Source organism: Acetobacter vaccinii (assembly GCF_008365315.1).
GTDB lineage: Bacteria > Pseudomonadota > Alphaproteobacteria > Acetobacterales > Acetobacteraceae > Acetobacter > Acetobacter vaccinii.
In genome coordinates, this window is record NZ_CP043506.1 from 1,553,235 (window position 1) to 2,342,500 (window position 789,266).

The 789,266-nt window shown below is 58.8% G+C and carries 694 protein-coding genes, 17 tRNA genes, 1 other RNA gene, 4 pseudogenes and 2 riboswitches (1 of these 718 only partly in view); of the genes and pseudogenes, 408 read left to right on the forward strand and 308 right to left on the reverse strand.

Going from position 1 to position 789,266, the window contains the following annotated elements:
* Positions 1 to 327, forward strand: the end of a protein-coding gene (locus FLP30_RS06985) for a biotin/lipoyl-binding protein (protein ID WP_149279171.1). 585 nt of this gene lie to the left of the window's left edge; the window shows 327 of its 912 coding nt (coding positions 586–912); the start codon falls outside the window, past its left edge; its stop codon occupies positions 325 to 327.
* Between the two features lie 22 nt (positions 328 to 349).
* The gene (locus FLP30_RS06990; RefSeq protein WP_149279172.1) at positions 350 to 1,864 is read left to right on the forward strand and encodes an efflux transporter outer membrane subunit; all 1,515 of its coding nucleotides are present in this window, start codon (positions 350 to 352) and stop codon (positions 1,862 to 1,864) included.
* A 61-nt stretch (positions 1,865 to 1,925) separates the two neighbouring features.
* Here the strand turns inward: FLP30_RS06990 and FLP30_RS06995 are convergent, their stop codons facing one another.
* From FLP30_RS06995 to hpnA, 7 genes are all read right to left on the reverse strand, one after another.
* Complete coding sequence (locus FLP30_RS06995; protein ID WP_149279173.1) at positions 1,926 to 2,633, reverse strand: phosphorylase family protein; 708 nt, start codon at positions 2,631 to 2,633, stop codon at positions 1,926 to 1,928.
* A gap of 4 nt (positions 2,634 to 2,637) precedes the next feature.
* On the reverse strand, positions 2,638 to 4,608 hold the full coding sequence (gene shc / locus FLP30_RS07000; RefSeq protein ID WP_149279174.1) for a squalene--hopene cyclase: 1,971 nt from the start codon (positions 4,606 to 4,608) through the stop codon (positions 2,638 to 2,640).
* 60 nt (positions 4,609 to 4,668) lie between these two features.
* Positions 4,669 to 5,973 (reverse strand): hydroxysqualene dehydroxylase HpnE, encoded by a 1,305-nt coding sequence (gene hpnE / locus FLP30_RS07005; protein ID WP_149279175.1) that lies wholly within the window; start codon positions 5,971 to 5,973, stop codon positions 4,669 to 4,671.
* Positions 5,974 to 5,995: 22 nt separating this feature from the next.
* Positions 5,996 to 6,895, reverse strand: a complete 900-nt coding sequence (gene hpnD, locus FLP30_RS07010; protein ID WP_149279176.1) for a presqualene diphosphate synthase HpnD — start codon at positions 6,893 to 6,895, stop codon at positions 5,996 to 5,998.
* A 77-nt stretch (positions 6,896 to 6,972) separates the two neighbouring features.
* Positions 6,973 to 7,833, reverse strand: coding sequence for a squalene synthase HpnC (hpnC, locus tag FLP30_RS07015; RefSeq protein WP_149279177.1), 861 nt, complete (start codon positions 7,831 to 7,833; stop codon positions 6,973 to 6,975).
* 101 nt (positions 7,834 to 7,934) lie between these two features.
* Entirely contained in the window at positions 7,935 to 9,131 is a 1,197-nt protein-coding gene (locus FLP30_RS07020) for a glycosyltransferase (protein WP_149279178.1), read from the reverse strand.
* Positions 9,132 to 9,146: 15 nt separating this feature from the next.
* Positions 9,147 to 10,145: a hopanoid-associated sugar epimerase gene (hpnA, locus tag FLP30_RS07025; RefSeq protein ID WP_149279179.1), complete on the reverse strand. Its 999-nt coding sequence runs from the start codon at positions 10,143 to 10,145 to the stop codon at positions 9,147 to 9,149.
* A gap of 211 nt (positions 10,146 to 10,356) precedes the next feature.
* On the opposite strand from hpnA, the gene FLP30_RS07030 reads away from it, so the two are divergent.
* Both FLP30_RS07030 and FLP30_RS07035 read left to right on the forward strand, forming a co-directional pair.
* A complete protein-coding gene (locus tag FLP30_RS07030) occupies positions 10,357 to 11,433 on the forward strand; it encodes a lysylphosphatidylglycerol synthase domain-containing protein (RefSeq protein WP_149280282.1) in 1,077 nt (358 codons plus the stop codon).
* Positions 11,426 to 12,322 carry a prephenate dehydrogenase/arogenate dehydrogenase family protein gene (locus FLP30_RS07035; protein WP_149279180.1) on the forward strand — a complete coding sequence of 299 codons (897 nt, stop codon included), beginning with the start codon at positions 11,426 to 11,428 and terminating at the stop codon, positions 12,320 to 12,322. The genes FLP30_RS07030 and FLP30_RS07035 overlap by 8 nt, the downstream gene beginning before the upstream one ends.
* Positions 12,323 to 12,471: 149 nt before the next feature.
* Here FLP30_RS07035 and FLP30_RS07040 read toward each other — a convergent pair whose 3' ends face one another.
* The 3 genes from FLP30_RS07040 to FLP30_RS07050 form a co-directional block, all read right to left on the reverse strand.
* Positions 12,472 to 13,056, reverse strand: coding sequence for a tetratricopeptide repeat protein (locus FLP30_RS07040; protein WP_246856633.1), 585 nt, complete (start codon positions 13,054 to 13,056; stop codon positions 12,472 to 12,474).
* Between the two features lie 106 nt (positions 13,057 to 13,162).
* Positions 13,163 to 13,288: a type B 50S ribosomal protein L36 gene (ykgO, locus tag FLP30_RS07045; protein WP_003625637.1), complete on the reverse strand. Its 126-nt coding sequence runs from the start codon at positions 13,286 to 13,288 to the stop codon at positions 13,163 to 13,165.
* A 120-nt stretch (positions 13,289 to 13,408) separates the two neighbouring features.
* Positions 13,409 to 14,362 carry a hydrogen peroxide-inducible genes activator gene (locus tag FLP30_RS07050; RefSeq protein ID WP_149279182.1) on the reverse strand — a complete coding sequence of 318 codons (954 nt, stop codon included), beginning with the start codon at positions 14,360 to 14,362 and terminating at the stop codon, positions 13,409 to 13,411.
* 178 nt (positions 14,363 to 14,540) lie between these two features.
* Between FLP30_RS07050 and FLP30_RS07055 the strand changes: the two genes are divergently transcribed.
* Both FLP30_RS07055 and FLP30_RS07060 read left to right on the forward strand, forming a co-directional pair.
* A complete protein-coding gene (locus FLP30_RS07055) occupies positions 14,541 to 15,083 on the forward strand; it encodes a peroxiredoxin (RefSeq protein ID WP_149279183.1) in 543 nt (180 codons plus the stop codon).
* A gap of 202 nt (positions 15,084 to 15,285) precedes the next feature.
* Positions 15,286 to 15,816, forward strand: coding sequence for a carboxymuconolactone decarboxylase family protein (locus FLP30_RS07060; RefSeq protein WP_149279184.1), 531 nt, complete (start codon positions 15,286 to 15,288; stop codon positions 15,814 to 15,816).
* A 217-nt stretch (positions 15,817 to 16,033) separates the two neighbouring features.
* Here the strand turns inward: FLP30_RS07060 and FLP30_RS07065 are convergent.
* The 4 genes from FLP30_RS07065 to ppa all read right to left on the reverse strand — a co-directional run bounded on the left by FLP30_RS07065 (position 16,034) and on the right by ppa (position 18,461).
* A tRNA-Asp gene (locus tag FLP30_RS07065) sits at positions 16,034 to 16,110 on the reverse strand.
* Between the two features lie 164 nt (positions 16,111 to 16,274).
* Complete coding sequence (locus tag FLP30_RS07070; protein ID WP_210419258.1) at positions 16,275 to 16,883, reverse strand: YceI family protein; 609 nt, start codon at positions 16,881 to 16,883, stop codon at positions 16,275 to 16,277.
* A 33-nt stretch (positions 16,884 to 16,916) separates the two neighbouring features.
* Entirely contained in the window at positions 16,917 to 17,657 is a 741-nt protein-coding gene (locus FLP30_RS07075) for a DODA-type extradiol aromatic ring-opening family dioxygenase (protein ID WP_456304225.1), read from the reverse strand.
* Between the two features lie 276 nt (positions 17,658 to 17,933).
* The gene (gene ppa / locus FLP30_RS07080; RefSeq protein ID WP_149279187.1) at positions 17,934 to 18,461 is read right to left on the reverse strand and encodes an inorganic diphosphatase; all 528 of its coding nucleotides are present in this window, start codon (positions 18,459 to 18,461) and stop codon (positions 17,934 to 17,936) included.
* 161 nt (positions 18,462 to 18,622) lie between these two features.
* Here ppa and FLP30_RS07085 point away from each other — a divergent pair.
* The 3 genes from FLP30_RS07085 to FLP30_RS07095 all read left to right on the forward strand — a co-directional run bounded on the left by FLP30_RS07085 (position 18,623) and on the right by FLP30_RS07095 (position 21,011).
* Positions 18,623 to 18,696, forward strand: a tRNA-Ile gene (locus FLP30_RS07085).
* Positions 18,697 to 18,772: 76 nt separating this feature from the next.
* Complete coding sequence (gene ettA, locus FLP30_RS07090) at positions 18,773 to 20,452, forward strand: energy-dependent translational throttle protein EttA (protein WP_149279188.1); 1,680 nt, start codon at positions 18,773 to 18,775, stop codon at positions 20,450 to 20,452.
* Between the two features lie 61 nt (positions 20,453 to 20,513).
* On the forward strand, positions 20,514 to 21,011 hold the full coding sequence (locus tag FLP30_RS07095) for a GNAT family N-acetyltransferase (RefSeq protein ID WP_149279189.1): 498 nt from the start codon (positions 20,514 to 20,516) through the stop codon (positions 21,009 to 21,011).
* Positions 21,012 to 21,121: 110 nt separating this feature from the next.
* Here the strand turns inward: FLP30_RS07095 and FLP30_RS07100 are convergent, their stop codons facing one another.
* The 7 genes from FLP30_RS07100 to queA all read right to left on the reverse strand — a co-directional run bounded on the left by FLP30_RS07100 (position 21,122) and on the right by queA (position 27,372).
* Positions 21,122 to 21,751 carry an MlaC/ttg2D family ABC transporter substrate-binding protein gene (locus FLP30_RS07100; RefSeq protein ID WP_149279190.1) on the reverse strand — a complete coding sequence of 210 codons (630 nt, stop codon included), beginning with the start codon at positions 21,749 to 21,751 and terminating at the stop codon, positions 21,122 to 21,124.
* Positions 21,752 to 21,774: 23 nt separating this feature from the next.
* Complete coding sequence (locus FLP30_RS07105; protein WP_149279191.1) at positions 21,775 to 22,611, reverse strand: MlaA family lipoprotein; 837 nt, start codon at positions 22,609 to 22,611, stop codon at positions 21,775 to 21,777.
* Positions 22,612 to 22,844: 233 nt separating this feature from the next.
* Positions 22,845 to 23,672, reverse strand: a complete 828-nt coding sequence (locus FLP30_RS07110; protein ID WP_149279192.1) for a TerB family tellurite resistance protein — start codon at positions 23,670 to 23,672, stop codon at positions 22,845 to 22,847.
* Positions 23,673 to 23,819: 147 nt separating this feature from the next.
* The gene (locus tag FLP30_RS07115; protein ID WP_149279193.1) at positions 23,820 to 24,050 is read right to left on the reverse strand and encodes a ribbon-helix-helix domain-containing protein; all 231 of its coding nucleotides are present in this window, start codon (positions 24,048 to 24,050) and stop codon (positions 23,820 to 23,822) included.
* Positions 24,047 to 25,126 (reverse strand): tRNA epoxyqueuosine(34) reductase QueG, encoded by a 1,080-nt coding sequence (queG, locus tag FLP30_RS07120; RefSeq protein ID WP_149279194.1) that lies wholly within the window; start codon positions 25,124 to 25,126, stop codon positions 24,047 to 24,049. Before queG ends, FLP30_RS07115 begins: the two co-directional genes overlap by 4 nt.
* A gap of 9 nt (positions 25,127 to 25,135) precedes the next feature.
* Positions 25,136 to 26,296, reverse strand: a complete 1,161-nt coding sequence (gene tgt, locus FLP30_RS07125) for a tRNA guanosine(34) transglycosylase Tgt (protein WP_149280283.1) — start codon at positions 26,294 to 26,296, stop codon at positions 25,136 to 25,138.
* The gene (queA, locus tag FLP30_RS07130; RefSeq protein WP_149279195.1) at positions 26,296 to 27,372 is read right to left on the reverse strand and encodes a tRNA preQ1(34) S-adenosylmethionine ribosyltransferase-isomerase QueA; all 1,077 of its coding nucleotides are present in this window, start codon (positions 27,370 to 27,372) and stop codon (positions 26,296 to 26,298) included. Before queA ends, tgt begins: the two co-directional genes overlap by 1 nt.
* A 157-nt stretch (positions 27,373 to 27,529) precedes the next feature.
* Here queA and FLP30_RS07135 point away from each other — a divergent pair, with 157 nt between their 5' ends.
* Positions 27,530 to 27,742 (forward strand): hypothetical protein, encoded by a 213-nt coding sequence (locus FLP30_RS07135; RefSeq protein WP_149279196.1) that lies wholly within the window; start codon positions 27,530 to 27,532, stop codon positions 27,740 to 27,742.
* Between the two features lie 10 nt (positions 27,743 to 27,752).
* Complete coding sequence (locus FLP30_RS07140; RefSeq protein ID WP_149279197.1) at positions 27,753 to 28,247, forward strand: kinase inhibitor; 495 nt, start codon at positions 27,753 to 27,755, stop codon at positions 28,245 to 28,247.
* Positions 28,248 to 28,295: 48 nt separating this feature from the next.
* On the opposite strand, the gene FLP30_RS07145 is transcribed toward FLP30_RS07140, so the two are convergent.
* The 5 genes from FLP30_RS07145 to FLP30_RS07165 all read right to left on the reverse strand — a co-directional run bounded on the left by FLP30_RS07145 (position 28,296) and on the right by FLP30_RS07165 (position 33,496).
* Complete coding sequence (locus FLP30_RS07145; RefSeq protein WP_149279198.1) at positions 28,296 to 29,045, reverse strand: methylenetetrahydrofolate reductase; 750 nt, start codon at positions 29,043 to 29,045, stop codon at positions 28,296 to 28,298.
* Entirely contained in the window at positions 29,042 to 29,953 is a 912-nt protein-coding gene (gene folD / locus FLP30_RS07150; RefSeq protein WP_149279199.1) for a bifunctional methylenetetrahydrofolate dehydrogenase/methenyltetrahydrofolate cyclohydrolase FolD, read from the reverse strand. The genes FLP30_RS07145 and folD overlap by 4 nt, the downstream gene beginning before the upstream one ends.
* 260 nt (positions 29,954 to 30,213) lie before the next feature.
* Complete coding sequence (locus tag FLP30_RS07155) at positions 30,214 to 31,374, reverse strand: GNAT family N-acetyltransferase (RefSeq protein WP_149279200.1); 1,161 nt, start codon at positions 31,372 to 31,374, stop codon at positions 30,214 to 30,216.
* A gap of 32 nt (positions 31,375 to 31,406) precedes the next feature.
* Positions 31,407 to 31,871: a RidA family protein gene (locus FLP30_RS07160; protein WP_210419353.1), complete on the reverse strand. Its 465-nt coding sequence runs from the start codon at positions 31,869 to 31,871 to the stop codon at positions 31,407 to 31,409.
* On the reverse strand, positions 31,868 to 33,496 hold the full coding sequence (locus FLP30_RS07165; protein WP_246856456.1) for a TSCPD domain-containing protein: 1,629 nt from the start codon (positions 33,494 to 33,496) through the stop codon (positions 31,868 to 31,870). Before FLP30_RS07165 ends, FLP30_RS07160 begins: the two co-directional genes overlap by 4 nt.
* A gap of 186 nt (positions 33,497 to 33,682) precedes the next feature.
* Between FLP30_RS07165 and FLP30_RS07170 the strand changes: the two genes are divergently transcribed.
* From FLP30_RS07170 to FLP30_RS07225, 12 genes are all read left to right on the forward strand, one after another.
* Complete coding sequence (locus FLP30_RS07170) at positions 33,683 to 34,051, forward strand: NADH-ubiquinone oxidoreductase subunit NDUFA12 family protein (RefSeq protein ID WP_149279202.1); 369 nt, start codon at positions 33,683 to 33,685, stop codon at positions 34,049 to 34,051.
* A 57-nt stretch (positions 34,052 to 34,108) separates the two neighbouring features.
* The gene (gene mlaD / locus FLP30_RS07175) at positions 34,109 to 34,651 is read left to right on the forward strand and encodes an outer membrane lipid asymmetry maintenance protein MlaD (protein WP_149279203.1); all 543 of its coding nucleotides are present in this window, start codon (positions 34,109 to 34,111) and stop codon (positions 34,649 to 34,651) included.
* A gap of 43 nt (positions 34,652 to 34,694) precedes the next feature.
* Positions 34,695 to 34,907 (forward strand): hypothetical protein, encoded by a 213-nt coding sequence (locus FLP30_RS07180; RefSeq protein ID WP_149279204.1) that lies wholly within the window; start codon positions 34,695 to 34,697, stop codon positions 34,905 to 34,907.
* On the forward strand, positions 34,904 to 35,572 hold the full coding sequence (locus FLP30_RS07185) for a DUF2155 domain-containing protein (protein ID WP_149279205.1): 669 nt from the start codon (positions 34,904 to 34,906) through the stop codon (positions 35,570 to 35,572). Before FLP30_RS07180 ends, FLP30_RS07185 begins: the two co-directional genes overlap by 4 nt.
* Positions 35,573 to 35,681: 109 nt before the next feature.
* Complete coding sequence (gene otsB, locus FLP30_RS07190; RefSeq protein ID WP_210419259.1) at positions 35,682 to 36,422, forward strand: trehalose-phosphatase; 741 nt, start codon at positions 35,682 to 35,684, stop codon at positions 36,420 to 36,422.
* A gap of 40 nt (positions 36,423 to 36,462) precedes the next feature.
* Entirely contained in the window at positions 36,463 to 36,978 is a 516-nt protein-coding gene (locus FLP30_RS07195) for a disulfide bond formation protein B (protein ID WP_149279207.1), read from the forward strand.
* 124 nt (positions 36,979 to 37,102) lie between these two features.
* Complete coding sequence (locus FLP30_RS07200; RefSeq protein ID WP_210419260.1) at positions 37,103 to 37,771, forward strand: helix-turn-helix domain-containing protein; 669 nt, start codon at positions 37,103 to 37,105, stop codon at positions 37,769 to 37,771.
* 107 nt (positions 37,772 to 37,878) lie between these two features.
* Positions 37,879 to 38,778, forward strand: a complete 900-nt coding sequence (locus FLP30_RS07205) for a class II glutamine amidotransferase (RefSeq protein ID WP_149279209.1) — start codon at positions 37,879 to 37,881, stop codon at positions 38,776 to 38,778.
* 15 nt (positions 38,779 to 38,793) lie between these two features.
* A complete protein-coding gene (locus FLP30_RS07210; RefSeq protein WP_149279210.1) occupies positions 38,794 to 39,471 on the forward strand; it encodes a GltB/FmdC/FwdC-like GXGXG domain-containing protein in 678 nt (225 codons plus the stop codon).
* A gap of 7 nt (positions 39,472 to 39,478) precedes the next feature.
* Positions 39,479 to 40,816, forward strand: a complete 1,338-nt coding sequence (locus FLP30_RS07215) for an FMN-binding glutamate synthase family protein (RefSeq protein ID WP_149279211.1) — start codon at positions 39,479 to 39,481, stop codon at positions 40,814 to 40,816.
* Between the two features lie 78 nt (positions 40,817 to 40,894).
* On the forward strand, positions 40,895 to 42,214 hold the full coding sequence (glnT, locus tag FLP30_RS07220; RefSeq protein ID WP_149279212.1) for a type III glutamate--ammonia ligase: 1,320 nt from the start codon (positions 40,895 to 40,897) through the stop codon (positions 42,212 to 42,214).
* A 359-nt stretch (positions 42,215 to 42,573) separates the two neighbouring features.
* Complete coding sequence (locus FLP30_RS07225) at positions 42,574 to 43,923, forward strand: ammonium transporter (protein WP_149279213.1); 1,350 nt, start codon at positions 42,574 to 42,576, stop codon at positions 43,921 to 43,923.
* 471 nt (positions 43,924 to 44,394) lie between these two features.
* On the opposite strand, the gene FLP30_RS07230 is transcribed toward FLP30_RS07225, so the two are convergent.
* Positions 44,395 to 46,527 (reverse strand): methyl-accepting chemotaxis protein, encoded by a 2,133-nt coding sequence (locus FLP30_RS07230; protein WP_149279214.1) that lies wholly within the window; start codon positions 46,525 to 46,527, stop codon positions 44,395 to 44,397.
* Positions 46,528 to 46,881: 354 nt separating this feature from the next.
* On the opposite strand from FLP30_RS07230, the gene FLP30_RS07235 reads away from it, so the two are divergent.
* The 4 genes from FLP30_RS07235 to FLP30_RS07250 all read left to right on the forward strand — a co-directional run bounded on the left by FLP30_RS07235 (position 46,882) and on the right by FLP30_RS07250 (position 51,496).
* Complete coding sequence (locus FLP30_RS07235) at positions 46,882 to 47,268, forward strand: hypothetical protein (protein ID WP_149279215.1); 387 nt, start codon at positions 46,882 to 46,884, stop codon at positions 47,266 to 47,268.
* Positions 47,246 to 48,325, forward strand: a complete 1,080-nt coding sequence (locus FLP30_RS07240) for an IS5 family transposase (protein ID WP_149279216.1) — start codon at positions 47,246 to 47,248, stop codon at positions 48,323 to 48,325. Before FLP30_RS07235 ends, FLP30_RS07240 begins: the two co-directional genes overlap by 23 nt.
* 177 nt (positions 48,326 to 48,502) lie before the next feature.
* A complete protein-coding gene (locus tag FLP30_RS07245; RefSeq protein ID WP_246856457.1) occupies positions 48,503 to 49,816 on the forward strand; it encodes an FMN-binding glutamate synthase family protein in 1,314 nt (437 codons plus the stop codon).
* 159 nt (positions 49,817 to 49,975) lie between these two features.
* Positions 49,976 to 51,496: a globin-coupled sensor protein gene (locus FLP30_RS07250; RefSeq protein WP_168200063.1), complete on the forward strand. Its 1,521-nt coding sequence runs from the start codon at positions 49,976 to 49,978 to the stop codon at positions 51,494 to 51,496.
* 18 nt (positions 51,497 to 51,514) lie between these two features.
* On the opposite strand, the gene FLP30_RS07255 is transcribed toward FLP30_RS07250, so the two are convergent.
* Positions 51,515 to 52,483, reverse strand: coding sequence for a LysR family transcriptional regulator (locus FLP30_RS07255; RefSeq protein WP_149279219.1), 969 nt, complete (start codon positions 52,481 to 52,483; stop codon positions 51,515 to 51,517).
* Between the two features lie 82 nt (positions 52,484 to 52,565).
* Between FLP30_RS07255 and FLP30_RS07260 the strand changes: the two genes are divergently transcribed.
* From FLP30_RS07260 to FLP30_RS07290, 7 genes are all read left to right on the forward strand, one after another.
* A complete protein-coding gene (locus FLP30_RS07260) occupies positions 52,566 to 53,825 on the forward strand; it encodes a sarcosine oxidase subunit beta family protein (protein ID WP_149279220.1) in 1,260 nt (419 codons plus the stop codon).
* Positions 53,826 to 53,832: 7 nt separating this feature from the next.
* Positions 53,833 to 54,117 (forward strand): sarcosine oxidase subunit delta, encoded by a 285-nt coding sequence (locus FLP30_RS07265; protein WP_149279221.1) that lies wholly within the window; start codon positions 53,833 to 53,835, stop codon positions 54,115 to 54,117.
* Positions 54,114 to 57,146 (forward strand): sarcosine oxidase subunit alpha family protein, encoded by a 3,033-nt coding sequence (locus FLP30_RS07270; RefSeq protein ID WP_149279222.1) that lies wholly within the window; start codon positions 54,114 to 54,116, stop codon positions 57,144 to 57,146. Before FLP30_RS07265 ends, FLP30_RS07270 begins: the two co-directional genes overlap by 4 nt.
* Complete coding sequence (locus FLP30_RS07275) at positions 57,139 to 57,726, forward strand: sarcosine oxidase subunit gamma (RefSeq protein ID WP_149279223.1); 588 nt, start codon at positions 57,139 to 57,141, stop codon at positions 57,724 to 57,726. Before FLP30_RS07270 ends, FLP30_RS07275 begins: the two co-directional genes overlap by 8 nt.
* A 4-nt stretch (positions 57,727 to 57,730) precedes the next feature.
* Complete coding sequence (gene purU / locus FLP30_RS07280; RefSeq protein WP_149279224.1) at positions 57,731 to 58,609, forward strand: formyltetrahydrofolate deformylase; 879 nt, start codon at positions 57,731 to 57,733, stop codon at positions 58,607 to 58,609.
* 23 nt (positions 58,610 to 58,632) lie between these two features.
* On the forward strand, positions 58,633 to 59,511 hold the full coding sequence (locus tag FLP30_RS07285; RefSeq protein ID WP_149279225.1) for a bifunctional 5,10-methylenetetrahydrofolate dehydrogenase/5,10-methenyltetrahydrofolate cyclohydrolase: 879 nt from the start codon (positions 58,633 to 58,635) through the stop codon (positions 59,509 to 59,511).
* 201 nt (positions 59,512 to 59,712) lie between these two features.
* Positions 59,713 to 60,138 (forward strand): GNAT family N-acetyltransferase, encoded by a 426-nt coding sequence (locus FLP30_RS07290; protein WP_149279226.1) that lies wholly within the window; start codon positions 59,713 to 59,715, stop codon positions 60,136 to 60,138.
* 14 nt (positions 60,139 to 60,152) lie between these two features.
* On the opposite strand, the gene FLP30_RS07295 is transcribed toward FLP30_RS07290, so the two are convergent.
* The gene (locus tag FLP30_RS07295; protein WP_168200064.1) at positions 60,153 to 61,199 is read right to left on the reverse strand and encodes a helix-turn-helix transcriptional regulator; all 1,047 of its coding nucleotides are present in this window, start codon (positions 61,197 to 61,199) and stop codon (positions 60,153 to 60,155) included.
* Between the two features lie 371 nt (positions 61,200 to 61,570).
* Here FLP30_RS07295 and FLP30_RS07300 point away from each other — a divergent pair, with 371 nt between their 5' ends.
* The 7 genes from FLP30_RS07300 (at position 61,571) to FLP30_RS07330 (ending at position 72,278) form a co-directional block, all read left to right on the forward strand.
* A complete protein-coding gene (locus tag FLP30_RS07300) occupies positions 61,571 to 63,820 on the forward strand; it encodes a DUF1989 domain-containing protein (RefSeq protein ID WP_149279228.1) in 2,250 nt (749 codons plus the stop codon).
* 53 nt (positions 63,821 to 63,873) lie between these two features.
* Positions 63,874 to 65,247, forward strand: a complete 1,374-nt coding sequence (locus tag FLP30_RS07305) for an NAD(P)-binding domain-containing protein (protein WP_149279229.1) — start codon at positions 63,874 to 63,876, stop codon at positions 65,245 to 65,247.
* 184 nt (positions 65,248 to 65,431) lie between these two features.
* Entirely contained in the window at positions 65,432 to 66,565 is a 1,134-nt protein-coding gene (locus tag FLP30_RS07310; RefSeq protein WP_149279230.1) for an aminomethyltransferase family protein, read from the forward strand.
* A 56-nt stretch (positions 66,566 to 66,621) separates the two neighbouring features.
* Positions 66,622 to 67,173, forward strand: coding sequence for a dimethylamine monooxygenase subunit DmmA family protein (locus FLP30_RS07315; RefSeq protein ID WP_149279231.1), 552 nt, complete (start codon positions 66,622 to 66,624; stop codon positions 67,171 to 67,173).
* Entirely contained in the window at positions 67,166 to 68,116 is a 951-nt protein-coding gene (locus FLP30_RS07320; protein WP_149279232.1) for a PDR/VanB family oxidoreductase, read from the forward strand. The genes FLP30_RS07315 and FLP30_RS07320 overlap by 8 nt, the downstream gene beginning before the upstream one ends.
* Positions 68,117 to 68,126: 10 nt before the next feature.
* Positions 68,127 to 69,191, forward strand: a complete 1,065-nt coding sequence (locus FLP30_RS07325) for a heme-dependent oxidative N-demethylase family protein (RefSeq protein WP_149279233.1) — start codon at positions 68,127 to 68,129, stop codon at positions 69,189 to 69,191.
* Positions 69,192 to 69,296: 105 nt separating this feature from the next.
* A complete protein-coding gene (locus FLP30_RS07330; protein WP_246856458.1) occupies positions 69,297 to 72,278 on the forward strand; it encodes a glycosyltransferase in 2,982 nt (993 codons plus the stop codon).
* On the opposite strand, the gene FLP30_RS07335 is transcribed toward FLP30_RS07330, so the two are convergent.
* Entirely contained in the window at positions 72,213 to 72,686 is a 474-nt protein-coding gene (locus FLP30_RS07335; protein ID WP_149280284.1) for an NUDIX hydrolase, read from the reverse strand. The genes FLP30_RS07330 and FLP30_RS07335 overlap by 66 nt on opposite strands.
* Positions 72,687 to 73,174: 488 nt before the next feature.
* Between FLP30_RS07335 and FLP30_RS14240 the strand changes: the two genes are divergently transcribed.
* The 4 genes from FLP30_RS14240 (at position 73,175) to FLP30_RS07355 (ending at position 79,133) form a co-directional block, all read left to right on the forward strand.
* The gene (locus FLP30_RS14240; RefSeq protein WP_246856459.1) at positions 73,175 to 73,312 is read left to right on the forward strand and encodes a hypothetical protein; all 138 of its coding nucleotides are present in this window, start codon (positions 73,175 to 73,177) and stop codon (positions 73,310 to 73,312) included.
* 44 nt (positions 73,313 to 73,356) lie between these two features.
* Entirely contained in the window at positions 73,357 to 75,618 is a 2,262-nt protein-coding gene (gene uvrB, locus FLP30_RS07345; RefSeq protein ID WP_149279235.1) for an excinuclease ABC subunit UvrB, read from the forward strand.
* Positions 75,619 to 75,686: 68 nt separating this feature from the next.
* Positions 75,687 to 76,346, forward strand: a complete 660-nt coding sequence (locus FLP30_RS07350; protein WP_149279236.1) for a 2OG-Fe(II) oxygenase family protein — start codon at positions 75,687 to 75,689, stop codon at positions 76,344 to 76,346.
* A gap of 42 nt (positions 76,347 to 76,388) precedes the next feature.
* Entirely contained in the window at positions 76,389 to 79,133 is a 2,745-nt protein-coding gene (locus tag FLP30_RS07355) for a M16 family metallopeptidase (protein ID WP_149279237.1), read from the forward strand.
* A gap of 118 nt (positions 79,134 to 79,251) precedes the next feature.
* On the opposite strand, the gene FLP30_RS07360 is transcribed toward FLP30_RS07355, so the two are convergent.
* Positions 79,252 to 81,099, reverse strand: a complete 1,848-nt coding sequence (locus FLP30_RS07360; RefSeq protein WP_149279238.1) for an HAD-IIIC family phosphatase — start codon at positions 81,097 to 81,099, stop codon at positions 79,252 to 79,254.
* 229 nt (positions 81,100 to 81,328) lie between these two features.
* Here FLP30_RS07360 and FLP30_RS07365 point away from each other — a divergent pair, with 229 nt between their 5' ends.
* Both FLP30_RS07365 and FLP30_RS07370 read left to right on the forward strand, forming a co-directional pair.
* The gene (locus FLP30_RS07365; protein ID WP_149279239.1) at positions 81,329 to 82,879 is read left to right on the forward strand and encodes a CgeB family protein; all 1,551 of its coding nucleotides are present in this window, start codon (positions 81,329 to 81,331) and stop codon (positions 82,877 to 82,879) included.
* Positions 82,876 to 83,673 (forward strand): glycosyltransferase family 2 protein, encoded by a 798-nt coding sequence (locus FLP30_RS07370; RefSeq protein ID WP_149279240.1) that lies wholly within the window; start codon positions 82,876 to 82,878, stop codon positions 83,671 to 83,673. Before FLP30_RS07365 ends, FLP30_RS07370 begins: the two co-directional genes overlap by 4 nt.
* A gap of 41 nt (positions 83,674 to 83,714) precedes the next feature.
* On the opposite strand, the gene FLP30_RS07375 is transcribed toward FLP30_RS07370, so the two are convergent.
* Together FLP30_RS07375 and FLP30_RS07380 are read right to left on the reverse strand one after the other, a co-directional pair.
* Positions 83,715 to 84,386 (reverse strand): 2'-5' RNA ligase family protein, encoded by a 672-nt coding sequence (locus FLP30_RS07375; protein WP_149279241.1) that lies wholly within the window; start codon positions 84,384 to 84,386, stop codon positions 83,715 to 83,717.
* A complete protein-coding gene (locus FLP30_RS07380) occupies positions 84,376 to 85,800 on the reverse strand; it encodes a helix-turn-helix domain-containing protein (protein ID WP_149279242.1) in 1,425 nt (474 codons plus the stop codon). The genes FLP30_RS07375 and FLP30_RS07380 overlap by 11 nt, the downstream gene beginning before the upstream one ends.
* A gap of 130 nt (positions 85,801 to 85,930) precedes the next feature.
* Between FLP30_RS07380 and FLP30_RS07385 the strand changes: the two genes are divergently transcribed.
* The 7 genes from FLP30_RS07385 to FLP30_RS07415 all read left to right on the forward strand — a co-directional run bounded on the left by FLP30_RS07385 (position 85,931) and on the right by FLP30_RS07415 (position 94,328).
* Positions 85,931 to 87,493 (forward strand): MmgE/PrpD family protein, encoded by a 1,563-nt coding sequence (locus tag FLP30_RS07385; RefSeq protein ID WP_149279243.1) that lies wholly within the window; start codon positions 85,931 to 85,933, stop codon positions 87,491 to 87,493.
* A 36-nt stretch (positions 87,494 to 87,529) separates the two neighbouring features.
* The gene (gene prpC / locus FLP30_RS07390) at positions 87,530 to 88,696 is read left to right on the forward strand and encodes a bifunctional 2-methylcitrate synthase/citrate synthase (RefSeq protein ID WP_149279244.1); all 1,167 of its coding nucleotides are present in this window, start codon (positions 87,530 to 87,532) and stop codon (positions 88,694 to 88,696) included.
* Positions 88,693 to 89,625, forward strand: coding sequence for a methylisocitrate lyase (gene prpB / locus FLP30_RS07395; RefSeq protein WP_149279245.1), 933 nt, complete (start codon positions 88,693 to 88,695; stop codon positions 89,623 to 89,625). The genes prpC and prpB overlap by 4 nt, the downstream gene beginning before the upstream one ends.
* Before the next feature lie 46 nt (positions 89,626 to 89,671).
* A complete protein-coding gene (gene acs / locus FLP30_RS07400; RefSeq protein WP_149279246.1) occupies positions 89,672 to 91,654 on the forward strand; it encodes an acetate--CoA ligase in 1,983 nt (660 codons plus the stop codon).
* 181 nt (positions 91,655 to 91,835) lie between these two features.
* Positions 91,836 to 92,399: a DUF1643 domain-containing protein gene (locus FLP30_RS07405; protein WP_149279247.1), complete on the forward strand. Its 564-nt coding sequence runs from the start codon at positions 91,836 to 91,838 to the stop codon at positions 92,397 to 92,399.
* Between the two features lie 106 nt (positions 92,400 to 92,505).
* Entirely contained in the window at positions 92,506 to 93,786 is a 1,281-nt protein-coding gene (locus tag FLP30_RS07410) for an aminopeptidase (RefSeq protein ID WP_149279248.1), read from the forward strand.
* A gap of 14 nt (positions 93,787 to 93,800) precedes the next feature.
* Entirely contained in the window at positions 93,801 to 94,328 is a 528-nt protein-coding gene (locus FLP30_RS07415) for a hypothetical protein (protein WP_246856460.1), read from the forward strand.
* 33 nt (positions 94,329 to 94,361) lie between these two features.
* On the opposite strand, the gene FLP30_RS07420 is transcribed toward FLP30_RS07415, so the two are convergent.
* Positions 94,362 to 95,210 (reverse strand): EipB family protein, encoded by an 849-nt coding sequence (locus FLP30_RS07420; protein WP_149279250.1) that lies wholly within the window; start codon positions 95,208 to 95,210, stop codon positions 94,362 to 94,364.
* 182 nt (positions 95,211 to 95,392) lie between these two features.
* Positions 95,393 to 97,201: an aspartate--tRNA ligase gene (aspS, locus tag FLP30_RS07425; RefSeq protein WP_149279251.1), complete on the reverse strand. Its 1,809-nt coding sequence runs from the start codon at positions 97,199 to 97,201 to the stop codon at positions 95,393 to 95,395.
* A gap of 221 nt (positions 97,202 to 97,422) precedes the next feature.
* Between aspS and FLP30_RS07430 the strand changes: the two genes are divergently transcribed.
* From FLP30_RS07430 to FLP30_RS07490, 13 genes are all read left to right on the forward strand, one after another.
* Positions 97,423 to 98,013 carry a 50S ribosomal protein L25/general stress protein Ctc gene (locus tag FLP30_RS07430; protein ID WP_149279252.1) on the forward strand — a complete coding sequence of 197 codons (591 nt, stop codon included), beginning with the start codon at positions 97,423 to 97,425 and terminating at the stop codon, positions 98,011 to 98,013.
* Between the two features lie 99 nt (positions 98,014 to 98,112).
* The gene (gene pth, locus FLP30_RS07435) at positions 98,113 to 98,694 is read left to right on the forward strand and encodes an aminoacyl-tRNA hydrolase (RefSeq protein ID WP_149279253.1); all 582 of its coding nucleotides are present in this window, start codon (positions 98,113 to 98,115) and stop codon (positions 98,692 to 98,694) included.
* Positions 98,694 to 99,788, forward strand: a complete 1,095-nt coding sequence (ychF, locus tag FLP30_RS07440) for a redox-regulated ATPase YchF (RefSeq protein ID WP_149279254.1) — start codon at positions 98,694 to 98,696, stop codon at positions 99,786 to 99,788. Before pth ends, ychF begins: the two co-directional genes overlap by 1 nt.
* Before the next feature lie 79 nt (positions 99,789 to 99,867).
* Complete coding sequence (locus tag FLP30_RS07445) at positions 99,868 to 101,181, forward strand: glutamate-5-semialdehyde dehydrogenase (RefSeq protein ID WP_210419261.1); 1,314 nt, start codon at positions 99,868 to 99,870, stop codon at positions 101,179 to 101,181.
* A 2-nt stretch (positions 101,182 to 101,183) separates the two neighbouring features.
* On the forward strand, positions 101,184 to 101,864 hold the full coding sequence (locus FLP30_RS07450) for a nicotinate-nucleotide adenylyltransferase (protein ID WP_246856461.1): 681 nt from the start codon (positions 101,184 to 101,186) through the stop codon (positions 101,862 to 101,864).
* A gap of 89 nt (positions 101,865 to 101,953) precedes the next feature.
* Positions 101,954 to 102,406 (forward strand): ribosome silencing factor, encoded by a 453-nt coding sequence (gene rsfS, locus FLP30_RS07455; RefSeq protein WP_149279256.1) that lies wholly within the window; start codon positions 101,954 to 101,956, stop codon positions 102,404 to 102,406.
* Positions 102,407 to 102,439: 33 nt separating this feature from the next.
* Positions 102,440 to 102,895: a 23S rRNA (pseudouridine(1915)-N(3))-methyltransferase RlmH gene (locus tag FLP30_RS07460; RefSeq protein WP_149279257.1), complete on the forward strand. Its 456-nt coding sequence runs from the start codon at positions 102,440 to 102,442 to the stop codon at positions 102,893 to 102,895.
* A gap of 321 nt (positions 102,896 to 103,216) precedes the next feature.
* Positions 103,217 to 104,710 carry an FAD-linked oxidase C-terminal domain-containing protein gene (locus FLP30_RS07465; RefSeq protein WP_149279258.1) on the forward strand — a complete coding sequence of 498 codons (1,494 nt, stop codon included), beginning with the start codon at positions 103,217 to 103,219 and terminating at the stop codon, positions 104,708 to 104,710.
* Between the two features lie 21 nt (positions 104,711 to 104,731).
* The gene (locus FLP30_RS07470) at positions 104,732 to 105,943 is read left to right on the forward strand and encodes an FAD-binding protein (RefSeq protein WP_149279259.1); all 1,212 of its coding nucleotides are present in this window, start codon (positions 104,732 to 104,734) and stop codon (positions 105,941 to 105,943) included.
* 12 nt (positions 105,944 to 105,955) lie between these two features.
* Positions 105,956 to 107,284, forward strand: coding sequence for a glycolate oxidase subunit GlcF (gene glcF / locus FLP30_RS07475; protein ID WP_149279260.1), 1,329 nt, complete (start codon positions 105,956 to 105,958; stop codon positions 107,282 to 107,284).
* Positions 107,285 to 107,327: 43 nt separating this feature from the next.
* The gene (locus FLP30_RS07480) at positions 107,328 to 108,071 is read left to right on the forward strand and encodes a (Fe-S)-binding protein (protein ID WP_149279261.1); all 744 of its coding nucleotides are present in this window, start codon (positions 107,328 to 107,330) and stop codon (positions 108,069 to 108,071) included.
* Positions 108,068 to 109,471 (forward strand): lactate utilization protein B, encoded by a 1,404-nt coding sequence (locus FLP30_RS07485; protein WP_149279262.1) that lies wholly within the window; start codon positions 108,068 to 108,070, stop codon positions 109,469 to 109,471. Before FLP30_RS07480 ends, FLP30_RS07485 begins: the two co-directional genes overlap by 4 nt.
* Positions 109,468 to 110,064 carry a LutC/YkgG family protein gene (locus FLP30_RS07490; protein WP_149279263.1) on the forward strand — a complete coding sequence of 199 codons (597 nt, stop codon included), beginning with the start codon at positions 109,468 to 109,470 and terminating at the stop codon, positions 110,062 to 110,064. The genes FLP30_RS07485 and FLP30_RS07490 overlap by 4 nt, the downstream gene beginning before the upstream one ends.
* Positions 110,065 to 110,137: 73 nt before the next feature.
* Here the strand turns inward: FLP30_RS07490 and murA are convergent, their stop codons facing one another.
* The 9 genes from murA to dxs (FLP30_RS07535) all read right to left on the reverse strand — a co-directional run bounded on the left by murA (position 110,138) and on the right by dxs (FLP30_RS07535) (position 120,833).
* Positions 110,138 to 111,400: a UDP-N-acetylglucosamine 1-carboxyvinyltransferase gene (gene murA / locus FLP30_RS07495; RefSeq protein WP_149279264.1), complete on the reverse strand. Its 1,263-nt coding sequence runs from the start codon at positions 111,398 to 111,400 to the stop codon at positions 110,138 to 110,140.
* Between the two features lie 4 nt (positions 111,401 to 111,404).
* Entirely contained in the window at positions 111,405 to 111,959 is a 555-nt protein-coding gene (dcd, locus tag FLP30_RS07500) for a dCTP deaminase (protein WP_149279265.1), read from the reverse strand.
* A complete protein-coding gene (locus FLP30_RS07505; RefSeq protein WP_149279266.1) occupies positions 111,950 to 112,153 on the reverse strand; it encodes a hypothetical protein in 204 nt (67 codons plus the stop codon). The genes dcd and FLP30_RS07505 overlap by 10 nt, the downstream gene beginning before the upstream one ends.
* Before the next feature lie 144 nt (positions 112,154 to 112,297).
* Entirely contained in the window at positions 112,298 to 114,028 is a 1,731-nt protein-coding gene (locus FLP30_RS07510) for a carbohydrate porin (protein ID WP_149279267.1), read from the reverse strand.
* A gap of 314 nt (positions 114,029 to 114,342) precedes the next feature.
* Positions 114,343 to 115,203, reverse strand: a complete 861-nt coding sequence (hpnK, locus tag FLP30_RS07515) for a hopanoid biosynthesis-associated protein HpnK (protein WP_149279268.1) — start codon at positions 115,201 to 115,203, stop codon at positions 114,343 to 114,345.
* 95 nt (positions 115,204 to 115,298) lie between these two features.
* Positions 115,299 to 116,726 (reverse strand): hopanoid biosynthesis associated radical SAM protein HpnJ, encoded by a 1,428-nt coding sequence (hpnJ, locus tag FLP30_RS07520; protein ID WP_210419262.1) that lies wholly within the window; start codon positions 116,724 to 116,726, stop codon positions 115,299 to 115,301.
* Between the two features lie 161 nt (positions 116,727 to 116,887).
* The gene (gene hpnI / locus FLP30_RS07525) at positions 116,888 to 118,060 is read right to left on the reverse strand and encodes a bacteriohopanetetrol glucosamine biosynthesis glycosyltransferase HpnI (protein ID WP_149280287.1); all 1,173 of its coding nucleotides are present in this window, start codon (positions 118,058 to 118,060) and stop codon (positions 116,888 to 116,890) included.
* Positions 118,061 to 118,138: 78 nt separating this feature from the next.
* Positions 118,139 to 118,786: an ABC transporter substrate-binding protein gene (locus FLP30_RS07530; protein WP_149279269.1), complete on the reverse strand. Its 648-nt coding sequence runs from the start codon at positions 118,784 to 118,786 to the stop codon at positions 118,139 to 118,141.
* A gap of 31 nt (positions 118,787 to 118,817) precedes the next feature.
* Entirely contained in the window at positions 118,818 to 120,833 is a 2,016-nt protein-coding gene (dxs, locus tag FLP30_RS07535) for a 1-deoxy-D-xylulose-5-phosphate synthase (RefSeq protein ID WP_149279270.1), read from the reverse strand.
* A gap of 424 nt (positions 120,834 to 121,257) precedes the next feature.
* Between dxs (FLP30_RS07535) and hpnH the strand changes: the two genes are divergently transcribed.
* A complete protein-coding gene (hpnH, locus tag FLP30_RS07540) occupies positions 121,258 to 122,466 on the forward strand; it encodes an adenosyl-hopene transferase HpnH (protein ID WP_149279271.1) in 1,209 nt (402 codons plus the stop codon).
* A 264-nt stretch (positions 122,467 to 122,730) separates the two neighbouring features.
* Positions 122,731 to 124,029 carry a hemolysin family protein gene (locus FLP30_RS07545; RefSeq protein ID WP_149279272.1) on the forward strand — a complete coding sequence of 433 codons (1,299 nt, stop codon included), beginning with the start codon at positions 122,731 to 122,733 and terminating at the stop codon, positions 124,027 to 124,029.
* A gap of 337 nt (positions 124,030 to 124,366) precedes the next feature.
* Here the strand turns inward: FLP30_RS07545 and FLP30_RS07550 are convergent, their stop codons facing one another.
* Together FLP30_RS07550 and FLP30_RS07555 are read right to left on the reverse strand one after the other, a co-directional pair.
* Positions 124,367 to 126,325 carry a transglycosylase SLT domain-containing protein gene (locus FLP30_RS07550; protein ID WP_149279273.1) on the reverse strand — a complete coding sequence of 653 codons (1,959 nt, stop codon included), beginning with the start codon at positions 126,323 to 126,325 and terminating at the stop codon, positions 124,367 to 124,369.
* 213 nt (positions 126,326 to 126,538) lie between these two features.
* On the reverse strand, positions 126,539 to 127,360 hold the full coding sequence (locus tag FLP30_RS07555) for a uracil-DNA glycosylase (RefSeq protein ID WP_149279274.1): 822 nt from the start codon (positions 127,358 to 127,360) through the stop codon (positions 126,539 to 126,541).
* 108 nt (positions 127,361 to 127,468) lie between these two features.
* Here FLP30_RS07555 and FLP30_RS07560 point away from each other — a divergent pair, with 108 nt between their 5' ends.
* The 3 genes from FLP30_RS07560 to FLP30_RS07570 all read left to right on the forward strand — a co-directional run bounded on the left by FLP30_RS07560 (position 127,469) and on the right by FLP30_RS07570 (position 132,673).
* Positions 127,469 to 129,382 (forward strand): tetratricopeptide repeat protein, encoded by a 1,914-nt coding sequence (locus tag FLP30_RS07560; protein WP_246856462.1) that lies wholly within the window; start codon positions 127,469 to 127,471, stop codon positions 129,380 to 129,382.
* Positions 129,379 to 130,281, forward strand: coding sequence for a 4-(cytidine 5'-diphospho)-2-C-methyl-D-erythritol kinase (locus FLP30_RS07565; RefSeq protein ID WP_149279275.1), 903 nt, complete (start codon positions 129,379 to 129,381; stop codon positions 130,279 to 130,281). Before FLP30_RS07560 ends, FLP30_RS07565 begins: the two co-directional genes overlap by 4 nt.
* Before the next feature lie 373 nt (positions 130,282 to 130,654).
* Positions 130,655 to 132,673, forward strand: a complete 2,019-nt coding sequence (locus tag FLP30_RS07570) for a methyl-accepting chemotaxis protein (RefSeq protein WP_168200065.1) — start codon at positions 130,655 to 130,657, stop codon at positions 132,671 to 132,673.
* Positions 132,674 to 132,729: 56 nt separating this feature from the next.
* On the opposite strand, the gene FLP30_RS07575 is transcribed toward FLP30_RS07570, so the two are convergent.
* The 6 genes from FLP30_RS07575 to FLP30_RS07600 form a co-directional block, all read right to left on the reverse strand.
* Entirely contained in the window at positions 132,730 to 133,737 is a 1,008-nt protein-coding gene (locus tag FLP30_RS07575; RefSeq protein ID WP_149279277.1) for an SDR family oxidoreductase, read from the reverse strand.
* 147 nt (positions 133,738 to 133,884) lie between these two features.
* A complete protein-coding gene (locus FLP30_RS07580; protein ID WP_149279278.1) occupies positions 133,885 to 134,463 on the reverse strand; it encodes a YqaA family protein in 579 nt (192 codons plus the stop codon).
* 12 nt (positions 134,464 to 134,475) lie between these two features.
* A complete protein-coding gene (locus FLP30_RS07585; protein WP_149279279.1) occupies positions 134,476 to 134,685 on the reverse strand; it encodes a hypothetical protein in 210 nt (69 codons plus the stop codon).
* Complete coding sequence (locus tag FLP30_RS07590; RefSeq protein WP_149279280.1) at positions 134,645 to 136,162, reverse strand: MATE family efflux transporter; 1,518 nt, start codon at positions 136,160 to 136,162, stop codon at positions 134,645 to 134,647. Before FLP30_RS07590 ends, FLP30_RS07585 begins: the two co-directional genes overlap by 41 nt.
* Positions 136,163 to 136,294: 132 nt before the next feature.
* Positions 136,295 to 137,053, reverse strand: a complete 759-nt coding sequence (locus FLP30_RS07595) for an ABC transporter ATP-binding protein (protein ID WP_149279281.1) — start codon at positions 137,051 to 137,053, stop codon at positions 136,295 to 136,297.
* A 5-nt stretch (positions 137,054 to 137,058) separates the two neighbouring features.
* Positions 137,059 to 137,931: an ABC transporter permease gene (locus tag FLP30_RS07600; protein ID WP_246856463.1), complete on the reverse strand. Its 873-nt coding sequence runs from the start codon at positions 137,929 to 137,931 to the stop codon at positions 137,059 to 137,061.
* A 209-nt stretch (positions 137,932 to 138,140) separates the two neighbouring features.
* Between FLP30_RS07600 and FLP30_RS07605 the strand changes: the two genes are divergently transcribed.
* The 14 genes from FLP30_RS07605 (at position 138,141) to FLP30_RS07670 (ending at position 149,388) form a co-directional block, all read left to right on the forward strand.
* Positions 138,141 to 139,073 carry a ribose-phosphate pyrophosphokinase gene (locus FLP30_RS07605; RefSeq protein WP_149279282.1) on the forward strand — a complete coding sequence of 311 codons (933 nt, stop codon included), beginning with the start codon at positions 138,141 to 138,143 and terminating at the stop codon, positions 139,071 to 139,073.
* A gap of 6 nt (positions 139,074 to 139,079) precedes the next feature.
* Complete coding sequence (locus FLP30_RS07610) at positions 139,080 to 139,679, forward strand: histidine phosphatase family protein (protein WP_149279283.1); 600 nt, start codon at positions 139,080 to 139,082, stop codon at positions 139,677 to 139,679.
* Positions 139,680 to 139,902: 223 nt separating this feature from the next.
* A complete protein-coding gene (locus FLP30_RS07615; protein WP_149279284.1) occupies positions 139,903 to 140,085 on the forward strand; it encodes a Flp family type IVb pilin in 183 nt (60 codons plus the stop codon).
* Positions 140,086 to 140,131: 46 nt separating this feature from the next.
* Positions 140,132 to 140,587, forward strand: a complete 456-nt coding sequence (locus FLP30_RS07620) for an A24 family peptidase (protein ID WP_168200066.1) — start codon at positions 140,132 to 140,134, stop codon at positions 140,585 to 140,587.
* Positions 140,588 to 140,598: 11 nt separating this feature from the next.
* On the forward strand, positions 140,599 to 141,423 hold the full coding sequence (cpaB, locus tag FLP30_RS07625) for a Flp pilus assembly protein CpaB (protein WP_168200067.1): 825 nt from the start codon (positions 140,599 to 140,601) through the stop codon (positions 141,421 to 141,423).
* Positions 141,410 to 142,825 (forward strand): type II and III secretion system protein family protein, encoded by a 1,416-nt coding sequence (locus tag FLP30_RS07630; RefSeq protein WP_149279287.1) that lies wholly within the window; start codon positions 141,410 to 141,412, stop codon positions 142,823 to 142,825. The genes cpaB and FLP30_RS07630 overlap by 14 nt, the downstream gene beginning before the upstream one ends.
* 4 nt (positions 142,826 to 142,829) lie before the next feature.
* Entirely contained in the window at positions 142,830 to 143,189 is a 360-nt protein-coding gene (locus tag FLP30_RS07635; RefSeq protein ID WP_149279288.1) for a hypothetical protein, read from the forward strand.
* Between the two features lie 5 nt (positions 143,190 to 143,194).
* Positions 143,195 to 144,430 carry an AAA family ATPase gene (locus FLP30_RS07640; RefSeq protein ID WP_149279289.1) on the forward strand — a complete coding sequence of 412 codons (1,236 nt, stop codon included), beginning with the start codon at positions 143,195 to 143,197 and terminating at the stop codon, positions 144,428 to 144,430.
* A gap of 2 nt (positions 144,431 to 144,432) precedes the next feature.
* Positions 144,433 to 145,833, forward strand: coding sequence for a CpaF family protein (locus FLP30_RS07645; RefSeq protein WP_149279290.1), 1,401 nt, complete (start codon positions 144,433 to 144,435; stop codon positions 145,831 to 145,833).
* Positions 145,800 to 146,783: a type II secretion system F family protein gene (locus tag FLP30_RS07650; protein ID WP_149279291.1), complete on the forward strand. Its 984-nt coding sequence runs from the start codon at positions 145,800 to 145,802 to the stop codon at positions 146,781 to 146,783. The genes FLP30_RS07645 and FLP30_RS07650 overlap by 34 nt, the downstream gene beginning before the upstream one ends.
* Positions 146,784 to 146,786: 3 nt before the next feature.
* Entirely contained in the window at positions 146,787 to 147,698 is a 912-nt protein-coding gene (locus FLP30_RS07655) for a type II secretion system F family protein (RefSeq protein WP_149279292.1), read from the forward strand.
* A complete protein-coding gene (locus FLP30_RS07660; protein WP_149279293.1) occupies positions 147,695 to 148,444 on the forward strand; it encodes a tetratricopeptide repeat protein in 750 nt (249 codons plus the stop codon). Before FLP30_RS07655 ends, FLP30_RS07660 begins: the two co-directional genes overlap by 4 nt.
* Positions 148,428 to 148,877 carry a TadE/TadG family type IV pilus assembly protein gene (locus FLP30_RS07665; RefSeq protein WP_149280289.1) on the forward strand — a complete coding sequence of 150 codons (450 nt, stop codon included), beginning with the start codon at positions 148,428 to 148,430 and terminating at the stop codon, positions 148,875 to 148,877. The genes FLP30_RS07660 and FLP30_RS07665 overlap by 17 nt, the downstream gene beginning before the upstream one ends.
* A 10-nt stretch (positions 148,878 to 148,887) precedes the next feature.
* Positions 148,888 to 149,388 (forward strand): hypothetical protein, encoded by a 501-nt coding sequence (locus FLP30_RS07670; protein ID WP_149279294.1) that lies wholly within the window; start codon positions 148,888 to 148,890, stop codon positions 149,386 to 149,388.
* Between the two features lie 164 nt (positions 149,389 to 149,552).
* Here FLP30_RS07670 and FLP30_RS07675 read toward each other — a convergent pair whose 3' ends face one another.
* Complete coding sequence (locus FLP30_RS07675) at positions 149,553 to 150,782, reverse strand: aminotransferase class I/II-fold pyridoxal phosphate-dependent enzyme (protein WP_246856464.1); 1,230 nt, start codon at positions 150,780 to 150,782, stop codon at positions 149,553 to 149,555.
* Positions 150,783 to 151,101: 319 nt separating this feature from the next.
* On the opposite strand from FLP30_RS07675, the gene FLP30_RS07680 reads away from it, so the two are divergent.
* Positions 151,102 to 153,612 carry a TonB-dependent receptor plug domain-containing protein gene (locus tag FLP30_RS07680; RefSeq protein WP_246856465.1) on the forward strand — a complete coding sequence of 837 codons (2,511 nt, stop codon included), beginning with the start codon at positions 151,102 to 151,104 and terminating at the stop codon, positions 153,610 to 153,612.
* Positions 153,613 to 153,646: 34 nt separating this feature from the next.
* Here the strand turns inward: FLP30_RS07680 and FLP30_RS07685 are convergent, their stop codons facing one another.
* Positions 153,647 to 155,068: a TadE/TadG family type IV pilus assembly protein gene (locus FLP30_RS07685; RefSeq protein ID WP_149279295.1), complete on the reverse strand. Its 1,422-nt coding sequence runs from the start codon at positions 155,066 to 155,068 to the stop codon at positions 153,647 to 153,649.
* Positions 155,069 to 155,563: 495 nt separating this feature from the next.
* On the opposite strand from FLP30_RS07685, the gene FLP30_RS07690 reads away from it, so the two are divergent.
* The 8 genes from FLP30_RS07690 (at position 155,564) to FLP30_RS07725 (ending at position 166,023) form a co-directional block, all read left to right on the forward strand.
* Positions 155,564 to 156,523 carry an ABC transporter permease gene (locus FLP30_RS07690; RefSeq protein WP_149279296.1) on the forward strand — a complete coding sequence of 320 codons (960 nt, stop codon included), beginning with the start codon at positions 155,564 to 155,566 and terminating at the stop codon, positions 156,521 to 156,523.
* A gap of 1 nt (position 156,524) precedes the next feature.
* The gene (locus FLP30_RS07695) at positions 156,525 to 157,445 is read left to right on the forward strand and encodes an ABC transporter ATP-binding protein (protein ID WP_149279297.1); all 921 of its coding nucleotides are present in this window, start codon (positions 156,525 to 156,527) and stop codon (positions 157,443 to 157,445) included.
* 19 nt (positions 157,446 to 157,464) lie between these two features.
* On the forward strand, positions 157,465 to 157,944 hold the full coding sequence (locus FLP30_RS07700; RefSeq protein WP_149279298.1) for a CopG family ribbon-helix-helix protein: 480 nt from the start codon (positions 157,465 to 157,467) through the stop codon (positions 157,942 to 157,944).
* A complete protein-coding gene (locus tag FLP30_RS07705; RefSeq protein WP_246856466.1) occupies positions 157,937 to 158,809 on the forward strand; it encodes an urea amidolyase associated protein UAAP1 in 873 nt (290 codons plus the stop codon). The genes FLP30_RS07700 and FLP30_RS07705 overlap by 8 nt, the downstream gene beginning before the upstream one ends.
* A 15-nt stretch (positions 158,810 to 158,824) precedes the next feature.
* Positions 158,825 to 159,454, forward strand: coding sequence for an urea amidolyase associated protein UAAP2 (locus FLP30_RS07710; protein ID WP_149279299.1), 630 nt, complete (start codon positions 158,825 to 158,827; stop codon positions 159,452 to 159,454).
* A gap of 24 nt (positions 159,455 to 159,478) precedes the next feature.
* Complete coding sequence (gene uca / locus FLP30_RS07715) at positions 159,479 to 163,030, forward strand: urea carboxylase (RefSeq protein WP_149279300.1); 3,552 nt, start codon at positions 159,479 to 159,481, stop codon at positions 163,028 to 163,030.
* Positions 163,031 to 163,060: 30 nt separating this feature from the next.
* Complete coding sequence (atzF, locus tag FLP30_RS07720) at positions 163,061 to 164,860, forward strand: allophanate hydrolase (protein ID WP_149279301.1); 1,800 nt, start codon at positions 163,061 to 163,063, stop codon at positions 164,858 to 164,860.
* A gap of 179 nt (positions 164,861 to 165,039) precedes the next feature.
* On the forward strand, positions 165,040 to 166,023 hold the full coding sequence (locus FLP30_RS07725) for an ABC transporter substrate-binding protein (protein ID WP_149279302.1): 984 nt from the start codon (positions 165,040 to 165,042) through the stop codon (positions 166,021 to 166,023).
* A 35-nt stretch (positions 166,024 to 166,058) separates the two neighbouring features.
* Here the strand turns inward: FLP30_RS07725 and FLP30_RS07730 are convergent, their stop codons facing one another.
* Entirely contained in the window at positions 166,059 to 167,282 is a 1,224-nt protein-coding gene (locus tag FLP30_RS07730) for an acetate/propionate family kinase (protein WP_246856467.1), read from the reverse strand.
* 373 nt (positions 167,283 to 167,655) lie between these two features.
* Between FLP30_RS07730 and FLP30_RS07735 the strand changes: the two genes are divergently transcribed.
* Entirely contained in the window at positions 167,656 to 168,897 is a 1,242-nt protein-coding gene (locus tag FLP30_RS07735) for a methyl-accepting chemotaxis protein (protein WP_149279304.1), read from the forward strand.
* Between the two features lie 9 nt (positions 168,898 to 168,906).
* Here the strand turns inward: FLP30_RS07735 and FLP30_RS07740 are convergent, their stop codons facing one another.
* Positions 168,907 to 170,094, reverse strand: coding sequence for a serine hydrolase domain-containing protein (locus tag FLP30_RS07740; protein ID WP_149279305.1), 1,188 nt, complete (start codon positions 170,092 to 170,094; stop codon positions 168,907 to 168,909).
* A gap of 143 nt (positions 170,095 to 170,237) precedes the next feature.
* On the opposite strand from FLP30_RS07740, the gene FLP30_RS07745 reads away from it, so the two are divergent.
* Positions 170,238 to 170,624 (forward strand): toxin-antitoxin system protein HicB, encoded by a 387-nt coding sequence (locus tag FLP30_RS07745; protein WP_149279306.1) that lies wholly within the window; start codon positions 170,238 to 170,240, stop codon positions 170,622 to 170,624.
* A 99-nt stretch (positions 170,625 to 170,723) separates the two neighbouring features.
* Here the strand turns inward: FLP30_RS07745 and FLP30_RS07750 are convergent, their stop codons facing one another.
* The 7 genes from FLP30_RS07750 to FLP30_RS07780 form a co-directional block, all read right to left on the reverse strand.
* Positions 170,724 to 172,178 carry a sodium:solute symporter family protein gene (locus FLP30_RS07750; RefSeq protein WP_149279307.1) on the reverse strand — a complete coding sequence of 485 codons (1,455 nt, stop codon included), beginning with the start codon at positions 172,176 to 172,178 and terminating at the stop codon, positions 170,724 to 170,726.
* Positions 172,175 to 172,354 (reverse strand): DUF3311 domain-containing protein, encoded by a 180-nt coding sequence (locus FLP30_RS07755; protein WP_149279308.1) that lies wholly within the window; start codon positions 172,352 to 172,354, stop codon positions 172,175 to 172,177. The genes FLP30_RS07750 and FLP30_RS07755 overlap by 4 nt, the downstream gene beginning before the upstream one ends.
* Before the next feature lie 193 nt (positions 172,355 to 172,547).
* Positions 172,548 to 173,048 carry a hypothetical protein gene (locus FLP30_RS07760; protein WP_149279309.1) on the reverse strand — a complete coding sequence of 167 codons (501 nt, stop codon included), beginning with the start codon at positions 173,046 to 173,048 and terminating at the stop codon, positions 172,548 to 172,550.
* A 40-nt stretch (positions 173,049 to 173,088) separates the two neighbouring features.
* Entirely contained in the window at positions 173,089 to 173,451 is a 363-nt protein-coding gene (locus FLP30_RS07765; protein ID WP_149279310.1) for a hypothetical protein, read from the reverse strand.
* A 1-nt stretch (position 173,452) separates the two neighbouring features.
* Entirely contained in the window at positions 173,453 to 174,175 is a 723-nt protein-coding gene (locus tag FLP30_RS07770; protein WP_149279311.1) for a pyridoxine 5'-phosphate synthase, read from the reverse strand.
* Positions 174,172 to 175,146, reverse strand: coding sequence for a 4-hydroxythreonine-4-phosphate dehydrogenase PdxA (gene pdxA / locus FLP30_RS07775; protein WP_149279312.1), 975 nt, complete (start codon positions 175,144 to 175,146; stop codon positions 174,172 to 174,174). The genes FLP30_RS07770 and pdxA overlap by 4 nt, the downstream gene beginning before the upstream one ends.
* 52 nt (positions 175,147 to 175,198) lie before the next feature.
* Positions 175,199 to 175,864: a glycosyl transferase gene (locus tag FLP30_RS07780; RefSeq protein WP_149279313.1), complete on the reverse strand. Its 666-nt coding sequence runs from the start codon at positions 175,862 to 175,864 to the stop codon at positions 175,199 to 175,201.
* 164 nt (positions 175,865 to 176,028) lie between these two features.
* Here FLP30_RS07780 and FLP30_RS07785 point away from each other — a divergent pair, with 164 nt between their 5' ends.
* From FLP30_RS07785 to FLP30_RS07805, 5 genes are all read left to right on the forward strand, one after another.
* On the forward strand, positions 176,029 to 176,376 hold the full coding sequence (locus FLP30_RS07785; protein ID WP_149279314.1) for a lipopolysaccharide assembly protein LapA domain-containing protein: 348 nt from the start codon (positions 176,029 to 176,031) through the stop codon (positions 176,374 to 176,376).
* Entirely contained in the window at positions 176,369 to 177,082 is a 714-nt protein-coding gene (pyrF, locus tag FLP30_RS07790) for an orotidine-5'-phosphate decarboxylase (RefSeq protein ID WP_149279315.1), read from the forward strand. Before FLP30_RS07785 ends, pyrF begins: the two co-directional genes overlap by 8 nt.
* Before the next feature lie 3 nt (positions 177,083 to 177,085).
* Positions 177,086 to 177,736 carry a phosphoribosylanthranilate isomerase gene (locus tag FLP30_RS07795; protein ID WP_149279316.1) on the forward strand — a complete coding sequence of 217 codons (651 nt, stop codon included), beginning with the start codon at positions 177,086 to 177,088 and terminating at the stop codon, positions 177,734 to 177,736.
* A gap of 73 nt (positions 177,737 to 177,809) precedes the next feature.
* Positions 177,810 to 177,900: transfer RNA gene (locus FLP30_RS07800), tRNA-Ser, on the forward strand.
* 82 nt (positions 177,901 to 177,982) lie between these two features.
* Complete coding sequence (locus tag FLP30_RS07805; RefSeq protein WP_168200068.1) at positions 177,983 to 179,518, forward strand: DUF6538 domain-containing protein; 1,536 nt, start codon at positions 177,983 to 177,985, stop codon at positions 179,516 to 179,518.
* Between the two features lie 12 nt (positions 179,519 to 179,530).
* Here FLP30_RS07805 and FLP30_RS07810 read toward each other — a convergent pair whose 3' ends face one another.
* The 4 genes and pseudogenes from FLP30_RS07810 to FLP30_RS07830 form a co-directional block, all read right to left on the reverse strand.
* Positions 179,531 to 180,142 (reverse strand): recombinase family protein, encoded by a 612-nt coding sequence (locus FLP30_RS07810; RefSeq protein WP_149279318.1) that lies wholly within the window; start codon positions 180,140 to 180,142, stop codon positions 179,531 to 179,533.
* 405 nt (positions 180,143 to 180,547) lie between these two features.
* A pseudogene (locus tag FLP30_RS07820) lies at positions 180,548 to 181,787 on the reverse strand (IS701 family transposase).
* 290 nt (positions 181,788 to 182,077) lie between these two features.
* The gene (locus FLP30_RS07825) at positions 182,078 to 182,878 is read right to left on the reverse strand and encodes a hypothetical protein (protein ID WP_149279320.1); all 801 of its coding nucleotides are present in this window, start codon (positions 182,876 to 182,878) and stop codon (positions 182,078 to 182,080) included.
* 415 nt (positions 182,879 to 183,293) lie between these two features.
* Positions 183,294 to 183,549: pseudogene (locus FLP30_RS07830) on the reverse strand (IS5/IS1182 family transposase); the annotation flags it as partial.
* Positions 183,550 to 183,731: 182 nt separating this feature from the next.
* On the opposite strand from FLP30_RS07830, the gene FLP30_RS07835 reads away from it, so the two are divergent.
* From FLP30_RS07835 to nfsB, 14 genes are all read left to right on the forward strand, one after another.
* Complete coding sequence (locus tag FLP30_RS07835) at positions 183,732 to 185,135, forward strand: aminotransferase-like domain-containing protein (RefSeq protein WP_149279321.1); 1,404 nt, start codon at positions 183,732 to 183,734, stop codon at positions 185,133 to 185,135.
* 338 nt (positions 185,136 to 185,473) lie between these two features.
* A complete protein-coding gene (locus FLP30_RS07840; RefSeq protein WP_149279322.1) occupies positions 185,474 to 185,956 on the forward strand; it encodes an MSMEG_0572/Sll0783 family nitrogen starvation response protein in 483 nt (160 codons plus the stop codon).
* 24 nt (positions 185,957 to 185,980) lie between these two features.
* Positions 185,981 to 186,949, forward strand: coding sequence for a Nit6803 family nitrilase (locus FLP30_RS07845; RefSeq protein ID WP_149279323.1), 969 nt, complete (start codon positions 185,981 to 185,983; stop codon positions 186,947 to 186,949).
* On the forward strand, positions 186,946 to 188,055 hold the full coding sequence (locus FLP30_RS07850; protein WP_149279324.1) for an MSMEG_0568 family radical SAM protein: 1,110 nt from the start codon (positions 186,946 to 186,948) through the stop codon (positions 188,053 to 188,055). Before FLP30_RS07845 ends, FLP30_RS07850 begins: the two co-directional genes overlap by 4 nt.
* On the forward strand, positions 188,052 to 188,615 hold the full coding sequence (locus FLP30_RS07855) for an MSMEG_0567/Sll0786 family nitrogen starvation N-acetyltransferase (protein WP_149279325.1): 564 nt from the start codon (positions 188,052 to 188,054) through the stop codon (positions 188,613 to 188,615). Before FLP30_RS07850 ends, FLP30_RS07855 begins: the two co-directional genes overlap by 4 nt.
* Complete coding sequence (locus tag FLP30_RS07860; protein WP_149279326.1) at positions 188,615 to 189,586, forward strand: sll0787 family AIR synthase-like protein; 972 nt, start codon at positions 188,615 to 188,617, stop codon at positions 189,584 to 189,586. The genes FLP30_RS07855 and FLP30_RS07860 overlap by 1 nt, the downstream gene beginning before the upstream one ends.
* Positions 189,583 to 190,734 carry an MSMEG_0565 family glycosyltransferase gene (locus FLP30_RS07865; protein WP_149279327.1) on the forward strand — a complete coding sequence of 384 codons (1,152 nt, stop codon included), beginning with the start codon at positions 189,583 to 189,585 and terminating at the stop codon, positions 190,732 to 190,734. Before FLP30_RS07860 ends, FLP30_RS07865 begins: the two co-directional genes overlap by 4 nt.
* A 13-nt stretch (positions 190,735 to 190,747) precedes the next feature.
* On the forward strand, positions 190,748 to 191,035 hold the full coding sequence (locus FLP30_RS07870; protein WP_149279328.1) for an MSMEG_0570 family nitrogen starvation response protein: 288 nt from the start codon (positions 190,748 to 190,750) through the stop codon (positions 191,033 to 191,035).
* Positions 191,036 to 191,049: 14 nt separating this feature from the next.
* Complete coding sequence (locus FLP30_RS07875; RefSeq protein ID WP_149279329.1) at positions 191,050 to 192,297, forward strand: MSMEG_0569 family flavin-dependent oxidoreductase; 1,248 nt, start codon at positions 191,050 to 191,052, stop codon at positions 192,295 to 192,297.
* A 15-nt stretch (positions 192,298 to 192,312) separates the two neighbouring features.
* Positions 192,313 to 194,085 carry an AMP-binding protein gene (locus tag FLP30_RS07880; protein ID WP_149279330.1) on the forward strand — a complete coding sequence of 591 codons (1,773 nt, stop codon included), beginning with the start codon at positions 192,313 to 192,315 and terminating at the stop codon, positions 194,083 to 194,085.
* A 563-nt stretch (positions 194,086 to 194,648) separates the two neighbouring features.
* Entirely contained in the window at positions 194,649 to 195,401 is a 753-nt protein-coding gene (locus tag FLP30_RS07885) for an AraC family transcriptional regulator (RefSeq protein ID WP_149279331.1), read from the forward strand.
* A 453-nt stretch (positions 195,402 to 195,854) separates the two neighbouring features.
* Entirely contained in the window at positions 195,855 to 198,056 is a 2,202-nt protein-coding gene (locus tag FLP30_RS07890; RefSeq protein ID WP_149279332.1) for a TonB-dependent siderophore receptor, read from the forward strand.
* 292 nt (positions 198,057 to 198,348) lie between these two features.
* Positions 198,349 to 198,798 carry a hypothetical protein gene (locus FLP30_RS07895; RefSeq protein ID WP_149279333.1) on the forward strand — a complete coding sequence of 150 codons (450 nt, stop codon included), beginning with the start codon at positions 198,349 to 198,351 and terminating at the stop codon, positions 198,796 to 198,798.
* Between the two features lie 253 nt (positions 198,799 to 199,051).
* Positions 199,052 to 199,705, forward strand: a complete 654-nt coding sequence (gene nfsB / locus FLP30_RS07900) for an oxygen-insensitive NAD(P)H nitroreductase (protein WP_149279334.1) — start codon at positions 199,052 to 199,054, stop codon at positions 199,703 to 199,705.
* A gap of 63 nt (positions 199,706 to 199,768) precedes the next feature.
* On the opposite strand, the gene FLP30_RS07905 is transcribed toward nfsB, so the two are convergent.
* The 10 genes from FLP30_RS07905 to FLP30_RS07950 form a co-directional block, all read right to left on the reverse strand.
* The gene (locus tag FLP30_RS07905) at positions 199,769 to 200,647 is read right to left on the reverse strand and encodes a GGDEF domain-containing protein (protein WP_168200069.1); all 879 of its coding nucleotides are present in this window, start codon (positions 200,645 to 200,647) and stop codon (positions 199,769 to 199,771) included.
* Positions 200,648 to 201,004: 357 nt separating this feature from the next.
* Positions 201,005 to 202,585 (reverse strand): glycosyltransferase family 4 protein, encoded by a 1,581-nt coding sequence (locus FLP30_RS07910; RefSeq protein WP_149279336.1) that lies wholly within the window; start codon positions 202,583 to 202,585, stop codon positions 201,005 to 201,007.
* 316 nt (positions 202,586 to 202,901) lie between these two features.
* Positions 202,902 to 202,977, reverse strand: a tRNA-Phe gene (locus FLP30_RS07915).
* A gap of 74 nt (positions 202,978 to 203,051) precedes the next feature.
* Positions 203,052 to 203,219 carry a DNA gyrase inhibitor YacG gene (locus tag FLP30_RS07920; RefSeq protein WP_149279337.1) on the reverse strand — a complete coding sequence of 56 codons (168 nt, stop codon included), beginning with the start codon at positions 203,217 to 203,219 and terminating at the stop codon, positions 203,052 to 203,054.
* Positions 203,216 to 204,310 (reverse strand): ribonuclease E/G, encoded by a 1,095-nt coding sequence (locus FLP30_RS07925; protein ID WP_246856468.1) that lies wholly within the window; start codon positions 204,308 to 204,310, stop codon positions 203,216 to 203,218. Before FLP30_RS07925 ends, FLP30_RS07920 begins: the two co-directional genes overlap by 4 nt.
* Positions 204,298 to 204,933 carry a Maf family protein gene (locus FLP30_RS07930; protein ID WP_149279338.1) on the reverse strand — a complete coding sequence of 212 codons (636 nt, stop codon included), beginning with the start codon at positions 204,931 to 204,933 and terminating at the stop codon, positions 204,298 to 204,300. Before FLP30_RS07930 ends, FLP30_RS07925 begins: the two co-directional genes overlap by 13 nt.
* A gap of 7 nt (positions 204,934 to 204,940) precedes the next feature.
* A complete protein-coding gene (gene infA, locus FLP30_RS07935; RefSeq protein ID WP_025860133.1) occupies positions 204,941 to 205,159 on the reverse strand; it encodes a translation initiation factor IF-1 in 219 nt (72 codons plus the stop codon).
* A gap of 69 nt (positions 205,160 to 205,228) precedes the next feature.
* A complete protein-coding gene (gene hisD / locus FLP30_RS07940; protein ID WP_149279339.1) occupies positions 205,229 to 206,542 on the reverse strand; it encodes a histidinol dehydrogenase in 1,314 nt (437 codons plus the stop codon).
* A gap of 15 nt (positions 206,543 to 206,557) precedes the next feature.
* Positions 206,558 to 207,289 carry an ATP phosphoribosyltransferase gene (gene hisG / locus FLP30_RS07945; RefSeq protein WP_149279340.1) on the reverse strand — a complete coding sequence of 244 codons (732 nt, stop codon included), beginning with the start codon at positions 207,287 to 207,289 and terminating at the stop codon, positions 206,558 to 206,560.
* 126 nt (positions 207,290 to 207,415) lie between these two features.
* A complete protein-coding gene (locus tag FLP30_RS07950) occupies positions 207,416 to 210,187 on the reverse strand; it encodes an Rne/Rng family ribonuclease (RefSeq protein ID WP_456304219.1) in 2,772 nt (923 codons plus the stop codon).
* Between the two features lie 498 nt (positions 210,188 to 210,685).
* Here FLP30_RS07950 and FLP30_RS07955 point away from each other — a divergent pair, with 498 nt between their 5' ends.
* The gene (locus FLP30_RS07955) at positions 210,686 to 211,555 is read left to right on the forward strand and encodes an N-acetylmuramoyl-L-alanine amidase family protein (protein WP_149279342.1); all 870 of its coding nucleotides are present in this window, start codon (positions 210,686 to 210,688) and stop codon (positions 211,553 to 211,555) included.
* Between the two features lie 75 nt (positions 211,556 to 211,630).
* Here FLP30_RS07955 and FLP30_RS07960 read toward each other — a convergent pair.
* Positions 211,631 to 211,717, reverse strand: a tRNA-Leu gene (locus FLP30_RS07960).
* 87 nt (positions 211,718 to 211,804) lie between these two features.
* Positions 211,805 to 211,891 (reverse strand) — tRNA-Leu (locus tag FLP30_RS07965).
* Between the two features lie 184 nt (positions 211,892 to 212,075).
* Here FLP30_RS07965 and FLP30_RS07970 point away from each other — a divergent pair.
* The 5 genes from FLP30_RS07970 to FLP30_RS07990 all read left to right on the forward strand — a co-directional run bounded on the left by FLP30_RS07970 (position 212,076) and on the right by FLP30_RS07990 (position 222,583).
* A complete protein-coding gene (locus tag FLP30_RS07970) occupies positions 212,076 to 213,032 on the forward strand; it encodes a complex I NDUFA9 subunit family protein (RefSeq protein WP_149279343.1) in 957 nt (318 codons plus the stop codon).
* 192 nt (positions 213,033 to 213,224) lie between these two features.
* Complete coding sequence (locus FLP30_RS07975; RefSeq protein WP_149279344.1) at positions 213,225 to 214,673, forward strand: NAD(P)-dependent oxidoreductase; 1,449 nt, start codon at positions 213,225 to 213,227, stop codon at positions 214,671 to 214,673.
* Positions 214,673 to 219,232: a glutamate synthase large subunit gene (gene gltB / locus FLP30_RS07980; protein ID WP_149279345.1), complete on the forward strand. Its 4,560-nt coding sequence runs from the start codon at positions 214,673 to 214,675 to the stop codon at positions 219,230 to 219,232. Before FLP30_RS07975 ends, gltB begins: the two co-directional genes overlap by 1 nt.
* A gap of 133 nt (positions 219,233 to 219,365) precedes the next feature.
* Complete coding sequence (locus FLP30_RS07985; RefSeq protein ID WP_149279346.1) at positions 219,366 to 221,213, forward strand: M3 family oligoendopeptidase; 1,848 nt, start codon at positions 219,366 to 219,368, stop codon at positions 221,211 to 221,213.
* A gap of 2 nt (positions 221,214 to 221,215) precedes the next feature.
* Positions 221,216 to 222,583 carry an ABC1 kinase family protein gene (locus FLP30_RS07990; RefSeq protein ID WP_149279347.1) on the forward strand — a complete coding sequence of 456 codons (1,368 nt, stop codon included), beginning with the start codon at positions 221,216 to 221,218 and terminating at the stop codon, positions 222,581 to 222,583.
* 36 nt (positions 222,584 to 222,619) lie between these two features.
* On the opposite strand, the gene FLP30_RS07995 is transcribed toward FLP30_RS07990, so the two are convergent.
* Positions 222,620 to 223,204 (reverse strand): hypothetical protein, encoded by a 585-nt coding sequence (locus FLP30_RS07995; RefSeq protein ID WP_246856469.1) that lies wholly within the window; start codon positions 223,202 to 223,204, stop codon positions 222,620 to 222,622.
* Positions 223,205 to 223,440: 236 nt separating this feature from the next.
* Between FLP30_RS07995 and ispH the strand changes: the two genes are divergently transcribed.
* The 3 genes from ispH to rnhA are packed head-to-tail and all read left to right on the forward strand — an operon-like array spanning position 223,441 to position 225,894.
* On the forward strand, positions 223,441 to 224,442 hold the full coding sequence (gene ispH / locus FLP30_RS08000; RefSeq protein WP_149279348.1) for a 4-hydroxy-3-methylbut-2-enyl diphosphate reductase: 1,002 nt from the start codon (positions 223,441 to 223,443) through the stop codon (positions 224,440 to 224,442).
* A gap of 11 nt (positions 224,443 to 224,453) precedes the next feature.
* Positions 224,454 to 225,431, forward strand: a complete 978-nt coding sequence (locus FLP30_RS08005) for a homoserine kinase (protein ID WP_149279349.1) — start codon at positions 224,454 to 224,456, stop codon at positions 225,429 to 225,431.
* Positions 225,409 to 225,894, forward strand: coding sequence for a ribonuclease HI (gene rnhA, locus FLP30_RS08010; RefSeq protein ID WP_149279350.1), 486 nt, complete (start codon positions 225,409 to 225,411; stop codon positions 225,892 to 225,894). Before FLP30_RS08005 ends, rnhA begins: the two co-directional genes overlap by 23 nt.
* A 157-nt stretch (positions 225,895 to 226,051) precedes the next feature.
* On the opposite strand, the gene FLP30_RS08015 is transcribed toward rnhA, so the two are convergent.
* The 3 genes from FLP30_RS08015 to FLP30_RS08025 all read right to left on the reverse strand — a co-directional run bounded on the left by FLP30_RS08015 (position 226,052) and on the right by FLP30_RS08025 (position 229,122).
* Positions 226,052 to 226,912, reverse strand: a complete 861-nt coding sequence (locus FLP30_RS08015) for an OmpA family protein (protein WP_149279351.1) — start codon at positions 226,910 to 226,912, stop codon at positions 226,052 to 226,054.
* Positions 226,913 to 227,038: 126 nt separating this feature from the next.
* Positions 227,039 to 227,845: an NAD kinase gene (locus tag FLP30_RS08020; protein WP_149279352.1), complete on the reverse strand. Its 807-nt coding sequence runs from the start codon at positions 227,843 to 227,845 to the stop codon at positions 227,039 to 227,041.
* Between the two features lie 80 nt (positions 227,846 to 227,925).
* Entirely contained in the window at positions 227,926 to 229,122 is a 1,197-nt protein-coding gene (locus tag FLP30_RS08025; RefSeq protein ID WP_149279353.1) for a glycosyltransferase family 4 protein, read from the reverse strand.
* A 103-nt stretch (positions 229,123 to 229,225) separates the two neighbouring features.
* On the opposite strand from FLP30_RS08025, the gene FLP30_RS08030 reads away from it, so the two are divergent.
* The 4 genes from FLP30_RS08030 to infC all read left to right on the forward strand — a co-directional run bounded on the left by FLP30_RS08030 (position 229,226) and on the right by infC (position 233,657).
* Complete coding sequence (locus FLP30_RS08030; RefSeq protein ID WP_149279354.1) at positions 229,226 to 230,068, forward strand: tetratricopeptide repeat protein; 843 nt, start codon at positions 229,226 to 229,228, stop codon at positions 230,066 to 230,068.
* Complete coding sequence (locus tag FLP30_RS08035; RefSeq protein WP_149279355.1) at positions 230,065 to 231,000, forward strand: glycosyltransferase family 9 protein; 936 nt, start codon at positions 230,065 to 230,067, stop codon at positions 230,998 to 231,000. The genes FLP30_RS08030 and FLP30_RS08035 overlap by 4 nt, the downstream gene beginning before the upstream one ends.
* Before the next feature lie 50 nt (positions 231,001 to 231,050).
* On the forward strand, positions 231,051 to 232,979 hold the full coding sequence (thrS, locus tag FLP30_RS08040) for a threonine--tRNA ligase (protein ID WP_149279356.1): 1,929 nt from the start codon (positions 231,051 to 231,053) through the stop codon (positions 232,977 to 232,979).
* A 141-nt stretch (positions 232,980 to 233,120) separates the two neighbouring features.
* Entirely contained in the window at positions 233,121 to 233,657 is a 537-nt protein-coding gene (gene infC, locus FLP30_RS08045) for a translation initiation factor IF-3 (protein ID WP_149280295.1), read from the forward strand.
* A gap of 242 nt (positions 233,658 to 233,899) precedes the next feature.
* Here the strand turns inward: infC and FLP30_RS08050 are convergent, their stop codons facing one another.
* The 5 genes from FLP30_RS08050 to FLP30_RS08070 all read right to left on the reverse strand — a co-directional run bounded on the left by FLP30_RS08050 (position 233,900) and on the right by FLP30_RS08070 (position 238,242).
* Positions 233,900 to 234,622, reverse strand: a complete 723-nt coding sequence (locus tag FLP30_RS08050) for an SIMPL domain-containing protein (RefSeq protein ID WP_149279357.1) — start codon at positions 234,620 to 234,622, stop codon at positions 233,900 to 233,902.
* Positions 234,622 to 234,945 (reverse strand): hypothetical protein, encoded by a 324-nt coding sequence (locus FLP30_RS08055; protein WP_149279358.1) that lies wholly within the window; start codon positions 234,943 to 234,945, stop codon positions 234,622 to 234,624. Before FLP30_RS08055 ends, FLP30_RS08050 begins: the two co-directional genes overlap by 1 nt.
* Before the next feature lie 114 nt (positions 234,946 to 235,059).
* Positions 235,060 to 236,511 (reverse strand): sensor histidine kinase, encoded by a 1,452-nt coding sequence (locus FLP30_RS08060; RefSeq protein WP_149279359.1) that lies wholly within the window; start codon positions 236,509 to 236,511, stop codon positions 235,060 to 235,062.
* Positions 236,508 to 237,185 (reverse strand): response regulator transcription factor, encoded by a 678-nt coding sequence (locus FLP30_RS08065; RefSeq protein WP_149279360.1) that lies wholly within the window; start codon positions 237,183 to 237,185, stop codon positions 236,508 to 236,510. The genes FLP30_RS08060 and FLP30_RS08065 overlap by 4 nt, the downstream gene beginning before the upstream one ends.
* Positions 237,186 to 237,258: 73 nt before the next feature.
* Positions 237,259 to 238,242 (reverse strand): AI-2E family transporter, encoded by a 984-nt coding sequence (locus tag FLP30_RS08070; protein ID WP_408834564.1) that lies wholly within the window; start codon positions 238,240 to 238,242, stop codon positions 237,259 to 237,261.
* A gap of 258 nt (positions 238,243 to 238,500) precedes the next feature.
* Here FLP30_RS08070 and FLP30_RS08075 point away from each other — a divergent pair, with 258 nt between their 5' ends.
* On the forward strand, positions 238,501 to 239,703 hold the full coding sequence (locus FLP30_RS08075) for an MFS transporter (RefSeq protein WP_246856470.1): 1,203 nt from the start codon (positions 238,501 to 238,503) through the stop codon (positions 239,701 to 239,703).
* A gap of 77 nt (positions 239,704 to 239,780) precedes the next feature.
* Here FLP30_RS08075 and FLP30_RS08080 read toward each other — a convergent pair whose 3' ends face one another.
* Positions 239,781 to 241,673, reverse strand: a complete 1,893-nt coding sequence (locus FLP30_RS08080; RefSeq protein WP_149279362.1) for an ABC-F family ATP-binding cassette domain-containing protein — start codon at positions 241,671 to 241,673, stop codon at positions 239,781 to 239,783.
* A 128-nt stretch (positions 241,674 to 241,801) separates the two neighbouring features.
* On the opposite strand from FLP30_RS08080, the gene ndk reads away from it, so the two are divergent.
* The gene (ndk, locus tag FLP30_RS08085; RefSeq protein ID WP_149279363.1) at positions 241,802 to 242,224 is read left to right on the forward strand and encodes a nucleoside-diphosphate kinase; all 423 of its coding nucleotides are present in this window, start codon (positions 241,802 to 241,804) and stop codon (positions 242,222 to 242,224) included.
* 252 nt (positions 242,225 to 242,476) lie between these two features.
* The gene (hpnR, locus tag FLP30_RS08090) at positions 242,477 to 244,018 is read left to right on the forward strand and encodes a hopanoid C-3 methylase HpnR (RefSeq protein WP_149279364.1); all 1,542 of its coding nucleotides are present in this window, start codon (positions 242,477 to 242,479) and stop codon (positions 244,016 to 244,018) included.
* Positions 244,019 to 244,046: 28 nt separating this feature from the next.
* Here the strand turns inward: hpnR and FLP30_RS08095 are convergent, their stop codons facing one another.
* Positions 244,047 to 244,700, reverse strand: a complete 654-nt coding sequence (locus tag FLP30_RS08095) for a hypothetical protein (protein WP_149279365.1) — start codon at positions 244,698 to 244,700, stop codon at positions 244,047 to 244,049.
* Between the two features lie 107 nt (positions 244,701 to 244,807).
* Here FLP30_RS08095 and FLP30_RS08100 point away from each other — a divergent pair, with 107 nt between their 5' ends.
* Together FLP30_RS08100 and FLP30_RS08105 are read left to right on the forward strand one after the other, a co-directional pair.
* Complete coding sequence (locus tag FLP30_RS08100; RefSeq protein WP_149279366.1) at positions 244,808 to 245,038, forward strand: heavy-metal-associated domain-containing protein; 231 nt, start codon at positions 244,808 to 244,810, stop codon at positions 245,036 to 245,038.
* A gap of 204 nt (positions 245,039 to 245,242) precedes the next feature.
* Entirely contained in the window at positions 245,243 to 245,467 is a 225-nt protein-coding gene (locus FLP30_RS08105; RefSeq protein WP_246856637.1) for a hypothetical protein, read from the forward strand.
* Positions 245,468 to 245,479: 12 nt separating this feature from the next.
* Here FLP30_RS08105 and FLP30_RS08110 read toward each other — a convergent pair whose 3' ends face one another.
* Entirely contained in the window at positions 245,480 to 246,043 is a 564-nt protein-coding gene (locus tag FLP30_RS08110; RefSeq protein ID WP_246856471.1) for an HNH endonuclease, read from the reverse strand.
* Positions 246,044 to 246,262: 219 nt separating this feature from the next.
* On the opposite strand from FLP30_RS08110, the gene gluQRS reads away from it, so the two are divergent.
* The 3 genes from gluQRS to FLP30_RS08125 all read left to right on the forward strand — a co-directional run bounded on the left by gluQRS (position 246,263) and on the right by FLP30_RS08125 (position 249,692).
* Positions 246,263 to 247,159 carry a tRNA glutamyl-Q(34) synthetase GluQRS gene (gene gluQRS / locus FLP30_RS08115; RefSeq protein ID WP_149279368.1) on the forward strand — a complete coding sequence of 299 codons (897 nt, stop codon included), beginning with the start codon at positions 246,263 to 246,265 and terminating at the stop codon, positions 247,157 to 247,159.
* 120 nt (positions 247,160 to 247,279) lie between these two features.
* Entirely contained in the window at positions 247,280 to 248,482 is a 1,203-nt protein-coding gene (locus tag FLP30_RS08120) for a pyridoxal phosphate-dependent aminotransferase (protein WP_149279369.1), read from the forward strand.
* Between the two features lie 4 nt (positions 248,483 to 248,486).
* On the forward strand, positions 248,487 to 249,692 hold the full coding sequence (locus FLP30_RS08125; RefSeq protein ID WP_149279370.1) for a pyridoxal phosphate-dependent aminotransferase: 1,206 nt from the start codon (positions 248,487 to 248,489) through the stop codon (positions 249,690 to 249,692).
* Positions 249,693 to 249,930: 238 nt separating this feature from the next.
* Here FLP30_RS08125 and FLP30_RS08130 read toward each other — a convergent pair whose 3' ends face one another.
* On the reverse strand, positions 249,931 to 250,968 hold the full coding sequence (locus FLP30_RS08130; RefSeq protein ID WP_149279371.1) for an ABC transporter substrate-binding protein: 1,038 nt from the start codon (positions 250,966 to 250,968) through the stop codon (positions 249,931 to 249,933).
* A 116-nt stretch (positions 250,969 to 251,084) separates the two neighbouring features.
* Between FLP30_RS08130 and FLP30_RS08135 the strand changes: the two genes are divergently transcribed.
* A tRNA-Asn gene (locus FLP30_RS08135) sits at positions 251,085 to 251,160 on the forward strand.
* Between the two features lie 327 nt (positions 251,161 to 251,487).
* Here FLP30_RS08135 and FLP30_RS08140 read toward each other — a convergent pair.
* Positions 251,488 to 251,838, reverse strand: a complete 351-nt coding sequence (locus FLP30_RS08140) for a RidA family protein (protein ID WP_149279372.1) — start codon at positions 251,836 to 251,838, stop codon at positions 251,488 to 251,490.
* Positions 251,839 to 251,868: 30 nt separating this feature from the next.
* Positions 251,869 to 252,705 carry a pantoate--beta-alanine ligase gene (gene panC / locus FLP30_RS08145; RefSeq protein ID WP_149279373.1) on the reverse strand — a complete coding sequence of 279 codons (837 nt, stop codon included), beginning with the start codon at positions 252,703 to 252,705 and terminating at the stop codon, positions 251,869 to 251,871.
* Positions 252,706 to 252,843: 138 nt separating this feature from the next.
* Between panC and dnaE the strand changes: the two genes are divergently transcribed.
* The 12 genes from dnaE to FLP30_RS08205 all read left to right on the forward strand — a co-directional run bounded on the left by dnaE (position 252,844) and on the right by FLP30_RS08205 (position 274,650).
* The gene (dnaE, locus tag FLP30_RS08150; protein WP_149279374.1) at positions 252,844 to 256,263 is read left to right on the forward strand and encodes a DNA polymerase III subunit alpha; all 3,420 of its coding nucleotides are present in this window, start codon (positions 252,844 to 252,846) and stop codon (positions 256,261 to 256,263) included.
* Between the two features lie 3 nt (positions 256,264 to 256,266).
* The gene (locus tag FLP30_RS08155) at positions 256,267 to 257,646 is read left to right on the forward strand and encodes an anthranilate synthase component I family protein (protein ID WP_149279375.1); all 1,380 of its coding nucleotides are present in this window, start codon (positions 256,267 to 256,269) and stop codon (positions 257,644 to 257,646) included.
* Complete coding sequence (locus FLP30_RS08160) at positions 257,633 to 258,445, forward strand: aminotransferase class IV (RefSeq protein WP_149279376.1); 813 nt, start codon at positions 257,633 to 257,635, stop codon at positions 258,443 to 258,445. Before FLP30_RS08155 ends, FLP30_RS08160 begins: the two co-directional genes overlap by 14 nt.
* A 196-nt stretch (positions 258,446 to 258,641) precedes the next feature.
* Positions 258,642 to 259,742: a Rieske 2Fe-2S domain-containing protein gene (locus tag FLP30_RS08165; protein WP_149279377.1), complete on the forward strand. Its 1,101-nt coding sequence runs from the start codon at positions 258,642 to 258,644 to the stop codon at positions 259,740 to 259,742.
* 209 nt (positions 259,743 to 259,951) lie between these two features.
* A complete protein-coding gene (gene rpsB / locus FLP30_RS08170) occupies positions 259,952 to 260,734 on the forward strand; it encodes a 30S ribosomal protein S2 (RefSeq protein WP_149279378.1) in 783 nt (260 codons plus the stop codon).
* A 76-nt stretch (positions 260,735 to 260,810) separates the two neighbouring features.
* Complete coding sequence (gene tsf, locus FLP30_RS08175) at positions 260,811 to 261,716, forward strand: translation elongation factor Ts (RefSeq protein ID WP_149279379.1); 906 nt, start codon at positions 260,811 to 260,813, stop codon at positions 261,714 to 261,716.
* A 32-nt stretch (positions 261,717 to 261,748) separates the two neighbouring features.
* Positions 261,749 to 262,528 carry a DNA repair protein RecO gene (gene recO / locus FLP30_RS08180; protein WP_149279380.1) on the forward strand — a complete coding sequence of 260 codons (780 nt, stop codon included), beginning with the start codon at positions 261,749 to 261,751 and terminating at the stop codon, positions 262,526 to 262,528.
* 73 nt (positions 262,529 to 262,601) lie between these two features.
* Positions 262,602 to 264,809: a DNA topoisomerase IV subunit A gene (gene parC / locus FLP30_RS08185; protein ID WP_149279381.1), complete on the forward strand. Its 2,208-nt coding sequence runs from the start codon at positions 262,602 to 262,604 to the stop codon at positions 264,807 to 264,809.
* Positions 264,810 to 265,115: 306 nt separating this feature from the next.
* Entirely contained in the window at positions 265,116 to 265,895 is a 780-nt protein-coding gene (locus tag FLP30_RS08190) for a 2OG-Fe(II) oxygenase (protein ID WP_210419263.1), read from the forward strand.
* Between the two features lie 269 nt (positions 265,896 to 266,164).
* A complete protein-coding gene (locus FLP30_RS08195) occupies positions 266,165 to 267,376 on the forward strand; it encodes a hypothetical protein (protein WP_149279382.1) in 1,212 nt (403 codons plus the stop codon).
* 2 nt (positions 267,377 to 267,378) lie between these two features.
* Entirely contained in the window at positions 267,379 to 270,372 is a 2,994-nt protein-coding gene (locus FLP30_RS08200) for a hypothetical protein (RefSeq protein WP_149279383.1), read from the forward strand.
* 204 nt (positions 270,373 to 270,576) lie between these two features.
* On the forward strand, positions 270,577 to 274,650 hold the full coding sequence (locus tag FLP30_RS08205; RefSeq protein WP_168200071.1) for a glycosyltransferase: 4,074 nt from the start codon (positions 270,577 to 270,579) through the stop codon (positions 274,648 to 274,650).
* 275 nt (positions 274,651 to 274,925) lie between these two features.
* Here the strand turns inward: FLP30_RS08205 and FLP30_RS08210 are convergent, their stop codons facing one another.
* From FLP30_RS08210 to FLP30_RS08220, 3 genes are all read right to left on the reverse strand, one after another.
* Positions 274,926 to 275,699: an arginyltransferase gene (locus FLP30_RS08210; protein ID WP_149279385.1), complete on the reverse strand. Its 774-nt coding sequence runs from the start codon at positions 275,697 to 275,699 to the stop codon at positions 274,926 to 274,928.
* A 57-nt stretch (positions 275,700 to 275,756) separates the two neighbouring features.
* Positions 275,757 to 276,761, reverse strand: coding sequence for a porphobilinogen synthase (hemB, locus tag FLP30_RS08215; protein WP_149279386.1), 1,005 nt, complete (start codon positions 276,759 to 276,761; stop codon positions 275,757 to 275,759).
* A gap of 118 nt (positions 276,762 to 276,879) precedes the next feature.
* Positions 276,880 to 278,328 (reverse strand): amino acid permease, encoded by a 1,449-nt coding sequence (locus tag FLP30_RS08220; RefSeq protein WP_149279387.1) that lies wholly within the window; start codon positions 278,326 to 278,328, stop codon positions 276,880 to 276,882.
* A gap of 190 nt (positions 278,329 to 278,518) precedes the next feature.
* On the opposite strand from FLP30_RS08220, the gene glyA reads away from it, so the two are divergent.
* Entirely contained in the window at positions 278,519 to 279,808 is a 1,290-nt protein-coding gene (glyA, locus tag FLP30_RS08225; RefSeq protein WP_149279388.1) for a serine hydroxymethyltransferase, read from the forward strand.
* A 308-nt stretch (positions 279,809 to 280,116) separates the two neighbouring features.
* On the opposite strand, the gene FLP30_RS08230 is transcribed toward glyA, so the two are convergent.
* Entirely contained in the window at positions 280,117 to 281,166 is a 1,050-nt protein-coding gene (locus FLP30_RS08230; RefSeq protein WP_149279389.1) for a M14 family metallopeptidase, read from the reverse strand.
* 129 nt (positions 281,167 to 281,295) lie between these two features.
* Entirely contained in the window at positions 281,296 to 282,498 is a 1,203-nt protein-coding gene (locus FLP30_RS08235) for a DEAD/DEAH box helicase (RefSeq protein WP_149279390.1), read from the reverse strand.
* A 127-nt stretch (positions 282,499 to 282,625) separates the two neighbouring features.
* Here FLP30_RS08235 and FLP30_RS08240 point away from each other — a divergent pair, with 127 nt between their 5' ends.
* Positions 282,626 to 283,651, forward strand: a complete 1,026-nt coding sequence (locus FLP30_RS08240) for a mitochondrial fission ELM1 family protein (RefSeq protein ID WP_149280299.1) — start codon at positions 282,626 to 282,628, stop codon at positions 283,649 to 283,651.
* A gap of 10 nt (positions 283,652 to 283,661) precedes the next feature.
* On the opposite strand, the gene FLP30_RS08245 is transcribed toward FLP30_RS08240, so the two are convergent.
* Positions 283,662 to 283,856 carry a hypothetical protein gene (locus tag FLP30_RS08245; RefSeq protein ID WP_149279391.1) on the reverse strand — a complete coding sequence of 65 codons (195 nt, stop codon included), beginning with the start codon at positions 283,854 to 283,856 and terminating at the stop codon, positions 283,662 to 283,664.
* Positions 283,857 to 283,895: 39 nt separating this feature from the next.
* Positions 283,896 to 284,789: a phosphoserine phosphatase SerB gene (serB, locus tag FLP30_RS08250; RefSeq protein ID WP_149279392.1), complete on the reverse strand. Its 894-nt coding sequence runs from the start codon at positions 284,787 to 284,789 to the stop codon at positions 283,896 to 283,898.
* A 30-nt stretch (positions 284,790 to 284,819) separates the two neighbouring features.
* On the opposite strand from serB, the gene miaA reads away from it, so the two are divergent.
* From miaA to ilvC, 4 genes are all read left to right on the forward strand, one after another.
* A complete protein-coding gene (gene miaA / locus FLP30_RS08255; RefSeq protein WP_408834440.1) occupies positions 284,820 to 285,857 on the forward strand; it encodes a tRNA (adenosine(37)-N6)-dimethylallyltransferase MiaA in 1,038 nt (345 codons plus the stop codon).
* 38 nt (positions 285,858 to 285,895) lie between these two features.
* On the forward strand, positions 285,896 to 287,710 hold the full coding sequence (gene ilvB, locus FLP30_RS08260; protein ID WP_149279393.1) for a biosynthetic-type acetolactate synthase large subunit: 1,815 nt from the start codon (positions 285,896 to 285,898) through the stop codon (positions 287,708 to 287,710).
* 65 nt (positions 287,711 to 287,775) lie between these two features.
* Positions 287,776 to 288,294 (forward strand): acetolactate synthase small subunit, encoded by a 519-nt coding sequence (ilvN, locus tag FLP30_RS08265; RefSeq protein ID WP_149279394.1) that lies wholly within the window; start codon positions 287,776 to 287,778, stop codon positions 288,292 to 288,294.
* Positions 288,295 to 288,357: 63 nt separating this feature from the next.
* Positions 288,358 to 289,377, forward strand: a complete 1,020-nt coding sequence (gene ilvC, locus FLP30_RS08270) for a ketol-acid reductoisomerase (RefSeq protein WP_149280301.1) — start codon at positions 288,358 to 288,360, stop codon at positions 289,375 to 289,377.
* Positions 289,378 to 289,486: 109 nt separating this feature from the next.
* Here ilvC and FLP30_RS08275 read toward each other — a convergent pair whose 3' ends face one another.
* The 4 genes from FLP30_RS08275 to FLP30_RS08290 form a co-directional block, all read right to left on the reverse strand.
* Complete coding sequence (locus tag FLP30_RS08275; RefSeq protein WP_338028469.1) at positions 289,487 to 289,870, reverse strand: metal-sensitive transcriptional regulator; 384 nt, start codon at positions 289,868 to 289,870, stop codon at positions 289,487 to 289,489.
* Between the two features lie 124 nt (positions 289,871 to 289,994).
* A complete protein-coding gene (locus tag FLP30_RS08280) occupies positions 289,995 to 290,954 on the reverse strand; it encodes a copper resistance protein B (protein ID WP_408834443.1) in 960 nt (319 codons plus the stop codon).
* Positions 290,951 to 292,639, reverse strand: coding sequence for a copper resistance system multicopper oxidase (locus tag FLP30_RS08285; protein ID WP_149279396.1), 1,689 nt, complete (start codon positions 292,637 to 292,639; stop codon positions 290,951 to 290,953). The genes FLP30_RS08280 and FLP30_RS08285 overlap by 4 nt, the downstream gene beginning before the upstream one ends.
* A gap of 76 nt (positions 292,640 to 292,715) precedes the next feature.
* Positions 292,716 to 293,105: a hypothetical protein gene (locus FLP30_RS08290; RefSeq protein ID WP_149279397.1), complete on the reverse strand. Its 390-nt coding sequence runs from the start codon at positions 293,103 to 293,105 to the stop codon at positions 292,716 to 292,718.
* 103 nt (positions 293,106 to 293,208) lie between these two features.
* On the opposite strand from FLP30_RS08290, the gene FLP30_RS08295 reads away from it, so the two are divergent.
* A complete protein-coding gene (locus FLP30_RS08295; protein WP_149279398.1) occupies positions 293,209 to 295,584 on the forward strand; it encodes a heavy metal translocating P-type ATPase in 2,376 nt (791 codons plus the stop codon).
* 2 nt (positions 295,585 to 295,586) lie between these two features.
* On the opposite strand, the gene FLP30_RS08300 is transcribed toward FLP30_RS08295, so the two are convergent.
* The 6 genes from FLP30_RS08300 to FLP30_RS08325 all read right to left on the reverse strand — a co-directional run bounded on the left by FLP30_RS08300 (position 295,587) and on the right by FLP30_RS08325 (position 302,039).
* A complete protein-coding gene (locus FLP30_RS08300) occupies positions 295,587 to 296,882 on the reverse strand; it encodes an HAD family hydrolase (protein WP_149279399.1) in 1,296 nt (431 codons plus the stop codon).
* 42 nt (positions 296,883 to 296,924) lie between these two features.
* Entirely contained in the window at positions 296,925 to 297,521 is a 597-nt protein-coding gene (locus tag FLP30_RS08305) for an isochorismatase family protein (protein WP_149279400.1), read from the reverse strand.
* The gene (gene gltX, locus FLP30_RS08310) at positions 297,518 to 298,849 is read right to left on the reverse strand and encodes a glutamate--tRNA ligase (RefSeq protein WP_149279401.1); all 1,332 of its coding nucleotides are present in this window, start codon (positions 298,847 to 298,849) and stop codon (positions 297,518 to 297,520) included. The genes FLP30_RS08305 and gltX overlap by 4 nt, the downstream gene beginning before the upstream one ends.
* A 34-nt stretch (positions 298,850 to 298,883) precedes the next feature.
* Positions 298,884 to 299,348 carry a hypothetical protein gene (locus tag FLP30_RS08315; protein ID WP_149279402.1) on the reverse strand — a complete coding sequence of 155 codons (465 nt, stop codon included), beginning with the start codon at positions 299,346 to 299,348 and terminating at the stop codon, positions 298,884 to 298,886.
* Complete coding sequence (locus tag FLP30_RS08320; protein ID WP_149279403.1) at positions 299,341 to 300,549, reverse strand: beta/alpha barrel domain-containing protein; 1,209 nt, start codon at positions 300,547 to 300,549, stop codon at positions 299,341 to 299,343. Before FLP30_RS08320 ends, FLP30_RS08315 begins: the two co-directional genes overlap by 8 nt.
* 110 nt (positions 300,550 to 300,659) lie before the next feature.
* On the reverse strand, positions 300,660 to 302,039 hold the full coding sequence (locus FLP30_RS08325; RefSeq protein WP_149279404.1) for a class II 3-deoxy-7-phosphoheptulonate synthase: 1,380 nt from the start codon (positions 302,037 to 302,039) through the stop codon (positions 300,660 to 300,662).
* Between the two features lie 279 nt (positions 302,040 to 302,318).
* Here FLP30_RS08325 and FLP30_RS08330 point away from each other — a divergent pair, with 279 nt between their 5' ends.
* Positions 302,319 to 302,717, forward strand: a complete 399-nt coding sequence (locus FLP30_RS08330; RefSeq protein ID WP_149279405.1) for a hypothetical protein — start codon at positions 302,319 to 302,321, stop codon at positions 302,715 to 302,717.
* A gap of 126 nt (positions 302,718 to 302,843) precedes the next feature.
* On the opposite strand, the gene FLP30_RS08335 is transcribed toward FLP30_RS08330, so the two are convergent.
* Complete coding sequence (locus tag FLP30_RS08335) at positions 302,844 to 303,461, reverse strand: IMPACT family protein (RefSeq protein WP_149279406.1); 618 nt, start codon at positions 303,459 to 303,461, stop codon at positions 302,844 to 302,846.
* A gap of 216 nt (positions 303,462 to 303,677) precedes the next feature.
* Here FLP30_RS08335 and FLP30_RS08340 point away from each other — a divergent pair, with 216 nt between their 5' ends.
* A complete protein-coding gene (locus tag FLP30_RS08340) occupies positions 303,678 to 304,058 on the forward strand; it encodes a hypothetical protein (RefSeq protein WP_246856472.1) in 381 nt (126 codons plus the stop codon).
* Between the two features lie 48 nt (positions 304,059 to 304,106).
* On the opposite strand, the gene FLP30_RS08345 is transcribed toward FLP30_RS08340, so the two are convergent.
* The 23 genes from FLP30_RS08345 to rnpB all read right to left on the reverse strand — a co-directional run bounded on the left by FLP30_RS08345 (position 304,107) and on the right by rnpB (position 334,194).
* The gene (locus FLP30_RS08345) at positions 304,107 to 304,931 is read right to left on the reverse strand and encodes a pyruvate, water dikinase regulatory protein (protein ID WP_149279408.1); all 825 of its coding nucleotides are present in this window, start codon (positions 304,929 to 304,931) and stop codon (positions 304,107 to 304,109) included.
* Positions 304,932 to 304,985: 54 nt separating this feature from the next.
* A complete protein-coding gene (gene ppdK, locus FLP30_RS08350; RefSeq protein WP_149279409.1) occupies positions 304,986 to 307,661 on the reverse strand; it encodes a pyruvate, phosphate dikinase in 2,676 nt (891 codons plus the stop codon).
* A gap of 201 nt (positions 307,662 to 307,862) precedes the next feature.
* Complete coding sequence (gene ligA / locus FLP30_RS08355; RefSeq protein WP_149279410.1) at positions 307,863 to 309,983, reverse strand: NAD-dependent DNA ligase LigA; 2,121 nt, start codon at positions 309,981 to 309,983, stop codon at positions 307,863 to 307,865.
* The gene (recN, locus tag FLP30_RS08360) at positions 309,980 to 311,701 is read right to left on the reverse strand and encodes a DNA repair protein RecN (protein WP_149279411.1); all 1,722 of its coding nucleotides are present in this window, start codon (positions 311,699 to 311,701) and stop codon (positions 309,980 to 309,982) included. Before recN ends, ligA begins: the two co-directional genes overlap by 4 nt.
* A 182-nt stretch (positions 311,702 to 311,883) precedes the next feature.
* Positions 311,884 to 312,903: an outer membrane protein assembly factor BamD gene (locus FLP30_RS08365; RefSeq protein WP_149279412.1), complete on the reverse strand. Its 1,020-nt coding sequence runs from the start codon at positions 312,901 to 312,903 to the stop codon at positions 311,884 to 311,886.
* A 98-nt stretch (positions 312,904 to 313,001) separates the two neighbouring features.
* Positions 313,002 to 313,982, reverse strand: a complete 981-nt coding sequence (lpxC, locus tag FLP30_RS08370) for a UDP-3-O-acyl-N-acetylglucosamine deacetylase (RefSeq protein WP_149279413.1) — start codon at positions 313,980 to 313,982, stop codon at positions 313,002 to 313,004.
* Positions 313,983 to 314,136: 154 nt separating this feature from the next.
* On the reverse strand, positions 314,137 to 315,633 hold the full coding sequence (ftsZ, locus tag FLP30_RS08375) for a cell division protein FtsZ (RefSeq protein WP_149279414.1): 1,497 nt from the start codon (positions 315,631 to 315,633) through the stop codon (positions 314,137 to 314,139).
* Positions 315,634 to 315,720: 87 nt separating this feature from the next.
* The gene (gene ftsA / locus FLP30_RS08380) at positions 315,721 to 317,154 is read right to left on the reverse strand and encodes a cell division protein FtsA (protein WP_246856474.1); all 1,434 of its coding nucleotides are present in this window, start codon (positions 317,152 to 317,154) and stop codon (positions 315,721 to 315,723) included.
* A complete protein-coding gene (locus FLP30_RS08385) occupies positions 317,147 to 318,079 on the reverse strand; it encodes a cell division protein FtsQ/DivIB (RefSeq protein ID WP_149279415.1) in 933 nt (310 codons plus the stop codon). Before FLP30_RS08385 ends, ftsA begins: the two co-directional genes overlap by 8 nt.
* Positions 318,076 to 319,014 (reverse strand): D-alanine--D-alanine ligase, encoded by a 939-nt coding sequence (locus FLP30_RS08390; RefSeq protein ID WP_149279416.1) that lies wholly within the window; start codon positions 319,012 to 319,014, stop codon positions 318,076 to 318,078. The genes FLP30_RS08385 and FLP30_RS08390 overlap by 4 nt, the downstream gene beginning before the upstream one ends.
* Positions 319,011 to 319,955: a UDP-N-acetylmuramate dehydrogenase gene (gene murB, locus FLP30_RS08395; RefSeq protein WP_149279417.1), complete on the reverse strand. Its 945-nt coding sequence runs from the start codon at positions 319,953 to 319,955 to the stop codon at positions 319,011 to 319,013. The genes FLP30_RS08390 and murB overlap by 4 nt, the downstream gene beginning before the upstream one ends.
* The gene (murC, locus tag FLP30_RS08400; protein ID WP_149279418.1) at positions 319,952 to 321,385 is read right to left on the reverse strand and encodes a UDP-N-acetylmuramate--L-alanine ligase; all 1,434 of its coding nucleotides are present in this window, start codon (positions 321,383 to 321,385) and stop codon (positions 319,952 to 319,954) included. Before murC ends, murB begins: the two co-directional genes overlap by 4 nt.
* Positions 321,382 to 322,527, reverse strand: coding sequence for an undecaprenyldiphospho-muramoylpentapeptide beta-N-acetylglucosaminyltransferase (gene murG, locus FLP30_RS08405; RefSeq protein ID WP_149279419.1), 1,146 nt, complete (start codon positions 322,525 to 322,527; stop codon positions 321,382 to 321,384). The genes murC and murG overlap by 4 nt, the downstream gene beginning before the upstream one ends.
* Positions 322,524 to 323,687: an FtsW/RodA/SpoVE family cell cycle protein gene (locus FLP30_RS08410; protein WP_149279420.1), complete on the reverse strand. Its 1,164-nt coding sequence runs from the start codon at positions 323,685 to 323,687 to the stop codon at positions 322,524 to 322,526. The genes murG and FLP30_RS08410 overlap by 4 nt, the downstream gene beginning before the upstream one ends.
* Before the next feature lie 3 nt (positions 323,688 to 323,690).
* Positions 323,691 to 325,097, reverse strand: a complete 1,407-nt coding sequence (gene murD, locus FLP30_RS08415; protein ID WP_149279421.1) for a UDP-N-acetylmuramoyl-L-alanine--D-glutamate ligase — start codon at positions 325,095 to 325,097, stop codon at positions 323,691 to 323,693.
* The gene (mraY, locus tag FLP30_RS08420) at positions 325,094 to 326,188 is read right to left on the reverse strand and encodes a phospho-N-acetylmuramoyl-pentapeptide-transferase (RefSeq protein ID WP_149279422.1); all 1,095 of its coding nucleotides are present in this window, start codon (positions 326,186 to 326,188) and stop codon (positions 325,094 to 325,096) included. Before mraY ends, murD begins: the two co-directional genes overlap by 4 nt.
* Positions 326,188 to 327,576, reverse strand: a complete 1,389-nt coding sequence (locus FLP30_RS08425) for a UDP-N-acetylmuramoyl-tripeptide--D-alanyl-D-alanine ligase (RefSeq protein WP_149279423.1) — start codon at positions 327,574 to 327,576, stop codon at positions 326,188 to 326,190. The genes mraY and FLP30_RS08425 overlap by 1 nt, the downstream gene beginning before the upstream one ends.
* Positions 327,573 to 329,045: a UDP-N-acetylmuramoyl-L-alanyl-D-glutamate--2,6-diaminopimelate ligase gene (locus tag FLP30_RS08430; RefSeq protein WP_149279424.1), complete on the reverse strand. Its 1,473-nt coding sequence runs from the start codon at positions 329,043 to 329,045 to the stop codon at positions 327,573 to 327,575. Before FLP30_RS08430 ends, FLP30_RS08425 begins: the two co-directional genes overlap by 4 nt.
* Positions 329,042 to 331,000, reverse strand: a complete 1,959-nt coding sequence (locus FLP30_RS08435) for a peptidoglycan D,D-transpeptidase FtsI family protein (protein WP_149279425.1) — start codon at positions 330,998 to 331,000, stop codon at positions 329,042 to 329,044. Before FLP30_RS08435 ends, FLP30_RS08430 begins: the two co-directional genes overlap by 4 nt.
* Before the next feature lie 33 nt (positions 331,001 to 331,033).
* Positions 331,034 to 332,032 (reverse strand): cell division protein FtsL, encoded by a 999-nt coding sequence (gene ftsL, locus FLP30_RS08440; RefSeq protein ID WP_149279426.1) that lies wholly within the window; start codon positions 332,030 to 332,032, stop codon positions 331,034 to 331,036.
* Positions 332,029 to 333,045: a 16S rRNA (cytosine(1402)-N(4))-methyltransferase RsmH gene (rsmH, locus tag FLP30_RS08445; protein WP_149279427.1), complete on the reverse strand. Its 1,017-nt coding sequence runs from the start codon at positions 333,043 to 333,045 to the stop codon at positions 332,029 to 332,031. The genes ftsL and rsmH overlap by 4 nt, the downstream gene beginning before the upstream one ends.
* Positions 333,042 to 333,524 carry a division/cell wall cluster transcriptional repressor MraZ gene (gene mraZ, locus FLP30_RS08450; protein ID WP_149279428.1) on the reverse strand — a complete coding sequence of 161 codons (483 nt, stop codon included), beginning with the start codon at positions 333,522 to 333,524 and terminating at the stop codon, positions 333,042 to 333,044. Before mraZ ends, rsmH begins: the two co-directional genes overlap by 4 nt.
* 256 nt (positions 333,525 to 333,780) lie before the next feature.
* Positions 333,781 to 334,194, reverse strand: an RNA gene (gene rnpB, locus FLP30_RS08455) — RNase P RNA component class A.
* A 93-nt stretch (positions 334,195 to 334,287) separates the two neighbouring features.
* Here rnpB and FLP30_RS08460 point away from each other — a divergent pair.
* The gene (locus tag FLP30_RS08460; protein ID WP_149279429.1) at positions 334,288 to 335,328 is read left to right on the forward strand and encodes an alpha/beta hydrolase; all 1,041 of its coding nucleotides are present in this window, start codon (positions 334,288 to 334,290) and stop codon (positions 335,326 to 335,328) included.
* 62 nt (positions 335,329 to 335,390) lie between these two features.
* On the opposite strand, the gene FLP30_RS08465 is transcribed toward FLP30_RS08460, so the two are convergent.
* Together FLP30_RS08465 and zwf are read right to left on the reverse strand one after the other, a co-directional pair.
* Positions 335,391 to 335,831, reverse strand: a complete 441-nt coding sequence (locus tag FLP30_RS08465) for a hypothetical protein (protein ID WP_149279430.1) — start codon at positions 335,829 to 335,831, stop codon at positions 335,391 to 335,393.
* The gene (gene zwf / locus FLP30_RS08470) at positions 335,828 to 337,300 is read right to left on the reverse strand and encodes a glucose-6-phosphate dehydrogenase (protein WP_149279431.1); all 1,473 of its coding nucleotides are present in this window, start codon (positions 337,298 to 337,300) and stop codon (positions 335,828 to 335,830) included. The genes FLP30_RS08465 and zwf overlap by 4 nt, the downstream gene beginning before the upstream one ends.
* 254 nt (positions 337,301 to 337,554) lie before the next feature.
* Here zwf and FLP30_RS08475 point away from each other — a divergent pair, with 254 nt between their 5' ends.
* The gene (locus FLP30_RS08475) at positions 337,555 to 337,827 is read left to right on the forward strand and encodes a DUF2312 domain-containing protein (protein ID WP_149279432.1); all 273 of its coding nucleotides are present in this window, start codon (positions 337,555 to 337,557) and stop codon (positions 337,825 to 337,827) included.
* 30 nt (positions 337,828 to 337,857) lie between these two features.
* Positions 337,858 to 338,481, forward strand: a complete 624-nt coding sequence (locus FLP30_RS08480) for a hypothetical protein (protein WP_149279433.1) — start codon at positions 337,858 to 337,860, stop codon at positions 338,479 to 338,481.
* A 15-nt stretch (positions 338,482 to 338,496) separates the two neighbouring features.
* Here the strand turns inward: FLP30_RS08480 and FLP30_RS08485 are convergent, their stop codons facing one another.
* From FLP30_RS08485 to rplU, 5 genes are all read right to left on the reverse strand, one after another.
* Positions 338,497 to 339,276: a tetratricopeptide repeat protein gene (locus tag FLP30_RS08485; RefSeq protein ID WP_149279434.1), complete on the reverse strand. Its 780-nt coding sequence runs from the start codon at positions 339,274 to 339,276 to the stop codon at positions 338,497 to 338,499.
* A 108-nt stretch (positions 339,277 to 339,384) separates the two neighbouring features.
* A complete protein-coding gene (proB, locus tag FLP30_RS08490) occupies positions 339,385 to 340,515 on the reverse strand; it encodes a glutamate 5-kinase (RefSeq protein WP_149279435.1) in 1,131 nt (376 codons plus the stop codon).
* 40 nt (positions 340,516 to 340,555) lie between these two features.
* Entirely contained in the window at positions 340,556 to 341,572 is a 1,017-nt protein-coding gene (gene obgE, locus FLP30_RS08495) for a GTPase ObgE (protein WP_149279436.1), read from the reverse strand.
* A gap of 104 nt (positions 341,573 to 341,676) precedes the next feature.
* Positions 341,677 to 341,946: a 50S ribosomal protein L27 gene (rpmA, locus tag FLP30_RS08500; RefSeq protein WP_149279437.1), complete on the reverse strand. Its 270-nt coding sequence runs from the start codon at positions 341,944 to 341,946 to the stop codon at positions 341,677 to 341,679.
* Between the two features lie 48 nt (positions 341,947 to 341,994).
* A complete protein-coding gene (rplU, locus tag FLP30_RS08505; RefSeq protein WP_149279438.1) occupies positions 341,995 to 342,309 on the reverse strand; it encodes a 50S ribosomal protein L21 in 315 nt (104 codons plus the stop codon).
* A 227-nt stretch (positions 342,310 to 342,536) separates the two neighbouring features.
* Between rplU and FLP30_RS08510 the strand changes: the two genes are divergently transcribed.
* Positions 342,537 to 342,626, forward strand: a tRNA-Ser gene (locus FLP30_RS08510).
* A gap of 543 nt (positions 342,627 to 343,169) precedes the next feature.
* Here the strand turns inward: FLP30_RS08510 and FLP30_RS08515 are convergent.
* Positions 343,170 to 343,865: a YfdX family protein gene (locus FLP30_RS08515; protein ID WP_149279439.1), complete on the reverse strand. Its 696-nt coding sequence runs from the start codon at positions 343,863 to 343,865 to the stop codon at positions 343,170 to 343,172.
* A 262-nt stretch (positions 343,866 to 344,127) separates the two neighbouring features.
* On the reverse strand, positions 344,128 to 345,042 hold the full coding sequence (locus tag FLP30_RS08520; RefSeq protein WP_149279440.1) for a helix-turn-helix domain-containing protein: 915 nt from the start codon (positions 345,040 to 345,042) through the stop codon (positions 344,128 to 344,130).
* Positions 345,043 to 345,189: 147 nt separating this feature from the next.
* Between FLP30_RS08520 and FLP30_RS08525 the strand changes: the two genes are divergently transcribed.
* A complete protein-coding gene (locus tag FLP30_RS08525) occupies positions 345,190 to 345,936 on the forward strand; it encodes an SDR family oxidoreductase (RefSeq protein WP_149279441.1) in 747 nt (248 codons plus the stop codon).
* 52 nt (positions 345,937 to 345,988) lie between these two features.
* Here FLP30_RS08525 and FLP30_RS08530 read toward each other — a convergent pair whose 3' ends face one another.
* A complete protein-coding gene (locus FLP30_RS08530; RefSeq protein ID WP_149279442.1) occupies positions 345,989 to 346,882 on the reverse strand; it encodes a LysR family transcriptional regulator in 894 nt (297 codons plus the stop codon).
* A gap of 118 nt (positions 346,883 to 347,000) precedes the next feature.
* On the opposite strand from FLP30_RS08530, the gene FLP30_RS08535 reads away from it, so the two are divergent.
* Together FLP30_RS08535 and FLP30_RS08540 are read left to right on the forward strand one after the other, a co-directional pair.
* Positions 347,001 to 347,333 carry a YciI family protein gene (locus tag FLP30_RS08535; RefSeq protein WP_149279443.1) on the forward strand — a complete coding sequence of 111 codons (333 nt, stop codon included), beginning with the start codon at positions 347,001 to 347,003 and terminating at the stop codon, positions 347,331 to 347,333.
* Complete coding sequence (locus tag FLP30_RS08540) at positions 347,330 to 348,217, forward strand: MBL fold metallo-hydrolase (protein ID WP_149279444.1); 888 nt, start codon at positions 347,330 to 347,332, stop codon at positions 348,215 to 348,217. Before FLP30_RS08535 ends, FLP30_RS08540 begins: the two co-directional genes overlap by 4 nt.
* Positions 348,218 to 348,296: 79 nt before the next feature.
* Here the strand turns inward: FLP30_RS08540 and FLP30_RS08545 are convergent, their stop codons facing one another.
* Genes FLP30_RS08545 through FLP30_RS08560 form a run of 4 tightly spaced genes read right to left on the reverse strand, consistent with a single transcriptional unit; the run spans position 348,297 to position 355,160 of the window.
* The gene (locus FLP30_RS08545; RefSeq protein ID WP_149279445.1) at positions 348,297 to 349,544 is read right to left on the reverse strand and encodes an MFS transporter; all 1,248 of its coding nucleotides are present in this window, start codon (positions 349,542 to 349,544) and stop codon (positions 348,297 to 348,299) included.
* A complete protein-coding gene (locus tag FLP30_RS08550) occupies positions 349,541 to 351,658 on the reverse strand; it encodes a TonB-dependent receptor (protein ID WP_149279446.1) in 2,118 nt (705 codons plus the stop codon). Before FLP30_RS08550 ends, FLP30_RS08545 begins: the two co-directional genes overlap by 4 nt.
* 26 nt (positions 351,659 to 351,684) lie before the next feature.
* Entirely contained in the window at positions 351,685 to 353,442 is a 1,758-nt protein-coding gene (locus FLP30_RS08555) for an ABC transporter ATP-binding protein (RefSeq protein ID WP_149279447.1), read from the reverse strand.
* Complete coding sequence (locus tag FLP30_RS08560) at positions 353,439 to 355,160, reverse strand: ABC transporter ATP-binding protein (RefSeq protein WP_168200073.1); 1,722 nt, start codon at positions 355,158 to 355,160, stop codon at positions 353,439 to 353,441. The genes FLP30_RS08555 and FLP30_RS08560 overlap by 4 nt, the downstream gene beginning before the upstream one ends.
* Before the next feature lie 155 nt (positions 355,161 to 355,315).
* On the opposite strand from FLP30_RS08560, the gene FLP30_RS08565 reads away from it, so the two are divergent.
* On the forward strand, positions 355,316 to 356,308 hold the full coding sequence (locus FLP30_RS08565) for an AraC family transcriptional regulator (RefSeq protein WP_168200074.1): 993 nt from the start codon (positions 355,316 to 355,318) through the stop codon (positions 356,306 to 356,308).
* A gap of 12 nt (positions 356,309 to 356,320) precedes the next feature.
* Here the strand turns inward: FLP30_RS08565 and mntR are convergent, their stop codons facing one another.
* On the reverse strand, positions 356,321 to 356,833 hold the full coding sequence (mntR, locus tag FLP30_RS08570) for a manganese-binding transcriptional regulator MntR (protein ID WP_149279450.1): 513 nt from the start codon (positions 356,831 to 356,833) through the stop codon (positions 356,321 to 356,323).
* A gap of 175 nt (positions 356,834 to 357,008) precedes the next feature.
* On the opposite strand from mntR, the gene FLP30_RS08575 reads away from it, so the two are divergent.
* Together FLP30_RS08575 and FLP30_RS08580 are read left to right on the forward strand one after the other, a co-directional pair.
* A complete protein-coding gene (locus tag FLP30_RS08575) occupies positions 357,009 to 358,382 on the forward strand; it encodes an Nramp family divalent metal transporter (RefSeq protein ID WP_149279451.1) in 1,374 nt (457 codons plus the stop codon).
* A gap of 147 nt (positions 358,383 to 358,529) precedes the next feature.
* Entirely contained in the window at positions 358,530 to 360,743 is a 2,214-nt protein-coding gene (locus FLP30_RS08580) for a TonB-dependent receptor (protein ID WP_149279452.1), read from the forward strand.
* Between the two features lie 148 nt (positions 360,744 to 360,891).
* Here the strand turns inward: FLP30_RS08580 and FLP30_RS08585 are convergent, their stop codons facing one another.
* Positions 360,892 to 361,401 (reverse strand): hypothetical protein, encoded by a 510-nt coding sequence (locus FLP30_RS08585; RefSeq protein ID WP_149279453.1) that lies wholly within the window; start codon positions 361,399 to 361,401, stop codon positions 360,892 to 360,894.
* Positions 361,402 to 361,831: 430 nt separating this feature from the next.
* On the opposite strand from FLP30_RS08585, the gene FLP30_RS08590 reads away from it, so the two are divergent.
* From FLP30_RS08590 to FLP30_RS08620, 7 genes are all read left to right on the forward strand, one after another.
* Entirely contained in the window at positions 361,832 to 363,523 is a 1,692-nt protein-coding gene (locus FLP30_RS08590) for a peptidylprolyl isomerase family protein (protein ID WP_149279454.1), read from the forward strand.
* 38 nt (positions 363,524 to 363,561) lie between these two features.
* Entirely contained in the window at positions 363,562 to 364,932 is a 1,371-nt protein-coding gene (locus FLP30_RS08595) for a DUF2169 family type VI secretion system accessory protein (RefSeq protein ID WP_149279455.1), read from the forward strand.
* Positions 364,933 to 365,302: 370 nt separating this feature from the next.
* Positions 365,303 to 367,006: a thiol reductant ABC exporter subunit CydD gene (cydD, locus tag FLP30_RS08600; protein WP_149279456.1), complete on the forward strand. Its 1,704-nt coding sequence runs from the start codon at positions 365,303 to 365,305 to the stop codon at positions 367,004 to 367,006.
* Positions 367,003 to 368,736 (forward strand): thiol reductant ABC exporter subunit CydC, encoded by a 1,734-nt coding sequence (gene cydC / locus FLP30_RS08605; protein ID WP_246856475.1) that lies wholly within the window; start codon positions 367,003 to 367,005, stop codon positions 368,734 to 368,736. The genes cydD and cydC overlap by 4 nt, the downstream gene beginning before the upstream one ends.
* 42 nt (positions 368,737 to 368,778) lie before the next feature.
* A complete protein-coding gene (locus FLP30_RS08610; protein WP_149279457.1) occupies positions 368,779 to 370,371 on the forward strand; it encodes a cytochrome ubiquinol oxidase subunit I in 1,593 nt (530 codons plus the stop codon).
* 15 nt (positions 370,372 to 370,386) lie between these two features.
* A complete protein-coding gene (cydB, locus tag FLP30_RS08615; protein ID WP_149279458.1) occupies positions 370,387 to 371,523 on the forward strand; it encodes a cytochrome d ubiquinol oxidase subunit II in 1,137 nt (378 codons plus the stop codon).
* Between the two features lie 14 nt (positions 371,524 to 371,537).
* On the forward strand, positions 371,538 to 371,732 hold the full coding sequence (locus FLP30_RS08620; RefSeq protein WP_149279459.1) for a hypothetical protein: 195 nt from the start codon (positions 371,538 to 371,540) through the stop codon (positions 371,730 to 371,732).
* Between the two features lie 314 nt (positions 371,733 to 372,046).
* Here FLP30_RS08620 and FLP30_RS08625 read toward each other — a convergent pair whose 3' ends face one another.
* Together FLP30_RS08625 and FLP30_RS08630 are read right to left on the reverse strand one after the other, a co-directional pair.
* Positions 372,047 to 373,075 (reverse strand): alpha-E domain-containing protein, encoded by a 1,029-nt coding sequence (locus FLP30_RS08625; RefSeq protein WP_149279460.1) that lies wholly within the window; start codon positions 373,073 to 373,075, stop codon positions 372,047 to 372,049.
* Positions 373,057 to 374,532, reverse strand: coding sequence for a circularly permuted type 2 ATP-grasp protein (locus FLP30_RS08630; protein ID WP_149279461.1), 1,476 nt, complete (start codon positions 374,530 to 374,532; stop codon positions 373,057 to 373,059). The genes FLP30_RS08625 and FLP30_RS08630 overlap by 19 nt, the downstream gene beginning before the upstream one ends.
* 241 nt (positions 374,533 to 374,773) lie before the next feature.
* Here FLP30_RS08630 and FLP30_RS08635 point away from each other — a divergent pair, with 241 nt between their 5' ends.
* Both FLP30_RS08635 and FLP30_RS08640 read left to right on the forward strand, forming a co-directional pair.
* Entirely contained in the window at positions 374,774 to 375,661 is an 888-nt protein-coding gene (locus FLP30_RS08635) for a transglutaminase family protein (RefSeq protein ID WP_149279462.1), read from the forward strand.
* A gap of 19 nt (positions 375,662 to 375,680) precedes the next feature.
* Positions 375,681 to 376,748: a zinc-binding metallopeptidase family protein gene (locus FLP30_RS08640; protein ID WP_149279463.1), complete on the forward strand. Its 1,068-nt coding sequence runs from the start codon at positions 375,681 to 375,683 to the stop codon at positions 376,746 to 376,748.
* 21 nt (positions 376,749 to 376,769) lie between these two features.
* On the opposite strand, the gene FLP30_RS08645 is transcribed toward FLP30_RS08640, so the two are convergent.
* Genes FLP30_RS08645 through FLP30_RS08655 form a run of 3 tightly spaced genes read right to left on the reverse strand, consistent with a single transcriptional unit; the run spans position 376,770 to position 380,464 of the window.
* Positions 376,770 to 377,750: an ABC transporter permease gene (locus tag FLP30_RS08645; protein WP_149279464.1), complete on the reverse strand. Its 981-nt coding sequence runs from the start codon at positions 377,748 to 377,750 to the stop codon at positions 376,770 to 376,772.
* Between the two features lie 12 nt (positions 377,751 to 377,762).
* Positions 377,763 to 378,776 (reverse strand): ABC transporter permease, encoded by a 1,014-nt coding sequence (locus tag FLP30_RS08650; protein WP_149279465.1) that lies wholly within the window; start codon positions 378,774 to 378,776, stop codon positions 377,763 to 377,765.
* Positions 378,773 to 380,464 carry an ABC transporter substrate-binding protein gene (locus FLP30_RS08655; RefSeq protein ID WP_149280305.1) on the reverse strand — a complete coding sequence of 564 codons (1,692 nt, stop codon included), beginning with the start codon at positions 380,462 to 380,464 and terminating at the stop codon, positions 378,773 to 378,775. Before FLP30_RS08655 ends, FLP30_RS08650 begins: the two co-directional genes overlap by 4 nt.
* A gap of 329 nt (positions 380,465 to 380,793) precedes the next feature.
* Between FLP30_RS08655 and FLP30_RS08660 the strand changes: the two genes are divergently transcribed.
* The 5 genes from FLP30_RS08660 to FLP30_RS08680 all read left to right on the forward strand — a co-directional run bounded on the left by FLP30_RS08660 (position 380,794) and on the right by FLP30_RS08680 (position 387,080).
* Positions 380,794 to 381,009, forward strand: coding sequence for a hypothetical protein (locus FLP30_RS08660; protein ID WP_149279466.1), 216 nt, complete (start codon positions 380,794 to 380,796; stop codon positions 381,007 to 381,009).
* Positions 381,010 to 381,077: 68 nt separating this feature from the next.
* On the forward strand, positions 381,078 to 382,232 hold the full coding sequence (locus FLP30_RS08665; protein ID WP_149279467.1) for an aminotransferase class I/II-fold pyridoxal phosphate-dependent enzyme: 1,155 nt from the start codon (positions 381,078 to 381,080) through the stop codon (positions 382,230 to 382,232).
* Positions 382,233 to 382,369: 137 nt separating this feature from the next.
* Positions 382,370 to 383,848, forward strand: coding sequence for an IMP dehydrogenase (gene guaB / locus FLP30_RS08670; RefSeq protein ID WP_149279468.1), 1,479 nt, complete (start codon positions 382,370 to 382,372; stop codon positions 383,846 to 383,848).
* A gap of 8 nt (positions 383,849 to 383,856) precedes the next feature.
* Complete coding sequence (locus FLP30_RS08675) at positions 383,857 to 385,149, forward strand: RsmB/NOP family class I SAM-dependent RNA methyltransferase (RefSeq protein WP_149279469.1); 1,293 nt, start codon at positions 383,857 to 383,859, stop codon at positions 385,147 to 385,149.
* A gap of 98 nt (positions 385,150 to 385,247) precedes the next feature.
* On the forward strand, positions 385,248 to 387,080 hold the full coding sequence (locus FLP30_RS08680) for a cation:proton antiporter (RefSeq protein ID WP_149279470.1): 1,833 nt from the start codon (positions 385,248 to 385,250) through the stop codon (positions 387,078 to 387,080).
* Positions 387,081 to 387,085: 5 nt separating this feature from the next.
* On the opposite strand, the gene FLP30_RS08685 is transcribed toward FLP30_RS08680, so the two are convergent.
* A complete protein-coding gene (locus tag FLP30_RS08685; RefSeq protein ID WP_149279471.1) occupies positions 387,086 to 387,595 on the reverse strand; it encodes a L,D-transpeptidase family protein in 510 nt (169 codons plus the stop codon).
* Positions 387,596 to 387,741: 146 nt separating this feature from the next.
* Between FLP30_RS08685 and FLP30_RS08690 the strand changes: the two genes are divergently transcribed.
* From FLP30_RS08690 to FLP30_RS08700, 3 genes are all read left to right on the forward strand, one after another.
* Complete coding sequence (locus tag FLP30_RS08690; RefSeq protein WP_149279472.1) at positions 387,742 to 388,455, forward strand: response regulator transcription factor; 714 nt, start codon at positions 387,742 to 387,744, stop codon at positions 388,453 to 388,455.
* A 291-nt stretch (positions 388,456 to 388,746) separates the two neighbouring features.
* Positions 388,747 to 389,445, forward strand: a complete 699-nt coding sequence (locus FLP30_RS08695) for a response regulator transcription factor (RefSeq protein ID WP_246856477.1) — start codon at positions 388,747 to 388,749, stop codon at positions 389,443 to 389,445.
* 1 nt (position 389,446) lies between these two features.
* Complete coding sequence (locus FLP30_RS08700) at positions 389,447 to 390,838, forward strand: sensor histidine kinase (protein ID WP_149279473.1); 1,392 nt, start codon at positions 389,447 to 389,449, stop codon at positions 390,836 to 390,838.
* On the opposite strand, the gene FLP30_RS08705 is transcribed toward FLP30_RS08700, so the two are convergent.
* Positions 390,828 to 393,122 (reverse strand): TonB-dependent receptor, encoded by a 2,295-nt coding sequence (locus tag FLP30_RS08705; RefSeq protein ID WP_168200075.1) that lies wholly within the window; start codon positions 393,120 to 393,122, stop codon positions 390,828 to 390,830. The two genes, FLP30_RS08700 and FLP30_RS08705, sit on opposite strands and share 11 nt — an antisense overlap.
* Positions 393,123 to 393,414: 292 nt before the next feature.
* Between FLP30_RS08705 and FLP30_RS08710 the strand changes: the two genes are divergently transcribed.
* From FLP30_RS08710 to FLP30_RS08720, 3 genes are all read left to right on the forward strand, one after another.
* Entirely contained in the window at positions 393,415 to 394,068 is a 654-nt protein-coding gene (locus FLP30_RS08710; RefSeq protein WP_149279475.1) for a Fur family transcriptional regulator, read from the forward strand.
* 305 nt (positions 394,069 to 394,373) lie between these two features.
* Complete coding sequence (glsA, locus tag FLP30_RS08715; protein WP_246856478.1) at positions 394,374 to 395,411, forward strand: glutaminase A; 1,038 nt, start codon at positions 394,374 to 394,376, stop codon at positions 395,409 to 395,411.
* Positions 395,412 to 395,585: 174 nt separating this feature from the next.
* A complete protein-coding gene (locus FLP30_RS08720) occupies positions 395,586 to 396,041 on the forward strand; it encodes a hypothetical protein (RefSeq protein ID WP_246856479.1) in 456 nt (151 codons plus the stop codon).
* Between the two features lie 74 nt (positions 396,042 to 396,115).
* On the opposite strand, the gene FLP30_RS08725 is transcribed toward FLP30_RS08720, so the two are convergent.
* Genes FLP30_RS08725 through FLP30_RS08735 form a run of 3 tightly spaced genes read right to left on the reverse strand, consistent with a single transcriptional unit; the run spans position 396,116 to position 399,427 of the window.
* Positions 396,116 to 396,865, reverse strand: coding sequence for a class II aldolase/adducin family protein (locus FLP30_RS08725; protein ID WP_149279477.1), 750 nt, complete (start codon positions 396,863 to 396,865; stop codon positions 396,116 to 396,118).
* A gap of 1 nt (position 396,866) precedes the next feature.
* A complete protein-coding gene (locus FLP30_RS08730; protein WP_149279478.1) occupies positions 396,867 to 397,895 on the reverse strand; it encodes a ketopantoate reductase family protein in 1,029 nt (342 codons plus the stop codon).
* Positions 397,892 to 399,427, reverse strand: a complete 1,536-nt coding sequence (locus FLP30_RS08735; RefSeq protein WP_149279479.1) for a carbohydrate porin — start codon at positions 399,425 to 399,427, stop codon at positions 397,892 to 397,894. Before FLP30_RS08735 ends, FLP30_RS08730 begins: the two co-directional genes overlap by 4 nt.
* 757 nt (positions 399,428 to 400,184) lie before the next feature.
* Between FLP30_RS08735 and FLP30_RS08740 the strand changes: the two genes are divergently transcribed.
* A complete protein-coding gene (locus FLP30_RS08740) occupies positions 400,185 to 401,507 on the forward strand; it encodes a spinster family MFS transporter (protein ID WP_149279480.1) in 1,323 nt (440 codons plus the stop codon).
* A gap of 157 nt (positions 401,508 to 401,664) precedes the next feature.
* On the opposite strand, the gene FLP30_RS08745 is transcribed toward FLP30_RS08740, so the two are convergent.
* The 3 genes from FLP30_RS08745 to FLP30_RS08755 form a co-directional block, all read right to left on the reverse strand.
* Positions 401,665 to 402,141, reverse strand: a complete 477-nt coding sequence (locus FLP30_RS08745) for a MarR family winged helix-turn-helix transcriptional regulator (RefSeq protein WP_149279481.1) — start codon at positions 402,139 to 402,141, stop codon at positions 401,665 to 401,667.
* Between the two features lie 164 nt (positions 402,142 to 402,305).
* Entirely contained in the window at positions 402,306 to 404,417 is a 2,112-nt protein-coding gene (locus tag FLP30_RS08750; RefSeq protein WP_149279482.1) for a PQQ-dependent dehydrogenase, methanol/ethanol family, read from the reverse strand.
* Positions 404,418 to 404,437: 20 nt separating this feature from the next.
* Positions 404,438 to 405,931: an aldehyde dehydrogenase family protein gene (locus FLP30_RS08755; protein ID WP_149279483.1), complete on the reverse strand. Its 1,494-nt coding sequence runs from the start codon at positions 405,929 to 405,931 to the stop codon at positions 404,438 to 404,440.
* A 432-nt stretch (positions 405,932 to 406,363) separates the two neighbouring features.
* Between FLP30_RS08755 and FLP30_RS08760 the strand changes: the two genes are divergently transcribed.
* The 9 genes from FLP30_RS08760 to FLP30_RS08800 all read left to right on the forward strand — a co-directional run bounded on the left by FLP30_RS08760 (position 406,364) and on the right by FLP30_RS08800 (position 413,852).
* Positions 406,364 to 407,515, forward strand: a complete 1,152-nt coding sequence (locus FLP30_RS08760) for an acyl-CoA dehydrogenase family protein (protein WP_149280308.1) — start codon at positions 406,364 to 406,366, stop codon at positions 407,513 to 407,515.
* A gap of 49 nt (positions 407,516 to 407,564) precedes the next feature.
* Positions 407,565 to 408,842 carry an aromatic ring-hydroxylating oxygenase subunit alpha gene (locus tag FLP30_RS08765; protein WP_149279484.1) on the forward strand — a complete coding sequence of 426 codons (1,278 nt, stop codon included), beginning with the start codon at positions 407,565 to 407,567 and terminating at the stop codon, positions 408,840 to 408,842.
* Positions 408,842 to 409,315, forward strand: coding sequence for an aromatic-ring-hydroxylating dioxygenase subunit beta (locus FLP30_RS08770; protein ID WP_149279485.1), 474 nt, complete (start codon positions 408,842 to 408,844; stop codon positions 409,313 to 409,315). Before FLP30_RS08765 ends, FLP30_RS08770 begins: the two co-directional genes overlap by 1 nt.
* Complete coding sequence (locus tag FLP30_RS08775) at positions 409,312 to 410,046, forward strand: SDR family NAD(P)-dependent oxidoreductase (protein WP_149279486.1); 735 nt, start codon at positions 409,312 to 409,314, stop codon at positions 410,044 to 410,046. The genes FLP30_RS08770 and FLP30_RS08775 overlap by 4 nt, the downstream gene beginning before the upstream one ends.
* Positions 410,043 to 411,002 (forward strand): PDR/VanB family oxidoreductase, encoded by a 960-nt coding sequence (locus tag FLP30_RS08780; RefSeq protein WP_149279487.1) that lies wholly within the window; start codon positions 410,043 to 410,045, stop codon positions 411,000 to 411,002. Before FLP30_RS08775 ends, FLP30_RS08780 begins: the two co-directional genes overlap by 4 nt.
* 69 nt (positions 411,003 to 411,071) lie before the next feature.
* The gene (locus FLP30_RS08785) at positions 411,072 to 411,554 is read left to right on the forward strand and encodes a flavin reductase family protein (protein ID WP_246856480.1); all 483 of its coding nucleotides are present in this window, start codon (positions 411,072 to 411,074) and stop codon (positions 411,552 to 411,554) included.
* A 30-nt stretch (positions 411,555 to 411,584) separates the two neighbouring features.
* Positions 411,585 to 412,841, forward strand: a complete 1,257-nt coding sequence (locus FLP30_RS08790; RefSeq protein WP_149279488.1) for an amidase — start codon at positions 411,585 to 411,587, stop codon at positions 412,839 to 412,841.
* Between the two features lie 14 nt (positions 412,842 to 412,855).
* A complete protein-coding gene (locus FLP30_RS08795; RefSeq protein ID WP_149279489.1) occupies positions 412,856 to 413,425 on the forward strand; it encodes a nuclear transport factor 2 family protein in 570 nt (189 codons plus the stop codon).
* A gap of 31 nt (positions 413,426 to 413,456) precedes the next feature.
* Positions 413,457 to 413,852, forward strand: coding sequence for a hypothetical protein (locus FLP30_RS08800; protein WP_149279490.1), 396 nt, complete (start codon positions 413,457 to 413,459; stop codon positions 413,850 to 413,852).
* 260 nt (positions 413,853 to 414,112) lie between these two features.
* Here FLP30_RS08800 and FLP30_RS08805 read toward each other — a convergent pair whose 3' ends face one another.
* The 16 genes from FLP30_RS08805 to FLP30_RS08875 form a co-directional block, all read right to left on the reverse strand.
* The gene (locus FLP30_RS08805; protein WP_149279491.1) at positions 414,113 to 415,363 is read right to left on the reverse strand and encodes an SLC13 family permease; all 1,251 of its coding nucleotides are present in this window, start codon (positions 415,361 to 415,363) and stop codon (positions 414,113 to 414,115) included.
* Between the two features lie 66 nt (positions 415,364 to 415,429).
* The gene (locus FLP30_RS08810) at positions 415,430 to 416,266 is read right to left on the reverse strand and encodes a polyphosphate kinase 2 family protein (protein WP_149279492.1); all 837 of its coding nucleotides are present in this window, start codon (positions 416,264 to 416,266) and stop codon (positions 415,430 to 415,432) included.
* 38 nt (positions 416,267 to 416,304) lie between these two features.
* Entirely contained in the window at positions 416,305 to 418,929 is a 2,625-nt protein-coding gene (locus FLP30_RS08815; RefSeq protein WP_149279493.1) for a plasma-membrane proton-efflux P-type ATPase, read from the reverse strand.
* Between the two features lie 703 nt (positions 418,930 to 419,632).
* Positions 419,633 to 420,796: a tyrosine-type recombinase/integrase gene (locus FLP30_RS08820; protein WP_149279494.1), complete on the reverse strand. Its 1,164-nt coding sequence runs from the start codon at positions 420,794 to 420,796 to the stop codon at positions 419,633 to 419,635.
* Between the two features lie 186 nt (positions 420,797 to 420,982).
* Positions 420,983 to 421,441 (reverse strand): hypothetical protein, encoded by a 459-nt coding sequence (locus tag FLP30_RS08825; RefSeq protein WP_149279495.1) that lies wholly within the window; start codon positions 421,439 to 421,441, stop codon positions 420,983 to 420,985.
* Positions 421,438 to 421,608 carry a hypothetical protein gene (locus FLP30_RS14095; protein ID WP_168200076.1) on the reverse strand — a complete coding sequence of 57 codons (171 nt, stop codon included), beginning with the start codon at positions 421,606 to 421,608 and terminating at the stop codon, positions 421,438 to 421,440. Before FLP30_RS14095 ends, FLP30_RS08825 begins: the two co-directional genes overlap by 4 nt.
* A 177-nt stretch (positions 421,609 to 421,785) precedes the next feature.
* A complete protein-coding gene (locus FLP30_RS08830) occupies positions 421,786 to 422,097 on the reverse strand; it encodes a hypothetical protein (RefSeq protein ID WP_149279496.1) in 312 nt (103 codons plus the stop codon).
* A gap of 32 nt (positions 422,098 to 422,129) precedes the next feature.
* Positions 422,130 to 422,501, reverse strand: coding sequence for a hypothetical protein (locus FLP30_RS08835; RefSeq protein WP_149279497.1), 372 nt, complete (start codon positions 422,499 to 422,501; stop codon positions 422,130 to 422,132).
* Positions 422,498 to 422,854, reverse strand: coding sequence for a hypothetical protein (locus FLP30_RS08840; protein WP_149279498.1), 357 nt, complete (start codon positions 422,852 to 422,854; stop codon positions 422,498 to 422,500). The genes FLP30_RS08835 and FLP30_RS08840 overlap by 4 nt, the downstream gene beginning before the upstream one ends.
* Entirely contained in the window at positions 422,851 to 423,438 is a 588-nt protein-coding gene (locus FLP30_RS08845) for a 3'-5' exonuclease (protein ID WP_149279499.1), read from the reverse strand. Before FLP30_RS08845 ends, FLP30_RS08840 begins: the two co-directional genes overlap by 4 nt.
* Entirely contained in the window at positions 423,435 to 424,241 is an 807-nt protein-coding gene (locus FLP30_RS08850; RefSeq protein ID WP_149279500.1) for a recombinase RecT, read from the reverse strand. Before FLP30_RS08850 ends, FLP30_RS08845 begins: the two co-directional genes overlap by 4 nt.
* A 1-nt stretch (position 424,242) precedes the next feature.
* Positions 424,243 to 424,704: a hypothetical protein gene (locus FLP30_RS08855; RefSeq protein WP_149279501.1), complete on the reverse strand. Its 462-nt coding sequence runs from the start codon at positions 424,702 to 424,704 to the stop codon at positions 424,243 to 424,245.
* The gene (locus FLP30_RS08860) at positions 424,701 to 424,901 is read right to left on the reverse strand and encodes a hypothetical protein (protein ID WP_149279502.1); all 201 of its coding nucleotides are present in this window, start codon (positions 424,899 to 424,901) and stop codon (positions 424,701 to 424,703) included. Before FLP30_RS08860 ends, FLP30_RS08855 begins: the two co-directional genes overlap by 4 nt.
* Positions 424,898 to 425,221, reverse strand: coding sequence for a hypothetical protein (locus FLP30_RS08865; RefSeq protein ID WP_149279503.1), 324 nt, complete (start codon positions 425,219 to 425,221; stop codon positions 424,898 to 424,900). The genes FLP30_RS08860 and FLP30_RS08865 overlap by 4 nt, the downstream gene beginning before the upstream one ends.
* A gap of 78 nt (positions 425,222 to 425,299) precedes the next feature.
* Positions 425,300 to 425,557, reverse strand: coding sequence for a hypothetical protein (locus FLP30_RS08870; protein ID WP_149279504.1), 258 nt, complete (start codon positions 425,555 to 425,557; stop codon positions 425,300 to 425,302).
* A gap of 85 nt (positions 425,558 to 425,642) precedes the next feature.
* Complete coding sequence (locus tag FLP30_RS08875; RefSeq protein WP_149279505.1) at positions 425,643 to 426,026, reverse strand: helix-turn-helix domain-containing protein; 384 nt, start codon at positions 426,024 to 426,026, stop codon at positions 425,643 to 425,645.
* 284 nt (positions 426,027 to 426,310) lie between these two features.
* Here FLP30_RS08875 and ssb point away from each other — a divergent pair, with 284 nt between their 5' ends.
* The gene (gene ssb / locus FLP30_RS08880) at positions 426,311 to 426,814 is read left to right on the forward strand and encodes a single-stranded DNA-binding protein (protein WP_149279506.1); all 504 of its coding nucleotides are present in this window, start codon (positions 426,311 to 426,313) and stop codon (positions 426,812 to 426,814) included.
* On the opposite strand, the gene FLP30_RS08885 is transcribed toward ssb, so the two are convergent.
* Positions 426,811 to 427,068 carry a hypothetical protein gene (locus tag FLP30_RS08885; protein ID WP_149279507.1) on the reverse strand — a complete coding sequence of 86 codons (258 nt, stop codon included), beginning with the start codon at positions 427,066 to 427,068 and terminating at the stop codon, positions 426,811 to 426,813. The two genes, ssb and FLP30_RS08885, sit on opposite strands and share 4 nt — an antisense overlap.
* 42 nt (positions 427,069 to 427,110) lie before the next feature.
* Here FLP30_RS08885 and FLP30_RS08890 point away from each other — a divergent pair, with 42 nt between their 5' ends.
* The 8 genes from FLP30_RS08890 to FLP30_RS08925 are packed head-to-tail and all read left to right on the forward strand — an operon-like array spanning position 427,111 to position 430,857.
* Positions 427,111 to 427,416 (forward strand): hypothetical protein, encoded by a 306-nt coding sequence (locus FLP30_RS08890; RefSeq protein WP_149279508.1) that lies wholly within the window; start codon positions 427,111 to 427,113, stop codon positions 427,414 to 427,416.
* Positions 427,392 to 427,673, forward strand: a complete 282-nt coding sequence (locus tag FLP30_RS08895; protein WP_149279509.1) for a hypothetical protein — start codon at positions 427,392 to 427,394, stop codon at positions 427,671 to 427,673. The genes FLP30_RS08890 and FLP30_RS08895 overlap by 25 nt, the downstream gene beginning before the upstream one ends.
* Positions 427,670 to 427,888 (forward strand): helix-turn-helix domain-containing protein, encoded by a 219-nt coding sequence (locus tag FLP30_RS08900; RefSeq protein WP_246856481.1) that lies wholly within the window; start codon positions 427,670 to 427,672, stop codon positions 427,886 to 427,888. The genes FLP30_RS08895 and FLP30_RS08900 overlap by 4 nt, the downstream gene beginning before the upstream one ends.
* Positions 427,885 to 428,451 carry a DNA cytosine methyltransferase gene (locus FLP30_RS08905; RefSeq protein WP_149279510.1) on the forward strand — a complete coding sequence of 189 codons (567 nt, stop codon included), beginning with the start codon at positions 427,885 to 427,887 and terminating at the stop codon, positions 428,449 to 428,451. The genes FLP30_RS08900 and FLP30_RS08905 overlap by 4 nt, the downstream gene beginning before the upstream one ends.
* A complete protein-coding gene (locus FLP30_RS08910; protein WP_149279511.1) occupies positions 428,444 to 428,713 on the forward strand; it encodes a DUF2312 domain-containing protein in 270 nt (89 codons plus the stop codon). The genes FLP30_RS08905 and FLP30_RS08910 overlap by 8 nt, the downstream gene beginning before the upstream one ends.
* A 4-nt stretch (positions 428,714 to 428,717) precedes the next feature.
* Positions 428,718 to 429,077, forward strand: coding sequence for a VRR-NUC domain-containing protein (locus FLP30_RS08915; RefSeq protein ID WP_149279512.1), 360 nt, complete (start codon positions 428,718 to 428,720; stop codon positions 429,075 to 429,077).
* On the forward strand, positions 429,074 to 429,976 hold the full coding sequence (locus FLP30_RS08920; RefSeq protein WP_149279513.1) for a DUF1376 domain-containing protein: 903 nt from the start codon (positions 429,074 to 429,076) through the stop codon (positions 429,974 to 429,976). The genes FLP30_RS08915 and FLP30_RS08920 overlap by 4 nt, the downstream gene beginning before the upstream one ends.
* Positions 429,973 to 430,857 (forward strand): hypothetical protein, encoded by an 885-nt coding sequence (locus tag FLP30_RS08925; RefSeq protein WP_149279514.1) that lies wholly within the window; start codon positions 429,973 to 429,975, stop codon positions 430,855 to 430,857. The genes FLP30_RS08920 and FLP30_RS08925 overlap by 4 nt, the downstream gene beginning before the upstream one ends.
* A 139-nt stretch (positions 430,858 to 430,996) precedes the next feature.
* Here the strand turns inward: FLP30_RS08925 and FLP30_RS08930 are convergent, their stop codons facing one another.
* The gene (locus FLP30_RS08930) at positions 430,997 to 431,392 is read right to left on the reverse strand and encodes a hypothetical protein (RefSeq protein WP_149279515.1); all 396 of its coding nucleotides are present in this window, start codon (positions 431,390 to 431,392) and stop codon (positions 430,997 to 430,999) included.
* Between the two features lie 149 nt (positions 431,393 to 431,541).
* Here FLP30_RS08930 and FLP30_RS08935 point away from each other — a divergent pair, with 149 nt between their 5' ends.
* From FLP30_RS08935 to FLP30_RS09040, 22 genes are all read left to right on the forward strand, one after another.
* The gene (locus FLP30_RS08935) at positions 431,542 to 432,096 is read left to right on the forward strand and encodes a hypothetical protein (protein ID WP_149279516.1); all 555 of its coding nucleotides are present in this window, start codon (positions 431,542 to 431,544) and stop codon (positions 432,094 to 432,096) included.
* 81 nt (positions 432,097 to 432,177) lie between these two features.
* Complete coding sequence (locus FLP30_RS08940; RefSeq protein ID WP_210419264.1) at positions 432,178 to 432,600, forward strand: terminase small subunit-like protein; 423 nt, start codon at positions 432,178 to 432,180, stop codon at positions 432,598 to 432,600.
* A complete protein-coding gene (locus FLP30_RS08945) occupies positions 432,597 to 433,841 on the forward strand; it encodes a PBSX family phage terminase large subunit (protein ID WP_149279518.1) in 1,245 nt (414 codons plus the stop codon). Before FLP30_RS08940 ends, FLP30_RS08945 begins: the two co-directional genes overlap by 4 nt.
* Positions 433,838 to 435,421: a phage portal protein gene (locus tag FLP30_RS08950; RefSeq protein WP_149279519.1), complete on the forward strand. Its 1,584-nt coding sequence runs from the start codon at positions 433,838 to 433,840 to the stop codon at positions 435,419 to 435,421. Before FLP30_RS08945 ends, FLP30_RS08950 begins: the two co-directional genes overlap by 4 nt.
* 98 nt (positions 435,422 to 435,519) lie before the next feature.
* Positions 435,520 to 436,233: a phage head morphogenesis protein gene (locus FLP30_RS08955; protein WP_168200077.1), complete on the forward strand. Its 714-nt coding sequence runs from the start codon at positions 435,520 to 435,522 to the stop codon at positions 436,231 to 436,233.
* The gene (locus FLP30_RS08960; RefSeq protein ID WP_149279521.1) at positions 436,226 to 437,440 is read left to right on the forward strand and encodes a DUF2213 domain-containing protein; all 1,215 of its coding nucleotides are present in this window, start codon (positions 436,226 to 436,228) and stop codon (positions 437,438 to 437,440) included. Before FLP30_RS08955 ends, FLP30_RS08960 begins: the two co-directional genes overlap by 8 nt.
* A 12-nt stretch (positions 437,441 to 437,452) precedes the next feature.
* Positions 437,453 to 438,454 carry a gp53 minor capsid family protein gene (locus tag FLP30_RS08965; protein WP_149279522.1) on the forward strand — a complete coding sequence of 334 codons (1,002 nt, stop codon included), beginning with the start codon at positions 437,453 to 437,455 and terminating at the stop codon, positions 438,452 to 438,454.
* Positions 438,455 to 438,466: 12 nt separating this feature from the next.
* Positions 438,467 to 439,519 carry a DUF2184 domain-containing protein gene (locus FLP30_RS08970; RefSeq protein ID WP_149279523.1) on the forward strand — a complete coding sequence of 351 codons (1,053 nt, stop codon included), beginning with the start codon at positions 438,467 to 438,469 and terminating at the stop codon, positions 439,517 to 439,519.
* A 4-nt stretch (positions 439,520 to 439,523) separates the two neighbouring features.
* Complete coding sequence (locus tag FLP30_RS08975) at positions 439,524 to 439,946, forward strand: hypothetical protein (protein ID WP_149279524.1); 423 nt, start codon at positions 439,524 to 439,526, stop codon at positions 439,944 to 439,946.
* Positions 439,946 to 440,383, forward strand: coding sequence for a DUF4054 domain-containing protein (locus FLP30_RS08980; RefSeq protein WP_149279525.1), 438 nt, complete (start codon positions 439,946 to 439,948; stop codon positions 440,381 to 440,383). The genes FLP30_RS08975 and FLP30_RS08980 overlap by 1 nt, the downstream gene beginning before the upstream one ends.
* Entirely contained in the window at positions 440,374 to 440,910 is a 537-nt protein-coding gene (locus FLP30_RS08985) for an HK97-gp10 family putative phage morphogenesis protein (protein WP_149279526.1), read from the forward strand. Before FLP30_RS08980 ends, FLP30_RS08985 begins: the two co-directional genes overlap by 10 nt.
* Complete coding sequence (locus FLP30_RS08990; protein WP_149279527.1) at positions 440,907 to 441,290, forward strand: hypothetical protein; 384 nt, start codon at positions 440,907 to 440,909, stop codon at positions 441,288 to 441,290. The genes FLP30_RS08985 and FLP30_RS08990 overlap by 4 nt, the downstream gene beginning before the upstream one ends.
* Entirely contained in the window at positions 441,245 to 441,799 is a 555-nt protein-coding gene (locus FLP30_RS08995; protein WP_149279528.1) for a phage neck terminator protein, read from the forward strand. Before FLP30_RS08990 ends, FLP30_RS08995 begins: the two co-directional genes overlap by 46 nt.
* 3 nt (positions 441,800 to 441,802) lie before the next feature.
* The gene (locus tag FLP30_RS09000) at positions 441,803 to 443,458 is read left to right on the forward strand and encodes a DUF3383 family protein (RefSeq protein ID WP_149279529.1); all 1,656 of its coding nucleotides are present in this window, start codon (positions 441,803 to 441,805) and stop codon (positions 443,456 to 443,458) included.
* Between the two features lies 1 nt (position 443,459).
* Complete coding sequence (locus tag FLP30_RS09005) at positions 443,460 to 443,897, forward strand: phage tail fiber protein (protein ID WP_149279530.1); 438 nt, start codon at positions 443,460 to 443,462, stop codon at positions 443,895 to 443,897.
* A gap of 2 nt (positions 443,898 to 443,899) precedes the next feature.
* Positions 443,900 to 444,376 (forward strand): hypothetical protein, encoded by a 477-nt coding sequence (locus tag FLP30_RS09010; RefSeq protein ID WP_149279531.1) that lies wholly within the window; start codon positions 443,900 to 443,902, stop codon positions 444,374 to 444,376.
* A gap of 131 nt (positions 444,377 to 444,507) precedes the next feature.
* The gene (locus FLP30_RS09015; RefSeq protein ID WP_149279532.1) at positions 444,508 to 444,852 is read left to right on the forward strand and encodes a hypothetical protein; all 345 of its coding nucleotides are present in this window, start codon (positions 444,508 to 444,510) and stop codon (positions 444,850 to 444,852) included.
* Between the two features lie 360 nt (positions 444,853 to 445,212).
* Entirely contained in the window at positions 445,213 to 447,045 is a 1,833-nt protein-coding gene (locus tag FLP30_RS09020) for a phage tail tape measure protein (RefSeq protein ID WP_149279533.1), read from the forward strand.
* A gap of 11 nt (positions 447,046 to 447,056) precedes the next feature.
* Positions 447,057 to 447,833, forward strand: a complete 777-nt coding sequence (locus tag FLP30_RS09025) for a hypothetical protein (protein ID WP_149279534.1) — start codon at positions 447,057 to 447,059, stop codon at positions 447,831 to 447,833.
* Between the two features lies 1 nt (position 447,834).
* A complete protein-coding gene (locus FLP30_RS09030) occupies positions 447,835 to 448,140 on the forward strand; it encodes a phage baseplate plug family protein (RefSeq protein WP_149279535.1) in 306 nt (101 codons plus the stop codon).
* Positions 448,137 to 449,084, forward strand: a complete 948-nt coding sequence (locus tag FLP30_RS09035; protein WP_246856482.1) for a baseplate hub protein — start codon at positions 448,137 to 448,139, stop codon at positions 449,082 to 449,084. The genes FLP30_RS09030 and FLP30_RS09035 overlap by 4 nt, the downstream gene beginning before the upstream one ends.
* Positions 449,074 to 449,724 (forward strand): Gp138 family membrane-puncturing spike protein, encoded by a 651-nt coding sequence (locus FLP30_RS09040; protein ID WP_246856483.1) that lies wholly within the window; start codon positions 449,074 to 449,076, stop codon positions 449,722 to 449,724. Before FLP30_RS09035 ends, FLP30_RS09040 begins: the two co-directional genes overlap by 11 nt.
* 125 nt (positions 449,725 to 449,849) lie before the next feature.
* Here the strand turns inward: FLP30_RS09040 and FLP30_RS09045 are convergent, their stop codons facing one another.
* The 3 genes from FLP30_RS09045 to FLP30_RS09055 form a co-directional block, all read right to left on the reverse strand.
* A complete protein-coding gene (locus FLP30_RS09045) occupies positions 449,850 to 450,260 on the reverse strand; it encodes a DUF6232 family protein (protein ID WP_149279536.1) in 411 nt (136 codons plus the stop codon).
* 153 nt (positions 450,261 to 450,413) lie between these two features.
* Positions 450,414 to 452,045, reverse strand: a complete 1,632-nt coding sequence (locus tag FLP30_RS09050) for a restriction endonuclease (protein ID WP_149279537.1) — start codon at positions 452,043 to 452,045, stop codon at positions 450,414 to 450,416.
* A gap of 26 nt (positions 452,046 to 452,071) precedes the next feature.
* On the reverse strand, positions 452,072 to 452,380 hold the full coding sequence (locus tag FLP30_RS09055; protein ID WP_149279538.1) for a hypothetical protein: 309 nt from the start codon (positions 452,378 to 452,380) through the stop codon (positions 452,072 to 452,074).
* A 279-nt stretch (positions 452,381 to 452,659) separates the two neighbouring features.
* Between FLP30_RS09055 and FLP30_RS09060 the strand changes: the two genes are divergently transcribed.
* From FLP30_RS09060 to FLP30_RS09115, 13 genes are all read left to right on the forward strand, one after another.
* On the forward strand, positions 452,660 to 453,472 hold the full coding sequence (locus FLP30_RS09060) for a KilA-N domain-containing protein (protein ID WP_168200078.1): 813 nt from the start codon (positions 452,660 to 452,662) through the stop codon (positions 453,470 to 453,472).
* Between the two features lie 44 nt (positions 453,473 to 453,516).
* A complete protein-coding gene (locus FLP30_RS14100; RefSeq protein WP_168200079.1) occupies positions 453,517 to 453,684 on the forward strand; it encodes a hypothetical protein in 168 nt (55 codons plus the stop codon).
* A gap of 110 nt (positions 453,685 to 453,794) precedes the next feature.
* Complete coding sequence (locus FLP30_RS09065; protein ID WP_149279540.1) at positions 453,795 to 454,148, forward strand: WS/DGAT domain-containing protein; 354 nt, start codon at positions 453,795 to 453,797, stop codon at positions 454,146 to 454,148.
* Positions 454,135 to 455,352, forward strand: coding sequence for a baseplate J/gp47 family protein (locus tag FLP30_RS09070; RefSeq protein WP_149279541.1), 1,218 nt, complete (start codon positions 454,135 to 454,137; stop codon positions 455,350 to 455,352). Before FLP30_RS09065 ends, FLP30_RS09070 begins: the two co-directional genes overlap by 14 nt.
* A 1-nt stretch (position 455,353) precedes the next feature.
* On the forward strand, positions 455,354 to 455,959 hold the full coding sequence (locus FLP30_RS09075; protein ID WP_149279542.1) for a DUF2612 domain-containing protein: 606 nt from the start codon (positions 455,354 to 455,356) through the stop codon (positions 455,957 to 455,959).
* Positions 455,956 to 457,044: a hypothetical protein gene (locus FLP30_RS09080; protein WP_149279543.1), complete on the forward strand. Its 1,089-nt coding sequence runs from the start codon at positions 455,956 to 455,958 to the stop codon at positions 457,042 to 457,044. Before FLP30_RS09075 ends, FLP30_RS09080 begins: the two co-directional genes overlap by 4 nt.
* The gene (locus FLP30_RS09085) at positions 457,044 to 458,294 is read left to right on the forward strand and encodes a hypothetical protein (protein WP_149279544.1); all 1,251 of its coding nucleotides are present in this window, start codon (positions 457,044 to 457,046) and stop codon (positions 458,292 to 458,294) included. The genes FLP30_RS09080 and FLP30_RS09085 overlap by 1 nt, the downstream gene beginning before the upstream one ends.
* A 94-nt stretch (positions 458,295 to 458,388) precedes the next feature.
* Positions 458,389 to 458,697, forward strand: coding sequence for a hypothetical protein (locus tag FLP30_RS09090; RefSeq protein ID WP_149279545.1), 309 nt, complete (start codon positions 458,389 to 458,391; stop codon positions 458,695 to 458,697).
* 26 nt (positions 458,698 to 458,723) lie between these two features.
* A complete protein-coding gene (locus tag FLP30_RS09095; protein WP_149279546.1) occupies positions 458,724 to 458,975 on the forward strand; it encodes a hypothetical protein in 252 nt (83 codons plus the stop codon).
* Positions 458,972 to 459,457, forward strand: coding sequence for a hypothetical protein (locus FLP30_RS09100; RefSeq protein WP_149279547.1), 486 nt, complete (start codon positions 458,972 to 458,974; stop codon positions 459,455 to 459,457). The genes FLP30_RS09095 and FLP30_RS09100 overlap by 4 nt, the downstream gene beginning before the upstream one ends.
* A gap of 9 nt (positions 459,458 to 459,466) precedes the next feature.
* Positions 459,467 to 459,757 (forward strand): hypothetical protein, encoded by a 291-nt coding sequence (locus FLP30_RS09105; protein WP_149279548.1) that lies wholly within the window; start codon positions 459,467 to 459,469, stop codon positions 459,755 to 459,757.
* A complete protein-coding gene (locus tag FLP30_RS09110) occupies positions 459,754 to 460,305 on the forward strand; it encodes a twin-arginine translocation signal domain-containing protein (protein ID WP_149279549.1) in 552 nt (183 codons plus the stop codon). Before FLP30_RS09105 ends, FLP30_RS09110 begins: the two co-directional genes overlap by 4 nt.
* A gap of 129 nt (positions 460,306 to 460,434) precedes the next feature.
* Complete coding sequence (locus FLP30_RS09115) at positions 460,435 to 460,818, forward strand: hypothetical protein (protein ID WP_149279550.1); 384 nt, start codon at positions 460,435 to 460,437, stop codon at positions 460,816 to 460,818.
* A gap of 214 nt (positions 460,819 to 461,032) precedes the next feature.
* On the opposite strand, the gene FLP30_RS09120 is transcribed toward FLP30_RS09115, so the two are convergent.
* The 15 genes from FLP30_RS09120 to FLP30_RS09190 form a co-directional block, all read right to left on the reverse strand.
* A tRNA-Met gene (locus FLP30_RS09120) sits at positions 461,033 to 461,109 on the reverse strand.
* Positions 461,110 to 461,407: 298 nt separating this feature from the next.
* Positions 461,408 to 461,482, reverse strand: a tRNA-Val gene (locus tag FLP30_RS09125).
* Positions 461,483 to 461,642: 160 nt separating this feature from the next.
* A complete protein-coding gene (gene trpS, locus FLP30_RS09130; protein WP_149279551.1) occupies positions 461,643 to 462,638 on the reverse strand; it encodes a tryptophan--tRNA ligase in 996 nt (331 codons plus the stop codon).
* Positions 462,639 to 462,673: 35 nt separating this feature from the next.
* Positions 462,674 to 463,204 (reverse strand): c-type cytochrome, encoded by a 531-nt coding sequence (locus FLP30_RS09135; RefSeq protein WP_149279552.1) that lies wholly within the window; start codon positions 463,202 to 463,204, stop codon positions 462,674 to 462,676.
* Positions 463,191 to 463,688, reverse strand: a complete 498-nt coding sequence (locus FLP30_RS09140; RefSeq protein WP_149279553.1) for an FKBP-type peptidyl-prolyl cis-trans isomerase — start codon at positions 463,686 to 463,688, stop codon at positions 463,191 to 463,193. Before FLP30_RS09140 ends, FLP30_RS09135 begins: the two co-directional genes overlap by 14 nt.
* 44 nt (positions 463,689 to 463,732) lie before the next feature.
* On the reverse strand, positions 463,733 to 464,974 hold the full coding sequence (locus FLP30_RS09145; RefSeq protein WP_149279554.1) for an argininosuccinate synthase: 1,242 nt from the start codon (positions 464,972 to 464,974) through the stop codon (positions 463,733 to 463,735).
* A 109-nt stretch (positions 464,975 to 465,083) separates the two neighbouring features.
* Positions 465,084 to 466,304, reverse strand: coding sequence for a 23S rRNA (adenine(2503)-C(2))-methyltransferase RlmN (rlmN, locus tag FLP30_RS09150; RefSeq protein WP_149279555.1), 1,221 nt, complete (start codon positions 466,302 to 466,304; stop codon positions 465,084 to 465,086).
* 109 nt (positions 466,305 to 466,413) lie between these two features.
* A complete protein-coding gene (locus FLP30_RS09155; protein ID WP_149279556.1) occupies positions 466,414 to 467,004 on the reverse strand; it encodes a hypothetical protein in 591 nt (196 codons plus the stop codon).
* A 268-nt stretch (positions 467,005 to 467,272) separates the two neighbouring features.
* Complete coding sequence (locus FLP30_RS09160) at positions 467,273 to 468,028, reverse strand: TlyA family RNA methyltransferase (protein ID WP_149279557.1); 756 nt, start codon at positions 468,026 to 468,028, stop codon at positions 467,273 to 467,275.
* Between the two features lie 3 nt (positions 468,029 to 468,031).
* On the reverse strand, positions 468,032 to 470,020 hold the full coding sequence (gene dxs / locus FLP30_RS09165; protein WP_149279558.1) for a 1-deoxy-D-xylulose-5-phosphate synthase: 1,989 nt from the start codon (positions 470,018 to 470,020) through the stop codon (positions 468,032 to 468,034).
* A 3-nt stretch (positions 470,021 to 470,023) separates the two neighbouring features.
* On the reverse strand, positions 470,024 to 470,956 hold the full coding sequence (locus FLP30_RS09170) for a polyprenyl synthetase family protein (protein ID WP_149279559.1): 933 nt from the start codon (positions 470,954 to 470,956) through the stop codon (positions 470,024 to 470,026).
* Entirely contained in the window at positions 470,949 to 471,194 is a 246-nt protein-coding gene (locus tag FLP30_RS09175; RefSeq protein WP_149279560.1) for an exodeoxyribonuclease VII small subunit, read from the reverse strand. Before FLP30_RS09175 ends, FLP30_RS09170 begins: the two co-directional genes overlap by 8 nt.
* 93 nt (positions 471,195 to 471,287) lie before the next feature.
* Positions 471,288 to 471,539 carry a sulfurtransferase TusA family protein gene (locus tag FLP30_RS09180; protein ID WP_149279561.1) on the reverse strand — a complete coding sequence of 84 codons (252 nt, stop codon included), beginning with the start codon at positions 471,537 to 471,539 and terminating at the stop codon, positions 471,288 to 471,290.
* Between the two features lie 97 nt (positions 471,540 to 471,636).
* Positions 471,637 to 472,422: an RlmE family RNA methyltransferase gene (locus FLP30_RS09185; RefSeq protein ID WP_149279562.1), complete on the reverse strand. Its 786-nt coding sequence runs from the start codon at positions 472,420 to 472,422 to the stop codon at positions 471,637 to 471,639.
* Entirely contained in the window at positions 472,419 to 473,540 is a 1,122-nt protein-coding gene (locus FLP30_RS09190) for a Ppx/GppA phosphatase family protein (protein ID WP_246856484.1), read from the reverse strand. Before FLP30_RS09190 ends, FLP30_RS09185 begins: the two co-directional genes overlap by 4 nt.
* A 189-nt stretch (positions 473,541 to 473,729) precedes the next feature.
* Between FLP30_RS09190 and FLP30_RS09195 the strand changes: the two genes are divergently transcribed.
* Positions 473,730 to 473,803 (forward strand) — tRNA-Gln (locus tag FLP30_RS09195).
* Positions 473,804 to 473,953: 150 nt separating this feature from the next.
* Here FLP30_RS09195 and FLP30_RS09200 read toward each other — a convergent pair.
* The 3 genes from FLP30_RS09200 to FLP30_RS09210 form a co-directional block, all read right to left on the reverse strand.
* Positions 473,954 to 476,599 (reverse strand): AAA family ATPase, encoded by a 2,646-nt coding sequence (locus tag FLP30_RS09200; RefSeq protein WP_149279564.1) that lies wholly within the window; start codon positions 476,597 to 476,599, stop codon positions 473,954 to 473,956.
* Complete coding sequence (locus FLP30_RS09205) at positions 476,596 to 477,705, reverse strand: metallophosphoesterase family protein (protein ID WP_149279565.1); 1,110 nt, start codon at positions 477,703 to 477,705, stop codon at positions 476,596 to 476,598. Before FLP30_RS09205 ends, FLP30_RS09200 begins: the two co-directional genes overlap by 4 nt.
* 111 nt (positions 477,706 to 477,816) lie before the next feature.
* The gene (locus FLP30_RS09210) at positions 477,817 to 478,788 is read right to left on the reverse strand and encodes a hypothetical protein (protein ID WP_149279566.1); all 972 of its coding nucleotides are present in this window, start codon (positions 478,786 to 478,788) and stop codon (positions 477,817 to 477,819) included.
* A gap of 346 nt (positions 478,789 to 479,134) precedes the next feature.
* On the opposite strand from FLP30_RS09210, the gene FLP30_RS09215 reads away from it, so the two are divergent.
* On the forward strand, positions 479,135 to 480,379 hold the full coding sequence (locus tag FLP30_RS09215; protein ID WP_210419265.1) for a glycosyltransferase family 4 protein: 1,245 nt from the start codon (positions 479,135 to 479,137) through the stop codon (positions 480,377 to 480,379).
* Positions 480,376 to 481,542 (forward strand): glycosyltransferase, encoded by a 1,167-nt coding sequence (locus FLP30_RS09220; RefSeq protein WP_149279567.1) that lies wholly within the window; start codon positions 480,376 to 480,378, stop codon positions 481,540 to 481,542. Before FLP30_RS09215 ends, FLP30_RS09220 begins: the two co-directional genes overlap by 4 nt.
* A gap of 18 nt (positions 481,543 to 481,560) precedes the next feature.
* Here FLP30_RS09220 and FLP30_RS09225 read toward each other — a convergent pair whose 3' ends face one another.
* From FLP30_RS09225 to FLP30_RS09275, 11 genes are all read right to left on the reverse strand, one after another.
* Positions 481,561 to 482,730 carry an LptF/LptG family permease gene (locus FLP30_RS09225; RefSeq protein ID WP_149279568.1) on the reverse strand — a complete coding sequence of 390 codons (1,170 nt, stop codon included), beginning with the start codon at positions 482,728 to 482,730 and terminating at the stop codon, positions 481,561 to 481,563.
* Positions 482,731 to 482,739: 9 nt separating this feature from the next.
* Positions 482,740 to 484,014, reverse strand: a complete 1,275-nt coding sequence (locus FLP30_RS09230) for an LptF/LptG family permease (protein ID WP_149279569.1) — start codon at positions 484,012 to 484,014, stop codon at positions 482,740 to 482,742.
* Positions 484,011 to 484,727, reverse strand: a complete 717-nt coding sequence (gene lptB, locus FLP30_RS09235; RefSeq protein ID WP_149279570.1) for an LPS export ABC transporter ATP-binding protein — start codon at positions 484,725 to 484,727, stop codon at positions 484,011 to 484,013. Before lptB ends, FLP30_RS09230 begins: the two co-directional genes overlap by 4 nt.
* A complete protein-coding gene (locus FLP30_RS09240; protein WP_149279571.1) occupies positions 484,721 to 485,878 on the reverse strand; it encodes a glycosyltransferase family 4 protein in 1,158 nt (385 codons plus the stop codon). The genes lptB and FLP30_RS09240 overlap by 7 nt, the downstream gene beginning before the upstream one ends.
* Complete coding sequence (locus tag FLP30_RS09245; protein WP_149279572.1) at positions 485,875 to 487,140, reverse strand: glycosyltransferase; 1,266 nt, start codon at positions 487,138 to 487,140, stop codon at positions 485,875 to 485,877. Before FLP30_RS09245 ends, FLP30_RS09240 begins: the two co-directional genes overlap by 4 nt.
* Before the next feature lie 204 nt (positions 487,141 to 487,344).
* Positions 487,345 to 488,496, reverse strand: coding sequence for a major royal jelly family protein (locus FLP30_RS09250; RefSeq protein ID WP_246856485.1), 1,152 nt, complete (start codon positions 488,494 to 488,496; stop codon positions 487,345 to 487,347).
* Between the two features lie 8 nt (positions 488,497 to 488,504).
* Positions 488,505 to 489,569 (reverse strand): aldo/keto reductase, encoded by a 1,065-nt coding sequence (locus tag FLP30_RS09255; RefSeq protein WP_149280314.1) that lies wholly within the window; start codon positions 489,567 to 489,569, stop codon positions 488,505 to 488,507.
* 879 nt (positions 489,570 to 490,448) lie between these two features.
* The gene (locus FLP30_RS09260; protein WP_149279574.1) at positions 490,449 to 491,189 is read right to left on the reverse strand and encodes a pirin family protein; all 741 of its coding nucleotides are present in this window, start codon (positions 491,187 to 491,189) and stop codon (positions 490,449 to 490,451) included.
* 15 nt (positions 491,190 to 491,204) lie between these two features.
* Positions 491,205 to 492,764 carry an efflux transporter outer membrane subunit gene (locus FLP30_RS09265; RefSeq protein ID WP_149279575.1) on the reverse strand — a complete coding sequence of 520 codons (1,560 nt, stop codon included), beginning with the start codon at positions 492,762 to 492,764 and terminating at the stop codon, positions 491,205 to 491,207.
* On the reverse strand, positions 492,751 to 493,827 hold the full coding sequence (locus FLP30_RS09270) for an HlyD family secretion protein (RefSeq protein WP_149279576.1): 1,077 nt from the start codon (positions 493,825 to 493,827) through the stop codon (positions 492,751 to 492,753). Before FLP30_RS09270 ends, FLP30_RS09265 begins: the two co-directional genes overlap by 14 nt.
* A gap of 18 nt (positions 493,828 to 493,845) precedes the next feature.
* Complete coding sequence (locus FLP30_RS09275; protein ID WP_149279577.1) at positions 493,846 to 495,507, reverse strand: MFS transporter; 1,662 nt, start codon at positions 495,505 to 495,507, stop codon at positions 493,846 to 493,848.
* A 126-nt stretch (positions 495,508 to 495,633) separates the two neighbouring features.
* On the opposite strand from FLP30_RS09275, the gene FLP30_RS09280 reads away from it, so the two are divergent.
* Positions 495,634 to 496,554 (forward strand): LysR family transcriptional regulator, encoded by a 921-nt coding sequence (locus FLP30_RS09280; protein ID WP_149279578.1) that lies wholly within the window; start codon positions 495,634 to 495,636, stop codon positions 496,552 to 496,554.
* A 16-nt stretch (positions 496,555 to 496,570) separates the two neighbouring features.
* Here the strand turns inward: FLP30_RS09280 and FLP30_RS09285 are convergent, their stop codons facing one another.
* Positions 496,571 to 497,254 (reverse strand): GntR family transcriptional regulator, encoded by a 684-nt coding sequence (locus FLP30_RS09285; RefSeq protein WP_149279579.1) that lies wholly within the window; start codon positions 497,252 to 497,254, stop codon positions 496,571 to 496,573.
* Between FLP30_RS09285 and FLP30_RS14105 the strand changes: the two genes are divergently transcribed.
* Positions 497,253 to 497,423 (forward strand): hypothetical protein, encoded by a 171-nt coding sequence (locus FLP30_RS14105; protein WP_168200080.1) that lies wholly within the window; start codon positions 497,253 to 497,255, stop codon positions 497,421 to 497,423. The two genes, FLP30_RS09285 and FLP30_RS14105, sit on opposite strands and share 2 nt — an antisense overlap.
* 124 nt (positions 497,424 to 497,547) lie before the next feature.
* Positions 497,548 to 501,165, forward strand: a complete 3,618-nt coding sequence (putA, locus tag FLP30_RS09290) for a bifunctional proline dehydrogenase/L-glutamate gamma-semialdehyde dehydrogenase PutA (RefSeq protein ID WP_149279580.1) — start codon at positions 497,548 to 497,550, stop codon at positions 501,163 to 501,165.
* Between the two features lie 108 nt (positions 501,166 to 501,273).
* On the opposite strand, the gene FLP30_RS09295 is transcribed toward putA, so the two are convergent.
* The 3 genes from FLP30_RS09295 to FLP30_RS09305 all read right to left on the reverse strand — a co-directional run bounded on the left by FLP30_RS09295 (position 501,274) and on the right by FLP30_RS09305 (position 507,017).
* On the reverse strand, positions 501,274 to 502,644 hold the full coding sequence (locus FLP30_RS09295; RefSeq protein ID WP_149279581.1) for an amino acid permease: 1,371 nt from the start codon (positions 502,642 to 502,644) through the stop codon (positions 501,274 to 501,276).
* A 65-nt stretch (positions 502,645 to 502,709) separates the two neighbouring features.
* Positions 502,710 to 504,359 carry an alginate export family protein gene (locus tag FLP30_RS09300; RefSeq protein ID WP_246856486.1) on the reverse strand — a complete coding sequence of 550 codons (1,650 nt, stop codon included), beginning with the start codon at positions 504,357 to 504,359 and terminating at the stop codon, positions 502,710 to 502,712.
* A 483-nt stretch (positions 504,360 to 504,842) separates the two neighbouring features.
* Positions 504,843 to 507,017 carry a TonB-dependent receptor gene (locus FLP30_RS09305; protein ID WP_149279582.1) on the reverse strand — a complete coding sequence of 725 codons (2,175 nt, stop codon included), beginning with the start codon at positions 507,015 to 507,017 and terminating at the stop codon, positions 504,843 to 504,845.
* A 391-nt stretch (positions 507,018 to 507,408) separates the two neighbouring features.
* Here FLP30_RS09305 and FLP30_RS09310 point away from each other — a divergent pair, with 391 nt between their 5' ends.
* The gene (locus tag FLP30_RS09310; RefSeq protein ID WP_149279583.1) at positions 507,409 to 508,554 is read left to right on the forward strand and encodes a glycerate kinase; all 1,146 of its coding nucleotides are present in this window, start codon (positions 507,409 to 507,411) and stop codon (positions 508,552 to 508,554) included.
* Positions 508,555 to 508,602: 48 nt separating this feature from the next.
* Here the strand turns inward: FLP30_RS09310 and FLP30_RS09315 are convergent, their stop codons facing one another.
* The 3 genes from FLP30_RS09315 to petA form a co-directional block, all read right to left on the reverse strand.
* Positions 508,603 to 509,847, reverse strand: coding sequence for an outer membrane beta-barrel protein (locus tag FLP30_RS09315; protein ID WP_246856640.1), 1,245 nt, complete (start codon positions 509,845 to 509,847; stop codon positions 508,603 to 508,605).
* Positions 509,848 to 510,497: 650 nt separating this feature from the next.
* Entirely contained in the window at positions 510,498 to 511,049 is a 552-nt protein-coding gene (locus tag FLP30_RS09320) for a flavodoxin family protein (RefSeq protein ID WP_149279584.1), read from the reverse strand.
* Positions 511,050 to 511,181: 132 nt separating this feature from the next.
* The gene (petA, locus tag FLP30_RS09325; protein WP_149279585.1) at positions 511,182 to 511,820 is read right to left on the reverse strand and encodes a ubiquinol-cytochrome c reductase iron-sulfur subunit; all 639 of its coding nucleotides are present in this window, start codon (positions 511,818 to 511,820) and stop codon (positions 511,182 to 511,184) included.
* Between the two features lie 218 nt (positions 511,821 to 512,038).
* Positions 512,039 to 512,187: riboswitch (FMN riboswitch) on the forward strand.
* A 158-nt stretch (positions 512,188 to 512,345) separates the two neighbouring features.
* On the opposite strand from petA, the gene ribD reads away from it, so the two are divergent.
* The 6 genes from ribD (at position 512,346) to FLP30_RS09355 (ending at position 519,562) form a co-directional block, all read left to right on the forward strand.
* Entirely contained in the window at positions 512,346 to 513,365 is a 1,020-nt protein-coding gene (gene ribD / locus FLP30_RS09330) for a bifunctional diaminohydroxyphosphoribosylaminopyrimidine deaminase/5-amino-6-(5-phosphoribosylamino)uracil reductase RibD (RefSeq protein WP_149280316.1), read from the forward strand.
* Positions 513,347 to 513,949, forward strand: a complete 603-nt coding sequence (locus FLP30_RS09335) for a riboflavin synthase (protein WP_149279586.1) — start codon at positions 513,347 to 513,349, stop codon at positions 513,947 to 513,949. The genes ribD and FLP30_RS09335 overlap by 19 nt, the downstream gene beginning before the upstream one ends.
* Positions 513,950 to 513,954: 5 nt before the next feature.
* Complete coding sequence (gene ribB, locus FLP30_RS09340) at positions 513,955 to 515,265, forward strand: 3,4-dihydroxy-2-butanone-4-phosphate synthase (protein ID WP_149279587.1); 1,311 nt, start codon at positions 513,955 to 513,957, stop codon at positions 515,263 to 515,265.
* A 28-nt stretch (positions 515,266 to 515,293) separates the two neighbouring features.
* The gene (gene ribH, locus FLP30_RS09345; RefSeq protein ID WP_149279588.1) at positions 515,294 to 515,779 is read left to right on the forward strand and encodes a 6,7-dimethyl-8-ribityllumazine synthase; all 486 of its coding nucleotides are present in this window, start codon (positions 515,294 to 515,296) and stop codon (positions 515,777 to 515,779) included.
* Between the two features lie 62 nt (positions 515,780 to 515,841).
* On the forward strand, positions 515,842 to 516,855 hold the full coding sequence (locus FLP30_RS09350; RefSeq protein WP_149279589.1) for a flippase-like domain-containing protein: 1,014 nt from the start codon (positions 515,842 to 515,844) through the stop codon (positions 516,853 to 516,855).
* Positions 516,856 to 516,967: 112 nt separating this feature from the next.
* Positions 516,968 to 519,562: an MMPL family transporter gene (locus FLP30_RS09355; RefSeq protein WP_149279590.1), complete on the forward strand. Its 2,595-nt coding sequence runs from the start codon at positions 516,968 to 516,970 to the stop codon at positions 519,560 to 519,562.
* A 268-nt stretch (positions 519,563 to 519,830) separates the two neighbouring features.
* Here the strand turns inward: FLP30_RS09355 and FLP30_RS09360 are convergent, their stop codons facing one another.
* The 7 genes from FLP30_RS09360 to FLP30_RS09390 form a co-directional block, all read right to left on the reverse strand.
* Positions 519,831 to 521,090: an NAD(P)/FAD-dependent oxidoreductase gene (locus FLP30_RS09360; RefSeq protein WP_149279591.1), complete on the reverse strand. Its 1,260-nt coding sequence runs from the start codon at positions 521,088 to 521,090 to the stop codon at positions 519,831 to 519,833.
* Between the two features lie 100 nt (positions 521,091 to 521,190).
* Positions 521,191 to 521,427, reverse strand: a complete 237-nt coding sequence (locus FLP30_RS09365) for a DUF3297 family protein (protein WP_149279592.1) — start codon at positions 521,425 to 521,427, stop codon at positions 521,191 to 521,193.
* An 82-nt stretch (positions 521,428 to 521,509) separates the two neighbouring features.
* Positions 521,510 to 524,824, reverse strand: a complete 3,315-nt coding sequence (locus FLP30_RS09370) for an efflux RND transporter permease subunit (RefSeq protein WP_149279593.1) — start codon at positions 524,822 to 524,824, stop codon at positions 521,510 to 521,512.
* A 189-nt stretch (positions 524,825 to 525,013) separates the two neighbouring features.
* The gene (locus FLP30_RS09375) at positions 525,014 to 525,772 is read right to left on the reverse strand and encodes a hypothetical protein (protein WP_149279594.1); all 759 of its coding nucleotides are present in this window, start codon (positions 525,770 to 525,772) and stop codon (positions 525,014 to 525,016) included.
* A 50-nt stretch (positions 525,773 to 525,822) separates the two neighbouring features.
* On the reverse strand, positions 525,823 to 526,785 hold the full coding sequence (locus FLP30_RS09380; protein ID WP_149279595.1) for an efflux RND transporter periplasmic adaptor subunit: 963 nt from the start codon (positions 526,783 to 526,785) through the stop codon (positions 525,823 to 525,825).
* Positions 526,786 to 526,800: 15 nt separating this feature from the next.
* The gene (locus tag FLP30_RS09385) at positions 526,801 to 526,995 is read right to left on the reverse strand and encodes a DUF1656 domain-containing protein (RefSeq protein ID WP_149279596.1); all 195 of its coding nucleotides are present in this window, start codon (positions 526,993 to 526,995) and stop codon (positions 526,801 to 526,803) included.
* A 7-nt stretch (positions 526,996 to 527,002) separates the two neighbouring features.
* Positions 527,003 to 529,087: an FUSC family protein gene (locus tag FLP30_RS09390; protein ID WP_149279597.1), complete on the reverse strand. Its 2,085-nt coding sequence runs from the start codon at positions 529,085 to 529,087 to the stop codon at positions 527,003 to 527,005.
* Positions 529,088 to 529,325: 238 nt separating this feature from the next.
* Here FLP30_RS09390 and FLP30_RS09395 point away from each other — a divergent pair, with 238 nt between their 5' ends.
* Positions 529,326 to 529,904, forward strand: a complete 579-nt coding sequence (locus tag FLP30_RS09395) for a DJ-1/PfpI family protein (RefSeq protein WP_149279598.1) — start codon at positions 529,326 to 529,328, stop codon at positions 529,902 to 529,904.
* A 46-nt stretch (positions 529,905 to 529,950) separates the two neighbouring features.
* On the opposite strand, the gene folE is transcribed toward FLP30_RS09395, so the two are convergent.
* The 6 genes from folE to FLP30_RS09425 all read right to left on the reverse strand — a co-directional run bounded on the left by folE (position 529,951) and on the right by FLP30_RS09425 (position 535,761).
* Positions 529,951 to 530,553, reverse strand: coding sequence for a GTP cyclohydrolase I FolE (gene folE, locus FLP30_RS09400; RefSeq protein ID WP_149279599.1), 603 nt, complete (start codon positions 530,551 to 530,553; stop codon positions 529,951 to 529,953).
* A gap of 24 nt (positions 530,554 to 530,577) precedes the next feature.
* Positions 530,578 to 531,048, reverse strand: coding sequence for a Co2+/Mg2+ efflux protein ApaG (gene apaG / locus FLP30_RS09405; RefSeq protein WP_149279600.1), 471 nt, complete (start codon positions 531,046 to 531,048; stop codon positions 530,578 to 530,580).
* 156 nt (positions 531,049 to 531,204) lie between these two features.
* The gene (gene metZ / locus FLP30_RS09410) at positions 531,205 to 532,413 is read right to left on the reverse strand and encodes an O-succinylhomoserine sulfhydrylase (RefSeq protein WP_149279601.1); all 1,209 of its coding nucleotides are present in this window, start codon (positions 532,411 to 532,413) and stop codon (positions 531,205 to 531,207) included.
* A 93-nt stretch (positions 532,414 to 532,506) separates the two neighbouring features.
* Positions 532,507 to 532,586: riboswitch (SAM riboswitch) on the reverse strand.
* Between the two features lie 122 nt (positions 532,587 to 532,708).
* Complete coding sequence (gene mutT, locus FLP30_RS14355; protein ID WP_149279602.1) at positions 532,709 to 533,689, reverse strand: 8-oxo-dGTP diphosphatase MutT; 981 nt, start codon at positions 533,687 to 533,689, stop codon at positions 532,709 to 532,711.
* A complete protein-coding gene (locus FLP30_RS09420; protein WP_149279603.1) occupies positions 533,682 to 534,785 on the reverse strand; it encodes an aromatic ring-hydroxylating oxygenase subunit alpha in 1,104 nt (367 codons plus the stop codon). The genes mutT and FLP30_RS09420 overlap by 8 nt, the downstream gene beginning before the upstream one ends.
* 106 nt (positions 534,786 to 534,891) lie before the next feature.
* Positions 534,892 to 535,761 carry an ATP-binding protein gene (locus FLP30_RS09425; protein WP_149279604.1) on the reverse strand — a complete coding sequence of 290 codons (870 nt, stop codon included), beginning with the start codon at positions 535,759 to 535,761 and terminating at the stop codon, positions 534,892 to 534,894.
* A 132-nt stretch (positions 535,762 to 535,893) separates the two neighbouring features.
* Between FLP30_RS09425 and yajC the strand changes: the two genes are divergently transcribed.
* A complete protein-coding gene (gene yajC, locus FLP30_RS09430) occupies positions 535,894 to 536,256 on the forward strand; it encodes a preprotein translocase subunit YajC (RefSeq protein ID WP_149279605.1) in 363 nt (120 codons plus the stop codon).
* A gap of 23 nt (positions 536,257 to 536,279) precedes the next feature.
* On the opposite strand, the gene FLP30_RS09435 is transcribed toward yajC, so the two are convergent.
* Entirely contained in the window at positions 536,280 to 538,532 is a 2,253-nt protein-coding gene (locus FLP30_RS09435; protein WP_149279606.1) for a primosomal protein N', read from the reverse strand.
* 77 nt (positions 538,533 to 538,609) lie between these two features.
* Here FLP30_RS09435 and FLP30_RS09440 point away from each other — a divergent pair, with 77 nt between their 5' ends.
* Genes FLP30_RS09440 through FLP30_RS09450 form a run of 3 tightly spaced genes read left to right on the forward strand, consistent with a single transcriptional unit; the run spans position 538,610 to position 541,538 of the window.
* Entirely contained in the window at positions 538,610 to 539,602 is a 993-nt protein-coding gene (locus FLP30_RS09440) for a tyrosine recombinase XerC (protein ID WP_149279607.1), read from the forward strand.
* The gene (gene pip / locus FLP30_RS09445) at positions 539,599 to 540,561 is read left to right on the forward strand and encodes a prolyl aminopeptidase (protein ID WP_149279608.1); all 963 of its coding nucleotides are present in this window, start codon (positions 539,599 to 539,601) and stop codon (positions 540,559 to 540,561) included. The genes FLP30_RS09440 and pip overlap by 4 nt, the downstream gene beginning before the upstream one ends.
* Positions 540,561 to 541,538 carry a retroviral-like aspartic protease family protein gene (locus tag FLP30_RS09450; RefSeq protein ID WP_149279609.1) on the forward strand — a complete coding sequence of 326 codons (978 nt, stop codon included), beginning with the start codon at positions 540,561 to 540,563 and terminating at the stop codon, positions 541,536 to 541,538. The genes pip and FLP30_RS09450 overlap by 1 nt, the downstream gene beginning before the upstream one ends.
* Positions 541,539 to 541,566: 28 nt before the next feature.
* Here FLP30_RS09450 and FLP30_RS09455 read toward each other — a convergent pair whose 3' ends face one another.
* The gene (locus FLP30_RS09455; RefSeq protein ID WP_149279610.1) at positions 541,567 to 542,079 is read right to left on the reverse strand and encodes a hypothetical protein; all 513 of its coding nucleotides are present in this window, start codon (positions 542,077 to 542,079) and stop codon (positions 541,567 to 541,569) included.
* 561 nt (positions 542,080 to 542,640) lie between these two features.
* Between FLP30_RS09455 and FLP30_RS09460 the strand changes: the two genes are divergently transcribed.
* Positions 542,641 to 543,930 (forward strand): ammonium transporter, encoded by a 1,290-nt coding sequence (locus FLP30_RS09460; protein ID WP_274705043.1) that lies wholly within the window; start codon positions 542,641 to 542,643, stop codon positions 543,928 to 543,930.
* A 461-nt stretch (positions 543,931 to 544,391) separates the two neighbouring features.
* Here the strand turns inward: FLP30_RS09460 and FLP30_RS09465 are convergent, their stop codons facing one another.
* Complete coding sequence (locus FLP30_RS09465; protein WP_149279612.1) at positions 544,392 to 544,730, reverse strand: P-II family nitrogen regulator; 339 nt, start codon at positions 544,728 to 544,730, stop codon at positions 544,392 to 544,394.
* Positions 544,731 to 544,938: 208 nt separating this feature from the next.
* Between FLP30_RS09465 and FLP30_RS09470 the strand changes: the two genes are divergently transcribed.
* On the forward strand, positions 544,939 to 546,192 hold the full coding sequence (locus FLP30_RS09470; RefSeq protein ID WP_149279613.1) for a UbiH/UbiF/VisC/COQ6 family ubiquinone biosynthesis hydroxylase: 1,254 nt from the start codon (positions 544,939 to 544,941) through the stop codon (positions 546,190 to 546,192).
* Positions 546,193 to 546,203: 11 nt separating this feature from the next.
* The gene (gene cysE, locus FLP30_RS09475; RefSeq protein ID WP_149279614.1) at positions 546,204 to 547,061 is read left to right on the forward strand and encodes a serine O-acetyltransferase; all 858 of its coding nucleotides are present in this window, start codon (positions 546,204 to 546,206) and stop codon (positions 547,059 to 547,061) included.
* A 461-nt stretch (positions 547,062 to 547,522) separates the two neighbouring features.
* On the opposite strand, the gene groL is transcribed toward cysE, so the two are convergent.
* Together groL and groES are read right to left on the reverse strand one after the other, a co-directional pair.
* Entirely contained in the window at positions 547,523 to 549,172 is a 1,650-nt protein-coding gene (gene groL, locus FLP30_RS09480) for a chaperonin GroEL (RefSeq protein WP_149279615.1), read from the reverse strand.
* Positions 549,173 to 549,222: 50 nt separating this feature from the next.
* Complete coding sequence (gene groES / locus FLP30_RS09485) at positions 549,223 to 549,516, reverse strand: co-chaperone GroES (protein ID WP_149279616.1); 294 nt, start codon at positions 549,514 to 549,516, stop codon at positions 549,223 to 549,225.
* Between the two features lie 341 nt (positions 549,517 to 549,857).
* On the opposite strand from groES, the gene FLP30_RS09490 reads away from it, so the two are divergent.
* Entirely contained in the window at positions 549,858 to 550,061 is a 204-nt protein-coding gene (locus tag FLP30_RS09490; RefSeq protein WP_149279617.1) for a cold-shock protein, read from the forward strand.
* A 44-nt stretch (positions 550,062 to 550,105) separates the two neighbouring features.
* Here FLP30_RS09490 and FLP30_RS09495 read toward each other — a convergent pair whose 3' ends face one another.
* From FLP30_RS09495 to efp, 3 genes are all read right to left on the reverse strand, one after another.
* Positions 550,106 to 553,075, reverse strand: coding sequence for an ATP-dependent DNA helicase (locus tag FLP30_RS09495; RefSeq protein WP_149279618.1), 2,970 nt, complete (start codon positions 553,073 to 553,075; stop codon positions 550,106 to 550,108).
* A 111-nt stretch (positions 553,076 to 553,186) separates the two neighbouring features.
* Positions 553,187 to 554,011 carry an inositol monophosphatase family protein gene (locus FLP30_RS09500; protein WP_149280317.1) on the reverse strand — a complete coding sequence of 275 codons (825 nt, stop codon included), beginning with the start codon at positions 554,009 to 554,011 and terminating at the stop codon, positions 553,187 to 553,189.
* Between the two features lie 45 nt (positions 554,012 to 554,056).
* A complete protein-coding gene (gene efp / locus FLP30_RS09505) occupies positions 554,057 to 554,623 on the reverse strand; it encodes an elongation factor P (RefSeq protein WP_168200081.1) in 567 nt (188 codons plus the stop codon).
* 249 nt (positions 554,624 to 554,872) lie between these two features.
* Here efp and FLP30_RS09510 point away from each other — a divergent pair.
* A tRNA-Ser gene (locus tag FLP30_RS09510) sits at positions 554,873 to 554,962 on the forward strand.
* Between the two features lie 189 nt (positions 554,963 to 555,151).
* Here FLP30_RS09510 and FLP30_RS09515 read toward each other — a convergent pair.
* Positions 555,152 to 555,433, reverse strand: a pseudogene (locus FLP30_RS09515) (IS5/IS1182 family transposase); the annotation flags it as partial.
* Between the two features lie 157 nt (positions 555,434 to 555,590).
* The gene (locus FLP30_RS09520) at positions 555,591 to 556,043 is read right to left on the reverse strand and encodes a hypothetical protein (RefSeq protein WP_149279620.1); all 453 of its coding nucleotides are present in this window, start codon (positions 556,041 to 556,043) and stop codon (positions 555,591 to 555,593) included.
* A gap of 35 nt (positions 556,044 to 556,078) precedes the next feature.
* On the opposite strand from FLP30_RS09520, the gene FLP30_RS09525 reads away from it, so the two are divergent.
* Complete coding sequence (locus FLP30_RS09525; protein WP_149279621.1) at positions 556,079 to 556,339, forward strand: hypothetical protein; 261 nt, start codon at positions 556,079 to 556,081, stop codon at positions 556,337 to 556,339.
* Positions 556,340 to 556,431: 92 nt separating this feature from the next.
* On the opposite strand, the gene FLP30_RS09530 is transcribed toward FLP30_RS09525, so the two are convergent.
* The gene (locus FLP30_RS09530; RefSeq protein ID WP_149279622.1) at positions 556,432 to 556,866 is read right to left on the reverse strand and encodes a hypothetical protein; all 435 of its coding nucleotides are present in this window, start codon (positions 556,864 to 556,866) and stop codon (positions 556,432 to 556,434) included.
* Between the two features lie 519 nt (positions 556,867 to 557,385).
* Between FLP30_RS09530 and FLP30_RS09535 the strand changes: the two genes are divergently transcribed.
* The 3 genes from FLP30_RS09535 to FLP30_RS09545 all read left to right on the forward strand — a co-directional run bounded on the left by FLP30_RS09535 (position 557,386) and on the right by FLP30_RS09545 (position 561,521).
* Positions 557,386 to 557,901 (forward strand): RNA polymerase sigma factor, encoded by a 516-nt coding sequence (locus FLP30_RS09535; protein ID WP_149279623.1) that lies wholly within the window; start codon positions 557,386 to 557,388, stop codon positions 557,899 to 557,901.
* A complete protein-coding gene (locus FLP30_RS09540; RefSeq protein WP_168200082.1) occupies positions 557,891 to 558,928 on the forward strand; it encodes a FecR family protein in 1,038 nt (345 codons plus the stop codon). The genes FLP30_RS09535 and FLP30_RS09540 overlap by 11 nt, the downstream gene beginning before the upstream one ends.
* Before the next feature lie 130 nt (positions 558,929 to 559,058).
* Positions 559,059 to 561,521: a TonB-dependent receptor gene (locus tag FLP30_RS09545; protein ID WP_149279625.1), complete on the forward strand. Its 2,463-nt coding sequence runs from the start codon at positions 559,059 to 559,061 to the stop codon at positions 561,519 to 561,521.
* A gap of 165 nt (positions 561,522 to 561,686) precedes the next feature.
* Here FLP30_RS09545 and FLP30_RS09550 read toward each other — a convergent pair whose 3' ends face one another.
* On the reverse strand, positions 561,687 to 562,565 hold the full coding sequence (locus FLP30_RS09550) for an ABC transporter substrate-binding protein (RefSeq protein ID WP_149279626.1): 879 nt from the start codon (positions 562,563 to 562,565) through the stop codon (positions 561,687 to 561,689).
* A gap of 144 nt (positions 562,566 to 562,709) precedes the next feature.
* Here FLP30_RS09550 and FLP30_RS09555 point away from each other — a divergent pair, with 144 nt between their 5' ends.
* Complete coding sequence (locus FLP30_RS09555) at positions 562,710 to 563,108, forward strand: ArsR/SmtB family transcription factor (protein ID WP_210419267.1); 399 nt, start codon at positions 562,710 to 562,712, stop codon at positions 563,106 to 563,108.
* A gap of 9 nt (positions 563,109 to 563,117) precedes the next feature.
* Here FLP30_RS09555 and FLP30_RS09560 read toward each other — a convergent pair whose 3' ends face one another.
* A complete protein-coding gene (locus FLP30_RS09560) occupies positions 563,118 to 564,158 on the reverse strand; it encodes an ABC transporter substrate-binding protein (protein WP_149279628.1) in 1,041 nt (346 codons plus the stop codon).
* 655 nt (positions 564,159 to 564,813) lie between these two features.
* Between FLP30_RS09560 and FLP30_RS09565 the strand changes: the two genes are divergently transcribed.
* The 8 genes from FLP30_RS09565 (at position 564,814) to FLP30_RS09600 (ending at position 576,750) form a co-directional block, all read left to right on the forward strand.
* The gene (locus FLP30_RS09565; protein ID WP_149279629.1) at positions 564,814 to 566,190 is read left to right on the forward strand and encodes an LLM class flavin-dependent oxidoreductase; all 1,377 of its coding nucleotides are present in this window, start codon (positions 564,814 to 564,816) and stop codon (positions 566,188 to 566,190) included.
* Between the two features lie 101 nt (positions 566,191 to 566,291).
* On the forward strand, positions 566,292 to 567,032 hold the full coding sequence (locus tag FLP30_RS09570) for a class II aldolase/adducin family protein (RefSeq protein ID WP_149279630.1): 741 nt from the start codon (positions 566,292 to 566,294) through the stop codon (positions 567,030 to 567,032).
* A 165-nt stretch (positions 567,033 to 567,197) separates the two neighbouring features.
* On the forward strand, positions 567,198 to 569,555 hold the full coding sequence (locus FLP30_RS09575; protein WP_168200083.1) for a TonB-dependent receptor domain-containing protein: 2,358 nt from the start codon (positions 567,198 to 567,200) through the stop codon (positions 569,553 to 569,555).
* 139 nt (positions 569,556 to 569,694) lie between these two features.
* Positions 569,695 to 571,317, forward strand: a complete 1,623-nt coding sequence (locus FLP30_RS09580) for a GMC family oxidoreductase (protein ID WP_149279632.1) — start codon at positions 569,695 to 569,697, stop codon at positions 571,315 to 571,317.
* Positions 571,314 to 572,753 (forward strand): aldehyde dehydrogenase family protein, encoded by a 1,440-nt coding sequence (locus tag FLP30_RS09585; protein WP_149279633.1) that lies wholly within the window; start codon positions 571,314 to 571,316, stop codon positions 572,751 to 572,753. Before FLP30_RS09580 ends, FLP30_RS09585 begins: the two co-directional genes overlap by 4 nt.
* Positions 572,750 to 573,955, forward strand: a complete 1,206-nt coding sequence (locus FLP30_RS09590; RefSeq protein ID WP_149279634.1) for an MFS transporter — start codon at positions 572,750 to 572,752, stop codon at positions 573,953 to 573,955. The genes FLP30_RS09585 and FLP30_RS09590 overlap by 4 nt, the downstream gene beginning before the upstream one ends.
* Before the next feature lie 297 nt (positions 573,956 to 574,252).
* Positions 574,253 to 575,764: a succinate CoA transferase gene (locus FLP30_RS09595; protein WP_149279635.1), complete on the forward strand. Its 1,512-nt coding sequence runs from the start codon at positions 574,253 to 574,255 to the stop codon at positions 575,762 to 575,764.
* 20 nt (positions 575,765 to 575,784) lie between these two features.
* The gene (locus FLP30_RS09600) at positions 575,785 to 576,750 is read left to right on the forward strand and encodes a GlxA family transcriptional regulator (RefSeq protein WP_149279636.1); all 966 of its coding nucleotides are present in this window, start codon (positions 575,785 to 575,787) and stop codon (positions 576,748 to 576,750) included.
* A 155-nt stretch (positions 576,751 to 576,905) separates the two neighbouring features.
* Here the strand turns inward: FLP30_RS09600 and FLP30_RS09605 are convergent, their stop codons facing one another.
* The 3 genes from FLP30_RS09605 to FLP30_RS09615 all read right to left on the reverse strand — a co-directional run bounded on the left by FLP30_RS09605 (position 576,906) and on the right by FLP30_RS09615 (position 579,177).
* A complete protein-coding gene (locus tag FLP30_RS09605; RefSeq protein WP_149279637.1) occupies positions 576,906 to 577,346 on the reverse strand; it encodes a hypothetical protein in 441 nt (146 codons plus the stop codon).
* Positions 577,347 to 577,382: 36 nt separating this feature from the next.
* The gene (locus FLP30_RS09610) at positions 577,383 to 577,805 is read right to left on the reverse strand and encodes a hypothetical protein (RefSeq protein ID WP_149279638.1); all 423 of its coding nucleotides are present in this window, start codon (positions 577,803 to 577,805) and stop codon (positions 577,383 to 577,385) included.
* A 256-nt stretch (positions 577,806 to 578,061) separates the two neighbouring features.
* Positions 578,062 to 579,177: a metallophosphoesterase gene (locus FLP30_RS09615; RefSeq protein WP_149279639.1), complete on the reverse strand. Its 1,116-nt coding sequence runs from the start codon at positions 579,175 to 579,177 to the stop codon at positions 578,062 to 578,064.
* A gap of 214 nt (positions 579,178 to 579,391) precedes the next feature.
* Between FLP30_RS09615 and FLP30_RS09620 the strand changes: the two are divergent.
* Positions 579,392 to 579,968: pseudogene (locus FLP30_RS09620) on the forward strand (TetR/AcrR family transcriptional regulator).
* 48 nt (positions 579,969 to 580,016) lie between these two features.
* On the opposite strand, the gene FLP30_RS09625 reads toward FLP30_RS09620, so the two are convergent.
* Positions 580,017 to 581,003: a DMT family transporter gene (locus FLP30_RS09625; RefSeq protein WP_149280318.1), complete on the reverse strand. Its 987-nt coding sequence runs from the start codon at positions 581,001 to 581,003 to the stop codon at positions 580,017 to 580,019.
* 100 nt (positions 581,004 to 581,103) lie between these two features.
* Here FLP30_RS09625 and FLP30_RS09630 point away from each other — a divergent pair, with 100 nt between their 5' ends.
* Positions 581,104 to 581,586, forward strand: coding sequence for an Lrp/AsnC family transcriptional regulator (locus FLP30_RS09630; protein WP_149279640.1), 483 nt, complete (start codon positions 581,104 to 581,106; stop codon positions 581,584 to 581,586).
* A gap of 40 nt (positions 581,587 to 581,626) precedes the next feature.
* On the opposite strand, the gene FLP30_RS09635 is transcribed toward FLP30_RS09630, so the two are convergent.
* From FLP30_RS09635 to FLP30_RS09660, 6 genes are all read right to left on the reverse strand, one after another.
* Positions 581,627 to 582,418 (reverse strand): N-acyl homoserine lactonase family protein, encoded by a 792-nt coding sequence (locus FLP30_RS09635; RefSeq protein WP_149279641.1) that lies wholly within the window; start codon positions 582,416 to 582,418, stop codon positions 581,627 to 581,629.
* Positions 582,415 to 583,902 (reverse strand): amidohydrolase family protein, encoded by a 1,488-nt coding sequence (locus tag FLP30_RS09640; RefSeq protein ID WP_149279642.1) that lies wholly within the window; start codon positions 583,900 to 583,902, stop codon positions 582,415 to 582,417. Before FLP30_RS09640 ends, FLP30_RS09635 begins: the two co-directional genes overlap by 4 nt.
* Entirely contained in the window at positions 583,899 to 585,170 is a 1,272-nt protein-coding gene (locus FLP30_RS09645; protein ID WP_149279643.1) for a lipase family protein, read from the reverse strand. The genes FLP30_RS09640 and FLP30_RS09645 overlap by 4 nt, the downstream gene beginning before the upstream one ends.
* 59 nt (positions 585,171 to 585,229) lie before the next feature.
* Positions 585,230 to 586,054, reverse strand: coding sequence for an IclR family transcriptional regulator domain-containing protein (locus tag FLP30_RS09650; protein ID WP_149279644.1), 825 nt, complete (start codon positions 586,052 to 586,054; stop codon positions 585,230 to 585,232).
* Between the two features lie 68 nt (positions 586,055 to 586,122).
* Positions 586,123 to 587,559, reverse strand: coding sequence for a glutamine synthetase family protein (locus tag FLP30_RS09655; RefSeq protein ID WP_149279645.1), 1,437 nt, complete (start codon positions 587,557 to 587,559; stop codon positions 586,123 to 586,125).
* 12 nt (positions 587,560 to 587,571) lie between these two features.
* The gene (locus tag FLP30_RS09660) at positions 587,572 to 588,891 is read right to left on the reverse strand and encodes an aromatic ring-hydroxylating dioxygenase subunit alpha (RefSeq protein WP_149279646.1); all 1,320 of its coding nucleotides are present in this window, start codon (positions 588,889 to 588,891) and stop codon (positions 587,572 to 587,574) included.
* Positions 588,892 to 588,967: 76 nt separating this feature from the next.
* Here FLP30_RS09660 and FLP30_RS09665 point away from each other — a divergent pair, with 76 nt between their 5' ends.
* The 11 genes from FLP30_RS09665 to FLP30_RS09715 all read left to right on the forward strand — a co-directional run bounded on the left by FLP30_RS09665 (position 588,968) and on the right by FLP30_RS09715 (position 604,576).
* A complete protein-coding gene (locus FLP30_RS09665; protein ID WP_246856643.1) occupies positions 588,968 to 589,399 on the forward strand; it encodes a 2Fe-2S iron-sulfur cluster-binding protein in 432 nt (143 codons plus the stop codon).
* Entirely contained in the window at positions 589,399 to 590,625 is a 1,227-nt protein-coding gene (locus FLP30_RS09670) for an NAD(P)/FAD-dependent oxidoreductase (protein ID WP_149279647.1), read from the forward strand. Before FLP30_RS09665 ends, FLP30_RS09670 begins: the two co-directional genes overlap by 1 nt.
* A gap of 260 nt (positions 590,626 to 590,885) precedes the next feature.
* Positions 590,886 to 593,246: a TonB-dependent receptor gene (locus FLP30_RS09675; protein WP_149279648.1), complete on the forward strand. Its 2,361-nt coding sequence runs from the start codon at positions 590,886 to 590,888 to the stop codon at positions 593,244 to 593,246.
* A gap of 24 nt (positions 593,247 to 593,270) precedes the next feature.
* Complete coding sequence (locus FLP30_RS09680) at positions 593,271 to 594,860, forward strand: carboxylesterase/lipase family protein (RefSeq protein ID WP_149279649.1); 1,590 nt, start codon at positions 593,271 to 593,273, stop codon at positions 594,858 to 594,860.
* A gap of 2 nt (positions 594,861 to 594,862) precedes the next feature.
* Positions 594,863 to 596,056, forward strand: a complete 1,194-nt coding sequence (locus FLP30_RS09685; protein ID WP_149279650.1) for an MFS transporter — start codon at positions 594,863 to 594,865, stop codon at positions 596,054 to 596,056.
* Between the two features lie 59 nt (positions 596,057 to 596,115).
* Positions 596,116 to 597,303 (forward strand): mandelate racemase/muconate lactonizing enzyme family protein, encoded by a 1,188-nt coding sequence (locus FLP30_RS09690; RefSeq protein WP_246856488.1) that lies wholly within the window; start codon positions 596,116 to 596,118, stop codon positions 597,301 to 597,303.
* Positions 597,303 to 599,411, forward strand: a complete 2,109-nt coding sequence (locus tag FLP30_RS09695) for a hydantoinase/oxoprolinase family protein (protein WP_149279651.1) — start codon at positions 597,303 to 597,305, stop codon at positions 599,409 to 599,411. Before FLP30_RS09690 ends, FLP30_RS09695 begins: the two co-directional genes overlap by 1 nt.
* Positions 599,395 to 601,143: a hydantoinase B/oxoprolinase family protein gene (locus FLP30_RS09700; RefSeq protein WP_246856489.1), complete on the forward strand. Its 1,749-nt coding sequence runs from the start codon at positions 599,395 to 599,397 to the stop codon at positions 601,141 to 601,143. Before FLP30_RS09695 ends, FLP30_RS09700 begins: the two co-directional genes overlap by 17 nt.
* Entirely contained in the window at positions 601,127 to 602,329 is a 1,203-nt protein-coding gene (locus FLP30_RS09705) for a cytochrome P450 (RefSeq protein WP_149279652.1), read from the forward strand. Before FLP30_RS09700 ends, FLP30_RS09705 begins: the two co-directional genes overlap by 17 nt.
* Before the next feature lie 11 nt (positions 602,330 to 602,340).
* A complete protein-coding gene (locus FLP30_RS09710) occupies positions 602,341 to 603,081 on the forward strand; it encodes an SDR family NAD(P)-dependent oxidoreductase (RefSeq protein ID WP_149279653.1) in 741 nt (246 codons plus the stop codon).
* 4 nt (positions 603,082 to 603,085) lie between these two features.
* Positions 603,086 to 604,576: a gamma-glutamyltransferase gene (locus FLP30_RS09715; RefSeq protein ID WP_149279654.1), complete on the forward strand. Its 1,491-nt coding sequence runs from the start codon at positions 603,086 to 603,088 to the stop codon at positions 604,574 to 604,576.
* Between the two features lie 90 nt (positions 604,577 to 604,666).
* Here the strand turns inward: FLP30_RS09715 and FLP30_RS09720 are convergent, their stop codons facing one another.
* The 7 genes from FLP30_RS09720 to FLP30_RS09745 form a co-directional block, all read right to left on the reverse strand.
* Positions 604,667 to 605,833 carry an ion channel gene (locus tag FLP30_RS09720; protein WP_149279655.1) on the reverse strand — a complete coding sequence of 389 codons (1,167 nt, stop codon included), beginning with the start codon at positions 605,831 to 605,833 and terminating at the stop codon, positions 604,667 to 604,669.
* Positions 605,834 to 606,383: 550 nt separating this feature from the next.
* Positions 606,384 to 607,640, reverse strand: coding sequence for a YlbE family protein (locus FLP30_RS09725; protein ID WP_149279656.1), 1,257 nt, complete (start codon positions 607,638 to 607,640; stop codon positions 606,384 to 606,386).
* A gap of 1 nt (position 607,641) precedes the next feature.
* Positions 607,642 to 608,904 carry a YlbE family protein gene (locus tag FLP30_RS09730; protein ID WP_149279657.1) on the reverse strand — a complete coding sequence of 421 codons (1,263 nt, stop codon included), beginning with the start codon at positions 608,902 to 608,904 and terminating at the stop codon, positions 607,642 to 607,644.
* 14 nt (positions 608,905 to 608,918) lie between these two features.
* On the reverse strand, positions 608,919 to 609,095 hold the full coding sequence (locus FLP30_RS14110) for a hypothetical protein (protein WP_168200084.1): 177 nt from the start codon (positions 609,093 to 609,095) through the stop codon (positions 608,919 to 608,921).
* Positions 609,088 to 610,629, reverse strand: a complete 1,542-nt coding sequence (gene fdrA, locus FLP30_RS09735) for an acyl-CoA synthetase FdrA (RefSeq protein WP_149279658.1) — start codon at positions 610,627 to 610,629, stop codon at positions 609,088 to 609,090. Before fdrA ends, FLP30_RS14110 begins: the two co-directional genes overlap by 8 nt.
* A gap of 3 nt (positions 610,630 to 610,632) precedes the next feature.
* On the reverse strand, positions 610,633 to 612,165 hold the full coding sequence (locus FLP30_RS09740; RefSeq protein ID WP_210419268.1) for an ABC transporter substrate-binding protein: 1,533 nt from the start codon (positions 612,163 to 612,165) through the stop codon (positions 610,633 to 610,635).
* 228 nt (positions 612,166 to 612,393) lie between these two features.
* Positions 612,394 to 613,182 carry an IclR family transcriptional regulator domain-containing protein gene (locus FLP30_RS09745; protein WP_149279659.1) on the reverse strand — a complete coding sequence of 263 codons (789 nt, stop codon included), beginning with the start codon at positions 613,180 to 613,182 and terminating at the stop codon, positions 612,394 to 612,396.
* Between the two features lie 310 nt (positions 613,183 to 613,492).
* Here FLP30_RS09745 and arcC point away from each other — a divergent pair, with 310 nt between their 5' ends.
* The 7 genes from arcC (at position 613,493) to FLP30_RS09780 (ending at position 618,669) form a co-directional block, all read left to right on the forward strand.
* The gene (arcC, locus tag FLP30_RS09750; RefSeq protein ID WP_149279660.1) at positions 613,493 to 614,416 is read left to right on the forward strand and encodes a carbamate kinase; all 924 of its coding nucleotides are present in this window, start codon (positions 613,493 to 613,495) and stop codon (positions 614,414 to 614,416) included.
* Positions 614,413 to 615,270 carry a DUF2877 domain-containing protein gene (locus FLP30_RS09755; RefSeq protein ID WP_149279661.1) on the forward strand — a complete coding sequence of 286 codons (858 nt, stop codon included), beginning with the start codon at positions 614,413 to 614,415 and terminating at the stop codon, positions 615,268 to 615,270. Before arcC ends, FLP30_RS09755 begins: the two co-directional genes overlap by 4 nt.
* Positions 615,271 to 615,299: 29 nt before the next feature.
* Positions 615,300 to 615,803 carry a GlcG/HbpS family heme-binding protein gene (locus FLP30_RS09760; protein WP_246856490.1) on the forward strand — a complete coding sequence of 168 codons (504 nt, stop codon included), beginning with the start codon at positions 615,300 to 615,302 and terminating at the stop codon, positions 615,801 to 615,803.
* 165 nt (positions 615,804 to 615,968) lie between these two features.
* Entirely contained in the window at positions 615,969 to 616,673 is a 705-nt protein-coding gene (locus FLP30_RS09765; protein ID WP_149279662.1) for an energy transducer TonB, read from the forward strand.
* A gap of 85 nt (positions 616,674 to 616,758) precedes the next feature.
* A complete protein-coding gene (locus FLP30_RS09770) occupies positions 616,759 to 617,727 on the forward strand; it encodes a MotA/TolQ/ExbB proton channel family protein (protein ID WP_149278677.1) in 969 nt (322 codons plus the stop codon).
* A 3-nt stretch (positions 617,728 to 617,730) separates the two neighbouring features.
* A complete protein-coding gene (locus tag FLP30_RS09775) occupies positions 617,731 to 618,159 on the forward strand; it encodes an ExbD/TolR family protein (RefSeq protein ID WP_149278507.1) in 429 nt (142 codons plus the stop codon).
* Positions 618,160 to 618,234: 75 nt separating this feature from the next.
* Positions 618,235 to 618,669: an ExbD/TolR family protein gene (locus tag FLP30_RS09780; protein WP_149280176.1), complete on the forward strand. Its 435-nt coding sequence runs from the start codon at positions 618,235 to 618,237 to the stop codon at positions 618,667 to 618,669.
* A 61-nt stretch (positions 618,670 to 618,730) separates the two neighbouring features.
* Here FLP30_RS09780 and mgrA read toward each other — a convergent pair whose 3' ends face one another.
* Together mgrA and FLP30_RS09790 are read right to left on the reverse strand one after the other, a co-directional pair.
* Positions 618,731 to 619,753: an L-glyceraldehyde 3-phosphate reductase gene (gene mgrA, locus FLP30_RS09785; RefSeq protein ID WP_149279663.1), complete on the reverse strand. Its 1,023-nt coding sequence runs from the start codon at positions 619,751 to 619,753 to the stop codon at positions 618,731 to 618,733.
* Positions 619,754 to 619,831: 78 nt separating this feature from the next.
* A complete protein-coding gene (locus FLP30_RS09790; protein WP_149279664.1) occupies positions 619,832 to 620,920 on the reverse strand; it encodes an LLM class flavin-dependent oxidoreductase in 1,089 nt (362 codons plus the stop codon).
* A 100-nt stretch (positions 620,921 to 621,020) separates the two neighbouring features.
* On the opposite strand from FLP30_RS09790, the gene FLP30_RS09795 reads away from it, so the two are divergent.
* Entirely contained in the window at positions 621,021 to 622,112 is a 1,092-nt protein-coding gene (locus FLP30_RS09795) for a Gfo/Idh/MocA family protein (RefSeq protein ID WP_149279665.1), read from the forward strand.
* A gap of 7 nt (positions 622,113 to 622,119) precedes the next feature.
* Here FLP30_RS09795 and FLP30_RS09800 read toward each other — a convergent pair whose 3' ends face one another.
* Entirely contained in the window at positions 622,120 to 623,382 is a 1,263-nt protein-coding gene (locus FLP30_RS09800) for an MFS transporter (protein ID WP_149279666.1), read from the reverse strand.
* A gap of 3 nt (positions 623,383 to 623,385) precedes the next feature.
* A complete protein-coding gene (locus tag FLP30_RS09805) occupies positions 623,386 to 625,689 on the reverse strand; it encodes a TonB-dependent receptor (RefSeq protein ID WP_246856491.1) in 2,304 nt (767 codons plus the stop codon).
* Positions 625,690 to 626,375: 686 nt separating this feature from the next.
* On the opposite strand from FLP30_RS09805, the gene FLP30_RS09810 reads away from it, so the two are divergent.
* The 3 genes from FLP30_RS09810 to FLP30_RS09820 all read left to right on the forward strand — a co-directional run bounded on the left by FLP30_RS09810 (position 626,376) and on the right by FLP30_RS09820 (position 631,265).
* Positions 626,376 to 628,163: a hypothetical protein gene (locus tag FLP30_RS09810; protein WP_168200124.1), complete on the forward strand. Its 1,788-nt coding sequence runs from the start codon at positions 626,376 to 626,378 to the stop codon at positions 628,161 to 628,163.
* 39 nt (positions 628,164 to 628,202) lie between these two features.
* Complete coding sequence (locus tag FLP30_RS09815; RefSeq protein WP_149279668.1) at positions 628,203 to 629,894, forward strand: alpha-keto acid decarboxylase family protein; 1,692 nt, start codon at positions 628,203 to 628,205, stop codon at positions 629,892 to 629,894.
* Positions 629,895 to 629,966: 72 nt separating this feature from the next.
* Positions 629,967 to 631,265, forward strand: coding sequence for an MFS transporter (locus FLP30_RS09820; protein ID WP_246856492.1), 1,299 nt, complete (start codon positions 629,967 to 629,969; stop codon positions 631,263 to 631,265).
* 76 nt (positions 631,266 to 631,341) lie between these two features.
* On the opposite strand, the gene FLP30_RS09825 is transcribed toward FLP30_RS09820, so the two are convergent.
* Positions 631,342 to 633,201, reverse strand: a complete 1,860-nt coding sequence (locus FLP30_RS09825) for a Hint domain-containing protein (RefSeq protein ID WP_149279669.1) — start codon at positions 633,199 to 633,201, stop codon at positions 631,342 to 631,344.
* A gap of 293 nt (positions 633,202 to 633,494) precedes the next feature.
* Here FLP30_RS09825 and FLP30_RS09830 point away from each other — a divergent pair, with 293 nt between their 5' ends.
* The 13 genes from FLP30_RS09830 to hflX all read left to right on the forward strand — a co-directional run bounded on the left by FLP30_RS09830 (position 633,495) and on the right by hflX (position 646,501).
* Positions 633,495 to 634,835: a UDP-glucose dehydrogenase family protein gene (locus FLP30_RS09830; RefSeq protein WP_274705039.1), complete on the forward strand. Its 1,341-nt coding sequence runs from the start codon at positions 633,495 to 633,497 to the stop codon at positions 634,833 to 634,835.
* Positions 634,836 to 634,918: 83 nt separating this feature from the next.
* Positions 634,919 to 635,404, forward strand: coding sequence for a xanthine phosphoribosyltransferase (gene gpt, locus FLP30_RS09835; RefSeq protein ID WP_149279670.1), 486 nt, complete (start codon positions 634,919 to 634,921; stop codon positions 635,402 to 635,404).
* Positions 635,405 to 635,462: 58 nt separating this feature from the next.
* Positions 635,463 to 635,539 (forward strand) — tRNA-Pro (locus FLP30_RS09840).
* Between the two features lie 26 nt (positions 635,540 to 635,565).
* A complete protein-coding gene (locus FLP30_RS09845; RefSeq protein WP_149279671.1) occupies positions 635,566 to 635,871 on the forward strand; it encodes an ETC complex I subunit in 306 nt (101 codons plus the stop codon).
* 41 nt (positions 635,872 to 635,912) lie between these two features.
* A tRNA-Arg gene (locus FLP30_RS09850) sits at positions 635,913 to 635,989 on the forward strand.
* Between the two features lie 247 nt (positions 635,990 to 636,236).
* Positions 636,237 to 637,391, forward strand: a complete 1,155-nt coding sequence (gene ispF / locus FLP30_RS09855) for a 2-C-methyl-D-erythritol 2,4-cyclodiphosphate synthase (protein WP_149279672.1) — start codon at positions 636,237 to 636,239, stop codon at positions 637,389 to 637,391.
* 98 nt (positions 637,392 to 637,489) lie between these two features.
* The gene (gene dusB, locus FLP30_RS09860; RefSeq protein ID WP_210419270.1) at positions 637,490 to 638,557 is read left to right on the forward strand and encodes a tRNA dihydrouridine synthase DusB; all 1,068 of its coding nucleotides are present in this window, start codon (positions 637,490 to 637,492) and stop codon (positions 638,555 to 638,557) included.
* Positions 638,554 to 639,684 carry a two-component system sensor histidine kinase NtrB gene (locus tag FLP30_RS09865; protein ID WP_246856493.1) on the forward strand — a complete coding sequence of 377 codons (1,131 nt, stop codon included), beginning with the start codon at positions 638,554 to 638,556 and terminating at the stop codon, positions 639,682 to 639,684. Before dusB ends, FLP30_RS09865 begins: the two co-directional genes overlap by 4 nt.
* Positions 639,685 to 639,734: 50 nt before the next feature.
* Positions 639,735 to 641,183 (forward strand): nitrogen regulation protein NR(I), encoded by a 1,449-nt coding sequence (ntrC, locus tag FLP30_RS09870; RefSeq protein WP_149279674.1) that lies wholly within the window; start codon positions 639,735 to 639,737, stop codon positions 641,181 to 641,183.
* Positions 641,184 to 641,209: 26 nt separating this feature from the next.
* Positions 641,210 to 643,456 (forward strand): sensor histidine kinase NtrY-like, encoded by a 2,247-nt coding sequence (locus tag FLP30_RS09875; RefSeq protein WP_408834540.1) that lies wholly within the window; start codon positions 641,210 to 641,212, stop codon positions 643,454 to 643,456.
* Complete coding sequence (ntrX, locus tag FLP30_RS09880; protein ID WP_149279676.1) at positions 643,446 to 644,837, forward strand: nitrogen assimilation response regulator NtrX; 1,392 nt, start codon at positions 643,446 to 643,448, stop codon at positions 644,835 to 644,837. Before FLP30_RS09875 ends, ntrX begins: the two co-directional genes overlap by 11 nt.
* Before the next feature lie 79 nt (positions 644,838 to 644,916).
* On the forward strand, positions 644,917 to 645,201 hold the full coding sequence (gene hfq, locus FLP30_RS09885; protein ID WP_246856494.1) for an RNA chaperone Hfq: 285 nt from the start codon (positions 644,917 to 644,919) through the stop codon (positions 645,199 to 645,201).
* Positions 645,182 to 646,501, forward strand: coding sequence for a GTPase HflX (gene hflX, locus FLP30_RS09890; protein WP_246856495.1), 1,320 nt, complete (start codon positions 645,182 to 645,184; stop codon positions 646,499 to 646,501). Before hfq ends, hflX begins: the two co-directional genes overlap by 20 nt.
* Positions 646,502 to 646,597: 96 nt before the next feature.
* Here the strand turns inward: hflX and clpB are convergent, their stop codons facing one another.
* A complete protein-coding gene (gene clpB / locus FLP30_RS09895; protein ID WP_149279679.1) occupies positions 646,598 to 649,207 on the reverse strand; it encodes an ATP-dependent chaperone ClpB in 2,610 nt (869 codons plus the stop codon).
* Between the two features lie 234 nt (positions 649,208 to 649,441).
* On the reverse strand, positions 649,442 to 650,050 hold the full coding sequence (locus tag FLP30_RS09900) for a superoxide dismutase (RefSeq protein WP_149279680.1): 609 nt from the start codon (positions 650,048 to 650,050) through the stop codon (positions 649,442 to 649,444).
* A 244-nt stretch (positions 650,051 to 650,294) separates the two neighbouring features.
* On the opposite strand from FLP30_RS09900, the gene FLP30_RS09905 reads away from it, so the two are divergent.
* Positions 650,295 to 651,083: an isoprenoid biosynthesis enzyme family protein gene (locus FLP30_RS09905; protein WP_149279681.1), complete on the forward strand. Its 789-nt coding sequence runs from the start codon at positions 650,295 to 650,297 to the stop codon at positions 651,081 to 651,083.
* A gap of 18 nt (positions 651,084 to 651,101) precedes the next feature.
* Here FLP30_RS09905 and FLP30_RS09910 read toward each other — a convergent pair whose 3' ends face one another.
* Entirely contained in the window at positions 651,102 to 651,977 is an 876-nt protein-coding gene (locus tag FLP30_RS09910) for an NAD(P)-dependent oxidoreductase (protein ID WP_149279682.1), read from the reverse strand.
* Between the two features lie 259 nt (positions 651,978 to 652,236).
* Entirely contained in the window at positions 652,237 to 653,697 is a 1,461-nt protein-coding gene (locus FLP30_RS09915) for a SulP family inorganic anion transporter (RefSeq protein ID WP_149279683.1), read from the reverse strand.
* A 128-nt stretch (positions 653,698 to 653,825) separates the two neighbouring features.
* Between FLP30_RS09915 and lpxB the strand changes: the two genes are divergently transcribed.
* Entirely contained in the window at positions 653,826 to 655,004 is a 1,179-nt protein-coding gene (lpxB, locus tag FLP30_RS09920) for a lipid-A-disaccharide synthase (protein ID WP_149280328.1), read from the forward strand.
* A gap of 181 nt (positions 655,005 to 655,185) precedes the next feature.
* On the opposite strand, the gene hisI is transcribed toward lpxB, so the two are convergent.
* From hisI to FLP30_RS09945, 5 genes are all read right to left on the reverse strand, one after another.
* Positions 655,186 to 655,605 carry a phosphoribosyl-AMP cyclohydrolase gene (gene hisI / locus FLP30_RS09925; RefSeq protein WP_149279684.1) on the reverse strand — a complete coding sequence of 140 codons (420 nt, stop codon included), beginning with the start codon at positions 655,603 to 655,605 and terminating at the stop codon, positions 655,186 to 655,188.
* 3 nt (positions 655,606 to 655,608) lie between these two features.
* On the reverse strand, positions 655,609 to 656,475 hold the full coding sequence (gene ygfZ / locus FLP30_RS09930; RefSeq protein WP_149279685.1) for a CAF17-like 4Fe-4S cluster assembly/insertion protein YgfZ: 867 nt from the start codon (positions 656,473 to 656,475) through the stop codon (positions 655,609 to 655,611).
* A 98-nt stretch (positions 656,476 to 656,573) separates the two neighbouring features.
* A complete protein-coding gene (gene asnB, locus FLP30_RS09935) occupies positions 656,574 to 658,346 on the reverse strand; it encodes an asparagine synthase (glutamine-hydrolyzing) (RefSeq protein ID WP_149279686.1) in 1,773 nt (590 codons plus the stop codon).
* Between the two features lie 4 nt (positions 658,347 to 658,350).
* Entirely contained in the window at positions 658,351 to 659,394 is a 1,044-nt protein-coding gene (locus tag FLP30_RS09940; RefSeq protein WP_246856496.1) for a glycosyltransferase, read from the reverse strand.
* A complete protein-coding gene (locus tag FLP30_RS09945) occupies positions 659,391 to 660,302 on the reverse strand; it encodes a glycosyltransferase family 9 protein (RefSeq protein ID WP_149279687.1) in 912 nt (303 codons plus the stop codon). Before FLP30_RS09945 ends, FLP30_RS09940 begins: the two co-directional genes overlap by 4 nt.
* A 158-nt stretch (positions 660,303 to 660,460) precedes the next feature.
* On the opposite strand from FLP30_RS09945, the gene FLP30_RS09950 reads away from it, so the two are divergent.
* From FLP30_RS09950 to FLP30_RS09970, 5 genes are all read left to right on the forward strand, one after another.
* On the forward strand, positions 660,461 to 660,856 hold the full coding sequence (locus FLP30_RS09950; protein ID WP_149279688.1) for a hypothetical protein: 396 nt from the start codon (positions 660,461 to 660,463) through the stop codon (positions 660,854 to 660,856).
* 101 nt (positions 660,857 to 660,957) lie between these two features.
* Positions 660,958 to 661,701, forward strand: coding sequence for a hypothetical protein (locus FLP30_RS09955; protein ID WP_246856497.1), 744 nt, complete (start codon positions 660,958 to 660,960; stop codon positions 661,699 to 661,701).
* Between the two features lie 4 nt (positions 661,702 to 661,705).
* Entirely contained in the window at positions 661,706 to 663,100 is a 1,395-nt protein-coding gene (locus FLP30_RS09960; protein ID WP_149279689.1) for an outer membrane protein assembly factor BamB family protein, read from the forward strand.
* A gap of 13 nt (positions 663,101 to 663,113) precedes the next feature.
* Entirely contained in the window at positions 663,114 to 664,523 is a 1,410-nt protein-coding gene (der, locus tag FLP30_RS09965; RefSeq protein WP_210419356.1) for a ribosome biogenesis GTPase Der, read from the forward strand.
* Between the two features lie 78 nt (positions 664,524 to 664,601).
* Positions 664,602 to 666,002, forward strand: a complete 1,401-nt coding sequence (locus FLP30_RS09970) for an MFS transporter (RefSeq protein ID WP_149279691.1) — start codon at positions 664,602 to 664,604, stop codon at positions 666,000 to 666,002.
* Positions 666,003 to 666,035: 33 nt separating this feature from the next.
* On the opposite strand, the gene FLP30_RS09975 is transcribed toward FLP30_RS09970, so the two are convergent.
* Complete coding sequence (locus FLP30_RS09975; RefSeq protein ID WP_149279692.1) at positions 666,036 to 667,448, reverse strand: glutamate--cysteine ligase; 1,413 nt, start codon at positions 667,446 to 667,448, stop codon at positions 666,036 to 666,038.
* A gap of 61 nt (positions 667,449 to 667,509) precedes the next feature.
* On the reverse strand, positions 667,510 to 668,271 hold the full coding sequence (locus FLP30_RS09980) for a 16S rRNA (uracil(1498)-N(3))-methyltransferase (RefSeq protein ID WP_149280331.1): 762 nt from the start codon (positions 668,269 to 668,271) through the stop codon (positions 667,510 to 667,512).
* Between the two features lie 200 nt (positions 668,272 to 668,471).
* Between FLP30_RS09980 and ubiA the strand changes: the two genes are divergently transcribed.
* From ubiA to leuB, 14 genes are all read left to right on the forward strand, one after another.
* Positions 668,472 to 669,389 (forward strand): 4-hydroxybenzoate octaprenyltransferase, encoded by a 918-nt coding sequence (ubiA, locus tag FLP30_RS09985; RefSeq protein WP_210419271.1) that lies wholly within the window; start codon positions 668,472 to 668,474, stop codon positions 669,387 to 669,389.
* Between the two features lie 96 nt (positions 669,390 to 669,485).
* Entirely contained in the window at positions 669,486 to 670,139 is a 654-nt protein-coding gene (locus FLP30_RS09990; protein WP_149279694.1) for a LolA family protein, read from the forward strand.
* A 108-nt stretch (positions 670,140 to 670,247) separates the two neighbouring features.
* Positions 670,248 to 671,600, forward strand: a complete 1,353-nt coding sequence (locus FLP30_RS09995) for a replication-associated recombination protein A (protein ID WP_149279695.1) — start codon at positions 670,248 to 670,250, stop codon at positions 671,598 to 671,600.
* A gap of 10 nt (positions 671,601 to 671,610) precedes the next feature.
* The gene (locus FLP30_RS10000) at positions 671,611 to 672,591 is read left to right on the forward strand and encodes an RluA family pseudouridine synthase (protein WP_149279696.1); all 981 of its coding nucleotides are present in this window, start codon (positions 671,611 to 671,613) and stop codon (positions 672,589 to 672,591) included.
* Positions 672,592 to 672,606: 15 nt separating this feature from the next.
* Positions 672,607 to 674,757 carry an AsmA family protein gene (locus tag FLP30_RS10005; RefSeq protein ID WP_149279697.1) on the forward strand — a complete coding sequence of 717 codons (2,151 nt, stop codon included), beginning with the start codon at positions 672,607 to 672,609 and terminating at the stop codon, positions 674,755 to 674,757.
* Positions 674,754 to 675,512 carry an ATP12 family protein gene (locus FLP30_RS10010; protein ID WP_246856498.1) on the forward strand — a complete coding sequence of 253 codons (759 nt, stop codon included), beginning with the start codon at positions 674,754 to 674,756 and terminating at the stop codon, positions 675,510 to 675,512. The genes FLP30_RS10005 and FLP30_RS10010 overlap by 4 nt, the downstream gene beginning before the upstream one ends.
* A gap of 123 nt (positions 675,513 to 675,635) precedes the next feature.
* Positions 675,636 to 677,036: a signal recognition particle protein gene (gene ffh / locus FLP30_RS10015; RefSeq protein WP_149280333.1), complete on the forward strand. Its 1,401-nt coding sequence runs from the start codon at positions 675,636 to 675,638 to the stop codon at positions 677,034 to 677,036.
* A 60-nt stretch (positions 677,037 to 677,096) separates the two neighbouring features.
* Complete coding sequence (rpsP, locus tag FLP30_RS10020) at positions 677,097 to 677,447, forward strand: 30S ribosomal protein S16 (protein WP_149279698.1); 351 nt, start codon at positions 677,097 to 677,099, stop codon at positions 677,445 to 677,447.
* 16 nt (positions 677,448 to 677,463) lie between these two features.
* A complete protein-coding gene (gene rimM, locus FLP30_RS10025; RefSeq protein ID WP_149279699.1) occupies positions 677,464 to 678,003 on the forward strand; it encodes a ribosome maturation factor RimM in 540 nt (179 codons plus the stop codon).
* Entirely contained in the window at positions 678,000 to 678,710 is a 711-nt protein-coding gene (trmD, locus tag FLP30_RS10030; protein WP_149279700.1) for a tRNA (guanosine(37)-N1)-methyltransferase TrmD, read from the forward strand. Before rimM ends, trmD begins: the two co-directional genes overlap by 4 nt.
* A 55-nt stretch (positions 678,711 to 678,765) precedes the next feature.
* Positions 678,766 to 679,149: a 50S ribosomal protein L19 gene (gene rplS / locus FLP30_RS10035; RefSeq protein WP_149279701.1), complete on the forward strand. Its 384-nt coding sequence runs from the start codon at positions 678,766 to 678,768 to the stop codon at positions 679,147 to 679,149.
* Positions 679,150 to 679,308: 159 nt separating this feature from the next.
* Positions 679,309 to 680,712 (forward strand): 3-isopropylmalate dehydratase large subunit, encoded by a 1,404-nt coding sequence (leuC, locus tag FLP30_RS10040; RefSeq protein ID WP_149279702.1) that lies wholly within the window; start codon positions 679,309 to 679,311, stop codon positions 680,710 to 680,712.
* Positions 680,712 to 681,335, forward strand: coding sequence for a 3-isopropylmalate dehydratase small subunit (gene leuD, locus FLP30_RS10045; RefSeq protein WP_149279703.1), 624 nt, complete (start codon positions 680,712 to 680,714; stop codon positions 681,333 to 681,335). Before leuC ends, leuD begins: the two co-directional genes overlap by 1 nt.
* Before the next feature lie 24 nt (positions 681,336 to 681,359).
* Positions 681,360 to 682,481: a 3-isopropylmalate dehydrogenase gene (gene leuB, locus FLP30_RS10050; RefSeq protein ID WP_149279704.1), complete on the forward strand. Its 1,122-nt coding sequence runs from the start codon at positions 681,360 to 681,362 to the stop codon at positions 682,479 to 682,481.
* A gap of 222 nt (positions 682,482 to 682,703) precedes the next feature.
* On the opposite strand, the gene rpsU is transcribed toward leuB, so the two are convergent.
* A complete protein-coding gene (rpsU, locus tag FLP30_RS10055) occupies positions 682,704 to 682,907 on the reverse strand; it encodes a 30S ribosomal protein S21 (RefSeq protein WP_003623949.1) in 204 nt (67 codons plus the stop codon).
* A gap of 218 nt (positions 682,908 to 683,125) precedes the next feature.
* Between rpsU and def the strand changes: the two genes are divergently transcribed.
* From def to FLP30_RS10080, 5 genes are read left to right on the forward strand one after another with little or no spacing between them, the layout of a single operon-like run.
* Positions 683,126 to 683,656 carry a peptide deformylase gene (def, locus tag FLP30_RS10060; protein ID WP_149279705.1) on the forward strand — a complete coding sequence of 177 codons (531 nt, stop codon included), beginning with the start codon at positions 683,126 to 683,128 and terminating at the stop codon, positions 683,654 to 683,656.
* Positions 683,653 to 684,324, forward strand: coding sequence for a ubiquinone biosynthesis protein COQ9 (locus tag FLP30_RS10065; RefSeq protein ID WP_149279706.1), 672 nt, complete (start codon positions 683,653 to 683,655; stop codon positions 684,322 to 684,324). Before def ends, FLP30_RS10065 begins: the two co-directional genes overlap by 4 nt.
* A gap of 12 nt (positions 684,325 to 684,336) precedes the next feature.
* Complete coding sequence (locus FLP30_RS10070; RefSeq protein WP_149279707.1) at positions 684,337 to 684,864, forward strand: MarR family winged helix-turn-helix transcriptional regulator; 528 nt, start codon at positions 684,337 to 684,339, stop codon at positions 684,862 to 684,864.
* Positions 684,854 to 685,576 (forward strand): response regulator, encoded by a 723-nt coding sequence (locus FLP30_RS10075; RefSeq protein WP_149279708.1) that lies wholly within the window; start codon positions 684,854 to 684,856, stop codon positions 685,574 to 685,576. The genes FLP30_RS10070 and FLP30_RS10075 overlap by 11 nt, the downstream gene beginning before the upstream one ends.
* Positions 685,577 to 685,635: 59 nt before the next feature.
* Positions 685,636 to 686,964, forward strand: coding sequence for an ATP-binding protein (locus FLP30_RS10080; RefSeq protein ID WP_149279709.1), 1,329 nt, complete (start codon positions 685,636 to 685,638; stop codon positions 686,962 to 686,964).
* 47 nt (positions 686,965 to 687,011) lie between these two features.
* Here the strand turns inward: FLP30_RS10080 and FLP30_RS10085 are convergent, their stop codons facing one another.
* Positions 687,012 to 687,575 (reverse strand): outer membrane protein assembly factor BamE, encoded by a 564-nt coding sequence (locus FLP30_RS10085; protein ID WP_149279710.1) that lies wholly within the window; start codon positions 687,573 to 687,575, stop codon positions 687,012 to 687,014.
* 223 nt (positions 687,576 to 687,798) lie between these two features.
* On the opposite strand from FLP30_RS10085, the gene FLP30_RS10090 reads away from it, so the two are divergent.
* The 7 genes from FLP30_RS10090 (at position 687,799) to FLP30_RS10120 (ending at position 692,081) form a co-directional block, all read left to right on the forward strand.
* Positions 687,799 to 688,353, forward strand: coding sequence for a YceD family protein (locus FLP30_RS10090; protein WP_149279711.1), 555 nt, complete (start codon positions 687,799 to 687,801; stop codon positions 688,351 to 688,353).
* A 179-nt stretch (positions 688,354 to 688,532) separates the two neighbouring features.
* The gene (rpmF, locus tag FLP30_RS10095; RefSeq protein WP_149279712.1) at positions 688,533 to 688,736 is read left to right on the forward strand and encodes a 50S ribosomal protein L32; all 204 of its coding nucleotides are present in this window, start codon (positions 688,533 to 688,535) and stop codon (positions 688,734 to 688,736) included.
* An 81-nt stretch (positions 688,737 to 688,817) separates the two neighbouring features.
* The gene (gene plsX / locus FLP30_RS10100) at positions 688,818 to 689,924 is read left to right on the forward strand and encodes a phosphate acyltransferase PlsX (protein WP_149279713.1); all 1,107 of its coding nucleotides are present in this window, start codon (positions 688,818 to 688,820) and stop codon (positions 689,922 to 689,924) included.
* 82 nt (positions 689,925 to 690,006) lie between these two features.
* Positions 690,007 to 690,972, forward strand: a complete 966-nt coding sequence (locus tag FLP30_RS10105) for a beta-ketoacyl-ACP synthase III (RefSeq protein ID WP_168200085.1) — start codon at positions 690,007 to 690,009, stop codon at positions 690,970 to 690,972.
* Between the two features lie 68 nt (positions 690,973 to 691,040).
* Positions 691,041 to 691,361 carry an integration host factor subunit alpha gene (locus FLP30_RS10110; protein WP_149279715.1) on the forward strand — a complete coding sequence of 107 codons (321 nt, stop codon included), beginning with the start codon at positions 691,041 to 691,043 and terminating at the stop codon, positions 691,359 to 691,361.
* Positions 691,354 to 691,944 carry a MerR family transcriptional regulator gene (locus FLP30_RS10115; RefSeq protein WP_149279716.1) on the forward strand — a complete coding sequence of 197 codons (591 nt, stop codon included), beginning with the start codon at positions 691,354 to 691,356 and terminating at the stop codon, positions 691,942 to 691,944. The genes FLP30_RS10110 and FLP30_RS10115 overlap by 8 nt, the downstream gene beginning before the upstream one ends.
* 63 nt (positions 691,945 to 692,007) lie before the next feature.
* Positions 692,008 to 692,081, forward strand: a tRNA-Pro gene (locus tag FLP30_RS10120).
* Positions 692,082 to 692,120: 39 nt separating this feature from the next.
* Here the strand turns inward: FLP30_RS10120 and FLP30_RS10125 are convergent.
* Positions 692,121 to 693,239 (reverse strand): AI-2E family transporter, encoded by a 1,119-nt coding sequence (locus FLP30_RS10125; RefSeq protein ID WP_149279717.1) that lies wholly within the window; start codon positions 693,237 to 693,239, stop codon positions 692,121 to 692,123.
* A 201-nt stretch (positions 693,240 to 693,440) separates the two neighbouring features.
* On the opposite strand from FLP30_RS10125, the gene murJ reads away from it, so the two are divergent.
* Together murJ and FLP30_RS10135 are read left to right on the forward strand one after the other, a co-directional pair.
* Positions 693,441 to 694,985, forward strand: coding sequence for a murein biosynthesis integral membrane protein MurJ (gene murJ / locus FLP30_RS10130; protein WP_149279718.1), 1,545 nt, complete (start codon positions 693,441 to 693,443; stop codon positions 694,983 to 694,985).
* 18 nt (positions 694,986 to 695,003) lie between these two features.
* Entirely contained in the window at positions 695,004 to 696,341 is a 1,338-nt protein-coding gene (locus FLP30_RS10135; RefSeq protein WP_149279719.1) for a UdgX family uracil-DNA binding protein, read from the forward strand.
* Here the strand turns inward: FLP30_RS10135 and FLP30_RS10140 are convergent.
* The 4 genes from FLP30_RS10140 to trxB all read right to left on the reverse strand — a co-directional run bounded on the left by FLP30_RS10140 (position 696,289) and on the right by trxB (position 699,619).
* Complete coding sequence (locus tag FLP30_RS10140; protein WP_149279720.1) at positions 696,289 to 696,579, reverse strand: integration host factor subunit beta; 291 nt, start codon at positions 696,577 to 696,579, stop codon at positions 696,289 to 696,291. The genes FLP30_RS10135 and FLP30_RS10140 overlap by 53 nt on opposite strands.
* A gap of 155 nt (positions 696,580 to 696,734) precedes the next feature.
* Positions 696,735 to 697,217, reverse strand: coding sequence for a MucR family transcriptional regulator (locus tag FLP30_RS10145; protein ID WP_149279721.1), 483 nt, complete (start codon positions 697,215 to 697,217; stop codon positions 696,735 to 696,737).
* A gap of 450 nt (positions 697,218 to 697,667) precedes the next feature.
* Positions 697,668 to 698,549: a LysR family transcriptional regulator gene (locus tag FLP30_RS10150; RefSeq protein ID WP_149279722.1), complete on the reverse strand. Its 882-nt coding sequence runs from the start codon at positions 698,547 to 698,549 to the stop codon at positions 697,668 to 697,670.
* Between the two features lie 122 nt (positions 698,550 to 698,671).
* Positions 698,672 to 699,619, reverse strand: a complete 948-nt coding sequence (trxB, locus tag FLP30_RS10155; RefSeq protein ID WP_149280334.1) for a thioredoxin-disulfide reductase — start codon at positions 699,617 to 699,619, stop codon at positions 698,672 to 698,674.
* A 210-nt stretch (positions 699,620 to 699,829) separates the two neighbouring features.
* On the opposite strand from trxB, the gene FLP30_RS10160 reads away from it, so the two are divergent.
* From FLP30_RS10160 to FLP30_RS14115, 9 genes are all read left to right on the forward strand, one after another.
* A complete protein-coding gene (locus FLP30_RS10160; RefSeq protein WP_210419272.1) occupies positions 699,830 to 700,315 on the forward strand; it encodes an Lrp/AsnC family transcriptional regulator in 486 nt (161 codons plus the stop codon).
* 23 nt (positions 700,316 to 700,338) lie between these two features.
* Entirely contained in the window at positions 700,339 to 701,433 is a 1,095-nt protein-coding gene (locus FLP30_RS10165) for a glycosyltransferase (protein ID WP_149280335.1), read from the forward strand.
* Positions 701,433 to 702,908 (forward strand): ArnT family glycosyltransferase, encoded by a 1,476-nt coding sequence (locus FLP30_RS10170; RefSeq protein ID WP_149279724.1) that lies wholly within the window; start codon positions 701,433 to 701,435, stop codon positions 702,906 to 702,908. Before FLP30_RS10165 ends, FLP30_RS10170 begins: the two co-directional genes overlap by 1 nt.
* A gap of 152 nt (positions 702,909 to 703,060) precedes the next feature.
* Positions 703,061 to 704,053, forward strand: a complete 993-nt coding sequence (gshB, locus tag FLP30_RS10175; protein WP_149279725.1) for a glutathione synthase — start codon at positions 703,061 to 703,063, stop codon at positions 704,051 to 704,053.
* 51 nt (positions 704,054 to 704,104) lie between these two features.
* Positions 704,105 to 704,302 carry a hypothetical protein gene (locus tag FLP30_RS10180; protein ID WP_149279726.1) on the forward strand — a complete coding sequence of 66 codons (198 nt, stop codon included), beginning with the start codon at positions 704,105 to 704,107 and terminating at the stop codon, positions 704,300 to 704,302.
* A 31-nt stretch (positions 704,303 to 704,333) separates the two neighbouring features.
* Positions 704,334 to 705,032: a class I SAM-dependent methyltransferase gene (locus FLP30_RS10185; RefSeq protein WP_149279727.1), complete on the forward strand. Its 699-nt coding sequence runs from the start codon at positions 704,334 to 704,336 to the stop codon at positions 705,030 to 705,032.
* Between the two features lie 157 nt (positions 705,033 to 705,189).
* Positions 705,190 to 706,482, forward strand: a complete 1,293-nt coding sequence (locus FLP30_RS10190) for a cbb3-type cytochrome c oxidase subunit I (RefSeq protein ID WP_149279728.1) — start codon at positions 705,190 to 705,192, stop codon at positions 706,480 to 706,482.
* Positions 706,482 to 707,441 carry a heme o synthase gene (locus FLP30_RS10195; protein ID WP_149279729.1) on the forward strand — a complete coding sequence of 320 codons (960 nt, stop codon included), beginning with the start codon at positions 706,482 to 706,484 and terminating at the stop codon, positions 707,439 to 707,441. Before FLP30_RS10190 ends, FLP30_RS10195 begins: the two co-directional genes overlap by 1 nt.
* 3 nt (positions 707,442 to 707,444) lie before the next feature.
* A complete protein-coding gene (locus tag FLP30_RS14115) occupies positions 707,445 to 707,582 on the forward strand; it encodes a hypothetical protein (RefSeq protein ID WP_168200086.1) in 138 nt (45 codons plus the stop codon).
* Between the two features lie 110 nt (positions 707,583 to 707,692).
* Here FLP30_RS14115 and FLP30_RS10200 read toward each other — a convergent pair whose 3' ends face one another.
* The 6 genes from FLP30_RS10200 to FLP30_RS10225 form a co-directional block, all read right to left on the reverse strand.
* On the reverse strand, positions 707,693 to 708,643 hold the full coding sequence (locus FLP30_RS10200) for a Tim44 domain-containing protein (protein WP_149279730.1): 951 nt from the start codon (positions 708,641 to 708,643) through the stop codon (positions 707,693 to 707,695).
* A gap of 25 nt (positions 708,644 to 708,668) precedes the next feature.
* Entirely contained in the window at positions 708,669 to 710,009 is a 1,341-nt protein-coding gene (locus FLP30_RS10205) for a TldD/PmbA family protein (protein WP_149279731.1), read from the reverse strand.
* Positions 710,006 to 711,271 (reverse strand): M16 family metallopeptidase, encoded by a 1,266-nt coding sequence (locus tag FLP30_RS10210; protein WP_149279732.1) that lies wholly within the window; start codon positions 711,269 to 711,271, stop codon positions 710,006 to 710,008. The genes FLP30_RS10205 and FLP30_RS10210 overlap by 4 nt, the downstream gene beginning before the upstream one ends.
* Before the next feature lie 60 nt (positions 711,272 to 711,331).
* Positions 711,332 to 712,735, reverse strand: a complete 1,404-nt coding sequence (gene thrC, locus FLP30_RS10215) for a threonine synthase (RefSeq protein WP_149279733.1) — start codon at positions 712,733 to 712,735, stop codon at positions 711,332 to 711,334.
* A gap of 62 nt (positions 712,736 to 712,797) precedes the next feature.
* Positions 712,798 to 713,943, reverse strand: coding sequence for an SMP-30/gluconolactonase/LRE family protein (locus tag FLP30_RS10220; RefSeq protein WP_149279734.1), 1,146 nt, complete (start codon positions 713,941 to 713,943; stop codon positions 712,798 to 712,800).
* Positions 713,944 to 714,085: 142 nt separating this feature from the next.
* On the reverse strand, positions 714,086 to 715,591 hold the full coding sequence (locus FLP30_RS10225; RefSeq protein ID WP_149279735.1) for a carboxypeptidase M32: 1,506 nt from the start codon (positions 715,589 to 715,591) through the stop codon (positions 714,086 to 714,088).
* A gap of 68 nt (positions 715,592 to 715,659) precedes the next feature.
* Between FLP30_RS10225 and FLP30_RS10230 the strand changes: the two genes are divergently transcribed.
* From FLP30_RS10230 to FLP30_RS10240, 3 genes are read left to right on the forward strand one after another with little or no spacing between them, the layout of a single operon-like run.
* A complete protein-coding gene (locus FLP30_RS10230; protein WP_149279736.1) occupies positions 715,660 to 717,567 on the forward strand; it encodes a tetratricopeptide repeat protein in 1,908 nt (635 codons plus the stop codon).
* A gap of 21 nt (positions 717,568 to 717,588) precedes the next feature.
* Entirely contained in the window at positions 717,589 to 720,237 is a 2,649-nt protein-coding gene (gene mutS / locus FLP30_RS10235) for a DNA mismatch repair protein MutS (protein WP_149279737.1), read from the forward strand.
* 36 nt (positions 720,238 to 720,273) lie between these two features.
* Positions 720,274 to 723,231: a [protein-PII] uridylyltransferase gene (locus FLP30_RS10240; protein ID WP_149279738.1), complete on the forward strand. Its 2,958-nt coding sequence runs from the start codon at positions 720,274 to 720,276 to the stop codon at positions 723,229 to 723,231.
* A gap of 20 nt (positions 723,232 to 723,251) precedes the next feature.
* On the opposite strand, the gene FLP30_RS10245 is transcribed toward FLP30_RS10240, so the two are convergent.
* Positions 723,252 to 724,121, reverse strand: a complete 870-nt coding sequence (locus FLP30_RS10245) for an NUDIX hydrolase (RefSeq protein WP_149279739.1) — start codon at positions 724,119 to 724,121, stop codon at positions 723,252 to 723,254.
* Positions 724,122 to 724,300: 179 nt separating this feature from the next.
* Here FLP30_RS10245 and FLP30_RS10250 point away from each other — a divergent pair, with 179 nt between their 5' ends.
* From FLP30_RS10250 to fusA, 4 genes are all read left to right on the forward strand, one after another.
* Positions 724,301 to 726,046 carry an ABCB family ABC transporter ATP-binding protein/permease gene (locus FLP30_RS10250; RefSeq protein ID WP_210419358.1) on the forward strand — a complete coding sequence of 582 codons (1,746 nt, stop codon included), beginning with the start codon at positions 724,301 to 724,303 and terminating at the stop codon, positions 726,044 to 726,046.
* A gap of 48 nt (positions 726,047 to 726,094) precedes the next feature.
* On the forward strand, positions 726,095 to 726,391 hold the full coding sequence (locus FLP30_RS10255; protein ID WP_149279741.1) for a hypothetical protein: 297 nt from the start codon (positions 726,095 to 726,097) through the stop codon (positions 726,389 to 726,391).
* Between the two features lie 117 nt (positions 726,392 to 726,508).
* Positions 726,509 to 726,814, forward strand: a complete 306-nt coding sequence (rpmB, locus tag FLP30_RS10260; RefSeq protein ID WP_149279742.1) for a 50S ribosomal protein L28 — start codon at positions 726,509 to 726,511, stop codon at positions 726,812 to 726,814.
* 223 nt (positions 726,815 to 727,037) lie between these two features.
* Positions 727,038 to 729,125 (forward strand): elongation factor G, encoded by a 2,088-nt coding sequence (gene fusA / locus FLP30_RS10270; protein ID WP_149279743.1) that lies wholly within the window; start codon positions 727,038 to 727,040, stop codon positions 729,123 to 729,125.
* Positions 729,126 to 729,573: 448 nt separating this feature from the next.
* Here fusA and FLP30_RS10275 read toward each other — a convergent pair whose 3' ends face one another.
* Positions 729,574 to 732,369 carry a phosphoenolpyruvate carboxylase gene (locus tag FLP30_RS10275; protein ID WP_149279744.1) on the reverse strand — a complete coding sequence of 932 codons (2,796 nt, stop codon included), beginning with the start codon at positions 732,367 to 732,369 and terminating at the stop codon, positions 729,574 to 729,576.
* 150 nt (positions 732,370 to 732,519) lie between these two features.
* Between FLP30_RS10275 and FLP30_RS10280 the strand changes: the two genes are divergently transcribed.
* The 8 genes from FLP30_RS10280 to FLP30_RS10315 all read left to right on the forward strand — a co-directional run bounded on the left by FLP30_RS10280 (position 732,520) and on the right by FLP30_RS10315 (position 740,165).
* Positions 732,520 to 733,818 (forward strand): DUF445 domain-containing protein, encoded by a 1,299-nt coding sequence (locus tag FLP30_RS10280; RefSeq protein ID WP_149279745.1) that lies wholly within the window; start codon positions 732,520 to 732,522, stop codon positions 733,816 to 733,818.
* Positions 733,819 to 733,942: 124 nt separating this feature from the next.
* The gene (locus FLP30_RS10285; protein ID WP_149279746.1) at positions 733,943 to 734,407 is read left to right on the forward strand and encodes an SUF system Fe-S cluster assembly regulator; all 465 of its coding nucleotides are present in this window, start codon (positions 733,943 to 733,945) and stop codon (positions 734,405 to 734,407) included.
* A gap of 3 nt (positions 734,408 to 734,410) precedes the next feature.
* Positions 734,411 to 735,901, forward strand: coding sequence for a Fe-S cluster assembly protein SufB (gene sufB / locus FLP30_RS10290; protein WP_149279747.1), 1,491 nt, complete (start codon positions 734,411 to 734,413; stop codon positions 735,899 to 735,901).
* A 13-nt stretch (positions 735,902 to 735,914) separates the two neighbouring features.
* Positions 735,915 to 736,685, forward strand: coding sequence for a Fe-S cluster assembly ATPase SufC (gene sufC, locus FLP30_RS10295; RefSeq protein WP_149279748.1), 771 nt, complete (start codon positions 735,915 to 735,917; stop codon positions 736,683 to 736,685).
* Complete coding sequence (sufD, locus tag FLP30_RS10300; RefSeq protein WP_149279749.1) at positions 736,682 to 737,956, forward strand: Fe-S cluster assembly protein SufD; 1,275 nt, start codon at positions 736,682 to 736,684, stop codon at positions 737,954 to 737,956. Before sufC ends, sufD begins: the two co-directional genes overlap by 4 nt.
* Positions 737,957 to 739,210, forward strand: coding sequence for a cysteine desulfurase (locus FLP30_RS10305; protein ID WP_149279750.1), 1,254 nt, complete (start codon positions 737,957 to 737,959; stop codon positions 739,208 to 739,210).
* Positions 739,211 to 739,296: 86 nt separating this feature from the next.
* Positions 739,297 to 739,776 carry an SUF system Fe-S cluster assembly protein gene (locus tag FLP30_RS10310; protein ID WP_408834543.1) on the forward strand — a complete coding sequence of 160 codons (480 nt, stop codon included), beginning with the start codon at positions 739,297 to 739,299 and terminating at the stop codon, positions 739,774 to 739,776.
* Positions 739,777 to 739,796: 20 nt separating this feature from the next.
* Positions 739,797 to 740,165 (forward strand): HesB/IscA family protein, encoded by a 369-nt coding sequence (locus FLP30_RS10315; protein WP_149279751.1) that lies wholly within the window; start codon positions 739,797 to 739,799, stop codon positions 740,163 to 740,165.
* Here the strand turns inward: FLP30_RS10315 and FLP30_RS10320 are convergent.
* The 3 genes from FLP30_RS10320 to FLP30_RS10330 form a co-directional block, all read right to left on the reverse strand.
* The gene (locus FLP30_RS10320; protein ID WP_149279752.1) at positions 740,110 to 741,417 is read right to left on the reverse strand and encodes a class I SAM-dependent RNA methyltransferase; all 1,308 of its coding nucleotides are present in this window, start codon (positions 741,415 to 741,417) and stop codon (positions 740,110 to 740,112) included. The genes FLP30_RS10315 and FLP30_RS10320 overlap by 56 nt on opposite strands.
* A gap of 27 nt (positions 741,418 to 741,444) precedes the next feature.
* Complete coding sequence (locus FLP30_RS10325; RefSeq protein WP_149279753.1) at positions 741,445 to 743,367, reverse strand: DEAD/DEAH box helicase; 1,923 nt, start codon at positions 743,365 to 743,367, stop codon at positions 741,445 to 741,447.
* A gap of 182 nt (positions 743,368 to 743,549) precedes the next feature.
* Positions 743,550 to 744,005 (reverse strand): hypothetical protein, encoded by a 456-nt coding sequence (locus FLP30_RS10330; RefSeq protein WP_149279754.1) that lies wholly within the window; start codon positions 744,003 to 744,005, stop codon positions 743,550 to 743,552.
* A 166-nt stretch (positions 744,006 to 744,171) separates the two neighbouring features.
* Here FLP30_RS10330 and FLP30_RS10335 point away from each other — a divergent pair, with 166 nt between their 5' ends.
* The 27 genes from FLP30_RS10335 (at position 744,172) to FLP30_RS10465 (ending at position 772,537) form a co-directional block, all read left to right on the forward strand.
* Entirely contained in the window at positions 744,172 to 745,611 is a 1,440-nt protein-coding gene (locus FLP30_RS10335) for an NAD(P)H-hydrate dehydratase (RefSeq protein ID WP_149279755.1), read from the forward strand.
* A gap of 77 nt (positions 745,612 to 745,688) precedes the next feature.
* Positions 745,689 to 745,773: transfer RNA gene (locus FLP30_RS10340), tRNA-Leu, on the forward strand.
* Positions 745,774 to 745,866: 93 nt separating this feature from the next.
* The gene (tig, locus tag FLP30_RS10345; protein ID WP_149279756.1) at positions 745,867 to 747,201 is read left to right on the forward strand and encodes a trigger factor; all 1,335 of its coding nucleotides are present in this window, start codon (positions 745,867 to 745,869) and stop codon (positions 747,199 to 747,201) included.
* 176 nt (positions 747,202 to 747,377) lie between these two features.
* A complete protein-coding gene (locus FLP30_RS10350) occupies positions 747,378 to 748,028 on the forward strand; it encodes an ATP-dependent Clp protease proteolytic subunit (RefSeq protein WP_210419273.1) in 651 nt (216 codons plus the stop codon).
* 132 nt (positions 748,029 to 748,160) lie between these two features.
* The gene (gene clpX / locus FLP30_RS10355; protein WP_149279758.1) at positions 748,161 to 749,426 is read left to right on the forward strand and encodes an ATP-dependent Clp protease ATP-binding subunit ClpX; all 1,266 of its coding nucleotides are present in this window, start codon (positions 748,161 to 748,163) and stop codon (positions 749,424 to 749,426) included.
* A gap of 192 nt (positions 749,427 to 749,618) precedes the next feature.
* Entirely contained in the window at positions 749,619 to 752,111 is a 2,493-nt protein-coding gene (gene lon / locus FLP30_RS10360; protein WP_149279759.1) for an endopeptidase La, read from the forward strand.
* Positions 752,112 to 752,253: 142 nt separating this feature from the next.
* Positions 752,254 to 752,541, forward strand: coding sequence for an HU family DNA-binding protein (locus FLP30_RS10365; protein WP_149279760.1), 288 nt, complete (start codon positions 752,254 to 752,256; stop codon positions 752,539 to 752,541).
* An 87-nt stretch (positions 752,542 to 752,628) separates the two neighbouring features.
* Positions 752,629 to 752,703, forward strand: a tRNA-Val gene (locus FLP30_RS10370).
* Positions 752,704 to 752,928: 225 nt separating this feature from the next.
* The gene (locus FLP30_RS10375) at positions 752,929 to 753,294 is read left to right on the forward strand and encodes an NADH-quinone oxidoreductase subunit A (RefSeq protein ID WP_149279761.1); all 366 of its coding nucleotides are present in this window, start codon (positions 752,929 to 752,931) and stop codon (positions 753,292 to 753,294) included.
* Between the two features lie 42 nt (positions 753,295 to 753,336).
* Positions 753,337 to 753,870, forward strand: coding sequence for a NuoB/complex I 20 kDa subunit family protein (locus FLP30_RS10380; RefSeq protein WP_149280337.1), 534 nt, complete (start codon positions 753,337 to 753,339; stop codon positions 753,868 to 753,870).
* Positions 753,863 to 754,522 (forward strand): NADH-quinone oxidoreductase subunit C, encoded by a 660-nt coding sequence (locus tag FLP30_RS10385; protein ID WP_149279762.1) that lies wholly within the window; start codon positions 753,863 to 753,865, stop codon positions 754,520 to 754,522. Before FLP30_RS10380 ends, FLP30_RS10385 begins: the two co-directional genes overlap by 8 nt.
* Positions 754,522 to 755,805, forward strand: a complete 1,284-nt coding sequence (locus tag FLP30_RS10390) for an NADH-quinone oxidoreductase subunit D (RefSeq protein WP_149279763.1) — start codon at positions 754,522 to 754,524, stop codon at positions 755,803 to 755,805. The genes FLP30_RS10385 and FLP30_RS10390 overlap by 1 nt, the downstream gene beginning before the upstream one ends.
* The gene (nuoE, locus tag FLP30_RS10395; RefSeq protein ID WP_149279764.1) at positions 755,802 to 756,440 is read left to right on the forward strand and encodes an NADH-quinone oxidoreductase subunit NuoE; all 639 of its coding nucleotides are present in this window, start codon (positions 755,802 to 755,804) and stop codon (positions 756,438 to 756,440) included. The genes FLP30_RS10390 and nuoE overlap by 4 nt, the downstream gene beginning before the upstream one ends.
* Positions 756,441 to 756,452: 12 nt before the next feature.
* Positions 756,453 to 757,781, forward strand: a complete 1,329-nt coding sequence (gene nuoF, locus FLP30_RS10400) for an NADH-quinone oxidoreductase subunit NuoF (protein WP_149279765.1) — start codon at positions 756,453 to 756,455, stop codon at positions 757,779 to 757,781.
* 5 nt (positions 757,782 to 757,786) lie between these two features.
* Positions 757,787 to 759,856, forward strand: a complete 2,070-nt coding sequence (gene nuoG / locus FLP30_RS10405) for an NADH-quinone oxidoreductase subunit NuoG (protein ID WP_149279766.1) — start codon at positions 757,787 to 757,789, stop codon at positions 759,854 to 759,856.
* Between the two features lie 5 nt (positions 759,857 to 759,861).
* Complete coding sequence (nuoH, locus tag FLP30_RS10410) at positions 759,862 to 760,890, forward strand: NADH-quinone oxidoreductase subunit NuoH (RefSeq protein WP_149279767.1); 1,029 nt, start codon at positions 759,862 to 759,864, stop codon at positions 760,888 to 760,890.
* Positions 760,890 to 761,378, forward strand: a complete 489-nt coding sequence (gene nuoI / locus FLP30_RS10415) for an NADH-quinone oxidoreductase subunit NuoI (protein ID WP_149279768.1) — start codon at positions 760,890 to 760,892, stop codon at positions 761,376 to 761,378. The genes nuoH and nuoI overlap by 1 nt, the downstream gene beginning before the upstream one ends.
* A 36-nt stretch (positions 761,379 to 761,414) precedes the next feature.
* Positions 761,415 to 762,128: an NADH-quinone oxidoreductase subunit J gene (locus FLP30_RS10420; protein WP_149279769.1), complete on the forward strand. Its 714-nt coding sequence runs from the start codon at positions 761,415 to 761,417 to the stop codon at positions 762,126 to 762,128.
* Positions 762,125 to 762,448, forward strand: coding sequence for an NADH-quinone oxidoreductase subunit NuoK (gene nuoK / locus FLP30_RS10425; RefSeq protein ID WP_149279770.1), 324 nt, complete (start codon positions 762,125 to 762,127; stop codon positions 762,446 to 762,448). The genes FLP30_RS10420 and nuoK overlap by 4 nt, the downstream gene beginning before the upstream one ends.
* 7 nt (positions 762,449 to 762,455) lie before the next feature.
* Positions 762,456 to 764,396 (forward strand): NADH-quinone oxidoreductase subunit L, encoded by a 1,941-nt coding sequence (nuoL, locus tag FLP30_RS10430; protein ID WP_149279771.1) that lies wholly within the window; start codon positions 762,456 to 762,458, stop codon positions 764,394 to 764,396.
* Between the two features lie 65 nt (positions 764,397 to 764,461).
* Complete coding sequence (gene nuoN / locus FLP30_RS10435) at positions 764,462 to 765,904, forward strand: NADH-quinone oxidoreductase subunit NuoN (RefSeq protein WP_149280338.1); 1,443 nt, start codon at positions 764,462 to 764,464, stop codon at positions 765,902 to 765,904.
* A complete protein-coding gene (locus FLP30_RS10440) occupies positions 765,901 to 766,641 on the forward strand; it encodes a biotin--[acetyl-CoA-carboxylase] ligase (protein WP_149279772.1) in 741 nt (246 codons plus the stop codon). Before nuoN ends, FLP30_RS10440 begins: the two co-directional genes overlap by 4 nt.
* 2 nt (positions 766,642 to 766,643) lie before the next feature.
* Positions 766,644 to 767,453, forward strand: coding sequence for a type III pantothenate kinase (locus tag FLP30_RS10445; protein ID WP_149279773.1), 810 nt, complete (start codon positions 766,644 to 766,646; stop codon positions 767,451 to 767,453).
* 9 nt (positions 767,454 to 767,462) lie between these two features.
* Positions 767,463 to 769,106 carry a ribonuclease J gene (locus FLP30_RS10450; protein ID WP_149279774.1) on the forward strand — a complete coding sequence of 548 codons (1,644 nt, stop codon included), beginning with the start codon at positions 767,463 to 767,465 and terminating at the stop codon, positions 769,104 to 769,106.
* A gap of 151 nt (positions 769,107 to 769,257) precedes the next feature.
* Positions 769,258 to 770,610 carry a proline--tRNA ligase gene (proS, locus tag FLP30_RS10455; protein WP_149279775.1) on the forward strand — a complete coding sequence of 451 codons (1,353 nt, stop codon included), beginning with the start codon at positions 769,258 to 769,260 and terminating at the stop codon, positions 770,608 to 770,610.
* Entirely contained in the window at positions 770,611 to 771,858 is a 1,248-nt protein-coding gene (locus FLP30_RS10460; protein WP_149279776.1) for a lipoprotein-releasing ABC transporter permease subunit, read from the forward strand.
* Complete coding sequence (locus FLP30_RS10465; RefSeq protein ID WP_149279777.1) at positions 771,851 to 772,537, forward strand: ABC transporter ATP-binding protein; 687 nt, start codon at positions 771,851 to 771,853, stop codon at positions 772,535 to 772,537. Before FLP30_RS10460 ends, FLP30_RS10465 begins: the two co-directional genes overlap by 8 nt.
* A 23-nt stretch (positions 772,538 to 772,560) precedes the next feature.
* Here FLP30_RS10465 and FLP30_RS10470 read toward each other — a convergent pair whose 3' ends face one another.
* Complete coding sequence (locus FLP30_RS10470) at positions 772,561 to 773,085, reverse strand: glutathione peroxidase (protein ID WP_210419359.1); 525 nt, start codon at positions 773,083 to 773,085, stop codon at positions 772,561 to 772,563.
* A gap of 216 nt (positions 773,086 to 773,301) precedes the next feature.
* Here FLP30_RS10470 and FLP30_RS10475 point away from each other — a divergent pair, with 216 nt between their 5' ends.
* From FLP30_RS10475 to FLP30_RS10485, 3 genes are all read left to right on the forward strand, one after another.
* Positions 773,302 to 774,102 carry an IclR family transcriptional regulator gene (locus tag FLP30_RS10475; RefSeq protein ID WP_149279779.1) on the forward strand — a complete coding sequence of 267 codons (801 nt, stop codon included), beginning with the start codon at positions 773,302 to 773,304 and terminating at the stop codon, positions 774,100 to 774,102.
* Positions 774,103 to 774,132: 30 nt separating this feature from the next.
* The gene (locus FLP30_RS10480; protein WP_168200087.1) at positions 774,133 to 774,924 is read left to right on the forward strand and encodes a DUF3108 domain-containing protein; all 792 of its coding nucleotides are present in this window, start codon (positions 774,133 to 774,135) and stop codon (positions 774,922 to 774,924) included.
* Positions 774,925 to 775,017: 93 nt separating this feature from the next.
* Positions 775,018 to 775,485, forward strand: a complete 468-nt coding sequence (locus FLP30_RS10485) for a hypothetical protein (RefSeq protein ID WP_149279781.1) — start codon at positions 775,018 to 775,020, stop codon at positions 775,483 to 775,485.
* 91 nt (positions 775,486 to 775,576) lie between these two features.
* Here the strand turns inward: FLP30_RS10485 and glmS are convergent, their stop codons facing one another.
* Both glmS and glmU read right to left on the reverse strand, forming a co-directional pair.
* A complete protein-coding gene (glmS, locus tag FLP30_RS10490; RefSeq protein ID WP_149279782.1) occupies positions 775,577 to 777,400 on the reverse strand; it encodes a glutamine--fructose-6-phosphate transaminase (isomerizing) in 1,824 nt (607 codons plus the stop codon).
* A complete protein-coding gene (gene glmU, locus FLP30_RS10495; protein WP_149279783.1) occupies positions 777,400 to 778,746 on the reverse strand; it encodes a bifunctional UDP-N-acetylglucosamine diphosphorylase/glucosamine-1-phosphate N-acetyltransferase GlmU in 1,347 nt (448 codons plus the stop codon). The genes glmS and glmU overlap by 1 nt, the downstream gene beginning before the upstream one ends.
* A gap of 112 nt (positions 778,747 to 778,858) precedes the next feature.
* On the opposite strand from glmU, the gene FLP30_RS10500 reads away from it, so the two are divergent.
* Positions 778,859 to 779,557 (forward strand): HAD hydrolase-like protein, encoded by a 699-nt coding sequence (locus tag FLP30_RS10500; protein WP_149280339.1) that lies wholly within the window; start codon positions 778,859 to 778,861, stop codon positions 779,555 to 779,557.
* Positions 779,558 to 779,580: 23 nt separating this feature from the next.
* Here FLP30_RS10500 and FLP30_RS10505 read toward each other — a convergent pair whose 3' ends face one another.
* From FLP30_RS10505 to FLP30_RS10515, 3 genes are all read right to left on the reverse strand, one after another.
* A complete protein-coding gene (locus tag FLP30_RS10505) occupies positions 779,581 to 780,375 on the reverse strand; it encodes a nucleotidyltransferase family protein (protein ID WP_149279784.1) in 795 nt (264 codons plus the stop codon).
* On the reverse strand, positions 780,372 to 781,154 hold the full coding sequence (locus FLP30_RS10510; protein ID WP_149279785.1) for a sterol desaturase family protein: 783 nt from the start codon (positions 781,152 to 781,154) through the stop codon (positions 780,372 to 780,374). The genes FLP30_RS10505 and FLP30_RS10510 overlap by 4 nt, the downstream gene beginning before the upstream one ends.
* A 430-nt stretch (positions 781,155 to 781,584) precedes the next feature.
* A complete protein-coding gene (locus FLP30_RS10515) occupies positions 781,585 to 782,490 on the reverse strand; it encodes a metallophosphoesterase family protein (protein ID WP_246856500.1) in 906 nt (301 codons plus the stop codon).
* 151 nt (positions 782,491 to 782,641) lie between these two features.
* On the opposite strand from FLP30_RS10515, the gene FLP30_RS10520 reads away from it, so the two are divergent.
* Both FLP30_RS10520 and FLP30_RS10525 read left to right on the forward strand, forming a co-directional pair.
* Positions 782,642 to 783,625, forward strand: a complete 984-nt coding sequence (locus FLP30_RS10520) for a diacylglycerol/lipid kinase family protein (RefSeq protein ID WP_149279787.1) — start codon at positions 782,642 to 782,644, stop codon at positions 783,623 to 783,625.
* Positions 783,622 to 784,602: a hypothetical protein gene (locus FLP30_RS10525; RefSeq protein WP_149279788.1), complete on the forward strand. Its 981-nt coding sequence runs from the start codon at positions 783,622 to 783,624 to the stop codon at positions 784,600 to 784,602. The genes FLP30_RS10520 and FLP30_RS10525 overlap by 4 nt, the downstream gene beginning before the upstream one ends.
* Here the strand turns inward: FLP30_RS10525 and spt are convergent.
* The 4 genes from spt to FLP30_RS10545 all read right to left on the reverse strand — a co-directional run bounded on the left by spt (position 784,599) and on the right by FLP30_RS10545 (position 789,091).
* Entirely contained in the window at positions 784,599 to 785,804 is a 1,206-nt protein-coding gene (spt, locus tag FLP30_RS10530; RefSeq protein WP_149279789.1) for a serine palmitoyltransferase, read from the reverse strand. The two genes, FLP30_RS10525 and spt, sit on opposite strands and share 4 nt — an antisense overlap.
* 6 nt (positions 785,805 to 785,810) lie before the next feature.
* Positions 785,811 to 786,062 carry an acyl carrier protein gene (locus FLP30_RS10535; protein ID WP_149279790.1) on the reverse strand — a complete coding sequence of 84 codons (252 nt, stop codon included), beginning with the start codon at positions 786,060 to 786,062 and terminating at the stop codon, positions 785,811 to 785,813.
* A gap of 132 nt (positions 786,063 to 786,194) precedes the next feature.
* Positions 786,195 to 787,961, reverse strand: a complete 1,767-nt coding sequence (locus tag FLP30_RS10540; RefSeq protein WP_408834544.1) for a fatty acyl-AMP ligase — start codon at positions 787,959 to 787,961, stop codon at positions 786,195 to 786,197.
* Positions 787,961 to 789,091 (reverse strand): sensor domain-containing protein, encoded by a 1,131-nt coding sequence (locus FLP30_RS10545; RefSeq protein ID WP_149280341.1) that lies wholly within the window; start codon positions 789,089 to 789,091, stop codon positions 787,961 to 787,963. The genes FLP30_RS10540 and FLP30_RS10545 overlap by 1 nt, the downstream gene beginning before the upstream one ends.
* Between the last annotated feature and the right edge of the window lie 175 nt (positions 789,092 to 789,266).

Here is a 789,266-nt window from a genome sequence, read left to right on the forward strand (position 1 = left end):
GAAGAAACCAAGATGTGGGGCGTGCATGTGGGTGATGAGGCCCGGGTGAAGCTGATGGGCTACAAACCCATTTTGATGGGCCATGTGGCCAGCATTGCCCGCGGTATTAACGACACCAACGGTGCCCCCGACAAGCTGGGCCTGCAGGATGTGAACCCCATCTTCACATGGGTGCGTCTGGCACAGCGTATTCCCGTGCGTATCCACCTCGACCATGTGCCCGACAGTATCACGCTGGCGGCAGGCATGACCGCGACTGTAAGTGTCGGTCCGGAGCCGCGTGGCCGCAGGGGCAAGCTGACAACATGGTTGCAGGACCATCTGTGATCATGGGCCGAGGGTGAAAGTCATGAAGGGTCATTCTCGCCTGGGGGCATGTCTGGCAGCATCGCTGATGCTGTCGGCCTGCACAGTGGGGCCAAATTACCAGCCAGACCGGATGAAGCTGCCAGCCTCCTTCAAGGAAGCGGCAGAGGAACACCCGGCCACGCCGGAAGAGATCGAACGCACCAATAAGGAAATGACAGAGTGGTGGGCTCTTTTTAAAGACCCCATTCTGACCCATCTGGTGCAGGATGCCATTAAAGGCAACTACGACCTCCAGATTGCAGGCCAGCACATTCTGGCCGAACGCGCCATGCGTGACCGCTCGGCATCGCAGTGGTACCCGCAGATGGATGCCAACATGGGGGGCGGGGATGTCCGCTACTCCATCAATATCGACAACTGGCCTATCCGCCCCGGCAACCCGTCCAACAGGCCCGGTGCCTCCATGCTGACCTATGGTGCGACAGCATCGTGGGAGCTGGATATGTTCGGCCGTATCCGGCGTGATGTGGAAGCCCATGAGCGCGAGGTGGAAGCCACGATCGAGGCCCGTCGCGCTGTTCTGATGGGTCTGCTGTCCGAACTGGCATCGGACTACATGCTGCTGCGCGTGACGCAGTTGCAGATCGGCATTGCGACCGACAACATCCGTGTTGCCAAGGACGCGCTGGACCTGAGCAGCCGCCTGTACCGTGAAGGGGTGGGCAATACCCTCCAGATCGCGCAGGCTCAGGCCGAGCTTGACGCCCAGATTGCCGAGCGTGAGCCCCTGCGCACGCGGGTATCGCAGTTGACGCACGCTATTGCCGTGCTGCTGGGCAAAATGCCGGGGGAACTGGAGGAACAGCTTAAGCAGCCGCGTCCTCTGCCTGTGGTGCCGGAGTTCCCGGCGGCCATGCCCTCCATTGTTATTGCCAACCGCCCTGATATTCGTATGGCCGAACGCAAATATGCGATGGCCACGGCGCAGATCGGGGTTTCGGTTGCTAATCTGTACCCGCATTTTGTGGTGCCGCTGACTTTTAACCCCAACGCTTCGGCCATGTATCAGGTCTTTCAGGTCAATGGCATGAGCTGGCAGTTCCTGCTGATGGCCAGCATGCCGCTGATGCACGGCGGCAAGATGACGGCAGAAATCCGGGCTGCACAGGCGACGGCCGAGGCTGCCCGCCTGACCTACCGCCAGACCGTTCTGACCGCCTTTAAAGAGGTGGAAGACGCCATGGCTGCTTGGCATGATGACATTGAATATGCCGAGCAACTGCATAAGGCGGCAGAAGATAGTGCCACCGCCAGTGACCGTGCACGCAAGCTGTATGGGGCTGGTCTGGTTGGCTTTCTGGAAGTGCTGACAACCGAGCGCACAACACTCAAGGCCCAGAATATGGAAGCCCTGGCCCGTCTGGAACGGCTGAAGGACGCTGTGAACCTGTACACAGCCCTTGGCGCGGGTTGGAAAGGCGTTGCCCTGACCAATTCGACCCTGCCAGTCTCGCTGGAGACGCAGAACGTGCTGGCGCGGGCGTTCAAGCAGTAAGCTGCATTGTCTGCCCCATCTGCCCATGGTGCTTTGCCGGGCAGGTGGGAGCAGAGAAAAATTATTGTGCTAACTGGCGGAAGGCAGGTCTGCTGTCCTGATCCTGAAAAAACGCCAGCATGGCGGTGCGGGCTTTTGCCGCATCACGCCCCAGGTTGATCAGGCCACCAATCTGGCCTGGAGCCCGTAACAGCGACAGCAGAAGTGCCCCGATTTTCAATCCGCCATCGGGGGAGAGCACACACCCTGCCACGGGCGGCAGTGTACGGTCTGCCGGGTCGCAGACAACCCGCAGCACGGCAAACGGCAACCCGGCTTCTTCTGCCGCGCGGGCCAGAAAAGCGCTTTCCATGTCCAGCGCCTTGCAGCCAGAGGCCGCAAACAGCTCTGCCTTATGGGCGGCGTCCAGCACGACATCATCACTATGCAGCAGCGGACCACTGATGGTCCCGGCCTGATTGCCACCCAGAATGTGGCGCAGCGTGGGGTCGCACGCCCAGACATTGCCCCACCCCTGTACCTTGTCAGGGATCAGGATTGTCCCTGCGGGCAGGGACGGGTCCAGCCCGGCAGCCAGCCCGAAGGACATCAGGCAGTTGGCACCACAGGCAGCCAGCCTGTCGGCCTCACGCCGCGCGCCATCGCGCGTGGCGCCACTTGCAGCAATGGCAGCGCGGGGGAATATCCGCCGCACCAGACGGGCCTCGGCCTTCAGCCCGACAAGAATGCCGGGGCTGGAAAGGGGATACTGTACTGCCGCAAGTGCCATGGTATCAGAACCCGAAGCCAACACGCCGTGTGTTGCTGCTTTCAAGGTTACGATAGCGCGCCATGGCCATAAGCGGGAAGAACTGCTTGTAGCCGTGGTAGCGCAGGTAGAACACCTTGGGGAAGCCAACCGCGTTGTAGGGGTCTTCGTGCCATGCGCCGGTTTCATCCTGCTGGTCGGCCAGCCAGGACATGGCGCGTGATACGGCAGGGTCGTCGCGGCGGCCAGCAGCCATCAGGCCCAGCGCTGCCCATGCGGTCTGGGAGGGCAGGCTCTCCCCATAGGTGCCGCGCGGCCCGTTTTCGTAGGATTCACAGCCTTCGCCCCAGCCACCATCGGGGCGCTGCATGGCGCGCAGCCATTCCACGGCCCGCACCACTGCGGCATCATCATGCGAAATGCCAGCCGCGTTGAAGGCGCACAGGACAGACCATGTGCCATACACATAGTTGGTGCCCCAGCGGCCAAACCAGGAGCCATCGGCTTCCTGCTCCTTACGCAGGTAGTCGAGCCCTTTCTGGATCACAGCGGCATCTTCCGGGTTGCCAAGCTGGGCCAGGAAGGAAATGCAGCGCGCTGTCACATCGGCTGTGGGGGGGTCAAGCAACGCCCCATGGTCTGCAAAGGGGATGTGGTTGAGCAGGTCTTTGTTGTTGTCGATATCAAATGCACCCCAGCCACCATCGGTGCTCTGCATGCCAATAATCCACTGGCGGGCGCGTTCAATGGCTTCTGCACTGGCCGGGTCGCCCTCACGGTGCAGCAGCATGCCCACAACTGCGGTGTCATCCACATCGGGGTAATAGTCGTTGCCGTACTGGAAAGCCCAGCCACCCGGAGCCAGGTTGGGGTTGTTGATGGCCCAGTCCCCTTTGACATCAAGGATCTGCTTGCTGCGCAGCCAGGCGCAGGCTTTCTTCATATCCTCAAGTGTCTCGGCGGGGGCAACGCCATTGGGGCCAGATGCGGCCTCGATCATGGCATGGCCGGACAGCCCGGTGTCCCATATGGGGGAGACACAGGGCTGGCAGTAGGCTTCGTCGTCTTTTTCAACAACAAGGTTCTGCACCGCTTCCCACGCCGTGGCGGCGCGGGGGTCGGTGTCGGCCACACCCATTGCCCGATACATCATGACCACATTGGCCATGGCCGGGTAGATCGCGCCCAGACCGTCACGCCCGTTCAGGCGGGGTTCAATAAAGTCGATCGCAGCCTTGATGGCCTTCTGGTGGGTTTTGGAGGGGATAAGCGGCACCAGCGGGCGCAGCGCGACATCCAGCCCCTTGAACACATAACCCCAGGACGAGCGATAAGGCCCACGGATCCAGTCCGTTACCTTTTCGGGCGGGGTGACAAACAGTTCGCGCACATGAATCTGGCGGGGATTGATGGCAACCGGGCGCAGGGCGGCCAGTACCAGCAACGGCGCAATCACCGTGCGCGACCAGTAGGACATGTTCCAGACGGAGAAGAAGGCCGAGCGCGGCAGCAGCATAAGCTCGACTGGCATGACCGGCGTTGCCCGCCATGGCACATCACCAAACAGTGCAAGCTGGAAGCGGGTGAACACGTTGGTGCGTTCTGCCCCGCCGTGGTCCAGAATAGCCTCGCGCGCGCGGCGCATGTGGGGGGCGTTAATGTCGTCCCCAACGGCCTTGAGTGCGAAGTAGGCTTTGACCGAGGCGGAGATGTTGAAGTCCCCGTTATGGTACAGCGGCCAGCCACCGTGCACGTCGCTCTGGATGCGGCGCAGGTAAACAGCCATTTTCTGTTCCAGCGCGTCGTCAATCCGGTCCAGAAAGTGTTCAAGCAGGATGTATTCCGCCGGAATGGTGGCGTCGGCTTCCAGTTCGTACACCCAATGCCCGTCACCCTGCTGTGCGCCAGCCAGGGTCGCGTGAGCATTCCTGACTGCGCGGTCCAGGTCGTCCCGGGAAAGGGGGGTGTCGGAAAGAGCGCTGCCGTCAGCGGGCATGTCGGGAATTCCTTTCTGCTTGACGTGTGTGGGTGCGGGGGCACCCGTGGTCTGCTGTATTCAGGGATCGGTGGGGTTTTTCAGGCCCAGGGCTTCCACAGCCCTAATGCCTGAACGCATGGCCCCTTCAAGGGTAGAGGGCAGGCCCGTTGCGGTCCAGTCTCCTGCCAGGGCAAGGTTGACCAGCGGTGTGGCAGAGCCTGGGCGCATACGGTTTTGGGCCGGGGTGGCGGCAAAGGTTGCGCGTTTTTCCCACACTACGCGCTGGGCCGCGGGGCGTGCGGGCAGGGGCTGGGTCAGGGCCGTATCGCAGGCACGGCGGACATCCTGCCAGATAATGTCTGCCAGATGGTCCGGGTCCTGATTGGCCAGCCGGTTGGCGGCACTGACAGTCACAGACAGTACGGAGCCGCGCAGGAACACCCATTCCGCAACACTGCCGATCACACCGATAAAGCCGCACTGGGCGAAGGAGCCCAAAGGCTGAGGGGCTTCATCCAGCCGGAAGTGCAGGTTGAGGATGCTCTCAAACTCGGTGGGAACAGCCAGCGCGGGCAGATGCGGGCTGAGCAGGCCGTGTGCCACTGGGGCTGTAACCGCCAGAATAATCCGGTCATCGGGGCCTAGGGCAATGTCACCATCAGGGGTTTGCAGGCTTGTGACCCGCCCATGCGCCACGTCCAGCCCGGTAATGCGGCTTTGGGTGCGGACTTCTACCTGCATGTAGCGCAGGTAGGTCAGAGCCGGGTCCACCAGAGATTCGGACAGGCCATCACGCGCAAACCACGGGACACAGGCATCCCCCCCGAGCGACAGGGACTCGCGAACGACCGCGCCCAGAAGCGCGGCACTGCCGCTTTCGCAGTCGGTATTCAGGGCCGAAATGGCAAAGGGCGCCAGCAACCTGCGCGACAGCGCACCGGGCAGCAGGCAGTCCACAACCGTTGCGTTGTCGGGGGCATTCATCAGGCTGTACAGGCTGCGCAGTTCCGCCAGGCGCATGTCCGGGACACGGCGGTGGGGTTGGAACACCCACCACGGCATACGCCCGCGTGACAGGTCCAGCGTCCAGCGTGCATCTTCCGCAAGGTCAACAAAGGGGAACAGCGGGGCACCGGGGCCAGCCAGCGTGTCCAATGCCCCTGTCAGGGTCAGGTAACGAAAGACGGTTTTGTTGGAGGACAGCAGCAGATGGTTGCCGTTGTCGATACGGCAGCCCAGGTGTTTGTCCTCATAGGAGCGGGCGCGCCCGCCGCAGCTTCGGCCCGCTTCATGGACGACAACATGCATGCCAGCGCCAGCCGCGTCGACCGCAGCCGCAAGGCCTGCCATGCCACCACCGATAATGTGCAGAATACCTGCCATTGTGCCCGTTCCGCCGTGTGTCTTAGGGAAGGTAGGAGTGAACGAAGCGTGCAGCCTTGGCAGGCAGCTTGGTCCGGACCCTCTGCCGCAGGACTGCGGGTGCCCAGCCACGTTTGAGCATGGCGTAGAGGATGGATTCGTAACTGGCCCCCATAATGCGCGCGGGCATCATGGCCTTGGGGCGGCAGGACTTCATAAGCGTAAAGGCCGTGCGGAAATGGTCCTGCGCGCGCGTTGCCAGAATGCGGCACACACCCTCCAGACCCGGAGCCGTCAGTGCCCGCACGGGGTCATGGGGCACGGCAAAGCGGTCCAGCAGGTCGGATGGCAGGTAGAGCCGCCCGCGTGTTGCGTCCTCTGGGATATCACGCAGGATGTTGGTCAATTGTAATGCCCGGCCCAGATGGTAGGCAACCTTGTCGCCCAGGTCCGAACATTCTCCAAAAATACGCACGGACAGGCGGCCGACGGCCGAGGCCACGCGGTCACAATAGGTGTCGAGCGTCTTTTCATCAGGCGCGACAATGGCTGTCTGGGTGTCCATCAGCATGCCGTCGATGACGGCGGCAAAGTCTTCCTGCCGGAGTGCGAAAAAGTGGATGGCAGCCAGCAGCACGCGTTCCAGCGGTTCCTTCGGGGCAACCTGCGGGCCTTCATACAGAGCGGCAATCCGGGCGTGCCAGTCCTGCAGGGCGCGTGTGCGTTCTTCCAGCGGGTCGTGGCCGTCGGCAATGTCGTCCACCACGCGGCAGAAGGCATAAATGGCATACATGCCGTAGCGGCGCATGGGCGGCAGAATACGCATGCCGGAGGCAAAGGAGGTCCCGGCCTGGCGGACGGTGTTTTCCACCCATGCAAGATCGGCAGGATCGCAGCCGAGGGGTGTCGGCTCGTCATGCGTCTGGATGTGTTGGGCTGTCACGCGCTTTCTACCTGCTCTGTTCGGTCACGACCATTGAAGCTGGCCTCTTTTTACAGAAGTTTCTTCATTCGGAAAGGTCAACACCATGCCCGCAGGGCAGCAATGGCTGCATGCATGGCGTCTGTCCGGCGCAGGGCAACGCGGCCAGCCAGCGGGTCTTCCCGGCGCAGGCGCAGGGTCAGCCTGTGTGCCAGGCTGACAATGGCAGCACATTCCATACGGAAGCGGCGGTCGCGAATATGCGGCACAAGGGCGTTGGCCTGCTGGTTAAGCCCATCCACACGGTCAAGCATGGTGTTGAAGACACGGCGCATGGCGGGGGAGGTGCGGCTTGCCCGCAGGTCGTCCTGACCCGTGCCTGCCTGGCGCATCATGTCCGAGGGAATATAGCAGCGCTTGAGGCGCTCAAGGTCCCCTGCGCAGTCCTGCATGTGGTTGAGAATCTGCAAGGATGTGCAGAGCGCGTCCGACGCGGCAAAGGCGTTGTCGGTTTCGCGGTGCAGACCGATCAGGTAGCGCCCGACCGGGTTGGCGGAATACCGGCAGTACTGCAGCAGGTCGTCCCAGCTTTGGTACTGGTGGCCGCGGGAATCGTCACGGAAGGCAATCAGCAGATCGGTGGCGGTTTCAAACGGCACACCTGTCTGCAACAGCGAGGTACGCAGCCGGGCCGCACTCTGGGCATCCGCACGCTCAATGGGCTGGCGTGTGCCATGCAGCACCTGCTCCATGGCGTCCAGCCGGGCGACCTTTTCATCCGGTGTCAGGGTTTCGCTGTCGGCGATGTCATCAATGACACGGGCGTATGCGTAATAGGCGTGAACATGCGGGCGCAACGCCTTGCTGAGCAGCAGGGAGCCTACGGGAAAGTTCTCGTCGGATGCGCCCTTGCCGGAGGAGACATCGGCTGTCCCCCATACGCCTGTATCGTCAGTCATGCCTCAACCCTGCTGTGAATAGTCCTTTCGGGCAGTGCAGTGGTTTACACGAGGCGACCGGCACTGCCTATCCCCCATTGGTCGGGGGCTGGGCCGGGGGGTTATACCGGGTCGGCGCGGCCGTCGTTGGGGATGGCGTCGGTATAGGCCCGGTTTTTCCATACAACTCCACGTCCGCGGTGGTGGTTGACTGCCGAGCCGATGGTGGCCGCCGTGTAGAACAGGGCAATGAAAGGGAGTGCAACAGCCCACAGGGGTGACAGGCCAAACCGCCGGAGCGTGGGTACAAACGACCCCATGGAGGCCAGCCATGCCATGGCCCCGACCCAGCGGGCCGGACCATGGGCCAGCAGTGCCAGTGCCATGGGGGCAATCCAGACCACGCCCATGCACAGTACGGTCAGCACCAGCAGGATGGGGGAAAAGCGCAGTTGCACATAGGCCGTGCGCGCAATCATGCGCCAGATGTCAGCCGGGCCGGGGTAGGGGCGGATGGAGCGTGCCAGACAGGAATGGCCCAGATACAGCCGCCCCCCAGCCTGTTTGACACAGCTTGCCAGTGTGCAGTCGTCAATCAACGCGCCCTTGAGGGCCGCAATCCCACCAATATGGCGCAGCATGTCGCGGCGCAGCAGGATTGTCCCCCCGGCCGCCCCAGCGGTGCGCCTGCGGGGGTTGTTGACGCGGGCAAAGGGGTAAAGCAGGGCAAAAAAGAACACAAACGCGGGCACAAGGGCGCGCTCGGCCAGGCTTTCGCACTGTAGCTCGACCATTTCCGACACCAGATGGACCTGGTCCACAAGCGCTTTGGCCACCAGGGTCGAAACATGGGCTGGAGCATGGATGATGTCGGCATCCGTCAGCAGGATAAAGCCGTTGTTGTCGGGGGTCAGCCGCTCGGCATGGGCCACACCTTGCGACACGGCCCAGAGCTTGCCGCTCCACCCTGCTTCCGGGGGGACACCGTCCAGCACGGTCAGGCGGTCATGCGGGTCGGGCAAGGCACGTGCCAAAGTTTCCGTGCCGTCCGTGCTGCGGTCATTGACCATAATAATACGCAGTGTGCCCGGATAGTCCTGCGCGAGCAGGGACGATAAGGCGACTTCGATCGACTCGGCCTCATCCCGCGCAGGCACAACCACGGTGACATCCGGGGCGGTCGTGTCGGGTTGAGGCGTAGGGGAACCATGCCATGCCTGCGGGCGCAGGACAGGGCCAGCCTGCCAGAACCGGCCGTGGCAGAAAATCAGCCCGGCCCAGATCAAGGCGCACAGGATGGACAGAAGCAGCAATGCCATAGGTCGGGTTGCCCCTTACGCTTTGAGCATGCCGTTGTCGCGGAACCAGGTAATGGCGTCCTCCACCGCTGTGTGGGCCGGGCGGGGGGCGTAACCGAGTTCGTGGATGGCTTTGTCGGACGAAAAGAACATTTTCTTGCGCGACATGGCCAGCATCTCCCGCGTGACGCGGGGGGTAATGCCAAAGCTGCGTGACAGCCATTCTGACACTACGGCAACAGGCCAGATGACCTCCTGCGGCAGGCTGATGCGCGGCGGTGGAACATGCGCGATCTCGGACACCATGGCGAACAGGTCACGCAGGAGAAAGTTTTCCCCGCCCAGAATGTATTTCTCACCAATCTGGCCGCGTTCGAGTGCCAGCACATGGCCCTCGGCTACGTCATCCACATGCACGATGTTCACGCCGGTATCGACATAGGCGGGCATGCGGCCTGCCGCGCAATCCAGAATCATCTGCCCGGTGGGGGTGGGTTTGATGTCACGCGGGCCAACGGGGGTGGACGGGTTGACAATAACCGCAGGCAGGCCGCGTTCGCGCACCAGACGCAGCACATCCTGCTCCGCCCGGTATTTGGAGCGCTTGTAAATGCCGATAACGGCATGTTCGCGCACGGGGGTGGTCTCATCGGCAATGCTGCCATCCCCGATCAGTCCCAGAGCCGCAACGGAGGAGCAATAGACAATGCGCTCAACCCCGGCGGCCTGTGCCGCCAGCATCAGCAGGCGGGTGCCTTCGACATTGGCTGTCATCATGGGGGCGGGGTCGGGTACCCACAGCCGGTAGTCGGCTGCGACATGGAAGACATAGCGGCACCCCTCCACCGCGCGGGCAAAGGTGTCGGGGCGGGACAGGTCCCCTTCCACCAGGTCGGCGGGGATGTCGGCAATGTTCCGTCTGTCGCTGCCTTCGCGCACCATAAGCCGAAGGGAGTGTCCGCGCGCGTGCAGGGCGCGTGCTACGGCGGAGCCAACAAAACCAGTGGCGCCGGTCACAAGCGTTTGGGCTGTCATGATAGGACGGACTCTCCCCAGGAAAAGCAGTAGGGTATGGCACAGGCCAGGGCCACGGGGCCGTTGGCCATTATGCCACGCAGTTTGGTCTGTTTCTTTATCCTGACACCTGAGGTGGCGCCAGACCCCGTGGTGGTGTAAGGGAGCGGATCACTCACACATGCGCCTGAACGGGCCAACTGCCGAGCCTGCTGGCTGGGCAGGCCCGCAGGTGTCATGGCCAGATAGAGCTTGGGTCTTGAAGAAGCTTACGGTTTTTCTCACTTTTCTCGGGCTTGTAGCCATCACTGCCGCTATGGCGTGGAGCGGTTTCGATTCCGTTCTGCGGGCTGTCCTGAGTATAGGGTTTGGCGGTTTTCTGGTGGTTATCTGCTGCCAGATGGTGGTGAACGGCGTGCTCGGTCTGGCCTGGCACGCGGCTTTTCCCGAAATCGGATATCTGCGGCTGCTGGGCGCGCGTATGGTGCGCGATGCGGCAGCAACATGCCTGCCTTTCTCGCAAGTAGGGGGGATGGTGCTGGGCGTGCGCGCCACGTGCTTCCGTGCTGGCTCCTCCGGGCGGGCGATCGACCTGCCGGAAGCGACCTGCGCCAATCTGGTGGATATTACGACCGAGGTCATGGGGCAGGTCGTGTTCGTGCTGCTGGCTGTGGCATCGCTTGTGGCGTATCAGCGCTCCAACCCGCTGGTGGTGCCGGTTATCTGCGGGGCGGTTTTCCTTGTGCTGGGTGTGGCTGGTTTTATCTGGACCCAGCGCAATGGTGGCAACCTGCTGCGCCGCTTTGGTGGTGCGTTTACCCGCAGCATGGCCGGGCAGTGGCATGACGGCCTGCTGAGCGGCATGGACACCATGCAGGAGCGGCTGGAGGCGGCATGGAGTCGCCCCTGGCATATCGCGGCCTCTGCTGCCTACCACCTTGTCGGGTGGCTGGGTGGGGCTGGCATGCTCTGGCTGACCGCGGGCTATCTGGGTGTGCATCTGACCTTTTCCCACGCTGTGGCGGTTGAGGGCGTGGCCTGCGCCATTATGTCGGTCGGCTTTCTGGTGCCCGGTAGTCTGGGCGTGCAGGAAGGGGCCTACATGGCACTGGGCCATGCGTTTGGTATCGAGGCGTCGGTCTCTCTTGGCCTGTCGCTGCTGCGGCGTGGGCGCGAACTGGTGATTGGTATTCCTGTGCTGTTGATCTGGCAGGTGTTGGAAATGCGCGGTCTGCGGCGCAGGCAGGCGCTGGCGGCTGGAGCCAGCGCTGCGGCCCCTGCCCAGGGGGAGGACACACACCTTGGTTGATGACACTGCTTTTATTTTTGACACGCTGGTGGTGGTCGGGCCGGGGCTGATTGGCTCATCCGTCCTGCGGCGTGCGCGGGCGGGGCACAGGCTGGCCCGCCGACTGATTGCTGTGGATAGCAGCCCGGCTGTATGCCAGCGCGTGATGGAGCTGGGCATTGCTGATGAGGCAACAACGGATGCCGCAGCCGCAGCCGCACAGGCTGATTGCGTCATGCTGTGTGTGCCGGTCGGGGTGATGGGGGATGTGGCGGCCCAGGTGTTGCCTTTCATGCGCCCCGGGGCGGTGCTGACGGATGTTGGCTCTACCAAGGTTTCGGTGATTGAGGCCATAAGCCCCGTCCTGCGGGCCGATGTGCCGTATGTGCCCTCTCATCCAATGGCGGGCACCGAGTTTTCCGGCCCGGATGCCGGTCTGGTGGACCTGTTTGAAAACCGCTGGTGCCTGCTGACCCCGCTGGACAATACGCCTGCCAGCGCGATCGAGGCCGTGCGGGAACTCTGGCAGCGCTGCGGCGCGCGCCTGCGGGAAATGACACCGGCACATCATGACAGGGTCTGTGCCATTGTCAGCCATCTGCCCCATCTGCTGGCCTTTACCATCTGCGGCACGGCTGATGATCTGGCAGGGGAAACGCGCTCCGAAGTGCTGGATTTTGCAGCATCGGGCTTTAGGGATTTTACGCGTATTGCGGCGTCAGACCCCGTGATGTGGCGTGATATTTTTCTGGCCAATCGAGAAGCCCTGCTGGAAATGCTTGGCCGCTTTATGGAAGATGCCCAGGCCATGGCCCGAGCCATCCGCTGGGGTGATGCCGATTATATCGTGGACCGCATAGAGCGTGGGCGCGAAATCAGAAAAAGCCTGATCGAAAAGCAGCAGGCCTGAACGCCGGCCCATCAAAAGCGGTGTGTGGCAGGCAGGGACTGCGAGGTCCCGGCATGCTCTCAAGGCTCGGCCCTGAGGTCTGAACAGGGTGCTTTGGCCCCCATTGGTTCAGGGTAAAACCAGGGACCCGCACATGGTTCTGGCTGAGGTCAGCTCGGCTGGCCAAAGGCTTTCAGGCGCAGGCTATCCTGGCGTTTGTGGCTGCGGTCCAGCATCGGGTTCAGGGCTGTTGCCTTGTTCCAGGCTTTTAGCGCGGCGGCACCATCATTGCGGTGTTCTTCCACCTTGGACAGCAGGGACCAGCTTTCAGCGTCCGTCGGGTCGCGCTGGAGGGCTTGGCCAAGGTCGGCCACGGCACCATCAAGTGCTCCGGCGACAAGCCGCATCTGTGCCCGGCTGCGCCACAGAATGGCCTGATCAGGTTGCAGGGCCAGCGCATCGCCCATGTCTTCCACCGCATCATCAGGCTTTTCGGCGGTCAGGTCTTTTTCCGCCCGGCGCACGAGCAACTGCGTGGTGGGGGAAAGGCCAGAGGCGCGCAGGGCCTCCAACTGGGCTTGCAGGGTATGGGCCTCGTCCACAGTGCGGGCGTGGGCCAACTGCGTTGCCAGGGTGCTGACAAGCGCTGCCGTTGTGGCCGCAGGGGGCTGCTGGCTGTGCTGCGGTGCTGTGTTGGGGGTATTCTGGGCCTGCGGGGCGGCCTGGCCGACATGGGGCGCAAGAGACGCCGCCATCAGGGCGCTAAAAAGCAGAAACCCGTTTCCCCGCCTGGCGGAAAAACGGGTTTCTGGCATGACAGGCCGCAAGGCCCAGCCCCAAAAGGCTGGTCCTGGCATTGCCTTAGCCCTGGCGGGCTTTCATGCGGGGGTTCTTTTTGTTGATGACGTAAACCCGGCCACGACGACGGACCACACGGCAGTCTTTATCGCGCACCTTGGCTGACTTCAGGCTGTTTCTGATTTTCATGGCCCGTATTCTCCGCCTGTAACTGGTGAGTGCATAAACTTGTATAAGGTGGCACGGCACATACCGGGGCCGAGGCCCAGAGTCAAGATTCGCCGCTTTTCCGAAGCATTTTTCCTTGTCTCAGCCTGTTTTTTTTGTCGTTTGCGGGGTTTGCGGTCTGGCCAGCGTGCCCAGCGTGTCGGCAAGAGCGCGAAAGTCGCTGGCGCGGGGGGACCGTGGTCGCCATGCCAGCCCGATGGTGCGGCTGGCGGGGGCACCTGTCAACGGCTTGGAAACAATGCGCCGCCCCTGGAGGATACCGCCATCAATGGCCATGGCGGGCATGATGGCAATGCCCAGTCCCAGTTCCACCATTTCCGCCATGCTGTGTAGCGACATGGCGGTAAAGGTGGCGTCACTTTCCCCTTCCGACCCGTTGCGGCTGGGGCCTTGGCGGCAGATGGCCAGCGTCTGTTCGCGCAGGCAGTGGCCATCCTCCATCAGCACCATGCTCTGGGCCGACAACTGCTCCACTGGCACTGCCTGCAAGGCTGCCAGAGGGTGCCCTGGGGGCATGATGACATGGAACGGGTCCTGCCAGAGGGGGTGGGTCTCGGTGCCATCACACAGGCAGGGCATGGCCAGCACGAGCATGTCCAACTGGCCTAGAGACAGTTTTTCCAGCAGGTGCTCGGTTGTATCTTCCGTAATGGACAGGCTCAGGCGCGGAAAGTGCTCCCGCACGGTTGTGACGGCCTGCGGGATCAGGAAGGGGCCAATGGTGGGGATGATGCCAAGCCGCATGGGGCCAGTCAGCGGGGTGCGGGCGGCAGCGGCGATCTGCGGCACCGCCTCCAGCGCTAGAAGGGCCTGCCGCGCCCGCAAGGCAATTTCGTGCCCCAATGGAGTAAAGACAACCTTCTTGCCAACGGTGCGGTCCAGCAGGGTGGCATCCAGTTGGCGTTCCAGCGCCATAATGCCCGCTGACAGGGTGGACTGGGTGACCGCGCAGGCCGCTGCGGCCCGGCCAAAATGACGCAGTTCGGAAAGGGCGATCAGGTAGCGGAGTTGCTGGGCTGAGGGCAAAGGGAGCATGGCAGGCACCTGATAGAGGCGGAATGGATGAAGGGCGGTAAAATCATCGAACGAATCAATTATTCCTATATAAAATATTCATTGGCTTAAATGATAAAGCCGCGCCATACATGTCAACGCAGTCTCCGGTGCGGGTCGCGTCGGAGACACAATGCCAGTCTAGTTAAGGAGCAAGCATATGCTTACTGTTGGCGATAAGTTCCCCAGCTTCAACCTGACCGCCGTTCCGGGTGGCCCGGAAGGCCTGAAGGGGCAGTTTGTCCAGATTTCCGACGAGACAGATGCCGGCAAGTGGAAGGTCGTGTTCTTCTGGCCGAAGGACTTCACCTTTGTCTGCCCGACTGAAATCGTGGCTTTTGGCAAGCTTTCCAAGGAATTCGCGGATCGTGACGCCGTTGTCTACGGTGTGTCCATCGACAGCGAGTTCGTGCATCTGAACTGGCGTCTCCACCACGACGACCTGAAGGATCTGCCGATTGCCATGCTCGCTGACATCAAGCGCGAGCTGACAGAAGGCACGGGCGTGCTGGCGCGTGACGCGGGCGTTGCCCTGCGCGCTACCTTTGTGGTCGATCCGCAGGGCGTGATCCGTCACGTTTCTGTGAACGATCTGTCGGTTGGTCGTAACCCGCAGGAAATCATCCGTATTCTCGACGGTCTGCAGAGCGACGAACTGTGCCCCTGTAACTGGAAGAAGGGCGACGACTTTATCAAGGTCTGAGCCTGACACTACCGTTCCCGGCGTGATAACGCGCCGGGAACCCCCGGTGTCGGTGCCCAGGGCTGCCGCATACGGGCTGGGGGCTATGGCCCCTGTGTGATGGCGCTGCCACCACCACGCCCTTCGGGGCCATGCACCACCTGCCACGGGCAGGGGTCTTCCATCATGAAATCGAACGCTTGCAAGGAAGGACAATAAAGCTATGTCCATCGACTCCCTGAAGGATCGTATCCCCGATTACGCAAAGGACCTGCGGCTGAACCTCGGGTCTTTGGCGAATGACGTCACGCTCAACCCGCAGCAGCTTGCAGGCACGTTCGTGGCCTCTGCCATTGCGTCGCGCAATGATGAGGTAACGCGGGCTGTTGTTGCCCATTTCGGCAGCGCGCTGTCCGAGCAGGCGCTAGCCGCCGCCAAGTCCGCCGCCGCCATTATGGGCATGAACAACATCTATTACCGCTTTGTGCACATGGCCGGTGGTGATTACGCCAAGATGCCCGCACAGTTGCGGATGAGCGTGATCGGTAATCCGGGCATTGAAAAGACGGATTTCGAACTGTGGTGTCTGGCAGTTTCCGCCATTAACGGCTGTGACCTGTGCGTGACCAGCCATGAGAAAATTGTGCGTGAAGAACTTGGTAGTGCTGCTGTGCAGACAGCCGCCCGCATTGCCGCAACGGTGCATGCCGTGGCTGTAACCTTGCAGGAAGTGGATGCGCTGAAAGGGGCTTAAGGCCCCGCAGGGTAGCCTGACCGTAGAGGGCAGGAGGGTCGCCACGCTGCCGGTCCATGACCGGGGCCGTGGCGGGCATCCGCATGTCTTGCAGAAACGCCATGGCAGTGCTTGGAGCGTATGGACTTAACAGTATGTAGGGGAAGCTGGTGTGTGACACAGTGCTCAAAGGGAGTGTCGCGCCACTTTCCGTTACAGAGTAAATTTTAAAGGAAAGTGGCGCGAGTGACGGGGCTCGAACCCGCGACCTCCGGCGTGACAGGCCGGCGCTCTAACCAACTGAGCTACACCCGCGTTCTCGGCGTTCATTCTCATGTGCGCCGGTATGTGTGGCTTTATAATGAATTTTTTTGGCTTGGCAACAGGGTAAACGCGAAAAAAAGCACGAAAATGATTTTTTATGGCGATAGTCCGAAAAAACCGCGGACTACCGCCATAAGCGATTGATAAGAAATGCCTTATTTGGCTTTTTCAAACGCGCCCGCAATGCTCAGCGTCACATCGTCACCGATCATGGGCAGATAGGTCTTGATGCCGTACTGGCTGCGCTGGATGGTGCCTGTGGCTTCAAAACCGACCGTGTAGGCCTTGTCCAGCGGATTCACGCCAGAGCCGATATAGCGGGCATGCAGCGTGACAGGCTTGGTCACGCCATGCAGCGTAAAGTTGCCCTTGATGTCAGCCGTGCCCTTGCCGGTGGGAACAACCTGGGTGGATACAAACGTGGCGTTGGGGAACTGCGTGGCGTCCAGCCAGTTGGCTTCCTTCAGTTCTCCGGTCAGGACCGAGCTTGTTGTCTGCACGCTGCTGACGGGGATGGTGACATCCAGCTTCGATTTTTCAGGGTGTGCGCTGTTCAGGTCCAGGCTGCCCGACACGTTGGAGAACAGGCCGGAGTAGTTGGTAAAGCCAATGTGCAGCACCGAGAACGTGACCTGCGTATGGCCGGGTTCCACAGCGTAGTGGCCGCTTTCAACACTGGGGAAGGCCGGGGCAGCATGTGCTGCGGAAACGCTCAGCGCCAGTCCGAGTGTGGCAATGGCCAGGCGGGATGTCATGGATGTCATCAAAAAAACTCCTTGGGTTGCAAAACGGGGGCGTTAGCCGAACTGAAAGCCCGAAAGGGGCTTGCCCAGCACGGTGTCGGCATAAATGCGCTGGCCCTGATCTGGGCCAGCGGCACCTGCGGCCACCATCAGCGGCAGCAGGTGTTCCTCTCTGGGGTGGCTCACCCGTGCGCCGGGGGCGGTGTCCCAGTGGGTCAGCAGCCGGTCGCGTTCGGGCGCAGGGGCACAGGTGGCCGTGGCCAGCCATGTGTCAAAATCCTGCGCGGCCTGATTGGTGGTGGGGGAGCCAGACATAAAGTGCCGCAGATTGTGGTAGGACATGCCCGTGCCAACAATCAGGATATTGCGGTCCCGCAGCGGGGCGATGGCGCGGCCTATGGCAATATGGGCCTGGGGGTCCATGTCTGTCCGCAGGGACAGCTCAACCACCGGAATATCGGCATCAGGAAAAGCCAGCATGAAGGGGATGAACACCCCATGGTCCAGCCCGCGTGTGTCATCCTGGGCGGACGGCAGTCCGTTTTCCTGCAACAGCAGGCGGATCGCGCGTGCAACATCAGGCGCGCCTGGGGCTGGGTATTTCAGCTCATAGGTATGGGGTGGAAAGCCATAGTAATCGTATATCAGCGCGGGCTGGGCCGATGCTGTGACCGTAGGCACGGCTTCTTCCCAATGGCCGGAAACAACCACAATGGCGTCTGGCTTGCGGGGCAGGCGTGTGCTCAGGTCACGCAGAAACTGCGCCATGGTGTCCCATGTGCCGGGCCAGTCCATGAAAAAGCACGGACCGCCCCCATGGGGGATAAACAGGACAGGCTGCCTTTGGGCGGTCTGTTCGCTGTTGTGGGGATGGGGGGCAGAGGCTGCAAAAGGCTGCCCGCTGGCGGTCATGGCCGTTATCCTTGCCGTGATGAGGTGCGGCTTGGACTGTGCGGGTAAAGTGGGGGGATGATAATCCGCGTTGTGCGGAAGATATCTCACACCATGGGTGCGAGGGCAGGGGGCCGGTGGCGGGCGACCCTGGGTCATCCCGCCACCGGCTGGCCTGACTTATTTGGCTTTGGCGGCTTCCAGAGCCTTGACGATAAATTCGCCCGCTTCTTCCTTGGTGCCCCAGCCTGTCACCTTCACCCACTTGCCTTTTTCAAGGTCCTTGTAGCGGGTGAAGAAGTGCTCGATCGCCTTGACGGTGATTTCGGGCAGGTCGTCCACGGTGGCAACCTTGCTGTATTCCGGGTGCACCTTGTCGTGCGGCACGCAGATGATTTTTTCGTCCTGACCGGATTCGTCTTCCATCTTCAGCACGCCAATCGGCCGGGCGCGGATCACGCAGCCGGGGATCACGTTGGTGGGGGTCAGCACCAGAGCGTCCGTCGGGTCGCCATCGGCGGCCAGCGTGTTGGGGATAAAGCCATAGGCCGTCGGGTAGGCCATGGGCGTAAACAGGAAGCGGTCAACCACAAGGGCACCGCTTTCCTTGTCGATTTCGTATTTGACGGAAGAGCCCTGCGGGATCTCGATAACGACATTGATGTCGGACGGAACGTCCTTGCCAGCGGAAAGTTTTGAAACGTCCATGAGACAGGCTCCACTATAAATGGACATTGAAAATGCGTCCGACCCTATCCGCCTGCCCGGCACTTGCCAAGAGAGAGGGCACGAAAGTGCCTCTGTGGAGGATTTTCGTGTGCTATACCCTTGCCAAATGGCTCAGGTTGCGTAATCAGGAAACCGCCTGCGCGCCCGTAGCTCAATTGGTTAGAGCGGGCCGCTCATAACGGCTTGGTTGCGGGTTCAAGTCCTGCCGGGCGCAGGCGCTGGCCACTCTGTGGCGGTTGCCTGCGGGTCTGTCTTTACCGTCCATTCATATCTTTCGGGGGCTCGTCATCATGGCATCCTATCAATACGTCTATGTGATGAAGGACCTGACAAAGTCCTATCCGGGTGGGCGTGAGGTCTTCAAAGGCATTACCCTGTCCTTCATGCCGGGTGCCAAGATCGGTATCCTGGGTGTGAACGGTGCGGGTAAGTCCACGCTGCTCAAGATCATGGCCGGTCTGGACAAGGAATATGGTGGCGAGGCCTGGGCGGCCGAAGGTGTGCGCGTGGGCTACCTGGAGCAGGAGCCCCGGCTGGACCCGGCCCTGACCGTGGGTGAAAACGTTGCCCTGGGGTTTGGTGACCTCAAGAAAGCGGTTGACCGCTTTAACGAAATTTCTGCCCGCTTCGCCGAACCCATGGACGACGAGGAAATGACAGCCCTGCTGGCCGAACAGGCCGAACTGCAGGAAAAAATTGACGCCGGTGATGGCTGGGAACTGGACCGCAAGCTGGAAATCGCGCTGGACGCCCTGCGCTGCCCGCCTGCCAACAGCCCGGTGGACAAGCTTTCGGGCGGGGAAGCCCGGCGCGTGGCCCTGTGCCGCCTGCTGCTGGAAAAGCCAGAACTGCTGCTGCTTGACGAACCGACCAACCACCTCGACGCCGAAAGCGTTGCCTGGCTGGAAAAAACTCTGCGTGACTACGATGGCACGGTGATGGTCATTACCCATGACCGTTACTTCCTCGACAACGTCACCAACTGGATTCTGGAAATCGAACGTGGGCGCGGCATCCCGTTTGAGGGCAACTACTCCGCCTGGCTGACCCAGAAGCGCAAGCGTCTGGCCCAGGAAGAAAAGGAAGAGAGCGCCCGCCAGCGTGCCCTTGCAGCGGAACAGGACTGGATTAACGCCAGCCCCAAAGCCCGCCAGACCAAGAGCAAGGCACGTATTGCCAAGTATGAGGAAATGCTGGCTGCCAGTGCTGACAAGGTTGGTGGTGTGGCTGACATTGTCATCCCCCCTGGCCCGCGTCTGGGTGGCACCGTGATCGAGGCGGAAAACCTGAGCAAAGGCTATGGTGACCGCCTGCTCATTGACAACCTCAACTTCAAGCTGCCCCCCGGTGGCATTGTCGGTGTTATCGGCCCCAACGGTGCGGGTAAGTCCACCCTGTTCAAGATGATCATCGGGCAGGAAACACCCGACTCGGGCGCACTGCGGATGGGTGACACGGTCAAGCTGGGCTATGTTGACCAGTCCCGTGATGACCTGGATGCCAACCGCACGGTGTGGGAAGAAATTTCCGGCGGGACAGACGTGATCTACCTTGGCAAGCGTGCCGTGCCGTCACGCGCCTATGTCGGGGCGTTCAACTTCAAGGGCTCCGACCAGCAGAAAAAGGTCGGCGTGCTGTCCGGTGGTGAGCGTAACCGCGTGCATCTGGCCAAGATGCTGCGGCAGGAAAGCAACGTCATCCTGCTTGACGAACCGACCAACGACCTTGACGTTGACACCCTGCGCGCGCTGGAAGACGCCTTGGCGGAATTCCCCGGCTGCGCGGTTGTGATCTCGCATGACCGCTGGTTCCTTGACCGTCTGGCAACGCATATCCTTGCGTTCGAGGGTGACTCCCACGTTGAGTGGTTTGAGGGTAACTTCCAGGCTTATGAGGAAGACAAACGCCGTCGCCTTGGCCCGGATGCGACCGAGCCCAGCCGTATCCGCTACCGCCCACTGGCCCGCTAACCGGCCTGCCGTGGTCCCGTTCCCGCATGGCCTGCAACGCTGTGGGGAAGGGGGCTGAGGCATGGATATTCGCTCTGTCAGAACACCAAGGCTGGTACTCCAGCCTGTCCGCTGGTCCGACATAGAGGACATGGCCCGGCTCAAGGCCGACAGCGGGGCTTTTGGGCGTATGCTCGGCGGGGTCTGTACCCGCCAGCAGGCCGAGCGTGAAATGGCGGATGACATTGCCTTCTGGGCCTGTCACCGCGTTGGCATTTTTACCATACAGGAAAACGGACGTTTTGTGGGCATGACCGGCCTGCATGACCGACCGGATGGCAGGGGCTTTGGGCTACGGTTTGCCCTGTTCCCCTGGGCCAGTGGGCGTGGCCTCGCGCGTGAGGCTGCGAATGCGGCCCTTAACGTTGCGCATGATGCGGGCATGCGCCGGGTTGTGGCTGTGGCAGCGGAAAATAATCTGGCCTCCCGCACGATCCTGGGCAGCATAGGCATGCGCCACACCGACAGCTTCACCCGTAACGGGCAGGTGATGGAAGTGTACGAGAGTATCCGCGGATAGCAAAAGGGCGCTTCCCATGGCGGGGAGCGCCCTTTTATAGTCCAACCTTTGCCCGCACTGCCTGACATCCTGTTTAAAGGGATGCTGTGGCGTCTGGGCGGGCTTAGGCCTTAGTTGTTCGTGGCAGCCTGTGTGTGGTGGTCAAGCTGCTTCTGCAGGGCTTTGAGCAGGGTATCCACACTGCCGCCGTTGCGGGCGACAAAGGCGGAGTAGTCATTGCGCTGTGTCAGGCGCAGGCTTGCACCTTCCCCAATCACATCCACCACCTTGGGGCTGCCGGACTGGTAGCCGACAATCCACTGCATGGTCGCGGGAGGCTGCTGCGGGCGGACAAGAGTCGCGTCCACGGCGTCATCATCCCCGTTCTTGCTCACCCCACCGATGGTAAAGCTGACACCGCGATATTCGCCCAGCTTGTCGGTAATGGCGTTAACAAGCACCTGATGGAACAGGCTGAGGTAACGGCTTTTCTGTTCCGGTGTGGCTACTTTCCAGTAGCGGCCCAGGCAGTAGCGGCCGATCCCGTCAATATCGACGTTCTGCTGCACAAGAGGCAGCACCTTCTGCTTTTTTTCCGCCAGACTCACAGGGCTGTTGACGATTGTGACAAGCTGGTCGCCGAACGTCTGGATAAAAGCTTTTGCGCTCTGCGCGGCACGCGCGGGTACAGCGGCCATAAAGCCAGCACACCCCACGGCCAGTACGCTCAGGAGAGTACGACGGCCGACAAGAAAGGTCATATCTGCGCTACCTTGTGTTGTTGTTACTGGTACCAGGCAGGCACCGTGGCGCGGTGATCATTCTTGATCGCCTCGGCCTGGGCTTTGCGCTGCTGCTGGTAGGCGCTTCGGATGGTGGCGTAGGGGTCGAGCGCATCGCGCTCAAGGGCGTCCAGGTCGTCCAGATGTTCGGAACGGCCCTGAATGACGCCAAACATGTTGTAAGCCCAGTTGAAGCTGATCAGCCCATAACCACGCGGGACATAGTTCCACGGGGACAGGCCCTGATCAATCCCGTAACCGATTCCATCACGGAAGGAGGACGGACCCATGGGCAGGAACAGGTATGGCCCGGAGGAAATGCCCCAGTTGGCCAGGGTCAGGCCTGCGTCGTTGTCATGGTGGGGAAAGCCCGCCATTTTGGCAACGTCGATCAACCCGCCGATCCCGACAGTCATGTTGATACACCACCGCGCGAAGGAGTCGCCCGCCCGGCGTGGCTTGCCTGCCCCCACGTCGTTGAAGAACACGGACGGTTCATTCATGGTCGTGATCATGTTGCCCAGCGAATTGCGGACCGCACGCGGGACTGACCACACATAGGCCCGGGCAACGGGCTTAAGGGCGTATTTATCCACCTTCATGGTCATTCTGAAGGTCATGCGGTTCAGCGGTTCGTAGGGGTCGTTGGCGGCTTTGTATTCGGCCAGGGCATCGGGGTCCGTGGGGACGGGGGCCTTGATGGCGCTGCACCCTGCGGTGGTGCCAGCCAGCATCAGGGTCAGGCAGAGTCTTCCCAGGCGGGAACGGTGCAATGCGGGGGAACCTTCCCGCGCCTGCGTGCGCGGGCGGAGCCGAGAGCCGTTCCGTCCTGAAATCATCGTCGCCGTTACCTTTGTGCTATGCGACCACGCCGTGCAGAAGCTGCGGGCCGACCTGTTACTGCTGTTTTCTCTAGCATGAGAAACGCCACACGCAATGGCAGGGCTTCTCTGCATGAGGGTATGGGGGGCAGAAATATCCCTGCCAAAAGGGGGCTTATAAGGGGCGTGGTGGTGTTTTGGTCCGTCCTGTTGCCAGAAAGCCGCACTCTGATCCCCTCTGATAAGGGCGGTCAGAGGCCGCGGTCACGTTTGATAATGTCCCATGCCGCATTGATGGAAGAAATACGGACCGAGGCAGCCTCGATCTCCTGCGGGCTGGCATTGCGGGCGGCCAGCACGTCGGGGTGGTGCTGGCGCACCAGGGACTTCCAGTGCGCGCGCAGTTCCTCGTTGGACAGCGATGTGCTGACACCCAGAATGGTATAGGCGTCGTTCTCGGCCATGCTGGCGCGGGCACGGCCCTGTTCAGCCCTGTCCCATGCGCCACGGCCAAGGCCAAACAGCGCATGCACCCGACGCAGGAATTTTTCTTCCTCCGGGGCCAGGGGTTCGCCCGGCTCAAGGTCGGCCCGCGCAATGGTGAACAGAATACCCAGCAGGTCTTCCAGCGGGGGGGTATCGGCCCCGTAGGCCTGCCCCAGTTCGCGCGCAAAGGCTTCGTAATCGTCCGTGCGTTGGCGGGCCATGTCAAACAGGCGGCCCAGTTCGCGCATGTTTTCGGGCGGGACCTGAAAACGGGCTTTGAAAGCGTTGATTTCCTTGCGGTTGACCGGCGCATCGCACTTGGCCAGCTTGGCGCTCAGGATCACGCAGGTCAGCCCGTAGAGCTGTTCCTTTTTGCCCATGGCGGCAGCCAGTTTGGCCGCAATAAAGGTGGCGGCCCCACTGGGGTCTGGCCGCTCGCGCGAGGCCCAGCGGTCGCTCCAGCCACCGGTCGGGGCGTTCAGCAGCGTGCCATTGTCCGCAGCGTGGCCAAGGGCTGCACCCAGTGCGGCCCCTACCGGCCCGCCCATGGCAAAACCGGCCACACCACCAAAAAGTTTACCCCATATAGCCATGTCTGTTTTCTTACCACGCTCTGTCCGTTGGCCCAAATGCAGAGTGCCGCGTGGGTGGGGCAACAGGAATGCACGGGCTTGTGTGCTGTGGGGCGGGTGGTTTCAAAATCCCGGCAGCAAGGGTGTGTATGGCGGCGGGTAGGGGTGTCAGTCTGCGGGCGGAGCCTGTCTGGCCCAGCGCAGGGCATGGACCCGCAAGGTGGAGGCCAGGGACTGTTCGGGCCCGCGTGCGGCGTCGATCTGGGTGACAAGCTGGGGCAGGGGGAGCGCCTGTTGCAGCGCCATTTCCGCCAGAGTGGCCCAGAACTCGGGCTCCAGCGCCACGCTGGTGTCGTGGCCTGCCAGCATCAGGGTGCGTTTTTTCAGGTGTGCGCTCATTCCAGCAGCTCTCCAAGGCGATGCAGCGCCCAGTGCGCGGCCTCGGCCACGATAGGGTCCGGGTCTGTCAGCAGCGCGGCGGCATGGGGGCGCAATTCTGGCAGGCCCGAATTACCAATGGCGATCAATACATTGCGCATAAAGCGGTTGCGCCCGATCCGCTTTATGGGGGAGCCGGAAAAGAAAGTGCGAAAGGCCGCATCATCAAGCTGGCTTAACATGGCCAGTTGCGGGGCGATCAGCTCCTCCCGTGGGTGCAGCTTGGTGTGGGTGGAGGCCCGGGCAAAGCGATTCCAGGGGCATACGGCCAGGCAGTCGTCACACCCATAAATGCGGGTGCCGATCAGGGGGCGCAGTGGTTCTGGTATGGGGCCTGCGTGTTCGATGGTCAGGTAGGCAACGCAGCGGCGGGCATCAAGCTTGTAAGGGCTGGGAAAAGCATCGGTCGGGCAGGCTTGCAGGCAGCGGGTGCAACTGCCGCACCCCCCGCCGGATGGGGGAGAGGGCGGGAGGTCCAGCGTGGTATAAATCTCGCCCAGAAACAGCCAGCTTCCCTGCTGGCGGGATACCAGATTGGTGTGTTTGCCCTGCCAGCCAAGCCCAGCCTGTGCCGCCAGAGGTTTTTCTGCCACGGGCGCGGTATCGACAAACACTTTGACATCATGCGTTTGCCCTGCCTGCTGTCGCCCGGCCTGCACAACAAATTGGGCAAGATGCTTGAGCATGCCTTTGACGAGGTCATGATAGTCCCGGTTGCGGGCATAGACCGAAATATTGCCGCAGTCGGGCCGCTGCAATGTTGCCAGCGGGTCACCCTGCGGCGCGTAGGAGACCCCAAGGGCAATGATACTGCGGGCCTGGGGCCACAGGCCGGTGGGCTGGCTGCGCTGCTCCACCCTGTCAGCCAGCCACCCCATTTCCCCATGGTAGCCGTTGTCCAGAAAGTCGCGCAGCCGCTGGCCCACCTCCGGCCCCAGTGCCGCAGGGCAAAAGCCTATGGCGTCAAACCCCAGAGCAAATGCCTTGTCGCGGATTCTCGCAGCCAGTCTGGTGTTGTCGGGGGGCTGCCCTGTCATCGGCTGCTGTTATGGCACGGGGGGGATGGCGGGCTGGGGCATTTCATCCTCCGTCCAGTCTTCCGCCTGCCACCCGGCGCGCAGGGTCTGGGCCAGGGTATTGAGCTGCCCCTGCACAATGGCTTGGCGGATCTGGCGCATCAGGCGCTGGTAATAGGCCAGATTATGCCATGTCAGCAGCATGGGGCCGAGGATTTCGTTCGAGCGGAACAGGTGGTGCAGGTAAGCGCGGCTGTGGCGCGTGCAGGCCAGACAGTCACAATGGGGGGAAATAGGGCGGGAATCGGTCGCGTGGCGGGCGTTACGCAGGTTCAGCGTGCCGCGTTCCGTATAGGCCCGCGCCGTGCGGCCCGCGCGGGTGGGCATGACACAGTCGAACATGTCCACCCCCCGCATAACGCTGCCCAGCAGGTCGTCAGGCGTGCCAACGCCCATCAGATAGCGGGGTTTGTCCTGGGGCATCAGTGGGGTGGTGGTGTCCAGGGTGGCGAACATGAGTTCCTGCCCTTCGCCCACGGCCAGCCCGCCGATGGCATAGCCCTCAAAGCCGATGTTGGTCAGCGCGGCCACACTTTCTGCCCGCAGGTCGGCCTCGGTCCCGCCCTGCACAATGCCGAACTGGCCGTAGCCTTCCCGCTGGACATAAGCCTCGCGCGAGCGGGCGGCCCAGCGCATGGACAGGCGCATGGACGCCGCAATGGCCTCGGGCGGGGCGGGTAGGGCCGGACATTCATCAAAACACATGGTGATGGTGGCATCGAGCGCATGCTGGATGTCGGTCGAGCTTTCGGGGGTCAGCCGGTGCTCCGACCCATCAATATGGGAGCGAAAGGTCACGCCGTCCTGGTCCAGCTTGCGCAGTGCACCAAGGGACATGACCTGAAAGCCCCCCGAATCGGTCAGGATCGGGCCGCTCCAGTCCATAAAGCGGTGCAACCCGCCCAGTGCGCGCACCCGCTCTGCCCCAGGCCGCAGCATGAGGTGGTAGGTATTGCCCAGCACAATTCCCGCCCCGGTTGAGCGCACGGCATCCATCGTCATGGCCTTGACCGTGCCAACCGTGCCGACAGGCATGAAGGTGGGGGTCTGCACAGGGCCGTGGGCGGTGTGCAGGGTGCCTGCGCGGGCCGCGCCGTCAGTGCTTTCGCAGGTCCAGTGGAAACGGGTCATCATCTGGCTCCGGTGCAGGGGGCATCAAGGGGGCTGGCGCAGCGCAGCAGGCAGGCATCGCCGTAGGAATAGAAGCGGTACCCATGGGTGACAGCATGGGTGTAAATCTGGCGTGCGCGCTCAACCCCCGCAAAGGCGGAAACCAGCATGAACAGGGTTGAGCGCGGCAGGTGGAAATTGGTCATCAGCATATCCACCGCGCGGAAACGGTAGCCAGGGCGGATAAAAATGGCGGTCTCGCCCTCAAAGGGGTGGACGATGCCATTGGTATCGGCCGCACTTTCCAAAAGCCGCAGGGTTGTGGTGCCGATTGCAATAATCCGCCCGCCTGTCTTGCGGGTGGCGTTGATGGCATCGGCCGTTTCCTGCGTGATAACCCCTCGTTCGGAGTGCATGCGGTGGCGGGAGATGTCGTCATCCCGCACGGGCAGGAAGGTACCCGCCCCGACATGCAGCGTCAGGGTGCGGCGCTGCGCGCCTGTGGCGTCAACGGCGTCCAGCAGGGCGGGGGTAAAGTGCAGCCCTGCCGTGGGGGCTGCGACAGCCCCGCGGGCGCGCTCAAAAATGGTGGCGTAATCTTGGGCGTCACGCTGGGTGGGGCCATGGGGGCGGTGGATATACGGGGGCAGCGCCAGCGCCCCGGCCGCCAGCAGGAACTGGTCAAACGCATCACCCTGGGCTGAAAAATGCAGGACAGCCCCGCCCCCGTCTTCCAGCGCCTGCACACTGGCGGTTACGTCCGTGCCGGAGAATGTCAGGGTATCACCCACCTTCAGGCGGCGGGCATTGCGTGCCAGCACATGCCAGGCGCCGTCGGGCCGGATCTGGTCCAGGGTAATGCCAATATGGGCCTCCCCCCGGCGGGCCTGCAACTGGGCGCGAATAACGGCGGTATCGTTGGCAACCAGCAGGTCTCCCGCACGCAGCAGGCCGGGCAGGTCGCGCACATGGCGGTCTGCCAGCGCGTCTGGGCTGCTGGCGTCCAGCAGGCGCGCGGCCTCACGCGGGCGGGCGGGTTCCTGCGCGATCAGGCTTTCGGGCAGGTGGAAGTCAAAGTCTTCTGTGCGGTCGCTCATGATGTGGCCGGGTTTACGCAATCACCCTCGGCAAGGCCAGAGGGAATACGGGCGTCTATGCTCCTGGGGCTTGAAGCGCAGGGCGGACAGGGCCAGACTCCGCCCCATACATGCCAGCGCCATGCCGCTGGCAGGATAACCCATAAGGAGAAAACACATGTCCTATGCTCTGCTCGACGCGGCCCGCGTTGCCAAGGCTGCCGGGGTTTCGCTCGGCGTTCTCAAGCAGGCTGATGAGGCATCGGAAGCCCATGTGCGCAAGGTCATCATGATCGAACGGATTGAGGCTCTGGCCAGTGCGGCTGCCGACTCCAGCCAGGGCGTGACCCTGACATCGGAGGAATTCTGGCTGATCAGCCGTAACTGGTAAGGGGGCTGTCATGGCTTTTGTGCTGACAAGCCCGGGGTTTGAAACCGGGCAGATTCTGCCACAGGCACAGGTATACAATGGCATGGGGCAGTCAGGGGCTAATTTGTCCCCCGCACTGCACTGGCAAGGCGCGCCCGAAGGGACAAAGAGCTTTGTCATTACCGCCTATGACCCGGACGCTCCTACAGGATCAGGCTGGTGGCACTGGGTGGTGGTGAATATTCCCCCCACTGTGACCAGTGTTCCCGAAGGGGCCGGGTCGGGCAAGGGTGGCCTGCCGGAGGGTGCTTTGCAGGTCCGTACCGATTTTGGTGCGCCGGGCTATGGCGGGGCAGCGCCACCGCCGGGGCACCTGCACCGGTATGTATTTACCGTCTATGCGCTGGATGTGCCCAGTCTGGATGTCACGGCTGATTCCAGCCCGGCTTTGGTGGGCTTTATGGTCCACCACCATCAACTGGCTGCCGCAAGGCTGACAGCCCTGTATGGTGGCGTAGCCCGTTAGTGGGCGTTGCCTGCCACGTGTGACACCATACGTGGCAGGTGCTTTAAGTTACGTCAGGCTTGCCATCAGCGGGGGCAGATACTGCTCCAGCTTGACGCGCACGGGCATAAGATACGCATGCCCCGCATCATCAGAGAGTTCTTTCAGCACCGCACTGGCAAAGGCGATGTTTGCGTCCAGCGTGGGTGAGAAGTCATGCGGGAACACAACGTGGTTGGTGGTTTCCCAATAGGAGCGCGAGCGCGGGCCTATGACGGGGCAAAGCCCCCAGAACACACACTCGTCCCGCATCCATTCCCGGCACAGGTCAAACAGCCTGCGGTCAAAAACCGGCTGCGTGAAAAAGCCGCTGGCCCCGGCCTCCTTCTTGCGGGCCACGTCCTCCAGCTCCTGCCAAGGGGCGCGGCGGTAGGGGTCAAAGGCTGCGTAAAGGCGCAGGTGCGGGGCTTCACGCCGGTAACGGCGGATCACGCTTTCCGTGCTGTTGGGGTATGTCCTGCGTGACAGGTCGGCGGGTGGGTCGCCGTGGACAATCAGGATTTCCTGCAGGTCTGGCTGGTCCGCACCGGGCAGTGGGGCATCAGGTGCTATGTCGATCGCGCGGATATGCGGGATAACCCGCCCGTAGACAGGCTGCGCCAGCCGTGCGGCCTCCCAGCTGCGCAGGGGGAAGCGGGTCAGGTCAGGCACGTTGAGCGTATCCGCCGCAGGCATGAGCGTGCGGACAGCGTGTACCTCCTCCAGCAGGGCTTCCGCCGAGCGGGGGACCAGTTCGACCGAAAGGCGGGCCAAGCTCATGACGGGGTTTCTCCCACCTGCATGCGGGCCGCGGTCAGGGTGTTTTCCAGCAGGCAGGCAATGGTCATGGGGCCTACACCGCCGGGCACGGGGGTAATGCGGCCTGCGACCTGCACGGCTTCATCAAACGCTACGTCACCGACTAGACGGGTCTTGCCATCGGGTGTCTGGGCGCGGGTAATGCCCACGTCAATGATTGTTGCACCGGGTTTGATCCAGTCCCCCCGCACCAGTTCACGGCAGCCGGTGGCTACGACCAGAATATCGGCCTGCCGCGCCAGTGCTGCTGTGTCGCGCGTGTGGATATGGGCGATCGAGACAGTGCAGCCCTCGGCCAGCAGCAGCATGGCCAGCGGCTTGCCCACAAGGTTGGAGCAGCCGATGACCACGGCATGCTGGCCTTTCATGTCCCCCAACTGGTCGCGCAGCAGCAGCAGGCAGCCCAGTGGCGTGCAGGGCACAATGCCGGGCAGGTTCATGGCCAGACGCCCGGCGTTGACCTCACCCAGCCCGTCCACATCTTTTTCCGGCTGGATGGCATTGGTCACGCGCCGCGCATCAATACCCGCAGGCAGGGGGAGCTGGACCAGAATACCGTGGATGGCGGCGTCGTTGTTCAGCCGCTCGATCAGGTCGAGCAGTTCTGTCTCGGACGTGGTCTCGGGCAGCATGTGCATGAAGGAGCGCATGCCCGCATGGTGGGTCTGGATGGCCTTGTTGCGGACATAGACCTCGCTGGCCGGGTCGTTGCCGACCAGAATGACCGCAAGCCCAGGGGTCACGCCATGCCTGTCATGAAAGGCCAGCACGTCCTCGCGGATGCGATGGCGCAGCGTGGCGGCATGGGCCTTGCCGTTGATCAGGATTGCCTGATGGTCGGAAGTAAGGGGGGAAGATGTGCTGTTCATCAGTCCTGCCGCCGTTTTATCGTGCGTGAAAAGGGTAAGAGATGTCCCGCGGGGCATACGCAAAAAAACGCTGTTCGACAATGCTGGTGGCCGCCAGCCGCTGATTCTGGTGCCTGCCAGGGTTTGGAGGGAGAGCGTGTTTTTGGGGTATCACCTTTTTTCAGGGCAGTGATGGTCTCTGAGGTTTTTTGGGAAAAGCTTCCCCCAAGGCTACTGGAAACTTGCAGGGTATTGCGCGGGTCTGCTTTGGGGTTGCCGCTTTAGTCGGCATCCTGCCCGTTTTCCTGCCGATAGGGGGACAGTGCCCGTAGTGCCTCGGCTTGCGCCAGAATGTCGGCACGCTCGGCATCCAGAAAGGTTGCAACCGCAGTCCGCAGGCCAGGATTTTCCAGCCAGTGGGCGGAATGGGTGGGCACGGGCAGGTAGCCACGCTGGATTTTGTGTTCGCCCTGTGCCCCGGCCTCCACCCGTTTCAGCCCGTTGGCAATGGCAAAGTCGATCGCCCGGTAATAACACAGTTCGAAGTGGAGAAACGGCCAGTCCCCCCGGCACCCCCAGTTACGGCCAAACAGCGTGTCTGTGCCGCGCAGGTTCAGGGCTGCAGCCACCGGGGTTGTGCCGTCGCGCGCAAGCATCAGCACCACCTTGTCGCCCAGCCGTTCGGACAGGAGGGGGAAGAACGCGGGGGTCAGATAAGCACTCCCCCACTTGCGGTCGATGGTGTCGGTATAAAACCCGTAAAAAGCCTGCCAGTCCGCCGGGGTTATGGCTGTGCCGCAGAGGGTGGAAAATGTCAGCCCGGCCGCATTGGCATCCCGCCGTTCCCGCCGGATGGCTTTGCGCTTGCGGGACGAAAGCGTTGCCAGAAAATCGTCAAAACAGGTGTAGTCGTTGTTGGTCCAGTGGAACTGCAACCCCAGTCGTGGCAGCCACCCCCTGTCTGTCAGCGTGTTGCTGTCGTCCTGCTCGCAAAAGGTGACATGGGCGGATGACAGACCGGTCTGGGCGCAGAGCCCCCGCAGGGCATCGGCCATGGTGGCGCGGGTCTGGGCTGGGGCATCGGGGTGGCACAGCAGGCGCGGGCCGGTGGCGGGTGTAAAGGGCACTGCCACCTGGAGCTTGGGGTAGTAGTCGCCCCCTGCGGCCTCAAAGGCTCGGGCCCAGCCCTGGTCGAAAACATATTCCCCCCAGGAATGGCCTTTCATATAAGCCGGGCAGAGGGCGGCCAGCGTGCCATCGGGGGCTTGCAGGCGCACATGCCGGGGCAGCCAGCCGGTTTCCCGGCAGACTGACCCGCTATCTTCCAATGCGGAGAGGAATGCATGGCTGACAAAAGGATTGTCTGACCCCGCGCAGGCATCCCACTGGTCTGCGGGGATGTCGTGGATGCTGGCATGCAGCGTCATGGACCAGTCAGCCATGGCGGGCCTTTCCTGCGCGGGGTGGTATGGTTTCAGGCGATTTCGAACAGGCCTTCCACCTCGACCGGGGCGTCCAGCGGCAGGGACGGCACACCAACGGTCGAACGGGCATGGCGCCCGGCATCACCAAACACGTCAACCGCCAGGTCGGAGGCCCCATTCATAACGGAGGCATGGGCTGTAAATGCAGGCGTGCAGGCAATAAAGCCACCCAGCCGCACAACACGCTTGACGCGAGACAGGTCGCCCACAGCAGCCCGCACCTGGGCAATAACATTGATCATGCTGTAACGCGCGGCTTCCACCGCTGTTTCCACCGCAACGCTATCGCCCAGCTTGCCGGTGGCAAACAGCTTGCCATCCAGCAGCGGCAACTGGCCGGACACAACCAGCAGCGACCCGCTTTGCACGTAAGCCACGTAATTGGCGACCGGGACGGCGGGTGTGGGCAGGGTAATGTTGAGGGCCGCCAGGCGGGATTCGGGGGTGCTCATCAGGGTATTTTCCTTTGGACATGGGTGTCCGGCGGTGTGCCGGGTTCGGTGTCTTCGGGCTGGGCCGACGGGTCTGGTGTCTGGCTGACCAGCCGCAGGATACGATGTTTGCGCACCGATGAGGTACCATTCCCGCCTGTCTGGTCAAGTTCTGGCAGGTCCATGGGCAGCAGCGGGTCGGGGTCGTTTGGCCGGTCCTGATAAGGCCCATCGGGCAGGCGGCGGCCAAGGTAGCTGTCGGACAGGGCGCGGAAAACATAGTCCAGCATGGAGGTGGCGTAGGAGGCTACGGGGTCGCCCTCCACCGTGCCAGCAGGGCCAAAGCAGGAATAGGCAAAGTTTTCCACAAAGGCTTCCAGCGGCGCGCCATATTGCAGGCCGATGCTCACGGCCTCACCAAAGCTTTCCATAAGTCCGCGCACCATCCCGCTCTCACGCGTGGGGGTCAGTGCCAGCTCGCCCAGGGTGCCGTCTTCATATTCGCCTGTCCGCATGAACAGGCGGTGCCCGGCGATTGTGGTTTTCTGCGTAAAGCCGCCATGCCGGGTGGACAGGACCCGGCGCTTGCCCCGCTCCAGCCGCATGCGGTTGGAGGTGGAGAAGGTTTCCGGACGGGCGGGCATACGGTCCACAAAGCCTGTCAGCGCCCGATACATGGCCAGGTGAGCTGTCGGGCTGGGCTGGGGCAGTACGGTTTCCCCTGCCAGAGCGGCGGCCAGGGCTGTCTCGGGCGTAAAGCCGCGCAGTTCCAGCCGTTGGCGGGTGCTGTCTGCCAGACGGCCATCGGGGTTGAGCATGGAGAAAACCGGGGCAAGCCCGCATGCTTCAACACCCAGAATACCATCAACCGGGTTGGGGGTGGAAAAGCCGGTCTCTACCGCAGCCAGAGGGTTTTCAGTGACAACAGCGGCCTCGTTCCAGACTGCGCGCAAGGTTTCCCCAAGGCCGGGCAGGACCGTGCGGACAGGCGGCAGGGGCAGGGCTTCGGGGCCACGTCCGGTATGGGCGGCCAGCGTGGCCAGTGCCGTAATGGCACAGGCGGCGGCACGGCCATCCTCACTGTCATAGTCCAGACCGACTCCAGCCAGACAGGCGTCCAGATTGGTCAGCAGGACTGTGCCAGCCTCAGCCGGGGTGGCAGAGGGTGTGGTGCCGCTGGCCGGAGGGGTAAATAGGTCGGGCAGTGGCAGTTCACCATTGCGCTGGTCCGCGGTGACCTGTGCCGTGTGGCGCAGGACAGAGCAGATCAGCCGCAGGGCCGCCACAAAGGTGCGTGCGGCAAACCCTTCCCCAGGGGAGACGAAGGCCGCCAGATTGAGGACAAACCCCGCCCTGCGGTCAAACGCGCCATGCCAGACAGGCTCGGTCGGTGCGGCCTGGCGGGTCAGCAGCAGCCAGACGAGCGAGCGCGCAGTCCCTTCATCAGGGGCCAGCGTGCCCAGCCAGTCTGCTGTCAGGCTTGGCAGGTCTATGGCGGTATCACCGGGGACAAGGCGCGCAAGAGCGGACGCCGCCCCGGCATCCCACTCGGCGGGCAGGGTGACGGAACGAAGGGGCGCGTCCGGGTCGGCCGCGGCTTCCAGTGTGCTCATCAGCACACCGTTCCAATGGCGTTGGGCTGTTGTCATACCGGTATGTTACTGCCACCATCCTTGTGGGCGTAACCCGGTTTGGAGGGGGTGCGGACCCGGTTATCACCCTGCAAAACGAGGATATGGGGGATAACTTCTCCGCCCATCACACCTGCGCGGGCGCTGGGGCTCCATGCGATAAAATCATGGACGCACAGAAGGCGGGAGTTCTATCATACAGGCATGGCAAACTTCGGAACATGGCTGCATACGCGCCGGAAAGGGCGGCTGGTTGGCAAGGATGCCGATGGCCGCAGCTACTACGAATCCACAGGTCCGGCCCGCGTGGGCGGGGGTGTCCTGCGGCCTGAACGCTGGGTGATCTACCTGAAAGGGGAAGATGCCTCTGCCGTCCCGGCTGAATGGTGGGGCTGGCTGCACCACACGCTTGATGCACCGATCCCGCAGGACGAGCGCAAACCCTGGCAGTTGCCGCACCAGGCCAACATGACCGGAACATCCGCGTCCTACAGGCCGGAGGGCAGCCTGTACGCCACCGGCAAGCACCCGCCCGCCACGGGTGATTACGAGGCCTGGTCCCCCGAGGCGTGATTTGCCGTGCGTTCCCTGCTAAGGGTGTGAACTCGAACAGGGAATACGGGTGGCTTTATGGCTTTGGCATCGGTTGAAAAATCACGGCGCAGCACGGCGGAACTTCTGACCGGGGGGGCCGTGTTGTGTGTTCTGGCAGCCATGCTGGCAGCGACAGTGCTGGACAAGGGGCAGAAAACCGATAGCGTCGGCTACCGGCTGAATGCCGATTTTGGCCATATCGACGGGTTGGATGTCGGGTCCGATGTGCGGCTGGCCGGGGTGACTGTCGGCACGGTTGTGGCCGAAACTGTCGACCCCAAAACCTACAAGGCGCATGTGACCTTTACCGTGCGCCCCGATATCCGGCTTTCTGACGACACAGCAGCCATTATCACCAGCGACAGCCTGCTGGGCGGCAAATATATTGCCCTGTCCCCTGGCGGGGATGATACCAACCTCAAGCCCGGTGCGACGGTCACCCAGACCCAGGGGTCCATCAGCCTTGAGCAGTTGCTGAGCAAGTTCATTTTCTCCGTCACCGACACGCTGACCCGCGCCAGCAAGGATACCCCGCATGGTGGCCCGGCCACCCCAGGGGCAGACCTGCCCACACACTGAAAACTGGCTGGTCATGCCACAAGCAGGGGAGTACAGGGTGCCCATGGATGCGTTGCAGATCTGGCCGCAGGATGACGGCCAACCCGTGTCATGCCACGAAAAACTGCGTGTTCTGGAAGAAAACTGGCAGGATGTTCGGCAGGTGCTGACAGATGCGTTTGAGGATGCCGTTCTTATGGGCGTGAGCGAACAGGTAATGCGCGACAGGTTGCAGCAACTGGTGGCGGGCCTGCAAACCCCCAAGGTGGGCGTATGAGGGGCGTTGTTGCGCGGTTGCGTACGGTCGCCTGTGCGGGTGTGGCTGCGGGGGCGTTGCTGCCTGCCATGGCCTGGGCACAGGCAACGGCGCTGGCTCCGCCCGCCATGTATCCGCCGGGCACATGGCAGGGTAAGGGAACGGCTGTTGTACGGGTGCTCGACAAGCTGGACTCTCATGTCGAGGAGCTGAAAATCCCTGTCGGCACGGCAGGCCACTACAAGGGCCTGACGGTGACAGCCAGCCGGTGTCTGCAACGCCCGCCCACCTTGTCGCCCGATGCCGCAGCCTGGCTGGATATTCAGGACACGCTGCCCAATGGTGCGGTGTTTCGTGGCTGGATGCTGGCAGCCGAGCCATCGCTCGGGGTGTTTGAAAGCCCTGTTTACGATGTGCGGATGGTGCAGTGCGAAGGGGAGGATACGCCGCCCGGCCTGCCACCGTTGCCCCAGCCCGTTGTGCCGACTCTGCCTCAGGCCGCGTCATCGACTGCAGGACAGGCTGATCCTGCCGCCGGACCTGCGCCAGTGCAGGGTGCGCAGCCCTTGCCGGTGCCTCCGTCTGGGGGTGGTGCGGCTCAGCCCCGACCACTGCCTGCGCCGGTGCCGTTTTCTGCCCCATCAGGTGGTGGCACTGGCACGCCAGAAAACGGCGGGGTTTACTAGGCCGCCTCCTGCTCAAGGGCTGGCGCAGCAGGCGTTGGCCTGAAGCAGGCAGGGGGTGGAATGTCAGGCACCTGACGGCGGTGCCATGGGTGTAGACAGGAGGTTAAGGGTGTTTGGTCTTTCAGGCTCGCGGGAAACACGGTTTGCAGTGCCGCCTTTGGCAGAAGCAGCATTTTTGCTGGATTTTGATGGCACCCTTGTCGATGCCGTCCGGGCTGCGGATGACGTGGTGGTGCCCCCCGGCCTGACAGATGTCCTCGCCAAACTGCGCGCAGCCTGTGGGGATGCCCTGGCCATTATCTCCCGCCGTCCGGTTGAGGAGATTGACCGCTTGTTGGGGGATGTTCCCTTTGCTGTGGCGGGTGAGCGTGGCATTGCCATCCGGCACCGGCCCGGTGGCCCGATTGAGCGGGCGGCGTTGCCTCCTTTGCCGCAGCACTGGCTGGCCCGTGCGCGTGACCTTGTCGGCACTCTGCCCGGCACACGGCTGGAGCATAAGGATGGCGGGCTGATCCTACATTATCGTGCAGCACCCGAGTCCGCGACAACGCTGCGGACAGCCGCAGCAGGCTGGGTTAGCGAATCCAAAGGCGAGTTTCTGCTACAGCCGGGCCACATGATGTGGGAAATCCGCCCTGTCGGGGTGGATAAAGGCTACGCGGTGTCGCAGGTCATGCAGGCTCCCCCCTTTGTCGGGCGCAAGCCGGTTTACGTGGGGGACGACCACACGGACGAGGAAGGCGTGCAGACAGCGCGGCAACTGGGGGGTGTGGGCTTTCGTATTTCGGCAGATTTTCCCACTCCGGCTGTCTTCCGCGCCTGGCTGGCATCACTGGTTGCGGCACGCTGAGCGCATATTGCCCCCTCATACCCGCTAGAAGGGAAAGAGCATGACCCAGTATGGACGAAACCGGCTCCTTGCAGGCGTGCTGTGCTTGGGGGGCGTGCTGGCGCTGGCTGTTGTCTGGGTGGTGGAGCACGGGCTTGGCATTATGCCGTGTGAACTGTGCTTGTGGGAGCGTTGGCCCTGGCGTGTGCTCATAGGGCTGGGCCTGCTGGGTCTGCTTTCTCCCTGGCAGTGGGGGCGGTTCTGGCTGTGGCTGTGTGTGGTACCGCTGCTGGCCAGTATCGGGCTGACCCTGTGCCATGCAGGGGTGGAGTGGGGGTGGTGGCCCAGCCCGCTACCGTCCTGCCATGCGCCCCATGTGTTTGGGCACAGCATGGCCGAACGGCTGGCCTCCATGCCCAAGCTCCCCTCCAAACCGTGTGACGCGCCGACCTATCTGGTGCCCGGCCTGCCTGTGTCCATGACAGTCATGGGGGGACTGTATGCCCTTGCCCTGCTGGTGGTTGTGTTGGTGGGTGGGGTTGGTGGCCGACGTTCGTCACGGCGGTTCATGCGCTAGGCCGTGGTGTAAAAACCGCAAAAGGCAGGTTTTCTGCCCGTATCGGGGCCTGCATATTTGCGTTGCAGGGGGCGTCTCTGTTTAAAAGACTGAAATGTCTGCAAGCAGGAAAGACCCCCGTATAATGCCGCCTACCAAGCGCTCACCCGCCACCCGGAAAGCTTTGGACAAGACCGCCGAGGAACTGGCGACGGGTTCGCTGGCCAGCCCTGTTCGGGAACTGACCCTGGAGGAATCCCTGGGGGCGCAGATCCGCCAGCTTCGGCGGCGGGCGGAACTGACCGGCAGTGACCTGGCAACCGCTGCGGGTATTTCCCTTGGTATGCTCTCCAAAATTGAAAACGGGCAGATTTCCCCTTCTCTCGCAACATTGCAGGCGGTCTGCCGGGCATTGACCGTGCCACTCAGCCAGTTGTTTGCCACTGCGGAGGAGCAACGGGACTGCTCCTTCGTGCGGGCCGGGCAGGGGGTCATCATAGACCGGCGCGGCACCAAGGCGGGACATCGCTATAGCCTGCTTGGACATTTGCTCAGCGGGCCTGTGGTGCTGGAGCCTTATCTGATTACCCTGCGCGACGATGCGCAGCCCTATGCCAGCTTCCGGCATGATGGAATCGAAATGATTTACATGCTGAGTGGCCGCGTCACCTACCGACACGGGGACGAGGTGTACGAAATGGGGCCGGGCGACACATTGATGTTTGATAGCCACGCCCCGCATGGTCCTGAAGAATGTATTGAAAAACCAATCAGTTACCTCTCGATAATCGTGTATCCGAGGCAGGTGGACTGACCGGAGTGTATTTTCCTTAGAAGAAAGTTTTATTCTTTTACGTTGACTCGCCGCCGCATGCCTGATTGGATGTGCTTATTACCTGATACTCCTTTGGAGGTTGTGCGATGTGCGGCATCGTTGGACTGTTTCTTAAAAATCGGGCACTGCAGCCTGAACTGGGGCGTCTGACGTCCCAGATGCTCAAGACCATGACGGAACGTGGTCCGGACAGCGCTGGCTTTGCCATTTATGGCGGCCAGGAAAGCGGCGTGCGTAAAATTACGGTGCGCGGCGTTTCTGACGATGTCATCGCCGTGTTTGAAGCTGGCTTTCTGGAACTCATCGGTGGCACCGGCACTTTGCACAAGCGCTATGACCACGTGGTGCTGACCTACCCCGCACAGTACGACGCCGCAGTGCGCGACTATGTAACGGCTTTCGGGGCTGGCATTGCGTTTGCATCCAGCGGTGAAAGCATTGAGCTCTACAAAGGTGTTGGTCTGCCTGAAGATGTAGCCCTGCGCTTTGGTCTTGAGAAAATGCAAGGCACACACGCTATCGGTCACACACGTATGGCAACAGAATCTGCCGTGACCGTGGCTGGTGCGCATCCTTTCTCCACCGGTCCCGACCAGTGCCTAGTGCACAATGGCTCGCTGTCCAACCACAACTCCCTGCGTCGTCAACTGGTGCGCGAAGGCCTGACCTTCGAGACCGAAAATGACTCCGAAGTGGCAGCTGGCTACCTGTCCTGGCGTCTGTCCAAGGGCGAGCGCCTGGATGAAGCTCTTAAGGCTTCTCTGAACGATCTTGACGGCTTCTACACTTTTGTGGTCGGCACACGTGACGGTTTTGCTGTTCTGCGTGACCCGGTGGCCTGCAAGCCCGCCGTTATGGCAGAAACAGACGACTATGTGGCCTTTGCTTCGGAATACCGTTCCTTCGCGGGTCTGCCGGGCATCCAGCACGCTACGGTTTTCGAACCCGAGCCCCAGCGTGTCTACCACTGGGAACATGCGGCGTAAGGCGGGAGCAAAACCATGCAGAGCATAGATCTGGAAAAAACAACGCTGCGTGAACTGAACAGCAGCCTGCAGGCGGAAAAAGCCGGTGCAGAATGGACGGTCCTTAACCCCAACGGCTGTCATGCCCTGGCCGTTGGTCTGGTTGAGCCGGTGTCCGTGACGATTGAAGGCCATGCCGGGTATTACGCCGCAGGCATGAACCAGAAAGCCACTGTTGTCATCAACGGCAATGCCGGTCAGGGCGTTGCGGAAAACATGATGAGCGGCAGCGTCCATGTCAAAGGCAGCGCGTCCATGAGCGCTGGCGCCACGGCCCATGGTGGCCTGCTGGTCATCGACGGGGATGCAGGCGCACGGTGCGGCATTTCCATGAAAGGTGTGGACATTGTCGTGCGCGGCTCTGTCGGCCACATGAGTGCCTTTATGGCGCAGAGCGGCAACCTTGTTGTCTGCGGCAACGCGGGTGAAGCTCTTGGAGACTCCCTGTACGAAACACGTATTTTCGTACGCGGTGAAGTCAAGAGCACCGGTGCTGACTGCGAACAGAAGGAAATGACCGACGAAGATCGCAACATTCTGTCGGCCCTGCTGCAAAAGGCAGGCGTGACCGAATACACGGTTGACGATTTCCGCCGCTATGGTTCAGCCCGCAAGCTGTATCACTTCAATGTTGACAACGCGTCTGCGTACTGAGGGTGTCATGACCGAAAAGCCACACGATTTCACCAAGACAACGCCGCGTTTCTCGGCCACGTTCGACCCCTTCACCATTTCGCAGATCCAGCGTGCAGCGGCTACGGGTATCTATGATATCCGTGGCGCTGGCACCAAGCGCAAGCTGCCGCATTTTGACGACCTGCTGTTCCTCGGTGCGTCCATGTCCCGCTACCCGCTGGAAGGGTACCGTGAGCGGTGTGGAACAGAGGTTGTGCTGGGCGCGCGCTTTGCCAAAAAGCCGATCACGCTCAAAACCCCTGTGACCATTGCAGGCATGTCCTTTGGTGCTCTGTCGGCTCAGGCCAAGGAAGCCCTGGGCCGTGGGGCCAGCGCGGTTGGTACCTCCACCACCACGGGTGACGGTGGCATGACGCCTGAGGAACGCGGTCATTCCTCCACACTGGTCTATCAGTATCTGCCGTCACGTTACGGTATGAACCCTGATGACCTGCGCCGTGCGGATGCGATTGAAATTGTTATCGGTCAGGGTGCAAAGCCCGGCGGTGGCGGCATGCTGCTGGGGCAGAAGATTTCTCCCCGCGTGGCGAAAATGCGCGACCTGCCCGAAGGGATCGACCAGCGTTCCGCCTGTCGCCATCCTGACTGGACCGGCCCGGACGATCTTGAAATCAAGATTGCGGAAATTCGCGAAATTACCAACTGGGAAAAGCCGATTTACGTCAAGGTCGGGGCCTGCCGCCCTTACTACGACATTTCCCTGGCGGTAAAAGCTGGCGCCGATGTGGTTGTGCTCGACGGTATGCAGGGCGGCACCGCCGCAACGCAGGAAGTGTTTATTGAACACGTGGGTCTGCCCATTCTTGCAGCTATCCGCCCCGCTGTGCAGGCTTTGCAGGACTTGGGCATGCACCGCAAAGTGCAGCTTATTGTGTCTGGCGGTATCCGCACCGGGGCCGACGTGGCCAAGGCGCTGGCTCTTGGGGCCGATGCTGTGGCCATTGGCACCGCTGCCCTGATTGCCCTGGGTGATCAGAGCCCCTCTCTGGCCGCCGAATACGCCAAGCTTGGCAGCGAGCCCGGCGCGTATGATGACTGGCAGGACGGCCGCGACCCCGCAGGCATTACCACGCAGGACCCGGAACTGGCCGCACGTCTGGACCCCATCCTGGGTGGCCGCCGCATTGCCAACTACCTGTCGGTGATGACAATGGAAGCCCAGACCATTGCCCGTGCCTGTGGCAAAAACCACCTGCACAACCTTGAGCCTGAAGACCTTGTGGCCCTGACAATGGAAGCCGCAGCCATGACCCAGCTGCCTCTGGCTGGTACCAACTGGTACCCTGGCAAAGCAGGTTTCTGAGCACAGCCTGACACTGAAACGACTCCCCTCGCCTTGCCCAAGGCGGGGGGAGCGACATAAGGAATGGAATACGTAGCGATGGACCATGTACAACAGAATTGTTACGATCTGGAAACCATAGCCAAAGAAAGAGGCATCCGCTACTTTCTGATCTCGTTTGTCGATCTGTCAGGCGCTCAGCGGGCCAAGCTTGTTCCGGCTTCGGCCATTGCAGGCATGCAGAAGAACGGGGCCGGTTTTGCCGGTTTTGCAGCAACATTCGACATGTCCCCCGCCGACCCGGACCTGGTCGCGGTGCCCGATGCCTCCTCCATGATCCAGCTTCCCTGGAAGCCGGAAGTGGCCTGGCTGCCTTCCGACCTGAAAATGCATGGGCAGTATGTAACGCAGGGGCCGCGCAATACGCTCAAGCGGCTGGTCAAGCGCGCGGCCGATCATGGCCTGACCGTCAAGACCGGTGTGGAATGTGAATTCTTCCTGGTCTCCCCCGACGGCAGCCAGGTGAGCGACGAATACGATTCCAGCGCCAAGCCCTGCTACGATGCATCGGCCCTGATGCGCCGTTACGACGTTATTGCCGAACTGTGCGACGCCATGCAGCAGCTTGGCTGGGAACCGTACCAGAACGACCATGAAGATGCGAACGGCCAGTTTGAAATGAACTGGAAGTATGCTGATGCGCTGGTCACGGCCGACCGGCATGTCTTCTTCAAGTTCATGGCTCGCGCCATTGCGGAAAAGCACGGCCTGCGCGCAACCTTTATGCCCAAGCCGTTCATGCACCTGACAGGCAGCGGCTGCCACGCCCATATCTCCCTGTGGGATGGTGCCAAGAACGTCTGCCAGGACGATGCTGACGCGCTGGAAATGTCGGCAGCGGGTTATAACTTTGTGGGCGGGTTGATCAACAGTGCGGATGCTCTGTGCGCAATCCTGAACCCGACGGTCAATTCGTACAAGCGTATCAATGCGCCGCGTACGGTGTCGGGCGCGACCTGGTCCCCCAATACCGTGACCTATGCGGGCGATAACCGCACCCACATGATCCGCGTGCCCGGTGGCGGCCGGTTTGAAATGCGCCTGCCCGACGGTGCGGCCAACCCGTATCTGTTGCAGGCGTCCATTCTGGCCGCAGGGCTGGAAGGGATTGAAAGCAAGCGCGATCCGGGCAAGCCGCTGGACATTAACATGTATACCCACGGGCATACGGTGACCGCAGCCAAGCGCCTGCCGCTGAACCTGCTTGACGCCCTGCGCGCGCTTGATGGCTCCGCTGTCCTGCGTAGCATGCTCGATGACGGCTTTATTGACCCCTACATCAAGATCAAGACCGCCGAATGGAACAGCTACTGTGGCCATCTGACGCAATGGGAGCGTGAAACAACGCTGGATTGTTAAGTCTGGTTGCATTATAAATTGAAAGGGTAAAACCTTTCTAAGGCGTGACCCATTCATCTGTGCGTATACGCGACAGTGTTTGGATCACGCCTTGCTTGCTGCCTTTATTGTTTCGGTATAGTAATGAATATCTGTTTCCTTCACGGCAGTGTGCAGGACGGGAGGTGAGAAATACAGGAGAAGAGGCCCGATGCCAGGGCAGGCGTTGCCAGCGTCGGTGGCAGGTGGGCACAAGGGCGCGGGACCATGTGGTTTCCATCCTGGCTGGGTGTGGCGGGCTGTGGTCCGTATATGCCGGCGCCATTCTCCAGGCTGTATGGTCATGTCGTCTAACAATGAGAGAGAACAGGGAGAGCTGAATGTTGAGATCGAAAAAAGGGCTGCTACGTGCAGCAGGTATATTAACATCACTGGCTGCTCCTGTTTCCGCGTTCGCGCAGGACGCCGCAGCAAAGCCCGCGTATGGGCTGCCTGACACCGCGTATATTGCAACATGTGCGCTGTTTGTCATGCTTATGATGCTACCAGGGCTTGCGCTGTTTTATGGCGGCATGTCCCGGTCCAAGAATGTTCTCTCGGTTTTGACACAGGTTTTTGCAGGGTCGTGTGTGGTTATCCTGCTCTGGACGGTTGTCGGATATTCCCTGACATTCAGCCCCGGCCCCTATCAGGCGGTTATTGGCGGTCTGGACAAAATCTTCCTGCGCGGCGTGACACCCGATGGTGCCGTTGGCGTGCTGCCTGAATATCTCTACTACTTCTTTATGGCGATGTTTGCCGCCATTACTCCCCCCATCATCATTGGTGCCTTTGCGGAAAGAATGCGCTTTGCGGCAGTGCTGGTCTTTCTGGCCGTATGGTTTCTGATCGACTATGTGCCCATGGCCCACATGGCCTGGGGTGGCGGCTGGGTTGCCGACTGGGGCGCACAGGACTTTGCCGGTGGCAACGTTGTGCATATGAACGCAGGGGTCGCAGCACTGATTGCCTCCATCATGATTGGCAAACGCCGTGGCCTGGGCACCATTGCCATGGCACCACATGACATGACCATGACCTACACCGGCGGCTGCATGCTGTTTGTTGGCTGGCTGGCCTTCTGCGGCGGGTGCGACTATGCGGTCAGCGGCCATGCGATTGAGCTGGTGATCAACACCATGCTTGGTGGTGTTGGTGGTGCGCTGGGCTGGATGGTTATGGAGTGGCTGCATCGCGGTCGGCCCAGCACGTTTGGTATTGTCTCGGGTGCGGTTGCCGGGCTCGTGGGCATTACACCGGCCTGCGGCTTTGTCAGCCCTGCTGGCTCCATTGCTGTGGGTGTGCTGACCAGTGCCGCCTGTATCTGGGCAGTGGACAACCTGAAAGCCAAGTTTGGCTATGACGACGCCTTTGACGTATTCGGCATCCACGGTGTGGGCGCGATGGTTGGTGGTGTGCTGACAACCATTTTTGCGCTGCCTTTGCTGGGTGGTGCGGGTTACAGTAACGGTCGTGACATGTTCTCCCAGATGGGCGTGCAGATTTTCATCATGGGCTTCAGCATCCTGGTGTCCATCGTGGCGACGTTTATTGCCATGAAGGCGGCCTCTCTGACTGGCGGGCTGCGTGTTTCCGATGATGAAGAGGAAATGGGTCTGGATCTGTCCTGCCATGGCGAAACAGCTTACCGGATCAACATGATGTCGGGAGGCGAAGAAACCATTATCTGAAAGCTTATGTCGGGGCAGGTGCTGTTGCCTGCTCCAACTGACACAGCTCCGGACTTTGGATATGCTCCCTACAGGTGATGATCCTGTAGGGAGTTTTTGTTTGTAAAGGCAGCGGGGGATGGGGCCTATGGTCCCGGTTTCAGGACAGAGCCCTGAGTAAGACAGCACGCCAGTGCTCCCTCATGGAGTATGAAACTCCTGGACCATCTTGATGGCAGAACACTTTTTGTGGCTGGCAGAGGCAATGAGCCAGCGTTGCAGGATACAGTATAACCCCAGCGCTCTATGGGAGGCTTACTCTGTGAGTAACGCTTGCATGGGGGAGGGGATAGCGCAGAGGGGGCTAACCAATCTCTGCCGCAAAATACTGGAGGGGCGGATAATGTCCGCCCCTCTATTTGTATGGTGTGAGAGTTGATATGTCGTGGCAAAGCCGGAGCAGAGTGCGGCTACGGCTTTGCCAGCCCGGTCCTAGCTGCCTGCGTAGCGCGTGCGCAGGGTATGCAGGAAGTTTTCGAGGTGTTTTGTCAGTTCGCTGGAATGTCCACCCAACTGGTCGGCGGCGGACATCAACTGGTTTGAAACCTCCTGCGCGACTTCCGTAGCTTTGGTGACATTGGCAATCGCGCCAGAAACGCGGGTGGTGCCATCTGCGACCGAGCGTGTGTTGCTGGACATATCATCCGTTGTCACGCTTTGCTGTTTGACAACGCTGGCGATGGAAGAGGCCGTGTCCGCAACGCGCTCGACCCTGTTGCGAATGCTTTCTATGGCCGAAACCGCGCCCTGTGTGACATTGTCCACATTGCTGATCTGGCGTTCGATATCGCTGGTTGCAGAGGCTGTGCGTTCCGCCAGTGTCTTGATCTCACGCGCAAGCGCGCCAAAGGCATGGTTGGCCATACCCGTGCGGGCGGCTTCGACCGATGTGTTGATGGCCAACAGGTTTGTCTGGCGCGAAATCAGACCAATCAGTGTGGAAACATTCCTGATCTGGGAAGAAATTTCCTGCACCTTGACAATAGTCTCATGCGCACGGCGCGCTTCTTCTGCTGTTTGCAGCGAGAGGGAACTGGATTCATCAACACGGCGGGTCAGTTCATGGATGGAGGCAGCAAGCTCCTCCGTCGCAGCGGCAACCCCTTCTATCTTTTCGGCTGACAGGCGTGATGTTTCCGTCACCTGGCTTGCATCGCGCGAGGTATCGCGGGTGGCCTGTGTCAGGGACTGCACTTCCTCGCGCAACTGCTGTGCGGCAGAGGCTACACCCTGCACAAGACCCATGACATTTCTTTCAAAGTCATCGGCCAGTGCGCTCAGCATGTCGCGTCGTTCCTGCTCTGCACGGGCACGGGCCTGGGCTTCGGCTTTCTGGCGTTCGGCTCTTTCCTGTGCGGCTTCGGCATCGCGGCGTTTGCCGTCTTCTGTCAGGGCGGCAACACGCATGGCGTTTTCGCGGAATGTCTGCACAGCCGCAGCCATGGCCCCTATTTCATCCCGGCGGCCAGTGCCTTCAACCGGGCTGGAAACATCTCCATTCGCCAGGGCCAGCATTCTGCGGGTCATGCGGGCAATGGGTTTGCTCAGTCCGCTGGCAAGCAGCCAGACCCCCAGCATGGTCAGAGCAAAGGTAATGACAGCGGCCACCAGCATGCGGTCGCGCACGCGGGCGGCGTTCTGCACCAGTGTTGCGCGGGGTACGGTGCCAACAATGCTCCAGCGTGTGCTCATGCCGGGAAAGGTTACGGGGGCGGCAACCTGATACAGGCTTTCCCCGTTATCCTGCGTGATAAAACGCTCGGCTTTGTCACCCATGCCTACAAAGGCCAGGGTCTGGGCATCAACCGGTTTGCCAACCAGAGTTGGGTCCGGGTTGGCGACCCAGATATTGCCTGTGCCAATAAGCCCGACATGGCCTGTGTCAAGCGGGCGCAGCGTGCCGATAAAAGCCCCAAGCTGTTTGAGGCTGATGTCGGTTGTCAGAATACCAACGGCCGCCCCATTGCGGTGGACAGGCATGCTGATGGTTGTCAGCAGCGTGTTGACCCCATCAATCGGGTAGAAATAGGGGGTGGTAATGACCGCTTTGTCGCCATGCAGGGGGGCATCGTACCAGGCGGCGGTGCCGGTATCGGGGGTCATGGTCAGGATTTCGACCCCGACGCTCCCATCATGCTTGTGGAAGAAGTAGGGGACAAAACGCCCCGCCGCGTTGGAGTAGCGATGGCCAATAAAGCTGCTGTCGCGGTTGTCGGCGCCGTTGGGCTCAAACGCCAGGGTGATGCCAACAATATCCTTCTGGCCCAGAACGGCGCTATGAGCCAATGCGCCCAGAACGTCGCGGTTGATGGGCTGCTGGGACAGCAGGCCAGCAATGGCGAGGTCAAGCGCCTGAGTGGCCTGAATATGCCCGCCTATTTCCTCATTCACCCGGCTGGCATCGTGGGACAGGATTTCCACAAAGCGTTTTTGCGTGTTTTCCAGCTCCGATGCGGTCATCTGCCGGAGGCCGATCAGCATGACGGTCAGGGTGGAAAACAGGCACATACAGCCAATGGCCATGAAAAGACGGGCGCGTAGCCCGAGGGTGATCCCTGGTGTCATGAAGGTGTTTTCCCTGAAGTCTGTAAGAAGCAAGTGGTTGGGATCGTATCTGGTGTGGCGGCGGGTCTGCTGCGGGGCAGGGCGGTCAGGCCCTTTCTGATTCAATAAGTTAACATATCGTAATCAGGTAGTTAAAATCCGATAACTATTTGCTTTTGTTGACCATACCCTCACGCGGTGGAGGGGGATATGGCAGGCTGTTCACATCCGTGAAAGAGCGCGCGTTCCTGGTAGCTATCGGTGCAAGGCGGCCATAGTGTTGCCGCGTGCCTGCCTGCTCAGGCGCGCCAGCAGCCCGTGGCCACAGCGTGCGCCGGCAAGGTGGACAGATGTGGCGCTACGGAAGGATGGCGTGTGAGAAAGAATGCTCTTGTAACGGCCCTGTTCACCGACCAGCCATTAGCCCGCAATGTGCTGCTCTGGGCCAGCCTGTTGGCGTGTGGGGTGGTTCTGGCTCTGGTGGGGCGGCACCCGCATAGTGCGTGGCTGCTGGTGCTGGCTGTGCCGGTTTTGTGCCTGAGCCTGCTGGACCTGACACAGACCACTCATAGCCTGCGGCGTACGTTCCCGGTGTCGGCGCGGTTCCGGTGGATGTTCGAGTGGCTGCGGCCTTTTTTGCACTCTTATATTGTAGAAGGTGGAGGGTTCGAAAAACCCTCTGTTTTTGAAGCTTTCTATGTGATTCCCTTCCTTCGGTTCTGGTTGAGGGAATGGCGCTATGAAACAGCCTGGTTTTTTTGATGTTGAAGAGCGGCTTGCTCGATTGAGCGGGCTTGGTGATCAGCTCGAAGCGTTTTCCCGGACTGTGGATTTTGAAGTGTTCCGCCCTGATCTGGAGCAGGCTCTGGTCTATTCAGACGGCAGCAAAGGCGGGCGTCCCCCGTTTGATCCCGTGTTGATGTTCAAAATTCTGGTGATCCAGACGCTGAACAATTTGTCTGATGAGCGGACAGAGTATCTGATCAACGATCGCCTGTCCTTCATGCGTTTCCTTGGCCTGGGGCTGTCGGACCGTGTGCCTGATGCCAAAACGGTCTGGCTGTTCCGTGAACGCCTGACCCAGGCGGGGGCCATTGAAAGACTGTTTGACCGATTTGACGCGACCCTGCGGAACGCGGGCTATCTGCCGATGTCGGGCCAGATCCTGGATGCAACACTGGTAGCCGCTCCAAAGCAGCGCAATACCAACACTGAGAAAGCCGACCTCCGGGCAGGGCGTATTCCTGAAGACTGGCAGGACAAGCCATCCAAATTGTCCCACAAGGATCGCCATGCGCGCTGGACGCTGAAGTTCACAAAAGCAAAGCGGCAGGATGATGGGACGATCCCGTCAACGGATCTTGCCATTCCGTTCTTTGGCTACAAATCGCATGTTTCCATCGATCGAAAATTCAGGCTGATCCGCAAATGGAAAACGACGGATGCCGCCGCCAGTGATGGCGCGCGATTGAGAGAGGGGCTGCTGGATAAAACCAATACGGCCTCAACTGTGTGGGCCGACACGGCCTATCGCTCGAAAGCAAATGAGGACTTCATGGACAAAGAGGGTTTTGTCTCAAAGGTTCACAGAAAAAAGCCGCATCTCAAGCCCATGCCCCGCCATATCCAGCGGTCCAATGCAGGGAAATCGGTGATCCGATCACGCGTCGAGCATGTCTTTGCGGATCAGAAATCACAGACAGGGTTGTTCGTCCGAACCGTCGGCATCACCCGAGCCACCACGAGGATCGGACTGGCCAATATCGTCTACAACATGCGCCGCTTCATCTTCCTGGAACGGATTAGCACTACAGCATAGCAATCCAGAGCAGGAGGCCTTCTCTCTACTCAAAACGCAGAGCGAAAGCGACCCAAAGAACCGTTAATCAAATCGCCAAAAGCCCAAAATCAGAACCAAGACACATCAACCAACGGTTCTTCGATCCCTCCAGGTGATCTCGACGGTCGCCCCTATAGCCATGATGAGCGGGCACTGGTGTATGCTCGTGCCAAGGGGGAGGTGGATGCCCACCCGTTTGGCACGGAACTGGATGTTTATGCTGGCGAGTATGAATGGCTGGCCCATTCCATAATGCCTAACCCGGATGTTGACCCGCAGATGCGGGTGCAGGTTGGGTCCAGTCAGTGCAGCAGGCCGTATGCGGCATCCCGCCTGAATATCTCGGCCATGAGTTTTGGTGCCTTGGGTGCCAATGCGATTGAGGCGTTGAACCTCGGGGCCAAGCTGGGGGATTTTTACCACGATACGGGGGAGGGTGGCATTTCCCCTTACCATCGCAGGCACGGCGGGGACCTGGTGTGGGAACTGGGGTCAGGCTATTTTGGGTGCCGACAGGCAGATGGCACATTTGACCCCGAGCGCTTTCGTGATCGCGCGCAGGATGATCAGGTCAAGATGACTGAGATCAAGCTGTCGCAGGGGGCCAAGCCCGGCCATGGTGGGGTGCTGCCTGGGGTTAAGGTCACGCGCGAAATAGCGGAAACACGGGGCGTGCCCGAGGGGCAGGACTGCCTTTCTCCCGCTGTGCATTCAGCATTTTCCACCCCGCGGGAACTGGTGGAGTTCGCTGCCCGTATGCGTGAGCTTTCGGGCGGTAAGCCTGTGGGCATCAAGCTGTGTGTCGGTTTGCCGCATGAGCTGTTTGCTGTGGTCAAGGCCATGCTGACCACAGGCATTGTGCTTGATTTTATTGTTATTGATGGAGCGGAAGGGGGGACAGGGGCAGCCCCGACAGAGCTGTCCGACCGGATGGGCATGCCCCTGCGTGAAGGGCTGATTATTGCCCGCAATGCTTTGGTGGGGGCCGGGCTTAAAGGGCAGGTCAGGCTTGCAGCATCGGGTAAGGTGACATCGGGCGCTGGCATAGCCATGCATGCGGCCCTTGGCGCGGACTGGTGCAATGCCGGGCGGGCTTTCATGTTCTCGCTCGGGTGTATTCAGTCCATGCGCTGCCATGCTGATACCTGCCCGACAGGGATTGCCACCCAGTCCCCCGCACGGCAGCGGGGGCTGGTTGTGCCCGAAAAAGCCCAGCGGGTTGCGCGTTTCCATAAAGCGACGGTGGGGGCCTTGCGGGAACTGACCGTGGCAGCAGGCCTGCATTCGGTGGATGATTTTAAACCATGGCACCTGCGCCACCGTATCAATGTTGCGGAAATGCGGCAGATGGATGAGCTGTATCCCTTTGTGCGTGAAGGGGAATTGCTGGATGGGGCGCAAAACCCCACCCTGCGCCGCTGGTGGGACGAGGCCGATCCCGAGAGTTTCCGCCGCCGTCTGGTGGACTAGGGCTGGCAGGATGGGGGCAGGCGGGATGGCTGCCATTCGGGTTGGGCAGGGAGAGGCATTTTGTGAGTTGTCCTGATGTATGGTTGGTTGTACCAACCAGGCACAGATGTATCCAGTTGCCTGTTTTGTGGCAGGTCACTGTACAGGGGCATGCGAGATATGAATTCTCTTTCCATCTCAACTGGGCAAATGGCGCTTGATAGTCAGGAACCTGATATTCAGGGCCGTCTGAACTTTATTTCACTTGGGAAAGCCGAGTGCGATAAAGTGCATGCTCTCAAAAACGTGATCGACCGTGAGTTACCCAAGGCGCTGGACAAGTTCTACGCTAAAGTAAGCGACACGCCCGAAACAGCCCGTTTTTTCTCATCGTCAGAGCATATGCGCCACGCCAAGTCGGCGCAGATCAACCACTGGACCAGCATCACCAATACCACCTTTGATCAGGACTATGTCCGCAAGGTGCAGGCTATTGGCAATGTGCATGCCCGTATTGGCCTGGCCCCCCGCTGGTATATTGGTGGCTACTCCATTCTGCTGGACCATCTGGTGCAGGCAGCGGTGCGGGAGATGTTTCCAAAACGCAGCCTGTTCTCCGCTCAGGGGGCAATGTCAGCCGATGATTTTGCGGCAGCCCTCGGTGGGCTGTGCAAGGCCGTGCTGCTGGATATGGAACTGGCGCTTTCCGTCTACCAGCATGAGTCCGGCAAAGCCCGTGAGGCCGCGCGGATTGAGGCCGAAGTGCGGGAGGAAAATCAGGGCCAGTTGATCGACAACCTGCGCTCTGGGTTGGAAGCTCTGGCACAGGGTGATCTGGGCTTTCGCTTTACTTCCGAGTTTACGCCCGAGTTTGAAGGTCTGCGGCAGAACTTCAATACGGCAGCGGATGCGCTGTCCAAGGCCATGCAGCAGGTAGCCGAGGCTGTGGTGGCGCTGGAAACAGGGGCGGGGGAAATTACCTACGCCGCCGATGATCTGGCAGAACGCACCGAGCGGCAGGCCGCCAGCCTGGGCGAGACGGCCCGCGCCGTGGCGGATACAACCCGTGGGGTTGAGCAGACCGCAAAGATCACGATGGAGGCCAAAAGTGGTGCCGCCGAGGCCCAGGCCAAGGCGCAGGATTCGGGCGTGGTCATGCGTGAGGCCATTGATGTCATGCACCGGATTGAAACATCATCGGGTCAGATGTCAGCCATTGTCAGCATGATTGACGAAATTTCGTTCCAGACAAATCTTCTCGCGCTCAATGCCGGGGTGGAGGCTGCCCGCGCGGGCGATGCCGGGCGGGGTTTTGCTGTTGTCGCAACGGAAATCCGCAGGCTGGCCCAACGCTCAACGACGTCGGCCAATGAAATCCGTGATCTGATTCTGGCCTCGGGCACACATGTGGCTGATGGGGTCAAGCTGGTGGCGCAGACCAGTGAGCAACTGGGCACTATTGTCGGGCAGATTGAAACCATTGCCGGGTCTGTCACGCAGATTGCTACCTCCGCGCAGGAACAGGCCCGTAGTCTGAGTGACATCAATATGGCCATTTCCAGTTTGGATCAGACAACCCAGCAGAATTCGGCTATGGTGGAACAGTCAACAGCCGCCACCCATAACCTCAAGCAGGAAACGGGGAAACTGGCTGATATTGTCAGGCATTTCAAAATCGGCTCCTCCCAGCAGCTCCGGTAACTGGGGCTGCTGGGCCGTTCAGGCCAGAACCCGCATCTGCCCCGCAAAGGCGGGGAAAAGAGCCTCAAGGGTCACCAGTGTGCTGTCCTTGAGGTTTTCGCGCAGGCATAAGGCAAAATCCAGCGGCAGGCGGCCAAATTCGCGGCGGCGCACCACAAGGGTCAGCCTGCGTTGGAAGCCGCCTATGGGTAACGGATGGCACACCATGTCCTGCGTGTGGGTAAAGCCTGCTTCGTACAGGCACAGGGGGGTTGTAATGGCAATGCCGCCCTGTTGGCAGGCTGCAAAAACCCCATCTGGCAGGTCGAATTCCTGCTGGAAGGGAATATCAATTTTCAGGCGGCGCAGATAGCGCTCCACTTCCGTGCCGGTGCGCGAGCGTTGGGAGAACCGCACAAAGGGGTGGCTTTTCAGAAACAGCGCGAAGGAATCAGCACTCTTGGGCGGTGTAATATTGCGCGGGCAGAGCAGCAGATAGGGCTCTTCAAACAGGGGCCAGCGTTCCAGGCCGGAAATATCCTCCATTTCATCAACACCGATCACAAAGTCGATCTGGCGTGTCAGCAGGGAGGCCGCATGGGTTTCTGTCAGGCCCGCATGCACGGTCAGGCGGTTTACGCGGCCCTGCATGAAGGTGGAAATATGCGCTGACACCGCGCGGGAGAGGGAATCCACAACCCCCATACGCAACTGGGGCACACGGCCCAGCCGCATTTCCTGAATACTGGTGGCAATGTGGCGGACTTCCGCCAGCATGCCTACGGCGTGCTGGCGCAGCACAGCGCCTGCGGCTGTCAGGGCCAGGGGGCGCACACTTCTGTCAAACAGGGTTGTGCCCAAATGGCTTTCAAGATCAGCAATTGTCTGGGAAATGGCAGGCTGGGTCACTTTGAGTGTCCGTGCCGCCGCAGCCATGCTGCCATTGTCGCAGACCGCCAGGAAAACGGTCAGTGAGGAGAGATCGAAAGGGAGATCCGATATGGCCATGAACGCATTATAAGAAAAATTTATTATATCACAAGCCACGCACTCTCCTACAGGATTAGGAAGAACAGAGAGTTGACTGATCATGCAAACCGATCGCTATTCCCTTTTTTCCCTTCTGTGGGAAGCATGCCGTGGCAATACAGGCTGGAAACCAGCCTGGCGCAAGGCATCTCCTGCCGCATCCTATGACTTTGTCATTGTCGGCGGTGGCGGGCATGGGCTGGCAACAGCCTATTACCTGGCCCGACGCTATGGTGGCAAACGCATCGCCGTGGTCGAGAAAGGGTGGATAGGTGGCGGCAATGTTGGCCGTAACACAACCATTGTCCGATCCAATTACCTGCTGCACGGCAATGTGCCTTTCTATGAAACAGGGATGAAGCTGTGGGAAGGGCTTGAGCAGGATATCAACTACAACGCCATGGTCAGCCAGCGCGGGGTGTTGAACCTGTTTCATAACGATGCGCAGAAAGCGGCCTATATCCGGCGCGGCAATTCCATGCGGCTGCATGGGGTCGATGCCGACCTGCTGGACGCCGATGCCGTGCGTGCAAAACTGCCGTTCCTGAACTTTGATGATGCCCGCTTCCCCATTCGTGGTGGTTTGTTGCAGGCTCGTGGTGGCACGGTCCGGCATGACGCCGTGGCCTGGGGCTATGCCCGTGCCGCCGACCGGCTTGGCGTGGACATTATCGAAAACTGCGAGGTTACGGGTATCCGTATCGAGCAGGGCCGGGCCACCGGGGTGGAAACCTCACGCGGGTTTATTGGTGCGGGCAAGGTTGGTCTGGCCTGTGCGGGCAATTCCTCCCGCGTGGCGTCCATGGCCGGTCTGCGCCTGCCGATTGAAAGCCACGTGCTCCAGGCGTTTGTGACCGAAGGCTTGAAGCCGTTTATCGACTGCGTTGTCACGTTTGGTGCGGGGCATTTCTATATCAGCCAGTCCGACAAGGGTGGCCTGGTGTTTGGCGGCGATATTGACGGCTACAATTCCTACGCCCAGCGCGGGAACCTGCCTGTTGTAGAAGATGTGTGCGAAGGGGGTATGGCGCTCATGCCCCGGATCGGGCGTGTGCGCCTGCTGCGCCATTGGGGTGGGCTTATGGATATGTCCATGGATGGCAGCCCGATTATTGACCGCACGCCGGTCGATGGCCTCTACCTCAATGCGGGGTGGTGTTACGGCGGGTTCAAGGCCACTCCGGCGTCCGGGTTGTGCTTTGCACATCTTCTGGCGCGGGACGAGCCGCACCCAGACGCGGTGGCGTACCGGATGGACCGCTTCGCCCGCGGTGCCGTGATTGATGAAAAAGGCATGGGCGCACAGCCCAATTTGCATTGAGGGTGCCATGCGTCTGACCTGTCCTTTCTGTGGCTCTCGTGGTCATGAGGAATTTACCTACAAGGGTGACGCCACCGTGCGCCGCCCCACCGGGGATGCCAGCGCCGAGGCGTGGGTGGATTACGTATATATCCGCGACAATCCCGCAGGCCCGCACCAGGAGCTGTGGTACCATGGCTCCGGCTGCCGGTCCTGGCTGGTGGTAACCCGCGACACACGCACCCATCAGGTGCTGGATGTGCGCGCCGCGCGTGATGTAGCACTTTCTGAACGTAAGGGAGACGCGGCATGACGACCGCTTCCGTCCTTTCCCCGCTGCCGCCCGGTTCATCGCAGCCCCTGCGTGTCGCGCGTGGCAATGCGGTGGATACAAGCCGCAGTGTCGAGTTTGTGTTTGACGGGCAGCGCCTGAAAGGCCACCCGGGGGACACGCTGGCCTCTGCCTTGCTGGCCAATGGCGTGCGGCTTGTTGGCCGTTCCTTCAAATATCACCGCCCGCGTGGCATTCTGTCCGCAGGGCCGGAAGAGCCTAATGCTCTGGTGGAACTGCGCGAAGGTGCCCGGCGCGAGCCCAATACCCGCGCAACCGTTGCGGAACTGTTTGATGGCCTTGTGGCCAGCAGCCAGAACCGCTGGCCATCGCTGGCGTTTGATGCGCTGGGCATGAACGGTCTGTTTTCCTCAGTGCTGGGGGCGGGCTTCTACTACAAGACATTCATGTGGCCTGCGGCATTCTGGGAAAAGGTGTACGAGCCTGCCATCCGCCGCGCCGCAGGGCTTGGCCGTGCCGCAGACGAGGCCGATCCCGACCATTACGAAAAAGCCACAGCGTTTTGCGATGTGCTGGTGGTTGGCAGCGGGCCTGCGGGCCTTGCCGCAGCCCTTGCAGCCGGGCGCTCTGGCGCGCGCGTTATCCTGTGTGAGGAAGACAGCGTAACCGGTGGCCGCCTGCGGGCGGAACAGGGGCTGCTGGACGGCAAACCCGGCTGGGAATGGGCCGAGGCCGCCCGGCAGGAACTGGAGGCCATGCCCCAGGTCCGGATCATGACCCGCACCTGTGTGTTTGGCACCTATGACGGCGGCACTTATGGCGCGTTGCAGCGGGTGGCCGACCACCTGCCTGTGCCTGCCCTTGGCATGCCCCGCCAATGCCTGTGGCGGATTATCGCCAAGGAAAGCATTGTGGCGGCCGGTGCGATTGAACGCCCGGTAGTGTTCCCCAACAACGACCGCCCCGGTGTCATGCTTGCGGGCGCTGTGCGGACCTATGTCAATCGCTTTGGCGTGGCTCCGGGCCGTCGTGTGGTGGTTTACACCTGTAACGACGATGGGCTGCAAACCGCGCTGGACCTGCGCCGGGTTGGCGTGTCGGTGGCCGCTATTGTGGACTCCCGCCCAGCCAACGAGGGCCGGGGTGCGGCTGTCGCGCAGGACTGTGGTGCAGAGTTCTTTGCCGGTGGGGCCATTGCCGATACGTATGGCCGCATGGGTGTCAAATCCGTGCTTGTGCGTGATGCACAGGGCAAGGCGCGGACAATCGCGTGTGATCTGGTGGCCATGTCGGGTGGCTGGTCTCCTAATATCGCACTGACCACGCATCAGGGTGCCCGGCCGAATTATGATGCCGATATCTGCGCGTTTGTGCCCTCCACCCTGCCGCCGGGCATGATGGTGGCCGGGGCTGCCAAAGGGGTATTTGGTCTTGCTGCCGCCCTGCGGGATGGGGCCGAGGCCGGGTGCCGTGCCGCGCAGCAGTGTGGCTTTACAGCCGTCCAGCCCGATCTGCCTGCCGCGCAGCCGTCGACCTATGCCATCCGTGCACTGTTCCATGCGCTCAAGGGCGTGCCGACATCGAGCAAGGGCAAAGCCTTTGTTGACTTCCAGAACGATGTTTCCGCCAAGGATGTCGGAATGGCCGCGCGGGAAGGCTTTGTCTCGGTCGAGCACCTCAAGCGCTACACCACGCTGGGCATGGCAACAGATCAGGGCAAGACGTCCAACGTCAACGCCCTTGCCCTGCTGGCAGAGGTGACGGAACGCTCCATCCCGCAGACCGGCACAACGCTGATCCGCCCGCCAGTGCAGCCTGTGGCTATTGGTGCCCTGGCCGGTGCCCATCGTGGCACGCATTTCAAGCCCCAGCGGCTTGCTCCCACCCATCAGTGGGCGGAGGAACAGGAGGCCGTGTTTACAGCCAACGGGCTGTGGCTGCGTGCCCAGTGGTACCCCCGTGCGGGGGAAACTAACTGGTTGCAGACCGTCAACCGCGAGGTCAACACCGTGCGTAATGCGGTGGGCATCTGCGATGTGACAACACTGGGTAAAATTGACATCCAGGGGCCGGATGCTTCCGAATTTCTTGAGCGCCTTTATGTCAACGCCTGGAAGAAGCTGCCGGTTGGCCGCGCCCGTTACGGCCTGATGCTGCGTGAGGACGGGTTTGCCTACGACGACGGCACAACCGCCCGGCTGGGTGAGAACCATTATGTCATGACCACAACAACTGCCAACGCGGGTGGTGTCATGGCGCATATGGAACTGTGCCACCAGTGGCTGTGGCCGGAACTGGACGTGCAGTTTATTTCCGTGACCGATGAATGGGCACAGCTTGCTGTTGCAGGACCGAAATCCCGCGATGTGCTGCGCCAGATTATCGACCCTGAGTTTGATCTCTCGAACGAAGGTCTGGGCTATATGGGCGCGCGGGAGGTCACGCTGTGCGGCGGGCTTGAGGCGCGGCTCTTCCGCCTGTCCTTCTCTGGTGAGTTGGCCTACGAAGTTGCGGTGCCTGCCCGGTATGGTGATGCCCTGGCCCGCAAACTGATGGAAGTTGGCGCACCATACGGCATTGCACCTTATGGGACGGAAGCCCTTGGTGTCATGCGTATTGAAAAAGGGCACCCGGCCGGGCCGGAACTGAACGGCCAGACCACAGCGCACGATCTGGGCATGGGCCGTATGCTGTCCACCAAAAAGGACTTTATCGGCCGCGCCATGGCCCAGCGGGCGGTGCTGACAGACCCGCAGCGGCCCACACTGGTCGGGATCCAGCCTGTGCAGGCTGATGACATGCTGGTAGCGGGTGCCCACCTGCTGCCAGCAGGGGCCAGGCCTTCGGCCGAGACGGATGAGGGCTGGCTGTCCTCCGTTGCGTGGTCTCCCACCATCGGGTCGTGGATCGGGATTGGCTTCCTCAAGAACGGTCCTGCCCGCCATGGTGAGATTGTTGAGGTCCATAACCCTCTCGCGGGTACGGTTATCAAAGCCCGTGTTGTAAACCCTGTTTTTGTTGACCCTGCGGGAGAGCGCCTCCATGGCTGATATGCTGTCTGTTGCCTCGCCGGTTTCGGCCGAGGTACTTACCATCGGCGGTCTGGAACTGCGTGTGGTATCCACGCTGGATGTTGTCAGCCTTGGGGCATTTGCCGGGGCGCAGCGCACAGCACTGCTGGACCGGGTGCAGGAGCGTTTTGGCGTGGCCCTGCCCGAAAAGCCGGGCTTTGTCAGCACTGCTGATGGTGCGGTGGAGTTTCTGTGGTGCGGGCCGTCCCAATGGCTGGCTATCGCGCCGCAGGGGCAGGGGCTGTATAAGCGCCTGCGGGACAATTGTGGCGATGTCTGCGCCCTGACAACCCAGGGTGACAGCCGTACGGTGCTGCGCCTTTCTGGCGTTGGGGCCGATGTGGTGCTGTCGCGCCTGGTGCCTGTTGACCTTCACCCGCATGCCTTTGCCACCGGGTCCGTGGCCCTTACTCTTGCGGGCCATGTTCCCGTTATTCTCAGGCAGGTGGAAGACAGCCCGGCTGCGTACGACCTGTTCGTGTTCCGGAGTTTCGCGGCTAGTCTGTTTCATGACCTTCATGCCGCCATGAGCGGCGTCACCTCTCAGAATCGGGTTTGAACCAATGACAACACTGTCACCGACTGCCAAAGGCTATATTCTTACCCTGAGCTGTCCTAACCGTCCGGGTATTGTGGCCGCACTCAGCCAGACATTGTTTGAGGCTGGCGCAAACATTACAGAAGCGCAACAATATGATGACACAAGCAGCGGCAGCTTCTTCATGCGCATCATGTTTGATATCGTCACGGGCACCACGTCCGAAGCCGACCTGCGCGCTGTGGTGGACACCATGGCCGCCAAGTTTACCATGGACTATCGCCTGAACAGCCAGTCCTACAAACCCAAGGTGATGATCCTTGTCTCCAAGTTCGATCACTGCCTGGTGGACCTGCTGTACCGCTGGCGCATTGGGGAACTGCCGATCGAACCCGTAGGCATTATCGCCAACCACCCGCAGGATACCTACAAGGATATCGATTTTTACGGTATTCCGTTCCACCACCTGCCCATTACAAAAGACACCAAACCGCAGCAGGAAGCCCGGATTATCGAGCTGGTGGACAGCAGCGGGGCCGATCTGGTCGTGCTGGCGCGCTATATGCAGATTCTGTCCAACGATCTGGCAGCCTCCCTGTCGGGCCGTTGCATCAACATCCACCATTCCTTCCTGCCGGGCTTTAAGGGCGCACGTCCCTACCATCAGGCGTATGACCGTGGGGTTAAGCTGATTGGTGCTACGGCCCATTACGTTACGCGGGATCTGGATGAAGGCCCGATTATCGAGCAGGATGTCGAACGTATTTCCCACGCTGACAGCCCCGATGATCTGATCCGCAAGGGGCGTGATATCGAGCGCCGCGTGCTGGCCCGTGCTGTGCGTTACCATGTTGAAATGCGCACGATCATGAACGGCAACAAAACCATCGTTTTTGTTTCCTGATCGCTGTGAATGAGAGACATGTGATGGAGAACGGGAGCGAAAAGCTTATCAACGGGCGGGCTTTTGCCGCCCGTCTTCGGCGCGATATCCGCGAGGAAGCGCATGCCCTGCATGCGCAACACGGTATTCTGCCCACCCTTGCCGTTGTCATGGTGGGGGAAGACCCAGCTTCTGCCGTGTATGTGCGCAGTAAAGTGCGTGCAACCGAGGAGGCAGGCATGCGCTCGGTTGCGCACCACCTGCCTGGTGATGCCACAGAGGAAGAACTGCTGACGCTGATTGCAGCGCTCAATGCTGATCCCTCGGTGCACGGTATTCTGGTGCAGTTGCCCGTGCCCCAGCAGATCCGGCGTGACGCGGTGCTGGATGCCATTGCGCCTGAGAAGGATGTAGACGGCTTTCATATCGTCAACGCCGGGCGTCTGGCTGTCGGGCGGCGTGATGGTTTTGTGCCCTGCACACCGCTTGGCTGCCTGATGCTGCTCAAGTCTGTCCTGCCGTCGCTGGCGGGGCAACAGGCGGTGGTGATCGGGGCGTCCAACATTGTTGGTCGGCCAATGGCGCAGCTGTTGCAGCAGGAAGGGTGCACAGTGACAGTCACGCACCTTAAAACGCGCGATGTTGCGGCCGAAACCCGGCGGGCGGATATTGTCATTGCTGCCGCAGGTCATGCAGGCCTTGTCCGTGGTGACTGGATCAAGCCCGGTGCCATTGTGATTGATGTTGGCATCAACCGGGTGCAGACAGAAGAAGGCTCCCGCATTGTGGGTGACGTGGCGTTTGATGAGGTCCTGCCTCACGCTGCGGCTATTACCCCGGTGCCAGGAGGTGTCGGGCCTATGACCATTGCCTGTCTGCTGCAAAATACCTTGCATGCAGCCCGCAAGACCCTGTCAGCATAAGGGTTTCTGACCATGGCGGGGGCAGGTTTATGCCTGCCCCTCTGTCGGCTTGGCTGCTGTTGTGCCGTTTGGGGCTTGCAAGGGGTGTCCCGCCGCCTGTTCTTATCGAGGCGGGGCGCGATACCACCTGTTGAGGCCTGCAAATGCCCGGATAGGCTGTTACTTTGTGTTTGAGGAGCAGTCTCTCAGGAAGGGTGAAGCATGAGTGCATGCGTGGTCAGGCGACTGGAAACGTCGGAAACTGTTTCCGCTTATCGGGTTATATCTCAACTCCGCACGCTGGATGAGGATGCCTTTGTCCGCGCTGTACACAGGCAGATGTTTGCGGGTTACGAACTGGTCGGGGCTTTTCTGGCCGGGCGGCTCGTGGGGGTCATGGGCACACGGCCAGTGCATACTCTGGCGCGTGGTGCGTTCTTGCATATTGATGATCTTGTCGTGGATGAGACGCACCGTGGGCAGGGTATAGGCCGCGCGCTTATAGCCTTTGCCGAACAGGATGCCCGCAGCCGGGAAATGAGTGCCCTGTTCCTTGATTCGCGCGATATTGCTGTGCCATTTTATGAAAATCTTGGATTTGGCCTCTATAAATCACCGTCTATGCGCAAGCCAGTCAGCCGGGGCTAACCTGAAGCCTCGGTTTAAGGGGGAGCTGTACGCAGGAGAGCTTGCAGGTGGCTGACAAGCCCCCGTTCTGATGTAACGCCTGCCTTACGGTACAAGCGCTGCCTGTGGTTTTTGACCGTCCCTTTGCTGATCCCCAAAAGCTGTGCAATTTCCCCCGTGCTTCGGCCTTGCAGCAGTAGCTCAAGCAAATCCTGTTCCCGCTGTGTAATGTGCAGGCCCGGCAGGGCGGTCAGACTGGGGCTGCTGGCCTGTGGGGCGCAGGTCAGCAGGTATCCTCCTGGAGCCAGGGGGCAGAGCTGCGGCAGGGCGGCTAAAGTCAGGGAAAAGTCCTGTTCTTCTATGCTGCACGCGGCGTCTTCATGGCGGAGCAGTGTGTGTAGGGCACGGTGCAGGGTGGGGCCATGGTGTGCACTAGCCCGTTGCCAGCCGCTGGTGCTGTGCAGGCGGTTGTAATGCCTGTCGAGCACGAGGGCACCCTGAGGTGCATCGGTATCCGCTACAGGCAGGACATTGCTTAAGCCTTGGAAAATCCGTGTAACATGGGCTTTGTGCAGGCCGTAAAGCAATGGCTGCACCTGTTGTGCCCGGCTGATTTCCTCCTGCGTGAACGGATGATTCATGCGCTGGAGAAACAGCATGATACAGGTGTTGTTAAAAACCGGCAGGATCAGCGCCAGCTCATCTGAAAATCCACATTTTTTCTGGAAAACACTCGTATATTCATGCGGCTTTATGGATTTATCAAGCGTTGAAAGAGCTGCAACCGGCAGGCCACTATACTGGCGGCACAGGTGCCAGAACGGGTCATAACAGCGAAAATGGTTGCTATAGTCCAGGAACGCGGCCGAGGTGACATCGGTTGTGTATAACGTGTCGGGGAGTACTCCCGGCGCGTAGGAAATAATCCAGGACGACTGGTTGGGAATGAGGGCTGCAAAAACCCGCAGCAGATGCTCGTAAAAATCTGTCTGGCCAATATGGCAGGCAACCTCACCAGCCATTGCCAGCCAGGATGGAGCCTCTTGCTGTGGTGTGCTGCCTTGCACCATCAGGGAAGCCATGCTGTTGCCTCCGCGCAGTTGTCCTGTTTCTGAAATTATGAAGGCTGGTGACGTGGGAGCAGTATGGTCCTGCATCACCTGTCATATCCTGCCTTGGGCATGGTATATCAGCGCCCTGTGTGATGTTCGCACAAGGTACAATCTCCGCCATCTCATTGCGGAATCGGATCGTCTGCAAGCAGTCTCTGCGCCTTTGCTCTCTGCTGTCAAGGCAAGGGTGCTTCACCTTATGTTGCAGCCGGTTTTGTGGCCCGTTATGGCTGATTACGGGGCATTTTTTAGCCAATGGTACCAAAAGGCACCATTGAGCAGCGCTCTGGCAGGCCGTTAGGCTTCATTTCGAGATAAAAACATAACGGTGTGGAGGGTGCATGACACTCCTGCTTCCAGATCTCTTGCGTGTGACTCCGCTGCGTGTAGCAGGAGGGGGAACACCTGCAAGATTTGCCGTACAGGCGGGGGAACGGTTTGACCTCGTCAATGTCTCTGGCGGGCAAGCCGCAACCCTGCTGTTTGCCAAGGAGACTGTGCGTGCCGTTGCCGGGGCATTGCTGTCCGCCCCCCAAAGCCCGGATAGCCGCCTGACAGCATTGTGGAGCGGGCAGGAGGGGCAGCCCGTTGCCTGTGCAGTCTTTGGGCCGCAAACCCGTATGGGGGAGCGTGTCGGCTTTGAAGTGCTGCATGATGGTGTGGTTTTTATAGATATTCCCGCCGAGGATATGCTGCCGGAAAACTCCAACCCTCCCGGCTTTCTGGATATTGTGTTTGAACCTGCCCCCGATGGCCGGGTCAGACTGCCAGAACCCTTGGGCGTGGTTACGCAGGAGTTCCGGGTGCCAGCAGCTACGGCTGTCAGCTACAGGGTGGCAAAAGGCGAATACATTCAAATACTGGATGTGGAGGGACGGCAGTGCTCTGACTTTCTGGCCTTTGACGCACAGGCTCTGGCACAGGGTGAGGAATACGGTCTGGACGCCACGGCGACCCGCACAGTGCAGGGCAACGCCATGCCAGTGCCGGGCCTGCGGGGGCGCTTTCTGGACAGTCGGATGCGGCCGTTGGTTGAAATCGTGCAGGATACAGTAGGCCGCCACGATGCCTTTCTGCTGGCCTGCACCGCCAAATATTATGATGACACCGGCTACCCCGGCCATGCCAACTGCACGGAAAACTTCAATGCTGCTCTAGCACCAGAAGGTATTGCGGAGCGGAGTGGGTGGCCCGCCATCAATTTCTTTTTCAATACCGAGGTGCTGGAATGTGGAACAATTGCCAGTACCGAACCTTGGTCCCGTCCGGGTGACTATGTGCTGCTGCGCGCACTGACTGATCTGGTCTGTGCGTCCTCATCCTGCGCGGATGATGTGACCTCGGCCAATGGCTGGGCACCGACCGACATCCATGTTCGTGTTTATGACCGGCACAATATTTTTCCGCATGGGGTAAAACATCGCATGACAGCCGCATCACCTGCTGAAATGACACGGCGGACAGGCTTCCACGACAGTCTGGCGGCACAGGGTGCGCGCTTTGTGGAATACAAGGGGTTCTGGCTGCCCTCCTGCTTTGAAGGCTATGGCCCGGTTGCAGAATATTGGGGCTGCCGCACGCAGGCCTGTATTATGGACCTGTCAGCCCTGCGCAAGTTTGAGGTGACAGGCCCGGACGCCGAGGTGCTGCTGCAAATGGCCGCCACGCGCGATATTCGTAAACTTTCAGTCGGGCAGGTTGTTTATACGGCTCTATGCTATCCCCATGGCGGCATGCTGGACGATGCTACGGTCTTCCGTCTTGGGCCACAGGCGTTCCGTCTGGTCTGCGGGGATGAATATTGCGGGGAATGGTTGCAGGCACTGGTGAGCGAGCATGGGCTTGCCGCAAATGTAAGAGCCTCGACCGACCAGTTGCACAATATGTCGCTCCAGGGGCCGCAAAGCCGGGCTATTCTGGCACCCTTGGTCTGGACAGCTCCGACACAGCCCGACATTGAGGCTCTTAAATGGTTCCGCTTTACCATCGGGCGTATCGGTGGCCCCGATGGTATTCCTGTTCTGGTATCCCGCACCGGGTACACCGGGGAACTGGGTTATGAAATCTGGTGCCACCCCAAACATGCAGCCGCTGTATGGGGGGCAGTCTGGACTGCCGGGCAGGCCCATGGTCTGGTGCCGCTGGGGCTGGAAGCACTGGACTGGCTGCGCATTGAAGCCGGGCTGGCTTTTGCAGCCTATGAATTCTGCCCTGAGACAGACCCCTTTGAAGCCGGCATAGGGTTTGCAGTCCCGGCCTCCAAAACCGAGGATTATGTGGGGCGTGAGGCTCTGCTCCGCAGAAAGCAGCACCCTGCCCGGGTTCTGGTGGGTTTGGAAAGCAGTTCGAATGAACCTCTGGCCCATGGTGATGCCCTGTATGACGGGCGTGCCAGGGTCGGGGTTGTAACCAGCGCCTGCCTTTCCCCAGTGTTGAAGAAAAGCATAGCGCTGGCAAGGGTCGATGTGACACTGGCCGAACATGGCCGAACACTCGAAGTTGGCAAGCTTGACGGAATACAGAAGAGGATTCCCGTCAGGATAACGGCATTTCCTGCCTATGATCCGGAGAAGACAAAAGTCAGATCCTGATACTGATCAAAAGACAATTTTCCAAAAATCATCACAAGGGAGCAGGGTCTATCATGACAGTAAAGCGCATCGCAGTGATTGGCGCCGGCCCGAGCGGTCTGGCTGTTCTCCGCGCCTTTGGGGCTGCCCGCAAGGCGGGCAAGGATGTTCCGGAAATTGTCTGTTTTGAAAAACAGTCAGACCCCGGTGGTATGTGGAACTATACATGGCGCACCGGTCTGGATGAATATGGTGAGCCTGTTCATGCCAGCATGTACCGCTTTTTGTGGTCCAACGGACCCAAGGAAGGTCTGGAATTTTCTGATTATACGTTTGAAGAGCATTTCGGGCGTCCTATTCCGTCCTATCCGCCCCGTTCCGTGTTGCTGGACTATATTGTCGGGCGCATCAAGCGCGATAACCTGCAAGGGGACATGCGCTTCAACACCCCCGTGCGGGATGTGGCGTGGGATGCACAGGCCGACAATTTCCTTGTCACGGCAGAGGACTTGCCGAGTGGGCATGTTTATGCAGAGCGGTTTGATAATGTCATTGTAGCGTCAGGGCATTTTTCCACGCCAAATGTGCCTGTTTTTTCGGGTTTTGACCTGTTTCCAGGCCGTATCCTGCACGCGCATGACTTCCGTGATGCCAATGAATTTGCAGGCAAGGATATCCTGCTGGTTGGCAGCTCCTATTCGGCAGAAGATATTGCCTCCCAGTGTTATAAATATGGTGCAAAATCGATAGTCTTTTCGTATCGGTCAAAACCTCTGGGCTTCAAATGGCCGGATAATTTTGAGGAACATCCTCTTTTGCTGAAGGTGGATGGGAATATTGCCCATTTTCAGGATGGTTCAACCCGCAAGGTCGATGCCATTGTGCTGTGTACTGGCTACAAGCACCACTTCCCCTTCCTGCCTGACAGCCTGAGGCTGAAAACCAATAACCGCCTGTATCCGCTGGACCTGTACAAAGGTGTCTGCTGGGTAGATAACCCAAAAATGTTCTATCTGGGCATGCAGGACCAGTATTACACCTTTAACATGTTTGATGCTCAGGCCTGGTTTGTGCGTGATGTCATTATGGGGCGGCTGGAACTGCCTTCCGGCGCTGACATGACAGCCGACACGCATGCCTGGCGCGCCCGTGAGGAAGCGCTGGAAGATGCGTATCAGGAAATTGACTTCCAGACAGAGTATGTCCGTGATCTCATGCAGTACACGGACTACCCGCCTTTTGACCTTGATAAGGTTGCCCAGCTTTTCAAGGAATGGAAGCACGATAAGGTGGAAGGTATTATGACATTCCGTGACCGCAGCTATCGTTCTGTGCTGACGGGCACCATGGCACCCCCCCATCATACTCCCTGGCTTGATGCGCTGGATGATTCGCTAGAAGCGTTTTTGACCCCACTGGAAGAGGTGCGCGCCAAAGCCGTGGGGTGAGGACAATACTGTCGGTCAGAGCTGATGGAGTAAGTCTTTGACTGATCGCTCACGTTTGGTGTGTATGATAAAAAATATAGTTTTCAGAAAGAATATTTTCATTCATCATTCGGAATGAAAATATGCAGCCCTCAGATCGGTAGTTATCGGGCGCGCTGGAAACTAAACGGGAAAGTAGCAAGGTATGACAACAAGCTGGCGTTCAAGCACTCTTGCAGACCGTCATCGTGCCCTGGGTTCCAGCCTGGAAGACTGGAACGGCATGGCCACGGCCTGGACGTACAACTCCGATGTGCAGGACCACCATGTGGCTGTGCGGAGCAAGGCCGGTCTTATGGATGTATCCGGGCTGAAAAAACTGCATCTTGTCGGGCCGCATGCCTCTGCCATTCTGGATTACGCCACCACCCGCAATGTGCAGAAAATAACGCCCGGTCGTTCAGCCTATGCTGCTGCACTGAATGATGAAGGCAAGTTTATAGACGACTGCATCCTTTACCGTACCGGGCCGAATAGCTGGATGGTCGTGCACGGTGCAGGGGGGCTGCATGACATGCTGTCCGCCGCTGTTGTCGGCCGCAATGCAGCGCTTCTGTTTGATGATGACCTGCACGATCTGTCGCTACAGGGGCCTGTAGCGGTGGATTTTCTTGACCGGCATGTGCCGGGTATCCGGCAGTTGAATTACTTCCATCACATGCAGACAACCCTGTTCGGTGCGCCGGTCATGATCTCGCGCACAGGATATACTGGCGAGCGTGGGTACGAGATCTTCTGCAAAGGGGTCGATGCTCCTAAAATCTGGGATAGTATTCTCGAAGATGGCAAGCCCGATGGGATTGTGCCGGTCTGCTTTACCGCGCTGGACCTGTTGCGGGTGGAAAGTTATCTGCTGTTCTATCCTTACGATAATTCGGAAATGTATCCGTTTGAGCAGGATCTTGCGGGGGACACACTGTGGGAGCTTGGGCTGGACTTTACCGTTAGCCCCGGCAAGACCAACTTCCGCGGTGCCCCGGCGCATTTTGCCCTTAAAGGGCGGGAGCGTTTTAAAATCTACGGGCTACTTCTGGACGGTACTGTCGCGGCAGAGGCCGGGGCCGGGGTGTATGATGGGGAGACCAAGGTCGGTGTTGTGACATGCGGCATGGTCTCAACCCTGACAGGTCAATCCATGGCGCTGGCCCGGATGGATGTGCCCTATGCAACATCAGGCAAAGCCATTGTCGTGCGCTCTGGGCAGGAAACGCTGTCAGGCATAACGCATGAACTGCCGTTTGATGACCCGCAGAAGAAGAAGCGCACCGTCAAAGGCTAACCATCATACCGACTGTCCGGGTTCTGTCTGTTTGTTGAAAAGGAAAGGGCGCAACAGTGATTGTATCGAGTGAACTGCCCTGTGCCGCCCTGAAGTTTGATCCTTCAGGCACCCGGCATCTGTTTGTGCGGGAAAACTCAGCCTGTGTCCGCCCAGCGGGTGCAGAGGTGGGGGGCGTGGCGGTCTGGACAGTGGCGCATGATGGCGCTGCCCTGTCTGACCCGCAGGATATGTGCCTGTCGCTGCGTTCTGTCGCGGCTCTTCTGGAAAGGCTGGAGCGCAGGCTCGCTCAGGAAAAAGTAGGATTGCGGCTTTATGTTGCAGGCAGTGCAACATTTTTGGCTCAGGTTGCCAAAGTGGCAGATGTAGCGGGTCTGGGGGTGGAGGAGGTGCTGTTTGCGCCGCCATCCGATGGCACCCGTCGGGTTATGTGCATTCACTGCGATACTATAACCGAGACAGCAGACAGCACCAGCGTGGTGTGCCAGGGCTGTGGCACGGACCTTTGTATTCGCGAGCATTATTCCCGTCAGATCGGAGCCTATATGGGGGTTGGTGAACCCGCGGCTGTGGTCCGGGCAATGGAGGAGGCCGCGCAACATGGCTAAATCTGGGGTTAAGACCGCCATTATTGCCAGCACGACGCTGCTGACACCCACTCTGCGCCGCTTTGTCCTGCGTGCGCAGGGCTGGTGCTTTCCTGTGCTGTCGGCGGGGAGCCATGTGCTGCTGGGGTTTGGCGGTCCTGAGCGCATGTTCAAAAATGCTTATTCCATCGTCTCCCGCAAGGACGATGGGTCAGAAATTGTTATCATAGTCCGCCGTGCCCCGCAGTCTCGTGGCGGGTCTGTTTTTTTGCATGAACAGGGGAGGGAGGGACTATCTGTTACTATTCTTGGTACAGCCAACCTCTTTCCCATTATGCGCCGGGCGCGCAGGCATGTGTTGTTGTCCGCAGGGATCGGGATTACGCCTTTTCTGGCATATCTTGAGACATTGCGTGCTGGTGGCATGGACTATGTGCTGCACCACTTCTGCCGCCCGGAGGAACGGGAGGCGTTTGAAAGCCTGCTGCACGGGCAGGATAGTGCGTGCGTGCATATACACGACCAATTGCCGGGGGCTGCCGGACTGCGTGAACAACTGGCCAATCAGCCGATAACCACCCATGTGTATTATTGCGGGCCAGAAGGCTTCATGGACTGGGTGGCTGGGGCTGTGCGTGCCGTTGGCTTTGTGCCCGGCAAGGTGCATTCAGAGCATTTCTTTGTGCCAGAAGGCGGTCAACCCTTTGCCGTGGTGCTGGCGCGCAGTGGCCGCACCGTCAACGTTGGTGCGGATGAAACCCTGCTGGAAGCTCTGGAGGCGGCTGATCTGAACCCGCCCTGCATGTGCCGTGGCGGTGCCTGCGGTGCCTGCGCCGTGACGGTGCTGGACGGGCAACCGGACCACAGGGACCATGTGCTGACCGAAGCGGAAAGAACCGCCGCAACAACAATCCTGACCTGTGTCTCCCGCGCGAAGACACAGACACTGACACTTGATCTGTAAGGAAGCCAACATGATAGCCCAGGCCAGTGTAAAGGACAGCTATCGTCCACCATACGGGGTGACAAACAGCCCGGAAACCATCCTGCGGTTTCCCTTCCCCTTTCCCGAAGACAGCTACATGTATTCGATGAATGTCGAGCCGCATGTCAGGGGTGGGCCGGTGGTGGCCATGCAGAACACCTTTGATATTGACGAACATTATGTGGCGGAGTGTACAGAAAAAGCGAGAATACTGGCCGAAGATCCCCGCCGCTGTATTGTAATGCCCCACATGCGTGAGGCCGAGTGGGATTTTGTGGAACTGGCAATGGAAACATTGTCAGAGCAGTATCCAGACTACTTCGCGCTGATGCGTGACGGCGCAAACTGGCATTGGACAAACCGCCTGCTGGGGCTGGAGCAGGCCTTTGTGTTTGGTGATGCGGAGACTTTGCCGCATCCACCGTTTGAATACATGGCCCGCCAGATGCAGGGTGATTTTACCCTGCATGACCAGCGCGAGGACGACTTGTGGATGGATGGGGGAATGGTAACCGCCCAGGCCGACTGGTCCTTGAAGTTTGACCTAGGCATGTCTTTCAGGCAGTGGCACGCCCCTGTGCCCAAAGCTGCGGAACTAGGGGTATTTGATCGCGGCCTGCGTTTTTTGCTGATGCTCCAGCATGGCAAGCCTGTCAGACGGCTGAACTGGACCATGACCATCAACCCACGGTTAGATACATCGCCCGAAAATTACCTTGTGTGGGGAGCGGACAGAGCCTCTGTGACGCCAGACAATGCGCTGGACAAGGTGCATCTGCGGGTAGAATTACAGACGTTGTACCGGCTGCCGCGCTCGCATGCCATTCTGTTTTCCATCCGCTGTTATCTGTTGCCCCTGCGCGATATTGTGCGTGTGCCTAAATGGGGCAGGCGGCTGCACCGTGTGCTTGGCGCGCTGGACCCTGCTTTGTCCAGCTACAAGGGGCTGGATCTGTACCGGCCTACGGTTGTGTCGGTGCTATCACGCTACGATGATGGAGCGGAACTGACCCCCGGTATTCTGCCAGACCTCGCCCAGTTGGAGGATGCCTGAGTGACAGTGCTGTTTGCCGGAGTGGTTTGACAGGCGGGGCGTCAATAATCGTTTAAGCTTTTTATGGGACTTTTTCTGCCAAGGCTATTATGGCAGGGCGTGTACATGCTTTCAGGCGGACAACAGGACTGGACGGTTTTTGATGCCGCCTGGTACTTCAAACGGTATCAGGATGTTCTGACTGTGCTGGGGGTTGCAGGGCCGCAAGACTGCGAGGCTTTTTATACAGCCCACGGCACGGTGCTGCGACACTCCCCCAACCCCTATTTTGATGAAGACTGGTACCTGACCCGCTATCCGCATGTTGCCAGTGCGGTTGTGGCAGGCCTGCATGCCAGTGGCTTTGACCATTACTGCACCACTGGCTTACTGACCCATAACCCACACTGGCTGTTTGATGAGCAGTTTTATGCCCGCCCCCTGGCAGGGCAGGCCAGTGGCGGGCATCATGACTATCGCAACGGGTATGACCATTACCTACGGGTGGGGGATGGGCAATGCCTTGCCGGGTCGTGGTTTTTTGACCCCACACTGGCCCTTGCCAGCGGTGTGGAACGGCAAGGGCAGCTTGGGCCTTACAGCGCCTATGTCAGCATGGTGGCACCCCAAAGGCAGGCTGGATCGCCTTTATCTGTCTATTTTGATCCCGCTTGGTATGTGCAGGCATACCCAGATGTCGCACAGCAGATTGCCGGGGGGGTATGGCGGTGCGCCCTGCACCATTATCTGGCGAATGAAACGCCTACACATTATAATCCGAACGCGATTTTCTCTGAAGCATTCTATGCCAGTGTGAACTGCGATGTCGCAGAGGCTTTGGCGGATGGGCGTTTTAGAAATGCGTATGAGCATTTTCTGACATTCGGCCTTAAAGAATTACGCCGCCCCTCGGCCAGCGTTGATCTGGAGGCTTATAGCCACCATACCAGTGTGCGGCAGGATCTGGAGCAGGGGGGCTGTCGCGATATTTTTGCTCATTACGTGCTCCATGGCGGAAAACCAACGCAGGACCATACATTTTTACAGGAGAGCGAAGGCGTCGCCAGGGCGCTCTATCAGGAAATGTGTCGGATCAAGGCGCCGTTAATTCTGGCTGACAGACTGGATTTTTCAACCGGGAGCCCGGACCTGAGCGTGATTATGGTCGCCCACAACCTGTTTGCCATGACACTGGTGGCGCTGTCGTCGTTACGGGCTAATTATGCTGGGGGTATTCAGGTTATTCTTGTCGATTCCGGCTCAACTGACGGCATACGACAGATAGAAAAATATGTGCGTGGGCTTGATATCGTACGATTTGACGGGAATATCGGGTTTCTGCTGGGCTGTAATGCAGCGCTTGAGAAAGTATCCTCCCCTATTACGCTGTATCTGAATAACGATACCGAACTTCTGCCCGGTGCCATTGCCAATATGCTTGCCCGCTTTCAGTCTGAACCCGGCACAGGAGCTGTGGGGGGTAAGCTGATCCGCACCAACGGGCTCTTGCAGGAGGCAGGCAGCATTGTCTGGCGTGACGGTTCCGTGCAGGGGTATTTGCGTGACCAGCACCCTGGTGTGCCAGAGGCCAATTTTGTGCGCTCGGTTGATTATTGCGCCGGGGCATTTCTGGCGGTGCGGACCGATGCGCTGCGGCAACTGGGTGGGTTTGATACGCGCTACGCTCCTGCGTATTTTGAGGATACAGACCTGTGCCTGCGGGTGCATGCCATGGGGCTGGATGTTGTTTATGATCCTGCCATTGTCATCATGCATTATGAATATGGGACATCGGGCCTGATTAGCGGGGCATCCATGATTGCCCGTAATCAGGTTCTGTTCCGCACGACGCATGCGGCGTATCTCCGCAGCAAGAGCCTGAAGAATGACCGCATGACCATTCGGGCCCGTTCATGCGCCGGGGTGCGGGGGCATATTCTGTTTGTGGAGGACAGAATGCCCTGTCGCTTTCTGGGGGCAGGCTTTGCCCGCTCCAACGATATTGTGCATGCCATGGTGGAGCTTGGCTATCAGGTCACGATTTATCCTGTTTTCATATCGGATGACACACGCGATGAAGTCTGCAGGGCATTCCCAGACCGAGTGGAGATCATGCATGGGCGGGATATGGCAGGGCTGGAGGAGTTTCTGAAGGACCGCGCCGGATATTATGACACGCTATGGATTGCCCGCACCCATAATATTGATCGTCTGGCCCCGATACTGCAAAACTGCGCTGATACACTGGCAGGGTGCACCATAGTGCTGGATACGGAGGCCATTGCCACCCCCAGGGAGTACGCGCGGCGTGTCCTGTATGGGCAGGCGGGCGAACAGTCAGAGGCTGAGGCTCTGCGGCATGAACTGCGGCATCTGTTCATGGTGGATCAGCTTGTGGCTGTAGCTGACTATGAAAAAGATGTTTTGAAAGAGAGTGGTTTTCAGAACATCTCTGTTCTTGGTCACCAGCAGCGTGTTCGTGGCGGGCAACCCGGCTGGGCCGCACGGCAGGATATTCTGTTTCTGGGGGCGTTGCATGATGAGCAGTCCCCCAACATGGACTCACTCCGCTGGTTTGTGGCGGAGGTGTTGCCACTGTTGGCTCCCCTGCTGCCAGAGGGTGTGCGGGTGAGCATATGCGGTTATGTCGGGCCGGATGTGGACCTGTCGGCCTTTCGCCAAAACCCCGCCATCACAGTGTTGGGGCGGGTTGATCAGGTTGGGCCGGTTTACGACCGGCACCGGGTTTTTATAGCCCCGACCCGTTATGCTGCGGGTATTCCCTTTAAACTGCACGAGGCCGCCGCCCATGGTTTACCCAGTGTGGTAACAGACCTGCTGGCCCGACAGGTCGGCTGGACACCGGGGCAGGATCTCTTGTGTGCGGCTGCATCCGATCCGCAGGCGTTCGCACAGTGTGTGGCACAGCTTTATAATGACAGCGCCGTGTGGCACCGCGTGCGTGACAATGCCCGCGAGCGTATCCAGCGCGAGCACAGCCCGCAGGACTATCGCACACGGCTGGCGGCTATTTTGGCCCCATCAGGGCGCAGTAGTCTGGGTGGGCAGCAGGTCGGGGGCTTCGTCGTGGATGATCCGGCGGCTTAGACTGTACAGCCGCTTGCTGGCCCGTGCGCCAAGATGGCTGATGTCTTCCAGACTGAACCAGCGTGCTTCCAGCGCATCATCCCCCGCGTGGGCCTGTTGTGTGGGGCCATCAGGCTCCACACAGCGGACAGGCACAATCACATAATGAAAGGCCAGTGAGCCATCGGCGGCGTAATGCAGGCTGTCAAAACAGGGCAGAATGGTGGTGGCGTGGCTGGTCAGAGCTGTTTCTTCCAGCAATTCACGCTGGGCGGCGTCCAGCAGGGTTTCCCCTGCTTCAACCTTGCCACCGGGAAAGCCCCATAACCCGGCATCCGGGGCTTTGGCGCGGCGCACAAGCAGGAAACTGGCATCCCGCCGGACAATGGACAGGACTCCGACACGGGGCAGGGCAGGGCTATGGGTCATGCCGCGGAGGATGGGGGTGGGCTGATGAGAGGTCAATCCTCCCCTGCAATCATGGGGTTTGCCAGCACGACGGGCAGGCATGTTCAATGGGCTGATCCACCCAGGCGGGAAGGAGTGCGCTATTGGCCTGTCAATTCCGGGGTTTGCTGGCCCAGCATCCATGTGGCATTGCTCTTGCTGCATGGGGGCGGGGGTCATGACGGGGCAACCGGGGCAGAGTGCCACCGTAAGCCTGTTTCCACGCCAGCATTTGCTGAACGCGCAGGACGCAGCATTGTATCTGGGCATGCCCCGGCGCAGGTTGCGGCTGTTGGTGGCCTTGGGGGGGCGGCCCCAGACAGGTTCGGCCCAGAGGCGCTGCCCGCCTGTTCCGTCGGGAGGAGCTGGACCAGTATAGCGCAACCCAGTTTGAGCAGGCCGGGCTGACGGCGGAGGCTCTGGCCCATTACCGTCGGCAGAGGGCAACACCCGTCGGCCTGGACCCGTTTATGGACATGGCTACCAAGGACGAGCTGTGGCGTCTGGGCACATGGTTTGGCAGTCGTGCTGTCATTCTGGCCGGACTGGTGGTGATTGTGTTGTCGCACACACCGTTGTCGCGCCTTCTTTTTCATAGCCTCAAGTAAGGGGTGCTCTTGCATGGGCTTCGGGGCTGGCCCATTTTGGGGGTATGGGTGCTTCAAAAACGTCTTCTTCCGCCGCGCGTGGGCGCAAACGTGGGTCTCTGAGCGAGCGGGCGGCCAGCCTGCCCGCTGTAACCTTTGTGCCAGAACAGCAGTCCCCTCGGCCGCGTCTGCGGCGGATGGAGGTTGTGTCGGAATACGATCCCGCAGGCGACCAGCCCCAGGCTATTGCTGAACTGGTGCGCGGTGTGGAGGCTGGAGAGCGTGATCAGGTGCTGCTTGGCGTGACGGGCTCTGGCAAGACCTTCAGCATGGCCAAGGTGATCGAAGCTACGCAGAAACCCACGCTCATTCTTGCACCCAACAAAACACTGGCCGCCCAGCTTTATGGGGAAATGAAACAGTTTTTCCCCAATAACGCTGTGGAATATTTTGTCAGCTACTACGACTATTACCAGCCCGAAGCCTATGTGCCCCGGTCGGACACCTATATCGAAAAAGATAGCCAGATTAACGAGCAGATCGACCGTATGCGCCATGCGGCCACACAGGCGCTGTTGGAGCGTAACGATGTTATTATCGTGGCCTCGGTCTCTTGTATTTACGGTATTGGCTCGGTCGAGACGTATTCCCGCATGGTGGTCAAGCTGGAACTGGGGGGGCAGATTGATCGGGATAAGCTGATAAAAAGCCTGGTTGAACTGCAGTACCGCCGGAATGACGCCGCTTTTGCACGCGGGGCTTTTCGTGTGCGGGGTGAGACTGTCGATATTTTCCCCGTTCAAAACGAGGATAGAGCCTGGCGTGTTTCCCTTTTTGGGGACGAGGTCGATGGCATTGTGGAGTTTGACCCCCTGACGGGTGAAAAAACAGCCGACCTTCAGGAAATAACCATCTACGCCAACAGCCATTACGTTACGCCACGGCCGACGCTTAATCAGGCCATTATTGGCATCAAGCAGGAGCTGCGCGAGCAACTGGCCCAGTTTACCGCAGCGACCAAGCTGCTGGAGGCTGAACGACTGGATCAGCGCACCACCTTTGATCTGGAAATGCTTGAGACAACGGGTGTCTGTAAAGGGATTGAAAATTACTCCCGCTATCTGTCCGGCCGTAAACCGGGCGATCCGCCGCCAACCCTGTTTGAATACCTGCCGCAGGATGCGCTGCTGATTGTTGATGAAAGCCACGTCACAGTCCCGCAGATTGGCGGCATGGAGCGCGGAGACCACGCGCGCAAATCCATCTTGTCAGAATTCGGGTTTCGCCTGCCCTCCTGCCTGGACAACAGGCCGCTGAATTTTGCGGAGTGGGATACGTTCCGCCCCCAGACAATTTTTGTCAGCGCGACCCCCGGCCCGTGGGAAATGGAACGGACGGGAGGTGTTTTTGCCGAACAGGTTATTCGCCCGACGGGGCTGATCGACCCGGTCACGATTGTCCGCCCCGTTGAGCATCAGGTTGACGACCTGCTGGCTGAATGCCGGACCACTATCGGCAAGGGCGGGCGTGTTCTGGTCACGACCCTGACCAAGCGCATGGCCGAAGACCTGACCGATTATATGAACGAGGCAGGCATACGTGTGCGTTACCTGCATTCGGATGTGGATACGCTGGAACGGATCGAAATTATCCGCGACCTGCGGATCGGGGCGTTTGATGTGCTGATCGGGATCAACCTGCTGCGTGAGGGGCTGGATATTCCCGAATGTTCACTGGTTGCCATTCTGGATGCGGACAAGGAGGGTTTTCTACGCTCGCGCACATCCCTGATCCAGACCATTGGCCGCGCTGCCCGGAATGTGGAAGGTCGCGTGCTGCTCTATGCGGATAAAATGACGGACTCTCTGGCCTTTGCCATTGAGGAAACCGCCCGCAGGCGTGAAAAGCAGGTTGCCTGGAACGAGGCCCACGGCATTACGCCCCAGAGCGTGCGCAAGCAGATCAGCGATATTGTGTCCTCCGTGTTCGAGCAGGATTACGTGACTGTCGCGCCTGATCAGGACATGGGCGTGACCGACTTTGTCGGCAAGGATCTGGGGGCGGCCATCGCCGGGCTGGAAAAGCGCATGCGCGAAGCCGCAGCGGAGCTGGAGTTTGAAACCGCAGGCCGCCTGCGGGATGAAATCAAACGGCTCGAAGCCCTGCAACTGGGGCTGGAACCGCCCCCCGTTGCCACCTCGGCCGCAGGCAGGCAGCCCATGCGCCGCCGTGGGCGGGAGGAGCAGGTGCCCCGGCCACTGGGACCGGGCGGGGGCGGGTACGACCCCAAGGGCGGTAAGGGGCGGCGGCGCAAGGCTGCGGGCTAGGTCTTGTTTCCGTCTGACAACCCTTCTACCGTTTGGGGCATTGTCTATTTGCTGTGGGTATTGAAGGCATGAGCGTGTCAGACTCCCCTATCCGGCCGGATTACGAGGCTCTGGCCTCTGCCACTGTGGAGACCGATCCTTTTTTGCACATGGTGGTGCCGCATTTTATCCCACCGGGGGAACTGCCACGCCTGTTTGAAAGCCTGCCGGATATTCCCTCAGGGGGGTCGTTCCCCCCGACATCCCTACGGGTCTCCCCCCTGTTTGGTGGCCTGTTGCAGGAGATGGAGGGCCAGAAACTGCGTGATCTGATTGCCCTCAAACTTGGCATGGACCTGGCAGACGCCCCAACCATGCTGACAGTGCGTGGCCGCACGCGGGATAAGGATGGCCGGATCCATACCGATTCCGTCGCCAAGCGCGTGACGGCGCTGCTGTACCTAAACCCGTCTGGCCCGACATGGCAGCAGCAGGAAGGGTGCCTGCGGGTGCTGCGTGGCCCGCATGATATTGAAGATTACGTGCGCGAGGTGCAGCCCGTGGACGGCACCCTGCTGGTTTTTCAGAACGGTCCGACCGCCTGGCATGGGCACCGGCGTTTTGTGGGGCAGCGTTATACAATCCAGCTTAATTACATGACACAGGACGGCGTTGCCCGCTCGGAACTGCTGCGGCATCGGCTGTCGGCGGTGGCCAAAAAGCTGACCTTGTCCAGCAACCGTGGCTGAGTGCCAGCTGTAGTCCGTGCGTTTTTACGAACAGGAGCCTTCATGACAAACCGTATCGTCTCCAACGCCTGCAGGCGGATGTCCCTGTGCGCCGCAAGCATGGCCATTCTGGGGGCGACTGCTCTCTCGCCATTGCGCGCCCACGCTCAAGGGGTGGAAGCGCCGACCTATTCCGCCTTGGTACCAGCAGCTCTGAGCAGTGCTCAGGTCGTGCGCGCCAAGCTGGCCAACGGTCTGCGGGTTGTAATTGTGCCCGATCGGCTGGCCCCTGTGGTGACGACGGAAATCAATTATCTGGTGGGCTCGGCAGAAGCCCCCAAAGGCTTTCCCGGCACGGCCCATGCGCTGGAACACATGATGTTCCGTGGCAGCAAGGGGTTGGACAAGGACCAGCTTGCTGCCATTGGCACCCGTCTGGGTGGCAGCTACAACGCGGATACGACTGAGGATGTCACGCAGTATTTCTACACAGCCCAGGCCGATGACCTCCCCGTACTGCTGAAGATCGAAGCCCTGCGGATGAACGGGCTGACCCTGTCCGAGGCTGACTGGCAGAAAGAACGTGGCGCGATCGAGCAGGAAGTGGCGCGTGACCTGTCCAGCCCTGCCTATCGCTATCTGGAGCAGTTGCAGGCTATCCTGTTTGCAGGCACGCCGTATGAGCATGATGCCCTGGGCACCCGGCCATCTTTTGACAAGACAACAGCCGCCGACCTGCGGGCGTTTTATAAAAAATGGTACGCCCCCAACAATGCCATCCTGATCATCGCCGGGGATGTTGACCCGGTAAAGGCGCTGCAACTGGTGCAGGATACGTTTGACAGTATTCCCGCCCGCACCCTGCCTGCACGTCAGGCCGTGGCTCCTGTGCCACCACCCGCCCGGACGCTGTCCCTGACCACGGATTACCCTGTCGGGTTTGCCACATTAGCCTTCCCCATGCCGGGCTATTCCGCTAAGGATTTTGCAGTGGCGGATATCCTGTCCGATGTGCTGTCCAGCCAGCGGGGCGCGTTGTATGACCTGGTGCCACAGGGGAAAGCTCTGTTTGCTGGGTTTGAATATGCGCCCAAGAAGGAAGCCGGTTTTGGTCTGGCTCTGGCGGCTTTCCCCAAAGGGGGAGATTCTGCAAAGGCCATGCAGGATATACGCGGTGTGCTGGAAACGCTGCGTAAACAGGGTGTGCCTGCCGATCTGGTAGAAGCTGCCAAAAAGCGTGAAATTGCCCAGTTGCAGTTTGCAGCTAACTCGGTCAGCGGCCTGGCATCCTTGTGGTCGAATGCTCTGGCGTTCCAGAACCTGAGTTCCCCCGGTGATATGGTTGCGGCCTATCAGGCGGTTACTCCAGAACAGGTCAACCAACTGGCTGCCCGCCTGCTGGACCCCGCCCATGCTGTTTCCGCCGTGCTGACACCGGAAACATCGGGCCAGCCTGTATCGGGCAAAGGCTTTGGCGGGGCAGAAAGCTTTGCCACAGCACCTGACAAGCCCGTGGCCCTGCCTGAATGGGCAGACAAGGCTCTGGCCCGGCTGGAGGAACCAAAACCCACCCCCATGCCCGCGACCAGCACATTACCCAATGGGCTGACACTTGTTGTATGGCCATCGCACGTCAGCCATACCATTCAGCTTGCCGGGCAGGTACGGCAGACCCCCTCCCTCCAGCAGCCCAAGGGGCAGGATGGGGTAAGCGATATTACCGAAGCCCTGTTCTCTTACGGCACCACCACGCATGATCGTCTGGCCTTCCAGAAAGCACTGGATGACATTCCGGCGTGGGAAAGTGCAGGGAGTGGTTTTTCCCTGCGTGTTCTGACCCCGGATTTTGAAAAAGGTGTGGCGCTACTGGCGGAGAATGAACTGCACCCGGCTTTCCCTGAAAAGGATTTTGCCGTTGTGCGGGTGCAGTCGGCTCAGGCTCAGGCGGGGGAACTGGCCTCCCCCGGGCATCTGTTCAGCCGTGCGGTCAAGGCGGCTATCCTGCCAGCCAATGACCCGGCCCTGCGTGAAGCAACGCCGCAGAGCATTATGAAAGTATCGCACGAGGATGTCCGCCATTACTACCAGCAAGCCTGGCGGCCTGACCTGACAACCATTGTCGTAACCGGCGATATTACCCCTGAGAAGGCTCGTGCGGTTATTGAAAAGGAATTTGGAGGCTGGAAAGCTGAAGGCCCGACACCCGATATTACCTTGCCAGCCGTGCCGCTCAGCCGGGCGTCCCGTGCGGTCGTGCCGGATAAAAGCAGCGTGCAGGACGAGGTTGTTCTGGCGGAAACCCTTGGCCTGACACCAGCCCAGCCCGACCACTTCTTGCTGCAACTGGGCAATGAAGTGCTGGGCGGAGGGCTGTTCTCCTCCCGCCTGTATCGTGATCTGCGGGTCAAGACCGGGTATGTCTATTCCGTAGGGAGTGCGTTTGAATGGGGTCGCACACGCGGCATGTATAGTGTCAACTTTGGCGCAGACCCCGACAAGGTGGGCAAGGCACGCAATGCGGCCCTGCATGACATTAAAGCCATGCAGCTTGCCCCGCCTTCTGCCGAGGAACTGGCTCTGGCCAAAGCATCGCTGCTGCGGAGCATCCCGCTGCAACGCGCCAGCCTGGACAGGATTGCCTCACAATACCTCTATCTGTCCGATCTGGGGCTGCCGCTGGACAATGCAGACCGGGCTGCCCATGCTTATTATGGCGCAACCGGGGCCGAGGTGCAAAAGGCCTTCCAACACTGGATGCGGCCTGATGATCTGGCCAGCATTGTCAAAGGCCCAACACCCACCTGGTAAGGGTAGGTTGTGATGTGGACAGGTGCTACCGGCTGCCTGTCCATAAAAATGCCCTGACAAAATAATAAAAGATTTTGAATACCGCCTTTTTCACAAGGCGGTATTTTTTGATGCAGGCTCAGGCAGTCTGCGTGACCTGCACATGGGCAGGGGATTCAACGGCGCTGTGTGTGTCCAGAATGTAGTAGTGGACACCGTCGCTAAACCAGTCTTCATAAAAACCACAGCGGGTGTAAACATCGCGGCAGGGCGTGTTGTCCGACAGGTCGTGGACAGAAGCCGTAACGCGTTGTGTGTCGTCAGTTGCGCGTATGTGGGCAATGGCTGTGGCTATAATGCTTTCCTCCACATCCATGCCAAGCACCCGGCAACTCATGACATATTGGACAATGTCATGCTTGTAAAAATAGAGCACGGCAACAAGCCCATATTCCGTAAACCTGTCAGTAACCCGGACAGTGGCAATTCTGCCGCCCTCAGTCAAAAATGTGCTGAGTTCCTGAAAGCTCCAGCGTTTTCCGGATGTATTGAACTGGTTTGTGCGGTTTGTCAGCTCCAGCGCACGGGCGACCTCAGGGTGTGCCGGGTTGTCGATATAGGTGACAGAAGCTGAACAGTTGAGTGAGGCTAAAAAATCCTCCCGGTTCATGGTGGTGCGGGTTTTTTCCCGCGCCATCTGGCCACGCACCATATCCTCTCGCTTGGCAGATTCCTGTGTCAGATGGGCCAGTCGTGTTTCCGCCGACCAGAGCAGAATGCGGCGTGTCATGTAAGGGTTGCCGCCAATGGCGCGGATGTCGGGCAGGGCGGCCACTACGCTTGCGCGCTCTACGGGGTTATCATCTACAAAAACAACATTCTTGGGCCGCAGGCTGAATTCTGCACAGATGGCACTAATGTTTTCCGCCTTGGGCCGCCAGTTGATCTTGATGGATGCAAAATCATCCAGACTGATGAAGGCAGGGTTCACAACATCCTGCCAGTGTTCGCGCACATAGGCTTCATCATTCTTGGAGCATACAGCCACCAGTATGCCGCGTGCGCGCAGGGCGTGAATGGCCTCCCACACGCCCAGAGGCCAGCCATCGGTACGGGGCCAGGGTTGGCTGTCGGGGCGATAATGCTCAGCAATCTGCCCTCGCCACAGGGTATTATCCAGGTCGAAGACAACGGCCTTGACCTGATCAATCTGGCGCACAGTACGAAAAGCCGACACAATCTGGCGGAAAATTGAGGCTATAAACTCATCTCGCTTCAGGGGCAGGATGCCGTCCAGCGGGGGGATGGGTTCATTGCGGGCTACGCGGCCAAAGTCGTCCCAGTCCTGATAGGCCACAGCGTTGTGACTGTGGAAGTAGATCATGTCATCCAGCACGTAACGCTTGCCAATGCTGGAGGCAACACTGTCTGTATCCAGCACATAGGCGTTGCTGTATTCGTTGATCTTGTTGGTCAGGTGCTGGTTCAGGTGGCGGACTATGGCGGCCAGATCACCCGCTTCGCCTTGCCCGGCAAGGCTTGGGGCGGTGCTTTGCTGCGGGGCAATAAAATTGGCGACAAAAGTTAGCAATCCGTTGCTGCGGTTATAACGCAGCGCGCTTTCCAGCATCATATCCAGAGTGCTCAGTGCGTCATGCAGGATGGCCTGCGCCTGTGCCGGGTCATTCAGGTTATGCCCAGCCACAACCCGGTCACTCAGGACTGTGCGCAGGGGGATCTGCACGTATTGAAAGTCATACTCCGCCACAGGGGCAGGGGGGCTTTCGGGTAGAACACTGACAAAATTATAGGCGAGATAATCAAACCGGATATCGGGGTAACGCAGGCCAAACTGTTCCATATACAGCGCCGTCAGACATGATCCCACGAGCAGAACACGGTGGATGGGGGCGGGTGTGCGCTCCAGATCAGGCGGGAACAGGAACTGGTCGGAGGAAAGCGGAGACTGATCAGTGTGGGAGTGCATCGGGCGACTTCCGGAAAACGTGGTGATCCATATCCTGTCCCCCGTGTGGTGCAGCGGGCACCAGTCATCGGGGTGTGCTGCATGGTATTGTTTTAGATAAATTTAAATATTTCAGGCCTATGCTTGACCATGCTTAAGGTGTTGCCGTGGACAGGTGCAGTGCATGGGCTGAGCATAAGCCGGTAGAGATTAATTTTTTCTTTCTTATGTACCGCTAGTGGAAGACGCAATGGTTACGTTGACGGCATGGAACAAGAAAGACATCAAAACAATAGGGGAGTCTGGGGGATTTAACCCAGATTTCTATTTTCAGGAAAATCCGGATATCCAGCATTCTGGCCTGGACCCCATCGTGCATTATGTTTTGTACGGAGCCGCAGAAAGCCGTAACCCGAACGAGAATTTCAACACCGATATTTACTGCCGCCTTTACAGGAACGCGATCGGGCAGGATGAAAACCCTTTTGCCCATTATATTCGCAATAATAATTCCTTGTTTTTTTTTGAAAAAGGACTTTTACAGGAGTATTCCTACGAATCCATCACCAAGGCATTCCGCAGATTTAAAAAATATCCTTTTTTTGATGAAGAGGATTACAAGCGGATGAACAGTGACATTGTGTCCGCGCATATTCCGGTCCTGCGCCATGCGCTGTTGTATGGCATCGGGGAAGGGCGGGAGGTTTTTTCCAAGCGTGCCATTGTCCGGTTTCTGGGCGAACAGTGCCAGAAGGTTTTTCCCGAACAGGAAAACGACAATACCGAAAGCCATGCCAGCCCAAGCAGTGTGGGGGTTTTTTATCACTCCTGCGGCAATTCGTTTATTGCCGAACTTGCCGCCTGCCTGACCCAGTATCTCCGTGACAGTGGGCTGAATGCTCAGGTCATGACAGAGAAAACCCCCGCAGAGGATGCCCCTGATCTGTGCATTTTCTGCGCGCCGCATGAGTTCTTTTTTCTGGATGGTAATGCCACATGGAAGCGTGATGAGATCATCCGTCAATCCATCATGTTCAATACCGAGCAACCGCAAACTGTGTGGTTTACGCGGGGTGTCTTGTATATTCTGATGTCAGCCGGGGTCATGGACCTGTGTTATCAGAACCTTGAGGGATTTTCTCAGGTTGGTTTGCCGGTTTTTCATTTTGATCCACCTGTCTCCATGACTGGTAGCCAGTTGAAGGAGGAGGACAGGAAACATCCGTTGTTCCGCGTCCTGCCCCGTGCTGCGCGGGAGGGGTCAACCCCTTTCCGGCCGTTTGCGGAGCGGTCTATTGATGTTAGTTTCTTTGGCAACGCCTCACGCAAGCGCGAACGTTTTTTTGCCAAGTCTGCCGCGTTCTTTTCGGCCTATCAGTGCTTTTTCTATTATCGTAAGGCGGAAGGGCCGATCCCCGGTCATGGGCGTTACGATATTCTGTCACGCATGCCCCGATATGTAGCCGAGAACTCAAAAATAACCCTGAATATCCATAGGGATGACTCCTGTTTTTTCGAGTGGCACCGCATTGTCCTGCACGGTCTGGTATCAGGCACAATCGTGGTTACGGAGGAGTGTTTCCCCCATCCCCTGTATCGGGAAGGTGAGCATTTTCTGGCAGAGGTACCACGCCATATTCCTAATCTCGTGGAGTGGCTTGTCCATTCACCAGATGGTCAGGAAAAAGCAGAGCAGATACAGGCGAACATCTTTACCCTTTTGCAGGACCAGCAGCATGTTGGTGCCAGCAGGAACAGTCTGCGGCAGTATGTGTCCATGGTCTGGAGTGCCCGGCAATGAGTGTTGTCAAGCAGTGGGACCCCGTGCCGGAAACGGTTTTTTCCTACAGGAAACGTACACGTAAGCCTGCCAACCTGATCAGCATATGCCTGACACATTTTAATTACGTAGATGTGGTTGAAGAATGTCTGGAGAGCATTGCCGCCCAGACACACCATGATCTGGAAATTGTTCTGGTCGATGATTGCTCTGTGCAGGAGCAGGCCTTGTCAGTCATGACCGCCTGGATGGAAAAAAACAGGACACGATTTTACAGCCTGCGTTGCCTGTCCAACAGCCGTAATCAGGGGCCGTCATTTAGCCGCAACATGGCGTTCCATCATGCTTTATCCGAGCATGTTTTTATTATGGATGCTGACAATATTCTGTATCCAACGGCTCTGGAAAAACTCTATGCAGCCCTCAAAGGCGGGAAATTTCCTGCTATATATTCACAGTTGGAAGAGTTTGAGGGGCGTGCAGGCATCGGTCATGCAGATTTGTGGGACCCTGTGCGGATGCGTAAAAACAATTATGTGGATGTCATGGCGCTTGTCCGCAAAAGTGTTTGGGAACAGGTGGGTGGGTTCAGCCATATTGAAAACGGATGGGAAGATTACGATTTCTGGCTGAAATTTATAGACCATGGGTTTGAACCCGGTTTTCTGCCTGAAATTCTCTGCCGTTATCGCGTGCATGCAGCATCGCGCACGGCCACCGATGCGCTGGCCGCCCATTATGATTTGGAACTGGTAATGGAATTCCGCCATCCACCAGCCCTTATCGGGCAGGATGTGCCAACATCTGCTCTCTAAGAACGGCTTTAAGCCGCACCTTCTACGGTAGGGCTGCGGGATTATTGCTCGTTCTGGACGCTATAAAGAGTTGTAAAGTTATCCCGACAAAGGCCGATATCCGGGCGTAGGGGTGTCGTGGCGTCCAGTGTGACCAGTTCCAGATGGCAGTGGGATATGGGCATGGGAAAGTCGGGAACAGGCAGGGTTTTGAGTATGGCCTGCACCTGCGCTAGAGGATGTGCCTGTAAATAGCTGCCAAGGGTAATGTGCGGCATAAAGCTGTCACGTGGCACTTCCCCAGAGATGTGCGCTAGAGTGCTGCGGATTTGGTCAGTTGTCGCACTCTGGTCTTCAAGAGTTATAAAAATACCGTAGGCATTAGCCTCCAGCCCGGTCATGACAAGGCGTGGCTGTGTGTGGGGGAGTGCCTTTGCTGCGTCAATCTGGCGGCCGATGGTGTCGGGCGTTATGTCGTCGTTATAGCGGATGCTGGTGGACAGAAAGCCACTGGCGAACAGAGTGACATGAAAATGATGGATAGGGGCGGTGCCCAGGGCCGTGCTGATGGCCGCAGCCAGATGTGTCAGCTTTTGTCTTATAGCCTCATCATCAAGCCGGTACATCCACACACAGTAGCGGGTGCGGCCTTTGTGCCAGTCTTTAAAGTTCCCCATGTCCGCCAGAATGGTGTGGTGGGGCGTGCTTGTATAAGTATCCTTGTTATTTTGCATGTTTTTCAGGGAGCGCACGGTAGGGTACAACCCCACGTGCATCATTGCCTGTATCCAAAGCACGGCCGGAAACGGGGAGGGAGCGGTGGCTACAGTTATCCCGCTCGCAGGCGCGGCAGCCTGGCCCAATGGGCACGACGAGATGATGATCTTCCAGATTCAGCCCTGCTGCGTAAACAGTCCGGCGACCATCGGCAATGCGGCACCCCAGCACAATGGCAATCTGTCGTGGCCTGTCAGCATAAGTCAGGCCGTCACGGCTGACTGTGCGCGCAATGTTAAGGTAAATGGCATCATCCATGGTCTGGGAAAGCTGGACCTGAATTTGCCCCGGTGTAGCAAAGGCCCGAAAGACATTCCACAAGGGACAAGGGCCGCCAAACCGCGCTTGTGAAAACCTGTTGGCAGAAAAACTTTTAAGAATATTTCCAGCAATATCCAGTTTGAGAAAATAAAATGGGATGCCCTCAGACCCAGGGCGCTGCATGGTGCTGAGCCGGTGGCTGACCTGCTCAAAGCTGACACCAAAATGTCTACGCAGGCAGTCAATGTCGTAGCGTGTCTGTTCTGCTGTTTTTAAAAAACGAGTGTAAGGCAGAAGGAGTGCACCTGCAAAGTAATTGCCTAAATAGACGCGGGCCAGCGCAATGGCGTTATTTTCCTTTGGTCCTTCCCGGCGTAGGATACTGGCCATAAGCTGCCCATGTTCAAGCTGCCCTATAATTTGTGCCAGATAGAACAGGGTGCTCTCAGGCGGCTGGTTGTGTGAGAGCAGAATACGGCGTGTCCGGTAGTCCACGCGCCAGACAAGGCCGCGGGCCTCCATATCCGGGTCAAAGGCAATGGCCAGGCCATGTTGGTCTTGCAGGTGGGTGGCAAGGGCTGGGGCCAGTGCCCCGTCCTGCGGGTTCAGGGTTTCGTAAAACTGCTCGGCGGCACAGTCCAGAGTATGGAAGTAGTTGTCATGCTCCTGCACCCAGTTGCCAACAGTTTCGTAGGGTTCAAGCTGTGGGGCTGGGTTTTTCTCACTCTCCATACGCTCACGGTCAAAGGCATAGGCGCTGTAGAGGGTCAGAAAGGCTTCGCAGAGTTCTGGACTGCTTCTTGCAAAATCAGCCATTTTTGAAAGGGAGAGCGGACTGTCCTTGAAAATGGGGTCTGCCATCGTCTCGCGCATGGCCTGCACGGCTCTGGCCTCACGCGTGTCATTGAACCAGGCGGGGCTGAGGGAAAAGCGCTCGCACAGTGTTTGCAACAGGTGGTGGGGCATGGGCCGGTGGTCACGCTCGATCTGGTTCAGGTAGCTGAGCGAGATCTCAAGCATGTCTGCCAGTGCAGCCTGTGTCAGGCTCTCGCGCTGGCGGAGCTGGCGTAGTCTGGGTCCGGCAAAAAGTTTGGTCTTTGTTCTGGCCATGGGTCACGACTTCGCAAACTTTGCAAACAGGGAAAACCCCTTCGCCTCTTTCTACTCTTATCGCACTCCTGTTTCCTACGACAGTCTGCGACAGTCTGCTCATAATTCATAGCAGAGCAGGGGCATATCCATGCAGTACCATGACGTTCGAGTACATCCGGAAAGTGATCGCCTGCCACGGGCGGACCAACTGGCATGGAAGATCGCCCAGGTCGCGACTGACCCCGTTGCGGTGGAAGACACCGTGACAGACATGATCATCAACCGCCTGATCGACAACGCTGCTGTGGCTGTAGCCTCGGTCAACCGCCATCCGGTCATGAGTGCCCGGGCGGAAGCTCTGGCGCACCAGCGCGCTGATGGTGCAACGCTGTTTGGCATGGGGCCGGATGTGCGCGTGCATGCCGAATGGGCAGCCTGGGCCAATGGCACGGCTGTGCGCGAACTGGATTACCACGATACCTTCCTGGCCGCGGAATATTCGCACCCCGGTGACAATATTCCCGGTATTCTGGCAGTAGCCCAGCAGTGTCGCCGCAGCGGGGCGGAACTGGTGCGCGGTATTGCCACGGGTTATGAAATCCAGATTGATCTGGCCCGTGCCATTTGCCTGCACAAGCACAAGATTGACCATGTGGCGCATCTTGGCCCGTCTGTTGCCGCGGGGATTGGCACCCTGCTGCGCCTGCCGCCTGAAGTCGTTTATCAGGCTATTGGTCAGGCACTGCATGTTACAACCGCGACCCGGCAGAGCCGCAAGGGGGAAATTTCCTCCTGGAAAGCCTATGCCCCGGCGCATGCAGGCAAAATGGCGGTGGAGGCGGTAGATCGCGCCATGATGGGCGAGACATCTCCCACCCCGATTTACGAAGGGGAAGATGGCGTTATTGCCTGGATGCTGGACGGTAAGGATGCAGCCTACAAAGTGCCGCTGCCAGAAGCGGGTGAGGCCAAGCGCGCCATTCTGTCATCCTACACCAAGGAGCACTCAGCCGAATATCAGAGCCAGGCCCTGATCGACCTTGCCTTCCGCATGGGCAAGCAGGTCAGCAACTGGGATGATGTCGCGGATATCCTGATCGAAACCAGCCACCACACCCATTATGTGATTGGCACAGGCTCCAACGACCCGCAGAAGTTTGATCCCCAGGCCTCGCGCGAGACGCTGGACCATTCGATTATGTATATCGTGGCTGTGGCCTTGCAGGATGGCTGCTGGCATCAGGTGCATTCCTACGCGCCAGAACGTGCCCGCCGCCCTGATACCGTGCGCCTGTGGCAGAAAATTCACACGATCGAAAAGCCGGAATGGACGGCGCGGTACCACGAGACCGATCCCAACCGCAAAGCCTTTGGTGGCCGCATTATCATCCGCATGAAGGATGGCCGTGTGCTGGAGGACGAACTGGCAGTCGCCAACGCCCATACGCTGGGGGCTACGCCTTGGGTGCGGGCGGACTATATCCGCAAGTTCCGCATGCTGGCGGAAGGTGTTGTGCCTGAGCGCGAGATCGAGCGTTTTCTCGATGTCGTGCAGCGTCTGCCCGATCTTAAGGCGGGGGAACTTTCCCAGCTGGAAATCCTCATCCCCGCGCAGGACCTGCGGCAGAATACGGCGGAAGGGATTTTCAACTTCGGGCAGGCTCAGGCCATGGTGGGCGCATCCACCAGGGCTGCGGCGCTGACTTCCTGACAAATATGCTCTGAACGCCAATACGGGAGCAGAACGGTGACAACAGAACTCCATAAAAAACCCAAAAAGTCCGTTGCTCTGTCGGGAACAGTCGCAGGCAACACGGCACTAAGCACAGTCGGGCATAGCGGGAATGACCTGCATTACCGGGGCTACGATATCCGTGATCTGGCGCGCGCCTGCACGTTTGAGGAAGTCGCGCATCTGTTAATTCACGGCTACCTGCCCAACAGTGCGGAACTGGCCAGCTATCGCCGCCACCTGCAAGGCATGCGGGGTATTCCCGACATTGTCCGTGCAGCGCTTGAACGCCTGCCTGCTGCGACACACCCGATGGATGTCATGCGCACAGCAGTATCCCTGCTGGGTTGCGCGCTGCCAGAGCGTAGTGACTGCCCCATGGCAGGCGCGCGTGACATTGCGGACAGGCTTGTGGCGTCCCTGGGGTCCATGCTCCTGTATTGGTACCACTACTCCAACCACGGTCGCCGGATTGAAGTCCAGACGGATGATGACAGCACGGGCGGGCATTTTTTGCATCTGCTGCACGGTGGCACTCCGTCGGACGAGTGGGTGCAGGCTATGCACACCTCCCTGATCCTGTATGCCGAGCATGAGTTCAATGCCTCCACGTTTACATCCCGCGTGGTGGCTGGCACCGGGTCGGACATGTATTCCGCCATTACGGCGGCTGTGGGGGCCTTGCGCGGGCCCAAGCATGGTGGTGCGAACGAGGTGGCGCTGGATATCCAGCAGCGTTACCACACGGCGGACGAGGCAGAAGCGGATATCCGCCGCAGGCTGGCGGAAAAGGAAGTCATTATCGGGTTCGGCCACCCGGTTTACACCATTGCCGACCCGCGGAGTGACATCATCAAGGAAACCGCTCGCACCCTGTCCCGCCGTAACGGCAACACCCGCCTTTACACGGTGGCAGAGCGGATCGAGCGGATTATGGACGAACAGAAAAAGATGTTCCCTAATCTCGATTGGTTCAGTGCTGTTTCCTACAATGCCATGGGTATTCCCACGGCCATGTTCACGCCTGTGTTTGTTATTGCGCGTGTCACAGGCTGGTGTGCACATGTGATCGAACAGCGGCAGGATGGCAAAATCATTCGCCCGTCCGCCAATTATGTCGGCCCCGATGTGCGGCCTTTTGTGTCTCTGTGTGAGCGTGATGGACTGGAGTGCGCGGCATGACCTATCTGGTTGGTAAAGACCTGCCCACGCGGCCTGCGGGGCAACGCTTCAGGGAACTGCTGGCTGGCAAAGGTATTCTCCAGCTTCCGGGGGCACATAACGGTCAGGCGGCCCTGCAGGCGCGGGATAACGGGTTTGAGGCGCTGTACCTGTCCGGTGCAGCCATGACCGCCAGTATGGGCCTGCCTGATCTGGGCATTATCACGGTGGAGGAAGTCTGCTTCTTCATCCGTCAGATTGTCCGCTCCTCCGGCCTGCCGCTGTTGGTTGATGGTGACACGGGCTATGGTGAGACCCTCAATGTCATGAACATGGTGCGGGCGTTTGAAGATGCAGGGGCTGCCGCCGTGCATATTGAGGACCAGATCCTGCCCAAGAAATGCGGGCATCTGAACGACAAGAAGCTGGCATCCCCGCAGGATATGGCCCAGAAAGTGGCCGCAGCCGCGCGGGCACGGCGGGATATGGTCATTATCGCCCGGACCGATGCCGCAGGCTCGGAAGGGATAGATGGTGCTGTGGCCCGAGCACGGCTTTATCATCAGGCCGGGGCGGATGCCATTTTCCCGGAAGCCCTGACGTCGGAAGCTATGTTCAGGGAGTTTGCATCCCGCCTTCCGGATGTGCCCCTACTGGCAAACATGACCGAGTTTGGGCGGACGCCGTATTTTACCGCCAGCCAGTTTGAGCAGATGGGATATTCCATGATCATCTGGCCGGTCAGCTCCCTGCGTGCGGCCAACAAGGCGCAGGATACGTTGTATAAAACCATTGCCCGCACGGGTGGCACCTGGGATTTGCTTGACCAGATGCAAACAAGGGATGAACTTTACAAGACATTGCGTTATTATGACTACGAGTCTCTCGATGCGGGCATAGTGGCGACAGTTTTGCCGCATATTGGCAAGTCTGACCGCGACGCAGCCTGAATTTTTCTGTCCCGGACAAAAACAAAAAAACCAGGGAAACGGAATCATGTCTCACACCACAGTCATCCCGGCCAGCACCTATGCCGGGTATCCGGCTATTATGACGCCCCACCAGCTCGACACCATGCGGGCACGCGCCCAGCGTGATCCTGATGGTTTCTGGCTGGAACAGGCAAGGCGCGTTTACTGGCACCGCAAACCTACGCAGGCTTTTACAGGTAGTTTTGAAGGTGATGTCTCAATCCGGTGGTTTGAGGACGGGCAGTTGAATGTGTCTGTCTGTTGCATCGACCGGTATCTGACAGACCGGGGTGATCAGGTTGCGCTGATCAGCCATAGGGAAGGGCGGCAGGCTTCGGAAAAAATCACCTACAGCATGCTGCACGAGCGTGTTTGCCGCCTGGCCAATGCGCTGACCCATCTGGGGGTGGAAAAAGGACAGCGTGTGGCCATCTGCCTGCCCATGGTGTCCGAGGCTGTGGTGGCCATGCTGGCCTGCGCCCGTATTGGTGCGGTGCATGTGGTTCTGTTTGGTGGTTTTTCGGCTGAAGGCATTGCCGAACGTCTGGTGGACAGTGGGACTGTTGCCGTTATTACCGCCAACGTGGCCCGCCGTGGGGCCAAGCTGGTGCCATTTAAGGAAACGATTGACGAAGCCCTGCGCAAGGCGGGCAGTGCCAGCAGTGTGCATTCCGTTCTGGTTGTCAGCACATCGGACGACCCTGTTCTGATGTTGCCTGGCCGTGACTACAATTATCATGACTTTGTGGATGAATTCGAGGCTGATTTCGTGCCTGTTCTGATGAACGCGGAGGACCCTCTGTTCCTGCTCTATACCTCAGGCAGCACCGGCAAACCCAAAGCTATTGTGCATGCGTGTGGCGGGTATATTGTGTGGGCGGCTTATACCATGGGCATGGTCTATACCCATCAGCCGGGTGATGTGCTGTGGTGCACGGCGGATGTGGCGTGGATTACGGGGCACACATCCGTGGTGTATGGGCCGCTTGCAAACGGTGGCACCACCATGATTTCCGACAGCCTGCCCACACATCCGTATCCCGGCCGCTGGTGGGATCTGGTGGACCAGTACAAGGTGACCATGCTCTTCACCGCCCCGACCGCTGTGCGGACGATGATGGCGGAGGGTGACGAGGTGGTGAAGAAACGCGACCTCCGCTCTCTCCGGCTTCTGGGCGTTGCGGGCGAGCCGATCAGCCCGGATGCCTGGCAATGGTATCATGACGTTGTGGGCAACAAGCGCTGCCCGGTGGTGGATACGTGGTGGCAGACGGAAACAGCCGGTATCGTGCTGGGACCAATGCCGGGTGTGCAGGCCCTCAAACCCGGCTCCGCCACCATGCCCCTGCCGGGGGTGGAAATGACACTGATCGACCAGCAGGGTGGTGCTGTGACCGGGCCGGGGGAAGGTGCATTGTGCATCAGCCGTTCCTGGCCGGGACAGGCCCGCACGATCTGGGGGGATCACGAGCGTTTCCGCCAGACCTACTTCACCATGGCGCCGGGGCGTTATTTCACCGGTGATGGTGCCAAGCGTGATAGCGATGGATATTACTGGATTACCGGCCGTATGGACGATGTCATCAACATCGCGGGCCACCGGCTTGGTACGGCGGAGGTGGAAGAAGTGCTGGCGGAAGACCACCGTATTGTGGAATCCGCAGCCGTTGGTGTGCCGCATCCGGTCAAAGGGCAGGGGCTGGTGGTGTTTGTCATCCCCCGCAAGGATGCAGCGGGTGAGGTGACAGAGCAGGCTCTCTCGCGGCTGATTGCCTCCCAGCTTGGGCGGTATGCAGCGCCCGAGGCGGTCTATCTGGTGCCAGACCTGCCGCGCACCCGGTCGGGCAAGATTGTCCGCCGCCTGCTGCGCAAGATTGCAGAAGGGCAGATAGAGAATTTTGGTGACCTGTCAGCTTTGAATGACATGGCGATCGTAAAGATGTTATGTGATCGGGTGTGGGGCCAGATGGCCTTTTCACACGGTGTTCCCGAGCAGGCCCGGGCCTGAAACCACGTTACAGCCGGGTGTGCAGGGCTTGCCTTGCGCGGCAAGATCGGAAGGCCGGGGCCATGTGCCCCGGCCTTTTCGCATTGTGGGGTGGTGGTTCTGGGCCAGGTATTTGCCTGTTGGGCGCATGCCGCCTACATGGGCTGGAGTTTTGGCAGCATATATCCGGCGCGGGGGCACCATGCACGATCTGTTTGAAGGGCACCATGTTGGCGATTCCCGTCCGTTGAAACTGGGGGGAGATGTTGTCAGCTCCGCCACCTACGGGGGGGCTGACCGGTGCTACCGTTACACGCTGCGCCGCGTGTGGGACCCCTCCGGCCCTGTCATGATGTGGCTGATGATGAACCCTTCGGTCGCGACCGAGGACGGGGATGACCGCACGGTGGCCAAATGTCAGCGGTATGCGCGGGCCTGGGGGTATGGGGGCATGCTGGTGGGGAATACCTTCGCCTATCGTTGCACCGACCAGAAGCGATTGCTGGAAACGCCCGACCCGGTCGGACCAGAGAATGATGCCGCCCTGCTGGCCATGGCGGGGGAGGCCGGGCTGATTGTGGCGGCCTATGGTTCCCCCCATGATCGTGAACTGCGTGCCCGTGGGCCGGAGGTGCTGCGTCTTTTGCAGCAGCATGGTTTTGCCGTGCATGCGCTCAGGATCAGCAACACCGGGCGACCCTGCCACCCTTTGTACCTCCCCTCCACCTTGACGCCGGAGCTACTGCCGCAGGAGGGCACGCCTTAGTCCTGCCTTCCTGTCTGTCGTGTGTTGACTGGCGCGGCACTTCGGTATCCCCTTACGGGATAAGGAAGAACCATTGCCCCAAAGGGCATGAAAGGCCGGACCAACCATGACAGGAGAAAGCACGCATCATACCACAGGGTATCTTGCGTCGGACGAATTTGCGGCCATGCTGGATCGGCTGGGGGAGGTTGCGGTTCGCACGGGGCTGAACGTGCTGCCGGGCCAGCAGGTCATTCTGACAGCTCCGTTGCATGCGGTGCCGCTGGTGCGGCGGGTGACAGAGCATGCCTACCGGGCCGGTGCGTCGCTGGTCACAACCTTTTATTCCGATGACCAGACCACTCTGGCCCGTTACCAGTATGGGGCGGAGGACACGTTTGACACCGCCGCAGGCTGGCTGGCCAAAGGGATGGCCGACGGTTTTCGCGAAGGTGCGGCCCGCATGGCCATTACTGGTGGCAACCCGGCTCTTCTGGCCGGGCAGAAGCCTGACCATGTCTCCCGCGCCAGCAAGGCGGCGTCCATCGTCAACCGTCCTGCCATGGAAATTATCACGAATTTTGATATCAACTGGTGCATTGTCGCAGCAGCAACGCCGGAGTGGGCACAGCAGGTGTTTCCGCACCTGCCGCCCCAGCAGGCGCTGGAAGAACTCTGGCGCGCCATTTTTGCGGTTTCCCGCCTGACAGGGCCAGACCCTGTGGCAGAATGGGCAACCCATAACGCCATCCTGCACCGTCGCGCCACGTTCCTGAACGATGCCCGCTACGCGGCCCTGCACTTTACCGGCCCCGGAACCGACCTGACAGTGGGGCTGGCTGACGGGCACGACTGGGCCGCCGGGGCCGAAAAGGCGGGCAATGGTGTTGTCTGCAACCCCAATATCCCGACCGAGGAAGTGTTTACCACGCCCCACCGCCTCAAGGTGGAGGGGCATGTCTCCAGCACCAAGCCGCTATCCCATCAGGGGACATTGATTGACGGTATCCACGTGCGGTTTGAGGCTGGCCGGATTGTGGATATGCAGGCCACAAAAGGGCAGGACGTGCTAGCCCGTGTGCTGGATACGGACGAAGGGTCCTGTCGTTTGGGAGAGGTGGCACTGGTGCCCCATTCCTCCCCCATTTCACGCAGTGGTATCCTGTTCCAGAACACATTGTTTGATGAAAACGCCGCGAGCCATATTGCTCTGGGGCAGGCCTATACCAAGTGTATGCGCGATACCGAGGGGCAGGACGAGGCCAGCCTTGCCGCCCGTGGGGCCAATACCAGCATGATCCATATCGACTGGATGATCGGTTCGGGCCAGGTTGATGTTGACGCCGTTACAGCCGACGGCAGCCATACCCCCCTGATGCGCCAGGGCGAATGGGTGGTTGAAGCATGAGAAGGTGGAACAGCATGTCTTTTCTCCGTAAGGGATTTCTGGTTCTGGCAGGGGCGCTACCCCTTCTGGCCGCAGGGGTCACACAGGCCCAGACCACAGCCACAAACCGCCCACCGGCTTTGACGCCCGAGCAGGTGGCCATTATGCGGCACGACATGGATACCGCCCTGCATTACAAGCTGGCGCCAGATGTGCTGCCCCGGCTGACGGCAACATTGCAGGCTATTCAGACCGCAGGCATTCAGCCCCCCGCCCGTTATGGCATGTCCCTGGACCAGCAGATCCAGTTTGTGGAGCAGGTCAAGGGGCTGAGCGCCATCCTCAAGGACCACGGCTTTACGCCGCGTGACTTTGTCATGAGCCTGACCTGTGTAGGCCTGACAGGCAGCCTGATGAACATTCCCGCAGGGCAGGAAGCCGGAGGTGATCTGACCAAGCCGGAACCACAGAATGTGGCACTCCTGCGCGCTAACCCCCAGGCGTTGCAGGCTCTTGCCAGTGTGATCCGGGCTGAAAAACCCGCAACGGCCAGTGCCCAGTAGCCACAGGCAGCCTGCTCAGCTTCTGACGTAGCCTCAGGGTGTTGCGTGTTTGGGGGCTGGGCAGGTTGGGTTGGGTGGCAGTGTCAGGGCGTGGAGTGTGCCCTGCATGCGAAAGTCACCAAAATTCATGTCCAGCGCGTCTGACACTCCGTTGGTAAAGACGCGCATCCCCAGTTCGTAAACCGGGGTCATGGCATGGCCTGCCTGCTCAAAAAACGCGATATGCACCTGACTGGAAGCAACATCTGGCGCAGGTGGGGGCAGGGTCGGCAACGGGGCCGGGGCATTGCGGTGTAGGATTGTGGCATATGTGTCCTCCGCCCCATCGGCCACGGTGCCGTCAAACAGCGGACTGGCCAGATCCGCCTTTCCGGCCTGCATGGCGTCGATCAGGTTTGCCATATGGGCCATGGGAAAGACCGTGCCCACGGGCAGGGTCCGTGTGGTGGACAGGGGCTTGTCGTAATGAGCTGTGCCGGAGCCATCCGGGTTCAGGCTGGCCTGCCCATGGAGCGCCTGTAAGAGCTGGCCATCGCGGGTTTCATGCGTGCTGAAGGTCAGATGGCGGCTGTCCGGGCTTTCCAGCGTTGTGTATTCCGACCGCATGTGTGTTGGCCCGTCCTTGCGGGTCACGCTCTGAATATCCAGCGTCTGGCGGGTCACCCATCCCGCGCAGGTTTTCTGCACGGAATAGGCCATGCTGCCCGTGGCGGAGAGGGTTTCTCCCCCCGCACTTTCCACAAGGTTCAGGTCGTAGAGAGCATTTTGGGAGGCCAGATCCGCTGCCAGAAGTGGTGTGGCGGCCAGCGGAGAGGAGAGGCAGAAAGCAGGGAGAAGTGACAGCAGGGCAACAGCCCGTGCTGGAAAAAACCAACGTATCATGCAGCCTAACAAAAAGTATTCTGCTGGATCATGCAACGGTGGGATGGCTGGAATGGTGTCTCACAAAAGGGTCACCACGGTGCCAGGCAAGCGTGCAGCACGCTGTTATCCCCCGCAGGGGGCAGGGCTTTTTGTCCCTCTGCCTGCCGCAGTGTCGGGGCAGGCAGAGGGGTGGTTTCAGCTTAGTCTTTTTTGGGTGCCGGGGCTGCGGCAGGCTTTGGCTTGGGCAGGTTCAGCGCCAGGGACAGCTCCTTCATCCGCTCAGGCAGCACGGGGGCGGGAGCACCCATCATCAGGTCTTCACCCTGCTGGTTGAGGGGGAAAAGAATGACCTCACGGATGTTGGGTTCATCAGCCAGCAGCATCACAATACGGTCCACGCCGGGGGCAGAGCCACCATGCGGCGGCGCACCGTAGCGGAAGGCATTGAGCATGCCACCAAAGCGGGCTTCAACCTCGCTTTCGGGGTAGCCTGCAATCTCAAACGCACGCACCATCACGTCGGGCAGGTGGTTACGCACCGCGCCGGAGGACAGTTCGATCCCGTTGCACACGATGTCGTACTGATAGGCCAGGATCTCCAGCGGGTCCTTGCTGTTCAGCGCGTCCAGCCCGCCCTGGGGCATGGAGAAGGGGTTGTGCGAGAAGTCGATCAGCCCGGTATCCTCGTTGCGTTCATACATCGGGAAATCGGTGATCCAGCAGAAGCGGAAGGCATTGTCTTCCACCAGCCCCAGTTCCTCGGCAATGCGGGTGCGGACAAGGCCGGAGAACTTGGCGACATCCAGCCCCTTGCCTGCGGCAAAGAAGACGGCATCACCGGCTTTCAGCCCCAGGCGGGTGCGGATGGTCTCTGCCCGGTCGGCTTCAAGGTTCTTGGCGATCGGCCCTTGGCCACCGGCCTCGGAGAAGGTGATGTAGCCAAGGCCACCGGCCCCGTTTTCACGCGCCCAGTTATTCAGCTTGTCAAAAAAGGAGCGCGGGCGGTCCCCAGCACCAGGGGCGGGAATGGCGCGGATTTCGCCCCCATCGGCGGCAATACGGGCAAACAGGCCAAAGCCGGAGTCTGCAAAGGCGTCGGTAACATCGGTAATCCGCAGCGGGTTACGCAGGTCAGGCTTGTCGGAGCCATATTCCTTCATGGCACGGGCGTAGGGAATCCGCTCGAAGGGGGCTGCGCTGACCGTGCGGCCATTGCCAAATTCGGTGAACAGGCCGGACATGACCTCTTCCAGCACCGCAAAAATTTCGTCCTGCGTGGCAAACGCCATTTCAAAGTCAAGCTGGTAGAATTCCCCCGGTGAGCGGTCAGCGCGGGAGGCTTCGTCACGAAAACACGGGGCAATCTGGAAATACCGGTCGAATCCGGCAACCATGGCCAACTGCTTGAACTGCTGGGGGGCCTGCGGCAGGGCGTAGAACTTGCCCGGATGCATGCGTGAGGGCACCAGGAAGTCACGCGCACCTTCGGGGGAGGATGCGGTCAGGATCGGGGTCTGTAGTTCCACAAAGCCCAGGTCGGTCATGCGGCGGCGCATGCTGGCCACGACCGAGGCGCGCAGCAGGATGTTGCGGTGCACCTTGTCACGGCGTAGGTCGATGTAGCGGTACCGCAGGCGCAGTTCGTCGGAATAATGTTCCTGCCCGGCCACCTGCAACGGCAGCACGGCGGCTGCGGACTGTACCTCAAAGGTTTTGGCACGCAGTTCAATGTCGCCTGTGGCCAGGTCGGGGTTGCGGGTGCCTTCCTCGCGCAGCACAACCTCGCCGGTGACGGTAATTACGCTTTCAGCCCGGACATGCTCTGCCGTTTCCATCACGGTGGAGCCAGCGGGGATAACAATCTGGGTAATGCCGGTTTCGTCCCGCAGGTCGATGAATAGCAGCCCGCCATGGTCCCGCTTGCTGTGGACCCAGCCCGACAGGCGGGCGGTAGAGCCTGCATCGCCCGCGCGAAGGGCCGAACAGCTATGGGTACGGTAAGGGTGCATGGCGGTGTCCTGAAAGCTGAGGTCCGGCCGTGCGGTAGAGCCGTCCCCTGATTGAAGTCCTATAGTGCCGGAGGAAGCAGGGCGGCGGCTATTATGTCAAGGCTAGAGCGGCGGTTTTGAGGGGTCAAAAACTTGCTTTGGTCTGTTTTTTCCTGTATGGCGCTGCCACCGCGCGGGCACCCCTGGAGGCCTGCGTGTTCAGATTTTCAGGAGAGTTTAACGTGTCCAAGATTACATCCATCGAAGCATCGGCGCGCGCGAAGGCTGGTAAGGGGGCAGCGCGGGCGACGAGGCGTGCTGGCCTGGTGCCCGGCGTTGTTTACGGCGGCAAGCAGGAAGCAACACTGATCGCGGTTGACCCGCGCATTATCGTCAAGGGTCTGCAGACCTCTGGCTGGCGCTCACGCGTTTACGAAGTCAACGTTGACGGCAAGGTCGAACGTGCCCTGATCCGTGACGTGCAGCTGCACCCGGTCAAGGACTCCCCCGTGCATGTTGACTTCATGCGCCTGTCCGCTGGCTCACGCGTGCATGTTGAAGTGTCCGTGCATTTCGTGGGTGAAGACAAGTGCCCCGGCATCAAGCGTGGTGGCATGCTCAACGTTGTGCGTCACACGGTTGACGTTGAAGTTCCGGCCGAGCAGATCCCGGAATTCTTCACCGTTGATCTGACCAAGCTGGACATCAACGACAACGTGCGTTGGGAAGATGTGGCCGGCACGGAAGGCGCTACGCCGATCAGCCACGAAGCCAACTTCGTGATCGCCAGCATTGCTGCGCCGAACGTTGACACGACAGAAGCTGCATCCTGATTTCTATCAGGGTAGCGTATAGTCTGGTTATGGGGCGCGGGGCATGTGCAGGGCACATGCCCCCGCTTTCTTTGGAACAGGTTTTGGTGGAGCCGGGTCATGCTGCTCTGGGTTGGACTGGGTAATCCTGAGTCCTCCATGCGTCGGCACAGGCATAATGTCGGCTTCATGGCGGTGCAGGCTATTGCCGCCAAATACGGGTTTACACCCTGGCGCAACCGCTTTCGGGGCGAAGTTGCCGAAGGGCGCGTGGGCGGGCAGAAGGTTCTGGCCCTGTTGCCCATGACCTATATGAATCGCTCGGGCGAGAGTGTGCAGGAGGCTGCGGCCTTCTACAAAATTGCCCCCGAGCATATTACACTCTTCCATGACGAGTTGGACCTGGCCCCAGGCCGCCTGCGTGTAAAGCGTGGGGGTGGTGCTGCCGGGCACAATGGTCTGCGCTCGACTGACAGAATGCTGGGCACGCCCGATTACTGGCGGGTGCGTATTGGCATCGGGCATCCGGGCCACAAGGACCGCGTGCATGGCTGGGTGTTGGGAAATTTTACGGATACGGACCGCCAGGAATGGCTGGACCCGCTGCTGGACCGTATGGCGGGGGCGGCGCCATTTCTGGCTGAGGGCCGGGCGGACCAGTTTATGACACGGGTTGCACTGCCGGAGGGGAGCAAGGGCTGATGGGATTTAACTGCGGTATCGTGGGGCTGCCCAATGTGGGCAAGTCCACGCTGTTCAACGCGCTGACGGCCACGGCCACGGCGCAGGCTGCCAACTATCCGTTCTGCACCATCGAGCCCAATGTGGGCCGCGTGGCAGTGCCGGACCCGCGTCTGGACAAGCTGGTGCAGATTGGCAAATCCCAGCGTGAAGTGCCCACCAGCCTGGAGTTTGTGGACATTGCGGGCCTTGTGCGCGGTGCGTCCAAGGGGGAAGGGCTGGGCAACCAGTTCCTGGCCAATATCCGCGAGGTTGATGCGGTCATCCACGTCCTGCGCTGCTTTGAGGACGACGACATTACGCATGTCGAAGGCGGCGTGGACCCGGTGCGTGACGCCGAGATTATCGAAACCGAGCTGATGCTGGCCGATCTCGACTCGCTCGAAAAGCGCCTGCCCAACCTGCAAAAGCGTGCCAAGAACCGCGATGCCGAAGCCGTGGCCCAGATCGCGGTGATGGAACCGCTGATGGAAGCCCTGCGTGAAGGCCGGCCCGTGCGAGCCGCCATTCCAGTTGGGGAGGAAGAAACCGTCCGCCGCCTGCAACTGCTGACCAGCAAGCCTGTTCTGTACGTGTGCAATGTGGATGAGGACTCGGCAGCGACCGGCAATGCATTCTCGGAGCAGGTCAAACTGCGGGCCGAGGCCGAAGGGGCTGCGGTTGTCATTGTCTCCGCTGCGATCGAGGCTGAAGTCAGCCAGCTTGCGGATGATGAGCGGCGCGAGTTTCTGGAAGGTCTGGGTCTTAAGGACAGTGGTCTGGACCGGGTGATTGCCGCAGGCTACCGCCTGCTGGGCCTGAGCACCTACTTTACGGTTGGCCCCAAGGAAGCCCGTGCCTGGACAATTACCAAAGGCACCAAGGCCCCGCAGGCCGCAGCCGTCATTCACAATGACTTTGAACGTGGCTTCATTGCCTGCGAAACCGTCGCATATGACGATTATGTTCAGTATGCTGGGGAGGCAGGTGCCAAGGAAGCCGGGCGCCTGCGTGTTGAAGGTCGGGATTATGTTGTGCAGGATGGTGATATTCTGCTGTTCCGCTTCAACGTATAAGGTTCAGTGTCATACGGACCGGGTGTGTGGAAAGGCCACGCACCCCATCCGCTGAGAGTATGGAGATAGGAACACCGCCATGACCACGGAGGGAGACAGTTCGCAGCTTCAGGTTCTGGAGGGTGCCGCATCAGAGATGCACGGTGCCCAGGCTGCGTTGCCGATGGTTGCTCTTGCCCGCCGGGCCAGACTTGCGTCCCGGACATTGGCGCAGAGTTCATCTTCCGACCGGGATCGGGCATTGTGGGCAGCCGCGGCGGCCCTGCGGACGTCCAGCGCGGCCATTCTTGAGGCCAACGCACAGGATCTTGCCGTATCCCAGGCGAAAGATTCCTTCCGTGACAGGCTGACCCTGACCCCGGAACGGGTTGAGGCCATGGCCCGTGGTCTGGAGGACATTGCCGATCTGCCCGACCCCGTGGGGCAGGTGCGGGATGAATGGACCCGTCCCAACGGGCTGCGTATCCGCCGCGTGTCCACACCCGTCGGGGTTATTGGCGTGATTTATGAGAGCAGGCCCAATGTCGGCGCGGATGCCGCTGGCCTGTGCATCAAGTCCGGTAACGCCGTACTGCTGCGTGGCGGGTCGGAAAGCCTGCATAGCGCGCGTGCCATCCATGCCGCCATGCAGGAAGGCCTGCGCGCGGCTGGCCTGCCTGAAGATGCGGTGCTGATTGCACCCGATGCCGACAGGCGGCATGTGGCCGACATGTTGGGCGCTGCCGGGCTGGTTGACCTGATTATCCCCCGTGGCGGGCGTGGTCTTGTCGAACGTGTGCAGAGCGAGGCGCGGGTGCCGGTTCTGGCCCATGCCGAAGGCCTGTGTCACACCTATGTCCATGCTGCGGCCGACCCGGCCATGGCACGGCGGATTGTGCTCAATGCCAAAATGCGCCGCGTAGGCATTTGCGGCGCAACCGAGACGCTGCTGCTGGATGCCGCCATAGCCCCCAGCCTGCTGCCGCAGATTGTTGCAGACCTTTCCGAAAAGGGTTGTGCGTTCAAGGCCGACGCGCAGGCACGGGCCATTGTGCCTGAGCTGCCTGCTGGTAATGAGGAAGATTTCGGCACCGAATGGCTGGATGCGATCCTGAACGTGGCAGTGGTCAACGGGGTGGACGATGCACTGGACCATATCGCCCGTTATGGCTCGTCTCATACCGAGGCGATTGTGACATCGGATGAGGCCACGGCGATCCGTTTTATGAACGGTGTCAGCAGTGCTGTGGTCATGTGGAATGCCTCCACCCAGTTCTGCGATGGGGGTGAGTTCGGATTCGGGGCGGAAATCGGCATTGCTACAGGCCGCTTCCATGCCCGTGGTCCTGTCGGGGTCGAGCAGCTGACAACCTTCCGGTACGAGGTCATCGGTAACGGACAGGTGCGTTCCTGACATTGCCGCAGCCGCGTGCCGAGTATGACGGCGTTCCCACCTGGGGGGACGCCCGTCGGTGCAGAATCGGCTTGCTGGGGGGGTCTTTCAACCCCGCGCATGCCGGGCACCTGGCCATAGCCCGACGCGCACTGGTGCAACTGCGGCTCGACCAGGTGTGGCTGATGGTGTCGCCGGGTAATCCGCTCAAACCCCGGCGCGGCATGGCCCCGTTGGCGCAGCGCCTGCAAACGGCGCGGCAACTGGTGGACGGTCGGCGCGTTATCGCAACGGATATAGAAGCCCGAATCGGGACACGATATACCGTGGATACGCTGCGTTGCCTGAAAGCGCGTTTTAAGAATGCTCATTTTGTCTGGCTGACCGGGGCTGACGGTCTGGTGACGCTGCCACGCTGGAAAGGCTGGCGGGGGCTGGTGCATACCGTGGCCATGGCAGTTTTCCCCCGACCAGGGCAGAATTTTGCGGCATTGAACGGGGCCGCGGGCCATTATATGGCGCGTTGGCGTCTTCCTGCGTGTCAGGCCGGGTGCCTTGCCATGCGTCGCCCCCCTGTGTGGGCTTTCCTTCCAGGGGCACAAAACAGTATATCTGCAACAGCCATCCGGCGGCAGGGCGGTTTTTCCGTCAGCGTGGATCACGCACCCCCCACCGCCTCGCGAAATTCAGGAGAATCGTCATAGTCAGGAAGCCACCCGCCGAGACGCCGGCACGCCCCCGTTCGTCCACGGCCACCACCCGGGGCACGCGGGCCACAGCCTCCCGCGCTGCAGTGCCCGGTGCTGCGGCAGCACCCGGCTCGGTCCGCAAAAAAGCCGTTGCAGCAGGGCCAAAAACCCGTGCCAAACGCGAAACCGTTGCGCCCGATATTCTCGAGCAGTCCCTCGCCATCATCACCGCCAGTCTGGAAGACGACAAGGCGGAGGATATCGTGGTGATCAACCTTGCCGGGCGTGCCTCCTTCGCCGACCGCATGGTTGTGGCCACCGGCCTTGCCGACCGCCAGATTGCCGCCATGGCCCAGCATATTGAACGCAAGCTGCGTGACATCGGCATCAAGCGCGTGCTGGTCGAAGGGGCAAACGGTTCCGACTGGGTGCTGCTGGATACGGGCGATATTGTTGTCCACCTGTTCAAGGCCGAAGCCCGTGCGCTGTATGGGCTGGAAAAAATGTGGGGCGCTGAGCTGGATGACAGCAACGAGGGTGATGTCACTCATCTGTAAGCTCTGCTGCCAGACACAGGGCAGGGGCCACGCATGAGGCTGGTTGCCGTTGGCCGCATGAAGGACAGGGCCGAACTGGCCCTTGTCGAGCGTTACTTGAAACGCTTGCGGCCTGCCCTTGATATTGTGGAACTGGCTGATGGCCGGGGCTCCCCTGACGAGATAAAACGTCGGGAGGCCCAGGCCATTCTGGCAGCCTGCCCCCCGCGCTCCCACGTGGTCGCGTTGGATGAAAGTGGGCAGAACTGGAGTAGCGGGGCTTTTGCCCAAGCCATGCAGGACTGGCAGGCACAGGGGCGGGTCCCCTGTTTTGTCATTGGTGGGGCGGAAGGGCTGGAGGCGTCAGTACTGGCGCGGGCCGATGCCCGGCTGTCCCTCGGCCAGTTAACATGGCCGCACATGCTGGTCCGCATTATGCTGGTCGAGCAGATCTACCGGGCGCAGGCCATTGCTGGCGGGCATCCGTATCATCGCTCTGGCCGCCCTTAATACGATTACATTGTAAGTTCTGCTGTGGTGCGGTGCCAGCGGTGTGTCTGGTGCCAACCCCTTGGCGCGTTCACTGCTTTTCAAAAACCTGTGCGCGGGGCAATGGGGGCTGGTGTGGGGGGCTGTGGGGCAATACCCTGCAAGCGTTGCGCTGCATGCGGGACAGGGCTTTCCATAATCTGGCGGATACCCTGTTTTTTTATGATGGCGTTTTTGTTATAACACCGCGTATGGCGTGCGTGGGTATGGACCGTAAGGGGCCATGGGTCTTACACGCCTGTGGGCGCATGAATGCGCCAGCAGCATGGAAGAGAACGCACGATGCAGATGCCACACCCCAGCCAGGACATTATCAGCCAGCGCGAGACGCTGGCCGCAGGGCTGCGGCAGATTGTCGGGTCGGAGTGGGTTATCTCCGACGAGGTCGAGCGCAAGCCTTATCAGTGTGACGGCATTACCGCCTATATGGCCATGCCGCTGCTGGTCGTGCTGCCTGCCAGCACGGAGGAAGTGCGTGCTGTGCTGCGCTTTTGCCATGAGCGCGGCGTCAAGGTTGTGCCCCGTGGGTCTGGCACGTCGCTTTCCGGCGGGGCTTTGCCGCTGGAAGATGGCATCCTGCTGGTCACATCGCGCCTGTGCAGCGTTGTCGAGGTGGATGCCCCCAACCGTGTGGCGCGTGTGCAGCCCGGCGTACCCAATATTGCTATTAGCGAGGCCGTCAGCCACCTGGGCCTGTGCTACATGCCTGACCCTTCCAGCCAGTTGATTTCCACCATTGGTGGCAATGTCGCGGAAAATGCCGGGGGCGTGCACTGTCTGAAATACGGTGTGACGGCGGACCATATTCTGGGTCTGCAACTGGTGCTGATGACAGGGGAGTTGCTGCAACTGGGCGGCGCTTTTCTTGGGGCATCGGAAGGGGAGCTGGACCTGATGGGCGTGCTCACCGGGTCGGAAGGGTTGCTGGGTGTTGTGACGGAAATAGCCGTGCGCCTGGAGCCAGTGCCCGAGGTGGCGCGTGTTATTTCCATGAGCTTCCCCTCGGTGGAAAAAGCCTGCGAATGTGTGGGGGCCATTATTGGTGTGGGCGTTATTCCTGCGGGCCTTGAGTTTATGGACCGCAAGGTGCTCGACGCTGTTTCAGTGCTGATTCGGGAACGGTTTGATGACCGGACGGAAGCCCTGCTGCTGTGTGAACTGGATGGCACGGCGGTAGAGGTTGATGCGCTGGTGCATGTTGTCAGCGATGTTGCACGGGCACAGGGCGCGATTGAACTCAAGGTCAGCACCACGGAGGAAGAACGCCAGCGGATATGGAGCAGCCGCAAGCTGGCCTTTTCCGCCATTGGCAAGCTCTGCCCGGACTATTACTGCACGGACGGTACAATCCCGCGTAACAAGCTGCCTGAAGTGCTGAACACCATGGCAGAGCTGTCAGAAAAATACGGGCTGGACTACGCCAACTGCTTCCATGCGGGGGACGGTAACCTGCACCCCATTATTATGTATGACGCAGCCAAGCCGGGTGATCTGGAAAAAGCCGAGGCGTTTGGCGCGGATGTTCTGATCGCCTGTGTCAATGTCGGCGGCGTGCTGAGTGGCGAGCACGGTATTGGCGTGGAAAAACGCGACCTGATGACCCATCAGTTCACGGATGTGGACCTGCACCAGCAGCAGATGCTCAAATGTGCGTTTGACCCGCAGGAACTCCTCAACCCCGGCAAGGTCTTTCCCACAGCCTGCCGGTGTGCCGAATTTGGGCGTATGCATGTGCGTGGCGGAGCCCTCCGCTTTGCCGATATTCCGCGTTTCTGATCCGCGCAGGACCAAAAAATAATGACACAGATACAGCAGACCCAGGCGCGCGAGCATCCGTCCAGCACGCAGGATGTGGCAGATATTATCATGGATGCCGCCAGTGCCGGACACAGCCTTGCCATTACAGGCAATGGTACGCGGTGCGGCTTTGGCAATCCTGTCACTGCCAGCCGTGCCATGGCTCTTGGCGGGCTGGATAGCGTTGATTTTTATGACCCCGAAGACCTGGTCATCCGGGTGGGTGCAGGGCTGACGCTTGATGCGCTGGAGGCTATGCTCGCGGCCAAAGGGCAGTATCTGCCTTTTGAGCCCCCACGCTATACCGGGCTGTATGGCACGGATGGGGCACGCTCCACCGTGGGTGGGGCTGTGGCGACCGCCCTGTCCGGGCCACGGCGTATTCTCAACGGTGCCGTGCGCGACTTCGTGCTTGGGGTCGAAGGGGTGAATGGTCAGGGCGATATTTTCAAAGCCGGAGGCCGGACCATGAAGAACGTGACCGGCTATGACCTGAGCAAGCTGCTGACAGGCTCATGCGGTACGCTGGCGGTGCTGACAGCCGTGACCCTGAAAGTGCTGCCTGCCCCCAGGGCGGAAGTTACGCTCATTGTGCCAGCCCAGACGTTGGAGGAGGATGCCGCCCTTTTCCGCACTATTCGCGCTTTGCCGCTGGGTGTGGGCGGGCTTGCCCGCCGCGTCAGCCCGTCAGGCCAGTGCGAGGTGCTGATCCGTATTGAAGGCACGGAACCAGGGGTTGCGGGCAACCGCGCCGTGGTGGAAGGGCTTTTGCAGGGGCGCGAGGGTGCCCGTGTTGTGGAACGGACGGAAAGTGCGGCCCTGTGGCAGGATGTGCGCGAACTGACCTGCCTTGCCCCCCGCGCTGATGAACTGGTCTGGCGCGTTAATCTGCCCGGCACAGCCATGCCTGCCTTTGTGGCGGAGGCCCGCAGGGCAGGCTGTATCAGCCGCTTTTTTGTGGACTGGGCCGGTGGCATCGTATTTTCCACCATGCGGGGTGTGCAGCCGGAAGTGGACGTGCTGCGCTATCGCAAAATGGCTGAAAAAATCGGTGCTAAAGCCATGCTGCTGCGCGGGCCGGATGCCATTCGCGCACAGTTTGGTGCATTCCCCCCCATTACGGCAGGTCTTGCCGCCCTTGCCGGGCGTACACGGGCCGCGTTTGACCCCGGCGGGTTGCTTAACCCCGGCCGTATGACCGTTCAGGCGTAGGAGTTCAGGCCCATGCTCAGCAACATTCCCCAGGCCGCGCGCGATACGGACCCCGATCTCAGCCTGGCGACCGACATTATTGGTAACTGCGTGCATTGCGGCGTCTGCCTGTCGCGCTGCCCGACCTATGCTGTCCGGCGTGAGGAAAATGACAGCCCCCGTGGGCGTATTTTCCTGATCAAGGATATGTATGAAAAAGGGGGTGCGCCCGACGACCGAACCGTCAAACATCTGGACCGTTGCCTGACCTGCCTTGCGTGTGAGGCCATCTGCCCGTCTGGGGTCGAATACTCCAAGCTGATCGCTCACGGGCGGGAGTATGTGGAGGAACATTACAAAAGGCCCCTGTTCCAGCGCGTGACCCGCAGCATGTTGGTGCAGTTGCTGCCCAGGACAGGGCTTTTCCGCCTTGCCCTGTCGGCCGGGCGGCTGGCACGGCCTGCACGTGGGCTGTTTTCGGGCACCATGCGGGCCATGCTGGATATGGTGCCAACCCGCCCGCTGCCCGCCCCCAGCAAGGTTGACCGGCCGCAGACATTCCCTGCCCAGGGGACCACGGCAGGCACCCGCCCCAAACGGGTCGCACTGTTGAATGGCTGCGTGCAGACGGTGCTGGATACGGCCATTAACGAGGCCACCATCCGGCTGCTGCAACGCCATGGGGTAGAGGTTGTCGTGCCCCGTGGGGCAGGGTGCTGTGGCGCGCCCGCCGAACACATGGGCGATCAGGACAAGGCCATGCCGCTGGTCAAGGCCAATATTACCGCATGGCTGCGTGAGGCCGATGGGCCGGACGGGCTGGATGCGGTGATCATCAACACTTCGGGCTGTGGCACCTCGGTCAAGGCGTATGGGCACACCCTGCGGCTTGACCCGCAATGGGCGGATAAGGCGGCCCGCGTGTCCGCCATGGCGCGTGATATTACCGAATTTATGGTGGAAATTGGGCTTAAGCCCCCTGTCAGCCCTGCGGGCCTGCGGGTTGTCTACCATTCCGCCTGCTCCATGCAGCATGGCCAGCGAATTGTGAACCAGCCCAAAGACTTGCTCAAACAGGCAGGGTTTACCGTGCTGGACGTGCCCGAAGGGTATCTGTGCTGCGGGTCGGCAGGGACATACAACCTGTTGCAGCCCGAAATTGCCGGACAGTTGAAGGACCGCAAGGTACGCAACATCCGCTCGGTCAATGCACAGGTGGCGGCCAGTGGCAATATTGGCTGCATGACACAGCTTGCAGGTGCTGTTGGGATTCCTTTTGTCCATACGGTGGAACTGTTGGACTGGGCCACGGGTGGTCCCGAACCTGCTGCGCTGAAATCACTGGGTCTGAAGGCGGAGTAGTGCTGTCCGTTGACCGGACGGGCCTGCCGCACTGGGGGTATTGATGAAAATCGGGTTGTTTGTTCCCTGTTATATTGACGCATTTTTTCCAAAAACAGGTGTTGCGACACTGGAGTTGCTGGAAAAATTTGGTCAGGACGTGGACTATCCCATGGACCAGACCTGCTGCGGGCAGCCCATGGCCAATTCCGGCTGCAACCGGGACGCGGCTGCGGCCGAGGCACTGTTTGTCCGCAACTTCGCGCAGTATGATGCCATTGTCATGCCGTCGGGCAGTTGTGCCCACCATGTGCGCGACAATTTTGATGCCATCCCCCAGACGGATGAAGTCCGGCATGTGCGCCGCAACACCTACGAGCTGGTAGAGTTCCTGCACGATGTGCTGAACGTGCGTGACTTCCCCTGGGCGGAGTTCCCGCACAAGGTGGGGCTGCACAATAGCTGCGGTACGCTGCGTGCCCTGCGGACGGCCAGCATGTCCGAACTGGGGGAAACTCCGTTCTCCAAGCCGATGGACCTGCTCTCACGCGTTAAGGGTATTTCCTTTGCAACGCCCAAGCGGCCGGATGAATGCTGCGGCTTTGGCGGTACCTTCTGCGTGACGGAGGAGGCCGTGTCCGCCCGTATGGGGCTGGACAAGGTGCGTGACCACCACACAGCCGGGGCGGAATACATCGTTTCAGCCGACAGTTCGTGCATGATGCACCAGCAGGGCTGCGCGGAACGGGCCGGTGTGCCGATCCGCTTTATCCATATTGCGGAAATTCTGAACGGAACACGCGAATGAAGGTGAAACCCGTCAATCACGCCAGGGCTGCGGAAGAGTTCATCAAAGATGCGCCGCACCTGAATTTCCATGACGAACGGTTGTGGGACCTGCGTCAAAAGCGCGACCAGCAGATGCATATCCTGCCTGAATGGCAGGAACTGCGCAGCCTTGCCTCGCAGATCAAGGAACACACGCTGGCCAACCTGCCCGAATATCTGGAGCAGTTTGAGGCCAATGCCCGCAAGAACGGCATCCATGTCCATTGGGCGGCGGATGCGGCGGAGCATAACCGCATTGTTGGCGAAATTCTGGAAAAACATGGCGCGCGCTCGCTGATCAAGAGCAAGTCCATGGTGACAGAAGAGTGCAGCATGCGCGACTATCTGGAACCGCGCGGTGTTGTGGTGACAGAAACTGACCTGGGCGAACGTATCCAGCAGCTTGATGGGCAGATGCCCAGCCACATTGTGGTGCCCGCCGTGCACAAGCTGACGCCCGATGTGGCCAAGATTTTTGCCAAATACTACAACACCGACCCTAATGATGATGACCCCAACTCCCTTGCGTGGTCACAGCGTCTGGCAGCCCGCCCGGTTATTCTGACTGCCGATGCGGGTATGACCGGCGGCAACTTTATTGTGGCTGAAACCGGCAGCTTTGTTGTCTGCACCAACGAGGGCAATGCAGACCTGAGTGCTACGGTGCCGGGGCTGCATATTGCTACCCTTGGGATCGAGCGGCTGGTGCCGCGTATGGCTGACCTTGGGGTGTTTGTCCGCCTGCTATCGCGCAGTGCGCTGGGGTCGCCCATTACGCAGTACACCACCCATTTTCATGGCCCGCAGAAGGGGAGTGAAATGCATGTGGTGCTGGTGGACAATGGTCGCTCGCACCGTCTGGGGATGGAGGAGTTCTGGACCTCCCTCAAGTGCATCCGTTGTGGCGCGTGCATGAATACCTGCCCGGTGTATCGTCGTTCTGGCGGTCTGTCTTATGGTGCGGTCTATTCCGGCCCGATCGGGGCTATTATCGACCCGACGTTCAACGAGCGTAAATACAGTACACTACCGTTTGCCTCGACCATGAACGGGAGTTGCACCAACGTCTGCCCGGTCAAAATCAACATTCACGAGCAGCTTTACAAATGGCGGCGCGTGCTGGCGGAGCATCATGAACTGCCCTTCGTCAAGCGCGAGATCATGCATATGGCGGGCAAGCTGCTGGGCCAGCCCAAGCTGTACCGCGCGGCTGTGAACGGGACGGAAACCGCGTTGCAGACGCTGCCGCGCTTCCTGCTGTATAACTGGATGAACCCGTGGAGCAAAAACCGGGAACTGCCGCATCCGGTCAAGCAGACCTTCCATAGCTGGTATAAAGAAAACCGCCTGAAGGCACAGAAAAAGGGGAAAACCGCGTGAGTTCACGAGACGCGATCCTGGCCCGCCTGCGCGATAACCGGCCAGACCCCACCCAGCACCCCCTGCCACCTGTTGCCGTACTGGGCGACATGGATGCCAGCCGCACCCGGTTTGAGGCCAGTCTGGCCCTGCTGGGAGGGCAGGTGCTGGAGCGTAAGGAAGGTGACACGCTGGCCACGGCCATTGCCCGTCGCTTTCCCGATGAAAAGGTAATCTGCTCTGCCGTGCCTGAATTTGAAGGCACAATCCGGATCGAAGACCTGACATCCCCCCAGCAGGCGGCTATGGTGGATGTGCTGGTTGTCCGCACACCGTTTGGCATTGCCGAAATGGGGTCTATTTACCTGAGCGAGAATGAACTCAACCATCTCAACTCAGCCGCGCATCTGACTCAGCATATCGTGGTGCTGCTGTCGGAGGCCAATCTGACCGCCAACATGCACACGGCCTATTCCCAGCGGCCCGAATTCAAAAATGCCCATTATGGGGTGTTGATGAGCGGGCCTTCTGCGACAGCCGATATTCAGGGCGTGCTGATCCGCGGTGCTCAGGGTGTGCGTACGCTGAGCGTCTGGTGGGAAGACGAAGCCTGAAAAACACAAAGCCCCCGTGCCCAGAAGGACGCGGGGGTTTTAGTCTGTGACCCAAACGGTGCAGGGGCTGGTGTTAGCCCCTGACGCGTTCGATCTTGGCGCCACAGGCCGCCAGTTTACGCTCAACAGCCTCGTACCCACGGTCAAGATGGTAAACGCGGCTTAGAATTGTCTCACCATGGGCGGCAAGCCCTGCGATGATGAGTGAGAAGGACGCCCGCAGGTCGGTTGCCATGACCGGGGCTCCCGACAGCCCATGCACCCCCCGGATAATGGCAGAGGAGCCATGGACGTTAATGCGAGCCCCCATGCGGTTGAGTTCGGGCACGTGCATGAAACGGTTTTCAAAAATGGTTTCCGTAATCATGGAGGCCCCTTCCGCAACGGACAGCAGCGCCATGAACTGGGCCTGCATATCTGTCGGGAAACCGGGGTAGGGTTCGGTCATGATATCAATGCCGCGCAGTGCCCCAGTACGGCGCACCCGCATGACGTTGCCATCCTGCGTGACCTCAACCCCACATTCCTCCAGCGCCCGGGCGACTGAACCCAGGTGGTCGATGTGGCCATCAATCAGGCGCAGGTCACCCCCGGTGATTGCTGCGGCACAGGCATAGGTGCCACATTCAATCCGGTCGGACATAATGCGGTGTTCGGCCCCATGCAGGGCCTCGACCCCATCAATCACGATGGTGCCACCACCCGCCCCGCTGATTTTGGCCCCCATGGCGTTCAGGCAGTTGGCCAGGTCCAGCATTTCCGGCTCACGCGCGGCGTTGATAATGGTTGTGCGCCCCTGTGCCAGGGTTGCAGCCATCATCAGGTTTTCCGTCGCCCCGACCGAGGCGAAGGGCAGGATAATACGCTCGCCCTTCAGGCCATGGGGGGCGCGGGCGTGGATATAGCCGTTCTCAAGGGTGATCTCGGCCCCGAGTGTTTCCAGCCCTTTCAGGTGCAGGTCCACCGGGCGGGTGCCAATGGCACAGCCACCGGGAAGGGACACGCGGGCCTCCCGGCAGCGGGCCAGAAGCGGGCCCAGCACCAGAATGGACGCCCGCATTTTGGAAACAATGTCGTAAGGGGCTTCCGTATTGGTAATGTCGCCCCCGACGGACAGCACAGAGCCATCCCCCGCCAGGTCCATCACATTCAGCCCGTGCTGTTCCAGCAGGGTGCGCATGGTGGCAATATCGGCAATGCGGGGCACATTGGACAGGGTCAGGCGTTCGGATGTCAGCAGCCCGGCGACAAGCAGCTTCAGCCCTGCATTCTTGGCGCCACCAATAACAATTTCGCCGTGTAGCGGGCGGCCGCCATGGATGATGAAATGGTCCATGCGCTTACATCCGCGGCGTGGTGACGCCACGCTGGCTCATGTATTTACCGGCCCTGTCAGCGTAGCTGGTTTCGCAAGGCGTCTCGCCTTTGAAGAACAGGAACTGGCAAATGCCCTCGTTGGCATAAATCCGTGCGGGCAGGGGGGTGGTGTTGCTGATTTCAATCGTGACCTGGCCTTCCCACTCTGGTTCCAGCGGGGTCACGTTTACAATAATGCCGCACCGCGCATAGGTGGACTTGCCCAGGCACACCACCAGCACATCCCGCGGGATGCGGAAGTATTCAATGGTATGGGCCAGCACAAAGCTGTTGGGCGGGATAATGCATTCATCCGCCTTGCGGGACACAAACCCATCGGGGCTGAAGTTCTTGGGGTCCACGATGGCGTTGTTCACATCGGTGAAAATGCGAAAATCATCCGCTACGCGGGCATCGTAGCCATAGGATGACAGGCCGTAGGAAATAACGCCCTCGCGGCGCTGGTTTTCCACAAAAGGTTCGATCATCCCCTGTTCCCTGGCCATCTGGCGGATCCATGTATCGGGCATCACGGGCATGTCTTGGAAACTCCATTCGGGGGGATGGGATCGGAACCTGGGTCGGCATCCTGCCTGCTACGCGCCTGTTCCTTGCGGCGGCGCAGGTTGGCGCGCAAGGCAGCGGCCTGACGGGCCATGCGGTCGTCACGGGCGGCCTGCGCCTGTGCGGAAAGCCGCTGTTCGGGTTGGGTCTTGGGGGATGAATCAGTCATGCCGGTGTGCAGCAGGCCAGTCGCATGAAGGTTGAGGACGGTTCCTCCGCTGAGTAGCAGAGGCACTCGTGCATGCCTAGGCCTGTGGGATGGCAAAAAAATGGTGCCTGCCACCCCATGGCTGGGGGGCAGGCGGTTACTGTGTCAGAGGTTGGCAATAACCTTCAGCCCCATGGCGGCTGAATTGGGGATGTTATGGGTCTCGCCAGGGTGGATCATGTACTGGAACTCGGGCTGGATCAGCAGACCGGGCAGAGCGTTAATGGCGTAATATGCCTCGATCACGTGGGAGTCATTCTGGATACCATACACGCCGTTCCCCAGGGAGTAGCCGTAGTCCTGCGCCAGAATTTCGCTGCCACGCCGCCGGTTGCTGACCTTGTACCAGGACCACAGCACGCCAAGGCGGTCTGACACGCGGGAGGGAATAAGCCCGGAGAGCGAGAAGCCAGCATAAGCCTGGTCAGACACGTTAACGGCCCGTGGGGTCACATGCACGTAACCGGCCATCAGATACCCACCGGCCATCTGGTTCTTGCCGCCCAGACGGTAGACCATCTGGTCGGTTTCCAGCCAGAACATGTCAGACGGGGCGGAGCGGATGCCCGGTATGGTGTTGGCAACAGCCGCAGGCAGGGCAGAGGCCAGCTTGTCGGCATAGCGCGTGGTGTCATGCGCGTAGCCCACGACATAATGCCCTGGCAGGCGGTTGCGGGTCAGGAAAGGCTGCCACGTGAATTCGATGGGCAGGGACAGGCCAGTGGCGTCCTCCGCCCCCCAGGCCCAGCCACTGGGGTTGTCGGCCAGCTTGCTGACCGAATACGCACCCACCTGCAAGGCTGTATCACGCGTCGGGCGGAAGCGCAGGCGCGCGCCCCATGTGGCTTTTGGGTACACGCTCAGGGCCGGGTTCTGCTTGAGTGCCGCCGGGGCGGAACAGGTGACCTGGAAGGTACACAGCAGCGGCGATGTCGCAAACACATGGGTCAGCGACATACGCCCGAAAATGATATCCATGGTGTTGTCACGGAATTTCTTTTCGGCGTACATGTCCACCAGATGGGCCGCCACATGGCCGGACAGTGTGTACACTTCCTGCAACGCCACGTAGCTTTCGCCCACGCGGTTCTGGTAGGCCTTACCCGCACGTTCCATGACCAGCGTATGCACGGACCAGCCTTCAAGATTGCTGGACATCTTGCCCAGGTCGAAGGTGCTTTGCAGGGTCAGCTCATGCACATAGCTGTTGCCCTTTTCATTGGGCAGACCACCGCTGAAAAGCCCCATCCATTCCCCCTTGTAGGAGAATGAGAAGGAAAAGCCTTTTTCTTTCAGGCGGTTACGGAAGGGCATTAACTGCGGGATCAGATGGCCGCTGCCGCCCGTTGGTACGTAATAGGCATCGGGCATGTCGTGCGTGCGCTGGGCGTCCAGCCATGCGGGCAGCAGGGCGGAGGGGCCTTCGGCCTGGCTGACAGGGTCCAGCTCAACCTGGAGGGCTGCGTTCTTGTCGCCCGACGGCACAATGGGGCGCACACCGATAGGGGCCATCCCTTCGGAGGGAAACAGCGGGATACCATTGGCGGGCAGTGCAGAATTTGCAGGCTGGCGGATGGCATCGGGGTTGGGCAGGCCAATGCCCGACGACCGGCTGCCCTTGACCAGCGTGACATGGGGGCTGTTGCCCATAAGGGCTGAAACCGGGGTAGGTGTGGGGGTAACAATCGTGTGGCTGGACACGACCGTCTGGGCCTGCGCTGCGGGCGCTTTCCAGAATGCGGCCAGAGTAACAGCCGCACAGCCCGTAAGGAGTGTGGAGCGCATGAGTGTACGCGCGCCGCCAACGGTGTGGCGGTGGGTGCCAGAGTGTTTCATTCCGCGTCCTGTAAGTCGAAGAAGGGCCTGAAGGGCGTTTCAGGAATAGCTGTTACTTGGTCTGACGGCAGTAATGGCTGCCGCAGGACACAGACGGGATAAGCGGAATACATCAGATAAGACTTCGTGGTGGTGTGACATCAGACAATACCGCTTTTTGTTATTATAAGTTGTCGGCCTCACATCAGAACCATGAAGACTAAACTCTGGTCAAGAGGAATTTTGTAATATTGTTGCTCAAAACTCCAAAATACAGGAACAAACAGAAAAATTCAGATAACGATCTTGTTATAACGATAATTTTGCAACAGATATCAGCCACGCTGTGCCCGAACGACATCCTGCCAGCCACAAAGCTGGGCACCAGAATGGGCAAGACCGTTCTTGAAGCCGGGGGCGCACAGGGCATCCAGTTCGGCTTCATGCGCGTAAGTGGGCATCAGCCGGTTGATCAGGGGGTTCTTGCCCGTCGCAGGATGGAAATAGATTTCAGAAACACCATCAGGCAGATGAGCCGCCAGTGCCGCCACACGGTCAGCCGTCATGTGGCCGCTCCATGCCAGACCAAAGCACCAGTCATTGGTGGCCATGCCAGCACTGCGGGCCTGATGGCGGAGCAGGCGTGTCCAGTGGCGCAGTGCGGCGTCGCCCAGGCTGTCGGTATAGGTGCCTGCGGCATACAGGGGCTCTGGGGGTTCCAGCGGCACGCGCACGGCGTTCAGCCCATGGCGCTTGCCAATGTCGATCATCATCCTGCCGACGGTGGGGTGCAGGTGCATGTGCTTGTGGGCGTTGGCATGGTCCAGCCGCAGGCCGGTGCGGGCAAAGGCTTCAAACTGGGCGTTTATTTCCAGTGCCAGTTCGCGGCGGCCTTCGGGGCGGAAAAAATAATCCACGCCAAGTCCAAGCTGGGAGGAGGAAAACCAGCCATCAGCCCCTGTAATCAGCGGCAGGCGGTCATGGGGTAGGGTGGCTGGGCCTTCTATCACCACCAGGTGCAGGCCGACATTCAGGGTGGGCAGGCGTCTGGCACGCTCTATGGCGTCCTGCGCGGCAGCCCCGGCAACCATCAGGCTTGCAGTGGATAGCAGGCCACGGCGATGGGCGGTTTCTATCGCCTCGTTAACTTCAAGGGACATGCCGAAATCATCGGCGGAAACAATGGCGCGTTTCATGGGGTGCTCCTTCCCGGCCGTTGTTAGCATCGGCGGGAAGGGGTGTCATGCACCGGTCCGTGGCAACTTTGGGGCTGCCACGTGGGTCTGTGTCCTCAGGCGGCCTTGCGGTCCTTGAGGAACTGGAAGAACTCAACACCTTCACGCAGGCGGCGCTTCATCATCTGCGGGGAGGTGATCATCTCGCCAAGGATGGAGGCAATCTTGGGGGCGCGGAAGTAGAACTTCTTGTAGAATTCTTCCACGCTGCCAAAGATTTCCGTGTGCGACAGGTGCGGGTAGTGCAGCGGTGCAATCTGCACGCCGTTTTCGTCCAGCAGGTCGGCGTTGCTTTCATCCAGCCAGCCGTTTTCTGTGGCCTGCTGGTGCAGGAAGGTGCCCGGATACGGTGCTGCCAGCGAGACCTGGAGCGTATGCGGGTTGATTTCCTGCGCGAAGCGGATGGTTTCCTGAATGGTTTCGCGCGTTTCGCCCGGCAGACCGAGGATGAAGGTACCGTGGATCTTGATGCCGAGCTCGTGGCAGTTCTTGGTGAACTCCCGCGCGGTTTCGACCCGCATGCCCTTTTTGATGTTGTGCAGGATCTGCTGGTTGCCGCTTTCGTAACCGACCAGCAGCAGGCGCAGGCCGTTGTCACGCAGCACCTTGAGCGTGTCGCGCGGCACATTGGCCTTGGCGTTGCACGACCAGGTTACACCCAGCTTGCCCAGTTCACGCGCAATGGCTTCTGCACGCGGCAGGTCGTCGGTGAAGGTGTCGTCGTCGAAGAAGAATTCCTGCACCTGCGGGAAATACTGCATCGCCAGACGGATTTCGGCCGCCACATGCTGCGGGCTGCGCGTGCGGTAGCGGTGGCCACCCACGGTCTGCGGCCACAGGCAGAAGGTGCAGCGGGATTTGCAGCCACGGCCTGTGTAGATGGAAATATACGGGTGCTTGAGGTAGCCGATAAAGTAGTCCTCAATCCGCAGGTCGCGCTTGTACACTTCGGTCACGAAGGGCAGGCTGTCCATGTCTTCGATCATGGCGCGGTCGCGGTTGGCAACAATCTCGCCGTTCTTGTTCCGCCAGGAAATGCCGTCCACGTCCTTGAAGTCCATGCCGTCGGCAATGTCCTTGATCGTGAAGTCAAATTCGTTGCGGGCCACGAAGTCGATGGGCGCACCCTTGAGCAGGCTTTCCTCGGGCTGGACAGCCACCTTTGCGCCAACCATGCCGATCTTCAGGTTGGGGTTCACGTCCTTGAGCATCTGCGCCACCTGCACGTCCTTGCCGAAGGACGGGGTGGAGGTGTGCAGGATCACCAGATCGCGGTTCTTCACGTCTTCCAGAATCGGCTCCATGCCCATGCGGGCGGGGGGCGCGTCTATCAGGCGGCTGCCTTTGACCAGGGCGGCAGGCTGGGCAAGCCAGGTCGGATACCAGAAGGATTTGATTTCGCGGCGCGCCTGATAGCGTGAGCCAGCGCCACCATCGAAGCCATCAAAGGTGGGGGGCTGGAGAAAAAGGGTTCTCATCGTCATCGGTTTCTATCCTGACAAGATCAAAGGCGTGGAGTGCCGGGCTGGTGGCCGGTTTCAGCGCGGGACGAGGGGTTAAAGACGTTAGCGTCTGGTGGGTGTGTTGTTGGGCAATTACTCTGGCGGGCGGGGGGAAACAAGCCCTGCCTGCATGGCGTATGGGGCTACCGGCCAGCAGACAGCCCGCGTTGGGGGGCTGGCGCGGGGTGTGGGGCCACATGCATGGTTTCACCCCGCCAGTGTACTTCCGTGCCGCTGGCGCTGCCCACCATGATGGCGGCGGACAGCCAGTCCCGCACGGGCAACAGCAGTAAAGGCCACAGCCTGCGTGACCCTACCGTGCGGTCCACCCCCAGAGCCAGCAGGGCGCGCACGCCCCATAGACCCCAGAAAAACGGCATGACCCAGGGGATGCCGTGCAGGAATGCCACAGTCAGCGTCGCCCAGAACAAAGGGAGCTGTATGGAGGACGCTGCATAGCCCGCAGGGGCCAGCGCACAGACCGTGCGGCCCCAGCGCAGCTCATGGCGTAGCAGTTCCCCAAAGCTCGATTCGGCAATGGTGGTCCATGTCAGGCAGTCGGCAATGGTAATGTCCATGCCCAACTGGCGGACCAGCCTGCCCAGCAGGGCATCATCCGCCACATGGGGGAGAAGGGCCTCAAGCCCGCCCACGGCGTCCAGCACATCCCGGCGCAGGGCCATGGTGGCACCCAGACAGTCCTGTCGGCCCAGATAGCGCGACAGAATGACACCGGGCAGAAAATTATGGTTGATCTGGCAGGCGGCCAGCATCTGCACCAGGCTGCCAGTGGCGGGCAGACCGGCGTACAGGGTGGTGACAAGCCCCGTGCCCGGCTTGTGCAGGGCGGCGACCACATGGCGCAGGTAATCCGGGCTGACATGGATGTCCGAGTCCGAGATCACCAGCAGCTCGTATCTGGCCTGGGGCAGAATGTTCATGACGTTGCTGATCTTGCGGTTCAGCCCGTGAATGACCGGGTTGACCACAAGTTGCAGGTCACGGTTGGGGTGGCGTTCCTGAAGCCGCTGGACAATGGCCACAGCAGGGTCGTCAGCGTCGCGCACGCCGAACAGAATCTGAAAATGCGGATAATCCTGCGTACAGAAGCTTTCCAGCGCTTCTTCCAGCAGGGGTTCGGACCCGTAAAGGGGCTTGAGTACACTAACTGGGGGCAGGGGGGACGGAGCAGGGGCGGCAGAGCCCCTTTCCCGGCGGCGGAAGCGCGCCAGCAGGCCAGTGCCCAGAGCAGCCTGAACACAGCCTGTCACTGCCAGCGTGGCGCTGGCAGTGCCCAGAAGCGCAAAAGCGTTCATCATGGCTTGGCTTTCGCCTTCTGGCCGGGTGTGTGTTTGCCGTGCCGCGCGCTGCTGGTCATGCTCTGCTACTAGACCTCAGTCCTTGGAATAATTCTGGACCTTGCGTTCCAGAACACTGATCAGCGCAGGCACGCCGCCCGACGCCAGAGTTGCGCTGAAGTCGGAACGCTGGGCAGCCGCCTGACTGATGTGGGAATCACCCAGTAGCACATCCGTGATCTTCCATGCCCCATTCTCGTTGGTCATGATGTAGCTGACCTCGGTGCCCGGCATGCTGTCGGCGGAACCGATATGGGTCTGCACGATCTTGCTGCCACCGATCGGGGAATCGGTGACGGTCGGGGTGACAGTAAAGTGCGCACCGGAATCGGGCTTGAAGCTGGAGACATAGCGGGCCACCGTAAAGTCACGGAACACGCTCAGCAGCTTCTGCTTTTCCTCAGCACTGAGGGCATTGTAGCGCAGGCCGATGGAGGCTTTGAGCACGGCTTCCAGGTCGTAGGCCTGGTCCACGGCGGTAGCCACAATTTTGCTGCGCTGCGCAAAATCAGCATGCGATGCCTGCACCTGCTCCAGAGCCGCATAAATCTGCTGCACCGGGGCGGTAATGGCGCTGGCGGGGGCGGACTGTGCCAGCGCGCTGGATGTGGTGACATGCGCCACCGGAAGGAGGGGGACGCTCAGGCCCAGAGCGAAAACGACACGAAGAGAGAGACTTTTCATGGTTCTAACACTTCATTTCCGGTGAGTGATTTTACAAGTTCCCAGCAAGCATGCCACCGATGCTTGTGGTGTTGACCCCCAGAGCATTGAGAGCGGTTGCGACGATATGGCTGGCGGAGAGCCCTGCCTCGTCATACTGGGCGTTCTGCGTATTGTGGTCGATGAACCTGTCGGGCAGGGTCATGGGGCGGAAGCGCACGCTGTCCAGCAGGCCCGTGCGGGCCAGATGGTGGCAGACGAGGGAGCTGAAGCCGCCTTCGGAGCCTTCCTCGATGGTAATCAGCACCGCATGGTTGCGGGCCAGATTTTCGATCAGGGCCGTGTCCAGCGGCTTGGCAAAGCGGGCGTCAGCCACGGTGGGCGGCAGACCCTGTGCGGTCAGCATGTCCGCAGCCTTCAGGCATTCAGCCAGCCTCGGGCCGAGCGACAGAATGGCAATGCCGCCTTTTTCAGCCCCGCTCTGGGCACGCATCTCGCGGATGATCCGCCCACGCCCGATCTCCAGCACCTGCCCCTGGGCAGGCAGGTCCAGACCAAGCCCGTTGCCACGTGGGTAACGCAGGGCAATCGGCCCGTCATCAAACTCGACGGCGGTGGCTGTCATGTGCAGCAGTTCCACCTCGTCCGACGGTGCCATGATGGTCATGCCCGGCAGGCAGCCCAGATACGCAATGTCGAACGACCCGGCATGCGTGGCCCCATCGGCCCCGACCAGACCGGCGCGGTCAATGCCAAAGCGTACCGGCAGGTTTTGGAGCACCACATCGTGCATCACCTGGTCATAGGCGCGCTGGAGGAAGGTGGAGTAAATGGCGCAGAACGGCCGTAGCCCTTCGGAGGCCATGCCTGCGGCAAAGGTGACGGCGTGCTGCTCGGCAATGCCGACATCGAAAAAGCGGTCGGGGTAGGACTTGGCAAAGGCATCCAGCCCGGTGCCCGAGGGCATGGCGGCTGTAATGGCGGTAATGCGGTCATCCGTTGCGGCCCGGCGCACGAGCTCGCGCGAGAAGACGGAGGTATAGCTGGGCGGACCAGCGGGGCCTTTTGTCTGCTCACCCGTGACGATGTTGAACTTGGCCACCGCGTGATACTTGTCACCCGCCGTTTCCGCCGGGCGGTAGCCATGGCCTTTTTCGGTAATGACATGCAGCAGGATCGGGCCGTTGTCCGTGTCACGCAGGTTGCGCAGGATGGACACAAGCTGGGGCAGGTCGTGGCCATCCACGGGGCCGACGTAGTAAAAGCCCAGCTCTTCAAACAGGGTGCCGCCCGTAATCATGCCACGGGCGTATTCGTCCGCCTTGCGGGCGGTGCGCTCGACCGGGGCAGGCAGCTTTTTAACCAGGCGGCCCGCCAGATCGCGCAGGCCCATGAACTGGCGCGAGGACATTAGCCGCGACAGGTATTTGGACATGGCGCCCACAGGGGGGGCGATGGACATTTCGTTGTCGTTGAGGATGACAATCAGCCGTTCGGCCCCGGGGCCGGCCACGGCGGCGTTGTTCATGGCCTCATAGGCCATCCCGGCGGAGATGGAGCCATCCCCGATCACGGCGATGACATTGCGTTCCTTGTAGGACGGGTCTTCCTCGGCGCGCAGATGGTGGGCCACAGCCATGCCCAGCCCGGCGGAAATGGAGGTGGAGGAATGGGCCGCGCCAAAGGGGTCGTAGGGGCTTTCCGAGCGGCGGGTAAAGCCTGACAGCCCGCCTGGCTGGCGCAGGGTGCGGATACGGTCGCGGCGGCCGGTCAGGATCTTGTGCGGATAGGCCTGATGGCCCACGTCCCAGATCAGCCGGTCATCGGGGGTGTCAAACACCGCGTGCAGCGCTACGGTCAGTTCAATCACGCCCAGAGAGGCCCCAAGGTGCCCGCCCGTGGTCGAAACCGCATCAATCGTCTCGGCCCGCAGTTCATCCGCAACCTGCTTCAACTGCTCAACAGACAGGTTCCGTAGGCCAACAGGCTCGCTCACCCGGTCCAGAACAGGAAAACGCCCATACGTCGGAACCGCGGGTGCTGCACCCTTGTCCTGAGAACTGTTCATGCGATCGTTTCCATCTTCTTGTTCGTGGGGGCACGGCATGCCCGCCCCGGGGTGTAGCAGGGGCCGCAGTGTAGTGTCCCAATGTGATTTACGTCGCGTCAGCTTGTCACCAGACAGCGCGAGCCACCTCAATGTGGTTTAATGTTTCTGGCAAGAACGCAAGTACAGAAACAAAACTGAATGCAGATTGTGTTTTTTTTGCAACAGGGTGCTGAAAGGGCTTGAGCTTGACAAACAGCCCCACCTATATGCAGGCGAAAGTCTTTGCACAACGCGTGGTGCGGGTTGTCCCTGCTCCTGCCCTGCTGTTCACCCGCGGGTTAGGGCGGACAGGCATCCGGGCCGCGTTTACCTTTTGGACATACTGGCTGGTTTGTAGTTCAGTCACGATACGGGCGTCGATGGTGCGCCGAAGCGGGGGTTTATGGCCGTACCGATAATGCAGGCCGTCAGGGTCGGCAGCTATGTTGTCAAACAGCACATTACGGGGCGTAAGCGCTATCCGCTTGTGCTTATGCTTGAGCCGCTATTTCGCTGCAATCTGGCCTGTGCCGGGTGCGGGAAGATCGATTATCCCGCGGCCATTCTCAACCAGCGGATGACCGTGCAGGAATGCCTTGATGCCGATGCCGAGGCCGGTGCGCCCGTTATTGCGGTAGCGGGTGGGGAACCTCTGCTGCACAAGGAAATGCCCGAGATTATCCGTGGGCTGATCGCGCGTAAAAAATACGTCTATCTGTGCACCAATGCGCTGCTGCTTGAAAAGAAAATGGACGAGTACGAACCCTCGCCCTTCTTCTCATGGGACGTGCATCTGGACGGCGACAAGACCATGCACGATGCCTCCGTCTGTCAGGACGGTGTGTACGAGCGTGCCGTTGCCGCCATCAAGAAGGCCAAGGCCCGGGGCTTCCGTATTTCCATCAACTGCACCCTGTTTGATGGCGCGGAACCCAAGCGTGTTGCCTCGTTCTTTGACGAGGTCATGGCCATGGGTGTGGACGGTATTATGACCGCCCCCGGCTATGCCTACGAACGCGCTCCGGATCAGGAACACTTCCTGAACCGGCAGAAGACCAAGCAGCTCTTCCGTGACGTTTTCCGTCTGGGTAAGGGCAAGAAGTGGCGCTTCACACAGTCTCCGCTGTTCCTGAACTTCCTTGCGGGTAACGAGCAGTACCACTGCACGCCGTGGGGCAAGCCGCTGCGTAACGTGTTTGGCTGGCAGCGTCCGTGCTACCTGCTGGGTGAAGGCTATGCCAAAACCTTCCAGGAACTGATGGACGATACCAAGTGGGACGACTACGGCACCGGTAATTATGAAAAATGCGCCGACTGCATGGTGCATTCCGGTTACGAGTCCACCGCTGTCATGGATGCCGTGCGCAGGCCCTGGCACATTGCCAAGGTGGCTCTGTTCGGGCCGGAAACGGAAAAGCCCATGGCGCCGGAAATCTCTCTGGCCAACCAGCGCCCGGCTCAGTACGTCTTCTCCAAGCAGGTTGAAGAGCAGATGGACGCCATTGCGGCACGCAAGCCTGCCCGCGCACCGCGCGTGAAGGTCATCCGTACCGAGGGGGCTAACGACGCCCCACAGGCTCCTGCCGCAGTCGAGTCCACCGCAGCCGACTAAGCTGTGGTGTGCCTGCGGGTTTTGCAGGCGCTCGAATCGGTTAATGCCGGGTAAAAGGCGGTCCGTCTGGACCGCCTTTTTTGTATCTGCGGGCTCTCAGCCTCCAGGGTCAGGCCGCTTTGTGGCCGGGGCAGGCATACACCATGTGCATGGGGTAGGCGGGCTTTTCATGGGTGGCTTCGCTGGGGTTCCTCCCTTATCCTGTTGCCCGCCACGCCGAACCTGGCGGGCATCTGGCCCACTGCAAGGCGTATTGTTGCTTCCATGGCGTTTTCGATTCTTGTCATTGTTTTTCTGGTGCTTCTCAATGCCGTGTTTGCCATGGGCGAACTGGCGCTGATTTCCGTGCGTAAGCCACGGCTGGCCAGATTGCAGGAACAACGTGTGCGCGGTGCGGACAGCGCCATGCGCCTGGCTGAAAATCCGCAGATATTCCTGCCCACAGTCCAGATTGGCATGACCCTTGTGTCCATTCTGGAAGGCACGTTCGGCGGTGTGCGGATAGAGGCGCACCTGACCCCCATTCTGGAACAGTTTGCCATGCTGCGGCCAGTGGCCCCGCAGTTGTCCATGGTGCTTGTGGTGGTGCTGATCACCACCCTGATGCTGGTGCTGGGTGAACTGGTGCCCAAGCAGCTTGCCCTGCGTGAGCCTGAGGTCATGGCGGCCCGGCTGGCCTTGCCGTTGGAGATGCTGGCCAACATGACCCGGCCGGTGGTGTGGCTGCTGCGCCAGTCGTCCAACCTTGTGTTGCGGCTTATGGGCGCGCGGGATGCGGTCAACCAGACTCTGACGGAAGATGAACTGAAAGCCTACATTGCCGAAGGCGCACGTCTTGGCGTGCTGGAGCATGAAGAGCGCACCATGATCGAACGCCTGCTGCGGCTGGCGGACAGGCCCGTGCGCGCGATCATGACCCCCCGGAACGAGCTGTACTGGATCGACCGCTATGCGGGCCGTGGCGCGCTGGCGCGTGCTCTGCGGCAAAGCACCTATGCGCGGATTGTGGTGTGCGAAGGGGGGGTGGATAACCCCGTGGGGGTCGTGCTGGCCAAGGATATGCTCGACAGGGTGCTGGACGGTATGCCTGCCTCGATCGAGGCAGGGCTGCGCCCGATGGTGGTGGTGCCCGATAGCATCTCCGCACTGGATATGCTGGCCCGTATGCGCGGTATCCCGCTGGGCATGGCCTTTGTCTTTGATGAATATGGCGCGTTTGAAGGCATTGTCACAGCGTCTGACCTGTTTGACGCGATCGTGGGCGAAACCTCACACGAAACACAGCACCGCACGCGGGAGGATGCCGCCCCGGCGCAGGATGCCGTGCTGCTGCTTGATGGTGCAGAATCCGCCGATGAAGTGAAAGACCAGCTTGGTCTGCGCGCCCTGCCGGACGAGGGCAGCTACCATACTCTTGGCGGGTTGATTCTGGCCCTGCTGCGGCGCGTGCCAGCCGTGGGTGACAAGGTCGCCTATGAAGGATGGCTGTTTGAAGTGCAGGAAGTGGAGGGTCGCCGTGTCTCCCGCGTGCGGGCCAGCAGGCAGGCTCTGGCTGAGAACTGAGGGTCTGCACCCTCTACCCTCTATTGACCGGGGTGAAGGGGGCTGAGACCCCTTTCGGGTTTCAGGGCGGAGCCCTAAAAAAGGATGGCAGCCCCATATCCATCGTCTTGGCGGCAAGCACCGTGGCATAGGCAACAAGCCAGAGCCTTATTCGGGGTGCGCCACCTCCCACCCTATCCTGTTCCCTAGATTTGGAAGGGCTGTGGTGGGGAGGCCACAGCCTCCGGCGTCTGTTCCCCAGTCTTGGTTGGGGTCTCACAGTCCCCATAAAAAAGCGGACGCAGGGGTGTTCCCTACGTCCGCATAGCGAGCGGTTACCAAGGTCTGGAAAGCTGCTTTAGTGCACAGTCCGGGGCATGGTGCTGGCGAGGGCTTTCTCGTCAGCAAAGTCAGGCCATTCGTTACGTGCCAGCGTTGCGAGAGAGGGGGCCGGGAGCTTCATCTTGGCGGCATAGCGCCATAGATAGGCCAGCGTATGGTGCACATAATCCCGCGTTTCGGCGTTGGGCAGGAGTTCCATGAACAGCAGGGGGTCGTCGGGGGTGTTGCCGCTGTTTTCCCAGTGGGCCAGGGCAGACGGGCCTGCGTTGTAGCTGGCCAGCAGGCGGATAATGTCGCCTCCGCGGGCCTCGGTATGGGTGTTCTGGCTGGTTAACTGGGCCAGATACTGCACATACCGCTGCCCGATATCGAGGTTGACCCCAGGGTCATACAGCGCCGAGACAGACTGCTCGAACCTGTGGGACATGGTGCTGTGGGCCGGGCTGGTCACAAAGTCGGCGGTAATGGCGCGGATCTGCATCAGCCCATGAGCGCCTGCGCCCGAAACAGCCCGTGGGTCAAAGTTCGATTCTACCCGTGCCAGCGCATAGACCAGAGCCGGGTCCATGGTGAAGCCATGCCGGGGTTGCAGGTGGGGCAGAGGGGCATCATCCGTATTGCTGGCCTGTGCGCGCAGGGATTCCTGCATTTCGCTGGAGAGGTCCTGCAGGCCAGCAGCCTTGGCGACAAGTTGGAAAGCCCGTGCCAGCGTCACATCATGCAATGAGGGCCAGGCGCGGCGCATGGCGTTTTCGGCCATGTTTTGCTCGCCAACCTGGAGCAGGGCAAAAACCCGCCGCCCGACCTCGGTGCCGCCTACGGCTTCAATATCAATTTCCGTCAGCACGGGCTCGGGTGTGCTGGCAGGGGCTGTAGCCCGGCTTTCCTGCAAGGAGGGAAAGCCTGCAAGCTGGCTTGCTGGGGCTGGCTGGGCATGGGCCGTATGGTGGCTTGCCGGGTCAGCATTGAGCGTGTGGGCCGCCAGAATACCGTAAAAACTGCGGGTAAACGCGGCGGCATGTTGCAGCCACTGGTGCTGGCTGTGCGTGTCGCCCAGCTTTTCATGCGCGCGGGCGGCCCAGAAGGCGCATGTGGCGCGCATGTCGGCTGTGGCGTGCAGTGCGTGAGCTGCTTTTTCAAAGAAGGCAGCCGCCTGCGCGTAATCCTGCTTCTGCCACAGGGCTAGTCCGGTCAGAAAACCGGCCAGAGCATTCTGCCCATGGGAGAGGGAGGAGGCGTTATGGCTGATTTCCTGCGCCAGATCGGTATTGCCAGCGGCCAGCATGGCCTGCGCGGCTTCAGCCTGTAACTGCGCTGCGTAGGCTGGCTTCATACCGGGGGTAATGCTGATCAGGTGCAGGGCACTTTTGACCCCTTTTGGCCCCCAGCCTGTCCGTTCGTGCAGGGTGCGGTCCAGCATGGGGTTGCGGGTAAAGTCCTGCGCCTGAGGGCCAACGGCCAGCACCGCGTGTTCGGGTGCCAGATGCTCGTTTGACGGTGCAGGCGGCAGGGGGCCGCCCCGTTCGCCCAGCGTTGCAAGCCGTGCCCACAGGGCGGGAGCGTCGGCATAGCTGGCATACTGCTTCAGCCAGGCCCGGAGCTCGGTCGCACTGGGGTGGTAGGCCGGGTTCATGTAACGGCTGGCTTCGAGCTCACCCAGCAGGGTTGAGTCGGTCAGGTGGCTGGTACTGCGGATTGCCTCGGCAAAGGCTCCCTGGCGCTGCATACGGAAAATGGCACGGACCTGGGTGGCAATCTCGGGTGGGAGGGGCTTTGGAAGAGCAAGCTCGTCGCCTTCAGGAAAGGCTGGACGAGGCAGAACCATAGCCAGCTCTTCGCTGTGAGGCTCCGACCCGCGTTCCAGCGGCTTGGCATGGGCTCGCGTCAGGTTGACGCTTGCGCTGGCCAAAAGGGCGGCACCGGCCAGAAAGGCCTTGGCCGCGATCTGATGAGGGATTTGACCTATCGCTCGCATAGCCGGGCGGGTCTATGCGCTTGCCGTGCAAAAAGCAAGTTTTCTCTTTCCAAGCATCTGTGAGGTGCCGGGTAAAGACCGTTTTCCGGCACTGTGCAACAGTCTGACCTGTGGGGTGTAAATGCTTTGGTTTTCCAGACTATTCCGGTAATTTCTTGCTGGTATTTCTTTGGTGCTGTGTCGGGCTTATTACAATGTGGAAAACTTTTGCTTTCACCCGTCCTGCCGCAATGTGTGCACCACAAGAACAAGAGATTGCCATATTTCGCGCCGGGCTGTGGCACTGGCGCGTAACTGCAAGGGATGGGGCAGGCTGAGCACCGGCAGCGGGGGCAATGTGGGCAGGGTTACGCTGGTCCATTGCCGCCGTGGGGCGGGGGTGTCGCGGCCCAGCACCATGGCTGTGGGCATACGCCCGCATAGCAGCAGGCGGCGGGGGGCCAGCAGGGCTATGGCGCGGTGGAGAAAGGGCAGACAGATCTGTTGTTCCAGTGCCGAGGCCGGGCGGCCACCGGGCGGGCGCCAGGGCAGGGCCGTGGCCAGGGCCAGCTGGGCGCGGGGTAAGGGCAGTGGGGCCAGCATTTCATCCAGCAGGGCGCCGCAGCGGCCGGTAAAGGGTTGGCCGCTACGGTCTTCATCCGCGTCTGGGGCTTCGCCTATCAGCATCAGGGGGGCGTTGCGGGGGCCCTGGGGCAGCAGTGTGTGCATGGCTGTTGCCTGGAGGGCGCAGGCACTAAAGCCCGCCATGGCGGTATGGAGTGCCTCCAGACTGTCGGCCTGGGCAGCAAGAGCGCTGGCCTGGGCAACAGCATCGGAGGCGGCTGGCGCAGCATTGCGCCGGGTGGCGGGGGCACCAGCAGGTCTGTTAGCCATGGGGGGCTGTGCGGTCCGGGGCAGCGTCGGGGCCGCAGTATGAGGTACCGGCCCACGCAGGGCCTGCGGATTTGTCAGCCGGTGGTCAACCGGCTGGTCCATGACGGCGGCATCAATGCCCCATTCCGTATAGAGACGCAGAAGGGAAAACTCGGCATTCATCGTTCTGGTCTTATCATGGCTGGTCTGTCTGGCCAGCCTCCGTTGGGATTGGCCTGTCGGAGTGTTTGGCGGTTTTGCGTGGGCGGGGTAGAGAAAAGACAGCCGGTCATGTCGTTCCCTTTCACAGGGGGCGGAACGGCTGCTGAGGCCAGTTCGGTGCCGCCGCTCCAGCTCGATAGGGTTCTTATGCTGTTTTGTCGCCTTCTGCCTACGGTTTTCCTGCTTTCCACAACCGTGCTGGGTGTTTTGCCTGCTGTTGCTTGGGGGGCGGATGCCGCCTCTGGCACAGGGGCCAGCACCCATGCCATCGCCAGCGCAGGCGGGACCGCCACTACTGAGACCGGGTCTGTCGATTCGGGAGCATTCCTGCGCGGGATTATCGCCGCCCGCATGGGGGACGACCCAGAGGCCGCGCAGGCCTTTGCCGCCGCCCTGCGTTCTGACCCGTCCAGCACGGTGCTGCTCAAGCAGGCCTTTGTACACAGCGTTATGGCGGGGGACCCGCAGGCCGAAGCTCTGGCCCTGCGGCTTGGCAAGACATCGGACGGGGAAAACCTTGTGTCCGATTTTGTGCTGGGCAACGCGGCTGTTGGCAGGGACAAGTGGGCCGATGCCCTGCACCATTACCAGCAGGCGGCGGCTGACCCGCTGGCCCGTCTGATCCTGCCCCTGCTTCAGGCCTGGTGTGAGGAAGGGCAGGGTGAGGCTGCCAGAGCGGTTGCCGGGTTGCTGAAAAGCCAGACCTCGGTGCTCTCGCCCTTCTATGTGCTGCATGCCGGGCTTGTGGCGCATGTGGGTGGGCTGAACGACCAGACTGGGGAATTGTTTGCCCGCGCCCAGAAGCTGATGCCGGGGTATGATCTGCTGCTGACCCGTGCCTATGCCGCGTGGTTGTGGAACCATGGGCGGCAGGACAATGCGCGGGAACTGCTGCGTAACCTGATAGAGGCCGACCCCGTGCTGGCTGTGGCGGGGCCGGAGTTGCAGGCCACGATTGCACGGCCCCCGGTGACATCCGCGCGGGAGGGTATGGCCCGCGCGTATGTGCTGACAGCGTATTTGCTGCGCCAGCAGGGGCACGAGCAGGGCGGGCAGACCCACGCGGGCAAGGGCGACAGCGCCATGCAGCCGCAGTTTGACGAGGCCGCCCGCCTGATGCTGGGTTTTGCGCTGGAAATGGACCCCAAACTGGCGGATGCCCGGCTGATGCTGGCTGAAATTCAGGAAGATCAGGGGCATGAGGCCGTCGCGCGGGAAACCCTGCTGCACATCGCGCATGATGACCCGCTGGCCCCGGTTGCAACCCTGCGGCTGGCGATACTGGATAGTGCGACGGACAAGGCGGATGAAGCCGTTGCCCTGTTGCGTGGCCTTGACCGGCAAAGCCCTGACCAGTTGCTGGTGCTGCGGGAGCTGGGCAATGCCCTGTTCCAGCAGAAGGACTGGAAAGGGGCTATTGCTGTTTACAGCCGTGCGATTGACCTTGTTGCCAAGCAGAAGGGGGAAGACTGGCCCCTGCTGCTGATGCGCGCCATGGCGTACCACGAAATCGGGGACTGGCCCCATGCGCGTGACGATGCCAGAGCCGCTCTGGCCTATGCCCCGGACGAGCCGCTGCTGCTGAACTTCCTTGGATATTCCATGGTGGAGCGGCACGAAAATCTGGCTGAGGCAGAAAATCTGCTTCGCAAGGCTCATAACCTTGCCCCGCAGGAAGCCGCCATAACCGACAGCCTTGGCTGGGCCAAGGTTGAGCGGGGTGACATGCAGGGCGGTCTGCCCCTGTTGGAAAAAGCCGTGGAAAGCACGCCTGAAGACCCCGAGGTCAACTATCATCTGGGAGAGGCCTACTGGCGTCTGGGCCGCCATATAGAGGCGGTGGACCAGTGGAATGTGGCGCTGGGCCTGCACCCGTCGGAGGAAGATGCCAAGCTGATCCGTGCGGCCCTGCACCGTGCAGGCGCACCGGTGCCAGACGGTGTGGCCAGTGAAACCGTGCGTAAAGGAGAACACGAGCAGTGACACAGGCCTTCTCAACAACCTCTGATAACACTTTGGTTGAGGCCGCGCCCGCCAAGATCAACCTTTACCTGCATGTCACGGGCCGGAGGGAGGATGGCTACCACCTGCTCGACAGTCTGGTGGTGTTTGCACAGGCGGGGGATGTCCTGCGCTACGTGCCTGGTCCTGAACCCCTGCATCTGAAACTGACCGGCCGCTTTGGGGAGACCTTGGGCGAATCTGCCGCAGGGCCGGATAATCTGGTCATGAAGGCCGCTGCCGCTCTGGCGACTGTCGGGGATGGAACGGGCGTGCAGGGTGGGTGCCTTGTGCTGGAGAAAAACCTGCCTGTGGCGTCGGGCATTGGCGGTGGGTCTGCTGACGCTGCTGCTGCCCTGCGCCTGCTGGACAGGGCATGGGGGATCAATGCCGGGCAGCAGACTCTTCTGACATTGGCTGAACGGCTGGGGGCCGATGTGCCGGTCTGTGTGCTGGGGCATGCCATCCGTATGGAAGGGATTGGTGAAGTGCTGAGCCCCGTGCCCGCCCTGCCAGAGTGCGGCATGGTGCTGGTTAATTGTGGTCAGGCTGTCTCCACGCCGGAAGTGTTCCGTCGGCGGCAGGGGGCATTTGCCAACCGGGCAACCATACCGGCAGGCTGGCCAGATGTGCAGGCTCTGATTGCGTTCTTGCAGGAGCAGACCAACAGCCTGGAAGACCCGGCTTGTGACGTTTGCCCTGTGGTGAGCAAGGTTCTGGCCGATATCGCCGGGCAGGACGACTGCCTGCTGTCCCGGATGAGTGGCTCTGGTGCAACGTGCTTTGGTCTGTTTCCCACAGCGGAAAGTGCCCGGCAGGCTGCGGAGCGGCTGGCGGATGCGCATGATGCCTGGTGGGTCTGGGGCGGCGGCCTGAAATAACTCCGGCAAACTGGGCAGTTTGCAACTGACCGGCTGGGGATTTCTCAAATGGGCTGGCAGGCCATGCCAGCCTGTGTCCTCCGAGGCTTCTGTGCTCGGGAACGGGCAAGCGCCATCTGCTGCAGGCTAGCCGTAGGGGCGAAAGGCAGGCATGACCGCTGCCCTGCGTGCGGTTTCAGAAGTGTGGAAGTCTGTCCATTTGGAAGGTCGCAGGAGGTGTCACGTTGCTGTGACAGTATGAAGTAACCTGCGGCTGGATCGGCCAAAATCATTGAATTTGCCATGAATAAAATACATACTAATTGTAAATAAATTATTGGTTATTCTGGCAGATTTTTGTTTTGCAGGGCCAAATATGGAAAGTATACATCACATGTCAGAAGGTTCCGGTCGCTGGGGGCATGACACTCTTTCCGAGGGTGAGGTGGTGCAGTCCAGCCCGGACTTCGCCGCCATGCGTGTCCTGCGCACGACAGAGGCCATGCAGGGGCTGAGTGCCGCAGACTTCAGCTTTGATGGCAGGCCCGCAAAACTGGTTGTTGCGTATATTTCCCCCCATGTGGATTTCCAGCGGGCGGTCTCCGGGCTGCGGTCGCGGGTTGGTTCTGCCCGGCTTGTCGCAACCATGACAGCGGGGGAGCTTTCCGCCAGCGGAACAGGCAACACCGAGCCCCTTTATTGCTCAACCCATGGCGCATGGGACACGATTGTCCTGCAGGTTTTTGGCCCGGATCTGGTGGAGGCGGTGTCTGTCCACTCCGTGTTTGTCGGGGCAACGCCTGGGGGTGTGGCATCCTCCGCAACGGATATGAGAATAGCCCAGATTTCGGAACGGCTGGCCAGAATCGAAACCGGGTTCGAGGTCTCCTCGCGTGATACGCTGGCTTTCACGCTGGTTGATGGTCTGTCCGGGGCGGAAAGCTGCTTTGCAGAGGCCGTGTATAACTGTGGCCGCTTTCCCTGCGTGTTTACCGGCGGCTCTTCTGGCGGGCTGCTGGATTTTTCCAGCACCAGCATCTTCGATGGGCAGGAAACCCTGCGCGATCATGCTGTTATCATGTTCCTCAAACTGCGACCCGGAACAGCTTTCAGCCTCTTCAAAACCCAGAACTTTACCGATACCGGCAAGTCCTTTGTGGTGATGGAGGTCAAGGAGGGGGCGCGTACGGTAGGGTCGGCCATCAACCCGCAGACCGCTGAAATTGCACCTATTATCGAGACCCTGTGCAAAACCCTGTCGTGCAGGCCGGAGCGGCTGGAGGAGGCCTTGGAGGGGCACACATTTGCCCTGCGGATCAGTGGGGAGCTGTATATCCGCTCTATTGCCAATATCGACATTTATAACGGTCTTGTGTCGTTTTACTGCGATATAAACCCAGGCGATGAGCTGTTTCTGGTCAAGGCCACGGATTTTGGGCGACAGACCAGAAGTGACCTTGCGCGTTTTCTGACAAGCAAACCCCAACCTGTCGGGGCTATTCTGAGTGACTGTATCCTCAGGCGTCTGAACAACCCCGATGCTTTGCGGGATCTGGACGGTATGTGGGACATGCCTGCTGCCGGTTTTTCCTCGTTTGGGGAATTCCTGGGCATCAACATGAACCAGACCCTGACTGCGGTGGTTTTCTTCCGGCTGAAACCGGGCGAGGTCTTTCATGACAGCTTTATGGATGGTTTCCCGATCTATTACGGGCGTTTTGCCAGCTATTTTGTGGAAGTGCGGCTGAACCAGCAGCGGATTATCAACGATGTCCGCAAAAAGCTGATTGATCGGCTGGTCAGTTTTATAGAGCGCACATCCCGCCTGAATGCCGACCTTGACCAGATGCTCAAGCAGACAGAGGGCGTGCGGGCCAGTATTGAAAGTATACGGCATGAAATGGGGCAGAAAGTCGCGTCCATTTCCATTGTTGAGCAGAAAGGTATTCTGGAACAGGAATATCAGAATGTGGTCAGAATGACCCATACCCTGTTTGGCAGTGTCTCGGTGATTGAAAAAATTGCCGTCCAGACCAACCTGCTGTCAATGAATGCGGCCATAGAGGCTGCTCGTGTTGGGGCGGAGGGGCGTGGCTTTGCGGTGATTGCCAACGAGGTCAGAACCCTTGCGGCAGACACGCGTGACAGCCTGGGCAAAAGCCGGAAGTCATTGGTGCAGGTTGATGAATCCATGAAGGTTCTGGGCCAGCACATCAAACATTCAGAAGACAAGCTGACCGAAGCCAGCGATGGGTTTGGTGAAATTTCAACCCGTCTGGAAGGTATGTTCGCCTCGTTCCAGAAGATGGAAGAGGTCATGTCGGCTGTGGAGGAAATGTCCAACCAGCAGACAGCCATCATGCGGCAGGTGGAAGACGATGTTGGGCGGTTGAAGCGTATTGAGGGCTGTTAACAGCCCTCAATAAAACCGGGGCAGGCCTGTGCCATGCCCCGGACGTCCTGTGGCTTTCAGCCTTTGCGGCAGCGGCGGATATGGCCGCACAGCGCAACAAGGACAAGGCTGGCTGCCGCCCCCAACAGCCCGGCCCGTAGATCGGACGATACAAAAACGCTCAGCGGGCTATCCAGCCTGCGGGCTTTGGCATCGTACACACCATTGGCTGCAAAGCCGCCTGCAACGGGCTCATGCAGGTCATCAGGCCGGGGTGCGTCTTCCCAGTCATGGCCCATCTGCGCTTTGTAACCATGGGTGGCCAGATGGTTGTCGCGCCAGCGCGGCAGCACAGTCCGCCACAGCGTGGCCAGAGTATTGCCCGGCCCAATGGAAATGGAACGGCTGGTGCTAAAGGCTGCCCGGCAGATGGCTTCGGCCGCGACTTCAGGCGTGTACACCGGCCCGTAGGGGTGCAGGGGCTTGCCGGTCAGGGTGCGGGTCCAGCCATAGCGGGGCGTATTGATGGCAGGCAGGTTGACCATGACAACATGGATGTTGTCGGCGTCATGCAGCAGTTCGGGCCGCAGGCTTTCACAAAAGCCACGCAGTCCGGCGCGCGCACCGTTTTCAACAGCCTGAAGGGGTAGGCCACGCAGGGCAGGGGCAAGGTCAAGGTTGATGATGGTGCCAACACCACGCCTGCGCATGACCTCCAGCGCCGCCAGTGTGCCATGCACGCTGCCCATGTAGGTGACATCCATGGCTCTTTGAATGTCTGCCGCAGGCAAGGCGGCAACCTGCCCGACAATGGTTGCCCCTGCACAGTTGGCCCATACGGCAATGGGGCCGAGTTTGTCTTCAATCGTCTGCGCCGCAGCCTGCACGGCCTGCGCGTCCGCAACATCGAGCGAGAGGGTGAGCGAGCGGACACAGTGCCGGTCCAGGGCGCGGGCGGTTTCCTGCAGGCGTTCGGTGTCGCGGCCCAGCAGGGCAATATCAAAACCCGCGCGCCCGAGTGCCAGGGCCGCAGCACGCCCGATCCCCGAACCCGCGCCGGTAATAACGGCAATCTGTGATGGCATGTGTGCTGTGTCTCCCGTATCGGTTAGGGCAATGGCCTCGCGTGCCTGTTTCCTGCCCCGAACGGCAGGGCAGAGCAAGCGGGGGCACGGTGGGGCAGGTGCGCGCAGGGTCTGTCAGACAGCGGGGCAGGTCGTGGGTGTGCCATGTCAGAGGTACCGCAGGCCCACGATAGCAGCCACAATGCCGAGGGCGCAGGCCCCGGCAATCAGGGGCAGGCGTTCTTGCAGGACTTTTTCAATCGGCGCTCCATATCGCCGGAGCAGCCCAGCGATCAGGAAAAATCGCAGGCCGCGGGTCACCATGCTGGCCAGTAGAAAAGGGATAATGGCAAAATGCGCCATGCCACTGGCAATGGTGACAAGCTTGTAAGGGATCGGGGTCAGGCCCTTGAGCAGGATAATCGCCACACCCCAGCGCTGGAACAGGGCCTGCAACCCGGCCAGAGCGTTTTCAGCGTGGTAGAAATGGACAATTGGTCTGGCGACAGTATCCAGCAGGGTGGCCCCGATGACCCAGCCCAAAAGCCCGCCAGCCACGCTGCATAACGTGCATAGTGCGGCATAGGCCCATGCCCTGTCCCGGTGGGCCAGCACCATGGGCACCAGCAGGGTTTCGGGCGGCAGGGGGAAGACACTGGCTTCGGCAAATGTCAGCCCGGCCAGCCACCATATGGCATGGGGGCTGGTGGCATGGCGCATGATGCGGGCATAAAGGCGGTTAAACATGGGGGAAAGGTCTTACATCCTTTCCCGGCGCAGCACAGCCTCGGCCTTGCGGTGGATAGTGTCGTATTCGTCCTGCGACAGGGTGCCGCGGTGGAGCATTTCGCTGGCGCGGGCCAGGGCGTCGCGCGCGTGGGCGGCATCGGGGATGGGGTAACGCCGCCCCGGCAGGGCAAAAGCCTCGTCAGGCAGGGCGTTGCGTTCTTCCGTGGTCAGTCTGGGCATGGGTGTCGTCCCTGTTGTCAGGACAGAATGTGGAGGCACTTTCCACATCGTCCAGTTCGGCCATGGCGGCCTCGGCACTGGTGGTGGGAACGTCAGAAACAGGCACACAGTTCTGGCGTACCGGGGCTGCGGAGGTTTTTAGTTTCCGCGTCACGCGGAACGCCGTCAAGACAGCGGCTGAGCCAAACAGCACCGCCCCCAGAGCTTGGCCGAGCTGTACCCCGGCAGGCCCGAAACGTGCGCCCAGCAGCACGAAGGGAATGGTGCCCAAAGTCGCCCGGCCCCAGTTGAAGGCAGTGGAATACAGCGGGAAACCAAGGTTGTTAAAGGCCGAATTGGCGACAAACAGCATGCCCACAAACAGGTAGCTTGCCACTGTCCAGGAGCAGAACAGGTGGATCAGGGCTGCGGCGTCACCATGGGCGTCATAAATCCACACCACAAGGTTCTGCCCCAGAGCCAGGCAGACCCATGTCAGGCACACACTGGCCACCACCAGTTTCAGGCTTGCTTCCAGCGTCTGCTGCACCCGGTCATGCCGCCCGGCCCCCAGATTCTGGCCGATAATGGGGCCGATGGAGCCTGTCAGGGCAAAAACCAGTGAAAACAACAACGGGGCCATGCGTTCTATGGACGCCTGACCAGCTACGGCTGACAGCCCGAAGCCCGCCATGGCGCGGGTGACATAAACACCCCCAGCCGGGGTGGCCAGGTTTGTCAGCGTGGCTGGTAGGGCTATGGCGGTAACATGGCGGGTGTCGGGCCAGATACGGGCCAGTTTTGGCAGGGCCAGCATATCATGCTGCAAGGCACCGCGCAGGCCTGTCAGCGCGACAATCAGGCGGGATACAATGGTGCTGATGGCGGCCCCGGCCAGTCCTTCATGCATGCCAAAAATAAGGACAGGGTCCAGCACGGCCGCAATGACCGCCCCCATCAGGGTAATATGCATGGAGCCTTTGGCATCGCCCACAACCCGCATGAGGGAGGAGGACGCCATGCCTGCGTAAATGAGTGGCAGGGCGGGGCTGACAAGCCGCAGGTACGTGGTGGCGGCCTCCAACGCTGCCCCGCGAGCACCAAACAGGGTCAGAATAGGGTGGGCGCACAGCATGGTCAGCAAGCCCAGCGCCAGTGTCAACACCAGTGTCACGGCTACGGCGGAGGAGGCAATGCTGCGGGCCTCCTCATGCCTGCCAGCCCCAATGGCGCGGGCGGTGGACGCACCAATCCCGATAGTCAGGCCAATACACACTGCAATTTGCAGGCCAATAACCCCACCGGCAAAGCCGATGGCGGCTGTCAGTGCGGTATCGTTCAGGTGGCTGATATAGACCATGTTCAGCACATCCACCGCAAAAACGGCCATAAGCCCCACGGTGCCCGTGCCGGTCATGACAAGAACATGCCGCATGATGCTGCCGGTGGTGAAGCAGGCTCTTCTATTGCCGCCGCAGGGCGGGGTGGGCCGGGTCATTCTGGCTCCGTCGGGTCGGTGCCCCTGGATGGGGCACTCAGGATTCTGCGACCATATGCCATAACCGGGCTTTCAAAGCGAATGGCGCATGGCAGGCCAACCGCAGGTGCAGGGTGGGGCGTGTTGTGGGCTTTAGCCATGCTCGGCACCCGGTGCAGGACGGGGCAGATAGGCATGCAGAACCTGCTGTGTTGGGCCATCCATGCGGATACGCCCCTCCTCCAGCCAGATCAGGCGGGTGCACCATGTGGCCATGATGTCGGCCATATGGCTGGACAGGACAAGGATATCGGCCCCGCGCACAAGGTTTTCCAGCCTGTTGCGCGCCCGGTGGCGGAAGGTGGCATCCCCCGCCATAAACCATTCATCCATCAGCAGCACATGGGGTTGGATTGCTGTTGCCAGCCCAAAGGCAAGGCGGACGACCATGCCGCTGCTGTAGGTTTGAACAGGCAGGTCCATGAAGGTGCCGAGGTCGGCAAAGGCTTCAACATCCTGTTCCATCTCGGTGCGCTGCCGGGCTGGGACACCGGCGATCATGGCCCGCAGGCGGATGTTTTCGCGCCCTGTCAGTTCCATATTCATGCCCAGTGTCTGGTCCAGCAGGGCACCGATCTTGCCTGTCACTCTGACACGGCCATCGGTGGGTTCGTACACACCCGCAAGGGCGCGGAGCAGGGTGGTCTTGCCCGCACCATTGCTGCCAATCAGCCCCAGCCGCTCCCCGGCCTGCACGGTAAAGCTTATGTCGTGCAGGGCGCGCACACCCAGACTGCCATGGAGGCTGGAGGTCAGCCTGCCCTCTGTCGGGGGGCGTTGGCGCAGGCCCAGAGTGTCCGCATGGCGGAGGGGGAAGGCAATGCTCAGGGTTTGGACATCTATCCGGGCCATGATGGTTACACCCAATAGGCTAGCTGTGCGCGGGCGCGGGCAAACAGCCACCATGCAAGCCCGATCAGCAGCCCGGACCAGCCCAGTGCGGCAGGCCAGACGGGGACCTGCAATTCATCATGCAGCAGGGGGGCGCGCAGGATTTCCAGTAGTGCAAAGGCGGGGTCCAGCAGCAGCCAGTTCTGCCCGGTTGCCATCAACTGCGGAGCCCACAGCACTGGCGTGATGAAGAACAGCACCTGCGTCAGGCTTGCGACAAGGGGTGGGATATCGCCAAAGCGGGCGGACAGCACCCCCAGCAGCAGGCAGAGGGCCAGACAGTCAATCAGCCAGAGCAGAACTGCGGGCAACAGTTGCCAGTCCCAGTTAGGTGCAACGGGAAAGAGTATAAAAACGAGGGCGACAACCGGCAGCGTATGGGCCAGCACCAGCACATTGCGGGCCACGCAACGCAGGGCATGGACAAAAAAAGGCATGCGGCTGGAGGTTATCAGCGCTGCAGCTGCCGTAAAGGTCGCACACCCTTCCCGCAGGATGCCTGCGACAAAGGGCCACACTGCCAGAGAGAATGTCAGAAAAGGCAGGTACTGCCGGGTGCTGATATGGAACAGATAGGCATAGAGCAGCCCCATGGCGGCGACCATGATGGCAGTTGTGGCTGTCAGCCAGAAAGGCCCCAGAATGGACCCGCGATAGCGCAGGCGGATATCCATCCACGCCAGTGTCAGCGCCAGCGGGGTGAGAGCAGCCCCCTGGGCAATATCCCGTGCAGCACAGATGTGCCGTGCCAGACCGCGTGTGGGGGCAAGGGACAGGACGGGCTCTGCCGTATCGGGCAGGCGCGTCTGTGGGTTGGGCCGGGCTGGGAGTGTGCTCATACGCAAGGGGTGACGATAGGGGCAAGCCTGCCGCCATGACAAGGCCCTCAGGCCGCAGGGGCGCGGCATTTGTGCCACGCCGGACCAGCCGAAGCCGCAAAGGCGGGTTACTGAGGATGACAAGGCACCGTGCGGTTGCTACACCCCTCTCGCCATAGTGCCGTGTTTAGTTTTCCGCATAACATCAGCCACCGGGAACTCTCCTTGCCATGAAGATTGTCGCCTGTAACAGCAATCTGCCCCTGGCCGAAGCCGTCGCTTCGGAACTGGGCATGACTCTGTGCAACGTGACCGTACGCCGCTTTGCGGATATGGAAGTATTTGTCGAAATCCACGAAAATGTACGTGGTGAGGATGTGTTTGTCGTGCAGAGCACCTGCACGCCCACTAACGACAACCTGATGGAACTGCTGATCATGCTTGACGCCCTGCGTCGCGGGTCAGCCAAGCGCATCACGGCGGTCGTGCCCTATTTCGGCTATGCCCGTCAGGACCGTAAGTCTGGTCCGCGCACGCCTATCAGTGCCAAGCTGGTGGCCAACCTGCTGGTGGAGGCAGGGGCCAGCCGCGTGCTGACGCTGGATCTGCATGCCATGCAGATCCAGGGCTTCTTTGATATTCCGGTGGACAATCTTTACGCAGCCCCGCTGTTTGTGCGCGATATTCTGGCACAGTACGGGGACCGTGACCTCATGATTGTCTCCCCCGATGTGGGGGGTGTTGTGCGGGCCCGCCAGCTTGCACAGCGGCTGAACACCGACCTGGCCATTATTGACAAGCGGCGTGAACGCGCAGGCGTGTCCGAGGTCATGAACGTGATTGGTGATGTCCGGGGCAGGCACTGCCTGCTGGTGGATGACATCGTGGACAGCGGGGGGTCGCTGTGCAACGCGGCACGCGCCATTGCCCAGCAGGGTGCGGCCTCTGTCGGTGCGTATGTCACCCACGGTGTGCTGACAGGCCAGTCGGTTGAACGTATTGCCGATTCCCCGATCGAGATGCTGACCCTGACCGACAGCATCAAGGCGACCGAAGTCGTGGCGGCAGCCCGCAATATCCGCCAGATCAGCATTGCGGGCCTGCTGGCGCGCGCCATGCGGGCCGTGGCGGATGAAAGCTCTGTTTCATCCCTGTTTGACTGAGGTCCCATGCATCAGATTTCCCCTCGCCCTTACTGGTATCTGCGGCATGGCCAGACCGACTGGAATCGGGCTGGCCTGTCGCAGGGACGTACTGATGTGCCGTTGAACGGCACAGGGATCGAACAGGCCGTGGCGGCGGGAAAGCTGATAGCTCAGGCTCTGGCGGACGTGGGCGAGGGGCAGAGCATCACACGGATTGTGGTCTCTCCGCTCGGGCGCGCCTACCAGACTGCCACAATCGTGCGGGATGAACTGGTGGCCCATGGTCTGCCAGCACTCCCGCTGACGGTTGAGGACGACCTGGCCGAAGTCTGTTTTGGTGAGCAGGAAGGCCAGCCTATTGCCGACTGGTATGATGACTGGATCGCGGGCCGTTACACTCCGGCGGGGGCGGAACCGTTTGCCGACCTGTGCCAGCGTGCGGCGCAGGCCGTCAACCGGGCGACTGTGCAGGATGGCACGCCGCTGATTGTGGCGCATGGAGCGCTGTTTCGTGCCCTGCGCTGTGTCATGAAACTGCCTGCCAATGTCCGGCTGCCCAACGCCATACCGCTGAGCGCAACCCCGACCCCGGCGGGGGACTGGCACCTGAAGGAACTGCCCTGACCCAGCCTGAAGGTGCGGGCCGGGCACCTTTGTGACCATGGCGCGCCGGGCTGGAGAGTTGGTGTGGGTGTGGCCTCTGCGGAGGCTATGATCCATGTCAACAGAAATTGAAAATTTCTCAATTCAGTTCGTGTTTTGCTTTTTACAACCTTGGCGAAATGCCATAGGATCAAGAGCGAAAATACTCTGTGCAGCATTGCCCGGAAGGTGGACTATGGAAATCATGACAACGTGCCTTACTCGCTCTTTTCGTCTCTTTGCCGGAGATCGCAAGGGTGTGACTGCTCTTGAATACGGCCTGATTGCAGCGCTGATCGCGTCGGTGATCGTGGCTGGCGTCACCCTGCTGGGGACCAACCTGCAGACCATGTTCAATACACTGGCAGGCAAGATTCCCACAACCTAAGTCCCTTATGGCTATTTTGGCCGGAGGGGGGAGCATTGTCGCGTGTGTGGCAGTGCTCCTTTTCCTTGTGGCAGTTGTCCATGATGTCCGCACGCGGGAAATACCAGACTGGGTTTCAGTCGCGTTTGTGGTCATGGGATTGCTTGTGCTGCCCCACGGGGCCTGGGGGCGGTTGCTGGGGGCAGGTATTCTGTTCTGCCTGTTTTACGCTCTGTGGTTCGTGGGGGGTATCGGTGGGGGAGATGTCAAGCTGATAGCCTCGTCGTCGCTTCTTTTTCCGCCACTGCAGCAGATGTGGTATCTGCTTGATATCGCTTTGGCTGGGGGTGTGCTTGCCTTTGCCTATCTGGCCTTGCGCCGATGGGGCAGCACAGCGCCCGCCGCTCCTTATGGGCGGCTCCTCCGTGTTGAATGCTGGAGAATCCGCAGGGGCGGGCCGTTGCCTTATGCCGTTGCTATTTTTGCCGGTTTTGCAGTGACAGCCTTGCGGGGCGGGCTATGAACCCCAGGGTCATGCTGGTTCTTTTTCTGGGCGTTGGTCTTGTCGGCGGGCTGCTGTTCCTGCGGCTGCTGGTCAAGACACCCACTGTTGTTACTGCGCCTACTGTAGCGCTTGAGCGTGTGTTCGTGACCACGCGGGCTCTGCAGGCAGGTGATTTCATCCATGATAAAGGTGACCTGCGGGAAGAGCAGCGGCCAGCCGCGCAGGTACCGCCGGGTGCGGTACACAGCCTTGCAGCCGCTGGAGGTCAGCCCGGATACATGGGGGCCGTGCTGCGCCAGCCTGTGGCGGCCGGGGCTGTTTTGCTATCGGGCCAGCTTGTGCCTGTTGATGCATCGGATTTTCTTGTCTTTGCCCTGTCGCCCGACAAACGTGCTGTCAGCATCAAGCTGGCATCGGGCGACAATGTGGACGGCTTTGTAGAGCCGGGTGACAAGGTGGATGTTGTTATGCGTCGGCAGGCTAATGGCAACATCGTGGCCAGTGGCGTGGCGCAGAATGTGCGCGTGCTGGCCGTGGACCGTCGCCTTGTGCCCGGCAAGGGGGCAGCGGCAGCCGGGGCAGGTAAGCCCGAGGCATCAGCCACCAGCCAGCAGCGCGACAAACCCATGTTTGTCACGCTGGAAGTTACCCCCCAGCAGGTGGCGGACATTACGCTGGCAACGGATATGGGTGTCCTCTCCCTGGCCCTGCGTTCCATCCGGGGGGATGACCAGACGCCCATCCCGCATGTGCAGGTCGAGCAACCTCAAAGCCCGAAACCAGATTCCAAGCCGAATGGTGCGACAGTGCATGTTTATAATGGGGCGGCAGACACGATTAATGTCCAGTTCTGATCAATACTGGAAAGTGCCGCTTGTGCTTGGCGCGCTGTTTCAACTAGCTCTGGGTGGACCCTGGGGCGGGGTGGCTGTTGCGCGCTCGCTCCAGGCCGAGACGTCAGGCACGCAGGTAACGGTGCAGACCGGGTCGGGGCAGATTGTGCGCCTGAAGCAGGATGTATCCAGCCTGTTTTCCGCCGATCCCAAGGTGGCGGAAGTACGGCCTGCCAGCCCCAGCAGTTTTTTTGTCTTCGGTGTCGGCGCAGGGAACACCACGATTGAGGCTGCGTCAGCCACGGGCGAGGTGATTGGCCGCTACGTCGTGCGGGTTGTGCCATCCAGTTACCGGGCATCTGTGTTGCAGCAGGGGGCCGCCATGGGCAGCCCCGGTGTCAGGGTTGAACCCACACCCGACGGGCTGAGCATAGAGGGCCGTGCATCCGACCCGCAGGCCGCCCAGAAACTGGTGGACCACGCGCGCTCGCTGGCCGGGAAAGAGGGCTATATTGCTGATTACATGACCGTGCCCGGTTCCTTGCAGGTCAACCTGCGGGTACGGGTGGTGGAAATGGAGCGCACCCTTGTGCGCGAGTTGGGGGTGGAGTGGAAAAACGTCAACGCCCTTGGCACATCGGCGGTCGTGGGTGTTGCCACCCAGAGCCCTCTGGCCGCCTTGTCCAACCTGCAAAGCAGTGTGGGGTGGCTGTCACGTTTTAATGTGGGCAGTCAGCGCGTGACGTTGGAAACGGTGGTGGATGCTCTGGCGCAGGACGGGCTGGTGCACAGCCTTGCCGAGCCAAACCTGACAACGCTGAGCGGCCAGCCCGCCAGCTTTCTGGTGGGTGGGGAATACCCGATCCCGGTTTCCAACTACGGTGGCACCACCACGGTGCAGTTCAAGCAGTATGGGATTTCCTTGGGCTTTGTCCCGACCGTGCTGGCGGAAGGGCGGATTAACCTGCATGTCCGCCCCGAAGTCAGCGCCCTGTCCAGTGACGGCGCGGTGACACTGAGCACAAGCAGTAATTCGGTGCAGATTCCGGCCATTCATGTCCGCCGGGCTGATACGACGGTGGAACTGGGCAGCGGGCAGAGCTTTGTCATCGCCGGGCTGCTGTCCGATACCAGCAAGCTGACCACAACCGGCCTGCCATGGCTTGGGGATATTCCCATTCTGGGGGCGCTGTTCAAGTCCAACAGCTTCCAGAAGGACGAGACGGAACTGGTCATTATTGTCACCCCGTATCTGGTCAAGCCAGTTGATAATATCCACGATCTGCACACCCCGGATGAAGACTGGGTGCCGCCGGGCGACATGGAGCGCATCTTCCTGATGCGCCAGAGCAGCACGGATGTCAGGAAACGGCGCGCATGGCAGAAGCTGGACGCGGGTGATGCCGGTTTTATGGTGGAGTAGGGCAATGGCAGTATTTTCCACCTTTACGGGGCGTGCCACCATACTGGCGGGGCTTATGCTGCCATTTGCAGTTGGGTGTTCCACGATGGAGCCTCTGGACCAGTCCTATCACTGGCGGCCACTTGGTGTTTATGACGCCAATATTGCTGCCATGGCTGAGCGCAAGAGCGATCTGGTCTCCGGCCGCCCCCTCGGCCCCAGTGACGGGCATCAGGCGGCCGAGGCCGTTCAGCGCTGGCGTGACGGCAAGGTGCGTAAACTGCCCAATACAGGCCTGGCGGAAGTCAAATCCTCCGGCGGGGATGATCAGGGGGAGAGCGGTTCAGGCTCCGGTCTGGCGGCGGCAACTGGGGCTGGGGGTTAATATCCGTGTCTGAAAGCCGCCAGCGTTCTGGCACACAGCAGTCAGGTGTTATGGGCCGTGTCCTTATTCTGGTGCAGGACGCGGAGGCGGAATCCCTCTTTCTCAGCTTTGTGCAAAGTGTCTGCCCTGGGGATGGCGTGGTGCTGCGCCTTTCTTTGGAGCAGTCGCTCGACTACCTGCAAAAGCGCGAGGTTCCGTCTTACATTATTCTCGATATTGCCGGGGCGGCGGACCCTGTTGCCTGTGTGCGTGATGTGACAGGCATGATCCCCCCCAGCGTGACCCTGATGATTATTGGGGACCGGGAGGACGTTAACTTTTACCGCACCATCACCCATGCGTTTGGTGTTGCGGAATACCTCTACCGCCCGCTTGTTGAAAATCTGGTCGTTCGCTTTTTTGGCGAGATCATTCTGCATGGGCAGAAATCGCGCGATACTGCCAATGGCGGTAGTCTGGTTTTGCTGACAGGCGTGCGGGACGGGGTTGGGGTTTCAACCCTGCTGGCCAATCTGTCCTGGTATGTGGCCGAGGTGGTCAAACGGCATACTTTGCTGGTGGATTTTGATCTTCAGGCCAGCAAGCTTGGCCTTTTGCTTAATGCAGAGAACAATCCGGGCCTACAGGCCGTGCTGGAAGCGCCGGACCGTATGGATGGCCTGCTGATCGAGCGTAGCACGCAGGAACTGTCGGACAGGCTGCATCTTCTGGCCTCGGTGGGCTCCATCATGGCGCGGCCGGTTATTGCGCCGGCAACGGTCAGCGCGCTGATGGAACATGTGCGGGGGCAGTTCCACTTTATCATGGTCGAATCAAGCTGGCGCGATGGAGATATGTACGCGGCCTTGCAGAAGGAAGCCCAGCAGCTTGTGTTCGTGCTGGACCCGACACTGATTTCGGTGCGCGATACGTTACGGGCGATGGCAGCCTTGCCCAAAGGCACTCTGCCCAAACGGCCTTTGTTTGTGCTGAATGGTTTTGGGCGGCCGGGCACGCTGTCTCTGGCCGAAGTCAGCAGCAGTCTGGACATGAAGCCCGATATTGTTGTGCCGTATCTGCCGCGTGAGTGTGGGGAGGCCGAAATTAACGGCCGACCGCTGGTGGAGCAGAACATGCAGTATCAGGCTGCCATTATGCAGCTTGCCCGGATCGGGCTGTCTGTGCATGTCCCGGACAGAGTGGGGACCGGGGGCTGGCGTGGCAGGCTTGGGGCATATTTCTCGCGGTTGAGGCGGACATAAGCATGGCGGACGAGGCTGAGAACGACAGAATAGACCGCCTCAGGCGGCTAAGGTTCCTGCAGGTTCCCGCAGCGGCGTCCGAGCCAATGGCCGCAGCCCCGCAGGAGCGCGCACAGGCTGAGGTGACGGAGCGCCGTGTCTCGCACGAGCAATGGCTGCGGGTGCGTGGCCTGTGCCTGACCCAGCTTGACCCGGCCCTTGTGGTGCCCCTATCCGCCGACCAGCTTGCTGAAACCATTGAACGGGTTGTGGATCAGGTCGCCCGGGGCGAGCGCATACATCTGAACCTGCGTGAGCAGAAGGAACTTGCGTCCGAACTGGTCAATGACATCAAGGGTCTGGGGCCGATCCAGCCGTTGCTGGAAGATGACGCGATCAACGATATCCTCATCAATGGGCCAGACCGGATATTTGTTGAACGTAAAGGTAAGGTTTCACTTTTTCCGGTTCATTTCCGGGATCAGAAACATCTGGTGTCAGTCTGCCAGCGTATTGCCACCGACATGGGCCGCCGGGTGGATGAATCCAGCCCCATGGTGGACGCCCGCCTCAAGGATGGGTCCCGCGTCAATATTGTTTTTCCACCGTTGGCGCTGGATGGGCCTTATGTGTCTATCCGAAAATTTTCCAAAAAGACCATCGATTTTGCCAAGATGGTGGATAATGGAAGCTGCTCGCCCGCTATGGCACGGGTGTTGGAAATAGCAGCCAGCATCCGCCTGAATATTATTGTCTCCGGCGGCACGGGGTCGGGCAAGACCACGCTTTTGAACGCACTGTCCCGCTTTATTGCGTTTGATGAGCGCGTGATTACGGTTGAGGACGCGGCAGAACTGCAATTACAGCAGCCCCATGTGGTGCGGATGGAAACACGCCCTCCCTCGCTTGAAGGCAAGGGCGAAGTGACCCAGCGTGACCTTGTCAGGAACGCCCTGCGTATGCGCCCCGATCGTATTATTGTGGGCGAGGTCCGTGCAGCGGAGGCGTTTGACATGTTGCAGGCCATGAATACGGGCCATGATGGCAGCATGTCCACCATCCACTCCAACAATGCGCGCGACGCCATTATCCGTATCGAAAACATGGTGCAGATGGGCAGCATGTCGCTCCCGCAGTCGGCTATTCGCACCCAGATTGTCAGCGCGGTGGATCTGATCGTGCAGATCGGTCGCCAACGTGATGGTGTGCGTCGTATTGTGCAGGTTAGCGACGTGGCGGGTCTGGAAAATGATGTCGTGGTGATGAACGATATTTTCCGCCTGATGTTTGAAGGCGAGGATGAAAACGGAAAACTCCGCACTCGCTATGTAACATCCCCGGCACGGCCAAGTTTTTATGACAAGCTGAAATACTGCGGCATGGAGCAGGCATGGCAGGCCGCACTGGCCGGGGAGAGTGCATGAATGGCACGGTCCTCATCGCCGGGCTGTTTTTTGCTGGCTGGTTGGGGGGCGGGTTTGGCCTTTACCGCGCGATGGTGCGGCAGGAGGCCCGGCAGGCCCGTATAAGCCGCAGCCTTGGGGCATATGCCCTTAAAATAACGGATGATAACGACAGCATAAACCGCAGCCATGCCCCGGTGGGCCGTCTGGGGCGCGGCTTGCATGTCGTGTTGTACAAAGTGCTGAATTTTCAGGTAGCAGAAGCCGCAATCAGCAATAACAGGACGGTCCTGGGGGTTGCTCTGGGCTTGCTCTGCCTGGGCCTGTATCCGTCTTTCTTTCTGCTCGGGTTTCTGGGTTTACTCGTCTGGGGCGGGTTGTGGGCGGTGCTGGTCCGTATGTTCTATGCCAATGCGGGCAGGCGGCATGTGCGTAAGCTGGGGCAGCAACTGCCCGAAACCATAGGTATTCTTGTGCGTGCCCTAAGGGTTGGCACCCCGTTGAACCGTGCAATGCAGATGGTGGCGGTCGAGGCCAGTCAACCCACGGCGCAGGAGTTCCAGCGGGTGATGCAGGATGTCGCCATGGGGCGTGACCTGCCTGTGGCGTTTTCTGCCATGAGCGGGCGCATTGGTCTGCCGGGGTACCAGTTTCTGGCCGTGGTGGTGGATTTGCAGTCCGAAAGTGGCGGTGGCCTTGCAGAGATTATGCTCGGCTTGGAAAAAACCGTGCGTGAAAGAATGGAAATACAGAAAAAAGGGATCGCAGCCTCGGGCGAGGCTAAAATGACCAGCTATGTTCTGCTGGGCCTGCCCATTGTCGTGATTGTGCTGCTGGGGTTTGAGAACCACCGTTATTTCTCAATCTTTTTTACGCACCCCATGGGGCATTACGTTCTGGCTCTGGCCGTGGGGCTGTGGGTGGCGGGCCTGATGTCGATCCGTCTGCTCATCAACCGCGTGACGAGGTAAGAGATGACGGCTGTGATGGGGCTGGGGATTGTGCTGGCAGTGTGGGCGATGGCCGGTTTTGCCTACCTGTTTGTGCTCAATATGCGCTACAGCCAGCGCCAGCACCGCTTGCAGGCCGTAAGGCGCTTTGCTTTGCCCCATGCAGGGCGGGTACGCAGTGGTTTCAGCCTTGCTGCCAGTTTCCGGCGGTTTGGGATATGGCTTGAGGGCAGCGGGTTTATCCCCGCAGGCACTTTGGCGGAAATGAGGGCAGGTACCCAGGCGCATGCCCGGTCGGGCGAGCAGATTTTTCACGTTTTCCTGGGGATCAAGGTTTTCCTGCTGCTGCTGGGGTGCGTGCTGTTTGTCGGGTGTTTTTTTCTGCTAGGCCATAGGTCGTTCATGCATATCCTGCTGCCTGTCGCTTTTCCGGTGCTTGGGCTTGTCGCGCCTGATATGGTGCTTTCGGCCCGGTACAAACGGTACCTGACCGGTGTTGAGCGAGGGATGCCTGATGCGCTGGACCTTCTTGTCATCTGTGTGGAGGCAGGCATGCCAGCCGAAGTGGCCATTGCCCGCGTGGCGCGTGAAATGGGCCGCCTGAATGCTGATGTCGCTAACGAATTTCGGATGACAGTGCAGGACATGCAGGTCATGCCCGACCGTTATGAAGTGTTCAAGCAGATGGCGCGCCGCACGGGCCTGCCGGTGATGAAGCAGCTGTCGTCCGTGCTGGTGCAGTCGTTTGAACTGGGCACACCGCTGGCCGAGGCTTTTCGGACATTGGCAGCGGATATGAAGCAGGAGGCCGTGTTGCGGTATCAGACACAGGTGGCGCAGCTTCCTGTTTTTATGACACTCCCGATGATTTTGTTCATCCTGCCGGTACTGTTCATTATCGTGTTGGCCCCAGTGGTGCTGAAGGTGCTGTCATGACCGTGCGTGCAGCAGGGCGGGCCATGGTTGCCGGGTGTGCTGTGGCTGTGCTGTTGGCCGGATGCGCCACTGACAAGGCTGGTGAGAAGGACCTGAAAACCGCGCAGGTGGAAATGGACAACGGTGCCCCCATGGCGGCGTTGGAACTGCTGCGTCGGCATGTGCAGTCCCACCCGGAGGATGTGCCAACGCTGCTCGCCCTGGGGCGGGCCAACGCCCAGTTGGGGCGTTACCAACCCGCGATCCTGTTTTTTCAGGATGCGTTGGACAAGGACCACAACTGTGTGGATGCCCTGAAAGGCCTTGCACGGATTGACCTGCAACTTAACCCCGCAAAAGCACTGGAACGACTGGAGGATATGTCCCGCCGTTTCCCGCATGATGCCCAGATCTGGACCGACCTTGGCATTGCGCGTGACTTTGCTGGCCGCCACAAGGCCGCGCGGGATGCGTATTTTCAGGCCATGAAGCTCGACCCGTTGCTGATCTCGGCGCAGAGCAACCTTGGCCTGTCCTATGCCATCAGCGGGCGTTATGATTCTGCCCGCTTTATGTTGCAGCCCCTTGCGGCCTCGGCCGATGCAACGCCTAAAATCCGCGCTAATCTGGCTTATGCCCAGTTGATGGCAGGCGATGAGGACGCCGCGCGTAGAACCCTGATGCACGATATGCCGCGTGCACGGGCGAACAAGGTGCTGCAAAGCTACCGTGTATTTGGTATTCAGCGTGATGCGGCGCGGCATTAACAGGCGTGGCGTTGCAGCCATTGAAACAGCACTGGTGCTGCCGCTATTCCTGTTTCTTATCCTGGCGATTATTGAAACAGGCTGGCAGCTACTGACAGAGATGACCCTGCAGAACGGGGCGGAAGATGCTGCCCGTTTTGTAGAAACCGGCAATACAAGTGACAGCAGCATAGCCGCACAGTGCTGGTCCAACCGGGCGGACGCCATGCAGCAACTGGTGCAGGAGGAAGCCCCGACAATCCTGAGCAAACAGGTGACGATCGCCAGCGCAGGTGGGGGCGACGCTGCCAATACCGTGCAGTATATTTTTACCTATTCCCAGCCGTATCTGACCTCCTGGGCGCGGAGTATGCTGGGCAACGCGATGACACATACGGTCAGGGTGCAGGTCAGGAATGATACCGAAAAAACATCGCAGGAGTGCTCGTCATAATAAAGGCAGTGTGGCTATCGAGGCCGCATTGTGCCTGATGACGGCAATCCTGCTGCTGATTGGCACGACAGACCTGGTGCTGGAACTGCGGCTGTGGTTGCGGGTTAATGCCCTGGCCAGCCATATCGGGCAGGTTGTTGCCCAGTCCGATACGCTGAGCGACAGCTCGGTTCTGGCCGTCATGACATCGGGGCTGGCAGCGGAGGGTACGCTGCTGGCCAATGCTGGTGTGACGGTAACGGTCATAGGCTTGTCCAAGTCAGGCGCAAGTGGGGGCAGCATACGCCAGCAGACGGGTAATGGGTGTGCGTCCGCCTATAGCTCGGCCACGGTGTCAGCCACGCAATTTACCAGTCTGGGGGCAGGGGGGGCGACCGCCATTGTGGCAGTGGATACATGCACCCCGGCCCAGCCATGGCCCGTTAATTTCAGCCTGCTTTTTGGTGGCAAGGAAAGCCCCGCCCTGCATGGCAGCGCGGTGCTGGCCTCCAGCGCAACCCTGTCCGAATGAGTGGTGCAGCACATAGAGATATTGATAGTGTTGTGTCATGTGTAGTGATTGGCGTGACCGGCAGCCAGATGCTGCCAGTGCCCGTCACCTGTCCTGCTTATGCCAAGGCAGCAGAACGGGTGATGGACGTTTTTGTCAGGCAGCGTGTGGATGGATGATACGGCCTAGCTTTTGAAAATACGATCCACCTGTTGATTGAACAGCGCCATCTCCTCTGCCGACCCTATCGTAACGCGAGAGATATTGGGCCATATCGGCCAGTTTCGACCGATAACAACTCCTCTTTTTTCAAAGGCTGCGGCAACATCAGCAGCCGGGCGGCCCCAGTCCACCATGATCATGTTGGCCTGACTGCCAGGCAGGAATGCTATGCCCCGTTTTTGAAGGTGCTGTTCCACAGCCTCCCTGACCGCTGTCATGTTATCACGCCGTTTTTTGATCTGATCGGGCAGGAGGAGGCTTTCTTTGGCACCAGCCAGTGCAGAAACGTTGATCAGCCTTGTTGCGGCCTCACCATCATACCGCATCATCCTCTGGTGTAGTTCAGGGTGGGCAAAGCTTAGGCCAACCCGGAGGCCTGCCATGCCAAAGAGTTTTGAAAAGGTTCTGAGAACAATAAGGTCTTTGCGGTTCTGCAAAAGTGCCAGGGCGCTGGGGTTGGTTGTAAAATGGATATAAGCCTCGTCAACCAGAACGACTGCGTCGGCAGGTTTGTTGTCCAGCAGCCATTTGATCTCCTGCAGGGGTGTTGATGTCCCTGTCGGATTGTTTGGTGAGCACACATAGTAAAGACCAGCCTTTGGGTTTGCTTTGAGCAAGGCTTTGGTACTGGTCGCGTAATTCTCTGCAGCGGTCAGAGGAACGCGCTGGACAGGAATATTGAGATATTTTGCAACTTTCCACGGCACCTCAAAGGTGGGATCAACCGTTACAAGCCCTCTCTCAGGGGACGCAAAAGCTGCAATACTGCGAATAAGAGGGTCCATTGACCCCTGCCAGACCAGAATCTGCTCAACGGGCACATGTTCTACAGTGGAGACTGTGTGCAGGAAGTCGTTATGTAGATGGTCAGGGTCATATCTGTTGCCCGACAGGATTGTTTTCTGGGCAACGCGGGCGGCCTGTGGCAGGGGGCCGGTCCAGTATTCATTTTTATCGATGTAAGCGATGACATTGGTAGACTTTTCATCACTGACTGGCGTACGCGCCTGAGCCGCAGGTAAAATCTGGGAAAAAGAGATCCCCGCTCCGAGCAGGCCTGCCAGTCGTGTAAATTGCCGACGTGAAAAATCACGGGAGACAGTGGCTTTTGCGGGGTCGGAATTTATTGAATCGGTCATATTTCTGTCTCTGATTACAGTCTGACCTAAGCAAACATAAAAATGTTCTTCCATATAATGAGAAATTAAAAACCCTTCCTTTTCGGGGGGAAGGTTACAACACAGATCAGTGATCTGTGTGGTTTTGCGTGTAGGTCAGTGTCGGCCTGATACAGGCCATTATTTCATCAAGCGATGGAAAGCCCATTCATTAAAAAATATTGATATAATCAAAGTGCAGAAGTGTATAGATAATATATTATCATTAAATAACCGATATAAATCCCATAATCACCTTTAATTTTTGCAATGTGGAACACGTTGTATATTTAATTGAAAATATAAAACTTTTGATAACATTTATGGAAAAATCTATAGCATCTGGATATAAAAAATGCACCGCACTGTTCTTCTTATGGGCACGGTCTCTCTTATTATTATAGTAACACCTACCCTGGCTGCCACGACAACGTCTAAAGTATCTCTTCACGGGGCAAGACATTCCCAGCCTGCCAGCGACAGACAGACGGCTCAGACTATTTCAGCAAAATCATCCACCCGTCATATCCATTCACCGCCGAAATCGCGTGATGCGGCAAAGGATAAAGCAGAAGAAATCCATGTCTCGGGCGGGCATTCCTATCTTCGCATTGCGCGCGACAGTTCTATACCAGTCACTGTTATCACTTCTGCTGAACTGCGGCGTTCTGGCCAGATTAATCTGGCTGATGCCATCGCCCGGATTGATCCTGCAATTACCACACAGGCTCAGGGGTGGGATTCTGCGGCTCTGACATCGTCCATCCGTATGCGGGGCCTTAACCCTAACGAAGTGCTTATTCTGGTGGATGGAAAGCGACGGCATACAACAGGCAATATCGTTACGGATTCAGGGCCTTTGCAAGGCTCAACCCCGGTTGACCTGAATATGATCCCCACCAACGCGATTGATCATATCGAGGTGCTGCGCGATGGGGCGGGGACCCGTTACGGGGCAGATGCTGTTGCTGGTGTGATCAATATTATCACCAAGAAGACAGCACATGGCCTGAACGTGGTCACGGATACAGGGGCAGATGCTTATAATGGTGATGGATGGCGGTACAGAATTGGTGCAGATGGTGGCCTGAAATGGGGGGATGATGGCTTTATCCATCTGAACGGTGAAGTCTACCATAAGGATTTTTTCATCTCAAAATCTCGCGCAACGCGGGATCACAGGTGGTCGGAGGGTGATACCTGGGATCCTTATTCGGATCATAGTGTCAGCACCCCAGAAGAAACGCGGGAAAATCTTTCCATCGAATGGGGCAAGGGTATTACCGATAAAATCGAGACCTATGGTCTTATTACCTATGCCCATCGTCATGCCGAGACCAACCAGCACTATCGCCTGCCCAGTGCGGCTCCGTCTGTGTACCCGATGGGGTTTGCCCCGATTGAAACCATTGAAGAAAATGACTTTCAGGCCAATCTGGGCGTGAAAGGGCATGATCTGTTTGGTTTCAACTGGGACCTCAGCACGCTTTATGGTGAGGATGATGAAGACCTCGGCGTAAAGAACACGATCAATTCAAACATGTTGCTTAATCAGGGGGCGAGCCCAACCCGTGTGCGGACTTCCAGTTATCGGCTTTCACAATGGACGAGCAATTTTGATGCCCATCGTGGTTTCAAAATTGCCAACACTGTTCCTGTCACTGTTTCGTTCGGTGCTGAACATCGTCTGGAAATGTACCATATCAAGGCGGGTGACCCTGCATCTTACCTGAATGGCGGCACCGCGGCATGGGCAGGTCTGACCGAACAGAGTGCAGGGTCATGGCAGCGGAATGTCTGGGCTGGCTATCTGGATGCTGACTTCCATCCGCTTGAGCACTGGAGCCTCGATTTTGCAGGTCGTTTTGAGCATTACACGGATGCAGGAAATGCCGAAACAGGTAAGGTCTCGACACGGTATGACTTTACCAAACGTATTGCCGTGCGTGCGACCATTAGCAACGGCTTTCGTGCGCCAAGCCTGCCTGAATACTATTTTAGCTCGCTGAACGTCAGCCCGACAGGCGCTACGGGGTTACTGGGTGCGACTGGCGCTGCGGCGTCCCAGATTGGGGCCACAAAACTCAAGGCTGAACGCTCAACCAATGTTGAGGGTGGCTTTATTCTTGAGCCGATTGATGATTTTCATGTCTCGGTCGATGTCTACCAGATCAATATCCGCAACCGTATCAACGGGTCCAATTATACGAGTGGGCAGACAGCGTATGACGCCATTTCCCAGACTGGTATTACCCTGCCTTCGGGGTTAGACCTCAGCAATGTGCAGGCCAACTACCTGGCCAATATTGGCAGCACCCGCACACAGGGGCTGGATATTCAGGCTGACTATCGCTGGCGCTTGCGCCGTTATGGCAATCTTGATCTTTCGCTCATGCTCAACCTCAACCGTACCCGCATGCAGCATATCAACAGCAATGCGTTTGGGCAGTCCTTGGCCAGCGCCCAGACCATTGCTTATCTGACGACAGCCTCCCCCCGCAGCAAGATCATCCTGAATGCCTACTGGACCAAGGATAAATGGGATGTGAACATCCGTGAAACGCGCTACGGGCAGACATCCTCCATGCTCAGCTATTATGATCTTGCTCCTGCAAACCTTCGGTATTCGACAACCCAGTTTGCCCCATTTGTAAACACGCCAGTCTGGTTAACGGATCTGGAGGTTGGCTATCGTGCCAATCAGCATTGGCATTTTGCTATTGGTGCCAATAACATCTTCAACATGCGGCCGCGGAAAGTAAACCCGATCAATAACTATCTTGGTGCCTCGATTTATGATGCCCATGGCGCCAATATCGGGTTTGAAGGCGCTTATTACTACGGGCGGATCAACGCGACGTTCTAAAATCTTCCGTTCACTACGCCCGGTGCTTGCAAGGCTAGTGCCGGGTGCAGGTGGAGGCAGTGGTGCAGGTAAAGACATAACTCTGGTTTGAAACACCTGGACCACTGATAACGGTGGACGCCGTTTTGATGGTGCTTGTGTCATACAGCGTAATGGCCAGATTGGTGTTGTACGAGGCAAGTGTGCTGATATTAATGGAACTGCCACCACGCAGCGTATAGGTGCCTATGACCTGCGCTCCGGACAAAAAGGCCAGAGACGATTGTGTGTCCAAAGTTGCGGTCGCATTGCTTTCAGTCCCTGTGACCATTGTTGCTTTGTTCCGCAGGGTTATGGTGGCGTTACTGATTTTGCACCATGTGCAGGAATCTGTATTGGTCCAGGTTGAGGCATCAACCGTGATCGCAACAGAGTCCAGCGTGCTGCCAGCATTGTAAACGCTGAAAACAGACCCCCCTGTAATGTTGATCTGCGACCCGGCAGAGGTGGTAAAGGCCCCTTTGACAGTTGCACCGTTTTCTACATTCAGCACGTTACTGCCGATTTTAAAGGGGCTGTTTTCCCCATTGTAGGTAATGGAGCTGAAGGTGACAGAGCCGGTGCTGCCGGTAATCTGCCCGCCAATGCTGTCGAGGATCTGCGACGGGTTGGAAGAGGAAATGACAGAGCCCGTGGCAATGGACACTCCGGACTGCACATGAATGGGAATGTTGATGGTCACATTGCCATCAATAGTGATCAGGTTGTTGGCGCAGAGATAGTACGACGTATAACAGAGCTGTGCTCCCGGTGTGCCGTTCAGAACCAGTGTGCCACTAAAGGCCAGGGATGTGACGGTATTTGAGTTGGAACTGGCCACAGTGTCCGTTTTTTGCCACTCCGAGGTGCCACAGTTGTTCTGCACCGGGCCGCTCATGGTCAGGGCCTGCCCGGCGGCGGCCGCGACTGTCAGAGTGTTAAGGTAGGAATTATACTGGCAGTTGCTGTTCTGGTCTTTAAACAGTCCTGTCCATAGGGAGGACTGCGTTGTTGTGCCTGCGAAGGTGGCATATCCGGTAGCCCCAACCGTTATACTGTCGCGGTGGAGCAGACTGCCAAAAACAAGCGGAACAATAGCCGATGCGCTGACCGGCACGCGTTTGCGTTGCTCGTCCACACCACCAATGGTGATACCGGTGGAGGTGGAGTCCAGCACACCGCTGCCGCTCTGCCCGCTGGATGGCGTAAAATTGGTCCAGAACAGCTTGTCGGCATCGGCGGCACCAGCCGTTGGGTCGTCCAGTGACCCTTCAAGCCCGACGGCTGTTGTTGCGGCGTCCACGGCGGTTTGCAGGCGTTGCTTCACAACATAAACGCGGCTGAGGTCAATGCCGATGGCCATGATCAGGAGCAGAGCGGGCAAGGTAATGGCCAGCAGTATGGCCACAACCCCCTTGCGGTCCTTGCAAAAGCTCATGAGTGCGTGGGCAGTTCGGCCAGGGTGCTGGCACCATAAGGCGCAGGGTGCCGCCGGCAAGCGGGGTAGGGTGCGCGCACTGAATATCCGACCGGCATAAGTCTGGCCTCCGAATCTGTCCTGTCATGCTGTGCCGTATGGGCGGAAAACAGCCGCGCATGCGGGTGCCACGATAGGAACCGGGGCGCATGGCGCAGTAAAGCACGATCTGGCGGCTCTGTGTGCAGGAAAACGCCGTGTGCCGGGCCCGTGGGGCAGGGTGGTCCCTCATTATTTCCCATGTGGAATATTTTTTTGTGGCATGGTGGGGGGAACTGGGTTAAATGAGTAATACCGTTATGGGTTTTAGTATTACTGGAATGAGCCATGGCCCGGTTTGACGCAGCGGCACGGAATACAGGTCTGAACACTGTCTGTGCCCCGGCATGTCGGGTTGGTGGCCTTGTCCATAATGCCGCCCCTGCCGGTGAGTGGTGCTGAGGGAGGAGACAGGTCATGGCGCGCATGTCTGGGTGGATGCTGTATGGCAAGGTTGGCCGCAGGGCGCGTGTTGTCCTTGGGGTGTTCTCCATCCTTCTGCCCCTTCTGGCGTGGAGTGCTGTCAGCTACGTGCCTTTCCTGTGGCACCCGCAGGTGCTGATCACCAATCCGGGTGGGGAGGAGTATCTGGAAGAAGGCATGCGTATGCAGCGTGCCGACTTTGAGCGTGCCGTGCACGAAATGCGCGCGGCAGGCCAGAAAGTGCCAGAAGGTGTGCCCGCCAATCCTGTCTACCTGCCGTCACCCGGCAGCGTACTGTCGTCCTTTGCTCATGCTTTTGTCATGACAGAGGGGAATGGGCCTGAAAAATCCATTCTGCAGGCGTTCTGGCACAGTATTCAGATTATCTTCTGGGGCTTTGTCATTTCCTCGGCCATTGGTGTGCCGCTGGGTATTCTGTGTGGCACGGTGCCTGCGATTGCACGGCTGGTCGAACCCCCGGTGGATTTCCTGCGCTACCTGCCTGCCCCGGCCTTTGGGGCACTGATGGTGGCCATTCTTGGGATTTATGATGCCCCCAAGATTGCGATTATCGTGATCGGGACCTTGTTCCAGCAGATCCTGGTGATTGGCAACACCACCCGCAAGCTGGACTTTGCAGTGGTGGAGGCCGCCCGCACACTCGGGGCCAAAGGCCGGGGGCTTTTGCTGCATGTGGTTATTCCCGGCATTCTGCCCGACCTGTACCGGGACCAGCGCATTCTGCTCGGCTGGGCCTGGACATATCTGATCGTGGCGGAACTGATCGGCACATCCTCCGGTATCACATGGTTTATTACCCAGCAGGCCCGCTACCAGCATTTTGACAATGTGTTTGCCGCCATGGCCCTGATCGGGATTGTCGGCATGGGCACGGACATGCTGCTGGGCTTTGCCGCACGCTTTCTTTTCCGCTGGAAGCAGGAGATCGTCTGAGATGGCCACGCACGACCAGACACCCCCCGCCGACTATCGCGTTTTGCCGCCCGAAGTGGCCGAGCGTATGGCCCGCATCAAGGCGCGTGAGGTTGTTCTCCAGGTGGAAAACCTGGGCAAGACCTTCTCCCGCCATGGGCAGACAACCGTGGCGCTGGAAGATATTTCCATGGGGGTCCACCGGCGCGAGTTCGTCTGTGTCGTTGGCCCGTCGGGCTGCGGCAAGTCTACCTTGGTGCGTATTCTGGCAGGGCTGGAGGACGCCTCGTCCGGGCGGATTCTGGTCGATGGCACACCGGTGAATGGCCCCGGCCCCGATCGGGGGATGGTGTTCCAGAAATACACGCTCTTTCCGTGGCGGAGCGTGTGCCGCAACGTCATGTTCGGGCTGGAAATGTCGGGGCTGAGCAAGGACGAAAGCCGCCGACAGGCCATGCAGTGGTTGCAGGCCATCGGGCTTGAGCGCTTTGCCGATGCCCTGCCGCACCAGCTTTCGGGCGGGATGCAGCAGCGTGTGGCCATTGCCCGTGCTCTGGCCGCCCAGCCCCGTGTCCTGCTGATGGACGAACCCTTCAGCGCGCTGGACGCCCGCACCCGGGTGCGCATGCAGTCACACCTGCTCGACATCTGGCGCAAGACCGACATCACCATCGTGTTCATCACGCATGATCTGGATGAAGCCATTTATCTGGCTGACCGTATCCTTGTCCTCAAGGCGCATCCGGGGCGGGTGGAAGAGGTGATCGAGGTGCCTTTGCCCCGTAAGCGTGGGCCGGACATTATGACCAGCCCAGAGTTTCTGGCCACACGCGCCCGACTGGAAGCCCTGATCCACGCTGAACCCGAGGACGAAGCCGCGGCCGAGGAGTTTGGTGATGACACCATCCCCCTGCTGACCCTTGTGACCGACGTGGTCGAATAAGCAGGAAAGGAGCAGCCCGTTGGCCCGCAAAAAAGCAGAAGAACAGGTCAGCCGGATCAGTGTTTCCCTGCCCCCTCATGTCCTGCGTGAACTGGACAGCATGGTGGTGGAAAAAGGCTATGTCAGCCGTTCCCAGGCGATCCAGCATATCCTGCATGACGCCCTGACAGATTGCCGCCGTGATAATGATGACGAGATCATGGCCGGTGTGATCGTTCTTTTTTACAATAGCGGTACACCCGGCCTGCAACAGCGGCTGGCGGACATGCAGTATGAAAACCTGGCCGAGGTCATAAGCTCTCTGCATGTCAACCTGATCAGGCGGCAGACGCTGGAAGTCATGCTCGTGCAGGGGCGTGTTGGAAAGCTGCGTGATATTGAAAACATGTTTTCAACAATGCCGGGCGTTGTTTCTGGCAAGATGCACCTTATTGCCTCCCTCATCCCCCCTGTGCACGAGGTAGGGCGGGAACCACCCTTGAACATGGAAAGTGCCTGACCATAAGCCGCCCGGTGGCGCACAAGGCAACTCCTTTGTCGGACAGAAGGAAAAACCCATGCAGATCGACCAGCAGAGCCCGGAATGGTACAGGGCGCGTTACAACCAGCTTCGTGATCGTGCCCTTAAGGAAGAGCGCGCCACCCGTGCCGTCCATGCCTCGACCGGGATGGACGCCAGCACCGTGCTGCACCGTGAGGTCGTACCCGGCGGGTGGTACTGGACCACACTGCTCCCGCGTGGTCAGGCTTTGCGGCTGATCAACACCGCAGGCAACAACGGTGTGTCCGTTATGCTGTGGAATGCGGATGATACGAGCGAACGCTATAATGCGGGCGATACGGTCAAGTTGCAGTGGACAACACAGCTGAGCACCGGGCGTGTGCTGTTTTCGGATATGGGGCGTGTTCTGGCCTCGATCATTGACGACACCTGCGGGCATAGCGACACACTGGCCGCGTGCAGCACGCCGGGCAGCAACCAGCGCAACTTTGGTGATGCACACCTGCGTAACAGCCGTGACAACCTGCGTCTGGCAGCCGGAAAACATGGTTTGGCTGTAAGGGATGTTCCGGCCTGCATTTCCTTCTTCTCGCATGTCAGTGTTGGCAGCGATGGCGCTTTAAGCTGGGTGGATGGCAGTGTGCGCCCCGGTGCCCATGTTGACCTGCGCGCGGAGATGAACCTGCTGGTTGCGGTTTCCAACTGCTACCACCCGCTCAGCCCCGATAGCACTTTTGACCCGTCTCCGATCGAGGTTATCCGCTGGCAGGCACCGTCCCCCACAGCGGACGATCTGAGCCGCACCTTCTGTGAGGAAGCACAGCGTGGCTTCGAGAACACAGACCCTCTTTTCACGATCTGATCGGAGACACGACCAATGACGACTGCCACCATCCGAACTGTTCTGGATCAGGTTGTGCCCGCGCGTGTGCCCTGGTCAGCCGTGGTTAAAAAGGGCCAGACCCTGCGGATTATCGACCTGGAAAGCCAGCAGGCTGTGGATGCGCTGTTTTATAACGCCCATGCCTACCAGGAACGCTATAGCGTGCAGGAAACCCTGATCAGCCAGGGCAGTGCCTATATTGGCAAAGGGGCCAAGCTGTATTCCAACGAAGGCAACGTGCTGATGCAGGTTGTGGAAGATACCTGCGGTCGCCACGACACGCTGGCCGGGGCGTGTAGCTGTGAATCCAACACTGTGCGTTTTGGGCACGAAACACGCTACATGCACGCCTGCCGCGAGAACTTCCTGCTTGAAGTGGGAAAATACGGTATGGGAAAGCGGGATATTGTCAGCAACGTCAATTTTTTCATGAATGTTCCCGTGCTGGAAAACGGTGAACTGGTGATTGACGACGGCCTGTCCGATCCCGGCGGTTACGTTGACCTGCTGGCCGAAATGGACACGCTGGTTGTGCTGTCCAACTGCCCGCAGGTGAACAACCCGTGCAACGGTTTTGTTCCCACGCCCATTCGCGTCATCATCAGCGAAGCCGTGCCTGCCTGAGCCAAGACGATCGGAAAAAGCGCCATGTTCACAAAAGTTCTTATCGCCAACCGTGGTGAAACAGTCCGTCGCATCACGCGTACCCTGCACAGGATGGAAATTGCCTCTGTCGCTGTCTGCTCGGAAGCGGACCGTTTTGCCCCCCCGGTGCTGGAAGCTGATGAGGCTATCCTGATCGGCCCGGCTGCGGTGGCGGAAAGTTACCTGAACATGGACGCCATTCTGGAGGCCTGCCGGAAGACTGGCGCGCAGGCTGTGCACCCAGGATATGGTTTTTTAAGTGAGCGTGCGGAGTTTGCCGAACGCCTTGCTGCCGAGGGTATTCGTTTTATTGGCCCCCGGCCCGAGCACATGCGGGCCTTTGGTCTCAAGCACACCGCACGTGACCTTGCGCGGGCCAATGGTGTGCCCCTGCTGCCCGGCACCGACATTCTGGCCACAGCGGACGATGCAGCGCGTGAGGCCGCACGGATTGGCTACCCGGTCATGCTTAAAAGCACGGCAGGTGGCGGCGGTATTGGCATGCAGGTCTGCCAGGATGAAGACGCCCTGCGCACCTGTTTTGAGGCCGTGTCCCGTCTGGGTGGCAATAACTTTGGCGATGCCCGCGTCTTTTTGGAAAAATTCATTGCCAGCGCACGGCATATCGAGGTCCAGGTCTTTGGTGATGGTCGCGGCGGTGTGCTGACACTGGGCGAGCGCGACTGCTCGCTCCAGCGGCGTAACCAGAAAGTGGTGGAAGAAACCCCCGGCCCCAACCTGCCCGAGGCCACCCGACACAAACTGCGCGAGGCCGCACGAGCGCTCTGTGCTGCTGTACAGTATGAATCCGCAGGCACTGTGGAGTTTATTTACGACGCCCAGACAGGGGAGTTCTATTTTCTGGAGGTTAACACCCGCCTGCAGGTCGAACACTGCGTGACGGAAGAAACCTTTGGCGTGGATCTGGTGGAATGGATGGTGCGTCAGGCAGATGGCTCCTTCGTTCTGCCCGCTCAGGACAGTCTTGTGCAGACCGGGGCCGCAGTGGAAGTGCGTATTTACGCCGAAAACCCGGCAGAAAACTTCCGTCCCTCCACAGGCCGCCTGACGCAGGTCCGCTTTCCCGAAGGTGTGCGCGTGGATGGCTGGGTGGAAACCGGCACGGAAGTTACCCCCCATTACGACCCCATGCTGGCCAAGCTGATTGCAACCGGGGCCGACCGGGCCGAGGCACTGGCCAATCTGCATCAAGCACTGGTGCGGACCAGGCTGGATGGGCTGGAAAGCAATCTGGACTACCTGCGCGCCGTTACCGCAGCCGAGGCTGTGCATGAGGGAACAGTTACGACCGCGTTCCTCAACAGCTTTGCCTATACGCCACATACTATGGAGGTTCTGGCACCGGGCTTGCAGTCCACCGTGCAGGACTGGCCGGGTCGTGTAGGGTACTGGGCTGTTGGCGTACCGCCCAACGGGCCGATGGATGACCGCAGCTTCCGTCTGGCCAACCAGATTGTTGGTAATGCGCCGGGTGTGCCTGCGCTGGAGCTGACAGTATCCGGCCCGGTGCTGCGCTTTAACGCCCCCGCAGTTATTGCTCTGACCGGGGCGTTCATGCCTGCCACGCTGGATGGTGAGGCCGTACCATACTGGCAGCCGGTTGCTGTTGCGCGCGGGCAGGTGCTGGCGCTGGGGCAGATCAAAGGGGCAGGGCATAGGACCTATCTGGCCATTCAGGGTGGGCTGGACGTGCCGGACTATCTGGGGTCTGGCGCCACCTTTATGCTGGGGCAGTTTGGTGGCCATGCCACGGGGCAGCTTCGCACGGGGGATGTCCTGCGCTTTCACGCAACATCCGCGCAAGAAGCAGCCCCGACACAGCCCCTGGCTGAAGCAGACCGCCCGGTGCTGACCGATACGTGGGAAATCGGGGTGCTGTATGGCCCGCATGGCGCACCGGACTTCTTCCAGCCAGACGATATGCAGGACCTGTTTTCCAGCACGTATGAAGTGCATTTTAACAGTGCCCGCACAGGGGTCCGCCTGATTGGCCCCAAGCCACGCTGGGCCCGCACCGATGGGGGCGAGGCCGGGCTGCACCCATCCAACATCCATGACAATGCCTACGCCATTGGTGCGATCGACTTTACGGGGGACATGCCCATCCTGCTGGGGCCGGATGGTCCGAGCCTTGGCGGCTTTGTCTGCCCCGCCGTGGTGACGCGTGATGAGTTGTGGAAGCTCGGCCAGTTGCATCCTGGCGATAAGGTGCGTTTCCACCGGGTGACGCCGCAGCCTCTGTCGCTGCCGTTCATGGCGGCTCCGGCTACGGGGGACAGCCCCGTGCTGCACCGTTCGGAGGGTGTGGTGCCGGTGGTTTACCGCCGCGCAGGCGAGCAGTATCTGCTGCTGGAATTTGGTGAACCCGTGCTGGATATTCCTCTGCGGCTGCGCGTTCAGTTAATGCTTGAGCGCCTGAGCAGTCGCAATGTGGACGGTATTGTGGACCTGACACCGGGTATTCGCTCGCTTCAGGTGCATTACAACCCCGATATTCTGCCTCTGGCTGAGTTGATGACCATCCTGCACGACATCGAGCAGGAACTGCCGGATAATGAAGACGATATCACGGTGCCCAGCCGTATCGTCTACATGCCCCTGTCGTGGGATGACGAGCAGGCCCAGCTTGCCATGCGGCGTTATCAGGAGCTGGTGCGCCCCAACGCGCCGTGGTGCCCGTCCAACATTGAGTTCATTCGCCGGATCAATGGTCTGTCGTCCATTGAGTCCGTGCGGGATATTATCTTCAATGCCTCTTATCTGGTCATGGGGCTGGGGGATGTGTATCTGGGCGCGCCTGTTGCCACCCCGGTGGACCCGCGCCACAGGCTGGTCACCACCAAATACAACCCGGCACGGACATGGACGCCCGATAACGTGGTGGGCATTGGTGGCAGCTATATGTGCATTTACGGCATGGAAGGGCCGGGTGGGTACCAGCTTTTTGGCCGTACCATCCAGGTCTGGAACACATGGCGTGGCACGGATGTGTTTGAGCAGGACAAGCCCTGGCTACTCCGCTTTTTTGACCAGATCCGCTTCTACCCGGTCTCGCACGAGGAACTGATGGAAGCCCGGGCGGCTTTCCCCTATGGGCGCTTCCCGGTCAGAATTGAGGAAACCACCTTCAGCCTGAAGGAGTACAAGGCCTTCCTTGCAGAACATGCCGAGGAAATTGGCCAGGCCAAGGCCCGCCAGCAGGACGCGTTTGAGGCCGAGCGGCAGGACTGGATTGCCCGTGGCCTTGATACGTTTGAGGAAGAAGTCGCCCCCCCGCAAGTGGAAGATACAATCCTGCCCGAAGGCCAGATGGCGGTGGACAGCCCCGTACCGGGGAGCGTGTGGCAGATCCCTGTTGCTGTGGGTGACAGCGTGGCCGTGGGTGACACGGTGGCGGTGATCGAGTCCATGAAAACGGAAATGAAGGTTATCTCCCCCGTTGCCGGTAAAGTGGCGGAAATCCTGTGCCGTACAGGCCGTGAAGTCCGTGGGGGAGAGCGCATACTGGTCATCAGCACGGTGGAACAGGGCTGACAGGCCGCACAGACAGGAAGGATACAGACCATGACCCTACCGGACATGTTGACGATAGATACCCTCCTTGCGGCTTATCGTGCGGGCAGCCTGCGCCCCACGACCGTGGTGGAGGCAGTGCTGGAGCGGATTGAGGCATACGCCAGCAAAGACCCGGCAGTATGGATCTGCCTGCCTGCCCGTGCAGAATTGCTGGCTCGTGCGGCGGAACTGGAAAGTCGCGACCAGAAACACCTGCCGCTTTACGGCATTCCCTTTGCGGTTAAGGACAATATTGATGTCGCGGGCCTGCCGACCACGGCTGGCTGCCCGGATTTTGCCTATACACCCCAGACCAGCGCCACAGTGGTTGCCCGGCTGGAGGAGGCAGGGGCCATCATGATTGGCAAGACCAATCTGGACCAGTTTGCCACCGGGCTTGTGGGCATGCGCTCGCCTTATGGGCAGCCGCATTGCGTGTTTGACAGCCGTTATGTCTCGGGTGGTTCCAGCTCTGGTTCGGCGGTTGCGGTTGCGGCGGGGCTGGTGTCTTTCTCGTTGGGTACGGACACAGCAGGTTCTGGCCGGGTTCCGGCGTCGGCCAACAATATTGTCGGGCTTAAGCCATCACGCGGGGTATTGAGCACACAGGGCGTCGTTCCTGCCTGCCTGTCGCTGGACTGCGTGTCCGTGTTTGCCACAACGGTGGACGAGGCTTTGCAGGTTGAGGCCGCCGCCATGGCGCTTGACCCGCAGGTGCCCTATTCCCGCGTCATGCAGCCTTATGCGCTGCCAAAAGGCGCATTCCGTTTTGGTGTGCTGGCAGAGGCAGACCGCTTTTTTGATGGGGATAGCGAGAACGCAGCCCTGTATGCCCAGGCCATCCAGCGGTGTCAGGCCATGGGCGGTACGGCTGTGGAACTGGATTACGCTCCCCTGAGGGAGACGGCGGAACTGCTTTACAATGGTCCGTTTGTTGCCGAACGCCTGGCCGCCATCGAACCATTTTACGATGCCCACCATGATGCCATGGATCCCGCCGTTGCCGGTATTATAGGGGGTGCCCGCCGGTATAGTGCGTCGGATGTATTCCGCGCCGTTTATCGCCAGCATAGTCTGCGACAGGTCGCGGCCCAGATGTGGGAGCAGTTTGATGTCATGCTGCTACCTACCATGCCCCGGCTTGTCAGCAAGGAGGAGGTGCGGGCAGACCCGGTAGGGGCCAATAGCCTGCATGGTGTTTACACCAATTTTGTCAATCTGCTGGATATGTCAGCCTGCGCTGTGCCATCCGGCTTCCGCGCCGATGGTCTGCCGTTTGGTGTGACATTTATTGCCCCGGCCTTTGCTGACCATGACCTTGGGGTGCTGGCAGGCCGTTACCATGCGCTGGCTGGGGTTGGCAGTGGTCTGGCCAAAGTGGCCGTGTCTGCCCCTGCGGAGGGTGTTGGCAAAGGCAAGGTGCTGCTGGCTGTGGTGGGTGCTCACCTCAAAGGTTTGCCGTTGCATTACCAGCTGGAGCAGGAGCGGGCCGTGCTGTGGCGCACAACACGCACAGCAGGAGACTACCGCCTGTTTGCTCTGCCCGGTGCTGTGCCCCCCAAGCCTGGGATGTTCCGCCAGCCCGGTTTTGACGGGCAAGGTCTGGAGGTGGAGGTTTATGAACTGTCTGCCGCCGGGTTTGGCCGGTTTGTGGCGCAGGTGCCCCAGCCTATGGCCATTGGCCGCATTACATTGGAAGACGGGCAGGAAGTCAGCGGCTTTCTGTGTGCAGAGGCACAGGCCCGCAAAGGGCAGGATATTACCGATTTTGGTGGTTGGAAGGCCTGGTTGAAGGCCGATAAGGCCTGACACGACCATATTGTGTGCGGTGAATAGACCCTATGCTGCGGGCATTCTGCGGCATAGGGTTTTTGCGTCTGTTTGTTCGTGTGCAGAAAATTTCTATATTCTTGGGAAAACTCTTGCCAGAAACATTCCTTTTGCGGAATGATGTATCAGGATTCGCCAATGGGAAGAGTAGAAAGCACATGGTGTCGAAACTAAAGAATTTCCTGCTGACCTGCTGCCTTGTTGCCGCCGGTGGTGTTGCACAGGCCCATGCGGCACCGCTCCAGGTCGGTTACAGCGACTGGCCGGGCTGGGTGGCCTGGCAGGTGGCGATCGACAAGCACTGGTTCAAGGACGCAGGGGTTGATGTCTCGTTCCAGTGGTTCGATTATAGCGCCTCGCTGGATGCGTATGCTTCTGGCAAGCTGGATGGTATTCTTGCCACCAATGGTGATGTGCTGGTTACGGGTGCCAATGGCCGCAAGGGTGTCATGGTGCTGGTGGGCGATTATTCCGACGGGAATGATATGATTGTGGCTGCGCCGGGTATTACCAGCGTGGCAGAACTGAAAGGCAAGAAGGTCGGGGTCGAGCGTGGGCTGGTGGAGCACCTGCTGCTGCTAGTAGCCTTGCAGAAGGCAGGCCTGAAGGAAGACGATATTACGCTGGTGGATACCAGAACCAACGAGACACCGCAGGTTCTGGCATCGGGCGAAGTGGCGGCCATTGCAGCCTGGCAGCCCAATTCCGGGCAGGCGCTGCGGCAGGTGCCGGGGGCACGGCCGGTGTTTACCTCTGCCCAGGTGCCGGGCCTGATTTATGATGTGCTGGCCGTTGACCCTGTCAGCCTTAAGGCCCATCCGGATGAGTGGAAGCGGGTTGTGAGTGTGTGGAAAAGGGTCGTCGCATTTGTGAACGACCCCAAGACACAGGACGAGGCGCTGGAGATCATGGCGCGCAAGGTCGGGCTTAAACCTGTGGCCTACAAGAAGCTGCTGGCAGGTACCCACCTGCTGACACTGGATGATAATACCAAGGTGTATGAAAAGAACGACACCCTGCAATCTATTTACGGTTCGACCGAAAACGCGAACCTGTTTAACGTCAAATACGGTGTTTATAAAACCCCGCAGAATGTCGATAGCTATATCGACCCGGCTATCATCAAGGCTCTGGCACACTAAGGTCCTGTGGGTGGGGGCTGCTGGTAGCTCCCACCTTACAACTCCGGTCCAGACCTAGGCCACATCCCTTTGCTGCGTAAAACATCGCGCGTGTGCAGGGCAATCATCGCATCTTCATCCGTGGGGATGATGTGGATTTCAACAGGGCTATCGGCTGTGCTGATACACCCTGTGCCTTTTGTATTGGCTTCTGCATCCAGCCTGAGGCCAAGCCATCCCAGTTTCTGCACCACGCTGGCTCGGATGTCGGGCTGGTTCTCCCCAATGCCACCGCTAAAAATCAGAGCATCCACCCCCCCCAGGGCACAGGCCATGGCGGCAGCCTCGCGCGTGATATGGTAGATGAAAACCTCTACCGCTCTGGCGGCCTCCGGTGTGCTGCTGGCCAGAAGGGTGCGGATATCTCCTGATAAACCGTTGGAAAGAGCCAGTAGGCCAGAGTGCTGATACAGCAGGTTCCGCACAGCTTCCGTATCCATCTGACAGTTGTTTTGCAGATAGAGCACCACGGCCGGGTCGAGCGCTCCACAGCGGGTACTCATGACAAGCCCATCAAGGGGCGAAAAGCCCATGGTGGTGTCAATGCTCTTTCCATTGTCTATCGCACACAGGCTGGCACCACTGCCCAGATGGGCTGCAATGACCCGACCTGTTGCCAGATGCGGGGCTGTCTGGCGTAAACGCTGGACAATGTATTCGTATGACAGACCATGGAAACCATATCGGCGGATACCAGCCTCCATATAGCTGTGTGGTAGAGCAAAACTGCGGGCGCAGAAGGGCATGTTGTGGTGGAATGCCGTGTCAAAACAGGCGACCTGGGGCAGGTCGGGGCGTAGCGTATGTAAAGCCTCTATGGGTTCGAGGTTGTGGGGCATATGCAGGGGGGCAAGCGGTGTCAGCGCAGCCAGGGCCTGAACAAGTGCTGGGGTAATGTATTCGGGCTGGCTGTGTGCGGGGCCACCATGCACAATACGGTGGCCAATGGCTGTGATGTCACGCACGCCCAGAGTGCTGTCCACCTGTTTGAGTATTTCCCCCAGAACAGTGGCGTAGGGCACATCCGCATGGTTCCAGCGCTGTTCGGCCCGTAAAATGCCCTTGTTGTCCCGTAGCGTGAAATGGGGGGCTGGGCCGGTCATATCCGTATGTCCGGCTAGCAGGGTATCTACCGTATCATCTGGCTGAATGTGACAGACGGACAGCTTGATGCTGGATGAGCCTGCGTTTAACGCAATGATGATATCCGACATTGGCATGGCTGCTCCTGCATGCTCCTGGGAGGCGGTTTTCAGAAATGACAGTGGCTGCACAGGATGTTCCGGTTGGGCGGTGAGAGTGTCGAGCCGTGACGCTGGCATATTCAGGGTTTTTCAACCAGTCCGACAGAGGTGAAAAACGGCGGCAAATAGCGGTGGAAACGAGAGTCTCCTGTTTGAAGTGCAAAAAGCTGTATTGAAAAAACTATTGCCTTTCAGAGTGTTACAGGCGCGCGTTTGGTGTTTGCCACGATGTGGAAGGCACGGAGGGCGGGATGTTTAATGTCCGTCAATAAGTCGTGAAACCTCAACAAATCTGTCATTTGGAAAGCAGTGCAAAATATGCCTATTTGTGCCGGGATATTTCCATGGCATGCGTACGGATGATATGAATTCCATCACCAGTAACACTTCCATGGCGTGTATGCATTCTATCGCCAATGATGGAATGACCTTGCGACCGACCGAAACTGGCGGTCGGGTTATGGAACTTTTCCGTGATTACGCGGATATTAACCTGATCTGCGTGGCGGATGACTGGAACAGGCCTTTAGGGTTGATAGAGCGGCAGCATTATCTGTCGCTTATGTCCAGCCCATATGCTTACGCGCTGTACCACAAGCGCCCCCTGACATTGATGATGGACGCCCAACCCCTGATTGTGGAGGCCAATACCCCAATCCCTGTTTTTACCCACAAGGTTCTGAGCCGGGATGAAAACAGCATGCACAAGGGGTTCATTATTGTAGAAAATGGCATTTACCTTGGTACAGCCACACCGTTTGATCTTATTCGTGCGTCCTATATGCACAGCACAAACATGTCCAAGATGCTGCATGAAAAAACGCAGATCCTGAATGATATTTTTTCTGAAATAACAACAACGACCCAGTCCATCAATCAGGGTGCGGAAACTCTGAAGCATGAATCGGATACGCTTTTTGTGCGTAATGACATGCAGAATATGAACCTTGTAAAATCAGACGATAAAATAAAAATTCTTATGGAGAGCACGGAAGAAAAAGCCGAGCAGATTGAAAGTTCACGCGTTTTTATCAAAAATGCAACGCAGGATATTGAAGCATCCTGTGGTCAGATCAATGATACGATAGAAAAATTTTACGAAATGTCGAATATTTCTTCCGACATTGGTAGTGTTCTCGAAATTATGGGGGATATTTCCTTCCAGATCCATATTCTGGGCGTCAATGCCTCTATCGAGGCGGCCCAGGCTGGAGATTACGGCAAAGGTTTTTCCGTTGTTGCGGATGAAGTGCGTAAACTTGCCGCTGTAACATCGAACTCGCTTGAGAAAATAAAGTCTCTTGTCAATTATTCCCGCACGACCATTCAAAACTGTGTGGAACTGATGAGTACTAATTCAAGCTCCCTGACTGAAATTACCAAGAAAGTTGATAATATCAGTAAGCTGTTCAATGAGTTTGGTATTTTTGCACAAACCCAGAAAGCAGAAATTCTGGACCTTTACAAATTGATGAGCGATGTGCGGGATTCCACACGCACTAATACGGAAACTGTGAACAAGACGAACGATATCTGCCAGATTCTCTTTTCCAATGTCTCTGACCTGACACGGCTGACAGCCCAGATATAGCCCGGACTGTCAGGGCATGCTTTGTAACGCCAGAGCTGCGGCCGAGGCGACATCATGCCGTAGTTGCACAACGCGCCCTTTTCCATTCGGGTGGACGCGGTTGGTCAGGATCAGCACAAAGCTGCGGGTATTAGGGGCAAGCCAGAGGGATGTGCCTGTAAACCCTGTATGCCCGAAAGAGTTGGACGGAAAATAATCCCCCCGCGGGGTAGAATAATGGGTGGCAATATCCCACCCCAAGCCGCGCAGGTCGTGCATACTCGCAGGCTGTTGGGGGGTGGACATTAACACCACATCCTGCGTGCTGAGTGGAAAAGGAGAGGGCAGGCCTGCCCGCCTGTTCAGAAGAGCCTGCGCGTAGAGGATGAGGTCATCCGCGCAGGAAAAAAGCCCCGCATGCCCGGCAACACCCCCCATGCGGCGAGCAGTTGGATCATGCACGACACCGCGCAGCATCATACCGGTTTCATCAAACTGCGTCGGGGCTATGGGGCCTGCGCCGTGGGGGCTCGGGGTAAAGCCGGAATGCTGCATGGCCAACGGGGCCAGAATATGGGTGGTTGCGTAGTCCGCCAGGCGTTGGCCAGAGAGTTTTTCAATCACCAATCCAAGGGTGATGAAGTTGATGTCACTATACAGAAAATGCGTGCCGGGTGGCGTGACCGGGCGGCAGGCCATGGTCAGGGCTATTGCGGTGTCGCGCCCTTGCCAAGGGGTATCCAGTGGCAGGTCAGGGGGCAGGCCGGAGTAGTGGGTGAGCAAATGGCGGATGGTAATGTCCTGTTTGCCGTTGGCGGCAAAGGCGGGCAGGTAGTGCCATACCGGCGTGTCCAGTGCGACCAGCCCTTGCGCGCGCAGTTGCATCAGGGCTGGGGCAGTCACAAGGGCTTTGGTGAGGGAGGCCATGTCAAACCGGGTATCCCAGGTCATGGTCTCGGGTGCTGGCACGATTGCGCGCTGGCCGAACACCCCTGTCCACACCACTTTGCCTTGGTGGCCGACCGCAGCGACTGCGCCGGGTGTCAGGCCAGTCTTCACAGCGGTTTGGAACAGTGCCTCAACCGCCTGAAAGCCCTGTGTGCCTGTGTCTGGGGTCGTCGCTTGCGCGATCGTGGGCCTAATGGCTGGAACCCCAGCTACGAATGCCAGCCCGGAAAGAAGAAGCGTGCGGCGCTTTGACAGGGCAGAAGGAGGCATTGGGTGGTTCTTTCAACAACATGCGGGAGAGGTTTGTCTGCACGGCCCTTGCCCCGCCGGGCGTCCCTCTGGTGTGGGGAAGAAGGGCAGTGTATCAGGTCAGGGAAAGATTGTTCCAGCCTGTAGAGGATTTCTGCACACTCATGTTCAGCTCAGCCCAGGATGTCATGCTGATCGGTGGGATTCCTGCTGTTCTGAGTGCCAACACAACAGGTACTCTTCTCCGTGGCGTGTTCCTTGGCCTTGGGGGGGAGGTGGACTTCTACGCCCCAACGCTTGCGGAACTGGAACAGCAGGGGGTTTCTGTCCTGCGTGGGTTTTTCAGGCTCTGCCGCAGGCAGGGGCGCTCCCCCTTGTTGCTGCGCGCCGCAGGTCAGCAGGGTTACGTAGTGGAAGACCTGTATGCCTGCCTGGAAGAGCCAGCCCGTAACAAGGGGATAGATTTGTACCGTGTGCTGAGGGAACAGACTCAGTGCTTCCATCAGGATAGTACAGATACTGCGGGTGAGATTGTCTATCTGGCCTTATAAGGCCCGTGATCGTAGTTTGTCCTGAGGCAGGGCAGACATAAAAAAGGGGAGGCCATATGGCCTCCCCTTTTCTGTTTTGGGTTCCTGTTGGAACAGTAATCAGCTTGCTGTCTGGGCGTTGTGGGCCGGACCAGGGCGGAGCATCGAAATGGCCAGAACAATAACGATGTTGAGGCACATGGAGATAAGCCCGGTGGAAACATTGCCCGAAAACAGCCCCAGGTTGATCGGGTGGATAGGCTTAAGTCCATCCATCCAGCACAGGCCAAGGCCGACCACGCTACCAACAACCCAGCCGGTCAGGATGGCGGCAGTGGACAGACGCAGGCGCAGCAGCCCCATGATGAGGGCCGGGAAGGTCTGCAGGATGATAACACCCCCCAGAAGCTGAAGGTCGATGGCGAACTTGGCGTTCAGGAACAGCACGCACAGCAGCGCCCCCAGCTTGACCAGCAGAGCCGTGATCCGGCTTGCCCGCACCGGGTTTGCCTGAGCAGGCAGCAGGTTCTTGGTCACCAGGTTGGCAGCGCCAATGGCCATGACAGCGGCAGGCACCAGCGCACCCACAGCAATAGCGGCCAGGCAGAAGCCAGCAAACCAGGAGGGAAAGACCTTCTGGAACAGCATGGGCACCACAAGCGAGTTGTTGGTGGTGACAATGCCAGCCGCATGCGCCATGAAGCCCAGCATGGCAATCAGCCCCAGCACGATGGTGTAAACCGGCAGGTAGACTGCGTTCTGGCGGATGGTGTCAGCCGAGCGTGAAGCCAGAATACCTGTCAACGTATGCGGGTACAGGAAGGCTGCAAAGGCGGAGGACAGCGCAAGCGTTGCATAAGGCAGCCCCTGGCCGGGTGCCAGCACCGTGGCGTGGTCGGCTGTGTTGGTAAACAGCGCCGCGTAGCCACCCGTATGCATGGGAATGACCGTAACCGCCACCAGAACGGCGATATAGATCATGATGTCCTTGATAAAGGCAGTCAGTGCCGGGGCATGCAGCCCACCCAGCCACGTATAGGCGGCAAGGGAGACAAAGGCGATGACCAGCGGCAGGTCACCGGGCAGACCAAGTGACTGCACAACAGTGCGAATACCGATAAGCTGAAGGGCAATATAGGGCATGACAGCGACAAGCCCTGTCAGCGCCACGATAATTTCGAGCGAACGACTGCCAAAGCGGGCACGGACAATATCCGCCGCCGTTGAATGGCCACCCGCATGCGCGATCTTCCACAGCTTGGGCATGACAAGGAAGATGAAGGGGTACACAATAATGGTGTATGGCAGCGCAAAGAAGCCATAAGCCCCCACGGCGTACACAAGGGCAGGCACCGCAATGACCGTGTAAGCGGTGTAGAAGTCACCCCCAACAAGGAACCACGTTACCCAGGGGCCGAACTCACGGCCACCCAGCCCCCATTCTTCATGGGAGTTGCCGCTTTTTTCCTTCTTGCTCAGAAGGCTGCGGATCCACTGGATGGAAGAGCCGATGATGATTGTCGCGGCAAAAAAGAAAACGAAGACACCAAGTGCCCACGGATCAATGTGGCTCATGCGTCGTGTCCCTTTTTCCAGACAACCCAGATAATCACGGATGTTACCGGCACCCAGGCGAACTGGTACCAGTAGAAAAAGGGAAAGCCGAGTATGACGGGGTCCGCCCGGTCATAGAACGGCATCCAGAGCAGGCCGATAAACGGTAGCAGCAAAAGCAGGTTTAGATATTTCATTGCCTGAAGCCGGTTGTTTTTGTTTTTTTGTGCGTAGTCGGCCCGACAATGACAATGAAATTGCCCTGTTGTCAATTATATAGCGCGATTCTGGGGCCTTGGGGTAAAAGCTGCTGCTTTTGTGATCGGCATGGCTGTTATGTTTTTGTCGCAGGTCAGCCCGGCCCTGATGGTATGGGGCCGGGCAGCCGGATCAGCGCGTCGTGTTGGTTTTGCGGTGCTGCAAGACCAGATTCAGCTTGTCGCTATACTGGCGGTAGCTGCCCTCTGGCACACAGCCCATTTCTTCCAGGTCTTCCAGGTCGGCACCATGGTTGATCCACTGGTTGACTTCACGAAAGTCCAGTTCGGTCGGGATGTCCTTGGGTTCGTAAACAACCGGGGCATCTCCGCCTTCGGTCGCGCCAAAAAGCACAAAGCTGTCGTCAGCAGGGGCCTTGACTGTGCTTAGGCTGAACTCCCCGCACAGCACCTGTTTTTTCTCGGCTGTGCTGTGCAGCGCCAGTTTACGAAAGCGCGGGTGCCCGCCAGCAAAGCGTGTTTCAAGCGTTTTCAGCGTAGAGCGGGTAAAAGGTGTTGCCGCTTTTTTGTCGCTGCCATCAAGCACGCTCTGGGCAACGGCCTGATGCCCGCAGGGGGCAACGGCAAGCAGGGGAATGGCCAGGCATGCGCCAAGGGCGAAAAGACGTTTCATAACAGTGTGTGTCTCCTGTCTGGGGGCGGTGGGGCGTCGGTCAGCGCGGTGCTGCGGCGGGCGGGATGGTTATGGCCGTATGGAACTGCCCGCTTGTCGCGTCCCACAGGACAACCCTGTCACCAGTCTGCCCGGCAATGTGGAGTGCCAACTGGCCTGCCCCCACACCAGCCAGCCCGGCGACATGCTCACCGGGTTGCAGGTTCAACTGCACGGGCAGGGTAGAGGTCGGGGGTGTCGGGGTGTCGGTCAGCGGGACGGAGGGCAGGGTGTGCGGGGTGGGGGCATTCATCCTGTGCAGGATAACCCCGACAAGGCCCGCTACACCAACCACAATCAGAAAGCCCATACCGATTACGGCGCTCATCAGGGCTTTGGAGGGTTTGTAGTCCTGCTCTGTCATGTCAGGACACCATGCCCTGGGCAATACGGTGCTTCATTTCACGGATAACGGCAGGCAACCCATCGGCTATGGCCTGACCGATCAGGAAATGACCGATATTGAGTTCGCGTATCTGTGGGATACTGGCAACGGGGCCGACATTGTCGAATGTCAGCCCGTGGCCTGCATGCACTTCCAGTCCTAGTGCGGCGGCCTGTGTTGCCGCCTGTTGCAGGCGTTCAATTTCTCCAGCCTGTCCTGTCGCGTAAGCACCGGTATGCAGTTCAACAACCTGCGCACCCGTTTGCGCGGCGGCTGCAATCTGCTCCGAGGCTGGGTCGATGAAGAGCGAGACCCGGATGCCCCGTGCCACAAGGCGCTGCACATAAGGGGTTAACTGCTCCAGTTGGCCAGCAACATTCAGGCCGCCTTCAGTTGTCAGTTCTTCCCGCCGTTCTGGGACAAGGCAGCAGGCGTGGGGGGATAACTCCAGCGCCAGTGCCTGCATTTCTGCCGTGGCCGCCATTTCCATGTTCAGGGGGGCAGCAATTTCGGTCCGCAGGCGTTGCAGGTCGGCATCGCGGATGTGGCGGCGGTCTTCACGCAGGTGGGCGGTAATGCCATCGGCACCGGCCTGCACGGCCAGCAGGGCCATGGCTACGGGGTCGGGGTGCGCCCCCCCGCGCGCGTTGCGAATGGTGGCAACGTGGTCGATGTTGACGCCAAGCCTGATGGGCAGTGTCATGCGGGTGTCCTTCTGTTGGCGCTTAACTGGGCGGCCAGCCTTATGGCGGCTTCCAGACTGTGTGGGTCTGCCCTGTCCTGCCCGGCAATGTCAAAGGCCGTGCCGTGGTCGGGGGATGTGCGGATAATAGGCAGGCCAAGCGTGACATTGACCCCGCCAGCCATGTCCAGCGTTTTCAGCGGGATCAGCCCCTGATCATGGTACATGCACAAGGCCACATCGTAACGGCTGCGGGCCTGGGGGGTAAACATGGTGTCGGAGGGGAGGGGGCCGCTTACATCGAATCCTTCCGAGCGCAGAAGAGTGATGGCGGGGATAATAACCTCGCGCTCCTCCAGCCCCATCAGGCCGTTTTCTCCGGCATGGGGGTTAAGCCCCGCCACGGCAATACGGGGGGCGTGGGGCAGGCCGAAGTCCCGCTGGAGCCCATGCGCCACGGTGCGTGCGGTGCGGACAATCAGGTCGGTGGTCAACTGTGTAATGGCGGTGCGGAGGGCTACATGGACTGTCACAGGCACAACCCGCAGAAGCGGACTGGCCAGCATCATGACTTCCTGCCCTGCGACACCGCAGAGTTCGGCAAGGTAGCTGGTGTGGCCGGGGTGGGTAAAGCCAGCCCCCTGTACCACATCCTTGCTGATGGGGTTGGTGACAATCCCACTGGCTTTGCCCTGCAAGGCCAGTTCTGTTGCAAGGCGGATGCTGTCGATAACACTGGTGGCATTCCGGGTGTCGGGTTTGCCGGGGCAGGCCGGGGCGGCCAATGGCAGCGGCAGTACAGGGATAGCGTGGGGAAAGACCTCGCCCCCTTGGGTAATATCCTGCACGACCTGTGTTGGCACATGGGGGGCCAGAAGGGTGGGGTCTCCCAGCCATACAAAGGCTGGACCATCCTGCTTCAGGCTATGCCAGGCTTTGATGGTAATTTCCGGCCCAATGCCCGAGGGATCACCTTGTGTCAGAACCAGCATGCCGAGCCTTTCCATAATCTGGCGGATACCACCGGAAAGGCGCAAGAAAAACTCAGAAACGCCCCGCCGTAAAGGTGGTCAGGAACTGTTGCAGCACGTTGGGGGCCAGTCCGCACTGTACCATATGGGTCATGTCCGGGCGCATGGCTTGGTACCATATCGGGTCAAAATGGCGGGATAGGCGGATACGGTCGGGCAGGTCGGCAGGCATATGCAGTAGGTGGTGGAAGGGCGGCAGATGGCTGAGAGCCGGGTCTTCCTCCGGCCTGTTGGATAGATAGAGGGTCGGGCTGAAAAAGGGATGGCCGGTGCGGTGTTCGCTATCGCCGGCGCGCAGGTAATGGTCGTAGCCGTTGACGTAGCCACCGGTGGCCAGGTTGGCCTCTGTCAGGTCAGCATGGTGGCTGCGATAGAAACGTTCATTAAACAGCATATGGGGGGAGCAATCATGCAGGCCCTCCGTGCAGTAGTGGTGAAAGCCAGATCGGTAGGTTCCATCCGCCAACCCGGCCATGGCGCTTGTACAGGTCAGCCGGTACCATTCCTCGTTGAAATAGCGGTTGGGGGAATGGCCGGAGGGCGCTCCATGGGCTGCGTACCAGTCTTCCAGTTCCGGGTCGGAGAGGGGGACTATATCCTCGTGCAGGGGGGCATATGTCTGCCTGTACCACGTGGGGTCAAAGGCATACCAAAGGGCCGAGGAGGGGGCAGATGACATGGGTGTGGGCGCAGCCTCGTCATGATGGAGAGGCATGATGTTACGGGTCGGAGGCTAATAAATTCTATACACGGACAGAGGTGTCGGGTCAGCCAGTGGGCTGCCGGAACAACCACCGCACAGCCTGCTTGATTCCGTGTGCATGATGGCGCTACCACTAGGCCATGGTCAGACTGATAATTATTGTTCCCTTCCTGTTGGCGCTTGTTGTTTTCAGCGCCAGTAACCAGGACCCGCTGGATATGTGGCTGCTTACCTATAGCTGGAAGTGCTCTGCTGGAGTACTGGCGCTGCTGGTGGCTGCTACGGCCTTTTTGCTGGGGGCTTTCTGCCTGTGGGTGGTGGAACTGCGCCAGAGCCGCCGCGCCCGCCGGGCGGAACAGCAGGTGCGCGAGCTTGAGGCTCAACTCGCCCAGCTTCAGGCTGCCAATGCCCAGCTTGCAGCACCGCCTGCTGGGGTTGTGACCCAAACACATTCTCTTGCTGAAAACGGAACGATACCCAATGTCTGACCAGACACGCACAACAGGTCTGATTGTTGCCCTCGATACCCAGTCTCCGGCGCAGGCCAGCCAGTGGGCGCAGGACGTTGGGCCTGCTGCAGGAATGCTCAAGCTGGGTATGGAATTTGCCTACGCGGCAGGGTTTCAGGCTGTGGCGGATGTGGCCGGTGGTCGTCCCCTGTTTCTGGATCTGAAGCTGCATGACATCCCCAATACAGTTGGGTCTGCCGTGCGTGCTTTGTCATACCTGCGGCCACGGATGCTGACCCTGCATGCAGGAGGTGGACGCGCCATGATGGAAGCAGCCCGCAAAGCATGTGATGAGGCCTTTCCCCAAGGTGAACGGCCCTTGCTGCTGGCAGTCACGGTGCTGACCAGTCTGGATGATCAGGGGCTTGCAGAAACCGGTGTGGAAGATGGTGCCCGAGCCCAAGTGCTGCGGCTTGGCAAGCTGGCCGTGCAGTCCGGGATTGATGGTCTGGTCTGCTCGGCTCAGGAACTGAGCATGCTGCGTGCTGAACTGGGTGACAACCCCGTGCTTGTGACACCCGGTATCCGCCCTGCGGGTGCCGCCAGTGGCGACCAGAAAAGGACCATGACCCCCGCTCAAGCGCGGGATGCCGGGGCAGACTGGATTGTGGTTGGGCGGCCCATTACCCAGGCGGCAGACCCTGCTGCGGCTGCGGCGGCAATTGCGGCTGAACTGGCGGGCTGAGGGATGGCGCATACGGGAGCGCAAAGCGTTGGTGTTAAAATCTGCGGCCTGACAGAGGCTGTAGGGTTTGATGCCTGTGTTGAGCATGGGGCCGACTGGGTCGGCTTTGTTTTTTTTCAGCGTTCCCCGCGCTTTGTAACGCCTGAGCAGGCACGTCAGCTCTCAGCCCGCACCATAGGGGGGCCAGCACGGGTTGGCCTGTTTGTGCGGCCAGATGCTGCCGTTATTGCTGATGTTCTCAAGCATGTCCGGCTGGATGTGTTGCAACTCTATACGAGTGTTGATGAGGCAGAGTGGTTTTCAAAGCACTTTGACTTGCCAGTGTGGCTGTCGCTGCCGGTTAGCCGCCGGGCGGAACTCCCCGCTACCCGTGTGGCCGACAGGGTTCTGATAGAACCCAAGCCCCCAGCAGATGCGACCCGGCCGGGCGGCAATGGCCAGCAGATGGACTGGAGCATGATGGCGGACTGGCAACCTGCTTTCCCATGGATGCTGGCTGGCGGTCTGACACCGGACAATGTGGCGGCGGCCATAGCAAGGACAGGCGCTCCGGCGGTTGATGTTTCATCAGGCGTTGAGGAGGCTCCAGGTATCAAGAGCCCTGCGGCAATCGCGCGCTTTATCCGCAATGCACAGGCTGCGATAACTGTTTGATATAAAAAAATGTCGGAATGGTCGCTTTCCCTCTTGCCTCAATCCGTAATCTTGCTATTACGTCTCTCGCGCTGGAGAGATGGCCGAGCGGCTTAAGGCGCACGCTTGGAAAGCGTGTGTACGTTAATAGCGTACCGAGGGTTCGAATCCCTCTCTCTCCGCCATGCCACCTAAGTGGTTGATTTTACAGCACAAAATTTTTGGCTTCCCGCTGTGTGATACACGCTTGTGACACACGGAATGGACATGGCCACACCTTACATGACCCAACGTAGAAACTGCTGGTATCTGCGTGTCAGGAACCCTGCTGACCTGCGTCCCCTTATGGGATGTTATGTTGTTAAAAGCCTGAAAACCCATGATAGAATGACAGCCAGAAACAGGGCTGTGGCTCTGGTCGCTACACTGTCAAATATCTGGAACGACATGCGTCAGAAGCTCGCTCAAGCCATTACAGCCTACAGAGATGAACAGATTACGGCTTCTGACCTGAAAGACTTCCTGCAACGTCATCAGGAAGAAATCAGCCAGCTACCGGAAAATGACATCAAAGCTGTTGCTGAGTGGATGAAAGCCCGCATTGGCCTGCTGGAACATGACGTTCGTAAAGACAGGGAACATCTGGAACACCTGACAATCCTGACTGACGCATGGCAGGAAGCACACAGCAAAGGTGTTACCGAAGGGCTGGAAAGAGCCATCAAACTTGGTGGTGTGGCAAGTCCTGCTCCTGTTGCTTCTGTGACTGAGGAAACAGCAGAATCAGACACCTATTCCATGACATCATGGCCGGACCTTGTTGAAGAATTTTTTCGGGACCATCCCGGCTACAGCAGAAAAACCATCTCAGCCTATAAAACCACGATGAAGCAGGTGCTTGCTGTCATTGGTCGCAAACCCATGCGGGATATGACCAAGGATGACGTGAAACGTTATGCTGACCATCTGCGTGACACTCCAGGCCGGGATGGACAGGTTCGCAAGACGAAAACCATTGAACGTCAGATGTCAGAAATCCGCACCTTTATGGCCTGGGCTGTGTCCTGTGGGTATGTTGCGGACAGGGGCTTTGCTGATGTCAAAGGTCGCGGAAGAACCCTGGAGGAAAAACAGCTACGTCAGGAAGATATTCGCAGGGCTTTCACCTCTGATGAATTGAAGCGATTCTTCAACACGCCTCTGTTCCTTGGAAGTAAGTCTTCAACCATGCGAGCTTCACCAGGGAATTACCGACACAGGGACCATGATTTCTGGTTTATGATGATTATGGCCCTGACAGGTGCGCGAGATGCTGAAATTGCTTATGCATCATCAGACCTTTATTATCTAAAAGATATTCCCTGCATCGATTTGCGGAAGTCTGGCACCAAGACCCAGAACAGCCCCCGTCTGATTCCTGTCCTTCCCCAACTGCAACAGGTCGGGTTTCTGGAATGGGCTAAAAGACAGAAAACCAAAGGCCGGAGTCTTGTGGAAAGCCCCACTGGTGTCATTTCAGTGGATGCATGGTCCAAACGTGGGAATCGTTATCTCCGACAGGTAGGATATACCGATAAAGCATTGGTCTTGTATTCCTTCAGACATACCTTCCGGCAGGTTCTCCGCACGTCCGGCTTGCATCCAGAAATTGTAAATCGCATTTTTGGACATGAGACGGGTGAGGTAGGGTCTGGCTACGGTTCCAACCTCTCATATGAAGAAGCCAGACTGTTCATGGACAAGGTGAAATACCCTGTATTCCTTGACCATCTGGCTGACCGGAATGGGACATTCCTCTGGTAGCAGGTTACTTCTTCATGCCTCAAAAATACTGGTCTGGCGTGTAAACTGGTTATCCTGTTGCATAGCCTGAACACGTCTGACCAATGTGGCTAAAGACACACCAGAAATGGAAGACGCATGTCTGTAGCTTTTTCCTGATGCTAAAAGCTCCAGAGCATGTTGTACTTTAACGGAACTGACTTTGGGTCTGCCTATGGGACGACCTGACTTTGTTCCATATTTCTGAGCATGGTCTATGCCACACCGAATGCGCTCATTAATGGTCTCACGTTCATTCTGAGCAATAACAGACATCAACAGATAACTGACTCGGCTTGACCTGTCTGACGTATCCACACCTTCTGTCAGACTTCTGACTGTTATTCCTTTTTCGTTAAACTCTTCCAGTAAACGTGCAAGATGGGCTGTTCTTCTCCCAAGCCTGTCCACCTTCCAGACAGTCACAACATCGCCCTTGTGCAACAGATTTAACAATCTGTTTAACTCTGGTCTGTCTTCTGTTGCACCGGAAATATTTTCTGTAAAAATTCTTTCTTTAGGAATCCCGGATTCCAGTAAATGAGTGACCTGCATATCAGTGGACTGGTCTCTGGTGCTGACACGTGCATAACCATAAATTGCCATTTTGAAATCTCTCCTTAAATTGTTAATCAGGTGATTAATTTTGAATACATAGTATTGAATACAATTTAACCCTTATGTTTACAGTGTAAGGGTTCTGTGTTCCTAAAGGCAAGTTTTTAGAACAGTATTTATTTAATTAATTATTTTAAATAAAATTGATTTATTTCCAGTAATTGTGTTTTTAATTTTTGGCACTCTCTTGCAAGGAAGAAACTCTGTTTCTGACTTGTCACGCACAAAGCAGAGGAACAGGAGATTTGTAAAATCTCCGGCGTGCGTATGGTGCCTAGCACTACAGTTGCATTTTGTGTCGTGAGTGAAAGCGCATAGCGTTGGCCTGATGTGTTCGTCGAAAGACGGACCATCTGAGGATATGGGCGACGGGTAGGCGGCGTTGTGCAAGCTTTACAACGATGCGCCTGATTTCCTGTATGGACCATCGGATAAGGATGATCGTGTTCTGCGTTGTGTTTTTTTCGGTTTCAGTGAGTTTGCCTGATACCGCACACTTGCCATGACGGCATAGGCAAGCATGACCAAAGAGACATGCCGATGCCAACCATGCCAGGAACGGGTTTCGTTATGATCGAGACCGAATTCGTTTTTGGCTGCTTCGAAACATTCTTCGATCCTCCAGCGCGTTCCTTCAACGTTCACGAGTTCCTGTATGGTCATCCCTTTCGGACACCAAGTCGTAAAATAGGCGAGGTCTCCATCGACGATGGTCCGACGGATCAACAGGCCACGTGTCCATGATCCGGCAATAGGGCAGTCAAATTCTTCAGCATCCAGATCGGCAAGCGCAAGATATGCCCAGTCATACAGTCGCTCACCCTTTGTGCCGTGCCCCGCAGACAGGCGGTGCCAGTCATTCTCTGACAGAGCCGCAGCAATATCTCTTGCTTCTCCTGCAATCAGCGGGTCTGTTGCCCATGACCCGAACCAGTGATTGCCTTTGACGCCAAGGACATATCCTATTCCTGCCCGACGAAGTGTGCGTTCCATATCGCCGACGCCATACACGCTGTCTGCTGCGACCCAGCGGAAGGGCACGCCTGCGCTCGATCATCATCGAGGCCAACGCCGGTTTGGTTGCAAACACCACGTCATCGGGAACGTGGGTCTGCTGGAGGCGCTCACGGTTCGATGTCCAGTCTTGCGGGAGATACAGGGCGCGGTCAATAAAGGCATGGCCACGCGCTGAGACATAGGTGGCAAATACCCCAATCTGGCAGTTCGTGATCTTGCCGGCAGATCCCGTATACTGCCGCCCGACACCGCATGACGCCTGACCTTTCTTCAGAAAACCGGTCTCATCAATCACCAGTACACCATCTTCAGTGCCCAGATGCTCGATCACATATTCCCTCACGACATCACGAAGAGCATCGGCATCCCAGCGCCCGCGCCCCAAAAGTGCCTGCTGCCGCCAGGGACCGGGATCTCCTGCGGCTTCTGCCCGCATCCAACCTGTCTTGCGTGGATCATTGCCAATTAAAACATCAAGGAAAGAACACGCTGAATCCGCGACACGCTTTTGCGTAAACAGTGGAGCAATCCGCTCCTTGGCTGATCGAAGCGAACGCACCCATAATTCCAGCGTCTCTTCAACAGACGCACCACCAGTCATCATATCCTGAATCATGGTTATTCATAGAGTCAGAACTCAACACAATATGCAACTGTAGTGCTAATCAACGAACGGGAAATGGAATCACACAGAAACGCTCAAAAGCAGTGGGTTTTTTGATCCCTCCAAGTAGCCTGTATCTTGAACACTTCACGAATGACAGCGTGGAAAGCCTTGAACCTCACTCAGGTTGTATCATAAACCGCAGTTCTGATATGAAACCAAGACATGAAAACCAGAGCTTTTTTGCCATGTCCCGGAAACGTGGGGTTTTGATATAGTATTCATAAAATTTTCGAGTGGTTTTAATAAATCTCGATATCTGTAATGCGTTTTATAAATTTTTCAGAAAGAACTCCTCCCATCCCAACAGAAAATGAAAAAATTGAAATTATAAACATATTTGAAACATCAAACTTAAAGAAAAAGTTTGAGACGTTTTTTAATAAAAATACCAAAACTCCTAAAGCAGCACTTTGGAATGCGAGAGTTTGAGATTTTTTTATATTCCAATGTACGTTTCTCATAGATGTTTTTTGGTCTTTTGAATCTATATATGCAAAAACATTTTTTCTATTCCATGCGAATAAAGAGCCAAGACAAGACATAAATAGTGTAATGCTTAAATCTCTTAATTGTTGCGAATTCAACATAAAAAAACCAATATATCCCTGAAAGCCTTGATATGACGTTGGTGCCATTTGAGAATATAAATGCAAAAAAAATGATAAAAAACAAATAATATATGAAATATAAAAAAACTCGCATAAATATGAATAATAAGAATTATCTATATTTGTTGCATAATACTCTGCATTTAAATTAAGATCTCCCTTTATTATATTCAATATTATTTGCGCTGAAAATGAATCTTTTTTGTGAAAAAATAACCATGATGCGTGATAGAAATTTTTTGCTAATACGATATCATTTTTATTATAAACATATCTCCATATTATGGAAATATCACTCAGAACAAAACGATTAATGGCATTATTTGTTAGTCTCCATCCCAGTTTTGCATTTTGTATTTCACTTGAGATTTCATCCATTATTTTGTGGATTTCGTCATTTGAGCAAACGGATGTATCATCAATATACGGCATTACGGCACACCTTAAAAATTTTATGCCCTTGTCATGTTAGGCAGATATATGTGATACACACTGGCCTAAAACAGTAAAAAAATCAAAATTTTTTGTAAAAATCCATTATAAAATCAATATGTTACGTTCATAGCATTTTTTTATCTCTCCCTCTCCGCCATATTGTTATTCCCCACAGCAAAATCAATCAGTTAAACTAAATGTGTGCCATTATGAAATCGTGCTGATTGCTTCTTGGGCGAGGCGTTTCTATTCTACCACCCGGGTGTAGCGCTCGACTTCTGCAAACGTTTTATGGCTGGTGATTGTTGCATTCTTTGGGAAGTCCCGCCTGTTGGCTCCATCCTGAAAAATTATTGTAGAAGCCGTTGACCGAAATTAGGTGCCAGAGCACTCAATCAAGAGTTTTTCGAACTCTCCAAGTCGCATCAAAGTGGTTGAACAAAATATCAATTGCTTTCGCCTGTGTCAGACGTTCCCGGAACAGCCTGATGGTTTTGGCATCTGGCACGCGGTCAGACTGTTCCAGGCCAAGGATAGGACAGAGATTTTTCCAGATCAGGGCGGAACGCGTTAAAATCCACAGTCCGGGAAAGCGCTTCGAGTGGGTCACAAAGCCTGCTTAACTGCGCAAGCCGCTGCTCAACATCAAAGAAACCGGGCTGTTTCATATCGCCATTTCTCCAGTCAGGGCCGGAAAAATGGACTTACAGCGCAGACCTCAATACCAAGATGTTTTTAGACGCCGCCACCTGCTTTGGTGTTATGGAAATAAATGTATGGTCAGTTATTGCATTGATTGTATGGAGTGTGATCGACTGATTCCCGGTCATATATATGGAAGCCTTGTGTCATGTCCGAGTATCCGTATCTCGCGCGCTGGAAAGAAGAGATCAGCCAGAGCCCCAAAGCCATTTATCTGACACTGGTGGATGCTCTGGCTCTTTCCATCCGCAAAGGTGACTTGCAGGAAGGGCACAAACTGCCGCCCCAGCGGACTATTGCCAGCTATATCGGCACAAATCTGACAACAGTAACCCGTGCCTTTGCAGAAGCGCGGCGGCGCGGCCTGATTGATGCAACAGTCGGTCGGGGCACTTTTGTGCGTGTTGGCGCGGGGGAAAGCCATTGGCGGCATACCGGGCCAGCAGTGGTGGATCTGACCATGAACCTGCCGCCTATTCCGCAGGAACCCTCGCTCCAGCATATTATTCAAAGCGATATCACGGCTCTTTTGAAGCAGCAGGATCTGAACAGTCTGATGTCCTACCGTGTGACGGGGGGGACAATCGAGGACCGTCAGTTAGGCGCGAAGTGGATTGCCCCTGTTGTTGGCCCCCGCAGGACGGATGAAATTCTGGTGTCTCCTGGCGCACAGAGTGCTCTGGCAGCCATTGTCAGCACGCATACCCAGCCGGGTGATGTCATTGTTACAGACCGCATTGCCTACCCCGGTATTCGGACAATAGCGGCGCAGTTTGGCCTTATTCTGGTTGGGGTTGATAGTGACAGGGAAGGGATTATGCCTGATCAGCTTGATCGAGCCTGTGCGGAACATCACCCGCGTTTGCTGTATTGTATCCCAACCATTCACAACCCCACGACGGCAACAATGTCCCTGCAAAGGCGCAAGGATATTCTGTCCGTGGCGCAGTGCCACCACCTGCATATTGCGGAGGATGACCCCTACAGCCTGTTGATGGATGATCCGCTGCCCGCACTGGCGGCCCTTGATCATAGTCGTGTCAGCTACGTAGCGACGTTGGCCAAGGTGCTCAGCCCAGGCTTGCGTACAGCCTATGTTGCCTTGCCCAGTGCCGATATGACCCGGCGGGTGACGGCGGCCATTCGGGCTATTGCGTTGACGAACGCGGGTTTGCTGAGTGCCCTGACAACCCGGTGGATGCAGACAGGCCAAGCCTATACGATCCTGCACGCTATCCAGAAGGAACTGCGGCTGCGTCAGTCAATTGCACGCAGGATACTGGGTGAAAAGCATTGTATGAACCCTGATGGGCCACATGTCTGGCTGAAATTGCCTGACTGGTGGGGCAGTTCCGATTTTGTGGCCTATGCGCGCAGGCGGGGGTTGGCGCTTGTGCCCAGCACAGTGTTTACCATCAGTGGGGAACCGCCACAGCGGGCACGGATTGCCTTGGGCAGTGCTCCAGATGCCGCCAGCCTTGAGGAATCCCTGCATGGGGTCATGTCGGTTTTGGAGCATAAACGCTCCCCTGGGTTTACGGATATTGTCTGACCTGCTGAGGGCATATGGACTCGGTTGGCTATAGGCTGTCAGCATAGTGGGGGCGTTCGGTTCGAGATAAGCTGCCGCTTGGTATCACAAAAACGTGATATTAAAAGCACATAAAAACAATGGGTTATGTGGTTGCATTGGGATTGTCTGTAGCTGTCTGAAGTATTGTATGCTTGTGTGCCCCCGTGGGGGTGATCTGTTTTTCAGATTGCTCTGATTGTCATCATATTAAATGCCATACAAAATTTTACGCCCGATATATTCCATGCCACGTTTTCTTCCAGAGCAGCGGCTGCCCCGGCACCTCGTCGGTTACCGCGCCATACGGGAGAGACATTATGCCGAAAATCGAACATGCCCCCCACCAGGATGGTGATTGCTTTGTTGATTACGAAAACAAGGTTTTTGAAGACGTTAAAGCTAAACCGGGTGAAAAAGCACTGATCACCTTCCACACGGTTGCGTTTGAAGGTTCGATTGGTTTCGTTAATCTGTTGCAGGCAACACGGCTTATCCGCAAGGGGTTTGAAACATCAGTCCTTCTGTATGGGCCGGGTGTCACCCTTGGCGTGCAGCGCGGCTTTCCCCGTCTGGGGGACGAGGCCTTCCCCGGTCATATGAACTGCAACAAGCAGATTACGAAAATTCTTGAGGAAGGCGGTAAAGTTTACGCCTGTCGCTTTGCTCTCCAGGCGCTGTATGGCCATGGTGAAAAGTCGCTTATCCCCGGCATTACGCCAATTAACCCGCAGGATGTACTGGACCTGATCCTGATCGCCCGTCGGGATAATGCATTTATCCTTGATACCTGGACTGTCTAAAAACTGTCGGGAAGGACTGCCAGTATGTCACGTATTGTTCGCGCTGCAGCAATCCAGATCAGCCCTGTGCTGGGTGATGATGGTCTGGGCACTGCACGAAAAGTCTGCCAGGCTATCCGCGATGCCGCCGAAAAAGGCGTGAATCTGGCAGTTTTTCCTGAAACTTTTGTACCTTACTATCCATATTTTTCGTTTATTCAGCCTGCTTTCCGTTTTGGTTCAGAACATCTGGAACTGTACGAACGGGCAGTTGTCATTCCCGGCCCGGTTACGGATATGGTGGCTGAAACCGCCCGTCAGACGGGTGTGGTTGTGGTGCTGGGCGTGAACGAGCGTGATTTTGGCACGCTATATAACACACAGGTCATTTTTGATGCGACCGGTGAAATCCTGCTCAAACGCCGCAAGATAACGCCAACCTACCATGAGCGCATGGTCTGGGGGCAGGGTGATGGTGCAGGCCTGAAGGTGGTGGACAGTGCTGTGGGCCGTATCGGTGCGCTGGCCTGCTGGGAACATTATAACCCACTGGCCCGCTACGCGCTGATGACACAGCATGAAGAAATCCATTGTGCCCAGTTCCCCGGTTCTTTGGTGGGGCAGATTTTTGCAGACCAGATGGAAGTCACAATTCGGCACCATGCGCTGGAATCCGGGTGCTTTGTTGTGAATGCCACAGGCTGGCTGACAGAAGAGCAGGTGCAGAGCATCGCCGGTAATCCGGCGTTGGAAGGGCCGCTACGGGGTGGGTGCTTTACCGCCATTGTGTCCCCCGAAGGCAAGCTGCTTGGTGCCCCCCTGACCGAGGGGGAAGGGATGGTCATTGCCGACCTTGATTTCGGCCTTATTACCAAGCGTAAGCGCATGATGGACAGCGTTGGGCATTATGCCCGGCCAGAACTGCTCAGCCTGCTGCACGACCGCCGCCCAGCCAGTCCGGTCCATTATGTGGGCGAGGACACACCAGACACTCTGGGGGGGACTGGGGCATGACCGTACCCACTCTTGGCACGCTTTCAGGCCGTCAGCTTGTGACGGATCTGCAATCCTTTGGTTTGCAGATTGGGGGGCAGACGGGGGGCATGACCCGCAAGGGCGGGGCTGGCCCTTCGGACCATAAGACAATCACCATTGCGGGTCAGACTGTCATGGTGCCGGTCTATACATCCGGGGCGCGGCGTTCACCTTTTCAGGCCAGTCCACCTGATGGGAAGGGGGCGAGTATCCTTGTGCGTGATGGGCAGCCCTTGGGCACCATCCATTTTCCAGCAGCCCCACGTTTTTATGGTCTGACGACGGCAGAGGGTGTTCCGTATTGGAAGATTGCCCTGCTGCATGGGCGCGATACTCTGGCAACCACTGTGCATCAGACCTGTATCCGCTATGCGGATCGTCGGACATCCTGCCAGTTTTGCGCCATAGGCCAGTCGCTGGAAGCTGATCGAACCATTGCCTATAAAACGCCTGCCCAACTGGCTGAAGTTGCAAAAGCCGCTGTAGAGCTGGATGGTGTGCGCGACATGGTGCTGACAACAGGCACCCCCAATGTCGTGGACCGGGGGGCTGCCGTGCTGGCAGATTCAGCCCGTGCCATCCGTGCCGCAGTGGACCTGCCCTTGCAGGTGCAGTGCGAACCCCCGCGTGATCACACGTGGTTCCAACGCCTGCGGGAGGCCGGGGCAGACAGCCTTGGCATGCACCTTGAGGCTGCAACACAGGCTGTGCGTGAAAAAATCATGCCCGGCAAGGCGACTGTCAGTGTTGAGCGTTATATGGATGCGTTTGCCAGTGCTGTGCCTGTTTTTGGGCGTGGGCAGGTCAATACTTACATTCTGGCAGGCCTGGGTGACAGTGCGGCGGATATTCTGGCTTTGGCCGAGCGGCTGATAGCACTTGGGGTTTATCCTTTTGTTGTGCCGTTTGTGCCTATCTCGGGCACACCACTGGAAAATCATGCGCCACCGAGTGCTGATTTCATGAAATCCGTTCTGGCACCGCTTGGCCGTATGCTGCGGGAGGCTAACATGAAGTCGACCGACATTCGGGCCGGGTGTGGCCGCTGTGGGGCGTGTTCTTCCCTTTCGGCGTATGAGCAATGACGGTGTGGCTGGAAGGGGTGGAAAACCGCCCGTTCGTTCCAACAGAATATGTGGTGCGGCTGGCCCGTACTCCGTGGGAGCTCGCGGGTTATTACGCCCTGCGGCGCACTGTGTTCTGCACGGAGCAGGGTGTGTTCCGCGATGATGACCGCGATATCATCGACCAGGTTGCCATGCCTATTATTGCAGCCTGCTGCATGGCGGGCATGCCTGACCGCGTTGTTGGTGCTGTGCGTATTCATGAGGTGGAACCGGGCCTGTGGCGTGGTTCCCGCCTTGCGGTGCATGCTGAACATCGCAAACTCGGGCGCATCGGGGCGGAACTGATCCGTATGGCGGTCAGCACGGCGCATGGTCTGGGGGCCACCCGATTTTTGGCACAGGTGCAGGAACAGAATGTATTGTTCTTTCGTCGCCTGCATTGGAAAAGCCTTGGGGAAATCACACTGCACGGTCTGCCGCACCATGATATGGAGGCCGACCTGTCGCGCTACCCACCCCATGGGCAGGACCAGACATGGCTACTGCGGCCGCAGTCCCGTAGCAGGCAGGTGGCATAATGGTACAGGTGCTGTCCACCATGCTGCGGCGCTTGCGGAATAGCCGTGCCATTGCGGCCAAGCAGGACATTACCCAGGCGGTTTCCATATTGGGGACCAAAGCCAGAGGTGATATCCGCCTTGGGGATGACTGTGCGGCCATACCGGATGGAGACGGCTACCTTCTGCTTGCCAGCGAGGGATTTCAGGACAGTTTTGTGCGCGCCATGCCCTGGTTTGCCGGGTATTGTGGGGTCATGGTCAATGTCAGCGACATTGCTGCCATGGGTGGGCGACCGCTGGCAGTGGTGGACGCGTTGTGGAGCGATACATCAGACGCAGCTACTGCCATCCTGACAGGCCTGCATGACGGTGCGCAGACATATGGTGTGCCTGTTGTAGGTGGGCATACCAACATGCGTAGCACCCATAATTCGCTTTCTGTCGCCATTCTGGGTCGTGCCAATCGCCTGTTAAGCAGTTTTGACGCCCGCCCCGGTGAGGTGCTGATTGCTGCCATTGACCTGCGCGGTCGCTGGCATGACCCCCATCCTTTCTGGGATTCAAGCTCCGCCCTTTGCCATACGGATGATGCTGCTCGCCTGCGGGGGGATATTCAACTCCTGCCCGCCATTGCCGAGGACGGGTTGAGCCGCGCGGCCAAAGATATCAGCATGGCGGGCCTGCTGGGCACGGCCCTTATGCTGGCAGAATGTTCAGCCGTGGGTATGACCATTGCGCTGGATAATATTCCCCGCCCTGCGGGTGCGCCTATGGAGCGCTGGCTATCGTCTTTTCCCAGCTATGGCTACCTGCTGACTGCCCGGCCGGAGCATGCTGCGGCAGTTCTGGCGCGTTTTCAGGCCCGTGGGATTGCAGCGGCGGTTATTGGCCAGTGTAACACAACACAGCGGCTGGACGTGACATGGGCCGGGAAGGCAGAAACCTTCTGGGACCTGGCTCAGATGCCGCTGATGGGGTGTGCGCCATGAGCCTGTCGATCGGTATCCTCACCCATTCCACCAACCCGCGGGGTGGGGTTGTGCATGGCATGGCGCTGGCCGAGGCCTTGTGTGAGGCCGGGCATGAGGCCACGCTGATTGCCCCGGATGTCACGGGTGCAGGTTTTTTTCGGGCACCGCGTTGCCCTGTGCACTGTATTCCGGCGCAGGCTGTGCAGGACCTGCCCGCTTTGGTGGAATGCCGCATTGGCGAGATCCGTAACGCCATAAACCCAGCGCGTTTTGATGTGCTGCACGCGCAGGACCCCATAAGTGCCAATGCACTGGCGGACCTTGTGCAGGCAGGGGAGGTACGGGGGTTTGCCCGTACAGTCCACCATATGGACAGTTTTACCCACCCCGGACTTGCCGGGCGGCAGTTACGCGGGCTTACGGCTGCGCGTGAGCTGTTTACCGTCAGCGCGGTGTGGGAAGGCATTGTGCACAACACCCATGGCCGCAAGGCGCCCAATGTCGGGAATGGTGTTGACACGCAGCACTTTACACCAGCACCGGCCAAGCAGGATGGCACCTTGCGCGCCCGCTACGGCCTGCCTGCTGACAGGCAACTGGTTCTGGCTGTTGGTGGGGTGGAGCGTCGTAAAAATACCCTGCTGTTGCTGGATGCTTTTCTGGCGTTCTGTCAGGAAAACCCAAGCCTGCATCTGGTTATTGCGGGTGGAGTGTCCCTGCTGGACCATTCCGCCTATCGGAGCCAGTTTGAGGCGCGGCTTAAGGACAGCAGCATGGCCGAGCATGTGAGCGTGATCGGCCCGGTGGCCGATGCAGATATGCCAGCCCTTTACCGGCAGGCGGCCGTGCTGGCGTATCCTTCCATCACGGAGGGGTTTGGCCTGTGCCCGCTGGAGGCACTGGCCTGTGGCACCCCGGTTGTTGTGCCTAACATGGCCCCGTTTAACGAGCATTTTTTAGATATGGATGTGCTGTGGTGCCGCCCTGACTGTGCCCATACGCTGGGCATGGCCCTGAGGGATGCGGTGCAGGACAAGAGCCAAGACCGCTTTTTGGCGAGAGGCCCTGTCACGGCCCGTCGTTTTGACTGGCGCAGTGTCGCCAGCCGTCATCTTCCCGCGTATGGGCGCCTGGCAGAACTGTCGCGCGCTCATGCCCCGCTGTAAGGGATTGAGAACAATGCCTGAAATGATATTTCGTGTGCGCTGGCCAGATGGTACGGAAAGCGACTGCTATTCACCCTCGTTGGTGGTGCAGGAGTATTTTACGCCCGGCCAGGATTATCCAGCCCCGGAATTTCTTGAAAAAGCAGAAACAGCCCTGACAGAAGCCAGCGACCGCGTGCAGGCCCGTTATGGCTTTGCCTGTAGCCGGGCACTTGGCCAGTTGCAGACCATCAAACGGGTTTGCGCGCCGTTTCTCCATCGACCTGACGCGCTGGTACGTGTCCTGTCCTTTAAGTCCTGATGTGGAAAATTATTATGACACAGAATGAAAAAACAATTCCTGTTGTTATTGTTGGTGGTGGACAGGCAGGTTTGTCCATGAGCTGGTACCTGTGCCGTGAAGGTGTCGAGCATGTCGTGTTCGAAGCCAAAACGGCCTGCCATGCGTGGGAGGATGAACGGTGGGATAACTTCTGCCTCGTCACACCCAACTGGCAGTGTGCGCTGCCCGGCCACCCCTATCAGGGTAAAGACCCGCACGGGTTTATGGTGAAGGAGGAAATCCTTGAGTATGTCAAAGGGTTCGTGAATTCATTTTCCGCACCGTTGCATGAAAACACGGCAGTGACCTCCATTACACGGCATGAAAACGGGGGCTACCGCGTTGTTGCTGGTGGGGCGGTCTGGCATGCTCAGCACGTGGTGGTGGCCTCTGGCGCGTATCAGGATGCTGTCATCCCTGGTTACGCCAGCGCGATTGACCCTGCGATTGTGCAGGTACATTCACAGGATTACCGCAACGCAGGCCAGTTGCCTGATGGCGCGGTGCTGGTTGTAGGCAGCGGTCAGTCCGGGGCGCAGATTGTTGAAGATCTGTTTCTTGAAAACCGCAAGGTGCATCTGTGTGTCGGTTCTGCCCCCCGTGTATCGCGCTTTTACCGTGGGCGCGATGTCGTAGACTGGCTTGCGGACATGCATTTTTATGAGCTGACAGTGGATAACCACCCCCTGCGGGATGGCGCACGCGACAAGACCAACCATTACGTTACAGGCCGCAACGGCGGTCATGATCTGGATCTGCGTCTGTTTGCCAACAAAGGTGTTGGTCTGCACGGCACACTGGATACAATCCGTGACGAAATCGCGCATTTTCTGCCTGATCTGGCTGAAAATCTGGATGATGCTGACAAAACAAATGCCGACATCAAACAGTCGATTGATGAGTATATTGCGCGCGAAGGTATCAGCGCCCCAACCGAGGCTCCTTATGTGCCAGTATGGCAGCCCGAGGCCCAGAATGCTCCGTTGGATCTGAAAGCGGCCGGTATTACCTCAATTGTATGGTGCATCGGTTTCCGCCCAGACTACCACTGGATTGATGTGCCGGTGTTTAATGGTGCCAACAAGCCCGTCTGGCATCGGGGTGTGACGGATGCTCCGGGCTTTTACTTCTTGGGGCTGCCGTGGCTGCACACTTGGGGGTCTGGTCGCTTTTCCGGCGTTTCGCAGGATGCTGCGTGGCTGGCAGGCCAGATTACCGGTAAAGATGTTCCTGTCGCCTGAGTGAAAGACCCTGCTATGCTGCCGTGGAAAACATATGACGCCATGCACGCGGCCGTAACGGCCGAGCCAGAGAGTTTCTGGCTGGACGCAGCACGGCGGATTACATGGCAGCAGGCGCCTGTTCAGGCATGTGGGAGGCGGTCAGATGGTTGGTATGACTGGTTTCCCACAGCTACGCTTAATACCTGTTACAATGCGGTGGATAGGCATGTTGAGGGTGGGCGTGGCCATCAGGCAGCCCTGATCTGGCATTCCTGCGCCACCAAGGAGCGGCAGGTTGTAAGCTACCGAGCACTCCAGCGCAGGGTTGCCGGGTTTGCCGGGGGGCTGCGGGCTCTTGGTGTGCAAAAGGGCGACCGTGTGCTGGTTGCCATGCCGACTATGATTGAAACAGCCATTGCCATGCTGGCCTGTGCCCGTCTGGGGGCCGTGCATGTGGTGGTGTTTGCCGGTTATGCGGGGCCAGAACTTGCCCGGCGGATTGATGATGTTGCCCCCAGGGTTGTGATTGTCGCCAGTTGCAGCTTTCAGGGTCAGACAGCGGTGCCATCAGTCCCAGCGTTGAATGAGGCCCTGGCCGAGGCTGAGCACGTGCCTCAGGCTTGTATTATCATGCAGCGGAACGCCTGCCCGGCACAGCTTGTGCCCGGCCGGGACTATGATTTCCATGCGCTGGAGCAGTCTCCCCCGGCAGAGCCGGTGGAAGTGCGCGCGCAAGACCCGCTGTATATCCTCCATACGTCCGGCACTACTGGCAGAGCCAAGGGGATTGTGCGGGATAACGGGGGGCATGCTGTGGCCCTCGCACTGTCTATGGAGCTGATTTACGGTTGCAAGGCGGGTGATACATTCTTGACCACGTCCGACCTTGGGTGGGTGGTTGGCCATTCTTATGGCGTTTACGCACCCTTGATCAGCGGATGCACAAGCCTGATTGTGGAAGGCGGGGCTTCAGCATCTGCCATACGGGTGCTTTGTCAGGAACATGCCGTGACATGCCTGTTCACGACCCCGACCCAGATGCGGCTGATGCGACAGGAAAGCCGTAACCTGCCCGATGTGACATGGCCAGATCTGGCCCGTGTGTGTGTGGCGGGGGAATATGCAGACCCCACGCTGCTGGACTGGGCACGTGCCTATTTTCAGCGACCGGTAGCCAACCACTGGTGGCAGACCGAGACAGGGTGGAGCATTGCCGCCCACTTCTTTGGTCTGGATGAGGCTGATGCGGCTGTGTCCATGAATGATATTGGGCGGCCCGCACCAGGGTTCTGCCCGTCCATTGTGCCGTCGGAGGCCGGTGGGCAGGGGGGCGAGATTGTTCTGTCCCTTCCGCTGCCGCCGGGGTGCCTGTCAGGACTATGGCGGGACAAGGCAGTCCATGCCCCGGATCTGTATCTTGACGAGGATAAAACACATTATCGGACTTTTGATATTGGCATGATTGATGGCGACCACGTCATTCACATGCTTGGGCGCTCTGATGATGTGATCAAGGTAGCCGGGCGGCGTATTTCTGGTGTGCAGATTGAAAAAATCATCGCAGCCCACCCCGCCGTTCATGCCTGTGCCGTCGCAGCCAGCCCCGATGGTTTGAGGGGGCAGCGTCCCGTGGCGTATGTGGTGCCAGAAGCCGGGTTGGACAGCCCGCCCTGCGCGGATGATCTTATTAGCCAGGTTGCCCAAGCGCTTGGGCGGTGGGTTGGGTTGCGGGAAATCCGTTTTGTGGCACAGTTGCCGACGACGGTCTCGGGGAAAATAACCCGTAAAAAACTTCTGGTTTCTTGAAAGATAAAACCATGGTGGGTGCCGGTCTATTCGTTGACTGACGGTACAGGTGGCCGGCGCGACCATAACCAGCATGTTGCCTCGTGCTGATAGCACGAACTTTGCTGGTCCATTTGTGCTGTCTCGCTATGTTGGAAGAAGCCAGTCCGCTCACCCAGAATGATATGTCCTTGCATTGCAAGAAGGCCAAATACTGGGCCAGAGCAGCCTAGAGAAAATGACAGATGCTGGGGATGATCTGGCATAAGTGCTCGTAGTACGGTCTGTTCCGTGCTCAAGGCTGCGGGTCGTCAGCATCGGTATGGTTGTTCAAACCCGATCCTTATTTGCCGTGCTGTACCTTGTCCGCCTGAGCCGTAGAGGTTGGCTGTGCTGCGATTATGCCAGAAACAGAGAGGCCGCAGAAATATTCATAAAGCCAGAGTGGCCTAACATTACCCGATGTTATATTGGCAGAAGAACCAAACCGAACGATAATTCACGGCGCTGCCTGTTATGGGGCAATGAAGATATTTTTTCACGACGTGTTTTTTCCATATAACACTCAATGAAAGTGGGGTGTCATGAAACGCAGTGCCGACATTCCGCGCCCGGCACCGCCCGTTGTAGGCTTTGCGGATAGCTACACTGGCGGGTTTGTTGATGGGTTTCACACTCATGATCGGGGCCAGTTGTCATTGCTTTTGTCGGGGAGTGTCACGGTCAACACGCCTGACCGCAGTTTTGTCATGGGTGTCGGGCAGGGCATGTGGATCCCGGCTGACACATTGCACCAGAGCTTGTGCCGCACAGACCTGATGTTTCAGGTTGTCTATATTGACCCCAGTCTGGGTGGTGCCCATCCCTCATGCAAGGTGTTTGATGTTTCCACCCTCATGCGGGGGCTTGTGGATGAAATCATAGCCATGCGGTACGAGTTTGCGATGGACGCCCGCATGTCAGCCATAGCCGCGCTGCTGCTGGATGAGATTGAACGTGCCCCACGGCTTGCTGAGCGCCTGTTACTGCCTGCCGACCCCCGCCTGCGGCGCGTGTGCGAGGCCATAACCGCCGAGCCAGGCGACCGGCATGATATTGATTACTGGGCGCGTGAGGCTGGTATGGCCAGACGTACGTTCACCCGCCTGTTTCAGGTGGAAATGGGCATGGGTTTTGCCGCATGGCGGCGGCGGGTCAGGGTGGTGGAGGCTGCCTCGCGCATTGCAGCGGGTAAATCCATTGCGGAAGTCGCATTTGATCTGGGGTATGATAACGCGGGCAGCTTTAGCACAATGTTCCGCCGTATATTTGGGGTGGCACCCGGAACCCTCAAATAGCTCCAACACCGCTGACCGTGCGTATGGTGGTTGTGTGCAGCCATAGGCAGCGATAACAATAAATCTGCTGTTGTTGCAAAGCAGTCGCACTTGCAAAGATGGCAGATGCTGTGTGGCCTGCAACAGCAGCGTCATGATAGCTGACCTGTGCATCCAAGATCCTAAAAAACATATCTAACCAATTGTAAAAAAATGGTTTTGTGCGGGATCGGACGCTCCTTCGCAGCCATATACCATGGGTTTTTTGCCATATTTGAGGGCGGGGTAAGCCGTCGTGAACGATGGTTGCATTGGTGTTCAGGCGTAATTTATTCGCGTTTGGGCCAAGAGCGGCCTGGCCTCTTGCATCCATCGGCTGAGTGCGATTATCCCTGCAACTGAGAATTATTATTAATATCTGAACCGGTCGCTAATACCCGGGGTGCCAGAGCCAGCGTAGAAAATAGGTTAGGTATGCAGCGTAGTAGGATTATTTACTCGGTTCTTTTTTCGTTCATTCTGAGCGATGTGGCTTTCGCCGCTGATCAGCCGAAAAAAACCGACAAGCCAGGGCAACATGGGGCGACAGCCCCGGCACGGGCTGCGACTGGCAAGTCCAAGGGTAATAAATCGCTGATCGAACAGGTCGAGGTGCGCGGCCGCAAAGGCTCCACCGTTGCGTCATCCGCAACCAAAAGCGATACCCCGCTTGTTGAAACTGCCCAGTCTGTCACTGTTGTTTCCCGAAATGAAATGGATGTGCGCGGTGTGCTCAGCCTTAACCAGGCGGTGCGTTACGCGGCGGGTATTACCCCCGACCTGCGTGGTGGCATTGGCACACGGTACGACCAGTTTCTTCTGCGTGGTTTCAGCGTTCCTACTTTTCTGGATGGTCTGAAACTACAAGGTAGCCCCACAGGTTATGCCGAAGCACAGACCGACACCTCACGCCTGAGCCGGATTGAAATCCTCAAAGGCCCGGCATCTGCCCTGTATGGTCAGTCCAGCCCGGGCGGGCTTGCGGCGCTGTCCAGCAAGCTGACAACAGCACAGCGTTTTTATGGCAGCGTGAATACCACCGGCGGTATGTTTGATCTTTACCGTGTGGATGCCGATGTCGGTGGGTTTGCAACGGATAACGGCTTTGTCCGCTATCGTGTTTATGGCACGGCCAATGGCCAGCATACGCAGTTGTCCAAAACAGGCAGCAGGCGCTTTTCTATCAGCCCGGTTATTTCAGTGGGGGGAGATGGCCCGACAACGCTGACTCTGCTGGGTAATTACCAGTATGACCCAGAAAGTGGCACCTATGGTGGTGTGCCGCTTGTCGGCTCGCTCAAGCCTGCATCCTTTGGCTATCTGCCAAGGAATTTCTATGATGGTGATGTTGAGGTTGAAAAATTTAACCGCAAACATGGCGCGTTTACCTATATCTTCAACCATCGCTTTAACGACGACTGGAGCTTTAGCTCACGCGGTCGGTATGATGATATCAAGGTTGACCAGCGCAGCACCTATGACGCAGGCTACTATAGCAGTGTAGATACCGTGCCGCGCTATGCTTACGGCACGAAAGAACACGTGCATAACCTGGCGTTTGACAGCCAGTTCAAAGGGCGTGTTCATACTGGCCCGCTCACCCATGGCCTTATGTTCGGTTACGATTACATGTGGCAGCAGGCGAACGAGATTTATACGCAGGGTGATGCCCCCGACCTGAATGTGCTGCACCCGAATTACCATATGTTCTTTGCCCCGCAGGATGTGCTGGGTCGCTATTCGGCTGATTCCCACCAGATTGGTGTGTATGGTCAGGACGAAATCCGCTGGCGTGGACTGGTGCTTAACGGCAGCCTGCGTAATGACTGGTATCAGTCGCACCAGATGGAGCATCTCTCGGGTTCCGATACACGGCAGAACACCAGCCAGATTACCTGGCGGGCATCGGGGCTGTACCATTTCAAGTTCGGTCTTTCGCCCTACATCAGCTATTCCACATCCTTTCAGCCGCAGTCTGGCCTTGTGTCCAGCGATGGTGGCCGCACCATGCATCAGGCTGACCCGTCCGTTGGCAAACAGCTTGAAGGTGGTGTGAAGTATCAGATCCCCGGCACGCAGGTCCTGCTGACGGCTGCGGGGTTCCATATTGAACAGACCAATGTGCTCGTGTCTGTTGGGAGCCTTCCCTACAGTGTTCAAAGTGGCAAGGTGCATTCAGATGGGTTTGAGTTTGAGGCCCACGCCGATGTTTACAAGGGCCTGCTGCTGACCGCTGCTGTCAGTGTTCAGAAGGTGCATGACGATTCCACCGGCAAGCCGCTTATTCAGTCCGGTAAAGGCAATGCGTCACTGTTCGCCTTCTATACCATGCCGTCTGGCCCGCTGAAGGGGCTCGGTTTTGGGGGTGGCATGCGCTACACATCCAAAGCCTATGGTGGCGAGGGTGATGACGGCAGCGTCTGGGTGCCGCAGTATGCGCTGTTTGATGGCTCGCTCCGTTACGACCTGTCGCATCTTTCCCCCTCGCTGCATGGGTGGACAGCTTCGGCCAGCGTTCGCAACCTGTTTGACAAGCATTATGTGTCCAACTGCATGGCTTATGCGTCTTACGGACAGGCGTTCTGCTACTACGGTGAACGTCGCAATGCCCAGGCAAGCATTGGATATGCCTGGTAATAGCAACCCGATAGTAACCGGTTGCCTGCACTGCCTTTACCCTGCTCTTTTTCAGAGCAGGGTGGGGGAGCGCAGGTTTTTGTTTTTATAAAAAGCCCACTTGGTCGGCTGTCCATGGGGCTGATAACAGAAATGTCACAGCATACTGGTGGACGCTGTGGTGTTTTTGCACCTCTCCTGTCTTGCGTGCCCTAATATTGCCCAATGAACCCACAATGCTGTGTGGCGTTAGGGACATGATCCGATCCAATCGGGTTCCGGGTCGATAATAAATAAGACAGGAGTTTCCAACATGCGTTTTACTCCGATTGTTGCCGCCGCCGCACTGTCGTTTGCCACTCTGGCCCCCGCCGCGATGGCGGAAGAGAGTGCAATGGGCAAGCCCAGCGGCAGTGTGGTTATCCGCACCAAATCAGCCGATGTGGGCGTGGGTTACACCTGGGGGCAGGCAACACTGCATTTTCAGGGCCATAACTATCATTACAAGGTCAGTGGCGGGCAGATTGCGGCTGTTGGTTTCTCGGAAGTGGTCAGCCGGGGTGAGGTTTATAACCTGCACCGGGCAGAGGACATGGCAGGCACCTTTGCCCAGGCCAATGGTGAGGCCACGCTGGGTCGGGGCCTTGGTGGCAGCGTGTATGAGAACAAGAACGGCGTACGCCTGAAAATTGAAAGCAGCGCCAAAGGGGCACGTCTGTCTGCTGGTGCAGGTGGCCTGACGTTTGAACTGCTGAAGAAATAAGACACCCACCGTGCTTCTAGGTCGGCGCGGCCCCCAGTGATGGGGCCGGGCTGGCCGGTGGGGGTGGCGGCATATCCGTAGCGTTGGCAGGGGCATAGCCCACAGCATGGCTGCATGCTCTGTCTATTGGCCGCATTCAGGGCGTTGATAATGTCAGAGGTGCGACTCAGTCTGTGGTTTTTGACTTCATGGTCAGAAATTGCGAACCTGAGGGCCGTATTAAAGGCATCCTGCCCGCGCAAGGAGATATGTCGTGACTGTTGTTGACACTCTGACCAAACGCTACACGGCCAAGGCTTATGACAAAAGCCGCACAATCCCATCAGATATTGTAACGCAACTGCTTGCGGCCCTGCGCTACAGCCCGTCCTCGGTCAATTCCCAGCCGTGGCACTTTTTTGTCGCGGATACAGATGCAGGCAAGGCGCGGATTGCAAAAGCTACCAGCGGTGTGTTTGCCTTCAATGCACCGCGTGTCCTCAATGCTTCTCATGTGGTCGTGCTGTGCGCACGTGATAACCTGAACCCGGATTACCTGCGCTCCCTGGCAGATCAGGAGCAGGCTGACGGGCGTTTTGCCAATGCAGAGGCCCGTACAACCGCAGAGAAAGCCCGTGCCGGTTTTGTCGGTCTGCACGAGCAGGCAGGTGATGTCCCCACCTGGACCCAGAAGCAGACGTATATTGCCCAAGGCTTTTTGCTGCTGTCAGCCGGGCTGCTGGGGGTTGATGCCACCCCGATGGAAGGGTTTGATGCCGCCACCCTTGCAGAAGAGCTGAAGCTGAAAGAACAGGGGTTGATCCCTGCGGTTATTGTAGCCCTTGGCTATCATTCGGAAGATGACTTTAACGCCAAGCTGCCTAAATCCCGCTTGCAGGATCAGGTTGTCTTTACCCATCTGTCCTAAGAGGGTTTGCGGGTGTGCCTTTATGGAACACCCGCTGCTTAGGCCGATTATCTGGCAGGCAGGCTAAGCCAGAACCTTGTCATGGTCCGGAGGCGGGGCGGAGGAAAAAAACAGATCATTGCTGTTGCTGCGCTTGCAGGAATACATGGCAAGATCGGCCTGCCGCATGAGTGTTTCCTGGCTCTCCCCATCTTCAGGGAACATGGAAATACCAATACTACAGCTTATTTTTAAAGGGTGCGTATTCAGCATGATCGGGTGGGATGCCAGCCGTTGGAGTGATTTGGCAAAACTCCGAACATCATGAATGTCCGCTTTGGTCAGGATGGCCACAAACTCGTCACCACCCAGCCGGGCTATAAAGGCCTGTGTTTCATTCACAAGCTGTTTCAGCCGATCCCCCATGACACGCAGCACCTCGTCTCCCGCGTGGTGGCCATGTTCGTCATTGATTTCCTTAAACCGGTTCAGGTCAATAATCAGAACAGCGGCTTTGTGTCTGTTTTTGCGGCACTGCGTAATGGCTTCGGCCAGAAAATCCTCAAAGCTTGCGCGGTTGGGTAACCCGGTCAGAGAGTCGGTAGAGGCAAGATGCTTGAAATGTTGCAACGCATCCTTGCGCCCATAGTAATCAATCATATATGCCGAAATACCCATCCATGTGATGATAAAGGACAGGCCAGTGATCAGGGTGTCTGGCAGCGGGGTATTCAGGGCATAGACGGTGGCATTGGGCGGGATGATGAATATTTTGCCCAGGCAATGGATGGTAACAATATCAAGCCCGATGACAAGACCAACCAGGTAGCTGGAAATCCTGCCGCCAATTTTGCGGTCGATGATTCTGAAAGCCAGAAAAAACCCGCAAATAGTAATCAGGAAAGAAATAATTTCAGCAGGCAGGTTAATGGCGACCGCATCTGTTCCCAGAAAGCGGCACATGGCAATAAAATGCCCGGACCATATTGTGACACCAAAGAAGAGTGATGTCAGGCACAGCCAATTGGTGGGTATGGTACGGCGGACGTCTCTACGCCGCAGGTGGTAAGTAATGGCGCATGCGCCCACAGAGCAAACGAGTGCTGTGATTTCAAGAGGTCTGAGATCATGCAGGGGTAAAATAAACGGCGCTGAACCTATCACAATGACCTCGACGCTGGAGATACCTTACCACGATACAGGTGTGCTGCGGTTTCTTACAAGCAGGAGTGGTCGGGGTGCGCCTTGCTGTGGGTGGGTAAGGCGTCTTGCGTTTGCGGTGTCAGCCCCCGGATGGGGGCCTGTGTACAGGGCAGGGCGTTAGTCCGGGTGGCTGACGCGGGCGACAGTAGCAAGGATCTGGCGCGCCAGTTCATGCCATTCGCGGGGTTTGAAGTCACTGGCAATCCTGGCCTCCAGAGTGTGGCGCAAGGTATTGTCAAACGTCACTTTTTCTATGGCCCGGCACAGGTCAGCCGCATCATTGGTTTTGAAATAGACTGCAAAATCACCTCCGGATTCCAGTAGTGCAGAGTTATCCGCAACAACAGGCACCTTGCCAAAGCAGAGGGATTCAGTCACAGGCAGCCCCCATCCTTCGTAAAGGCTTGGATAAACCGTGCACAAACATTTGCGATAGGCGTCAAAAAGCAGGCTATCAGACACGTCGTGGATGATGATGATTTTCTTTGAGACAATTTTATGACGTTTCAGGTAGTCATAAAAAAGGTCGGCTTTCCAGCCTTTGCCGCCAATGCAGACTAGGTAGGGGGTATCGGCCCCATGCTTTTCCTGGAGTAGCTTCCAGGCTTGTGCCGTCAGCAGGTGGCCTTTGCGGGGCTCGATGGTGGAAACCAGCAGAACAAATTTTTCTGGCAGGGTTATGCTGTTTGCCTGCCCAGTCGGAGGCAGAGGAGTGTCCGCCCCAAGCCTGGCATCGAGTGGTACAACCTCAATCCCCTTGTCCTGTGTGGAACGGGATGATGCGGAGATGAAGTTTTGCAGGTCTCTTTTGGTCGATTCTGAATTGGCAAGAAAAGTCGCTGCATGGTCAATGATTTTTTCGATCCAGATATTGTAATCCGAAACCAGCTTATCCACGCAGAATTCCGGGTGGATGGTCGGGATCAGATCATGAATAAAAGGAATATACTTTATACCATAAGCCTGTTTGAGATGTTCAAGGCTCTGGAAGTAATTTTTCACAGACCAGTTGGAACCAAGCGAGACAATGCAGGTGCCACGCCGGAAAGGCATGTCGCCTGAAATTGCAAGGAATGTTCTTAACTGTTCAATTTCCGCCTGCCAGATGGGGTCTTTGGGGTCCGCACTGTGTTTGGAGGTTGTAATCAGGCTTTTAAACAGCTCATTCGGTAACTGTACCCAGGCTTTTGGCCCGGATAGAAACACACAGGTGCCAACAGTCGTCGGAGATTCTTCCAGTGCTGCAAAAACAACTTCACTTTGAATGCGCTGGATTCCCGTGGGGATGCGGCGGCGCCAGAAATGGAGCAGCAGATCGGTAACATCAAAGAAAACGGTTTTTGAAAGATTTTCGTCAGAGGAGCGCCATTTGAGTATCTTTTTGGCGCGGTCCTGCAAATCCTGATCGGCGCTGTCAAAATACTCAGCGGTAAAGGTGTGTGCTTCTTCATGCTGGGTGTTGTTCAAAAACGCGGTCACATAGGCGTTGGCGGCACCGTGCCTGTCGCCCATTTCACGCCGCATGTGGCCGACTTGTACCCAGATATGGGTCAGGCTTTTGTCCTTATCCAGCGCGGAGAGGTAATGCTGCTCAGCTTCCTGCCAGTTTTTCTGGGCGCGGGCGGTGTTCCCCTTTTTGATTCTGCGATGCACGCCAAACGTAACTCTGACCCCGGCAGACTTCTTGATTTTGAACACGCGCCACCTCTGACAATAAAATGGTTTACACTCTTAATATTCAAGGCGAACAGAATGGAGGATAAGCCGCCAAGGGTCCTGCGGTTGCAGTCATCCTGATATGTAACAGAGTTGAAAGGGGCAAAAAACCCCCGGCTTTCTGCGCCACACGGGCTGAGAGCCATGTGTTTTTGGCCAAGAGACAGTGCGGCATACAGGGCAACCCTGCGGGCGCAGTCTTGTTGTGTATGCCACCTGCCATCCAGATAGACGCAAATCTGCTAACTGGAACAAGGTGTGACGCCAAAAACGAGCTAATTTTTAGGGGGATATAAAGTGGTGCCCAAGACCGGGATCGAACCAGTGACACTGCGATTTTCAGTCGCATGCTCTACCAACTGAGCTACTTGGGCACCGCAGCCTTGCGGCGTGAGAGAGGGTTTATCCCAGCCAGTCGGAGAGATCAAGCGGTGTTTGCTGATTTATTTCAGTTTTCTTGCTCGGTGGGCGGTGCAGGCTCTGCTGTGGGCACCCGATAGTCTTCCGAAAACCAGCGTCCAAGGTCAACGTCGGCACAGCGGCGTGAGCAGAAGGGGCGAAAGGTCTGGTTAACGGGCTGCCCGCAGATAGGGCATGACGGAGCGGCGCGGGTCATGGTGTGTGCAATGTCCAGTGCAGGTCGGGCAGGGTGGGGTCAAGGTGCAGGGCAAGGGGGTGGCCAAGCTGGCTGCGACAGTCGGCCAGTGCTTCACTATCCTGTTCCAGCGCCTGAATAATGCGGCTGCCCCCCCGCAGGACGGTGCTGGCTGGTGCAGAGGTTACAATATGCTGCAAGGCTTTGAGGGCACGGCCGTGGGGGCTATTGCGGAGTTCTGCCAGCGAAGGGTGTATCCTGGCACGCACGATTTCAATCAGGCCCAAGGCGGTGACGCCAAGGCAGCGTGGGCGCAATGGGTCTTCTTCCAACGCGGCGCGGGTGGGCTCCAGCAGGGCCTGCCTCTTGCGGGCTGCCAGCCCGGCTGGGTCAACAAGGATCGCACCGGAGATATTGCGTAGGCGGATCTGGCGCATCAAGGCGGGCAGGGCGTCCCTGTTGGCGGCATACTGCGCAGTCTGTTTGGGTGCCCGCCCCGGTGTGGGTGGGGCATCCATATCAATGGCCGTCAGGGCCGGTGTGGGGGTGATGGTCGCCCGCATGCCACCGGGGAGGGAGACATCGTCCTCCTCCAGTGCCTCACAGGCGCTGATAATGTCTTCAGGCGGCGGAGCAAAGCCGGGCAGGCGGCGTGCACGTAAGCTGTGCGGGATGCGGGCCGCCGCTGCGGGTGTGTCCACACAGATGTTTGCCTGAGGCCATTGTGCTGCCAGCCTGTCCAAAGGTGTGGGGCCGGGGGCAAGGCGTGTACCAGGTGCAGCAGCGGGGGTTGTGTCGACCAGCGCGAGTCGCACACCTTTGCCACCCTGTGCTGCCCGGGTGATGCGTGTGGTAATGGACTGGCCTTCTGTCAGGGCCGGGCTGCCCTGGGGCAGGGGCATAAAGCCTTCCGCCTCCAGCCCGATCTGGACAAAAGCACCGCCCATGGACGGCACAAGGGTTGTGATACGCCCGCTATACAGGTCTCCCACACCATCGGGCGCTCCGGGGCGCCAGAGGGCGAAGTCAACAAGAACAGAGTGGTCGCTGACAGCCAGACGCATTTCGCCGGGGGAGGAGGCGATATGCAGCAGCGTGGTCACGCCAGCCATCGTCCGGGTTGCCCGCGGAGCAACTGTGCGGTTTCAAACAACGGTAGGCCAATAACGGCCGAGGCACTGCCCGACAGAAAGCGGATAAAAGCCGCAGCATGGCCTTGCAGGGCGTATCCACCTGCTTTGCCGTCCCAGTCTCCTGCGTCCAGCAGGGCGGTTATCTGCTGTTCGGTCAGGCGGGAAAAAGCAACGGCAGTTTCAACCAGCCGTGCAGCAGGCCGCCCTTTTGTCCAGGCGGGGGAGGGGGCAACCGCTACCGCGGTCAGGACTGTATGCCGTCTGCCGGATAAGGCTGTCAGGCAAGTCCGGGCAGTCTCGCGGTCTTCCGCTTTGGGCAGAATACGGCGGCCAAGGGCCACCACAGTATCCGCCGCCACAATCAGGGCGGGCTCTACCGTGTTGAGGGCAACAGTATTGGCTTTGGTGGCCGCCATGCGCTGCGCGTAAAGGCGTGGTGTTTCGTTGCGCTTTGGCGTTTCGTCTATATCGGCTGGCAGGATGCGGTCGGGCGTGAGCCCGATCTGGCGCAGCAGGTCGATCCGGCGTGCAGAAGCAGAGGCCAGGACCAGAAGGGGCGCCTGCTCCAAAGTGCCGGGCGCTTCCTGGGTGGGGGTGGACACCGGTAGCTTACTTGAAACGGAAGGTAATGCGGCCTTTTGTCAGGTCGTACGGGGTCATTTCCACGTTGACCCGGTCGCCAGCCAGAACACGGATACGGTTCTTGCGCATCTTGCCGCTGGTATGGGCAAGAATGACGTGTTCATTGTCCAGCTTGACGCGGAACATGGCATTGGGCAGCAGTTCGGTAACTGTGCCGCTGAATTCAATCATGTCTTCTTTAGACATTAGCATCCTTTGTGTATGCTGAAATTGCGGGTCTGTGGCCCGCAGGTATGGTGGAGGGGCGCTTGCGGGTCAAGCGTTAGCTGTTTTTGCCGCTAGGGCATCGAGCCGGGCGGAAACACTCAGCGCATGGGCTTCAAGCCCTTCGGCATGGGCCAGAGCCACTGCGGACGGGCCAATCCGGCGCAGGGCATCAGGCCCGCCGGACAGGAAAGTCGTGCGCTTCATAAAGTCATGCACCGACAGGCCCGAGGCAAAGCGGGCTGTGCGGGAGGTGGGCAGAACGTGGTTGGGGCCACCTACGTAATCACCAACGGCTTCAGGGCAGAAACGGCCGAGAAAAGCCGCTCCGGCGTGGCGGACATGGGCAAAAAGGGCCTCCGGATCATCCACCATCAGTTCCAGATGTTCTGGGGCAAGGCGGTTGGCCAGTTCCACGGCTTCACGCATGTCGCGGGTAATCAGCACCGCTCCGTTGCGTGCCCAGCTTGCACCGGCAATGGCTGCGCGTGACAGCACACCCAGTTCTTTTTCCACGGCCTCGATAACAGTGTCGGCAAAGGCAGCGTCGGGCGTAATCAGGGTGGATTGTGCCAGTTCGTCATGCTCAGCCTGAGCCAGCAGGTCCAGGGCGATGACCCGCGGGTCTGACCCCGAATCGGCAATCACAACCACGTCTGACGGGCCTGCAATGCTGTCGATCCCGACATGACCAAACACCTGTCGCTTGGCTTCGGCCACATAGGCGTTGCCAGGGCCGACAATGCGGTCCACCGGGCGGATGGTCTGGGTGCCATAGGCCATGGCCCCAACGGCCTGAGCGCCCCCGACACGATAGATTTCCGTTATGCCAGCCCGGTCGGCGGCGGCCAGCACCAGCGGGTTGATCACGCCAGAGGGTGTGGGCACGCACATGGCAAGGCGCTGCACACCCGCTACCTTGGCGGGGATGGCGTTCATCAACACTGACGACGGATAGGCGGCCTTGCCACCAGGCACGTAAAGCCCGGCAGCGTCGAGCGGAATCCAGCGCATGCCCAGTGTCATCCCGACGTCGTCCGTATAGCGGATGTCGGCAGGGAGCTGCTTACGGTGGAAGTCTTCTATCCTGCGGGCGGCAACGTCCAGCGCATCCAGCAGGTCCTGGCTGACCTGGGCGCGGGCCTGAGCGACCTCATCCGGGGTAAAGGCAAGGGTCTGGGGTGTGACGGCAAGGTTGTCAAAACGCTCTGTCAGGGCGCACAGGGCGGCATCGCCCTCGCGGCGGACGGCGGACAGAATGTCGGCCACGGGCTTGTTGACTTCCTGGCCCTGTTCTTCCCGGCTGTCCAGCAGGGCGGTAAAGGCGGTTTCGAAATCTGCGTCGCGTGTATCAAGCCGTTTCATGGGGTATTGTTTGCCTTACACATTTTCCGTCGCGGGGGAGAGTGCCGTCAACGCCGCGCGAAAGCGCGACAAAATGCTGCCAATGCGTTCCGGCTGGGTTTTCAGCGCGGTTCTGTTCACAATCAGGCGGCTGGTGACATGGGAAATGGTTTCCACTTCCTTCAGGCCATTGGCGCGCAGGGTGGAGCCGGTATCAACCAGATCAACAATCAACCGGGACAGGCCGAGCATGGGGGCCAGTTCCATAGCGCCATGCAGGTGCACGATTGTGGCGTTAATGCCCCGTGCCGCAAAAAAGCGGCGGGTGATGGTGGGGTATTTGGTCGCAACCCGGACCTCGGACCAGCGCGCCCATTCCTGCGGGTCATGGGGTAGATGGGCTGCCTGCGCGACAGAAATGCGGCATGCACCAATCCCCAGGTCCAGCGGGGTATAAATTTCGGGGTAGTCGAATTCAGCCAGAACATCCGCCCCGCAAATGCCGATCTGAGCCCCGCCTGACGCCACAAAGGTTGCAACGTCAAAGGAGCGAACCCGCACGACATCCACAGTCGGGTCCTGGGTGGAAAAGCGTAGCTTGCGGCTGCCACCTTCCAGGCAATCGTCCGACGGAGCCATGCCGGTGTGGCTGATAAGAGGGGTTACCGCCTTGAGAATACGGCCTTTTGGTAAGGCCAGAACCATATGCCCATGGTGCTCCTGGCCGAAAGTGTTTTCGGTCGGGCTGTTTGGCAGGGGCTTGGTCATGGAAACTCCGGTGGGCTGGGCTGTATACTGCTGATGCTCTCCTACCACACGCTGGGCAGGAAGCGAAACCGGCAGAATCACAAGAGGGCGGCATTGCTGCCGCCCTCTTGCAGGGGTTTGAGGCTCCTAGCGCGCCCACCAGCCGGTGCGGCGGCGTGCGACAGGGGGGCTGTCCTCAATCACGATAGGCTGGACAACCGGTTCAGCCGCTTCGCTTTTGACATCCTCTGCCACGTTGGCGGCAATGGTTTTATCTTCAGCGGCTGGCTTGGCAGCCTTGCGGGTTGTGCGGCGGCGTGTCGGCTTGGCCGGTTCCGCGTCTTCCACCGTCTCTGCGGCTGTGTCCTCGGCCTGTGGGGCTGTAGTGGCAGCCTTGCGGCGAGGGGCAGCGCGGCGGCGTGTCGGCTTGGCCGGTTCTGCCTCGTCTGTGGCCTCTGCAGGTGCGTCTTCGGCCTGAGCAGCCTCAGTTTCAGCCTCGTTGGCAGATTTTGCAGCAGGGGCCTTGCGGCGTGTGGTCCTGCGGCGGGGCTTGGGGGCTTCCTCCACCTCCACAACGTCGGCGGCTACCACGTTGTCCTCTTCAGCAGGGGCCTCATGCGTAGCATCTGCTTCGGTGGTGGGCTTGGTTTCCTCACGCTGGGGTGCGGAAGGAGCCTTTTTTTCCTGCGCTTCAGCCGGGGCGTTGTTATGCTGCTGCACGCCGCGTTCCAGAAGCTCGAAAATATCGTGCTCGTGGCTGAACGGATTCGCAGGGGTGGGGCCATTCCACACCGGGCGCTGCGGGGCAGGCCCTTCAGCAATTTCAACCGTCTGCTCAACGCTGTCCGCATCCGAACGGCGCACGCGGGAGTGGCGTGTCCTGCGGCGGCCGGGAACAAGGTTGCCTGTGGCTTCGGGCTGCTCATCCTGCTCTTCCACCGGAGCGGAAGAGTCGTCCTGAGGCTCGGCCGTGGTGTCGGCAGTCTGGGCAGCGGCGTTGTTCCCATTGCCACCCCGACGGCGACGGCGACGGCGACGGCGGCGCGGTTCGTCCTCATCAGCGTTGGTGGTGGGGGCAGTGGCAACGGCCTCATCCTGTTCTGCAACAGGGGCGCTGTCCTGCTCGACAGTCAGGTTGGTGTCGTCCGCGACGATCACGTTCTCTACGGGCGGCAACTGCTGCGGGATAACCCGTGCAGCCTGACGCTGTTCGATACGGACATCGGGCGGCGAAAGGGTGGAGTCCGCAGCAAACAGCACTTCCATATGGTGGCGCTGCTCGATCTGGCCCAGCCAGTCGCGCTTGTTGTTGAGGATGTAGAACGCAATATCCGCTGCCACATGGACCGTAATGGCGGATGCGCGACGGCGTGCGCCTTCCTCTTCCACTTCGCGCAGGACATGCAGGGCGGAGCTTTCCACACTGCGGGCCATGCCGGTGCCGTTGCAGTGCGGGCAGGTGATAAAGGCGGCTTCCGCGACCGAGGGACGCAGCCGCTGGCGGGACATTTCCAGCAGGCCAAAGTGCGAGATAGAGCCAATCTGGATACGGGCGCGGTCGTGGCGCAGCGCATCCTTCAGGCGGCGTTCGATCATCGCATTGTGGCGGCGGGACTCCATGTCGATGAAGTCGATGACAATCAGGCCAGCCAGATCACGCAGACGGAGCTGGCGCGCAACTTCGTCCGCAGCTTCCTGATTGGTGCGGAAGGCCGTTTCCTCAATATTACGCTGGCTTGTGGCCTTGCCTGAGTTAACGTCAATCGCGACCAGAGCTTCGGTCTGGTTGATGACCAGATACCCACCAGAGCGCAACTGCACCGTTGGGGAGAACATGGCGTCCAGATGCCCTTCCACGCGGTAGTGCGTGAACAGCGGCTGGTTGTCTTTCTGCCACAGGCGCACCTTTTCGGCGTGCTGGGGCATGAGCATACGCATGAAGTCCCGAGCGGCTTTCCAGCCACTTTCACCGTCAACGACAATTTCGCTGACTTCGCGGGTGTACACATCGCGGATGGCACGCTTGACCAGGCTAGCTTCTTCATAAATGAGGGCAGGAGCGATGGAGTTGAGCGTATGGTCGCGGATGTCGTCCCACAGATGGAGCAGATATTCGCAATCGCGCGTGATTTCTGGCCCCGGCCGCTGTGCGCCCGCTGTGCGGACAATCATGGCCATGCCGCGCGGCAGGTTGAGGCTGGAGACAATGTCGCGCAGGCGGCGACGGTCGGGAACGGAGGTAATCTTGCGTGATACCCCGCCACCCCGCAGGGCGTTGGGCATAAGCACGCAGTAACGCCCCGCCAGCGAGATATAGGTGGTCAGCGCAGCGCCTTTGTTGCCGCGTTCTTCCTTGACTACCTGCACCAGCAGCACCTGACGGCGGCGGATGACTTCCTGAATCCGGTAGTTACGCAGGAAACGGGCAATGCGCTTCTGGATCAGCGCTTCTTCACCCGTATCGGTCTCACCGCCAACATAATCGGGCGTTGCCTGTGCGGCTGCGGCGTCACCATCCTGTTCCGGAGCACTGGCATCGGGCTGTGCGTCATCGTCAGACGGGGCTGCTGCTGCAGTGTCTTCGCTGCGGTCGTCGTCTTCCTCGTCAGAGGAGCCGTCGATCAGGGCTTCCTCTTCCGCCTGAAGGGCCAGTAGCTTCTCACGGTCGGCAACCGGGATCTGGTAGTAGTCGGGGTGAATTTCGCTGAAAGCAAGGAACCCGTGCCGGTTGCCGCCATATTCAACAAAAGCAGCCTGAAGGCTCGGTTCGACCCGGATGACGCGGGCGAGATAGATGTTCCCTTTCAGCTGCTTTTTGGCAGCCGACTCAACATCGTAATCTTCAAGTCTGTTTCCATCCATCACGACCACGCGCGTTTCTTCCGCGTGTGTCGCGTCGATAAGCATCCGCTTTGACATAAAAAGAAAAACTCCGGTACGCCGGTGGCCAGCCTGCGCGGTGCGGCTGCCGGGGCGGCAGGGCACGGAGCAGGGGCGCTTCCGGCGGCGATAAAGAGGCATACATCGGGACAGGCAGGACGCATGGCCCGCCATACGCCACAGGCTTCACAACGACGCCGCTACGGTGGCCTGTGGCCTGCGGTCTGTCCGTCATGTTCTGGGCGGTCGGGCGGGTAATGGTTGCTGTCCTCTGTCTTGGGGTTTTCCTTTCCGCCATCGTGCCTGAAAGGGCGTAGTCTGGGCGACTTTCAGGTCCTGGTGGGCGGGACAAGGAAAACGTGGAATGCATGGCAGGCATTTGCGCCCACATGGCATGCCTTCCGAGCATGGCGCAAATGACGGCAGTCTGCAAGTCATTCATGTTACACGGGCGGCATGCTGGGCAGTTTTTTATGCTGTGGCGTCGGGCTTTCATGGTAAGATGATATGTCTTCGCAATACAGTAAGGGTACAGGCATGGCATGGCGCGCTGAGGGTGGCATATGGCTGCGCGACGGGGTTGTGCTGCGGCGCAGGCAGCTTGTGGCAGGTTTGGTGGCCAGTCAGTGTGTGGCAACGCCTTTGCTGGCGGCTGGTCGGGTAGCCCATAAAACCTTGCATGCCCCTGCTGTGATTGGTCAGGCCAGGCCGGAACTGCCGTTGGTCATGCTTGACCCCGGTCATGGTGGCAAAGACCCTGGGGCCATTGGCTTTTCCGGTACATATGAGAAGCATGTGGCCGAGGCCGCAGCCATGGAGCTGCGCAGGCAGTTGCTGGCAACGGGCCGTTACCGTGTGGGTATGACTCGCACGGCGGACCGTTTTGTACCGCTGGATGGTCGGGTGGAGCTTGCCCAGCAGCATCAGGCATCTTTATTTATTTCCATGCATGCGGATGCGCTCCAGAATGCCACCGTGCGCGGGGCGAGCGTGTACACGCATTCCCACGGGGCGTCGGATAGTCAGACGGCTGATCTGGCGCGGATTGAAAACAGTGCCGACCGTTTTGGTGGCCCCATGGTGCATGGTGCATCGCCCGAGGTGCAGCGGATTCTGGAAAGTCTGGTGACGGAGGAAAGCCGCAAGGGTTCGGCCCATATGGCGCGGGCGGTTGTGTCGGCTTTTCAGTCGCGGATGATCCTGCTGCCGCATCCGCACAGGCATGCGGCATTTGCAGTCCTCAAGTCAGCTCGCATCCCATCCGTGCTGGTGGAAATGGGTTTTATGTCCAACAGGCTGGATGAGGCCGCGTTGCGGCAGACCGGGCACCGCGCAATGGTCGCGGGGGCAATGTGCACAGCAGTGCAGCGTTATTTTGCATCAGCAGGGGTGGGGTTGGCAGGCTAAGGCAGAAGCCTAGCAAAGGGGTTATGCGGCAATGCCGCTAACGCCTGAACCAAACAAACATCTTGTAAGAAAAGCTGGTGCCCAGAAGAAGACTCGAACTTCCACGACCTTGCGGCCACAGGTACCTGAAACCTGCGCGTCTACCAATTCCGCCATCTGGGCACAGAGGCAACCCGGTTGTAGCCGGGGTGGTGGGTAGTCTGGAGCTTAAACAGAACACATTGCTGTGGTTGTGTAAGCTCAAAAAATTGGTGCCCAGAAGAAGACTCGAACTTCCACGACCTTGCGGCCACAGGTACCTGAAACCTGCGCGTCTACCAATTCCGCCATCTGGGCACAGAGGCAACCTGAACGTATCCAGGCTGGTGTGGGGGATTTACAGTGTGGGCAGGGTGGCGTCAACTGGCCGGACAACTTTTTTTGCAATTTTGTGTTCGGGTGTTCTCTGGCCTGCCGGGCGGGAATGAACCACAATGCTTTCAATCATATAGCCGCGCTATGGGAAGAGGGACGCTAGAGGATGGGTGACAGCAAGGTAGCCGCCGTTTTTGGCGGGAACGGGTTTATTGGTCAGTATGTGGTGCAGCAGTTGGCACTGGCGGGCTATACCGTGCGTGTGGCCAGTCGCAGGCCAGATCAAGGTGCCTTGCTGCGGCCGCTGGGGCGTTTGGGGCAGGTAGCCCCGTTCTATGCCTCGGTGCTGGATGATGCTTCGGTCGCCTGCGTGGTGCGTGGTGCGGATGTGGTGGTCAACCTTGTTGCCGTGCTGTCGCCCTCTGGTCGGCAGACCCTCAAGGCGGTGAATGTTGAGGGGGCAGGGCGTGTCGCCCGTCTGGCCGCGCAGGCCGGTGTGGGGCGCTTTATCCATATGTCGGCATTGGGGGCGTCCACCACGGCGTCCTCGGCCTATGCCCGGAGCCGTGCCGAGGGTGAGGCTCAGGTGCAGCAGTATCGGCCAGATGCCGCAATCATCCGCCCCTCGGTGGTATTCGGGCCGGAGGATAACTTCTTCAACCTTTTCGCAATGCTTGCCCGCTACCTGCCTGCGCTACCTGTCTATGGTGCGCGTACCCGGGTGCAGCCTGTTTATGCCGGGGATGTTGCGCGTGTGGTCGCGGCTCTGGCCCAGCAGGATGGCAGTGTGGCGCGTGTCTGGTCGCTCGGTGGGCCGTCGGTCATGACCATGGCGGATATTGCTACTCTTGTTTTGGAGGAAACCCGCAAGGACAAGTCGCTCTTCCACGTTCCGGGTTGGCTGGCGCGGCTTCAGGCTACGGTGCTGGAGCGTCTGCCTGGTGCCCTGCTGACGCATGACGCCCTGCGCCTGTTGGCCACGGACAATGTGTTGCCGGGTGGTGAAACCGGATTCGAATCCTTTGGCCTGACCCCGCGGACAGTCCAGTCCTGTGTGCCGTTTTATCTGGAGCGGTATAGGGCTGGGGGTGGGCGCTCCGGGATTGTTGTTGGAGAACTGTAAGTTACCGACATAAAGGTCCGAAATAGACCCTTTTTTGTGGGGGATATTATATTTTCGAGTAACGGAGCGATTAAAAAATCCAGAAAGGACAGCAATGCTGTCTTTTTATCTGGAGCAAGAAAAGGCACTTTGCCCTTCGCTAGAGTTTGAAGGGCGAGGTCTGTCTGGCGCGCCCTCTTCCGGGGATTGCGCATGACAAGCAAGATGCTGAAATTTGTCTCCGTTTCGCAGAGGCAGCCTGAAAAACGCACGGCAGACGACCGCCGTGTTGATTTTGACGAAATCTATGAAGACTTTGTGCCAGAGCAGGCTACGGAGCAGGCCAGCCGCTGCTCGCAGTGCGGTGTGCCGTTCTGCTCAGTCCATTGCCCGTTGGGAAACAACATTCCCGACTGGCTGATGCTGACCGCACAGGGCCGCCTTGAGGAAGCGTATGATATTTCCTCGGCGACCAACACCTTCCCCGAAATTTGTGGCCGTATCTGCCCGCAGGACCGCCTGTGCGAAGGCAACTGCGTGATCGAGCCGGGCTTTGAGAGCGTGACCATCGGCGCGGTTGAGCGGTACATTACCGACACGGCGTTTGAAAATGGCTGGGTCAAGCCGACCCTGCCCGTGCAGGAACGCACCCAGTCGGTCGGGATTGTGGGGGCTGGTCCTGCCGGTCTGGCTGCGGCTGAGCGGCTGCGCGCGCAGGGCTTTCAGGTCCATGTGTACGACCGTTATGACCGTGTGGGTGGGCTGCTGGTGTATGGCATCCCCGGCTTCAAGCTGGAAAAGCATATCGTGGCCCGCCGTCATGCCCTGCTGGAAGAAAGCGGGGTGGTGTTCCACCTTGGTCAGGGCATTGGCGCTGGTGCGGGCGAACTGGCGTTTGAAGACCTGCGCGCCAAGCATGATGCCGTGCTGATTGCCACAGGTGTCTATAAATCGCGCGAACTGGGTGGACCGGGCTCCGGTCTGGCCGGGATCGAGCGCGCACTGGATTACCTGACCGCGTCCAACCGTCGCTCGTTGGGTGATGAACTGCCGCCCGAGGCCAGCGCGCTGGATGCACAGGGCAAAGCCGTCGTGGTGCTGGGCGGTGGTGATACCGCCATGGACTGCGTACGCACGGCCATCCGTCAGGGTGCGGAGTCTGTCCGCTGCCTGTACCGTCGTGACAAGGCCAACATGCCCGGCTCCACGCGTGAAGTGAAAAACGCTGAAGAAGAAGGCGTGATGTTCGAGTGGCTGGCCGCGCCCGAGGCCTTCCTGGGGGACAGCCATGTGACCGGCGTGCGCGCCACGCGCATGGCTCTGGGCCTGCCCGATGCCTCTGGTCGCCAGTCGGTGGAGGCGGTGGAGGGGTCTTCCTTCACGCTCAAGGCTGACCTTGTCATCAAGGCGCTGGGGTTTGACCCAGAGCCTCTGCCCCAGCTTTGGGCGCAGCCGGGGCTGGATGTGTCACGCTGGGGCACTCTCAAGGTTGGTCATGACTCGTTCATGACATCGCTGCCTGGTGTGTTTGCTGCAGGTGACATCGTGCGTGGGGCCAGCCTTGTGGTGTGGGCTATCCGCGACGGGCGTGACGCCGCAGCCAGCATCCACCAGTGGATTGAAGACAATGTGACGGCATCCGCCATGGCGGAGCAGGGATAATGGATATGGAACAGTTTCCAAACACCGGCAGCGTTGAGAGCGGCGAAGACTTCCTGAAAGCGTGGGACGCCAACGTCACGGCGCTGGAAGGGTTGTACCACCCGGAAGACGAGCGTGATTCCTGCGGTGTAGGCCTGATCGCAACCCTGGATGGCAAGCGTCGGCGCGAAGTGGTTGAGGCGGGCATTGCCGCGCTGAAGGCCATCTGGCACCGCGGCGCGGTGGATGCCGACGGCAAGACAGGCGATGGTGCGGGGATTCATGTTGAAATCCCGCAGGCATTTTTTGCCGATGCCATTACTAAGTCAGGTGACCGCCCTAGCGATGGGCCGATTGCTGTCGGGCAGGTGTTTCTGCCCAAGACCGATTTTGTGGCGCAGGAACAGTGCCGCCAGATTATCGAAACCGAGATTCTGGCTTTCGGCTACGGCATTTATGGCTGGCGGCAGGTGCCGATCGACACCTCCTGCATTGGTGAAAAAGCCAACGCGACCCGGCCGGAAATCGAGCAGATCCTGATCCGTAACCTGCCCGGCAAGGACGAGGCCACGTTTGAGCGTGACCTGTATGTGATCCGTCGGCGGATTGAAAAGGCGGCCATTGCTGCCCAGGTGGACCTGTATATCTGCTCGCTGTCATGCCGCTCGCTGATCTACAAGGGCATGTTCCTGGCCGAACATCTGACCGTGTTTTATCCAGACCTGCTGGATGAACGCTTTGTCAGCCGCTTTGCCATTTACCATCAGCGTTATTCCACCAACACCTTCCCGACCTGGAAGCTGGCACAGCCGTTCCGCCGTCTGGCCCATAATGGTGAAATCAACACCATTTCGGGCAACATCAACTGGATGAAAAGCCACGAAACGCGGCTGTCTCACCCAGAGCTGGACCCGTGGATGGGTGACATCAAGCCGCTGGTGCAGGCTGGTGGCTCTGATACCGCAACGCTGGACAACGTGTTTGAACTGCTGACCTTCGGCGGGCGTGATGCTCCTGCCGTCAAGGCCCTGATGATTCCGGCCAGCGTGGGGGGTAATTCCTCCATGAAGCCAGAACACAAGGACATGTTCATTTACTGCAACGCTGTTATGGAACCGTGGGACGGCCCCGCAGCTCTGTGCGCCACCGATGGTCGCTGGGTTGTGGCTGGGTTGGACCGTTCCGGCCTGCGGCCGCTGCGCTACACCATCACGACCGATAATCTGCTGATCGTGGGCTCCGAAACCGGCATGGTCCGGGTGCCTGAAAGTGCCGTTCTCAGCCGTGGGCGCCTTGGCCCGGGCGAAATGCTGGGCGTGGATCTGGATGATGCCAAGCTGTACGGCAACACGGAACTGCTGGACATTCTGTCTGCCCGGCAGGATTTTTCCGACTGGATCAAGCGCACCCACAAGATCGGACAGCTTGTCCGTTCCGATGTGACAGAACCTGTCCTGTATACGGGTGAGGAACTGCGCCGCCGCCAGCTCACGGTTGGCACCACGCTGGAAGAACTGGAAGCGATCCTTCACCCGATGGTGGAACACGCCAGCGAAGCCGTGGGGTCGATGGGGGATGATACACCGCTGGCGGTGCTGTCGTCGCGCTATCGTGGGCTGTCGCATTACTTCCGCCAGATGTTCAGCCAGGTGACCAACCCGCCCATCGACTCCTTGCGTGAATCGCGGGTGATGAGCCTGGCCACCCGTCTTGGCAACCTTGGCAACATTCTCGACCAGTCGGCCGACCAGTGCGACATGCTGCAACTGCCCAGCCCGGTGCTGACATCGGGTGAGTATGAGGCCCTGCGGGGTTTCTGCGGGGCATCGGGCTGCGTGATCGACTGCACCTTCCCCGCGCGGGAAGGGGAGGCCGGGCTGCGTGAAGCCATTGCCCGCATCCGGCGTGAAGCCGAAGACGGCGTGCGGGGTGGCTGCACCCATGTGTTCCTGACGGACGAGGGACAGTCCGCCGACCGGGCCGCCATTCCGATGATCCTGGCCACCGGCGCGGTCCATACGCATCTGGTGCGGACATCGCTGCGTACGTTCACATCGCTGAACGTGCGCACGTCCACTGCGCTGGATGTACATGCCATTGCTGTCACCATTGGCGTGGGTGCGACAACAGTTAACCCCTATCTGGCGCAGGAAAGCATTGCAGACCGGCATCGTCGGGGGCTGTTTGGCAACCGCAGCCTGCGTGAATGCATGGAGCGTTACCGCAAGGCGGTGGACAAGGGGCTGCTCAAGGTCATGTCCAAGATGGGTATTTCCATCGTGGCGTCCTATCGTGGTGGCTGCAACTTTGAGGCCATTGGCCTGTCACGCGCACTCACGGCTGAGTTTTTCCCCGGTATGCCGTCGCGTATTTCGGGCATTGGTCTGTCGGGCATTGCCAGCAAGGTGCTGGGCCTGCATGCCAGCGCCTGGGGTGGTGCGGCTGCTACGCTGGCTCTGCCAGTGGGTGGGCTGTACAAGCTGCGCCGCAGTGGGGAGCAGCATGCATTTGATGGTACGCTGATCCACATGCTGCAAACAGCCGTGGCGACAGACAACTTTACCATCTACCGCCGTTATGCCGATGCCGTGCGGGCTCAGCCCCCCGTGGCCCTGCGTGACCTGCTGGACTTCCGTGAAGGGCGCATGCCCATCCCGGTGGAGGAGGTTGAAAGCATTACGCAACTGCGTAAGCGCCTGATCTCCCCGGCGATTTCGCTTGGGGCGCTCAGCCCCGAAGCGCATGAAACGCTGTCCATTGCGATGAACCGGATCGGGGCAAAGTCCGACTCTGGTGAGGGTGGGGAAGACCCGGCCCGTGCCAAGCCGCGCCCCAATGGGGACAATGCCTCCTCGGCCATCAAACAGGTGGCATCGGGCCGCTTTGGTGTGACCGCGCAGTATCTGAACGACTGCCGGGAACTGGAAATCAAGGTTGCGCAGGGTGCCAAGCCGGGTGAGGGCGGGCAGCTTCCGGGCTTCAAGGTGACGGAGCTGATTGCCAAGCTGCGCCATGCCACACCGGGTGTGACGCTGATCTCCCCGCCGCCGCACCATGACATCTATTCCATCGAAGATCTGGCCCAGCTCATTTATGACCTGAAGCAGATCAACCCGGATGCCACGGTGACAGTCAAGCTGGTGGCCCGCTCGGGTATTGGCACCATCGCCGCAGGCGTGGCCAAGGCCAAGGCGGATGCCATTCTGATTTCCGGCCATTGTGGTGGCACCGGGGCCAGCCCAGTCAGTTCCATCAAATACGCGGGTCTGCCGTGGGAAATGGGGCTGGCGGAAACGCATCAGGTGCTCATGCTCAACCGTCTGCGCCACCGTGTCCGCCTGCGGGCCGATGGTGGCATCAAGACCGGGCGTGACGTGGTGATTGCGGCCATGCTGGGGGCGGAAGAGTTTGGTATTGGCACAGCCAGCCTTGTCGCCATGGGCTGCATCATGGTGCGCCAGTGCCACTCCAACACCTGCCCTGTGGGTGTGTGTTCGCAGGACCCGGCCATGCGGGCCAAGTTTGAGGGCACGCCTGAGAAGGTTATCAACCTGTTCTCCTTCATCGCGGAGGACGTGCGGAATATCCTGGCCTCGCTGGGCTTCCGTACGCTGAACGAGGTTATCGGCCGCACGGATCTGCTGCGGCAGGTTTCCCGTGGAACAGACGATCTGGACGATCTGGACCTGAACTCCCTTCTGTCTCAGGCTGATCCGGGGCCGTTTGCCCGCCATTGCACCCTTGAAGGGCGTAATGAAGTACCCGACACGCTGGACGCACAGATGATCGGTGATGCCCGGCCGCTGTTTGAACATGGTGAGAAAATGCAGCTCCACTACAATGTGGAGAACACTCAGCGCGCCATTGGCACGCGCATTTCCTCCATGATCGTGCGGCAGTTTGGCATGCGCACACTGGCTCCTGGCCACCTGACCGTGCGGCTGCGTGGGTCAGCCGGGCAGTCCCTTGGGGCATTTGCCGTGCAGGGGCTGAAGCTGGAAGTGCTGGGTGACGCCAACGACTACGTGGGCAAGGGCCTGTCTGGGGCAACCATTACGGTCCGCCCGGCACCGTCCTCCACACTGGTGTCGCAGCAGAACGCCATTATCGGCAACACCGTGCTGTATGGTGCCACGGCGGGCGAACTGTTTGCCGCAGGGCAGGCGGGTGAGCGTTTTGCCGTGCGTAACTCTGGCGCGGTGGCGGTGATTGAGGGCTGTGGCTCCAACGCGTGCGAATACATGACCGGCGGTACCGTTGTGGTGCTGGGCGAGGTTGGTGACAACTTTGGCGCAGGCTTTACCGGCGGCATGGCATTTGTGCTGGATGAAACCAACAGCTTTGAAGACCGCATCAACCCCGAAGCCCTGATCTGGACCCGGGTGACGGAGCCGGAATGGGCCAGCAGCCTGCGGCGTCTGGTTGAACGGCATGTGGAGGAAACAGGGTCGGCCTATGCCGCAACCCTCCTGCACAAGTGGGACGAATACCTGCCCATGTTCTGGCAGATTGTCCCGCGTGACTATGCCAAGATCATCGGCTTCAGCGTGCCTGAGGCGGAGCTTGAGCGCAGCGCCTGATACAGCGTTTACGGCTTTATCAGCACGCCGGACGGGCGGAGGTGGCAACACCTCCGCCCGTTCTGCTTTTTGGGGGCAAGCCCTGCGCGTACGTGCTCTCGCATCCGTCGGGTTTGCACGTTACAGTGGCCTTATGAAACAGAGCAGCCTTTCCCCCCGTATCCTGCACGCTGGCGTGTGCGCCGCGCAGGAAACCTCGTCCACCGCCCCGGCGGCACATGCGGGCAAGGCCCTGCCGCGCTGGGACCTGTCAGCCCTGTACGCCGGTATGGACGACCCCGCCCTTGGGGCAGACCTGGCGGAAGCCACGCGCCAGGCGCAGGCGTTTGCCAGCCAGTATCAAGGCAAGCTTGCAGCCCTGAGCGGCCCGGAACTGGCACAGGCTCTGGCGCAGTTTGAAGGGATTGAGGAAAAACTGGGCCGGGCAGGCTCTTACGCCTCGCTCCTGTTTGCCGCGGATTCGTCCGATGCCGCAGTCAGTCGTTTCAGCCAGTCGATTAATGAGCAACTGACAACCATTTCAGCCGACCTGCTGTTCTTTTCCCTCGAACTCAACCGGCTGGATGATGACAGCCTTGAAGACAGGCTGAAAAGCCCGGACTTGCAGCGCTGGCAGCCTTATCTGCGGGACGTGCGGATGTACCGCCCCCACCAGCTTGCGGATGAGGTGGAAAAGGTTCTGCTGGAAAAATCCGTGACCGGGGCCCAGGCATGGTGCCGCCTGTTTGATGAGACCATAGCCAGCCTGCGTGTAACGGTGGATGGGCAGGAGATGACGGTGGGTGAGGCGCTTAACCGCCTTTCCGATAGTGACCGTGGGGTGCGTGAGCGCGCAGGTCAGGCCGTGGGTGGGGTGTTTGCCGACAAGCTGCGCCTGTTCTCGCTCATCACCAACACTCTGGCCAAGGACAAGTCCATTGCGGATGGGCTGCGGCATTACCCCCGTCCGACCTCGGCCCGCAACCTGTCCAATATGGTTGAAGACGAGGTGGTGGATGCGCTTGTCTCTGCCGTCAAAGCCGATTACCCCCGGCTGTCCCATCGCTATTATAGCCTCAAGGCCAAATGGATGGGGCTGGAAAAGCTGGAGCACTGGGACCGTAACGCCCCGCTGCCCGGCGGGGATGACCGCGAAATCCCGTGGGAAGAAGCCAAGGCCATTGTGCAAAAGGCGTATGACGGTTTTGACCCGCGTGTGGGCAAGGTGATCGAGACCTTCCTGACCAACCCGTGGATTGATGTGCCGCCCGCTCCCGGCAAGTCACCCGGTGCGTTTGCCCACCCGACGGTGCCATCGGCCCACCCGTATATCCTGCTCAATTACCATGGCCGTATTCGGGATGTGATGACGCTTGCGCATGAGCTGGGGCATGGGGTGCATCAGGTTCTGGCGGCACGGCAGGGCTATTTTATGTCCGACACTCCCCTGACCCTGGCTGAAACCGCCAGCGTGTTTGGGGAGATGCTGACATTCCAGTCCCTTCTGGATGCTGAAAAAGACCCCGCCCGCCGTCGTCTGCTCCTGGCAGGCAAGGTGGAAGACATGCTCAACACCGTTGTGCGGCAGGTGGCGTTTTACGACTTTGAAACCAGAGTCCATGACGAGCGCCGCACCGGTGAACTGCTGCCCGAACGGATTGGTGAAATCTGGCGCGATGTGCAGACCGAAAGCCTGGGCCCGGCCTTTAACTTTACGCCGGATTACGATGTGTTCTGGGCGTATATTCCGCACTTCATCCATTCGCCGTTCTATGTGTACGCCTATGCGTTTGGGGACTGCCTGGTGAATGCGCTCTATCGTGTGTTCAGCGAGGGTGCACCCGGTTTTCAGGACAAATACGTTGCCATGCTGGAGGCCGGGGGCACCCTGCGCCACAAGGAACTGTTGGCTCCCTTCGGGCTTGATGCGTCTGACCCTGCCTTCTGGCGCAAGGGGCTGGATGTCATTTCCGGATTTATTGACGAACTGGAACAGGGCTGAGCATGGCGCGCGATCTCGACAATACCGGCTTTTTTGGAGAATTCCGGCGCATGGTGCAGACCACGGGTACCGTGGGGGGCATTGCCGCGCGTCTGGCCGGGCACAAAATGGGCGTTTTTACAGGCGGGGCAGGTCATGCGGAGGACCTGAAGTCCGTTCTGGGGGGGCTGAAAGGCCCCTTGATGAAGGCCGCACAGCTTCTGGCCACCATTCCTGGTGCGTTGCCTGAAGAATATGCCGAAGAACTGGCCCAGTTGCAGTCCAACGCTCCCCCGATGGGGTGGAACTTTGTGCGCAGGCGCATGACGGCGGAGCTTGGGCCGGGGTGGGAAAAGAATTTCCGCTCTTTCGGGCGCGATGCCGCGGCTGCGGCCAGCCTGGGGCAGGTGCATCAGGCCATTCTTAACGACGGGCGACGGGTGGCGTGCAAGTTGCAGTACCCCGACATGACCGCTGCGGTCGAGGCCGATCTGCGCCAGTTCCGTATGGCCATTGGGGTTTACCACAAGCTGGACAACGCCATCCGACAGGATGACGTGGTGGAGGAACTGGCCGAACGCCTGCGGGAGGAACTGGACTACCGGCGCGAGGCCGCCAATATGCGCCTGTACCGGGCTGCGCTGGCAGCCTGCCCGGAGGTTACTGTGCCCCGCCCTGTAGATGAACTCAGCACCCGGCGGCTGTTGACAATGGAGTGGGTGAACGGGCGCAACCTCAACACCGCCCTGCGCGACGGGCTGGATGATGAGCAGAAAAAAGCCATTGCCCGCGCATTGTTCCGGGGTTGGTACGTGCCGCTCTATCACTACGGTGTTGTGCATGGTGACCCGCACATGGGCAACTTTACCCTGCGGGATGATGGCGGCCTGAACCTGCTGGATTTTGGTGCGATCCGTATTTTCAGTCCGTCGTTCATCAAAGGGAATATCGACCTGTACAAAGCCCTGCGCGCCGGGGATGTGGATAGTGCTGCGGAAGCCTACAAGGCATGGGGTTTCCGGGATCTGACGCGGGAGAAGGTGGTTGTCCTGAATGAATGGGCAGGCCTGCTGTTTGCCCCGCTGATGGACGACCGCGAACGCTATATTCAGGAAGACAACGACCCGGCCCATGGGCGCGAGGTGCTCAGCCGTGTGCATGATGGCCTGCAAAAGGCCGGTGGCGTACGCCTGCCGCGTGAGTTTGTGCTGGTTGACCGCTCGGCCATCGGGCTGGGGTCTGTGTTCATGCGTCTGAAAGTGAAGATGAACTGGTGCAAACTGTTCCACGAAATTGTGGAGGAGTTTGACGAGCACGCATTGGCCGAACGTCAGAAGGCAGTGGTCGAGGCCGCATCCTTTCCGCCTGATGCCCAGCCCGCACAGGGCTGAGGCATTCAGGCGGCGCACACCACCCCCAAGCGCTTGTCAGTAAGCGCGATAGGTGGCGGTGTGCATGTGCTGGCGGTTGTAGTCGAACTGGTCTTTGTTGAGCTGAAAGCCCACTTCAAAGCTGTAGCCCGGGTCCACGCTCTTGGGGGCAATGGGCAGGTCCACAATGGCCACCTTGGTGCCGGTCTGGAAGGTGGAGAAGGTTGCCGGGAATGTGACCGAGTGGTGGAAGACGTGCTTGTTGACGATCTTGTCGCCATGCATCACCACAATAAACCACGGCAGGCTGATTTTTTCTTCCGTTGCCGCGGGGCCACGCTCGACTGCCAGACGCAGCACGATTCGGGTTTTCAGGTTTTTCTCACCACCGGGCAGGCAGTCGCCCTGGAGCCTGACAATGCTGGCATGAACCACCATGTCCCGGAAGGTGGTGCCCTTGCCGTTATACAGGGTGTAATCTGCGGCTTCTGGCGGAATATGCGTAATGGGGCAGGCCGGGGCAAAGCTGTCATAAGCCTGATTGGTGCAGCCGGTCAGGGCTGTCATCAGGCCCAGCGCCCCAGCACCAGACAGGGCAATACGGGGGATCAGGCGGTGCAGGCGCGCGGTATCATGTGACATGGAAAAGTCCGGCATTAGGGGTAGGACAGGGGGTGGCAGCGTGTGTAAAGCCATGGCGTATGCGGCCAGGCAGGTCTTTCAGGGCCCTGATGCTGCAAAACGGGTTGCATCGTGTGCGTCCTTTGCGTAGGCCACAACTGCCGCACCTTAACGGGTTCCGGGCATAGCCTGTTTTCAATATGCTTCTTCATAGCCAGTTTTCTTCTATACAGCCCGCTGCTTCTTTGGGGAACACCATGCCCGATCAAACTCAAACCACTGTCACGACCCAGGACGCAGGCGCGTCTCAGGGCAGGTCTCTCAAGGTTCTTCTGGCGGGCCCGCGCGGCTTCTGCGCTGGTGTGGACCGTGCCATCCGTGTTGTGGAAGAGGCAATCCGCCGCTATGGCGCGCCTGTCTACGTCCGGCATGAGATTGTCCATAACCGCACGGTTGTGGAGGAACTGGAAGCCCAGGGCGCCATTTTTGTCGAGGAACTGGACGAAGTGCCAGAAGATGGCCACGTCGTGTTCTCGGCCCATGGTGTGCCCAAGACCGTGCCGGTGGAAGCCGAACGCCGCAGCCTGCTGTATCTGGATGCAACCTGCCCGCTGGTGTCCAAAGTGCACCGCGAGGCCGAGCGCCACTACGCAGCCGGTGGGCCGGAGAGCCGGCACATCCTCATGATCGGTCATGCAGGCCATCCCGAGGTTGTGGGCACCATGGGCCAGTTGCCGCCCGGTGCCATGACCCTGATCAACGATGCGGAGGAAGCCCGCACCGTACAGCCCGAAGACCCCACGCGGCTTGCCTTTATCACCCAGACCACGCTGTCGGTGGATGATACGGCCGAGATTGTGGACATCCTGCGTTCGCGCTTCCCCCTGATCGAAGGGCCAAAGCGCGAGGATATCTGCTACGCCACCACCAACCGGCAGGAAGCGGTCAAGGCCATTGCGCCTGAGTGTGATCTGGTGATTGTGATTGGTTCGCCCAATTCTTCCAACTCCCAGCGGCTGCGGGAAGTGGCTGAGCGCTCTGGTGCCTCGCGCGCGCTGCTGGTGCCGCGGCTGGATGCGCTGGACTGGTCCGTGCTGGAAGGCGTGAGCACCCTGGGGATTACCGCCGGTGCCTCTGCCCCCGAAGCACTGGTGCAGGAAATGCTGGCGGAAATGGCCAAGCGCTACACGCTGGGTATTGAAGAGCGGATTGTGAAGGAAGAAAACGTCACATTCCGCCTGCCAGCACCTTTGGGCTGACGAGTGAGGCCATGGCCGTTTACACGGAGATCAGTGACGAAGCGCTGAGCGGATTTCTTGAAAGTTTTGATATCGGTACGCTTGTGTCATTCCGTGGCATTGCGGAAGGGGTCGAAAACAGCAATTTCCAGCTTCGTACATCCACGGGTGACTTTATTCTCACCCTGTATGAAAAACGGGTGAATGTTCAGGAACTACCTTGGTTCCTGGGCTTCATGCAGCATCTGGCCAGCCAGGGGGTCACATGCCCCCAGCCCGTAGCGGACAGGCAGGGCCAGACACTGCGCACGCTGGCTGATCGCCCGGCGGCTATTACGACGTTTTTGCCCGGTGTATGGCCGCGTGAGGTCAGGCTGGAGCATTGCCGCCCGCTGGGTCGCGCCCTGGCGCAACTGCATCTGGCTGGCCAAAGCTACACGCAGGAACGCGCCAACAGCCTTGGCCCACAGGCCTGGGGCCCCTTGCTGGCCGCCTGCCAGCAGGAGCGGGTGGAAGCTGTGCAGCCCGGATTGCAGGCGGAACTGGCAGCAGCTCTGGCGCATATTGTGCCTGCCTGGCCGGGGCATGAGGGCAATGCCGCACTGCCACGCGGGCAGATCCATGCCGATTTGTTCCCCGATAACGTGTTCTTCCTCGACCATGAATTGTCGGGGCTGATCGACTTCTATTTCGCCTGCACGGATTTTCTGGCTTACGACATTGCCATCTGCCTCAATGCCTGGTGCTTTGATGCCGATGGCACGTTTAATGCCGAGTTCTCTCGCCATCTTGTGCAGGGGTATGAGGATGTCCGGCCTTTGACGGAGGCCGAGCGCCACGCCATGCCGGTATTGGCCCAGGGTGCCGCCATGCGCTTTTTGCTGACCCGGCTGTATGACTGGATCAACACCCCGGCCGGGGCTTTGGTGACCCCCAAAAACCCGCTCGAATATTTGCCGCGTCTGCGCTTTCATTGCGCTGTGGAGGATGGCCGTGGTTACGGATTCTGATAGCCAGAGTGACGACCAGACACGTGCTGTCGTTGATATCTGGACCGATGGGGGCTGCAAGCCCAACCCTGGCCCCGGTGGCTGGGGGGTGCTGCTACGCTGCAAGGGCAAGGAGCGAGAACTCTCCGGTGGGGAGGAAGCCACCACCAACAATCGTATGGAACTGACAGCAGCGGCAGAAGCGCTGGAAGCTCTGACACGCCCCTGCACAGTCAGCCTTTATACCGACAGTGAGTATGTGCGTAACGGTATTACGCGCTGGCATACAGGCTGGGTGCGCCGGAACTGGCGGAATGCTGCGGGTGACCCGGTGGCCAATATGGACTTGTGGCGCAGGCTGCTGGATGCCGCCAAACGGCATGAGGTGTCATGGCATTGGGTCAAGGGCCATTCCGGCGTGCCGGAAAACGAACGTGTTGACGAGTTGGCAACACAGGCCCGGATCAGGATTGAACAGGCCTGAGTGGGTCGGCCCCGGTTAGTCTGGGGAGCATACACAGACGTGCGAGGCTTATGACAGGCCGGGATGGGAGATACTCTTCCATTCCGGCCTGTTTGCTTATGGCCCGTTGTTCCCTCAGGTTATGCCCAGACGTGAAGGTGATTGTGCCGCCCTGATCTCAGGGTGCCGGGCTGTCGGACTGGTAAATGTCGATATGATCTTGCGGGACATCGGTTGTACCGCCCGCTTTGGGGATGCCCACAACACGCAGGTAAATACGGGTGGAGGGGATGCCCCCGTTCATCAACACACTGCGTGCCGCCAGACCACGCGCCAGCGCCATGCGCCGGGGCAGGGAAGGATCTTCCGCATCGCCAGAGCTATAGGCGTCGATCATGGCGCGGGCATGGGGTTTGGAGGCAAGAGCCTGCCCGAAGCTGAGAATGGCCTGATGTGTTTCCGGGTTCAGCGCATCGGAACCGGGGGCGAATGTCAGGCGCACACCGCCCGCTATGGTGCTGACCGTACCAACTGCATTCAGGGTCACAGCGGGCTGTGGCGGCACGGGGAAAGAATGTGTCTCTACATCGGAGGGAACGGGTGTCAGCTCAGGCACCGGGGGGGGGGCTGACGGCAGAGTAGCCGAAGGCGCTTTGTGGGCCGGTGTTTTGGCTTGTGCCTCAGCCTTGGGCGCGCCATCCACAGGTGCAGGTGCAGGTGCAGGTGCAGGTGCAGGTGCAGGTGCAGGTGCAGGTGCAGGTGCAGGTGCAGGTGCTGCAGGGCGCGGTGTGTTGGGTGTGGCCGTCGGTTTAGGGGTGCTGTGCTGGGTGTGGCGGCGTGGGGCCGGGGCCGGTTTGCTGTCCTCGACACTGCTGTCTGGTGTGTCCGCTGCCGGGGCAGGCGTGCTGGGGGCGGCATCACCCAGGCTGCTCAGAGCCTGACTGTCCGTGACAACCTGCGCCCGTGCCACTGCGATCGAGAACACGGAGACCACACATAGCAGGGAGGCCCGGCGGGAGAGGGAGGAGATTTTGTACATCGCGCTCAGACTAACTCAGAAAGGGCAGGGGGTGGAATGGGCAAAACCTGTCTTATATCGGGTGCTGCCCGCCCGCAGGCCATGGCAGGAGGCTGGGACAGAGAACCACGACGGAGCGACCACCTGTTACGCGCAGAACTGCTCGGTCACGATACGGTCGGACAGGGTCTGTCCGGGGTCAAACAGCACGGTCACGCTCAGATTCCGGTCCTCGCAGACTTCAACACGGGTAATGTCGCGCAGTTCAACAGAATCGGCCACAGCGGCTACGGGGCGTTTTTCATGCTCCAGCACGGTAAATGTGACATGCGCGTTTGATGGCAGCAGTGCTCCCCGCCAGCGGCGGGGCCGGAAGGGGCAGATGGGGGTTAGGGGCAGCAGGTTGCCCGAAAGCGGCACAATCGGGCCGTGGGCTGACAGGTTATAGGCTGTTGACCCGGCAGGCGTGGCCAGCAGGGCACCGTCACAGATCAGTTCCTCAAGGCGTACGTAGCCGTCCACATCAATCCGCAGTTTGGCTGCCTGCCGGGTCTGGCGGAACAGATAGACATCGTTGAGGGCCAGGGCCTCGCAGGTTTCCCCGTGGATGGAGGTCGCCTTCATGCGCAGCGGGTGCAGGGTTGCGGCCTGGGCCTGACTCAGGCGTTCGGGCAGGTTGGCCTCGTCCGTCGGGTTCATCAAAAAGCCGACCGAGCCGCAATTCATGCCATAAACCGGCGTGTGCAGCTCCCGCACAAGGACATCGCGCAGGGTTTCCAGCATGGAGCCGTCCCCACCCAGACAAACGATAACATCAGCCTCTTCCATCGGGTGGTCACCATAACGGGCGACAAGCCGGTCGCGTTCTACACACGCCGCAGGCGTGCTGGCGGCGGTAAAGGCAAGGCGACTGGGGGGCTGGCGGGAAAGAGGTGCTGGCGGGGCGGGGGTCATGCTGGTGGCCTGTATCAGCCCGGAATGGTGTGCCGGAGGGGTGGGGCAGAGTGTGCAGGGTAAGCGTGACCTCGCAATGGTCAAGGGGCAGGGTGGGCTGCAAACTGTTGGGCCATGGGTGTGTGCAGCAGTTCATCATACACTGCCAGGGTGGCGTGCTGCATGGTCCAGGTCGTATAATGGGCCAGCACCATCTGTCGTGCTGCTGTTGCCATGTCCAGTAGCCAGCCGGACGGAGCTGTCAGGATGCGGGCCATGGCCGAGGCCAGGGCTGAGGCATCTCCCGGAGGGATGCTCAGTCCGGTTACGCCGTCCTCAACAGTTTCGGTCGCAGCGCCATGGCGGGCAACAATGACGGGCCTGCACATGGCCTGCGCTTCCACAACGACACGCCCAAAGGGTTCAGGTTTAAGGGACGGTGCCAGCACCATGGCTGACAGTGCCAGGGCTGCGGGCATGTCGTCACAATGGCCTGCAAAATGCAGCCGTTCCTTTATGCCGGATCGGGCGGCCTGTTCCTGCAATTCCCGCGCATAGCGTCCATCACCCGCGGCGGAGCCGACAAAAACGCACCGCCAGTCCAGTTGTGGGTGCGTGGTGGCAAGCTGTTGCAGGGCCTGGAGCACAAGGCTCTGCCCTTTCCAGGCAGTCAGCCTGCCGGGCATGAGGATAACCGGGGATTCGGAGGGCAGGTTCCATTTTTCGGCCAGATGATGCACCCGTTGGCCTGTTATGGCTTCAGGGCTGAACTGGGTGATATCCGCCCCACGGGGGATCAGGCGCAGGCGGTCGGTGCCCACGTCGTAGTCTTCTACCAGCCGTTGGGCGATGGAGCGGCTGATGGCGATCACCCGGTCTCCACTAGCCAGCACGGCATTGTAAAGCGCTTTGCCGGGGAAATTGTTGGCATGCACACCATGCCAGGTCGTGACAAAGGGGGTGCCACTGGCCCGGCATGCCAGCCGTGCAACCCAGGCAGGCGCGCGGGACCGTGCATGCACAAGGCTGACCTGCCGGTCATGCAGAATATGGCGTAGGGCGCGTATATTGCCCGGCAGGTGGGCCGGGTTGCGGCTGCCAATGCGGGGCAGGGTTATATGCTCTGCCCCGACATGGCGCAGATGGGCCTCCAGCCGACCGCCGCTGCTGACCACCAGGGCGCGGCCCCCTGCGCGGGTTATGGCATCGGCTATTTCCAGTGTGCCCCGCTCAATCCCGCCCTGGTTCAGGGCTGGAAGAATCTGAAGGATGGTAGGCGGGGCGGGGGTAGTGTTCATGCCCTGTAGGTATCATGCTTTGCGGCTTGCGGGCCACAGGGGGGGCAGGGTGGAGGTGTTCCGGCTTGACCTGGGCAGGCTGCTGTCTGCTAAGGACTTAAGGATGAAATCCGGTGTCCTCCCTTCCATGTCTCTTTCCCTGCCTGTGCGGGGCGTTCTGGCTGGGACAGCGTTGCTGGTCTGGGCATCGTCTGGTGTTGCTGTGTCGCGGCATGGTGCGGCCCGGCCTGATACCAAAGCGACCAACTGGTCAGCCGATGCCTGTATGACCATGCTGGGGGATGATCCGTTTGGTGCGCGTGACTATGCACAGGCCTGGCAGCACCACGGCGGCGGGCGTGATGCCAAGCATTGTCAGGCTCTGGCGCAGCTTCGCACAGGGCAGGAAGAAACAGCCGCCCAGATGCTTGATGACCTGGCCCGCCTGAGCGCACAGGACAACAAGGGCGGGAGTGTCACCCCTCATGCCCGTGCCGCTATTGCGGCAGAAGCGGCGGGGGCATGGCTTGCCATCGGCCAGCCGGTCAAGGCGGAAGACAGCGCGACCTATGGGCTGGGCTTGGCGCCGGGCGATCAGGCGCTGCTGGTCGTGCAGGCGCGTGCCCTGCTGGCGCAGGACAAGGTCGGGCAGGCAGTGCAGAGTCTGACAGCGCTGGTGCAGGCACAGGCTAACGCCGCCCCGCAGGTTTTTGTGCTTCTGGCCTCGGCCGAGCGGCGGGCAGGGCAGATGGACAGTGCCCTGCAACACGTCCAGCACGCGATTGAGGCCGACCCACAAGACCCCGCTGCCTTGCTGGAGCGTGGCATTATCCGTGAACGACGGGGCGACCCTGCTGGTGCCAGAAAAGACTGGCTCCAGGTGCTGGACCTTGCCCCCGACAGCCACGAGGCAGATCTGGCCCGGCAGGATCTTGATATCATGGCGGCCGACCCGGATTCGCAATGACGGCACAGGGGCAGGACACGATAGTGGCACCGTCGCGCGTGCTGGTCATCCGGCTGGGGGCTTTGGGTGATTTTGTGCAGAGCTTCGGGCCGTTCGGGGCTATCCGCAAGGCCCACCCCAAAGCCCATATTACTCTTTTGACCACAAAGCCTTTTGTGGAACTGGCCCGGCTGTCCCCCTGGTTTGATAGCGTGGAGGAAGACACACGGCCCGCCTGGACCGACCTGCGCGGGCTGGCCCGCCTGCGGGGCCAGTTGCGCGGGTATGACAGGGTGTATGACCTCCAGACATCCAGCCGCACGGCCCGCTATTTCAGGCTGGCGGGGCGGCCTGAGTGGTCGGGCCATGCCCGTGGGGCGGCTCTGGTGCATACCAACCCCTGGCGCAACGATATGCACACCCGTGCCCGCCAGCGTAACCAGTTGCAGGAGGCCGGGCTGACTCTGGATGGCGCGCCGGACCTGTCGTGGTTGCGTGGCTATGGGCCGGTCCTGCCTGATCCCTACGCCTTGCTGGTGCCCGGTGCTGCGGCCCACCGGCCTGCCAAACGCTGGCCTGCCCGCCGCTATGGGGAGGTCGCACAGGGCTTGCTGGCGCGGGGTATCCGGCCGGTGATTGTGGGTTCCGGGGCCGAGCAGCCTTTGGTGGAGGCCATACAGGCTGTCTGCCCGCAAAGCCTTGACCTGACAGGGCGCACGTCCCTGCCCGAACTGGCCGGTCTGGCCGCGCGCGCCTGGGGCGCTGTGGGGAATGATACCGGCCCCATGCATCTGGCGGCAGCCATGGGGTGCCGTTGTCTGGTGCTCTTTTCAGCCGAGAGTGTCCCAGCACTGACAGCCCCTGTCGGGCAGGCACCGGGGCAGGTACGGGTGCTTTGGGCGCGTGATCTGGCCTTCCTTTCGGCACAGAGGGTTGCAGCAACGCTCTGGTAGCGCCATTAAGCATGGGTTGTGAATTTTTTCCGATCTGGAGCTTGAGACGTATGCCCGCTATCACCCTGCCTGACGGTTCTGTTCGTAGTTTTGACGGGCCGGTGACGGGCACGACGGTGGCTGAGGCAATCGGCCCCGGTCTGGCCCGTGCCGCCCTTGCGATGGAAGTTGACGGTGTGCTGTGCGATATCCGCCAGTCCATCCGCTCCGACGCGGCCCTGCGTTTTATTACCCGCAAAGACCCCGAAGCCCTTGAACTGATCCGCCATGACGCGGCCCATGTTCTGGCCGAGGCGGTGCAGTCGCTTTTTCCTGGCACGCAGGTCACGATTGGCCCGTCCATTGAAAACGGCTTCTATTACGATTTTTACCGTGCTGAACCGTTCACGCCCGAAGACTTCGCCGCTATTGAGGCGCGGATGAAGGAAATCGTAGCCAGCGCGGCCCCGTTCGAGCGCGATGTCTGGCAGCGTGATGCCGCCATTGCGTTTTTTGAAGAACGTGGGGAGTCCTTCAAGGCTCAACTGATCCGTGACCTGCCAGAGACTGAGGAAATCTCGGTCTATAGGCAGGGGCAGTGGCTGGACCTGTGCCGCGGGCCGCACCTGCGCACCACACAGGATGTTGGCACGGCCTTCAAGCTGATGAAGGTGGCCGGCGCCTACTGGCGTGGTGACCACCGTAACCCCATGCTGACCCGCGTTTACGGCACCGCCTGGCGCGACCAGAAGGAACTGGACGCCTACCTGCTACAGCTTGAAGAAGCAGAGCGGCGTGACCACCGCCGGATCGGGCGGGAAATGGCGCTGTTCCATTTTCAGGAAGAAGCAGTGGGGCAGGTCTTCTGGCATGCCAAGGGCTGGCGCATCTACAGTGTGTTGCAGGATTATATGCGCCGCATGCAGACCCGCCATGGGTATGAGGAAGTGCGCACCCCCCAGCTTGTTGACCGTGGATTGTGGGAGGCCTCCGGCCACTGGGACAAATACCGGCACCACATGTTCATCGCTACAGTGGAGGATGAGGAAAAGACTCTCGCCCTTAAGCCTATGAACTGCCCGTGCCATGTGCAGATTTTCCGCCACGGCCTGCGGTCCTACCGGGAACTGCCGCTGCGTATGGCGGAATTTGGCGCCTGCCACCGTTATGAACCGTCTGGCGCGTTGCATGGCTTGATGCGCGTGCGTGGGTTTACGCAGGACGACGCCCATATTTTCTGCACCGAAGACCAGATTGCTGACGAAACCGTACGGTTTGTGCAGATGCTGCATGATGTGTACGCCGACCTCGGGTTTGAACATGTCCGCGTGAAATTTGCTGACCGGCCTGAGCAGCGCGCAGGTAGCGAGGAAGTCTGGGACAAGGCGGAAGCCGCCCTTAAGGAAGCCTGTGCCGTGGCCGGTGTGGACTACGAGCATAATCCTGGTGAGGGCGCTTTTTACGGCCCCAAGCTGGAGTTTGTGCTGCGGGATGCTATCGGGCGTGACTGGCAGTGCGGCACGTTGCAGGTGGACCTGGTGCTGCCCGAGCGGCTGGATGCCAGCTATGTGGGTGAAGACTCCGCACGGCACCGTCCGGTCATGCTGCACCGGGCCATTCTTGGGTCTTTCGAGCGGTTTCTGGGTATCCTCATTGAGCAGCACGCCGGGCGTTTCCCGCTGTGGCTGGCCCCTGTGCAGGTTGTGGTGGCGTCGATCGTCAGTGACGCGGCCCCGTATGCGCAGGAGGTTACAGCAGCCCTCCGTGCCGCAGGTCTGGTGGCCGAGGCCGATGTCCGCAACGACAAGATCAACGCCAAGGTGCGCGAGCATAGCCTTGCCCGCGTGCCTGTCATTCTTGTCGTCGGGCGTAAGGAAGCCGAGGAGCGTACGGTGGCCATGCGGCGGCTGGGCAGCCAGGCGCAGGAAAGCCTGACGCTGGAAGCCGTTGTCAGCCGTCTGGCTGAGGAAGCAACGCCCCCAGACCTTAAGAAAGCCTGAAGCCTGTTGTGGCAATGCTGCAATGAACAGGTTTTTGTTGTGCGCTGCTTGATAAAAGCCAGAGAATTGCGCACATAATGCCGCCAGACAGGAGTGCCGCAGGGTGCTTCTGTCTTTTGTAACGAATTACAGGAGCCGACCATAGCCAGATCCCCTTATCCCGCGCCGCCAAGCCGTGAAGGGCCGCGGGTAAACGAAGAAATCCGTGTGCCGCAAGTTCGACTGATTGACGAAAACGGCGAAATGGCTGGCATCATGACCGTGCGGGATGCTCTGGCCCGTGCGTATGGTGTCGGCCTTGACCTGCTGGAAATCAGCCCTAACGCTGAGCCGCCTGTCGCGAAGATTCTCGACTACGGCAAGTTCAAATACGAACAGCAGAAAAAGCGCAACGAAGCCAAGAAAAAGCAGAAGGTCATCGAGATCAAGGAAGTCAAGGTTCGCCCGAATATCGACGAAAATGACTACCAGGTCAAAATGCGCGCCATCAAAAGCTTTATTGGCGACGGCGACAAGGTCAAGGTCACGCTGCGTTTCCGTGGTCGTGAAATGGCGCACCAGGAACTGGGGATCAAGGTTCTGGAGCGTGTACGCCTTGAAGTGGAAGAGCTGGTAAAAGTTGAGCAGATGCCGCGTCTTGAAAACCGGCAGATGATCATGGTGCTGGCACCACGCTGACCCCTGCTGGCCCTTACCCAGGCACGGCTTGGGGCAAGGGCAGGTAAGGTGTTTTTAAAGCCCTGTGGCCTTAGCCGCAGGGCTTTTTTGTGCATTGTGTGCGGCCTGGATGCGGTGGAACAGCCGTGTGTTCTGTTACAAAAAACACGACCGTGTCTGGCATGGGTCTGGGTGGCTGCTTACGCCGTGCCTGCAACTGAGCCGCCCCCTGCCAAACGACTGTTGGCAGGGTGGCCGTGCTGTCAGTGGGTCAGAATGACCGTGGCATTGCCACGGGCCCGCACGGTCTGTGTTTCTTCAGTGCTGCTGGGGGGAGTAGTGTCTGCGCTACTGCGTGCCGCCATCATCATGACAGGCATGGGGCGGATGGGCGTGAATTCTGAAAAATTGAGAGTTTCAAACCGCGCCACATGCAGGCCAAGAGACGCCGCCAGTGTTTCGGCCTGTTTTTGCAGGTCCGTGACAGCGTTCTTCTCGGCCTCCAGCAGCAGCCCCTGTCGCCGGGACTCGGACAGAGACCATTCCAGCCCTTCCAGAATCAAGCCGCTGGCCTGGAGTTCACCCGCCAGGGGGAGAAGAGCCTGACCATCACTGGCAGTTAATGTCAGGGATTGCTGGGCTGTCCAGAATGGCCGCGCCTTGTCGGGCCGGGTTTGAGACACGGAGTAGTTCAACGCCGCACTTTTCAGCCCCTTGACCTTGCTGCTCGTAGCCATGGCGCGGCTGATCTGGGCGTTAACGGACTGTTGTGCTGCGGCAGGGCTTTTGCCTTGGGCTTCAACACGGAAGGTGGCGGTAATCTGGTCTGGCGGGGCCTGCACTGTGCCTTCCGCGCTGATATGCAGTTTTGTTTCAGCCGCCGGGCTGGCCGTCTGGGCAAGCCCTGTTGCGGGCATACCAAGGGCCAGAGCAGTCATAAAACCCAGAGTGCGGGCCTGACCATGAAACCGGAATGAATGAAACATTAGGGAGAGCTTCCTTTCAGGATCCGGACCGCACGCCTGAGGCGGGTCAGCCCGATGCGGATGTTGCCGTTACGGCACAGGGTCAGGCCACTTTGTCGTAGGCCTGCGACAATGGGTGATGGCTGAAGCTGATAGGAGTCCACCTCCTGCGCCAGGGCAAGACAAAAAGGAAGACTGTCGGATGTAACGGCGACAGAGGCCTGCGGTTTCTGGGTCTCGATAGGGAAGGGTATCCCGCCGGGGCCAAAAGCAGGCAGGTTGTTTTTCCAGCCGCACCAGTCGTGCCAGGCCGTGGCACCACAGCTGATACTAAGTGTAAGCACGAGAATCAGGCGGGATTGCATGACAAAACTATGGAAATATGACTGCCTGAATTTCAAGGAAACTTGTCGCGCTGAACGATCTATTAACGAAGTGGCGTCAGGAGCCGTTGAGAATCAGCTACTCTGCCTGTCTTCAGCAGGTGGGGCGGCAACAACGGGCAGGTCCAGGGTGACGACAAGGCCCGGCGTATTATCAGCCAGCGCCATGGTGCCACCATGCAGGTGCACAATGGCCTGCACCAGTGTCAGCCCAAGGCCGGAACCGGCAGTCGTACGGGCTTTTTCTGCCCGGAAAAAGCGTTCCGGGGCCAGTGCCATTTCCGCAGCAGACATGCCAATGCCCCGGTCCCGTATTTCCAGCCGGAAAACCTGATTGGATGCACTGTCTGTGGGGGGCTCAACAGTCTGCAAGCTGACGCTCAGGGTAATACAGGTCTGTGGCGCGGAAAATTTAATGGCATTGTCCAGCAGGTTGGCCACCACCTGCTGGATCATCGTCCGGTCACCAAAGAAGGGAAGTTGGGCGGGTAAGGAGGTTGTCAGGCTCAGCCCTCGGTCTTCTGCCAGGGCGTCGTAGAGTTCGATGGTGTCCTGTATGGCGGGCACAAGGTCAAAGTGGGAAAAGGCCGACCGTCTGACGCCCGATTCAATCTGTGCGACCCGCAGCATGGCGCTGCAAATGCCAGCAACGTTGTCCAGGTTCAGGATAGCCTGGTCAATGGCCAGGCGCAGATCGTCCTCGGTTCGGGCATGGCGGGCGGCGTTTTCAAGCTCGGCCCGCGCACGGGTAATGGGTGTGCGCAGGTCATGTGCAATATTGTTGGAAACCTGTGTGACCCCTGCCATCAGGCGGCAGATGCGGTCCAGCATGTCGTTGATGGTGCGGGCGACGTCATCCAGTTCATCTTCCGCGCCGCGGAGGGGAATGCGTTGTGAGATATCACCACGTGTAATGGCAACAGTCGTGTGGTTGATGGAGTGGATAATCCTGCGGAACATGGCGCGGATTGCCCAGCCACCACTGGCGGCGAGGAGTGCGACCACACCACAGGTCCACAGTAGGATATTGTTGAAAATACGCTGGAATTGCGCCCGCCCGCGTATGTCGCGCCCGACTAGCAGACGGTAGCCATCGGGCAATAACCAGGCTCTTAGACGTGCCTGATTGCTCTCGCCATCCCGTTGGACATTGAGGGTGTACCAGGTGTCTTCCCGCTGCAAGGAGGACGGCCAGTGGGCGAGGTTGCCTGCGATGATCCTGCCATCCGGGCTGCACAGCAGGTAGAGGGCATCATCATCAAGGTCCTGTGCAAGACGCATGTTGATGGTTTCGGCCAGACCACCCAGCCCTGTGGTGGTCCATGTGGCCAGCAGGGCGCTGGCGTCGAGCATGGTGGAGTGTTCGGTCCGCTGTTCCAGCATCCCGATGGTGCTCCACCAGATCACAGACAGGAACAGCAGGGTAGAGGTGATGAACAGGGCCCCGTAAGCAAGGCCGAACACCATGCTGACAGACTTCAGCCATGCAAAGCGGGAGGGACGCTGGGTGTTCTGGCCTGCGGTCATTCCTGTAGAACGTAGCCAGCATTCCTGACGGTGTGCACCAGTGGCTGGTCGAAAGGCTTGTCTATTTTCTGCCGCAGGCGGGAAATATGGACATCAATCACATTGGTCTGGGGGTCGAAGTGATAGTCCCAGACACCTTCAAGCAGCATGGTGCGGGTCACAACCTGCCCGGCATGGCGCATCAGAAATTCCAGCAGTCGGAATTCCCGAGGTTGCAGGTCTATCTTCTGGTTGGCGCGCCGCACCGTGCGCGAGAGCAGGTCCATCTCCAGGTCCGAGACACTTAGCCGCGTCTGGGGCAACTGTTCACTGCGGTTGCGGCGGATCAGGGCTTCCAGTCTGGCCTGAAGCTCGGAAAAGGAGAAAGGCTTGGTAACGTAGTCGTCTCCACCAGCTTTGAGCCCGGCTACTTTTTCATCCACATCTGCCATGGCTGACAGCAGCAGGACGGGGGTGCTGTCGCCAGCACCGCGCAGGGTGGACAGCACATGCACACCGTCCATGCCGCCGGGCAGCATCCGGTCGAGAATAATCACATCGAATCGTTCAGCCCCGGCAAGGGCCAGTGCCTGCCGACCGTCTTCTGTGTAGGCGACCTGGTGTCCGGCTTCTTCCAGTCCTTTGGTAATGAGAGTGCGGACAGTTTGATCATCTTCCACGAGAAGAACGCGCATGAACAGTCCTCAGAAGTCGCAAAATACTTGCATAAACTTTATCGTCATCCCGGTTTCCTGTCACGGTTTCTTGCTACACGCGGTCTGTGTCCGACAGTTCTTCTGTCACGCCGTCAAGAATGGACAAAAGGACCGCCGTCAGCGGCGAGGCAAAAATAAGCCCTGGAAAGCCGAGGATAGAACCAAACAGGGTCTGTGACAGCACCGTCAGGGCCGGGGGCATCTGCACCGCATGGCGTTGGATGACAGGGGCTAGCACGTTGCCTTCAAAAAACTGGATGACACTATAAAGCACGGCAACCATGATAGTTTCGCGCGTGCCAAGTGGCAGGGCCAGCAGCAGGGCAGGCACAGCCCCCATGATCGCGCCGATATAGGGTATGAAATTGCAGAGCCCGGCCAGCACACCCAGCGCCAGTGGCAGCGGCACACCAATAAACCATAGCCCGATGGCAGAGAGCGACCCCACCACCAGCATGTCCAGCGACTGTCCGGCCACCCACGCCCATAGGGTGCGGCCTGCCCGCAGGACCAGACTGCGCATGTGCGGGCGCTTGGCGGGGGGGATCAGGCGGAGCATGCCATTGGCATAGGTCGCGGGGGACATGGCAAAATACAGCCCCGCAATCAGCACGACCAGGATGGTCCCCAGCGCCCCGAAAGCTGACCCCAGCATACCGGTCATGGACCCGGCAATGCGCGACCCAAGCGAGGCCAGGCTGCTTTCGCTCCCGTTTTGCTGCCCGCCCATGGAGGTGGGCAGATATTTCAGGATCATCTGACCTGTGGGATCATTTTTCAGGGCAGTACGCAGGGCCGCTTCCTGCTGGCGCAGGGCTTCTTGCAGCCTGATGGCTTCGTTGGCGATGGAGGGGCCGCTGTTCCAGAGCAGGAAGGCGCCGCTACACAGCACGGCCATGACAACAATGCCCAGCGCCCAGCCGTAGGACAGGCGCAGGTGGCGGACCAGAATGTTGGACAGGCCATGCAGCACGACCGCACATAAGACGGAGGCAAAAACCACCATCAGCACATCGCCCAGCAGCCAGATCAGCATGCCAATGGCCAGTGTGGCGAGTGTTGCGCGCAGGAGTCGGACCAGGGCGTCCTGCCATGGCAGTTCCTGCCCCGAAGGGGGGGTATCTTGCGGTATGGGGTCTGAGGCCATGCAGAAAAGCTCTTTCAGAATGGAGGTCTGCTGTGTAACGGCTGTCTGCAGGCTTCGTGGCGCGCAGTGCATAATGTTTTGCATTCTTAGGCATGACTGTCGCGGGCTGAGAAGAAAATTCTGTGGAATCAGGAGCGGAAACTGACAATGTCTGGCAGGAAAGACGGAGGGCTGGCGGCTGCCTCCAAGGCCATTCTTGCCCTGGCGGTAGGCACCTTTGCCATCGGCACGGGGGAATTTGCGGCCATGGGGCTGCTGCCCCAGATGGCGCAGAGCATGCACACGGATATTCCACAGACCGGGCAGGCTATTTCAGCCTATGCGCTGGGGGTGGTTGTTGGCGCTCCGCTGATTGCGGTTGTGGCTGCGCGCATGTCCCGCCGGTCGTTGCTGGTGGGGCTTATGGCGTGGTTTGCTGTTACAAACGGTCTGGGTACACTGGCTGGCACTTTGGGCATGCTGGATCTGGCCCGCTTTATCAGTGGCCTGCCGCATGGTGCTTTTATGGGGGTTGCCGCGCTTGTGGCCGCAGGGCTGGTCGAGCGCGGTTATCGGGGCCGGGCAGTCGGGCGGGTGTTTTCGGGCCTGACCATTGCCAATGTTGTGGGCGCACCGCTGGCGACGTATGTCGGCGGCAGCATGAACTGGCGTCTGGCCTATGTGCTGATCGGGCTTATTGGGGCCGCATGCTGCCTGATGGTGCTGGCATGGGTGCCCTATGACCAACCTAACCGTGCGCGCTCGGCCATTTCGGAACTGGCAGCTTTTAGCCGCAAGCAGGTCTGGTACGTCATGGGCACGGTGGCTGTGGGGTGTGGGGGCATGTTTTGCGTGTACACCTACTTCTCCGTAACCTTGCAGGAGGTCACCGGGGTACCAACCTGGGGCGTGCCGCTGTTTCAGGCCATCTGGGGTGTTGGCATGTGCGTTGGGGCATGGGCTGGCGGCTATCTGATGGACAAAAGCCTGAAGTGGACGACGGTAGGAGCATTCCTGTGGAATGCTTTTGCGCTGGGGCTGTTTGCGCTGGTGGCGCATAATATCTGGCTGACAGCGCTGGCGGTTTTTATGCTGGGTGGTGGTATCGCTCTGTCCCCGGCCATGCAGGTCAGGCTGATGGATGTTGCGGCCGATGCCCAGACTTTGGCGGCATCCATGAACCATGCAGCCTTTAATCTGGCCAATGCCCTTGGGGCGTGGCTGGGCGGGGTTGTTCTGGCATCCGGCTTTGGCCTGTCGGATACAGGCTGGGCAGGTATGGGCCTGTCCCTTGTCGGGCTGCTGCTTTTTGCGTTGTCCCTGCTGTCGGAAAAGCGTGACAACAGCCGGACTGCGACGGCTCACAGGTAAAGCCGTCCATGTGCCTTGCCCGTGCAGGGCGGCTCTGCCGTGCACGGGAATAAGGGGGCTTACACCGGGGAGGGGGATTATCCTTCCTCGTTCTGGGCTTCTTCCATGTCGCTCTGGGCGTTCAGCCAGAGTTCTTCCTGCTCTTCCTGTTCCTTGCCGATAGCGGCAAGGCGTGTGTTCAGGCGCGTGACTTCGGCCGCTTTGCCGTCCGCGTATAGGGCAGGGTCGGCCAGTGTGGTTTCCAGGCGGGCACGTTCATCCGCCAGCTTGGCCAGTCGGGCTTCGGCATCCTTGATAATCTTGCGCAAAGGGGCCAAAGCCTTGCGGCTTTCGGCGCGTTCACGCCTGTCTTCCTTGCGACTGGTGGGCTGGCTGCTGTCCTGACGTGGGCGGCTGGCAGCGCGGTTGCGTTCCAGCAGCCAGCTTCGGTATTCGGTCATATCCCCTTCGAACGGGGTTACCTTGCCATCCGCCACCAGCCAGAGGCGGTCGGCCACAAGTTCGACCAGGTGGGGGTCATGGCTGATCAGCACCACCGCCCCCTCATAATCCGCCAGAGCGCGGATAAGCGCATCGCGCGCGTCGAGGTCAAGGTGGTTGGTGGGTTCGTCCAGCAGCAGAATCTGGGGGGCGTCCCGCGTGGCCAGAGCCAGCAGCAGGCGGGCTTTTTCCCCCCCGGACAGGTCACGCACCTGGGTTTCTGCCCGCTGGGCATCCAGCCCAAAACGCGCAAGCTGGGCCCGTACGACCGGGGGCGTGGCCTTGGGCAGGGCGCGTGCCATGTGGTCTACTGGCGTTTGTTCCAGACGGAGTTCTTCAGCCTGATGCTGGGCGAAATAGCCGATCTTCAGGCGTGGGTTGCGCTCCACTGTGCCTGAGAGAGGGTCCAGACGCCCGGCAATCAGCTTGACCAGGGTGGATTTGCCGTTGCCATTGGCTCCCAGCAGGGCAATGCGATCTTCCATATCCAGCCGCATGGACAGGTTGGACAGAATACTGCGCCCGTCATACCCCACGCTGGCCCGCTCCATGCGGAGGATGGGGGGCGGCAGACCTTCAGGTTCGGGGAAAGAGAACTGGGTGGCCGCGTCCTCGACTACCGACTCGATTACAGGTAGTTTTTCAAGCGCTTTCAGGCGGGCCTGAGCCTGCTTGGCCTTGGTGGCCTTGGCGCGAAAGCGGTCGACAAAGGACTGCATATGCGCCCGCCGAGCCGCAATTTTTTCAGCCTGACGGGTTTGCTGCAACGCGTGCTCGGTGCGGATGCGCACAAAGTTCTCGTATCCACCGGGGGTCAGGGTCAGGTGGCCACGGTCCAGATGGGCAATGGCATCCACGCAGGAATCGAGCAGGCCACGGTCATGGCTGACAATCAGCGCAGCGCCTGAGAAGCGGCGCAGCCAGTCCTCCAGCCACAGTGTGGCTTCCAGGTCCAGGTGGTTTGTCGGCTCGTCCAGCAGCAGCAGGTCAGGCTCAAGGAACAGCGCTGTGGCAAGCGAGACACGCATGCGCCAGCCGCCTGAAAAGTCGGAAACAGGGCGGGCCTGGGCTGCGGCGTCAAACCCCAACCCGGACAGGACAGAGGCCGCGCGGGCCGGGGCGCTGTCGGCCTGGATCGCGCGCAGGCGTTCATGAATTTCGGCAATCCGCATGGGGTCGGAGGCCTGCTCGGACTCGGCCAGCAGGGCGCTGCGTTCCAGATCGCCCGCCAGCACGGTGTCCAGCAGGGAGGCACCGTCAGACGGGGCTTCCTGCTTGATGCGCGCCATGCGCGCGCGGGAGGACAGGCGGATTTCCCCCCCATCGGGGGGGATGTCTCCGGCTATGGCAGCCAGCAGGGTGGACTTGCCAGCCCCATTGCGCCCGACAAGCCCGACCTTGCGGCCGGGGTCGATGGACAGGCTGGCATGGTCCAGCAGGAGGCGGCCCGCCATGCGGAGGGTCAGGTCGGAGATGACAAGAAGGCTCAACGTGGCACTCGTTTCTAGCGGAATCGGATCATTACATTCTGGCAGGTACCTACCAGCCCGCGCCGATATGCTCTAGATGGTGCGTGAACCGGCACCACAGTGTGGCGGATATTGAACAGGAGAGCCCAATGGCTAAGGAACGCACCCTTTCCATCATTAAGCCCGACGCAACGCGCCGCAACCTGACCGGCAAGATCAATGCCGTGTTCGAAGATGCAGGTCTGAGCATTGTTGCCCAGAAGCGCGTCCAGCTGACCCCGGCCCAGGCTGGCGCGTTTTACGCTGTGCACAAGGAACGCCCCTTCTACAACGATCTGGTGTCCTTCATGATCTCCGGCCCGGTTGTGCTGCAGGTGCTCGAAGGCGAAAACGCCGTCGCCAAGAACCGTGAAGTCATGGGCGCTACCGACCCCAGCAAGGCCGAAGCCAACACCGTGCGCGCGCAGTTTGCAGAAAGCATCGAAGCCAACTCCGTGCATGGCTCCGACAGCGCTGAGAACGCTGCTAACGAAATCCGCTTCTTCTTTGCTGAAACGGAAATCCTGCCGTAATCCTGCCTTCGGGTATGATTGCACGACGGGCGCCCCTGCCATGCAGGTGGCGCCCGTTTCTGTTTTGGGCGTGTGTACAAGCCCCCACAGCCAGATAAACGCCCCACGCATGGGAGGTGCCGCCCACCAGACCACGACGGTCACGGTGTTTGTACTTTAGGGAGTCAGACCATCTGATACACTCATTACGCGGGCCGTGCCGGTAACCCCGACAGGCATGGCGGCTGGTCCGTTCCTGCGGAAAGGAATGTCATGAAAGTTCTGGCGGTTCATCCCAGCGCCCTCATGTATACCAAGGTCTTCCTACGGCTGGAGCCTCTGGGCCTGGAACTGGTGGCAGGGGCTGCGCGCAATGCGGGCCATGATGTCCGGATTATCGACCTTCAGGTTGAAACGCATGATGACTACTGGGCACTGCTGGAGGATTTCCAGCCCGATGTTGTCTGCTATTCCGGCAGCTACCTTGCCAATGTGCCCGAAATTCTCGACCTGTGCCGGGCTACCCGCTACCGTATTCCAACCGTTGTGCAGGTTATTGGCGGGCATTCGGTCTCCTTTATTGCGCGGGATGTGCTGGAACTGGCTGAAGGCACGGTCAACTGCATTCTCAAGGGCGAGGGCGATGCAACCATCGGCCTGCTACTGGATGCCGTCGGCAAGGGGGAGGATATTCTGACCGTCCCAGGGGTCGTGACACTGGACGGGGAAGGGCCACCACCTGTTTTTGTGCAATCCTTGGATGATATCCGCCCTGCGCGAGACCTTTTGCGGCACCGCAAAAAATACTTCATCGGGACATTGGACCCTGCGGCATCAATTGAGTTTGCGCGTGGTTGCCCGTGGGACTGCACCTTCTGTTCCGCCTGGACCTTCTATGGCCGCTCCTACCGTACTGCCAGCCCGCAGGTCATCGCGGATGAGCTGGAGGAGATCGAGGAGCCCGGTATTTTCATCGTCGATGACGTGGCGTTTGTGCATGAAGAGCACGGTATGGCCATCGCGGATGAAATCAGGAAACGGGGGATCAAGAAGGAATATTACCTAGAAACGCGTGCCGATGTGCTGTTGCGGAACAAGGAGGTCTTCAAGGTCTGGAGCGAGATTGGTCTGTCCTACATCTTCATCGGCATGGAAGCCGTGGATGAGGAAGGGCTGAAGCAGTTCCGCAAGCGCGTGTCGCTGGACAAGAATTTCGAGGCGCTGGAATATGCGCGCTCTCTTGGTCTTATCGTGGCTATCAACATTATTGCCGACCCGTCGTGGGACAAGGAGCGGTTTGAGACCATCCGGCAGTGGTGTCTGGAAATTCCGGAAATTGTTAATCTGTCCGTGACAACGCCCTATCCCGGCACGGAAATCTGGCACAAGGAAGCGCGCCGCCTGACCACGCGGGACTACAGGCTGTTTGACATCCAGCATGCGGTGCTACCCACAAAGCTGCCCTTGCCGGAGTTTTATGAAGAACTGGTCAAGACCCAGCAGGTGCTTAACACCAAGCATATGGGATGGCAGGCGCTCAAGGATACGGCAGGCATTGCGGCCCGGCTGTTGCGCAACGGGCAAACCAACTTTGTCAAAATGCTCTGGAAGTTCAATTCCGTCTTCAACCCGGCCCTGCAACTGGCAGACCACCAGCGCCCCGCCCGCTACCTTATGCCTGTCCAGCCCGATGTCGTGCAGAATGTTGATCGTAAAGACCTGTATGTGCATGGCCCCGGAGGGCGCAAGACCCGTGCGCTGGATGACGCAACCGAGAAATTTGTCGATACGACCCGCATGGGTGAGGACGCCTGACCATTCCTTAGTGCAGGAGGGTACCTGCTCAGGCCGGGGGTAGGCCAAGTGTTTGTGGGGTATAGGTTTCCACAACCGCGCTGAATGCGGTGCCGCTGCCTGTATGCAAGGTGGCGGCGTGCCGGAAGATATGCTCGGGCATGGCCAGTGGTGTGCCCTCCGGCCCAGCGGGGATAACCGGAGTATGTGGCCAGCCGTCGGGCAGGGGAGACCAAAGTGTTTCACGAGTAACAAGCCTGCGTGAAAACCCCAGAGGCTGCACAACATGCCCGAAGGGAATGCTGGTTGTCTCAAGCTGGGCCAGCATAAAGCTGGTCAGCAGGTCTGGCCTGTACCAGTTCTCGGCTTTGGAAAAAATGCGCCCATCCGCGACAAGGTGGATTTTCCTGTAACGCAGGGGGACTGATTGCGGGTCGGCGGGTATATTCAGGGCCGCCCGCAAAGGGGGAGGGCAGGGTGGTGGGCAGTCTGTTGCAACGTGCTCCACCCGCAGGGGCAGACTATCAGTAATGTGGGTGTCACGCAGCCAGCCCTCCATGGTCAGGGTGGCACTGCTGCTCGCCAGCAACCTGCTTTCAAACCGGCTGATCAGTACGGCCAGTGTCAGGCGGTGCAGGACAGTGTCCTGCCATGGGGCTGTGTGCGGCGGAGTGGGGCGGTGTTCAGGCATGGGGTGGAGCATACATGCTCTTGCCGTGTGTGACTTCCCTGTTTCTCAATAGGGTGGAGTTGCGCTATGGAAAGCGGAAGCACCAGCGTTTTTTATTTCAGGGTTATGGAGCACGGATAATGGCCGACAAGGCAACGGAAAGCTTGAGCACAGCAGATTTTCTGGTCGAAGGCATGACATGCGATGGTTGCGCCTCTGCCGTTAAACGGGCTCTGGCTGCCATTGATGGCGTGGAAAGCACGCAGGTCAACCTGTCCAAGAACGAAGTGGTTGTTACGTATGATCCGGCGCGCGCTGGCGTGTCCTCGTTGCAGAACGCCATCCGTGGTGCGGGTTACGAAGTAGGCTGACACGGCGGGCCTGCCATGCGTCTGCGCGAAAGGGGGGGTGAGCGTGCCTCCCTAGCTGCGGCTGCGTGAACATGGCAGCATAGATGCACGGCCCGGAGAGTGGCTGCAATCAGGACAGGCAGGGTTTTCGTGACATACAAAGCAAGCAAACTGGCGTTGGGCCTTGTGGTGGGGACAGCCCTGCTGGGTGGGTGTTCGTCCGAAATGGGGCGCAGGCCGCTTGTGGATACGGATATTACCTGCCTGCGCAAGCAGATGGCCGGGCCCATGTTCCTCAGCTTTCCGCTGGCGGCCAATACCTGCCAGCGCATGACAGGCCATGGTTTGCTTCTGGCCGACAAAAACCCCAAGCCAATTGCGCTTGACCTTAAAGGCGCTCCCGACCTGCAAGCCCAGGCGGATGAATACGGCTACCACTACACCCGCTAAGGGGGCGTGGGGTCAGCTTTCCAGTTCGGTGTCCCAGTACAGGTAGTCGCACCAGCTTTTGTGCAGGTAGTTGGGTGGAAAGGCGCGGCCGTTGTCCTGGAGTTCCCACGATGTCGGGCGCGCAGGCGTCCTGCGTGGGATCATGCCGATGTGGTGGGGCATATGCGGGCCTTTACGCAGGTTGCAGACACCACAGGCCGTGACAACATTTTCCCAGCTTGTGCGCCCGCCTTTGCAACGGGGGATAACGTGGTCAAACGTCAGTTCCTGCGTGGGGTAGCGCTCCCCGCAGTACTGGCATGAAAAGTTGTCACGCAGGAAGACATTGAAGCGCGTAAAGGCTGGTTTGCGGGCTGAGGGAACATAGTCTTTCAGTGCGATCACACTGGGGAGGCGGAATGTCTGTCGGGGGGAGTGTACTTCCGCATCGTATTCGCTCAGGACCGAGACCCGGTCCAGGCAGACAGCCTTCATGGTGTCCTGCCAGGACCATAGGGACAAGGGAAAATAGGACAGGGGCCGGAAGTCGGCGTTCAGCACAAGGGCTGGAAAATTCAGGGTACTGCCATCCGCCAAGTCGCGTCTCCTCATCGTTTCCGAGGACGCTGCGCTTCAGGGCTGTTCATACCTGGAAGCGACCGTCAGAGAAATGCGTCGTCAAGATAAGTGCCGCCGTCACTATTGCAGACCGAGCAGAGGCGCGCAAGAAAGTGGAAAGAATTAACATAAATATTACAGTGTACTCGTGGTCGTCTGGCATGTACTGGGTTGGATGAAATGGCTGCTCAAGGGTCTATGAATTTTCCATTACAGTGTAATACATCAAGTACTTATGGCTGGCGGACACGCTTTGCCCCCAGCCCGACGGGCTTTTTGCATCTGGGGCATGTTGCCTCGGCGCTGCATGGGTGGGCGTTTTCCCGTTCGGGCGGTGCATGGCTGGTTCGGATGGAAGATATTGACCCCCAGCGCTGCCGACCTGCGTATGCTCAGGCCATTCTGGAGGACCTGGCATGGCTCGGGCTGGAACCAGAGGGTGAGGTGGTGCACCAGTCGGAACGGATGGCGGCTTATGGGCAAGTGTTGGAGACATTGGACAGGCTGGGCGTGCTTTATCCATGTTTTTGCACGCGCTCGGAGATTGCGCGTGAAAGTACAGCCATGTTTTCCGCCCCGCATACAGCCCCCGATGGCAGTGTGCTGTACCCTGGTCGGTGCCACCATATGACGGGGGCGGAGCGTGCGGCCCGTATGGCGGAGGGGCAACCCTATGTATTGCGGCTGGACATGGCGCGCGCCTGCGCCAGGGTGGCGGCACAGCCTCTGACCTATCAGGACCTGGCGCTGGGCACAGTGGAGTGTCAGCCAGAACTGTTTGGTGATGTTGTTCTGGCCCGCCGGGATGTGCCAGCCTCCTACCATCTGTGTGTCACGCATGATGATGCCGCGCAGGGTGTGACCTTGGTCACGCGGGGGGTGGACCTGCGGCCTGCGACAGACCTGCACAGGTTGTTGCAGGCCCTTATGGAGTGGCCAACACCAGCCTATGCGTTCCATCCGCTGTTATGTGATGCCGAAGGCCGCAGGCTGGCCAAGCGGGATGGTGCCCAGTCGGTGCGGGATATGCGCGCAGCAGGAATGCACGCGCAGGATGTCCGCCATGCAGCGATGGCGGGTGATAAAAAACAGTAATATAGCTGTCTTCTCCGGTTCCGCCCGACGAGGAACAGGACTAGTGTGTGCCGCGATACAGCAAGTTGTTCCCTGCGCCGTGACCTGGACTGCGGGAACAGTGTCGGAAAGTAAGAAACCATGAGTATTGTTGCTGACCGCCTCAACAGGATCAGCCCCAGCCAGACCATTGTCATGACCACACGTGCCCGTGCGCTCAAGGCCGAAGGTCGGGATATCATCAGCCTTTCCGCAGGTGAGCCCGATTTTCCCACGCCGGAAAACATCGCACGTGCGGCCAGCAAGGCTATCGAAGCCGGGCAGACACGTTATACGGACGTGGCCGGTACGCTTGAACTGCGTAAAGCCGTGGCCGCACGTTTCCGCCAGGACAGCGGGCTGGACTACACGCCTGAGGAGGTCATTGTTTCCACAGGTGGCAAACAGGTGATCTACAACGCCATGATGGCGACGTTGAATCCTGGTGATGAAGCCATTATTCCCGCCCCGTGCTGGGTGTCCTACCCCGACATCGTCACCTTGGCGGAAGGTGTGCCCGTTGTGGTGCCGTGCCGCCGCGAAAACGGTTTTCGGCTGACGGCGGAGGAGCTGGAAGCCGCGATTACCCCGCGCACAAAATGGCTTTTCCTCAACTCCCCCTGTAACCCCACCGGGGTTGCCTATTCTGCGGAGGACCTGCGGCCGCTGTGTGACGTGCTGCTGCGCCACCCGCATGTGTGGGTTTTCACTGACGATATTTATGCCAAGCTGACGTATGACGGCTTCCGCCCCGCAACGTTTGTTGAGGTCGAGCCCCTGCTGCGTAGCCGCACGGTCACCATGAATGGTGTGTCCAAGGCTTATGCCATGACAGGCTGGCGCGTGGGCTTTTCCGGCGCACCAGTGGAACTGACTAAGGCGATGAACAAGCTACAGGGCCAGTCCACATCCAACACCTGCTCCATTGCGCAGGCTGCTGCAGTGGAAGCCCTGACAGGCCCGCAGGATTTTATCCGCACCATGGTGGAAACCTATCAGGCCCGCCGTGACATGGTGGTGGCCATGCTGCGTGAGGCCAAAGGCCTGTCCTGCGATATCCCTCAGGGGGCGTTCTATGTTTTCCCGAGCATTGAAGACTGCCTGGGCAAAACATCCCCCGGTGGGCGTGAACTGGTGACGGATGAAGACTTCGTGACCGCCCTGCTGGAGGAAGAAGGTGTGGCTGCCGTGCATGGCTCCGCCTTCATGTTCCCCGGTTACATGCGTATTTCCTACGCGACGGATACGGACAGCCTGCGTAAGGCCTGCACACGTATCCAGCGTTTCTGCGCAGGGATTCTGTAAGAGTATGGCCCGTGTTTTCGCACAGCGTCTGAACGGGCTGCCTGCCCCAGCCACCATAGAAATGGCCCGCCGTGCCCGCGCATTGCGGGCCGAAGGGCGGGATGTCATCTTGCTGGCGTTGGGGGAGCCGGATTTTCCGACACCGCCTGCGGTGGTGCAGGCAGCCCATCAGGCCGCGTTGGACGGGCAGACCCGCTACCCGCCGGTTGATGGCACGCCTGCTCTTAAGGCGGCCATTGCCCGCAAGTTCCTGCGCGACAATGCGTTGGAGTATGCGGCTGACGAGATCATGGTCTCCAACGGCGGCAAGCAGGTTATTTTTAATGCCTTTATGGCAACGCTTGATCCGGGGGATGAGGTTGTTGTGCCGGCCCCTTATTGGGTCAGCTATCCGCTGATTGCGCGGATGTTCGGGGCTACCCCGGTTTTTGTGACCTGCCGCGAGGAGGATGGCTTTCGCCTGCGGGCAGACGCACTGGCCGCAGCCCTGACGCCACGGACACGCTGGGTCGTGCTCAATTTCCCCAATAATCCCACAGGAGCCGTGTGCCAGCAGGACGATCTGGAGGCCATTGCCAAAGTTCTGCGGGATTACCCTGATGTGTGGATACTGTCTGACGAAATTTACGAACATCTCGTTTTTGATGGTGTGCGTGCAGCCTCGATCGCAGCGGTGGCCCCGGACCTCAAGGCCCGTACGATCACGCTGAATGGTGTGTCCAAGGCCTATGCCATGACAGGCTGGCGTGTGGGCTTTGCCGGTGGTCCGGCAGATTTGTTGGCCGCCATGCGCGGCGTGCAGGGGAATGCTACATCGGGTGTCTGTTCCATTGCGCAGGCTGCGGCCGTTGCAGCGCTGGATGGGCCGACGGATCTGGTGCGGGAAATGGCGGCTGTGTACAGCAGGCGGCGCACTCTGGTGGTGGAAGCTCTGCGGGCTGTACCGGGGCTGACCTGTGCCATGCCTGAAGGGGCTTTTTATGCCTATCCGGGCGTTGCTGGCTGCCTTGGCCGCACAACGGCTGCCGGGCGTGTGCTGGAAACGGACTCTGACTTTGCCATAGCCTTGTTGGAGGAAGGGTTGGTTGCAACGGTGCCGGGGAGCGCCTTTGGGTTCTCGCCCTATCTGCGGCTTTCCTGCGCAACATCGGATGATGCTTTGCGTGAGGCCTGTGCACGTATTGCAGCATTTGTTGCTGGTTTACGCTAAGCTACTATTCCACTCTCTGCCCGTACGGGTGGGGAGTGGAAGCATAAGATGATGCAAGAGCTTTCAAAAAAACTGTAGTATTTGATACTCTTGCTAAAGAAGCCCGCTTGATTGAAAAAAGTTTTTGGGTGTCGCCTTTTTTCAAAAAGGCGACAGACTGCGGTGCTATCTGAAATAGTCTTACCACATATGATGAGACTTTACTGAGCCCCCCTTAACCTGCCGCTGATATACCGCCCTACTGGCGCAGGGGGTTGGCAGTGTACAGGCCAGAGAGCCGCGCGGTATCATCGTTTTCCGGTAAGAGGCCGATCAGTTGCAGTTCGTCACAATACTGCGCCACCTGGGTGCGGAGGGCCTTGCCGATAACGGGAATAATCGCAGGTTCGGCATGGAGCATCCGGCGGGCGCTGGCGACCGAGAGTTCGGAAATATTGTCGGCAATCATGGTGGCGACATCATCCCGATGGGTGTCAGCCCACAGGGCGGCATCCCGCAGGGCCAGCACAAGCGCTGTTGCAGCTTCGGGGTCCTGACCCAGAGCTTTAGTGGATGCCCCCAGTACAAGACTTGTGCGTTCCGCGTAATGCCCGGAGTTACTGCCAACAAGCTCGGAAAACAGGTCAGGTTTTTTCTGTAATAGCAGCCAGCCATAAGGGTCGCGGGTTATGATGGCATCAATACCGTCTTCATGCGCGGCGTCATCCATATCGGGAAAGGGGGGGAGTTCCACCCACTTGATGCGGTTGAGTGCATCCAGCCCTTTACGGCGCATCATAATGGCCAGAAACAGTTTCTCAACGGTGCTCTGTTCAGGGATGGCTACCGTCCGGCCCATAAGCTGGTCCAGCCGGGTAATACCGCTGGTACGGCGCACCAGAAGCCTGAAATTGCCCGGTTGCACCCCCATGATCAACTGGGCATTCAGCCCGGCATGGAGTGCCTGTATCCAGGCCAGTGCGGGGGCGACGGCGTAGTTTAGTTCCCCGATTTCCAAGGCGCGTAGAATATCCGGGCCACTGCGCGTGCTGTGTACGGGCTGGATATCCAGATTGTAGTGCGCGAAAAAATCTTTCTGCTGGGCTGCGGCAAATACAGGGGAATTGTCAGCCTCCAGCCAACCAACCCGTAACCTGCGATACGACCCATCAGGCTGGCGGCTGTGGTGGTGGTGCCAGGGGGCACCCAGCAAGGAAATGCCAGCACCGGCGGCAGCAAGGCCAGCGCCAGAAAGCAGGGCACGGCGGCGGAAACGGGAAGGAGCGGGGCCAGTCATAGGCCCTGTTTACTACGACTGACCCGGGGTGTCGTCTTGTTCAGTCATGGAAGTGAAAAAAATTCAAAAAGGGGGTTTACGACCACATTCAGGCCCGCTATACGATGCCTCGCTGGTCCCGAATAGCTCAGTTGGTAGAGCAAGCGACTGTTAATCGCTGGGTCGTAGGTTCGAGTCCTACTTCGGGAGCCAGCCTGTATTTCTCCTGAAAATATAAATCACCTTGTAAGATTAGTCTTTCCTCAGGCTATGCTTTGGCACTGTTGCTGTTTTGTGTGCAGTGGTGCAGGCACCCATAGTCTCTTTGGCGTTCAGAGCGTGGTTCTTGCCGGGTAGGATGGGTGTGTCAGCAGAAAGCTGATGGCGTTAAAAGCTGGCTTGGTAACGTGCCATGCCAGTGTGCCGTCTCTCTGCTGGGTGCCGCTGAGAGTTTGAAAAGCAGCCTGCGGAAAGCATTGATCTTGTGTTCTCAAAAGGCTGCGACCCCATGCAGGCTTTGCCGCATGGGGCTGGGGCAACTCAGGGCAGGGCGGCAATGCCTGTCAGTTCCACGCGCCAGTCAGGGTCAGCTAGACGGGCTTCCACCGTGGCGCGGGCAGGTTTGTTGGCGGTATCCAGCCAGGCGTCCCAAGCCCGGTTCATAGCCGCCATATCGTCCATATTTGCCAGAAAAATCTGGACGGAAATCAGGCGGCTTTTATCCGTGCCAGCTTCGGCCAGCAGGGCATCAACCTGTTGCAAAATATCGGCCATCTGCCCCTGGGCATCCAGGGTGGCATCATCTGCAACCTGCCCGGCCAGGTACACAAGGCCATTGTGAATGACTGCGCCGCTCAGGCGTTCTTCTGGGGCAAGGCGTGTCAGGCTCATGGGTTTTCCTTTGTGTCTATGGTGCGTTTGTCAGACGGGCATATTATCAATCAGGCGAATGTCACCCAGGCTTGCAGCGACAAACAGGCGGGTGCCGGGTGTGGCGGCCTGAGTGAGGTGTAAGTCGCTTTCCGCCCGGAGTTCCAGATAATGTACGGTAAACCCAGCCTGTTCCAGCGTGGCGCGGCACTGGGCCAGGGCGGGTGGTGCAGGCTGGTGGGCACGGAGAGCGCCCAGGCAGGCTGTAAGGGCCGCTGGCAATGTAGCAGCCTGGGTGCGCTGTTCTGTTGTGAGTCTGCGGTTGCGGGATGACAGGGCAAGCCCGTCAGCTTCACGCACGGTAGGTACGGGCAGGATTTCAACCGGCAGGTTCAGGTCTGCTGCAAGGCGGCGGATGATGCAGAGTTGCTGGTAGTCTTTTTCTCCAAACGCTGCGACATCGGCTCCTGTCTGGAGCAGCAGCTTTGTGACAATAGTTGCCACGCCATCAAAATGTCCGGGCCTGTCACCACCACACAGCATGCCATCCAACCCCGAGACCAAAACGCGGGTGGAAAATCCTTGCGGGTACATTTCATTTTCGTTCGGGGCGTAAAGCACATCCACCTTGCCTGTGTCGGCCAGCAGGGCGGCATCCTTGTCCACACCGCGTGGGTAGAGGCGAAAATCCTCGGCATTGTTGAACTGGATCGGGTTGACAAAAATGGTCACGATCCGGCGCGACACCTTGCCATCCAGCGCATTGACCAGGGTCAGGTGGCCATTGTGCAGGGCACCCATGGTGGGGACCACGCCAATGCGTTCGTTTTCTTTATGCCACTGCGTGACCAACTGGGCCAGTTCGGCTCTGGATGTGATGATGTGCATGTAACGCCCTGCCTGCGAGGAAAACAGAAAAGCGACCCTGGTCGCGTATCGGGCCGCAGCTTATCGCCGAAGCGTAGAGTGGGCCAGTGCGGCATGAAGCTGCTGCTGAGGGCATGAAAGCTGTGCTATGGGGGGGGCATGTCCCATGCCGATTTTGTCCACCTTCGTGTCCATTCCGCGTATTCCCTTAGCCAGGGGGCTATTCGCGTGCCAGATATTGCTGCCTTGGCGCGGGATATGCGTATGCCAGCCGTGGGTATTGCTGATTCCGGCAATCTGTTCGGCGCGCTTGAGTTCTCGCAGTACTGCGCCAAAAGCGGCATTCAGCCCATTATTGGCAGTCAGATAGGTCTGCCTGCGCGTAATGTCCGGCCAGGGGCTGCGGCGGAGCCTGTGGTACTGCTGGCGCAGGACGAGGTCGGGCTGGCCAATTTGCAGTTTCTGTCGTCCAGAGGGTTCCAGGATTCTGACCCGGCTGACCCGACCGTAAGTATGGAACTCCTGTGTGAAAAATCACAGGGGCTGATCCTGCTGACAGGTGGGTCACGCGGTCCGCTGTTCAACCTGTTGGCCGAAGGGCAGAAGGACGAGGCCGCCCGCTGGCTTGCCTGCCTGCACGAGGCCTTTGCTGACCGGTTGGTGGTGGAACTGCACCGTCATGGCCGGCCGTTGGAAAAGGCGGTGGAACCGGGTGTGCTGGCGCTGGCAGCCGACTTTGGACTGCCGCTGGTGGCCACCAATGAGTGCTTTTTCCCCAAGCCCGATATGTACGAGGCGCATGATGCGCTGGTCTGTATCGCTCAGGGGCGCACCATGGCGGAGCAGGACCGCTTTCGCGTAACGCCCGAACACTGGTTCAAGCCCCCTGAGGTCATGCGCGCGCTGTTTGCGGACCTGCCAGAAGCTTGCGACAATACGCTCGAAATTGCCCGTCGCTGCGCCATCAAGGTGGAAACGCGCAAGCCCCTGCTGCCTGTCTGCCCCAAGGTGCGTGAGGGCTCGACTGAGGATGAAACCCTGAGGGCCATGGCGCAGGAAGGGCTGGAACGCCGCCTGAACGGCATGAACGCTGATGAGGAAACCCGCAAGGCGTATGGGGAACGCCTGTCGTTTGAGCTCGATATTATCTCGCGCATGGGCTTCCCCGGCTACTTCATGATCGTTGCCGACTTTATCCAGTGGGCCAAGGCGCATGATATCCCGGTGGGGCCGGGGCGTGGGTCGGGGGCTGGGTCGCTGGCGGCATGGTCGCTGACCATTACTGACATTGATCCCATTCCGTTTAACCTGCTGTTCGAACGTTTTCTAAATCCCGAACGCGTGTCCATGCCTGACTTTGATATCGACTTCTGTCAGGACAGGCGTGACGAGGTTATTGCCTATGTCCGGGGGGAATACGGGGCTGACCGCGTAGCCCAGATCATCACCTTCGGAAAGTTGCAGGCGCGTGCAGCGGTCAGGGATGTCGGGCGTGTCTTGGGCCTGCCATATGGTATGGTCAACCGCGTGGCGGAGCTGATCCCCAACAACCCGGCCAAGCCAGTAACGTTGAAGGAAGCCATAGCGGGCGAACCTAAACTTCAGGAAATGCGTGATAGTGACGAGGCTTTGCGTCGGTTGCTTGAAATCGCACAGCAGCTTGAAGGACTGTTCCGGCACGCCAGTACCCATGCCGCCGGGGTGGTGATCGGGGACAGGCCGCTGGTGGAACTGGTCCCCCTCTACCGCGATCCTAAGAGCGATATGCTGGTCACCCAGTATAATATGAAGTTTGTGGAGCAGGCGGGGCTGGTCAAGTTCGACTTCCTGGGCCTGACAACCCTGACTATTCTGAAGCGAGGTGTTGATTTCATTCGCGGCATGGGCGCGGATGTCGATCTTGGTACTATCCCGCTGGATGATGCCGCCACTTACGAAATGCTGAGCCGGGGGGACACCGCAGGCGTGTTCCAGTTCGAAGGTGCAGGCATGCGTGATGTTCTCAAGCAGATGCGCCCGACGCGGCTGGAGGACCTGATTGCAGCTGTGGCTTTGTACCGTCCCGGTCCTATGGCCAATATTCCTGATTATTGCAGGCGTAAACATGGGGAAGTATGGGAACCCCCGCATGAGGAAATCCGCGATATTCTGGAAGAGACCTATGGCATCATGGTCTATCAGGAACAGGTTATGCAGATCGCCCAGAAAATGGCGGGCTACAGCCTGGGTGGCGCTGACCTGCTGCGGCGCGCCATGGGTAAGAAAATCCGTGAGGAAATGGACCATCAGCGCACGATCTTTACCGAAGGCGCGGTCAAGCGGGGCATAGACAGGGCCAAGGCGGTTGAGGTCTTTGACCTTATGGCAAAATTTGCTGACTACGGCTTTAACAAATCCCACGCGGCGGCTTATGCGCTGGTGTCGTACCAGACCGCGTGGATGAAGGCGAACCACCCCGTCGCCTTTCTGGCAGCCTGCATGTCGCTCGCGCGTGAAAAAACGGAAAAACTGGCAGCCCTGCGGCAGGAGGCGGAACGGATGGATATTGCCGTGCTGCCGCCTGACATTAACCGCTCTCAGGCTGATTTTGCGGTCGAAAAGCAGGATGATGGCCGTTACGCTATCCGCTACGCGCTGGCGGCGGTTAAAAAAGTCGGGTTTGGCGCTATGGAAGCCCTGGTGGCGCTGCGGGGCCGTAAACCGTTTGCGGGCTTGCTGGATTTTGCCAGCCGGATAGACCCCCGCCAGATCAACCGTATGCAGATGGAAAATCTGGCCAAAGCTGGGGCTTTTGACAGCCTTGTACCTGAACGCGCGCAGGTTTTCCGCTCGGCTGATGTCATGCTGCGGCGTGCGCACAGCCAGGCGCAGGAGGCTGCATCCGGGCAGATTGGTCTTTTTGGCGGCAATGGTGCGGTGGAGCCCCTGCGTCTGGACACGGGGCCAGATTGGCCGGAGTTTGAACGGCTTGCCATGGAGGCTGAGGCCATTGGCTTCCACATGACAGCCCACCCGCTGGATTCCTATGGGCCAGTGCTGCGCAGGCTGGGGGCCATGCGGTCGTCCCAACTGCTGACAGCGGCGGAGGCCGGGGTCGGGCGTGTGCGCATTGCAGGCTGTGTGGTGGACCGTAAGGAACGGCCAACCCGCACGGGGGGCAAAATGGCCTGGGTGCGCCTGTCTGACGCCTCGGGCGGGTGCGAAGTGACTGTGTTTTCCGAGGTTCTGTCCCGCACGCGGGAACATCTGGTGGCTGGTGTGGCTGTGCTGGTTACGGCGGAACTGAAGCTGGAGGGGGAAGCCATGCGCATTACCGCCAGCGATATCGTGACGTTGGAACAAGCTGCGGCACAGGGGCAAAGTGAACTGCGTGTCTGGCTGGAGCGGGAGGAGGCCTTGCCGCTCCTGTCCTCCATGCTGGGGGAGGTCAAAGGTGGGTCGGGGCGTGTTGTCCTGCTGCCCGGTGTTGCGGATAGCTGCGATGTGGAAATACGCCTGCGGGGCAGTTACCGTGTGACACCCGTATTGGGTCAGAAACTGCGGGCGGTGCCAGGGGTCTGCAAGGTGGAGCAGGTCTGAGCCGTGGCGTGGGTGCAGGAACTCCCCTGGCGTGATGTCGATGCGGTTTTGGCAGCATGGGGGGGCGCACCGTGGTGTGCGCTGCTGGATAGCGGCGGCCCGGTGGAGGAGCGGAGCCGCTGGCAGGTCTTCTGCCACAATCCCCGCCACACTGTTGTGTTGCAGCCGGATGGCGTGACGATTGATGGTATTGCCCAGCCGTGCAGTTCTGACGTGGATATCTTTGATGTCCTGAGAGCTGTTTTCCCAATTTCCGAGGCGCAGGAGACAACACACCTGCCCTTTTGCGGGGGGTGGATTGGCTTTGCCAGCTATGCCCTGGGCCTGATGCTGGAAGGTGTGGTGTCCCGCCATGGGGGTGACCCCACACCCCTGCTGGCCGCTGCTGCGTATGACCATGCTGTTGTGTGGGACAGGCAGGAAAAGCGTTGTTATGTCGCGGGCCTTTCCGATAGGGCCGGATTGCTTGCAGGGTTTCTGCAAGCCTGGGGAGCTCTTTCTCAAAACCCATTATATTTTCCCGTATGTCCCGTTCTGGACCTTGTGCCAGACCAGGCTCATCAGGCGTATTGTCAGGCGGTCAGCCGTGCGCGGGAGTATATTGCTGCGGGGGATATCTTTCAGGTCAATATCACGGGCCGTTTTGTTGCTCATGTGGGGGCGGAGGTCTCCTCCGTGTCGCTTTACAGGCAGTTACGGCAATCCGTGCCTGCACCGTTTGGGGCGTATCTGTCTTGCGGGGTGGGCTATGCCTTGCTGTCATCGTCCCCGGAACGGTTTTTGAGTGTCAGCCCGGCGGGAGAAATAGCATCTCGCCCCATCAAGGGCACAGCACCGCGCGGTGCTACGGAGGAAGAGGACCGCACGCTGGCCGAGGCGCTGGCTGTTGATGAAAAAGAATGTGCTGAAAACCTGATGATTGTGGACCTGATGCGCCACGACATCGGCCGCGTGGCCCGTACGGGCAGTGTGCATGTGCCAGATTTTTTGCGGGTCGAGCGGTTTTCGCACGTGCACCATCTGGTGTCTGAAATCCGGGGGCAGTTGTTGCCGGGGCATGATGTGTTTGACCTGCTGAGGGCGGCCCTGCCACCGGGGTCTGTTACTGGGGCGCCTAAACACAGGGCGCTTGAAATTATTGATGAGCTTGAGGCCTCAGCCCGTGGGGCGTATTGCGGCACGCTTTTTCGCATCGGGCATGATGGCAGTATGGACAGCTCCGTTATTATCCGCAGCTTTGCACGCGAGCAGGATCGTCTGAGTATTGGCGTGGGTGGTGGTATTACCATTCTATCCGAGCCACAAAAGGAATATGCGGAAATGCGGCTCAAACTCGCGCCATTTTCGGCCTTTGTACAGGGGGGCGGACATGCTCTGGATTAATGGGGCGCTGTGTCCGTTGGACGCGGCGCGCATCAGCCCGCTGGATAGAGGGTTCACGCTGGGCGATGGTCTGTTTGAAACCATACGGGTGCGAGCAGGGGAGCCTGTACATCTGCCCTCCCATCTGCACAGGCTGGCAGCCGGTGGGCAGGTTCTGGGTCTGGCTGTGCCGGGTGCGGATACGGTTCGTGCTGGCATTATGGCACTCCTGGCTGCGACATCTGTGCGGGATGGATCTGTCCGTCTGACAGTTGCCAGAGGGGAGGGGCCACGGGGTCTTCTGCCGCCGACAGAGACAGCACCAACATGCACCATGGTGGCAACGACAGGGCATTTTGGACGTTCCGATGTGCGCGCTCTGACCAGCAGGCTGATCCGTAGGGATGAGGCATCCCCCCTCTCACGCATCAAAAGCCTGAACTACCTTCCCGCCATTCTGGCCCGGCAGGAGGCTGCGCGGGCTGGGCTGGACGAGGCTGTGTTGCTGAATATCGCCGGACGTGTGGCGGAAACCACAATCAGCAACCTTGTGGTGGCGCATGACGGTCATGTGTTCACCCCCCCCGTCTCAGAGGGTGCGCTGCCCGGCACAGCCAGAGGGAGCCTGATAACCGCAGGTCTGGTGCAGGAAGCCCCGCTGACGTTGGAGCAACTCCGGTGCGCGCAGGGTGTCTGGCTGGTCAATAGTCTGTCCTTGCGGGTGTTGACGGAATTGGACGGGGCGGCAGTCGCCGTTGACAGGGAGCGGACCCAGAGGCTTGCGGTATTTTTGGACAGTGGTGGGCTGGCACCCTGCTGAGGGTGTGCGGCAAGGGGGCAGGCAGACAGGCAGGCCTACTTTACACTATAGAGTATGACCTACGACGCAGGCGGTCAGGCATGCAGCCAAGGGGCTTGCTCCCATAGGGGGCAAGGTTCAATCGTGCGGGCCGCCGTTTCAGGCCGGGACGCATGGGAAGGAATCGGCCTGCGGGATTCTGGAAAGAGGAGATATCATGCAGGCTGCTACACACGCGCGACAGACCGCGCAGGGCGCAACCGCACCCGGTTATGACCTTCGGCAGATCGATTGCGACCCCAATTTCTGGTATCCTGTCGCATGGTCGGCCAAGGTCCGCCCCGGCAAGGCTTTTGCCGCACGCTACGCAGGCCAGCCTATTGCCCTGATCCGCCCCGAGCATGGGCCTGTCTATGCGCTGGAAGACCGCTGCGCCCACCGGCAGGTGCCGCTGAGCAAAGGTGTGGTGGATGAGGCAGGCTGTATTAAGTGCTGTTATCATGGCTGGGCGTTTGACCGGCGTGGCCAGTGTGTGACGGTGCCGTATCTGAACCGTGAGGACGTGGGCCGCCCGGTGCGGGGTTATCCCTGTCGTGAGCGCGGTGGGCTTGTCTTTATTTTCCCCGGTGACCCAGCGTTGGCCGAGACGGTGCCGTTGCCAGATGTGGCGCAGGTTGGGAATCCGGAATTCAAAACCCGTCAGTTCAGCCCACGGCTGAAATGCCACTATACCTTCATGCATGAGAACCTGATGGACATGAACCATCAGTTCCTGCACCGCCGTCAGATGGGGTCTATTACGGCCCGTTTTCTCGGTCAGGACGCGGGTGAGAACTTTATGGAGGCCCGCTACAGCTTTGCCCGTAAAGGTGGCAACCAGCCTCTGGCCGAGGCGCTGATCTTCGGGCGGCACCATGATCTGGAAGGTCGGGAACAGCCGGTGGAAGAGGTTGTGTCCGTCCGCACCACCTATCCGTACCAGACCCTCAAAATCCATGACAAGGACGGTGATCTGGTGATGGACCTGTGGGCCTGTTACTTGCCACTGGGTGAAACCCAGCAGGTGACTCAGGCGTTTGGTCTGTTGTCGGTCAAAAAACCCAAATGGGCGTTCCTGCTGGACATGGCCTGGCCAGTCCTTGGTATTTTCACGCACAGGATCTTTGAAGAAGATCGTGAAATTGTGGAAATGGAGCAGAAAGCCTGGCGGGAACTGGGCGGGGACCACAATATCGAGGTCTTTCCTGTCGTGCGTAAACTGCGCACCCTGCTGGCCACTCATGGCGTGCCAAACCCGCACGCGACCCCGCAGGGCTGAGGGCAGGGGCAGGACTTGCCCCGGATAGAGCTGACGTTGCGCCGTTTTTGTCCTGTTTATGCTTGCCTGAACAGGCAAAAACGGCCATATACAGCCCCGCCCGGCGTTTGCCGGGACAACACACGCAGGGCCATGCCGCCTCTGGTGTCCGGCTGACAGGCCGGGCAGTGCCCTGCGGAGGATGTAACCAGAAAGGTAGGATTACGCCCATGGCGATGCCCGATTTCACACTGCGCCAGCTGCTTGAAGCCGGTGTCCACTTTGGTCACCACACACGCCGCTGGAACCCCCGTATGGCGCCGTACCTCTTCGGCGTTCGTAACCAGGTCCACATCATCGACCTGCAGCAGACTGTTGGCCTGCTGGACCGCGCCCTGCTTGCGATTCGCAACGGTGTGGCCGGTGGTGGCCGCGTGCTGTTCGTCGGCACCAAGCGCGCTGCACAGGAACCGATTGCTGAAGCAGCACGTCGTTGCGGCCAGTACTACGTCAACCACCGTTGGCTGGGCGGCATGCTGACCAACTGGAAGACCATCCAGGGGTCCATCAAGCGCCTGCGCCAGATTGACGAAACCATCGAAGGCGGCACCGCTGGCCTGACCAAGAAGGAAGTGCTGGAGCTGACGCGTGAGCGCGATAAGCTCGAACGCTCCCTCGGCGGTATCAAGGAAATGGGCGGTCTGCCCGACATCCTGTTCGTCATCGACACCAACAAGGAAAAGCTGGCCATTGAGGAAGCCAACAAGCTGGGTATCCCGGTTGTTGCTATCCTGGACAGCAACTCCGACCCGCGTGGCGTGACCTATCCGGTGCCGGGCAACGATGACGCCATCCGCGCCATTGGCCTGTATTGTGACCTGGTCTCCTCTTCCGTTCTGGACGGCATCTCCGCCGAGCTGGGCGCCGCTGGTGTTGATATCGGCGCTGGTGAAGAACTGCCGGTTGAGCCTGCGCTGGAAGCACCCGAAGCGGAAGCTCCGGTCGAAGGCTGAAGGCCTTCCCTGTAACAGCCTGCATGCGCGCCTCTTTTAAGGGGCGCGCTATTGGTTTTTTTAAGGAGTACGGATTATGGCGGAAATTACCGCTGCTCTGGTCAAGGATCTGCGCGAGAAAACCGGCGCGGGCATGATGGACTGCAAAAAGGCTCTGAACGAAGCCAACGGCGATATCGAAGGCGCCATTGACTGGCTGCGTACGAAGGGTCTTGCCGCTGCTGCCAAGAAGTCCGGCCGCGTTGCTGCCGAAGGCCTTGTGGCTGTGGCTTCCGACGAGCGTTCCGCCGCCATGGTGGAAGTCAACGCTGAAACCGACTTTGTTGCCCGTAACGAAGCATTCCAGGCTTTTGTGGAATCCGTTGCCAAGGTTGCACTCAAAGTTGGTGACGACCTTGAAGTGATCAAGAGCGCCATGCTCGACACCGGCCGTTCCGTTGCAGACGAGCTGACGCACCTGATCGCCACCATTGGCGAGAACATGTCCCTGCGTCGCGCCCGGGTGTTCACGGTGTCTTCTGGCGTTGTGGCAACCTATGTGCACGGCGCGCTGCGTCCGGGCCTGGGCAAGATCGGTGTTCTGGCTGCGATCGAAGCACCGTCCACTTCTGAAGCGATCGAGCAGCTCGGCCGCCAGATTGGCATGCACGTTGCAGCAACCCGCCCGTCTTCCCTCAACGTTGACAGCCTGGACCCCGGCGCTATCGAGCGTGAACGCGCTGTGCTGGTTGAGCAGTCCCGTGCTTCCGGCAAGCCGGAGGCCATCATCGAAAAGATGGTGGAAGGCCGTATCCGCAAGTTCTACGAAGAAGTGGTGCTGCTGGAGCAGGTGTGGGTGCATGACGGTGAAACCCGGGTGAAGGACGTTGTCAAAAAAGCTGGCGTGACGCTGGCTGGCTTTGACCGCTTCCAGCTTGGTGAAGGCATTGAAAAGGCTGTGGACGATTTCGCAGCTGAAGTCGCCAAGGTTTCTGGCGTCTGATTTCTGGCTCCAAGCCTGATACGCAGGGCGGGATGCTTCCTGAAAGGGAGGCTCCCGCCCTTGTTGTTTCTGCCAGCCCGTTGGGTGAGGTCGCGGCCCGCGTACATGTGCTGACAGAGGCACAGGGTCTGGTACGAGGGGTTGCCCCCGCAGGCACCAGCCGTGCTGGCCGCGCCCTGTGGCAACCCGGTAATGTTGTCAAAACAGACATGCGCCAGCGGGGGGAGGGCAGTATGCCCAGCCTGTCGGGGGAGGTGCTCTACGCCTGTGCCGCCCGCTTGCTGGAGGCTCCTTTGGCATTGGCGCTATTGCAGTCGGCCTGCGCCCTGCTGGATACAAGCCTGCCTGAGCGAGAGGCATGCCCCTTCCTGTTTGGGGAAACCCTGCGGCTCCTGACTTTTCTTGGCTATGATGCTGATGTGGCGGAGCGCACAGGGGTGCCCCTGTATATCCGCTGGGAGCAGGTTCTGCTGCAAACTCTGGGGTTTGGGCTGGACTTGTCGCGTTGTGCGGCGACAGGGGCGCAGACTGGCCTGGCCTATGTTTCCCCCCGCACGGGGCGGGCAGTTAGTCAGGACGGTGCAGGCCCATGGCGGGACAGACTGTTGCCGCTGCCCGCCTTTTTATTGTCGGAGCAGGATGACGGCTGCCTATCGGATTGGCACGCAGGGCTTGGACTCAACGGGTATTTTCTAGAGCGTGATGTCTATGGTCAGCGGCATCGCCCCATGCCCGCAGCCCGCCAACGTCTGGCTGCCCGGATTGCCGCCCAAGTGGAGCGTGCAGGCACAGAGGATGCGCCTGCGCGCTGAGGCTGGCGCAAACCCGCAGGCCAGAGTATGAATGGGCGCGGAACAGACCGGAAACACTCTCCCGGAGCAGGACATGAACGAAACAGTCGCAGGCCATATTGAGGAGACAAAACTGGCGGACGCCCTGAGCGAACGCTATCTGGCCTATGCTTTGTCCACTATCATGTCGCGCTCGTTGCCCGATGTGCGTGATGGGCTTAAGCCTGTGCATCGGCGGCTGGTTTACGCCATGCACCAGTTACGGCTGGACCCGGCCTCGGGTTTCAAGAAATGCGCCCGCGTGGTGGGTGATGTTATCGGTAAATTCCACCCGCATGGGGATGCTTCGGTTTATGAGGCACTGGTGCGGCTTGCTCAGGATTTTGCTGCCCGCTATCCGCTGGTGGAAGGGCAGGGCAACTTTGGGTCTATCGACGGGGATAACCCTGCCGCCATGCGGTATACGGAAGCCCGGCTGACAGCCGTTGCCGTTGCCCTGCTGGACGGTATTGAGGACGATGCCGTCGATTTCCGCCCGACCTACGATGGGGAGGAGCAGGAGCCTCTGGTGCTGCCAGCCGCTTTCCCCAACCTGCTGGCCAATGGGGCAGCGGGGATTGCGGTGGGTATGGCCACAAGCATTCCGCCCCATAATGCTGCCGAGGTCTGTGCTGCGGCCTCCTTGTTGGTGCGTGACCCGCAGGCTGATACGCGTGCATTGCTTGAAGTCATGCGTGGGCCGGATTTTCCGACCGGCGGGCTGATTATGGAAGATGCCCAGGCCATTCTTCAGGCTTATGAAACCGGGCGCGGCAGCTTTCGTATGCGGGCGCGTTGGGCGGTCGAGCAGGGACGTTTTGGCACGTGGCAGATTGTCGTGTCGGAAATTCCCTACCAGGTGCAGAAATCACGGCTGATTGAACAGATTGCTGATCTGCTGGAGCAGAAAAAGCTGCCTCTGCTGGGGGATGTGCGCGACGAAAGCACGGATGAAATCCGCCTTGTGCTGGAGCCCAAGTCCCGCGGGGTAGAGCCCGAAGTGCTGATGGAAACGCTTTTCCGTGCCACCACGCTGGAAAGTCGTTTTGCCCTGAACATGAATGTGCTGGGGGCTGATCGTTCTCCTTCCGTCATGGGGCTGCGGCAGGTGTTGCGCGCCTGGCTGGACCACAGGCACGAGGTGCTGGAACGGCGTAGCCGCCACCGCCTGCTGGCGGTTGAGCGCAGGCTGGAAATTCTGGCAGGCTTCCTGAGTGTTTATCTCAATCTGGACGAGGTCATTCGCATTATCCGCGAAGAGGATGATGCCAAGGCAGCACTGCGGAGCACCTTTACCCTGACGGATTTGCAGGCGGAATCCGTGCTGAATATGCGCCTGCGTAGCCTGCGGCGGCTGGAAGAAATGGAAATCCGCCGCGAGCACGATGCCCTGTCGGCGGAAAAGGCCAGCCTGCAAGCCCTGCTGGGGGACGAGAGTGTGCGCTGGGCGCGGATCGGTAGCGAGTTGGAGGAAATGGCGCGGGTTTTTGCCAAAGGCCCCACAGGCCCACGGCGCAGCACCATTCTGTCGGCCCCTCGTGCGGTTGATATTTCGGTTGCGGAAACGGTCGAGCGTGAGCCTTTGACCATGATCCTGTCGCAGAAAGGCTGGGTTCGGGCCGTCAAAGGGCACTCGGTGGATCTGGATAACCAGAAGTTCAAGGAAGGGGATGCTCTCAGGCTGGCTCTGCCGTGCTTCAGTTCTGACAGGCTCTGCTTTTTTGCGACTGATGGGCGGGCCTTTACAGTCAAAGGGGCAGACCTGCCGCGTGGTCGGGGTGACGGCCAGCCTGTGCGCCTGATGATTGATCTGTCGAATGATGAAGAACTGATTTCCATTTTCGTGCTGACGGAAGGCGGGCGTCGCCTTGTGGCCTCCAGCGCGGGGCGTGGCATGGTGGTGGAAGATGATGCCCTGGTGGCGGAAAAGCGGTCTGGCCGACAGGTGCTGAACCTGAAAGAGGGGGAATACAGCAAGCTGTGTATTCCCGCGCAGGGTGATACCGTGGCTGTGCTGGGTGATAACCGGCGCCTGCTGGTGTTTCCGCTGGAACAGCTACCCGTTATGGCGCGGGGGCTGGGCGTTGCCTTGCAGAAATATACCGACGGCGGGTTGCGGCAGGCCGTGGTGTTTGAGGCGGCACAAGGTCTCTATTGGCCCGGCAGTGTGCGACCCCGAGCCATGGATGATTTGCAGGACTGGCAGGGTAAGCGTGCGGCGGTTGGTAAGCCTGCGCCTGCGTGGGCCACCAAGAAGGCATGATCAAGTTGGTCTCAAAAGGCAGTAAATCTTGTTGTTTATGTTTTGTATGATGTAGATGTACGTATATTTCCTTAATTAGTCTGGGTGTAAGATGTTATGTTGGGCTGAATTATTTTATATTTTATTTGAAAATTGGATTGTAACTATATGGTGAATTTATTTTTAATCTAAATATATTTGTAAATTTTAAAAATACATTGATGAATAGAAAAATTTTATCTTGATGCACTTGCGGCGGGCGTGTGAATTGACAGACTTTCAGGAAAATTCTATTTTTTAAGAAAATTTTCCAAAAGGTATGGGCTAGTGGATATTATCAATAAAGACAATTTAATTCATGCTTTGAATTCTTTCCAAGAAGGAAAGCCATTTCACCATTGTGTGGTGGATAACTTCTTTAAAGAAGATGTGGCAAGTCAACTCAGTGATGAGTTTATTGAATACGAATCTGAGAAGTGGTTTTTCTATAGTAATCCACTTGAAGATAAAAAGGCATTGAATGACTGGAATGTATTTCCCCAGAAAACCTATGCTGCATTTAGTTATCTCAACTCTAGGCCTTTCATTGATGTTCTTCAGAAATATGTTGGTGTAGATTTATTTGCTGATAATGGATTGCATGGAGGTGGATGGCATATTCATGGTCGCGGAGGTAATCTTAATCCACATCTTGATTACTCTATACACCCTAAATTATTGCTACAGCGTAAAGTTAATATAATAATTTATTTGTCTCAGGACCTTAAGGAAGCTGATGGCGGACACTTAGGGTTGTGGAACAGTAATAGTGAAGGTACAAAGCCGACAACTTTAGAAAAAGAAATTAGTCCTAAATTTAATCGAGCTGTTATTTTTGATACAACACAGAATTCTTGGCATGGAATGAGTAGAACTCTGTCAGAGACTTGCAATGTGTTTCGGAAAAGTATGGCTATATATTATCTCTGTGAAGTAAAGGAAAGTGCTTCTCCTCGACAGAGGGCATTGTTTGCTCCGCGCGAGAATCAGGTCGGCAATAAAGAAATTGAAGATATCATTAAATTACGTTCAGATGTTAAGAAATCGCATTCTGTTTACAAAGTATAAGAAGCAATTTAAATTTTAAAAGTAGAATTATTGGATTTTACGTGAGCGTTCTATAAATTTTTATAGAACGCTTTTTATTTTCTTAGGGTAGATTTGTGTGGATTTTAAAATATTTTTGATTATGTATTCGCAATTTTTTGACACGTTTTCAAAAATAGCTTGGCATGTATTTTCTATCAGAATAACTACTATTTTTTAGTCTGTGCTTGTCAGAATATTAGACATAAATTATAGTACAATAAACGTATTTATACAAGGTCTGATGAGTAATGAGCAACGCCTGTTCTCCGCACCCCATGGTTGATCTGGAGTGGATACGATTAGCCTCAGGTAACCCCTCTCTGAGTGTTAGGGAGTGTCTAGAGAAGCAAGATACCGTGGGTCCTAATATTCTTTTTGATGTTGAATATTATCGCCAGAAGTACGGGCATGATATCCCTCGGCATATGTCTGCGCTAGAGCATTTTTGCCGCCAAGATGAGACCTCTCTGCGTAATCCGAATGCATTGTTTTCAACGCAGCAGTGGCTGGAGGTTTTTCGGGGTATTTCACCTAATGCAGGGCCGTGGCGCGAAGAGTTAGTGCGTGCATTGGGGCAGGAAGCAATTTTTTGCCGTAATGAATACCTGCGGGATCAGAATGACGAAATTATTTTTAGTGATACATTTGTTGGTAAAGCACCATCACAGACTGACGATATTTGTTTGTTTGTTCATTATGACAGGCATGATGAAATTCAACCTTATGTAGTTGATTATCTGCAGGCATTGAAGGATTGCGGTGTTGTTACAATATTCCTAAGTAACACAGAAAAATTTTCACAAAAAGAAATTAATAAAATTAGGAATATTGTGTGGCGTGTTGTCTGTGCAGATAATAGAGGTCGTGATTGGTCACTCTTCCTACAAGGTATGAAATTGCTGGAAGGTCAGTACGAGCGTAATCCCATTCTGATCGCCAATGATAGTGTGACATATGTTGGTGAAGGTCTTGAGGAAATGATGGTGCAGTGTAGGATGCATCCTGAGCGAATAACTGGGGCTATCGGTGCGAATCAACATGGTTGGCATATGCAGTCATTTTTTCTCTATTGTGGCAGACAAGTTGTTATATCAGAAGCTTGGTTGAATTTTTGGAAAAAATTTCGCTCGCATCATAATAAATGGTTTGTGATTAATGCGAATGAATTTGGATTTTCCAGATGGATGCTTGAACATAAAATTCCTATGCATGCGTTGTGGAATTATGATGATATTATTAGTGGAGAGAATAGGAATAGAGCCAATAAATGGCGTGAGGCAGTTTTTTCTCGAGAAATACTGACAAATCCTACGCATGAGTTGTGGGATATACTTTTGGAACATAAGTATCCATTTATAAAAAATTCCATTTTCAAAGAAGCGATTATTGGCGAAAATCTGGATCATATGTGCAATATTATTAGTAGATTGGGTAATAAAAAAGTGCGGGATACTGTTTGATTATGACGAAAGAGCAGAAACATATCATGAAAAAAGCACATAAAATTTTACGTTTTTTTGGTGCTTTTTCTCCAAAGCAAGTGCTGGATAATGCACTTAATGATCCGGATAGTTCCTTGCATGAAGAAAATTGCTTTGATGCAGTATGGTACGCGGAAACTTATGGTTCTCATTTTCCGAGTAAGGAGCTTGCGCTACAGCACTACAAAACAACAGGATGGAAAGAAGGTTTTAACCCGACCCCTCTGTTCGATGTTGTTTGGTATTTAAAACGTTATACTGATGTGGCTGAATCGGGATCAGAGCCATATAAGCACTTTCTGGAATATGGTCTTGAAGAAGGGCGTAGTCCTACACCATTGTTTGATGCTGAGTGGTATTTGAATACGTATCCAGACGTGCGGGCAGCAGGGCATAATCCATATAATCATTTTATGGAGTATGGTTGGCGGGAAGGTCGTAGTCCTGGACCTGATTTTGATACTCAATGGTATCTTGCAGAATACCCTGATGTTGCCCAAGGGGAGGTAAACCCGTATCGGCATTATTTGGAATATGGTCTTAAGGAAGGGCGCCTACCTAGCAAGCCTCGGCCTGATTTGAAGAAGGATAAGATTTCAGTCGATGCGCTGGAATGGTTCGATGCAGAATGGTATGCCGAACAATACCCAGAGGTGTGGGACAGTGAACTGACCCCTTATGAGCACTTTACAACCATAGGGTGGCATGCAGGTTATAATCCGCATCCCTTGTTTGATACCCGGTGGTATCTTGAGCATGTGGGTAATCCAGAGAATAAAAACCCCATAGACCTGCTGGTTGCCCAGACAGTTACCGAGCATGAAAAAGGTGCTCGCAATGCCAATTTCGACTGGCCATTGGCACAGAAGAAATATGGCGGGGCTTCTGGCCTGCTGCCAGTAGCGTATTCTCCGCCGGACCGGGTGTATTTTGACAGTGATTCAGAAGCCGAGTTTGAAAAAAAGCTTCAGGCTGCTGATATTGTTTCGTTCGATATTTTTGATACAGCGCTTTTCCGTAATGTAGAGCTGCCCATTTCCGTGTTTGAAATTTGGGACAACAGGTTTGCATCCCGCTTTCCAGACCTGCAGCATCGGTTGTGTGACATACGCTTCTGTGCCGAGCGCGAGGCGCGGGAAATACAGTATGCGAAGAACAAAACCTATGAGATCATGATTGATGATATCTTTGATGTCATCAAGGAAGAACTGGGCATTGATGACGTAGCCAAAGATATGCTCATGCGCGGTGAAATGCAGGTGGAGCGTGAAGTGCTGCGCGCAAACCCGCAGGTGCTGTCATGGAGCAGAAAAGCTGAGGCCGCAGGCAAAAAAGTCATTTTTGTTAGCGACATGTACCTGCCTGCCGATTTCCTGCGCAGTGTTCTGGAGGCACAGGGCTATTACAAGCCGGAAGTGTATGTGTCGGGTGAACACCTGTCCAGCAAAGGCGATAAAAAGCTTTTTGGTATTGTTGAAAATAAAATCCAGACACCGGGGACACGTATTCTCCACATTGGGGATAATTTTGTTTCTGACAAAAAGCACCCTGAAGAATGTGGCTGGTCGGCAGTGCATTATAAAAAGGAAAGTCACTACCTGCCATTTGCCCGTCAGTTGGTTAAAAACCCGCTGACCCATGCCGCCAATCTGACAACATCCATTGCATTGGGTTTGTCACATACCCATCGGGCAAAAATTTCAAGCTCGACGATGGAGTGGAAGCAGAAACTGGCCCAAAATATTGGGTATGAACTGCTGGGGCCAATAGTCCTTGGTTTTACAGGTTGGGTTATTGACCAGGCCAAGAAAACATCTTCTGACAAGGTGATGTTTCTGGCGCGTGACGGTTTGCTGCCTTTTGAGGTATTCAAACGTATTGCAAAAGAGAGAGAGCTGGAAACAGATGCATGTTATGTAGCTGCATCGCGCCGTCTTTTGTACAATACGCAGTTTTCCACCAGAGAAGATGTTGAGAAATTTGTAAAAGCTGGCAATTTTATTATTGGCACAACTTTAGCTGTCTATATGGATATGTTTAATCTTCGTGAAGAAGATTATATGCCTGTTGCCAGAGAGTATGGTTTTACATCTTCTCAAGATACCATTTTTGATGGCAGCAACTATGGGCCAAATTATCACGTAGGGCTCGAAAAACTTATTAAGATCATGGATATTTTGACTGATAAAGTTATAGAGGAATCTCAAAAAAACAGAAAAACTCTTGTTGATTACTATAAAAAGGAAGTCGGTGACGTTGATTGTGGAAACATTTCCATTATCGACCTGGGGTGGGGTGGTACGCTGGTTACTCCTCTTTCTGATTTGTTGAAATCTTGTAACAATAAATTAAAATTCTCTGCGTTTTTCTTTGGCCTTACTGCACATGCCAATATTGTTATGCCGGACACGCTTCCCACAAAAGGGTACTTTTTTGATCGTGACCCATGGACTGGTGTGCGCGTACCTCTAGATGTGCCGGGAGCAAAAGAAAAAATAAGAATTATCGAAGCATCACCGTCATTGTTGGAAATTCTGATAAGTGCCAACCATACAACAGTTATTAAAATAGAAGAAAATGAAGGTGGATTTTCGAAAGTTTACGCGCAGGATACATATTCCGTCGAGCAGCGGGAATTTCTGGCCGAAGCTCACAAAGCCTGCATGGAGTTTGTCGAAGATGCATTGGCACTGTTGCCCGATGATATAGGGACATGGAATTTTAATGACGTCATAACGCATGGCTGGAACAGACTTTTGTCCAGTCCCAGTGAAGATGAAGCCCAACTTTTGGGGGCGTTCCCTCACAGGGTTGAAGCAAGCGGCTTGGGTGCAGATACCACTCTGGTTTTGCCGGTGAAGAATTCTGCAGATGTGGATGTTATGTGGGATGAATATATATATGGTGCATGGCCCGCAGGGTGGTTTGCCTGCCTGAATGACAGGGCGCGGGCAAGTTTGCTGACAAAAGTATAAAAAGCGAGGGGGCTATGGCATGATAATGTTGTAGCCCCTTATTTGATTTTAAATTCAAGACTAAGTCAAAAAGTCCAATATTAATTTTTTGAATATGGATTTTTTATTCTTTTTTACTTTGGAAAGTCTTCAACCTATGGATATTTGGCGCCGAGTGAGCTAAAAAACACATTTCTCATGTGCGGGTTAAGGCGGCGTCATTCCATGCAGCAGTCGGTTGGCAAAAGTAACATCCTGCGTTCCCTCTCTCGGAAACGTTCCCGGTGGTTCTCCGCTAAAGGAGATGCCAGTTATGACCAGCGCGACTGGGCACAAGCCGCCGAATATTACCGCAAAGCTGTTGCAATCTCACCCGACAGGCGCGCTGTCTGGATCCGTCTTGGCCATGCGCTGAAAGAGGCTGGCCAACTGGAAAATGCTTTCGAGGCCTATTCCAAAGCAAGCGCCTTGCCCGGCGATAATGGTGATGCCCCCTACCACATGGCTGTGTTGGCCAACATGCTTAACCGTGGCCCCATTGCCATGCTGGGCTTTGCTCAGGCATTGCGTGAAAAGCCAGAGCACGATGCCGCAGCTGGGGAGCTTAGGGGCTTTCTGTCTGAAAATTTTGACAGCAATTTTTATCGTAAAACTTACCCGGAATCTCTTGAAAGCGGCATGCATCCGCTCATCCATTATATTGACCATGGGCGGGCAGAAGGACGGCTGCCTAACGCCGGGGCTGCGGTCAAAGTGCGTGCGGATATCCGCAGCCAGATCGTTAAGGAATTCAGGTTTAATAAACCGGGGCGTGAAGCCGCTATCCTGATCACTCATGTGCCCGCTGGGCGTATGAAACCGCATGTGCTGCCCTATATGACCCTGCTGCGGAATGCAGGTCTGTCCGTGTTGCTGGTTGTTATTGTTGACCGTCCTCTGCAACTGACGGATGAGGAATACGCAGCGGCCGATGGCATTATCGTGCGCGATAATGGTGGTTACGATTTCGGGGCCTGGCAGCAGGCTTTCCAAAGCTGTCCGGAAGTATTCGGGGCCAAGCTTCTGGTCGTGACCAATGATAGTATTGTCCCAACGGCAGACATTACTATTTTCAATGCGATGATCGAGCGCGTGCGGCAGTGCCCGGCGGATATTGTCGGTCTGACGGAAAGCCATGAATACGGCTGGCATATTCAGAGTTATTTCGTAGCCTTCAAACCAAAAGCACTGAGTTCCTGGGCATTCCAGAACTTTATCCGTGACATCCGCCGGATTGATGACAAGGACGAAGTTATCCGCACGTATGAGGTGCCCTTTGGCCGGAATATGCGGACAGCAGGTCTGACGGTGCAGGCGCTTTATGTCAGCTCTTTTGCAGCGAACCCGACTTTCTTTGGCTGGCGGGAACTGATCGAGGCAGGATTCCCCTTCATCAAAGTTCTTATGTTGCGCAAGAAGTTTGAGGAATCGACGGATCAGTTGAAGTTTCTTAAAAAACTTCAGAAAGAATGGCCGACAGTGTTGGAAAAGGCTGGCTTTGACGTCGATCTTGTCCGTCATGCTATTTTTGCGGCTGACCTGTCGTCTCTTCCGGCAGGTCATGACCATTCGCTGCTGGTCAATCCCAAGCAGTATCAGGCTATTACTACGGATCATCCGCTGCGGATCGCTTATTTTGGACCGTGGAACTACGATAATGGTCTGGCGTCAGCCAGTCGTGAACTGCTGTGCGCGCTCCATCATACAGGGGTGCAGATCAATGCCTACCCGGTGCAGAAACCTTTTCACATTCACCGGCTGTTATGTCCGGCAGTGCCGACCCTCGACTTTGCTGGGCAGCCTGATATTGCCATAGTGCATCTCAATCCTGATTCATGGAATGTCCTGACAGACGAACAACTGGCGATTATACGCTCTGCCAAACAGCGTATTGGTTACTGGGTCTGGGAAACTGACCATCTGCCTGCCGCGTGGAAGCACGACCTGCATTCCGTTGACCGGATCTGGTCTCCCAGCGTGTATTGCGCCGAGGTGTTCGAGCGGGAAGTGGGTGTGCCTGTTGATGTTGTGCCGCATCCGGTCCGTATTCCGCCCAGAATTGCGACTGACCGCGACACCATGCTGCGCCGTTTTGGCATCGACCCCAAGCAGCGTGTTATCCTGTATATCTTTGACGGTGCCAGCTATCTGGTGCGCAAAAACCCGGATGGGCTTGTCCGTGCCTTTGCTGCTTCGGGGCTGGCCAAGCAGGGTTGGACATTGGTGCTTAAAACCAAGCATCTGTTTGACCGGCCCGAGGCAGGCAAGGCTCTGACCGAACTGGTGGAGCAGACACCCGGCGCTCGTATTCTCGAAGTTTCTCTTTTTGCAGATGAGGTCACAAGCCTGCTGGCTGCGGCGGATATCTATGCCTCGCCCCATTGCTCGGAAGGTTTTGGCCTGACCGTGGCAGAGGCTATGGCTGTCGGAAAATCCGTTGTGGCAACCGACTATTCTGGAACCAAGGACTTTCTCGACGCATCATGCGGCTACCCCGTCCCCTCTACCTTGTGGACGCTGACAGAAAACCACGGTCATTATCTGAAAGGCCATAAGTGGGGTAAAATTGACGAAAAAGGACTGACAGCATCCTTGGTCAAAGCCGCAACCGCCATCATGCGGGGCGATCAGTCCATGGGTAAGGCTGCCAGGAACACCATCGAACGCCTGCTGTCGTATGAGGCGGTAGCCCGCCAGATTACCGCCAGCTTTGACGCGCTTGTGGCCGATACCGACCCTGTTATCCGTCAGGAACGGGCAACCCGTCAGGCGCTGACTGTGCTGCCAGAAGCCCCCGAAGTTACTGTAGGACAGGCACCAGGCATCAAGTTCAGCAAGATGGAGCAGGATACCCGATACACTGTTATCCCGGTTCCGCTGGCATCCGACCTGTCGTGGGATCTGGAGCAACTGCCGGAAGGTGAACCGACCGACTGGCTGTTTTTTGCACCCCACAACGCCTATGTGCACCCCGATGCCCAGGCCATGCTGGTGGAGGCCGCAAACAACAGGCCCGATATCTCGCTCTTCTATGCGGATGATGTGGCGGCGGATGAGAGCATGCTCAACCGTATCCGCCTTAAGCCTGATTTCAACAAAACCCTGCTTATCGCGCAGGATTATATTGGCGCGCCCGTCTTTATCCGGCGCAAGATGCTGGACGCCGTCGGGGGGCTTAAGACAGCCCGTGGCACAGCCATGCTGTATGATCTGGTGCTACGCGTGGCTGAGGCCGGGGGCGGGATCAGCCGCATCCTGCATATTGTGCTGGCGTATAGGGGTGAACGCCCGGTTGCCAGCCTCAAGGACCGTCTTGCCGTTCTGCAATCCATGCAGGCGGGGTCGGATATCGACTACGTGCCGGGCATGGCACCAGAACTGCTGATGCAGCGTAAGCAGTTCAAACGTGGGGAATATCCGGCGGTTTCCATTGTCGTTCCCACACGGCGCACCCGTAGCACCATGACGGGCAAGCCCTATGTGGAGGAATTGCTGGAAGGCATTGCCAAGGCGTCCTGGCCCATGGACAAGGTGACGGTGATTGTGGGGGATGACGTCAGCGGGGAGCCTGATTGGGCCAAACGCCGCTGGCCCTTTACCCTGCGCCGGATTGAGACCGTTCGCCCAGCGGATGAGGCATTTAACTACGCCGCTAAAATGAACCGCCTGTGGCGCACGGCCAAGGACGAGCATATCGTCTTCATGAATGACGATAGCGCTCCGGTTGGTCCGAACTGGCTGGAAGCCCTGATGACCTTTGCCTCCGACGCCAGCGTGGGTGGGGTGGGTGTCCGTCTGTATTACGAGGACGGCAGCATCCAGCACGCGGGTATGGTGCCGGTGTTCCGTACGGTTGCCCATGCCTGGCTGAACTGGCCAGCAGACGCCACGACCTATCAGGACTGGGCAGTGTCTCAGCGTGAATGGTCGATGGTAACGGGGGCTGTGTTTGCAACCCGCCGCGCCATTCTGGAGCAGTTGAACGGGTTTGATGAACGCTTCAGCCTGGAATTCAACGATGTTGACCTATGCCTGCGTATCCGCAACCTCGGCTACCGGATTGTGTACAACCCCGATGCCCAGTTCACCCACGCAGAAAAAGCATCACGCGGGGAGACCATTCCCCCAGGGGCGGAAGTAGCACTGTTCCTGTCGCGCTGGTCGCGTTGGCTGGATGTTGACCCCGCATCGCACCCAGGCCTTGCCAAGGACAGGCTGGATATTGTTGCCGTGCCTCAGCATGGTGCCTGGTATAACTGACCGTAGCCTGTCCCTATGGCATGGAACGGCAAAGGCGATGGACGCAGGTCCATCGCCTTTTTTAGTGTGGGCTGGACTGCAGTGGGGTAGCAGGCCCTGTCATTCTGGTTGAGATGCATGCTTTACCACGGGTTGCGAGCAAGGCCGTAGCTAAGCAGATGCGTTACCATGCCAAATGTGTTGGGCTTGGCTGACAGTGCCCCCATTTTGGGCGGCGAAGCCTGTTGCTGTGGCTCCTATACGATAAGCCGCAGTTTCTGTTTGTGTCGCTGCGCTTAAAACAGGGGCGCCGCTGGGAACAGAGCGGTACGAAGTGTGGAGGGCGGATGTGCCGGGTCCAGTTCCTGCCAGCGGTCGTCCCGCAGGATTTCAGCCGGGCGGTAACGGCTTTTGTAAGCCATTTTAGGGCTCTCCGGTATCCAGTAGCCCAGATACAGGTAAGGTCGTTGCAGCAGGGTGGTCTGCTGGATCAGGAACAGGATTAGATAGCTGCCGAGCGAGCGGTGGTTCATATCCGGCTGGAAGAAACTGTAGACCGCCGACAGCCCGTCTTCCAGCACGTCGGTCAGACTGACAGCGACGAGCGCGCCTGTTGGGTCGCGAAATTCTATAATGCGGGTATCAACCGGCGTATCCTGGAGCATGACCGTATAGTCACGCTGGGTCATGGCCGCCATTTCACCTGTTGCGTGGCGTTGCGTCAGGTAAAGATGGAACAGGTCGTACTGTTCCTGTGTGGCGGTTGGGGGCAGTAATGTTGCTGTCAGGTCCGTATTGCGCTGCCAGACACGGCGCTGCGTGCGGCTTGGCATAAAGCGCTGAACTGGCAAGCGGATGGGGATACAGGCGGAGCACCCGACACACAGGGGCGCGTATGCCAGGGTGTGGCTACGCCGGAACCCTGCGCGAGACAGGCAGCTATGCAGGGTGTCGGCGTCTGGCACGGCCAGGTCCGCCAACACCTTGCGCTCCATCCGGTCGGGCAGATAGGGGCACTGCTGCGGTGTCGATGTATAAAAAAGTTGTGGTCCGCGCAGTGAGGAGGTCATGCTGCTGTGTCCAGGGAACAGGGGCGGCGTTGCGGGTGCTGCCCGGCGGAATAAGGCTTACCGGCCGAGGGTCTCCCGGATGGTGGTGGCGGCTTCTATGGCAAAATAGGTCAGAACCCCATTGGCCCCGGCCCGGCGGAAGGCCAGCAGGCTTTCCATAATGGCCCGTTCACGCTCCAGCCAGCCGTTGTTGATGGCGGCCATCAGCATCGCGTATTCGCCCGAGACCTGATACGCAAAGGTCGGCATGCTGAAAGTGTCCCGCACCCGCCTGATAATGTCCAGATACGGCATGCCGGGCTTGACCATGACCATGTCTGCCCCTTCTGCAATATCCATTTCGACTTCACGCAGGGCTTCGTCGCTGTTGGCGGGGTCCATCTGGTAGGTTTTTTTGTCGCCCTTGAGCATGGAGCCAGACCCCAGAGCATCCCGGAAGGGGCCGTAAAAGGCACTGGCATATTTGGCGGCATAGGACATGATGCGCGTGTTGGTCAGGTCGTTACTGTCCAGCGCGCGGCGTATGGCGGCAATCCGCCCGTCCATCATGTCAGACGGGGCGATGATGTCCACACCGGCTAGAGCCTGATTGACGGACTGCTGGACAAGGATTTCGACCGAGGCATCATTGACGACGTAACCATCCTTCACCAACCCGTCGTGTCCATGGCTGGTGTAGGGGTCGAGGGCGACATCTCCGATCAGGGCGATATCGGGAAATTCCTGTTTGAGCAGCCGTGCCGCACGACACATCAGGTTGTCGGGGTTGGTTGCCTCTGTCCCGCGTTCGTCCCGGACTTCAGTCGGGGTGACGGGGAAGAGTGCCAGAGCCGGAATACCAAGCCGGGCTGCGGGCTCCACATGGCGGGCCAGCCGGTCCAGTGTGACACGGTGCGCTCCGGGCATGGAGGCAACCTCGGTCACGGTGTCGGTCCCTTCGGTGAAGAAGATCGGCCAGATCAGGTTATCAACAGCAAGGCTGTTTTCCGCCACCAGGCGTCGGGTCGCGGCGTCATGGCGGTTGCGGCGGGGGCGGCTCAAGGGAAAATGACCGACCGGCATGGACGAGAACTCCTGAACGGCTCCAGACCGTCAGGAAGGCTGGAGCAGCAAAGTGAAAAATAAGGACAGTGGCGCAGTATGCGCTCCTGTCCGGCTTATGCAAGACCGGCGCGGCAGGTCAGCTCTGTGCCAGTTTGCTGTGTCTGCGACCGTAAAAGAGGTAAATGCCCATGCCGATGGCCAGCCAGATGACCAGCCGCAGCCATGTCAGACCGTCCAGAAAGATCATCATGGACCCGCAGGACAGAACCCCCAGCACAGGGACAATGTCACCCCCCGGCACGCGGAAGGCACGGGGGTGGGCCGGAGCCTTGCGGCGCAGGACAAACACCCCGATGCAGACCAGCACAAAGGCCAGCAACGTGCCGATGGATGTCATATGCCCCAGTTCGGAAATGGGCAGGAACGCGCTGAACAGGCTTGTCAGCACCATGAAGAAGATGTTGCACACCCACGGGGTCTGGAAGCGGGGGTGGGTGATGCTGAACATGCGCGGCAGCAGCCCGTCGCGCGACATGGCAAAAAAGACGCGGCTCTGACCCAGCAGCAGCCCCATCAGCACGGAGGTAAAGCCGCAGATAATCCCGATCTTGATGGCAAGCTGCAACCACGGGTATGGCGTGTGGTTGATGGCGGTTGCCACGGGGGCGGCATCTCCCAGCATGTCGCGGTAATTGACAAGCCCGGTCATGACAAAGGCAAAGCAGACATAGGCCAGCGTGCAGACCAGCAGGCTGCCCAGAATACCGATAGGCATGTCGCGGGCAGGGTTTTTGGCTTCCTGCGCGGTGGTGGAAACCGCATCAAACCCGACATAAGCAAAAAAGATGGTGCCTGCCGCACGCATGACGCCCGAAAACCCGTAATGGCCAAAAGTGCCATCATTGGGTGGGATAAACGGGTGATAGTTGGCGGGGTTGATGTAGCTGATGCCAAACCCGATAAAAGCGACAATGACCAGCACCTTGATGGTGACAATCACGGCATTGACCATGGCGGACTGCGAAATGCCACGGATCAGAATGGCTGACACAGCACAGATGATCACCACGGCAGGCAGGTTGATCAGACCATGCGCCACGCTGCCATCAGCCAGGTGAACGGTCTCGAAGGGAGAGGCCGTAAGCTGGGGGGGCAAGCCTATCCCCCATGTGCCCAGGAGCGATACGGTATAGCGTGACCAGCTGACCGCCACGGTGGCGGCCCCCACGGCGTATTCCAGCACCAGGTCCCAGCCGATAATCCAGGCCATCAGTTCGCCCAGAGTGACGTAGGCATAGGTATAGGCGCTGCCCGCAACAGGGATCATGCTTGCCAGTTCGCTGTAGCACAGCCCTGCGAATCCACAGGCGATGGCCGCGATGATGAAGGAGATTACAACGGCTGGCCCTGCGTTTTCCGCGGCGGCAATCCCGGTCAGGGAAAACAGACCCGCGCCGATGGTGGCGCCCACACCCAGTGCGACCAGGCTACCCGGCCCCAGAACGCGCTTGAGGCCCTGAGTGTTGCTCAGGCTGCTCAGGGGAAGACAGCGTGTAAAGGCTGACGAGGCTGGATTTTGCTCCATAGTCTTTTTTTTCTCCTGTCAGGGGCGCGACGAACGCGGTAAAGAGAGCGCCAGCGGTCATGTTTATTATAAAACAGGCCACGAGCACATCCGGCAAGATGTGTCTGATACCGTAATGAAGTGGTTGCCAGCCAACCGTAGCCCCCTGCCACGGCTGGCTGGCAACCCCGCCTTTTAAGGATATGTCTGAATGAGCCAGGCCGATCTGGACCGTTTTTTCCAAGCGTCACTTTCTGACACGGACCCTGCGGTATCGTCAGCAATTGCTGGGGAACTGACCCGTCAGCAGGAAGGGATTGAACTGATCGCAAGCGAGAACATGGTGTCTGCTGCGGTGCTTGCCGCGCAGGGCAGTGTTCTGACCAACAAATACGCCGAAGGCTACCCCGGCCGCCGCTACTATGGTGGCTGTGTTGAGGTGGACAAGGTGGAAACCCTTGCCATTGAGCGCGTGAAGGAACTGTTCGGGGCGGGTTATGCCAACGTGCAGCCTCATTCGGGCGCCAATGCCAACCAGGCCGCCTTTATGGCCATGGGCCAGCCGGGCGATGTCGTGCTGGGTATGAGCCTTGCAGCAGGCGGGCACCTGACCCACGGCGCTGCCCCCAACTATTCGGGCAAGTGGTTCAAGGCCGTGCAGTACGGCGTACGCCAGCAGGACGGCCTGCTGGATTACGAGGAAATGGAACAGCTGGCGCGTGAGCATAAGCCGCGTATTATTGTTGCCGGTGGTTCTGCTTATCCGCGCATTATCGACTTTGCCCGCTTCCGCAAGATTGCGGACGAAGTGGGCGCGTATCTCATGGTCGATATGGCGCATTTTGCTGGTCTGGTGGCGGCTGGTCTGTACCCGAACCCGCTTGAGCATGCCCACATTGTCACCTCCACCACGCATAAAACCCTGCGTGGCCCGCGTGGCGGCCTGATCCTGACGAACGATGCGGACCTTGCGAAGAAAATCAACTCCGCAGTGTTCCCCGGTCTGCAGGGTGGCCCGCTGATGCATGTGATCGCAGGCAAGGCCGTAGCGTTTGGTGAAGCCCTGCGCCCCGACTTCCGGGAATATCAGGCCGCAGTGCAGAAAAACGCGATCGTTCTGGCAGAAGTGCTGGTCGAGCGTGGTTTTGACATTGTGACTGGTGGCACGGACTCCCACCTGCTGCTGGTGGACCTGCGCCCCAAAAAGGTGACAGGCAAGGCAGCGGAAGCCGCTCTGGAACGGGCAGGCATTACTGCCAACAAGAACGCCATTCCCTTTGACCCGGAAAAGCCCGCCATTACCTCTGGCGTGCGTCTTGGCAGCCCGGCCGCTACGGCCCGCGGGTTCCGCGAAGCCGAGTTCCGCCAGATTGGCGAGATGATTGACGAAGTGCTGACAGCTCTGGCCGCTTCCGGCGGTGAGGGTGATACAGCAGTTGAAAACGCAGTCCACGCCCGTGTGCGTGAACTGTGCGCACGTTTCCCCATTTACTCCCGCTAACGGGGGTGGCTCGGTCTGCTGCCTGAAGAGGCGGCAGGCCAGGTTGTGGAGAAGTCTGACGGCAGGGTGTGGAGCTTGGGCTCCGCACCCTGTTTTTGTTTGGGGCGCCTAGACTGGCAGGCGCAGAGTGAACGCGCTGCTGAAATCACTTTATTGGAGCAAGGGTGCATACGAGGGTTTCAGACCCTTTTGTGGGCAACACCTGCAAGAGAGGCGACGAGGCTGCAACGCGGCAGCGGTCTTTCTTCCGCGAGTATTAAGATCTGCCGCGTCTTGTTAGCATCGGCATGCGTATCAGGCTGGTCGTGTCAGGCCACAGGGTCATCCGGGCGGGCTAGTCTTACGGCCGTGTGTCGCCGTCTGGGGCGTAGGTTGGGCATAACAAGCATGCAATTATCGTAAGGCGTGCGGATTTCATCAGGTCCGTCACGGGCGATGAGCGTTCCCGCCTGAGCGATGATCGTGCCGCTGGCAAAAGGCTGACGGAAGCGGAATGTCGCGGTTTCCGCCGTTATGCAGTCTGTGACCGTAGCATTCAGCACCACCCCGCCCGTCGTCTGCTGTGTGGTGTCCGGGTAAGGGAGCATTCCTGCATGGGCCAGAAACAGCCGTGTGCATAAAAGGGCCTGCTGGGCCGTACTCTGCCGCCAGTGCTGTCCGGCTTCCAGCAGGCAGGCCCGTGCCAGATTGCGGCTGGAAGAAAAGCGTTTGTAATCAATCAGCCGAGTGCCGTCATCATGGCCTTCGTCGCGGACAACGGCGGGGCAGTTGGGCTGTGCCTGGGCCAGCAGGGTGGCCAGTCGGATGTTTCTTTCGGGTGGGTTGACCAGAAAGAGCGGCTCCCCCGGCCAGAGCATGGAGTGCAGGTCCAGCAGAATATCCGCTGTATCAATGACCGGCAGGACCTCTCGCACCCGGCGCATTTCGTACGAACTGTGGGCCGAGCGGATAAACTCGGGTCGCCACAGGCGGTTCATATCCTCTTCCACATATCGGGCCAGTGCAGGCTTGGCGGGGGTGAAGCTGGCATAGGCCTGGAGGTTGAGGAAAATAAAACTCATGCGGCCCAGGCGTGGCCTTACGCCTTCTTGCAGCAAGGTATCCAGCGCGTAGGCTCCGCAGGGTTCGTTACCGTGCATGATAGCCGTAACAACCGCATGCGGGCCGGGCTGGCCGCTCTCAAAATGCTGTACGCCTGCAATGCCGCAGTTGCCACTCTGCCAGGGAGTCAGATCGGGGAGGGGATATTCCGTCAGGGCTGTGGGCAGCGCAACAGGCTGGGGGGGCAATGTGTCGGACAGGGTGCGGAAGCGGATGTGCTTCTGCCTCCATTTCTGACGTTTTGCCCCACAACTCATGCAGGCCCCGCGGGACGGAGGTTCTGTGTCCGTGGGACAGAGTATCGGTGGGGGAAACAGCCGGGTTGCATGGTGCCCCAGTATGCGGCGGGCTGGGGGAGGCTGCAATCCCCCCTCTGGGGGTGTGTTTTAGCTCTGCCGGTTGGTGCGGGTGCGGGGGGCGCCTGCCTTGGCTGTGGGGGTGGGCAAAGCCTGTTCGGGGGTCAGGATTCGCAGGCGGGTATTGGTGCCACTTTCAATCCCGCGCAGGTTGTTGCGTTCGTTAGGTGCACAGAGTGTCAGTGCTGAGCCCTTTTGCCCGCCACGTCCTGTGCGGCCAATGCGGTGCAGGTAGGTTTCGGGCTGGTTTGGCACGTCGTAGTTGATCACCTGCGCGACGGAGGCAATGTCGAGCCCACGGGCGGCAACATCGGTTGCCACCAGCACATACACGCGGCCGGAGGCAAAGCTGGCCAGCGTGCTGGTGCGCTTGTCCTGTGTCAGGTCGGCATGCAGGGGGGCAGCAGCCAGCCCGGCTTTTTTAAGGGTGCTGGCCAGCACGTCTGCCTCTGATTTGGTGCGGACAAACACAATGCTGCGCAGCCGAGGGGCGCGGGAGAAAAAGTTTTTCACAAAAGGCAGCTTCGCGTCGTCATCCATGAACAGGGCTGCCTGCCGAATCGGCCCCTGCCGGGTTGGCAGGCGGTCGATGGTAATATCCTGCGGCTTGTGCAGCAGGGCTGACAGCAACGGCTGCTGGTCCTGGGGGCGCGTGGCGGAGAAAACAAGCGTTTGCAGGGGCTTGGGCAGATGGTCCAGCACGGTCGATGTTTCGTCCAGGAACTCGGCGGACAGCAGGCGGTCGCCTTCGTCCAGAACCAGATGGGCGCAGTCATCCAAAATACACAGCCCTGCTATTAACAGGTCGAGCAGGCGCCCCGGTGTGGCAATAATCACGCGGCTTGTGTGGTCATGTCCTGCCAGCAGGTCTGCCTGCTCAGTTTTGTCCATACCACCCAGAATGGAAATGACGGGTAATGACGCAGGTTGACCTTTGATGGGGTTGGCCATGCAGGCGTTAAAAACCTTGGCGGTCTGGAGTACCAGGTCACGTGTGGGCTGGAGCACCAGAACACACCGGGGTTTGCGCGCAGCCTGGAGTTTCTGGATCAGGGGCAGGGCATAGGCGGCGGTTTTACCTGTGCCTGTGGGGGCCGTTGCAAGAATGTCCCGCCCGTCCAGAATAGCCGGGATGGCAGCCTGCTGGATGGGGGTGGGTTCAAGCAGGCCCGCCTGTTTTGCCTGTGCGCACAGGGCGGCAGAGAGGCCTGTGTTTTCGAAACCACCGGACATAGTGTTGCCTTTCTCGTGGGGGAAAAGGTGGAAGGCCTTGCACACACGCTCTTGTGTCTGCAAGGACATAAAAAATATGCGGCGCCAAGCTGGCCCGCATGTGGGGTGTAGCAAAGGAAGGCGCGTGATGACGAGCGCAGTCTATGCCGGAACGGTAGCGGGTTCAAACACGGTGGCCGACACTGTGCAATGCGCGGCGTTTGTGGTGGGGGAAGATTTTGCGGGCATGCGCTCGCAGGCGCTGGGCCTGGCCGAGCGTGCGGGCTGGCGCAGCACGTTCTGCCCAGTCAGACCAGACCGGATTGCCCGGCTGGCGCTGGGCGGGCCTGCCTGGCTTGGCCGCCCGTTCCTGCGTGGGCATGACGGCAAGGCGCTGGAGGACAGCCCCGACCTGGCACAATCGGCTGTTGTTATTAGCGTAGGCGGTAAGGGTGGGGCTATGGGGGCTGCCCTGCGGTCTTCCCGGCACCCGGTTGTGCAGGTACAGAACCCACGGCAGAACCTCTCCCGGTTTGATCTGATCGTGGCGTGCCGGCATGACGACCTGAGTGGCCCTAATATTCTTGTCGGACGCACGGCCGTGCACGGGCTGACAGAGCCTTGCCTGCGGGCGGCGCGTCAGGTGTGGCAGCCGCGTTTTGAGCATCTGCCAAGGCCGCTTGTGGCGGCTCTGGTTGGAGGTGGCAACGGGCGTTATCGCTTTACGGATGCCGAAGCCCACAGGCTGGGGCAGGTGCTGGTCAACACTGTAAAGGCGGAGGGGGGGAGTTTGATTGTCACCCCCTCGCGCCGGACACAGCCTTCGGCGCTGAAAATTCTGGCGGGCTATGTGCAGCAGGTGAATGGCGTTCTGTGGGATGGCGAGGGCGAAAACCCCTATGTCGGCCTTATTGCCTGTGCCGATAGTCTGGTGGTGACCATGGATAGTGTGTCCATGGTGTCGGAAGCTGTGGCGGGGGAAGCCCCGGTGACCGTTTTCCCCCTGCCTGGCCGGTCCCACCGGATCAGCCATTTTATTGAGGAGCTGGAACTGGCTGAGCGTGTGCGTGTGCTGGACAGCACGGCTGACCGCTTGCCCAGGTCATGGGGTGTCAGGCCGCTGGATGATACGCCAGAGCTGGTGGGGGAAATGCATCGCAGGCTGGGGTTCTAAGGCTCAGGCCTTAGACCCAGATTGCTCCCAGCAAAACCAGCGTGCCCACAATCAGGGCGGCAACATGCCGCATGACATGCTCTGGCGTGTCCTGCGGCAGTGCGATGTAGAACAGCAGACAGTACGTTACCAAACCCACGCCAATGACGGCGCTGAGGGTGCGGATAATCGGGTAGGTTGAAATGTCGCGCGGGTCGAACTGCATGGCCTGTCCTGTTGCTGCTCCCCCCGGCGCGTCTGCGTGTCAGCCTTCTACGAAGGCTGATGCCGGATAGCCCTGTGCGAAGAGTGCCGCCCGTAGGGAGGAGTGGTTGATCTGGCTTGCGATACTGTGGCGTACAACCGGCTTGGCATGGAAGGCCAGCCCAAGCCCTGCCGCACCCAGCATGGGCAGGTCGTTAGCGCCGTCACCAATGGCAAGAGCGGCTGAAACGGGCAGTTTCAGGCTGTCCGCCAGCGTGTTGAGCAGGCGCAGTTTTGTGTCGGGCCCCAGAACAGGCTGCTCTACGGTGCCTGTCAGGGTTGCGCTGTCGTCGCTCAGGTGCAGTGTGTTGGCGTGGTGTTCATCAAAGCCGCACAGCGCGCCGACACGGGCGGTAAAATATGTAAACCCGCCTGATACCAGCGCTGTTCTGGCACCATGCGCCTTCATGGTGCGGACCAGTGCAACTGCCCCTGTGTTCAGGGTAACATCGGCCCAGGCCTGCTCCAGCAGGGTGGCGGGCAAACCCCGCAACAGGGCGACCCGTTCGTTGAGGGAACTGGCAAAATCCAGCTCTCCATTCATGGAGCGGGCGGTAATGGCCGCAACCTTGTCCCCCAGACCGGCAAGCCGGGCCATGTCGTCCAGCGTTTCGTTGGCGACAATGGTGCTGTCCATGTCGGACACCAGCAGCATTTTGCGCCGACCTTCTACCGAGGTCAGAATGGGGTCCACCTGCTGGGTACCCAGCGCCTCGCGCAGGTCGGGCAGTCTGTCCCATGCTGTGGCGGGGCAGGGAATATCCACAGCCTCGCCAGCAGACAGAACGGTGGCCTCTCCCATGCCGGAAACAATGTCCCGGGCAAGGGCGATGGTCGAGGGGGTGAGAACTGTTGCCTCGCGCTGGGCAACAAGGGTCAGAACAAGGCTCGTCATGGCTGGGTGGTGTGTGGCAGGAAAGCGGGCATGAAGCAAGAAGAACACAGCATGCAGGCAGAGGCCAGGGCCATGGTGGGCCACAGCGGCAGGCAGCCCGTGGCCCTGATTGTGGCCGGGCCAACCTGTTCGGGCAAATCCGCATTGGCGCTGGAGGTGGCGGCACGGCTACCGGCAACCATTATCAATGCGGATTCCATGCAGGTCTATCAGGACCTGCGTGTGCTGACGGCCCGCCCGACCGAGGCGGAGGAGCGCGCAGTGCCGCACCGCCTGTATGGTGTGTTGCCAGCCGGGCAGACCGGTAGCGTGGCGTGGTGGCGGACACAGGCGCTGGCCGCCATGGAGGACGCATGGCAGGCCGGGCGGCTGCCTGTTTTGTGTGGTGGCACCGGGCTGTATATGCGCGCACTCACCCACGGGCTGGCGTTGATTCCTGAGTGCCCGGACGACATTCGTCTGGCCGCGCGCGATCTGGTCGCACAGGACGGCTCCGCCGCCGTGCACGCGCGTTTGCAGGTGCTGGACCCGGAGAGTGCAGCCCGCCTGAAGCCGGAGGACAGCCAGCGCGTTACGCGTGCGTGGGAGGTCTGGCATGCAACAGGCAAAGGGATGAGCTGGTGGCAGGCCCAGCCAGGCCTGCCTGCGGCGGACTGTCGGTTTGTGGCGGTGCGTCTGGCACCGGAGCGGCCTATTCTGCGTGAGCGCATTGCCCGTAGATTCGCAGCCATGCTGGCAGGCGGTGCGGTGGAGGAAGTGCAGGCTCTGCTTGCCCAGGGGCTGGACCCGGCTCTGCCCGCCATGCGCGCCCATGGTGTGCCGGAACTTGCCGCGATGCTGGCTGGTGTTATAACAAGGGCCGAAGCCGAGCAGCGTGCCGTCCTGGCCACGGGCCGTTACACCAAGCGGCAGGCAACATGGTTTGCCCACCATGATCTGACAGAAAATGGGCTTACTAAAATAGTCAGCACATATTTCGACACGGATACGCAATTTTCGGAAAGAAACATGGACGATATTATATCTTTTATTGTTTCTGGGATTGACGCCCCACCGGGCAGGGCATAAACATCCCGCTACTCCCACCTCCGGGAAAAGAGGATACCATGACACTCAAGACTACCCACGCTCCCTCGGACGCACAGACAGACGCAACCCTTGCGGGTGCGGAAGTGCTTATGCGCGCTCTGGTCGAGCAGGGGGTCGAGGTTATTTTCGGCTATCCCGGCGGCGCGGTCCTGCCTATTTATGATGCGCTGTTTAAGCAGGACAGCATCCGCCACGTGCTGGTCCGGCATGAGCAGGCCGCCGTGCATGCGGCCGAGGCCTATGCGCGCTCCACCGGCAAGGTGGGTGTGGTGCTGGTCACCAGTGGGCCGGGTGCCACCAATGCCGTGACAGGCCTGTTGGATGCCATGATGGATTCCGTGCCGCTGGTGTGCCTGTCCGGGCAGGTGCCCACAGCCCTGATCGGGAATGATGCGTTTCAGGAAGCTGATACAACAGGCATTACCCGCCCCGTCACAAAGTACAATTATCTTGTGCGTCGGCCGGAAGATCTGGCCCCTGCGGTGCATGAAGCCTTTGCCATTGCGCGCTCTGGCCGCCCCGGCCCGGTGCTGATCGACCTGCCCAAGAATATTACCGTAGGCCCGGCTCCCTATGTGGCGGCCAAGGATGTTGTGGCCCGCACAGGCAAGATCCGCACCCAGCCCGACCGTGCGGCAGTGGCCCGTGCCGTTGCTGTCATGAAGGCGGCGCGCCGCCCGCTATTTTATATTGGCGGCGGCATCATCAACTCCGGCCCGCAGGCGAGCGAAGCCCTGCGTGCGCTGGTTGATGTCACGGGCTTTCCCATTACCTCAACCCTGATGGGGCTTGGTGCGTTTCCGGGTACGGATGGGCGTTTTCTGGGCATGCTGGGCATGCACGGCACGTATGAGGCCAATCTGGCCACCCATGGGTGCGATGTGCTGATCGCACTGGGCAGTCGTTTTGATGACCGGGTGACCGGCCGCGTCAATGCGTTCTCTCCCGGTTCCTTCAAGATCCATGTCGATATTGACCCCTCCCAGATCAACAAAATCATCCATGTGGATGAAGCGATCGTGGGTGACGTGGGGGAAACCATCGCGCTGATGATCGAGGAATGGCAGGCCCAGCCCGCGCAGGACCGTGCGGAAGACCTGGCCGCCTGGTGGGCGCAGATCGAAGGCTGGCGTGCGCTGGACTGCCTGCGCTTTACCCAGAACCCGCAGCCTGATGCCGTTATCAAGCCGCAGCAGGCCATCAGCCGGATTTACGAACTGTCGCGTGCGACAGGGCGGGAGACCTATGTCTCGACCGAAGTGGGCCAGCACCAGATGTGGGCCGCCCAGTTCTTCCGTTTTGATACTCCCGGCCGGTGGCTGACATCGGGTGGTCTGGGCACGATGGGCTATGGTCTGCCTGCCGCTGTTGGCGCGCAGGTGGCACATCCCGATGCTCTGGTGATGGATATTGCGGGCGAAGCCTCAACCCTGATGAATATTCAGGAACTGGGGACGATTGCCCAGTACCGCCTGCCGGTCAAAATCTTCATCATCAACAACCATTACATGGGCATGGTGCGCCAGTGGCAGGAACTGCTGCACGGGTCGCGCTATTCCGAAAGCTACAGCGACGCCCTGCCGGATTTTGTAAAGCTGGCAGAAAGCTTCCACGCCCGTGGCCTGCGTGTCACCCGGCTGGATGAGTTGGATGACACCATCCGTCAGGCGCTGGAGCATGACGGTCCGGTCATGGTTGATATCTGCGTGGCGGAGGGGGAAAACTGCTTCCCCATGATCCCGTCTGGCGCGGCACATAATGAAATGATCCTGGGCCCGGAGCAGGAAGAAAGCGGGGCGCAGGTCAGCACGGAAGGGCGGATGCTGGTCTGAGACAGGCCCATGACGGGCTTGATCCTCTTTTTTCCGTTTCCGGTCTGATTTCAGGGAATCTGGCAATGCAGCATGAAGTTTCCGGCTCTGCCGTCATCTCGCTTCTGGTGGACAATGAAAGCGGCGCGCTCGCCCGTATTGTCGAACTGTTTTCGGGCAGGGGTTACAATATCCAGAGCCTGACCGTGGCCCCGGTGGATGAGTGGAACCTGACATCCCGCGTTAATATCGTGACATCGGGCACCCCGTCGGCACTCCGGCAGGTCAAGGTGCAGATCGAGCGCCTTGTGCCGGTGTCACGCGTGGTCAACCTGACAGCCGAAGGCCCGTGCGTTGCGCGGGAAATGGCGCTGGTGAAGGTTGTGTCCTCTGGTGAAATGCGCACCGAAGCTCTGCGCATTGCCGAGGCCTTCAGGGCGCGGGCGGTGGATACCACAGCCCAGTCCTTTGTTTTTGAACTGACCGGCTCAAGCGACAAGCTGGACAGTTTCATAGACCTGATGCGTCCGCTTGGTCTGGCGGAGGTTTCACGCACGGGCGTGGCTTCCATCTGCCGGGGACCGCAGACAATTCAGAACTTCTGAAGTATAGAGCAAGCATCAACGCCGGGGACTGTCCCCGGCCACAGAGAGAATTGGAGAATGGCTATGCGCGTGTATTACGATCGTGACGCCGATGTGAATCTGATCAAGAGCAAAAAGGTTGCGGTTATCGGTTATGGCAGCCAGGGCCATGCCCATGCCAACAACCTGAAGGACAGCGGCGTTACGGATATCGTAATCGGCCTGCGCGAAGGCTCCACCGCAGTAGAAAAGGCCCGCAACGCAGGCTTTACCGTTATGACCCCCGACCAGGCTGCTGCCTGGGCCGATGTGGTCATGGTGCTGACCCCCGATGAAGGCCAGGGCGCTCTCTACAAGGAATCGCTGGAAAAGAACCTGAAGCAGGGTGCCGCTCTGGCATTTGCCCATGGCCTGTCCATCCACTTCCGCCTGATCGAAGCCCGCCCCGACCTGGACGTGTTCCTGATTGCTCCCAAGGGCCCCGGCCACACTGTGCGTTCCGAATACCAGCGTGGCGGCGGCGTGCCCTGCCTGGTGGCTATCGCTCAGGACAAGTCCGGCAAGGCTCTGGACATTGCTCTGTCCTATGCGTCCGCCATTGGTGGTGGCCGTGCAGGCACGATCGAAACCTCCTTCAAGGAAGAAGTGGAAACCGATCTGTTTGGTGAGCAGGCCGTGCTGTGCGGTGGTCTGGTCGAGCTGATCCGCGCTGGTTTCGAAACCCTGGTCGAAGGCGGCTACGCCCCGGAAATGGCCTACTTCGAATGCCTGCACGAAATGAAGCTGATCGTGGACCTGATCTACGAAGGCGGTATTGCCAACATGAACTACTCCATCTCCAACACCGCGGAGTATGGTGAGTACGTGTCCGGCCCGCGCGTGATCACGGCGGAAAGCAAGAAGGCCATGAAGGACATCCTGACGGATATCCAGAACGGCACCTTCGTGCGCAACTTCGTTGTCGAAAACCAGTCCGGCAACGTGTTCTTCAAAGCAACCCGCGCCCGCAACGACGCCCACCAGATCGAAGCTGTTGGCGACAAGCTGCGTAGCATGATGCCGTGGATCTCCAAGTCCCGCCTCGTGGACAAGACCCGCAACTAAGCGCGTCGTCTGGTCGGCCCTTCGGGGCCGCCCTTGCCGCAAGGCTGCCAATGGCTCCCCCATGCAGATGGGGGAGCCATTGGTGTTTATGGGGTCTGCAAAGGGGAGGTCAGCGGATCATCCGGCGGATCACGCTCATGAGTTCATCCAGCGACTCCGCACCGCCATTGTCCTGCACGGCCCGGCGCACACAGCCCTGGGCATGGGTGTTCAGGATCTGGATGCTGACAGCATCAATGGCCGAACGCACGGCGGAAAGCTGGGTCAGAATATCCACGCAATAGCGGTCGTCGCGCACCATGCTGGCAATACCGCCAACCTGCCCTTCAATCCGGCGCAGGCGGTTGAGCAGGGCTGCCTTGTCAGGCTGCACGACCTGCCTGTCCTTGGTGGGGTCATCGGGCTGCGTGCCGTCATTGCAGGCGGTGCACCCCGCAGGGCTGTGAGAACTGTCTGTCATACTGCACTGGTTGTAGAACACACCTGCGGGCATGACAAAGAAAGCCCTGCTGCGCTCTAAGCCTGTTTTTCCGTCCTATGGCTGGAACAAACGGCCTCCGCTGTGCCGTAGGGCGGAGGCCTTTAAAAAGCGGCTGTTTTGGTCTTGCTGTTTCAGCCTAGTACCAGGCGCGCAGGCCGAAGGTAAAACGCACATCATCTCTGGTGCTGGTTTGTGGCCGCCATCCATGACCTGCATGACCCATCCCTCCACCATACTGCCCGGAATAGGTCACCGCTATGTAGGGTGCGAGATTGCGGATGAACTCATAGCGCAGCCGCAGCCCCATGTCGGCATCAGACAGGCCCTGTGACACACCACGCGCCGGGTCTGCGCTGGAATAGAAGTTCAATTCGGCCTGAGGCTGCAGGATCAGCCTGTTGGTAATCAGCAGGTCGTAGGACCCCTCCAGCTTACCCGCGACCCCTTGGGCGTTGAAGTAGGCGGTGGCTGAGACATCGAAGAAATAAAGGGCAAGCCCCTGTATGCCTACCGCCCCCCAGGCACGGGCCGGGCCGCTATCCAGGTCCAGCCGGACCCCGGCCTGTGCATCAAAATAGGTGGAAATGGCGTGGTCATAAAAGGCCTCGTGGTCTCCATCGCTAAAGCGTCCCTGACCATTCATGGTGCCTTCGGACTTCAGCCATAGCTTGTCATGGTCGGTGCCATACCAGGCTTGGCCCGAGTATCGGAACTGGCTGTCACCTTGGCTGTAACGGCCTTCAAACTGCTCCAAAATGGCATGCAGATAAGTGCCGTGGTCCATGACCGGGGGCATGTCATGTTTGTAACGGATATGCGGTATGGCTGGCGGGGTTGCAGGCCAGCGACTGCTGGGGCTGAGCGGTGGCAGAGGTGTGGGCGTCGTGGTGGGCGTGCTGGTGGAGGGGGCACTGTGCGGGTGTGCTGCTGCGGGGTGTGTCTCCTCCATGTCATCCATATCCATATCGTCCATGTCCTCCATACCTGCCATGGCATGGGGCTGGGTTTTATGGGTGGGCTGTGCGCTGGCAGCCATGGGCGGCAGGCAGAGGGCTGCCAGCATTATGGTGCGCAGGGTCAGGCTATGGGTCATCATGACACCACCACTGTGCGGAACATGCCAAGGTCCATGTGGTAGAGCAGATGGCAATGGAAGGCCCATAGTCCCGGCGTGTCGGCGCTGACCAGATAGCTCAGTCGGCTACCGGGCTGTGAAATAATGGTGTGCTTGACCGGGTTGTAAAGTCCCTGACCATTTTCCAGTTCGCTCCATAACCCATGCAGATGGATGGGGTGTTCCATCATGGTGTCGTTGATCAGCACAAAGCGTACCCGCTCACCCAGACGGAGTGGAATGGGCTCGGCTTCCGAGAATTTTTTGCCATCAAACCCCCAGATATAACGTTCCATATTGCCGGTCAGGTGCAGGGTAATGGCGCGTGAGGGGGAGCGCGTGTCCGCAATGGGGCGGGTGGCCCGCAGGTCTGCATAGGTCAGCACGCGCCTGCCGTTGTTCCGCAGGCCATCACCTGGGTCTGCCAGCCGGTTGACGGGCATGGCGGCGACATTCTGGTTTTCCACATTCAACGGGGGCGCGTCGTGGGCCGGGCCGGGCATGTCTTTCATGCCATGGGTCATGGCCATGCCCATGTCCAGCATGGTGCGGACGGGGCGCGGGTCCATGGGGGGGATGGGGGCTGTCATGCCTGCATGGGGGGTCAGTGTGCCGCGTGCGTAGCCTGTGCGGTCTTCGGTCTGGGCAAAAACTGTATAGGCCTGGTTGGCGGTGGGCTGCACAAGGCAGTCGTATGTCTCGGCTACACCTATACGGAATTCATCAACAGTCACAGGCTCAACATCCTGCCCGTCAGACTGGATAACGCGCATCTGCAAGCCGGGAATGCGGATGTCATAAAACGTCATGGCCGAGGCATTGATAAAGCGCAGCCTTACAGTTTCCCCGGGCTTGAACAGGCCCGTCCAGTTGGCCGTGGGGGGCTGTCCGTTCATCAGGTATGTATAGGTTGCCCCTGTCACATCGGAAATATCGGTGGCGGCCATGTTCATGCCCGCCCATTGCAGGCGGTCCCGCAGGACAGCCATGGCGCCGTCACGCCGGGCATCCTTGAAAAAGGACGCCACGGTGCGCTGGCGGAAGTTGTAATAGTCGTCCTGAAATTTCAGGTTATGGACAATCCTGTCCGGGTGGGTTGCACTCCAGTCAGACAGCAGGATCACATAATCCCGGTCATACTGGTGTGTCTCCCCTCCGGCGGGGTCGATAATGATTGCCCCATACAGGCCCATGGCCTCCTGCATGTTGGAGTGGCTGTGGTACCAGTAGGTGCCGCTCTGCTTGACGGGAAAGCGGTAGGTAAAGCTCTGACCGGGGGGAATCCCCCCAAAGCTGAGACCCGGCACCCCATCCATATCGGCAGGACAGCGGATGCCATGCCAGTGGATGGAGGTATCCTCGTCCAGAGTGTTGTGCACATTCAGCGTTACCGTGTCTCCTTCCCGCCAACGCAGGATGGGGGCAGGCACCTGCCCGTTGACAGAGGGCGCGTGTTGCGGCTGGGGCAGAATATGCACACCTGTGCGCTCTATGGTCAGGTCAAAGACATCCTGCGGCTTGGGCGGGATCTGGCCGGGCGGCAGGCACGTGGGGGTGGCTCTGGCGGCCGGAGGCAGGCAGGCCAGTGTGGCCAGCGCCCCGGCACCGGCTAGCAGGCGGCGGCGGGATATGGCCGCACGGCCTGTGGGAAGGGAAGAAACAGACATGGCATGTACCATCCATCGGGCATGCAACGGCGTGCATGACTAAGGCTGAAAGGCAGGGGATATGTCCCTGTTGAAATCAGGCCTGATGGAGTCTGGGTGGGGGCAGGAGGGGCGTTAGCCTCTGTCCCGGCCGGATGGCACGGGCCTGTGGGGGCTGGGTCAGTGTGCTGGCCAGCAGAGGGTGTGGTGGCGTTATGGCAGGCCGGGCCAGTGCCAGACCATGCTGCACCGTGCAGCAGGGCAGGCTATGGGTATGGTGTGTCGCGTTGGAGCCTGTATGCAGGCAGCATGTGCTGTCGCTGGCCTGTGGGCTTGCGGGCGGCATGTCCGGGCAGTCAGCCTGTGTCGTGGTGGAGTGGCTATGGGGCATGACGTGTGGGGCTGCCAGCGCCATACGGGCCTGTGGCACGGCCATGACAAACAGGCCGAGCAGTACCATCAGAACCGGGCAGAGGCGATGCAACATGGCTTGAATATACCCCATGGGGGCATATGATGGCAACAGAATCAGAGTGCCTTGCCAAAGGCTGGCGGTTGCCGGGCCAGAGCATGCACGGGAGTGAAGGACCATGACCCAGACAGTCAGCTTCCCGGTGGAGGGTATGTCCTGCGCCAGTTGCGCCACCCGGTTGGAAAAAGTGCTCAACCGGCTGGATGATGTGCAGGCCACTGTCAATTTTGCCACAGGCCGTGCCCAGGTCAGCCTGCCGGAGGGTCGGGCCGGGGTGGACACGGTCTTGGAGGCGGTTGGCAAGGCGGGGTTTGGTGTGGCGCCCGAAACGGTGGATCTGGCGCTGACAGGGCTGACCTGCGCGGCCTGTGCCAGCAGGGTGGAAAAACTGCTGAATGCTCAACCCTCCGTGCAGGCCTCGGTTAATCTGGCGACCGAGCGCGCACATGTCAGCTTTGTGCAAGGTGTCACAGACCCCGCCACCCTGATTGCCGCGGTGGAAAAAGGGGGCTACGGGGCCACGGTCTACCAGCCCGAGGCTGATACCGCCCGCACAGACCGCCGTGCGGCGGAATGGCGGGCTGAATTGCGGGGCTTCCTGTTTGCTCTGGCCCTCAGCCTGCCTTTTCTGGTGCAGATGGTGGCGATGATGCTGGGTCTGCATTGGCTGGAAATGCCCAATATCGTGCAGCTTGTGCTGGGGGCTGTGGTACTGTTTTGGTGTGGGCGCGGCCTGCATGTTGCAGCTTGGCACGCGGTGCGGAGCGGGTCTGCCACCATGGATGTGCTGGTGGTGGCCGGGGCTGGCACTGCATGGCTGTTCAGCACTGTTGTCACGCTTTTGGGGTTGGATCAGCCTGTCTATTTTGAACCCGGTGCACTGGTTGTCACCTTTGTGCTGCTAGGGCGTGTGCTGGAAAGCCGGGCACGGGCGCGGGCCAGTGCGGGGATGGAAAGTCTGCTGCGCCTTCAACCCCGCACAGCCCATGTTGAGCGGAATGGCACGGAGGTGGATGAACCCGTTGACCACATAGCCGTGGGCGATGTGTTTGTCGTGCGGCCTGGGGAGTCAGTGCCGGTTGATGGCGTTGTTCTCAGCGGTGCGTCGGAACTGGACGAGGCCATGTTGACGGGGGAAAGCGTGCCCGTTGCCAAAAAGGAAGGGGCACGCCTGTACGCGGGCACCCTGAACCAGACCGGTATGCTGCGGGTTAAGGCAACCCAGGTGGGTGCACAGACCATGCTGGCGGGCATTGTGCGTATGGTGCAGCAGGCCCAGGGCAGCAAGGCGCAGGTGCAGCGCCTAGCTGACAGGGTGTCGGCTGTGTTTGTGCCTGTTGTGCTGCTGCTGGCGGTACTGACCTTCGGGGTAGGCTGGTTCTGGACGGGGGATATTGGCCGTGCGGTGCTGAGCGCCGTGGCTGTGCTTGTGGTGGCCTGCCCATGCTCTCTTGGTCTGGCTACGCCGACAGCAATCATGGTGGGTACGGCACTGGGGGCCAAGGCGGGCATTTTGTTCAGGAATGCGGATGCGTTGGAGCAGGCCCGACGGTTGACTGTGCTGGTCACAGACAAAACCGGCACGCTGACGCTGGGTAAGCCCGGTGTCGTGGCGGTGCAGGCCGCTGCGGGGCAGACCGAGGCAGAACTGCTGGCGCTGGCGGGTGCGCTGGAGCGCAATTCCGAACATCCATTGGCACGGGCGGTGGTTGCCCATGTGCGCGACAGTGGGGTGGTTGTGCCTGCTCTGGAGGGCTTTAAGGCCACGCCGGGTCTTGGGGTCAGTGGGCAGGTGCAGGGGCAGCAGGTTGCACTGGGGTCTCCCGCTTTTCTGGCCGAGTTGGGCTGTGGGGGGGATGATGCGCTGGTGAGCCACTGGCAGGAGCAGGGCCGCACGGTCATTGGTGTCAGCCGTGGTGCGCAACTGGTGGGCTATCTGGCTCTGGCTGATCAGATTCGGCCCGAAGCCCCGGCGGCTGTTGCCGCTTTCAAACAGCGTGGCCTGCGGGTGGTCATGCTGACAGGAGATAACGAGCGTGCAGCCCGCGCCGTAGCGGCACAGGTTGGCATAGAGGACGTTCTGGCTGGTGTCCTGCCCGGGCAGAAGGCGGAGGCCGTCGGGCGGCTGAAAGGGCAGGGCCAGTGTGTGGGCATGGTGGGTGACGGGCTGAATGACGCCCCGGCTCTTGCTGCCGCAGATGTCAGCTTTGCCATTGGGGCCGGGGCCGATGTGGCGTTGGAAACAGCCGATATTGTGCTGATGCGTAGCAACCTGCTGGCGGTGGAGGATGCAATCTCCCTGTCCCACGCCACTGTCAGAAAAATATGGCAGAACCTGATTTTTGCATTTGGTTACAACATTCTGGGCCTGCCGCTGGCGGCATCGGGCCATTTGGCCCCCGTTGTTGCGGGGGCGGCCATGGCTATGAGTTCCGTCTCGGTTGTCAGCAACTCCCTGCTGCTCAACCGTTGGAAACCTCACCGACAGGGGTAGGATTACACAGGCAGGCTGGGGGTGCTGTCACCGAGCAGGATGCTGCTGCTATGGGGCCGCCATTCCCCGGTGTTTTCATCCCGCCCTTGTAGGTACAGGCGGCGGGTTTTGCCTGCGGGTACGGGGTTGCTGGCCTCGCGCATAAAAGGCTGCATGGCGGCTGTTTGTTTGTGGTTGATCAGGCAGCAAAGCGGAGTGGCGGTATAGGTTGTCAGCAAGTCTGCTGAACTGTCCTCCCCCACAAACAGCATCAGCGGCGGGCGCTTTCGCTTGTCCTGAAAATGCTTGCGGATCAGCGCGACCTTGTTTTCCCCAAACGGCAGGGGCGTATGGGGGGCTTCCACGGGCTGCATGATATGTTTTTTCTCTGCCAGTCGGGCACCAAAAACATCATCATGCCGGACGGTGTAGCCATACTCGGCTGAGGAGGCGAACAGGGCGACAACATCCTCCATTGCGGAGGAGCAGATAACCGGGTCTATCCCGTGTTCCAGCAGGATCTGGAACAGATTGGCCATTTCCGCTGTCAGCCGCAGCATCTGGGTGACACTGGCAGCGACCGGCCCAGCTTTGCCGGGGCGGTCGGTCGGGCAGCGCCAGTTGCGGGTGGCAATGGCGGCCCCCAGCCCCCATTCATTGGTAGCACGGCTGAGGGTGGAGACCTCGGTATCATGCTGTCCGGCCAGCAGGCTGATCATCCAGCGTTGAGCGACTTCTGGCCCACGGGTTGCTGTCAGTGCCTGGTGGCAGAATGCCATTCTGGCCCTAAACCCCTGCAATGCGGGGTCTTTGTCCAAGTCCTCAGCGGGTAGGGGGGGTGGCTTCTGGCCATAGCGACCTAGCAGTGTGGCGTAATCTTCCACAATGTCATCCACCAGTGCATCAAACAGCACGGGCTGGTGGTGCAGGTTTACAAAGGGGGCTGGCAGTGGTCCCGTTGGTGCAAGGCCATGGAATAATTGGCGAAAGTCGAGCACTGGCAGAACAAAGCTGAAATGTTCCAGCATGAATAAAAACAGCATCTGCTGGGCGTCGCCCACAATGGCGGTGTTATTCCAGTCAGACACCACATAGGGGCGGGACTGCGGGTCGTAGGTTTTGGAATACCGGCCATGGGTATTGACCAGCGCCTGAATAGCCGCATGCAGCGGCGGATTCCACTTGAGCGTATCAAGCTGCGGGGGCGGGCGTTCCTGCATTTCGGGCGGGGTTGCGGCCCAAGCGCGGGGCATGGCCAGCAGGCTGGCAGCCCCAAGTCCAAACAGGCGGCGTGACAATGTCAGGCTGACGGGGGGCATGGCGCGGACAATCCTGCTCTGTCTGGTTCATGCCTGCCTTGGTCAGGCAGTGGGGCGGTGCGCCAGAAGTGTAATGGCGTGTTGTGTCAGTTCATTCAGCACCGCAGTCGGGTCTGCCTCCAGGCCCTTACTGGCCTCTGTCAGCAGGATGGTGTCAAAGCCATGGCGGCGGGCATCCAGGGCAGTCGCGCGGACACAGTATTCCAGCGCGACCCCACAGACAAAAACCCGCGTTATGCCCGCAGCCTGGAGCAGATCGGCCAGTGGAGTGCCGTTGGCGGTGGTGCCTTCAAAGGCAGAGTAATGATCCGTCTCTGCGTCCACCCCTTTGAAAACAGCCTGTGTGCTGGCGGGCAGCCGCAGGTCGGCCGCGAGTGCTGCGCCATCGGTGTCAGCAACACAATGGGCGGGCCATGGCCCCGCAGGCGTGTTGGCGGCAAAGGAGGAATGTTCGGGCGGGTGCCAGTCCTGACTGGTGGCGACACAGCCAAAAGGCAAAGCCGCCCAGGCATTGATAACAGGGATAACAGCCTCAGCCCCCGCCACGGCCAGACTGCCGCCGGGCAGAAAATCATTCTGCACGTCCACAATCAGCAGGGCATCCTGCGGCCCTGGCGGGGGGGAGAGGGGTGGTGTCACACCGCCCCCGGTGTCAGGCGTGCCAGAGCGCGTTTACGCCCGATCAGTGGCAGCAGGTCACGCAGTTCCGGCCCCTGCTCCTCACCCGTCAGCGCCAGACGGAGGGGGTGGAACAGGGCTTTGCCTGTCCGGCCTGTCTGTTCACGCAGGGCTGTGGTCCATGTTTTCCAGGTTGTGGTGTCCCATGGTTCGGCAGGCAACAGGGCTGCTGCCTCTTTTAGGAAGCTTTCCTCCCCTTCCTGCACCGGGGGGATAATGTCTTCACAGGTGACCTGATGCCACAATCTGGTTTCAGACAGCAGTTCCAGATTGCCACGCACAGCCAGCCAGAAGGCCTCGGTCGCACCTTCCGGCAGGCGGCTGGACACGGCCTCGTAGGGCAGTTGGGCCAGCAGCTTGTGGTTCAGGGCAAGGAGCTGGCGGGTGTCAAACCGTGCTGCCGAGCGCGAAATATGGGATAGGTCGTACAGAGCAGCCTGCTCGTCAAAGGGCAGCAGCACCGGGTCGTCTGAACTACCCAGCCGTGCCAGATAGGACACAAGGGCCTGTGCCTCTACCCCATCCTGCCGCAGTGTGCGGAGGGAGCACGCGTCAAACCGCTTGGACAGTTTGGAGCCGTTTTCATCCAGCAGCAAAGGCATATGCGCAAAGCGGAAGTGGTCGGGGTGTGCGCCTAGAGCTTCTGCAATATCAATCTGCACGCCGGTATTGGTGACGTGGTCTTCCCCACGGATAATGTGGGTGACCTTGCTTTCCAGATCATCCACGACTGAGGCAAGGGCGTAAAGCACGGTACCATCGGCCCGAACCAGCACAGGGTCGGAGACAGACGGCAGCTTGACCTGGCAATCCCCCATGACCATGTCGCGCCAGCGTACGGTCTTATTGGACAGCATAAAGCGCCAGTAAGGCACCTTGCCATTGGCTTCGGCCTGGGCACGCTGCTGGGCAGTCATTTTCAGCATGGCGCGGTCATACACCGGGGCGCGGCGCTGGCGGATCTGCGTTTCCCGCTTGGTGGCCAGCTCCTGCTCGTTTTCAAAGCAGGGGTAAAGCCGGCCGGAGGCTTTCAGTGCAGCAATGGCGCGCTCGTACCTGTCCAGCCGGTCGGTCTGGCGGAAGGTTTCATCCCAGGTAATGCCCATCCAGCCCAGGTCCTGCTTGATGGCGTCCACCAGTTCCTCGCGCGATCGGCCGGTATCGGTGTCGTCGATACGGAGCTGAAAGCTTGCGCCATGGCGGCGGGCATACAGGGCGTTGGCAATGGCAAGGCGGGCATTGCCCACATGCAGGAGGCCGGTAGGGCTGGGAGCGAAGCGGAGTTTCATGCTCAAGGCTTATGACGTGAAAGGGGAATAAAGGCTAGAAGGAAGAAAACCGCCCTGAGGAGGGAAGGTGCTGGGCAATGTCTTCGTCCAGGGCGTCTTCTGCCGTGTCTTCCGCAGTGGTGTCCTCGGCGCTGTCGTCGTCCTCGTCGTCAACAAGGCGGCGGGGGTCCAGGGTGCGCCAGTCGCGTTCCATGGGGCTTGCGGGTTCTGCTGTAAAATCATCCAGCTCATTGGCGGAATGCCAGCCGTCCTCACCCGCATCGACCACCACAGCATCTTCGCCAAAGCTGCACCATGCAGCCAGCACGTCGCGGGCGGAGGCACCGGGCACGCGGCAGCGTTCCACACTGTCGCGCACATAGGCGCGGGCAAAGGCGTTGGCGTGGGGCAGGTCGTAAAAGACTTTTACTTCCTCAATGACGTTATCATCCCCTTCAGCCGAGAGGTCGATGATACGCACAGTCCATGTCTTGTCCTGTGGGGTGGCGGCTTCAGTCATGGCTGTCTTTCTTCGTCTGTTCCGGGCGGGTGGCGGAAAACAGGAACTCCCGCCCCACTTTTACCCGCCGGACACCATCGTAGGCAATAATATCGGCCGTGGCGTAGGTTTCGTTCCAGAGTTCAGGAATATAGGAACCCGTGCCCACAACATCCAGCGGTGCCTTGGCATCGGCCATACAGGCGCATTTTGTCACACCAAAGCCTGATGAGGCGATGATGCGTACCAGCGGAAAGCCTGCGTCATCAAGCGTGTCACGCATTTTCCAGATTGCAGCAGCCGAGACACCAGTGCCGATCAGGTAGCGTAGTTCCTTGTCGGACCGGTAGCGGCGCAGGGCTTCTGGCGCATGGCGGTTGACCACGGCGTAGGAATCCTGCGGGTTCAGCCCTTCCATAAAGCGCCCGCCGTGGGTGTCCAGGCGCACGGCCAGACGGCCAGCGGCCGCCAGCTCTGGAAAGCGGCGGCAGACCGCCAGGGTGTCGGTAATTTCCTGCCCGAAGTAGTCAACCAGCACGACCAGGTCCGTATTGGGGAACTGGTCGTGGAACATCTCGGCAGCCCGCACGGTGGAACCGGCATAGCCGATCAGCGCATGGGGCATGGTGCCCAGCCCGTGGGTTGTTTCAAAAAACGGAGCCACGGCGTCGTTTGCCGTGCCGACAAAGCCGGTTGCTCCGTCCTTGCGCGCAGCCCTGCTGCCGACAGAGGCGGCATAGGCCATCAGCTCCTGCATTTCGTACCCGGCACAGTGCCGTGCATCCATGGCCAGAAAGCGGGTGCGGGGCAGGGAAAGGGCCATCTGGTAGGCCCGTAGGGCTGCCACACAGGGGCTGCCCAGTTTTTGCAGCAGCAGTGTTTCCAGGTCGGCCAACTGGCTGAAGGGGCCGGTAATGTGTAGCAGAGGTTCCCCGGCTCCCACCCATTCCCCTTCCGGGTGGATCAGGTTGACCGAGTAGGTGCAGCCTCGGGCTTTAAGCACATTGTCCAGCCACGCCAGCATAATGCCGGGCGCGGAAATGACCGGTGTGCGGATAAAGAAGGCATAGGTAACTTCGCAGTCGCCAAAGTGGCTGACAAGCTGCCGGGTGCGGTTGAAATAGGAATCCGTACGGGCTCGGATGTCGGCGTCAGCCAACGCGGCGCTGGAACGGGCCTGTGCCACGCCGGGCAACCCTGCGGGAGTGGGGGGGGTAGTCATGCGTGGATGCTCTTCTTGCTACCATTGGCGGTGGCTGGATGATGGCCACTGCGGGCGGTGGCGTAAAGGCCACCCCCCGCGTGTGTGATCAGCGGAAAGAGCGTGGCGCGTCAGACGCGTGCGGTCAGTTCCTCAGCGATCAGGAAGGCCAGTTCCAGCGACTGTTCCGCATTCATGCGCGGGTCGCAGAAGGTTTCATAGCGGTCGCCCAGGTCTGCTTCTGTCAGGCGCTGCGCGCCGCCGACACATTCCGTCACGTTCTGGCCGGTCATCTCCAGATGCACGCCCCCTGCGGGCACACCTTCGGCCGCGCAGACACTGAAGAAGCCTTTGACCTCGTCCATGATGGAGTCGAAGGAGCGCGTCTTCACTTTCTGCTGGGTGGAGATGGTGTTGCCGTGCATGGGGTCGCTCAGCCATGTCACCTGCTGGCCGCTGTCGCGGACGGCGCGCATGATGGGGGGCAGGAATTCCCCGATCTTGCTGGCTCCCATGCGAGAGATCAGCGTAATACGCCCGGCCTCGTTGTTCGGGTTCAGAATGTCGTTCAGGCGGCGGATGTCATCAACGCTGGTGGTGGGGCCAACCTTGATGCCAATGGGGTTACGCACCCCGCGCAGGAACTCAACATGCGCTCCGTCGGGCTGGCGGGTACGGTCCCCGATCCAGACAAAATGGGCCGAGCAGTCGTACCATTCCCCGGTTGTGGAATCGATGCGCGTCAGAGCCTGCTCGTAAGGCAGCAGCAGCGCCTCGTGCGAGGTGTAGAACTCTGTTTCATCCACCTGCGCGGAGGAGGCAGCATCAATCCCGCAGGCCTGCATGAAGGCCAGGGTCTCGCCAATACGTTCGGCCATGGCGCGGTAGCGGTTTGCCAGCGGTGAGCGCTCGACAAAGCCAAGGTTCCAGCGGTGCACCTGGTGCAGGTTGGCATACCCACCGCGGGAGAAGGCGCGCAGCAGGTTGAGAATGCCAGCAGACTGGAAATAGCCGGTTTCCATCCGCACCGGGTCGGGGATACGTGCTTCGGGGGTGAATTCCGGCCCGTTGATAATATCGCCCCGGTAGGACGGCAGGGTGACATCGCCCTGTGTTTCGGTGTCGGAGGAGCGCGGCTTGGCAAACTGCCCGGCCATGCGGCCCAGCTTAATCACCGGCACTTTGGCGCCAAACGTCAGCACCACAGCCATCTGCAACAGCACGCGGAACGTATCGCGGACAATATCGGATTTGAATTCGCTGAAGCTTTCAGCGCAGGCACCGCCCTGCAACACAAAGGCGCGACCTTGCGCAGCCTGTGCCAGATGGCTTTTTAGCCGCCGGGCTTCTCCGGCGAAAACAAGCGGCGGGTAGGCACCAAGGCGCTGTTCAACAGCGTCCAGAGCTGCGGTATCCGGATACGACGGTATCTGCCGGACAGGAAACGAACGCCAGCTCTCCGGCATCCAGGGCGCAGACGTCGGGTTGGGCTGGGTGAGCGTTGCACTCATAACGCGGTTCCTGTTGCTTGTTGTATATGTCAGTCAAGGACAAGGGGTGAGGGAACGGGCTGGTGGCCATTTATCCACAGCAACCCGCCATACGGCCTGCCTTTATGTCCAAAACATGAAGAATAGGCAAATCCCATCTCCTGTCCGGCACGGGGGTGGGCAGGCTGGTGGTTGGTTTTTTGGCAGGTTGGTGCGATAATGTGCAAAGCATGCCCACTGTGGCCAGAGCCGCAGGGTGGGCAGGATCATCATTTTCTGAGTTCGCGGGAGTAATACGCGATGGTGTCGCAGCGTAAACCTTTTGTGGCCGCCCTGTGTGGCCTGTGCGTGGGGGCTGTCGTGTCCGTTGGGGTGTCGCCCGCCCATGCGGACCCAGGGCTGGTGCCCGGTGATGGTGTCTCGTTCTCCCAGGGCGGGATGGATACCGGCACATCCAAGGGCCAGTCGTCTGAAAAAAAGACCGTGCATGGCCACCGCAACCTGCCCCCAGGGTATCAGGATGCTCCGTCGATGGACTTCCAGCATGGTGATGACCCTGACCATCTGGCCAAAGTGCAGCGCGACCCTGTGACCGGGGCTGATCTGTCCCGTTATGGTTCGGCCTATCAGAGCTCCGGCCCGTTTGGGAGCGGTCAGGTGGGTGATGCTACCGGCAACGGCTGGGTTATTCCCCGCTAATAAGCAAACTGTTTAAACGCAGGGCACGGGCAGGCACATCCAGAGTGTGCTGCCAGCCTCTGTGTGCCGTGGAATCGGCAGCCACTGTTGATCCAGCAGTGAGTCCATGCGGTTGAGACCGTATTGTCAGGCCATGATGGTGTCTGTTGAGGGCTCCACCACGTCCACGCATGTCTGTCCTCTGGTCATATCAGTAATGCGGTGGGTGATGTCATCCTGCCACTGGGCGGGTATGGTCAGCACGAAACGTGCGCCAGTGGCATCAAACACGGGTGGGTCACTGTCCACGCCCCATTCCGGCAGGCGAGCCTGCACAAGCCCGATAAGAGAAAACGGGCAGTGGAAAGTCAGGCGAATACGCTCGATCAGTTCCTCTTTAGGGGCTTCACGTAGGCATTCGGCGGCAGTGCCTGCATAAGCCCGTACCAGCCCACCGGCACCAAGCTTGATCCCGCCAAACCAGCGGGAAACAACAATGGCCACCCGGTCCAGTTTCTGGGCCACCACGACCTGGAGAATGGGCCTGCCAGCCGTGCCTGAAGGCTCTCCCGCATCATGGCAGCGGCAGTGCGGGCCTATCTGCCAGGCCCAGCAGTGGTGGGTCGCGTCTGGTCCGGCAGCGGCAATGCGGGCAATAAAGTCCTCGGCCTCCTGCACGGTACTGACAGGCATGGCGCTGGCCAGAAAACGGCTCTTTTTAATGTCACGCTCGAGCGTGTGCGGGGCGATGAGCGTTTCTGTCATGACACGGATATTACAGGTTTCGTTTTTGTGGCGACAAGGCCAGGTGGCCCCTTCACCCCTGCTTTTATGGGGGTGCTGATACGTTTGGTTTTAAAACTGCACCTGCAAGGCTTGTGGTGTGCCCAGTCGCGCAGGATAAAGGGTGGCAGGCATGGCTTGTCGGGCAGCGCATTTGGTGCAGCCCAGACGCACGTAAAAGAAAAGGATAGAGTGGACATGCTGCCTATATTACGGAAGGGCCGCCTTGTTCTGGCAGGTCTGTGTGTGCTGGCGCTGCCACCGTTGGTCAGCGCCGCCTGGGCGGAAGATGCGCCGGACAAAGAGGCCGACCCCGATACCCCAAACCCTGCCGCCATGCGTAGCCTTGCCAGCAAGCCGCCTTTGCCGCGTGCCCACAAGGACTTTAGCAAATATCGGTTCTGCCCACCGGGCGACAAGATTAAGGAACAGCCCGATAGCAACCGCCTGTTGTTCTGGACCCAGGACGGCAAGCCTGATGGCTATGCCCAGCGCCGCGGGAGCAGCATTATCTATTACAATGCTCAGGGGCAGGCGATCAGGGTACAGCGGCTGACTGCGGAAGAACTGGCCGACTGAAGCACCGTGGCACCCGTTCCTCTGTCAGGCCGGGTGCCACGTTATTGTTCAGGCTCCCTCGATCAGGTCGAGGATGGCAGCAGATGTTTCCTCGATCGAGCGACGGGTCACATCAATCACAGGCCAGTTGTGGCGGCGGCACAGGCGACGCGCCCAGTGCAGCTCTTCCTTCACCTTTTCAAGGTCCACATAGGCATAGTCGGCCACAGCGGTGGCATGGTGTTTGCCCGGCACCATCTGCGACAGCCGGTTACGGCGGATCTCGATCAGGCGTTCGGGGTCGATTGTCAGACCAACCACTGGCTTTTTGGTGCTGAACAGGCTGTCTGGGGGTTCTATGCCCATAACCAGCGGCACGTTGGCGGCTTTTAGCCCCCTGTTGGCCAGGTAGAAGCAGGTCGGGGTTTTGGACACGCGGGAAACGCCAACCAGAATGACATCGGCATTGTCCAGGCCTTTGACTTCCTGCCCGTCATCATGCGCCAGCACGTAGTGCATGGCCTCAATGCGCTGGTAGTAGTTTTCGTCCATGATGTACTGGCCGCCAGGGTGGCGTGTAGCCTTTTCCCCGGTTTCTTCGGTCAGAAAGTGCAGGGCGTTGTCCAGCACGTCCAGCAGGCGGACCTGCAGGCTGGCGCACCCGGCTTCCATATCCGCCTGGAGTGTGGGGTCTGTCAGCGATGACATGACAGGCCCACGCTCGCGCGCGATATTACGCAACACCCGCCGAAGCTGAATTTGCGTGCGAACAAGGTTCCAGTGCCGCAGCCTGACATCCGTGTTGGGGAACTGTGCGATACAGGCCCGCGCAACGGAGTCCAGTGTCTGCCCCGTGGCTTCGGATACAAGATGGAGGGTGAGGGTTTTTTGCATGGTGTTCCATTGAAAAATGGCCGCCCCTGGGAGGGAGCGGCCATTTTATCATGCTCAGGCTTTGACGGCCTTGTTGCTTTTTGCCGCAAGCGCGGCCTGCGCTGCGGCCAGTCGGGCTACTGGAACCCGGAAGGGTGAGCAGGATACGTAATCCAGCCCCACTTCCTCGAAGAAGGAAATGGAGAGCGGGTCGCCCCCGTGCTCACCGCAGATGCCCAGCTTCAGGTCGGCTTTGACGGCACGGCCCTTTTCCACACCCAGACGCACCAGTGCGCCAACGCCTTCACGGTCGATGGAGACGAAGGGGTCCTGCGGCAGCAGGCCTTTTTCCACGTATTCCGGCAGGAAGGAGCCAGCGTCATCGCGGGACAGGCCCAGCGTTGTCTGCGTCAGGTCGTTGGTGCCGAAGGAGAAGAAGTCAGCGCTCTGAGCGATCTGGTCGGCTGTAATGGCAGCGCGGGGCAGTTCGATCATGGTACCGATCTTGTAGTCCAGCGTGGCCTTGCGTTCAGACAGCACGGCGGAAATCACGGCTTCACAGGCTTTGCGGACCAGGTCCAGCTCTGCCTTGGTGCCAACCAGCGGGATCATGATCTCAGGGATCACGGCCTTGCAGGTTTCAGCAGACAGGTCCAGTGCAGCTTCCGCAATGGCGCGGACCTGCATGGCGTAGATTTCCGGGTAGCTGATGCCAAGGCGGCAGCCACGATGGCCCAGCATCGGGTTGGCTTCTGACAGGGCAGAGCGGCGGTTGCGCAGGCTTTCCACGTCCTGGCCCAGAGCCTTGGCCACGTCCTGCAGTTCGGCTTCACCATGCGGCAGGAACTCATGCAGCGGCGGGTCGAGCAGACGGATCGTGACAGGCAGGCCAGCCATGATGCGGAACAGGTCGGAGAAGTCAGCACGCTGGAAGGGCAGCAGGGCATCAATGGCCTTGGCGCGCGCACCTTCGTTGTCAGCCATGATCATCTGGCGGACATGCCCGATGCGGTCAGGGCCAAAGAACATGTGCTCCGTACGGCACAGGCCGATCCCTTCTGCACCGAAACGGCGGGCCGTTTCTGCATCTTCAGGGGTTTCGGCGTTGGCGCGCACACCCAGACGGCGCACGGCATCGGCCCAGCCCATCAGGGTGGAGAAGTCGCCCGACAGGGTCGGCGGAATGGTGGGAACGCGACCGTTAAAGACAGCGCCCGTGCCACCATCAAGGGTGATCCAGTCGCCAGCCTTCAGGGTCTGGCCATCAACCGTCATGGTCTGCTCGGCGTAGTTGACAGCAATGCTGCCAGCGCCAGCAACGCACACGCGGCCCATGCCACGGGCAACCACAGCCGCGTGGGAGGTCATGCCGCCACGGGTTGTCAGCACACCACGAGCAGCGTGCATGCCGTGCACGTCTTCGGGGGAGGTTTCAACACGGACAAGGATCACATCCTCACCCTTGGCAGCGCGGTCTTCCACGTCCTCGGCAGAGAAGGCGATCACACCGGTGGCAGCGCCGGGGGAGGCGGGCAGACCACGGGTCAGCAGCTGGCGCTCGGCCTTGGGGTCAAGGATCGGGTGCAGAAGCTGGTCGAGCGATGCGGGCGGCACGCGGGTGACAGCTTCTTCCTGCGTGATCAGGCCTTCCTTGGCCATATCAATGGCCACGCGCAGGGCGGCAGCGGCGGTGCGCTTGCCCGAGCGGGTCTGGAGCAGGTACAGCGTGTTGGCCTGAACCGTGAATTCAATGTCCTGCATGTCGCGGTAGTGGCGTTCAAGCAGATCACGGACCTTCAGCAGTTCCTGGTAAGCGCCCGGCAGGGCCTTTTCCATGGAGAACTGGCCTTCAGCGGCGCGACACTCAGCCATGGGCTGCGGCGTGCGGATACCGGCCACAACGTCTTCACCCTGAGCGTTGATCAGGTATTCACCGTAGAAGATGTTTTCGCCAGTGGACGGGTCACGCGTAAAGCAGACGCCGGTCGCACAGTCGTCGCCCATGTTGCCGAACACCATGGACTGCACGTTAACGGCAGTGCCCCAGCTTGCGGGAATGTCATGCAGCTTGCGGTAGGTGTTGGCGCGGGGGTTCATCCAGGACCCGAACACGGCACCAACGGCACCCCACAACTGGTCCTTGGGGCTTTCGGGGAAGGCAGCGCCGGTCTCTTTTTCGACGATCTGCTTGTAGCCTTTGACAACTTCCTTCCACTCTTCAGCGGAAAGGGCGGTGTCGTCTTCCTTGCCGACAGCGCGCTTGACCTGTTCAAGCAGGTCTTCAAAGCGATGGTGGGACACGCCCAGCACCACGGAACCATACATCTGAATGAAGCGGCGGTAGCTGTCCCACGCAAAACGTGCATCGCCCGAAGAGCGGACAAGGCCTTCAACCGTGCTGTCGTTCAGCCCCAGGTTAAGGACGGTGTCCATCATGCCAGGCATGGAAACGCGCGCACCGGAGCGGACGGAAACCAGCAGGGGGGCTTCGGAATCACCAAAGCGCAGGCCCATGCTGGCCTCGATCTTGCCCATTGCGGCTTCAATCTGGGCTTCGAGGTCGGCGGGGTATTTCCGTCCGTTTTCGTAAAAGGCGGTGCAGACTTCAGTGGTGATGGTGAAGCCGGGGGGCACGGGCAGGCCAATGTTGGCCATTTCTGCCAGGTTGGCGCCCTTGCCGCCGAGAAGATTGCGCATCCCGGCGTTGCCTTCGCTCTGGCCCGCACCGAAACTGTAGATCCACTTGGTCATGTTTGCCGTTCGCTTCATTACTGTGCGCAGCGGAGCCAAAGTTCCGATTGAAGGGGGGAGGCAAGGTTGCTCAACCGGGACGATAGGCCGGACTGCACACGTGTTTTTTTTGGTTTTGGACGACGAGATCAACCCCTTCGCTGACGCCCTTAGCATGATGTTGGCGCGCTAGTCGAGCGATCTCTGCCGTTTTTGGGCCATTCAGGACTGGCTGTCGGCCAGTATGGGCGTGCCAGAGCAAAAGGCGTTCCATTGGGCTTCGTCCATGGTCTGCACCCCCAGTTCCAGAGCTTTTTTTGCCTTGGACCCTGCTTTTTCACCCAGCACGACAAGGTCGGTCTTTTTGGACACGGAATCAGACACCTTGGCCCCCATGCGCTCCGCCGTTGCTTTGGCTTCGGGGCGGGTCATGGTCAGCAGCGTGCCGGTGAATACGACGGTCTTGCCTGCCATAGGCCCTTCGGCGGCGGGGGTTTCGTCCGTTATGGTCAGGCAGGCCCGCAGCGCGGACAGAACCTCGCGGTTATGGGGTTCCGCCACAAAGGCTACGAGGTCTTCTGCAATGGCGCTGCCGATGCCGGTAATGGAGCCCAGTTCCAGCCGGGCGTCCGACCCTATGATGCTAGCTGCGCGCATCTGCTCCAGCCATGTTTCGTACGAGCCATAGTGCCGGGCCAGAAGCCGGGCATTGCTGGACCCCACCCTGCGGATGCCCAGGGCATAGATAAAGCGTGCAAGGGAGATTGTGCGTTTGCTGTCGATGGCAGCCAGAAGATTGCTGACAGACAGTTCCCCCCAGCCGTCGCGTTTTTCCAGTTCGGCGGCGTGGGTGTGCAGGGCAAAAATATCGGCAGGCGTGCGGATCAGCCCCGCGTCATGGAATTCATGGATACTGCGCTCACCCAGCCCTTCGATGTCAAACGCCAGGCGTGAGACAAAATGCAGCAGGCGTTCCACGGCCTGGGCCGGGCAGGTCAGCCCGCCGGTGCAGCGGCGCACGGCTTCACCTTCTGGCCGAATGGCGACGGCACCACAGGCAGGGCAATGGGTGGGGAACTCAAAGGGGGCTGCCCGGTCGGGGCGTTCCAGCGTGGCTGGTGTGGCCCCCAGCACCTGGGGAATGACATCCCCCGCCCGCTGGATAAAGACACTGTCGCCCGGCCGGATATCCTTGCGGGTTATTTCGTCCTCGTTATGCAGGGTTGCCCGTGTGACAAGGACCCCCCCGACATTGACGGGGTCCAGATGGGCAACAGGGGTGAGCGCGCCTGTGCGCCCGACCTGAATTTCAATGTCACGCAGGGTGGTTGTGGCCTGTTCGGCCGGGAATTTCCATGCCGTGGCCCAGCGGGGCGCACGGCCAGCAAAGCCCAGACGTTCCTGCAGGGCCAGATCATCGATCTTGTAAACAACGCCATCAATATCATACGGCAGGGCGGCCCGCTGGTTGGCCACTGTGGCAAAGAAGTCTTCTGCCTCTTCTGCCCCTGTCATGCGCTGGGACAGTGGATTGACGGGAAAGCCCCATGCCCGGAGGCGTTGCAGGTAGTCCCAATGGCTGTCGCCCATTTTTTCGGAGCAGAAGCCCAGTGCATAGGCAAACAGCGACAGCGGGCGTTGGGCGGTAATGGTGGCGTCAAGCTGGCGCAGGGAGCCTGCGGCTGCATTGCGAGGGTTGGCAAACAGGCGCTTGCCTGCGGCTTCCTGTGCAGTGTTCAGTGCCAGAAAATCCGCTTTGGATAAAAAGACCTCCCCCCGAATTTCGATCAGGGCGGGATAGGGGGCAGTCAACTGGGTGGGAATATCCCGCAGGGTCCGCAGGTTTGCGCTGACATCTTCCCCTTCCGTGCCATCGCCGCGTGTCGTGCCGCGCACAAAGACGCCATTTTCATAGGTCAGGCTGATGGAAAGCCCGTCGATCTTGGGTTCGGCTGTCAGGCAGAGGGGGGCGTCAGTATCCGTGGGCAGGCCAAGGAAGCGGGCGGCCCTGGTCATGAAGGCCTCAAAATCCTCGCGGTTGAACACGTTGTCCAACGACAGCATGGGCACAAGGTGCAGGTGCTTGCCAAAAGTGCTGTCGGGTGCAGCACCAATGGCATCTGCCGCACTGTTGGCAGGTTTTGCCGTAGGGTGCAGGCCCACAATGGCATCATAACGCTGGCGCAGGGCATCGTATTCAGCATCGCTGATTTCTGGCGCATCGTTGTGATAATAGGCGGTGTTGTGGTGGGCCAGCAGGGTGGCAAGGCGTTCCAGTTCGGCACGGGCCTGTGCGGTGTCCAGGTCGGCAGGTGCTGGCAGGTGTGTGGTGGTCGATGTCATGTATGCGGTTCCAGCAGGCTGGCGGCTGCGGCACGGGCCGCGTCTGTTATTGTGTCGCCCGCCAGCATCCGGGCAATTTCTTCCTTGCGCTCGGGGGTGCTTAGCGGTGTGGCGTGCGTGTGTGTCTGGCCGTTACGCGTGATTTTGCCAATACGTAAATGGGCATCCGCACTGGCAGCAACCTGCGGGCTGTGGGTTACGGCCAGGACCTGCACCGTGCTGGCAAGGCGGTGCAGGCGCTCGCCAATGGCTGCGGCGGTGGCACCACCAACGCCTGCGTCAATTTCATCAAAGATCAATGTGCCGATACCGGACTGACCGGCCACCACAAGCTTTATGGCCAGCATCAGGCGTGACAGTTCCCCGCCAGAGGCCACTTTGGCCAGCGGGCCAGGGGGCTGGCCGGGGTTGGCGGCAATCAGGAATGTAATCTGCTCCATGCCCTGCCTGTTCCATTGTTCGGGCAGGAGGGGCTGAATTTCAACAAGGAAGCGGGCTTTCTCAAGCTTGACCGGCTTGAGTTCAGCCGTGACGGATTGCTCCATACGTCGGGCCACGGTCTGGCGTGTGGTGCCCAGTTTTTCGGCAATGCTGACAAAGGCGCTGCGGGCGGTGCTGACACTTTGTTCCAGCGCGGCTAGTTGGGTGGTGCCGTTTTCCAGCGCGCTCAGGCGGGCCTGTAAGCCTTGGAGCAGTGTTGCCAGGTCATCCACGCTGACATGGTGCTTGCGGGCGGCTGTGCGCAGGGCAAACAGCCGTTCTTCCGTATCCTCCAGCATGCGGGGGTTTGTGTCGGTTTCTGCTTGCAGGCGTTCCAGCAGGCCTTCGGCTTCGGCCAGAGCATTTTCTGCGTTTTCTAGCGCCGCGAGGGCTTCTGTCGCACGGGTTTCCTGCGTGTCGGATGGTGGGGTATCGTCCTGACTGCCGGGGGCGGGCAGGAGGCGCTGCAAGGCGCGGCTTGCGGCCCGCAGGGCGGCTGCGGGGCCAGATGAGCGTCGGTCGCGAGGGGTCAGTTCGCTCAGGGCTGCGGCTACGGCCTCCCCACGGCGTTCGGCTTGTTGCAGGGCGTGGCGCTGGCGGGCCAGTTCGCTTTCCTCACCCGGTTGCGGGGCCAGGGTGGAGAGTTCATCGACCGTATGGCGCAGCCATTCTTCTTCCCGCGCGGCTTCTTCCAGCGCGCGGCGGGCTTCTTCCAGTTCTGTTTTAAGCGCCTGCCAGTGGGTAAATGCTTCGGCAACATCATCTTGCAGGGCTTGGGGCACGCCATAGGCATCCAGCAGGCCACGGTGGGTAGTGGCGTCGGCCAGACCCATCTGTTCGTGCTGGCCCTGAATTTCAATCAGGGTGCCAGCAATGCGGCGGAGCAGGGTTAACCCGACTGGTTGATCGTTGACCCAGGCGCGGGACCGTCCCTCGCGCGAGATCACGCGGCGTAGGACGATGTCTTCCCCCCGGGCGACGTCCAGCCCCTGTTCGGCCAGAATGGTAAAAGCCGGGTGTTCGTCAGTGGTGTCAAAACAGGCGCTGACACGGGCTTCCTGCGCGCCTGCGCGCACAAGCCCTGCATTGGCCCGTTCGCCCATGGCAAGGCCCAGACTGTCCAGCAGAATGGATTTGCCTGCCCCGGTTTCCCCCGTCAGGGCGGTAAACCCAGGGTGTAGGGGCAGTTCCAGGGCTTCGATCAGAACTACGTCTCTGATGGAAAGATGTGTCAGCATCACGACATTCCGGCTGTTTGGCTCGTGCATGAGGGGTCGGAGACCAAGCCAGTGCCCAGAACTGTGGCTGAACGGCGTATTGCCTACGCCTGTGGGCGGACACAAGCCTGGCGACCCCGGAGGGTAGCTTGACCTATATGTTCCTGTTGTGTTCTTACTTCAAGAAAAAAACCGGGCCGCTGTTATTTTTTCTGGCTGCTATCCGTGGCGCCTTGAGGGGCTGCAACAGGTTCTGCCTTAACGGGCGAGACTGGTGCTTTTTTGATAGCCATGGGCTGAGGTGCCCGGGCAGGCGCAGCAGCAAGAGCACTGGGTGCCGGGGCTGTACCTTTTTTGGCACCGGCCAGATCAGCCTGCGTTTCCGCCGCTGTGACCAGCTTGCCGGGCAGAGGTAGTTTGCCGTCCAGCAGTTTATGGCTCTTCAGCTTGTTATAGGCATAGTGGTACCACTGGCTACCGGGATAGTTGTAGCCCAGCACTGTGGCGGCTTTGCGGGCCTGATCCACCAGACCAAGGTCCAGATAAACTTCGACCATACGTTCCAGCGCTTCAGGCACATGGTTGGTGGTCTGGAAGTCCTGGATCACGCGCTGGTAGCGGTTGACGGCCGCTTCGTAATTGCCTTCGCGCTGATAGTACCGGCCCACAAGCATTTCCTTGCCCGCCAGATGGTCGCGGCAGAGGTCAATCTTCAACTGGGCATCGCGGGCATATTTGGTCTGCGGGAAGCGGGTGATTACTTCCTCCAGCGCATCCATGGACTCGATGGTGCCCTGCTGGTCACGCTGCACATCGGCAATCTGCTCATAAAAGCACAGGGCGCGCAGGTAATAGGCGTAGGCGGCGTCCGGGCTGGTCGGATGCAGGCTGATAAAGCGGTTGATCTGCTGCACGGCATCGGGGTAGCGGCCCTGCAGGTAGTAGGCATAGCCTTCCATAAGCTGGGCGTTGGCAATGTAGCCAGAATATGGATAGTTCTGCTGCAGGCTCTCAAACTGGCTGGCAGCCAGTGGGAAGCGATGCGTCTGCAAGGCATCGATGCCGTCGTTGTACAGTGTCTCGGGCGGGGCAATCCGTGGTGTGGCGGGCGGCTTGCTGTCACTGAAAAGCCCGCAGCCACCAAGCCCACTCAACAATGCAGTGGCGAGCAGGCGCGGCAGAACGTGGCGGGCTGACAGGGGTTTCACAGGGAGATCAGACATACCGGCCCTTCGGATAGAGACGAGACCTTATAGCATGCCAGACGACCAAGAAAAGTCAGGAAAAACAGTTTGCCATGCCTTGTCATGAATTAAAGCGGTCAGGCGGCAGCAGCACTCGCTGCTACGCTTCCCACCTCTCGCCATGCGCTGTGACGGGCAAAAAGTTTCCGCAAAAGCTGGTTGTTCAGGCCATGGCCCGAGCGATGGCCCCGCAGACGGGCCTGCAATACCCCACCGGCAAGGTAAAGATCGCCCACGGCATCAAGCATTTTGTGGCGGATAAACTCATCCGGGCTGCGTAATCCGCTGGGGTTGAGAACGTGCTCACCATCCACCACCACGGCATTGTCGAGCGACCCGCCGCGCGCCAGACCAGCCTGGTGCAGGGCGTCTATTTCCTCACGCAGGGTAAAGGTGCGGCTGGCAGCCAACTCGGTGCGGAAGGATGTCGGGGTCAGGTCCAGCGTATAGGCCTGCCGCCCAATGGCACGGGCTGAAAACTCAATGCTGAGGGAGAGTGACAGGCCGGGGCTGGTGCTGGGCAGCAGTTCCACAAAAGCGTTGCCATGCTCGACCCGCACAGGCTCAAGCACTTCAAACATCTTGCGGGGCAGAGTCTGCTGCGTGCGTCCTGCACAGTCGAGCAGAAAGACAAAGTCGGTGGAGGACCCGTCAAAAACCGGCACCTCAGGCCCGTCCACCAGCACCAGAACATTGTCGATCCCACAGCCGTTCAGGGCGGCCATAAGGTGCTCGACTGTGGCAATGCGGTTTTCTGGGTGGGCCTGCTGCCCCAGTACGGTGCTCAGGCGGGTATCAATAACGCTGTCGTAGCGGGCAGGCAGGGGGGCGGCCTGTGGCAGATCGGTACGCTGGAAAACAACACCGTGGCCCACCGGGGCGGGCTGGAGGCTGATCCGAATGGACTGGCCTGTATGCAGGCCTATCCCGACTGCGGAAATGGCATGGCGGAGAGTATGCTGCATTGGCAATGACTGCTGTGTCTGGCGTCGCGGGCGGAAAGTGTGGTGTTCTGCCACGCTGGTGTGCGGCGCTGTGTCTATCGGCAGGCTGTCCATGGTGCGGGCATCCGATCAGTCATGTAGGGCATCGTTGATTGCATAACGTTTAGGTGCTGCGCGGGATTGATGCGAGTCACTGATTATTGCGGTCCATTACACAAAAAAAGCCGCACATCCGGGTGGAATGTGCGGCTTGCGGGAATACTAGGCGTTAGCGGCGCAGGAAGGTCGGGATTTCAAGCCCGTTTTCCCCATCGCCCGAGCGCAGGCCATTGCCCTGTTCCGCCTGGCTGATGGTCGGCTGGGCCTGCGGTGTGGGCTCCTGACGGGTGCCATCGGGTGCACGGCGGAATGCACCGGTTACGCGGCCAAACAGGCTGCGTGATGCCGTGTCCTGCGGCGGGTAGGGGGCAGGACGGGGTGGTTCCGTAAACAGGTTGGCATGCTTTGATGCCGCAGGGGCGGCGGGTGCCACCGCTGCGGGGGCTGCGGCAACTTGACCCGGAATGGTGTGGGCCGGGGGGGCTGTCGTGCCAGTTGTAGGAGCTGCCTGTACCGGCTGGCGGGGCAGCGGGGCAGCCGTTGGCTCCACAGGTTTGGGGGCCGGTGCCGCTGTGGTTGCGGACGGAGTATGGGCAGGCTGGCTGACAGCAGGCCCGGTACCGGTTGCCTGAACCGGCACTTCTGTCGGGGCTTCGTTTTCAACCGGTGTCAGGTGCCCGCCATCGCTGCCTGCGGGAATATCAATGCCCGTTGCAACCACAGAGACGCGCAGGCGACCGCTCATTTTTTCATCAATGACGGTGCCGAAGATCATGTTCGCATCTTCCGGCACTTCGCGGCAGACACGGTTGAAGGCTTCTTCCGCTTCGAAGAAGGTCATGTCCTCACCACCGGTCACATTGACCAGCAGGCCCTTGGCGCTGGACATGCAGGTGTCTTCCAGCAGGGGGTTGGAAATGGCGGCTTCGGCGGCTTCGACGGCGCGGTTTTCACCTTCGGCCTGACCGGTGCCCATCATGGCCTTGCCCATTTCCGCCATGACGCTGCGGATGTCGGCAAAGTCGAGGTTGACGTAACCGCGTTCCATCATCAGGTCCGTCACGCCGCGCACACCCATGTTCAGCACTTCGTCAGCCAGTTTATAGGCTTCGCGCAGGGTGGTGCGTTCGTTGGCAATGCGGAAGAGGTTCTGGTTGGGGATGACAATCAGCGTATCAACATACTGCTGCAGGTCTTTGATGCCGTCATCGGCAACACGGGCGCGGCGCTTGCCTTCGTAGGCGAAAGGCTTGCTGACAACCCCGATGGTCAGGATGTTACGTTCCCGCGCCATGCGCGCAATGACAGGGGCCGCACCCGTGCCGGTGCCACCGCCCATACCGGTGGTGATGAACACCATGTGCGCGCCGTCCAGATAGCGGGCAATTTCATCCGCTGCTTCCTCTGCCGCGGCACGGCCAACTTCCGGCTTGGCCCCGGCACCCAGCCCGTGGGTCAGGTGCGGGCCAAGCTGGATGCGGCTTTCGGCCAGGCTGCGGGCCAGACTCTGGGCATCGGTGTTGGCAACAACAAAATCAACACCTTCCAGATTGGAGGCAATCATGTTGTCAACCGCGTTCGTGCCACCACCGCCAACGCCGATTACTGTTATCTTCGGCGAAAAATCCGAATGCATCTGGGGAGGAACGGTAAGGTTGAGCGTCATGGAGCATCTCCCGAAAGATGACGGATTGTTTGTAAGGAGCGCAGTTGGATAATTTGTGCAGAGTTTATCAGCGATTCTGCAGGCAGATCAAACCCTCTGGCGAATAAAAGAAACAAGTTTCTGTAAAAAACCTGCAGGTGGTGCTTCGCGGAATTCCACATCACCAAATGGGCGTTCAGCACTGGCTGCCCAGAACAGTAGCCCTGCGGCTGTGGCAAAACCTGCTGCCGCAGCAGTGTTTTCTGGCAGGCCGATAATGTTTTTTGGCCGCCCCAGCCTGACAGAACGGGTAAAGCCGGGGCCGGAGTGGCGGCCAATGCTGACAGGTGTGCCAAGAATACGCTCGGCCAGGGGGCGGATGCCATCCAGCAGGGAACCGCCGCCAGTCAGCACAATTCGCCCGCTGGCAGCCATGCCAAGCCCGGCGCCATCAAGCCGCTCACGCACCAGTTCCAGTGTTTCTTCCATCCGGGGGCGGATGATGCGGCCAAGCTGCGCGCGGGATATCTGTTCAAAATGCGGGACATCATTGCCCAGCAGTTCAACAGTCAGGACTTCATCCTCCACATCGGAGGCCAGATCAGCGCTGCCATAAACGGTTTTGAGGCGCTCGGCATTGTCCAGGGAGGTGCTAAGCCCGCGTGCAATATCGCGCGTGACATGCAGCCCGCCCACCGCAATCTGGGCTGTATGCAGGATCTGTCCTTCCCCGAACACGGCAAGGGAGGTTGTGCCGCCGCCCATGTCCACCACCGTTGTGCCCAGGTCGCGCTCGTCCGCATCCAGCACCGACAGGCCGGAGGCAAGGGGGGAGGCCACAAGGGCTTCTATTTTCAGTTCGGTACGGGCCAGCACGGTTTCAAGGTTGATCAGGGCCGTGGTGGCGGCGTCGATAATGTGCAGCCGGGCCTTCAGAGTCTCGCACAGATGGCCCCTGGGGTCCGACACGCCTTCCGTATCATCAACGGTAAAGTCGATGGGGAGTGTATGAATGACCTCGCGGTCCTGCACTGTGGCCTGGATACGCCCTTCGGTGACCACGCGGCGCAGGTCGGCATCGGTCACGACGCGCCCGCCAATGGGCCAGCGGACATTGAACAGGCGGCTGGCGGGGTGCCCACAGGACAGGTTGACCACAACCCGGTCTATCGGCCGCTCGGCCATGGTTTCGGCTTGCGCGACCGTGGCACGGATGGCGGCTTCGGCATCGCGCAGGTCGGTGATTGCGCCGTTACGCACCCCTGCGGAGCGCCGCCAGCCATAGCCTGTGACCCGTAGTGTGCCGTTAGGTTCGCCCTTGCCGATCAGGCAGCTGATCTTGGTCGAGCCAATATCAAGGACCGCGCAGTAGCCATGCCGCCAGACGTGGGGGCGCTTGTTCTTCTCGCTGGGGGGGAGGGGCAGGGATGTGTCACCACCACTCATGCGCAGGTGTGATGCGGTGGACCCCGCGCGCTTTTTGCGCCCGCGCCCGCCAAGCCCGCCCGCCATGGAAGGGGATGTCCACACTGTCTCAGTCATGCTGTGCGTTTTCCGTCTGGGGGTGCCGCGTGGTGTCGGGGGCTGCGGGTTGCGGGTGTGCGGCAGGCGTAGTGCCCCCTGTCGGGGGGGCAGTGTCAGCCGGGGTGGGGGCAGGGGTGGGGCGCTCGCGAATGGTCAGCCTGTCGGGCAGACGCATGTCTATCAGCAGGACGGGTCTGTCCAGCAGGCGGGTCGTGGCGTCCAGCTTGGCCAGTCGGTGAATGGCAGGTTCTTCCTCGCCCTCGGGTAAAAGCACGGTTGCGCCGTCGCGCAGGGTCAGGTTCCAGCGGCGATTGCTGACCCGGACCGCCGCAGTAACGCGTGACTTCACCTCTGGTTCCTGCGCCAGCAGGTCAATCAGGGTAGCGGCGGCCTCATTCGCGCCATCACCCACAACAAGGGGCAGGCGGGTAAAGGCTGTGGCGTCCTTGCTGCTGGAGCCTTGGTCCGGCACGCGCTGGCCCTGCCGGTCAATGAGCATGAACTGTCCCTGATGCTGCCACACGGCATAGGGGGGACGTTCGACAATCTGCACCTCGATCTCACCTGACAGATGTCGGGAGACCGCAACATGGTCAATAAACGGCAGGGTGTTCAGCTTGGCGCGGGCACGCAGCACATTAAAGCTCAGCACCGGGTCGCCCACACGCACACCCAGCGCCTGACGGATGGCGGCCTCGTCCGTCAGTTGTGCCCCTTCTATACGGATATTGGTAATCCGCAGGGCGGCTGTGCCGAGCAGCCTGTCACGCAGGGGCAGGATTCGGTCCTGCACTGCGGGCACCTGCACGGCAAACCAGGCTCCGCCCCCAAGGGCAGCCATCATGGCAAGCCCCAGCAAGGGCCGCAACAGCCGCTTCTGGCGGCGTATGAACAACCCGCTGCGGGATGGACGGTCCTTGGGAGAGGAGGGGCGTTGGTTCATGCCCGGCAGGTAGCCTGTGCAACAAGCCAGCCACACAGTTCGGGGTAGCTGATCCCGCAGTAGGCTGCCTGTTCTGGCAGGAGCGATGTTTCCGTCATGCCCGGCTGGGTGTTGACCTCCAGCAGCACAAGGCGCGGCTTGCCGGGCTGGGTGTCATCAAGGCGGAAGTCCGATCGGCTGGCTCCGGCACACCCCAGCACGTGGTGGGCGGCAACGGCGACTTCCATGGCCTGACGGGCTGTTTCCGGGTCGATCTGGGCAGGCAGCACATGGCGGGAGCCACCGGCTGTGTATTTGGCGGCATAGTCATAAAAGCCGGTGCCATCACCACAGGGTGTAATGTCGGTGACGGTCAGCGCCCGTTCCCCCATGACCCCGACTGTAATTTCCCGACCGGGGATAAAGGCTTCCACCAGCGCGTAGGGGCCGAAACGCCAGTCCTGCGCAATTTGCGCGCGCGTGTTGGAGCCGGGGTGAACAATGGAAACCCCGACCGAGGAGCCCTCGCTCACAGGTTTGACCACATAGGGGGCAGGCAGAGGGTCGGCGGCGGCAAGGGTGGCAATATCCACCATCCGCCCTTCGGCCACGGGCAGTCCTGCGGCCAGAAAGGCAGCGCGAGCGGCCTCCTTGTTCATGGCCGTGGCTGAGGCCCGCACGCCAGAATGAGTGTAGGGGATGCCGAGCCAGTCCAGTACACCCTGAATACAGCCATCTTCACCAAAGCGGCCATGCAGGGCGTTAAAAACGACATCGGGTTTTTGCTGGGTCAACTGGCTGACCAGGTCCGCCAGATCAGCTCCGGCATCGAGTGTCTGCACCTGATAGCCAAGGCTTGTCAGGGCTGCGGCCACCCCCGCGCCGGAAGACAGGCTGACAGCCCGCTCGGAAGAAATCCCGCCCATGAGCACGGTGACGCGTTTTGTCGTGGTCATTGGGGCAAGGCCTCCGTTCTGCCGAGTCGTTTGATTTCCCAATGCAGGTGCACACCACAATGCTGGGCTACTCTGGTGCGGACATCCTCACCCAAAGCTTCAAGCTCTGCGGCAGTGGCCGTGCCCAGGTTGATGAGAAAGTTGCAGTGCTTCTCGCTTACCTGTGCCCCGCCCAGTTGCAGGCCACGACAGCCTGCGGCGTCTATCAGTTCCCACGCTTTCAGGGCGCTGACTTCGGGTTCGGGATTGCGGAAAGTGGACCCTCCGGTTCTTGCCCGTACGGGTTGGGACAGTTCCCGCGCGGCACGTACCTGGGCAATGCGCCCGGCAATATCGGCCGGGGCGGCAGGGGTGCCACGCAGGCGTGCGCGGGTAACGACTGCCCCTTCGGGCAGGCCGGAGCGGCGGTAGCCAAAGCGCAGGGCTGCGTTATCCAGTGTCAGCACGCTGCCATCGCGCGTGACAATTTCCGCCCAGTCCAGCACGGTGGCAATATCAGACCCGTAAGCCCCGGCGTTCATCCGCACGGCACCGCCAATGGAGCCAGGAATGCCCGCCAGAAATTCCAGCCCGGCCAACCCGGCCTCGGCAGCCTGTTCAGCCACGGTCGCATCCAGGCATGCGCCCCCGGCTACAAGACCGTCTGCCTCAACCGTAATGCCTGAAAAACCACGGGCCAGCCGGATAACCAGCCCTTCCAGCCCACCATCGCGGATGATGACGTTGGAGCAGGCACCCAGCACAGTGACAGGCAGTTCGGGCGACAGGTTTTGCAGGGCCGTGGCCAGGTCTTCCGTATCGGCTGGTTGGTACAGCCACTCGGCAGCCCCACCAACCCGGAACCAGGTGCGTGCGCCCAGCGGTGCCTGCGGGGTCAGGCGGCCGCGTGTGGTGGACAGGGCCTTTGTGACCATGTCCTGCAAGGTGGGTGTGTTGCTCATGCCGCGCCGGTGCCCCGGCCTTTGTCCTGGAGGGCGGCCAGTTCTGCGGGCAGGGTCTGCGCCCAGTTGGTAATGGTGCCAGCGCCCAGACACACCACGTAATCCCCCGGCCGGGCAATGGCGTTGATCATCTCGGCCAGATGTTCCGGGCTGGAAAGCGGCACGACCGAGCGGTGTCCACGTTCGCGCAGGCCTTCTATCAGCCTGTCGCGGTTGATGTCGGGCAGGGGTTCTTCCCCAGCAGCGTAAACATCGCTGACAATCACGGTATCGGCGTCGTTCATGCAGGTGCAGAAGTCGGAAAACAGGGTTTTCAGGCGGGAGTAGCGATGCGGCTGCATCACCGCGATTACACGGCTGGCCCCTGCCTGTCGGGCGGCTTTCAGCACGGCGGCAATCTCGACCGGGTGGTGGCCGTAATCGTCAATAACGGTAATGCCGCCCGCTTCCCCCGTGCGGGTAAAGCGCCGTTTGACACCGCGGAAACTGGCCAGACCGGAGCGGATGACATCGGCGCTGATGTCCATTTCCGTGGCAACAGCAATGGCGGCCAGAGCATTCTGCACGTTGTGCGCCCCCAGCATGGGCAGGCGGAAGGGGCCAGCCTTGCGGGTGCGGCGTGTCACACGGTCCGTCAGTGTGACCTCAAACGTGGCGCCAAGCTTGTCGGTAATCACCTTTTCGGCCCGTACATCGGCCTGGGGGGAAAACCCGTAGGTGACAATGCGGTGGTCCGACAGGCGCGGGATCATCTGCTGCACACCGGGGTGGTCGATGCACAGCACGGCAAAACCATAGAACGGCACGTTGGACACAAACTGGTCGTATCCGGCTTCCATCGCCTCAGCCGTGCCCCAGTGGTCAAGGTGCTCGGGGTCCATGTTGGTGACAACCGAGATCACCGAGGGCAGGCGCAGGAAGGAGCCGTCGCTTTCATCAGCTTCCACCACCATCCAGTCGCCCTTGCCCATGCGGGTGTTGGTGCCATAGGCCTCGATAATGCCGCCATTGATCACGGTGGGGTCCAGCCGTGCGGCTTCCAGCACGGCGGCCACAAGGCTTGTGGTCGTGGTTTTGCCGTGGGTGCCGCCTACGGCAATGGCCCAGCGCAGGCGCATGAGTTCGGCCAGCATTTCGGCCCGGCGGACAACGGGCACCAGCCGGGCGCGGGCGGCCAGCACCTCGGGGTTGTCGCGGCTGACTGCGGTGGAAATCACCACAACCTGTGCGTTGCCCAGATTTGCCGCGTCATGCCCGATGGCAACGGGAATACCCGCAGCGCGCAGGCGGCGCACATTGGCGTTTTCAGCAATGTCCGACCCCTGGACGGAATACCCCAGCAGGCACAGCACCTCGGCAATGCCGGACATGCCAATGCCGCCAATGCCGACAAAATGGATGGTTCCGATGGACAGGGGCAGGGCTCTCATGGGCGTGTCTCCATGCCGTTCGAGGGCGAAGGGGCGTGCGAGGGGGAAAGCTGGAGGCATTCTTCTACTGTATTGGCCAGGCGCTGTGCGGCGTCCGGGCGGGCAAGTGCTGCCGCTGCCATGGCCGCCTGGGCGAGGTCTTGAGGAGTGGTGAAAAGGTCCGTCAGGCGCGAAGCCAGGGCGACGGGTGTGAAATCCGGCTGGCGCACCATCCAGCCCGCCCCGGCCTGGGTGATGGCACGGGCGTTTTCTGTCTGCTCATCACTGGCCGCCAGAGGCAGCGGCACAAGGATGGACGGACGCCCGGCGGTGGTGATTTCTGCAATGGAGGAGCCACCCGCCCGCCCGATGACCAGATGGGCATTGGCCAGCAGGTCAGGCACATCGTTCAGGAAAGGCTCCACCCGTGCCGTAATGCCCATGCTGGCATAAGCGGCCCGCACGGTCTCCAGGTCTTCCTTACGGGCCTGCTGGGTCACATGGACTTGCGTGCGCAACGCATCGGGCAGGCGGGCAAGGGCATCAGGGACCACCTGCGAGAACACACGTGCCCCCAATGACCCCCCCCAGACCAGCAGGTTGATGCGGTTTTGGGGCGGCGCCCAGGGCTTGCCTGCCAGAGCGGCTATGGCGGGGCGCACGGGCATGCCTGTCAGTTCGGTTCTGGAGCCAATGGGCAGGCGCGCAACGGAGGGAAAGGATGTCGCAATAACATCGGCAAAGCGCGACAGCAGGGCATTGGCCTTGCCCAGCACGGCATTGCCTTCATGGATGATCAGGGCCGGGTGCTTGCGCCCCAGCAGCCGTGCGCCCAGCAACGGTGGCACGGAGGGATAGCCCCCAAAGCCCACAACCGCATCAGGCTGCAACGCGGACAGGATACGCCGGGCCTCCCACGCGCTGCGGAGCAGGGTCAGGCCCGCGCGGGCCGCACGCAGGGGGCCACGCCCGGCTACGCCCGCCCCAGCCAGCACATATTGCCTGCCGGTGGAAAACACGCCGGTGTCCCGCCTGCCCGCACGGGCGTCGGTCATCAGCACCAGCGTGTGGCCCCGGCTGGCCAGAGCGTCGGCCAGAGCTTCGGCAGGGAAAAAATGCCCGCCCGTGCCGCCTGCGGCAATAACAATGGTGCTTGGCTTCATGCGGACCGCCAGTGTCTGAGTGTGGCTACAAACCTGCTGCCAGCAGGGTTTTCCCCCGGCTGCTGCCGTGTCAGGGCCAGAATCATGCCAATGGCCAGCGCGATGGACATGGCCGATGACCCCCCATAGGAAATGAACGGCAAGGTCATGCCCTTGGTCGGGATAAGGTGGAGGGAGGAGGCCATGTTAACAAAGGCCTGCAACCCAAAACCCGTGACCAGCCCTGCGGTGGAGATGATGACAAACGGATCATCCTCACGGATCAGGCGCAGCAGGGTGCGAATAACAATGGTTGCAAAAACGCAGATGATGAGCATGCACACAACCAGCCCGTATTCCTCCCCCGCCACGGCAAAGACAAAGTCGGCATGGGCGTCGGGCAGCAGGTCCTTGACGCGGCCCTCCCCAGGGCCACGGCCCATCAGTCCACCATTGCCAAAGGCGCGCAGGGCGGTGTCAATCTGGTAGTGGTCGCCTACGTTGGGGTGCAAAAACCGCTCCACGCGTGAGCGCACGTGCGGGAAGATGAAAAAAGCCCCCACCCCAGCGCCCGCCATGGCCCCACAGCCAACGCCCACAAGAGCAAGGTTGAGCCCGTCAACAAAAAGCTGGGCCAGAAAGACCGAGGTAATGACGGTCAGCATCCCGATGTCAGGCTGGGACTTCAGCAGCAGCACGATAACGCCGTACAGCGCAAACGCGATCAGCATACCGGGGAAGTGGCGCAGGGTGTGCCGCTGTGTCAGCAGCCAGCCGGTGGCGACCGCAAAACAGGGCTTGAGGAATTCGGACGGCTGGAGCGACATCATCGGCAGGGCAATCCACCGTCTGGCCCCCTTGATTTCCAACCCATGCACCAGTGTTAGTCCGGTAGCCCCGAGCATGAGTGCCCCACCCAGCAAGGACAGCCGGAGCACAGACCTGCGGGACAGCATGGAAATGGAAATGACGATCACCCCGGCCAGCGCCAGAAACACAACCTGTTTAAGAATAAACATGTTGCGTGACGCGCCAATACGCACAGCCACGGCAGGGCTTGCGGCCAGCATGAGGATATAGCCAAACCCGATCAGGATAAACGCGCAGATCAGCGTGGTGCGGTCGATATTGCGCCACCAGCGGCCGAAGGAGGAATCATCGGTGCGGGAATATCCGGCCATTGCTCACTGTCCTGTCCTGGCTGCGTGGTCCGGGTGGATACCCCTCGCCAGTTCCTCAAACCGTATGCCACGCGCCTCAAAGCCGGGAAACTGGTCAAAGCTCGCACAGGCGGGTGACAGCAGCACGACAGGCACAGCGGTGCGACATGCCTCGATATAGGCTGCGGGCACGGCATTTTCCAGTGTGCCTGCAAGAGTGTAGGGCACATTATGTGCGGCAAGAGTATCAGCCAGCATCTGCGCATCGCGCCCGATCAGGAAAGCATGGGCAATACGGGGGAAGTCGGGGGCCAGTGCGGTAATGCCTCCCTCCTTCGCAATGCCGCCTGCAATCCAGATCAGCCGGTCATAACAGCCAAGGGCGCGGGCGGCGGCATCGGCATTGGTGGCCTTGCTGTCATCCACAAAAGCAACGCCGTTGCATGTGGCCACCAGTTTCTGGCGATGTGGCAGGCCGGGAAAGGACAGGATCGCCTGAGCGATCAGTGTGTCGGCAATGCCCAGAAAGCGCGCCATGGCCACTGTTGCCGCTGCATTCTGGCAGTTATGGGCACCGGGCAGGGAGGGACCAGTGCGTGCTATCAAGGTGCCTTTATGCCAGACACCGCTGTCATGCCCGTAATAGGTGCAGGTGGGGTCTGTGGTGGCAATGGTGTCACATTGGGCCGGACCATTGAGCAGGGTTTGAGCCAGAGCGCGGCACAAAGGATCATCAAGCCCGATAACCGCGAGGTCCTGATTGGTCTGGCCCCCAAAAATGCGGGCCTTGGCGCGGGTATAACCGGCCATATCGCCATGGCGGTCCAGATGGTCGGGGGTCAGGTTCAGCAGGCAGGCCACATCAAAGTGCAGGCTGTCTAGTCGTTCCAGCATGTAGGACGACATTTCCAGCACGTACACGCCGTTGTCGGGCAGAAGTGGCAGGGCAAGGGCGGCTGGCCCCAGATTGCCTCCCGCTGCTACGGGCACCCCGGCCTGAGCGAGAATATGAGCCAGCAATGTGGTGGTCGTGGACTTGCCATTGGTGCCGGTAATGCCGACAAAGCGTGCCCGGCTGCCTGCGGCGCGCACGGCGCGGAACAGAAGTTCGGCGTCCGAGACAATAGGCACCCCTGCCTGCCGGGCCATGAGGGCGACCGGGTGCGGCTTTGGCAGAATATGTGGGATGCCGGGGGACAGCACGAGGGCTGTGAACCCGGAGAGTGTTTCAAAAGGGGCAATCACCACCTGCTCTGCCAGATCGGGCGGGAGCTGTGCCGCCAGCGCTGTCCGCGCGGCTTCCCCATCATCCCATGCCTGAACGGACGCACCGCAGGCCGCCAGAGTGCGGACGACTGGCAGCCCGTTACGGCCCAGACCAAGGACCGCAAAGCGCTGCCCGGCAAAAAGAGCGGGGGGAAACGGTGTCATCGCAGTTTCAGCGTTGCCAGACCGCACAGGCCCAGCACGAAGGAGACGATCCAGAAACGGATGACAATCTTGGGTTCGGCCCAGCCTTTCTTTTCAAAATGGTGGTGGATTGGCGCCATCAGAAAGACGCGCCGTCCTGTACGTTTGTACCACAGCACCTGGATGATGACGGACAGGGTCTCCACCACAAAAAGCCCGCCGACAATGCACAGCACCAGCTCGTGCTTGATGGCAACAGCCAGCGACCCCAGCGCCCCGCCAAGGGAGAGCGAGCCTGTGTCACCCATGAAGACCGAAGCCGGAGGGGCATTGAACCACAGGAACCCAAGCCCGGCCCCGACAAGGGCTGCACAGAACACAACCAGTTCGCCCGTGCCCGGCACGGCATGCACTTGCAGGTAGTCGGCAAAGCCATGGTTACCCACGAGGTAGCACAGGATGGCAAAAACAAGTGTTGCAACCAGCACTGGCCCAATGGCCAGCCCGTCCAGCCCGTCGGTAAAGTTCACGGCGTTGCCAAAACCGGTAATGGTGACCATGGCAAAAACGGGGTACAGAATACCAAGGGGCAGTAGTAGGTCCTTGGCGAAGGGAAAGGCCAGATTATAGGCCAGTTCTGGCGGCATAAGTGCCTGAAGCCACCAGCCGCACAGCAGGGAAATACCAAATTCGGACCCAAGGCGCGTGCGCTTGGACAGGCCGTCCGTATTGCGCCGTGCCAGCTTGCGGTAATCATCCGCAAAGCCGATGGCACCAAACCCCAGCGTTGTCAGCCAGACCGCCCAGACAAACCCGTTTTCCAGATCGCCCCATACCAGCATGGATACGCTGAGTGCGATCAGGATCAGCACACCGCCCATGGTTGGGGTGCCTGCTTTTTCCACAAGGTGCCGCTCCGGCCCCAGAGCCCGGATGGGCTGCCCACCGCGCTGGATACGCCGCAGGGCGGCAATAAACGGCTTGCCCAGCATAAGGCTGAGGGCAAGGGCAGTCAGGCAGGCGCAGCCTGCGCGGAACGAGATGTAGCGCAGCAGGTTGAGCATTGTGATGTGCCCATCATGAAACGCATGGGAAACCAGCATATACAGCATCAGGCAGCCCCTACCGCAGGCAGGGCTTCCAGCGCCTGTACAATATCGCGCATGCGGCTGCCCAGACTGCCTTTGACCAGCACGGCATCCCCCGTAGTCAGGCGGGGCGCGAGCATGGGGGCAAGGTCTGCGGCGGTTTCCGCCCAGGCACCCTGGCGGGCAGGGGGCAGGGCTTCAAAAAGGCTTTTCATATGGGGTCCACAACAAAAGACAAGGTCGGCGGATGCAGCGGCCGGGGCGGCCAGGGCATGGTGTTCGGCATCGGCAAATGCCCCCAGTTCACGCATGTCACCTAAAATCGCGATGCGGCGGCTGGCGGGCAGGTGGCTTAGCACGTCCAGCGCAGCCCGGACAGAAGCGCTGGAGGCATTGTAGCTTTCATCCAGCAGGATGATCTGCCCCTGTGCCACGGTGCTGACAGCACCACGGCCTTTACCGGGGCGGAAGGCACGCAGGGCCATGGCGGCAGCATGGGTGTCGGCCCCAAGGGCTGCGCAGGCAGCAAGGGCTGCCAGTGCATTGCGGACCAGGTGCAGGCCCGGCGCGCCAAGTCGTACGGCTATGGATTGCCCAGCCAGTTCCACCACAAAAACAGACCCTTCAGGCCCGCTTTCCACGTTGTCGTAACGGGCGGTGCTGCCTGCCTGCGCCCCGGCCAGCCAGAGCGTGGCATGGGCCTTGCGGGCGGCATCGACGATCATGGGCAGGCCGTGGGCGTCGTCGGGGGCAATGGCTGTGCCACCGGCTGGTAACGCCAGAATGAGCGAGGCCTTTTCCTGCGCGGTGGCATCCAGACTGCCCATGTGGCCCAGGTGGGCAGACCCGATGGTGGTAATAACCGCAACGTCCGGCCGCACCATCTGGGCGAGGGGCAGGATTTCCCCCGGATGGTTCATGCCGATTTCACTAATGCAGAAGGCGGCCTCTCGCGGCATGCGTGCGAGGGTTAGCGGCACGCCCCAATGATTGTTGTAGGAGGCCTCGGCCGCATGGGTTGGGCCACAGGCTGCCAGACACAGGCGCAGCATTTCCTTTGTCGTGGTTTTGCCAACACTGCCGGTAATGGCCACAACCTTGCCACCAAAACGCGCCCGGGCCGCAAGGCCGAGGGCTTGCAGGCCCGCCATTGTATCCGCAACCCGCAGAATGCGTGGGTCGGTGGGGCACTGTGTGGTGTCATGCACCATAACAGCCGCCGCCCCACGCTCCAGCGCCGTGGCAATATGGGCGTGGCCGTCGCTGCTGTCGCCTTTGAGGGCAATGAACAGATCACCCGGACGGAGGGTGCGGGTGTCGATGGAGATACCCGATACATCCCCGTCACCTGCGGCCAGAAACTGCCCATTTGTTGCGGCTTCCAGATCCGCCCGTGTCCAAAGTGCCATTATGCCTGCCCCGCGAGTGTTCTGATGACATCGGCATCATCAAACGGCAGGATATCCGTGCCGATAATCTGCCCCTGTTCATGCCCTTTGCCCGCCACAACCAGCACATCGTCTGGCTCCAGCAGGGCCAGAGCGTCGGCTATGGCAGTCCGGCGGTCTGGTATTTCCAGCGCATTGGGTGCCCCGGTGCGGATGGCTGCGCGGATGGTGGCCGGGTTTTCCGTACGGGGGTTGTCGTCGGTAATAATGGCAATATCGGCTCCCTGCGCGGCTTCCTGCCCCATGAGGGCGCGTTTGCCACTGTCGCGGTCTCCACCAGCGCCAAACACCAGTACCAGCCTGCCGCGCGCATGGGGGCGGAGGGAGGTCAGAAGCCGCGCCAGCGCATCGGGCGTGTGGGCATAGTCAACATAGGCACACGCACCATTTGGCAAGAGGGCGGCCCGTTCCATACGACCGCGTACGCCAGTCAACTGGGGCAGCAGGGCAAGCGTGTCAGACAATGCGCCATGGGCTGGTGTCGCAAGAGCAACGGCCAGCAGGGCGTTATCAACCTGAAAACGGCCGGGAAGGGGCAGCAGAACGTGGTGCACCCGCCCGTCACACTCCAGTGTCAGTTCCTGCCCGGCGGGTGTGGGGGTGCAGGCGCTCAGGCGCAGGCTGTCTCCGTTTTCGCCCACAAGGCGCAGGTTTTGGGCACGGTCGTGTGCGATGGCGCGCAGGGCATGGAGCGTTTCACGGTCCATGTCTGCATTGGCCGCCACGAGCCCACCCCGAGGCACAAGCGTGCTGAACAGCCGCAGCTTGGCATCGCGGTAGGCGGCCATGGTGCCATGATAGTCCAGATGGTCGCGCGTCAGGTTGGTAAAGCCTGCGGCACTGAACTGTAGCCCATCCAGCCGGTCCTGCTCCAACCCGTGGGAGGATGCTTCGAGCGCCACATGGTGCACGCCATGCTGTTCTAATGCTGCAAGGGTGTTGGCAAGGCTGACGGGGTCAGGTGTTGTCAGGGCAGGCAGGGTAATACTGACCGGTGTTGCACCTGTCAGTCCCAGCGTGCCGATGCCCGCAGCCTGATAACCCTGCAGGGTCCATATCTGGCGGATAAAGTCGGTTGTGCTGGTCTTGCCGTTAGTGCCGGTGACGGCCACTAGTGCCGGGGGCTGTGGCCCGGCCAGTGTTGCCGCCATAAGGGCAAGCACGTGGCGGGGGTTATCAGCCATGATCAAGGGGTGAGGGGGGACGTCGGCGGGCCACTCGGTGCCCGTTGGGGCCAGCACGGCCGCAGCACCCTGGCTGACAGCCATGGGGATAAACCTGCGGCCATCCACCTTTGTGCCAGCAAGAGCAACAAACAGCATGCCAGCGCGCACGGCCCGGCTATCTGCCGTCACAGCGTCAATCATGACATCCTGTCCCGCAAGGGGAGGCAGGCCAGCCGTGGCAAGAAGGTGCGACAGAGGCTGGCTCATTCGTCCATGGTTTCCCGGCTGTGTTTGTGGGTATCGTCGGCAGTCTGGCGGTTGGCACCCGTATGAGGGTCACCGGGGTCATTGCCCGGGCCGAGGGGGCGCGCCCCGCGGGGCACTGCCGGGTGCATGGGCAGGGCCATCTGGGCGTCAATACGTGCCGCATGCTCAAGGTCGGGGAAGACCTGCAACAATGGCCCCACGCGGGAGACAATTTTGGAAACAGTGGGCGCGGCGTTCCAGCCTGCGGTGGTCCAGCCGTGCGTCTGTGCCGTGGGCAAGGGGCTGTCGAGCATGACATACACCGCGTAACGCGGGGCATTCATGGGGAAAATACCAGTAAAGGCGGAGATGTTGACGTGCTTGAGGTAGCCGCCATGAGCGCCGATTTTTTCTGCCGTGCCGGTTTTGCCACCAACAAAATACCCGGGGGATTCTGCAGTTCTGCCCGTGCCCTGGGTCACATCAAGCCGCAGCAGGCGGCGCAGCAGGGCGGAGACATTTTCTGACAGGACACGAGGCCCCTGTGGGGTTGTTGGGGCGTCTGCCGTGGTGGCCAAAGGTGCTGCAGTGCCGGGCAATGCAGGGTGTGCACCCGGCAGGTCTTGCGGGTCGATGTCTTTGTCATCCCGGTCCAGCAGGGTGGGGGCGACGAGGATACCACCATTCACAGTAGCGGCGGTGCCACGGACAATGGCCAGGGGAGGTTCGGCCACGCCATGGCCAAAGCCTACGGTCATGGTGGTGGCAAGCCCCCACTGGCGTGGGTAGAGCGGGCGGGCTGCCTCGGGCAGTTCAATGGGCACGGGGGAGAAAAACCCCATGGAACGCAGCCATTCTGCCTGTTTCTTGCCGCCGACATCCAGCGCAATATGGGCGGCCGCCGGGTTGGAGGAATACGCCATGACCTCTGGCAGTGTCAGCCAGGGCGAGAAATGGTCGTTCTTCATATCGCGGATGGTAAAACGACCGATCCGCAGCGGGATTGAGGAAAACCGATCCCAGATATGAATGGTGCCGGTTTCAAGCCCCATGGCCGCAGTCTGGAGCTTGAAGGTGGAGCCAGGTTCGTACAGCCCAGTGACTGTGCGGTTAAAGCGCTCGTCATTCGTAGCGTGGGAAAATTCGTTGGCGTCATAGTCAGGCAGGCTGACCATGGCCATGATTTCCCCCGTGCGGACGTCCATGACAATGCCGCATGCGCCAATGGCCTGAAAGGTCTGCATGGCATTGGCCACTTCCTCACGCACGGCGGACTGTACCCGAATGTCCAGCGACAGGCGTAGAGGGCGGTGTTCGTTCAGCAGTCTTTTGTCGAAGTATTTTTCAACCCCGGCAATGCCGTGGCCATCAATATCGACAGCCCCCAGAATCTGGGCGGCCATGTGGCCCAGCGGGTAGTGACGGCGCTCACCCGGTTCAAAATAAATGCCCGGAATCCCCAAATTGTTGATCGCCAGTTCCTGCTGGGGGGAAATATTGCGGGCGATATAGACAAACTGCTTGGGCTTGGAAAGGCGCTGGATGGTGTCGTTTTCATCCAGGTCATGCAGGACAGTTTTGAGCTTGTGGGCAATATCGACAGGATCAATCAGTTCCTGCGGGTTGGCGTACACCTGTGCCACAGGCAGCGATAGTGCGAGGGTCTGGCCGTTGCGGTCCACAATGCTGGCGCGGTGGGTCTGCGGCAGGGACAGATCTTCCGCAAGGCTGCCCTTGGGGTCGATTTTGGGGATTTCGGGTACTTGCGGGGCAATCTGGCGCTTTTCTGGTGCCATGGGGCGCACCACAGTGGCGTAGATCAGCTTACCTGTAACAAAGGAGAACAGCAGGCAGAAAATGCCCGATAGGCCCAGTAGCCTGACATGCATGCGTTCCCTGTGCGCGCGACGGCGCGGGGTATCCCCCGTGACATCAGGCGGTAGGGCTGTGTCGGGTGCATGCGGGGGCAGGGGCATATCGAGTCAAAAGAACTTTCAGTCAGGCGGTGCTCAGTTGGCCACGGGAACAGGCGGGGGCAGCATGCTGTCGCCCCGGCTGAGGAGAGAGCCGCCCGTATACCCGGAAGTGGCGCGAGCTTCCATATAACCCCGACCTATGGCGTCAGTGTGGCGCGCGCGTGTCGGGTGCCAGGTTGCAGCAGCCATAGGCAGCGGGTGGCGAACCTGCTGGGGTGTGCTGTCATCTGCCATCAGTGTTGTGTGATGGCTGGCAGGTGCTGCCGCATGGGCCAGTGTGCTGCTGGCGTGCGTGTCGGGAGTGCTCGTTGCGGCATCAAGGGCTGCCGTATCCTGCTTGTGGATCACCGGGCGGGGTGTGAGAGCCGCTACCTGAGTATGCCGGTCTGTGCTGGTGCGTTGCAGGCCAAACGTATCATGCCCGACTGCGTTGGTTCGGGTCGCAGAGGGCGTGGCCGCAGTTGTTACTACAGTGGTGTAAGCCGGTTCAGCATGTGGGGCCGCAAGGGCAGGGCGGGTTGCCCGTGGGGTTTCGGTATTCAGGCGCAGTATATGCGGCTGGGCAACCTGGGGTGCCGGGCGTGTATCAGCAACCATAACGGGTGCTGGGGCCGGGTGCGTGTTAGCGACGGCAACAGGCCGGACAGGGGCTGCCACGGGTGCGGCGGCCATAGCAATGCTATCCACGTGGGCCGGTGTGGGTGCGGCTGCAACAGGTGTGCGGGCTGGAGCGTTTTTATCGACCGCAGGCAGGTGCTCTTCAAGATCGCTCAGGCGCACGAACTGCGCAGGGTCCATGGTGCGAAGGTAGGGCGCATGGTGGCTGGCAAGCTGAGCCAGTCGCTCGGGCTGGTTTTCCAGCGCCCATTCCGTACGCAGCATGGCGGTCTGGGTACGCACGTGCTCGGTTTCATGCACCAGAGCCGAAATCTGCTGGTCCAGCAGAGTGGTCTGGTGTTTTTTTGTGTACAGGAAAAACCCCGAAGCAATGGCCAGAACAGCGCAGCAGCATGTAAACGGACGAGTAATCATGAAGTCTGTCCTTTGCTCGGAAAAGGCGTGGCCAGAGGGCGTCTGGCAATGGCGCGTAGCCGGGCACTGCGCGCGCGGGGGTTAGCGGTGCATTCAGCAGGGCCGGGGCGGATGGCCTTGGTTGTTAGGGCTACCAGATCGGCTTCCGTCCCGCGGGACATGGCGGCGCGGGGGTCATGGCGGGAAAAGCTGTTATCCTTGCCTGTGGCATGGGCCATGGCGCGTTTGACCAGCCTGTCCTCCAGCGAGTGGAACGAGACCACAACCAGCCGCCCGCCAGGGGCCAGCAGGTCCAGAGCCTGTTGCAGGCCGCGTTCTATTTCACCCAGCTCATCATTGACCGCGATACGCAGGCCCTGAAAGGTCCGGGTGGCCGAATCCAGACCGGAACGATCCTGCGGCACAACCCGGCGGACAAGCCCTGCCAACTGGAGAGTTGTGGTGAACGGGGTTTGCACCCGGTCGGCAACAATGGCGCGGGCTACGCGGCGTGCGTGCCGTTCCTCCCCATAATAATGGAGGATATCGGCCAGTTCCTGTTCGCTGGAGGTATTGACCAGATCGGCGGCACTGGGGCCGTTTTTTTCCATCCGCATGTCCAGCGGGCCGTCCTGCCTGAAGGAAAAGCCGCGTTCGGCCTCATCCAGCTGGAAGGAGGACACACCAAGGTCCATGACAATACCATCAAACGCGGGGGCCTCTGCGGCCTCTGCCAGTGCCTGCATGGTGCCAAAGCTGCCATGCAGCATGTGCAGCCGCTGGCGGCCTTCGGCGCGGATCAGGCTTTCGGTTAGGCTCTGCCCACGGGCTATGGCGTCCGGGTCGCGGTCGATCCCCCACACCGCGCAGTCGGCGCTGGCCAGAATGGCGCGTGTATAACCGCCCCCGCCAAAGGTGCAGTCCAGAATGGCATTGCCAGCCGCAGGCTGCAGATAGGCCAGCACTTCGGCCAGCATGACAGGCACATGACCGCTCAAAGCAGGTTCTGCGAGGGGGGAGACAAGGGCATTCATTGCGCGGTGTGCCCACCCTCGGCGCGTGCGGCGGGAATGGTGACAGTGCGTGAACGCTGACGGGCCTCGGCCCGGCGCTGGCGTGCGGCTTCTGGTTCCCAGATCTGGAATGTGCGGCCAAGACCCATAAAGGCGACCAGCGGGCTGTCTGTCAGGCGTGCGTGGTCACGCAGGATGTCGGGGATGATGATGCGGCCTTCGCGGTCGGGGTCCAGGGGGTAGGCATCGGCGTAAAGGGCGGCGGCCAGGTCGTCGTGCTCTTCAGAGAACATATCCAGCCGGTCCAGCGGTTCGGTCAGGCGGGCAAAGGCCGCTGCTGGCCAGGCTTCCACGCAGGGCAGGGTGTGGGAGGGGCGAAGGATCATCAGCGTGTTGTCTTCCGTCTGCTGGGCTCTGAGCACGGACCGGAAGCCGGCCGGAATCGAGACGCGTCCTTTAGCGTCGAATCGGTTCTCATGCGTGCCAAGGAACACACCCACGTGAATCAGAAGTCCTTTGCTGCCTGTGGTTTCCAGTCATGGTGCCTAGGGGGAAGGGCATGCTTTCTCCCTGCCGTATGGGATAACATGGGATAGCGTGGGAAGTAAATTTAAAAGGAAGAAAAAACGGCAGAAAATAGCCATCCGTTAAGTATTTGGCATACTCTGTGCAAGAACCGGGCAAGAGAATGTCAAGAAACGGGCGTGAGCCTGTCGATGACTCGCCTGTTCTTTTTTTGTTCTATAAAAGGGAAAAAATGCCAGACGGTCTGTAAGCCGGGTTCTGTCCGGCCCTGTTAAGGGCTTGGACGGTCATTCCTCTGGGACGCGCCTTGCGGCGTGCCTCACGCAACCAACCCGAACAGCGGGGCGAGAGACCCCTGAGGCTACACGTAGCCTCAGCTGTTCCTATTCGGTCTTGCTCCCGGTGGGGTTTACCATGCCTCCCCTGTTGCCAGCGGAGCGGTGCGCTCTTACCGCACCGTTTCACCCTTACCTTCAGCCTGTCCCATGGTTGCCCATGGTTGGACCAGGAAGGCGGTTTGTTTTCTGTGGCACTTTCCCTAAGGTCACCCTCGCCGGCCGTTAGCCGGCACCGTTCTCCCATGGAGCCCGGACTTTCCTCCATCACCCGATTTGCACAGGCAACAGCGACCGTCCGACCGTCTGGCAGGCGCACCCTGCTGTGCGCAGGGGCTAAGGTCAAGTGCTTTGTGAGAGGTAGGAGGCTGGTATTGTGTGAAAAAATTGCTAAATTTTTTGCATGTCGGATCAAGCAGACCTCGCCACACCCGCCACGCCAGCCCGGCCCAACCTGCCGTCGCGCCTGCTTTTGCGCTGGATTGCGTGGCAGGCGGCCAGAAAGGTCAGGCACGTTACCATTCGCCCCCCGCCAGAAGGTCCGGTGCCGGAGGAAAAGGTCGCGGCACATTTTTTGCGTGTTTTGCGCAAGAATATGGATACGCCGTCTTTCCCGCCCTTTCTGTCCTCTCTGCCCCTGCGCAGGGTCCTAACAGTTGAGGTGCCGGGGCCTGCGGGGATGATGAAGGCACGGCTATTTGTGCCCCATGGCCGGGTACGCGGGGCCGTGCTCTACCTGCATGGTGGTGGGTTTGTGCATTGCGGTTTGAACTCACACCACGGCATTTGCTGCCGTCTGGCGCGGACATCTGGCGCTGCGGTGCTGCTGCCTGATTACAGACTGGCCCCGGAACATCCTTTTCCCGCCGCGGTGGAGGATGCTCAGGCTGCTCTGGCGTGGCTGGCCCGTCTTTCCGCCCGTTTCTGGGGTGGTGGCGTTGCAGTCGCGGGGGATAGTGCCGGGGGCAATCTGGCCGCAGTGCTGGCGCAGGAGGGGCGCAGCGGGGTGGGGCCGACGCCTGTCCTTCAGGTCTTGTACTACCCCTCGCTCTATGGGCGCAGGACATTCCCGTCCCATCAGACTTACGCCAAGGGCTACTTCCTCTCCCGTCGGTCTATGGAATGGTATGGGGAGCAATATATCCAGACGGTACAGGACTGGACTGACCCCCGCTTTGTTCCGGGTGAAAACCCGGACCTGACAGGGTTGGCCCCGGCGGTGATCATCACGGCCGAGTGTGACCCCATGCATGATGAAGGGGCAGCCTATGCCAATGCCCTGCGGCGGGCCGGGGTGCCGGTGCTATACCGTTGTTACCCTGGGACTTTGCATGCGTTTTTGAATTTTTATGCCCTGATGCCACATGGCAAGGCTGCATTACGGCTGGCGGGCAGGGCGTTGCGTAAAGCCTTTGCCCACCATGGCGGCAAGGCTGTTCCATAAACCCTTTTTGACCAAGGTATCATGGTCCGGCGGGCGTACGATAGGCCCGCCGGAAGTCCGTGTCAGGGAACGGGGTGGAACACGCCTGGCGAGTTCTGGTCGGATTCGATAACCCTGTTCATACGGTCCACCCGCAGGGTGAACAGGCGGGGCAGGTCATCCTTGGGGCCGGGGCAGGTGCCAGAATGTTTTTCCATGACATCAATGCGCGATGCTGTGGGGGCATCGTTGCCGTTGACCACAAACAGCAGGCAGTCCGGCCGGTCATGCGTCATGCCATTATGGGTGACAAGCAGGCGCAGATGGCGAATAAGCGCTGTGTCATCATACCAGTTGGCGGGGCGGAAGGTATAGCGGTCCACCAGCGTATCCAGCATCCCGCTGCGGGCCAGCCCGATCATCAGCAGGGACAGGGGAAGCACCAGAGCAATCCGCCGCAGAAGATGCTGGCGGAAGGTTCTTTTGGTAAACGGGCCTTTAAGCCTGGGGGGTTGTATTGTCATGGCAGCATATCTTCGTGCCACATGGCACCATCACGGGCAAGCAGGGCGCGGGCCGAGGGCGGACCCCAACTGCCTGCCGGATAGGGCTCCAGCGGGGTCAGGGCCTGCTGCCAGGATGTCAGGATCGGCTCGACCCAACGCCATGAGGCATCAACCTCGTCCCGGCGGATAAACAGTGCGGGGTCTCCCCGGACTGCATCCAGCAGCAGGCGCTCATAGGAGTCCTGATATGCGAGGGAGAAAACATTTTTATAGGCCATGTCCAGCTTGGCATTCTGCACGCGGAAGCTGCCTGCGGCGGGGTCACGCACAGCCATGACAAAGGACAGTTCCTCATGCGGGGCAATGCGGATGACCAACCGGCCGGGGGAGGGCATGTTGGTAAAAATGGGCCACACCTGCGGGCGGAACTGGAGCACGATTTCCGTGGTTTTTGTGGCAAGGCGCTTGCCGGTCCGCAGGTAGAAGGGGGTATTGCCCCAGCGGGCCGTGCGTATTTTGGTGCGGATGGCCACAAATGTTTCTGTGCTGCTGCTGCGACCGGTGTTCAGGTCTTCCGTGTAGCCCGGCACGATCCTGTTTTTCAGCGTGCCGCTGACATATTGCCCGCGGATGACATTTTGCCGCACCATGTCCGGTGTCATCGGGCGCAGGGCGTTGAGAACTTTCATTTTCTCATTACGCAGGTCGTCAGAGCGCAAGGAGGCCGGGGCATCCATGGCGACCATACACAGGATTTGCAGCAGGTGGTTCTGCATCATGTCCCGCAGGGCACCTGCCTCGTCGTAGTAAGACCCTCGGTCTTCCACCCCGACGGTTTCGGCCGCAGTAATCTGCACATGGTCGATCGCACTGGATGACCACAGCATTTCCAGAGCCGGGTTGGCAAAACGCAGGGCCAGAATGTTCTGGACCCCTTCTTTCCCCAGATAATGGTCAATCCGGTAGATCGATTCTTCAGGGAAATACCGGCCCACGCCAGTGTTGATCGCCTGTGCCGTGGCCAGGCTGGTGCCTATGGGTTTTTCCAGCACCACGCGGGATGTCGGCGTGACCAGTCCCTGTTCCGCCAGCGACTGGCACAGCACGGAAAACAGCGACGGGGCCGTGGCAAGGTAGAACACCCGCGCCCGTGGGCTTTCAGGCAGCAGGGCGCGCAGGCCGTCCCAGTTGGCTTCCTGTTTTGTGGCGTCGAGGTAGATGTAGGTCAGCAGGCCCAGAAAGCGGTGCAGTGTGTCCTTGTCCTGCGTGGCTTCGGGGGCAAATTCCCTGAGGGAGCTGATGACACTGTCGCGGAACTCTTCGGTCGTCAGGTTTGAGCGTGCAACGCAGATAATGCGGGCATCATCATCAAACTCCTGCGCCATGAAGCGGCGGAGGAAGGCAGGCAGCAGTTTGCGGCGTGACAGGTCGCCAGTAGCGCCAAAAAGAACGAAATCAAAGGGGTCCGTGCGGTTCACAAGGGCCATGGTGCAAAGGTTCCAGCAAAGCGGCAGGGGGCGCGACCCACCTTAGGCAAGACAAGGTTCCGGGCCATGGTGGACACCGGGTGCGGTTGCACCGCTTATGGAAGGTGGGCATCGTGTTTGCAAGAGCCGCGCCATGCAGGCACATTGACCGCTTGCACGCGGCACGATAAGCCCGCGCCTTCCACCCCACCGGCGGAGCGTGGCCTGTCTGCGTGCCATGCCGGAATACATGATGTGAAAGAAAGGGCCCAGTCATGGATGGTGAACACTTTTCTGGTGATGACGACGCAGCCGTAGGTGGAATTGCCGCAGACCGGCTGAGAAGCATCATTGAAAGAGTTGAGCGGCTGGAAGAAGAGCGCAAAGCTCTTGCCGGCGATATCAAGGATATTTTTACAGAAGCCAAATCCGCAGGGTTTGATGTAAAGGTTATTCGCCAGATTATCCGCCTGCGTAAGCAGGAGCCTGCGGAAGTGGAAGAGCAGGAAACACTGCTGGACATTTATCGTCGCGCACTTGGCATGTAAAAAAATCAGGCTGGATCAGGTCGGTTTGTCATGATGTCTCTGTCTTTTCCGGAATGGATGCCCCTGTGGGGCCAACTGCTGGTACTGGCTTGCGGGCTTATGTTCGGGCTTGCATTCATGATGATGCCTTTTGCGGTTTTTGGCGTGAAAGGCAGGCTGACCGAACTGTCCTTGCAGGTTGAGGAGCTCCAGGCCGCAGTGCGTTCTCTGGGTATGCGCACCGCTGCCACGCCACAGGGGTTGGCAGCGCCAGAAGGCGCTGTGGTGGAGGAGATTCGTGCCACCCCGTGGGAGGCGGCAGAAAAGCCGCCTGTGGTGCGGGAAGTGCCGATTTTTCCGGAGCTGCGGACACCGCGTGTTTCCGACGCGTATGAGGCACGGCAGGCCGAACCTCCTGTGCCGGTTATGGAGCCAGCATCGGTCGCTTCCAAACGCATGCCCTGGCATGAGGAGGAACCCGAGCGGCAGGAAACGGCAGAGGAAATTTTGCGTCGGCAGAGAGCGCCTGATGCTAACCAGCCTGCCTACAGGCCCGATTTTTCGCGCGAGGCCCCAGCCCGCGCGGCGACTTTGGGCCAGTCCACCCCACGTTATGACGACCATACAGGTCGTGCGGAACCAGTTCTGAACTGGCCCGGGCAGCCCGCCCCCTGAAACAAGGCGGGTTACTTAGCCCTGTGCGTTTGTATCCGGTGTGTTCTCCGTTGCTGGGAGCACGGCAGCCAGTCTGGCCTGGGTGGCAACCAGCAGGGTCCGGGCGCGTGGCATGTCCAGAGCGCTCAGGCTACGCTGCATAGCCAGTAGAATGTCGGAGGTTGCATCGGGCAGGGCTTTGTCCCACCAGTCCAGAGCGTCCTCCAACTGGCCACGTTCAGCCAGAACCGTCGCGTGGTTGTGGCATCCGCGGTAATCCCCTGTTTCGGCTGACCGTTGGTACCAGGCGTGGGCAGCCTGCACGTCTTTGCCAACAACCCAGCCTTCTTCATAAAAGCGGCCCAGAATATTCATGGACTTGGCGTGGTTGTTGTTGGCTGCGGTCTGGAAGAGGTCAAAAGCCTTGGGCAGGTTTTGGGGCATGCCAATCCCGCGCATGGTCAGGATGCCAAGGTTGTAGTGCCCCCACTCATCACCCAGTTCGGCGGCTTTGGCGTAGTGGCTGGCGGCTTCGGTCAGGTTTTTGTCACACCCCCAGCCAAAGTGATGGCATCGCCCCAGCATGTTATGGGCTGGCCCGTAGCCTGCATTGGCGGCCATGGTAAACCAGATGATGGCCTGCTGCGGGTCGGGGGGCATGAACGTGCTGTTAAGCAGGGCCTTGCCCCACAGAACCTGCTCAAGATGATACCCAAGCAGTGCCTTTTGATGAATGGCCTGAATGGAGTCAGGAAGCTGCAAGGCCGAGGTATCAGCCTTATCCTGTTTGCCAAAAGGGAGAAAATTCTTGAGCATGGCCAGTCACTGCAAAAAGCGGAAATGATAGCCAAGCGTAATGGCAGAACCCGGCAATGTCACGGGCACAGGGTCAGTAAACCCCGACCGTGACAAAGGGTGCGGGTGTCAGAGCATGACAAGGTCATCCCGATGGATGATTTCTCCACGCCCAGGGCGACCAAGGAGCTGACTGGTTTCGGTTGAGTGGTGGCCAGCCAGACGGCGGGTATCCTCCGCATCATGCGCGGCAAGGCCGTGGGCAAGAACACGGCCACCATTTTCAACAATTTCCACAAGGTCACCTTGGGAAAAATCACCCTTCACGGCCAGTACCCCGGCAGGGAGCAAGGAGCGGCCATGCCGTAGTGCGGCGGCCGCACCATCATCGACAAGAATTTCTCCGGCAGGGTTCAGGCTGCCAACAATCCACTGCTTGCGGGCTGTCGGAGTCTGCGCCTGTGGGAGAAACCACGAGCAGCGTGCCCCATCCATCAGGGCTTTCAGAGGGTGCAGGGTTTTGCCAATGGCAATTGCCATGGCGCAGCCAGACCGTGTGGCAATACCCGCAGCCAGCAGCTTGGTACGCATACCGCCGGAGGAATAGCCCGGCGGGGGCGCGCCCCCCATGGCTTCGATCTCGGGGGTTAGAGTCTCAATAATCGGCAGATGGCGCGCCTCGGGGTTGGTGCGGGGGTCGGCTGTGTAAAGCCCGTCGATATCAGACAGCAGTACAAGCTGGTCGGCATCTGTCATCTGGGCGACCCGGGCCGCCAGACGGTCATTGTCACCAAAGCGGATTTCTGCCGTTGCAATGGTGTCGTTTTCGTTAATGACCGGCACGCAGCCCAGTTCCAGCAGGGTTTTCAGGGTTGCCCGTGCATTCAGGTAACGGCGGCGGTCTTCCGTATCTTCTGGCGTCAGCAGCAACTGCGCGGCTGTCAGGCTCTGGGCAGACAGGGCGTTGCTCCAGGCCTGCGCAAGGCGGATCTGGCCAACGGCTGCGGCTGCCTGTTTTTCCGCCAGTCGCAGGACGCCCTCTGTCATGCCAAGGCTATGTCGGGCCAGAGCAATCGCGCCGGAGGAAACAACAGTGACCGAAGTACCCTGCTGGCGCAGCAGGGCAATATCCTCCGCCACACTGGCCAGCCACTCCTGCCGGGGGGCGGCTTTGTGTGGGTCCACCACCAGTGCACTGCCGATTTTGACAACCAGGCGTTTGGCGTTGCTCAGGGAAGGGCAGGGCGGTGTTGCACTCATGGGATAAACCTGCTGCGGAGGTTGCTGCGTGCCTGTGGGCTCAGGACGCCTGTTTGGCGTCCTGCTTGGCCTGATTGACCTGATCCTGGATCAGCCGCAGCAACTCGGGAATACCCTCCCGCGTAGCGGCCGAAATCAGTCGGACAGGAGCGCCACTGGCTTTTTCAAGCGCTGCCCGGCGGGCGGATGCCTCACGCGGGGTCATGGCGTCTGTCTTGTTCAGGGCAATAATTTCGGGCTTGGCTGCCAGATCGTCATCATAGGCTTCCAGTTCCCGGCGGATTGTGCGCCATGCGGCAACCACATTGCCAGCAGCACCGTCGATCAGATGCAGCAGCAGAGCACAGCGTTCCACGTGGCCCAGAAAACGATCGCCAAGGCCCGTGCCTTCATGAGCCCCTTCAATCAGGCCCGGAATATCCGCCAGCACGAACTCTTCTGTCATAGACAGGCGCACAACACCAAGCTGTGGGTGCAGGGTCGTAAACGGATAATCCGCAATTTTGGGGCGCGCAGCCGAAACAACAGACAGGAAGGTGGACTTGCCCGCATTGGGCAGCCCCACAAGCCCGGCGTCGGCAATTAGCTTCAGGCGCAGCCACACCCAGCGTTCCTCACCCGGCCAGCCTTTGTCCGACCGGCGGGGGGCGCGGTTGGTGCTGGTTTTGTAATGGGCATTGCCATAACCGCCATCGCCACCACGGCACAGGGTCACACGTTTACCGGCCTCATCAAGGTCAGCCAGCATGGTTGTGCGGTCATCATCCATGATCTGGGTGCCAATAGGCACCTTGATGACAACAGCGGAGGAGGCCGCCCCTGTGCGATCCGAGCCTGCACCATTACCGCCCTTACGGGCACGGAAATGCTGCGTATAGCGGAAGTCGATCAGCGTATTGAGGTTGGGGACGGCTTCAAAAATAATATCGCCACCGCGCCCGCCGTTGCCGCCGTCCGGCCCGCCGAATTCAATATATTTTTCCCGGCGGAAGGCAGTCACACCATCTCCGCCATCACCTGAACGGATGTAGATTTTCGCCTGATCCAGAAACTTCATGCCATACCTCCCGGCCCGGAACGTGAAAAGGGCCGAACCTTACGGCCCGACCCTGTCACTAGGTCCAGTCACGCGGGGGCCGCGTGCTGGAAAAGCCCGTGTGCTTATTCAGCCGCGAGGGGCAGCGCGTCAACAGAAACATGCACGCGGCCTTCGGTGCGGCGTTCAAAGCGAACGTTGCCGTCAACCAGCGCGAACAGCGTGTGGTCACGACCGACGCCAACATTCAGGCCAGCCTTCACCTTCGTGCCGCGCTGACGGATGATGATGTTGCCAGCGATAACCTGCTCGCCACCAAATTTCTTGACGCCAAGACGACGTCCGGCGCTGTCGCGCCCGTTGCGGGATGAACCGCCAGCTTTCTTTTGTGCCATGACCTAAATCCTCCTCGGTCCTGACCGCGTGTATTCCCTTGTGGGGAATCAGGCGGCGTTGATTTCCTGAATGCGCACAACGGTAACCGGCTGGCGGTGACCGTTCTTGCGGCGGCTGTTCTGCCGACGGCGCTTCTTGAAGATGATGACCTTCTTGAGGCGGTCCTGAGCGATGACAGTGGCCGTTACCAGTGCGCCAGCAACTGTGGGTGCGCCGATCTTGGAGCCGTTTTCGCCGCCGACAGCCAGAACTTCATCAAAAGTGATGGTGGCGCCAGCTTCGACTTCCAGCTTTTCGATCTTCAGCACCATGTTGGGCTCGACCCGGTACTGTTTGCCGCCTGTGCGGATAACTGCGAACATAAACTCTACTCTCTTTCCGAATCCCTGACCTTCGCGGTGCCTGCTGACACAGGCGAAGAGTCTGATCGCTTTTTCATCTTTGGCCACGCGGTAGGCGGTGGCATGCTTCCATCTTTGTGGATTAAGTGGGGCTTTAGAGCGACAGGGGGAGAGTCGTCAATAGTTTTAAAGCGTACGAATGCCTCTTGCATCGGTGGCGGAGGCTGTTTATAAGCCCCCTACATGCTGGAGAGGTGCCGGAGCGGTCGAACGGGGCGGTCTCGAAAACCGTTGTGCGAGCAATCGTACCGAGGGTTCGAATCCCTCCCTCTCCGCCAAAACCCCAATAATTTACAAAAAATCAAAAACCCTGATCATTCAGGTCCTTACGTTTCCTGATGGCGTTCCGTAAAAGTTCTTCTTTTGTGGGTGATCGCGAGCATACAGGTCAGTGCTGAGTTTGAACCGCCTAAGATCAAGCTTGCCGGTCTGGAAGATAGCAGGGGCTATCCATTCCAATTTTGCAGCAAAGTTGCTTATTCCTGCGTGCTGGTACTGACTTTTTTATCCCGATAGCAATTTGGGACATTTTCAAAAATGTGCAGAACGGCAAGCCTAGAATGCCTTCTAGCTTGGGAAACTATCTTGGGTAAAGAATTTGCAGCAGGGTCTATGCTGAGTGCAGTCCAATTCAAGCGGTCCACGTTCCCATTAGTTATAAATGGCTAACGTGCTTGATTGGATGACTGACTGCTTAACTGACGACGGAGCTTTTTTATCGGCCTCGAAACTCAAGAGGCTGCCAAGCAGCAGATAGAAATATCGTCATAGCGCGTCAGCCTCTCAATCGTTGAGGATAAGAGGCTAACGCGTTTAAGTTGTTAGTGGCTGCTTTTTGTGGGTGTTTTGCCGCTTTGCGGTAAGGCAGATTCAGCAAAATTTTCTGAGACAAACACCAGGCTATCTGGGATTTGGTCAAGGGCTGCAATTGCCTCAGCAGTCTGCTTGCCTTCGGTAAAGACTGTTGCCCGGTTGACCGCACCCTGTGTCTGGGCCAACGGAGCCAGTGCAATAATGAAGTCAGCATCTGCGCCGACAAGCTGTAGTGTTTGCGCGGCTTTGTCTGGCTGGCCTGCGTTAAGTTGCCCATTTGCGGTGGCAACGGCTGCTTTTTTTTCTGGTGAGAAGGTTTCGGTGGCAATAAATTCACCACCAACAGGAACCCACGTTGTCGTCCCTGTCAGCGGCGTGTGAGACGGAGAAACAGGGCGCTGCGGTGCGGGTTGAAGCTGGTTTTCGGCTGCATCAAACTTTGTGGCTGCTTTGCTTGCGGCAACCAGGCGTTTTTGTGCGTCATAGAGGAAAGGGATTGCAGCTTCGGTATTGCCTGCGGCAAGTGCTTTGCGTGCCTGAATAATATCGACCAGAGCATGTTGGCCATCTTCAGAGAGATGATGGAAGGCCCTGCCAGCTTTAAACTGCTCCCATTTGGTATGAACGCTGCTTGCGTAGGTTGTCATTGGTGCTGCTGTCAGAATTGCCAGTGTTGCCAGGGACAATTTAGCTTTAAAACGCATTATAACGCTCCGGTTTCTAAATTTTTAAGTCAATGTTACGAATATCTTTTTTTGACTAATATCGAGTATAAAATGGCCTTCTTTGTCAGGCAATTCTGAAGCTGGGTTTTGAAATTAAATTTAGGAATATTTTCCTTAATATATGCTTATTTATTATATTATCTATAATTTCTCTTTTTAAATTCACTCTGTGCGTGATGAAGAAATTTCAGATAATAAATGCATTATGGTGACCGTGGATGTTCGGTATTTTATGCACCCTTTAACGCTTTCTATAAGCGCGCGGGCTTATGCCCTTTGTTTTGCGAAAAACCTGCGAAAAGTGACTCGAGCTTTCATAGCCTACAGACAAGGCTATTTCGAGAATAGACATATCAGTTTGTCGGAGTTGCGTTGCTGCCAACTCAATCCGGCGTTGTATGAACCAGTGTGAGGGGCTGTGCCCCATAGTATGATGGAAAGAGCGGCTGAAATGAAAGCGGCTCATTCCACACAGACTGGCTAAAATATTTAAATTAAAAGGCTCTGTAAGATGTGTCTCGATATGGTCGAGTGCTTTGCGGAGTTTCCATTCTGGTAAATGCATTGTGGCTTTGTATGGGATGGAGTCCGTCTTTGTATAAGAGCGTAGAAGGTGGATAGTCAGGCTTTCCAGAAGCCCTTTTACAAATACAATATTAGCCGGTTCCGGAGATTGTATTTCAGTTGTCAGACCACCGAGAACTCCTGATATCAATGGGTCTTGTGCACCAGAGATGTCGCGCATGCGACAGCGGTTCGGATTAAGCCCCAAAGAACGGGCTGTCCGATTGATCAGGTCAGGACCAAGGTAGAGATGGAGGACTTCAAACGGATATTCTGTCGTGGGTCTCCAGCGCATCAGATAGGGGGCTTCCGTTTGAGTGAGAAAAAATGATCCAGGGGATGCTTCACTTCGCTCCCATGCTCCTGCCGTTTCCCGTTCTTCGATGATGGCCTCTCCAGATATAACCCATACCAGAAGCGGGTCTGATACGGCTGGAACAAGAATCTCCTCTTCCTGAAGAGCACGAGAAAAAATCTGTGCTTGTGCATCATTCCAGGCATCACCTGTGGCCTGAATGATTTTTTGGCCAGGAAGATACTGTTCCAGTGCCGAACTTGCAGTTTGTAAGGGTGGACGATGCAGGAGAGGCATCTGGTTTGGCCTTGTGGTTGATAAACCCGTTCAGTTTTAGAGCAAACTTACAATGGTTTTAGCAAGAGCTCTAACGCACGTGATTTTTGTATACGCTAAATATTTTTCCTCAAACTTCCAGTTTTTAAAAAAATATTGAGGAAAACTATGACTCTTGCAGGGAAAGTGGCTCTTGTAACAGGGGCTTCCAGCGGTATCGGGGCAGCAACGGCACGCAAGCTTGCATTGGAAGGGATGATCGTTGGATTAGCGGCCCGACGTGTAGACCGTCTGGAAGAACTTGTGGCAGATATTACGACAACGGGAGGGAAAGTCATTGCCCTGCCAACAGATGTTGTTGACCCAGCATCCTGCAAGACAGCGGTTGGGACGCTAATCCATCACTTTGGGCAGGTGGATGTTCTGGTCAACAATGCGGGGCTTATGCCGCTGTCAAACGTTGATAGTTTGAAAGTGGATGAATGGCAGCGGATGGTGGATGTCAACATCTCGGGTGTGTTGAATGCGACAGCAGCGGTGCTTCCGCATATGATGGCGCAACAGTCAGGGCATATTTTCAATATGTCCTCGATAGCGGGAAGAAAAGTTTTTACAGGTCTTGCAGTTTACTGTGCCACCAAGGCGGCTGTTGCAGCATTTTCGGATGGGCTGCGTATGGAAATTGGTCCCAAGCATAATATTCGTGTCACATGCATTCAGCCTGGGGCGGTCAAATCGGAACTCTATGAACAGATCACGGATATTGAGTATCGCAAACAGATGGATGATCTAGCTGCATCGATGACGTTTTTAGAGGGAGAGGATATCGCTGAGAGTATTCTGTTTGCTCTTAAAGCACCTGAGCGGATGGATGTAGCTGAACTGTTCGTGCTGCCCACAGAGCAAGGCTGGTAAATGACCGGGATACTGGGTTTTTCTGCTGAAAAATATATTACGACAGTGGCGCTTATGGCGGAAAGGCGCGTTGGACCTCGGTGACGAACATTCTCAGCTTAGGCGTCATGATCGGGCCTGCATTGTAAAGGAGATGCATGGGGCGGTTAGCTATTGTCCACTCAGGTAAAACACGGACAAGGTTTTGCTTCTCCATGTCGGGCTGCAAGGCTTGCGCATATCCAAGGAGAATACCCTCTCCCGCGAGAGCCGCAGACTGAAGGATACTGGAATCATTACAACGAAGCTTGCCAGAAATGGTGATGGATCGTTTAGAGCTTCCGCGGGAAAGTGCCCATGACGTTGCTGCTCCGGCTGCGTTTTCGTAAACAAGGCATTGGTGGTTGCTCAGGTCTTCAGGCATCATTGGGGTGCCGTATTTTGCAAGATAGGCCGGAGCAGCACATAGAATACGGTGATAGGCCGTAAGTGGGCGGCTGATGACTGTCAGGTCGGTATCCAGCGTGCCAATACGGATGACAGCCTCGTAGCCATCCATGGTTGGGTGCACCAGTTGGTCGGTAAGTGAAAGCTGGATGTGTATCTCAGGATATTTCTTTTGAAAGTTGCTGAGGAAAGGGGCAAACACTGTGCGACCAAACGTGACTGGGGCACTGACTGAGAGTGTCCCGCGCGGGGTGCCGAGCGTATCGGCTGCCAGGCTGTCTGCCCGTTCGGCAGCGTTTAACACAAGATGGCACTGTTCGCAGTAGAGGCGGCCTATGTCTGTCAGGCTTTGCCGACGCGTAGTCCTATGTAGCAGGCGTGTGCCAAGGTGATGTTCCAGGGCTTCTATGTGCTTTGCAACCATCTGAGGAGATAATGCCAGAAACTGCGCAGCGGCAGCGAAAGAACCCAACTCCACCACCTTGATAAAAACTTTCATGCTGGTCAGACGGTCGAGCATTCATCACCCTAAGTTGTGACTGATGTGGTTTTTTGAGGATTTATATCTCAGGCAGGGTGAATATGCTTGAGTTTTCCAAGGAAGAGCAAGCACGCTTTTCTGCCCGGAGGATTGCAACATGCCTGTTTATCTTGTTCGTATGGATCACCCGGATGGGGCAGGGTGGGGGGAGCACGTTAGAGCGCATATTCTGTATCTCCAGCGGTTGATACAGGAAGGGAAGCTTCTGGCCTCTGGCCCGTTGAGAAACACACCGTTGCGATCGGGTTTTCTGATCATGAAGGGAGATACCATGCAGCAGATTGAAGAGATGGTTGCAAATGACCCTTTTGCCGTGCAGGGGTTGATTTGTGCATTACGGATTGAGGAATGGGACCCTCTGTTCGGCTGTCTGTCAGACCACGCAACAGGGGAGCTGCCGCCGGAACTGGCCGCTGGTGTCTCATTATGACAGCGGGGCAATGGCATGCGGTGGGGGCTGCGCGGGTTACCAAAATTCAGGACACAGTGCTGGCTGTCCTGACCCCGGAGCAATTATTGCCAGAGTGGGATAGCAGTCGTGCCGTGCAATGCTATCCACAATACAATGAAGTATTGGATATAACGCAAACAAAAGTGCCCTTGAGCATTCATGCCTGGTTGATAGAAGATCGTGGTCGAAAGATCCTTGTTGATACTGGTGTAGGGAACGACAAGCCACGCCCGGCGGCACCCCATTTTGACCATCTGCACACTGGCTGGCTGAACAACCTGAGGCAGGCTGGTATTCAGCCTGAAGAGATCGACTTTGTGCTTCTGACACATCTACATGTTGATCATGTTGGCTGGAATACGCGTAAGGAAAATGATCGTTGGGTGCCAACTTTTCCCAATGCACGATATCTCTTCTCTAAGGAGGAATATCAGTTTTTTAAAGATCCGGCGAACAATAACGGTCGTAATCAGACCAGTTTTATAACGCGAGAAGATAGCATAGATCCGATTGTTGCCTGTGGCCTTGCCGACCAGATTGATGTGAGTGGAGAGGAGGTTTTGGAAGGAGTGTCTTTTCACTCAACACCAGGCCATACAGCCCATCATGCGTCTATCGTTCTGCGGTCTGGGGCGGAGCATCTGCTTTTTACGGGGGATGTCATGCACCATCCCGTTCAAGTGAGCCAACCAGGTTGGAATGCAGTGTTTGATGCAAACCCGCAATTGGCTATGGCCTCCCGTCAGTGGGCTTTGGAGTATGCCGCCAGACATGATGCGACCGTATTCACGTCCCATTTTCCGCTAACGTCAGTGGGTAGGGTTGAAAAAGACCATGAGACTTACAGATGGTCTTTTCTATAAACAGTTTTTGGGAAAAATAGGATAGTAAGGGGGGGTAATGGAGCATATTTACCATCCTGTTTGGTTGTTTTGATAGTGTTCAAGCCTTGTTTGACGGCAGATATTTTAGAACACAGGTATTGATGAATGGGAGAATGGCTAACGTTATAAAGGACGATATTGCGGCTATGAGAAAAACCTTATCGTACCCTATTTTCCCGGCCAGAAAAGCCCCTGTTCCTCCAAGTAAAGCGGCTGTTATGGCACTTGCACTTTGAAAAAGTGAGAAGTCTATGCCGGGTTGATGTGTGGCGGTAAAGGCCATCAACCGGGAGTAGCTGGCAACAAAGCTGGCTGCCATTAGGGCGGCTTCAATAATGAAGAGGCAAAGAAAAACAGGTAAAAGCAGGGCATGAAGCATCAGTGATAATAAAAGTGCTGACAGGACAATGATGTGACAGGTGGCAAGTACATACATGGCGTTTTTGGCACCTGCCTGACGTACAAGGCGGCCCCCCGCGACCGTGCCGCAAAGCCCTGCAATAACACCGCCACTGCCGTTAAACAGACCGACGATACTCAGGGACACCCCATGATCAACTAAAAAAGGTCCAGTCAGTCCTTGCACCAGACGGCCGCTCATCTCGTAGGTTATTGTTAAGGCAATCCCACACCATATTTCGCCTCTCTTGAAAGAATTCAGGATATTCGGACGTATTGTTTTTGAAAATGGAAAGACTTTTTCATTATCGCCATGGTGACCAAAAAACATTGGAATAGTCAAAAATACTATCAGGAAAGCCATAATAAAGCAGTCCAGATGCCACCCGACCTTTGCAAAGAGACTTGTAAAAAGGCTTCCACCAATAACAAGGCCGAGATAAGCACCGCCGACCTGTGCCATGTTACCTTTTTCACGCTGTGTTGCGGGAATGTGCTCAATCAAAAATGCATCGCAGGCAATATCCACGACAGTTGCAAAAAAGGCTGCGCATAGAAGAAGAGCTAACAGGCCGGAGAGCAACTGAGGAGGCCAAAATGCAATCACACATAAAATGCTGGCAATAAAAAATTCACCTATCAGGATGATCTGGCACGAACGCCTGCGGCCACTGGTCGTAATACGCAGTCTTTCAACAGGTTGTGCCCACAGGAATTTGAAAGCCCACACAAGCATAACCAAAGAGAGCAGAGCAATTTTTTCTAATGGGATATGCTGACTACGCAGAATGACGGGTAATCCCGCAAAGGTCAGTCCCCCCAGTGCCCCCTGTGCAATATAGATGCCCCAGATGGCAGCGAGAACTCCCGTGTTGAGGGGATTGTCTCTAACAGTATGGCTTGTCATTTTGGAGAATCACCAATAGCCACTTTCAGGTTAAATCCAACTGTTCGTCCAAAGCTGATCTGTGCGACATTTCCAGCTGGGCCGGTAAAGGCATAGGTCCGGTAAAGCTTGTCGGTCACATTGTTGGCGTAGAGCATAACCTCGTAACGTGTGCCCAAGGTCCAGGTAGTTCTTAAATCGAGCTGCGCGTATGTCGGTTGTTTAAGCTGGTTTGTGATATCAAAATATTGAGGACCGGTTACGCGCAGGTCCAGCCCAGGTTCAATACGACCAAAGCCTGTCTGGAAACGGGCCGAGAGGTGTCCAGCCGCCATAAACTCAGGCACGTAAGGCATACGCAGGCCAGCGTAATTATTGCCCGCGCCATCGTTGAAACTATCAAATTTGGAGAGTGTTCGATTGCCGTCAGCACCAATGCTCCATCCGGGCTTGAATTCCCACTGTATTTCTCCTTCCACACCACTTGCATGGGCCCGTGCGGCACTGGCAATGGTCTGGTAACCAGCAGGACCAACATAAACCTGCTCATTCTGGAGGTTATTGTAAAAATACCCTGCTCTTGCAAAAAAGTTTTTCTGTCTGTAAATGCTTCCGATTTCGTAGCTCAACTCTCGCTCCGGGTTGTAGGACGTGGCATCGGCAATGCTTGTCGGGGCGTAGTTAAATCCAGCGGGCTTGTAGCCTTGGCTGATGCGACCATGCAGATGCCAGCCCGGTAAAGCCTCATAATCAAGCGAGATATTGCCAAGGCTCATGTTCTGGTTACGGCTTTTGGCGCCTGTATACAGTGTTTGCCCCCCATAGGTGGAGTTGAACGCTATGCTGGCCATATCCCGCGACAGGCGCCCACCCATACCAAGGTCCAGATTTTTGAGGAGGTGCCAGTAAACATTGCCGTAAAGAGCAACAGTTTCTGAGCGATTATGAGACGAGGTCAGAGGGTAGGGAATATAACTGGGCACATAAGCTGCCGTCTGGCTTGTGCGGTCCTGATAGGTTGTCTGGTGGTAAAAGCCAGTTACGACATCATAAAAACGGTGCTTGCCTTCTGTGCCAAAGCGTAGCTCCTGAGTGTTGGCACTCCACTGTTCTGGTTGGGTTGAAATATAGGAATAGTAAGGAAAGGAACGGCTGATACTGCTGTCCTGCCATGAGGCAATGGCGGTCAGTTTCCAGCCATTAAAGTGGTAAAGACCACGCAGGGATTCATCGTGTCCACAACGGCTCAGGCGTGGGTCCGGTGTGCCAGGCACGGCACTGGCAACTTGACGATTTTGAAGGTTGTTGAAGCCCACATAAACATCCTGGCTGCCATAGCTGCATGCTCCATCAACGCTAAAAGACACCTCCCAGGGGTGGTCTGTCGGGGCAAGGCGCAGGGTAGCGCGCCCACCGCGGCTTTCAAAACCGCCAAGGTGTTTTGATCCAGTGGCTGGGTTGCTGATATTCCCTTGCTGGTCTTGAGATGTCAGGGCGATGGAGCCGTAAAGCCAGTCTTTGAGGATGGTACCATCGGCTGTGCCCGTCACATGGTAGCCATAGCGACTTTCTGCTCCTGCCTCGAATGAGGCATGAGGGCGTGCGCCGGGTTGGCGCGTTGTAATGTCGACCACACCGCCTTCGGCACTCTGCCCGTATAAAGCTGTTTGAGGGCCGCGTAAGAACTGCACGCTCTCGATATCCACAAGGGATTGCATGGCATTGATCGGCAGAACAGGAACATCATCTATATAAAACGTCGTTGCCGGATGGTAGAGGTCCTGTGCTGAAGTAATGCCCCGTACCGTAATGGCGGGGAAGAGGAAACTGCCTGAATTTTGAATTTGCAGTCCCGGCAGCACACGGCCCAGGTCATTGGTGTCACGCACCTGTTTCTGGCGCAATTGGCTACTGGTCACAAACTGGCCGCTGGTGCCTGTTTGATCCAAGCGGCGGGGCTGACGGATACCGACCACATCCACGTGTTCTGGTGTTGATTTTGCGACAGTTTCCTTCTGTTTTGTAACTGTCGTTTCTGCATGAACAGAACAGGAGACAAGAACACCCCCTGCCATAAGGCTTTTGCAAAGAGTGTGATGCCACCGTGCTGATGTATGATGTGTATGGTAAGGCATGTCTGGTTGTTCCACGCAAATAGGGTTCAGTTCAGTGGGGCATCGGGGGTTGTCCAGCAGCGTGGCTGCTGTTGAGCGTGCCAGAGCCGGGCATAGGTGTTGGCAGACGCCATAAGAGTGTCATGGGGGCCGCGCTCTATAATGCGGCCGTTGTCCATGACCCAGATTTCGTCAACGTCCTGTGCGATCCACAGACGGTGGGCTATTGTCAGAAGTGTGCGGTCAGGTCCGATATGGTGCAGCGTGCTGCGGATAGCGGCTTCGCTATGTGTATCAAGCTGGGAGGTTGCCTCATCCATCACCACGATTGGGGTGTTCATGAGTAGGGCACGTGCAATAGCCAGGCGCTGTTTTTCACCTCCTGAGAGAGTGCTTGCGGCCACCTGAATGTCTGTCATCAGGCCATTGGGCAGACGTTGGGTAAACGCGTGAGCCTCGGCCTGTTTTAGAGCAGACAGAACCTCAGCATCAGTGGCATCTGGTCGGCCGAGGCGGATATTATCTGCCAGCGTGCCTTCAAAGAGGTGCACATCCTGCGGCACCAGCGTCATAATATTGCTGAGCGTGTCGTGATGCATGTTGCGCAGGTTAATGCCGCCGATTGTGACAGCCCCGGCACCAACATCCTGCAGGCGAAGAGCTAGATGGGCGAGCGTTGTTTTGCCAGAGCCTGAGACACCAACAAGGGCGATTTTTCTGCCTTGTCGTATGGTCGCGTCAATGGCTGCAAGGCCGCCGTGCATGGGGTATTCTGCATCAAATGTTGCAGATACATTTGAAAACCTGATTTCAAAGTCATCAGGTTTTGATGCGTGCTTGGGGTCCTCTAGAGTGGGCCGCGCCATAATCTGGCTTATACGTTGGAGCGTATTTCTGGCAAAGCGCAGGCCTGCAATCTGGCCTGCCAGATCGGTGATGCATCGGCTGAAGCGATAGGCCAGAATAAGAGCAGCAAAAGCAGACCCTACGGAAATGTCCTGTTTCTGGAAGCCCAGAACAATAACGAGAATAGCCAGTGCCATGCCAGTCTGCGCGGCAAGGGCGTAGCCTATAATGGCGGGAGCAGGAGCGACTTCCAGCGCCATTTGTGCGGCTTTTAACTGGTGGGTTGCAGTCTGCGCACGGGCATATATTTGCCCGTGAGGGTCCAGAAAGCGGATTTCATGAGCGCCTTCCAGAAGGGTGAGTGAGGCCTCGGCATAGGTTTCCTGGGCAGAGGCCAGTCCTGCATCGGCTTTGTCCAGCAAGCGGAATGCAAAGAGCATCATACCGACAACAGCGGGCAAGCTGAGCAGGAGGATGATGGCCGCCAAGCCTGAGACATATGCAACCAGAACAAGAAGCAGCAGGGGCAAAGCCATGCCAGGAATGACCATGCCCCACAGGTGGGTAAAAATATCCTGCACGGCAGAAAAGCGGGTTGTCATCAACTCCAGCAATTTGGCGCGCTGGTCTGGTAACTGCCGCTGTGCTGGCAAACGAACCAGGTGATCAAGCAGGTCCAGCCTGATTTGAGCCATGGTCCGGTAGGTGCCGGTAAAGTCTTTGACCAACCCCTGTGCGCGAAACAGCGATTGCAGGCCAAAAATACTGGCCAGAGCAAGCAGGAGAGTGAGGGCAAGTCCCACACTGTCGTGTCCCGTAGCCATCCACTGGACGCTGGCGAGCAACAGACCATAGGCCGCAGCTTCAGTTACCGAAGAGGCAAGTCCGTAGGCAAGTCCGGCCCGCAAGGCAGGGTCAGCCATGAGGTTGCGTCTCAGAAGAGCATAATAGCCCGTCATGGCATGGCTCCATAGGCAAATTGATGCTGGGCATAGGTTTGGTAAAGTATTGAATTTTTCAAAAGGTCTTCGTGCTTGCCTAAAGACGTGACTCGTCCGTGCTCCATGACAGCAATCTGTGCAGCATCCCGCACAGTAACAAGCCGATGAGCCACAATAAGAACTGTCCGGCCCTTAAGAGCGCGGGCTAGAGCCTGCTGGATATGGAACTCACGCTCTGGATCAATAAAAGCTGTTGGTTCATCAAGCAGAATGACAGGGGCTTGACTGATCAGGACGCGGGCAATGGCCAGACGCTGGCGCTCACCACCGGAAAGATAAGCACCATTGCGCCCGATAGAGCCGTCCAGACCGAAGCGGTTTATACAGGTTGTGAGATCACAGGTTGCCAGAACATCAGTTATTTCACTGACTGTAAGGTCTGGTTGTGACAGGCGCAGGTTGTCAGCAAGGGAGCGCCCGAGAAGGAATGGCTGCTGGAACACAGGACAAACCAGACGGCCCATAGCGTGTGGCGCAAGGTTGGCAAGGTCGGTGCCCCCAATGAGCACCCGCCCCGTGGTTGGCTTCAGGCTGCCTGCTGCAAGCTGTAGAACTGTACTTTTGCCCGCACCACTGGGGCCGACAATGCCGGTAACCTGCCCGGCAGGGCATGTCAGTGAGAAGGCACTCAGAATGTCACCACGATCAGAGCGTTCGAGCGTGATGTTTTCAAACACAACATCATATTGCTTGTCTGCTGGTGCCTGAAATGGCTGGGGGGCTGTTTGCTGCGCTCCTTCAGCCTGTAACTCTTGCAGGCGCCTGAGCGTCGCCTGCAAGCGTGGGAGTGTGCTGGAAACAAACATCAGGCGCTGCAGGGGAGCCATCAGCCCCATTCCGAGCAGAATGGTAAAGAGAGCATCAGGCAGGCTGAGACGGTGGGAGGCATGTAAGAGCATGGCGCACGGCAGCACCAGCAGCAGGTTTGTGCCCACGCATGTAAAGAGCATGACATAGGCGCGCCGAGAGCGGCGTGTCATGTCACACGCCAGATTGGCAGCCTCTTGCAAAGAGCGTGTCAGAGGGGGCAGAGAACTGGGCGGACGATTAAAAACCTTGAGCGTGATCAGCCCTGCAAGGCAGGCCATAATGTTCTGGTTTATTCTCAGGTCCGCCAGATACCAGGCTCGTCCATTGCTGGATGCCACACGACCGACCTGTCGCCATGCCCAAACGGCAACGGGAAGCAGCCCGATACTGGCGATGGCCATGATGGGAGAAATAATTGTCAGAAAAACAAGGCTGACTAGAACAGTAACAAGGCAGACAATGGCATCTGGCAACGTATGGGCAATAGCGGTTTCGAACGCGGCACTGTCGTCTGTTGTCAGTTTTTTGAGCGTTGCGGCATGACGGCTGACATAAAAAGAGGGTAGATGCTGTGTAAGCTTTAAAATAGCATTGCGCAGGTCGCCCACGATATCAAATGCCAATGTGTGGCAAAAAACAGATGTCGCACCCTGACATAGAAAGGGCAGAAAAATAGCAGGGAGCAGGAGGAGCGCTGTCCGGGTTGCCTGTGGTGTTGAAAGAGCATGGAAAAGCTGGTTCAGCACAACAAGGGGGGCCAGTGTGCTCAGGGCTGTCAGGGCTGCAAAAAGGACTGCCAGTTGCAGGCGTGGTCTATAACGCGCGGCAAGAGCAGCAAGGCCTAGCAGGTCTGATGAAGAGGGCATGGCAGGGCTTTGATCTGTTCCGGTGTGTGGGCCGAGGTCCTCTGTCATGATCTGGGAAAAAAGATCCCGCCACCGCGATCGAACCAGACTGTTGCGATCCGGTCCTGTAATTGATAATCATTCTTATTATTTTCATTCATGGAGCCATGACGCTCATGTCCGTAGAGATTTCGTCGCGCGTGTCGCGCACTCACATGAGGCAAGCGGGCTCGTTTTCTCCGTCTTATTATAAAGACGTCAACAGCCTGGGCCGTGAGGCGGCTTTGCAAGGCACAATGCGGACATTCCGACTAAGAGAAGGGTTGGAACTGGGAGTGTTCGACCTGTATGCCCGAAGAGATTTTACAGGGACATTTACGGCTCCTCCTCAACTCGTCATTGTGCTGATTACAGAGGGGCAGGCTTACGGCACATTCCGGCATTATGCAGACAAAGCGGCCTCCCCACGTTTGTGCTATCAAACAGGAGAAGTCATAGTCGCATGCAATCAGGCGTCAGGAGAAACAACCTTCTCCCTTACGGCAGGGCAAAAACTGAGCGGTCTGGAACTAAGGGTTAGTTTTGAACTGTTGGAGCAGCTAACGCCCAATTTTCTTGCAAGGGCAGGGGCTTACCACCACCCAGTTCAGATCATCGGGAAAGCCGCAGGTTGGATGACGCGCCTGTCGCGGACTCTTACACTCGGGTCAACCGCACGCACATTACGGACAGCCGCAGCAGATGGCAGGCGTTCGCTCATGCTGGAGGGGTTCTCACTCTGTCTGCTTGATGAGGTTCTGGAAGCGTTTGAAGACAATAAGGACCAGACCTCATGGCGTCAGGTCGGGCGTTATGAAACCTGTGTGCGGGAAGCCGCTGCCTTGCTGACCACACATCTGGCCGAGCCCTGGACCATCAAGCTGTTGGCCCAACGTGTCGGACTGTCTGAAAAACGGCTGAAAGACGGGTTTCGGAAGTATTATCAAACAGGCCCATATGGGTTTTTGCAAAAGTTGCGTATGGATCACGCCAAGTCTTTGCTGGCAGGTCATACGATGAGTGTGACCGATGTGGCTCTACAGGTTGGATACTCAAACAGTTCACATTTTTCAAAACTTTTTAAACGCAGCTTTGGTGTCAGTCCTTCTCAAATACCTAAGGACATCTAGCCGGTCAGGAGGTCATGGCTTTGGCGCGCTGCTGTTTCTGGCAGCCAGCATAAACTGGTCCAGGCCGGCATTCATCGCAACCTGGAACGCATCGAGCGTCTCGGCGCTGACATAGTGCTCCAGCCCTTCGGCATCAATACGTGCATATTCAGGGCTGACACCTAGAGCCAGCAGGAATGCTTCCACAATTCTGTGGCGGGCGCGGACCGTTTCAGCCATCTCCCGGCCTGCCAGGGTCAGAAAAACACCACGGTACGGCTTGCGGGCGACAAGCCCTTCTTCTGCAAGCCGGCTCAGCATTTTGGCAACTGTTGGCTGGGCCACTCCAAGCCGCTCTGCCAAATCAACCTGGCGGGCTTCCTGGTCTTCATCCAGCAGGTCGGCAATCAGTTCCACATAATCTTCAACCAGAGCATTCTGTCTGGCAGCACGGTTGGCTCGGAACCCTTCGGAATGTGTTTCGGCATCTGGCAGCGTATCAGGCGTGTTCTTGCGGGACACATGCTGTTTTGTCGCGGTGCTCATAGGCCTGACACTTCCATATCATGTTGTGGCGGAAGGATTATTCCAGAAGGAATACTATATTCTGTATTGAATATCATGATCGGGAGAATATGGAAACTGCGGGCACGGTAAATTGCATAAGCTTTCTAATATAGCATATTGCATATTTGAGAGGGATACGATTAACTGCTGAACAATGACCCATCCTGCCCCTGCCAATAAGCCTGATTCCACCGTAAAGAATGCGCCCTGGCGCTTTGCCAAGCCCACTGAGGGCGATAGCAATAGCCTGCCGGAGGTTTTTGCCAGCGTGCGGCTTCCGTCTGCCGATGCCTCCTGGTTCCGGCGCTTTCTGGCCTTTGTCGGGCCAGGCTATATGGTCTCGGTCGGGTATATGGACCCCGGTAACTGGGCGACAGACCTGCAAGGGGGCGCGCAGTTTGGGTACACGCTGCTGACTGTCATTATGCTGTCAAACCTGATGGCAATTTTGCTGCAAGCCCTTTCGGCGCGGCTAGGCATAGCCACAGGGCGGGATCTGGCGCAGGCGTGCCGTGACCATTTTCCGCCTGTTGTAAACATCATGCTCTGGCTGGCCTGTGAACTGGCGATTATTGCCTGTGATCTGGCTGAGGTCATAGGCACAGCCGTGGCGCTACAACTGCTCTTTGGCATACCGCTGCTGGCTGGTGCCTGCCTTTCGGTGCTGGATGCCTTTATCGTCCTGTTTTTAATGAACAGGGGGTTCCGTTATCTGGAAGCCTTTATCATCGGCCTGCTTAGCATTATTGCTCTGTGTTTTGCGGTTCAGGTTGTTGCTGCGGCTCCGCCATTGGCTGGGATAATGAAGGGTTTTCTTCCTTCGTCCGAGATCGTGACCAATAGCAAGATGCTCTATATCGCAATTGGTATTATCGGGGCGACGGTCATGCCTCATAATTTGTATCTGCACTCTTCCATCGTGCAGACCCGTGCTTTTGCTCCGACATCCACCGGACGGCGCGAGGCCATCCGCTGGGCCACATGGGACAGCACCATTGCCTTGATGCTGGCCTTGTTCATTAATGCCGCTATTCTTATTGTTTCAGCCGCAGCTTTTCATACAACAGGCCATCAGGATGTTGCGGAAATAGAGGACGCATATCGTTTGCTGTCGCCCATTCTGGGGCTGGGCATTGCGTCCACATTGTTTGCTGTGGCCCTTCTGGCGGCAGGGACTAACTCGACCATTACTGGCACGCTGGCAGGCCAGATTATTATGGAAGGGTTCTTACGCCTGCGTATCCCACATTGGGCGCGCCGCCTGCTGACACGTGGGCTGGCAATTATACCGGTTGTTGCGGTGACAGCTCTTTATGGCAGTAGCGGCGTTGGGCAACTTCTGTTGTTCAGCCAGGTTATTTTGTCGATGCAACTGCCCTTTGCTGTAATCCCGCTGGTTTTGTTTGTTTCTGACCGCCGGAAAATGGGCGAGTTCGTTATCTCCCGCAAACTGGCAGCTCTGTCATGGACTGTGGCGGCTGTCATTCTGGTTCTTAATTTCAAACTGCTTTTCGATACCCTTTTCTGACATCAACCTGCCTGAGGGCCTCTTACAGAGAAGAAGCACGCGCTTATGCACATCTCAAAACATAGCAAATGCTATAAATGCAAGCTTAGACGTTATCGTCGTAACTTCGGCTATCAGTGCGGCCAGTTCTGCGCAGGCTCTCGGGCCATGCTGTGTTCCTGTGTCGCTGTTGGTTTGAGCTGCTTTTACATTCATGCAGCAAAAGCAGATGAGGTTGCACAGCCGGAGCCTGCGATCGAAACTCGTAAGTCTGTGTCGTCCCATAAACAGAGCAAGAAGGACACTCGAGCGGAGAAAACACCAGAAGCTGCTGCCCCTGAGCAGATTAATGTGGTCGGTCATCTCAACAGGGAGCGTGCACATATCTTTCCGGGTCTGGGGGCGGTCGATTACACAATTGATCAACGCCAGATTGCGAGCACTCCTGGAGGGCAGAATGCGGCTTTTAGCCAGATACTCCTGCGCGTGCCCGGTGTTGTGCTGGATAGTTATGGAGAGGTGCATGTGCGGGGCGAGCACGGAGGGCTGACGTACCGTGTTAACGGTGTCCTGTTGCCTGAGGGCTTGAACGGGTTTGGGCAGGAGCTGGATACGCGCATCATCCAGTCTGTGGATTTGCTGACCGGCACGCTGCCTGCACAGTTCGGTTTCCGCACGGCCGGGGTTGTGGATGTTACCACCAAGACGGGGGAGAGTTTAAAGCACAACCAGATTTCGCTTTATGGAGGTAGCTACAATACCTTTACGCCTTCCATGCAGCTTGGCAGCCAGCATGGCAGGTTGGATTATTTTGCCACCGTGTCGTTTAATCGTAATGATATCGGGATTGAAAACCCAAGCAATACGTTCAGGGCTGTGCATGATAAGACGGAACAGGAAAAAGCGTTCTCTTACCTGTCCTATCATATTGACGATGTGAGCCGGGTTACGCTGTTGACCAGCGCGTCGTACGCGTATTTTCAAATTCCTAATTCATTCAAGACATTTGATGTCAATAGCCCCGACTACACGACTATTTATGACGTAGCTGGCGTTAACCCGCATGATCCGTCCATGAACTGGGCACGGATGAATGACAGCCAGACCGAACAGAATTACTACGCGGTGCTTTCCTATCAACGCACCACCAACAAGCTGAATTTTCAGGCATCACCGTATTTTCGTTATGGTCGTATTGACTACACTCCTGATCGCGATAGGGACCTGATTTATCAGGGGGTTTCGGAGCATGAAGTCAATGATTTCACAACCGGGGGTATTCAGTTTGACCTGTCGTATGACATAGCGCCCCACCATACACTCCGTGCGGGTATTCTGGGGCAGTACACGTCCGAGCGGTTGGATACAAATACTCTGGCTTTTCCTGTTGATGCACAAGGTAATCAAAGCACAAACGTGCCTGTGCGCCTGATTGATAATACCGGCAATTGGTCTGTCGAGGCAGGTGCTTATATTCAGGATGAATACAAGATCACGCATACGCTGACATTTAATTATGGTATTCGCTATGACCGCTTTGCATCGTCGTTTGATAATGAAGGGCAACTGAGCCCACGGGCCAATATGGTCTGGAAACCAACGAGCACAACAACACTGCATATTGGGTATTCACGTTATTTTGCCCCGCCATCACCTCAATATGTTTATTCTTCAACATTGGCGAAGTTTGAAGGTACGACCAATGCCGCTGCCAATCTGATCAATAACGCGACAAAGGTCGAGAAGTCTCATTATGTAGACGGTGGTATTCTACAACGCATCACCCCTGCGTGGCAGATTACGTTAGATGCCTACGCCAAGTGGGCGCATGATCTGACAGACCTTGGGCAGTTTGGTCGTGCGGTTATTCTTGCGCCATTCAGTTACAAGCGTGGTCGCGTTTATGGTGCTGAGTTTGGTAGTTCCTGGCGGCATGGACCATGGTCTGTATTTGGCAATTTTTCTTACGTTAAAACCTCTGCTCAGGACATAAATTCTGCACAATATCAGTTTGATACGGCAGAGTTGGCCTATATTAAGAACCATGCCATACAGCTTGACCATCAGGGTGAATATACTGCAACAGCAGGTGCATCGTGGACGACGCAGCACGATATGGCCTATATCGATTTTGTCTATGGTTATGGCTTACGGAGTGGCTTTGCAAACCTGAGTAAAGAACCACAATACCATGTTTTTAACATCGGCTACCAGCACAGTTTTACCAAAGTACCCTGGGGCCATGCTTTTAAAGTGCGTGCGGATGTTATGAACCTTTTTGACAAACGCTACCAGCTTAGGGATGGGAGCGGCGTTGGTATTTACCAGGCTCAATATGGACAGCGGCGTGCGATATTTTTTTCTGTTGTGTCTGATTTTTAATACGTAAATTTTGCATTGGGCAGAGTATCTCAAAAATCTCTGCCCAAATATTTATATGCTAAAGTGATAAAAGTCTGCCCTTATAGAGTGGTCAGGTGTCTAATCCGAAAATATGAAAACCATGTTTGTTGGTGGGTTTACTGTATGCTTAAAGGTGTAGCCGCATATGTTCGCGGAGTTGATTGCATTTTTTTGCGTAAGCTGAGGCCTTGGACGCCGTAAATAAATTAACGCATAGAGCGCCCGCCAAGGAGAGAAAAGAAAGAAAAGTCAGGATCTCGCCTGTGCGTGATAGGGTTTCGTTATAATGGAGTGCTGAATACCATAAAAGACCAAGGCTGAGCAGCGCCCCAAAAAATCCGAAGACCCCGGTTGAACGCATGAGGGAGTCCTCAACGCTTTCAAAGGCGGCAGTTTCCCGCCATAAATCAAAGAGCTGCCGGTCCACGGCTCCAACCGCTTGGGCATGGTCGTCTTTTTCCGCTGCTGTACGTTTGTGGGGGTTCTTTCTATGAATTTCCAGCTCTTCGCGGGCTTTGGCAAATACGCGGCGGCGTTCCTTGATCGCAGGCAGGCTAATGTCAACAAAGCTTAATATGGCAACGTTAAGACCCGCTGATAATTGCGTGATAGCCTGAAAATCTCCCCATGTTGTCATCTGGGATGTACCTTCTTGTGCATACTCATCATTGTCAGGCTCATAACTATAAAGAGAGGTGTCAGGTAGTAGGGAAAACGCACATCTGCCTGTAATAGGGTATGGGGCATGGTATTGGTGTGGGACATTTTTTAGTCAAGAATGATTGTTTGATTAATTGAAATAAAAAAACAAAACCAATAAAAACAATAAATAATTTTAAATAAATACCGCGATATTTCTGAATTTTTTCTAGGTCATTTAAAATAAAATATTCAATTCACTCGATTGTTTTCTCATGTTTTGATTTTTTCTGAAAATCTTTTAGGCTTCCGTAAAGTCAGTCTGACGAATGGAAGAGGGGGCAGTCATCGGTAAGACCTGCTAAGATACATAATAAAAATCTGATGACTGTTGGTGCTAACCTGACACAGAAAAAGGAAAATCTGGCATGAGCGACAACACCAAAAAAGAAGATGAAAAACCGTCTATCGTTTATGCTGTTCCCCACGACGATTCAGGGCAAGACTATAGTTATATTGTGCGGCTTGGGCAGTTTGATCCTAAAGTAGAAGATCATGCCTATTTTAACACTCAAGATGAAAGAGAAAAACTCAAAAAGAGTGCAGGATATCCGTCAGAAAAACAGGCTGATGGTAAGCCACAAAAGTGGATGACGGGTTTACTGTTGTATTCGTCTGATAATGTTTCTATTTTTTCAAACAACTATAAGCAGGAAACGTTTGGTATATCAGCAAGTAAGAGTAATGGTGAAACAATTCAAGTCACAGCCAGTAGTTTGCCTGGAACTCCTGTTTCGGAGGTGAAGTGGACAAATTATGCGAGTAAGTATGGGTACGAATTTGGGCGTTCTTCTAAATTTTCTATCAGTGTTGCCAGTAGTGGTGTGAGTGTTGGATTATCGTTTTCATCAAAAATGACGGCATCACTATCTAATTCGGGTGGCTTTTCCTATAGTCTAAAAGGTGAATCATCCCTGGATGAGGCTTTTTACTATAGTTTAAGTGGAAAAAAAGGGCCGATAGAAAAATGCTGGTTGGGAGATGGCGTCGCAAAGATTTTTTCTAAAAAAACGTTAGGTTTTTCTGATAAATTTGAAGAAACAGTCAATACATCTTTCAATCTTTCTATTGATACAGATCTTAATAAGGCATGGAGTTCTGATAGAGTAAAGTGGGCCAATAGAGCAAAACTCAGTTTCAATGTTGCTGATAAGTTGCTGGTTGCTGGAGGTGTTGTGGCGGCATCCTCTACAAATAAAAATGTCCAAAAAATTGTGTCATCAGAAACAGTTTTTCATGTACTTTTTCGTTTGCAAGATGCACGAGATGCTCTTTTTCTTGCTGTTGCAATGGTCTCTGTCATTACACGAGCTGGCTTTATGAGTAAGGAAAAAAATATCGGGAAATCCCCGGATTGGATTCCTAATTCAATATTAAAAGGAAAGCACCAATATAGTTTGGGCATGACTGTGGAAGAGGCACGGATACAGTGTGGACACTCCAGCATAGTCATAAAAAGTAATGGAGAAATTTCTCTCTATGGGAAAGAATTAAATTTATTTGGTGCGAAAAAAATATCATTAAATACTGGATCTGGTGCCGCGATAGAACTTAATGGTGAAAATGCGTATATTTTAGGAAAAAATATTTCTTTGATGGGTTCTGAAAAAATTGTGAATTATACGGCAAAAACTGCGGGAACTCCAATTGAGTGGAATAAAGAATTGCAAAAATTGAAAGAAGAATTGCAAGTTCTTGAAATGCGTCTTGTTTTGGAAAATGAAAATTATGAAACTAGGAAGCAACAAGCAAGAAGCGTTCCTGAACAAATGTTGGCGAGTGTCCTGGATGCTATAGAAATTGAACATCGTTTGAGTGTGGAAAAATTGAAAAAACGTATTTTGGGAACATCGCTTAAGATAGAAAAAGTAAATGTAAAAATCAAAAAAATGTACAAGGAAATAGAGAGTGGGAAGCATAGTGAGGGGAGCCATGTATTTTTAACACCACAAAAAATAGAAGCTGTCGGAAAAAGCACTGCTTCTGTTTCTGGTGGGAGTACTGAACAGGCGCTTGCTAGTGGGTCACTTAAGGTGGATCAAAAATCGCCTACAGGGTGATTTTCAATATTTTTCACATCAGTCACTCGGGGAATGTCATGGAAATTGAAAACGAAACTCCCTTAGCTCTGGTCGGGGTACAACATAACCAGGAGGAGCAGGCTGGTTATGTTCTGGTCATGAAAGGGCTGTTCCAGCTCAAGCATGACGCTATAGCAGAACCAAATGCAGAGCCGCCTGAATTTACAGGGGATAGCGTTTTTCAGGATAAAATTGGCCGCAGCCTGCAATGGCCGAATGATATGGAGGGCTTTAAACCCAATCTTGATTTTATCATTCAGGGTAATTTTTATGCACCAGACGGGGCGGCTACAACGCAGTCCGTTGCAGGGTTCAGGTTTGGGCCTATGGAAAAAATGGCCCGCATTATTGGGCCGCGTAAAGCTGTGCGCGATCCTGCTGGACGCTGGGTCGTGCAGGGGCCTGCCCCGGTGGCAGAACTGCCTTTACGGTGGGAATATAGTGCTGGTGGGTTGTCTGACCTACGCAATCCGTTTGGTCTGGGGCAGGATGCAGAAGTGCTGGATGGCGTTGAGGGTGAAGTCTATCACCTTCCAATGATAGAAGGGGTCTCAGACAAGCCATGGACGCCCGAGGCAAGGCCCGAGCCGGTTAATTTTGCGGCTGTTCCCGCTATGTTTGCTCAAAGACAGAAAAAACTGGGCACACGGGACAGGCGGTGGTCTCTGTTTCGTGCCCCACTGCCGCCTGATGATTATGATTTGAGCTATGCCAATGCTGCCCCTACTGGGCAACAGGCGGTGGGGGAACCTGCCGGTTTCGAGAAAATGTATTTTTACAATATGCATCCCACGCATGCAGAATTGATATGCACGATGCCCGACTTCAGGCCCTATGCGGCCGCTGTCTTGCATGAGGCAGACCACGCAGTGCCCGTTGACCTGCGTCTGGATACTATTATTGCCCAGCCAGATAAGGAGGAAGTGGTCATACTCTGGCGGGGGCAGGTGCCAGGCGCAAAGGCTGAAGCAAATATCGCGCGGGTTGTCTGTCATTGGTGCAAGTTAAACGATGCCCATACCTCAGAGACGCTTGCTCTGGAAATAACAGAGCAAATGCAAAAAGAAGCTGAAGAGGAGGCTGTTTTTGAAAAAATAGAATTTGATAAAAAATTAAAGAACAAATTGGATATTTTAGAAAAAACAGGAAAAGAAAAAGCTCAGGAGGTACAGGAAGCCCATGCTTCAGCGATGCATGATATCCAATCTTTGGCAGGCTATGAAAAATTACCCCCTGAATTTCGTGAGCAATTAAAGAGTGCAAAATCATTAGATGAAATGGATGAAGTGATTTTTAAGTATGTAAAGATTTTTGAAGAGCAGGCAAAGGAAGAATATAAAAAATTACTTAAATTAACGGGAGAGGCCGATACAACGGGTCTTATTTAATTTTCAATAAAACATATCAAAATTTTTGTAATTTTATCGGTATATCCACAAAGCGGGTAGCAAATATTTTGTTTGCCACCCGCTTTTGTTTTTTCTTCTTTGTCTAAAATTTTTGTGAATTCTGTGTTGGTTCCCCTATTAAATGAATCAAAAACCACATTAATTCTGGATATATAAAATATAGTATTATCATATTATTTATAATTTCAAATTATATTGATGCTCTATTGTATGGGTGGAATGGAGAATTGTATGTTTTTGTTTTCAATTCCTTTTGGCGGCAGGGCTGGTCGGTTTGGGAAATTTCTTGACGCGCAATAATTTCATAGTTAGTGAAATTAATAATTAAAGGTTTCGGTGCGAGTGCCACATGGCGGGTTCAACCATTCATCAGCAGGAAGGCAGAAAGGTCGCAGGCTTGGCGCGGCGTGTCAGGGGGTGGCTGTTGCTGTCCGTTGCGCTGGGCGGGTTGTCGGCTGTCTGTCTGGTGGTTGTGTTTGTGGGTCTGGCTCAGCTTGTTGATAATGCAGCATTCCACGGTCAGGTTCCCTCGTTGTCCACACAATGGGTGTGGGTACTGCTTGGCTGTCTGGCTGCGACTATTACGACACAGTTTTTGTCAGACATGGCGGGCACTCAGGCCGGACTACGGGTTGTTTCGTCCGTCCGGCAGGATGCTCTGGAGCACCTGGCTAAGGCCGGGCCGGTTGCCACATCCCGCCTGCCTGCGGGGGAGGTGCTGACTCTTCTGTCCGACGGGGTGGAGGCGCTGGAGCCTTATTTTGCACGGTATATGCCCGCTGCGGCCAGAATGGTGGTGCAGCCGTTGCTTATTCTTGCTGTTGTAGCCGGGGTGGATGGGTGGAGCCTGCTAATATTGCTGTGTACAGGCCCGCTTGTGCCTGTGTTCATGGTGTTGGTGGGGTATCGGGCGCAGGCGTTGATGGACCAGCAGTGGGTGCGCATGACCCTGCTTGGCGGTGGGTTTTTGGATGCTTTGCGAGGCCTAAAAACTCTGCGGCTTTTTGGTCGCACTGCGGATAGTCTGGAGCGCATTGCCCGCATGGCGGATGCGCACCGCAAGGTTACGCTGTCGGTTATGAAGGTGGCGTTTCTGACTTCTGCCTCTCTCGAATTTTTTGCGTCCTTATCCATTGCCATGGTTGCGGTCGTGTTTGGTACGCGGCTGCTGGCAGGGACAGCGGACTTCCGTTCGGCATTTTTGGTGCTTTTGCTGGCTCCTGAATACTTTATGCCGCTGCGTAATTTTTCGGCCAGTTATCATGCCCGTCAGAATGCCTTGGCGAGCATGACCCGCCTGATGGATATTTTCGCTCTTCCTATATCCCCGCGTCAGGCAGAGGAGGGGGCACAGCCGCTTCAGTCAGAAGCGGCGGACAAGCTGTGCTGTGATAGTGTTTTTGCATCCTACGATGGCCAGACAGCCGTGTTGCAGAATGTTACCTGCTGTTTTGCTCGCAACAGGCTGACAGTGCTGGAAGGGGCAAGTGGTGCGGGTAAAAGCTCTCTCCTTGCTGTCGTGCTGGGCTTTTTGCAGCCGTCCGCCGGGCATGTTGCGGCGTATGGCAGAAACGGGCAGGCGTTGTGTGTTGCAGGGCTCCGTATGGCCTGGGTGCCGCAGCGGCCATTGTTGGTTTTTGGCACTGTGGCGGATAATTTGCGCCTTGGTGCACCGGATGCGGACACTGAGGCATTGCGCCGTGTTGCCGCACAGGCGGACGCTCTGAGTTTTATCATGGCTCTCCCTCAGGGGTTTGACACTCCGTTAGGCGAGCGTGGCAGCAAGCTGTCAGGCGGGCAGGTCAGGCGACTGGCGCTGGCGCGTGCGCTGTTGCGTGACCCGGACGTGCTGGTGCTGGATGAACCTACAGCAGGGCTTGACCCGGCCAGCGCCCTGCGGGTGGCGGATGCCATAAGGGGCTGCACAATCGGGCGTATTGTGATTGCGGCAACGCACCACTCGGCGCTGACGGCGCGGGCTGACACTGTCCTGCATGTCAGTGGCGGGCGGGTTGTCCAGGCCCCCATGCCCGCGGTGGAGACTGTGGCATGAACAAATACGCTGCCATGGGGGCTACGGCTCGGAGCAAAGCGCTCTCTCACTTCTGGCATGTTGCGGCACCTGTGCGGGGGCATCTGGCGTTGAGCCTGCTGCTGGCCTGTATGGCGGGGCTGGCCAATTTCGGGCTGCTGTTTTTGTCCGGTTGGCTGCTGGCAGGGGCCGCTGCTGCGGGGCTTGCAGGGCAGGCAGCTGCGCGGGCCTTTAATATCGTGTTGCCTGCTACGGGTGTGCGCTTTTTTGCCATGGTGCGTATTGGCACGCGCTATCTGGAAAGGGTCGTCACGCATGATGGTGCCCTACGTCTGACAAGCCTACTGCGGAGCTGGACATATTCCCGGTTGGCCCCCCAGGCACCTGCTGGCTTGGTCGATGCGCGCGGTGGGGATCTGCTGGGGCGCTTTGTGGCCGAAACCGACCAGATTACCGGATGGTACACAGATGCAGCCATTCCCACCCTGCGGGCTTTGCTGTGCGGGATAGTGTTTGTCGGGGTGTTTGCCTGTGTCCTGCCTATGGCGGCTTTTGTTCTGGCGTGTGGGCTTGCTGTTGCGGCCCTGCTGGTGTGGGCGCTGACAGCGCCGGTTACGGCCCGGCTGGCCGCGCGCTCTGTCAACGAGCGCGCTGGCTTACAGGCAACGATGGCTGAGACCCTGCAAAATCTTGGCGAGAATATGACGCTGGGGGCCATGCCCGCGCGCTATGCTGCCATGGCAAAGCAGCAACAGGGTTTGAATGCGGTGCACAGGCGGCTGGCCGTTATGGAACGGCTTGCGGCAGGCGGCGTTACTCTGGCCATGTTTGTGACAGCTTTTGTCGTGCTTGTGTGTGCGGCTCAGGCTCTACAGGCCGGGGTGCTGGACGCCCCGGAACTGCCGATGCTGGTGTTGGGTGTTCTGGCCGCTTTTGATGTCATATCCGCCCTGCCAACAGCCCGTCTGGCGGCTGCCAGAGCGCAGGTGGCGGCAGACCGCCTGACCCAACGCTGTGGGGACCCGGAGCAGGATCAGGGAACCACCGCGCCCGCGCAGCCGCAAGCGCCATATGATCTGGTGCTGGATGCCGTGTCTTTTAGCTATCCGGGCGCGGATGTGCCGGTGTTTGACCGGGTGTCTTTGTCAATCAGGCAGGGCGAGCATGTGGCTATTGTTGGCCCGTCCGGTGCTGGCAAAAGCAGCCTGATCAACCTTCTGTTTGGCTTCTGGCAGCCGCAGGCCGGTCATGTTCTGTTCGGCGGGGTGGATGTGCAGACAACAGGTGCGGAAAGCCTGTCCCGTTTCATCAGTGTTGCCGCGCAGGACAGCTACCTGTTTGCAGGCAGCATGCGTGACAACCTGCGGCTTGCCAACCCGGATGCCACACAGGCCGAGATGCTGGCAGCCCTGCAAACCGCATGCCTTGGCACATTTGTGGCCAGCCTGCCCGATGGGCTGGATACTCTGCTTGGTAACGAAGGGCTGCGGCTTTCAGGGGGGCAGGCCCGGCGGCTGTCCATTGCCCAGGCGCTCCTGCGGCCAGCCCCATGGCTGGTTCTGGATGAGCCGACACAGGGGCTGGATGCTGCAACAGCGCAGGCGCTTATGGCAGCACTGCTACAGGCCCGGCCGGAGGCTACCATCGTGTGCATGACCCATAGCCAGGATGTTCAGGCGTGCATGCATCGGGTTTTACGGGTGGAGGGCGGGCGCGTATGGCCCGAAGGGGGGGCAGACATGAAAAGCTAAAAGGCAAGCGACTGTTTTTTCTGCAATACAAGGTCTGGAACAATGGATTTAATTGACCCCACAGTGGTTGACCTTTCGCGCTTTCAGTTCGCGCTTACGGCCCTTTACCACTTCATGTTTGTCCCGCTGACACTGGGGCTGACATTCATGCTTGCGGCGATGGAAACGGTGTACGTCGTGACCGGCAAGCAGATTTACAAGGATATGGCCCAGTTCTGGGGCAAGCTGTTTGGCATTAACTTCGCGCTGGGTGTGGCAACAGGCCTGACGATGGAGTTTGAGTTCGGCACAAACTGGTCCATGTATTCCCGCTTTTTCGGAGATATGTTCGGCACGCCGCTGGCTATCGAAGGGTTGATGGCGTTTTTTATGGAATCAACCTTTGTCGGGATCATGTTCTTTGGCTGGGACAGGTTGAGCAGACCTGCCCATCTTGCTGTCACCTACATTGTGGCTCTTGGCTCCAACCTGTCTGCCTTGTGGATTCTAGTTGCCAACGCCAGCATGAACATGCCTGTCGGTGCGCATTTTGACCCCGAAACCATGCGTATGACCTTTGACAGTTTTGTGGGTGTGGTCTTCAACCCCGATGCACAGGCCAAGTTTGTGCATACGTCGGTTGCTGGCTATGTGACTGCGTCTCTGTTTGTCATGGGTATCAGCGCTTTTTACCTTCTGCGGCGTGAACACAGGCATTTTGCGGCCCGTTCTTTCCGTATGGCCGCTGTGTTTGGCATTATTTCCACAGTTGCGGTCATTACGCTGGGCGATGTTCTGGGGCGTCTGGATTACGAACACCAGCCGACCAAGATCGCAGCGATTGAAGGCCTGTGGCATACCAGCAAGCCGCCGTATGAGCCCTGGATTGTCGCAGCCCTGCCTGATGACGCCACGCAGGAAAGCTATTTTGAAATTGGCGTGCCCTATGTGCTGACACCGCTGATTACTCATACTTTCCACACCCCCATTACGGGCATGCACGAGTTGCAGGACGCCGCTGGCCCCCGTATTGAATCTGGCATTACAGCCATTACGGCCCTGCGGCGGTATGGGGAAACACACCAGCAGGCTGACCTGGACCTTTTTCAGGCCCACCAGAATGACATGGGCTATGGCCTGCTGGCCACGCGCCACGCGCCCAACCAGGATGTTACGGCCATTGCGCCTGACCAGCTTGCGACTGTAGTGGCGCAGACCAAGCCTGACATTCTGCCCAATGTGTTTGTCACATTCTGGGCGTTCCGTCTGATGGTGTTTCTGTCGCTTTACTTCTTTGTCATTTTCGCGATGGCGTCTTACCTGAGCCTGAAGAACCAGCTTGAACGCAACAAATGGTTCCTCAAGCTGTGCCTGTGGTCCATTCCGCTGCCGGTTATCGCAACCGAATTCGGGTGGATTACGGCAGAGGCAGGCCGCCAGCCTTGGACTGTGTTTGAGCGTTTGCCCACCTTTATGTCCGCCTCCACCCATGGCACGGGGTATATGATATTCTCGCTGGCCGGTTTTACGCTGCTTTACAGCATTTTCATCGCGGCTGAACTCTATCTGATGTTCAAGTTCGCACGGCTTGGCCCGCAACCGCATGACGCACATGGTACGGATACACACGCACCAGCGTCTGCTGTCGCGCACTAAGGGAGGACTGCTACAATGGACCTCTATACTATTCTCAAACTGACATGGGCGGGCCTGCTGTGCGTGCTGCTGATCGGGCTTGGCCTGATGGTGGGCATGGACATGGGTGTTGGCACATTGCTGCGCTTTGTCGGCCGTAACGATGCCGAGCGCCGCACCGCGCTGAATATTATCGGCCCGCACTGGGACGGTAATCAGGTGTGGTTTATCCTGGGTGGTGGCGCAATTTTTGCGGCTTTTCCCACTCTTTATGCCACGTCGTTCTCGGTGTTCTATGTCGTTATGATCCTGCTGCTGTTCAGCATGATCCTGCGGCCGGTGGCGTTTGAATACCGCTCCAAAGTGGACTCAACCCACTGGCGGGCCAGTTGGGACTGGGCTTTTCTGGTCTCGGGCTTTCTGCCGATGTTTGTTTACGGTGCGGCGTTCGGCAATGTGTTGCAGGGCGTGGGGTATCATTTCGCCTGGGACGGGCAGTATTTTCAGGACAGTTCGTTCCTGAGCTATCTGATCAACCCGTTTGCCATTCTGTGCGGGCTTATGTCTGTCGCGCTGAGCGTGTTTCAGGGCGGTGTGATGCTGATGATGCGCGCGGATGATCCCATTTATTCCCGCGCACGGCGCTATGCCCAGCGTGGCGGTGTTATTGCCGCTCTGCTGTTTGTGGTTGGTGGGGCCTGGATCGGGCATATTCAGGGCTTTGTGCTGGACAGTGGTAACCCCGGCATGCCGTCCAACCCGATGCATGGCCAGCATGTAAGCATGGGGGTCGGAGCCTGGCTGCATAATTACGACCTGCACCCTGTCCTGTGGCTGCTGCCAGCACTCGGCCTGGCGGGTATGCTGGGGGGTGTGCTGCTGGTGCGTGCCAATAGCCCGCATGTCGCCTGGTGGATGGGTCTGGCCTCCTGGATTGGTACAATCGGCACTGTTGGTGCTGCGATGTTCCCGTTCTTCATGCCTTCGACCACAGCGCCGGACCAGAGCCTGACAATTTGGAACAGTTGCGCCAGTCTTTACGGTCTGATCTGCATGTTGGTGGTGGCGCTCATTTTTGTGCCGATCATCCTGTCCTACACATCCTGGTGCTATTACGTCATGCGCGGCAAGGTGCATACGGCCGATATCATCAAGGATACGCACAGCTACTAAAGGGAGAAACTGCCATGATAACGCTGCTGCGTTGCGCTGGCCTGGGGCTGGTGCTGATTGTCGCACTGCTGTTTGCGGTGTTTGTGGGTGACCAGGGGCCCTGGTATTTTGCCTGGGTTGTCGGAACGGTCATGATCGCCCTGATTTCTGCCGCTGCTGGCGCCATGTTTGATGTCCAGCTTGATGCCAACCCGGAAGGGGAGCTGTGACATGCTAGGTGACCTTGAAGGTATTATCCTGTTTATTCCGTTCCTGTATCTCTCGTTCTACCTTGTGGCATGGCGAGTGTGCAGGAAGCTGTTCCCGTAAACAGGTGCGTTTTTTGCTGCTGGTGTAAAATAAAAATAGCTTAATGATTCATATTATTCTTGATATGGAGCATTAATATTGATACTTTATTTGCATAAAGTCTCCTATCTGACATCAGACTTTATGTAAGCCTCAATAAAAACCCCTCAAGATGCTGCTCTTGAGGGGTTTTTATTATTTATAGCTTGTAATTTTTCCAGGCTGGGAATTGCTCTTACTGCTGCGCCGGTTGCAGTGCTGCCGCAGTCTCCGTGACAGTAGGGGCCTGTGGCCAGAAGGTGCAGGCAATGGCGCTCTGGATCTGGGAGATGTGGACCTGCACCCAGTTCATATAATCATGCAGGCCGCGCAGGATAATATCTCCTGCTGTCTGGTCATTCAGTGATGCCCGCAGTTCATCAAGGCACTCCTGCAGGGGGGCACACTGGTTGCGTAAGCCACCATGGGTGGCCAGGTGGCCCAGCACATCATCAACCTGCCGCAGATTGGCTGCCAGCGAGCGGGGGAAGCCATCGTTTTTAAGCAGGAAGCCAACAATATTGGCCGGGGTGACCGTAACCGGCCGCAAACGGCGGAAGGCATGGTAGGCCGCAGCCGAGCGCAGCACTGCCGTCCATTGGGTAATATCTATGGCAGAACCGGGTTTTTCCTCACGCGGTAAGAGCATGTGGTAGCGGATGTCGACCAGACGAGTAATCTGGTCGCAGCGTTCAAGGTGCTTCCCCAGCCTGTAGAACAGCCATGCCTGATCCCGGTAGAGTGTGCCTTCCGCAATGCCATAATGGGTCTGGCATTCCAGACGGATGCGGGTGCAGAGGGTGGACAGGCTGTTAGGCTTTATATCCTGCGGGGTCAGGTCCAGCAGCCAGCGTGTGAAAACATTAAGCTGTGTCCAAAGCTCAATCGAAACAAGAGGGCGTACAGCGCGCGCGTTTTCCCGTATGGCATGCGCCATGGAAATGACAGAGCCAGGGTTGTCACGCTCGGTCAGGTAAAACAGCACGGCATCGGCCTGCTGACCTGCTGGGCGCAGTGTCCGAAACAGCTCTTCGTCCGAGTTGATGCTGATGATGGAGTCCCAGGCTGTCTGCCCTTCGGAATCCCGCACAAAGGTTTCGGTTACTTCCAGAAGTCGGGCCAGATTTTCCATCCGCTCCATATAGCGGGCCAGCCACATCATACATTCCGCATAGCGGGACAGGAGAGAGTTCAGAGCCATATCCGTCATGATGCCATCACCCATGTATCTTTGGAGCCACCCCCCTGGGAGGAATTGACGACAAGCGAGCCTTTACGCAGTGCCACTCGTGAGAGGCCACCCGGCAGCACCCAGATGGACCGTCCGGCCAGAGCAAAGGGGCGCAGGTCAACGTGCCGTGCTTCCACCCCATCCGGGCACAGGGTCGGGGTCACAGACAGGCCGATCACTGGCTGGCTGATGTAATTGGCAGGGTCCTGGAGCAGTTTCTGGCGGAACTCCTCCAGCTCCGCACGGGTCGCGTGCGGGCCTATGAGAAGCCCATAACCACCGGATTCACCAACAGGTTTTACAACCAGTTTGTCCAGGTTGGCCAGTGTGTAGGCCAGCCCCTCAGGCTCGGCGCAGATATTGGTCTGCACGTTGTCCAAAATGGGGTCTTCCCCCAGATAGTATTGGATAATGCGTGGCATGTAAGCGTAAACGGCTTTGTCGTCCGCTACACCGGTGCCCAGCGCATTGGCTAGTGTGACATTGCCACGCCGATAGGCTTCGATCAGCCCAGGCACGCCCAGCAGGCTGTCGGGGTTAAAGGCCAGCGGGTCCAGAAATTCATCATTCAGGCGGCGGTAAATGGCGTGGACAGGGCGCGGCCCCATGGTAGTCCGCATGAAAACACGGTGGTTTTCAACAAACAGGTCTTTGCCTTCAACCAGTGGTACCCCCATTTCGCGCGATAGAAAAACATGCTCAAAATAAGCGGAGTTATAAATACCGGGGGAGAGCAGCACCACCTGTGGGTCTTCCACCCCATCGGGGGCGACTTCGCACAAGGTCTGGTGCAGCCTGGGGCCATATTCTTCAACAGAACGGATCGGCAGGCCCGAGGCCAGATCAGGCATGAGCCGCAGCATCATGTGGCGGTTTTCCAGTACGTAGGAAACGCCAGAGGGTGTGCGGGCATTGTCTTCCAGAATAAGAAAACGGCCATCCCGATCACGGATCAGGTCTGTGCCGTTGACGTGTACATAAACACCTCCCGGCACTTTAAGGCCCACCATGGCCTCGCAGTAGTTCGGGTTTTTCAGTACCAGTTCTGCGGGGATAATCCCGTCTTTGAGGATTTTCTGGTCGTTGTAGATGTCGTGCAGGAACAGGTTGAGCGCGTTCAGCCGCTGTTGCACACCGCGTTCAATATGGGACCATTCGGCGGCGGTAATAACGCGGGGTATGGCATCAAACGGCAGGATACGGTCTATGGCTTCGCGGTTTGTGTAAACGGTAAAGGTAATACCCATTCTGTAGAGCTGGGCTTCGGCGGCGGCGGTGCGCTGGCGCAGTTCCTCCAGGTCCATTGTGGCCAGCCTGTCCCGCACACATTGCAAGGTGGCGGGGTAGGGGTCATGCCGGTTCATCAGTTCGCAGAAAAAATCGGGAACCCTGTAGTTGTCCAGCAGCCCGCCGGGCTGCGTGGGGGTGGGGGCAAGTGTGGCGTCATTCATCAAGGGCCTCCCGTCTGTAACGGACTGACGCTGGGGCTTCCGGCTAGGCAGGGCTGCGTCAGATTGTTGCGATCCTGAATTAACGGGAGCAGGATTTACGAGGCTTGCCAAGAGAAAAAAGATTGCAGCGAATTTTGTTAACCTGTTGCCGCGCAATGCTTGCATGCATTTTTGTTACTGATATGTTTTTGGGGCAGGCACGCTCTGGCAGGCCGGGTCGAAAGGGCAGGACCGTTATTTCATGACTTCTCATGTCAGGCTGGTGCACCGTACGCACTACCGGTACGACCGGCCCGTTACCCTGGGTGTGCAGACCATACGGCTGCGACCTATGGCGGACTGTCGTACTCCTGTTCTGTCCTACGCGCTTGCGGTCAGCCCTGCCGGGGCCAGCCTGTCATGGGCACGGGACTGGGCGGGCAATACTGCCGCGCATGTGCAGTTTGGGCAGCAGGTGAGTACGTTTGAAATCATGGTGGACCTGGTGGTGGACATGACCCCCTATAACCCACGTGATGGGCTGCCTGATGGGGCCTTCTGGCAGGCGGATGGACCTGAGGAACAGGCCTACACCCTGCCAACTGCCTGTACGCAGGAAACCGCAGCTTTTCTTGACGCCTGCCTGCCCGATCTGCCGGAAGAGCCTGTGGCGCGTTTTGTGGCGCTGAACCACATGATCGCCGCGCGTATACGCTATGAGCGCCGGATGGAGCCCGGTGTTCTGCCGCCAGAGGAAACCCTGCGTAGGGCGTGTGGTTCCTGCCGTGACACGGCGTGGCTTATGGTCGTTCTGGCCCGGCAACTGGGGTATTCTGCCCGCTTTGTATCGGGCTATCTGCTCCAGCCCGTGCAGGAAGGCGGGCATGAAACCCTGAGCGCGGATTTGCACGCCTGGGCACAGGTGCTGCTGCCGGGGCTGGGGTGGCTGGGGTTTGACACCACGTCCGGGCGCTTGGCGGCGGAGGGCCATGTCCCACTTGCGGTTGCCAGTGTCCCCGCCGATGCGGCCCCCGTGACCGGCCTGCTGGATTGTTGCAAGGCCACGCTGGATGTGCAGATGGATGTCTGCCACCTGCTGGACATGGACGAGGCAGCCCACATACGCACACCCGCAGTGGCCCGTGTTTAGGAGGCTGTGACACAGCACCATGAAAACCTTTGCCTGCCAGGTTTGCGGGACTCTGCTGTCGTTTGAAAATACCAAGTGTGAACAGTGCGGTGCTGTTCTTGGGTTCCTGCCTGAAACAACAACATTGTCAGCTCTGCGGCCTTTGGGGGCAGGGCTCTGGCAGCCTTTGGAGGCATCGGAAGGCCCGCGCCGCTTTTGTGCCAACCATGACCATGGGGTGTGTAACTGGCTGGCCCCACCGGGGGCACAAGCCGGAGGGTTCTGTCTGGCCTGTCAGTTCAACAGGCTTATCCCCAACCTCTCCAGCCCCGAAAAGCATGAGCAGTGGCGCAAGTTGGAGGTTGCCAAACACAGGCTGATTTACACCATTCTGCGTTTGAAGCTGCCTTTTAAAACCAGGCTGCAAGACCCGCTCGGTGGCCTTGTGTTCGACTTTCTGGATGACCCGCCCGATGCCTCAGGCAGTATTGTCACCGGGCACGACAACGGTGTTATCACCATTGCCACGCGGGAAGCGGATGATGCCTACCGCGAACGTATGCGCGTGGATATGGGGGAGTATTACCGCACCCTGTTAGGGCATTTCCGGCACGAAATCGGGCATTATTACTGGAATATTCTGGTGCGCGATGGGGGACGCCTGGAAGCCTGCCGCCGTGTTTTTGGAGATGACCGGAGCGACTACGCCTCGGCCCTGCACGCTCATTATCAACATCCACCTGTTGCAAACTGGCAGGAAAAACATGTGACCGCCTATGCCACGGCCCACCCGTGGGAAGATTTTGCGGAAACATGGGCGCATTATTTCCATATTATCGCAACGCTTGATACCGCGCTGTCCTGTGGCATGACCATTGGGCCGCAGATCGCGGGCACATTGCCCCCGCCCGATCTGGGTGATCCGTATGCGGATATGACGTTTGATGACATCATGGCAGCTTGGGTGCCCCTGACATATGCGGTCAATGGTCTCAACCGCTCCATGGGGCTGGCCGATTTTTATCCTTTTGTCCTGACGGCAGGGGTGCGCCTCAAGCTGGCATTTGTGCATGACCTGGTGCGCGAGGCCCAGCGCAAAGGGGCCTGATCTCCTGCGGGTGCGACAACCTTACTTCTGGCTTCCGTCCCGCACACGCGGGTCTAGCAGCAGGTAGAGCATATCCACCACAGCACTGGCGATCACCACAAAAACGGCGGAATACATGACAGTGGCCATAATCAGCGGCAGGTCCATACTGCTGAGCGCCTGATATGTCAGCCGCCCGACACCGGGCAGGCCAAACACCACTTCGGTCAGCAGCGCTCCTCCACCGACAAGCTGTGCAAAATCCATGCCAAACAGCGAGACAAACGTAATCATGGCGGTGCGGAGCCCATGCCGGAGCAGAATACGGGTGGGTGACAGACCTTTGGCGCGGGCTGTGCGCATAAAGTCCTCACCCGACAGGGCAACCAGATCGGCCCGCAGTACACGGCTGTAAATGCCAATAAACATGACCGCCAGCACACACCATGGAATGACAAGAGCCTTGAACCACCCTGTCGGATCTTCCGAAAAAGGAATGTAGCCGGGCCCGGGTACCCAGGAAAACAGCCAGGTGTCATGATAGCGGTTCTGGGTAATCAGGTTGGTGACTTGCCCCAGCCAGAAAACCGGGATGGAAATGCCAACAAGCCCGAGCGCCATCAACCCACGGTCAACCCATGTGCCTTTGAGGGCTGCAGCAATTACCCCCATGGTTATGGAGACCACAGTCCAGACAATGGCCGCCCCGCAGACCAGCGAGAGTGTGACCGGCGCAGCGTGGATAATTTCTGGCACCACGCGCTCGCCCCTGTCAGCGTAGGAGGCAAGATCGCGCGTGATGAACAGCTTTTTCATCATAATCGCGTATTGCACAGGCAGGGGGCGGTCAAAGCCGTATTCCTTGCGGACTTTTTCCAATGTCTGCGGGGCTGCATTACGCCCGGCTATGCGGGCGGTGGGGTCTGCTCCCGGTGTTGCAAAAAAGACGGCAAATACCAGTGCGGAAATACCGAACAGGACAAAGACAGTCTGGCCCAGACGGCGGAGAAGGGGAATGAGCATGGGGTGGGCCGCCTATGGGCTTTCTGCGCGGCTGGTGTCGCGCACGTCCAGCGCGTCACGCAGGCCATCGCCCAGAATGTTCAGGGCCAGCACGACGGCCACAATGGCAAGACCGGGGGCAATGGCCACCATCGGGCGGGTGTAGATCAGGCCTTCCCCATCCTGGATAATGGTCCCCCACGAGGCCGCAGGAGCCTGCACCCCAATGGAGAGGAAGGACAGCGCACTTTCCGCCAACAGTGCCATGGCCATGACAAGGGGGCCGAGGACGACCAGGGTTGTGGCCACGTTGGGCAGAATATCCTGCACCACAATACGCCAGCGCGGTATGCCCAGACAGCGGGCCGCCACCACAAATTCAGCCTGCCGCAAGGCTATGACCCGCCCACGTATCGGTCGGGCGGCATAGGGCACATACACCAGAGCAATAATGGCAATGGGAATAAGTAAATTGTTGGCCTCAATGACAAACGGGCCAATGCGGAGGCCGGAACTGACCGTCATGATGGACAGGGAAATGGCGAATAGATAGACCGGCACAGCCCACATGATGTCCATAAGCCGTGACAGCACGGTATCCACCACCCCGCCAAAAAAACCTGCGGCAATGCCGGTTATGGTGGCCAGGATCAGGCACAGCACAGCCGCGCAGGATGAAATAAGCAGCGAATTGCGCCCCCCATACAGCAGGCGCGCCGCAATATCACGGCCCTGGCTGTCGGCCCCCAGCAGGTAGGTGCTCCGCCATGTCGGGCCGATGGGGCTGAGCCCCAGATGCAGCGGGTTGTCGTTGGGCTGCATAATATCGGTTTCCTGCCCGCCCAGTACAACTGTGCCTGCGACATTGGATACAAAAGGGTCGGTATGGGCCACATTGTGGGCATAAAGAGGGGCCAGCAGGCAGGCCAGCATCATGGCGATCAGAACGGATAGGGAGAGCATGGCCGAGCGGTTACGGCGCAGGCTGTACAGCGCCATACGCCATGGGCCAGGTGTCGGGCGGGGGGCTTGGGGCTTGGCTGTCATTGGACCTGAAGCTGGGAAAGCAGGATTTCATCATTAAGGGTGACGATGACGTTGCGTACCCGTTTTGACAACAGGACAACACGCCGCGTCTGCACCAGAGGGACGGCAGGGGCCTGACGCATGAGCGCACGGTCAACCTGCGCCCACAGGTGGTTGCTGGCGCTCCGGTCACCCAGCGCCTGACGCGCGGCGTCGTCCATCATCCGGTCGATGGCCGGGTCGCAGAAACCTGCCATATTGGGAGAGTTATCGGAATGGGGATGAAAATTCTCGCATGAAAAAAGAGTGCTCAGAAAGCTGGAGGCGGAGGGGTAGTCGGCATTCCAGCCACCAATCGAAATCTGCACCTTGTTGTCTGTGTTCTGCACAAAGGTAAAGTGAATCACCTGGCTGATACTGTGGACCGATGCCTGATAACCCAGAGCTTCCAGCGTGCCGCGCAGTTCTTCCGCCGCGTTGCTGGACCGGCCTTCTGCCGGGACAACAATGGTCACCTTTGCCCCTGCCGTGCCGCTGGCGCGGACAAGAGCGCGGGCCTGCTCCATATCGGGCTTTTGCCAGTTGCGGGCAGGGTGGTCGGGGGAGGCCCCAAGTGTGTAGTCACAAAAAGGCTCGTAACCCGGTGTGCCTTCGGGCAGCAACTGGCATTGTGGGGTCGCTACGGCAGGGCCTCCGCTGTAAATGACCATGGCATGACGGTTGACCGCGTAGTTGAGCGCCTGACGCGCCGCGAGGGAATTAAAGGGCGGCTCGTTCACATTCAGCATGGCGAAGTAATAGAGCAGCAGCCGGTAGATATGGACCTGCTGTGCGTAACGGCTGCCAATTTCTCCCAGGCGGTCAAGCGGCACGTTTTCATACATCCAGTCGGCCTGACCGTTCTCCACCGCCGAGACCTGGGCCTCCCTGTCCAGCCCGAAGGTTACAAGGATATGGTCGGTGTAGCCTGCGGGCTGGGCGTCATGAGACCATTCCTCAAAATACGGGTTGCGTGCCAGTTGCAGCCGGGTGGTGGGGTCATACTCCGCGATCAGATAAGGCCCGGTGCCGGGGATGGGCGTGTTGCCCATGTCATGGGCCGGGGTGCTGGCGGGCAGGATGGAGGAATGGATCCAGGCCAGCCGTTCGGGAAACTCCGGGTCCGGGCTGCTCAGATGGAAGGTGATGCGCCTTGTCTGGGCATCGGTTTCAATACCGCCTGCCAGGGTGCAGTGGGCAGGGTCTTTCAGGCAGGCCTGTGCCCCCTGGATATGGCTGTAATAGGGGCCCGCAGTCGGGCTGCCCACGGCAAACATCCGCCGGAAGGAGGCTGCGACATCCGCCACGGTAACGGGCTGACCGTTGGAAAAACGGATGCCCTTGCGCAGGGTCAGCCGATAGGTCAGCCCCCCATCTTCTGGCGCAGGCACCGCTTCCGCCAGATTGGCAATAACGGCCTGGGCGTCCTGCCCAGCAAATTTGGGGTAGGTCAGCAGCGTGTCATAGACCGGGGTTTCAAACACCTTTGTCACGGCCACGTAAGCGATCTGCGGGTCCAGCGTACCTGCCGAGGCCTCTGTCACAACCCGGAGTGTGCCCCCTACGGCCGGGTTGGCAGGGGCGTTGGGGGCAGGGGGCGCGCCATATGCGGCGCAGGGGGGCAGCAGTGGCAACCCGATCAGGGTGAACAGCAAAAACGCACGGATCATGCCCTGAATTATGGTATGCTGGCGTATGTAATCAAACAGGAAAATAGACGTCAGCCAGATTGAGGTGGTTTTTGCCGCCGTCACAGGGGCGTTGCCTTGAGGGCGGAGGGCGTTGTGTAAGAGCGTGTCTGGCTCCATGCGGGCCGCGGGGCGGTGCTCTGTGGGCCGTCGTTATACGGCGGCTGTCAGCGCCCTGGGCCATGGCTTAGGGTGGTGTGGAAAGGCGAAAAAAGTGTCAGAATTTCGCCATGTTCGTTCACAAAAGTATCACGTGCGTTTGCCGCTTTTGGCGCTAAGGTCAGCCCGCCCGCAACAGGAGGCGGGAGCACATGAACGCATTCCATAAAACCCGGCAGGTCCAGTCGCTTCCGCAGGAAAGCTGGCGCGAGGCAGTCAGGGAGCGGTGGCGGGCAACGTTGCTGCATGTATGGGAACGGCATGGTGATCTGCCGCATCCCTCCCTGCAGAGTGTCAGGAAACAGGCCATGCAGCATGCTCTGCCCCGCAGGCGCAGCGTGCGGCTGGATAATACGACGGCGCTCTGACGGCACTGGCCATGGGCGGGAGGGGGCAGTAAGGATTGGGCCTGTCCACAGCAGCACGGCCATGCCCTATGCCCATTCCTGAGATTGATCCTTTCCACGCCATTTCCATCAGCGCGCTGGCCCACCAGCTTGAGCAGGACGGCCGTTCGGTCATCCATCTGGAATTTGGCCAGCCCTCCACCCCGGCCCCCCGTGCGGCGCTTGCCCGGGCGCACCATGTTCTCGACACTGACCCCATGGGGTATTGGGAGAGCGAGGCCCTTAAGGTCCGTATCGCTGCGCATTACGCAACGGCTTATGGGGTTAGCGTAGCGCCTGAGCGCATTGTGCTGACATGCGGGGCTTCTGCGGCTCTGGTGCTGGCTTTCTGCACGCAGTTTGTGCCTGGCCAGCGTGTGGCGCTGGCGCGGCCGGGTTATGTTGCCTACCGCAACACCTTGCGAACACTGCATATTCAGCCCGTTGAAATTGCCTGTGGGCCTGCGGAGCGCTTCCAACTGACAGCCGGGCAGCTTGCAGTCTTGGACCCGGCCCCTGCGGGGGTGATTGTGGCGAGTCCCGCCAACCCGACGGGCACAATCCTGTCGGGGGCGGAGCTGGAGGACATTGCCAGGGTCTGCCAGGAGCGCGGTATCAGCATTATCTCAGACGAAATCTATCACGGGCTAAGCTACACAACGCCTGCGCGTACCATGCTGGAATATGCGCCAGATGCCTTGATTATTAACAGTTTCTCCAAATATTTTTCCATGGCGCCATGGCGTCTGGGCTGGCTGGTCGTGCCGGAAAAACTGGTCGGTGCCGCACGGGCGCGGATGGGCAACCTGTTTCTGCCGCCCTCCGCCCTGAGCCAGCACGCAGCCCTGGCGGCTTTTGAGTGTGAGGAAGAGCTGCAGGGTCATGTGGCCACGTATCGCACCAACCGCGACCTGTTCCTCAAGGCCTTGCCCGCTATGGGGCTGGCCCATATTGCCCCGCCGGATGGGGCTTTTTACATCTATGCCGATATCCGCCATCTGAGCGATGACAGCCTGACATTCTGCCGTGACCTGCTGTGTGATACGGGCGTTGCCACCGCACCGGGGCTTGATTTTGACCCCGTTGATGGGCGGTTTTACATTCGCTTCAGCTTTGCTGCCTCCACCGACCGGGTGCAGGACGCCATCAGCCGCATGATCCCGTGGTTTCAGGCACGCATGGCAGCCAAAAGTATAAAAACATGATGTCAATGCGGCAGAATGCTTGCGTTCGTTAGGTCAACATCGTAAGGGGAACCGCCAATGGTCTGGTGGCCTGCGGCACGGTGCGTTGCTATCGGGTTGGCCTGCCTTTACCGTGTTATAGCAAAGGTGCCCGTTGCATGACTCCTTCCCCTTATAGCCGTGTCACAGAAGCTCTGGCTTTTGACGACGTACTTGTCGTGCCGGATGCATCGGATGTCGTGCCCAGCCAGACAACGGTGCGTACCCGTCTGACCCGCTCGATTGAGCTGAATATTCCGCTGATTTCCTCGGCTATGGACACCGTCTCGGAAGAGCGGATGGCCATTGCCATGGCCCAGCAGGGTGGCCTTGGCGTCATTCATAAAAACCTCACCCCCGAAGTGCAGGCCGAGCACGTGCGGCGCGTCAAGCGCTTCGAATCCGGCATGGTGGTCAACCCGGTGACAGTCGGGCCGGACCAGACCCTGGCCGAAGTGCGCGAGATCATGAGCCGTCATGGTATCAGCGGCCTGCCTGTGGTGGAGCCGGGGTCGCAGGAACTGGTTGGTATCCTGACCAACCGTGATGTCCGCTTTGCCAACGATCTTAACCAGCGCGTGTCGGAACTTATGACCCGCGACCGCCTCGTGACCGTTCGTAACGGGGTGGATGCCGACACAGCCCGCCAGCTGCTGCACAAGCACCGTATTGAAAAACTGTTGGTGGTTGATGACGCCAACCGCTGCATTGGCATCGTGACCGTCAAGGACATGGACAAGGCCGTTGCTCACCCGCTGGCCATCAAGGACAGCATGGGCCGCCTGCGTTGCGCCGCAGCGACCGGTGTGGGTGAAGAAGGCTTCAGCCGGGCAAAGCTGCTGATCGAAGCCGGTGTGGACGTGCTAGTGGTGGACACGGCCCACGGTCATTCCGCCGGTGTGCTGGATGCCGTTGCGCGGCTTAAGGCGCTTGACCCCAACATCCAGATCATGGCGGGCAACGTGGCAACGCCGGAAGCCGCACAGGCACTGGCCAAGGCCGGGGCTGACTGCATTAAAATCGGCATTGGTCCGGGCTCCATCTGCACCACGCGTATTGTCGCAGGTGTTGGCGTGCCGCAGTTCTCCGCCGTGCTGGAAACAGCGCAGGCCTGTAAGGAACTGGATGTGCGCTGCGTGGCCGATGGCGGTATCCGCACCTCGGGCGATATTGTGAAAGCCATTGGTGCCGGGGCCGATGTGGTCATGATCGGCTCGCTTCTGGCAGGCACGGACGAAGCACCGGGTGAGGTGTTCCTGTATCAGGGTCGTTCTTACAAATCCTACCGTGGCATGGGCAGCCTTGGCGCTATGGCCCGTGGTTCGGCAGACCGCTACTTCCAGCAGGAAGTCAAGGACGCGCTCAAGCTCGTGCCAGAAGGGATTGAAGGCCGGGTGCCGTACAAGGGCAGCATGGCCGCTGTTGTGCATCAGCTTGTTGGCGGGTTAAAGGCCGGTATGGGCTATACAGGCTCGCGCGAGATTACGGACCTGCAGACACGTGCCCGTTTCCGGCGCATTACCGGGGCAGGGCTGCGTGAAAGCCATGTCCACGATGTCTCGATCACGCGCGAAGCGCCGAACTACCGCCAGGACTGACCCGTAGCATGACACCTTCCGCCAGGCTTTCCGCCAGCATCGACCTGCTGGCGGCCATGGAGGCCGCGCCGCGTAAACCGGCCGATGCCATAGCCAATAGTTTTTTTCGTGAACGGCGTTACATCGGTGGTGGCGACAGGCGCGCCATTTCAGCTCTGGTGTGGGATGTCATGCGGGGCTGGCGCAGGCTGGGCTGGTGGCTGGCGCAGCAGGGCCAAAGGCCCACACCGCGCCTGCTGGCAGGCGCGCAATTGCTGTTTGATGGCATGAGCGTGCAGGACGTAGCCTTTCTGTACGTGGGTGGCCGTTTTGCTGCGGGCAAACTCAGCCCGGCGGAACAGGCCGCATTGGCGGCACTGGACGGGCAGGAGCTGGTTTCCCCCGCAATGCCGCGTGCAGTGGTGCTGGAAGTGCCAGAATGGCTGCTCGTTCGTCTGGAAGATACGTTTGGCAAGGATGTGGAACGGGAGCTTGAAGCCCTGTCTACCTCCGCCCCGTTGGACCTGCGGGTGAACATTCTGCGGTCTACCCGGACAGAAGCCAGCCGTTCCCTCGCGCGGGAGGGGCTGCATGCTGAAGATACCACACTGTCCCCCTGGGGCCTGCGGCTGGAAGGGCGCCAGCCTGTGACAGCCAGCGCGGCCTTCCGTGAAGGGCTGGTGGAAATTCAGGACGAAGGCAGCCAGCTTGTTGCCGCCATTACCGGCGTTGAGCCGGGCATGCGGGTGCTGGATTACTGTGCGGGCGCAGGTGGCAAGACCCTTGCCATGGCCATGATGATGGAAAACAAAGGGCATGTCGTCGCGTGTGACGTGTCCGAACCCCGGCTGGAAGGGGCGGTCAAACGCCTGCGCCGGGCGGGTGTACATAATGTGGAGCGGCATCTGCTGGTCGAAGGCGACAGGTGGGCCAAGCGGCGCTCCGGGTCGTTCGACCGGGTGCTGGTGGATGCCCCGTGTAGTGGCACTGGCACATGGCGGCGCAACCCTGATGCCCGTGTGCGTACCACGCAAACCGATCTGGAAGAGCTTCTGGTCAAGCAGGCTGCCATTCTGGACCGTGCGGCAACGCTGGTTCGGCCTGGTGGGCGGCTGGTGTATGCCACGTGCTCTCTCCTCCGGGCTGAAAATGCTGATCAGGTGCAGGCTTTCCTGGGCCGTAACCCGCAGTTCAGTCTTGTGCCTTCGCTTTCGCCTTTCATGCCCGAAGCCCTGCGTGAGCGCGATATGGTGGCGTTGACCCCGGCGCGTGACGGCACGGACGGCTTTTTTGCAGCCGTGATGGAGCGCGCCGAGTCATAAGCAAGGCGTGAGGTGGGGAAAGAGCACTCGACAAATTCCCCGCTCTCCCCATCATGGTCGTCCGTCGGGCATGCACCCGCGGGCGTGAGATGGGTGATATGGCTGATAGCGTAATTCTTTTCGTTTTCCTCGTGCTGGGGGCCAGCATGCTGGCCCAGTGGGTGGCGTGGCGTTTCCGCCTGCCCGCTATTGTGCTGCTGTTTGCTTTGGGGCTGCTGTTTGGCCCTGGGCTGCGTATTATGCACCCGTCTGAAATGCTGGGCAGCGCCTTTCACCCTCTCGTTTCCCTCGCCGTGGCGTTGATCGTGTTTGAAGGCGGGCTGGTGCTGGACTTCAGGCAACTGAAGGAGGCGGGGGAGGGCGTTGTGCGCCTGACCCTGGTGGCGTTGCCCATCAACCTGCTGCTTGGCAGCATTGCCGCCCATTACATTGGGGGTATGGGGTGGGGGCCTGCTTTTCTTTTTGGTTCCATCGTGGTGGTGACTGGCCCGACGGTGGTGCTGCCCCTCTTGCGGCACGGCAAGCTCAAACCCCGTATTGCGGCCTTCCTGCGGTGGGAGGCTATTCTGAACGACCCTGTGGGCGCCATTCTGGCCACTCTGGTGCTGGAGGTGCTGCTGATGCAGCCGGGCGAGGGGTCTGGCACGTTCTTTGCGTCCATGCTGCCGCATATGCTGGTCAGCGCGGTGATGATGGCAGGGCTGGGCCTTGGCGCAGCCTGGGGGGTGCGCTGGCTGTGCGTGCGTGACCTGCTGCCAGAGTTCCTCAAGATGCCATTTCTCATCACGCTGGCGCTGGCCTTGTTTGTGGTGGGGACACTGAGCATGGATGGCGCAGGGCTTATTGCCTCGACCGTGTTTGGCATGGGGCTGGTCAACCTGCGTATTCCGGGCATGGCGGAACTCCAGCGCATGAAAGAATCGCTGGTGGTGCTGATTGTCTCCATCCTGTTCGTGCTGCTGACAGCCGACCTCCAGCGCGCTGAACTGACGGCTCTGTCATGGTCCATCGGCGGGCTGACGCTGGCTGTGCTGTTTCTGGTCAGGCCGGTCGGGATCTGGCTGGCCACGATGGGGTCCAGCCTGAGCTGGGCGGAGCGCGCCTTTGTCGGCTGGATTGCCCCGCGCGGTATCGTCGCCGCTGCAGTGGCCGGTATGGCCGGGATACGGCTTGAGGACGCAGGTTACCCCGGTGCGGCACAGGTTATGCCCGCAGTGTTTGCAGTTATTGCAGCCACCATGATCCTGCATGGTTTCTCGCTTGTGCCGCTGGGGCGCAGGTTGCACCTGACCCTGTCCAATCAGCCATCCTTGGCCATTGTCGGGGCCAGTGAGTGGTCCACCCAGCTTGCCATAGCTGTGCATGGGCTGGATGTGCCTGTGCTGCTGGTGGATAGCTCCCAGCAGGACCTGCGTCGGGCGGAAAGGGCGGGCGTGCCGGTACTCTGTGCCGAAGTGCTGTCGGAGGAAGGGGCGGAGAGCCTTGAGGAAAGACCTGCCGATTATCTGATCTCCGCCACGCCGGATGGCATTTACAACGGTCTGGTCTGTGCCCATCTGGCTCCGCATTTTGGGCGGCAGAGGGTGTATCAGGTCAGCCCCGGTATTGCGCGGCTGGACCAGTACCGTGGTCTGAGCCGTGAGGCCCGGGGCAAGGTGCTGGGGCAGCCGGGCTGGAACTTCACGGTGCTGGACCTTCTGGTCAATCAGGGCTGGTTTTTTGTGGCGCACGAGATCACAGAGGCGAACCGGCTGGACCTTTTGAGCGAGGAAAGCGGGTTCCTGATTTTCCTTGTCATCCAGAAAGGTGTGTCCATTACCGTGCTATCTGCTGAGGATGATGTGCCCCCGCCACTCTGGCCCGGTTATATTGCCGTTGGCCTGATGGCACCCGAAGGCGCAGCCCGAACCGCACCCGATAGTCGTGCCTGACAGGCTTACGGGTGGATGGTAATGGCCTTGGCTCCGGCCTGCAGTACATGCAGCAGGTCAGCTTTCTCCAGCGCGACACAGCCTTCCGTAGGGGAAAGGTTGGGCCGTTGCAGGTGCATGAAAATGGCGGAGCCTGCACCGGGGCGTGCTGGATCATCGTTATAGCCGATAACAACAATCAGGTCGTAGATGCTGTCGGCTTTCCACAGCTCTTCATGCCGGTCGGGGCAGGGCAGGTGGACAAGCTGGTTATACAGGGGGCTGTGCGGGTCATCGCACCAGCCATCATGGGGGGAAAGTGCGGCAAGAGGCAGGCTGGTACGGGGGGCAGGCAGGCGGTCTGCCCGAAAATAAACCTGGCGGAGCGCAAACGTGCCAACAGGGGTGCACAGGTCTCCTTCCTGCTTGCGGGTGGTCAGGCCGTTGCGGCCTATGACGGCCCTCATGACTTTGTGTCCGCAATGCAGTCGTGCATATGGGCCACTGCCTGCCTCATGGAAGAGGTGTATCATCATGTGCCATCCTGCCCCTGTTTATGGTGTTCTTGTGCTGCTGGCGTATCATGCTCATTCATGGCCGGAGCCGAGACGATTCGTAGCGCGGTGAATACAACAGGTTTGGTAGCCAGAGTAGCAAAGGCTGACACAAGGAGATGGACTCCATGACGGGTGCACGCCCTATTTTGATTGTTGATGACGATCAGGTAATCCGCAAGACATTGGCGGAGCAATTACAGCTTGAAGGCGAGTTTCAGGTACTGGAGTCCGCAACGCTTGAAGAAGCCCGGCAGACAATCAAGGCCGCTGATGCGCGCTGCGATGCCGTGCTGCTTGACGTTAGCCTGCCCGACGGCGACGGGCGTGACTTCTGTGCCGAACTGCGGCGCGAAGGCCTGCGTATGCCGGTGATCATGCTGACCGGCTCTGATGATGAAGCGGATATTGTCCGTGGGCTGGATGCCGGGGCCAACGACTATGTCGCCAAGCCCTTCCGCATTGCTGAACTGCTGGCCAGATTGCGCGCCCAGTTGCGGCTGTTTGAAAACAGCGAGGACGCTGTTTTTTCCATCGGGCCATATACTTTCCGCCCGTCCGCCAAGCTGCTGCAGGAACCGCAGAGAAACCGCCGTATCCGTTTGACGGAAAAGGAAACGGCAATCCTCAAGTTCCTGTACCGCGCGGGCACCCGCCCGGTGCCCCGTCAGGTGCTGCTGAACGAGGTGTGGGGCTATAACGCGGCCGTAACCACCCACACGCTGGAAACCCATATTTACCGCCTGCGCCAGAAGATCGAGCCCGATCCGGCCCATGCATCGCTGCTGGTGACAGAAGGGGGCGGCTATCGCCTGAACCCGGAGCCAGAGGCCGCGGTCTGACACGTCAGGCAAGGCTGCGCAGGGGGCAGGCTGTTATGCCGCCCCCGTGCCGCCTGCCGCGGTTGTTACGGGGTTTGGAATTTCATCCACACCCTTACCCACCAAGCCATCCGCAGAATCTGTGGATAAGCGCCGGAATGACGGCAGGTGGATGCAGGCAGTCTGATGGGCCAATGTCCGCATTCTGTTTGAACTGGAACCCCAACAGGGGTATTGCCCAAGAGAACTGCTCTGTGCCCTATCCTGCCCACAGGGAAGGGACCCACAAGGTATGCTGTGTCGGGTCCTGTTATGAAGACTGAAATGATGCCTGAGCCTGCCCACGTCCTGCTGGTTGAGGACGACGCCAGCACCGCAGCCTATATCCAACGTTTTTTTGAGCATTCCCATATTCGCATCACAGCCGTGGCGGACGGTACGCAGGGGCAGGCGTTGGCCATGGCGCAACCCTGGGACTGTATTGTGCTGGACCGACGCCTGCCAGGGCTTGATGGGCTGACAATCCTGACCACGATGCGGGCAGACAACATCCAAACCCCTGTCCTGTTCCTGACCACCATGGATGGCATCCACGACCGCGTGAGCGGGCTGCGTAGCGGAGGGGACGACTACCTTGTTAAACCCTTTGCCCTAACGGAACTGTCCGCACGCATAGAAAGCCTGCTGCGCCGCACCAAGGAGCCGGGGAATGACGTACGCCTTGTCTTTGCGGATGTGGAGGTTGATCTTTTAACGCGGGAAGTCCGCCGGGCAGGGGAAAAGCTGTATATTCAGCCCCAGGAAATGAAGCTGCTCGAGTATTTTATGAAAAACCCTCTGGTCGTGCTGTCGCGCGAGATGCTGTTGCAGGCTGTCTGGGGGCTGGATTTTCCAGTGCGCACCAATCTGGTCGAAACCCACGTCAGCCGTTTGCGTGAACGCTTGGGGCGGGACGCCCCACCCCTGATCCACACCATCAAGGGCCGGGGTTATATGTTGCGGCATCCCTAGAATGGCACGGAATACGGCGGCATCTCCTCATCGTCTTTCTGTGTTGCGGAGTTCTTCTTTCCGTATCATTGCCATGTTTGCCGGGTGCTTTGTGCTCAGCGGCATGACAGTCATGGCGTTGTCGGGTTATCGCAGTTTCAGCCTTCTGTCCCAGCAGATGCGGCATGCAGTGGCGAATGAGCGGGATGAGGCCCTGTCCGATGCGAATATTCCCGATGTCGCGCATTTACAGCCCGTTGTGCATGAACTTGTCCAGCATGAGCCGGGTTTTTATTACCTGTTGCAGGATGCAGGCCAGCATGTGGTCGTTGGCAATATGCTGCATTTGCGGCCTGTTGCAGGCTGGCGTACCCTGTCATGGACCCATCGCTCTCTCCCTCCCGATCGGCGGCCCGTTATCGGGTATGGGGTGGCTTTGCAGGATGGTGGGTACCTGTTTGTCGGGATCGATGCCGAGCCTGTGCAAACCCTGCGGCACGACCTGTGGTTCATGCTGGCTTGGAGTGCGGTTGGGTTTGTTATTATTGGTGTTGGCGGTGGTTGGTTGCTGAGCAGGCTGGTGTTGGGCAAGATCGAAACCATCAGCGAAACAGCACGTGATATCATGCGGGGCGATATGTCACGTAGGCTCCCCCTGAAAGCGGGGAATGATGAATTTGACCATCTGGCCAGCAGCCTGAATGCCATGCTGGAACGCAATGAAAACCTGATTGCCAGTATCAGTCAGGTTACGGATGATATTGCCCACGACATGCGGCGGCCTCTGGCACATTTGGGTCAGCAGTTGGATGACCTGGAGCAGTCTGACTTGTCCCCCAGGCAGGAGGACATTCTTGTTCGGGCAAAAGAAAATTTGCAGGACGCGTTGGAAATTTTTTCATCCCTGTTGAAACTGGCACAGATAGAAGCTGACGATAGGGTGCCAGATGTCCAAACTCTTGATGTTTCTGATCTGCTGATAACACTTGCCGAATTATACAGACCTGTTTTTGAAGATAAGGAGCAGAAATTTACACTGACTTTGCCGCACAAGGCTGCCTATGTTGCAGGGAACAGAGTTCTGCTTGTGCAAATGCTGGCTAATCTGCTTGAAAATGCATCAAACCATTGTCAGGAAGGAAAAAGCATTTCTCTTTCTTATGATATCAAAAATGGAATGGTCAGACTGGTGGTGGCAGACAATGGGTTGGGTATTCCAGCCCATGAGCGTGAGCATGTGTTTGAGAAAATGGTCAGGCTGGATCGTAGCCGTTCTGTGCCGGGGGCCGGACTGGGTCTGAGCATGGTCAGAGCCATTGTCCGGCTGCATGGTGGGTCTATCCGGCTTTTGGACAACGCACCGGGTTTACGGTGCGAAGTCTGGTTGCCGAGTGCCGCTGGGCTTACATCTTGAAAGTAAGCTGGAATGTTACTGCGCGCCCGGCTGCAATGCGGGCGTAGTTGGTATAAACGCGGTCATAGTAGCGTTTATCTGTCAGGTTTTGCAGGTTGGCCTGCAAGTCCAGCATTGGGGTTATCTGGTAGTCGGCAACCATGTCCAGGCGCACATAAGACGGTACCCAGGTGGAATTGCTGACATTGGTATAGCGCTTGCTCATGTACGTCAGACCACCGCCGGCTTTGAAATGGGGCAGGATTTTATATGTGCTCCAGAGCGCTATTGAATTACCGGGCGTGTAGGGGAAGCGCTTGCCAACATTGGCATGGGTCGGTCCGCCGTCCAGCACGGTGCTGTCCAGATAGGTCCAGCCGCCAAACATCTCCCATCGTGGGGTAATATTGCCTGCCACATTAATTTCTGCTCCCCGCACACGCTGGGTACCTGCGTTGATCTGGTTGCCGTAACCATCGGACACCTGTGCGTTGGTCATCTTTCCATCAAACAGGGAGCCGGTAATGGAAAAGCGGCCATTAAAGAACTCGGCTTTGGCCCCGACCTCTATATTCCGGCCATTTTGCGGGGCAAGTTTGTTGTTGGCGGTTGAAAGGGCAATCTGCCCATCTGCCCCGGCATCCACCCCAACCGGGTTGGACGCAGTCGCGTAGGAGAAATAGATGCTGACAGGCTTGATAGGTTTGTAAACCGCACCCGCCTGATAGTTGATAAAGCTCTGATTGTTGCTTAACCCCAGATTACCCTGCACAGCGGATGTCATAAAGCGGTCAAACCGTACCCCGCCGTTAATGAGCAGGCGGTTGTCGAACATGCTCATGGTATCAAACGCGTAGGCCGACCCAGTTGTCACATTGGTGTTGAGTGGCGCTATGCCGGGTTCCCCCAGGGAATAAGAGCCTGTCCACGGGCTATAGGGGCTCCAGCTACCCATATTGGTGGTACTGACACAGTTATACGCAACAGAGCACGATCCACCATTGCGCATGTTGTGGCCCGTGGAATCGACAACATAATATTCGTTTCTTGTCAGGCGCTCTCTGGAAAGTTCAATACCTGTATTGATGGAGTGGTGAATAAAGCCGGTGTTGAACGTGCCCGACACCATAGCCTGTTCCTGAAAGTTGTCGGTGTGGAACCGGCCAGACTTTGCTTCGAGCAGAATATTCTGGTTTGCAGGCGATGTGCTTTGCCACTGTGGGTTGGTCGCAATGTAGTCGTATTGCGTGCTTGTCCACTGCAAGGTGTTGCGAAAGACAAAGTCTCCCCACAGATCACGTTCAAGGATAACCTGCCCGAGGTCTGTTGTGCTGTGCTCAAAATCCCTGTTGGCAAGGCCCAATACTGTATGACGGGGGATAGCAAGGGGCTCGTGCGTGGTCTTGCTATAGGGGGCGGAATAGTCCGGCATACCGGAGGAATAGAGGTGATAATATCCGAGTGTCAGGCGGGTTGGCGTGCCTAAACCAAAGGAAATGGACGGTGCGACACCCCATTTATGGGCTCCGATAGGTTCGCGGCCCGCAGTATCTCCATCAGCCCCCATAGCGTTCAGGCGCACGGCGGTGGAGGAACCGATCTGCCGGTTAACATCTATCGTGCCCCGCTTGTAGGCGGCCGTGCCAAAGCCGATCTGCCCGGATGTCAGATTGCCAAGCTGTGCTTTTTTAGAGGTAATGTTGATCTGCCCGCCCAAGCCACCCCGGCCACCATAGACCGACCCAGGGCCTTTAAGGACTTCCATTTCTTCAACATCAAACACTTCGCGCTGGCTCACACCACTGTCCCGCAGTCCATCAATGAACATGTTGCTGTAGGAACCAAAGCCGCGAATAACAGGGTAGTTGCCACCGGGAATAGCGTAGGCGTCCCCCCCACGAAAGCTGACGCCAGGCACCGTTCGCATTGCTTCTTCGAACGATGTCGCGTTGACCAGCTTCATCTGCTCCTGTGTCACCACGGAGATGGAGCGCGGTGTATCCAGCAAGGATGCGGTATATTTCCGGTTGGGGGAGCGCCCGGTCAAGGCGGCATGCCCTTTGCCCCAGACTGTGACATGGCTTTTATCATCAGTCTGCTGTTGTGCCTTGGTGGGTGCTGCGGCCTGTGTGGTGCTGTTTGCTGCATGCAGTGGTTTGGCAGGTGGGGGGCTTTTGCCTGCAAGGATTTTGGTGTCCGTGCTGGGTGTGGCGGCATAAGCGCAGTGCGTTATGGCTGTGCCTGAAAGGCACCCGACGAGAAATGACGCGGAACAGATGCGCGTAATACTGTGGCGGTGTGGCATTGTACTTCCAATAATGCGAATGTTTCGCATTATCTATGGTGTTTGATTTTGTGAAGCAATTGGCATCTTCCAACATTGGGAATTATTAACACTGATACTAATTCGCAATTAAGGAATGGGGTGCTATATCATCATCCATGATATGGTTGCAGAATAAAAATATGCGCGTCCTTTCATGTTTTTGAATGGAAAAATATAGGTTTTTGTCAATTTTCTCTCTTTCTGAGGTGATTTTGTAGGCATGAGAGACCGCTTTGAACGGTCTTTCGAGGCGTAGGATTTTCGGGCTGTAATGCCTATGGGTTGGGTGTGGGTGATCTTCTGTCATGGCCAGCATGTCAGGATTTTTGGAAACCACATGCCACAACAAAACATGGAGGGCCATGTAAGCCATGATTTCTCTATACTTGAAAAAATCACCGTTTTTATAATGGTGTTTTATGTACAGGAAAGAGCGCGTCCGCAGCTTCGGCAGGGCATGGGCGCGGACCAGACACGGTTTGATGCTTTGCAAAAACGTTGTCTGCAAGTGGGGGTTAAGGTGACTCCTTTGCGTAGTCTTGTGCTGCATGGGTGTTTGCAGGCAGGCAATGGTGTAACAGCATTTACAATATGGAAAACTCTTCTCAGCATGGTGGAAGATCGCGCGCCCAGACTGAGTTCCCTACAACGGAACCTCACGATCCTGACGCAGCAAGGTATTTTATTGCGCGATGTCGGGCCAGATCGTGTATGGCATTACACTGTTGCACCGCTGCCTTATACGGGGCCGACTGTCAGCCTGATAGAGCAGGGAACAGGGCATAAGACAGTGTGTAAAGCACCAGAAATTGACGATTGCCTGCAACGCATTGCGGTGGATCGGGGCCTGTTGATACAGGAGGCTTCAGTCACGTTAGTGTGCCGCCCCCGTAGCCCAGGCGACAAAAGCCGACAGTCTGCCTAAGTCTGGGGTAGTCTTCGTGCCGCTACGGATAGGGTAATCGGAGACCTGCATCCAAAGATGCTAAATGCGACCCAGTGGCAACTTTTTGACAGATGGCGTGTTATGCGCCCAGATACATTGCGATAAGGCCTGTGCAGGCTCGTTGGTTGTTGCTTAAAAAAGCATGGCACGGGCAGAAGACCGTATCAGATATGCCAGTCTGGGAGTTTTTGTTTATTTTATTAGTCAGTTTTTAAGAAGTTTTTCGAGTAGATTTTAAGTCTTGTTAGAGGATTTTAGAAATGTTTGGCCAAAAAATACGTAAGTTGCTTTTCGCTTTTGTTATAACCGGTTCTGTTTTTATTGCCTGTGACAGCCCAGTGTATGCCCGCGAGCGGGTGTTGCTGCCACCATCTCCAACCATTCAGAAGGCTATCGAGCAGGCTTATGAAAAATTCCGTCACGTTACAGACGGTAAAAATGCTAGCTATATCCCTTATCTGGCCAAGGCAGATCCTGCTTTATATGGCATAGCCGTTGTTACGGCAGATGGCCGGGTTTTCAAAGTAGGGCAGGCCGACCATGCCTTCCCGGTTGAATCGGTGGCCAAAATATTCACTCTGGCGGCTGTCCTGCGGGAGCATGGGGCTGAGACCGTTCTGCATAAGGTCGGGGTGAACGCAACGGGCCTGCCTTTCAATTCCGTTCTGGCAGTGGAATTGAATAATGATAAGCTGGGCGGCAGTCCCCCGCCGGGTAACCCACTTGTTAACGCAGGGGCCATTGCCACTGCCAGCCTGGTAGACGGCAAAACGCTGGATACACGATGGAAAAGTATTCTCAACACAGCAGGTGAATTTGCAGGACACCCGCTGCGGCTGAATAATGATGTGTATCGTTCCGAAATGGAGAGCAACCAGCATAATCAGGCTATTGCGGTTTTATTGCAGAGTTACGGCCACCTTTATGCAGACCCGACTGAAACAGTCGATCTTTATACCCGTGAGTGCTCGTATGATGTGGACGCTGTAGACCTTGCGACCATGGGGGCTACTTTGGCCAACGGAGGCACCAACCCACGCACGCATCATGCTGCGGTTGACGCGGCGACAAGTGCCCGCGTGCTGGCGGTTATGGCAACGGCCGGGCTTTACAATACGTCGGGTGAATGGCTGTTCAAGGTCGGTTTGCCCGGCAAAAGTGGTGTTGGGGGCGGCATTGTCGCGGTGGTTCCCGGCAAGCTGGCCATAGGTGTTTATTCCTCTCCGTTGGATGAGGCTGGCAATAGTGTGCGTGGGCAACTGGCTGTGCAGTTTATTGCCGAGACCTTGGGGGTGAATATCTTTGCTGCAGATGTACAGTAATTGCCTGTGTCAAACGCAAAAGAAAAAGTCTTCTAGAAGACGAAGGTTTCTATAAAGGCAGGCAATGGTGTGGCCGTTGTGTGTCTGATGGAATGCTCTCATACCCGCCTGACTGTCAGGTTGCGGTATGCAGGCTTCGGTGTGCAAGGCATCGTGTGTAGGAGAAAAGTCAGAATGGTGTCCAAAACAATCAAGCCGCTGATCGGGCTGGCCATGATGGCCAGCCTTGTCACAGGCTGCGTCAGTGAGAGCCAGCAGATCCAGAGCAAGGAAGACCACCTTGCCGCTGCCGGGTTTGCAGTCAAGGCGGCCTCCACCCCCAAGCAGCAGACCATGCTCAACAGCCTGCCTCAGCACCGCTTTATCAAGCGCGTGAAAGGCGACAAGGTTTTCTACGTTTATGCTGACACGGCTGTGTGTGATTGTCTGTATGTGGGTGATCAGGCCGCCTATGACCATTACCAGCAGTATCGTCAGGCCAAGGCACTGGCAGATGAGCAGCAGATGACAGCCATCGAATACCAGAATGCTGAGTGGGATTGGGGCGGCTGGGGTCCGTGGGGGCCGGGCTGGACAGCCTGGAACCCGGCATGGGGCAACTGGGACCCCGGTATGTATCCGGGCTGGTAATTGCTCATAACCAGCAGTCTGTTCTGGTGACAGGCTGCTGGCACGGTAGCGGTTATGTGTGAGTGGGCGTGGTCTTACTGGGTGTCACCCACCCACAGGGGGCCACGCTCCTTACGCATTTTTCGCACGGCAGCATCAAACATTTTCTGGGCTGCGCTGGAATTGACAATCACGCTTTCTGCATCTTCAGCGCAGCGGCGGCGGATTGTGTCGCTCAGGGTAACATCGGCCCCAGGAATCATGCCTGTGTGGCATTGAATTTCAGCAGCGCGCTGCGCGATCCAGAGTAAGAAGAAGGCACGTGGAATATCCGCCCCACCGACAGCAATGCCATGGTTGCGAAGCACCAGAACATGCTTGTCGCCTAGGCTTTCCAGCATGCGGGGCCGTTCATCATCATACAGGGTAATGCCTTCGAACGTGTGGTAGCCTACGCGCTCAAACAGTTGCGCCCCATAAAAATTATCGTGGCTGAAACCACTTTCTTTCATGGCGACGGCACAGACAGCATTGGTGTGGGTGTGAATAATGCAGTGCACATCGTCCCGCGCAGCGTGGATGGCACCGTGCAGTGCAAACCCGGCCGGGTTGGGGCGGGTCACGCCGTTGCTGATAATGTGGCCATCCGCATCGACCACCAGCAGGTTTTCTGGCGTTACTTCATCGTAGTTCAGGCCAAAGGCATTGACCAGATAACGGCGCGGTTCGCCCGGCAGCCGAACTGAGATGTGGTTGAAGATCATTTCGGTCCAGCCGAAATAGCTGACCAGATGGTAGCATTCGGCAAGCTGGATACGGAGGTTTTCTTCAGTGTTCTGCCACATGTCATAAATTCCTTTGTGTGGTGTAGGCGGGCTGTCCAGACAGGTGCTGCCGAAGTGCGGCCTTACGCCGGGTCAGGATGACCAAGGCTTCAGTCGTTGGCATGGGCACGGCGTAACAGGCAGCCAGTGCCAGAACGGCCTCTCCCATGGCGGATACTTCCAGAGGGCGGTTATGCTGATAGTCCTGCAACATGGATGTCGGGTGGGTGCCACCTTGTTCCATCTTGCTCATCAGCGCCTCCAGAGGTGGGAGGTCAGACAGCCCATAAGCAAGACCCAGAGTCTGCATTTCCTTCAGGCTCTGGTAAATCAGTGTGCGTGTGTCGGCAGCGCTTGTTAGGCTATGCAGCGTTGCCTCACATAAAACAGATAGAAAATTACTGGAAACATTCAGGGAGAGTTTGTTCCAGACATCTTTCCTGATGTCGAAAATTTCCTGAAAGACCGAGTTGTCGTTGCCTAGAATCTCCAGAACGGCTTGCGTGCATGTTCCGCCTTGCGTTGCAGCTCCCAATAGAAAGCGGGGAGAGCCAGAAAAGTGTATATGCCCAGGCTCAACAACCTGAGAAAACGCATAGGCGACGCATCCATAGATAGAGTTTGGGTTTAGCGCGCTCAAACTGCCATCTGGGTCCAGAATGTGTTGCAGGGTTGGCTGAGTGTCCTCTGGGGCCATCCACCATGGAAAACCATTGACGACAGGAATAATTTTTGTTTCCGGGCCAATCGCATGGAGAACCGTTTTAAGCAGTGACGGTAAATGATGGTATTTGCCACAAAGAATAATCACGTCCTGCACCCTGTCTGGGGCGCGGGAGGCTGCGGGGAGCCTGTGATGTGTTGTTGTTTCCCCGTTGGTACAGGTTAGCCCCTGCTGTTGCAGAGCAAGGAGGGTTTCCCCCCGCGCTACCACCGACAGAACCAAAGGGCGGGGAGCGAGAAGGGAAGCCAGTAGCCCGCCAATCCCCCCCATGCCTGCAATGCACACATGGGGGTGAACAAGACCAGTAGCGGGAGTAGAAACTGTCATGGAAAGCCAGCCATTTTATCAAGATAGACAAACAGGGTCGCCCCAACTTCCACCACATCATGCGGGTGTTTGGCGGTCATGGGGGCATAGTAGGTGTTGGGGTTGATGACATATTGCAGGCTTGGTTCAAACGCGACATTGGGCATCAGGAACACATGGGCGTGCATGTCGGCAACAAGATGGTCTGCGCCAGGGGGTTTGCCGTCGCCACCGCTCAGCTTGTTGGCTTCACCCAGAAACTGTTCCTCACGCGGGCCAAGCTTGCTCCAGTGGAACTGGATACCATAGCTGTCCAGCGGGTGGCCAGCAAAAGGAGCCTGCACAAATGCGCCCAGATAGGCTTCCGCCTGGATAGGGGCATAGGTCTCGAAGTCCGTGCCTGCACCACCATACACGGCAAGGGCCATGCCGTGGGGGTCGCGCGTGGTGCCATGGTCTTTACGCCAGACATACTGCTGCCCGCTTAAGAAGATGCCCGACATACCAGTATGGCGCAGGGGGGCGGAATGCTTGTCATACAACTGCGACGTACCATTGGTGGTGCGGATCGGGTCGGTGACGGTGGAGGAGTTATAATAGCCCAGGAACTCAAACATGGACGGATAGGCCGACTTGTCAAAGCCGCGCTTGTAGGCAATTTCGCCTACACCAGCGGCACCGCTTGCGCCGTCTGTGTCCCATTGCCAGCCATTGGTGTAAAAGACGGTCTTGTTTACTTCTGCCGCAGCAGCCTGCACATACCACTCGGGCGTAATGTGGTAGATGGCATGGCCTGACCATGTTGCATACACAAAGGTGCTGATGCCAGCATCCTGCGACCAGATGTCCTTAAAGCAGGTCAGGATCTGGTTACAGTTGGGCACAAGGAAGTAGCGCGAGATATTGGCGCGGCCGAACTCGACTTCCAGCTTGTTTTTAAACAGCTTCTGATCAAGCGTCAGTTCGCTCAGATAATTGCCGCGGAACAGGTGAGGGGGCTGATAACCGACAATGTTGTCCCCAACCTGCTGGGACCAATGCTTGTCGTTATCACGCAGGAAGAAGATATCTTCCCCAAAGTGGACCTGCGCGCCTTTCCAGCCCAGCAGCTTCTCCAGGTCGATATTGGTTTCAATCACGCCCAGCGCATTTTGCAGGCGTGCGCCGGGTTTGACACCACCGGCAACATTGCTGACAAAGTTGTCGATCAGCAGGGCATGAAAAGTAATACCGTAATCCTTGAGCGGCTTGAGCACATTGTAGAAAAACCCTTTCCTGGGTTTGTAATCCACAACGGAAACCGGCACGGACGGCAGAATTTTCGGGCTGATATTGTTTGGAGCTGCCAGAAAATCGACATCAGGGTTGGTATGCTTGTGGCCGATCACGCTTATGGGCTGGCGTGTGGCGACAGGTGTGTTTGTGGCAGGTGCAGGTACAGTTTTGTCAACACTGGTGTTTTGAGAACTGGTCGCACTTGCTGTTGCAGGGAACGAGCTGGAAACGCTGGTGATGATGCAACAGGTGCCGAGTATCTTGAGGATGCGCTGCATGGGCAGAAAACTCCGTCAGGAAAAAGTGGCAGGGGTGGTTTGCGTCATAATGTTTCCATATCGAAATGGTATGATTGCGATGATGCTAAGGTGAAGGCAAGGAAGTGGATGATTTTTAAAGTTTCCGTCCACAGTAGCCGGGTGTGTCCGGTACAATTCTGAAAAAGAGTTTTTACTGTCATAAGCGCGTGGGTTCGCAATCATGTGCTGGATGCAGGGGTGATATCAGGAATCGTTACGGTTTCATTATAGACGAGGATTCTAGTGAAGTTTCAATATAAAAAAGCGCGAAAGCATCCAAAAATTTTTTGTTGAGAATTTTCGCATAAATTGCGTGCCCGCTCTGTTTTTAGAGAGAAAGAGAGCTTAGGGACCGGCTCTCGCCTGATATGGGTCAGGGGAGAGTACGAATTTGCAATAAACTGACAACATCTTGAAATTAAAAATATATTATAAAAAGAACGAGATTATTCTCGGAATTTGAACGTGGAAAACTATTGACAATTCCCCCTCGATTCTGTCTCCTTTTGATATCGCAATGAATTGGGTCGGTGTTGGAGCGATAGGATTCCCCATGCCGCCATCCGATACCATAACGTGAAATATCAACTAGATGATGGGCATTTCATGCACCTGCATGCTGGTCCGGTTGTTGGTGAGCATGGCGGGGGGCTTTTAATAGTCTGCCCGCGCCATCCAAACTGGAAAATGCCTGTCATGCGTCGCCCCTTCACCGTGTCTGCCATGGAGACCTGAGATGAGCCGCCTGCGGCAAACCAATGTCATGATCCTGTTCATGCTGGCCTATCTGCTATCTTATATAGACAGGCAGATCCTTTCCCTGCTGATCGGCCCCATACAGGCGGATCTGCACTTGGGTGACACCCAGTTTGCCTGCCTGAACGGGCTGGCTTTTTCCCTTCTGTATGCCGTGTTGGGTTTCCCTCTGGCCAGCTTGAGCGACCGTAAGCCACGCCCCCCGATTATTGTTGCAGGTGTTATCTTGTGGAGCCTGGCCACCATGGCTTGCGGGCTTTGCAACAGTTTCTGGTCTCTGTTTCTGTGCCGTGTGCTGGTTGGCCTGGGCGAGGCCGCATTGGCCCCCGCAGTCTATTCTTTCCTGGCCGATATTGTCCCCAAGGAAAGGCTGGCAGGTACGCTGTCGGTTTTCTTTTTGGGGTCTTTCCTCGGGTCGGGCTGTGCCTTCCTGTTTGGTGGCAGCCTGCTTGGCGTTGCCCAGCAGTATAACGTGACATCCTTGCATGCGTGGCAGGTCTGTTTTCTGGTGGTTGGCCTGCCGGGGCTGGTTCTAGGGGCGGTTATTGCCGCAACAGTGCGCGAACCAGCACGCCGCCGCGTGGCAGGGCCGCATGTGCCCGCAGCGCAGGCGATTGCGTTCTTTCGGCAGCATAAAGAGTTCTTCAGCCTGCATATGCTGGGTTATACGCTGCTGGCTGTCACCCTCTTCTCGCTTTTTAGCTGGATGCCAGCCCAGATGATGCGCATCCACCACATGACCCATGCCCAGCTTGGCCTGACATTAGGGTCAATTGTTATTGTCTGTGGCAGTGCCGGGGTGTTTGCCAGTGGCTGGCTGATTGATTACCTGACCCGCCGTGGCCTTGTCTGCGCACCGCAGATTGTGGCTGCTACGGCTGCCTTTCTGGCCAGTGTGCCGCTTGTTATCAGTGTTCTCACACACGACAGTCATCTGGCTGTTATTTCCTTTGCTGTGGCGTTCTTTTTTGCGTCCTTCCCCATGCCGCCTTCCGCAACGGTTCTTCAGATTGTGGTGCCGGTGCCTATGCGGGCACGGTTTTCGGCCACCATGCTGTTCTGCAATGCTATTGGGGGGCTTTCTGGTGGTTCTCTGCTGATCGGCGCTTTGAACGACAAAGTGTTTCACTCTCCTGCGGCCATTGGCCTGTCCATGGCGCTGGTCGCGGGCACGGCAAGTGTGCTGGGTGGTATTATGCTGCTGCTGTGCATGCGTTCTTACAAGGTGCTGTATGACAACCGTATGAGCAACCAGCATGATATGCCTGTTGCTACTCCGACTATGGTGGAGCAGCCTGCTTAAAAACAGGCGGGATAGCTCGGGGCTGCCAGTATAGGCGGCCCCGGTAACAGGGTTACGAATGTCAAAGAGCGGTCCGGCCAGGCATTACGATGCAGGCCGGGCCGCTCTTTTTTGTGCAAGAGTTTTGAGGGTTGCCCGTCAGGCTACCCAGCCCGGTTTAGTAGAGGTTGTGGTACAGCTTGCGGCATAAACTCAGGAGAAGCTGGATCTCCTGATCATCGCAATCATGGAAAGCGCGCTCGAAAATAAGCGAGGCAATAGAGCGGACATCGGCAAAGCTCTGGCGACCTTTGTCGCTCAGGCGCACTTCCGTAACGCGGCCATCCTGTTCGGAGACTGCGGTGCTGACCAGCCCCTCGTTTTCCATGCGGTAGATCAGCTTGGTCGTGGTGGAAATGCGAAACACAGCCAGTTCCGCAATGCGGCTCATGGGGGCGCAGTTTTCTTCATGCAGGATAGCAAGGACACGCCAGCGCGACATATCCATGCCCACGCGTTTGAGGTGTGTGTCCATGCGGAGCTGATAAAGCCCGACCAACCGCGCAAGGTGGAAAAAGGGGGAGGAGTCAGCAGAAAACAGCGGGTCTTGCGGATCTGCTGCGCGCCATACCTTGCTGTTTCGTTTTCTTATCACTGCATGTCTCGCTCTACCTGACAACAGCCTCTTCCCTAGCTTCTTTGCCGGGTCGTGTGAAGTTGCACTTTGGCAATTTGTTTGCGGCGAGCGGTTACTGATGCAGGAGCAGGCAGCGATGGTGCTCCTGACCGCCGAGGATCAGGAGCACCTTATACTGTGTGTTAGTGTGCTTTTGCAGCCAGAGAGCGGCGGATAAGAAACTGGCGGATATTCTCGGTTTCCTGCGGGGTCAGCATTTTGGAAAAGCCGACCATGCCATAGTTTTCCAAGGCACCTTTGCTGACAATGGCGCTAAAGGCTGCGTCATTGTCCAGCGCGCCAGACCAGCGCAGGTCCGGCAGGACACCGCCAGCAACCGCGTTGTCACCATGGCAGGCCATGCAGAAGTGCTGGTACAGCATATATCCTTTTTCTGCCTTGGCAGCATCAAAGGTCTGCTGCGTGGGTACCACGGCCTGCCCGGTGCGGATTTCTGTGGGTAGGCTGGCCTGTCCATCCAATGCAAAAACCAACAGGCGGGAATGGTTGATGGTGGTATTGGCATGTCGCGCCATAGCCCCGCCCATTAGCGGGAATGCACCGCCCCAGCCCACCTCGACCGCGATATACTGGCGGCCATTGACGGCATAGGACACAGGGGGGGCCACAATGCCGCTATGGGCGTCAAAATGGTACAGGCGTTTGCCAGTATGGGCGTCATAGGCCTCAAAGCCGCCAGTGGCCAAACCCTGGAAGACGAGGTTACCAGCCGTCGCCAGCACACCGCCGTTCCAGGGGGTGTCATGGGGCACCTTGAAGGCAACCTTGCCTGCCACCGGGTCCCAGGCTTCCAGCCAGCCTTTGAGGCCACTGTTAACCGCGTTTACAATTTTGGGGTCATCGGGCAGGCCGGTCAGGTCAATGCCGAGGTTGACGCCCATCTTGTGCAGGGCAAAGTTTTTTTCTGGCAGGAATGGTTCTGGCAGTTCCTGGGCTGGAATATAAACATACCCAGTATCCGGGCTGTAGGCCATGGGAGCCCAGTTGTGCCCGCCTAGGGAGCCCGGAATACCCATCCATACCTTGCCGGTCAGCGACCAGAGGGAGTCTGGCACAAAGTTGGGTCGGCCTGTTTTGGGGTCAACTCCTTTGGCCCAGTTCAGAAAAGTATAGGGTGTGGCGGAAACAAACTCTCCTGTTGCAGCATCAAGCAGGTAGAAAAAGCCGTTTTTGGGAGCCTGTGCCAGCAGGTGGCGCTTTTCACCATTCAGGGTCAGGTCAAGCAGCATCATGGGCTGGGATGCGGTAAAATCCCACTGGTCCATGGGCGTTTCCTGAAAGTGCCAGACATATTCGCCAGTTTCTGGTCGTATGGCAACAATGCTGGCCAGGAACAGGTTATCGCCCACCCCGTCTGAACGGACGCGGTAGTTCCAGGGGGAGCCATTACCAACCCCCAGAAACACCAGGTCGGTTTCCGGGTCATAGACAATGGAATCCCAGACCGTGCCGCCGCCGCCGGATGTTGTCCACGCGCCAGTCGGGCTCCATGTTCTGTATGCCCGGTCGTGCAGGATTTTGTCAGAAGCCGCGCCATCAGGTTTGTTGCCGGGGGCGGGCACAGTGTAGAAGCGCCATTTCAGTGCGCCGGTTTTTTCATCAAACCCGGAGACAAATCCGCGCGCCCCAAACTCCGCCCCGCCATTGCCGATCATGACAACGCCTTTGGCAACCCGGGGGGCACCATCAATGGTGTAGGAGCGAATACCCCCCAGTGTTGCTTCCTGCGGGATGGTATTCACACTCCACAGCAGGTGCCCGTTTTTGGCGTCCAGCGCTAGGAGGCGCCCGTCAAATGTGCCTACAAAAACGCGGCCATCGGCATAGGCTGCGCCCCGGTTGACTGTATCGCAACAGCCACGGACTGCGGCATTGCCGGGCACGCGCGGGTCGTAATACCACAAGACCTTGCCTGTCTCGGCCTCGACAGCTTCAACCTTGCTCCAGTTGGTGGTGACATACATCACCCCGTCAATAACCAGCGGCGTGCCTTCCTGTCCGCGGAAGGTGTCAAAGTCCTGGTACCATGCCAGCCCAAGGCGGGAAACTGTGTCCGTGTTGATCTGTTTGAGTGGGCTGTAGCGCTGCTCTGCCGGGGTGCGGCCGTGCTGGGGCCAGTTGGAATCCGCAATGGGGGTAGTCTGCGCCACGGCGGGAGCCGCAGCACAGAGGGCCAGGGCGACACCCAGGCCAGAAAGATGACGCCGTGCGGAAAGGGGGCGGGTGCGAGGCATGGCAGTATGTGCCTTTCCTGTCAGTGGCGGATACAGATGGCCTTGGTCTCGGTAAAGGCATCCAGCCAGTTGGTGCCAAAGTCCTTGCCCATGCCGGAGTCCTTGAAGCCGCCAAACGGCATGTTCGGGTCGATCATCACGTGACTGTTCACCCAGACTGTGCCTGCTTGCATGCGCGGCGGCAGGTCCATGGCCTGTGACAGGCTACTGGTCCATACACTGGCGGCCAGACCGAAGGCGCAGTCATTGGCCAGGGCCAGTCCTTCTTCGGCATTGGCAACGCGGGTCAGGGTTATGACGGGGCCAAACACTTCTTCACGCACCAGCCGCAGGGATGGGTCCGGGTTGAGCACAACGGCGGGGCGCACATAGTAGCCGTCGCCTTGTGGTGTCTCTTGCCCCCACAGGATTTCTGCCCCGGCATCAATGGCGCCTTGCAGGTAATGCTGCACTTTTTTCTGATGCGCGGCAGAGGCAAGGGGGTTGATCTGGGCTGTCTCATCCAGGCCGGGGCCAATTTTCATGCTGGAGAGAACAGCCTGAAGACCCGTGGCAATGCGGTCAAACAGTGGTGCTTCGACATAGATACGTGAACACGCTGCACAGACCTGTCCCTGGTTGAGGAAACTGGCCAGAGCAAGGCCTGCAACAACCTGATCAGGGTCGGCATCGGCCAGAACAAGAGCCGGGTTTTTGCCGCCGAGTTCGAGCGATACATGGGCCAGGCGGTCAGCGCAGACTGTGGCAATATGTTTGCCTACCGGGGTGGAGCCGGTAAAGCTGACCTTGGCAATGTCGGGGTTACGTACAAGGGCTTCCCCCGCAGTTCTGCCTGCGCCGGTCACAACGTTGAAAACCCCGTCAGGCACACCGGCTTCTGTCGCAAGGTGCGCCAGATATAGCAGGGTCAGCGGTGTGGTTTCGGCTGGCTTGGCTACAACGCAGCACCCTGCGGCCAAAGCGGGCAGCACTTTCCAGACCGCAATAACAAGCGGGAAGTTCCATGGTACAATACCGGCTACAACGCCCACGGGTTCCTTGCGGGTCATGGCGGTATAGCGTGCGCCCGGTGGCAGCGGGATGGAAACATCCAGGCTCTGGCCGGTTATTTTGGTGGACAGCCCGGCGACATAGCGGATCCAGTTGCAGGCACCGCCGGATTCCAGAATACGTGACAGGGTAATGGATTTGCCTTGTTCCAGCGTTTCAAGCTGGGCCAGGATTTCAGCATCACGTTCCACAAGGGTGGCCAGCCTGAGCAAAATGGCCTCACGTGCGCAGGGGGCAAGGTCACGCCACACGCCTGTTGCAAACGCCTGTTTGGCAGAGGCAACAGCCCGGTTGACATCATCAGCCGAGGCATCGGGCACGGAACTGATCTGCTGCCCGGTTGCGGGGTTGTGGACAGCAAGCCTGCCAGTGCTGTGCGCAGGGGTGTATGCGCCATCAATATAAAGCTGGTGTGTCTGTGCCAGAAACGCCTGTACGGCGGGCAGAATGGAAATTTCGGTCACGGCACGATCTTTCGCAGTGTGTGGGCGGCCCGGCCTGAGAGGGGCATTGCCCGTTATATCGAAACCGCAATGAGATTACGGGTTATAATTTTCATTTTCAAGAGAATGTTCGTGCATAAAATTATGATTAATGTCCACTAAAGTGGCTGCTTATAGATGCGGTCTGTTTTTGTAAAAATATGAATGAATAGGAATCGAATACCTATAAAAACAGCTAAAAACTAGGGTTTTTGTGGGCTTTTGATCAGCTTTTCCGAGAGCTATCCATGGCACAGACTGATAAAATTCGATTCGATTCCGATAGAAAAATTACTTGAAAAGGATAGCAATATGGAATAAGCCAGAATGCAGGGCGCGGGACACCCGTTCCGGCCGCCCTTGATGAACCAAGGGGCAGCACGACTGCCCCCGCGACTGATCGAGAACATACAGATGCTCAATGATTCTCCCCGGGTGGCAGAGGTATTTCTGGAAGGCGGCGTGCTGGAAGAAACGCTGGCCACAATCCAGAAGGATGCCCTTACATACCGTGCGATGCGCCGGGTTCCTCAAGACATTGTAGAAAGGTTTCGCAAGCTTGGCGTTTATCGCGCCTTGGTGGCGCGGCAGTTCGGTGGCCTTGAAGTAACACCCATGGCTTTTCTGGAACTGATAGAAGCCATTGCCGTGGCCGATGCCTCATGCGGGTGGGTGGCCAGCTTTGGTGTGTCGGCCACGTATCTGGCGGCTCTCCCCCTCACGACGCTTGAAACACTTTATGCCAATGGGCCGGATGTTGTTTTTGCCGGGGCTATTTTCCCGCCGCAGAAAGTGCAGTGTACGGACGGTGGTTTTGTTGTCAGTGGCCGCTGGCCCTACGCCAGCGGGTGCATGGGGGCCTCCCTGATTGGTGTTGGCATTGGTGTGGAGGGCGAAGCCGGTGGCCTGCCCCGTACCGCCGTCATGCCCGCCTCTGCTGTAACCATTGACGAAACCTGGAATACCATCGGCCTTGCCGCCACAGGCAGCCATGATGTGGTGGTCGAAAACGTGTTTGTTCCTGAGGAATGGACATTCACCCGTGGTGGCGCGCCTAACCTGGATATTCCGCTGTATTCCTACCCCTCACTGGGGCTGGCAGCGCAGGTGCTGACGGTTGTGGGGCTGGGGTGTGCCCGGCGCGCTCTGGACGAGGTGCGTAACATGGCGGCCCACCGCTCCATTACTGGCGCGCCGACATTGGGCGACCGTCCCTATGTGCAGCAGATGGTGGGTGAGGCCGAGGCCGAACTGGGGGCTGCCCGTGCCCTGTTCTACGCTGCCACGCACAGTGTGTGGGACCGGCTGTGCGCCGGGCAGGCGGCATCGGTGGAAGATGCAAACTCCGTGCGCCTGGCTGCGACCCATGCCGCGCAGGTGGCGTTTGATGTGGCCCGCAAGTGCTTCTCCATGGGGGGCATCGCTGCTGTTCAGACAGACCACATTCTTGGCCGCTGCCTACAGGACTGCGCGGTTGTCGCGCAGCATGCCTTCATGGCGCGGGGGAATTACGAAGTCGGGGGCAAGGTGGCGCTCGGGCGCGGGGGGCGGCCTGGCTACCCCTGATGGTGCAGCCTGACAAAACGCCCGATCATACAGAGTAAGGATGAAAGACATGACCATTCTTCCAGACCCCGCCAGCCTTGTGAACGAGGACCGTGCGGATGGCTCCATCTACAGCAACCCCGATCTGTACACCATGGAAATGGACCGCATTTTCATGCACAACTGGATCTGGGTCGCGCATCGGAGTGACCTGCCTGATCCCGGCAGCTTTATAACCACCTTTATTGGCCAGCACCCGGTTATTGTCTCGCGCGATCGTAAGGGTGAGGTGCATGTGCTGCTCAACCGCTGCCGCCATCGTGGGGCAACAGTGTGCGAACATAAGCGCGGCAAGGCCGCCAGCTTTGTCTGCCCTTACCATGGCTGGGCCTATGGGCAGGATGGCGCACTGCGTGGCGTGCCGTTCCAGGAAGGGTATTCAGGTCAGCTCGACAAGAGCAAGCACCCGTTGGTGTCCTTGCGGGTTGAGGAATACAACGGTCTGATCTTTGCCACCTTTGACCCCGACATTATGCCGCTGACAGACTGGCTGGGCCGTGCGAAAGTGTGGATCGACCTGTTTATGAAGCAGGGGGCAGGCTGGCCGGTTAAAACCATGGGGGAACACAAGTTCACCTTCCCTGGTAACTGGAAAATCCAGCTCGAAAACACGACCGACGCTTATCATTTCCCCATTGTTCACAAATCCTTCCTGGATTCCGTGGACAATGAAACCCAGACCATTTTCGACTTTGTTGAGGGGGAAGGGTATGTGGAGGATCTGGGCAACGGCCATTCCGTCATGGTCATGATCCCGGATCTGGTGGATCTGGAAGACAACCTCGACGCCCCCATTCCCGCCCGGTTTGAAGCTCTGGCCGAAGCCCTGTCCAAGGACTACCCGCCTGAACAGGTGCGCCGTATTGTCCGCGCTGTTGGTGGGTCTGGCTTTAACCTCAACCTGTATCCCAACCTTGCCTGCTCCATGGCTTTCTTCCGGGTCCTGCGGCCTCTGGCAGCGACGGAAACGGAAATCCGCCATATTGCCATTGGCATGGATGGCGGGCCTGACATTGCAAACGAAGTCCGCCTGCGCCTGCATGAACATTTCCAGGGGCCGATGGGTTTTGGTACCCCTGATGATTCCGAGGCATGGGACCGTGTGCAGCGTGGGGCATTGGCGGGCTACAATATCGACATTCTGCTCAACCGTGGGCTGGGGCATGAGGCCCGGCGTGAAAACGGAAACCTGTTCAGCGATGTCAGCGCCGAAACCGGCATGCGCGCAGCCTACCGGCAGTGGCTGGCGGATATGACACGTACAACTGACGCCGAGGAGTGCGCCTGATGAGCATTACCCTTGATGACGCCATTGCGCTGGTGACACTGGAAGCCGACATGCTTGACCATGGGGACTTCAGGGACTGGTTGTCTCTGTATACTCCCGATGGGCTGTATGTGGTGCCGATCGACCCTGATACGGAGTGCTTTGAAAAAACACTCAACTATGCCTACGATAATGCGGAAATGCGCCAGAACCGGGTGGAGCGCCTGCTGGGTGGGCGTGCCATTTCCGCCATGCCGCCAGCCCGTACGGTCCGTATGCTGGGGCGTTACCGCATGCTGGAAACGGATGCGGCCCAGTGCACCCTGCGCTGCGCCCAGTTGCTGACAGAACTGCGGCAGGGGCGTGAACGCTACTACGCGGCTAACGTCACCTTCCGCCTTGTCAGCACAGCGGAGGGGCTGAAGATTGACCGCAAGATCATTCGACTGCTGACTTCGACCGAAGCCCTGACAGCAGTGAGTTACATTCTGTGACGCCGGTTGCCCTTGTCACCGGTGGTGCACGTGGGCTGGGTGCCTGCATTGCGCGGCACCTTGCCTCCGAAGGGTACCGTGTTGCTGTAGCTGACCGGGACCTGGCCCAAGCCAAGGCGACTGCTCAGGCCATAGGGCCGCAGGCTGCGGGTATTGCGCTGGATGTGTCGTCGGAAGACGCGATGGAAGAGGCGCTGGACACCGTTGTGCGGCAGTTTGGCCTGCCATGGCTGCTGGTCAACAACGCCGCCATCATGAAGGCCGAAAAGGTGCTGGATATTGGCATCGACACGTTTGACGCCATTATGGCGGTCAACCTGCGTGGCACGTTCCTGGGCAGCCAGCGCTTTGCCAGGCGGCTGCGTGCGGCCAACAAGGGGGGGCGGATTGTCAATATCGGCTCTCTGGCGGGGGAGAACGGGGGCACAGCCACAGGCGCCCATTACGCGGCGTCCAAAGGGGGTGTGCATACGCTGACCAAGGTGTTCGCCCGCGATCTGGCTCCCCACGGTATTACGGTCAACGCCATTGCCCCCGGCCCGCTGGACCTGCCCTCGGTGGCAGAAACCATCGGGGAGGAAAATGCCCGGCGCGCCATGGCCAGCCTGCCGACAGGTGAACCCGGTCGACCGGAAACCGTGGCACGTATGGTGGTGGAACTGGCCCGGCCCGATGCCGGGGCCATTACCGGGTCTATCATTGACATTAACAGCGGACTTTACATGCGATGACAGACAGACAGGCTCCGCAGTCCTTTGCGGTTAAGGTGGACAGTGTTGAACAACTGGGAGACGTTCTGTCGTTTTCCGTAACCATGCCAGACGCGTCACCCCTGCCGGAATGGGAGGCCGGGGCCCATGTCGATCTACTGTTGGGTGATGGTCTGACCCGCCAGTATTCCCTGTGCGGTAACCCTGCCGACAGGTCATGCTACAGGCTTGCGGTGCTGCGTGAACCACAGTCCCGTGGCGGGTCGCAGGCGGTGCATGATACTGTGCGCCATGGCGGTAGCCTGACAATCGGAGCACCCCGCAACCTATTTCCGCTGGCGCAGGGCGGCAGTCATGCCGTGCTGGTCGGCGGCGGCATCGGGGTGACACCGCTGATTGCCATGGCGTATGAACTGTACGATCGGGGCCAGTCTTTTACGCTGCATTATGTGGCACGCAACCCGGTTTTTGCATCGTTCCTTATGACGCTGCCTTTTGCCGCATCTGTTGTCGTGCATGACCGCAGCAGCCCCGATGCACCCCGCTTTTCACCAGGCGCGGCCTTGGGGGATGTGGCGGACAAAAGCCAGACCCATGTTTATACCTGCGGGCCTGTCGGGCTGATGGATGCGGTTTTTACCGCAGGCCAGGAACTCGGCTACCCCAGCGCCAACCTGCACCGCGAGGCCTTTTCCGCGCAGCCTGTGACCGGGGGCGAAGGCTTTGCCGTTCTGGCCGCCAAATCAGGCATTCGGGTGGATGTCGCGCCGGATGAAACCATTGTTGCGGCTTTGGGGCGTGCGGGTGTCAAGGTCAGTGTCAGTTGTGAGCAGGGTATCTGCGGCAGTTGCGTTGTCAGTATTCTGGAAGGTGAACCCGATCACAGGGATGAATACCTGACAGAAGACGAACGCACGGACCAGATTGCCTTGTGCTGTTCGCGTTCGCGCTCGCCGCTGCTGGTTGTGGATATCTAAGGCAAACAGCGCAGTCTGTGCAGGGCTGCGCGGTGACTATGGCATTTTCTAAAACGGGATAACGGTATTATGGATACAGTCACATCGGATATGTTCCGGCGCGCCATGTCCCATTTTGCGACTGGTGTTGCTGTCGTGACGGCACGGGGTGCGGAAGGGGACTGTGGGGCGACCATCAGTGCGCTCAGTTCAGTTTCTCTCGACCCGTTGACACTGCTTGTCTGCCTGCACCGCAAAAGTGCGACATGCCGCGCTATTGAGGAAAGCGGCACCTTTGGTCTGAGTATTCTCAACAAGGCGCAGCAGGACATGGCCATGCATTTTGCGGGCAAGTCCGATGGAAAATCTTTTGATGAATACTGTGTCCAGAGCGAAAGCGGGCATTTTTTCGTCAGGGATGCGCTGGTGCAGATCGGGGTCAGTGTTGTGGAAACACTGCGTGGCGGCACGCATGAAATCTTTCTGGCACAGCCTGTCAGCATAGGGTTCCACCCCGACCAGGGTCGCCAGCCTTTGCTGTATTTCCGCGGTGCGTTCGACCTGGCGGCCTAAACACCTCTTTGTCATAAAGGGAGACAGAGCATGACACAGGCACAGACACCGGCGCAGGATCATGCTGCGGCCCTTATCAGCCGTCTTGAAACCTGCGAGCCTGAGGTAAGAGCTTTTACAACCTATGACCCGGTACGGATCCGGGCCGATGCTGCAACAGCATGTTCTGGCCCGCTGAGTGGGCTGAGTGTTGGTGTTAAAGACATTATCGACATGGCGGGTTATGTCACCGCCCATGGCTCTCCCATTTACGACGGCAATATGGCGCGGGCGGATGCTGCCTGTGTGACACAGCTCCGACAGGCAGGGGCGCTGTGTGCTGGTAAAACAGTCACAACAGAGTTTGCTTTTTTTCGGCCTGGGCCAACAGTTAACCCGCATGACCCCACGCGCACGCCGGGGGGGTCTTCCAGCGGGTCTGCGGCTGCTGTGGCTGCGGGGGTGATTGATATTGGTCTGGCCTCCCAGACAGCGGCCTCGCTCACACGTCCTGCATCCTATTGTGGCACGGTGGGTTTTAAACCCAGCTATGGGCGTTATGCTGCGGCAGGGGTCAAAAGCCTCGCCCCCTCTTTTGATACACTGGGCACCCTGACGCGTGATGTCGCAACAGCTGCCTTGGCCGATGCGGTTTTAAAAGGCCCGGTTGCGGCCCCCGTCATCCTGACCCCAACGGCCCCGGAGCGGGTTTTGCTCTGCCGCACCCCCCATTGGGGCGAAGCAGATGACAGCACCCGTATGGTGGTGGAAAAAGCAGCCAGCCTCTTTGCGGCCCATGTCCCGGTTGTCGAGCAGGATATGAGCGCGTTTGCTGATGCCGCCGCCCTGCATATTACTATCATGAGCTACGAGGCTGCTCAGGCACTGGCATGGGAATATACGGCACGGCACAACCTGCTTAGCCCACAGATTGCGGGTCTGCTTGAGGCCGGACGTACAATTTCCTACGCGACCTACCGTGCAGCCCTTGAACAGGCAGAACAGTTGCGTGACCAAATGGCAGCTCTGGCAACGCCTGGCACTGTCCTGCTTGCTCCGGCAGCACCGGGGGAGGCCCCACGCTTGAGCGAGGGCACAGGTAGCCCGGTGTTCAGCCGGGTCTGGACTCTGCTGCGCCTGCCTACGGTCACTTTGCCGGGTCTGGTGGGGGCAACAGGCCTGCCGGTTGGGGTGCAGCTTCTGGCGGCCTTTGGGGCTGATGAAGCCCTGCTGGATCATGCGGCCTGGGCAGAAACCATTTTGCCCGCAAGACCTGTCCCGCAGTTGCACGTTGGACAGAACGCCTAAAAGGAGAAAGTGTGATGACTGAGCAAGCAGATCAGGCCACACGGCTGGCCAGGCTGGAACAGCGCGTACTGGTGCTTGAGGCAGAGGCGGATATCCGGCGCATTCAGGCCCGCTATATGTTCCTGTGTGATACACCCTGCCCGGAGCATGGTATTACAGATGATGCCATGCGTATTGACCGCATCATGGACCTGTATACCGAAGATGCCATTTGGGAAGGTGTTGGGGAATACTACAATAATCAGTTTGGCCGGTGCGAAGGCAAGGCAGCGATCCGCACGCATTTTCAGGCATTCTGGGGTGAAAAGCGTGACCCGGCCCTGTTGCTGAATGCTCATTACCTGACATCGGAACAGATCCACGTTCATGGTGATGAAGCCGATGGGCAGTGGATTCATTGCCAGCCCTGGATTTTTTCCGATGGGCGGTCCCTGCTGCGGTCCAGCCGTTTGAATAACCTTTTCCGTCGGGAAAATGGTGTCTGGAAAATTGTCAGAACCCGCACGGAAAATGTTTTTGTTGCTCCGCTATCAGCCGGGTGGGCGGAGAGTATTCCGACATATTCTGTTTTGATGAACCCGTAACACCACCGATACGTAGGAAAGAGCCTATACTATGGATGTGACCGCCATTGCCGAAAAGGAAATCGTAGATCTGCACGTGCTGTTGCAGGCGTGGTTCCGGGGGGAAGGAGAGGCTGACCCCCAGCCAATCCTGAACCACATGACACAGGGCTACTGCATGGTGGGTGCGGCTGGCCGTCCCATCCTGCGGGATACTTTTGCTGCCGCATTGCCCAAGCTGCATGGGTCACGGCCCGGCCTTGTTATGGAAATCAAGGATGTTGTCGTGCGGGCAACCGGCGCTGAGGGTCATCTGGTGACCTATAAGGAAGTGCAGACACAGGATGGCAGCAGCAACGAACGCTGGTCTGCGGTGCTCTTTCAGCCGGGTGATAATGCTCAGCCGCTTTTGTGGCATTATTTGCAGGAAACATTTCTTGCCGCCTGATTTGGTCCACAAGCAAGTATTGTGACAGAAAACTTATGAAGGGATAGGCAAAAGTTTTTGGGGAAGATTTTTTTAAGCTGCAAAGAAAACCGTCTTATTGAAAAATAGGACACTCCAAAACTTTATAGTGTGTCTCACAGGCTTACTCTGAAGCCACCTTCACGCCTTGTTGGCTGACTGTAGTGCACACGTTTAGCAGATACGATAAAGGCGGGGTCTGTGCCCCGCCTTTGTTATGTCGCCCAGATTACACTGAAGTCTCAGGCATGGTGCTGGATTAACATGATCCAGACAGCCGCCATGACCATACACACGATTGAGACCGGGGCCCCCACACGGGCAAAGGCACCAAACGAGATTTTAACACCATGGCTTGCGGCCTGTTCGACAACGATAATCCCAGCCAGACTACCAAAGACAATCAGATTGCTGAAAAAGCCAGTGCCCAACGCCAGCGCGGCACCCAGAATATCGGCATGACTGCCCGTATCCAGAAACGGTACCAGCAGCATAACAGTCGGGTTATTGCCGATGATGTTGCTGAGTATCGAACTGGCAAACAGAAGAGACAGCGGATCGTTCAGGTTGATGCCCCATGCCCGCATGTCATGCAGCAGGTGTTGCGGCAGGTCCGTGCTGGTCATGGCGGCGTTGACTACAAACAGACCGGCAATCAGCAGCAGCAGGTTGCCGTCCACCTGCTTGAGCACATCGCTGGAGGCAATCTTACGGTTGATCAGCAAAAAGCTGGCTGCTGTCAGGGCCACCAGTTCGCGCGGCCATGCATCCAGCACAAAGGCGATGACAACGGCAATGGTGACAAAGGTTGCCTTGCAGGTTTCCACCACATCAAATCGCGTAGGGGGAGGGGCTGCCGGAGCAGGGGTGGTTGTGGCGGGGGGGGCAGGGAGTGTCCAGTGTCCACGGTACATCCATGCAATAATGCCCCACACGATGACCAGGGACAGCAGGGCAGGCAACCCGGCGACGGACAGAAAGCCCGTAAAGGAAATGCCCAGTTCCTGTGCAGCAATCATGTTTTGCGGGCTGCCAATCAATGTTCCGGCAGAGCCGGTGTTGGCGGCAAAACAGAAGGCCAGCAGAAAGGGTACAGGGTTAAGGCCACGAGCCAGGGTAATGGAAATAAGCAGCGGGGTCATGGCCACGACCACGACATCGTTGGTCAGAATGGATGATAAAAACGCCCCGACAACAACCAGCACCCCCAGCAGGGCCACAGGCCCGACCGACAATGTGGCTACGCGCTGGGCTGTCCAGGCATAAAAACCGGACTCAGCAAAGGCCCCGGATACCACCATAAGCCCGAACAGCATGCCAATGGTGCGGTAATCTATAGCCATCCAGGCGGCTTTGGCGCTTATGCTGCCTGCGGCCATCATGGCCAGAGCACCGACAATGGCTGCCCCTGTGCGATCAACCTTGAAGCCGGGCAGCTTGCCAAGGCCCATGGTGATGTAAACCATCAGGAAAAAGAAAAGTGTTGTATCCATGGGCCTCGCCAAACGGTGTTGTGGTTAAAAAAGGCGGGCGTGACAGCCCGCCCTCGACCGCGCCCTTTATACAGGGTCTGTCTTGGCGCTGTGATATTCCTGACGGATTTTTTCAAGGTCAACCATCGGTGCTGGCAGATGCATGTTCATATCTTCCAGCGTTTTTCTGATGATGTTTGAAACAGCCAGATTACGGAACCACTTGTGGTTGGAAGGAATGACATACCACGGGGCATCCTTGGTGGAGCATTTTTCCAGCATGTCCTCAAAGGCTTCAAGATACTGGTCCCACAGGGCGCGTTCCTTATAGTCGGACTCACTGATTTTCCACTGTCGGGCCGGGTCATCCAGCCGCTGGCGGAAGCGCTCAAGCTGCTCCTCGGGGGAAATGTAGAGGAAGAATTTCAGAATGGTCACGTTATGGGCTGTCAACATTTTCTCATAATCGTTGATCAGGTCATAACGTTTTGACCATACCTTCTTCGGTACAAGGTCGTGCACACGCACGACCAGCACATCCTCGTAGTGTGAGCGGTTGAAAACACCGATCTGCCCAAGTCCCGGCGTGTGGGGGTGGATACGCCACAGGAAGTCATGCAGTTTTTCTTCTTCTGTGGGCTGTTTAAAGCCATGAACATACGTGCCCTGTGGGTTCATGGCCTGCATGACATGCCAGCAGATGCCATCCTTGCCCGCGGCATCTATCCCTTGCAGAACAATCAGCAGGGCGTGTTTTTTCTCGCCGTAGAGTTTCTGCTGGAGTTCGCCAAGGTGAATTCTGTTCTTGGCGGTTTCCTGCTCTGCTTCAGTGGAGGACTTGCACGTGCCGGTCGAGGCCGCATCAAGGTGCTTCAGTTTGATACGGCTGCCGGGTTTGACAACCAGAGAATGGCGAAGGTCCATGAGTTTTTCCTTTGTCGGCAATCAGAAGTATCGGGCTGTCAGCTCTGGGCGATGGGGCGTGTCAGGGCGGTACTGTTTTTCTCACGCCGGGTCATGGCGGCGTTGTAGAGCAGTTTCACACCGTCCATGACCACCATCCATACCAGCACATAGGCCCAGACCATGCCAATCAGCGGCCAGGACAGGGCAGGGACCAGAATGCCATAGGCACACAGCAGCACGGCCACAATCTGCGTACCAAGCACTGCCAGCAGCAGTGGTAGGCTGGGGAAGGGGGGGCGGAACAGGGTTGTGCGGGTGCGCACGACAAACAGCAGCAGGTGGCCCCCAGCGGCAAGCTGTAGGAACAGCATGGTTTGCAGGTGGTGCGGGTTGAGGGGAATAATCTGCATAAGGTCTGGGCTATGCATCCAGTAAATACCCAGCAGGATCAGCCCGAAGCTCTGTGCCAAGGCGGCAAGGCCCATAATGGAGGAGAAGGAGATAATCCGGTGCATGTTCCAGCGTACCGGCGTGGCTGCGGTGCGTACGTTGTCGTACGCAATGGTCATGATCGGGATGTCATCCAGCAGGGCCAGCACCACAATCATGATGGCGGTCAGGGGCTGGAAACCAAACACAAGGTAGGACAGAACCACCACGAACATGATGTCGATCGTCATGGCAATACGATAGTACACGTAAGACGTAATCCGCTCGAAAATGGCGCGGGCTTCGGTAATGGCGTTCACAATGGTGGACAGGCCCGGTGCGGTCAGCACCAATGCAGCCGCCGAGCGCGCGGCATCGGTCGCTCCGCTGACAGCCACGCCGCAATCAGCCTGTTTAAGGGCGGGGGCGTCGTTCACGCCATCGCCTGTCATGGCGACGATATGGCCGAGTTCCTGAAGGGCTTTGACGATTTCAAACTTATGCTCGGGGAACACGCGGCCAAACCCGTCGGAGGCTTCCACCGCGCGGGCAGTATCAAGCGGAATGTGGTTGGGGTCGGTATTTTTGGTAAAGATGTCGCTGGCTTTGCGCAGGTGTTCACCCAAGCCGAGCTGATGGGCAATTTCCGAGCCAATAGCCACATCGTCGCCTGTCACCATCTTGACCGACAGGCCCAGTTTGGTGGCTTCGGCAATGGTCTGCTTGGCGTCCGGGCGGGGCGGGTCCAGCAGGGCCAGCAGGCCCAGCAATGTCCATGTCTTGCCGCTATCGGCTGACTTGGCGACACCCAGGGCACGGGTACCATGGCTGGCCAGCTCATCCACCTTGCCAAAAAATGCAGTGGCTTCGTCAGTATGCTGGGGGCCAGAGGCGTATTCCCCCATGCCACAGAGTGCGGCAATAACCTGCGGGGCACCCTTGGCAAAGCGCAGTTCCTGCCCGTTGGCAGCCTGCACAATACCAACGGTTTTTTTGTTCACAGGGTCAAAGGGCACAAAGTCGAGCGGCTTGTAGCTGTCCAGCACTGTGGTGTTGGGCAGGGCCTTCAGCACGGCAATGTCGATGGCATCCGTGCTTTGCTTCTGGGTTGCCAGCGCTGCGCCCGTTACCAGATCATCTGCTGTGGTGGTGCCAAAGGGAATGGGCGCCTGAAGGGTCAGCTTGTTCTGGGTGAGCGTGCCTGTTTTATCGGAGCACAGGATATCGACCCCGGCCAGTTCCTCAATGGCAGACAGGCGCGAGACAATGGCTTTCTGGCGTGATAGCGCCAAAGCCCCCAGCGCCATGGTGACGGACATGACAGCAGGCATGGCAACCGGGACAGAGGCCACCAGCAGAACAAGCACGAACTGGGCAATGGCTCCGGCCTCGCTCCAATGCCAGCCAGCGCCGGACGCCAGATCACGCCAGAGCTGGGCGCCGATCAGCACCACGGCCAGGGCAGCCGCAAGGATGATCAGGAAGTCACCAATACGCAGCACGGCCTGCTCGGCATGGGACTTGCTGCCAGCAGAGGCAACCAGCTTGGCTGTGCGGCCGAAGAACGTATTGTTGCCCGTAGCGACAACAAGCCCGGTCATGGAGCCTTGGCGTGCGATGGAGCCAGAGTAGGCACCATCTCCAATACGTTTGGAAACAGGCAGGGATTCCCCTGTCAAAGCGGCCTGATCCACCGAAAGATATTTGCCAGAAACCAGCAGCAGATCGGCAGGAACAATCTCCCCTGCAGCAACGGTGACGACATCGCCCGCAACAAGGGTTGCGGCATCCACCGGCACCCAGTGGCCATCGCGACAGGCAGAGGCTTTGAGGGCTAGCCCTTTCTTTAGCGCTGCCAGAGCGTTGGCGGCCTTGTTGTCCTGCCAGAAGCCTACGGCTGCATTGTAGAGCAACAGCCCGGAAATAACGATAAAGTCTGGCCAGTCCTGCCGCAGGAAGGAAATGAGCGCAGCCAGTTCAATCATCCACGGGATTGGCCCCCAGAAATATCCCAGCAGCTTTTTCCACCGGCTTTCTTCATGGGCCTGAATGGCATTGGGGCCGTCATGCGCAAGGCGGGCTTTGGCATCGGCTGATGTCAGCCCTGTGGGGGAGCTTTTCAGATCAGCAAATTTTTTTTCTATCGCGGCACTGTCCAGTGTTGTGGACGTTGCTTTTGCTGGTGCGGTGTTGGCAGCAGGGGGCGAAGTAGCGGCAGAAACCGCAGGTGCGGCAGGGGAAGCTGGCATCATGCACTCCGTTCTGGGCACGAAAAACCGAAATCCGTGCTGAAAATGGCTGTCGCGTTCATGAGTTTTAAATAAATTGAAAGTATTTATTAAGAAATTGAACGCGTCTTCAGCATGGAAAGAGATGGAAGTGCTGGAAGTTCCCTGAATATTTAATGTGTGTAAAAGACTGTGACCGTTAACCCACACATGACCAGGGGCCGCTTGTGCTGTGTGGGTGGAGCAGTCTTCTTTTTGGTGGGGAGCACAGGGACTGTGATCAGGGTGCCGGAACGGGTGGTGTGAACGGCGGATTTTTCCCCATTGGGCTTTTCTTTATTTATTATGAGTTCTGCGTTGCTCATATGGCGTTTGCGCGCGTCACACACGCCAGAGACAAGGAATAAACCGCGCCTTCTCAGTATATTTTCCGATGGAGGAAAGGTGTCCCTTCTTTCAGGGCTGCGGCAATGACTATTTTATATCCCAAGTGTGCCCATCATAACGTGAGTGTGCACGAGGGCCGGGCGCAAAAGGCAAGAAATCGCACGGATTTAACTTGGAACCTATTGATGCGAAGCAATATGTTTTTTTGGGAATAACCGGGAACCACGTAAAACCCGCATAAATCTGCGTTTTATCGTGGTGGGTGCGACAGGGATTGAACCTGTGACCCCCGCCGTGTGAAGGCGATGCTGATATTGAACAAGCATTTGTTTTTAAACATTTATTCTTCTTCTTTGGTTGGTTGGCCCGGATATGGCACACATTTCTGGATATCTGGCCAGTCATCGTATGCCCACCATTCCCTGATCTGATCTCGGTAGTGATCTGGCATTTTCTTAGCGTAGCGTGTGACCATGGTTATGGTCTGCCAGCCGCCATCCTCCTTTAGCTTTATCAGGTCACGGTGAGCACAATAGTGCCAGGTGGCAAACGTATGGCGCAGACAATGGGGGGATAAAGCAGGAATAAATGCCTTTTTCGGCCACTTTTCCCCTTTGGGGGTCAAAACGCGCTCGTGACCTGGCAATCCGGCTCTCTTACAAGCTGCAGCCCATGCACTTTTGATCTGGCCACCCCCGGTGCGGTTTGTATCGTGATAAGCCTCTCCGACAACCCAGCGCGTTATCCCTTGCCAGTCACGCCTCTTAACGACCGGACGAAAGACTCTCCCATTGCGCCACGGTATGCCCCGTAAAGCGATGACGACAACAGTCGGCAGATCGATGTGTCGTTCATTCCCTTGCTTCTGCCATACCACAGCCCGAGCCCCTTCAAGGTCAACGTCCTGCCATTCCAACTCAAGCGCCTCTGACATTCGAGCGCCGGTCGCTATTAGAAAGACGAGTAGGGGGCGGATATGTGGGGCTGCCTCATTAACAAGTGCAGTGGCTTCTTCTGGGCGCAGGAACTGCATACGGACGTGCTCGACTTTCGGGCGCTCAAAGGCTGGCTTGTCGCACCAGCCACGTACCGCAGAGAACTCAAGAATTGCCCGCAATGGTGTCAGTATGGCTCTGATTTTTGTGGCGGCCTTTGCTTCTGACCCCGCAGTCAATATCTTTCGATATGCTTCATCCAGATCCTGTTGTTTTATGGAGGCGACCTTTCTCCCGCTGAAGTGACCAAGTAGCCTTTCGATATGGGTAACGGTTGTGTTGCTTCTTAACTCTGCAGCAAGATAGGCTGTAGCAGCTCGGTCAAATGTTATGACCGCGCGCTTGCCATAGACCGATTCCTGCCATAACTCCGCTTCTCTCTTTGCTCTGAAAGCCTCCGCCTGCTTTGGGCTATGAGTTCCTGTGCTTTCATATATGCTTTGTCCGCCGACGGTTCCGCGCACGTAGAGCGTGTCACGTCCTTTGCGCTTGACGACTTTGAGCGACATTCTAGGCTTTCCAGTAGGCGAGGGTAATCTTCAGCACGAACGACCAGCTTGCGGCCAATCCGCCGGTGTGTTGGCTGTCCGTTAAACTCGGGATGTTCGCGTAAATGCTGGAGCAGGTAGGTTCGCCCAACAACACCTCGCAACAGCTCCAGAACCTCCGGCAGCGTCATAAGGTCAGGTAGAACCTCACCCATCCACCCCTTCCTTCCCCGGAATAGGTCGGTCGTTGCGTACCTCTGGGATGGCTATGGTTTCGGGGGCGGCCAGCGGCTCTCTTTCTGGAAAGTCAGAAATAGGTTGCCAGCCCAAGAACCACTCGCCAGGCATGCCGCCGTATCCGACGGGTGCGGCAACAGACCAACCCATATCGAAGCCATCATCCAGAATACCCTCATGCTGAATGACAACATGACGACCATTCCATCCAGAGCGATTGCTGCTTTCAGGGTAAATGTCAGGACCCGTTTTGGCGAGAATGGGAGTACGGCCTTTGGGGGCTTCGCTCATCGGCCTCCAAGCCGCCGCGTCTGCTGCTGCCAGTGCTTTGCCGACTTCCTCAAGGAGATATTCACGCGCACCGCTGAAGGCATCAACTTTATCTCCGAACAACGCCCGTGCAGCCGCTTCAGTTCTTGGGTCAGTCATGCCTTCACCCTCAAAGCAGTTTCCTTCAAAGCATCACTTATCCGCAAAGCCTGATCACGACTGAGCAACATTTCAGTATTCCCAACATCCAGAACAACCCATTTCTGTTCCCGTGTTTTAATTCTTAGGGTTGCCTGTTCGTGAGGAAGATTTGGGGTTTCATCCACGTGCGTTCTCCAATCCCTTCACAAATTCCAGCGCGGCCCGATAGTCCATGTGATCGACGGGCTCGCCGTCACTGATCCGATAGATCAGACCGTGCCCTTTGAATTTCCGGGTTATGTCGTGAGCGTAACCCATTCGGTTTAGCCTCTGATTGAGGCTCATGTTTTCTAAGTCAGGCATCACCCCACATCCTGCGCTGCGTCGATGGCTTCGCGTAGGTCATAACTGGACGCGATTTTATCGCCCATGCAGTTGTTGACTACGCGCAAAGGCCTCTCGCCTAGTCCGTGGTTTTCAAACTGGCACTGATTATCAGCCAACCAATCCAACCGCTCACTATCCCGCCCAATCTCCGCCCGCACGCGCTGTTCTGCCCGGCGTTCGGCTTCGAGGATCATGTCTCCGGCCTCGCGCAGATGACCGTCATCATAATGCAGCGGGTAAGCCAATCGGACGGCCAGTTCTAGCGTCTGCTCCTCTCTCGTCCTCATACCACGTCTCCTAGGTTGCGGATTGCTTTGGCTCACTCAGCCGCGCTGAGCCTGCGCTGGATGCAATTTTCCCGGGCAAACCCGTTAGGCTCCTTTTCATGTTCGAGATAATATTTATCACTTACACGTTGCGCTTCCTTAGCAGCACGCTCCCGCTCCCCCGCCAGCATCTCGGCTATTTGCGTGGGGGGGATGATGGGGCCGATGTAGCGATATTCAGGCACGCGGTATGCGACTTCATCCAGCGTCAAGTAGTAACGCTTCTCGGAATCCCACCAGTATTTGTTGGCGGCGTCCCACCATTTTACTTGCTGTATCGTTAAACCTATTGCGTGCCACCCATCCCGCTCAGGAAACATCGGCACGCCGGGCCGCTCTGGGTTGGGCCAGTTGTTTTTATTCATGCTGGTGACCCTTTACGAACAGGGAAAGGTTCAGCCTTCCCTTGTTGCGCAACGCTATAAGCGATGTATGAGGCAGCCGTAAAACCATCCTCACCCATGAAACAACAGCGGACAGCCAGCCCTAATTTCAGAAGATCATCACGGGCAGATTTACTGATAACATTCCCATCATATACAGGGCCTTGGTATAGCAATTGCTTAAGCTGCTCTCTATGCGCAGCAGGTAACGCGTCCCAAACGACAGACCCATAGGAAAAATATCCTTCGTCCGTTTCCATTTTCGACAAAGCTTCTTTAGCTTGATCGGCCCATTTTATACGCTCGGGGTTAGGCCAGTTTGTGGGGGTGGTCATGCTGCAGCTCCTTCGGCGCGAAGGTGGAAATAAAGACGAGCGCAGGCGCGAACATCGACAAGCGCATCATGTGCTCCCTCAAGCTTTTCCCCAAAGAAGTGCTTGATGCACTCCTCCAGCTTGGGTGCTTTGGGTTTGTTGATGCCTGCAGCAATCATCCTTGGTGTCGGCGGCAGGTTTACGATTGGTGCGGAAGCTTCCATCGTGTCGAAGGCCGGGCTATCCAGCTTCCAACCGCGACCCAGGCGCTCGAACATGATGTTGATAATCTGGCGGTCAAACTTCTCGTTGTGGGCAATTAGTAGGTCAGCCTTACGGCTTAGGTCATAGAAAGCTGCAGCAACAACAGCCTCTCTGATGCCAATTGCCTTAGCTTTCTCGGTGGTGATGCCGTGTACAGCCGCAGCCTCTGTCGGGATGGCCCAGCCATCCGGATGCACAACTAGATTAACGCAGGATTGTTCGTTTCCAGAACTGTCAGTCAACAGTGCAGCAAGCTGCACACAGCGTGGCTGGCGGTCAGAATTGAGTGGGGCGAACCGGTCTGGAAGGCCGGTTGTTTCTGTGTCGTAGAAGAGGATCATGCTGGCACCTCATCAACCGGTGCGGCCGCGTGCTCCTGCGCGAACTCGGCACGCTTGGCGGCAATCATGTCCTTCACATCGGATTGCACGTCTTCGGGGATAGGGCGCCCGGCCTGCTCAGCAGCAACAAGAGTACGCTGCCATGTCTGCCAGAGTACATCGGCGCAGGTCGCATCTGTGCAGCCAGCAAGGCGGCCTTTGAATATGGCGCGGTGGTCTATGGGTCTTGGCTCGGCGATGCGCTCTTGGCGTGGTGTTATGTCAATGGTTTCGGCAGGGATGTCGGAAGCCTCATCGGCGCTGATAAGGCCGCGCAACACATCTGGGAAAGCATCACGTAAAGCAAATCCTCTGGCGCGCATCTGGAGCATCCGGCGCGGATATTGCTGCCATGGGCCTTGTTTGGACCAAAGGGAGGCTTTCTTGGCGTCTGCTATGCTGAACTCACCACGCACTTCATCGCCATCTTTGCGCCGAACTATGCAGACGGCCTGAAAGTTATCGCCTTCGCCCTCAAAAAACTCCTTTACCGACCCGCAAAGCCCAGACCCGCGTACCAACGCAAGCATAGCATCGCCCCAAATGCTCGGGCGTCCGTTGATGACGGCTATGTTCTGGATAGCCTGCATAGGGGCCAAGCCAAGTTCTGAACCCATCTGCACAGCAATCATGATGTTTTCAGGCTTACCGCGGTAATCCTTGGGCATCAGGTCGGATGCGGCCGCCATATTGGCAAAGCTCATCAACTCCTGAAAAGTCGTTGGCTGCAAAACAGATGAATGGGTTGTCAGGGAATTACTCATATCAACCATCCTTACGGGCGCTAACGACCAGAACGGGTGCGCCGCCATTGGTTAAGGAAACACCGGGAAGGCTTTTCTTCCGGGCAAGTTTTTTCATTTCGTTGGTCTGGAACTTGTCAGGCTGGGGCTGCCAGAGTTCCGGATGCGCAGCCTTCAATGCTTTTTCATCAGTCACGAAAGGTTCTGGCGGCTTATCGCGGAGGCTGGCCTTCCAATTTTCTGAATGGAACCCAGTCACGCCATCGCTTGCCATACGCTGCGCCAGATCTGGACGAAGAAGCTGAGCCGCCTGCTTGCCTTTGCTCTCCAGCTCTTCTGCTGCGCCGATAAGCTCCAGCAAACATGCGTCAGTATTGGCCCCATCTTCACGGATAGCCGTAATGAAGTGGCTCCATGCCGCTATGGCAGGGCGCAATACATCCGCGTGGATGCGGTTGGCGGCAGTGAGAAGGGGATCGCTCACGCCACCACCTCCTGAGCCTTCATAAGCTCTGCATCAAACACCAGGGCACGGGGAGGGCGCGTGCTGGAGTCCAGTTTTTCCCCTAGGTCACGCAGGAAGTATGCGTTGCCTGAGGTCATGTTCTGCTCTCTCAGGCACAGCGCTGCCGTTACGACAATATTTGTCAGATGTTCTTTTTGCTGTTCGGTGAGCATCACGCCGCAGCCTCCAGCTCATCGTGTTTCTGATCAGCCTGGGTAAACGGTAAAAGGTCATGTTCCTGCTGGACCTTCTCCCAAATATCATTCACGTAGCTGACAAGCGTTTCCACGCTTTCGTTCAGCCACCGCACCTGCTCTTCGCGGATTGCGTCGTCAGGGAACGCCTTTGTTTCAAAGCCTTTCCGTGTGCGCTCCAGTTCTGCGCATCGGGCCTCCAGGTCACCAACATCACGCGCGGCCCATGCCGGAGCGCGATCGGTGTTAAAGAGCCCATCATCCACAGCGCGTTCGTATGCGCTCAAGATTTTTTCTGCCATTTTCTAAACTCCCTTGTGGGAAACATTCAGCCAATGCGGCCACAAAACCCGGCCCGCGAGCCGGGAAGTGCGGGGGCATCAGGGGGAGAGGTAAGGCAGCCGAGGTAATCCGATCAGGTCAGCCCCCACATTCAGGGTGCAGAACAGGACATTAAGCAGATCTGCGGTCACTGCTGGTGCGCTTCTGGCAAGGAAGATGTAGGCTAACAGCATTGTCCATGTTGCAATGCCAAGCGCAATTTGCACGAAAGGATTATACAGAACCCCCAGAGTCCATTGCGTTGCAATGAATGATTTCGTCTGTGGTGCCGGTTTTGATTGGGTGTTTTGGTTCATAGCCCATCACCTGATTGGTTGGTGAGCTATCCTTAACGCGCTTAAGTAAAATAGAGCAAGAGAAAATTTAAGCGGCTTAAGTTTTTTATTTTTTCATGGTTATCGCTGCCGCCAAGGCCTGCAGGGCGTCAACAGCGGCGTTCTGCTGAGAGGCTGGAATTCCTCTAAGGATTTCGAGGGCTCGGAGTTCAGGGGCGGTTTGAGCCTTCGCTATTTCCTCTGGGGAATCGCCAGTAAGTAGATATCGAGATGACACCCCCAAAGCCTCCGCCAACCGTTCAAAATTCAAGCTTTTTGGCACGGCTCTGCCAGTCTCATACTGGACGACAGAGTTTTCCGAGAGGCCGATCATGCGCCCAAGCTCTGCCTGTGTGAAGCCTTTTTGTTCTCTTATTGTTCTGACCCGTATGCCAAAGGCTACTTTCTTAGGGTCTCGGTCTTCGATGCGCTTAGGTGGATTCTTGCTCATAAGAGATTGTCGCAGTCCGATTTGAAGGGAGCATCCTTAATTTGCTTGCAATCAAACATTAAGCCACTTAAGGTCATCATCATGAGAGAAACACTCCTTGAGGAAGTCCTTTCCCGACGCGGGGGCGGCAAGGCAATCGCAGAGGCTTGCGGGGTCACGCAGTCGGCGGTGAGTCAGTGGAAAAGGGTGCCTGATAAGCACGTCGAAAAATTTGGTGCGGCAGTAGCAAAGCTGCTCAAACGCACCCCTACCGAGGGGGCCGCACGTACGCATGGCGGTGCAGCATGAGCGGTTCCGTCAACAAAGTCATACTGGTGGGCAACCTGGGCAAAGACCCGGAAGCCCGCAACAGCCAGAACGGTGGTAAAATCGTCTCTTTCTCCGTTGCGACCAGTGATGTGTGGAACGACAAGAGTTCCGGCGAGCGCCGCGAGCGCACGGAATGGCACCGCGTTGTCATTTTTAACGAACGTCTGGCCGATGTGGCGGAACGCTTTTTGCGCAAAGGCCGCAAGGTTTACCTGGAAGGCTCGCTCCAGACCCGCAAATGGACCGGCCAGGACGGGCAGGAGCGTTTTACGACCGAAGTTATCATCGACCGTTTCCGTGGTGAGCTGACCCTGCTGGACAGCCGCAACGGCGGTGATGAAGGCGGCCAGTCGCGCTCGGCTGATCCAGGCTATGGCCAGCGCGGGCAGGCCGCGAGTTCCAGTGTGGGATATGACCGCAGCCTTGATCGGCGCTCCGGGTGGAATGACCGGTCGCTTGACGACGAAATTCCTTTCTAACCCCCGCACGAACCCATGCCCGTAACTGCATCCTCAATCCCCAATTTACGCGCGACTTCCGCCAGCAGTACCTTGCGCTGCTGGATGGTCGCGTACGGGTGCAGGAACGACCATAGCTCCGCTGCTCTGACAGTAGACTGCCAGAGGAACGGAGTATTGTGCATGGCGGCAGGCATCGCGTCGCACGCATTCAGCACGTCCAGCGCATACCGGCCGCCATACTGCACCGTTCCAAATTCGGTCTCCTTCTCCATTGTTTCTCCAATCTCCCTTTCTCGCAAAACGGAGAATGGACAATGATGATGGAAATTTCTCGGGAAAATGTTTCCCGAAATGTCACCCCAATTCCCTCGAACGAAACCTGCGCGGAAGCGGTCAGCTCCGCGATGCAACAGCGTTACGGGGATCTTCGCAATGCCGCCAAACGGGTGTCACGCGCACGCGGCTGGTCGGTGAAGGCTTTCAAAAATTGGCTCTACGGCACGAACGCGCCACGCATGCAGGACTTGATTGTTCTGATGGCGGACTGCCCAGAGCTGGAGCAGAGGGTCGGCCAGATGGTCGAAGAAACAAGGAAATGCCTACAGCAATCCAAACTCTGAAATGGCGAGGATTCGGCTTTGACCGTGGCGAAGGCTTTGTTGAGTTGCGCTTTGGCGTCATTGGCTTTGCCTTCACGCGCAAAAGTCTTTGGGCCGAGGTACAGGAACTGCGTGAAAAGAACGCCCAGCTCCAAGAGGTAAACGGCGACCTCCTCTTTGGGTACAAAGAGTTGCGGCGGCGCGTGATTGCAATTCAGGTTGTGGCCGACACAACGAAAAAGCTGGCTGTTGAAATCAACGGGGAGGGTGTGGAATGACCCCATTTCCCGTTGAAGAAATCCGCAGCCGCCTCGCTGACGCCGTGCAGATGGAAGGCAGCCAAAGCGCATGGGCGCGCAAAGCTGGTGTTCCGCGAACAACAGTTTCCGAAGTCCTGTCGCAAAAACGCGACATACCAGAAAGCATTATCAATGCACTGGGCTACATCGTTCGCCCTATGTGCGTACCTGCTAGGAAGGGGATGAACCGGTGAAAGTCCTGATCGGTGGAGAATACAGCGGGCGGGTGCGTGATGCTTTCCTTACGTGCGGCCATGATGCCATGTCCTGCGATCTGCTCCCGACCGAAAGGCCGGGTCCGCACTACCAGGGCGATGTGAGGGATGTTCTGGATTATCCGTGGGATATTGCAGTCTTTCATCCTCCATGCACGGATCTGTCTGTGTCTGGGGCGCGCCACTTTGCGGGAAAGCGGGTGGACGGCCGCCAGCAGGCTTCGGTCTCGTTCTTCATGACGCTGGCCAAGGCGGACATTCCGCGCATCGCCATAGAGAACCCGGTCTGCATTATGTCCAGCCTATGGCGGAAGCCCGACCAGATCATTCAGCCGTGGCAGTTCGGGCATGGAGAGACCAAGGCAACGTGTCTGTGGCTCAAGGGGCTGCCGCCCCTAAAGCCAACTAATATCGTGGAAGGGCGTGAAGCGCGCATTCATCACATGCCGCCCTCTGAAAATCGCGGGAAACTACGGAGCGAAACCTATGCAGGCATTGCCGAAGCAATGGCCAGGCAGTGGGGAGAAATTGCAAATGTCTGAACTCGGCCATAACAGCAATAATCCGGCAGTAGGCGGAATTGCCGCCGACCGCCTGCGCGCTATCATTGACCGGGTCGAGAGACTGGAAGAGGAACGCAAAGCCCTATCCGGCGACATCAAGGACATTTTCACGGAGGCCAAGAGCGCTGGCTTTGACGTGAAAGTGCTTCGTCAAATCATCCGCATTCGTAAGCAGGAGCCCGCAGAGGTGGAAGAGCAGGAGAACCTGCTGGATATTTATCGTCGGGCCCTGGGGATGTAGGTCGATGGCACAGCACGAAGAGGACCGGCTGCACACGCATATATGGAAGGCTTTGCAGTTCATCCTGCCGGATGAGGCCGTGGCGTGGAGCACGGAGAACCGCCAGATGGGGCCGCGTGAAGGCATGAGGCGCAAGGCGCGGGGGTGCGTCCCTGGCGTTCCTGATATGGAGATTCACCACAAAGGGCGCTCGTTCTTTATCGAGATCAAGACGCCAACCGGCAGCGTGAGTAAGCCCCAAAAGGACATGCACCAGCGCCTAAAGCGGGCAGGGCACGCTGTAGCCGTTTGTCGATCGCTGGAGGACGTGCTGTTCTTTCTGGAGAGCCATGATGTGCCTCTGAAAGGGATGGTGATGGCATGACTGGCTTACCTGCGCCCTTAACGCCTCCAGATTGCGACCTGCGTGGGTATGACTTCATGCCGTTTTACGGGATGAGGTATTTCCGATCTTCCAGCTATATGCAGGCCGCCGCGAAAAATCCGCGCGCTGGTATGGCCGCGATGAAACTATGGTGGGAAGCGTGGTCGCAAGTTCCGTGCGGGAGCTTGCCGGATGATGATATTGAACTTGGTATGCTGGCAGACTTCGGGACAGACCAAAAAGGCTGGGCCAAGGCAAAAGAAATTGCTCTACGTGGTTTTGTGAAATGCTCTGACGGTAGGCTCTATCATAAAGAGCTTTGCGAGATTGCGCTGGATAAATTCGACCTTCGCTTGAAGTCCGATGAAAAGCGCGAATCTGACCGTGAACGCCTTAAGGCATGGCGTGCGAAACAGAAAGACGGCGGGAAGCAAGCGAATATCGAAACACATCCTGAAACGCAGAACGAAACAAACGATGAAACAGTTTCTGAAACGCAGGATGAAACACGTTTCGTCGCAGGTAAGAGAGTAGAGAGTAGAGAGATAATATCCTCACTACGTTCGGATACCCCCTGTGGCCCCCCTGCGCGGTCGAAGCTCAGTCCACGAGGCTCCCGCCTTCCCGTCGACTGGGCTCCAACTGATGCTGACCGGGCCTTTGCGCTCGGTCTGGGGCTGAACCCCACGGACATTGCCCCGCAGTTTGCGGACTTCTGGCGCGCCAAGGCTGGGGCTGGAGGTGTGAAGCTGGATTGGGCAGCCACGTGGCGGGGCTGGTGCCGAAGGGATGCCGAAAAGCGAGGAGGCCCCAAGCCATCCAGTGGCAAACCACAGTCCCCGCTCTCCCAGCAGTTCGAACGGATGCAGCGCCAATACGGCGACAGGACGGTAGCATGACCCAGATTTCGCACTACGCCGGGCAGCGTGTTCCGGCCCTCAGTCACGCCCTGCTTGGGGCCATCGACACCCGCGCCGTTGAGTGTGTTGGCCCGCCCGAAACCGAGCAGGAGCGCCGGGACCGCCTGCGCCGTGGCGATGCCGCACCGGGGTTGGTGATTTCACTCGGGCCCAAGCCGCAGCCGTCTGGCGCCGTGGTGGCCGAGGCCAAGCGCATCCTGCCCGACCTTGAGCGGGCCATGGAGGCCATGCCGCATGCCCGGCTGGGCGTGGAGGTGGACCGGTTTCTCGACATGCTGAACGCTGCCGTGGTCAACCCGCAGGACGAGCAGGCGCTCCAGATGCGCAAGATGGCCGTGGCCATGGCTTGCGAGGGAATGCCCGCCATCGTGTGGACGCCCGACACGCTGAGGCTGGCCGTGCGGCGGTTCAAGTTTTTCCCGGCTGCCGCCGAGTTCGTGGAGTTCATGGAGGACCAACTTGCCCCGCTTCGCTCCCGGCTGGCCGGTGTGCGGATGGTATCCCGCTGCACGGCCCGTGAGGAGCCTGTCCGCGAGCCGAAAACGCCAGAGGCCCGTGAGGCTGTACGGAAGAAGGTCGCTGAGGCAACCGCTCGTTTGCATGCCCAGACGGCCGAGGATGAGCGCATTCGGAAGTTTGGAGCATGGATGCCGGATGGTGCCGAAGGGCTGACCGGTCGCGCCCTCGCCGCTGCCCTCAAGCGGGAACTGCCAGGGCTGTCGGGGGAACTGCTGATCGTGACGCGGCAGAGGATCGAAGTTTTGGAGCGCGCCGCGTCTTTGGCTGCTGCCATGGGCTTCAATTCACCCAAAGAGCCGCGAGGTTTGGTGGAGAGTGTATGGAAAGCCATTTCTCGGTAAATCTATATGTCTGGATATTAGGGTGCGCTGTGCGGGCAACGTGGAGAGTTTTTGAGGTGTGTCGGAGTTGTCATGGGCATTATGGATTGGGGGCTGGCTCCTGGGACAGAGGGCCAGCCATTAATCTATTTTCTCAAGTTTAAGCCCCACCACAGTCATGTTCTGAGTTTGATAAAGTCCAGGAGCGTCCTGTTCTAAAATTTGTTGTTGTGTAAACTTTCCCTCTACTGTCCCCTGCGGGGCAATTGGCGGGGACAGATGCCAAGCACATCATAATCTTGTCGCCTGCTTGAGAGGAATCAACATCAGGGATTTGGTCATAAGAAACTTGGTAGCCGCCATTTACAAAACTGATTGCTGAACCTGAATCTGGGATAGGTTTTCCTCCTGCTTCCTGCAGGCGAGTTTCAACAGACTTTACATGGGTGAAAACGCAAGTGCCAATCTGATCAGGCAGATCGGTTGCTGGGGCGGCGTGGGCGGTGACTGTTAAAAAAGAAAAAAAAGAAGAGCATGAGAGTAGTAGTTTTTTCAACAAAACCTCCTGTTAATTTTATTCTACCAGATGAAGTGCTCGCATAATCATAAAACTCTGCGGTAATCTATCATGCGAAGGGAAAGGGATAATCGTAGAAGATAGAGTTTTTCCTGTACATTTTGATCGTAACGTGATTCCATTAACGTATGATCTCGAAAGAAATGACTAACTTGCCTTATCTTAATAGCGAGGAAAACGGCCCCACCCCAGAGCGCGCGGCTAAGTCTATGTTCTCCGGTGGGAGGCCTGCGCGTGAACAAACGATTGTTGACGCGCTGCTAAAGGCTGGAGAGATTACCCAGGATTGTGCGAACGCCGCAGATCGCTGGTACCAGACATGGATTTTCGCGTATCACGGATACAAAGAGTTCCCCGATAATTACGTAGCTAATGCAGAGATTAAGCATGATGATCTATCGTGGTTGATGACGCGGGCCGATGCGGCTGGGCAACTGTTTGACGTGCGGCATGCTCTTGGGATCTGCACTGAGGTTCGGTTGAAAGCCATGCTGGTTGAAAAGCTATCGTCCAGGAAAATGGCTAGCAGTCTATTTCCGACGATTTCCGCCGACCTGGGCCGAAAGAAAGTATCGGCTCAGTGCGCCATGGTTCTGGAACAGTTGGCTGAATTTTACGCGAACCAGAGGCGTGATCGACGCGGGGAACAAAGAGCTTGTACGAGGGTACCCTTTCCAGTATAAAAAACATCATCGTCGCAAGATGTGTGTTCAAGAGCCACCTTCGGGTGGCTTTTTTCGTTTGAGGGCGTAATGGTGAGGAAGATGAAAGCAGGCAGGCCATCTGTTTTCTCGCTAGCCATTGAAGACGAAATTTGCACAAGGCTCATGGAAGGCGAAAGCCTCCGCTCTATATGCCGAGATGATCACATGCCGGGTCAAAGCACGGTATTTGAGTGGCTGGAGAGCTGCGCGTATGCCGATTTCCGGAGCAGGTACGCGCAGGCGCGCGCGCGAGCAGCCGAAGCGTTTGAAGATGAAATAATCGATGTTGCGCGCACGGCAACCGCTGAGGATGCCGCCGCCAAGCGCCTGCATGTTGATACCCTCAAGTGGATTATGTCCAAGCGCGCACCCAAGGTTTACGGCGACAAGATAACGCAGGAACACACCGGCCCAGATGGCGGCCCGGTTCAGGTTTCTGAGGTTCGCCGCGTCATAATCAGGCCACCAGCAAAGAACGAATGACCGCGCTTTCAATCCCGACAGCAGAGGTTTTCTTGCCCCTGCTGGAACCGTGCCGATACAAGGGCGCGTATGGGGGGCGCGGTTCTGGAAAGTCTCACTTTTTTGGTGAGTGCATCGTAGAAGAGCACCTGCGGATACCGGGCCATCGCACGGTCTGTATCCGTGAGGTGCAGAAATCTATCGAGCGCTCTTCGAAACAGTTGATCGTGGATAAGATCAACCGTTTCAATCTAAACGCATCGTTCGATGTGCAGGATCAGCTTATCAAAACGCCAGGCGGCGGCCTGATCATCTTTCAAGGCATGCAGAACCACACGGCGGACAGTATCAAGTCGCTGGAAGGGTTTGACCGGGCGTGGATTGAAGAAGCGCAGTCTATTAGTGCGTATTCATGGCGTATGCTGCGCCCAACCATGCGTAAGGCTGGTTCGGAGATATGGGCAAGCTGGAACCCGGCAAGTCCAGAAGACCCCATTGACGACTTTTTCCGTGGTCCCGGCTCTGACCGTTCTGACCTCATTGCGGTGCGGGCGAACTGGTCAGATAACCCGTGGTTTGGTGATGGCACACTACCAACTGAGCGCGTCGAGGATCAGCGTGCCCGGCCGGATGAATATGGGCATATCTGGGAAGGGGATTATATCACCATTTCAGATGCCATTATCTTTCGGAACCGAGTGTCTGTTGAGGACTTCATGGCGCCCGAAGGCACACGGTTTTACTACGGCGTAGACTGGGGCTTTGCTAAAGACCCCACCGCTGCTGTGCGGTGCTTTATTCAGAACGATTGCCTCTATGTCGATTATGAGGCGGGCGGCGTGGGGATTGAGTTGGATGATACCCCGGCGGTTCTGGAAGAAATACCAGACGCCTACCGCTGGCCGTGGAAGGCTGACGGAGCACGACCCGAGACAATAAGCTTTCTGGCCAACCGCTTCGGGTTCAAGATTAGCGCCGCCGACAAGTGGCCGGGCAGTGTTGAGGATGGTATCGCTCGGCTCAAGGCGTTCAAACGGATCGTTGTCCACCAACGGTGTAAGCGTCTGGCCGAGGAATTCCGCAAGTATTCGTACCAGGTGGACAGGAAAACGGAAGACGTTCTGCCGCTCATCGCTGATGCCTGGAATCATTGGATAGACGCGCTGCGCTACGCTCTGGATGGGGTCATTCAGAACCGGCGCAGGATGCCGAAGTTTACCGCCGATGCAATCAACAAAATAGCCCAACAGGGAAGAAGATGAAGCTACTCAACTGGTTCAAGCGCAAGCAGGAGCCTATGCCAGCTCCTGCGCGCGTGGAGCCGGTTGTGGCTGCCAAGGTGAGGCGCGTTCTGCCTCGGTTCTCGGTCCAGTCGCCAGAGACTTTGCGGGCACTCGCAGACAGGCTGTTCACGCCTTATGTACCTCCCAAGGGTGTGCGTGGGGATGGCACGGCCGGGTTGGCAATGGATAGCGCCCTGTCCTCGTACATGGGGGCGAATTACAACATCGTCAGCAACTTCATTGCCGATGGGTTGAACTTCAAGGGCTATGCAGACCTTGCCGCCATGATGCTGCGGGCTGAGTTCCGCAAGCCGGTGGAGACCATTGCCAAGGAAGCCACGCGTGAGTGGATCAAGTTTCGTTCCACGGATACGGACGAGGACGAAGACGACACAGAAGTAGCGGACAAGATCCGTGAGCTTGAAAAGGAGTTCCAGCGCCTGCGGGTGCGTGACGTTGTGCGCCGACAGATCTGCCATGGGCTTGGCTTTGGCCTGGGGCATATCTGGATCGGTATCAAGGGGCGTGCGCTCAACTCGACAGGGCAGAATATCCCGCTCATGATCAACGCGAACGGGCTGGCCAAGGGAACGCTTGACCGGCTGGTAAATGTCGATCCGATCTGGACAAACCCCAACACTTACAACGCTGATAATCCCCTCAAGGAAAATTACTACCGGCCCGATAACTGGTGGGTGCAGGGTGTTCTGGTTCACCACACGCGGCTGTTGACGGTGGTGCCGTTTGAAGTACCGGACATTCTCAAGCCCGCGTTCAATTTCGGTGGTCTGGCCTTGACCCAGCAGCTTGAGGCTTATGTGCACAACTTCCTGCGCACGCGTCAGTCAGTTTCCGACATGGTGAGCAACTTCGCCACCAAGGTTCTGAAAACCGACATGACCGGGAACATGCAGGCAGATGGCTGCATGAGCTATGGGGACATAGACGCGGACAGTGTGACGGGGCGCGTTGCAGCCATGAATGCATGGCAGAGCAACAACGGCACATTCGTTCTCGACAAGGAGAGCGAGGACTTTGACATAAAGACAGCGCCGCTCTCCGGTCTTGGGGAGCTACAGGCGCAGTCGCAGGAGTTCATGGCCGGGATTCCGGGCATTCCTCTGGTCAAGCTGTTCGGCATCCAGCCCCAGGGTCTGAATGCCAGCAGCGAGGGTGAGATACGGGTTTTCTACGACGAGATTGCAGCCTTTCAGGAGGCACACGTTGGCCCGACCGTTCGCGCCATCTTCAATCTGGCCCAGATCAACCTTTGGGGCGAGATCGATGAGCGGCTTGATTTTGAATTCATTCACCTCTGGCAGCTTTCTGAGAAAGAGGCGGCAGAGGTTGAGAAGATCAAGACCGACACGGATGCGGTGAATGTGCAGGCGGGCGTTGTCGCTCCCGAGGAAGCCCGCAAGCGTCAGGCGGCAGATCCGCAGAGCATTTATCGCAATGTCAGTTTGGCCGGGCCGCCACCTGAGCCGCCGGACCCTGAAAATGATGGCGCGGGCCTTGAGGGCATCTTGAGGCAAGGCGAGGAAAGCGAGGGCGGTTAGTGGTTCAACTCCGGTGTCAGTCAGCGCAGGGCAAGCGCATTGCCCCTGTGCGGGCTAGCGCCGGGATCGAGGCGCAATACTACCAGGCCATGCACGCTATGCTGCGACGCATGCATAAGGAAGTCCTGAGCGATCTCGTCGAGGCGTACAAAGCCGCTGAGGCGCAGATAGCGCAGGACGCATCCCCGCTGGCCCGGCTGGTCAAGGTCATGGACCAACTCACGGCCAAGTGGCGCAAGCAGTTCGATGATGCAGCCGACGACATGGCCAAGCGGTTTGTGAAGTCGGCCCAGACTTACACGCAGAGTTCGTTTCAGGCCGAATTGAAGCGCAACGGGTTTACAGTGCAGTTCAGGCCCACGCGCTACGTGCAGGATATGGTGGCCAGGTCCATTGCCGAGAACGTCAACCTGATCAAGGGCATGTCTGACGATCACCTCAAAGGCATTGAGACTGCGGTCAATATGTCGGTGATGCGTGGCCGCGACCTGTCCAGCCTGAGCGAGGCGCTTCAGAAGCAATACGGGGTTAGCCGCCGCAGGGCTGCGTTCATCGCCCGTGACCAGAACAACAAAGCCACGTCCGTTATCAACCGAGCGCGGCAGACTGAACTAGGCCTGAAAGAGGCAATCTGGGTGCACTCATCAGGCGGGAAGCACCCGAGGCCAGATCATGTGAAGGCTGGGAAAGACCGGCTTCGCTTCAATCTGATCAAGGGCGCTTACATCGGCGGCCGCTGGATACATCCCGGCGAAGATCCAAACTGCCGATGCACATGGTCCGTGATTATTCCGGGATTTGACGATGACTGACACAATGCTTGCGCTCGACCGCTCTGTGCGGCGCGTAGACGCGGACGGGCACCTGTTTGTTGAGCGCTGCGTGCTGAGTGCCGCCGTGGTGTCGCCCTACTATGGGCGGGAAATCCCCGGAGCGGAAGCGCTGGGTCTGAACCCAGATCAGATATATCAGCTTTACCGCGATGCTGACGCGCTGCGGGATGCCGCCGAGACGATCAACGGTAAGCCCATCCTCGACATTCACCAGCCCATCAATGCCGAGGACCACCCGCGAGAGATTACGGTCGGCTCCGTCATCAACCCACAGTTTGAAGCACCCGATCTAATCGGAGAGCTTTCTATCTGGGATGGGGATGCGATCAAGGCAATTCAGGACGGCTCCAAGCGCTGTGTGTCTGCCGGATACGCATACGACGCCGTGCCGGAAACTGGCGAAGTAAACGGCCAGCCCTACACGCTCAAGATGGTGAACATTCGGTTCAACCACCTGGCGCTTGTTGAAACCCCCCGCGTGCCCACCGCCATTATTGGCGACAGCGCGCTTTCACCCAAAAAGGAAACGAGCATGGCCGTACGTGTGCCCATGTCCGCAGCGGCCAAGGTTGCTGCTGCTCTCAAGTCTGGCCGCCTTGCACTCGATGCGTCCGAAGAGGACGTGAAGAAGTGCATGGATGACGATGATCCTGCGCTTGACGAAACGCCCGAAGAAAAAGAGGCGCGCGAAAAGGCCGAGAAGGCTGCGGCGGAAAAGAAGGCCGCTGACGAAGCCGCCGAAGCCGAGGCCAAGAAAAAGGCCGAGGATGAAGCGGAAGAAGAGCGCAAGCGCAACGAAGAAGCCGGTGGCCGCAAAGCCAATGCTGAACTGGAAGGCGAGGAAAAGGAAAAGAAGCGCCTTGAAGCTCAGGACAAGGCCATCAAGCTGGCCGTGGATGCTGCGGTGCAGGCTGAGCGTTCGCGCACGTCTGCCGCATCCGAAGCTCGCCGTCTCGTCTCTCCTCTGGTGGGCGAAGTCCACGGCCTCGATAGCGCCCCGGAAATCCTGCGCTACGCCCTGAAAGAGCGCGGCGTGTCTGGTCTGGATGGCGTGAACGAGGCCGGGCTCAAGGCTCTGGTGCAGGCGCAGATCGGTGCGATGCGGCCTGATCCGGTCATGGCCGCCGATTCCGCTCCCGCGCAAGGTAGCGTCCTGTCGGGCATTGCTACCCCCCGTAAGCTGTAAGGAAACAGGCAAATGCCTTTTCAGAGCGAAGTAAACTACACTTGGGCAGCGGGCTTTCCCGGTCGCTGGGCCAGTGAGAACCCCCGCCGCATCGTTATCCCCGGACCCAACGGATTCCGTGCTGGCGCGGGCGGCCTGAACATTGCACGCTTTGCGTGGGTGCAGAATGACGGCGTGACGCTGCTCAACGCCGCGCCGACTGCCACCGCCGGTTCCGGCGCGACTGCCACCGCCGTTCTGTCTTCCGCTACGGTTTACACCGTGTCGGCTCTGGCGGTGAACGCTGGGGGCACCGGTTATGCCGTGGGCGATACGGTGGAAGCCACTGGCTTCAAAGCCACCATTACCACCGTCAGCAGCGGTGCGGTGACTGGCGTTACCATCCAGTCCACCACGGCCCAGACCGCCGACCCGACTGCCACGGGCGTTGCTACCACGACGAACGGCAGCGGAACGGGCCTGACCTTGGACGTGACGGCAACCGCCAGTCAGGAAGCCACCGGGGGCGTTGCGTCCATCACGGTTTCCGATGGCGGTACGGGCTATTCGGCAGCGCCGATTGTCTCCCTCACTGGTGGTGGTGGCACTGGCGCTACGGCTGTTGCCGTTGTATCCGCTGGCGTTGTGACCGGCATTAATGTGGTCAGCGCAGGCACGGGCTACACGTCCGCCCCCACTGTGGTCATTACGGCCCAGACAGTTCCGAACGGCGCGCCGCAGGGTTTCGTCTATGCCGACCAGCAGGGCCTGACCACGGCCTACCTGCAAGAAGCCACCATGATGATCCCCGAGGGTTTCATGGCGCAGCTTGCAGAGGGTGGTGACGTGTTCGCTACCTCCAGCACCCCGGCCCTCATCGGCCAGTCCGTGTTTGCCTCCACCACCGATGGCAGCATCAGCACCGGCACCGCTGGCGCGACCGTTACGGGGGCTATCGAAACCGCGTGGAAGGTCTCGCAGGGCAATGCCGCTGGATCGCCCATCATCATCACCGGCCCGGTTGCGGCTGCATAAGGAACTACAAGTATGACCATGTTCCGTAAGGACGCGCCCCGCCTTGCGCAGGATTGGGGTGTGATCATGCCCGGCGTGCGGGGGTATTTCTCCGAGATGGCAGCAGATGCGCTGCCGCCTGGCCTTCCCGTTACAGCGCCGAACAGCGGTATCCCCGCGATCTACACGACCTATACCGATCCGAAGATCATCAAGGCGATCATCACGCCCACCAAGTCTGAGGGCATTTACGGCAGCGCCAAAAAGGGCGACTGGGTGACTGACACCGCGCAGTTCCCGATGGTCGAACTGTCCGGCTATGCTGTGGCGTATGACGATTACAGTCCGGCTGGCACAACCTCAGCAAACGCCAACTGGCCCCAGCGCCAGAGCTTCCACTATCAGACGTGGACGAAGTGGGGCGAGCGCGAGGTCGAGCGCATGGGCGCGGCCAAGATCGACTGGGTAAACCAGCAGAATGAGGCGTCCATTTCCGTACTGAACAAAAACCAGAACCTGATCAACCTGTTCGGTGTTTCTGGTCTGGAACTGTACGGTGCGCTAAACGACCCTCACCTGCCCGCAGCCATTGCGCCGCTGCCCAAGCTGTCCGCCTCTGGCACGGTGGCCGGTAACACTTGGCTGGATACGTCAGACCCGATTGCTGTTTACAATGACATTCTGAAGGCATTTCAGAAGCTCACTGTGCAGATGGGTGGTAATCTGACGCTTGAAACGCCGATGACGCTGGTTATCCCGACCGACCGTCAACAGTGCCTGCTTTACACCAACCAGTTCCAGGTTGTTCTGAGCGACCTGCTCAAGAAGAACCTGCCCAACCTCAAGATTGAGACCCTACCCGAAGCGGGAACCACTCTGAGCGGCGGTCACTCCAGCGTAACCATGATGCAGCTTTTTGTTGACGCTGTGGACGGGCAGGAAACTGTCACCACCGCGTTCACCGAGAAGATGCGCGCGCATGCGGTTGAGCGGTATTCCTCCAACTTCCGGCAGAAAAAGTCGCAGGGCTCGTGGGGAACCATTTGGTTCTACCCCATGGCCTGCGTGACGATGACAGGGATCTGAACCAATGACAGCAACTCCTTCCAGAAACGGCGCAACCGTGACCGTTATTTGTCGTATGCCTTCCGGCCTTGTGCTGGAACTGTACGACGAAGGTGCATTGCAGAACCCGTCCAAGCCGGGCGCACTTCCTGCCGTTAAGGGCAGCGTGCGCCTGAGTGGCGCGAGACACGACCCGCGCTTCCACAAGCGGGACAACATCATGCTGGGCATGGGTGGCCGCACGGAAGTGGCCGCTGACTTCTGGGAGGCATGGACAAAGCAGAACGCTGAGTTCATGCCGCTCAAGAAGGGCCTGATCTTCGCCATGCCCAAAGAGGCCGATGCCGTCTCCCGCCTGTCAGAACTGCGGGAGGAACGCACCGGGCTTGAGGGTCTGGACAAAGACAAGATGCCCGGCGTTACCCCCTTCGCCAAAGAGGACTTCTGATGGCCTGCACGACCACGGCCGGCGTTGTCACGTTCGACTACACGGCGTGGTCGGTCCGGTATCCGGCGCTTGCCCAGAATGTGGATGCAACGCTGGCGCAGTCATACTTTGACGAAGCCACGCTCTACCTGAGCAACACGGCATGCAGCCCGGTGCGCGACCTGGCAAAGCGCGCATTGCTGCTTGGCCTGCTGGTGGCCCATCTGGCGACCCTTTACCTGCCGCAGTCTCAGGGCGGCACTGGGGGGCTGGTCGGGCGCGTGGCTTCCGCGACCCGTGGCAGCGTTTCTGTCAGCACCGATATGGGTAGCCAGCAGGAGCGTGCCGCATGGTTTAACCAGACCCAATTCGGCGCATCGTTCTGGGCCGCCACCCGCTATCTGCGGCAGGCCAGGTACGTTCCAGGCTTTCCGCAAAGACCTCGCATATGGCCGTAAAGATCAAGTCTGTTGGTGGCGTTGGCCTCGCAAACGCTCTCAAGCAGTTGCAGGAGAAGCTAGGGCAGGGGGCGCATTTGCGTTCTGGTTTTCTTGAGGATGCAACGTATCCCGATGGAACGCCCGTTGCGCAGGTGGCTTTCTGGGATGAGTTCGGGACGAAAACTGCCCCGCCACGGCCGTTTATGCGCAATGCCATCGCTCATAATAAGGGCGAGTGGGGTAAGCTCATGGAGGCAGCGCTCAAGGCCACTGGCTACAATGTTGATCAGGCCTTGGCTCTATGCGGCGAAAAGATCACCGATCAGGTGAAGGAAGAGATCGTATCCTTCAGCGAGCCTGAGAATGCCATGCTGACCAATATCCTGAAGGATCGCTTCCCCATGGGCGATTACACCAAGGATGATTTTTTGCAGGCGGTGAGAGACCTAAAGGACGGCGCAACTGCGCCAGCTGGAAAGCCGCTTGTCTGGTCTGGGGTCATGCTCAATTCAGCGGCCTATGACGTAAAGGACGGCCCGGAATGATCGACATATTCGGTGCGGCCGGAAACCTTTGCGCGCCCATCAATCCGCACATAACCGGCACGATAAAGGGCAGTACGGGAAGTGTCACGAACGACGACTTTTCCGTAACCCCCCAATACACCACGGCAACGGTAGAAATTGAGGTGCAGGCCGTCAGTTCTCAGGACTTGCAGCAGGTCGAGAACATCAACCAGCAGGCTGATATGCGCTCGGTCTATGTGCGCGGGGCCGTTCGGGCGCTGAACAGGCCGCTCCAGATCGGCGGCGACATTCTCACATTTTACGGCTCTGACTGGCTGGTTACGCAGCAGTTGGAGGAATGGGGCGACGGCGAATGGTCGAAGGTTCTGGTAACGCGGCAGATGCCTACTACGTCATAACACCCACCGAGAGCGATATTTACAAGGGTGTGGGACAATGGCTCCAGAGCATTTTGCCCGCAGGAATGGGCATTGTCCAAGGCCAGCAGAACCGCAACGCCGCGCCCCGAGACCCCTTTGCGGTCATGGTTATCATTGGCCGTGAGCGCATAGCCACAAACGGCTGGACGTATGACGGCGAGACCACGCGCACCGTTACCGAGCAGGTGCAGGTGACAATGCAGGTCAACCTGTTCGGCCCAGCCTCCAGCAATCAGATGCAGCTTGTCACGGCCTTGTGGCGCGACATGCAGGCCGTTGATTTTTTCAGGGCGTCCGGCGTTCCGATAGCGCCCCTGACCACATCCACCACGCGTCAGATCGGATTCACGACTGGCGAGCGCCAGTATGATGACCTGTGGACTGTTGACCTCACCATGCAGGTCACGCTGACCGTCCGCCTACCGCAAGAATTCGCAACATCCATCCCGGTCATTCTGACCGAGGTGCAAACCACCTACCCGGAGTAGACCATGGCGGGTCATATCCCCATTTCCCAGATCGTTCAGGTTACGCCGGGCGTTCTCGCGGCAGGCAACGGCCTGAACAATCTGTCTGGCCTGATTGCCACAACCGCATCCGCCGCGCTGGCGGCTGGCGCTGTTCAGTCCTTCGCCTCGGCTGATGCCGTGGGCACGGCCTTTGGCGACACATCCATGCTCTACCAGATGGCCAAGGTCTATTTCTCTGGCTACAGCACGGCCGTCATGACGCCAGGCACGCTGTATGTCGGGGCCATTGCCGCGTCTGCGAGTGGCGCAACCGCTACGGCAAGCCTCGGTACCGTGACAGAACATACCGTTGCCACTGTGGCTGTTGACGCGGCTGGAACGGGGTATGCCGTTGGCGATACAGCGAGTTTTTCCGGCGGCAAGGCCACGATCTCCACTGTCGGCACAGATGGTGCAGTCACAGCCCTGACGCTGCAAAGTGCCACAGCCCAGTCTGATGACCCGGCGGGAACCGGTCTGGCAACCACTACCAATGGGAGCGGAACGGGGCTGACGGTTACGACTACATCCACGGCGGCAACTGTATCCAGCGGGGCTGTATCCTCCATCACGGTCAATGCGGGTGGGGCTGGATACACCACTGCACCGACCGTCACCCTGACGGGTGGTGGCGGAACTGGTGCAGAGGCTAGCGCAACAGTGTCAGGCGGCGCGGTGACAGCCATTACCGTGACGGCCGGCGGATCAGGCTACACGTCCGCTCCCGCTGTTACGATCACAGCGGCAGCGTCAGAGGATATGGCAGCCCAGCTTTCGGCCCTGCGTAGCGCCAACGGTGGCTGGAATGGCCTGGCCTTCGACGCTGAACTATCCGTTGCCGACAAGCAGGCAGCAGCACAGTGGGTGAGCCAGCAGAATGGGCAGATTTTCGCGCCCCTGATGGACAGTGACAGCGGCGCGGCAACCAGCGGCAGCGATACGGCTTTTGGCGTGTGGTTGGGCGCTCAGTCCATTTCCGGCGTGACGGCCATTTATGATACGTCACCCCTGTCCTGCGCTTTGGCTTTGGGCTGGATGGCCTCTCTGTCCTTCGGTACGACCGATGGGCGGCAGACGCTTGCCTTTGTGCAGGATGCGTCTGGGCTGATCACTCCGGCTGTAACGGATGGCACCACTGCGGCAAACCTGATTGCCAACGGCTATTCGTTCTACGGCTCGTATGCGGGCGGGGCTGATACGTTCCAGTTCATGCGGCCGGGGCAGGTTTCGGGCAAGTTCCTGTGGGCTGACAGCTTCGTTAATCAGATATGGCTCAATGCCAACCTGACCAGCGACCTCGTTAACCTGCTGCTGAATACCGGCAACATCCCCTACAACACCGAGGGTGACACGCTGGTAAATGCTGCTGTGCAGGACACCATTACCGAGGCTCTGGCCTTTGGAGCCATTCAGGCAGGCGTGGCCCTGACGACGCTGCAAAAGCAGCAGATCAACAACGCCGCTGGAGTGACGACGGCCGCCGATAATGTGGTCAACCGTGGGTGGTATTTCCAGCCCAATGTCTCTACCGCCGCCGCCTCGTACCGGGTTGCACGCACAACGCCTCCCGCCCGGCTCTGGTATGCCGATGGGGAGAGCGTGCAGTCCATCCAACTGAATAGCGTGGAGGTGCAGTAACATGGCTGACCTTGATATTACCGCTGCCAACAGCATTTTCGTGATTACGGTCACATCGCTGTTCAACGCGCCGGTTCGGCTGGAGAACTATGCAGCCGACCGCGCGTGGGATGCTCCCGAACTGGAGATGGCTGAAACGGCCATGTCCATCGACGGATACCTGAACGCGGGCTATGTGCCGAACCCGGTTGACCAGACCGTATCGCTTTCCCCGGCCAGTTCCAGCATTGCTGTGTTTGAGGCCATCATGTCTGCACAGACAACGGCGCGATCCCTGTACCGTCTGGGCGGGGAAATCACCCTGACCAGCACCGGGCGCAAATACACGATGGTCAACGGCCTCCTGCGGGCGGCTAGCGTGCTTCCGGCCGCCGGGCGCGTTCTGGAAACCCGGACATTCGCCATTCGCTGGCAGTCCGTAACCCCAGCGGGTATCTGATCATGGCCTTGATGGAAATTACCGTGACATGCCCCCACGAGGGGGCGGACAAGGGAAAGCGGTTCGTCATTACCCGCATGAGCGCGGTCGAGGCGGACAAATGGGGGCGGCATTGCCTACAGGCGGCGGCAGCCAGCGGCGCAGCTATCCCCGGCATGGAGCCGGGCGCCGGACTGGCTGGTGTTGCGGCGGCGGGCATCGGCATTTTCGCCTCTATGTCGCCCGAGCGCATGGACGGTCTTATCGACCGGCTCATGCAGTGCGTGCAGATGCAGCCCGACCCCGGAAACCCCGCTATCCTGCTAAACTGGCAGATGGCCCAGACCCAGATCGAGGAAATCCCCACCATCGGCTGGCTCCAGACGGAGGCATTCAGGCTGCATGTGGATTTTTTCAGGGGCGTAGGCCAGTTGTTCTCCCTCATCACGCTCATGCTGGGGATGGAAAGCAACGCCCCTGCGCCCGCGTCTGCAACGTAGATGAACGCCACGCCCTGGTAGTTATGGAGGGGCTTGCGTCCCTCCACGACCTCCAGACCATTTACGACAGCGAGGACTTTGAGGACTTGCTGGAAATTGCCGTTGTGAAGCGGTTTAATAGGTGATGAAACATGACTGATGCAGTGCAAACCTCTCCCCTGACGGTTACTCTTTCATTCTCCGAGGGGTCTCCTGAGAACATCGCGGATATGATTAATGCGCTTGCGAGCCGCCTGCGTGATTTCGGAAACGCTATCGTAGGAAAATTGCCTTTTTGCATCAGCGAGACATCCGAGGTTGCTCACGCAGGGCGCGCGGACAATCTCGCTGTTGCCTGCGGCATCACTGCGGATGAGTTCGACCGGAAGTTAGAGGTTGCCCTCAAGCGCGCACTTGAGTCTTTTACGTCTCCCCCATTAACGGAGGATTATGGACGCGCGCATGGGGGAAAGGCATGTGACGGGGATGATCTATAGATCCCATGTCCTCTTAGGATCCTTGAACCATTCAGTCAGTCTGGGGGTGTCGTAAGTCGCCCACCCCTTCTTCTTCTGACGTATGACGATCAGCCGGTCATGCGTTGGGTATGGAAGCACTTTCACTATCTCATCCCGAATTGCGCTTGGGTCTTTCTTTGTATCCAAAAACCACACTGATTCCACGGGATGCCTGCAATCATAGGCGCGGAGATAGTCGTAAAGAGCGTCATATCCTTTATCGCCCGGCTTATGCAGATCGTAAGTGACCATAATTACTGACATTCGGGATTCTCCTTCCTTCCCAGCCTGCCAGTACCCCACCTATCAACCGAATCATATCTCCCGAAAGCTATACGCATGGCTACAGTAATCGACGCCCTCGTTATCACCCTCGGCCTCGACCCCAAGGGGGTGAAGAAGGGGAGCGCCGATGCTGAGGGGGCAATGGGTAAGGCCCGTGCCGCCGCAGCCCATATGGGCGCAGGGATCGACCGTGGCGCGCAGCAGGGCGCAGATGCTATCCGAAAGCTCTCACGCGAGGCTCTGTCCTTCTTTGCTGTGCTGACGGCAGGCAAGACGCTCAAGGCGTTCGTTTCCGACACAACAAGCAGCAATGTTGCTCTGGGCAATATGGCTCGCAATCTTGGCGTGTCGGCTCAGTCGCTCGGTGCATGGCAGACTGTAGCCAAGGCGTTCGGAGGCACGGCGTCCGATGTGTCCGGATCCATGCAGTCGCTCGTCTCGCAGTTCCAGACCATCGACGGACGCCAGAACCTTGGCCGCGTGTTCGGGCAAATGGGCGTTGGGCTGGCTGGGGCCAACGGGCAGATGCGCGACATGAGCGAGCTTCTGCCCGATCTGGCGCGCGCGGCTCAGCGACTAGGCCCCCAGCAGTTTGCAGCGCTTGGGTCTCAGGCTGGGTTTAGCCAAGGCTTCATCAACATGCTGGAGCAGGGGCCGGACAAGATAGCCAGCCTCTACCGGGCGCTGAGGCAGTATGCTCCAACGGAGGCAGACGTTAAGGCGTCCGGCCAGTTGATGATGGATTGGACTAAACTCACCGCGCAGTCCGAGGCGTTCGGCCGCACCATCATGACAAGCCTGACGCCGGAAGTACATGACCTGATGCAGTGGGTGTCGCAACTGATCGACAAAAACCAAGACTGGATCAGGCAGGATATTGACATTTACGCAAAGAAGATTGGCGAGGCCATTAAGAACGCTGACTGGAAAGCAGTTGGCGAAAACCTGCGGACCATTCTTGATGCCCTGCGCCAGATCGACTGGAAGGCTGTAAGCGCTGGGATTATCTCATTCGCCTCTGGGGCCAATAGCGCGGCGAAGGCCGTAGGTGGATGGGGAAAGGCGCTGGAGTACCTTTTCGCCCTATGGATGGGATCTAAGTTCCTCACAGTTCTGGGTAACGCCAGACTTCTTGCGGCAGCATCGGGTCTATCTTTGGGAGCGCCAGTCATTGCCGCCTGGGCAACATATGCGCTGGCGAAGGGCGGCGAGCCTTCTCTCGCAAAGGACGATACGATTCCCCGCAAGCTCGCCTTTGCCCCAAGCACAACCAAAGGCAGTGACTTTGATGTGTTCGCTGCCAGCGTGGCGCAGATCGAACATGCCAGTTACGGTCAGATGGGTGGGGCCGGGCATAAATATGCGGGCAAGTATCAGATGGGCATGGATGCCATTTCTGACGCCTCCAAGCGCCTTGGCATAGCTACGCCTACGCTGCCAGAGTTCCTGGCAAACCCAGAATTGCAGGAGAAGATTTTTCAGGCCCATACCAAGAATAATGAGGCGTATCTGAATGCCTATTCTGATGAGTTCCGCAATGCTGCGCCGGAGCGGAAGCTCGAGATATTGGGATATGCCCATAATCAGGGGGCAACAGCAGCGGCAAAATGGCTGAAAACTGGGGTAGCTGGGCACGATGCAAACAACACGTATGGAACGGCCTATTCTGACCTCATCCACAGGAATCTAGAAGCGTCTCATGCAGCCTTGGCAACCGCACAGGCTAAGCCCCCGCAGCCAACCTCCAACACCAGCACGTCAACGCAAACAGCGCACATCACCATCAATGCACCCAGCGGGAACGCGCGCGACATTGCAAACGAGGTTGGCCAGCAGTTGCAGGCCCTGAATTTTCGGGGGCGGCAGACTAATCTCGCAACGCAGTAGGGAGAAAAAGCATGGTCATGCAAACGGTGGCCCAGCCGGTCACAGCCAATGTCATTCCTGGTGCGGGCGTGCCCAAGCTCTGGTCCACGGTTATTTCCGATGCAGAGGCCGTGGCGTCAGTCGAACTGGATACCCTGCTGCAAAGTACGCTGATCAAGCAGGTGGATAAGCAGTGGGGCCTGTTCGACAAGAACAACAAGCCGGTTCTGACCTCGGGGCGTGTGCGCGCCATAGACGCCCGCACCGCCGCGCAAATTACGGATGCGCCGCAGGAAAACGGTGCGTTCATGTCCTACAACAAAGTAAAACTGCCGGGGCAGATCATGCTTGAAATGCTGTGCGATGGTACCGCCATGAGCTACGGCAACTATGGAGCCATCAGTAACCTGCTTTCCGCTACAGGGATCACCGGCCTTTCGTCTGAGGGCCAGGTGCGGGCAGAGTTTCTTACGCAGCTCGATGGGTTGGTGTCTGATCTTAACTTGTATGCAGTCACCACGCCGGAAGGCAGCTACTCAAAGATGAATGTAGTCGGATATGCAATCCGCCGGGCATCAGACCGGGGCATTACGCTCCTGTGGGCGCAGATTATGCTGCAGGAAGTCAGGTTGACGGCGCGGGTCAGCCGGGCATCAGACGACAGCACAAAAACAGCCGCCGGGGCAACGCAGCAGAACAGTGGGAATGTGCAGGCGCAATCATCAGATGTGCCCGTCAGTCACATTACCACCAATGGCGCTGTTGCGAATAAGCCTGTGCTTCTGGCCGATAAATGGACGATAAACTGATATGACCGATCTGGTCACAATTCCGCTCAATGCCGTAGCCAATCAGACAGTTCAGGTGCCTCTGTCCGGATATGCTGTGCAGTTGGACATCAAACAGCGCAGTACCGGCCTGTACATGGATGTCTATTTAGACGGCACACTCATGCTGGCTGGTGTGTTGTGCCAGAACTGCACATGGATCGTGCGCGATGCATACCGTGGCTTCCCGGGTGATATGGCGTTTGTGGACACGCAGGGCAGCGAAGACCCGCAATACTCCGGCCTGAATGACCGATGGGTCCTGTATTATCTGGAAGGTGCGGTATGAGCGATGGCAGTTTTATCAAGCGGGAACTGCGGGTCACGTTCGGTCTGCCATCGACGGGCAGCAGTATTTCCCTCAGTGGGCACAGGGTTTCCTGCCAGATTGTGGCGGCCGGGCTCGAGACGGGCGTTATGTGCGCGCTCCGTATCGAGGGTATGAAGCTCTCAGACATGAACGCCCTGTCTACCCTGCAGGCCACCATTATTGCCCAGAGCATGAATTCCGTACTGGTGGAAGCCAGGAGCGGCGGCTCTGGCGCATGGCAGGGGGTTTTCTCCGGCGCGGTTGTGGAGGCGTTCACGGATTATAACGGGCCTCCGAATATTGCTTTTCAGGTCAGCGCGCAAAGCATGGCCATGCCTAACGCCATGCCGATATCTCCCACATCGTTCAAGGGGGATGTGAGCGCGGTTACGATCTTACAGGCCATTGCCGATAAAGTCGGCCTGACGTTCAGGAACAATGGCGTCAAAGCTACCCTGAGCGGGGGTGTTTACTATGAAGGCCCAGCTGCGCAGCAGATACAGGCTGTGGCGAGTGCAACCCGGATTTCCTACTGTATTGCCATGGATACGCTCACCATCTGGCCAGAAACCATAGGACCGGACGGCAGCGGGGCGGTTGAGGTGTCAGCCGATACGGGTATGATGGGCTACCCGGCATATAGCCAGTATGGCGTTCAGCTCCGCACTCTGTTCACCAGCGCCATTGGTTTTCGCACCACCATCAAGCTCGATAGCCAGTATTCCCCGGCTGCCTGGGTGAATGCGTATGGCCAGATGAACCACCTCAGCAGTCAGAACATCTACATGCCGTCAAATGGACTGTGGATTGTCCAGCGCGTGCAGCACGATCTGCAATCCGAGACCCCCGGCGGGCAGTGGACAACCTATTTTGAGGCCGCGCGGCCTGAGAATGCAGGAAGGATAGCCTCCTTTGGTAGTTAGCCCCGCATATACAGGCACCCAGAAGCCCAGCGACAGTGGCAGCGACTTTGCCGCCATGAATGCAGCGATACGCCGTATTATGACGATGATGGGTGCCGACATGCCGGTGCGTGTTACCGCGGTAAACGGCGTGGGGCTAAATCCTGTTGGGTTTGTGGACGTGCAACTGCTGGTCCACCAGCAGGACGGGGCAGGGCGTACCACGCCACGCGGGACCATCCACAACGTGCCCTACATCCGCCTACAGGGTGGAACGCGGGCAATTCTATGTGACCCGGCTGTGGGTGATGTCGGGTACATTATTGTATCCGGTCGCGACATATCTGGCGTGAAGGTTAATCGGGGCCCGTCTGCGCCAGGCTCTTTTCGCCAGCATGACTATGCCGATGCCATATATGTGGGCGGTCTGCTGAATGCTGCCCCGGCGGAATACATCGGCTGGGTGGGGGCTGACGTGCATGTGAAAACGGCAGGCAAGTTTGTGGTGGATGCCGCCGAGTGCGACATTAACTGCCCGGTGAACGTGACCGGGGCCGTGACGGCCACCGGTGACGTGAAGGCGGGCAGCATCAGCCTTGAGAGCCACAAGCACTCGGGCGTGCAGGCCGGGAGCGGGTCAACGGGAGGGCCGCTGGGGTGATGGAAGGGGAGTAAGTTGAAGCTATACCTAAATTAATTTCCCACAATCGTTCTGCCGAAAAAAGAAATTAATATAGTCCGTTTAAGATTCTAAAAATGATAGCGGTATTGGGTAATTTATAGACATTAGCCGCGTGAGATAATCGCCTGTTCTATCGCAAATTTCAAAGGCCCAATTTTGGCGTAATCACGTGTTTCAATTGTTTTGCTACTGCCCCCGCTGGAGCGGAAATGTAGGTAAAATTTGGGCTTGATAGCCAAGTAAGCGAGTGTCGCTCCGATTATGAGTGCGGCTGCAATAACGCAAAATATAGCGGGGACACCAAGATGAGGAATTTTTTTGGTAGTGACCATTGCTATTGAAGCGATGACTGCGAATGTCAAAAGAATGATAGCGCCAATCCCGTAGAGTTGTGTGTTTTGCTTTCCGATTGAAACACTATCAATGTTTGCGACTGCAAACGATGTGTCCCAATGTCGGATCAAGGTTTTAGTGACAGAAATTTGTCCCTCTTTGTAAAAGTATTCTTCGCGCAAATTGGCCTCCGTTTGTTTTTGGTCAATGTAGTATAAAAATGCGACACTGACTTTTGTGATGTTCGCAATATTATTGCGTTATAATTCATTATATGGAGAGGAAAAGATGCTTTTTTGGAACCCTATAACCTAGCGTAAGATACAGCCTTTTCTTCAAGTTGTGACGTCGGGATATGAGGTAGAATGATTGTTTACTCTAGCGTAAATTTCTTCGGCCGCAGTTGGGAGTTGAGAGTGGTGTATAAGTATAACTCCAGTTGTAGCTGCTATCTGCCTTGCAGATTGGGAAAATGTTGAATTGGTTGCAACAATAGCACCGTTGGCTCCCTGAAAATTTTGAGCAGAGAATGCCTGCTGCACCGCATCATTTCCAACAGTTCCAGAGTATAGCTTGCATTGAACGACAATGCGGATATTCCCTTTTTGTGCAATAACGTCGGCTCCTTGGTCGCCACTCTTTTGGGTAGTGTGCGCGTCCCATCCAGCGTCACGCAGAATCAACGCGCAGTGCTGTTCATAGTCGAAAGGGCTCATTCGGGCATCATATACAGCCGGATTGCTGATATATGAGTAAGTTCCTGCATTAACAGGAAGCGGATCTGCAGCAAGATCAATAATAAGGCTTATTGCACTAGAGCTAAGTTTTTTACGAAGCTTCTCATTATTGATGCCAGAATTAATAATTCCATCAATACGTGTTTTCATAAAGTAATTTATTTCTTTTGACCATGCATCAGTTTGTAATGTTCCATATTGGTCTGTTGTGATTTTTTGTGATCTAGCTATTTGTAAATTTAGTTTTTTTGAAAATATTTCTTTTGATATGGCCTCCCACGTAGCTTGATAGGCTTTTGCCTGCAGAATTTTTGCGACTACATATAGTGCACCAATAAATATAGAAAAAATAATCATGTAGTAGAGAAAATTAGATTCTGATTGATTGTTGGGGGTCTGGATATCTGGATTTGATGTGTATTGTAAAGAGGATTTTTCTAAGGAAGTGCTTTGTGGGATGGATTGAGAATTTTGAATATTTGTGGATTGTGATGATAGTTTTTCAGCATCACTATCGGAAAGAAAACCATCAGCGGTTTCATCTCCATTAGATTTTTGCCATTTTACAATGGCTGTACGTGTCGCTTCGCCATAAACGCCATCTACTTGTGTGGTATTTTTTAGAAAGCCCAGATTGATCAAATCTTCCTGAAGAGTAATATGCTGATCTATGGGACGATTAGCTTCCTGCAAAGATGTCCCAGTTAAGCGTGATTTATACTTGTCAGTCAGAGCGTCCATGTGAGCTATGTAGCAGGCGGGGTCAGCAGAGCTCGTGGACGGAATAAGACAATCAGTGAGTAAGGTACTATCGTTGACAACTTCCTGCTTCAATGCTTTCCAGCCGCTTTTACCAACGGTTTGTCGCAAAGCATAATAAGCCTGATCGAATATCAGTTCGTGTTTAGCTGCTTCACTATTATTGCAAAGCATTGTAGCGATACTATCTTTCGAGTGGTCGACAGAGCAATTAAAGTCAGGCTTGTAACGCTCGCTGTGAGGAAAAGCGGCCATCTCTGATTGAGTATCTTGCAAAGGGACGGTGCTGGCAGCCTGACTGGTTGAGGCCTTGTGATTAGGGAACAGCCAACCAAAGAGAAGAGCACTGCCGACCACAATAACACCGATTGATGTTAATTTGTCTTGTATTTTCTTTTTATAATAATACCGCCTATTATAAGAGGCTTTTTTGTAGTCTCTTAGCCAAAAAGGCTTTCTTTTCCTGCCCATAGCGACCTCATAATAAAGTGGTTTTTCTAATTCTCATTATATCTTTGAATGCCAACTATTTCTTCTATTCTATGGAAATATTTCTTTATTCTTGAAATTTCTTCATGCAGTATTTCGTAATGTTTCCATAGAGCTTCATTGCCTTGATCTCCGTCAAAAACAATTTTCTCAATACTATGTAGACGTTCAGTCGTGTCAGAAAAAGTCTCATCAATACGGCGCAAAATTTCTGCAGTTAATGTGATCCCACGTTTTGCCGCCTCCTCTTCAAGGCGTCTTCTTAGAGGACCAGTGAGTCGGAGCTTAAAAAGAGAGTCGGGCGATTCGTATGTCATGGCCACATAATGATCATTTTATTCCTTGACGAAAATGGCCATGATTTGGCTATATAATGCCCAGAGACTTAGGGGAGGCTATGAAACACAACACTCACTTCAAAATTCCCATGCCGGCTGATGTCAGAGGATGGCTCGATAAAGCAGCATCCTTGGCCCAACGTAGCCGGGGAGCGCATGTGATCTTCTTGCTGAGGCAGGAAATGGAAAAAGAAAAGGCGTCAGACTTTGCCCTAGGAAAGCAGTCTGGCGCCTCTCATGCTGAATAGGAAAACAGCTATGATGAATAATAACACAAGCCTGACCATTCTTTCCACCACTATCCGCCGGGATGCTGAGGGAAGGTATTTTCTCAATGACTGCTTCAAAGCAGCGGGGTCTCCTGCAGGTAAGGGGCCAAATGAGTGGTCCAAGAACTCCCAAACTGAGGACTTGATCTCGGAATTAAGGTCTGGGGGAATTACCCCAGACCCTAAAAGCACGGTGAAAACTGGTCCTAATGACAGCCGTGGAACCTACGCCGTCAAGGAACTGGTCTACGCCTACGCAATGTGGATCAGCCCAGCATTTCATTTGAAGGTTATCCGGGCGTTTGACGCGCTGGTGACGGGACAAATCCCCAATGCTGCCTCAAGAGGTAAACGCATCCGCAAGCCAGCCTTTGATGCAGCCTTTGCTCGGTGCATGAACGTAGTTGCCCTGTTGCCCAACGTGGACGACAACCAGAAAGCGCTTATGGCGGCGCGTGGGGCCTATAGCCTGAGTGGTATCAACCCGCTTGAGATTATGGGTTACGCGGCGCTTCCTGCCCACACGCAGGACAATTACCAGACGCCCACGGAGCTTGGCCGTGAACTCGGCCTTACCGGCCGCATGGTCAACCAGATTCTCCAGAACGAGAACCTGCAATCGCATACACCGGGCACGTCTTCCGGCAGCGATTGGACAATGACGGAGAAAGGTCTGCCTTACGGGAGAATGTTCGACACAACGCGCCGTGGTGGCAAGGGGTCTCAGCAGCAGCTAAAGTGGAGGCCGTCTGTTGTGGAGTTCCTGCGCCCTTTTGCCCCCACGCCAGTGCAGACAGCCTGATTACGGCCAGCCACCCTTTCGGGGGTGGCAACGCTGGTGAGCGGATGAGTGAGGCGGAGCTGCGTGAGGCTATGGCGGGTGGCGTTGGCGCTTTCATTCTGGATGGCCAGGCGGAATGCGCGGAACACCGCCGCGGGCTTCTCCAGAAATGCGTCTATGCCACGATGCAGCTTTGGAATGATCTGGAGCGGGAGGGCAATGCAATAGCGTAGATCAAACAATGCCCTTGTATGTGGGTACCCTTTTAGAGTAGGTTTTTTCTACTCTACCAGAATTTTGTAAGCCGCTCCCTAGCCGGGGCGGCTTTTTTGTTGGCTCCTCCATGAACACACTTCTGCTTGACCGCACCACATGGGATTTCCTTTTAGACAGCAAAGGAAATATCGCCATTGCATCGGGGGCATATGCCGTTGGGCAGGATATTGCATCCGCTGTCCGTGTGTTCCAGGGCGAGTGCTATTACGACACAGAGCAGGGGCTACCGTATCTGTCCAATGTGCTCGGCAAAAACCAGTCCCTGAGTGTTTTTCAGTCCCAGGTGCAAGACATTGCAACTGCCGTCCCAGGTGTTGCAGAGGCCCGCTGCATTGTAGGCGGCATGTCGTATGACCGGCAGTTGCGTGGAGCAGTCCTTTTTACAACGACGAGTGGCGAGACTTCTGATGTCGGGTTCTAACAGTTACGGCACAACCTCAGTCCCGGCACCCAGCTTTACCGATGCCGGGTTTGTTGCACCGTCTGAGAGCGATATCCTGACCGGCGCGCTGGCGGATATGAATGCAGCCCTGGGCGGCAATATGAATACCGGCCTGTCAACGCCGCAGGGCCAGCTTGCCATGACCTTAACGGCCATTATCGGAGATCAACTTGATCAGGAACTGGCGCTCCTTAATGGGGTTGATCCTGCGCGAGCCTTTGGGCGCATGCAGGATGCCATAGGCTATCTCTATTTCATGACCCGTAAAGGCGCGACTTCTACCGTGGTTACAGTCGTTTGCAGCGGGGCAGCAGGCACAGTGGTGCCAGAAGGCACGCTTATCCAGGACGGGTCCGGGTATTATTATGCGGCAGATGGCACCATTTCCATCAACGCGACTGGCACGGGGGCAGGGTCTTTCTCCTGCACGACGCTGGGTGCCATTGCCTGTCCGGCTAACAGCCTGTCTCTGTATCAGTCAGTTACTGGCCTGACATCTGTTTCCAACCCGACAGCAGGTGTGGTCGGGCAGGCAGAGGAGGGCCGCGTAGCGTTTGAGCAGAGGCGTGCCGCAACAGTGGAGGCCAATGCTGTAGGCGTGAATAATGCCATAAAAGGCGCGGTCATGGCGGTGCCGGGTGTGACTGATTGCTATGTGGTCGATAATAGCACGGCTCAGGATCAGCTACAGGGGGGTGTGACCCTTGCACCGCATAGTCTGTATGTGTGCGTGAACGGCGGTGCTGACGACGCGATAGCCCAGGCCATTATCAGCAAGAAGCCGCCAGGTTGCGGCTACACCGGCACAACTTCAGTCACCATCACAGATCCCAATAGCGATGCGCTTCTCTCTCCCAAATATACGGTTGCCTTTACCAGGGCAGTTGATACGGCGCTTTATCTCTCGGTCACTCTTTCGCAAAACTCACAGATGCCATCTACAGCAGAAACAGAAGTGCAGTCGGCTATTCTGTCTGTATTTTCTGGAATGGTCGGGAGCCAGATTGGCACCACTGTCTATGCCAGCCAGTTTTATGCAGCCGTTGCAGCGCTGGGGAACTGGGTGCAGCTTGTAGAAATAACCATTGGCACCTCAGAGGCGCCTACAGGGTTTGTGGCAACACTCGATATTAACCAGATACCTACGTTGGATGCGTCCTCGATCAGCTTGATCAAGGTGTGAGATGGATATTCAGCCGACCATACTCTCCCAATACGCCAATAGCAGTGCGTTATGCACAATCCTTGATGCCTGGCGGCAGGCGCTCGATCCCGCCAGCACTATCGACAGATGGTATCGCCTTGTTTGGAATGTTCAAACCGCACAAGGCTACGGGCTGGATGTCTGGGGGAGGATTGTGGGGGTATCCCGCGTGTTGACCATTACTCCGGGGGCGTATCTAGGCTGGCGGGAAGCGAGCGATCTGACGGAGGAAGGGTTTAATCAGGCACCCTGGTATGGTGGAAGTGACGCCAGCGGCAATTTCCGCCTGACGGATGAAGGGTTCAGGCAGTTAATATACGCCAAAGCGTTAGCCAATATTTCGGACGGCTCGATTGTTTCAATAAACAAAATCCTGGCCACGCTCTTTTCGGGCCAAGGAACGGCCTATGTCCGCGATAATAACGACATGAGCATGACGTATATTTTTAATTTTCTGCCGACAGATGTGCAGATTTCCATCATTCAGAATTCTGGTGTTTTGCCGCGACCTTCAGGGGTTGGGGTCGAATATCAGATTATAGATGCAGCAGTCCTGAAAAATGATTTCGGGGGGGATATATCGTGAAAAGCGATAACGATAGAAAGCTTTTTGGAACATTGATTGCTGAAAATGCGGCAAGTGGCGATGTGGAGGCAATTCCCGCCAGCCAGTCTGCATCGGGAGATGGCCGAGCCTCGATTGCGCTTGGCTTCCCTCCTGAAACATTTGTTGCACGGGCTGCTGGCGGTATCCCTCCCTATGGCAGCGATATGAACGGATTGCTGAATGTGCTGTCAGGGGCAATTCAAATTCTCCAGGCGGGTTTTCTGGGGCCATTTAATGCAACTTTTGCACAGTCAATCGGTGGGTACCCGGCTGGTGCAATTGTGTCTGGGGCTATAGCGGGCACGTTCTGGGTCTCCATGACCGATGCGAATGTTTCCGTTCCAGGGGCAGACGGGGCAACATGGCAGTCGTTGTTTAATGGGCTCGCGCCGCTTTCTGGTGCTGCATTTGCTGGGCCTGTGACTGTGCCTACACCACAGGATGTTCCCGGCCAGAATACCGGCAATAATGTTGCTGATACTTACTGGGTGGATGAATGGTTTGCCCCCCGCGCAGCGCTTGCCCAGTATGTTGGCGGCACGGGGGCTGGGGGTAATTACCCTATCAGCAACGTGCAGCTTAAAAATGCTCCCGCCGGGGACACGACCGTGGCCTATCTGCAGGCGCAGACCACGTGGGGCAACATCCTGTTTCCGTCCCAGTACAACGTGGCCACCCAGATCAGCAGTTATGCCCAGCCCAAAGGGGATTATGCCCTGACCCAGTGGGTCAAAGATAATTACGCGGCAACGGAGTATGTGCAGCAGAACTATGCACTGAAAACGGATCTTCCATCTGGTGGTTTGATTGATCGTGGAACGTGGACGCAAGTTGGTAGTGTGCTGAGGCAGTCGTTCTACGCTTCGGTTTCCAATGGAGGAACCGTTTCATTCCCGCGCTCTTTTTCGTCGGCATCAAACATCACGGTACAAGCCACTGTTGCCGGGAATAGCGATGCCGATCATTACGTTTCCAATGTTACTGCTACAGGTTTCACAATCGGGATATTTGGGCAGGGGCAGAATGCTGTGGAATTTTATTTCTCTGCGGAAGGTGCTGCTTGATGCGTAGCATTTCTCTCTTGGGCTTTATTCTGTGTCTGCCGTCGTTGTCATATGCTCAGACGGCTCCGGCCTGGAAGTCCTACCAGGCAACCGGAAACCCGGCGGATATGATCCGCTCGACCGCTGTGGCGGCGGCCTTGGGCACCAAGGTGGATACGGCCAATGGGACATCCGCCAACCAGATTCTGTCCGCCCCGGTCATTTCCAGCCTGAAAGCGTTTTCGTCCCAAGGTAGCAACAACATTACCGCCCACCCGGTGGGTATTGGCAACCGCACTGTCCAGTCCACGCTGTATGCCAATGAGACAGCGGTGGATGGCTCAACGTCCATCTGGCCGCATGTTATCCAGACCACCAGCTCCACGGGCTATGGTGTGACCGATCCCATATGGGGTGGGGAGGCGGACCGTATCAACCTGTTTGTGGGGGCTCAGTGCCTGGCGGGGTCATCGTCATGCTGGGCGGAAAATCAGATGTTTTATGCGGGCCCGGGGTTTCAGGCCACGGGTCACGGCATCGAAATAGACATGGAGAATGCATCCTCTGACAGAGATCCGTCAGTGTCCGGCACGAAATCCATTGTTGGTGCGGAGATCACTGGCTTGACGGCCTATCCAATTTCCTTCGGGTTGGACATTGTCGGAGGCGGTACCTGGGCAGCAACCGGGAATAGCCATGTCGCGCACAACGGAATTGGTATTATGGGCGGCGCAGCGATTGACAACAGCTTCATAGACGTTGGCGATGCGACGGAATCTCTCCACATCATAGGTAATCACGGGATCGGTCTCGATCTATCCTATGCCACCATTACAGGCTCAGCCATTGTGATGGATTCCACCCATGCACTGAACTTTCACAACAAGGGCACGGGCAACCTGTACAATGGCCTGACATCGGATGGGTCAACCGTCATTCTCGGTGCGCAGAGCCCCAGCAACAACATCGGCTATGGTGGGGCAGGGGGGTATGCCTTCCTCAATGTCAGCAACAATGTGACGGGGGCGACAACGCTGTTTTCCGCCGGGTCTGCCTCCGACATCAACCTTGTGCTTTCGGCCAAGGGCAACGGTGCCGTTGTGGCCACAACTCCGCTGCAGGCACCCTCTGTCAGCGTTACCACCAAAATGACTGTGCCCGTTGTGGCCGCAGCCCCAGCGGGGGCCTGCACGGCCGGGCAGATGGAGGTGAGTGGCACGGGCTTTCATGTCTGTGTGGCAGGGGCATGGAAAACAGCCACCTTGCAGTAACCCCGGCGGGGTGACGTCCGGCATGGCCGGGTGATGAGCAGAAATAACAGGGGAGGCTTCGGCCTCCCTTTTTTTATAGAGAGTTTTCAGAACAATGGCTTTTTCAAAAACTGTCACGCTCGGTAATGGCACCGTCGTGGCGTACTGGTCCATTATTTCCATTCAGGCCGTGCTGCTGCCCGCACAGGCGCTGAATGTCTATCTCGGCGGGTTTGTGTCCGAGGCTTATGCCGCCACTGGCAACCCACTGGTGACGCGGTGCTTCCAGTTCAGTGCCACGGATCTGGGCGTGACGGATATTAGCACCGTGACGCAGGCACAGGCTTACACAGCCATTCTGGCCCGGGTGAATGACGCCACCACCGCCGACCCGCTGGTAGATGCCTCCCCGGTAGGTGGCTGACTTAACGACATTCCAAGTGGAGCATCATGATGGATGCATCTGTATCACCCGATCCGCCACTTTCTTTGGATCGTGAATTGGGCCGCCTGGAGGGAAGGGTTGAATCGCTTGAGGCTGCAGTTGAAAAACTCGAAGCTGCCGTACGTTCCCTTCTGTCCATTGTTGATTTTGGCAATCGTGCCATCAGGCTGGTTTATGGAGCAATCGGGCTGATTGGCCTGGATGGCTTGGCTCGTGTCTGCATTGCCCTGGCCCACGCGATGGGGATGCCGCAATGAATGGGCTGAGCAATATTAAGCGCGGCATCGTCATGCCTGTGATGGCCGCATTGGCCCTGCCGGGAGATGCTACAGCCCGCATCCAGCTGATGACAGGCATCGGCAATGTTGAAACGGCCTACCGGACCCGCAGGCAGTATGGCGGTGGCCCGGCGCTGGGCTTCTGGCAGGTCGAGCCACGGACGCATGACGACATCTGGCGCAACTTCCTGCCCGCCCATGCGGCGCTAGCCGAGGTGGCGCGCCGGTATCTGCCCGCAGCCTGCGGGGGGGTGCCCATGGCCGAGGCCATGACGGAGTCTGACAGCTATGCGGCCTGCGTGGCCAGCCTTGTTTTCTATCGCTCCCCTACGGGCCTGCCGGTTCGTGACAATGCCCGCGCCCAGTGTGCGGCCTGGAAGCAGGCCTACAACACGGCGGCCGGGGCCGGGCGGGTGGACGCGAACCATATTTCGGCCTTCCAGGCTGCTATCAGCGCATGAGGAATAACTATGCCCGATACACCGGATAAAAAAACCACGGCCGTTCAGACGGCTAAGGCTGGGGGGATTGCAAGCACGCTCTTGATCGCCCTGACACAACTTCCCGATCCCTATTCTGCCTGGGTCGGCTACGGACTGATCGCTGTGGGTGCGATTGGCCTGGTGAGTACCCAGATCCCGGCACCACCGGTGGGGTCTAAACTTTGGCCTCTTTATCGCGTGCTGAGCTTTGTTGCCGCGAATTGGGGGCAGGCGGTTAACGCCGGAATGTCACTCCGCAAGAAGGGTGTAACGAAATGAACAGTCTGTCCCGCCGCAATTTCCTGCGAACCTCTGCGCTAGTCGGGGCAACCGCCCTGACAGCCTGCACCGTTGCCACTAACGGCAGCACAACCACCGTCACGCTCAACACGGCCAAGGTCAAGGCCTACGGGCAGGCGGGCGTTAACGCCATCGCCACGATCCTGAGCATCACCGCGATTGCATCAGCCATGGGTGCGCCTGCGGTGGCTCTGATCGAGACGGCTGGAACGGCCCTTGCTGCCAGCCTGACTGCGTTTTCCAGTGCCACCAATGGCACGCTGACCATCACGTATGACGATACGAACTGGAAAACCAAGGTCGATACGATCCTGGTTGATCTCAACAGCGTTGCCACAGCCCTGCGGTCTGGCCTGACTGCCGCTCAGTCCACAGTGACAAGCACGATCATCAATACCGCCATCACTATCTTCAATTCCCTACTGACGGTGCTGGACGCGTTCATGGGCGTTCTGGGCATCAGTCTTTCCAGCGTGTCTGACGAGCAGGAGGCGACTGCTCTTAAGACGCTTGCGGTTACTCAGTGACGCCTGACTTCGAGTGCGGAATGATTGCCGGGGGTGCATCTGTCGGCCTCGGCACTCTCCTGCTGGCGCTTGTATGGCGCTGGCGGGCGAGCGCAGGGAGCTTCTGGGGGCAGCTTACGAAAGGGCAGGATGATGCGGATTAAGGCGCTTTCCTGCCTGCTGGCCCTCTCTGCCTGCGCCAATGTCCCACTACAGGCCAAGCATGACTTGCTGGGCATAGCCCGCTCAGACCTCATCGCCTGCGCTGGCGTGCCGGACAACCGGGAGACCGTGCCGGACGGCGAGGTATTGCAATGGCGGCAGGATCAGCAGGTGCAGGGGCCGTTTACGCTCAAGGGGCCTATGTCGCTGGAACTGGACCTATCCGGCCACGGCACTTGCCACTTTGTCGCCCGGTTGCGGCGGGGGCGGGTGGCGCAGGTGGAATACACCGGGCCGAGCGGGACTCTGTTGGGGCCGTATTCGGCTTGTCGGCCTTTGGTGTTGGCCTGCGAGCGGTTTGTTAGGAGGTGACGGGCTTCCATCGCCTGCGGCGGCTCCGTCACGGCCTACCTCTGCCGGGAGCGACCCGAACTATCTGTGCGGCCGTCAAGCAATCCTTGACGGCTGGAACCTGAAACTGGTTGCCGTCTCTCCGGCTGTCACGGCATCCGCCTTCCGTCCTCGGCATGCTCGGCCGGAAGGGACGGGTTCCACAAAGGGGTGCCGCCCTACCTAAACTCCGCATTGGTTGCAGGGGCAGGGTTTGAACCTGCGGCCTCTTGGTTATGAGCCAAGCGAGCTACCGAACTGCTCCACCCTACGTCATGTTGCTACGGACCGGGCTTGATACCGACTTTCTCTGCGAAGGGAGAGCTTTCCTTGACCGTCGAAACAGGCTCAGCCGGAAGAGTTCCCGCGTTTCCTTCAACGCCGCCACAGCCCCACAATCGTAGTGCTGTTTGGGACCAGGTACAAGAAAAAAGGAATCGGAAAAAGCGGCACGGATTTGGCACGGATTTATATGTACCGAGGCGTACTCTTGCGTACCGAAATGGACTAATATGACTTTTGGGAAACAACCGGAAACCACGTAAAAGTCGCACAAAACTGCGTTTTATCGTGGTGGGTGCGACAGGGATTGAACCTGTGACCCCCGCCGTGTGAAGGCGATGCTCTACCGCTGAGCTACGCACCCGGTTTGTGAGGCAGTTTCTATCGCTCCTGACGGCTTCTGGCAAGAGCAAAAAATGACAAATTTTAAAAATCAGGCAGGTGGATACGGCAGAGCCTATCTGTCGTATCCACCTGTACCATAGCTTGGGGTGAGAGTTCACCCCAAGCCTTGCCAAGAGGCGTTATTTCAGAAAGCCAACCAGCTTTTCAGCTTCAGAAACAATGGGTTCAGCAATAGCGCTGGCACGTTGTGCACCACTGCGGAGGGTTTGCAGCAGGTGGGTCTCATCTTGCAGCAGACGGGTGGTTTCCTGCCCTATGGGGGCAATGGCGTTGACCACAACCTCGGTCAACGCGGCTTTGAAGGGGCCAAAGCCCTGGCCCTGATGGGCTTCGAGCACCTGCTCCACTGTCATGTCTGCCAGGGCAGCGTAAATGGACACCAGGTTTCTGGCTTCCGGCCTGTCGGCCAGCCCGTCGGGATGGGCGGGCAGGGCATCGGCATCTGTTTTGGCACGGCGGATCTTGAGGCTGATGGTGTCAGCATCATCCGTCAGTTCAATACGGCTCTGCGCGGAGGGGTCAGACTTGGACATTTTCTTCGTGCCGTCCCGCAGACTCATGATCCGTGCTGCCGCAGGCGGGATCAGGGCTTCCACCTGCGGGAAAAAGTCCACCCCATAATCATGGTTGAACTTTTGGCCAACATCGTTGGTCAGTTCCAGGTGCTGCTTCTGGTCTTCACCAACAGGCACATGGGTGGCTTTGTAGGCCAGAATGTCCGCAGCCATCAGGTTGGGGTAAACATACAGGCCCGATGAGTGGTTTTCCCGGTCCTTACCTGCCTTGTCCTTGAACTGTGTCATACGGTTCAGCCAGCCAAGGCGTGTGACACAGTTGAAAATCCAGCCCAGGCGGGCATGGGCGGACACGGCAGACTGGTTGAACAGAACGTGCTTTTGCGCGTCAATCCCCGCCGCAAGCAGGATGGCAGCCTGTGTCAGCGTGTGCTTGCGCAGTTCATCCGGGTTTTGCCACACTGTAATGGCGTGCATGTCCACAAGGCAGAAAATGCACTCATAGTCAGCCTGCAGGCTGACCCAGTTGCGGATAGCCCCCAGATAGTTGCCAAGCTGGGGAACCCCGGAGGGCTGGATACCGGAAAAAATACGTTGCATGGAAAGGGTCGCTGTCTTCTGTATGAAACCAAAATTCAGGGAATGGGGTGTGCGCTATTCAGAGCTTCGCGCTCCGAGGCCACTTTGCCAGCCGATTTCCGCTCAGCACGGGCTGTCGCAATATCGGCGGCTGTCATGGGGCTGGCGACTTTTGGGTCACCGCGGGCAGAAAGCCAGTTGAGGATACTGGCCACCTCGGCATCCGTCAGGTAGCGGAAGGGCGGCATTTCGGCATTATAGGGTGCGCCGTTGGCCTTGATGGGGCCGCTGACACCATTCATCAGCACATCTGCAAGGTAACGGCGGCCTTCAGGCGTGCTGGCGATATGGTTGATACGGCCGACAAGCGGCGGTACGGAGCCTGGCATGCCATCGCCACCATGGTGGCAGATGCCGCAGTTGCTGCCATAAAGGCTTTTGCCACTTTTGGGGGAGCAGCCTGCCACCAGCAGAGCCAGGCAAAGGAGAGCCGCCCCACGCTGGGTGGTGCGGCGCAGAACCTGCCAACGCGCCTTTTCCACATCAGGGCGCGGAAAAGGGCGTCGGGGCAGGTCAGGGTGTTGCATGCGCGTGCTCGACACCCAGCAACTGGATACGGAAAATAAGCGGGCTGTCAGCCGGGATAACCCCCATGGACTTGTGGCCATAGCCCAGTTCAGCCGGGACATAGAGCATCCAGGTATCACCCACCCGCATCATGGGCAGGGCTTCCATCCAGCCTTTGATCAGGCCATCCAGCGGCATCTGCATATAGGCGCTGCCGCCGTGCTGGTCGGAACTGTCAAAAATGGAGCCATCGGGCAGGCGGCCTTCATAGATGATCATGAGCATATCGCCCTTCTGGGGCTGCTCACCATCTTTGGGGCCGGATTCCACAACCTTGTAAGCCAGTCCGTCAGGCAGGGTCTTCACCCCTGGCTCCGCCCGCAGCTTGGCCATCTGCTGGACCGGGGTCAGTTCATCTTCTGTGGTGTCCTTATGGGACCCGCAGGCTGCAACTGAGACAGCCATGCTGGCCACCAGCAGGCAGGGAAGAAAGCGACGGAACATGGTCTCACAACTCCTCAGGTAGGGGTGGCGGTAAGGTGGGCGCTTTACAGCGCGCCACCCTTGCGACCGATCTGCGCGCCCAGCCGCAGACGCAGGGCGTTGAGCTTGATAAAGCCCTGAGCGTCTTCCTGATTATATGCGCCTTCGTCATCTTCAAATGTGACAACGCGCGTATCGTACAGGCTGTTGGCGCTCTCACGGCCAACGCAGATCACATTGCCCTTGTACAGCTTCAGCCGCACACGCCCCGTTACGGACTGCTGGGAGGCATCAATCAGTGCCTGCAACATCCGGCGCTCGGGCGAGAACCACAGGCCGTTGTACAGGATGGAGGCGTAACGCGGCATCAGGCTGTCCTTGAGGTGCATGGCCTCACGGTCCAGAGTGATGGATTCAATGCTGCGATGGGCCGCCAGCAGGATGGTGCCGCCGGGTGTTTCGTAAATCCCGCGCGACTTCATGCCCACAAAACGGTTTTCCACCAAGTCCAGACGGCCAATACCGTTGGCCTTGCCCAGCTCGTTCAGACGGGTCAGCAGGGTCGCGGGGGAGAGCGCCTCACCATTGATGGCCACCGGGTCACCGCTGACAAAGTCAATGCTGATTTCCGTAGCCTTGTCCGGTGCAGCTTCGGGGGAAATGGTGCGCTGGAACACAATTTCCTCAGGCGGCAGGGCCGGGTCTTCAAGCATTTTGCCTTCGGAGGACGAGTGCAGCAGGTTGGCATCGACCGAGAAGGGCGCTTCACCGCGCTTGTCCTTGGCGATGGGGATCTGGTTTTCCTCAGCAAAGGACAGCAGGCGGGTGCGTGATGTCAGGTCCCATTCGCGCCAGGGGGCAATCACGGTAATGTCGGGCTTGAGGGCATAGTATGCCAGCTCAAAGCGCACCTGGTCATTGCCTTTGCCGGTGGCGCCATGGGCGACGGCATCGGCGCCGACGGCTTCGGCAATTTCAATCTGGCGCTGGGCAATTAGCGGCCGGGCAATGGATGTGCCCAGCAGATACTGGCCTTCATACAGCGTATTGGCGCGGAACATCGGGAAGACAAAGTCTTTCACGAAGGTTTCGCGCAGGTCCTCGACAAAGATTTCCTTGACGCCAAACAGTTCCGCCTTTTTGCGGGCGGGTTCCAGTTCTTCCCCCTGGCCCAGATCGGCCGTGAATGTCACGACCTCGCAGCCATAGGTTTTCTGGAGCCAGCGCAGGATAACGGAAGTGTCCAGCCCGCCGGAATAGGCGAGCACAACCTTCTTGACGTCTTTCTTGGCGGAAGTCGCGGCCATGCGGAAGATCTCCTGATCACGCTCAAAAAATGCTGGTTTCTCTCCTAACATCCCATGGCGCGCGGAGCCAGAGCGCAATCCACCCAAAGGGATGAATTGCCGGGCAAATTCAGTCTTGTGGGGCTGAGGCGCGTGTGCGCTCGCTGGCGGTTTTAAGCTGCCCGCAGGCTGCCAGAATGTCGCGCCCGCGCGGGGTGCGGATGGGGGAGGCAAAACCCGCGGCCATGACAATGTCGGCAAAGCGGTTCTGCTGTTCCCGCGTGGAGGGCTTGTAGGCGCTGCCGGGCCACGGGTTGAAGGGAATCAGGTTGACCTTTGCAGGAATACCCGAAATCAGCCGCACCAGTTCGCGCGCATCGGCCTCGCTGTCGTTGACCCCGCGCAGCATGATGTATTCAAACGTAATGCGGCGGGCGTTGCTGGCGGCTGGGTAACGGCGGCAGGCGGCCAGAACTTCCTCAATCGGGTATTTCCGGTTCAGGGGCACAATTTCATCACGCAGGTCGTTGCGCACGGCATGGAGAGAGACCGCAAGGTTGATCCCAAGCTCATCCCCACAGCGGTCCATCAGCGGCACAACACCAGAGGTGGACAGCGTGATCCGGCGGCGTGAAAGACCAATGCCTTCCCCGTCCATGATGATCTTCATGGCCTTGGCGATGTTTTCGTAATTATACAGCGGCTCGCCCATGCCCATCAGCACGATGGTGGACAGCAGGCGGGGCGTTTCCCCCTTGGGGCTGGGCCATTCAGCATAGGAATCGCGCGCGGCCATGAACTGGCCGACAATTTCCGCAGCACCCAGGTTGCGGACAAGCTTTTGCGTGCCTGTATGGCAGAAGGTGCAGGACAGTGTGCACCCGACCTGGGAGGAAATGCAGACAGCGCCCCTGTCTTCCCGCCTGTCCGGGATGTAGACGGTCTCTGCCTCCTGCCCGTCACGGAAGCGGAAGAGGAACTTCCGGGTCTCATCATTGGAGGTCTGGACTGCTGAAGCCTCAGGCCGCCCGATAATAAAGCGTTCGGCCAGTTTTTCCTGCAAGGGGCGGGCAATGCTGCTCATGCGGGAAAAATCGGTTACGCCCTGATGGTAGATCCAGTGCCAGAGCTGCTTGGTGCGGAAAGGCTTTTCCCCGATTTCCAGCAGAATATCCGTAATTTCTTCCCGCGTCAGGCCAACAAGGTCCCGCCGTCCATCGGGCAGAACAGCAGAAGGCGGGCTGAAAAGCGCTGCTTTGGCCAGAATACGCTCTCTTTCCTCGGCGTTCAGCGCTGCAACAGCAGGGGCATCGGCGGGAGAGACAGGCGGTAAAGATACGGAAGACGACATGACAGACTGCACTATGACGGGGAGGAGGAGCGTGTCTATAACAACAAAAGAGGCTGGCAGATACCAGCCTCTTGTTTCTCGTTCCTCTTTTTAACCCGACTGTGCCCCGTTAAGGGGTGGCTGGGTGGTCTTTCAGGGCCGTGCGCAGCCAAGGCTGCATATGCACCTTGGCGATGTCGATATTGTCCAGAATCATGCCAATGGTCTGGGCGGAATACGCATCAGGTTTGGTATCGGGGGAAATGGGGAAGGCCGGGCGCGCAATGTCGAGTGTCATGGCCGGGCCTGTCTCAGCCGGTGTTTCGACTGTGGCGGTTACCGGAGTGTACCCGTCGGAGCTGATATCGGCCACAACATGCAGGGTTTCACTGGCGGGGTGCTGGCCAAAATACAGATAGGCATAGGTGGCAGCTGCGGACAGCACATCTTTCAGTGTTAGCCTGTAGGGGTTTTCGGCGCCTGCCTTGCGGGCGTGCAGCACGGCGGGGTCTGCCTGAATGGTCAGGGTGCTGGTCTGGACATTGTCCTGAAGCACCAGCCCTTCCTGCGTATAGTTACGCAGAAGGGAAAGATTGCCTGCCTGCACGGGGGCGGTGGCAGACGTTGTCAGGGCGGTGGAATGTCCCACTGGCGCGGCCTGTGCAATGCCGGTCGCGCCGGTCATACAGGCGATACTGAGCAGGGCAGCAAGTTTGCGCATAGTGGTGTTGCCTCCTTGATGGCGGACTAAGCCATTCGTTTCGTCTCACATAAGTGTGACAAAAAAAATGGCCGTCTGCCATGTGAAAAACGGGCATCGACCTGAAATTAAAATTTAACATTGTAGCGGGACGGCAGGCATGTCCGGCACGGCTGTGACGCACTCTGTAGTATGGCTGGAGGGCAGGGTGCCCTCGCTTACCACTCTGGTGAACAGCCCCTCAGACAGAAAAATGCAGGTGCCTGATCGGGTTGGCTAAAATCTGATTTCAGGTCTCAGCCGTCATCGGAGTGCGCCGTGCTGCAATCAGGAATTCCCTGTTACCTTCCGGCCCGGTAATGGGACTGGCCTCGATGCCCAGTACCTGCCAGCCGGGCAGGGCGCTCCACCATTCATGGATGGTGGCACATACGCTTTCATGCACGGCTGGATCGCGCACGACTCCTTTGGCACCAATCTGAGCCCGACCGGCTTCAAACTGAGGTTTTATCAGTGCCACCGCCCAGGCATCGTCCGCCGCCAGAGCCAGGGCCGCAGGCAGAACGGTTTTCAGACTGATAAAGCTGGCATCGCAGACAATAATATCCGGTGCTGTGGGAATAAGGGATGCATCCAGATAGCGGGCATTGCACTTTTCCAGCACGGTTACGCGCGGGTCTGAGCGCAATTTCCATGCCAGTTGCCCGTGCCCGACATCCACGGCGTAAACAGAGCGCGCCCCATTGGTCAGCAGGACATCGGTAAAGCCGCCAGTGGAAGCCCCAACGTCCAAGCCAACCCTATCCTGGGCAGACAGGCCAAAGTATTCCAGCGCATGGGCCAGTTTGCAGCCACCTCTGGAAACCCAAGGGTGATCCTGCCCCCGCAACTCCAGCGGAGCCTCTTCTGCCAACTGGTCGCCTGCTTTGGCAATGCGTTTTTCGCCTGAAAACACAAGCCCTGCCATAATCAGGGCCTGTGCTTTGCTGCGGCTTTCTACAAGACCACGATCAACCAGCATCTGGTCCGCGCGCTGTCGGGCCATCTGTTAGCCTAACTGCCCCGCGACATTGACCCCCAGGGCATTGAGAGCGGTTGCGACGATATGGCTGGCGGAGAGCCCTGCCTCGTCATACTGGGCGTTCTGCGTATTGTGGTCGATGAACCTGTCGGGCAGGGTCATGGGGCGGAAGCGCACGCTGTCCAGCAGGCCCGTGCGGGCCAGATGGTGGCAGACGAGGGAGCTGAAGCCGCCTTCGGAGCCTTCCTCGATGGTAATCAGCACCGCATGGTTGCGGGCCAGATTTTCGATCAGGGCCGTGTCCAGCGGCTTGGCAAAGCGGGCGTCAGCCACGGTGGGCGGCAGACCCTGTGCGGTCAGCATGTCCGCAGCCTTCAGGCATTCAGCCAGCCTCGGGCCGAGCGACAGAATGGCAATGCCGCCTTTTTCAGCCCCGCTCTGGGCACGCATCTCGCGGATGATCCGCCCACGCCCGATCTCCAGCACCTGCCCCTGGGCAGGCAGGTCCAGACCAAGCCCGTTGCCACGTGGGTAACGCAGGGCAATCGGCCCGTCATCAAACTCGACGGCGGTGGCTGTCATGTGCAGCAGTTCCACCTCGTCCGACGGTGCCATGATGGTCATGCCCGGCAGGCAGCCCAGATACGCAATGTCGAACGACCCGGCATGCGTGGCCCCATCGGCCCCGACCAGACCGGCGCGGTCAATGCCAAAGCGTACCGGCAGGTTTTGGAGCACCACATCGTGCATCACCTGGTCATAGGCGCGCTGGAGGAAGGTGGAGTAAATGGCGCAGAACGGCCGTAGCCCTTCGGAGGCCATGCCTGCGGCAAAGGTGACGGCGTGCTGCTCGGCAATGCCGACATCGAAAAAGCGGTCGGGGTAGGACTTGGCAAAGGCATCCAGCCCGGTGCCCGAGGGCATGGCGGCTGTAATGGCGGTAATGCGGTCATCCGTTGCGGCCCGGCGCACGAGCTCGCGCGAGAAGACGGAGGTATAGCTGGGCGGACCAGCGGGGCCTTTTGTCTGCTCACCCGTGACGATGTTGAACTTGGCCACCGCGTGATACTTGTCACCCGCCGTTTCCGCCGGGCGGTAGCCATGGCCTTTTTCGGTAATGACATGCAGCAGGATCGGGCCGTTGTCCGTGTCACGCAGGTTGCGCAGGATGGACACAAGCTGGGGCAGGTCGTGGCCATCCACGGGGCCGACGTAGTAAAAGCCCAGCTCTTCAAACAGGGTGCCGCCCGTAATCATGCCACGGGCGTATTCGTCCGCCTTGCGGGCGGTGCGCTCGACCGGGGCAGGCAGCTTTTTAACCAGGCGGCCCGCCAGATCGCGCAGGCCCATGAACTGGCGCGAGGACATTAGCCGCGACAGGTATTTGGACATGGCGCCCACAGGGGGGGCGATGGACATTTCGTTGTCGTTGAGGATGACAATCAGCCGTTCGGCCCCGGGGCCGGCCACGGCGGCGTTGTTCATGGCCTCATAGGCCATCCCGGCGGAGATGGAGCCATCCCCGATCACGGCGATGACATTGCGTTCCTTGTAGGACGGGTCTTCCTCGGCGCGCAGATGGTGGGCCACAGCCATGCCCAGCCCGGCGGAAATGGAGGTGGAGGAATGGGCCGCGCCAAAGGGGTCGTAGGGGCTTTCCGAGCGGCGGGTAAAGCCTGACAGCCCGCCTGGCTGGCGCAGGGTGCGGATACGGTCGCGGCGGCCGGTCAGGATCTTGTGCGGATAGGCCTGATGGCCCACGTCCCAGATCAGCCGGTCATCGGGGGTGTCAAACACCGCGTGCAGCGCTACGGTCAGTTCAATCACGCCCAGAGAGGCCCCAAGGTGCCCGCCCGTGGTCGAAACCGCATCAATCGTCTCGGCCCGCAGTTCATCCGCAACCTGCTTCAACTGCTCAACAGACAGGTTCCGTAGGCCAACAGGCTCGCTCACCCGGTCCAGAACAGGAAAACGCCCATACGTCGGAACTGTGGACGGCGCGTTATGGTCGGCCATGGTTCAGTTCCTCCGTTCGATCACGTAGCAGGCCAGATCGCGCAGGCGGTCGGCGCGGGCACCAAAGGGTGCCAGATCGGCAATGGCTTCTTCAGTCAGGCGGGCAGCTTCGGCGCGGGCGCCATCAATACCTAGCAGGGCGACAAAGGTGGACTTGCCGGAGGCTTCATCCTTGCCTGCAGTCTTGCCCAGTTCCTCGGCGGTGGCTGTGGTGTCCAGAATGTCATCAGCAATCTGGAATGCCGCGCCAATGCGGGTGCCGTAGGAGCGCAGGCGCTGGCGCAGATCAGGGCTGGCCTGCCCCAGAATAGCACCGGCTTCAGCGGAATAGCGGATCAGGCAGCCGGTCTTGAGGGCATGCAGGTGGCGCACTTCCTCCAAAGGCAGGGCGCGGCCTTCACCATCCATGTCAATCATCTGGCCGCCGACCATGCCTGCGGCACCCGAGGCCTCGGCAAATGCGCTGATCAGGTCGATCCGCACATCGGCGCTGGCGTGGGTCGCACTTGCGGCCAGGATTTCAAACGCCTTGGTCTGTAGGGCATCGCCAGCCAGAATGGCTGTGGCCTCATCAAACTTGCGATGGGTGGACGGCTGGCCACGGCGCATGTCGTCATCATCCATGGCGGGCAGGTCATCATGCACGAGGGAGTAGGCGTGCAGCATTTCCACCGCAGCGGCCACGCGTGCGGCCTGCGCCTGCGGGATGTCGAACAGCCCTGCCGTGGTCACGGCCAGATAGCCGCGCAGGCGCTTGCCACCACCCAGCGTGGCGTAGCGCATGGCTTCCAGCAGGCGGGCGTCGCCCCCGGTCGTGGGGGGCAGCAGGGTGTCGATCGTGGTTTCGATCACACAGGCCCGATCGCTGATATCCTGACGGAGCAGGGCACCATTTTGGGTCAGGCGGGTCAGGGGGGAGAGTGTCGGGTCAGTCATTGACGTCTTGGTCCATAGGTTTCATGTCCAACGACCCGTCGGACCGTTGCACGATCGCCTGCACGCGGGCTTCTGCCTCGCTCAGTCTGGCTTCACAGTGCTGCCGCAGCGCCGCGCCGCGTTCATAGGCCGCGATGGCGTCTTCCAGTTTCATCTGGCCACCTTCGAGGCCGCGCACAATCTTCTCCAGTTCGGAGAGCGCATCCTCAAAAGACAGTTTGGTGATGTTGTCCGGCATGACGCTGGCGTTCCTATCCATCGTGAAGGGGATGCCAATACCCCGAGAGAGCGGTGTCTGCCAAGTGCTGCATCTGGCGTGGGGGAGGGAAATTCAGTCTGCCTGCCCTGTGCTGGCGTCGGCCCGGCGTTTGATGGTGAAGGCGAACACCCCGGCCTGGTCCGTGCAGGCCACAAGGGCGTGGCCTGTCTCGCGGCAGAAGACCTGGAAATCGGAGACGGAGGCTTTGTCTGTTGCCAGTACACGCAAGCGTGTGCCGGGTTCCATGCTCCGCAGCAGGCGGTTGGCTTTGAGCACGGGCAGCGGGCAGGTCAGGCCACGTGCATCCAGAACGGTTTCACTCATCGGGGCTCCTCGGACAACGCGAAGCGGGAACGGGTGAGGGCAGTGATAGCCCAAACCCGCCTGCTTGCCAAAGGCCGCCCGGACGGGTCAGGTGCCCTCAGCCCAGGCGCTGAGGGCGAAAGCCGGTTGCAACCACATAGAGCTCGGCTGAATCCTTGCGGCTTGCGGGGGGTTTGGCATGACGGACCTGTGCGAAGGCCTGCTTGAGAACATCCAGCATGGCTTTTTCAGCACCGCCCTGAAACACCTTGGCAATAAAGCCGCCGCCATCGGCCAGAATTTCACACGCGAAATGCAGGGCTTCCTCCGCCAGACCGATAATGCGGATATGGTCGGTAGGGGCATGGCCTGTGGTGTTGGGGGCCATGTCGGATACAACAAGGTCGGCCTTGCCGCCAAGCATGGAGGTCAGGCGTTCGGCCATGCCGGGGGTGGTGAAGTCCCCTTCAATAATATCCGCGCCGGAAACGGGCTCCACGGGCAAAAGATCAACACCGACAACATGCTGTGCCCCGCGTTTGACCAGAACCTGCGTCCAGCCCCCCGGTGCGGCCCCAAGGTCCACCACTTTCATACCGGGTTTGATCAGGTGGAAGCGGTCATCCAGTTCAATCAGCTTGAATGCCGCGCGGGACCGCCAGCCCTGCTTGTGGGCGGCCTGCACGTAAGGGTCGTTGAGCTGGCGTGCCAGCCAGCGCTGCTGTGCGGTTGTCCGCCCGCGCGCGGTGCGGAGCGAGACTGTCTGGGCGCGTATTTTCTGGGGTGCGTCCGAATCGTCCTGCCCATGCTGGGCACCAGGCGTGACGCTGCTTTTGCGCGCACGACCGGGCACCCGGAGTGTGGAGGAAGTAGATCGGGAGGAGCGTTTCTTGCCGTCGCTCATAAACCTGTAGCCTGCATGGGGGGGGTGGAAAAATGCCGCCGGGCCGCAGTTGGTCTGTAAGACCTGCGGACGGGGGCGTTGCTGCGGATCATGCGCGAAATCATGCCGTCCCGTAACCCCCTGTCGGCCACGATCACGTCTTCAACCGGCCATACGTCATGAATGGCCTCAAAAATAGCACAGCCGGGCAACACAAACGGAGCGCGATCCGGCCCGATGCAGGGGTGCTGCTCAATGCCGGAAAGCCCCATCTGACGGAGCTTGCGTACAGCCAGACGCGCACTGGCGGCGGGCAGCAGGGTGCCATCCACGGCTGTGCGGGCATAGCGGGGGAGGTTGAGGATCAGGCTGGCCAGTGTGGTTACTGTACCACTGGTGCCGATCATGCGTGTCTGTTTGCGCCGGATTTCCGAGCCAATCCGGTGTACATTTTCAAAATCCTGCAAAAAGGAGCGGGTATAGTCCACCATGTCCCGGTAGGCGGTGTCTGTCAGGGCCGAGACAGGGCCAAACTGCTCCCACAGCGTGATCACGCCAATCGGCAGGCTGAGGTAGCCGATCAGGGATTCCGTCTGGCGGTTGGCTTCCGTGCGGACCCAGGCGATTTCGGTTGAGCCGCCACCGATATCAAACAGAAGAGCCCGGTTGCGTGGCTGGCCAAAGCGCCTGTCGTGCAGCAGGGCGGAGCAGCTTTCTACCGCCAGTGATGCTTCTTCCCGACCGGAAATAATGTCGATGGCAACACCGGTCTCATTCTGCACCTGTCGCAAAAAGGCGCGCCCGTTCGTGGCCCGGCGGCAGGCCTCGGTCGCAATGGCGCGAATTTCACGTATGGGCCTGCGACCCAGGCGCTCGGCGCAGGAGTGCAGGGCGGACATGGTCCGGTCCATGGCCGCGGCACTGAGGACACCTGTATGATGTAGCCCTTCACCCAGCCGGACCATGCGGCTGTAGCTGTCAACCACACGAAAGCCGTCCGATGTCTGGGCGGCAATCATCAGGCGGCAGTTGTTGGTGCCCAGGTCCAGAGCGGCAAAAAATGCATCATCATCCCCACCAGAAGGGGAGGAAAAGCGGAGCCTGCCCGGTAGGCCGGGCCAGGGGGAAGCATGGTCCATCTGTCCGGTCCTTGGAATGAGGGTTGATACTGTCTGTCTATACTGAGTGTGCATCCCCTTGGGGACAAGACAAATATGTCATGAGTGTAAAATTCTTTCGAAAGGGGGTTGCAGCCTGTGGGCGGGAGTGATAGTTAACCGCCACCGGCACGGAACAAGGCTGAAACGCTTTGTAAAGTGAAGCCATGCTGGGGGATAGTTTAGCGGTAGAACTACCGGCTCTGACCCGGTCAGCCCTGGTTCGAATCCAGGTCCCCCAGCCAAAATTTCCTTCAAAATATCTTATCCTACCGCAAAGCCTCACAGATATCATCTGTTTGGGCTGGTATGAGCATTTGCGGTGCCGCCTGTTTTACTCAGCGGGCCAGTGTAGGCATTGTATTGCGCTACACCGTTACCCCTGCTGGCTTCTGTCAGGCGGTTTGCGGGCTGCTTTGCCCTAAAATGATCCGGTTACCGGCAACATGACGGAAGGCCCGGTCGCGGCATGTCAGCAGGATAACCTGCATGCGGGTTGCGGCTTCGGTGATAATATCCGTCATCAGGTCCAGACGGGTATCGTCGGAATAGACCAGCGGATCATCAAGGATCAGGGATACGGGCTTGCCCTGTTCTTGCAGCATGTCGGCAAAGGCAATCCTTGTCAGCAGGGCCAATTGCTCCTGTGTGCCGCGCGACAGGCTTGTGCAGACCTCATCCGACCCTGCACGCGTGATTTTTTCAAGCGCTAGATCTTCCGAAAAACCCAGATCGCAGCCGGGTAGCAGTCGCCCGATGTAGGGCTGCATGCGCCGGGCAACGGGGCCGACAAATTTGGCCGAGGTTTCGTTGCGGGCCGTCTCCAGTGTGTCGCGCAGTAGCTTCAGCATGTCTGCTTCCGCCGTGACCTGGTTCAGCTTGATCTGGGCTGTCTGGGCTTCCTCCCGTGCGGTGGCGGCGCGCTCGGCAAGTCCTTGTCCGCCTTCGGTTTCAATAATGCCTTCCAGGCGGGCTATGTCGGTTTCAAGCCGGGTGCGGGCTTCGGCTGCACTTTTGGCGCGGGCCTCAATGGCTTCTATCCTGCGAGTAATGGCGGCCGTATCGTGGGTGGCCGCGTTGCGGGTGGCCTGCTCCAGCGTGACAGCGGCCTGAGTGATATCATGGCGTAGGCGGCGCAGGGTTTCGGTCAGTTCAGGCCATTCGGGGCGGGCCTCAATACTCTCCACCGTCTGAGTGGCATGTTTGACGTCGCTTGTGGTAGCGGCCTCGGCACTGGCCAGAGGGAGGGCGTCGTCATCAGCCCGCCGCAGGGCTTCGAGCGCGCTGGCGAGTGTTCCTTCTGCGCGGGCATAGGCGGTCTCGGCCTCGTCGCGGGCTGTGGTCAGGGCTGGGATGTTGGGTTGGGTGTCTGGCGTGCTGTTCCATGTTGCATCCAGTTCACGCACGAACAGTTTGAGCGCCTCTGGCCCGGCAGCAAGGCTGATGCGTTCATCAGCAGGGGTGGCTGCGGTGATCTGCACCGCCAGCATACGGAGTGTGGTGCTGGCATCGTGCGCGGCCTCATTGCGCGCACGGGCAGCGGCGCTGTCGGGAACCCCCAGATCGTCCAATGCCTGTTGGCGCTTGGTCCGGGCGGCTGCCAGTTCGGTCTGGGCATGGGTGGCTGTGGCGGGTGGGCTTATCAGAATTTCCGCCTGACCAAGGCGCACCCATGTGGGGTGGGTCAGTGTCAGTTCCCCAGGTTGTGCAGGGGCACCATCGATGGTGATGTCGGTCGTCGTGCCGGAAAGTGTTATGCGGGTCTCCCCGGCCTTGGCGATGGCTTGGGCTTCGGCCACTGCACGCTCAAGGCCTTCAAGTGCAGCAAGCTGTGTGGCCGGGATTGCGGTGCGGGCCTGTGCTTGGGCTGTGTGCAGGGCGCGCTCAAGGTCAACAAGAGTATCGTGCCGGGTGCATGCGGCCTGAATGGCAGTGCGGCGCTGGTTGTGGCGGGTGAGTTCCTCCCCCATGCGCAGAGCTGTCTGGGCGGCCTGACGTGCGGTGCGGGCTTGCTCGCAGGCGGTGCGTGCGGTCTGGGCTTTCTGGTTGGCGGTGGCGCGGGCCTCTGCCACAAGCGCGTGGCGGGCGCGGGTCTCGGCCAGTCTGGCGTTGGCGTTGGTCTGTGCTGTTACGGCAGCAGTGTGGCGCTGTTGCAGGTCTTCCAGCGTGCTGAGTCTGGCGTGGAGCGTGTCCAGCTCGGCCTTGCGGGTGGTAAGGATCTGCGCTGCGGCGCGGGCGGTTTCCAGCTCGGTGAGCAGGTCCTTGCGGGTCTGGCTGTCTGTTGTATCTGCCATTTCGCGCTGGAGAACCTTGAGCTGGGTGCGTGTGGTTTCCAGCGCCGTAAAGCTGTGTTCCAGTTGGGTCAGGCGCTCTTCGGCTTTTTGGGCAGCCGTTTGTGTGGCTTCCGCATGGGCCAGCGCCTCGGTCTGGCGGCCGCGTTTTTGGCCGGTCGGGGTCCAGTAAAGGTCGTATTGGGTGTCGATCCGTTTTCTGACCTTCTGGTAGGACTCTCCGCCCATAATTGCGCCGACCTCGGCTTCCAGCATGGAGGTAATGCTGTCGCGCACAATCTGCCCCGGTGCGCTGACGGCAAGGGCTTCGGTCTGGGCCACCCAGAGCAGCCCTAGCGCGCCGTGGGTTGCGGTGTCTCCATTGCGGCTTGTGTCGCGGACAGAGCCTAGCAGGGTATTCAACTGCACTTCGGCCTCTTCGCCCTGGGTGCGGCCTTGTGGCCCTGTCAGTTCAATGGCTTTGCTTTTGAGGAACTGCTTTCTCAGCGACCAAGCAACATGGTTGAGTTCAAAGTCGGCTGAGACTTCCGGCCCTATGGCCTCCCCATGTGGGACATACGATTTAACCAGTTGGGTGCTGGCATTGTAGCGGACAAAAAAGGCCGCTCGCAGCGCATCCAGCACGGTGGATTTTCCGGTTTCATTGGGTTCAATAATAATATTGAGACCATTGGTCAGGCCATCAACAACCAGCGGTGTGCGGAACTTCCGAAACCCGTTGACTGAAAAGCGCCGGATGACAAAGCTCATACCGTGTCCTCGCGGTTGTATTCTATAAACAGGCGCTCCAGCGCGCGTTTGGCGGTCGCGGCGTCCTGCCCACCTTGGGCAATGCGTGCCTCCAGACTGGTAGCCGCGGCACCCAGAACGCCTTCCATGGCCAGTGCGGCCATGTCGTCCGGGCTGGGGCGGCCGACCAGATCATCCGCCCGGACATCGAGGTAGCGCAGCCTGTGGTCGATATCGTTTTCCAACCGTCCCAGGATGGCAATACGGTCGCTCATGCTGGCAATGCCCGCGAGCGAGAGTTGCAGCAATGTCGTGGACGGGTCGGTCTGGGCCAGAAACTGGTCACATTCAATAGTAAAGGCGGGCAGGTCATTGGTCAGCCAGTCCCGTACAAGCCAGGTAAAGCGGCCTGTGCGGAGGGGGGTGACAGTGGGTTCCTGCCCGGGTTGTATGTCCACCATAAGAACATGGCCCGTCTCGGCACTGTGAAAGCGGTCGGTTTCTGGTGTGCCGGAATACCAGGTGCGGCTGTTGACCCGCAGGGCACCGTGCCAGTCGCCCAGGGCCAGATAGTCAAGGTTGGCACGTTGGGCGCGGTCTGGGGCAATCTGGTTCTGGCTTTCCATTTGCGAGCCAAAGTCCCGGATGGACCCATGGGCCAGACCGATCCGCAGTGTGGCACCGGGTGTTTGCATCTGCTCAAAGGCGTGGGTTGGGTCGTTCAGAGTGTGCCGGTGGATGAGTGGGGCCGGTAAAATCCACACGCCGGGCTCTATTTCCACTGGTGCTGCATCGGTCAGAACACGCACACCTGCGCCAGCGCGACTGCGTACGCGGTCCCACAAACCGCCATTGCGGGCAAAGTCATGGTTACCCGGCAGTAGCCACCAGCGGCAGGCGTGGCGGTTCATGCGTGAGAGGGCTTGCACAATGGTGCGGTCTTCCGGGCCTTCGGTATCAAAAACATCCCCGGCGACCAGAACATGCTGCACACCGGCCTGCGCGGCGGCGGCCCCTATGGTGTCGATGGCATCAAAACGGGCTTCGGTCAGCGCGGCTCTGACTGTGGGGGCAAAGCGGGCAAAGGGTTTGCCAAGCTGCCAGTCGGCCGAGTGGATGATCTTCATGGCCCCATCTAGCCACAGTTTGGCAGGTGTGGCCAGTTGGGGCGCTATGGGCAGCTACCCCTTTGGAATAACCGTAAAATCAGCCCGGCAGTGTCAAATAACCGGATGTTTTCAAGCCGGAGGGTTTTTCGGTCCGCTCGTGGGGGTTGCGGGCGCAATGGCCTCGGGCTGCGGTGGTTTTTTTGTAAAATAATGCTCGATCAGCCAGGGAATACCCACAATCGTATAGTCGAGGATCTGCTGGATGCTGGTCATCATCATCAGGGTTGCAGCCAGTGCCGCCTGTGACACAGACAGCATCTGCGCGGCACTGATGCCAACCCACAGGAACACCATGTCCTTGGTGGGCAGGAAGGGGATTCTGGTAATGACCAGCCGCAGGGTCACAAGGTCGTAGCACAGGACAAGGCTGGATAAGGTGTGGGAGTAGTACAGCACCAGCCCTTCCAGCACGAAGGTCAGGGCACTGCGCAGCAGATGCAGCAGGAAAACAATGGAAACCTGCTGCCGGGAAAGCTGGGTCGCCAGTTTGTTACCACCGATCAGCAGCAGGGCAGGCAGCACGGGCAGGAAGATCAGCAGGATGGCCCACCAGTGCAGGTGCCCCAGCAGCGCGTGGGTCATATCCGGGTGGGTGGAAAACAGCAGGAGAGCAGCCCCCAGCACAACCACAAAGCCCGCAGCCCCGGACAGCAGGGCGGAGTCCTTGATGGCGTGGAAAAGCTGGGTTTTGGTCAGTTCCCTCTGTCGGGTCATCCACATATAGAAGTAGGATTCCCCGGAATATTCGATGAAAGTCGCGTTCAGGACGCGCTTGCGCAGGAATACCATCAGGGGCGCTGTATGCCGGTGGCCCAGAAGGAAGGAGAATATCCGCTTTTCCGTCATGGGCAGGAGCAGGAACAGCGGAATTTGCAGGATATAGAACATCGGGCTGCGTGGCAGCGCATGCACAAGGTTTTGCAGGCCAATCTGCTTGAGTTTGAGGGCGATGGCGCCGATCAGCAGCAGGGGAAAGCCAATGCGGAAAATTTTTATGACAATCCCATACAATTTTTGAACAGGCTGGGGGGTCCTGAACATGGCAACCTTTCTTGTGGAGACGCAGCACCAACTGGTAGAGGGCTAGGGGAGCCTGAGGGTGAAGGCGGGTCGCACATGCGGCTCGCGGTGATGGGCGGGAATAAGCCATGCCCGCCTGATGAAGCCAAGGCCATAAAAAGCCGGAGGTTAATTTAATTTGAACTCCGAGAGGGAAGTGGTATACGACGCATGACATCAAACAATAGCAGCCTAATATGTGTTCTGCTTTGCATGAATACGAGGTCTTCTGCTTGATGGAATGTAGCAAAAATAAGATATGCGCCTTATTTTTGACTTGGCCCTCTGCATATATTTCTGAAAACAACTGTAAGATAGCAAGAGTCTCATGCAGGTAATGGAATACGATACTCTGTCGGCCGATGCTCGCCTTATTGATCCTGCTCTGGACGATGTGGGTGACTTCACCTTTCCTGCTGTCAACGCGCCACCGCGCAGGCCCATGCGTGTTGCCCTTGTCGCCAGCTCCTACAACTACATCCGCGACGGGGTGGCGCTGACCCTCAACCGCCTTGTGGCGTATCTGGAAAAAGCTGGCGTAGAAGTGCGGGTTTTCTCACCCGTTAAAAAGAAGCCTGCCTTCCAGCATAACGGCATTGTTGTGCCGGTTCCCTCCATACCCATTCCGGGCCGGTCGGATTATCGTCTGGCGTTTGGCCTGCCGTATGAGGAACTCCGGGCTTTTCAGCCCGATATCATGCATGTTGCTCTGGCTCCGGACTGGCTGGGTTTTTCCGCCCTGCGGGCCGCGCGCAAGCTGGGTATCCCGCTCGTGGCGTCCTACCACACGTGTTACGAAACCTATCTCGAACACTATGGCGTGGCCGCTATCTTCAAAAAACTTATGACAAAGTATCTCAATTATTATTACGCTTCATGTCGGGAAGTGTACGTGCCGACACAGGCCATGATTGATACGTTCCGGCGCGACGGCATGCGTGATAACTTTGTGCTGTGGCAGCGTGGGGTGGATATTGACCGCTTTAACCCCAAAAAACGCTCGCAGGAATGGCGGCAGTCCCTGGGGATCGGGCCGCAGGAAAAGGTGGTGCTGTTTGTCTCCCGCCTTGTGCGTGAAAAACAGGTCGCCACATTGGCCTCCACCTTTGCGCTGCTGCGCCAGCAGGGTGTTGCTTTCCGCAGTGTGATCGTGGGTGATGGCCCCGAACGGCAGATGCTGGAGCAGTCCTGCCCCGACACTATTTTTACCGGCACCTTGCAGGGTGATGCTCTGGCGCAGGCCTATGCCTCGGGCGATGTGTTCATGTTCCCCAGCGATACGGAAAGCTTTGGCAATGTCACGCTGGAAGCCATGGCGTCGGGCCTGCCGTGTGTCTGTGCGGATGCAACGGGCAGCAGCTCCCTTGTGGTGGATGGCGTAACGGGCTTTCTGGCCAAGCCGCGGAATACCGAAAGCTTTACCGGGTATGTGCGCCAGTTGCTGGAAGATCAGACACTGCGGCAGACCATGGGCCTTGCGGCACGGCAGCGTAGCCTTGCGTTTTCATGGGAAGTGCCCATGGCAACCGTGCTGAAGCATTACAGGGCGCTTGTAGGTGGGCAGTACGTTTGAAAATCGCTGATATTTCAGAATTTTATGCTCCAAAAGGTGGGGGCGTTAAAACCTATGTGGAGGCCAAGTTCCGGGCGGCGGAAAGGATGGGGCATACCCTCGTCCTGATCGCTCCCGGTGCGGAAGACCGGGTCGAACCCCGGCCCGGTGGGCGTATTGTGTGGGTGCGTAGCCCTGTTCTGCCGCCAGACCCCAAATACCGCATGTTCTGGAAAGCCGCGCCCGTATGGGCCGTGCTGGACCGGGAGCAGCCTGATATTGTGGAAGGGTCATCTCCCTGGCGTGGGGGTTGGCTGGCTGGCAAATGGTCAGGTCGCGCGCCGCGTGTCCTGTTCATGCATGCTGACCCTGTAGCCGTTTACCCGCAGACATTCCTTGGCGGTTTCCTGCCCGAAGCGCGGATAGACAGGCTGTTTGGATGGTTCTGGTCGTATCTGCGACGGCTTGATGCCTCTTTTGACCGGTGTGTGGTGGCTGGGCAATGGCTGGCAGACCGTTTTGCCCGCCACGGCCTCCGCAAGCTGGAAGTTGTGCCGTTTGGGGTCGAGGCGGCAGACTTCAGCCCCGCCCTGCGTGATGACACCGTGCGGGCAGACATGCTGCGGGCCTGTGGGCTGGATAGCAGTGCTGCGTTGCTGGTTGTTGTGGGGCGGCACCACCCTGAAAAGCGGGTGCCGTTGCTGATGCGTGCTGTTGCCCGTGCCCAGCAGACCCGCCCCGTGGGCCTGTATGTGATTGGCGATGGGCTGATGCACGATCAGATCCGCAAGCAGGCGTCCGGGCTTGCGCATATTCATGTAGCCGGGGCGGAAACAAACAGGCACAAGTTGGCGCAAATGCTCGCCAGTGCTGATGCGCTGCTGCATGGCTCCACGGCTGAGACATTCGGCTTTGTGGTCGCAGAGGCATTGTGCTCCGGCACACCCCTGATTGTGCCAGCAGCCGGTGGCGCGGGAGATCTGGCCCGCCCGGCCTATGCCGAAACCTATAGGCCCGGTGATGTTGAAGACGCAGCCCGCGCGATTGAGCGCCTGTTGTCACGCGACCGGGCGGAAATGTCGGCCAAGGCGCGGACAGCAGGGCTGGAGCTGGGGGGGATGGACCGGCATTTCGCGCAGTTGTTTGCGCTATATGCCCGTATCATCGCAGAAGGCAGAGCCTGAGAAGGGTGAGGGGGCTGCTCAGGCAGTCCCCTTTTGCCTCCGCACTATCACGATCATTGCAATAATCAGCCCGCACGGCACAAGCGATACCGCCAGCCATGCCGGGGTTACATTTGTCTGCCCCAGCAGCAGGCAGATGCGTGTGGCAACATGGGCGGCATAGCCCCATGCTAGGATTGTCGCGGCGACCAGCCCATCGGGCGCATAGGGCAACCGAATACCGCATAGGATACAGGCCAGCGCCGCCATGATGGTGGGCAGAATGAGGGTCGAATACAGCATGGCCAGTCGGGTACGATAGTGTGCTGCGTCATACCCTTCGCCATCATGATGGGCCAGTTTGCGAAGGGTCTGGAGTGTCAGATACTGCACATCCACCCCATAGACACTCAGCCAGAGTGGATAAATGCTCAAGGTCACTGTCATTTCCCCAGCGGGGAAAGGCAGGAGCATATCTGTCTGCTTCTGCCCGTTTTTCCAGACCAGAGGCGCATCAAGCCGCCAGCGGGATGAGTGGGGAATGGGCGTTGCCACCGGTGCCTTGATGATCTCATCCATCAAAAAGCGGGGGTCAAAGCGGAAAACCGTTATATCCCGCAACGTCATGGGAGGCTCGTAGGCGATATGGGCTGAGACAAGCCCTTCTGGCGTATCAATCCAGACAAGGTCGCTGATCCGGTTCCGGTCAAGGCGCAGGGCGTCCCGGCCAAGTCCTTCGTGAATCTGCTCGCGCATGCTGGCGGGGCTGAGCAGGCCATCAAGTGTAAAGGTGACTGGCCCGGCCAGCAGCCCGAGCAGAATGGCCGGGCACAGGCTTTTCAGTGGCGAGCGGCCGGTGTTGGCGACCAGCAGCCGTTCCCCGTTGCGGGTGTGGGTGATTTCAACCATCCACACCGCCAGAAATGTTGCAAAGGGCAGCAGCGGGGCCAGCAGATGGGGCGAGCGCAGAAGGCAGAAAACAACCAGATTGCGGAGGGCATTGCCTGATTTTGCGGCGATGACGGTATCAATCTGCGGCCACAGGTCGATGGTCAGGGCAATGGACAGCAGGACAGACACAATCATCAACAGGCCGCGCAGGTAGGCGGCCAGCATAAAGCGCGTATAGACCCCAAAGGGTGCCAGACAGCATGACAGTCGCGGGGCAGTCCCAGACGCAGGTGTGTCGAGGAGGGGGGGCTGGGACATGGCTTTCTCTCAGGCCCGGTAAAGCTGGGGCAAAAGCAGGCGGCTGTTACTGCGGGTCAGCCCCGCCAGCAGCAGTGCGGCCAACAGGCCGGTCAGAACCAGCAGAACGCCCAGTTCCACCATCAGCCCCAGGTGCACGACCAGGCGCAGCAGCCATTGGGTGGCCACATTGCAGGCCAGCAGCGCCATGCAACAGATGGGCAAAGCCAGTGTGCGGTTACGCGGGCTTGTCTGGCCAATAGCTACCAGAGCCATCAGCGGGGCCAGCAGGCACAGTAACGCACGGGACAGACGTTCCCCCACAAGGCGAACAGCGGTTTCTTTGGTGGTTGTTTTCTGTATGGGCAGCAGCAGTTCGGGCAATGTCAGTTCGGTGCCGCTGGAATGTCGGGGCGGAAAGGGCAGAATATCATCAAGGCTGATGAGCTTGCGTGCGGTTTCAGCATACAAGGCGTCTTCATCAGCATTGCCCGATGCAGGTGGCTGAGGGGTGCAGCACGGGGCATCAGACTGGGTCTGTTTTCCCGAACTGGTGACAAAGATACGTGATGTCATGCGGCTGAGGCTGACCCCGAGCAGTTTTTGCGGGGCCGAGCCAATGGCGTGCATGCCATGAGCCTGAATGACCCGGAAATGCGTGCTGTCGATGGGTTCGTACAGAAAAATAGCCTGTCGGCTGTCAGCCTCGGCCTGATCCGTGCTGGCCTTGGGCTGTTTGGGAATAAACAGCACCCGGGTACCAGACTGGAACAACTGGCTTTGGGGCGAGGGTGTAGTCAGGTGATGGTAGGCCGCGTGGAACAGCACCACCCGCTGGGCATACAGGGCAAGCGGGTTGATAAAGCCCGATGCCAGCAGTGAGACACTCAGCCCCAGGGCGGCAATCATGGCCGGTGGCCGCAGGAAGGCGGAGGGGGACAACCCGCAGGCACTAAGCACAAGCAACTCGCGGTTTTCGCGCATGTCCAGCACGGTTCGGTATACTGCCACGGTAATGGCTAGCGGCAGGCCAAAGTCCAGAATCTGGGGGGCGGTCAGCAGGAACACCATTAGCGTGTCCCACAAGGACGCATGGTTGCGAATGGCATCGCGGAAGATCATGGGAAACCGCTCGGCCAGAAAAATGGCCTCAACCATTGCCAGTGCCGCGGCAGCCTGAAGAATAACAGGACGGATGAACTGGTTGACATACAGCAGGTCCAGCCATGTCATGGTGCGCTTGATCATGCCGCGCCAAGGTGCCGGGCTGGTCGGAGGGGCTACGGCTGTGTCTGGTGCTGTCACAGGACAACTCCCCGTCCAAGGTAGGCGCGCTGTACGTCTTCGTTATTCACCAGTTCTGCGGGGGTGCCCTGGGCCAGTATGCCCCCAGCCTCCACCACATAGGCGCGGTCCACCAGGCGCAGCATGTCCACAGCACTATGGTCCGTAATCAGGACCGACATGCCCGTTGCGGCCAACTGGCGCAGGAGGGCGGCGACGGTGCCCACATTGAGCGGGTCCACCCCGGCAAAGGGTTCATCAAACAGGGCGACAACCGGGGCGCAGGCAACGCAGACTGCAATTTCACACCGGCGGCGCTGCCCGCCAGACAGCATGCCCGTGCGTTTGTCACGCACACTGGCAAGGTCAAACTGCGCCAGAAGCTCATCAATCCTGGCTTTACGGCTTGCGCGCGAGAGGGGGCGTGTTTCCATGACCAGGGCCAGCGTTGCCTGCACGGTCAGCGTGCGCGGCAGAAACGAGGCCTGAGGCAGGTAAGCTAGCCCATGCAGGGCGCGCCGGTGGAAGGGCATGTGGGTGACATCTACACCATTGAGCGTCACCTTGCCCGAATTGGGGTGCAGGATACCTGTCAGCAGCTTGAAGGTGGTGGATTTACCCGCCCCGTTGGGGCCAAGCAGGCCCACAATCTCACCTTGACCGACCCTGAGGCTGATGTTTTCGACAATGCGTTTGCTGCCGATGGATTTTACAAGCTTCTCGGCTGTCAGCATGAGGGGCGTGACCGTGTGCGGCGATGGGCCTGAAGCAGGTCTGCATAGGCCAGCCCATAGGTGTGGCACATGGTGTCGATCCGGCAGGAGCGCTCTACAAAGGTACGGGCCTGTGCGCCAAGCACACGCGCCAGAGCAGGTGATTGGCTGGCTTCGCGCATGGCGGCTACAAGCCCGCTCTGGCTTTGCGGCGGCACAAGCCAGCCGGTAACCCGGTTCTGCACGATTTCAGGCACACCCCCACCCGCAAAAGCAATGACCGGCCTGCCCGATGCCAGGGCCTCCAGCACGGACAGGCCCAAAGGCTCCTCGCGCGAGGAGTTGATGGACACATGCCCCATGGCCAGCACGCTCCGCGGGTCGGGGCAATACCCCAGAAAGCGCACGCGCTCGGCAATGCCTAACCGTTTGACTCTGGCTTCCAGCGCGGCGCGCTGGCTGCCGTCCCCGGCAATGACAAGGTGGCAGTCTGGCAGGTGGGCCATGGCTTCCACCACACGGTCCACCTGCTTCCAGGGCTCCAGACGGCAGGCAATACTGAAGGTGAAAGGCTGGTCCGGCGGGAAAGGTGCTGGGGTAAAGTGACGTTCATTCACCCCGTTACGGGCTACGCGCAGCTTGGTTGCAGCAGTGCTGTCCCACTGGGCGACAAACCGGCGGACGTAGTCGCTGACACACACCACCATATCGGTCTGGCGCAGGGCTTTGCGGCGGAACAGCCCGCAGGTGGGGTCGGTGTAATGGTGCAGCCCGTGCTCTGTCCGCAGGACCGGCAGGCCACAGAGCCGTGCGGCCCGAACCCCCAGAATGTGGGAGGCATAGGTGTGGACATGCACAAGGTCAGCCTGCTCGTCCCGCAGGGCCTGCGCCAGCCAGGCGACATCACGCGGGCCAAAGGTGCGCCACAGATAGGCCAACGGGTGCAGGGGGGAATGGCCACGGTCATACAGGCGCACCCCCGTGTCGCGAATAAGGGCGCGCAGCTTGGGGTTGGGGGTCATCAACGCCACGGCATGGCTGGCGCGTGTCTGCTCCGGGCGGCTGGTGATGTCGAGCAGGAGTTTTTCCGCCCCACCGATATCTCCCGCAACAACCACATGCATGACCCGTGGAGCTGGCTGGTCTGTGGGGCGGCCGCTTGCGGCTGTCATCTTTTGGCCAGTCTGAGCAGTTCCGTCTGAAGCATGAGAGCGTGGGACCGCGCCTCAAAATCCTTCTCAATCCGTTTGCGGCCTGCAAGCCCATGGGCGGCCCGGAGGGTAGGGGTGCGGAAATACTGGATACAGGCATCTGCCATGCCTGCAATATCAGGCGGCAGGCCGGTAAACAGGCGACCATCCACGCCATCTGTAATCATTTCCCCAATGCCGCCGACATTAAAGGCCACAACCGGCTTGGCCAGAGCCATTGCCTCCATGACCGCGCGGGGCAGGGGGTCTGGGTACACGCTGGGCACCAGCACAACGTCAAACTCTGTCAGATAGGGCATGACATCAGCCCTGAACCCGATGAAGTGCACGCAATGCTCCAGCTCCAGAGAGCGGACCAGTTCACGGCATTCTTCCAGGTGGTCTTCTGGCATGTCCTGCGGGGTGTCGCCCAGCACGACAAAATGGCAGCGCTGGCGTTCTTCGGGCCGCAACTGGTCCATCATCCGGCGGGCGACCTGAATAAGCTCAATAAACCCTTTGCGGCGGATCACCCGGCCATGCGCGCCAAAAATAATGGCGTCCTTGGCCAGCCCCAGTTCCTTGCGCAGCAGCGGGGGGCGGGCCATGGCGTCAAATTCTTCCAGGTCCAGTGCGTCGTGGCAGACGCGGGTTTTGTCCTGACAATGACCAAACTGGCCTGACACCGCAGCCGAGACACAGAAGATGGCCGCCACACCCGGACTTGCCGCCAGTTTGCGGTGCAGGGCACGGATGGGGGCAGGCACGCGGGGGTAGAAGACGTGCCAGACAGCAGGCACCCCGGTTGCCCAGGCGACAATGCCGCCGATCAGTGTCGCGGCTGTGCCGTTGCAGAAGATAAGGCTGTATTTTTCCTTCCGTACCCGGCGGATCAGCCGCATCAGCCCGCTGGTGGCGCGCAGGGTGTTGCATGTGCCGCGGAAAAGCCGCAGCGGGGCCGGGGCGTTAAAGTCCTGCCGGGTCATGCCGCGCTGCCAGGGCTGGAGAATGTTTTCAATCAGCGCAGGCTCAATCACCAGTTCGTCCGCTGCGTGGTGGCGGATGATGTCCTGGCTGACAATGTCTTCCCTGGGGAGCAGGACTGTCCTGTGGATCTTCTTCGGGTCCAGGAATTTCAGCAGGCAGACCAGTGTCTTGCCCGGCCCACCATTGCGGGAGGTGTCGTTGATGAACAGGAACCGGGCAGGTTGGGTCGGTTCGGCAGAGCTGGTGGGTTCAGACATAAGAGTTTGTATATCCCGACTTCACACGTCACGACCGTGATGCCCGCCACACAGGCAGAGAGAAGAAAAAAGAACGGCGCACATAGCCGCAGAAATAGCGTCACAGGCGCAAGGCGGCAAGCAGGCAGACACAAACAGCCTGCCAACCGCCCTAACCCGGCCGTGACCCGCCCCGGTATGGGGCGGGCTGGATGGTTGCCCCTGTCAGGGGGTTTCCGCCGGGGGCTGAATTTTCATTCTGGCGACAAGGTAGGGTGGTTTGCGCATATCCTGCCCGTTATGGAACTGCGGCAGGCGTGTCCATTGCCCCAGCACAACATAGACATAGTCATGGTCGGCAAAAATACCATCAGGCCAGACAAAGCGTGGATCTGCGGCAATCAGGTCAAAACTGCCATCGGTGTTGCGCCGGAACACGGCATCGTGGTCGGCAGCGGTGGTATATATCCGGCCCCAGGGGTCTGTTGCCAGCCCATCGGCAGCGCCTTTTTCGCCCTCATCGCGCACAAGGCGGGCCAGGTCTTCCGAACTGAGAGAGAAATCGGCCAGAGCGTGTGTGGGCAGGCTGTAAAGGCGGCGGCTGGCCAGTGGCGCGTAGTAAACCCGCTGAGAGTCCGCCGAGAGCGTAATGCCATCGGCCCCGCTGGCAGGGAAGGCTGCTTTATGGGGTGGGTCGTAAGTGAGGACGCGGCCGTCCAGCACAGTCTGATAACCGGGCACGGGCAGGACGGAGGGGGTGCCCTCCAGCACTCTGCGCTGCTTGCCGGTTGCCAGATCAACCACGACCAGCGCGGGGTGCCCGTCAAAGGAACTGTCGGTGATATACGCTGTGCCCTTTGCGCCATGGGTCAGGTCCACCCGCAGGTCGTTCATATGGCTGCCGGGCAGCAGGGCAGCCTGGAGGGGCACGCTGGCAATAATGCTGCCGTCAGCGGGGTTGATGCCAACAACCTTGGCCCCACCGGGTGGAATCGGATGGCCTTTGACCTTGCCATCATCAATCAGCCACAGCATGCCGTTGCTGTCGGTTGTCAGCCCATGGGGCGAAATCAGGCGTTGTGAGGGCGGGCCGGAGTCCGAGGCGGCATAGGCCTGGGACGGGAAGGGAACAAGCCTGCCGTTCTTCCACTCTCCAAACGTAGGGCCGGTATGGTCACCATCATGTTTGGGAAATGTCAGGAACAGCCGGTTGTTCACAACGGCAATGCCCGAGGGCGTGGGACCGGGAATACGCGCGACAATATCCACGGCCCCCTGTGCGCCAAAGGCGGGGTCGGTGTTGTTTGTAATGGTGGGCGGGGCTGCCTGTGCGGGGAATGCACAGGCCAGACCCAGTATGGCTCCATAAAGCCGCATTGCGCCCCTCATGCGGGCAGGAACGGGGCGATGAGGGAAAGGTCGGCGGGTGAGAGCCTGTCTGCCGCCGTATCGCACTGGTGCCAGTATGGGTATAGCAAAGGGGGGCGGCTTGCTTCTTCCAGCCGGAGGCTATCTTCGGCAGTCAGTTTCAGTGTCGCGGCTTTCAGGTTGTCAGCCAATTGCGCATCAGTCCGTGCCCCGATGACAAGGCTTGCCACCCCAGGGCGTTGCAGCAGCCACGCCAGAGCCACCTGCGCCGCTGTTGCGGTGGGGTAGTGGGTTGCAACGTCCAGCAGGACTTCCACAATGTCATAAAGCGCATTGATGTCGCGTACCGGCGGTTCGTTCCACTGGGCGGCTACGCGGGTGCCTTCGGGTTCGGGCTTGCCCCGGCGATATTTGCCAGACAGCAGCCCTCCAGCCAGAGGCGACCAGATCACGGCATCCACGCCCTGATCCTGCGCAATGGGCAGCAGTTCGTATTCAGCCTCACGCGCTTGCAGGGTGTAGTGTATCTGCTGGCCTACGGGGCGCACCAGTCCTTCACGCTCGGCGGCGGATAGCATTTTCATGATATGCCAGCCAGAGTAGTTGGACACTCCAACATAACCAATCTTGCCTGCCCGGCGCAGGTCATCCAGAGCAGCCAGTGTTTCCTCAACAGGGGTCAGGCCATCCCACTCGTGGCACCAGTAGAGGGTGATATGGTCTGTTTTCAGCCGCTTCAGACTGTCTTCGCAGGCTCTGATAATATGGTGGCGGGATAGCCCCCGGTCATTGGGCCCTTTGGCGCCAGTGGCAAAACGTACCTTGCTGGCCAGCATCACACGGTTGCGGCGGCTGCTGTCCAGAGCTTCTCCGATAATCTGTTCGGACAGCCCGTCGGAGTAGATGTCGGCGGTATCAAGCATGTTCACGCCTGCATCCAGGCACATGTCGATCTGGCGTTGAGCGCCTTTGATATCGAGTGCCCCTGTCTTGGCGAACTCTCCTTTGCCACCAAAGGTCATGGTGCCGAGCATGAGGGTTGAAACCTTGAGGCCGGAACGGCCCAGAAGGCGGTATTCCATCATTCTTCTCCCGGAATATGGCATGGATGGCGTCTGTCAGACTGCCGCAGTCGGCCTTAACATGGCGCTTGCAGCCCAGGTTCGCAATGTTGGGCGCAGGGCGGGTTGTTAAACTCTTTGCGCTATTAGGGGGGTATGCAGTGAGGGGGTATCGCGCGGTCTGATCAGGCAAAATGAGTGTATAGCTGCGGGTGGTCGCCTGTGTTACAGAGGTTGCTGCGCTTGGCAGCGCATTGAAACAAGGTGGCCCCTATGTCGGGTGGCCTACCAAATAGAACACCCGACCCTCTAGGTCTCAAGGGTGAATGGCGACGGCTGTTCATCCGGGGAATAGGTAGGGCGTGAGTTTCATCCTTGTTTCACACGCTGCCAATCGCCCGACGCCAGGAGGCTCGGAGGCGAAGCTATGCCCTTGGCAGGGCTATGAAACGAGGCTGAAACACCATGATAATTAAAAGATTTTTTAAAAAACGATTAGCCGCGATCCCTGCGGTCGACAAAAAGGAATACATGCCTATTTTCGGTAGGTGATATGGTCCGTGTTCGCACCGGTTGGCCCCGGAATTACGATCTTGATTATATCGGCGTGATAGAATGCATCAAAGCAGATATCGGACCGGAGGATGCTGGACTGCCCCCATCGGAGGTCCATCGTTATGGCATCAGGTTGCCTTATGCTGGGATATATTATTTCAGCGCCAGGGAAATCGAAAAATATAAGATTTGATCGTATGTTTTTTGGGTCATAAGGGCGCGGGATTCATCACGTGCAAGTATTTGCGGGGCTGGCTTTCATGCATAGCCCCGCCTTGCACGCGCTGAAAAATACTTTCGCAAAGATGAATTTTCGCAAGAGCCCTCCGGTTTTTTGAGGGCGATTTATGCCGGGTCTGCGGCTGTGTCGCAGAGCAGCAAAACACAGTTCTCCTCCGCCATGATGACACAGTAGGGGGTGCCATCCAGACATGCGCCATCACCCGCCTCCAGGCGTGTTGTGTCTATGGTGGCTGAGCCTGAAACGACGACCAGATACAGGGCACGGCCCTGCACGGTCTGGTAGGCTGCACCTTCTCCTTTGCGGATGGCGGCGTGCAGCAGGCGGCTTCTGGAGCGCAGGACAACTGGCGCACCATCGGTGATAGCCTCCGTCTGTTCGGGCTCATCCTCAGGAAAGCCGGAGGCGAGAATACGAAAACCACCGTCTTCCAGTTCCGCAAAGGCGGGTCGGCTTTCCTGTGCCATGCTGCCACCCTGTGTGTCTGCCAGTATCCAGAACTGGAGAAAGGCAGCCCCCTGGGGGCCAGCCTGCCAGCGCAGGTCGGGGCAGCCCTGTGCGGTCATGACAGCGTGCAGCCCGCCTGTGGCAATGCGTTCAGGGGTGGTGTCTGCACAGTGTGTGTCCAGCGTGCCTTGGAGAACCCACGTCAGAATGTCCACATCATGCTCGGGCCCAATGTCGTAGGTGGCATTGGCAGCCAGTTGCCCGGTGTTGACAACGCGCAGCCGCCCATCATGCACGCTGCCTGCCCCTTGGTAGGACCCAAACGGAAAATGGCAGCGCAGGCTGAGTGTTGCTGTATCAACCTGCCCGAGGGAGGCTGCGCGGCGGCGTGTGATCATGCGGGGGCCAGTCTGTTAGGTGTGGGTGGCAGCAGGGCTGAGGGGCTTGGCCGTAGCGGGATAAAGAGTTTCCCATCCCCCACCCAATGCCCTGTAAAGATGGGTGACTGCGCGCGATACGTCGGCCGTGGCCTCAACCAGTTGCGCCTGTGATGCCAGCAGAACATTTTGCAAGGTCAGAACATTCAGAAAGTCCGATGCTCCGGCGGTGTACTGGCTGCGGGCTGTCTGCACGGCAATCTCATTCTCATGCACGGCATCCTGCAGGCGGTCACGCTCCTTCTGTGCGGCGGCAAGGTCGGCCATGGCATTGTCCACCTCCTGCCAGGCTGTCAGCACTGTGCGGCGCAGCATGATGGCGGCTTCTTTCTGCTGGGCCTTGCGCAGGTGCAACTGGCCGCTCAGGCGGCCCCCTTCAAAAATAGGCAGCGTCGCAGTCGGGCCAAAACCATACTGGCGTGATGCCCATGATCCAAGGCCACTGAACTGCAGGGCCTGAATATCCAGGCTGCCTGACAGCGTAACCCGTGGGAAAAAGTCGGCAACCGCTACGCCAATACTGGCGGTCGCGGCGTGCAGGCGTTCCTCCGCCATGCGGATGTCGGGCCGACGTTCTGCCAGTTGCGAGGGCAGGCCAATCGGCAGGCTGGCGGGCGCTGGCGGTATGGGGGCTGGTTTGCCCAGCAGGGCATTCAGGCTGCCCGGTTCCCGCGCGACCAGAAAGCTGAGGGCATTCAGCCGGTGTACTTCCTGCGTTTCCAGCGGTGGGCGACGGGCTTCAAACCCATGAAACTGGCCTGTTGCCTCGGAAACATCCAGCCGCGTGGCAGCCCCTTGCTGGTAGCGCAGGGTTGTCAGTCGCACACTCTCTTTCGCAGTCTGGATGTTGTGGTCCAGAATGGCCAACTGGGCCTGAGTGTCGCGCAGGTCTATGTAATCCTGTGCAGTTTCCGCCATGAGCGAGACCAGAATATCACGCCGCATGTCCTCGGTGGCGTGCATGGCGGCTGTTGCGGCCTCCACCTGTCGGCGTACATGCCCCCACAGATCAACCTCCCACGAGGCATTCATGCCGTATTGCGGCAGGTCGAAGGACGGGTTGCCAACGCTGCCCGGCAGCCCTGTCGGGCCAAACCCCTGGGTGCCACTGGCAATGGTGCCCGCCTGTTCGCGCTCCATGGTGCCGAGCAGGCCCAGAATACCGTTCGTGCTGGCCCGCTCCCGCGCGTAGGAGGCATTGGCCTGCATGTGCGGCAGTTGCGCGGCACTGGCAATCCGCCGCTCTGCCGTGCTTTCCGCCAGCCTGAGTGAGGCCGCCTGAAGGTCCAGATTGGCTGCGGCGACGTCCTGCTCCAACGCGCTGAGCACGGGGTCATGGAACAGTTGCCACCATTGCGGGTTGGCGGTCGCCTGTGTGGGCTGGCTTTGCGCGGGTTGCAGGCTCTGGTGCCACTGGCTGGGGGCATGGGTGTCGGGCGTGTGGTAGTTCGGCCCTACCGTGCAGGCGCTCAGCCCCGTCAGGCAGGCAAGAAGGGGGGCCAGTTTCTGGCGGGTCAGGGGGTTAGTGCCAGACATAGCGCACATCATCCGCATGAGGGCCGGTGGGGTGGGAGGCAGTATCGATACTGGCTTCGACAGACATGCCAACCCGGACTTTGGAGGCCAGAGGCTGGCCGGGGTCAAAGGTCAGCTTGACGGGAATACGCTGGACCACCTTGGTAAAATTGCCTGTGGCGTTGTCGGGCTGGATGGGGGCAAAAGCCACTCCCGTGGCCGGGGCAAGGGAGTCCACATGGGCCTTGAGCGGCTGGCCGGGGAAGGTATCCACCCAGACAGTCGCACTCTGGCCTGTCTGCACATGGGTCAACTGGGTTTCCTGGAAATTGGCCAGCACATAGGCGGCCTGTGTGGGCACAATGGCCAGAATACCCGTGCCGGGGTGCACATAAGCCCCCACACGCACCCCGCGCTCGCCTACAATCCCATCAACAGGGGCGGGGATGGTGCAGTAGGACAGGTTGAGCTCCGCCTGCCGTGTTTCCCCCTGGGCTTGCAGCAGAGCACCCTGTGCCCGTGCCAACTGTGCCTTGAGCACATCGACCTGCCGGGTTGTGGCCTCAACAGCCGCCTTGTCGCGGGCGATGCTGGCTTCGCTCTCTTTTTCATGGGTTTCGGCGGACTGTTTCTGCTCAACCGTGCCTGCACCACCCACCGATAGGGTGCGGTAGCGCGCCATGTTCTGCCGGGCAAAAACCAGTCGGGCCTGATCGGCTGCAAGGGCCGCCTGCGCCTGGGCGATCACGGAAGCCTGGCGGGTTATTTCGGCTTGCAGGTTCCAGACATCGCCCTGGGCGGCTGCCAGACGGCCTTTGGCAATATCGAGTGCGGCGCGGTAGTCGTCGTCCTCAATATGGGCCAGTTCCTGACCGGCTTTGACGGCCTCGTTGTCTTCTGCCAGCACACGGTCTATTCGGCCCGCAACCTTGGGGGCAACGGTCGTAAAATCGGCGGTGACGTAGGCATCGTTGGTGGACTGGTCAACACCATTGCCCAGAATGAGGTGGCTGCCATTCCAGGCCACAACTGCCAGCACAGCGGCAGCCACACCAGCGTAGAGAAGGGGTTTCTTGTAAATCATACCTGTAGTCCGAAAAGGTCAGGGGGCAGGGGCCACAGCCGAGGGCGGGCGGGGAGGATAGACACGACGGGGCAGGATGAGGTTGAGCGCCGCATAGCCAAGGCATGCCCAGATCAGGAGGAAGTAGATATCCGCCAGACTCAGCACGAGGGACTGTTCGTGAACGTAGGTGTGGAACACTTCCAGACTGTTATGCGCGACCCGCCCACTGTCGGGGGAAATACCGGACAACTGCTGTGTAATGGGGTTGCCCAGTCCTTGCAGGGCTTGGGCCTGCGTTCCGTGGTGGTCCAGCAGCATGGTGGAGTGGTACTGCTCGCGCCGCCGGGTCAGGACGGAAAACAGCGCAAAGGCGACGGCATTGGCCAACCCTTTGAGCATGTTGACCATGCCCGAAATAAACGGGCCGTCAGCCGGGCCAAGGGCGAGTGTGGCTAGCATGAGTGTCGGGATGACGGTCATGGGCTGGCCGAAGACCTGCAAAATTTGCAGCGGGTAGAAGTTGTCGCGCACCCAGTCCGGCGTCAGCCACGTGCCCAGCCATGATGCCGCACCCAGGCAGAGCATGCCGCCTGCCAGAATATAGCGGCAGTCCACTCTGGCACTGTTGCAGATGGCGGCAATCAGCGGCAGCATGAGCAACTGCGGCAGTGCGACAACGAGCGAGACAGGGGCTGTCTGCAACGGGCGATAGCCGCGTATTTCCTCCAGATAGGTGGCGGGCAGTTCCGACAGCAGGCCGCATATGGCCAAAATACCGACCAGTGAGAGTAGGGAGGCCTGGATATTGCGCGAGCGCCAGTACTGCACCTTAAAATACGGGCTGGGGTGATAGGCTTCGTTAATCACGAAGACAGCAAAAGCAGCCCCACCCCACAGTGCCAGATGGGTGATAACGGGTGAGCGAAACCAGTCCAGCCTGTCGCCCTGATACAGCACGATCACCAGGGAGCAGATGGCAGGCAGTCCGACAACAAGCCCGAACCAGTTGAATTTTTCAAAACGCTCAAAGTGCATGGGGTCGCGCGGCAGGCCATAGGCCATCATGGCAATGGCCGCAGCCGCCAGGGGCACAATTTCCCAATACAGCCAGTGCCAGCCCAGGTTTTCAAACCAGAAGGCTTCCAGCGGCAGGCCGAGGTTGGGGCCAAAGGTGGCTGTCATGGCATAGCCCGCAATGCCAAAAACACGAATTTCTGGCGGCAGGTATTTCAACATCACCGTCATGAGTACAGGGGGCAGGCAGCCTGCCGACAGCCCCTGGAAGGCACGCAGGATGCACAGTGATGTGACATCAGGCATGAACGGGGCGGGAATGGCCAGCAGCGCGAGTGCCGCAGTCATGAAGATGGAAAAACGATAGATGGAAAAGGTCATGTAAAACCATGGCGTAAAGGCCATGGCGGCAATATTGAAGGCCTCGTAAATGGTAATGACCCACGTGCCCTCATCGTGCCCGATATGCATGGCCCCCCGGATGTCGGTCAGCCCGATTTCCGTCACGTGTTCGTTAAAACCCGCGATGAGTACAGCCAGCAACATGCCCAGACAGCCAATGACAGTCCGCAGCCCGAAAGGGGGAATGTAGGAAGGCATGGGGGGCGGGGCATGCACCACGGGTGCTGGCCCCGCGGGTGCCGCCGCCTGCGCTGGCGTCCCCTGCCGTGCGTGTGTTTCCATAATCATGGGGCGCATTAGGGGGTGGAATACAAAACGCGAAAACCGTCGTTTGAGTTAAGTCAGGCTTCCACTTTCCGGAAGTATTCTGGCTGGCCTGTATCCAAACAGAAATGTTATGCAGGACAGATGCGAGGATACGACCTGGACCTGCTGCGCTTTCTTCAGGTGTTGATTGAAGAGGAAAGCGTTTCAGCCGCAGCACGGCGGATGCACATTAGCGAACCGGCGATGAGCCGCCATCTGGCAAAATTGCGCACCGTGTTTGCAGACCCCATTCTGGTGCAGTCGGGCAGGCGGCTGATTGCCTCGTCCTTCGCGCTGGGTATTCTTGCGCGTGTGCAGGAGGTGGTGCATGCGGCCGATGGGCTGATAGAAACCCACGTGCTGGCCGACCTGCGCAATATGTCGCCCAAGTTTACAATTCGCGCCAACGATCTGGTCATTGCAGCTTTTGGCCTGCCGTTGCTGAATGCCCTGCAACAGGATTGCCCGAATTGTGAACTGGTCTTTGCGCCTGAGGTGGATGACGCAGCCAGTGATGCCCTGCGTGATGACACCATCGACCTGTATGTCGGGGCGACCGATATGCTCAAACCCGAAATCCGGCGGCAAACCATTTTCCATGACCGGATGTACGGGTTGGTGCGCAAGGACCATCCCATTTTTGCTCTTGGGATCACGCCCGAGGCATTGGTGCAGTATGAGTATGTCAGCGTCTCCCGCAGGGGGCGGGCGCGGGGGCCGATTGATGTGGCCTTGCGTGATAACTATGGCCTGACCCGGCGTGTTGCCCTTGTGGTGCCCAATTATCACGCCCTGATTGGCAGCCTGGCGGGGACAGACCTTATTCTGCCACTGCCCAGGCTGGTGCTGGACCGCATCGCGCTGGAGGACAGGGGGCTGGCGGTGTTTGAATTTCCCTTTGCCCTGCCACACATCCGGGCGTTTCAGGCATGGCACCCACGCTGGAATAATGACCCCGTGCACCGCTGGCTGCGTGAAACACTTTTCCGTGTTGCCCGGCAGGTCAGCGGGGTTATGCCCTGAGCGGTGCTGGCGGGTATCAGCCGCGTTTTTTCTGGCGCAGGACATCGACCGAAATAGCAGCGGCCTCCAGAATATGGTCGCGCGTCAAACGGGCGCACAGGTCGGCATCGCGGTTGCGGCAGGCTTCCAGAATAGCCCTGTGTTCACGGTCAGTAATGTCCTTGCGGCCTTCGATCACCAGATGGCTGCGGATGTAACGGTCAAGCCGGACGTGCAGATCCTTGATCATTTCCGACAGGCGGGGGCGGCGGGCGGCGTCATAAATCGTGTTGTGGAACGCCCGGTTCAACGCGCCTGACCGTACGGATGTGGCCGCCCCTTCCACAAAGGCCTCATAGGCGTCTTCCACCTTGGCCAGGTCTACTCTGGTCATGTTGCGTACGCCCTCGGCTGCGGCCTGCTCCTCCAGCAAGGCGCGGATGTGGGAGTATTCCAGAATATCATCCTCGTTCATACTGCTGACCATGGCGCCACGGTTGGGCAGGCTGTCCACAAAGCCTTCGGCCTCCAACCGCTTGAGCGCCTCCCGCACGGGAATGATGCTGACACCAAAACCCGTTGCCAGTTCCGACTGTGGCAGGCCCTGACCTTCATGCAGCACATCGGCCATAATGGCGTCGCGCAGGGCGGCGCAAATGGTATCGGCGGCGGTACCGTGGCCGATTGTTCCTGCGGAGGTGAAGAGTCTGCTTGGCAGCATGGCCGAAAAATTCCTGTCAGTAAGGCATGTGCCTGTCGGGCATCTGCTCTCTTATGATTGTTACATCGGGGCCGATATGCAACCCGCTGATTGGAATGAAGTTGCAATGAATGGCATGGCAGGGGTGCAGGGCGCTACCGGGGAGGCGGCAGGCCGGGAGGATGAATAATATATTATATTGCACATTATATATTCATGTGACATGAGAACCTGGTCATTGTCACATCAAAACCAGTTGGTCAGCCGTACCGGCTGTCCTGGCTCATCGGAACGCAGATCTCATGTCAACGTGCATGTCCAATCCCGATTTCGCCGCCCGTCCGGCGCTCCGCAAGGCTGTGGTCGAGGCGTTTCGTCGCCCGGAGGCCGCCTGTGTCGCGGCCCTGACCCCGGCCGCCACCCTTGCTGAAGGGGAGGAGCGCCAGGCCGTGGCCATCGCAACCCGCCTGGCCGAAGGCCTGCGCGCGCGGCGCAGCCCCGGCATGGTGGAAACGCTTGTGCAGGAATTTTCGCTCTCCTCAGCGGAGGGCGTAGCCCTGATGTGCCTGGCCGAGGCCCTGCTGCGTATTCCCGACGTTGCTACGCGCGATGCCCTGATCCAGGACAAGATTGGTGAGAGCGATTGGCTCGCCCATGTCTCGCGCGGGCGGCCGCTGTTTTCCAACGCCGCAGCCTGGGGCCTGGCGCTGACAGGGCGCATTGTGGCCGAGCATGATGAAAGCAAGCTTTCGGGCGCGCTCATGCACTTTATCGAGCGCAGTTCCATGCCGGTCATCCGCAAGGCAGTCGATGCCGCCATGCGCCTGATGGGCGAGCAGTTTGTGCTGGGGCAGACCATTGAGCAGGCCCGGCGCAATAGCGAAAAGCTGGAGGCCGAAGGCTTCAGCTACTCCTACGACATGCTGGGTGAGGCCGCTTTTACCGCGGAAGATGCCGAGCGTTACCGTCAGGACTATATCCGCGCGGTTCATGCCATTGGCCGCACCGCCAAAGGGGCCAATGTTTACGAACGGCCTGGCATTTCCATCAAGCTGTCAGCCCTGCACCCCCGCTATGTCCGCGCTCAGCGCGAGCGCGTTATGGCCGAACTGCTGCCCGTCGTGCAGGAACTGACTCTGCTGGCCCGTGGCTATGACATCGGCATCAACATCGACGCCGAGGAAACAGAACGGCTCGACCTTTCGCTCGACCTGCTGGAAGCCCTGTGCACGACGCCGGGCCTGGAAGGGTGGAACGGGATCGGTTTTGTGGTGCAGGCTTATGGCAAGCGTGCGCCCTATGCGCTTGATTTCATTATTGATCTGGCACGTCGCAGCAGCCGGCGCATCATGGTGCGGCTGGTCAAAGGGGCGTATTGGGACAGCGAGATCAAGAAAGCGCAGGTTGAGGGCATGACGGATTTCCCCGTCTATACCCGCAAATGCCATACCGACATCAGCTACATTGCCTGTGCCCGTAAACTGCTGGGCGCGCGCGATGTTATCTTCCCCCAGTTTGCTACCCATAACGCCCGTACGCTGGCCAGTGTGTACGCCATGGCGGGGGATGATTTTTCGGTCGGGTCTTACGAGTTCCAGTGCCTGCACGGCATGGGGGAACCCCTGTACCGTCAGGTCGTAGGGGCGCGGAACATGAACCGCCCGGCCCGTATTTACGCCCCGGTGGGGACCCACAAGACACTGCTGGCGTATCTGGTGCGCCGCCTGCTGGAAAACGGGGCTAACTCCTCCTTCGTCAACCAGATCGGGGATGGTTCCGTTGCGCTGCACTCCCTGATTGCTGATCCTATTGAAACCGCGCGTGGCTACACGCCTTATGGTGCGCCCCATTCCGAAATCAGCCGCCCGGCGGACCTGTTTGCTCCCCAGCGTGTCAACTCCGCAGGGCTGGATCTGGCGGACGACAAAGTGCTGTCTGCCTTGCAGGCGGGTATTGCAGCAGCCCCCACGCAGTGGGTGGCAGGCCCGATTGTGGGTGGCTCACTGGTAGAAGGGGAGGCTAAGCCTGTCACCAATCCGGCGGACCGTCGTGATCAGGTTGGCAGCGTTGTCTGGGCCACGCCCGATGTGGTGCGTAAGGCGGCGGATAACGCTGTGGCGGCCCTGCCGCAGTGGAGCGGTCTGGTACCGGCGGAACGGGCAGCCTGCCTGTCTCGTGCGGCTGACCTGCTGGAAGAGCGGTATTTTGAACTGATGGCGCTGCTGGGGCGTGAAGCTGGCAAGTCTCTGCCCAACGCTGTGGCGGAAGTGCGCGAGGCCGTTGATTTCCTGCGGTATTACGGCGCGCAGATCAGCGAGGATTTTGACAACGCCACCCATAAGCCCCTTGGTGTTGTGGCCTGTATCAGCCCCTGGAACTTCCCTCTGGCAATTTTCCTGGGGCAGGTCTCTGCGGCTCTTGCCGCAGGCAACGTTGTGCTAGCCAAACCGGCGGAAGAAACACCGCTGGTGGCAGCCCTTGCTGTTGGTATTCTGCACGAAGCGGGTGTGCCTGCCGGTGCGGTGCAACTGCTGACAGGTGAAGGCGATGTGGGGGCCGCCATTGTAGGCGATGCCCGCGTGATGGGGGTTATGTTCACGGGGTCTACCGCCGTGGCGCAGATCATCAATCGCCAGTTGGAAACTCGCCGCACCGCGACGGGCCAGCCGGTGCCGTTTGTGGCTGAGACCGGCGGTCAGAACGCCATGATCGTGGACTCCACGGCGTTGGCGGAACAGGTGGTGGCCGATGTTCTGGCCTCAGCCTTTGACAGTGCGGGCCAGCGTTGCTCCGCCCTGCGCGTTCTGTGTGTGCAGGAAGACTGCGCCGAGCATGTTCTGACCATGCTGCGCGGCGCCATGCGCGAGTTGCGGATAGGCAACCCGGCAGAACTGTCGTGCGATGTCGGGCCGGTTATTTCCGCCGAGGCCGCAGAGGGTATTCAGGCGCATGTGGCGGCATTCCGCAAACGTGGGGCCCCCGTGACAGCACTGCCTCTGCCAGACTCCAGTGCTCACGGCAGCTTTGTGCCGCCCACACTGATTGAAGTTGCGAACATCCGCGAGATCGGGCCTGAAGTGTTTGGCCCTGTGCTGCATGTGGTGCGTTACAAGCGTGACAGGCTTGAGGCACTGGTGGCCGAGATCAACGCCACAGGCTACGGGCTGACCTTTGGCCTGCACACCCGGCTGGACTCTGTTGTGAAGTCGGTGCTCTCGCAGGTCGAGGCCGGTAATCTTTACGTTAACCGTAACACGATCGGGGCCGTTGTTGGTGTGCAGCCCTTTGGTGGGCGTGGTCTGTCGGGCACTGGCCCCAAGGCTGGTGGGCCGCTGATTCTGCGCCGTCTGCTGTCGCAGGTGCCACCGCTGGTCGATGCTGGCGGCAGCATGGCTCCAGCCTTGCAGGTCTGGTCAGACTGGTTGCTGGGCCGGGGAGAAGGCAAGGCTGCGGCGACGGCACGGGCCTGCGCCAAGGCATCGTTGTTCGGGGTAGAGCGTGTGCTGCCCGGGCCGGTAGGCGAGCGGAACCTGTACCGCGTCGGCCACCGTGGCGCTGTGCTGTGCGTGCCTACGACACAGGCTGGTCTGTATGATCAGGTCTCGCTGGCTCTGTCGGGTGGCAATACGGCACTGCTGCTGGCTGATAGCTCCTTGCTGGACTGGGTGAGCACTCTGCCGGAGGTTCTACGCTCTGCCGTGCGGGTTGTGCCCAACGCGACTACGCAGGCTGTGTCCATCCTGCTGGGTGAGGAGGATAACGATACATTCCGCACCGTCCGTCAGGTTCTGGCAGCAGGGACAGGGGCTATTGTGTCGGCCTATCTGACCGGGCAGGAACTGCCACCGGCAGAAAGCGTGCTGGAGGAGCAGTCCCGCAGCATCAACACCACTGCCGCAGGGGGCAATGCCAGCCTGATGACACTGGGCTGAGACCTGCAAGGCCCGGCTACGGCCGGGCCAAACCCGCTGCGTGAGTGCAGGCATTAAAAAAGGGGCGCCTTTGCGGGCGCCCCTTTTGTGTGTGTTGGCCTCTGTCTATCAGGACTTGGAGGCATCCCCACTGTTGGAGAAAAACACGGCCAGACCATAGCAGGCGACAACGGAGACGAGTGACGCCAGAGCCGTCATGCGCTCGCCGGGGTCAATCAGCATGGCAATAAAGACCAGGCAGACCGAGCCAACCGTCAGGTAGGTATAGAAGGGGAACAGCGGCATGGTGAACTTTTCATGCTCGTCCCCCGCAGCGCGGGCGCGCAGGCGCAGCACGGTGTAGGCCGTTGCGATCAGCGAATAGATCAGCAGGATCAGCCCGCCACTGCAATTCAGCAGGAAGGCAAAAATGGTCTTGGGCGCAAGGATGGAGGAAAACGCCACGAGCGTTCCCGCAACACTGCTGATGCTGATTGCAAGGCGCGGGGCTTCCAGCGTGCTGCTGCGGCGCAGCACAGCGGGGGCATCGCCCTTGTCAGCCAGTTCGCTGAGGATGCGCGAGGTAATATACATGCTGGAGTTCAGGCAGGACAAGATGGCGCTCAGCACGACAATGCGCATCAGCAGGGCCGCACTGGGGATGTTCATGGCCTGCATGGCGGTCACAAAGGGGGACTGCCCGGCGACAATGCTGGTCCAGGGCACGACCATCAGGATCATGGTGATGGACGCCAGATAGAACAGGGTAACACGGATGCCGATGCTGCGGGTCACACGGGCGACATTCTTGCCCGGTTCGGACGATTCAGCGGCGGCAACGGTCGCAATTTCCGACCCCATCATGGTGAACAGGATGGTCGGGATCAGCGACAGAACAGCAATAAACCCGTGGGGGAAAAAGCCGCCATGGTCCAGAAAGTTGTGCATGGGCGGGGTTGCAGCCCCAAAAACATGCAGCACATACAGGACCGCTATCGCAATAAAGGCGACAATGCTGAAGACCTTGACGCCCGAGAGCCAGAACTCACATTCACCAAACACTCTGGGGGCGGCAAAGTTGATCAGCTTGAGGATAATGATAAGCCCGATGGAGAGAACCCAAACAGGCAGGTTGACCCAATCCTGGAGCAGCATGGCCCCGGCTATGGCCTCACTCCCCAGCACGACGACCCAGAAAAACCAGTAAAGCCAGCCAGAGGTAAAGCCGACACGGTCACCATGGGCAATACGGATGTATTCCACAAATGACCCACGGCCGGGGTCGGCGGTTACCATTTCACCCAGCATGCGCATGATCAGGTAGATCAGGGCGCCGACGAGTAGAAAGCCGATAAGGATGGCCGGGCCAGTTGCCGCGATCGCCGCGCTGCTGCCAACAAAAAGACCTGCCCCGATAACACCGCCCAAGGCGATCATCATGATATGGCGGTTGCGAAGCCCGTCCGAGGCGGCATCGCTGCTGGTTTGGTTTTCGGCCATCAAGATATCCTTTTTATTGTTTCCTGAAATGCCTGCCTAAGGCAGGGGGAGATCAGGCTCTTTTCCTAGAAGTGCTTGTAGAAATAGGCCTCTATGATCCCTGCTTCCCGTTTCATGTTGGGAATGTCAAATCCCGCAGGCACGCCAGCCTGTGCCAGTGCCCGCCCTGCTGGGCCGGCAAATGCCACACCACCGGCAATGGCGCCCGATGTTGTGCTGTCCAACGCGTATTCGGCTGAAACGTCCAGTTCGTCCGAAACGTGCCGTCCGTGGCTGTTTTGCAACCCTACGCCGCCTGTGTAAAGCAAAGATAGGTCATAGAAGTGCAGGCCCAGCTTTAACTCGTCAGTGCGGCGGAATAGATGCACAGGCGGAATGGCTGTCAGGTCAAGCTGGTGAATTTCCAGGTCGGAGAGTGGCGCAAGGTACATACCCACGATTTCACCCGGCCAGTAACCCCCATAAGTATAGCGGCGACCGTCATACAGAAAGAACGTGTCATAGCTGCGCTTGACCGAACTGTGCGAACTGCGCCCGCCACCAAAGCGTGTGTAACGGTAAAAGACATGCGGTGTCCACGGCAGGGTGGAGAAAGTATAGCCGGGTTCAAAATACATGCCAAAAGCCTGTACGGACTTGTACCCATTGCCCGCATGGCTGTTCTGTTCTGAAACAACGTTGCCGTAGAAGGTGAAGTCCTTGGAAATACCAAGCGCCTTGATGGGAAAGAGTGTGCCACCCCAGCTGAGTGCTGTCACATTCATGCCGTTACGGTCGGCACGGGTGCTGTAGTCGTAATGGGCCGAGGTATCGGCGTCGCGGACGTGGAAGTAGGTCAGCGTGACATAGGCTGCCCGGTCTTCGTAGGTGGACGCGCCGTTGCCGCCTTTTTTGTTGCGGAACCAGGAGACATCGAAGCCGACAAGCTTGGTCTTGGGGCGGTCGTTGTCCAGGTCCTGGTCGTTGTCGCTGTTGTTTTCGATCATGAAGATATCCGCTCGTACGGGATCACCTTCAAATTTGATTGTGCCCGGCCCGCTAAAGGCATAGCGCGGGGCATACCACCAGGCCCCTCTTTCACCAGAGCTGTAGGTGCCTTTGCCGATCAGGAAGCCATCATCCACCTGAAAGCGCTGACGGCCACCTTCAACAATCACTTTCTGGTGTCCGTGCCACAGGCTGACAGGCACTTCCACACCCAGATTGGCGTCTTCCAGTGTGACAGCCCGGGGTGTGCCCGATGTCTGGCTGATGCTCTCGGCGTCACCATCCCCCATTGTGGTGGACCCGACTGCGGAGGCGGTGCCAAATACGCTAAAGCCCCAGTCCGTGTCCCACCGGCCAGTCAGGATCGGTTTGCCGTATAGCTCGCCATAGGTGGTGTGCGTGTGTCGGCTATAGCCGCCAGAGGCCAGAGGGGCATAAGAGCCCGCCCCGAAGTTGGTATTGGGGAGCGAAAAAGCTGCCCCGCCAATATCCAGCCCGGCTTTGATGGACACATGCGAGGTGGAAACCAGGGTTGCATCCGCCCGCGCAGGCAGCGGGTCTGTGGTGCAGAGTGTTGAGGCCAGAAAGACGCCCCCTCCGTATTGCAGAAGGGGAGCTTTCCACCGTTGGGCGCCATTTTTTGGGGCACCGTCGGCCACGGCCTTGCTGCGGGCATGTAAAGACTGTTTGTTTTTCTGTTCGTTAGTCTGCTCTTGCCGCGCCATCATGTCATGTCCCGTAAGAAACGCTGTGCATGGTGATAGATTCCTTGGTTTGATCTTATATATCTCACACAATAATATATTATTTTCAATAGCAAACACTCTCTCGTGATGAGGTGTTATTTGCAAATACTATTGTGTTCTTTATTTTACTTCTAAAATATATTGTGAAGTAATTTATTGTTTCACTTGCAGCGTTAAAACATCTTCTTAATATATAACGATAGTGAAACAATAAATTGCTTGAAATAATATTTGCCAAAAAAAACATGGCTGGCCGAAATAATCTTCCCGAAAGAGCTGTTCTGGGTGGGGTATGCGCCCTGCGTGGCCCCAGTATCCTCATGTAAAGACACAATAAAGTGAGCATGAGGGAGTGCCGATCAATCCGACCAGCGCGTGGGGTGCCTGAGAGGGCATGGCCTGCCACCAATGCACCTTGGGTGCATTGGTGGGGCGTAGTGCTGGCCCGCTGGGGCCAGAGAGTGGTTACAGGTCGGCTGTGATCGAGAACTTGAAGGTCCGCGGCATGCCCTGGAGCAGATAACCCCCGAAGGCGGAGGTCCAGTAACGGGTGTCAGCCAGGTTTTCGACCCCAAAGCGCACGGTCATGGCCTTGTGGGTGACAAGGAATGTATAGCGGGCCCCCAGGTCAAAGCGTGTCCAGCCCGGCACCCGCAGAGTATTGGCGTTGTTGGCCCACTGGTGGCCAGTACGCATGACCTGCCCTGTCAGTGTGCCGCCTTTGAGGAAGGGCAGATCGTATTCAATATTCCCGTTGATCGTGTAACCCGGCACGCCAATGGCGCGCTTGCCGTCATAGGTGCCGTTTGTTGTCTTCTTCTGGTCGGCAGCAATTAGTGCTGTGCCACCATTAAAGCGCAGCCCTTTGATAATTTCGCCATTAACGGCCAGTTCAATGCCGCGGTTACGCTGCTCTCCATCCACGGTGAAGATGGACTGCCCACCATTGCCATAAGGGGCCGTATAGGCGTTTGGCTGCGAAATCTGGTAAAATGCCAGCGATGTGCTGAAGCGGCCGATATCGTATTTTGCCCCCACTTCATACTGGACACTGCGATAGGGCGGGAACATCTGCCCGGTGTTGACAACATTGCCAGATGCCTGCGGCCCCTGCGCCAGCCCTTCAATACGGTTGAAGTAAATGGATGTCTGGCGTGTCGGGTGCACGACAAGGCCGACCACCGGGGTAAAGGCGTCCTGGCTGTAATGGGTGAAGGTTTTGCCATAGCCGTAGTCATTGGCCATGATGCTCTGGTAGCGGAAGCCCGCTGTCAGTGCCACGCGGCCTTCAAACGCTGAGACCGTGTCTGAGAAGAACAGGCTGTACAGCCGTGTCATCCCGTTCTTTTTGGGGTTGCTGACATCGCCCCCAACATAGGTCTGCGGTGCGGACTGCTGGTAGAACGTGGGGTGGTACAGGTTGGATGTCAGGGATGTCAGGGACATGGCATAGGCCGTGTCTTTTTCCGACCATAGGCCAGAGCCCCCGGCGTTGATTTCATGCTTCAGGGGGCCGGTGTCAAAATGGGCGCGAATACCCGCACGGGTGCTTTCGTTGGTCTGCACATAAGGCACATACATGCTGCCATTTTTGCCCGCACCCGTAACAGGGTTGGTAATGGTCAGGCTGGAGTAGTTGCCTTTTTCGTTACCGCCAAGGCCACCAAAAGCGGCATAGGCTGTCAGGTGTTTTGAAAAATCATGTTCGACATTGAGCATGCCGAAAATATAGTTCAGCTCTGTATAGGTCCACGGCTGGCCATAGTTGCTGGAGGCTGAGGGCGCACGCGGCACACTGGTTAGCCCCGATGCCAGCAGCACCCCGGGGCGGCCCTGTTCCACACCCTGGTTTTCGTAGTCCATATCCAGAGTGATGCGGGTGGCATTGTCGCGGCTGTGCCAGTCAAAACCACCGCCAACGGCAACGGAGTGGCGGCGTTCCATATCAATGGCTGTCTGGCCGCTTTTGCCTGCAACGTTAATGCGTATGCCAAACTGTTCGTCCGCACCAAAGCGGCGGCTGGTGTCAATATTGCCGCCCCCCATGCCTGCGCTTTCGTAGTCGCCGGTAATGCGGGTCAGCGGTGTTTGCCCTGCGTGTTTGAACATCAGGTTGATGTTGCCGCCAATGGACGAGCCACCGGGGGCGGCACCATTCAGGAACGCGCTGGCCCCATTGAGCACCTGCACCTGATCATACAACTGGGGCGAGACCAACTGGCGCGGCACAATGCCATAAAGCCCGTTGATGGACACATCGTCCCCATAAACAGGGAACCCGCGGATTACGAACTGTTCCGAGAAATTGCCATACCCATAGGTGGTGCGAACCGACGGGTCGTTTTCCAGCACCTGTCCCAATGTCTGGGACTGCTGGTTGAGGATCAGCGCCGAGGTATAGCTGCGGATATTGAACGGGACATCCAACCCCTTTTTGGTGCCCAGCGCCCCAAGCTGCCCACCGGAGATGACTTCCATCTGATTGCGGCGCTTGGCGCGCACAATAATCTGTTCATCCGATGTGCTGGCCTTGGGTGCGGCGGCGGCGGGTTTGGCGTCCTTTGCGGTTTTTTGTGTGCTGGCTTCGGTCGTGGCCTGCGTTTGCGCCGCAGCCAGTGCGGACAGGGAGGGGGAGAGCATCAGCAGCGCTGAATACGCGACAGGGCGGCTGAATGCGGCAAGGAAAGACCGAAGGGGCAACGGAAACCTCGATTGGCGAGTTCTACGGGACAGGGACACATATCTGCATGTAATAATGAGTCGCAATATCGGAATGGGAAGGTATGAAGAGCAACGATCACTCTATACCGTGATGTTGCAAAAAAGTTACATGCGATTCACTCTTAACTGGCGATCCGGCAGGTGGCTCCCGGCCGCTGACCTGCCCCCGTACCCTTCACGCAATGGGGGGGATGCCGTATGGGAAGGGCTGTATCAGTCGGCCCATGTCGGCAGCATGTGTCAGTTTTCTGGCAGAACGGCAGGGATGGTAAGCCAGATTACCCCAGTGGGGTGCGCGAAAGGGTGGATTATGAAGGTTGTGGTCGTCTGTGACACGTTCAAGGAAAGCCTGCCTGCGCTGGAGGTGGCTGATGCCGTGGTGGCAGGATTCCGTGATGTGTTCCCTCATGCCGACTATGTGTGCCTGCCCGCAGCAGACGGAGGGGAAGGCACAGTGGAGGCGCTGGTGCTGGCCAGCGGTGGTCAGTTCCGGCAACGGCAGGTCAGCGGGCCGGATGGTCGGGCTGTGCAGGCGCGCTACGGTGTTATGGGTGATGGCCGCACGGCGGTGCTGGAAATGGCGGCCGCCGCAGGGCTGGACCTTGTGGCCCGCGCCGATCGCAACCCGCTGGCTGCCACAACCTATGGCGTGGGTGAATTACTGCGCGCTGTGCTGGATGATGGGTGCCGCCATATCATTCTGGGCCTTGGGGGCAGTGCGACCAACGATGGCGGGGCAGGCATGGCGCAGGCTCTTGGGGCGCGGCTGCTAGATCGGTCTGGTCAGGAACTGGCGCGTGGTGGTGCGGCTTTGAGCGAACTGGCCAGTCTTGATCTGTCCGGGCTGGAGCCGCGCCTTGCGGACTGTGTGATCGAAGTTGCGTGTGACGTGGAAAACCCGCTTGTGGGTGAGCATGGTGCATCCAGCGTCTTTGGGCCGCAGAAGGGGGCAACCCCCGACATGGTTGCCCAGTTGGACGCGGCTTTGCAGCATTATGGTGCACTGTTGGAAACGCATACGGGTCAGCCTGTGCTGGACGTGCCGGGTGCTGGTGCAGGCGGTGGCATGGGGGCCGGGTCAGCCATATTCCTGCGTGCCCAGCTCCGGCCGGGCGTGGATATTGTGATGGACGCTCTGCAACTGGACCGTACCGTGGCCGATGCGGATCTGGTCATAACGGGGGAAGGGCGGATGGACGGCCAGACCGTGCGCGGCAAAGCCCCGGTTGGCGTGGCGCGAGTTGCCAAACAGCATGGCAAGCCGGTCATAGCGCTGGCTGGTACCCTTGGTGCCGGGTATGAGGCGGTTTACGATCACGGGATTGATGCCGTGTTCAGCGTGGTGAATTCCCCGTGCACTCTGGATGAGGCACTGGGCGCTGCCTATACCAATGTGCGCGCCACCGCCCGCAATGTTGCCGCTACGCTGGGCTTGTCCTTTCCCCGCGCGGGTTAACCGCGTAGGGTGCCGGGGCCTGTCATGTGGCCCCGGGAGTGTGTGGTGTCAGAACCCGATGACGGCATCCCCGCCAAAGGTGAACATGCCGTTGTTGCGGCCACCATTGAAGGGTGTTGTGCCGTTGAGGGAGCGGTCAAAGCGGATTTCCGGGCGTAGCATGAACACCCGCACACCCTTGCCCAGATCGGGGTGGTAGGTAATGCCGAGTGTCATTTCCCCATAGGTGGTGCCATGCCCGGTCGGGCCTGCAACTGTGGTGTAGGGCGTGCCAGCAATGGCGGCCATGTAGGAGTTGTTGCCGCGGAAGGTCGCAACCATCAGGTTGTTGTTGTCGCGGTAGATTTCACCCCGGTAGTTAAAGGTCACGCTGGGGCTGACAATGTAGCTGAGGAAGCTGACAAAGCTTTCGGCATCGGCCCCTTTGAGTTGCCCGCTGGCATTATAGCCGTGCAGGCCTTCGTCATGCAGATAGTTGAATTCGGCAGTCAGGGTCAGCTTGTCGTTGACCTGATACGTGGCGTTGATGTCGTTCCAGAAGCGCTGGGCATGGTCGGCGGCGGAATGGCCGATTGAACGCCAGGAGTCCTCGGGCCCGACACGGCTGAGTTCCACAATCTTTAGCTTGCCCCCGGACAGGTTGTTGAGGTTGAAGCCGAAGTAGCCCGCAGGCATGCTGTTGTTGTCCGACCCGCCAAACGTGGTCTGGTTGCCGGTATCAATCCCGAATGTGACATCGACCATCGGGGTGACATGCCAGTTAAACATGGCCCCCACGTGTTCAAACGGCACGGAATATTCAGAGGTATAGGCCAGCGTATAGAAAGGCCGCCCGGTCGGGTCCATGACCTCCACCCCCATGGGGGCTTGCAGAATACCGGCCTGCATATCCAGCCCACCGGCCGTAGCCCAGGGCAGATGCACGTCAACATGGGCCTGAGCGGGAATAAGTTGGTAGCGCGACTGCCATTCCGTGTCGGAAATGCCCAACAGGTGGTAGTAGCGGGCGTCGGAGCCATAAATGCCCTGCAGGGTAAAGCCAACCTGATACGTGTCTGCCGGGCCGGTGTTGGCCTTGTTGAGGGTAAACTGCAACTGGTTCAACTGGACCTGGTTGGCGTGGTCGGCAAAGAAGTCGCCATAGTTATAGCCGGGGTTGGGGCGTGCCGGGTTGGCCATGATCCCACCTTCGATCTGGCCTGTCAGGGTAATGTCGGACAGCCAGTGGCTGAACCCTGTTTTGCTGGTGGATGAAAAGAGATGCACCTGCGCCTGTGCGGGCGTGCTTGCCATACAGGCAAACAGGGTTGTCAGGCAGGAAGACGTGGCAAAACCAAACATTTTTTTCTTGGTAAGGACCATGGTGCAGCTCTTTTATATTTGGGGTAAGCGCAATGTATCGCATAAGTTTTTTCTTATGCTTTGGATAATATATTTTTATGCAGCTTTCAATATGTTGGTTCGAACATGGAATAATTTTGGCTGTGGTTTAATTGTCAGGCAGGCATGAAGGCTATTCATTTTTTCAAAAAATGTTTTATTTCAATCTATTATGCTATTTCCGCGGTGGAAGATCATTGGCGTGTCGATACAAAAAAGCGACATGCAAGCAGAAAGCGTGGGGATGTCTTTTTTACTCGTAGGAGGTGTGGCGTTTTTGCAGCATGGGGTGTTGCTAAATACGCAATGAGCGCTCAACTTAATTGAAATTTCAATAATTGTTTTCTAATAGAACTATAGTTTCCATAAACAATCGACCTATCGTAATGAAAGTCGATAGCTCTGAAATACATTTTCAAAGTGTTTTTGGATTATTGGGGCCAACAGCATTGCCTCTATGATGAGGTGTGGCCAGCATAAAAATGGCTGGCAATGCCCAGGGGCATGCCAGCCATCATGATCATACCTCAGAAGGATAATCCTTCAGGGTATACCGCCGCAGATCAGGAGAAGCGGGCGGTAATTTCGGCAATACGCTTGCCAAAGGCCTTGGCGGTATCAAGGTCCCCCTGCGGGATTTCATCAACACTCGCATCGGCCGGGCTCTGCACCAGCAGGCCGGTGGAACCGCCAAGCCGGTTGGCATCGGCCGTGGTGGCGGCTTTGGTGTTGGAGGGCAGCTGACCAAGGCTGATCCACACCCCGCCATGCTGGCCTGCCAGAACCTGCAGCCACGCAAGGGTTGCCCCTTTGTCGCCTACAGGGCTGGCGCTGTTGGTGAAACCGGCAAACAGCTTGTTTTCCCACCCGCGGGTGTACCAGATTTTTGATGTTGCATCGGCAAACTTCTTAAACTGCCAGCTGGCGTTGCCCATATAGGTGGGCGAACCAAAGACAATGGTCTTGGCCTGTGCCAGCGTATCCCAAGCACTGTCGGGCAGGTTGCCGTTTTCATCAATGGCGACAAGCGTGGCCCCTGCGCCAGCAGCAAGCTGCTCGGCTACTTTATGGGTGTGGCCATAGCCGGAGTGATACACAATAGCGATGTCGGACATGATGATATCCTTTCCTGAACGGGACCCGACCACAAAATGTGACCGGATGTCGTAACGCCGCGCAGGATGGCCCGATCAGGCGGGCTTGATAAGTTATGATCGGGCAAAATCATCTCGCACCAGGGGTGTGCGTCAGATCTGTTCAATGCTCGCAAAATCAAAATGCTGGCCGGGCGGGTTCTGCCCCAGCCGGACCAGTTGCGCCGATGGCTGCGTATAAGGGGGCACCGGCAGGTTGTAAGGGGCGGGTGCCCCTTTGAACACGCGCCCGGCGGCATCAAAGTGCGAGGCATGGCAGGGGCAGATATACCCGCCATCAGCCTCAGCCCCGGTGGCCTGAGGGGGCATATAGGTCGGCACACACCCCAGATGGGTGCAAATGCCAACATAAACCCCATATTCCGGCACGATCGAGCGGTGCCAGTTACGGGCATAGGCAGGCTGCTGGTTGGCGCTGGATGACGGGTCGCGCAGTTCACCGGCCAGATTGGGGTTTTGCAGGGCTTCAAGCTGGGCTGCGGTGCGGCGCACAATAAACACGGGCCGCCCCTGCCAGTTGGCAACCATCTGCTGGCCGGGTTGCAGGTGGGATATGTCAACATCCACAGGCGGGTGGCTGGCGGTGCTTTCGGCGGGTTCTATGCTGCGGGCAAAGGGAATGGCACAGGCCGCAAGCCCGGTTACCGTCCCCGCTGTGGTGACCATGCCCAGAAAGCTGCGACGGCCAGGGGGGTGCTCTGTCTGGGTGGAGTCCGGTGGGTGGGTGGTCATGCTCCTGCGTGCCTTCCGCTGTAACGTGTCCTGCTTATGCCCTGCGTTCCCAGATTTTTGGCTTTCAGGCAATGGCCTGTTTGTGTGGGCAGGTGTGGGGCAGGGCGCATGCCGCTGTACAGCAATTAAATATCGTGAATTAGAAGATTTATTTTTTTGTATTGCAACGCGGCCTGTTTAATTCCATCATCACACTAAGACATCCGCCAAGGCGGGTGTGACGTTCTCAGGGCAGGGTGCAAATCCCTACCGGCGGTAAGCAGTGTGCCTTTGCACTGTAAGCCCGCGAGCGCCCGTTTTGGCGGGGTCAGCAGATCCGGTGTAATTCCGGAGCCGACGGTGACAGTCCGGATGAGAGAGAACGAAGGGAAGGGGAGTCCCCTGCTGTCTGCGCATCTGCGCGGGCGTGGTGTGACGTGCCTTCCTTAGACTGCCCTGGGTCCGTCTGGTTGTGTTTTGGATGGACGGAAAGGTAGCAGGGTGGACGGAAGTCATCATTCCTTTAGCGCTACGCAGGCCAGCATCGTGCCCCCTGCGGTGGATGCGGCATTTGGTCTTGCCGTATCCGAAGCATGGCGCTTTGCCGGGCAGACAGCGCCCAACCCCGCCGTGGGCTGCGTGCTGCTGGATGCACAGGGCACTGTGCTGGTCGTTGCCGCCCACCACCGTGCGGGCGAACTGCACGCCGAGCGTCTGGCAGTCGAGCAGGCGCGCGCACTGGGCCTTGTCGATAAAATTCATACAGCCGTTGTCACGCTGGAGCCCTGTAACCACACAGGCCGCACACCACCGTGCACGGAAGCCCTGTTGTCCACCCCCATGCAGACGCTGTGGATCGGGTGTGAAGACCCCAACCCCCATGTTCATGGTGGGGGTGGTACCCGGCTGGAGGCCGAAGGGCGCACAGTGCGCTGGCTGGGTCGGAGCCCCAATGGCGCACAGGCGTACAGGCAATGCAGGGCGTTGCTGGCCCCGTTTGCATGCCGGATGGTGCAGGGGCGGCCGTGGATTACGGTCAAGCAGGCCTTGAACAGTCAGGGCGGCATGCAGCCTCCCGCGGGGCAGACAACATTTACCACCCCCCAGTCCCTGCGGCTGGCCCATGCCCTGCGCCGCGTGACCGACGGTATTGTTACGGGCACAGGCACAATCCAGGCCGACAGGCCGGGGCTGACTGTCCGGCACGTGCCCGATCACCCTTCCCGCAGGCGGGCGTTGGTGATCTGCGGGCAGCAGGCAAACACACCGGCCGACTGGCTGGCCGGGGCCAAAGCCACGTTTGATGTCAGTTTCTGCACCGATTGTGCCGAACTGCCGCAGGTGCTGGCCCAGACCAATGCCCTGTGGGCGCTGGTGGAGGCCGGGCCGACCCTGCTGGGTGCCCTGCGCCAGGCCAACCTGTGGGACGACTGGCTGACAATCCGCCAGGACGCCCAGGGGCAGGACCACCTTTCCGTTTCAACCCGACACGATATCACGCCGCTTTCCCTGTTTCCGGAATGGGCGCAGTGCACGCAGGAGCAGACATGTTTTCCGGTATCATAGAAACTGTGGGGCAGGTCATCAGGGCCGAGCATTCCCCCCGTTCCCTCGTTCTGGATGTCCAGACCGGCATGCAGGATGTGGCGGAGGGGGAGAGCATTGCCGTCAATGGTGTCTGCCTGACGGCTGTGGCCCCGGACACTGACGGGCTGGTTCGCTTTTTTGTCAGTAGCGAAACGCTGGACCGTACAGGGCTCGGGCGGCTTGAAACCGGCGGGCGTGTCAATCTGGAGCGCGCGGTCACCCCCTCCACCCGCCTGTCGGGGCATATTGTGCAGGGGCATGTGGATGCCGTGGCCCGTTTTGCTGCCTGCTCCGATGTGGGTGAAGCCAAGCGGGTTGAGTTTTCCGTGCCGCAGGGCTTGCAGCGCTACATGGTGGAAAAAGGGTCCATCGCGCTGGATGGGATCAGCCTGACGCTGAATGAAATCAGCCCCGGCCCGGAAGATGATGTGCGGATTGCCCTGATGATTATCCCGCACACCTGGGAACATACCACGCTGGGCAGCCTGACGATTGGCGATGCCGTGAACGTGGAAGTTGATGTGATTGCAAAATATGTGGAGGCCCAATGCCGCACCAGATGAACAGCATGAAGGCTGAAACAGCACGCCCGTCCGACCGGCTGGTGCGTGCGCTAGAGGCCGTGCGCGCCGGGCGTATGGTCATTATGGTGGATGATGAAGACCGCGAGAACGAGGGTGACCTGGTAATGGCGGCCGAGTTCATGACGCCCACCGCCATGAACTTCATGATCACCCATGCCAGAGGGCTTGTCTGCCTGCCGCTGACCGCAGAGCGGGTGGAGCAGCTTGGTCTGGACATGATGGTCCGCCAGGACAGCAACACCGCCCGCCACGGCACGGCGTTTACAGTCTCGATTGAGGCGCGGGAGGGGGTCAGCACCGGTATTTCGGCCGCGGACCGCGCCCGTACGGTGCAGGTGGCGGCGGCAGATGGCGCACAACCGGCAGATATTGCCACGCCGGGCCATATTTTTCCGCTGCGGGCAGCCCCCGGCGGGGTGCTGGCACGGATTGGTCATACCGAAGGCTCGATCGACCTGCTGCGTCTGGCAGGGCTGAAACCTGCAGCAGTCATTTGTGAAATCCTGAACGAGGATGGCACAATGGCCCGCCGCCCGGAACTGGATGTGTTTGCCCGCAGGCACGATATGCCCGTTATTTCCATCGCGGAGCTGGTGGAGTGGATCAGCATCCACGGTGCAGGGGCTGTGCTTGGTGCGGTCCATGACAGCCAGGTGGCCCCGCCCGATGTCCGCGTGCCGGAACTGGCACAGGCTGCCCTGCCCAGCGCGTATGGGGGGGATGGACTGCGTATCCACGCTTTTCGGGATGGCAACGGCGTTGAACACGTTGCCCTGCTGAGGGGGGAGATCAAACCCGGTGCGGTGCCGCTGGTTCGGCTGCATTCAGAATGTGTGACGGGGGATGCCCTGGGGTCTCTGCGGTGCGACTGCGGACCGCAGCTTCAGGCCGCATTGCGCGCCATCGGGCAGGCTGAGTGTGGCGTGCTTGTGTATGTGCGTGGGCATGAGGGGCGCGGCATTGGTCTGGTAAACAAGATCCGTGCTTACGAATTGCAGGATTCGGGCCTGGATACGGTGGAAGCCAACCACAGGCTGGGTTTTGCAACGGATGCGCGTGACTGGCAGGCCGCAGCAGGTATCCTGCGTAGCCTTGGGGTTGGAACGCTCGACCTGCTGACCAACAACCCGGAGAAAGTGCGGGCATTGGAGGCCCGGGGGTTTGCTGTCAGACAGCGGATTGCGCTGGAAATGCCAGCCAACACCTTTAACCGCGCCTATCTTGAGGCCAAACGCCAGCGCATGGGCCACCATCTTGGTGCGTCAGCCCAGACCGACCGGGACGCCCTGGTCTGAAGTGTTCATAAGGAAAGGTTGATTACGTATGGGTACTCGTTCCCCCGTGCAGTTGCCGGATCTGTCCCGGCTCTCCCCCCCGCCACGTCTGGCGCTGATTGTCAGCCGCTTTAATGAGGAAGTGACGGGTGGCCTCAGGGATGGCGCACTTGGCTGGCTGGCTGAACACAATATCAATGTGGCGGAGCAGGATGTCTATGCTGCCCCCGGCGCGTTTGAAATGCCCCTGCTGGCCAAGGTCATGGCCGGAAGTGCGCGCTACGAAGGCGTGATCTGTCTGGGCTGTGTGGTCAAGGGCGATACTGCGCACTTTGAGTTCATCAGCCTTGGCACCAGCCTTGGCATCATGCAGGCCTCTCTGGCGACGGAAGTGCCTATCGCTTTTGGCGTGCTGACAACTTATACAGATGAACAGGCCGCCGTGCGTTCTGCCACGGATATGCACAACAAAGGGCGCGAGGCAGCGGCAGCCTGTGTGGAATCCATAGCTCTGCTACGGCGGATCAAAAGCTGACAGGCACTTAGCACAGTCAAACCCGGCCATGGGGCCAGACCTCTGGCGGGGAGGGAGGGGGCATGAAAAGCATCACACTCGCCGCCGGGGTTATCGGTCTTGGGCTGACAGTGTGGATGCTCGAGCAGTTTGGTGCCTGCTCCATTCTCGATCTGGTTATGGCGGGTGGCTGGGGTCTTGCCGCCGCCATCTGCTTTCATGCCGTGCAGGTTGCCCTGTCCGCTCAGGCATGGCGGATTATGTCCAACGGCCCGGATGGTGCGGCCGTCCCCTCCCTGCGGGATTACAGCCTGCTGCGCTGCGTGCGGGAAGGGATCAACAACCTGCTGCCCGTAGCCCAGGTGGGGGGAGAGGTCCTGTCCACCCGCCTGCTGGCTCGCCGTGGGCTGGGGGGGCGTAGGGCGGCTGCGGCCACCATCTGCGACCTGACGATGGAACTGTTCAGTCAGGCGCTGTTTACCGTGGCAGGGCTTGGGCTGCTGCTCTTTCTTGTCAAGCGCTCTACAGTCACAGACAGGCTGGTGGAAAGTGCTGCCGTGCTGCTTGCGGTGGGCATATGCGTTGTTGCCAGCCAGTGGCTGGGTGCCGTGGCTGTTGCCGAAAAACTGATGGTACGGATTGCGGGCCATCTGGGCTGGAATGGTGCCAACGGTATTCGCGGCCTGCATGGCGAGGTCATGGCGCTGTATAAAACCGATCACAACGCCGTGACGTGCCTGACCTTGCAATTTTTTGCCTGGATACTGGGCGCGGTCGAAGTCTGCCTGCTGTTGCATGCCATGGGGCATGGCTGCTCGCTTGCTCAGGGTTTTGTCATCGAAGGCGTGGGGCAGGCTGCCAAATCCGCCGGGTTTGCCGTGCCGGGTGCGCTGGGTGTGTCCGAAGGGGGCTATATTATGGTGGGCAGCCTGTTCGGCATGCCGCCTTCTGTTGCCTTGGCGCTGTCCCTGCTGAAACGCCTGCGTGAAATTGCGTGGGGTGTGCCCTCACTCATCCTCTGGCAGTGGCTGGAACATAGCTGGCGTGCAGAGGCCAGAACGGCCGAAAAATCACCACTGCCAACGTCCAGCCTGTAGCAACGGGGGCTCATTCCTTGCCGATCTTCTCTTGCGTCGGGCGGGGGTGTTGGGCAAAGCAGGTCATGCCGGGGCCAGAAGCCAAAACTCTTGTGGGAATCTGTCGTTCATCATGCTGTTTTCTTCCATAGGCCGTTTCATTACTTTCTGTGCCCGTCATGCGTGGGCGGTTGTTGCGCTGTTTATCCTGCTGTCTGGGGCTGGAGTGTACGCAGGCATGACCAGCCTGGGTGTCACCACCGACACCAGCAAAATGCTCTCCCCCCGCCTGGCCTGGAAACAGCGGTCAGATGAAATGGGGCGGCTGTTCCCGCAGAAGGAAAACCTGCTGGTTGCCGTGGTGGAGGCTGATCTGCCTGAAGAAGGGGCGGACACAGCGCGGGAACTCACGCGTATCCTCGCTGCTGACCACAAGAATTTCGAGTTTGCCCGCCAGCCCGATGCCAATCCCTATCTGGTTCGCAATGGCTTTATGTTTCTGGACGTGCCGCCGCTGACCAAGGTGCTGGATGATACAATCACCGCACAGCCTTTTCTGGCATCGCTGGCGCAGGACCCCTCGGCCCGTGGTCTGTTTGGGGCCTTGTCGCTGATTGCACAGGGGGTCGAGCAGGGGCAGGCGAACCTGACCGCTTTTCAGGCTCCGCTGGAAGGGTTTGTCAAAACGCTGGAACAGGCGGCCGACGGCCACGCCGAATATATGTCGTGGGAGCGCCTGCTGGGTGGCCAGTTGACCGACCTTGCCGGGCGTTACCAGTTTGTCGTGACCAAGCCTAACCTTGATTACGGCTCCTTTCAGCCCGGCGGGGCCGCAGCCGATGCCATGCGCAAGGCCATTGGCACGCTGGAGTTTGTGAAGAGCAAGCACGCCAAGGTGTATCTGACAGGCCAGGTCCAGTTGGATGATGAGGAGTTTGCAACGGTTGCCGAAGGTATGGTGGCCGGGCTTCTGGGCTCTCTGGCGCTGGTGACCCTGTGGCTGACGCTTGCTGTCCGAAGCTGGCGTGTGGTGCTGCCCATTGTGATTACACTGGTTGCGGGCCTGTTGCTGACAACCGGGTTTGCGGCGCTGGCTGTTGGTACGCTCAACCTGATCTCCGTTGCATTTGCCATTCTGTTCGTCGGCATTGCGGTGGATTTTGCCATTCAGTTTTCAGTCCGTTTCAGGGCGCAGGAACTGTCCGCTCCTACCCAGGCCGCTATTTTTGAGGCCCTGCGCCGCACGGGTGAGGAAACAGGCCACCAGATTCTGGTGGCGGCTCTGGCAACATCGGCGGGCTTTCTGGCCTTTACCCCGACAGCCTTCCTTGGTGTGGCCCAGCTTGGTCTTATTGCCGGTGTCGGCATGATCGTGGCGTTTATCTGCACCACCAGCCTGCTGCCCGCTTTGCTGCGCATCTGCCATCCGCCGCTGAACTGCCCCAGCATGGGTTATGCGTTCATGCGGCCAGTGGATGAGCGCATACGCAGCCATCGTAAATGGTTTTTGCTGTTCTTTGGTGCTGTGGCGCTGTGCGGGCTTGTGCTGACACCCTCGCTCCAGTTCGATGGCGACCCGCTGCATACCAAAAACCCCAATTCCGAGGGGATGCGCGCGCTTAAGCTGCTGATCGAAAACCCGCAGACGTCCCCCTACAGTGCAGAATTGCTGACCCCCTCTCTGGCTGATGCGCAGAAGCAGGCCGAGCGCCTGTCCGGTTTGCCCGATGTGCATGATGTCATGTGGCTGGGGTCGTTTGTGCCAGTGCAGCAGACGGAAAAACTGGCCCTGATCCACGATGCGGCCTCCATGCTGCTGCCCACGCTGATCGTGCCTGCCCCCAAGCCCGCCCCGGATGCCGCGCAGTTGCGGGCGGCCGCAGGGGACACCGCAACCGCTCTGGGTAGCGTGCTGGACAAGCTGCCTGCGCAGGACCCTCTGCGGCGTATTCAGGCGGCTCTGGCACGGCTGGCGCAGGCGCCGGATGCCACGATCATGGCGGCCAATACAGCCCTTGTGCGCTTCCTGCCGATGGAGTTGGACCAGTTGCGCCTGATGCTTCAGGCCGGGCCGGTGACGATCAAGGACATTCCGCACGACATTGCGGACGACTATCTGCTGCCCGATGGCCGTGCGCTGGTGGAAGTCCACCCCAAGGGGATGATGAACAGTTCCGGCGCGCTGCACCGATTTGTAGCCTCGCTCCAGCAGATTGACCCTGACATGGCCGGGTCGGCGGTGGATATTGTTGAGAGTGCCCGCTCCATTGTCATGGCGTTTGAACAGGCGGCTGGCGCTGCGGTGATCATGATTGCCATTATCCTGTTCCTGGCCCTGCGCCGCCTGCTGGATATGGCCCTTGTGCTTGCGCCGTTGCTGCTGTCCGCGCTCATGACGGTTATTCTCATCGTCGTGCTGCCCGAGACACTGAACTTTGCCAACATTATTGCCCTGCCGCTGCTGTTGGGGGTTGGTGTTTCCTTCAACATCTACTTTGTCATGAACTGGCGCGATGGCGTGCGTTACCCTCTGGCCTCGCCTACTGCCCGCGCGGTGTTGTTCTCGGCGCTGACAACGGGCACAGCTTTTGGCTCTCTCGCCCTGTCACACCATCCGGGCACGGCCAGCATGGGGCGGCTGCTTCTGCTGTCGCTGGCGTGCACGTTGATAGGGACACTGGTGTTCGTACCTGCCTTGCTGCCCTCCAGCCCGAACAGCAAGAAGTAAGGCGGGCTACTGCCCAGTTCCGTCGCTGCACTATTGAGGGCGGAGTGCATAAGCCAAAAGGGAGGATTGTTCCGTCCTCTCTTTCCGGGCTGTCAAAGAGCATAAAGAAACCCCCGTCTGTTAACACACGGGGGTTTCTTTATGCGGTTATGATACCGGTCTGGCGCAGGTGTCTTGCAATACGCGTTCTTTCTGCCCGGCGGCTGGCTGACTGTCCCGGATAGTGCGGCTGCGGAAGTTGGTTGTTTGGCTTCCGCAGGGCTGTGTGTCAGTCTTTTGCCCATTCGGGGTGGTGGGGTAGTTCAATATCCCGGCCCTTGAGCATCATGTCCCAATAGACCCGTGGGAACACGGTTGTTTTCAGGTACCATGCAAAACGGCTGGGTTTGCGCTGGTCGTAGGGGAAGCTGGGGGCGGGTTTGCCGCCGTACAGGAACTCCGCGAGCACAATCTTGCCATAGCTGACAGTCAGCGGGCATGCACCATAGCCGTCATAGGTGCCGGGCAGGGGCCTGCCGTCGAGTGATGCCAGAATATTGGCGGCCACAAGCGGGGTCTGGGCACGGGCAGCGGCCATGGTCTTGGCGTTGCTGGTGTTCAGCACATCGCCCGCACCAAAAATGCGCGTATAGGTTTTGTGTTGCAGGGTGCCGGGGTCAACGTCCAGCCAGCCTGCGGAATCGGCCAGTGGGCTGTTTTTGATAAAGTCGGGCGCACTCTGCGGCGGTGTGACATGCAGCATGTCAAAGCTCTTGACCACGCGGGACACGGTGCCATCAGCATCTGTCACTGAGAAAGTGGCTTTGCGTTCCGGCCCGTTGACGGCCACCAGCGTGTGCTTGTAGCGTACGTCGATCCCATAATAATCCACTGCTTTTTGCAGCGAAGGGCGGAAGTAGGCCACCCCGAACAGGGCATCCCCCGACAGGCAGAATTCAACACTGGTGCGGTTGAGTGTGCCTTGCTTGCGCCAGTAGTCCGACGCCAGATAGGCGATTTTCTGCGGAGCGCCAGCGCATTTGATCGGCATGGGGGGCTGTGTGAACAGGGCCGTGCCCCCAGCAAGGGACTGGATGCAGGTCCACGTATATTCCACCGTATCGCGGGAATAGTTGCTGCATACGCCATTGCGGCCAAGGGTTTCTTCCAGCCCTTCGATCTTGCTCCAGTCCAGTTGCAGACCGGGGCAGACAAGCAGCCTGCCGTAGGCGATAACCCGCCCGTCATCGAGTGTCAGCGTATGGTCATCGGGCTGGAAAGTGGTGACAGCAGCCCGCAGCCATGTGCACCCGGCGGGAATAACGCCACCTTCCTGATCGAGTGTAGAGCGCAGCGACATGACCCCGGCCCCTACAAGGGTCCAGCCCGGCTGGTAGGCATGGGTGGTGGAGGGGTCGATAATGGCAATGTCCAGCCCTGGGCGTTCACGCTTCAGGCGGGCGGCAATGGCGATGCCAGCCGTGCCACCACCAACAACCACAATGGTAAAGCGCAGGTCTGGCGGGGTGGCGGTCTGGGTTTGGGTCATGGGGTGTCTCCCTGTCCTGTCACACTCAAACCGCCACTATCACCAAAAGAAACAATTAAATAAAGTGTTTAATTGTTTCAGGGTATGCGTGCCGGGCAGGTCAGTCCTTGACCCAGACTTCAACCGGGCCGCTCAGCTTCATGGTCAGCGGGTTGCCGTTGCGGTCCACAGTCTTGCCAATGGCAACACGGACCCAGCCTTCGCTGATGCAGTATTCCTCGACATTGGTTTTTTCCACGCCTTTAAAGCGTACGCCAATACCACGGGTCAGCAGCTCTTCATTGTAATACTGGCTGTCGGGGTTAACGCTCAGGCGGTCAGGCAGGGTGTCGGACACGGGGTTTTCCTTCCGTAATGGGTCAGATTCGGTTTGTGTCTTAAAAGTTTTCGGGCCGAAAGACCATGTATGGGCTGTGCTTTCAGCCTGCTGCCTGTTTTCGGGTCGGGCTAAAGCGTGCGCGCAGGCGTACCATGCGGGCCGCGATCCTGTGCATGATCAGGTAGACAGCGGGGGTGGAATACAATGTCAGCAACTGGCTGCTGGCCAACCCGCCCAGAATGGCCACACCGAGCGGTAGCCGCAGTTCCGCCCCGTACCCATGGCCAAAGATCATCGGTATGGCCCCAAAGGCTGCGGCTAGCGTTGTCATCAGAATCGGTCGGAAGCGTGTCAGGCAGGCTTCGCGGATCGCATCGATCGGGGCTGCATGGGTTGTGCGTTCCAGGGTCAGGGCAAAGTCGATCATCAGGATGGCGTTCTTCTTCACGATCCCGATCAGCATGATCACGGCAATCATGGCAATGAGTGAGAAGGCCTGCCCACACAGCCACAGTGTCAGCACAGCCCCCAGAGCGGCGGAGGGCAGGGTGGAGAGAATGGTTAAGGGCTGTATGTAACTTTCGTACAGAATACCTAGCGTGACATACATGGTGACAATGGCGGCAATCAGCACAAGCAGCTCATTCACCATCTGCTTGTGCAGATCACCGATCTCGCCGGAATATCCACCCCGCAGGCTCTGGGGGGCGTGCAGGTCGCGCATGAGCGCGCGGATTTCAGCCTCGGCCTCATCAGGGGAGTGGCCGGGAGCCAGGTCGAAGGAGATCGCGCCGGAAATAAACCCATCTTCATGGCTGATCTGGAGCGGGGAGGGCTGGTTTTCCAGCGTGGCAACGGCGGTCAGGGGCACCATGGTCTCGCGCGAGGAAGAGACGGCCGACCCGTTGGACGCTCCATTGCCGCCCGCCAGCTTGTTGGCCACGGCATTGCGGAAGGACTGCTTGCTTAAATCCGTTGCATCGGAGGTTGTGCTGGTATCAGGGTTTTTGACGCGGATGGTGTTGGAGGCCACAGCCCCCGACGCCGTGCCCCCGGAGGTGGAAACCCAGAGCGTGCGCAGCAGTTCCGGGTTGTCGCGGAACTGCTTTTCCACTTCCATAATCACATAAAAAGTCGTGAAGGGCGTGGAGATGCTTGAGGCTATCCGTTGGCCATACGCATCATATAGGGCGTTGCCCACAAGCTGGGGGGTTACCAGGTAGCGGGCTGCGGTGTCCCGGTCGAGGCGGATGTGCAGGGCGCTGCCATTCCCGCTGAGGTGGCTGGTTACCCCGGTCAGAACATGGCTTTTACGCAGGGCTTCGGTCAGGCGGGGCACCCAGGTGGTAATGTCGGTATCGCGGTCGCTGCGAAAGACAAAGCTGTAGGCGCCTTCATGCTGCCGCTGCCCACCACCGTTAATATCTCCCGAGTTGGAAATACTGACACTCAGGCCGGGAATGTCATCCACCTGCTTGCGAATACGCATGGCAATGGCCTCGGGCGTGCTCGCCCGGCTGCCCTTGTCGGTCAACTGCGCGAAGACGGATGCCTCATTCCCCGCATCCTCGCCTGTAAAACCCATGACATCGCGTACATCAGGGTCAGCCATGATGGTGTGGATCACGCGGGAGGTTTTGTCCGCCATGGCGGTGAAGGAAACATTCTGGTCAGCACTCAGGTAACCCTGGAGCAGGGCAATATCCTCGGCAGGCATGATTGTCTTGGGCATGACAACAACCACGCCGATGGTGGCCACAATGCTCAGGGGCAGTGACAGCACCATCAGCCACGGGCGGCGCAAGGTCCATTCCAGCGACCGGCTGTATCCACGGGTAATGACCCTGACAGCCCAGTCTGTACCATCCGCCAGAGCGTGTGCCAGCCGCACAAAGGGGTTGCGGCTGTTGCCATGGGGGGCAACCTGCCCCTGAGGGTGCACAACCAGCAGGTGGGCGCACATCATGGGGGTGAGCGAAACGGCGAGGAAAAACGACATCGAGACCGCAATGGTCAAGGTCATGGCGAATTCAAAAAAGACTTTTCCGGCCACACCCCCCATGAGCAGCATGGGCAAAAAGACCGCAATCAGCGATATGGTAATGGACAGGATTGTAAAGCCGATCTCACGCGCGCCAAGCAGTGTGGCGGCTGTGCGCTCCATTCCGGCTTCCATGTGGCGGGCAATGTTTTCCACCACCACAATGGCGTCATCCACCACAAAGCCGGTAGCAATGGTCAACGCCATCAGCGACAGCGTATCGAGCGAAAAACCCAGCAGGTGCATGGCCGCCAGAGACCCGGCCAGCGAGACCGGGACAGTCACGGCAGGAATAAAGGTGGAACGCCAGCCCCGCAGAAAGGCCAGTACGACCAGCACAACCAGCACGACGGAAATCAGCAGGGTTTCCTGCGTGTCGGCCAGGGCGTCGCGGATAGAAACGGAGCGGTCAGAGACGAGTGAGAAACTGACATCCCCCGGCAGGGCGGCCCGGAGCATGCTCGAGCGGGAGCGGATGGCGTCGGTTACCTCAATCACGTTGCTACCGGGCTGGGCGCGGATAATGGCCAGGATTGCGGGCTTGCCATTCAACCAGGCGGCTTTGCGCTCGTCCTGGGGGCCACTATGTACATGCGCCACACTGTCCAGCCGCACCGGGCGACCATTGCGGTAAGCGATGACAAGGGACTGATACTGCTCCGCCGTATGGGCCTGGTCGTTGGTCTGCAACATCAGGCGGCGGCCATCTGTGTCAATCACGCCTTTTGGGGTGTTGGCGTTGGCTGATGCCAGAGCCGAGCGCACGTCTTCAAAGCCGATACCGTAGTGGAACAGCAGCTGGGGGTTCATATCCACCCGGATGGCGGGTTTATCTGCCCCCACAATATCCACCCACCCGACCCCTCGCACGCCGGACAACATGGGTTTCAGGCGTGTCTCGGCCAGTTCACGCAAGGCAGAAGCTGAGCGCTGGGGGGATGTCATGGCCGCGACCATGATCGGGCTGTCTGACGGGTTGGCCTTGTAATATTGCGGTGGGGTCAGCAGCGTGGTGGGCATGTCGGCCCTGGCCGCCCGCAGTGCGGCCTCCACATCCCGCGCGGCCCCGTTGATGTCCCGGTCATTGTCAAAAAACAGCAGGATAAAGGCGTTGGACTCCATGGTGTCCGACCGCATGCTGCTCAGGCCCGAGATCTGCCCCAGCCTGCGCTCCAGCGGGGTGGTGACAGCACTGGCAAACTGCTGGGGGGAACTGCCGGGCTGGGAGGCGATGATGTAGATGACCGGCACAGAAATATTGGGCAGGTCCGCCACTGGCATGGCCCGGTAGGAAAACAGCCCAGCCACCACAAAGGCCAGAGCCATCAGGGTGGTGCCCACCGGGCGCATGATAAACAGCCGACTGACCGACACGCAGCCTTATTCCTTAGTTCTGCTGGCCAGTGGTGCGCCTGCCTGTCGGGGTGCTCCACGTTGCGCCATGCGATTGCGCCCCAGACCAGGTGCCGGGGCGGGTGCGTGCAAGAACGCTCTTTGTAACGATGATCTGGTTATTTGCAAATACGTCGCAAGTATGGGGCGGAGCCTGTGGTCAGCCCTCCATTACGGTTGTGCGCCGGTGTTGACCAGTATCTTGCCCGGCCCGTCGCGCTCCGTGGCCAGGGTGCCTGTTGGCCTGTCAACAAGAATACTGCCTTTGCCCAGCACATGCAGGGCTGTAATGGCACTTTCACCATGGAATACCGCATCGCGCGTGCTGGCTGATGTGATTTCAAGCGCCTGCACATGGCCCGTCTGCATGACAAAGCTGGAACTGCCGCCCAGATAAAGGGCCAGGGCTTTGGCATCTGCTTTCTCAATGGTCACGTCTGCCGACCCGGTGGAATGGATGCGGGCTGATGTGTCCAGCAACGGTATGGTAATGGCCCCAGCGCCCTCAGACAGCACATCCAGCTCTTCCGCACGACCAAGGCGAGCCGGGCCGTTGCCGACACGGACTGCGGCGGGGCCGGTGCGGTCATCAAGCGTCATGCTGGCATTGCCCGCGTTGCGAATACTCAGGGCCATGGCGGATGGGGTGGTTATGTCCAGTGTTTCCGGCTTGGCGGGGCATGTCGGGCGGGTCAGATGGATGGTGCCATCAGCACTGGTGGTAGCCTGTACGCCCGCAGGCCACGGACCAGTGGTTTCAATCCGGTCTTTCAGGCCGTGCCCAACCCCGATATGCAACCGGTCGAGGCATACAATATCAACGTCAAGCTGCCGTCCCTGCTGTGTGGCGGCCCGAACATGGGCGGGCAGGCCAAGGGACAGGCCAAGCAGGAACAGGGGCAGGGTAGTGCGGAGGGGTGCATAGGGCATGGGGCGATCTTGCCAGTGTGGGCTGGTGGCGTCCAGCATCGGGGCTGGCGTCAACGGTGGTTGCCCATGCCGCCACGCCCCCCCATGAAGGCATCGTGCAGGCGGTCAAAAATATCAGCCAGCGTGTCATGCGCCCGTTTGCCCTTGCTGCCTACAACGGTCACGGTCGTTGTCATGCCTGCTACCAACTGGGTGCCGGGGGGAATACTGTCGATCTGCACCCGAACGGGAATACGCTGCGCCAGCCGGACCCAGGTATAGACCGGGTCGACCGATGGCAGCCCTTGGGTTGATGGTGTTGCGTTGGCGGTGGCTATCCCGCGGGTAATGCTGACAACATGGCCCCACATGGGGGCGTTGTAGCCCATTAGGTCCAGCCTGACCCTGTCACCCACATGGATGGCGTGGATTTTGGTTTCCTCAAAATACCCATCCACCCAGTAGGAGGAGGCATTGATAACGCGCACATTGGGGGTGCCCGCCGTAGCAAAGTCGCCCGGTGCCATGATCAGGTTGGTGACATAGCCTGTCACGGTGCTGTGGACATGGGTACGGTCCAGGTTGATGCGGGCTTGCGACAGCACGGCCATGGCCTCGGCATACTGGGCGCGGGCGACTTCGGCTGTGGCCTGATAGAGCTGTTTTTCTTCTTGGGAGGCCGCAATTTCTGTCAGCCGGTTGCGGCGGGTTTCCTGCGTTGTCTTCAGGGTCATATCCGCTTCACGCTCGTTGACCCTGGCGGTAGCGGTGGCGACGGCAACCTGGAAGTCAAAGGGGTCGATGTCATACAGCACATCCCCCGCATGGACGAACTGGTTGTCCTTGACCTTGACGGCAATAATCTGGCCCGACACGCGGGGCGCAATGTCGGCCACCTGGACGCGCACCTGCCCGTTACGGGTCCAGGGGGCGGCGGTGTAATAGTCCCACAGGACAAGAAAGACCACACCAGCAATGCCCAGGATTGTGGCGGTGGTAACAAACTGCAGGAAACGGCGCGCGCGTTCAAACACGGGTGCGGGTCCTTTTTAGAACAGGAGAGTGTAAAAGCCGATAAGGCAGACAAGCATGCCAAATTCGGCCAAGGGCAGGTTCCAGATCACGCGGCGGGCGCGTACTTTGGCCAAAAGCGGGTTCAGGGCCAGCAGCGTGACAATGGCCAGCCCCGCATGGATGACAAAGGACGAAACAAGCAGTCCATCAATGTCCAGTACAGCGCGCATGGGCGTGTCAGGCCTTCTTGCCAGAGGGAAGGGCGGGGGGCAGCAGGCCGTAAAGCTGGATGGCTGAGCGGTTATGCTCCAGCAGGTGAATGGCTCCGACCATGGCGGACACAGCCGCAAGGGCAGTGGCCATCTGCCCGTGTGGCAGAGTGATGGTGCGGTCAAGCAGGATACGGGCCTGCTGCTTCATCTGCCGCAGGGCCTGGTCCACATCGTGGATGAGGGTCGCCTGCAAGGCCGAGAGTGCGGTTTCATGAATGGCCGGGATCGTGGCAGCACGGTCCAGGTGGCGGCGGGCGCGGGCTAGTTCCAGGTTAAGGGTGTCCAGACTGGCCATGCGTGAAAAAACACGGTGGCGGGCCAGCGTTGCGGGCAGGTAGCGGTTCCATTCCAGAATACGGTTCAGTCTGTCGTAATGGCGGCTGATCAGGGCTGAACCAGCCTGCTCGCCCTGACCTGCAAAGCGGCGTGTCAGGTCACGCGCGACGGCAATACCCACCCGAAAGCGCCTGCGAGACGCCGAGGGCGGCAAAAGCAGCACAAGGGAGATGAAAATGATGATAGCCGCAAACAGGTACATGACATTGCGGTCAATAAAATCCAGCGGCTGGTAATTCTGCTGGTTGGCAACGCCGAGTATGACAAAAAAGAACACGCCGCCATTAAACCCGATAGGGGCCGTCCTGGGGTTGAGCAGCAGCAGGCAACTGCCAAAGATGACGGGAATAATGGCAAGGGCCAGAAACGGCATGTCCGCCCCTTTGGGCAGGACTTCAAAGTTCAGCACGGCCGCCACGATAATGGCCAGCGGGGTGCCCAGTAGCGCCCCCATGCCAAAGCCCCGGACATTATAGGTGGTTGCGGCCAGCGTGAGGATAATGGCCACCTGCGCCAGAGCGGAATAGGTGGCCGGAATGTCGGAGATAATGCACAACGCCGCCGCTACGGAAAACCCAACCAGCGTACGCAGCCCGTTCAGCAGCGCGGCCACAACGTCCTGATGCTGGTTGATCTTGAGTTCGGGGGCCTGGGTTCTGGCGCGGCGGCCGTTCTCAAAGGCGTCAATACCATCACGGGCCCAGCGTGCGTCGGACAGCAGCGCCATGGAGCGTTCAATCAGCCAGGCTTCTTCCAGGGTCGGGGTGGTGGTTTCGTCGTCAGCATGGGCGTCACGCGCCAGCGCTTCCAACTCCCGCACGGCTTGCGCGGGGGAGGCAACGGGTGCGCCGTCGCCAAAGGCTGAACGGATATGCTGTAAAATACGGTCCGAGATTCCGCCGTTCTGCAAGGCAATGGCAATGGCGCGGCTGCATGTCAGCATTTCCAGCAGGGCCACCATGGCAGAGCGCGCTCCGGCCAGCCGCAGGCGGGCATCGGGCAGTTCTGTCTGTGCAAAGGAAATCTGCGATGTCAGGGCAATGATTTCCCCCGCCAGCCCTGCACAGGCTTCATCATTGGGTATGGCGTGGCCCGCCATGGCGTCGCGCGTAATACGTCGGACCATGTCGGCAGTGCGGCGGAGGTTGGCGGCCAGTTTTTCAAATGCGGTGGGGGAGCCAAAAATATCGTTCACCGCTGCCGTGGCGGCAATACCCACCAGAATGTCGGAAACACGGGCCACAGTGGTGTCGTACACTGCGCCGGGGTTGTCGATGCAACTGATCCCGACAATAGCGACCGTATAGCCCGACAGCATGGCACCATAGGCGCGGAAGTCGCGCTCCAGCGTGCCAACAATGGTGCATAATGTCAGCCACAGCGCCACACCACCCAGAAAAATGCCGCGCTCCTGATTGAAGCACGCAGTCAGGCAGATCGCGACAAAAGCCCCGACCAGTGTCCCCGCAAGCCGGTAGAGTGCTTTGGACAGAACCTGCCCGCGCAGGGGCTGGGCCAGAATCATCACCGTGACGGCCGCCGCCCCCGGCGAGGGCAGTTGCAGCCAGAAGGCAGTGCTGAGTGCCAGCACGACAGACAGCCACGTGCGCAGGCAGAACAGAAACCACCCAACAGGAAAGACAGCACGCGGGGGTGTGACAAACCACCCCCGCCATGCCCCCCTGCCAGGGGCAGCCGGGGTGTTTGCACTCATGCTGTGTGTTCTTTCATGGTCCAGGACTGAAAGGAGCCGGGGTGGGAATGTCCAGCGGCATCTGAATCTTAAAATAAAATATAATGTTTGGTGGCAGGGATGAACAGCACCAAACTGCCAGCCACCCTTTTCTGTCGGTTCAGGGCCCGGTCTTCAGGCTGGACAGTCGGGCGGGGGCTTGTACTCTGGGCACAGTTTTCCAGCCCATGACTGCATGGGCGAGAGAAGGAGCAAGACAATGTCGAATGATGTCAAACTGCTGCTGCTGGCAGGGGACTATGTCGAGGACTATGAAATCATGGTCCCCTATCAGGCGCTGACCATGCTGGGCTACCGGGTGGATGTTGTCTGTCCCGGCAAAAAAGTGGGCGAGACCGTGCTGACGGCGATCCATGATTTTGAAGGCGCTCAGACCTACAGCGAAAAGCCGGGCCACCTGTTCAAGCTCAATGCCACGTTCGACGCGATTGATACGGATGATTATCTGGGCCTGATCGTGCCCGGTGGACGTGCGCCGGAGTATCTGCGGCTAAACCCCCGTGTGATCGAAATCGTGCAGGCTTTTGCCGACAGGCCCATGGCGGCCATCTGCCACGGTGCCCAGTTGCTGGCGGCGGCCCAGGTGATCAAGGGGCGGCGCGTGTCAGCCTATCCGGCCTGCAAGCCGGAAGTGGAACTGGCAGGCGGCACGTATGTTGAAGTAGAAGTGACAGACGCCGTTACAGATGGCGAACTGGTGACAGCCCCGGCCTGGCCCGCACACCCGACCTGGCTGGCGCAGTTTCTCAAGGTTCTGGGCGCCACCATCACGATCTGATGGCGGCACTCCTGCGCGTTCTTCCCGCCTGAGCGGGAAGGGCGTGTCAGAAACTGCTGGCGGCTGGCCGGTTGAGCATGGCCATTAGTTCCCGCCGGGTGTCGGAATTGGTGCGGAACACACCCAGCATGCTGCTTGTGACCATGGACACACCGGGTTTGTGAACTCCGCGCGTGGTCATGCATTCGTGCGCCGATTCGATAATGACGGCCACACCCTGCGGGTCCAGTTCATCATTAATGGTATTGGCGATCTGGGCTGTCAGCCGTTCCTGAATTTGCAGGCGGCGGGCATAGGCATCTACCACGCGCGCCAGCTTGGAAATGCCAACAACGCGCTGGCGCGGCAGGTAGGCGACATGGGCGCGGCCAATAATGGGGGCCAGGTGGTGCTCGCAATGGCTTTCAAAGCGGATATCGCGCAGCAGCACGATTTCGTCATAGCCATCCACTTCGGAAAAGGTCCGGCGCAGCAGGTTGGCCGGGTCAATCTCGTAGCCTGCAAAAAAATCGGTATAGGCACGGGCCACGCGGGAGGGGGTGTCCAAAAGCCCTTCACGCGTGGGGTCATCCCCCGCCCAGCGCAGGAGTGTGCGGACAGCCTCTTCAGCTTCTGTCTGGGTCGGGCGGTTTGTTGGCGCGGTGCTCATGCCATTCTCCTGCTGGGCAAAGGACTAGTGAAGCTGGTGGATCTGGAAAGGGCAATCAAGGCTGAAGGCAGGGATTTCAGCATCAAAGCGCGTACCGTCTGACACGACCTGCATCAGGTAAGCCCCGCGCATGAAGCCCCCAGGCGTGGTCAGCGATGTGCCCGATGTGTAGTCGAATTCAGCACCCGGCTGGATGACAGGCTGCTGGCCGATCACGCCCGCACCCTGCACGCACTCGTTATGGCCCGTTGAGTCGATGATGTGCCATGTCCGCTCCAGCAGCCGCACGGCTTTGGCCCCCATGTTGCGGATACGAACCCGATAGGCCCAGCTATAGGACGATTCATCTGGCTCCGACTGATCGGGCAGCCAGAAAACCTGAACCTGGACGCGGATATCGCCTGTCCTGGCTTCATAGACCGGAAGGGCGGAAAACAGCTCATCAAGCGCTGTCTGCGGGTCTTGCACAAGGGAAGGTACTGCCCAGTCGGCCATGGACTGTTCTGCTCCATACAAAACGGGGGCGGCCGTCTATCCCCCATGTGCCGGGCAAGCCTGGCGGAAGGTGAGGCGGGCAGTATCATGAACTGTCCGCCGGTGCAAAGCCGCATCTGGGCCACCCTGCGGTCTGGCAGGGTGGCGTGTTTGCGTTCAGGCTGAGGGGAGGGCGGCGATACCACGGGCCAGATCGTCGATCAGGTCTTGGCTGTCTTCCAGCCCGACGGAGAAACGGATGGCCCCATCGGTAATGCCCAGGGCTGCCCGTTCGGCGGCATCAATCTTGGAATGGGTGGTGGTGGCCGGGTGTGTCACCAGCGACCGCGCATCGCCCAGATTGTTGGAAATGGCGATAAGTTGCAGCGCATTCATGAAGGCAAATGCCCCTTCTTGACCGCCGCGCACCTCAAAGGCCACAAGGCTGCCACCGCCTGTCATCTGGCGGGCTGCCAGCGCATGCTGGGGATGATCTGCCCGGCCGGGGTAACGGACGGACAGCACACCGGGGGCTGCCGCCAGATAATCGGCCACAGCAGCGGCGTTGTGGGTCATGGCGTCAACCCGCAGGGAGAGCGTTTCCAGCCCCTTGAGCATGACCCAGGCGTTGAAGGGGGAAAGCGCATTGCCCGTGTTGCGGGTAAAGGGTTGCAGCGTGTTGCTGATCCACTCAGCAGACCCCAGAACTGCCCCGCCCAGCACACGGCCCTGACCGTCAATGTGCTTGGTGCAGGAATACACGACAACATCCGCCCCCAGTTCCAGCGGCTTCTGATAAATGGGGGAGGCAAAGACGTTGTCCACTACCACAATGGCCCCGGCCTTGTGGGCGAGAGCCGAGATGGCGGCAATGTCCAGAATGTCCAGCATGGGGTTGGACGGGCTTTCCAGCAGGACAGCGGCTGTCGGCCGGGACAGGGCGCGCTCCCACTGGGGCAGGTCCGTGCCGTCGACAAATTCGATCTCTACGCCGTAGCGGGGCAGCAGGTTGGCAACAATCCAGTAGCAGGACCCAAACAGCGCGCGCGATGCAACAACCCGCTCACCAGCCTTGACGTGGGACAGCAGGGCAGACGACACAGCCCCCATGCCGGTGGAGGTTGCAATACAGGCCTCGGCCCCTTCCAGGTCAGCCAGTCGGCGTTCCAGGGCTGCAACCGTCGGGTTGCCAAAGCGGCTGTACTGGTAATGAGTGATTTCGTTGCGGAAGGTCGCGGCCGCCTGCTCGGCATTGTCGTAAACAAAGCCGGAGGTCAGGAACAGGGCTTCGCTTGTTTCCCCATATTCGGTGCGCTCAAGCCCGGCATGAAGTTGGCGGGTGGCGGGGCGCCATGTGCTGGAAGGGGAGGTTTTGCTGCTGGTCATTACTCGGTATCCGGTTCTTTCCTGTCTGGCCCTGCGTGCGCGCAGGCAGTGGGGCCAGCCTTTCAAATTGACCGTGGAAACCATGACGGCGGCCATGCGTCCGTCAGGGCCTCTTTAGCGCGTTTCTTTTTCCTCGCCGCAAGCCAGCCGGACAAATCACGAGGGAAGCCCACAGGCTTCACCTTTTTGGTTAGGCGCAGACGGCGGGCCTCGTCAAGCGGGCAGTCGCATTGCGCCATGATCGTGACTGCAACCCAGCCTTTCCAGCAGCTCTGAGGTGTGGCGGGGGTGGTTGTTACAGCAGAGCCTGGAGCAGCGGTATAAAAGGCAGGTCGGCCTCGGGCATGGCGTAGTCACGCAGGGCTGAGGCCTCAACCCATGCCAGTTTCTGGCCTTCCCGCGGGGTGGGGGTACCCTGCCAGCGGCGGCACAGGTACAGGGGCATCAGCAGGTCAAACGTCGGGTAGGCATGCGATGCAAAGGTAAATGGTGCCAGACAGGCGCGCGACAGATCCAGCCCCAGCTCCTCATGCAGTTCGCGGACAAGGGCGGCCTCGGGCGTTTCCCCCGCTTCCACCTTGCCACCGGGAAACTCCCATAGGCCGGCCATACTTTTACCTTCGGGCCTGCGGGCCAGCAGGATACGGTTCTGGGCGTCTATCAGGGCGCCTGCGGCAACAAGCACAAGGCGGCGGGGGCCAGGTGCGGGGTCGGAAACGGGTGTGTCCATGTCTGTCCGGGTGGCTTCAAAAGTGGCAACGGGGAGTTCTGTCCCACGGGCGGCAAATGTCTGACTGTCGGTGCCAGTCTGGCGAAAGCCCGCGTGTTCCAGCACCTTGATCGAGGCAATATTGTCCTGCGCCGCACTGGCGCGCAGGCAGGTAATGTCAAGATGGGCCAGCGCCCAGCGCGTCACCCGCGCTGCGGCCAGCCGTGCGGCACCCCGGCCCCAGTGCGGGCGGCCCACCCAGTAGCCAAGCTGCCCGACCCGGCCACCACCAGGTACGGCTTCTATCCGCAGGCCCACGCAGCCTATAAAGCTGCCATCGGTGTTGGTGATGGCAAAATGGTAGCCGTCGCCCCGGGCATGCATGGCCTGTGTGGCGGCAATCCACTCATCCGCCAGTTCCCTGGGGTAGGGAAAGGGCGGGCGGCTGAGCATGCGCACTACCTCCCAGTCGTTGACAAGGTGGTGCAGGGTGGTGGCGTCAGTCGGGTGCAGGGGGCGCAGACGGTAGGGTGGCGCCTCCAGCATCAGGGGCAGGCTGTCAGGCATCGGGTTGGGCTGGTGGCAGGCCACATTCTACTAGAAGGTCCCTCAGGGCGTTGATAACGGGAAAGACTTCAACATTGTGGTCTCCCCCCAGTTCCCTCCAGGCTTTCTGCTCCAGTTCCACAATTTCACGGTCTTCAGCAAAAATGCGGTTTGTAAAGGCAACCAGGAACGGCCAGGCTAGGTCCAGCACAAAAGGCACGCCCGGGCGTTTGACAGACAGCAGGCCGAAGGTGCGGTTTGTCAGTTCATCAGCACTTTGCGGAACATAGACAATCCACAGGTCCATGACCGGATCGTCGTCTCCCTTCTGGATACGCAGGGTCTGGTACGGGTATTCCGTGCGGATGGTCATGACATCGCGGTGCTGGAATTTTTCCGAAGCATCGCGCCGTTCGCCAAAAATCAGGGCTTCGCCAATAGGCTGCTTGCCGCCTGTGCGGGCAAAGCTGTAACGGGCTTCGACCAGACCTGCCTCACGCTTCTGGCCCAGAAAGCGGGGTTTCATCTGCCCCATCTGTTTGGAGTGCATGAACTGGTGGTTCATATCCATCAGGTTTTCATGCATGAAGCTGTAATGGCAGCCCACAGTGCGCCCGAAGTAGCGGGTCTTGTAGCCGGGGTTGGCTGTCTGGGCCAGTGCTGGGGGCAGGGGCGTTGTTTCTGCCTTGTCCGGGTCACCGGGGAAGATAAAGATCATGCCGCTCTGCTCACGGCAGGGGAAGGTGCGTACGCCGTTGGGCAGTTTGCCCTTGCCCAGATAAGGCACGTCAATGCAGCGCCCGGAACGCCCATAGGCCCAGCCGTGATAGCAGCACTTGACCGCACTGCCATTAACGACCCCCTTGCTCAGTGGCACCTGCCGGTGGGCGCAGCGGTCTTCCAGCGCAAACACCGACCCGCCGTCTTCTGGCCGTACAAGGGCTATGGGTGTTCCGGCATAGCGGGTGCCAATGGTTTTGCCCGCCTTGAGTTCCCGCGACCAGGCGACAGGGTACCAGTAGTCGGGGTTGGACCGCACGGTGCGCAGGTCCGTTCCAGCCCGGGGGCGTCCTTGAGGCTCGTTTCCGGTGGGGTCAGTCTGGGCGGTCTGGTTCATGGTTCCTCGGGGCGGGTGGTCCGGGCAGCGGCGTATGCTGGCGTTCGGCCTATCTTCAACGCATCATGGGTGGGGGCGCAACCCGGCTGGGGGTGAAACCTCCATATTAGTGCGCTGTTAGCCGTGCGCTCAGGTCTTCAATAAACTGAAAGGCCACCCGGCCAGAACGGCTGCCGCGGGTAATGGCCCACTCATTCGCTCTCGCCATAAGCTCGGCGTCCTCTATCGGCAGGGCGCGGTCATGGGCGTAGGACTGCACCATCTGGGCAAAAATATCCTGCTCGCACGCATAAAAGCCAAGCCACAGGCCGAAACGGTCGGACAGGGAGACCTTTTCCTCCGTTGCCTCGGAGGGGTTGATGGCGGTGGCGCGCTCGTTTTCTATCATTTCACGCGGCATCAGGTGGCGGCGGTTGGATGTGGCATAGACAATCACATTGTCCGGCCGCCCGGCAATGCCGCCATCCAGCACGGATTTGAGCGCCTTGTAGTCGCGGTCTTCCTTTTCAAACGACAGATCATCACAGAACAGGATAAAGCGGCGGGTGCTTGAGCGCAGCAGTTCCAGCAGGGTGGGCAGGGTTGCCAGGTCCTCGCGCTGGATTTCGACCAGTGCCACCCGGCCCTGACCGGTGCGGCAGGGTTGGCCATCCACCACATTGGCAAGCGCATGTGCCCCTTTGACCAGCGAGGATTTGCCCATGCCACGGGCCCCCCACAGCATGGCGTTGTTGGCGGGCAGGCCGTGGGCAAAGTTGCGCGTGTTGTCCAGCAGGATCCGTTTTTGCAGGTCCACCCCCTGGAGCAGGTCCACAGGTACATGGGCCACGTGTGCGACCGGTGCCAGCCGCCCCAGAGCCGGTTGCCATACAAAAGCATCGGCTGTGTCTATGCCTGTCAGCGTGGGAGCAGGGGGGGAAAGCCGCTCCAGAGCTGAGGCAATACGTTCAAGGGCAGGAAGCCAGGAGGTGTCCATTGGGGTCTGTGTCCTTGCGGGCAGGGGTGGCGGTGCATGTTTCCTCAGCGGAGGAGCTTGACGCGAGGCAATTGAAAATTATGGTCATTCCCTCATCTTGTGCAACCAGCCTTTCCTGAAAGTCGATCGTAGATGTCCAACATGCTTATTTCCGCCGCCTATGCCCAGTCAGCCGGGGCTGGCGGTGGAAGCGGTTCCACGCTGATGTCGTTTCTGCCGTTTGTGGCGGTTTTCGCCATCATGTATTTCCTGCTGATCCGCCCGCAGCAGCAGCGGCAGAAGCAGCTTAAGTCCGAGCTTAAGACCCTGCGCCGTGGGGACCGTATTGTGACCGCTGGTGGCGTGGTTGGCATTGTGCAGCGCAACAAGGAAGATGCCCCGGAAGTGGAGGTGGAAATTGCCCCCAATGTGCGCATCACCGTCCTGCGTGACACCATTTCCACCGTGTTGACCAGCTCTGCCAAGCCTGCGAACGACGCAGCCGCCACGAAATAAGTTTCTGGCGGTTCGGACAGACCTCAGAAAAATGAAATGGGGTCTATGTCCACATCAATCCGTGTGCCGCGGGCAGGGGTAACCATGCCCAGCCAGCGGCGCAGAATGGGCTGGACGGCAATACTGCGCCGCGTGCGGAGCAACAGCCGCCGCCTGTGCCGCCCACGTAGCAGTGCCAGCGGCGCAGGGGCCGGGCCAAGCACTTCTATTCCGTCCCCATAAGGGGCGTTGTGCCCAAGCTGGGCAGCGGTTGCGTCTGCCTCGGCCATGGTGTCGGCGCTGACAATCAGGGCCGCCAACCGCCCATAAGGGGGCCAGAAGCCCGGTTCACGCTGGGCGGCTTCCTGCTCCATGAAGGTATTGAAATCACCCGATAGCAGAGCCTGCATGACCGGGTGCTCAGGGGTGTAGCTTTGCAGCAGCACCCGCCCCGGTGCGCTGGCCCGCCCGGCCCGGCCTGCAACCTGATGCAGCAACTGGATTGTGCGCTCACCAGCCCGCAGGTCTGCCCCACCCAGCCCCAGATCGGCATCGACGACCCCAACCAGGGTCAGGTGCGGAAAGTGCCAGCCTTTGGCGACCATCTGTGTCCCGATGATCAGGTCCACCTCCTGCCGGCTGATGCTGTTTACTGCCTCGGCTGTTGCTGCTGCCCCCCCGGTCATGTCGCTGGACATGACAAGGACTCTGGCCTCGGGGAACAGGTCGTGCGCTTCCTCGGTAATGCGCTCTATGCCCGGGCCTATGGCGGTCAGGGACTGCTCGGCCGAGCAGGCGGGGCAGGACTCGGGCAGTGGTTCAACATGGTCGCAATGGTGGCAGGCCAGAATCCTGCGGGCACGGTGTTCCACCAGCCAGGCTGTGCAGCGTGGGCATTCCATGCGGTGGCCACAGGCGCGGCAGAGGGTGAGCGGCGCATACCCCCGGCGGTTGAGGAACAGCATGGCCTGCTCCCCCCGTTCCAGTGTCTGGTTGATGGCGTCCACCATGAGCGTGGACAAAAAGCGCCCGCGTGGGGGTGGGGCTTCGCGCATGTCCAGCACAGTGGTTTCAGGCATGCTGGCCCCACCGTGCCGGGTGGGGAGCATAAGGTGATGGTACCGGCCCGTATGTGCATTGGCCAATGTTTCAAGGCTTGGGGTGGCAGAGGCCAGCACAACCGGAAAACCCGCAAGACGCCCCCGTACAACCGCCATGTCCCGCGCGTTGTAGGTAACGCCTTCTTCCTGCTTGAACACGCCTTCGTGCTCTTCATCCACAATAATCAGACCAAGTTTGTGGAAGGGCAGAAACAGGGCAGACCGTGCCCCGGCAATCACAGGGGCCGAGCCATCGGCAGCACCGGCCCATGTCAGGCGGCGGGTTTTCTGCCCGGCTTCGGAGTGCCAGATGGCGGGGCGCACACCAAAGCGCCGGGCAAACCGTTCGACCCACTGGGCGGACAGGGCAATTTCGGGCAGCAGCACAAGGGCCTGCCGTCCTTCGGTCAGGCAGGTCGCAATGGCCTCCTGATAGATTTCCGTCTTGCCTGAGCCTGTGACTCCTTCCAGCAGCGTGACGGAAAAACGGTTGTCACGCACGCTCTGGCGCAGGGCTTCGGCAGCGTGCTGTTGCGCGCCTTCCAGCACAGGGGGGCAATAGGCGGGGTCCGGGCGGCCAAAAGGGTTGGCCGGGCCAAGGCGGACAGCGTGGAGGGCTCCGGCATCGACCAGTCCCCGGACAACACCGGGGCTTGTGCCTGCCGCCTGTGCCAGTTCGGTGGTGGCTCGGGGCACACCATCGGCCAGCAAGGCTAGTATTTTCTGCCGGGCAGGGGTTGCGCGCAGGCCCGCAGGCAAGGGTGTGGTGGCCAGCCAGCCCATTGTCGGGGTGGGTTGGCCCTGCATATGCGGGCGCAATGTCATTGCCAGCACCATGCCGGGTGGGGACAGGGTATAGGCCGCGACCCAGTCGATAAAACGTCGGAGTTCGGCGGGCAGTGGAGCCACATCCAGCTTGCTCAGGACAGGCCGCAGGCGGTTTGCGGCAATCGGGCTCTGGGTGGACGGTGTGGCCAGGTCGGGGGGTAAGTGGGGTGTTGTGTCCCAGACCACCCCGGTTGCCTGCCGCTTGCCCAGAGGGACGGTAACAATATCGCCCGCATGCAGGACGAGGCCAGGGGGTAGTTTGTAATCAAACGGGCCGGGAAAAGGCATGGGCAGCAAGACGGCCACCCGCTCCGGCACTTCTGGCGTGGGCGGTGTGTCCAATACGCGGGAAGGGGAGGGTGTAGCCATGTCTGCCTGTTTAGGCGCGTGGCATGATAAAGAACAAGAGGAACGGCCAGCTAAAGGCGGGACAGGAGGAGGCGAGCATGACGGCGGATGAGGCGTTGGTGGCGTTTTTGGAGTGGCTGGCGGTGGAAAAACGCTCCTCCCCCCTCACTGTGGAGGCGTATCGGGGCGACCTGTCGCGTTTTTTCGGCTTCATGACCACGCATCTTGATGGTTTGCCGGATATGGCGGGGCTGGGACGCATCAGCCTGCGAGACCTGCGTGCCTGGCTTGCCTACGAGCAGGAACAGGCCCAGAGCAGCCGCGCCGTGCGGGAAGGGCGTACCACACCGGACCAGGCCGCCCGTACAAGGGCGCGCAGGGTGTCGGCTGTGCGGTCTTTTTTTCGGTATCTGACCCGCCAGCAGGGGGTGGAAAACCCGGCTGTGCAGCTTCTGGGTTCCCCCCGGGTTAAAAAGACCCTGCCCCGACCCTTGGGGCGGCAGGACGCTCTGTCCGCCCCGGCAGGCATTGCCGAACTGGCCCAGACCCCCATGGAGCAAAGCCGCAACACAGCACTGTTTCTGCTGCTGTATGGGTGTGGGCTGCGTATTTCCGAAGGGCTGAACCTGAACGTGGGCGACCTGCGGGATATGGATAGCAGCGGTGTGCTGCGTATCCGCGGTAAAGGGGGCAAGGAGCGGCTGGTGCCTGTGTTGCCTGTCGTGCGGGCTGGGCTGGAGGCCTGGCGGGCCCGCCACCCCATGCCAGAGGCGGCATCTCCCCTGTTTGTGGGGGTGCGCGGTGGGCGGCTGCAACCTGCCGTGGCGCAGAAAGCAATGCGGGAGTGGCGTGAACTCTCAGGCCTGCCCGCCCATGTGACCCCCCATGCCCTGCGACATTCCTTTGCCACACACCTGATGGAAGGCGGGGCGGACCTGCGTGTGATTCAGGAACTGCTGGGCCATGCCAGCCTGTCCACCACCCAGCGCTATACTCTGGCGGACGAGGCCCATCTGCTGGATGTCTGGACGCGGGCGCATCCGCGTGCACAATTGGCCTCTACTGCCAGTAAGGAAAAGACACAGGGATGATCGAGACCTACCGCACACCATGGCCCGCCATAGAACCCTACGCTCAGGGCTATATGGACACAGGGGACGGACACCAGATTTATTGGGAGGAGTGCGGTAACCCCAAGGGTATTCCCGTTGTCTTTTTACACGGTGGGCCAGGGGGTGGCTGCTCGCCCGCGTCGCGTCGGCTGTTTGACCCGGCCCGGTACCGGATTGTCCTGTTTGACCAGCGGGGCTGCGGCCGCTCGCGCCCCCACGCAGACCTGAACGCCAATACCACGTGGCATCTGGTTGCGGATATTGAACGCCTGCGTGAGCAGTGCGGGGTGGAGCAGTGGGCTGTCTTTGGTGGGTCGTGGGGCTCTACTCTGGCACTAGCCTATGCCCAGACCCACCCGGAGCGGGTCAGCGCGTTGATGCTGCGCGGCATCTTTACCCTGCGTCGGGCGGAACTGCTGTGGTATTATCAGGAAGGTGCCTCATGGCTGTTTCCCGATAAATGGGAAGACTTCCTCAGCCCCATCCCTGAGGTGGAGCGTGATGACCTGATGGCAGCCTATCGGCGGCGGCTGGTGGGGCAGGACCGTGCCGAGCAACTCCGGGCTGCCCGCGCCTGGAGCCTGTGGGAAGGCCGCACCCTGACCCTTGTGCCGTCCCCCGAGCTTGAAACCCAGCATGATGAAGCTGAATACGCTCTGGCATTCGCCCGGATCGAGAACCACTATTTTGTCCATGCAGGCTGGCTGGAGGAAGGGCAGCTTATCCGCAATGTTGACCGTATTCGGCATATTCCAACCGTGATCGTGCAGGGGCGTTACGATATGGCAACGCCAGTGCGCACGGCCTGGGACCTGCACAAAGCGTGGCCGGAGGCTGATTTCAGGCTGATTGATGTTGCAGGGCATGCCTTGTTTGAACCGGGTATTCTCAACGCTCTGCTGGACGCTACCGATCGCTTTGCAAGGGAACTGGGGTAATGTCCCGGCAGCAGGGGTGGGGGAGTTATCGGGTACCCGCCCGCTGGGGCTTGGTGGCAGTTCTGTCCTGTGTGGCGGCCTTGCCTCTGGTTGTGCCCGCACAGGCGCAGGAGAGCGGCTGCTACACTCAGGTCGCCCGGGTCGCCCTGCATGATGACAGCGGGTTTTTGAATATCCCCGCGTCCATCAATGGCCATATCACGCGGATGATTGTTGATACCGGATCAGAGGGCAGCCTGTTATCACCCGAAGCCGCAGCCCTGTTTGAGACACAGCGCGACAAGGCCGTGCGGACAGTAGTGCAAGGCACGGGTGGGGTGGGGCATATTGTGCCCAATGCCATTGTCACCTCCTTCCGGGTTGGCAAAGCCCAGCTTGGCCCGGTGTCCGTCCCGGTCTCGGCCTTGCCTGCGACGCCCCGGACAGAACCCGCAGTGGAGGGGCTGATCGGGGGCGATATGCTTTCGGGCTATGATGTGGAGTTTAATGTCGCGCAGGGCTGGCTGGCGTTGTGGCGGGCTGATGCCCCCGATTGTACTGGCCCTGTGGGTTGGCGGTATATCTACCGTGCTGTGCCTTTGATGGTGACAGACCACCACCGCGCCCTTGCCCGGCTGGAACTGGATGGCCACCCGCTCTGGGCGCTGGTTGATAGCGGAGCACGCTCACGCATTGTGTCGGAGACAGCCGCGATACGGGTGGGCGTGCCGGAAAGCACGTTGCAGACCGATCCCGGAGGGTTGACCCAGGGGGTGGATGGCCACAGCCAGCAGTATCACTGGCATCGTTTTCACCGTCTGCAAATCGGCCAGGAGCGGGAGGAGGCCCCGGTGCTGACCGTCATGCCCCTGAAGGATACAGCCGACATGCTGCTGGGGGCAGACTGGTTTGCCACCCATAGGGTCTGGATATCCTACCGGACCCACACACTCTATGTCATGCCGTCACAGCGGGGCGGGGGGCAGGGCGGCCTATAACACCGCCGCCCTGCGTTTGAATGGCGGTTCAGCCTTTCAGGTGTTTGTTGCACTCGCTGTAGTAACCGCCCCCGTTCTGGATCCATTTCATGTTGCCATTGGCGTTTTGCGCCTTGTTGGCCTTGTACTGGTCCAGGCAGGTTTGCATGCGGGCTTTGCCGGGGCTCAGCTTGGAATATTGTGCTGCCACGGCGGAGGGGAAAACCGCCCCGGAGGTTGAAGCCGTTGCTGCGGCGGGTGCGGCCTTTTCAGCTTTTTCGGCCTTCTCGGTTTTTTCAGGCTTGTCGGTTTTGGCGGGCTCAGCCTGTGCACTGGCTTTGTCTGCCGGGGCGGCAGGGGCCGGGGTGCTCGCGGCGGCAGGGCTGTCACAGGTGGCAGCCTTGAACGCGCCATAGCTTTGTTTGCCCAGCGTGCCGTCAGCTTTGGCTGCGGTAAACTTCTGATGGCATTCCTTGGCGGTAAGGGCATGCGCGCCGGAGGGGAGGAGGGCTGCGCTGCCAATCAGCAGGGAAGCCAGCCCGAGACGTACGGATATCTTCATGACAGTGCCTTGGAAGAAGGATGGGTCCAATCAGGCCATCGGGCAGGGGGGCTCCCTGTTTCGGCCATGGTGTGGACTATGGCAAAGAGAACGGACAATCCAAAGCGTTAAAATTGTTGCTAAAATAAGGCTGGCGAGGTTGGCCTTGGCGTCATGCTGTCGGGCCTGTGGGTGCCGGATTGGAAAAAATAAAACCGATGTGGCAAGGAAGCCGCACCCGCAGCCTGCAACAGCCCATGCTGCACGAAAAACCAGCCTGCACCCCAGTGATCTGGAGGGCCCGGCAATGTGCCATCAAGGGGATGGAAGCGGGGGATGGGACAGGGCCTGAAAAGTGGCAGTTATGAAGGCTTGCCGCTTTGTTTCGGTTAAGATACAAACAAAGTGATAACACTCATCAAGAGTGGAGTATTTGTGCCTGCGTTACGGCAAGGAGATATGCTGATTATGTTTTTGTCATCACCTGGGGCGTTATCCCCCCTCAAGCGCGTGGGCACGCCAAAAGCGGGTTTCCTGCTTGGCGGGATTGCTGCCGTTTCGTTGCTGAACGGCGGCGCGGCTATGGCCGCTGATGCAGCACCCGCCATCGACAGCGGCGATACGGCGTGGATGCTGATTAGCATCGCCCTGGTGCTGATGATGACAATTCCCGGCCTCGGACTGTTTTATGCCGGTATGGTGCGCAGGAAGAATGTTCTTGCAACCCTCATGCAGTCCTTTGCGCTGTGCTGTATCCTGTCTGTCGTCTGGATGGTCGCAGGGTATTCCCTTGCTTTCACCACCGGTTCCGCCTGGATTGGTGACTTCTCGCGCGTGCTGCTCAACGGTATTGGGGCGCATATTCACAACGGGGCAGATGTGCCGTTCGTTCTGGGTGCCGACTCCCCCAACGCCAGCACGATGACAATCCCTGAGAGCATTTTCATGCTCTTCCAGATGACCTTTGCCATCATCACCCCGGCCCTGATCGCAGGTGCTTATGCCGAGCGTATGAAGTTCAGCGCCATGTGCGTGTTCTCCATCCTGTGGTCCTTGCTGGTGTACGCACCGGTTGCCCACTGGGTATGGAGCCCCATGGGCTGGCTGGCTGGCCTTGGCACTGCTGACTTTGCCGGTGGTACGGTTGTGCACATCAACGCCGGTGTGGCGGGTCTGGTCTGCGCACTGGTGCTCGGCCGTCGCCGTGGCTATGGGCATGAAGACCTTTCTCCCTTCAACCTGACCTATGCTGTTATCGGCGCGTCCCTGCTGTGGGTGGGCTGGTTTGGCTTTAACGCCGGGTCCTCGCTTGGGGCTGGCGGGCGTGCTGGCATGGCCATGGTCACGACACAGGTTGCAGCCGCTGGTGCTGGTATCTCCTGGATGCTGATGGAGTGGATGCGCGCAGGCAAGCCTACGGTGCTGGGCATTATTTCCGGTGCTGTTGGCGGGCTGGTTGCCATTACGCCCGCGGCAGGCTTTGTGCTGCCGGGTAGCGCGCTGCTGATCGGGCTGATTACGGGTGTCGTGTGCTACTGGAGCGCAACTTCCCTCAAGCACCTGCTGGGCTATGACGACAGCCTGGATGCCTTTGGTGTGCACGGTGTGGGCGGTATTGTCGGCGCGCTGCTGACAGGTGTGCTGGCTTATGGTCCGCTGTCTGCCACCGACAGCAACCCGACCGGTATTGTTGGCTCCATGCACCAACTCATGATCCAGGCGGAAGCCGTGGGTGTGACCATTGTGTGGTGTGCGGTTGTCAGCTTCATCCTGCTCAAGATTGTGGACGGGGTTATCGGCCTGCGTGTTACGCCTGACCAGGAGCTGGAAGGGCTGGATACCTCCCTGCATGGGGAACAGATCAACCTCTAAAAGCCTTGGCCTTCCAGCGGTATCTGCCGCTGGAAGGCGACTTCAAGCAAAGCGCCTCTGCCATTGTGTTGGCAGAGGCGCTTTTTTTGTTGGTGCAGCGTGTGCGAGGGGCTGTCTCATACCCAACAGGGAAGGACGCTGCCCATTGGCTCTGTAATGACCATCTCTGTGAGATGCGGAGACTGAGAGCTACCCGCGTAGAAACAGTCTTATAGCTGCGGCCTCACAAGCGAACGGGCATGGGTGTGCGCAAGCCGATGCTGCGGTGCACAAGGCCAGCGGCTTACGGCCAATCTGGAAATAGTTTGGGAAGTCACGCACCAATGAGTATTGAGGCAGCTATCTGTGCCTGACCCTGACTACTCTGGCGCTATGGGGAGTATCCTGCCGGTGGTGTTACCCACAGGCCGCCGCGTTTTGCCATGACAAGACAGGCAGAAACGCGGCGAAGTGTAGTGGTGTTAGAGGGCAGATTCGTCTGTTTCGCGTGTCCGGATACGGATGACGCGTTCAAGATCACTGACAAAAATCTTGCCATCGCCAATCTTGCCCGTGTGTGCGGAATCGAGGATCGCCTCAATTACCTGGTCCACAAGGTCATCGGTTGTGGCAATTTCAACCTTGATCTTGGGCAGGAAACTGATGCGATATTCCGCACCACGATAGATTTCGTTCTGGCCCTTCTGGCGCCCGAACCCTTTGACTTCAGAAACGGTAAGCCCCTGTACACCCAAAGGTGCCAGTGCTTCCCGGACATCACCAAGCTTAAAGGGTTTGATAATGGCGGTAATCAGCTTCATCCAGCGTGTACTCCCTGCCGTCGGCATATCTGTGACGTTTTGATAGTGACACATTTATTCGACCCACGATAGGGTTTTATGAGCCTTGCAATAGCAGCATGACTGGTTTTTCAAGACAGGGAAGAGCATATAGAAAGCCTGCTGATGGCACTGTTCCGGAGCTTTCTGGCAGGACCATGACACAGGCAGAGTTAAGGAAGCGCTACCCATGCACCAGACAGCCACATCACCCCAGGTGGACCCAACTGTGACGGCCGCAGCCCCGTTGGCGGATGTGGATGTCTGCATTGTAGGTGCTGGGCCAGTAGGGGCCACATTGGCCTGCCGCCTTGGGCGGGCGGGCCTGCGTGTTGCGGTTATTGACCGGGTTGGTCTGTCACCCATGGAACACCCCGATGTTGACGGGCGTGCCTATGCGCTGGCGGCTGGCCCCAAGCTCTTTTTGGAAGAAGCCGGGGTATGGGACCACCTGCCCCTGCCGTCCTGCCCGATTGAGGATATTCTGGTCACAGATGGCCGACCGGGTGAGCCTGCGTCTTCCCTGTTTTTGGAATTCACGCGTGAAGATGCCAACCAGCCTTTCGGGTGGATGGTGGAGGCCCGGTCGTTGCGTGTGGCGCTGAATGCCACGCTGGCAGCCACGCCGGAAGTGTGTGTGCTGGCCCCGGCCGAGGCAACAGTGACCCGGCAGGATGACGGTGCGCAGATCCGTTTGACGGATGGGCGCAGCTTCCACGCCCGTCTGGTTGTGGCAGCGGATGGCCGTCGTAGCCGCCTACGGGCAGAAGCCGGTATCCCGCTGACCAAACTGCCGTATGGACAGACAGCCATTGTCAGCGCCATTGCGCATGAGTTCCCGCATGACAACAGCGCCATCGAGCATTTTCTGCCCGCTGGCCCGTTTGCCCAGTTGCCGCTGCCCGGCACGCAGGAACATCCTTACATGTCCGCCATTGTCTGGAGCGACAAGGACGGCACAGCCGAGCGTTTTGCTGCCCTGCCAGATGATATGTTTGCCCGGCAGGTGGAAAAGCGCATGGGCACGGGGCGGCTCGGCCGTGTACAGCCTGTAGGACGGCGGTGGACGTATCCGCTCTCGGCCCAGTATGCCCAGCGCTATGTTGCGACCAGAATGGTGCTGGTGGGTGACGCCGCCCATGGTATCCACCCCATTGCGGGGCAGGGGCTCAATCTGGGCTACCGGGACATTATTCAGCTGAGCAGCCTGCTGATAGACGCCCACGCCAAGGGGCAGGATGTTGGCGCCCCGGCGCTGCTGGCGCGCTATCAGGCCCAGTGTCGTCCGGCCAATATGCTTATGCTGGCGGCGACAGATGCGCTTGATCGCCTTTTTAGTAACAATAACCCGATCTTGCGCCTGGCGCGCGACATCGGCATTGCCAGCGTGCACCGGATGCCAGCCTTGCGGCGGGCCTTTGTCCGGCACGCCATGGGGCTGTAATGGGGGACCGTATGCAGGATGAACTTCAGCACTCCGTGATTTCCAGCCAGTTTGATGCCAGCAGCAGCCTGTGCGCGCCGCAGCTTGCCGTGCTGTGGCAGCAGATGACACAGCAGGCCTGCACATGCAGCGACCAACTGGTCAAAGGGCTGCTGACAACAGGCGTGCGTGCCCATGCTGATTTTGCCTCCGCCCTGGCAGCCCTGTTGGGGCGCAAGCTGGGTGACCGCTCGGTGGCGGTCGATGCGCTGACAGAACTGGTGCAGGAAGGGTTTGATGCAGACCCCGACATTGTTTGCGCGGCCGCAGCCGATCTGCTTGCCATTCGGGAGCGTGATGCGGCCTGCCCGGACTTTGTCACGCCGTTTCTGTTCTTCAAAGGCTACCATGCCGTGCAGGCGCACCGTGTAGCCCACTGGTTGTGGCAGCAGGGCCGCAGGCATTTGTCTTTGCACCTGCAAAGCCGTGCGTCGGAACTGTTCGGGGTGGATATTCACCCTGCCGCACGGTTTGGTCGCCGGATTCTGTTCGACCATGGGACAGGGATTGTGGTGGGGGAAACCTGCGTGATCGAGGACGATGTGTCCTTGCTGCAAAATGTCACGCTGGGCGGTACAGGCAAACATAGCGGTGACAGGCACCCCAAGGTGCGCCGCGGCGTGCTGATTGGGGCTGGCGCGAAAGTGCTGGGTAATATCGAGGTAGGGGAAGGTGCCAAGGTTGGGGCAGGGTCCATTGTGCTGGAAACTGTGCCGCCCTTTACCACCGTCGTGGGCAACCCGGCCCGCAAGGTTGGCACCCGCCATGTCGGCAGTATGCCCGCCCTAAACATGGACCAGACCCTGCCGCCGATAGACTATATTATTTGAGAACTGTTCCTCTGTGGCACTGCTTGCACGCAAGTCGTTGTCACAGGGGATAATGCGGTCTTTCCCGCAGCAACCAACGTAAGCTTATGTCATCAGTCTTCTGATTGAGGACTTGTTGAGCGCTTCAGGCACCGGCTGGTAACGTGAACCCGCTTGCAAAGCATTTGCAAAACTTAAGAAGTTTTTGGTGAAGCTTTTTCCAAAAAGCTTCAAGCAATGCAGCCTTTAAAAGAAGGCAAAACCTCAAAACACTCTTTTTGTCAGAGGCGGCTTTTGAGCACGTCTTTTATGCACGGAGACTGGCAGCGTTAAGGCGCCAAAACGCCCAGCCCTGACATGCAGGAATATGGTCTCAGAGGGCAGAAACGAAAAACGGCCACGGACGATAGTCCGTAGCCGTTCCCGCAAGGGGGAGGGGCGGCAAGCCACCCCTCATCGTGCCTGTTGGGCAGAACTTCTGATTAGAAGTCCATGCCGCCCATGCCACCCATGCCGCCCATGTCAGGGCCACCGGCCGGAGCCGACTTCTTTTCTGGGCGTTCTGCCACCATGGCTTCCGTGGTGATCAGCAGGCCAGCGACAGAAGCCGCGTCCTGCAGAGCCGTACGGACAACCTTGGCAGGGTCGATGATGCCGGCGTCAACCAGGTTCTTGTATTCACCTGCCTGAGCGTCGAAACCGAAGTTGTAGTCGTCGCTTTCCAGCACCTTGTTGGCAACCACAGCGCCGTCTTCACCCGCGTTGAGGGCGATCTGACGCAGCGGAGCCTGCAGGGCGCGCAGGATGATGCCACCGCCGACGCGCTGGTCGTCGTTGTGGTAGTGCAGGTGGGCAAGAGCCTTGGTTGCGCGGGCCAGAGCCGTGCCACCACCGGGGACAATGCCTTCTTCAACCGCAGCGCGGGTTGCGTGCAGGGCGTCGTCAACGCGGTCCTTGCGTTCCTTGACTTCCACTTCCGTGGAGCCACCGACGCGGATAACGGCAACACCGCCAGCCAGCTTGGCCAGACGTTCCTGCAGCTTTTCACGGTCGTAGTCGGAAGAGGTTTCCTCGATCTGGGCGCGGATCTGCTTGACGCGGCCCTTGATGTCGTCGGAGTTGCCGGAGCCATCGACAATGGTGGTGTTTTCTTTGTCGATGTGGATCTTCTTGGCGGTGCCAAGCATTTCCAGCGTCACGGTTTCCAGCTTGATGCCCAGATCTTCGCTGATCACCTGGCCACCGGTCAGGATCGCGATGTCTTCCAGCATGGCCTTGCGGCGGTCGCCGAAGCCCGGAGCCTTGACAGCAGCAATCTTCAGGCCACCACGCAGCTTGTTGACAACCAGGGTTGCCAGCGCTTCGCCATCAACGTCTTCTGCAATGATCAGCAGCGGACGGCCGGACTGCACAACAGCTTCAAGCAGCGGCAGGATCGGCTGAAGGGAAGACAGCTTCTTTTCGTGGATCAGGATGTAGGGGTTTTCCAGGTCCGCGGTCATCTTTTCCGGATTCGTCACGAAATACGGAGAGATGTAGCCACGGTCGAACTGCATGCCTTCAACAACATCCAGCTCGGTCTGGAAGTGCTTGGCTTCCTCAACCGTGATGACGCCTTCGGAGCCAACCTTCTGCATGGCTTCGGAGATCATCTGGCCGATTTCGTGTTCGCCATTGGCGGAGATCGTGCCGACCTGGGCGGTTTCCGCCGGGGTGGTCACTTTCTTGGCGTTCTTCTTCAGCTCTTCGATAACGACAGCAACGGCCTTGTCCACACCGCGCTTGAGGTCCATCGGGTTCATGCCAGCGGCAACGGCCTTCATGCCTTCACGCACGATAGCCTGGGCCAGCACGGTGGCGGTGGTGGTGCCGTCACCAGCAACGTCGTTGGTCTTGGACGCCACTTCGCGCAGCATCTGTGCGCCCATGTTCTCGAACTTGTCAGCCAGTTCGATTTCCTTGGCGACGGAAACGCCGTCCTTGGTGATCCGCGGTGCGCCGAAGCTCTTGTCCAGCACAACGTTGCGGCCCTTGGGGCCCAGCGTTACCTTGACGGCATCGGCCAGAATGTCCACGCCGCGCAGCATGCGCTGGCGTGCGTCAGCACCAAACTTTACGTCTTTGGCAGCCATTGAATTTCTCCTGAGAAGATCGTTCTGGGTTGGAAAAGCGGGTCAGCGATTCAGGCAGAGATAATGCCCAGAATGTCGCTTTCCTTCATGATCAGCAGTTCCTCACCGTCGATCTTCACTTCCGTGCCGGACCACTTGCCGAAAAGGATGCGGTCGCCGGCCTTGACGTCAAGCGCCACAACCTGCCCCTGTTCGTTACGGGCACCCGGGCCTACGGCCACGACTTCGCCTTCCATCGGCTTTTCTTTTGCCGTGTCGGGGATGATGATGCCACCGGCGGTCTTCTGTTCGCTCTCAAGGCGGCGAACAACTACCCGGTCGTGTAAGGGACGAAATTTCGTCATTATGGATTGCTCCACATTGCTGTGCTGCGGCGGCGCCCTCGTTAAAAAAGCAACGCCACCTGTGTGAACCGCGCGTACATACGCCGCGACGCGTTAGCACTCCCACCCCGGGAGTGCCAGCAATGGAGATAGGTCTGCCCCCCAGCAGTGTCAAGGAAGCCCCCTGTCTTTCTTTCCAATTTAACACACTCGGGTGTTCATCCCCCTTTAAGAAGGGTCAGAATGGATATTCTGATTGACAATCGGCCACGTACATGGCCGGAATAGCCCCAGACCTGTGTGGCACATGTTCGTGCGGCAGGCGCTTCCCGTAAGTGAAAAGACAAGGATTATCGCGGCCCATGGCTACAGGGACAGTCAAGTGGTTCAATACCACCAAAGGTTTTGGTTTTATTGCGCCAGATGAAGGTGGGAAAGATGTGTTCGTGCACATCACCGCCGTGCAGGCGGCCGGGTTGCGCGGCCTGAATGACGGACAGAAAGTGTCTTACGAACTGACAGAGGAACGTGGCAAGCAGGCTGCTACGGAACTCAAGCCGCTCTAACGGCATAGTCTCCTGCCTGTTCAGCCTGCTTTCGGGCCGCCTGTTCAGGCAGGAGTGTTATTGCCTGCCAGGAAGGCTGTAATTTCCCTGGCGGCTTCGGCCAGCCCCGCCCGTTGGATATCGCATCCATCAGGAAAAGCGTGGAGCAGGCGTGAGGGTGTGCGGCGGTCCAGCAGCACAAATACCCCTTTGTCAGTCTGGCGGCGGATTAACCGCCCAAATGCTTGGCGCAGTCGCAGTCGGGCTATGCTGTCATCAAATTCCCTCGGATTCCCGCCAGAGGCATGGATGCGTCGCTCCCGGTGCAGAATGTCGGGTCGGGGCCATGGTACGCGTTCAAACGCGACCAGCCGCAGGGCGTTGCCCGGAACATCCACTCCATCGCGCATGGCATCGGTGCCCAGCAGGCAGGCGTGTTCCTCCGTGCGGAAAATATCGACCAGAGTATTGTTGTCCATGGCGTCAACATGCTGGGCGTAAAGCGGCAGGCCTTCGGCTTCCAGCGTGGGGGCAATGCGGTCGTACACGCCCCTCAGGCGTGAAATGGCGGTAAACAGGCCAAGCCCACCCCCGCCGGATGCCTGAAAAAGTGTGCGGAAGGCGGCAGACAGGTCCACGATGCTGCTGTTGTCCACATCCGTGATGATAAAGGTGCGTGTCTGCTGCCCGTAATTGAAAGGGCTGGCCAGGCTTGCGCGGATGGCGGGGGATGGAAAGTGGTTGGCCCCTGTACGGGCTTCCGCCGCCTGCCATGCGTCTTCCGCAGACTCGTCGTCAGGGTCGGTGGCCCCTTGCTGGTCGCGTAGGGTGGCGGATGTAATCAGCATGCCCTGTGCAGGCACAGCCATGATGGCAGCAAAGGGAATGGTCGGGTCCAGCCAGTGTCGGTGCAGGCCTGCGTCGATTTCCCCCATGCGTTGGCGTTCGCGCCGTTCCAGCCGAATAAAATGGACATGGGTCGGGGCGGTTTCCTCAGGGGGCTGCTCCAGAGCCGAGAGCATGCTGATCCATGCTTCTAGGCGCGAGACCGCGCGGCGGCGCAGGCTGCGGGTCATGGCCTCGATCCGGCCGCGGGTGTTGCTGTCCAGACTGTCCGCCTCAGCATGCAGGCGGTCCTGTAGCCGCTGGACCAGCGTACGCAGGGGGGTGGCCAGACGTTCCAGCGCGCGCGCCAGACTCTGGCCTGCCTCAAGCAGATCCGGGGTGAGCGGGTGGAGGTCACATTCCAGCGTGGCGTGGGCTGCCACCTTGCCGCTGTCCTGCGCGCGAGCCAGCGCTTGCTGCCTGAGCAGACGCAGGAAGGTTTCTGTCGGGTTATCCAAAACAGGCTGCACAGGTTCAGCGACTGCGGGGAACAGTTCAGACAGTGCTTCGTCAGGTGTTGGGCCATTGTCCAGCGGGGCTGTGTGCCCGTGCTCCTCATCCGTTCCCAGACGGCCAGACCAGCCTGGGGCAGGCAGGGCATGTGCGGCTACAAGGGCGGCACCCAATGGGGTTTCAAGCTTGGGGTGGCCGACAATCAGGTCGTCCAGCCTGCGTTTGAGGCCCCGAGCCCGCGACCGTCTGCCTTCGGCCCCGAGTAGCCAGCGCCGGAGTTCTGCGGTCTCAAGGCCAGAGAGCTCCGCGCAGAAGGCCCCATCTGCCGCATCCGCCAGGTGGTGGCCTTCGTCAAACACGTAGCGGGATGGTGCGGCGCCGGGCTGTTCCTGCGTGACATCATCGCTCATTCCCGCCTGCTCGTAAGCGGCCTGTGCCATGACAAGCGCATGGTTGGCGATCACGAGGTCTGCATCCTTTGCACGGCGGATACCGTGTTCCACAAAGCACTTCTGGTAATGAGGGCAGGCGCCGTGAATACATTCGCCCCGCCTGTCAGCAACGCCGCTCAGGTTTCCATGGCCGAACAGGTCTCCAAACCAGCCGGGAAGGTCACCGCCCATCAGGTCGCCATCGGCGGTGGCCAGTGCCCAGCGGGCCAGCATGACCAGCGCAATGGTAATGCCCGCAGGGCGGGAGGCCGAACTGTTGACGGCGTCTTCCATGTTCAGCAGGCACAGGTAGTTCTCCCGCCCTTTGCGCAGCACCACCTTCTGCCGGTGTATCGTAGCATCGGGGTAAAGGCGGCGGGTTTCCTGCTCGATCTGGCGCTGGAGGTGGCGTGTATAGGTACTAATCCAGACAGCCCCGCCGTTACGTTCGGCCCAGAGGCTGGCCGGGGCGACGTAGCCCAAGGTTTTGCCCGTGCCTGTGCCAGCTTCGGCCAGCACTACGGCAGGGTCACCCCGGACAGAGCGCGGGATAAAGGCTGCGGTGGCAACGCTGGCAAAATCGGCCTGACCTGCCCGGCTTTCTGCTCCCGGACCAAGCAGCTCCGCCAGCCGGGTGCGGACTTCCGTAGGCGATATGTCGTAGGAGGAGGGCGGGGGCAGGGGGGCGGTTTCTTCCCATTTTGGTAAGGTGCGCCAGACCCGCAGGGCATCGCCGGGTTGCAGCATGCTGTCGGGCAGAGTGCCGCGCTCGTTCAGCCTGTCATGCAGGCCAAGGGTTTCCGCCACGGTGCCTGACCAAGCCCAGCCAGCCTGGCCCAGACGCAGGCAAAAAGCAGCCAGATGTTCCGCCATGGGGCCACGCCCCTGCTGTTGCAGGGCTTCGAGCAGGGTTGTCATCAGTTGTGGCAAAAGGTCAGCCTCGGCCTGCCCTATGCGTTCGGCCTCAAAGCCAAGGGCCAGCGCAAGGCCGCGTGGTGTTGGGGCGGCTGTGCGGGCGGGATAGACAAAGGCGAACAGTTCCAGCAGGTCCAGCCAGGGGCTGGGCTGGCCTGTGGGGGGGAGGCCGAGCTTGCGGGCCAGTGATGGTCCATGCACGACAAGGCATGCCGGTGTGTTGTGCAGGCGCTCCAGCACGTGCTGCGTGGCAAGGGACAGGAGTTCCCCATCCTCTGTCAGCAGGGAGAAGCGGCCCTGATGAGGAATAAGAGCCGGAGCATCGTGCGCGGAGGGGAACGTGGGCTGCATGACTATTTCAGATGAGCCATCCGCGCCCGGAATGCCAGAGGGTAAAAAGCAGAAAAGCCTGCCACCGGGGCGGGTGGCAGGCTTTTGAAGGCTCTGAAGGGGGTGCCCTTCTTACTCTTTCAGGCTGTCTGCAACGGTTTCGCGCAGCTTGCTGTAGAGGTTGCCATTGCCTGCAACAATCATCACATCGTCAGGCAGATCGTCCAGGTCTGCGCCGTCAGGGTCTGTTACCTGGCCACCGGCTTCGCGCACAAGTAGGATACCTGCTGCGCAGTCCCATGGCTTGATGCCGAATTCCCAATAGCCTTCGTAACGGCCTGCTGCGACCCAGGCCAGGTCTAGCGCGGCAGCGCCAAAGCGGCGGATACCGGCAACACGCGGCATCAGGTTGCCCATGACACGTGCAAACGGCAGGCGCAGGCGGGCCGGAACCTTGGCGAAGGGAATACCCGTGGCAAACACGGCTTCCTGTATGTCCCGCCGGGCGGACACACGCAGGCGACGCTCGTTCAGATAGGCACCAACCCCTTTTTCGGCCCAGAACATTTCGCCCGCAGCGGGGTTATAGACCAGAGCTGCCGCCAGTTCGATCTTACCATCGGGCAGCTTGCGCTGCAGGCCGATGGAAATGGCCCAGTGCGGGATACCGTGCAGGAAGTTGGTGGTACCATCCAGCGGGTCCACCACCCAGCGCCATGTCCAGTTGTCGCCACCGGATGCACCGGATTCTTCCATCAGGAACGCATAACCGGGGCGTGCGCGCTCCAGCTCTTCACGCAAGGTCTGTTCCGCACGCAGGTCGGCCTGGGAAACAAAGTCTCCCGGCCCCTTGATGCTGACCTGAAGCTGTTCGACTTCATTGAAATCGCGCAGCAGACGCTTGGCCGCTTTTTGGGCGGCGGTTTGCATCACCATCATGACGGGGGAGAGACGCATGGCCACGGTATTTTTGTCCTGACTCTGAAAAAGGAAACGGAAAAATCAGTTCTTGGCGCGTTCCACGTAGGAACCGTCTTCCGTGCGGACCACAATGCGTTCGCCAGCTTCGATAAAGGGCGGCACCATCGTTTTGACCCCGTTGGAAAGCTTGGCAGGCTTGTAGGAGGAGCTTGCCGTCTGCCCTTTGACAACCGGATCAGCCTCAACCACTTCCAGCGTAACCTGCGGCGGCAGGTCAATACCGACGGGGTCGCCTTCAACCAGGTGCAGGTTGAGTGTCATGTTGTCCTGGATAAACGGAGCCTGGTCGCCCATCAGGTCCACGGGCACGCTCAGCTGCTCAAAGTTTTCCGGGTCCATCAGGATCAGCAGGTCGCCATCGGTGTAGGAATACAGATATTCCCGGTCTTCCGTCATCAGGCGTTCGACGGTGTCAGCGGTGCGCCAGCGTTCGTTGGTTTTGTTGCCCGTTTTGAGGTCGCGCATTTCCACCTGAATGAACGCGCCACCCTTGCCCGGGGTGATGATCTGCTGCTTGAGAACCGTCCAGCGACGCCCGTCGTGTTCAATGACCTGACCGGCACGGATCAGGTTTGCCTGCTGTTTCATACTTCGTTCCTGAGAGGAATGGCTGTTTAGGAAGGGGCTTGTACAGTCCCGACGCGGGAAGGGCAAGCATGCAGGGGCATAACGCACCGCTTTGTGGGTGAGGCAATGCCGGGCTTGAGGCATGGGGTCGTTTGTCAGCGGCAAGCGGGCCTTCATGCTGTTTCTGTGTACCAAGATGCAGGAAACGCTGCGCGGGATATTGTCAGGCGCGTGTTTATGCCGCATAAGCCTGTGAACAATCCTGCCACGGGAAGGGTGTCCGAGTGGTTTAAGGAACCGGTCTTGAAAACCGGCGTGCGGGGAACCGTACCGTGGGTTCGAATCCCACCCCTTCCGCCAAGGTGTTATTTTTCATAATAAAACCAATCACTTAAACCAAATGTGTGCCACATTTGGTTTTGTGTGTGCCATTACGAAATCTTGGTCATTGCTTCCAGTGCGAGGCGTTTCTGCTCTACCGCACGCGTGTAGCGCTCGACCTCTGCAAGCGTTTTATGGCCGGTGATTGCTGCTTCCTGGACCTGATGTTTACTCTGAATTTTGAGCAGAGGTGGCGGTGTTAATCCGCTCCAGGAGGAAAAGCGGCAAATATTATAGACGATATTGGCCAGCCTGGTCCTCATGGTGGTTCGAACGATGCCTACGGTTTGGACGAACAGCCCTATCTGCGATTTCTGATCAGCAAAGACATGCTCGACGCGCGACCGGATAACGGACTTTCCGGCGTTGGATTTCTGGATATGTCGTGGCATAGACTTGAGATGCGGATTTATTCCTGAGGACCTTCGAAGCAAAGCTCTTCTTGTCCATTTCGTATCGCTATTTCTCCAATCAGAACCGGAAAAGTGGAAGCAGAGTCAAGGCCACGACACCAAAAGGTTTTTAGAAGCCTCCATCTAAATGAGGTCTGCTCTGTTAGACCCGCCGAGCGTTATGTTGTCGGCGGGATCGCCCGACACAAAGATCGTCACCTGTGATGATGCTGTTGCGGTTGCGGTTGCGGTTGCGGTTGGCACGATGGGAGGTAGACACCGGCCGTATCTTCAAAACGCTCCGGATGCGCCGTGAGAGGCATGGTCACGACATCGTCGCTCCGATGGTCGGCATAGACGAACGTCAAATAGTAAGACTGATCGTCGGTCGAAGGATCGCCATTAAACATTTTGTTCCATTCCAGCAGGTCGCGCCGCAGCGGCGATCCGACATCGCCACTGCGGGTCCAGACCGCCGATACACAGGCCGAAACACGCTCGACGCGCACGATCAACCGGCCATTGAGAAACGCCTTTCCATCAAGCTCGTCATTGAACCTCGTATTGAGATTGTAGGTCAGTTCCTCCAAAGATTCCGGCTTGGCATCCGCATGTGTGATGCCGCCGATGCAGATGGCGCAAATCAGGCTCAGGAGAGCGCGGAGCATCAATATCGTCCTTCCAGCAGAAGCATGGCCTCGTCATGCCGTCTCTTGACCAAGCCACGCAAGACCTTGCCTTTCGAACGCACCTGCTCCGCAATGATCATGACGGCCTTGCGTTTGTTGTCGCTGTTGATGGCGGCACGGACGTCCGGCCAACCTTCTTCCCGGATTATAGACGAACGATCCCCTCATGGTTCGAGAGATTGACCTGTAAGAAAGCGATTCTGCTGATTGTCCGCCAGAGTGAGGAGATTTTGACTATCCTGACCGCCAGATGGGGGGATTTTTATGACTCGTAATCTCTCATCGATCTCTGTCCGGGAGCAGGCTCACATGTCATAATCAGGTTTGAGCGTTATGTTTCCGGCAGGACTGTCTGGCACAAAGATCGTCACCCGTGATGATGTCGTTTCGGTTGGCACGACAGGAGGCTGACACCGGCCGTATCTTCAAAATGGTCTGGATGCGCTGTGAGAGGCATGGACACGACATCGTCGCTCCGATGGTCAGCATAGACGAACGTTAAATAGTAAGACCGGTCGTCGCTCGAAGGATCGCTATCGAACATTTTGTCCCATTCCAGCAGGTCGCGCCGCAGTGGTGATCCGACGTCGCCGCTGCGGGTCCAGACTGCCGACACACAGGGCGAAACGCGCTCGACGCGCACGATCAACCGCCTGTTGAGAAACGCCTTTCCATCGAGCTCCTCGTTGAACATCGTATTGCCGTTGTAAGACAGCTCCTCCAAGGACTGCGGCCTGGCGCCCGCGAGGGCAGTTCCGCCGATACAAACGACGCAAATCAGGCTCAGGATAACGCGGAGCATCAATATCGTCCTTCCAGCAGAAGCATGGCCTCGTCGTGCCGTCTTTTGACGAGGCCACGCAAGACCTTGCCTTTCGAACGCACCTGCTCCGCAATGATCATGACGGCCTTGCGTTTGTCGTCGCTGTTGATAGCAGCACGGACCTCCGGCCAACCTTCTTCCCGAATTATAGACGAACGAGACAGGGGCGTCGAACTCGTTTTGTGTCAGGTAGGCAGAGGCGCTCCGGCAAACGATTGCCTCAGAACTCGGGAGATGGGTCTGTGGAATAGGGCTCTGCAGATCGCCTGTCAGACTGAAGAGATTTTTATTTTATCTCTTCGTAGCGTGTGATGAAGCTGCGCTCATTGTCGAACGGGCAATAGAACCTGAGCGGGTTTCCCCTTTATCTTTGGCTTGGCGATCCAGACGCACCAGAACGAGGGGAGAATGATATTGCGCAAAGCCTTTCTTTAGTATTGCGATTAATTCTTAACTACAGTATCGAGGTCCGGGTGTTTCCTTAACTGACGTGATCTCATGAATTCTAACGTCACTCTTTTGACAGAGCTGCTTCTGAAAGAGCGTCCATCACTCTTGCGCCTGATTAAGCGGATTGTGGGCAGTGTGACGGATGCCGAGGATCTGACGCAGACCCTCTGGTTGCGTATTCAGTCTGTGACTGACAGCCCGCCTATTGAGAACAAGCAGGCCTATCTGTATCGTTTGGCCCGTAATGTTGCGCTGGATCGCCTGCGTGCCTTCGACCGGCATAATGCAGTTTTTGAGGCAGCACCTTTGTTGGATGAGGTTGTGGCTCCGCTTCCATCTGCGGAAACTCATCTGATTGATCGAGAAAATTTAGAAATTCTTCTTCAGGCGATAGAAGGTTTGCCGCCCCGGTGCAGGGAGGTTTTTATTTTACGGAAAGTCGAAAACCTCAAAATTTCGGAAATTTCTGAACATCTCGGGATGTCATCCAGTATGGTAGCGCGCCACCTGCAACATGCACTCACCCATTGTATGGCACGGCTTAAAGAAACTGGTGTGCCTTGATCATCCGCGTTTTTATTCTCCACAGGCATTCTGTCTGTTTTTAAAAGTCTTTTCCATGTCAGATCCTTTTAGTGATAGTGATGATGAAGCGTCTCGCTGGGTAATCCAGCAGGATATGGGGCCGCTTTCTGGGGATGATGAGCGGGAGTTTCTTGCATGGTTGCAACATGATGTTGCCCATCAGGAAGCGTATCTCCGGGCACAGAAAACATGGGCGGCTATGAGTGCCCCGAGTATTACACAGGCTCTGGCACAACACACATCAGCAGTCGCAGTAATTCCCAAACGGAGGCGTCGTTTTGGTAAGGCCAGAAATGGCTGGGCAGTCGCAATTGCAGCTTGCCTTGCCTTAGGGATGTACGTTGGTGAACCACCCGTATTGTTATGGTGGCAGGCAAGTGAGACTTCCCGCGTAGGAGAAATCCGGACAGTAACGCTGGCGGACGGGTCACAAGTGCAGTTGGATAGTGATAGTGCGATTGCTGTGCATTACACAGACAAGAAGCGGGAAGTACGCCTTTTAAAAGGCCAGGCTGCTTTTACGGTCACGCCGGACCGAGAGCACCCCTTTGTTGTGACGGCGGAAAATGGAGATACTACGGCGCTAGGCACGCGCTTTATCATCAAGCGCAATGCGGCTCTGACCGATGTGACGGTGACAGAACACAGTGTGCGTGTTCAGGCGCAAGGGCATAATGCGCTATCTGAGGTCATTGTGCATGAAGGTGAGAGTACAACTTACGGCCCTCAAGGTGTCTTTGCGGCTCATGAGGTGGATGTTGACACTCAGGCTGCCTGGACCCGAGGTCGGCTGGTGTTTGTGGACCAGCCGCTGAAAACCGTGATCAACGAGCTGGCGCGCTATCATCGAGGGTACATCACACTCATCAACGCAGAGGTTGGTAAGCTGCGGGTGAGTGGTTCTTTTGATGCGACAGACCCTTTGGCGGCCCTTGATACGTTGGAGCATTCGATAGGCCTGCATATTACAAAAGTGACCAATGCTTTGATTTTTATAAGGAAATAATATTTTCCAAAAATCTTTCAATTTTGACGTTCGCGTTTTTTGTTTTCAAGCGTCATCAGGAATGAGAGGCATTTGCAAAATAGGCAATGCCATATAATTCTGCTTACTCTGATGGGGCTAACTCAAAGCGATGCTGCCTGTTACGATCAATACCCATGCCTCAAAGCTCAGAAGTTTTGCAGCCTCGCTGCTTTTTACTACAGCCAGCATATCTGTGACGACAGTTGTTACTGTTTCCGAAGTGCATGCCCAAACGCTGCAAACCTATAATATTCCGGCGGGCTCACTGGCTACGGCTTTAAATCGCTTTAGTGAAGTATCAAATATCCAGCTTGTGTATGATGCATCTCTGACCCGCAACCTGCAATCGCCGGGTATAAAAGGCACGATGCTGCCAGCCGAGGCTTTATCGCATCTGCTATCAGGCAGTGGTTTATTATACAGATTCACGAATGGTAAGTCCGTTACCCTGACAAAACCGTCCAACACCATTACCCTTGGCCCAGTCAGGGTTGGCGGCGTATTACAAAAACAGGCTCCAGACACAGCAATGATTGGTAACCTTCCCCCTGTTTTTCCAGGAGGGGATGTCGCGCGTGGTGGGCAGATGGGTATGCTTGGCAATAAGGACGTCATGGACACCCCCTTTAACGCCACCAGTTATACAGCCGATTTTATTAAAAACCGTCAGATACGGAATATCCGTGATGCGTTAAAGGATGATCCATCTGTAAGGAGCACGTTTACAACGGGTAGTCCGGGTTATGAGGCTATGACTGTCCGGGGTTTTAATGTGCTGAGCACAGATATGTCTTTTGGTGGCCTTTACGGCATTGTGCCAGCACCAGCGACTTTGTCTGAAGTGGCAGAGCGTGTGGAGGTTTTGAAAGGTCCGGCCGCTTTATTAAATGGCATGTCACCGGGTGGCTCTATTGGGGGGGCTATCAATATTGTTCCAAAACGGGCGCATGATACACCACTGACAGAGGTTGAGGCTGATTATACCTCTAATAGTCAATTTGGCGGTCATCTTGATCTGGGGCACCGGTTTGGAAAAAACAAGAATTTCGGGCTGAGAGCAAATGGTGTTATTCGCTCTGGTAATACAGCCATAGAACGCAACAGTATGAGAACAGCCCTGACATCGTTAGGGGCTGATGCCAGATTTAAACATGTGCGTCTTTCTGCTGATTTTGGATATCAGTATCGCGGGATTGATGGAACAGTTCCCTATTTTTCCTTACAGGATACGACGCCAATCCCACAGGCCGATAAAGTAAGCCGTAACCTTGGTGCGCCGTGGAGCAGGGATCGTAGTCAGGATTATTTTGGGGTTTTTAAAAGCGAAGTTGATTTGCTTCGCAATGTTACGGCGTATGGTGCTGTTGGTATGAGTTCTAATCAGGCGCATGGTTTGATGATAAAATCAATCAGCAATATTGACAGTCGTGGGCTCGGAAATGGGAGTGCCAATGCAACAGGGAATGAAAGCACGAATATAACCGCAGATCTTGGTTTAAGGGCGCATCTTAAAACAGCATTCTTGCTGCATGAACTGGCTTTTGCGGCCAATAGATACCAGTCTGATTCTGGAACTTTTTCTCAATATGAAACAATGAACCGTGGCACTGTGCCGATTGATGGCTATACGGCTTTTGCACGACCAACAATCAAGGTGCCGGGGCATGTGCCTCATACAGCCTCTTCCACACTGTCCAGCCTGGCATTTGCCGATACGATTTCAGCCTTGGACAAGCGTATTCAGGTAACTGCAGGTTTGCGGGTACAACGTGTGCAGTCTGCAAATTTTAGTGCTTCAACCGGGCTGAGAACCAGTAGTTACGATCAGACGGCTATTAGCCCTGCTGTTATGGCTGTGTTCAAACCTGTTAAGAATGTAATGGTTTATGGAAACTGGATACAAGGCCTCCAGCAGGGGACAATCGTAGGTTCCACCTATGCCAATGCCGGTGAGATTTTTTCACCTTATAAATCGACCCAGTATGAGGTGGGTGTTAAAGGTGACTTTGGGAGGTTTGTTGCAACATTCGATGTTTTTCAGATCATGCAGCCCAGCACCATTTATGACAGTGCAACAAATATTCTGTCATTGAATGGAGAGCAGCGTAATCGTGGCTTGGAGCTGAATGTTGTGGGGCAGCTTGCCAAAGGCCTTCACATTGCTGGTGGGTTAATGCTGATTGACCCTCGCCTGACCAAAACACAAGGTGGGAAGACCGACGGATGGAAAGCTGCCGGAGTATCAACCGTTAACTTCAATGTCGGTCTTAATTACGATATTCCCTGGGTCAAGAACCTCGCTTTGACAAGCGATGTTACATATACGAGTTCGCAATATCTGGATACGATTGTGCCACGTCGTAGTTTCCCTGGCTGGGTCAGGCTTGATCTGGGTGCGCGCTATAGCATCAAAAACCCGGCGTCTCAGGATGGAGGCAGGCTGTCGTTCTATCTCAATGTCGATAACGTGGCCAACACCCGCTACTGGAATAGCATGGGTCCGTATGCAGCTTACTTCTTGACACTTGGCGCGCCGCGCACAGTCCGTTTTGCCATTTCGGCTGATTTTTGAGTTCTTGTGGTGTGGATAGCCCTGTCTTGGTGTTCGATTAGAGTTTTGTAAAATGCTCAAAATTCAGTAGTTTCGTACCTGCGGCAAGACGCTTAAAAACTGTGGAAGAATATGCGGTTCGGGTATGCCTCTGTGGCAGTCAAATCCACCATAGAGGCTCCAAAATCATGCAAGCAAATTGACCTGATGCTTCAGGACATGGTGCCTGAAGAGAGCATCGGCTTCATCCTGCAATTCCCGCAAAATCGTGGTGTTGATGTGGTGAATGCTCCAGTTCCTAGCGACGATGGCTTTGTGCCAGGCGCGGCGTAGGCCAGGGCTGGTGTCGTCGGTAGCCAGAATATAGGCGGCCTGATCGATATTATGTGGAATGTCACGGCCCAGTCGTTCAAGCCCATCAAAAAAACTGGCTATGGTATAAGCCCCGATGGTTTGTGCCTGAGTGGTCCAAAAAACCGAACGGTTGGGAATAAGCGCCTCGGACCCCTGCAATAACCGCATAGTACCTGTTGTCAGTGCGTAGTCCTGATAGGGGGCAAAGGTGATCAAGGCATCAAGTTGGGCCTGTTGAAGCGCTGCGAGTCCTTCGGCGGGGAGGACATCGCGGGTGATGACATCGTTTAAATTTAAGCCTTCTTTTTCAAGTGCTTTTGCTAGTAGGTAGGTCTGAAAAGAGCCTTCTGCAAGTCCGATGGTTTTGCCTGCCAGATCCTGCACGGTCATGATGTCAGAGTCGGTTGAGACGACAAGAGCACCATCGCGCCGCCGCTGTGCGGACGCGGCCAGAAAGGTGACGTCCTGCCCATTGGCGGCAGCAAAAATAGGTACTGTGGAACTGGTGCCACAAATATCAATCTCCCCAGTGGCAAGAAGAGCCGCACTGTCTCGACCATTGGCGTAGCGGATAAATTCTACAGCGATATTTGGGAAAGTTCCCTCCCAGCGAGATGCCAGCACCAGATGCAGGTTCGCTGGGTGCACCCCGATACGGAGCGGGCGTTTGCCCTTTATAATGGTCGGGATGGGAAGGGAGGTGGCATTCATGTTCCATATTATACCGACACAGACAGCGGATTCCAGATGATAAACAGAGGTAATCAGAACGGGTTGCAGCTGGGAGCATAATTAAGCATACTCGTGGCGTGAAATTGCTCAGACAGCATAACCACGCAACCAAAAGGCGTGCCCATGACAAAAATTGTAGACTGTTCGCCTGCAGACAATGCGCTCGAACTGCTCAAGCAACTCGCTAACCCCAATCGGTTGGCCATTGTCGGCAGCCTTCTGGAGGGCCCCCGCTCCGTGGCGGAGCTGGAGCTGGTTCTCTCCATCCGTCAGCCCACGCTGTCCCAGCAAATTACCTCCCTGCGGGATGCCGGGCTCATTGAAGGTCGTAGGGAAGGGCGGCATACAATTTATTTTTTGTGTGACGAGCGTGTCACCTCTGTCATGCGTTTTTTAGCCACTCTTTACCCAGACCTTCTGCCCGCGCAGTTACGCATTCTACCGCCTTTTGGCAATATGAACTGCACGGACCTGCCTGAGATGATTGTTGATATGCGGTTGTCTGCCCAGGACGTGTATTAACCCGCTATTTCATGCGGCGATGCTGAGGGACGAGGCTTCACGCAGTGGACGTGGGTCAATCCACTCATGAATATCAAAATCAGTGTTGATGAAGCCATGGTGCAGAAGGAAATTTTTCTGAATTTCCAAGGCATTAATCCATTCTGGCTCCAGGCGTATTTCCAAACTCTGCGGTAATGCAGGCCCGTAGGCGGCAAAAGCATCGGCCGCTGTTGTGTTGGTTTCACGTCCGACGATTTCAAAAACCTGTTCTTCATGGGTTTTAGCCCAGACGGCAGCGCGCTGTAGCACGGCAAGATAGTGTGCCACGAGGTCTGGTCGTGTTTGGGCGAAAAGGCGGTCAACAGTGACCGGTCGAGGGGTGCCGTTGTTGATTTTGAATTTTTGGTCTGTAAAGGCGTTGATGTCGGCGATAATGCGTAGCCCGTGCTCACGCTGTAGGGCGACTGCCTGTGCGCCTTTGGCGTAAATGGCGTCCACCCGGTCCGCCAGCAGAGCATCAGCAATAACATCCCGCCAGGGCTTGGTGTCATTGTGGCCTTGTGTAAATCGGGTGGGACCGGCTTTGAATTCACGGATCGTCACATCATTCAGGCTGAGTCCCTGGCTGGCCAGAACGGAGACATAACCATGCAATGCCATTGCACGGGCAAAGTCGATTGTATCGTCCGGGCGCAAGGGTAGGGCGAGTGTTTTGCTAGCCAGATCTGCGGCGGAGGTAATCTGGCTCTCGGGTCGGACAAGAATAAACTGCGCTTCATCGACCCATGTAAGTCCGACAACAACAGTATCTTGCCCGCGTGAACGCGCCCAGATTGCTGGGATATTACCACCTTCACGGAACAGGCCATGTAAGTTGTGGTTGAAATGCGCGCTACGGACATTTTCTTCAGGTGCATCACGCAGAGAATGTAGCTGAATACCTTTGTTCAGCAAGCTTTCCCGCAACCAACCCTTATCCAGAGCAATGCCAGTTGCCGTGGGTACGGGGCAGCGTGTGTACCAGAGTGATGAAATGTTGTGGGGAGAGATGGAAGCGGAATCCGACATGACAGCGACCCTCATGGGGTTAAACACACAAAATAAACGTCATATATATAAATATAACATTTTTTGTGAGTCAATGTGTCGGGCACTTTCACCAACATATCTTGAGAGATGGGGGTGGTGGAAATTCATTCGGACATATTGATCTGATCCGAATCTGTGACATGCGTAGTCATGATGGCAAAAAATAATCATTAACCATTTGAAAAATAATATTTTTATGTCTTCTGAAGGTGGTTGATGCCTTGGCCTGGTGACTTTCTAGGGGCGTGGTTGAACACTCAACAAACCTCAAAACCTAGCATGAAGAACGCAAAATAATTTTGCTGCATGCTCTGGTGTTCCTTTGTTCTGAGAGTGTCGAGTGTCTGGAAATGTCTTCAATTCAAGACGCATAAAAATAATCAACCATTTGATTTAAAATGGTTTTTATAAAAACAAAGCCTATTGCTTTGGGGTGGCACCGTCTACGCCTGCCAAAAATTACACAAAAAACATTATATAAAAAAATATACCGTAATGTTGACACGGCATCAGCAAAATGCATCTTAATGATGTGTTATTTTTTTAACGCACGAAAACGAATCGTTATAAAATCCAACAGCTAGACAGCAGCGCCCCGGATGGTCGGTGGCGGCATGTCGGGAGAGGTCTGGTTATGAGTAAAACTGCCAGTTCGGGCACAAAAAAACGCCAGCTTGTTCTTGGGGCTTTCCTGACACGTTATGGCCACCACCCCGGCGCATGGCGTCAGCCTGAAACACAGTTGGGCGTCGGGCCGGATTTTGCATCCTGGCTACATCTGGCGCGCACGGCCGAGCGCGGCAAATTCGACACGGTTTTTCTGGCTGACTTCGTGGGGATGGGGGGGGATGACCTGTCCAGCTACGAAAAAGGGGCAGGTTTTCATGGGTTTGAACCACTGAGCCTGATTTCTGCCTTGGCCGCAGCGACAACACATGTCGGGCTGGTGGCTACGGTGAATACCAATTTTTCCCATCCCTACACTTTGGCGCGCACTATGGCCTCTATCGACCATCTGAGCGGTGGGCGCGTGGGGTGGAATGTTGTGTCGTCCTTGTCTCCCGGTTCCATCGCCACATTTGGTGTGCATGACCCGCTGGACCACGCTGCCCGCTATGATCGGGCAAGTGAGTTTATAGATGTAGCAAAAAAGCTTTGGGACAGTTGGGATGATGATGCTTTTGATCATCCCGACAAATCCAGCGGGCGTTTTCTCAGTGCTGATCAGGGCCACCCTGTGCACCATCATGGCACGTATTTTGATGTGGACGCAGTACTGGACCTGCCGCGCCCAGTACAGGGCTACCCGGTTTTTGTGCAGGCGGGCAACTCCGATACAGGCCGGGATTTTTCTGCCCGCCATGCTGAAATGATTTATGCTGCCGCTCAGTTTGTTGAGGATGCCAAGGATTACTATGACGATGTCAAAGGTCGACTGGCACGTTGGGGGCGCTCGCCAGACCAGTTGAAGATTACTCCCGGTCTTTCCTTTTCCATCGGCAGGACTGAAGAAGAGGCGCATGAAAAGTTTGAGCGCCTGCAAGGTGCTGTCAATTTTTCTGGCCCGGTTGAACTCATGGGGGTGGATCTGACAGGCTATCCGCTGGACGGGCCATTGCCGACGGATATTCCCGTGCCAGAAAATGGTAAGGGTCGGTGGGCGCAGGTGGTCCGTCTGGCAGAACGTGAAAAGCTGACCATTCGCCAACTGGTGCTGCGTTACAACGTGGTGCGCGGGCATCGTGTTGTCATTGGCACCCCGGCCCAGGTGGCAGACCAGATTGAAGACTGGTTTCTTAAAGGTGTGGTTGACGGGTTTAACCTTATCTCCCCACTGAACCCTGCTTTTCTTGAAGAGTTTGTTGATCTGGTTGTGCCGGAATTGCAGCGTCGTGAGATCTTTCGCACCGAGTATGAAGGCAAAACCCTGCGCGATCGCCTGAACCTTCCTCGCCCGGCTAATCAGCATTCGCGGCTGGTGGAAAAAGCACGAGAGGCCGTTCAGGCTTAACTATTCTTCCGGCTCTGAGAAATTACACAATAAAAGCGCTTTATTTCTCAGAATCCGTAAAAACTTATGATGTAAAAACGTTTTTCCAAGGATAATTCTGTATGACCACCACCTCTCAGAGCAAAGGGGCGAGTGCTGATCTCACTCCGGAAACCACGGCGTTTATCGAGACAGTCAAGCACGAGGCGGGACGGGCTTTTAACGCATTTCGCACAACTGGCACCATTACCGCCAATGGTACTGTCGGGTTTATTGAACGTGTGCCGGGTCAGGAACTGCTTGTTGCAGTCAATTATCCAGGTCCGTTTGAGGTTGATCAACCCTTGAGCGCTCATGTTTTCGATCTTCAGGGCAAGGCTGTGCTGGGCAACCCGCAGGGGGCAAACCGTTATGCCAGGGTTTTTCGGGAGCAGCCAACTATAACAAGCCTGAGCCATGTCCATTCACCCAGTCTGGGGGCATGGGCGCAAACACACCGCAGTTTTCCTATTCATTATGTTCCTGTCCAGCGTTTTCGTCTGAGCCGTGAGCTGCCAGTCTATATTGACCGGCGGCAGGCAGAAGATGATTTCATTCTGGAAACGCTGTCCCGCACGCCTGAAACACCGGGCATTATCGAGGCTAATGGGGGGGCAACAGTCTGGGGCTGGAAAGGGCTGCGCGATCTGGCTGAGTTTATTCTGCTGCTCGAAGAGGGCGCGGATATCCAGATCCGTGCGCAGGCTGTTGGCGGTTCGCGGCCATTTGGCCCCGGTGTGCTGCGTCAGCAGTGGACGATGAGTGGCCTGTATGACCGTGCGAGAGCCGAGAATCTGCTGACAGCATCCGATCTGCCGAGCTGAGAAAACGCACCGTGGATGGGGTGGGGGCACGCATCGCGGTGGTGAAAGGGCAGGGTACGGTGGTTCGTGGCAGTGGTCGATAGCACTGCCACATCCCCCGGTATGCCGTAATTTCTTGCAATTTTTGAAAAAATGACCCGGTCCGGCCGTGACCACGAGGAAGACATGACAGTGCGGAAGGCGTCCCGTATACGCAATTACAACACGATTATCGTCCTGGGCCTGGCCTTTGATGTAATGACTGTGCCATTTCTGTCAGGGGCGCAGGCTCAGTCTGCTACTCCGGTCGGAGCGGCGGTCAAGTCAGGGGCAAAAAAGGACGCCAGGAAGCCGCTGCCTGAATCTCAGCAGAGCGAGCAACTGCTTGTGACAGGGCAAAAACTGCGTATTGCAGGGGCCAAGCCTGAGACGCAGGCTGTAACCCGCACGACCTTGACCCGCCAGCAGATCGAGCAATACACGGGCGGCCTGTCCACGGCGGTAAGCGGTAGCCTCAATTACGTAGGGGGCGTGCACTTTGCAGGCAATGATGGAACAGGCATTGCGGAAGGTACCTTTACCATTCGTGGGTTTTCGGGGGACCAAATCGGCTTTACACGCGACGGCGTGCCGTTGAATGACCCGATGTTTCTGACCCCGCATGTTGATTTTATGGGCGATCCGGAAAACTACGAGGATGTGCAGGTTATTTACGGGTCACCATCAATCAATGCACCGACGCTGACGGCAAGCGGCGGGCAGGTCAAGATTGATACCCTTAATCCGTCTGACAAGCCGTCTTTCTTCTATAAGCAGACATTTGGCAATAATGATCTGTTTCGGGAATTCGGTCGGGTCAATTTTGGCAAGCACGGTGGATTTTCGGGGTGGGTATCGGCCTCCCATACCAGTGGCAGCCTTTGGACAAATAACGGCGGGAGCGAGGCAGCAACCCGTTACGAAGCTAATCTGCGTTACCAGTGGGGGGAGGAGAACGAGATCAAACTGGTGGCCTCAAGCTACGACATGCAGACTAATGCCTTCAGCTATCCCACCTTGGCGCAGTATCAGACGCAGCCTTACGGCACCAATTTTGGGTCACGCGTGTTAACCACCGGGCATGGAACATATGGGGTTGCGGATGTTTCCTCCACCACGGCACCGGCACAAGCCCTCAACCGGGCAGATTTTCGTATTCAGACCTTTGGGCTGAACACGCATTTCAAGCTGCATGACAGGGTCAGACTGAACTTTACGCCCTATTTTGTGCATGTCGCCAGCGGGATGGCCACATTCGGTGCCATGACATTGCCTGAAGGGTTGGTAAACTCTGACCTGAATGGGGATGGTGACAGGCTGGATACCACGTCGGTCGGTTTTGGCGTGCTGCCAACCCAGAACAGGGGCGGCTTTACAACCACCGTGGATGCAAAACTGGCGAATTGGGATACTGTTCAGGTCGGCTTTTGGTACGATCATACCGGTGCCAGCAATCAGATGCCCTTTTTGCGGATTAATGACAACGGGTCACCCCAGGCAACGGATGGGAGCCACCTTCTGACCGATGCCTCGGGCCGTAAGCTCTATCTGACCAACCAGGATGATGTGATCGAGACTGAGAAAGTCTGGGTGCAGAATGACCTGCGACCCATCCAGTCATTGGATATTGTCTCGGCTCTGGCATGGCAGCATACGCAAAACAGTGGTCACAACAATGCCGGTTTCTTCACCGGGGAGGAATATGACCGTTCGCAAGGGTATTACCATCTGCTGCCTAGTGGCTCTATTTCCTACCGGTTGAATGGGCACAACCAGTTTTATTACAACGACACGCTGAACATTCGCCCGCCTGCCATTGCCAGCATTTATGGCAATGGCACCCCCAAGGCAGAAACAACCTGGAATCAGGAACTGGGCTGGCGGTATACCAGTCGGCAGGTTTTTGTTGATGCCTCTGTTTTTCTGGCAAAGTTTAAAAACCGTCAGGTTTCCTACGCGGTTAACAGCGCGGAAACAGCCTACTTTAACGCAGGCAATGTGACATCGCGCGGGGCGCAGGTTTCCGTTCATGGTAAGCTGCCTTATAATTTCAACTACTTTGCCTCATGGGCCTTTGTGGATGCACGGCAGGCATCCAACTATACCTATAACGGAATTGTTGCTCCCACGCGCGACAAGCAGCTTTTCAATACGCCGCAGCACACGCTTGTCGCGGGTCTTGGGTATGATGACGGGAAATTCTATTCCAACTTCCTGATCCATTATACGTCATCATTCTATGGTGACTTGGCAAATACCCAGAAAATTCCGGGCTATGAAACGTTCGACCTGAACTTTGGCTATCATTTCCATGTTCCTGTTCGGCATCTGGGCGCCGGTACGGTTTCTCTTAACCTCAATAACATTGCTAATCGCCATTATCTGGGTGGGGTATATTCCGGTACAGTGGACGCAGCACCGGGGAACAGTTTTTCTGCCAGCCCCACATATATTCGGGGTGCACCGCGCACAGTTTTTGCCAATATTTCGATGGAAATTGAGTAATGATTGCTCATTTTCATACAGGAGCCAAAAACTTGGGCATGTATTGCCCATGGTATGGCGGCCGATGTTGTTCCAGCACTCACGACGTCTAATAAAACAAGAACTGTCAGGCTAAAAGTAAGAGAGGCAGGAGCCCATTATGGTGCGCGATCTGGAACAGACTGAGTATGACTATATTATTATTGGCGGTGGCAGTGCGGGGTCCGTTATTGCGGCACGGCTCTCGGAGGATGGTAAGAACACGGTACTGCTTCTAGAAGCCGGACCTGATTTTACGCCTGACACAACGCCTGATGACATAACAGATGGCGTGGATATGACCAGTGCGATCCGCCATGCGGACCGTTATACGTGGACAGAGCTTCAGGCACAGTTTGTAAAAGACACGGCAGAGCGTGCATTTTACGAGCAGGCCCGCGTGATTGGTGGAGGGTCATCCATCAACGTCATGGCGGCCAATCGTGGTCTGCCGCGTGATTATGATGAGTGGGAGCAGGCAGGAGCAGTCGGGTGGAACTGGGAAAACCTTCTACCATACTTCAAAAAGCTCGAACATGATCATGATTATGATGGCCCCTTGCATGGCAAGGATGGACCCATCCACATAACTCGTAATGATTATGCCACTTGGCCCGGTTTTGTTGAGCAGGGCCGTGAGGCTTTGGAGGAACTGGGATATCGCGACATCGGAGATGTGAATGGTGCCTTTGTCGATGGTTTTTTCAGGCCTGGTATTTCCAGCAAGGATGGCAGGCGCTCATCCGCTGCACTGGCTTATCTAGACGGACAAACGCGTAGCCGACCCAACCTGCGTATTGTTGGCGAGGCGCAGGTTGAACGCCTTGTTGTTGAGAACGGGCGGGTCGGTTCCGTCATTGCCAGCATCGCGGGCCAGAAGGTGACCATTCCTGCGCGGGGGGAGGTTGTTCTGACAGCAGGGGCGCTGCATACCCCAGCTATTTTGCTGCGTTCTGGCATTGGGCCAGAGGCAGGGCTGCGTAAGGCTGGCATTGCAATCTCCCATGTCAGGGAAGGGGTGGGGCGTAACCTGCGTGACCACCCGGCTCTGAGCCTGACAACTGGTATTCCCCAGAGTCAGGCGCTGGCTAAGGCGGAGGTGCCTGCTCATTTTCTGGGCCTGCGGTATTCCTCCGGCGTGGATGCGGCGCTGCCGACGGACATGTTTCTGGGGGTTGGGGTGGCCCCTGTGCCAGCACCTGTGGGGCACCTGATCACCTGGGTCAACAAGTCAGTCTCAACCGGGGAGGTCACTCTTTCGTCCGAGCAGGCATCGGGGCTGGATGTGCGCTTTAACCTCCTATCTGACCCGAGTGATCGGGAAAGGCTCAAGCGAGGCCTTGAGTTTATTGCAGGTTTGGGGGTAACAGGCGCGCTTGGGCAGGACTGGTACGTCCCGCATGTGCATTTTGGGCGTTTGCGCCTTGGGGCAGCAGGCACTGGCGCTGTGCTGCCGCTGCGGGATGTGCTGGCGGATGAAGAGCAGCTTGATGACTATTTCCGCAGTGCTGTCAAAGGGCTGTGGCATGCATCAGGCACAGCCCGTCTGGGGCGGCAGGATGATCCTCTGGCTGTGGTGGATAGAAACGCCCGCCTGATTGGTATTGCCAACCTGCGCGTGGGCGATGCGTCACTTTTTCCGACAATTCCAACAGCCAACACCAACCTTCCGACCATTGCTGTAGCAGAAAAAGTGGCCGATCTGATCCGGCACACAGCCCAAACCGCAGGAGGGGCCGTATGAACGCGACACCAGAAAACTCGATCCATCTCCCCATAATTATCGGACATGAGGAGAGGGATGAAGGTACATTTCTACCCGTTTATGACCCTGCGACTGGCCAAAACATTGGGTCTACTGTTGTGGCCGATGCCGCCATTGTCGATTGGGCCGTGACACGTGCGGCTCAGGCTTTTCCAGCATGGGCGGCGTCAGAGGGGCAGCGGGTACAGGCATTACAGGCCGCAGCTGCAACCCTTGGGGGGCATGTGGAGGAATTGGCAGCCTTGCTGGCGCGGGAGACCGGGCATTCCCTCGCGTTTGCCCGGATTGAGGTACAGGCAGTCATTGGTCTGCTTGGTGGTGCTGCGGCACGCTCCACCCCTGTGCTGGAGCCAGTGCGATATGGAGCACTGCAAGCCCAGCCAGTGTATGTGCCGTATGGGGTTGTGGCTGCCATTGGCCCGTGGAATGTGCCGCTTATCCTCTTGTTCCAAAAAATCGCGGATGCACTTCGGGCCGGGAATACCGTAGTGGCCAAGCCTTCGGAATACACGCCACTGTCCACAGTGCTGATTGGCAGGCTGATCCGTGGGCATTTTCCAGACGGGGTGTTGAGTATTCTGGCCGGGGGAGCGCAGACAGGCGAGCAGCTTGTAGCGCACCCGCTTGTCAGCAAGATCAGCTTTACGGGCAGTGTGGCAACAGGGCAGCGTATTCTTGGCAGCGCGGCAGCCCGTGTGGTGCCAGTCACAGCCGAGCTGGGTGGTAATGACCCTGCCATTGTGTTTGAGGATGTGAACCCGCAGGATGTTATAGAGCGTCTGTTCTGGGGTAGTTTTTTCAATTCCGGGCAAATATGCTTTGCCATCAAACGGCTGTATGTTCATGACTCGCTATACGATACCGTGGTTGCAGGCCTTGCAGAGCGTGCCCAGCGCACACGTCTGGGTGGCCCCGCAGACCCAACGGCAGAGCTGGGACCGCTGACGACTAAGGCGCAGTTCCTTCATATTCAGACGTTGGTGTCAGAAGCCCGTGCACAGGGTGCGATCATTCATTCGGGTGGTGAGGCATTGGCCGGGCCGGGTTTCTTTTACCCACCGACGATTGTGACAAACCTTGCCGAAGATTCCCGCCTTGTGGCTGAGGAACAGTTTGGGCCAGTTCTGCCCGTATTGCGCTTTGCTGATACCGAGGACGTTATCCAACGCGCCAACAACACCCGCTATGGGCTTGGTGCCTCGGTCTGGAGTGCTGACACGGCGCGGGCCGCAGCCGTTGGGGCACAGCTCCGCTCTGGCCTGCTGTGGGTCAATGGGCATGGAAACGTTGTGCCCGGTGCGCCCAAGGCCGGGTTTGGCGCAAGCGGTCTGGGGGTTGAAGGCGGGCAAAGCGGTTATGAGTCCTATTTGAATATCCGGACCCTTTATGGGCCAGTGCCGGAGACAAACGCATGAACCGGACATCTCTGTGGTATTCAGTGCTGGCTCTTGTTTACGGGGTGGCCATTGCAGCCTGCCATGGCAAGACCCTGTCCATGCCTGTTGATATTGCGCATGACTTTGGCATTTCTGTCGCGCAGGCCAGTTGGGTGGTGTCGTCGGTGGCGTTTGTTGCTGCTGTTGCGGCGCCTGTGGTTGGCTGGCTGGTTGACCGCTGGGGGGAAAGACGTTCCCTGGCACAAGGCCTGTTTGTGGCTGCTGTTGCGGGGTTTCTGGTGTCACAGACCAGCCATTTTGGTGTGCTGATAGGCCTGCGTGTGATTGAAGGCGCTGGGTATATTCTGGTTGTGCTGTCGGCGTTGTCGCTGTTGATCCGGTCTAATCAGGGGCCTCGGCGGGTTCGGGCGCTGGCGCTATGGTCGGTGGCCTCACCAACGGGTGGGGCGTTGGCCGTGCTGTTTGCCGCACCGCTGGTAGCAGAGGACCGGTGGCGGCTGGTGTTTCAGGCCCATGCTGCCATCCTTGCCATAGGGCTGCTGTTTATCCCGTTTGTTCCCCGGCGGGATGGGGCTGTGAAGCGGCCTGATATTCGAATAGGCGCGGTTTTTGGTATTTATCGCAACCGTTCTGTCATTCGGCTGAGTGTGGCACTAGGTCTGCTGTGCATTCTCGACCTTGGGCTGGCAACAGCGTCGCAGTCCTACTTTATCGCCCGTCGTGGTGTGGCACCGGTTCTGATTGGGCAGACCTTTCTGGCCAGTGTTATTCTGATGATTGCGTCCAGCTATGTGTGCGGTCGTGTTTTAAGCCACAAAGGGCGGGAACATCTGGTGGCTTTGACGGGGTGTGTCATAGCCTCAGTGGGGGGGATTATTGTCTTTCTGCCGTGGGTGGCTGTCCCTGTCGCCCTTGGGGTATCTGTGCTGTCCAGCGTCGGCAATGGTATCCAGATGGCATGGCTGATTTCGCGCATTCCTCATGTTGCCCCTAGTGAGGATCTGATGGGGTCAACCGGCGGTATTGTCAGCCAGATGCTTTATATTGGCATGTTTGTCGGGCCGCCGGTTGTGCTGGCGCTCTTGGATGATGCTCCCTTGTTTGTTTTTGCAGCCGTCATTGTTGCCATCAACGTCTTGCCACTTGTCTTGGCGCGCGGGATAGGCGGGCAGGGAGAGCAGGGGACGGTTTTTACACAAGGTGTTCCGGCTGAACTATAAAACACGCAGGAAGTCACACTATGTGGCTTCAAGGAGATGATAATGGCGGCACGTATTCCCATGCAGGAATGTTTGCCGCCATTTCTGCCAAGTTGGCATTTTTCTAATCTGGGCCACATTACCTCTGTGCCAAGTACGAGTTACGTGCACGAAATGTTACCAGCGGACACAGCAACGTGGGCTTGCATGTCCCATTATGGTCCAAGATACGTTTTTGCAGGTCTATCATTCCCGTTGCGGCTTCCTGCCTGACTTTTCCATCATGATGCTCACTTGCTTCATTCAATGAGAAAAATCATGAAAGACCGCATACAGAACAAAGATTTTGCCGCACGGGTTATGAGTGCGGAGGATGCTGCCAGACTGATCCACCATAACGACCTTGTCGTGACCAGTGGTTTTACAGGTGCAGGCTACCCCAAAGCGGTGCCAGAGGCGCTTGCCCGGCGCATGACTGCGGCCCATGGTGCGGGGGAGGTATTTTCCATCCGTTTGTTAACCGGGGCTTCAACCGGTCCACAGTTGGATGGGGCATTGGCACAGGCCAATGGCGTTGCTTTTCGTGCCCCTTATAATGGGGATAGCGCCATGCGGGCGCGTATTAATGACGGCAGCACCCTCTATCTGGATACGCATCTGGGACAGGTCGCGCAGAAGGCCCGGCAGGGCCAATATGGCCAGCCAAATGTGGCTATTATCGAGGCTATTGCTGTCACGGCTGAAGGACATTTGATTTTAAGTTCGTCAGTAGGCAACAGCCCAACCTGGGTGCAGAGTGCTGATAAAATTATTGTTGAGATCAATACCTGGCAAAACCCGGAACTGGCAGGGATTCATGACATCTGGTCAGATGTGCACATGCCACCGGAAACCCGGATTATCCCCCTAAGGCACCCGGCAGATCGCATTGGTGCGACAACGCTGCCGATCAATCGGGACTGTCTGGCGGCTGTTGTCATCACGGATGAGCCAGACCGCAACGCTCCATTTGCTCAACCGGATGAGACAGCACGGCAGATTGCAGGTCATGTGCTTGATTTTCTACAGTATGAAGTCAAGAAAGGACGGCTTCCTGCGTCGCTGCTTCCGCTTCAGAGTGGTGTTGGGAACATTGCCAATGCCGTCCTGGAAGGGCTGAATAACAGCCAGTTTGAAAATCTGACTGGATTTAGTGAGGTTATTCAGGATGGTATGCTGTCCATGCTTGAGAGCGGGCGGATGAGCGTGGCTGCCGCTTCATCCTTTTCCCTCAGCCCGGAGGCCGCGCAACGGATTAATGATAATGCAGCCTTTTTCAGGGAGAAAATTATCCTCAGACAGCAGGAAGTCAGCAACAGCCCGGAGTTGATCCGGCGGCTGGGTATTATTGCCATGAATGGAATGATTGAGGCGGATATTTACGGTGCAGTCAATTCAACCTGTATCATGGGGTCCAAAATTCAAAATGGTATTGGTGGTTCTGGGGATTTTGCACGGAATGCCTTTCTTTCCATTTTTGTGTCTCCCTCTACGGCAAAGAATGGAAAGATTTCTGCATTCGTCCCCATGGTTCCACATACAGACCATATTATGCAGGATGTACAGGTTATCGTGTCTGAACAGGGCATTGCCGACCTGCGCGGCTTGGCCCCGGTAGAGCGGGCTCGGGCGGTTATCAATCACTGTGCCCATCCTGATTATCGGCCGTTGTTGCAGGACTATTTCGATCAGGCGCGTCAACACGCCTTTGGGCAACATATTCCGCACCATTTGCCAACAGCACTGGCATGGCATCAACGGTATATGGAAACGGGGAGCATGGCGGTCTAAGCTGTCGAGCAGGAGTGGCCATGACAGAACTCGTGATCGTTTTTGCCGTCAACGATGGTGTGCAACTGATGGACATTGCAGGTCCGGCAGATGTGTTTGCTGAGGCCAACACACTGCATGGTAGCCAGTTTTATAAGTCCGTTATTGTCGCACCGCAGAAAATTATTCGCAGTTCGTGTGGATTGACTGTGCAGGCCGATTACCTTCTGAATGAAGTTGGCGGCGTAACAATCGATACATTATTGGTCGCAGGTGCGCCCGACGCTGCCCGCCAAGAGCCCGATCCTAGGTATACGGCATGGCTTTTCCACCATGCCGGTCAGGCACGACGGTTTGGTTCAATATGTGGAGGGGTATTTGCATTAGCTGCCACCGGCCTTTTGGATATGCAAAAAATTGCCGCGCATTGGGCTGATGTTGAACAGATCCGACAGCGTTTTCCGACTGTGGACGTCAATGCAGATGCCATTGTGGAAGAAGATGGTCCTTTACGCACCGCAGCAGGTGTTTCCTCCGGGCTGGATCTTGCCCTTGCCTTGGTCCGAGAGGATTTGGGGGAGGGTATAGCGCGTGATGTTGCCCGGCAGCTTGTGCTTTTTTACAAGCGGCCAGGAGGGCAGTTGCAATACAGCCGCCAGAAAACACTCTCTCCCGCAGGGCGTTCGGCCCTGCAATCGCTACAACGGCGCATTATGCAGCAGCCGACGGCGGACTATGGCGTAGAGGTGATGGCGGCTATGGTGCAGTTGGAGCGCCGACAACTCACTCGGCTTTTCACGCAGGAAACCGGTCTGTCTCCTGCCCAGTGGGTTGAACAGACCCGTCTGGCTGTCGCCCGCACTCTTTTGGAAGAAGGGCGTAGTCCCCCAAAGGTTGTGGCCGCAGATGCGGGTTTTGGGTCTGTGCGGACACTGCGACGCGTTTTTCAGCGTCATCTGGGGATTACCCCTGCAGAATATAGAAAACGCTTTGGGAAGTTGGTCTAAAAGCTCGACTGAAAAAGAATAAAATTATGCATCAAGTGGAAGACTGGATGGCGAGAAATGGCTGTCAGAGTTTTAGATGGGCAAGGTAGCCTCCAGGTCATGCTGAAGGACTGAAATATCACCTGCGACACGTTTGATGTGTAGGAGGACATATCCTACTCTAGTTTCTTCTGAGTATCCTTTAAGTCTGTTGTGAGTTGAGAAATATAATGAAGATTAAGACTTGTCAGGCATGACAGTCTACGAATTTCATGCGCGGTAGCATTGGCATGGCCCATAAGTGACATTGAAAATGCGCAGTATTTATATTTATAGGTCTCAAACTCTTTGTTGCTTATCGGCATATATCTTCTGGAATCTTTTTTGAAATACTCTTCCTCAAACCAGGTATCCAACATCTTGGGTTCCTTCTTTTCTATTTGAAAAAGGAGATGCTCACTGGCTTTAAATTTATTTTGTGCACACATGCTGACATCTGATAACGATTGAAACTGGCGATAACAGGCCTGAGACAAGTCATTTGTGCTGGGTTCTGCATAAACAGAGAGAGGAACTAACGAGAGAAAAAAAACTGTTGGAGGGAATATTTTCAGCATTAAATTTTTTCCATAATTTATGAAGTAATTAAAAAATCATTTTTTCTGTATCAGTGTTAAATCTCCCTCAAGTTGCTCAATATATTGAATATTCAGGCTTGTCAGGCATGCTTTTTCAGTAATTTCGTGAGAGTTGCTGACTGATCCACCCATAAGAGACATTGAGAAATTACAATTATATTTTTTGAATTCGTTGTTGCTTTCAATTATACTTTTCGTCGCGTTATCTTTGAGTGCTTGATCGACATTCCACTGCTTTAAGAGCGCCAAAACTCGTTTCTGTTCTTTTATAAGATGTTTTTCACTCTCAGAGAGTTTTTTTGTCATGCACACAACAATATCTGATGAGGCAAAAAAAACGTCAGAACATTGTATGTATAAATCTCGATTGCTGGGAGCCGCATTGGCAATGCTTTTCAATTGGAAAAATAAAAAAATAAATACACATATCTTTTTCATTATTAATGATCCAATTTAAATACAATTTATATTTTCTTGTGGGGCCTTGGTGATAAAGTATGTTTGACCCTGACCATGCACCGTGAATATGGGCTTGGCGGCAACAGGTCTGACTGTTGTTACCTAAAATCAGGCGCCAAGCACTATAATCACCGGTTTTTCAAGCATTCCAAATTTGGGCAGACCTCAGCTTTAGTATGGCCAATTTCGTAAAAGTAAAAGAAAAATAGTTGCAATGAAAGTCTCGAAACCAAGCTTAACCCGCATGGAAGTGAAACAGGGTTATTTCTGACGGTATACCAAGGCGCAGGGCAAATCCTGGCCACAAGCCAGTGCCGTTACTGACATACAGGATCATCTTGCCCACATCGTAACGTCGGGAGACAAAGCCGTTGTTGCCACGTGCCACAAGACGGTCCAGCCCCCAGAGCATTCCACCATGGGTGTGGCCGGAGAGTTGCAGGGCAACGCCATGGGCGGCAGCCGTGCGGGCATCACCGGGTTGGTGGTCAAGCAGAATAATCGGGGCATCTGCAGGGCTTCCAGCAAGGGCCTTGCCTACGTCCGGGCCTGCCTGTCCGTGGTGAGGGGCAGAGCGATCAGTCACGCCCGCAAACACCATTTTATCCTGCCCTCGCGTAACCACGGTGTGACTGTTCAGCAGGAAATGGAAGCCCAAACCTGACAGGTGGTTTATCCAGTCGGAATAATCAAAAAAATACTCATGATTGCCCGGTATTGCCAGTACACCATCTGCCGCGTGGAGCTGGGCGAGGGGGGCAACATCTGCCTGTCGCATAGCGACTGACCCATCAATAAAATCCCCAGTCACCACAATCATATCAGCTTTTGTCGCGTTGGTGCGCTCTACTACTGCGGCTGCCCAACTGGCAGGGAAAAGCCTGCTTAAATGCATGTCAGTTAACTGGGCAAGGCGGTAGCCCTCAAACGCAGGGGGCAAACCCCGGATCATGATGTTGACGTCGTGGACAGGGGGGACACGCAGGGCATTGGCAATACCAATCGCGGCAAGCCCCCCAGCACAGCCCCCCACACCCAGCCGAGCGAGTGTGGGGATATGCACTGGCTCCCATCGGACCAGGGCAATCAGCAGGGCACAGAGATCAAGCCCAAGTTGGAAAAACGTAAGGAACAGGAGTGTGCCAAAGGCCCAGTTGAACGCAATAATGAGCGGGCGCGGGAACTCTGGTGCAAAAACAGAACCAGAAGAGAGGCGGCACCAATAATGGTAAAGTGCAGCAACAACGATCAGACCTGCGGCAACAACCTTAAGAGCAAGAGGCAACGGGAGCGGCCATAACCAGTTCAGAATGACGACCAGCAGAGGGATGGTAAAAACAACAAGACGCAAAGCAGTCAGTCTCCTGTTCTGGCAGTCAGGGGGCTTCCGCCTGACTTCCTCTGGTCTGCAAAGTGGTGTGGAACGTGGGGGCAGTGATGGTTGTGGCAAACTCTGTGGACTTAAAATTACAGAAGTCTTGCGGCAAAAGGATGCAGGTTTTTATGTGCAACAGTGTTCCTGTTGAAATATACGGAGGAACACTCCGTTTAACAAGAGTGCAGACGTGACTGACAAGCCAGAACGCCGCCCGCGTAGAGATGGGCAACGCAACAGGGAGCGCCTTCTGCATGTGGCTAAGGCTGCATTTACAGCAGGGGATATCGACATTCCTCTGGATGAGGTTGCCCGTCAGGCAGGGGTAGGCATCGGCACACTGTATCGCCACTTTCCGAACAGAGACGCCCTGATCGAAGCGGTTTACCGTGCTGAACTCGATCATCTGGCGGCTGCGGCACCTGTGCTTGCCGCACAGCATCCACCTGTGGAGGCACTACGGGCGTGGATGCGGCTTTTTGTCGACTATATTGCTGCAAAGCAGGTGATTGCTCCCGCCCTTAACGGGTTGGTGGGGGGGGGCGACCGCGCTCTACGCCCATTCTGGTGCAGTCTTGCAGGAGGCAATCAATACACTTGTGGCGGAGGCTGTTGCCAGTGGGGAGATCAGTTCGGATATCGCCCCGATTGATCTCCTGCGTGCGCTGGCCGGTGTGTCAAACTTTGCGGCGGGGCCGGGGTGGGAGGCCAGTGCAAAGCGGCTTGTTGATATTCTTATCGCCGGGTCACGGGTGCCACCGCTGTAACCCTCGGCCAAGGCGTCGGTCTGGTCGTGCTGAGTGCGGCAGAATACTTCAGCCCTGCGCTAGCTGAGGGGCGTTGTCGATCCGCCTCCGTTTGCTGGACTCTTTATGGTGGACAGAAACGCAGGTGAGTACACTCAAAACAATCAGCAAAAATGCGGCAACTTCAAGCGGCCGGGGCCAGCGTTGTTCCCACACAAAGCCGTAGAGGAGCGCAAACAGGGTTTCAAACAGGATCATCTGCCCGGTCATGGTAAGCGGTACCAGGCGGCTCATCCGGTTCCACAAGGCATTCCCCATAATGGAGGCAACTGCCGCCATAGTCAGCGACACAGCAGCAAAGCGTTCCCACTGTGTCACACTATACTGCAAATGGCCGAGCAGAAGGGCAACTGGCAGCAGCAGCACAGCCTGTGCCCCGGTGACAAGCCCCGTCAGCAGGTTCCATTCATGCACGGAAACCTTTGTCAGCCGCATAAGGCAACGGCTGTTACCCACGGCATAGGCAGTCCAGGAGGCAAGGGCAGCAATAGCGCAGACAAGGCCGATAATGGACTGGCGGCTGGCCTCGGGTGCCGCGATTGCTTCCCAGCCGATGCAGGCTGCCCCTGCGGCGCAGAACAGCAGGGACGGTAAAAGGGTGAGCAGAGAGACAGCCCCCTTGTCCCGGCTGCCAATAACCGTGACGGCAACAGGTAGAAAGCCAATGACCAGAGAGGTCAGGGCAATACCACCGGTCTGCACGGACATGGATAGCAGGATATAATAGAGCGTGTTGCCAAAGAGCGAGAGCCGGAAAAGAGCAATCCAGTCCTGCTGCTTGAGGCTACGTTGCAGCTTTTGCCACCGTGGCATAATCAGAACGGCGGCGATTGCCCCATAAGTCAGGTAGCGGCCTATGGCCAGTTGCAGGGGTGTAAAGGCCCGCACCAGTTCTGGCGCAAGAAAAACCAGCCCCCATAACGCGCCTGCCCCTGCGCCACAGAGTACACCTAAGGGGATATTATGGGCATGACCTGTCTGCTGTTCTGTTTCCATGGTGGTCACAATGGGTTTCTCCTTATCAAAGGAGACATATCATCGAAAAAGTGAGTTTTGCGCTCTTGATTGGCGGTCAAAATGCAACAAAAACTCAGGGATGAGCAAAAAAAGAACGACCAGGTCTCTGGACCCCTTTGATCGCGCGATCCTGCGTATTGTCCAAAAAGACAATAAAACACCGCAGCGACAAATTGCGGAGCAGGTTAACCTGTCGGCTGCGGCTGTACAAAGGCGTATTGCAGCGATGGAAAAGGCAGGCATCATTGTTGCCAATGCGGCTGTCGTGGATGTTCATGCCGTACAGATGGGCATTACTGCGATTGTCGAGGTGCATTTAAAGGACGAGCGGCTGGATACGGTCGATAATGCCAAAATGCTCTTTCATGATGCCCCAGAAGTACAGCAATGTTACTACGTAACCGGGGGGATCAGCTTTATGCTGATTATAGTGGCCGCCGATATGACAGCCTATGAGGACATAACACGCCGCCTTTTTGCCCAGAACGAGTCCGTGGCGCGGTATCGCTCCCTGATCGCGCTGGACCGCGTTAAAGCGGGCAGTAGCATTGTTATTCCGTAGTCTGTGACCTCACGCCAGAAGGGGCGAGAGTGTGTTGGGGTCAGTCGTAATACTGGGGTAGTAGCTTGAGGGTCTGAATATCCTGCGGGTCGTGGAACAGGACCAGTTGAGCATTCAGTTCATGCTGTAGCGCCTTGATCCGCCGTATGGAGTGTAATGCCTCATCCGCACTGGTTGTTGAGCCGGGTATGCGTTCTTCAATAAAGTTTTCACGCAGATCACCAGCGTCGAAAGACAGGATCATCGGTCCTGTATGAGGGAGCCTGACAAGAGCGGATTGATGGCCCGCAGTGTGACCAAAGGTGGTTATCAGGTCCAGACCGGGGAACGCCTGCCAGTCTCCGTCTCTAAAGTCCCAGAGTATGGTCTCCTGGGTAAAGTCTTCCCGAATGTATCCGCTACAGGAGGATGTAAGGGCGCTGAGATATTCCTGCCTTTGAACGGATATGCGGGCATGTGGGAAGTGTTTGATGGAGCCACAGTGGTCAAAATGCAGATGTGAGAGAATAACCCATGAAATATCACGGGGTGTCAGGCCGATCTGTGCCAACTGGTAATCAAGCCGGTGCATGGGGCGGACAATGGGCGGTGTCATACCGTATGACAGAAAATATTGCTCTCTTTTTGCAGTATTTTCCATATGCTCTGGGTCCAGGCCGGAATCCAGCAGCACCCATCCGTGGCATGTCTCCAGCAGATAAGCACAGACAGGTTCACACAACATAAAGCGCGGGTCCGCCCCGGAAACCGAGACGGATTTTGGCAAAACTTCATACCCACACAGTAAGATGTAGAGTTTTGTGATGTCTGTTTCCAAACTGTCTGCCGTCATCGCTGTTGTGCCCGGTTCTGGGTGTGCAACTGTGCGCGGTAATACTGTCGGATAGAGTTTTCCCACTCTGGTGCAATAGGCGGTGTGCCGCGTGCCAGAGCATGTTGGACAATGGCGTGTAACTCGTTTTCCATGTCGTGCAGATCAACGGTCTGGCAGCGTCCGTCGCTGACAATGGTGCGGCCATTGACAACAAGGGCTTGCACATCCTGTCGGGTCAAGCGTGTCAGCAGCAGTTCGGGCAGGACATCATCTGCTATGGCGGTGGGCATGACCCGTTGGGTATTGACGATAACAAAGTCTGCCGGGCGGCCTGCCTCAAGCACTCCACCGTTATCCTGCCCGACAATACATTCACGCCCCACACGCATAAGAGCATGAAAGCAAAGGGGCGTGCTGTCGCGGGTGTCGCCCGGTCCATCCAGCCCGGGGTGCAGCGTTTGCATGATCCCACGGAGCAGGCGGGCTTCCCGCAGAATGTCATCATCATCTTCAAGCGACATGCCGTCCAACCCGATCCCGAATTTCAGCTTTTTAGCCAAAATGGTCGGCAGAGGGGGCAGTCCCGAAGCCAGCCGCATGTTGGAGGAAATATTGCATGACAGCAGAACCCCTCGTGCTGCCAGCAATTCAATTTCATGCTCGCGCAGCCACACGCCATGCGCCAGTGTCAGCCGGGGGGATAGCAGGCCGATGCTGTCAAAATACTGGAGAATACCCTCGGGAAACATGCTGTCCGCCCATTCCCGCTGGGGGCGTGTTTCAAAAAAATGTATGTGAACCCGCCTGCCAGTGGCAGCGGAACGGTCGCTTATTGTCTCCAGTGTTGCCCGGTCAGTCCATTGCGGGCCAACAGGACCATACTGCACATTAAAAGTGGGGCTTTCCAGTTCTGCCAGAGCGTCTACAATGTTCAGCCCTTCCTCCAGACTGCGGCGGTGCCGGGGGGCTGTCAAAGCAGGGAAGTGCTCCGGGTGGGTGAATATATCCTGAAAGCGTTGTTCACTTTCATAAACAAACGGATTTGCCCCGGCAAAAGGCACGGCAAAGGCAACGCGGATACCGACCGCTTGGGCGGCTTTGGCAACCCCCGTAGCCTCCTGCAACAGGGCGCGGCCGTTCTGTGTGTTATGGCAGTGCACTGTTGCACCAATGCCCGCACAGGCCATGCGGGCAAAAGCACAGGCTGTATTCAAAAAAGATAGTGTGTGCGGTTCCACCCCAAGTCTGGACATCCAGACTTCCAACGGTCCGTCGGGAATACCGCAGGACAGTGTTGGCAGGCCCCGACCATGATCGTGGGCATTGGCAAAAGCAGGCATGGCAAGACTACCAGCCTGTGGCATTGTAGCCCCGGCCGGACCAACACGCGTGATCATGCCATCACGCGCGTGCAGTGTCTGCTGGTGGGCAACAGGCTGGTGGCCGGGTAGCGGCAGAAGCCGCTCGACCGCCCACTCTGTGGGATGTGAGGACGTATTCATTTGTTGAAAGGAATGTCCGGCAGGGCAGACTGTATGGGGCCAGGGGGTGTGAGGCTGTCGCAGGATGATGCAACAGGCTTGCCGCTCAGAACATCTTTGACAAACACAGCAGAGTCAGGGAGTGAGTAGTTGACGGCACCATTATGTGTGACCCCGGGGTACGTATGCCACTGCACGGTTGTGCCTGCCTTGCACAGGGCTTTTGCGGCATCATATTGACCCTTGGTGCCAGCCATACCGTCGGCCAGCCCGGTGCCTAAAAACAGAGGGATGGTGACATGCCCGTTTGGGAGTTCAAAATACTGGTCCATATCCTTGTCATAGGCAGTTATGTCCTGGGCCAGCATGTCTTTGCCTTTGTGAATGCCCAGTTCTTCCGCCTTGTCAAACAGGTCATGCAGGCAGGCTGTTTTGGAAACAGACAGCATAACACGCCCTTTGTCTGACAGCAGGGAGGACGGGTCTGTTTGAGGGTGAATGGCCTGGTCGCTACCCGCCAGGCGGAGCATGGCAAAGGCGGGGTCCATGTCGTTAACAGTGGTATAGCGGGTTTCGTTACTGTCGTCGCTTTGGGGGTGGTCCTGATGCACAGAGGCAACCAGCCCCGTCATGACAGCCGCCTTAATACCAAGTTTGGGAGCATACTGGGGGAATGCCCATGATGCGGCAAGGGTCGCCCCCGCACCTTGTGACTGCCCGACAATCAGGAGTGTGTTACGCACGGGAAACTGCTTTTGGTTCAGGATCGCGCGGCCAGCATCAAGCAGGCTGTAGGCTTCCGGGCGGTAGAGCAGGTACGGGTGCACTCCCGGTGTGCCAAGACCCTGATAGTCGGAGGCTACAATAGCAAAGCCCCGCTTGAGCCAGGCGTTGAGATATGCCGTATCCCGCGCCCGCGGGCCCATCCATGATGGCGCGCAGCGATCAGCCACACCTGTCGTACCATGCGCCCAAATAACGACAGGCCAGCCTTTCTTGGGGGCCGGGCCGGAGGGAAACAGCATATAGCCTGACACGGGAACTAGCCGCTTGGGGTCCATGCCATCGGTTGAGCTGTAGAGGATACGATAGGCTGCCCCCGTGTCGGCGGGGAGCCAGCTTGCCTTGAGTGGCTCCGTACGCAAAATGGTGCCGGGCGGTGCCTCAACGGGTGCCTGCCACTGGTAAAAGGCTGACACATCCTGTGTCGGAGTGGCCGCCAGCCCCGGTAAGGGGCTCAGGACGCATGTCAGGGCAAGAAGTGTTGTTCTGGAAAAAAGAGCTTTCATATCAACAGTGCTTTCGATGGTGCATGTTAGGCCAATTCACTGTCCTGAACACGAAAGATTTAGAGAAGTTGCAGGCGCAGGGCGTCAGCTTCCTGTTGCAGATGGGGTAGGTACTCCTGTTCCATCTGCTGTGGGCTGGCCTGTTCGCGGCGGATACCAACATTAAGGGCAGCGATTGCTGTGCCGTCTCTGCGGAACAGAGGGACAGCTATGGAGCGAAAACCGACTTCAACCTCCTGATCGACCAGCGCATACTGGTGCTGCCTGATAGCGCTCAGGAGTGTTTCAAGCGTGGTTCTGTCCGTAATTGTCCGTTCGGTTATTTTTTCCAAAACCATGCCGTCAAGGGTTGTGGTCAGGTGTTCTGGTGCCATGTTGGCCAACAAGGTTCGCCCTACAGCGCTGCAATATGCAGGCAGGCGTAAGCCTATGTTTTCTGTCACACCAAACGCCTGCGTGCGGCGTGGGTAGGCATAGGCAATCATGACAGCTTCTGTCCTGTCTAGCACCGCGACAGAACAGGTGGCGTTAAGGGTGTGTGCCAGCCGTTCGCAGACTGGTTGTATCAGGGTGGATGTCGGGTTGGCGGACAGGTAGGTTGCCGCCAGCCGCAGGACACTGGGCTGCAGGCGGAACAGCCTGCCCTCATCAGCGACATACCCAAGGTGCAGCAGTGTCAGCAAGGCACGCCTGACTGTTGCGCGGGGGAGGTCAACCTTGCGGGACAGGTCACTCAAGGTCATGGCCGGGTGGTCAGCATCAAAGGCTGCCAGAATGGTAAGGCCACGGGCAAGGGCTTCAGAAAAGTCACGCCCAACTGGATTGCTTTTGCGTGCCTCAGCATCGCGTGTCAGAATTCTGGCCACCTTTGCCTCACTTTTCATATCGGAATCATAACATATTCTGTGGGTGTGTGCCACAAAAGACAGCAGAGCAGCACAGAGGCGCCCCCTCAGAACATGTCAAAATATTCACGCTGCTCCCATTCAGACACTTCAAGTTCATAGCGTTTTATTTCCGCTTTTTTGATGTCTGTCAGATAGGAGATAAAGGAGTCCCCCATGGCGTTACGGAAAACCGAGCTGTGTTCCAGTGCGTCTACGGCACGGGCCAGGGTCGTGGGCAACAGGGCGGCGGGAGTGCCATAGGGTTCATCCGCTGCAATGCCCGGTGATATCTGGTTTGCCAGCCCATCCAACCCGGCAATGACCTGAGATGCCAGATAGAGGTACGGGTTTGCTGCTGGCTCTCCAACACGGTTTTCAATGCGTGATGCAGGGTCGGCCGGGGCGGACAGCACCCGTAACATGACGCCCCGGTTGTCCATGCCCCAGATAGCCCGGTCTGGGGCGAGGGAAAATGGGCGATAGCGCTTATATCCATTAATGGTGGGGGTGGAAAACACAGCCGCCGCAGCAGCATTGTGCAACAAACCGCCCAGCCAGTGCATGCCTGTTGCTGACAGGGGGGCGGTATTGTCCGGCGGGACAAATGCGTTGTCCCCCGTAGACAGTGTTTTCAGGGACTGGTGTAAATGCCAGCCACTGGACATGACATCAGGCAGACGTGGCCGACACATGAAGCTGGCATGGTAGCCATGGCGGCGGCACACCTGTTTGACCGCTGAACGAAACAGCACCATGTCGTCAGCAGGCTGCATCCCTTCCGCAACTTTAAAGACCATTTCAACCTGGCTGGGGCCAAACTCTATTTCCATCGACAGGAGGTTTAAACCCAGTGCCTGAATGTTCGTGCGCAGAATATCCAGAATGGGCGCAAGCTGATCGTAGTTCAGTTCTGTCAGGTAATTATAGCCCCTGTGTGTCAGGCTGACATCTGGTGCAACAGCGGGCTGTCCTGCATCTTCTGCTGCCAGTCGGGGGTTATCCAGACGGGTGAGGTGGAACTCCACCTCCAGCCCCGTCATAAAGCCATAACCGGCCTCCTCCAGCCGGGTCAGGGCATCGCGGCAGATATGGCGGGTGGCAAAGGGCACTTTACGACCATCGCGGAAATACAGGTCACACAGCATCCAGCCTGTTTGTGGTGCCCAGGGCAGAATTTTGAAGGTTGTGGGGTCTGGCACCATAATCACATCGGCCGAGCCCCGCATTTCGGTCATGCCGGTGCTGTTCTGGGCCGAAAAAATGGAAATAACAGTGCGATGAGCCGTGTCCTTCATCAACAGGGAGGAGGGCAGGGAGATCCCGGCTGAAAAAGCGCTCCCCAGTGCCGATGCCACCAGTGTCTTGCCACGCAGGATACCGTGCTGGTCAGGGAAGGAAAATCGGATGGTTTCCAGCCTGTTTGCGCGGACCTGCTGTTCAGCGTCGCGGGCCGCTTCTTTCTGCCGATCGGTCCATAGGGTGTGGTTTTCAATAAAGCTCATCGCCATAGTCCCCTAGTGTTCGGTGCTAGCAGTCTGCCAGGGTGCGCCAGAGCGGCGGCGGGCATCGACCTTGTGCCAGTGCTCGATATCGCCAGAATCACAGACACCATCCATGGTGGCGGGACCGCGGATGCTGGCAGCTTCGTCCGTGGTCAGCACCATAAGCGGGGTTTCGCCCCGGCCTGCTTTTTCAATGGCGTCAACCAGTATCCGACGGTAGGCAATAATCCCTTTGTCAGCCTGGCCCAGATGTTCGCGGGTACGATCCTGGATGTGCCCTTGGGATTCAATGGCCCACTGGTCATGCACATTAATATCTTCCCCCATGCCGGTATAAGTTTTGCTGGCCTGTTCTTCGGGGTCAAAGCCGTAGTCATTGTCACGGCCTATGCGGGGTTTGTAGTCTGGCAGGGTGTAAAGCTGTAGTCGCTGTTCGCGCATTTTTTCCTTATCAACCGGGGCTGTGAAGCTGGTAAAAATGGCATACCAATATGTGCTGGTGTCATTAATGGGTATATGCCACTGCGTGATGGTCATTTCGCTTGACATGGGAATGACAAAAGCCTGCGGAAACAGAACATTGGTTACGCGTACATGCGTTTGCTCCTCGGTCATTGGGCGGGTGGTAATAAGCTGCAAGCCGTATGGAGTGGGACTGACAGCAATGTCCGGGCAGTCGAATTCCCGCAGGACCCTGGTCATGGGAATGTCACTTTCTGCGGAAGCAGACCGAAACTGCCGCCCGTATGCTGCATCTGTGTCATCATCTTCAAAAAAGCGATGCAGAAAACTGGCATGTGACGGATCAATACCGACTTCAAGTGCTTGCAGCCAATTGCAGTCAATGAGCCCTTTGAATGCAAAAGTATGGCTGTCTGGTGCAATAAAGCAGTCTAGATCAGGAAAGCTCGGGGCTTCGCCCTCTCCAAGATAGACAAAAATAATGCCGCTTTTTTCTACGACTGGATAAGATTTTTGATGGATACGCTTGCATAGTGTGCTGCCCTTGGGTTCGGCAGGGGTTTGCAGGCAGTTGCCCTCGGTATCAAACAGCCAGCCATGGAATGGGCAGCGCAACCCACCATCTTCCAGGCGGCCATAGGCAAGGTCTGCGCCACGGTGCGGGCAATCCCTGTCCATAAAGCCAAGTTTTCCATTTTCGTCGCGGAATAGAACAAAGTTCTGTCCCATAAGCTGCACGGGGCGCACTGGGCGCGTGCTGTCCAACTCTACCGCAAGGGCGGCAGGCTGCCAGTAGTGGCGCAGCAGTTTGCCTGCAGGCTTTCCTGCTGAAACCTCGGTTATCAGTGCGTTTTGCTCGGCACTCATCATGGGTGGCTGGTCTCCGAAAGAATAGCGTGCGAGAAGTTTGTTCGTTTAGCGAACATAAATAACTTATGTGAACAATATGCTTGCAAGAAATGAAAAAACTATGCAAGCTCGTTTTGAGGTCGAGACAATAAAACAGGATGTGGTGCCACTTTTGTCAGGTGGCCCCTTTGCGGAGTTTCCCAATATGGCTGAACTTTTTTTTCGACAGCGCGACGGAAGTGTCAAAAAAATTGATGCCAAACCGGGGGTTAGCGTCATGCAGCTTGCCATCCAGGAAAATATCCGGGGTATTGATGCTGAATGTGGTGGTGCCTGTGCCTGCGCCACCTGCCATGTTTATATTGACGAGGCGCATATCCCGCTGCTGCCAGCGCCAGCCGATGATGAGGCTGAAATGCTTGATGGTGTAGCCGCAGAACGGCGAGAAACCAGCCGCCTTGCATGTCAGGTTATTGTGAGTGATGCGCTGGACGGTATGGTGATTGAAGTGCCGGAGCGTCAGTTCTGATGGCGGGCGGTGTTGTCATTCTTGGGGCTTCGCATGCGGGTGTGCAGTGTGCAGCGGCATTGCGGGATTCTGGCTACAAGGGCGCGATTACCCTTGTGGATGAAGGCGCTGAGGCTCCTTATCAGCGCCCGCCTTTGTCCAAGGGGTTTATGACCGGGGCAACTCCGCTCGAAAATCTGGCTCTGCGGGGAGATAGCTTTTACAGCACAGAAGCGATTGCCCTTAAGGCTGGTGTGCGGGCTGAGCGGATTGTTCCCGCTCTGCGGCAGGTCATATTGGCTGACGGTACAAGCCTTGAATACGAAACATTGGTTATTGCAACAGGGGGCAGGGGCCGCCCGTTTCTTGATCATGAGCCTCTGGGCAATGTGCATACCCTGCGGACATTGCAGGATGCCTGGCAGATCCGTGCTGCGATTGATCAGGTCGATGGGCCTGTCGCCATTATTGGCGGGGGATACGTCGGTCTGGAACTGGCTGCGACCTTACGCACCAGCTTTGGGCGGGATGTCCACGTGTTTGAGGCATCAGAGCGTTTGCTGGCACGAGCAGCTTCTCCCTCACTGTCCGATCTGGTGGCGCAGAAACACCGCGCGGCGGGGACTGTTTTGCATCTTGGTTGTGCGGTTGCCGGGTTGGCGCAGTCAGAAGGGCAGGTGAGCGGGGTTGTGACTGATGAGGGCGCGGTGGTTGCCACAGCGCTTGTGGTCAAAGGGGTGGGTATTCTGCCCAATCAGGAGCTGGCCGCAGCCTGTGGTCTGGCGTGCCAGGATGGTATTCTGGTTGACCAGTATTGCCGGACCTCTGACCCTTCCATTTTTGCCATTGGTGATTGCTGCCGGTTTCCGGATGCAGTGTCAGGTAAGATGCTGCGGCTGGAATGTGTACAGAATGCGCATGATCAGGCGCGTGCAGTCGCCTCGGTCATTGTTGGGGACGCACAGCCTTATGCGGCGGTACCATGGTTCTGGTCCGATCAGCTGGGTATGAAACTGCAAACAGCAGGACGCTGGGAGCCGGGCATGAGCTGTGTTGTAAGAGACGAATCCGAAAAAGGAAAAATATCTTTCTTTCATTTTTCGGAATCCGGACGCTTGGGTGCTGTTGAAACTGTTAACCACCCGTCCTTGCATATGTTGGCAAGACGTATGCTGGCCGCAGGGCTTTCCCCCAATCCGGCAGATTGTGCAGATGCGACGTTTGATTTGAAAAAATTACTCTCATGACAAACTAGCGAACAAAAAGAGCTGTTTCTAAGTCTGTAGTTTGGGTGTTGTTGAGAGTATTCTCGCATTAAGCGGGTTTGTATAATATTATAAAATATATGGAATTATATTTATAATAATAAAAATAGAAAAAACTTTACATTATGGCGGGCGTATCATTACGATTATGAATCGTTACGGAATCGAGAAAACAAGTGTGGTGTTCCGTGAGTTTGTTCACAGGCAAATTTTTCACCTAACAGGGGCGACGGAGGACCGGAATGCGTTGTGGTCGAAAATTCTTTCTTTTGGCAGGCTGTATAAGCCTGATCGCACCGCCCGCCATGGCGGCGACACAGGCAACGGGCAAGTCAGCCAGCACAGGCAAAAACACAACTGCGGAGAGCGATAAAAACGAATATCTGGATGTGGTCGGCGGTGCAGTTCTGTCTGCCACAGGGGTCACAGGCCGTCAGTTTGGCGGGGGGCTGATCCGTAAGGAAACTGGCGAAAAATCTGCCAGCACGGTCTCGCGCGACTTTATTGCCAAGCAGTCTCCCACACAGTCCACATTCCAGATGCTCAAGCTGACCCCAGGGGCTAATGCGTCTTCATCCGACCCGTTTGGGATGCAGTATGGTGGTGGCGGCTTTTCGGTACGCGGGCTTGATTCTTCCCAGATGGGGTTTGTGTATGAAGGTATTCCTGTTACCAGCTCCTATAACAGTCAGGTAAACCCTTCCGAATGGGCTGATACGGAAAATCAGGAGCAGATCCGCCTGGAGCAGGGCGCTCCTGACATTTCAACACCGACCGTCAACGCATCGGGCGGCGTGGTCTTTATCCAGACCCGCGATCCGTCACGCCACTTCCACGTCATGGCAGATGCCACTGGTGGGTCTTATGACATGGCGCGCGGTTTTATCCGGGTGGACACTGGCGAGCTGGGGCGCTCTGGCGTGCGGATGTTCATGTCCATGTCGCATCTGGAGGCTAACCATACCCGTGGGGCGGGGCATGACGGCAAAACCCATTTTGACCTGAGCGCGTTGAAGGAGTGGGGAGCGGAGAGCCGCAGCAAGCTGACAATTTCCTTCTCGGATTTTGATATTTCCAACTATCGCTATCCGACAAAGGCCCAGTATGAAGCCGGTGGCTATAATTACAGCGCCAACTATCAGAACGGCACCAACACCAACTATTATAAACTGCACCAGAACCCTTACGAGGCTCTGCTTGTGTCCTTGCCGACAAAGTTGAAGCTGGCAAAGGGGCTGACGTTCAACTTTACGCCCTATACCTACTATAACTATGGCACCACGGGCTTTGGTGGCCGGGTTTCGGAAAATGCTGTCTATAGTGGTCTGGACAAGTATCAGGTCGATCTGAACGGGGATGGTAATATCTCCGGCACCTATATGACCTACCAGCCGTATATTGAGGAAACATCACGTTCCGGCTTCAACACCAACATGGTGTACAAGGTTGGCCATAACACGCTGACGTTTGGGTACTGGTTCCAGTATGAAAACGACAACCTCTTCTCCCAGTATGGGCGGGTCAATGCCAGTGGTGCACCGCTGAACCCATGGGGAGATACGGATTACTACACCCATAATGGTGGGCCGATCTATCTGATGGCGTCACACTCCTATGTGACAACCAATGTGCTGTATATTGGGGATACGCTGTCTCTGCTGCACGACAAGCTGAAGCTGACCGCCGGGTTCCGTGAGGCCATGGTGAACAGGCAGGGCACAAACTCGCTACCCGGCACGCCCTACCATGTTGGCACCAACAACGCCGAGCCACTGCCTATGGTGGGCGTGACCTACAAGATCAATGATCACCATCAGTTCTTCCTGAATGGTAGCACGGCTTTCAGAACACCGACTTCCAACTCCCTGTTCGAGAGCACCTATAACGGGGCTGTTTCGCAGGTTGGTAACCCGAACCTGAAGCCGGAATACTCGATCAGTGAAGAATTTGGTTATCGTTATACGTCAAACCTGATGATGGCGCGACTGACTTTCTTTAACTACAACTTTACAAACCGCCTTGTCAGCACGGTCATTTATAATGGCACCCAGCAGATTCCGTCGCAGTTGAACGGTGGTGGGCAGCATGCCCGCGGTGTGGATTTTGAAATTGGCACAGCGCCCATTCATCACTTCCGCCCGTATATGTCGGTCGAATACCTGGATGCACGGCAGGACAATAACCTGAAGGTTGGCAATAATTACCTGCCAACAAAAGGTAAAACGGCTGTTAATGCTCCCAAATACCAGCTTGGGTTTGGCCTTGATTATGACGATGGCCGGTTTTTTGGTAACGCAGGGATCAAATGGGTGGGCAGGCAGTATTCCACATTCATGAATGATGCCTCAATCGACCCCTATGTGCAGGCAGACCTGACAGCGGGCTACCGCCTGCATGATATCGGGCCAGCCAAGAACCTGGAATTTCGTCTGAACATCGTCAATCTGGCAAACAACCATTACCTCTCAGGCGTTTACAGCGTGAAGTCCAACGCCAACGCAACTCCAGGCGTTCTGGGCTCTACAATCGCAGCTTCGGGTTCGCCGTCTTACTATGTGTCTACCCCGTTTATGGCCATGGGAACCATCACGGCCGGTTTCTGAGAATAGAAGTGAGGGGGCCGTCAAATGTCTTATAGCCAGTGCGGGCGTCGTGTTTTCCTTGCAGGGGTGGCTGGGGCTGCTCTGATCGGGGTGGGTGCGGGTAAGGAGGCTGTGCGCCAGACAACAGCAGGTCTTATCAGGGGCAAGACCACCGCCGAACCTGGAGTGACAGCCTGGCTGGGTATTCCTTTTGCGGCCCCTCCTGTTGGTGCGTTGCGGTGGCGGCCCCCGCAGCCGCCTGCATCATGGGCGGGTGTGCGGGATGCCACCCATTTTGGGGCAAGCCCCTGTGCGCCATCCATGCCCGGTGTCAATCTGGATTACAGCCCGGACAGGATGAGCGAGGATTGCCTGACCCTGAACATCTGGGCACCGCCAGATGACGGTAAGCCAAAGCCAGTCATGGTCTGGATTTTTGGTGGCGCGTTTGTCATGGGTAGTAGTGCCAACCCGCGTTACGATGGAGCGCATCTGGCAGCCCAGGGCGTGGTGTTTGTGTCCATCAATTACCGTGTGGGTATTCTGGGCAGTTACGTGCACCCGGAACTGTCGCGGGAATCTCCGGCAGGGGTATCCGGCAATTATGGTCTGATGGACCAGATTGCGGCCTTGCAATGGGTGCGTGACAATATTGCAGCATTTGGGGGTAACCCCGATAATGTAACGATTTTTGGCCAGTCTGCCGGGGCGTTCAGCGTTGGTTTCCACCTTGTCATGCCGCAGTCCCGTGGCCTGTTTCACAAGGGTATTGCCCAAAGTGGTGCGCCTATGGGGCGACCGTCCTCTAGTATTCTGCTCGGGCGGCAGGCAGACATGCAGGAGGCTGGTCTAGCCTTTGCACGGCGCATGGGGGCAACCTCCATTGCTGACATGCGTCGTATGGATGCTATGCATCTTGTGACAACCTATGGCTTCAACTGGCTTTTTTATCCCAATATCGACGGATGGTTGATCCCGGAACATCCGTATGACCTGATGGCTACAGGCCGCTGTGCTAATGTGCCGGTAATTGCGGGCCATAATCATGACGAGGGGCGGCTCTTCCCCCCTCTGGGTAATGGCACCATGGGCGGACTGCACACGGCCTTGCAGGAAAACTACGGCCCGCTTGCTCCGGATATTTTGCGTATTCTGCAACAGCAGAACCCGGATGACCTCGCCGCTATGGGGCAGGAAGCATTTGGAGATGTTGTTTTCAACTGGAACAGCGTTGCCCTGTTTATGGCTATGGCCCGGGTGTCGCGCAGTTATGCGTATCGGTTTGATTACGCTCATGCGTCCACACGTCCCGATAGTTTTGTCAAAGGTGAGGGGCTGGGTGCTTACCATGGGGCGGAAATCGACTTTGCTTTGCGGACCTGTCGTTTTGACGTGCCAGAGCGCAGGGCGGAGCAGGAAAGTTTGATGCAGACAATGTCTGGCTACTGGCTCAATTTTGCACGTGTGGGCAATCCTAACGGACCAGGGTTGCCATACTGGCCGCAGTACCAGACAGGTTCAGGCAAGGTTTTGCGTTTTGCCGAGGGTGCTCCCACGCTGGACAATATCGCTTTTCACGATCGTCTGGTGCTGCTGGGGCGCGCTATGGGCAACCGAGTGGTGGAGCAGGGCTGACCATGAAAGAACCCGTTTTTGACACCCCGCTGTTTGACAGCCGAGGCTCCTTCTTCCTGCTGGTGTTCTGCTATGTTGCAGTTGTGGCATCCATGGGTGTTATTGGCATCTTTGTGTCATTTCTGCCCCGGATTGCGCAGGACCTGGCCATTTCCAAAGCGCAGGCCGGGTTGGCACTGTCGCTTTTTTCGGTGCCTTCGGCATTGGCCTGCCTGCCAATAGGGCGGTTGATTGACCGTATTGGCATCCTGTTGGGCATGATGCTGGCAGGTCTGTTGATGGGGGCTGGCGATGTCATGCTGGCTGTCTCCAACGGGCGGGTCGAGCTTTATCTGGGTATGCTGCTGGCCGGGGCCGGGTTTGGGTGTCTGGTTGTTGCCTGCCCCAGTGCTTTGGTGTCGTGGCTGAGTGGGGATATCAGAACACGCGCTCTTTCCTTCTGGTCTACCTATGGGCCTGTGGGGTATGCATTTGGTCTGCTGCTGTCGGTGCCGTTTGCCAGTGGGTCTGCCTGGCGGCATGCGTTTTACAGCCATGCGGCTGTTGCTGTCGCGTTGACGGCCTTGTCCCTTTTTCTGCCACGCAAAGGCGCGTCGGTGGAACTGCGTTCAGAGAACGTGGGCCTGGGCCTTTTGTTTCGGGATTCCTCAGTCATCAGGCTGGCGGCGGCGCTGGCGTTACCCAATGCGGTTGCGTATGGCGTCAGTGTTGTTACGCCCTCCTACCTCAACCGTGTGTATGGGATGGGGCTTGGGCTTTCCAACAGCGGGATTGCCGGGGCAAAAATCTTTGCCATGATGCTGGGTGGTGTTTTGACAGGTTATGTCCTGACAAAGAAGTTTCATTTCCGGGTGATGTATAGAATTCTGATCTGCCTTGGGGCTACGGCGTTGCTGGTCCTGTTTTTCCCCAAAGGGAGCTTTGGTCTGGCTCTGGTGGGGCTGATTGTATGGTTGCTGGCATTCGGCGGTATGGCGGGCGCTGCAACGGCACAGTTACCGTTCCTTGTGAACAGGAAGGAAGATATCGGCAGTGTCTCGGGCCTGATCGGGCAGGTGACTTCGATTGTCTGTCTGGCAACACCCCCTGTGTATTTTGCACTTGCAGGCTGGAGCCAATACTGGGGCTTGTCTTGTGTCGTACTGTGCTGTGCAGCACTGGCAGTGCCGTCAGGCCGGACTAACCCGCAGGTATAACGTTAAAAAAGCAGGGAAATACTGCTTTTCTTGAAAAATATGAGGCGACAGACGTAGCAATGCTCCGTCGCATGCGTGGAGACGATGTGGTGAAGATTATTTCTATTGAGGCCTATCCCTTTTCCCTTCCAACCCGGCGTGACTTCCGTTGGGCGGGCATGCTTGGTCAGCTTGGCAATTTTGTTGTTGTCCGGGTTGAAACCGAAGGGGGTGTTGTTGGCTATGGTGAGGCTACTCCCCTGCCGGACTGGGGGGGAGACTTCGGCCGCCACGCGGGGGAAACCATAGGCACGGTCATAACCATGATCCGCACCGTTTTTGCTCCGGCCCTGATCGGGACAGATGTCACGGCGGTGACACAGGCCGCCAGCATTATGGACCGGGTCGCGGTGGGGAATGTTTACGCCAAATGTGCGCTTAGCATTGCCCTGTATGATGCCTGGGGTAAAAGTGTTGGTCTGCCTGTATACAAGTTGCTGGGTGGTGCTGTGCGCGCCAGCGTGCCGGTTGCCCATATGGTTGGCCTCATGCCGGAAAAAGAGGCGCTGGATGAGGCCACCCTTGCTGTGGAAGACGGCGTGCGTGCCCTGCAAATCAAGGGTGGGGTGGATGCCGAGCGTGATATCCGCCTTGTTGCAGCCCTTCGCACGCAGTTTGGGGAAGGCATAGCCCTGCGGCTGGATGCCAACCAAGGCTATGGCCATGCCAAGAACGCCATAGCCATTGTGCGCCGTCTTGTTGATGCTGGTGTCAGCCTGGTTGAGCAGCCGTCCGAAGGTGTGCGGTATATGGCGGATGTGACAGCCGCCAGCGCAGTGCCGATTGTGGCGGATGAAAGCTGCTGGGATATTCACGATGCGGTGGATGTGCTGCATGCTCGGGCAGCAGACTGCATTTCCATCTATCTGGCCAAGGCTGGTGGTTTTTCCGGTGCTTGCAAAGTGGCGGATCTGGCTGACGCCGCTATGGTGCGGTGTGATGTGAATGGCTCTATTGAATCAGCCATTGGCACTGCGGCCAATGTGCATTTTGCACTGGCACGGCCAGCGGTGTCACTGCCTGCGGTCATTACAATCAGCGCCCCGGCAGGTAGGCACCCTTATCGTGTCGCCGGGCATTATTATGATGATGATATTCTGACAGAACCTATGCAGGTTCAGGACGGTGCCATTCTGCCACTTGATGCACCGGGCCTTGGTATCAGCATTGATGAAGACAAGCTCCAGGCTTTCCGGTGTGACAAGTGATGCAGACAATAGATTATCGTATCGCTGCTGATATTGGCGGCACATTTACCGACGTGGCCTGTCTGTCCTCGGAAGGGATGCTGATTACGGCCAAAGTGCCCTCCACTCCGCATGATTATGCCGAGGGTATTCTTGTCGGGATCAGGCAGATTGCAGACCAGTTGGGCATGGCAGCAGGCAGCTTTGGGCAGCTTTTGCATGCCTCAACCATTGCGACCAATGCCATTTTGGAATCCAAGGGAGCCAAGACAGGTCTTGTTACGACCGAGGGCTTTCGTGATGTGCTGGAACTGCGGCGTATCCGTGTGCCCCGCCTGTATGAGCCTTTGTACGAAAAACCACAGCCTCTGGTGCCTCGTCGTCACCGGCATGAGGTCAGCGAGCGGCTGGATGCGCGCGGTGCAGTGGTTCAGCCATTGGACGAGGCAGGTGCAAGGGCGGTAGGCCGCGCCTTGGCGCAGGCGGGGGTAGAGGCTGTGGCCATCTGCTTCCTGCATAGCTACGTCAATCCAGAGCATGAACGCAGAGTGGCTCAGATTTTGCGGGAGGAACTGCCAGAGGACTGTTTTATCTGCGCCAGTTGCGATGTGCTGCCTGAAATGCGGGAATACGAGCGTACCAGCACAACAGTGGTGAATGCCTATGTCGGCCCGGTTGTGCGCACCTATCTGGAAAAACTGGTGCAAAGGCTGGAAGCTGCGGGTTTTGACGGCAATGTGTTGATGATGCAGTCCAGCGGTGGTCTGCTGGATGTCGCACAGGTGCAGGAACGCCCAGCAACCGTGGTGGAAAGTGGCCCAGCCGCTGGTGTCGTTGGCGCTGCACGCCTTGGCATGGCCGCAGGGTATGGGGATATCATAACCTTCGATATGGGGGGCACGACCGCCAAAGCCTCGCTGATTCAGGACGGGCGCGTAACCGCCACGGATGACTACGAAGTTGGGGGCGGTATTTCCATGTCCAGCGCGCTGGCCAAAGGAGGGGGATACGCCCTGCGCCTGCCGATTATTGACGTGTCGGAAGTCGGCGCGGGTGGCGGGAGTGTTGTCCGTATTGATGCCGGGGGAGTGCTCAAGATCGGGCCGGAAAGCATGGGGGCCGTACCTGGGCCTGCCTGCTACGACAAAGGCGGCAAGCAGGCTACTGTGACTGATGCCAATGTGGCGTTGGGCTATCTGAACCCGGTTGCTCTGGCGGCAGGCACAGTGCCTGTCAACGCAGATCTGGCGAAAGAGGCCATCCGGCAGGCTGTGTGTGAACCCGCCGGGATAGACCTGCTGGAGGCTGCGTATGGCATCCACCGGGTTGCTAATGCCACCATGATGCGCGCAGTCAAGGCGGTTTCCACCTACCGAGGGCGCAACCCGCGGGACTTTACCTTGCTGGCGTTTGGCGGCAATGGCGGCATGCATGCCGCGGCCCTTGCGCGTGAACTGACGATAGGCCGTGTGATTGTGCCGCCGGGGGCGGGTGTGTTCAGCGCTGTCGGGTTGCTGGTGGCTGACTACGAGATGGGCCGGTCGGTGTCCTTACCTTTGCTGCTGAGCGATGATCAGGCCAGTGTGCTGGAAACAGCCTTTTGTGATCTTGAAGCATCTGTTCTGTCTGATATGGCGTGTGATCAGTCTCCAGTCTTATCCCGCTTTGTACAACTGCGTTACAAAGGGCAGGGGTCGGAACTGGGCGTTGCCGTGCCACCGGGGGCCGTTGTGGCACAAACCATGCAGCAACTGGTGCAGGGTTTTGAGGCTGAACATAAACGGAGCTATGGCTACCTTAACGACAATGGCCTGATAGAACTGGTGACTATCCGTGTTGTGGCATCCTTGCCGCCTGCGCGCGCACCTAGGGTAAGCCGGGTTGCAGGCTTGGGAGAGGGTGGGGAGGAAACAACCCGCAACGCCTATTTTGGTGCGGCATCGGGGCTTTTGGAAACACCGGTCATAACCCGCATGATGTTGACGGACACCCCCCGCCAAGGACCGCTGATTGTGGAGGAATATGAAGGCACGACCGTTGTTCCGCCTGACTGTCAGGCGTGGCGGGACACCCACAACAATATCGTGATTCAGCTTGGGACAGAGGAGCCGCATGATGGCCGAGTATGATCTGGCGCTGCTGGAAATCATCAAGAACGGGTTTGAGGCCGTCGCTGATGAAATGGCAATTATCCTTATGCGGACAGCCCATTCCCCGATTGTTCGTGATGCTATGGATTTTTCCACGGCCCTGTGTGACCCGTACGGCCAGAATATTGCCCAGGGCCTGACAACGCCCATGCACCTTGGCAGTTTTTATGATGCCATGCAGCACCTGATCGGGCAGTATGTGGGCGACATTGATGACGGTGATGTTTTTATTGGCAATGACCCGTACATTGCCTCTGGTCAGCATCTGCCGGATATTTATGTCATCAAGCCGATTTTTCACGCGTCGGTTCTGTGCGGCTGGGCTGCGACCATTGCCCATCATGTTGATGTAGGGGGGCTGGTGCCGGGCAGTAATTCGCTCAGCTCCACCAGTATTCATCAGGAAGGGTTGCGTCTGCCATTCCTCAAACTGTTGCGTCGGGGCGTGGTGGATACCGCCATTCAGGCTATCATAGCGGCCAATGTACGCACGCCAGACCTGGTGCTGGGGGATATTACGGCCCAGTGCGCTGCCGTACAGGCAGGTGACAGGGGCTTGCATGATATGCTGCACCGCTATGGGGCTGCACGTCTGGCCAGCTATACGACCGCCCTGCATGACTATGCGGAAAAACTCTCCCGCACTGCGATCAGCAACATTGCTGATGGTGTTTATATGTTTGAAGACCATATTGATGGGCTGGGCGATACCGGTGCGCCAATTGTCTTCCGCCTCCGGCTTGAGGTGGCGGGCGATGAAGTGACAGCAGACTGGACTGGCACATCCGCTCAGGTGGCTGGGGGGATTAATGCCCCGTTGTCCTTTTGCAAATCCAATGTGTATGCGGCTCTGCGTTCGGTCATGGGGGGGGATGTTCCCAACTGTCATGGCTATACGCGCCCCATTCATGTCGTGGCACCAGAAGGCACTGTGTTGAACTGCACCTACCCGGCAGCCTGTGGTGGGCGTGGTATAACCGGCTACCGGATTGTGGATTGTGTATTTGGGGCCTTGGCGGCCTGCCTGCCGGATAATGTGGCAGCGGATGGGGCAGGGGGTTCCACACTCCCCAGCTTCAGCGGGCGGCAGCAGGGCAAGACCTTTGTGTTCTCAGAATGTGTGATGGGTGTCTGGGGTGCAACCAGTAGGCATGACGGGCAGGAAGGGGTGCCCCATATGGCATCCAATCAGGCCAATGTGCCGGTGGAGGTGATTGAGGCTGACTATCCTATCCGGGTTGAGCGTTATGGCATTGCCCCCGATACGGCGGGGCCGGGCCGCAACCGTGGCGGGTTTGGCATTGTCCGCGATTACCGCATTTTGCAGGACGGCGTGTATTTTGGTGTGCGTTCCGACAAGGTGCGCTTTCCCCCGCATGGTCTGGCTGGGGGTAGGGCAGGGGCTCCTGCCTCCAACATTCTGCTGATAGAGGGGCAGACCCAGACTTTGCCCGCCATGCCGCTTGACCCGATCATGCTCAACACCGGTGATGTGTACCGTCATGTCATGGCGGGCGGTGGGGGCTACGGCAACCCTTATGAGCGTGAGCCGGAACGTGTGCTGGAAGATGTGCTGGATGGCAGAATTACAGTCGCGCACGCGCAGGAAGCCTATGGCGTTATTCTGACGCCGGATCGGGCGGTGGATGTTGCAGCCACTCAGGCCCGTAGGGCCACAGTTACGGAGAAAACCGATGCAGATAGCCACTGACCGCCGCGTTGTTTCGGACATCGACCCGTTTTCAGAAAGCTTTCGGGCGGACCCGTACAGCCATTATGCCCAGTTGCGTGCTTTGGGGCCGATTGTCTGGCTTGAAAAATACGGGATATGGGTTGTCCAGCATCATGCTCAGGTCAAAGCGGTACTGACGGACTGGAAGCGTTTTAGCAATGCAGGTGGTGGTGGTCTGACCAATTATTTCAAGGAACCCAACTGGCGCAAACCCAGCATTATCCTTGAGGTTGACCCCCCTGAGCATGACCGCACGCGCAAGGTGCTGATGCGCCTGTTTACGCCCGGTGCTTTGCAGAAAATGCGTAACGAGTTCACGCATGTTGCCGAGGCGCTAGTATCGGCAGCCATTGCCCAGGGGCAGGTGGATGGCGTGGCTGATCTGGTGCAGCCATTCCCCATGAAAGTGTTCCCCGATGCTGTGGGCATGCCACCACTCGACCGGGATATGATGCTGGTTTACGGCGGTATGGTTTTTGGTGCGTTTGGCCCGCGCACACCCTGGTATGACCAGCTCCTGTCCCGGGCGGACGAGGTCAGTGCGTGGATCGACGCCCATTGTGAACGCTCGGCCCTGACAGAGGACGGGCTGGGGGCCGCTATTTATGCAGCCGCTGACGGTGGTGAAATTACGCATGACGAAGCCAAGCTGCTGGTGCGTTCCTTCCTGTCGGCAGGGGTGGATACAACGATTGATTCCATCGGCCTGTGCCTGCGTGCCTTGGCGGAGCACCCGGAGCAATGGGCACACCTGCGTGATGATCCCTCCCTTGCCCGCGCGGCTTTTGAGGAGGCCACGCGGTATGACAGTTCCTCACAAAGTCTGTTCCGCACCACGACGGATGCGTTCGAGTTTGAGGGCCAGATGCTGGGCAAGCATGAAAAGGTGCTTGTACTCATAGGCTCCGCAGGGCGCGACCCGTTGGTGTGGGACGAGCCGGAACGCTTTGACATCCGCCGCCGCATTACCCAGCAGGTCGGTTATGGCGCAGGGGTGCATGGCTGCGTGGCCCAGATGATGGCGCGGCTGGAAGGGGAGGTCTTCTTCCGTGCGCTGGCGACCCAGGTGGACAGGCTGGACGTGACCGGCCCGTCCACGCTGCGGCTGCACCCCGGTTTGCGGGGGCTGGTTACTCTACCGTTGGCCCTGACAGGCAAGAATTAGGAAAAAGAACCATGGCAACAGTTATTGTCGCAGGGGGCACAACAGGCATAGGCCGGGCGTGCGTCGGCTTGTTTCGGGCACGGGGTGATAATGTCGTGCTGATCGACCACAGGCCGGAGGCCCAGAGCGTGGCGGACAGTGAGGGCAAGGGAGCTTGCGTGTTCCTTCAGCGCGATCTGGCCGACCCCGCAGTGCCGCAGGAGGCCGTGGATCTGGCAGTCTCCCGCTTTGGGGGTGTGGATACGCTGCTGGTCACGGCGGCTCTCATGCTGTCCTCAGCCCTGGCGGACTGGACGAACGAGATGTGGGACCGCACGGTGGCCCTTAACCTTAAGATGCCGTTTTTCTTTGCTCAGGCAGCCGCCCCCTATCTCAAGGCATCTGCTAACCCAAGCATTGTGTTTACATCGTCCACAGGTGCCATCAAAGGTCATGCGGGCATGTCGGCCTATCAGGCCACCAAGGCCGCTCTGCCGGGGCTTGCACGCAGCCTGACTGCCGAACTCGGCCCAGCGGGGGTGCGGATCAACTGTGTGCTGCCGGGGTGGATTGAAACACCTTTCAACGACCCGTTCTGGTCCTATCAGCAGGACCCGGCCGAACGGCGGGCTTTGATTGATGCCGAAATTCCCCTGCGTCGTCATGGCACGCCAGATGAGGTGGCGGCTCTGGTCCTGCTGCTGACATCGGATGCAGGGCGCTATATCGCAGGCACGTCGCTTGTGGTTGATGGTGGTTATACGGCGGTGTGATGGCATGCAGTATTCTCATTGGCAGAGTGCGGACGGATATTCCTCAGCCGTAAGGCCGGTGCTGCCGGGGGTGGATGGGGCTGTGTGTGCAGCCCACCCGCTTGCCGTGGCCGCAGGGCAGGACATGCTGCTGCGCGGCGGCAGCGCGGTGGATGCCGCAATCGCGGCTCAGGCTGTGCTATGCGTGGTCATGCCTGATGCCTGCGGCATTGGTGGTGACCTGTTTGCGTTGGTGCGTGATAGTACAGGCACAAGCGCCATTAGTGGCGCAGGGGCTGCTCCGGCTAAGGGAACAGTGTGTGCGGATGATGGTGCGAACAGCATCACTGTCCCTGGCCTGGCAGGGGCTTGGGCGAGCATGCATGCCCGCTGGGGCACGTTGCCGTTTGCCGTTATTCTGTCGCGCGCCATTGCACTGGCCGAAGGTGGGATCGAGGTCTCGGCAGCGATGGTGCAGACAGTGCAGGCTCAGTCCAGCCGCCTGCGTGCCAATGGTGCTGCATCATGGACCTTGCTGGGGCTGACGGCAGGGGAGCGGTTTGTCCAGAAGGAGCTGGCGGCGTTACTGCGCCTGTTCGCCGAGCATGGACCGTTGTGTTTTTATGAGGGAGAAGTGGCTGCCCATATAGCCCGTGCCGTAGCTGCCCACGGTGGGGCGTTGGACGAGGCTGATCTGGCCGCCCATATGACCGATGTGGGGCCTGCTCTGGCTGTCGCACTGGGTGATATGACCATGATGGTGCAGCCCCCTCCGACACAGGGTGTGCTGCTGGGGATGGCGCTGCGTAATTTCAGTGGCCTGTCCCCACACAGTGTGGTGCAGGCGGACCATCTTGCCGTGGAATTGACAGAGGCCGCTTTTGCCTACCGCGACCGGGCTGCGGAGGGTGCGGCCCTGCTGGATGTTGAACTGGCGGCAAACCCTAATAGTGCGAGCCGTCGGGGTGGGCCGCGCGCCTACCTGCATACGGCAGGTGTGTCGGTGGCAGACAGGCACGGGCTGGTTGTGTCTTCCCTTGTCAGTGTTTTTGATGATTTCGGGTCCTGCCTGCTGGTACCCGAGCTGGGTATAACCCTGAACAATAGAGCCGGTGGTTTTACGCAGGGGGCCAATGCCTGGGCACCGGGCAGGCGGCCGGTGCATACTCTGGCCCCGGCTCTGCTGTGTTCCCCCCAAGGCACATTGGCACTGGCAACACCAGGGGCGGATGGGCAGGTGCAGACCCTGCTGCAACTGGTTATGCGGATGCTGTGCCATGGCGAGGACATTGCAGCAGCCATAGCCGCCCCACGGTGGCGCAGTCAGGGCGGTAGCCTGTTGATAGAGGAGGGACATCCCTCCCACGCAGGTCTGGCGGCACTGGGGCATGATGTGGTGCCCATGGCTCCGGGCGCGACCTGCTTTGGGGCTGTGGTCTGTACAGGGATCGGCGCTAATGGTGCCCCCTTTGCTGTTGCCGACTGGCGGCGGACGACATGGGCGGGTGTCGTGTAAGAACCGTATTGCCACTTTTGGGATGGACAATCCACCAATGGGTTACAGTTTTGCATTCTACAACAGAGGCTTTTTTGAAGCCTCTGGATTTTAATTATTGGAAGATGTTTTGCTGAAAAATGATTCAAGAACATCATTATTGATAGAATCGCCATTTAAGGTTCTTACAATAATTTCACAGCACAATTGTTCAAGTGACAAAATACCATCCGGGTGAGTGCCTTTTATTTTGGTGATGTTTTGACTTTTATTGGCAAGAGATATTATTTTTGTGCTTTCATCTGCAATTTCTTTGGCTGCAAGAATATTAAACGCATTGTCTGCATCACTTTCCATGAGTGTCACAACGTATTTTGCTTTATCTGCACCGGCTGCCTTTAAGGTAACTGCTGAAGAAGGGTCACCTTCAATAACATCCATGTTTTCCGGGAAGAGATTTTTGGAGCCAGGAGGGCATATAACAGTGATAATGGTCCCATTGGTAAATAATACCTGGCACACATTTTGCGTTAAAGAGGATGACCCAATAATGATATAGTGATTATTGCGTGTCACGTGTGCAAACCCTCCATGTAGAATGCGACTAATGTTGTTTCTGATCAGTGAGCCAGCTATTGATGCGACTGACGCTGCAAAAATAGTGATTCCGAAAATGATGACTGTAATGGTGAATATGCGAGCAAAAGATGTATGGGGAACAATATCGCCAAATCCCACAGTAGACATACAAACAATAACGAAATAGAAAGCATCTGGCAAACTTTCTATTTTGGGTGTGAACTGGTCTCCAAGATAAAGAGACCCAAGTATTCCGTAAAAAATAAGTGAAATAATACTTGCTGTGGCGAGTATACTTGTGCTTCCAATGTTGCTTTTTGAAAAAACTTTCCAGTAAAAAATAAGAGATGAGAGTGTGATGAATTGGTAAAAAGAATTGATATAGGCATGATTAGAAATAAAAATATTCAAAAAAATCATGGATGATAGTAGTATTATTGAAAATATCCATGATATGCGCGTTCGCATGAGAATAACGCAAGACATTAATAAAATCAGAAAACCAATCATAAAACTTGGTATTTCCAACACACCAAGAAAAATGATAACTTCCTGCCATGACTGAAAATTGTATATTTTTTGAGGAAGATCAAATATTAGTTTCTTCATAAATGGGTTGATAATTATAAACCCATTGTGAGCCATCATGAGAGCAATGCCATAAACAGCAATTTTGTTTTCAGAAGGTAATTTTCTCATTGTATTTGGTCACTCATCAAAGGCGTACTTTTTTTCATAAAAATATATCCCAGAGTTTGCATGCGTATTTAGAGTGAATGATCTTTATAACTCTATTGGAGCGTTATGGGTTGAATGTCACATGAGGATCATTTTATCAGAAAACGTTGAGCAAGGGAGCTGAGAGTTTTTCATGCCCTCCCCGTGTACACTCATCTCCCGCATATTTGACGTGCGAGTGGGGCTGCATGATCAGGTTTGGTGACTTGATATGCGGGTCTCACCCATGCGGCAGTTGGGTATAATCAGAGCCATCGGGTGCAGGTTCGGCACGTGACACCGCATTCAGACTTCGTGCCCAGTCTGGTTCCGGGGAGCCTTGCTGGCACCCTTATATTCGTGATCGTCGATTGATGGGTGCGAAATGCTTTGCGGGGGTCAAAGCTGCGTAAAAGGCACTATAGACTGGCACACAAACGTGACCAGTCTACTCCTTTTGGGCCTCCATCAAAGATGGAAAGCCCGTGTTTGCCACCTCTGAGGTGATTGTGAGGTCGAAAGGTAGTCAGTATCAGCCTTGCTGATAAGCCTGCCCGAATGCCCGCAGGGCCGCAACAAAGCAGCCCGTTGGGGCCTGTGTCTGGCCTGCGCCAATAACACCGCCTTTGCAGTGGGCAATGGCTGTATCAATGACGGGTGTCAGACCGTGTTGCACAACTTTGCGGATATCAATGCCAGCGGGGGCACCAATAAAATCCATTGTCGGGATCTTGAATTCCATCATCTGCCCGACAGTAATCAACTGCATGTTGTGTACTGTTGAGACAGCCCGGGCAAAGGAGCCGTTGACAAACTGCTGCAAGACAGGGGCCGCAGCCTGAGCATGCCCTCCAAGGCCAATGGTTTCCATAATGCTGCTGTCACCAATATCTGGCACGGCATCAGCATCACTCCATTCGGAGGAGAAGTACAGCCCTTCAATCCGGTTGGCAGGGGCGGTAAACCATTGCTCACCAAGGCCACTGACCTTGATGCCAAAATCAACGCCGTTGCGGCACATGGCCGAGACAACCGTACTGTATTCAATCCCCTTGATGGCATCGGCCATGGCCTTGCCCGCAGCCATGGACAGGCAGAGGGAAAACTGTTCGTTCACCTTCAGGTAGTCCAGCGTTTCCTGCAACAGGGCGCGATCTGTGCAGGTGTCATAAAGGGCAAGGGCGAGTGCGTTGAGGATAACCCCACTACCTGCACTGTTGCGGTTATGACATTCATCCCCCATTTCCAGCGCCCGGGCGATCATGGGCTTGACGGGAATGGGGGCTATGCTGCGGATGGCCGTCCCCAGCACGGGGCCGAGTACGGTTTCCAGCCAGCGCCAGCGTTTACGGGCTTCCTGATTGTATTCATCCCTGTTAAGCAGGCCAGAGGCCGGGCCCTGAAAGAGCTGTGAATATCCATACCGGTCATGCACGGGGTCGTGCACCACGGCCATGGGGCTGGAGGCACTGGTAATGCCCGCCATGCCACCAACGGCTCCATAGTCATGGCAGGGGGCCACCACAACCTGCCCTTGCAGGATCATGCGCTGGGCCTCGTCTTCCGTTTCGGCCAGACCTTCGTGCAACACGGCCTGCACCACCCCCATTTTCTGGGGACCGCACATATCCTGCCAGGCAATGGGCGGGCCAGCATGTAAGACCGTGGCGCGGGTCATGCCGGGCAGGACATCAATGGCTGGCTGCACGTCCACCCAGACCGGGCGGGCTGCTACCAGCCGAGACAGGGCTTGCGCGTTGGCGGCGGCAATTTTCTGCGGCAGTGTCATGTCATGCCTGTCCTTCCAGGGTTTGGGCAAAGGCGCGCAGGGCTTTTTCAAAACAGGCCAGCGGGGCATGGACTTCCCCCGCACCGATCAACCCGCCTTCCTTATGGGTAATGGCGGTGTCCAGCAGGGGGGTAATGCCGGTTTGCACAACTTTGCGAATATCGATCCCAAGCGGGCCGGGGGCAAAGTCCATGGCCGGGATACGCACATCGGGGTTGGTGGCGTGGCAGATGGACAGCATGTCCTGCGTATTGGCAATGGCCTGCTGCATGGTGGCCTGCACATACTGGGTTACGGTAGGGGCAGCGGGTTGAATAAAGCCACCCAGACCAATGGTTTCCGTAATGGCGCTGTCGCCCAGGTCGGGTGCAGCGTTGGAATCATTCCACTCCGCCCGGAAAAACAACCCCCGGACAGGGTTGGCTTTGGCAATAAACCACTGATCTCCCAGACCGCTGACCTTGATGCCAAAGTCCACCCCATTACGTGCCATGGCGGTGACGATGGTGCTATATTCAATCCCTTCCGCAGGCACCAGCATGGACTTGGCAGCGGCCATAATGGCGTGCAGGAAGAAATGCTCTGATTCAACAAGGAACTTTATGGAGTCGCGAACATCCTGCGCGGGCATATCCACCGCCATCAGGTGCCCATAGAGCTCTTTGAGGAACTGCGCCGTCGCGGCAATGGAGCGGTTATGGCACTCATCCCCCATTTCCACCGCGCGCGAGATGATGTTGCGGATATCAATAGGTCCAGATGCCCGTAGCGCCTGTTTCAGCACCGGGGCAAACACCTTTGCCTGCCATGTCAGGTTTTTAAAGACTGTCTCGTCATAGGCTCCCCATTTTAACAGGCGCAGCCCGCCACCTTCGGAAATGCAGCTATAGGCCCGATTGCCAAATGCGGCGTTTTCAACCACCAGCATGGGGGTGGAGGCTGATGTAATGCCAGCCCCGGCCCCCACAGCCATATGGTGGTGGCAGGGTGCGGTCAGGATTTCGCCAGAGCGGAGTTTCCGTTCAGCGTCTTCCGGAGTGCTGGCCAGACCTTCCCACAGGGCAGCGCCAATAATGCCGTGCTTGTGTGGGCCGCACATATCGTCCCAGGCGATGGCCGGGGCGGAGTGCAGGATAAGGTTGGGCAGCATGCCCGGCAGCACATCAAGAGCCGGGGCGACATCAATCAGTTGTGGCTTGCCCTGGCGGATAATATCAACCGTGCGGGTATTGGCGGCCTCTATACGGTCTTTGAGAGTGGACATGGGTTGTTCTCCGGTCAGATCAGGGCGTCAAGCAGGTTCAGCAGGTCGTCATCCTGCGGCGGAGGGGGCTTCCACAGCACTTGCACAACGGGCACGGACTGTTGCCTGAGTGTTTGGGCAAAAAGGTCTATGCCGATATTCACCACGCAGGGGGGCTGGCCTGCCAGCAGGGGGTTGCCAGTGTCAGTCATGGAGCATCCTCAGGTAACGGCCGGCCAGTGTCACGGCCTCGGCATTGTTGCGGGCAACCAGAATGTCCGCCGCACGCAGGGTTGCAGCTTGCAGGGCGTAGTTCTGGGGGTCGGCACGGGTGCCGCATATTGTAACAATGACAGGCAGGTGCCTGCCCTGCGCGGCTGCAATGGCGCGGGCCTGTGTGACGGTTTCTGCCAGCAGGGCGGCAGGATTTTCATGCGCGCCATATCCCAGCACAAGGTCGATCAGCAGCAGGGCGACCTGCGGGTCCTGCGCCTCTTTAAGAATGCGCTGGTTGCGGAGTAGCGGGTCGATCATCGGGTGGGCGCGGCTTTCTGTGTAGGCGTCGTCTCCCAGGTCGATGACGGTGTGTTCCCTGCTGCTAAACGGGTCGGGCAGGGCGTAGGCGTTGTGGTGCAGGTTGGAGTAAACATCCCCAACCACGTCATGCAGCAGGAACAGGGCCTCGTAACACAAGGTACCCCCGGCATAGAGACCGCGCAGGTAACGCTGCTGCGGGGTACGCTTGCTGAGGCTGGTCTGGAGGAAGTCTTCCTGCTCAACCGTGCTCAGGGCGGGTAGCGGCACGCTGACACCCAGAGCCTGTGCGGCGGCCTGCGCGGTTTCTGCCAATGTGCGTGTGCGCTTCAGCGCCCCGTGTTCGTCAGTGCTGTCCTGGCCGATAAAGTTGACAATGACGGGTTTTGCAATGGCAGCACAGGCTGCCAGAACCTTGTCCGCGACCTCCGGGCTGGGGGGTTTGGAGGTGACAACAATAACATCGGTCCCGTCATCCTGTGCCAGCAGATCCAGCCCCTGCAGCATGCACAGGCCACCAATGTCCTGCTTGAGGTCACGTCCGCCGGTACCAATAGCCTGGCTGACACCAAGCCCCAGCCAGTCCAGCAGGGATGAAATTTCCTGCGTGCCGGTGCCTGACGCCGCAACAATACCCACCCGGCCACGCGCAACGGCATTGGCAAAACCAATGCCGACACCATTGATAATGGCCGTCCCGCAGTCCGGCCCCATGAGCAGGCGGTTTTTGGCTGCGGCCAGCTCCTTCAGGCTGCGTTCGTGCTCAAGGCTGACATTGTCGCTGAACAGAAAAACATTCAGCCCGAGTTCCAGCGCTCTTTTTGCTTCCCGAAAAGCATAGGCTCCGGGCACCGAAATACAGGCTAGATTAGCCTGTGGCTGCATGGCGACAGCCGCATCGAGCGAGCGGGGCTGGAGAGCACCCTGGGCACTCTGGGGTTTTTGCGCCAGAAGCTGCTCGGCGGTGCCCAGCGCGTGCTCGGCTTGGGCATCGGTCTCAGCAACGATGGCGATGATGAGGTCATCAGGATTTGCCGTGCTGGCCTCGGGCGTTAACAGGCCCGACGTGGCAAGGATTTTGCGGTTGTTGGCAGTTGCCATCATGGCAATGGCTTCTGTCACACCCTCTTCATGGCGGAGCGCTTCGGAAACACGCATGAGCCTGACAGAGTCATGATATTCCCGTTGCCGGATGATAAGTCTGGATGCCATGGCTCAGGCCTCGTCCTGCTGGAATGTGATGTCATGGAAAAGGGGGTAAGCCCCAATAGCGTCAAAGCGCAGGCCGCCAATTGTGTCGCGGGCGGCAACAAGGGTTGCATTGCAGTGCAGGGGCACAGCCAATGCAGCACGCATGATGTCCATTTGCACGGTAGCAAAATGCGGGACAAATTCTGCCGGGGTCAGGCAGGTTTCTGCCGCGTCAATTTGCGTATCAATGGTAGGGTAGTCCTGCGGGCCACGTTTGCTCCAGCCATAGGACCCAGGTCCACTTTTGCGGGAGTGATATACAAACCCCAGAAGTTGTGAGGAACTGGCGTATTTTCCCTGTGGGATCAGGTTGTGCAGCCCCTGCATGCCCGCCTGAATCCATTGTGGCGGGCTACAGAGTTCAACATCCACAGCAATACCGACCAGCGCCAGTTGGCGTGCGACAATGGCTCCAAACTGCGGGTAAAAATTGACTGGCAGGGCATAGAATGTCACCCGCAAGGCCTCACCATCACGCTCGCGGATACCATCGGGGCCGGGCATCCAGCCTTCCTGCTCCAGTAGTGTGGCGGCTTTTGTCGGGCTGTGGGGATACATGTTTTCCACGCCGGGTTCATAACCCAGAGTAAACTGTGAGACCGGGCCGTAAGCCCGTGTGAACTCACCGCGAAACACTTCCTGCACAAGGGCATCCACATCCAGCGCGTGGCTGATGGCCTGCCGTACAGCCAGGCTGCTGGTGGGGCTACGTTTGATGTTCATCATCAGGGACACCGGCACACCACGGATTGGCCATGTGGTAACAGCCAGCCCAGCCGTAGCCCGCAGGGTTTGGGCATCCGCCGGGTTGGCGGCAAGGATCATGTCCACGCTGCCATCCAGTAAGGCTGCGGTGCGCGCATTATCATCGGGTAGAAATTTGAACAGGATTTCATCCACCAAAGGCGGACCTGCATTGTCCACCACAGGCGGTGCCCATGCATAAGCCTCGTTACGGCGGATGATCAGGCAGTCGCCTTTATTCCAGCGCACAAAGCGGAAGGGGCCGGTGCCAACGGGGTGGGTTATAAAGGTGCTGCCAGCACTGGTGGCGCAGGTGGGGGCAACCGGGGCAAGCCAACCTTGGCTGAGGGCATCCAGCAGCAGGGCGTAGGGGCTGTCCAGAATGATTTCCAGACAATGCTCGTCCACCGCACGGCTTTCGCGATAGCTGCCCAGCAGGCCACCTGCAAGCTGGGACTTGTTTTGCGGGTCGCGGGCGCGGTCGAGTGATATTTTCATGGCATGGGCGGTAAAGGGGGTGCCATCATGAAACACCACATCTTTACGAAGGTGGAACGTATAGCGCAGATGATCGTCTGAAATGCTGAAAGTTTCTGCCAGTCCAGGCAGATATGCGCCATCAGCGGTCTTGTTCACCAATGTATCAAAAACGCCATTGGTCATCTGCAACGCCAGTTCGGCGGCACCCAGATGAGGGTCCACATTGGAAGGTTCGTAGTGGACACCTATGCGGAGCTGTTTGGTTGCACCCATTCCGGCCTCTTGGTTTTTATTGTGAACATATGTGCGTATTAGCAACAAATGAACGCGCAAATGCAAGGGCGAAATTACACGCAGCCCTTTACCCTCGTGCTGTCAGCAGAGGAGGGTAATTAGTAATACATTGAAAATAATATGGATTTTTGTTTTTGGCAGGCGGTCCAAAACCCGCCTGCCAACGCTACGTCGTGCGCGGTAACCTTTGGCAGCCGTGTCAGGCTGTCAGATCAGTGTGTGTTGGATGTCCTGGGCAGCGGCCAGCATTTCTGGCAGCACATCGTCCATCAGTTTTTCTACAGGCACAATGCTGCTGAACGTAAAGGTATTGAAGCTGGCAACAATGCGGTTACGGACATCAAAAATAGGCACAGCGAGCGAACGTACGCCAAGCTGCATTTCCTGATCTACAATGGCATAGCCCTGTTTGCGTATGGCCCGCAGTTCCCGCCGCAGGTCTTCCATACTGGTTATGCTGTGGTCGGAAAGAGGCTCCAGAGTAATTTGCTTGAGCAGGCTGTCGCGTTCGGGCTTTTCCATCATGGCCAGAATGCAGCGCCCGGCAGAGGCATAGGCAATGGGGAAGCGACGGCCAATGGTGAGAGCAGGAAAGCTGAACTCATCAGTATTGGCCGAGGCAATATGCACAATATCCAGCCCGTCACGAATGCCCAGAGCCATGGGAAAACCACAGTGGTCGCGCACTTTATCCAGATAATACTGGGCCTTGTCCGCCAATGGGACAGAGGACAGGTAAGCATACCCCAGTTCCATAACCTTGGGCGTGAGCTGGAACAGCCGCCCGTCTTGCGACACAAAGCCCAGGTGCACCAGTGTCAGCAGGTAACGCCGCGCCCCGGCCCGGTCCATGCCGGTTTTTTCCGAAACCTGGGACAGGGTCATGCGCGGGTTGGCACGCCCAAAGGCCATAATAATGTTCAGGCCATAGGACAGGGAGCCTACAAAGGTTTTGGGCTTATCCTGAATGTCTGGTTCGCAAGTGCTTGCTGGCATGTCCATGCTCTTAAAAATCACATTAGGGGGTGGGTATAAGCCAAGACAGTGGGCGCTTCCATGATCTGGAGCATGCTAAACATGGATGGGTGCTATTCGAATTGCAAATTTGTGATGTCTGATACGGACAGAAAATTTTGCAGAATGTTCACAACAAGCCCTTTTCTTCACAATGCACACAGAGTCCGGGGTGGGTTGCAGCCTGATTTTTGGGAATGAGCTTCAGCATAAAGTTGTTTAATGCGAACTAATGTGCATTATATGAACTTATTGCCGGTCATGGCATCACGCATGCAGGAAAGTCATAGTCATGAAACTGGTGATCGCACTGGGGGGCAACGCCCTGATGCAGCGGAACGAACCGCTTGGCATGGATGTGCAGTGGAAAAATGCACGGGTTGCAGCGGGCGCACTGGCCGCTGTCGCGCGGCAGCACCAACTTATTCTAACCCATGGCAACGGCCCGCAAGTGGGGCTTCTGGCTATGCAGGCGGAGGCTTTTAAAGGCGCGGAACCTTACCCCTTTGATGTCATGGGCGCAGCAACGGAAGGGATGATCGGGTATATTCTGGAGCAGGAACTCGGCAATATCCTGGGGTATGATGTGCCCGTGGCTACATTGCTGACACGGGTGGAAGTTGATGCCAACGACCCGGAATTTACCGATCCCAGCAAGTTCATAGGTCCAACTTTCGAGCGCGAGCAGATCGATGCGCTTATTGCTGAATATGGTTGGACCTTCCGGCAGGATGGCAGGAAATGGCGGCGGGTCATCGCCTCTCCGCAGCCACGGCGTATTTTGTGGCACCGGCCTATCCGCTGGCTGCTGGACAACGGGGCTGTTGTTATCTGTGCCGGGGGCGGGGGTATTCCGGTCGCCACACAGGATGGCCAGAGGATGGAAGGGGTGGAAGCGGTGATTGATAAAGACCGGGCTTCCAGCCTTCTGGCCGTTCAGATTCCAGCAGATCTGTTTATTATTGCAACCGATGTTGCCGGTGTTTTTGAGCATTATGACACACCACAACAGCGCCTGCTTCGTCGGGTGACCCCTGCGGAACTGATGGCAGAACAGTTTGCGAAAGGTTCCATGGGCCCCAAAATAGAGGCAGCCAGCCGCTTTGTGCGCCAGACAGGCAAGCCAGCGGCAATTGGCTCCCTTGCTGAAATTACGGATATTGTTGCCGGCAAAGCTGGGACCTGGATTGTTCCAGAAGGTGATGCACCTGCATGACAGGCATACGGGTGCGCAGGGTAGGGGCGTTTATCGCGCCTGCCGTGGCTCATGCTGCTGGTCCTGTGCGTGTTCTGGCGGTGTTTCCGCGCCACCTGTACATTATCTTCAGGGTTGGGGATGAGGATGTTACAGCGATTATATGCGCGCCAACGGAGCAGGATGGCCCGTTGTGTATTGTGCTGGAACAATGGCCAGACTGGACTGGCCTGCACGGGCAATATGGGTTTTTTCAGAATGGAATCCTGAAGCTTGGTTTATACAATATTATTTTTCAGGATTTTTGTATTTTCCCCTCTGCTGTGCCCATAGCTGAGGGCAAGGTTTTACGTAGTCAGAGTGAACTGATCGAAATTGCGCAAACCATTCAGCATGGGTCAGAATTTCTTTCATCTGTTCTGGTCGGAAAAAACCTGTCTTTCATAAAAGATGATGATGTTCTCATGCTGGAGACGGGGTTGCGGGAAAACAATGCAAGCCTGTTACAAAGCAGCGCTACGGCCTTGGCTGGGGTGGGCATGGGGCTGACCCCAGCGGGCGATGACTTTTTGTGTGGTGTCATGCTGGCAGCCTGGTTTTACATGCCAGAGGCCAGAGCGCTCTGTGCTCCCTTACGGCATGGGGCGCTGGGGATGACAACAACTCTATCCTACGCTTTTTTGGATTCAGCCGCCGCAGGTCATGCTTCTGCGGTGTGGTGTGCATTTCTTGATGCTCTTAAAACATCTGATCATGCTTCATCCCTTTATAAACACATGGTTGCCGTCGTGGCACATGGCGCAACATCCGGGGCGGATGCGTTGGCCGGATTTTTGTGGGCGGCGGGGATTATGCAGACGGAAAGCAGCAGATAAGCCCCTGTTTTTCGAATTGTAGCGGGCAGGTGCATATTTTTGTTTTCAACAGGCAAGAAGATGCGTTAGAAAAACAAAAGTTTCTTGAACGAAACGTTCGGTATTCGAACAAACGACAAAGAGAACCAAAAATGACTCTTGCCCTTCTTGAGGCACAACAGGCCCTCGCAGCAGCTTTGCAAAAGGCTGAGGCACTGGGCATTGCCGTGTGTGTCAGTGTTTGTGATGCGGGGGGGCGTCTTGTTGTCTTTGGCCGCATGGACCAGTCAAACTGGGCCAGTATTTATGGCAGTCAGGGTAAGGCATTGACCGCTGCGGCCACCCGCTGCAGGAGCGGTGCCATCCCGCCAGAGTCTGTCGTTATGAACAGAATTTCGGAACTTGAGGGAAATAACATGATTTATTCAAAGGGAGGTGTCCCTTTGGTGCGTCATGGTATTCTGCTGGGCGCTGTGGGTGTCGGTGGGGCCAGCGCAGAACTGGACGAGACCTGCGCGTTAGCCGCAGCACAAGCCCTGTCGTGTGATGAATAATGGAACGTGCCAGTTCTATGAGAATGAGTGAGTATAAAAAATCATTTTCGTAGTGTTGTATGAAAGTTTTTCCAAGGTCAGCTTCGGTTCTGTCTGAGGTCTATTGGGAAGTTCAGGATAGCATGTCAGTGCGTGTGGCACGGAGGCAAGAAAAGGTGGACTATAATGCAGGATAAAACCGGGCATGAGCCTGCGGATGCCCGCCAGAAACAATGCACAGCCCTGCGCGTTGGGGGCGGGGTCAGTGCTCTGGCTCTGCTCACAGTGTTTGTGCTGCATGGCCTGGGTGTTTTCATGCTGGTGCAAGGCATGGGCAGTGGTGAGGCCCCGCCTGTGCACAAGCCGCCGTTGCAGACGCGCATTCTGCCTCCACCCCCTCCACCTCCGCCGCCGCCTCCTCCGCCTCCCCCGCCGCCGGTTATGGCCGTGCCGCCACCGCCCTACATCCCGCCGCCCAAGATCGTGGTGCCGCCGCCGCCCAAGCCGCCCATCCGCCACGTCACGCGCACACCGCCCAAGGCCCCTCCGGCACCCCAGCGCCAGACCGCCGAGGCCCCGCCCGCACCCGTGCCCGCACCCAACGTGCCGGACACCGCCGCAGGCTCGGTCCCGCTCAACAATGTGCAGCCCGTCTATCCGCCAGAAATGGAGGAAGAAAACATCGAAGGCCGGGTCACCCTGGTCTGCGACGTGGAAACAACCGGCATGACCAGCAACTGCACAGTGCGTTCGGTCAGCGGGGGACAGGCCTTTGCTGCCTCAGCCCTCGACTACGTCCGCCGTGCCCGCTACCGCCCGGCCCTGCGCAACGGTGCCCCGGTCAAGGAACTGCACAAGGTCTATGTCATCCGCTTCCGGCTGGATAACTGACCACCCCATGCCCCCCACACCAACCCTTCCCCCGCACGCGCCATTGCCCGCCGGGCGGGGCTCCAGGACGAGGATTTCGCATACGATGACCAGACTGTCCCGCTCTTCGCTTTCCGCCCTGGCCCTCGCGGCGCTGCTGGGCGCAGGCCTGCCCGCCGCCGCCATGGCGCAGGACGCGGCCAGCCCGGCCCAGGGCACGGAACAGACAGCCCCGGCCCAGCCGCAGGCCGCCGCCCCGCAGGCTGAAGCCCCGGCCGCCCCTGTGGCTCCCGTGGCCAACCCGACCGAACAGGCTCCAGCCCCCGCCGCAGCCCCGCAGGCCGAGGCCAACCCTTACGGGCTGGGAGCACTGTGGAGCAATGGTGATGTCATCGCCCGTGGCGTGCTGCTGATCATGCTGCTGATGTCGCTGGGCACCTGGTATATCATGATCACCAAGTTCATCGAGCAGGCCCGCCTGTTTGCCGCTGGCAAGGACGCGGTGCGCAGCTTCTGGACCAAGCAGAGCATTCAGGAAGGGGCCGCTGCCCTGTCCAGCACCTCGCCCTTCCGCTACATCGCCGACACCGGCATTGCGGCTGCCGAGCACCACGAAGGCACGATGCAGGAAAGCATCGACCTGCATAGCTGGACGGGCATGTCCATCCAGCGCGCGGTCAACAACATCCAGAACAGCCTGCAAAAGGGCCTGGCCTTTCTGGGCACCGTGGGCTCCACCTCTCCCTTCATCGGGCTGTTCGGCACGGTCTGGGGGATCTACCACGCGCTGACTGCCATCGGCATTGCCGGTCAGGCCTCCATCGACAAGGTGGCCGGGCCTGTGGGTGAATCGCTGATCATGACCGCCATTGGCCTTGCCACGGCTGTGCCCGCGGTGCTGGGCTACAACCTGCTGGTGCGCCGCAACAAGGGCGCCATGGACCAGGTGCGCGACTTTGCGGACGACCTGCAGTCCATTCTGATCGGTGGCGTGCGCCATGGTGCGGTGGAGCATATTCAGGTCCGTCCTGACAGCTCCCCCACGACGGCGACCGCCTCCAACCGGGTGGGCTGACGCATGGGGATGCATGTCGGCGGCGGTGATGGGGGGGAGGACGAGGTCGTCTCCGCCATCAACACCACCCCGCTTGTCGATGTCATGCTGGTGCTGCTGATCATCTTCCTGATCACGATCCCTGTTGCGACCCACACGGTCAAGCTGAGCCTGCCCAAGGACCTGAGCCAGCCGACCAAGACACAGGTCAGCAACATTGTTGTTGCCGTCACGTCGGACGGGCATGTGTGGTGGAACCAGACGGCGCTGCATGGGCAGGAGGAGCTTGAAAGCCAGCTTGAGAAAGTGGCTGTGCTCAAGCCCCAGCCGCAGATCCAGATCAGGGGTGACGCGGCGGTGAAGTATGAAACCGTGGGCCGGATTGTTGCTGCGTGCCAGCAGGCCGGGATCTACCACGTGGACTTCATTACCGAGAAGCCGAAGGACAACTGAGCCTGTGGGGGCGCTGCCCCCCGGTGCTCTCGCCCGGCCCGAGGAGGGTAGAGGCGCAGAAGAGAGTAAATGGCCATGGGCATGAATGTCGGGTCGTCGAGCACGACGGAAGACGAAGGCATTGTTGATATCAACACGACCCCGTTGATTGACGTGATGCTGGTGCTTCTGATCATGCTGATCATCACCATTCCGCTACAGACGCAGTCCGTTGCGATAGACCTGCCACAGGGCAACCCGCCGCCGCCAACAGTTGAGGTGCCGGTTGTGACGCTTGGAATCGACTTTGACAACAGCCTGAGCTGGAACGGGGAACCCGTGACAACGGAGGAAGACCTGCAGGCCCGGCTGCGGCAGATTGCCACGGGGCCGGAGGACTTCCGCCCCGAGTTCCACATCCAGCCCAACCGGCTGGCCAGCTACAAGACGGTCATCCACGTCATGGCAGACGCACAGCGTCTCGGCGTCACAAAGCTCGGAATCACCGGGCAGGAACAGTTCGTGCAGTAAAGTGCGGTTATTTGAACGGCAGGTTTTCTGAGGAACGAAAACCTGCCGTTTTCATGCAGTCTTATTCAGACAGGTTGCGCCACAGGTCGATATGCCCTTCGCGGGCGTATTGGTCGATCAGGGCGATCTCTTCCGCACTGAAGTCCAGCGTGTTCAGGGCGTTCAGCGAATCGTCAAGCTGCTGGACATTGCGGGCACCGATCAGTGCCGAGGTTACGCGGGTGTCACGCAGCACCCAGGCAATGGCCATCTGTGCCAGGCTCTGCCCCCGCTTGGCAGCAATATCGTTGAGTGCACGGACATGGGCCAGGTTGCTTTCTGACAGCATGGTGCGGGTAAAGGAATCCCCTGCGGCGGCGCGGGAATGTTCTGGCACACCGTTCAGATACTTGTTGGTCAGCAGCCCTTGCGCCAGGGGCGAAAAGGCAATGCAGCCAACGCCGAGGTCTTCCAGCGTGTCCAGCAACTCCACTTCCACCCAGCGGTTCAGCATGGAGTAGGAGGGCTGGTGGATCAGCAGTGGCACACCTTCGCGCCGCAGAATCTCAGCAGCCTGTCGGGTGCGCTGTGGGCCGTAGGAGGAAATGCCAACATACAGTGCCTTGCCCTGACGGTGCATCTGCACCAGCGCGCCCATGGTTTCTTCCAGCGGGACATCGGGTGTGGGGCGATGGGAATAGAAAATATCAACATAATCCAGCCCCATGCGCTGGAGGCTCTGGTCAAGCGAGGCCAGCAGATACTTGCGTGAGCCGCCAACCCCATAAGGACCGGGCCACATATCCCACCCTGCCTTGGAGGAAATGATCATTTCATCCCGGTGGGCTGCGAAGTCCTTTTTCAGGATTGTGCCAAAGTTTTCTTCAGCCGAGCCATAGGGCGGGCCATAGTTGTTGGCGAGGTCAAAATGGGTAACCCCACGGTCAAACGCACGGCGGATGACGGCGCGCCCGGTTTCAAACACATCCACGCCACCGAAATTATGCCACAGCCCCAGAGAGATGGGTGGCAGGTCCAGCCCCGAGCGGCCACAGCGGCGGAAGGAGGCAGTGTCGTAACGGGTGGAGGAGGGAGCCCATGTCATTGCAGGCGGTATCCTTATAAAAATGACAGGATGAAAAAGGAGGAGCACGGGCAGGTCAAACCCTGCCCGCAAACGTGGTCAGCCGTGCCGCGAGAGCGGCGCATGGTTAAGGCGGGGCAGAACATGCCGCGCAAACAGGTCACATTCGGCTTGATGAGGATAGCCTGAAAGCACAAAAGCCTCCATGCCGATCTCCTGATAAGCTTGGAGCTTGGCCAGTACCTGGTCTGGGTCGCCCACAATAGCGGCCCCGCAGCCTGAGCGAGCGCGGCCGATGCCAGTCCACAAATGGTCTTCCACATAGCCATCCAGGTCAGCACTCTGGCGCAGTTCCCCTTGGCGCAGTACCCCTGCTGTCTGGGCGTCGAGCGAGCGGTTGCGGATTTGGTCGCCTGTTGCGCCCTCCAGCTTGGAGACCAGCCGGTTGGCCGCAATTCGGGCTTCGGTTTCCGTTTCGCGCACAATCACATGCACCCGGTAGCCAAAGCGCAGACTGCGACCGTAGCGGGCGGCGCGGGCGCGCATGTCGGCTACAACCTCCGCCACTTTGTCCAGCGTGTCGGGCCACATCAGATAGACATCGGCTGCGGCTGCCGCTGTTTCACGCGCAGCGTCTGACAGGCCGCCAAAATAGAACAGGGGCGCTTTGCCGCCATGGCCTTGCAGGCGTGGGGGATCAATCGCCAACTGGTAGAATTCGCCTTTGGTCTCGACAGCCTGACCATTCAGCAAAGCGCGCAGGATGTGCATGTATTCCAAAGACCTGCGGTAGCGTGGTGCGCTTTCCAGCGTTTCCCCCGGCAGGTCGGAGGAGATGATATTGATATCCAGCCGCCCTTCCGTCATCTGGTCCAGGGTCGCAAGCTGGCGGGCCTGCTGGGGTGGCCACAGTTCCGCGCAGCGTATGGCGGTGAGCAGGCGGATGTTGCGGAGCAGGGGAGCTACGCCGCCAGCAAACGCCATGGTGTCCAGCCCCAATGTGTAGCCAGATGGCAGGAGAATGCGGTCAAAACCGCCGGTTTCCGCCCCCAGAACAATATCCCGACAGTGTTGCCAGCTAGAGCGCAGGCGGGGTTCTGGCACGCCGAGGAATTCGTAATCATCATCACACAAGGCGGAAAACCAGCTGACTTCGCAAGGGGTGCTGGTGGTGGTTGTCTGGGGCATGCGGGGTAATTCCACGTTTCTTTACAGTCAATATATGTTTACTATCTTAAAAGTATCGTGTATATAATTTTTATTTGTAATTTTCGGTAAAATAAGAATCATGCGCTTCGCTCTGGTTGGTACGGGCCTGATGGCCCAGGAACACATTCGCAATCTTGCCCTTGTGGAGGGGATGCAGGTTGTCGCTCTGGTGGACCCTGAGGAGTCCTCGCTCGACTGGGCAAAGGCGAGTCTGCGTGAAAGTTTTGGTACTTCGCATGACAACATAGCGTGTTTTGCGAATGTTTCCGACATGGTTGGCGCTGTGGATGTTGATGCTGTCATTATTGCATCGCCTAACTACACGCACCATGATGTGCTGCTGCCGTTGTTGGAAACGGACCTGCATATCCTGTGTGAAAAACCACTCTGCACAACTGTGGAAGATGCACAGGATATCGCCCGCAGGGTTGCTGGCCATCAGGGTGTTTTCTGGGTTGGTATGGAATATCGCTTCATGCCGCCTGTCAGCAGTTTTATTGCCGATGTGCACACAGGCCGGGCCGGACAGTTGCGCCGCCTTGCCCTGCATGAACATCGCTTTCCGTTCCTGCGTAAGGTTGGGGACTGGAACCGCTTCAACCGTAACACAGGCGGCACAATGGTAGAAAAATGCTGCCATTTTTTCGACCTCATGCGGTATATCGTACAGGCCAAGCCTGTCCGGGTTTTTTGCTCTGGTGCAGCGGATGTCAACCATCAGGACGAGCGTTACGACGGGCAGGTGCCTGACATTATCGACAACAGCTATACCGTGGTCGATTTTGAAAACGGGGTGCGTGCCCTGCTTGACCTGTGCATGTTTGCGGAAGGCTCGGAGGAGCAGGAAAGCCTTGTGGCTATTGGCGATAAGGCCAAGCTGGAAGTCGGGATTCCGTCTGGTATTAAAGTGTTTTCGCCTCGTTCGGCACAGAATACCCCTGCTGAAATTGTGCGTGAGCATGTTGATGTGGACAGCAGTGTGCTGGCGGCAGGCCACCATCATGGAGCAACCTATTTCCAGCTTCTGGCGTTTCTTGATGCTGTGGCCGGGCGTGGACCTGTGCAGGTGACTGCGGAAGACGGGGTCTGGGCTGTGGCCATGGGGGCAGCGGCAGAGCTGAGCGCGCGGGAAAAGCGCGCTGTGGAAATTGCTGAACTCCTGCCTCTCTAAACTGTTTTCAAGCCACCCGGCGTCTCAGGCGCCGTGGTGGCGCAAGGGCTGACAGGGCCAGCCAGGCCGCAAGATAGGCAAGAGCACCATAGGCAAAAACCGGCAGGAGCGAGACACCCGGGGCTGCAAAATGACCCATGAGGGACAGCATGAGCGCTCCGCCGACATTGCCACAAAAAGCCCCAAGGCCTGTTATGCGCCCCGTGCGGCTGGCAGGCACCCATTCTGTCGCAAAGCCGAACAGGTTGGTTGCAAAAACCTGATGGGCAGCCAAGGTTAAGCCACAGAGAAACACTGCCAGAGCAAGGTTGCCAGTCTGCAAGACATAGGGCAGGGGTAGCACGCAGCAGGCGGCTACCAGCATGATCAGGCGGCGGGCTGTCTCGGTCTGTAGTCCCGCCTTGCGTGCCAGAATGGCCGGACCGTGCCCCCCTGCAATGGAGCCGCAGCCAGCCATGGCGTAGGCACAGGCCAAGGGCAGGCCACTACTGGCGGCATCAAGCCCGAAGCGACGGTGCAGCAGGTCAGGCAGCCAGAACAGCAACATCCACCAGACTGGGTCAGTCAGGAATTTGCCTAGGGCAAAGCCTGTGGCCCGCCGCCATAAGGGCAGGGACGGAGCAGGGTCGGTTGTGGTGTCTGGTGTGTGGGTGGCGCTTGTATAGGGGTTAATACGGGCAAACAGCAGCCATGCCAGCACGCAGAGCAGGCCCGAGGCCCCAATCAGCACAACAGTGCCACGCCAGCCCGCAATGGGGAATAGTAGGGACACGATGACAGGGGTCAGCATGGCTGCCAAATTGGGGGCTGCGTTGAGGACGCCAATCACGCGGCCTCGGGCTTCAGGCGGAAAGCAGGTGCTGACAGCTTTCATGGTTGCGGGAGTGCCCACACCCTCGAAAACTCCCAACGCTACCCGCACAACCACAAACCCCCGCACCGTGTTGACAACAGCATGGAGCAGGGTGGCCAGGCTCCAGCCCCCAAGCCCTGCGGCCAGCACGGTTTTGACCCCCAGCCGGTCAACAATCCACCCGCTGAGCAGCAGGCTGACCGCAATGGACAGTTGTGACCAAGATGAAATGGCGGCGTAATCCGCGGCACTCCACCCGAACACTTTGTCCAGTTCGGGCTTAAGTAGCGCAATGACCTGCCTGTCGGCATAGGCAATGATGCTGATGAGAAACAGCAGCACCATGAGAAGAGTGGAGGATGCGTGCTTACTCCCACTCACAAGGCTTGGTGTGCTGGGGCTGGCATCCTCACGCATGCTTTAGAAGTCCTTGTGCAGCACAAAGCCACCATAGCGGCCATAGTCACGCGGCATCCAGTCCACGACCCCCCCCAGGTTGCCGTAAGCAATATAGGACGCATAATGGGTGTTGATGGCATTACGCATGACCAAGGAAAGCCGCAGCCGGGCTTTTTTATCTTCAATCGTGGTGCTCAGGTTCCAGATCCCATAGGCTTTCTGGACCGTGTCTGGTGTTTCTGTCAGCGAATACTGGGTGCGGCTCTGCCATGTGTAATCACTGTCCAGTGACAGGTTGAAGCGGTCGTTCAGCGGGCGGGTGTAGTCTGCATTCAGCACAAACTTCCAGCGCGGGGCATAGGGCAGGGGCTGCCCGTCCACGTTGCACGATGTGGGGGCGTTGGATGGGCAGCGAAAATGATCAACCGTGGCATAGGTATAGGCAAAATTGCCGCCCAGAGTCAGGTAACGGATGGGGCGGGCGGTAATGTCCCCTTCAATCCCCTTGCTGGATACCGCGCCGGCATTGATCAGCCGTGTGACCGTTGCCCCGGCGACATTGTCCAGAAAGTTTGCCTGATAGTTTGAGAAGTTCTCGATAAACGCGGCAAAGTTGGCTGTGACCTTGTGGTGCAGGAACTGCGTTTTCAGGCCGATTTCATAGCTGTTGTTCTGTTCTGGCTTAAGGGCCTGGGTGTCGGTGTTCTGCATGTTGAAGAACACGTTGTACGCTGGCCCCTTGTAGCCGTGAGAATATGTGAAATAGGCATGAACATCCGGCGTAAAGTCGTATTGCAGGCCAATACGGTCCACATAGCCGTTATGGGCGGTGGAGCCTGTGCTGTTAAAGTCAGGGCGGATGCCGGTGACAGCCGCCGCAGAGGTGGAGTGGCGGTTGAACGTATAGGACAGGTCATCCCGCAGCAGGCGCAGGCCCAGGACAGCGCGGAACTTTTTGGTAAAGTTCAGGTTGCCTTCGGCAAAGGCTGCGTAGTTGTTGCCTGTGGTGCCAAACTGGGCACGGCCCGAATTCTGCGGCCCACCTACAGGGCTGAGTGATCGGTCATAGGTTTCGCTATCCACCGCGTGCATATAGTAAAGCCCAGCCACATAGTCGAAAAAATGGCCCTTGGGGGAGGCAATACGCACTTCCTGCGTGGCCTGCCAGAAGTCCAGCCAGCCGTGGTCTTTCAGCTCCGGCAGGCCGACATAGGCCTGGGACAACTGGTCATAATCCTGGTCCTGCGTATTTTGCCAGCGCCGATAGGCCGAGATTGATGTCAGCGTGTAGCCCCCACCCAGTTTGCGATCTAGGGTGATGGAAACCCCGCCATTATTATCAATGGATTTGCTGAGGGTGTTATTGCTGATGCGCGTGTTGTGGCTGGAGGGTGAAATGCCTTCCGACGCCAAAGCCTGCGCCAGTGCCGGGTTGTGGGTGGTGATATTGCTGGGATACGCCACACGTGAGGAGGACACAAACACGCCGTTAGGCACGGCATCGTTTGAATACATGTAGTCCAGGCCAAGGGTTACCTTGGTGTCATCATCGGGTGTCCAGACCAGCTTGGTGCGGCCGCCTCTGTGCTGGTAGCCGTTGACATCCTGACCGGAATACAGGTTCTGCACGTTGCCGGTGTAGCCGCCAACCAGGAAGGAAGCATTGCCAATCAACTTGGACGGAATGAGCGTGCCCGACACGCCACCGCTCAGCCGGTATTCATCACCCGAGAAATAGGATGCATCCGCATAGGCATGGAAAGCTGCCGTAGGCGCTGCGGTGACGATATTGACGGCCCCGGCAGAAGCATTTTTGCCAAAGAGTGTGCCCTGTGGCCCGCGCATGACTTCGATATGGTCCAGATCAAGCAGGTCTGCCGTTGCCTGGCCAGAGCGGGCCAGCACAACACCATCAACCACGGTAGAGACCGAAGGCTCCACACCGGGGGAGGTCGAAATTGTGCCGATCCCACGCACAAACATGCTGCGGTCCTTGGAGGAGGCACTGGTGCGGAAGTTGGCAGAAGGCACGAACTGAAAAATACCCTGCAGGTCATGCACATTGTCACGGCTGGCCTGCTTGGCGGTGTAAACCGATGTGGCAACAGGCACTTTCTGCAACGGCTCGCTCCGGCGGCGCACGCTGACAGTGATTTCTTCCGCCTTTGGGGCTGCGGCCTGGGTTTTGGTGACTGCGGGGGTGGGGGCCGGGTCCGCAACAGCCGCGGCCTGGGCAGCCTCGGTCATGCTCAGGCAAAGGGCCACGGCAAGGCTGATCTGACTGGCGCTGGCCGCCCATGAGGCTTTTGTTGCGATAGGTTCCACGAAATTACACCGTTAAACGTTAATATATTAATGCACATTATGAATTGAGTGTTTCAGAGTCAAATTAATACCATAGTTGATGATATTTTTTCAAGAATCCCATTTCATTTGGTAATTTCAGGGGGTGTTTTGGGACTCCACATGAGGGGGTTCGGATAATTTTCTTTCGTAATTTGCTGTAAAAATTCAATTTTCCCCCGTTTTTCTCAAAATCTGAGAAAGAGGGAGGCTCTGGTGGATACATGAGCAATGTAAAAGTGTGGAAAGCCATTTTTGGGGGTAAAAATAAACTATAATAAATAGTGTTTATGCTGCTGCCAGCATACCGTATCCCATAACCTTGCACGAAGGCGGCGCCAGTAACCTGTTGATGAAGCAGGCGGGGCAAGATGTTTCACAACAGGAATGGCCTGAAGCATAACATCTGGAAACCATTAAATAAGAATTTAAGAAGTGAATGATTGAGCAGGATCACCGGGAAAACATCGGGCTCTGAGGCTCTGTCATCATTCTGTTATAATTAACGTCTTGTAATCTTTGATGCAGATCAATGTCCCATGCCCTTCAAACGCCTTGTGTAGGCCATAGATACCCTTTGCCGAGCAAAGGGTTGTGAAGGAGCCCGTGTGAAACCTGTCGTCGCAGAAAATCCAGCCGGAAGACGCAAGCTGGATCCTAAGCTGGTTGTGGGGACAGTCGTTTTCGGCCTGCTGCAAGACCCCACACAACTTCTGGCGGACGATGCACAGGAACTGGCAGCCATCAAAGCGCAGATGCGGTTTCTGGCGGCCCGTGTTGCGGTGATTGAAAGCCATCAGGCGCGTAAAAAAGCGCAAGCGCAGTCAGGAGCAGGGCGTGTTGCCGCTGGGGGCCGGGTGGTTACCCGTCAGCGGCGTTTACAGTCCACCAATATTTCAGATGCTCCGGCAGACCCCTCCATTCGTTTTCCATCCGATACAGTGCCTGATAACGCCGCCACTACTCCCGCTCTGTGGCGTGCGGGACTGACGCCTGTTGCTTTGCCTGCTTTGAGCGTGGCTGATGCTGCCCATGTTGGTATGGACCTTTCTTCCTCCAGCCCGGCGGCCATTACCCAGACATCGGTTGACCATCTTCCTCCGGTTTTCAGCATTGGTGGCATTTCCGTCCGCCTTGGCGGGTTTGTGGAACTGTCCAATATCTGGCGGGATTCTAACCTGAGCGCAGGCCCTGCAACGGCGTGGAATAACTTTCCCTATGCCAACAGTGTCGAACATGGCCTGAGTGAGGAAAGACTGTCCGCGCAGTTGTCGCGCATGTCTATCCTGATGGAAGCCAACCCAAGCCCCGTCGTGCGTTTGCAGGCCTATGTGGAGAGTGACTTCGGGGGGGCCGCAGGCACCAGCAACAGTGTGCAGATCAGCGGCTACACGCCCCGCATGCGTCAGGCGTATTTTACGTTTACGCAGAAAGACTGGGGCTTTCATCTGCTGATGGGGCAAGCCTGGAGCCTGGTGACTAATTATGCCAAGGGCATATTGCCCCGGCATGAGCAACTGCCCGCCGTAACCGATAATAACCAGATACCCGGCATTGCTTTTACTCGCGTCCCTCAGATCCGCCTTGGTAAGGACTGGCACGAGAAATACTGGCTTGGACTGTCGGTGGAAGATGCTCAGGCAACCGTTGCTTTTTCATCCCTCCTGTCGTCGGGTGGGACGCTGCCCGCCGCGTATGGGCAGGCAGGCGGGGCAACTGTGTATTATCAGGATAGCGGGGGCGTGCTGCTGAACAGCACAACACATTATACCTATAACCCAGCCCCGGATGTTGTTTTGAAAGCGGCAGTTGATACCAACTATGGCCATTATGAAGTTTTTGGTCTGGCGCGGTGGTTCCGCTCGCTGAGTGTGCCGCCGGGTGGTAAAACAACGCAGCAGCATACCAGTTTTGGTGGGGGTGTCGGGGCAGGTATCACGGCTCCACTTGGCACGGACAAGCTGCAACTGGCTGGCAATATTCTGGCCGGGCGTGGGGTGGGGCGTTATGGCCCTTCCCTGTTGCCCGATACAACGCTGGGCAGTCGCGGGCAGCTGGTGCCCGTGCCTGAAATTATCGGCTCACTCGGCCTGATAGGGCACCCGACATCGTCCCTGCTGCTTTACACCTATGGCGGGGTCGAGACCGCCGGGCGGGAGCGATATATCGGGGCCGATGGCCGCCAGTACGGGTACGGTGTGACCGACCTGAACCTTGGTGGCTGCGCGGTCGAGTTTGGCACCTGCAATGCACAGACACGCACACTTGCATCTTTTACCGCAGGTGGGTGGTGGCATGTCATGCAGGGGCATTACGGTAGCCTGATGGGTGGGCTGCAATACACGTATATCCGGAAATTTGCCTTTCGGGGTAATGACGGCAGGCAGAACAGTGTCTACCCTGCGACCGCAGGCAACACGGTTTATGTTACGTTCCGGTATTTTCCGTTCCAGTAAAATGGGATCGCAAGATCATCCATTAAGGGAGAAAGCAGAATGACTTATACTGTAGGTACCTATCTTGCCGAACGTCTTTCCCAGATTGGTCTGAAGCACCACTTCGCCGTTGCTGGCGATTATAACCTGGTGCTGCTGGACCAGCTTCTGCTCAACAAGGACTGCGAACAGGTTTATTGCTGCAACGAACTTAACTGCGGCTTTTCCGCAGAGGGTTATGCTCGCGCCAATGGGGCTGCTGCTGCTGTCGTAACCTTTAACGTCGGTGCGTTTTCCGCGCTGAACGCCATTGGTGGCGCCTATGCTGAAAACCTGCCGGTTATTCTGATTTCTGGCGCCCCCAACTCCAACGACTATGGCAGCGGCCATATCCTGCACCACACGATTGGCGTGCCGGACTATGGGTATCAGCTTGAAATTGCAAAAAAGCTGACCTGTGCTGCGGTGTCCATCACCAGCGCGGAAGATGCGCCGGAAAAGATCGACCACGCAATCCGCACCGCCCTGCGTGAAAAAAAGCCCGCTTACATTGAAATTTCCTGCAACGTTTCTGCACAGCCCTGTGCGGCCCCTGGCCCGATCAGCGCTGTTCTGGACATCCGTCCGTCCGATCAGGAAACGCTGGCAGCAGCCGTCGCGGCGGTGGCTGAGTTTATTGAAAAGCACGAAAAGCCCGCCATCCTGATCGGCAGCCGCCTGCGCGCCGCCGGTGCGGAAGCAGCAGCCGTTAAACTGGCCGATGCTCTGGGCTGCGTTGTCGCAACCATGGCTGCTGCAAAAAGCTTCTTCCCCGAAGATCACGCCGGGTATGTCGGCACCTACTGGGGCAGCGCCAGCACCCCGGGTGTGAATGAAATCTTCAACTGGACGGACAGCATTCTGGCGCTGGCCCCCATCTTCAACGATTACTCCACCGAAGGCTGGACCGCATGGCCCAAGGGGCCGAATGTTGCTGTTCTGGACAAGAACATCAGCAAGGTGGAAGGCCATTCCTTCGACAATATCCACCTGACCGAACTGCTTGAGGCTCTGGCCGAGCACTTCAAGGACAAGCCGAAGAAGGATGCCACGCTGACGCAGTACAAGCGTGTGCACACCACCACCATTACCGAGACAACCGGTAGCGGTGACGACAAGCTGTCCCGTGCGGATATCCAGAAGACCCTGCAGAGCCTCGTGACCCCCGAAACCACCATTCTGGGTGAAACGGGTGACTCCTGGTTCAACGTCGTACGCACCAAGCTGCCCCGCGGCGCGCGTGTCGAATTTGAAATGCAGTGGGGCCATATTGGCTGGTCGGTTCCCGCAGCATTCGGTTACGCTGTTGGCGCCCCGGAACGCCAGACCATCCTGATGGTTGGTGACGGCTCCTTCCAGCTGACGGCGCAGGAAGTTGCTCAGATGACCCGGCGCAAGCTGCCCGTCATCATCTTCCTGATCAACAACGCTGGTTACACCATCGAAGTTGAAATTCACGACGGCCCCTACAACAACATCAAAAACTGGGATTACGCCGCCGTTGTCAACGCCTTCAATGCTGAAGACGGCAAGGGCAAGGGCCTGCGCGCCACGACAGCGGGTGAACTGGCCGAAGCCGTCAAGGTGGCTTTGGACAACAAGGAAGGCCCCACGCTGATCGAGTGTGTCATCCCGCGTGATGACTGCACACCGGAGCTGATTTCCTGGGGTCGCCACGTGGCTACGGCCAACGCTCGTCCGCCTGCGAAATAACGCAACCAGCCCCGCCCGCCTTTCTCGATTATGGAAGGCGGGCGGAGCCTTTATGATAGACCGGAATTGTTTATGTCGGCTTCCAAGACGTCCAGCGCCACGCCTTTGCCGCAGTCCGCACCGGCAGGCCAGCCGCAGACAATCCAGCCGCTTTATGTGCTGGCATGGTTTTTGTGTGCGTTATTCTATTTCTATCAGTACGCCATCCGCTCGGCCCCCGGCATTATGCAGGACGAGCTGGCTCTGGCCTGGGGTAACAGCCACCTTGGGCTGATGATTGCCTCCTATTACATTGTTTACGCGCTGGCCGCTCTGGCTGTCGGGGTGCTGCTGGACCGTTATGGTGCCCATGCCACCATGGCTGTCGGCATTAGTGTGACCAGTGTCGGCTGCCTTATTTTTGCACAGGGCAGTCTGGCTGCAGGTATTGGTGGGTATGTTATCCAGGCTCTGGGGGCAATCTGCGCATTTGTGGGCTCGTCCTATGTTGCTGCACGGTACCTGCCGGCACGGACACTCGCTCTTTTTGTCGGGCTGACCCAGTGCCTTGGCATGGCCGGGGCCGCATTTGGGTCCAAACCGACCCGTATCCTGATCGACCCCAACGGGTCATTCCATATTCCGTGGCAGACGGTGTGGCTGGGCTTTGGTATTCTTGGGATCTGCCTTGCCGTTTCCACCTGGTTTGTCATGCCCCGTGATTCAGGCGACAGCGCTGACCACCACGGGCATTTTTCCTTTGGTAACCTGCTCAAGCCGTTCCGGATCATTTTCAGCAACCGGCAAAGCTGGTACGCCGGTATTATTGGCGGCCTGCTGTTTGTGCCCACTACGATTGGGGCACTTGGCTGGGGCGCGTCCATGCTGAACAAGGGTGAGCATGTGAGCATGGCCTTTGCGGCTTCCGATGTTTCCATGGTGCCGATCGGCTGGGTGATCGGGTGCCCGTTGCTGGGGTGGCTGTCAGACCGGATCGGCCTGCGTAAACCGATCCTGATTGGCGGAGCGCTGGTGCTGCTGGCGGCTTCCCTCTGTGCGCTGTATGTGCCGGTTGGGGTTATGCCGCGCTATTCTGTGGCGCTGGTCATGGGTATTGCTTCTGGCGCAGCCATGATCCCGTTTTCCTCCATGAAGGAAGTCAACCCGCCGGAAGTCAAAGGGACCGCTGCGGGGGTCATGAACTTCCTTGTGTTTGGTACAACGGGGGTCATGTCCCCGCTGGTGTCAGCCCTTATGGCAGGTGGCAGCACGGACAGCATGGCACTGTTCCACAAGGCATTTCTGCCTTTGCTGATTGGTATTGTCATTGCCATTCTGCTCTCCTTCCGTTTGCAGGAAACGGGCTGGAAAGTTCAGAAACACGCAGCGTAAGGTAGTTTACGCAAAAAACCGGCTCCTTCTCAGGGGCCGGTTTTTTTTATGTACTGTCGCTTTTGCTGCATGGTCTTCAGGCAAGGCGGGCTGTGTCGGGGGTAAGCGTGCCCTGTGGCAGGCAATAAGGCCCGCACGCGCGGATATGGAGTGTCAGCAGGGCGATGCTGTCGGCCGCCCGACCTGGCAAGGGTAATATGGCGTTGCCTGTGGTCCAGCGGCTATCTGCCCATTCCGGTGCCTGCCAGCCAGGCAGGGTTGGGGTGTGCAGGTGGTCCTCCAGAATACGGATGCGGCCCCCTTCGCAAAGATGGACAGCGCCGACCAATACCCCAAACAGTCTGCGGTCATCCATGAACGGGCCGATAGTGTCACTCGGTCTGCTGGCGCGGGAGCGGATGCGGACTGTGTCGATATTGGCGGGCAGCATAAAGACAGCATAACGGTCGGTGGCCCGTATCTTGCGGATTGCCCTGCCGTCGTGCGTCGTCAGGTGCAGGGCGGGGTCATGGGTTAGAATAGGGCAGGGCGGGGTATCGGGGGGGGAGGGACTGAGTGTTGCAGCGCGGGTAGCCAGAGAGATGAACATTGGTTCCACCACCTCCCGGTGCACGGCCAGCGGGGCGGCGGCATCTTTCTCCCACGTGCGGCGTGTATGGTGCTTCATGCTGACAACGGTGCCAGCAGGCCGGTTGCCTGTATCCAGATAGCTTTCCGTCAGCAGGCCATTGGCGGTGATGATGGAGTGCTGGCTGGTTTCAACATGATAGTAATCATAGGATGTGATGGAGCGGTCATAGGCAATCGACCTGCCGTTGACGAGCATCCGCACAGGCACGAAACATCCGTTCAGAAACAGGCAGTGCTCAGCAGTCACCAGCAGGTCAGTATGGGGCACCCCATCAGCCACAGCATTTTTGCATACACGCACAGGGTAGCCCGCAATATCATCGGGCAGGTTGGGCCTTACGGTTACGTGGTGCCTGCCTGTCCATATGACCGGGCGGTGTTCCTCTGCGCCAGTGCCAGCAATGGCCAGTTCGTCCCCGGTCCGGAGGGTTTCCACGGCCTTTTCACCATGGCGGGTCAGGATCATCGCGCCTGCCAGAAAGCAGGTGCCAATATAGGTGTTGTCGCTATCGTAGGTAATACGGAGCGGGTTGGTGCTGACATCGTCGCTCAGGGCGTTGTAGGTGCCTGTTGGTAGGCTGGCGCTGCTGGCCAGGGTGACGGAATAGGTGGCAATGGTTGTGTTGTCGTCCCCACCAAACAGCGTGACGGTGCGGGTTAGTCCCGAGCCTTCCACGGTGTAGCCAGTAATCTGAGCGGTCGTATTTTGTAGCTTGATCGTATCTTTTGTGGGGTCGTAGTTGTTCAGGGTAACGTTGGAGCCGTTGCTGGACAGCAGGTTGAGCACATTGCCACCTGCATTTAGCACCAGTGTGCCGCCGCCCTCTGCAAAGTTGATGGTGGTGCCTTGCAGGATGCTGGCAAGGTTGGTGCCGCTGGAAAAAGAGCCGCCATAGCCGATGGTAATGGTGGACCCGCTGAGCAGACCTGCCAGAATCGAGCCTGAAAAAGATGCATTGCCACCATAGACATTAACGGTAATGGCTGTTGCCGCAGTAATGGCCATGTTGATGGCCGTTGTGCCGCCAATATAAAACTGCGGGGCTGTCAGGGCGCTGAGAAGAATGTTGATCTGCCCTGTGCTGCCGGGGGTGGACACCCACGTGCCCCCGAGCAGAGAGATCAGGCTGCCGATGGTTGCGTCCTGTCCGGTCAGGATATGATTGGCCAGCAGGCCGCTGGGAATGTTCGACAGGGTCGTAATGACGGCCCCGTTTTTGTCCTTGATGACAACCTGGGAGGAGGACAGAAGATTGGTCGTAACGGTGTAGGATGTGCCGTTGGTCGTATCCGTATATGTGGCCATGATTGAAGACTCCAGAGGGGCTTTGGGGTATGTCTTCCATCTGAACTGTGGCATGTTTTATTTTGATTATTACGTCAAATGTGCAATAAAAATCATAAAATAGAAGAATATTTTCCTAAATAATATCCCTTTATTAGTATTTATGGGTGCGCGGTGGCGGGTGCAGCTGTTGCTTCTGCCAGGGGGTGGGGTGGCGCTAAAAACATGGCAGGCGCATTGCACACCGGGGGCAAAGCGGGCATGTCTGCCCCAGCCGGGTGTTGGTTGCGATGTCTGGCCATGGACCATCTGGAGTGGAGAAAAAGCTCGTGCGCATAGCCATGATTGGTGGCGGATATGTCGGCCTGGTTTCTGCCGCATGTTTTGCTGAATTCGGGATGCATGTTTCCGTGGTGGAAACCAACGCTGAACGGCTGGCGGCATTGCGTGAGGGGCGTATCCCCATTTACGAGCCCGGGCTGGACACTCTTGTCGTTTCCAACAGTCAGGCCGGTCGGCTGGTTTTTGGGGATGATATTGCCAGCGCCGTGGTCGGGGCCGAGGCTGTGTTTATTGCGGTAGGTACCCCCCCGCGCAATGGTGATGGTGCCGCCGACCTGCAGTATGTGCATGCCGCCGCCCGCCAGATCGCCCAGGCTCTGACCGGCTATGCTGTTATTGTCACCAAATCCACCGTACCGGTGGGCAGCAGCCGTAGAATTGCGGAAATCATCCGCGAGGCCCGGCCCGATCTGGACTTTGATGTGGCGTCCAACCCCGAATTCCTGCGTGAAGGCAGCGCGATTGATGACTTCATGCGCCCGGACCGGGTGATCATCGGTCTGGACGAAGCAGGCAAGAACGGCACGGCACGGGCCGAGAATGTCATGCGGCGTGTGTATCGCCCGCTGGCGCAGTCTGCTGCCGAGCTGGTGTTTACCGGGCTGGAAACGGCAGAACTGACCAAATATGCCTCTAACTCCTTCCTGGCGATGAAGATTTCCTTCATCAACGAAATGGCCGACCTGTGCGAAAAGCTGGGTGCCAATGTGGAAGGGCTGGCCCGTGGCATGGGGCTGGATACACGCATCGGGCAGCGCTTCCTCAACCCCGGTCCGGGGTATGGCGGGTCGTGCTTTCCCAAAGACACACTGGCTCTGTCGCGTATTGCGCAGGAAAGCCAGAGCGGCTGCCGTCTGGTGGAAACCACCGTGCAGGTTAACGAGGCCCGCAAGGCGGCCATGGCGGGGCGGATTATTGCAGCCTGTGGGGGCGCGGTAAACGGCCGGACCGTGGCGGTGCTGGGGCTGACCTTCAAACCCGAAACGGACGATATGCGCGAGTCCGCATCCATTCCCATTCTGCACCGCCTGGCGGAAGCCGGGGCCGTGCTGCGTGCGTATGACCCGGTTGGGATGGAGGCCGCCAAGCCCCTGCTGCCAGCCCAGACCATCTACTGTGCCGATGCCATGGACGCCGCACAGGGGGCGGATGTGCTGGTGGTGCTGACAGAGTGGAACATTTTCCGTGCGCTCTCGCCCGAAAGTCTGGCCCAGCAGATGCGTGCAAAGGTTGTTGTGGACCTGCGCAACATCTTTGACCCAGACGCCATGCGGGCTGCGGGCTTTGTCTATCAGTCGGTTGGTCGCCCCTGACAGGCTAAGGTCGCACTTGCCTCTGCCGTTACGGAGGGGGCAAGTGCTCGCACATGGGCTGAACCTTAAGGTATGGGAACATCATGGCCATCAACTACGCAACAGTGACATGGGACCAACTGCACCGTGACGGCAGGCGGCTGGCGGAACTGCTGGTGCCCCGTATGCCGTTTCGCGGGATTGTGGCTGTGACACGGGGTGGGCTTATCCCTGCGGCCATTGTGGCGCGTGAACTGGGCTGCCGTCTGGTGGAGACCATAGGTGTCGTCACCTATGATGATGAGCGCATGGGCACCCCCACCATTATCAAACGGGCAGAAGCCGCAGGTGATGGCGAGGGGTTTCTGGTCGTTGATGACCTTGTGGATTCTGGCGTAACGGCCCGGATGGTGCGTGAGCAACTGCCCAAAGCCTGCTTTGCGTGCCTGTATGCCAAGCCTGCAGGCCGCGACCTGACAGATGTTTTTGTGACGGAAGTGCCGCAGGATACCTGGGTACTGTTCCCGTGGGATACGGCTCCGCTGTTTGTGCCGCCGCTGGTCAAAAGCGAAAGTGAGCAGAATAAGTAATTTTTTTGTAAAGTCGCTCTTGCCAGATGGGGGCGGGGCGCTTAGGTTCCGGGTCATTCGGGGCGTGGCGCAGCCTGGTAGCGCGCGTGTTTTGGGTACACGAGGCCCCCGGTTCGAGTCCGGGCGCCCCGACCATAAAAGAGAAGCGGGAGGCACATTGCATGCCAGCGCGTATCTACAGGCAGTCCAAGCCAGCCGGTCAGTCCGGTCGGGCAGGAACGCATAAATGGATTCTCGAATATGGGCAGACTGCACCGCGTGTGCAGGACGCTCTTATGGGCTGGACCGGCAGCCAGGACACTCTTTCCCAGATCAGGCTCGTTTTTGATAGCCTTGATGCGGCAGAAGCCTATGCTGCACAGGAAGGCGTTGCCTATCAGGTCGAGCAGCCGGGTGTGCGTTTGCAGCGCCCTAAAGTCTATGCCGATAATTTCCGATTTGACCGTATCCAGAACTGGACGCATTGATTTCACTCTGCGTTCCGGTTATGGGACAGCCCTGTTGATATGCGCCCTTAGCTCAGTTGGATAGAGCAACAGCCTTCTAAGCTGTGGGTCGCTGGTTCGAATCCAGCAGGGCGCGCCACCTTCCTGCCTCTTAAATGTGGGTAGTTGAAGTGATGGGCCTCCGCCTGTCCTTTTCCTTTCGAATAGTCTTCCCAAATCATCTGTTCTTACAGTTCTGGCCATGCCTGTGGTGCCGGTAGGTAAGGGCGTTTGTGTGTGGTTTTTTGGCAGGGCGGTCTGGTGGCTTTGCAGCCAGACTTTTTTGCTGTGGGGTCTTGCTGTCTTTGCCCTTGACGGCGGGCGGGTGTGGTCGCATTGCTTGCCACATGCGAGTAGCTGCCATTCTTCTGGCTGCCGGAACGGGCAGTCGCTATGCCGCCTCAACAGGCACGAGCATTCCCAAGCAGTATGTGCTGCTGGCCGGTCGGCCAGTTATCCGCCACGCGGCGGAGGCCTTGTTGCCGCATGTTACCTGCCTTCAGCCTGTGGGGGACCCCGAATCCCTGACCGAGGCACTGGATGGCCTGTCCGTCCTGCCCCCCGTCATGGGGGGGGAGACCCGGCAGGCTAGTGTGCGTGCAGGGCTGGAGGCGCTGGATGCCCTGCCTGAACACGAAAAGCCCGATGTCGTGCTGGTGCACGATGGCGCACGCCCCTACGTCACCGACCGGCTGGTGTGGAATGTGCTGGAAGGGCTCAAGGCCCATCCCGGTGCTATTCCTGCCGTGCCTGTGGCGGATACGCTCAAGCGGGGTGTGGACGGGGTTATTGATGGCACTGTCCCGCGTGACAATCTTTTCAGGGCGCAGACACCGCAGGGCTTCCGTTTTGGCCTGTTTCTGGGGCTGCACCGCTCTGCCGCGGCCCTGACGGCAACAGATGATGCCAGCCTGCTGGAAGACGCCGGTTTTGGCGTGGCCCTTGTGCCGGGCGACGAAGACAATATCAAACTGACATATGAGGGGGATCTGGTGCGTCTTGAACGGCTGGTCAGCCCCATGCTCCTGCCGCGTGTGGGGCTGGGGTACGATGTGCATGCCTTTGAAGAAGGGCGTCCCCTTATTCTATGCGGCATTACGGTGCCCCATACGCTGGGGCTTGCCGGTCATTCTGATGCCGATGTGGGCATCCATGCGCTGTGCGATGCCATTTACGGCGCTTTGGCGGAAGGCGACATCGGCCGTCACTTCCCCCCCAGCCAGAATGAGTGGAAAGACGCCGACAGTGCGCGTTTTCTGGTGCATGCAGGCCAACGCATCCGCGACCGTGGGGGTATGCTGGCCAATGCGGATCTCACACTGATCTGCGAGCGGCCCAAGATCGGCCCCCATGCCCAAGCCATGCGTGAGCGTCTGGCAGCCCTGCTGGAGGTTGATGTTGACCGTATTTCGGTCAAAGCTACCACCAGCGAGCGTCTGGGCTTTACCGGGCGGGAAGAGGGTATCGCCTGCGCGGCAACGGTTTCTGTCCTGCTGCCTTAAACGCAGGGGTGCGGGCTGGAGCCCCGGTGCATTAAAGCATTGCACCGTGGGCAGCGGGTCTGTATTTCTGCTTACTCTGTAGGCAAATGGAAAAAACCGTGCATTCGCAACCCCACCTGCGACCGATCGACCTTGGCGGCATTACGCTGGACAGCCCTGTCATTCTGGCCCCCATGTCGGGTGTGACGGATCTGCCTTTCCGCCGCCTTGCCCGCAAACTGGGGGCAGGGCTTGTCGTCTCGGAAATGATCGCCTCCTGGGCTATGGTGCGGGAAAATGAGACAACCCTGCGTATGGCTGAAACAGCCGATGCCGCAGGCCCCAATGCCGTGCAGCTTGCCGGGTGCGACCCCGATGCCATGGCCGAGGCCGCCCGCATTGCCGTAGGGCGCGGGGCGGACCTTATTGATATCAATTTTGGCTGCCCGGTTAAAAAAGTGGCAGTCGGGCAGATGGCAGGCTCCGCCCTGATGCGGGATGAAGCCGCCGCCGCCCGCCTGCTGGACGCCGTGGTCAAAGCCGTGCCTGTGCCCGTGACCCTCAAGATGCGTATGGGCTGGGACCACCAGCACCTCAATGCACCGGTTCTGGCGCGGATCGCGCAGGATGTTGGTATCCGTATGATTACGGTGCATGGCCGCACCCGTCAGCAGTTTTACAACGGTGTGGCTGACTGGGCTTTTGTCCGTCAGGTCAAGGACGCGGTTGCTCTGCCAGTTATCGTCAACGGGGATATCCTGACTGTGGAGGATGCCCGTCTGGCGCTGCGCCAGTCCGGGGCCGATGGGGTTATGATCGGGCGCGGCTGCTATGGACGGCCCTGGTTTCTGGCTCAGGTCTCGCAGGCCTTGTGCCATGGGCAGGAGATACCTGACCCCGACCTGCAAGCCGAAAAGCTGATTGTGCTGGAACATTACGGCATGATGCTCGACCATTTTGGCGACAGGCCCGGCCTGCGTCTGGCGCGTAAGCATGTCTCCTGGTACTCGGCCGGGCTGCCGGATTCCGCTGCGTTCAGGGCGGCGTTCAACCGGGTAGAAACATCCGCCCAGGCGCTGGATATGATTGCGGAGTTCTATGACGCGCGGATTGCCGCAGGTGCTGTGCGTGAAGCCCGTGTCTCCCGGCATGGGGCCGACCAGCAGGCGGAGGTCTGCGCCGCGTGAAACAGTTTTCTCGCGGGTCGGAGCCTCGTGCCCCGGGCGCGGAAAACCTGCTCGACAGCCTGCCCGTCCCTGTTCTGGAAGTGGGCGGGGACATGGATATTATCGCCGTCAATGTGGCGGCGGAAGAGTTCTTTGCCATGTCGCGCCAGCAGCTCAAACAAGGGGGGCTGCGCGCTCTTGCCCCGGCGGATCACCCGCTGTTTACGCTGATGGAGCATTTGCAGCAGCGCGGCGGCAGCGTGACAGAGCACGAAGTGGTTTTTAGCTCGGCGCGTTTCCACCATGAGAATGTGACGATTCAGGCAGCAGATGTGCCCGATTATCCAGGCATTATCCTGCTAACGTTCCACGTGGCACATGTGGCCCGAGCACTTGACCAGCAGATGACGTATCGCTCCGCTGCTCGCAGTGTTTCTGGCATGGCGGCCATGCTGGCACATGAAATCCGTAACCCTCTGTCGGGTATCAAGGGGGCTGCCCAGCTTCTGGAACAGGCCGCGAGCGAAGGGGACCGGGAGCTTGCGACCCTGATCTGCGATGAGGTTGACCGGATTGATGCTCTGGTGGACCGCATGGGCATTTTTGGTGAGGCAGAACTGCATTGCAGTGCCCTGAACATTCATCGTCTTCTTGAACACGTCCGGCTGCTGGCAATGAACGGCTTTGCCAGAGGCATTCGTATTGTTGAACGTTATGACCCCTCGCTGCCGCCTGTCTGGGGCGACCGGGACAGGCTGGTGCAGGTGTTGATCAATCTGGTCAAAAACGCGGCGGAAGCCATGCGCGACAGCGGGCGGGAAGGGCAGATTACCCTCATGACCAGCTACCGCCCCGGCATCCGTCTGGCCGAACCCGGCACAGGGGCGTGGCGGCACCTGCCGTTGGTGGTGACGGTGCGTGATACTGGCCCAGGGATTGCCCCAAGCATCCGACCACATCTGTTTGAACCTTTTATTACCAGCAAGGCCAATGGCAGTGGGCTGGGGTTGGCCCTGGTGGGCAAGATCATGGATGACCACGGTGGTGCGATTGATGTGGACAGTCGGCCAGGCCGGACGGATATCAGCCTCTTCCTGCCCGTAGCGGAGGAAAATACGCAGGGGCCAGCACCCCCGCTGGGTGACTGAACCATGTTCCTCCGCCTTATTCCAGCCCGCCTTTTGTTGGTTCTGTAACCATGACGCCACCGCCCACCATTCTTGTTGCTGATGACGACCGCTCAATCCGCACCGTTCTGGGGCAGGCCTTGGGGCGTGCGGGTTATCAGGTCCGCAGCACCCCCTATGCCTCCACCTTGTGGCAATGGGTGGAGGAGGGAGAGGGCGATCTGGTTATTACCGATGTGGTCATGCCCGACGGGAGTGGGCTGGACCTTATCCCACGTATTCGCCAGACCCGACCTGATCTGCGGATTGTGGTCATGAGTGCGCAGTCCACCCTGACCATGGCCGTCAAGGCCATGCAGCGTGGTGCGTTTGAGTATCTGGCCAAACCGTTTGATCTGGCGGAATTGCAGGCTGTTGTCGCCAGGGCGCTGACAGCCCCCGCGCGGGAGGGGGAAAGCACACAGCAGGATGGCCCGCCGGAGGAACGCCTGCCCCTGATCGGGCAGTCGGTAGCCATGCAGGCGATTTACCGCACCATTGCCCGCCTGACGACGTCCGATCTGACAGTCATGATCACGGGGGAAAGTGGCACGGGCAAGGAACTGGTTGCCTATGCCCTGCATGAATATGGCCACCGCCGGAATGGGCCATTTGTTGCGGTGAACATGGCGGCGATCCCCCGCACTCAGATTGAGAGTGAACTGTTCGGCTACGAGCGTGATGGTGTGCAGGGGCGCATGCCCGGTCGGTTTGAGCAGGCCAGCGGCGGCACCCTGTTTTTGGATGAAATCGGCGATATGCCGCAGGAGGCCCAGACCCGCCTGCTCAGGGTCTTGCAGGAAGGCGAGTTTACAACAGTCGGTGGCACCCGCCCGCTCAAAGCCGATGTCAGAATTGTAGCTGCAACCCACCGTGACCTGCGACAGGCCATTCAGTCCGGCACTTTCCGCGAGGATCTGTTTTATCGGCTCAATGTGGTGCCCTTGCGCCTGCCCCCCCTGCGGGAGCGGCTGGAGGATATTCCCTTGCTGGCACGCCACTTCCTCAACCAGTGCCGGGAGGAAGGCGGTGGGTACCGCCAGATTGATGAGGATGCGATCAGCAGCCTGCAGGCCTGGCGCTGGCCGGGGAATGTGCGGGAACTGGAAAACCTGATCCGGCGTGTTGTCGTGCTGCACTCGCAGGAAACCATTACCAGAGACCTGGTGGAAACCGAGCTGGCCGAAAATCTGGCTCTGGAAAGCGGGCGTGAGCCGCCTGTTGAAGGGGGCGGGGAGGCTCTGGTGGATGCCGTGTCCCGCCATATCGGGCGTTATCTGCAAGCCGGTCGGGACGGTGTTTCTCTCTACGACCTGCATGCCAGGATTATTGCCGAGGTAGAACGCCCGTTGATCCAGATGACATTGGCAGAAACGAGAGGCAACCAGATCAAAGCCGCTGCCATGCTTGGCCTTAACCGCAACACGCTCCGCAAGAAAATCCGTGATCTGGAAATTCCCGTCGTGCGCGGCGTGGTGTGACATCCCGCATGAGGCGCTTGAAAACAATGCTCCAGAGCTGTTTATCGCGGGCGCGATTGCGTTGGGTCCTGCGCTCGCTTGAGCGCCGCAGTGTCGCTCTGGCGCTGGCGGCCCTGACCCTGTGCCTTGGCTTTGCAACCTTTGTGGTGCTGTCGGCGGGGATGTCGTTCGGGCGTTATGCGCTGCTGGAGCCTATTATTCTGTTCCTCAATGGGTTGGTACTGGCGCTGTTCCTGCTGGCGCTGATCTTGCGGCTATGGCCCATGTTGCTGGAGCACCGTGGGGACCTGGTGGGCACCCGCCTGCATGTCCGGCTGGTGACACTGTTTGGTATTGTCGCGGTGGCACCCACACTTGTGGTTGGTGGTTTTGCTACGCTGTTCTTCCATTACGGAATCCAGATCTGGTTTTCGGACAGGGTCAACACAGCCCTGACCGAGGCGCTGCAAACCTCGCGCGGGTATCTGACCGAACATAACGCCAATATCCGCACCGATGCGTTCTCCATGGCCAACTATATCATGGGGGCACAGAACGAGCTGACATCCAGCGGGGTGGACCTGTTTCAGGACCATAATGCGCTGGGTGAGATCCTCGACAGTCAGGCGACTATGCGTGGCCTGACAGAAGCCGTGGTGTATGACCCCATTACCAACCGCGTTGTGGCAGCAGGGGGGCTGATGAGCCGCGCTGGCTACCAGCGGGAACTCCCCCCGCCAGCAGCCACCCTCATGGCCCGCTCGAACGATGTCGCTATTCTGGATTCCCCCGATGCCCGCACCGTGCGCGCCGTGGTGGAACTGTCGCAGACACCGGCCCTTATGCTGGTGATTACGCGACTGGTGGACCCGGTCATTCTTGAACACATGCACCGGACCGAAAAGGTGGTGGCGGATTACCACCACCTGAACAGCAACAAGGCCAAGATCCAGCTCACCTTTGTCATGATCTTCATGCTGGTGGCGTTTTTGGTGCTGGCAGCGGCGGTGCTGACGGGGCTTGCCCTGGCCAACCAGATTGCCCGCCCCCTGGGGCTGCTGAGTGTCGCGGCCCGGAGGGTGAGCGAGGGCGATCTGGGCGTGCATGTGCCCGAAACCGGGCGGGATGATGAGGTGGCCAGCCTGTCCCGCGCCTTTAACCGCATGACGGAGGAACTGGCCAGCCAGCGCGCCGAGCTTATGGCCGCCTATAGCCAGATTAACGAGCGCAGGCGTTTTACCGAGGCCGTTCTGTCCGGCGTTTCCGCCGGGGTTATCGGGCTTGATGTGGAGCAGAAAATAGAGCTGCCCAACAAGGCGGCCTGTGTTCTGCTGCAAACAGACCTGATGGATGCCATTGGGGAACCTCTGGCCCGGCGCGTGCCTGAATTTGCAGACCTGCTGGCCGAGGCCGCCATCGCACCCGATCAGGCCCTTACGCGGGAAATCCAGACAGGCCCGGTTGCCAGCCAGCGGACTCTCCTTGTCCGTATCGGTGCGGAGCGGCGCGGCACTGTGACGGAAGGGTATGTCATGACGTTTGATGACATTACCGCCCTGCAACAGGCTCAGCGCAAGGCAGCCTGGGCGGATGTGGCGCGGCGTATCGCGCATGAAATCAAAAACCCGCTGACCCCCATCCAGCTTGCGGCAGAGCGTCTCAAGCGCCGTTTTCTCAAGGAAATTACGTCTGACCCGGAAACATTCTCCCAATGTGCCGATACCATCGTGCGGCAGGTGGGGGACATTGGCCGTATGGTGGATGAGTTCTCGGCTTTTGCCCGGATGCCCCAGCCGGTGATGAAGGATGAAAACCTGTCGCGCATCGTGCGGGAGGTTTTGATTCTCCAGCGTAACGCTCATCCCGAAATCCGCTATACGCTTGATCTGCCGGTGGAAGGCCCGGTCATACGGTGCGACCGGCGGTTGATCAGTCAGGCGTTGATCAACCTGTTGCAGAATGCAGCCGACGCCATTGGCATGAATGGCCGCACAGCCGACGCAGAGGCCGAGGCAACCGCCATTCGTGGGGATGTTACGGTCGGGTTAGTGCAGGCTGGGGCAGAGATCAGCATCGCTGTATCGGACAATGGTGTCGGTTTACCAGCCGACGACAGGAACCGACTGACCGAGCCATATGTTACACACAAGGCTAAAGGTACCGGTCTGGGGCTGGCCATTGTAAAAAAAATCATGGAAGATCATGGGGGAACCGTGCGTCTGGAAGACAGGGCAGGAGAGAAGGGAACGGTGGCTACTCTGATTTTACCGGTGAAAGACGACCATGGCGCATGAAATCCTGATTGTTGATGATGAACCCGATATCAGGATGCTGATAGAAGGCATCCTGAGTGACGAAGGATATGAAACACGCGTGGCCGCCAGTGCGGATGCAGCTCTTGCGGCATTCCGGCTACGTCGGCCTTCGCTGGTCATTCTCGACATCTGGTTGCAAGGCTCCAGCATGGACGGGCTGGGTATCCTCCAGGCCATGAAGCTGGAAGATGCCTCCGTGCCTGTCGTGATGATCTCGGGCCATGGCACGATTGAAACTGCGGTCACAGCCCTGCAGCATGGTGCGTATGACTTTATAGAAAAACCGTTTCAGGCAGACCGCCTGCTGGTGATCGTCCGCCGTGCGCTCGAAGCCTCACGCCTTGCGCGGGAGAATGAGGAACTGAGACTGCGCGCCGGGCAGGATGCGGACCTGTTTGGCAACAGCACCCAGATTGCCGCCGTCCGCCACCAGATTGAAAAGGTGGCTCCCACCGGCTCACGCGTGCTGATCAGCGGTGGACCGGGGTCGGGTAAGGAAGTGGCGGCCCGGATGATCCACGCCAGTTCCCGCAGGGAGGACGGCCCCTTTGTGGCGCTTAACTGCGCCATTCTGGCCCCCGGCCGGTTTGAGGAAGAACTGTTTGGGCTGGAAGGTGGGGCCGATGGTGTCGGCCGCCGCACAGGGGTGCTTGAGCGCGCCCATGGCGGCACGCTGGTGCTGGATGAAGTGGCCGATATGCCCATGGAAACGCAGGGCAAGATTGTACGCGCCCTGCAGGACCAGACATTCGAGCGGCTGGGTGGTGCCTCCCGCGTGAAGGTGGATGTGCGGGTGCTGGCCACAACCAACCGTGACCTGCAAGCCGAAATCGTGGCCGGGCGCTTTCGGGAGGATTTGTATTACCGTCTGGCGGTCGTGCCCCTGCGGATGCCCGCCCTGAAGGAGCGGCGCGACGACATCCCCGGTCTTGCGGCCCTGTTCTTGCGCCGTGCGGCGGAAATGGCGGGCCTGCCCCCGCGTGAACTGTCGCCCGATGCCGTAGCCGTGTTGCAGGCCTACGACTGGCCGGGCAATGTGCGTGAATTGCGGAACCTGATGGAGCGGGTGCTGATTATGCAGCCGGGCGGCAGTCAGGAACCCATACGCGCCGACATGCTGCCTTCCACCGTGGGGGAGAGTGCCCCGGCATTGCTGAAGTTTGATGCCAGCACCGATGTCATGAGCCTGCCCCTGCGTGAGGCGCGTGACCTGTTTGAAACACAGTATCTTCAGGCCCAGTTGTTGCGTTTTGGCGGTAATATCAGCCGTACAGCCCTGTTCGTAGGGATGGAACGTAGCGCTCTCCATCGTAAACTCAAGCAGCTTGGTGTAACGTCCGATGAACGGGGAGCAGGCTGACGCGTGTTGACGACACAGGCCGGTGCTTTTCCCGGTTAGCCACGTGCGAATGCAGAAGAATGGAATAAGGTTTCACACTGTGGAAAAAGAGAATGTCCATAACGTACAGGACGCGTTTTTAAGCCAGATCCGTCGTTCACGCGCGGCGGTGACCATTTTTCTGGTCAACGGTGTCAAGCTGCAGGGCTTTATCACATGGTTTGACGAGCAGGTGGTCCTGCTCCGCCGGGATGAACAGACCCAGCTTATCTATAAACATGCCATCAGCACCGTCATGCCCAGCATTGCGGTCAATCTTTCAGACACAACCGGGTCAGAGACAAAGGCGGACAGGGAACCAATTCTTGGCGACGAGCTTTTCTGAGAAGAAAAAGAAGGTCGCCACGCGCGCGGCCGTCATATTACCGTGGGAACGCGGGGCACAAGGGCAGGACATGCGGGCCGCAGAGGCCCGGCTGGAAGAAGCCGTTGGCCTGACAGCCTCCATTGGCCTTGTGGTTGTGCGCAAAGCCGCATTGATTTTGCGTACGCGCCGTTCCGCCACATTGCTGGGGCAGGGGCAGATCGATTCCCTCAAACCCGTTGTGGAGGAGGACGGCATTGATGTGCTGGTGGTCGATTCCAAGCTGACCCCGGCCCAGCAACGCAATCTGGAAACCAGTCTGGGCTGCAAGGTCATAGACCGCACAGGGCTGATCCTGGATATTTTTGGTGCCCGCGCCGCCACGAAGGAAGGGACACTGCAGGTTGAGCTGGCGCATCTGGAATACCAGAAGTCGCGGCTTGTCCGGCTCTGGACCCATCTGGAGCGCCAGCGCGGTGGCTTTGGCTTTCTGGGTGGCCCAGGTGAGACGCAGATTGAAGCCGACCGCCGGATGATCAGCGAGCGGATTGTCCGCCTCAAGAAAGACCTTGAGCAGGTGCGCCGCACCCGTGGGCTGCACAGGCAGGCCCGCAAGCGTGTGCCTTTTCCCGTGGTGGCTCTGGTGGGCTATACCAATGCGGGCAAATCTACGCTCTTCAATGCGCTGACCGGGGCCACGGTTTACGCCAAGGACCAGTTGTTCGCGACGCTCGACCCCACGATGCGGGCCATTACGCTGCCGTCCGGGCGGAGGGTCATTTTGTCCGATACGGTTGGTTTTATCAGCGACCTGCCGACAGAACTCATCGCGGCGTTCCGTGCTACGCTGGAAGAGGTGGCCGAGGCCGACATCATCCTGCATGTGCGCGACATTGCCCACCCCGACAGTGCTGCCCAGAAAAAGGACGTGCTTGGCGTGCTGGAAAGCATGGCGCGCGATGACATGCTGGAACCAGACTGGGCTGGCCGCGTGGTGGAAGTGCTGAACAAGGTTGACCTGCTGGGCGGTGCCCGCACCCTGCCGCAGACAGAGGAAACCGTGGCCATTTCCGCCATGACGGGGGATGGGCTTGAGGTTCTTCTGGGCAGGATGGACCAGTTGCTGACAGCAAATATGGAGGTGGTGCGTTATCGCCTGCCTCTGTCTGACGGTGCGGCATCGTCCTGGCTGTATCAGCACGGTGAGGTTTTGCAGCGTGATGACAAGGAGGAGCAGATGGATATTACAGTCCGCCTGCTGGCCGAGGATCGCGCACGTTTTGAACGCCTGTTTACCGATATTACCCCATTGCTGGCGTAGCCCGCAGTGCGCTGCCTTCCGCAGGGTTTGGCAGGAACGGAACAATAAAAAAGGGGGAGGCATCAGCCTCCCCCTTTTTCGTGGGCGGTGGGATGGTCAGGCGTCTACCTGAGCATCCGTCTTGCCGTTGATCAGCAGGCCTTCGCCGTTGGCGGAGACAGTGACATTTTCCCCATCGTGGATGGCACCTTCCAGCAGCAGACCGGCCAGCGGGTTTTGCAGGGTGCGTTGGATAACGCGCTTGAGGGGGCGTGCGCCATAAACCGGGTCGTATCCCTCGTTGGCCAGCCAAGCTTCGGCCAGCGGGTCTAGCTGAAGGGTGATCTTGCGGTCTTCCAGCAGCTTTTGCAGGCGCCCGATCTGGATTTCGACAATCCTGGTCATATCCACCTTTTGCAGGCGGGAGAACAGAATGATCTCGTCCAGACGGTTCAGGAATTCGGGGCGGAAGTGTTCGCGCACCACCTTCATTACCTGGGCCTGCACCATTTCGGGGGTTTCCCCATCTGGCTGGTTTGCCAGATATTCCGAGCCGAGGTTGCTGGTCAGGATAATCAGCGTGTTGCGGAAATCGACCGTCCGGCCCTGACCATCGGTCAGCCTGCCGTCGTCAAGAACCTGCAGGAGGATGTTGAAAACGTCCTCATGCGCTTTTTCCACTTCGTCAAACAGAATGACCTGGTACGGCCTGCGCCGGACGGCCTCTGTCAGCACACCGCCTTCCTCATAGCCAACATAGCCGGGCGGGGCACCAATAAGGCGGGCCACGGCGTGTTTTTCCATGAACTCGCTCATGTCAATGCGCAGTAGCGCCTTGTCATCATCGAACAGAAAGCGCGCCAGTGCTTTTGTCAGCTCTGTCTTGCCGACACCCGTAGGCCCAAGGAACAGGAACGACCCGATCGGGCGATTGGGGTCCTGCAAGCCAGCTCTGGCCCGCCGGACAGCGTTGGAGACCGCCTTGAGGGCAGGTTCCTGCCCGATGACGGACTTACGCAGTTCATCTTCCATCCGCAGCAGCTTGGCGCGTTCGCCTTCAAGCATGCGGTCTACGGGCACACCAGTCCAGCGGGAGACAACCGCCGCAATGCCCTGATCGGTCACGGCCTCGGACACCAGATCCGGCCGGGCACTGCCTTCGGCATCGGTTTCACGGGTCTGGGCAATCTGGGCTTCCAGATTGGGGATGACGCCGTACATCAACTCCGAGGCGCGGCCCAGATCACCACGGCGCTGGGCGACTTCCACATCCGAGCGGGCCTGATCAAGCTGCTCCTGTAGTTTCTGGGTAGCGTTGACGCGGTCTTTCTCGGCGTGCCAGGCGGCGCTGAGCGTGTTGGACTTTTCTTCCAGATCAGCCAGTTCCGCTTCCACAGCTTCAAGCCTGTCGCGGCTGGCGGTGTCATCTTCCTTCCGCAGGGCTTCACGCTCGATCTTGAGTTGGATGATCCTGCGGTCCAGTTCGTCCAGTTCCTCGGGCTTGCTGTCAATCTGCATCCGCAGGCGGCTAGCGGCTTCATCCACCAGATCAATTGCTTTATCGGGCAGGAACCGGTCGGTAATGTAACGGTTGGACAGAGTTGCCGCCGCAACCAGCGCGCCATCGGTAATACGCACACCGTGGTGGAGTTCGTATTTTTCTTTGATGCCACGCAGGATGGAAATAGTGTCGGCAACCGTGGGTTCGCCCACAAAGACAGGCTGGAAGCGGCGGGCAAGGGCCGCGTCCTTTTCTATGTATTTGCGGTATTCATCCAGCGTGGTTGCACCAATGCAGTGCAGCGTGCCACGTGCCAGTTCAGGCTTGATCAGGTTGGACGCATCCATTGCGCCATCCGTTCGGCCTGCGCCCACCAGCGTGTGCATTTCGTCAATAAAGAGAATGACCTGTCCTTCGGCCGATTCAATTTCTTTCAGAACAGCTTTCAGGCGTTCCTCAAACTCACCACGATATTTGGCTCCGGCGACCAGCGCCCCCATGTCGAGTGAGAGCAGCTTTTTGTTGCGCAGGGCCTCGGGCACATCCCCGTTGACAATGCGCTGGGCCAGACCTTCGACAATGGCGGTCTTGCCTACGCCGGGCTCACCAATCAGCACCGGATTGTTCTTGCTGCGGCGGGCCAGAACCTGAATGGCGCGGCGGATTTCCTCATCACGCCCGATCACGGGGTCCAGCTTGCCCTGCTGGGCCACTTCGGTCACGTCGCGCGCGTATTTTTTCAGCGCGTCAAAGCCTGCTTCCGCGTTCTCGCTGGTCACGGTACGGCCTTTGCGGATGGTCGCAATAGCTTTGTCCAGAGCGTCGGCCGAGGCTCCGTTGTCCTTGAGTGCCTGCCCTGCGGGGGAGGTGGAGGCAGCCAGAGCGGACAGCAGGCGGTCCTGTGCCACAAAACTGTCGCCAGCCTTCTGGGCGGTCTGCTCAGCGGCATCAAGAATACGGATAAGGTCGGGGGTGGCGGCGGGCTGGCCTGCACCGTTGCCCTGCACTTTGGGCAGCTTGGCCAAGGCCTGTTCCGTTGCTGCCTTAACGGCTTCGGGCTTGCCCCCTGCGGCGCGGATCAGGGCGGAGGCTGCGCCTTCGTTATCATCGAGCATGGCTTTGAGAAGATGCTCGGGCGTAAGCTGCTGGTTGAAGTCACGCAGCGCAATGGTCTGTGCGGCTTGCAGAAAACCGCGTGAACGTTCGGTAAATTTTTCGATATTCATATGTACCCTCTTGTCCCTTTGCTTAGGCGACTGAAGGCCCTGCTGCCATCCCGTCAAGCGGCGATGGTGCATGGTCTGTCTGTTGCTACACCATCAAGGTGGTAAGGGATGAGAGAACAATCAAGAGGTTGGGAGCAAGTCCCTTATACCCGCCAGGCATGGGCGGTGTGCGTAACGAAGGGCGAAACCCCAAAGGGCTGCCCTTCGCCTGCTTCCCGTGTACTGTAGTGTGTTTTACGCGGCGTTAAGCTGGGCTTCCGCGAATTCGTAGTTGGCAAGCTTGTCCAGGAAGTTGGTGACATAGTCAGGACGACGGTTGCGGAAGTCGATGTAGTAGGAATGTTCCCACACATCGGCGGTCAGCAGCGCGGTGCCCTGGCCTTCGGCCATCGGGTTGCTGGCGTTGGGGGTCTTGGTGATGGCCAGCTTGCCATCTTTACCCAGCACCAGCCATGCCCAGCCGGAGCCGAACTGCGAGATCGCAGCCTTGCGGAATTCGTCCTTGAAGGTGTCAACACTGCCAAAATCGGCGGCAATACGTGCTGCAAACGTGTCGGACATCACACCGCCGTTGGCGGACAGGCTGTTCCAGAAGAAGGAATGGTTCCAATGCTGACCGGCATTGTTGAACAGGCCAACAAGATCAGCCTTGCCATTGCTGGCCTGGATGATGTCTTCCAGCGACTTGCCCTGGAACTCCGGCTTGCTGTCCAGCAGGGTGTTCAGTGTGGTCACATAGGCCTGGTGGTGCTTGCCGTGGTGGAATTCCAGTGTTTCCTGGCACATGCCACGCGCACCCAGCGCGTTTGTGGTGTAGGGGAGGGATGGCAGTTCAAACGCCATGACGTAACTCCTTAATTCAACAGGTAATGTGCGTGTGTGGCGCACAGGCGCCACAGCTATGGGGGTATGTCGGGCACGTCAAGGGAAAGGCGTAAGACCCTGCCTTCCTTTTCCTGCGGCATCACACACACGTGCCGGGCCAGATGGCGGGGTGATATTTTGCGCCCAAGGCTGTAAGGAGCCCCGCAGGGCAAGCATGGCCTCTGCCTCTGGCAGCTATTTTTTTCATGATGAGGACACAGCAATGACCACCACAGGCCAGGAAACGGCAGAGCAGGCCATGGCCCGTATGGTGGCGGCTGATCCTGACCGCCAGCTATGCGTGCGTTTCATGCCTGCATCTGTGCAGCCTCAGGCGTATGCGTTGCTGGCTTTGCGGCACGAACTGCTGCGCGCCATTGCGCCGGGGCGGTCGGGCGCGGTCGCAGGCCCCATGGCGGCCTATGTCCGCCTGCAATGGTGGCGAGAGGTGCTGGAGGGCACCCGCAGGCCAGAGCATGCCATTGCCCCCCTGCTGCTTAACGCTGTTGCACATGGAGGGCTGGCCCGAGGGACCGTGCTGCGCCTTGTGACCTCGGCCGAGGCCGAGGTGGAAGGTGGAGCCGATGTTCTGGCCTGGCAGGCCATGCTGCGTGACGGCGCAGGGGCATTGCAACGGGGTATGGGGGAGTTACTGGGGTTGGATAGCCAGCAACCGGCGCAGGCTGCGGTGCTTGACCAGTTGGAAGCCGTCGGCATGGCCTATGGTGCGGGCAGTATGCTGCGGCACCTGCCCGTTCTGGCGGGGCAGGGGCGCTACCTGTATCCAGGGATGGAGGCAGAGTTGCGACAGGCCGGGCTGGCTTGGTTGGAGACTGCCCGTGCCACCCCGCTGCCACCGCGCTGGCGGGTGGCGGCTTTGCCTGCCGTGCTGGCCCGGCGAGACCTGGCGCGCGGGGTGGCTCAGGCAGGCCGCGCGCGAGGCCTGGGGGACAGGCTGGCCGTCATGCTGGCCGGACTACGCTGCGCGAGGCAGGCTGCCAGACCAGCATAGGCTGTGTTGAGCGCCGTCTTATACGTCGTTGGCCGCAATGTTTTCCATAATGCCAATCAGGGCGGCATAATCAGAATCTGCTGCTGCCCGGCGGGCGAGTGAAAGTTGCTGGGTGGCGGCTGCCAGTGTGGGGGCGGGTACGGCCTCGCGTGCGGCGGCATCCATCAGCAGGCGCATGTCTTTTTGCATCAGGCGGGCAGGAAACTGGGGTGAGAAATCTCCCGCCTGCGCCATGCGGAGCTTGCGTTTGTGGTGGGGGGAAATCACGGCCATTTCGTCCAGCGCACCAAACAGCATGTCCCGCTCAAGCCCGGCTGCCAGCCCATAAGCTACGGCTTCAGCCAGGGCTGTCAGCCCAGCCCCCATAATACCATTAATAACAAGCTTGAGGCGCGCACCGCTACCCGCAGGCCCGGCCTGGACAGTCAGACGGCCGATAGCGTCAAAAACAGGTTTGGCCTGTGCCAGAGCCTGAGTGTCGCCCCCAGCCAGCACCACCAGCGCGGCGCTGTCGGCTTCTGGTGTGCTGCCAGAAACGGGACAGTCCACAACTGCAATGCCCAGAGCCTTGCCCGCGTCGTAAAGGGACAACGCAGCCTCTGGCGAGACGGAACTGGTGTTGAGCAGCAGGCCGTTAGCGGTCATGCCCGCCAGTGCTCCGGTCGGGCCATACATGCTGGCGGACAGGGCTTCGTCATCTGGCACGCAGACAAGGACAATGTCGGCCTGCCGGGCCACCTCCGCCGGGGTGGGCAGGAAAGGGACAGACCCATCGCCCCCCTTACCAGAGGGAGTATAGGCGAGTGCCTTGTAGCCGGCTTTTACTAGATGGGCTGCCATGCGGCTGGCCATTGCGCCAAAGCCAATGAAGCCGATTGTCTGTTCAGTTGCCATGATTTTGCGGAACTCCGTACTGATCACGTGGTGCATTATAAGCAAGCGGCTTTAAAAGTCCCGTAGCACAGCAAAGAGCGGTCACATGGTTGCTGCAGCCGCATCGTAGCCTGCCCCCAAGCATTGAGGTGCGGGTAGGTATTGGCATCACTCTGTTGGTGACCCGTTATGCGGGTGCATGGAGCCTACCCACTATGCCACACCGGGCAGGCACATAACTGCCCGGTGTGCTGTTAAAGCCGTGTGTGGGCGGGCGAGGTTACTCGGCCGTCAGCGCGGCATAGCCTGCTGTGGCCAGCAGGTTTCTCGCACGGGCATCGGCATGGGTCAGACTGACGGTTTTGCCCCGTTCACGCAGACGGGTCAGTGTTTTGCCCAGTGTATCGGCCGCACTGATGTCCCAGATATGCGCGTCTTTGAGGTCAATGACGACATGGGGCGCTGTGTTCTGGAAGTCTATGCTGTCGGGCAGGATACTGGCCGATGCAAAGAACATCTGCCCTCGCACATGGTACAGGCAGGTCGCGCCATCAGCGCTTGTGTCCGTGTCTACCCGCATCAGGGACATGACCTGAAAGGAAAAGAAAAGCCCATTCAGCAGCACGCCGACCCCGACCCCGGCGGCAAGGTCATGTGTCAGCACCACAACCGCCACTGTGGCCAGCATGACGGTGGTGGACAAGCGTGGGTGGCGCACCAGATCACGCAGTGATGACCACGAAAATGTGCTGACAGACACCATGATCATGATTGCAACCAGCGCAGCAACGGGCACGCGGGCCACAAAGCGGTGCAGCACCACCAGCAGGAGCAGCAGAAAAGCCCCGGCCGTAAAGGTCGACAGGCGGCCACGCCCCCCATAACGCAGGTTGCCGACGGTCTGGCCGATCATACCGCACCCGGCCATGCCACCAAACAGACCGGCAAGAATGTTGGACAGTCCAAGGCCCGTGCATTCCGCGCGCTTGTTGCTGTGGGTGTCGGTCAGTTCATCCACCACCGTGGCGGTCAGCAGGGATTCCAGAAGCCCAACCATGGCCATGGCAAACGCATAGGGCAGCACAATCCCGAGTGTTGTGGTGTTGAGGGGGACATCTGGCAGAGCAAAATGAGGCAGGCCCTGTGGCAGTGCCCCCAGGTCTGCAATGGTGTGGACAGGCATGGGCCATATCCAGGTTACAAGAAACAGCACCACAATGCACACAAGGGGGGAGGGAATGGCCGTGCTGAGACGGGGCAGCAGATACACGATGGCCAGCCCGAGGGCGATGAGCGCATAGGTGTGCCAGGTGACATGCAGCATCTGCGGGAGTTGCGCGGAGAAGATGAGAATGGCCAGCGCGTTGACAAACCCGGTTTCCACCTCGCGCGACACAAAACGCATGATACTTTGCAGGCGCAGCAGGCCAAAAGCAATCTGGATGGTCCCCGCCAGCACGCTGGCTACAATCAGGTAGTCAAAACCGTGATTATGCACCAGGTCCGCGGCAACGAGTGCGACAGACCCGGCAGCACCGGAAATCATGCCCGGTCTGCCGCCGGTCAGGGCAATGGTGATGCTGATGATAAAGGAGGCAAACAGCCCAACCTGCGGGGCAACCCCGGCAGCGTAGGAAAACGCTATAACTTCGGGGATCAGGGCAAATGTTCCCACCATGCCCGCAAGCACATTGCGGACGGGTTGGTCTGTCCATTCACGGAGGTATGTTCGGGCTGTCACGCGGTCTTTTGCTTTCCTGTCTGTCGGGGTCAATCAGGGCATAAACCGTGGGCTTTTGCAGGGTAAAGGGTTTTTGGCATGACCGGAGGGTGATTGTGCTGCCAGGGCAGGCGCTTTATGCGGGGTATATGCCAACAGCTAAACCCTACGCCCCCCTGATCTGGATTCTGGCTGGTGAAGCCAGTGGTGATATTCTGGGCGCACGCCTGATGCAGGCGTTACGTGCCCGTGTGCCTGCCATCCGCTTTGCGGGTGTCGGCGGGGTGCAGATGGAGGCACAGGGCCTGCACAGCCTGTTCCCGCTGCGTGATCTGGCCGTTATGGGGCTGGTCGAGGTACTGCCGCGCCTGCGCCATCTGTCGCGCAGGCTCGATATGGCCGTGGCTGATGTTGAGGCATACAGGCCGGATATGGTTATTACTATCGACAGCCCCGGTTTTACCTTGCGCCTGCTGCGTAAGATCGAGGGCATGGGCATCCCCCGTGTTCATTACGTTGCGCCGCAGGTCTGGGCCTGGCGGCCCAGGCGGGTGCGCGAATTCCCCGGTCTGTGGGATGAACTGCTGTGCCTTCTGCCTTTTGAGGAAGAGTTTTTTGGCCGCCACGGGCTGAAAACCCGCTTTGTGGGGCACCCGGTGTTGCAGTCTGGCGCGGGGGAGGGGGATGGAGCCCGTTTCCGGCGGCAGCACGGCCTTGGCATGGGGGCACGGGTGCTGGTGCTTATGCCCGGCAGCCGCCGGTCGGAAGTGCCACGCCTGTTGCCCGTTTTTGGCCGCATGCTGGTACTGCTTCGTGCGACAATGCCCGATGTGGTGCCTGTTGTCCCGGTTTCCCCCGTTGTGGCCTCGGCGGTTGTGCAGGCTACCCGGAACTGGCCCGTACGGCCTATTGTGGTGACAGAGACGCAGGATAAGCACGATGCCTTTGCCGCAGCGGGTGCCGCGCTGACAAAATCAGGCACCTCAACGCTGGAACTGGCATTGGCTGGCGTGCCCATGGCGGTAACCTATCGCGTCAACCCTGTAACGGCCTTTCTGGCGCGGCGGCTGATCCGGGTGCCTTATGTGGCCATGGTTAATCTGCTGGCAGGTAAGGCTGTGGTGCCGGAACTGCTGCAAGAGCAGTGCCGCCCCGATGTGCTGGCGCATGCAGTGCAGACCTTGTTTGAAGATGCCGAGGCCGCCCGGAAACAGAAGGCCGCATTCAAGACACTTCTCAAAGGCTTGGAAGGGCCGGAAGGCACGCTCCCAGCCGAAGCTGCGGCTCAGGCTGTGCTGGATGTGCTGGCTCGCTCTCGTGCGCCGTAAAGAGTGGTGGTCCCGGAGGGTTGTCTGACATGCCTCAACACGCGTGTGGAGACGTTAAGGGGTGTCAGACAATTGGCAGGCAAGGCTGCCGTCTGATGGAGAAGACAAGAGCGAAAGCCCCCTGAGCCATGGGACGGTAAAAGACCGCAGTCTCTCAGGGGATGCTTGTTCTTGCCGGGTGTCAGGCGTGGGTGTGGTAAAGCTGGGCAGGATCAATCTCAGGCGCACTGAGGATGCTCAACCCGTCTGGCGTGAAGGCCTGGTAAAAGCAGGAGCGGCGGCCCGTGTGGCAGGCAACGCCGGTTTGTTCCACCAGCAGCAGAACGGCGTCTCCATCACAGTCCAGCCGGGCTTCCACAAGGCGCTGGATCTGGCCCGATGTCTCCCCTTTGCGCCACAGGTTCTGCCGGCTGCGTGAATAATAGCACACGCGCCCCGTCGTCAGTGTTTCACGCAGGGCTTCCTGGTTCATCCAGGCAATCATCAGGATTTCACCCGTGTCATGCTGCTGGGCGATGGCGGCAACAAGACCGGCTTTGTCGTAGCTGACCTGGGTCAGCATGCTGTCGAGCACATCGGGGGCGGGGGGTGTATAGGGCATTGCTTAGTCCGCTGTCGGGGTCGAGGAAGGGTCGGGTGTCAGGGCGTCTGCCATCCAGCCTGGGGGGCGGGCCACCAGTGTCAGGCCCGCACAGTCCAGCGGGCCGGCCAGTGCGTCAAGCTTGAGCATCGCCAACCCGATATGATCGCGGGAGGACCGCAGGGTACCAACTTCCACCCCATTGCGCAGGATCGGGCTACCGGGTGGGGGCAGGGGGTGGGGGCTGGCAACAGGCACAAGCCTGCGCTTGAGCAGGCCACGATACCGCATGCGGGCGGTTACTTCCTGCCCCATGTAGCAGCCTTTCTCCCAGGAAATTCCGCCCAGCAGGTCCATGTTGGCCTCGGCGGCAAGGGTTCGGGCAGGCTCACAGTCCTGCACGCCATCAGGCAGGCCAAGGGCAAGACGGTGCAGGTCGTAGTCCGCAGGTGTTGCGTTCAGTGGGGTGTCGGCTGGTGCGTCAATCAGTCGCCATCCTGCGGCTTGCAGGCGCGGGTCGGTAACGCTGATGGCGTTTTCCAGCAGGGCGGCATCCGGGGTGTTGCCCCAGGCGACATGCACTGGCAGGCCGGTAATATCGAGTTGCACATCGGCCCGTAGTCGAAAGCGCGACAGGGTGGTGCGCAGGGTCTCGGCCTGCTCGGCGGCGCAGTCCAGCAGCAGGCTGGGTTCATCAGGGTTGGCGATGACAAAAAAATCACTCTGCCAGCGGCCTTGTGGTGTCAGACAGGCCGCCCAGGTCGCAAGCCCCGGTACCACAGCATTGATATCTGCTGTGACCAGACCCTGCAAAAAGCGCACACGGTCTGCCCCGGATAGCCTGATGACCGTGCGATCAGGAAGGTGGGCAAGATGGGGCGGAGCGGACATGGCGCTAATACTCCTGCAAAATAGGCTGTCAGTTTAACAGGACCAAAACAGTACCATACATGCGTGGTGCTGTCTTTGACCAGTCTGCTGGCCGTGCCTCAGCCTTGCAGGCTCAGGGCCTCAAACACGTCTCCTTCAGGGGGCAGGGCGCGGATATGGGCGCGGTGCCACAGGGCATAAAACAGCAGGTTCCAGGCCGCTGCGGCCTCGCGCGTGCCACGGATGTCGCGCAGCAGGGCGCGTACCCTGTCGGGCCGGGCAATTTCGGCGATGCAGTCCTGGCCCGCCAGAAGGTCAGCCAGCCTGTGGCTGTCCTGTGCCATCCACGCCCCTATGGGCACGGTAAAGCCCTGCTTGGGGGCAAACGGCTGGGCTGCGGGGTTATGCTGGGCAAGCCATTGGCGCAAAAGCCACTTTCCCTTGCCGCCGCGCACACGCAGGGTGTCGGGCAGGTGGCAGGCAACGTCGGCCACGACGGGGTCCAGCAAAGGGGTGCGCCCTTCCAGACCATGGGCCATCAGGCAGCGGTCGAGCTTGAGCAGCAGGTCATTGGGCAGCCATTCCGCCGTGTCCACCGCCTGCACACGGGCCAGGGGAGTGCCGTGGGCATGGTATGTGGCTTCGGCCTGGGCGATGCCGTCCCGCCAGTGGCGCGTGGGCTGGCGTAGAATGTCCAGCCCGTCAAAAATACCACGTCGCCAGGGTTTTTTGCGGCCCCGCCACCAGGGGCGGGTGGCGGCACGGTAGCGGCCATAACCGCAGAACAGTTCATCCCCACCTTCACCGCTCAGCACAACCCGCACATCGGCAGCGGCTTTGCGGGCCAACAGCCAGGTGGGGATAATAGCGTAATCTGCCGCAGGGTCATCCATACTGGCAACGATGGCGGGCAGGTGCTGCCATACCATCGCGCGGGTAATGTGCAGCGTTTCATGCTCGGTCCCGGCGGCATGGGCCAGGGCTTGTGCGGCTTCGGCCTCGTTCGCAGCACCTGGGGCGTCAAAGGTGGCGGTCCAGCTTCGGAGTGGTGCAGTGCGTGGCTGGCGGCTCATGGCGGTCAGCAGGCAGGCACTGTCGATACCGCCGGACAGAAACAGCCCAAAAGGCACGTCCGCACGTTCATGCACGGCAATACTGTCCATTAACGCTGCATCCAGCCTGTCCAGCGCCTCTGTTTCAGAGGTCAGCAGGGTGGCTTTGTCGGGCTGGGGCAGGGCGGGTAAAGTGTGGCGTTGGGTAATCTGCCCTTGTGTGATGCATAGGGTCTCGCCGGGCAAGAGGCGGCGGATGGTGGGGAAAATGCTTTGCGCCCCGGTGGTAAACTGGAGTTGCAGCAGTTCCTCCCGCCGGGCGGGGTCTATGGCGCGGGGGGCGAGGCCCGCAGCCAGCAGGGCGGAGGGTTCGGAGGCAAATGCCACCCCATTGGTCGAGCTTGTGTAGTAGAGCGGCTTTATCCCGAATGGGTCGCGCGACAGCAGGGCGGTCTTGCTGCTGGAATCGTACAGGGCTGTGGCATACATGCCCCGCAAATGGCGCGGAAAATCCGGGCCGTGGCGTTGCCACAGGGCCAGCGCTGATTCGCAGTCACTTCCGGTTTTGAACGCCTCTGGCCCCAGCGCCTGGCGGATGGCGGGGTCGTTGTAGAGTTCCCCATTGGCTACCAGCGTGCCGGTGCCTGCATAAAGTGGCTGGTCACCCCCGGCCAGATCAATGATCGACAGGCGGGTGTGCAGCAACTCGGCCTGATCCAGATGGGCAACGTGGCTGCCATCTGGCCCCCGGTGGCGCAGGGCAAGGGCCATTTGCTCAAGGCATGCCGGGGCTGTTGCCGGGGCATGCGGGGTGTGGAGCAGGCCGCCAATGCCGCACATGGAACTAGTGCTCCACCGTGGACAGGAACTGCTGCCACGCTGCCAGCACAGGGGGGGCAGCAAAGGCGGTATCGTAGTCCTGCCTGCCTGCCTGGGCGATGCGTTGTGCCAGACTGGGGGTGTCCAGCACTTCCGACAGTGCGGCGGCCAATCCCACGTCGTCTTCCAGCGGGGCGAGGACACCATTGTCCAACGTGCGGATCAGTTCAGTCGGCCCCTGTGCTGCGGTGGCAACAACGGGGCGGGTGGCGGAAAACCCTTCAATGACAACATTGCCCAGAGGTTCATGCCGGGAGGGGCAGACCAGAATGGTGCAGGCCCGGATCAGCCCTCCGGGGTTTGCTGCCCAGCCGGGCATGTGTACGCGCTCGGCAACACCTTCGCGCCGGGCCAGGTCTTCCAGCGCCGCCCGTTCTGGCCCCTCTCCGGCAATCACAAGGGGAATGTGGGGGACGCGGCGCATGGCGCGGATCAGCACATCAAACCCCTTGTTGCGGTGCAGGCGGCCCAGCGCCAGCAGAAAGGGTGTACCGTGTGGGATACAGGCGGGCCAGACGGGGGCAGTATCGGCCAGATCGGTTGCAAAATTGGGTAGGTAGTGGGTTCTGTCCTGCGGCCAGCCCTGTTCGCGCATCCATTGGACAAGCCCGCGTGTGTTGCCGATCAGGTGGCTGCACCGCCGGTAATAAGACAGATCATAAAACCCGCCCAAGCGGCCTGCCAGCACCCAGTCCCCTTTTGGAGTAAAGCGGGCAGCCCGGTTCATCCACGTCACCACCACGCGGGGGGCGAATGTGCGCAGGGTGCGGCGTAGACGCGGGCGGGTGAGCAGGTCGGCCAGCCCGCCAAAAGGCAGTTCCACCGGGTTTACGCCCCCTGCGCGTAACCGCTGGGCACGTGCTGGGTCACGCCGGATGGTTGCGAGCACCGACAGGCCGGAAGCGGCCTGGGCTGTACACAGGCGCTCGTAAAACAGCTCGGCTCCGCCAGCGGCAGCGCCTGCCATAATGTGGGCGACTTTTAAGGGGGGCAGTGCTGTGTCTGTCATGTCCGGGGTTCCGTCTGCTCAAGCAGGGTTAGCGCCGTATGGGCGACAGTGTCTGCATGGAGTCCTGCAATCGGGGCCTCGCCCTCAGCCCCTGGTGCTGCGACCCAGCGCGAGAGGGGGCCAGCAGGGGCATATTCCGAAGCGCGGGAGGGGCCAAAAAGGCCAAGTGTGGGAATACCCGTCGCGGCGGCAAGGTGCATCAGGCCCGAATCGTTGCCCACATACAGGCGGCAGCGGGCCAGCATGGCGGCGGTCTGGGTGAGTGAGAAACGGCCACCGGCATCAATGGCGTTGGGTAATGCGGCCAGCACAGGGCGGGCCAGCGCAGCTTCCTGCTCTCCGGGGCCGTAAAAAATGGCGGGGCGGGCTGTGGGGTAGGCTGTGCTGAGGTCTTGCCAGAGGGGCAGGTAATTCTGGGTGGGCCACACTTTACCCAGCCAGTTCGCGGTCGGGCCAAGAGCGACAATGGGTTGGTCAGACGGGATGATACTGGCTGCCATGGCGTTGTCCGCCGGGCTGAGCCAGACCGTCGGCAGGGGGGCAGGGTTAAGGCCCAGTGCGTTTGCCAGGTGCTCGGTCCTGCGGCCGGGGCGGCGTCCCCCCCGCATGATGTGCCGCGTGCCCGAGTGCAGGAGTAGGGTGACGGCTGAGCCCCGCAAATCCACGGTGATGTCCCATTTGTGGGGCACGCAGGCTTTCCAGAGGTCAAACCAGTGCAGGTCATGGCGGCGTTTGGTCATGGTTATGACACGCTCAAGCCCGGGCACATTGGCAAAAAGCCCGGCGGCGACCGGCCCGCAGGCAACGGTCACGCGGGCACCGGGCCAGCGTTGCAGCAGGGCCGCCAGCACACCGGTGGAGAGCACGGCGTCACCCAGGCGTGTTGCCGTGATAAAGAGAATGCGCATCCCCCCAGCCTATAGCGGCTATAGGGGGGCTTTCCAAGCCGAAGCCCCCGGCTGATAACGCAGGGATATGGACTTTTACGCCGCCTGTGTCAGAAGGTGCAGGCAGGAGGCGGAACGCCGTCATGACTCGGCCACCGCCCGCTTTTGGGGATAGGAACATGATGAGGAAAGGTTTTGTTCTGGCTGTTGGACTGCTGGTGTCTGGCCCGGCTCTGGGTGTGGCAACACCGGCCCATGCTGCGGCACACGGCTGGACTGCTGCGGCCTGCGGGGAAGAACCGGCGGCCCCCACGGTCGATGTTTCGACAATCGAGCATTACAACATCAGTGTCGACAAGGTCAGCGCGTATGAAAAAGCTGCGCGTGCCTATAATTCCTGCGTGGCCAAGACCGCCGTCAAGGAAGAGACTATCATCAGCAACGACGCGCGTGACAAGATTGCCTATGTGCATGAAGGCAGCACCACCGTGCAGAAGCGTATTGCAGGCAATTTCTCTCGCTTGACCACAGCCCTTAAGGCGGGTGGCGCCAAGTTGCAGAAAAGCGCACAGTAAAAGTCCGCCCACAGGGGATCAGGCGCAGGCCGCGTGGTCCTGCACGCTGGCCGATGCACCCGCCCGCCTTGTATGATATGGCAGGGTGGGGCAGATAGGCTGTGGATACAGATGACGCAGACCGCCAGGAACAGGAAGCAGGCCAGACCGTGGCAGAGGATATTTTCAGGGAAGTTGACGAGGAACTGAAGGCTGAACGTCTGCGCCGTGTCGCATGGCGTTATGCCGGTGTGGCTGTGGCACTGGTTGTTGTGGCAGCCAGTGGTGTGGGCGTTATGTCCTGGCGGGCTACGCAGCAGGCCAGGCAGGCTCAGGTTGCCACAGGCACCTACCTGACGGCCCTGCAACAGACAGATCACCTGCCTGACCCGCCTGCAACAGGCGTTGCGGAGCTGGGGCAGAGTGCGCGTACTGGGCTGGATACCCTCCGCCAGCTTGCGGCTTCTGGCCCGGCGGGTGTTGCCGTGCTGGCCCGTATGCAGGAAGCGGCCGTACAGGCTGGGCGTGGCGACAAGGCCGCCGCTCTGGCAGCCTGGGACGCCGTGCAGTCCGATGCCAAGGCAGACCCCGCCCTGCGAGACCTGGCCACCCTGATCTGGTGCCAGCAGCAGCTCGATACCGGCAGCCCGGCCGTCCTGCGCTCCCGCCTGCTTCTGCTGTCTGGCAAGGGCAAGGCCTGGCAGGGGCTGGCGACCGAGGCTCTGGCTCTGCTGGACGTGCGGGAAGGTCACCTGGATGACGCCCGCCGGAAATTCGCATCGCTGGTGGCTTCGGGGGATGCGCCCGCAGGTGTGCGCCACCGCGCGCAGGATATGATGCAGGCTCTTGATCCGTCAGCAGGATAAAACCATGAACAGCAAGACACCCTCCCGCTTTGCCAGACATTGGGGGCTGACCCGCAGGAGCCTGCTCGCCGCCGGTGTTGTAGCCCCCGTGCTGACAGCCTGTGGTGATGATGACGACAAAAAACTGATTCTGCCGGGTCATCGGACGGATATTCTGTCCTCCGGTGCAGGGCTGATGGTTGATGGGGAAGATAAAACCCCCATCACCATTCCAGCCCCGATTTCGGTGTCGCAATGGCCGATGAGCGGGCGAGTGCCTGCCCATACGGGTGAAAATTACGCCTGGGGCGGCCTGCACAAGCGCTGGAGCCAGAATATCGGGGCAGGTATTTCCGAGCCTGATTTTCTGGCATGGGCGGCGCTGGGCTCACTGGGGCGTGGGATCATCCCCTCCACTCCGGTGGTGCAGGACGGTCGACTGTTCATTATGGATGCACAGGGCACCGTACGGGCATTTTCCTGGCCGGGCATGCGCAAGCTGTGGTCGCTCAATCCCCGCGTCAAACATTCCCGCTCCAGCAACATCGGTGGTGGCTTGGGCGTGGATGGGGATACGCTCTATATTGTTGATGGTGTGTCCCAGACAGTGGCGGTGCATGTCGCGACCGGCAAGGTGAAGTGGCGTACCGACATTGGCACCCCAGGCCGTTCTGCCCCCACAATTGCTGAGGGGCGCGTGTTTTTTGGCACGATTGACGAGCGGTTTTTTGCCTTGGATGCCGCCACAGGCCGCCAGCTCTGGACCTATGCCGCAACCTCGGTTGAAACCACAGTGTTTGGGCAGCCCGCACCGGCTGTTGCCAATGGTGTGGTGGTGGCCGGTTTTGGCGGGGGCGATCTGGTAGCGTTCCGTGCGGAAAGTGGTGAGGTTGTCTGGAGCAACATGCTCGGCAACGTCAACAGCCAGGCCAGCACCCTTAACCTGAGCTGTGTGCGTGGCCTGCCTGTTATTGTTGGCAGTGTGATCTATGCTGTCAGCATGGCGCAGGTGCTGACTGCGGTGGATATCCGCACCGGCCGCCGCGTGTGGGAACGTTCAGTCGCCAGCCAGAACAATATTCTATGCGTGGGAGACTGGCTGTTTGTTCTCTCGCTCGACCAGCAGTTGGCCTGCCTGGACAGGCTGTCCGGCCATGTGCGCTGGATTACCCAGTTGCGCCGCTTCCGCAAGGTTGAGGCCAACAAGGATATCGTAACCTGGTTTGGCCCGGTTCTGGCCGGCGGGCAGCTTGTCTGCCTTGGCACATTGCCCGAAAACGGCATGGTCCGGGTCAACCCTGTAACCGGCAACATCATCTCGGTAGACACCATGGACGGCGTTTCTTTCATGCCGCCAGTCGTGGTTGATAATCAGATGCTGGTTGTCACGAATGATGGATACCTGAAGTCTTATGGCTGACCGGCACAAGCCCATGCGCCCCCCTCCGCCGTTGCCAACGGCGGACCTGCCTGTAGTTGTTATTGCAGGGCGCCCCAATGTCGGCAAATCCACCTTGTTCAACCGCCTTGTCGGGCGCAGGCAGGCGCTGGTGGCCGATACACCCGGTGTCACGCGTGACCGTAAGGAGGGGATTGCCCTTATCCGTGGTCGGCACGTACGCTTGGTTGACACCGCCGGGCTGGAAGAAGCTGCGCCCGAGACCCTGTTCGGGCGGATGCGCGCGTCTTCTGAAAGCGCGTTGGATGAAGCTGATCTGATCCTGTTCTGCATTGATGCCCGCTCAGGCATTACCCCGGCAGATGAGCATTTTGCCCAGTGGATCCGCAGGCGCAACCGGCCTGTCCTGCTGGTGGCCAACAAGACGGAGGGGCGCTTGGGTGCAGCCTCCGCGATGGAAGCCTATGCGCTCGGCCTTGGGGAGCCTCAGGCCATTTCCGCTGAACATGGCGAGGGCGTGACGGACCTGATGTGGGAAATTGCCGAACGTCTGCCCGCAGACCCGGTGCCCACGCCAGAGTATGACGATGATGACAGCGATGCCTCTGAGGATGTTGTCGAGGACCGTCCCGCAGGCCCCCTACGTGTGGCCATTGTCGGGCGGCCAAATGCCGGTAAATCCACCCTGCTGAACGCCCTGCTGGGCGAGGAGCGGATGATTACCGGGCCGGAGCCAGGTTTGACGCGTGACTCCATTGCCGTGCACCTGAAGGACGGTGACGACACGTTTGAAATTGTCGATACCGCCGGTCTGCGCCGCAAGGCCCGTATTGATGAAGCGCTGGAGAAAATGTCCACCTCCGCGTCCATCGAGGCGCTGAAAATGGCCGAGGTGGCAGTGCTGGTGCTGGATGCAACGCTGGGTGTGCATGAGCAGGACCTCCAGATTGCCCGCCTGATCGAGCGTGAAGGCCGCGCCTGCGTGCTGGCCCTGAACAAGTGGGACGCGGTGGAAGACCGTATAGCCACCCGTAAGGCCATTCTGGACCGGCTCAGCATTTCTCTGGCCCAGATGCGCGGCGTGTCTGTCGTAACCTTCTCGGCTCTGACCGGGTCGGCCGTGCACAAGCTGCTGCCTGCTGTGCGGGACGCGGCGATTGTGTGGAATGCCCGTATTCCGACAGGGGAACTGAACCGGTGGTTTGAGGAAATGCTCGAACGCCACCAGCCCCCGTTGGTGGACGGCAGGCGCCTGAAGCTGCGCTATATCACGCAGGTGAAATCACGCCCGCCAACGTTTGTGATCTTTGGTACTCGTGCGGAACAGATCCCCGACGACTATAAACGGTACCTTGTTAACGGCCTGCGCGAGACGTTTGACCTGCCAGGTGTGCCTATCCGCCTGCAGACGCGCGGCACCAAAAACCCGTACGCGAATTCCTGAGACAGGCTTTTCCGGCTGCTGCTGGTGTTCCTGCCAGCCGGAAAGCTGCTCTGGGTCATAGTCGGGATCAATGAGAATATGAACAGCCAGCCCCCCTTGACCATGGAGCCCTCCAGCGGGGGGCTGTATGGTGCTGACCGCACGCGGGCCATGCTTGCGGTTGCCCTGTCGGTGTTTCTGGCTCTGCTGGACTATGCCATTGCCAATGTGGCGCTGCCCGACATCGCGCTGGACCTCAAAGCCTCGGCATCGGCCTCCATCTGGGTGGTTAACGCCTACCAGATGGCAAGCCTGGTAACACTTCTGCCCCTTGCTGCGTTGGGCAGCAGGGTGGGGTTTGCGCGGTTGTGCCAGGTCGGCATAGCCCTGTTCATGGTGGCATCTTTTTTATGTGCCATGGCCACCAGCCTGCCGGTTCTGGCCTGCGCGCGCGTGGTGCAGGGTATTGGTGGGGCCTGTATTATGAGCGTGAATATCGCGCTCGTACGTTTTATTTACCCCCATGCGGAAATCGGGCGCGGTATTGCACTGAACGGTGTTGTTGTCGCCCTGGGTGTGGCTCTGGGGCCAACGGCGGCGGCGGGTATTCTTACGGTGGCCTCATGGCCATGGCTGTTCTGGATCAACCTGCCGCTGGGTGCGGCTGCACTGGCGATGGCGTGCTATGCCCTGCCGCAAACCCCTAGAGCCGACAGAATGCCCGATGTGCCGGGCAGCCTGTTGTGCATGCTGGCGTTTGGGGCTTGTATTCTGGGCGGTGATGGTCTGGCCCATGGGCAGGGGATCGCTGTGTCCGTTCTGCTGCTGGTGGCCGGTCTGCTGGCAGGGGCTGCATTGGTGCGGCGAGAAAAACTGGCACCCCAGCCCATTCTGCCGGTTGATCTGCTGGGCCGATCCGACTTTACCATGGCGTTTGCAACCGGATTGTGCGGCTTTGTGGCCTCCAACTTCTATATCGTGTCCATGCCGTTCATGCTGCACGACACACTGGGCTTTGGGGCTGCGGCGACCGGGTTGCTGATTACTCCCTGGCCTGTCGGCATCATGCTATCAGCCCCTGTTATCCGGCGTGTGGCAGACCGTATTTCGGCAGGTATTCTGTCTTCCATCGGGCTGGGCGTGACTGGCTGCGCGTTTTTCCTGCTCTGGCTGCTGCCCGAACACCCCTCCGTGTGGGATATTGTCTGGCGTACAGCCATGGCGGGGTGGGGGTTTGGTTTTTTTCAGCCCCCCAATAATCGGGCGATGATGGTTGCTGCACCCGCTCACCGCGCAGGTGGGGCCAGCGGTATGGTGCAGGTGGCCCGGCAGGCAGGGCAGACGCTGGGTGCCATGGGCGTTGCCGCGTTCTTTGCGTTTTTCAAAGTAGGGGCCACCCATTATTGCCTGTTTATGGCTGGGTGTGTGGCGGTGCTTGCAGCACTGGCCAGTGCCAGCAGGCTGGCGCTGCCTGCTGGTGCAGGCAGGCACGCAGGCTGACACACTACTGGGTGATGTCAGCCTGCGCGTGTATCAGACTTCGCTTTCAAGGAAGATGCGGCTGGTATCGCCCATCCATGCCCCGTAGTAGCGTTCCAGCCAGCGTTCAGCCTGGGTCGGCGCACCAGCCACAAGGGCTGTCAGCGGGGCCAGATACACCCATTCCGATGTCTGGCTGTTGTCATCCACCATATCGCGGGCCTGTAGCCCGTCCATGGCAATAGCCAGCATCTGGGCCGCCAGATCGCGCACTGTGCCTTCGCCCCAGGGGGTGTCCAGCCCCATCATGGGCACCAGTTCACGCAGTTTGACGTAATCTTCCCACGGGCGGGAGCGCACCAGTTCCCAAGCACCTTCAAGGGCGGCATCGTCATACAGCACCCCGGTCCACAGGGCGGACAGGGCCAGAATCATTTCCGGTGAGCCTACGTCGGCTCCGCGCATTTCCAAAAACTGCTTCAGGCGCACGTCAGGGAATGCGGTTGTCAGGTGGTCTTCAAAGTCACCAATCGTGGGGCGTGTATCGTCAAGCCCGTCTTGCCGCTCTCCCTTGAGCCAGGAGCGGAAGGATCGACCGGCGACATTGCGCATCTCCCCATCACGCATGATGAAATACATGGGCACGTCCAGCGCCCAGTCCACATAGCGCTCGAAGCTGAAGTCGGATGCAAACACGCAGGCAGGCATGCCCGAGCGGGCATTGTCCGTATCTGTCCAGATCCGCGCCCGGTTTGACAGGAAGCCGTTGGGCTTGCCCTCAAAGAAGGGGGAATTGGCGAACAGGGCCGTCGCCACGGGTTGCAGGGCCATGGAGACCTGCATCTTGCGGACCATGTCCTGCTCGGACCCGAAGTCGAGGTTGACCTGCACGGTGCAGGTGCGCTGCATCATATCCAGCCCCATGGAGCCGACCTTGGGCATGTAGTCGCGCATGATCGCATAGCGTGATTTGGGCATCCACGGCATGGCGTCGCGCGTGGCGGTGGGATGGAAGCCCAGCGGGGAAAACCCTATGCCCAGCTTGCGCGCAAGGGGGCGGACGGAATCGAAGTGGTTGGCCAGTTCCTCAGCCGTTTCGTGCAAGGTGCGCAGGGGCGCGCCCGACAGTTCAAACTGGCCTGCGGGTTCAAGGGAGATTGCAGCCCCCGCAGCCTGCCCCTGGCCTTTCAGACCAATGATGTTCCCCTTGTCCAGCACGGATGTCCAGTCGTCCGGCTCGGACTTGTGCAGGGCTTTCAGCAGGGCTTCGATCCCCTCCGGGCTGTAGCCCGGGGTGGCGTAGGCGGCCTTGGCAGGTGTTGCACTGTCCGGCCGGATGAAGCCGAATTTCTCATGCTCGGTGCCGATCCGCCAGGCATCGCGGGGTTTGCAGCCCTGGGCAAGCACATCAACAAGCTCGCTGGTGGACTGGATAGGGGTTTCGTCTGCTGCGCCGGGGTTCGACATGAGGCTTCACTTGTCCCTGAAAAAAAGCCTCGCCGGACAGGGCAAGGCAGAAAACGCGGTGTTATTGTGCCGAAACAGGCCTTGAACGCAAGCCGCCCGCCATCAATGCCAGCCCGGCGGCTACGGCCGTGTCGGCCCTGAGTACCAGCGTGCCAAGGGTTACGGGGGCTACAAATGGACGCAGGCGCAGGCTGCGACATTCAGTCTCGCTCAGCCCGCCCTCGGGGCCAATCAGCAGACCGTCACCCGCCCGGGCGTCCAGCAGGGTGGGGGTGAGTGGGGCATCTTCCAACCGTTCAATGGCTGCAAACAAGGTTTGCCCGGCAGGCCATGCCCCCAGCAGGCTGGCCAGGGGCTGGGGGGACGCAACGGCAGGAATATCCAGGCGCTCGCACTGTTCAGCCGCTTCCATGGCAATGCTGGTCAGGCGGTCGGGGTTGATGCGGTGGGTGTTGGTGCGCTCGGTTATAAGAGGCAGAAAATGGGTAACTCCCAGCTCTGTTCCCATGCGCACAACAAGGTCTGTTGCGTCACGCTTGAGCAGGGCAAAGGCCAGAGTCAGGGGGGGTAACGGGGCAGGAGCGCGCAGGCGCTGTTCCAGCCGGAAACTGCCCTTGTCCTTGCGGATTTCTGTAATGCTGGCCAACCATTCCCCCGCCAGGGCGTTGAACAGTCGCACCTGCTCCCCCGCCCCACGGCGCAGGACCGTACCAAGGTAGCGTGCCTGATCGGCCTGCATCGGGCAGGGTGTGCCGGGCTCGGCTGCTTCTGGCAGGGTTTGGGGCGCCACATACAGGCGTGGCAGACGGGTAATGCTGTGCATATCGGACAAAGCTTTCCCTCCTGGCGGTGTGGTGCCCGAAACGGATCCGGGTCGGGCTTTTACGCATGAAAGAGGGGGCGTTGCCAAGTGGGGTGGCCGGGGTTTGTGCGCGTGGTGTGGCTTGCTTACGCTCTGCCCTGTTTTTGTGGCATAGGGGCTACACGCATCTAGCAGTCATACAGTGGGGAGCTTTCGGCACAGTGTCAGCCATGTCCAGACATACCGACATCAGGGTCACAGGGTGGATTGCCCGCCTGCCGCCTGCCATGCAGGCCTATGCGTTGCTTGCCCGTCTGGACAGGCCCATTGGCACATGGCTGCTGTGGCTGCCTGGTGTGTGGGGTATTCTGCTGCCACAGGGTGTGGCCCCAGCCGAACGGATCAGGCTGATCGTGCTGTTTGGCGTGGGCAGCCTTGTCATGCGCGCAGCCGGGTGTGTCGTTAACGATATGTGGGACCGGGACATAGACCGGCAGGTTGCACGCACGGCAGGTCGCCCCTTGGCCAGCGGGGCGCTGGGCATGCGCCAGGCCACGCTGTTTCTGGCCGTGCTGCTGCTGGCGGGGCTTGGGGTGCTGGTGCAGCTTAACCCGCTGTCCCGCCTGCTTGGCGTGTCATCCCTGGTGCTGGTGGCACTCTATCCGTTGGCCAAGCGTTTTACGTGGTGGCCACAACTGGTCATGGGTTTTACCTTTGGCTTTGGTGCGCCGCTGGGGTATGCCGCCGCGGCAGGGCAGCTTACGTGGGCTCAGGCGGCGCTGTATGGCGCGACCATTGCCTGGCAGCTTGGTTTTGACACCATCTACGGCTTTCAGGACATGGAAGACGATGCCCGGATAGGCGTAAAATCCACATCGCGCCTGATGCATGGGCAGGCCCGCTCCTTCATCAGTAGTTGCTATGGCACCATGCTGGCGCTGCTGGCTCTGGCCGCTATTATGTCCGGCGCTTCGGCTCTGTTCTGGCCTGCACTTTTGCTGCCTGCCGTGCTGCTGGGGCGGCAGGCCTCTGCGGTCAATCCGCTGGACCCCGGCCTGTGTCTGACCCAGTTCCGCGCTAATCGCGAGATCGGGCTGGCGGTGGCGCTGGCCCTGCTGCTGGGGCTGGTCACACTGTAGGTGGCAGGTTAAGCAGCATACTGTCACAGCCCGCCTGCGGTGCGCCGGGGCGGGGTACACGTTATTTTCTGACCCATAACGCAAGGCACCGCACCCATGACCCTTTTTTCACGTGTTCTGGCCCCTTTGTGCGTGGCCTTGCTGCTTGGCGGTGGTGTGGCCCATGCCCAGCAGGCGGGTGATGCAGCCTCGACCGGGCCTGAGGCTGCGGCTCTGTCTGGGGCAGACAGGAGCTGGATTGAAAAAATTGAGCAGGCGCTGAACAGGAACACCACGTTTGAGGCCCGCATCCAGCAGATTGATGCCAGCGGTAAACGTGTGACCGGGCATGTATGGATGAAGCGGCCCGGACAGATGCGCCTGGCTTACGACCCGCCATCCCCCCTGTTGCTGGTGGCCAGTGACGGCAAAGTGGTTTTTCGGGACAGCCAACTGGACCAGACAACGGTTATTCCCATTGACCGCACGCCGCTTGGCCTGCTGCTGCGCAGCCATGTGAGCCTGTCAGAGGGTGTGACGATCACCAATTTCCAGCATGCCAATGGGCTGGTGCAGGTCACGCTTGTTCGGACAGCCTCTGCCGCCGACGGCAGCCTGACATTGGTTTTTTATGAAAAACCCCTCGCCCTGCGGTCGTGGAGTGTCGTGGATGCTCAGGGGCATGAAACACAGGTGACGCTGTATGATGTGCACGAAGGGGGCACTCTGGCACCCAGCCTGTTCGTCCTGCCTGCGCAACCGCAGGAATAAGGGCGCAGCCTACCCTGTGGTCTGGAAAAATCGGCTGGCGGGGATGATATTCAGTAAGAGTAGGGCCGGGCAGGGTGCTGGGCCGGGGGCGTGGAGTATGTGGGACAGATGACAGGGGATGATCTTTTCGGGTCAGTAACGCCCCCCAAGGCAGAGGCCGGGCAGACGGGTCCCTCCGGCCAGCGGCGCGCCGTGCCGACCCAGCCCCTGGCTGACCGGTTGCGGCCAGAGCGGCTGGAGGATGTTGTTGGCCAGTCTGGCCTGCTGGGGCCCGATGGCGCGCTGACCCGCATGCTGGAGCGTGGGTCGCTTGCAAGCCTGATCCTGTGGGGTGGGCCTGGGGTTGGCAAAACTACGATCGCCCGCCTGCTGGCCCGTGCGGCGGGGCTGACCTTTGTGCAGTTGTCGGCTGTGTTTTCGGGGGTGGCCGACCTTAAAAAAGCATTTGAAACGGCCCGTAACCTTGCCCGGACAGGGGGCGGTACCCTGTTGTTTGTGGATGAAATCCACCGCTTCAACCGTGCCCAGCAGGATGGTTTTCTGCCTGTGGTGGAGGACGGCACGATCGTTCTGGTTGGCGCAACAACGGAAAACCCGTCTTTTGCGCTCAACTCGGCCTTGCTGTCGCGCTGTCAGGTCATGGTGCTGAGCAGGCTGGATGACCCGGCACTGGAGGCTCTGCTGGTGCGGGCGGAGGAGGAAACAGGCCGCCCGTTGCCGTTGACGGAAGATGCCCGTGCCGCCCTGCGCGCCATGGCGGATGGCGATGGGCGTTATCTGCTCAATATGGTCGAGCAGCTTATGAGCCTGAAAGACCAGACCGCGCTGGACCCCGCCGCTTTGGCCCGTCTGCTGGCCCGCCGCGCCGTGCTGTATGACCGGGACCGGGAGGAACATTACAACCTCATTTCCGCCCTGCATAAATCCATGCGTGGGTCTGACCCCGATGCGGCGCTGTACTGGTTTGCCCGTATGCTCGAAGGTGGGGAAGACCCGCGTTACATCGCCCGCCGCCTGACACGCTTTGCGGCGGAGGATGTCGGTATGGCCGATCCCCACGCCCTACCGCTGGCCGTGGCAGCGTGGGAGACGTATGAGCGTCTTGGCTCGCCGGAGGGGGAACTGGCTCTGGCACAGTTGGTGGTGCATCTGGCTACGGCGGCAAAGTCTAATGCAGCCTACAAGGCGTACGGCGCGGCGCGGCGTGCGGCCAAGGCCACAGGCAGCCTGATGCCCCCCGCGCATATTCTTAATGCCCCGACGCGACTGATGCAGGATATCGGCTACGGCAAGGGGTATGAATATGACCACGATGCGGAAGAAGGCTTTTCAGGACAGAACTATTTCCCAGATGGCATGCGCCGTCAGAACTTCTACACCCCTACTGGCAGAGGGTATGAGCGCGAGGTAAGGCATAGGTTGGAAACATGGGCCCGCTTGCGGGATCGGCGACAGTCGTGAATATCGCAGCATGAGTGTTGTCAATCTTACCGTAACGGAAGACGAGGCCGGTATCCGCCTTGACCGTTATTTCCGCCGCCATTACCCGCACCTGACACAGGGGGCGTTGCAGAAACTGTGCCGCACAGGGCAGATCCGGGTGGATGGCCGCCGGGTGGATGCCTCGACCCGGCTGGAGCCAGGGCAGAGTGTGCGCGTGCCACCCATCCCCATGGCCGCCAAGCCCAGCCGCGATGTTCCGCGCCCGCTGGACGAACGCCTTGTGCGGGAAATCCGGGGCATGGTGCTCTATCAGGACGCGCATCTGATCGTGCTGAACAAGCCTGCGGGGCTTGCAGTGCAGGGTGGGCCGGGCATTACTAAGCATGTTGATATGATGCTGGATGGCCTGCGCGAGGGGGACGATCCGCGCCCCCGGCTTGTACATCGTATTGACCGGGACACATCGGGGATTCTCCTGCTGGCTAGAACACCGGGGGTGGCGGCGCGGCTTGCAGCGTCCTTCCGGGGGCGGGATATTAAAAAAATTTACTGGGCTGTGGTGGTCGGCAGGCCTGACCCGCAGGCCGGGGAAATTGACCAGCCACTGGTCCGCCTTGGGGCTGGGCCGGGGGCCCTGACCGTTGCAGCCGACCGCAAGGACCGAGATGCCCAGTCGGCCCGCTCGGTTTACGAGGTGCTGGATTCGGCAGCGCGTAAATTCTCATGGCTGGAACTGTCCCCTCTGACGGGGCGTACCCACCAGTTGCGTGTGCATTGCGAGTCTTTGGGGACCCCGATTCTGGGTGACCCCAAATACGGCGGCCCGCTTGCTCATCCTTCGGGCATGACTGACCAGTTGCACCTGCATGCCCGCATGCTGGACATGCCGCATCCGGCAGGGGGGCGGCTGTCTGTCAGTGCGGAACTGCCCGCGCATATGAAAGGCACCTTCCGCGATCTGGGCTTTACGGCGGGCGCAACGCCAGCCCCCGTACGCCGGGGCGGATAACAGCGGGGGCAAGCCATGCGGCTGAAGTGGAAGATCGGGCTTGTTGCCAGTGCTGTTGTGCTGGCTGTGGGGGGCGGCACCATTGTGTCCGCCACGCGTGATGCAGGCTGGCTGCGTGGGCGGGTGGTTGATGCCGTGCAGGCCCGGACAGGGCGGCAGGTGCATATTGGCCGCCTGAATGTCTGGTTGCTCCCCTTCCCGTGGGTGGAGGCGCGTGATGTCAGGCTGGCGGGTGTGGACGGCGCGGATATGCTGGTTGTCCGGCAGGTGCGCGCCAGACTGTCCCTGACACCGCTGTTTGCCCACCGCATGGTGTTCCGCTCAGTCAGTGTCATGGGGGCGACACTGAGGTTGCAGCGTCTGCCCGATGGCCGCGCGGACTGGGATTTCCAGCCCGAAGCTACCGCTGGCAGTACCTCCGTTGCCGCAGGTCCGGGTCGCCTGCATTGGAACCTTGGACTTGCCGATGTTACTCTCAGCCAAGGGGAACTGCGGTGGGATGACCAATTCGCCCATCACACCGGGGCTGTTGATCTGCCCCATGCCCGCCTGACCGGGCTGGATGGCACTGCGCCGGATGTGAATATCCAGGGGACAAAAAATCAGGCCCGGTTTGAACTGACAGGCCAGACAGGCCCGCTGTTGCCTCTGGCGCAGACACTCCCTTTGCAACTGCGGCTGTCGCTTAACGCTGGGGGGCGCAGCCTTGGGTTGGCCCATCTGGATGGTGTGCTTCATCCCGGGCAGGCGGAGGGGGGCTTAAGCCTGCATACGGGCGGCTCTGTCGGGCATCTGGAGGATCTGGGGCTGTTTTTCCCCCATGCTGGCCTGCCTGCGGCGCGGAATGTGTCGCTCGATGTCACGCTGGGCGGTGTGTGGCGTGAGCCTCAATTGCTCGGGCTGCATGGGCGGGCTGAGGATATAACCCTGCCGGACAGCCCCGCTGGGCTTGCGCTGCAAAGGCTGGGTTTTGATGCCGCCGGTGCAGATACGCCGCTGTCTTTCAAGCTGGAAGGGCAACTGGCGGGGCAGGCAACAGTGCTGTCTGGCGCATGGGGGAATGCTGCGACTGTGGGACGTGCCCTGCTGGCGCAGGATACTGCCCCCCTGCCGCTGGATGTAACGCTGGCGCAGGGCGAGGCGCATGTGCATGCTGTGGGGCAGGCCGGTGCCGGGGCATCGGAACTGGATGTTGATGGCGCGCTAGACCGCCTGACATTGCCCCCCAACTGGCCGGGGCTGACAGGGTTTACGGTCAAGGGGCATGTTGCTGCGGCGGAAACCGCGCATCTGCTGGCTCAGTCCGATTGGAATGCCCGCCTGTCGGCTCTGACAGCATCGGCCGACATGCAGGCGGCATCGGTGGTCTGGCAGGGGCTGACATGGACCGGGGCTGCTCTGCACGGCAATGTGCAGGGTGGGCAGTTAACTCTGGACCCGGTCAGCGCGCAGGCTGATGGCCGTGCGCAGAGTGGGCGTTTTGTTTATACAGCTTCGGCTACGGGGCCGCAGTTCAGTGTTGAGGCTCATCCAGTTCTGCTGCCTCTGTCCGCTGTGCAGGGGTGGCTGGGCTGGCCGCCTGACATGCAGGGTGTTGCACAGTTTGTAGGGGCTGTTTCCGCCGGTGGGGCAACACAGGCTGCTCTCTGGCAAAGTCTGGTAGGGCATGTGGGTATCTCGGTTGTTGACGGTGCGGTGCGGGCCAATGTGCTCAAAACCCTGCTGGGGCCGAATGTGCCAGCCAAAGGCACGCTGCCCGTGCGGTGTTTTGGCGCGCATCTACAGTTTGCTGACGGGGCTGCCCATATCGACCAGTTGGGTTTTGAGAGTGATGTCCTGCATGTGCGTGGGCATGGCACTGTAACGCTGGCCACGGGCGCTTTGGACATGCATTTGGAGCCACATGTGCTGCTGGGTGGGGCTGCCGCGTCATCCTCAGTGCGCCTGCGCGGCACATGGGTTGCCCCTGCTCTGAGTATGGAAACGGCGGAAGATGGCCGCTACGGTATAACGATCGGTGGTGGTGCGGAGGATGGCGGCGAGACCTGTCAGCCCCTGCTTGCCGCCGCCCGGGAGGGAGAGGGCGGGCCAGCGGCCCCGCCGCTCAAACCCCGCAAGGAGGATAAGGTGATGAAACTGCTGCACGGTCTGGGGCTGTTCCAGTGAGCGAACCTACGCGAGATATGCTGGCCGGGCGGCAGCCCGCCGGGCGCAAGCGCTTTTGGAAAGAGGCTGATGTCGTGCAGGAGGCCGAGGGCTTTGCTGTGCGGTTGGATGGCCGCACTGTGCGCCTGCCTGCCGGGACAGCCCTGTCTGTGCCATCCCGCGCTCTGGCGGAGGCTCTGGCGGCAGAATGGCGCGCGGCGGGCCTGGGCGAAAGCGGGCGTTTTGTGCCAGCAGACCTGCCGCTGACAGGCATTGCAGGCTCCATGCTTGAGCGTATTCCACAAGCGCGTGACGGCGTGATCCAGAGCCTGCTGGCTTACGCCAATAGCGACCTGCTGTGCTACCGTGATGCTGCGGGCAGTGCCCTCGCACGGCAGCAGGCGGAGGTATGGGACCCGTTGTTGCAGCAATTGGAGGCTGCTCATGGGTGCCGCCTGACAGTCACATCGGGTGTCATGCCTATCTGCCAGACAGATGATGTGTTGCGCCGCCTGTACCATGTGCTGGGCACCAGCGCGCAGGAGGAACTGGCGGTGCTGGGGGTTGTCGTGCCTGCTCTTGGCAGTCTGGCGCTCGGGCTGCTGATGTTTGAGGCGGGGATGGAGGCCCAGATACTGGTCCACGCTGCAACGCTGGATGAGCAGATCCAGATGGCAACCTGGGGGGTGGATACGGAGGTCACAGACCGGATCGCTGCCTTGCAGGATGAAGTTGGCTGCGCCATGCGCTTCCTTGCGCTATACAGGCAGGGCTGAGCCTGTGCCAGCAAGCGGCTTGACATAGGGCCTGCGGGTACCGTAAGTTGTCCTCTACAAATCAGGACCGCCACCTCGCGAGTGTTCGCGCAGTGGCGTGTTTCTCTATGGGGTGTTGTTCTGTTGTTCGAAGCTCTTTCAGGCAGACTATCGGGGGTTTTTGACGGGCTGGCCAAACGTGGCGCGCTGTCCGAAGCCGATGTCATGGAGGCCATGCGCGAAGTGCGTCTGGCCATGCTGGACGCCGACGTTGCGCTGCCTGTGGTCAAGGACTTCGTCAACAAGGTGCGCGAAGGCGCTGTCGGGCATGAGGTGCTGGAAAGCATCTCCCCCGGTCAGGCCGTTGCCAAGATTGTTAACGATGCGCTGATCGATGCGCTGGGTGGTGCAGGGGCTGTGCCCCTCAACCTCAGCGCTACGCCTCCTGTGCCTGTCCTGATGGTCGGTTTGCAGGGGTCGGGCAAGACCACCACATCGGGCAAGCTGGCGCTGCGGCTGAGAACGCGTGAGCGTAAGAAAGTGCTTCTGGCATCGCTCGATACGCAGCGCCCTGCCGCGCAGTTGCAGCTTGCCCAGTTGGCGGAGCAGGCGGGTGTTGTCTCCCTGCCCATCGTGGCCGGGCAGACCCCGGTGGAAATCGCCCACCGTGCGCTCGATACCGGGCGGCGCGAAGGGTATGATGTTGTTATCCTCGACACCGCAGGTCGTCTGTCCATAGACGAAGCGCTGATGGAGGAAGTGCGTCAGATCCGTGACGCAACAAACCCGGCGGAAACCCTGCTGGTCGTGGATGCCATGACCGGGCAGGACGCGGTCAATACCGCCAAGTCCTTTAACGAGGCTGTGGGTGTGACCGGCGTGGTGATGAGCCGTATGGATGGTGATGCGCGCGGTGGCGCGGCCCTGTCCATGAAGGCCATTACCGGCGCGCCGATCAAGCTGACGGGCTCGGGCGAAAAGCTTGACGCGCTGGAGGAATTCCACCCCGAGCGCGTGGCTGGCCGTATCCTTGGTCTGGGTGATATCGCCGGGCTGGTTGAAAAGGCCGCCGATACCCTCGACCACGAGGAAGGCGAGCGTCTGGCCAACCGCATGATGGCTGGCAAGTTCGATCTGGACGACTATGCGTCCCAGATCCGCCAGATCAACAAGCTGGGGTCCATTTCCGGCATTCTCGGCATGCTGCCGGGAATGGGTAAGGTCAAGGAAGCTCTGGGGGACAAGGACCTTGATACGTCCATCCTCCGCAAGCATCAGGCCATTATCTCGTCCATGACCAAGGCGGAGCGTCGCACGCCCGCCATTATCAAGGCGTCCCGCAAGAAGCGGATTGCCGCCGGGTCTGGCACCACGGTTCAGGATGTCAACAAGCTGCTCAAGCAGTTTGAAATGATGTCCACAATGATGAAGCGCTTTAACAAGCTTGGCGTCAAAGGTCTTATGCGCCAGGGGATGTCCGCGCTCATGCCCAAGGGAATGGGCGGAGGTTCGCCGGGTGGGCCCGGTGGGTCTCCCTTCCGCTAAGGCGGATTTTCCTAGGGTAGTTTTTTCAGGTTTTAGTTATCAGGGTCTGGAGTAGTCTGAATGAGTCTTAAAATTCGTCTTGCCCGCGCAGGTGCCAAAAAGCGTCCTTACTACCACATCGTGGTGGCCGACAGCCGCAGCCCGCGTGACGGCCGTTTCATCGAAAAGGTTGGCGCATACAACCCGATGCTGCCGTCCGAACACGCTGACCGCGTGCGTCTGGTTGGTGAGCGCATCACCCACTGGCTGTCCCAGGGCGCACAGCCGACCGACCGCGTGGCTCGCTTCCTTGGCAATGCTGGCCTGGCCGAAAAGCCTGCCTTCCGTGAGCAGCCCAAGAAGTCCGCGCCCAAGAAGCGCGCTCAGGAACGTGCAGCCGCTGCCGCCAAGGCCGCGGAAGCCGCAGCCTGATAACGGCTAGTTCCGCATGAGCCCTGATCTCGTCCTGATCGGTGTTGTGGGTAAACCGCATGGTGTGCGCGGCCTTGTGCGCGTGCATGCCTATGCGCAGGACCCCATGTCGCTTGAGATGTATGAGACCTTGCTGGACGACCAGGGCCGCCAGTGGTCCCTGCGGTGGCGTGGGGCAGATGGTGTGGCGGAACTGAGCGACGCCAAGGGCAGGCCGCTGGCAGACAGAACGCAGGCGCAGGAGGTGGTCAATACCCGCCTCTACGTGCCCCGTTCCGCCCTGCCGGAGCCTGAGGAAGAAGAATTCTACCACGCTGATCTGATCGGCATGGAAGCGTTTGAAAACTCCCTGTCGCTCGGGCGTGTTGCCATGGTCCATGACTATGGCGGTGGTGCCAGCCTTGAACTTGCCGGTGGCGTGCTTGTGCCTTTTACCAAGGCCTGTGTGCCACGCATCGACCTGGAAGCCCGCACCCTGCAAGTCTGCCGCCCGGATGAAATTTCGGGCGAGGAAGGGCAGGGCGTTGGCCGCAAGCGGGAGCCCGCCGCGCCATGACATGGCAGGCAACCGTGCTGACACTCTTTCCGGACATGTTTCCGGGCCATCTGGGGCAGTCCCTTGCCGGGCGTGCACTGGATAATGGCCTGTGGTCATGCCGGACTGAAGACATGCGGTTGCACGGTCTGGGGCGGCACCGGGCGGTGGATGATACGCCGTTTGGCGGTGGTGCCGGTATGGTTATCCGTCCTGACGTGGTGGATGCGGCTCTGGCCGCCAGCCAGGCCGGGGCAGATGTGCCGCGCATCTACCTGACCCCACGCGGTCGTCCATTAAGCCAGAGGGATGTGCGGCGTTATGCTGCAAGCCCCGGTGTGCTGCTGCTGTGTGGTCGTTTTGAAGGGGTGGATGAGCGCGTGCTTGAAGCCCGCGGCCTGGAGCAGGTTTCCATCGGGGACTATGTCCTTTCCGGTGGGGAGACTGCGGCTCTGGTGTTGCTGGATGCATGCGTGCGGTTGTTGCCCGGTGTCATGGGCAGTGAAGACAGCGGCGTGGAGGAAAGTTTTTCCGAAGGGCTGCTGGAATACCCGCACTATACCCGCCCCGCAGAATGGGACGGGCGTGCGGTGCCAGATATCCTGCTATCGGGCAACCATGCGGCCATTGCGGCGTGGCGGCAGGCGCAGGCGGAAGAAATAACGCGGGAAAGACGGCCGGACCTGTGGTCTGCCTGGCTGGACCGCAGGGAAAAAACAGGGCTGTAGCTGTGGGCGGGGCCGCACAGACAGACCACTTTGGGGTTTGAGGAAGGATACCGAGATGAACATCATTCAGCAGTATGAAGCTGCGGAAATCGCACGCCTGACAGCCGTGCGCGCCGTGCCGGAATTTGAAGCAGGCGACACCGTGCGCGTGTCCGTGCAGGTTAAGGAAGGTGAGCGCGTGCGTCTGCAGGCGTTTGAAGGCGTTGTGATTGCCCGTTCCAACAAGGGCCTGAACAGCAACTTCACCGTGCGCAAGATTTCCAACGGTGAAGGTGTGGAGCGCGTGTTCCCGCTGTATGCCCCCACGGTTGCCGAAATCAAGGTTGTGCGTCGTGGTAAGGTGCGCCGCGCGAAGCTGTATTACCTGCGTGGTCGTAGCGGTAAGTCCGCCCGTATCGCGGAACGCCCGCGTGAGGTCGTTGCTCCGACCGCAGGCTGATTTGGCCGTGGGGCTGCCAGCACTGGCAGCCCGGGGTGATCTGGTGATCTGCGGAACCCGGCTGGCCTCGCCAGCCGGGTCTTTCCAATGGTAGGTATGCCACCTACATGTTCCTTCTGGAGCATGCTGGTGTGCGACAGGGTATTAAAGGAGGAGGCCATGGGGCCACGTACATTGTTCGACAAGATCTGGGACGATCATGTCGTGGAAACCCTACCGGATGGCACCTCCATTCTTTATATCGACCGGCACCTTGTCCATGAAGTGACAAGCCCACAGGCCTTTGAAGGTCTGCGGCTGGCGGGACGCAAGCTGCGGCACCCGGAAAACACCATCGCGGTTGTTGACCATAATGTGCCGACATCCGACCGCACCCAGCCGATCGAGGAAGCGGAAAGCCGCAACCAGATCGAAACGCTGGAACGCAACGTGCGTGAGTTCGGCGTGCCGTATTTCCCGCTGCTGTCCTCCAACCAGGGTATTGTCCACGTTGTCGGGCCGGAGCAGGGCATTTCCCTGCCGGGCATGACCATTGTCTGTGGGGATTCTCATACCTCCACCCATGGGGCCATGGGCTCGCTAGCGTTTGGTATCGGCACGTCCGAAGTCGAGCATGTCATGGCGACGCAGACCATTCTGCAGCGACCTGCCAAGAACATGCGCGTGACGGTGGAGGGCGTGCCCGGACCGGGTGTGTCCGCCAAGGACATCATGCTGGCCATTATCGGGCATATCGGCACGGCAGGCGGCACCGGCCATGTTATCGAATTCGCCGGGTCTGCCATCCGCGGGCTGGACATGGCCGGGCGTATGACCATCTGCAATATGGCGATCGAAGCCGGTGCCCGTGCAGGGCTGGTTGCCCCCGATGATACGACTTTTGAATACGTTCGTGGCCGCCCCTTTGCTCCCAAGGGTGATGACTTTGAAAAGGCTGTTGCCTGGTGGCGCACACTGGCGACGGACGATGGCGCGCAGTTTGACAAGGAGGTCACGCTGCGGGCGGAAGATATCAGCCCCACGCTGACATGGGGCACCAGTCCCGAAACCGTGCTGCCCATTACCGGCCATGTGCCAGACCCCGGCAATGAGGCTGATGAAAGCACACGCGCCCAGATGGTGCGGATGCTTGACTATATGGGCCTTGAGCCCGGCCAGCCGATTGCGGGCACGCCGGTCGATGTCGTGTTTATTGGCTCCTGCACCAACAGCCGGATCGAAGACCTGCGCGCTGCTGCCCAGATTGCTGCGGGCCGCAAGGTTGCCGAGGGCGTGCGCGCCATGATCGTGCCGGGGTCGGGCAATGTGAAGCGGCAGGCGGAAGAGGAAGGTCTGGACCGTATTTTCCTCGATGCCGGGTTTGAATGGCGTGAAGCCGGGTGCTCTATGTGCCTGGGCATGAACCCTGACCGCCTGACACCGGGCCAGCGTTGTGCCTCCACCTCAAACCGGAACTTTGAGGGACGGCAGGGGCCGGGTGGGCGCACGCATCTGCTTTCTCCCGCCATGGCTGCTGCTGCTGCCGTGCGTGGTTGCCTGACCGATGTGAGGGAACTGGTATAATGGATAAATTCGCCACACTGTCGGCTGTCGCAGCGGCTCTGCCCGAAGCCAACATTGATACCGACAAGATTATCCCCGCACGCTTTCTCAAGACCACCCAGCGCACCGGCTTGGGCAAGCATGCGTTTGACGCCATGCGCTACACGCCAGATGGTGCGGAAAACCCGGATTTTGTGCTCAACCGTGAGCCATGGCGCAAAGCCGAAATCTTGGTTACGTATGAAAACCTTGGCTGCGGCTCCTCGCGCGAGCATGCGCCTTGGGCACTGCTGGACTTTGGCATCCGCTGCGTGATTGCGCCGTCTTTTGCGGATATTTTCTTCAACAACTGTTTCAAGAACGGCATCCTGCCCATCCGTCTCCCGCGGGAGGTGTGCGACACCCTGATGGCCGACGCCAGCATGGGGGCCAATGCCCGCATGACGGTGGATCTGGCCCGCCAGGTGATTGTCCGCCCCGATGGTGAGGAAGTGGCTTTTGATGTGGACCCTTTCCGCAAGCACCTGCTGCTTGAAGGGCTGGATGATATTGGCCAGACCCTTCAGCACGAAGGGGAAATAGGCGGTTATGAAAGCCGCAAGCGTCAGGAAAAGCCCTGGATGCCATCCATTCATATCGACTGATTTTTTCATATTTGGAGTGCCGTCATGACCGAGCAGAAGCCGTCCTACAAACTTCTTGTCCTGCCGGGTGACGGCATTGGCCCAGAAATCATGCATGAAGTCAGCCGCGTCATTACGTGGCTGGAAAACAACCGGAACGTCTCCTTCGATCTGACATACGATCTGGTTGGCGGGGCCTCTCTTGCTGAATATGGCGTGCCGATCCGTGATGAGGTGATCGAGAAAGCCTGGGCGTCCGACGCTGTTCTGTTCGGCTCCGTGGGGGACCCCAAATGGGGCCATGTCGGTTTTGACAAGCGCCCCGAGGTTGCCATCCTCAAGTTGCGGCAGGAACTGGGGCTGTTTGCCAACCTGCGTCCCGCCAAGGTGTTTGACGCTCTGATCGACGCCAGCACGCTCAAGCCTGATGTGGTGCGTGGTCTCGACATCATGATCGTGCGTGAAACCGTGGGCGGCATCTACTTTGGTGAGCCCCGGGGTATTGAAACCCTGGAAGATGGCAGCAAACGCGGCATCAACACGGAAGTTTACACCACCTCGGAAATCGAGCGTGTTGCCCGTGTGGCCTTTGACCTGGCACGCAAGCGTTCCAACCGTGTCTGCTCGGTGGAAAAGTGTAACGTCATGGAAAGCGGCCTGCTGTGGAAAGAGGTCGTGACCGATGTGCATGCGCGTGAATTCCCGGATGTGACCCTCAGCCACATGCTGGCCGACAACTGTGCCATGCAGCTTGTGCGCAACCCGCGTCAGTTTGATGTGCTGGTGACAGGCAACCTGTTTGGTGACCTGCTGTCCGACTTGGCCTCCATGCTGACAGGCAGCCTTGGCATGCTGCCGTCAGCAACGCTGGGGGCGGTGCAGGACAACGGCAAGCGTCCGGCCCTGTATGAGCCCATCCATGGTAGCGCACCGGATATTGCTGGCCAGGGTATTGCCAACCCGATTGCTCAGGTTCTGTCGTTTGCCATGCTGCTGCGGTACTCGCTGAACATGCTGGATGATGCAGACCTGATCGAGCAGGCTGTCTCCAACGTGCTGGCCAGCGGCCTGCGCACAGCCGATATCATGTCCGAAGGTATGGCGCGTGTTGGCACCTCTGTCATGGGTGACGCCATCGTGCGTGAACTGGACAAGCTGGTGAAATAAGAGACCCGGATACGGTGCTCGTGATGGCTTTCGCACATCACTCATGAGGGATTAGGGAGGGGCATAAAGCCTCTCCCGGATAGCGCCGCAGTCCATAAAAAAAGCCGCTCTGTAAGGGGCGGCTTTTTTTATGCTCTCGGGGAGGGAGCACGAACAAAAAAGGCAAAGAAAAAGGCCGCTCGCCTGCGCGAAACGGCCTTTGTCATCCCGGAAGGGGAAGGCTTAGAAGCCTTCGCGTTCCAGACGCTTGCGCTCCATCTTGCGGGCGCGACGCACGGCCTCGGCCGCTTCACGCGCTTTGCGCTCGGACGGCTTTTCGAAATGGCGGCGCAGCTTCATTTCACGGAAGATACCTTCACGCTGCATTTTTTTCTTGAGCGCCTTGAGAGCCTGATCGACATTGTTGTCACGGACGAGAACGTGCACTTGGTCACTAACCCCTGTTCATAAAAACCCGGTCACCCGGTTTTTTGAAAATCAAAAAAGGACAGGACACCGCCGCACTCGGTGAGATACGTCGATTCCTCTGCTGGCGGCCTCTATAACACGGGCTCAGGACAAGATACAATTCGTTCTTGCGTTCCAAACCTACACCAAAGAGTGTTTTTCGCACCTGTCAGCAGGACGAGGGGAAAGTAAAACAAATGGCGGTACTTGCAATAGCCCGTATGGGCCACCCGATCCTGCGCCAGATCGCCCGGCCGGTGGACAACATCGCGGATGCCGACATCCAGCGCCTGATTGCCGATATGCATGAAACACTGGCGGACAGCGGAGGTGTTGGCCTTGCTGCACCGCAGGTTCATGCGTCTGTGCGGCTGTTTTTATATTCGGTGCCGCAGGCTCGCTCGGAAGGGGAGGATGACCCGGCCCTGCCTGTGCAGGTCATCATCAACCCGGAGATCACGCCGGTGGATGACGAACAGGTGCTACAGATGGAGGGCTGCCTCTCGATCCCCGGTCTGCGGGGGGAGGTGCCACGCTATAGGCGCGTGCGTTACAAGGGGCTGGACCAGCACGGGCAGGTGGTGGAGGGTGTGGCCACAGGCTTTCGTGCGCATGTCATGCAGCATGAAATGGACCATCTTGACGGCATTCTCTATCCCATGCGGATGACGGATCTGACACGGTTGGGATTTGACACTGAAATGATACGCTATGGGGCAAGGGCATGAGCATTCTGAACGGCAAGATCGAACAGCTACTGTCCCTTGCTGTTGCAACGGTGGCTGCGGGTGTCATGCCTGCCCCAATGGAGCATGATCCCGACCGGGATGCCGCATTACGCTCTCTGGCGGCTGTGGCAGGTCAGCAGGGGTGGAGTATGGAGGCGTTGCGGGCGTTCGCTGGCCCGCAGGCAGACCTGCTTTTCCCCGGTGGAGAAGCTGAGCTGCTGGAGGCCTGGTCCGACCTGTGTGACCGGGATATGGCCGACGCCATGTGTGAAACAGACGAGCCGCGCCTGAGTGGCCGTGTGCGGGCGGCCTTGCTGTACCGCCTGCCCGCGGATGAGGGCAGGCGGACGGCAGCGGCAAAGGGCATGAGCCTGCTGCTGACACCGCAGGGGCAGGTCGTGTTCCGCCGGGCATGGATGCGCAGTGTCAATGCCCTGTGGCAGGCCGCGCAGGATGATTCGGCAGGGGTCGCCTACGTGACCAAGCGCCTGACGCTGGGCAATATTTACGCTCTGTCTTTTCTCTACTGGCTGGCCCGTGGGCAGGATGCTGCGGCCATGGCTGCCTTTGTGGACAGGCAGTTGGCGTTGGTCCTGCGGTTTGGACGCTTTCGCGCCAAGCTGGCAGCAGGGCGTTCCGCAGCACCTGCGGGTGCTGCAGCTCTGTAAGATGGCGCAGGCATGACCCTTCCACCACAGCGGGACAGTGCCGGGGCAGATTTGCTCTTTCTGCGGGAAGAGCGCCTACGCATGGCCCAAACACTCATGTTTCTGGCCGGGCGTGACATGGCGGAAGCTGTGGCCCCGACACTGGAGGAACTGGATCTCGGGCGGGCACATTATCGTGTTCTGCAGGTTCTGGCCTTCAGCCCCGATATACCCGTCAGCCGCTTGCAGGACATTCTGGGCGTGACCAAGCAGAGTCTTGGGCGAACCCTGCGGGAGTTGGAGGTGCGCGGCTACCTGGGGGCCAAACCCGGCAGGCAGGACAGGCGGCAGAGGTTGCTGTGCCTCAGCCCGCAGGGGCGTGAGGTCGAGGCGCGGCTGTTTGCGGTGGTGCGACGGCACCTGATGACTGCCTACAGGGAGGCCGGAGGCACCGCTGTGGAAGGTTTCCGACGGGTCATGCGTGGCATGCTGTCGGAACATAGCCGGGAATTGCTGGCCGATGACGTTGCTGGCCGAAGGGAGGGACCCCATGGCGCCTGATCAGATCGAGCCTGAAGATTTTACCGCCCCCCATGTCATGGTGGTGGATGATGACCCACGCCTGCGCCGCCTGTTGCGGCGTTATCTGTTTGAGCATGGTTTCAGGGTCAGTGTTGCCGCCTCGGCCGAGGAGGCACGGCAGAGCCTGCAAGGCATCCAGCCCGACGCCATTGTGCTCGACATCGGCCTGCCGGGTGAAAACGGGCTGGAACTGACAAACGCCCTGCGGCTGGCAGGGCAGGATTTGCCCATTGTGCTGCTGACAGCCAGAGGGGAGCCTGCCGATCGTATTACCGGGCTGGAGGCCGGTGCGGACGACTATCTGGGCAAGCCCTTTGAGCCCAAGGAACTGCTTTTGCGCCTCAAGGCCCATTTGCGGCGGCATCAGCCAGTGCCGGTTACGGATAATCTGCGGGTTGTCAGGCTGGGCGACAAGGAGTTTGATCCTGTCCGACTGATGCTGTCCGGCCCGGACGGCAGTATCCACCTGACGGGAGGGGAGGCCGCCTTGCTGGCGGTGCTGGCCCGCAAACCGAACGAGGTTTTCTCGCGCGAGGAGATCGCCAAGGCTCTGGAAATGACCGAGATTGGAGAGCGCGCGGTGGATGTGCAGGTGACACGCCTGCGCCGTTGTATCGAGCCAGACCCGCGTGAGCCGCGCTTTCTGCATACCGTGCGGGGGCGTGGTTACGTCCTCAAGCCCGGCCTGTAGCTGTGAGGGTGTTCAGGCGGCTGTCAGGCTGGTGCCGGGCTTTCCTGTGCAGGCAGGACGTGGAAAAATCTGTCCGTCGTGTTCTGCCGGGGTCGCTGCTGGGGCGGTCCCTGCTGATTGTGCTGTTTCCGTTGCTGATCACGCAGGCGATCGCGCTGGAACTTTTTTACGGCAATTTTCTCAAGGTCGTATCCCGGCGGCTGTCCGACAGTGTCACATCGGAAATCGTGCTGTCCCTGAATGCGCTGGAACGCTTCAAACAGCCGGAAGACAAGGCATGGTTTCTCGACCAGGCCCAGCAGCACCTCCAGCTGGTTGAAACCTGGCATGCTGGCGCGCATCTGACCCGCTTTGGGTCCACCCATGTTTTGGGGCCAATGGATGATGCGCTGGCCAAGGCTCTGACAACTTCCATCCATTACCCATTTTTTGTCCGGTGGCGCAAAAGCCCCTACAAAGTCCGCATTTCCATCCAGATGCCCGATGGCGTTCTGGCAGTGGAAGTCCCGCGCAAGCGGCTGGATATGGGGCAGATCTGGCTATTTGTGGCCTGGACCGTGGGCAGTACGCTGCTGCTGTTTGTCATTGCCAGCCTGTTCATGCGTAATCAGGTGCGTGCGATCCGCCGACTGGCCCATGCGGCAGAGGAATTTGGCCTTGGGCGGGATGCAGGGCCAATCCGCCCGGTCGGTGCGCGTGAGGTGCGTATGGCGGCTGTGGCCTTTAACCGCATGCAGGACAGAATCTATCGCTTTGTTGTGCAGCGTACGGGTGTTCTGGCCGGTGTTTCACATGATTTGCGGACACCTCTGGCGCGCCTGCGCCTGTCCCTTGCCATGCTGCCCCAAGATGGTGCCGTGCGAGCAGAGGATATCCGGCAGGATGTTGAGGATATGGTCGGTGATGTGGTGGAAATGGAACACATGATCGACAGCTACCTCGCCTTTGCCCGTGGAGAGGGGGCCGAGACAGCCGAGCCTGTCGAGCTTGCGCCCTTTCTGGAGGATGTTGTGGCGGCAGCTCGCAGGGCTGGCGGGCATATTCTGGAACTGGATGTGCCCCAGGACCTGCATGTGCACATGCGGGCGGATGCCATGCGGCGCACATTTGGCAACCTGCTGGATAACGCCCGCAGGCATGATGCCAGTGTGACGGTCAGCGCCCGGCGGGTTGGGAAATCCGTGTGTATTCTGGTGGATGACAACGGCCCCGGTATCCCCCCAGAACGGCGCGAGAGCATGCTGCGGGCCTTTGAGAGTGGTCGTACCGGGGGGTCTGGCCTGGGGCTGACCATCGCACGTGACATTGTGCGGGCCCATGGGGGCGATCTGGAGCTTGATTCGGCACCTGCCGGGGGGCTGCGGGTACGGCTTATGCTGCCCCTGTAACCCAGGCATCAGGGAATAGGGATGGTCCCCTGATGCGGGTTGTCAGGCTAGAGGGAGTTGCCTGACCCAAAGTGGCCGGGCCCCTGATTGTAGCTGCCCATGCCGCCCATGGAGCCACCCGCAGCGCCAGTGCCCATCAGGTTCTGCATCGGGTTGTAGCGGCCAACATTGCCCAGGATCTGCTGGAAGACGTTGATCTTGGTGCCCGGGGTCGGTGTGGTGGTGGATACCATGGCCACAGGCATTGCATCCTTACGGTTAAGGGTGCGGATGCTGTCCAGCGTCCCGGCTTCACCAAACTTCAGCACCACAACCTGCTGCTTGGAAATATGCGGGAAATCCATGGGCACCAGATGGGTGGTCATGGAAACATAAATCCAGGTGTTGTCATCAAACGCCCCCTTGGTGGTGGGGGAGCCCATAAGGTCAACCACGTCCGAGCGGGTGCTGGTGCCGGGCACGAGCTGGTTATAGTCATCGGGCTCCACAAGGGAGCCTCGGGGCATGGGGGTCGGGCCGAAAACAGCACAGCCTGATAGCACCAGGACCGCGGCAAGCGCTCCGCAAGTGTGCCGCAGGGTGGTCATGCGGATCTGGCGTGGCAGTCTCATAGGGTTTGGTTTTCCCAACGGCAAGGTGATATGCATCTGGCACAGGCCTTTCTGTCGGATGCCCCAACCGTTACGGGGCGTCAATTCCTGAAAGGCCATTTCCTACGTAAATGCGTGATTGCACCCCAGGAAATGCCCGATATGATAGCGCTATCCCGCAGGCCTGACGCCCGTTGGGCAGGGCCATGGCGGGTGCCACGCACGGCCAGCTCAGGAGGCTGACATGACTCACAGGCCAGAATTTTCCTACCCGATGGCGGTTCGCCGAATCGGGGAAAGCGGGATGGAAATCACGGTGGAAGCCACGCCAGAGGACTGTAAGCGCATAGCCCAGCGCCTGAAACTGGCCGAAGTCAGCATGCTGCGCTGCCGCTATGACCTGCGGTACGAGGGGCGTGGGGTTGTCGTGGCGCAAGGTGCGCTGGCGGCCCGATTCATGCAGACCTGTGTTGTCAGCCTTGAGACATTTGAGGATATGATGACCGGGTCTTTTGTGGTTCGTTTCGTCCCGGCCGAACAGTTTGTTGACCCCGACATGGCCGATATGGATGCGGTTGACGAAATTCCGTATGAAGGACAGACGGTTGATCTGGGTGAGGCTGCGGTCGAGCAGTTCGCGCTTGATCTGGACCCGTATCCTCACGCGCCGGATGTCGTGCTTCCGCCAGGGCTTGTGCTGGAAACGGACGAGGTGGATACACCCCCAAGTCGGGATGGGGATGAAGAAAAGGTAAGCCCCTTTGCAGCGCTTTCGCGCTGGCGGGGTGGGCAGGCCTGAGGAATGGTGAAAGGCTGCGCTGGGGTTTTCATGCGCGGATTGCTTGCGAAAACGCCTGCTGTCTGCTAGAGCCCCCGGCTCAGTCTGGTTGATAAACCGAATGGTGCTGTCTGGCGGGGCGACGGAACGCGCGGCCAGGCGTTTTTTAACTTGTCGTTAACAGGAAGGGGCTCAGGCTCATGGCCGTACCCAAAAAGAAAACCTCGCCCTCTCGTCGTGGCATGCGTCGCAGCCATGAAGCCCTCCGGGTTGAAGCCCATGCCGAATGCGGCAACTGCGGCGAACTGAAGCGCCCGCACCACGTGTGCAGCCACTGCGGTCACTACGACGGCCGTGAAGTTGTTGCGGCTGGCAAGGCGCTGAAGGTTGCCGTTCGCGCCTGATTTTACAGGTGTGAGCATGGGGTGCCGTAGCCGTAGTGCAACGACAGGGGCAGGTATCTGCGGCATGGCAGAGAAGCAGGCATGAACAAGACCGAGATTCCAGACAGTTTTCTTTCCGACACGGACGAGGTGTTCAGCCTTGCGGTGGACGGAATGGGCGGTGACGGAGCTCCGGAAATTGTTGTGGCCGGTCTGGCTCTTGCCGCCGAACGTCACCGTGGCATCAAAGTGCTGCTGATCGGTGACGAAGCCCAGCTTCTGCCTTTGCTGGCCCGATACCCCAAGGCTGCGGCCATCTGCACAGTGTGGCATACAGGCAGCACCGTTTCCATGGACATGAAGCCGACCGCCGCACTGCGGCTGCGGCAGTCGTCCATGCGTCTGGCCATGGACGCCGTGGCCAGCGGGCGCGCCAGGGGCGTGGTTTCTGCTGGTAACAGCGGTGCCATGCTGGCTTTGGCCAAGATCGTGGTCAAAACCCTGCCGGGCATATCGCGCCCCGCCATGGCGGCTATCAGCCCGACCATCAAGGGCGATGTTGTCATGCTCGACCTCGGTGCGAACGTGGCATGCGACTGGCGCAATCTGGTCGAATTTGCCGTGATGGGCGAAGCCTTTGCCAAGGCTGTCCTTGGTCTGCCGGCCCCGACAATCGGTTTGTTGAATGTCGGGTCGGAAGAACTCAAGGGTGATGAAAAACTGCGCGTGGCGGCGGAAGCCCTGAGGGAAAGCCCTCTGGCGGCGCAGTTCCATGGTTTTGTTGAAGGCCATGATATTACCGCTGGCACGACCGATGTTGTCGTGACCGATGGCTTTACCGGCAACGTTGCCCTCAAAACGGGCGAAGGTGTGCTGAAGATGGCCACCACCCTGCTGCGCAGGGTGTTCCAGAACGGCCTGCTGGCCCGCATCGGCTATCTGTTGGTGCGGCGTGGGCTGGAGCGGATGAAAGAGTGGCTGGACCCGCGCCGCTACAATGGTGCGGTTTTTGTTGGCCTGAATGGCGTGGTGGTGAAATCCCACGGCGGAACGGATGCAGAAGGATTCGCCGCTGCGGTCGATGTGGCCATGGATATGGTCACACACGGTTTTACCGAAAGTATTCGTGATCGGCTGTCACACATGGGTGCGTTGCTTTCGCGCCAGCAGGTGGGGCAGGTACGTGAAACGGCGGTCCCGGTTTCCTGATCGTACGGGTTGGCTTTTTAAGCATACCCAGGGCAAGCAGGCTTAACTGTGTGTCCGGCCGCCGCATGATGAAAGAATGGCAATGGCGAAGCATTCGCTCCTGGTGGGGTTTGGCGGGTTTCTGCCAGACCGGGTTGTCACAAATGCGGAACTGGCGACCAAGCTTGATACATCAGATGAATGGATCAGGACCCGCACCGGCATTACATGCCGCCACATTGCCGGGCCGGATGATACCGCCGCCAGCATGGGGGCTGCTGCCGCCCGTAAAGCGCTCGATTATGCGGGTCTGACCGCTGCCGATATTGATGCCGTGCTTGTGGCAACAGCCACGCCGGATCAGGCTTTTCCCGCCACGGCTGTGCGCGTGCAGGCCGCACTGGGTATGACCTCGGGATTCGGGTTTGATATCGCGGCTGCGTGTTCAGGGTTTATTTTTGCTCTGGCGACAGCGGATTCTTTCATACGCTCAGGTCAGGCCCGCAATGTGCTGGTGATCGGGAGCGAAGTTTACTCGCGGATTGTTGACTGGTCTGACCGCGGTACCTGCGTGCTGTTTGGTGATGGTGCCGGTGCGGTTGTGTTGTCGGCTTCTGAGCAGGATGACGGCATAGGCATTCTGTCCACCCATCTCCATTCCGACGGCACACTGGGCGATTTGCTGTATGTTGATGGTGCTGTTGGGCAGCCGGAAAAAAGCGGTCATCTGAAAATGAGCGGCCGGGATGTTTTCCGTCACGCCGTTGCCAAGCTGTCGTCTTCTGTGGATGAAGCGCTGGCTAGCCACGGCCTGACCGATGCTGATGTCGATTGGCTGGTGCCGCATCAGGCGAATATCCGGATTATTGAAGGTGTTGCCAAAAAACTGGCCCTGTCTGCCGACCGGGTGGTGGTGACAGTGGACAGACACGCCAATACCTCCGCAGCTTCCATTCCCCTCGCGTTGGACGAAGCCGTGCGTGATGGACGCATCCGCAAAGGGGAGCTGGTGCTGATGGAAGCACTGGGGGGCGGGCTGACATGGGGCTCGGCTCTGGTGCGCCTGTGAGCGCATTGTCACACTGATCCTGTTCTGAATGAATTGACGCGCCGCACAGGCGTGTTACCCTCAGAACTATGGAAACTGTCACGCGTGCATCCTTGGTAGAGCAGATCTATCAGCAGGTAGGCCTGTCTCGCAAAGAGTCGTCCGCTCTCCTGGAAGATGTCCTGGAGACGGTCATGGCCGCGCTCGAGCGCGGCGAAAGTGTGAAGATCAGCGGTTTTGGGACTTTTGCCGTGCGCAAAAAGGGCCAGCGTTCTGGTCGAAACCCCAAAACCGGCGAAGAAGTGCCCATTCTGCCCCGTTCCGTTCTGGTTTTCAGGCCCAGCCAGTTGCTGAAGGCCAATGTGAACCACGAAACGCTGGAGGCAGGGGCCGAGGATGACGATGACTGAGCATACCCCCGAGGTGGACACCACCTACGCGCCCGAGGCTGAGAGCATTGGTGTGGAGGGTGAGGGTGGCCTGAACAAAGGTGCACTTGCGTTCCAGACAATCAGCGAAGTCGCAGAGCAGTTGCAGGTACCCCAGCATGTCCTGCGACTGTGGGAAACGCAGTTCCATCAGGTGCGGCCCCTCAAACGTGGGGGCGGGCAGCGGTATTACCGGCCTGAGGATGTTGCTCTGCTCCAGTATATTGCCGATTTACTCTATAATCAGGGCTACACACCCAAGGGTGTCCAGCGCCAGTTGGAAGCAGGAGTCCCTGAACCCATTGTCCCAGTGCCAGAGCCCGAGTCTGTTGACGTCAGTGTGGCTCCGGCAGAGCAGGGTGCTGTTGCTGTAATTGAAGAGGCTCAGGAGAGTCCCGTCGTTGAGCAGATAGAAGAAGCGGCTGCGGTCTCGGTGCCGCTCTTGCTGGACGATGCGGTTGCGGAAGCTGTTGTTGCCATACACCTGGAGCATGAACGCCTGCGGCAGGACCTGCTTGATATCCTTCTGGAACTGGAATCTCTGCGCTACAGGCTTGATGGCTAAAAAAAATTCGTGGGGTGGGTTGTGCAAGGTCAAGTTGCCTGTTACATACCCTCCCACACCTAACGGGCAGTAGCGCAGTCTGGTAGCGCATCAGTCTGGGGGACTGGGGGTCGTGGGTTCGAATCCCGCCTGCCCGATACTTGACCGGGGAACCGGATGAAACAGGGTGGAAGCCGTTAGGCTTCCACCCTGTTTCTGTTTGTCCAGTTCGTCCACAGCAGGTTCAGGGCAGCCATAATAGCCGGGCCGAGAAACAGGCCAATCAATCCCCATGTTTCGGCACCACCTAGAATACCCAGCAGCACCCACAGAAATGGCAGCTTGGTAGACCCTCCGATCAGGGCAGGGCGAACAAAGTGGTCAGCCACAAAAATAACAGTCAGCCCGACACACAGCGTAATAATGCCCGCCAGAGAGGCCCCTTGCGCCAGCAACAGAAGGGAAACCAGACCGATAGCAATAAGAGCGCAAAACGGGATCATGGCCGCGACGGCTGTAATAACCCCAAACAGGGCAGGGTGGGGGGCATGGGCGATCAGATAGACAAACCCCATCAGCACGCCTTCCCCAATCCCCACCAGCACCAGGCCCTGCACGGAGCCGTGGATGGAGGCGACAATCTGCCTGCTGATACTTTCCCCACGTTTGCCAAAAGCCCTGCATGACGCCACGCGGCATTGGCGGATAACGGATGTGCCGTCCTTGTAGAGAAAGAACAGGGTCAGGATGGAAAAGCAGAATAGCGTGCCTCTATGGGCAATCTGCGCCCCCACTGTGCGGGTTACGGCCACGCCGTGACTGTCCAGACTGCCCAGAAGGTCTGAAATATCTTCCGGGTTGGACAGGTGAGCCTGCCACCAGTGGGTTACGGAAGGGCCGCCAAAGGGTAGGTGCTTGATGGCCTCGGGCAGGGGCAGGCCAAACTGCCGGGCATGTTCCAGCCAGTTCAGGGCGCTCTGGGCTTCACCAATAGCCTGCAGGGTCAGCAGGGTCAGCGGGATGACAAACAGTAGCGCCATGGCTGCGGTAAACAGCAGGGGGAGCAGAACTCCTCGCGCCGCATTGGGCCATTTTTCACAGGCGCGGGTATAGAGTGGCCATGTTGCGATCGAAAACACTCCGCCCCACGCCAACGCAGGCAAAAAGCCCTGAACGGTGTAAACAGCGGCCAGAATGATGACGAGGCCTAGCAGAGTGCGGGCAGCCTGTTGCCCGCGGCGGGAATGTTGACTGGCCTTGATATGGGCGCAGCGCACGGGGGCTGGCAGCGGGGTGTGGTTGAGTATCTCGGGCATTCTGGTCTGTTCTTTCCAGCATTCCGGTTGGCGCTGTGCATCGGTTTCACGGCTGGGGACAGCATACTGCTTTGACAACAGATAATATAGCGCGGTAAGCGCACATGCCTGCCCGTACCCTTTGCCTCTGAGTGTATCATCTGGTGGCCATGGCTGGGGTAAGGGCTTTCACCAGCACATGCCCGGATCAAGCACACGCTCATGCTCAGAAATTTTCTTACAGTGGGTGGGTGGACAATGCTCAGCCGCATCCTCGGCCTTGTGCGGGACCAGTTGCTGGCTGCCTATATGGGGGCAGGTCTGGTGCAGGATGCGTATCAGGTGGCTTTCCGCCTGCCCAACATGTTTCGCCGCCTGTTTGGGGAGGGCGCGTTTAACGCAGCCTTCGTGCCGCTGTTTTCTGAAGTCATGGTGCGTGACGGGGCTGAGGAAGCACGGCTTTTTGCTCGCCGGGCACTGGGCGTCATGCTGGTCTGGCTTATTTTTCTGTGCGTGCTGGGTGAGATTTTCATGCCGCAGATCTTGCGGGTGATCGCACCGGGCTTTCTGCATGGGGGGGAGCGGTATGATCTGGCTGTCAGCCTGAGCAGGATTACCTTTCCCTATCTGGTGCTGATATGTGCGGCGGCTCTTGTTGCGGCGGTGTTGAATGGCTTGCACTATTTCAGCATGGCATCGGCTGCGTATCTGGCCTTCAACGTTGTCGGGATTATCGCCATTCTTGCCGGGGCGTGGTTCTTCCCCAGTGTGGCCCATGCTGCGGCCTGGGGTGTCACAGCCTCGGGGGTTGTCCAGCTTGGTCTGCTATTGTGGTCTTGCTCCCGGGCCAAGTTTGCGCTGCCGCCTTTATGGCCTGTTCTGACCCCCCGTATCCGCCTGCTGCTGCGGCGTATGCTGCCCGGTCTGGTGGGGAGCGGGGTTGGCCAGATCAATCTGACGATTGATACCATTATCGGCACGTTGCTGCCTGCTGGCAGTGTTTCGCTCATGTATTTTGCTGACCGTATCAACCAGTTGCCTCTGGGCGTATTGGGCGCTGCGGCAGGCACGACCCTGTTGCCGGTGTTGACACGACATCTGGCTGCCGGGGAGCATGACGTGGCCCACGCCGTGCAGAATCGGTCGATAAACTATGTGCTGCTGCTGACCTTGCCTGCTGTTGCCGGGCTGCTGGTGCTGGCAGACCCGATCATGATCGTGCTGTTTGGGCATGGGTCTTTTACCGAGCAGGACGCCATTCTTTCTGCGCAGTCTCTGCGGGCCTATGCACTGGGTCTGCCTGCGTTTGTGCTGGTCAAGGTTTTGGCTCCAGCCTTTTTTGCGCGAGGTGACACCCGCACCCCTGTTTATGTCGGGGTGTCGGTGATGGTTATCAATCTGATCTTCAACCTTATTCTCATGAAGCCGCTTGCCCATGTCGGGCCACCGCTGGCTAGCAGCCTTGCGGCCATGCTCAATGTTGGGGCGCTGGCAGTGCTATTGTCGCGCAATGCGGCTCTGTCTGTGCCTGCCAGTATGATGCTGCGCCTGGGACGGGTGCTGCTGGCCACCATCGGGATGGGCGTGGGGCTGGCCTGTGCCTCCTACGCTGTCCCTATGCCCGGTGGGCTTGTCTGGCGCGTGCTGTGGCTGGGCGGTATGGTCTGGCTTGGTGGGCTTTTCTACCTCGCGGGTCTTGTGGCGTTGCGCGTTCTTGATCCGGTTCAGGCGTTTGGTGCCTTACGAAAGCGCATGTCACGCCGCTAACCCTCTGGAGTGACCTGGATGGAGCAGATCCTTCTGGCGCATGAGGTCGATATGCGGACATGGCGTGCCGCAACACGCAGGCATGTCCATGCGGCCACACCACCAGAGGCCCTGACTTGGCGGGTTGGAAGCGCTGGCGAGGACAATCCGTCGGGGGCGGCTGCATCTGCTGCGGATGATAGCATAAAGCTGACGATACCGCGCCTTCTGGCGCATGATCTGATGGCCTTGCTGCAATCCAGCGCACCAGAGCGTTTTGCTCTGGCCTACCGCCTTGTCTATCGCGTTGTTCATGCCGGGCTGGATCTGACAGATACTGCGGATGCAGATATCCACCGCGCCAAGGACCTGATTAAGGATGTGGTGGAGGAAACCCATCATTTCCGAACAGTGTTCTCGGCCTTTGCCATGGCAGCGACCAGCCACGGTCTGCATTATGAAAACAGAAATTATATTCTTGAGGCCAACGCAGCTTTTTGTAGGGCGCGTTATACACCGCTATGGGAAGTGACGACGGGTTACAGGCGAATGCTCTGGAATGGGCGGCGCTTGTTCTTTGGGCCTGGTCAGGCTGATTACGCACGGCTGACAGTCTCCCAGTGGCAGGCGGCTGATGAGGCTGTCTGGGTAGGGAGTTACCCCAGCCTGCGGCTGCCGCCATCGGCCAAGGACTTAGCGGCAGCGCAAACTCTGCCAGCTCTGTCTGCTGCTGCTATGGACTGTCAGAGCTGTGCCTTGTGGCAACCTGCCAGCCGGACAGTCTTTGGCGTTGGGCAGGGTTCATCGGGCATTATGTTTGTCGGGGAGCAGCCTGGTGATCAGGAAGATAAGGCCGGTGTGCCCTTTGTCGGTCCTGCTGGACAGCTACTGGACAAAGCCTTGCACGAGGTGGGTATTACACGCGCGGATGCTTACGTGACCAATGCGGTCAAGCACTTTAATTTTGTATTGAGGAATGGCCGCAGAATACATCAGAAGCCCGATGACGCCGCTATAACCGCCTGCCACGCTTGGTTGGATGAGGAGCGCCGTCTGGTGCAGCCTCACCTGATTGTCATGCTGGGGGCGACGGCTGCTCATAGCGTGCTGAAGCGTTCAGTCACGATAGGGCGGGAGCGTTCGCGCATTATCCGGCTGGAGGATGGAGGGAGCGGTCTGGTGACTGTCCACCCCTCCTACCTGTTGCGGATACCGGATGAGGCCACAAAAGCGTTGGAATATGCCCGCTTTGTGCAGGATCTGACGATGGCGCGTGATTTTGTTGCCCAGCAGAAAGCTCAGGGGCAGGCAGCAGCCTCCGAGGTTACTCGGAATGGTCCTTGTTCAGCCGCTGATGCAGGTCTTTCCCTGTTTTGAAGAAGGGGACGAGTTTCTTGTCCACCTGCACTTGCGCCCCTGTCTTGGGGTTGCGGCCAAGGCGTGGGTCGCGTTCCTTGACGGAGAAGGCGCCAAAGCCGCGTAATTCCACACGTTGACCTTGCGAGAGGCTTTGCGCGATACCGCCAAAGACCGTGCTGACAAGAAGTGTGGCTTCCCTGAACTGCAAATGAGGGTTCTTTTGCATCAGGAGTGTTATCAGCTCGGATCTGGTCATTTAAGCAACGCTCCAATCTGATCGTGGTGGTCAGATATTAACATCGGGCGATCGCTACAGTTTCGCTCCACGACGGGGGCGTCAAGACAAAAATCAGGCGGCATGAACCAGAGTATGCCGCCTGGTGCGTTTTGGCCCGGTCTGGGCCGGTCTGTTTAGTTGGCGGCAGAGGTCTTACGGGTGCGCTTGCCGGTGCTGCGTTCGCTGCCCGTGTCTTCCTGCTCTTCATCGCCAGCGGCATGGATCTTGCGGCCCAGACCGATTTCCCGCGCCAGGGTGGAGCGGCGTTCGGCGTAGTTGGGGGCGACCATGGGGTAGTCAGCAGGCAGGCCCCAGCGTTCACGGTACTGCTCGGGGGTCATGCCATAGGCGCTCTGCAGGTGGCGCTTGAGCATTTTGAGTTTCTTGCCGTCTTCAAGGCAGACAATGTAGTCGGGGAAAACAGACCGCTTGACCGGCACGGCGGGCTGCAGCTTTTCCGGCTCGCTCTGTGGCTGGTCAGCCGTTTTCAGGGCTTGATAGACATCACGGATCAGGGACGGGATAGTTGCAGGGTCCGTCTGATTATTGGAGACGTGCGCTGAAACGATCTCGGACACCAGGTCCAGGATAGGCGAATAGTTCTGGTTCTCACTCATGGCTGACCTAATAAAAATGCAAGGGTGAATAAAGCTACTATAATCAGGGCATTACTATTTTGGAATAGGAAATAATATTTTTTTTGGCGAGTTATGTTTGTTCAACGCCATGTAAAATATATTTCATATCTTCGGGAAGCCCCGTTGCATGACATAACAAAGAAAAATTCATGCACGGAGGCGCAGAAATTCTGTGCGTCTCCGGGGTTGATTATATCACCGTTTCTTGTTGCTCGGTATCAGAAACACAGCGTTTATTTACCCCGTCAGGGTGGGTCCTGTAATAACAACCCGGACAGCGGGTCAGGGTTCCCGCAGTTTGTGACGATGAGGGGCACCAGGCTGTACAAGCGGCCAGAGTATTGGCGGGGTGTACATAAAAAATGCCCATGCATGGCATGGGCATAGGGTGCATCCGGCACCGAGTCTGTCAGGCCGGATACGAGGGCCTTAGCGAATACCGAGTTCGCTCATCAGGAAGTCACGGAAGACAGCAACCCGCTTGGAACTACGCAGCTCTTCCGGATAGACAAAATAGGCATCTACCGTCGGGGTGGTGACTTCGGGGAGAATACGCACAAGGTCGGGGAATTCTGTTGCCGCGTAGGTCGGGATGGAGCCAATGCCAAGACCGCCTGCAATGGCATGCGCCATGGCGGCCATGCTGTTGACTTCCAGTCGGGCGCCTTGTGCGCCATCATGGTTTTCAACCGCGTTGGCCAGCCAGTTTACATGCGTCACCGGGGGGTGATGGGCCCCGAACAGCACCAGATGGTGGTTGCGGATTTCTTCCAGTGACTTCGGAGTCCCGTATTTCTCCAGATAGAGCGGAGCCGCAAAGATCGGGAGGTGGAAATCCGCCAGATGGCGCTGGATCAGGTCAGGCTGGCGGGGGGCGTGCATACGGACAGCCACATCGGCTTCGCGCATGCCCAGGTCCAGGTCGTTATCTTCCAGGATCAGACAGATGTTGATCTCGGGGTTGGCCGCCATGAACTTGTGCAGCCGGGGCATAAGCCAGCAGTTGCCAAAGCCTGTGGTGGTTGTGATGCGCAGCCTTCCGGCTGCTTTTTCTTTGCTTTCAGTCAGCAGGGTCTGTGTCATTTCCAGTTTGGAAAACACTTCCCGCACCGTCTTGTGCAGGGTTTCGCCCTGCTCAGTCAGGATCAGGCCCCGTGCGTGACGGTGGAAAAGAGGCACCTGCAGTACCTCTTCCAACGCGGAAATCTGACGGGATACGGCAGACTGGCTCAGGTTAAGCACATCTCCCGCGTGGGTAAAGGAACCAGCTTCCGCCACCGCATGGAAAACCCGGAGTTTGTCCCAGTCCACGCACGCCTCCTGCATGTTATTAAATAAAATTACACAAAAGCATCCTATGAATGCTTTGTAGATGCGTTCCTACGTGCAGTAATTGTTTACCTTGGTCAAGGGACAGGCAGACCTGTTTATGGTCACACCAGCCCTGCCAGAAAACGTTCCGCATCCAAAGCGGCCATGCAGCCGGTGCCTGCGGCGGTAACGGCCTGACGGTATATTTTGTCCTGCACATCCCCCGCTGCAAAAACACCCGGCACGGAGGTTTGCGTGCCGCCCGGTGTGGTGGTGATGTAACCTTCTGCATCCAGTGCGATATGGCCCTGGAAAACAGCGGTTGTGGGGGCATGGCCAATGGCGATGAAAACACCATCGGTCGGCAGTGTGCGCTGTGAGTTGTCTGTGGTGTCGCGCAGCAGAACTCCGGTGACCACGGCAGGCGTGCCATCGGACAGAATGTCCTCGATCTCACTGTTCCACACCACGCTGACCTTGGGGTTGCTGAACAGACGGTCCTGAAGGATTTTTTCAGCGCGCAATGTGTCGCGGCGGTGCACCAGTGTCACGTGGGCGGCATGGTGTGTCAGGTACAGTGCTTCTTCCACAGCGGTATTGCCACCGCCGACCACGACAACATTCTTGCCACGGTAGAAAAAGCCATCACATGTCGCGCAGGCGGAAACCCCAGCCCCCTGCAGGCGCTTCTCATTGGGCAGGCCCAGCCAGCGCGCCTGTGCGCCTGTGGCAATAATGACGGAGCGGGCACTATAGACTGTCCCGGAATCTCCCGTCAGATGGAAAGGAGAACCCTGGCTGAAATCAACCGCGGTGATGATGTCATATTCAACCCGGGTGCCTACGTTCAGCGCCTGTTCGGCCATCTGTTCCATCAGCCATGGCCCCTGCACGGCGGTGGCAAAGCCGGGGTAGTTTTCGACATCTGTTGTAATGGTCAACTGCCCGCCCGGCTGCAGGCCAGCAACCAGAACAGGGGCAAGGTTGGCACGTGCGGCATAAATAGCGGCTGTATAGCCTGCGGGGCCTGCGCCAATAACAAGCAGGTCGGTTGTAATGGTTTTGGACATGGCAAGCACACTTCCACAGCATAAGAATTGCGGCAGGTAAGACCACACAACGTGGCCAGAGGCAATGTGGCAGGATATGGCGGCGGCGGCAGGGGCAGGCAAGGGGCCACCATAGAGGCTGTTTGCCGCAGGCAGGCGGGCATGGCATAGAGTGGCGATAATTTCAGGACGCTGGGACACGCGTCTCTTGCACAGGATGGATCGGATAAGGTGACGGATCTGGATACAGTTGATCTACGTATCGTGGCTGAGTTGCAGGATGACGGTCGTATAACCAATGTTGAGCTGGCCCGGCGGGTGGGGATTTCGGCCCCTCCGTGTCTGCGGCGTGTCAGGCGGTTGGAAGAAGAAGGTATTATCCGCGGCTATCATGCCGACCCGGACGCCACGATGCTGGGGTGGCCGATTACCTTTTTTGCCCTCATCGGGCTTGAAAGCCAGAAAGAAACGGTACTGTCGGCGTTTGAGCGCCAGCTGGCTGACTGGCCGGAAGTGCGTGAATGCCACATGATTCGCGGTGGTGGTGATTTTCTGGTGCGGCTGATTGCGCGGGATGCCGCTCATGAAAACCAGCTGACCCGCCAGTTGACGGAAGCCACCCATGTTATCCGGGTGCAGACCTTGCAGACCATCCGCACCAGCCTGGAGCGCTGGGGGGTGCCGGTCAGGGAGACCCCGGAGGGGAAAACCGCGTGACCTCAGGCGAAGCCGTCGCACCCATGGGGCGGGCCATGTTTCCCTATGACGTCAGTATCGTTGTCCCCTGTTATAACGAGGTCGAGAATGTCAGGCCGCTGGTCGAGGCATTGCGGCGCGTTCTGGCTGACTATGCGTGGGAAGTCATTTTTGTAGATGACAACTCACCCGACGGCACCATCCGTGCGGTGCATGCTCTGGCGGGGGAAGACCAACGCGTGCGCGGCCTGCGGCGGGTTGGGCGCAAGGGGCTTTCTTCCGCAGTGATTGAGGGGATTTTATCGTCCTCGGCCCCGATCGTCGCGGTGATGGATGGGGATCTCCAGCATGATGAAGGCCAGTTGCCAGCACTGATCGAGGCTGTGCGCGGCGGGTGTGACCTCGCCGTCGGTAGCCGCCATGTAGAGGGGGGGGACAGTGCCGGGCTGGCCAATGCCTGGCGGCATACGCTGTCGAACAGTGGCACGATACTTGCCCAGTGCGTGCTGCCTGTCAGGCTGACAGACCCGATGAGCGGTTTTTTTGCGGTCAGTCGCTCGGTTTTTGATGAGACAGCACCCAATCTGTCGGGCAGTGGCTTCAAAATTCTGGTGGACCTGTTGCTGTCCGCGCCACGCAAGTTGTCGGTGCAGGAAGTGCCCTGCACCTTCCGCTCCCGCCTGGCAGGGGAGAGCAAGCTGGACATGCTGGTCATGCTCCAGTTTCTGACCCTGCTGGTGGACCGGTTTTTCCATGGCTGGCTGCCTGTCAGGTTTTTGGTGTTCTGCGCCGTTGGGCTGGTCGGCCTGGGTGTGAATCTGGCCATTGCCTATGGTGCCGGGGCGCTCGGCCTGGGGGGCGCTCTGGCGCAGCAGGTGGGCACGGGTGTGGCCATGGTGGTCAATTTTGTGCTGGACAATCAGTTTACTTACCGGGACCGGCGCCTCAAAGGGGCGCGTTGCTGGCTTGGTCTGGTGTTGTTCATGCTTGTCTGCACGGTCGGGGCGGTGGCCAATGTTGGCATTGCCCGGGTTCTGTATGACCAGAATGCGACCTTGGATGTGGCAGGTATTGCCGGTGCGGTTCTAGCTGTTGTCTGGAACTATGCCCTGTCCAGCGCGCTGATCTGGCGGGTGTGATGGAACGGCCAGCGCCGTTGCGTGCAAAGGTGCTCTGGCCAGCACTGCTGGTAGCCCTGACCGGGGCAAGGTTGATTCTGGCGGCCTATGTGCCTTTGGCGCCGGATGAGGCCTATTACCGCCTGTGGGCTCTGGCTCCTGCTGCGGGTTATCTCGATCACCCACCTCTGGTTGCCTTGTGCATGCGCCTTGGTATGGCGGTGGCGGGCGACACAGCTTTTGGATTGCGGCTGCTGGGGCCGCTTCTGGCTGGGGTAGGGAGCGTTTTTCTCGCCTGGGCGGCCTCTCTGTGGGCAGGGCGTGCGGCAGGTATAAGGGCAGCGGTGCTGCTCAATGCGACCCTGGCCGTGGGGCTGGGGTCCCTTGTCATGACCCCCGATACCCCTCTGGTTTTCTTTATGGCCATCATGCTGCTGGCGTTGTCGCGTTTGTGCGCGGGTGGGGCCGGGTGGTTATGGCTGCTGGCAGGCCTGGCCGCCGGGCTGGGGCTGGATAGTAAATATACGGCGGCCCTGCCTGTCGCGGGTGTGGGGCTGTGGCTGTGTGCGTTTCCCGCCGGGCGGCGCTGGTTGCTGACTATATGGCCATGGCTGGGGGCACTGTTGGCCGGGCTGGTTGTCACACCTGTGCTGTGGTGGAACGCACACCATCATTGGGCCAGCTTTCTCAAGCAGGGCGGGCGTGTGGAGGACTGGCACCCCACCCGGATGCTGACCTTTATGGGTGAGCTAGTTGGTGGGCAGGTCGGGTTGGCCAGCCCCCTTGTGTTTGTGCTGTTTGCCGGCGGTGTCGTGCTGTTGTGGCGGCGTCGGGACAGCTTTGGCAGCCTGCTGCTGTATGTCATTTTATGCCCCGCCTTGGTGTTTGTGCAGCATGCCGTTGGGGCAAGGGTGCAGGCCAACTGGCCGGTTGTTATCTACCCGGCTCTGGCTTTGGCCGCTGCCCGCTGGCACCCGCGCTGGTGGCCTGCGGCCCCGGTTCTGGGAGTGTTGCTGACCGGTATTGTTGTGGGGCAGGCCGTGTGGGCACCGTTGCGGCTTAGCCCCCATACGGATGTGACATTGCGGCAAATGGGCGGGTGGCCCAGCCTTGCGCACGCTGTTGATGCAGCAATGCCAGCAGGCCTGCCCATTATTGCGGATGAATACGGACTTGCCGCTGAACTGGCATTTTACATGCCCCGACGCACTGTGCTGGCGGTAGAGCCGCGCTGGCGGCTGTTCGCTCTGTCACACCCTGCGTGCGGCACGCAGGGTTATCTGCTGCGCAGCCATAAGCGGGCTGACCAGCCAGATACGCACTGGTTTGACGTGTTGGATGGCCCATCGGCGCCAGTGGTGCGGAGCCGGGGTGGGGTCGTGGCTGATACATATGTGCTCTACAAGGTGCAGCTACGGTGCGAAGGCGGGGAGAACCCCATGCTTGATGCTGCCCGTCTGCCAATGCGTCAGCCCCAGTTGGCTGCGGGGCTATGAGCAATGGCGGGCAGGTCGTCATGTCTTGCAGATCGGTCTTGTCATAAGGCGTGTGGCCAGTGTCAGGCTAAAGCCTGTGTGTTTGCCTGTTGTGCGCAAAGCGGGCAGAATATGGTAATCTTGTGACGGTAGAAAACGGGAAAAGCAACGGCATGGCTTCTCAGCGGCTTGTGGCGGTCCAGATGGACCCGCTGGAGCATATCAATATAGACGGTGATTCCACATTCGCCCTGATGCTCGAGGCCCAGGCGCGGGGGCATGCCCTGTTTGTGTACGAAGTCGGCAGCATGGCACTGGGCGAAGGCGCTCAGGAAGCTGGAGGGCGTTCCCACACCCAGGTGACAGCCCTGATGCGGCCCGTAACCGTGCAGCGCGAAGCCGGGCGGCATGCCACATTCGGCCCGGCAACCCGCCAGTCCCTGGGGGATATGGACGTGGTGCTGATGCGTCAGGACCCACCGTTTGACATGGCCTATATTACGGCCACCCATATGCTCGACCATGTGCATGGGGTTGGTCCGGGCAAGGCGCTTGTGGTCAACGACCCGCGTTGGGTGCGCGACAGTCCGGAAAAGCTGCTGGTCACGCATTTCCCCGACCTTATGCCCCCCACATTGGTGACATGGGATATTGAACAGATTCGGGCTTTCCGTGCCAAATGGCGGGATATCATTGTCAAACCGCTGTTTGGTAATGGTGGCAGCGGTGTTTTCCGCATCCGTGAGGATGACCAGAATCTGAACGCCCTACTGGAAATGCACTTTGCCCGCTCGCGCGAACCGTTGATGATCCAGCGTTACGAACCTGCCGTTACCCAGGGTGACAAGCGCGTTATTCTTGTCGATGGCGCACCGGTTGGCGCTATCAACCGCGTGCCATCGGGGGACGACCACCGTTCCAACATGCATGTCGGGGGTGTGGCCCGTCGCGTCGGGTTGACCGAGCGTGACAAGGAAATCTGCGACACGATCGGCCCCTTCCTGCGTGACCACGGCCTGATTTTTGTTGGGATTGATGTCATCGGCAACTATCTGACCGAAATCAATGTGACATCCCCCACCGGGTTGCAGGAACTCGAACGCTTTGATGGTGTGAATGGTGCGGGTCTGATATGGGACAGCATAGAACGCAGGCTTGAGGCCTGAGACACAATACCGCCCGCCCATGCTGCATGCGCTAAAGGCAGCGCGGGCACCATGGACAAGATGACCCTGCCAGTCATAATGGGAACCAACATTCCCTGGGGCGGGCAGGGCCAGCGCACAGTGCGGCGGTCCTTTTCCATCCGCCCGACCCGCAAGCCTGTTCTGGCTGCTGCGGGGCCGAGGGTGGTGGAGTGCTTTGGTGGCAGTATGGACTGCACGCAGGGAAGGAAGAGACAGAGTGGCTCTTGAAGAAAGGTTGGCCGAGAGGCAGGCAGAGGACATGACTGACGTTTTCCAGAACTATTCCTCTGGCCGGGATGATGCCCCAATGCCGCCCCCCTCGCGTTCCGCGCTGGATGCGGAGGCCGTCAAGCTTGCCTATCGGCGCTGGGCCAAGGTGTATGACGTGGTCTTCGGCGGTGTGTCCCGCTTTGGCCGCCTGCGTGCGGTCGAGGCTGTAAACGGCCTGCCAGGCTCGGACGTGCTGGAGGTAGGGGTCGGGACCGGCCTTGCCCTGCCGCACTACAAGACATCCAAATCCATTACCGGCATCGACCTTTCCTCCGACATGCTTGATCGTGCGCGTGAGCGCGTGCGGGTCGGCGGGCACAGCAATGTGCGGAGCCTGCTGGAAATGGATGCCGAGGAAACGAGCTTCGAGGATAATTCCTTCGATATCGCCGTTGCCATGTTTGTGGCCTCTGTCGTGCCGCATCCGCGCAAGCTGCTGCGCGAACTCAAGCGCGTTGTGCGGCCGGGCGGGTATATCCTGTTCGTCAATCACTTTCTGGCACCGGGTGGGGTGCGCGGGAGTGTCGAGCACGCCATGGCGCGGGCCTCCCGCTCACTGGGCTGGCATCCGGACTTTGCGATGGAGGCTTTGCTGCCGCCTGAAGATATGGTGCGGGCCTACATGCAGCCGGTGCCGCCCCTGGGCCTGTTTACATTGGTAACACTGGAGAATCTCCCTTCCGACTAAGGGGGAATGTGCGCTTGTGTTGGGTCAGAGGCGCTGATTATGCGTGGCTGGGTGGCTCGTTCTTGTAGGCAGGGGCGGATAGGATACACCCGTTTTTCGTCCCCTGGCCGTAGGGTCAGGGGACCAGCCCTTGCACAGAAATAATAGGAACTGGGGTATGACCTCCGTGCGTAACCGGAGCCAACAGCGTTATTCACGTTCAGGCAGGGGCCAGAAGGATGGTGTCTGCGATATCAGGACAGGCAGTGCCTATCTGGGGCTGGCGGCTTTGGCCGGGCTTGTCGGTGGCGGTATTGCTGTCATGGCCCGTGTGGGCCAGCTGCCCGCCATGCCGGGTCTTGCGCGTCTGACGCAGGTACATTCCATTCTTATGCTGCTGTATCTGGTCGTGCCTGCCCTTGTGGGTGGGTTTGGCACGCTATGGCTGCCCAGAGCGTTGGGGCGTGCGCGTATTCTTGCCTCTGGCCTTAACACCACCGGGTTGTGGCTGACGGTTGCGGGGGCGTGTGGCACCCTGTTGGCCGCAGGGCACGATACAGGCCTGCGCTGCGCCACGCTGCTGTGGTGTGCCGGAACGCTGCTGACCAGCATGGCTTTGCTGGCGACCGTGTTTGATAGCCGGGCAGACAGCCTGCAACGTCAGCCGTTTTCTCCCTTTGTGTGGGGGCAGACACTCGCTGCGTCTTCTCTATTGCTGATGGTGCCGGTGTTTGCCGCCCATATCGTGCGTGGATGGGGGCAGGCCAGCTTGTCTGTGTCCTCCGCAGTCGCAGGCTTTGCCGCCCCGGTCAGCCTTGTGGTGTTGCTGGTGGGTTTTGGCCTGGTGTTTGACATGACAGCGCGTGTCGGCCGCTCTGCTATCCGGCCTGTTGTCGCTGTCATGGCGATCACGGCAGCCACGGGCGTTGTGGCGTGGGTCAAGGCATCGCTGCTGCCTGCGGATATGGCCGGTCAGGCCTTGCAGATTGGCGGGGCGTTGGTGGGGCTGTATTCACTCTCTGCCATTGCCATGGCGGTCGCGTGGGTTGCAGCGACATGGAAAGCCAGCATTACCCTGCGCACGCCGCTGCTGTGGGGTATGGGGTTTGTTGGCGTGGTTGCCGCAGGCTGGGGCGCACAGTTCCTGCTTGGTGCAGGGCTGCACTCTGCCCTCCAGCTTGGGGCACTGTATGCCATCTGTGGTGGCTTTTACCTCTGGCGTGGTGAGGAATGTGGTTTTTGGTATCCACAGCGCCTGGCGCGGCTGCATTTCTTTCTGACACTGGCTGCAACTCTTCTGGTCTTTGTGCCGGGGCAGCAGGTTTCTGGCGCTGCGTTGTTTGGGCTTGCGGCTCTGTGCTTTGTCGTGGCAGCGGTATCCAGCTTCCGTAAGCAGGCTCCGGCTTCCGTATCCACAGTCCTGCAGCCTGCCCCTGTGCGGCTTGGTCAGTCACGGAGAGGTTTTTTCTGATGCGCCCAACAGTCACCGCGACAGAAACAGTCCGTCGTCCGCGTTACGAGACCGGGCAGGTTGGCACTCTGGCGCGTGACTGGCTGGCTTTGCTCAAGCCCCGCGTTATTTCGCTGGTTGTGTTTACCGGTGCTGCGGGCATGATGATGGCCCCGGTCAGGATTGACCCCTTTACGGCGCTGGTCAGCATCTTTTGCATCTGTCTGGCATCCGGCGCGGCTGGGGCCATCAATATGTGGTATGACCGGGATATCGATGCGGTCATGCAGCGGACCATAACCCGCCCTGTGCCCGCCGGACGTATTCCTGAAGGGGAAGCTCTGGCGTACGGTGTCGGGCTGTCCTGCCTGTCTGTCTGCCTCATGTGGATGGCAACAAACACCTTGGCTGCGGCCATACTGGCGTTTTCCATCTTCTTCTATTCCGTCATCTACACCATGTGGCTTAAGCGTTCGACACCGCAGAACATCGTGATCGGTGGTGCTGCGGGGGCTTTCCCCCCCATGATTGGGTGGGCTGCGGCGACCGGTCATATGGCGGTTATGCCTGTTGTCATGTTCGGGATTGTTTTCTTCTGGACGCCGCCTCATTTCTGGTCTTTGGCGTTGTATGCCTGCAAGGACTACGGGCGGGCGGGTATTCCCATGCTGCCGGTGGTGCATGGTGCGCGGCATACCCGTTGGCAGATTTTTCTGTACACTATTGTCTTGCTGGCCATTTCGCTGGTGCCTTCGGTTATGCACCTGAGTGGGTGGTTTTATACCTGTGTTGCCCTGGCTCTCGGTCTTGGCTTTATCGGCTGTGCCATTCGTGTGTTGCTGGAGCCTCAGGACAAGGATGGTGTCAGCCTGAAGGGGGATAAGGCTGCACGCGTGTCTTTCCGTTTCTCACTGGCGTATCTGTTCTTTTTGTTCTGCGGTTTGCTGGGCGATCATTTCCTGCGGCTGTGGGGGTTCTGAGCTATGACTGATCAGGTTGTTTCATCCATTCCAGAGTTTCTGGAACGTCGTAAGCGCCAGACCCAGCGTGTGCGGGCCATGGTTCTATTCATGACTATTCTGGCGCTGATGATGTTTGGTCTGGCTTTGGTGCAGGGTTAGGTTTGAGGAGCTGAGTGCATTAAAAAGGCCGCTGCATTGTACAATGCAGCGGCCTTTTTTGTAGGCATGGAGGTAATACCTGCCCCTTGGGTAAGGGGCAGGTGAGGGCTTTAGCGTGCCTGCTGGATGGCAGATAGCAGCCAGCGCCCCCCGCGTGAGGGCCGGACAAAGGTCCAGACCTCGGTAATAACAACCGGCTGGGTGGAACTGCCGTCAATAACCTGCCCCATGGCGTTGGTTGTCAGGTCAATCAGGCTGTAACGCATGGCGACAGAGGCATAGTCCATACCATTTTCAGACCAGGATTCGGCCAGATCGCCTTGCAGGAACTGCACGTTGGAAACAACATTGCGTGCCCCCTGGCTAGCCAGCGTGGACAACTGCTCGTTGAAATACGAGACCATTTCCGGCGTCGCCATCTGCTGCATGGCCGGAATGTTCTGCTGGTTCCAGGCGTTCTGGATATCCAGCAGGGTCTGCTGGAAAGCCTGATAGTCAGTGGCTGTAATCTGTGGAACTCGAGCACCCGGCTGCCCAGCGCCGGCACCAGGCACAGGGCCAGCCCCGGCAGGATTAAAGGCTCTGACTGTGCTGCCGCCATTATTACCCGAGGTAAAGCGCCGCACCAGCCACATGACAATCATCACGACCAGGCCAACCTGGATGAGCAGCCCAATGAAGCTGAATAGCCCGCTGACACCACCCATAATGCCATGGCCGCTCAGCAGGCCAAAAAGCCCGGCGCCCAGAAAGCCCCCGGCAAACCCGGTCAGGAAGGGGTGGCGGTTCTGATAGGGCATACGCCCGCCCATGGGTGCCATGGCCTGTGGGCCAGCCCCGTAACGGGGTGCGGCAGTCTGTGGGGTAATGGAGCGCTCCATGGGCGCAGTGGCGTAGGGGGATGTCCGGGTTGGGGCAGGCGCGCTCCATGTCCGGCTGCCACGGCTGCCCATGGACCCACCCTGTCCGGGCCGGGCATCGGCATGGGTGGCCAGCGGTCCTATGGCAAGGCTTGCTCCGAGCAGAATACTGAGAGCGGACGAAAGATAACGCGTTTTCACAGCTTTATAGGTCTCCGGCTATGCGTCAGGCCCCGGCGGTGCTCAGGGTCTCAATCCGTAATGTGGGGGCATCGGTGCCAAAACGGAAGGCCAGATCGTTCGCCAGCGTCATGGATGCAAAAATATCAAGCAGATTACCGGCAAGGGTGAACTCGGCCACAGGCTCGGCAATCTGACCATTCCGGATCATGAAGCCGGAAGCCCCACGGCTGTAATCCCCTGTCAGGCCGTTGATCGCGCTTCCCATCATTTCTGTGATGTAAAGCCCTTCGGTAATGTCCGCCATCAGCTCTGTGGGGGACAGGGTGCCGGGCTCAAAAAACAGGTTGGTGGCAGACGGGCCGGGTGGGCCAGAGGTGCCACGGGCGGCGCGGGCGTTGCTTTCCAGCCCAAGCTGGCGGGCGCTGCGGCTGTCCAGTATCCATGTGGTCAGCACGCCATCCTGCACCAGGTGTAGGGGCTGGACCTGCAGGGCCTCGCCATCAAACGGGCGGGATCTCAGGCCACGGATGCGACCGGGGTCGTCCGTAATCTGCACACCTTTCGCAAACAAGCTCTGGCCCATTTTATCCTTGAGGAAGGATGTCCCCCGGGCAATGGCAGACCCGTTGATCGCCCCGATGAAGTGGCCCAGAAAGCTGGACGCCACACGTGGGTGAAACACAACAGGGTAACGGCCCGTGCGCGGGCGCGCGGGGTTAAAGCGGGCAACGGCCTGCTGACCGGCGTTGAGGCCCAGTGTTGCGGCATCGGTCAGGTCTTCCAGCCAGACAGTGCCGTGGTGGTCATAATCCCGCTGCATGCCTTCTCCCTCTCCTGCGAGAACGCAGACGGAGTTGGAGTGGCGTGTGCGGCTGTAGCCCCCGGCAAATCCGGCGGATGTAGCCAGGGCAACCTGTGTCCGCCCCCAGGAGGCACTGCTGCCTGCGCTGTTGGTCACACCCGGCACGGCCAGTGCAGCGTCTTCACCAATACGGGCGCGGTCCAGCAGGCTGGCGGTCGAGGGTTCCGTGGGGTCTTCCAACCCCAGGGTGTTTGTATCGTGCGCGCCTGTCATGGCCTGCGGGGCCAGCCCGGCGTATCTGTCGTCGGGCAGGACGCGGGCCATGGCCATGGCCTGCTCTGCCAGTTGGGCAAAGCGGCTTGGGTCGATGGTCGTGGTGGAAACGGTGGCATTTTTACCACCGATAAAGACCCTGAGGCCCAGATCCGTCGTCTCGGAGCGTTCAAGCTCCTCTGTGACACCGTTGCGTACACCCGCCCCCACGGCAGTGCTGGACACAAACAGGGCATCTGCCGCGTCTGCGCCTGCCTGCCGGGCATGGCGGATCAGGTCGGAAAGAAGGTCCAGGGTCTGTGCCGTCATGCTGCCAGTGTCTCCGCAATGTTCTGGAGTGAGGGTATCCGGCCAATCGGCCCCAGCGCGGCCAGCGTGGGCGTGCCTGAAAAGACCTGTGCCGCAACGCGCCTGATGTCGTCTGGTGTGACGGCTTCGATCCGGCGGACGGTTTCTTCGGTGGGGATAATCCGCCCGAAAATCTGCAACTGGCGGGCAATCTGCTCACACCGGCTGCCCGTGCTTTCAAGCGACATAAGGAGCGAGGACTTCAACTGTGCTCTGGCCCGCACCAGTTCGTCCTGGGTGATGTTCACCTGCACCTTTTGCAGCTCTTCAAGCGTGACGGGGATCAGTTCCGCACATTCCTTCTCGCCTGTGCCTGCGTAAATGCCAAACACCCCCCCATCCATGAAGGGCACGTTGAAGGAATAAACGGAATAGACCAGACCGCGTTTTTCCCGGATTTCCTGGAACAGGCGGGACGACATGCCCCCACCCAGCAGAGTGGATAGCAGCAGCGTGGCATAATAGTCGCTGTTGCCATAACCCGCAGCGGGGAAGCCCAGCACAACATGGGCTTGGTCCAGTTCCTTGACCTGACGGAACTCACCACCGCCATAACGGGCGGGGTCCATGGTGGGGCGGGGGGCGTTTTTGAGGTCAGCAAAGTGGCGGTTGACCAGGTCTACGACCGCGTCATGCTCCAGATTGCCAGCGGCTGCGACAATCATGTTGTCGGGCGTGTAATGCGTGGCCATGTAGCGCATGAGGGTCTCACGGCTCATGTCCCGGATCAGGCCTTCCGTGCCAAGGGTCGGGCGGCCCATGGGCTGGTGGGGAAAGGCCGTTTCCTGAAAATGGTCGAAAACAATATCGTCAGGCGTGTCGTTTGCCTGTCCGATTTCTTGCAAGATAACCCCACGCTCGCGCTCAAGCTCAGCCGGGTCAAAGGCGGAGTGGGTCAGGATATCGCCGATAATGTCGATCCCCAGGCCCAGGTTTTCCTTGAGCAGCTTGACATAGAAAACAGTCTGTTCCCGCGCGGTATAGGCATTGATATGCCCACCCACGTTCTCGATTTCCTCGGCAATGCGCAGGGCGGAGCGGCTGCTGGTGCCCTTGAAGGCCATATGTTCAAGAAAATGGGAAACACCGTTTTCTTCCGCCGTTTCATTGCGGGTGCCAGCGGCAACATAGGCACCGAAGGAAACGGTTTCCATGCGTTCCATGCGTTCCGTTACAACGGTCAGGCCGGAAGGCAGGCGGGTCAGCTTGATGGGATCTGTCATTCTCATCCTGAAAAAGGAAAGGCTGCCGGGCAGGCAGCCTGATAGGGAAAAAACGGTGTGTCAGACTGCGTTGCAGCTTGCCACGGCGGTTCGTACAGCAGTTTTTATGGCGTCTTCGGTCGCGGGGACGCTCTGGTAGCGTTCGCGCCGTTCAAACAGGTCGGCCATGTGGGGGGGCAGGGCAGGGTGGATCCCTGTTGCGGCCACCATGGCATCGGGGAATTTGGCCGGGTGGGCTGTGGCTTCCGCCACCATGGGGGTGCCGGGCTGGCGGAAACGGCGGCCAGCGGCGATGCCAATGGCGCTGTGCGGGTCGGCCAGATAGCCCGACTTCTGGTGCAGTGCGCGGATCTCGGCTTCTGTCTGGCTGTCGTCCAGAGCTAGGCCAGAGAACAGGGCCGTGGCGTTTTCCCAGCTTTCGCGCGGTACGTCCATGTGCCCGGTGCTGCGGAACCCGGCCATAATGCTGGCACAGGCTGCGGCGTCGCGGCCCAGCAGTTCAAACAGCAGGCGCTCGAAGTTGGAAGAGACCTGAATATCCATGGACGGAGACAGGCTGGGTGTCACGCCACGGATGGTCATGTCATTGGCGGTGAGGAAGCGTGTCAGAATATCGTTACGGTTGGAGCCCACGCACAGGTGGCGGATGGGTAGGCCCATGCGGCGTGCGCCCCATGCAGCCAGAATGTTGCCGAAGTTCCCTGTGGGCACGGCAAAGGAGACTTCCTGCTCTGGTGCGCCAAAGGCCAGCGCGGCGTGCACGTAATAGGGAATCTGTGCAGCAATACGTGCCCAGTTGATGGAATTGACCGCCGAAAGACGCATTTCCCGACGGAAGGACAGGTCGGCGAATAGGGTTTTGACCAGATCCTGGCAGTCGTCAAACGTGCCTTCAACCGCAAGGTTGGTTACGTTGGGTTCCAGCACGGTTGTCATCTGACGGCGCTGTACTTCGGAGGTGCGGCCCTTGGGGTGCAGGATAACAACGGAAAGGCGCTTGCGGCCCCGGCAGGCTTCGATCGCGGCGGAGCCGGTGTCGCCCGATGTCGCGCCAACAATGGTGACGTGTTCGTCACGCTGGGTCAGCACATGCTCAAACAACTGGCCCAGCACCTGCATGGCCATGTCTTTGAACGCCAGCGTGGGGCCGTGGAACAGTTCCTGTACAAACAGCCCGTCTTCCACCTGTGTCACGGGGACAATGGCGGGGTGGCTGAAGCCGGAATAGGCTTTTTTGCACAGGTCGTGCAGTGTTTCAAAGTCGATATCCGGCGCGGTAAAGGGGGCCATCACACGGGCTGCCAGTTCCGGATAGGGCAGGCCACGCAGGGCGCGCCAGTCGGACTGTGAAAATTCCGGCCACGTCTGGGGCAGATAAAGACCGCCGTCCTCGGCCAGTCCGGTCAGCAGCACATCGGAGAAGGATAGGGCGGGGGCTTTCCCGCGGGTGGAAATATAGCGCATAGGGGTAGTATATCCTCAATGGCGTGTGCCGCGAAGGGTCTTGTCGATAAAGCCGGGCGTATTCAGCGCGGCGGTGGTGTGGTCGGCAGGGTCAGCCTGTAAAGCGTGACAGGCCATGCCGGGGGCGTGCCAGGTGGCGCAAACGCCGGGCTGTGGTCAAGCTCGGACGCCGCAACATACAGGTGGCCGTGGCCATCCAGCCCTGGTGTTGTGGGCCATTTCAGGCGTGGGTCGGTTATCAGCCTGCGGGGGATACGCCCGGTGGTGTAGCTGAGAATGCTGCCAGTGGTGACATCGGCCCAGTAGAGGGTGCCATCATTATCAATGGTCATGCCGCCCAGGGTTGGGGTTTTGAACCATTGGGTCACGCTTTCTTCAAAGGCCGCAGGGGTCACATCGGGGTCAAAGAAGATCGCAGTGGCAATGCGCGACAGATAGCCCGAGGGTGGCTGCACAACAATCCATGTGCCATCAGGGCTGACGGCGATCATGCTGGCGTCCATCGCAACGGGGTGGCCTGCTGCGTCGCGCAATATCCCTGCGGGGGTTTCAATCTGGCGGGTGGCGACCAGTGCGGGGTGGTGGTCTAGAAAGCGGCGGCTGGTACCGCTGGGCAGGTCGATGACAAGAATGGCCCCAACGCCAGAATCCGCCACATAGGCCGTGTTGTCATGGACAGCCACACCCGACAGCACGCTGCCCGGTTTAAGGGCAGTGGCATCAATAGCCACGGTGCGGCGTACGGTATTGGTGGTGGGGTCTATTTCTAGCAGCTTGGGCGCGGCTTGGGGTGCGGCATCGCGCTTGGGGACGCCATTGTCCAGCACCCAGATCATGCCGTTGGCGGCTCGGATAAGGCCCGCGACATTGATCAGGCGGGTCGCGGCAGCCCCTTCGGGCGCATTCCATGGCTCATCCGGCCAGGGAGATTGCCTGCCGTCTTCTGCGCGGGCCACAAGCTGGGGGCCGGTATTGCCCAGCCAGCGTGGGGTTTCCAGCAGCATGCGGCCATCGGGCAGGGGTAGCACGGCATCCCAGCGCTGGGTGTCTGATGTCATGACAGGGGCCAGCGCCTGTGGTCCCAACTCGGGTTGTTTGGGCATGTGCAGCGCCCAGGCGGTAGCAGGGCACAGGTCAAGCAACGCCAGCAGCAGGCCGGAGGTCGCGGCCATGCGGGTAAGGGAAGGGCGGCGGAAAAAAGCAGTCATGCATCCGGTCCATGATGTAACGGGCATAGGCGGTGGGGCCGCGCATTCTGCCTGCCAGCATGCAATGCCGCAAACGTCAGGCTGACAGGGCGGATGCGCGCTGGCGGGGGCTTGTTATGGCTGGCCCGCCCTGCGTGTTTTTTCAGGCGTCGGCCGCGCCGACAACATAACGCTGGTGGATATGGGCCAGGTAGGCGCTGGCGTCCAGTGGTGTGCCGGTTGCATCCTGCACAATCTGGCGCATGGAGGCACTGCGCGCCCGGCCATGCACATTGGTCCGTAACCAGGACAGCAGGGGCGCAAAATCCCCGCGCGCAATGGCGGGCGTAATGCCAGGTACCTGTGTGCAGGCCGCGACGCGGAATTGTGCCGCAGCCATGGCCCCCAGCGCGTAGCAGGGGAAATAGCCAAACAGCCCCTCCGGCCAGTGAATATCCTGCATGCAACCGCGTCTGTCGTCAGGCACACGCAGGCCCAGAAGGCTATGAATGCCGTCGTTGAAGGCTGATGGCAGGTCAGCGATGCTCAGGTCTCCGGCGATCAGGGCTTTTTCAAGCTCGTAGCGCACCAGAATATGGGCGGGGTAGGTTACCTCATCCGCATCAACACGGATAAAGCCGGGTTCAACATGGATAAGCTGGCGGTGCAGGGCTGCGCCATCCCACCCCGGTGTGCCCTCGGTAATGCCAAAGGCCGCCTGCACGTGCGGCGCCAGCCAGTCGGCAAAAGCGCGGGAGCGGCAGAACTGCATTTCCATCAGCAGGGACTGGCTTTCATGCAGGGTCATGCCCCCAGCCTGCCCGACGGGCTGGGACAGCCATGCCTTGGGCAGGCCCATGTCATACAGGGCATGGCCGGTTTCATGCAGCACGCCCATCATGGCGGGGATAAAGTCGTTCTCGTCATACCGGGTGGTCAGGCGGACATCCTGCGTTGCACCACCGCAGAAGGGGTGGGTGCTGACATCCAGCCTGCCGCGTGTCATGTCAAAGCCCAACTGGCGCATAAGCTGGCGGCCAAGCACCTCCTGCCGGGCAACAGGGAATGGCCCATGCGGGGGGGTAATGGCGGGCAGGCTGGCTTGGCGCTCCAGCACGGTGCCAATCAGGTTGGGCAGGTCTGCGCGCAGCGTTGCAAAAACGGGGTCAATATCCGTCTGGCGTGTGCCGGGGTCAAAGGAGTCCAGCAGGGCGTCATAGGGGCTCAGGCCCAACACCTCGCCCATGGCCACGGCGGCTTCACGCGTCAGGCGTAGCACGTCTTCCAGGGCAGGGCGCAGGCTTGCAAAGTCGCTCGTGTCGCGCGCGGTGCGCCATATCATTTCGCAGCGGGCCGTGGCTTGGGCGCGGGCCTCGACCAGATCGGTCGGCAGGGCTGTGGCCCGTGTGTGCTGGCGGCGCATTTCGGCCAGGTTGGCACTTTGCCACGGGTCTGCCGGGGCTGTGGCCTCCGCCAGCAAGTCGGCCATGTGGGGGGCGGTCAGCATGTCGTGCCGCATGCCTTCGAGCATGGCCAGATTTTCACCGCGTCGTTCTGCGGCTCCCGGTGGCATCATGACTTCCTTGTCCCAACTCAGGATGCCCAGAGCATCATCGAGCGAGGCAAGGCGGGCGAAGTGGCGTTCGAGCGAAAGATAGGCTTTGGTCATGTCTGGCAGAGTACAACATTCGGGCTGGGAACGGAATGTGGCCGTGGCCATGCAGAGGGCAGAAAATCATGTCGCACGACAGGTCCGCAGTGGCAGGGGCGCAACCGGGCCGCGTGGCGGAAACGGCACTGGAGCATCTGGCGCGAGGGGATGCCCAGACAGCATGGGCGATGTTGCAGCAGCACCTACGGAACACTCCGGAAGATGCGGAGGCCCTGCATGCCATGGCGTGTGTCGCGCGGGCAGGAGGGCAGGCCGCCGCCGCCATTGCGCTGGCAGGGCGGGCCATTGCGCTTGAGGCGGAACCGCACTTTCATATCACCTTGGGGCTGGCGTTGCAGGAAGCCGGGCAGCACGAGGCCGCACGGGCTGCCTTGCAGGTGGCAGTGCTGGCCACACCGCAGGACCCGCGTGCGCAGGACGGGTTGGCTGTGGCACTGGAGTCGCTTGGGCGTATTGCAGAGGCAGAGCAGGCCTTGCGGGCAGCCCTGACGCTGCGCCCGCTGGAGGTGGAAAGGCATCTGGCGCTGGCGGCTTTTCTGTCCCGACATGGTCGGGTGGCGGAGGGGCTGGAGTATTCAACCCGCGCCCTGCGGCTGGACCCCGCTCATGTCGCAGGCAGCAACCTGCATGGCATGCTGCTGGAGCGGTGTGGCCGTATGCCGGAAGCCGAGCCCAATTTTCGCACAGTTGCGGCGGCTTTGCCCAAAGATGCCGCAGCTCTGGCTAACCATGGCGCATCCCTGTTTGCCACCCGCGACTATGAGGCCGCACAGGATGTGCTGGCCGAATCCCTGCGCATTGCTGATGGCAGCCCGGAAACCCATGCCACCATGGGGCTGGTCTTGATGGCGCAGGGGGCTCTGGATAAGGCGGAACATGCCTTGGCAACAGCCTGCCGCCTGCGTGCTGATGATGCGCGATTGATGCTCAACCATGCCGGTGTTCTGGCCGATCTGGGGCAGAGAGCGCAGGCTCGGGCCCTGCTGTTACGGGCTGAGAGTGTGGCCACCAATCCTCTCGACCGGGCTCGTGCCCGTATGAACCGGGGTGTGCTGGCGTTGGCGGAAGGGGATTTTGCGCAGGGCTGGCCGTTGTTTGAGGCACGGCAGGCCCTTCTGCCTCTCCCGCCCGCTCTTGCCGGATTGGCGCAATGGGATGGTGCCGTTCGGTCGGACCCGGTCTTGCTGTATGCGGAGCAGGGACTGGGCGATACGCTCCATTTTTTACGCTACGTCGGGCAGGTGGCGCAGCGGGCACCTGTTCTGCTGCTTGTGCAGCCTGCGTTGCAGGGGCTGGTGCAGTGCATGGTGCCATCATGGGCAGGGCGGGTGCGGGTGTTGGAGGACGTCATGCCGCACTGGCCTGCGGGGTGTGTCCGGTGCTCGCTGTTGAGTCTGCCATTGTTGTTGGGTGTCTCGCGGCCATCTGTGTGGGGTGTGCCTGCTCTGCGGTCACCTCAAGGTCAGGGGCATGCAGGTTTCAGGCTGGGTCTGTGTTGGTCAGGGCATGCGGGCTACCAGTTTGACAGGCGGCGTTCACTCAACCCGGCTTTGCTGGCTCCGTTGGCTGGGATGGCGGGTATGAACGTGCAGGCCTTGCAGCCAGTGGGAGAGGAACTGCCCTTTGCCTGCACACCACTAGTGGCAGGGGATGTGCTGGCGACAGCCCGGCTTATTGCCGGGCTGGATATGGTTGTTACGGTTGATACCATGGTGGCGCACCTGTCCGGGCTTATCGGGGTGCCAACCGTGCTGCTGGACCGCTTTGGCGGGGACTGGCGGTGGGCGAAAGGTTCGGTCTTCCTGCGGCCAGATGATGGGGGTATTGCCAGCCAGTGGTACCCTGCGGTGAGGATTATCCGCCAGACCACATTCGGGGTGGGGGACGCCCCCTGGCAGCTGCCTGTGGCACAGGTGCAACTGCATGTGCGTGATGCAATCCTTAAAAATGGTAAAGGCGGTTGCCGCGTGTAACAGGCGCTTTATGATGCGGGAATGACACGTCTTTCGCCCGCAGGGGCTACCCCGGCCATGGCGCAGTGGTTCGCGCTCAAGGCAGAAAACCCCGAAGCCCTGCTGTTTTTCCGCATGGGTGATTTTTACGAGCTTTTTTTTGATGACGCAGTTGCCGCTGCGGCAGCGCTGGATATTGCGCTGACGGCCCGCGGCACGCATGCGGGTGACCCCATTGCCATGTGTGGTGTCCCTGTGGGGGCAGCGTCGGCCTATCTGGCTCGATTGATTCGCCGTGGCTTCCGGGTTGCCGTGGCTGAACAGACAGAAACGCCAACCCGTGGCCGCCCGGCCAGCAAAGGGCCGTTGGCCCGAGCCGTTGTCCGGCTGGTCACACCGGGAACCCTGACAGAAGATGAACTGCTGGAACCCGGACGCTCCAACCTGCTGCTGGCCTTGGTGGCCGAGCCTCCGGCACGGGGCAAGGCAGGCAAGGGCGTGGCAGATGCGTGGTGTGGCGCTGCCTGGATCGACGTTTCAACCGGCCTGTTTGAAACCGCAAGGTTGAAGCAGGGCGGGTTGTCGGCCCTGCTGGGCCGTCTGGACCCGGCGGAAATTCTGGCGGCGGAAGGGCTGGTGCCTGCGGACTATGACAGCCGCCGTGCGCCCGCCATGGCCCCGGTTGCGGCGGATACGGCCCGGCAGAGGCTGGCTGGTGCTTTCAGCGTCGCCAGTATCGACGCTTTTGGCACGTTCTCGGACGAGGAATGCTGTGCCGCCACGCTGGCGGTGGATTATGTGCGGCGTACACAGGCAGGTAAGCTGCCCCGTCTGGCCCACCCTGTTGCCCAGACGGAAACAGGTATTATGGGCATGGACCCCGCAACACGGAGCAGCCTTGATATCCTGCGTGCGCGTGATGGTGGGACAGAACATACCTTGCTGGCGGCTATCAGCCGCACGGTCAGTGCCGCAGGGGGGCGTCTGCTGGCCGAATGGCTTGCTGCCCCGCTCACCCATGCAGAGAGCATTGCAAGGCGGCAGGACGCCTGGTGCTGGCTGAAGGACGAACCCTCAGCCCGCGACACGCTGCGTGAAGCCCTGAAGAAAGCCCCCGACATTGCCCGCGCCCTTGGGCGGCTGTCTGTCGGGCGGGGGCAGCCGCGAGACCTTGCTGCTATTCGTGAGGGTCTGAATGCCGCACGGGCGGCAGGTGTGGCGCTGGCGGGCGGACGGGCACCGCTGGCTCCGGCCTTGCAGGACGCTACAGCCCGCCTTGGTGGGGCGGAGCCTCTGCGGCAGATCCTCTCTACAGCTCTGGCGCAGGATATGCCCGCCCGGCTGGAAGATGGCGGAGTTATTGCCGCGGGTTATGATGCGGAATTGGATGAACACCGCAGCCTGCGTGATGACTCGCGGCGGTTGATTGCGGCTTTGCAGGCCCAGTATGTCACGCAGTACGGGGTCAATACCCTCAAGATCAAACACCATGCCCAGCTTGGTTATGTCATGGAGGTGCCCTCGGCCGCCGGAGCGCGGCTGAAGGAGTGTCCGGAACTGGTCCTGCGGCAGGGCACGGCCAGCATGGCCCGTTTTGCGACGGAAGAACTGGCCAGTCTGGACGCCCGCATTACCGAGGCAGCGGATAAGGCCGCCCAGCGTGAGAAAATTCTCTTCGCGCAGCTTGTCAGCACCGTGCTGGCCGAGGCGGATCTGCCCCCTATCGCACAGGCTCTGGCAGCGCTGGATGTTTTCCAGTCCTGTGCTGTGCTGGCCGGTGGGGGCACATGGTGCCGCCCACATGTAACGGATGATGCTGCTTTTTGCCTGCAAGGGTGCCGCCATCCGGTAGTGGAGGCCGCCTTGCCTCCGGGGGCGCGGTTTACACCCAACGGGTGCAGCCTTGCCCCGGACCACCGCGTCATGCTGCTGACGGGGCCGAACATGGCAGGCAAATCCACCTTCCTGCGGCAGACGGCTCTTGCAGTCATTCTGGCACAGGCGGGCCTGCCCGTTGCGGCCGAGCAGGTGCAGATCGGGGTGGTGGACCAGCTTTTTTCACGGGTTGGCGCATCGGACGATCTGGCCCGTGGGCGCTCCACCTTTATGGTGGAAATGACCGAAACGGCCGCCATTCTCAATCAGGCCGGGCCACGCTCCCTTGTGGTGGTGGATGAAATAGGCCGGGGCACCGCAACGCTGGACGGGCTGGCCATTGCCTGGGCCGTGCTGGAAGGCCTGCACTCCACCGTGCGCTGCCGCTCCATCTTTGCCACGCATTTTCATGAACTGGCGCGGCTGGTGGATACGCTGCCCCGCCTGTGCCTGCATACCATGGCGGTCAGGGAGTGGCGTGGACAGATCGTGTTCCTGCACGAGGTGCTGGCAGGCACCGCCAAAAAAAGCTGGGGTGTGCATGTTGCACGGCTTGCCGGGGTGCCCGAACCGGTGGTGGAGCGGGCAGGGCGGCTCCTGCGGGAGCTGGAACGTGCTGAAAATGCAATACCCGAACCACTTCCGTTGTTTGCACCGCAGAAGACATTATCCCCGCCGGTGGAAAATACGTTAAAGAATCGTCTGATGGATATTGATCCCGATACGCTGACACCCCGTGCCGCGCTGGATGTGTTGTATGACCTCCGTAAGGAAGCCATGCAGACCCCCGCCGCCGAGCAGCCCGCCATATCCTGACCGCCCCGCCCTTACAGGAGCCGAATCCGAATCCCTATGGCCACTTCCTCCGTACAGGCTGCCCCCGGGCAGCAGCCCGACATGACCGTTCTGGCAACGCTGACGCCCGAAGCCCTTGCCGCGTGCCTGACGCGCGAGCTGCGTGATGCGACACAGGAGGATGCGGCCATACCGGAGCGGGATGCCGCCGTGGCCATTTTTCGGCGGTATCTGGGGCGCTATCAGGCCGATGTTCGCAACCGCTTTGAGCGGTATGAACTCAAGGGGGCGGCCGCAGCCAAGCAGATCGGCACGTTTACCGATGTGCTGTTGCGCGGGATTGTGGACCTGGCGGCCAGAGCTAACCCAGGTGCCAGCCCCCGCATGCCGGGGGAACTGACAGGCTTTGCCGTAGCAGCAACTGGGGGCTATGGGCGCGGGCTTCTGGCTCCGTTTAGCGATATCGACCTGCTGTTCCTTGTGGCGGATGACAGTATTGGGCAGTCCCACGCGCTGGTGGAATACGTGCTGTATTTCCTGTGGGATCTTGGTCTTAAGGTCGGCCATGCCACACGTACCATTGGCGAATGTATTGCCGAGGCCAACAAGGACACCACAGTGCGTACCGCCCTGCTGGATGCCCGCCTGTTGGCCGGTGACACAGCACTATTTGCCACCTTCGAGGCCCGCTACATCGTGTCCTGCGTGGAAGCCGGGGCCATTACCTTTATCCACGACAAGCGGCGCGAAAGGCTGGAGCGCCACCGCCGCTTTGGGGACAGCCCCTATCTGGTGGAACCCAACCTCAAGGAAGGGCGGGGCGGTCTGCGGGACCTGCAAACGCTGTACTGGATGTGCCGCAACACCTTCGGCACCCGCCATGTCCGCGACCTGCTGGCCCCCGAGTTCATATGGATGGGCCTGCTGACCGAGCAGGAGGCCGCCCGCGCCCGCCGCTCATGGGACTTCCTGTGGACCGTGCGGCTGCACCTGCATTATGTCGCCGGCCGGGCGGAGGAACGCCTGACCTTTGACATGCAGCCCGTCATTGGTGCGCGCATGGGGTATACCCGCCACGGGCGGCAGAATGGGGTGGAGCGCTTTATGCGCCACTACTTCCTGACTGCGCGTGAGGTCATGCGCCTGACCCATGTGCTGGAGCCCGCTGTGCTGCGGCAGGCACAGGGGCCGGTTGCTAACGCTGCCAAACCTGATGATGCCATGCGGGAAGCAGGCTTTACCCTGCTGGATGGGCAGATCCTGCCAGATAGAGGGGTCTCCTTCGAGCAGGAACCCATCAAGATGATGCAGATTCTGGACTGGGCGCGTCTGCGCCGTCGGTCGCTGCATCCCTTGGCGCGGCACCAGTTGATCCGCTGGGAACGCAAGGCCACCACCTTGCGGGATGACCCCGAAGCCGCCCGGATTTTCCTCGACCTGCTGTGCGGGGAACTGCCGGAAGAAGAACGCCCACGCCGTCGCCTGCTGTCATCCGCCGCAGCGGCAGCACCCAACCCTGCTGAATCCGGTGCCCCGGCTTACTCAGCCGCCTATGGCAGCCACCCGCCGTCTGGTCATGCCTACTGGCTGCATATCCTGAATGAAACCGGCATATTCGGGCGCCTTATGCCCGACTGGGCACGTATTGTCGGGCAGATGCAGTTTGACACCTACCACGTGTTTACGGTCGATGAGCATACGATCGAGGCTGTGCGTATTCTCGACGAAGTCGTGGCCGGGCGCATGGCAGACGAAATCCCCATTGCTTACGAACTGATCAAGGGGCTGCATTCCCGCCGGTCGCTGTATATGGCGGTGCTGCTGCACGATGTCGCCAAGGGGCGGGGTGGGGACCATTCTGAAATCGGGGCCGAAATTGCCGCCGAACTGTGCCCACGTCTGGGCATGACGGGGGAGGAGACGGAAACAGTCTCCTGGCTTGTCCTGCATCATCTCTTGCTCAGCCACACAGCTTTCCAGCGTGATATAGACGACCCCAAGACCATTCTGGATGTGGCGGATATTGTGCAGTCGCCAGAACGTCTGCGCCTGCTGCTGCTATTGACGATCGTTGATATGCGGGCTGTCAGTGCCCGTGTGTGGAATGCCTGGAAGGCCACGCTCCTGCGCGAGCTGTATGTGCGCGTGGCCGAGGTACTGGCGGGGGGGCTGTCCACCACTGAGCGTGACGTGCGCGTGCGCCACGCCAAGGATGTGACTGCGGGTATCCTGACCGAGGAAGGTGTTTCCAGAACGGATATCGAGCGTTTTCTGGGGCTTGGCTACCCCGGTTACTGGCTGTCCTTTGATTACGAAACCCATAGGCGGCACGCTCGCCTGATCCGCGAGACCGATGCGCGGGATGCGCCTTTGACGGTTGACGTGCTGCCGCTGCCCGCCCGTGGCGTGACGGAAGTGACGGTCTATACCGTGGACGTGCCGGGCCTGTTTTCCAAAATCGCGGGGGCGCTGGCGCTGGCTGGGGCATCCATTGTGGATGCGCGTATCCACACCATGACCCACGGCATGGCGCTGGATACCTTCTGGATTCAGGATACGGCCGGGCAGGCGTATGAGGAGGCGCACCGTCTGGCCCGTCTGTCAGCCCTGATCGAGCAGGGGCTGAGCGGGCATGTTGATATCCGCACCGAAATAGCACGGGCGGGCTTTGGCCACATGCCGCTGCGTATGCGCGCCATCCATGTGCCGCCGCGTGTGGTGGTGGATAATGCTGTATCCAACACCTACACGGTCATAGAAATCAACGGCCGCGACAGACCCGGCCTGCTGTATGATGTGACGGAAGCCATGAGCCGGGAAAACCTCCAGATCGCCTCGGCCCACATCACTACCTATGGTGTACGGGCGGTGGACGTTTTTTACGTCAAGGATCTGTTTGGTCTCAAAATTACCGACAAGAAGCGGCTGGAAGAAATCCGTGAAAGACTGCTGGCAGGGCTGAAGGAAGCCGAGGCCGAAGCCAGCGCCCAGGCCGAAACGCGCTATTCGGCCTGAGGCAGTACGGGGTGTGCCACTTAACCAGCGGCACCGTAGCCGGGGCTGAGGGGGGATAGCCCCTTGTCCAGCCCGGAACGCAGGGCCGCCCCGACCGGGCTTGTCGGGTCAATCAGCCCTTGGCGCAGGAACAGGTCGATCAGAACCAGGGCGACATTGAACTTGAAGTCGTCCGTGTCCCGCACAATGCGGAAGGCTTCTTCCAGCGGCATGAGCGTGAAGGATTCCACCTCACCATCGGCGGCAGAGGGTTCAAAGCTTTCGGGCAGGTAGAGGTCGTAGCAATAGAGCACGTCCCGCCGCAGCCCCTCAGGACGGTTGAGCGCGTAGAGGATACGCCCTGTCTGGGTGGCCTGTGCGGCCAGAGCGGCTGGTATGCTCGCTTCCTCCGCCGCTTCCTTCAGCAGTGCCTCCTGTGGGGAATGTCCGGCAGGCACGCCCCCGGCCACCAGATGGTCCAGCTTGGACGGGTCCAGCCGCTTGTTGGCGGCGCGGCGGCCTGTCCACAGGTGCAGGCCATCTGCACGGCGGACCAGCCCGTTCATATGCACCCCAACGGCCACTAGCCCGAACAGCGGTAACGCCCCCCGGTCAATACGACCCACCACTGGCCCACCCAGATCGGGCACGACATCAAACAACTCGTGGTGAGATTTGTAGAACCCTTCCTGCGTCAGAACCTCTCCCAATTGCTCCAACTGGGCAGGGACGGGAAGGTCAAAGCCGGTTGCGGGGGTGCCTAGCCCTTCCTGTTCCAGCCGAGCGAACAGCTCGGGGGTAACCCACCCGGCGGGCTGGCCTGCAAGCGAGAACGAAGCGCGCTCACCCGGCAGGGTGGCTGTGTTGCAGTGCTGGAGGTGGCGCAGAAAGGAGCTGGTGTCGGATGGCATGAAAGATCCTGTTATCCTGTGCCACAAAGGCCGGGGTGCCCGTTATCGGGTGTGGTGGGGGCTGTGGCAAGGTTTGTGGGGCTTGCAAAAATTGCTCGGCATGTCACATCCAAAGCATGTCTCCCCGTCGCGCGGTGTCCGGGCCGCTTAAGAAACCCGTTTCCGTTACCTTTGTCCGCCTGCTGCCCTATCTGTGGCCGGAGGGAAACCACGCCCTGCGCTGGCGGGTGGTGCTGGTGCTGCTTGTCATGGCGGCGGGGGAGGTCGCAACCCTTGCCGTGCCGCTGGTATACAGCCGGGTGGTGGACGGGTTTGTCCACCCGGCGAGCCTTGCCATGGCTCCGGCCCTGCTGATTTTAGGCTACGGGCTGGTGCGGCTTATAGCTGCGGTGCTGACCAACCTGCGCGACGCGCTGTTTGCCCCTGTGCGCTTTCGGGTGGCGCGGCAGGCGGCGTATCGCAGTTTCCAGCACATGCATGCACTGTCGCTGCGCTTCCACCTCGACAGGCGCACAGGGGGTGTGACCCGCGCTATCGAGCGTGGCACGGAAGCGGTGGAAACACTGCTGCGTATGCTCATGTCCATTTCTCCCACCATCTTGCAGGCCGTGCTGGTGATTGTGGTCATCTGGCGCTTTTTCGACTGGCGCTACGTGGCGCTGATGGTGCTGATGGTGCTGGCCTATATTCTGTTCACGGTGCGCTTTACCACATGGCGGCTGGGGGTGCGCCGCCGCATGAACGACACCAGTAGTGAGGCAACAGGCAAGGCACTGGACAGCCTACTGAACTACGAGACCGTCAAATACTTCGGTAATGAGGAGCACGAGGCCAAGCGCTATGACAGCGCCCAGGCCCGGTACGAGCAGGCTGCGTTGACAACGCAGTATTCCCTCGGGCTGCTCAACTTCGGGCAGGCGGCCATTATTGCGGTCTCACTTGCGGCGATCATGCTGCTGGGGGGGCGGGATGTGGAGGTCGGGCGCATAACGGTGGGTGAGTTTGTCATGCTCAACACCTACCTGTTGCAGCTTTACGGGCCGCTGAACTTTCTGGGATCTGTCTATTCCGGCATCCGCACGGCTCTGGTTGATCTGGAGCACATGCTCGGGCTGGTTGATGAGCCTGTGGAGGTGTCCGACACAGCCGAGCCGGTGGCTTTGACCACACGCCTGTCTGCCTCACACCCCGCGCGGGTGGAGTTCCGCAATGTCGGATTCGGCTACAGGCCGGACAGGCAGATCCTGCATGACGTCAGTTTTGTTGTGGAGCCGGGGCACAAGACCGCCATCGTGGGCAGCACCGGGGCGGGTAAATCCACCATCAGCCGGTTGCTGTTCCGCTTTTACGACGTTACCTCCGGCGCGGTGCTGCTGGATGGGCATGACATCCGTGACTGCCGTCAGGCTGACCTGAGAGCAGCCATAGGCGTTGTCCCGCAGGATACGGTGCTGTTCAACGACACCATTGGCTACAACATCGCCTATGGCCGTATGGACGCCACGCCAGAGGACGTGGAGCAGGCAGCACGGCTGGCCCAGATCCACGACTTCATTACGTCCCTGCCGGAAGGCTACGACACCCAGGTGGGTGAACGTGGGCTGAAACTGTCGGGGGGCGAGAAGCAGCGCGTGGCCATTGCCCGCACGATTTTGAAAGACCCACGGGTTCTTGTGCTTGACGAGGCCACCAGCGCGTTGGACACACATACCGAAAAGGAAATTCAGACGGCGCTGAAAGCTGTTTCGGCCCGGCGGACGACCCTCGTGATCGCGCATCGGCTTTCCACCATTGTGGATGCGGATGATATTCTGGTCATGAAGCAAGGCCGTGTGGCCGAGCGTGGCACCCATGCCGACCTGCTGGCCCTGGGTGGGCAGTACGCCGCCATGTGGGCCGCGCAGGCCAGTGACGAGGGCGCCTGAAAGCCCAAACCCCACGCCCCCAGGCTGGGGCAGAGAAGGAGAGAGACAATGGCCCATACAGAAGGGCAGGATAGCGGCCCAGCCCCCCAGCAGCCTGAAGTGCCCGAGGACCTGGCCCGTTGCGCCATGGTGGTCGAACACGCCATCGAACACCTGCATAACGAGAAGTTCCCCGACCTTGCCATAGCCTCCGCCCTGTTGGGTGGGTCGCTGGGTGTGCTGGCCCGTAGCATGGACCCGCAGACAATCCTGCGTATTCTCGACTCTGCGGCAAACAGCGTGCGTATGGGCGATGTCCATGCCTCCGTAACCGCAGCAGAGAACGCCCAGAGCGAGAAAGACTGAGCGTAACCCTTGACTGTAGGCGATGGCTCAGTCATAAGCCGCGCCAAACCCGAGTGTGGTCGCGGGACGTCAGTCTCGGCCCTCTGTTCCTTTTTTCATCAAGACAAGGATGAGACAATGTCCCGTCGTTGCCAGATCACCGGCAAGGGCGTGCTGACCGGAAATAACGTCAGCCATGCCAATAACAAATCCCGCCGTCGTTTCCTGCCCAACCTGCAGGAAGCTTCGCTGGTTTCCGAAATCCTCGGCTTTGCCGTGCGTATGCGCGTCAGCGCTCGTGGTCTGCGTACCATCGAGCACAATGGCGGGCTTGATGCCTTCCTGCTGAGCACACCCAACCGCAAGCTTCCCACCGAAGCCCAGGTGGTCAAGCGCCGCGTTCAGCGCGCCCAGGCCAAAAAGCAGGAAGCCGCAGCCGCCTGAGCCATTGCTGCCCAGTAAGGTTGCGCCGGGCTCCGCCAGTATGGCAACAGGGCCCGGCCTGTCTGGTTTTGGGTGCTTGGCAGTGTGCCAGCATCTTCGTCTATCGGCCGGTGTCCGCCGCCGGGTTGTCTGAGGCTTAGGCCACAGGTGACGCAACGGTGTTCCGAGGCCGCAGGCGCGAAGGGTTTTCCGTTCGCGCCTGACCTGTTTTCTGGAGGTTTTCGTGTCCGCCCAGTCTGATCTCTCCAAAATCCGTAATATTGGTATTACCGCGCATATTGACGCCGGTAAGACGACCACGACCGAGCGTATTCTGTATTACACCGGCGTGTCCCACAAAATTGGTGAAGTGCACGAAGGCAACACCACCACAGACTACATGGCCCAGGAACGTGAGCGTGGTATTACCATCACCTCCGCCGCCGTGACCTGTGACTGGAAAGATCACCGGATCAACATCATCGACACCCCCGGACACATTGACTTCAACATCGAAGTCAACCGTTCGCTGCGCGTGCTCGATGGCGCCGTGTTCATCATCGAAGGTGTGGCGGGCGTGCAGCCCCAGTCCGAAACCAACTGGCGTCTGGCTGACCGGTACAATGTGCCGCGCATCATCTTCATCAACAAGCTGGACCGTACAGGGGCGGACTTCTACCGCGCATTCGACACCCTGAAGGAAAAGCTCGACATCATTGCCATTCCGCTGCAGCTTCCCATCGGTGCGGAAGATCAGTTCCTTGGCGTTGTCGATCTGGTGGAAATGAAAGCCATCGTCTGGGAAGGCGGTGAACTGGGCGCGAAGTTCCACGACGAAGAAATTCCTGCCGACCTGAAGGAAAAGGCCGCTGAAGCGCGCCAGAACCTGCTGGACACGGCCCTGGCAGTTGATGAAGCCGCTATGGAAGAATACTTCGAAAACGGCGACGTCTCTGTTGAGACCCTCAAGCGCTGCATCAAGAAGGGCGCCATCAGCGGTGAATTCCGCCCCGTCCTGTGCGGCACGGCGTTCAAGAACAAGGGCGTGCAGCCGCTGCTCGATGGCATCATCGACTACCTGCCGGCTCCTAACGACGTTGAAGGCATCCGTTGCGCTCCGCCCGAAGGTGAAGACGCGGACGAAAACAACCAGCCGATCCTGCCGGTTGACCCGGACGGCAAGTTTGCTGGTCTGGCGTTCAAGATCATCAACGACAAATACGGCACGCTGACCTTTGTGCGCGTCTATCGCGGCGTTCTGAAGACGGGTGACACCGTCCTCAACACCACGAAGGGCCATAAGGAACGTATCGGCCGTATCTACCAGATGCATGCCGACAAGCGTGAAGAACTGACGGAAGTGCATGCGGGTGATATCGCTGCTTTCGTGGGGCTGAAAGACACCCAGACGGGTGACACGCTGTCCGACAGTTCCGATCCGGTTGTGCTGGAACGTATGTCCTTCCCGGTTCCGGTTATCGACATCTCCGTCGAGCCGAAGACCAAGGACGCAGTCGAGAAGATGACACTGGCCCTGCAGAAGCTGGCCGGTGAAGATCCCTCCCTGCAGCTCAAGACCGACCAGGAAACCGGCCAGACCATTCTGTCGGGCATGGGCGAACTGCACCTTGACATCATCATCGACCGTCTGCGTCGTGAATATGGTGTTGAGGCCAATGTGGGCGCACCGCAGGTGGCTTACCGCGAAACCATTTCGCAGCCGCATACGGAAACCTATACCCACAAGAAGCAGTCTGGTGGTTCGGGCCAGTTCGCTGAAGTGAAGATCAAGTTCGAGCCGGTTGAGCGGAACGACGGTATCCTCTTCGAAAACCAGGTTGTTGGTGGCACTGTGCCGCGCGAATACATCCCGGCTGTCGAAAAAGGTATCCGCGTTCAGTCCTCCACGGGCGTTCTGGCTGGCTTCCCGACAGTGGACTTCAAGTTCACGCTGCTTGACGGTAAGTACCATGACGTTGACTCGTCCGCTCTGGCGTTCGAAATCGCGGCAAAGGCCTGCTTCCGTGAAGGCATGAAGAAAGCCTCTCCGATCATCCTCGAACCGATCATGGACGTGGAAATCACCACGCCGAACGATCACGTGGGTGACGTGGTGGGTGACCTCAACCGTCGTCGTGGGATGATCCAGAGCCAGGAAACATCCGGTTCCACCGTGATGGTCCGCGCCTTTGTGCCGCTGAAGGAAATGTTCGGCTACATTTCTCACCTGCGGTCCATGACCAAGGGTCGTGCATCCTTCACGATGCAGTTCCACCACTACGACCCCGTGCCGCGCAACGTTGCGGAAGAAATCATGGCGCAGTCGCGCTGATTGCTTTCAAAACAGTTCGGCTGATATCAGGGCTGCTCCCGCAAGGGAGCAGCCTTTTTATTTGGGGGTAAGGCCAGCATTGTGGGGGGTGCCAGGTAGTGAGGGCAGGTTCTGCCATGCCGCCGTGAGGTTGGGCATACGGCTCCCTTGGCACACGGAACAGGGTGCTATGCGTCTGTTGGTATTTTAGAAAAAGGGAGCAGGAGGGTGCCCATTGCTTCTGGCGCGCCTCTTGGAATGGGCAGGCTTTCAGCCTTTCTGACACTCATTTTGGAAGCAGGGGCAGCAGGAGGAAGAGCCGGTCGGTTCGATCCTGACAAGGCAGGATTCCGAACACCATGCGCAGAACAAGAGGGCTGGCGCGGACCTGAGAGGTAACCCTAAAATGGGGTAACGCTACCTACAGGCCATGGTCAAAGCCATGCGCCTGTAGGTGTGTCGGGGTGTTTTAGCCAAATGCTCCGATGTCGTGCATCAGGGCTACGCTCACTTCCCGCAGGAGTTCAAACAACTGGCCCATGGGGGTGAAAATGTCCCTGTGTTCGCGCAGGTAAATACCTTCATCGCGGGGGCCGCAGGGTTCGTAGAAATCCTGGTTCGACGGTCCGCTGCCAACCGGGAAAATATCGGCCATGTGCTGGAGAACGGTTGGAATATCCAGACACAGAATCTGCTGCATCATCATGTCATGGCTGAAACCGCCACGGGGCATGAAGAAGGGAATGCGGCACGCCAGCAGCCATATCCGCTCAATCAGCATAATGCGGATGGCATGGAGCAGCCGGATGCGCGGCTCGGTCCGTGGGGCATGCTGCCATGCTTCCCGCAGGGCCAGATGGTCGGCCTGAATACGGCGGAACATGGTGTGCAGTTCGGCGGACAGGTTCAGTTTTTCAAGGTCGCCCATCAGCACCAGAAAAGCCTGCCTGCGCTTGGGGGAGCTTTCCTCCGTTGCGCGGTCAAGCCAGAAGCCGGGGTCCAGAAGGCACACAACGCTCTTGAGCACCTTGTCGTCCGAACAGGCAAGGCCATGGCGCGCAAAGTCCAGTGCACGGTGGAAGCGCGGGCTGGATGTGTTCAGCGTTTCAAAGGTTTCAGGGTGGCGGCGGGCAGCGGCCCCCAAGCCTTGCAGTGTGTTGGCACACCAGCCCAACTGTTGAAGAATGGCGTTGTTGGGGATGGCGCGGAGCTGGCTGGGATGGGTGATGCGCGTGCGCGTTGCGGATTCAGCACTCTGGCGCGCCGGTGGGCGGGAGCCTGTGCGGTCGATCAGGGACGGCCCGAAAGCACCCAGCAGGGCGGAGTAGCCGGGGTCTTCCACCAGCCCTTTCATGGCCTCGATCATGCTGGAGAAGAAATCAGCCGAAAAATCAGGGTTGTCGTAAATCGGGTCCTCATCCTGCGGGTGGGGCAGGAAGATACTTTCCGCAATGGTGGCCAGGGTGGCCCCGGCCAGTTCCGGCGTGCCGAACAGCAGGTAGCCGTCCCCCCCCTGGAACGCGGTTTCCTCACGGCAGACAATGCCACATTCCTCAAACCGGTTGCGGACATGGGCGGGGGACAGATACGCCAGCCTGTCGGACATGCGGAAGGGATGGGCACCACGGCCAATGCTCTCGCCATGGGTGTCGAAGAAAACCACTTCGATATCGCCCAGATTCCAGCGGGCCAGCAGGTCGCAGATCCGCAGGCGCAGCCGCTCGATCTGATAGGACGCGGCAAGCTGGCCGATATAGCGGCCAGAATCGGAATAACCGAATTGGAAGCAGATCCGCCCCATGGCGCGCACATAGGCCCGCCACGCGGGAGAGCGCAGGGCTTCTTCCACAATATGCTCGCCATTGACCATGGCGTCATCGGTTTCAAACAGCGGGGAAATTTCGACCCGGTCTGCCACGCCAAAATGCATGGCGGCCCAGAGGGCTGCCAGCAGGGTATAGCCGGTTTCTGTCTCGGCGATCAGGAAGCGGACGGGGCTGCCGGAATCAACAAATTTGCTAATCTGGGCAATGGTCATCATCAACCGTCCGGCGGTTGAGGAATCACTGAGCAGCGCGCCAAAATCGACCGGCACGGGCTCGGCAGTATCAAGCGCTTCGTTCACCCGGCTGAGGAGCGCACGCCGATGCGCCGGGTTGCCGGGGTCATCCAGCAGGTTCAGCTTCTGGCGGACGAAGTTATGTACCTGCACCGCATTCAGCCGTACATGGGTATGGGCCAGCCCGAGCCCATGCGACAGAAAGCCAGCCCGTGCCACGGCAAGGGGGAGCTTGGCAGATGGGGCAGCCTGATCAATGGCGTCCTGCAAGGCATCGGCCAGTTCGGAGGCATTGGTCAGCGCCGTATCCCGGCCATTGACGAGCAGGCGGGCAAAATGCGCCACGGCCTGCAAGTCTGTGCCTGTTGAGGGGGCTGCACTGATCTGCTCTTTTACGCAGGCAATCGCGTCACGCAGTCGGCCGGTCAGGTCGGGGGCAAGCACCCCTTCGTGCGTGATCTGCTGTTCCAGCCGCATAAGCTGGAACAGCTTCATACGTAGCCGTAGCCGCAGTGTGTCCCACCAGCCGATGTCGGTCCGCCCGTCTGTATCATATCCCACCCAGCTTGTGGCGATGACGGGGCTGGGGGCCAGCGTGCTCCATGTCTCGGGCCAGGAGTCCGCAGCGGTTTCCAGCAGCGCGGCGGAGAGCAGATCGATGGCGTCACGCGCACGGGTAATGGCCTGTGCTGCCAGCGTGAATTCTTCTTCCAGCGTGGGCGGGGCCGTGCGGCGGTGCGTGTCAAAGGCCGGGGCGGTTTCGGGCGGCATGGCGTCCGAGGCACTCTGCGCCAGGGCAGCATAGACCGGGTTGCTGAGCGCGAACGTCGGGTGCGCGGTAAACACTGCGGCAAAGCGCACACTGCTTATGGCGTCCCGATAGGCGCTGAGGGAGGGTGCGGGCAGCGTGGCTAGGATATGGCGTGCGACCTCACGCAGTTTTTCCTGTGCGGAGAGTGTCGTCGCCCCGCCAACATAGCGGTGCAGGCGGCGGGCACGGTTGAGAAAGCCCCTGTCTCTGAGGGCACGGATGAGGGTGCCGACATCATCCTGGCTCATATCTCCCTTTTCAAAGGCTTCGCCCAGGTGCAGGGCCAGCATCATGACAGGGTTGCTGTCCCCGTTTGCTGTGCCAGCGGCACTGCTGGTCACGGACGCCAGAACATTGCCCAGATGAGGAGGGAGGGAGGAAAAATCCAGTGTCATGGCGCCCGTTCTGTCCTTGCCGGATTGGTTTGAAAAGGAAACGTATTGTTGCGCGAACAACTCGTTTCCTGTCTTTCCACGTCTGCAACCAGTGCGCAACTGCCCGGCGGACACTTGGGGGGGAGGCAGCGGAGTGCTATTTGCAGGAGCATGACAGCAAACAGGCATACAGACGCGGACCACGAGGCCCGGCAGGCGCTCAGGCGTTACCGCAATGCAGCAACGGGGCTGCTGGGGCTTATGGGGGGTGTGACCTTGCTGGGGTATGTTGCCCCTGCCGCCGGATGGGTCAGGGATGGCTTCTGGCTGGAAACATTGCGTGCTGGTGCGCGTGCAGGTGTTGTGGGCGGCATAGCGGACTGGTTTGCCGTGGTCGCGCTGTTCCGCAGGCCCATGGGGCTGCCGATCCCGCATACTGCGATCTTGCCTGCCCAGAAGGAACGGCTTGGCCGTGCCCTGGGGCGTTTTGTCGCAGGGCAGGTGCTGACCGAACGGGAGGTGGAGCGGGTTCTCCAGCAGGTGGACCTGCCCGGCTTTATTGCCAATCTTCTCGATGACCCGGCCACACAGGACGCCATTGTTGCGGCACTGGCACGGGCAACGCCCCAAATGCTTGATCGCATGTCGGACGGTCGGGCCAGCGGCGCGGTATCGCGCATTCTGCCGCGTCTGCTGGGCGGGAATGATCTTGCCCCCGTTATTGCCAAGGCGCTGCGCAGCTTGGTGGATGATGACAGACATCAGGAGGTGCTGTCCTATCTGCTGGGCCAGATCAAGGACGGGCTTCAGTCAAAGGAAGGCGTTTTGCGCGCCATGATTGAGGAACGTGTGCGTGAGCAGGGCGGGCGTTTGCTGGGCTGGGCCATAGGTGGCTCTATTGCCACCAAGGTTCTGCTGTCGGCCGGGCGGGAGTTGGATCGAATCGATCCTGAAAACTCCAGCCTGCGGGAAGGGTTTACCACCTGGGTGCGTGCGCAGATCGACCGTATCGAAACTGACCCGGAGCGCGGGCGGGAGTTTACGCAGGCGGTTATGTCGGTGCTATCGCACGAGAGTGTGGTGGGCTGGTGGGGGGACATCTGGCAGCGGTTCCGCCGGATGGTGGAAGCCGATGTGGAAGACCCGCAGGGCCGGGTGTCCTGCATTGTGCGTGACGGTCTGGGGCATCTGGCCCAGCAGGCCCGCCATGATGAGGTCCTGCGCGGGCGGATCATGAACAGTGTCAACGGGATGGTGCTACGGGTGCTGCCGTTCATGCGCGAGCGTGTGGCGGAGTTTATCGCCAAGGTTATTTCGGGCTGGAATGCGGTGGAAATGGCCGACAGGCTGGAACTGCGGGTCGGCAAGGACCTCCAGTTCATCCGCTTTAGCGGCACACTGGTTGGGTTTGGTGTGGGGGCGCTGCTGTTTGTCATCCTGCGGCTGCTGTTTGGCATCAACGCCCAGTAGCCGCTGCATCACAGATATGTCGGCAGGCGATGAATCCTGCTGATTTGGGTTGACGTGCTGTGATCTTGAAGCCATGTATCCGAAACAGGACCATTAAGGTCTTTAATTGCGGTGAGGCCGGATCATGCTGAAACTCTCCCGCCTGGCGGACTACGCCGTTGTCATCCTCGTCCGACTGGGCGAGATGGAAGGAGTAACCACTTCTCCTTCTCTGGCGGCGGAAACAGGCGTGCCCGAACCGACGGTGGCCAAGGTGCTCAAGGCGCTTTCCGGACAGGGGTTTGTCCTGTCCCAGCGCGGCGCCAAGGGGGGCTACAGGCTGGCCCGGCCGTTGGCCGAAATTTCGGTTGCCAGCGTTATTACCGCCATGGATGGCAGGATCGCGCTGACAGCCTGTGTGGATGGCGGCGGGTGTGACAATGGTGTGTCCTGTAGCCTGTGCGGCAGTTGGGATGCCATCAACCACGCCATACGGACGACGCTTGAAGGTATTTCTTTGGAAAACATGCGCCTGAACGACAAGGGCTTCATGCCACGGGCGCGGAATGGCGTGCAGGGTCTCGCCACTCTTATTGGTGAGGGAACCTGAGCCATGCCAGCGACCACAGATACCAGAAATGCGGTAGAAACTCTCGGACAGTCCACCTACAAATGGGGCTTCGAGACGGATATCGAGATGGATATGGCCCCCAAAGGGCTGAATGAGGACATCATCCGCCTGATTTCCGCCCGCAAGGAAGAGCCGGAATGGATGCTGGAATGGCGTCTGGCCGCGTTTAAAACCTGGCAGGCCATGGAAGAGCCCAAGTGGGCCAAGGTGTCCCACCCCCCGATTGACTACCAGGACCTGCATTATTACGCGGCCCCGCGCCGTAAGCCTGGCCCCAAGTCCTTGGACGAGGTGGACCCTGAGCTGCTGCGGACCTACGAAAAACTGGGTATTCCACTGCACGAGCAGGCGCTGCTGGCCGGTGTTGAAGTGCCCGAGGGCGAAACCGCCCGCCCACCTGTGGCGGTGGACGCGGTGTTTGACAGCGTTTCCGTGGCCACGACTTTCCGCAAGACCTTGCAGGAAGCGGGCGTTATTTTCTGCCCTATATCCGAAGCGGTGCGTGAATACCCCGATCTGGTACGCCGCTACCTCGGGACCGTGGTGCCTGCGGGGGATAATTTCTTCTCTGCACTCAATTCAGCGGTCTTTACCGATGGCTCGTTTGTTTACGTGCCAAAGGGTGTGCGCTGCCCGATGGAGCTTTCCACCTATTTCCGCATCAATGCCCGCAACACAGGGCAGTTTGAGCGGACACTGATTGTTGTGGAAGACGGTGCCTCGGTCTCCTACCTGGAAGGCTGCACAGCCCCCATGCGGGACGAAAACCAGTTGCATGCGGCTGTGGTCGAACTGGTGGCCATGGACGATGCCTCCATCAAATACTCCACAGTCCAGAACTGGTACCCAGGGGACGAGGAAGGGCGCGGAGGCATTTATAACTTCGTGACCAAGCGCGGAGCTTGCCGTGGGGCACGTTCGCGCATTTCCTGGACACAGGTGGAAACCGGTTCGGCCATTACCTGGAAGTATCCGTCCTGCATCCTGCAAGGCGAGGGCTCTGTGGGGGAGTTCTATTCCGTCGCGGTGACCAATAACTGCCAGCAGGCCGATACCGGCACCAAGATGATCCATATCGGGCGCAACACGCGCTCGACCATTATTGCCAAGACCATCAGCGCGGGCCGTTCGGACAGCACGTATCGCGGTCTGGTGCGGGTGCTGCCCAAGGCCTCGGGCGCGCGCAACTTTACACAGTGCGACAGCCTGCTGATCGGTGACCAGTGTGGTGCCCATACCGTGCCTTACATTGAAAGCCGCAACATGGCGGCCCGGATTGAGCACGAAGCCACAACATCCAAAATTTCAGAAGATCAGCTCTTCTACTGCCGCCAGCGCGGTCTGTCGGAAGAAGACGCCGTGGGTCTGATCGTCAACGGCTTCTGCCGTGATGTTCTCAAGGAACTGCCCATGGAGTTCGCGGTGGAAGCACAGAAGCTTCTGCAGATCAGCCTTGAAGGCAGTGTTGGGTAAGGGAGTGCGGACTATGAGCCAGTTTTTGGAAATTTCAGGCCTGTGCGCCCGGATCGATGCGGATGGGCAGGAAAAGCAGATTCTCAATGGTGTGGACCTGAGCATCCCCGCGGGTGAAGTCCATGTCATCATGGGGCCCAATGGGTCTGGCAAATCCACCCTGTCCTACGTATTGGCAGGGCGGGATGATTATGAGGTGACGGCAGGTACGGCCACCTTCCAGGGGCAGGACCTGCTGGCTATGGAGCCAGAGGAGCGGGCCGCAGCAGGGCTGTTCCTTGCGTTCCAGAGCCCGATTGAACTACCGGGCGTGAACAACGCCAACTTCCTGCGTACCGCAGTCAACGCGGTGCGCCGTGCCCGTGGGCAGGAAGAGCTGGATGCCGTGGCGTTTCTGAAAGCTGCGCGTGAGGCTGCCCGCTCCCTGTCCATGGCGCCTGACATGCTCAAGCGGAACGTGAATGTCGGCTTTTCCGGTGGGGAGAAGAAGCGTAACGAAGTCCTGCAGATGACTTTGCTGCAACCCTCTCTGGCTATTCTGGACGAGACAGACAGCGGGCTGGATGTGGACGCCCTGCGCGTTGTGGCTGAAGGGGTGAACCGCCTACGGTCACCGAAGTTCTCGGCGCTGGTCATCACCCATCATCAGAAGCTGCTTGATTATCTGGTGCCTGACCGCATCCACGTCATGGCAAAAGGGCGTATTCTTCTGTCAGGTGGGCCGGAACTGGCCCGCCAGATTGATCAGGAAGGCTATGCCAAGTTCATGGTGGAGGCAGCGTGAACGCGATCAACCAGCCCCGCTCTGGCGGTCTAGCCCTGTTCGCAGACCGCCTACAGGCAGCCAGTGCCGCCGGGCAGCAGGAGGCTGTCGCCCTGCTGGAGCGCACAGGTCTGCCCGACAGGCATGTCGAGGAATGGAAATACACAGCCCTGCGCCCGCTAGGCAACGTGCCGTATCAAGCAGCACCTGTTGTTTATGATGCAGGCCGTGCCACAGCTCTTTTGCAAACCCTGCCGGGGTGGGCAGAGGCTCTGGCTCCGTTGCCAAAGCTGGTGCTGGTCAATGGGGTCTATGCCCCGGCCCTCAGCCAGTTGCCGGAGGGGGTTGAGGTCACACCGGTTTCCGCGACAGCACCTGCGGCTGCCATTCCGCTTTCCGTACAACAACCGTTGGTGGCGTTGAATGCAGCCATGACACATGGCGGACTTAACCTGCATGTGCGTGAGGGTGTGGATGCAGGGCAGGTTTTGCTGGTGTCGCTGGGGTTGGGGGAGGGAGAGCCTACGTCCTTCCATCCTCGCCACACCATAACACTGGACAAGGGCGCGCGGCTGTCTGTGCTGGCCCTCAATCTGGGGGATGGGGCGTATTTCCATAACCCGGTGTTGGATATCCATGTCGCAGAACGTGCGGAACTGAAGCACCTGACAGTCCAGCAGGAAAGCGCACAGGCTGTTGTGCTGGGTACGGTCCATGCTCACGTTGCTGAACATGGCGTGTATGACAGCTTCACCCTCACATTGGGCGGCTTGCTGACCCGGTATGAGGCCCATGCGACACTGGCTGCTCCACGGGCTGCGGTGCATATCAATGGCGCACAGCGTCTCTCAGGGCGGCAGGTGGGCGATATCACCAGTGTGATTACCCATGCCGCGCCGGACTGTGTGTCCCGCCAGACGGTGCGTAATGTGCTGGATGGTCATGCGCGTGGGGTTTTTCAGGGCAAGGTGCTGGTCAAGCAGGTGGCCCAGAAAACTGATGGCTACCAGATGAATCAGGCGCTGCTGCTGTCTGCCGATGCGGAAATTGACGCCAAGCCAGAGCTGGAAATCTACGCCGATGACGTGCGTTGCAGCCATGGGGCCACAGTCGGCGCGCTGGATGACGAGCAGCTTTTCTATCTGCGTAGTCGCGGTGTGCCAGAAGCCGATGCCCGACAGATTCTGATCGACGCCTTTTTGGAAGAATCCCTGTCGCTGGTGGGTGACGATGTTGCCCGTGATCTGTGCCGTAGCATGATCGCGCAGCACTTCCGCGCAGAGGAGGCATAAATGAGCGTGCAGACACAGGCTGCAACACAGCCTAAGGACCTGGATGTACAGGCTATCCGTGCGCAGTTTCCCATCCTTGGGGAAACCGTGCATGGTCGCCCCTTTGTGTTTCTGGACAGTGCCGCATCGGCGCAGAAGCCAGTTGCAGTCATTGATGGTATGGCTGACGTCCTGCGGACCCAGTATGCCAACATCCATCGTGGCCTTTATTGGATGAGCGACCGCGCCACAGAGGCGTATGAGGCTGTCCGGGGCAAGGTTGCGCGCTTCCTCAATGCGCCCGCGCGTGAGGAAATTATTTTCACGCACAACAGCACCGAGGCCATCAATCTGGTGGCCCATTCCTTCGGGACGCTGCTCAAGCCGGGGCAGGCTGTGGTGATTTCCGAAATGGAACACCATGCCAACCTGATCCCGTGGCAGATGCTGCGTGACCGGGCAGGTATAGAACTGCGCGTTGCACCGATTACTGACGTCGGTGATCTGGATATGGAGGCGCTGGAGCGCCTGCTGTCCGACGGCAAAGTGGGTCTTGTCGCGATTACGCATATGTCCAACGTGTTGGGCAGCATGGTGCCTGCCCGACAGGTGGCGGATATGGCACATGCGGCGGGCGCGCTGGTGCTGTTTGATGGCAGTCAGGCCGTTGTGCACCAGCGTACGGATGTGCAGGCGCTGGACGCTGATTTTTATACGTTTACGGGCCACAAGCTGTATGGGCCAACCGGCATAGGTGTGCTGTGGGCGCGCGCAGCCCTGTTGGATGCCATGCCGCCCTTTATGGGTGGCGGGGACATGATCTCGACCGTCACCTTTGAAAAGGCGACCTGGGCTGCCATCCCGCACAAGTTTGAGGCAGGCACCCCGGCCATTGTTGAAGCCATAGGTCTTGGCATTGCCATCGACTGGGTTGAGGCCATTGGTCTGGATACCATCGCCCGGCACGAGCAGGCTTTGACACGGCATGCCTTGGCCCGTCTGGCTGATGTGCCGGGCCTGCAGGTTGTGGGCGCTCCTGCAAAGCGTGGTGGGGTGGTGTCGTTTACCATGGCAGATGTGCACCCTCATGATATCGCCACGTTGCTGGACAAAAATGGCATAGCAGTCAGGGCAGGGCACCATTGTGCCGAACCGTTGATGCGGCGTCTGGGGCTGACCGCCACAGCCCGCGCCAGCTTTGGTATTTATACGGTGCCTGAAGAGATTGATGCTCTGGCTGACACGCTGGTTCGTATCCGGGATTTTTTTGTGTGAGCAGGCACGCCAGTTCCATGTCGGCATGTCCCGCATGTATGGGGCATGTGCGGCCCCCCGCATTGCGCTGAAGGAGGCACTTTCCCATGTTAACGTCAGAAGATGTGCGTATTCAGGAGCAATCGGTGACAGACAACGCGCCCAACCCTGCCGAGGGCATGCTGCACGCGGACCACGCGGCTGAGGGTGAGCACCCTGCCAAGGTGGAAAGCTGGACCCCGGAGGGGGATGCCCCTCTGCAGGATCAGCCCCACCCCGCTGGTGCCGCATCGGAAGAGGATGTGATTGCTGCCATTGCGACAGTGCATGATCCTGAAATTCCGGTGAACATTTATGAACTCGGCCTGATCTACGCCATTGACCTGTATGATGATGGCCGCGTTCATGTGGAAATGACCCTGACGGCCCCTAACTGCCCAAGTGCGCAGGAACTCCCCGCACAGGTGAAAGAGGCAGTTGAGAAAGTGCCGGGTGTGCAGTCAGCTGAGGTAGATATCGTCTGGGATCCGCCATGGGATATGTCCCGCATGAGCGACGAAGCCCGCCTTGCCCTGAATATGTTCTGAACACAGGAAGGAGCACTCTAATGGCATCCACCACGTCCACAGCACCTCAGCCCAGAACCCTGCCGCCCCTTATGCGCCTGACAGACACTGCCGCAGCCCGGTTGCGGCACCTGTATGCCACGGCGCATGCGGGTCAGTTGCTGCGCATCTCTGTGACAACCCGAGGCTGCTCCGGTCAGGCTTACGACATGACCTTTGTTGCCGAACCCGGTCAGGGTGATGAGATTGTGAAGGATGGGGACCTCACCCTTCTGGTTGACCGCAAGGCCACGCTGTTTCTGATCGGTTCGCAGATGGATTATCAGGAAAGCGATCTGGAAGCAGGGTTTGTGTTCAGGAACCCGAACGAGAAAGGCCGTTGCGGCTGCGGCGAGAGCTTTCACGTTTGAAGGCGCAGACAGTTTCTGTCTCGGTGGACCACAGAAACTGGTCAATCACATGCAGCCTGTCCAGGCTGTAGCCAGCGCTGGCAAGGGCTGCGGCGTCCTTGGCCAGTGATGCCGGGTTGCAACTGACATAAATGACCCAGGCAGGCAGGCCCCGCACAATCTGGTCCATTTGCTCCCGCGCTCCGGCGTGGGGCGGGTCCAGCACAACGATATCCACTTTTGTGATGTCTTTTGCCAGCACGGGCTGGCGATACAGGTCACGGCAGAAGGGTGTTATCCGGGTGTTGTTTGTCGCCGCTTTCATGGCGGCATAAGCCGGGGCAGAGCTTTCGTAGGTGTGCACCTGGCAGTGCTTGGCCAGCGGGAACGACAATGTTCCGCAGCCCGCAAACAATTCAACAAGAATACTGCGACGCGACAGTTTGCCCGGCAGGCAATCCAGCACGGCCTGTTGGATTGCCTGTTCACTTTCCGCAGTCGCTTGCAGGAATGCTCCCGGTGGGGGCGTTATGCGTTGCCCGGCGATGGTCTGGTAAACAGGGGCTGTCTGCACGGCGGTTTCTGTGGGGGTGTCCGCTTTGAGCGATTGCCAGCTTATCCGGGCAATCCCTGCCTGTTCGGCCATACGTGCCAGTTTTTGCCTGTCGGTCGTGGTGAGAGCGGCGTCAGTCCGCAGCAGAATATCAGGCCCGGAATCGAGCAGGTTGATAATCACGCTGCCTTCCTTGCGAAGTGCCTGGAGGCTTTCGGCTACCTGACGGAGTGCTGGGAGCACCCGCTCAATATCCGGGTGCAGCACAGGGCAGGCTGCCATGTCGGTAACAATTTTGCTGCCACGGGTATGCAGGCCCAGGTGCAGGCCATCAGCCACGCGCCGCAAGGCAAGATCAGCCCTGCGACGGGTGTGGGGGGCTACCTGAAACGTGGTGGCAACCGGAATATCCGTAAAACCCGCCTTGGCTAGCGCGTGGCGGACAAGGTCGACCTTCCAGGCCATAATGGCCTCGGGCTGCATGTGCTGGACAGAGCAGCCCCCACAATCACCAAACAGCGTGCAGGATGGAGGAACCCGTTGGGGGGAGGGGATGAGAATATCAGCAAGCTGCCAGTGGCCTGCGGCATCTTCTTCCAGACGGACAGTTTCCGCTGGCAATGTGTCCGCACAGTAAACAGTGCTGCCATCAGGCAGATGGACAGCGCCGTTTCCCTGTGTGCTCAGGTAAGCAACAACACCCTCAAAGCTACGTGTCACGCTGACAGTTCCGTCTTTGTACAGAGGTCAGGACGCATCCACAGGAGTGGTGTCTGAGTGAACATCCGTCTGTGCTGCCATGCCAGGTGTTGCAGGGCGGTCCGATTCCCGTCGCGGCAGCATCATGAAGGCTGGCATGAGGTCACCAAACCCAAGGCTGTCACCCGCAGGCACGGGGGGAATATCATCGCGCTGGTGGCGTGGCCCGCGTGCCGGGTGGGCAGACTGAGGGGGCAGGGCAGGGCGCTGCTGCTCCGCACGCGGTTCGCGCGGGGTATCATGGCGGGCAGAGTCTTTCCGGCCTGTCGGCTTCTCCCGTTCCTTGTCCTTACGGTTCCGCTCGGCAGGGGGGCGTTTGCCTTCGGCCCAGTCCAGATTTTCCACATTATCCAGCGTCATGCGCGGGATAGGCTTGCCTGTCAGCTGCTCGATAGCTTCGGCCAGAGTCTTATCGTACGGGCAGGCCAGGCTGTATGCATGCCCTTCGCGTCCGGCACGACCTGTGCGGCCAATACGGTGCACATAGTCCTCCGCATGGAAGGGCAGGTCGAAGTTGAAGACATGGGACAGGCCGCCAATATCAATCCCGCGTGCGGCCACGTCGGAGCAGACAAGGACCTTCAATTCACCATTCTTGAAGCGTTCCAGAGTGGCGAATCGGACAGACTGCGGCAGGTCCCCATGCAGGGCGCCAGCAGAAAAACCATGCTGGACCAGCGAACGGGACAGAATATCCACATCACGCTTGCGGTTGCAGAAGACAATGGCGTTTTGCAACGTCGGGTCTTTCAGCAGCAGCCGCAGTGTGTCGCGCTTTTTATATTCGTCCACAACCAGCAGTCCGGTCGTGATGGTGCTGGCGACGGAGGACTGGCGGGCAACGGTAATTTCCTTCGGGGAATGAAGGAATGCGTCAGCCAGCTTCCGGATTGTGGGGGCCATGGTCGCGGAAAAGAAAAGCGTCTGCCGTGTTGGGGGCAGCAGCGCGACAATCTTCTCAATGTCTGGAATAAAGCCCATGTCCAGCATGCGGTCGGCTTCGTCAATCACCAGAATTTTGGTGTGCGTCAGTAGCAGGCCACCGCGACCAAACAGGTCCAGCAGGCGCCCAGGTGTGGCAATCAGAACATCGACACCACGGTTCAGCACCTCTTTCTGCTCGGCCATGCTTTCGCCACCAATCAGCAGCGCATGGTTGAGCTTGAGGTGTTTTCCGTAGTTGACGAAATTTTCGGCTACCTGCAGTGCCAGTTCCCGCGTGGGCTCCAGAATGAGCGAGCGGGGCATACGGGCGCGAGCGCGGGAATCGCTCAGAATTTCGAGCATCGGCAGCGTGAAGGAGGCTGTCTTGCCTGTGCCTGTCTGTGCAACGCCCAGCACATCTCGCGCCATCAGCACGGCGGGAATCGCCTGTTCCTGAATGGGGGTGGGGTGCACATAGCCCATGTCATTAATGGCGCGCAGGATTGGCTCGGACAGCTCCAGATCCGCGAATGTGGTTGCCTTGGCTGCGGGCTCTACTGGCTCTGCTTCTTCCGGGGCGGAGTCGGCAGGTGTTGAGTCCTCAACAGCTTCGGGGGGCGCGATAATCTCAACAGCCTCTACCGGCGCGGCTTTGGGGGCTGCCTTCCTGCGGCGTGTTGCAGGCTTGCGGGCCGGTTTTTCTGCGGGTGCAGTATCGCCGGAATCAGCGGCGGCCTCGGCAACAGGGGCGGGGGCTTCTTCCGCTACAGCTTCGACCGTTTTGGCGCGGGTTGTTCGTTTCCGGGGCGTTGTTGCCCGTGCCCGCGTTTTGGCGGCGGGCTTGGATGCTACAACATCCTGCTCGGGGGCGACGGCAGCATCTGCCCCACCATCAGTGTCCACCACCGCCACGGCGTCGGGCTGGGCGGCCGGCTTGCGGCTGCGAGTGGTCGTCTTGCGGGGGCGGGCTGGCGTTTTCGCGGTCAATATGCTCTCGGAACTCGGTTTGTCGTTGGGGTATCTCGGGACGGAACCGGGTCAGGGCACATCCCGCGCTTCAGTCATCTATGCCTGAAGCGCCGCAGAAACACGGGCAGCCACTCAGGCGCTTGTTCCGATAAAGGGCTTTGTGCGCAAAATCAAGTTTTTGGCAGTCATCCCTCATTTTTTCATACAAACGGGTGGCCAAGGCAGGCGCAGAGTATGGCCAGAACCCCAAGTGCAAGAATGATCAGCATCTGAGAGCGGATCGAGTCGAAAAGTGAGGCCTGCGGGCGGATGGAACGGCGTGCCTTCTGGTAAGGCCCCTGATGCAGACGCACGAACAGCAGCACGATGATAATGCCAAGGGCCTGCATGACGTTGGTTGTCCATGGCGCGTTGGCAAATCCACCTTCATGAATAATCAGCAGCCAGCCTGAAATCAGCAGGGTCGGCAGTCCGTGGGTCAGCCCCCGGAAAAAGCGGGACAGTGTCTGCAGGTGGATGGAGTTGCGCTGCGTGGCATCCAGCAGGCTCAGGCTGGGCCGCAGGATCAGCAGTGCGTAGGCGATTCCACCAATCAGCAGGGTGACGCAGACAAGGTGAAGCGCCAGAACGAGGCTCCAGAGAATGGAATGGGGCATGGTCAACTCCGCTGGGGCACACAGGGCCACGATAGGTTTGGCTAGGCGCCGGGCAGGCTCTGGTGTGCATCCCTGCGCGACTGCCTGCCCTGATTGCCAATGGCGGGCGGTGGGTGCAAGGAATATGTTGCTCCAAAAGTGGGGCACAGCATGGCGGAGGTTGGATATGTCCGAGCCTGGGCAGGCGTCTTCTCTTGCACTCTACACCCCTGAGGAGATGGGGCGTGTGGACGCGTTTGCCGCGCGCCAGATCCCTGTTTCCACGTTGATGGAGCATGCCGGGCGTGCTGTTGCGCGCGCAATCCGCCGTTATTTTTCGCCCATGCGAGTGCTGGTGCTGTGTGGGCCGGGCAATAATGGTGGGGACGGCTATGTGGTGGCTCGCTACCTGCGGAATGCGGGTTGGCCGGTGCGCATAGCGGCGCTGGCCGTGCCTCGGCCCGGTGGTGCAGCAGCATGGGCTGCAGAACAGTGTGGCGGGGCGGGTGTTCCTTTTACACCGGAAGAAGCGGCGCGTGCCGATCTGGTGGTCGATGCCATTTTCGGAGCAGGCTTGGGGCGTGATGTGGCAGAGGATGTCGCGCGCGTGCTGCATGCCGCCCGGCGGATTGTGGCGGTTGATATGCCATCGGGCGTGGATGGCGCGACCGGTCAGGTGCGTGGTTATGCGCCCCAGGCTGAGATGACAGTCACATTCTGCGCCCTCAAGCTAGGGCACCTGCTTTATCCGGGGCGTGAACTGGTCGGGCGTCTCGTGCTTGCTGACATCGGTATGCCGCCCGCAGCTCTTGCTTCAGTGGAGGTCAGGGCGTGGCGCAATGAGCCCGGTTTGTGGCAACTGCCCGTGCCGGGGCCACAGAGCCATAAATACACCAGAGGGGTTGTCAGTATCTGTGCTGGGGAAAGCATGCCTGGCGCTGCGCGGCTTTGTGCCTCTGCTGCACGTGCGACGGGAGCAGGGTTGGTGCGGGTGGCCGCTGGGGCTGCGGCCGCAGCGTACAGGCTGGGCGCGCCGGGCCTGATTGTCGATTCCGAGCCGCTGCCAGAGCTTCTGGCCGACACGCGCCGTCAGGTTTGGGTGTGTGGGCCGGGGTTGGCAGAGGCTGAAGTGGAACAGGCCTTGCCACTTTTGCTGGCGGCAGGGCGCTGTGTGTTGGCGGATGCCGGAGCATTGTCGGCCATGGCGGGGCAGCCCGAGCGTTTGCGGGGTGTCTCGGTCATTACGCCCCATGCCGGGGAGTTTGCGCGACTGTTTGGCCCTGTCGGGACTGATCTGCCTGCGCAGGCAAGGGCAGCAGCGCAGCAGATTAATGCTGTTGTGGTGCTCAAAGGGGCATCCACCCTGATTGCCGCGCCGGATGGGCGTTTGGCGATTAACACTCACGCTACCCCTGCATTGGGCACTGCAGGCTCGGGGGATACGCTGTCGGGCGTTATTGCTGCGCTGCTGGCCGCTGGCATGCCCGCATGGGATGCCGCCTGTGCAGGGGTATGGCTGCATGGGGAGGCTGGAATGCAGGCCGGAGCATGGCCGATTGCCGAGGATCTGGACCAATATTTAGGTTCTGCCCGGCAGGAAGCGACCTTGCGGCAGAATGATAGATAGGCTTTATGGTGCCTGTCTCTTGCCGTGCCGTTCGCTTTGGGTTAAGTGCAGCCCACTTGCGACGGTGAGCAATGTACGCGGGCGTGGTGGAATTGGTAGACACGCCAGATTTAGGTTCTGGTGACGCAAGTCGTGGGGGTTCAAGTCCCTCCGCCCGTACCAATTCGGTTTCATTCTCCCGTCCTGCTCCGCGACGGCCTTTCGGCGTGACGTGGCGGGGAGTCTGAGTTTTATACCGAGAGGAAGGCCTGGCCGATGCAGGTAACCGAGACCCTTTCCGAAGGGCTGAAGCGTGGTTTCACCGTTACAGTTCCGGCTGCGGAGCTTGAAGCCAAGCGCGATGCGCGCCTTAAGGATGTTGCTGCCAATCTGAACCTGCCGGGTTTCCGTCCGGGTAAGGTGCCTGTGTCTCTGGCCCGTCAGCGCTATGGCGCCGCCGTGTGGGGCGAAGTGGTCGAGCAGGCTGTGTCTGAGGCCGTTCAGGCAGCGTTTGAAGAGCGCGGTCTGCGCCCTGCCGGTCAGCCTAAGGTTGATCTGGTGACCGGTCAGGAAGATGACGGCAAGGGTCTGGAATTTACCGTCGAGAGCGAAATTCTGCCTGAAGTGACGCTGCCCGATCTGTCCGCTCTGGAACTGACCCGCCTGAAGGCGCAGGCCAGTGACGAAGCGGTTGAAAAGGCGCTGGAAGACATTGCCCGCCGTGGCCGCACCTTCGAAGTGATCGAGGAAGTGCGCCCCGCAGGTAAGGGTGATGTGCTGGCGATCGACTTTGTCGGCAAGCGCGATGGTGTGCCCTTCGACGGTGGCACGGCTGAAGATGTGAACGTGGAAATTGGTGGTGAAGGCTTCATCCCCGGTTTTGCCGAGCAGATCGAAGGCATGTCCCCCGGTGAAGAAAAAATCATCACCGTGACATTCCCCGAAGATTACGGCGCGGCCGAGCTGGCAGGCAAGGAAGCCACCTTCGACATCAAGGCAAAGCAGCTGAAGAAAGCCGCTGATGCCGCTCTTGATGACGAACTGGCCAAGAAAGTCGGCTTCGAAAGCCTCGAGCAGCTTAAGGACCTGATCCGCAAGCAGATCGAAGGGGAATACGAGCAGCTTTCCCGCCTGCGGATCAAGCGCGACCTGCTGGACATTCTGGCCACCAAGACGGATTTTGAAGCTCCGGCTGGTATGGTCGAAGCCGAATTCCAGCAGATCTGGAGCCGTGTCGAAGCCGATCGTCAGGCTGGTCAGCTTGATGACGAAGACAAGGACAAGGACGAGGATACCCTCAAGGCCGACTACCGCCGTATTGCGGAACGTCGCGTAAAACTGGGTCTCCTGCTGGCTGAAATCGGGCGCAAGAACAACATTGTTGTCACGCCGGAAGAACTGAGCCGCGCCGTCCGGGCTGAAGCCATGCGCTACTCCGGCCAGGAGCGTGAAGTTTTCGAGTTCTTCCAGAAGAACCCGCAGGCGACAGAATCTCTCCGCGGTCCGATCTTTGAGAACAAGGTCGTCGATTATCTGATCGAACTGGCCAAGGTTACAGACCGAGAGGTCTCTCCTGAAGAACTTTCAGATATTCCTCCAGCAAATATCTGAAGCCGCAAAATGGCTATGTCCCGCCAGTGTGAACTGGCGGGACATTCTTTTTTGGGCATGTTTTTCTTTTACAGGGTGGCATCTTGCCACTTTATCTCTATCTTGAAGCTAAGGCCTTCGTTGACTTCCACGCCAGCGTGGGAGGCTGGGGGCCGGAATTCGGCTTTTGAACGGGAATGAGTGGTATGAGGGATCGTGATCCCGTTGAGATTTTCAACAATGCGCTGGTGCCCATGGTGGTCGAGCAGACCTCCCGCGGGGAACGGGCGTTTGATATCTATTCCCGCCTGCTGCAGGAGAGAATTATCTTTCTGACAGGGCCGGTGTACGATCAGGTGTCATCGCTGATTTCAGCACAGCTTCTGTATCTGGAAAGCGTTAACCCAAGCAAGGAAATCTCGTTCTATATCAATAGCCCCGGTGGCGTGGTTTCTGCCGGTCTGGCTATTTACGACACCATGCAGTACATCCGCAGCCCGGTCAGCACCGTGTGCATCGGGCAGGCTGCGTCCATGGGGTCGCTGCTGATGGCAGGTGGTGAGAAGGGGCGCAGGTTTGCGCTGCCCAACGCCCGTATCATGGTGCATCAGCCTTCTGGCGGTGCCCAGGGGCAGGCCAGTGATATCGAAATCCAGGCGCGGGAAATCCTGATTATCCGCCAGCGGTTGAACGAGATCTATCGTGAACATACAGGGCGCACGCTTGAGGAAATCGAGCAGAAGCTGGAGCGTGATACCTACATGTCCGCCGAGGAAGCGCGGTCTTTCGGTATCGTTGACGAAGTGATCAGCCAGCATAAAGCTACAGAAGCAGGTAAGAAGGATTAAGATCATCCCTGATCTGGCGTACTTTGAACTTCCTGTTACAATAAGGAAGACCCCCGCCTGCCCATGGGCGGGGCATATCCGGGGCTGCGTACCTGGCGCCGTGATGCTTGGAATGATCGAAGGGATGGGCCGATGAATACAAAAACCGGAGATTCCAAGAATACGCTGTATTGCTCGTTCTGTGGAAAGTCGCAGCACGAGGTGCGCAAGCTTATTGCCGGCCCCACCGTGTTCATCTGCGATGAATGTGTGGAACTCTGCATGGATATCATCCGTGAGGAGAACAAAACCACACTCGTTAAATCGCGTGAAGGTGTGCCTACCCCGCGCGAGATCTGCAAAGTGCTGGATGATTATGTCATCGGGCAGATGCAGGCGAAGAAGGTCCTGTCCGTTGCGGTGCACAACCACTACAAGCGGCTGACGCAGGTATCCAAGGCGGGTGATGTCGAGATTGCAAAATCCAACATCCTGCTGGTTGGTCCCACGGGTTCGGGCAAGACCCTGCTGGCGCAGACCCTGGCTCGTATTCTTGACGTGCCCTTTACCATGGCAGACGCCACGACTCTGACAGAGGCGGGCTATGTTGGTGAGGATGTCGAGAACATCATTCTCAAGCTGTTGCAGGCGTCTGATTATAATGTCGAACGCGCCCAGCGCGGCATTGTCTACATCGACGAAATCGACAAGATTTCCAAGAAGTCGGACAACCCTTCGATCACGCGTGATGTGAGCGGGGAGGGGGTTCAGCAGGCTCTGCTTAAGCTGATGGAAGGCACAGTGGCTTCCGTTCCGCCCCAGGGGGGACGCAAGCACCCGCAGCAGGAATTCCTGCAGGTGGACACCACGAACATGCTGTTCATCTGTGGTGGCGCTTTTGCAGGTCTGGACAAGATTATCTCCGCGCGCGGTAAAGGCACGGGTATCGGCTTTGGTGCTGATGTTCGCTCGCCCGATGAACGCCGCACGGGAGAAATCCTGCACGATGTGGAGCCAGAAGACCTGATGAAGTTCGGGCTTATCCCTGAATTCATTGGTCGTCTCCCGGTTCTTGCAACGCTGGGTGATCTGGATGAGGCCGCTCTGATCAAGATTCTGACCGAGCCAAAGAATGCTCTGGTCAAGCAGTATCAGCGGCTGTTCCAGATGGAAAACGTGGAACTGACGTTTACGGACGATGCACTCAAGGCCATTGCCGACAGGGCTATTGTCCGTAAAACAGGCGCCCGTGGGCTGCGGTCGATCATGGAAAGCATTCTTATGTCCACCATGTTTGACCTGCCTGGCCTCGACAATGTTGAGGAAGTGGTCGTCAACCGTGAAGTGGCTGATAACAAGACAGCCCCTGTCTATGTTTACGGCCAGAAAAAAGAACTGCCTGCGGAGCAGTCAGCCTGAACTCCCAGGCATTGCCGCACCCCCGGTCGAAAACCATTCGTACCGGGGGCATTGCGCCAGACGGCAGGCGCTACAACATACATAACAAAGCAACAGACTATCTTGCCCCAGATGGGGGGAAGAGACGCGGACAGAGGGCATGCCGCCTAGCGGGTGCCCCTGCCGGATCGTCCTTTTCGGGAGGTCATACCTATGGATGAAAATGAACGGCCCGCCGCCCGGCGCAGGCGTAAAGCAGACGTAAAGCCGCAGGTGGAGGCAACCGCCCCCGATACGGCGCAGGATAATGCCCCCAAAGCAGGGACAACCCGCGTTGCAGTGTTGCCACTGCGCGATATTGTTGTGTTCCCACACATGATTGTGCCGCTGTTCGTCGGGCGTGAAAAATCTGTGCGGGCGCTGGAATCGGTCACGCGGGATGACCGGCATATTTTGCTGGTTGCTCAGAAAGATGCGGCGCAGGATGATCCTTCAGCCGACGACATCTATCGTGTTGGTACGCTCTCCACCATTCTGCAGTTGCTCAAACTGCCCGATGGCACGGTCAAGGTGCTGGTCGAGGGCGTCAAGCGCGTTAAGCTGACAGCGCTGCATGATGTTGACGGGCACTTTGAAGCCGATGTCGAGCCGATGTCGGAAGAGCCAGCCCATGGCCCTGAGGCCGAGGCACTGGGGCGCTCCATTGTTGCTCAGTTCGAGCAGTATATGAAGCTCAACAAGAAGATCGCCTCAGAGGTTCTGGTCTCCCTGAACCAGATCAGTGATCTGTCAAAGCTGGCTGATACTGTGACGAGTCACCTCAGCCTCAAGATTTCTGAAAAGCAGGATATTCTTGAAGCGCCGACGGTGCAGGCGCAGCTCGAAAAAATCTTCGGCCATATCGAGGCCGAGATTGATGTGCTGCAGGTGGAAAAGAAAATCCGTAACCGCGTTAAGCGGCAGATGGAGCGCACCCAACGCGAGTACTATCTGAATGAGCAGTTGAAGGCCATTCAGAAAGAGCTGGGCGAAGGTGAAGACGGCAAGGACGAGACCTCCGAAATTGAGGAGCGAATCGCCAATACCAAGCTGTCCAAGGAAGCCCGCGAAAAAGCGGTTAGTGAACTGAAGAAACTCCGCGGCATGAGCATGATGTCCGCCGAGTCGACAGTCGTGCGGAATTATCTCGACTGGCTGCTGAGCGTGCCGTGGAAAAAGCGCACGAAGGTCCGTCATGACCTGCCGGAAGCGGAAAAGATCCTCGATGCCGATCACTATGGCCTAGAAAAGGTCAAGGAACGGATTTTAGAGTATCTGGCCGTTCAGAGTCGCTCCCAGAAGCTCAAGGGGCCGATTCTGTGCCTTGTTGGGCCGCCGGGTGTGGGCAAGACGTCACTGGCACGTTCCATTGCCAAGGCAACAGGGCGGCAGTACGTGCGCATGTCCCTGGGCGGCGTGCGGGACGAAGCCGAGATTCGCGGTCATCGCCGGACGTATATCGGTTCCATGCCTGGCAAGATCATACAGGGGATGAAGAAGGCCAAGGTCTCCAATCCTCTGTTCCTGCTGGATGAAATCGACAAGCTGGGGGCTGACTGGCGGGGTGACCCGGCCTCGGCCCTGCTTGAGGTACTTGACCCCGAGCAGAACGCGACATTCGCCGATCATTATCTGGAAGTGGATTATGATCTGTCGGATGTCATGTTCGTGACAACGGCTAACAGTCTGGACATGCCCCAGCCTCTGCTGGACAGGATGGAGATCATCCGCCTGTCTGGGTACACAGAGGATGAAAAGCTCCAGATTGTTCGCAAGCATCTGATCAGCAAGCAGGTTGAGGCGCATAACCTCAAGCCGGACGAATGGTCGGTTACGGACGATGCCCTGCGTGACCTTATCCGTTACTACACGCGTGAAGCTGGTGTCCGTAGCCTTGAGCGCGAACTGGCAAAGCTTGCCCGTAAGGCGGTGAAGGAGATCGTAACCGGCAAGGCTACCAGCGTGACGGTTACGGCTGAAAACCTGGAAGATTATGCCGGTGTGCGCCGCTTCCGCTACGGTGAGACCGAGGCGGAGGATATGGTCGGTGTTGTGACCGGTCTAGCCTGGACTGAAGTGGGGGGAGAAATCCTGACCATTGAAAGTGTTATGGTGCCGGGCAAGGGCGGCATTGTTGAAACCGGCAAGCTGGGTGACGTGATGAAGGAGAGTATTTCTGCTGCATTCTCCTTTGTGCGGAGTCGGGCCACCAGCTTTGGTATTGTGCCGACCCTGTTTGAAAAGCGGAGCTTCCATGTGCACGTGCCGGAAGGGGCAACCCCCAAGGACGGCCCTTCGGCCGGTGTGGGCATGGTGACATCGCTTGTCAGTGTTCTGACTGGTATTCCGGTGCGCAAGGATGTCGCCATGACGGGTGAAATTACCCTGCGTGGGCGTGTGCTTGCGATTGGTGGCCTGAAGGAAAAACTGCTCGCAGCCCTGCGTTCAGGCATCCGCACGGTCTTCATCCCCGAAGAAAACGCCAAGGATCTTGTCGATATCCCTGACAGCGTGAAGGAGGGGCTGGAAATCGTGCCTGTCAGCCATGTGGACCAGGTTCTGGCCCGTGCGCTGGTACGCCAGCCGCAGCCGATCGAGTGGGAAGATACACCCGATCCTGTGCCCGGACACGAGGTGGTCGTGCCCGCACAGCCCCTGCCGCACTGAAGGAAATGCAGGTTGCCAGGCAAACTTTGCGTTTGCTTGGTTGACGTAGCAAAAAACGGCTTCATAGTGCGAGCGGGTATCGGGGCGGCACCCATGAACTGGTGGCCGCCCCCCGCAAATTGAAAAAAAAGAAAGGCGTAACATGGAGAAGCCGCTCAACAAGCAGGAACTCGTCTCGGCAGTAGCTGAGGCTGCGGACCTGCCCAAGGCAAAGGCCGGGGAAGTGGTCGACGCCGTATTTGATACGATTGAGAAAGCACTTTCCACCAAGCAGGAAGTGCGTCTGGTTGGTTTCGGTACGTTCGTGACTGCAACACGTAAGGCTGCCAAGGGGCGTAACCCCCGCACGGGTGAGGAAATTGATATTCCGGCCTCGACCTCCGTGCGTTTCAAGCCTGGTAAGGCTCTGAAAGACGCCGTGAGCTCCTAAGGGCTTTACGGTTTTATGGACGACCGGTGGCTCTTATTGCAAAAAGAGGGTTGTCGGTCGTTTCTGTTTGTGACACATAGCGGTCAGGGGCGATTAGCTCAGCGGTAGAGCGTCTCGTTTACACCGAGAGGGTCGGCGGTTCAATCCCGTCATCGCCCACCATATCCCTTATGTAAAATCAGCAGTTTATAAAATTAAGTTGTACACCGGTACGTTAGGGTGCCGGATCCAGGTGCTTTGCCGGTCATTTTGCATAGTTTAAAGAGTTCACAATAAAGTGGCTACCGCGCAACAGGGTTAAGGCATGGCCGTATCGGCCTTGGGCGTTTAGGGTAACCGCATCGGCAGGGCTTTTATGGCTTTCAGTTAGGTGCAGGAAACCCGTCAATGCAATCTGTTCTCGGCGACTATGCCCCAATCCTTGTCTTTGGGGTTGTATCGGTTGTTATCGCGGCAGCTATGCTCGGCATGGCATTGCTGTGCGGGCACCAAAAGCCTTATCCAGAAAAACTGACAGCGTATGAATGCGGTTTCGGCGCATTTGATGATGCACGCCGCAGGTTTGATGTCCGTTTTTATCTGGTGGCCATTCTTTTCATTATTTTCGATCTGGAAGTTGCGTTCCTGTTCCCATGGGCGGTCAGCCTGGGGCGGATTGGAATATTCGGGTTTTTGTCCATGCTCGGGTTCCTGGCGGTGCTTGGCGTTGGCTTCCTTTACGAATGGCGCAAGGGTGCGCTGGATTGGGATTGAGGGAACGTAGCTGTGAGCATAGATCACAACGAGAACGCCATCATGTGGAACCGGGAGGCACTGCCCCCCGGGCCTGAGCAGGATGCGGTCGTGCGTGGCATTACAGGTGTCCTGGCGGAAAAGGGCTTTGTCGTGGCGAGCCTCGACAAGCTTGTGAACTGGGGCCGCACAGGCAGCCTCTGGCCGATGTCCTTCGGTCTTGCTTGTTGCGCTGTGGAAATGATCCATGCTTACATGCCCAGGTACGATCTGGATCGCATGGGCATTATCCCGCGCGGGTCGCCCCGGCAGTCTGATGTCATGATTGTTGCAGGTACTCTGACAAACAAGATGGCCCCCGTTCTGCGGCGGCTGTACGAGCAGATGGCCGAGCCACGGTGGGTTATTTCCATGGGGTCATGCGCCAACGGTGGTGGGTATTACCATTACTCCTACTCGGTCGTGCGCGGTTGTGACCGTATTGTGCCGGTGGATGTCTATGTGCCGGGCTGCCCGCCGACAGCAGAAGCACTGATTTACGGCATTATGCTGCTCCAGAAAAAAATCCGTCGGACAGGGACAATTCTCCGTGGCTGATCTTTGTGCAAATCCTCGTCAGGCTGCGCTGGATGGCCAGCTTGGCGCGCTGGCGTTTACATTCCTGGCGACCCAGCCGCATGTCTCTTACGCGGCGGTGGAGAAGGGGGAGTTGGTTGTGCACACCACACGTGCGCATCTGGTGCCATTCCTGACCCTGCTGCGTGATGACCCGCGCTACCGTTTTGAGCAGTTGATGGATCTGTGCGGTGTCGATTATCCGCAGCGGGCTGAACGCTTTGACGTTGTCTATAACCTGCTGTCCGTGACCTACAACCGCCGGATCCGGGTTATTGTCACGACGGATGAGGCGCAGCCGGTTCCTTCCGTGCATCAGTTGTGGCCGTGCGCGACCTGGTGGGAGCGTGAGTGTTACGATCTGTTTGGTGTGCTGTTCTCTGGTCAGCCTGACCTGCGGCGTATCCTGACGGATAACGGGTTTGAGGGGCACCCCCTCCGCAAGGACTTCCCCCTGACCGGGTATGAGGAAGTTCGCTACGATGTGGAGCGCAGGCAGGTCGTTAAAGAGCCTGTTTCCCTTACACAGGATTTTCGTGACTTTGACTTTGTTTCTCCATGGGAGGGCATCCTGACCCTGCCGGGAGACGAAAAAGCCCATGAAGTCCGGCAGGGTATGAAAAGGTCGATCTGATGACTGAAGCACAGGACAAGGACTCGCTCTTGTTTGCGCAGACCGTGCTGCGGGAGGATATTCCCGAAAGTCTGCTGCCTGAGAGCCAGCTCCAGAACCGTGAAAACCGGATTGTTGAAATTGACTCCCACGCCCTTAATTTCGGGCCCCAGCATCCGTCAGCCCATGGTGTGCTGCGTCTGGTGCTCGAAATGGAGGGCGAGGTTGTAGCCCGTGCCGTCCCCCATATCGGTCTGCTGCACCGTGGTACAGAAAAGCTGATCGAATACAAAACCTATCAAAAAGCCCTGCCGTATTTTGACCGGCTCGATTACGTCTCCCCCATGTGTGAGGAGCAGGCGTTCGCGCTGGCAACGGAAAAACTGCTGGGCATTGATATTCCAGAGCGTGCCAAATGGCTGCGCGTTCTTTTTTCCGAAATCACGCGTATTCTTAACCATATTCTCAATCTCACAGCGATGGGGCTGGATTGTGGCGCGGTTACGCCTGCATTGTGGGGATATGAAGAACGCGAGAAACTGCTGGAGTTTTATGAAGCAGCGTCTGGTGCCCGCTTCCATGCCAATTACTTCCGCCCCGGTGGTGTCGCTCGTGATATTCCCGCAGCTCTGGAAGATAGAATTGGTGTCTGGGCAAAAGAGTTTCCAGCATGGATTGATGAGCTGGAAGGTCTGCTGACCGAAAACAGAATTTGGAAGCAGCGTACAGTCGGTATTGGTGTTTTCAGCACCGAGCAGGCGTTGGCATGGGGCTTTAGCGGTCCTTGTCTGCGTGCCTCCGGTGTGCCGTGGGACCTGCGTCGTAACCAGCCTTATGACAACTATCATAAGGTGGAGTTTAATGTGCCTGTCGCCCGGCAGGGTGACTGTTACGACCGTTATCTGGTCCGCGTTGCTGAAATGCGCGAAAGCGTAAAAATTATCGAGCAGTGCCTGACACAAATGCAGCCTGGTGCTGTCAAGGTGCAGGACCCCAAGTTCAGCCCGCCACCACGGGCGGATATGAAGCGCTCAATGGAAGCCCTTATCCACCACTTCAAGCTGTTCAGCGAAGGTTACCACGTGCCTGCGGGTGCGACCTATACCGCGGTGGAAAGCCCTAAGGGTGAATTTGGTGTCTATCTGGTGGCTGATGGCAGCAACAGGCCGTATCGCTGCAAGATCCGCCCCACAGGGTTCTCCCATCTTCAGGCGATTGATGAGCTGTCTCGCCGGGGCATGCTGGCGGACATGGTGGCTATTATCGGATCGCTTGATCTTGTGTTCGGGGAAGTAGATCGATGAACTCTGTCTGGACCTCGCCTCAGCAGCCTGAAGACTTTGTTTTCGATACGGACTCTGAAGCCGAAATCGCCGGTGTGCTTGCCAAATATCCGGCAGAACGCAAGGCCAGCGCGGTTATGCCGATGCTCTACATTGCCCAGCGGCAGATGGGGCGGCGTACAGGCTGTGCCTGGCTGCCACTGCTGGCCATGGATGAAATTGCCAAGCGGCTGGAAATTCCCTCGATCCGTGTGTACGAGGTGGCCTCCTTCTACACAATGTTCAATACCCGGCCGATCGGGCGCTATCACCTGCAGGTCTGCACCACAACGCCGTGCTGGCTGCGTGGTTCTGATGATGTGGTGTCGGCCTGTCAAAAGGCAACGGGGATCAGCCATTTTGGTGAAACCAGCGAAGACGGCCTGTTTACATTGACCGAGGTTGAATGCTTGGGCGCATGCGCTAATGCCCCGATCCTTCAGGTTGATGATGATTTTTACGAAGACATGACCGCAGACAGCACGGAAAAACTGATTGCTGAACTGCGCGCCGGTCGGCGGCCCACACCGGGTTCCGCTGTCAACCGGCTTGCCTCTGCGCCAGAGGGCGGATGCAAGACACTGCTGGCTGTTTCCGCCACGTCGGACAAGCAATAGGGAGATACGGGCATGCTGCAGGACAAGGACCGCATCTTCACAAACCTGTACGGGCAGGACGACTGGCATCTGGCAGGGGCGCGCAAGCGTGGTGACTGGGACAATACCGCCGCCATTCTGGCCAAGGGGCGTGAGACCATCATTGCGGAAATGAAGGCCTCCGGCCTGCGCGGCCGCGGTGGGGCAGGGTTCTCCACGGGTATGAAATGGTCTTTCATGCCCAAGACTTTTGATGGCAGGCCGCATTATCTGGTCATCAACGGTGATGAATCCGAGCCCGGCACCTGCAAGGACCGTGAGGTTATGCGGCATGAGCCGCATAAGCTGATCGAAAGCGCACTTATTGCCTCCTTCGCGCTGGGGGCTCATGCAGCCTATATCTACATCCGGGGTGAGTTCTACCGCGAGGCCGAACACCTTCAGATTGCTATTGATGAGGCTTACGCAGCCGGACTGATTGGCAAAAATGCAGCCGGTAGCGGCTGGGATTTTGACTTCTACATCCATCGCGGCGCGGGCGCTTATATCTGTGGTGAAGAAACCGCGCTGCTGGAAAGCCTGGAAGGCAAAAAAGGTCAGCCCCGTATGAAGCCACCATTCCCCGCCGGGGTGGGGCTGTATGGCTGCCCGACAACAGTCAATAATGTTGAAAGCATTGCTGTTGCCTCGACCATTCTGCGGCGTGGACCATCTTGGTTTGCTGGGCTTGGGCGGCCTAACAATGCGGGCACAAAGCTCATGGCCATTTCCGGCCACGTCAATACGCCGTGTGTGTTTGAGGAAGAACTGGGTGTTCCCCTCAAGGAGATCATAGAAAAACACGGTGGTGGTGTACGTGGCGGGTGGGACAACCTGCTGGCTGTTATTCCGGGCGGATGTTCCGTGCCGCTGTTGCCCAAATCCATCTGCGAAACTGTGTTGATGGATTATGACAGCCTGCGGGCTGAACGCTCTGGACTTGGCACGGCGTGCATGATCGTCATGGACAAGTCGACCGACATTATCAAAGCCATTGCTCGGTTCTCCAAGTTTTTCAAACATGAAAGCTGTGGTCAGTGCACGCCCTGCCGCGAAGGCACGGGCTGGATGATGCGCATGATGGACCGCATGGTGGAAGGCCGGGCGGACCTTGAAGAAATTGATCTGCTGGAACAGGTGACCCGACAGGTTGAAGGCCATACGATCTGCGCGCTGGGTGATGCCGCAGCCTGGCCGATCCAGGGCCTGATACGCCATTTCCGCCCGGAAATGGAAGAGCGTATCCGGCAGTATAAAGCCGCACATGGCGGAACCGGGCTGGTGCAGGTGCCTGCCGGTGGCGTTCCGGTAGCGGCGGAGTAAGCGCGATGGTGAAGGTAATTGTTGACGGCACACCGGTGGATGTTCCCTCCGGTTCCAGTGCTCTGCAGGCCTGTGAAGCAGCCGGGAAGGAAATCCCACGCTTTTGCTATCATGAACGCCTGTCCGTAGCGGGTAACTGCCGCATGTGCCTGGTTGAGGTGGCACGGGCCCCCAAGCTGGTGGCATCCTGCGGTTTCCCCGTGGCTGATGGTATGCAGATTTTTACGGATACAGAGGTGGTCCGCCGTGCCCGCCGTGCCGTGATGGAATTTCTGCTGATCAATCATCCGCTGGACTGCCCGATCTGTGATCAGGGTGGGGAGTGCGACCTGCAGGACCAGGCCTATGGCTATGGTTCGGGTTTTTCCCGCTATCAGGAAGACAAGCGCGCCGTTACGGACAAAGATCTTGGGCCGCTGGTCAAAACGGTTATGACCCGTTGCATCCAGTGCACCCGCTGTGTGCGGTTTAGCACGGAAGTGGCGGGCACTCCGGAACTGGGGCTGGTGTCTCGTGGCGAAAATGCTGAAATTACCACCTATGTGGAAAAAGCACTGACGTCGGAGCTTTCAGGTAACCTCATTGATGTCTGCCCTGTCGGGGCGCTGACAGCCAAGCCTGCTGCGTTTCATGCCCGGTCGTGGGAATACAAAAAGACCGACAGCATTGATGTCATGGATGCGCTGGGTACCAATATCCAGGTCCATGCGCGCGGTGGCGAGGTCATGCGGATTGTGCCGCGTGTGAATGATGATGTGAATGAAGAATGGCTGTCTGACAAAGGCCGTTTTTCAATCGATGGTCTCAAGCGGCGGCGGCTTGATCGTCCATGGGTGCGGGTGAATGGCAAGCTGATCTCCGTGCCCTGGAAAGATGCTCTGGTTGCTTTGGCCCGGCGGCTTGACGGTGTGCCGGGTGAGAAGATTGGCGCGATCGCTGGTGACCTGTGCGATGTTGAAAGCATGTGCGCCCTTAAGGACCTTTTGGTTGCACTGGGTTCGTCTAGCTTCGATTGCAGGCAGGATGGCGCATGGTATGACACCAGCAGCCGGTCGGGTTATCTGTTCAACAGTGACATCACCGGGATTGATCAGGCGGATGCCCTCCTGATTGTTGGCAGCATGCCGCGGCATGAAGCCCCGGTGCTGAACGCCCGTATCCGTAAGCGCTTTCTGGATGCAGGGCGCGGTAACTTTCCGGTTGGCGTTATCGGCACGCCCACGCGGGATTTGACATACGCAGCAGAGGTTCTGGGCGCAGGGCCCGATGTGCTTGCCCAGTTGGTTAACGGCACACACCCGTTTGCCGAAACCCTGAAAAATGCCCGTCGGCCCATGATCATTGTTGGTCATGCGGCGTTGACCCGGCGTGATGCTCCGGCTGTGTATGCTCTGTGCAAGCAACTGGCAGACACCTGTGGCGCGCTGACAGCGGACTGGAACGGGCTGAATGTGCTGCATACGGCAGCATCGCGTGTTGGTGGGCTGGACCTTGGTTTCCTGCCCGGAGCGCATGGCGTTGCAACCGCGAGCATGCTGCGCGGTGGTGTGGAGGTTCTGTGGCTTCTTGGAGCTGATGACCTGCCTATTGACCGTATCCCGGCTGAAACATTTGTGGTCTATCAGGGTCATCATGGTGATCAGGCTGCAAGCCGGGCGGATATCATTCTGCCAGGGGCTGCCTATACGGAAAAACCGGGCACCTATGTCAATATGGCCGGGCGGGTGCAGCAGTCATTCCGCGCTGTTTTTGCCCCAGGTGAGGCGCGGGAAGACTGGCGTATTATCCGCGCTTTTTCCGAAGTGGTTAGCCACACACTGCCTTACGACACGCTGGAACAACTGCGTGACCGCATGGCAGATATCAATCCGGTGTTTGCAGAGCAGAGTGGGGAGACCCCGCGTCTTCCCGGTCGTGCCGCCCCGGCGGTTACCACGGCCTCCGCTCCGGGGGATCTGCTGGATGCGCCATTCCGTCCAACCATACAGGATTATTACCTGACCAATCCCATCAGCCGTGCCAGTCAGACAATGGCTGAGTGTTCAGCGGTTTATGGCGCGAACGCGGCGGAGTAAGGGGCATGGAACAGTTTTTTTACCATACGCTTGTAGGGCAGGTCTGCCTGATGCTGCTGGAGACCCTGGCAGTGCTGGTGCCCCTGTTGATAGGCGTGGCTTACCTGACCCTTATGGAGCGTAAGGTGATGGCCGCCATGCAGCGGCGGCGTGGCCCGAACGTGAATGGTCCTTTCGGGCTGTTGCAGGCCTTTGCTGATGCTATCAAGATGATTGTGAAGGAAACGGTCATCCCTGCCGGGGCGAATAGGGCGCTGTTCCTGTTTGCGCCGTTTCTGACCTTCTCGCTGGCTATGGTGGCATGGGCCGTGATCCCGACAGGGAATGGCCTGGCGGTTGCCAACATCAATGTTGGTATTCTCTACCTTCTGGCGATTTCGTCCCTCGGGGTTTACGGCATTCTGGTGGCGGGTTGGGCTTCCAACTCCAAATACGCATTTCTGGGCGGTTTGCGCTCGGCCGCGCAGATGGTGTCTTACGAGGTTTCCATCGGGCTTGTGATTGTTTCAGTCCTGCTGGCGGTTGGCAGCCTGAACCTGAATGACATTGTGCTGGCGCAGCGGCATGTGTGGTTCTGCGTGCCGATGTTCCCGATGTTCATCGTGTTCGTCATCTCGGCACTGGCTGAAACAAACCGTGCACCTTTTGACCTTCCCGAAGGGGAGAGCGAGCTGGTGGCGGGCTTTTTTGTTGAATATTCGTCACTGGCGTTCGGCCTGTTCTTCCTTGGCGAATACGCAAACATGATCCTGATGTCCTCCATGATCAGCATCCTGTTTCTGGGCGGGTGGTTGCCCCCGCTGGGCATTGCCCCGCTGACATGGGTGCCAGGTCCGCTGTGGCTGATTTTTAAAATTCTGTTCTGCCTGTTCGTGTTCATCTGGGTGCGTGCGACATTCCCGCGCTACCGTTATGACCAGCTCATGCGGCTGGGCTGGAAGGTGTTTCTGCCTTTCTCCCTGCTGTGGATGATCGGGACAGCGGGCTTTCTGATGGCAACAGGCCTGTTGCCACATGCGGGAGGTATGAACTGATGGGCGCGTTGGGTACTACGCTGCGATCCTTCCTGCTGAAGGAACTGGTTGCAGGCATGGCTTCCACTTTTGGGATGATGTTTCGGCCCAAGGTCACGCTGAACTATCCGTATGAGAAAGGCCCACTTTCTCACCGCTTCCGTGGGGAACACGCTTTGCGCCGCTACCCCAATGGGGAGGAGCGCTGCATTGCCTGCAAGCTGTGCGAAGCAACGTGCCCGGCGGAGGCCATAACCATTGAAGCGCAGGAACGTGATGATGGTTCCCGCCGTACAACCCGCTACGACATAGACATGACCAAATGCATTTACTGCGGTCTGTGCGAGGAAGCCTGCCCGGTGGATGCCATTGTCGAAGGCCCGAATTACGAATTCGCCACGGAAACCCGTGAAGAGCTGATGTACGACAAGGCCAAGCTTCTGGCCAATGGAGACCGGTGGGAAGCCCTGCTTGCCCGGCGGCTTGAACTTGATGCGCCGTATCGCTGAGCGGATGCAGACGACGCTAAGGCAGGGGGTTGGCCCATGATGGCACAGCTTGTTTTTTATGTTTTCGCGGGAGTGCTGCTGTTTTCCGCCGCCATGGTCATCACGGCGCGCAATCCGGTGCACTCGGTTTTGTTTCTCATTCTGGGTTTCTTCAACGCGGCCGGGCTTTTCCTTGTCGCGGGGGCGGAATTCCTGGCCATGCTGCTGGTCATTGTCTATGTCGGCGCGGTGGCGGTTCTGTTCCTGTTTGTCGTCATGATGCTGGATATTGATTTCAGCCGCCTGCGCGAAGGCTTTCAGAAATACACGCCGCTGGGCGCATGTGTGGGCCTTGTCCTGTTTGCTGAACTGCTGATGGCGTTCAGCCATTGGCAGATGGCTCCCTCAGCCCTGTCCGCCCCTCTGACGGGTGTTGCCGGGCTGAGCAATACCGCAGCCTTGGGCACGGTTATTTACACGCATTACGTGCTGCTGTTTCAGGCGTGCGGCATGGTGCTGCTGGTGGCCATGATGGGGGCAATCGTGCTGACACTGCGCGAGCAGCCGACAGGTCGCCGCCAGAATATCACGCGCCAGCATGCCCGCACCGGTGCCGATACGCTGGAGCTTGTGACCGTGGCGCTGGGTGAAAGCGTTGCCGAGCACGGCGGCGTTCTGCGCCCCAAAGGGACCTATAACGAAATTGCGGTGCCAGGCTCCTACGGTGCCGAGGAACCCGACTACCCGCGTACAGAGGAGAAAGGGGCATGAACCCGGCTCTTGCTGCCATCGGGCTTGGCCCGTACCTGTTTGTCAGCGCCGCTCTGCTGGTGCTGGGCGTGTTCGGTATTTTCCTGAACCGCAAGAACATCATTATTCTGCTGATGTCGATGGAACTGATCCTGCTGTCGGCAAACCTCAATCTTGTCGCGTTTTCTTCCGCTCTGGGCGATCTGTCCGGTCAGGTCATGGTGCTGTTTGTCCTGACCATTGCGGCGGCTGAGGCGGCAATCGGCCTTGCGATTGTCACGGTCTATTTCCGGAACCGTGGCTCCATCCAGGTCGAAGACGTGACGATGATGAAGGGCTGAGCGCGCCATGCAGACCGATCTTACACTTTTTTCCGCAGCGGTTCTGACACCGCTGGCTGGCTCGGTGGTGGCTGGCCTTGGGGGGCGCCTGATAGGCGATACCCTGGCAAAGGCGGTTACCCTCGTCTGTATGGGTGTTGCTGTCCTGTGCGGTATTGGTGCCCTGTGTGGTGCCTGGCAGGCGGGCTTTCCGCACCTGAGCGTGCCATTGGCTGAATGGGTGCATGCTGGCGGGTTTGAGGCAACATGGACCCTGCGGTTTGACACGCTCTCGGTCACCATGGTGGCCATGGTGCTCAGTGTCTCCCTGCTCGTGCATTGCTATAGCGTGGGGTACATGAGCCACGAGAGCATGCCGACGTATCGCTTTTTCTCGTATCTGTCGCTGTTCACCTTCGCCATGCTGATGCTGGTGACCTCCAACGACCTCATCCAGTTGTTCTTCGGCTGGGAAGGTGTTGGCTTGGCTAGCTACCTGCTGATTGGATACTGGTACGACCGCCCCGCAGCTACGGCCGCAGCTATCAAGGCATTTGTCGTCAACCGCGTGGCAGATCTATTTTTCATTGTCGGTATCGGCCTGGTGTATGTCCTGTTTCATTCCGTGCAGTACGACACCATTTTTGCCGCAGTGCCCCAGGCGTTGACCGCGACCTATACAGTGTGCGGGTTTTCTTTCCGGATGCTGGAGGTTATCTGCTTCCTGCTGTTTGTCGGGGCCATGGGCAAGTCGGCCCAGCTTTTCCTGCACACATGGCTGCCTGACGCCATGGAAGGTCCAACGCCGGTTTCCGCCCTTATTCATGCCGCCACCATGGTGACGGCCGGTGTGTTCCTGATGACGCGGATGTCCCCCTTGCTGGAGTTCGCGCCTGCAACCCGTGTCGTGGTGGTGGTGATCGGGGCGACAACCTGCTTCTTCGCCGCGACCGTGGGCATGGTGCAGCCGGACATCAAGCGGACCATTGCGTATTCCACCTGCTCCCAGCTTGGCTACATGTTTGCCGCGATCGGGGTCGGGGCTTATCAGGCAGCGGTCTTCCACCTGACAACACATGCCTTCTTCAAGGCGTTGCTGTTTCTGGCGGCTGGCTCTGTCATTCACGCCATGCATGACGAGCAGAATATGTTCCGCATGGGCGGGCTGTGGAAGAAGCTCCCGATCACCTATGTGGCCGTATGGGCGGGCAGTCTGGCTCTGGCAGGGGTGTTCCCTTTCGCGGGGTACTGGTCGAAAGATGCAATTCTTGACACGCTATGGGCATCGGGCCTGTCGTTCAGCCACTATGGCTGGGTGCTGGGGACTGTGACGGCGTTCCTGACGGCCTTCTATAGCTGGCGTCTGATTTTTCTGGTGTTCCACGGCCGTGCCGCCGACCAGCATGCGCTTGATGCCGCGCATGAAAGCCCGGCTGTCATGACCATGCCGTTGCTTATCCTGTCTTGCGGTGCGGTGTTTGCCGGTATTCTGCTGGCACCGTTCTACATCGGTGCGCATCAGGTGGCGTTCTGGAACGGGGCCATTTTCAACGCGCCTGAGAACGGGATCATGGAGCAGTTTGAGCATGTCCCGGCTCTGGTGTCCCTGCTGCCGTCTGTGGCTGGGCTTGCAGGTATTGTTCTTGCCCTGCTGTTCTATGTTGTCAGCCCCGCAGCGCCTGCGGCTCTGGCAAAGATGACCGGCCCTGTTTACCGCTTCCTGCTCAACAAATGGTATTTTGACGAGCTGTATGACGTCATTTTCGTCCGCCCCTATGGCGCGTTGGCGCGTCTGCTGTGGAAGCAGGGTGACGAAGCCGTTGTAGGTGGCATGCCGTTGGAAGCTGTCCATGCCACCCAGGCGGGTGCGCTGGAAGCTGTCAAGGCGCAGACCGGTTCCATTGCTATGTATGCGTTTACCATGCTGGCAGGGCTGGTTGTGCTGCTGACCGTAGCACTGTGTGGATAAAGGGTGCGTGTGATGTCTGACGCCTTTGGCTCCTTTCTTCCCTTTTCTCTGCGGAGTGCTGCGTGATGGGTGTGTCCACCTTTAACTGGGCGGTTGCTCTGCCTGAAATCGTGCTTGCGCTTGCAGGGGTTGTTATTCTTGTAGCGGGGGTTCTCCAGCGCAAAGGGGAGGGGTTCTTCTCTGTCGCCATGCTGAGCGTGGCGGCCTTGGTGCTGACGGGCTTTCTGGTTCTGCTGGCTCCTGATGGCGCGGGTTATGCCGCAACATTTGTGAATGACGGGTTTGCCCGGTTCATGAAAATCCTCATTCTTGTGGGTGGCGTTGCGGCAATCGTGCTGAGCGTCAGCTACAGGACGGATGAAAAAAAGCCCCTGCCTTTTGAAGCGCCGGTGCTCATGCTGTTTTCCACACTGGGTGCGATGTTGATGGCGTCGTCTGCCAACCTGATGACGCTGTTTGTCGGGTTGGAGCTTTCTTCACTGTCCATTTATATTCTGTGTGCGGTCGAGCGTGACAACGTTCTGTCGTCCGAAGCAGGGCTGAAATACTTCATCCTAGGGTCACTGGCGTCCGGGTTGCTGCTGTATGGTATCTCGCTGGCCTATGGCTATGCAGGCACCATGGAATATGCCGGCCTGGTGGCCGCCGTGCGGTCGGTTGCTACGCCGCCCATGGGGCTGGTTGTCGGCATTGTCTTTATTATTGTCGGGCTGTGCTTCAAGCTTTCGGTTGTGCCCTTTCATATGTGGACGCCCGATGTCTATCAGGGTTCCCCCACACCTGTGACGGCTTACATGGCGGGTGCGCCCAAGTTTGCCGCCTTTGCGCTGTTCCTCCGTGTCATGGCCGGGCCGTTTGGCAGCGTTGCCCCACGTTGGCAGCTTCTGGTGGAGGCTGTTTCCGTCCTGTCCATGGTTTATGGTGCATTTGCCGCTATTCCCCAGACCAATATCAAGCGCCTGATGGCATATTCCTCCATCGGGCACATGGGGTATGCAATGATGGGGCTGGTTTCGGCCTCTGTTGCAGGGGTGCAGGCAACGCTTATTTATCTTGCCGCCTATCTTGTCATGAATGCCGGTGTGTTTGCTTGCATCGGGGCCATGCGCCGCAATGGGCGGGAAGTGTCCGGCATTGCTGATCTGGCGGGTCTTTCCCGCACCAACCCTGGCATGGCGGCAGCCTTGGCCATTTTCATGTTCAGCATGGCGGGTGTACCGCCTCTGGCCGGTTTTTTTGGCAAGTTCATGGTGTTTGCTGCGGCTTGGCACTCAGGGCTTTATGCGCTTGTGGCCATTGGCGCGGTGTCCAGCGTTGTCGGTGCCTATTATTACCTGCGTGTTGTGAAGGTCATGTATTTTGATGAACCGGCGCAGGCGTTTGACCGCCCGGCTTCAAGCCTGCTGTTTGTGTCAGGTGGCATGGGCTTGGCGACGGTCCTGTTTGTTGCCCTGCTGGGGCCGTTGATGACGGTGGCGAAACAGGCTGCTCTTGCTCTGGCTGGATGAGCAGACAGGTACTAACGTGGCAGTTGGAATGCCACGATGAACTCCCCTCCACCTCCGACTACTGCCTGAACCATATCAGGCAGGGCGGGGGGGCAGGTTTGGCTGTCATGGCCCAAAGGCAGACAAAAGGGCGTGGTAGCCGTGGCCGCCAATGGCTTGATGCCGGGCAGGCGTTGGCGTTGTCTGTTGTGCTGGATGCAGCACAGGATCATGCGCTGGGTGGATGGCCGTTTGTGGCCTCTCTCGCTTTTTATGAAGGTCTGATTCAGGCCGTTCCACAGGCAGCTGTCAGGCTGACGATCAAGTGGCCTAACGATATTCTGCTTGATGGCCACAAACTTGGCGGTATCCTTATAGAGCGGGAAGGTGCTTGTGTCGTCATAGGCATGGGTGCCAATCTGCTGTGCGCGCCGGATGAGGCAGACATCGGGCGCAGGGCTGCAAGCCTTGGTGCCTGTGGGCCGGTGCCTGACACTGCGGATGTCGCCCGGTTCATCCTGTCCCGTCTGGCATTCTGGACGGGTATCTGGCAGGAAAAAGGCTTCGAGGCTATACGCTTGGCCTGGCTTGAGCGGGCACATCCGTTGGGTACGCCCCTTGTCGTTCGCGGCGGCAGTACTTATGAGGAAGGACATTTTGCCGGTCTTGCGGTAGATGGCCGCCTGCTGCTGGATACGGCAACAGGGATGAAGATCATTGCGACAGGGGATATCCTGCTGCCCGAAGGGAGAGTATAGGCTTGCTGCTCGTCATTGATGCGGGGAACACCAATGTCGTTTTTGCCGTTCATGACGGAGCAAAGTGGCGCGGTGTCTGGCGCCTGACCATGCAGGCCCAGCGCACGTCAGACGAATATGGTGTCTGGCTGTCGGCGCTGCTGAAAACACAGGGCATTGCTGCGGACGATATTGAAGGTGCTGTTATTGGCACGGTTGTGCCTGCTGCCCTGTATCATTTGCGCGCATTATGTCGGCAGTGGTTTGCTGTCGAGCCACTTCTGGCGTCTACCCGGTTGGACTGGGGCTTTGCCATCAAGGTGGATAACCCTGATGAAGTCGGGGTGGACCGCCTGCTCAATGGACTTGCAGCGCACTATACCTACGGTGGCCCGCTAACTGTTATCGATTTTGGCACCGCGACCACGTTCGATGTGGTCGATCGGGAAGGCTGCTATTGCGGCGGGGTTATCGCCCCTGGGATCAATCTGTCGGTCGAGGCGTTACATCAGGCAGCGGCGCGTCTGCCTCGTATTGGTGTAGGTCGGCCGGTAGGGGATTCTGCCATCGGGCGCAACACGGTCTCGGCCATGCGCTCGGGCGTGTTCTGGGGGTATATCGGGTTGATTGAGGGGATCGTCGAGAGGATCAGGCGGGAAGTGGGGCCTATGAAGGTGCTCGCAACCGGTGGTCTGGCTCCGCTCTTCTCGGAAGGAACGACTGTTTTTGATCATGTGGATTCAATGCTGACCCTTGATGGGCTGCGCTTGCTGGCGGGGCGTAACCCCCTGCCAAAACTGACTGTGGACCGAGATTTTCTGGCGGAAGGATAAAACGACATTATGACAGAACACACCGGCGATCTGGCCTTTCTGCCCTTGGGTGGAACGGGTGAGATTGGCATGAATCTCAACCTTTATCGGCTGAATGGCACATGGCTGGCTATTGATTGCGGTATTGGCTTTAGCGGTAACGACACACCCGAAGCCGAGATCCTTATCCCCGATCCGGCCTTTATTGTTGAGCGCAAGAAAGACCTTGCCGGGCTGGTTGTCACCCACGCGCATGAAGACCACATTGGCGCCATCGCCCATGTCTGGCCCATGCTGGGGTGCCCGATTTATGTGACCCCGTTTGCCGGTATTGTGCTGCGCCGCAAACTGGCCGAGGCACGGCTGTCGGATGTGCCGATCAAGGTGATCATGCCGGGTAGCCGTTTTGATGTCGGGCCTTTTGACATTGAATTTGTGCCGGTTACGCACTCCGTGCCCGAAGCGCAGTCCCTTGTCCTGCGGACACCAGCAGGCATTGTGGTGCACACAGGCGACTGGAAGTTTGACCCTGAGCCGCAGGTTGGCCCGCCAACCGACCTGGACCGACTGGCCGCCATCGGGCAGGAAGGTGTGCTGGCGCTGGTGTGTGACAGCACCAATGTCATGAAGCCCGGCCCCTCCCAGTCGGAAGCGGAAGTCCGGCGCAGCATGGCCGAACTGATCGGCGGGCTCAAAGGCCGTATTGCTGTAACGTGCTTTGCGTCCAACGTTGCGCGGGTGGAAACCATTGCTCTGGCCGCGCAGGCTGCGGGGCGGACTGTGGTGCTGGTTGGGCGCTCACTCCGCAACCTCGATACCGCAGCGCGGGAATGTGGCTATCTGTCGGGTGTGCTGCCCTTTATGGGCGAGCAGGATGTTAATTCCATCCCCGATGACCAGTTGCTGATGATCATCACCGGCAGCCAGGGTGAACCCCGCTCGGCGCTGTCCCGTATCTCGCTGGATATGCACCCCAATATCTCGCTGGGTGAGGGCGATACGGTCATTTATTCCAGCCGTATGATCCCGGGGAATGAGCGGGCCATCATGGCGGTGCAGGATAACCTGACCAAGCGTGGTGTTTGTGTCATTACCGACCGTGAGCATTTTGTGCATGTGTCTGGCCATGCCACGGGCGGTGATGTGCAGAAGATGTATGATCTGCTCAAGCCCCAGCATGTAGTGCCCGTGCATGGTGAATGGCGACACCTGACAGCCCAGGCTGCTCTGGCGCAGGAAAAAGGGATTACCCCCATTCTGCTGGAGGATGGTGACATCCTGCGTCTGGCCCCAGGTCGGCTTGAGGTCATTGATACTGCCCCGACAGGTCGTTTGGCACTGGATGGCAACCGCCTGCTGCCGATGAACGGGGGCGTTCTGGCGGCACGCCGTAAGATGCTGTTCAATGGCGTGGTGATTGGCAGCTTCGCAGTGGATGACGAAGGGTATGTCATCGGTGCTCCCAAGATCAGCGCACCAGGGCTGCTTGAGCCTGATGATCTGGAAAGCGTGCGCGTGAATGAAGAATTCGCCAACGCGCTTGATGTCATTCCTGATGAACTGCGGACGGATGACGTGGCTTTCCGCGATGCCGCCAAAACAGCATTGCGGCGCGCTCTGAGCCGCAAACTGCAAAAGCGCCCGCTGGTGGACGTGCATCTGCTACGCGTATAAATGCGGGTAACCCGATCATTGACGCAGAAAGCCCGGCCTAGCCGGGTTTTCTTCTGCCATGGGCCGGGTTAGAGCAGAAAATCAGGATACTACACACTGAACGCGCCGGGCGGTGGTCTGGCGCTGTTCCTCATACAAGGCTGAATGCACCATGCGTCTTTCGCGCAGCTTCCTTCCTACCCTTAAGGAAAACCCGGCAGAGGCACAGATTGTCTCGCACAGGCTCATGCTGCGTGCGGGGCTTATCCGCCAGACAGCCTCTGGCATTTATGCCTGGCTGCCTGCCGGATTGCGGGTGCTGCGCAATATCAGCCAGATTGTGCGCGAGGAGCAGGATCGCATCAACGCACAGGAAGTGCTGATGCCAACCCTGCAGTCTGCCGATCTGTGGCGTCGTTCAGGCCGTTATGATGCCTACGGCCCCGAAATGCTGCGGATACAGGATCGTCACAAGCGCGAACTGCTGTATGGGCCGACCAATGAGGAAATGATTACCGACCTGTTCGGTCAGTCGGTCAAATCCTACAAGGATATGCCGCAGACACTGTACCATATCCAGTGGAAGTTCCGTGACGAAGTGCGGCCGCGGTTTGGGGTCATGCGTGGGCGTGAATTCCTGATGAAGGATGCCTACAGCTTTGATGTGGACTACACATCTGCAGTCGCAAGCTATCGTCGTATGATGCTGGCCTACCTGCGGACGTTCCAGCGGCTTGGGGTGCAGGCCGTGCCAATGCGGGCTGACACCGGACCGATTGGTGGGGATCTGAGCCACGAGTTCCTTATTCTTGCCCCCACCGGGGAAAGCGGCGTGTTTTACGATGCCGCCCTGGAAGAGCAGGATTGGCTGGACACACCCGTTGACACCGAGAGCAACGACGCGCTGGAAGCATTCTTTAACCGCGTAACTGCCCCTTATGCGGCCACAGATGAAATGCACGACACCCAGGCATGGGAAGCCGTGCCGGAAGACCGCCGACGTGAAGGGCGTGGCGTTGAGGTGGGGCATATTTTCTACTTTGGCACCAAATACACGCAGGCCATGGGGGTCACGGTCAGCGGGCCAGACGGCGCGCCTCTGCACCCGGAAATGGGGTCCTACGGGATTGGTGTTTCCCGCCTGGCCGGAGCGATTATTGAGGCCAGCCATGATGAAAACGGTATTATCTGGCCGGATTCCGTTGCGCCCTTCCGTGCGGCGATCCTGAACCTGAAAATGGGTGATGCCCAGTGCGATGCTCTGTGTGAAGAGCTGTACGCCGCAGCGCCCGAATATTTCCTGTATGATGACAGACCCGAGCGGGCAGGGGTGAAGTTTGCCGATGCTGACCTGATGGGTCACCCATGGCAGATTGTGGTCGGCCCGCGTGGTGCCAAGGAAGGCATTGTTGAACTCAAGCGCCGGGCAACGGGTGAGCGGTCTGAGGTGAGCGTTCAGGACGCCCTTACGCGCGTGCTGCAGAGTGATGATGGTGAGCGTGCTCCCACTAACGGGCAGAAATAAATGTTTGGTCCGTTTGAACGGGCAGTAGCAGGCCGATACCTCCGCGCAAGGCGGGGGGAGCGGTTTGTTTCTATTATAGCCATTTTCTCACTCATAGGCATTGCATTGGGGGTTGCGACCCTCATCATTGTCATGGCGGTGATGAATGGCTTTCAGGCGGACCTGATGGGCCGTATTCTGGGCCTGAATGGTGATATGACCATTTATGGCGCAGGGCGGACCATTTCGAGCTACGAGGACGTCGCCCGCAAAGTCCGCACAGTGCCGGGTGTTGTCAGCGCCACACCTATGATCGAAGGGCAGGTGCTGCTGAGTGCGGATGGATACAGTGCTGGCGGCATTGTCCATGGTCTGACGCCGGACGGTCTGAAAGACCTCAAAGCGGTCAGTTCCTCGATTATCGCAGGCTCTCTGGATCAGTTCCGGGGCGATGATGCCATTGTGGTTGGTGTTACTCTGGCGGAACACGCAGGGCTGTCGATCGGCTCAAAGGTGACCCTGGTATCGCCCGATGGTGCAGCCACGGCCTTTGGGACAGTCCCACGGGTGCGGACGTACCATGTCGTGGCGATTTTTGATGCCGGGGTTAACGACTATAATTCCGGGGTCGTCTTTCTGCCCATGCATGCGGCCCAAGTGTATTTTCAGATGCCGGAGCAGGTTACCCAACTGCTGGTCATGACGACCGATGCCGAGCATGTCCGGGCCGTAACGCTGGCCATTGTTCGCGCACTGGATGACCCTGGCTTGCGGGTCATGGACTGGACGCGGGCTAATAACGCCCTGTTTGGCGCGGTGCAGGTGGAACAGAACGTGATGTTCCTGATCCTGACCCTGATTATTCTTGTTGCGGCTTTCAATGTCATTTCGTCCCTGATCATGATGGTGAAGGACAAAACAGCAGATATTGCCGTTTTGCGTACCATTGGGGCCAGTCGTGGGGCCATCCTGCGTATTTTCCTGATGTGTGGGGCTTCGGTGGGCGTTACCGGCACTGTTGCGGGCACAGCGCTGGGTGTTGTGTTCTGCCTTAATATCGAGCGGATACGTCAACTCCTGCAAAAGCTGACGGGTACAAACCTGTTCAACCCCGAGGTGTATTATCTGGAGCACCTTCCGGCAAAGCTGGTCTGGGGGCAGGTGCTGGAAGTGATTGCCATGGCCCTGCTGCTGTCCCTTCTCGCCACGCTGTATCCCTCATGGCGTGCGGCCCGGACTGACCCTGTGGAGGCTTTGCGGCATGAGTGAGACTGTCGTGCTGGAACTGCGGAGTGTCAAAAAGACATATCGCAGCGGTGATGAGGCTCTGCTGCCTGTATTGCAGGGTGCTAACCTGCGACTGCATGCCGGGGAGATTGTAGCGCTGGTCGCGCCATCAGGCACCGGTAAGTCCACTCTCTTGCATCTGGCGGGTCTGCTGGACACCCCTGATGAAGGGGAGGTGACCATTTGCGGGCAGTCAACTCAAGGGCTGCCGGATTCCGGGCGCACGGCGCTGCGGCGAGACAGGATTGGCTTTGTCTATCAGTTCCACCATCTGCTGGGTGAATTCACAGCCAGAGAAAATGTGGTGCTGCCCCAGCTTATCAGGAATGTTCCCAAAGCCCGCGCACGGGCTGAGGCGGACCGGCTCTTAGGCATGTTCGGGCTTGGCCACCGTATTAACCATCTGCCGGGCAAGCTGTCTGGTGGAGAGCAGCAGCGTGTGGCCATAGCACGCGCGTTGGCAAATGGCCCTGCCGTGCTGCTGGCGGATGAGCCAACGGGCAATCTGGACGTGCAGACGGCCGATATCGTGTTTTCTCAACTGCTGGAGGCCGTGCGTCAGACCGGGCTGGCAGCACTTGTGGCCACACATAATGAGGAACTTCTGTCACGTATGGACAGGGTGCTGACATTACGTGACGGCCAGCTTGTCGCCCGCTAGGCGTGTGCTGGCCGTATCAGGTTTCAAAACCCGCGTAGAGCACCTTCAATAGACTGACGGACCCGCCAGGCGGTTGGTGGTGTCAGGCTGCTGTACCAGGTCGTCGGCTGGCCATGGCTGTTGATGAGGTATTTGAAGAAGTTCCAACGCGGGCGAGCCAAAAAGCCAAGGCGGGAATCCAGCCACTGAAAAAGAGGAATCGCCTGCGGGCCTTTAACATGGCTCCGGGCTGCCAGAGGGAAGGTGACGCCAAAGTTTTTCTGGCAGAAGCTGGCAATTTCCTCGGCTGAACCGGGTTCCTGCTCCCCAAAGTCGTTGCTTGGCACCCCGATCACAACCAGACCTGCTTTTTCATACTGTTCCCACAGGGCCTGTAACCCTTCGTATTGTGGGGTAAACCCGCAGCGGGATGCTGTGTTGACAACAAGCAGCGGTCTGCCCCGGTACGCGGCAAGGTCAATGCTGCCACCATCAAGCGCGGGCAGAATAAAATTATAAGCTGAATCCAAGGTGCTGTCCTTTTGCGACTTTTGTGGCAGGAAAGGCATCCTGTCTAGCGCAATGGAGCGTAAGGAGCGAGGGTTATGGATAGACGCCAAGGTGGAAGTCTGTTGCCCTGTTGCGGGTTCTTTTTCCAGACTTCCACCTGTTTTTGCGCGGCAAGATCGTGCTCTGATTATTGTTGTTCATTATATTGAACTCGATCCTGTATGTGGAATATGAAGAGAGACGCCCCTCCTGTCAACAAGGAAAACAATAAAAACATGTCCAAGCCACAGGATACGGTGCCAGCACTCCGTAAGGCCGTACGCATTCTTGACCTCGTCAAAGCATCCAGCCGCCCGCCACTGGCGGCCGATATTACGCGCCAGCTCGACCTGCCACGCAGTACGGCGCACGGGTTGTTGGCTGTCATGGTGGAACTGGGGCTTCTGGAAAAGACAGTGGCTCAGGGCTACAGGCTGGGCACACGCCTGCTGGGTTGGGCAGGTGGGGCGACCGAAAAGCGCGATCTGGTGAGTGAGTTTTATCATGAGCTTGAAAGCAATCCGGATCATGATGCCTTCACCATTACGCTCACCATGTTGGAAGGGGCGGAGGTTGTGTATCTGGCCTGCCGCAACAGTGCGACCGTGCTGGGGGCCAGCTTTAGGGTAGGCATGCGCCTGCCTGCCATTTTCACCGCAACAGGAAACGCCATGCTGGCCGGTATGACCGATGCCCAGTTTGATGAATGGCTGGCGTTGCACCCGGTCTCGCTCTGGCCCAAACCGTTAACCCCGAATGGGATATGCTCGGTCACAACCCTGGTGCGTGAAATTGCCGAGATCAGAGAGCGGGGCTACGCGGTGGATGATGAGCAGATCCATGACGGCTTGTGGTGCTTTGGCTCGGTTGTCAGGGACCATGCGGGCCAGGTAGTCGCTGGCGTGGGTGTGAGCCTGCCGCAGACCGAGCTTGGACGTTATGACATGCAAGCCCTGGGTGACAGGGCTGTGAGGCTGGCCCGTGCGGTTTCCTTCAGACTTGGGTATCGGGAGGTTGGTGGTCAGCAAGTGGCCTGACAAGGGGGCGGAATGGCAGGAACGGTAGGCTTGAAATGGTGCAGTGCTTTTGTGCTGCTGGGGCTACTGTGCGGGGTAGGCAGGGCGGCGGCCGATCCTTTGCCTCAGACTGCCGCCCGCTACGATGTTTTTGTGCATGGCCTGCGGGCTATGGTGCTTGATGCAGCGTATCGGAATGGCGATGGTCGTTACGCTGTAGCGGTGGAGGGGAAAACATCCGGCCTGGTGGGGCTGTTTTTGCCGGGTAACCTGCATTTACGTGGTGTTGGCACGTTTACACCCGCAGGGGCTGTCCAGCCTGCGCTTTATGACAGCGCGGGCCGCTCGCACCATCAGAACTGGCTGTTGGACATGGTGTACAAGGGGGCGCTGCCAGTGGTGCAGCGGCAACAGCCACCAGACCCTCAGCGTGAGGATGTGCCTGATCAAGCCCGGATGGGGGCCGTTGATCTCCTTGCCGTGTTCATGCAGCTTCTGTCACAGGTGGGGGCGACGCAGCGCTGCACAGATGCAACAAGCCGGATTTTTGATGGAGAACGCCTGAGTACCCTGAGCATCCACTCTGCTGGTTGGGGGCCACTTCCGGCTGGGTTTGTAGAAACCCGCGGCAAGGACAGTCTGAAGTGTGATTTTGTGTTCCAGCAGGTGCAGGGCTTCAAGCTGTCCTCAAAATCCACCGCTTTGCGCAAACCTCAGCCTGGGCATGTGTGGTTTCAAAACCTGCCGGGTGTTGGCATGGCTGTTGTCAGGCTGGAACTGGAACACCCAAAAATGGGTCATATTGTCCTGACCCTGAACGCTTTGCCGCAGCGCCGCGACTAGCGTTACGTAGTGGAAGTGCTTTTCTGGTTGCGTGGTGCGCGGGCTTGGTGTTCGAATACCAAGGTTATACTGCGTGCCATGAGGAGAAACAGAATGCCCCGCTATACAACGGGACTGCGCGTGTGTGGCGTGCTGTCGATGTTGGCGATCCTGCCATCGTGCGAGAGCACCAAAGAGATCATTACTCAAAAAGAGGATCATCTGACTGCCGCCGGTTTTGCTTACAAGCCTGCCAGCACGCCCAAATTGCAGGCCATGCTTGACCACCTGCCTGCCCATCGCTTTCTGCGCCGGGTGCATGGCACGTCAGTTTTCTATATTTATGCTGACCCGACTGTCTGTGACTGCCTGTATGTTGGCGATCAGGCTGCGTTTTCCAAGTATCAGCAATATCGGCAGGCCAAGGCTCTGGCCAATGAAGAAACCGATGCTGCTGTCATGGATTATCAGGACACCACATGGGATTGGAGCCCCTGGCAGCCGTGGGGGCCAGGCTGGTATGCGTGGAATCCGGGCTGGAACGCATGGGGCACTGGCCCTGGCATCGAAGTGGGCTGGTAAAACAGACCCAACTTTTCGGGTTGCATGAAAGCAACCCGGAGAGGCTGGCCGTTCCGCAGTGGGTATTGCGGAACGGCTTTTTTATAGGCGACTATTCAACTGTAACAGATTTGGCGAGGTTGCGTGGCTGGTCCACGTCCGTGCCTTTTAGCACGGCCACTTCATAAGCCAGCATCTGCACAGGAATGGCCTGTAAGATCGGGCTTACAAAATCATGCACATGCGGCAAGACAACGCTCTGCTCTGCAATTTTTGAAACCCGCTCCGCGCCTTCCGTATCGGTGAAGATCAACAGCCTGCCGCCACGGGCCTTAGCTTCCTGCAGGTTGGACAATGTCTTGTCAAAAAGGGCAGTGCTGGGCAGGGTCGCAACAATGGGCACCGAACGGTCGATGAGTGAAATCGGACCGTGCTTCATTTCACCCGCGGCATAGGCCTCGGCATGGATATAGGAAATTTCCTTAAGCTTCAGAGCACCTTCCATTGCAATGGGGAAGAGGCTGCCACGGCCCAGGTACAGCACATCGCGAGCTTCGGCCACGATTTTGGCCATGTTGCGAATGGCTTCGCCCTGTTTGAAAATTTCGGCTGTACGGCTCGGCAGGTCCAGAAGGGCAGAGACAAGCTCTTCTTCCTTCAACGGGTCCAGCACACCACGGCTGCGGGCTGTCGCAATGGCCAGACAGGCCAGAACAGTCAACTGCGCTGTAAAGGCTTTGGTAGAGGCAACAGAAATTTCAGGCCCGGCAACGGTGCCCAGCACAACATCGCTTTCGCGTGCCATGCTGCTGTGCTCAACGTTCAGAACGGACAGGATATGGACAGATTTTTCACGCAGGGCACGCAGTGCTGCCAGAGTATCTGCCGTTTCGCCTGATTGTGAAATCAGCAGCCCAAGGGAGCCGGGTGTTAGCGGCGGGTTGCGGTAGCGCATTTCGCTGGCGACATCGATATCAACCGGCAGGCGGGCCACTTCCTCCAACCAGTAGCGGCCAACCATGGCGGCATAAAAGGCCGAGCCACAGGCTGTCATGACAGCCCGCGGCACGGTTGCCAGATCAAACGGCAACTCGGGTAGGACAACTCGGCGCGTGGCCGGGTCGATCATGCGCTGGAGGGTCTGCCCGATCACCAGCGGGTGTTCGTGCAGTTCTTTTTCCATGTAGTGGCGATAGCCATCCTTGCCGATGGCACCGGCCGTCAGCGTTGTGCGCTGGACTGTGCGTTCCACAGGGGTACCATCAAAGGTCATGAAGTCAGCGCCCTGAGCGCTTAACAGCACGCAATCCCCGTTGTTCATGTAGGCAATACTCTGGGTCAGTGGTGCAAGAGCAAGGGAGTCGGAGCCAAGGAACATTTCCTGCTCCCCAAACCCGACCGCCAGAGGGGCATTGTGGCAGGCCCCGATAATCAGCCCGTCATGCCCGGCAAAGATCATGGCGACTGCGTAGGCACCCTCAAGGCGGCGGAGGGCCTGCAAGGCGGCATCCTTGGGCGGCAGGCCTTGCTGGAGGTGATAGTCAACCAGCAGGGCTATGGTTTCACTGTCGGTTTCGGTTTCGAAAACCTGCCCGACATTTTCCAGCTCTCGCCGCAGGGTCTCAAAATTTTCAATAATGCCGTTATGCACAATGGCCACCCGGCTGGTGCCATGGGGGTGGGCGTTGCAGGTTGTGGGCGCACCATGCGTGGCCCAGCGTGTGTGGCCAATCCCTGTCGTGCCGGTCAGGGGGGAGTTTTCAAGCAGGGCATGCAGGTTGTCCAGCTTGCCCGATGCACGCCTGCGCTCCACGCTGCCGTCAACAAGGGTTGCAATCCCTGCGGAATCATAGCCCCGGTATTCCAGCCGACGCAGGCCTTCAAAAACAACGGGGGCTGCCTGCCGTATGCCTACGGCGCCACAAATTCCGCACATCAGCTGTTTTCCTTTTTTGCCCGCCGGGCATCCTTGAAGCGTTTGCCGTAGCCGTCCCGGTTTTGCTGCCTGGCCCGACCAAAAGCCAGCGCATCTGCGGGGACATCGCTGGTAATCGTGCTGCCAGCGGCAACAAGCGCATTGTCCCCTATGGTCAGGGGGGAGACCAGAACAGAATCCGAGCCGATGAAGACATTGCTGCCAATATCTGTGTGGTATTTGAATGTGCCGTCGTAATTACACACGATCGTGCCCGCACCGATATTGGTCTGGGCTCCGACATCGGCATCTCCGACATAGGACAGGTGGTTGACCTTTGTGCCATCGCCAAGGGTTGCGTTTTTGAGTTCCACAAAATTACCAACTCTGGCATCTGGCCCCACCACTGTGCCGGGGCGTAGGCGCGCATAAGGGCCGATAATGGCCCCAGGCAGAACATCACAGCCTTCCAGATGGCTGAAAGCGCGGATGCTTGCCCCTTCATGCACCGTAACGCCGGGGCCGAAGATAACATGGGGTTCCACCACCACATCCGGGGCAAGGACGGTGTCGGTGCTTAAAAATACGGTCTCGGGGGCAACAAGGGTTGCGCCACCGTCCAGCGCTTTGGCGCGCAGGCGCTGCTGCAAGGCGGCCTCGGCCTGGGCGAGTTCTGCCCGGGAATTAACGCCGCGTAGTTCTTCTTCGGCAGCCTCAACCGCGCGGACATGAGCGTTTTCAGCCACAGCCAGGTCCACCACGTCGGTCAGGTAGAATTCACCCTTGGCGTTGTCATTGCCGACAGCATGGAGCCAACGGCGGAAATGACCGGCATCGGCACAGAGTACGCCTGCATTGCACAGGTCGATCGTCCGTTCCTCAGGGGTTGCGTCGGCCCATTCCACAATGCGGGTAACGGCACCATCTTCCGTCATGACCCGGCCATAACGACCGGGGTTGGCCGGGCGCATGGCCAGCAGCGCCAAACCAACATCAGGCTGGCGGCGCTCCTCCAGCAGGCGGGCCATGGTCTGGGCAGAAATGAGCGGGTTGTCGGCGTAGAGTACGGCGACATCACCCTCCCCAAACCAGTCTTCTGCCTGTAGGGCCGCATGGGCTGTGCCCAGCCGCTCGGTCTGGACAACAACAGGGAAGGGGGCTGCCAGTTGGGCGACATCCTCCATATCTGGCCCGACCACCACAACCAGCCTGTCAAAGACTTCGGCCGCATTGGCCAGCAGATGTGCCAGCATGGGTTGGCCAGCAATAGGCTGCATGGCCTTGGGGCGGGAGGATTTCATACGTGTGCCAAGCCCGGCGGCCAGAAGAACCGCCGTGGCAGGACGGGAGGGGGATAAGCCTGTCATATCCCCATGCGGTAAGGCACGCTCCGGCCTGTGTCAAATGTCTCGCGGTGGGTCTGGGGGCATGGCAGTATCATAAAGTTTTTCAGAAATTTACATGCAGGGGAGCAGGGGCATGGTGGCGCAGCGGCTGGCGGTTTTTGACATGGATGGAACCTTGCTGGATTCCTTGCCCGACCTGGCGGAGTGCTGCCGTAGCCTGCTTGCGCGCTACGCTCTACCGTTGCTGTCCGATAGTGATGTCCGGGGCATGGTAGGGCTGGGTGTGCAGGTGCTGGTACACCGCGCTCTGGCTGAATCCCGGAGGCGTTATGAAGAGCAGGAAGGGCGACCAGCGCCCGTACTGGTCACAGAGGCTGAGGCCGCAACAGAGTTTATGGCGCTCTATGCCCCCAGAGCGACACGCCTGTCCCGCCTGTTCCCTGGCACAGAGAAGACGCTTCAGACCTTGCGGGCGCAGGGGTGGCTGCTGGCCATTTGTACCAACAAGCCTGTCGCAGCGGCTAACAGTATTGTCGATGCTTTTGGTCTGAGCGGGCTTTTTACGGCAATCTGCGGAGGGGATAGTTTTGAAGGTCGCAAACCTGATCCACGGCATTTAACCGGGACAATAGATCAGGCTGGCGGGCAGATTGCACGCAGTGTCATGATTGGAGACATGGCTCCCGACTGGCAGGCGGCGGAGGCATCGGGCTGCCGTTTTCTTTATGCGGGCTGGGGCTATGGCCAGCAGGGGCCAGCAGGGGGTGGCGCAGTCGCTGATGCTATGGCCAATGTCCCGGCAAGCCTGAACATGCTTCTGCCAGCGACGTGAAAGACGGCTGTGGAGGGGCAGGTTCAGGCAGGCGGGAAATTTTGGGTTCTGGCAATATCTTCTGCCAACAGGACGTCGGAGGGCTTGTCCACATCCACCGCAGCCCGACCATCGGATAAGGGCACAAGCTGTGCTCTGGCCCCGGTGCGAGCAAAAATATGTTTGTAGAGTGCTTTGGAGCTTAACAGACCCAGCACAGCACGCAGCAGCACACCAGGCCCGAGCGTCCAGGCGACACGCAGGGGGCGCTTGCGGTTTTTTTCAACAGAACACCAGAGCGACGCGACGCGGGCAGAAACGGGTGTGCGGAAAAGAAAGAGGTTACAGCCGGAAAAAACCATGTCCGTCAGGCGGATATAGGTCCGCTTGGTGTTGGGCACAGCCTGACGGATCGCACTTTCAAGCGCCACAGCGGCGGCAATGTCACGATCGGGTGCAATAGTTTGCAGAAACTCCTCAACCCATGCGGGTTGTAGCAGGGCATTGTCCGCAGTGGTGACAAGCAGGGGTGTGCCAAACTGTTCCAGACCGGCTAGCACGCTGGCGCTGGGGCCATCGGCCTGTGCGGGCAGGACCAGCACATCGGCGGGTAGAATGCACGCCAGCGAATCGGGGTTGGAGGCGCAGACAACAATACGGCCGACTGCGGGAACAGCCTTGAGGCAGGTAACCACACGCAGCAGCATGGGAACACCCGCGATGGGGAGGAGTGCTTTGTGGGCAACGCCCCCCGCAACCGCTACGGGGTCTGGGGTGCCGGGCCGCTCACCTGCCAGCACCAGGGCGGTTAAGCCCTGCGGATGGGCGGGAGTATTCACGCCGGACGGCGGCTATCGGGGCGGGCACCATCGGGGCGGTCACGCGGGGGGGCCCCTGTCAGGCGCATCACCCACGGGTAACGGTCTGCGGCTTTGAGGTCGTAACCGAGGTTGAACACCGTGGGGCTGCGCGGACGGGCTTTGGCATCAGCGTAGTAGGACCCAAAAACACGGTCCACGACAAAGCTTGTAATGCCGTAATTGCCATCTTCATCATGGAAGTGGTGCAGGACATGCCGGGCTTTCATGCGCTGGATCCAGGCCGAGCGGGGCTTGTAGTTCAGATGCTGGATGCAGTGAAAAAACTCGTAGATGCAGGTAATGGTAATGCCCGTGCAAACCCCGGTGAAGGCTGCCCCGATACCACCGATCAGATACCCGATAGGTGCTGTGATAAGGATGATGGTGGGTAGTGTCGTTGCGGGCGACCCAAACAGGACATCCAGCAAGTGCGGGTCCTGATGATGGTCAAAGTGGATGCGCTTCCAGAGGGAGGATGTCCATTTGTTCTTGTACAGCAGGTGTCCGTGCAGCACGTAACGGTGCAGCAGATACCAGGCCAGCGGATACACTACGATCACGGCCAGAGCAGTCAGCAGGGTTACTGTCCAACCTGCGAAGAAGAGGCACACCCCGATAAAGCTTGCGGCAATCAGCGCAAAATACAGCAAGATCGTAGGGTAGGTCAGATAGGCCACCCAGAGCTGCTGAAGGTTCATTTTGCCGAGGTCAAAACTGCGACCAGTCTTAAGGGAGGCGTTATTTAGTGTTCCACTCATCGTGTTTTATTCCTCAGGAGCACGCTCAGGCCTCCCCGCGTAAAAGTAACCAGTCCGGTGAGTGTCACGACCGGAGGGGGAAGAAACCCTGAAATGCCCGTGGTTCCTAACAGGCCATACATCAGGATGGAGGGTAGCCTGACCGCACACGCTCAGCCTGTTACCCGCATCGTATATCCGCTTGGGCAGGAATATAGGTTGCCAGCATGGCAAGCAACAGGAGAACGTGTGGCAAAAGTGAGCACCGTGGCTTGGACGGCAGCTTCTCGGCCATGGTGAAAGGGGGCCGCAGAGAAGAAAGCGGCACGAAGAAAGTCGGATGCGACACTAAGTGCATAACACTCATGTATGGGATGCATACTCTCTGACAACCCATCTGCCTGCATGATGGCGCAGGCGGACGGGCTGCGACTCTTGGGTGGCTTTTCTGTCAGCCGTCGGAGGCTTCTGGCCGAGGTCTTGTGAAAATATGGGAGCTTCCGTGTGCGTGCATCTGGCCATTGGCAGCCAGAGCCCGCCTTTGCACTGTAATCCTCCAGCTTTTGGTTTGCGGCTCAATGTCGATGCAGTTCCATCCCGCAGCTTTTTCAGGACTGTCCGGGATATGAGATGCAGAGGTTGTGCCGATAACGGGAATATCTGTCCCCGGGATGGTTGTTGTTGTTGCCCGGTGGGAATGTCCATGCAGCACAAGCTCAGCCCCGGTATTGCGCAGCACATCCTGCAGGGCTTCCAGGTCGGTCAACGCCTTTCTGTCCTGCACCATGTGGCGGAGGGGCGGGTGGTGCAGCAGCACGACACGGCACAGGCCTGCGGCCCTTGTTGTCTCAAGGCAGTCTGCCAGTCGACTGAGCTGGAGCAGGCCTGTGCGGCCCGTTGCAAAAAACGGGAGCGATGGCACAGCCGTATTCAGCCCGATCAGGGCAACGCCTTTGTCCACCAGCAGGGGCGGATGGTTCTGGCTGGTGTCCTGGTGCAGCCAGGGGGCCCAGATTTCTTCTTTTGCGGCACTGCTTTCGCGCACGACAGCTTCGTGGTTGCCGGGCACAAGCAGGGTCGGGGGTAGGTTTTGGTCCTGTAGCCAACGGCGGGCCTGAAGGAACTCTGACAGCAGCCCGAGGTTAGTGAGGTCACCTGTCAGAGCGACAAGGTCGGGATGGGTGCTATGAATGTCGCGCATGACTGCGCAAAGAGGGGCCCATTTGTGCAGCTGCCGACGGTTCAGCCCCCATGACAGCAGGCTGAGGATGCGTTTGAAGCGGACCTCGCGCAAATGGGGTAAGGCTGGGAGTGGAAGATGAGGGTCTGAGAAATGAGCAAGCCGGAGACAGGACAAAAGAACACTCCCTTCCGCAGTGGGCAGTATGGCGTATCAGAACTGCGATGAAGTATCGATATGTGACAATTTTATGAGGTCTGCGTATATCAGCGAATCAGTGTCGGAGCGAATATCCGGCATATACACACCCAGCAGCCAAGGCAGCCTAGTGTCGGATCGTTTTGCACTTATCCATAATCCGCGTAGCCGTCGCAATCTTAAGGTCGACGCACAGTATATGGATATGCTTGCCGCTATGCCGGACCATGTCCTCCATATTCCCCAGACTCACGACGATCTGCAACGCACGCTCGATGCGCTGGCGCGCGATCCGGTGGCCTGTCTTGTGGTGGATGGTGGCGATGGCACCGTATGCAGTGTGCTCAGCGCACTGAATGCATCGGCCTGGCCACGAGATTCGTGGCCCCTCATCGTTGTGCTGCCATCCGGCAACACCAATCTGATTGCATCGGATGTCGGCTTTGCAAGCCGGGGGGTCAAAGCGCTTGATCTTGTGCAGGACCGTTTGCGCGCATGGCGTGCGGGAACAGCTAAGGTGAGCGTGCGTCGGCCGCTGCTTGTGTCCTGCCAGCAGGACAAGGGGCGGGATCTGTTGGGCTTTTTTGGTGGCTTTGGGGCGTTTACCCACGGGGTCGGCATTGCCCACCAGCCGACCATTCTTTCCCACTGTTCCCACGACGCCGCAGTGTTGGTGACATTGCTGGTGGCTTTTGCCCAGATGCTCAGCCCGACACGGCGGCAAAGCTGGCTTGAAGGGGTGGAAGCCCTGATCAGTGCCGATGGCGTCACCAGCCTTGGGCGGTCCCATTTTATGCTGCTGTGCACGGCGCTGCATAGCTTGCCCCATGGAGTCTGGCCGTTCTGGAGCAAGAATGGTGTTGCGCACAAAGGGGTCAGTTACCTTGATGTTGCAGCCATGCCCGAGCGTCTGTTCGCAGCATGCTGGCATCTTTTGCGTGGGCGCGTGCCTGAGTGGCTCCGCCGCTCGTCGGCTTATAAAAGTGGCAATGCGGAAATTTTGACTGTTTGCACCAACCAACCCTTCGTTCTGGATGGTGAGATTATCCAGCCTGCCGAGAATGACTGCCTGACTGTCAAAGCCGGGCCTGAAGTCTCTTTCCTGCGGGTATGATGGCACAGACCTCGCACTCCCAAACGACGTCTGGTGCGCAAGCTTATGCCGCAGTTGCTCAATGGGTGTCGCAGGAGCTCCAGCAACCGGTACAGCCTGATATTACAGCATTTGTCAGGCAGATTTTGAACAGCGCCAACCCATTAGGCGTGTTGTTCTACGGTTCAGGACTTCGCGGAGGGGTGGATGCGGACACCCTGTTGGATTTCTATATTGTTGTGGACAAACAACGGGATTGGCCCAGATCGTGGCTATCTGCCGCATGCAATGCGCTGCTGCCCCCGAATGTTGAATATCATGAGTATCAGCAGGGCACGCACACCATGCGTGCCAAAGTGGCTGTTCTTTCTCTGGCACAGTTCAGGCAACTGACAGGCCAGCAGACCTACGATACCACAGTATGGGCGCGCTTTTCCCAGCCAGCGCGGCTGGTCTGGGTCAGGAACGAGGCGGCTGCTCAGGCTGTCAGCGCGTGTGTTGCCCGGGCCTGTGTGACAGCGGCCCGGTGGGCGGCTCTATTAGGTCCACAGCAAGGGCAGGCTCGTAGATTCTGGGACACACTCTATCGTCAGACCTATGGTGCAGAACTGCGGGTAGAACGGCAGGGAAGACCGCAAAGCCTCGTTGAGAAAGACCCAGGCCGGTACGAAAGCCTGCTACTGCCATGTTGGCAGGCGGCAGGGATCGACTGGTCCGCTCAGGGTGATGTTATCAGCCCAGCCCTGAGCGTGAGTGACCGTGCAAAAGGGCAGAAACGCTGGGCGTTGTGTAAAGCCCTGGGGCGGCCCCTTAACATGATACGGCTGTTAAAAGCGGCCTACACATTTACAGGTGCAGCCCGTTATGCAGCATGGAAAGTACAGCGGCATAGTGGGCTGGAAATAACGGTAACACCGTTTGCGGAAAAACATCCGCTGCTGGCCGCGCCGCCAGTGCTTTGGTCACTGTGGCGGCGCGGAGCATTCACACGGCATTAGCGTGCGCCGTGGACACCTGCTTTGGTGGCGGCCTGGCGGAAAATCTCAACAGCCTTATCAATCTGCTGCGCTGTGTGCGTTGCCATGACAGAGCAGCGCAGCAGGGGGCGTGAATCCGGCGTTGCAGGCGGCAGGCTCAGGTTGACGTAAACCCCAAGGTCCAGCAGGTAATTCCACATGGGAATGGCCTGTTCCTCGGTTTCCAGCGTAACCGCAATGACCGGGCTGACCTGCTTGCTGGCATTCAGGCCGATTTTGACAAAACCGGCATGCAGCCGTGCGGCATTATCCATCAACTGCGTGCGCAGTTCAGGATGGGCCTGCATGTCTTCCAAAGCGGCTGTCGTTGCTGCAATAATTTCCGGCGGCAAGGAGGCTGTAAACATGTAGGGACGGCAGTTAAGCCGCAGCAGTTCCAGCTCCGGATGGTCAGAGACGCAGTAGCCACCTACCGTGCCAAGGCTTTTGGAGAACGTGCCAACAACAAAATCGACATCCTGCTCCACGCCTGCGGCCTCTGCCGCACCCCGGCCGTTGTCACCCAGAACACCGAAGGAATGGGCTTCATCGACTAGCAGGTAAGAGCCGGTTTCCTTTTTGACGGCAACAAACTCAGCCACAGGGGCTACGTTGCCTGTCATGGAATAAATACCTTCCACAACAATCAGTTTGGCTCGGTCCGGGGCATCCAGCCTGCGGATACGCTTGTACAGGTCGTCCGGGTCATTATGCCTGAAGCGGATAACCTGTGCGGCACTCAGGCGGCTGCCATCGTAAATGCTGGCATGGCTGTCAGCGTCAAGGATCAGGTAGTCATCCTTGCCTGCCAGAGCCGAGATCATGCCAAGGTTGGCTTGGTACCCGGTGGAAAATACCATGGCATCACGCCGCCCGAAAAAGCGGGCAATCTGGCCTTCAAGCTGCCGGTGCAGGGACTGGGTGCCATTGGCAATGCGCGAGCCTGTCGTGCCAACACCACAGGCGGCGGCGGCATCCTGCGCGGCCTTGATCGCACGCGGGGACTGGCTGAGGCCAAGGTAGTTATTGGTGCCAAACAGCAGGGTTTCCCGGCCCTCGATCACACCAACGGTGGAGGAAACCGGCTTTTCGATAATGACCGAGAAGGGGTTGCGACCACCTGCGGCCACAACCGAACCGAGAGCACTGGCAATGCCTTCGTATTTGGAAAACAGTGAGGCCATGCGGTCTTACCCTCGGTTTTTCAGATCGACGATGCAGGAGGCAAGATCATTGATCGTGCGGATATCAGCCAGCTTGTCCAGCGGGACAGAAACATCGAGGCTGTCTTCCACTTCCATGACAAAATTCATGACCGCCAGAGAATCAAAGGCAAGGTCTTCCATGATCTTGCAGTTGCCATCGATGTTCCGGGGAACCTTCGGGTTGGCGAGCAGCTTTTGGATGATCAGCGCGGAAACGCCTTCAACGGTTTCGCTCATGTCGGATCTTTCATTTCTGTCAGGCATCAAGGCACATCAGGTCTTTGCCCATTTAAAGACGCCTTATGGGAGAAAAAAGCTGGTTTGACCAGCCTTCCTCCCATCAGGTCACGGGTGCTTTGGCACCGTGTGTCAGGCTACTTCCTGTTCCTGCGTGAACAGGCCGTTCAGGTACATGGCGCGTGCCTTGGCCCGTGTCAGTTTGCCAGAGGATGTCTGGGGCAGTGTGTGGGGCGGGACCAGCACGACAGACACCTCAACCCCATGTAACCGGCGGAAGAGGCTGACAGCCTCGGCCCGCAGGTTTTCACGCACAACCGGGTCGGAGGCACGGCACTGGATCAGTGCCACAACCTCTTCATGGTCACCTGTCTCAAGCGAGAACACAGCAACATCACGGCTGCGCAGGGCAGGGATATGGGTTTCAGCCGACCATTCCAGATCCTGCGGCCAGATATTGCGACCGTTGATGATGATAAGGTCTTTGGCACGCCCGGTTACAACAACCTGGCCATCCAGCATGTAACCAAGGTCACCCGTGTCCAGCCAGCCATTGCTGTCCAGAACCTTGCTGGTTTCCTCATCCATGCGGAAATAGCCGTTCATCAGGCTGGGGCCGCGCACATAGATGGTGCCGATTTCACGGTCCTTCAGGGGGGTGCCCATCGGGTCACGCACTTCCAGACCATGGCCGGGCAGCACCTTGCCACATAGGACAAAGGTACGGCTGAGGGTGTCCGGTGTTGCCGGTGGGCGCGCAATACCCTGCTTTTCCAGGTAGGGCAGGTCCACTGTGTCGGTTTCAATCCCGCTGTTCAGCGGCACAAAGCTGATAGCTAGTGTTGCTTCCGCCATGCCGTAGCTTGCGACAAACGCTTTGGCATCAAAACCTGCGGCAGCAAACTGCTGGGCAAATTCTGCCAGAATATGCGGGCGGATCATGTCGCCACCAATGCCTGCAACCCGCCAGCAGGACAGGTCAATGCCAGGGGCGGCGGGGCGGCGGGCGCACAGCTCGTAGCCAAAGGAGGGGCTGTAAGCGATCGTACCACGGTTACGGCTGATAAGGTCGAGCCAGACATGCGGGCGGCGCGCAAACTCGCGCGTGGGCAGCAGGTCCACCGTCAACTGGCAGGTCATGGGGGTCAGGAAGAAGCCTACAAGACCCATGTCATGGTAGAGGGGCAGCCATGACACACAACGGTCACCCGTTTCCTTCACCTGCAGGCCGTCATGGGCAATTGCAGCCACATTAGCCATACCAGACTGATGGCTGACACAGACCCCCATGGGGAAGCGAGTGCTACCGGACGAGAACTGAAGGTAGGACAGTGCTTCAGGCTTGATTGCAGGCAAGGGCATGTCAGGGGCAGGGCGGGCCATCAGCTCTGTGGGGGAGCCCGCAAAGACAAGCCCAAGGCCGCTGACAATCTCGTCCGTCCAGCCTTCGATAATGGCGGGGATCACCACCGCACTGGCCTGCGCGCTTTTGATCATGCCGCGCAGGGTCGTCAGATAGGCATCCTTGCCGCCAAAAGCGACCGGTAGTGGCAGCGGCGCGGCAACAAGCCCGGCATACTGGCAGCCAAAGAAGATACGCGCGAAGTCGCCATCGCTTTCGGCCACAATCGCTACGCGGTCTCCAGCCTGCAGGCCCATGCCCAGCAGGCGTCGGGCTGTTTCCATGGCCTGGGTACGCAGGACGCTATAGGGCAGGGCTTCCAGCAGGACACCCTTGCCGGAGTAGATGTTAAAGCCGGCAGTACCCTGTGCTGCGTAGTCTAGCGCCTCGGGGAATGATGCAAAATCTCCATAACGGCGCAGCTGACCAGACGCGGTCGAAACCGGCTGGAGAATCTCTTCCATCGAGGGTGCAGAGGTGGTCGTCATAATGTTCATCAACTGGCCATCTGAAGAAAATCAACAATCGCGTCGGCGCCAACCGGCGCAGTAGGTTCGTCCCCCGTCAGGCCGAACGTGTCGCGTATATAGTGTTTTTGGAGATTTATGAAAGCATCATGAGAGAGGAATGCTTCCTCAATGTCATCTTCCAGTGTGTTTACCGTGTTCCGTACAGGCCCCAAGGCCCAGAAACGATAATCATCATTGTCTTTCCAACTGACGTCATGAGTGTTCAGGAACAGGCAGGCGCGGGGGCGGGTCAGAAACTCGGCCACCTGAGAGCTCACATCCCCCAGATAAAGGTCAGCAGCGGAGGTATAGGTCATATCAATGCTGCGCGTGCTACCGGGGTCAATGAGGATATGCGGGTGGTCACGAAACGCTCTTACAAGCTGGCGTGCTTCAGCCCGACGACTATCGAAGAGCCTGTAGTGCGGTGCAAAGATCAGGTTGTAGCGGTCCTGGTTGACGAAGTGGTTGAGAACATTGAGTCCCAAGCGCGGCCAAGAGGAAAGCCGAGGGTCGAAATGCGGGTTGTAGAGGACAATCGGCTTGTCATTGGCAAAGAGTTTCGGCTGGGCGTCTCGCATACGCCGGACCATGTCGAACTTGGCGTAAACACCTGTATGGTAGTGGCCGGGACGGATTGCCCCATGCGCAAGCAGGCGCTGCTCCAGTTTGCGTCCAGCCATCAGAACGTAATCAAAAATATTGGCGTCATGGGCAAATCCTATGGCGCGGTCGCCAGCCCCATGACGCGTCCAGATCAGCCTGGGATCGTGCACGCCTAGGCTACGTAAATAGGCTGAGGTTCGTTCCGGAACCACAATACCTTGAAATGTAGAGAAATATTTTTTGTTAAAAAACAGGCTCGCCAGTCGGGAAAAAGGGGTCTGTCCGTATCGCTCAACATGGGAGCGTAAAAAGAGCGGCAGGTGCAGCAGGCTGAAGTGCACTTTCGATTCTGGATAATAGGACGCCAACCGCCGAACGTAATTGAGGTGCTCCTGCGTCGTGCAGGCCAGATGCACATCGGTGTTTGGATGCCTGCGGGCAATTTCCATCGCGATGGGGAGGGAGTGCGGGGTTTGGTGTGGCTGACCTATATAAGGAAACAGAATACGCATCATTCACAATGACAACCTTATTCGCTGGGGCCAGTATCCCACGTGGGATGGACCAGAAAACACGACGCCATTCGGCAGGCTTGGGCATTCCAAGCCGCTTTATGTGCCAATAGAAATTGCCTTCCACACGATATAGTCAAGGTTTAGCCTGTATTTCAGGCCCGCTGGACGGACC

Excerpts from the sequence above, each read along its gene's own strand:
- FLP30_RS06990 (WP_149279172.1), top strand. The coding sequence starts at position 350 with ATGAAGGGTCATTCTCGCCTGGGGGCATGTCTGGCAGCATCGCTGATG.
- FLP30_RS06995 (WP_149279173.1), bottom strand. The coding sequence starts at position 2,633 with ATGGCACTTGCGGCAGTACAGTATCCCCTTTCCAGCCCCGGCATTCTT.
- shc (WP_149279174.1), bottom strand. The coding sequence starts at position 4,608 with ATGCCCGCTGACGGCAGCGCTCTTTCCGACACCCCCCTTTCCCGGGAC.
- hpnE (WP_149279175.1), bottom strand. The coding sequence starts at position 5,973 with ATGGCAGGTATTCTGCACATTATCGGTGGTGGCATGGCAGGCCTTGCG.
- hpnC (WP_149279177.1), bottom strand. The coding sequence starts at position 7,833 with ATGACTGACGATACAGGCGTATGGGGGACAGCCGATGTCTCCTCCGGC.
- FLP30_RS07020 (WP_149279178.1), bottom strand. The coding sequence starts at position 9,131 with ATGGCATTGCTGCTTCTGTCCATCCTGTGCGCCTTGATCTGGGCCGGG.
- hpnA (WP_149279179.1), bottom strand. The coding sequence starts at position 10,145 with ATGACAGCCCAAACGCTTGTGACCGGCGCCACTGGTTTTGTTGGCTCC.
- FLP30_RS07040 (WP_246856633.1), bottom strand. The coding sequence starts at position 13,056 with ATGGCGGCGTCTCTTGCGCCCCATGTCGGCCAGGCCGCCCCGCAGGCC.
- ykgO (WP_003625637.1), bottom strand. The coding sequence starts at position 13,288 with ATGAAAATCAGAAACAGCCTGAAGTCAGCCAAGGTGCGCGATAAAGAC.
- FLP30_RS07050 (WP_149279182.1), bottom strand. The coding sequence starts at position 14,362 with ATGCTCCCTTTGCCCTCAGCCCAGCAACTCCGCTACCTGATCGCCCTT.
- FLP30_RS07055 (WP_149279183.1), top strand. The coding sequence starts at position 14,541 with ATGCTTACTGTTGGCGATAAGTTCCCCAGCTTCAACCTGACCGCCGTT.
- FLP30_RS07060 (WP_149279184.1), top strand. The coding sequence starts at position 15,286 with ATGTCCATCGACTCCCTGAAGGATCGTATCCCCGATTACGCAAAGGAC.
- FLP30_RS07070 (WP_210419258.1), bottom strand. The coding sequence starts at position 16,883 with ATGACATCCATGACATCCCGCCTGGCCATTGCCACACTCGGACTGGCG.
- FLP30_RS07075 (WP_456304225.1), bottom strand. The coding sequence starts at position 17,657 with ATGGACTGGCCCGGCACATGGGACACCATGGCGCAGTTTCTGCGTGAC.
- ppa (WP_149279187.1), bottom strand. The coding sequence starts at position 18,461 with ATGGACGTTTCAAAACTTTCCGCTGGCAAGGACGTTCCGTCCGACATC.
- ettA (WP_149279188.1), top strand. The coding sequence starts at position 18,773 with ATGGCATCCTATCAATACGTCTATGTGATGAAGGACCTGACAAAGTCC.
- FLP30_RS07095 (WP_149279189.1), top strand. The coding sequence starts at position 20,514 with ATGGATATTCGCTCTGTCAGAACACCAAGGCTGGTACTCCAGCCTGTC.
- FLP30_RS07100 (WP_149279190.1), bottom strand. The coding sequence starts at position 21,751 with ATGACCTTTCTTGTCGGCCGTCGTACTCTCCTGAGCGTACTGGCCGTG.
- FLP30_RS07105 (WP_149279191.1), bottom strand. The coding sequence starts at position 22,611 with ATGATTTCAGGACGGAACGGCTCTCGGCTCCGCCCGCGCACGCAGGCG.
- FLP30_RS07110 (WP_149279192.1), bottom strand. The coding sequence starts at position 23,672 with ATGGCTATATGGGGTAAACTTTTTGGTGGTGTGGCCGGTTTTGCCATG.
- FLP30_RS07115 (WP_149279193.1), bottom strand. The coding sequence starts at position 24,050 with ATGAGCGCACACCTGAAAAAACGCACCCTGATGCTGGCAGGCCACGAC.
- queG (WP_149279194.1), bottom strand. The coding sequence starts at position 25,126 with ATGACAGGGCAGCCCCCCGACAACACCAGACTGGCTGCGAGAATCCGC.
- tgt (WP_149280283.1), bottom strand. The coding sequence starts at position 26,296 with ATGACCCGTTTCCACTGGACCTGCGAAAGCACTGACGGCGCGGCCCGC.
- queA (WP_149279195.1), bottom strand. The coding sequence starts at position 27,372 with ATGAGCGACCGCACAGAAGACTTTGACTTCCACCTGCCCGAAAGCCTG.
- FLP30_RS07135 (WP_149279196.1), top strand. The coding sequence starts at position 27,530 with ATGTCCTATGCTCTGCTCGACGCGGCCCGCGTTGCCAAGGCTGCCGGG.
- FLP30_RS07140 (WP_149279197.1), top strand. The coding sequence starts at position 27,753 with ATGGCTTTTGTGCTGACAAGCCCGGGGTTTGAAACCGGGCAGATTCTG.
- FLP30_RS07145 (WP_149279198.1), bottom strand. The coding sequence starts at position 29,045 with ATGAGCTTGGCCCGCCTTTCGGTCGAACTGGTCCCCCGCTCGGCGGAA.
- folD (WP_149279199.1), bottom strand. The coding sequence starts at position 29,953 with ATGAACAGCACATCTTCCCCCCTTACTTCCGACCATCAGGCAATCCTG.
- FLP30_RS07155 (WP_149279200.1), bottom strand. The coding sequence starts at position 31,374 with ATGGCTGACTGGTCCATGACGCTGCATGCCAGCATCCACGACATCCCC.
- FLP30_RS07165 (WP_246856456.1), bottom strand. The coding sequence starts at position 33,496 with ATGACAACAGCCCAACGCCATTGGAACGGTGTGCTGATGAGCACACTG.
- FLP30_RS07170 (WP_149279202.1), top strand. The coding sequence starts at position 33,683 with ATGGCAAACTTCGGAACATGGCTGCATACGCGCCGGAAAGGGCGGCTG.
- mlaD (WP_149279203.1), top strand. The coding sequence starts at position 34,109 with ATGGCTTTGGCATCGGTTGAAAAATCACGGCGCAGCACGGCGGAACTT.
- FLP30_RS07180 (WP_149279204.1), top strand. The coding sequence starts at position 34,695 with ATGGATGCGTTGCAGATCTGGCCGCAGGATGACGGCCAACCCGTGTCA.
- FLP30_RS07185 (WP_149279205.1), top strand. The coding sequence starts at position 34,904 with ATGAGGGGCGTTGTTGCGCGGTTGCGTACGGTCGCCTGTGCGGGTGTG.
- FLP30_RS07195 (WP_149279207.1), top strand. The coding sequence starts at position 36,463 with ATGACCCAGTATGGACGAAACCGGCTCCTTGCAGGCGTGCTGTGCTTG.
- FLP30_RS07200 (WP_210419260.1), top strand. The coding sequence starts at position 37,103 with ATGCCGCCTACCAAGCGCTCACCCGCCACCCGGAAAGCTTTGGACAAG.
- FLP30_RS07205 (WP_149279209.1), top strand. The coding sequence starts at position 37,879 with ATGTGCGGCATCGTTGGACTGTTTCTTAAAAATCGGGCACTGCAGCCT.
- FLP30_RS07210 (WP_149279210.1), top strand. The coding sequence starts at position 38,794 with ATGCAGAGCATAGATCTGGAAAAAACAACGCTGCGTGAACTGAACAGC.
- FLP30_RS07215 (WP_149279211.1), top strand. The coding sequence starts at position 39,479 with ATGACCGAAAAGCCACACGATTTCACCAAGACAACGCCGCGTTTCTCG.
- glnT (WP_149279212.1), top strand. The coding sequence starts at position 40,895 with ATGGACCATGTACAACAGAATTGTTACGATCTGGAAACCATAGCCAAA.
- FLP30_RS07225 (WP_149279213.1), top strand. The coding sequence starts at position 42,574 with ATGTTGAGATCGAAAAAAGGGCTGCTACGTGCAGCAGGTATATTAACA.
- FLP30_RS07230 (WP_149279214.1), bottom strand. The coding sequence starts at position 46,527 with ATGACACCAGGGATCACCCTCGGGCTACGCGCCCGTCTTTTCATGGCC.
- FLP30_RS07240 (WP_149279216.1), top strand. The coding sequence starts at position 47,246 with ATGAAACAGCCTGGTTTTTTTGATGTTGAAGAGCGGCTTGCTCGATTG.
- FLP30_RS07250 (WP_168200063.1), top strand. The coding sequence starts at position 49,976 with ATGAATTCTCTTTCCATCTCAACTGGGCAAATGGCGCTTGATAGTCAG.
- FLP30_RS07255 (WP_149279219.1), bottom strand. The coding sequence starts at position 52,483 with ATGGCCATATCGGATCTCCCTTTCGATCTCTCCTCACTGACCGTTTTC.
- FLP30_RS07260 (WP_149279220.1), top strand. The coding sequence starts at position 52,566 with ATGCAAACCGATCGCTATTCCCTTTTTTCCCTTCTGTGGGAAGCATGC.
- FLP30_RS07265 (WP_149279221.1), top strand. The coding sequence starts at position 53,833 with ATGCGTCTGACCTGTCCTTTCTGTGGCTCTCGTGGTCATGAGGAATTT.
- FLP30_RS07270 (WP_149279222.1), top strand. The coding sequence starts at position 54,114 with ATGACGACCGCTTCCGTCCTTTCCCCGCTGCCGCCCGGTTCATCGCAG.
- FLP30_RS07275 (WP_149279223.1), top strand. The coding sequence starts at position 57,139 with ATGGCTGATATGCTGTCTGTTGCCTCGCCGGTTTCGGCCGAGGTACTT.
- purU (WP_149279224.1), top strand. The coding sequence starts at position 57,731 with ATGACAACACTGTCACCGACTGCCAAAGGCTATATTCTTACCCTGAGC.
- FLP30_RS07285 (WP_149279225.1), top strand. The coding sequence starts at position 58,633 with ATGGAGAACGGGAGCGAAAAGCTTATCAACGGGCGGGCTTTTGCCGCC.
- FLP30_RS07290 (WP_149279226.1), top strand. The coding sequence starts at position 59,713 with ATGAGTGCATGCGTGGTCAGGCGACTGGAAACGTCGGAAACTGTTTCC.
- FLP30_RS07295 (WP_168200064.1), bottom strand. The coding sequence starts at position 61,199 with ATGGCTTCCCTGATGGTGCAAGGCAGCACACCACAGCAAGAGGCTCCA.
- FLP30_RS07300 (WP_149279228.1), top strand. The coding sequence starts at position 61,571 with ATGACACTCCTGCTTCCAGATCTCTTGCGTGTGACTCCGCTGCGTGTA.
- FLP30_RS07305 (WP_149279229.1), top strand. The coding sequence starts at position 63,874 with ATGACAGTAAAGCGCATCGCAGTGATTGGCGCCGGCCCGAGCGGTCTG.
- FLP30_RS07310 (WP_149279230.1), top strand. The coding sequence starts at position 65,432 with ATGACAACAAGCTGGCGTTCAAGCACTCTTGCAGACCGTCATCGTGCC.
- FLP30_RS07320 (WP_149279232.1), top strand. The coding sequence starts at position 67,166 with ATGGCTAAATCTGGGGTTAAGACCGCCATTATTGCCAGCACGACGCTG.
- FLP30_RS07325 (WP_149279233.1), top strand. The coding sequence starts at position 68,127 with ATGATAGCCCAGGCCAGTGTAAAGGACAGCTATCGTCCACCATACGGG.
- FLP30_RS07330 (WP_246856458.1), top strand. The coding sequence starts at position 69,297 with ATGCTTTCAGGCGGACAACAGGACTGGACGGTTTTTGATGCCGCCTGG.
- FLP30_RS07335 (WP_149280284.1), bottom strand. The coding sequence starts at position 72,686 with ATGACCCATAGCCCTGCCCTGCCCCGTGTCGGAGTCCTGTCCATTGTC.
- FLP30_RS14240 (WP_246856459.1), top strand. The coding sequence starts at position 73,175 with ATGGACATGGCTACCAAGGACGAGCTGTGGCGTCTGGGCACATGGTTT.
- uvrB (WP_149279235.1), top strand. The coding sequence starts at position 73,357 with ATGGGTGCTTCAAAAACGTCTTCTTCCGCCGCGCGTGGGCGCAAACGT.
- FLP30_RS07350 (WP_149279236.1), top strand. The coding sequence starts at position 75,687 with ATGAGCGTGTCAGACTCCCCTATCCGGCCGGATTACGAGGCTCTGGCC.
- FLP30_RS07355 (WP_149279237.1), top strand. The coding sequence starts at position 76,389 with ATGACAAACCGTATCGTCTCCAACGCCTGCAGGCGGATGTCCCTGTGC.
- FLP30_RS07360 (WP_149279238.1), bottom strand. The coding sequence starts at position 81,099 with ATGCACTCCCACACTGATCAGTCTCCGCTTTCCTCCGACCAGTTCCTG.
- FLP30_RS07365 (WP_149279239.1), top strand. The coding sequence starts at position 81,329 with ATGGTTACGTTGACGGCATGGAACAAGAAAGACATCAAAACAATAGGG.
- FLP30_RS07370 (WP_149279240.1), top strand. The coding sequence starts at position 82,876 with ATGAGTGTTGTCAAGCAGTGGGACCCCGTGCCGGAAACGGTTTTTTCC.
- FLP30_RS07375 (WP_149279241.1), bottom strand. The coding sequence starts at position 84,386 with ATGCAAAATAACAAGGATACTTATACAAGCACGCCCCACCACACCATT.
- FLP30_RS07380 (WP_149279242.1), bottom strand. The coding sequence starts at position 85,800 with ATGGCCAGAACAAAGACCAAACTTTTTGCCGGACCCAGACTACGCCAG.
- FLP30_RS07385 (WP_149279243.1), top strand. The coding sequence starts at position 85,931 with ATGCAGTACCATGACGTTCGAGTACATCCGGAAAGTGATCGCCTGCCA.
- prpB (WP_149279245.1), top strand. The coding sequence starts at position 88,693 with ATGACCTATCTGGTTGGTAAAGACCTGCCCACGCGGCCTGCGGGGCAA.
- acs (WP_149279246.1), top strand. The coding sequence starts at position 89,672 with ATGTCTCACACCACAGTCATCCCGGCCAGCACCTATGCCGGGTATCCG.
- FLP30_RS07405 (WP_149279247.1), top strand. The coding sequence starts at position 91,836 with ATGCACGATCTGTTTGAAGGGCACCATGTTGGCGATTCCCGTCCGTTG.
- FLP30_RS07410 (WP_149279248.1), top strand. The coding sequence starts at position 92,506 with ATGACAGGAGAAAGCACGCATCATACCACAGGGTATCTTGCGTCGGAC.
- FLP30_RS07415 (WP_246856460.1), top strand. The coding sequence starts at position 93,801 with ATGTCTTTTCTCCGTAAGGGATTTCTGGTTCTGGCAGGGGCGCTACCC.
- FLP30_RS07420 (WP_149279250.1), bottom strand. The coding sequence starts at position 95,210 with ATGATACGTTGGTTTTTTCCAGCACGGGCTGTTGCCCTGCTGTCACTT.
- aspS (WP_149279251.1), bottom strand. The coding sequence starts at position 97,201 with ATGCACCCTTACCGTACCCATAGCTGTTCGGCCCTTCGCGCGGGCGAT.
- pth (WP_149279253.1), top strand. The coding sequence starts at position 98,113 with ATGCTGCTCTGGGTTGGACTGGGTAATCCTGAGTCCTCCATGCGTCGG.
- ychF (WP_149279254.1), top strand. The coding sequence starts at position 98,694 with ATGGGATTTAACTGCGGTATCGTGGGGCTGCCCAATGTGGGCAAGTCC.
- FLP30_RS07445 (WP_210419261.1), top strand. The coding sequence starts at position 99,868 with ATGACCACGGAGGGAGACAGTTCGCAGCTTCAGGTTCTGGAGGGTGCC.
- FLP30_RS07460 (WP_149279257.1), top strand. The coding sequence starts at position 102,440 with ATGAGGCTGGTTGCCGTTGGCCGCATGAAGGACAGGGCCGAACTGGCC.
- FLP30_RS07465 (WP_149279258.1), top strand. The coding sequence starts at position 103,217 with ATGCAGATGCCACACCCCAGCCAGGACATTATCAGCCAGCGCGAGACG.
- FLP30_RS07470 (WP_149279259.1), top strand. The coding sequence starts at position 104,732 with ATGACACAGATACAGCAGACCCAGGCGCGCGAGCATCCGTCCAGCACG.
- glcF (WP_149279260.1), top strand. The coding sequence starts at position 105,956 with ATGCTCAGCAACATTCCCCAGGCCGCGCGCGATACGGACCCCGATCTC.
- FLP30_RS07480 (WP_149279261.1), top strand. The coding sequence starts at position 107,328 with ATGAAAATCGGGTTGTTTGTTCCCTGTTATATTGACGCATTTTTTCCA.
- FLP30_RS07485 (WP_149279262.1), top strand. The coding sequence starts at position 108,068 with ATGAAGGTGAAACCCGTCAATCACGCCAGGGCTGCGGAAGAGTTCATC.
- murA (WP_149279264.1), bottom strand. The coding sequence starts at position 111,400 with ATGGACCATTTCATCATCCATGGCGGCCGCCCGCTACACGGCGAAATT.
- dcd (WP_149279265.1), bottom strand. The coding sequence starts at position 111,959 with ATGCCCGTGATGCCCGATACATGGATCCGCCAGATGGCCAGGGAACAG.
- FLP30_RS07505 (WP_149279266.1), bottom strand. The coding sequence starts at position 112,153 with ATGACTGATTCATCCCCCAAGACCCAACCCGAACAGCGGCTTTCCGCA.
- FLP30_RS07510 (WP_149279267.1), bottom strand. The coding sequence starts at position 114,028 with ATGAAACACTCTGGCACCCACCGCCACACCGTTGGCGGCGCGCGTACA.
- hpnK (WP_149279268.1), bottom strand. The coding sequence starts at position 115,203 with ATGAAACGCGCCATTGTTTCCGCCGATGATTTCGGCATGTCCCTTGAA.
- hpnJ (WP_210419262.1), bottom strand. The coding sequence starts at position 116,726 with ATGACGATGAGAACCCTTTTTCTCCAGCCCCCCACCTTTGATGGCTTC.
- hpnI (WP_149280287.1), bottom strand. The coding sequence starts at position 118,060 with ATGAACGCTTTTGCGCTTCTGGGCACTGCCAGCGCCACGCTGGCAGTG.
- FLP30_RS07530 (WP_149279269.1), bottom strand. The coding sequence starts at position 118,786 with ATGAAAAGTCTCTCTCTTCGTGTCGTTTTCGCTCTGGGCCTGAGCGTC.
- dxs (WP_149279270.1), bottom strand. The coding sequence starts at position 120,833 with ATGAACAGTTCTCAGGACAAGGGTGCAGCACCCGCGGTTCCGACGTAT.
- hpnH (WP_149279271.1), top strand. The coding sequence starts at position 121,258 with ATGGCCGTACCGATAATGCAGGCCGTCAGGGTCGGCAGCTATGTTGTC.
- FLP30_RS07545 (WP_149279272.1), top strand. The coding sequence starts at position 122,731 with ATGGCGTTTTCGATTCTTGTCATTGTTTTTCTGGTGCTTCTCAATGCC.
- FLP30_RS07550 (WP_149279273.1), bottom strand. The coding sequence starts at position 126,325 with ATGCGAGCGATAGGTCAAATCCCTCATCAGATCGCGGCCAAGGCCTTT.
- FLP30_RS07555 (WP_149279274.1), bottom strand. The coding sequence starts at position 127,360 with ATGAATGCCGAGTTTTCCCTTCTGCGTCTCTATACGGAATGGGGCATT.
- FLP30_RS07560 (WP_246856462.1), top strand. The coding sequence starts at position 127,469 with ATGTCGTTCCCTTTCACAGGGGGCGGAACGGCTGCTGAGGCCAGTTCG.
- FLP30_RS07570 (WP_168200065.1), top strand. The coding sequence starts at position 130,655 with ATGTCAGAAGGTTCCGGTCGCTGGGGGCATGACACTCTTTCCGAGGGT.
- FLP30_RS07575 (WP_149279277.1), bottom strand. The coding sequence starts at position 133,737 with ATGCCATCACAGATTGCCGTTATTACCGGCGCGGGTTCGGGGATCGGG.
- FLP30_RS07580 (WP_149279278.1), bottom strand. The coding sequence starts at position 134,463 with ATGTTTAACCGCCTTTATGCCCGCATCATGCGCCATGCCACCAGCCCC.
- FLP30_RS07585 (WP_149279279.1), bottom strand. The coding sequence starts at position 134,685 with ATGCCCAGACTGACCACGGAAGAACGCAACGCCCTGCCTGACGAGGCT.
- FLP30_RS07590 (WP_149279280.1), bottom strand. The coding sequence starts at position 136,162 with ATGACCCGGCCCACCCCGCCCTGCGGCGGCAATAGAAGAGCCTGCTTC.
- FLP30_RS07595 (WP_149279281.1), bottom strand. The coding sequence starts at position 137,053 with ATGGCCCGGATAGATGTCCAAACCCTGAGCATTGCCTTCCCCCTCCGC.
- FLP30_RS07600 (WP_246856463.1), bottom strand. The coding sequence starts at position 137,931 with ATGAGCACACTCCCAGCCCGGCCCAACCCACAGACGCGCCTGCCCGAT.
- FLP30_RS07605 (WP_149279282.1), top strand. The coding sequence starts at position 138,141 with ATGAAGATTGTCGCCTGTAACAGCAATCTGCCCCTGGCCGAAGCCGTC.
- FLP30_RS07610 (WP_149279283.1), top strand. The coding sequence starts at position 139,080 with ATGCATCAGATTTCCCCTCGCCCTTACTGGTATCTGCGGCATGGCCAG.
- FLP30_RS07615 (WP_149279284.1), top strand. The coding sequence starts at position 139,903 with ATGACAACGTGCCTTACTCGCTCTTTTCGTCTCTTTGCCGGAGATCGC.
- cpaB (WP_168200067.1), top strand. The coding sequence starts at position 140,599 with ATGCTGGTTCTTTTTCTGGGCGTTGGTCTTGTCGGCGGGCTGCTGTTC.
- FLP30_RS07630 (WP_149279287.1), top strand. The coding sequence starts at position 141,410 with ATGTCCAGTTCTGATCAATACTGGAAAGTGCCGCTTGTGCTTGGCGCG.
- FLP30_RS07635 (WP_149279288.1), top strand. The coding sequence starts at position 142,830 with ATGGCAGTATTTTCCACCTTTACGGGGCGTGCCACCATACTGGCGGGG.
- FLP30_RS07645 (WP_149279290.1), top strand. The coding sequence starts at position 144,433 with ATGGCGGACGAGGCTGAGAACGACAGAATAGACCGCCTCAGGCGGCTA.
- FLP30_RS07650 (WP_149279291.1), top strand. The coding sequence starts at position 145,800 with ATGGCAGGCCGCACTGGCCGGGGAGAGTGCATGAATGGCACGGTCCTC.
- FLP30_RS07655 (WP_149279292.1), top strand. The coding sequence starts at position 146,787 with ATGACGGCTGTGATGGGGCTGGGGATTGTGCTGGCAGTGTGGGCGATG.
- FLP30_RS07660 (WP_149279293.1), top strand. The coding sequence starts at position 147,695 with ATGACCGTGCGTGCAGCAGGGCGGGCCATGGTTGCCGGGTGTGCTGTG.
- FLP30_RS07665 (WP_149280289.1), top strand. The coding sequence starts at position 148,428 with ATGCGGCGCGGCATTAACAGGCGTGGCGTTGCAGCCATTGAAACAGCA.
- FLP30_RS07675 (WP_246856464.1), bottom strand. The coding sequence starts at position 150,782 with ATGGAAGAACATTTTTATGTTTGCTTAGGTCAGACTGTAATCAGAGAC.
- FLP30_RS07680 (WP_246856465.1), top strand. The coding sequence starts at position 151,102 with ATGCACCGCACTGTTCTTCTTATGGGCACGGTCTCTCTTATTATTATA.
- FLP30_RS07685 (WP_149279295.1), bottom strand. The coding sequence starts at position 155,068 with ATGAGCTTTTGCAAGGACCGCAAGGGGGTTGTGGCCATACTGCTGGCC.
- FLP30_RS07690 (WP_149279296.1), top strand. The coding sequence starts at position 155,564 with ATGGCGCGCATGTCTGGGTGGATGCTGTATGGCAAGGTTGGCCGCAGG.
- FLP30_RS07695 (WP_149279297.1), top strand. The coding sequence starts at position 156,525 with ATGGCCACGCACGACCAGACACCCCCCGCCGACTATCGCGTTTTGCCG.
- FLP30_RS07710 (WP_149279299.1), top strand. The coding sequence starts at position 158,825 with ATGACGACTGCCACCATCCGAACTGTTCTGGATCAGGTTGTGCCCGCG.
- uca (WP_149279300.1), top strand. The coding sequence starts at position 159,479 with ATGTTCACAAAAGTTCTTATCGCCAACCGTGGTGAAACAGTCCGTCGC.
- atzF (WP_149279301.1), top strand. The coding sequence starts at position 163,061 with ATGACCCTACCGGACATGTTGACGATAGATACCCTCCTTGCGGCTTAT.
- FLP30_RS07725 (WP_149279302.1), top strand. The coding sequence starts at position 165,040 with ATGGTGTCGAAACTAAAGAATTTCCTGCTGACCTGCTGCCTTGTTGCC.
- FLP30_RS07730 (WP_246856467.1), bottom strand. The coding sequence starts at position 167,282 with ATGCCAATGTCGGATATCATCATTGCGTTAAACGCAGGCTCATCCAGC.
- FLP30_RS07735 (WP_149279304.1), top strand. The coding sequence starts at position 167,656 with ATGCGTACGGATGATATGAATTCCATCACCAGTAACACTTCCATGGCG.
- FLP30_RS07740 (WP_149279305.1), bottom strand. The coding sequence starts at position 170,094 with ATGCCTCCTTCTGCCCTGTCAAAGCGCCGCACGCTTCTTCTTTCCGGG.
- FLP30_RS07745 (WP_149279306.1), top strand. The coding sequence starts at position 170,238 with ATGTTCAGCTCAGCCCAGGATGTCATGCTGATCGGTGGGATTCCTGCT.
- FLP30_RS07750 (WP_149279307.1), bottom strand. The coding sequence starts at position 172,178 with ATGAGCCACATTGATCCGTGGGCACTTGGTGTCTTCGTTTTCTTTTTT.
- FLP30_RS07755 (WP_149279308.1), bottom strand. The coding sequence starts at position 172,354 with ATGAAATATCTAAACCTGCTTTTGCTGCTACCGTTTATCGGCCTGCTC.
- FLP30_RS07760 (WP_149279309.1), bottom strand. The coding sequence starts at position 173,048 with ATGAAACGTCTTTTCGCCCTTGGCGCATGCCTGGCCATTCCCCTGCTT.
- FLP30_RS07765 (WP_149279310.1), bottom strand. The coding sequence starts at position 173,451 with ATGACAGAGCAGGACTACAAACCCTCCAAAGCCCTGATGAGCGCCGTA.
- FLP30_RS07770 (WP_149279311.1), bottom strand. The coding sequence starts at position 174,175 with ATGACACTGCCCATCAGGCTTGGCGTCAACATCGACCACGTTGCCACC.
- pdxA (WP_149279312.1), bottom strand. The coding sequence starts at position 175,146 with ATGCTGGTTCTGACACAAGGTGATCCCTCGGGCATTGGGCCGGAAATT.
- FLP30_RS07780 (WP_149279313.1), bottom strand. The coding sequence starts at position 175,864 with ATGTCATCTGCCCCCTCCTCGGCCCTTTGGTATGCCTTTGACCCCACG.
- FLP30_RS07785 (WP_149279314.1), top strand. The coding sequence starts at position 176,029 with ATGGTCAGACTGATAATTATTGTTCCCTTCCTGTTGGCGCTTGTTGTT.
- pyrF (WP_149279315.1), top strand. The coding sequence starts at position 176,369 with ATGTCTGACCAGACACGCACAACAGGTCTGATTGTTGCCCTCGATACC.
- FLP30_RS07795 (WP_149279316.1), top strand. The coding sequence starts at position 177,086 with ATGGCGCATACGGGAGCGCAAAGCGTTGGTGTTAAAATCTGCGGCCTG.
- FLP30_RS07805 (WP_168200068.1), top strand. The coding sequence starts at position 177,983 with ATGGCCACACCTTACATGACCCAACGTAGAAACTGCTGGTATCTGCGT.
- FLP30_RS07810 (WP_149279318.1), bottom strand. The coding sequence starts at position 180,142 with ATGGCAATTTATGGTTATGCACGTGTCAGCACCAGAGACCAGTCCACT.
- FLP30_RS07825 (WP_149279320.1), bottom strand. The coding sequence starts at position 182,878 with ATGCCGTATATTGATGATACATCCGTTTGCTCAAATGACGAAATCCAC.
- FLP30_RS07835 (WP_149279321.1), top strand. The coding sequence starts at position 183,732 with ATGTCCGAGTATCCGTATCTCGCGCGCTGGAAAGAAGAGATCAGCCAG.
- FLP30_RS07840 (WP_149279322.1), top strand. The coding sequence starts at position 185,474 with ATGCCGAAAATCGAACATGCCCCCCACCAGGATGGTGATTGCTTTGTT.
- FLP30_RS07845 (WP_149279323.1), top strand. The coding sequence starts at position 185,981 with ATGTCACGTATTGTTCGCGCTGCAGCAATCCAGATCAGCCCTGTGCTG.
- FLP30_RS07850 (WP_149279324.1), top strand. The coding sequence starts at position 186,946 with ATGACCGTACCCACTCTTGGCACGCTTTCAGGCCGTCAGCTTGTGACG.
- FLP30_RS07855 (WP_149279325.1), top strand. The coding sequence starts at position 188,052 with ATGACGGTGTGGCTGGAAGGGGTGGAAAACCGCCCGTTCGTTCCAACA.
- FLP30_RS07860 (WP_149279326.1), top strand. The coding sequence starts at position 188,615 with ATGGTACAGGTGCTGTCCACCATGCTGCGGCGCTTGCGGAATAGCCGT.
- FLP30_RS07865 (WP_149279327.1), top strand. The coding sequence starts at position 189,583 with ATGAGCCTGTCGATCGGTATCCTCACCCATTCCACCAACCCGCGGGGT.
- FLP30_RS07870 (WP_149279328.1), top strand. The coding sequence starts at position 190,748 with ATGCCTGAAATGATATTTCGTGTGCGCTGGCCAGATGGTACGGAAAGC.
- FLP30_RS07875 (WP_149279329.1), top strand. The coding sequence starts at position 191,050 with ATGACACAGAATGAAAAAACAATTCCTGTTGTTATTGTTGGTGGTGGA.
- FLP30_RS07880 (WP_149279330.1), top strand. The coding sequence starts at position 192,313 with ATGCTGCCGTGGAAAACATATGACGCCATGCACGCGGCCGTAACGGCC.
- FLP30_RS07885 (WP_149279331.1), top strand. The coding sequence starts at position 194,649 with ATGAAACGCAGTGCCGACATTCCGCGCCCGGCACCGCCCGTTGTAGGC.
- FLP30_RS07890 (WP_149279332.1), top strand. The coding sequence starts at position 195,855 with ATGCAGCGTAGTAGGATTATTTACTCGGTTCTTTTTTCGTTCATTCTG.
- FLP30_RS07895 (WP_149279333.1), top strand. The coding sequence starts at position 198,349 with ATGCGTTTTACTCCGATTGTTGCCGCCGCCGCACTGTCGTTTGCCACT.
- FLP30_RS07905 (WP_168200069.1), bottom strand. The coding sequence starts at position 200,647 with ATGTGCCGCTTTCTGGGAACAGATGCGGTCGCCATTAACCTGCCTGCT.
- FLP30_RS07920 (WP_149279337.1), bottom strand. The coding sequence starts at position 203,219 with ATGACCCGCGCCGCTCCGTCATGCCCTATCTGCGGGCAGCCCGTTAAC.
- FLP30_RS07925 (WP_246856468.1), bottom strand. The coding sequence starts at position 204,310 with ATGGCTGGCGTGACCACGCTGCTGCATATCGCCTCCTCCCCCGGCGAA.
- infA (WP_025860133.1), bottom strand. The coding sequence starts at position 205,159 with ATGTCTAAAGAAGACATGATTGAATTCAGCGGCACAGTTACCGAACTG.
- hisD (WP_149279339.1), bottom strand. The coding sequence starts at position 206,542 with ATGAAACGGCTTGATACACGCGACGCAGATTTCGAAACCGCCTTTACC.
- hisG (WP_149279340.1), bottom strand. The coding sequence starts at position 207,289 with ATGACCAAGCCCCTGCCAAACAGCCCGACCGAAAACACTTTCGGCCAG.
- FLP30_RS07950 (WP_456304219.1), bottom strand. The coding sequence starts at position 210,187 with ATGTCAAAGCGGATGCTTATCGACGCGACACACGCGGAAGAAACGCGC.
- FLP30_RS07955 (WP_149279342.1), top strand. The coding sequence starts at position 210,686 with ATGGCATGGCGCGCTGAGGGTGGCATATGGCTGCGCGACGGGGTTGTG.
- FLP30_RS07970 (WP_149279343.1), top strand. The coding sequence starts at position 212,076 with ATGGGTGACAGCAAGGTAGCCGCCGTTTTTGGCGGGAACGGGTTTATT.
- FLP30_RS07975 (WP_149279344.1), top strand. The coding sequence starts at position 213,225 with ATGACAAGCAAGATGCTGAAATTTGTCTCCGTTTCGCAGAGGCAGCCT.
- gltB (WP_149279345.1), top strand. The coding sequence starts at position 214,673 with ATGGATATGGAACAGTTTCCAAACACCGGCAGCGTTGAGAGCGGCGAA.
- FLP30_RS07985 (WP_149279346.1), top strand. The coding sequence starts at position 219,366 with ATGAAACAGAGCAGCCTTTCCCCCCGTATCCTGCACGCTGGCGTGTGC.
- FLP30_RS07990 (WP_149279347.1), top strand. The coding sequence starts at position 221,216 with ATGGCGCGCGATCTCGACAATACCGGCTTTTTTGGAGAATTCCGGCGC.
- FLP30_RS07995 (WP_246856469.1), bottom strand. The coding sequence starts at position 223,204 with ATGTCACATGATACCGCGCGCCTGCACCGCCTGATCCCCCGTATTGCC.
- ispH (WP_149279348.1), top strand. The coding sequence starts at position 223,441 with ATGCCCGATCAAACTCAAACCACTGTCACGACCCAGGACGCAGGCGCG.
- FLP30_RS08005 (WP_149279349.1), top strand. The coding sequence starts at position 224,454 with ATGGCCGTTTACACGGAGATCAGTGACGAAGCGCTGAGCGGATTTCTT.
- rnhA (WP_149279350.1), top strand. The coding sequence starts at position 225,409 with ATGGCCGTGGTTACGGATTCTGATAGCCAGAGTGACGACCAGACACGT.
- FLP30_RS08015 (WP_149279351.1), bottom strand. The coding sequence starts at position 226,912 with ATGTACAAAATCTCCTCCCTCTCCCGCCGGGCCTCCCTGCTATGTGTG.
- FLP30_RS08020 (WP_149279352.1), bottom strand. The coding sequence starts at position 227,845 with ATGACCCCCGCCCCGCCAGCACCTCTTTCCCGCCAGCCCCCCAGTCGC.
- FLP30_RS08025 (WP_149279353.1), bottom strand. The coding sequence starts at position 229,122 with ATGAACACTACCCCCGCCCCGCCTACCATCCTTCAGATTCTTCCAGCC.
- FLP30_RS08030 (WP_149279354.1), top strand. The coding sequence starts at position 229,226 with ATGAAATCCGGTGTCCTCCCTTCCATGTCTCTTTCCCTGCCTGTGCGG.
- FLP30_RS08035 (WP_149279355.1), top strand. The coding sequence starts at position 230,065 with ATGACGGCACAGGGGCAGGACACGATAGTGGCACCGTCGCGCGTGCTG.
- thrS (WP_149279356.1), top strand. The coding sequence starts at position 231,051 with ATGCCCGCTATCACCCTGCCTGACGGTTCTGTTCGTAGTTTTGACGGG.
- FLP30_RS08050 (WP_149279357.1), bottom strand. The coding sequence starts at position 234,622 with ATGTTTCATTCATTCCGGTTTCATGGTCAGGCCCGCACTCTGGGTTTT.
- FLP30_RS08060 (WP_149279359.1), bottom strand. The coding sequence starts at position 236,511 with ATGACCGCAGGCCAGAACACCCAGCGTCCCTCCCGCTTTGCATGGCTG.
- FLP30_RS08065 (WP_149279360.1), bottom strand. The coding sequence starts at position 237,185 with ATGCGCGTTCTTCTCGTGGAAGATGATCAAACTGTCCGCACTCTCATT.
- FLP30_RS08070 (WP_408834564.1), bottom strand. The coding sequence starts at position 238,242 with ATGCTGATCTGGCTGCTGGGCGATGTGCTGATGGTGGTTTTTGCCTCC.
- FLP30_RS08075 (WP_246856470.1), top strand. The coding sequence starts at position 238,501 with ATGTCTGGCAGGAAAGACGGAGGGCTGGCGGCTGCCTCCAAGGCCATT.
- ndk (WP_149279363.1), top strand. The coding sequence starts at position 241,802 with ATGGCTAAGGAACGCACCCTTTCCATCATTAAGCCCGACGCAACGCGC.
- hpnR (WP_149279364.1), top strand. The coding sequence starts at position 242,477 with ATGAAAGTTCTGGCGGTTCATCCCAGCGCCCTCATGTATACCAAGGTC.
- FLP30_RS08095 (WP_149279365.1), bottom strand. The coding sequence starts at position 244,700 with ATGCTCCACCCCATGCCTGAACACCGCCCCACTCCGCCGCACACAGCC.
- FLP30_RS08100 (WP_149279366.1), top strand. The coding sequence starts at position 244,808 with ATGGCCGACAAGGCAACGGAAAGCTTGAGCACAGCAGATTTTCTGGTC.
- FLP30_RS08105 (WP_246856637.1), top strand. The coding sequence starts at position 245,243 with ATGGGGCGCAGGCCGCTTGTGGATACGGATATTACCTGCCTGCGCAAG.
- gluQRS (WP_149279368.1), top strand. The coding sequence starts at position 246,263 with ATGAATTTTCCATTACAGTGTAATACATCAAGTACTTATGGCTGGCGG.
- FLP30_RS08120 (WP_149279369.1), top strand. The coding sequence starts at position 247,280 with ATGAGTATTGTTGCTGACCGCCTCAACAGGATCAGCCCCAGCCAGACC.
- FLP30_RS08125 (WP_149279370.1), top strand. The coding sequence starts at position 248,487 with ATGGCCCGTGTTTTCGCACAGCGTCTGAACGGGCTGCCTGCCCCAGCC.
- FLP30_RS08130 (WP_149279371.1), bottom strand. The coding sequence starts at position 250,968 with ATGACTGGCCCCGCTCCTTCCCGTTTCCGCCGCCGTGCCCTGCTTTCT.
- FLP30_RS08140 (WP_149279372.1), bottom strand. The coding sequence starts at position 251,838 with ATGAGCCTGACACGCCTTGCCCCAGAAGAACGCCTGAGCGGCGCAGTC.
- panC (WP_149279373.1), bottom strand. The coding sequence starts at position 252,705 with ATGCACATCATCACATCCAGAGCCGAACTGGCCCAGTTGGTCACGCAG.
- dnaE (WP_149279374.1), top strand. The coding sequence starts at position 252,844 with ATGTCCCATGCCGATTTTGTCCACCTTCGTGTCCATTCCGCGTATTCC.
- FLP30_RS08160 (WP_149279376.1), top strand. The coding sequence starts at position 257,633 with ATGCTCTGGATTAATGGGGCGCTGTGTCCGTTGGACGCGGCGCGCATC.
- FLP30_RS08165 (WP_149279377.1), top strand. The coding sequence starts at position 258,642 with ATGCAGGCTGCTACACACGCGCGACAGACCGCGCAGGGCGCAACCGCA.
- rpsB (WP_149279378.1), top strand. The coding sequence starts at position 259,952 with ATGGCGATGCCCGATTTCACACTGCGCCAGCTGCTTGAAGCCGGTGTC.
- tsf (WP_149279379.1), top strand. The coding sequence starts at position 260,811 with ATGGCGGAAATTACCGCTGCTCTGGTCAAGGATCTGCGCGAGAAAACC.
- recO (WP_149279380.1), top strand. The coding sequence starts at position 261,749 with ATGCTTCCTGAAAGGGAGGCTCCCGCCCTTGTTGTTTCTGCCAGCCCG.
- parC (WP_149279381.1), top strand. The coding sequence starts at position 262,602 with ATGAACGAAACAGTCGCAGGCCATATTGAGGAGACAAAACTGGCGGAC.
- FLP30_RS08195 (WP_149279382.1), top strand. The coding sequence starts at position 266,165 with ATGAGCAACGCCTGTTCTCCGCACCCCATGGTTGATCTGGAGTGGATA.
- FLP30_RS08200 (WP_149279383.1), top strand. The coding sequence starts at position 267,379 with ATGACGAAAGAGCAGAAACATATCATGAAAAAAGCACATAAAATTTTA.
- FLP30_RS08205 (WP_168200071.1), top strand. The coding sequence starts at position 270,577 with ATGCAGCAGTCGGTTGGCAAAAGTAACATCCTGCGTTCCCTCTCTCGG.
- FLP30_RS08210 (WP_149279385.1), bottom strand. The coding sequence starts at position 275,699 with ATGACCTCCTCACTGCGCGGACCACAACTTTTTTATACATCGACACCG.
- hemB (WP_149279386.1), bottom strand. The coding sequence starts at position 276,761 with ATGCCGGTCGGTCATTTTCCCTTGAGCCGCCCCCGCCGCAACCGCCAT.
- FLP30_RS08220 (WP_149279387.1), bottom strand. The coding sequence starts at position 278,328 with ATGGAGCAAAATCCAGCCTCGTCAGCCTTTACACGCTGTCTTCCCCTG.
- glyA (WP_149279388.1), top strand. The coding sequence starts at position 278,519 with ATGAGCCAGGCCGATCTGGACCGTTTTTTCCAAGCGTCACTTTCTGAC.
- FLP30_RS08230 (WP_149279389.1), bottom strand. The coding sequence starts at position 281,166 with ATGAGTTGTGGGGCAAAACGTCAGAAATGGAGGCAGAAGCACATCCGC.
- FLP30_RS08235 (WP_149279390.1), bottom strand. The coding sequence starts at position 282,498 with ATGTCCGGTGGTTTCGAAAACACAGGCCTCTCTGCCGCCCTGTGCGCA.
- FLP30_RS08240 (WP_149280299.1), top strand. The coding sequence starts at position 282,626 with ATGACGAGCGCAGTCTATGCCGGAACGGTAGCGGGTTCAAACACGGTG.
- FLP30_RS08245 (WP_149279391.1), bottom strand. The coding sequence starts at position 283,856 with ATGCAGTTCGACCCGCGCGACATTTCAACCTACCCGATTATCCGCACC.
- serB (WP_149279392.1), bottom strand. The coding sequence starts at position 284,789 with ATGACGAGCCTTGTTCTGACCCTTGTTGCCCAGCGCGAGGCAACAGTT.
- miaA (WP_408834440.1), top strand. The coding sequence starts at position 284,820 with ATGAAGCAAGAAGAACACAGCATGCAGGCAGAGGCCAGGGCCATGGTG.
- ilvB (WP_149279393.1), top strand. The coding sequence starts at position 285,896 with ATGACACTCAAGACTACCCACGCTCCCTCGGACGCACAGACAGACGCA.
- ilvN (WP_149279394.1), top strand. The coding sequence starts at position 287,776 with ATGCAGCATGAAGTTTCCGGCTCTGCCGTCATCTCGCTTCTGGTGGAC.
- ilvC (WP_149280301.1), top strand. The coding sequence starts at position 288,358 with ATGCGCGTGTATTACGATCGTGACGCCGATGTGAATCTGATCAAGAGC.
- FLP30_RS08275 (WP_338028469.1), bottom strand. The coding sequence starts at position 289,870 with ATGCCCGCAGGTGTGTTCTACAACCAGTGCAGTATGACAGACAGTTCT.
- FLP30_RS08280 (WP_408834443.1), bottom strand. The coding sequence starts at position 290,954 with ATGATGACCCATAGCCTGACCCTGCGCACCATAATGCTGGCAGCCCTC.
- FLP30_RS08285 (WP_149279396.1), bottom strand. The coding sequence starts at position 292,639 with ATGTCTGTTTCTTCCCTTCCCACAGGCCGTGCGGCCATATCCCGCCGC.
- FLP30_RS08290 (WP_149279397.1), bottom strand. The coding sequence starts at position 293,105 with ATGTTGCATCGCCTCTGCCCGGTTCTGATGGTACTGCTCGGCCTGTTT.
- FLP30_RS08295 (WP_149279398.1), top strand. The coding sequence starts at position 293,209 with ATGACCCAGACAGTCAGCTTCCCGGTGGAGGGTATGTCCTGCGCCAGT.
- FLP30_RS08300 (WP_149279399.1), bottom strand. The coding sequence starts at position 296,882 with ATGCCCCCCGTCAGCCTGACATTGTCACGCCGCCTGTTTGGACTTGGG.
- gltX (WP_149279401.1), bottom strand. The coding sequence starts at position 298,849 with ATGAAACTCCGCTTCGCTCCCAGCCCTACCGGCCTCCTGCATGTGGGC.
- FLP30_RS08315 (WP_149279402.1), bottom strand. The coding sequence starts at position 299,348 with ATGACTGAAGCCGCCACCCCACAGGACAAGACATGGACTGTGCGTATC.
- FLP30_RS08320 (WP_149279403.1), bottom strand. The coding sequence starts at position 300,549 with ATGACTACCCCCCCCACTCCCGCAGGGTTGCCCGGCGTGGCACAGGCC.
- FLP30_RS08325 (WP_149279404.1), bottom strand. The coding sequence starts at position 302,039 with ATGAGTGCAACGCTCACCCAGCCCAACCCGACGTCTGCGCCCTGGATG.
- FLP30_RS08330 (WP_149279405.1), top strand. The coding sequence starts at position 302,319 with ATGGTGTCGCAGCGTAAACCTTTTGTGGCCGCCCTGTGTGGCCTGTGC.
- FLP30_RS08335 (WP_149279406.1), bottom strand. The coding sequence starts at position 303,461 with ATGACAGAAACGCTCATCGCCCCGCACACGCTCGAGCGTGACATTAAA.
- FLP30_RS08340 (WP_246856472.1), top strand. The coding sequence starts at position 303,678 with ATGCTGCCTATATTACGGAAGGGCCGCCTTGTTCTGGCAGGTCTGTGT.
- FLP30_RS08345 (WP_149279408.1), bottom strand. The coding sequence starts at position 304,931 with ATGCAAAAAACCCTCACCCTCCATCTTGTATCCGAAGCCACGGGGCAG.
- ppdK (WP_149279409.1), bottom strand. The coding sequence starts at position 307,661 with ATGACCAAGTGGATCTACAGTTTCGGTGCGGGCCAGAGCGAAGGCAAC.
- ligA (WP_149279410.1), bottom strand. The coding sequence starts at position 309,983 with ATGACATCGACCACCACACACCTGCCAGCACCTGCCGACCTGGACACC.
- recN (WP_149279411.1), bottom strand. The coding sequence starts at position 311,701 with ATGCTGACACATCTTTCCATCAGAGACGTAGTTCTGATCGAAGCCCTG.
- FLP30_RS08365 (WP_149279412.1), bottom strand. The coding sequence starts at position 312,903 with ATGTCTGATCTCCCTGTGAAACCCCTGTCAGCCCGCCACGTTCTGCCG.
- lpxC (WP_149279413.1), bottom strand. The coding sequence starts at position 313,982 with ATGGACAGCCTGCCGATAGACACAGCGCCGCACACCAGCGTGGCAGAA.
- ftsZ (WP_149279414.1), bottom strand. The coding sequence starts at position 315,633 with ATGACGCTCAACCTTACCGTTCCTCCCCAGATGCATTCGGATTTTTCG.
- ftsA (WP_246856474.1), bottom strand. The coding sequence starts at position 317,154 with ATGACTGAGACAGTGTGGACATCCCCTTCCATGGCGGGCGGGCTTGGC.
- FLP30_RS08385 (WP_149279415.1), bottom strand. The coding sequence starts at position 318,079 with ATGAACCAACGCCCCTCCTCTCCCAAGGACCGTCCATCCCGCAGCGGG.
- FLP30_RS08390 (WP_149279416.1), bottom strand. The coding sequence starts at position 319,014 with ATGACCACGACAAAACGCGTCACCGTGCTCATGGGCGGGATTTCTTCC.
- murB (WP_149279417.1), bottom strand. The coding sequence starts at position 319,955 with ATGAGCAACACACCCACCTTGCAGGACATGGTCACAAAGGCCCTGTCC.
- murC (WP_149279418.1), bottom strand. The coding sequence starts at position 321,385 with ATGAGAGCCCTGCCCCTGTCCATCGGAACCATCCATTTTGTCGGCATT.
- murG (WP_149279419.1), bottom strand. The coding sequence starts at position 322,527 with ATGAAGCCAAGCACCATTGTTATTGCCGCAGGCGGCACGGGCGGGCAT.
- FLP30_RS08410 (WP_149279420.1), bottom strand. The coding sequence starts at position 323,687 with ATGGCCGGATATTCCCGCACCGATGATTCCTCCTTCGGCCGCTGGTGG.
- murD (WP_149279421.1), bottom strand. The coding sequence starts at position 325,097 with ATGACACCGTTTCCCCCCGCTCTTTTTGCCGGGCAGCGCTTTGCGGTC.
- mraY (WP_149279422.1), bottom strand. The coding sequence starts at position 326,188 with ATGCTGTATATGCTGGTTTCCCATGCGTTTCATGATGGGCACATCACA.
- FLP30_RS08430 (WP_149279424.1), bottom strand. The coding sequence starts at position 329,045 with ATGAGCCAGCCTCTGTCGCACCTTCTTGCCACGGCTGGCCTGCCTCCC.
- FLP30_RS08435 (WP_149279425.1), bottom strand. The coding sequence starts at position 331,000 with ATGCCCCTGCCCCCGCATGCACCCGACACAGCCCTACCGCCTGATGTC.
- ftsL (WP_149279426.1), bottom strand. The coding sequence starts at position 332,032 with ATGATTACTCGTCCGTTTACATGCTGCTGCGCTGTTCTGGCCATTGCT.
- rsmH (WP_149279427.1), bottom strand. The coding sequence starts at position 333,045 with ATGAATGCCCTTGTCTCCCCCCTCGCAGAACCTGCTTTGAGCGGTCAT.
- FLP30_RS08460 (WP_149279429.1), top strand. The coding sequence starts at position 334,288 with ATGTCGGATCAAGCAGACCTCGCCACACCCGCCACGCCAGCCCGGCCC.
- FLP30_RS08465 (WP_149279430.1), bottom strand. The coding sequence starts at position 335,831 with ATGACAATACAACCCCCCAGGCTTAAAGGCCCGTTTACCAAAAGAACC.
- zwf (WP_149279431.1), bottom strand. The coding sequence starts at position 337,300 with ATGGCCCTTGTGAACCGCACGGACCCCTTTGATTTCGTTCTTTTTGGC.
- FLP30_RS08475 (WP_149279432.1), top strand. The coding sequence starts at position 337,555 with ATGGATGGTGAACACTTTTCTGGTGATGACGACGCAGCCGTAGGTGGA.
- FLP30_RS08480 (WP_149279433.1), top strand. The coding sequence starts at position 337,858 with ATGATGTCTCTGTCTTTTCCGGAATGGATGCCCCTGTGGGGCCAACTG.
- FLP30_RS08485 (WP_149279434.1), bottom strand. The coding sequence starts at position 339,276 with ATGCTCAAGAATTTTCTCCCTTTTGGCAAACAGGATAAGGCTGATACC.
- proB (WP_149279435.1), bottom strand. The coding sequence starts at position 340,515 with ATGAGTGCAACACCGCCCTGCCCTTCCCTGAGCAACGCCAAACGCCTG.
- obgE (WP_149279436.1), bottom strand. The coding sequence starts at position 341,572 with ATGAAGTTTCTGGATCAGGCGAAAATCTACATCCGTTCAGGTGATGGC.
- rpmA (WP_149279437.1), bottom strand. The coding sequence starts at position 341,946 with ATGGCACAAAAGAAAGCTGGCGGTTCATCCCGCAACGGGCGCGACAGC.
- rplU (WP_149279438.1), bottom strand. The coding sequence starts at position 342,309 with ATGTTCGCAGTTATCCGCACAGGCGGCAAACAGTACCGGGTCGAGCCC.
- FLP30_RS08515 (WP_149279439.1), bottom strand. The coding sequence starts at position 343,865 with ATGCGTTTTAAAGCTAAATTGTCCCTGGCAACACTGGCAATTCTGACA.
- FLP30_RS08520 (WP_149279440.1), bottom strand. The coding sequence starts at position 345,042 with ATGCCTCTCCTGCATCGTCCACCCTTACAAACTGCAAGTTCGGCACTG.
- FLP30_RS08525 (WP_149279441.1), top strand. The coding sequence starts at position 345,190 with ATGACTCTTGCAGGGAAAGTGGCTCTTGTAACAGGGGCTTCCAGCGGT.
- FLP30_RS08530 (WP_149279442.1), bottom strand. The coding sequence starts at position 346,882 with ATGCTCGACCGTCTGACCAGCATGAAAGTTTTTATCAAGGTGGTGGAG.
- FLP30_RS08535 (WP_149279443.1), top strand. The coding sequence starts at position 347,001 with ATGCCTGTTTATCTTGTTCGTATGGATCACCCGGATGGGGCAGGGTGG.
- FLP30_RS08540 (WP_149279444.1), top strand. The coding sequence starts at position 347,330 with ATGACAGCGGGGCAATGGCATGCGGTGGGGGCTGCGCGGGTTACCAAA.
- FLP30_RS08545 (WP_149279445.1), bottom strand. The coding sequence starts at position 349,544 with ATGACAAGCCATACTGTTAGAGACAATCCCCTCAACACGGGAGTTCTC.
- FLP30_RS08550 (WP_149279446.1), bottom strand. The coding sequence starts at position 351,658 with ATGCCTTACCATACACATCATACATCAGCACGGTGGCATCACACTCTT.
- FLP30_RS08555 (WP_149279447.1), bottom strand. The coding sequence starts at position 353,442 with ATGACGGGCTATTATGCTCTTCTGAGACGCAACCTCATGGCTGACCCT.
- FLP30_RS08560 (WP_168200073.1), bottom strand. The coding sequence starts at position 355,160 with ATGCCCTCTTCATCAGACCTGCTAGGCCTTGCTGCTCTTGCCGCGCGT.
- FLP30_RS08565 (WP_168200074.1), top strand. The coding sequence starts at position 355,316 with ATGTCCGTAGAGATTTCGTCGCGCGTGTCGCGCACTCACATGAGGCAA.
- mntR (WP_149279450.1), bottom strand. The coding sequence starts at position 356,833 with ATGAGCACCGCGACAAAACAGCATGTGTCCCGCAAGAACACGCCTGAT.
- FLP30_RS08575 (WP_149279451.1), top strand. The coding sequence starts at position 357,009 with ATGACCCATCCTGCCCCTGCCAATAAGCCTGATTCCACCGTAAAGAAT.
- FLP30_RS08580 (WP_149279452.1), top strand. The coding sequence starts at position 358,530 with ATGCTGTGTTCCTGTGTCGCTGTTGGTTTGAGCTGCTTTTACATTCAT.
- FLP30_RS08585 (WP_149279453.1), bottom strand. The coding sequence starts at position 361,401 with ATGACAACATGGGGAGATTTTCAGGCTATCACGCAATTATCAGCGGGT.
- FLP30_RS08590 (WP_149279454.1), top strand. The coding sequence starts at position 361,832 with ATGAGCGACAACACCAAAAAAGAAGATGAAAAACCGTCTATCGTTTAT.
- FLP30_RS08595 (WP_149279455.1), top strand. The coding sequence starts at position 363,562 with ATGGAAATTGAAAACGAAACTCCCTTAGCTCTGGTCGGGGTACAACAT.
- cydD (WP_149279456.1), top strand. The coding sequence starts at position 365,303 with ATGGCGGGTTCAACCATTCATCAGCAGGAAGGCAGAAAGGTCGCAGGC.
- cydC (WP_246856475.1), top strand. The coding sequence starts at position 367,003 with ATGAACAAATACGCTGCCATGGGGGCTACGGCTCGGAGCAAAGCGCTC.
- FLP30_RS08610 (WP_149279457.1), top strand. The coding sequence starts at position 368,779 with ATGGATTTAATTGACCCCACAGTGGTTGACCTTTCGCGCTTTCAGTTC.
- cydB (WP_149279458.1), top strand. The coding sequence starts at position 370,387 with ATGGACCTCTATACTATTCTCAAACTGACATGGGCGGGCCTGCTGTGC.
- FLP30_RS08620 (WP_149279459.1), top strand. The coding sequence starts at position 371,538 with ATGATAACGCTGCTGCGTTGCGCTGGCCTGGGGCTGGTGCTGATTGTC.
- FLP30_RS08625 (WP_149279460.1), bottom strand. The coding sequence starts at position 373,075 with ATGGGTGATGGCATCATGACGGATATGGCTCTGAACTCTCTCCTGTCC.
- FLP30_RS08630 (WP_149279461.1), bottom strand. The coding sequence starts at position 374,532 with ATGAATGACGCCACACTTGCCCCCACCCCCACGCAGCCCGGCGGGCTG.
- FLP30_RS08635 (WP_149279462.1), top strand. The coding sequence starts at position 374,774 with ATGACTTCTCATGTCAGGCTGGTGCACCGTACGCACTACCGGTACGAC.
- FLP30_RS08640 (WP_149279463.1), top strand. The coding sequence starts at position 375,681 with ATGAAAACCTTTGCCTGCCAGGTTTGCGGGACTCTGCTGTCGTTTGAA.
- FLP30_RS08645 (WP_149279464.1), bottom strand. The coding sequence starts at position 377,750 with ATGCTCATTCCCCTTCTCCGCCGTCTGGGCCAGACTGTCTTTGTCCTG.
- FLP30_RS08650 (WP_149279465.1), bottom strand. The coding sequence starts at position 378,776 with ATGACAGCCAAGCCCCAAGCCCCCCGCCCGACACCTGGCCCATGGCGT.
- FLP30_RS08655 (WP_149280305.1), bottom strand. The coding sequence starts at position 380,464 with ATGATCCGTGCGTTTTTGCTGTTCACCCTGATCGGGTTGCCACTGCTG.
- FLP30_RS08660 (WP_149279466.1), top strand. The coding sequence starts at position 380,794 with ATGAACGCATTCCATAAAACCCGGCAGGTCCAGTCGCTTCCGCAGGAA.
- FLP30_RS08665 (WP_149279467.1), top strand. The coding sequence starts at position 381,078 with ATGCCCATTCCTGAGATTGATCCTTTCCACGCCATTTCCATCAGCGCG.
- guaB (WP_149279468.1), top strand. The coding sequence starts at position 382,370 with ATGACTCCTTCCCCTTATAGCCGTGTCACAGAAGCTCTGGCTTTTGAC.
- FLP30_RS08675 (WP_149279469.1), top strand. The coding sequence starts at position 383,857 with ATGACACCTTCCGCCAGGCTTTCCGCCAGCATCGACCTGCTGGCGGCC.
- FLP30_RS08680 (WP_149279470.1), top strand. The coding sequence starts at position 385,248 with ATGGCTGATAGCGTAATTCTTTTCGTTTTCCTCGTGCTGGGGGCCAGC.
- FLP30_RS08685 (WP_149279471.1), bottom strand. The coding sequence starts at position 387,595 with ATGATGATACACCTCTTCCATGAGGCAGGCAGTGGCCCATATGCACGA.
- FLP30_RS08690 (WP_149279472.1), top strand. The coding sequence starts at position 387,742 with ATGACGGGTGCACGCCCTATTTTGATTGTTGATGACGATCAGGTAATC.
- FLP30_RS08695 (WP_246856477.1), top strand. The coding sequence starts at position 388,747 with ATGAAGACTGAAATGATGCCTGAGCCTGCCCACGTCCTGCTGGTTGAG.
- FLP30_RS08700 (WP_149279473.1), top strand. The coding sequence starts at position 389,447 with ATGGCACGGAATACGGCGGCATCTCCTCATCGTCTTTCTGTGTTGCGG.
- FLP30_RS08705 (WP_168200075.1), bottom strand. The coding sequence starts at position 393,122 with ATGCCACACCGCCACAGTATTACGCGCATCTGTTCCGCGTCATTTCTC.
- FLP30_RS08710 (WP_149279475.1), top strand. The coding sequence starts at position 393,415 with ATGCCTATGGGTTGGGTGTGGGTGATCTTCTGTCATGGCCAGCATGTC.
- FLP30_RS08720 (WP_246856479.1), top strand. The coding sequence starts at position 395,586 with ATGGTGTCCAAAACAATCAAGCCGCTGATCGGGCTGGCCATGATGGCC.
- FLP30_RS08725 (WP_149279477.1), bottom strand. The coding sequence starts at position 396,865 with ATGTGGCAGAACACTGAAGAAAACCTCCGTATCCAGCTTGCCGAATGC.
- FLP30_RS08730 (WP_149279478.1), bottom strand. The coding sequence starts at position 397,895 with ATGACAGTTTCTACTCCCGCTACTGGTCTTGTTCACCCCCATGTGTGC.
- FLP30_RS08735 (WP_149279479.1), bottom strand. The coding sequence starts at position 399,427 with ATGCAGCGCATCCTCAAGATACTCGGCACCTGTTGCATCATCACCAGC.
- FLP30_RS08740 (WP_149279480.1), top strand. The coding sequence starts at position 400,185 with ATGAGCCGCCTGCGGCAAACCAATGTCATGATCCTGTTCATGCTGGCC.
- FLP30_RS08750 (WP_149279482.1), bottom strand. The coding sequence starts at position 404,417 with ATGCCTCGCACCCGCCCCCTTTCCGCACGGCGTCATCTTTCTGGCCTG.
- FLP30_RS08760 (WP_149280308.1), top strand. The coding sequence starts at position 406,364 with ATGCTCAATGATTCTCCCCGGGTGGCAGAGGTATTTCTGGAAGGCGGC.
- FLP30_RS08765 (WP_149279484.1), top strand. The coding sequence starts at position 407,565 with ATGACCATTCTTCCAGACCCCGCCAGCCTTGTGAACGAGGACCGTGCG.
- FLP30_RS08770 (WP_149279485.1), top strand. The coding sequence starts at position 408,842 with ATGAGCATTACCCTTGATGACGCCATTGCGCTGGTGACACTGGAAGCC.
- FLP30_RS08780 (WP_149279487.1), top strand. The coding sequence starts at position 410,043 with ATGACAGACAGACAGGCTCCGCAGTCCTTTGCGGTTAAGGTGGACAGT.
- FLP30_RS08785 (WP_246856480.1), top strand. The coding sequence starts at position 411,072 with ATGGATACAGTCACATCGGATATGTTCCGGCGCGCCATGTCCCATTTT.
- FLP30_RS08790 (WP_149279488.1), top strand. The coding sequence starts at position 411,585 with ATGACACAGGCACAGACACCGGCGCAGGATCATGCTGCGGCCCTTATC.
- FLP30_RS08795 (WP_149279489.1), top strand. The coding sequence starts at position 412,856 with ATGACTGAGCAAGCAGATCAGGCCACACGGCTGGCCAGGCTGGAACAG.
- FLP30_RS08800 (WP_149279490.1), top strand. The coding sequence starts at position 413,457 with ATGGATGTGACCGCCATTGCCGAAAAGGAAATCGTAGATCTGCACGTG.
- FLP30_RS08805 (WP_149279491.1), bottom strand. The coding sequence starts at position 415,363 with ATGGATACAACACTTTTCTTTTTCCTGATGGTTTACATCACCATGGGC.
- FLP30_RS08810 (WP_149279492.1), bottom strand. The coding sequence starts at position 416,266 with ATGGACCTTCGCCATTCTCTGGTTGTCAAACCCGGCAGCCGTATCAAA.
- FLP30_RS08815 (WP_149279493.1), bottom strand. The coding sequence starts at position 418,929 with ATGATGCCAGCTTCCCCTGCCGCACCTGCGGTTTCTGCCGCTACTTCG.
- FLP30_RS08820 (WP_149279494.1), bottom strand. The coding sequence starts at position 420,796 with ATGTCGCTCAAAGTCGTCAAGCGCAAAGGACGTGACACGCTCTACGTG.
- FLP30_RS08825 (WP_149279495.1), bottom strand. The coding sequence starts at position 421,441 with ATGACTGACCCAAGAACTGAAGCGGCTGCACGGGCGTTGTTCGGAGAT.
- FLP30_RS08830 (WP_149279496.1), bottom strand. The coding sequence starts at position 422,097 with ATGAGGACGAGAGAGGAGCAGACGCTAGAACTGGCCGTCCGATTGGCT.
- FLP30_RS08835 (WP_149279497.1), bottom strand. The coding sequence starts at position 422,501 with ATGAATAAAAACAACTGGCCCAACCCAGAGCGGCCCGGCGTGCCGATG.
- FLP30_RS08840 (WP_149279498.1), bottom strand. The coding sequence starts at position 422,854 with ATGACCACCCCCACAAACTGGCCTAACCCCGAGCGTATAAAATGGGCC.
- FLP30_RS08845 (WP_149279499.1), bottom strand. The coding sequence starts at position 423,438 with ATGATCCTCTTCTACGACACAGAAACAACCGGCCTTCCAGACCGGTTC.
- FLP30_RS08850 (WP_149279500.1), bottom strand. The coding sequence starts at position 424,241 with ATGAGTAATTCCCTGACAACCCATTCATCTGTTTTGCAGCCAACGACT.
- FLP30_RS08865 (WP_149279503.1), bottom strand. The coding sequence starts at position 425,221 with ATGGCAGAAAAAATCTTGAGCGCATACGAACGCGCTGTGGATGATGGG.
- FLP30_RS08870 (WP_149279504.1), bottom strand. The coding sequence starts at position 425,557 with ATGAACCAAAACACCCAATCAAAACCGGCACCACAGACGAAATCATTC.
- FLP30_RS08875 (WP_149279505.1), bottom strand. The coding sequence starts at position 426,026 with ATGAGCAAGAATCCACCTAAGCGCATCGAAGACCGAGACCCTAAGAAA.
- ssb (WP_149279506.1), top strand. The coding sequence starts at position 426,311 with ATGAGCGGTTCCGTCAACAAAGTCATACTGGTGGGCAACCTGGGCAAA.
- FLP30_RS08885 (WP_149279507.1), bottom strand. The coding sequence starts at position 427,068 with ATGGAGAAGGAGACCGAATTTGGAACGGTGCAGTATGGCGGCCGGTAT.
- FLP30_RS08890 (WP_149279508.1), top strand. The coding sequence starts at position 427,111 with ATGATGATGGAAATTTCTCGGGAAAATGTTTCCCGAAATGTCACCCCA.
- FLP30_RS08895 (WP_149279509.1), top strand. The coding sequence starts at position 427,392 with ATGCCTACAGCAATCCAAACTCTGAAATGGCGAGGATTCGGCTTTGAC.
- FLP30_RS08900 (WP_246856481.1), top strand. The coding sequence starts at position 427,670 with ATGACCCCATTTCCCGTTGAAGAAATCCGCAGCCGCCTCGCTGACGCC.
- FLP30_RS08910 (WP_149279511.1), top strand. The coding sequence starts at position 428,444 with ATGTCTGAACTCGGCCATAACAGCAATAATCCGGCAGTAGGCGGAATT.
- FLP30_RS08915 (WP_149279512.1), top strand. The coding sequence starts at position 428,718 with ATGGCACAGCACGAAGAGGACCGGCTGCACACGCATATATGGAAGGCT.
- FLP30_RS08920 (WP_149279513.1), top strand. The coding sequence starts at position 429,074 with ATGACTGGCTTACCTGCGCCCTTAACGCCTCCAGATTGCGACCTGCGT.
- FLP30_RS08925 (WP_149279514.1), top strand. The coding sequence starts at position 429,973 with ATGACCCAGATTTCGCACTACGCCGGGCAGCGTGTTCCGGCCCTCAGT.
- FLP30_RS08935 (WP_149279516.1), top strand. The coding sequence starts at position 431,542 with ATGATCTCGAAAGAAATGACTAACTTGCCTTATCTTAATAGCGAGGAA.
- FLP30_RS08940 (WP_210419264.1), top strand. The coding sequence starts at position 432,178 with ATGAAAGCAGGCAGGCCATCTGTTTTCTCGCTAGCCATTGAAGACGAA.
- FLP30_RS08945 (WP_149279518.1), top strand. The coding sequence starts at position 432,597 with ATGACCGCGCTTTCAATCCCGACAGCAGAGGTTTTCTTGCCCCTGCTG.
- FLP30_RS08950 (WP_149279519.1), top strand. The coding sequence starts at position 433,838 with ATGAAGCTACTCAACTGGTTCAAGCGCAAGCAGGAGCCTATGCCAGCT.
- FLP30_RS08955 (WP_168200077.1), top strand. The coding sequence starts at position 435,520 with ATGCTGCGACGCATGCATAAGGAAGTCCTGAGCGATCTCGTCGAGGCG.
- FLP30_RS08960 (WP_149279521.1), top strand. The coding sequence starts at position 436,226 with ATGACTGACACAATGCTTGCGCTCGACCGCTCTGTGCGGCGCGTAGAC.
- FLP30_RS08965 (WP_149279522.1), top strand. The coding sequence starts at position 437,453 with ATGCCTTTTCAGAGCGAAGTAAACTACACTTGGGCAGCGGGCTTTCCC.
- FLP30_RS08970 (WP_149279523.1), top strand. The coding sequence starts at position 438,467 with ATGACCATGTTCCGTAAGGACGCGCCCCGCCTTGCGCAGGATTGGGGT.
- FLP30_RS08975 (WP_149279524.1), top strand. The coding sequence starts at position 439,524 with ATGACAGCAACTCCTTCCAGAAACGGCGCAACCGTGACCGTTATTTGT.
- FLP30_RS08980 (WP_149279525.1), top strand. The coding sequence starts at position 439,946 with ATGGCCTGCACGACCACGGCCGGCGTTGTCACGTTCGACTACACGGCG.
- FLP30_RS08985 (WP_149279526.1), top strand. The coding sequence starts at position 440,374 with ATGGCCGTAAAGATCAAGTCTGTTGGTGGCGTTGGCCTCGCAAACGCT.
- FLP30_RS08990 (WP_149279527.1), top strand. The coding sequence starts at position 440,907 with ATGATCGACATATTCGGTGCGGCCGGAAACCTTTGCGCGCCCATCAAT.
- FLP30_RS08995 (WP_149279528.1), top strand. The coding sequence starts at position 441,245 with ATGGTCGAAGGTTCTGGTAACGCGGCAGATGCCTACTACGTCATAACA.
- FLP30_RS09000 (WP_149279529.1), top strand. The coding sequence starts at position 441,803 with ATGGCGGGTCATATCCCCATTTCCCAGATCGTTCAGGTTACGCCGGGC.
- FLP30_RS09005 (WP_149279530.1), top strand. The coding sequence starts at position 443,460 with ATGGCTGACCTTGATATTACCGCTGCCAACAGCATTTTCGTGATTACG.
- FLP30_RS09010 (WP_149279531.1), top strand. The coding sequence starts at position 443,900 with ATGGCCTTGATGGAAATTACCGTGACATGCCCCCACGAGGGGGCGGAC.
- FLP30_RS09015 (WP_149279532.1), top strand. The coding sequence starts at position 444,508 with ATGACTGATGCAGTGCAAACCTCTCCCCTGACGGTTACTCTTTCATTC.
- FLP30_RS09020 (WP_149279533.1), top strand. The coding sequence starts at position 445,213 with ATGGCTACAGTAATCGACGCCCTCGTTATCACCCTCGGCCTCGACCCC.
- FLP30_RS09025 (WP_149279534.1), top strand. The coding sequence starts at position 447,057 with ATGGTCATGCAAACGGTGGCCCAGCCGGTCACAGCCAATGTCATTCCT.
- FLP30_RS09030 (WP_149279535.1), top strand. The coding sequence starts at position 447,835 with ATGACCGATCTGGTCACAATTCCGCTCAATGCCGTAGCCAATCAGACA.
- FLP30_RS09035 (WP_246856482.1), top strand. The coding sequence starts at position 448,137 with ATGAGCGATGGCAGTTTTATCAAGCGGGAACTGCGGGTCACGTTCGGT.
- FLP30_RS09050 (WP_149279537.1), bottom strand. The coding sequence starts at position 452,045 with ATGGGCAGGAAAAGAAAGCCTTTTTGGCTAAGAGACTACAAAAAAGCC.
- FLP30_RS09055 (WP_149279538.1), bottom strand. The coding sequence starts at position 452,380 with ATGACATACGAATCGCCCGACTCTCTTTTTAAGCTCCGACTCACTGGT.
- FLP30_RS09060 (WP_168200078.1), top strand. The coding sequence starts at position 452,660 with ATGATGAATAATAACACAAGCCTGACCATTCTTTCCACCACTATCCGC.
- FLP30_RS14100 (WP_168200079.1), top strand. The coding sequence starts at position 453,517 with ATGAGTGAGGCGGAGCTGCGTGAGGCTATGGCGGGTGGCGTTGGCGCT.
- FLP30_RS09065 (WP_149279540.1), top strand. The coding sequence starts at position 453,795 with ATGAACACACTTCTGCTTGACCGCACCACATGGGATTTCCTTTTAGAC.
- FLP30_RS09070 (WP_149279541.1), top strand. The coding sequence starts at position 454,135 with ATGTCGGGTTCTAACAGTTACGGCACAACCTCAGTCCCGGCACCCAGC.
- FLP30_RS09075 (WP_149279542.1), top strand. The coding sequence starts at position 455,354 with ATGGATATTCAGCCGACCATACTCTCCCAATACGCCAATAGCAGTGCG.
- FLP30_RS09085 (WP_149279544.1), top strand. The coding sequence starts at position 457,044 with ATGCGTAGCATTTCTCTCTTGGGCTTTATTCTGTGTCTGCCGTCGTTG.
- FLP30_RS09090 (WP_149279545.1), top strand. The coding sequence starts at position 458,389 with ATGGCTTTTTCAAAAACTGTCACGCTCGGTAATGGCACCGTCGTGGCG.
- FLP30_RS09095 (WP_149279546.1), top strand. The coding sequence starts at position 458,724 with ATGATGGATGCATCTGTATCACCCGATCCGCCACTTTCTTTGGATCGT.
- FLP30_RS09100 (WP_149279547.1), top strand. The coding sequence starts at position 458,972 with ATGAATGGGCTGAGCAATATTAAGCGCGGCATCGTCATGCCTGTGATG.
- FLP30_RS09105 (WP_149279548.1), top strand. The coding sequence starts at position 459,467 with ATGCCCGATACACCGGATAAAAAAACCACGGCCGTTCAGACGGCTAAG.
- FLP30_RS09110 (WP_149279549.1), top strand. The coding sequence starts at position 459,754 with ATGAACAGTCTGTCCCGCCGCAATTTCCTGCGAACCTCTGCGCTAGTC.
- FLP30_RS09115 (WP_149279550.1), top strand. The coding sequence starts at position 460,435 with ATGATGCGGATTAAGGCGCTTTCCTGCCTGCTGGCCCTCTCTGCCTGC.
- trpS (WP_149279551.1), bottom strand. The coding sequence starts at position 462,638 with ATGCAACGTATTTTTTCCGGTATCCAGCCCTCCGGGGTTCCCCAGCTT.
- FLP30_RS09135 (WP_149279552.1), bottom strand. The coding sequence starts at position 463,204 with ATGCAACACCCTGACCTGCCCCGACGCCCTTTTCCGCGCCCTGATGTG.
- FLP30_RS09140 (WP_149279553.1), bottom strand. The coding sequence starts at position 463,688 with ATGTTCCGTCGCTTTCTTCCCTGCCTGCTGGTGGCCAGCATGGCTGTC.
- FLP30_RS09145 (WP_149279554.1), bottom strand. The coding sequence starts at position 464,974 with ATGGCCGCGACTTCCGCCAAGAAAGACGTCAAGAAGGTTGTGCTCGCC.
- rlmN (WP_149279555.1), bottom strand. The coding sequence starts at position 466,304 with ATGTCGTCTTCCGTATCTTTACCGCCTGTCTCTCCCGCCGATGCCCCT.
- FLP30_RS09155 (WP_149279556.1), bottom strand. The coding sequence starts at position 467,004 with ATGCGCAAACTTGCTGCCCTGCTCAGTATCGCCTGTATGACCGGCGCG.
- FLP30_RS09160 (WP_149279557.1), bottom strand. The coding sequence starts at position 468,028 with ATGGCCCGACAGCGCGCGGACCAGATGCTGGTTGATCGTGGTCTTGTA.
- dxs (WP_149279558.1), bottom strand. The coding sequence starts at position 470,020 with ATGGCCGACCATAACGCGCCGTCCACAGTTCCGACGTATGGGCGTTTT.
- FLP30_RS09170 (WP_149279559.1), bottom strand. The coding sequence starts at position 470,956 with ATGACTGACCCGACACTCTCCCCCCTGACCCGCCTGACCCAAAATGGT.
- FLP30_RS09175 (WP_149279560.1), bottom strand. The coding sequence starts at position 471,194 with ATGCCGGACAACATCACCAAACTGTCTTTTGAGGATGCGCTCTCCGAA.
- FLP30_RS09180 (WP_149279561.1), bottom strand. The coding sequence starts at position 471,539 with ATGAGTGAAACCGTTCTGGATGCACGTGGCCTGACCTGCCCGCTGCCC.
- FLP30_RS09185 (WP_149279562.1), bottom strand. The coding sequence starts at position 472,422 with ATGAGCGACGGCAAGAAACGCTCCTCCCGATCTACTTCCTCCACACTC.
- FLP30_RS09190 (WP_246856484.1), bottom strand. The coding sequence starts at position 473,540 with ATGGACCATGCTTCCCCCTGGCCCGGCCTACCGGGCAGGCTCCGCTTT.
- FLP30_RS09200 (WP_149279564.1), bottom strand. The coding sequence starts at position 476,599 with ATGAGCTTTGTCATCCGGCGCTTTTCAGTCAACGGGTTTCGGAAGTTC.
- FLP30_RS09205 (WP_149279565.1), bottom strand. The coding sequence starts at position 477,705 with ATGAAGATCATCCACTCGGCCGACTGGCAGCTTGGCAAACCCTTTGCC.
- FLP30_RS09210 (WP_149279566.1), bottom strand. The coding sequence starts at position 478,788 with ATGTTCAGGACCCCCCAGCCTGTTCAAAAATTGTATGGGATTGTCATA.
- FLP30_RS09215 (WP_210419265.1), top strand. The coding sequence starts at position 479,135 with ATGCAGGTAATGGAATACGATACTCTGTCGGCCGATGCTCGCCTTATT.
- FLP30_RS09225 (WP_149279568.1), bottom strand. The coding sequence starts at position 482,730 with ATGTCCCAGCCCCCCCTCCTCGACACACCTGCGTCTGGGACTGCCCCG.
- lptB (WP_149279570.1), bottom strand. The coding sequence starts at position 484,727 with ATGCTGACAGCCGAGAAGCTTGTAAAATCCATCGGCAGCAAACGCATT.
- FLP30_RS09240 (WP_149279571.1), bottom strand. The coding sequence starts at position 485,878 with ATGACAGCCGCAAGCGGCCGCCCCACAGACCAGCCAGCTCCACGGGTC.
- FLP30_RS09245 (WP_149279572.1), bottom strand. The coding sequence starts at position 487,140 with ATGTCTGAACCCACCAGCTCTGCCGAACCGACCCAACCTGCCCGGTTC.
- FLP30_RS09250 (WP_246856485.1), bottom strand. The coding sequence starts at position 488,496 with ATGCGGCTTTATGGAGCCATACTGGGTCTGGCCTGTGCATTCCCCGCA.
- FLP30_RS09255 (WP_149280314.1), bottom strand. The coding sequence starts at position 489,569 with ATGGAATACCGCCTTCTGGGCCGTTCCGGCCTCAAGGTTTCAACCCTC.
- FLP30_RS09260 (WP_149279574.1), bottom strand. The coding sequence starts at position 491,189 with ATGATCACACGCCGCCGCGCAGCCTCCCTCGGGCAGGTTGATACAGCA.
- FLP30_RS09265 (WP_149279575.1), bottom strand. The coding sequence starts at position 492,764 with ATGTCTGGCACTAACCCCCTGACCCGCCAGAAACTGGCCCCCCTTCTT.
- FLP30_RS09270 (WP_149279576.1), bottom strand. The coding sequence starts at position 493,827 with ATGATTTACAAGAAACCCCTTCTCTACGCTGGTGTGGCTGCCGCTGTG.
- FLP30_RS09275 (WP_149279577.1), bottom strand. The coding sequence starts at position 495,507 with ATGGAAACACACGCACGGCAGGGGACGCCAGCGCAGGCGGCGGCACCC.
- FLP30_RS09280 (WP_149279578.1), top strand. The coding sequence starts at position 495,634 with ATGCGAGGATACGACCTGGACCTGCTGCGCTTTCTTCAGGTGTTGATT.
- FLP30_RS14105 (WP_168200080.1), top strand. The coding sequence starts at position 497,253 with ATGGCCGAAAAATTCCTGTCAGTAAGGCATGTGCCTGTCGGGCATCTG.
- FLP30_RS09285 (WP_149279579.1), bottom strand. The coding sequence starts at position 497,254 with ATGCTGCCAAGCAGACTCTTCACCTCCGCAGGAACAATCGGCCACGGT.
- putA (WP_149279580.1), top strand. The coding sequence starts at position 497,548 with ATGTCCAATCCCGATTTCGCCGCCCGTCCGGCGCTCCGCAAGGCTGTG.
- FLP30_RS09295 (WP_149279581.1), bottom strand. The coding sequence starts at position 502,644 with ATGGCCGAAAACCAAACCAGCAGCGATGCCGCCTCGGACGGGCTTCGC.
- FLP30_RS09300 (WP_246856486.1), bottom strand. The coding sequence starts at position 504,359 with ATGATGGCGCGGCAAGAGCAGACTAACGAACAGAAAAACAAACAGTCT.
- FLP30_RS09305 (WP_149279582.1), bottom strand. The coding sequence starts at position 507,017 with ATGCTCTCCCCCTCCCTGTCCGCACTGGCTGCGGCGCAAACGCAGGCC.
- FLP30_RS09310 (WP_149279583.1), top strand. The coding sequence starts at position 507,409 with ATGAAGGTTGTGGTCGTCTGTGACACGTTCAAGGAAAGCCTGCCTGCG.
- FLP30_RS09315 (WP_246856640.1), bottom strand. The coding sequence starts at position 509,847 with ATGGCAAGCACGCCCGCACAGGCGCAGGTGCATCTCTTTTCATCCACC.
- FLP30_RS09320 (WP_149279584.1), bottom strand. The coding sequence starts at position 511,049 with ATGTCCGACATCGCTATTGTGTATCACTCCGGCTATGGCCACACCCAT.
- petA (WP_149279585.1), bottom strand. The coding sequence starts at position 511,820 with ATGACCACCCACCCACCGGACTCCACCCAGACAGAGCACCCCCCTGGC.
- FLP30_RS09335 (WP_149279586.1), top strand. The coding sequence starts at position 513,347 with ATGTTTTCCGGTATCATAGAAACTGTGGGGCAGGTCATCAGGGCCGAG.
- ribB (WP_149279587.1), top strand. The coding sequence starts at position 513,955 with ATGAAGGCTGAAACAGCACGCCCGTCCGACCGGCTGGTGCGTGCGCTA.
- ribH (WP_149279588.1), top strand. The coding sequence starts at position 515,294 with ATGGGTACTCGTTCCCCCGTGCAGTTGCCGGATCTGTCCCGGCTCTCC.
- FLP30_RS09350 (WP_149279589.1), top strand. The coding sequence starts at position 515,842 with ATGAAAAGCATCACACTCGCCGCCGGGGTTATCGGTCTTGGGCTGACA.
- FLP30_RS09355 (WP_149279590.1), top strand. The coding sequence starts at position 516,968 with ATGCTGTTTTCTTCCATAGGCCGTTTCATTACTTTCTGTGCCCGTCAT.
- FLP30_RS09360 (WP_149279591.1), bottom strand. The coding sequence starts at position 521,090 with ATGACCCAAACCCAGACCGCCACCCCGCCAGACCTGCGCTTTACCATT.
- FLP30_RS09375 (WP_149279594.1), bottom strand. The coding sequence starts at position 525,772 with ATGCCCTATGCACCCCTCCGCACTACCCTGCCCCTGTTCCTGCTTGGC.
- FLP30_RS09385 (WP_149279596.1), bottom strand. The coding sequence starts at position 526,995 with ATGCGCGCTGTACTGGACATTGATGGACTGCTTGTTTCGTCCTTTGTC.
- FLP30_RS09390 (WP_149279597.1), bottom strand. The coding sequence starts at position 529,087 with ATGAGTGCAAACACCCCGGCTGCCCCTGGCAGGGGGGCATGGCGGGGG.
- FLP30_RS09395 (WP_149279598.1), top strand. The coding sequence starts at position 529,326 with ATGTCGAATGATGTCAAACTGCTGCTGCTGGCAGGGGACTATGTCGAG.
- folE (WP_149279599.1), bottom strand. The coding sequence starts at position 530,553 with ATGAGCACCGCGCCAACAAACCGCCCGACCCAGACAGAAGCTGAAGAG.
- apaG (WP_149279600.1), bottom strand. The coding sequence starts at position 531,048 with ATGGCCGACTGGGCAGTACCTTCCCTTGTGCAAGACCCGCAGACAGCG.
- metZ (WP_149279601.1), bottom strand. The coding sequence starts at position 532,413 with ATGACCAGCAGCAAAACCTCCCCTTCCAGCACATGGCGCCCCGCCACC.
- mutT (WP_149279602.1), bottom strand. The coding sequence starts at position 533,689 with ATGCCTGACAGCCTGCCCCTGATGCTGGAGGCGCCACCCTACCGTCTG.
- FLP30_RS09420 (WP_149279603.1), bottom strand. The coding sequence starts at position 534,785 with ATGAACCAGACCGCCCAGACTGACCCCACCGGAAACGAGCCTCAAGGA.
- FLP30_RS09425 (WP_149279604.1), bottom strand. The coding sequence starts at position 535,761 with ATGGACACCTCCTGGCTTCCTGCCCTTGAACGTATTGCCTCAGCTCTG.
- yajC (WP_149279605.1), top strand. The coding sequence starts at position 535,894 with ATGTCCAACATGCTTATTTCCGCCGCCTATGCCCAGTCAGCCGGGGCT.
- FLP30_RS09435 (WP_149279606.1), bottom strand. The coding sequence starts at position 538,532 with ATGGCTACACCCTCCCCTTCCCGCGTATTGGACACACCGCCCACGCCA.
- FLP30_RS09440 (WP_149279607.1), top strand. The coding sequence starts at position 538,610 with ATGACGGCGGATGAGGCGTTGGTGGCGTTTTTGGAGTGGCTGGCGGTG.
- pip (WP_149279608.1), top strand. The coding sequence starts at position 539,599 with ATGATCGAGACCTACCGCACACCATGGCCCGCCATAGAACCCTACGCT.
- FLP30_RS09450 (WP_149279609.1), top strand. The coding sequence starts at position 540,561 with ATGTCCCGGCAGCAGGGGTGGGGGAGTTATCGGGTACCCGCCCGCTGG.
- FLP30_RS09455 (WP_149279610.1), bottom strand. The coding sequence starts at position 542,079 with ATGAAGATATCCGTACGTCTCGGGCTGGCTTCCCTGCTGATTGGCAGC.
- FLP30_RS09460 (WP_274705043.1), top strand. The coding sequence starts at position 542,641 with ATGGCCGCTGATGCAGCACCCGCCATCGACAGCGGCGATACGGCGTGG.
- FLP30_RS09465 (WP_149279612.1), bottom strand. The coding sequence starts at position 544,730 with ATGAAGCTGATTACCGCCATTATCAAACCCTTTAAGCTTGGTGATGTC.
- FLP30_RS09470 (WP_149279613.1), top strand. The coding sequence starts at position 544,939 with ATGCACCAGACAGCCACATCACCCCAGGTGGACCCAACTGTGACGGCC.
- cysE (WP_149279614.1), top strand. The coding sequence starts at position 546,204 with ATGCAGGATGAACTTCAGCACTCCGTGATTTCCAGCCAGTTTGATGCC.
- groL (WP_149279615.1), bottom strand. The coding sequence starts at position 549,172 with ATGGCTGCCAAAGACGTAAAGTTTGGTGCTGACGCACGCCAGCGCATG.
- groES (WP_149279616.1), bottom strand. The coding sequence starts at position 549,516 with ATGACGAAATTTCGTCCCTTACACGACCGGGTAGTTGTTCGCCGCCTT.
- FLP30_RS09490 (WP_149279617.1), top strand. The coding sequence starts at position 549,858 with ATGGCTACAGGGACAGTCAAGTGGTTCAATACCACCAAAGGTTTTGGT.
- FLP30_RS09495 (WP_149279618.1), bottom strand. The coding sequence starts at position 553,075 with ATGCAGCCCACGTTCCCCTCCGCGCACGATGCTCCGGCTCTTATTCCT.
- FLP30_RS09500 (WP_149280317.1), bottom strand. The coding sequence starts at position 554,011 with ATGCGTCTCTCCCCCGTCATGATGGTGATGCAAACCGCCGCCCAAAAA.
- efp (WP_168200081.1), bottom strand. The coding sequence starts at position 554,623 with ATGAAACAGCAGGCAAACCTGATCCGTGCCGGTCAGGTCATTGAACAC.
- FLP30_RS09520 (WP_149279620.1), bottom strand. The coding sequence starts at position 556,043 with ATGCTCCGCGCTCTCCTGAGCCTGATTTGCGCCATCTGCATCGGCGGC.
- FLP30_RS09525 (WP_149279621.1), top strand. The coding sequence starts at position 556,079 with ATGCCGTCTCTTGACCAAGCCACGCAAGACCTTGCCTTTCGAACGCAC.
- FLP30_RS09530 (WP_149279622.1), bottom strand. The coding sequence starts at position 556,866 with ATGCTCCGCGTTATCCTGAGCCTGATTTGCGTCGTTTGTATCGGCGGA.
- FLP30_RS09535 (WP_149279623.1), top strand. The coding sequence starts at position 557,386 with ATGAATTCTAACGTCACTCTTTTGACAGAGCTGCTTCTGAAAGAGCGT.
- FLP30_RS09545 (WP_149279625.1), top strand. The coding sequence starts at position 559,059 with ATGCTGCCTGTTACGATCAATACCCATGCCTCAAAGCTCAGAAGTTTT.
- FLP30_RS09550 (WP_149279626.1), bottom strand. The coding sequence starts at position 562,565 with ATGAATGCCACCTCCCTTCCCATCCCGACCATTATAAAGGGCAAACGC.
- FLP30_RS09555 (WP_210419267.1), top strand. The coding sequence starts at position 562,710 with ATGACAAAAATTGTAGACTGTTCGCCTGCAGACAATGCGCTCGAACTG.
- FLP30_RS09560 (WP_149279628.1), bottom strand. The coding sequence starts at position 564,158 with ATGTCGGATTCCGCTTCCATCTCTCCCCACAACATTTCATCACTCTGG.
- FLP30_RS09565 (WP_149279629.1), top strand. The coding sequence starts at position 564,814 with ATGAGTAAAACTGCCAGTTCGGGCACAAAAAAACGCCAGCTTGTTCTT.
- FLP30_RS09570 (WP_149279630.1), top strand. The coding sequence starts at position 566,292 with ATGACCACCACCTCTCAGAGCAAAGGGGCGAGTGCTGATCTCACTCCG.
- FLP30_RS09575 (WP_168200083.1), top strand. The coding sequence starts at position 567,198 with ATGACAGTGCGGAAGGCGTCCCGTATACGCAATTACAACACGATTATC.
- FLP30_RS09580 (WP_149279632.1), top strand. The coding sequence starts at position 569,695 with ATGGTGCGCGATCTGGAACAGACTGAGTATGACTATATTATTATTGGC.
- FLP30_RS09585 (WP_149279633.1), top strand. The coding sequence starts at position 571,314 with ATGAACGCGACACCAGAAAACTCGATCCATCTCCCCATAATTATCGGA.
- FLP30_RS09590 (WP_149279634.1), top strand. The coding sequence starts at position 572,750 with ATGAACCGGACATCTCTGTGGTATTCAGTGCTGGCTCTTGTTTACGGG.
- FLP30_RS09595 (WP_149279635.1), top strand. The coding sequence starts at position 574,253 with ATGAAAGACCGCATACAGAACAAAGATTTTGCCGCACGGGTTATGAGT.
- FLP30_RS09600 (WP_149279636.1), top strand. The coding sequence starts at position 575,785 with ATGACAGAACTCGTGATCGTTTTTGCCGTCAACGATGGTGTGCAACTG.
- FLP30_RS09605 (WP_149279637.1), bottom strand. The coding sequence starts at position 577,346 with ATGCTGAAAATATTCCCTCCAACAGTTTTTTTTCTCTCGTTAGTTCCT.
- FLP30_RS09610 (WP_149279638.1), bottom strand. The coding sequence starts at position 577,805 with ATGAAAAAGATATGTGTATTTATTTTTTTATTTTTCCAATTGAAAAGC.
- FLP30_RS09625 (WP_149280318.1), bottom strand. The coding sequence starts at position 581,003 with ATGGAAACAGAACAGCAGACAGGTCATGCCCATAATATCCCCTTAGGT.
- FLP30_RS09630 (WP_149279640.1), top strand. The coding sequence starts at position 581,104 with ATGAGCAAAAAAAGAACGACCAGGTCTCTGGACCCCTTTGATCGCGCG.
- FLP30_RS09635 (WP_149279641.1), bottom strand. The coding sequence starts at position 582,418 with ATGACGGCAGACAGTTTGGAAACAGACATCACAAAACTCTACATCTTA.
- FLP30_RS09640 (WP_149279642.1), bottom strand. The coding sequence starts at position 583,902 with ATGAATACGTCCTCACATCCCACAGAGTGGGCGGTCGAGCGGCTTCTG.
- FLP30_RS09645 (WP_149279643.1), bottom strand. The coding sequence starts at position 585,170 with ATGAAAGCTCTTTTTTCCAGAACAACACTTCTTGCCCTGACATGCGTC.
- FLP30_RS09650 (WP_149279644.1), bottom strand. The coding sequence starts at position 586,054 with ATGAAAAGTGAGGCAAAGGTGGCCAGAATTCTGACACGCGATGCTGAG.
- FLP30_RS09655 (WP_149279645.1), bottom strand. The coding sequence starts at position 587,559 with ATGAGCTTTATTGAAAACCACACCCTATGGACCGATCGGCAGAAAGAA.
- FLP30_RS09660 (WP_149279646.1), bottom strand. The coding sequence starts at position 588,891 with ATGATGAGTGCCGAGCAAAACGCACTGATAACCGAGGTTTCAGCAGGA.
- FLP30_RS09665 (WP_246856643.1), top strand. The coding sequence starts at position 588,968 with ATGCTTGCAAGAAATGAAAAAACTATGCAAGCTCGTTTTGAGGTCGAG.
- FLP30_RS09670 (WP_149279647.1), top strand. The coding sequence starts at position 589,399 with ATGGCGGGCGGTGTTGTCATTCTTGGGGCTTCGCATGCGGGTGTGCAG.
- FLP30_RS09675 (WP_149279648.1), top strand. The coding sequence starts at position 590,886 with ATGCGTTGTGGTCGAAAATTCTTTCTTTTGGCAGGCTGTATAAGCCTG.
- FLP30_RS09680 (WP_149279649.1), top strand. The coding sequence starts at position 593,271 with ATGTCTTATAGCCAGTGCGGGCGTCGTGTTTTCCTTGCAGGGGTGGCT.
- FLP30_RS09685 (WP_149279650.1), top strand. The coding sequence starts at position 594,863 with ATGAAAGAACCCGTTTTTGACACCCCGCTGTTTGACAGCCGAGGCTCC.
- FLP30_RS09690 (WP_246856488.1), top strand. The coding sequence starts at position 596,116 with ATGCTCCGTCGCATGCGTGGAGACGATGTGGTGAAGATTATTTCTATT.
- FLP30_RS09695 (WP_149279651.1), top strand. The coding sequence starts at position 597,303 with ATGCAGACAATAGATTATCGTATCGCTGCTGATATTGGCGGCACATTT.
- FLP30_RS09700 (WP_246856489.1), top strand. The coding sequence starts at position 599,395 with ATGATGGCCGAGTATGATCTGGCGCTGCTGGAAATCATCAAGAACGGG.
- FLP30_RS09705 (WP_149279652.1), top strand. The coding sequence starts at position 601,127 with ATGCAGATAGCCACTGACCGCCGCGTTGTTTCGGACATCGACCCGTTT.
- FLP30_RS09710 (WP_149279653.1), top strand. The coding sequence starts at position 602,341 with ATGGCAACAGTTATTGTCGCAGGGGGCACAACAGGCATAGGCCGGGCG.
- FLP30_RS09715 (WP_149279654.1), top strand. The coding sequence starts at position 603,086 with ATGCAGTATTCTCATTGGCAGAGTGCGGACGGATATTCCTCAGCCGTA.
- FLP30_RS09720 (WP_149279655.1), bottom strand. The coding sequence starts at position 605,833 with ATGAGAAAATTACCTTCTGAAAACAAAATTGCTGTTTATGGCATTGCT.
- FLP30_RS09725 (WP_149279656.1), bottom strand. The coding sequence starts at position 607,640 with ATGACACTGCCGCAGAAAATTGCCGCCGCCAACGCGCAAGCCCTGTCT.
- FLP30_RS09730 (WP_149279657.1), bottom strand. The coding sequence starts at position 608,904 with ATGTCCACTCTCAAAGACCGTATAGAGGCCGCCAATACCCGCACGGTT.
- FLP30_RS14110 (WP_168200084.1), bottom strand. The coding sequence starts at position 609,095 with ATGACTGACACTGGCAACCCCCTGCTGGCAGGCCAGCCCCCCTGCGTG.
- fdrA (WP_149279658.1), bottom strand. The coding sequence starts at position 610,629 with ATGGCATCCAGACTTATCATCCGGCAACGGGAATATCATGACTCTGTC.
- FLP30_RS09740 (WP_210419268.1), bottom strand. The coding sequence starts at position 612,165 with ATGGGTGCAACCAAACAGCTCCGCATAGGTGTCCACTACGAACCTTCC.
- FLP30_RS09745 (WP_149279659.1), bottom strand. The coding sequence starts at position 613,182 with ATGCCAGCAAGCACTTGCGAACCAGACATTCAGGATAAGCCCAAAACC.
- arcC (WP_149279660.1), top strand. The coding sequence starts at position 613,493 with ATGAAACTGGTGATCGCACTGGGGGGCAACGCCCTGATGCAGCGGAAC.
- FLP30_RS09755 (WP_149279661.1), top strand. The coding sequence starts at position 614,413 with ATGACAGGCATACGGGTGCGCAGGGTAGGGGCGTTTATCGCGCCTGCC.
- FLP30_RS09765 (WP_149279662.1), top strand. The coding sequence starts at position 615,969 with ATGCAGGATAAAACCGGGCATGAGCCTGCGGATGCCCGCCAGAAACAA.
- FLP30_RS09770 (WP_149278677.1), top strand. The coding sequence starts at position 616,759 with ATGACCAGACTGTCCCGCTCTTCGCTTTCCGCCCTGGCCCTCGCGGCG.
- FLP30_RS09775 (WP_149278507.1), top strand. The coding sequence starts at position 617,731 with ATGGGGATGCATGTCGGCGGCGGTGATGGGGGGGAGGACGAGGTCGTC.
- FLP30_RS09780 (WP_149280176.1), top strand. The coding sequence starts at position 618,235 with ATGGGCATGAATGTCGGGTCGTCGAGCACGACGGAAGACGAAGGCATT.
- mgrA (WP_149279663.1), bottom strand. The coding sequence starts at position 619,753 with ATGACATGGGCTCCCTCCTCCACCCGTTACGACACTGCCTCCTTCCGC.
- FLP30_RS09790 (WP_149279664.1), bottom strand. The coding sequence starts at position 620,920 with ATGCCCCAGACAACCACCACCAGCACCCCTTGCGAAGTCAGCTGGTTT.
- FLP30_RS09795 (WP_149279665.1), top strand. The coding sequence starts at position 621,021 with ATGCGCTTCGCTCTGGTTGGTACGGGCCTGATGGCCCAGGAACACATT.
- FLP30_RS09800 (WP_149279666.1), bottom strand. The coding sequence starts at position 623,382 with ATGCGTGAGGATGCCAGCCCCAGCACACCAAGCCTTGTGAGTGGGAGT.
- FLP30_RS09815 (WP_149279668.1), top strand. The coding sequence starts at position 628,203 with ATGACTTATACTGTAGGTACCTATCTTGCCGAACGTCTTTCCCAGATT.
- FLP30_RS09820 (WP_246856492.1), top strand. The coding sequence starts at position 629,967 with ATGTCGGCTTCCAAGACGTCCAGCGCCACGCCTTTGCCGCAGTCCGCA.
- FLP30_RS09825 (WP_149279669.1), bottom strand. The coding sequence starts at position 633,201 with ATGGCCACATATACGGATACGACCAACGGCACATCCTACACCGTTACG.
- gpt (WP_149279670.1), top strand. The coding sequence starts at position 634,919 with ATGGCCATCAACTACGCAACAGTGACATGGGACCAACTGCACCGTGAC.
- FLP30_RS09845 (WP_149279671.1), top strand. The coding sequence starts at position 635,566 with ATGCCAGCGCGTATCTACAGGCAGTCCAAGCCAGCCGGTCAGTCCGGT.
- ispF (WP_149279672.1), top strand. The coding sequence starts at position 636,237 with ATGCGAGTAGCTGCCATTCTTCTGGCTGCCGGAACGGGCAGTCGCTAT.
- ntrC (WP_149279674.1), top strand. The coding sequence starts at position 639,735 with ATGACGCCACCGCCCACCATTCTTGTTGCTGATGACGACCGCTCAATC.
- FLP30_RS09875 (WP_408834540.1), top strand. The coding sequence starts at position 641,210 with ATGCTCCAGAGCTGTTTATCGCGGGCGCGATTGCGTTGGGTCCTGCGC.
- ntrX (WP_149279676.1), top strand. The coding sequence starts at position 643,446 with ATGGCGCATGAAATCCTGATTGTTGATGATGAACCCGATATCAGGATG.
- clpB (WP_149279679.1), bottom strand. The coding sequence starts at position 649,207 with ATGAATATCGAAAAATTTACCGAACGTTCACGCGGTTTTCTGCAAGCC.
- FLP30_RS09900 (WP_149279680.1), bottom strand. The coding sequence starts at position 650,050 with ATGGCGTTTGAACTGCCATCCCTCCCCTACACCACAAACGCGCTGGGT.
- FLP30_RS09905 (WP_149279681.1), top strand. The coding sequence starts at position 650,295 with ATGACCACCACAGGCCAGGAAACGGCAGAGCAGGCCATGGCCCGTATG.
- FLP30_RS09910 (WP_149279682.1), bottom strand. The coding sequence starts at position 651,977 with ATGGCAACTGAACAGACAATCGGCTTCATTGGCTTTGGCGCAATGGCC.
- lpxB (WP_149280328.1), top strand. The coding sequence starts at position 653,826 with ATGCCAACAGCTAAACCCTACGCCCCCCTGATCTGGATTCTGGCTGGT.
- hisI (WP_149279684.1), bottom strand. The coding sequence starts at position 655,605 with ATGCCCTATACACCCCCCGCCCCCGATGTGCTCGACAGCATGCTGACC.
- ygfZ (WP_149279685.1), bottom strand. The coding sequence starts at position 656,475 with ATGTCCGCTCCGCCCCATCTTGCCCACCTTCCTGATCGCACGGTCATC.
- asnB (WP_149279686.1), bottom strand. The coding sequence starts at position 658,346 with ATGTGCGGCATTGGCGGCCTGCTCCACACCCCGCATGCCCCGGCAACA.
- FLP30_RS09940 (WP_246856496.1), bottom strand. The coding sequence starts at position 659,394 with ATGACAGACACAGCACTGCCCCCCTTAAAAGTCGCCCACATTATGGCA.
- FLP30_RS09945 (WP_149279687.1), bottom strand. The coding sequence starts at position 660,302 with ATGCGCATTCTCTTTATCACGGCAACACGCCTGGGTGACGCCGTGCTC.
- FLP30_RS09950 (WP_149279688.1), top strand. The coding sequence starts at position 660,461 with ATGATGAGGAAAGGTTTTGTTCTGGCTGTTGGACTGCTGGTGTCTGGC.
- FLP30_RS09960 (WP_149279689.1), top strand. The coding sequence starts at position 661,706 with ATGAACAGCAAGACACCCTCCCGCTTTGCCAGACATTGGGGGCTGACC.
- der (WP_210419356.1), top strand. The coding sequence starts at position 663,114 with ATGCGCCCCCCTCCGCCGTTGCCAACGGCGGACCTGCCTGTAGTTGTT.
- FLP30_RS09970 (WP_149279691.1), top strand. The coding sequence starts at position 664,602 with ATGAACAGCCAGCCCCCCTTGACCATGGAGCCCTCCAGCGGGGGGCTG.
- FLP30_RS09975 (WP_149279692.1), bottom strand. The coding sequence starts at position 667,448 with ATGTCGAACCCCGGCGCAGCAGACGAAACCCCTATCCAGTCCACCAGC.
- FLP30_RS09980 (WP_149280331.1), bottom strand. The coding sequence starts at position 668,271 with ATGCACAGCATTACCCGTCTGCCACGCCTGTATGTGGCGCCCCAAACC.
- FLP30_RS09990 (WP_149279694.1), top strand. The coding sequence starts at position 669,486 with ATGACCCTTTTTTCACGTGTTCTGGCCCCTTTGTGCGTGGCCTTGCTG.
- FLP30_RS09995 (WP_149279695.1), top strand. The coding sequence starts at position 670,248 with ATGACAGGGGATGATCTTTTCGGGTCAGTAACGCCCCCCAAGGCAGAG.
- FLP30_RS10000 (WP_149279696.1), top strand. The coding sequence starts at position 671,611 with ATGAGTGTTGTCAATCTTACCGTAACGGAAGACGAGGCCGGTATCCGC.
- FLP30_RS10005 (WP_149279697.1), top strand. The coding sequence starts at position 672,607 with ATGCGGCTGAAGTGGAAGATCGGGCTTGTTGCCAGTGCTGTTGTGCTG.
- rpsP (WP_149279698.1), top strand. The coding sequence starts at position 677,097 with ATGAGTCTTAAAATTCGTCTTGCCCGCGCAGGTGCCAAAAAGCGTCCT.
- rimM (WP_149279699.1), top strand. The coding sequence starts at position 677,464 with ATGAGCCCTGATCTCGTCCTGATCGGTGTTGTGGGTAAACCGCATGGT.
- trmD (WP_149279700.1), top strand. The coding sequence starts at position 678,000 with ATGACATGGCAGGCAACCGTGCTGACACTCTTTCCGGACATGTTTCCG.
- rplS (WP_149279701.1), top strand. The coding sequence starts at position 678,766 with ATGAACATCATTCAGCAGTATGAAGCTGCGGAAATCGCACGCCTGACA.
- leuC (WP_149279702.1), top strand. The coding sequence starts at position 679,309 with ATGGGGCCACGTACATTGTTCGACAAGATCTGGGACGATCATGTCGTG.
- leuD (WP_149279703.1), top strand. The coding sequence starts at position 680,712 with ATGGATAAATTCGCCACACTGTCGGCTGTCGCAGCGGCTCTGCCCGAA.
- leuB (WP_149279704.1), top strand. The coding sequence starts at position 681,360 with ATGACCGAGCAGAAGCCGTCCTACAAACTTCTTGTCCTGCCGGGTGAC.
- def (WP_149279705.1), top strand. The coding sequence starts at position 683,126 with ATGGCGGTACTTGCAATAGCCCGTATGGGCCACCCGATCCTGCGCCAG.
- FLP30_RS10065 (WP_149279706.1), top strand. The coding sequence starts at position 683,653 with ATGAGCATTCTGAACGGCAAGATCGAACAGCTACTGTCCCTTGCTGTT.
- FLP30_RS10070 (WP_149279707.1), top strand. The coding sequence starts at position 684,337 with ATGACCCTTCCACCACAGCGGGACAGTGCCGGGGCAGATTTGCTCTTT.
- FLP30_RS10075 (WP_149279708.1), top strand. The coding sequence starts at position 684,854 with ATGGCGCCTGATCAGATCGAGCCTGAAGATTTTACCGCCCCCCATGTC.
- FLP30_RS10085 (WP_149279710.1), bottom strand. The coding sequence starts at position 687,575 with ATGAGACTGCCACGCCAGATCCGCATGACCACCCTGCGGCACACTTGC.
- FLP30_RS10090 (WP_149279711.1), top strand. The coding sequence starts at position 687,799 with ATGACTCACAGGCCAGAATTTTCCTACCCGATGGCGGTTCGCCGAATC.
- rpmF (WP_149279712.1), top strand. The coding sequence starts at position 688,533 with ATGGCCGTACCCAAAAAGAAAACCTCGCCCTCTCGTCGTGGCATGCGT.
- plsX (WP_149279713.1), top strand. The coding sequence starts at position 688,818 with ATGAACAAGACCGAGATTCCAGACAGTTTTCTTTCCGACACGGACGAG.
- FLP30_RS10105 (WP_168200085.1), top strand. The coding sequence starts at position 690,007 with ATGGCGAAGCATTCGCTCCTGGTGGGGTTTGGCGGGTTTCTGCCAGAC.
- FLP30_RS10110 (WP_149279715.1), top strand. The coding sequence starts at position 691,041 with ATGGAAACTGTCACGCGTGCATCCTTGGTAGAGCAGATCTATCAGCAG.
- FLP30_RS10115 (WP_149279716.1), top strand. The coding sequence starts at position 691,354 with ATGACTGAGCATACCCCCGAGGTGGACACCACCTACGCGCCCGAGGCT.
- FLP30_RS10125 (WP_149279717.1), bottom strand. The coding sequence starts at position 693,239 with ATGCCCGAGATACTCAACCACACCCCGCTGCCAGCCCCCGTGCGCTGC.
- murJ (WP_149279718.1), top strand. The coding sequence starts at position 693,441 with ATGCTCAGAAATTTTCTTACAGTGGGTGGGTGGACAATGCTCAGCCGC.
- FLP30_RS10135 (WP_149279719.1), top strand. The coding sequence starts at position 695,004 with ATGGAGCAGATCCTTCTGGCGCATGAGGTCGATATGCGGACATGGCGT.
- FLP30_RS10140 (WP_149279720.1), bottom strand. The coding sequence starts at position 696,579 with ATGACCAGATCCGAGCTGATAACACTCCTGATGCAAAAGAACCCTCAT.
- FLP30_RS10145 (WP_149279721.1), bottom strand. The coding sequence starts at position 697,217 with ATGAGTGAGAACCAGAACTATTCGCCTATCCTGGACCTGGTGTCCGAG.
- trxB (WP_149280334.1), bottom strand. The coding sequence starts at position 699,619 with ATGTCCAAAACCATTACAACCGACCTGCTTGTTATTGGCGCAGGCCCC.
- FLP30_RS10165 (WP_149280335.1), top strand. The coding sequence starts at position 700,339 with ATGGGGCGGGCCATGTTTCCCTATGACGTCAGTATCGTTGTCCCCTGT.
- FLP30_RS10170 (WP_149279724.1), top strand. The coding sequence starts at position 701,433 with ATGGAACGGCCAGCGCCGTTGCGTGCAAAGGTGCTCTGGCCAGCACTG.
- gshB (WP_149279725.1), top strand. The coding sequence starts at position 703,061 with ATGGCTTCTCAGCGGCTTGTGGCGGTCCAGATGGACCCGCTGGAGCAT.
- FLP30_RS10180 (WP_149279726.1), top strand. The coding sequence starts at position 704,105 with ATGGACAAGATGACCCTGCCAGTCATAATGGGAACCAACATTCCCTGG.
- FLP30_RS10185 (WP_149279727.1), top strand. The coding sequence starts at position 704,334 with ATGACTGACGTTTTCCAGAACTATTCCTCTGGCCGGGATGATGCCCCA.
- FLP30_RS10190 (WP_149279728.1), top strand. The coding sequence starts at position 705,190 with ATGACCTCCGTGCGTAACCGGAGCCAACAGCGTTATTCACGTTCAGGC.
- FLP30_RS10195 (WP_149279729.1), top strand. The coding sequence starts at position 706,482 with ATGCGCCCAACAGTCACCGCGACAGAAACAGTCCGTCGTCCGCGTTAC.
- FLP30_RS14115 (WP_168200086.1), top strand. The coding sequence starts at position 707,445 with ATGACTGATCAGGTTGTTTCATCCATTCCAGAGTTTCTGGAACGTCGT.
- FLP30_RS10205 (WP_149279731.1), bottom strand. The coding sequence starts at position 710,009 with ATGACGGCACAGACCCTGGACCTTCTTTCCGACCTGATCCGCCATGCC.
- FLP30_RS10210 (WP_149279732.1), bottom strand. The coding sequence starts at position 711,271 with ATGACAGATCCCATCAAGCTGACCCGCCTGCCTTCCGGCCTGACCGTT.
- thrC (WP_149279733.1), bottom strand. The coding sequence starts at position 712,735 with ATGCGCTATATTTCCACCCGCGGGAAAGCCCCCGCCCTATCCTTCTCC.
- FLP30_RS10220 (WP_149279734.1), bottom strand. The coding sequence starts at position 713,943 with ATGACTGCTTTTTTCCGCCGCCCTTCCCTTACCCGCATGGCCGCGACC.
- FLP30_RS10225 (WP_149279735.1), bottom strand. The coding sequence starts at position 715,591 with ATGACCAAAGCCTATCTTTCGCTCGAACGCCACTTCGCCCGCCTTGCC.
- FLP30_RS10230 (WP_149279736.1), top strand. The coding sequence starts at position 715,660 with ATGTCGCACGACAGGTCCGCAGTGGCAGGGGCGCAACCGGGCCGCGTG.
- mutS (WP_149279737.1), top strand. The coding sequence starts at position 717,589 with ATGACACGTCTTTCGCCCGCAGGGGCTACCCCGGCCATGGCGCAGTGG.
- FLP30_RS10240 (WP_149279738.1), top strand. The coding sequence starts at position 720,274 with ATGGCCACTTCCTCCGTACAGGCTGCCCCCGGGCAGCAGCCCGACATG.
- FLP30_RS10245 (WP_149279739.1), bottom strand. The coding sequence starts at position 724,121 with ATGCCATCCGACACCAGCTCCTTTCTGCGCCACCTCCAGCACTGCAAC.
- FLP30_RS10255 (WP_149279741.1), top strand. The coding sequence starts at position 726,095 with ATGGCCCATACAGAAGGGCAGGATAGCGGCCCAGCCCCCCAGCAGCCT.
- rpmB (WP_149279742.1), top strand. The coding sequence starts at position 726,509 with ATGTCCCGTCGTTGCCAGATCACCGGCAAGGGCGTGCTGACCGGAAAT.
- FLP30_RS10275 (WP_149279744.1), bottom strand. The coding sequence starts at position 732,369 with ATGACACTGGATTTTTCCTCCCTCCCTCCTCATCTGGGCAATGTTCTG.
- FLP30_RS10280 (WP_149279745.1), top strand. The coding sequence starts at position 732,520 with ATGACAGCAAACAGGCATACAGACGCGGACCACGAGGCCCGGCAGGCG.
- FLP30_RS10285 (WP_149279746.1), top strand. The coding sequence starts at position 733,943 with ATGCTGAAACTCTCCCGCCTGGCGGACTACGCCGTTGTCATCCTCGTC.
- sufB (WP_149279747.1), top strand. The coding sequence starts at position 734,411 with ATGCCAGCGACCACAGATACCAGAAATGCGGTAGAAACTCTCGGACAG.
- sufC (WP_149279748.1), top strand. The coding sequence starts at position 735,915 with ATGAGCCAGTTTTTGGAAATTTCAGGCCTGTGCGCCCGGATCGATGCG.
- FLP30_RS10305 (WP_149279750.1), top strand. The coding sequence starts at position 737,957 with ATGAGCGTGCAGACACAGGCTGCAACACAGCCTAAGGACCTGGATGTA.
- FLP30_RS10310 (WP_408834543.1), top strand. The coding sequence starts at position 739,297 with ATGTTAACGTCAGAAGATGTGCGTATTCAGGAGCAATCGGTGACAGAC.
- FLP30_RS10315 (WP_149279751.1), top strand. The coding sequence starts at position 739,797 with ATGGCATCCACCACGTCCACAGCACCTCAGCCCAGAACCCTGCCGCCC.
- FLP30_RS10330 (WP_149279754.1), bottom strand. The coding sequence starts at position 744,005 with ATGCCCCATTCCATTCTCTGGAGCCTCGTTCTGGCGCTTCACCTTGTC.
- FLP30_RS10335 (WP_149279755.1), top strand. The coding sequence starts at position 744,172 with ATGTCCGAGCCTGGGCAGGCGTCTTCTCTTGCACTCTACACCCCTGAG.
- tig (WP_149279756.1), top strand. The coding sequence starts at position 745,867 with ATGCAGGTAACCGAGACCCTTTCCGAAGGGCTGAAGCGTGGTTTCACC.
- FLP30_RS10350 (WP_210419273.1), top strand. The coding sequence starts at position 747,378 with ATGAGTGGTATGAGGGATCGTGATCCCGTTGAGATTTTCAACAATGCG.
- clpX (WP_149279758.1), top strand. The coding sequence starts at position 748,161 with ATGAATACAAAAACCGGAGATTCCAAGAATACGCTGTATTGCTCGTTC.
- lon (WP_149279759.1), top strand. The coding sequence starts at position 749,619 with ATGGATGAAAATGAACGGCCCGCCGCCCGGCGCAGGCGTAAAGCAGAC.
- FLP30_RS10365 (WP_149279760.1), top strand. The coding sequence starts at position 752,254 with ATGGAGAAGCCGCTCAACAAGCAGGAACTCGTCTCGGCAGTAGCTGAG.
- FLP30_RS10375 (WP_149279761.1), top strand. The coding sequence starts at position 752,929 with ATGCAATCTGTTCTCGGCGACTATGCCCCAATCCTTGTCTTTGGGGTT.
- FLP30_RS10380 (WP_149280337.1), top strand. The coding sequence starts at position 753,337 with ATGTGGAACCGGGAGGCACTGCCCCCCGGGCCTGAGCAGGATGCGGTC.
- FLP30_RS10390 (WP_149279763.1), top strand. The coding sequence starts at position 754,522 with ATGACTGAAGCACAGGACAAGGACTCGCTCTTGTTTGCGCAGACCGTG.
- nuoE (WP_149279764.1), top strand. The coding sequence starts at position 755,802 with ATGAACTCTGTCTGGACCTCGCCTCAGCAGCCTGAAGACTTTGTTTTC.
- nuoF (WP_149279765.1), top strand. The coding sequence starts at position 756,453 with ATGCTGCAGGACAAGGACCGCATCTTCACAAACCTGTACGGGCAGGAC.
- nuoG (WP_149279766.1), top strand. The coding sequence starts at position 757,787 with ATGGTGAAGGTAATTGTTGACGGCACACCGGTGGATGTTCCCTCCGGT.
- nuoH (WP_149279767.1), top strand. The coding sequence starts at position 759,862 with ATGGAACAGTTTTTTTACCATACGCTTGTAGGGCAGGTCTGCCTGATG.
- nuoI (WP_149279768.1), top strand. The coding sequence starts at position 760,890 with ATGGGCGCGTTGGGTACTACGCTGCGATCCTTCCTGCTGAAGGAACTG.
- FLP30_RS10420 (WP_149279769.1), top strand. The coding sequence starts at position 761,415 with ATGATGGCACAGCTTGTTTTTTATGTTTTCGCGGGAGTGCTGCTGTTT.
- nuoK (WP_149279770.1), top strand. The coding sequence starts at position 762,125 with ATGAACCCGGCTCTTGCTGCCATCGGGCTTGGCCCGTACCTGTTTGTC.
- nuoL (WP_149279771.1), top strand. The coding sequence starts at position 762,456 with ATGCAGACCGATCTTACACTTTTTTCCGCAGCGGTTCTGACACCGCTG.
- nuoN (WP_149280338.1), top strand. The coding sequence starts at position 764,462 with ATGGGTGTGTCCACCTTTAACTGGGCGGTTGCTCTGCCTGAAATCGTG.
- FLP30_RS10440 (WP_149279772.1), top strand. The coding sequence starts at position 765,901 with ATGAGCAGACAGGTACTAACGTGGCAGTTGGAATGCCACGATGAACTC.
- FLP30_RS10450 (WP_149279774.1), top strand. The coding sequence starts at position 767,463 with ATGACAGAACACACCGGCGATCTGGCCTTTCTGCCCTTGGGTGGAACG.
- proS (WP_149279775.1), top strand. The coding sequence starts at position 769,258 with ATGCGTCTTTCGCGCAGCTTCCTTCCTACCCTTAAGGAAAACCCGGCA.
- FLP30_RS10460 (WP_149279776.1), top strand. The coding sequence starts at position 770,611 with ATGTTTGGTCCGTTTGAACGGGCAGTAGCAGGCCGATACCTCCGCGCA.
- FLP30_RS10465 (WP_149279777.1), top strand. The coding sequence starts at position 771,851 with ATGAGTGAGACTGTCGTGCTGGAACTGCGGAGTGTCAAAAAGACATAT.
- FLP30_RS10470 (WP_210419359.1), bottom strand. The coding sequence starts at position 773,085 with ATGCCTTTCCTGCCACAAAAGTCGCAAAAGGACAGCACCTTGGATTCA.
- FLP30_RS10475 (WP_149279779.1), top strand. The coding sequence starts at position 773,302 with ATGTCCAAGCCACAGGATACGGTGCCAGCACTCCGTAAGGCCGTACGC.
- FLP30_RS10485 (WP_149279781.1), top strand. The coding sequence starts at position 775,018 with ATGCCCCGCTATACAACGGGACTGCGCGTGTGTGGCGTGCTGTCGATG.
- glmS (WP_149279782.1), bottom strand. The coding sequence starts at position 777,400 with ATGTGCGGAATTTGTGGCGCCGTAGGCATACGGCAGGCAGCCCCCGTT.
- glmU (WP_149279783.1), bottom strand. The coding sequence starts at position 778,746 with ATGACAGGCTTATCCCCCTCCCGTCCTGCCACGGCGGTTCTTCTGGCC.
- FLP30_RS10500 (WP_149280339.1), top strand. The coding sequence starts at position 778,859 with ATGGTGGCGCAGCGGCTGGCGGTTTTTGACATGGATGGAACCTTGCTG.
- FLP30_RS10510 (WP_149279785.1), bottom strand. The coding sequence starts at position 781,154 with ATGAGTGGAACACTAAATAACGCCTCCCTTAAGACTGGTCGCAGTTTT.
- FLP30_RS10525 (WP_149279788.1), top strand. The coding sequence starts at position 783,622 with ATGATGGCACAGACCTCGCACTCCCAAACGACGTCTGGTGCGCAAGCT.
- spt (WP_149279789.1), bottom strand. The coding sequence starts at position 785,804 with ATGGCCTCACTGTTTTCCAAATACGAAGGCATTGCCAGTGCTCTCGGT.
- FLP30_RS10535 (WP_149279790.1), bottom strand. The coding sequence starts at position 786,062 with ATGAGCGAAACCGTTGAAGGCGTTTCCGCGCTGATCATCCAAAAGCTG.
- FLP30_RS10540 (WP_408834544.1), bottom strand. The coding sequence starts at position 787,961 with ATGAACATTATGACGACCACCTCTGCACCCTCGATGGAAGAGATTCTC.
- FLP30_RS10545 (WP_149280341.1), bottom strand. The coding sequence starts at position 789,091 with ATGCGTATTCTGTTTCCTTATATAGGTCAGCCACACCAAACCCCGCAC.